Raw genomic sequence first — 919,919 nt, 5'->3', positions numbered from 1 at the left:
AGCGGTTCATGATGACTTTCACGCCCTTGGCTTCAGCCTTGGCGGCCGCAGCGTCATGCCGCACGCCGAGCTGCATCCAGATCACCTTCGGCAGCGGCGCGAGCAGCAAGGCTTCGTCGACGACGCTGGCGGCGGCCTCCGAATTGCGGAAAACATCCACCATGTCGATGGGCTCTCGAATATCGGCAAGTTTGCCGTAGACGGTAAGGCCGTGGATTTCCTGTCCCGTCAGGCCCGGATTGACGGGGAACATCCGGTAGCCCTTGTGCTTGAGATAGGCGAGAACCCCATTCGAATCGCGTGCCGGATTGTTGGATGCGCCGACAAGGGCGATGGTTTTCACCTGGGTCAGAATGGAGCGAATGAGGTCATTGGGATAGGCGTCATACGGCATCGCAGGTCCTTTGGCGCGGCGGCGCCTTCATGCCATTGTAGCGCGTGAACGAGGGATGAGAAGCAACATGGACGCAAGGAGCATCCCGCCGGGACGAATGACGGCGGACGAGATCACGGCACTGTTGGACCGTGAGTTTCCGCAATTGCTGGTCGACGGACGGAGCTATGTGATCGAAGCGGCCGATCACGGTTTTGCCCGGATGCGGTTGTGCTACCATGCCCGGCACCTGCGGCCCGGGGGCACGATCTCCGGCCCCTCCATGTTCGCGCTCGCCGACCTTTGTCTTTATGTCGCGATTCTTGCGAGCATCGGCCCTGTCGTTCTGACCGTGACCACCAATCTCAACATCAATTTCATGCGCAAACCGGCTCCGGCGGATTTGGTCGGCACCTGCCGCCTGCTCAAGCTCGGCAAACGTCAGGCGGTGGGCGAAGTTGCGATTTGTCCGGAGGGGTCGGAGGACCTCGTCGCCCACGCCACCGGCACCTATGCGCTGCCGGAGTGACCATGACCAATCGACTAGACGCCAATTGAGATGCGGTAAAATAATACCTCTAGTCATAACATATTGAATAATATTAGAAAAATAAAATATCGTGCGAATTTAATTGTTTGACGCAATCCGCCGCTTCCCCTATATACGCGCATCCTCATTCCTGCGGGTGTGCCTGTGTCGCGCGCCTTCACGGCAAAAACGGAATTAAGTCTATGTTCGGCAAAACACATTCGACCAAGGTCGCCGAGGTCGAGAAGAAATGGGTGCTGATCGACGCGAAGGGCCTGGTTGTCGGCCGTCTCGCGACGATCGTCGCCATGCGTCTGCGCGGCAAGCATAAGGCAAGCTTCACCCCCCACGTCGATGACGGCGACAACATCATCGTCATCAACGCGGACAAGGTAGTGCTGACCGGCAAGAAGCTCAGCGACAAGATGTATTACCACCACACTGGTTATATCGGTGGCATCAAAGAGCGTTCCGCCAAGTTCATCCTGGAAGGGCGTTTCCCCGAGCGCATCGTCGAGAAGGCAGTGGAGCGCATGCTCCCGCGCGGCCCGCTCGGCCGCAAGCAACTCGGCAATTTGCGTGTCTATAAGGGCGCGGAACACCCCCATGCGGCGCAGAACCCGACGGTTCTCGATGTCGCCAGCTTGAATCCTAAGAACGCTCGGAGCGCCTGATCATGGCAGAGACAATCAATTCGCTCGCGGATCTGAAGGGCGCGACGGCTGGCGTCCAGCCGGAAGCCCCGAAGCACGTGCAGAAGCTCGATAAGTTTGGCCGCGCCTATGCCACGGGCAAGCGCAAGAACGCGGTTGCTCGCGTTTGGATCAAGCCGGGCACCGGCAAGATCACGGTCAATGGCCGCACTCAGGAGGTGTATTTCGCCCGTCCGGTGCTGCGCATGATGCTGCAGCAGCCGCTCGGCGTCGCGAAGCGCGTCGACCAGTACGACATCACCATCACCTGCGCCGGTGGCGGCCTGTCGGGTCAGGCGGGCGCTGCTCGTCACGGCATTTCGAAGGCGCTGACCTATTTCGAGCCGGAGCTGCGCTCGGCCCTGAAGAAGGAAGGCTTCCTGACCCGCGACTCGCGCGTCGTCGAGCGTAAGAAGTACGGCAAGCGCAAGGCCCGCCGCAGCTTCCAGTTCTCGAAGCGCTAAGCGTTTCAGTCATATTTGCGAAGAGGGCGGCCTTGAAGCCGCCCTTTTCTTTGCCGATTGTGGCAAATATGGCCACCTCGGGTTCCGGTGCACCCAAACGCTTCACCCGGCGCGCCGTGCTGCTCGGGAGCTTGTTCCTCGGCGGCGCGGCCGGCGGATCGACACTGCATCAATCTTGGCTCAGTCAACAGGACGAGGACAGAGCGGAGCGGGCGCATATCATGGACAGGCATCGACCGTTGCCAATTATTCCCGTCTATGATGCGCGCGCGACAGGTCTTGTCGGCCACGCCAGGGCGCGGTTGCCGCAAATGTTGCAATTGCGCCAAGCTTGTATCGGTTCGCTGACGCCGATCTTCAGAGTTGGATTGCGCGCAGCCGACAGCCTGGCCTTGAGTTGGTTGCGCCGAACACGCTCGCCCTATGTGGCGGAACTCGAATCGATCGCGGCTTTGGCCGATGAGCCAGGCATTTTTCTCCTCAATACGTCGTATGAATGGGGATGTACCGCTCTGGCGGCGCCTTCGGCGGCGCGGAATAGCGCGCGGCTGTTGCGCACCTTGGACTGGCCTTATGACGGTTTAGGCCGCTTGGTGGAAGTCGTACGGCAGATGGGACCTGCCGGAGAGTTCCTGAACGTGACTTGGCCGGGTGCCGTCGGCGTTTTGACGGGCATGGCGCCGGGGCGCTTTGCCGCCTCAATTAATCAAGCGCCCGCACGCGGCAAAGAGGAAGATAAATGGACCGCCGCTCATAATACGTTGCAGACGTTCGAGCACAGCGATGCTTGGCCGGCAATGCATTTGTTGCGGCACGTCTTCGAGGCGGCAGCAACCTTCGAGCAGGCGAAGCAGATTCTGGAGCGGACGCCGCTGATGGCGCCGACCATTTTCACGCTGATCGGCGTCTCGCCACGCGAAACATGCGTGATCGAGCGCACGGAAACGGAGCACGCCAGCCATACGGGCGTCAGCAGCGCTGCAAATGGTTGGAAATATGGGCACTTTCCGGGAGATTGGGCCGGGCTGCACGATGCCGATGCGCGCGGCGACAATGAGGGCCGCCGAAGGGCGATCGAGCGCTACGCCGCGCGCGGCTCAGCCCCCTTCGCCTGGGTCGCCGAGCCGATCCTAAACAGTTTCACCAGGCTGGCGATTGAAGCCGATCCGCACAAAGGTTCACTTATCGTGCGGGGCTATGAAGCCACGCCCGCGGACGACGAGCCCAACGAGGCGGGGCCGGCGACGGCCGATCTGCACCTGCAGTGGCCTTTGGCCTAACCACTTCAGAAATTGACCAAATCAAAAAAAACGCCCGCCGGAGGGAGGAGGCCGGCGGGCGCTTGCAACGCGAGGTGGATGGGAGGGAGGGAGGAAACCCACCCCGCGGAATTGCAAAACTTAATTACGCTTCGAAGCGAGCGCGTGCTGCCTGACGGGCAACCGTCTGGATGTCGCTGCGGCCGAGGCCGAGGTCGGACAGTTCGCGGTCCGAAAGGCGGGACAGTTCGCGTACCGAGACGCGATAGCGGCGCCACTGGGAAATCTTCGAGGTGAGGTTCTTCAGAGTCATTGTTTTCATCCTTCAGGTTGGTTCGGGTTTCATCTTTGGCCGCGAACCGTTTCTGTTCGTTGGGTGAGCTCTATATAGATTGCTGCGGTGCGGCATACCAGTGTTTAGTTGTGAGTCGTGATATGCATAATTTTCATAGCATAAGCCTAGCGAGTTAAGGATTTGCTCATAAATTCGCGTATCTTGCTCGATTATGACGCAAATATGAAAAAATAGATCAGAACTTGAGCCGGTGGTATCATTTTTGGCGATTAATTTGCATGGCTTGACGGAAGGGCCTGTATTTTTTCGATTGCCGATTAAATTTTGAATAGGCCATTCTACGACATGAGTTTGGGTAATTTTGTGCGTCGCACCATTATCTGTTGCTGGGGTCTACTGAGATGGGGCCGCGGTTGTGGGGATCTGGCCTCTGTCGCCGGGCCGTGATTTAGGCGCCCAAAAATAGAATGGAGAACGGGCGCGAGAGTGCCTCGAGGCGCGCCGGGGCCAGGAAGTCGGCGAGCGCCTCTCCCGAGGCCGTTGCTATTGCTGAGTCGTCATCCAGGTACCCAGTTCATGACAGGCGTCGTAGCCGGTAAGTGCGACGCGGCTTTGCGTTTCACATGGGCCGGCGCGGCTGGCGTCGAATTTTGCGACGGAACTGGTGTTGGCGGTCATGGCATCGCGACTCGTTGGTGAGAGGGCGACCTTGGTTGCCGGAGGGAGTCGACCTGAAATCCGCTTCGAACGTGTCTGCCATAAAAAAGCGCCTGCTGGGGGAGGACCAGCAGGCGCTCATATCATGGGGTGGCAGGGAGGGAGGGGAGAAGCCAGCCCCATGTAAACTTGTTAGCCGGCGAAGCGGGTACGGACCGCTTTGCGGGACACGAACTCGATGTCGCTGCGGACGATGCCGAGGTCGGCAAGTTCGCGATCGGTCAGGTTCGACAGGGCGCGAACCGAAACACGATACCGGCGCCACTGGTTGATCTTGGAGGCGATGGTCTTGAAGGTCATGGGTCTAATCTTTCTGGCTTTTTCGGCTTCAGCGTCGCTGCGAAGCCGATGAATTCGTTTGATGTGCAGGATATAGTTTGTTGCAGTGCGGCATACCAGTGTTAAGACGTGATGCTAGATATGTGAAATTCGCATATCATATCCAGTCAAAGGTAAGGGTTTTGAAAGTTTTTTACCCGCTTCGGCCAATTATGGTGCAAGTTTGGCAAAGAAGTGATCATTTCCGCGCCGTGTCCTGTCAAAAAAATATTAAAAACGCATAGCTAAAGCGGCTGTGTGTGAGTCTTGCAACACCGGGTCAACCCCATCCGAAGCGATTTCAAGCGGCTAGGGCGTCACAATTATTTTGCGTCGCACAATAGTTTAGTGCCGTACAATTCCTGGCTTCCGCCGATCCGCAGCAGGACGTGACCGCTGCGGCGTGCGGATGGGCGGGAAATATGCGACCGTGCTTGCAGGAATGGTTTTATCTTACGAACGAAGCTTGTCTTTTGACGTGCATTCGGCTTGTTTGGTCCGTAATTGGCAGGTGGCGTCCCGATTGTCCGGACGCCATTGTCCGATCAGTTGCTCTTTATCATCGTCAAAGGTCCGGATTTCATGCGTCTTTCCAGGTACTTCCTGCCCATCTTGCGCGAAACGCCCAAGGAGGCGGAGATTGTTTCGCATCGCTTGATGCTGCGCGCCGGCATGATCAAACAAGAATCGGCCGGCATCTATGCCTGGTTGCCGATGGGTCTGCGCGTCCTGCAGAAGATTGCCCAAGTGGTGCGTGAGGAACAGAATCGCTCCGGCGCGATCGAAGTGTTGATGCCGACGATCCAGTCCGCCGACCTGTGGCGCGAGTCGGGCCGCTACGACGATTACGGCAAGGAAATGCTGCGCATCAAAGACCGGCATGAGCGCGAAATGCTCTATGGGCCGACCAATGAGGAGATGATCACCGATATTTTCCGCTCGGCGATCCGCTCCTATAAGGATCTGCCGCTCAATCTCTATCATATCCAGTGGAAATTCCGCGACGAAGTGCGGCCGCGCTTCGGCGTGATGCGCTCGCGCGAATTCCTGATGAAGGACGCCTATTCCTTCGATCTCGATTATGCCGGCGCCAAGCACTCTTATAATAAGATGTTCGTGGCTTATTTGCGCACTTTCGCACGGCTCGGCCTCATCGCCATCCCGATGGTGGCCGATACCGGCCCGATCGGCGGCGATCTGAGCCACGAATTCATCATTCTCGCCTCGACCGGCGAGAGCGAGGTGTTTTGCCACAAGGATTATCTGACCTTCGCCCCGCCGCCGGCCGACGTGAATTTCGATTCGAAAGAGGAATGCCAGGCCGTCGTCGACAAATGGACTTCACTCTATGCCGCGACCTCGGAAAAGCATGATGAAGCGGCCTTCAATGCCCTGCCTGAGGACGCCAAGGTTTCAGCGCGCGGCATCGAGGTCGGCCATATCTTCTATTTCGGCACCAAATATTCCGCGCCGATGGGCGCCGTAGTGAATGGGCCGGACGGCAAGGAAGTGCCCGTGCAGATGGGCTCTTACGGTATCGGCCCGTCGCGTCTGGTCGCGGCGATCATCGAGGCGAGCCATGACGAGAACGGCATCATCTGGCCCGACGCGATCGCACCTTTCAATGTTGGCATCGCCAATCTGAAGCCGGGAGACGCCGCGACCGACAAGGTCTGTGCCGATCTTTATGACCGCCTCACAAAAGCCGGGAAAGACGTGCTTCTCGACGACCGCGACGAGCGGCCGGGGGCGAAATTCGCGACCCTCGATTTGATCGGCGTGCCGGCGCAAATCGTGATCGGGCCGAAAGGCCTGGCCGAGGGCAAGGTCGAGCTGAAGAACCGCCGCACCGGGGCGCGCGAATTGCTGAGCCCCGATGAGGTGGTGGCACGCCTGACGGCGTGAGTTGACAAAAAGGAGGAATGGACCGCGGCCTTCCGGGCCGCATGATGTAGCGCTGCGTTCGGCGGCCCGGAAGGCCGCGGTCCATTCTTATCCCTTCGTTTCCGAGGCGCCCAAGATTCATGGCCAATGTCAAAATCAGTCCGACACCCTATGAAGGCGCCAAATGGTCCGTATTGGCGGGCGTCTCGATTGCCAGTGTTGCCGCTGGCGCGATGATTCTCAGTGCTGGGCCGGCGGCTGCCGTGGGCACCTTCCAGATTGGTAAGATTTATGACGACATGATCACGCGTGTTGATACTTCCGACGCGCGATTTACAGAAGATCCCGCCGGTATCAGCTCGCCCTCCGGCGCGCAGGCGGGCGCACTGGTGCGTGGCATCCGCGAAGAGGATATCAAGCGCCTGCCCGAGATCGAAGGCCATGTCGTTGCCGGCAGCCTGGACGGATTTGATCAGGATGATTCCATTTTGCTGGGCAAGAACATGGCCACAAAACTGGGCATCGGAATTGGCGGAACTGTATCCCTACTCATCGCCAATGGCGCGCAAACCCCCTTCGGCATAGTGCCGCACCTCAAATTCTTTAAAGTGAAGGCGATCTTTGCAGCTAGCGCGGACGATCGAGACAATTTCATCGTCTATATTCCGCTGCAACGGGCGCAAGCCTTCTTCAATAAGGGTAACCCACACTAAACTTGAACATCTGAGATTAACGCGCTTCCACCCCGCGTCACACCTACTCCAGAGCATCCAAGATTCATGGCCAAGGTCAAAATCAGTCCGACCCCTTTCGAAGGCGCCAAGCCGTTCTCGCTCATGGAATGGATGGTCGCCTTGCGCTACATGCGCTCGCGCCGTCACCCGTGGCTGCCTTCTGCACTGGCGGGTTTTTCGATTCTGGGCATCGCCATCGGCGTGATGGCGCTCATCGCCGTGATGGCGGCGATGAACGGTTTCCAGCAGGAGCTCTTGCATAAGCTCATTGGCGTGAACGGCCACTTCTTCGTGCAGGCCGCGGAGCCGCCGTTCAAGAATTATGACGAGGTGGTCAAGCGCATCGCGGCCGTTCCCGGCGTCCGCCAGGCGCTCCCGCTCATCGAGGAGCCGTCCGGCATTAGCTCTTCTTACGGCGCCCAATCGGGTGCCCTGGTGCGCGGCATCCGCGAAGAAGGTATCAAGCGCCTGCCGGGGATCGAAGGCAACGTCATCGCCGGCAGTTTGGACGATTTCGACAAGGACGATTCGATCGCGCTCGGCAAGGGCATGGCGGACAAGATGGGAGTGGGCATTGACGACACGGTCTCGCTCCTTGTTGCCAAGGGCGCCCAAACGCCGTTCGGCGTCACGCCGCGCCTGAAGCCGTTCAAGGTGAAAGCGATCTTCGAGATCGGCATGCAGGATCTCGACGGCTTGATCGTATATGTCCCGCTCGCTCAGGCGCAAGCCTTCTTCAACAAGGACAATGACATCACGCTCATCGAAGCCTTCGTGGACGATCCTAGTCAAGTCGATCAGATCCGGCCGCAGATCGAACAGGCGGTGGGCGTTCCGGCTTTCATCACCGATTGGCGCCAGCGCTTCAAAAGCTTGACCGACTCGCTCGGCATGATCCGCGCCGTCGCGTTTTTCGTCGTCTCCATGGTGAGCGTCGTCGCGGCGCTGCTGATCGTGATGGGCCTCATCATGCTGGTCAAGGACAAGACTCATGACATCGCGATCATGCGCACCATGGGCTCGACGCGCGGCGCGATGATGCGCATTTTCCTGCTGATCGGCATCGCCAACGGAGTTTTGGGATCGGTGCTCGGCGTGATTTTGGGCCTCGGCCTCACGCACAATTTTGAATCGATCCGCGCCTTCGTCGTTCATATCACCGGCATCGACATTTTCCCGAGCAACTTATTCCTCATCAATCAATTGCCGCTCGTCGTCGATCCCAGGGAAGTGATGCTCACCGTCGTGATGACCCTGTGCCTGTCGCTGCTCGCGACGCTCTATCCCTCCCGTCGCGCCGCCGGCCTCGATCCGGTCGAAGCGCTGAGGTACGAGTGATGAATGAGGCCAAGGCCGCGCCGGCATTATTTCTGCACCAGGTTGTTCGCACCTTTCACCAGGGTGAGACGAAGCTGGAAATCTTGCGCGGGACCGATTTCGCGCTCTGGCCGGGCGAGGCGGTTGCGCTCGTCGCGCCGTCGGGCGCCGGCAAATCGACCTTGCTGCAAATCTCCGGATTATTGGAGAAGGCCGACGGCGGCGAGATCTATGTCGGCGGCCAACCAACGGCGCATATGGATGATGCGGGGCGCACGGCGCTGCGCCGTCTCGAAATTGGCTTCGTCTATCAATTCCATCATCTCTTGCCGGAATTCACGGCGATCGAGAATATCATGCTGCCGCAACTGATCCGCGGTCTTGCGCGGCACGACGCGAAGCAGCGCTCGCAGCAATTGCTCAATTATCTCGGGCTCGGCGAACGGGCCAAACACCGCCCCTCCGAATTGTCTGGCGGCGAGCAGCAACGTGTTGCGATCGCCCGCGCCGTGGCGAACGCGCCGCGCCTGCTGCTGGCGGACGAGCCGACCGGCAATCTCGATCCGAATACCGCTGATCATGTGTTCTCGGCGTTGATGCAATTGGTGAAGGCCTCGGGCCTCGCCGCGCTGATCGTCACGCACAACATGGACTTGGCTGCGCGCATGGATCGGCGTGTGACGTTGCAGGATGGGCACGTGGTCGAGTTGAAGTGAGGGGTGAGAACGTGCTTCCCTTCTCCCGCTTGGGGGAGAAGGTGGCATGCGAAGCATGACGGATGAGGGACTTTACGACTAGGTGAGTGTTTGTTAATCCAGTTGCTGCACTGTCCTAAGGCCTTTTACCGCTCACGCGGTCGTTCCACCCTCATCCGACCCGCTTCGCGGGCCACCTTCTCCCACTGCTTCGCGGCGGGAGAAGGAGCGCGCTCACTCACCCCGCTCGCAGCAGCCGGACCGCTTCATCTCGTTCAAACAGATAGAGCAACACCCGCAGCGCCTCACCACGCGGTGATTGCAAATCCGGGTCCTGTGCCAGAATCAACTTCGCATCGTCGCGCGCGATGGCCAGCAGCGGCGCGTGCACATCCAAATTTGCGAGCTTGAATCCCGGGGTTCCGGATTGCCGTGTGCCGAGCACTTCGCCTTCGCCGCGTAGGCGCAAATCTTCCTCTGCGATGCGAAAGCCATCTTCCGTTTCGCGCATGATCTCAAGGCGCGCGCGGGCGACCTCGCCCAGCGGGCCTTTGTAAAGCAGGAGACAGGTGGATTTGCCGGAGCCGCGGCCGACGCGGCCGCGCAATTGGTGCAATTGCGCGAGGCCGAACCGCTCGGCATGTTCAATCACCATGATCGTGGCGTTGGGCACGTCGACGCCGACTTCGACGATCGTTGTGGCGATGAGCACGCGCGTTTCGCCGCGTTGGAATTTTTCCATCGCTTCGTCCTTGTCGCGACCTTTCATCTGGCCGTGCACTAGGCCGACGGACTCGCCGAAAATACTGCGCAAGCTGCCGTACCGTTCTTCCGCCGCTGCGAGATCGAGCTCTTCGCTTTCGGTGACGAGCGGACAGATCCAATAGGCCTGCGCGCCGCCTTGCAACGCGCGGCCGATCGCCGAGATCACATCGTCGAGGCGCTCGACCGGAACGGCGCGCGTGTCGATCGGCTGGCGCCCGGCTGGCTTGTCGCGCAAGGTCGAGACATCCATGTCGCCGAAATAGGTGAGCACCAAAGTGCGCGGGATCGGCGTCGCGGTCATCACGAGAATGTCGACTGCCGCGCCCTTGCTGCCGAGGGCGAGGCGCTGGTGCACGCCGAAGCGATGTTGCTCATCGACCACGGCAAGCGCGAGATCCTTGAAAATCACGGCTTCCTGAAACAAGGCATGGGTGCCGATGGCGATATGCACATGGCCGGATTCGAGCCCCGCCAATTTGTCGGCGCGCTCCGACGCGCGGTCGCGTCCGGTGAGCAGCACGACTTCGATGCCGGCCGCGGCGGCCAGCGGCGTGATGCGCTCAAAATGTTGCCGCGCCAGCACTTCGGTTGGCGCCATCATGGCCGCCTGCCGGCCGCTTTCGACGACGCCGGCCATCGCGAGCAGGCCGACGACGGTTTTGCCCGAACCGACATCGCCTTGCAGCAAGCGCAGCATGCGTTTGGGCGCGGAAAGATCGGCGCGAATCTCGTCAAGGGCTTGGCGTTGGGATGGCGTGAGCGAAAAGGGCAGGGCAGTTTCGATCTTGCGTGCGAGATGTCCGTCGCCGAGATGCGCGCGGCCTGCAGTCTCGCGCATTTTGGCGCGTACCATGACCAGCGCGAGCTGGCTCGCCAGCAATTCGTCATAGGCGAGACGCACACCATTGGAGCTGGTCGGTTCGATGTTCTGAGGCGTTTGCGGCATGTGCATGGCGCCGAGCGCTTCGGCAAAGCTTGGCAAGTGGCGCTGCTGCAGAAACGCGGCGTCGAGCCATTCCGGCATCGCCGGCAGACGCTGCGTTGCCGCAACGGCAGCCTTTGCCAGCACGCGCGGCGAGAGCCCTTCGGTCAGGCCATAGACCGGCTCGACGGCAGGCATTTTGGCCAATCCCGCTTCGTCGAGCACGCGGTCGGGATGCACCATCTGCAAATGGCCGTCCCAGAGCTCCAGCTTGCCGGAGACCCAGCGCCTTGCGCCGACGGGCAGGGATCGCTCGATCCATTGGTGGTTCGCCAGGAAGAAGACGAGTTGCACGTCGCCGGTCTCATCCTCGACCAGCACACGGTAGGGGCCTTTGGCGCTGCGCGAGGGCCGATGCTCGACAACCACGCCTTCCAACGTCACGACGCTGTCCAGGGGCGCGTCGCGGATTTTTGGCCGCGTGCGCCGGTCGATGGTGGCGTGAGGCAGATGGAACAAGACATCGATCACCCGCGCGGCGCGTCCAGGTTCGCTGAGCAATCGGTCGACCAGGCTCGCGATTTTCGGGCCGATGCCGGGGAGCGCCGTGGCGGCGGCAAAGAGTGGAGTAAGCAGAGTAGGGCGCATCCCGTTGCATTCTTACTGACAAACAAATCGAGAACCCCTATATAACGGGCCACGCATCGTCCGCCAAATTCTTGCCGGGCGTTATTTTTGTTTGGAGACGCCGATGGGCACGCAGATTTCCAGCGCCGATCTCGATCCGCGCCGCCGCAAGGCGCTTTATCGCGCGTGGCACCGGGGTATGCGCGAGATGGATTTGATCATGGGCGCTTTTGCCGATGCGGAGATTGGCGGCATGGCCGATGCGGATCTCGATGATTTCGAAGCGCTGATCGAGGCGCAGGACCAGGACATGCTGAACTGGATGACGGACAAAACGCCCGTGCCGGCCGCGTTCGACACGCCGGTGTTCTGGCGCATGAAAGCGTTCCACACCCGTTTGAAGCCTGTGCATCTTTGAGGTTTTCGTGACTGCGCTGCAACGTGCCAAAGATCTGATCGCCAAAGGCGGGAGCCTGACGCTCGGCTCGCTGCCCGATGGCTTCGACGCGTTCGTTCTCGCCGATCTGACTCGTGCGCTCAGCGCGCGGGCGGAGGATCGCGCCGTCGTGCTCACCCATGTGGCGCGCGATGGCGCGCGGGCGCAGAGCTTCATGGACGTGCTCGCCTTTGCCGGGCCCGAGATCGAGGTGCTGCATTTGCCGGCATGGGATTGCCAGCCCTATGACCGCGTGTCGCCGAACAGCGAGATTGCTGCCAAGCGCATGACTGTGCTGGCACGTCTGGCCGGTTCGCGCTCGTCGGCTGAGCGGCCGCGCATTCTCTCGACCACTGTCAACGCCCTGGTGCAGCGCGTGCCGCCGCGCGAATGGCTCGCGCATGTGAGCTTTTCCGCGGCGCCGGGCAATTCGGTCAATATGGAGGATTTGACGCGCTGGCTCGAAGTCAACGGCTTTCAGCGCGCCTCGACCGTGCGTGACACCGGCGATTATGCGGTGCGCGGTGGCATTCTCGATCTTTTCGCGCCGACCATGCCGCTGCCGGTGCGACTCGATTTCTTTGGCGAGACGCTGGAATCAATCCGCAGCTTCGACCCCGAATCGCAGCGCACGCAAATGCAATTGCGCTCGCTCGATCTGGTGCCGATGAGCGAATTGCAATTGACCTCAGAGACGATGCGCCGCTTCCGCCAAGCCTATGTGACGGAATTCGGCGCGCAGACGCGCAGCGATTCCCTCTACGAAGCGGTCTCGGAAGGCCGCCGTTATCCCGGCATGGAACATTGGCTGCCGCTGTTCCACCCGACGATGGACTGCGTTTTTCATTATGTGGCGGGGAGCCCGATCGTCTTCGACCATCATGGCGAAGATGCCGCGGCCGAGCGGCTTGCGCAGATCGCCGATTATTATGATGCGCGCAAGACCGCGCATGACGAGGATCCGGCAAAATCGGTCTACAAACCGCTGCCGCCCGACCGGCTCTATCTCGCACCGGAGGAATGGCGCGCGACGCTCGACGCAGCAAGCGTGGTGCGCGTGTCGCCGTTCGCCTTGCCGGGCGACGAGGCGGTCGATTGCGGCGGCCGCTTGGGCCGCAATTTTGCGGCCGAGCGCGCGCAGGAAGGCGCGAATGTGTTTGACGCTGCGGTGGCGCATATCCGCGCGCTGCGGACGCAAGGCCGCCGCGTCATTCTTGCCGGCTGGTCGGACGGGTCGCGCGAGCGCCTCGCCTCGGTGATCCATGAGCACGGCCTGGCGAAGACGGAGAATGTCTCGTCGCTGCCGCAGGCGCTCAGGCTGCCGCAGGAGACGTTGCCGGTCGCGGTGCTCGGCCTCGAACAGGGGTTCGAGGCGGGCGATATCGTGCTGCTCGGCGAGCAGGATATTTTGGGCGACCGTCTGGTGCGGTCGCGCAAGAAGGCGCGCCGTGCACAGGATTTCCTGAGCGACGTGGCAACCTTGTCGGCGGGTGACCTCGTCGTGCACGTGGATCACGGTATCGGGCGTTTCATCGGCCTCAAGAATATCGAAGCGGCCGGCGCGCCCCGCGATTGCCTGGAGCTGCATTACGCTGGCGGCGATAAATTGTTTCTGCCGGTCGAAAATCTCGAACTTCTGTCACGTTACGGTTCCGAAGATACGGAAGCCCAGCTCGACCGTCTCGGCGGCGCCGGATGGCAGACGCGCAAGGCGCGGATGAAGAATCGCATCCGCGAGATGGCGCATGCGCTCATCCAGATCGCGGCCCAGCGGATGTTGCGGCAGGCGCCGGTTCTGACTGCGCCCGAAGGGCTTTACGATGAGTTCTGCGCGCGCTTCCCCTATGACGAGACGGAGGATCAGCTTGGCGCGATCGATGCGACGCTGGACGATCTGAAAGCCGGTCGTCCGATGGATCGCCTCATTTGCGGCGACGTTGGTTTCGGCAAGACCGAGGTGGCCTTGCGCGCGGCCTTCGCTGCCGCCGCGAACGGCAAGCAGGTCGCCGTTGTTGTCCCGACGACGCTGCTGGCGCGCCAGCATTATCGCGGTTTCGTCGAACGCTTCGCAGGCTTACCGATCAAGATCGGCCAGCTTTCGCGCATGGTTGGTTCGGCAGATCTCAAAGCGGTGAAGCAGGGAGTCGCCGACGGCAGCATCGACATTGTCGTCGGCACTCACGCCGTGCTCGGCAAGACCGTTTCGTTCAAGGACCTCGGCCTCGTCATCATCGACGAGGAGCAGCATTTCGGCGTTGGGCACAAGGAGCGGTTGAAGGAACTGCGGGCGGAAGTGCATGTGCTGACGCTGTCCGCGACGCCCATCCCGCGCACGCTACAATTGGCGCTCACCGGCGTGCGCGAATTGTCGATCATCGCCTCGCCGCCGGTCGATCGCCTTGCCGTGCGCAGTTTCGTCACGCCCTTCGACGAACTCATTGTGCGCGAGGCGCTTTTGCGCGAGCGCTATCGCGGCGGCCAAAGCTTCTATGTGTGTCCGCGCATCGAAGATCTCGACGATGCGGCGGCATTCCTGCGCACCCATGTGCCTGAGGCGAAATTCGTCGTGGCGCATGGCCAGATGGCGGCGAGCGAATTGGAAGACAAGATGTCGGCCTTCTACGATGGCAAGTACGACATTCTGCTGTCGACCTCTATCGTCGAATCCGGCCTCGACATTCCGCGCGCCAATACGCTCATCGTCCATCGCGCCGACATGTTCGGGTTGGCGCAGCTCTATCAATTGCGCGGCCGCGTCGGGCGCTCGAAATTGCGTGCATTCGCCCTGTTCACCGTTCATGCCAAGAAGGCGATGACGGTGCAGGCCGAGCGGCGCCTCAAAGTGCTGCAGAGCCTCGATACGCTTGGTGCGGGCTTCCAGCTCGCCTCGCATGATCTCGACATTCGCGGCTCGGGCAATCTGCTCGGCGATGAGCAATCGGGCCACATCAAGGAAGTCGGCTACGAACTCTATCAGCAGATGTTGCAGGATGCGATCGAGCAACTGAAATCGGGCGTGGAGGCGCCGACCGAGGAAGTCTGGTCGCCGAGCATCAGCATCGGCACCCCGGTCACGATTCCCGAAACCTATATCGAAGATCTGCAATTGCGGCTCAATCTCTACCGCCGCTTGTCGCATCTCGAAACCGACGAGGAGATCGAGAGTTTCGGCGCCGAGATGATTGACCGTTTCGGGCCCTATCCTGACGAAGTGAAACAATTGCTGAAGCTCATGGCGATCAAGGCGCTCTGCCGCCGCGCCCATGTGGAAAAAGTCGAAGCGGGCCCGAAGGGCGTCGTCATCGCCTTCCGCGACAATTCCTTCGCCAATCCGCAAGGCCTGGTGCGCTATGTCGCGCAGCAAGGCTCGCTGGCCAAAGTGCGCCCGGACATGAGCATCTTCTTCATGGACGATTTCGCGACAGCTGATGCCCGGCTTGCCGGTGTGCAGGTGATTTTGCGCGCGCTGGTTGGGTTGGCCGAGGTGAAGAAGGCGGCGTGAGAGGTTTATCTCGGCGCATTTGTTTGCCCCCGTCATTGCGAACCGTGCAAGCGCGGGTCGCAATGACGGCGACCTGATCACTTATGCCACCACGTCCCAAACGACGCGCCGATATCATAGGTGATGCCGAACATCGGCGTTTTATCGGGATGGGCAATGGTCGTCCAATGGGCGATCCATTGCTGTGGCGAATAAAACCACGGCACGATGTAAAAGCCGGAAAGCAAGACGCGGTCGTAGGCGCGGACGGCGGTGATGAAGTCCTGCGAGCCGCGCGCGGCGAGAATTGCATCGATCATCGCATCGACCGCGCGGTTGCCGACGCCACAGATATTATACGAGCCCTGCTCATTGGTGCTTTGCGAGCCCCAGCGCGAGCGTTGTTCGAGACCGGGCGATGGTGAGGTGGGCCAGGAGCCGGGCATCATGTCGAAATCGAAGGTTTGCCGGCGGCGCTGATATTGCACTTCGTCGACGAGCCGCACCGTGGCGCGAATGCCGATGCGCTGCAATGCACGAGCAAAGGTGAGCGCGAGCCGTTCCTGATTCTTCGCCGTCACCATGATTTCGAAATCGAAAGGTGCACCCGTCTTATCGTTCACCATCCTGTCGCCGTGCAGCGACCAACCCGCCTGCTTCAAAAGATCAAGCGCTTCACGCGCATCCTGGCGGTCGCGGCCAGAGCCATCGGTCACCGACGGCGTCCAAGTGCCGTCCATGATGGCGGGGAGCACCGCGTCGGGGAAAGGGGCGAGCAGGGCGCGCTCTTGCGGCGAGGCGGGACGACCGTTGGATGAAAGATCGGAATCGTCGAAGAAGCTCTTCGAGCGGCGGTAGAGATTGCCGAAGAAATTGTCGTTGATCCATTCGAAATCGAACATTAGGCTGAGCGCTTGACGTGCGCGAATGTCTTGGAACATTGGCCGCCGCAGGTTGAAGGCGAAGCCATCGATGCCTTTCGGGACGCCGAGCGGGATCGTCTCCTTCACGATCCTGCCGTCGCGCGCAGCAGGAATGTCATAGGCCGTGCGCCAGTGGCCGGAATCGCTGTCGAGATAATAATCGAACAAGCCTGCTTTGAACGCCTCGAACATCGTGTTGGCATCGCGGTAATAGTCGATATGAATCTCATCGAAATTGAACATGCCGCGCACGATGGGCAGGTCTTTCGCCCAATAATCGGGGTTCTTCTTCAGGACCAATTCCTGGCCTGGCTTGACCGCTGCAATGATATAGGGCCCGGTCCCAACCGGCTTGGCAAGCGACGGATTGCTGAAGGTCGCGACATCGACCAGGTGTTTTGGCAGCACCGTCATCGAAGCGAGGGTGAGCGGCAATTCGCGATCGTCGGAACCGCTCAAATCATAGTGCACGGTCTCGGGATCCAGCGCCTCGATTTGCGCGACATGGCTGTACGCGTCGCGCTGCTGCGGCCGGCCTTTGGTCTTGAAGAGATTGAAGGTGAAGACGACGTCATCGGCGGTGACGGGGTGGCCGTCCGAGAATTTGGCGGCGGGATTGAGATGCAGCGTCATGCTGGTGCGCGCCTCATCGATGTCGATGCTTTGGGCGATCAGCCCGTAGAGCGTGTAAGGCTCGTCCATCGAGCGCATCATCAGCGGTTGAAAAATATTGGTGATCAGCCCCTGAGAGGTCGATCCGGCACTTAAATTGAACGGATTGAGACTGTCGAACGTGCCTTGCAGGCCGATATTCAAGCGGCCACCTTTTGGAGCATCCGGATTGGCATAGGGCAGGTGATCGAAATTTTCCGGCAGGGCGGGCACCCCGTGCCGCGAAATCCCATAATGAATCGGGCTCATCGCGTCTTGCGCCCATCCGGAGACGGAGACAGAGGCAAGCAGCGCAGCGAGCAGAGCGGAGCGAATCGGTTGCAAGATCATGTGGGCATCATAGCGCCAGGGTCTTAACGGAGCTGGCGGGCTGCCTCGGCGATTGGCCTATTTCGCCGATGGGTCGGAATGGCAGGATTTGGGCGAGCTCGACCATAACCAGTCGCCGCATTTGTCGCATCCGGTCAAAAACAGGCTCACCAACACGATCGATGCAACGCGAACCATGAGTTTTGGCATTTTTCTCTCCAAGTTGCCGAAAGCTTAGCATGCGAGCCGGACGAGCGACAATCTGTCGCCCAAAGCCGGAGTAATCCGCCTTTCTCGCCCGAAGGGCTGGAAAAGCGGTGCGAGAATCGCTATGAGCGTCCGCAGTCAACTTGTCGCCGTATTCTTCAGGGAAGAGCGGGTTCAAGTTCCCTGCGCGGCGCCTGTTCGCCCCGCTGCCTGGAAGAGTGGAGAGATTTCGATGTTTTTGTCCGCTAAGCGCCTTGTCGCTATGAGCGCCACGGCGAGTGTGATCCTCGCCGGTACCCTGATCCTATCGACCGGCGCATTCGCACAGCAGGCGGGCAAGCCGGCGGCCCAGGCCCCGGCCGCACCTGCTCAGGGCGGCGCGCAGCAGCAGCAACCCGATCAGAACACCGGACCGCAATCCGTGAGCCTCCAGCCGGTGGGCCAGGAATGGATCAAGCTGTGCGGCGCCGAACCCGCTCCGCCGCCTGCTCCGGCCGGCACGCAGAAAAAGATCTGCTACACGACCCGCGATTTCGGCCAGGACCCGGCTGACGGCCCGATTTTGGCCATGGCGGTCTATGACACCCAGGGCGATGACACGAAAATCGTCCGCTTCCTGACCCCCGTGGGGCTGATGCTGCAGCGTGGCATCCGTGTGACGGTCGACAAGATCGCGCAATTGCAGCAGCTGGAAGGCAAATATACGATCTGCATTCCGAACGGCTGCTTCGCTGAATTGCAGATGAAGTCCGCTCAGTTCGAAAGCCTCAAGAAGGGCAACGCGCTGACCGTTTCGGTCAAGAACGCCTACGACGCCCAGGTCGACTTCACCATCCCGCTGCAGGGCTTTGGCGCCGCTTTCGACGGCGCGCCGATGGATCCCAAGAAGCTCGAGGAACAGCAAAAGGCGATGCAGGATGCGATGGAGGCGCAGGCGCGCCAGAAGCAGCAGGAACTCGAACAGCAGCAGAAGCAGTTGCAGGGTAATGCCCCGGCATCGGGCGCACCCGCGCCTGGCGTGACCCTGCCGCAGCCGAAATAAACCGATTCCCGATCGGGAAACAAAAACGCGGCCTTGTGGCCGCGTTTTTGTTTGTCGGGGCAGAAGTTTAGTGCCGCGACTGCGATTTCATCTTGTAGGACCCGTTCCGTGTGCGGGTAAAAATCTCGCTCACTTGCGGATGGCGGACGGGAGCGCCCGAGGTGTCGGCAACCAGATTCTGCTCCGACACGTAAGCAAGATATTCGGTCTCGGCATTTTCGGCGAGCAGATGATAAAACGGCTGGTCCTTCGAGGGCCGCGTACCCTCAGGGATCGACAGCCACCATTCTTCCGTATTGGCGAAGACCGGATCGATGTCGTAAATCACGCCTCTGAATGGATATTTGCGATGTTTCACAACATCGCCAATGCCATATTTGGCCGATCGTTCTTTCATGGCGGGACTCACAGACCTGAACTGGTTTTATTGCTAACTATAGTGCATTCAGGCGACCAATTCCATGCTGTCCCGTCGGAATGGGTCCGCTTCCCTTGCTAAGGGAATGAAAATCACATTTATATAGTGTGTAATTCTTAAATCCCGGCCTCGACCGGCTGCCAGGCCTCTAGAGCCCGTACAATTCGGCGAAATCCTTATCCTTTGCCGCGACTTGCTTGGCGAGATCGACAATGACCTTCGCCTGTTTCCACGTGGCATCGTCCTGCATTTTGCCGTCAATCATCACCGCGCCGGTGCCGTCGGGCATGGCGTCCAGGATTTTCCTGGCGAATTTCACTTCTCCGGCATCGGGCGAAAACACCGCCTTGGCGATCGCGATTTGCGAGGGGTGCAGCGACCAGGCGCCGGCGCAACCCATCAGAAACGCGTTGCGGAATTGCGTTTCGCAGGCCTGCGCATCCGAAAAATCGCCGAACGGGCCATAGAAGGGCTTGATGCTGTTCGCCGCGCAGGCATCGACCATTTTGGCAACCGTATAGTGCCACAAATCCTGCTGGGCGATCGTGCGCAACCCGTCGCCGGAGGCATCGCCGAGCACTTTGTAATCGGGATGGCCGCCGCCGACACGGGTCGTCTTCATGGCGCGCGAGGCGGCAAGATCGGCCGGCCCCAGGCTCATGCCATGCATGCGCGGCGAGGCGCTGGCGATCTCCTCGACATTTTTCACGCCTTCGGCGGTTTCGAGAATCGCATGGATGAGAATCGGTTTCTTGACCGCGAACCGCGCCTCGAGCTGCGCCAGGAACTGATCGATGTAATGGATGTCCCACGCGCCTTCGACCTTCGGTACCATCACGACATCAAGCTTGTTGCCGATCGCGCCGACGATCTCCAGGAGATCGTCGAGGATCCAGGGCGAGTTTAATGCATTGATGCGGGTCCAGACGCCGGTGGTGCCGAAATCATTGGCTTGCACCATTTCGATGAAGCCTTTGCGCGCCGCCTCCTTGGCGTCGAGCGGGATGGCATCCTCCAGATTTCCGAGGATCACATCGACTTGACCGACCAGTTCCGGGACTTTGGCGCGCACCTTTTCGAGGTGCGGTGGCACGAAATGGATCATGCGTTCGAGCCGCACCGGCAGCGCGCGAAAGGGGGCGGGAGCGCCGATGGCAAGCGATTCGTAAAATTTACGCGGCAGTTTCATCGGCAAGCCCCTCTCCATGCATGCTGCATTGCGAGATAAGGCTTTCACGCGCCGAACGCAACGAGGGATTCACGATCCCTGGGTCGTGGTGAACCGCGCCATGGTCATGGCGCGGTTCAGGTCTTTAGGACAAAGCCGACACTTTTGTCGTAACACGTTCCTCAGCCGCATGTTCCAGCAGATGGGTGACATAAGCGCCGATGCCCGGGCGTAGTGCTTGCAGCGACACGAATTGGCCGCTCGGCAGCCGCAGGCCGTCCCGATACAGGCCGGATTCCGCTTGGGCGAACACCACTTGCGCTTCGGGCCCAAGGCTGTGCGCCTTCTGCAGATCTTCCGGAATTTCCGTCAGCATGAGCCGCGTGTCGCACTGCATGCAAACGGCGGTTTTGGGATCACCCGCGGAAGCAAATCCAATGGATCCGCTCGGGAACCGGGTGGTCACATAGGTCTCGCCCTCACGGGCAGGACGCGAACCATACATTTCGAGGGAATAGTCGCACATTGCTGGCTCCTAGACTCTACGTCCCTCAGCCCTTTGATTTGTTATAATCCGACATTGCGGCATTGTTGCGTCGGATTCGGGTCATTTGGTCGTGGCGCCAGTTGCGACGGGCAGATCCGGCCGTGCGCCCCATTCGGACCAGGAGCCGTCATAGAGCGCCGCGATCGGATGACCGGCGCTCGCGGCGGCGAGCGCCAGCACGGCCGCCGTCACGCCGGAACCGCACGACGTGATCACCGGTTTGGCGAGGTCGACGCCGGCTGCGCGGAACGCCGCGATAATCTCGTCCGGCGACTTCAACTGGCCGTCGCGCAGGACCTCACCAAAGGGCAGGTTGAAACTGCCGGGCATGTGACCGGAACGCACGCCGGGCCGTGGCTCAGGCGCTTCGCCGCGAAAGCGCTCCGCCGCGCGCGCATCCACCACTTGCGCGTTGCCGTCCGCAAGGGCACGCACAACGTCGGCTGCAGCCGCTACCGCGCCGCCGTCGAAATGCGGCGTGAAGGTCGTCGGGACGCGATGCGTCACGCCAGTTTCCAGGGCGCGTCCCTCGGCTTTCCATTGCGGCAAGCCGCCGCGCAGGATTTTGACGTCCTTGACGCCGAATGTTCGCAGCGTCCACCAGACGCGCGGCGCCGCGAACAAGCCCGCGCCATCGTAAATCACGTAGCGCATGGTATCGCTCAGGCCGAGCGCGCCCATGGTGGTGGCGAAAGCATCCGGCGTCGGCAACATATGGGGCAGGCCAATGGATTTATCGGCGATTTCGTCGATGTCGAAAAACACCGCGCCGGGAATATGTCCGGTCTGGAAACCCGCTTCGCCGGTATATTCGGCGCGGGCGTTGCGGTTTTGCGCCGGCAGATACCAGGACGCATCGATAATAGCGAGGTCGGGCTCGGCAAGATGCGCCGCCAGCCATTCGGTCGAAACAAAATACGCATCCCTCATGATTTTCAAACCTCTCCAAGCGTGCGCCGGCGCACCGCAACGTTTTGTTAACCCTGTCATATCTGGCCCATCGCAGCAACACTTCCAGGCAGGAGGGTCAGATGGAAGAGCGCCGCAATCAACTTCTCGCACCATGCGCCATGTTCATCGTCTGGCTCATCGGCTTCGGCTGGATGTATTTTCATTTGATGAACAGCACGTGGTCATAAGGATCCCCCCGCGGGTTCGCGTCCGCGCCGATGTCTTGGCCGGCGGCTCTAGCAGCGAAGAGCTGACGCGCTGGCCGTGATCCTAGTTAACGTCCTTGAGGAACTGCACGTACCAGCTCGGCGCGAGCCGGCGCTCGATATTGTCGGGGATCTTCATCCGTTCACTCTGCATCACCACATCATATTCTTGCTCACGATGATAGATCGCGCTCCCCAAGTGATCCGCATCGTCTGAATTCTTTTTGAACTGCTCCCTATCCTGTTCGGACACAGCATAATTGTCGTCCATGAGCGATCGCATGGTTTTGATCTGGTCGAACCAACGATTGAAGCACACGACCATGGCGAGGTGCCATCCGCGCGGCCCGTCGATATGACGGCGTCTTGTGAATTCCTTGAACGTCTCTCCAAAATTTTCAGCGGTGCAATCGACTCGGTCTCCTCCAAGATCATCCTCATCTCTTATCTCGTCCATCAGCGCGGTGATTGAAAAGGTGGCTTTCCCACTATCGAACATCAATGTGAGCAACGACTTGGAAAGCTTATCGCTCTTGTTCCACTCGGCTTCCTCATCGCGCGCTTCCCGCTCGTAGAGACGCAGATCTTCTATCTCGCTTTGCAGCAGCGGCGCATTTTTCTTGGCGGCCCGATCGAGATAGAACCAGTAGCGCCATTTGAGATAGCGCGTCGCATTGACCGCCTTCACCTCCTCATCAAAGATGGCTTTCGTTTCGGCGGTATATTCTTGGATCGCCTGAAGATTTCGCTCGCTTGCGGTCGTTGCCCAATTATGCGCGAAGGTGATCAGAAGGGCAGCGGTGCCGAATAGAAATGCCTTCGCAACGTCCGCCTTGATTGTCTCGAAAAACTGAAGGCTGAAGATGGGCATGGCTGCTTCCTCCGGAAGAGACGCCGACATTAGTCTAGCGCGAGGTAAGCAAGACATGTGATAATGACGTCACACGTGCTGATCGCCATGTTGAATTTGGCGTTGTTATTGGCGCAAGGCTTAGGACTTTTTGACTACACGGAGAGTTTCACGCTGCGCTTTTGCAAAGCTTTCCTTTCTTAGCGAAGCGCGATCCGCACCCGGCGGTTTTGCTTGCCCTTCTTTTCGATTGATGTCACTTCGATCGCGCCGATCTCGCCCAATGTGCCGACATGGGTACCGCCGCACGGCTGCAAATCGAGTCCCACGATCTCGATCAGCCGGACGCGCCCCGTGCCCATCGGCGGCTTCACCGACATGGTTTTGACAAGACCTGGATTGGCGAGCAATTCGTCGTCGGTAATCCAACTCTGTCGCACTTCGGCATTGCTCGCGACCATTGCTTTCAGCTTGGCTTCGATCTCCGCCTTGTCGAGCCCGGCTTCGGGAATGTCGAAATCGAGACGTCCGTCGCCGTCGCCGATCGCGCCGCCGGTGACGGGATAGGGCAGGGCGACCGAAAGCAAATGCAGCGCAGTATGCGCCCGCATGCGCGAATAGCGCACCGGCCAATCCAAGAGCAGGGCAACCGCTTCGCCGGGCGCCGGGAGATCCTGCCCCTCGGCGGGCACGTGCACGACGGTCGTCTTGTCGGCGTCATAGACGGTGGTCGCTATGGCGATCTCGCGGCCGTCGCTGCGCCGCAGCATACCCTTGTCACCGGGCTGGCCGCCGCCTTGCGCATAGAAAATCGTGCGGTTGAGGACGATGCCGCCGCGCTCGTTGACGGCTAAGACCTGCGCCTCAGCCTGTTTGAGATAAGCGTCGGCGCGAAACAGCAACTCGGTCATATGGTCATATCCGCGACGGGCGCAGGCCTGTCCATCCACGCGGGGACGGGCAGGTTCTTGCTGCGCAGGAAATCCGGGTTGAACAATTTGCTCTGATAGCGCACGCCCGAATCGGCAAGGATCGTCACGATCGTATGGCCGGGGCCGAGGCGTTTGGCGAGGCGGATGGCGCCGGCGATATTAATGCCCGAAGAGCCGCCGAGCAGCAGCCCCTCGTTCTCGGCAAGATCGAAGACGATCGGCAGCGCCTCTTCATCGGGAATTTGAAACGCAACATCGATCGGCGCATCGACGAGATTGGCGGTGACGCGGCCCTGCCCGATCCCTTCCGTGATCGACGAGCCTTCCGATTTCAAAACATGGTCCGTGTACCAGGAATAGAGCGCGGCCCCCATCGGGTCGGACAGCGCGATCTTGATATTGGGGTTGCGTGCCTTCAACGCCATGCCGACTCCCGCGATCGTGCCGCCCGAGCCGACCGCGCAGGTGAAACCGTCGATCTTGCCTGCAAGCTGCTCGTAGATTTCCGGTCCCGTCGTCTCATAATGGCCGTGGCGATTGGCGACATTGTCGAATTGATTGGCCCAGATCGCGCCGTTCGGTTCGCTCTGCTTGTATTTCTCGGCCAGCCGCCCGGAATATTTCACATAATTGTTAGGGTTGGCGTAGGGGACGGCCGGCACCTCGATCAACTCGGCGCCCTGCAGGCGCAGCATGTCCTTCTTTTCCTGGCTTTGCGTGTCGGGGATGACGATCACCGTGCGAAAGCCGAGCGCATTGGCCACCATGGCAAGGCCGATGCCGGTATTGCCGGCCGTTCCTTCCACGATCACGCCGCCCGGCCGCAACGCGCCGGACTTCACCGCGTCCTGGATGATCGCCAGCGCCGCGCGATCCTTGACCGAGCCGCCCGGATTCATGAATTCGGCCTTGCCCAGGATGGTGCAGCCGGTCTCCTCGGAGGCACGGCGGAGCTTGATCAGTGGGGTATGGCCGATGGCGGCGATGACGTCGGATTTGAAAGACATGAGGGCCCAAGACGGAAGTTGCGGTTTTGCAGGGAGACTAGCGAATAGTTTCGCTGGGTAGAACGTGATTTTTTGGCTGCGTCTGGCTGGATTGTGGATTTTGCTGCCTATATGGGTCTGAGAGTGTTCTTTTCCACAGATCTGTTACAGGATCTACGGTCACGCAAGGAATGGAGCCTGCTAGTTTGGTTTAACGGATGTGAGTGTGTGCGATGTACCATCAAAATGAGCCGGGAGGGGTTATCGGCCAGGAAAAATGGCTGCATGGTTTGCTGGCAGCCTATGCCGCTGGGACCTTGCCCCCCGCTTTACATGCGATGATGGGAGCGCATCTTTGCCTCAATCCGAGCAACCGGCAATATGTCGCGGCGCTGGAGACTTTGGCGACCAATGAGCTCGATTGCTGCCGCCCGCAGCCGGTGCCGGGGCGCGACGCCAAGCTTGCCGCGATCTATGGCTGCGGCCAGCTTTCCTCCCCCGAAAAGGCGATGACCGGGGAAACGGTGCCGCGGGCCTTGCGTGCCTATGCCGGCTCCTGTTTCGATTCCGTGGCCTGGTCGCCGTTCGAGAACGGCTTGCGTATGTGCAAGCTTGGCGCCTGCGGCGAGGGCAAAGGCCGCCTGGTCGAAATGCAGCCGGGGGTGGCCTTTCCGACGTGTGCGCTCGGCGAGGATGTCGAATTCATCCTGGTGCTGACGGGCGTGCTCAGCGATGGCGCCAACGACCATCGGACCGGCGATATCGTGGTACGGCAGGATCCGGCCTGGCAGGCGCATGTGATGGGCACGGCCACGTGCCTGTGCTTTGCGGTCCGCGCGCCTCGGCTGGCGCTGAAATGTCCGATGAGCAAGGCTTTGCAGGCCGCCTTTCCCACGGAAGCTCGCGCTTGATGTATCGCGCGCGGCCTCCGGACGGATGTGCGTGGGTGACGGGCGCGAGTTCGGGAATTGGTTATGTCGTAGCGTTGGAACTGGCGCGGCGCGGCTATCGGGTCGCTGCGAGCGCGCGCCGTGCCGATGCCCTGCAGGATCTTGTGGCCACGGCGGCCGGCATGGCTGGCACCGTCCGCGCCTATCCGCTTGACGTGCTGGACGCGGCGGCGACGGCGGCGGCGATCCCGCAGATCCGTGCCGATCTCGGGCCGATCGTGCTGGCGTTTTTGAATGCCGGGAGCAACGTGCCGGACAAGGGCCTCGGCTTTGGCGGCGAAGGGTCCCGGCGGACCTTTGATCTCAATCTGACCGGCACGCTAAATTGTCTGCAACCGCTCCTGCCGGCGATGACGGAACAGGGCAAGGGTCAGATTATCATCAACGCCTCGATTGCCGGCTACGGACCGTTGCCGACCGCCATCGCCTATGGCGCCAGCAAGGCGGCGTTGATCCATGTTGCCGCCGGCCTGCGCTTGAAACATGCGCGCGACAATCTGCTGTTTCAGGTGCTCAATCCGGGTTTTATCCGCACGCCTCTCACAGCCAAGAACAAATTCCCCATGCCGTTTTTGATGGAGGCGGATGTCGCGGCGCGGCGCATTTGCGACGGCTTCCAGCGTAGCGGCTTCGAAATCACCTTTCCGCGCCGTCTTGCCTGGCCTCTGAAGGCGCTGAATCTCTTGCCCTGGCCGGCCTATTTGTGGTTGCTCGGGAAAGCGAATCTGAAAGATTAGAAGAAGGGGTTCCGCAGGGCGCGATGCCGCGGCAAGCCCCCGCGACTCATGTCGGCCTCTCGGCTGATGATTTTCGCAACGCAGTTTTACCAGCCTTAAAATCTTTAATTCCTGTTTTGTGTCGGGCGCCTTAGAAAAGAAGAAAACCGACTTGGCGCGGCTAAAGATGTGTTGGAAGACAAGGGGTGGGAACCATGTTGGAAATCAGAAGCGTCGAGCGGATTCATTCGGCCACCAAGGCAGGAGCGATTGTCGATGATCTGATCGCGCAAGGCGTTTCGCCGTCAGAGGCTTTGAAGGGAACGCATATTCCTTTTTCCGAGCTTCATTCCCACGAAATCCGCATCTCGCAAGAACAATTGTTGACGGTCTGCGCCAATGCCATGCGGCTCTCGTCGGATCCGCATCTACCCTACCGGATCGGGACATCGATCCACCTCTCGGTCTACGGCATGTACGGATTTGCGATTCTGAGCTGTCCGAATTTCCGGTGGGCGATGGAGTTCGCGACCAGGTATCATCTGCTCGCGGCCCCGCTCGCGACGATTGCGTTTTCCGAGCACGATGCGGTGTCGACGTGGACGATCGAGACGCTTCCCAATCCGAAGATGGATGACCGCCTCTCGCGATTCATCGTCGAATTGCAGGTCGGCATCCACACGTCCCTTCACCGCGACATTATGGGGCCGTCTTTCGTGCCGCGCGAAATCTCGCTGCGCCACGAGCGGGGAAGCGATTTCAATTTGAGCGAGGAATTGGTCGGATGCCCCGTGCGCTGGGGACAAAAAGCCAATCAGATCAGCTTTGACTCCGCCGCGCTCGATGAGATGCCGAAGCTCGGCAACCGTGCGACCCATTCGGCCGTGGTCGAGGCATGCGACGCTTTGCTGGCGGGTATGGAATCCTATCGCGGCGTTGCGGCCCAAGTGCGACGGGCGATCGTGCAGATAGGCCCGCGGAAGGCGACACTCGAGAATGTGGCCGCGCAACTGGGCATGACGGGCCGCACCATCCGGAGGCGTCTGCTTGGCGAGCAAACCTCGTTTCGGGCGCTCCTGGACGAAGTTCGCAGCGAACTCGCCATCAAATATCTCAAGGAAACCACGATGGCCAATGAGGATGTGGCGGCCGCGCTGGGCTTTGCCGATCCGGCGAATTTTCGCCGGGCGTTCCGCCGTTGGACGGGACACACACCTAAGCATTTCCGCCGCTGAGCGATCGAGCGATTCGGGTGAGAGCAGCCCAGAGCAGGAAAGCGCCGTGAAGGTGATAGGAAACATGAAGGATGACGTTGAGAAGCTTAGGGGCGCGCTATTCTCAGACTCCGAACGGGGTCGAAAATCGTTCGACACCCTCATCAGGTTATACAGGGGTATATCCCTGTCCTCAGCAGCCCTTCCAGATGAGTGTTTTGAGATAATCATAGATATATTGTCTAGTGACAAACTATTTTCAAAGAATGGAATTGATTCATTCGTGATGGAACTTTCTACCGATATGGGGAGATTAACTGAGCAACAAAAATTCGCTCTTATGGAGGGTATGCGCGGAAATACGCGAGGTATAATAATTTGAATTTTTGCTGGGCGGTCGGCGATTTGATTGCAAGATCGTATGACCTCGAAGCGGCGATCCGCATATTTGCCGAACTGTTCCCCAGTTCCACTAAGAATGGAAAGGAGGGAATTGCGCTCGGGTTGGACGTACTTCGAAGAAAATCTCGCTCCGACGAGCGGCTCCTGCAAGCGATTAGGGCCATATTGAATCCGAACTGAATCTGACTCGTTGATGGGGGCCGCGTGACAGGGGCGTTTTTGGGAGCGCGATGCATATAGTCTGGGTTCGCGCCGCCCGGCTGACGAGCTTGCAAGACAGCGTCGGTGGCGTCATCACCCGCGCCTATAACGGCCTCGACCGGATCACCGGAGTTGACCGCAAAACCCAAACGCGTAGAAATCGGTGCACGCATCATGACCGACATCCTCGCCGATCCTTTCGTTCAAACAGGGCTGCTTGCCGTCATCGGGGCATTGGTGACGCGCATTCTATTGCGCAATCATCCGACCCGCCGCTTGATTGGGCAGTCGCTGTTTTTTGTTGCCCTGACGGCCTTGCTGCTCGCGCATGGGATCGTGCCCTACGAGCCTGCGCCCCCGGAGCCAAATCTTCAGCGTGTCTTCATCGGGCTTGCCAAAATCATTTGGTGGACGAATGCCGCGTGGTTTCTGATCAGTATCGTGCGGGTGTTCCTGATTTTCGAACGGACCCCGCGCGAAGGGCGGCTGCTGCAGGATCTGGTCGTCGGCATCATCTATGTTGGGGCTATCCTCTCGGTGATGTCCTATGTCTTTGACGCGCCGATCGGCACTTTGATGGCGACGTCGGGCGTCGTCGCCGTCATTCTCGGCCTTGCCATGCAGAGCTCGCTCAGCGACGTCTTTTCCGGCATCGCGCTGAACTTGAGCCGACCCTACGGTGTTGGCGATTGGCTTGTCCTGGCGAATGGGATCGAAGGCAAGGTCGTCGAAACCAATTGGCGCGCCACCCACCTGCTCAACGGCGTGAACGATCTGGTCATCGTGCCGAACAACGATCTGGCCAAGGCGCGGCTCACCAATATGAGCAGCCCGGATCGGACCCACGGAATGACCATCGCCGTCCGGTTCCGGCCGACGGTTCAGCCGGCGATCGCGGCCGACGTCATGCGTTCGGTTCTCTTGAGCAGCGATATCATTCTGACGCGGCCCGAACCAAGCGTCCAAATCACTGATCTCGACGCGGCGGCCGTTCGGCTCGAATTGTTCTTTCACGTGGCCGACATCTCGCTCATTGCATCGGCGCGAAGCGAGGTTCTCGACTTGGTTTATCGTCATTCCAAAGCCGCCGGTCTGATCCTCGCAGCGCCGCTTGAAGGCAGCCTTGCGCTGATGGATTCGAAGGCGGAGGAAGCGCCGGCGCAGCATCGGACAACGCAATTGCGCCTGCTCGATGCGATCCCGATTTTCGCGTCGTTGACTGAAGACGAGAAGGAAGCGCTCGCCGCGACGATGACCCGCCGGACGTTCCGCAAGGACGAGATTCTGGTCAAGCAGGGCGACGTGCTGACCTCATTGATGGTGTTGCGCACCGGTGTCGCCGCGGTCACGCAGAGCGATCACATGCGAGAAACAGAACTGGGCCGCCTGGCGCCCGGCAATTTCTTTGGCGAAGTCGGTCTGTTGACAGGCGCCGGCGAGCTGACAACCGTTCGTGCTCTGACCTTCGTGGTGGTGTATGAAATCAGCCAGGCGAGCTTGGCGGGGCTGATGCATGATCGTCCGGCGATTGCCGAGGAACTCGGGACGATTCTCGCCAAACGCACCGCGCATGCCAAGCATGTGCTGGAGCAGGGGAGCGGGCACAGGCATCTCGAAACGGTGCCGAGCGTAGTCGCGCGGATCCGCGATTTGTTCAATCTTCGAACCTGAATCTCGCGATACAGACAGTTTTGTGTCTCGCCGACCTGAATGTGCCGCTATCGGGTCTGATTGCGGCCTTTCCGCGCAATTGCGCCAGGCTTTCGGTGCGGGCATGTCTACCGTGCGCACGTCACTTGTGCAGGAAAACGGTCATTCCAGGGGAAAGCCCACCGCTGTCGCCAGTCGGATCCACGCGGATAAAGAAGCTATTGAGATCGTGGTCGCCCACCGCCCTTGCTGCGCGCCACGTCGCGAATTCGCCAAGGGGACGAAATTCGGTGACCGTTCCTTGCTCCTGTTTGCCGTCATCAAGATCGAGTGTGACCTTGCTGCCGATGGCCAAGCCATCCAGATTATCCTCGCGCACGGTGAAGGCAAACCATGTCCCGCCGTCGGGAATGAACGTCAGCACCGGCTTGCCGGGCGTGAGGACTTCGCCAAGCTCGGAGACCGTGGTGCCGATCGTGCCATTGCCTGGCGCGATGATCCGCGTCTTGTCCAGCTTCGCGCGCGATGAGGTCACTGCGGCAGAGGATTGCGTTACCTTCGCAGCGGCCAATGCCCTCTCTTCCGAAATGGGACCCGCCAACGCTTCCGCGTAGATGGCCTTTTTCTGGTCGAGATCGGCAGCGGCCTTGGCGAGGGTCGCCTGGGTGAGTTCCGCTTGGGAGCGGCTGTCGATGTTTTGCTGCGCCAGCGATGTCGTGCGGGTATTGACCTGCTGCGCGAGCGTCAAATTCGCCTCGGCCGTGTGCACGGCTTCCGCGTCGATTTGTACTTCCTCTTTGCGGACGCCGGCATCGACATTGGCGCGATCCGCGCGGGCATTCACCAGCGCGGCTTCGCCTTCACCCACTGCGGCCACCAGATCGGGGTTGTCGATGAGCGCGAGCAAATCGCCTTTCGCAACATGTTGGCCCGGTGAGACGGCGACGTTCTGCAGACGTCCGTTGACTTCCGGCGCAAGGCGAATTTCGGTTTGCCGCACCATGCCGATAATAGGCGCGGATGGCGGTTCGCTCTGCATCTGATAATAATAATAGCCGCCTCCGGCCACGAGGACGACCGTCAAAATCACAAGCAGTTTTTTGCGCCCGCTGCTCATGGAGGAGCCTCCGCGAAGGAAAACCGGCGCGTGGCGATGAACGCCAGCGTTCCGTAAACCAGCGCCATGACCCAAAGCCTGATGCAATCATGCGATACGTCACCGATCGATGCACCCATCTGATTGACGCGCACGATGCCGTCGATGCCGAAGGTGGAGGGAATCGCGCTGGCAATGACGCGCGCGATTTGCGGCATCGCGTCCACCGGCCACGACACGCCGACCATGAAGAACAGCGGCAGGCCGAGGCCCATCATCACGATCACGGCCGTTTCACGGCGTTTGACGATGGCGCCGACAAATTGGCCGAGCAAACTAACGGCGAAGATGAAGGGCACGACGATCGCCAGGAGGTCAACATAATGGTCAGTCGACGCATAGCCGTAGATGCGCGGCAACACGAAAAGGTAGAGGAGGTAAAACGGCAGAACGAGGGCAAAATGCGCCAGGCTCTGGCCGATGATTGCAGCCGGCTCTCCCCGCTGCAGCCGAGCTTCCTGGCCGCGCTGCGATGTGTTCACGCCGCCCAATGTTGCGACACCCATGAGCAGCGTTTGTTGCAAGATAAGGATGAGGGCGGCGGGAACCACATAGGAGAGATAACCGCCGGTCGGATTGAACAGCGGCGTACTGACGAATTCGACCGGCGCGGCCCTTGAGACGGCCGCATGATAAAGGCTGCCGTCCGAACGCGCCGGCCCCGCTTGATAATCGGTCCCGACCGCCGCGATGGCTTCGCTGATTCCCCCTGCGGTACGATTGTACAAGAGGAAATAGGCGGAATCGGCGTAGACCGGGATGCGCGCGCTGTTGCCTTTGAGATAATCGCGTTCCGTTCCCGCGGGAATGCTCACGACGCCGAAAACTTCGCGCCTTGCGATTTCCGCTTGTGCGTCAGACAGATTGAGGGGACGTCGCGCGACGCGAAGGGCTTCATCCGCATTCAGGTTTTGGATGATGGCGCGGCTCAACTCGGTATTGTCGTCGTCGACCACCGCGATTGGGACGTTGCGCACGAGTTGCCCGACATAGGGTTGCGGATAATAGGCGGCATACAGCGTCGGCGCGATGACGAAGAGGCCGAACGCGCCGACATCGCGTAGCACACGGCCGTATTCCTCCTTAAAGGCGCGAAAAATCGTCAGTCGCCCAATGATCGGCTCGGGCGCAGGCGTGGATGTGTGTTGCGGCGGATTGCGCAGAACCGCTGCTGCCCTGAGCCAGGACAGGACGAACAGCGCGCTGGCGAGCGTAAATAAGATGCTCAAGGGCACGAGCGAATCCCGCATCGGCACGTCACGCGCCGCCTGATCGAAGAGGATCTGGATATACCAGCGCAAGGGCAGGAGCGATCCCCACACATGGGCAAAGCCTTCCATGCCGATCGTGGGAAACCCGACGCCGGCAAAGCCGAAAGCGGGGGAACAAACCATGCCGGTGAGCGAGAGCCCTAGCGGCAATTGCTTGGTCAGAAGCGTGAAGAATGCGCCCATCAGCAAATAGGCGATCGTCATCAAAATGGCTCCTGCCGCGACAATATAAGGAACTCCGCGGAATTGAATGCGGAAGAAGCCATGAACGACGAACAGATCCACCACCAGCATGAGGATGAAGATGCCAAGATAGGGCAGAAGCTTGCCCACGAGGGCCTTCAACGGGCTGCCGCCCGCCGTTTGCAGCCATTCCCGAATGTTGCGCTTCGGGCCGAATTCCGAACCGACTGAAAAGGCGCCCGTAATGCCGATGAGAACGTGCAACACGGTTGGTATGACGGCGCGCAAGAGGAACTGCGCATAATTGAGTTCGGGATTGTTCAAAGCATATTGCTGCGGCACAAGCGTGCCGGGCGCATAGGAATGCGAGCCGCTCGACGCCTTGGGCAGCGCCGCGGCAAAGGCCGATACCGCACTTTGAATCGCGCTGTTGGCTACATTTCCGGGCGTGAAGAATTGTTTGTTGTAAAATCCGATGACCTGCGGGCGCCGGCCGGCGAGAAGGTCACGCTGAAAATTTTCCAGAATGAAGACGGAGGCAATCGCCTCGCCCGAGCGGATCGCGTGCATCGCGCTTGTCAGATCGGTCGCGCGCGAGGTGATCCGAATATTGGGGGACGCATCTACCGTCTGGACCAGACCGTCGGAAATCGCGGTCCGATCCGCGTCGACGACGTCTATATGCAGGTTCCGAATGACGCCATTGCTGAAGATGATCGTCAGAGCGCCGATGACGATCAAGGGAAGATAGAGAACAAGGAGCCGTGCGACGAAATCGCGCCGCAGCCATGCGACCTCGCGCGCAGCGACGGCTGCCACGCCCGCCATTTTATTTCGCCTCCTGAACGTCGAGATAGGCGCTCATGCCAGGCCGCAATTCCGGAATTTTCTCGGTCGGGTAAGCGCGCACCTCAAACGTGCGCAAGTCGAAATCGCCGGTCGCGCGGGTGGCGCGCCAGCTCGTATACTCGCCTCTTGCAGCGATCCAACGGATTTCGGCGGTGATCTCGCGGTTGCCGAGCGCGGGGATATGCACTTTGTGCTTGTCGCCGACCTTGATCCGTTTGACGAGGTCTTCACGCAAATCGAACCGGAGCCAAACGTCATTGAGATCGACAAGCGAGAGGAGCGGCACGCCGGGCGCGACATATTCGCCGATTTCGACGCCGACCTGATAGACTTGGCTGTCAGAGGGCGCCTTGATCGTCAACTCGTCGACCTGCGCCTGGAGGCTGGCGATCGCGGCATCAGCCTGCGTGACGCTCGCGGCTGCGACGCCTTTTTCCTCGGGCGTATAGCCTGCGATGGCTTCTGCCAACGATGCCTTTGCCTGATCGAGCGCCCGGTTCGCCACTTCCAGCGATGCTGTCGATTCTTCCAAGCTTTGGATCGACGCAATGCTGCTCTCGGACAGCTTGCGGGTGCGGTCATAGGTCTGCTGCTGCAGCTTCACATTCGCTTCGGCCGAGGCGATCGCCGCTTTCCGGGCATCGATGATTTCTTGCCGCGTTCCGACCAGGATGCGGGCCAGGTTCGCAGCGGCCACCCCGCGCGCGGCCTTGGCCTCGTTGAGCTTGTCGACAAGCTCTGGATTGTCGATGGCTACGAGCAGGTCGCCAGCCTTGACATTCTGCCCCCGATCAACCGGTCGTTCGCTGACCCGGCCATCGACGCGGGCGGCAATGTCGATCCGGCGCGCATCGGCTTCGCCTTGCACCAGAAGCGGTTGCGGTTGTGCAGCATACCAAAGCGCCAGCGCGACGATGCACGCGACGACAACGGAGAAGAGGATGACCCTCGGCAGTGCCGACGCTTCCGCCGGCCGCTCCTTGGCACCTGACGAGACAGGGCCCGGAGTTTCCACCTTTGCCGTATCGCTCATTGGCTTGTCCCCGCACGCAGCGCACCGGGTGGTGCCGTGAAAAAAGGGCGCTCGATAGGCCCGCATAATGGAGAGGAGATTTTCTTGCTGTCAAGCCGCATCGAGATAAAGCTCTTTGGTTGAGCGATCGCTCGCACATACCACAACACAGCCGATCAGGCCGAGGCATGAAGTGGCCAAATATGGCGCCGAGGCGGCCATCTGCTTCATGATGCAGCGGAACGAGCGCGATTGTGCGGAACCGCGCTCGGTCCTCTTTCGCTTCACTTCAGCGTTTCGACCAGCATCGCCTTGAAACGCGCAGCATCTAAAGTCCAGCAGATGTCGGCCTTTATGCCGGTGCCGAGCGCATGCTTCCATGCGACGGCGTTGTCGGCGTTCCGGGCGACATTGAGCCGGTCGACGATCGTCATGCCACGGGTCGATTCGCTGGCGCATTCGATCTCGACGAAATGACGGCTCCACGTCGTTCCGATCGTGCGGTCGAGCGCGACGGCCATCGCCGTTGGATCGGCAAGCGAAAGGCCGCGCTCGCCCGTCTGGACGAAATAAGCCTCCTTCGCACGGCCGTTGCAGTCGATGGCAAAACGGGCTTTTGCGGTGCCGAGTGCCAGGATCGCGGCGATCTCGTCTTCCGTCACGACACTGTCACCGCGCGACACGTGCCAGCCCACCATTTCGATCGGCAAGCCACCGCGAAAGACCATGCGCGCAGCTTCGGGATCAACCCAGATATTGTATTCGGCTGCGGGCGTGACATTGCCTTCGCAGCAGGGCGCGCCGCCCATCACGACGCAGCGCGCGATCTTACCGACAATCGACGGGTCTTTCGCCACGGCCAATGCGACATTCGTGAGCGGGCCAAGCGTCACGAGCGTCAAGCCCGGCTCGGCATGGCACAAGCGGATGATGGCGTCGACCGCATGTTCGGCTTCCGCGCTGCGCGCGGGCGCCGGATAGTTGCGGTCACCCAATCCATCGTGGCCATGGAACCAATGCGCATGTTCATGGGCGCGGGTGAGCGGCGCGGCGGCGCCTTTGAAGACGGGCACATCCGCGCCGCAGATCTCGGCCGTATAGAGGGCGTTGCGCGTCGCTTGTTCCAACCCGACATTGCCGGCGACGGTGGTCAGCCCCAGGACGCGGACGTCTGGCGTCGACAACGCCATGATGATCGCGACGGCGTCGTCGGAAGCCGTATCTGTATCGATGAGAAACGCGCGCATGCCTGCTCCAAAAGAATCTTGCCGCAAGGTGGCCGAGGGGAGATGAAAGATGAAAAAGGCGCGGCGCCGCTCTTAGGCACTGCGCTGATCGCTATGGGCCCTGATCGTCAGCTCCGCTCGGGAAACATCGCCTTGAGACCGGCGGCTGAGGCCTCCGCGATGCCGCGTTCCGTGATGAGGCCGGTGACGAGCCGCGCTGGTGTCACGTCGAAGGCGGGATTGGCGGAGGGGCTTGCTTCCGGCGAAATGCGGACCAGCGAAATATCGCCCTTCTCGTTGCGGCCCTGCACAAAACTGACTTCATCGCCATTGCGCTCTTCGATCGGAATTTCGCGGATCCCGTCGCGCACCGTCCAGTCGATGGTCGGCGAAGGCAGCGCGACATAGAAGGGGACGCGATTGTCGTGGGCGGCAAGCGCTTTCAAATATGTGCCGATCTTGTTGCAGACATCGCCGTCGGCCGTGGTGCGATCGGTGCCGACAATGACCATATCGACCGCGCCGTGCTGCATGAGATGGCCGCCCGCGTTGTCCACGATCAGCGTGTGCGGCACGCCATGCTCGTTGAGCTCCCATGCGGTGAGCTGTGCGCCCTGATTGCGCGGCCTGGTTTCGTCCACATAGACATGGACTTTGATGCCGGCCTCCATCGCCATATAGATCGGTGCCGTCGCAGTTCCGTAATCGACCGTTGCGAGCCACCCGGCGTTGCAATGGGTCAGGATATTCACCGGCTCGCCAGGCTTCTTGCGCGCGGCAATCTCGCGCACGACCGCGAGCCCGTTGCGGCCGATGCTGCTGTTCAACGCGACATCCTCGTCGGCAATTTGCGCCGCCTTTTCATAAGCAGCTTTCGCGCGGTTTTCTGGCGCGAGCGGGTGCAAATGGTCGCGCATGACATCCAGCGCCCAGCGCAGATTGACCGCGGTCGGGCGGGTCGCGTTCAAAAGGGTCCGGGCCTTGTCGAGCGACGCCTCGCTCGGATCGGCGTGCATCGCGATGGCGATGCCATAGGCCGCCGTGACCCCGATCAGCGGCGCGCCGCGCACCCACATGTCGCGAATGGCGGTCGCGACATCTTCCACGGTTTTGAGCGTGACGACGCGGAATTCGTGCGGCAGCCAGCGCTGGTCGATGATCTCGACCGAATGCCCATCCTCATGGGGCCAGATGGTGCGGTAATGACGGCCGGCAACTTTCATCGAGCTTCTCCTTAGCGCAGGCGTTCGATGACGACATGGATTCTCATCTTATTGTGGAGGGCCGAGCGATCGACCGCAATAGGGCCGACGTATCCGCGCAACGTCTCGATCTGGTTTCTACATATGCGATGTGTAAAAAATATTTCAAAGACACCTCGCCGCGGTTCGGGAGAGTCGACAAGCCTGTCGTAAGCGGCCAAATTGCCGGGCAACACTTGCTTCTTTCGACGTCCATGATTTCTTTGACCGCAAACCGGATCGCCAAGCTCAAGGCCGTGGGTATTCCGCTGCTCTACGGCCTGCGCCTTTGGCTGTCGATTGTGCTTGCGCTCTATGTTGCATTCCGGCTCGAGCTCGATGAGCCGGGATGGGCGGCCACGACCGCTGCGGTCGTGTGCCTGCCGCAGGTCGGTTCATCCTTGCGGAAAGCCTGGTTTCGCATTCTCGGCACGCTGGTTGGGGCTGTGGTCAGCCTGTTGCTGGCGGCGTGGTTTCCGCAAAGCAGGTTTTTGTTTCTCACGAGCATCGCCGTATGGGCCGGCGCTTCGGCTTTCGCGGCGACGCTCTTGCGGAATTTTGCCGCTTATGGCGCAGCCCTTTCCGGCTACACCGTGGCGATCGTTGCGGGCGGGGCGCTCGGGGCCGTTGGCGGCCTCAATGCCGACGCCGTCTTCGATTTGGCGATCGGGCGCGCGAGCGAAATTGGCATCGGTATCGCATGCGCCGGATCGATCCGCGCAGTGACCGATATCGGCGATGCGCCTCGGAAGCTTGCGGCCGCTTCGGCGCGGCTCTATGCCGACATCATGCGCGGATTTGCCGACACGTTGGCGCATGCGGGTGAAGATCCAATCGACACGCGGCCCGTGCGGCGCGAGCTCTTGAAACGTGTGATTGCCCTTGATCCGCTGATCGATCAGACGATCGGCGAGTCGTCGCAGATTCGGGCCCATTCGCCGGTAATGCAAAGGGCGGTCGACGGCCTCTTCGCCGCCTTGGTCGGTTGGACCGCGGTTGGAAATCATTTGGGGCGGCTGTTGCGGGGAGAGGACCGGCAACAAGTGGAGATCGTCCTGCAGTGTATTCCGTCGGAACTGCGCGCGGTCGTGGAGCGGTCGGACGGGACGTCGTGGGCTGCCAATCCGCGCGATCTGCGGCACCTGTGCGAGGCCGGCGTGCAGCGGTTGAACGGCCTTACGGCAGATACACCTTCGCTGCGGTTGCTTGCGGACAAGACGGCGGTCGCGCTGGCGGGGATGGTCCATGCGCTCGAAGGATTGGCGCTCGTGGCTCACGGGCAACGCCCGCGCTCTTTGCGCGGCACCATGTATCTGCGTGTCCCCGATCTTCTGCCGGCGCTTGTCAATGCCGCCCGCGCTTTTGTGACCATCGCCGCGCTCGCCTTGTTCTGGGTCATCACGGGATGGCCGGGCGGTGTCGGCGCGATTGTTCTGGCGATGGTTCTGGTCATTCTCCTCGCGCCGCGGGCCGATCAAGCCTATGCCACCGCGCGCGCTTTCGCGACCGGCGTCGTCATGGACGTGCCGCTGACCGCATTCATCCACTTCGTCGTGCTGCCGAGCGTGCCGGCTAATTTCATCGCCTTTAGTCTCGTTCTAGGCGCCTGCCTGGTTCCGCTTGGTGCGCTGACATTGTGGGCGGGGAAACCGTGGCAGACGGGCATGTTCAACGCCATGACCATGCTCTTCGTCTCGATGCTTGGGCCGACGAATTTGATGAGCTACAATGATCTGGGATTCTACAACAGCAGCTTGGCCACGGTGACGGGTTGCCTCGCCGCCTGTGCGTCCTTCCGCCTGATCCCGCCGCTTTTGCCCAGCTTTCGCGCGCGCCGTCTTCTCCGTCTCACCTTGAAAGACCTGCGCCGCTTGGCCAAGGGGCGCATACATCGGGATTGGAACGGTCATGTCTTCGGGCGGCTCGCTGTGCTGCCGGCGGAAGCATCGCCATTGCAGCGGGCGCAAATGCTGGCGGCTTTTTCCGTTGGCCGCGAAATCATTCAGCTCCGCTGCCTTGCCATTTGGCTCGGTCTCGACGCCGACCTTGAGCGCGCGCTTACACCTGTCTCGCAAGGCCATAGTGTGCGCGCCATTTCGGAGCTCGCGCGTTTCGACTCCGTCTTGACGGCGAAGGGGGAGGCCGGCATGGCGACACAAACCGTGTTACGGGCGCGCGGCAGCATTATCGTGCTGTCCGAGGCGCTCGCTTTGCATGGTGCCTATTTCGATACCGGAGCGCGCGCATGAAATTCGTCGAAGTCGATGTCCTGGGTGTCTATGTCGCGCCGATTGCGGTGATGCTGCTCGTCGCCTGGATCATCACGATTATCCTGTGCCGGATCGCCGATCGTTTCAGCCTGCTCCGTTACGTTTGGCATCCACCCCTCTTCGTGGGGGCGGTTTATCTGATCGTCCTCTCCTCCATCGTCCTCTTCGCCGCACGTTGAGCGTTCCGCCATGTCCCAAACCGAAACCAATCCGAAAGTTCAACCCACCGAACGCAAGCAAGAAGCGCCCTGGTCGCCCGATCTCGTGGTCGGTACGGCGCCGCGCAATCCGATGCGGCGGACTTTTTCGGTGCTGCTCACGCTTGCCGTCGTTGCGCTTGCCGCAGTCCTCGTGCGGGCCATGTGGTCCGCCTACATGGATGCGCCCTGGACGCGGGACGGAACGGTCCGCGCCTATATCGTGACCGTTGCGCCGGAGGTAGGGGGGAACGTCGTCACTTTGCCGGTGGCCGACAACCAATTTGTGCACAAGGGCGATTTGCTGCTGCAGATCGATCCGACCAATTACAAGATCACGTCCGAACAGGCGGAAGCCGCATTGCGCCAGGCGCAGGCGAATGCGCAGAATGTCGACGCGGAGATGGAAATCCAACGGGCGCAAATCGCGGCGAGCCAGGCGCAAGTCGACCAGGCGCAGGCGGCATTGACCTTCGCGAAGCAGCAGGCGACGCGTTCGCAGGATTTGATGCAAAGCAACGCCGGAACGATTCAGAGCGTGCAACAGACGGAGTCCCAATTGCGGCAACAGGAGGCTGCGCTTGCGAGCGCTGATGCGGCGCTGAAACAGGCGCAACGCCGCATCGACTCGCTCAATGCACAGCGCAGCGGCGCGGAAGCGAGCGTCGGCCAGGCGCAGGCACAGCTCGATCGTGCCAAGGTCAATCTGGAGCGCACGGAAATTCGCTCACCGGCGAATGGCTGGGTGACCAATCTCATCGTGCGGTCGGGCGCCTATGCCTCCGCGGAGAAGAGCATCATTTCGATCGTCGACGCCGATTCCTTCTGGGTCGATGCGTATTTCGAGGAAACCAATCTCACGGATATTCGCGTGGGCGACCCGGCCGAGGTGAAATTGATGGGGTACAGCGACATCGTCCATGGTCACGTCGACAGTATCGCGCGCGCGATCAGTGTCGCGAACGCGCAACCGAATGGGCAAGGCGTCGCGACGGTCAATCCGATTTTCACTTGGGTGCGGCTGGCACAGCGCATTCCGGTTCGCATCCATATCGATCAGGTGCCACAAGACGTGATTCTCGCCGCCGGCATGACGGCGACGGTGCAAATCGATGCGCCGACGCACACCAAAGGGCCGTAGGCGGCCGGGCAGAAAAGAGGATCCCTTCGTGACGAAGCGACGTCGCGCTGCTGGATTCATTCTGATTTTTCTGAAGCGGACTCTCGAGAGTGCTCGATGCCGGCGAGGAGCGCGCCGGAGCGAAGGGCGTTCTCGATGGCAGCTTCGCTCACGGCCCAATCCTTCAGCGCTTCGTGTGTATGTTCGCCGCGCCTTGGTGCGGACCGCTGAATCTTGCCGGGTGTGCGCGAGAAACGGGGTACTGGCCGCGAGTGGCTGAGGCTGTCAACGGTCTCGAACATGGATCTTGCGCGATTGTGCGGATGCTGTGTCGCTTCATCGAGCGACAGGACAGGAGAAAGGCAGGCGTCGCGCCCCTCGAACAGCGCCGTCCATTCTCCGCGCGTTCGCGTTTCGAATATTTCCGCAAAACGCCGCCGAAGGTCCGGCCAATTGCGGTGGTCGTTGCGGTCGGGAAGATCGACCTTATCGAGGCCGACGAGGCGGAGCAATTCGAGATAGAATCGATCCTCGATCGCGCCGATGGCGACATAGCGGTCGTCTTTGGTTCGATAACACGTATAGAACGGAGCGCCGCCATCGAGAAGATTTGCGCCACGCTGCGGCGCGAGAGCGCCCGCCTGGCGGAACGCATGAAAGACGGTGAGGAGGCTGGTGACGCCATCGATCATAGCCGCATCGATCACCTGGCCGCGGCCAGATTGCCGCGCTTCAAAGACCGCGCACATCAGGCCGAACGCCAGATACAATGCGCCACCGCCATAGTCACCAAGCAGATTAAGCGGCGGAATTGGCGGCCCGTCGCTCGATCCAATGAGATCAAGCGCTCCCGTCAACGCAATGTAGTTGATGTCGTGCCCAACCGATTGGGCAAGAGGGCCATCCTGGCCCCAGCCCGTCGCGCGGCCATAGATCAGGAGCGGGTTTCGTTCCAGGCATGTTTCGGGCCCAAATCCGAGCCGCTCCGCGACGCCCGGCCGAAAGCCCTCGATGAGGATGTCGGCTCGGTCGATCAGTTCCATGACGAGGGCAAGGCCGGCCGGCGTTTTGATATCGACGGCAACGGACCGCTTGCTGCGGTTGTGCAAGTCGAACTTGGTCGGAATTTCGACGTTGCGGTCGCCGGCTTCCGGCTTGTCGATACGAAGGACGTCGGCGCCGAGATCGCCAAGGAGCATGCCGCAGAACGGCACCGGGCCAAGGCCGGCAAACTCGACCACCTTCAGTCCCGCAAGCGGCCCCAAGTCCCAACTCCTTCAAGCAATCATTCTGATTGGGCGCGATGATTGTAAGTCTCATTTCACCTGACAATGAGACTGAAACAAAGCCAAACTACGCCTAGCCAAACAGGCTTGGCTCAAAGGCTTTTGGCGTCCGACACGCGGCGGTGCACGGTGTACGCCCGATTGAGGTCGGGATGCAACGACAACCCCAGACCCGGGCCGGGCGGGACCGTGATCATGCCGTCCTTGACCTCCGGCAATGCGGTCACAAGGTCGCGGTACCAGGTGCGGTAGAAGGCGCGCACGCTTTCCTGCACGACTGCGTTGGGCGCATTGAGCGAGAGATGGGTCGATGCGGCGAGAACCACCGGTCCCGTGCAATCGTGCGGCGCGACGGGCAATTTCCATGCTTCGGCCATGGCGGCGATCTTGCGGGCCTCCGAGAGACCGCCGCACCAGGATATGTCTAGCATGACGATTCCGGCCGCACCGGTCTCCAAAAGCTCGCGAAACGCCGCGCGGCTCGCCAGGGTCTCGGAGGCGGAAATGGGGGCGGGGCTCGCGGCTTGATAGCGCTTCAGATCGGCAAGGCTGTCCATGCGAATCGGATCTTCATGCCAATACGTCGCATAGGGCGTGAGCGCTTTGGCGATCTTGATTGCGGGCAGCAATTGCCACATCGAGTGAAACTCGACCATGATGTCCATCTTGTCGCCAACCGCCTTGCGGATCTTTTCGAAAGGTGACAGCGCCGCTTTGAGGTCCGCCGCCGAAATATCGAGGCCGCGCGTTTTTTCGGCCGCATGGTCGAAGGGCCAGATCTTCATCGCCGTAATGCCTTCGGCCAAAAGCTCCTGCGCCAATTCGTCGGCGCGGTGGAGGAAGCCGTTGAGGTCGTCGAAATTGCTTTTCGTTCCCAGCCCATAGTTCGACGTCGTTTGTCCCGTGTCATCCTTGATATATTCGGTGCCGGCGCAGGTGTTGTAGGTGCGGATCGATTTACGCGAAAAGCCGCCGAGCAATTGCGCGATCGGCAGTCCCGTCGCCTTGCCGAAAATGTCCCACAACGCGATATCGAACGCGGAATTGCCGCGCGTTTCGGCCCCGCTAGAGCGGAAGCCCAAATAGCCGATAAGATCGGCGGACAGCAGGTCGATCTCCAGGGGATCGCGCCCGATCACACGAGGTGCGACATATTCGTGCAGATATTCTTCGACCGTGCGCGATAGATAAAAAGTCTCACCCAGTCCGGTAATGCCTTCGTCGGTGTGAACTTCGACCCAAAGCAGGTTGGGCCGTTCTTCGACGCGGACGGTTTCAATGGCGCGAATCTTCATGATCGGGCGATTCCTCAAAGGAGAAGCATGTTCGATGTGTGCGGCGAAGCGGGTGCATCGCACCCGCTTCGTTTCGCGACGTTGCGTTTCTTGTTTGCTTAGGTCACGTCCTCGGTGTCGACATAGCCATAGACTTCCGGCAGGATGAATTTGGCCGCGAGGAAACCTGTCAGCGACAAGAGCGACACGGCTAATGTGGCTCCGACATTGCCGAGATTTTGGCTGAGGATCGGAAAGACGAACGCACCGAAGAAAGCCGCGCCCTTGACGAACAGATAGCCGAATCCGGAAGCCGTTCCGCGGAAGCGGGCAGGGGCCACCATCGAGGTGATGGTCATGCCGTTCGAGGCATCCCAGTAATGGCCCCACATGAGGACGCAGGCACCGATGACGATGACGAATTTCCAGTCATAATACATGCCGATGGCGCCCATGATAAGGCCGGCGAAGGCGAGGCCGTAGCCCCACATGGAAACGCCGCGATGTCCGATCTTCGAGAGCATCAGCGGTGCGACATAGCCGGAAACCGTCGCCAGGCAGAAGACGAGGGCGGTCACGAGATTGGTGCCGGTGATGTTGCCGTTGTTCGATACGCCGACGCCGCTCAACACCAGGACGACGGGAAGGTAGAAGCCCCAGGCCGCGAATTCAGCACCCTGACAGGCATTGGAGATCCAGGAAAATATCGTTGCCCGGCGTTTGATCGGGTCCGCCCAAATCACGCTGAGGAAGTCACTCAGCTTGGCTTTTGGCAACCGCACATTCTGGTTCGGCAGCATGTCGAGCGAGTCGTTGAACAATTGCTTGGACACTTGTTTTGCCTTCACGAACTGGCCGCGTTGCAGCAGGGACAGCGGCGTTTCAGGCAAATTGAGCCGGCCGACCAAAAGGATGACGGCAGGCAGGGCGCCGAGCGCCAGGGCGACGCGCCACAGCAGTGAATGGTCCATGCCGGCGACATACATGATGGTGATAACGATAATGGAGAGGACTTCGCCAACGCCGAACATGAATTGCCAGCGGCTGCCCATTTCCTCGCGCTTGCCCTTCGACATCGACTCCATGATGTAGGCGTAGCCGTTGGAGATGTCGCTGCCGAGCGGAATGCCGATCAAAAACCGCAAAATGATCAGGTCCCAGATGTCGCGGGCAAAGGCCTGTGCGAGTGCAAGGATGATGAACAGGATCATGGTGGTGACGAATATGGCTTTGCGACCGAACCGGTCCGCGAGTATGCCGCCGAGTTGCGCGCCGACGAGCGCGCCGCCTTGGACCGCGGCGGTTGCGAGGCCAAGCTCAAACGCCGTGGGATTGAAGTCCGTCTTGACGAAGATGAGGACGAACGCGATCGCGTAAAGATCCCAGGCTTCGATCAGGATCGTCGCGATCATCATCCAGCCACCTTGCGTGCTGGATGCCGTATTGGGCTTGTTCAACAGGACTTTAGTGGCCTGGTCCGACAATCGGCGGATTGCGTCCGGACTCATTGTGCTGATCTGATCCATAATTCCTCCCTGATATCTGCTTGTTTCGTATTGCGGATTTATTGGAACAGGATGCGCCCTTATACCAAAGGTTGCGGAAGCGACCTTTGGACTGCTCTTCATTTTTCGCACTCGCCTTGAAAAGGCGAAAAATGAAGAAAGGTACCAACGGCCACTGGTCGTGACCGTTGGTACTAAGGCGCGAAACTTAATTGCACCTTCATTTGTGACGATCGGTCGCGGACGAGATCGAAAGCCTCGCGGATGCGTTCCATCGGCAGCGTGGCCGTGATGATGGGACGCGCATCGAGACGCCTTTGCGCGATCATCCGGGCAGCGATCGGATATTCTTCGTGGAAACGATGGGTGCCGACGAGCTTGATTTCTTTGCCGACGAGCGCGTTGAAGGGGATATGGGCGCCGCTGCTGACCCCGACGGCGACGATGGTGCCGCGCGGACGGATCAACGGAAACATGTCGCCAAGCGCGACGCCGGAGCCGGAACATTCGAAGCCGACGTCAAAATATCCTTTGTCGGTGCTATAGCTGGTCTTGAGTCGGTCGGGCTCACGCTGGGCGTTCACGCTCGAGGTCGCCCCCATTTTGAGTGCTGCAGTGAGGGCTGCGTCGGCAAGATCGACCGCGACGATTTCCTGAGCGCCCGCGAGCTTTGCCGCGCCGATCAGCAGCGCGCCGATTGGGCCTGCGCCCGTGACGAGGACGCGTTTGCCAAGCAGATTGCCGGCGTTGTTGATCGCATGCAGGCCGACCGCGAGGGGTTCCGCGCAAGCCGCTTCATCCAGTCCGACATCGCCAACGGGTTCGCATTGCATCTCGCCAACGATGATAAGATCGCGAAAACCGCCATCGCAATGCGGCTTGCGCATCGCGCTGCCAAGGAACTGCATGTTGAGACAGTGCTGCTGCTGGCCGCTTTGACAAAACTGGCACTGGCCGCACGGATGGCTCGGGCACAGAGCAACTTTGTCGCCGCGCTTCACCTTGGTGACCTTCGCGCCGGTCGTCTCGACCGTCCCCGCGACCTCATGGCCAAGGATGATCGGCTCGCTGACACGAATGGCGCCGATGCCGCCGTCCCAAAAATAATGGATGTCCGACCCGCAAATTCCGCCTGCACCAACACGGACGAGCACTTGGTCGGGGCCGACCGCGCCCAATTCGCGCTCTTCGATCCGCACATCGCCCATTGCATGAAGGACACAGGCCCGGGTCTTCATCATCTCTCCCTTGTTTTGCGTTTGATTACGGTTGTCCCAGATCGTCGGCGGTTCAGCCCGGCGAAGTGAAGTAGCTCGGATATTGCGCCGCGATTGGCGGCAGGTCATCCAAAATCGCCCGCAGATGCCGACGCATGGCCGCTTCCGCCTCCTGAGGCGACGCGCGTTCGACCGCATCGACGATGGCCGTATGCTGCTGCACGAGCTTGTCCTGCGGAAAGGTTCGCAACGACAGGTGGCGGACACGGTCCATATGAATCTTGACGTCCTCGATGACCTTCCAGCCATAAAGCCGGCCTGCCGCATCCGCCAATGTCCGGTGAAACTCCTCGTCGAGCCGCATGAAATCGTCGGGACGATCGTTCGGCGTCGCGGCCTGTTCGGCAAGCTGCCGCCGCAATCGCACGATCAAATCCTTATTGCTCTTGCCTGCAAGCTCGCGCACGATTTCTGCCTCGATCGCCTCGCGCACGAAGCGGGCGTCGAGCACGGCAGCCTTGTTGATTTTGCGGACGAACGTGCCGCGCTGCGGCCTGACCTCGAGCAGGCCTTCTTCCGCCAATTTGATGAAGGCTTCGCGCACGGGCTGCCGACTGGTGCTGCAGCGCCGGGCGATTTCCGCTTCAGAGAGCGCCGTGCCGGGCAACAATTCGCTGCGGATGATCTGCTGGCGCAAGAGCGCATGAATTTGTGGGCCGACCGGCGCGATAGGATCCAGCGGCCAAAGGGGGGCGGGCTCAGCCTCTTGGCGTTCCATCGGTTCCAGGTTCAGGATGGCAGACATGGTCAAACCCTCTCGGCTTGGCCGATTATCACGCACAAGCATGCTAGTCAACTACCATACTTGTCAGGCCACAAAGCTGGTGCTAGTTCTGGCACGGAATGCGCCGTGTGGCGCCGCGGTGATGGGAGGATAGGCATCATGAAGCAAACTTGGCGTTGGTTTGGCCCGCGAGATCTCGTGAGTGTCGACGACATGCTGCAAGCAGGCGTTGAAGGGGTCGTGAGCGCCTTGCATCACGTGGCGACGGGGGCGGTTTGGTCGCCCGAAGAGATCGCCAAGCGCCAGGACGAAATCGGCCGCATGAGCGACGGCAAGCCATCCGGCTTGCGTTGGGACGTGGTCGAGAGCTTGCCCGTTTCGGAAGACATCAAGAAACAACGCGGCGACTGGAAGCAGCATATTGCGAATTACAAAGTCAGCCTCAAGCATCTCGCCGACGCCGGGATCGAGGTCATCTGCTACAATTTCATGCCGGTGCTCGACTGGACGCGGACGCATTTGAACTGGCGCTTGCGCAATGGGGCGACCTGCATGCGGTTCGATTTTCCGGATTTCGCGGCCTTCGACCTGTTCGTCCTGGAGCGTAAGGAAGCCGCGAGGGATTATCCCGACTGGGTCGTCGAAACCGCTCGGCAACGCCATGCGGCGATGAGCGAGGACCAGCGCCGGACGCTGGCGCGCAATGTCGTGTTCGGGTTGCCCGGCGCGGCCGAAAGCTTCACCTTGGCCGATGTGCGCGCGCATCTCGAAGACTATCGCGACCTGCCCGCCGAGCGGCTGCGGGCGCATCTCATCGATTTCCTGAGTGAGGTCGCGCCCGTTGCAGAGCGCCTTGGGCTGCGGCTGTGCTGCCATCCCGACGACCCGCCGTTCGCGCTGCTCGGATTGCCGCGGATCATGTCGACCGAAGTCGATTATCGCGCGGTGATGGAGGCGGTCGATTCTCCGGCGAACGGCATTACCTTGTGCACCGGATCGCTGGGCGCTCGGCCCGACAATGATTTGCCCGGCATGATGGAACGGCTCGGAGACCGTGTGCATTTCCTTCACTTGCGCAACGTGAAACGCGAGTCCGCCGACATGCGCGGTTCGTTCCATGAAGCCGAGCATCTTGGCGGCGATACGGATATGGTCGCTGTCATCGCGGCTGTTTTGCGGGAAGAGCGGCGGCGCAAGCATGCGGGCCGCAAGGATTGGTCGATCCCGATGCGTCCGGACCATGGTCAGGATATTCTGGACGATCTCAAGCGCAGCGGCCAGCCGGGTTATCCTGCGATCGGCCGGTTGAAGGGCCTCGCCGAATTGCGCGGCATCATGACGGCGCTTGCACATCCGAGCCTTGAAGCGTTCACATAAACGCGACAGCCGCTACGCGAAAAAGGGATGCGGTGGTCCGCGAGTTCCGCGGTGCTCGATGATTTCCAAGGCTGATGCGAGATCTTTCTCTGGCAGAGAGATCTTGAACGTTTCGGACAGGACATCGCGATACTCGTCTATGCCATCGAGGATGCGTCGTTCGACTTCTCCGGTCGTATGTCGAACGTTCAATCTCGCGTTGAACAGTGTTATTCGGGTACCATCGGGGCCTGGCCGCGCCGCGATCAGGTTGTTGCGATAGGGGCTATCCGGATGACTGGCGGTGAACCAATTGCAGATCTCATATTCGCCGTCGACGCGCGGGAGTGATACGACGCGGTAGATGTGTTCCCACTTCTCTCCAAGCTTGGACTGCAACGTCAGTTCTTCACCCATTTGAATGAAGCGCATGGGTTCATGCGGTGTCTCCTGTTCGACATCTGCGCAAAGCGCCAAGGGAGCTGTCGGCGCCAAATTGCCGAAACCGACATCCGCAAGGAAGGGGCCTTCAGGCAGGTCAACTCGAAGCACCATGTGCAATGCCGGGCGAGGCGCATCGATAGGCAGGCCGCGCACAACGCGGGCCTGGAGGCTCGTGACATTGAACCCAAGAGCTCTCAAGCCTCCGCGGAATAGGAAGTTCTGTTCGAAGCAATAGCCGCCGCGACCGCCTAGGATCAGCTTCTGCTGCAGCGGCCCCAATGCGAGCTTGGGCGGTCTATCCAGCAGCACATCGATGCTCTCGTATGAAATTGCCGTCGCGTGCTTCGCGACGAGTGCCCGCAATGTCTCCAGGGTTGGCGCGCGTGATCCCGCGTACCCGATGCGGTGCAGCCACGCATTCGTGTCAAAGGTGTCTTCGGGCATGAAGAACGCGCCTTCTCCGATGGCTCGAGGTCGGCCTGCCGGAACCAGATTCATTCTAGAATAGAAGCGCAGCGTGAGGAAACGGCTTTGCCGGCATTGAGGCTTCGTTCGCCGAGCCATGATGATCGCCGCGGAGGCAGCCCGACGGATTGGCGGCGCGAATTGCCAGCCAAAGAAATGCCTAATTGATCCTTAAACTCGCGCAGCAATAGGGACCTGACGGAAAAAAGCGGGCGATTGTAATCGTAGCACCGGGCGGCCCTGGGCCGCGCTTCGCGCGTTGGATGGCTTCGAATGGGGCTCCGACTGAGGCCTTATCGTATCTAAAAAATAATCATTACAACAGGTTAATGGAAACTCTCAAGATTTGGGGTTGAATTCATGTTGCGGCGCACAATATCGGACCGTGTGCTCAAATCGATTGGAAAACGCATGTTGAAATTCATTGGAAAAGATGCCGCACCCATGCCGTTTTGGCGAAGCTCCACACAGTCGGGGCAGGGTGCCTCGAAAAAGCCTTTTCGTGTGTCCCTCGCCCTGCAAGGTGGTGGGTCATTCGGCGCCTTCACCTGGGGCGTGCTCGACCGACTGCTGGAAGAGGACGACGTGGTGTTCGACGCCATTTCCTGTGCTAGCGCGGGGACGGTGAATGCCGTCGCACTGGCTTCCGGCTTGGCCCTTGGCGGCCGCGAAGGCGCGCGCGCCAAGCTCGCCGAGGTCTGGCGCAAGATCAGCGCCTCGGGTGCGCCCGGCATGGCCACGCTGCCGATCGCGTCCTACGGTTTGTTGTCCGCCAGCCAGTGGAACATGTTCGACATCAATCCGCTGCGGACGATTCTGAACGACGAGATCGATTTTGCGGCCATTCGCGAGAGCGACGGCCCGCAATTGCTCATTGCGGCGACCCGCCTGTCCGACAGCCGCGCGCGGATTTTTTCGCGCGACGAGGTAAGCGCCGAGGTGGTCTTGGCCTCAGCCTGTCTGCCGCGTCTCAATCATACGGTGGTGATCGACGACGAGGCCTATTGGGACGGCGGCTATGCGGCCAATCCGCCCCTGATTCCGCTCGTCACGCAGTCGAAGGCGCGCGATTTCCTGGTGGTGCAAATCGTGCCGACGCGCGGCGCCAAGGTTCCCGTGAGCGCCGAGGAGATTGGAGCGCGATTGCTGCGGCTGCAATTCGGCAGCGGCTTGCTCGAGGATCTTGACGCGCTGCAGAGCTTGCAGGCGAAGCGCCGTAAAACCCGTTGGTTGGCGCAAGGCAAGGATGGCGAGCTGAGCGACATCAAGCTGCATCTGCTTGCGGCTGAGGAGTGTCATGAGGGTCTTGCGGAAGCCAGTCCGCTGTCGACCGATTGGAACTTTATTACGGCGCTGAAGGAAAGCGGCCGTGCGGCCGCGGAACAATGGCTGCAAAGTCAGAAAGCGCCTCAGACCGTCAGCGCTTAATCGATTGCGAAAGATGTTTGGGTTCGGTGCGATGATGACGCCACCGAACCCCTTTTTCAAAGCTCAACCGACAAGCTTTCGTGGTCGATGCCTCACTGGCGTTGGATGAGGATGGCGCGGAAGTCGTTGACGTTGGTGAGGGTCGGGCCTGTGATGACGAGATCGCCGAGGGTAGCGAAGGCCGAATAGGCGTCGTTGTTGGCGAGCACCTGCTTGAGATCGAGGCCGGCTTGTGCCGCCCGCGCGATCGTGTCTGGGGCGATGATCGCGCCGGCGTTATCCTCGCTGCCGTCGATGCCGTCGGTGTCGCCCGCGATCGCCGCGATGCCCGCATGGCCGTTGAGCGCGACTGCGAGCGCTAGCAGGAATTCGGCATTGCGGCCGCCGCGGCCTTTGCCGCGCACGGTGACCGTGGTCTCGCCGCCCGAGATCAGCACGCAGGGCGCCGCTGCCGGCTGGTCATGCTCAAAACATTGGCGCGCGATGCCGGCATGTACGATCGCGACCTCGCGCGCCTCGCCCTCGATCGCATTGCCGAGAATGAGCGGCGTTACGCCGTGCTTGCGCGCGACATCGGCGGCGGCTTCCAAAGCCATTTGCGGCGTCGCAATGAGCTTGTTGACGACATGCGCGAGGCGCGGGTCGCCGGGTTTGGGCGTTTCCGAGCGTGGATCATTGAGATGCGCCAGAACCGCGTCGGACACAGGAATATTGTATTTTTCCAGAATGGCGCGCGCTTCGGCCGAGGTCGTCATATCGTCGACGGTCGGGCCGGAGGCGATGATTGAGAGATCGTCGCCCGGGACGTCGGAGATAATCAGCGCCACGACCTGAGCCGGCGCCGCCTCCACGGCTAGGCGGCCGCCTTTGATCCGTGAGAGATGTTTGCGCACGCAATTCATCTCGGCGATGCTGGCGCCGCTGCGCAGCAGGGCCTTGTTGATCGCCTGCTTGTCGGCGAGCGTGAGCCCAGGGGCTGGCAGAGAGAGCAGCGCGGAGCCGCCGCCGGAGATCAGGCACAGGACGAGATCGTCGGCGGTGAGGCCCTGAACTTTGTCCAGAATCTTCTGCGCGGCGGCTTCACCGGCCGCGTCGGGAACGGGATGGGAGGCTTCGATCACTTCGATGCGCGTCGTCGGCACGTGATGGCCGTAGCGCGTCACCACCACGCCTTCGAGCGGCCCCGGCCAATGGGCTTCCACCGCCGCAGCCATGGAGGCCGCCGCCTTGCCGGCGCCGACGACGATCAGCCGGCCTTTGGGCGCGGCGGGCAGGTTCTGCGGCACGCAGAGCTCTGGCCGCGCCGCATCGACCGCCGACTTAAACAAATCGAGAAGAAATTGCCGCTGGTCTTGAATCACATTTCCTCTCCCAGTCCCATTAATGCGCAGAATCCGGTCTCCCAAGCGATCGCGCGGGGAGACCGGATTCTGCAATTTTGCCTCAAGCCTTTGCTACTTCGTGTTGGGCCAGCAGTTCAAGGGCCTTCACCATGCCAGAATGGTCCCATTTCGCGCCGCCATTGGCCGCGCAGGCATTGAACAATTCCTGCGCCGTCGCGGTGTTCGGCAGTGATACGCCGATCGCGCGGGCGCTAGCGAGCGCCAGATTGAGGTCCTTCTGGTGCAGTTCGATGCGGAAACCCGGATCGAAAGTGCGTTTAATCATGCGCTCGCCATGCACTTCAAGGATGCGCGAGGAGGCGAAGCCGCCCATCAGCGCCTGGCGCACCTGCGCCGGATCTGCGCCGGCTTTGGAGGCGAACACCAGCGCTTCGGCCACCGCTTCGATGGTCAGGGCCACGATGATCTGGTTGGCGACCTTGGTCGTCTGGCCATCGCCATTGCCGCCGACCAGCGTCACGTTCTTGCCCATCAGATCGAACAAAGGCTTGACCTTGTCGAAGGCGGCTTGCGGTCCGCCGACCATGATGGTGAGCGAGCCGGCCTTGGCGCCGACCTCGCCGCCCGATACCGGCGCATCGAGATAATCGCAGCCAAGATCATTGATCTTCTTAGCGATCTCCTTGGTCGCGACCGGCGAAATCGAGCTCATATCAACGACGATCTTGCCTGGGATCAGGCCGGCGGCGACGCCATTCTCGCCGAACAGCACCGCCTCCACATCGGCCGTGTCCGGCACCATGAGGAAGATGATATCGGCGCTTTCGGCAACTTGCCTGTTCGAGTCGACCCATTGCGCGCCCTTGGCCAGAAGCTCCTCGGGCTTGGCGCCGCGCGAGAAGGTCACCAACTTGTTGCCGGCGGCGAGCAAATGCCCCGCCATGGGGCGGCCCATGATGCCAAGGCCAATGAAACCGATCGTGCTCATGTCTTAATCTCCGCTGATGGTGGTTAGCTGAGGCCCTTCATCCAGCCGAGGCCCGCGTTGGTCCCGCCCTTTGGCTTGTATTCGCAGCCGATCCAGCCTGCGTAGCCGATGCGCGCGAGATGCGCGAAGAGGAAGGGATAATTGATCTCGCCGGTGCCCGGCTCGTTCCGGCCCGGATTGTCGGCGAGCTGAATATGGGCGATGCGCGGCAGAAGCTTTTGCGCGGTGTTGGCCAGTTCGCCCTCCATGCGCTGCATGTGGTAGATGTCGTATTGCAGCTTCAGGTTCGCTGAGCCGACCTCGTCCATGATCGAGATGCCCTGCGCCGATTTGGTGACGCAGAAGCCGGGGATGTCGTAGTGATTGATCGGCTCAAGCAGCAGGAGAATGCCGGCTGCCTGCAGCCTTTCGGCGGCAAAGCGCAAGTTGCTGACCAGTGTTGCGCGGGCGTCCGCGGCGCTGACGTCGGTCGGCACGATGCCGGCGAGGCAATTGACCTGGGGGCATTGAAGCGCCTTGGCATAAGTGATCGCCTTGTCGACCCCGGCGCGGAATTCCTCCACCCGGTCAGGATGGCAGGCGATGCCGCGCTCGCCCTTGCCCCAATCGCCGGCGGGCAGGTTGAACAGAACCTGTTCGAGCTGATGCTCGCTCAGCAGCTTGGCAATCTCTTCCGCGCCGAACTCGTACGGCGAGACATATTCGACACCGTGGAAGCCGGCCTTTTTCGCCGCGCCGAACCGCTCGAGGAACGGGACTTCGAGAAACAGCATGCTCAGGTTGGCACTGAATTTGGTCATGGTCGGGTCCTTAAGCGTTAATCGAGCAGGGCGATGGCGGTCGGGGCATCCGCTGCCGATTGCGCCAGATCCTCGAACTCGGTGATGTTGTCGAGCTCGGTGCCCATGGCGATGTTGGTCTCGCGCTCCAGGATGATCTCGACCACCACCGGCACGCGGAATTCCTCCATCAGCTTCTTCGCTTTTAGGATGGCGCCATGGATCTCGTTCGGATCGGTGACGCGCAACGCTTTGCAGCCGAGGCCCTGGACCACCGCGACGTGATCGACGCCATAGCCCCGCAATTCGGGCGCGTTCACATTGTCGAAGGACAATTGCACGCAATAGTCCATCTGGAACCCGCGCTGCGACTGGCGGATCAGGCCGAGATAGGAATTGTTCACCAGGATGTGGATGTAGGGCAGGTTGAACTGCGCCCCGACCGCAAGCTCCTCCATCATGAACTGGAAGTCGTAATCGCCCGAGATCGCGACGATCTCGCGCTCCGGATCGGCGACGCGCACGCCGAGTGCGGCCGGCATGGTCCAGCCCAACGGGCCAGCCTGGCCGCAATTGATCCAATGGCGCGGCTTGTACACGTGCAGGAATTGCGCGGCGGCGATCTGCGACAGGCCGATGGTCGAGACGTAGCAGGTGTCCTTGCCGAACGCCTTGTTCATTTCCTCATAGGCGCGCTGCGGCTTGATCGGCATATTGTCGAAATGGGTGCGGCGGAGCAGCGTGCGCTTGCGTTCGCGGCATTCCTCGACCCAGGCGCCTCGATCCTTGAGTTTTCCGTCCGCCTTCCATTCCTTGGCCACTTCGACGAACAGCTTCAGGGCTGCGCCGGCGTCCGACGCAATGCCGAGGTCGGGATTGAACACGCGGCCGATCTGGGTCGGCTCGATATCGACATGCACAAAGGTGCGGCCCTTAGTGTAGGTCTCGACTGACCCGGTGTGGCGATTGGCCCAGCGGTTGCCGATGCCGAGCGCGAAGTCAGAGGCGAGGAAGGTCGCATTGCCGTAGCGGTGGCTGGTCTGCAGGCCGACCATGCCGACCATCAGCGGATGATCGTCCGGGATCGTGCCCCAGCCCATCAGGGTCGGGATGACTGGCACGCCGGTGACTTCGGCGAACTCCACGAGCAGCTTTGACGCATCGGCATTGATGATGCCACCGCCGGCGATGATCAGTGGCCGATCAGCACCGTTCAGCATTTCGAGGGCTTTTTCGATCTGGCCACGGGTGGCGGCGGGCTTGTGCACCGGCAGCGGCTCATACGTGTCGGGATCGAACTCGATCTCGCCCATCTGCACGTCGAACGGCAGGTCGACCAGCACTGGGCCGGGCCGGCCGGAGCGCATGATGTGGAAGGCCTGCTGGAACACGCGCGGCACAAGGCCGGGCTCGCGCACGGTGACCGACCATTTGGTCACGGGCTTCGAAATCGATTCGATATCGACGGCCTGGAAATCTTCCTTGTAGAGCCGGGCGCGCGGCGCTTGGCCGGTGATGCACAGGATGGGAATGGAATCGGCCAAGGCCGAGTAGAGGCCAGTGATCATATCGGTGCCGGCCGGGCCGGAGGTGCCGATGCACACGCCGATATTGCCCGCCTTGGCGCGGGTATAGCCCTCTGCCATATGGCTCGCGCCCTCGACATGCCGCGCGAGGACATGGCGGATGGAATTGCGCGGCCGCATCGCCGAATAAAGCGGATTGATCGCCGCTCCCGGCACGCCGAACGCACAGGTCACTCCCTCTTTTTCCATCACAATGACCGCGGCATCGATCGCCCGCATCCTTGCCATCTCTTCCTCCTGTGCTTGAACTTTCTGCAAGTTTAGGCTTTTGCGTTGCTGCCGCCCACGCTCCAATCGCGCAAAGCATCTTCAAAAAAATCCAAAGAGTGTGCGGCCGGCCGCGTGCGAGATTCACAGCCGGCCGCGTCATTCCCCGACAGGGAGAGGTCGAGGAACGTTCCGGGAAATGTACAAACTCTGCCGTGGCAAAGGCCGCACGATCAAAAAGAGATCGTGTCCTCTCATACTTGTGGCGCCTGACGCGGCCTCACGTGAGGCCAACGATTGTCATCTTGGGCTCGACCCATCGCCGTCCGAGAAAATGTCTGTATGATTGTGCGCGGCCCTTCTCCCATCGGGAGAAGGGCCGCGCACAATCATACAGACAAAGCATACTCACAGAGCGCGCTGCGTGTGTTGACGTTCGTCGGCCGCCTGCTGCTGTTTGCTCAGCACTTCGATGATCTCGGCCGCGGTCATGGCGGCGATGATTTCGGGCCGCTTATCGTGCACCTGCGCGCCGCCGATGGGGCAGGTCAGGCGCGCAAGCTGCGCGCGCGTGTAACCGGATTCGCGTAAGGCGTGTTCGAAGGTCTTGCGCTTGCTCTTCGAGCCAATGAGACCGAGATAGGCAAAATCGCCTCGGTCCAGCACCGCCGAGACGATCAGCGCGTCGAGACTATGGCTGTGGGTCAGGACGACGAAGGCGCTGCCGGGCGGCGCGCGGCGGACCTCCGCGAGGGCTTGCTCAGCGACGACCACTTCGACGTGATTGGCCGGCTTGCCGATCTTGAATTCGTCCTCGCGCTCGTCGACCCAGCGGACCTGGAACGGCAGAAGGCCGAGCGCCGCGACGAGCGCGCGGCCGACATGCCCTGCACCGAAGACGATCACATAGGGTTGCGCCTTGCGCGCTTCGGCCTCGGCGGCCTCGATCTGTGCCGTAACCGCCGCATCGACGGGCGTCAGCGACAGCGTGACATGGCCGCCGCAGCATTGGCCGATCGAGGGTCCGAGCGGAATGGCGATATTGTCCATCGCTGCATGTCGCGCGAGTGCTTCGCGGGCCATGCGGATCGCTTCCCATTCTAGCCGCCCGCCACCGATCGTTCCGGCGCAATCCTGCGCACTTACCAGCATGAAGACACCGGTTTCGCGCGGCGTCGAGCCCTTCGCGATTTCGACACGCACCCGCATGACGGGCGCGGCCGCGCTTCGTTTCGCCTGCAGAAAATCCAACAGGCCGCTCATGGTCATGTGCCTTTGCGTATCGGGTCGGCGGCGCGGACCCGTTCGACCGCAGCCAACACGCGCTCGGGCGTTGCTGGGCAATCGAGCCGCGGATTGACACGGTGTTCGGCGACGCTGGCCACCGCATCAGAGATCGCCTGCCACACCGACAGGCCGAGCATGAACGGCGGTTCGCCGACGGCCTTCGAGCGGAAGATCGCCTCTTCGCGGTTGCCCGAGGATTGGAACAGCTCGACGTTGAAGATGCGCGGACGATCACCGCAAGCCGGGATCTTGTAGGTGCTCGGCGCATGGGTGCGCAGGCGGCCCTTATCGTCCCACACCAATTCTTCGGTGGTCAGCCAACCCGCGCCCTGAACGAACCCGCCCTCGATCTGGCCGATGTCCACGGACGGATTCAGGGAATTGCCTGCATCGTGCAGAATGTCGACGCGCTCGATGCGATATTCGCCGGTCAACGTATCGATGGCCACGAGCGAACAGGCTGCGCCGTAGGCATAATAATAGAACGGCCGGCCGCGGCCGCTGGCGCGGTCCCAATGGATCTTGGGGGTCTTGTAGAAGCCCGTCGCCGACAGCGACACGCGTGCCATATAGGCGTGCTTGACGAAATCGGGGAAGGGGATTTCCTGATTGCCGACGCGCACGCGGTTCGGCAAGAACACGACCTGATCCTGATCGACCGCCCATTTCTCCGCGGCAAATTCAACGAGGCGTTTTTTGAGCGTATGCGTCGCAGCCTGCGCCGCCTTGCCGTTGAGATCCGCGCCGGACGAGGCGGCGGTGGCCGACGTATTCGGCACTTTCGCCGTCGTCGTCGCCGTGATCTTCACGTGATCGATATCGATCTGCAATTCCTGCGCGACCACCTGCGCGACCTTGGTGTAGAGGCCTTGCCCCATTTCCGTGCCGCCGTGGTTGAGATGCACGCTGCCATCGGAATAGATGTGGACCAGCGCGCCGGCCTGATTGTAATGCGTCGCGGTGAAGGAAATGCCGAATTTGACGGGCGTCAGCGCGATGCCGCGCTTGATGACCGGACTCTTGGCGTTGAGCTCGGCGAGTGCGCGTCGGCGGCCCGCATAGTCGCAACGTTTTTCGAGCTCCGCCACCACATCCGCGATGATGTTGTCGGTGACCGTCTGATGGTACGGCGTGACGTTGCGCTCGTCGGTGCCATAGAAATTGACCTTGCGGATGTCGAGCGGGTCCTTGCCGAGCGCAAAGGCGATCTCCTCGATCATTCGCTCGGCGCCCATCATGCCTTGCGGGCCGCCGAAGCCGCGAAACGCAGTGTTCGAAACGGTGTTCGTCTTCAGCGGCTGCGAGGTCAAATGCGCGGACGGATAATAATAGGCATTGTCGGCATGAAACAGCGCGCGGTCGGTCACCGGGCCGGAAAGGTCGGCTGCGAAACCGCAGCGCGCTGCAAAGACCACGTCGACGCCATGGATGCGGCCCGTGTCGTCGAAGCCGACATCGTAATTCACCACGAAATCGTGGCGCTTGCCGGTCATCACCATATCGTCGTCGCGGTCGGGGCGGATCTTGACCGCGCGGCCCGTGCGCTTGGCGATGATCGCCGCGATACAGGCGAATTGATTGCCTTGTGTTTCCTTGCCGCCGAAGCCGCCGCCCATGCGGCGCGTCTCGACCGTCACAGCGTTCGAGGAAATGCCAAGTATATGCGCCACCATATGTTGCACTTCGCTCGGATGCTGGGTCGAGGAGTAGACTTTCACATCCTCGTCTTCGCCCGGTTCCGCGACGGCGATATGGCCTTCGAGATAGAAGTGATCCTGCCCACCGAATTCGAGCCGTCCCGACAGGCGCCGCGGCGCCGCAGCGAGGGCGGCCTTGGTATCGCCGATGTTTAGGGTCAGCGGCTCGGTCACATAGGGCATGTTCATGGCGCGCGCCGCATCGACATCGAGCGCGGCGGGCAGATCTTCATAGGTTACGATCGCCTGCGCTGCGGCATAGCGCGCGGCTTGGCGCGTCGTTGCGGCAACGGCGAAAATCGGCTGGCCATGAAACTCGATTGTGTCGGCGGCAAGCAGCGGTTCGTCGTGCTTGTTGACCGGGCTCACATCGTTGACGCCCGGCAGATCGGCGGCGGTGAGCACCATGACGACGCCGAGCGACTTGCGCACGGGCTCGAGGTCCACCGACACGATGCGCGCATGGGCGCGGTCGCTCAGGCCGAAATAGGCGTGCAGCATCCCTGCGGGCTCAGGCATGTCGTCGATATAGACGGCTTCGCCGGCAACATGCTTGTGGGCGCTGTCGTGCCGCAGCGAAACATGGACCGCGCCGCGCACGGAAGCATTGTTGGAGCCGATCTGGGGCGAGGGCTTATGCATGGACCAGAATCTCCTGACCTGCGAGGCGGGTTTCCGCGCCGGACCCATTGGTTTCGACATAGAGGCGGCGCAGCAAATTCTGCGCGACCTTGAGCCGGTAAGCGGCGCTGGCGCGCATGTCGCTGATCGGCGTGAAGTCCTCGGCGATCGCCGCTATCGCCGCGGTGACCGCTTCTTCATCCCATACGCGGCCACGCAGGACGGCCTCGGTCCGGCTCGCGCGTTTCGGCGTCGCCGCCATGCCGCCAAAGGCGATCCGCGCCTCGTTGATCTTGCCGTCGTCGAGGGTCAGGGCAAAGGCGCCGAGCACGGCGGAAATATCCTGGTCGAAACGCTTGGAGATCTTGTACACGCGGTAGTGCAGATTGCTCTGCGGCTTCGGGATGCTGATGCGCTCCACGAATTCGCTCTGCTGCCGATCCTGCTTGCCATAGGCGATGAAATAATCTTCGATCGGCATCGCGCGGCGCTGATCGCCGCGGCGCAGGTGCAAGGTCGCGCCCATGGCGATGATCGCCGGCGTCGCATCGCCGATCGGCGAGCCGTTGGCAATGTTGCCGCCGATCGTGCCGGCGTTGCGGATCTGGGTCGACCCGAGCCGGCGCAGCATGTCGCCGAAATCCGGATAGAACGCGGCAATGCGTGCGGTGCCATCGCTATAGGTGACGCCGGCCCCGATCTCCAAAGTCGTCGCCGTCTCGTGAATCGTCTTCAAGCTCTGGACGCGGCCGATCGACACGACTGGGTCGAGCCGGCGCATTTGCTTCGTCACCCACAAGCCCACATCCGTATTGCCGGCGACGATCGTGGCTTGCGGCTGATCGAGCAGCACCCGCGCGAGATCGTCTTCGGTCGCGGGCGCATAGAAGGTGCGCTCGCCATCGCCGATTTTGAGCGTCGTCTCGTCCTGCCAGGCGGCGAGCTGTTCGCGCACCCTATCCGCCGCCGGGTCGGCCGGCAGTCCGGCTGCGTAGATCTGGTGGACGGCGCGGACGATCGGCGCGTAGCCGGTGCAGCGGCACAGATTGCCGGCGAGAATTTCGTCGATTTGGACTTCTGTCGGCTGCGTCGGATATTGCTTCGTCATCGCGTAGAGCGACATGACGAAACCCGGCGTGCAGAACCCGCATTGCGAGCCGTGGCAATCGACCATCGCCTGCTGCACGAGGTGCAGGCGGCCGTCCTGCTTCAAGTCTTCGACCGTGAGCAATTGGCAGCCGTCCAACGTGCCGACGAACTGAATGCACGAATTGGCGGCGCGATAGCTGAGCTGGCCGTCCTTCAGGCTGGCGATGACGATGGTGCAGGCACCGCAATCGCCTTCGTTGCAGCCTTCCTTGGTGCCGGTACGACGCTTATGCAGCCGCAGCCAGTCCAAGACCGTCTGGGTCGGATCGAGCTGGTCGATCTCGCAGATTTCGTGGTTGCCGAGTAAAAATCGGACTTTGGAGCGCATCAAGAAAGTCTCCGTCGAGGCGAGCGGGCGAGCCGCTCAGCTCCCGCGATATGTGGCATAGGAATAGGGCGAAATGAGCAACGGCACATGATAATGCCGATTCGCGTCCGCGATGCCAAAGCGTATCGGGATCTCGTCGAGGAAGGCCGGATCCGGCAGCTTGACGCCGGTGGCGCGCAAATAGTCGCCGGCATGGAAGAGGAGTTCGTAGCGTCCAGGTTCGAGTGCAGCGCCCGCCAACAAAGGCCCGTCGCTGCGTCCGTCGTCATTGGTGGCGATGGTGGTCAGAAGTTCGCGCCCGTCGCCGTTCAAGCGGAACAGGTCGATTCGCAGTTTGGCGGCCGGATTGCCCGTCGCCGTGTCAAGCACGTGGGTCGTCAGCCGTCCGCCCGTGCCGGAGTGACCTTTTGTCATTCTTTCCCTCCGAATGACATGCTCCAGCCACCTCTGGCCGGAGCATGTACCAGTTTTCAATCTGGCGCATTCCGCTTCGCAGATCTATGGGTTCGTCAGCCGAACCTGGCATAATCGGGCGGCACTTCTGGCTTCTTCCCCTGGCGCCTGTCCACTTCCTTCGAAAGGCCTCCAAAATGTGGCGGGTTGCAAATTTCTTGCGCTCCTGCGAAGAGCCGTTCGCTTGCCCTGGCCACGACGACAAGACATCACAATCAAGATGGGGTGATAAGTTGCGTCTTGGGAGAAGTAGTTTCAAAAAAAACGAGACAATATCTGCGGCAAAAACAGGCTAGGCTCGCTCTTGCATTGGACTGGATCTGAACTGTCATGACGGCTGACTCGCTCCCCTATCCCCGCGATCTGATCGGCTACGGCCCGACGCCGCCTGCGGCGCAATGGCCCGGCGGCGCCAAAATCTGCCTGCAATTCGTGATCAATTACGAGGAGGGCGGCGAAAACTGCATCCTGCACGGCGACGTGGCTTCCGAGGCTTTCCTGTCCGAGATCGTTGGCGCCCAGGCCTGGCCGGGGCAGCGGCACATGAACATGGAATCGATCTACGAATACGGCTCGCGGGCCGGATTCTGGCGGTTGTACCGGATGTTCACCGCCCGCAAATTGCCGGTCACGGTGTTCGGCGTCGCCACCGCGATGGAGCGCAATCCCGAAGCCGTCAAGGCGATGCTGGCGGCGGATTGGGAAATCGCCACGCACGGCTACAAATGGATCGAGTACAAGGATTTCACCGCCGACGAGGAGCGCCGGCACATTGACGAGGCGATCCGCATCCAGCGCGAACTCACCGGCGGGCGGCCGCTCGGTTTTTATCAGGGGCGGGCCTCGGTGCACACGTTGCCGCTGACCTTGGAGGATCAGGGTTTCCTCTATTCGGCCGACGCTTATGCCGACGAATTCCCCTATTGGATCGAGGGGCCGCATGGGCCGCATCTGATTGTACCCTACACACTCGACGCCAACGACATGCGCTTTGCGACCCCGCAAGGCTTCAACACCGGCGAACAGTTTTTCACCTATCTCAAGGATTCCTTCGACCTGCTTTATGCCGAGGGCGCGGTTGCGCCGAAGATGCTGTCGATCGGCCTACATTGCCGCCTGGTCGGCCGTCCCGGCCGGGCCTTGGCGCTCGCCCGGTTCCTCGATTATGTGACGTCGCACGACGGCGTCTGGGTCGCGCGCCGGATCGATATCGCCAGGCACTGGATCAAGCGGCATCCGCCGCGAGGCGGCTATCGGCCGAGCCATATGCCGCGCGCGCTGTTTACGGAAGTCTTCGGCGACGTCTACGAACATACGCCGCAGATCGCCGAGGCTGCACACCGGGCGGGATTAACGGCAAACGAGGACACGGCCACGGGCCTGCACGCCAAGATGAGCGCCGCCATGCGCGCGATGTCCGACGAGGCGAAGCTGGCGCTGATCAAAGCGCACCCGGATCTCGCCGGCAAATTGGCGCAGGCGAAAATGCTCACGCCTGATTCGGCGCGCGAACAGGCTTCCGCCGGACTCGACCAATTGACGCTCGAGCAAAAGGTGCGATTCACCGAATTGAACGACGCCTATGTTGCCCGGTTCGGCTTCCCCTTCATCATCGCGGTCAAGGGGCGCAGCACGCAGGAGATTCTCGACGCCTTCATGCAGCGGCTTGCGTCCGACAAAGCGACGGAATTCGAAACTTCGCTGCAGCAGATCGATCGGATCGCGCTTCTGCGCCTGCAGGACCGTCTTCCGTGACGGATCTGAATTTTGCATGGTCGCTTAGATAAAAAGGCTCGTTAGCGGGCTCTGGGAGAGGATTTGATGAAAGAGGCATCCTATTACGCGCCCACCGGCGGCCTGCCGCCGCAGACCCAATTGCTCACCGGCCGGGCCGTGTTCACCGAGGCCTATGCCGTCATCCCGAAGGGCGTCTACAGCGATATCGTCACCAGCTTCCTGCCGTTCTGGGACCAGACGCGGCTCTGGGTGATCGCCCGCCCGCTGTCCGGTTTCGCCGAGACCTTCTCGCAATATATCGTCGAGGTGGCGCCTGGCGGCGGCAGCGACAAGCCGGAACTCGATCCGGAGGCGCAAGGGGTTCTGTTCGTCGTCGAAGGCGAACTTGCGGTCACGCTCGACGGCCAGACCCATGTCCTCGTCCCCGGCGGTTATGCCTATCTGCCGCCGGGAAGCCAATGGCGCGTGCGCAACCCAACCGGCACGATGACCCGCTTCCACTGGGTCCGCAAGGCCTACGAGCGCGTCGAGGGTCTTCCGCTGCCCGACCCGATCTTCGCCAACGAGCGCGAGATTGCGCCGAGCCCGATGCCGGAGACCGACGGCAAATGGGCGACCACCCGCTTTGTCGATCCGGCCGATCTGCGGCACGACATGCATGTCACCATCGTCACGCTGCAACCCGGCGCGGTGATCCCCTTTGCCGAAACCCATGTCATGGAGCACGGGCTCTATGTGCTGGAGGGCAAGGCGGTCTACCGCCTCAACCAGGATTGGGTCGAGGTCGAGGCCGGCGATTTCATGTGGCTGCGCGCCTTCTGCCCGCAAGCGTGCTACGCCGGCGGCCCGAGCAACTTCCGCTATCTCCTGTACAAGGATGTCAACCGGCACATGAAGCTGCGCAGGGCGATCTGAGCATGCGCGAATTGATCGTTCGCCCTCTGACGCGCGCGGCCTTTGCCGCCTTCGGAGAAGTCATCGAAACCGATGGCGCGCGGCACTATCCGATCAACAACGGCCGCACCGAGCGCTATCACGCGCTCGCGCGGTCGGAGGCGGTGGGGCCTGGCGGCCATGTCATCATCAACATCTTCAAGGGCACGCCCTATGCGCTGCCGCTCAAGCTCGAAATGGTGGAGCGGCATCCGCTCGGCAGCCAGGCGTTTTTTCCGCTGTCGGCACAGCCGTTTCTGGTCGTCGTCGCGCCGGACGCGGGCGGGCGGCCGGGCGAGCCGCAGGTGTTCCTCACTCAACCGTGGCAAGGCGTGAACTATCCGCGCAATCTCTGGCACGGCGTGCTCACGCCGCTCAGCGCGCCGCAGGATTTCCTCGTCGTCGACCGCGCCGGCGAGGGCAACAATCTCGAAGAGTTCTTCTTCCCCGAGCCTTACCTCATCCGCCTGCCTTAGGCGGCCTGTTTGAGGACATGGTCCAGCCCTTCATGCGCCTTCTGAATAAGAGGCGAGATTTCCTGTACAAGGAAATCGGCGAAGAGTTTGACGCGCGCCGGCATCAGACGCTTGTGCGGGTAGACGACAGACAGTGTCGCGGGCAGGGGCGGGAATTGCGGCAGCACTGGCACCAGCCGCCCGTCGCGCAATGCATCGGCGATTTCGAACGCCGACTTCAGCGCGATGCCTTGCCCCGCGAGCGCCCATTGCGTGAGAACGTCGCCATCGTCCGCATCGGCACGGCCCTGGACCGACAAAGTGAGCGGGCCGTCGCCGGATTGTATCGTCCAGCGGAATTGTTGCGAGCCGGGAAAGCGCAGCAGCAGGCAATTGTGGCCGAACAGATCTTCCGGCGTTTCCGGCGTGCCACGGGCTGCAAGATATTCCGGCGATGCGCAGAGCACGCGCGGGCAATCGGCGATCTTGCGGGCGATCAGACTCGAATCGGGCATGATCGCGAGGCGGACGGCCATGTCGACGCCTTCGCTGAGCAGATCCAACAGATGGTCCGAGAGCCGCAAGCGAATGCTGACATGCGGATATTTTTCCAAGAAGCTTGGCACGAGCGGCGCGAGCATGCACCGGCCGAAGACCAACGGCGCCGTGACCTTGAGGTTGCCGCGCGGCGTGGCGCCGACATCGGACACGACCGATTCCGCGCGCTCCAACGTCTCCAGCACGACGCGCGCGTTTTCGAAGAACACCAATCCCTGCTCGGTCAATTGCAAGCGGCGCGTGGTGCGATTGACGAGACGGACGCCCAGATGCGCTTCGAGTTGCTGCAGACGATGGCTCATGACCGCAGGAGACTGGCGCAATTGCCGCCCGGCGGCGGAGAGCGAGCCCAGTTCGATCGTGCGGACAAAGGCCTGAATATTTTCTAACAGCGACATCGATCGGCTCCCGATTTTCTTATTTTTTTTGAAATTTCTTCTTTTTTTCCAGGGAGTGCAAGGGGATAGTTGCGGTGCTACACAATCAAGGTTTTGCCTGCAGCGGTTTCCAGGAGTTTTCACCATGGCGGTCGGACGAGTAAAGGCCCTGCGCGGCCGGGTGCTCACATTCACAGCGGACCCTGACGATGTCGGGCTTGCCGCCTGCTACCGCTATCTTGAGGACGGGCTGGTTGTTGTGAACGACGGCCGCATCAGCGATGTCGGCGATGCCGCTACGCTGCTGCCGTCGCTGCCGGCCGGTGCGCCGGTCGATCATTATCCGCACGAGCTGATCCTGCCCGGATTCATCGACACGCATATCCATTTCCCGCAGACTCGCGTGATTGGTTCCTACGGCACGCAATTGCTCGAATGGCTGCAGAAATACACATTCATCGAGGAGCAGAAATACCGCGACCCGGTGCATGCGGCGGCGGGCGCGAAGTTCTTTCTCGACGAATTGCTGCGCAACGGCACGACGACGGCGGTCGTCTATTGTTCCGCGCATCCCGAATCCGTCGAGGCCTTTTTCGCCGAGAGCGAGCGGCGCGGCACGCGCATGGTCGCGGGCAAGGTGATGATGGACCGCAACGCGCCGGAAGCTTTGCGCGACACGCCGCAAAGCGGCTACGATCAATCAAAGGCGCTGTTGCAGAAGTGGGATAAGCGCGGCCGGCAGCATTATGTGATTTCGCCGCGCTTTGCGATCACGTCGACCGAAGCGCAAATGGAAATGGCGCAGGCGCTCGTGCGCGAACACCCTGACGTCTATGTGCAGACCCATTTGTGCGAGAACGTGAACGAGATCGCCTATGTGAAAACCCTGTTTCCGAAGCTGACGAGCTATACGGGGATTTACGAGCACTACGGCCTTCTCGGGCCGAAATCGATCTTCGGCCATTGCGTGCATCTGGAGGATGAGGAAGTTGCGGCGCTGAGCGGCTCGAACTCGATCGCGGCCTTCTGCCCGACGTCGAATCTGTTCCTGGGGTCGGGCCTGTTCAACATGGCGCGGTTGAAGAATGGTCCGCGTCCGGTCAAGGTGAGCATCGCCACCGATGTCGGCGGCGGCACGTCCTATTCGATGCTGCGCACCGCGGCGGAAGCCTACAAGATTCTGCAATTGCAGCAGCAGAGCTGGCCGGCGCTGGCGGCCTTCCACATGATGACGCGCGGCAATGCACTGACGCTGGGGCTCGGCGACAAGATCGGGACGCTGGAGCCGGGCCGCGAGGCCGATATCGTCGTGCTCGATGCCCGCGCGACGCCGGCGATGCAGCACCGCATGGAAAGCGTTCACGGCGACATAGCCGAAGAACTGTTCATCCTGATGATGATGGGCGACGATCGGAATGTGAAGGCGACTTATGTCGCGGGGAACAAGGTCTGAGAGCGCGCCCTTCTCCCACGCAATAGCGCGGGAGAAGGGATCAGAGACTAATCCCTAAACTTCTCCGCTGCCTTCGTGTGCGCTTCGCGCAGCGCGACGAGATCGATCCCGACCGGCATGCCGTCCACCACGCGCCAGTCGCCGCCGACCATCACGCGGTCGGCCCGGTGCGCACCGCACAGGACGAGGGCGGCGAGCGGGTCGTGACTGCCCGAGAAGCGCAACTCATCCAGCGTGAAGAGCGCGAGATCCGCCTGTTTGCCGGGTGCAATTTGGCCGATGTCGCTGCGCCCCAGGCAGCGCGCGGAGCCTTCCGTCGCCCAGCGCAGCACGTCGAAATGGGTGATCGCCGACGCGGATTTGTAGTGCAGGCGGTTGAGCATCAGCGCATGGCGCAGCGCCTCCAGCATGTTGGAGGAATCGTTCGACGCGGATCCGTCAACGCCGAGGCCGAGCGGAGCGCCCGCCTGTTCCAATTCGCGCGTGCGGCAGAAGCCCGACGCAAGCACCGCATTCGAGGTCGGACAGTGGCACACGCCGACGCCGTGGCGGCCGAGTTTCGTGCAATCGTCGGCGGTGAAATGAATGCCATGGGCGAGCCAGGTGCGCGGGCGCAGCCAGCCGGTTTCCTCGAGCAGTTCGATCGGCCGGCAGCCATAGACGCTTTCGCAGAAGCGGTCTTCGTCTTCGGTCTCGGCGAGATGGGTGTGCAGCGGCGCATCGAAACGCGCTGCGAGGGCCGCACTGTCCTGCATCAGCTTCTTGTCGACCGAGAAGGGGGAGCACGGCGCGAGGGCGATTTGCGTGTAAGCGCCTTCCGAGCGGTCGTGGAAGAGGTTGAGGACGCGCTCGCTGTCGGAGAGAATCGTGTCGGCATCCTGCACGACGGAATCGGGCGGCAGGCCGCCATCCTTTTGCGACAGGTTCATCGAGCCGCGCGAGATCGTCATGCGCAGGCCGAGGCGCTTGGCCTCATCCGCCTCGATGTCGATCGCATCCTTGAGGCTGGCCGGGAAAAGATAATGATGGTCCGCCGCCGTCGTGCAGCCGGAGAGCAGCAATTCCACGAGCGCAAGGCGCACGGCGATGCGGAACGTATCCGGATCGAGCCGCGACCAGATCGGATAGAGCGCCTGCAGCCAGGGAAACAATTCCTTGTTGATCGCACTCGGGTGGGCGCGGGTGAGCGTTTGATAGAAGTGGTGATGGGTGTTGACGAGACCCGGCAGCACCACGTGGCGCGACGCATCGAAGGTCGCATCGACCGGCTGTGTCGGTCCTTGGTTGGTCCCCAGCACTTCGACAATTCGGCTGCCTTCGATCACCAGGCCATTGCCGGCATCTTGGGCAAGAATGGCGAGCGGTTGCTTGAGCCAGAGACGTTTCGGCATATCATTGCGCCCCTGCGCCGTTGCTCATCTCGTGCACATGCAGCCAGAGCGCCACTTTCTGGCGCTCCTCCTGAGTCATTTCGGTGAGGTTGTTCGGCGGCATCGCATGGGTGGCCACCGCCTCGACACGGATCGCGCGGGCCTGTTTCCAGATCTGCGCGTCATTATCGAGGCGAACGCCCTTCGGCGCGATGCCGATGCCTTGCTGCACCGGCTCGGCCGCATGGCACATGGCACAGCGGGCGTTGATGATCTGCGCGGCTTGAGTGAACAGCGGTTTTTCGTCCGCGCTCATCGTGGGGGCTTGGGCCGCCTGCTGGGGAGCAGGCGCCAGGCCGAGCATTTCGCGGCCTCCGGGGGAAGAGGTCATGCTGATCCAGATTGCGGTCCAGATGGCGAGGGCGGCCACCAGCCAGGTCCACCACGGATAGCCCTTGCCCGCATGGCTCACGTTGTAATAGTGGCGGATCAGAGCGCCGGCGATCAGCACCAGACCAACGACGATATAGGCGTAGGGCGTCGACCAGGTCAGCGGATAATGGTTCGACAGCATCAGGAACAGGACGGGCAGGGTGAGGTAATTGTTGTGCGTCGAGCGCTGCTTGGCCTGCTTGCCGAGAGCCGGATCCGGCGTGCGGCCGGCAACGAGATCGGCGACCACTTTGCGCTGGTTCGGGATGATGACGAAGAACACGTTGCCGGTCATCATCGTCGCCATCAACGCGCCGGTGTGGTTGAAGGCGCCGCGCCCGGAGAACACGTGCTGGAAACACCACGCCATGAAAATGATGTAGGCGAAGCCGACGGCGGCGAGCGCCACCTCATTCTTGCCGAGCGCTGATTTGCACAATTGGTCGTAGATGACCCAGCCGGCGGCCAGACCGCCGATGCCGATCGCCGCAGCTTCCAACGGCGATAGCGGCTGGATCGATGGGTCGATCAGATAAAGCTGCGATTGGCCGTAATAGACCCAGCAGAGCAGGAAGAAGCCCGAAATCCAGGTCGAATAGGATTGCCATTTGTGCCAGATCAGCTCCTTGGGCAATTGGTCCGGCGCGACCAGATATTTGCGCACCTCATAGAAACCGCCGCCGTGCACCTCCCAGGCGACGCCGCCCTTGCCGGCCGGAAATTCCGACGTCGGCCGAAGGCTCGCGTCCAGATGCATGAAATAAAAGGATGAGCCGATCCACGCGATGCCAGCGACCACATGCGTCCACCGCAACAGCAGACTACCCCATTCCAGAACTACGGTATCCATTCTCCCGTCTCCATTCGTCTCGCGGGAGTCAGACTAACGCAACCCGCGTGCAATCTCCTGCAGCATTTTGCGCTAGTACCTTCAAAGGAAACCGAAAAATGGAGTCCGGCGTTGCCGGCGGGGTGCGGTATCGATCGGGCCTACTCTATTATAAGTATTTGAAAAATAAAGAGAATACGCTCTATTAGTTTGATTTCAAAAATTTTTATTTTATGTTGCGCTTTCCTCATCGCGGGCCACACAACCCCCTGCCCGCCGCGCCGCTACGCACGCGGGCGTTTCTTCTAGACTGGTATATATTCATGTTTTGTTCTTATCGTAAACAGCCGCCTTTGTCCATGTCCTGTGTGCCTCTCGATTCGCGGGCGCCGACACGCCCGCGCCGTTATGGCGCGTCTAGGAATGGCTCGACGATCCGGCGGGTTTCGGCGCTTTCCACGACAGGCACGATCTCGAAATGGGCGCCCGTACCGCGCCAGTGCAAGACCCATTGCTGCAGCAGGCGCGCGTCGTTGCAGTCCATGAGCTGAAAACAGCGCCTGAAACTGGGTTCGATCCAGCTGTTGATATAGGTTACGCCCTCGGGGAGGCCGCGGCCATGGTCACGCGCGCGCCGGTAAACCGGGAGCATGTCGTCATTGTCGAATGTCTCGATGATCATGAAAAGCACGGGGCCAGCCTCGAAGTGGGGGATGCGAAACCGCGGAATGGGCGACGCCCATGTTGCCCAAGGGGCCGAGGGCTGTGAAGCGCAAGCGGCGAGGGGCCGATATGCGGTCCGGATGGCAATTCCCCGGCCGGAGGCGGCGACGCTGACTTTTTTCAACACGGGGCTTGCAACGTCGCGCGAGATACGGCATTACCGGCACGCTCTAGGGGTGTAGTTCAATGGTTAGAGCACCGGTCTCCAAAACCGGTAATGGGGGTTCGAGTCCCTCCACCCCTGCCAAACTTCGCAACCTATTGATTTATAGAGTTTTCTGGTCGCCGTGCGGGAACCTCTGGCGAGACCTAGCCAGGCGTGGCAAGATGCGGTAAGCGGCTTTTGAAATGGTTGCCAGCCCGCTGCCGCCTTTTCCGCATGCCGGATGGGCGTCGCGTGAATCGTGAAAGGAACGCATGTCCGGTCTGCTCGCCAAGTTGCCGCAATTCGGCGCCGAGGTCGTCCGCTCGCCGGGAACTGCCCTCAAGCGGGCAATTCGATCCCTGGTGGCACGGGCCCGCAACCAGGCCTTGATCCGGCAGGCCACCAATAAACTTTACGACGCTTTGCCGCAGTCGGTGCAGGACAAGATCCGGCGGCTGATCTTACGCCCCATCGAACAGCGCGCCACGCTCATCCTGACGGTCGACGATCTGACCGCCCGCGGCCGGTCGATCTATGCCGAGCTGCGGCAGAAACCGTCCGGATCCTGATTGGGATGCGTATTGTCGTCGATCTGCAAGGCGCGCAGAACGAGAGCCGGTTCCGCGGCATCGGCCGCTATACCAAGGACTTCACCAAGGCCCTGATCGCCGAGGCCAAAAGGCGCGGGATAGAGATCGTGCTTGCCTTGAACGGCGCCTTGCCGGAGAGCCTCCTGCCGCTGCGCGCCGAGTTCGGCGCCGATCTGCCGCAAAGCGCGATTCGTGTCTGGGACGGGCTCGTCAACACGTCGCAATTCGATCATGCGGGCGGGGGACGCCGGCACGCATCCGAACTGATCCGCGAAGCGTTTTTGGCCTCGCTCCGGCCCGATCTCGTTCTGGTCACTGATCTATTTTCGGGCCTGGCGGACGATTCGACCGGGAGCATCGGCGCCTTGCTGCCGAACATTCCGACCGCGGTCATTCTCTACGACCTCATTCCGCTGCGCTATCGCGAGGAATATCTCGAGAGCCGGATGCATCGGGATTGGTACCACGGCAAAATCGAGCACCTGAAGCGCGCCCAATTGCTGCTCGCAATTTCCGACTATACCCGTCGCGAAGCGCTCGATCTCCTGGCGGTCGCACCGCAGGCGGTCGTGAATATCTCCGGCGCGGTGAGCGAGATGACGGTTGCCGATCTCGAGGCGGCCAGCGACTGCTGCGCGGAGTTTGGCATCCGGCAGCCCTTCCTGCTCTATTGCGGCGGATCGGATACACGCAAAAACCTGCCGCGCCTCATCGACGCCTATGCGATGATGCCGGCGGAGGTCCGCAACGCCTGCCAACTGGTCCTCGCCGGCAAAATGCCGGATGTCCATATCGCCGAGCTGCACCAGCGGGCGGCCGGTCTCGGCCTTGCCGAGGGGCGCGTCGTTTTCACCGGCTATGTCGAGGATGCGGTTCTGTTCGGATTGTTCAGCGCGGCGCTCGGCTTCGTTTTTCCCTCCTATAGCGAGGGCTTCGGCCTTCCGGCGCTCGAGGCGATGACCTTCGATCTGCCGGTCATTGGCGCCAATCTCTCGAGTATTCCCGAAGTTATTGCCAATCCCGAAGCGATGTTCGATCCGTTCTCGACGGAGGCGATCAGCGCGACGATGGCGCGGCTCGTGATCGACGGCGATTACCGCTGGCGGTTGGTTGAATTCGGCAAGGTGCAGCGCCAGAAATTTTCCTGGGCGCAGAGCGCGACGCGCGCCCTCGACGCCATCACGTCCTATGTCAGCGCGCATGCCGCTCCGCCTCCGCCCGATGAGGCGGCTCTGAAGCCCCTCCTGCTTCAGCGGACGCGCGAGGTGATCGCAGCAGACGCCACGCTCAACGATCGCGATCTCTTGAGTATCGCTGCCGGGATTGATACGGCGCTGCCACGCGCGGATCGGCGGCGGCACATTTATGTCGACATTTCCGAACTGCATACACGCGATTCCAAATCCGGGGTTCAGCGCGTGGTGCGCAGCGTGATGAAGAATCTGCTTCTGCTCGCGTCGGACGATGTCGCAATCGTTCCGGTCTATGCGACAGGCGACCATGGCTACCGCCGCGCCAACCGGTGGCTGGCAAAGGGCAGGGGCGATCGTGAGGGCCGTGACGACGCCATCGATGTGCGTGCCGGCGATGTTTTTCTCGGTCTCGATCTGCAACATCATGTGGTCGAGGCCAACGAGAGCGCTTTGATCCGGATGCGCGAGCGCGGCGTGACGGTCTATTTCGTCGTTTACGACCTGCTGCCGCTTCTCCTACCGAAGATGTTCTCGCGCGTCGTGCGCGAGGCGCATGGGCCGTGGTTGAGCACCGTGGCGAAATTCGACGGCATCATCGCCATTTCCCGCGCGGTGGCCTATGAGGCGCATGATTGGATCGAGGCCAATGTGCCGGAGCGCAATCCGGCGCTGCGCATCACATGGTTCCATCTCGGCGCCGACATCGGCGATTCGCAGCCGACGATGGGGATGCCGCCGGACTCCGCGTCGATCCTTCCGGCCTTGGCCGAGCGCCCCACGTTCCTGATGGTCGGCACGCTCGAACCGCGCAAAGGCTATGCGCAGACGATCGCCGCCTTCGAGCGGCTCTGGGCCAGCGGCGTCGATGCCAATCTGGTGCTGGTCGGCAAGAAGGGATGGCAAGTCGATGAGCTCGCCAACCATTTGGAGAGCCATGGCGAACGCAACAAACGCTTGTTCTGGCTCAATGCCGCCAGCGACGAATATCTCGACAAGATCTACGCCGCGTCGACTTGCCTGATCGCCGCGTCCCTGGGCGAGGGTTTTGGCTTGCCGCTGATCGAGGCGGCACAGCACGGCTTGCCGATCATCGCCCGCGACATTCCCGTGTTCCGCGAGGTCGCATCGGATTTTGCCTTCTATTTTCAGGGAGAAGACCCTTCCGCCTTGGCGGGCGCGATCACAAATTGGCTTCGCCTACGCCCGATGGGCCGTGTGCCGCAGTCCAAAGACATGCCATGGTTCACCTGGAAGCAGAGCGCCCAGCAATTGCTCGCGGTCATCCTGCCGGCCGGGTCTTGATCGCAGCGCACAATGTATTGCCGCGGCGCAATCGTCGCCTATATGCGGACTAGGGTCGAAACTCAGTCATGAATGGTGTCTGGATGAGGTCAAAAATGGTCAAATGCAAGGAGCATTGCGCCGCCGTTACGTCCGTACCGGCAAGCATTGCGACGCTGCAGATGACCATTTTTCACCTCACCGCGAAGCGGCGCGGCGAAATTGACCGACTGCGGCGTCAATGGTCCTAGCGGGACGGACGTCCCGCGTCGGCCCATCTCCTGGCATTCGGTCAATTTCGCCGCGTCCAGACACCATTCATGACTGAGTTTCGACCCTAAGCTTTTGCCGGTCGCCCTTCCAGCCGGCGAAGGCTCCCATTCCTGGCCATCCGAAGGCTTGTCGACCCGGCCTGATCCGGTTTGCCTTGACGTTTTCGTTCGGCTTTTTTCTAGGAGCATTGAATGCCCAGTCTTTTCGATCCGGTCCAGTTTGGTGCGCTTAAGCTGCGCAATCGCGTCATCATGGCGCCGTTGACCCGTTGCCGCGCCAGCGAGGGGCGCGTTCCCAACGATCTGATGCGCGAATATTATGTGCAGCGCGCCTCGGCCGGCCTGATCATCACGGAAGCCACTGCCGTGACGCCGAAGGGCGTCGGCTATCGCGATACGCCCGGCCTGTGGTCGGATGCGCAGGTCGAAGGGTGGAAAAAGGTCACGCAAGGCGTCCATGAGGCGGGCGGCACGATCGTCACGCAGCTCTGGCATGTCGGCCGCGTCTCGCATCCTCTGTTCCTCGACGGCGACCTGCCGGTGGCGCCGTCCGCCATCGCGCCGGAAGGCCGCGTGAGCCTAGTGCGGCCGGAGACGTCCTATGTCACGCCGCGCGCACTCGAAACGAGCGAAATTCCCGGTATCATCGAGGCTTATCGTAAGGGCGCGGAAAATGCGCGCCGGGCCGGATTCGACGGCGTCGAAATCCATGGCGCCAACGGCTATCTGCTCGACCAATTCCTGCATGACGGCAGCAACAAGCGGACCGATCAATATGGCGGTTCGATCGAGAACCGGGCGCGGTTGATGCTGGAGGTGACCGATGCGGTCATCAGCGTTTGGGGCGCCGACCGGGTCGGCATGCATCTCAATTTGATGTCGAACAGCCATTCGATGTCGGATTCAAACCCCGAGGCGCTGTTCACCTATGTGGCGAGCGAACTCGGCAAGCGCAAAATCGCCTTCCTGTTCGCGCGCGACGATATTTCCCAGACCAAGATTGGACCGCAGGTGCGCAAGGCCTTCGGCGGTAATTATGTCGTCAACGAAGCCATGACCTTCGAGGCCGCGACGGGCGCCTTGGCGCGCGGCGACGCCGAGGCGGCATCGTTCGGCAAGCCGTTCATCGCCAATCCAGATCTCGTCGAGCGGCTGCAGCGCGGCGCGCCGTTGAACGCGCTCAATGGCGCGACGATCTATGCGGAAGGCGCGACGGGCTATACCGACTATCCGGCGCTCGAAGACGCGATGGCGTAAGCTTCCGCTGATCTAGTGGCTGCCACGCGCGGCGCCGAGACTGAGGAAGTTGCGGGCAAGCGCGTGGTAGATGCCCTGGGGGCAGATGAGCTTTGAGGTCCAATGGGCGATGAAGGCGGCGGCCATGATCGGCATGATCATGGCGTGATTGCCGGTCATTTCCGTCACGATCACGAAAGCGGTGATCGGCGCCTGCACGACGCCGGTAAAATACGACACCATGCCAAGCACGATGACGGCTTCCAGCGTCGCGCCGGGCAAAAAGGCCGCGACATTGGCGCCGAGCCCCGCGCCGACCGCCAGGGATGGGGAAAAAATGCCGCCGGGAATGCCCGAGATGGCGCTGAGGGCTGTGGCAATGAATTTGAAGACGCCGAAGCCTTGGCCCGGTCCCCCATGCTGGTGCAACAGGGCTGTGACTTCCTGGTAGCCGGTGCCGTAGGTGACGCCGTTTGAGGCCACGCCGCAGAGCCCGACGAGAAAGCCGCAGGCCGCCGCGAACGCGATCGGGTTGGCCTTGATCAACGCGCCCAACTGTCCCGGCAGACCGCGCGCCATGGCGATGAGAAGGCGGCTGAACAACCCGCCGGCAAGGCCGCCCAGAATGCCGCACATCGGCACGCAGGCCCAATCGCGCCAGCCATGCAGCACCGCACCGGTGGTGCCGAAATAGGTGTAATCGCCGAGCAGTGCTTGCGAGGTGACACCGGCGGCGATCACCGTGCCGAGAATGAGGCCGGAGGTGCGCAGTTCGAAGGATTGGCTCATCTCCTCGATGCCGAACACGATGCCGGCGAGCGGCGTGTTGAATGCCGCGGCGACGCCCGCCGACGCGCCCGCCAGAATCCATCCGCGCTGGCGGCGCGGCGAGAGCCGTCCAGCTTCGAACATCACGCTCGCGCCGACCTGCACGGTCGGCCCTTCGCGCCCGACCGAACCGCCACACAGGAGACCAAGCAAGGTGAGCAGAATCTTGCCGAAGGCGATTTTGAGCGACACGAGCTTTTGCCGGTCGGCCTGGTCGTCAAATTCCCGCGCGGCAATCACCTGCGGAATGCCGCTGCCTTGCGAATTGGGGAAAAAGCGGCGGGTGAGATAGACGGAGAGGGCAAAACCGAGCGGGGTGAGGACGAGCGGCAGATAGGGCGAAAGCTGCAGCGTCTTGCGAAATTCGCTCTGCGCCGCGTCGGCCAGGAGCGCCATCGCTGCCGCGCCTCCGCCCACCACGACGCCGCCGATCAGGAAGACGGCCCGCCGCTGAAAACGGGCGGAGTGGATCCGCAGCAAACGGGGCAGGGCCTTGAGCGGCATGGTCGAATTCCTGAGGTCGAAAAGAGGCCGCGACGAGACCTGACCGATTGATGCCTGATACGGCACTTTTATCAATATGTCGTCAATGCGACAGAACGACTTTGGCGACACCTGCGGCGTGATGATTGAGCCACGCTTTAGCCTTTGTGTTTCCCGATTGCCTCGTCACCATGATCTTGCCCAATTTTCCCCGCAACTAGGGCACGGGCGTGGCATCGCCCTTTGAACCTCTCGTTAAACTTTTGCCGCGAGAGTGCCGTGTTTCTTAAAAATAGGGTTAATAACAATGCTCATGAGTCGACGGGGGTTTTGCGCCGGTAGCGTGGTGGCGATGACGTCGGCGCTCGCCGGTTGCGCGAGCGATATGCAAAGCCCGCTTTTGGAAAACATTTTTCAATCGGGTCCGCATCCCAAATGGGCGGGCCGCACCGTAGATCGCCCCAATTACGACGCGATCTACGCCGGTTACACCGACGAGAAATACCCCATTGAGGCCTTCGACTATCATCAGGTCGATTCGCAATTCTTGCGTCAGGTCGTGGAGTTCAAGGGGATTGCGGCGCCCGGCACGATCATCGTCGATCCGCGTTCCTGCCATCTCTATTTCGTGGACTCGAAAGATCGCGCGACGCGCTACGGCGTCGGTGTCGGCCGCGAAGGCTTTGCCTGGAAGGGCGAGGCCAAGATCAACATGAAACACGATTGGCCGGATTGGGTGCCGCCGCCCGAAATGGTCGAGCGCGAGCCGGACATCGTTTCGCAATTGGAGAAGACGCACCGCGGCCTTGGCGTGAAGGGCGGTCCGCGCAGCCCGCTGGGTGCGCGCGCGATGTATCTCTATGGCGATGGGCGCGATCTTGGTTATCGCATTCACGGCACGACCGAGCCGGAGACGATCGGCACTTACGTGTCCTCCGGCTGTATCCGGATGTGCAATCAGGACATCGTCAATCTTTATCCGCGCGTCGCGCTCGGCACGCGCGTCGTCGTGCTAGGATAAACAAAAGCCCGCCGAACGGCGGGCTTTTGCATCTGGCTTATTGTTCATCCTGCCAGTGATGATGATGGTGATGCCGGTCGTGATCGTGCCAGTCATGATCGCGCCCGTGGGGCGGCGGCTCGCGCCAGCCGGGGCGGACGACAACCTCCGGGCCGCGGTGGAAGGGTACGCAGTGTCCCCAAGGATTGGGATGCCAGCCCGGGCCGCAGCCTCCGGCCGTCTTTTCGATCATCGCTTGGCCCGCGACCGTGTGATCGGTTGCAACCGGCATCGCCGAGGAGGCGCTGACAGCAGCGGCAAGACCGCTGCCTGCAAGGATTGCAACGGCGGCAAATTTATAAACTGCTTTCATGGGTCCATCCTTTCTTGAAATGCGATGGTGAGACGCTATCGGGTTCCGGCTGAACTCGATCTGAACGGCGCGTTCAGCGAATATTCATCGAGTTACGATGTGATCTGAATGTATAATATGAGCTTTGGCCGGCGCTGGCGGCGGCTATTGCGCGTTCGATTCTCCTAGTATTGATCGTCTGTGTCGGGCATGCGGCGATAACGGGGCAGATTGTCGGGCTCCTCGCGGTCATAGCCCTCATCGCCTGCATCCTCGCGCCGATAGCGCGGTGCGTCGTAACGCCCGCTCTCTCGCGCATCGCGCCAGCGTCCGTCCGGTGTGATCACGATGACATCGTGCAGGTGCCGGGACGGCACGCAGCGGCCCCAGGGATCAGGATGCCAGCCCCGCTCGCAGTTGTACTGAACGTTCCCGATGTCAGGGCGATCGGGCTGACCGGGAAATAACGATTGCGCCGATGCCGAGGCCGTGAAGATCGCGGAGGATGCGGCAAGCCCCAAGGTCAGGGCGGGGAATGTAGAAAAGCGACTCATGTTCCATCCATGCGCTGAACAGCGATGGACGAAATTTAATGATCGCCGGCTGAATTCTTGCTGAAGCGTAAATTTATCTCCCGTTCATCGACATGGTTAACAGACGGCTGTTGCCCCGGCGGCCGAATTGCGTAAAAATACCCCTCCATTGGTACTGCGTAATGTTTGTCTGGAGCGTCCCCGTTCATGGCATTGGAGATCGAGCGCAAATTTCTGGTCGTTGCAGAGGGATGGCGCGGGTATCGCGGAGTCGATTTTCGGCAGAATTATCTGAGCACGGATCCCTGGCGTACGGTTCGGGTGCGGATCGCCGGTCCGAAAGCGTTTCTGACGGTCAAAGGCAAGACCGAAGGCCTGACCAAGCTCGAGTTCGAATACGAGATTCCGGTCGACGATGCCGAGCAATTGATGCTCTTGTGCCAACCCGCGCCGATCGAAAAGATCCGCTATCGCGTGCCGTATGAAGGGTTTATCTGGGAAGTGGATGTCTTTCACGGCATCAACAAGGGGCTGATCATCGCAGAAATCGAGCTCGATTACGAGACGCAGCCTTTCGCCAAACCCGATTGGATCGGCAAGGAAGTCACCTTCGACAGGCGATATTCCAATTCCAATCTGATCCTCAATCCCTATTCGCGCTGGAGCGAGTTTGCGCCTTCGATTGGGTGATCAACAGTATTTTGAAAGCAAGGATCGGAGTTCGGGGCCGGTTGCGACTCTCTAAAACCCTGGGGAGATGCAATCGATAAGGAACGATCCTATGTCTTCCCTCATGGCCCGAAAAATCGAAACCTTAATTTCCATCGAACAGGACCCGCGCTGGCAGGCCGTTCTGCGCCGGGATGCCGCTGCCGACGGCCGGTTCGTCTTCGGCGTGCGTACCACGGGCGTCTATTGCCGCCCGTCCTGCCCCTCCCGGCGTGCCAAGCCGGAAAATGTGACCTTCCACGAGACATGCGCAGAGGCCGACGCGGCCGGGTATCGCGCCTGCCTGCGCTGCCGGCCGAATGCCTCTTCCTTGAACGAGCGCAATGCCGCCTTGATCGCCAAGGCCTGCCGGATGATCGAGACAGCGGAAGAATTGCCCCCTCTGTCGGATCTGGCCGCACGGGCCGGGATGAGCCCGTTCCATTTCCATCGCCAATTCAAGGCAGCGACCGGACTGACACCCAAAGCCTATGGCGCTGCCCATCGTGCACAGCGGGTGCGGGCCAGCCTGCGGGACGCTCAGGCCAGCGTGACCGCGGCGATTTACGACGCCGGCTTCAATTCGAGCAGCCGGTTTTACGAAAACGTGGGCCAAGTGCTGGGCATGACACCGACCGCCTTCAAGAAGGGCGGCGAGAATGTGGCAATCCACTTCGCCATCGGCCAATGTTCGCTCGGCGCTATTCTGGTAGCCTGCAGCGAGAAGGGCGTGTGTGCGATCCTGCTCGGCGACGACCCGGAAGAATTGGCGCGCGACCTGCAAAACCGCTTTCCCAAGGCCGACATCATCGGCGGCGACCCCGGTTTCGAAGCGCTGGTCGCCAAAGTGGTGGGCTTCGTCGAAGCGCCGCGCCTGGGGCTCGATTTGCCGCTCGACATGCGCGGTACGGCGTTCCAGCAGCGGGTCTGGCAGGCTCTGTGCGACATTCCGGCCGGCAAGACCGTGTCCTATGCCGACATCGCCCAGCGGATCGGCGCGCCGTCCGCCGTCCGTGCCGTGGCGCAGGCCTGCGGCGCCAATAAGCTCGCCGTGGCGATCCCGTGCCATCGCGTGGTGCGGCAGGACGGCGGCCTTTCCGGCTATCGCTGGGGCGTCGAGCGCAAACGCGCCTTGCTCGCCAAAGAGGCGCAACCATGAGCGCCGCCGCACAGATCCGCGAGGACGCCGGCGCGGCGGCCCGACTCGCGCGCTACGATTGGCCGGCGCTCTCGGCGGAGCTCGATGGCTTCGGCTGCGCGGTCCTGGAAAAGCTGCTGACCCCGCCGGAATGCGCGCAAATTGCCGCGCTCTATGCGGAGCCACAACATTTCCGCAGCCACATCCATATGGCACGGCACGGCTTCGGCAAGGGTGAATATAGATACTTCCAGTATCCGCTGCCCGAGATGATCGCGAGCCTGCGCGAGGGGCTGTACGCGCCGTTGGCACAGCTTGCAAATCGCTGGAATGAGCGGATGGGCCTTGCCGAACGCTACCCCGCGCAGCATGCCGATTTTCTTAGAGCTTGCCAAGAAGCCGGGCAGACACGCGCCACGCCCCTGCTGCTGCAATATGGACCGGGCGATTTCAACTGCCTGCACCAGGATCTTTACGGGGATCTCGCCTTCCCGATCCAGGTTGCCATTCTGCTCTCGGAACCCGGCCGCGATTTTTCCGGCGGCGAATTCGTGCTGACGGAACAGCGTCCGCGCATGCAAAGCCGGGTCGAAGTCGTGCCGCTGCGGCAGGGCGACGCGGTCGCCTTCGCCGTGCACAACCGGCCGGTTGCCGGCGCACGGGGCAGCTATCGGGTCAATCTGCGCCACGGCGTCAGCCGCTTGCGCAGCGGCCGCCGGCACACGCTGGGGCTGATCTTTCACGATGCGCGATAGGTCGCACGCAAAAATCGCGGGCCGTTCACGTCTTATTCACCGGTTGTTTCGGAAATTCATCGTTGGAAAGGATCCTTTCGATGCAAATTACCGAAATGAAACTGACGAGACTGATGCGCAGCACCGCTATCATCCCGCCCTGTATGGCCATGGCTCTCCTTCTCTCCGGCTGTGCGCCGCCGCCGGGCCGTGTGGTCTATGAGGAACCGCCGCCGCCAGCGCCGGTTTATGTGGAACCCGGTTATCGGCCGCCGCCGGTTTATGTCGAACCGGGTCCCGGGCCTGGCCCGGTCTACGGCCGGCCGGTCTATGAGGAGCCGGGCGGCGTGAACGTGGGGGTCTATGGCGTCGACCGCGAGAAGCCCGACTATCGGCGTCGTCCCATTTATCCGGGACAGCCGGGCTATAACGGCCCGCGGCCAGGCGTGCCGCAGGGTGGACAGCCACGCGTCGGCGAGCAGGGACAGCCGCGGCCAGGCCAGGGCGGCCAGCAAAGGCCCCGCGGCCTCCAGTGCGGCGGTCCGGGCCAAATAAGCTGCCCACACTAAGAATAAACGCCGGCCTTTATGGCCGGCGTTTTTCTGTCGATTATAAGTATAAGTATACTATAGGTCTATTTGCCACAGTTCCAGATCCGTGATAGGCCTGAGACGTAAGGCTATAGTGCCGCGACTCCAACATGGGCAGTCGATTTGATGAAGGGGATTCTTCTCGCGGGTGGTTCCGGTACCAGACTTTATCCGCTGACCCTTGCCGTCTCCAAACAGCTTCTGCCGGTCTATAACAAACCGATGATCTATTACCCGCTATCGGTGCTGATGATGGCGGGCCTACGTGAGATTTTGATCATCTCGACACCCGATCACGTGCCGCTGTTCCAGCAAGTGCTGGGAGATGGCGCGCAATGGGGGATTCGCCTTCACTATGCGCCGCAGCCGCGCCCCGAGGGGATCGCCCAGGCCTTTCACATCGCGGAGGACTTTCTTGCCGGCGCGCCAAGTTGTCTGGTGCTCGGCGACAATATTTTTTATGGCGCCGATTTGCCGCGGATCGTGCGGCGCGCCGCGCAACGGCACAAGGGTGCGACCGTGTTCGGCTATCAGGTGAATGATCCTGAGCGCTACGGTGTCGTCGATTTCGACGGTGACGGCCGCGCCTTGAGCATTGAGGAAAAGCCGGCAAAGCCTAAATCGAATTACGCGGTGACGGGGCTTTATTTCTACGATGGCGATGCGCCGGCGCTGGCGCGCAGCTTGAAGCCGTCCGCGCGCGGCGAACTCGAAATCACCGATCTCAACCGTCTCTATCTCGAACGCGGCGACCTGATTGTTGAACGGCTTGGACGGGGCTTTGCATGGCTCGATACCGGCACCCATGAATCGCTGCTGGACGCGGCGCAATTCGTGAAGACGATCGAATATCGGCAGGGCTTGAAAGTCGCCTGTCTCGAGGAGATCGCCTTCGAACTCGGCCTTATCGATGCGGCGCAGGTGCGTGCGGCGGCGGTGCCGCTGGCCAAAACCGAATATGGGCAATATTTGTTGCGTCTCGTCGAACGGACTGAATGACATGGAAATCATTCGTGATCCGCGCATTCCCGCCATCCGCTTGATCCGGCCGAAGCGGCACGGCGATGCGCGCGGCTATTTCGCCGAAGTGTACCGCGTCGACAAGGCCGCCGCCGCAGGTTTGCCCGCCTTCGTCCAGGACAATCATGCGCTGTCGCAGTCCGCGGGCACTTTGCGCGGCCTGCATTTTCAAATTGGCGCTGCGGCGCAAGCCAAATTGGTGCGCTGCCTGCGCGGCCGCATTCTCGACGTGGCGGTCGACCTGCGCCATGGCTCACCGACATTCGGCGCCCATGTCGCTTACGAATTGTCGGCGGAGAATGGCGACCAGCTCTATATTCCCGCCGGGTTTGCCCATGGCTATTGCACTTTGGAGCCCGACACGGAAATCACCTACAAAGTCAGCGCCTATTATGATGCGAGCGCCGACAAAGGACTGACCTTCGACGATCCGGCCTTGAAGATCGCATGGCCCGTCGCGGCCGACTTGGCCGTGCTGTCGGCCAAGGACCGCGCGCTGCCAAAGCTCGCCGAGCTGCCCGCCTATTTTTCCTACGCGCAACATCGGGATTGAGGCGATGTCTCGAGTGGTTTTCGTGACGGGCGGGGCGGGCTTCATCGGATCCGCGCTGGTGCGGCATCTCATCGCCGCGACCGACGTGCATATCGTGAATATCGACAAGCTCACCTATGCGGCCAATCTTGCCAATGTCGCCTCGGTTGCAGGTTCAGAGCGCTATCATTTCGAGCGCGCCGACATTTGCGACGCCGCGGTGATGCGGGCGCTCTTCGCGAAGTACCGGCCGAACGCCGTGATGCATTTGGCGGCGGAGAGTCATGTCGACCGGTCGATCGAAGGCCCGATGGATTTCGTTCAAACCAATCTCGTCGGCACGGCGGTGCTGCTCGATGCGGCGCTTCGGCATTGGCGGCAGTTGAACGCGGCGGAGCAGGGAGCGTTCCGCTTCCATCACGTCTCGACGGACGAAGTGTTCGGCGCGCTGGGACCAACGGGTTTGTTCGATGAAGACACGCCGTATCGGCCGAACTCGCCTTATTCCGCGAGCAAGGCGGGAGCGGATCATCTCGCCCGCGCATGGTTTCACACCTACCGCCTGCCGGTGATCATCAGCAATTGCTCGAACAATTACGGTCCCTATCACTTTCCGGAAAAGCTCATTCCGCTGATGATCCTGAACGGTTTGCACGGCCGGCCGTTGCCCATTTACGGCGCGGGCGATCAGGTCCGCGACTGGCTTTATGTCGAAGATCATGCACGCGCGCTCTGGACGATTTTGACCCGTGGCACGCCGGGCGAATGCTACAATGTCGGCGGCTGCAATGAGCGGCGCAACATCGATGTGGTACAGACGATCTGCGCGCTGCTGGACGAACATGCGCCGCCGCTGCCGAATGGCGCGACGCGGGCGTCGCTGATCCGCTTCGTCACCGATCGGCCCGGCCACGACGCGCGTTATGCGATCGATGCGAGCAAGATCATGCGCGATTTGGGCTGGCGGCCGCAGGAGACGTTCGAGACCGGCCTGCGCCGCACAATCGAATGGTATCTCGCGAATGAAAGCTGGTGGCGCCCGTTGCAACAAATTGCGTCAGAGCGGCGCGGGCTGGCGCACGATGGAGGGGCGTTGTGACAAGGCTGCCGCTCGTCGTTCTCGGTGCGCACGGCCAGGTCGGCCGCGAGGTGATGGACCTGTGCTTGCGGCAGGATCGTGCGGCCCGCTTTTATGATCGCGCCACCTGCGACGTGGCCAATGTTGCCGCTCTTCATGCCGCCATCGCCGAAAGCTCCTGCGTCATCAATTGCGCCGCTTATACGGCGGTCGACAAGGCGGAGAGCGAAACCGCCGAAGCGCATCGCATCAACGGCGAGGCGCCCGGCCTGATCGCGCAGGTCTGCTGCATCCATGCCGTGCCGCTGCTGCATCTTTCGACGGATTATGTTTTCGACGGCAGCGGATCACGGCCATGGCGCGAGGAGGATCCGATCGCGCCGCAGAACGTTTACGGCCGGTCCAAGGCCGAGGGCGAGGCGCGCATCCGCGCGGTGCTGCCGCAACATATTATTTTGCGCACGTCCTGGGTCTTTGGTGCGCATGGCCAGAATTTCGTCAAGACAATGCGGCGCCTCGCCGCGACCCGGCCGGAAATTTCGGTCGTCAGCGATCAGCGTGGCGGCCCGACGCCGGCTGCTGCGATCGCCGCCGCGCTGGCGACGATTGCCGATACAGTGGCGGCGCGCGACGACCTGTATGGCACCTATCATTTCGCCGGCGCGCCGGCCGTGTCGTGGTACGAATTCGCCAAAGTCATTCTTGCGAGCCTGCAAGGCGTCCGCATCGTGCCAATCGATAGTGCGCATTATCCGACACCGGCCAAACGGCCGCTGAATGCGGTGTTGGACTGCCACAAAGTCCATGCGGCATTCGGGATCGAGCAGCCCGACTGGCGCACGGCTCTCGCCGCTTTTCCTGATGCTTCGCCGGTCTAAGACAGACGAGGTCATGGTGACGACTTGAAGTAGTGGTTAAGTAACGGTTCAATCTCCTATCTCTGTGTGTGGATCATATGTGTGCGTGTAGGTTACGTATTTTTAATTCTTGATCGTCGCGCAAGTGGTTAAGACATGCTCCAACTATGTTAGTTTTGCCGGGGGCGACGCGGAGCGCAGGTGTGTGTTTGAACGGTTGAGGACAATAATTCTGGCAATGGCAGCCCTGTGGCTCGTGGCGCAACCCGCTGCTGCGGGCGACGCCAAGATCGATTGGCCGACGCATGGTTGGGCGACATCGATGCCGGAAGAGCAGGGGATGGATTCCCATCGGCTTGCCGCGCTCGTGAGTCTGGGCAAGCAGGAAGGCATGGACAGCCTGCTGGTCGTGCGCCACGGCAAGCTGGTGGTCGATGCCTATTTCGCTCCGTTCCGCGCCGGCGTGAGGCACCGGATGTTTACGGCGACCAAGACGGTCACCGGTTCGCTGATCGGTGTCGCCTTGCAGGACGGGATTTTGGATTCCATCGATCATCCTGTGCTGGATTTCTTTGCCGGCCGGCAGGTCGAGAATCTCGACGACGACAAGAAGGCCATGACGGTTCGGCATCTGCTCGACATGACGTCGGGCCTGCAATGGGTGCAGGAGAAAGGCAGGCCCGAATCCGACAGGGAAATGCTGGCCAGTCCCGACTGGCTGCAATTTTTGTTGAACCGGCCTATGGCCTTTCCACCCGGCCAGCATTTCTCGTTCAATGACGGCGGCCCGCATCTTTTATCCGCGATTTTGACCAAGTTGACCGATCAGAGCGCCGCCGATTATGCGCGCACGCATTTGTTCGCGCCGCTCGGCATTACCGACTTCTATTGGACCGCCGACCCGCAGGGCCTTTCAATCGGTGGCTTCGGGCTCTTCATGCAGCCGCACGATATGGCCAAGCTTGGCTATTTGTATCTGCATCAGGGCCGCTGGGAGGACCAACAAATCCTTCCCGTCGACTGGATCAAGCGCATTCAAGAAGCGACGATCGTGGCGGATCAGGGCCAGAAATCGGGCTGGCGCTTCGGCAACCTGTTCTTATGCATTCCGGAAAAGAACGTGTTTGTTGGGTGGGGACATCACGGCCAATACATTATCGTCATGCCGGCGCAGGATATGGTTGCGGTGATCACGGGCACCCAATCCTATTCGCCGCAGAAATGGATCGATTATCTGAGTGGCGCGGTGGTGTCGGACACTGCCCTAGCCCCAAATGCGGCGGCCTACGGCGAACTCACCAACCAGATCAAAATCGCCGCGAGCGAAACCCCGTCGCCAGTGAATCCTGCCCCGCCGATCGCGCAGGCGATTTCGGGTAAAGTCTATCATTTTGCCGATAATCCGATGCACTTGAGCGAATTGTCGCTCGACCTTGCCGGCGCGACGCCATCCTATTCTTATGTGATCAATGGCGGCACTGAGACCACGCGCCCTGAGCGCGTGACGGGGCCGATCGGCCTTGACGGCACCTATCGTCTGGGCACCGAAACCAAGGGTGGGATCCGCGCGGCGAAGGGCAATTGGCTCGACAACAAGACGTTCCTGTTCCAGTTCCAAACGCTGGGCCACGACGACGAACGCAAGGCCATGGTGACGTTCGAGGACAAATCGATCGAGATCCGCATAGAGGGCGGCCTCGGCGGTCCGATGCCGATCATCCGCGGCGAGGCCGACAACTAACGAACTGCTCGGGCGCGGGCCCAGTCAAGTCATCATTACGCCGTGTTCGGTCTGGAAGGTCATCGCATCCCTTGGGGCATTTTCCGTTCTTTCAGAATCGAAAAATTGCTCTAACTTTTTGTTTTGTCGCATTTTCTCATTCGAAAAGTCGAACAGCTTTTCTGAAAAATGCTCCACTGAAGAGATGTTCATGACCCGTTTTCCCCTGCTTCCCATGATGTTGGCGGCGACGCTTTTGACCGCGGGCGTCGTGCGCGCGGACGAAGCCAAACCTGAGATTTCCGTTTCCGGCGAAGGCGCCGTTTTCGTGCAGCCCGATATTGCCGAGCTCGACTTGGGTGTCCTGTCCATCGCCAAAACCGCGCAAGAGGCGCTGGCCGCGAATGCCAAGGCGACTCAGTCGGTCGTCGCCGCCCTGAAAGGGGCGGGGATCGCCGATAAGGACATGCAGACGTCGAGCCTGGCGCTGCAACCCGAATTCCCGCCGCTTTCACCCTCTTCTCAAAGCACAGGCATACCCGCGATTGTCGGCTATCGCGCGGAAAACTCCATCACGATCACGGTTCGGGACGTTGCCCAAACCGGTGATCTGCTTGACAAGGCCACGGCGAACGGGGCCAATAGCAATGTGGGTATCGGTTTCAGGGTCAGCAACCCGGCGTATCCATTGGACGAGGCGCGGCAGGCGGCCGTCGCCGACGCGAAACATAAAGCGGAAATCTATGCGGCGGCGGCCGGACTCAAGCTGGGGCCGCTCATCAGTCTCAGCGACAACCTAGGGGCACCGCAGCCAGGCGTGGTGAACTACGCCTTCAAGGGGGCGGCGCAGATGCGGCTGCCCGTCATGCAAGGGCAGGCGGAGATCAGCGCCCATGTCACCGCCCGTTTCGCGCTCGTAGCCCCCTGATCGGGCCGATTTTCCTCTTGGCAGAGGCGCGCTGCATGTTTATATGCAGCCAATCGAGTGGCGCGGACCCCATGGTTCCGCGCCGCGAATGTTTGCGGCTGCGCGTTGGACGGGCCGCGAGAGGAACATATGACCAATCCGTTCGAATTCATCCAGCAGGTCCGGGCCGAGGCCACCAAAGTCACGTGGCCGACACGCAAGGAAACCTTCACAACGACCCTGATGGTCTTGGCGATGATCGTGCTGGCAAGCCTATTCTTCACGGTGGTGGACTATCTTCTCAACCACGCCGTGATCTGGCTGCTGAACGGCCCGTTGACCTCTAACTAATTGACTTTTCAAGGAATATCATGAGCAAGCGCTGGTACATCGTGCATGCCTATTCGAACTTCGAGAAGAAGGTTGCCGAATCGATCCGCGAATATGCGCAGCAGCGCGGCCTGAGCGATAAATTCGACGAGATTCTGGTGCCCACCGAGAACGTGGTCGAGGTGCGCCGTGGCCGGCGGGTGAACGCCGAGCGCAAGTTCTTCCCCGGCTATGTGCTGGTGAAATGCGATTTGAGCGACGACGTCTACCATCTGATCAAGAACACGCCGAAAGTGACCGGCTTCTTGGGCGCCGACAACAAGCCGATGCCGATTTCGGACGCGGAAGCCGACCGCATCAAGGGCCAGGTGGCGGATGGCGTCGACCATCCCAAGCCCTCCGTCCATTTCGAAGTGGGCGAGCAGGTGCGCGTGTCGGACGGTCCGTTCGCGTCGTTCAACGGCATTATCGAGGAAGTGGACGAGAGCCGTTCCCGCCTCAAAGTGGCTGTTTCTATCTTCGGCCGCGCGACTCCGGTCGATTTGGAATATGGACAGGTCGAGAAAATTTAAGTATAGGCCCGTCCTTTCCTTCGCTCCTGATGGAGGGAAGGATCAACCCGTGGGAGGCCCGCCAGGCCAGACCACGAACCCTGAACCGTCCGGCAACGGACATATCTGGAGTGTAACATGGCAAAGAAAATTGCCGGCTACGTGAAGCTGCAAGTGCCTGCGGGCGCAGCCAATCCGTCGCCGCCCATCGGCCCGGCGCTCGGTCAGCGCGGCCTCAACATCATGGAATTCTGCAAGGCGTTCAACGCCAAGACCGCGCAGATCGAAAAGGGCACCCCGATTCCGGTGATCATCACCGCCTATCAGGACCGCTCCTTCACCTTCGAAATGAAGCAGCCGCCGGTCACCTTCTTCCTCAAGAAGGCAGCCGGCCTCAAGATCGGCAAGAAGCCCGCTTCGGGCCACAAGACCCCAGGCCGCGGTTTCGTCGGCAAGGTCACCAAGGCTCAGGTGAAGGAAATCGCCGAGAAGAAGATCGTTGATCTCAATTGCTCGACGATTGAATCGGCTATGGCAATGATCGAAGGCTCGGCCCGTGCCATGGGCCTGCAGGTGGTGGAGTAAGACCATGGCGCATGTCGGAAAGCGTATTTCAAAGGCCCGTGAGGGCATCGAGCGCACCAAGCTCTACGCCGTCAATGACGCCGTGAAGCTGGTGAAGGAGCGTGCGTCGGCCAAGTTCGACGAGACGGTCGAAATCGCCATGAACCTCGGCGTTGACCCCAAGCATGCCGACCAGATGGTCCGCGGCGTCGTCAACCTGCCGAACGGCACTGGCCGCACCCTGCGCGTTGCCGTGTTCGCCCGTGGCGCCAAGGCTGACGAAGCCAAGGCCGCCGGCGCCGACATCGTCGGTGCTGAGGACCTTGTCGCCACCGTCCAGGCCGGCACGATCGAGTTCGATCGCTGCATCGCCACCCCGGATATGATGGGTCTCGTCGGTCGTCTCGGTAAGGTGCTCGGCCCGCGCGGCCTGATGCCGAACCCGCGCGTCGGCACCGTGACCATGGATGTCGCCGCTGCCGTGAAGGCTTCGAAGGGCGGCGCCGTGGAGTTCCGCGTCGAGAAGGCCGGTATCATCCAGGGCACGGTTGGCAAGTCGTCGTTCGGCGAGGACAAGCTGGTCGAGAACATCAAGGCGTTTGTTGACGCGGTCGCCAAGGCCAAGCCCGCTGGCGCCAAGGGCACCTACATCCAGCGCGTCGCCATCTCCTCGACGATGGGCCCCGGCGTGAAGGTGGACGTGGCCAGCGTCGCGACGACCGCAGCGGTTGGCGCGTAAGAGCAAAGCGAAACAGGATTTCAAAATGAAGCCTCGCCCGTAAGTCGGGCGGGGCTTTTTTCGCTGCGGAGCGCAGAAGATTGCGAGCGCTTGAATTTGCCGTGCTTGTCTGTGCGGACCTTTGATTTTAGCCTGTTCCCAACGATTTTGACGCGGGGCACTAGATGACACTCTGGATGGTTCGGTCCGGTAAGTACGGGGAAACCGAAAAGCTGGCTATTGAAGAGAAGGTCGCGATCATCGGCTGGGACGACGTGCCTGATCTCCAAAACTTCAAGACGAGGCAAGAGTTGAGATTGGCGCTTGATAACATTTATCCTGATGCCAAAGGTGCGACTCGTAGCACATGGGAAAGTCAGCTCTGGCCCTTCGCACAGGTCATGACCAAAGGCGACACTATTGCGATGCCTTTGAAGGGGCGCTCTGCCATTTTACTGGGGCGTATAGCTGGACCCTATGCTTATCGCAAAATCAACGGCGTCGATTATCACACGCGCCCTGTGGATTGGGGCAGGGAGGCACCACGCAGCGTTTTTGCGCAGGACCTTTTGTTTTCGCTGGGATCGATTTTAACGGTTTGCCGCGTTCAGCGAAATGAGGCGGAGCGCCGTGTCGCCGAAATCGTTGCTGGCAAGGAGGATCCCTTACTCAGAGGCAAATCGCCGACCAACAATGGATTGGCGAAATCATACGGCTCGGCGCTAAAGGATGACGTTGCTCTGGCTGGGGATGAAACATCCGTCGTCGATCTTGCCCAAATTGCCGCCGATGCAATTCGGTTGAAAATCGGCAGCGTCTTCAAAGGGCACAGGCTTTCAAGTCTGATCGGCGCGATTCTAGAAACGCAGGGATATCAAGTGGATGTTTCGCCGCCGGGCGCGGATGGCGGTGTGGACATAGTCGCGGGTAAAGGACCTTTGGGGTTTGATCGGCCCCGCATTGCGGTGCAGGTGAAGTCGCAGGAAAGCGCCGTTGACGTGAGCGTGCTGCGTGAGCTTCAGGGCGTCATGTCGCAGTTCTCGGCGGATCAAGGGTTGTTGGTCGCGTGGGGTGGCGTGACGAAAGCGCTTGAGCGAGAAGCAAAACGCCTCTTTTTCGGGATTCGCATCTGGAATGACAACGATATTATTAAGGCCGTGCAGCAAGCTTATGATCTTTTGCCCGAGGAAATTCAGGCCGATTTGCCGATGAAGCGCATTTGGATTCTTGCTGACCAGGAATGAACGGCACGACGGCAAAGAAAAGCCGCTTGCAAATATTGCGAAAATCGTCGCCTCAAGCGAATTGGTCGAGCACAAGCGCTAAGGGAAAGCTCACGCTCCCTTTTTTACACGCAGCAGCGTGAACAGCCGCAACGGCGCAACGGCGCGGCTCTCCAGCAATGTCGCGTCCGGCTGCGCCTTGAGCCAGTCGCCGACGGCGGCGTAGGGGAAATTGGGGTGCCAGCCCAGCCAGGACCCGGCGCCATCCAGGGTCCGTTCCAGCCGTGCGCGCAAGCCTCGTTCGGCGGCGAAGTGATTGAGAATCACGAGATGGCCGCCTGGGCGGGTCACGCGCCACATGTCGGTGAGGACGCGTGCGGGATCCGCCACCACGCTCATCAGATAAGGCGCGAGCACCGTGTCGAGGCTGTCATCCTCGAATTCGAGGGCACCGGCGTCCATGACACGCAGCGCCACCACATGGCTGAGGCGCTTGTGCGCGACACGCCTGCGGGCAACGTCGAGCATGGGCCGGGCGAGGTCGATTCCCGTCACCTGCAGATTGCGGGGCAGAAGGTCGAGTTCGAGGCCGGTGCCGACGCCGGCAACCAGGAGCTTGCCGTTCGGCGGCGTGACTTGCGCCGCAGCGTTGGCGGCGGCAAGGCGCCCGGGGTGGAAGGGCCAGTCGAAGACGAGGTCATAGAAAGGGGCCCAACGGTGGTAGGTATCCGCGCCGGCCGGATCGGCGGTCACGCCCCGCCCGTGTTGCGCCCATTCCTTGTTCAACCGGCTCTCCTTCCGTCTTTGTCCCCGCCGCCTCTGTCGGGCGGCCGTGTTGTCTCCTCTACAGCGGTAGGTAGAGGGTTTAGAACGCGAGGCGACCGCCGACCAAAATCAGCGTGCCGGCCAGAATCGGTCGCAATATCGTATCCGGCACCCGGGCGGCCAGCAGGCTGCCGAGCGCGATGCCGGGCAGGGAGCCGATGAGCAGCGAGACGAGCAGGCCCCAATCGATCGTGCCGATCAGCCAATGGCCGGCGCCGGCGATCAGGGTGAGCGGCACCGCATGGGCGATGTCGGAACCGACGATTCGGACGGTCGGCAGTCTGGGATAGAGGATCAGCAGCGCCGTCACGCCGATCGCGCCTGCGCCGACCGATGAAATCGACACGAGCACGCCGAGGAATGCCCCAAGCAGAATTGTGAGCGTGCGGATCCGGCTGTCGGAGAGATACGCCATCCGCTCTGCCAGCGCCGCGAGCAGCCAGCGGCGGAAAACGAGGGTGATGGCGGTGATGATGAGCGCGAAGCCCAGCGTCGTGCTGATGAGATCGTTGGTGGCCTTGTTGTCATGGCCGAAATAGGCGAGCGCCGCCAGGGTGAGCGCCGCCGCAGGCGCGCTGCCCGTGGCCAGGCGCCGGGTGATGCGCCAGTCGACCGTGTCGTTCTTGCCGTGGACGAGGGTGCCGCTGATCTTGGTGAGACCGGCGTAGAGCAGGTCGGTGCCGACCGCGGTCGAGGGATGAATGCCAAAAAGCAGCACTAGCAGCGGCGTCATCAGCGACCCGCCGCCAACGCCGGTAAATCCGACCAATGCGCCGACGAAAAGACCCGAAAGCGAATAAAGCGGGTTAATTGCGTGGAGAAAGTTCATGGGATGATCCTTATACCGGACGCACCTTAACACCTATTGGAGCTAATGCTATAGTTTTTATATAATTATCTCACCCTTGCGAAAGGGCGACGCTGGCCTTTGGGGCAAAGCCCTCTTTGCGGACCAGCATAACGCTGGCGATCATAACAAGATTAGCTGCAATCACATAATAAGTCGATGCCAAAGGATCGCCGGTGGCCGCAGTCAGCCACGATGTGATGTAGGGCGCCGTGCCGCCGAAGATAGCGACGCTGAACGCATAGGTAAACGCAAGCGCCGTCGCCCGAATGATCGGCGGGAAAATCAAGGGGATATAGAGAATGCCTAACCCGCCGCCGATGGCGTGGAAGAGCATGATGGTCGTCACCGTGAAGACATAGCTTGCCGGGGTCGGCATGCCGACGACGAATTGCATGATCGGGACGGCGATGATCAACAGGAGCAGGCGCGAAATGATCGTCACGCTCCTGAGGCCATAGCGGTCGGCCAGCAGGCCGCCGATCAACGCGCCGCCGACGCCGGCAAGGCCGTGGATGAAGCTGCCGAGCATGATCGTCGACTGCGGCAGGTGCAGCACGGTTTTCGCAAAGCCAGGCATGCTGAGGATGAAATATTGCGTGATGGTCAGGCCGCTGATCAGGCCCATGCCGAGAAGAATGCGCGGCCAGTTTTCGACGAACAGCATATGCATGACCTGGTCGAACGGCGGCGGCGCCTTCTGCACCTCCTGATCCAGGGTTTCGCGCAAGTGTGAGCGGATATACATGCCGACCGGGGCGATCAAAATGCCGATCGCGAAGGGAATGCGCCACGCCCATGTGTTGATCGTGCCTTCCGCGAAAATGCCGGCGAGCGCTAGGCCGATCAGGCCGACCAGGACGCTCGAGAGATTCTGGCTCGCGAATTGCCACGAGCCATAATAATTGCGCTTAGCCGGCGGCGCGGATTCGAGCATGAACATGGTGGCTGGCCCCATTTCGCCGCCAGCGGCGATCCCTTGCAGGATGCGGGCAACGATCAGCAAAGCCGGGGCGAGGAGGCCGATGACACCATAGCCGGGGACGAAGGCGATCATGGCGCTCGCCACCGCCATGATGCCGATGGTGAGGGTCATCGCCTTCTTGCGGCCGACTCGGTCGCCATAGGCCCCGAGGAAAATGCCGCCGAGCGGCCGGCCGATGAAGCCGATGCCGAAGATCGCCGTGGAGGCGAGATAGCTGAGCATCGGCCGTTCGCTGGGATAGAAGGCCGCGCCGATGGCCGTGGCATAGGCGAGATAGACGGTGAAATCGAAGAATTCGAAGCCATTGCCGATCACCGCAGCAAGGATGCCCCCGATCCCAAAGCGCTCTTCTTGTCGGCCTGCTGGCACCATCCCCTGCCTCCGCTCTCATTGTTACGAATTTGTTGCATAGGGAGAGGGCGGGGGTAAAGCCGCATTGAGATGCTATCCCCGCCTGCTGGCGGCGCGATCGGGGGATTTTGATCGCATTTTTTTGACTTTCCGCGACGTCTCGGGCGGATTTCGGCGCCAGCGACGGATCTTGACTTCGCTCGCTCCGCGATTATTTGCGCAACAAAACCATATAGTTACGTTTCGTATCTTAAGGCGCCGGTTGCGAAGGTTTTTCGCATCTGCGAAATTCCTTGCATTTTCCTCTTGGCAAGAGACTTGCAAGGCTTTATGTAGAGGCCGCTGCCGAATCTTTGCTGGCAGCAAAAGTTTCATCAGCTTCCGCCACCAGATCCGGTTTATCGTCCGATAAATCAATCTGATAGGCGGTGGATAGGCCGGCAGACCGGGACCTTGTCTCGCGTCTTTGCTGGCTTTGTCCTGTCCGAGACTGCAGGCGCTTTTGGTAACGCGGGTTCGCCCGCAAGACCAGAAGCTTAATCGGAGTGCCGGGATCTCCCGGAGCGACATTCCAGCCCGCATAGACGGGGAAAACCGGGTTTTTTTAGGTGTGGCTTTCTCACATCTTTGTTCGGTTCGAACCATCTCGCCGTGCCGCCCTTTGGGCCGGTTACGGGGACAGGCACTCAGGTGCCGCTCCAATCGCGCCTTGGCGTACCGGAGCGGTCAGTGCAACCAGCGGGTTCATCCCCGCTAATCTGAAGAGAGTAACTCGTGGATAGAGCGGAAAAGAAAGAGGCCGTCTCGCATCTCAACGGCGTGTTTTCCAAAACAGGCGTTGTGGTCGTGGCGCAGTACTCTGGTCTGACCGTCGCCCAGATGCAGCGTCTGCGCAAGCAGATGCGCGAAGCTGGCGCATCGGTTGAGGTCGCCAAGAACCGTCTCGCCAAGATCGCTCTCGAAGGCACGGATGTTGTGAGCATCGGCTCCCTCCTGAAGGGACCGACCCTGATCGCCTATTCGGACGATCCGGTCGCAGCGCCGAAGGTCGCCGCAGCTTTCGCCAAGGATCACGACAAGTTCGTGCTCCTGGGCGGCGCTATGGGTAAGACCGCCCTTAATGTCGATGGTGTGAAGGCGCTCGCCACCATGCCGTCGCTCGACGAACTGCGCGGCAAGCTCGTGGGCCTCATTCAGGCTCCGGCGACGAAGCTCGCACAGCTCACCACCGCGCCGGCTGCAAAGCTCGCTCGTGTGTTTGGGGCCTATGCCAACCGAGATGCGGCCTGATCGAGGCCGTCCCTAAAACGAAGTTGCGCGTGATGCCTGCATCATTCGCAAAGGTCATAAAGTTCGAACCGAACAATCTTATAGGAAGTAACCATGTCCAACATTGAAAAGATCGTCGAAGAGCTGTCGGCCCTGACCGTTCTCGAAGCTGCCGAGCTCGCCAAGGCTCTGGAAGCAAAGTGGGGTGTTTCGGCTGCCGCTGCCGTGGCTGTTGCTGCCGCTCCTGCGGGCGCTGCCGCCGCTCCGGTTGAAGAGCAGACCGAATTCACGGTCGTTCTGGCTGCCGCCGGCGACAAGAAGATCGAAGTGATCAAGGAAGTCCGTGCGATCACGGGCCTGGGCCTCAAGGAAGCCAAGGACCTCGTCGAAGGCGCTCCGAAGCCGGTCAAGGAAGGCGTCGGCAAGGACGAAGCCAAGAAGATCAAGGAAGCCCTCGAGAAGGTCGGCGCCAAGGTCGAGCTCAAGTAATTTCCTTGGAAGCGCAGTTCGCGTTTCCAACTTAAATCTGGACGGTCCCGGGCCTTTGCCCTGGGGCCGTTTGGCCGTTCCGCGGTCTTAGGCAGTCGGCAGTCGGGCTTTGAGCCCCTGCATCAGAGCGTTGAGCCGACTGCCTAAGACCGATAACCGACTGCCTTTCGGGCAGCGGCAGATATTTTCCGGGACTTGAGGTCCCAAGTTGCAAGTTGCGAGGAGCTACATGGCGCAGACGTTCACCGGTCGTAAACGTGTCCGTAAGTTCTTCGGTCATATCCGCGAAATCGCTGAGATGCCGAATCTGATTGAAGTTCAGAAGGCTTCCTATGACCAGTTCCTGATGGTCAAGGAGCCGACGGGCGGACGCCCCGACGAAGGGCTGAATGCGGTTTTCAAGTCGGTATTTCCGATTTCCGATTTTTCGGGCGCATCGCTCATGGAATTCGTACGGTACGAATTCGAACAGCCGAAATATGACGTGGATGAATGCCGCCAGCGCGGCATGACCTTCGCTGCGCCCCTGAAAGTGACGCTGCGCCTCATCGTGTTCGATATCGATCCCGATACCGGCGCGAAGTCGGTCAAGGACATCAAGGAACAAGACGTTTACATGGGCGATATGCCGTTCATGACCTCGAACGGCACGTTCGTTGTCAACGGTACCGAGCGCGTTATCGTCTCCCAGATGCACCGCAGCCCGGGGGTGTTCTTCGACCACGACAAGGGCAAGACCCATTCGTCCGGCAAGCTGCTGTTCGCGGCCCGCATCATTCCCTATCGCGGCTCCTGGCTCGATATCGAATTCGATGCGAAGGACATCGTCTATGCCCGTATCGACCGTCGCCGCAAGATTCCGGTGACGTCGCTGCTCTTTGCGCTCGGCATGGATGGCGAAGAGATTCTTTCGACCTTCTACAAGACGGTCACCTACAGCCACTACATCGACACGAACACCAAGGAATCCGCTTGGCGCGTGCCGTTCGACGCGGAGCGCATGAAGGGCGTGAAGGCCTCGGTCGACCTGATCGACGCGGACACGGGCGAAATCGTCGTGGAAGCGGGCAAGAAGCTCACCGTGCGCTCGGCCCGCCTGCTCGCCGAGAAGGGTGTCAAGGCCCTGCGCGCGGTTGATGAAGATCTGTATGGCCAATATCTCGCCGAGGATCTTTACGATCCGTCCACCGGCGAAATCTTTGCCGAAGCGGGTGACGAAATCACCGACAAGACCCTGAAGTCCCTGCTCGAGCATGGCTTCGAGGAATTGCCGCTGCTCGATATCGATCACATCAATGTCGGTCCCTACATCCGCAACACCCTCAACGTCGACAAGAACTCGACGCGCGAAGAGGCTCTGTTCGACATCTACCGCGTCATGCGTCCTGGCGAGCCGCCGACCGTGGAAACGGCGGAAGCCATGTTCCAGTCGCTGTTCTTCGATGCAGAGCGCTACGACCTCTCAGCGGTCGGCCGCGTGAAGATGAACATGCGTCTCGACCTCGACGCGGAAGACACCGTGCGCGTGCTGCGCAAGGCCGACATTCTGGCCGTGGTGCAGGCGCTCGTGGGTCTCCGCGACGGCAAGGGCGAAATCGACGACATCGACCATCTCGGCAATCGCCGCGTGCGCTCGGTCGGCGAACTGATGGAGAATCAGTATCGCCTCGGTTTGCTGCGTATGGAGCGCGCGATCAAGGAGCGGATGTCGTCGGTCGATATCGACACGGTGATGCCGCAGGATCTGATCAACGCAAAGCCCGCGGCCGCCGCGGTGCGCGAGTTCTTCGGCTCCTCGCAGCTCTCGCAGTTCATGGACCAGACCAATCCGCTGTCGGAAATCACCCACAAGCGCCGTCTCTCGGCCCTTGGCCCGGGTGGTCTGACGCGCGAGCGCGCCGGCTTCGAGGTGCGCGACGTGCACCCGACGCACTATGGCCGTATCTGCCCGATCGAGACGCCGGAAGGTCCGAATATCGGTTTGATCAACTCGCTCGCGACCTTTGCCCGCGTCAACAAATACGGCTTCATCGAAGCGCCGTACCGCCGCGTGAAGGAAGGCCTCGTCACCGACGAGGTGATCTATCTCTCGGCGATGGAAGAATCGAAATATCATGTCGCGCAGGCCAATGTGGCTCTGACCGCCGGCAATAGGCTCGCCGACGATCTGGTGGTCTGCCGCCATGCCGGCGACGTCGTGATGGTGACCCCCGACCGCGTCGACTTCATGGACGTGTCGCCGAAGCAGCTCGTTTCGGTCGCGGCCGCGCTCATCCCGTTCCTTGAGAACGATGACGCGAACCGCGCGCTGATGGGCTCGAACATGCAGCGCCAGGCCGTGCCGCTGGTGAAAGCCGATGCGCCGCTCGTCGGCACCGGCATGGAATCGGTGGTGGCGCGCGATTCGGGCGCCGCGATTGCGGCGCGCCGCACCGGCATCATCGACCAGATCGACGCGACCCGTATCGTCATCCGCGCGACGGAAGAGCTCGATCCCGGCAAGCCGGGCGTCGATATCTACCGCCTGATGAAGTTCCAGCGTTCGAACCAGTCGACCTGCATCAACCAGAAGCCGCTGGTCCGCGTAGGCGATTCTGTGCAGAAGGGCGACATCATTGCTGACGGTCCCTCGACCGATCTTGGCGATCTGGCGCTCGGCCGTAACGTGCTCGTCGCGTTCATGCCGTGGAACGGTTACAACTTCGAAGACTCGATCCTCCTCAACGAAAAGATCGTGAAGGAAGACGTCTTCACCTCGATCCATATCGAGGAATTCGAAGTGATGGCCCGCGACACGAAGCTCGGTCCGGAAGAAATCACCCGCGACATTCCGAATGTTTCGGAAGAGGCGCTGAAGAACCTCGACGAAGCCGGCATCGTTTACATCGGCGCCGAAGTGCAGGCGGGCGACATTCTCGTTGGCAAGATCACGCCGAAGGGCGAAAGCCCGATGACGCCGGAAGAAAAGCTGCTGCGCGCCATCTTCGGCGAGAAGGCCTCGGATGTCCGCGACACGTCGATGCGCGTGCCGCCGGGCGTGCAAGGCACGATCGTGGAGGTGCGCGTGTTCAACCGCCACGGCGTCGACAAGGACGAGCGTGCGCAGGCGATCGAGCGTGAAGAGATCGAGCGTCTGGCAAAAGACCGCGACGACGAACTCGCGATCCTCGACCGCAACGTCTATGCGCGTCTCGCGACCTTGCTGGAAGGCAAGACGGCGATCGCCGGGCCGAAGGGCTTCAAGAAGGAAACGGTGCTGGAGCGTTCGGTGATCACCGAATATCCGCGCTCGCAATGGTGGGCTTTCGCGGTCGAAGACGACAAGTTGATGTCCGAGATCGAAGCCATGCGCAAGCAATACGACGAAGCGAAGAAGGGGCTGGAAAGCCGCTTCCTCGACAAGGTCGAAAAGCTCCAGCGCGGCGACGAATTGCCGCCCGGCGTGATGAAGATGGTCAAGGTCTTCATCGCGGTGAAGCGCAAGATCCAGCCCGGCGACAAGATGGCTGGCCGCCACGGCAACAAGGGTGTCGTCTCGCGCATCGTGCCGCAGGAAGACATGCCGTTCCTCGCCGACGGTACGCCGGTCGATATCGTGCTCAACCCGCTCGGCGTGCCGAGCCGCATGAATGTGGGCCAGATTCTGGAGACGCATTTGGGCTGGGCCTGCGCCGGTTTGGGCCGTCAGGTGTCGGAAGCCGTGAACGCCTATATGCGCTCGCAGGATACGGCCCCGCTGCGCGCCAAGCTGACCGAGATCTATGGCGATAACGAGTCGCTGAAGAACTTGAGCGACGAGGATGTCGTCGAGGTCGGCAAGGACCTGCGCCGCGGCGTTCCGATCGCGACGCCCGTCTTCGACGGCGCGCGCGAGAAGGATATCGTCGAGATGCTGAGCGCGGCGGGTCTGGATGCGTCGGGGCAGGTGACGCTGCACGATGGCCGCACCGGCGATCCCTTCGACCGTAAGGTGACTGTGGGCTACATCTACATGCTGAAGCTGCATCACCTGGTCGACGACAAGATCCATGCACGCTCGATCGGCCCGTACTCGCTCGTCACCCAGCAGCCGTTGGGCGGCAAGGCGCAGTTCGGTGGTCAGCGTTTCGGCGAAATGGAGGTCTGGGCGCTCGAAGCTTACGGCGCGGCCTACACGCTGCAGGAAATGCTCACGGTCAAGTCGGACGACGTCGCGGGCCGCACCAAGGTCTACGAATCGATCGTGCGCGGCGACGACACGTTCGAATCGGGCATTCCGGAGAGCTTCAACGTTCTCGTGAAGGAAATGCGGTCTCTGGGTCTCAATGTCGAGTTGACCTCGACGAAGAAGCAGCCCGGCGAGCAGCAACCTTTGCCACCGGCCGAAGCGGCTGAATAAGATTTGATGAAGGGGGAGCGGACATAGCCCGCTCCTCGCATTTACGAAGATTTTTCCGGCGGAAACGCGCGTGTTGGCGGTTTCTGCGATTCAGGAGATGGTGATGAATCAAGAGGTCATGAATCTCTTCAACCCGGTCGCTGCGCCCCAGGCTTTCGATCAGATCCAGATCGCGATTGCGAGCCCGGAAAAGATTCTGTCCTGGTCGTTCGGCGAAATCAAAAAGCCCGAGACGATCAATTACCGCACGTTCAAGCCCGAGCGTGACGGCCTGTTCTGCGCGCGCATCTTCGGCCCGATCAAGGATTACGAATGCTTGTGCGGCAAGTACAAGCGCATGAAGTACAAGGGTGTCATCTGCGAGAAGTGCGGCGTCGAAGTCACGCTGTCGCGCGTGCGCCGCGAGCGCATGGGCCACATTTCACTGGCCGCTCCCGTCGCGCATATCTGGTTCCTGAAGTCGCTGCCCTCGCGCATCGGCCTGCTGCTCGATATGACGCTGAAGGATCTCGAGCGCATTCTCTATTTCGAAAGCTACATCGTTCTCGATCCGGGCCTCACCCCGCTCAAGAACCGTCAGCTTCTGTCGGAAGAAGAATATCTGCGGGCGCAGGACGAATACGGCCAGGATTCGTTCACGGCCCAGATCGGTGCCGAAGCGATCCGCGAAATCTTGAAAGGCATGGACCTTGAAAAGATTGCCGCGCAACTGCGTCAGGAAATCGCCGAAGCGACCACCGAGCTGAAGCCGAAGAAACTGGCGAAGCGCCTCAAGATCATCGAGGCGTTCCAGCGTTCGGGCAACAAGCCGGAATGGATGATCCTGACCGAAGTGCCGGTGATTCCGCCGGATCTGCGTCCGCTGGTGCCGCTCGACGGCGGCCGCTTCGCGACCTCGGATCTCAATGATCTCTATCGCCGCGTCATCAACCGCAACAACCGGTTGAAGCGCCTCATCGAACTGCGCGCGCCGGACATCATCATCCGCAACGAAAAGCGCATGCTGCAGGAAGCGGTTGACGCGCTGTTCGACAACGGCCGCCGCGGCCGCGTCATCACGGGCGCCAACAAGCGTCCGCTGAAGTCGCTCGCCGACATGCTGAAGGGCAAGCAGGGCCGCTTCCGTCAGAACCTGCTCGGCAAGCGCGTCGACTATTCCGGCCGCTCCGTCATCGTGGTCGGTCCGGAACTGAAGCTGCATCAATGCGGCCTGCCGAAGAAGATGGCGCTCGAACTGTTCAAGCCGTTCATCTATTCGCGTCTTGACGCGAAGGGCTTCTCGGCCACCGTGAAGCAGGCGAAGAAGCTCGTCGAAAAGGAAAAGCCGGAAGTCTGGGACATCCTCGACGAGGTCATCCGCGAACACCCCGTTATGCTGAACCGCGCGCCGACCCTGCACCGCTTGGGCATTCAGGCGTTCGAGCCCGTGCTGATCGAAGGCAAGGCGATCCAATTGCATCCGCTCGTCTGCTCGGCCTTCAACGCCGACTTCGACGGCGACCAGATGGCCGTGCACGTGCCGCTCTCGCTCGAGGCGCAGCTCGAAGCGCGCGTGCTCATGATGTCGACCAACAACATCCTGCACCCCGCGAATGGTCAGCCGATCATCGTGCCGTCGCAGGACATCGTTCTCGGCCTCTATTACGCGACGCTGATGCGCGACAACGAGCCGGGCGAAGGCATGATGCTCGGCAATATGGGCGAGATCGAGCATGCACTCCATGCCAAGGCGATCACGCTGCACACCAAGATCAAGGGCCGCGCCTGGACCTACGATGCAGAAGGCAACCGCATCTCGAAGATCTACGAGACGACGCCAGGCCGCATGATCCTCGGGCAGCTTTTGCCGAACCACAACAAGGTGCCGTTCGACGTCGCCAACAAGCTGATGACGAAGAAAGAAATTTCTTCGATGATCGATACGGTCTACCGTCAGTGCGGGCAAAAGGAGACGGTGATCTTCTGCGATCGCATCATGGCGCTGGGCTTTCGCGAAGCGTTCAAGGCCGGCATTTCGTTCGGCAAGGACGACGTGGTGGTGCCGGAGACGAAGCCGAGCATCATCGCCGAGACCAGCGCGCTGGCGAAGGACTACGAGCAGCAATACAACGACGGCCTGATCACCCAGGGTGAGAAGTACAACAAGGTGGTCGACGCCTGGTCGAAGTGCAACGATCGTCTCGCCAAGGAGATGATGGCGCGCATTTCGGCGGTGGTGAAGGACGAGACCGGCCGCACGAAGCCGATCAATTCGATCTACATGATGTCGGATTCCGGCGCCCGCGGCTCCTACACGCAGATGCGCCAGCTCGGCGCGATGCGCGGCCTGATGACCAAGCCTTCGGGCGAAATCATCGAGAGCCCGATCATCTCGAACTTCAAGGAAGGCCTGACCGTTCTTGAATACTTCAACTCGACCCACGGCGCCCGTAAGGGCCTTGCCGACACCGCGTTGAAGACCGCGAACTCGGGTTACCTCACCCGCCGTCTCGTCGACGTCGCGCAGGATTCGATCATCACGATGGTGGATTGCGGTTCGCAAGGCGGCATCAAGATGCGCGCGATCTTGGACGCCGGCCAGGTGGTGGCATCGCTCGCCGTGCGTATCCTTGGCCGTACCACTTCCGAAGATCTCAAGGATCTTGAAGGCAACACCATCGTGGCGGCCGGCGAGATGATCCAGGAATGGCACATGGACCGCATCAATGCGGCCGGCATCCAGGAAGTCAAAATCCGTTCGGTGCTGACCTGCGAAGCCAAGAGCGGCGTGTGCGCGACCTGCTACGGCCGCGACCTTGCGCGCGGTACGCCGGTGAACATGGGCGAAGCGGTCGGCGTGATCGCGGCGCAGTCGATCGGCGAGCCTGGCACCCAGCTCACCATGCGTACCTTCCACATCGGTGGCGTGGCGCAGGTGGTCGACCAGTCGTTCATCGAGTCGAACTTCGACGGCACGATCAAGATCCGCAACCGCGCGGTCGCGCGCAATTCGGACGGCAACCTCAAGGTGCTGACCCGTAACGTCGCGATCGTCATCGTCGGCGCCAATGGCGTCGAACGTGCGGTGCACCGCGTGCAATATGGTGCGAACTTGAACGTCGACGACGGCGATCACGTGAAGCGCGGCCAGAAGATCGCGGAATGGAGCTCGCACAGCCGTCCGATCATGACCGAAGTCGATGGCATCATCGGCTTCGAGGATCTCGCCGAAGGCCTCTCCATGTCGGAAGCGATCGACGAGACGACGGGTATCGCAACCCGCGTCGTGACCGATTGGCGGATGAGCCAGCGCTCTTCTTCGCTGCGTCCGGCGATCGTGATCAAGGGCGAGGATGGCAAGGTCCTGAAGCTGCCGCGCGGCGGTGACGCCCGTTACATGCTCCCGGTCGAGGCCATTCTCTCGGTCGAGCCCGGCGCGCATGTGAAGGCGGGTGACGAGCTTGCCCGTGTCTCGATGGAAAGCGCGAAGACCCGCGACATCACCGGCGGTCTGCCGCGGGTGGCCGAGCTCTTCGAAGCGCGCCGTCCGAAGGATCACGCGATCATCGCGGAAATCTCCGGTACGGTGCAGTTCGGGCGCGATTACAAGAACAAGCAGCGCATCAGCATCGTCCCGCAAGAGGACGGTGCCGAGCCGGTCGAGTATCTGATCCCGAAGGGCAAGCACATCCATCTGCAGGACGGCGACGTCGTGGAGAAGGGCGATTACATCGTCGACGGCAACCCGGCGCCGCACGACATTCTGGCGGTCAAGGGTGTCGAAGAGCTCGCGGCCTTCCTGGTCAACGAAATCCAGGGCGTGTACCGCACGCAGGGCGTGAGCATCAACGACAAGCACATCGAAGTGATCGTGCGCCAGATGCTGCAGAAGGTCGATATCACCGATCCAGGCGATACCGAATTCCTGAACGGCGAACAGGTCGATCTGATGGAACTCGATGCGGCCAACGAAGCGGCTGTGGAGAACGGCGGCAAGCCGGCCAGCGGTACGCCGGTTCTGCTCGGTATCACCAAGGCGAGCTTGCAGACGCATTCGTTCATCTCCGCAGCGTCCTTCCAGGAGACCACCCGCGTCCTCACCGAGGCGGCGGTCAACGGCAAGGTCGACACGCTGCAGGGCCTGAAGGAAAACGTCATCGTCGGCCGCCTGATCCCGGCCGGTACGGGCGCGGCCATGACCAAGCTGCGTCAGATCGCGACCAACCGCGACGAAATGATCCTGGCGCAGAAAGCCGAAAGCTCGAAAGCGCCGCTGACCCCCCTGCCACCGGCTGCGGAATAATCCAGCGAAATAAGAGGCCGCCCGTTCGGGCGGCCTTTTTTATTGGACGATTCGCGGGTAGATTTGCGCAAAGCTTTCAAAGCGCTTTGAATCCGATAAGCTGCAATTGCCGGGGAGGGAACCGATGCCCATCAGAACCATCGTCTGGAACGAAAATATCCACGAGCAGACCAACGAAACGGTCTCGCAAAACTATCCCAAGGGTATTCACGGCACGATTGCCGCAGCACTGAGCGCCGAGGGCGACATCGAGGCTGGGACGGCCACTTTGCCGGAGTTGGATCACGGCCTGACGGCGGAGCGGCTCAAGGATTGCGATGTTCTGGTATGGTGGGGCCACAGGGACCACGACGCTGTCCATGATGTGATCGTCGAGCGCGTGGCCAAGCGGGTCTGGGAGGGGATGGGGCTCATCGTGCTCCATTCCGGCCATTTCTCGAAAATCTTCAAACGCCTCATGGGCTCGCCCTGCGCTCTGTCCTGGCGCGAGGCGGGCGAGCGCGAGCGGCTGTGGGTCGTCAATCCCGGCCATCCGATCGCCGCCGGTTTGGGGCCTTATTTCGAGCTCGAGCATGAGGAAATGTATGGCGAACCGTTTTCGGTGCCGGAACCGCAAGAGACGGTGTTCGTCTCCTGGTTTCAGGGCGGCGAAGTGTTTCGTTCGGGGCTGACGTACCGGCGCGGCGCGGGCAATATTTTTTACTTCCGTCCCGGCCATGAAACTTATCCGACCTATCACGATGCCAATGTCGCCAAGGTGCTGCGCAACGCGGTCCGCTGGGCGCATAACCCGACGGGTCACTGGACCACAGTGCATGACGCACCCAACGTTCCCGTCGATCGGGCGCCCGAGAAGATCGAGGAGCGCGGGCCGCGCCTGCACAAGGCCGGCGAAGCCGGATACCGCTGACGGAGTTTTTCAAGATGCGTCTGCTGATTTTGGGAACCGGCGGCATGGCCGACCAGCATGCCAAACATTTTGCCGCGATCGATGGCGTCTCGCTCGTGGGGGGCGTCGATACAAATGCGGCGCGCCTAAAAGAATTCTGCGCTACGCACAAGATCGCCAAGACCTTTGCGTCGCTTGACGCGGCGCTGCAGTGGGGCGCGTTCGATGCCGTCGCCAACGTGACGCCGGATAGCGTGCATTACGCGACGACACTGCAAGCGCTGCGGGCGAACAAGCACGTGTTTTGCGAGAAGCCGCTGTCGACCGAGTACGCACGTGCGCTGGAGATGACGGAGACGGCCGAAAAACTCGGCCTCGTCGGCATGGTCAATCTGACCTACCGCAATGTCGCGCAATTGCAGCGCGCGCGCGAATTGGTTCTGTCCGGCGCGATCGGCCAGGTGCGCCACGTGGAAGCTTCCTATTTGCAAAGCTGGCTCGTTTCGAAAGCGTGGGGCGATTGGCGCACCGAGAGCAAATGGCTGTGGCGCCTGTCGCAAAAGCACGGATCGAACGGCGTGCTGGGTGATGTCGGCATCCACATTCTCGATTTTGCCTCCTATGGCGCGGGCGTCGATATTGCGCGCATCTTCTGCCGCCTGCGCGCCTTCGACAAAGCGCCGGGCAACCGGATCGGCGAATATGAACTCGATGCGAACGACAGTTTTTCGATGACCGTCGATTTCGCCAATGGCGCGCTCGGCGTCGTGCATGCGAGCCGCTGGGCGACCGGGCACCTCAACGATCTGAGCCTGCGGATCTTCGGCGACAAAGGTAGCCTCGAAGTGCTGCATCAGACCAACGGATCGAAACTGCGCGTATGTTTGGACGCCGATGTCGAGGAGGGTATGTGGCGCGAGGAAGAGGTCGACCCGGTGCCGACCAATTACGAGCGCTTCGTCGAGGCGGTGCGCGCCGGTAAAACGCTGGAGCCGTCCTTCCGCCAGGCGACGCGGCTGCAGAAGGTTCTGGACGAAGCGCTGGTGACGGAGATCGACCGGCAGGAGCACGCGGTTTAGCGTGATTACACTGGACCGCGAGCTTGTAGCTCGCATTCAACTCGGGCTTGCCCCGAGTTGAACATTCAAGATGTTGCGAACCCGCGCTGGCGCGGTTCGCAACGGCGTGATAGCCCCGTACCGGCGCTTGCGAGCTAAAAGCTCGCGGTCCAACTTGCCGCAATTGTCGCGAAGGCTATTGCAGCATCGCGTTGTCGATCAATCGCGTTGGGCCGATGAAGGCGGCGATACACATCGCGGCCGGCCCATCGAGCGTTTCGCCCACCGCGACAAGCGTCACCGAATCGACGAGTTCGAGATATTGCAGGCTGTCGACGTCGAGATGCGCGCGCGCCGCGTCAAGCAATCGCGCGCTGCTGCGCTCGCCCTGGCGGTGGAGCGCCTGCGCCGCAAGCAATCCCTGGCTGATGCTGAGCGCCCGCGCGCGGTCAGGAACTGAGAGATAGGCGTTGCGGCTGCTCATCGCGAGGCCGTCGGATTCACGGACGGTTTGCAGCGCGTGAAATTCGATGGGCAAGTTCAGATCGACAATCATCTGCCGCACGACGGCGCATTGCTGAAAATCCTTCGCGCCGAAATAGGTGGCGTGCGGCTGCACCATGTTGAAGAGCTTCGCCACCACCGTCGCGACGCCGCGAAAATGGCCCGGACGGAAAGCGCCGCACAGTGGCGCTGCCAGTGAACCCGGTTCAACATAGGTTTGAAAGCCCGGAGGATAGATCTCCTCGACGCTCGGCAAAAAGATAATATCGGCCCCCGCATTGCGGCATGCGGCCTCGTCGCGCGCGACATCGCGCGGATATTTGCTCAAATCCTCCTTGGGGCCGAACTGCGTCGGATTGACGAAGATGCTCACCACTGTCACGTCGCACGCGCGCACCGACGCTTCGATCAGGCTGACGTGTCCCGCATGCAAAAAGCCCATGGTCGGCACGAAACCGATCCGGCGGCCTGCCAATCGATGCGGCGCGAGAGCCGAACGCAGTTCGGCGACGGTCGAGATGATCTGCATCGGCTCTTTCTTCAATTTTTGGTTGGCGGACGCCAGTCGTGCACGGCGGCGCGCGCGTCCTCGGGCAGGGCATAGGTTTCGGCTTCGCCGGGGAACTTTCCGGTCCGCACGTCGTCGGCCCATTGGCCGAGCGCCGCGCGCGCGAGGCCGAGGCCGTCCATATAAGCACGCACGAATTTCGGCCGGCGCTGATCGAGCAGGCCAAGCACATCGTGCAGCACCAGCACTTGTCCCGAGCAGTGTGCGCCCGCGCCGATGCCGATGGTCGGGATGTCGAGCGCATCGGTGATCCGTGCCGCAACCTCGCCCGGCACGCCTTCAAGCACGATGGCGAAGCACCCGGCTTCCTGCAGCCGGCAGGCGTCATCCATGATCGCGAGCGCCGAGCCTGCGCTTTTGCCCTGCACCTTGAAGCCGCCCATCATGTGCTGGCTTTGCGGCGTCAGGCCGAGATGGCCCATGACAGGAATTTCGGCATCGATGAGACGCGCGATGGTCCGCGCTCGCTTGGCGCCGCCCTCGAGCTTGATGGCCGCCGCGCCGCGCTGAATGAAATTGCCGGCATTGCGCACGGCCTCGTCATCGTTGATGTGGTAGCTGAGATAAGGCATGTCGGCGACGACTAGCGCATCGGTCTTGACGCGCACCACGGCGTCGAGATGATGGTTCATCATCGCCATGCTCACCGCATTGGTGCCATCCATGCCAAGACAAACATTGCCGACACTGTCGCCGACCAGCAGCACGTCGACGAGCGGCGCAGCGAGCTGCGCAGTGCAGGAATCATAGGCGGTGGTCGCGACGATGCGCTGGCCGCGGGCCTTATAAACCTGCAGATCGGGCACGGTGAATGGGCGTCGCGTTTCTCCCGTCACGGCATCTCCCTCGCGCCGGTCTCCGAATGGGACGGGCGGCGCTGTTTACAAGGAATTGGCGCGGGAGGCTAGGGCGACTGTGTTCGGAGCTGGTTTCCGCGTCATCAGCGTCGCCGCGAGCAGTATGACGGCGAGAACGATCCAATCGGCCGTGTAGCTGCCGAAGAGGTCATGGAGGAGGCCGAGCAGGGCAGGGGAAAGACAGATGGTGATCTGATTGGCGGCCAGCGCCAATCCGAGTGCGAAGCCGACCCGGTCGGGCGGTGCGGCCTCGGCAAGATAAGCCACCCACGGCCCGTACCAGCCGATGCCGAAAAAGCCGACCCAAGCGGCGACCGGCACGAGATACAAAAGCGAGCCTGCGACCGGCACCAGCAGGGCGAGAAGACCCGCGGTGGTCGCGGCGAGGCAGCAGAACACCGGAAAGAATCGTCCCGATTTGGCGCGATCGCTCCAGGCCGCCAATACAATCCGGCCAATGACGCCGGCGACTTGCGTGACGAGTAGGACCAGGGCACCGTCGGGCAGGGCCATATGGTAGCGCTCGGTCAGATAGAGCGGCAGGAACAAGGTGATCGCAAATTGCGCCGACACCATCGTGATGCCGGCCCAGGCGATATTGCGGGTGCTGGGATGGCGCAGAAGCTCCATGCGCGGTGGCCGCGGCCCCCCGGGCGCCGCGGCCACCGCGCGGAAGTTCTCCGCATGATCCGGCGCCCGATAGAAGACCAGGAACAGCACGCCGCCGAACAAGGCGACGCAGGTGCTGGCGAAAAAGGCGCTGTGCCAGCCCCAGCGGGCTGCAATCACCGGCAGGCTCGCGACCGAGAGGGCGCCTCCGAGCGGCAGCCCGGCTTGGCGGATCCCCATGGCAAAGCCGCGTTGGGCCCGCTCGAACCAGACCGCAATCGATTTCGCGCCGCCGGGCTGGGCGGTGCTGTAGCCGGCCCCCAGCAGGATGAGGCAGAAAAGCAGGCCGACATAGCCGCCGGCGAGCGAGGCCAATCCCGAGGCAAGTGCGATCACCAGCGATCCTACCCCGACGATCCAGCGCTCGTTGAATCGGTCGAGCAGCTCGCCGACCACCAACAGGCCAAAAATGGGCGCCACCGAGGCTGACGACATCAGAAGCCCGATCTCGAAGCCGCTGAGGCCGAGGTCGGCTTTAATATAGCCGGCCAGCGCGCCAAACCCCTGGACGAGGAAGCTGGCGCTCGCCTGGGTGAGGGTGGCGACGGCCAGGATGGTCCAGCGATAGGAAGAGGTCGGATTTCGCATCGGCATCTTTAAAAGGGCTGCTCTTTCTCCTGTAGCACCAAAATCCCGTCCGCCGAACGCCAACGCGGAATGACAGTCTTGCATTTCGCTCGCGGGCGCCTGCTTACGAAAATAGAATCGCATTGCGACTCGATCTTGCGTGACACCGGGGCTTTGACCCGCTATTCCATCGCATCGCTGCAAGCCAAAAGCCGGATCGCCACCTTTTTGGGCAGATTTTGAGTCATTTCAGGCCTTTTTGCGCTGCAAAAGGACTTGACGAATGGGCGGCGCCCGACTAGTTTCCGCCCACTTTCGATAGGCAGTAGGTTTCACTTTTCCCGAGTGACTCGCTTGGGACGCAAGAAACCTAAACGCTGTCGGCCTCAATCTGCGACGTAAAAAGTCACTAAAGAACCCTATCGGGTTCGCTATGAGGCAAGATCTTGAGATGAAAATCTTCAAGGTCCTCTGCGGTTTTCGCGCTGGAAGTCCAGAAATGGGCTGATGGCGCAATTCGCTTTGCGTGCGGGCCTTGCCGGCATGGAAGGCGGTGAGGGTCCGACCCTCGAATGTTTGTTTTGAATTTCGTGTGACGAAGGGCGAACGATGCCGACAATTAGCCAGTTGATCCGCAAGCCGCGGCAACAGAAGACCTACCGGGAAAAGTCCCGCCATCTGGGCGCCTGCCCGCAGAAGCGTGGCGTGTGCACGCGCGTTTATACCACGACCCCGAAGAAGCCGAACTCGGCACTTCGTAAGGTTGCGAAGGTGCGCCTCACCAACGGGTTCGAGGTGATCGGCTATATCCCGGGTGAGGGCCACAACCTTCAGGAGCACTCCGTGGTCATGATCCGCGGCGGCCGCGTGAAGGATCTTCCCGGCGTTCGTTATCACATCCTGCGTGGCGTGCTCGATACGCAGGGCGTCAAGGACCGTAAGCAGCGCCGTTCGAAGTACGGCGCGAAGCGTCCGAAGTAAGATTTGTAGGAGCGAAGAATGTCGCGTCGTCATAGCGCTGAAAAGCGCGAGATTATCCCGGATCCGAAATTTCATGACATCATCGTCACGAAGTTCATGAATTCGATCATGTACGATGGCAAGAAGTCGGTCGCCGAATCGATCGTCTATGGCGCCTTCGATGTGATCGAAGCCAAAGTGAAGCAAGATCCGATCGTGGTGTTCCGCACGGCCCTTGAGAATGTCGCGCCGGCGATCGAAGTGCGTTCGCGCCGCGTCGGCGGTGCGACCTATCAGGTCCCGGTGGAAGTTCGCCAGGAGCGCCGTCAGGCTCTCGCGATCCGCTGGATCATCACCGCTGCTCGCGGCCGGAATGACAAGACCATGGTGGACCGTCTCTCGGCTGAGCTGATGGACGCAGCCAACAATCGTGGCAATGCCGTGAAGAAGCGTGAAGACACGCATCGCATGGCCGAAGCCAACCGCGCCTTCGCCCATTACCGCTGGTAATCAGCAGCTTTTTCGCCAAGGAACTTTCATATGGCCCGCCAATATCCTCTGAAGGACTACCGAAATTTCGGTATCATGGCGCATATCGACGCTGGCAAGACCACGACGACCGAGCGCATCCTTTACTATACCGGCAAGAGCCACAAGATCGGCGAAGTGCACGACGGCGCTGCGACCATGGACTTCATGGAGCAGGAGCAGGAGCGTGGCATCACCATCACCTCGGCTGCGACGACCGCCTTCTGGGAAGGTCGCGACGGCAAGAAGCACCGCTTGAACATCATCGACACCCCCGGCCACGTCGACTTCACCATCGAAGTCGAGCGCTCCTTGCGCGTGCTCGACGGTGCGGTGTGCGTGCTCGATTCCAACCAGGGTGTCGAGCCCCAGACCGAAACCGTTTGGCGCCAGGGCGACAAGTACAAAGTTCCGCGTATTGTCTTCTGTAACAAGATGGACAAGATCGGCGCCGACTTCTACCGCTGCATCGACGACATCAAGGTGCGTCTCGGCGCGCGTCCCATCGCGATCCAGCTCCCGATCGGCGCGGAAAACAATTACAAGGGCATCGTCGACCTCGTTCGTATGAAGGGCGTCGTCTGGGCTGAAGAATCGCTCGGCGCGAAGTTCGAGGACATCGAAATTCCGGCTGACCTGAAAGAGAAGGCCGTGGAATATCGCACGGCTCTCATCGAGGCCGCCGTCGAACTCGACGACGATGCGATGACGGCCTACCTCGATGGCCAGGAGCCGGACGAGGACACGCTGCGCAGGCTGATCCGCAAGGCCGTTCTGGTCGGCGCGTTCTACCCCGTTCTGTGCGGTTCGGCCTTCAAGAACAAGGGCGTGCAGCCGCTGCTCGACGCCGTTGTCGATTACCTGCCGTCGCCGATCGATCGCGGCGCGATCAAGGGCCTCGACTACAAGACCGGCGAAGAAACCGAGCGCAAGCCGTCGGATGACGAGCCGCTGTCGCTGCTGGCGTTCAAGATCATGGACGACAAATACGGCGTCCTGACCTTCGCACGTATCTATTCGGGCCGGCTTGAGAAGGGCATGCAGCTCCTCAACTCGACCCGCGAGAAGACCGATCGCGTCGGCCGCATGGTTCTCATGCACGCCAACGACCGTGAGGAAATCGCGGAAGCCTATGCGGGCGACATCGTGGCGCTGGTCGGCATGAAGGAAGCGCGCACCGGCGATACGCTGTGCGATCCGAACAAGGCCGTCGTCCTCGAGAAGATGGAATTCCCCGAGCCCGTGATCGAAATGGCCGTCGAGCCGAAGACCAAGGGCGACCAGGAAAAGATGGCCGAAGCGCTTATCAAGCTGGCTGCCGAAGATCCGTCGTTCCGCGTCTCGACCGATCAAGAATCGGGCCAGACGATCATCAAGGGCATGGGCGAACTGCATCTCGACATCAAGGTCGACATTCTGAAGCGTACCCATCGCGTGGAAGTGAATGTCGGCGCGCCGCAGGTTGCCTATCGCGAGAAGATCACGAAGCGCGTTGAAAAAGACTACACCCACAAGAAGCAGACCGGTGGTACCGGCCAGTTCGCGCGGGTCAAGTTCATTGTCGAGCCGAACGAGACCGCTAAGGGCTTCGAGTTCGAGTCGAAGATCGTCGGTGGTGCTGTTCCGAAGGAATACATCCCTGGCGTGGTCAAGGGTCTCGAGTCGGTTCTCGGCGCGGGCGTTCTTGCTGGCTTCCCGGTCGTCGACGTGAAGGTCTCGCTGATCGACGGTGCATATCACGAAGTGGACTCGTCGGCGCTCGCCTTCGAAATCGCTTCGCGTGCTGCTCTGCGCGAAGCGCTGCGTGAAGGCAATTCGGTTCTGCTCGAGCCGATCATGAAGGTCGAGGTGGTGACACCGGAAGACTATACGGGTTCAGTCATCGGCGACTTGAACTCGCGGCGTGGCCAGATCCAGGGCCAGGACATGCGCGGCAATGCCGTCATCGTCAACGCGATGGTGCCGCTTGCCAACATGTTCGGTTACGTCAACACATTGCGGTCGTTCTCGCAGGGTCGCGCAAGCTACTCGATGGTGTTCGATCACTACGCTGAAGTGCCGCGCAACGAGGCTGAAAAGATTCAGGCGAAATACGCTTAAAACTTAAGCGTATTTCGTCAAAAACCAACAAACGTTCCTTTTAAAGGAAAGATTGTAAGAGGAGCCCTTCCATGGCTAAGGAAAAGTTCGAACGCAACAAACCGCATTGCAACATCGGCACCATCGGTCACGTCGACCATGGCAAGACCTCGCTGACGGCTGCAATCACCAAGGTTCTCGCTGAGACCGGCGGTGCGACGTTCAAGGCATACGATCAGATCGACGCTGCGCCGGAAGAAAAGGCCCGCGGCATCACGATCTCGACCGCGCACGTCGAGTACGAGACCAAGGCGCGCCACTATGCGCACGTCGATTGCCCCGGCCACGCCGACTATGTGAAGAACATGATCACCGGCGCTGCCCAGATGGACGGCGCGATCCTCGTCGTGTCGGCTGCTGACGGCCCGATGCCGCAGACTCGCGAGCACATCCTGCTCGCCCGCCAGGTCGGCGTGCCGGCGCTCGTCGTGTTCATGAACAAGGTCGACATGGTCGACGATCCGGAGCTGCTCGAGCTCGTTGAACTCGAAGTTCGCGAACTTCTCTCGAAGTACGACTTCCCCGGCGACGACATTCCGATCACCAAGGGTTCGGCTCTGTGCGCGCTGGAAGACAAGCAGCCGGAAATCGGCCATGACGCCATCCTGAAGCTGATGCAGACGGTTGACGACTACATCCCGCAGCCGGAGCGTCCGATCGACCAGCCCTTCCTGATGCCGGTCGAAGACGTGTTCTCGATCTCGGGCCGTGGTACCGTTGTGACCGGCCGTGTCGAACGTGGCGTGATCAAGGTCGGTGAAGAAATCGAGATCGTCGGCCTGCGTCCGACCCAGAAGACCACCTGCACCGGCGTTGAAATGTTCCGCAAGCTGCTCGACCAGGGCCAGGCTGGCGACAACATCGGCGCGCTGCTCCGCGGCACGAAGCGCGAGGACGTCGAGCGCGGCCAAGTGCTCTGCAAGCCCGGCTCCGTCAAGCCGCACACGAAGTTCAAGGCAGAAGCTTACATTCTGACCAAGGAAGAGGGCGGTCGCCACACCCCGTTCTTCACGAACTATCGTCCGCAATTCTACTTCCGCACCACCGACGTGACCGGCATCGTGACGCTGCCGGCTGGCGTTGAAATGGTGATGCCGGGCGACAACATCGCCATGGACGTTTCGCTGATCGTTCCGATCGCGATGGAAGAGAAGCTCCGCTTCGCAATCCGTGAAGGTGGCCGCACCGTCGGCGCCGGCGTCGTTGCAAGCATCATCGAGTAATTTAGGCGAGATAGGTTGGCGGGCGTATGACCGCCCGCCAGCAGATCAGAGGATGAACCCATGAACGGTCAAAACATCCGGATTCGCCTGAAGGCGTTCGATCACCGGATCCTGGACACTTCGACGAAGGAAATCGTTTCCACGGCGAAGCGCACCGGGGCACAGGTACGCGGTCCCATTCCGCTGCCGACGAAGATCGAAAAATTCACGGTGAACCGTTCGCCGCACGTCGATAAGAAGTCGCGCGAACAGTTCGAGATCCGTACGCACAAGCGGGTTCTCGATATCGTTGATCCCACTCCGCAAACCGTCGACGCTTTGATGAAGCTCGACCTTGCGGCCGGTGTCGACGTCGAGATCAAGCTTTAAAGAGAGCGGCGCGTACCTTCTTTCGAAGGTGCTGCCGGAGTTTAGTTTGGGCGCCTCTTCCATCGTCGAATGCGCCTTGAAGGAATTGAACCCATGCGGTCAGGTGTTATCGCACAAAAGGTCGGTATGACCCGCATCTTCACGGATGCCGGGGAACATGTGCCGGTCACGGTTCTGAAGCTCGACGGCTGTCAAGTCGTTGCGCATCGGACCAAGGAACAGAACGGCTATACAGCCCTGCAGCTCGGCATCGGCCGCGCGAAGGTGAAGAACGTCTCCAAAGCGGAGCGCACTCGTTTCGCCGTCGCCAAGGTCGAGCCGAAGATGAAGCTCGCCGAATTTCGCGTGCCGGAAGACAATCTCATTCCGGTCGGCGCCGAGATCACGGCTGACCATTTCGTTGTCGGTCAATATGTCGATGTGACCGGCACGACGATCGGTAAGGGCTTCGCCGGCGGTATGAAGCGCTGGAACTTCGGTGGTCTGCGTGCGACGCACGGCGTGTCGGTGTCGCACCGTTCGATCGGTTCGACCGGTGGCCGTCAGGACCCAGGCAAGACCTTCAAGAACAAGAAGATGCCTGGCCACTTGGGTGTCGAGCGCGTCACCACCATGAACCTGCGCGTCGTCCAGACGGACGTCGAGCGCGGCCTCGTGCTGGTCGAAGGCTCCGTTCCGGGCCACGCGGGCAATTACATCTTCATCCGCGACGCGGTGAAGAAGGCATTGCCGAAGGATGTGCCGGTTCCCGGCAAGTTCCGCCTTGCTGCGAGCGAAGCCGCTCCGGCCGAAGAACCCGCCAAGACGGAGGCCTAAGCGATGAAGATCGATATCACCTCCCTGAACGGCACCGCTGCCGGTTCGCTCGATCTCAGCGATGAGATTTTCGGCCTCGAACCGCGCCAGGATCTGATTGCCCGCATGGTGCGCTACCAGCTCGCCAAGCGCCGCGCTGGCACCCACGCAGTGCAGAACCGCGCCGACGTGGCCCGCACGGGCAAGAAAATGTACAAGCAGAAGGGCACCGGCGGTGCTCGTCACGGTTCGGCCCGCGTGCCGCAATTCCGTGGCGGTGGCCGCGCCTTCGGTCCCGTCGTGCGCGATCACGCCCACGATATGCCGAAGAAGGTGCGTGCTCTCGCCCTCCGCCATGCGCTTTCGGCCAAGGTGAAGGACGGCGGCTTGATCGTGATTGCCGACGGCAATGCGATGGAAGCAAAGACCAAGGCGCTCGCAGCGCAGTTCGACAAGCTCGGCCTGCACAGCGCGCTGATCATCGATGGTGTGGAACCGGCGCAGAACCTGCAGCTGGCCGCCCGCAACATCCCCCACATCGACGTTCTCCCGGTTCAGGGCATCAACGTCTATGACATTCTGCGCCGCGAGAAGCTCGTGCTGACCAAGGCTGCTGTTGATGCGTTGGAGGCGCGTTTCAAATGAGCCACGATACGCGCCATTATGACGTGATCGTTTCGCCGGTCATCACGGAAAAGGCAACGATCGCTGCCGAATCCAATAAGGTTGTGTTCAAGGTTGCCAAGAACGCAACGAAGGTCGAGATCAAGGCCGCTGTTGAGAAGCTGTTCAACGTCAAGGTTGAATCGGTCAACACGCTGGTCCGCAAGGGCAAGAACAAGGTGTTCCGCGGTGTGCGCGGGCAGCAGTCGGATGTGAAGAAGGCCGTTGTGACCCTCGCCGAGGGCCACTCGATCGACATCACGACCGGTCTGTGAGCAGGTTAGGAGCAGATTGAAATGGCACTGAAGACATTCAAGCCGATCACTCCGGGCCTGCGTCAGCTCGTGATCGTCGACCGCAGCGAACTCTACAAGGGCAAGCCGGTCAAGACGCTGACCGAGGGTAAGACCTCGAGCGGTGGACGCAACAATAACGGCCGTATCACCGTTCGTTTTCGCGGTGGTGGACACAAGCAAACGTACCGCATCATCGACTTCAAGCGCCGCAAGCTTGATGTGGTGGCTAAGGTTGAGCGTTTGGAATATGATCCAAACCGCACTTCCTTCATCGCGCTGATCAAATACGCGGATGGCGAGCAGGCTTACATCATCGCGCCGCAGCGTCTGTCCGTCGGCGACGAAGTGGTCGCAGGCAACCAGGTCGACGTGAAGCCGGGCAATGCGATGCCGCTTGCCAGCATGCCGGTCGGCACGATCGTGCATAACGTCGAGATGAAGATCGGTAAGGGCGGCGCCATGGCCCGCTCGGCCGGGACTTATGCGCAGGTTGTGGGTCGCGACCAGGGCTACGTCATCGTCCGCCTCAACTCGGGCGAGCAGCGTCTCATCCATGGCCAGTGCTTCGGCACGGTCGGTGCGGTTTCAAATCCGGACCACATGAACGCGTCGCTCGGCAAGGCTGGCCGTAAGCGCTGGCTCGGTCGTAAACCGCACAACCGCGGTGTCACGATGAACCCTGTCGACCATCCGCACGGCGGTGGTGAAGGCCGCACCTCGGGTGGCCGTCATCCGGTCTCGCCGTGGGGCAAGCCGACCAAGGGCAAGAAGACCCGCAGCAACAAGTCAACCACCAAATTCATTGTGACCTCGCGTCACAAGAGCAAGAAGAAGGGCTGATCTCTATGGCACGCTCGATCTGGAAAGGTCCGTTTGTTGACGGATACCTTCTCAAGAAGGCGGACGCCGCTCGCGGCTCCGGCCGCGCGGAAGTCATCAAGATCTGGAGCCGTCGCTCCACGATCCTGCCGCAGTTTGTCGGCCTGACTTTTGGCGTCTACAACGGTCAAAAACACGTTCCGGTCACCGTGACCGAGGACATGATTGGCCACAAGTTCGGTGAATTCTCTCCGACGCGGACCTATTATGGCCACGCGGCGGACAAGAAAGCGAAGAAGGGCTAAGACATGTCGAAGTCGAAGACTCCTCGCGCTTTGAAGGACAACGAAGCCAAGGCGGTGGCGCGCATGCTGCGCGTCAGCCCGCAGAAGCTCAACCTGCTCGCGCAGCTCATCCGCGGCAAGAAGGTGGCGACGGCCCTGGCCGACCTCGAATTCTCGCAGAAGCGCATTTCGGGCGACGTGCGTAAGACGCTGGAAAGCGCCATTGCGAACGCCGAAAACAATCACAGCCTCGATGTCGACGACCTGATCGTCGCCGAGGCGCATGTCGGCAAGGCGCTTGTCATGAAGCGCTTCCATGCACGGGCACGCGGCCGCGCTGGCCGGGTCGAGAAGCCATTCTCGAACCTGACCATCGTCGTTCGCGAAGTCCAGGCGAAGTCGGCATAAGGAGAGAGACATGGGTCAGAAGGTCAATCCGATCGGTCTTCGTCTTGGCATCAACCGCACGTGGGATTCGCGCTGGTTCGCCAACAAGGGCGAGTACGGCAAGCTCCTGCATGAGGACATGAAGATCCGCGAGGTTCTGATGAAGAACCTGAAGCAGGCGGCCGTGTCCAAGATCATCATCGAGCGTCCGCACAAGAAGTGCCGCGTGACAATTCACTCGGCGCGTCCGGGCGTGGTGATCGGCAAGAAGGGCGCCGACATCGACAAGATCCGCAAGACGGTCGCGAAGCTGACGCAGTCGGAAGTCGTGATCAACATCGTCGAAGTGCGCAAGCCGGAAATCGATGCGACGCTGGTTGCCGATTCGATCGCGCAGCAGCTCGAGCGCCGCGTGGCGTTCCGCCGTGCCATGAAGCGCGCCGTGCAATCGGCGATGCGTCTGGGCGCGGAAGGCATCCGCATCAACTGCTCGGGCCGTCTGGGCGGCGCGGAAATCGCGCGTCTCGAATGGTACCGCGAAGGCCGCGTGCCGCTGCACACCCTGCGCGCCGATGTCGATTACGGCGTTGGCACCGCGCATACGGCTTACGGCACCTGCGGCATCAAGGTTTGGATCTTCAAGGGCGAAATCCTCGAGCACGATCCGATGGCTCAGGACAAGCGCCAGGCTCAGGCCGATAACACCGGCGGTGGCGGCGAGCGCCGTCGCGAGCGCCGTGATCGCGACGCGGCTTAATCGCCGCGGATCGCTTAAGCTATTTTGAGAGTATGAACCATGTTGCAACCTAAGCGCACCAAGTTCAGAAAGGCCTTCAAAGGCCGCATTCGCGGCAATGCGAAGGGCGGTTTTGAGCTGAACTTCGGTCAATTCGGCCTGAAAGCGCTGGAGCCGGATCGTATCACGGCCCGCCAGATCGAGGCTGCCCGCCGCGCCCTCACGCGTCACATGAAGCGTGCCGGCCGCGTGTGGATCCGGGTGTTCCCGGATGTGCCCGTTTCGAAGAAGCCGACCGAAGTCCGTATGGGTAAGGGTAAGGGCGCTCCGGAATTGTGGGCGGCACGCGTCGCTCCGGGCCGTATCATGTTCGAGCTCGACGGCGTGCCGGTCGAACTCGCGCGTGAGGCTCTGACCCTTGCTGCGGCAAAATTGCCGATCAAGACGCGCTTTGTTCAGCGCATCGCCGAGTAAGGAGCGAATGATATGAAAGCGAAGCAACGCCTCGGCGAACTCAAGACGATGTCGGAGGACCAGCTCTCCGACGAAGTCTTGAAGCTGAAGAAAGAACAATTCAACCTGCGCTTCCGCAAGGCCACCGGTCAGCTCGAGAATCCCTCGCGCATGAAGGAAGCGCGCCGCGAGATCGCTCGCGCCAAGACCATTGCGACGGCCAAGGCCGCTGCGAAGAAAGCCTAAGGGTCGTTTATTATGCCGAAGCGTATTCTCCAGGGTGTCGTCGTCAGCGACAAGCAGGACAAGACGGTTGTCGTGAAGGTCGAGCGCCGTTTCACGCATCCGCTGCTCAAGAAGACGGTGCGCCGTTCGAAGAACTATCATGCTCACGACGAGCATAAGAAATTCAAGGTTGGCGACGTCGTCGAAATCGAAGAGACGCGTCCAATCTCGAAGCTCAAGAGCTGGGTTGTCGTCGATCCGACGGCCTAAGCTTAATTGGGATTTGGGAAAAGTTTGATGGGCCGCGCCTGTCGCGGTCCCCTATCGCTGATCCCGCCAAGAGATATGCATTTTCATTGGGAAGGTTTTTGCCTTTTCCGATGGAAATGTTCTTGTTTTCATTCAAGGGAACCTCTATAGAGGCGCCCTTCGGACGAAGTCCGGCATGGGAAGGGCCCTGTCGGAAACCGATCTGAGACGAAAGGCTAAAAGCCATGATTCAGATGCAGACGAACCTCGACGTCGCGGATAATTCCGGCGCGCGTCGCGTGATGTGCATCAAGGTTTTGGGCGGCTCCAAGCGTAAATACGCTGGCGTCGGCGACATTATCGTAGTGTCCATCAAGGAAGCCATTCCACGCGGTCGCGTGAAGAAGGGCGACGTCATGAAGGCGGTTGTCGTACGCACCGCCAAGGATATCAAGCGCGCCGATGGTTCGGTGATCCGCTTCGACAACAACGCAGCCGTGCTGATCAACAATCAGTCCGAGCCCGTCGGCACCCGTATCTTCGGACCGGTTCCGCGCGAATTGCGCGCCAAGAACCACATGAAGATCATCTCGCTTGCGCCGGAGGTGTTGTAATGGCCGCGAAGATTAAAAAGGGCGACAAGGTCGTCGTTCTCGCCGGTCGCGACAAGGGTCGCTCCGGTGAGGTTCTGCGCGTCATTCCGGCGGAAGACCGTGCGGTCGTGTCCGGGGTCAATGTGGTGAAGCGCCATACGCGCCCGAGCCAGACCCAGGAAGGTGGCATCATCTCCAAGGAAGCCGCGATTCATTTGTCCAACCTCGCGCTGGCCGATCCCAAGACCGGCAAGCCGACCCGCGTTGGTTTCAAGACGCTCGAAGACGGCCGCAAGGTTCGTTTCGCCAAGACTTCAGGAGATCTGATCGATGGCTGAGGAAAAGAAAGCAAAGCCGGCGGCTAAGCCGGAAGCCGCAGCCAAGCCCTCGAAGAAGACGCTCTCGGTTGCTGGCGAGCAGGGCGCTGTCCCCGCCGATTACGTGCCGCGCCTCAAGAAGCACTATCTCGAGGTCGTGCGTCCGGCGCTGATCAAGCAGTTCGGTTACAAGAACGAGCTCGAAGTGCCGGTGATCGAGAAGATCGTGCTCAACATGGGCGTTGGCGAAGCCGTGAACGACACCAAGAAGGTGACGACGGCCGCGGCCGACCTGGCGCTCATCGCTGGTCAGAAGCCGGTGATCACCCGGGCCCGCAAGGCAATCTCGACCTTCAAGGTGCGCGAGAACATGCCGATCGGCGCGAAGGTGACGCTGCGCAAGCAGCGCATGTTCGAATTTTTGGACCGTCTGGTCACGATCGCGCTGCCGCGCGTGCGCGACTTCCGCGGTCTGAACCCCAAGTCGTTTGACGGCCGTGGCAACTACGCCCTCGGCATCAAGGAGCACATCGTGTTCCCGGAAATCGACTACGACAAGGCTGAATCGATGCTGGGCATGGACATCGTGGTTTGCACGACGGCCAAGACCGACGACGAAGCCCGTGCGCTCCTGCGCGCGTTCAACTTCCCGTTCCGGCAGTGAGCGCCTGACGGCTCTCAAACGCGGACACCAGAGGTGACTCATGGCAAAAAAGAGTTCAATTGAAAAGAATCAACATCGCGCAAAGCTGGCGAAGAAGTTCGCCGCACGCCGCGCGAAGCTGAAGGCGATTGCCAACGACAAATCGCTCAGCATGGAAGAGCAGTTCAACGCGCGCCTCAAGCTCGCCGAACTGCCGCGCAACTCGGCGATCAATCGCGTGCGGAACCGCTGCGAAGTGACCGGCCGTCCGCGCGCCTACAACCGCAAGCTCAAGATGTCGCGTATCGCGCTGCGTGAATTGGGCAACAAGGGCCTGATTCCTGGCCTCGTCAAGTCGAGCTGGTAAGGAGCAGATGCGATGAACGATCCTTTGGGCGATATGCTCACCCGCATCCGCAATGCACAGATGCGCGGCAAGGGCAAGGTGGTAACCCCGGGCTCGCGCCTGCGTCAGAACGTTCTCGACGTTCTGCAGAGCGAGGGCTATATCCGTGGCTATTCCACGACTGAATACGGCAATGGCCGCACCGAGTTCGAAATCGAGCTAAAGTATCACGAGGGCGAACCCGTGATCCGCGAGATTTCGCGCGTCTCGAAGCCGGGCCGCCGCGTTTACGCGGCTGTCAGCGCAATGCCTCGCGTTGCCAACGGCCTCGGCATCACCATTGTCTCGACGCCGAAAGGCGTCATGGCCGATCACAACGCTCGCGAACAGAATGTTGGCGGCGAAGTGCTCTGCAAAGTGTTCTGAGCGAGAAAGGGGAAACAACCATGTCTCGTGTCGGTAAGAAGCCTGTTGCCATCCCGTCCGGCGTCACCGCAAAGGTCGACGGCCAGACGATTGCCCTCAAGGGCGGCAAGGGCGAACTCAAATTCGTCGTGCCGGACGACGTGTCGGTCTCGATGGAAGACGGTGCCGTTGCTGTGGCGCCGCGTTCCGAGACCAAGCGCGCCCGCGCCATGTGGGGCATGTCCCGCGCCCAGATCAACAATCTGGTGCGGGGTGTGACCACGGGTTTCGAAAAGAAGCTCGAAATCACCGGCGTCGGCTATAAGGCAGCGGTTGCAGGCAAGAACCTGCAGCTCTCGCTGGGCTATAGCCACGACATCAACTATCCGATCCCTGCTGGCGTCACGATCGTGACCCCGAAGCCGACTGAAATCACCATTTCCGGCATCGACAAGCAGCAGGTCGGGCAAGTTGCCGCCGAAATCCGCAGCTATCGCGGCCCCGAACCCTATAAGGGCAAGGGCGTCAAGTATGCAGGCGAATTCATCTTCCGCAAGGAAGGTAAGAAGAAGTAAGGAGCGGCCGCAATGGCTAAGGACAATCAAGCTACCGAGCGCCGCAAGGCGCGCGTGCGTCGCTCGATCCGGGCCCGTGCTTATGGCAAGCCACGGCTCTCGGTTTATCGGTCGGCAAATCAAATCTATGCGCAGATCATCGACGACGAGAAAGGCGCGACCATCGTTGCCGCTTCTTCGCTCGAGAAGGATCAGCGCACGAGCCTGAAGACGGGCGGCAATGTGGAAGCTGCCAAGGTCGTCGGCAAGCTCCTCGCGGAGCGCGCCGTCCAGGCCGGCATCAAGGACGTCGTGTTCGATCGCGGCGCCTATGTCTACCATGGGCGCGTCAAGGCGCTCGCCGAAGGCGCCCGCGAAGGCGGGTTGAACTTCTAAAAAAAACTAGGATTGCGGGCGGGACGTCCGCGGTCCTTTTATCGAAGCGAGCGGGCAGGGGTTTCCCACCCGCGTAAGTGACGGAAACAGTTAAATGGCACGTGAAGAACAAGGCGGCCGCGGCCGCTCTCGCGAGCGGGATCGCGAGGAAGTCGCGAGCGAGTTCGTGGACCGTCTGGTCCACATCAACCGCGTCGCAAAAGTTGTGAAGGGTGGTCGCCGTTTCGGCTTTGCCGCTCTGGTCGTGGTCGGTGATCAGAAAGGCCGCGTCGGCTTTGGTCACGGCAAGGCACGCGAAGTGCCGGAAGCCATCCGCAAGGCGACAGAAGCCGCCAAGCGCGCGCTCATCCGCGTGCCGCTGCGCGAAGGCCGCACCCTGCATCATGATGTCGCCGGCCGCCATGGCGCCGGCCGCGTGATCCTGCGCGCCGCTCCGGCCGGTACCGGCATCATCGCCGGCGGTCCGATGCGTGCCGTGTTCGAGACGCTCGGGATGCACGACGTCGTGGCGAAGAGCCAGGGCTCGTCCAACCCCTATAACATGGTGCGTGCGACCTTCGACGCTCTCAAGCAGGAAGATTCGCCCCGTACCGTTGCGGCTCGCCGCAATTTGAAGGTTTCCACGCTCCAGTCGCGCCGCCAGGGCGTCGATGCGGACGCGGTGGATGCGTGAGGGGAGGATTGATCCATGTCCAACACGCAAAAGACCATCACGCTGGAGCAATATGCGAGCCCGATCGGCCGTCCTGCTGACCAGCGCCAGACCCTGATCGGCCTCAAGCTCAACAAGCTGAACCGCCGTTCGACCCTGATCGACACCCCCGCCGTGCGCGGCATGGTCGCGAAAGTCGCGCACCTTGTCCGTGTCGTCGAAGGCCAGTGAGGAGATCATCGATGAAACTCAATGGCATTTCCGACAATCCCGGCTCGTCCAAGAAGCGCATGCGCATTGGCCGCGGTATCGGGTCCGGCAAGGGCAAGACCGGCGGCCGAGGTGTGAAGGGTCAGAAGGCCCGCACCGGCGTGCGCGTCAAGGGCTTCGAAGGCGGTCAGATGCCGCTGCATCGTCGTCTGCCGAAGCGTGGCTTCCACAACCTGTTCGCGCTCGACTACAATGAGGTCAATCTCGGCCGCATTCAGAGCGCGATCGAAGCTGGGAAGCTCGACGCTGCCTTGACCGTGACGCAGGAATCGCTGGTGGCTGCTGGCGTCTGCGCCAAGGCCCGCGACGGGGTGAAGATCCTCGGCCAGGGCGAGCTGAAGGCGAAGCTGGCGTTCGAAGTGGCTGCCGCTTCCAAGTCGGCTGTTGCAGCGATCGAGAAGGTTGGCGGCTCTGTCAAGCTTCTCGCGGAAGTTGCAGCACCCGCAGCGCAATAATGTCGTTGCGAGGGTGAAAATTTTCGCAGCATAACTTATATGAGCGGGGCGAGGGCTTGAGTGCCTCAGCCCCGTTTGCATGTAAAGACCTGGATTAGATGGCGGGAACCGCCAGGGAGCCTCATATGGCGTCGGCAGCCGAGCAGCTTGCAGCGAGCATCAACTGGAATTCTTTCTCGAAGGCTGAAGAGCTCAAAAAGCGAATTTGGTTCACGCTTGCCGCTCTGGTTATATACCGTCTCGGCTGTTACATTCCGCTTCCCGGCATCGATACCGCGAAATTCGCGTCGAGCTTTGCCAATCAGAGTGGCGGCATCCTTGGCATGTTCAACTTGCTGTCGGGCGGTGCGGTTCAGCGCATGGCGATTTTCGCGCTGAACATCATGCCTTACATTTCGTCGTCGATTATCATCCAATTGCTCACGACCGTGATCCCGACCCTCGAAAACCTCAAGAAGGAGGGGGAGCAGGGCCGCAAGGTGATGAACCAATACACCCGCTATCTGACCGTGGCCCTGGCGACCTTCCAGGCGGCGGGTATCGGCTATGGCCTGCAGCGCAACGGCATGGCGACGGATCCCGGCGTGTTCTTCATGATCTCGACGGTGCTCACCTTGGTCGGCGGCACGATGTTCATCGTCTGGCTCGGCGAGCAGATCACCTCGCGCGGCATCGGCAACGGCTCGTCCCTGATCATTTTTGCGGGCATCGCCGCGCAATTGCTGACGGCGGTGACGACGGCGCTGGACACCGGCGCCACCACCGGCAATTATTTCATCAGCTTCGTCGTCGTTGTGATGATGGTGGGCGTGATCTCCTTCATCGTGTACATGGAGCGGGCGCAGCGCCGCTTGCTGATTACCTATCCGAAGCGGCAGGAAGGCAACCGCGTCTATGAGGGACGCTCGTCGTTCCTGCCCTTGAAGCTGAACACCTCGGGCGTCATTCCGCCGATTTTCGCGTCCTCGCTCTTGCTGCTGCCAACGACAATTTCCGGTTTTGCCGGGAACAGCACCGGTTTTCTGGCGAATGTCCTCGTCTATATGGCGCCGGGGCGGCCGCTCTACGTGTTGCTGTACACGGCGATGATCGTCTTCTTCGCCTTCTTCTATACCGCGATCGTGTTCAACCCGGTCGAAACCGCCGACAATCTGAAAAAACAAGGTGGATTCGTGCCCGGGATTCGGCCGGGCGAGAGAACTGCTCAGTTTATCGACACGATTCTCACGCGTATTACCGTCTTGGGCGCGCTTTATCTGGCGCTCATCTGCATCATCCCTGACTTTGTGCTGAATTATTATAGCCTTCCGCGACTTTTCGGTGGAACATCGCTGCTGATTGTGGTCAGTGTCACGATGGATACGGTGGCCCAGGTACATGGCCACTTGCAGGCGCAGCAATATGCTGGTCTGTTGAAGCGGGCGAAGTTGCGGGGGAGGAAGAGATGAGATTGATCATACTGGGGCCGCCAGGCGCCGGTAAGGGCACACAATCGGTGCGCCTGGTTGAAAAATACCAGATTCCGCAACTCTCCACCGGCGATATGCTGCGCGCCGCCGTAAAGCACGAGACGCCGATCGGGCTGAAAGCCAAGGAAGTGATGGCTGCGGGCCACCTCGTATCGGACGAAATCGTGGTCGGCATTGTGGCCGACCGAATCGAAGAGCCGGATGCGCACAACGGATTCATCCTCGACGGCTTTCCGCGCACCGTCCCGCAGGCCGAGGCGCTGGACAAGATGCTCGCCTCGAAGAATGTGCAGTTGGATGCCGTGCTCGAATTGGTGATCGATCACGAGAAGCTGATGGCGCGTATTAAAAAGCGCGCCGCCGATATGGAAGCGGCGGGTCAGACGGTCCGCGCCGACGACAGGCCGGAGGCCTTGTTCAAGCGCCTCGAGGCCTATAACGCCTACACGGCCGCGGTCGGCCCTTATTACGAAAAGAAGGGACTTCTGCGCAAAGTGGACGGCATGCAGCCAATCGAGGCCGTCGCGGCCGCGATCGATAAGATTCTGGGTGAAGATAAGTCTTGACCTTGCCGCGGCGCCTCGCTAGAAGCGCCGCATTCCATTCGAGCATTGCTCCTTGCGGTTTCCCATTGAGGGCAACCCCAGGGAGTTTTCGTTCGTTTACGCCTGCAAGGGCCGGTCTCCACCGGACGCAGGTCAACTTGAGCGGTCCTCAGGACCCATATGGAGAGTAGAATGGCTCGTATAGCCGGTGTAAATATTCCGACCAACAAGCGCGTGGTCATCGCGCTGCAATACATCCACGGCATCGGCGCGAAGAAGGCCGAGGAAATCTGCGAAAAGGTGAAGATCCCGGCGGAGCGCCGTGTCAACCAGCTCTCGGACGCCGAAGTGCTGCAGATCCGCGAAACCATCGACCGCGATTACATCGTCGAAGGCGATCTGCGCCGCGAAGTGTCGATGAACATCAAGCGCCTGATGGACCTGGGCTGCTATCGTGGCCTCCGCCACCGCCGCGGCCTGCCGGTGCGTGGTCAGCGGACCCACACCAACGCGCGTACCCGTAAGGGCAAGCCGAAGGCGATCGCCGGTAAGAAGAAGTAAGAACCGGGCTGGGGGCGACCCCAGCCTCAAAAACCTCCCTAGCGCCTGGCAATACGGGCGCGTCTGAAGGACTGAAAGAGAACGATGGCAAAAGAAGCAACCCGCGTCCGCCGCCGCGAACGCAAGAATATCGCATCGGGCGTCGCCCATGTGAACTCGACCTTCAACAACACGATGATCACCATCACCGACGCCCAGGGCAACACGATTTCGTGGTCTTCGGCCGGTACGATGGGCTTCAAGGGTTCGCGTAAATCGACCCCTTATGCCGCCCAGATGGCTGCCGAAGACGCAGCGCGCAAGGCCTCCGAGCATGGCGTCCGCACGCTCGAAGTCGAGGTTTGCGGTCCGGGTTCCGGCCGTGAATCGGCGCTCCGCGCCCTGCAGGCTGCCGGCTTCAACGTGACCTCGATCCGTGATGTCACCGCGATCCCGCACAACGGCTGCCGCCCGCGCAAGCGCCGCCGCGTCTAAGATAGAAGATAAAAGCTCCAACCTGCGTCGCCGACGGGCGCCGCAGGTTTTAACTGTTTTCGACACCTTGAGGCCATGGTCGACGGACCGATATGCCTCTTGGCTTCGTCTGAAAGGAAGAAAACGTGATTCAGAAGAACTGGCAAGAACTGAAAAAGCCGAGCAAGCTGCAAGTCACCGCCGGTGACGACGCCAAGCGGTTTGCCACCCTGGTCGCCGAACCGCTGGAACGCGGCTTCGGCATGACGCTCGGCAACTCGCTCCGCCGTATCCTTTTGTCGTCGCTGCAGGGCGCTGCCGTGACCGCTGTCCATATCGACGGTGTGCTGCACGAGTTCTCGTCGATCCCGGGCGTGCGTGAAGATGTCACCGACATCATCATCAACGTGAAGGACATCGCGATCAAGATGCAGGGCGAAGGCCCGAAGCGCATGACCCTCAAGAAGAGCGGCCCTGGCGTCGTGACCGCCGGCGATATCGCGGTCAGCGGCGATACACAGGTGCTCAACCCCGACCTCGTGCTGTGCACGCTGGACGAGGGCGCCGAGATCCGCATCGAATTCACGGTCAATACCGGCAAGGGCTATGTCCCGGCTGACCGCAACCGTTCGGAAGATGCGCCGATCGGCCTGATTCCGGTCGACAGCCTCTACTCGCCTGTGAAGAAGGTCAGCTATCGTATTGAAAATACGCGCGAAGGTCAGGACTTGACCCTCGACAAGCTAATCATGCAGGTCGAAACCAATGGCGCGATCACGCCGGAAGACGCGGTCGCTTATTCGGCCCGCATCCTGCAGGATCAGCTCAATGTCTTCGTGAACTTCGAAGAGCCCAAGCGCGAAGAAGCCGCTCCGGCCATTCCGGAACTCGCCTTCAACCCGGCGCTGCTCAAGAAGGTCGACGAACTGGAACTGTCAGTCCGCTCGGCAAACTGCCTCAAGAACGACAACATCGTCTACATCGGCGATCTCATCCAGAAGACCGAAGGCGAAATGCTCCGCACGCCGAACTTCGGCCGCAAGTCGCTCAACGAAATCAAGGAAGTGCTCGCTCAGATGGGCCTGCACCTCGGCATGGAAGTGAGCGGTTGGCCGCCGGAGAATATCGAAGACCTCGCGAAGCGCTTCGAAGAGCACTACTAAGATCGAACCCGCGGGCAATTGCGCCCGCATAACAGCAGCGGGGCATTTTGCCCCGCACCCCGGACGTACCGTGGCACGGCGGCCGGCAAACAAGGAGAGCCAAAATGTATCATGGTCGCGCAAAGCGCCGTTTCAACCGCACCGCCGAGCACCGCAAGGCTATGTTCTCGAACATGTGCCAGGCGCTCATCAAGCATGAGCAGATCATCACGACGCTGCCGAAGGCCAAGGACCTGCGTCCAGTCGTCGAGAAGCTCGTCACCCTCGGCAAGCGCGGCGACCTGCACGCCCGTCGTCAGGCCATCGCCCAGATCCGCGACGTGGCCCTGGTGCGCAAATTGTTCGACGTGCTCGGCGCTCGTTACAAGGACCGTCACGGCGGCTATACCCGCATCATGAAGGCCGGCTTCCGCCAGGGCGACAATGCGGCGATGGCCGTGATCGAATTCGTCGACCGTGACGTCACCGCGCGCGGCCAGGATTCGGGCCCGGTCGAAGTGCAGGAAGAAGGCGCCGAGGCAGCAGCCTAAGCGCATTTTACATTGCGAAAGAACATATCGGGCGGCCCTTGGGCCGCCCTTTTTCGTACTCAATTACGCTCTTATGTTGGGGCGGAGCGGCATGGCACTGGCCGAGGATCTTTGGCCCCTTGATATCGTGCGAAGACCTTATGTGATGGACGAATGAGGAACTATATGTCTTTGATTTCGGGACGAATTGCGCGGGCATTAGCGATTTGCGCGGCATTGACGCTGGCCCTTCCAAGCCTCGCGCAGCAAACCCTCAAACAGCCGCCCGAGTCGAAGCCGCAAATCACGCTGTCCTTCGCGCCGGTGGTCAAGAAGGTGCAGCCCGCCGTGGTCAATGTCTTTGCTCAGCGGGTCGAGCAACATCCGCAGCAGCGCAATCCTCTGTTCGACGACCCGATCTTCCAGCGCTTCTTCGGTGGCGGGCGGCCTGACGAACCGGCGGCCCGGTCGCTGGGCTCCGGCGTCATCGTCGATTCTTCCGGGCTGGTCGTGACCAACCATCATGTCATCGAAGGCATGACGGATGTGAAAGTGGCCTTGAGCGACAAGCGCGAGTTCGACGCCGACATCGTGCTGCGCGATCCGCGCACCGATTTGGCAGTGTTGCGCATCAAAGGGCATGGCCCGTTTCCGGTGATGGAGCTTGGGGATTCCGACGCGATCGAGGTGGGCGATCTCGTGCTGGCGCTCGGCAACCCCTTCGGCGTCGGACAGACAGTGACGCAAGGGATCATCTCGGCGCTCGCGCGCACGCAGGTCGGCATTTCGGATTACGGCTTCTTCATCCAGACCGACGCGGCGATCAACCCCGGCAATTCCGGCGGCGCGCTGGTCGATATGAGCGGGCGGCTCGTCGGCATCAATTCGGCGATCTATTCGCAAAGCGGCGGGTCGATCGGCATCGGCTTCGCGATCCCGGTCAACATGGTCAAGAGCGTCATCGCGGCGGCGGAGAATGGCGGCACCAAAGTGCAGCGGCCTTGGCTCGGCGCGAGCCTGCAGAGCGTCTCGCGCGAAATTGCCGATGGTCTTGGCCTCGAGCGGCCGTCCGGCGCATTGGTGGCCAATGTGTCCGCCAGCAGCCCAGCCGGCAATGCCGGCATCAAGAGCGGCGACGTGATCACGGCGGTCGACGGTCAGCCGGTCGACGATCCGGAAGGGTTCAGCTACCGCCTCGGCACCAAGCCGATCGGCGGCGAAGCCAAGATCTCGCTCCTGCGCGGGGGCAAACAGCAGGTGGTGGCGCTGAAGCTGGCGCCGGCGCCGGAGATGCCGGCCCGCGACAGCATCAAGCTCAACAATCCGTCGCCCTTCTCGGGCGCGACGATCGTCAATCTCTCGCCCGCGGTCGTCGACGAATATAATGTCGAAGGCGTGCAGCAGGGCGTCATGGTGACGGATGTGGAGGATGGCTCAACCGCCGCCGAGGTCGGCGTGCAGAAGGGCGATGTCATCCTCTCGATCAACGATCAGAAGATCGGCACGACGCGCGAGATGGCCGCGGCCACCGCGAGCAAGCATTATTACTGGAAACTGTCCCTTGCCCGAGGTGGGCAGGTCATCACCACGATGATCAGCGGATAAACGTGGAAGGGCGGCGCCGCGCCGCCGCACTGGCCGTTCGTCTACGCCGCTTTGCGCGCCTTCGCCGCTGGCTTGCCCTTGGCCAGGCGGCGCTTCAGCGATTTCCACAAGTGCCGCATTTCATCGGCGGCCTTGCCGGCCGGCGCATATTCGGTGACGCCCCAACCGTGTTTGGCGGCTTCCTGATAATCGACGCGCGCGGCGACGAGCGGGGTCAGAAGGCCGCCCAAGCTTTCGAGCGCCTTGGCTCCTTCCCGCATCCTTTCGCTGTCCTGCGCGGCCGGGCACTGATTGAGCAGGAAGACGTAATCGCGGCGCAGGCTCCGCAATGTCTTGCGCGTCGCCTCGGAGGCCCAAATGTCGAAGACCGCCGGCCGCACCGGGATGACGCACAGATTGGCGGCGCGCATCGCCGCTGTGGTCGCCGCCGATTCCGTGCCTGCCGTATCGATGATCACGAGCGACACGCCATTCTTGGCGAGCAGCGCCAGCGCCCGCTCCAGTTTGCCGTGCGGAATAGCTTCCACCGGAATGTCGTTTTCGCCGCGCGTCTTCGACCATTGGGTCAGCGAGCCCTGCGGATCCATGTCGATGATGAAGACATTTTCGCCCGCTTCATGCGCCGCCACGGCGAGACAGGCAGCCATGGTGCTTTTGCCCGATCCGCCTTTCTGAGTTACCAGGGAAACCACCTGCATGAAGCGCTCCAGACTTCGCGTTAACTTGCGGAAAAGACACGATGAACGAATCGTTCCGCATTCGAGGCATCGACCGTGGCGCAAGAAGGTCGGGGGAACAAGTTTTTGTTGCTCCGGTTGCAGGAGCGTGAGCAGCATGAAGACGAAAGGCGGGGGCCGTTATGAACTCCTCGCGCGCATATTGCGGCACCGTCATGGTCGGCGATAATTTTGCGCTACAATATGAGCACGGTAGACGGTTACACAGTTGGCCGCGTGGAGTAACGGAGTCGCATGACGAATCTTTTTACCGTCGCTGGGTTGGACAAGGACGCTCCGCGTCCGCTTGCCGACCGGTTGCGTCCTCGGACGTTGAGCGATGTCGCGGGCCAGGATCATCTCCTGGGCGAGATGGGCGCGTTGACGCGGCTGATCCGCTCCGGCTCGCTAGGGTCGCTGATTTTCTGGGGGCCGCCCGGCACCGGCAAGACGACGGTTGCGCGGCTGCTGGCGCAGGAGACTAAGCTCGCCTTCGTCCAGACCTCGGCGATTTTCGGCGGCGTCGCCGAGCTGAAGAAGATCTTCGACGAGGCGCGGGCTCGGCGGATCAGCGGGCAGGGCACTTTGCTGTTCGTCGACGAAATTCACCGCTTCAACCGGGCGCAGCAGGATTCGTTCTTGCCGGTGATGGAGGACGGCACGATCACGCTGATCGGCGCGACGACCGAAAACCCGTCGTTCGAACTCAACGCGGCGCTGCTCTCGCGGGCAAGGGTCCTCACCTTTCGTGCCCTCGACGACGAGGCGATCGCGAAACTGCTACAGCGGGCCGAGGCGCATGAGGATAAGCCCCTGCCGCTCGACGAGAATGCCCGCGCCACGTTGATTCGCATGGCGGATGGCGATGGCCGTGCCGCGCTAACCCTGGCCGAAGAGGTGTGGCGCGCTGCCAAGCCCGACGAAATGTTCGATACGGCCGGATTGTCGGACATCGTCCAGCGCCGCGCCCCGATTTACGACAAGGCGCAAGAGGGGCATTACAATCTCATCAGCGCCTTGCACAAAACCGTGCGCGGGTCCGACCCAGATGCGGCGCTCTATTATCTCGCGCGGATGTTCGACGCGGGCGAGGATCCGCTCTTCATCGCGCGGCGGGTCGTGCGCATGGCGGTGGAGGACATCGGTCTTGCCGACCCGCAAGCCCTCGTGATCGCCAATGCGGCCAAGGAGGCTTACGATTTTCTGGGCTCGCCGGAAGGTGAACTCGCCATCGCGCAAGCCGTGATCTATTGCGCGACGGCGCCGAAATCCAACGCCGCCTATCGCGCGTTTGGCGCCGCCTCGCGGCTCGCGCGCGAACACGGCTCGCTCATGCCGCCGAAAACCATTCTCAATGCACCGACCAAACTGATGCGCGAAGAGGGGTATGGCGAGGGTTATGCCTATGACCATGACCAGCCTGACGCGTTCTCGGGACAAAATTTTTGGCCGGACGCCTTGGGGCGCCAGAAGCTTTACAACCCGCCGGAGCGCGGTTTCGAGCGCGAGATCAAGAAACGATTGGACTGGTGGGAAAAGCTGCGGCGCGAGCGGCGCGACTCTTAGAACGTGCTGACTTGATAGGGAAGCGCGTCGGCGATGCTGCCAGAAAACAACAAGCTCTAAAGTAAAAAAGAATAAGGCCACGGAACGTCAGTTCCGTGGCCCGTCGGTTTGGATGCGCGTTTAAGTCTTAGAAATCGCGGCGCACTTGGAACAAGCCTTCATAGCTGTTCGTGACCTTTTTGAAGGGCAGACCAGGAACGCCAGTGAAGCCGAAGGGTGCCTTCTGGTCGAGACGGGTCCAGATGCCTTCCAGGCCCAGGTCCAGGCCCTTGATCGGGATCCAGTCGGCGCCCAGAGCAACGCGCCATTCGTTCCAGTTGGTGGCAATCGTCGGGGTCGTCGCATTGCCGGTGACCGAGGACGGATATTTGACGTTCAAATAGTCAGCCCGGATGTTCGATGCCCATTGTGCCGACCAATAGTGTTGATACGCGACGAGAGCATTCCAAGCGGTCGGCTCTTTCACGCTGTTGTTGAAGATGATCACGTCGTAATCGGGGAAGATCCAGCCCTTTTGGCCGTCCCAGCCGCGCGGCGATCCCTGGGTGATGGTCTTCAGGAAGCCCTTCGTCCAGTTGCCTTCGAGCCACAGCTCGTCGCCAGGCGCGACTTGCGGCAGCTTCAGATCGAGGCCGGCCTTGCCGCCCCAGCCGCTTGCGTCCTTGTGAGCCGCGCCGATGGACGAGCTCACTTCCGCGTCGTTGTTGTGATAAAGACCAGAGACTTGTACCGCACCCCAGGATTGATCGTAGCGCAAGGTGCCGACGACGTCAGGCTGACGGGTGCCGACATAGCCGCCCGCGGTGACTGAAGCGGTCGAGCCTGTGTAGAAGGGGATCGTGCTGTTTGTCTGGCGAGCCGTGCCATCTTCAACGGCCAGGGTTGCCGAGAACCCGTTGCCGAACGTTGCCGTGTAGGCCAATTGGCTCACGGTCTTATCCGGAATGCGCATATCGTTGATGCCGATCGCATCGGCAAAGAAGTCGAAATTCGATTCCGCAACACCGGCGGTCAAGCCAGCCCACTGAACGAAGCCATATTTAAGCTGAACGCCAGGATTCGGCGCCGTCCAATACAAAATGTTGGCGCCATCGTTCTGGTGCAAGCGCAGGGCCATGTACGAACGCAACGTGCCATACGCGGTTGCGGTGCGGGCGTCAAAAGTGAGCTGGACGCGCGTATTGAAGCCGGTGGCATTCAGGCTGCGGCCGGACACGACCGTTGCTGCCGTTGCCGCGCTCTTGGAAGCAATGCCTGCCTTATAGGGTGTCAAAGTTCCCTGATTACCGACGCTTACGCCTTCGAAAACCGCACGGAGATAGCCGCCGATCTTCAAGCAGGTGTCAGTGCCAGGAATGTAGAAATAGCCGGCGCCATAAGCCGAGCAGATTTTGACATATTCGGCCGGCGCGGCCTTCTTGGAAGGCAGATCGGCCGCATAGGCACCCGAGGCCCCAATCGCGACCAGAGCGGCTACGCCGCATTTCAGAAAACACCGCATCAGAAGACCCTTTTTTGTTAAATTCGTAGGCCGGTTCGGCCGCGTTTCCCGCGGTGCCGATGCCCCCGCACGAACGCTCACAACCCGTCTAGGTCGACTAGATGACAGTTTGGTAACAGCTGGCAAGGCATGGGCACGATTGGGCCAATTGTGACGGCATGTTCCAGCCGCCCGTTGCGCCGATGCAACAGTCGCCGGTTCGGCCCGACAATTTTTGGAGCCAAAATGGGTCTTAAGACCTTAAATGTGTCTTTGTGGTGTAGTTCACTTTATCCGGATTGGCCGCGTCCCGCTCTTTTCAATTCGAATCACAAATGTCCGCCGATCTCGCTTCCTGGTAGAAGTGCGAAAAGGGGATTCGGAGCGCGGCGACCGGCGTCGCGCTCCGAGCATAGATCAGATCAGAAGTTGCGCTGCACGCGCAGCAGGCCTTCGTAGCCGTTGTTGATCTTCTTGAAGCCGAGACCTGTACCTGCGCCCGTGAACGCAACACCGTTGTAGATCGGCGCCTTCTGGTCGAGGCGAGTGTAATAGAGATCGGCGCCGATGGTCAGGCCGGTGACCGGCATCCAGTACAAGCCGCCACCAACGCGCCATTCGTTCCAGTTGGACGTGAGCGCCTTGGTCTTGGCGCCGCCAGTGACAGCGGACGGATATCTCACGTTCAAATAGCTGGCTTCCAAGCTGCTGGCCCATTGTGCAGACCAATTGTGCTTGAACGCGAGGACGGCGCTGTAGGACGTCGGCATCTTCACGCTGTTGTTGACGACCAATGTCTCGTAGTCCGACACGATCCAGCCCTTTTGGCTGCCGTATCCGTTCGATTGGCTGCTGCCCGAATATTGCCAGCCGCGCGGGTTGCCCTGAGTCTGACGGGAGAGAATGCCGTGCATGTAAGCGCTCTGGAGCCACAGCACATCGCCAGGTGCGATCATCGGCAGCTTGATCTGGACGCCGCCGAGCACGCCCCAACCGGAGGCGCTCTTGTGGAAGGCGCCGAGATCCGACGAAGCCAACACGTTCTGATCATTGTAGATGCCGGACAGTTGCGCAGCGCCCCACGATTGGTCGACGCGCACGTTGGCAATGACGTCAGGTTGGCGTGTTCCCTCATAGGAATAGGCGGAAACAGTGTTGGTCGCAGTGGTCAGCGCCGGCACCGTGCCGGTGGACTGCGAATCTTCGATCGCCAAGGTTGCCGAGAAACCGTTGCCGAAGGTGGCCGTGTAGGCCAGCATGTTCACGGTTTTATCCGGGCCGCGGACGTCGTCCTGGCCAAGGTCGTCGGCATAGAAGTCAAACATCGACTGCGCGCGACCGGCCGTGATGCCTGCCCATTGAACGAAGCCGAACTTGACCGAGAAAGGCGAGGAGAGGCTGTATCCCAGCGGGTTGGCGCCGCTCGTGTTTGCCATGTAAAACTTCATGTAGGAGCGCAGCGTGCCGTAGGCGGTCGTGGTGCGCGCATCGAAGGTCGTCACGGCGCGGAGCGAAAAGCCCGTCGCATTCTGGGCGTGCGACGATTGCGGCGTAACGCCCGAGGGGCCCTTATAGGTCAAGGTTGCCGTGTTGCCGACATTCATGCCGATATAGGTGACGCGGACATAACCACCGATCTGCAAGCAGGTGTCGGTGCCGGGAATATAAAAGTAGCCGGTGCCATGCACCGAGCAGACTTTGACGTACTCGGCCGGCGCGGCCTTTTTGGAAGGCAGGTCGGCGGCATAAGCGCCCGACGCTCCAACGACTGCAAGAGCCGCCGCACCATATTTAAGAAAACCCCGCATCTGAAAACCCCGTATTGTTTTGTTGTTCCGGCCAGGTGGCCTGAATCCCCGAAGGAACACCCGTATTGGGTCTACTGACCCATTATGTGTCCAAAATTACAGTTTCGTAACATTGTGCGAGCGGCACAGCCCTTTCGGGTGAATCTGACATCGGGTTCTGAGAGGCTGTGGCATTTCGGCAACGATCGAGTGCCTATTCTGCAGGCAGCCACAAGCTGATAGGCTTAAGTATGTGTTTTCTATGTGTATTTTCTCGCCAAATAAACTCTCGCCAAACCGAATCGGGTGTCTGATGAGGGGCGTTGCCTTCGCGGCAGCGGGCCGAAATACGGAACCTAAGCCGCGCGATTGCGTTGATGTGATCAATTCTGATATGCGCGAAGGCGGCGCGCGTGGCGTTCCTTCGCAGGCTTAAAGATGCAAGCAATTCTTATCGTGTTTTTCGGCGGCGGTGTCGGCTCGGTTTTCCGGCATCTCGTCAATGTTTATGCCGCCAAATGGCTCGGGACCGGCTGGCCCTGGGGCACCTACACAGTCAATATCGTCGGCTCGCTGGTGATGGGCTTGCTGGCCGGTTATTTCGCCTTTCGCGCCGGCGTTGCCTGGACGCAGCAGGGCCGGCTTCTGCTCATGACGGGCATTCTTGGCGGGTTCACCACGTTTTCGGCTTTTTCGCTCGATAGCATTTTGCTATGGGAACGCGGGCAGATCGGCTATGCGGTGCTCTACGTGACTAGCTCGGTCTTCATCTCCCTGCTTGCGCTGGTCGCAGGCTTGAGTTTCGTGCGGGCGCTATCATGAAATCGATCCGGCCAGCGCGCGGCGCCGCGAAAGCGAAATCCGGTGCAAAGACGCCCGCCGCCAAGCAGACTGCCGAGCCGCTTGGTTCGACGAGCGCCGTGCAGATTCTCGAGGTGACCGAGGACGAGGATGGCATGCGGATCGACCGCTGGTTCAAACGCCGGCTGCCGGATCTCGCTTTGTCCCATCTCGCCAAGATTTGCCGCAAGGGCGAGGTGCGCCTCGACGGCAAGCGCGTCGAGACCTCGACTCGGGTCCATGCAGGCGCAAAATTGCGCGTCCCGCCGTTGAAGCTGGACGCTCCGGCCGCACCGGCGGTCAAACGCGCGCCGTCCACCTCGGATCTCAACGCCATCAAGGATATGGTTCTGTTCGAGGACAAATATCTGATGGTGCTCAACAAGCCCTACGGCCTCGCGGTGCAGGGCGGCTCGGGCATGACGCGCCATATCGACGGCATGCTGGAGGCGCTCGCCAATGCCGACGGCGAGCGGCCGCGCCTGGTGCATCGGCTCGACCGCGACACATCCGGGGTGCTCCTGATCGCGAAATCGCGCCGCATGGCGGCGGATCTTGGCGAAATTTTTCGCTCGCGACAGGCGCGCAAAATCTACTGGGCGTTGGTCGAGGGCGTGCCGCGCCCGATGCAGGGGCGCATTTCGCTGTTTCTGGCGAAAGGCGAGGGGATGGGCGATGCCCGTGGTCCGCGCAAACCGGGCGAGCGGGCCGAATTCGAGCGCATGCGCGTCGCCAAACACGGCGAAGAGGATGCGCAACATTCGATCACTTATTATACCGTGGTCGACAAGGTCGCCTCGCGCCTCGCTTGGCTGTCGATGAAGCCGATCACCGGCCGCACCCATCAATTGCGCGCCCATACCGAGGCGATCGGCCATCCGATTGTCGGCGACCCCAAATATGGCGTGCGCCGCGCGGCAACCGATCCGAAGCGCACCGACCCGTTGCAGGCCCTGCCGCCCGGAATCGAGCAAAAGCTCCACCTCCTGGCGCGCCGCCTGATTTTGCCGCATCCCAAGGGCGGCATTCTTGACGTGACAGCGCCGCTTCCCTCGCATATGCAAAAGAGCTGGGATATGTTCGGATTCGACGTCAAGCAGGACGATCCGATCATGGGGGCGCCCGAGGAATGAGTGGCGCGCCGGTCATGCGATCGGCGCAACGGGTATCCGGAGGTTGAGCGTGCATAAGATGTTCATAACGGCCTTGATTGCGTGCTGCGCGCTCGCCGAACCCGTGGCCGCGCAAACGCCGCCCGGCACGCCTGCGACGGCCGCTCTCGCACCCAAAGTTTCGCTGTCGAAATATCGCGCGCGACGGATCCGGCACAATTGCGAGAAGCTCGAGCGCAATAAGAATTTGGGTGGCAGCGAGTACCGCGCCTATATGAAGCAATGTTTCGAGCACGAGGCGGCCGAACGGGCCGAGCGCGTGACTTGCCGCGAGCAAGGCCGCGCCAAGGGAATCGCCAATTTGAATGCGCTGAACGACTATGTGCGCGAATGTGCAGCGCAGCGGAAGAAGCCATAGGCCGTGGCGATAGGGTTGCACCGTTGCGTCTGGTAATTTTCGATCTCGACGGCACGCTGATCAACAGCGCCGAGATGATTGTGGCTGCCAAGCGCGAGGCGTTTGCTGCCGTGGGGTGGCCGGCACCGCCGCGCGCCGAGTTGCTTGGCGCCGTCGGCCTTTCGGTACCGGAGAACTTTCGTATGTTGGCGGGCGCCGAGGCGCCTTATGAAGAGATGGGTGCGGCCTACAAGGCGGCGTGGACGCGACTCCTGGCGGCGGGTGCGGGCCACGAGCTTTTCGCCGGAGCGGCGGAACTCATCGACCGATTGTCCGCCGCGCCGGATGCCACGCTCGGCATTGCCACGGGCAATTCTCGCCGCGGCGTCGCGCGGATTTTGGCGCAATATGGTTGGGAGCGATGCTTTGCCACGATTCAGACGGCGGAGGATGCGCCGTCAAAGCCCGCGCCGGCGATGATCTTGCACGCATTGCAAGCGACCGGCATAGCGCCGAGCGGGACAGCGATGATCGGCGATACGTCCTATGATATGGCGATGGCCCGTGCCGCCGGAGTCCAGGCGATCGGCGTGGCCTGGGGCTATCATGAGCCCGATGCGTTGCGCGCCGCCGGCGCCCACGACATTGTCGAAACATTCGACGAATTGGCGGCGCTGCTCGCCGCATGAAAAGGTGCATGTGATGCGAGAGGATTTGAGCCGCGATTTGCTGCCCCTGCGCGATGAAGCCGTCGATCCGATCGCGCTGGCGCGCCGCGACCTGCGCAAGAACCTGCCAAAGCGCTTCTACAGCACCGCATCGACACGGGCCGAGGACGGGCTATTCGCGCTGCTGCTTGACGGCAAGCCGGCGTTGACGCCGCAGCGCAAGCGTCTCGACGTCGCGCGGCCGGACATTGCCGATCTCATCGCCGCCGAATGGAATCGGCAGGAGGAGTATATCGATCCTGCCACCATGCCCTTGACCCGGCTCGTCAATTCCGCGCTCGACGGCGTTGCCGCGACGATGGCGGATGTGCGCGCCGAAATCGTCAAATATGCAGGGTCCGATCTGCTGTGCTATCGAGCTGGCGAGCCCGACGCCCTGGCGCAGGCCCAGAGCGCGGCGTGGGACCCGATCTTGGCGATCGTCCGTCAGAAACTCGGCGTGCGTTTCAATCTCGCCGAGGGGGTGATGTTCGTGATGCAGGATCCGGCGGCTCTGGCAGCGGTCGAGGCCGAGGTTGCATCGATCACCGATCCCTTGCGTCTCGCCGCCCTTTCGGTCGCAACCACGCTCACCGGCTCGGCGCTGATCGCGCTGACCCTGCGACATGGCACGCGGAGCGCCGAGCAGGCTTGGGCCGCAGCCCATGTGGACGAGGATTTTCAGATCCGCGCCTGGGGCGAGGATGCCGAAGCCAAGGCGCGGCGCGAGCGCCGCTGGCAGGATTTCCACGCGGCGACGCTGTGCCTTTGATATAGATTAAAGCCTCCTCCCAGCCATCCGGAGAGAAGGCTCTTGTTGGTCGTTGCGCACGACAGTCCGTAGCCTAGCGGCGAATCCAAACGCCCGGATGCCAGATCCATTGGCCGCCTTCCCAGTCCCAATGACCCTTCACCCAGAAATGCGCCGGCGAAGGGGCGACCGGGCGCGTTTCGACCACTTCGACGGGCATCGGCGGCACCACGCCTTCGACATAATGGCCGCGCGCCCAGAACCAAGCGCCGCCGCGCCAGACCCAATGGCCCGGAACCCACGACACGCCGACGCGCGGTGGAGGCGGCACGACTTCCACCCTGACGGCTGGCATCGGCCGTTCCATGATGACGACGGGTTGGGCCTCAGCAAGGCCGAGCCCAAGGCTGAAAAGAACGGACGCAACGAGAACTTTCGACAGAATGCGGTTGGACTGCAATTTGGCCAGCATAATGGTCTCCACAGGCGAAGCGCGCCGCAGGTGCCGTCGGGGTGAAGGGCGGTGCGCTTTGATGATGGGACTATGCGAGAATCGATGTGAATGCCTGCTGAACCGTCTCGAGGTTCGATCAACACGCCTTCACCGAGACGCTTTGCTGCTCTCTATTCGCTGGCCCACCGCCATGTTACAGCTGCGATCTTGAGGATGAGGAAAAGCGCGCCGGGTAGGGGGCCGAGTTGCATGAAACATATTTTGGAGGCTTTGGAAGAGCGCCGCAGCCAGGCTCGTTTGGGCGGCGGCCAAAAGCGGATCGAGGCGCAACACGCGCGCGGCAAGCTGACAGCGCGGGAGCGCATCGAATTGCTGATGGATCACGGCTCGTTCGAAGAATTCGATATGTTCGTGCAGCACCGCTGCGTCGATTTCGGCATGGACAAGCAGGACAAGATCCCCGGTGACGGCGTCGTGACCGGGTGGGGCACGGTCAACGGCCGCAAGGTTTTCGTCTTCGCCAAGGATTTCACGGTGTTCGGCGGCTCGCTCTCCGAAACCCATGCGCAGAAAATCACCAAGGTTCAGGACATGGCGCTAAAGAATCGGGCGCCGATCATCGGCCTGTTCGATGCGGGCGGCGCGCGCATTCAAGAAGGCGTCGCGGCGCTTGGCGGCTATGGCGAAGTGTTTCAGCGCAACGTGCTCGCCTCGGGCGTGATCCCGCAAATCTCGCTCATCATGGGGCCCTGCGCGGGGGGCGACGTCTATTCGCCGGCGATGACCGATTTCATCTTCATGGTGCGCGACACGTCGTACATGTTCGTGACCGGTCCCGACGTGGTGAAAACCGTGACGAACGAAACCGTGACGTCGGAAGAACTCGGCGGCGCATCGGTGCATACGACGAAGAGCTCGGTGGCCGATCGCGCCTATGACAATGACGTCGAAGCGCTGCTGCAGATGCGCCGCCTGATCGATTTCCTCCCCGCCAGCAACACTGACGACGTGCCGGAATGGCCGAGCTTCGACGATTCGACGCGCATCGACATGTCGCTCGATACGATCGTGCCGGAAAATCCGAACAAGCCCTATGACGTCAAGGAGCTCGTGACGAAGATTCTGGACGAGGGCGATTTCTTCGAGATTCAGGAAGCGCATGCCAGGAATATCGTGACCGGCTTTGGCCGTCTCGAGGGGCGCACAGTCGGCATCGTCGCCAATCAGCCCATGGTGCTGGCGGGTGTGCTCGATTCGGATGCGTCGCGCAAGGCCGCGCGGTTCGTGCGCTTCTGCGATTGCTTCAACATTCCGATCGTGACCTTCGTCGACGTGCCCGGCTTCCTCCCCGGCACCGCGCAGGAATATGGCGGCTTGATCAAGCATGGTGCGAAATTGCTGTTCGCCTATGCCGAGGCGACAGTGCCGAAAGTCACGGTCATCACGCGCAAGGCCTTTGGCGGCGCATATGACGTGATGGCCTCGAAACATTTGCGCGGCGATGTCAACTACGCCTGGCCCACGGCGCAAATCGCCGTGATGGGCGCGAAGGGCGCGGTGGAAATCATCTTCCGCGCCGACATGGGCGACCCGGACAAGATTGCCGCGCAAACCAAGAATTACGAAGACCGGTTCCTGTCGCCTTTCGTGGCGGCGGAAAAGGGGTTCATCGACGAAGTGATCATGCCGCATTCAACGCGCAAGCGGGTTGCTCGCGCGCTGGCGTTGCTGCGCGACAAGGAACTCGAGAACCCCTGGAAGAAGCACGACAACATTCCGCTGTGAGAGCGGCGTCGCCGCGCGCCTCACGTAACGGCGGTGATCACCTCGCCGCGCCGCTCCGGCGTGAAGCGGATGAAGACCGCGACGACGATCGCAACGATACCGATGACGACGGCAAGGGCGTAGGAGAACGAAGTCTGCTCCGCGAGCTTGGCCTGGTAGGGACCGTTGTAGGACGCAAGGAAATTGCCGAGCTGATAGATGAAACCGGGCAGCGTCGCGCGCACCGCGCTCGGAAAAAGCTCGTTGAGATGCGCGGGAATGACGCCCCACGCGCCTTGCACGCTGATCTGCATCACAAAAGCACCGATTGCGAGTAAGACCGGCGTTGAGCCATAGGCCCACAAGGGAATGGCGGGCAGAGCGATGAGCGCGGCGAGGGTGATCGCGTTGGCGCGCCCGATGCGTTCGGACAGTGCACCGAATACCAACCCGCCGGTAATCGCGCCCAAATTGGCGACGATCGTCAAGATGCTGACCGTATGCTGATCAAAGTCGTGCTGCTTCTGCAGGAAGGTCGCGTAAAGATCCTGGCTGCCGTGGCTGAACATATTGAACGCCATCATCAGGATGGTGGCGTAAAGCACAAGTTGCCAATGGCTGGCCAATGTCGCGAGGAACGGCGGCTTTTCGGTCTTCTGAGCCTCGATGAAGGCTGGCGATTCCGGAACGTGCTGGCGGATGAACAGAACCAGGAGAGCCGGAATGATACTGAAGAGGAAGAGGCCGCGCCAATCGATCACGTAGCCGAAGAGACTCGTATTGTAAAAAAGTCCATAAACGATCGACGCGAGAAGAAAGCCAGCCGGATAGCCGCATTGCAAAATGCCGGAGACGAGGCCGCGCGACTGCGGCGAGATCGATTCCATCGCGAGCGAAGAGCCAAGGCCCCACTCGCCGCCCATCGCGACGCCGAACAAGGCCCGCAAGACAAGAAAGACGGTCAGGCTTGGGGCGAAGGCAGCCGCCGCACCCAGGATCGAATAGCATAATATATCCAGCATCAGAATGGGCTTGCGCCCGAATCTGTCGCCCAGCCGTCCGAAGATGAAGGCGCCGACAAAGCGCGTCGCGAGGGTCAGGAAAAGCGCATAGGCGACGTCATGAATTTCGACGCCGAATGTTGCCGCAACATCCTTGAGAACGAAGGTCAGAAGAAAGAAATCGAACGCATCGAGCGCCCAGCCCAGGAAGGAGGCGAAAACGATTTTCTTCTGCTCCGTATTGAGATTCCCCATTATCATGCCTCCCCATAGCGCAATATTTTATGCCGGCGACCGTAAGCTGCGGCCTACGAAAAGGCCACTATGTCATCTCGGGATTTATAGTCGTTATGCCCTAATCAGTCCGAGGCATAGGCTGCGAGTGTCTTTGCCAACACTCTGCATGTGTCCAAACGCTTTGGCAAGCGGGGAGGGCCGGCTGTGCGGTCATATGGGATCTCTCGCAGGCCGTCCTCAGCCGGCGCTACGCGCCTCCTCCACCGCCCGGAAGACGCGGAGGAAATTGCCGCTTGCCAGCTTCTTCAAATTCGCGTCGGACCAGCCGCGCCGGATGAGTTCGGCAAAGATGTGAGGGAAGCAGCTCGCGTCCTTGAGGCCTTCGCCCTGCGGCCCGCCGAAGAAGTCGGAGCCGATGCCGATATGGTCGAAGCCGATGCGCTCGCTCAAATAATCGAGGTGGTCGCAATATTCGCTTAAGTTGCCGCGCGGCCAGGCTCCGAGTTTTTGCTCCCGCTTGGCGAATGCGTCGGCTTCGAGATCGTGCCGAGCGGCGCCATATTCGTCGCGCAGCGGCTTGCTCCAGTCGAACGATCTTTGCGAGATGAAATCGGGCACGAATGTCGCCATGACGATGCCGCCGTTCGGCGCCACGCGGTCGAGCACGTCCTCGGGCACGTTGCGGCGATGGTTGCACAAGTGCCGCGCATTGGAATGCGACCACACCACGGGCGCCTTCGACAGGTCGAGCACCTGATGCATCACCGCATCCGACACATGGGCGAGATCGATGATCATGCCGAGCCGGTTCATTTCGCCGATGACACGCTTGCCGAAATCGCTCAGGCCGTTGTGGCGCGGCGCGTCGGTGGCGCTGTCGCACCAATCGGTCGTGTGGTTGTGGCACAGGGTTATCAGCCGCACACCGAGATCGTAAAAGGCCTGCAGCGTGTCGAGCCGCCCTTCGAGCGCAGCGCCGTTCTCGATCGTGACGAAGCTCGCGATTCTATTCTGCCGTTTCGCCCTGGCAATGTCCGACGCCTTGGTGGCCGCCAGGAACACATCGTCATGCAGAGCGTTCATGGCGCGCACGAGCGCGATCTGCTGCAGCGCATAGCTCGCGGGCATCCCCTCGTCGTAAGGCACGTAGGCGGCCCAGAATTGCGCGCCGACCTGGCCGGCCGTGAGACGCGGAATGTCGGTGTCCCGGCCCGCGCGTTTGCGGTCGAGCCGATAGGTGCGCACATCGCCCTTGGCGTCGGGATCGAGCCGGATGGAATAAGGCAGATCGTTGTGGCCGTCGACCAACGGCACCGTATCGAGAAGTTCCTTCGCATGCGCCAGCGCCTGCCGCGCCCCGATCTTCGCCATGTTTCTTAAGCTCCCTCAATGAAAAAACCTCTGGCCGATGGCCAGAGGTCGAGTGAATGCTTTGTGCAGCGTTTCGCCGCGGTCTTAACCCCACCACCTGCGGCAGCGCAGACCACCAAAAGGACCGACCCAACAGCGGCGGTGCCAGTGGCGACGATAGTAGTAGCGGCGCACCACCACATAATAGGCTTTCTGGGGTGTGGCCTGTTCGGCCGAGATCGGAGCTTTCGCCAGCGGCATGGCGCTTGCTGCTGTGGGCGTCAAGGTGAGGGCCGCACCGCCAATGGCCAAGCCGACGGCCGCGGCGAGAATAGCGCGTTTCTTCATCCAACGTCTCCTAGAAATACACTAAGGTTTAAAAGGGTATACTCGAACGCCAAAGCAGACAAGAGGCCGAGGCGGCTGGTTCGCACGTCCGCGCATCGGCAAAAAGGACAATAGGCGATATATTGCGCCGCAATAAACTTCTTGCTTGGGGCCTTGCCGCGGCATTTACAAAAGCAGGTGGATGGGCCAAAACTCGGGAAATACTCAGGATAAGAGTGTTCCTTAATTTAAATTCATATCTTGCCGTCGGCCAGATATGCGTAGGGGCCGGGGTCGCGCATGTTTCAAAAAATCCTTATCGCCAATCGCGGCGAAATCGCCTGCCGCGTCATCAAGACGGCACGGAAAATGGGGATCAAGACTGTCGCCGTCTATTCCGACGCCGACCGCGACGCGCTGCATGTCGATATGGCGGATGAGGCGGTGCATCTCGGGCCCGCGCCGGCGGCAGAATCTTATCTCGTCATCGATAAGATCATCGCCGCCTGCAAGCAGACCGGCGCCGAAGCCGTGCATCCGGGCTACGGCTTTCTCTCCGAGCGCGAGGCCTTCGCCGAAGCCTTGGCGCAAAACAATATCGTCTTCATCGGCCCCAATCCGCGCGCTATCGCCGCGATGGGCGACAAGATCGAATCGAAGAAATTCGCCAATGCCGCGAAGGTCTCCACCGTTCCCGGCTTTCTCGGCGTGATCGAGGATGCCGACCATGCGGTGCGCATTGCCGACGAGATCGGTTATCCGGTGATGATCAAGGCGTCGGCGGGCGGGGGCGGCAAGGGCATGCGCATCGCCCATAGCCGCGAGGAGGTGGCGGAAGGCTTCACCCGCGCGCGCTCCGAGGCGAAATCCTCCTTCGGCGACGACCGGGTATTCATCGAAAAATTCATCGTCAATCCGCGCCATATCGAAATTCAGTTGCTCGGCGACAAGCACGGCAATGTCATCTATCTCAACGAGCGCGAATGCTCGATCCAGCGCCGCAACCAGAAGGTGATCGAAGAAGCGCCGTCGCCTCTGCTCGACGAAGCGACCCGCCGCAAGATGGGCGAGCAGGCGGTGGCGCTCGCCAAGGCGGTGAATTACGATTCGGCCGGCACGGTCGAATTCGTCGCCGGCCAGGACCGCAGCTTTTATTTCCTCGAAATGAATACGCGCCTGCAGGTGGAGCATCCGGTGACGGAGCTGATCACCGGAATCGACTTGGTGGAGCAGATGATCCGCGTCGCTTCGGGCGAGAAGCTCGCCATCCGGCAAGGTGACGTGACGATCGATGGCTGGGCAGTGGAAAGCCGTATCTACGCCGAGGACCCGACGCGCAATTTCCTCCCGTCGACCGGGCGCCTCGTGAAATACCGTCCGCCGCAGGAAGGCGTCGCCGACGGCGTGACCTTGCGCAACGACACGGGCGTTTATGAAGGCGGCGAGATCTCGATCTATTACGATCCGATGATCGCCAAATTGGTGACCCATGCGCCGACGCGCCTAGCCGCCATCGACGCGCAAGCTCGCGCGCTCGATGCTTTCGTCATCGACGGCATCCGCCACAACATTCCCTTTCTCGCGTCGCTGATGCAGCAGGAGCGTTGGCGCACGGGCGCGCTGTCGACGGGCTTCATCGCCGAGGAATATCCCAACGGCTTTTCGCCTCTGGTGGCAAGCGGCGAGACCGCGCATGCTATGGCGGCCGTTGCCGCTTCGCTCGATCATACGCTCAACGAGCGGCGCCGCCATATCAGCAGCCAATTGCCGACGCAGCATGACTTTGCGTTTGAGCGCGAACGGGTGGTGATGCTGGGCACGCAACGCTTCGATGTGACCGTGACCCGCGCGACGCGCGAATTCGTAGTCCGCGTCGGCGAGCACACGCACAAACTTGTCTCGGATTGGGTTCCCGGCGCGCCGGTCTGGCAAGGCACGTTCGATGGCGAACCGATCGCCGTCCAGGTACGCGACGTTCTCAACGGCCATCGCATCAGCCATCGCGGCGTCGAAATCGTGGCCTATGTCTTCACGCAGCGCGAGGCGGAGTTGGTCGCGTTGATGCCCGAGAAGAAGGCGGCCGACACGTCGAAAGCCTTGCTGTGCCCGATGCCAGGCCTCGTCAAATCCATCGCCGTCGCCGTCGGCCAGGAGGTTAAGGCGGGTGAGCCGCTGTGCATGGTCGAGGCGATGAAAATGGAAAACGTCCTGCGCGCCGAGCGCGACGTGACGGTGAAGAAGATCAATGCGCGGGAAGGGGATTCGCTGGCGGTCGATGCGGTGATCATGGAGTTTGCTTAACGTCAGGACCTGAATGAGATGCCGCTTTATTTCGCCTATGGCTCCAACATGGATGTCGCTGCCATGCAGGCGCGCTGTCCGTCCTCGAAGGTCTTGAGGCCGGCACGGCTGGTTCGGCATCGGTTTTTCATCATGCGGCAAGGCTACGCCTCAGTGATGCGCCATCCGCGGGGCGAGGTGCATGGGCTGCTGTGGGACCTGGCGCTTGCCGATGTGCGTCCGCTCGACCGTTATGAAGATATTGCGGGTGGCCTTTACACTAAATCGGTGCAGCCGGTTCTGACGGGCGCCGGCGCCAAGCGCGCTCTGATCTATTACGGTGCATCGCTCGAGCCTGGGCGGCCGCTGCCGGGCTATCTCGAGGGTATCATCCGCGCGGCGGAGGCGGCGCAATTACCGGCGGCTTACCTGCGCGACCTGAAACGGTTTCTGCCGCACGGCGCCCACGAGGAGGGACCGACTGCTGAGCCGGCACTCGATCCGTGTGCGCAGACCGCACGGGTGCGGCCGCGCTTTGCAACGCCCTTTGACGCGCGGGATTGACGCTTAAGCGACGCGCACCTGCGACGGGTTACTGCGCCGGCCCGAACACGCCGGCAAAGGCCGCCTTAAGGGCGGCGTCCGCGTCCGCCATGGTCGCGGGCAGGCCGAGGTCGACGAGGCTGGTGACGCCGTAATGGGCGTCCTTGATGCCGCAGGGCACGATGCCGCGAAAATGCGACAGGTCCGGCTCGACATTGAGCGAAATGCCGTGAAACGCGACCCAGTGGCGGACGCGGATGCCGATCGCGGCGATCTTGTCTTCTGCCACCGTGCCGTCGAAGCCGGGCGGCTTATCGGGCCGCCGCACCCACACGCCGACCCGGTCCTCGCGCCGTTCGCCGTGCACGTTGAACGCCGCGAGCGTGGCGATGATCCATTCCTCGAGTGCGGCCACATAGGCGCGCAGGTCCTGCCGGCGCCGCTTAAGATCGACCAGCGCATAGGCCACCCGCTGGCCGGGGCCGTGGTAGGTGAATTGCCCGCCGCGTCCGCTGTTGTAGACCGGAAAGCGACTGTCGATGAGGTCCTCGCTGCGCGCGCTCGTGCCCGCGGTGTAGAGGGGCGGGTGCTCGACGAGCCAGATTCGCTCCGGCGCCTCGCCGGCGGCAATGGCGGCCGCACGTGATTCCATTTCTGCGACCGCCGCGTCGTAGTCCGTCAGGCCCGGGGCAACGACCCATTCGACTGGCGGCGAGCCGGGGCTGGCGAGAAAGGGGCGGAAAATGCTGTCGCGGAGCGAAAGATCTGGGGAATTCATGCCGTTTTTTTTAGGGTGCGGACCGCTTCGGTGCAAAAACATTTTTTGTAGGCTTGTCATGCCCATCGCGATTTGTTAGACGACGCGCCTGCCGGTCAACCCGGCACCAAATTTGCGGCCATGGCGGAATTGGTAGACGCGCTAGCTTGAGGTGCTAGTCCTTTAACCGGGGTGGAGGTTCGAGTCCTCTTGGCCGCACCAACAACAAGATGTTGGTATTATCGCATTTTCCCTTTTGCATGCGGTATCGTTGCTCGTGGTGTCGCCCAAGAGCAGACGACGCAACCAAAGTCTTGCAGTCGCATTATTAGGCTCAGCAATTAACGCACGCTGATGACAGCCGAGTCCAGCTCTTCGCCGCCGGACGGAAACTGAACGCGGATCGTCAAGCGATCCGAACCGACAAACCCCTGAGCGGACTGATACGTTACCAGCATGCCTGGGCTGCGCCGCATGTTACACGCTGCCAGCGGACTGGAAGGCGGAAAATGGCTGTTACCGGACCCGGCGCGAATATCCAGCGTGCCGTGCGCGGGCTGTTCGACCACTGTCACGAGGGGTGTTCCGAGCGATGCGCAACGCTCGCCCAACGACGCGAAGAAACCGAGCTGGGTCGAGTGACCGGATGCGACCGACACGTTACGCGTGTTGGGTGCTGGCGACTGCTGCGGCGAGTTGCATCCCGTCAATAAAGTTAAAGAACATACCGTCGCACCGCGAAACATCATCTTCATCATATGATCCCCCAATCTTTGCGGCTCAAATATATTCCTGCGTTTCGCGGAGCTGAAATTCGGAAAGCCCTGAACCAAAATGAACCTGTCTGCATGGCTTTTGCAAGCGCCCGCGTGTGACGTCGGTTCCGCAAAGTTAGTGGAGGCGGATTGCGGAAGTCTGATGACACGATTTCATCGCGAGGGAGCACAATCTTCGTCGACCGCGCGCCAAATGTTTCCTTTTGTCGCAGGTCGCTGCCATGGCTTCGGCAAAAGCCATTTCAGTCCGGGCCGATTGGCCTAAACGTTTGTTGTGAGACCATCGTGCGAGGAGCAGGCTCAAGGAAAGCGGAACATAGGGCAGGCCGCATGCGCGGCCATCGGGCTCGGGCCCTGGATGCAGCTGCACATTGGATCGCGGTTCTCCTTATGACACACGTCGCTCCCACATCATAGGTGCGTATAATCACATGAATTAAGGCGTAAAATTGGAATCTTGCCAAACTTTTGCCGAAATTGATTGACGTCGTGTGCTATTCGTGTAATGAATGTGTTCATAATTAAAGAAGTGTTCTGAGTAATTGGCGCAACCATTCATTTTGAGGAAATGCGATGATTACAAACGACATTGACCCATAGCGACCGCTAGGGCCGCTACCCTTCCCAATCTCATGAGAATTCGACGCATCGTTGGTCTGAGCTGACCGCCGAGGGATCGAACTGGCGCGAATGCTGGTTCGAAACGGCGTCTGTTTGAAAATTATTGCTCGGTTCGTGCGTGCTGCGGATCGCGAACGGCGATTTGTGCTCCAATTCTGGCGCGTTCACGTGCGTCGCGCGGTCGAGAGCGGGTGTGTCGCTCCGGACTCGTGAAGACGAACACATCGGAAGACGTTGTCAGATGTTCGTGCGGTGGGCCTGACCTGATCGTCCATCAGCGCTTTGGCCGAAGTATCATGGTCAAGAAGATCTTCAGAAACAAAAATAACTATGAATAAACAGGGACGCAAAGGCGAGTTCATGATCGAGAAAACAGCAAGACCATGTGACTAACTTCCAGTTTTCGAGGCTTTTCAGGCCGATCATCTTACTTGGTCGTCTGGAGAGCCTCTCAGCGTTGTTACTTTGTTACTGCCACAACCGATATCAGTAGGAGAGTTTCCATGTCCAAGATAACCCGTTCTTATTTCTTTCTTTCGACGGCAACCATTGCATTGATGACGACGATTTCGGCTCAGGCAGGCAACGGCGGCTCAGGGCTGGGCGGCGCGGTCGGCGGCGCAGCGAAGGGGCTCAGCGGAGCTCTAGGCGGCACGGTCGGAGGCCTCGGCGCGGCCGTCGGCGGCACAATCGGCAGCGTTAGCTCGTCTGTTGGTGGAACTGTGGGAGGTGTTGGTGCTTCTGTGGGTGGGACTGTGGGCGGCGCATTGAGCGGCGTCGGTTCGTCCGTCGGTAGTGTCGGCTCCTCCGTCGGCGGTGCGGTGGGCAGTGTAGGCTCGTCTGCGAGCAGCGCGGCGGGCAGCGTTGGGTCGTCTGCCGGTGGCGTCGGGGGAAGCGTTGGCTCATCTGCGAGCAGCGCGGCGGGCGGCGCCGGCTCGTCCGCCGGCAGCGTTGGCGGTAGCGCCGGCTCGTCTGTCGGGAGTGCAGGGGGGAGAGTCGGCTCGCATGTGGGCAGCATCGGCTCGTCCGTTGGGAGCGTCAGTTCGTCTGTGGGCGGAGATGTTGGCTGGGGGACCGTCGACAGAACCGTTGACGGCGTTGGTAAAGTGGTACGCAGGTCGGTGCACAAGTCGGTGGCCAGCGTTGACAAGACGGTGATAGGCACCGGCAAGACGGTGCACCACGTTGCCAAGTCGCTGGTCGGCAGCACCGCCGGGCCGGTGGCACATGCCGTGAGCGGAGCGATCGGCACTGTGGGCGGCGTTGGCGGCTCGTCTGGCGGTGTGGTCGGCGGCACGGTTGGCATGCTGGGGAATACGGTGAAGGGAGCGGTCGGCAGCACTGGCAGTACGGTCGGCGGCATTGGCGGCGTTGGTGGCACACTCAGCGGTACGGTAGGTTCGTTGGCGAATGCCTTGAACGGAGCGGCCGGCGGCGCGGGCGGCATCGGTGGATTGCTCGGCGGGACCGGCGGGTCGCTTGGTGGTACGGCGGGTTCGTTGGCTAACGCGGTGAACGGAGTGATCGGCGGCGCTGGCGGAACCGGCGGGACGATCGGCGGTGCGGTAGGCAGCACGGTCGCCGCTCTGGACAATGCCGTGAATGGCGCGATCGGAGGCGCCGGTGGGACTGTTGGCACGGTCGGCAGCACGGTTGGTGTCTTGGGCAACGCGGTGAACGGAACGATTGGTAGCGTTGGTGGGACCGGCGGCATGGGCAATCCGGTTGGCGGTCTCGGCGGGACGGTTGGTTCGTTGACCAATCCTGTGAGCGGCTTGCTGGGTGGCACCGGCGGGACCGGTGGTACGGGTAACCCGATTGGCGGCCTTAGCGGGGCGATCGGCAACACGGTCGGTGCTCTGGACAATGCCGGCGACGGCTTGCTGGACGGGACCGGCGGCACGGGCAACCCGGTCGGTGGTCTTGGCGGAACGGTCGGTTCGCTAACCAATCCTGTGAGTGGCCTGCTCGGTGGCGCCGGCGGGACCGGTGGCACGGGCAATCCGATTGGCGGCCTTGGCGGGACGGTCGGTGCCTTGGACAATGCCGGCGATGGCTTGCTGGGCGGGACTGGCGGCACGGGCAACCCGGTCGGTGGTCTTGGCGGGACAGTCGGCAACACGGTCGGTGCCCTGGACAATATCGGCGACGGCCTGCTCGGCGGCACTGGTGGGACCGGCGGCACGGGCAACCTGATCGGTGGTCTCGGCGGGACGGTCGGTTCGCTGGCCAATCCTGTGAGCGGCTTGCTCGGTGGCACAGGCGGGACCGGCGGTACGGGTAATCCGATTGGCGGCCTTAGCAGGGCGATCGGCAACACGGTCGGTGCTCTGGACAACGCCGGCGATGGCTTGCTGGGCGGGACTGGCGGCACGAGTAACCCGGTTGGTGGTCTTGGCGGGACGGTCAGCAACACGGTCGGTGTTCTGGACAATATCGGCGACGGCCTGCTCGGCGGCACTAGTGGGACCGGCGGCATGGGCAATCCGGTTGGCGGTCTCGGCGGGACGGTTGGTTCGTTGACCAATCCTGTGAGCGGCTTGCTGGGTGGCACCGGCGGGACCGGCGGCACGGGTAACCCGGTTGGTGATCTTGGCGGAACGGTCGGTTCGGTAACCAATCCTGTGAGGGGCTTGCTTGGGGGCGCCCGTGGGACCGGTGGCACGGGCAATCCGATTGGCGGCCTTGGCGGGGCGATCGGCAACACGGTCGGTGCCTTGGACAATGCCGGCGACGGCTTGCTGGGCGGGACTGGCGGTACGGGCAACCCGGTCGGAGGTCTTGACGGTACGGTTGGTTCGCTGACCAATCCCGTGAGCGGTTTGCTCGGCGGCACCGGTGGGACCGGCGGCACGGGCAACCTGGTCACTGGTCTTGGCAGCACGGTTGGTTCGTTGACCAATCCTGTGAGTGGCCTGCTCGGCGGTGCCGGCGGGACCAGCGGCACCGGTAACCCGATTGGCGGCCTTGGCGGAACGGTTGGTTCGTTGACCAATCCTGTCAGCGGCTTGCTGGGTGGCGCCGGAGGCACGGGCAATCCGGTTGGTGGTCTCGGCGGGACGGTCGTTTCGCTTAGCGATGCCCTGAGCGGTTTGCTCGGCGGGACCGGCAGCGCGGGCAATCCGATTGCCGGCCTTGGTGGCACGGTTGGTTCGCTGACCAATCCTGTGAGTGGCCTGCTCGGCGGCACCGGTGGGACTGGCGGCACGGGCAACCCGGTCGGTAGTCTTGGCAGCACGGTTGGTTCGTTGACCAATCCTGTGAATGGCTTGCTGGGCGGGACTGGCGGCACGGGCAATCCAGTTGGCGGCCTCGGCGGTACGGTCGGTTCGCTGACCAACCCCGTGAGTGGCCTGCTTGGGGGCACCGGCGACTCGCTTGGTGGCCTTGGGGGCACGCTCGGTTCGTTGACCAACCCCGTGAGCGGTTTGCTCGGCGGGATCGGTAGCACGGGCAATGCGCTGGGTGGCTTGCTCGGTGGCCTCGGCACCACGGTCGGTTCGTTGACCAATCCTTTGGGCGGCTTGCTCGGCGGCGGTACCGGTGGATCGGGTGGTGGTGGGACCGGTGGCAGTGGCGGCACCGGCGGATCGGGCGGTATTGGTGGAATTATCGGCGGCTCCGGCGGCGGCACTGGTGGTTCGGGTGGTAGCAGCACCGGCGGTATCGGTGGCACACTCGACGCTACGGTTGACGCTCTTGGCAACATTGTGGACGACGCAGCCGATGGCACGCGCAGCGTCGGCGGTTCGCTCGCCCTCACAAATGGCGGATACGGTGGTTCGGGCTCCGACAACGACGGCGCGTTCGACACTTGGTTCATCCTCGTGAACAGCACGACCGGCAAGCCAATTTCCGCAACGGGCAACTGGCTGGATCGTGCGGTCAACGGCACGGTCGGCCCGCTTGCCCCAGCGGCTGGTGGTGCCTCGACGGGTGCTTCCGGCAGTGTCGGCACCGGTTCGGGCGGCCCGCTTCCCAGTGCGGTGGGCGGTGCTCTCAACGGTGCGGCCGGTGGTGTGACTGGCCCGGTGGGTGCGCTTCTTGCGTATGCAACCGGCGATGCCCCTGCGGGGACTTCCGGTAATGCCGGTGCAGGCGGCATGCTGACGGGCATGGCTGGCGGTGCTCCAACTGGTGCGTCCGGTGGCGTCGGAACTGGCGCGGGCGGGACGCCGATCGGCACGGCCGGCGGCACTCCGATTGGTGTGTCCGGCGGCGTGGGTACCGGTGCGGGTGGAACACTGACCGGTATGGCTGTTGGTACCCTAACCGGTGCGTCCGGTGGTGTCGGCACGGGGCCGAATGGTGCGCTCGCCAATGCCGTAGCCAGTGTCGGCACCGACCCGAATGGCCTGATGGCCTATGTGGCCGGGGCTCCGACTGCTCCGTCCGGCGGCGTCGGGACTAGCACGGGCAGCGCACCGACCAACACGGCGAGCAACGCCCTGAACCGTGCGGTCGGCGGTGCGACCGGTCCGAATGGTGCGCTTGCCAACACAGCTGGCGGGACTCCAATTGCTGCTCCTGGGAGCGTTGGTGTCGGCACGCCGGTCGCGCTTGCCAATACCCCCAGCAACGTGGCTGGCAGCGCGCTCAACAGTGGAGCCGGCCATGCCGGCACAGACCCTAACAGCCTGATGGACTACGCGGCCGGCGATATGGGGGGCGCAGACTCGACGGATGCGGCCGGTGGTGCTGGCCCCGGCAAGGGCGTCACGATTGCCAATGCGGCAGGCGTTAAGGCGGCCGATGCTCCCTACTCCCCGCCTGGCAGCGCCAGTGCGGTCCAGGGTGGGCTGAGCAACGGAATCCTTCCGGTGATCCCGACCAAGGATTTCGCCAACATCAAGGTGACGCGTTCGGTCTATAAAGTTCCGGACTCCGAAGTCGACGAGCAGGTCAAGCGTGTTGCGGAAGCGACCCGTGCGTACCAGCTCAAGGACGGCAAGGCGGCTGACGGCGACCGCATCACCATCGACTATGTCGGCAAGGTCGCCAGCAACAGCGTCACCAACCAGCCGCTGGTCATCGGCTCCAAGAATTCCGTTCCGGGGTTCGGGGATCAGTTGGTCGGCGCCAAGGCGGGTGAAGTGCGGCAGGTCACGGTGACCTTCCCTCAGAACTACAAGGACGCGTATCTCGCGGGCAAGAAAGCGACCTTCGACGTTACCGTCAAGGAAGTGGACAAGCCCGGCAAGTTGGAGATCAACGACGAGATGGCCAAGAAACTGGGCCTGGACTCGCTCACCAGCCTGCGCACGGTGGTCCGTGGCCAGATCGAGAACCAGTTCGATGCGATGTCGCGCCAGACAATGAAGCGGCAACTCCTCGAACAGCTCGATGCGTCGTATCAATTCGAGCTTCCCTCGAAGCTGGTGACGGCCGAGTTCAACAATATCTGGGCGCAGGCCAACGTTGATCTTAAGGCAGAAGGCCGCACCTTCGCCGATGAGGGTATGACCGAGACGCAAGCGCGTGCCGACTATATGCGCCTTGCCGAGCGCCGTACGCGCATCGGACTGATCCTTGTCGAGATCGGCAAGGAGGAGGGCATTTCGGTTTCGGATCAGGACCTGCAAAGCGTCCTGCTGGACCAGATGCGCCCCCTCTCGCCCGCTCAGCGGCAACAGGTACTGGTGTTCTACCGGTCACATCCCGAAGCGCTGAACACGCTGCGCGCACAGGTGTTCGAAGCGAAGGTGGTTGACCATCTGCTCAGCCAAGTTTCCGTCACCGACAAGAAGGTGAGCAAGGAAGAACTGACGGCTGAGTATCAGCAGCCTGAAATCATCAATCAGGTGAAGCCGACCAAGGACGTGGCCGCGCAGGGGCACTGAATGATATGGTTGATTCAGAAGTTCACTTAAGGTGAACCACACGAAACGATAGGACTTTCGAAGAGGATGGGGTTCAAATCCCATCCTCTTCGCGTTTGTGGGGCCAGAAGCGATCGGCATCGTCCTAAAGCGCCTTCGCTTGCGAATAGCTGCCATGCAATCGATCGTTCAGGCTTCGGTAAGCCCGAAAAAGGCGAGCATTTTTAAGGGTTTCCAGACTGCTGTCAGAAACGCGAGAATCTTAAATTTTGCTAATGTGGTTTACATTTGCCGCGTGCCGACCATTTCAGTTCCAAGGGCGGGATTTCTGGTTGGTAAAGCGATACATTATGGATTTTTGGCCCTCGCCACTGCGGCCTTTGCAGTTGGAGCCGATCTTCAAGAGTTTCAACGTCCCCAGGAAGCTGCCGGCATTCGTCTGGAACGTCAGCGCCACGGATCAGATTTATCTCGTGCTGCTCTCCGTTCTTGTCGCAGCGATCGGCACGGTGCCGATCGACATGCAGCGGCGGATCGTCAATGCGGCGCTCAAGGATCACGATTTCGGCGCGATCGAAACGCTCGCCGGCGCCTATGTGATGCTGGTCTTGACGCAAGGCCTCGTCAAGCTCCTGACGAATTCCTACCGCGCCTGGGTCAGCACCAATGCGGTGCGGCTTTTGCGTACCTCGATCAGCGCGATTGCCTATCGCGAAGATCCGGATATTGCCGAGCGGCAGGGCGTGAAGATTTCGATGATCATCACGGAGGCCGATGCTGTCGGCAATTTCGTCGGCGATTCCATCGCCGAGCCGGTGCTGGCCGGCTCGATCCTGATTTTCACCTTTGGCTATCTGTTCTATCTGCAGCCGTTGATGGCGCTGATTTCCGCCCTCATCTTCATTGTCCAGATGATTTTCGTGCCGATGATCCAGCGGGAGATCAACCGGCGGGTGGAGAAGCGCATCGCCATTCTGCGCCGGGCGGGGACCGACGTGATCGAGGAGGACGGCTCGCCGACGACGCAATATATGCATCGGTTCACGAAAGTGTTCCGGCTCGACGTCCGCATTTTCAACCTGAAATATACGCTGAACTTCCTGATGAACCTCATCCAGCATCTCGGCACGATCGGCGTGATCGCCTTCGGTGCCTGGTTCGTCATGCATGGCAGCATTCAAGTTGGCACGGTCGTCGCCTTCCTGTCGGGCTTAGCGAGCATGATCGATCCATGGGGTGATTTCGTCACCTGGTATCAAAACTACATGGTGTCCCAGACCAAATACGACCTCATTCAAAAGGCCGCTGTCGCCCTCGGCGACGAGCCGCCGGCAGAGCCGGTCGGAGCCGAAGCGATGCGGGAATTGGCGCTTCCATAGGACGCCGGCGGCCCCGGATTATTGCGCGTCCGGTACTGCCTCGCCTGGCGCAGGTGCTGCCGGCTCTTTTTGCAGCGGGGCTTTTGGCCACATTTTTTGCAAGGTCCGCTCGGTCGCCGACGTCCAGTCGGCCGGCGCAGGAAGCGTCGCGATAGGGCCGGGGCCTGGCACGATCTGCACGACCTTATAGCCGCGCTGTTTCAACGCCCGTAAAAACGCCGGCAACATCGCCGCGGTCTGCGCCTTGGTGTCGTGGAACAGGATGACGCCTTTGCGGGCCTTGTCGAGACGGGCAAGCACGAGCTGCAATTCGGCCTCCGGGGTCATCGGCACCCAGTCGGACGCCCAGAAATCGGCGCTGAACACGTCGATGTTGCGGGTCTCCAGCCAGTGATTCAGGGCCGGCGTGTCGCCAAAACCGGGATAGCGGAAAAACGGCACGCGCGGTTCGGTTCCCGCCGTGCCGTAAGCAGCCAAGTCGACGGCGGCAATGCCGCGGTTGATGTCCTCGCGCGCTCTGGCGTCGGGCAGGCCCCGCAGGGTGAGGGAGGGATGGGTCATCGTGTGATGGCCGACCGTGTGGCCCTCGGTAATTTCCCGCTTGACGAGGGCTGGCGCGGCGGCGGCGTTCCGACCGATCAGGAAGAACGTCGCCTTCACGCATTCGGCGGCCAGCGCATCGAGCACCTTGGGCGTCGTGCCGGGCCAGGGGCCGTCATCGAATGTCAGAACGATCTCGTGGTCGGCGAGGGGCAGGCTACGCGGATAGGTCTTCAGCCCGGTCTCGCCACCGCCCTGCGTACCGATCGGCATGACTCGGCTCGGCCCGAGAACATTGGGGCCGCAGCCTGCGGCATGGGCGGCCGGCGCCACATTCGACAGCAGCAGCGCCAACAAAATCGGGCGTAAATGTGGTTGGCGGGAGAAAAAAATCGTCATATAGGTGGTTCTGCCGGGGTCTAGCCATATCGGTAGGGGATAGGGCTCTTTCTTAAAGAAGTGGTTGCCACGCTTTCGGAAAACGGACCAGCGTATCCGGACGTTCCAGGCTTTAACGAAACGTTACATAGTTTCAGGCACATATACGCCATCATTGTGTCAGCTCTTGGCCTTCTGAATATGTTTAAAGCTACGCATTATTTGGGTCTTGCTCTTCTTCTGGGGGTCGCTGGCTGTTCCACGCTGCCCGAATCGCGTTCGCATGCCTACAGGATGTCGGAAGCCATCTCCTATGCGCGCGAATATCCCGTGCAGGGGATCGACGTATCCAAATATCAGGGTGAGATCGATTGGCACCGGGTCCGCTCCAGCGGCATCCGCTTCGCGTGGATCAAGGCGACCGAGGGTGGCGACCATCTCGACGAGCGTTTCCAAGAGAACTGGGAGAATTCCAAGGCGGCCGGCGTGAAGCGCGGCGCCTATCATTTCGTGTTCTGGTGCCGGCCCTGGTACGAGGAAATCAACTGGTTCAAGCAGAACGTGCCGGTCGAGCCGGACGCGCTGCCGCCGGTGCTCGATGTCGAGGCGACGCCGGATTCGAAGAGCTGCCATCGCCATCTGAGCAAGGAAGAGGTCGTGCCGGAAATGCGCGCCATGCTTACCGAGATGGAGCGCTATTATGGCAAGAAGCCGATCATCTATTCCACCGTCGATTTCTATCAGGCCATCCTAAGCGACGGCGACCTCAGCGATTTCCCGATCTGGGTGCGCTCAACGAAATATGAGCCGACCCATCATTACGGCGACCGGAAATGGCATTTCTGGCAATATCAGGCCGACGGCAATGTGCCGGGCATCGAGGCCAAGGTCGACCGCAACGTGTTTTTCGGCAACGAGCGGCAATGGCACACCTGGCTGAATGTCGACGATCAGCAGCAGGTGGCCGTGGACGAGAATGTGACTGACGATCAATAGCGTCGCCTATTCGAGCGTCGGGATTGAAAACGTATCGACGCCGCGCCCGAGGGGTGCGGCGTCATAATTTGTGGAGAAAGCCGAGCCGCGGTGCCAGCACATAATTCAGCTGCACCAGCAGAATGAAGCCGATGCTGGCCCAGACGCTCACGAAGCACAGCAGCATGCCGGCAAAATACAGCCCTTGCGCGATGAGGATGCGCCGCTGGATTGCGCAATTGAGCTCGTGCGGCGTGTCGTCCGAGACGAGCGCATGGCGCTGCGCATAATTCCAGCTGAAATAGAGGATGATCCCGAGCAGCAGGATGTTGAACCAATAGACGATCAGCGCCGTCTGGAATTCGGTGAATTCCGCCAGGAGGCGGGTGGAGAACGGCAGGATCGAGACGATCGCCAGAAAGGCGATGTGGACCCATGACAGGTTGCGGTCGCCGCGTTTGAGGTGATTGAGCTGCGTCTGCTGGCCGATCCAGAAGATGCCGAGCGTGATCACGCTCATGAAGAAGATCAGGAAGCTCGGCAAGAGGCCGCGCAGGGCGCGAATGAGGTCCGCCTCGCCATGAATGTCGGCATGGTCGGGCGTCTTGATGTCGAGAATGAGCAGGGTCATGGCCACGGCGAAAATGCCGTCGCTCAGGGCGGCCAGACGCTCAAGACCCTGGCCGGCGATGCGATTGTAGGTGAGTGCCATGCCGCCGATGTAAACCGCCCGGCCTCGGCTTCGTCAAGACGGCAGACGACGGCGTTGCGCCGGGCTAAGATGGGGGCAACCCAAACGAGGAAACCCCGATGATCCCGAACCACGCTTCGAGCTTCAATTTCGACCTGGGCGAGACGGCCGACATGATCCGCGAGACGGCACACGCCTTCGCGCAGGACAAAATTGCGCCGCGCGCCGCCGAGATCGACAAGACCAATCTATTCCCGCGCGACCTGTGGCCGGAAATGGGGGCGCTCGGCCTGCATGGCATCACTGTCGAGGAGGAATATGGCGGCTCGGGCCTCGGCTATCTCGAACATTGCATCGCGATCGAAGAAGTGAGCCGCGCCTCGGCCTCAGTGGGCTTGTCCTACGGCGCCCATTCGAACCTGTGCGTCAACCAGTTGCGGCGCAACGGCAGCCCCGCACAAAAGCAAAAATATCTGCCCAAGCTCATTTCCGGCGAGCATGTAGGCGCGCTCGCCATGTCCGAGCCGGGAGCCGGATCCGATGTCGTGTCGATGAAGACGCGGGCGGAGAAGAAGGGCGACCGCTATGTGCTGAACGGTTCGAAAATGTGGATCACCAACGGTCCCATCGCCGAGACGCTGATCGTCTACGCTAAGACCGATCCCAATGCCGGCGCGCGCGGCATCAGCGCCTTCATCATCGAGAAGGGCATGAAGGGCTTTTCGACGGCGCAGAAGCTCGACAAGCTGGGCATGCGCGGCTCCGACACGGGCGAATTGGTGTTCGAAGACTGCGAAGTGCCGGGGGAGAATGTGATCGGCACGGTGGGGCGGGGCGTGAACGTGCTGATGTCCGGCCTTGATTACGAGCGCGTCGTCCTCGCCGCCGGGCCGCTCGGCATCATGCAGGGCTGCATGGACGTGGTGCTGCCCTATATTCACGAGCGCAAGCAATTCGGCGAGCCGATCGGCACGTTCCAGCTCGTGCAAGGCAAGGTCGCTGACATGTATGTCACGATGAATGCCTGCAAAGCCTATGTCTACAGCGTCGCCAAGGCCTGCGACAGAGGCGAAACCACGCGCGAGGATGCGGCCGGCGCGATTCTCTTGGCCGCCGAAAAGGCGACGCAATGCGCGCTCGATGCGATTCAATTGTTAGGGGGCAACGGCTATATCAACGATTACCCGACCGGGCGCCTCTTGCGCGACGCCAAGCTCTACGAGATCGGCGCCGGCACGAGCGAAATCCGCCGCATGCTGATCGGCCGGCAATTGTTCGAGAAGACAAAGTGAAAGAGGCCGCACATTTCGATATTCATCCACTCACCCCCGGGCGCTGGCCGGACCTGAGTGAGCTGTTTGGCCCGCAGCGCGGCGCGTCATCGGGGTGCTGGTGCATGTGGCCGCGTATTTCGCGCGCCGAGTGGCATGCGCTCGGCAAAACCGGGCGGCGCGACGCCTTTCACGGCCTCGTCGAGGCCGGGCCGCCGCCGGGTCTGCTTGCCTATGAGGGCGATAAGGCCGTTGCCTGGGTATCGGTCGGCCCGCGCCGGCACGCGGCGCGTTTTCACACGGCGAAAAACTCCGCACTCGATGATGATGTCGATGCCGGGCGCATTTTCGCCATCACCTGCTTTTATGTACGCTCTGGCTATCGCAAGCGGGGCTTGACCACGCTGATGGCTCGGGCGGCCATCGCTTTCGCCAAGCAATGCGGCGCGAAAGCCGTGGATGTTTGCGCCATCGAAGCGGACCGACCTTTGATCTGGGGCGATGGATTTGTCGGTATCGCCTCGGTATTTCGTAAATTGGGCTTTGCGGAGATCGCCCGCCGCGCGCCGCGCCGCCCCTTGATGCGCCTAGATCTGGCGCGCGCCGAGTTGAAACGACCGCGCACAAAACGAAATAATATGCCATCATCGTCACCGTGAATGCCAAGGCGGAGGCAACATGCTCACGATTTGGGGACGGCTCAATTCCATCAATGTGCAAAAAGTCCTGTTTTGCGCGGAAGAGCTTGGCCTGGCTTACAAGCGCATCGACGCCGGACGCGGCTTCGGCGTCAACGACACGGATGAATATCTCGCGATGAACCCGAACGGCCTCATCCCGGTCATCAATGACGGCGGCTTCGTTTTATGGGAATCGAATGCGATCGTGCGCTACCTGTGCGCCAAGCACAGCGACGGTATGCTGTGGCCGCACGATCTCAGGACACGGGCGGAGGCCGACCGCTGGATGGATTGGCAGACGACGACACTCGGGCCGGCGATGGATGCGGCCTTCAAAGGCTCGGTGCGCACGCCGCCGGGACAGCGTGATGCAGCGGCGATCGAGGCCTCTTGCGCCAGCACCGAAGCGTTGATCAGCATTCTCGATGCGCATCTGCAAAGACAGAAATGGCTGGTCGGCAATGCCTTCAGCATGGCGGAAATCGCCGTCGGCGCGGCGGTTCACCGTTGGCTGAACATGCCGGTGGAGCGCAAGAGACGACCCTATGTCGTCGAGTGGTATCACACGGTGATGCAGCATCTCGGCGCGCGCAAAATTCTCGCCTTGCCGGTCACCTGACCCTGGCAAGCGCGGCCGGCTGTGCCGATGGGGTCGCTTGCCTTCGATTCTGAAACTCTATCCGTACATCTCAAGGGAGGAGACATGTCCGATCATGTAGTGGCGCATGGCGTTGCGATCCCGAAGATCGGCCTCGGCACGTGGCGACTGCGCGACGAGGCCTGTGCCGTCGCGGTGCAGGAGGCGCTGCGCGCCGGCTACCGGCATATCGATACGGCGGCGGTCTACGAGAACGAAGCTGCGGTCGGCGAAGGCTTGCGCGCCGCGGGCGTTGCGCGCGAGGAGATTTTCGTCACCACCAAAGTGCCGCACACGCAGATCGGCGCAGGCGACTTGCAGCGCTCCGCCGAGGCGAGCTTGCAGCGGCTGGGCTTGCGCAATGTCGATCTGTTGCTGATCCATTGGCCCAATCCTGCGATCGCGTTGCAGGAATCTATTGCGGCGCTGAACGATGCGAAGCGCTTGGGGCTCGCGAAACACATCGGCGTTTCGAATTTTCCCGCCGGCTTGCTTGCCGAAGCGTGGCGCTATACGCGCGAGCCTTTGCTGGTCAACCAGTGCGAATATCATCCGCAGCTCGATCAAAGCACCATGCTGCGCGCCTGCCGCACGCATGGAACGGTTTTCACCTCCTATTGTCCGATCGGCCGCGCCGCCGCCTTCGACGAGCCGCGGCTTGTCGCTCTCGCGGAGAAATACCGTAAGACGCCGGCACAAATCGTGCTGCGCTGGCACGTGCAGCAGCCGCAGGTGATCGCGATTCCGAAATCGGCGAACGCGGGGCGGATTGCGGAGAATATCGCCATTTTCGACTTCAACCTGACAGATGCCGAAATGGCGGATATTTCAGCGCTGAAACGCGCCGCCGGCCGCATGATCAGCCCGGCCCACGCGCCGCGCTGGGACGCGTAGGGAGCGCAGCAAGCGGGGCCGATTGACGGCGCCGCCTCCGACCGTTTTAACCTCTCCTCACAGCCGGCCGTCAGCCCCTTCCTAACCTTTCCGGATCTCGATGTTTTTTTACATTTCGAAACTGCTTTGGTTCTTCACCGCGCCGTCGAACTTGCTCGTCATGCTGGTGATCCTCGGTGGCGTCCTGTTGCGGACACGGTTTGCGCGGCTGGCCCGATGGTTGGCCTTGGGCGGCGGGATTGTGCTGTTCGCCATCGGCATTCTACCGGTCTCCTCCCTGCTGCTGCCGCTGGAGAACCGGTTCCCGCCCCCCGCGGCGGACATGCCGCCGCCGGACGGCATTATCGTGCTCGGCGGCGGGATCGATTCCGTGGTCAGCACGGCGCGCGACCATGCGGCGATGACGGATGCAGGCGAGCGGCAGTTGGAAGGGGCGGCGCTGGCGCTGCGCTATCCCAACGCCAAGCTCGTGTTCACCGGCGGTCCCAATCCGTTTTGGGCGGGAGGGAAATCCGAGGCGCACTACGCCGTCGCGCAATGGGCGTCGCTCGGTATCGCGCCGGAGCGCGTGATTGCCGAAAGCGCATCGCTCAACACCTATGAGAACGCCATCCTGACGCACGGGCTTGTCGAGCCGAAGCCGGGCGAACGCTGGCTGCTCGTGACGTCGGCCTTCCACATGCCGCGCGCGATCGGCATTTTCCGCAAGGCGGGATTTCCCGTCGAAGCCTATCCGGTCGATTACCGGACCGAGGGCAGCCTGTCGCACCTGCGCCCGATGCGCGAAGTGAGCGACGGCCTGCGCCGTTTCGATCTTGCGATGCGGGAATGGGTCGGGCTCGCCGGTTATTATTTCACCGGCAAGACGGACGCCCTGTTTCCGGGACCGTAGCTGTCACTCGCTGCGCGGCAGGCCGATGCGGTAGACGCCGCGAAAATCGTCCGGGTCCGCCGGCTTGCCCTTGCGGTAGATCACCAATTTGCCTTGGCGCGCGAGACCGACAGCGGTCTGCCGCACCTCGGTCAAGAGGCTGCGCCAAGCGAGTTCGTCGCCGCCGCGCGCCTCTCCGGCCGCTTTAGCAGCCGCGATCGGATCGATGGTCTTTTCCGCACCCACGTCCGCGCACATTGCGATGAGAATGTCGTCCATGCGGCGTGGCGGCTTTTGCGCTTTTGATTCTGTGCTCATGATCCCATAAGGCCGCCGGTGCGGGCTGGGTCAAGAATTATCGCCATCGAATGTATCGAGTTCGAGCGTGACGGCGCGCAAGGCTTCGGACGTATATTGCCGCGCCCACATCACATAGAGCACGCCGACCGTGGCGACGATGAGCAGGTAGGGCGTGACGAACCAACCCAGATAGGCGAGCGCGAAGAAGAACGCGCGCTGGCCGCGATTGAAATGGCGGCTGGCGACGACGTTCATTTCCGCGGCGCGCAGGGCGGCTACCCGGCGGAGCGCTTCTGTCTCCTTGCCCGGCATGGGCGTGGCGCCGATCAGAATGGCGGAATAGTTGAACAGCCTGTAGCTCCAGGAGAATTTGAAGAAGGCATAGATGAAAATGATCATCAGGCCAATGGATTTGATTTCCCACAAGGAACGGCTCGGCGTTGCCGCAAAGGGCAGGTCCTCGAAGATCTTGAGGGCATCGTCGGCATAGCGGAGCAGGGCGGTCGCCGCACCGATGGCGAAGAGCGACGTCGAGGCGAAAAAGGCCGTGCCGCTTTGCAAGGCCGCCATGATGCTGGCGTCGACAATGCGCGCATCGCGGTCCGCCATCCGCTGCATCCAGATGACGCGCTGCTGATTCATCAGAGAATTCAGACCATGCCGGCCCGTATAGGACCGTTCGACGAAAAAATGATAGCCGAGCCAAGCCGCCAGAAAGACTAGAAGGCCCAGCAGGTCGGGGATCGTGATGCCGAGCATATAGCTTATCCGGTTGAGGTGTCCTGTCGGAATCTATGGCGAAGATGGAAGATGCCGCAGCATATCGTCAAGGGAAAGGGCCCCGCTATTTAACTGTGGCATTTTTACGACGTCACCGGGGATTCACGGCCTTCCGCTAAGATTCAATTTGCAAAGTAAGGTTTATATTTGAACATAGCGGCAACGGATTTCTGGGGGGAGTCTATGAGCTTAAATCGCTCGCTCGTGCGTTGTGTGTTGTTTGCTGGCGTGGCATGGGCTGCGCTCGCCGACGCGGCATCGGCGCAGACTTACAACCGTCTCGTCGTCTTCGGCGACAGCCTGTCGGACAACGGCAATCTGGCGCTGGCGACCAATAATGCTTTGCCTGGCTATCCGTCGCAGCGGTTCTCCAATGGGCCGGTCTGGGTCGAATATCTCAATTCGACCATTTTGAACCTGGGGCCGCTGCAAAATTACACGGGCAGTGCGACGAATGGCCAAAGCATCGATCTTGCGTTCGGCGGCGCCCGTACGGACACGTTGAACGGTTTAGCGCCTCCCGGCATTCCGACCCAGATCAGCCTTTATTCGGCGTTTGGCGGCACGTTCGGCCCGAACAATCTCGTCACTTTGTGGGGAGGGGCCAACGATCTTTTCCAGGGGCTTGACGCCCTGAGCACTCCCGTCGGCGCCCAGGCCACCATGGCCGGAATCGCGACGGCGGGTGCGGGGAACGTGGCAGCGAGCGCGGCGCAATTGTCGACGCTGGGCGCTAAAACGGTGCTCATTCCAAACGTGCCGAATCTTGGGCTGACGCCCAGCTACAATATAGACGCGGCGACGAGTGCGCTCGCGACCTATTCGGCGGCGACGCTCAATGCCAATCTGCTGGCCGACATGAGAGCAACGGCGGCCGCCCATCCCGGCACCAATTACATTTTGATGGACACCTATTCGATCCTGAATGCCGTGGTCGCCGATCCGTCAGCGTTCGGCTTCACCAATGTCACCCAGGCCTGTGTGTCGGTCCCGTCCTGCGTCAATGCGTCGACTGCGGCGCAGAATCGTTATCTTTTCTGGGATGACGTGCATCCGACCACTTACGCCCATTATTTGCTGGCGCAAGCGGCGGCCCAATATGTCTATGCGCCGACTTTGGCGCTTTACTCCGGGTCGCTCGGCGAAATGGGCGTCACGGACCGCAAGGCGGCCGCCGAGCGCGGTCTCGACCGGCTGCGCGACCACGCGGGCAGCACCGACAAAAACGATTATTTCGTCGATGCCATCGGCAATTTCGGCAGCTCTAAGGCGACCGACGAACGCTACAAATATGATTATGAGACCGGCGGCGTGAACTTCGGCTTGACCCGCAATATCGGCAACGGCTTCACCCTCGGCGCCGCCGGCAATATCGATACCGGCAAAGTCCATGCGGGCAATGGAAATGTGCTGTCATACGACCCGACGCAATTCTCGGCCGATATTTTGGCTGGCTATCGCAGCGGGCAGTTCTTCGTGAACGGCACGCTCGGTGCCGGCGTTTCTCTCTACAACAGTTGGAAGCGCAAGACCGTTGGCCCGCTTGCCAATACGGCCGACTCATCGGGCTCGGCCTTCAGCACGGTTGCCGAAGCCGGTTACGATTTCAAAACGGGCATGTTCACGCTGACCCCGATCGCGCGTCTCGGCTTCATCGCAGCGAATGTCGACAGCTTCACCGAAAACGGTATCGTCGCGCCCATTCATTACAATTCGCGCACGATCGATGCGGTGACCGGCGCGGCGGAACTTCGCGCCTCCGCCGCCGTGCTGCAGGACAAGGACCGGCAGGTTAATATCTTCGGCCTCGTCGGCTACGGCGACTTCCTGAGCTATCATGGCGATACGGTGAAAGGCATTCTGTCGAACAACATTTCGCAGCCCTTCGTCTCGCAACTGACGAAGATGGGTGGCGATGGCCTGTTGCTCGGGGCAGGGGTGAACGGCGCGTATGGCGCGATGCGCTTCAACGTCAGCTACCGCGCAGGCTTGGGCGCGGGCCACGGCAGCGGCGCGCAGCACCAAGTGACGGCGGGGCTGCGCTACGAGTTTTAAAGCGCCTCGGGCTTTTTGACCTCGATCTCGACGAAGGCGATCGGGTGTTGGGAGCCGTTCATCACATCGTGCTCGATGCCGGATGGCCGTCGGTAGGATTGCCCAGCGCTCAACGGGACATCATTGACCTCCGTGCCATTGTGCACGCGTAAAATCCCGTCCGTCAGCATGATCACGAAATAGGGCCAGTCATGCCGGTGCCAGCCCGTGGCCGCGCCGGGACGAAAATCCCAGCGCGTGATGCGGGCGGTGGCATCGTCGTGTTGCACGGTTGGCACGGCAGGAATGGTGCATTGGAAGGTCATCACGTTCTCCATGGCGTGTTTTCAATCTTGCTTTCGGCGCAGGATTTCGCAAGCTGGAAGAGAATGTTTCAGGAGATCATGATGCCGGTGAAACTCGTAATCTTGGGAAAGTCTTATTCGTCGTGGTCGATGCGTCCATGGCTCCTGTTGGCGCAGATGAATATTCCGTTCGAGGAGGTGCTGATCCACTACGGTGCGTCGGACCAGGCTAAGAAATTGCGCAAATATTCGCCAACGCAAAAGTGCCCGGTCTTGTATGACGGTGACATTCAAATTTGGGAGTCGCTGGCGATCATCGAATATCTCGCGGAGAAATTCCCGAAGAAGAATATCTGGCCAAAGACGCGCGCTGCCCGCGCCCACGCGCGGTCCATTTGCGCCGAAATGCACGCCGGCTTTCAAGCGATGCGCCAGCACCTGCCAACGCAGTTCCTGCGCCCGGTCAGAAAGCGCGAATTGACGCCGGAGGCGGCGGCGGATGTGAAGCGGATCGAGCAGATCTGGAAGGAGACGCGCAAGACCTATGGCAAAGGCGGGCCGTTCCTGTTCGGCAAGTTCTGCGCCGCGGACGCGATGTTCGCGCCCGTCGTCAATCGCTTGCATACATACGATGCCGAGGTCAGCAAGGCGACGCGGACCTATATGGACGCCATCATGGCTCTGCCCGCCTGGAACGCCTGGATCAAGGACGCCGAGGCCGAACCGAAGGTCGCGACGGCCTATGACGATTATTAGGTCTGACCCTTGCAATTCGGTCGATCCGCGGTGCTTTTTGTGGCAGGCCGAATTTTTTTTATCGAGAAGCGAAATAAAAAACGGGAAACGGGCTGTTTGACGATTGACAAGACTTCGAAACCTATTTTTATTCGCTGCCTAGCTTGATTGCGCGGCTACCTGCGAGGGGGTCTAATGCCCAGGCCAGCGAGGCGCATCAAGACGTCAAACCGGGAGAGAAACGTGAAACTTTTCACCTCAACGCTTTTGGCCGCCGTCGCTGTCGGCGCTTTGACTTTTGGGTCTGCCGCTTGGGCTGACGGCAAGCCGACGGTCGGCATTGCCATGCCGACGAAGACGTCCGAACGTTGGATCGACGACGGCAACAACATCGTCAAGCAGCTCCAGGCCAAGGGCTATCAGACCGACCTGCAATATGCTGACGACGATATCCCGACCCAGCGCGCCCAGGTCGAAAACATGGTCACCAAGGGCGACAAGGTCCTGGTCATTGCCGCCATCGACGGCACGACCCTGACCGAAGCGCTGCACGAAGCGGCTGCGAAGGGCGTCAAGATCATCTCGTACGACCGCCTGATCCGCAATTCGCCGGACGTCGACTATTATGCGACCTTCGACAATTTCAAGGTCGGTGTTCTGCAGGCGCAGTCGATCGAATCGGCTTTGGGCCTCAAGGACGGCAAGGGTCCGTTCAATATCGAACTCTTCGGCGGTTCGCCGGACGACAACAACGCCTTCTTCTTCTACAACGGCGCGATGTCGGAGCTGCAGCCCTATATCGACAGCGGCAAATTGGTCGTGCAGTCGAAGCAGATGGGCATGGACAAGGTCGGCACCCTGCGTTGGGACGGCTCGGTCGCCCAGTCCCGCATGGACAACCTCCTGAGTGCCTTCTACACCGGCAAGCATGTCGATGCGGTGCTCTCGCCATATGACGGCCTCTCGCGCGGCATCCTGTCGTCGCTCAAGAGCGCGGGCTATGGTTCGGGCGGCGTCAAGCTGCCGATCGTCACCGGCCAGGATTGCGAAGTGGCGTCGGTGAAGTCGATCATCGCCAGCGAGCAATATTCGTCGATCTATAAGGACACGCGCGACCTCGCCAAGGTCACGGTCGGCATGGTCGACGCGGTGCTCTCGGGCTCGAAGCCAGAAATCAACGACACCAAGACCTATGACAACGGCAAGAAGGTTGTGCCCTCTTATCTGTTGACCCCGGTGCTCGTATCTGCTGACAATTGGCAGAAGATTCTGGTCGACGGCGGCTACTACAAGCTCGACCAGTTGAAATAAGCGCGCAGCGCGCAGGCGAATAGACGAGAGGGTGCCGCTTTACAAGGCGGTGCCCTTTTGTTTTCTTGGATGAGGGAAACGGCGGGGCTTAAGATGGCTGCTATCCTTGAGATGCAGGGGATCTCGAAAAGCTTTCCGGGCGTCAAGGCGCTCGACAATGTCAATCTGACAGTCAACGAAGGCGAAATTCACGGCGTTGTCGGCGAGAACGGCGCCGGCAAATCGACACTCATGAAAGTGCTGAGCGGCGTGATCGCCCACGGCTCCTATGAAGGCACGATCCGCTTCCAGGGTCAGGAGTGCCAGTTCCGCGACATTCGCGAAAGCGAGGAGCGCGGCATCATCATCATTCACCAGGAACTGGCGCTGGTGCCGCTGCTCTCGATCGCCGAGAACATGTTCCTCGGGAATGAGAACGCCAAGACCGGCGTGATCGATTGGCCGGCGACGTTCGTGCGCACGCGCGAATTGCTGCGCAAAGTCGGCCTCAAAGAATCGCCCGACACGCTGATTACCAATATTGGCGTCGGCAAGCAGCAACTGGTGGAAATCGCCAAGGCGCTGTCGAAGAATGTGAAGCTTTTGATCCTGGACGAGCCGACCGCCAGCTTGAACGAGAGCGACAGCGACGCGCTGCTCGACCTTCTGCTCGAGTTCAAGGCGCACGGCATTTCCGCGATCCTGATCTCGCACAAGCTGAACGAGATTTCCAAGGTCTGCGATTCAATCACCGTCATTCGCGACGGGACCTCGGTCGAGACCTTGGATTGCAAGCGCGAAGCCATTTCCGAGGACCGGATCATCAAGGGCATGGTCGGGCGTGAAATGGCCGACCGCTATCCTAAGCGCGTGCCGAAAGTCGGTGAACCGATCCTCGAAATCCGCGACTGGGTGGTGCATCATCCGGAACACGGCGACCGCCAGGTGGTAAAGGGCGTCAACCTGACCGTGCGGCGCGGCGAGGTCGTCGGCATTTCCGGGCTGATGGGGGCCGGGCGCACCGAACTCGCGATGAGCATTTTTGGCCGCTCCTACGGTCAGCGCATCAGCGGCAAGGCCTACATGCACGGCAAAGAGGTCGATCTCTCGACCATTCAGAAGGCGCTCGACAACGGCCTCGCCTATGTGACGGAAGACCGCAAGCAGCTCGGCCTCATCCTTGAGGAAGACATCAAGAAGAATGTCACGCTCGCCAATCTCGACGGCATCTCGCGCAATTTCGTCATCAACGACATCGAGGAATTGCGCGTCGCCAACGAATACCGCCGCAAGCTGAACATCCGCTCGCCGAACGTGCTGCAAAAGACGGTCAATCTGTCCGGCGGCAATCAGCAGAAAGTGGTCATCAGCAAGTGGCTGTTCTCGAATCCCGACGTGCTGATGCTCGACGAGCCGAGCCGCGGCATCGATGTCGGCGCGAAATATGAAATCTATACGATCATCAATCAGATGGTGGCGGACGGCAAGGCGGTTCTCATGATCTCGTCGGAAATGCCCGAGCTCTTGGGCATGTGCGACAGGATCTATGTGATGAACGAAGGCAAGTTTGTCGGCGAATTCGGCGGCAAGGACGCAACCCAGGAAAAGATCATGCGCGCCATCATGCGAGCGGAGGAATTGCAGCAATGACCGACAAAACCGCGGGCGCTATGGTCGCCGCCGACACCAAGTCGATCAAAGACTACATCATGGGCAACATCCGCGACTACGGCATGCTGCTCTCGTTGCTGGTCATCATTGTGTTCTTCCAATACATGACCGGCGGCATCATGCTGGCGCCGCAGAACGTCAACAACATCGTGATGCAGAACGGCTACGTCATCGTCATGGCGCTCGGCATGCTGCTCGTGATCGTCGCCGGCTACATCGATTTGTCGGTCGGTTCGGTCTGCGCCTTGGCGGGCGCGATCGCCGGCGTCCTGATGCAGCGCTGGCAGTGGGATTGGGTCAGCGCGTCGCTCGTCACTCTGGCGCTCGGCGCGATCATCGGCGGTTCGCAAGGCTACTTCATCGCTTATCTGCGCATCCCGAGCTTCATCGTGACGCTCGGCGGCATGCTCATCTTCCGCGGCCTGACCTGGAAGGTTCTGGGTAGCACCAATGCAGGGCCGTTTGCAGACGCTTTCGACAAGATCAGCTCGGGGTGGATTCCTGACCCATGGGGCGGTGCAAACTTTTGGCCGTTGACGCTGGCGATCGGCCTCGGGCTCGCGGCCATCGGCGTGGTGCTGCAGATCAAGGGCAGAATGGAGCGGCAAAAGCACGGGGTGGAGGAAGAGCCGGCAGTGGTTTTCCTCGGCCGCTTGGTGCTGATGTTCGCTGCGGCGTCCTATGTCAGCTATCTGCTGGCCCATTGGCGCGGCATTCCAAACATGCTCGTCATCATGGCGATTCTCATTCTTGTCTACAGTTTCGTCACGACGCGGACTGTGGTCGGGCGCCGGATCTACGCCCTTGGTGGCAACGAAAAGGCAGCGAAATTGTCGGGCGTCAAAACCGAGCGCTTAGCCTTTTTTACCTTTGTCAACATGGGCGTTCTGGCGGCGCTGGCCGGCCTCATCGTGACGGCCCGTTTCGGCTATGCGACGCCGAAGGCTGGCGACGGCTATGAACTCGACGTGATCGCCGCCTGCTTCATCGGGGGTGCCTCGGCCTCCGGCGGCGTCGGCAAAGTGACGGGCGCGGTGATCGGCGCGTTGCTGATGGGCGTCATGAACATCGGCATGTCGATCCTTGGCCTTGGCATCGACGATCAGAAAATGATCAAGGGCATCGTGCTCCTCTTCGCCGTGTGCCTCGACGTCTATTACAAGAAGAAGGGCTAAGGCCTGGCGGCGGCAATACTCACAGGATCATTGCCGCCGGCCCCGCATTGCTCATCCTTTCTCGCTGAGCCGGTCCAGCGCGATCTTCATTGCCTTGGCGCCAAGCTTCCGTTCGAGGGCCGATGACAGCGGCTGCTGCATCGGCGAGAGCGCCGTGTTCATTCCGGCTCGGATTGGTGCCGCGGAGCAAAAGTGCAGGCCCGGGCCGTCATATACTCTCCGGCCAAGGCCGAAATAGCTAGACCAATAGCGCTCCGATCCCACCCCACTCGCTCGGCATCGGTAAATATGCCGCCCACTTCATCTTCAAGCACCTTTCGGCACTCAAGCACATAATTCGGGTGTGTCGCTCGAATGCTTGGACCTTTGATCAAGCTCGTCTCAGCATCATTTGTTATGGCCATTATTTTTGCCATTGTTGCCGGTGCCGGTTCCCGAGCCATTGAGATTGCCGCCGCCATTGCCGGAATTTGGCTGGTTGCCATTTCCGTTGCCCGGCCCGCCCGTCTTATGGCCACTGTTATTGCCCGTGGTGGAACCGGTGCAGCCGGTATTGCCAGTTTTGGAGCCGGTGCTGCCGGTGGTGGAATCAGTGCTGCCGGTCGTGGAACCGGTCTTGCCGGTGGTGGAACCGGTGCTACCGGTCGTGGAACCGGTGCTGCCCGTGGTGGAACCAGTGCTGCCAATGGTGGAGCCGGTGCTGCCAATGGTGGAGCCGGTGCTGCCGGTGGTGGAACCAGTGCTGCCGGTGGTGGAACCAGTGCTCCCGGTCGTGGAACCGGTGCTGCCCGTGGTGGAACCAGTGCTGCCGGTGGTGGAGCCGGTATTGCCAGTCTTGGAGCCGGTGCTGCCGGTGGTGGAACCAGTGCTGCCGGTGGTGGAACCGGTGCTGCCAGTCTTGGAGCCGGTGCTGCCGGTGGTGGAACCAGTGCTACCGGTCGTGGAACCGGTGCTGCCATTGGTGGAGCCGGTATTGCCAGTCTTGGAGCCGGTGCTGCCGGTGGTGGAACCAGTGCTACCGGTCGTGGAACCGGTGCTGCCAGTGGTGGAACCGGTGCTGCCGGTCTTGGGGCTGGTACCGCCAACCGTGGAGCCACCGGACTTGCTGCCGCTGCCGGATGTGCTGCCCGTACCTGAGCCGTTGTTGCCCACTCTTGCATCGCGAGAACTGCCGCCCCCATTCGTCTGGGGGGCATCGAAGCTGTCTTCGTAATCGATGAATCTGCCATCGCATTCATGCAGTTTCGCCAGTTGCCCGTGACCGATGCTTGGCAGCCATCCGCACTTCATCACGGGATTAGGAACCTGCTTAAGCTTTGAAGTCGTCGCCGAGGAGGCTGTTGTTCCGACCGTGTATACAAATACTAAAGAGACCGACGTAAAGAAAAATGTTTTCCAGCGCATAGCAGTATCCTTTATCTACAATAAATTCGTAAGAATTCGAGTTGCTTTTTGTTGTTTTGGACAAATGATCTCGTTCAAAGAGCGCTAATTTCCTCAGCACGCATTTAGAGCCGCCCAAACATCCTGCGCGCTATAAAAGGATTCAGCGCTTGCAGTCGTTAGCTCGCCGTTCTGTTTCTTGGCGCGCTGTACAATTTCGAGTGTATGACTCAAAACTAAGCGCGAGCGATGCGCTGAATTGCTCCCGTCCGCCTTTGTTCGGCGCTTTCGTCGCGTGATGGGCATGTCTCTCGGCGTTTACCGCCGAAGTGCGCGGGGTGCTGACCGCTCTCACCTAAATATCCGCGAAGTGCCAGTCGGTCGTTTCGATCACGAGATCGATGAAGGCGCGGACTTTTGGTGAGACGAGACGGCTCGTCGGCGTGACGAGCTGGATGGGGACAGGCGGCAGCTCGAAGGTGCGCAGGACGACCTTCAGCCGTCCGGCGCGCAACAGCTCCGCAGCCTGATACGAAAAGACCCGCGCGAGACCGCCGTCCTGGGCCGCGTGCCAAAGCGCGGTGTCCGCACTATTGGTGACGTAGCGCGGCTCGACCGCAATCCTTTTGTCGCGAAAGCGCCAGTCGGCGGAGCCGCCGAAGCCGACGAATTGAATCGTCTGATGCGCGGCGATCTCGTCCGGAGTTTGCGGCTCGCCGGCGCGGGCGAGATAGGCGGGAGAGGCGACGACGATCGGCCGCGTCTCGCCGACCTTCCGCACCGTCAGCGTAGAATCGGCGAGATGGCCGATACGCACGGCAAGGTCGATGCCTTCATCGATCAAGTTGACGATCCGGTCGGAGAGGGACAATTCGCCGATCACGTCGGGAAAGGCGGCGAGATAGGCGCTCATCAGCGGGCCGACATGCAGGCGTCCGAAGGTCAACGGCGCCGAGACGGTGAATCTGCCGCTGGGATGGACGCGCTCCGATTGCACCAGCGCATCGGCCTCCGCCAGATCGGCCAGAATCCGGCGGCCGAGCTCGAGATAGCGTAGGCCCGCATCGGTCAGCGTCACCGAGCGCGTGGTGCGCTGGAAAAGGCGCAGGCCGAGATGATCTTCGAGTGCCACGATAAGGCGGGTCACGGCAGAAGGGGCGAGCTTGAGCTTGCGCGCCGCCGCGGCAAAACCCTTGCAATCGGCGACGGCGACAAAGGCCGATATCGCGTCGAAACGGTCCATATTGTTGCTAAAAATAGAATAATAAAATGCGCTCTTCAACGATTATCGCGGCGCGGGGCCAGGACTAGATTGAGGCGGTGATCAGACCGTGGAGTGCCGCTCATGTCCCGCCCGCCCTTGCCACCCTTCGATGCCGAGACCGCCGCCCAGAAGGCGCGCCTCGCCGAGGATGCCTGGAACAGCCGCGATCCGGCGCGTGTCGCCCTGGCCTATACCGAAGACAGCCAATGGCGCAATCGCGCCGAGTTCTTCTCCGGCCGCGCGGCCATCGTCGCCTTTCTGACCCGCAAATGGCAGCGCGAGTTCGATTATCGGCTGATCAAGGAGGTCTGGGCCTATACCGACAACCGCATCGCCGTGCGCTTTGCCTACGAGTGGCATGACGACAGCGGCCATTGGTTTCGCTCCCATGGCAACGAGCAATGGGAATTCGATGCGGCGGGGCTGATGCGCCGCCGGGAGGCCAGCATCAACGACGTGCTCATCGCCGAGGTGGACCGCAAATTCCATTGGCCGCTCGGCCGGCGGCCCGATGACGATCCCGGCCTGAGCGAACACGGATTGTGAGGACCCATGTCCCATGCGATTGCCAGCGATATCGCTTTCACCCCGGCGGTGAAAGCGATTCAGAGCACGAAAGGATCGCGCGCCGCTTACGCCCAGATGGAGCAGGGCGGCGGTTGGCGGCGCGAGGTCACACCCGATTTCGCTGCTTTCATCGCCGCACAAAACAGCTTCTTTTTCGCGACGGCAAGCGCGGATAACCAGCCCTATATCCAGCATCGCGGCGGGCCGAAAGGCTTTCTGCACGTGCTCGACGCGAAGACGCTCGCCTTTGCCGATTATCGTGGCAACCGGCAATACATCACGCTCGGCAACTTAAGCGAGAATCCGAAGGCCTATATGTTCCTGATGGATTGGATGCTGCGCCAGCGCATCAAGATCTGGGGCCGTGCCCGCGTGATCGAGGACGATCCGGCCTTGCTCGAACGCGTGCGGCCGGAGGGGTACAAGGCCTTGCCAGAGCGTGTCATCGTGTTTGCCATCGAAGCCTGGGATGCCAATTGCCCGCAGCACATTCCGCAGAAATTCGATGCCGAAGATGTTGCGCGCGTGCTCACCGAGAAGGATGCGAAAATCGCTGCACTGGAGTTACAACTTGCGGATCTGCGCGGCGGGGTGAGGTAGTCGGCCGCATATGATGATGCCGCAATGTCATCCTGGGGCAAGCCTGGGATGACATTGCGGCCTTCATATGGGTTGCGGCTAGACCGCTCGCATCAATTCTGCGCGTCCTTGATCTTCTGCTGCAGGGCGTCGTAGCCAACTGCCCCGACGATCACGCTGTGGCCGACGACGTAGGACGGCGTGCCGGTCAGGCTCAGCGCGTCGCCCAATTGCAGCGTTTCGTTGAGGCCGGCATTGACGCTCGGCGCCTGCGAATCCTTTTCGATCCGATCCATGTCGGCGCCCATGTCCTTGGCGACGGCCATCGCCTGCGCCTTGCCGACCGGGCCGCGCGAGCCCAACAGCTTTTGGTGGAATTCCCAGAATTTCTCGCCGGTGAACTGGTTGCGCACCGCATAGGCGACGCGCGCCGCTTCGACCGAGCCCGGGCCGAGCACGGGGAAGTCTTTCAGAACCACGCGCACGTCGGGGTCCTGCTTCATCACTTGTGCGAGGTCGGCGAGCGCATGTTTGCAATAGCCGCAATTGTAATCGAAGAACTCGACCAGCGTGACCTTGCCGTTGGGATTGCCGAGCACCGCCTGGTTGGGCGAGTTGAACAGCGTCGCGGCGCTGTTGGAAATCACCTTCTGCTGGTTGGCCGCTTCATCGGCCTTCTGCCGCTTATCCAATTCGATCATCGCGTCGCGCAGCACTTCCGGATGGGCGATGAGATAATCGTGCACCACCTTGCCGATTTCATCCTTCTGCGCGTCGGTGAAAGACTGCGCCTTGGCGGTGAGCGGAGCGAAGGCAATGCCGGCGCTCAGGGCCGCAACGCTCATAAGAACTTTCCAGGGACGGGACTGCATCGACATCTTTCATCCTTCGGCTCGCGGCTTTGACCGCCAAATCATGCTGCATCTTGTACCCGAAACTTGTTAACGGGTCGAACGGGCAAGAGGAAGGGCCGGTCACATTTCTGCGAGGCGGGCGATATCCGCCTCTTGCCGTTCCGGCGATTTTCGGATGTACAGGCCTTAATATGGCGTCGATAGGGTAGATGGAAATGAACGAGAAGAAATCAACTCAGACCGATCTGCCCGCCTCGCTGCGCAGCGCCGTTTCCGCCTTCGTCGCCATGGACGTGATGAGCGCCGCGGCGGCGCAGGAGCGGGCAGGCGGAACGGTCATCCACATGGAAGTCGGCGAGCCCGGCGCGCCGGCGCCGCGGGTGGTGCGCGAGGCAGCGATTCGGGCGCTGGAAGCCGGGCGCGTCAGCTATACCGAGGCGCTCGGGCGCCCAACCTTGCGCGCCCGCATCGCCGCCCATTGCCGTGACGCCTATGGCGTCGATGTGTCGGCGGAGCGGGTCGTGGTGACGACGGGTTCGTCGGCGGGCTTCATCCTGGCGTTTCTCGCCTGCTTCGATCCCGGCGCGCGCATTGCGATTTCGGAACCTGGATATCCGGCCTATCGCAATATTCTCGAAGCGCTCGGCCTCGTGCCCGTGCCGCTGACATTGACCGCGGCAAGCCATTACGTCGTGACCGCCGATATGATCGCCGCGGCCGATGCGGCGCAAAAACTCGACGGGGCGCTCCTGATGAGTCCGGCCAATCCGAGCGGCACGATGATGGACGCGACGACCTTACGCGATGTGGCGCAGACCTGCGAAAGCCTGCGCATCCGCTTCATTTCGGACGAGATCTATCACGGCCTAACCTATGGCAGGCCAGCCCATACAGCGCTCGAATTTTCGGACCAGGCGCTCGTCGTCAATTCCTTTTCCAAATATTTCTGCATGACCGGCTGGCGCGTCGGCTGGCTGATCGTGCCGGACAATCTCGTGCGGCCGATCGAGCGGCTGCAGCAAAACCTTTCGATCTCCGTGCCTTATTTGAGCCAGGTCGCGGCGGAAGCGGCCTTCGACGCGCGCGACGAATTGGAGGCGATCAAGGCGGGCTATGCCCGAAACCGCGAGATCCTGCTGAACGAATTGCCGGGCTTAGGTCTTGGCCACATGCACCCAGTCGACGGCGCGTTCTACATCTACGCCGACATCGGCCACCTCACCAACGATTCCACCGCCTTCTGCGCGAAGATGCTCAAAGAAGCTGGTGTTGCCGCAACTCCAGGCCTCGACTTCGACCGCTCGCACGGTAACCGCACCCTACGTATGTCTTTTGCCGGCAGCGAGGCGGATGTGCTCGAGGCGGTGCGGCGGCTCAAGGGCTGGCGCGCGCTTCCGGGCGGAGCCTAGGCGCGGCAGCCGCATTGCTCGCCGCCGGCAGGAGGTCCCGCCCAACACCGAGCCCTTCCCAGATACAGTTTCATCGACAATTTTCGCAACATATGCGTCACTACACTTGACAGAGCTTAAGAAGTTAGCTAATGATAACTAACATAGTTCATCTGGGGAGACTGACGATGACGAGTGCTACGCAAAAACCTTCGACCGCTTTCGTTTCCGCTGCATGGCTTGCGCTGGCCGTCGGCGTTGTCGCCTATCTGATCGGCTTGTGGCACGCGGAGATGCAGCTCAACGAGAAGGGCTATTATTTCGCCGTTCTGATGTACGGATTGTTCGCCGCCGTGTCGGTGCAAAAGACGGTGCGTGATAAGGCCGAAGGCATTCCGGTCACGCCTGCCTATTACGGGCTCAGCCTGGCCTCGCTGGCGATCGCCGTGGTGCTGCTGGCTGTCGGCCTCTACAACGCAACCCTCGCCCTCAGCGAAAAGGGCTTTTATGCGATGTCCTTCGTGCTGAGCCTGTTTGCGGCCATTGCGGTGCAGAAGAACACTCGCGACGCGCGGTGACACAAGCCGGCGCGGCATCTCACGCGAAACCCGCGCCCAGAGTATCGTCCATTGCCGGCCAAAACGAAGGCGGCGGGATTTCTCCCGCCGCCTGATCTCATTTGCCCACCAAGGTCTGCTTGGCGCGCGCCCACCAGCCGGAGCGCTTCGGACGATTGGGATCGACCTCGGCTTCCGCCTCCAACATGGTTTCCCAGGCGCGCGGCGGATCGGGTTCGCGCGCCGGCTCTCCGACTTCCGGTGCTGCGGGCGGTTGCGGGGCAGGGGCCGGAACGTCGTTCGCGACGGCGGGCTGTGCCGGCGCCTCAACCGGTTCGGGCGTGTCCCATTCGAAACCGACCGGATGGATCGGCGTGGAGGCCGGCACGGTTTCCGCGGCTTGCGCAGAGGAATCTGCCTCCTGCGCCGATTCCTCGCGGTCGCCCTCGTTTTGGAAGCGGCGTCCGCGTCCGCGCCGGCGATTCCGGCGGTCGAAGCGGTTTTCGCCGTCACCGGTCTCCGGCGCGTCGGTGGTCTCGTCGTCGGTGCTCGTTTCATCCGCCACTGGCGCGAGCGTGCCGTCGATTTCCGCGACCGCGGCTAGGCCGGCATCGGTCGGCTGCGGGGCGTTGGCCTGAATGCCGGAGCTTTCGCGTTCGCTGCCACGGCCGCGGCGACGACGCCGGCGGCGCCGGCGACGCTCACTGTCTTCGCCATTGGTCCGTTCGGACGCACCCGCTTCGGTGGACTCGTCCTGCGCCTCGACGTCATTGTCCTCGTCGCCCTCATCCGCCTCGTCCTCGTCGACGGGTGGAATGGAATCAACCCGCACGAGCGACGCGCGCTGCGCCTGTTCGGGCGCGGGCACGGGATTGGCGAGCTCGCCGCGCTCCAGCGCATGATAGGCGGTGCCGGTCAGCGTATCGTCCGCCGCGACCGTGATTGCAACGCCGAACCGCTTCTCCAGCTCGCGCAAGTGGCTGCGCTTCTGGTTCAGAATGTAGAGAGCGACTGTGGTGCGGGTCCGGACGATCAGGTCGTAATCGGAATTGCGGATCAGCGCGTCTTCCAGCACGCGCAGGACATGCAAAGCGATCGACGAGGTCGAGCGCACCATGCCGACGCCCACGCAATGTGGGCACACCACCGTCGAGCCTTCCATCACACCGGTGCGGATACGCTGGCGCGACATTTCGAGAAGGCCGAAGTGCGAAATGCGACCCACCTGAATGCGGGCGCGATCGTTCTTGAGCGCATCCTTCAGGCGGCGCTCGACAGAGCGATTGTTGCGGCCTTCCTCCATGTCGATGAAGTCGACCACCACAAGGCCGGCGAGGTCACGCAGGCGCAGCTGGCGCGCCACTTCGTCGGCGGCCTCCAGATTGGTGCGCAGTGCCGTATCCTCGATATTGTGCTCGCGCGTCGAGCGGCCCGAGTTCACATCGATCGCCACCAGCGCTTCGGTCTGATTGATGACGAGATAGCCGCCGGACTTCAGCGTCACCTGATTCGAGAACATCGCGTCGAGCTGGGCTTCGGCGCCATATTTGGCGAACAGCGGCTGCGGATCGCGGAAGGGCTTCACATTCTTGGCATGGCTCGGCATGAGCATGCGCATGAAGTCTTTGGCCTCGCGATAGCCATCATCGCCCGAGACGATGACCTCGTCGATGTCCTTATTGTACAGGTCGCGGATGGCGCGCTTGATCAGCGAACCTTCCTCATAGACGAGGGCAGGGGCGGTCGATTCCAGGGTCAGTTCCCGCACCGTCTCCCACATGCGCAGCAAATATTCGAAATCGCGCTTCACTTCCGGCTTGGAGCGTGAGGCTCCCGCCGTGCGCAGGATGACGCCCATGCCTTCCGGCACTTCCAGTTCGCGGGCGATTTCCTTGAGGCGCTTGCGGTCGTTTCCGTCGGTAATCTTGCGCGAAATGCCGCCGCCACGCGCGGTGTTCGGCATCAGCACGGAATAGCGACCGGCGAGCGACAGATAAGTGGTGAGGGCGGCGCCCTTGTTGCCGCGCTCTTCCTTGACCACTTGGATCAGCAGCACCTGGCGCCGCTTGATGACCTCCTGGATCTTGTACTGCCGGCGCAGGCGCGGCACGCGATGCGGCGTCTCGTCGATGGCGTCGCCGCCGACCTGTTCAACCTGGGCCTCTTCCTCACCGTCTTCATCGGTCTTCTGGCGTTCGTCGCGATCGCGATCACGGTTGCGGTAGCGGCCGCGGCCCCGCCGGCGGTCGCGGCGCGGCGTAAGTTCGGTCTCTTCCGTCTCGGATCCGCCGCCGAGCGTCGTGATCTCTTCGACCGCGTCACCGTCTTCGCCCTCCTCGTCGTCGTCCTCGCCGTCCTCGTCGTCGCCCTCGTCCTCTTCGTCGCCGTCGCGTTCGGCTTCGACCTCTTCCGCGGTCTCCGATTCAGCGGCCATCACGGCTTCAGCCTGAGGGTTCATCGTCGGCGCTTCCGCCTCGACGGGCAAGGGAGCGGCCGCCACGTCCACAGCCTCAATGACCACTGCATGGGGCACGTCTTCATCGGCCGCCAGGGTTTCGACAGTCCGCTCGTGAATGTTTTCCAATCCGTCATGCGGCACATGGACGGGAGCCGGAGCTTCCGGATCCGCTTCAGATGCAAAATCTTCGGCGACGGGCCCGTTGAGCGTGGCAAGGTCCTGCAGGTCGCCGTCGTCGGCGATCAGCTCTTCAGTCTGCGGCGCGGCCTCGGAGACCGTCTCGTCTTCTGCTGCGCGCTTCTGCGCATTGCCGTTGCGGTCGCGAAAACGCCGGCTGCGACGCTGGCCGCGATTCTCGTCGTCCTCGGCTTCCGCATGGGCGCGCGCTTCTTCTTCGAGCAGCGCCTGACGGTCGGCCGTCGGGATCTGGTAATAATCGGGATGAATTTCGGAGAAGGCGAGGAAGCCGTGACGATTGCCGCCATATTCCACGAACGCCGCCTGCAGCGACGGCTCCACGCGCGTTACCTTGGCGAGATAGATGTTGCCACGAAGTTGTTTGCGCGATGCGGCTTCGAAATCAAATTCTTCAACGCGATTTCCACGCAGCACCACCACCCGGGTTTCTTCCGGATGGGATGCGTCGATGAGCATTTTGTTGGCCATGGATGTCTCTTTTGAGCATGGCGGGGCGCGTGAGCCACCGAGCCCGCAGCGCGCGCGTCAGCGCGTCAATGCGGCGGGCGGCCGGGCGGGCCGGCCATGCAGGGTCTGAAGGGAAAGATGGATCGGGCTCGGCAAAACGCGCCAAGCGCCGGTGAGATGTGCGATGCGAAACAAAAAATGGGTGCAAGGCGTGTCCGGCAAGCTCTAGTGTGAGCGTCCGTTTGGTCTGATTATGTGCCGCGAACGGGCCCACCATTGCCTAAAACACCTGTTATTCGTCTGGTCAGCCTCCCGAAGGGAAGCCGAGTTCTATTTCGTGTGCCGATCTCTGGCTTAGATAATGCCTTGTTATGCCATTGCAAACCCCGACGAGGCGGGAGGCAATGGGCGTACCCAAAAGGGTATTTGCCAAGGCGTCAGCGGCATGATCCCCAAACGAGGACCGGAGACCGGATCGAAACAATTCCTTCATAAGATGATCGCACACTCTTTGGCAAGTTTTTAAAGGTGTGTCTTTGAGGCCACATCCGCGACATGTTGTGCCAGGTGCGCTTACCGGCCGTTAACCATTCCGGCCCTATGGCTTAAGACATCCTTTGAGTTTGGCCGAACAGCGAGCAAAGTTCGGATGAGATTAATGGCTTCTATCCGTTCCAAGCACCTTTATTTCGCTGCGGCTCTGCTGATTCTTGGAACCGCCGGATCGGCGCTTGCTGGCAATTTGCCGAGCGGCCGCGTCAAATTGGCGCAAAATCTCCCCGCATCCACCGCGCCGGTCCCGTCGATGCCGGTCGCTGCCGATGCCAAAGTCAGCGCGATCGGCAATACCACCCATTTGACCTTTGCCATGTCGGAGAAAGTGGACGTCCAGGCCTTCGTGCTCGCCAATCCGGACAGGGTGATCGTCGATCTTCCTGAAATCAATTTCCAGACCGATCCCGCCAATGGCAAGGCCACCGCGCTGCCCAAAGGCACCCTTGTCCATGCCTTCCGCTTCGGCCTGTTCGCCCCTGGAAAGTCTCGTATTGTCATAGATTTGGGCGGCCCAGCTAAGATTCTTAAAGCAGCGGTTGAAGAGGGCGCCGGCGATGCGCCGCCGCGTCTTGCCATCGATCTCGCGCCGACCGACAAGGCCTCGTTCCGCCAGGCCGCCGCGGCCGCGCTCAAGGCCAGCCTGCCGCCGACAGAAGCCAATGCGCCGCCCAAACCCGTCGAATCGGAAAAGCCCGTCGTCGTGCTCGACCCGGGTCATGGCGGACCTGACGGAGGCGCCAATGGCGTCGACGGCGCGGTCGAAAAGACCATCGTTTTCGATTTTGCCGAGATGCTGAAGCATAAGCTCGAAGCGTCTGGGCGTTACAAGGTCGTCATGACGCGCGACCGCGATGTCTTTGTTCCGCTCAACGAACGGGTCAAAATCGCCCGCGATTCCGGGGCGAAATTGTTCGTGTCGATTCATGCCGACACGGTCTCGGATGCCGGCAACGTGACTGGCGCGACCGTCTACACGGTCTCCGATCGAGCCTCCGACCGCGAGGCGGAGCGGGTGGCCGAGCAGGAAAACGCGGCCGACGCCGCGGCCGGCGTGCAGACCACCGAGGATCAGGTCGGCGTCAATGATATTCTGTTCGATCTGACCCGCCGCGAGACGCGCACCTTCAGCCATGTTTTTTCACGCACTTTGGTGAATTACCTGGAGGCGACGGCGCGGATGAACAAGAATCCCGAGCGCTCGGCGGGCTTCGTCGTCCTCAAGGCGCCGGACGTGCCTTCGGTACTGCTCGAACTCGGCTATCTCTCCAACGACCGGGACGTCAAATGCCTGACCTCACCGGACTGGCGCGACAAGACGACTGACAAGGTAGCCGCGGCGATTGACACGTTCTTTGCGCCGAAAGCTGCCGCGCAACCTGAACGCAACGCCGTCGCCGCCGGGGTCGGGAGGGACTGACCGCGCGTGCCAGGCTTTTTGCTGCCTGTGTCGTCCTGGCCACAAGCTACCACAATAGGCTTGGATCCTAACCGAGTGTTAATATTCCTTGCCTTCGCGCCGTAGATTGAACACAAAGGCCGCCGATAGATAGTTCGAGGCAACCTGCGTCCCGCGACGCGGGGCCTTGATGTTTGACTTGTGAAGGCTTGACGTTTTCATGCGGATAATTGGCCGTTTTCTGGGTTTTCTGTTCTCGACGCTCGCCATTCTGTTCCTGATCGGCGCAGCGGTGGGTATCGCCCTGTATTTCTATTTTGAGCAGGATCTGCCCGATACAACCCAGTTGCAAAGTTACGAGCCGCCGGTTCTGACCCGCGTGCATGCGGCAGACGGTTCGCTCTTGGCAGAATATTCGCACGAACGCCGGCTCTATCTGCCGAGCGCCGATATTCCGCCGCTGGTCAAGCAAGCCTTCATTTCCGCCGAGGACAAGAATTTTTACATGCATAACGGTGTCGATCCCGAAGGCATCCTACGCGCCGCGATGATCTTGGTGGCCGGGGGCCATCACATGCAGGGTGCCTCGACCATTACCCAGCAGGTGGCGAAGAACTTCCTCGTCGGCGATGAGCGCTCCTTCGTGCGTAAAGCCAAGGAAGCGATTCTGGCCCTGCGCATCGAACATGCTTATTCCAAGGACCACATCCTCGAGCTTTATCTCAACAAAATCTTCTTCGGTCTCGGCAATTACGGCGTCGCCGCGGCCGCTCTGAATTATTTCGACAAATCCGTCAACGAATTGACGATCGCCGAGGCGGCCTATCTCGCCGCGCTGCCGAAAGGCCCGAATAATTACAATCCGTTCCGCAATCGTGACGCCGCGATCCAGCGCCGCAATTACGTTATCGACCGCATGGTCGAGAACGGCTACATCAGCCGCGCCGACGGCGACAAGGCGATGCGAGAGCCGCTCAACGTAAAATTGCGCGTGCTGACGCCGGATACTTATGTTGCCGGCTATTTCGCCGAAGAGGTGCGCCGCGAGCTGTTGGCGCGTTATGGCGAACAGAAAGTCTACGAGGGTGGCCTTTCGGTGCATACGACCCTTGATCCGGCGATGCAGCAGCTTGCCCGCAAATCTCTGGTCGACGGTTTGATCCGCTTTGACGAGGCGCATGGCTGGCGCGGTCCGGTGACCCATATCGATATCGGCAACGATTGGGGCCCGCCGCTGGCGGCGGTGCCGGGGCTCGGCGACGTGCCCGGCTGGCGTCTGGCGGTCGTGCTGGATTCGAGCAACGATCAGGCGATGCGTATCGGCATGCAGCCGAAATACGAGAAATCGGGCGATGTCGGCCCCGAGCGCGAGATCGGCCTCGTGCCGCCGGATGGCGCCAAATGGACCAATCAGAAATTCCGCACGCTCGCGGGGCCGGGCGACGTGGTCTATGTCGAGGCGCTGCCCGGCAAGCCGGGCCAATGGCGGTTGCGCCAGGTGCCGGAGATTTCCGGCGCCATCGTCGCCATGGATCCGCATACGGGCCGTGTGCTGGCGATGGTCGGCGGCTTCTCCTATGACCAATCCGAATTCAACCGCGCGACTCAGGCCTTGCGCCAGCCGGGCTCGTCCTTCAAACCCTTCGTTTATGCTGCGGCGCTTGACGGCAACGGTACGATGCCGAGTGGCACGCCGTTCAATCCGACCTCGCTGATCGAGAACGGCCCGATCACGATCGACCAGGGCAACGGCGAACTCTGGACCCCGAAAAACTTCGAAGAAGGCGAGGCGGCCGGCTCGCATCCGCTGCGCTGGGGTGTTGAGCATTCGATGAACCTGATGACCGTTCGCCTCGCGCAGGCGGTCGGCATGCCGGTCATCGTGGAATATGCCAAACGGTTCGGCGTCTATGACGATCTGATGCCGGTTCTGTCCATGTCGCTCGGCGCGGGCGAGACCACCGTCATGCGCATGGTGACGGCATACTCGATGTTCGATAACGGCGGCCAACGGATTCAGGCGACGTTGATCGACCGTATCCAGGACCGCACCGGCAAGACGATCTTCCGGCATGACGAGCGGATCTGCAAAGGCTGTGATGCCGATGCCTGGCATGACCAGCCCGAACCGCGCCTCGTCGTTAAGCCCGATCAGGTGATCGATCCCGCCACGGCCTATCAGATCACCTCGATTCTTGAAGGTGTGATTCAACGCGGCACGGGTGTGTCGATCTCCGTGCTTCACCGCCATCTCGCCGGCAAGACCGGCACGACGAACGACGCGAAGGATTTGTGGTTCGTCGGCTTTTCTACCGATCTTTGCGTCGGTCTCTATCTTGGCTATGATCGGCCGCGCTCCATGGGCGGGTCGGCCCAGGCCGCAACCTATGCCGCGCCGATCTTCCGCGATTTCATGGCTCAGGCTCTAAAGGACAAGCCGGACGTACCATTTCGCGTACCCCGTGGCATTCACCTGATGCCGATCGGCAACGGCATTATCGAAGCGTTCAAGGACGACGAGTATCCGGACAATGGCGAAGTGCTCGGCGGCGAATCGGCGGCTGCAGCCGGCGCTGGCGGCGCGACGCCCGATGCGGACCGGGCCGTGGGCCCGGGAACCGGCGGTCTCTATTAGCCGCCTTTCCCGTCGGTGGACGCGCATTGCTTCTGCAAATTTCGGTTAAACACGGCCAAAAGCCGGTCGGGCCAGCCGCGATTTGCGCTCGGCACGCTTACTTTGTTTCTTCCTCAAATCCGTTCGCCACGAATGCCGCCTTCATTTCGGGACTCCGCAGATAGGTCAGTAGTCGTTGAGCGGCCTGCCTGTCGCCGGAGTTGCTGCCGAGGCCGGCACTATAGATCGTCCGCAGTTGCGCCGCGTCCGGCAGAACTCCAATCAGATCCACGCCCGCGACAGGGGTGATTTCGCTTTTTTGTCCGAGGCCCAAGGCAACTTCGCCGCGCGCCAGTCCCTGCATGGCGGCAAGACCGTCGGGATACAGTTTGATCTTGGAAGAAAGTTGATCGGCAATTCCCATTCGCTTGAACAATTCCGCCAAATAGGTGCCTGTGGTCGCTCCGGTTGCCGGATTGGCGAGGCCAATCGAAGGGGCATTCAGTAAAGATTGCTTGAATGTTTGCATGTCGGTCAGATCGGGCTGCGTCGCCCCGCTTTGCACCGCCGCCGCCAGGCGCACCGTGCCAAGGTCTTGACGCGAGCCATCGACGACAAGCCCGCCCTTGATGAGCTCGGTGAGTGGGGCGGGCGGCAGGACGACAATAGCGAACGAATTATCCGCCATCGCCTTCTTGCGAATTTGACCGGCCGTTCCAAAGACGAATGTGACGTGATCGCCTGTCATCTTTTGAAAGCGATCAGGCACGTTTTCGACTGATTTCTTGACGGCCGCGGCAGCGAGAACGACGAGGTCGGCCGCGTGAGCTTGACCACCGAGCAAAGCCAAAACCCCGATCACTTTGAGCAATTTGGGCAACATCTCTGACTCTCCTTGACGTATCCTTGCGATGCGGACCGTCTGGGCAACATTTTCTCGATGCCGGATGCCGCGCGATTAACCGCATACGTGGAGCATTTTGAGGCGAAGTGGACCTCGGGCCGCCTCGAGACACCCGGTCATTCAGGTCGTGACCTGAGCCTTCTCACCATACAGATGATCGCCCGCGCGTTGATAGGGGCGGAGTCATGTTATAACGGCATATATGCTTTGGGGAATTAACGATTGGCAGGCTCGGGACGGCAATCTACACTCCCCACAATTCCGAAAAAAATCTCCAAGAACAGTCGCTGCTCATTTCAATGCATCTGACGATCAGATGATTGAAACGCTTCCAGCACATGAGACTTTCTTCGTAAAAATTAAACGACGATCGAATTGTGCCGCTCAATCGGGGAGGAGAAAATGAGGAAATTTGGACGCTTAGGCGTTGCGCTTCTTGTGACCGCTGCTTTGACCAGTGCGGCTGGAGGCGCGGATCTCAAACAGATCGGTTCGATCAAAATTCCCGGCGAGATTCTCGCCAATTTCGATATTAGTTTTGTCGATCAAGAGGCTGGACGCTATTATTTGGCGGATCGCAGCAACAAAGCGATCGATATTTTTGATGCACAAAACGACACATATCTGGGCCGCGCGGGTGCGTTCATCGGCACCATTATGAAAAACGGCAAAGTCAACAATGACGTGTCTGGTCCCAACGGCGTTGTTATTGTTGGCAAAGAAATCTGGGGTGGCGATGGTGACAGCACCCTTAAGATCATCGATATCGGGACACAGGCCACCACGGCGACCATCAGCACCGGCGGCACGACCCGGCTTGATGAAATGGCATATGATGCTAAGGATCAGGTGTTTATTGGCGTCAACAATGCGGAAGACCCGCCCTTCGTGACGCTCATTTCCACGCAGCCCGATCATAAAATTCTTGGCAAGATTACATTCGCTGACGCGACCGATGGCGCCGAACAGCCAGCCTACAATCCCGACGATGGCTTATTTTACGAATCCATCCCGCAACTCGGCAAGGATCCCAAACACGGCGGGATCGCCGTCATCGATCCTGTTGCAGCGAAGCTGATCAGAATCATTCCTCTTGAAAACTGTCATCCTGCGGGTCTCGCGTTCGGGCCGTCAGGCAACTTCGTCCTTGGCTGCGATGCCAATGGCAAGGACATGCCCGCGGCAACCACGATCATGAATGCCAAGAGCGGCGCGGTCGTTGCCGTCGTCGCAGGCATTGGTGGCGCCGATATGGCGGACTATAATGCGAAGAACCATCAATATTATACGGCTTCGCGCAGCAATCCTGGCGGTCCTGTGTTGGGCGTCATCGACGCCGACAAGAATACATTGGTGCAGACGATTCCGATCGCCGGTGGCACTCCGCATTCTGTCGCCTCAAGCGAGGCAAGCGGCCACGTCTTCGTTCCCGTGGGAGCGACGGCCGGTGGCGATGGAACGATCCATGTTTATGCGCCGGTCAACTGAACTGATGCAAATGTCGTGACGAGCGTGGGCGTCAGCAAAATGTGATCCCTCGCGAGACAATCATCTTCACAGGGAGGTCAAGGCCATGGAGCGATCGCGACGCGGTTTCATGATATCATTGGCAGGCGCGGCTTCGGCATCGCTCCTCGCCAATACGGAGAGTGCCAGGGCACAGACGGCCAACACCGTACAAGTCGCCGAAGGCGATGATAGGTTGCACCTTATGAGCTTCGCGCTGACGGGAACAGTTGCGCCGCGCATCGGTGTTGCTTTGCCGGATGGTTCGTTGATCGATCTCGCTGCGGAAGCTGCCCATCGTGGATCGCCTGTTTCCTTCGACCCGGGCGACATGATTTCGCTTGTCGCCGCAGAGGAAAAAGGGCTGGCCGATGTGCGAGAACTCGTGCGGAACGCGTCTGCCAATCGCCCCCAGCTGAGCGAAATCCGGCATCTCGCACCCATTCCAAACCCGCGGCGTAATGTCTATGCGGTCGGCTGGAATTACCTCGAGCATTTTGCCGAGGGACAGGCCGCGCGCCAAACGGACGTCAAATATCCCGAGCACCCGGTTTTCTTCACCAAGGGAACGCATTGCGTCAACGGACCATACGACCCCATTCCTTTCGACCCGAATGTCTCGACCATGATTGATTGGGAGGGAGAACTCGCCGTCATCATCGGCAAACGCGGTCGCAATATCCCCGAAGAGAACGCGCTGGATCATGTTTTTGGCTTTAGCGTGATCAATGACACGACGGCCCGCGACGTCCAGAACACACGCCACGGCGGCCAATGGTTCAAAGGCAAGAGCCTTGATGGACATGGCCCGATGGGACCTTGGATCGTCACGAAAGGAAGTCTCGATTTTAACAATCTGCATCTCGTGACGCGGGTGAATGGGGTCGTGAAGCAAGACGCCAATACCAGCCAAATGTATTTTAAAGTCCCAAGGATCATCGCGGAATTGTCGCTTGGGCTCACCCTGGAGGCGGGCGACATCATCGCGACCGGCACACCGCCGGGCGTTGGATTTGCCCGAAAGCCGCCGGAATTCATGAAGCCGGGGGATGTGATGGAAACCGAAATCACGGGGATCGGCCTGATCCGCAATGAAATCAGATCAGTGTAAGTTGCACTTTGGGAGCCGCGAGGCGCCGCTGACCTTGACGGGATGGGGTCCCTTTACAACCTAAGGGCTTGCGGTTTAGGACTGCCGCTCGATTTTCCCCCAATATGGATTAGGTGCAATAAACCATGCGTGCAGAAGCCCAGTCGCTCGTCGACGACATCAAGCAGTCGGTGGGACTGCTGAGGAGGCATCTTTGACGTCGACTCAGCGACCAGGCGTCTCGCCGAACTAACCGCCAAGGCCGAGGACCCCGCATTCTGGAACGATCCGGACGCTGCGCAAAAGCTGATGCGCGAGCGTAATGAGCTGGAATCGCGGCTCATGGGCTTGCAACAGCTCGAGCACAATCTCGAAGAGGGCATCGGGCTCGTTGAACTCGGGGAGGCCGAGGGCGATGCCGATTTCGAGGAGGAAGGGCTGACGACCCTGCGCCGGCTGCGCAAGGACAGCGAGGCTCTGCAGATCCAGGCCATGCTGTCGGGCGAGGCCGATGGTAACGATGCCTATCTCGAAGTGCATTCGGGCGCCGGCGGCACCGAGAGCTGCGACTGGGCGCGCATGCTGTACCGCATGTATTCGCGCTGGGGCGAGCGCCGCAAATTCAAGGTCGAAGTGGTCGAGGAGACCGATGGCGACGAGGCCGGCATCAAATCGGCGACCATTCTGCTCAAGGGCGAAAACGCCTATGGCTGGCTGAAGACCGAGAGCGGCGTGCATCGGCTGGTGCGGATTTCGCCCTTCGATTCCAACGCCCGGCGCCATACGAGTTTTGCCTCGGTCTGGGTCTATCCGGTCGTCGACGACAAGATCGACGTGGACATCAACGAATCCGATTGCCGTATCGACGTCTACCGCGCGTCGGGCGCCGGCGGCCAGCACGTGAATAAGACCGAATCGGCGGTGCGCATCACCCATATTCCGACCGGCATCGTCGTCGCGTGCCAGCAGGAGCGGTCCCAGCACAAGAACCGCGCCCAGGCCTGGGCGATGCTGCGCGCGCGCATCTACGAAATGGAGCTCAAGAAGCGCGAAGAGAAGGCCAATGCCGACGCGGCCTCCAAGACCGACATCGGCTGGGGCCATCAGATCCGCTCCTACGTGCTGCAGCCCTACCAGATGGTGAAGGACCTTCGCACAGGCGTCACCTCCGGCACGCCAGGCGACGTGCTGGACGGCGATCTCGACGCCTTCATGGAGGCCTCGCTGGCCCAGCGCCTCACCGGCCGCAAGGTCGAGGTTGAGGATGTGGAGTAGGACGGCGCGAGCTTTCCGGCACCCTCACCCATCCCTGCGCCGCCGGCGCAGGGCCTACCCCAGCGCCTCGGCTGCCTGCAACACCGCCTCGGCGTGACCCTTGATCCGGACCTTGTTCCAGACCTGCGCGATCTTACCCTGCGCGTCGATCAAGAAGGTGGTGCGCTCGACGCCCATATATCGGTTGCCGAACATCACCTTCTCTTTCCAGACGCCGTAAGCCTCCAGAACCGCGCGCTGTTCGTCCGAGAGCAGGGTGAGGTCGAGCGCGTGTTTGGTCTTGAATTTGCTATGTGATTTGAGCGGATCCGGCGAGATCCCGACGATCTCCGTTTCGGCCTTTTGGAAGGCGCCCTTCAGCCGGTTGAAATCTATCGCCTCCTGGGTGCAGGTCGGCGTGTTGTCCTGCGGATAGAAATACAAAACGAGCTTCTTGCCGGCAAAATCGGCGAGCGAACGGCTGCCGCCGGCCTCGTCGGGCAAAGAAAAAGCGGGGGCCGGATCGCCGGCCGTTAATGAATGCGGCATGTGCCTTCCTTTCGTCTTATTGTCGCGGCAGAGGTATCATGTTTCGCATGATAGAGCGCCGGTTGGGCGATGCGAAATCGCCACTCTTTATGAACATGTGTTGAATGGCTTGTTTGCGCATAAATCCTTATAGTCGGCACGACTCATAGGAGGACGGCTCCGCAGGGCGTGCGACTGCAAAGTAATTACAGGACGTTTCGGCTTTTGAGCGATCGTATCGGACAAACTTGTGAGGCGCCGGAAAGGCCGCAGCAGCAGGGTGGCGGGCGGCCGGGGCCCTTTTTTGCCAGATGCGGTTTCTTTGCCCGCTGCTGCATATGGAGCGGCAGCGGCGCCATTACGATCTTGCTGATCGCCACGCTTTTCGTCGGCTCCTTCTTCTGGCGTTTGTCGCAAGGGCCGATCAGGATCGATCTCATCGGCGAAAAATTGCAGCAATCGATCGCCGAGCGGTTGGGCAGCAACTATCAGGTCGCCATCGGCAGCACGCAGATCGAAGACAGCGAACACGGCCCCGAATTGACGATTGCCGGCTTGTCGCTGCGAGATGCCGCCGGCCATCACATCGTCTCCGCGCCGAAAGCGGCGTTCGCCGTCGATCCTCTGCCTTTGCTGATCGGCAAGGTGGTGCTGAAGCGGATCGACCTTGAAGGCGTGGATCTGCATCTCGTTCTTCTGCCCGATCACACGATGGCGGTGGCGGCGGGCGCCGATCCGGCCGATGCGGCGCCGCTCAACCAATTGCTCGGCCAGCAGCCGGCCTCGCTGGCAGATGGCTCGGTCCCGGCGCCGGCCGGCGCGACCAATCTTCTCTCGACGAAGCAGATCGCCAACCAATTGGCCGCGATATTCGCCGCTGCATCCGACCCGAACGGCCCGCTTGGCACGTTGAAGCGTCTGGGTGTGAGCGATTCGCGTCTCGTCATCGACGATCGCATCGCGAACCGCACCGCGACCTTCAATGCCGTCGATATCGCCTTCGACCGCGCGTATTCCGGCTCGACGGCCTTGTCGGTTGCCGCGGATGGCGCCAATGGCCGCTGGTCGTTTGATATCGACATGCAGACCAAGTCTGGCGATGAAAAAGCGCTCGATATCGCGACGCAAAATCTGTCGCTCGACGACATTAGGCTAGCGGCCGGCCTCGGCCAGATCGGCATCGATTTCGACATGCCTATCGCCGCCAAAATGCACCTGCGCCTGGCCAAGGACGGTTCGCTCGCCAGTGCCGATGGGGACTATTCTCTCGGCTCGGGCTATTTTCTTGTGAACGACCCGGATTTCGAACCGGTCCTTGTAGACCGATTTTCCGGACGGCTTCATTGGAATAAGGAGCAGGAACGGATCGATCTCGACCAGGCGCGGTTCCTTGCCAACGGCACCGATTTTATCCTGACCGGCTTCGTCCAGCCGCCCCAGAACGGCACCGCGCCTTGGAGCTTTGCGGTCGAGAGCCGAGATGCGACGATCTCGGCCGAGCGGCCGGGTGAAAAGCCGATCGCAGTCTCGAAGCTCGAGTTCACCGGCTCGTTCTTGCCGCAGGATTTGCGCTTGACCATCAACCGTTTCATCGCCAGCGGGCCGGAGGTCTCGGTGGCGGTCGCAGGCGACGTGCAGGTGACGAATCTTGGCGTCAAGATGCGGTTCGGCATGAATCTCGGCACCATGCCGGCAAAGGTGGTTGTGCGCCTTTGGCCAGCGATGGTCGTGCCGAAAGTCCGCGATTGGTTCCTGATCAACGTGCTCGACGGCAGGCTCGAGCATGGTTCCATGCAGCTCGATTATGACGAGAAAGCGGTCGCGCTGGTCCGGTCGGACCATCCGCCGCCGGACGATGCGTTCCACATGGATTTCACCTTGAGCGATGCGACGATCATCGCTGCCCGCGGCTTGCCGCCGCTCACCGGGCTCAACGGCGTCGGCAAGCTCACCGGCCATACCGCGACTTTCGACGCGTCCAAGGGCCTCATGGATCTGGGGCAGGGGCGCAAATTGTCGGTGCTTGACGGCACGTTCTTCGTGCCGGACGGCGGCGTGAAGCCGCACCCGCCGGCCACCGTGACCGCCCATGTGACGGGCAGCGCCGATTCGCTCGCCGACCTTCTGATGCGCGATACGGTGAAGAATTTCGCCAACCTGAATTTCGACCCGGCGGCGGTCAAGGGGCAAGTCGACGGCCACCTCGTGCTCGATTTCAAATTGGGCACGCCGCCTGGCGAAGAGCAGCTGACGCCGCGGGCCACGGCGACGTTGACGAATCTGTCGGTCGACAAGTTGCTCGGCGACGAAAAGCTCGAAGCGGCAACGCTTGCCGTCAGTCTCGACCAGAGCGGCATTGCGGCGGAAGGCGACGGCAAGCTCTTCGGCGTGCCGGCCGGCATCGATCTGCACCGGCCGCTGAATGGCGCCGGCGATGCCGTGTTTGCTTTCGTCTTGGACGACGCCGCGCGGGCAAAGCGCGGCTTCACGCTCGGTTCAGGCGTGAGCGGGCCGATTGGCGTCAAGATGTCGGCGCAGGTGGGCGGCAAGACCGCCGACCAAAAGGCGCAAGTCGATCTCGATTTGTCGCGCACCAATATCGACAATCCGATTCCAGGTCTGGTGAAGCCGGCCAATCGTGCCGCCAAGGCCAGCGCGGTTGTCTCGCAAAAGGGCGATCATGTGTTGCTCGACCAGATCGTCTTCGACGTCGGTACGGCCTCGTTCCGCGGTTCGGCGGAACTGACGAACGACGGCGGCCTGATCGGTGCGAAATTCACGCAGGCGCGACTGTCGCCGGGCGATGACATGAAGCTCGATATTGCCGGCGGTGATACGCTGAAGATCACCGCGCGCGGCAATGCCCTCGATGTGCGGCCGTTTCTGCAAAGCCTGACCAATTACGGCAATAAGCCGCGGTCGGACCAGACGGGCCGGCCCATCGATATCGATCTGAAGACGACCTTGCTGACCGGATATAATTCGCAAGTTCTGTCGAATGCCGAAATGAAGGCGTCGCTGCAGTCTGCCGTCATTCGCGATCTGCAACTGAAAGGCAAGTTCGGCCGCGACACTCTTTACGCGCGGATTGCGAAGGGTGAGGCCGTCCCCGTCCTCTCGATCACAAGCGAGGACGCCGGCTCGCTGCTCTCCTTCCTCGACTATTATCGCCATATGGAGGGCGGCCATCTCGATGTGGAATTGCGCATGAGCGATGCGCGGTTCGATGGGTCGGTCCTGATCAAGGATTTCAATCTGCGCGACGAACCGGCGATGCGCCGCTTGGTGAGCGAAGGCGTCACCGGCGCGGGGGACGAGCAAAACCTCAATCAAGCGCCGAAGATCAATGCCTCATTGGTGCCGTTTACGAAATTGAACGTGAATATTTCGCGCGCCAATGGGCGGATCGATTTGCGCGACGGCGTGATGTGGGGGCCGCAGATCGGTGCGACCGTGGACGGCTATGTCGATTTTGCCCAGAACAAGGTGAATCTAGGCGGCACGTTCGTGCCCGCCTATGCGGTCAACAACATGTTCGCGAAAGTGCCCGTGGTCGGTATGATTCTGGGCGGCAGCTCGCATGAAGGTCTGTTCGGCGTGAACTACACGGTCAGCGGTTCGGCGAACGCGCCGGTGCTGTCGTTCAATCCGCTCTCCGCCATCGCGCCGGGCTTCCTGCGCAAGATTTTCGGCGTGGTCGACGGCTCGGGCACCACGAGTTCGATCGCGCCGCCGGGGGAAATTCCGGAGCAATAATCAGCTCTTGCCTATCTGCCGCCGGTGACGTCGAGCACGGCTCCGGTCACATAGCTCGCGTCGTCGCTCAGCAGCCAAATTGCGGCCGCCGCGACTTCCTCCGCCTGGCCAGGCCGCCCGAGCGGCACCGTTGGGCCCAGCGCGAAAGCGCGGTCGGGCTGGCCGCCGCTCGCATGAATCTCGGTGTCGATCAGCCCCGGCCGGATCGCGTTCACACGCACGCCTTCGGGACCGAGTTCCTTGGCGAGACCGATGGTCATCGTGTCCATCGCCCCTTTTGTGGCGGCGTAATCGACATATTCGCCTGGTGAGCCGAGCCGCGCGGCCGCGGAAGACATGACGACGATCGCGCCGCCTTTGCCGTTGCGTTTGGTGGAGAGGGCACGCGCGGCCTCGCGTGCCGTCAGGAGCGCGCCAAGCACATTGATATTGATCATGGTCTGCAGCCGCTCGAAGCTCATGTCGGCGACCTGCGCGCCCGGTGCGACGATGCCGGCATTGATGATGACGCCATCGATGGCGCCGAAGGCTGCACGCGCGACGGCAAAAAGCGCCTGCGTCTCGGCCTCGTTCGAGACATCGCCCTGAATGCCGATTGCTTTCCCGCCGAGCGCCTCGATCTCCGCGACGAGCGCATCCGCCGCCGGCTTGTTGCTGCGGTAGTTGAAAGCCACGGACCAGCCGCGTTTCGCCGCCAGCACTGCGCAGGCGCGGCCGATGCCGCGGCCGCCGCCCGTGATAATGATGGTTTTGCTCATCCTTGCCTCGCCTGTTGCGCGACAAGTCTAACGATCAGGGCCGCGGTGTCATCGCGCGCGGATGAGCGTCTGCCATGCGTTACACCGGCCGCAGCAACACATGCTTCTTCTTACCGAGCGACAGTTTGACGAACCCGTCCGCCGAGAGGTCGGACGCGTGCAACTCCGCGCGCTCGTCCGTGACCGGTTGATCGTTGACGCGCAGGCCGCCGCTTTTGACTTGTCGGCGCGCTTCGCCGTTGGAGGCGACGAGGCCGGCCAGCACGAAGGCGCCGAGCACGCCGAGTCCGGGCTCGAATTCAGCGCGCGGCACATCGACGGTGGGCAGGCTGGCAGTCGTCACCCCTTCTTCAAACGTCTTGCGGGCGGTTTCCGCCGCTTGTTCCGCCGCCGCACGACCATGTACCAAAGCCGTCGCTTCGGTCGCGAGGATTTTCTTGGCGTCGTTGATTTCGGAGCCGCCGAGCGCGGCGAGACGGGCGATCTCGTCGAGCGGCAAGGTGGTGAAGAGTTTCAGGAAGCGGCCGACGTCGGCATCCTCCGCGTTGCGCCAATATTGCCAGTAATCATAGACCGGCAGCATATCGGCATTCAGCCAGACTGCGCCCGCCGCGGTCTTGCCCATTTTGGCACCTGAGGCGGTGGTCAAGAGGGGCGTGGTCAGCGCATAGAGCTGCGGCGTGCCCATGCGGCGGCCAAGATCGATGCCGTTGACGATATTGCCCCATTGATCGGAGCCGCCCATCTGCAGGGTGCAGCCGTAGCGACGGTTCAGCTCGACGAAATCATAGGCCTGCAGGATCATGTAGTTGAATTCGATGAAGCTCATTTCCTGGTCGCGCTCGAGCCGCAGCTTGACCGAATCCATGGCGAGCATGCGGTTGACCGAGAAATGGCGGCCGATATCGCGCAGCATTTCGATCCAGTTGAGCGCCGTGAGCCATTCGGCGTTGTCCGGCATCACGGCACCATGTTTGCCGGCGCCGAAGGTCAGGAATTTCGAGAAGACCTGGCGGATGCCCTCCTTGTTGCTCTCGATGTCCTCGATCGAGAGCAATTTGCGGGTCTCGTCCTTGCCGGAGGGGTCGCCGACACGGGTCGTGCCGCCGCCCATCAGCGGGATCGGCTTGCCGCCGGTTTTTTGCAGCCAGTAGAGCAGCATGATCTGCACGAGCGAACCGATGTGCAATGACTTCGCTGTGCAATCGAAGCCGATATAAGCAACGAGATCCCCCGAACGCGCCTTCTCATCCAGTCCCGCGAGGTCGGAACATTGATGGATGAAGCCGCGCGCGGACAGCGTCTGGAGGAAATCGGATTTCGGCGTAAACTCGGACATTTTTTCAAACCTCTGCAAGGCGCTGAGGTTTAGGAGGAAGTCCGCGAGAAGGCAAGTTTTCGAACGGATTCTTCTCCTCATCACATGCAGATAAGAGGATCAGACGTGACAACAGGCAAGTACGCTGCCGGGCCTAAGCAGGACCCCTGCTTGAAGGCCGGTCTTCCCATTCTGTCTTTTGCGACCGCCGCCGCGTGGGAAGCATGGCTCGCCGCGCAGCCGCGTGACTGCAACGGGCTTTGGCTGAAATTCGCGAAAAAAGGTGCGCCAATTCCGACCATCGCCAAACAGGAAGCGATCGACGGCGCCCTCTGTCATGGTTGGATCGACGGGCAGCTCGATAAATTCGACGCGCATTATTGGCTGGTCCGTTTCACGCCGCGCATAGCTAAGAGCAAATGGTCGGCGATCAACCGCGCGCGGGCGCTGGAGCTGATCGCGGCCGGCCGTATGCAGCCGGCGGGCCTGCGCGAGATCCAGGCTGCGCAGCAGGATGGACGTTGGGAGAACGCCTATGACTCATGGAGCACCGCCAGCGTGCCAGACGATTTACAAACAGCGCTCGATGTGAATACCGCTGCGCTGCAATTGTTTCGCGAACTCGACAGCCGCAACCGCTACGCCATTCTGTACCGCATTCACAATGCCAAGAAGCCGGAAACGCGCGTACGGAAGATCGCCGATTATGTCGCCATGCTCGCGCGCGGCGAGACGATCTATCCGCGCACGCGCAAGTCCGGTAAGGCTTGACTTTTAAGCTGCGCGCGCCTGCGGGTTGCGCACAATCGTCTTGCGGTTGACGCTGCGGCGGCCGTCGACACTCACCGGTATGTCGCCGGCCAAGGTGGTGCGGCGCACGACGCGTTTGGCTTGGCCGTAATCGTTGACGGCGTAATGTTGCGTCGCGCGATTGTCCCAGATCGCCACATCGCCCTCTTGCCAGTGCCAGCGCACGACATTTTCCGGCCGCGTTATATGCGATTGCAGCAGTTGGAACAAAAGCTCCGCATCGTTGCGCGAATGGCCGACGAAGCCTTGCGCGAAGGAGCCAAGCACAAGTGAGCGCTCGCCCGTTTCGGGGTGGACGCGAACAACCGGATGTTCGGTTTCATAGACGGTCGACGTGAACACCTCGTCGTGATGGCGTTTGTCTTCCTCGCTCGCATTGGGACGCCGGGCAGCATAGTCATGGGCGTTACTGTGGACCGCCCAAAGCTGTTCGGCGGCCGCCTTCAGAGCGGGGGACAATCCCTCGTAGGCGGCGACCGTGTTCGCCCAGATCGTGTCGCCGCCGAATTGGGGAATGACGACGCCGCGCAGGATCGAAATTTTTGGGTAGGCCTCGACGAAGGTCACGTCCGTGTGCCAGGCATCCGCCCGACCGCCCCCCTTGGAGGAATCGAGCTCCAGAATGCCGGCCGTGCCCGTCCGCGCATTCTGGGTCGGATGGGGGACCAACTCGCCGAAGCGGGCGCCAAACCGTTCCTGCTCGGCGTCGGTCAAATGCTGCTGGCCGCGGAAGAAAATCACCTTATGCCGCAGCAACGCGGCTTGGATCGCAGAGATGTGCGCGTCGGGCAGGTCGCCGGCCAGGCGAATGCCGCGGATTTCCGCGCCGACGCGGGCGGTCAAGCGGTGGATTTGAAAGCTGTGGGAGGAAGAATCGGTCATCGCGCCTGTCTCCATGTGTTCGCCGAGCGGATCGGCAGCCTGAGGAGCGTAGCAGGGGATTTTATAAAGTCTATTATTTTTATATAATTTATATAAATATAAAGCGAGCTAAAAGAGCATGCAGCGCCGCACCCTGGCCAAGGGGTTGCAACGCGACGGTTATGTGTTCAGCCCTCAGAATATAGGTAGACGATGCGGCGTGCCTTGCGTCGCCACCGTTTAGTTCCGCGCGATGCTGCGCTTGGTCGCCACCGCGATCTTGGCCGGTTGGCCGAGGCGCTTGTCGAGATAGGCGCCGACCTCGCCGATCAGCTCGTCGACGCTGTTCTCGAAGAAATGGTTGGCGCCGGGGATGACCGCGTGTTCGATCACGATGCCCTTCTGGGTCTTCAGCTTCTCGATCAGGCCCATCACTTCCTTGATCGGCGCGACGCGATCCTGATCGCCATGGACGAACAAGCCCGAGGACGGGCAGGGGGCGAGGAACGAGAAATCGAACCGATTGGCCGGCGGCGCAATCGAGATGAAGCCTTCGATCTCGGGGCGGCGCATCAGCAATTGCATGCCGATCCACGAGCCGAAAGACACGCCGGCGATCCAGCAGGCGCGCGCCTCGGGGTTGATTGCCTGGGCCCAGTCGAGGGCAGCCGCGGCATCCGACAATTCGCCGGCGCCATGGTCGAACGCACCCTGGCTGCGGCCGACGCCGCGGAAATTGAAGCGCAGCACCGAGAAGCCGCGCTCGGCGAAGGCGTAATACATATTGTAGACGATCTGGTTGTTCATCGTCCCGCCGAATTGCGGATGCGGGTGCAGAATGATCGCCAACGGAGCGCCGCGCTGCTTGGCAGGGTGGAAACGGCCCTCAAGGCGTCCCGCAGGGCCAGTAAAGATCACTTCAGGCATCGTCACTCCAATTCGATCGCAAATCACGGCGCGACCCTTGACGCGAGGTCGGCACCGGCCCAAAATACACTTAGAATAATTCTAACAGGTTAGAAGAATTCTAAACTGGAAAAATCTCCTCCGCACCGCGAGCGTAACGCCCGCCCAGTCTGCGGGCTGGAGAGGCTTCTAACACATTTCACCGCGTAAAAGGCAAGCATCTTGTGGGCCTGGACGCGAATTCGGGACGATTGACGCATGGCTGCGAGCCGGCTCTATCTGGATAATAATGCGACCACGCCGCTGCGCCTATCGGTGCGCGCGGCGATGCTGGCCGCATTCGATCTGGTCGGCAACGCGTCGTCCATTCATTCGGAAGGCCGTGCCGCCCGCGCCTTGATCGAAGAGGCGCGCCGGAATGTGGCTGCGCTCACCGGCGCCAAGGCGAAGAATGTCATCTTCACCTCGGGTGGAACCGAAGCTGCCAATCTGGCCCTGACGCCGCATGTTCATGTCGCCGACGAGCGCCGTCCGTTTGCGCGGTTGCTGGTTTCGGCCACGGAACACCCATGCGTGCTGAGCGGCTATCGTTTCGCCTCCGATCAAGTTACGCTGCTGCCGGTAACGTCGTCCGGCGTGATCGATCTGCATGCTTTGGACCATGCGCTCGCGGCTGGGGAGCGCTGCACCGTCGCCGTGCAGGCCGCCAATAATGAGACCGGCGTCCTGCAACCGATCCGCGCCATTGCCGATAAGGTGCATGCGCGCGGCAGCGTGCTGATCTGCGATGCGGTGCAGGCGGCGGGTAAGGTCAGATTGGACATGGACGAGCTTGGCGCTGACATGCTGTTGCTGTCGGCCCATAAATTTGGCGGCCCGAAAGGGGCCGGCGCCTTGGTCCTCGGTTCGGATCGTCTCCACATCGCCGATCCGCTACTCAAGGGCGGGGGACAGGAGCGGGGCTTTCGCGCCGGGACCGAGAATGTCGCGGCGATCGCGGGCTTTGGCCAGGCGGCGCAAGATGCGACCGGTTGGGCCGTGGAAGCCGCGTGTCTGAAGGATTTGCGCGACGGGCTCGAAGTGGCCGTGCGGCATGGCGCACCGGATATGGTGGTTTTTGGTCGCGATGCGGATCGTTTGCCCAACACGCTCAATTTCGCCGTTCCGGGCGTCCCTGCGGAAACGCTCCTGATGGCGCTCGATCTTGACGGCATTGCCGCATCCTCCGGGTCGGCGTGTTCGTCCGGCAAGTTGAAATCCTCGCATGTGCTCGCCGCCATGCAGGTTCCCGCCGAGCTGGCGAGCGGCGCGATAAGGCTCAGCCTCGGCTGGGCCTCAACGTGGCAGGATGTGGAAGAGTTCGAAAATCGGTTTGCCGGGGTTGCCGGCAAGCTCAGGAAGGTTAAATCAGCAGCTTGAATTCCCTGTCGGATTGAGCTGTTTGGCAATCAAACACCAGCGGCCCGTAAGACCGTATGGTTGAAGGAGAAGAATATGGCAGCCGTTCAAGAGACGGTCGAACAGGTTAAGGCCATCGACGTTAGTGAGTACAAGTACGGTTTCATCACCGAGATCGCTTCGGACAAAGCCCCGAAAGGCTTGAACGAGGATATCGTCCGCTTCATCTCGGCCAAGAAGAACGAGCCGGCTTGGCTGACCGAATGGCGCCTCGATGCCTATCGCCGTTGGCTCACGATGACCGAGCCGACGTGGGCGCGTGTCGAATATCCCAAGATCGATTTTGACGATCTCTACTATTATTCTGCGCCAAAGAGTGCGCCGGGTCCAAAGTCGTTGGATGACGTCGATCCGGAATTGCTGCGCACGTATGAGAAGCTCGGGATTCCTTTGCGCGAGCAGGAAATTCTCGCCGGTGTCCAAGACCGCCGCGTGGCCGTCGACGCTGTGTTTGACTCGGTGTCCGTCGTCACGACCTTCAAAGAAGAGCTGGCGAAGGCTGGCGTGATCTTCTGCCCCATTTCGGAAGCGGTGCACACCCATCCTGAACTCGTGAAGAAATACCTCGGCTCGGTCGTGCCGGTGACCGACAATTTCTATGCGACGTTGAACTCAGCGGTGTTCTCAGACGGCTCGTTCGTTTACGTGCCGCCAGGCGTTCGCTGCCCGATGGAATTGTCGACCTACTTCCGCATTAATGAGCAGAATACCGGCCAGTTCGAGCGCACGCTGATCATCGCCGACAAGGGCGCCTACGTCAGCTATCTCGAAGGCTGCACCGCGCCCAAGCGCGATGAAAACCAGTTGCATGCGGCGGTGGTGGAGCTGATCGCGCATGAGGATGCCGAGATCAAATATTCGACCGTGCAGAACTGGTATCCGGGCGATGCCGAGGGCAAGGGCGGCATCTACAATTTCGTGACCAAGCGCGGCGATTGCCGCGGCGACCGGGCGAAGATTTCCTGGACCCAGGTTGAGACGGGTTCGGCGATCACGTGGAAATATCCGTCCTGCATCCTGCGCGGCAATGAATCGCGCGGCGAATTCTATTCGATCGCGATTTCCAACGGCCGCCAGCAGGTCGACAGCGGCACCAAGATGATCCACTTGGGTAAGAACACCACGAGCCGCATCATCTCGAAAGGCATTTCGGCCGGCCATTCGCAAAACACCTATCGCGGCCAGGTCTCGGCGCATCGCAAGGCGACGGGCGCGCGCAATTTCACCAATTGCGACTCGTTGCTGATCGGCGAGCATTGCGGCGCGCATACGGTGCCCTACATGGAGGCCAAGAATTCCTCGGCGCAGTTCGAGCACGAAGCGACGACGAGCAAGATCTCGGAAGATCAATTGTTCTATTGCCTGCAGCGCGGCCTCGATCCGGAAGAGGCGGTGGCGCTCATCGTCAACGGCTTCGTGCGCGACGTGCTGCAGCAATTGCCGATGGAATTTGCTGTGGAAGCACAAAAGCTGATCGCGATCTCGCTGGAAGGCAGCGTGGGATAATCCGGTATGAGCGAGACGGAAAAGCCTATCGTCAACCTTGCGAATGTCCCGCTGCACGCGCTGAGCCATGGCGAGAAATTTGCCGTGCAACTTGGTCGCATCGGTCCGCTGATCGGTGCCAAGAAGCTCGGCTGCTCGCTGCATATCGTGCCACCTGGCAAGATAGCGTTTCCATTTCATGCGCATCACGTGAACGAGGAAATGTTTCTGGTGTTGCAGGGTAATGGCACTTACCGCTGCGGCACAGAGACTTTCGCCATCTGCGAGGGCGATGTGATCGCCGCGCCGCCGGGCGATGGCTCGTGCGCGCATCAGATCATCAACAGCGGTAGCGAAAACATGCGCTATCTTGCCTTTTCGACGCGGCTGGATCCGGAAGTCGTCGAATATCCCGACTCCAACAAATTCGCGGTGAGCTCCATGGTTCCGGAAAACGAAGGACCATGGGCGGCGCGCGTCCGCCATATCGGACGGCCCGGCACCTCGCTCGATTATTGGGACGGCGAATAGGCCCTCCCCACCATTTCATAAGGATTGAAAAATGCTTGAAGTTAAGAATCTGCATGTGGAAATTGAGGGCAAGAAGATCCTCGACGGATTGAACTTGACCGTTAAGACTGGCGAGGTCGCCGCGATCATGGGCCCGAACGGCTCGGGTAAATCGACTCTGTCCTATGTCATCGCCGGCCGCGATGATTACGAGGTCACGGATGGCGAGATCTGGCTGAACGGCGAGAATATCCTGGAGCTCGAGCCGCATGAGCGTGCCGCCAAGGGGCTGTTCCTGGCGTTCCAATATCCGCTCGAAATTCCCGGCGTCGCGACCATGACGTTTTTGAAGGCGGCAATCAACGCCCAGCGCAAGCAGCGTGGCGAGGAAGAGATTTCCGGTCCAGATTTCCTGCGTCAGGTGCGCGCGGCCGCCGCCAAGCTCGGCATCGACCAGGAGATGCTGAAGCGTGCGCTCAATGTCGGCTTTTCGGGCGGCGAGAAGAAGCGCATGGAAATCCTGCAGATGGAATTGCTGCGCCCGAGCTGCGCCATTCTGGACGAGACGGATTCAGGCCTCGACATCGATGCGCTGCGCATCGTGGCCGAAGGCGTGAATTCGCTGCGGGCGAAGGACCGCAGCTTCCTCGTCATCACCCATTATCAGCGCCTGCTCGACCATATCGTGCCCGATACGGTGCATGTGATGGCGAAGGGCCGGATCGTGCGGAGCGGCGGCGCCGAACTCGCGCTCGAGCTTGAGAAAAACGGCTATCGCGACTATGTCGGCGAGGCCGCCTGATGAGCGCGCAAATCCATGTGATGAAAACGCCGGCCGAGACGGCGCTGAGCGCGGAATACGCGCGGGTGAAGACCAGCCTGCCGGGCGACGAATCTGTCGCCAAGCTGCGCGATGCGGCTTTCGGCCAATTCGAAAAGGCTGGGTTGCCGCACCGCCGCGTAGAAGCCTGGCATTACACCGACCTGCGCAGCATGCTGCGCGACGTGATGCCGGTCTCGGCCGCGCCGTTGAACGCCTATGTCGCGAGCCTCGCGAAGCATCCGGCGTTCACGAAGAAGGCGCATGACGACATCCGATTGTTTCTGGTCGATGGTGTGTTCGCGCCGGAGATTTCGGATCTCGCGTCGTTGCCGAAAGGCGTTCTGGTGCGGGCACAACAGGGCTGGAAGCTCGCGGCGGGCGACCTTGGCGCAAACGATTCCGTCGTCGCGCTCAACACCGCCTTCATGCAGGGCGGCGTCGAAGTGGTGGTGGAAGACGGGGCGCAGATAGCGGCGCCGCTGCACATCATCACGATCCTGTCGGACGGGGCCCGGCAATCGACCTTTTCGCGCTCCAGCGTGAGCGTCGGCAAGGGCGCGCGCGTCACGATCATCGAGAACCATCATGCATCGCGCGCCTCCGCGCATCAATTGAACGCCGCGATGTCGTTCCAGATCGGCGACAATGCAGAGGTCGAGCACGTCTGCCGTCTGGCGCATGACAATGTCGATGCGGTCGATTTGACGAGCCTGTTCGTCGAAGTTGGCGCGCATGCCTCGTTCGACACATTCGGGTTCGTCGATGCCGGCGGCCTGATCCGGCGCCAATTCTTTCTGCGCTTTGCCGGCGAACATTCGAAAGCCGCGATTCGCGGCGTCGGATTGCTGAACGGCAAGCAGCATGTGGACACGACCTTGGTGGTCGATCACGTGGCACCCCATTGCGAAAGCCGCGAATTGTTCCGCCATATCGTCGATGAGGAAGCGACCGGCGTCTTCCAGGGCAAGATCATCGTGCGGCCCGGTGCGCAGAAGACCGATGGCGTCATGAAGAGCCAGGCCTTGCTGCTGTCGGAAGCCTCGATCATGAACAACAAGCCCGAGCTTGAGATCTTTGCCGACGACGTGATCTGCGGCCATGGCGCAACCGTCGGGCAATTGGATGAAGACCAGCTCTTCTATCTGATGGCGCGCGGATTGCCGAAGCCCGAAGCCGAGGCGCTTTTGCTGGAAGCTTTTGCCGACGAGGTGATCGAAATGATCGCGCATGAACCGTCGCAGGAAGATCTGAAGCGTCAGGTGAAATTGTGGCTCGGCGCGCGGGCGCGCGCGGAGTGAGGCACTAAGGCGCGCCTTGAACGCGCTGATCGTGAGAGCACCATGAACCAAATTGTCAAACCCTATGATGTTGCCGCCATCCGCCGGGATTTTCCGATCCTGGCGAAGGAAGTGTACGGCAAGCCGCTCGTCTATCTCGACAATGCCGCGTCGGCGCAGAAGCCGCGCGCCGTGATCGAGCGTCTGACCCACGCTTACGAGCATGAATATGCCAATGTGCATCGCGGGTTGCATTATCTCGCCAATGCGGCGACGGAAGCGTTCGAAGTCGCGCGCGAGTCGGTGCGCCGCTTCTTGAACGCGGCCTCGGTCAACGACATCGTGTTCACGCGCAATGCGACTGAGGCGATCAATCTCGTTGCGTCGTCCTTCGGGCTCGATCACATCAAGGAGGGCGACGAAATCGTTCTCTCGGTGATGGAGCATCATTCCAACATCGTGCCCTGGCATTTTCACCGCGAGCGCAAAGGCGCGGTGCTGAAATGGGTCGATGTGGACGATGACGGCAATTTTTCGCTCGAAGCCTTCGAGGCGGCGCTGAGCGAGAGGACGAAGATCGTTGCCATTACGCACATGTCGAACGTGCTCGGCACCGTGACGCCGATCAAGGACATTGTCCGCATCGCCCATGCGCGCGGCATTCCGGTGCTGGTCGACGGGTCGCAGGGCGCGGTGCATCTCAATGTCGACGTGCGCGATCTCGACGTCGATTTCTACGTCTTCACCGGCCACAAGGTTTATGGCCCGACCGGCATCGGCGTGCTGTATGGCAAGCAGGAATGGCTCGAGCGATTGCCGCCCTTCAACGGCGGCGGCGAGATGATCGAGACGGTGACGCGAGAGACGATCATCTACAACCAGCCGCCGCACCGGTTCGAAGCCGGCACGCCGCCGATCGTCCAGGCGATCGGCCTTGGCGCCGCCGTCGATTATATGGAGGCGATCGGCCGCGAGCGGATCCGGGCGCATGAGGAGGCTTTGGCGGCCTATGCGATGGAGCGGCTCGGTCGCATCAATTCCCTGCGGATTTTCGGCCGGGCCAAGGGCAAGGGCGCCATCATCGCCTTCGAAATGCGCGGCGCCCATGCCCATGATGTCGCGACCGTCATCGATCGCTATGGCGTCGCGGTGCGGGCCGGCACCCATTGCGCCCAGCCGCTGCTGAGCCGCTTCGGCGTCACCAGCACGTGCCGTGCCTCATTTGCGCTCTATAATACGATGGAAGAAGTCGATAAACTTGCCGAGGCCTTGGCCAAGGCCGAGAGCATGTTCAGTTAGGAGCGGTAGGTGACCACTACGACCGAAACGGAAAGTTTCCAGCCCAACAAGCCGGATCTGGCGCTTGGGCGGGCGCTTGCGCCTGAGGAGCTTGACCGCCTGACCGACGATCTGATCGCCGCGCTGAAGACCGTCTATGATCCGGAAATTCCGGCCGACATCTATGAGCTTGGGCTGATCTACAAAATCGACGTGTCCGATGAGCGTTTCGTCACTGTCGAGATGACGCTGACGGCGCCTGGCTGCCCGGTCGCCGGCGAAATGCCGGGCTGGGTCGAGACCGCGGTGCTGGCCGTGCCGGGCGTCTCCGGAGCCCAAGTCAACATGGTTTTCGATCCGCCGTGGGATCAGAGTCGGATGTCGGATGAGGCGCGGGTTGCGCTGGATATGTGGTGAGGCTTGGACCGCGGGCGTCTCGCCCGCATGGGACCGGGACGGTCGCGGTCCCAGCCTCTTCCAAATCAATTTTTCGTCGCTACATTAGGGGTAGACTCATCGCCAGGCCTTGAACCTGGATGATGCGGAGGTTTTTATGGGTTTGAAATCACGATTCAAGGTTATGTCACTGACCGACGCGGCTGCGGAGCGGGTCAAGGAGATCATGGCCGCCAAACAAGAACCGGTCGCGGGCCTGCGCATCGGGGTCAAGAACGGCGGCTGCGCCGGCATGTCCTATACGATGGAATTCGCGCAGCAAGCCGCGCCGCTCGATGAGGTGATCGAGGACAAGGGTGTCAAGGTGCTGATCGACCCAAAGGCCGTGCTGTTCCTGCTCGGCACCGAAATGGATTTTAAGACCGATAAATTGTCGTCAGGCTTCGTCTTCAACAATCCGAACCAGACCTCGGCCTGCGGTTGCGGTGAGTCGGTTGCGATCACGCCGGCGAAGGCGGAAGAGGTGGCTGGCGCGCCGCATTGATTTGACCTTCGGTTGCGGGGCGACGAAAGCTAGAACGAGGTTCCTCAAAATGCCTTTGAGCCAACTTAGCGAGCTCCGTAACGATCCAGGAGGCGCCGGTTAAGCGCCCTCACGATCTACGGTTGTATCGGTGGAAATGAAGGGCGCTGGCCCGCCACGGCCTCAGTTAAAGAGCACGCCGGACTGCAAGTCGCTTATGACCAGGTACGCAACGGGTCCGCCAATGGCAATGAGTGCGAGCACCTTGCCTCCCGAAGGTTTGCTCACGAAATATTCCAGGAGAATTGAAGCCGACAACATCAATCCCCCGACACACACGAGGGATGCGAACAATATGCGCGCGAACCAAGGATTAAACGGTTGGTGCGTGAGGATCGAAAGAGCGCCCGTGATGCAAACGGAAATGACGGCCATCAACGCGACAAGGAACACGGTCGTCCTGAGCATCTTGCCCCCGCTTCGGCTAAGGTCGCGGATAATTTGCCACTGCTCCCGGAAGCGTAAGCCGCTGAGGCGCAGCCAACACGCCCCCTGCCGGACCCATCGCCCCAGTAGCCGTATGACGATAACCATCCACCCAAGCGGCCCCCAGTAGGGTCAGCCAAAGGGCCAAGCCGAAGGCGATGATTGCCGCTCTACCTTGCCAAGGACTGGGCGAAAGCATGTGTCTGCTCGTGGCCATCTTATTGTCCCCCACAAAAGATGATCCCAAGCGAACTTTGTACGCCCTGGTCATGCTCGGAATCCATTTATCCGAAATGATTAGGCTGGAAAGCTTGCCCCCACGCGTTCACGCACCTCCTTCAGCGCTCTAACGTGACTTACGCCTTTCTTCCGCAAGGCGTTGTAAGGAGATCTTGGCGGACGGCCAGTCAATCTGGCGCAATCGGCCATGCGCTATATCGAGCGGTTGGAAGGTGCGCTGGACTGATCACATCCTTCGCTTCTCCCGCCGCGAGCGGTGGGAGAAGGGGAGACTAAACACCCAAATTCTGGTTCTTGATCGGCAGGCTGCGGATGCGTTTGCCTGTGGCGGCGAAGATCGCATTTGCCACGGCGGGCGCGATGGGCGGGGTGCCGGGTTCGCCGATACCGCCCCATTTGCTGCCACCCGACAGGACGAGATGGGTTTCGATGGCAGGCGAATCCGCCATGCGGACCATTTGGTAATCGTCGAAATTGCCTTGCTTGACCGCGCCATCGCCGATGGTGATTTCGCCATAGAGCGCGGCCGTCAGGCCATAGATGACCGCGCTTTCGATCTGCCTCTCCACGGTGGCCGGATTGACGACGTGGCCGCAATCGACCGCGGCGACCACGCGCTCGACCTTGATGTCGCCGCTCTTCGACACATTCACTTGCGCGACTTCGCCCACGATCGTGCCGAAGGATTCGTGAACGGCGATGCCGCGCGCCGAGCCTTGCGGCAGCTTTGTGCCCCAATCGGATTTCTGCGCGAGCGTGTCCAGCACCGCAAGAAAATCGGGCCGATGGCTGAGGAGGGCGCGGCGGTAAAGATAGGGGTCCTTGCCGGCCGCATAGGCGAGTTCGTCGATGAAGCTTTCCATCGCAAAGGCGTTCTGCGACGAGCCGACCGAGCGCCAGAACATCACCGGGACATGGGTATTCTTCAGCGCGCAATCGACCCGCAGCGCATCGCATTGGTAGGGCGTGTTGGCGAGCCCTTCGATAGCGGAGTTTTCGATGCCGTTCTCGACCTTACCCCAACCGAGCGAGCGCGTGATCGAGCCAACCGCGGTGCGCAGGTCCATTGCAACCGGCATACCGTCGGCGTTCAGGCCGGCACGGAAGCGCAGGGCCGCTTGCGGGCGATACCGGTCATGGCGGATATCGACCTCGCGCGTCCAGATCAGCTTGACTGGCTTGCGCATAGCTTTGGACACTTGCACGGCCTGGCGCAATTCATCGTTGACCGCGCGCCGGCCGAAGCCGCCGCCGAGATAACAGGTATGGACGAAGACGTTTTCCGCCGCGACGCCGCCGACGTCGGCGGCAAGTTGCAACGAGGCGTCAGGGTTCTGCGTGCCCATCCAGACGTCGATCCGGTCCGGTGTCCAATGCACGGTGGCATTGAGCGGCTCCATCGTCGCATGCGCGAGGTGCGGCACTTCGTAAACGGCTTCCACTTTCTTGAGCGCCGCATTCAATCCGGCTGCGACGTCGCCCGTGTTTTTCGCGGTCGCGGCGGGGCCGTCGAGTGCGGCGAGATAATCCTTGCGGAACTCTTCACTCGAGGTCTTGGCCGCCGCGCCTTCGTCCCATTCGACGGAGAGTGCGAGCGCCGCCTCCTTGGCGCGCCAGAAATTGTCGGCGACCACAGCGAGCCCGCCATCAACCGGCACGACGGCGAGAACGCCGCGCCGCTTTTTGACCGCCGCTTCATCGAAACTCTTCACCGTGCCGCCAAAGACCGGGCATGCGGTGACAGCGGCATAGACCATGTCGGGCAGGCGTGTATCGATACCGAACATCGCTTCGCCGGTTACTTTTACCGGCACGTCGAGCCGGTTCTGCGCCGTTCCGATCAGTTTGAATTGATCCGGCGTTTTGATTTTCGGCTCCCGCGGGAGCCGAATTTTCGCGGCGTCGCCGGAGAGTTCGGCATAGGGCAGGCTGCGATTGGACGCCTGATGGATCACCATGCCGTCCCGTGCGACGCACTCGCTTGGAGCTGCGCCGAACTTTTGTGCTGCCGCTGCAATCAGCCGTTCGCGCGCCGAGGCGCCGGCCTGTTGCAGGAACTCGCGCGACCGACGGACTGCACCGCTGCCGCCGGTGCCCATGCGATTGTAGGGCGTGCCGGTGAGGTTGCGGTTGGCGGAGGCAAATTCCGGTTTCACCTTGGTCCAGTCGCAGTGCAATTCTTCCGCGACGATCATCGGCAGCGCCGTGAAAATGCCTTCGCCCATTTCCGATTGCGCGACGCGAATGAGGATCGTGCCATCGGGCTCAATCACGACCCAGGCGTTGACCTCTTGCGCTTCCGGGCTTTCGGGGCTCCAGGGCTTGCCAGCGATCGGCAAAGCTTTGAGAGGCGAGACGCCGACTGCGAGACCGCCTGCAAATGACAAGCATGCGACGACAAAGGAACGGCGATTGAAAACGGGTGCGTTCATGGCTCGGCTCCTGTTCAGACCCTGGCCCTAGATTTTCATCAATTCGGCGGCGCGATGGATCGCCGTCCGGATCCGCGGATAGGTACCGCAGCGGCAAATGTTCGTGATCTCGTTGTCGATATCGGCATCGGTCGGATTGGGATTCGAACTGAGGAGCGCCGCGACCGCCATGATCTGCCCGGATTGGCAGTAGCCGCATTGCGGCACGTCGTGTTCGATCCAGGCCTGCTGCACCGCGTGCAACTTGTCTGTCTTCAAGCCTTCGATCGTCGTGATTTTATGACCGGCCACATCGCTGACCGCGACCGAGCAGGAGCGGGTCGCGACCCCATCGATATGCACCGTACAGGCGCCGCACTGGGCAATCCCGCAGCCGAATTTCGTGCCGGTCAGACCGATTTCGTCACGCAAAGCCCAGAGCAAGGGCATCTCAGGTTCGATGTCGAGCGCGTGATCCTGGCCATTGACGGAAAGAACAATCATCATTGTCTCCATCGTCTGGGAGCGCCGGGACGCATATCGTCTATGGACGCATAGCTATACTAGCCCGGAGCGTCGCCGCCTGGCCACCTAAAAGACATTAAATTCCAGCAATTTACAAAGAGGCGATGGGATAAGGCCGCATCACCTCTCTTGCATCGCAGCCATTCGTTTTTCAACTAGCTCACGCGCGCTTGTTTCAGATTCGGCAGGAACATGGCGAGCAGGCCGATCGCGGGCAGGAACGAACAGACCTGATAGACATATTCGATGCTGGTGCGGTCCGCCAGATCGCCAAGGATGGCGGCGCCGATGCCGCCGAGGCCGAAGGTGAGACCGAAGAACAGGCCGGCGATCAGCCCGACCTTGGTCGGCACCAATTCCTGGGCATAAACCACGATCGCCGAGAAGGCCGACGACAGGATCAATCCGATCAGTACGCTGAGCACGCCGGTCCAAAACAGGTTGGCATAGGGCAGGGCGAGCGTGAACGGGAGAACACCGAGGATCGAGAACCAGATCACGAACTTCCGGCCGACCCGGTCACCGAAGGGGCCGCCAAACAACGTGCCGGTCGCAACCGCCGCGAGGAAGATGAACAGCATGACCTGGGCATGCTGGGTCGGCACGCCGAAGCGATGGATGAGGTAGAAGGTGTAGTAGCTCGACATGCTGGCCATATAGAGCGCCTTGGAGAACACCAACACACCGAGCAGCACGAGCAGCCACGGAATATGGTGCTTCGGCACGATATGGGTTGCGAGTCGCGCGACTTTCTTGGCGGCGTGCACCGCGCGGTGCCTCGCGTACCAGGTGCTGATCCAGCTCAAGAGGCCGATAGCGGTCAGCGCCACTGCCGAGAACCAGATGATCGAATGTTGGCCGTGCGGCAGCACGATATAGGCGGCCAGCAACGGACCCAGCGCCGTCCCGCCATAGCCGCCGACCTGAAACAGGGACTGCGCCAGACCGTGCCGCCCGCCGGACGCCATGCGGGCGACGCGCGAGGCCTCGGGGTGGAAGATCGCCGATCCGAGGCCGATGAGCGACACGGACAGCAAAATACTCGCGAAGCTGCTCGAATAGGACAGAGTGACGAGCCCGATCAGCGTCGAGCACATACCGATCGGTAGCGAATAGGGCTTCGGGTATTTATCCGTATAGAGCCCCACGACCGGCTGCAGCAGTGACGCCGTGCCTTGGAAGGCGAGCGTGATCAGGCCGATCTGGCCGTAATCCAGCGCGTAGGAATCCTTGAGGATCGGATAGATGGCCGGGATGAGCGATTGGATGATGTCGTTGAGGCAGTGCGATACGCTGATGGCCACAAGCACTGCGAGCACTGTCTGCGTCGCCGCCCGCTGGGCATGGGCAATATTCGTCTCATTCACCGCGCTCATGGGAAATCATCCGTGTTTTCAGCGGGCGAACAATGCGAGCACAAAAGTGCTGCGACAAGTGACAAGCTTGCATGTCAGGCGTGCGGTGGCCGGACAAAGAGGGCGCCGCTTTCCTTCTCCGGTAGCTTCGCTGCGGGAGAAGGAATCCGCGGGGAAAGGCTTCGCGCTTTTATTCCTCAGCCACAGTCTTGGCTGATGCGAGGCGCACCGGGCGCAGCAGGAATGACGGGATGTGATCGGTAAACCCGACGGGCGGACCATCATCGCGATCGTGATCGCGGCGCGGGCGCCGCTCGTGCCGCGGCGTCGGCGGGGAAAGATCGCGGCGCTCGAAACTCTGCTCCGGTTGCATGTTGCGCGGCTGCTGCGCCGGACGGCGCGCCGCCTCGTCCGCCTCGCGGGCGGCGAAATGGTCGCGCCGGGTGCGCGATTCTTCCGTACGGTCGCGGTCATGACTGCGATTGCGGCCGGTGGTGCCGCGGCTTTCCTTGCGGTCACGCGCCGGGCGGTCACCGACCCGGCTCTTATGCTCCCCGGTCAGCGGGCCGCCGACCCAATCGACCTTCTTCTGGATCAGTTTTTCGATTTCGTCGACATATTTGGCATCGTCCGGCGTAACCAGCGTATAGGCGGTGCCGCTACGGCCCGCGCGTCCGGTGCGCCCGATACGATGGACGTAATCTTCCGCATGGGTCGGCACGTCGAAATTGTAGATGTGGGTGACATCGGGGATATCGAGGCCACGGGCCGCGACATCCGAACAAACCAGCACATTCACGTCGCCATTCTTGAAAGCATCGAGAGATGCCATGCGCGCCGTTTGATCCATGTCGCCGTGCAACGCGCCGGCGGAAAAGCCGTGCTTGACCAGCGACTGATGCAGCACCGCGACATCACGCTTGCGATTGCAGAAGACGATGCCGTTCTTGAAATCGACCGCGTCGCGGATGAGGCCGCGCAATGTGTCGCGCTTCAGATAGCCGCCGGAGGTTGCGACCAGCCCTTGTGTGATCGTGCTGGCGGTGGACGCGGGGCGGGCGACCTCGATCCGGATCGGGTTCGACAGGAACTGCTCGGTCAGCCGGGTGATTTCCGGCGGCATGGTCGCCGAAAAGAACAGGGTCTGGCGCGTGAACGGCACCAGCTTGCAGATCTTCTCGATGTCAGGGATGAAGCCCATGTCGAGCATCCGGTCCGCCTCGTCGATGACGAGAATGTCGATCCCGTTCAACAGCAACTTGCCGCGCTCGAAGAAATCGAGCAGGCGGCCCGGCGTCGCGATGAGCACATCGGCGCCGCGCATGATCTTGGCTTCCTGGTCGCCAAAGGAGACGCCGCCGATGAGCAAGGCCACGTTCAGTTTGTGCTGGGCGCCGTATTTGACGAAGCTTTCCTCGACCTGGGCCGCGAGTTCGCGGGTCGGCTCAAGGATCAAGGTGCGCGGCATCCGGGCCCGGGCGCGGCCTTGTTCGAGTTTCGAGAGCATGGGCAGGGTGAAAGCGGCGGTCTTGCCGGTGCCTGTCTGCGCAATGCCGAGCACGTCCCGGCCGTTCAATGCATGGGGGATAGCCTGGGCCTGGATCGGCGTGGGGTTCGTGTAGCCAGATGCTTCGACGGCCTGCAGAACCTTTTCGCTCAGACCTAATTCCTGAAATGTCATTCGATAATCCTGGTGGCGGCTGGCGCATAAGACTTAGGCGGCCACCGCTTTGGCGTGTCGTTGAACCGATCTTCTCGGCAATAAGGCGAAGGGCGCACGCAAGCCTCTTTCGCACCGCAACAGCCATAGTGCTTTTTCGTGCTGAGTCAATGAAAATGCGCAGAAATTCGGCCTTCACGAGCAATTTGCATGCCAGAACCCTGGAAACATCGAGGCATCGCGATAGGTTCTCAGAAGGAGGGGAACAGCTTAATCGGAGGATCGTTCCATGAACACTGGCCCTTTCTTTCGCGATCAGACTGAAAATGCGCCCGAATCCCAGGGCGAGAGCCATAGCCTTGGCGCCACGTTGAAGCGGATCATTCTCTGGCCGGTTCACGCCATCAACGCGCAACACCAGGCTGCCGAACTCGAAAAACTGTCCGAGCATGAGTTGCAGGATATTGGTTTGACCCATCAGGACGTCGCCGGCACGCATGGGGCAGGGCTGGGCGCGGAGTCCGCCGACGGCGTCTTTGACGAGCGCCATGACCGGCTACCAGGGCGGCGCGACATCGACAAATTGCAGTAGCTTGGCCCGTCACACAGAGCGGCCGTTGAAGATGATGCCCCGCCAACATCTCAAACGGCCGCTTCGGCCTGCCGAAGGGGGAAAATGGTGTTAAGCCGCGACGCTTCGCATTTTGATGTCGAGGCGAACGGTTGAGCGGATGACTTCGGCCAGGGCCTGTGCTTCGGGAGTTGGGGCCGGACCATGCAACAGGCCCGTGCGCGACCCAGCAAGGGCCGGCAAACCCTCGGCCTCGCCAAGAATATGCATGTCGTTCGGTACGAGACCGCGCGGCAGAACCGACAGCGCGTGGCCCGCACGCACCAGCGGCGCCACACCGGAATAGCTGTTGGACACCAACACGAAACGATAGGCGAGCCCATTTTGTTGCAGGGCCCGTTCGACCTGCCTGCGCCATGCGCATGTCACGGTGCCGAGCGCCAAAGGCAGGGGCGCCGTCAGATTCAGCGCCTTCGAGCCGGCAATCCAGACCAACGGTTCTTCGCGCAGGATTTCTGCGTCCGGAACATCGTCGCACGCGGTCAGAATGGAAAGGTCCAGCTCATGCGCCCGGGTGCGCTCGGCAATGAGCGTCGAGCCGCCGTCGCATTTCGCCGAAACCTCGACGAGCGGATAATGCTGACGGAAACGTGTCAGGATGTCGGCTATAAACGCCTCGGCATATTCTTCGACGATACCGAGGCGGACGCGGCCGACGAGGCCGCGCCGCGAAATGGAGGCGAGGGCGGAGGCCTCAATCTGCAGCATGTGCCGCGCGTAGTCGATCAGTTTCTCCCCGTCGGTCGACAGCCGAACACCGCGGCCCTGCTTGACGAAGAGCTCGCACTGTAACTGTTCCTCAAGCCGCCGGATGTGCATCGAGACAGCAGATTGGGTCTTGTTCACCCGTGCCGCCGCCTTGGTGAAACTGCCGGTATCGACAATCGCGAGAAAGGATTTGAGCTGGTCGGTGTCGAGCATCGGAGATCCAATCGATCTGAATATGCGATTAATCATCGCACAAACATTCGTTGGACGCATCAATTATTTTGCCTAATTATCTTTTCATCAACTCAACAAACCCCATTCCCCAGCACTGCGGACACCCGCCAGTGAGAGGAATTTTGTCTGATGGAGCCTATTATGAGTGCAACCACTTGCGATCGTTCCGTCGCTCATTTCTCGGGACAGAAGAAGCATAAGCGTCCTGGCCTGGATCTGTTTTGGTACATTGTTCTTTGGCCGTCGCGGGTCGCGGCGGCGCGCCGGACGATGCGGCACCTTGCCGCCATGTCCGACTATGAACTGCGCGATATTGGCCTTGGCCGCTACGACGTGCTGAATGCGGCCTCCGGCCGGCTCGACGAGGACCCGACGATCCGCCTTGCCGGCGAAATGCAGGAGCGGCGGAAGGCGCCGCGCGGCAATCTCGGCCGAGTTTAACGTCTCCGCCTTGGTGCCGGATCGGTCAGATTGACCGGCCCGGCACCATGCGGCCGAATATGCCGTCCCGCTTCACCAGACGGTGCCAGAGCGCCATTGCAACGTGCAGGCAAACGGCGCCAATCAGAATATAGGCGCCGATTTGATGAAGGCCGTGCATGCTGCGGCCAAACGCGCGGTCCGGCGTCATCAGTGGCGGAATCTGAAACAAGCTGAAATCCACAGGCTGGCCGCGCGGAAAGAAGGTCAGGGCGCCAAGGGCCGGAACGGCGAAAATCAACACATAGAGCACCAGATGCCCGGGGCCGGACAATTTGCGAATGATCGCATCAATGGTTGCAGGCAAATCCGGTGGCCGGTGGGTCAAGCGCCAGACAATGCGGCCGACCGCCAGGACCAGGACCGCCAGACCCAGGCAATTGTGGATGTTGACCCAGACGAGCTTGGTCTCGCGATCCATCAAATCGAACAGCAGGCCGATGACGGCAACTGCGGTAATCAAAGCCGCCATGAGCCAGTGAAGGGTCATGGCGACGGCATCGTATTTTGAACTCGGCGTTTCAGCCACGAGTGATCTCCAAGCAGGGGAAGCTACTTTATAGTCACTCTAAACTACCCAATATGGGTTTTGTGAGGCAAGTTAAAGTCTGGTCATGCGCGGGCGGCGTGTCATCAGATATCGACCAGGTCGCTGGCGAAGGCCGCGCGTTCCTGGATGAAGGCGAAACGCATTTCGGGCTTGTTGCCCATGAGCCGTTCGACGGAATCGGCTGCCGCATCGCGGTCCTCCTGCGCAATCACGACTTTCAGGAGCTGCCGCTTGCGCGGATCCATGGTCGTTTCCTTCAATTGCGGGGCAGTCATCTCGCCAAGGCCTTTAAAACGGCTCACCTCCACCTTGCCCTTGCCGGTCAGGACGGTGCGCATCAACTCCTCGCGGTGCCGCTCGTCGCGCGCATAGACCGATTTTGTGCCCTGCGTCAGTTTGAACAGCGGGGGCACGGCGAGATAAAGATGGCCGTGATCGATGAGCTTCGGCATCTGGCGGTAGAAGAAGGTGATCAGCAACGAGGCGATATGGGCGCCGTCCACGTCCGCGTCGGTCATGATGATGACGCGGCCGTAGCGCAGATCAGTTTCGCGGTAATGCGTGCCGGTACCGCAGCCCAAAGCCTGAATAAGATCAGCGAGTTGCTGGTTTTGGTTCAACTTGTCCCTGGTCGCGTTGGCAACGTTGAGGATCTTGCCGCGCAAAGGCAGGATCGCCTGGCTCATCCGGTCGCGCGCCTGCTTCGCCGAGCCGCCTGCAGAATCGCCCTCAACGATAAATATTTCAGAGTCGTGGGTTGAATTGTTCGAGCAGTCCGCGAGCTTTCCTGGCAGGCGCAGCTTGCGTGTCGCGGTCTTGCGGGCGACGTCCTTTTCGGCTCGCCGGCGCAACCGTTCCTCGGCTCGCTCCACAGCCCAATCGAGCAGCTTCGTGGCTTGCGACGGGGATGCCGCCAGCCAATGGTCGAAGGCGTCGCGCACCGTATTGCCGACAAGGCGCGAAGCTTCGACCGTCATCAGCCGGCTCTTGTTCTGGCCCTGGAATTCCGGCTCGCGGATGAAAATGGCGATCATGCCCGCCGCCGTCACCATGACGTCGTCGGTCGTGACCGCGCTCGCGCGCTTGGCTTGGCCGATGCGCTCGGCGTGATCCTTGAGCCCGCTCAGCAAAGCGGTGCGGAAGCCCGCTTCATGGGTGCCGCCGTCCGGCGTCGGAATGGTGTTGCAATAGGAATTGACGAAACCGTCGTCGCCGGCGAGCCAGGCGACCGCCCATTCGAGCGAACCGTGGCCGCCTTGTCTGCTCACCTTGCCGGTGAACATTTGATCGGCAACCAGGTCCTTGCCTTCGATTTCCTGGGTCAGATAATCCTTCAGGCCGCCGGGAAAATGAAATACCGCCTCAGCGGGAACATTCGTCCCTTCGACCAAGGCAGGCGCGCATTTCCAGCGGATCTCGACGCCGCCGAAAAGATAGGCCTTCGAGCGCGACATTTTGAAAATGCGGGCGGGCTTGAAGCGGCAGCCTTTGCCGAAGATTTCCTCGTCCGGCTTCATTCGCACCCGCGTGCCGCGCTTGTTGGCGACCCGGCCTACGGTCTGCAGCTTGGTGACCGCATGGCCGCGTTCGAACGCCTGGCGGTAATGGGTCTGGTCCTTCCAGACATCGACTTCCAGCCGCTCGCTCAGCGCGTTGCACACCGACACGCCAACGCCGTGCAGACCGCCGGAGGTCTGGTAGGCACCGGAATCGAACTTGCCGCCCGCGTGGAGCACCGTCATCGCCACTTCGAGGCCGGTCTTGTCGGGATATTTCGGATGCGGATCGACCGGGAAGCCGCGGCCATTGTCCGTGACTGACAGCCAGCCATCCTCTTCCATGATCACTTCGATCCAATTGGCGTGGCCGGCCACGGCTTCGTCCATGGAATTGTCGATCACTTCGGCAAAGAGGTGGTGCATCGCTGCTTCGTCGGTGCCGCCGATATACATGCCGGGACGGCGCCGCACCGGCTCGAGCCCCTCCAAAACCTCGATCGAGGCGGAGGTATAGCCGGCCTTTTCCTGCGCTGCGGGTTTCTTCGCCTCGGCTGCGGCTTTCGCCGGCGCAACCTTGCGTGCCGCACCCCCGAAAAGATCACTATTACTCGCCATATCGCATCCTGGTTCGTTTGATCGCAACGATTCGTGTCTCTTGCTTATATGGCATAAATCTGTCCGGGAGGTGAACGGACCGAAAACATTCTTCACAAGATAAAGGGGCGAGCTGCCCCAATCCAGGCTGCGCGCACGGGTGCCGACGGAGCCACGGAGCTGAACCGGCTTAGACGGTCACTTCGCGCGAGGCTTTGCCCTCATAACCGAAGACGTGCTGATAGCGCTCGATCTCCGCCTGGCTCCCCGTCGCCTTGGCCAGATTGTCGGAGAGCTTGATGGCCGGCCGGCCGTTCACCTCGGTGATCTTGCACACCAGCGAAATCGAGTCGAGCAGCGGCGCGGCATGGGAGGCACAGCCGCGGAAATCATTGGTCAGATTGGTGCCCCAGCCGTAGCTCACCCGCATGCGATGCGCGAAGGCGGCATGCGCCTCCTCGATCGTATCGATATCGAGACCGTCGGAGAAAATGACCAATTTCTCCTTTGGATTGCGGCCGCGCTGTTCGTACCACCGGTAGATTTCTTCGCCAGCCTCCATAGGTGGTTTGGAATCGGGGCGGAAGCCCGTCCAATCCGCGACCCAATCCGGCGCGTTGGCGAGGAAGGGGGCGGTGCCGAACGTGTCAGGCAGGACGATGAGCAGATTGCCGTTGTAATAGTCCCGCCACATCTCGAGCACTTTGTAAGGACTCGCACGCAGCGCGTCGTCATCGTCGCAGAGCGCGGCCTGCACCATCGGCAGCTCATGCGCATTGGTGCCGACCGATTCCAGATCGTTGTTCATCGCCAGTAGCACGTTGGACGTGCCGACGAAGGCGTCGCCGAGCCCTTCCTTCATCGCCTCGACGCACCATTGCTGCCACAGAAAGCTGTGCCGGCGCCGGGTGCCGAAATCGGAAATCTTCAAGCCCGGCAGATGCCGCAGCCGTTCGATCTTGTCCCACAGTTTCGCCTTGGCGCGCGCATAGAGAATGTCGAGCTCGAACCGGCCCATCTGTTTGGTCGCGGCGCGCGATTTCAATTCGTTGATGATCGAGAGCGCCGGAATTTCCCACATGGTCGCCTCGGCCCAGGTGGCGTCGAAGCGCAAGACATAATCGCCGTTCTCGAGACGCAGATCGTAATCGGGCAGCCGGAAATCCTCGAGCCAGGCGAGGAAATCCGGTTTGAAGATCTGCTTCTGGCCGTAAAACGTGTTGCCGGCGAGCCAGATCAGCTCCTTCTTGGTGAAGCGCAGGGTCCGGGCGTGGTCGAGCTGCTCCCGCAATTCCCGTTCGTCGATTACCTTGGCGAGCTTGATGCGCTTGGATCGGTTGATGACGGTAAACGTTGTCTGGACCGACGCATGCCGGTCGTGAATCGGCTGCAGCATGAGGATCTTGTAAAAATCCGTGTCGAATAGGCTGCGGACGATCGGATCGAGCTTCCAAGTGCGGTCATAGACCCGTTTGGCGATGTCGATGTTCATTCGGGTCCAGTCGCTTCCTTGTTACTGCTTGACTTCGCAGTTGATCATCCAGCCGACGCCGAATTTGTCGGTGAACATGCCGAAATGTGCGCCCCAAAAGGTCTTGGCCATGGGCATCCGAACGGTGCCGCCGTTGGAGAGAGAGGCGAAGAGCTTTTCGGCTTGCGCAAGGTCGGTCATGCCAAGCGAAATGGAAAATCCCCTATGGCCTTCGTCTGCTTCCGGCGTGTCGGCTGCCATGAAGGCGATGCCGTCTCCTTCGAAACGCGCATGCATGATCTTGTCGCCCCAGTTCGGCGGCATCTGCATGTCGGCCGGCCCTTGCGACCAAGTCATCGTCATCCCGGCTTTGCCGAGGCCGGCTGCTTCGTAGAAGGCAAGGGCTTCGGCACAATTGCCATGATAAAAAACGTAAGGATTGAGTTCCATGCTCTCCTCCCGCGTAGCTATCAGGTGTAACCCCTCAGCTCCCAGACGTTTAGATACAAAGCATGGGCGATCAATAAAATCTAGGCGGTCTGTGTGCGGGGCAGACCCTCACGAAGCGGCGGTGGCCGCGACGTTCAGGGCCTGCAGACCGTTCATCAATTGGCGGCGCTGGAGGAGGCCGCTGGCGCCGACCGCGCTGACGCCGATGAGGCCAGCGATGAAGAGTTCATGCCATTCGCTGAGCGCAGCGGTCCGGACAACGAGTTCGAACAGGAGGATTGCGACGGCAGTGATCGCCAGCGGGGAGACGAGGCTTTGCGCGTATTGCCGCGGCGAGCATTCGATCTGCGGCAGCATGAGATGCATCGCCCGCGGTATATAGAGCATAACCACGACGTCATAGGCGATCGCGATCCACCAGATGCCGAACCAGACAGATGCCAGCAGCGCCGTCATCCACAACACACCGAATTCGAAGGTCGTCCGCATCGCAATGTCGGATCTCCCCACCACCCACATGGTGGTGCCGCCGAGCGCGGTGACCGCCTGCAATGCGCCGGCCGGCGCCACAAGCATGAAGAGTTCGGCCGAGGCTTCCCATTTAGCGGACAGCATCAGGTCGAACACCGGCTTGTAGGCTGCGGCGACCATGCCCATGATCGGGAAGATCAGCAGTGCCACCGAACGGGTGAGAAGGAGAAACGTCTCACGGATCGCGTCGGTCCGATCTTTGATCTTGCTCAAATGCGCGTACATCACATATTGCAGCGGCCCGGTGATGATCATCGATGGCAGGCGAACGAATTGGAAGGCCATGGAATAGAGGCCGACGGGGGTCGATCCCAAAGCCTTGCCGATCACCAAATTGTCCATCTGACGGCTGAAGAAGCCGAGGAAATTGACGCCGAGGACATCGCGCCCGAACAGCACATGTTCCTTGGCATGGGGCCAGGAAAACACCCAGCGCGGGTAAAAGGACGAAAAACTGAACACCAGGATGAGGCGCGCGGCAAAAAAGGCAAGCTGTTGGCCGACCAAGGCCCAGGCGCCCGCGCCATGCAGCGCCATGACCACCGCCGTGCCGATGCCGGTCAAAGTGGCGGCGACTTCGGTGCCGGCGATGAGTTGAAATCTCTGGCTTAGCTGCAGCGCCGCGCTCGGAATGCTCGTCATGCCCTGCGCGCAGACGACAAGGGCAAGGGCCATGACGATCGGGCCGAGGCGCGGTTCATTCAGGAATATGGCCGCAACGAAAGCGAGTCCCGCCATGGCGATGCCGGCGCAAAAACCCATGCCCGAGGAGATCCAGAAGCAAGTGGACCAGGCCTTGTGGTCATCCGCCGAATGCCGCACGAGCGACGTGCCGACCCCTGCGTCGGCCAGCATCATGGCGAAAAACATAAACGGCGAGGCCAATCCAATGAGGCCGTAATCCGCCGGCGACAAGAGCCGCGACAGAATCGGAACAGCGAAGAATTGCGCAAACAAGCGCAGTACGTTCACCGCTGATATAGCCCCTGTATTCAAGACAAAACGGCGCATTGACACACGGACACCTATCAGCCAAAGAGATTATAGATCAGGAACATAAATTACTATTCCATATAGACTTAACGGCGCTGTGGTCAGGATATTCGCCAACTCGCGACAGCGATGTGATCCAGCGCACTTAAATAGCCTCGAAGACACCGATAAATCGGTCACCGGAGTTCTAATTGTTTTGCAGCAAATCGAAATAATCCTTTCGGTTGATTGGAGTTCCGGTGAGCGCAACTTCTTTTGATTATGGATTTATGAGTCTCATGCGTGCACCAGGAAATCCAGGCCGACACCTCAGCTTAGTGCGCTCCGCGAGCCGAATTGAGGGGGCTCCGTCGCCAGCCGCGGAAGTGACGGTGATCATCGCCGCCTACAATTCGGCCGGAACGATTGCGCGGGCCATCGAATCAGCGCTGGCCGAGCCCGAAACGGCGGAACTCGTGGTCGTGGACGACGGCTCGAGCGACGACACGATCGGGCAGGCGCAAAGGGCCGACGATGGCAGCGGGCGGATGAAGATATTGGCCCAGCCGGTCAACCGCGGCCCTTCGGTCGCGCGCAACAGGGCTTTGCAGAATTCCACCGCGCCATGGATCGCGATTCTCGACGCAGACGACTTTTTTCTGCCGGGACGGCTGAAAAGCCTGCTGCACTATGCCGACAAAGCCGATTTCATCGCCGATAACCTCTTGCAGGTGGATGAGCAGGCGCGCGATGGCGAAGGCAGTCCGTTGCTCCATACGATCGAACCGCCCCGCTTCGTGGATTTCCAGCAATTCGTTCTCGCCAATATTTCCGGCGGCAAACGCGAGCGGGCCGAATACGGCATTCTGAAACCGCTGATCCGGCGCAGCTTTCTGATGGATCACGCGCTTGCCTATCGCGAAAACATGCGGCTCGGCGAGGATTACGAACTTTACGCCCGCGCGCTGGCGCTTGGCGGTGCGTTTCTTCTGGTTTCGGACCAACAAAAATATGTGTCGGTCATTCGCACGGCGTCGCTCTCCGGCCGCCATACCGAACACGATTTGGAGCAATTGCGGGACTGCGACGATGCCTTGGCTGAGATCCCCGGCTTGAGCGCGAGGGACAAGGCCATTTTGCGCAAGCATCAGTTGAGCATTCAGTGCCGCCTTCAGTGGCGGCTGTTTCTGCAGGCCGCCAAGGTCCGGGATTTGAAGGGCATGGTCCTGCCCTTCATCCATCCGTTTCCGGTGCCGATGTATCTTGCGGGCCTGGCGGGCAAACAGATTCTGCGAGAGCCCTGGCGCCTGTTCAAACATGTGGTCTTGGGGCGTCCGACACCCCAGCGCGCGGCCGCCAAAGCCCGCTGACGTCAGCCAACGGCGGCGATCGGCACGCCGTTCGATTGCATCCACTGTGCAAGATCGGCTTTCGCCCGGTCAGTTAGGGCTTTCTTTTTCGCGATTGCCTTTTCCAGCCCTTTAAGCCGCTTGCCGTCAGGGCCTTTCGGCGAAATTTCGAGCGGCGGAAACAGGCCGAAATTCACGTTCATGGGCTGGAAGGAGGGAGGACCTTGATCGATCGCCTCGATATGGCCGCCGGTGATATGGTTGATCAGTGCGCCCATAGCGGTCGTTGCCGGCGGCAGGGCGAAGACTTCGCCTCTGTGTTCTGCCGCCGCCATCCGGCCTGCGACGAGGCCGATCGCCGCGCTTTCCACATAGCCCTCGCAACCGGTGATCTGCCCGGCAAAGCGCAGTCGCGATTGCGCCTTGAGGCGCAGACGCTCATCCAATACTTTGGGTGAGTTGAGGAACGTGTTGCGGTGCAATCCGCCCAAACGGGCAAATTCGGCATGTTCGAGACCGGGGATCATGCGGAACAGGGCGACCTGCTCGCCATATTTCAACTTCGTTTGGAACCCGACCATATTGTAGAGCGTGCCGAGCGCATTGTCCTGGCGGAGCTGAACGATGCCATACGGCTTGACGGTCGGGTCGTGCTTGTTGGTGAGGCCGACCGGCTTCATCGGCCCGTGCCGCAGGGTCTCGCGGCCGCGTTCGGCCATGACCTCGATCGGCAGGCAGCCGTTGAAATAGGGCGTGCCTTCCCATTCCTTAAAACCGGATTTGTCGCTGGCAATCAGCGCTTCGACAAACGCGTGGTATTGCTCGCGTGACAAGGGGCAATTGATGTAGTCGGCGCCGTTGCCGCCGGGGCCGACCTTGTCGTACCGCGACTGGAACCAGGCCTTGTCCATGTCGATCGAGTCGCGATGGACGATGGGCGCGATGGCGTCGAAGAAAGCGAGTTCCTTCTCGCCGGTCAGGCCCTGGATGGCGGTGGCGAGGGCCGGGGAGGTCAGGGGACCTGTCGAGATAATGACATTATCCCAATCGTTTGGCGGAAGTCCCGCAAGTTCTTCGCGAACGATCTGGACCAGCGGATGGGCGGCGAGTTGAGCGCTGACGCGCTGGGAGAAGCCCTCGCGGTCGACCGCCAAAGCGCCGCCGGCGGGAACCTGATGGGCGTCCGCCGATGCCATGATCAGCGAGCCGAGCGCGCGCATTTCGTAGTGGATGAGGCCGACCGCATTCTGCTCGGAATCGTCGGACCGGAACGAATTGGAGCAGACGAGTTCGGCAAGACCGTCGGTTTTGTGCGCGGGTGTCGATTGCACGCCGCGCATTTCATGTAGCACGACGGGCACGCCAGCCGATGCGATCTGCCATGCCGCCTCTGATCCGGCGAGGCCGCCGCCGACCACGTGAACGGGGGCGGGGGACGGCGATGTCTGCTTGGCCACGGGAACGCTCCACTCTATCTTTGTTATTTTGACTATTTTGAAATTTAGGTCTCTCTAAAGCGTTTTGGGACGTAAAGGAACGTCAAACCAGCCCCTTCAAACAGCTTAACAAAAATGGTAAAGGGTTTTTTCACCATGTTGCGGAAAGATGAAATCATATCGCAGCCGCAATTCTGGTGATTCTCCAGAGGGGGCTTGGAGATGTTGATGCGTTGTTCCTTGAGCTGGGGTGTTCGTGCTGCCTCTATCGCCTTCACCGGTCTCGCCATTGCTGGATATCTGCATTTAGACGCCGCTCACCTGCAAAAGTCGCGGCAGGCCGTCGCGTTGCCCGAGCGGCCGCATATCGCCCCCGTGCAGCTCGCCGCAGACAATACACCATCCGTCATTGCAGTGCCCGCGCGGGAGCCCAATCTGCCGCCACTGCCGCTAAGCAAGTTCGAACTCGACACGCCGGAGCAAATTGCCGCTGCTCCTTCCGTTCCGCCGGCGCGTCCCGTCGATCTGACGCCGTCGAACTTGCTGGCCAATGCCCAGCCTACACATGAGGAAGCCGTACCGCTGCCGCCCGCGAGGCCGGTCCTCGCCAGTCTCGAATTGCCGCCGCTGCCCGTGCCCAACCCCTTTCGCACTTTGGAGCGGCGGGCGAGTGTGACACCGCCGGCGCCGGCTGCTCCCGTTGCCGCGCAACCGGCTCCCTCGGCGACCGTCATGGCTTATGCCCCGCAGCCGCCCGTTGCCGCGGCGCCATCGATTTTTCAGAGCCTGACCTCGTCGCTGCGCGTTGCCGAACCGCCGACGCTGGGGGCACCGGTGGCCATCCGCATCTTCAAGGAAGAGAAGCAGTTGGAGCTGTGGACCGAGCGGGACGGCCGCTATTCGCTCTATAAATCCTTCCCGATCTGCCAAATGTCGGGCGGCCTTGGACCGAAGCAGAAGGAAGCAGATTATCAATCGCCGGAAGGCTTCTATGCTGTCTCGGCGAGCCAGCTCCAGCCGAATTCCAATTATTTCAAGGCTTTCAATATCGGCTATCCTAATGCCGTCGACCGGCAGAACGGGCGCTCCGGCGGCTTGATCATGGTGCATGGCAATTGCGTGTCGATCGGCTGCTTTGCCATGACCGACAAGGGGATTGCGGAAATCTATTCCTTCGTCGAAGCCGCCATCCGGCACGGCCAGAAAGATGTGCCAGTCGAGATCTATCCGTTCCGCATGACGTCCTACAATATCTCAATGCATTCCTTCAGCAGCCCATGGGGCGGCTTCTGGCGCGAGTTGCAGGTGGGATACGACATGTTTAATCAAACTGGGCGCCCGGCGCGGGCCATGGCTTGCAACGGCCATTATCGCTTCGGCTCCGAGGCGAGCGCGGGCTGCACGCCGGTCGCGGGCTGGAACGTGCGCGTCGCCGCGCAATATTAGCCAAAGCCTTTTGACCATAAAAAATCCGGGGTAGACAGCTACCCCGGACTTCGCGCATCTCAATAGAGGCTGCGAGCTTACTGCTGCTCGCCGTGGCAACCCTTGTGATTTTCCAAGCGGGTCTTCGCGTCCAGGCACTTCTTGGCCGGCGGCGCGGGAGCGGGTTCCGGCGCCGGCTGTGCGCAGGCGGTGACGCTCAGCACCAAGGCGATGGCGGCGACAGAGAGAATAACACGTTTCATTGAATAAGCCCCAGATTAGGAGTTGCAAGGTTGCGCTGCATGTGAAACGACGCGCGCACCCGAATGTCAAGGCGGTCTTGGCGCTTTCGTGTTTTAATTATGGCGATTTTCGGATGACCCCTTCCGCCCGTGTTTCCGCTGCTATTGAAATTCTCGGTGTGACCTTCGGGCAACGCCGTCCCCTGGCGGAAGCCCTGAAAGATTGGGGCATCGCGCACCGGTTCGCCGGTTCGAAGGACCGGGCGGCGATTGCGAATCTCGCCTTTGATGCGCTGCGGGTCCGTGCCTCCTCCGCCTATGCGATGGGCAGCGACGAGCCGCGGGCTCTGCTGATCGGCGCCTTGCACGATCTACGCGGCCTGGACGTCGCCGGGATGGAGGCGCTGTTCTCCGGCGAGCGCTTCGCACCGGAGCCTTTGAACGACGCGGAACGGGCGCGGATCGGCGCATGGTTGCTCGAAGGCGCACCCGATCATATCGCCGGCAATTATCCCGACTGGCTCGCGCCGTCGCTGGGGGCTGCCTTTGGCGCGGATGCTGTGGAGGAGGGGCGGGCGCTCGCCACACGGGCGCCGGTCGATCTGCGGGTCAATGTGCTGAAGGGCGCCCGCGATAAGGCGCGCAAATTGCTGGAGCATTTGGAGCCTGAGCCGACGCCTTTGTCGCCCTATGGCTTGCGCATTGCCGTCGGCAGCGACGGGCGCGGGCCGTCGATGCTGGCGGAAACCGCCTATGTGAAAGGCCTCGTGGAAGTACAGGACGAAGGCTCACAGATCGCGGCGCTGCTGGCGGCGGCAAAATCTGGCGAACAGGTGCTCGACCTGTGCGCCGGCGGCGGCGGCAAGACCTTGGCGCTGGCTGCGCAAATGGACAATCGCGGCCAGATCTACGCCCATGATTCCGACGGCCGCCGGCTGACGCCGATTTTCGACCGGCTGGAGCGTTCCGGCGCGCGCAATGTGCAGACCCGCCCGCCGCGCGGCCAGGTCGACGTGCTGGCCGATCTCGCCGGGCGGTGCGACCTCGTCTTCGTCGATGCGCCGTGCACCGGCACCGGCGTCTGGCGCCGCCATCCGGACGCCAAATGGCGGATGCGGCCGGGCGCCCTGGAGACGCGGCGGCGCGAGCAGGAGGAGGTGCTCGCCAATGCGGTGCGCTTCGTAAAACCCGGCGGCCGCATCGTCTATGTGACCTGTTCGATCCTGATTGAGGAGAACGAGGCGCAGGCGAAAAGCTTTCTGGAGCAGCACCCGAACTTTACCGCCGTGCCGGCCGAGCAAATGGCGAAAGCCGCCGGACTGCCCGACCTCGCCCGCTTCGCTTCCGCGCATGGCCCCGGCCTCCGCCTCTCGCCGCGGACCGCCGGGACCGACGGGTTCTATGTCGCCGTGCTGATGGCCAAGGAATGAGGCAAATGCCGCATGGCTGTCGCGCGTCAAAATCGGCCTGACTGCCCATATTTTTCGTTCCAGTTCCGCGTGATTTCCTCTATGCGGTCGCTTTGGCACGGAAGGACGAGATATGGCCGCTACGACCGCTCACGATAAAATCCTCATCATCGATTTCGGCTCGCAGGTTACCCAGCTCATCGCGCGGCGGATCCGCGAAAGCGGCGTTTATTGCGAAATCCATCCGTTTCAGAGCGCGCAAGCGGCATTCGACAAATTGCAGCCCAAGGGCGTGATTTTCTCCGGCGGTCCGGGCTCGGTGCCGGCCGAAGGCAGCCCGCGCGCGCCGCAGGTGGTGATCGAGTCAGGCCTGCCGATTCTCGGCATCTGCTATGGCCAGCAGGTGCTGTGCCATCAGCTCGGCGGCACGGTGGAAGGCGGCCATGCGGCGGAATTCGGCCGCGCCGACGTGCAGGTTCTCGCCGATTCGCCCCTGTTCGAGGGCATCTGGCAGAAGGGCGGCGCCTACCCGGTCTGGATGAGCCATGGCGACCGCGTCACCCAATTGCCGGACGGCTTCGAGGTGAAGGCGACCTCCGAAAACGCGCCCTTCGCGGTCGCGGCGGACGAGAAGCGCCGCTTCTACACAACCATGTTCCACCCCGAAGTGGTGCATACGCGCGACGGCGCGAAACTGCTCTCCAACTTCGTGCACAATATCTGCGGTTGCAAATCCGATTGGACCATGGCCGCCTACCGCCAAGAGATGATCGCCAAGATCTGCGATCAGGTCGGTGCGGGCAAGGTCATCTGCGGCCTCTCGGGCGGCGTCGACTCGGCGGTGGCCGCCGTGCTGATCCACGAGGCGATCGGCGACCAGCTCACCTGCGTCTTCGTCGACCATGGCCTGATGCGCCTCGGCGAAGCAGAGGAGGTGGTGCGGCTTTTCCGCGACCATTACAACATCCCGCTTGTCCATGTGAACGCGGAGGACATGTTCCTCGCTGAACTGGAGCGCTGCGGCTCCGATCCGGAAGCCAAGCGCAAGGCCATCGGTCGGCTGTTCATCGAAGTGTTCGAGGCCGAAGCGAAGAAGATCGGCGGCGCCGAATTCCTCGCGCAAGGCACGCTCTATCCGGACGTGATCGAAAGCGTCAGCTTCACCGGCGGCCCGTCGGTGACGATCAAGAGCCACCACAATGTCGGCGGCCTGCCCGAGCGCATGAAGATGAAGCTCGTCGAGCCCTTGCGCGAACTTTTTAAGGACGAAGTGCGCGTGCTCGGCCGCGAACTCGGGCTACCGGAAGCTTTCGTGGGCCGCCACCCGTTCCCGGGTCCGGGCCTTGCCATCCGCTGTCCTGGCGAGATCTCGAAGGAAAAACTCGACATCCTGCGCAAGGCCGACGCGATCTATCTCGACGAGATCCGCAAGGCCGGGCTCTACGACAAGATCTGGCAGGCATTCGCCGTGCTCCTGCCGGTGCGCACGGTGGGCGTGATGGGCGACTATCGCACTTACGACCACGTCTGCGCGCTGCGCGCGGTGACCTCGATCGACGGCATGACAGCCGACTTCTACCCCTTCGACATGAACTTCCTGGGCCGCGCAGCGACGCGGATCATCAACGAGGTGAAGGGGATCAACCGGGTGGTGTATGACGTGACGTCGAAGCCGCCGGGGACGATCGAGTGGGAGTGACGGTGCGTACTGTGGAGTAAAGTAGAGTAGGGTAGCGGGTTATATGCGATCTTATCCCAGCGATAGTTGTCGATAGTTCTCGCATCGATCTGTCATATGCAAACAATTTGACTCGCGCTAAGGTCCAGTGCGTTAAGGACTCACCTATTACCAGATGAATGAGCTGTCGCCGATTTGGTGGCCACCATCCTAAGCTAACGACGCCAGCTTTTCGAACTCCATCGGGCTGAGATAGCCGATGGTCGAATGACGCCGTCGCGGATTGTAGAAGCGCTCGATGTAGTCGAACACGTCGGCCTTGGCCTGGTCTCGCGTCCGGTAGGTCTTGCGCGCTGTTCGTTCTGTCTTGAGCGAGGAGAAGAAGCTCTCCATCGCAGCGTTGTCCCAGACGTTGCCGGCGCGGCTCATCGAGCAGACGATGCTGTATCCGCCATCAATCACTGGAACTGGTCGCTCGCGTATTTGGCGGATTCAACCGGTCGTCGCAATACCGGAACCAAGGAGGTTGCGATGGACATTCGAAAGCGACGATCAATTCGCCAGCCGCTCGATCACTAGATCGACCAGCGCTCTGAGACGCCGCATGCGCCGCATGTCCCGATGATAGCCGATCCACGTATCGCGTGTCGGCGGCGGTTCTCCAAGATCGACACGTTCGATACCGGCCGTCGGATCCCCAAGCGGGCGTGGCAGCACGGCAATCCCAGCGCCTAAGGCGCAGAGCCGAGCCTGGACTTCGCGATTGTTGCTCCGCAGGACTACATGTGCCTTCGGCAACATTCGCTCTATCCAAGCCACGTCGGGCATGCCGCCGAACGCCGTATCCATCAGTACCATAGCACAGCCCGCACCGTTGCCCGGCACAGGGTGCGGCTGGCCGGCGCGGATATAGACGCCGTATTCCATGCGCAACAGCCGTCGAGAGATCACCTCGGCCTCGTCGAATGGCCGGATCCGGAAGACGAGGTCCGCTTCCCTTCGCGGCAGACTGTAAAAACGTTGGTCGGTGAGCAGTTCGACAACGACGCGCGGATGGCGACTAGCGAACTCGGCGAGGACCGGTGCCAGCACCGTCACGCCGAACCAATCCGAGCAGGATAGTCGGAGCATCCCTTCCAATTCCGAATCCGTACCGGCCAGCTGCCGCTGTACCGCCAGCGCTTCCTCCTCCATGCGTTCCGCGTGGCCCATTATGGCCTGACCCTCATTCGTGAGAACAAACCCGTCGGCGGTGCGCTGAAACAATGTGTGCCCCACGGCATGTTCGAGCGCACGCAGTCGCCTGCCCATAGTCGGCTGGGTCTGGCCGATTTTCCGCGCCGCTGCACCCAGCGTCCCCTCTCGGGCGATTGCGAGGAAGATGCGGAGATCGCTCCATTCCATGGCTTTGTCCATCCATAATTGAATGATAATCGTTCAATATCTTTGATTTCAATACAAGACGGCATGCACCAAATATCGTGTTGATGAAATGACGCGAGAAAGGACTTTTGCCATGTCGACCTCAACAACAATGATCGCAGCCGTTCTCAAGACCTACGACGCCCCGTTCGAAATCGGGCCCGTTGCCCGTCCCGAGCCGGATGCCGGCCAGGTGCTCGTGCGGATAAAGGCGAGCGGCGTCAATCCGCTCGATGCCAAGATCCACGCCGGTGAGGCTACTCATGCCCGCCACCCGCTGCCGGCAATCCTCGGCATTGATCTCGCCGGTCGTGTCGAGACGGTCGGCCCGGGCGTAACGACCTTTCGCCCTGGCGACGAGGTCTACGGCATGACCGGCGGCGTTGGGGGGTTACAGGGCTCGCTGGCCGAATATGCGGCCGTCGATGCTGACCTACTCGCGTTGAAGCCCGCCAATATCAGCATGCGGGAAGCCGCAGCCCTGCCGCTGATCTTCATCACCGCATGGGAGGGGCTGGTCGATCGGGCATCCGTGCATGCAGGCCAGAAGGTGCTGATTCAGGGCGCCGGAGGTGTCGGACATATTGCGATCCAGATCGCTGTTGCCCTGGGCGCCGAGGTCTTCGCGGTGGATTCGTCCGCGAAGGCGGAATTCATCTCGGGGCTGGGTGCTACACCGATCGACTACAAGACGCGGACTGTTGAGGACTATGTCGCGGAGCATACCGGGGGAGCCGGCTTCGACGTCGTCTACGACACGGTCGGTGGGGCCACGCTCGACACGTCCTTCAAGGCGGTTCGCCGCTTCGGGCATGTCGTGAGCTGCCTCGGCTGGGGCACGCATGCGCTGGCGCCGCTATCCTTCCGCGCCGCCACTTATTCCGGCGTCTTTACGCTTCTGCCGATACTGTCCGGCGAGGGACGCGCGCACCATGGCGAGATACTGCGCGAGGCGACGAGGCTGGTAGAAGCCGGACAAGTGATCCCTCAGCTGGATCCCCGCCGCTTCAGCCTTGACCAGGCCCTTCTTGCGCACCAGGCAATCAAGGACCGCAGCGCAAGAGGCAAGCTCGTGATCGAGATTGGCTGACCCCAATTGGACGGACTTGGTTGGAAGCGCCGACGTGGCAGGGCACTTCCATCAAAATGCTGAGGATCTCGACGGGTCAACCGCGACTGTTTTGCGCGCTGTCGATGCTTGGGGGCTCCTGAATGTCCGCTTCGCACATTCCAGGCCTCGAAGCCGCAAGTCCGCTTCCGGGCCCATGGCAGTCGTTCCCTGATCCGTGTCAGGAGCGCTCCCGGCTTGATGTCATAGGGAAGCTCACGAACGATTTCACATTCGACATCATGAGTCGTCAGCGCCTTTGTGAACTCCGCGAGCTTCCGATCGGTGCGACATGAGAATCCTCCTGTTAGTGGCAATACCCAACGCAGCGAGGAACGTCGGGTTGCCTCTCGATCCTTCCTTCAGGTGAAATGGGCGATCACTTGGCTTTGAAGGAACGGAGGCGGTTCGAGCTAAGTGGCTTGTCGTCGTGATGAGTGGGCCATCGCGCCCGTGCTGACGCGATGGTCCTCCGTTTTAGATCGATCCGCCGTCGGTCCGTTTAACCGGACGGCTCTTGCGCCGATGGACGTCGGGCCCCGGCGCGATCTTCGCGCGACCCTCAATATAAGCCTGGCGGCGCTGCTCCAGCCATGCTCCGACCTCTTCAAGGTCCCGCACGACACATCGCAGCGTGAGATTGAAGCGGTGAGGGAATTCGCCGCGCTTCTCCATCTCGTAAATGGTGCTTTCGGCGAGCGGCACGATGAGCTGCAACTCGTGCCGCCTTATCGTTCGCGGCAGGCCTGTTAGGACGGTTGCGGGACCCGAATATCCAACGGGATCTTTGTCTCCGTCATCATGATAGGGCATCATCAGGACGCGTACGCGGCTGGGCTTATTGGTCATGTCTATCCTCCTGTGGTTGGAGGATGTTTGATGAACCTCGAATTCGCCTGTTCGCGAGGGTTTGGAGATGCTCATGAAGGGGCGCTGACGGTACTTTTGGAAGCATTCGCGCTCCCTCTGTCAGATATGCACGTGCACCTCGACGGCCGATAGTAGTCGATAGATGGGCTGCAGGGGCTAATGGAAACTCTTCAACGAAATCAAGAGCGTAGCTATTTGACGGCCCGCAGGTCGGTAGTATTTGGGCTCAAAAATATTTTCCTTAGTAAATTCAATGTGTTAGCATGTCTATGAACAATCGAGTGGGAAAGAACCCCTTTTTTAGCAGGCTCGCGGCCGTTCGGTGCGCCTTCAGATGGGTGGAACCGATCATGATGCGCTCTGGCTTCGGCCCTTCCGCCGCAAGGCTGGCGAAAATCCGATCGAACACGCCACGTCGGCGCCAACGGATGAAACGGTTGTAGAGCGTCTTGTGCGGACCGTAGCCCTTCGGTGCGTCCTTCCACTGCAAGCCGTTGCGGATGACATAGACGATCCCGCTCACAACGCAAAGATCGCCAACCCGCGGCACGCCATGCGCCAACGGAAAACACGGCGATATGCGCGCCATCTGGCGCTCACTCAGCAGAAACAAATCACCATCACAGTCTCCCAATCCGGACGCTGTGAATCGCATCTCATCCTAATTTAATAGGTCCGCAGCCTAGTATAAGGCTTAAAGGTCTAGCGATATGCGCTGGCCATCGGCACCTCACGACAGCCGGAAGCGGGATGTCAGGCGATCAGCGGCGAGCTGTCTGCAGGCCCAGCTTCGAGCAAGGAGATCGTGCAGCGCAAGGACGTCTCGAGATGCGTCTCTAGCGCTTTCATAGCGCCTGCCTGATCGCGTTTTGCGAGCGCGTCGAGGATTGCGCGATGCTGGACGATCGTTTCCTCACCGGCGCCAGGAGAGGGCAGGGCCAACAGCCTGTACCGGTCCATCTGCGCTTTTGAGACGTCGACAGCCTTCCACAACATGGTGAAGCCGTTCACCTCGGCAATGTAGCGGTGAAAGTCATCGTCTCGCGTGATCGCTTCATCGAAACGCGAGCGTTTCACTGCGGTCTCGTGCGCATTGATGATGTCTTCCAGATCTTGGATATGATGCGCCTCGATGACGAGGGCCGCCCGCTTAATGCTCTCAAGCTCAAGGGCGATGCGGATAATGTAGGCTTCCTCGACTTGCTTGCGGCTGATATCGGCGACAAAGGTACCGTTCTGCGCGAAAACTTCGATCAGACCTTCATCGCTGACCTTCTTGACGGCTTCGCGAACCGGAGTGCGGGAAATGCCGAGCTTCAATGCAATCTCGATTTCGTTGACGGGTGAACCTGGCGCGAGTTTACCGGTAACGATCGCCTTGCGGACGAGCGCATAGACCTGGTCCCGCAATGGGATAGCCCTGTTGAGCGACACGCCTTGCAGGAATTCGGTCAACCTGTCGTTGGCCTCCTGCGCTGCGTGTGGCTTGCCTGGTGTGTCCGATGTTCTCGAAGCCATGGCCTTTGTCCCATCGCTTGCTGCCACGTGTTCCGCGTCGAAATCGCACAACACTGGGCTCTAGGCGCGTACAAATCAATCGGCTCAGTTTCAACACCAATTTAAGGCCGGCATTATACTAATGTAATATCCAAAAGCAATCCCTCTGCGACTACCCGATCGAAAGCGAGAGGCGTTGTCGCGCAAGAGGGAATGGTAGGAGACGGGCCCAAATCATTCTTCAAGGGAAGGCTCAGCAATGAAGCCAGGGCCAGTGGATCAAGGGCAAGAGCTGTGACACGTTTGGACCGACCGGTCCCTTGCTGGTCACCAGGGACGAGATCGCCGATCCGCAGAACCTTTCCATGTGGCTGACGGTCAACGGCGAGACCATGCAGAATGGCTCGACCAAGACCATGGTCTACGGCGTGGCCCACCTCGTCTCCTATCTCTCGCAGTTCATGTCGCTTCATCCCGGTGACATCATTTCTACCCGCATACCGCCCGGCGCGGGCATGGGTATGAAGCCGCAGCGCTGGCTCAAGCCCGACGATATCGTTGAACTCGGCATTGCTGGGCTCGGTTCGCGGAAACAGCACGTCTACGATGACCGCTGAGTCGGCGGGCGAAAACCATGGCCGCCCCTCTTGTCGACGCGCACCATCACTTCCGGCGGGTTGCCCGCGGCGACTATCATTGGATGTCGCCCGCCACGGGGGGAGCCGCTCTGCCGGGATTGCCTGCAGCAGGATCCGGCGCTGCTTGTGTTCGGCGCCGACCGCCTGATGTTTCGCAGCGACCGGCCGGTGTGCCTTCAGGCAGGCAGCTATGCTGAAGCGCTCAATGCCCTCCGCGGGGTTCTCGATCCGGCTCTTTCGGCCGATCAACGGGCTGCCGTTTACGGTCTAAACGCGATCCGATTCTACCGAGTAACGGTATGACGCAAAAACTGCTCGACATACACACAGCCCACACTTGCGCGTCATATTATATTAGTATAACGCGAAGGAATTGATGTCGGCGACGACGGACACTCTTCGCATACAACGGATCAATTAAGACGTTTCCGGCGATTAGACCGCATTTTTTGTAGTTCATTCGAACTTTGGGGGAAGAATAATGATTTCAAGTAAGCCATTTAGAATTGCAAATCTTTGCCATGTAAAATCCGACGCAAAGAAACTCCGTCTTTTGACAGGCCGATTACTCGGCTCCACTGCTTCATTCGCTCTGCTTGCTGCAGCGGGATTCGGCGCGGCTACTTTCCTCGCCGCGTCTCCGGCGCATGCCAATTGTGTCACCAGCAGTAACACAACGACGTGCGATACCACGTCCCCTAACCCCTACACGACGATCATCGGCACAGGACCGAGCAACGCGTCCGGCGCCACGGTGAATATTGGGCCGAACGCTCAGCTTGTAGTCGGCGATTCAAGTGCGATCAGCGTGAGCGACAATGCCACGATCACGATCGCGAGCGGCGGATTGGTCAAAAACACGGCGGTCAGCAATAATGGCCTTTACAGCACTGGCGCCAACACCATCGACTTTCGCAATAACAGCAGGTTGACGATACAAGCCGGCGGCCTGCTGTACGCGGCTGGTACGCAGGGTTCAGCCGAGGCTGTGAATCCAGAAGGCAGTGGCAACGTCATCGACAACTACGGAACGATTCGTGCCGATAGCGCAGCGGCGATCTGGTTTCAGAACACGAGCGGCACCAATACCGTCATCAACGAAGTCGGCGGCGTGATCCAAGGACCCAGCCTCACGGCGAACGTGATGGGCGCCTCCGGCAATGGTGCCGTGAACTTTACGAATATGGGCGCTGTAAAAGGCAGCCTGCTTTTTGCGGGCGGCAATGACACGCTCAACCTCGTTACCGGCTCCACAGTCAGCGGCAGTATCAATGGCGGCGGTGGAAGCAACGCCCTGATACTGAGTGGCACAGGAACCGATACGCTGCCCACGATCACCAATTTTCAGACTTTGACGAAGCAGGACTCCGGCATTTGGACGATAACGAACCCGCTCAATAGTATCAGCGGCAGCAGTCCCCTCACGGCCGAGGTGCAAGCTGGCACGCTCGTGCTTTCGGGTGCTGCTGGCAACAACACGAGCTTCACGGGCACGATGTTGGTGGACCAGGGAGGTATTCTGCAGGCCTCGTCGCAAAACCTTCCTCCCGTCATCACTGATAACGGGCAGGTCCAGTTCACGCAGACCACGAACGGCACCTATAGCGGCCTCATCAGTGGCGCGGGCTCCGTCATGAAACTCGATTCCGGCACGCTCGTGCTAGCGCCCAGTGCGGCCGGCGGAAACACCTATTCTGGTGGAACCTACATCAACCAGGGTGCCGTCGCCGTTGGCAGCGATGCGGCACTCGGCGCGGCGACCGGGCCAATTACGTTCAATGGCGGCACGCTGCAATTCTTGAGTAGCTTCAACCTTTCCTCTTCCCGTGCCATCACATTGAACGCCGCCAACAATGGCTTTGCCGGCGGCGGCACGATCGACACCAACGGCGTCCAGACGACGGTCGCGCAAGGCATGGCCGGCGCTGGTGGGCTGACGGTCGCCGACAGCAGCGGCACCGGCACGGGTAAGTTGACCCTCACCGGCGCGAACACCTATGCTGGCGGAACGACCATAGCGGCGGGCACGCTGCAGTTGGGCAATGGCGGCACGAGTGGCAGCATTGTCGGCAACGTGACGAACAATGGCATTCTTACTTTCAATCGTTCCGACACCGTGACCTTCCCTGGCACCATCTCCGGCGCCGGCGCAGTCAATCAAATTGGGGCCGGCACAACGGTCTTGACAGGAGCCAACACCTACACCGGCGGCACGACCATTGCAGCGGGCACGCTGCAGTTGGGCAATGGCGGCACGAGTGGCAGCATTGTCGGCGGCGTGACAAACAATAGTGCTCTTACCTTCGATCGTTCCGATACGCTGACCTTCCCTGGCACCATCTCGGGCACCGGTGCTGTCAATCAGATTGGGACCGGCACAATGGTCTTGGCTGGCGCGAACACCTATACGGGTGCGACAACGGTCTCTGCAGGCACATTGCAAGCCGGCACGTCTGGCGCTTTCAGTCCTGGCTCCAACTTTACTGTCGACAGTGGCGGCACGCTGGATGCCAACGGCATCAACCAAACCGCGGCGGGGCTCACCAACGCCGGCCTGGTGGCAACCAACCTACGGGGTAATTCCGTTGGCACGACATTGACCGTTGCCGGCAATTATGTCGGTCAGGGCGGCACACTACGGCTCAACACCTATCTTGGCACCGACGGATCGCCCTCGGACAAACTCGTTTTGAAAGGCGGCGCTGCAAGCGGCACGACCTATCTCGATGTGAGGAACGTCAATGGGCCCGGGGCCCTCACGTTCGCCAATGGCATTCAAGTCGTGCAGGCGCTAAACGGCGCAACCACGACAGCGACCGCTTTCGCCCTCGCCCGTCCCGCGCTTTCGGGCGCCTATCAATATAAACTGTTCTTTGGTGGCGTGGGCGCGGATGCGAATAACCAAAGCTGGTATTTGCGCGATCAGATGCCTGTGACGCCGCCAGGGACATCACCAACCGCTTCGTCCACACCGGAACCGACCGTTCCCATGTATCGATCTGAAGTGCCAGTTTATCTGGCGGACCCAGAAGTTGCGAACCAGCTCGGTTTTGCGATGGTCAACAATCTGGACGTTCGCACCCTTGTCGATTATCGGGCAGTGGCGGCCGTTCCTGCCGCGCCGGTACAGACGACTTGGTGCGAGGACCCGAAAAAAAGAGTCCGTTACCGCTGCGTTGTTCCCGGCGATAAGGTCGCGCATTACACGGACGCTCGTAATAAGGAGATCGCCGATTATCAGACCCATGGCATGTGGGGTCGCATTTTTGGCGAATACGGCACCCAGAAACCGAGCGGCAATTATGGTTTGAGTACCAACAATGCCTTCCTTAACGGCAAGGGACCGCAGTACGACTACGGCATGGGTGGCATTCAAGTCGGCTTCGATGTCCTGCACAAAGACAATAGCGACGGCTCGCGCGATCGTGCCGGTGTCTATCTAGGTTATGGCCTCGCCCATGCCGATGTGAAAAATATTTATGACAGCGGCGACGCCGGCAAAATCGATCTGTCGGGCGAGTCACTTGGAGCTTATTCGACTCATTACGGCCAAGCTGGCTGGTATGTCGATAATATACTGCAAGGAACCTATTTCGATCGCATTCATGCGAGTGGCTCCAATAGCGGCATGACGACGGACGGTTGGAGCGGCATCGCTTCGATCGAAACAGGCTATCCGATCAAGGTTGGCTCGAACGACTGGACGATCGAGCCGCAGGTCCAGGCAATCTATCAGCATGTGGATTTGGGTAGTGGCACCGACGCCTACGGCCACACGTCCTTTGGTCGTACCGATGACGTACGTGGCCGGATCGGTGCGCGCCTCACTCATCCGCTGGCCTTCGCCGACGGGCGACTGGCGACGATCTGGATGCGTGTGAACGTGTGGCACGATTTCATGATCAACAAGCCGCAGGCGACATTCAGTAGCCTTAATGGCTTAAATCCAGTCTTGCTCAATGGCACGCTTGGCGGCACTTGGGGCGAGGTGGAGGCGGGAGCGTCGACACAACTGACCAAGACCGTCGCGTTCTTCGGTTCGGCCTTCTACGATCATTCGATCGACAACGGCCGCAGCTATGCGATCGGTGGTCGCGCCGGCCTCAAGTGGACCTGGTAATAATCCTCGGTGGCATTGTCATGTCTGGATGTCCATATACGTTCCACATATGAAAAAGCCCCTATTGGGCCGTGAACCCATAAAGATCGAGATTGGGTGGATAACGGCCTGTCCATTTCTTGCGATAGGAAGGGACAGGCCGCCGTCAGAGGGTGCTATTTCAGCGGCAAAAACAGTTCCGCGACCGTCTCATGCTCCGGCACCTCCGGGAGGAAGCTCAGCCGCTGACAATAGGTCGGGAAGTCGTGTGCTTCCTCGCCGCTGGCCGGAAGCCAGTCGCGATAAAGCTAGAGCGCGGCGGGCTCCAGATTGTCGGTGTTGCCGACGACACGCAGCACCGCGCAGCGTCCGCCAGGGATCTTGCCGGCTTTGATCTGCTTGCCGTTCGCCTCGATCGGTTGGTCCGTCCCGACACAAAGCTCCACGCTATAATCGGTAGGCGACGCAGGACGCCGCCCGGAACGCCGTTGGGCTTGTCTTGGGGTGCAGGCCAGCGGCCTTGCCCCACGCGACGAACCGATGGATGGTGGCGCCGAGCGTCGCCGGGTCGCCCCGATGCTCCATGATCGCCACCGACGTGGAGGGCACTTCGCGAATCGTCACGTCGGCAGTAGTAAAAGTCTTCTGCATGAGCTTGCTCCTCGCGTTGTCGAGAGGTCCGAGGGACCCGCGCTCGACCAGCCTTTCGGTAGAGGCGGAAGCGGTCATCGTCGCGTTCCGGCGGCACACGTTGCTGCCGCTCGACGATTGCCTCTGTTGTTGTGGCGCACCCGTAAAGAACCTGGCCCATAGCGCATCCCTCCAATCGACAGACAGGATCGCACCATCAAACCCCGGGATCAAACATCTAGGGCGGGCGCATGCAGCCGAGTTCCTAGGCCCGGCACCAATTCTCACCCCAGATCATCCGGCACGCCGTGGGGCTCTATAGGCGACATTTCAACACAGTGTAAAAGACGAACAAAGGAGTGGTTCTAGGAGCCGTTAGCTCCCAAATGATACCGCATGAATTCGATAAGGCTTTGGATATGCGAATGCACGGATGCGCGTATGTCTTGTGGATCACCGCTTTCGAGCGCTTCGACGATCACCAGATGCTCCGTCGAGTCGGGCAATAGCCGCTCCTTTAGGCGGTCGATCTCGAAAAGCCGCGTCGTGGCCCTCAGTTCGCGGAGCACCTTGGCCATGACGCCATTACCGCAATAGTCGATAATCATGTTGTGCAGATTGTCGTCGGAAAACCAGTGCGCATCCGTGTGATACGTCGTGGCGCCCATCAGTTCCTGAATTTCCCGGCGAACCAGGATGAGTGTCCGGCGAGGGATGCTGCCTGATGCGAGCACGGCTGCTTCGGGCTCAATCAACTGGCGAAGCTTCAGGCTTTGCAGATACTCGCCGACATCCACGCGGCGAACGACGTAATTTCTCCCGTCGCCTTTGCGCACGAGGCCTTCGCCTTCCAGGCGCTGCAACGCTTCCCGCAGGGGCGTGCGGGAAATGCCCAGCGATTCGGCTAGTCTCGCCTCAACGACAATGTCACCGCCGCGGAGTTGACGGTGCCGGATCATATCGGACACGGCCTTGTAGGTCAGCGTTGCCAAGCTGTGCGGGCTGCCATCCTGAACCCCGTCCCGTACGCCGCGCTCTTGCATCATTGAAATTTCGCCGTCCTCCGACATGCAATCTTGGTATACCGTCTATATACTATATCGAATCCAATAAGGGTACATGCTCGTGAATGACGCCAGCGATGAGGTAACACCAAGCGGAACGAGCCTCGCGGAGGACGTCTACCGCCGTTTGCATCACGATATTCTGAACGGGTATTTGCCTGGCGGAACGATTGTTCAGGAACGCCGGCTTGCGGCCAAACTGGGCGTTTCGCGAACGCCCCTGCGCGATGCGATCGGTCGCATTGAAGGGCAGGGGCTCATTGTGCGCAATGCTCGCGGTGTTCTCGCTGTTCGGGTGATTTCACTGGAAGACTACCTCAATTGTATCGCATTGCGACTTTTGACGGAGCCAAGCGCAGCAGCGCTCACAAGCACGCGCATTTCATTGGAAGAAATCTCGCGGCTGGATGGCATTTTGGCGCGGATCGAAGCGGAGACCGATCCGCCCGCGGATGTCGTGTCCGATTTCGACGACGAACTGCACGGCGCCATCGGTCTCAACAGCGGCAATCCGTTTCTGGCCCAGACGATCGCGGATATGCGGCGATATACGATGATTTTCGAGCGGCAGCTCATTCCAAGGCGCGGAGCACCGGGGCAAACAGACCACCGGGCGATTGTCGCGGCGCTGCAGGCACGTGACCCGGATCGCGCGCAAGCGGCCATGGCGCAGCATCTGCAACGGGTGCGGGAACGCGTCTTGGCCCATTACTGAAAGCCGGATTTACGCAGAACATCCTTTTTTGCACGAGGTCTTGCCTGGGACGGAAAAATATGTATTAATCTGGTATACCAATATGATTTGATTGGTATGACGCGCGAAACCAACGATGTTCAGAGGGTTCCATGAAACGTTCCATGCTTCCGGTTGCCCTTGCGGCGATCGTCTTGACCAGCGGCTCGGCCGCTTTTGCTGCCTCATGCAGCCCGAAGGTGCCGGATACGGAGTTGATCAAGCCTGGCACGTTGACCATGTCGACCAATCCGACTTTGCCGCCGCTGCAATTCGTCGATTCGAGCGGTGACTTGAAGGGGATGCGTATCGAAATGGGGACGGAGATCGCCAAGCGCCTATGCCTCGATCCGGAATATATCCGCATCGAGTTTTCTGCGATGATCCCCGGCCTTCAGGGCAGGCGCTGGGATATGATCAATACCGGCATCTTCTTCACCGAGGAGCGTGCCAAGATCATGCAGATGGTCCCGTACGAGGAGCAAGCGATCAGCATTTCCGTCGCTCCGGATTCCAGCGTGAAAATCGCAAGCAAAGACGACCTTGCCGGGAAAACCTTGGGCGTGGAAATCGGCGGGTTCGAGGAAAACAAGGCGCGTCAGCTTGACAAGGAATTGCAGGGCGCCGGCAAGGCGGGGGTGACGGTCCGCACCTTCGACAATTTCACGCTTGCGTTTCAGGCCCTGCGGGCGGGGCAAGTCGATGGGGTTGTTACCATCGACGCTGTGGCCAAAGAATACGACACCCGCGGCGATTTTAAGCGGGTGCTGAGTGGCCTTTATCCGGCGTCCGTCGCGGTTGCATTTCAGAGCCCAAAATTGGCCGATGCGGTCGCGAGCGTGATGAATGATATGAAAGCCGACGGATCGATGAAAGCGCTGTTCGACAAATACGGCTTGAACGTTCCGGCGGCTGCCTATGCCGTTAAAGGGCCAGGCCGATAAGACTCTGTCGCAGGACTCACACTGAGTGCGCTGACCTTTGGACAGCGCCTCTTCGTACGCCAAGAGGCCGCGCGAATGCTGAAATGGAACTGGGCCGGTTTTTTCGATTACCTCGTCAACCCGTTCATTCTCGGCGGTGTCGCGACGACTCTATGGCTCACGGTGGTGTCGCTGATGGGCGGCCTCGTCATGGGATTTGGTCTTGCGCTGATGCGCCGGTCGGAGCGAAGAGCAATTTCCCTGATCGCCCAAGGTTACATATGGCTCTTCCGCGGCACGCCGCTTTTGGTGCAGTTAATCATCATCTATACCGCGCTTCCAGTGCTCGGCATTCGCTTTTCCGTTGTCGAAGCCGCATTGCTGGGCCTTGCGCTGAATGAGGCGGCTTATCTTGCCGAGATCGTGCGGGCCGGGATCGACGCCGTTCCCATCGGGCAGATCCGGGCGGGCCGGGCCCTTGGCATGACTGAGCCCAAAATCATGCGCCATATCGTGATGCCTCAAGCTTTCAAAGTCATTATCCCACCGCTTGGCAATTCGGTGAACGGCCTTCTGAAGACGACGTCGGTGACCTCCGTCATCTCGATGGAAGAATTGCTTCGCCGCACCCAGGTCCTGATCCAAGAGCGTTTCATGGTGCTGGAACTCTTCGCGGTCGCGGCGCTGTACTATCTGCTGATGACCACGGTCTGGGATGTGGCGCAACGCCATATCGAGAAACGCTTCGGTCACGCCGCGTCGAAAATGTCCATCAGCGATCAGCGCTGACGTGTTTCATAATACCGCAGGTACTTTACAATGACTCAGAAATTCCGAGGCGTCTTTACGGTGATGATCACGCCGCTGACCAATGATGGTCAGATCGACCTGAAGGCGCTCGCTGACTTCACGAACTGGCAGATTCAAGAAGGCATACATGGATTGATTCCTTTGGGGTCGACCGGCGAGTTTCTTTCGCTTTCGCAGGAGGAGAGGGATGCCGTCGCCAGAACGGTGATCGAGACGACGAACGGCCGCGTTCCGGTCCTGATCGGCACCGGCGCGGAGGATACGCGCGAGAGCGTGCGCCTCAGTCAGCAGGCCCAGCAAATGGGTGCCGACGGCGTCATGATCATTCCCCCGTTCTACTCGACGCCGACCGACGATGAACTCGTTCAGCATTACCGCACGATCGCCAGCGCGCTCGATATTCCGATCATGGTTTATAACAACCCGGCAACCGCCAACGTGGATATGAGACCAGAGCTGCTCGCACGCCTGGCCGAAATTCCGGGCTGTAGCTACGTGAAGGAATCGACATTGGAGATCACACGTGTTCGCGATATTATTCGGCTCGCCGGTCCCAACATGACCGTATTTGGCGGCATCCTTGGATTTGAGTCCTTTGTGATGGGCGCGCAAGGGTGGGTCGCCGTGGCGTCCAATGTCGCGCCTGCAGCCATGGCGCGAATTTTCGAGCTCGTCGCAGACGAGGGACGGATCGATGAGGCGCGCAACCTCTATCTCAAGTGGTTACCGATCATTCAGGCGGTTGGCGGCCAGGCCTATGTCGCCGGCTCCAAATCGCTGTTGAACCACATGGGATTCCAAGCGGGACCGCCACGCCCGCCGCGCCTGCCGTTGCCGGCTGCCGACGACGTTGCGATGAAGCAACTCGTCGCGCAATTTCAGTTGCGATTTGCCGCCTGAGGATAGGTTGTCATGGGTGTCGCCGACCAACAGCCCGGAGATGAGCGCCAAAGGCGATCGGTCGCTTTCACCTTTAACGGTGACACTTTTCGGGCCGAGCCGGGCCAGACGGTAGCGGCGGCGCTGGTCGCAGGCCAACAGCAGAGTTTCTCCAGCTCGACAACCGGCGAGTCGCGTGGGCTCTTGTGCGGCATGGGCGTTTGCAACGAGTGCATCGTCACGATCGACGGCGTTCCCGGTCAAAGAGCTTGCATGCAGAGCGTCCGCGACGGCTTGCGGGTCGAATCCCAAGCCGGGCGTCTCGACCTAGCCGCGAACACATGCGCGGATCTTTGTGCGCCGCCCGGAAGGCTCAACGTGGTGACCGTGGACGTTGCTGTGGTCGGCGCAGGTCCCGCCGGCCTGGCCGCGGCAAAGGCAGCAGCCGAGGCGGGGGCAAATGTTCGCGTGATCGATGAGCGCAACAAAGCCGGCGGACAATATTTTAAACAGCCTGGAACCCCGAGCGCCTCAGCCCTGCTGCGAAAAGATCGTCAGGCTTCCGATGGTTTGGGACTGATCCAACAATGCCAAAGTGCCGGCGTGACATTCGCACCCGGAACGCTCGTGTGGGGCGCGGAGCAGGATCAACACGGTTTACGCCTCGGCCTCTATGGTCCCGATGGTGCGTCATATGTCAGACCGAAGATCTTGATCATCGCAACCGGCGCGTATGAACGGCCGCACCCGGTTCCTGGCTGGACCTTGCCTGGCGTCATGACGACCGGGGCCGCTCAGACCCTGTTGAGAAGCAATGCCGTCACGCCACCCGGCCGCATCTTGATTGCCGGCAATGGTCCGCTCAACATTCAAGTTGCCGCGGAACTCTGTCGCGCTGGCGCGAATGTGGTCGGGCTGGTGGAGGCTGCGCAGTCGCCCTGGCATCAGCCTTTCCAGGGCCTCATGCTCGCGCGGCAAAATCCGATGCTCGCATGGCTCGGACTTCGCAATCTGCGCGCGCTCCGTCAACGCGACGTTCCGGTTCTATGGAATAGTTGCATCGAGGCGATCACAGGCGACGGACGGGTGGAGCATGTTCGCGCTCGCGTGCCGGGAGGCGTCCGCGCATTTGCCGCGGATACGGTGCTGCTCGGCGGGTACTTTGCGCCGTCGAATGAATTGGCACGCCTCGTGGGCTGTTTACACGAGGTCATCGATGGGGAGTTGCAGACCCGACGCGACGAAAATGGCCGAACGTCTCGCCCTGGCATCTATGTCGTTGGTGAGGCCGCGCGCTTTGCCGGCGCCCACGTGGCTCTGGCCGAGGGGCGGTTGGCAGGGCTTGCTGCCGCCCGCGAACTCGGTTTGGCGGGACCGGACGATGCGCGCACCAAGACATTGCTCGCGCGGCACAAGCAATTCCAAAAGACGCTATGGTCCATCTTTCGGCCTGCCGCGGATTGCAAAAATACTGCGGCGGAAGATACGATGGTATGCCGCTGCGAAAACGTGACATTGCAGGCGCTCGAGAACGGAGTGGCTGCAGCAGAAGGAGATGTCGCGACCCTCAAGCGCCTTTTCCGGGCCGGAATGGGCCGATGCCAGGGGCGTTATTGCGCGTCGCGATTGCGTGCGATTGCAAAGCGGCCGCATGTCGATGAAACTGACGGCCATCTTGCGCCGCAGATGCCGCTGCGGCCCATTCCATTGGCAGCCATTGCCGTGGAGAAGGGTGAATGGGGTGGGCACAAGCGGGCGCTTTTGCCCGACAAGCCAACTCTCGCCGCCGATGACCCGCTTCCGATCAATTCGGTGGAGACGTTGATTATTGGGGCGGGGATCGCCGGCCTTTCGACGGCGCTCTTTCTGAGCCGCGAGGGGCAGGAAGTCGCTGTCATCGACCGGGCCTATCCCAATTCGCTTGCTTCGGGCGGCAATGCGGGAAGTTTGCACGCCCAACTCCTGTCGTTCGATCATGGCTTGCGGGCCGAGGCGGGTGGGCAGCCGGCTCTTCAGACGCTGCCGCTCCAACGGGAGTCGATCGCACTCTGGGCGCAACTGCAACGGGAGATCGGCACAGACCTGGAGATGAAGATCACAGGCGGCATCATGGTCGCAGAAAACGATGCGCAGATGCGGTTTCTCGAAGGCAAATCGGCTGCCGAGCGCCAATGGGGCATCGATTGCCATGTGATCGGGAGCAAAGAACTGCGGGAGCTTGAACCGTCGATCGCTCCGCATTTCGTGGGCGCGGCCTATTGCCAGCAAGAGGGCAAGATCAATCCGCTGATTGCCACGCAACGCATTCGCGAGGCCGCACAGCGCGGAGGCGCCCTGGTTCTCACGCGCACCGAAGTTTTGAACATCGAGGCCCAAGCCGGTTCTTTCCGTGTCACGACATCGCGCGGCCAAATCATCGCTCGGAAGGTCGTCAATGCCGCCGGCGCCTTTGCCTCGCGCATCGGCCGCATGGTCGGCGTGGATGTGCCGGTTTTTGGCGCGCCGTTGCAGATGATCGTGACCGAACCGGTTCAGCCGCTAGTTTCGCGGCTCGTCGCACATGCCGACCGTCACTTGACGCTGAAGCAGGCCGCCAACGGCAATTTCATTGTTGGTGGCGGCTGGACCGCCGGGTTGGACCCGGTCCATCAACATCCGCGGCCGCTCTTCGAAAGTCTCGAAGGCAATCTGTGGGTTGCCCAGCATGTCGTGCCGGCGCTGCGCAAAGTCCATGTCATTCGGAGCTGGGCCGCGATGAATATCAACATTGATGGCGCGCCGATCCTTGGCGAGCATCCCGATTGCCCGGGTTTCTTCAACACAGTGACGTCGAATGGCTATACTTTGGGCCCTTTGATGGGGGCCTTGACCGCTTCGCTCGTCGCGAGCCGCAAGCCCGATCTCGATCTTGCGCCATTTTCGATTCTTCGCTTTTCGAGGAGCCGCTGATGATTGAAATAAACGGGGTCAGTAAGTGGTACGGCGACTATCAGGTCCTTAAAAAATGTACGACCCGTGTCGACAAGGGCGAGGTCGTTGTCGTGTGCGGCCCATCCGGCTCGGGAAAGTCGACTCTCATAAAATGTGTGAACGCGCTTGAGCCATTTGAGGAAGGTTCCATTCGTGTTCACGGCATAGAGGTCAGGGATCATCGCACGAATCTGCCGGAGCTGCGCGCGCGGATTGGTATGGTTTTTCAGAATTTCGAGCTGTTTCCCCATATGACGATTTTGCGCAATGTCATGTTGGCGCAACTCGTCGTGCTCGGCCGCAACGCCGGACTGGCGGAGCGGAAGGCGTTGGACCTGTTGGACCGTGTCGGCTTGGTCGATCACGCTGCCAAATTCCCCGCCCAATTGTCGGGCGGCCAGCAACAGCGCGTTGCCATCGCGCGTGCCCTGGCGATGGATCCACTCGCGATGCTTTTTGATGAGCCGACTTCGGCGCTCGATCCCGAGATGATTGCAGAAGTGCTCGATGTCATGACCGAGTTGGCCCGCGAGGGCGTCACGATGATGATCGTGACGCATGAAATGGGCTTTGCGCGGCGCGTCGCTTCGAGAATGGTCTTCGTGGACGCCGGCGAGATCGTCGAGGATAAGCCGACGGAAGCGTTCTTCTCGCAAGTCCACAATCCGCGCACCGAGGCTTTCCTCGGCAAGATCTTGAAGCACTGAATAGTTGCAGAACCGGGTAGGGGAAAATGGATCGGTTTGACCTCATCATTCGCAACGGCACGGTGGCGACCGCGGCTGACGTGTTTGTCGCGGATATTGCGATAAAGGACGGAAAAATCGTGCAGCTCGGCACGGCGTTGGAAGGCGCCGCCCGCGAGATAGATGCTGCCGGGAAATATGTTCTGCCGGGCGGCATTGACAGCCATGTTCACATCTCCCAACCTTCGGGGGAAGGAATCGTGATGGCGGACGATTTTGCAAGCGGAACGTTATCCGCCTTGTACGGCGGCAACACCACCGTCATGCCCTTTTGCCTCCAGCGTAAGGGGCATCCTCTGCGAGAGGCGCTTAAGGAATATCATGCGCTCGCCGAAGGGGAGTGCTACACGGACGTCAGTTTTCACCTCATCGTCAACGACGCGAACGAGACCCTGCTCGGCCAAGAATTACCTGCGCTGGTGAGGGATGGCTACACGTCGCTCAAAGTGTTCATGACCTATGACGATCTTCGCCTCGACGACGCCTCGATTCTTAAGGTGCTCGACGTGGCGCGCCAGACCAAGGCGACAGTGATGGTTCACTGCGAAAATGAGGATGCCATTCGCTATTTGGTCGAGAAACACGAGCGGTCAGGGAATGTGGAACCTTACGCCCATGCGACGACGCGGCCCGTTGCCGTCGAACGCGAGGCAACCCACCGTGCGCTCACGCTCGCGGAGATCGTCGACGTGCCGATTGTGATCGTTCATGTGTCGAATGGCGCGGCGATGGAGGAGATCGCACGGGCACGCATGCGCGGCGGCAAAGTTGTGGGCGAGACCTGTCCACAATATCTTTTGCTGACAGCGGACGATCTGAAGGGCATGGATTGGGAGGGAGCCAAGCTCGTTTGCTCCCCGCCTCCACGCGACAAGGCCGCTCAAGCGGATTGCTGGCGCGGCATCGAGGCGGGCGTGTTCGATTTGTTTTCCTCCGATCATTGCCCATTTCGTTATGAGGATGTTCGCGGCAAGCGCAATACGAAGGGGCTGAAGAGCTTTCGGCACATCCCCAACGGCATTCCCGGCGTTGAGACGCGCCAGCCGATCCTCTTTTCCGAAGGGGTCATGACCGGCCGGATCAGCCTGCCGCGTTTCGTCGCACTCACGTCGACGAACCATGCCAAAACCTATGGCCTATACCCGCAGAAAGGCACGATCGCCGTGGGGGCGGATGCCGATATTGCGATCTGGGATCCGACGATCAAACGGACAATACGTCATTCCGACCTTCACGATGGGGCCGACTATACGCCGTATGAAGGCGTGACCTTAACCGGGTGGCCGACGACGGTGCTTCTGAACGGCAAAATCATGATCGAGGACGGCACGTTGGTCGGTCGAAAAGGCGACGGTCAATACTGCGCCGCTTCCCTCGCCAATTCGATTCAATAAACGCAAGAACAGGACTATCTCATGAAAATCAAAATTACCGCTGGCAAATTTACATTTGACGCTGTGCTCGAGACGCAAAAAGCGCCGAATACAGTTCAGGCATTTCTCAAGCGCACGCCGTTTTCCAGTAAGATCGTGCATGTTCGCTGGTCCGGTGAAGGTGTTTGGGTGCCGCTCGGCTCGCTCGATTTTGGTGTGGGCTACGAAAATCACACAAGCTATCCCGCGCCCGGGCAGATCGTTCTCTATCCGGGCGGGATCAGCGAAACAGAAATTCTTCTTGCCTACGGCGGCGTCCATTTCGCATCAAAGATGGGGCAGCTCGCCGGAAACCATTTCATAACGATCACCAGCAATCTCGATGTGTTGCCGGAGCTTGGCAAAACCGTCCTTTGGGAAGGGGCACAGGATATTACATTCGAATGCGTGTAAGTGTGGGATTGAGCTGCGCGGGGATTGCGGGAAGCCGTTTCGCGCGATTCCGGTGCCGGAACGGCCGCGATCAACAGGCCCTGGCGCTCGATCGAATCGTCCTGATGATCTCGCGGCGCCGGGTCATGTCGGGCTGGATTCGGGCCGCCCTCAAAACCTTCGCCCACCAAACGATCAAAGCCCGATGCGTTCTACGACGACCCCTAGCTCGGGTGCAATTCGGCATGAGCGGCGGGGGCCTCCTTGCCCAGACACCCGATCCCGGCCAGCGTGGCCTTGACGGCGGTGTCCAGTGGCGTGTGCGGCTCGCGGCCGAGCGTGGCGATGAGACGCGTGTTGTCGAGCCGGATCGGTTCGCGCCAGAGGTAGCGCATCTCGAGCATTTCGCGCAGCGTCGTGACGAACGGCGCCGCGGCATAGACGAGCGCCCACGGAAAGCGGCGCTGGCGCGGCCGCGCGCCGTGGAGCGTGGCGACGCGACAAATGGCTTCGGCCATTCGCGTGCCGTCGGCGTCCCAATGGCCGCCGAAGTGGAAAGTTGCGAACTCCGGTAGCGTCGCTCGCCGAGCGATCAGCTCGATCATGGTGCGCGCCACGTCGGGAACGTAGGCCCACTGATGACCCACGCCCGGGCGGCCAGGCAGGCGAACGGTACTCACGGGGTGCCCCGCCTTCACGAAGCCTTGCGCGAACCAGCTGTTGCCGATGAGGTGCGGGCCGAAGAAGTCGCCGGCCCGCACGACGATCGTGCGCACACCTTGCGCGGCCGCCGCCTGCAACTGCCGCTCCAACTCGACGCGAATCGCGCCCTTGCGTGTGCGCGGCCGCTGCGGCTGGTCTTCGGTGAGCGTCGGGAATGCATCGGGCCCGTAATTGTAGACGGTGCCCGGCAGGACGACTGTCGCGCCCGCGACCTGCGCCGCCGCGATTGTGTTGCCGATCATCGGCAGCACGAGCTTCGGCCAGTTGCGATAGCCGGGCGGGTTGACCGCGTGAACGATCACGCTGCAGCCGCGCGCGGCCCGCACGACGGCTTCGCGTTCCATAGCGTCGCCCTGCCGCCAGTCGATGCCGTCACCGGAGCTGGCGACTTGAGCGCCCCGCCGGTGCAGCGCGCGCACCTGCCAGCCGGCTTCGCGCAACTGACGCGCGACTTCGCCGCCGATGCCGCCTGTCGCGCCCAGCACAAGCGCGCACTTGTCCTCTTGTCCCTGCCGTTCGGACATTGGGGTCGCCATAATGATCCTCCGCTTCGCGTCGATTGCTTCGATGGAGCCAACGTACGGTTGCGGCGGCACATAATAAATTGGCGAACATGGTTGATCTGCTATATATTTATGTATGGCTTCGAATCTGAACTGGGAACTCTACCGGACCTTTCTAGCCGTGCTGACCGAAGGCTCGCTTTCGGGGGCCGCACGCGCGCTCGGCATCACGCAGCCCACGGCGGGGCGGCACATCGAAACGTTGGAGGCGGCGTTTGGCCAGCCGCTCTTCACGCGCTCGCAAACGGGCTTGCTACCGACGCAAGCGGCCACCGCGCTGCGCGGCTACGCCGAGGCGATGCGCAACACCGCGGCGGCGCTGGAACGCGCGGCGTCCGGCCGAGGCGAGGAAATGCATGGCGTCGTGCGGATTTCTGCGAGCGAAGTGGTCGGCGTGGAGGTGTTGCCGCCGGTGATCGCGCAGTTGCGGCGGGTGCATCCTAGACTGGTGGTCGAGCTGGTGACGACCAATCGCATTCAGGATCTGCTGCAGCGCGAAGTGGATATCGCAGTCCGCATGACGCGACCGATGCAGGAGATACTGATTGCGCGGCGCATCGGCGCAATCGAAGTGGGGCTGCACGCGCGCGACGATTACCTCGCCGCGCACGGCACGCCGGATGGGCTCGACGATCTCGCGAGCCACACACTGATCGGCTTCGACGAAACGACACCGTTCCTGCGCGCAGCCACGAAGGCGTTTCCAGCGTGGCGGCGCGAGGCGTTCTCGATTCGCGCCGGCAGCGACCTTGCGCAGCTTGCGATGATCCGCGCGGGCTGCGGCATCGGCTTCTGCCAGACGGGCCTCGCGCAGCGCGACCCCCGGCTCGTACGCGTGCTGGGCCAGGCCTGCGCGTTTGCGCTCGACACTTGGATCACGATGCATGAGGATCTGCGTGGCAACCCGCGTTGTAAGGCGGCGTTCGATGCGCTGGCTACGGGCTTGAGCGCGTATGTGGCCGGAAACGCAAGTACCAGGAACCTGACCGGCGAGATTCTCTTTTCCGACGGTGGATTAAATCCCACGTAGCTGAACGGCCAAAGCGTGTGCCTGCCGTACCAAGCTTGCAGCGTCCGCGTGAAAGACGTCAACAACACGGCTCGAATTGCCTCAGAGTGATTATGTGCTTGTCAAACAGCAGTATTAGGAAGAGAAAAGAAAGCCAATCTGTATGGGAGAATGGTGCGCCACTCAGAATAAAACTGCGAAGTTTATATAATTGATACTTTTGTTTAAGTTTATGTGTCGTTCAAAATTGTAGTTTGGCCGAAATCTCTTGATCCGCCAGTGACTATCTTTCAACTTGAGTCGAAATGCCCCCTCTGGGACTTGATCGCGGACCTCAACGACTATCTTACAAATTTCAGATATCGGGGTGGCCATTATCTCGCAGGTTCAAATCCTGCCCCACAGCCAACCTACAGCCCGCTTCAGTCGCCTGGCCTACGATCCTTAACGCTAGGCTGCGCCGAGTTCGAATTAGGTTCAAATCCTGCTTGGCAAACCGCGCTCTATCATTCGAGGGTGGGGGCTGGCGACTGAAAATCGCCCATTTAGGTCCCTCGGGCGAGCGAAATGCATTTCGGGAAGCGAACATTGCGGCTCTCCACCCTGGCGACTTCAGATAGGAGGATTCCGGACAGCCCGATTTAAAATCAGGACACATCGCAATCAGACCGCTGACTCAAGAGTCACTTCTCCGAGAATCCGGGCCGAGGAGGGCCCGGAGGAGCGTGACACCGATGTCGGATTCCATAACCCTGCGTGGCGCCACCAAATAATAGCCACGTTCTGAACGCAGGGGCTCCGAATCTAGAGCTACGAGCAGCCCGTTGGCGAGAAGGTCGTCGATGACGCCATGCCAACCGAGCGCAATGCCCACGCCTATCAGTGTTTGATGGATGGCGATACCGTGATTGGTGACGTGAATGCCAGCATCGATCATCTCGGCGTCTGGCGCCCGCCGGTCGCGCCAGTCCTGCCAGGTAAACCAGCGATGAGTTTTATCCTCCAGGTGAATTAACGGGCCTTGCTCGAGCAGACTTGCGCGGGAGAGGTGCCCCACGCGCGCAGCCAGCGCCGGCGCGGCGACCGGTACTACTTCCTGTTTAACAAGTAGCCGGCTTTCGAAACCCGGCCAATTTCCTTCACCGAACAGGATGGCGAAATCGGCGTCCTCGATCCGCATGTCGATATCCCGCTCAGCCGTGGTGACGCGGAAGCTGAACTGCGGCTCGGACTGACGCAGCGCTGCTAGCTTAGGCATAAGCCAGTACATCGCGATACCGGGATAGGTCGCCAGAGCCAGTCCCGGACGCCTGGCATGCCGCCGCATTTCCACCGTGGCACGCGCCATGTCGGCCAGGGCGCTGGCGATGGTGCGGTGGAAGGCCAGAGCCTCGGCCGTCGGCGTGGTCTGCGCCCCGCGCCGCTCGAACAGGGCCATGCCGATATCCTGCTCAAGCGCCTGGATCTGGTGACTGATCGCCGGCTGCCCGACGTTCAACTCCTTGGCCGCGCGCGTGAAGCTGCCAAGGCGAATGCAGGCGTCGAACACGCGAAGGGCTTTAAGTGGCGGCAGATCGTGCATTGCAGTCGCCTAGGCGGAGCGTCCAAAGTATCAAAAAATGTAATACTGACATGAAACTTTTCCGCCTGTTCAGGCAAGCCTTATCCGTGCCAAACGAGGGGTGAAGCATTATTAAATTCGATGAAGGCGTTTGGCTCCACGCCGGCCCTTATTATACGGAGAGACGGCGTCAGTGGCCTATCGTGACACCTTCGATTACATCGTCATCGGCGCCGGCACGGCGGGATGCCTGTTGGCCAACCGACTGAGCAGCGATCCCTCGAAGCGGGTGCTACTGCTGGAGGCCGGACGGAAGGACAACTACCCGTGGATCCATATCCCGGTCGGCTATCTCTACTGCATCGGCAATCCCCGCACGGACTGGCTGTTCAGGACGGAGCCCGATCCCGGTCTCAATGGCCGCTCGCTGCGCTATCCACGCGGCAAGACGCTGGGGGGATGCTCCTCAATAAACGGCATGATCTACATGCGGGGCCAAGCCCGCGATTATGACGGATGGGCTCGGCTCGTCAGTGACGAAGAATGGTCCTGGGCCAAATGTCTCCCCGACTTCATGACGCATGAAGACCACTACCGTTTAGACAACGGCGTAGACCCGAAGATGGGGGACAATAGCCGCTTTTCCGACCTGCACGGCCATGGCGGCGAATGGCGCATTGAGAAGCAGCGTTTGCACTGGGATATCCTCCAAGCGTTCGCCGAAGCAGCGGTTCAGGCAGGCGTGCCACGGACCGAGGATTTCAACAGCGGCGACAATGAAGGCGTCGGCTATTTCGAGGTGAACCAGAAGGCGGGCTGGCGCTGGAACACCGCCAAGGCCTTTCTGCGTCCCGCAAAAGGGCGGCGCAATCTTGCCGTGTGGACGCAGGCGCAGGTCGCGAGATTGATGCTCGAGACCGGAGCCGGAGGTCGTTCATGCTGCGCAGGCGTGGTGCTGCAACGCGGTGGTGAAGAGTTCGCCGTCGCGGCGCGCGGCGAGGTCATTTTGTCGGCTGGCGCCATCGGTTCGCCGCAGATTCTGCAACTCTCTGGCATCGGCCCGGCCTCTCTCCTCAAGCTGCATGACATCAACGTCATTTCCGACCTGCCAGGTGTCGGCGAGAATCTCCAGGATCACCTGCAGATCCGCGCCGTCTACAAGGTCTCCGGTGTAAGGACGCTCAACACGCTTGCGAACAGCTTGATGGGAAAGGCGAGCATCGGCCTCGAATATGCACTTAGGCGCAGTGGGCCGATGAGCATGTCCCCCTCTCAGCTTGGTGCCTTCACCCGTTCCGACGAAGGGCAGGCCCATGCCAATCTCGAATATCACGTCCAGCCGCTCAGCCTCGAGGGCTTTGGCGACCCGCTCCATGCATTCCCGGCCTTCACAGCCAGCGTCTGCAATCTCAATCCCACAAGCCGCGGCCATGTGCGCATCCGATCTGCGCGCGCGACCGACGCTCCGGCCATCGCGCCGAATTATCTGAGTACCGCGGAGGATCGCCGCATCGCGGCCACCAGCCTGCGCCAGGTGCGCCGGATCGTGTCACAGCCCGCACTGGCGCCCTACAACCCTGTGGAATGGAAGCCGGGCACCGAATTCCAGACGGACGAGGAGCTGGCAAAGCTCGCGGGCGACATTGCCAACACCATCTTCCATCCGGTCGGCACCGCCAAGATGGGTCAAAACGACGATCCGATGGCGGTGCTCGACAGCCGCCTGCGTGTGCGTGGCGTCGATCGCTTGCGCGTGGTCGATGCCAGTGTGATGCCGACGATCACCAGCGGCAACACCAACTCGCCCACCCTGATGATCTCCGAGAAGGCTGCACGGCTGATCCAGCAGGATGCCCGTGCCTGAGGCCCTCATTCGAATCTGCGAAGAAATTACAATGCAACGCTCATCCCTTCCGCTCTCCGGCATTACGGTTGTCGACTTCGGGCAGTACATCGCCGGCCCGGCGGTTGCGATGATCCTGGGCGATCTCGGCGCCAGTGTCGTCCATATCGATCCGCCGGCTGGCCCGCTCTGGGATAGCCCGGCCAATGCAACATTGAACCGCAACAAGCTCTCCCTCTGCGTGGACCTGAAGACGCCGCAGGGCGTGGCGCAGGCGCGCGAGTTGGTCGAGCAGGCCGATATCGTGGTCGAGAACTTTCGTCCAGGCGTGATGGCCCGGCTCGGCCTCGATTTCGCGGCGCTGCACGAGGGCCACCCTGAGCTGATCACTGTTTCGATCCCGGGCTTTGCCTCCAATGACGAACTGCGCCGCGATTGGCGCGCCTTTGAGTCAGTGATCGCTGCAACTTCCGGCGTTTTCACCGATATGGGCTTGAACCGGGTGCTGATGGGTGTCAATCCCTGCTTCTCGCCACTGCCGCTCGCCTCGGCCTATGGAACCATGCTTGCCGCCTCCGCTGCTGTGCTGGCTTTGCAGGCGCGCGAGACCACCGGCATCGGGGATCAGATCGAGGTGCCGCTTGCCAGCGCCGTGATGGAGGGCCTGAGCTACAATTCGATCAAAATCGAGGACTATCCGCTGCGCTACCAAACCCAGCGCGAGCGCGAGATCGAAAGGCGACGGAAGGAAGGTCTGCCGATGAGTGTCTCCTACGAGGCGTTGCAGGATTTCCTCGACCCCTTCTATCGTAGCTATATGTGCAAGGACGGCCGCATGTTTTATGTGGTCTGCCCAAGCCACAGGCATCACGCCAAGCGCTGCCTGCAGACCCTCGGCCTTTATGACGAACTCATCGCCGAAGGCCTGGCCGAAGAACCGGACACCTATCTGCCTGCCGCAGAATGGTCCTCGGACGTTTCTCTCGGCGTCTATCCGCTGCCCAAGCATTGGGCCGACAAGATCGCCGACCGCATGAAGGACGTGTTCCTCACGCGAACCGCAAAGGAGTGGGAGCGCATCTTCGGCAAGGGGCAGTTCCCCGGCGCGCCGCAACGCTGGCTGCAGGAGTGGATCAGCGACGACCATGCCGAGACCGCCGGCCTGATGGTGGAAGTCGACGACCCCGTCTACGGTCGCATGATCCAGCCGGGGCCGATGGCCTGGCTGCAGGAGAGCGGCGAGGCGATGCTCACGCCGGCCCCGCGCAAAACCGTGAGTTTCGAAGAGGCGCTCGACAGCCTTTCCGCACAGCGCACTCGCCGGCTTCCCCGTGCCTCGGCGCAGACTGAGCAGAAAGGCTGGCTGGAAGGCGTTCGCGTTCTCGACCTTTGCAATGTCATCGCCGGCCCGCATTCGGTGGCTTACCTGGCGCGCTTCGGCGCCGAGGTCATCAAGCTCGACCCAGCCACACCCCTCTACGACTGCTGGAACACGGTGATTTTCGGCATGACCCACATGCGCGGCAAGCGCTCCGTGCTTGCGAACATCGCCTCGCCCGAGGGGCGTGCGCTGTTCGAAGAGCTCGTCCGTTCGGTCGACGTCATCGTCTGGAATGCCACCGACCGTCAGGTGAAGAGCATGGGCCTTGATTCTAAGGGTCTCGAGGCGCTCAACCCGAACGCGATCTTCTGTCAGCTTGATTGTTTCGGCGGTGTGCGCCGCGGCCCGCGAACCGAATATCTCGGTTATGACGACCTCGTGCAGGCCGCCACCGGCATCATGCTGCGTTTCGGCGGGGCGATGGAGACGCCCGAGGAGCACGCCCATGTCGGCACCATCGATGTGATGTGCGGCTTTGGCGCTGCCCTCGGCATCGGGGCGGCCCTCTTCCAGAAGCGGCGGACCGGCCGAATTGGCCGCCCACGGACCTCACTCTCGGCCCTCAGCGGGCTCGCGCAGATCCCATTCTGCTACGACTTCATCGGACGTGGTCCCTTCGACGAACCGACTGGCAGGGCTGCCATGGGTACGAACGCTCTCAACCATCTCTACAAGGCGGCGGACCGCTGGATGGTGCTGGGCGCTTCGGAGGCCGACCTGCCGCGCTTCCTCATCGTGGAGGGGCTGGAGGGGCTCGCCACGCTGGCGCCTGAAGAGAGAGACGCCTTCCTGACGAAAGCCTTCGGTAAGGAGGACGCCGCGACCTGGATTGGGCGCCTGCGGGCGGCGGATATCGGGGCAGCGATCTGCAGCAGCATCGAGGCCATCCGCGCCAGCAATTGCCGCCCGGCCGACGGCTCAGCGGGCACCGATCGCGGCAGCTTTGCCTTCTCACGCTACGCCGACCATCCCAGTGGCCATACCGTTACGCTGCTCGATCCGCTGGCCGTCCGCCCGAGAAGCGGCAAGGTTCGTCATCTGCCCTCAGCGGAAAAATACGGCTCCTCCACGCGACAGGTGCTGAAGTCGCTTGGCTACGGCGATGCGGCAATCGACCAGCTCAAAGCGACAAGTGTCGTCAGCGATAGCTGGAGCCGGGAGTATCTGCCGAGTTGAGGGATGCAAACGCGATCTTGTCAGCACGATCGCACGCCAAGCATTATCAAATCGACCAGCCCAGAAGTTGACGGCTTGGCGAGGGGCACCCTAAGCAGGGCGGCTCAGTCTCGGGGCATCCTGGGGAGGCAGAGGGGCTTGGCTTTAGTCTTTCAGCGGGCTTTGCAGGCAGGTTGTCACAGGCGATTTGAGTAATTTCTCGATCTCACTATGCGAACCGTACCAAGGCGGGCTGGTCTCCAAATTATTAAGCTGAACTTAAAAACGCATCCGGATATCGGCATCTAATCAAGGAATTTGATTGGCTCTATCTTTTTCTCACTGATCAGAAGGTTGAAGAGGATGGGTGCTTTGAGTTCACGTAATCGGTTCGTCGCATCGTTGCTCGCTGCTGTGGTGATGCTTGCCCCTGCCGCCGCAATGGCTGAGCAAAAGGGAAAATCGGAACCTCTGATGATCCGGGAACAGGGTAGCTTCGCGGTCGGCGGGACAGTGGTGAGCACCCCTGGCACCTACAATAACGACAAGCCTACCTCAGAAGGGCAGACATTCCACGGCGATCATCTCTACGCCTTCTATCAGATCCCCCAGAACCCCAAAGCGCTGCCCGTCATCATGCTGCATGGCGCCTACCAGTCGGGCCGTAGTTGGGAAACGACGCCAGATGGTCGCGAGGGTTTCGAGACCATCTTCCTGCGTCGGCATTTCTCGGTCTACATCGTAGATCAACCGCGTCGCGGCCGCGCCGGCAATAGCACTGTGGCAATAACGATCGAACCGACACCCTACGATCAACTCTTCTTCGATCAATTCCGGATCGGCAAGTGGCCGAACTATTTCGACAACGTACAGTTTGATCGCAAGCCCGAGACGCTGGATCAATTCTTCCGTTCGGTCACGCCCAACACTGGCCCTTACGACGCCGGCGTGATCTCGGACGCTATGTCGGCGCTGTTCGATAAGATCGGCCCAGGCATCCTCTTCACGCATTCGCAAGCTGGTGGACCGGGTTGGCTGACGGCCATCAAGAACCAGAATGTCAAGGGCATCGTCGCTCTCGAGCCGGGCAGCGGCTTCATCTTCCCAGAAGGGGAACTTCCCCCGGCGATGCCGAGCGCCGCCGGCACCTTGTCGCCCGAGGCGGTACCACTCTCGGCTTTCGAGAAGCTTACCCGCATCCCGATCGTCATCTACTACGGCGACAACTTTCCTGCCGAACCGACCACGGAGCGCGGCCAGGACAACTGGCGGGTGCGCCTCGCCATGGCCCGGCTCTGGGTCGACGCGATCAACAAACATGGTGGTGACGCCCGGCTGCTTCATCTTCCCGACATCGGCATTCGCGGCAACACGCACTTCCTGATGTCGGACCTGAACAACGTCCAGATCGCCGATCTGGTCTCGCAGTTCCTCGCCGAGAAGAAACTGGATTGACCCACCTGCGCAGACGCTCGGCGCTGCCCGAGCATCGCGCTCACCCGCCGACCACAGATTGGAGTTCAAAATGACCAACGAAGTCATCGACAAGAAAAGGCGCGAGTTCCTTGGAGCCTTGGCTCTTGTTCTCTCAGGTGCAATATCAGGAGTTACAGCCATGAAAGATACCACCGCTGCCGCGGCCGACTACAAGCAGAATCCCTTTACCCTGGTCTACGGCGGCGCAATCACGACGAATGAGCCGGGCAAGGTCAATATTCACCCGGTCCAGTACAAGCTCAATGGCCTGGATATCGTCGCCAACGTCTACACCCCGACAGACTACGATCCGAGCCAAAAATATCCTGCGATCGTCGTGGCGCACCCGAACGGCGGGGTGAAGGAACAGGTCGCGGGCTTGTATGCCCAGCATCTTGCGGAACAAGGCTACATCACGATTACGGCGGATGCGGCCTATCAAGGCGGCAGCGGCGGCACGCCGCGTAACGTGGACAAGCCGGCAAACCGCATCGAGGACATCCACGGTATGGCGGACTTCGTCACCCGCTATCCGGGCGTCGATGCCGCGCGTCTGGGCCTGCTCGGCATCTGCGGCGGCGGCGGATACTCGTTGTCGGCGGCGAAAACCGACAAGCGCTTCAAGTCGATCGCGACGCTCAGCATGTTCAACTCGGGACGGGTCCGTCGCAACGGATACGTGGATTCGCAACTCACGACCATTCAAGATCGCCTGCGACAGGCGTCGGACGCCCGCGCGCAGGAAGCGACCGGCGGTGCAGTTCTCTATGTCGGCGACGGAAAACTGACCGACGAACAGATTGCGGCATTGCCGTTCGATCTCTACCGTCAGGGGTTCGAATACTACGGAAAAACCCACGCCCATCCGAACTCAAGCGGCAGGTATACGATGAGCAGCTTGCTGGACCTGATGCGTTGGGATGCCACCGACCAGATCGAGCTGATCAACAAACCGCTGCTTATGATCGCCGGCAGCAAGGCCGACAGCCTGTACATGAGCGAGGACGCCTTCACCAAGGCCATTGGCACAACGGACAAGGAACTGTTCAAGATCGACGGCGCAAAACACATCGAAACCTACTGGGTTCCCAAATATGTGGAAGCCGCGATGGGCAAGCTGACGCCGTTTTTCGCCCGAACCATTTAGTTTCGGGCTGCGATCAAACACCGTCAGCCTTACATGATTTCCGACGGGACATGAAACAAAAGGCTTCAGCAACATCGCGCTCAGGTTCGATCCCGGTCGCTATGTTCTCCCCCGCCCTCGAGGAGTCTTACATTGAAGAAGCGCACTCGAAATCTGTTCGTCTTAGTCAGCCTTGTTCTATCCGAAGGAATTTCCACCATGGCTATCGCCCAAAGCCAGCCGCCGGCCACGCCCGACGCGGTGCCTGCTAAGCAGCAGTCGCGCGCGCAGCAATTGATGGGAGCAACCGCGCCAAAGCTCGCCGAGCTGACCGACAGCGTGCTTTACGACGATATCTGGAAGCGGCCAGAACTTTCAAAGCGAGATCGGAGCCTTGTCACGATTTCCGCTTTGATCGCCCTCAACCGTCCGGATCAGCTCCGATCGCATATCAAGCTTGGCCTCCAAAACGGCCTAACCAAGGATGAGATTGTCGAGACAATCACGCACATGGCTTTCTATTCCGGCTGGCCGAGCGCGGTGTCCGCCGTCGCGATCGCCAAGGACGTTTTCCAAGAGAACGGCGAGAAATGAAGCAACTCGCCGCAATGATACTCACCGTTGTCCTTTACGCCTCCGCGACCTGGGCTCAGCCGAAACAAATGATCACTGTCACTCATCTCGGATCACAACCGTCAACCATGGGATCTGCCGAAAATTTTACCGGCAGGGTGCGTGTCGACTCGCCCTTCAAGGGAAGCGATCCAGCTCGGATAAGCGGTGCGGTCGTCACTTTCGAACCGGGCGCGCGCACCGCCTGGCACACGCATCCACTCGGTCAGACACTGATCGTCACGGCAGGCGTCGGGCTTGTGCAGGAGTGGGGTGGTCTCGTTCAGGAAATCCGGCCCGGCGACATCGTCTGGATTCCGCCCGGCGTGAAACACTGGCACGGCGCGAGCGCCACGGTCGGCATGAGCCATATCGCGATCACCGAGGCGCTCGACGGAAAGACGGTCGAGTGGATGGAGAAGGTTTCAGACGAGCAGTATCGCCGCTGACCGCCCATCCAGCAGAGCCATCACAGATCGCCCGCATCGCAATCTGTCCAACTCCCAATCGCCTAATCGCGGTCGCCCTTGCGCTTTATGGCGTATGAAGTTCGCTCGAGCTGGCATTGGTACAATGCTCTCCATGCAGATGACCCGCGATTGGCGGAGCTTCGAGGAATCCGTCGCGGGCTTTTTCATCCACCGTATCGCGATACGGACCTCTATATGTGTTTGACCATGGGTGATGAAATGGCTCCAGAAGCGCAAGTCCAGGTCAGTCGCCGCGATACCGAAGAATATCCACCAGTAAGGCAAGCGCCGGCGATTGTTGTCGTCGACTCGGATAGTAGAGGTGATAGCCGGGAAAATAGGGGCACCAATCCTCCAGAACCCGCGTCAGCCGCCCCTCGGCAACGTATGGGAGCACTTGATCTTCGGGCATGTAGGCCACGCCGAGGCCGTCCAAAGCCGAAGAGAGCCGCATTGCGAGGCTGTTGAAGACGAGTTGTCCTTCTCCCCGCACCTTCACCTCGCGGCCTTTCTTTTCAAGATCCCACGGAAACAACCCGCCATAGGTTGGGAGGCGAATATTGATGCACTTGTGAGCGGTCAGATCCTGCGGGTTTTTTGGACGCGGATTCCGTTCGAAATAGCTTGGCGATGCGACGACAGCCATGCGCATATCCGGGCCGATGCGCACCGCGATCATGTCTTTCGCCACCTGTTCGCCCATGCGAACGCCTGCGTCATATCCCTCAGCGACGATGTCGGTCAGGCCATAGTCGATAATGATCTCGACTTGAATGTCCGGATAATCCGGCAGGAAGCGTTTAAGTGCGGGTTGCAGGATTGAGATCGCAGAATGCTCGCCGGCAGTGATCCGGACAGTTCCGGCCGGTTTGTCTCGCAATTCGCTCAAAGCCGCCAGTTCGGTCTCAATCTCGTCGAAGCGGGGGGCTATCATGCGCAGCAGGCGCTCGCCGGCTTCCGTAGAGCCGACGCTGCGTGTGGTCCGGGTCAGGAGCCGCAACCCCAGTCGCTCTTCGAGATTACGAATAGTCTGGCTGAGTGCCGATGGCGAGACGCCGAGTTTGGCGGCAGCACGAGTGAAGCTCCGTTCCTTGGCGACGACGGCGAATGCAGCAAGATCGTTGAAGTTTTCCATCTGGATTTGTTAGCTCAACTAAAAGGCTCATGCGCATTATGGCATCTTATCGCACGGTTGGGCACGCGCTAAATTTGCCCCCAAGATCATCGATAGCGCACTCGACACCCAGCGGCACGAACCCGGAGCCTGGAAAGACGTCAGCACCGGTACCGACCTTCTTGCCAACGAGTAGCATCGCAACACACCGAATTTCGCAGCACAAATTGCGAACCATGAATGGAGAAAAACAATGAAGACGCGCAAGCTTGGCAAAGACCTGGAGGTATCAGCCCTCGGTCTGGGGTGCATGGGCATGACGGGCGTCTATGGTCCGAGTGTCGCGAAGGCCGATATGGTCAAGCTCATCCACGAGGCGCATGAGCGCGGCGTCACGCTCTTCGACACTGCAGAGGCCTATGGGCCGTTCGCCAATGAGGTGCTGGTCGGAGAAGCATTACAACCGATCCGCGACAAGGTCGTCATCGCCACCAAGTTCGGCTTCGACATCGACCTTGAGATCGGTGAGCGCCGCGGCGGCACCAACAGCCGGCCCCAGCATGTCAAGGCGGTGGCGGAGGCCGCGCTCAAGCGTCTGAAGACGGATCGCATCGACCTATTCTACCAGCACCGCGTCGACCTCAACGTGCCGATCGAGGACGTCGCCGGCGCTGTCAAGGATCTTATCGCAGAGGGCAAGGTCAAACACTTCGGCCTGTCGGAAGCCGGCGTCCAGACCATTCGCCGGGCACATGCTGTCCAGCCCGTGGCCGCGGTCCAGAGCGAATATTCGCTGTTCTGGCGGGGACCGGAAGCGGAGCTTCTACCTGTGCTGGAGGAACTCGGCATAGGGTTCGTGCCGTTCAGCCCCCTCGGCGCGGGCTTCCTGACCGGGAAGATCGACGAGAACACAAAGTTCGAGCAGGGCGATTTCCGCAACCTAGTGCCGCGCTTCTCCCCCGAAGCCCGCAAGGCCAACATGGCGCTGGTCGGCGTGGTCAAGGGCGTTGCGGATCGCAAGGGCGCGACGCCAGCTCAAGTCGCACTCGCCTGGTTGCTGGCCCAGAAGCCATGGATCGTGCCGATCCCCGGCACCACCAAGCTGCACCGTCTGGAAGAAAATCTCGGCGGGGTCGATCTGGACCTGACGGCCAGCGATCTCGCCGAGATCGATGCCGAGGCCTCCAGGATCAAAGTCCAGGGTAAGCGCCTGCCTGAAGCCGTGTTGAAGATGACTGGCCATTGATGGCGATGCCGGGCGGCCTAAACCGATGAAAGCTCTATTGATGACCCTCCAGCGCTCTGCGCGGTTGGCTGACCCCAACACCATTCTTGGCGTCGTCCTTACCGCATATCTGATGATCCTGCTGGATCTCTCCATCGTTTACACGGGCATGCCGGAAATCGGCAAAACGATGGGCATGAGCCCGGTGATGCAGACCTGGGTCCAGAACGCCTACCTGCTCTGTTTCGGTGGCTTTCTCCTTCTTTCGGCCCGGCTGGGCGACACTTTCGGTCGTCGGCGAATCCTGCGAGGCGGCGTCATTCTGTTCACGCTTGCGTCTCTGGTAATCGGTATTGCCCAATCGCCTTACGAGCTGATCGCGGCGCGGGCCGTCCAGGGGCTCGGCGCGTCGATCCTCGCTCCGAGTGTGCTCGCCATCATCGCGATCACTTTTCCCGAAGGCAGCGAGCGCACCCGTGCGCTGGCTTGGTATTCGGTCGTCGCCGGTGCCGGCGCGAGCCTTGGCATGGTGCTGGGCGGAATTTTCGCGGGCCTGTTGTCATGGCGGATCGGCTTTCTGGCGAACATCCCGATTGGTATCGCGCTGCTGTTCTCCGTCGCGCGCTACATACCCGAAAACGCGCCCACGGTGGGCAGGTTCGATGCAATGGGCGCCATTACGTCAACCTTGGGAGTGGGGCTCTTGGTCTATGGTCTGGTCAATGCCGCCGAAGCTGGGTGGCTTGACCCGGCCACGCTGGGGACTTTGGCACCCTCGGTTTTGGTCCTCGGCTTTTTCCTCTGGCATGAGGGCCGTGTCGACGTTCCGTTGCTGCCTTTGCGCCTTCTGCGCAGTCGCGAACGTTCTGCCGCGTATTTGGTGCGTATGCTTTACGTCGGCTCGATCGTTTCCTTCTTCTTTTTTGGCTCGCAGTATATGCAGCGTGTGCTGAGCTACTCGGCGCTGCAGGCCGGTTTGGGCTTCCTGCCCATGACGTTGGTTCAATTCGCCGCCGCGATGGCCATCCCAAGAGTCACGCGCATGGTGGGCGGGGTTCCGATGCTCATGGGGGCTTTGCTGCTCATCAGCGTCGGGCTGTTTTGGTTGGCAGGCGCGGGCACCGACGCTTCCTATTGGCAGCTCGCACTGCCAATGGTCGTGATCGGGATTGGCAACGGTGGAGCGATGGCACCGCTGACCACCTCCGGCGTGCGCGGTGTGGAAAGCCGTGATCAGGGAGCAGCATCAGGGCTGGTCAATGTTGCTCGCCAACTGGGGGGCTCCATCGGCCTCAGCGTGCTTATCGTGGTTTTCACCGCCAACGCCGATCCTCAACTGATTGGCGTGGCGAAAATGAGTCATCAGGTGAGCGCGGTCCTTATTGGAGCGGCCATCATGAACATATTGGCCCTGATTTTAACTGCCATGTTCATTCTGCCAGCAAACCGGAGGAATGAAGATCCGCAGGGTGCAGTCGTGTTCGCTGCCTCGATAGAATGATGATGGGGCTTTCGCTACATGGGGTTCATTCGTGACCATATGGCTCCACACCTCGCCGGACACGTTCCTGCGCCGACAATCCCACGTTTCGAGGTGGAGCGAGAGGGCTTCGAACTCGTCTTACACAGAACGGCTATGCCGCTAGCTATGGTATGGCTCTTTCGACAAATCGCAATAATCGAGTGTTGCGCCCCCCCCCCCAGCAACCACTCCACAGCACGCTGTTTTACGCTAGCCTACGGGTGGTGCGGATGCTGGCCAAGAACAATAGAAAATGATGACTGCGATTATGCCATTGCGACCTAAAGCGCACGCGGTTTGTCTCCTTCGGCATCCGGTACACGATATTGACTAGGCCGGCTGCAAAGCCAAGTCGGTGAAACGGACCGAAGTTGAACTCCGCGACGGGCGTCGTGCGCACCTGCCCGCTCTGTGCCCACCCTCAGATCGCCCGTTAGAAGGGGGCCGGGGACATCAATCACGGGTGAGCTTTGTTTGCATCTGCGAATGGTCGGCATGCCCATCAGCGCATGATGAAGCCGCCATCTACAGAGATAGACTGGCCGGTTACGTAGCTCGCGGCATCGCTGCAGAGCCAAAGGACTGCATTCGCAATCTCCTCCGGACGACCAACCCGCCCCATCGGAATGCTCTTTTCCATCGCCTCGAGTGCATCGCCCTGACCGCCGGCCACCATCTCATCGGCCAGTGGCGTCCAGATCAAGCCAGGACAGATCGCGTTGATGCGGATTCCCCTTGCTCCGTATTCGAGCGCAGCGCTCTTGGTGAATCCGAGCACGCCATGCTTGGCGGCGTGATAGATGCCGCGCTCGGCTCCGCCGACAAGTCCGCCGAGTGAAGAGCAATTGACGATCGCACCGCTTCCCTGCTTGCGCATCTGCCGCAGCTCGAACTTCATGCAGCTCCATTCACCGCGCAGATTGATGCCCATAACGCGATCGTAATCCTCGCGCGTGGTGTCGGCCGTCTCGGCAAGCACATTCTGAACGCCCGCATTGTTATACGCGGCATCGAGCCGGCCGAACGCCTCGACGGTTCGCGCGACCATGGCGTCGACCTGCGCGTCATCGGCAACATCGCAACGTATGGCGATGGCTTTATGGCCCTTGGCGGCCAACTTTTCGGCCACAGCGTTTACCGCGTCCTCGTTCCAATCCGCCAGCGCCACGGACGCCCCGGATTCTGCGAAAGCCCGCGCCGTGGCGAGGCCAAGTCCGGATGCGGCCCCCGTTACCAAAGCGACTTTACTCTCAAACGAGATAATCAATGGTTCTCCCCGAACTTGGGATTAAGCGGATTGCTGACCGCGACTCTTGAACACTTCGCCAACGACGGGCGCGGCAGAGAAGGCATCGGGCCAGCCAGCATAGAACGCCACCTGCGCGATCACTTCGCCGGCCTGTTCCTTGGTCAGGCCGTTGTCCATTGCTTTGTTGAGATGGAAGGTGATCTGAGCGATGTGCCCTGCCGCCATCAGGCTGCTGACCGTTACGAGGCTCCTGTCGCGCGGCGCGAGATCAGGACGAAGCCAGAGTTTTAGAAAAAGGACATCGGCGGTGAACTGCACGAGACCGGGCGAGATCGTCCCGGCATTCTCTTCGACATTCGCCGCGCGTGTCGCCTCGGCGGCGGCATCGAGCGGCAGGAGTTTCGGATCGACCGGGGGAAGATCGTTCGGGGCGATGCCGCGCTCGCCAAAGACATCCTTCACGATTGCAATTGTGGAGGCCGCATTGCCGAGCCCGGCATAAAACGCAAGATGCGTGACAATCTCGGAAATTTCCACTGGCTTCAGCCCGCTGTCGAGCGCGAGCCGGAGATAAAACGGAATATCGAGCGTCTGGTTGCGGGTGATAAGCACGGCGAGCGTGACGATGCTGCGATCGCGCGGCGACAATTGCGGTCGCCTCCACAGACCGTCGATAACATTGTCTTGCATATAAGCCCGGAGCGCTGGGGCAACGGACAGGACATCGTCGGATATAAGCGTAGGTTCATCGCTGGGCATGATCTGCTCCTTCATGGTCTTCGGCCGCGCCACCTCATTCCAACCCTGGGAAATGGTGGGGCCGGCGTGAGATAGGTTGACGCGGAACCGACTTTCCGACTCCGCTATGTTTTTTCAGTAGACCTGCACGGTCGGCCGATAGAGGACCTCGTTGATGTCGACATCGTCCGGTTGGCTCATGGCGAAGGCGACAACGCTGGCGAAGGAGTCGGCGGAAATCGCGACCTGATCGTAGAGTTCACGCACACGCCCGGCGACGGCAGGATCGGTAATCGTGTTGGGAAGCTCGGTCGCGACCGCTCCAGGCGAGATGATGGTCGTACGGATATTGTACGGTTTCACCTCTTGGCGCAGCCCTTCCGAGATCGCCCGCACCGCATGCTTGGTGGCGGAATAGACCGCACCGCCGGGCCCGATCTTGTGACCGGCGACCGAGGAGACGTTGATGATGTGCCCGCTCTTCTGGGCTTTCATGTCTGGCAGCGCGGCGGCGATGCCATAGAGCACGCCTTTGATGTTGACGTCGATCATGCGATCCCACTCATCGACCTTGAGGCTTTCGAGCAAGGACTGCGGCATCAGGCCGGCATTGTTGATGAGGACGTCGATGCGACCATGCTTCTCGACGGCGCGCTCGACGAGTTGCTTGACCTGTTCGCGGTCGCTGACGTCAGTTTTCAGTACGGCCCCGTCGCCGAGAGCCAGTTCCTTGGCCAGGGCTTCGAGACGATCGATGCGGCGCGCACCCAACACCAGCTTCGCGCCGTCCTCTGCAAGGCGGCGGGCGGCGGCTTCGCCCAATCCGCTGCTGGCGCCGGTGATGACGACGACCTTGCCTTTGATGTTCTCGGTCATGATGAGACCCTTTCCGGTTCTGGTTGCTGGTGAAAACGCAGTCGCAGCGCGATCGGCACGGCGCAGAGCGCGAGCAGTGCGTTGATGAGAAAGATCGATCCGAGCCCGGCGGCATTGGCGACGAGACCAAGCAGGGGAGCGAGGATGCCGAGCGAGAGATCGATGAAGGCGGTATAGACGCCCATTGCAAGCCCGCGCGATTCCGCCGGCGCCCGGGCGATCGCCTCCATGCCGAACCCCGGATAGACGAGTGCGTAGCCGAAGCCGGCAAGCGCTGCGCCGACGAAGCCAAGCCAGGCGAACGGCGAGGACCAGATCAGCGCCATGCCGACGCTATGGATGACAACGAAGATCATCGCGGTGCGCGCACCGCCAAGACGATCGGGAAGCGGCCCGAAGAACACGCGCGCAACCATCAGTGCGACGGCGAAAGCCGTGAAGGACAGCCAGGCGGGTTGCCAGCCGCGCTGCACGAAAAGCAGCACCGCGAAAGCGGTCATCGTGCCATAGCCGATGCCGGCAAAGGCCATACCCAGTCCCGGAAGCCAGACTGCCTTCAGAACTCGCGCGATGGCTTTCTCGCCTTGGGGGGCAGGCTTCACCGCTGGAATGGGCGCGACCAGCGCTAGCGTTGCCACCGCGCCGATAGACGTCGCCAGTCCGATCGAGGCAAATCCCCAGGTCGCGTAGAGATAGCTGCCTAGCGGTGCGCCCGCTGCCAGCGCCAGGAACATCGCCGTGCCAATCCAGGCGATTATCTTCCCGGCATTGCCGGGACCGGCGAGCGCAAGGCACCAACTTTGCGCGCCGGTCATGATGAAGCTCTCGGCGCCACCGAGAAGCGCACGGCCAGCCAACAGGATCTCGACCGACAGGGCGGGATTGCCGACGGCGAGCAGGGAAAGTAGACAGAAGAGTCCGGCGAGCGCCGCCATGACCAAGCCCGCCGTGACCGCTCGTTTCGGACCGTGCCGATCAGCGACCGTGCCGGACCACAGGCGCGAAATCAGGGAGGCGGCGAATTGCGCGCCGGAAACGAGGCCGATCATGAAAGGGCCGAAGCCAAGATGATCGTGAATGTGCAGCGGCAGGGCCGGCAGCGCGGCGCCCGTGATCAGGAACACCGTGAAGACTGAGGCCATGAAAGACAGCAGGGACTTGTCGGTCGGGGCGACCGACCGTTGGGGCATCGTCATGAACATTTGTTCTTCCTCGAGCGCTTGGCCCGTCAGAGTCCGGCGCGGCCTTCGGTTTTGATCGCCACCGCTCCGGTTTCGATATCTCAATTCTTCGGCGTGATCCTGACGGTTGCCGCGCGGGCGCGCCCGGCGATCATGGGCGCAAGATATTGGCTCTTGGCGTATTTGCGGCGATAGGCTTCATCAATGGGATCGTTGAGGGGGCCATCGACCGGCTCAAAGGAAACATCCTTGGTCATGCCTGCGGCGGTGATGCGGCCCGCCTTCTGACGGATCGCCGCCTGATACCAGCGCGAGTTTTGGCCGTTGTAGCCGCGAACAAAAAGCTCGCCGCCCACGACCACCGACCAGATCCAGGTCGGCGTGCCGTAGGTCTGGCCGTCATCGCGGTAGGGCGAAATGTGCAGGTCGTCGCTATCGGCGATCTTCTCCAATTCCTGTTGCTGCCAGGACATGGGCAGCCTCCTTTCAGCCGTACCGTTCGTACGTGACCGCGGATCGCGTCAACCGCCGTATTGCTTGTCGGAGACCTGTTCGAGCCAGTCGACGACCTTGCCGTTCTGCACCTCGTTGACGGCAATATGGGTCATGGCCGTTTCAGGCGATGCGCCATGCCAGTGCTTCTCGCCCGGCGGGAACCACACCACGTCGCCGGGCAGGACTTCCTCGATCGGACCACCCCAACGCTGCACGCGGCCAAAGCCTGAGGTGATGATGAGGGTCTGGCCGAGCGGATGCGTGTGCCAGGCGGTGCGTGCGCCCGGCTCGAAGGTGACGTGCGCACCCTGAGCGCGCTCCGGCGCATAGGGATTGAGCAACGGGTCGACGCGGACCGTGCCGGTGAACCAGTCGGTCGGGCCTTTTGCCGACGGACGCGAGCCTGCGCGCATGATTTCCATAGGAGTTCTCCAATTCCTTTGCCGCGATGTGCTGTCGCGCGATTTCGAAACAGGAATCTAATCGAAGTGGGATCATCGAATTAGTAGGTGTAATATACATGTCATTTTGAGCAGGATTCACAAATGCCGAGAGATCGCATCAACGATATGATCGCCTTCCTGGCCGTCGCGCGGGAGCGGAGCTTCACCAGGGCGGGTTCCCAGCTCGGCGTATCGGCGTCAGCTCTCAGTCATACGATCAAAGCGCTTGAAGCGCAGTTGGGTGTCAGGCTCCTGGCGCGCACCACCCGTAATGTCGCGCCGACGGAGGCGGGAGAGCGCCTGATGAAGGCGATCGGTCCGCATTTCGACCAGATCGAAGCCGAGATCGAAGCGCTCGGCGAATTGCGCGATAAACCGGCTGGTACGGTGCGCATTACCTGCAACGACTATGTCATCGACACCATCTTCCGGCCAAAGCTTGCGACCTTCCTGCGCACCTATCCGGACATCCATGTCGAACTGAATATTGACTACGGCTTCACCGACATCATCGAGCAGCGATTCGACGCGGGCGTGCGAATTGGCGAAGCGATCAGCAAGGATATGATCGCCGTGCGCATAGGGCCGGATTGGCGCTTTGCGGTTGTCGGCTCACCATCCTATTTCGAGCGACGCTCACCGCCGCAAACGCCTCAGGACCTCACCAACCACAATTGCATCAATCAGCGCCTTCCCAGCGCCGGCGGCCTCTATGCGTGGGAATTCGAAAAAGACGGTCGAGAATTGCGCGTGCGGGTCGAGGGGCAACAGACCTTCAACAGCGCCATACCCATTCTCAATACGGCTTTGGACGGCTTGGGCCTTGGTTTCGTGCCGGAAGACCTCGCCAGGCCCTACATTGCTGACGGAGGCCTTATTGAAGTGCTCGCGGACTGGTGTCCCCTGTTTCAGGGCTACCATCTTTACTACCCAAACCGCCGCCAAGCCTCGCCAGCGTTCGCGTTGCTGGTCGAAATGCTGCGCTATCGTCAGTCGGCGTAAACTGCTGATGCCCGTGGCATGACATCCTCGGACAGGAGGAGATCGTCCCTGCCCGCAACAGGTTGAGCAAACGTCAGCTAGGTATGGCTGGCCCGGCCGGGTCAGGCTCGCTGTCGAAGAACATATAGAGAGCCGAGATCCTGCCATCGGTTGCGACGACAAAATCGGTGCCAGCACAGGCTGGCAGCTCACCCCGGGGGCACCCGCGACCCATTTCAGGCGGCCTGCCCGCCCGCGGAGTCCTTCCGGGAGCGCGATGGATACGTATCCTAACGTCGGACTCATGCCGGGGGTGGTCGAAGGCTCGTGCCGCCGAACTGCGCCCAGAGCCGTTCGCGAGCCGCGCCGCGGTGAAGGAAGCCTGCTACGGACGGGAAAAACCAAGCTACATCAATAATCTAGCTTGGTTCTTAACAATCGAGTGGGAGTGAGGGTATAAGCGGCGACCATAGCGTTGATTCGACGGCGATTTTCGCCATTTCACAATGTCGTTCCAGCCAATATCTCACTCCGCTGAGCTTGCGTTCTCCATCTCTACCTAGAAGGTCCGATCTGCGTCCAGTTTCAGGATGATGTAAAGTCGCTTTAAAGAGTTGGAGTGTTCAAGCGTAGAATATCGCGCACAAAGGCGGGCCTGCTTCGCGCCTCACTGTTGTCATTCGGCGCGCAATCGCAAATCCCGAAACCGGACATTCGTTCGCCCTCATCGATCGCTAGCGGCGACGATTTGATTAGAAATATGTTCGCAAGAGCCTCCCGCTCGGGGCGGTTAAGGACACCGACGAGGCGATAACCTGGGTGAAGCGCTGCCCCAATCCCTTGCTGCGACCGAGCCAGATCGAAATCCGGCCTCTGTTGGACGCAGCTGATTTGCGATGAGAGTCTGGCGCCGGAGGGCACGGCAATCCATGGCCGGATGCGCGAGGCAAAGTCATTGTCACTTGCTGAACTGCCGCGGCCAATATTCTCGGCGGCGCGATTCGGTTGGTCTACCTAACCTTCGGGCGCCTCCAGATCAGCTGTGGATCTCGTGCTGCAGGGCACTGAGTCCTCTGCCGCCGGCCATGTGGAACATGAGATTCTCTAGCGTAAGTTCCGAGCGCGGTTTGTCGAGATCGACTTCTCCGCGCGCCAGCACCATGAAATGGTCGCCGACCAGGAAAGCGTGGTGCGGGTTGTGCGTGATGAAGATGACGCCGATACCTTGGTCGCGGGCCGCCTGCACGATGTAGCGTAGGACCAAGCCGGATTGCGCCACGCCGAGCGCTGCGGTCGGCTCGTCGAGGATCAGGACCCTTGCGCCAAAATGCACGGCGCGCGCGATCGCCACAACTTGGCGTTGTCCGCCGGAAAGCGTGCCGACGGGCTGCTCGAGGTTTTCAAGATCGATGCCCATGCGGTGCAATTCGTCGTTGGTCACCGCAAACATGGCATCGGTATCGAGCCGGCGGAATATGCCGTGGCCTTTTTGCAATTCCGATCCGAGAAAGAAGTTCCGCCACACCGGCAGCATCGGGACCAAGGCAAGCGTCTGATAGACGGCGGCGATGCCGAGATCGAGTGCCTCTCTTGGCGAGGCGAAGCGTCGCGGTTGTCCGTCGACCAGATACTCGCCGACGTCATGGGCGAAGAGACCTGAGATGATCGAAATCAAGGTCGATTTACCCGCACCGTTATCGCCCAGAATACACGTGACCTCGCCTTGCCGAACCGTGAGATTGACCCCACGCAAGGCGCTGATGTTGCCGTAACTCTTGCCGATGTCTTTCAATTGAATGATCGCGCTTTCGGTCTGTGTCATCTTACTTTCCTCTCATCGCGCGCATACGAATCCAGTTGTTGACGACAGTCGCGAGAACAAGCATCGCGCCGACGAAAAATTGGAACCAATCCGGATCCCAATCCGCATAGATCACGCCTTCGGTGGTCATGCCGAAAATGAAAGCGCCGAGCGCCGAACCCACGGCCGATCCATAACCGCCGGTCAGAAGGCATCCGCCAACCACCGATGCGGCGATGTAGAGAAGTTCCTGTCCGATGCCGGCGCCGGATTGAACCGTGTCATAGGCAAACAGCAGATGCATCGCGAGGAACCAGCAGCCGAAACCCACCAGCATGAAGAGGCCGATCTTGACGGCGGTGACCGGAACACCGACGGCGCGAGCGCTGTCGCCCTGGCCGCCCACGGCAAAGATCCAGTTGCCAATTTTCGTTCGGAGCAAGACCCAGGTCGCAAGCGCCACGAACACCGCCCAATAAACGATTGCGATGCTGATTTGGGCTTGGCCAATGGTGAAGTTCGACGAAAAGATCGCTTGGAGCGTGCTGAACCCCGGCATGCCGCTGATGTCTTGGGTCGCGACGTTGCCGGTGATGAGTTTAGTGACTGCAATGTTCAAGCCCTGCAGCATGAGGAAGCTGCCGAGAGTCACAAGAAAGCTGTGAAGCTTTGTGCGTATCAGAAGCCAGCCGTTGAGTGCACCGATCCCCAGCGAAAAGAGCAGCGCAAAGACGACGCCGACCCAAAGGTTCCCCGCCACTTCAGTGGCGAATATCGACGCGGCCAAAGAGGAGGTCGTCACTGCGACGCCGGCGGACAAATCGAATTCGCCACCGATCATCAGGATCGCAATGGCAACCGCCGGAATGCCGATCGAAGCTGATTGGTAGAGTACGGTTGTCAAAGCCGCAAATTGTCGAAACGGCGGGGCCATCACCCAAAAGAAAATGAAGACGAGGATCGCGCCGCAAAGCGCGCCCGCTTCAGGCCGTTTCAGTATGCGCTTCCAGACAGCTTGCCTCTGATATTGTCGCCGCGGATGCGCCGGGTCGACTCGTTCGGTGGTGATCGTCATGCTCGCCTCTCGACCAGATCCGCCGCCGGAGGGGTCCCCGGTCGGCAGTTGGCAGTTGTTTTATGGTCGAACGAAACCTTAGCGCGTGCCCGCCTTGGCAAATTTCTCAACCTCGTCGACATTGCTCTTGTTGACGAACGCCGGGCCGGTCAGCACGGGACCGCCGCCGCCGACTGTGTCGCCATTGATCTTGTTCAGCCACAACAGGTCGACGGCCAAATAGCCCTCGACGAAGGGCTGCTGGTCGATCGCCCACTGCAACTTGCCGCTCTTGATCAGGCCGACGGCTTGCGGCGTAAGGTCAAACGTGCCGAGCTTGACACTGTTGCCGGACGCGGTGATCGCGTCGAGCACAGTCGGCGCAAAGGGTGCGCCGAGGGTCACGATATAATCGATCGCCGTGTCCTGTTGCAGCTTCGCTTGGACGCGCGACTTCACCGTCGGCATGTCGTAGCCGGTCACATACAGAATTTCGAATTTGCCTTTGAATGTGGCCTTGATGCCATCGCACCGTTCTTCGAGCTGCACGGCACCTTGCTGCTGGTCGACGCAAACGACGCTCTTGGCGCCTTCTTTGTTGAGCTGTTCGCCCACTGCCTGGCCAGCGATGTTCTCATCCTGGCCGACATACATGAGGAGGCCGGCCTTCTTCCAATCGTCGCCGCCGGCATTGAAGCCTACGATAGGAATTCCTGCGTCCTGCGCTTCTTTGACGTTCTTGGCCATCGCATCGGGAAACGCCAGCGTCAGCGCGATCCCGTCGACATGTTGCTGGACCACGTTGGAAATGAGTTGTGCTTCTTTCGCTGCGGTCGGGTCGGCAAGATAGATCAGCTTCACATGATCTTTTTCAGCCGCTGCATTGGCTCCCTTGCGAATGATGTCCCAGAACGTATCTCCCGGTTGCGCGTGGGTGATCATCGCAATCGTCATCTGCTTGTCCTCGGCATGCGCCGGGCCTGCAAGAGTTGCTGCCAAGCAGGCGACGGCGCTCGCCGCCGTCGCGAGAGCAGTCTTAGCTTTCATATGTATCATCCGTTCCCTCCCTTACGAAACGCGCCGGACCGGCGCAGCTCAGTTCCACGCAGGAAGCGTGGCTGAATTTCTGAATTCGGATTTTGTGAATGCGCTCACGCGGCGCAACGCCGCTTTGGCAAGGACACGGATGTCACTGCGATCTGCGGCTGCATCGGTATGCGTCGGCTTAGGCGAGAGGAATGATCTCGCGACAATATCGAAGCGATGGCGCGATGTCGTCGCGTGTTCGCGAGACAATATCCACTGGAGCAGTTCGGTGAACGCACGCTTGCTGCTCCGGTCAAGATCGACAGGCGCCGTCTTGCGACATGCGGTGGAGATGTCTGCCCTCCACCAAGCGCAAGGTCTTGGTCCTGCCAAATCGTTTCTCCCAAATATCTTAATCTATTCATTAATTGCAATTTATTGATATTGTCAATATTTGTTGCAAATAAATTTTGACGGGGCGCTTTGCGAAAATGATCACAGGTTTTTCAACGCCGTTAGGAACTGGTCCGAAGCGTTGGAGATCTGCGCAAGGCTGCAGATCTGTAGTGTTCGTGTGCGCACGATCGCGTTGAGCCAACTTCTGCCTGCGAGGCCTCTTAAGCGTGGTGCTTAGGCTGTTCGTAGACTCGCTTGTGACCGCGCCCAAATGGGCCCGTGCGGTCCTGAGAGGGTGCTGCAGCATCGCTTGTCACGGCAGAGATAATGCAATATTTGTTGCCATACTTGGAATGGAGTGTTGGGAAAGCGAGTGTGAGGGGCCGCCGGCGATTGTTGTGAGGCCAAAACTACCGGCGCAGCGCAGAAACGCGGGCTGGGAGCGAGCGAGGCTCGGATATTCACTACGAGTTGCCGCACTGCTGAAATATGGCAGGAATTAACGAGTAAGACGATGCCCAATTCTTCGACACCCTCCGACTACGAGGAACTCATTCGCGTCATTCACGATCGATATGACGATATGAGCAAGTCATATCAAAGGATAGCGGTCTATCTGACCCAGAATCCCAATGACGTCGCAGTGTTGTCGGTGAACGCAATCGCGCAGCGGTGCGGCGTGCATGCATCCAATTTTGTCCGCTTTGCCCAAGCTCTCGGCTACGATGGATTCAAGGCGCTCCAAAGCCTGTTCCAGAAGCGATTGTCTACCGCCGCACCGGGCTTCGAAGCTCGGCTCAGGGCACTTGAAAGCGAACTCGGCGCTCGACAGGACAGCAGCGAGCGTGGTTTCCTGCACGACTTGGTTGTCCGCGACATTGCCTCCTTGCAAAACCTGCTTGTCGAGATCTCCGAAGCCGATCTCCAGAAGGCCGTGGTGATGCTCGAAAAGGCGGAAATCATATATCTCGTTGGCCAGCTCCGCTCGTCGCCGGTTGCCGATCTTTTGCGCTACGTCTTAACGATGCTCGGCAAACGTTGCGTGCTTCTCGATCCAAGCGGTGGTCTTGCAACGCATATGGCGAAGACAATCCGCAGCAGCGACCTACTGTTTGCAATTTCATTCCGGTTCTATGCGACGGAAGTGGTCAACATCGTTGACGACGTTGCGCAACGGAAGATCCCGATCATTGCCATTTCCGACAGCACGCTTTCGCCGCTTGCCAAGGCCGCGAATATCCTTTTGGCGGTTCCCGAGCACGAATACACGTTCTCCCGATCCCTGGCGGCACCGATGTGTTTGGCGCAAGCGCTCACGGTCGCTTTGGCTGCCCGTCTGCAGAGGAATTCGATAAATCCCCGGATACCAACAGTTACCGAGCAATAGCCCGCTCTAATTTCTTAGCCAACATCCTTCCAGGCGCCGGCGCGGCTTGAGGCTTGAATCGTTTCGACCAGCGTCTGAATGCGCAAGCCCGCTCGAAAATTGAATGGCTCAAATCGGCGGTCGGCAATGGCATCGAGAAATCCCGCAATCTCGATCGCCTTCAAGTCGTTGAAGCCGAGTTGGTGTCCGGCTGCGACACAGAACAAACCGTAGGGCGGATGGTCCGGACCGGCCTCGATGCGGCGAAAGCCCTGACGGCCACGGGGATCGTCAGTCGAAAAGAAATGCAATTCGTTGAAACGTTCCTGACTGAATGCGAGAGCGCCTTTCGTCCCGTAGACTTCGAAGTCGTGCTGCATTTTGCGCCCAGTCGAAATCCAGTTGCCTTCTATCGATCCGCTGGCGCCGCTAGCGAAGCGCAAGAACGCGCGGCCGATATCGTCGACTTCGACGTGCCGCTTGCCACCCTTTCCATCGGGACGCTCAGAGATCATCGTGACGCAATCGCCCATGACCCGTGTGATGGGTCCGGCTGTCGCACTTAACAAGAACTCTGCGGTCGCCAGCGCGTGACTGCCGATGTCGGCGAGCGCGCCGCCTCCGGCGGGATCGTGACGGAACGTGAAGGGGGAGGTGGGGTCCGCCATGTAATCTTCGGCGTGCACGCCGCGGTATCCCAGGATCTCGCCGAGTTCGCCGGCCGCGATCATGTCGCGCGCAAGACCGAACATTGGATTGCAAAGATAGTTGAGACCGACCTGCGTCTTCACTTTGGCTGACTCCGCGGCATCAGCCATATCACGCCCGTCGCTGGCGATCGGCGCCAGAGGCTTTTCGCAATGGACATGTTTGCCTGCCGCGATTGCAGCAAGCGCCATCTCTTTGTGCAGCGCGTTGGGCGCTGTGATGTTAATGACGTCGATGTCCCGGTCGGCGACCATTTTTCGCCAGTCCGTGGTCCAGTGGGCGAAGCCGAGCGCGGTAGCGGCTTTTGCGGCTGCCTCGTCGTTAACGTCTGCGAGCGTGTGCAGTTCCACCTCGAATGGGAGGTCAAAGACCCGGGCCGCCGTCGTATAGCCGAATACATGCGCCTTGCCCATAAAGCCGCTGCCGATAAGGCCAATGCGAATCTTCGGTTTGCTCATGTCAGAAGTTCCCGTTCACGATGAGATCGCGGTCAAGGCGTCCCGCGAAAAAGTCGAATACGTTCTGTATGGAGGATACCGCCATGCGCTCCGCCGCTTGCTGCGTGAGGCCGGCGATGTGCGGCGTGTGCGCGACTTGGTCGAACGCGAGAAGCGGATGGTCTTGCTTCGGCGGCTCGTCGTCGAAGACGTCAAGTCCTGCGGCGGCGATCCGCCCGTCGGCCAGAGCTGCGGTCAAGGCCCCCTCGTCCACGATCCCGCCACGCGCCGTATTGACGACGATTGCACCTTGCTTCAGACGCGTGAATTCCTTTGCGCCCAAGAGGGGTGCGCCGGCCTTTGGCATGTGCACCGAAACGATGTCTGCCCACGCGAGCCCTTCCGCCAGCGTCGCCGCGGGACGGACCGGACCTTCCGGCCATCCGCGTTCGGCAAGGAAGGGATCGAAAGCACGGATGTCCATTTTGAACCCCTCCGCCATTTGCGCGAGATGGTGTCCAATGCGGCCGTAGCCGATGATGAGCAGGCGTTTGCCGGAAATGTCGCCGGCCTCTAGCCGATTGCGCCATCCCCAAGCACCATTTCGCACCGCGTTATCGGCTCGAATCAATTGTTTGGCACAAGCAAGGATCAACATCATCGCGTGTTCTGCAACCGACTGCGAATTCACATCGCCAACGACGCAGAGCGGAATCCGGCGCGCATTCAGCGCTGCGACATCCACGGAATCATAGCCGACACCATGCCGCGAGACGATCTGCAGTCGTGCGGCCTCGGCGATCGTCGGGGCGGATAGCGGTTGCGTACGGATGACAAGGGCGTCCGCCTTGCCGATCAGAGGCGCATAGCTCGGCTCGGAGCTCTCCTCCACGTAATCATAGGTGAAGCCGTTGGCGCTCTTGAGCAGCGCAATCCCAGCGGGATGCAGCTTTCCCGCAATCAACAGGTGCGGCATCAATAGGCTCCTTTCTCGCTCTTCGCGCCGATTTGACCGACGAGCTGGCGGAAATTTGCTACACTTGCGCTTGCTGCCGCCGCGAGAAGCCGAGAATCGCCCGATACGGTTGCCATGTCGAAACCCCAGGCGATGGCGCGTCCGGCGTACTCGGGCGTTCCGCAATGCAGGGCGGCACGGATTCCGTTTGCCTTGCATGCAGCAGCAATCTCGTTGAGGGCCGCGATCATCTCGGGCTCCTCGCGATCGAAGCCCGGTGCGAGGCGGCCTTGAGTGAGGCCAAGCGTGAGATCGGCAGGCCCGACGTAAATTCCGTCGAGGCCAGGTGTTGCGGCGATCGACGACAGATTGGCGATTCCCTCTGCAGTCTCGATCATGGCGAAGGCCAACATTTCTTCGTTGGCGTGCGCGCCGTAATCGGAGCCGGCAGCGAAGGAAACGCGCGTCGGCCCGAAGCTTCGTTGTCCGAGCGGCGGATAGCGCATGTAGCCGACAAATTCCGCGGCTTGCGCAGCGGTATTCACCATCGGGCAGATCACGCCGTAGGCGCCGGCGTCGAGTGCCTTCATAATGATGCCCGGCTCAAGCCATGGCACGCGCGCCATGGGCACGACGCCGGAGGCGCGCATCGCCTGCAACATCGGCAGCAGGCTGGAATAGTCGAGCGCGCCGTGCTGCATGTCCACGGTGACGGAATCATAACCTTGGGCGGCCATGATCTCCGCCGTAAACGCGTTGCCGATGGAGCACCAGCCGTTGATGGTCGGTTTGCCCTCAGCCCAGAGTTGCTTGAGCTTGTTGGCGATCATCTTAGAACACCACCTGCGCCAGTTTCACGTCGAGATAGTCGCGAATGCCTTCGACGCCGCCTTCGCGCCCCATGCCCGAAAAGTTTGTGCCGCCGAAGGGGGCTTCCGATGCGGCGAGCGCGAAAGAATTGATTCCCACCATTCCGGCCTTCAGCTCCTTGATGCTGCGCCGCGCGCGTGTGGGCGAGCGCGTGAACGCATAGGCCGAAAGGCCCATGTCGCAGGCATTGGCGCGCGCGATCGCTTCTTCGTCGCTTCGGAATCGTGCAATCGCGGCGATCGGCCCGAAATTCTCCTCGGCCATGACCTTCATGTCGTCCGTCACCTCGGTGAGCACGGTTGGCTCGAAGAAATGGCCGGCATTGAACGCCGTGGCCCGGCCACCGCCGGCGACGAGTTTCGCGCCGGCGCGCAACGACTCGGCAACGATCCCCTCGATTTCCGCCAGACGCGAGGCATTGATCAGCGGACCCATGCCGACGGTCGGATCGAGGCCGTCGCCAAGCTTGATGGCTTTGGCGCGCGTGACAAACCCTCGAACGAAGGCGTCATGCAGGCTCTCGTGTACGTAGAAACGGTCCGGCGTGACGCAGACTTGGCCTGCGTTTGCATATTTCGTCGGCACTGCGACATTGAGCGCGGCTTCGAGATCTGCGTCCTCATAGACGATCAACGGCGCATTGCCGCCAAGCTCCATCGAAACCTTCTTCAAAGTGTTTGCCGCGTCGCGGATCATCTGCTGGCCGACGCGCGTGGAGCCTGTCAACGAGACTTTCCTGACCGCCTTGGACGCCATGATTGGCGCATATGTCGCGTTCGTCGAGCCGACGACAAGGTTGACGACGCCGCGCGGCAATTTTCCGGCACGGCAGCAATCGAACATCGCCATCGCGGTGCCCGGCGTCTGCGTCGATGGGCGAACGATGACAGAGCAGCCTGCGGCCAGTGCCGGCGCGACTTTGCGCGCGATTAGCGCGGCGGGGAAATTCCACGCCGTAAACGCGGCGACGACGCCCACGGGCTCATGGCTCACTTCGAAGCGGCCGCCCGGGACCCGGCTCTCGATCAGCCTGCCATAGATTCGCCGCGCCTCCTCGGCGTACCAACGGAACTGGTCGATACTCAGGCTCCATTCTCGCTGCGCCTGCGCGAGAGGCTTGCCCGTCTCGCAGGAGATCATGCGCGATGCTTCATCCGCGCGCCGAACCATTTCGTCGGCGATCGAATGCAGCGAGTCTGCTCGGGTAAAGGCGGGCGTTTCTCGCCATGCACGCAGGCCAGCTTGCGCGGCTGCGAGCGCTTCTTCCGTATCCGCGATGCTGGCGACCGGCGCCTCTCCCAACGAGGCTTCCGAAACGGGGCTCAGGACCGGCGCCGTCGCTCCGTCGAGAGCTGGCCGCCATTCGCCGCCGATGAAGAGTCCGAAGCGTTCATACATCTCAAGAAATCTCCGATACTTTGATGGCGCGCCCTTCGCTCATGGATCGGATCGCAGCTTCCGCGAGCACGAGAGCTTGCCGTCCGTCCTCGAAGCCGACGACCGCCGGCCGGTTGGCTTCCACCGCTTCGACGAAGGCGTCGATCTCGGCGCTGAACGCTTCTTGGTAACGCTCGATGAAGAAATGGAGCAGTGGCGCCGCGCGATCGCTGAAGCCTTTGCCAGACAATGACATGTGATTGGGCCGGCGATTTTTGGATATCGCCATGCCCTTCGAGCCGAAGGCCTCGACCCGCTGGTCGTAGCCGTAAGCAGCTTCGCGCGAGTTGGTAATGATGGCTTGTTTTCCGGAGGCCGTCGTCATGACAACGGTGATCGTATCGTGATCGCCGAGCGATTCCATGAGCATGGGAGCGACCAGGCGCGAGCCGACCGCCAACACACTTGTCGGTTCTTCGCCCAAGATGAAACGCGCCATGTCGAAATCGTGGATCGTCATATCACGCAGGATGCCGCCGGACACTTTGAGATAGGCCTGGGGCGCGAGCCCCGGATCGCGCGATGTGATGATCACCTGGTGCAACTCGCCGATCTCGCCGGCCCGCACCGCGTCGTACACAGCTTTGTGGCCAGGATCGAAACGACGCACGAAGCCGATCTGAATCGGGATTGACGTGCCGCGGATGACCTCCGCACAGCGGTTCACCCGCGCGAGGCTGAGATCGATGGGTTTCTCGCAAAGAACCGGTTTGCCGGCGGCAACGGCTTGTTCCAAGAGGTCTGCGTGCGTATCGGTCGCCGTGGCGATAAGCACCGCGTCAACATCGGCCGACGAAAAGATATCGGCAGCGCTGTGCATGATCCGCGCGCCAGTAGCGGCGGCGACGGCTTCGGCCGCGGCAATATTTATGTCTTGAACAGCCGCGAGCTGAGTCCGCCGATGACTGGCGATATTGGCAGCGTGCATGGCGCCGATGCGGCCACACCCGAGCACAGCAATCCTGAGCATCCGAGGTCCTCCCAAATCATTTAGCAATAAATGTTGCAAAAAATAATAATTGTCAATATATGATGAAAATGATTATCGTTGCCAGAATGTCGAGGGAGGAAGCCGCGTGACACATTCAACGATCCGCCTGACCATGGCCCAGGCTCTGGTCCGATGGCTGACGCATCAGTTTATTGAGATCGATGGGGTTCGCGTGCCGCTGTTCGCCGGTGTTTTCGGCATCTTCGGGCACGGGAACGTCACCTGTCTTTCGGAAGCGTTGGAGGCGGTACAGGACAGTTTGCCGACGTGGCGCGGCCAAAACGAGCAGTCGATGGCTCTTGCTGCGGTTGGATTTGCAAAAGCCAAGCGCCGCCGGCAAATCATGATCGCGACGTCTTCGATCGGTCCGGGCGCGCTGAACATGGTGACCGCAGCGGGCACGGCGCATGCGAACCGTCTTCCCGTCCTGCTGATCTCGGGCGACACGTTCGCCAGCCGTCTTCCCGATCCCGTTCTGCAGCAGGTGGAGCATTTCGGCGATCCAACCGTCACGGTGAACGACGCCTTCAAGGCGGTCACGCGGTTCTGGGATCGGATCACCCATCCGGCGCAGATCATTTCCTCGTTACCCCAGGCCACGGCGGCAATGCTCGATCCGGCCGATTGCGGCCCGGCCTTCCTCGCGTTGCCGCAAGACATCCAGGAAATTGCTTTCGACTATCCGGAAGTGTTTTTCGAAGAACGGATTTGGACGATTCCGCGGCCGCGCCCGGATCGCCGGAAACTCGCGGAAGCCGCAGCGCTTCTGAAGACCGCCAAAAAGCCTCTTCTCATTGCGGGCGGCGGGGTCCGTTACTCGCTTGCCGAGCAGGTGGTGGCCGATTTTGCGGTCAAACACGGCATTCCGATTGTCGAAACCATCGCGGGCAAGGGCGGTGTCACACATTATCATCCTGCCCATGCCGGACCGATCGGCATCATAGGCTCCACGTCGGCCAATGCGCTCGCGGCCGAAGCGGACGTCGTTCTTGCAATCGGCACGCGTCTGCAGGATTTCACGACTGGTTCGTGGACTGCGTTCAGCCCCGACGCGAAATTTATCTCGATCAACGCTGCGCGCTTCGACGCCTTAAAACATCGCGCCTTGGCGGTGGTCGGCGACGCGCTGGAGACCGTGAGCGAACTGGACATGGCACTCGAGTCCTGGCGCGCCGACCCCACACATATGACTCGTGCTAAGGCCTTGTTCAAGGAATGGGACGTTCTGCTCGATACGCATCAAAAGCCGTCCAACGCAGCCGTTCCCACCTACGCGCAGGTCGTGCATGTTGTGAATGCAGTGGCGGGCGAGCGAGACACTTTAATTTCGGCAGCCGGCGGACTTCCCGGCGAAGTCGCCAAGGGCTGGCGGGTGAAAGCGCCTAATACGTTTGATCTTGAGTTCGGCTTCTCCTGCATGGGTTATGAGATCGCGGCCGGGTGGGGACATGCGCTGGCCAATCCCGGACCCGGCGGTTTGGGCGGCACGCCGATCGTGATGATCGGCGACGGCACTTATATGATGATGAACTCCGACATCTATTCGACCGTTCTGAGCGGGCATAAGATGATCGTGATTGTTTGCGACAATGGTGGCTTTGCGGTCATCAACCGACTCCAACAGGCCAAGGGCATGCCCGGATTCAATAATCTCCTGACGGATTGCCGCGTGCGCAATCCCAAGGAGCCGCTGCATGTCGATTTCGCGAAACACGCCGAGTCCATGGGGGCGGCAGCACGGCATTGCGAAAGTCTTGCCGAGCTCGAATCCGCTCTCGAATGGGCCAAGGGCAACGACCGGACAACCGTGCTCTCCATCGCGTCGGACGCCTATGCATGGGTTCCCGGCGACGCGGATTGGGACGTCGGTGTTCCTGAAATCTCATCGCGCCCACTCGTCCAAAGCGCGCGCAAGCAGCAAGAATTCATTCGTACCAAGCAACGTATCGGAGTGTGAGTAGCCATGAAAGCGAAACTCGGAATCGCGCCAATCGCGTGGTGGAACGACGATCTCGCGGAACTTTCCGATGATGTCAGCCTGGAGGAATGCTTGCGCCAAGCGAGCGTGGCCGGCTTCACCGGCATGGAGACCGGTCGCCGGTTCCCCATGAAGATGGGCGAGCTCGGGCCAATTCTCGCGCGTTACGGGATTTCCGTTTGCGGCGGCTGGTTTTCCGGTCTTCTGCTCGAGGGTGATATCGAGCAGGAGAAAGATCGTGTTCGTGCCCAGCTGGATTTCTTCATCGCGGCCAAGGCGCCATGTATAGTTTACGGCGAGACCGCCCGTTCGATCCAAGGCGTGCGCGCAGCTCCGCTGGCGACCAAACCAAGGCTCTCGGAAGACGAGATCAAGGTCTATGGGCGCAAGATGACAAGTTTTGCGGAGTGGTGTGCCGATCAGGGCATGCCGCTTTCCTACCATCACCATATGGCCGCAGCGATCGAGACCGAACCTGAACTCGATTTGCTGATGGCAAATTCGGGGGAAGCGCTCCCGTTGCTGTTCGATGCTGGCCACATGGCCTTCGCCGGCGGCGATGTGCTGCGCGTTATCGACAAGCATCATAAGCGTATTAGCCATGTTCACACCAAAGATGTTCGTCTGAGCGTCATCGAAAAGCTCGATCGGACACGGGAAAGCTTCCTCGACGCCGTCGTGAAGGGCGCATTTACGGTGCCGGGCGACGGATCCCTCGACTTTGCGACCATCGTCCAACGTTTCGCCTCTTATGGATATGAGGGATGGTTCGTCGTGGAAGCCGAACAGGATCCCAAACGCAGCCCACCTCTCGAGATGGCCAAGAAGGGCCATGCGGAACTGATGCGCGTGATGGCACTTGCTGGATACGAGGTCGTGAAATGAATCGGATGGACGGAAAAATCTGCGTCGTCGCGGGCGCGACACAGGGGCTGGGTGCGGCCATCGCGCGAAGATTGGCCGTCGCAGGCGCGGCTGGGATCGTCGTCACGGGCCGCAACGAGATGCGCGGCACTGCCGTCGCGGCGGATGTCGGCAAAACGTCCAACATTCCTGCGCTCTTCGTGCGCGGCGATTTTGCATCCGTTGAAGATTGCCGACGCATGATCGCCGAAGCCGATAAGCATTTCGGGCGCGTCAATGTTCTGGTGAATGCCGGCGCTTTGACGGAACGCGGCACGATTCTGGATACGTCTCCAGACCTGTTCGATCGCATGTTTGCGACCAATGTGCGCGCGCCATTCTTCCTGATGCAGGAAGCTATCAAACTTATGATACGCGACCATATCGAAGGCGCGATATGCAATATCGGTTCGATTTCCGCGCTCGCAGGCCAACCGTTCATTAGCCCGTATTGCGCGTCCAAGGGCGCCTTGACGACGTTGACAGCGAATACCGCCTTTTCGGTGATGGCCAATCGGATTCGCGTCAACCAGCTCAATGTTGGCTGGATGTCGTCCGACAATGAGCGAGCGCTGCAGGAGGCGGAGCGTGGTGATCCGAATTGGTTGGACAAAGTCGCGAAAGGCCTTCCTTTCGGGCGGCTTGTCGATCCCGAAGAGGCGGCGCGTGCGGTGAATTTTCTCGTCTCAGACGATGCAGGCTTGATGACTGGCGCGATCGTGAATTTTGACCAGTCCGTCTGGGGCGCGGTGCCGGGTGGCATGCCTGTGCCCGATGCGCCGATGCGATTGCCGGTATAGTTGCGGCCGCATGGCTGGCGCAGAGTCCCGCGTTGCTCCTGGGCACGTCTGTCAATGTGATCGCGCCAGTCGTCGATGAAGAAAATGTCGAAGCCGCGTCGCCGAACTGCAAATCGCAACTTCGGCGATTGTGGCCTGATCGAAACAAGTGGGAAACGAGCATGAGTCTTGGGGTCGCCGTCATTGGAACTGGAGTCATGGGAGCCGAGCATGCGCGGGTGCTTCGCGAAGAGACGCCTGGCGCGCATCTGGTTGGTGTCTACGATGCCGACGCGGCTAGAGCGCGGGCTGCAGCAGCAGGAACCGTCGTCTTTCCAGATCCTCATTCGTTGATAGCTTCGGATCGCGTCGACGCGATCGTCGTATCGTCGCCGGATGCAACCCACGCGACGCTCAGCCGCACATGTATCGAGCTTGGCAAGCCGGTTCTGTGCGAAAAGCCGCTCGCATCTTCCGCCGCCGAGGCACTGACCGTTGTGGAGGCCGAGATCGCACACGGTCGCCGCTTGATTCAAGTCGGTTACATGCGTCGGTTCGACCGCGGATATCAGGAGATGAAGCGTGTCAGAGAGGCAGGCGGCATCGGTCAACCCGTGCTCCTGCACAACATCCACCGCAACGCGCGCGCGCCGGAATGGTTTACCGGACAAATGTCGATTACCAATTCGTTTGTCCACGAGATCGACATCAGCCGATGGCTCCTCGGGTCTGAGATGACATCCGTGCAAATTGCCGCGGGGCCGAATGAAGATCCGTTGATGATCACGATGCAGACCGAGAAGGGAGAAATCGTTTCGACCGAGATCTTCATGAACGCGACGTATGGTTATCATGTTCATGCGGAGCTGATCGGTCGCGAGGGCACGGTGGCGCTGGGGCCACCGTCGTTCACCATAACGAACCGAAACGGAGCCGGCGGCGTTTCCTATCCGGAGAACTGGGTTCCCCGGTTTCAAGATGCTTATCGCCGTCAGATGTCGCAGTGGGTCAAGGCAGCAAGCGGCGGCACTGCGACGGGTGCCAGCGCCTGGGACGGATATGTCGCGTCGGCGATCGCCGAGCAAGTCACAGAGGCATTGGTGTCGCGGCGCGCGACGACGCTGAACTATGGCAGGCGCCCCGCATTTTACGCGTGATCACATTGCGGCGAGCGGATACCCGATTTCGCGCGCAAACAGAAAATTGTCAGATGTCATGGGAGAGCAGAATGATCCGTTACGCGGTCGTCGGTGCGGGCTGGATTTCGCAGCAAGCGTTTCTACCCGGCGTGGGACAATCCGGAAATGCAAAGGTGACGGTCATCGTCACGGGAGACAGGCGCAAATCTGCAAAATTAGCGGAGTTTTATGGTATCGGATCGGTCGTCGATTACAGCAGCTATGATGCGGTGGTATGCGGCCAGGATATCGATGCGGTTTACATCGCGACCCCGAATCACTTGCATGCGGATTACGCCATTCGCGCCGCGCGCGCCGGAAAACATATCTTGGTCGAGAAGCCGATCGCGACCAGTGAGGAAGAAGCGCTTGCTATGATCGCGGCGGCGCGCGAAGCCGGGGTCTTTCTCATGACAGCCTATCGGCTCCACAACGAGCCCGGCACGGTTGCCGTGCTCGAAGCTATACGGAGCGGCGCGATCGGCCGTCCGTTGTTCTTTCAATCGATCTTCAGTTTTCAAACCGTCGTGGGCAATCACCGCTTGAAGGCGGAGAGTTGGGGCGGGCCGCTTCAGGATGTCGGCGTCTATTGCATCAACGCGGCTCGACATATCTTCGCCGAGGAGCCGATCGAGGCCGTCGCGATGGCGCACAGGCCGGGGGACGACCCGCGGTTCCAAGAAATAGAGGCGTCGGTCGGGGCTATGTTGCGTTTCCCCTCGGGCGGCCTCGCACAGTTTGTTGCGTCTTTCGGCGCCGCTCCGGTCGACAATTATCGCGTCATCGGCTCGTCAGGCGATCTCGAACTCGACCCGGGATTTAAGTTCGAAACGGCGACCAAGCTTCGATTGCGCCGGGATGGCGAGATCCACGAGACGCCATTTCCTCATATTGACCATTTCGGCGCGCAGGTCGCGTATTTTTCGGATTGCATTACCTCCGGGACGCCGCCCGAAGCGGACGGCGAGGAAGGGCTGGCGGACCTGCGCGTTCTACGCGCCGTAGAGAAGGGCTCTCTGACTGGGCAACCGCAGCCGATCACGTCGCCGCCACGCCGGTGTCACCCGTCTCCCGATCTCGTACGTATGACGCCGCCGACCGATCGCCGCCTCATTCTTTGAATGACGGTGTCGGAGTAGGGAAAACGGCTGCTCCAGCGCAAAATTTCGCCGAAAAGGCAATGTTCCGGTGGATTGCGTTCACTGCGGCCTGACTATCAACGAGCCGCGGTTTGCGCTGGTGCACTGATTTAATCAGGCTTTATTCCGCGTCCTTATTCATCGCTCACGCCAGCAAAAAAATTTGACGGTAGTTTTCTGATGGGCGCTTCCTGAATCGGAAGCGATACGAATGACGAATTTTACCTGCTCATGGCGATAGATGCTGAAACCACCGAAAGATTTTCCGTCCGAATTTCCAAGCAAATTCAGGGGCGTAGAATTTTGACGGTATCACCGTCGGCAATCTTTGCCGCAGAGGAAATATTTTGCGGCAAAATCGCATGTTTAGATGTTGTCGAAACAATCGAGTGGGAGTGACTTTTGCCGACCCTGGCGTATCCGAAAATGCGCCAGGGTTCGACATATCCATCTGGTTCCGTCGTTCAGGTGTCCACCCAGATTCGATTGGCATCAACTTTGGTTGATAATCGAGCGGGAGCGGGGGCAGGGCGCTCTGGCGGCGCGAACGTGCGTACAAAACCTCAGCGAGGAATGGTAAGGACGCGCTCGCATGAGGCCGCAATATTGACATGATCAATTCATTAGTATACGAATGAATTGAGTTAAGCCTTCCCCGCGGCCTCGGAGCATAGGAATGAGCAATTTTAACGAGGAAACGGTCTTGGGTGTGCACCACTGGACCGATACGCTATTCAGCTTCAAAACCACGCGCAATCCGACGTTCCGCTTCCGGAATGGTGAATTCACAATGATTGGCCTGAAGGCGGGCGAGAGGCCGCTGTTGCGCGCGTATAGCGTCGCAAGTGCGAACTACGAGGAGGAGCTGGAATTCTTCTCAATTAAGGTTCAGGATGGACCACTGACATCGCGGCTTCAACACCTGAAAAAGGGCGACAGCATTATCGTCAGCCGCAAGGCGACGGGGACCCTGGTGATCGACAATTTGCTCGGTGGACGAAATCTTTATCTCGTCGGCACCGGCACAGGCCTCGCGCCGTTCCTGAGCGTGATTAAAGATCCCGAGACATACGAGCGTTTCGAAAAGGTCGTTCTGGTTCACGGCTGCCGCCATGTGACTGAACTCGCTTATGGCGAGATGATCACCAAGCACCTTCCGAACGACGAACTGCTCGGCGAGATGGTGCGCAGCCAGCTTATCTATTATCCGACGGTGACGAGAGACCCGTTTCGAAACCGAGGCCGTATTACCGAACTGATGAAAAGCGGAAGGCTCTTCACAGATATTGGCCTACCGCAGCTCGAAGCCGAAAAAGATCGCGTCATGATCTGTGGCAGTCCGGGATTGCTCGTCGACACGAAGGAACTTTTGCTCAACCGCGATTTCGTTGAAGGGAATCACGGTACGCCGGGACATTTTGTCATTGAGAAAGCGTTCGCCGAACGCTGACTTCTTTCGCTGCTTATCCCGGATCGTCAATTTGCCGAAGAATCTGAGTCGGTGTGGGAGGAACGGGCGTGGCTTGGAACGCTATGATGCAATTCCTGTGGGTGTATTCGTCGAAATCCTCGGTGACGCGGCTTCATTGCATGCGATTGGCGATAGATGGCGAAACGTCGGACCGCAGTGGCGGTCGAAAAAGCTCAATGATTTCAAGATCAGACCTTTTTGACGGGGCGCTTGACGGTAAGCGGCCCTATACAAAAATTTTCTTTCTTTCCGCTTTTCAAACGGTTGCTTGGCTTGTTGATAATCGAGTGGGAGTAGGGGCCTTTCTGTCTTGGTGATGCGGCATGCGGTTTCTTATTCATTGAGGGACTTTGGACCGCTGACGAAGGGACTGCCCCTCATATAGAATCGCAGGCGGCGGTCAGCATCGTGCGAAATGCCGATCCTGACACTCTGCCCGATTTCGTCGGGTTCGTGGTTATCGCGTCCGAGCCATAGCGGCCCTTCTTGGCAGAGATCGAGCCCATCGAGCGAGCGATCAATGCGCAACGCTGCGGCGAGCCTTCCTGGCCCGCGCGTTAAGTCACGCAAGCGCTCGATGCCGCGATTTTGCTGCATGATCGGGATGCCTTCAACCGGCTCGAGTGCTCGGATGAGGACACCGGCTCCGATCCCGGACGCCTCGCTTGAGACATTCAGCATGTAGGAGACACCATAGGCGAGATAGACATAGGCGTGCCCAGGCTCGAGAAACAGCGAGTGATTGCGCCGGGTCATCCCCCGATAGGCGTGCCCGGCGGCGTCGCCGACGACATAGGCCTCAGTCTCGACAATGCGGCCGCAGGCGACGCCTTCCGGCAAGTCCCGCACCACGATTTTGCCAATGAGATAACGGGCCAGAGCGGCCGTATCGATCGGCAGGTCCATGCGGGCGAGCGGCGGATGGCCATCCTTACGGCTGTGAGGTTTCACGGCATCCGCCCGACCCATTGCGCGCGCGAAGGCCCAGGCTCGAACGGGTCGCCGAAATATTGAGTCTCGCGGGCCACCTTTCCATCGAGGAACTCCATGATGCTCACCGTATAGGACGGCCGCCCGTCATAGGTGAGGATATATTCGGTGACCCAGAGGCTGCCTGCGCCGATGATCCGCCGCACCGTGAAGCGCTTCTGGTTCGGCTGCGCGGCACGAGACGACTGAATATGCTGCCGCCCGTGGATGTGCTCGCCCGATTGAGGATATTCAAGCACCGCGTCCTCCCGATAAATCTGGTGCTCCGCCTCGAAGTCATTCGCATCGGAGGCGGCCCAGTGGTGATCCAGAGCTGCTCGAATCTCTTGGTCTTCCATGCCAAATCTCCCTGTCCATCGTCACCGATGTTGAGCCGTCGTACAATGCGCTTGCCTGCAAGAAGTCAATCCGATCGATGCCGATAGTCCTTGAAAGCGAGGAATTTCCCAGATGGCGAAATGACTCTTCAAAATCTAGGCCGTGTACCTATAAACCCGGCGGCGTCATGTGGCTGGTGACTGCGTCCGCTTTGCTCCTATAGCGATCAAGTTTGTGCGGCAGCGCAGTATGTCGCGATGGGCCAAATCCGGAAATTGCCACCCCGCCTCTACGTATCAGCTCATCTGCGGGCACGAGCAGACTGGTCAATTGGGGCAATGTTTGGATATGATCCCTGCGGGCCTCCGCACGGTGCATGACAATTTCAATTGCTCGAAGGGTAGGGAGGAATATCCATGTTTCGTAAACTCGTGATTGGCGCGGTAGGCGCCATGGCTGTCTTGTTCTCGACTACGGCATTCGCGCAAGGTACTGCGGCGGACGCTAAGGCCATGCTTGAAAAGACGGTTGCGGCCATCAAAGCCGATAAGGCCAAGACGCTCGACCAGATAAACAAGGACGAAAACGGCTTCCTTGTTGGCGACATCTATCCGTTCTGCTTCAATCTCAGCGACGGACTCCTCGTCGCGAATGCCAATCTCAACGTAAAGCAGTTGCTCGGCAAGGATGTGAGGACATTTAAGGACCCTACGGGCGACCTGTATGGCCCAAGGCTCTATGACGAGGCAAAAGAGGGCCAGATCAATGAGGTCAGCTACATGTCCCCCAAGCCCGGCGCTGACAAGACGTGGGTGCCGAAGGCGAGCTTAGTTACCGCGGTTGCCGGCCTGGGATGCGGCGTCGGTTACTACAAGTAGTCCGTGCCCACACAAGCGTGACCGGTCAGTTCCGATGCCCTTCACTCCGCATGTGCGGTTTGCCATCGAGGCTGGTCAGTTTTGATGTCCGCCTCGGATCATTTTCGACGGTTTCAGCGGAGATTGTCGGCTGGCTGATATCCGCTTCTACCCCGTAAGCGTCCAACCGGGACCTGCCCGGAAGCGTTGCGTCTGGCCAGACCCCGTGATTCAAGCCTCCAAACTGGGGGCTCGAATCATGCGCTACGAACTCGCCGATTATGAATGGATTGCAATCAAGCCCATGCTGCCGAACAAGCCGCGTGGCGTTCCTCGGCTTAACGACCGTCGTGTCCTCAATGGCATCTTCTGGGTCTTGCGCTCCGGAGCACCTTGGCGTGATCTGCCCGAGTTATTTGGTCCGTATACCACTTGCTACAACCGCTTCGTCCGTTGGCGGCGGGCTGGTGTCTGGGGCCGCATCGTAGACGCACTTGCTGCTGCCCACGATGCCGCTGTCCAAATGATCGACACCTTGATTGTCCGCGTGCATCAGCATGGAGCCTGCATCACTAGGAATCAGCGCCAATCGATGGGAAGGTCACGCGGCGGCTTGACTAGTAAAATCCACGCGGTGGTCGATAGCAACGGTTTGCCGGTACGGTTGGCGTTGAGCCCCGGCGAGGCCCACGACGTTCGACTTGCCGGAAAACTGCTCTCTCGTCTGAAGCCCGGGTCAATGCTGCTTGCCGACCGTGGCTATGACGCCGACTGGATAAGAGAGCTGGCCATGAAAAAGGGGGCGTGGGCCAACATCCCCCCGAAAAGCAATCGCAGCGACCCGATCTGCTTCAGCCCGTACCTTTATCGCGCTCGCAACCAAGTCGAACGGTTCTTCAACAGGATCAAACAATGTCGTCGTGTGGCGACGCGCTACGACAGGCTTGCGGGAAACTACCTTGCCTTCGTCCAACTCGCATCTATCCGGCTATGGTTGGCCGCGCGTTATAAGTCCACGCCCTAAAGCCATACATATTTGACAGTATCCGCTCAGTCTGCCGCAGCAAAATGCGCCATCTGGTCTGCGTGTGCCTTCACGTACGACGGGCGGGCCGTGGCGCGCGACATAGTCGCGATAGGCGGGATGTCCCGCCCGCCTCTCCAGCCTATCGACAAGGCGCGGTACAACCACCGCGAGTATGTCAGCGACGGAGAAGGTGCCGGCTAACCATGACCAAGGGATAAAATCTACAAGGTCGTGGGTGGTGACGGTGTGTACATTTCCGTCATCGTCTCTGGTCCGATCAGCCTTCGACATGACTACCACTTGAGCCACGGCAGGCGATCAAAGTCATGACCCTCAGCCGATATCTCTGCCCCGCAAGATCCCCACCAGGGCTGCAGGCCAGGCCTTCACGAGGCCGCCTATGCCAGCCGGTGCTTGAGGTCTTCATCTAGCCAGCGGCCGAAGAAATAGGGCAGTTGTTTCTGCCACCACGGCCAGTCATGCGAAACGTCGCCGCCCCAATAGTCCACCCAAGCCGGAATGCCCTTCTCGCGCAGGATTTTTTCCAGCACCCGCGTGTCGGCCAGCATCCGTTCTTCCCAGGCGCCTTGTCCGCAGCAGAAAATGAGCCGGAGGTCGCGCAGCCGCGCCAGGGTGCCTTCGTCGCTCAGGCCCGGCAGGTAGTTGAGCATGGAATTGAAATAGATGTCGCCGTCCAGCGCGTCGCCGAAAAAATCCTGTGTCGAATAGACGCCTGAAAGTGCAATCACGCCCGAAGCCAGATCGGGATGCCGGAAAACGAAATTCGAGGAGTGGAACCCGCCCATCGAGCAACCGGAGAAGACCGGCTTCAGCCAGCGTTGGCCGTTCGATGCGGCGGCTGTCCCAACGAGCTCCGGCAGCGCCTCCTCGCGGATATAACGAAAGTAAGCCTCGTGCCGCGCGATGCGGCCGGCGACGTCCGCGTGCTTATTGAAGAAGCTCTCGCTGTCGATGCCGTCGACCGTGAAAAGCTGGATGCGCCCGGTGTCGATGAATTCGGCCAGCGCGCCGACCCCGCCGGAGTCCTCGAACTGATAGAAGCGGCCCTGCGACGTCGGAAAGATCACGACCGGGCGCCCGGCATGGCCATAGCGCTTGTATTCCATGTCGCGGCCGAGGCTGTGGCTGTAGCCTTTGTGGTAGGCGATCTCCATGGCGCCTTACGCCTCCGTCGCCTGGATATATTCCACCGCGTGGCGCAAGGCCTTGCTGTCGGTGGAACGCAATTGGTAGGCGTAGTTTCCCATGGCTCGGCTGAAAATCTTCTCTATCGAATTGTGGCGGACGATCTTGTCACCATGCGCGGCTAGCACATCCCCATGGCTGTGCAAATAGCGGATGTGATCCTTCCGGCTGGCATAGGCGGTATAATATTTGCCCTTGAACGGGCCGCCGACCTGGTTCTTCACCACCATGTTGGCCCATTCGGCATAGATGTCGATGTCGAAGCTGTAGTTGATGGCGTCGGTCATGTAGCCGCCGGGCGGCCGTATATTGACCTCGAGCGCGATGATCTTGCCGGCCTTCGTCTCGAACAGCTCGATATGGAAGAAGCGCTCCTTGAGGTCGAACGCCTCGACGATCTTGCGCCCGGCTTCCTCCACCGCCAGCTCGATCTCCGGCAGGCAGGTGTAGCTCATGTGCTTGTTATTATTGACCACATCCATGATCGAGTCATCGTAGCGCGTGCTCGCGGCGAAAACGATCTCGCCGTCCCGGTTGACCAGCCCGTCGAAGGTCCCCACCAGCCCGTCGATGAACTCCTCCATGACGAAGCTCACCCCCTCCGGTTTGATCCGGAAGAACTCGTCCAGTTCCTCTGGGGTCGAGATCTTGTAGGTATGCGCGGCGCCGGCGCCGGAATCGGGCTTGACGACGATCGGGTAGCCGACGCGGCTGATGAAATCGAGGGCGCCTGTGCGCTCCGATGTCTTCTTCTGGGCGATCACATTGACGCCGGCCTTGCGGAAGGCGGCCCGCATGCGGCTCTTCTTCTTGATGTTCTGGACGTAGTCGAGGCGGATGCCCCATATGTTGAAGTCGGTGCGGATACCGGCCTCGAGGTCGAGCCAGTGCTCGTTGAGCGACTCGAAGCGGTCGATGCGGCCCCATTTGTGAATGAAATGGCCCATCGCCCGGTAGGTCTGGTCGTAATTGTCCATGTCGGGAATGCGGTAATATTCCGACAGAGCGGCCTTCAGACAGGGGTCGAGACTGTCATAGGGCGCGTCGCCGATGCCGAGCACCGTCGCGCCGGCCTTCTTCAACCGATCGCAGAATTCCGTGCCCGTCGACGGGAAATGCGGCGAAAAGAACACGAAGTTCATGCAGAATAGACCCCATGCGTTGGTCGGCTCGTTGCGAAGCCGCTACGGCAAGTTTGGCGCATTTTCGGGCGGCAGAAAAGAGAGCGCGTCTCTGACGGCGATAAACTGTCGCCAACGCATTGCGGGGTTGAATGTCCAACCGGCACGCTGCCGCCTCTTGCCCCGATTGGCTTTGTTTTTCCGCCCGAGAACGGGTATATGTGGCGGCAAGGCGGCCGCCGGAGCACACTCTTTTCAAATTGCGCTGAGGGATTGCATGTCTGAAATTGCCGGGTCTCCCCGAGCTGTTACCTTGCAGACCGCCACCGCGGGCAGCGTACCGGAACTCGCAAATATCTATGATTCCAGTCATCAGATCGATGTGGCGCATTTGGGCTCCGATGCGCTCGCCAAGTTGGATCAGATCGTTGCAACCGTGCCGAAGCTCGATTCCGCGGCGGTGAATGCGTTCGGCGTCGAGCCGCAGACCAGGGCCAATCAGTTCCTCGATCAGCTGCTGGAAGGCATCCAGACGGGGGATGCGGGCCCGAGTGGCGCGTTGCTGGCGGAACTCGCGACGGGAGTCAAAGCCATCAACATCACCGGCCTGCAGCGTGAAGCGGCGAACGGCCAGTCGATCATGGCCAATTTCCTGCAAAGATTGCCGTGGCTCGGCAAATATGTCTCGGCCTTTCAGGCCTTCAAGGCGAATTACCGCAAGATTATCGACCATTTCAGCGATATCGAAAAGCGCGGCCAGAGCGAAATGGCGAAACTGACCGCTATGGATTCGAAAATGGACCGGCTGGTCGCGGAAAATCTCAGCAATTTGCGCGAGCTCGAGGTTCATCTCGCCGCCGGCCAGCGCATCCTGACGCGCGAGCGCGAGCGTTTTGCTGCCCGGCGTACCGCCGCGATCACCAATAATGACCCAGTCGAGCTTGCCGCGGTGCGCGATTTCGGCGAACAGATCAACGGGTTCGAAACGCGGCTCTTGCGCCTTCACATGGCCTTGACCGATGCGATGCAGTCGATCCCGCAAACGCGCACGGCGCAGACCGCCGGCCGGATCGAATATCGCAACATTATGGACACGCTGCTGTTTGACCTCCCGCGCCTGAAAGCAGCAATCGTCCGCATTGCCGCGCTCAAACAAATCTCCGACGCGTCCAAGTCGAGCGACGCGCGGCGCAAGCTCGCAAACAGCATGGCCCAAGCCGGCGTGCAGGCGCTCGACGACGCCTATACGAAGGCCAAGCAAAGCGAGGGTGGGGCGCTCGCGGAAATTGCCATGATGGGCGATATTGCCGACCGTATCATCGGCATTGTCGACAAGGGCGCGCAAATCGACGTGAAAAACCGCGAGGAGCGCATCAAGGCGCAACAAGCGCTGACCCAGATCAAACAGAAATTTGCCGAAGGATTCATCAAGAGCACGGCCAATGCCGTTGCCTCATCGCGCTAGCTCGGGTTTTTCGCGGCAGCAGGCTGATCCATTTCCATCCAAGAGCCCTCTATGCAATTCAAGTTGGAAAGTTTCTTCAATCCGCATCTGCCACCGGGAAGCCGCCGCATGGATGCGGTGCTCACGGTCACGGCCAGCGGCGCGGCGCAATCTTCGGCGCGACGCGCGGTCGCCATCGTGCTCGACAATTCGACGTCGATGGAAATCGACCAGAAAATGGAAGCCGCCAAACATGCCGCCCGCCGCTGCATCGACCTGCTGCCGGCCGGCACCTTATTTTGTGTCGTCACCTTCGGCACGCAGGCGCATGTGATCATGCCCCTATGCGAGGCCAATGACGCCAACCGAGGCCAGGCGCATCATCTGGTGCAGCGCATCACCGCGAATGGCGCGACCTTCATGTCGTATGGGCTCGAGACGGTGCGGCGCGAGTTTGCCAAGGCGCCCGGCGCGATCTGCTACGCCTATTTTCTCACCGACGGGCAGAACAACGGCGACGATACGAAGCCGCTGGAACGGGCGATCAATGCCTGCAAAGGCGTCTATCAATGCGATTGCCGTGGCGTTGGGGTTGATTGGGCGCCGGCGCAATTGCGACAGATTTCGACCGCGCTGCTGGGCACGGCCGATGCCGTGCCGAAGCCCGAGGCGCTGGAGGCGGATTTCAAAGCCTGCCTGGCGCGGGCGCTGGCGAAAGGCACCGGCAAGGTGAAATTGCAGATATGGCGGCCGGCTTCCTCGCGCCTCGTCTCGCTGCATCAGATGAATCCGGAAGATATTGACATTCTTGGGCTCGGTCAGCAGGTCGATCCGCGCACCTGGGAAGTGTCGCTCGGTGCTTGGGGCACGGAAGCGCGCGACTATCATGCCGTGTTCGAGATCGAGGCAGGCGAGATCGCCGATGAGATGCTGGTGTGCCGCCCGTCAATCCGCTGGGACGGGGACGGCAGCGAAGAGAAGGCGGCCGGCCAGCCGGTCGTCGCCACCTGGAGCAATGATGCCGATCTGACGGCGCGGATCAATCCGGAAGTCGCACACTACACCGGCCAAGCCGAACTCGCGAGTTCGATCAAGGAAGGGCTTGAAGCGCGCGATCGCGGCAATTTCGACGAGGCGACCAAACTGCTGGGTAAGGCCGCAAAGATCGCCGCCGAATCCGGCAATGAGGAGGTCACCCGCCGCCTCTCTAAGGTCGTCGATTTGGTCGATGCGTCGGAGGGCACCGTGCGCCTGAAGCGCGATGCCGGCAAGGCGGAGGCGCTGGAGCTGGAAATGGGCGGCACGCGCACCGTCCGCCGCGCCAAGCAAAGCCCGTGAGCGTGTCGATGGCGATCTATACTTGCCCAAAAGGCCATCCGTCGTCCGATCCAGACTATTGCTCCGAATGCGGCTTGCGCTTGCAGCCCGGGCCTTCGACAGTTGCCTCTGCGCCGGGTGCGCCCGTGCCGCAAGCGGATCTTGGGTCGTGTCCCGATTGCGGCACGCCGCGCTTGGCTGGCGCGCGGTTTTGCGAAGTTTGCCGGCACGATTTTTCAGCGTCATCGGCTGCTGCGGCCGCAGCGCCGCTACCCCCGCCAGCCAGCGAGAGCGCCCCGGCCGTCGCCGCGCCCACCCCGCCGCAAATTGCATCTGTCCCCCTTGCGCCGAATACGGGCAAGGCGTGGAGCGAAAATCTTTGGGCGATCATCCGCTGCGACCGCAGCATGGTCACCGCGCCCGACGCGGCGGTCCCTTTTCCCGAAGGTGAGCCGGACCGCGCATTTCCGCTCGATCTTGACGAAATGCTGCTCGGCCGGCGCAATGCGCGCCGCGACGTCCACCCCGAGATAGCGATCGCCGATCCCTCCGTCTCGGGCCGTCATTTGAAAATCTGCCGCCAAACCGACGGCAGCCGCACGATCGTCGATGTCGGCTCCAGCAACGGCACCAAGCTCAATGGTGCCGCATTACAGGCGGGCGTCGAGACGCCGCTGAAGGCGGGGGATCAGATCGAACTTGGCATGTGGACACGTATCCTGATTGAAGCGCGCTAAGGGAGCGGAAAATGTCGCAAGTGCTGACGCGCCTCATGGCAACCGGACCGGCGCCCATCGATCCAGCTAAACGGCAAGTGGCGGCCTATGTCTCGCCGGTACCGTGGCGCCTGAAGACTGCGGCGGGGCTGATCGCGGTTCTGACGGTGGTCTTTTTCTGCTTCGTCACCTTTGCCCTGCAATCGCTGCAACATGTCGCGCGCACCGTTGGGAAGGACGCGACCGATTCGATCGTTCTTGCCAATGAAATTCGCACCGATCTGTCCCGAGCTCATACCGATTATGTCAACGCCGTGCTGATGCGGACCTATGGCCGCGGCAATGCGCCCGGCTATTGGACGCGCTTTCAGGTCGACATCAACGCGGCCGAGGCGCGGCTGACGGAGGCGGCGCAAAACATCACCTATGACGGAGAGAAGGACGCCGTCGTGGCGATGGGGCAGGGCGTCAGCCAGTACGCGCGATTGGTTGGGCGCTCTTATGCGTCGGGCAGCAGCGATACCGGGCCGGCCGATGCGGTGATGCGAACAATCATTCTGCCCGCGGCCGAACGATTGAACGATGTCAATGCGACGCAACTCAACCTCATCTACAACGATTTCCTGCAGCGGCCGTGGACATTCAGCCTAATGGCCTTGTCCGGCCTCGCGCTCCTGCTCGTGCTGATCGCCACGCAGGTCATTCTGCTCCAACTCACCCATCGCATCGTGAACGTGTTTCTCGCCCTCGCGACATTGGTTCTGGTCGGGCTCGGCATCTATCAGATTTCGGTCGTTGTCGGAACGTTGCATGCGCTGCATGTGGCGAAGGAGGACGCGTTCGATTCTGTCGACGCGCTCTGGAAGGCGCGCGCCTATGCCTATCAGGTCCGGTTCGATGCGCCTTTGCATCAGCTCGCGAGCGGCGATAATGCACGGCAAGCCCGCATCGCGGCCGATATGGCGGCGGCCAAGGCAAAGCTGCTTGACAAACCCGCAGACGCGGCCGTGCAAATGGCCAATATGCACAATGCTTTCGGTGGTTTTTTCGGCGCGGAGCTTGCGAATATCACCTTCGAAGGCGAGGGCGCAGCGGCGCTCAAAATGCTGCAGCGCTGGGCTGTCTATGATCGGGTTTTGGGGCAAGCGCTTGCATCGAACAATGCCTCAAGTCTTTCGCTGCTCGTCGCGTTCAGTTTCAATGACGCCGAGCAGGCCTTCCACGACTTTGACGATGCGCTCGGCGCGGTTATCGACATTAATCAGCGGGCGTTTGTCGGCGCGATGCAGGATGTCGATGCCTATATTCAAGCCGATGCGGCTCATGGCGACGATCATCAGTTCCAGACGTTCTGGTATGTCGCGCTTGCCGCCTGCATTGTGATTGTCGTGCTGTCGGGCCTAGGGCTCAAGCAGCGCCTCGACGATTATCGGTTCTAGAGCAACTTTCCGTTCTTTCAGAATCGGAAAATTGCTCTAAGTTTTTGTTTTGTCGCATTTTCTTAACCGAAAAGTCGAACAACTTTTCTGGAAAATGCTCTAGGGGTCGCGATGGGCGCGTTCAATGCACAAGACGCAGTGAAGATGTGGCAGGATCGCCTCGCGACGGTCGCCAAGAATCTCACTGACTTCGCGGAATCGGCACAGATGCGCGTCCTGCGTGCTCGGGTGAGCGATGGCCAATATACGGGGCGCACGCTGGAAGTGGCGAGCCAAGTCACACGCTGTGTCGAGAACCTGTGGCAGGATTATCTGTTATTGACGCGGAACGTCGACGAAGCGGCCGCCAAGGCACAAAAAAGCGGTTTGCTGCGCAATTACGACGAGGACGTGCGCCAGCTTCTGGCCGGCGCGTCCATTCAATTGCCCGCGCTCGCAGTGCCGATCCAACAACGTAATCTGCTCGACAGTTCCGAAGTGAAAGGCTTTGCCAAGCCCGAGGATGTGCTGACTTCCATGATGGGCGTGTTCGCGCAGGCGCGCGATCAGGCAAGCTTGGTCGCGAAGGCGGAAAGCGCCGGGCCGGCGGAATTGCAAAGCGTCAAGGCGGATGCGTTGAACGCGGAACTCGATCTGAGTGAGGCTGAAAAGCTGCTCGCGAGCGATCCGATTGCCGCGCTCGACCGGCTCGCCAAAGCACGGCACGATCTGACCGTGCTAGCGCAAAACCGCGCCGCCGAGGCGCAGCAAGCGCAGCAGCGCGTCCACATGCTCACCGCCGCCGACAGCGAGCTTGCGGCGCTTACCACGCTTGTTGCCGACGCGCGGAAGGACCTGGAAGCGGCGCGCCCACGATTTGCTTTCGCCTCTCCCGATTTCGATGCGATCGTGCCCGAACTCGACGTGTGGCTCGCTAAACTCAAGGATCTTGCCAAGGCCGGCAATTGGTCCGGGGCGACGGCGGGGCTCGAGCGCTGGCACAAATTGTGCGCCGAGCGCACCGCCCAGCTGCGCGTTGCGCGCACGCAAATCGTGGCACAACGCGATGCGTTCGAGAACTTGCGCGGGCGCTTCCGCGCCTTGCAGGTCAAGGCGAGCCGTATCGCGCCGGGCCAGGCCGGTCCTGAATTGCCGCATCTGCAGACGCGTTGCACCGAGGAATTGGCGCGCGTGCCGTTCAATGCCGGCGAGGCGCGCCGTCTGATCGAGGCCTATGAAAAGGTTTTGAGCGGCCGGCCCCCGGTGCCGTTTCTTCCAACCTTGAAGTGAGTTCGCGATGAGCGCTTTGACCTGCACCCATGTGAATGCCAAAGGCGTCGTTTGCAGCGGGATCATCGAGGACGGCGTTTGCGGAACGTGCGGTAGACCGGCCACTGCGGGTTCGCTGCTGGCGGGCGTCAGCGCTACAACCAGCACCGCGGCCAAGGCGACAGCGGCCTTCACCAGTTCCACCGCAACGCACGGCACGGGCAAGACCAGCCGCCGACAAACCAAGGGCACCACCAGCCGGCGGCAATCCTTGGGCGGCGGCCTTGTTTCGATGCCGATCATGCCGAGCCAGGATCCGATGAAACTGGTGATGGCGACGCCGGAGGTCTCGCTCGGCAAGCGCCGTTGCCCGCATTGCAACACGCGGGTCAACCGCATGAAGGGCTTCTGCCCGCAATGTTCGGAAGCCTACGATTTCACGCCCAAGCTGACGTCCGGGGATGTCATCGCGGGCAAATATGAGATCAAGGGTCCCATCGCCTTCGGCGGCATGGGCTGGGTCTATTTGGGCTGGGACAATGTGCTCTCGCGCTGGGTCGTGCTCAAGGGCCTCTTGAACACGCAAGACGCGGAAGCGGCCGCAGCCGCCGTGGCGGAGCGGCAATTTCTAGCCGCCGTCAAGCATGGCCGCATCGTCGGCATCTATGATTTCGTCACCCACGGGGCGGAAGGCTTCATGGTGCTCGAATATGTCGGCGGCCGCACGCTTGAGAGCATCCGCGACGAACGCGGACCGTTGCCGGTGGAAGAGGCGATTTCCTATATCCTCGGCATTCTGCCGGCCTTTGGCTATTTGCATACGCAGGGCCTGGTCTATTGCGATTTCAAGCCCGGCAATCTGATGGTCGAAAATGACGACGTGAAGCTCGTCGATATGGGCGCGGTGCGCCGCATCGACGATCCAGACGGCGCTGTCTTCGGCACCGACGGTTATTCGGCCAAGGACGCGGCGGACAATCCGACCGTCTCCTCCGATCTTTACACGATCGGCCGCACGCTTGCCGTTCTGTGTATGGATTTCCTTTATAAGATTGTGCAGGAGACCGATGCGACGACCGGCAAGGTGACGACGAGCCGCCGCATGCTCTCGGCCTATATGAATGCGCTTCCGGAACAGAGTTCGCAGCCGGTGCTGGCACAGAACAATTCCTTCTACCGCTTCTTGTTGCGCGCCATCCACGATGATCCCGATATGCGCTTTCAAAGCGCCGACGAGATGGAGGGTCAGTTGTTCGGCGTGCTGCGCGAGATCGTCGCGGTCAAGAGCGAGCCGAAGCCGGCCGACAGCAAGGTGTTCTTCGGCGACGGGCTGATCGATGGGGCGGATCGGGAGGGCGCGGCCAAGCCGCTGGCGCGCATTCTGCCGCAGCTCAAAATGGATGCTGCCGATCCCGCAGCCAGCGAACTCCTGAATCTCGCGGCGGTGATTGATCCGCAGCGGCGGCTCGATGCCTTGCGCAACCTACGGCGCAAAATGCCGGCTTCGGCGGAGGTCATGTTGCGCACAGCCGACACCCATATCTCGACCGGCGCCAATGAGGCGGCGTTGACCGTTCTTGCCGATCTGCTCAAGCAAAACGAATTTGAGTGGCGCGCCTATTGGTATCGCGGCAAGGCGCTGTTGCAGGCTGGCAAGGCGCCAGAGGCGAAGGCGGCGTTCGATCGGGTCTATTTCGAAATGCCTGGCGAACTTGCCCCCAAACTGGCACTCGGCTTTGCGGCGGAAGCAGCTGGCGATGTGGCGGAGGCGCAGCATTTCTATCAGCGCGTCGTTCAGGTCGACCCCGGTCTGGCAGCCGCATGTTTCGGTTTGGCGCGCATTCTTAAGGCGTCGAAAGAATCCGCCAGCGCTGCGCGGGCGCTCGAAGCGGTGCCTTCCTCACACAGCATGTATGTGGCCTCGCGCTTGGCGCTCGCCAACGTGCTGATCCACGCCGAGCAGACGCCGGCCCAGGGTTTCTTGGAGCGCGCCGGCGCCACGCTCGAAGCGCTGCCGAAAGAGGGCGCAATCGTACATCAGCTTTCCGCGCGCCTGATCAGCAAGGCGATCGACCAGATCCGCAGTGGCCAGGTGCCGGAACGTCGCGACGCGAAATTGCTCGGCTATCCAATCACGCTCAACGCGTTGCGCCAGGGCGCCGAGAAGGAATATTGGCACTCCGCGCGCCTTGCGACCAGTGCCGGCGAAAAGGCCATGTGGGTGGATCTAGCTCATAAGGTGCGGCCGATCACATTGTTCTGACGGGGTTCGTTTCGACCATGCAATGCGCGCACTGTGGTGAGATTTCCGCCGATCCCGATGCTCGATTTTGTGAAGCATGCGGGTTTTCGCTGCGCAGCCCAGCGGCCACGCCGGTGGCTTGCGCGCATCTCGAGATCGACGCCGGCGGATATTGTGAAGCCTGCGGCCTGAAAGTCGGCGCAGGTGGTGCCAAGCTGGATTTCGCACTGAATGCCGGGGCCGATCTCGCCATTGTTTCCGATCGGGGGCGCAGGCATACGAGCAATCAGGACGCCGGTGTTGTCGCGCGGCGCGAGGACGGTGCTGTGTTGCTGGTCGTCGCCGATGGCGTGTCGTCGTCACAAAATGCAGCGGGCGCCTCTGAGGCAGCGGTTGCAGCGTGCGTGCACACGTTCGTGAGCGCCATCGACATGCGGAAGCTGCCGCTGGCCGATCAAGCCCGGATGATTGTGGAGGCTGCCGCGCAAGCCGTGCTCGATGTGGCGCGCGGCGCTGGTGTCGAGGGCCTCGATCCGCCGGAAACGACGATTGTCCTCGTCCTTGCCCACGAGGGCCACGCCGGATTCGCCTGGGTCGGCGACAGCCGCGCCTATGTTCTGCAAGCAGGTGCCACGAAGCCCGTCACGGTGGACGATTCATGGGCCGAACAGATGATCTCGGTCGGCAAAATGGACCGCGATACGGCGATGCGCGATCCGCGCAGTCACGCCATTCTGCAATGCCTCGGCATGGGCTTCGACGAAATCGACTTTCATATTTGCGAGGCTGAGCTGCCGGCGGACTCCGGGCTGCTGCTGTGCTCTGATGGCTTCTGGAATTATTTCGAGACGCCAGAACTCGTTGCCGCGGCCTATGCTGAAGCGCAAGCGGAAGGCGAAGCGCAAGATATTTGCCGCAAGCTGGTCGCCCGCGCCAATTCCGCCGGCGGCCGCGACAATATTACGGTCGCGCTTCTACGGCCAGTTCGCTGATCTGGATCGTCCAGTGGTCGGTTGGCGGCCAAATGCAAGAATTTGGCCTTTTTTATCGCGACTGATCGCTTGATTAGAAACCGACAAGCGGTTGAACGCGAGGCCGCCTATCGCGTCGGGCGCCGACGCCGACCTCGTTCTGTGGGATCCGTCGAAAAAGATCATGCTGACCAATGCGGTCATGCAGCACGACATCGACAATATGCCGTATGAGAGCATGGAGGTGACGGGCTGGCTGGCGATGACGCTTTTGCGCGGGCAGGCAGGGAGCCGTTCTTTAGATCGGCTGCAATGTCCCAGCCGGACAGATGGGCGATGCCGAGCCCGCCGCGGAAGGCTTCATGAATTGCATCGATGGGGTTGGCCGTCGCGCATCCGCACGATCCGCGGAGCTACGGGATCGAACGCGTCAGTGCATGTGACCGCGAAATGCCAAGCGGGCAGGATGGCTGACGACGTCCTGATGGTGCGCAACAGGCCGTTCCAGCATGCGTTGAAGCGGGAAGCGCGGGGGCACAGCCCGACCGCTCAGGTTGAAAACGAAGCTCCGAGTGAGTATGGATGGCGCTCCGCTATGCCTTTCTCCCCAACCCTCCGGTCCGTTCCATGTCCGTTTCAACCGATCTGCTTTCGCTCGCCAAGGACAAGATTCGCGTCCTGCTGCTCGAAGGCGTGAATGACAGTGCCGCCGATGCCCTCGTCCAGGCGGGTTATTCCAACATGACGCGGCTGCCGAAGGCGCTCAACAAGGCCGATCTAATCGCTGCGCTGAAGGGCGTGCATGTGCTCGGTATCCGCTCGCGCACGCAGCTCACGGAAGAGGTGTTCGCCGCGGCCGACCGGCTGTTTGCCGTCGGCTGCTTCTCGGTCGGCGTGAACCAGGTCGATCTGCAGGCGGCGCGCGACCGCGGCATTCCGGTCTTCAACGCGCCTTTCTCAAACACGCGCAGCGTCGCCGAGCTCGTGATCGGTGAGATCGTGATGCTGCTGCGCCGCGTGCCCGACCGCTCCGTCGCGGCCCATGCCGGTGGCTGGGAGAAATCGGCGGTCGGCAGTTTCGAGGTGCGCGGCAAGACGCTCGGCATTGTCGGCTACGGCAATATCGGCAGCCAGCTCTCCAATCTGGCGGAAGCGATGGGCATGCGGGTGATCTACCACGATCAGACCGACAAGCTCCGCCACGGCAATACCGAGCCCGTCGACACGCTGGGCGACTTGCTGCAGCAGAGTGACGTCGTCTCGCTGCATGTGCCCGACACGCCGGCGACGCAGGGCATGATGGGCGCGCGCGAAATCGGGGCGATGCGCAAGGGCGCCTATCTCATCAACAATTCGCGCGGCACGGTCGTCGACCTCGACGCGCTGGCGGCGGCGCTGCGTGCAGGCGATCTCGCCGGCGCCGCGGTCGACGTGTTTCCGGTCGAGCCGACGGCGAACAACGAGCGCTTCGTCTCGCCTCTGCAGGGCCTGCCGAACGTGATTCTCACCCCCCATATCGGCGGCTCGACGGAAGAGGCGCAGGAGCGCATCGGCGCCGAGGTCGCGCGCAAGCTGATCGATTATTCCGACGTCGGCTCGACGGTCGGCGCGGTGAATTTCCCGCAGGTGCAGCTGCCGGCGCGCACGGTGGCGACGCGCTTCATTCATGTCCAACGCAATGTGCCCGGCATGCTGCGCCGGCTCAACGATGTGTTCAGCCAGCGCAATGTGAACATCCTGGCGCAGAGCTACCAATCGGACGGCGAGATCGGCTATGTCGTCGTCGAGGCCGACCAGGTCGGCGACGCGGCGCAGGACATCCTCGAAGAGATCCGCGCGCTCGAGGGCACGATCCGGGCGCGGTTGTTGTTGTCGCTAGGCGATTAAGCTGCGGCAGGAAAGAAGCTGGGGGCGCTGCTCATCCAAGCACCCCCGCATCAACCCACGGCGATAAGAACTGCGTCGGATTCGACTTTCGCAGGATACGTCTTGAGATTGACGCACGGCGGCAGCCGCTTGGCTTCGCCGGTCCGATAGTCGAACGCGCCCGCGTGTTTTGGACATTCGATCTCGTAATCCATCACCAAACCATCCGCGAGATGAACCGATTCATGGGTGCATAGTCCGTCCGTGCAGAACACTTCGTCATCGGGAGAGCGATAGACGGCGTAGGTTCGGCCGTCATGGTCGAAGCGAATGACGCCTTCCGGTTCGATATCGTCGAGTTTGCACGCAGCGATCCAATTGCTCATGGGACGTCCCTCAGAATTTGCGGATTAGTTAGCGCGGGCCTTGCGGCGTTCATAGCGGGCCTGCATGTGCGCATCGCCTTCAGCAGTTCCATCGTGCCACGTCCCGAAGAGCTTATCGAAGGGAACGAGGCCGTCGCCGTAGTTCACTTCGAAATATTTGTGGTGCAGGTAGTGAGTATAGGCGTGGCTGTCCAAGGCCGCTTCTCCGCCAAATTCGATCTTGTCGAAGCCGATATGGCCGACGACGGCGCCGAAACCCGCATAATGGAGTTGATACAGCGCGAGAATAGGATTCGAAGGGAACACGAGGTGCCAGAGCGCAACGCCGAAATAGAGCAGGTGTTCGACCGGGTGCATTGACAGAGATGACCAGGGCGACGGATTCACCGAATTGTGATGGACGGAATGAACCCATTTGTAGAGCCGTGGCGTGTGAATCAGCCGATGAATCGCGAAGAAATGCGCTTCGTGAATGACGGGGACCACCAAGGCAAGTGCGGCGAGATACCAAGGGTGCTCGGCGAAGCGTAGCCAAGGCGCATAACCGTTGGCATAAGCCCACAGCGTTCCCGCTTCGACCGCGGTCCAGATCGGCAGGCCGGTGCCGAACGTCCGAATCAAGTTGTCGATATTCTGGTTCTGGAACCAGAACGCCGCGTTGCGCTGCTCGCCTGGCCACTTGCTATTGTATTTGAACCGACTTCCCTGTGCGCGCAAAATGTAGAGCCGGATTTCGAACGCGCCGAAGAACAGCAGTAAGGCAATCGCGTTGACGACGAAGAGCCGAAGCACCCACCAGCTCAGCGTGCGCAGCACGTCGACCTCTGGCACGACGACGTACCAGTAGACGAGCGTGAACGCGGCAAAGAACAGGTTCCAGGGCAGAAAATAATGCGGCAGCCATTTCAGAACTGCGCCGAGCTTCGGCGGCAGCGCCCAGATGGGCGCGATTTCGATCTTTAGGTTCGGAGCCCAGTCGCCCCGTTTGTTGCGCTTGCCGTATTTCAGATCGTCCATGGCGGCCTCACACGCGTTTCGCGAGGGTTAAGAATCGGTCGAAGGTCGCGTCATCGAAGTCCACTTGATGGCTCGCATCGGGGTAGATGCCGTGGTCGACCTCTTCCGCGAAAGCCCGAAACGCCTCGAGACGTTTGGACTGCAGTTGCGCTTCCAGAGTCACGAAATCCGCATAGCGCTTCGAGTGCCTCGGATAGTGCCCGACATGGGTGCCGAGCACGTCGGAGGAAAAAAGATATTGCGTGTCGCAGGCCGTGCCGCAGCCCATGCCCATGGTGATCATATGGGTCGCGCACGTGATATGGTCGGCGAGTCGGACTGGGACTACCTCGACCTCTATGCAGGCGGCGCCGGCATTCTCCAGATCCTTGACGGCACGCAGCACCCTGACCGCCTCCTCGGCCGTCTTGCCGATCGCCCGGAAATTTGTCCAGGTCGCCCGGTTCGGCACCAGCCCGACATGGCCAGTGACCGGAATGCCTTCGGCGGCCATCGCCTCGATGAAGCGCGGCGAATGCGAGCAATAGACCGCATCTGCGCCGCGGCGCAGCATCTGAAATCCGAGCCGCACCGCTTCATCCGGCGTGGCTACGGCGCCATGCGGCATGCCGACCGACAGAAAGGCGCGCGGTGCGGCCTCGCGGATCCCTTCCAGATGATGGTCGGGTTCGCAGGACAGGATATTGATGCCGGACGCCACCGCGGCAGCCGCTTCTGCCGGCGTATCGACATGCAATTGCAGCCATTTGCGACGGCCCTTCTGGCTTTGCAGGTCATAAACGGTCAGCCGGCTGGTCACGCGTTCCTCCCCCGATCACGTACATTGGGTAGCATGGCGACGGAGCGAGTGCCGTTGCGTCCTTGATCAAATCAGATCAAACGTTCTCGGCGGTGAAGGTAACAAAGCGAATGGGCGGGTTCTCGATCTTCGTCTGGACGAGACCGAGGCGCGAGAGCATCAGGTCCATGGCCCGCCTGGCCTGGGCCTCGGGAGCCTGGTCGAGAATAACATCCATGGCACCGTCGCGCAGGGCGACGGCGCTCCGGTCGGTCAATTCATGCCCGACGAAAAAGACCTCCCGGCCGCGAGGATGGTGCTGCAGAACGGAACAAAGCGACGAATTCGCGCCGCCGGCATTGTAGAGGCCGGCAAGATCGGGCCAAAGCTCGAGTGCTTCGCGAAGAAGATCGCCACTGCGATACCCTTCATCGTGACCGAATAGAACCTGCATGAAGGTGAGATCGCCGCGGGAATGTTCGGCGAGGTAGTCCGAAAAGCCGCGCACGCGATCGCGATGGACCTGATAGATGCCGCTGTGGCAGATGGCTGCGACTTTGCCGCTGCGGTGTTGCATCAGGGAGAGAAGGAGCCCGGCCATCCGGCCGGCCGCGTAATTGTCTATGCCGACATAATCCGCCTGCGTATTCTCGATCCGCGTCACGATCTGAATCACCGGGATCTTTTGCGCCTCGATGGTCTTAAGTGCGGCCTGGATGAGCGGATGATCCGGGACGGCGAGGATCAGTCCGGCGCGGCGCATGCCCGGCTCGGCAATCCGGCGGGCGATGGCTGCAGGATCATTCTCGTCGAGGAAAGTTCGATGGACCGCCACCGTGCGGTCGAGTGTCGCCGCAATGCACGCGAAAGAACTGGACAGGCGCGCGAAGAAAGTCGTTTCCGGCCGCACCAGGATCAGTTCGATCCGCAGAATGCCGTGATGCGCTTCGGGTAAGCGCCGCGGATAGTCAAGGCCCCTGGCCGCGGCCAGCACCTTCTCGACGGTTTCCGGCCGCACGCCACCCCGCCCGTTCAGCACGCGCTCGACCGTCGCCGTTCCGACGCCGGCACGAAGGGCTATCTCTAAAAAAGTGGGTTTAATGACGGCAACCTCGCATCATCGATCGTGTTCGATAAAGTCTAGTGAAGGGCCGCTTGGGCGCCAAGTCTCGACCAAGCACCGTCCAAATCCGAACGACCTACAACAACACCCTCTTAGGCAACTCCGCCGATAGGTAATCAATGAAAACGCGCACCGAGGGTAGGAGGCCTTGGCGGTACGGGATGAGCGCCGTGAGCGTGGAATCGCCGGCGAGCCAGGCTGGCAGCACTTGGCGCAAGGCGCCGGACCGCACGTCGTCGCGGCATACATAGCCGGGCAGGGCGACGATGCCGAGGCCGGCGATGGCTGCCTGTTTCAGGGTGATCATGTCGTCGCACATAAGCCTTGGCGAGAGCGGCACGACGCGCTCTTCTTCCGCCGCGCGCGCAGGGCGAAGCCGCCAAACGGGAGCAACCCCCGCGCGCATCATGAACATCGAGGAGTGGTTCTTGAGGTCTTCAGGGGTTTGCGGCGCTTTTGTCGCATCGAGATAGGCGGCGCCTGCGAACAGGAGCCACGGCGCCGGCGCCAGCACCCGCTGCACCAGGGTCGAGTCGGGAAGTGGGTCCGAATGGGCCCGGATCGTGACGTCGTAATTCTCGCCGACGATATCGACATTGCGGTCGACGGCATGGGCGACGACATTGACCTTCGGATAGCGCTTCAGAAAGTCCGCCAGGATATCGCTGAGCGCGAATTGCATTGTGGCCATCGCCGCGGTGCAGCGGATTGTACCGATCGGTTCAGAGAGCCGGTGGCGAATAGCGCTTTCTGCGAGTTCCGCGTCCTGCAGCATCGCCACGGCATGGCGATAGAATTCCTGCCCCGCATCGGTCATCGCGAAGCGCCGCGAGCTACGATTGAGCAACCTGACCCCGAGTTCGGCCTCCAGCTTCTGGATGCGATGGCTCAACGTCGACTTCGGCATGCGCAGCATGCGCCCCGCTGCGGTGAAGCCGGCGCGATCCACCACCTGCACGAAATAGAAAAAATCGTTCAAGTCCAGCATGGCGTTATCGTCCACTGTATTGGACGCTGAGTTCGAAACATGGCGACTTTTCGGCCTTCTGTCCAGCGGCTACCTTTCTCACCATGCTGCGGCCGATACGCGCGATGGGCCGCAATCGATCTTCACTTTTGGAGGAGAAAGTCATGCCCGACGCGATCCGCCCCTACACGCCGCTGACATCCGAAAATGCTGCGCTGGTCCTCGTCGATCACCAGGTTGGTCTCATGACCGGCGTGCGCGACTATTCGACCGGCGAGTTGAAACACAATGTGGTTGCGCTGGCCAAAGCGGCCAAGGCCCTGCATTTGCCGATCATCGTCACGACGACCGCGCGCGACAGCATGTGGGGGCCGACGTTTCCGGAACTCGTCGAGGCGTTGCCCGACATGCCGATCATCGATCGTTCTTCGGTGAACGCCTTCGACGATCCCACGGTCGCGCAGGCGATTCTCGCGACCGGCCGCACGAAACTGATCTTCGCCAGCATCTCGCTCGAAGTCTGCGCGGCCTTTCCGGCCATGACGGCGATAGGCAAGGGGCTGGACGCCTATGTGGCCGTCGATGCCTCCGGCACGTTCAGCGAGACCAAACGGCAAGTCGGTCTTCTGCGCATGCAGCAGGCAGGGGTGATCCTTTCAGACTACGCGACGCTGATGGTGGAGATCCTCAAGGACAATGGGCGTGCCGAGGCCGCAGCCGTCTACGCCGCCATGGATATGCCTTGGGCCAAGCTTGTCGGCCAGATCGCCCAAGCTTACGCCAGGTAGGGCTTTAGGAACATCGGCTAAGGGAACATCAGCAAAATCGCGTGTTCGGCGAGTCTGGCGCATGGCTGTGACCGCTCTTGTCAAGGCCGCAATTTACCGGTGTTGGGGCCGGACCGGCGCTGGCCGGTCCGGCGGTCCGCTTACGAGCGGACGAAAGCGAGCACGTCGGCGTTGAACGTGTCTGGATCGACTTGGGCGAGGCCGTGGCTGCCGCCCTGGTAGACCTTCAACTGCGCACCCTTGACGATCCTCGCGGTCTTCTCGGCGGAGGCGGCAATCGGCACGATCTGGTCGTCGCTGCCATGGATGACGAGCGTCGGCTTGTCGATCTTCTTGAGATCGTCCGTGTAATCGACCTCCGAGAACTCGTGGATGCAGTCGTATTCGCCCTTGATGCCGCCCTGCATGCCCATCAGCCAGAACGACTCGCGCAAACCGTCATTGACCTTCGCGTTCGGCCGATTGAACCCATAGAACGGGATCGTCAGGTCCTTGAAGAATTGCGAGCGATTGGTTGCCGTGCCCTTGCGAATGCCATCGAATACTTCAAGCGGCGTGCCTTCCGGGTTGGCCGCGGTTTTCAGCATCAGCGGCGGGACGGCGCCGACGAGCACGACTTTGGCGACGCGCCTGGAGCCGTGGCGGCCAATATAATGTGCCACTTCGCCACCGCCGGTCGAATGGCCGATCAGGACGACATTGTGCAAGTCGAGCTTTTCGATCAGTTCGGCAAGGTCATCAGCGTACTGGTCCATATTATTGCCATTCCATGGCTGATCCGACTTGCCGTGGCCGCGGCGGTCGTGAGCGATGACGCGGTAGCCGTTCTGGCCGAAGAACAGCATCTGTGCGTCCCAGGCGTCGCCGGCGAGCGGCCAGCCATGGGAGAAGAGGATCGGCTGCCCTTTGCCCCAATCCTTATATGCGATCTTGGTTCCGTCTTTGGTCGTGATGAAAGACATCGTCTTGGCTCCTTGGTTGTTGGCGACATGCGGCGAGATGGTTTGGGCGGCAGCGTTCCCTAGGGAAAACAACGGCACCGCGAGCGTGGCGGCACCGGCGGCGAGAGCCGCGCGCCGGGAGATCGAACTCCCGTTGTTGGTGTCACTGGTGGGTCTCATGTGCCCTCCGAATTGATATATCATGCACGATTAAATCGTATGCGATCTATATAGATCGCTTCGGGCCGACCTGTCAAGCGCTTGCGATTATATCGTGCAAGATTTATATTGTTGTCGGGAGATGAGGTGAAGAATGAGCAGCGACGCGCGGAACGGATCGGATGGACCCGCCTTGAAGTTGGAGGAGTTCCTATGTTTTGCCGTGTATTCGGCCAGTCACGCGTTCAACCGCGTCTACAAGCCGCTGCTGGACGAACTCGAGATCACCTATCCGCAATATTTGGTCATGGTCCTGCTTTGGGAGCGGGACGATCAGACGGTCGGCGATCTAGGCGAAAAGCTCTTCCTCGAATCGAACACGCTCACGCCGCTGCTCAAGCGGCTCGAAGCGCTGGGATACGTTAACCGCCGTCGCGATCCGGTGGACGAGCGCCAAGTCCGCGTGGGTTTAACCGATAAGGGACGGGCACTGCGCGCAAAAGCACAGCGCATTCCCAGTTGTATCCTCACGGCGTCAGGTTTGGACGCCGACAAAGCCGAGCAGCTTCTAAACGGGATCGCCGCACTTCGAGACTCGCTCAAAAGCTACAGCCCCGAATGAGGCGCGCGCTTCCGGCAACATAATCAATTAGAATTGACTAATTCATTAGCTTTTGCTAATTTTTTGGCATGATCGAAATCGCTCCCGTTACCCATGTCATGCGCGCACTTGCCGATCCGACGCGGCGGGCCGTTTTCGAGCGCATTGCCAAATCCCGTGAGCTGACCGTGCTTGAATTGACACGTGGGAGCGGCGTGACCCAGGGCGCGATCTCGCAACATCTCAAGCAGCTCAAACAGGCCGGCCTCGTCGCCGAGCGGCCGGAGGGTCGCAACGTCTATTACCGCGCCGAGCCGCAGGGCCTTGCGCCGCTTTTCGATTGGATGAGCCATTACAGCGCCTTCTGGCGAGATCGCTTCGCCGATCTACGCGACCTTTTGCAGGAGATTGATCCATGAATGATGCAGCTTTGAAGCTCGAAACACAGAGTATCGTGGTGGAGGAGGTCTTTCCGCACACGCCCGAAGCGATCTGGAAGGTGTTAACGGACGGCGCGCTCATTGCCCGCTGGCTGATGCCGCCCACCGGCTTCGCGCCCGTGGAGGGGACCCGGTTCACCTTCCAGACGACGGCAGCCGGCGCCTGGGATGGTGCCATTCACTGTGAAGTGCTGGCAGTGGTGCCGTACGAGCGGTTCACTTATGCCTGGAAAAGCGGACACGAGAGCAATGTGGGCTATGGCTCGAAACTCGATACGGTCGTCACGTTCACGCTGGAGAAAGTGTCTGGCGGGACACGAGTGCGCCTCGTTCACTCTGGCTTCGTGCTGCCGCAGAACGAAACGGCATTCAAGAATATGGGTAACGGCTGGAAGACGGTGGTGCACCGGATCGATACGATTGTCGCCGAGGGTCAATGACCTCGGCCGTCCGACATGACGGCAACCCTCTTCATTCTTGCGCATGTTCTCTATATGTTCTATTCTCCAGGTACTGGGAAATAGGACAATGCAGGTGGCAGCGCAGCAGAGCTTCGATTTTGGCGAAACTTTTTCAGAGCGGCCAAAAAACGCCGAGCGGTTGTTCTTTGCGATATTGCTCGACGCGGTGACGGCGCACCAGGTCAATCGGGCAGGGCATCGATTTGTGACGGCGAAAGGCCTCGCGGGACGGCTGCATGAGCCTGAACGCCTTCACATTTCGCTGCATCATGTTGCCGATCTTCCACGACTGCGAAGCAAACCGATTTATGCCGCCGGCCTGGCCGCCGCAGCCGTTTCGCAGCGACCGTTCGAGGTCACGCTCAACGTGATCAAGAGTTTCGGCGGGATCCCGCGCCGCGGCCTGAGACGGCTTCAATATCCGCTGATTTTGCCTGCCGAAAGCGCCTCGCTCGCATCGTTTCAAGCGCGTTTGGGCACCGCAATGGTTGGGACGGGGTTGCGTGCGTCGGGGCATGTCGTGCCGCATATCACGCTGCTCTATGGCGACGCTCCGGTCGCCGCCGAGGCGATCGAACCGATCTCCTTCACGGTGCGGGATTTTGTTCTCGTGCACAGTCTGCGCGGCCTGTCGCGATACGAGCTGATCGGCCGGTGGCCGCTGCGGGCGTAAGGATTGTTGCCATGCGCTTTGGCGCCGTTTTGGCTGTCGGCTGAATCGGTTTAGAAGAAGCAACGAGCAAGAGAAGGCGACCCGAGACCGATGCCCGTGAGGATCTATGGAATCAAGAATTGCGACACGATGAAGAAGGCGCGCACCTGGCTGGATCAGCGCAAGGTCGCCTATACGTTTCACGACTACAAGACGCGAGGGCTGGAGCGCGTGGAGCTTGAGACGTGGGTGGCGCATTTTGGCTGGGAGCGTGTGCTCAATCGGGCCGGAACGACATTTCGTGGTTTGCCCGACGGGCAGAAGCAGGGGCTCGACGCCGAGAAAGCAGTCAGCTTGATGCTGGACCATTTGTCGCTGATCAAGCGGCCGGTGCTGGCGTTGGAAGACGGCCGTCTGCTGATCGGGTTCAAGCCCGAGGATTATGCTGCCGCTATCGGGTAAAGAGCGCCAATTTTTTTAGGCAATAGCGGAGCGTTTATATTACCTGCCACGTAATTGAGGCGACGCCTGCCTCTCTGCATTTTGGCTTCACCGGGCACAAACGGAAGCCCGAGATATGGAGACCATTATGACAGACGTAACGCAGATCGCCGACCGCTATATCGCCGTTTGGAACGAAACCGATGCGGACCGCCGCAAGGTGCTGCTGCAGGCCGGCTGGGCCGAGGGCGCAAGCTATATCGATCCGATGGCGGCGGTGGAGGGCCACGAGCAGATCGGCGAGTTGATCGGCGCCGTGCATGCGCGCTTTCCGGGCTTTCGCTTCGCACTCGACGGGCGGGTCGACGGCTATGGCGATCATGTGCGCTTTTCCTGGACGCTTGGTCCGCAGCACGAGGCGGATATGATCAAAGGCACCGATTTCGCGGTGATCGAAAACGGCAGGCTCAAGTCGGTCACGGGCTTCCTCGACAAGGTCCCCGCCGGCGCATGAATGCCCTAAGGAGCATAGGATGAAGAACGTGGCACATGCGGCGGCAGGCACCCATCTGCGCAATTGGCGCCTCCGTCGGCGCATGAGCCAGTTGGAATTCGCGCTTGAGGCGGAGATCTCCCAGCGCCACTTGAGCTTTCTCGAAAGCGGGCGTGCTATTCCGAGCCGCGAGATGGTGCTGCATCTCGCGGAACGGCTCGATGTGCCGCTGCGCGATCGCAATGCCCTGCTGCTCGCGGCCGGATATGCGCCGGTCTATGCCGAGCGGGCGCTGCAGGATCCGGCCATGGCGGGCGCGCGAGCTGCGATCGACCTCGTCTTGAAAGGCCACGAGCCCTATCCGGCCTTGGCGGTCGACCGGCATTGGACATTGCTTGCCGCCAACGCGGCGGTGGCGCCTCTGCTGGCGCAGGTCGGCAATCGTGCGCTGCTCGACGAGCCGGTCAATGTGCTGCGCCTTAGCCTGCATCCCGAAGGCCTGTCACCGCGCATCGGCAATCTTGCCGAGTGGCGCGGCCATCTTCTGGAGCGGTTGCGCCGGCAGATTGCGGTGACCAACGATGCGGTTTTGACGCGGCTGCTGCAGGAGCTCAGCGCCTATCCCGCAACCAATCAGCTCAACGCGATTCATATGGCTCAGACGGCCGATCAAGGCGAAGTTTGCGTGCCGCTGGTCCTTGCGACGGAGGCGGGGCTTTTGTCCTTCATCTCGACGACGACAATCTTCGGCACGCCGCGCGACATCACCTTGTCGGAACTGGCCCTCGAAGCCTTCTTCCCGGCCGACGGTGCGACAGCCGAGATTTTACGGCGGATGGCGGGGTGAGAGGCCGACATTCGCGTGGAACGCTTCAACTCGTTTCGCTACGTGCACCGATCAGGTCGAAATCGCCGCCGAGCACCATGTCCAATCGGCCTGTGCGCCAACCTTTGATACTATCGCGCACGATGGGCGAACCGCCTTCGCGATAGCGGCGGACAATTGTTGTTGTGCTTGGCGCAATTGCCAAGAGCCGTACGCTGGCATCAAACAAATCGCTTTCCGCCACCGGATCCTTGGGGCCAGGTGCAACGGCAACATGGGCAACCGTCCGGCGACCGTTCTCTTGTGTCGGGTCATCCAGCACATGCAGACCCGCCTCGGTCTCCAGTGCGCGATAGGCGCCAAAGCCGGTAATGTGCAGAATTGGCATCGCCTTGCCGTTGCGCTGTGCAATTTCCTTAATCTGCATCCGGCGTTTGCGTGCCCACTGCCGGTACATATCGGTCACTTTTTGACACCAGGCCACGGTGTTCGCTGCGTCGCCGCCAGAATCGAGTGTTGGCTCAACGCGCAGCAGGACATCAATAGGCGCACTTTGTTCCACGTCATCGAGGCCCTGCCGCAAATTGTACAGTTGCAGGGCAAAGCGAGCCGCCAACTCCCGAGCTGCCCGCGCGGACTGTCGACTGGTTGCTTGATAGCGTTCGAACAGGCGAGCGGCGGTGCGCGCGGCCTCGCCAAGGCGGTCAATCGTCTCGTAACTCTCGAAAATGCGGTGGCGATCCGGGCGCTGCCAAATATCAGGATCGGTCAGCGCTTGCTGCAGTTGGTCGGCGGCCTCGCGCCACGCATCGCTTGCAAAACGATCCTGAATCTCACGCCAAGTATTCGTAAGCGTTGCGCGCTCGCTGCCCGAGCCGGATTGTCGCAGGACGATCGCGGGCAATGACAAGTCGTTCTCGACCGCAAGTTCGACTTCCGGCTCCTTTACGGCTCCGGCCGCGGGATCGACGAATTCGACTTCGATCTTGGTGCCGTCGGAGCGCACGAACAAGAACTGATCGCCCTGCGGAAAGCGATGCTCAACAAGTGTTGCCGCAAGGGGAGCAAGAAGGAGTTGATCGATCGCGCGCTTAAGTGGTCGCGCGCCCATTTCTGGGGAAAAACCGCGGTCGAGCAGAAATTCGATGGCTGAGGCTTCCCACTCGACGGCCCAGGCGCGGGTGCGCAACCCGCGTCGTTCCTGCACAAGCGCGAGTTCTTTGCGCAAGATGCTACGCATCAAATCGCGCGATAGGGGTTGAAACACGATAATCTTATCGAGGCGGTTGACGAACTCCGGTCGGAACGTCTGCGCGATCGTGCGATGCACCTGCTCGCCGGCGTAAGTACTGGCGGCCGGGCGAAAACCAAACCCGCCGCCATGATGTGCCGTGGCACCGAGATTGGATGTAAGAATAATCAGGCAATGGCGAAAATCAGCCTCGCGCCCATTCGCATCGGTTAAACGGCCGTCATCGAAAATCTGAAGAAACAGATCCCAGCAATTGGAGTGCGCCTTTTCGAATTCGTCGAGCAAGATCACCGAGAATGGTTGCCGACGAGTCCGATCGATCAACGAGTCTGACATGTAGTCGCCACGCTGACCGAGAATCTTGCTGGTCGCCTCTGCCGTTTGAAATTCGCTCATATCGAGGCGCGTCATGCGATCAGAAGAGCCGAAGAGAAACTCGGCTGTGGTCTTGGCGAGCTCGGTCTTGCCGGTGCCGGTGGGACCCGCAAAGAGAAACACGCCGATAGGTCTGGCAGGGTCGGTCAGTCCCGCCTTTAGCATCGCAATTCTGTCTACGACGGCGTTCACCGCCTCGTCTTGGCCGATCACGCGTTGCAGGAAAAAGTCGCGGATTCGGCTGAGTTCGACTTTCTGTGACGTGTCGAGGATAACTCGAGGCAGGCCCGAGATTTGCGAGAGTGTAGCAATCACGCTTGCGGCGGTGAGCTCGGTTTCGCCCGAACTGACAACGCTGGCTGCCGAACGCTTCAGCAATTCCATCACGGCACCTGGCAATTGGCGCGAGCCCAGAAAATGCTGGACGAGTTCCATCGTGGCTTGGATGGCCCCTTCGGAAACCGCGACGCCCGTGTATTTGGAGATCCGCTGCCCGACGTCACCGGCCAGGGACCGTGTTTCGTCCTCACTCATGGGCTGCAGCGAGAGCACTTCCATGATCGAGCGGAGCGAGGGGCGAGCATGGAACAGTCGCGTCGCCGCTTTCTGGCCTGCCTCCCCAACGACGATGAGGTGGCCAGCTATAATATCTGGCAGAATTTGATCGAGGATGCTCGCAGACTGACCCTGATGTGTCCCGCTATCGGCCAGTTGGCCAAGATCGTTCACATACCATACGAGTTTTCGGCGGCTGTGAAGCGCATCGACGAGCTTGCGGATGCGCCCCTCAAGTTGGCCGATATACATTTGATCAGCCATCAATTCATTGGCACTTGCCGAAAAGACTGTCCAGCCGGATGCGGACAATTGTGCCGCAAGCAGTTTGAGCAGCGCGGTTTTACCTGTGCCCGGATCGCCGGTCACGAGAATTGAGCGCGGACGCGATTGATGAATCGCGATCTCCGCCGTCTTGAGTAGCTCGTCCCACGCGGGCGGAACAACGATCAGCGAGTCTACGCCATCGGGTTCCCAGAGAGCGCCGACAGTGCTCAAATATTGACTATCGATACGCGTGTCTTTCCAAGCACGCAATTGATCGAGAAGTTGTGTTGCGAACGGATGCTGGACTTTCTGCAGCAATCCGGTGAGTGGTTCGGCGGTGAAATCGGGCCGGCGCCCGAGAGCGTCACCGAAACTCGCAGTATCGCCAAGCGCAGCGCTGCGTGCAAAATAGTCCTGAACGAAGCCTGGAATGACGACGTTGTTTTGCCACCATGGGGGTGCGCCGATAATCGATGCGCCAACGGCTGGGCGATGTTCAAGTGAAGTGAGATAGCGCAATGCATAGGGCAGCGTGAAAGGGCGCGTGACCTCGATGTGCTGCAACACCCGCGCCGCAATTGACTGGCGACCGCTATGATCGCTCAAAACGATGAAGGCCGCACAGGCAAACATCCAGTTAGGACCCAGCGCGTGTTGGCACAGCAGATCAAACGTTGCGTCAGGCCGCCGGAACGCCGCAACCACCGCTTGAAATTCCGGCATATCCAGCAATTGCGAGGGGTGATGAATTTGGTCTTCGAGTGGCGCAAGCTGCTTATTCAGTATGGGCAGCAGTGCCGCGATAGCATCGGGCACAGCTTGAACCGGTTCACTCTTCGGTTGGGGAGCAGGCTGAGGAGGAGTGGGGGGCGGCGCGGCCTTTTGGCGGGGATCCGGCTTGCTGCTTGGTAAAAGACGAAAGCGGGCCATAGCGGCCGCGGCGACAAACCCACCCAAAGCACCTGAGAGTGCACTCGCTATAAAGTGGGGCATCTGAGACCTATGACTGAATAGACGGCATAAGCGGCACGCAATGGAAAAGAATTCCGGTAAATTTTTCAAGCGCAGGAACCGGCGCCGCCGCCCTCAAGGAGACGGCGCCAGACCATCGGCTTGTCTTATTCCGCAGGTTGCCGCTCGGGCATGACAGTGCGCAAGGCCTCCGCCAGGCGCGGGATATCCGCATGCTGCAGACCGGCGATATTGATGCGGCCGCTGCCCGCCATGTAGACCGCGTGCTCGATGCGCAGCGACGTGATCGCGACCGTATCGAGCGACAAGTTCGAAAACAGCCCGCGCTGCGATGCGATGAAGGCGAGGTCCGGGTCGGCTGCGGCAAGGGCGGTGCGCACGCCATTGATCCGTTCGTTCATTTGCGTCAGCTCGGCGCGCCAATCCTTGGTCAGTTCCTCCGAACTCAGGATAGTGCGCACGACCGCGGCACCGTGATCCGGGGGCATGGACCAGTTGACGCGGGCGAGCGCCATCGCGTTGGACTGTGCGGTCGTCGCTTCGGCCGGATTGCGCGTCAGCACATAGAGCGCGCCGACGCGGTCGCGATAGACGCCGAAATTCTTGTCGCAGGAATAGGCGACAATCGCCTCTTCGACATGGTCGAGCACGTAGCGCAGACCTTGCGCATCCTCATCCAGCCCCAGTCCGAGGCCCTGATAGGCAAAGTCGATCAGCGGCAGCAGCTTGCGCGCCGTCAATTGCTCGGTCACCTGTTGCCATTGCTCGAAGCTCAAATCGGCGCCCGTCGGGTTGTGGCAGGCGCCGTTCAGCAATACCGCATCGCCGGGAGCAGCCTGCTGGAGCATCTGCATCATGTCGTCGAACCGCAGGGTTTGCGTCTTGATGTCGAAATAATTGTACCTGCCGACATCCGCGCCCGCCGCCGTGAAAATCGGTGCGTGGTTGGGCCAACTCGGCAAGCCGAGCCAAATCTTGGCATTGGGCCGGGCCGCAACGATCAAATCGATGCCGACTCGCAGGGCGCCGGTGCCGCCGGGTGTTTGAATGCCGGTGAGGCGGCTGTTGTAATGATCGCCCCGGCCGAAAATGATCGGTTCGAGCAGATGCACGAACTCCATGTCGCCTTCGGGGCCTAGATAGGATTTGCTGGTCTGCGTTTCGAGCAGGATCTTCTCGGCGGTCTTGACCGAACGCATGACCGGGGTCACGCCGGTTTCGTCGCGATAGACGCCGACGCCAAGGTCGATTTTATGCTCGCGCGGATCGTCGCGATGCATCTTGATCAGGGAGAGAAGGGCGTCGGCGGGTTGGTCTTTGAGGTGCTCGAACATGATCGTCTCGTCTGGTGATGGCTTTTGCGTTTATATCGTCTTTGCCGGTTTTTCCAAAAGGTGATGGCCGCATGGATGGGCTGGGCTTTACGAGACCGGGGATTTTCGGGGCCGGCCCTGCCGCGAATCTTCGCCAGAGCGATCAAAAGCTCGCATTCGCCGCCATGTCGTGCTACGGCGGGAGCAATTCTGCGCCTATGAGAGTTCCATGTCCGATATTTTCCGCGAAGTTGACGAAGAAGTCCGCCGCGACGAAGCCCTCAAAATCTGGGAAAAATACCAGAATCTCGTGATCGCCTTGGCGATCGCCATCGTGGTGGCGACGGCCGGTTACAAGTTCTGGCAGGGCAACAAAATCAAGTCCGAGCAGGCCGCCGGCGCCCAATATCAGGCGGCGCTGACCCTGGCGCAGCAGGGCAAGGCCGAAGATGCCGCCAAGGCTTTCGCCGCCATGACCGATTCCTCGCAGGAGGGCTATAAGCTGCTGGCGCGGCTGCAGGTCGCGAACGAGACCGCCCAGAGCGATCCGGCAGCCGCTGTGAAGGCCTATGACGCGATTGCCGCGGATACGAGCGTCAATCCGGTGCTGCAGGAGGCAGCTCGGCTGCGCGCTGCGCTGCTCGTCGTCGATGCGGGCGATATGGCCGAGATCGCGCGGCGCTTGCAGCCGCTCACGGGCGATCGCCAGCCGTTCCGCAACACCGCGCGGGAGGCCTATGGCTATGCAGCGCTGAAGGCCAATGACTTCGATCTGGCCAGCAAATTGTTCGACGCCGTGGCGCAGGATCCGGAGGCTTCGGCTGCTGAGCGCGAGCGCATGGACGCGATGTTGAGCTACGTCAAAGCCAATCAGCCGGCGAAGGCGCCCTGACCAGATGTCCTTCACGATTGCAATCATCGGCCGGCCGAATGTCGGCAAATCGACCCTGTTCAACCGATTGGTCGGCAAGAAGCTTGCCCTGGTCGATGACCAGCCCGGCGTCACGCGCGACCGCCGCGAAGGCGATGCGAAATTAGTGGATTTGCGCTTCACGATCATCGACACGGCCGGGCTGGAGGAGGGGGACCAAGGCACGCTGCCTGCCCGCATGCGCGCCCAGACCGAGGCGGCGATCGCCGATGCCGATGCGATTTTCTTCGTCGTCGACGCCCGCGTCGGCCTGACGCCGACGGACAAATATTTTGCCGGCCTGGCGCGGCGCGCCGATAAGCCACTGATTTTGATCGCCAACAAGGCGGAGGGCAAAGTCGGAGAGGCCGGCTATCACGAGGCCTTCGAGCTTGGCCTTGGCGAGCCGGTACCGCTCTCCGCCGAGCATGGCGAGGGCATGACCGCGCTTTATGAGGCGATTCTGGAAGCCTTGCCGGAAGCGACCGCCATTACTGACGACACCGATGATGATGAAGAGGTTGTCGCGCAGGTTGACGAGGATGGCGAGGGAACCGAACTCGACATCACGAAGCCGTTACGCATTGCGGTGGTGGGCCGGCCCAACGCCGGTAAATCGACCTTGCTGAACCGGATTTTGGGCGAAGACCGTCTCCTCACCGGGCCAGAGGCGGGCATCACCCGCGACTCGATTGGCGTCGAGCACGTCTGGAACGGCCGCGAGATGAAGCTGTTTGATACGGCGGGGATCCGGCGCAAGGCCAAAGTCGAGGAAAAGCTCGAAAAGCTCGCGGTGGCGGACGCGCTGCGCGCGGTCAAGTTCGCCGAGGTCGTGGTGCTGTTGCTCGATGCGACAATCCCCTTCGAAAAGCAGGATCTGACGATCGCGGATCTGTGCGAGCGCGAAGGCCGGGCGATGGTGATCGGCCTCAACAAGTGGGATCTGATCGAGGACAAGGGTGCGAAGCTCGCCGAATTGCGCGAGGAGGCCGACCGGCTGCTGCCGCAGCTCAAGGGCATGCCTCTGGTGCCGGTCTCCGGCCTTACCGGCAACGGTATCGAGCGGCTGATGCAGGCGGTGATCAAGGTGCACGAGACCTGGAACCGCCGGATCTCGACCGGCCGCATCAATCGCTGGCTCGGGCAGGTGCTCGAGCAAACGCCGCCGCCTGCGGTCTCGGGCCGCCGTATCAAGATCCGCTACATGACCCAGCCGAAAGCGCGGCCGCCGTATTTCGTCATCTTCGGCAATCAGCTCGATTCATTGCCCGAGAGCTACCGCCGGTTCTTGCTAAATGGCTTGCGCCAGACCTTCGATCTTTACGGCGTGCCGCTGCGGCTCTCGATGCGGATGAACAAGAACCCCTTCGATCGGGGGCGGTAAGATCAGCCGAAGGTTGACCAGCCGGTCTTCTCGGCGATCATTTCGAGGGCCAGCGACCCGAACAGCGAATTGCCGTTCTTGTTGAGTCGCGGCGACCAGACAGCGATGGCCGCTTGACCTGGCACGATCGCCAAGATCCCGCCGCCGACGCCGCTTTTTCCAGGCAATCCGACACGAAAGGCAAAATCGCCGGAGGCGTCATAATGGCCGCAGGTCATCATCAGCGCATTGATCCGTCGCGCGCGCTCCCGCGTCACAACCCGGAAGCCGGTGGTCGGGTTGACGCCATTATTGGCGAGATACAATCCGGCTCGCGCCAGTTGGACGCAGGACATGGCGATGGCGCAATGATGAAAATAAACACCCAGCGTATGTTCCACCGGATGGGTGATGTTCTTGAACGATTGCATGTAATTGGCCAAGGCCCGGTTGCGAAAGCCGGTTTCCTGTTCGGAGCGTGCGACTGCCGGGTCGATCGCGATGCTGAAATCGCCCGTCAATTCGCGCAGGAAATGCAGGATTTCAGCGATACAGGCTTTGGGTTGATGGCCGGACAGCAAAACATCGGCGATCACGATTGCGCCCGCATTGATGAAGGGGTTGCGCGGAATACCGTGCTCGGCCTCCAATTGCACGATCGAATTGAACGGCGAGCCCGAAGGTTCGCGGCCGACCCGTTTCCATAAGTGATCGCCCACGCGTCCCAGCGCGAGGGTCAATGTGAAAACCTTGGATACACTTTGAATGGAGAACGGAATCTCCGCGTCGCCGGTGGTAAAAAGCCGGCCATCGACATCGGCCACGGCAATGCCGAAATGATCGGGATCGACTCGTGCCAATTGCGGAATGTAGTCGGCGACTTTGCCGTCATTCGGATATCGCGACAGCGCCTGCGCCACATCGTCAATAAGCTTTTGGATATCCATGAACGTCAACCCTAGCGTTACTGGCGAGCGGCAATCTACTCGGGGCCTCTAAAGCTCAACACGCGGTCGGTCGGAAAGTCATAGAGCTGGCCGGTCTCTTTCCATGAGGGAGCGCAGAGCATCATGATTTTCGGGGCGATCTCTTCGGGCAATTTCAAAGTCAACTTGTCTTCGCCCGGCATCGCCTGCGCGCGCATGTCGGTGCGCAAGGGGCCGGGGTTGACGAGCATCACTTTCAAATTGGAAACGGTCGCCGTCTCGGCCGCATAGGTGCGGGCGAGCATTTCGAGCGCCGATTTCGAAATCGCGTAGGGACCCCAGAAAGGCTTGACGATGGCCCGGTGTGCCACGCCGGAGGATATGAAGATGGCGCGGCCCGCGTTGGAGGCGCGCAACAGCATGTCGAGCGAGCGGATCAGGCGCCAATTGGCGGTGACGTTGACGTCAAGAATGTCCGCGAAGCTTTTCGGCGTCGCATGGGTTATCGGCGTGATCGGCCCCAGAATGCCCGCATTGGCGATGAGGATGTCGAGCCTGTGCCAGCGCTCATGGATGGCCGCGCCGAGCCGGTCGAGCGCGTCGAAGTCGCGTAAATCGCAGGGCACGAGGGTAGCTTCGCCGCCGGTCCTTCGGATCTCGTCGTCGAGCTCCTCCAATGCGCCTTGTGTGCGCGCGAGCGCGATGACATGGGCGCCTTGCGCTGCGAGCGCCAGCGCCAGGGCGCGGCCAATACCGCGGGAAGCGCCGGTGACGAGAGCGACGCGATTTTGCTGTGGGAGCGACATGAAGAACTCAGGCAGGGGTGGCTAATGTCCTCTTCCCGAGGGAAGAGGAGAAAATCTGTTTCATCCGGCTTCCGCCAGCAAGCCCAATTCCTGTTTCGCGCTTTCTCCGATCAGATCGGTCAGCGGCGTCGGATAGTCGCCGGTAAAGCAATGGTCGGTGAATTGCGGCTGCGCATTGTTGCGGCCGTCGTAGCCCATCGCGCGGTAAATGCCGTCGACCGTGAGGAAGGCGAGGGAATCGGCGCCGACATAGCGGCGCATCTCTTCCAGATTCATCGTGGCGGCGAGCAGTTTTTCGCGATTGGGCGTGTCGATGCCATAATAATCGGGATGGGTGATGGGCGGCGATGAAATACGGAAATGCACCTCGCGCGCGCCGGCGTCGCGCATCATGCGCACGATTTTCACCGATGTCGTGCCGCGCACGATGGAATCGTCGATCAGCACGATCCGCTTGCCCTGCACGACCGCGCGATTGGCGCTGTGTTTCATACGCACGCCGAGCTCGCGGATCGACTGGGTCGGCTCGATGAAGGTGCGGCCGACATAATGGTTGCGGATGATGCCGAGTTCGAACGGAATGCCGGATTCTTGCGCATAGCCGATCGCTGCCGGCACGCCGGAATCGGGCACCGGCACGATCACATCCGCCTCGACTGGGGCTTCACGCGCCAATTGCGCACCCATGTTCTTGCGCACCGTATAGACGGGCCGCCCATGGACGACCGAATCGGGCCGCGCGAAATAGACATATTCGAAAATACAGGGACGCATCGGCTGCGGCGGGAAGGGCTTCAAGCTTTCCAGGCCGCTCTCCGAGATGATCACGATCTCGCCGTTCTCGACATCGCGCACGAACCGCGCGCCGATAATGTCGAGCGCACAGGTCTCGGAGGCGAGGATGTAATGGCCGTTCAGTTCGCCGATCACCAGCGGACGGATGCCGAGCGGGTCGCGAGCACCCACGAGCTTCTTGTTGGTGAGGCAGACGAGGGCATAGGCGCCTTCCAATTGCCGGACCGCCTCGATGAACCGTTCTACAAACCGGGTCTTGCGGCTGCGCGCGACGAGCTGCAGCACGACCTCGGTATCGGAGGTCGACTGATAGATCGCGCCTTCACGGATCAGGTTGCGGCGCTGGGTCAAGCCGTTGGTCAGATTGCCGTTATGGGCGACGGCAAAGCCGCCGGCGTCGAGCTCGGCAAACAGCGGCTGTACGTTGCGCAAGATCGTCTCGCCCGTCGTCGAATAGCGCACGTGGCCGATCGCGATGTGACCGGGCAGGCGTTGAATGGTCGAGGCTGTTGCGAAATGATCGCCGACGAGGCCGAGCCGGCGTTCGGAATGAAAGCGTTTGCCGTCGAAGGCCACGATGCCCGCAGCTTCCTGGCCGCGGTGCTGCAACGCGTGCAGGCCGAGCGCCGTGATCGTCGCCGCTTCGGGATGACCGAAAATGCCGAAGACGCCACACTCCTCGCGCAGCCGATCCTCGTCAGGGTCGAAAACGCAAGGGGAATCCATCGCGGTCATGGAACTGTCACGATCTGCAGCAGCGGTCATGTGGTCTGCTCCTATCATCCTCGCCCGTCGTGGAAATCACCCACTAGATGGTTCGCTTTGGCCGAAAAAGCAAACCACGCTTTGCCTTAATGTGCTTGCGTCGGTGCAGCCAAGAGATTGTTCAACTGTTCTGCGTCGGATGGGGTGGCCGCCGCCGCACGCGTCGTGTTGCCGCCGCGCTGAATCGGCGACAATTGGGTGTGATTGTCCGCAGGCGGGGGGGCGTTGTTGTTGTTCGGCACATTGTCCTGCGGTGGCGCTTGCGGCGCGCCGCGGAACTTGTTGGCCAAATTGTTGAACTGTTCGGGCAGGTCGGCGGGCAACTGGGATTTCAACCACTCGGCGCTCGCCTCCAGGAACGGCCGCGACTTGGCGTTCGTCACCCATTCCGGAATCTTGCCTTGGGCGAAACCTTCGAACAGGCCGAAGGCAATGACTGCGATCAAGAGGCCGCGGAAGGCGCCGAACACGAAGCCGAGCGAGCGGTCGAGCGCACCGATCTTGGAATCCATGATGAGGTCGGAGATCTTGATCGTGACAATCGAAATCACGATGAGCGTCACGATAAACACCGCAACGATCGCGATGACCATCGCGATGAGATCTTTTTGAATATATTGTTTCACATAAGGCAGAAGGACGGGGAAGAAATAATAAGCGGTGATACCGGCGACAACCCACGATGCGATGGCGAGCACCTCACGTGTGAAGCCGCGGACCATGGCCAGAAGCGCGGAAACCAAAACGATACCGATCACACCAAGATCGAGATAAGAAGGCATGGACGCTAAGCCTCTGCTACTCGGGCTGCTCGGCAGCCCTCAAAAAGCTAGAAAGACAAATCCGGTGCATCGCACCCGGAGGGCCTTATAACGAAGCCGATCTACCCCGTCACCTTATTTCCTCGGAAATTCAGTGATAATTTGGCAACGGTTTAAGCCGCTTAGGCTCCATTTTCGCCAAGACGGAATTGCACCAATGGTTTGTCGGCGTACATGAGACGCAGCTCTTCACGATATCCGCATTTGAGTGCCACTTTGATCGAGGCGATATTGTCCGGGTGGATCGTGCAGAACTTGCGGACATCGGCGTAATGCTTTTGTCCCCACGACAAAATTGCCTGCGAGGCTTCAGTCGCATAGCCCTTGCCTTCCATGGCGGGATGAATGCTCCAGCCTTGCTCCATCCAGTTATCCTGACAAGGTTCTATGTCCCGGTGCATATTGGTGAACCCGGCCGAGCCGACCATCGTATTCGTCGGCTTTTCGCAGATGAGCCAGAAGCCGTAGCCAAGTTTTGCCCACATGCCGGCATAGCGCATCATCCGCGACCAAATCTCTTCGCGGCTTGGAATTTTGCCGGTCGTGTAGCGAGTCATGGAGGGCTCGGCCCAATAGGCAGCCATGGCGGCGAAATCATCGACCTCGTAGCCCCGCAGGATGAGGCGATCCGTTTCAAGACGTGGGGCGATTGTGAATTTCATCAACATAATCAATGCCATTGCGCGATTCGTCGCAAGCTAGCATATTGTGGCGGAACGACAATGGCCTCTAGCCTTTTGGCTTAGCCGCGACACCCGCGGCGGCAATGTCGGCCACCACCCCGGCAATATGGGTTGCCGGACGCAGCGGAATCGGAGAGGTTTCGCCGCCATCGCCAGGCAGGGGTGGGGCGACGGCCGATTTGAACCCGAGCTTCGCCGCTTCTTTCAAGCGCAGACCCGCATGGATCACCGGGCGGATCGCACCCGAGAGGCCGATTTCGCCGAAGAACGCCGCGTCGGACGGCAGTTGCGCGCCTGTGAGCGACGAGACGAGCGCCGCTGCCGCCGCGAGATCCGCGGCCGGCTCGCCCACCCGCAAGCCGCCGGCCACATTCAGATAGATATCATGCTGGCCGAGGCGCAGTCCGGCGTGGGCTTCCAGAACGGCGATCACCATGGCGAGCCGGTTGGAGTCCCAGCCAACCACCGCACGGCGTGGTGTGCCAAGTGAAGTCGGCGCGACAAGCGCTTGAACTTCCACGAGAACGGGGCGCGTTCCCTCCATCCCGGCAAAAACCGCCGCGCCCGGCGCCGTGACATCGCGGCCGGACAGAAATAGGGCGGACGGATTGGCGACTTCGGACAGGCCTTGTCCGGTCATTTCGAAGACGCCGATTTCGTCCGTCGCGCCGAAACGGTTTTTGACCGCCCGCAAAATGCGAAAATGATGGCCGCCGTCGCCTTCGAAAGAAATGACCGCATCCACCATGTGTTCGACGACCCGAGGACCGGCGATCTGACCGTCCTTGGTGACATGGCCCACCAGGATGACGGCTGCGCCGCTCGTCTTGGCGTAGCGGATCAGCGCCTGGGCCGATCCGCGCACCTGCGTGACCGTGCCCGGCGCCGAATCGACCGAATCAGTCCACATGGTCTGAATGGAATCAATGATCACCAGCCCCGGCGTCCTGCTTTGCCGCAACGTCGCGATAATGTCCTCGACCGAGGTTTCCGCGGCAAGCTCGACGGGCGCGCTGGCAAGCCCGAGGCGCTCGGCGCGCAGCCGCACCTGTGCCACGGCCTCTTCGCCGGAGATGTAGACGACCCGGTGCTTGCGATGGGCGAGGGCGGCGCAGGCCTGGATCAGCAGGGTCGATTTGCCGATACCCGGCTCGCCGCCGATGAGAATAACGGAGCCCGGCACGAAGCCGCCACCCGTGACCCGATCAAGCTCGCCGATCCCGGCGACGATGCGTGGCTCCGGTTTGTGCTGACCCGTGAGGCCTTCGAGGGGAAAGATTCGTCCCTTGCCGGCGCCCCGCGCCGCCTGGGCGCCGATACCGGACGAAAGGCTCTCTTCGACGATCGAATTCCATTCGCCGCACGCCTCGCACTTGCCCTGCCAGCGTTGGGAGACGGCGCCGCAATTCTGGCAGATGAAGGTGGAGCGGAGTTTGGCCATGCGATACTAGAGGAGTGAGTCGGGATAAGAACGTATATAGAACGTTCTTTCGATTCGAGTCCAGGCCTATCGCAGCGGAGTGGAATTGCAGCGTCGATCTCGGAGATTTATGGGCTGGCTGACCTTCGTCATCGTGATGGCGGGGGTCCTCGGTGGCGGGCTGTCCGCGGCGTTCTATTATGGCTGGCCGCTCGCGCTCGTTGGCCAGGTGGTCGGCGTGGACGTGTCGCATTATCAGGGCGATATCGATTGGCCGTCCCTTGCCAGCAGCCGCGTGCGTTTCGCCTATATCAAGGCGACCGAGGGCTCAAATCTGCAGGACGATCATTTTCAGCGCAATTGGGCCAGCGCGGCGCAAGCCGGGGTCGTGCGCGGCGCCTATCATTTTTTCACGCTGTGCAGCAAAGCCGAAGATCAGGCCAAGAATTTCATCGCCACGGTTCCGAGCGCGTCCGATGCGCTGCCGCCGATGATCGATCTTGAGACCCTCGGTCCGTGCGGCAACAAATATGTGATGAAGGATCCGGTGGCCGAAATCGCCAAATTGCAAAAGCTGCTCGCCGACAAATACGGCCGCCAGCCGGTGCTCTATGTGACGGACGAGTTCGAGCGCACCTACCTGCAAGGCCAGTTCGACGACAAGGATATTTGGGTGCGGAGCATCCAATGGCCGCCGAACTACCGCGTCCAGCAATGGGTCATCTGGCAATATCACGATCACGCCCGGCGCCCGGGCGTCGCGACGGATCTTGATCTGAATTTCTTCCGTGGTGGCGATTGGGCCTTCGACGCTTGGCGCAAAGGCGAGCGGTAGACTGTCGATCAATTGTCCAGGCGAGTTTGGCGAACATCGTCCAGCGTGACCTTCGGTTCCTGGCCTCCCCACGACGCGCGCAGCCAATTGGCAAGATCTGCGACCTGCTGATCGGTGAGCAGGGTCTTAAAGCCCGGCATCGGCTGCATCCGCTCCAGACCTGGAAAATGCTGTGCCGGAATACCGTCGAGGACGGCGCGGATCAGATTGCGTCCACTGGAAAGACGTAAAGATGTATTGGTCGTGAGCGGCACGACAACGTGCGGAATGCCTTGCCCGTCGGCGCCGTGGCAGCCGGAACAGACTGCGACATAGGTTGTCTTCGCCGACGCCGCGACATCGGATGCGATGGCGACAGGCTTTGGTGGCTCCGGCGGAATCGTACTGTCCGGCATCTTGTCGAGATCGAAAAGATAGGCAGACAGCGCGTTCAGGTCGTCGCGGCTCATATATTGCGTCGAGAAATGCACGACCTCGAACATCTGATTGGCCATCGCGCCCTGGTTCGAGATTCCCGATTTCATGAACGACGCCAAGACCGAGGGCTCGAACCCCATTTGCGTCAAACCGGCCTTGGTGATGTCCGGCGCGACAACGCCTTCCAGCAACGCGCCTTGGAGATAGGCGTCCTGCCGCATCCCCATCAAGAGATTGCGCGGCGTGTGGCATTCACCACAATGCGCAAGTGCATCGGTCAAGTATCTGCCGCGATTCCAAGTTTCCGAACGGGCGGCATCGGCACTCGCCGCGCTCCCAGGAAGATTGAAGAGGTTCCAGAATGTGAGACCTTGGCGGATATTGAATGGAAACGTCAGTTCCGCCGGCTTGTTCGGCACATTCATCGGCGCGCGCGTCATCAGATAGGCATAGACCGCATCGACATCCTCCGGTGTCATGTTGCGGTAAGAGGCATAGGGCATGGCGGGAAAAAGATGGCCGCGCCTGCCGATACCGTCACGGACCGCGCGATGGAATTCCGCACGGGTCCAACTGCCGATACCATTCTCTTTGTCCGGTGAAATATTCGTCGCGTAGAGCGTTCCGAACGGCGTTGCGAATGGCAAGCCGCCGGCCCAGGGCGCACCGTCCTTGGCGGTGTGACAGGCATAGCAATCGGCGGCCACGGCGACATAGGCGCCGCGCTCGGCGAGTGCCTTCATTTGATCGACGGACAATGGTTGCTCGATGTCTTTCGCAACCACGCTTTTCTCGAACAGCCCGATAAAGACGCACCCTGCGAACAGCCCAACGAGAATGACGAGCGCTGCCGCGACCAAGAGAAGTTTCTTCAGCATGCGCGCTAGGCCTTCACCAATCCGGGGGTCTGCAGAATGAGATCGCGCACCGCTTCGAGGTAGCGGACATAGCCGGAGCAGCGGCATATATGCCGGTCGAGCGCCTCGACGATGGTCGGCTCCAGCTCCTCGCGACGGATCGGATTACGCTTCAGTTGATCCATGAGCACCGTCGCGCCCGTCACGAAGCCTGGCGTGCAATAGCCGCACTGAAAGGAAAAATGCTCGATGAATGCCTGCTGCACCGGGGACAATGCAACAATCGCGCCCGTCGCGTCGCGCTTTGCGTGGCCCTCCACCGTGCGCACTTTCTTACCGGCAAACCAATGGGCGCCCATGATGCAGGTGCGCGTTTCCTCGAGCGCGCCATCATCTTTCTCGACGATGATGGTGCAAGCGTGGCAAATGCCCTGGCCGCACCCCATGCGCGATGCGGTGAGGTTGAGATATTCGTAGAGGAAATCCTGCATCATCATGGCTTCGGGCACATCGATGGGACCGACCGCCTGATCGTTGATGGTCAGGGAGAGCTTCTTCGTCGCAATGGTCACGCCAAGGCCTCCCGGATTTTTTCCGCAGTGATGGGCAGAGAATAAAACCGCTTGCCGATGGCATGGGCGACGGCGTTGGCAATGGCGGGAACGATCGCGATCATCACCACTTCCGCCATGCCTTTGGGAGGATCCGTATCCGATAGGGGCGGCAGCGATTCCGATGTCTGCGACCACACGGCAACGTCTTTGGCCGTTGGGAGCTCGTAGCGGTTCCAATTCCATGTCCCGTCTCCGGGACCGTCCTCGTAGAGGGGCAGATATTCTTTCAGGACGTGGCCGATACCCATGGCGAGGGCGCCTTGTACCTGACCAGAGACGAGTTCTGGCACGATCTGCGTCCCGCAGTCATAGATCGAGTGATGCGAAAGCACGGAGACGCTGCCGGTTGCCGTGTCGACGACGATTTCAGCGAGACTCGCCATGGGGGCGTAATAGGTGACACCGGCATTGTTGCGCTGGGTCGGCGGATAGAAGACCGCCGCGCGCTCGACGAATTGCCAGCCCTCCAAGGTCATCAGCGCCTTGCGCTCCGGCGCTGCACCGTCGCCATATTTGACGGCGAGTGCATCGATGGCAAAGCGATGATGGCCGGCTCCTTCGACATCAAATTCGGCCTCCGCCCATTGCCAGCGATTGAAGGTGTGAACGGTCACGCCCGTCACGAGGCCAAGGCGGTGGGCCTCTGCCGCGACGGCAGCAAAAGGCAGCGGCTGCATGCCGGCGGCATTGATAGCTCCCTGCGCGAGCCGCAATTCGTCGCGCCGTACCGATTCAGGCGCGATCTGGCCACCGCCAACGCCCTGCGACCACAGCGAACGGGCCGCCGGCCAGATTGCCAGATCGACCAGGGCGCGCGCGGCCTCGCGCGTCGCATGACCGAGATAGTACACGCTGTTGGATGCACTCATGGGCGAGGTGAAAGTGGGAGTCCACCGCGGATTCTTCTTGCGTTCATCCTCGTCGGCTTGCGCCATCGTATAAGGTTCGTCAGTGGTCTCGAGCGGCATTTGCGGCCACAGGATCTTGCCGAATTCCGTTTCATCCGGCGCCCGTCCAAGAATGTCACCCACCATGATGGCCTGGGACGTGGTTGCGCCGGTGCCGATCTCGTGCGCGACGTGGGAAAGCTTGAGGCGTCCCTGCGTGTCAAACTCGATCGCGACGAGTGCTGACTCGGCTCCGGTGCCGTAATCCTTCTGCACGTGGCCGTAACCGATGCCGTATTTCTTGCCGGGGTTTGCCGCTTCGTATGCCACTTTTTTCTGCTGACGATTGGCCCAAAGAGGATGTTGTTTCGCCTTGCGCAGGATTTCCTCATGGCGCATTGCGCCGGACGGGATCGCGCCCTGCGTATTCTTCATCCCAGTCCTAAAAGCATTCTTCAGCCGCAGGTCGATCGCGTCGATCTTCAGCAACTCGGCGGCTTCGTCGACCATCATTTCGGTCGCCGACATGCTTTGCAACGTGCCGTAGCCGCGAGTCGATCCGGCATCGACGGCGCGCGAGGCCAAGATCGCAACCGAGAAGTCGCTCTTGGGCAAATAATAGATTGACTGCGCTGCGGTCGCGCCGACTGTGCCGACCTCGACTGAAAAATTCTGGCGGCCGCCGCCGTCGTTCTTGAACCGTCCGGTCATGGCTTGGAATTGGCCGGTTTTCCGATCGACGACCAGCACATTGTCCATCCAGAAGGCGTGACGCTTCAGCGCCATCTGGAATTGTTCATACCGGTCGTTGGCGAGACGCACCGGTCGCCCATCGCCGTAGAGCCCGGCCAGCACGCAGTAGAACGGGAAAATCGAGTGATCTTTGGTGCCGTACCCAACCGTATAGCCAAGCCGCAAATCGATCTGCTTGAGCGGAAATTTCGATTTCGACACCATGTGAGCGGTGACACCGGCGACTTCGTACGGCGATTGCGTCGCCATCATCGCATGGAGAATCTGGGTTGCGGGATCGTACCAGACGTTGCCGTTGTCCGCTTCCATGGCCGAAGCATCGGTCGATTGTGAGAAGTAGGACCGGCGCAGAACCAGCTTGTCGTCGCCGGCTGCGGCAATGTCCTTTTCGATCTGCGCCGCAGCAAGCATGCCGCGAGCCATGGCGGTGTCGTCACCGGCCACAGGCCATTGCGGATCGTCCCCCTTGAAACCGGTAAAAATCGTTGTCTCTTTGAAAGGAGAATATTGATCGTTCGCAGAGGGATCGCCGCCATCAATTCTGACATAACGGGCGGCGCCATAATGGGCGGGCGTGCTGAGCGGTGCCTTGTCGCCGAACCGCACGATGCTGTCGTCGAAACGCAGCATGCGCTTGGCCGCGTCATAACGGGCGAAATCGTGATAGATCAGCATCGCGACCGGTTGCCCCAATAGGCGCGCCGTCTGCCCCTTGGGGACGAAGAAGACGTCGCCGTAAAATCCAGGCACCGGAATTTCGATGCCATCGGCGACAAGATCTTCGTGCAGCACGACGCGGTCCGGCCTGAGGTCGTCCTTTAAAACGCGAAGATCGATGCCTTCGAATGTACGGTCCACCTTGGTCGCATGCAGCATAAGCGCATGCGACTGCTGAGTGGGCCAGCCGGCAAGGTCACGCGCACGATAATCGCGCGTAAAAGTCTTTTGGCCGGTGACCTTGGCGATCGCATCGAGGCGGTATTTGGGTTTGCCGGTGGGCTTCAGCCAATCGGCGCCGGGACGCGGCGGCGTTTCAATCAGGTCGGCTTTTGCAGCCGTCGCAAGATAGGAGATTTTGACCGCGACGCCCGCAGCGGCCGCGCTCATGAGCAGTTTCCTGCGGGAAATGGGGGCTTTCATGATTGTTTCCTGCTTCGCGTCTAGCAGAATCGATCTTTGTTATTTTGGGCAGTCTCTCGCGACCATAAGGTTTGCTTAGGCCGTGCGCAACAAGCCAAGCAGGTCGCTATGGGATGATGAAGACATGTGAAGTGCTGAACGCTGCAGGCGGATTTGGTGTCCGGTTACGCGATGTAGCGCCGGGTAAAGCGGCGGCCGAGGCTGGTGAGAATTTCGTAGCCGATTGTGCCCGAGCGCTCGGCCAGATCGTTCACACTGATCTCGTCGCCGAGAATGCGCGCCATGGCGGCATGTTGCAGCGCCTCTTCCGGTACATCGGTGACATCGACGACCGTCAGATCCATGGATGTGCGGCCGACGAACGGGCAGGGGTAGCCGGCGATGATTGCCTGTGCGCCCGGCGTCGTGCGCCCGTCGATGTGGCCGGCGCCCATGGGGAACCCGTCGGCATAGCCAAGACTCAAGATCGCCAGACGCGACGGTCGCGGCGCCGTCCAGCGGGCATTGTAGCCGACGGTCTGGCCGGCGGCGATCTGCCGGATCTGCAGGATGCGCACGTCGAGCGCGACGACTGGCCGCATCGGATTGGCGCGGCCCGGAGTCGGATTGCCGCCGTAAAGCGCAAAGCCGGGGCGCACCAGGTCATGGAAGGGGCGTTGCTCCAGAAATATGCCGCTCGAATTGCATAGGCTCGCCGGGACCGACGCGTCGAAATAATTGCGCACATGCGCGAAATGATCGATCTGCCGTTGATTGCCGGCATTGTCCGGTTCCTCCGCAGCGATGAAGTGGCTCATCAGCAGGGCGGGCGGCGCCGGCAGGTTGGCCGCGAGAATCTGTTCCGTTCCCGGCTCGAAGCCAAGCCGGTTCATGCCGGATTCCACATGCAGCGCGAACGGCTGCCGCATATGGTTTTGCCACAGCACGAGATCCTGCGGGCTACCGATCACGGCGCGCAAATTATATTGACCGTAGAGCGCGACGCTGTCGGCGGGCAGGCCGTTGAGCACGTAGATCGTTGCGTCGCTCGCAACCGCACGTGCGCGGATCGCTTCGCTGACATGGGCGGTAAAGAATGTTTTGCAGCCGGCACGCAGCAATGCCGGCACTGCTTGCTCGATCCCGATGCCATAGGCATTGGCCTTGACCACCGCCGTGCATTCCGCCGGCGCGACTCGGGCTTTCAGCAGGCGCCAATTGTCCGCGAGGGCGCGCAAGTCGATGGTGAGAATGCCGTTGGATTGGGTCTCGAGAATATCAGGAATCATGCTCAATCCATCTGTACCGGCAGATTGTCCTCGCTCGCAAGATCCGAGAAGCGCGTCACTTCGGCTTCGAATTGCAGCTCGACCGTTCCCGTCGGGCCATGGCGCTGCTTACCGATGATCACTTCGGCGCGGCCATGCGCGCGCTCCATTTCGTTCATCCAGGTGATATGTTCCTCGGTGCCCGCCCGCGGCTCGCGATTTTTCAGATAATATTCTTCGCGATACACGAAGATCACCACGTCGGCGTCCTGTTCGATAGAGCCTGATTCACGCAAGTCCGACAATTGCGGGCGCTTGTCGTCGCGCTGTTCGACCTGACGCGAGAGCTGCGACAGCGCAATGATAGGGACGCTGAGTTCTTTGGCCAGGGCTTTGAGACCGGTGGTGATTTCCGTCAGCTCCTGCACGCGATTGTCGCCTTTCGATTTGGAGCCGGAGAGGAGCTGAATATAGTCGATGATCAACACGTCAAGGCCGCGCTGGCGCTTGAGGCGGCGGGCCCGGGCTGTCAGTTGCGCGATCGAGATGCCGCCGGTCTGGTCGATGTAGAATGGGATCGTTTGAATTTCGCGCGCCGCATCGGTGAGATGCTGAAAATCATGCTCCGTCATATCGCCGCGGCGAATTTTGTAGGAGGCGACGCCGGATTGTTCAGCGATGATACGGGCGGCCAATTGCTCCGCCGACATTTCGAGCGAAAAGAAGCCGACGATGCCGCCATTGACGGCCTCGTGCGACCCGTCGGCTTTCGTTTCGAACCGGTAGGCCTTGGCGATGTTGAAGCCGATATTGGTTGCAAGCGACGTCTTGCCCATGCCCGGTCGCCCGGCAAGGACGAGGAGGTCGGAGCGCTGCAAGCCGCCCATCACGCGGTCGAGTTCTCTCAAGCCGGTTGACACGCCCGATAAAGCCCCATCGCGCTGGAAGGCCTTGGCCGCCATATCCATGGCGATGGTGAGCGCATTGCCGAAAGATTGGAACCCGCCATCGGCACGGCCGCTTTCTGCGACCTGATACAGATTGCGCTCGGCCTCTTCGATCTGGGTGCGCGGCGTGAGATCGACCGGCGCGTCGTAGGCAGTGTTGACAATGTCTTCGCCGATACGAATGAGCTGGCGGCGGACGGCAAGGTCATAAATGGCGTGCGCATAGTCGCCGACATTGATGATCGACGTGGCCTCCGAGGCCAAACGACCAAGATATTTTGCCGGATTGACGTCGCCCCATTCCGCTTCGTTCAGGAAGGTTTTGACGGTTACGGTCGATGCGATCTTGCCGGAACGAATGAGCGAGGCGCAAATTTCGTAAATCTTGCCGTGCCGTGTCTCCTGAAAATGCTCCGCGCGCAAAAAATCGGAGACGCGGTCAAACGCGTCATTGTTGACCAGAATGGCGCCTAGCAAGGCCTGTTCCGCCTCGAGATTGTGCGGGGCAACGCGAAAGCTGGGTTGCTGCGCAACCGGAAGGCGTCCGGTCAATGGTTCGACATTCGCCATTTCTAATCGTTTCTAATCATTTTAAATAATCTCGTCTTAAACGCCGTTGCGGAGCGTTGATCCGACTCAAGTGCTTCAGTTTAACACAGAGATGGGCCGAAGAGGGGAGGCGTCTTCTGGCACGGGCGCTGGCTAAAGTGTTGAAGAATCGTTTTGCCGGCCTGACGTGCGAGTAGATATCAACATTATCCACTGCACCGCACGGGGCAAAAAAAGAGCTTGACGGGTTGGCGCCTTATTCGCATGGAGCGGGGCGCAGTGCTGATCGGAGTTTGTCGCTATGTCTTGGCGCGAGTTTTGGAACGGCGAACATTCCATTTATGTCAATGCCCGGCACAAGGCATTGCACTATGATCGCATCGCCAAGGACATGGCCGCGCTCGTTCCCCCCGGCGGCGCGCGCGTGCTCGATTACGGTTGTGGCGAGGCTCTCGGGGCCGCGATCGTCGCGGCGAAAGCGGCGCGGCTCTACCTTTATGATTCCGCGCCAAACGTGCAGGGTAAATTGCGTGGGCAATTTGCCGCGACTGCGAACGTCACGATTCTATCGGATAGCGATCTTGCGGCGTTGCCTGCTCAAAGCCTCGACATCGTAATTGCCAACTCGCTCTTGCAGTATTTGCGGCGTGACGAGTTTGGGCAATTGCTCGATTATTGGCACAATGCGCTCGGGCAGGGCGGACAGTTGATTTTGGCGGATGTTATTCCGCCCGATGCCAGCGCAATTTTGGATGTGCAGGCCTTGCTGGGCTTTGCCTGGCAGGGCGGGTTCTTCGCGGCCGCTTGCAAGGGGCTGGTCGCGACTTTCTTTTCCGATTATCGCAAGAAGCGCGGAGAAATTGGCCTGACACGGTATGGGATATCCGACATGCAGCAATTGCTCCGCGCGCACGGGTTTGAACCGCGGCGGGCCGCGCGGAATATCGGGCATAACCAGGACCGTCTGTGTTTTATTGCCGTGAAGACCTAAATTACATCTTGTCCGGCCCGCTTCGACCTCTCTAATAACAGCATGGCTCTGCATATCCTGAAATTATGTGTCGGCTGCGACTCGATCGCCGACCTCGAAGAATGGATCGAGTGGCGCCTTGCGGATAAAATCCGCCATGGCGAGACACCTGAGCACGCACATACGACGCGCATGGTGCCGAAACGGGTGGACGAGATCCTTGACGGGGGATCGCTCTATTGGGTGATCAAGGGCCAGGTGTCCAGCCGCCAACGCATTCTCGACATCCGACCTTTCACCGACGAGGAGGGGATCGGGCGGTGCCACATCGTTCTCGATCCCAAGGTCGTTCCGGTGATGCCGCGCTCGTGGCGGCCGTTCCAGGGTTGGCGTTATCTGGCCGACAAGGACGCGCCGAAGGACATCCGCGCGGGAGCGGGCCAACTGGCTGAAATGCCCGAAGATCTGCGCCGCGAGTTGCGCGAACTCGGGCTTCTGTAAAACCCACAAAGGGAGAGGTCATGAAAAGTCTTGCACGGATTTTGTCCAGCGCCGCCTTGGCCGTCGGATTGGCGGCGGCGAGCCTCGCTTCGGCCCCCGCGCGCGCCGATATGTCTACCGTCTACACGGCCGGCAAAATGAAGGTGAGCATGCCGTGGACGCGGGCGACACCTAAAGGCGTCGACGTCGCCGTGGGCTATGTCACCATCACCAATACGGGGACCGAGCCGGACCGGCTGACGGGCGGATCGACCTCCGTTGCCGCGCATTTCGAATTGCACGAAATGTCGACCTCCGGCGGCGTCATGAAAATGCGTGAGCTCGAGGGCATCGACATCAAGCCGGGCCAGACCGTGGAGCTGAAGCCGAACGGCTTTCACATCATGATGACCGACCTGAAGCAGCAGATCAAAAAGGGCGACCATATCAAGGCGACGTTGACCTTCGAAAAAGCGGGATCTGTCGATGTCGATTTCGAAGCCGGCGGCGTCGGCGGCGGGATGCCGGGCATGTCCGGCATGTAACAAGAGCCTTCACTACACATAAAAATGCCCCCAGCCGATCTTTCATCGGCGGGGGGCGAAGGTCATTCGTTTTCGGATCAATCGGTCTTTACCGGCGACTTGGGTTTGGTGCCGCGCTTCGGCCCGGATTTATCTTCACCGTCCTTGCGTGCCGCCGCCTTGCGTACTTCCGGCTCCGGCCGCAACCTCTTGCGGTTGGCTTCCATGATCTCCTTGTCCGGGCGCGGCAGCACCGGCCCTTCGGGATAGATGAAGCCAAGCTTCTTCTCGCCCGTCTCGGATGTCACCACCATCACCCGCACGGCGCCGCCGTGCTTCAGGCGGCCGAACAGCAATTCGTCGGCGAGCGGCGTCTTGATGGTCTGCTGGATGACACGGGCCATCGGCCGCGCACCCATTGCCTCATCATAGCCATTCTCGACCAGCCAATCGCGTGCCTCATCCGAGAGCTCGATCGTGACATTGCGGTCGGCAAGCTGCGCTTCGAGTTGCATGATGAATTTGTCGACCACTTTCGAGATCGTTTCTTTTGGCAGGCTGCCGAACGGCACGACCGCGTCGAGGCGGTTGCGGAACTCCGGCGAGAACATGCGGTTGACCGCTTCGACATCCTCGCCTTCGCGCTTGCTGCGGGTGAAGCCATAAGCCGCGCGCGCCATGTCGGCCGCGCCCGCATTGGTCGTCATGATCAAAATGACATTGCGGAAGTTGATCTGCTTGCCATTGTGATCGGTGAGTTTGCCGTGGTCCATCACCTGCAACAGGATGTTGAACAGTTCGGGATGCGCTTTCTCGATTTCGTCGAGCAGCAGCACGCAATGCGGATGCTGGTCGATGGCATCGGTGAGCAGACCGCCCTGGTCGAAGCCGACATAGCCGGGAGGTGCGCCGAGCAGACGGCTGACCGTATGGCGCTCCATATATTCCGACATGTCGAAGCGGATGAGCTCGACGCCCAGCGCTGTTGCCAATTGCCGCGCCACTTCGGTCTTGCCGACACCGGTCGGGCCGGAGAAGAGATAGGAGCCGATGGGCTTTTCGCTGTCGCGCAAGCCCGCCCGGGCGAGCTTGATCGCCGCGGTGAGCGAGGTGATGGCCGTGTCTTGACCGTAAACCACGCGCTTCAGCGTGTCTTCGAGATGCTGCAGAACTTCCGCATCATCCTTCGAAACGGTCTTCGGCGGAATGCGCGCCATCTGTGCAATCGTGGCTTCGATCTCCTTGATGCCGATCGTCTTCTTGCGCTTGGCTTCCGGCACCAGCATCTGCGATGCGCCGGTCTCGTCGATCACGTCGATCGCCTTGTCAGGCAATTTGCGATCGTGAATGTAGCGCGAGGACAGTTCCACCGCCGCCTTCACCGCTTCGCTGGTGTATTTGACGCGATGGAACTCTTCGAAATAGGGCTTCAGACCCTTCATGATTTCGATCGCGTCCGACACCGACGGCTCGTTGATGTCAATCTTCTGGAAGCGCCGCACGAGCGCGCGATCCTTCTCGAAATATTGCCGGAATTCCTTGTAGGTGGTCGAGCCGATGCAGCGCAGCGTGCCTTGCGCCAATGCAGGCTTCAGCAGGTTCGACGCATCCATCGCGCCGCCCGACGTCGCGCCGGCACCGATCACCGTGTGAATCTCGTCAATGAACAGAATGGCGTCCTTGTGCTGTTCGATTTCCTTCATCACCTGTTTCAGGCGCTCTTCGAAATCGCCGCGGTAGCGCGTGCCAGCGAGCAATGTGCCCATATCGAGGGCAAAGACGGTTGCGCCAGCGAGCACTTCCGGAACGTCGCCCTTCACGATCTTGCGGGCCAGGCCCTCGGCGATTGCGGTTTTACCAACGCCGGGATCACCGACGAGCAGCGGGTTGTTCTTCTGCCGGCGGCACAGGACCTGGATGGTCCGCTGCACTTCCGAGTCGCGACCGATCAGCGGATCGACCTTGCCGTCGCGCGCCTTCTTGTTGAGGTTGATGCAATACGCCTCGAGCGCGCCTTCCTTCTTCTTGTCGCCGGCAGGCTCTTTCGCGCTGGCGCTTTCGCGCTCGCTATGATCGTCTTCATTGGCGCCGCGCGGCGTTTTGTTCGGGTCGGACAGGCCGGGACGCTTGGCAATGCCATGGCTGATGTAATTCACCGCATCGTAGCGGGTCATGTCCTGCTCCTGCAGGAAGTAGGCGGCGTGGCTTTCCCGCTCGGCGAAGATCGCAACCAGCACGTTGGCGCCGGTTACCTCTTCGCGGCCCGAGGATTGGACATGGATCACGGCGCGTTGGATCACCCGGTGGAAGCCCGCCGTCGGTTTTGCCTCGTCGTGGCTGTCGCCGACGAGATTGGCAAGTTCCGTGTCGACATATTCGGTGAGGCTTTTCTTCAATTCGTCGAGATCGACCGAGCAGGCGCGCATCACGGCGGCGGCGTCCTGATCTTCGATCATGGCGAGGAGCAGGTGTTCCAGCGTCGCGTATTCGTGATGGCGCGCATTCGCCGATTCAAGTGCCCGGCGCAGCGTCAGTTCGAGATTTCTGGAGAAGGTCGGCATAGGATCTGCCTTTCTTGAACAATTTAGCGGGACAATTAGCTCGGATGCCGAACCTCTATTTCTTTTCCATAATGCACTGCAGCGGATGCTGGTGCTTACGGGAGAAATCCATGACTTGCGTCACTTTGGTTTCGGCGACTTCGTAGGTGAAAACCCCGCACTCGCCGACACCCTGATTGTGTACGTGAAGCATAATTCGTGCCGCTTCTTCGGCCTGCTTGTTAAAGAATTTTTGCAAGATGTGGATGACGAATTCCATTGGTGTGTAGTCGTCATTCAGCAGCAAAACCCTGTACATGCTGGGCTTTTTGGTCTGAGTCTTGGTTCGCGTGATGACCGCCGTGCCATGGCCGACGTCGCCCGGCCCGTCCTTGCGCGGCTCCTTGGCTGCGTACAATGGCACGGGGCCAGACAGCTCGCTCGAGGGATATTGTGGCGCAGCAGGCCAGATGCTCACGGTGGGTCTCCTGGAAAGAAGGCCACGAGTCGGATCGTGTCTTCAACATACATGATAATTTAGGAGCGATTTAGGCATTTCGCCAGAGGAAGGTGAAGTTAGCCCGCGTAGAGCCCTTAGCCTTTTGGGCAAAGGCCGAGCCGCAGCGCCGAGTGTTTGAGATACTTGGGAGCTCGCGCAGCAAAATCAATGTGCGATCGCGAAAATCGACTCCGCGTCGCGCCGTTGCACGATCGTCTATCAACCGGGTAAAGCAAAACGGCCCGGCAGAAGCCGGGCCGTTTGAAACGCAATTTACTCGTTACGCAACATTCCGGCGAAGCCGGAAACCTTAAAATTACTTGCCGCTGGCCTTGGCAACAGCCGCTTCGACCGGCTTGAATGCGTCCTTGACGAGGCCCTGATAGAGTTCGCCGATCTTGGTCGCCTGGGCGACGAAACCTTCGTAAGCGGTCTTGGCATAGTCCTGCTGGATCTGGATCGCGGACTCGAGCGTCTTGGCGCCGAGGAGCTTTTCGAAAGCGGCCGAACCGGCTTCGATCGACTTCTTGGAATATTCGGTCGTTTCAGCAGCGATCTGCTGGAAACCCTTGGCGAAGGTGGTCACAGCCGCCTGGGTGTTGGCGACGTTGTCTTTGCTGAATTTCTGGAAGTCTTCGATGGAGGTGAACATGGGCTTGATCCTCTCGAGTGCCGTGGTGGCGTGGGGCGCGGTCTCGTCGTTTGCCAGCCGCTGATGGCGACAATATGTGCGCTGCACAAAAATAAGTCAAGGCGAATTTTGCATTGCAGCAATTTGTTTCAATAATGGCTGAAACATGTCTGCAGTTAACGGCCTCGTAACCTCATTCCCATAGATTCTCCACCTGTGACGTTTTGGTGATGATGGTCGCCAATTCCGGTGTCTGGGCAAGAAGTTACGGGGAATCGAGTATGTCCGAGCGCGTCTCATATGGGCGGCAGTGCACGGGAACAAAAGGCAGAAAGAGGCTTGCGCAGGTGCTGGGCGCCACGCTGCTGACCCTCGCTTTACCGAATTTGGTTATGTCCAGCGCCGAGGCGCGCCGGTTCCGTCACCATCATCACAGCAGCGGCGGGGGCGGTGGCTATGAGCCGCCTTACGCCGATATGGTCATCGACGGCAATACGGGCCGCGTGCTGCACGCGACCAATGCCGACGAGCTTCGCCATCCGGCGTCGATCACGAAAGTCATGACGCTCTATCTTCTGTTCGAGCAGATCGAGAAAGGCCGCTTCCGCCTCGACACGTCCCTGCATATTTCGGCGCATGCGGCCGCGCAGGCGCCGTCGAAATTGGGGCTCCAGCCCGGCGATACGATCACGGTCGAAGACGCGATCAAGGCGGTCGTGACGAAATCCTGCAATGATATTGCCGTAGCCATTGCCGAGAACATTGCCGGCGATGAAAGCAGCTTTGCCGAAATGATGACCAAGAAGGCCCATGCGCTCGGCATGAGCCGGACGCATTACGCCAATGCCTCTGGCCTTCCAAATAACGAACAGATCACCACCGCGCGCGATCTGACCATTCTGGCACGCGCGCTGCAGGATCATTTCCCGCAATATTACCATTATTTCTCGACCCATTCCTTTGCCTATGACGGTCAGGTTCTGCGCAACCACAACCATCTGCTCGACCGGGTCGAGGGCATGGACGGGATCAAGACTGGCTATACCAATGCCTCTGGCTTCAACCTTCTGACCTCGGTCCACAGGGACGGTCACTTCCTGGTCGCAGCCGTGCTCGGCGGCCACACCGCGCGTGGGCGTGACGAGATCATGGATAATCTGATCGAGGCGAATATCGACAACACGGCCACGTCCCGCACCGTGCCGGTGGTAGCCGACAACAATGGCGACGATGGCGACGTCGTTCGCCCGGCCGCTCACCTCGTGCCGCCGGCCAAGATTGCTGCGAACGACGACACGGAGGAGCCGGACGACGAAATGCCGGCGCCGCTGCCGATGGTGAAGGCTGTGCCCGCGGCGCCTGCTGCGCGCCCGCGTCCAGCCGTCATTTCCGGAACGCCCCGCGTCGCGCAAGTCGATGACAAGAGCGAAACCACCGGCTCCATCCAGCCGCGCAAACGTCTCGTCGCCGATGGTTCGACGACGACGCGTCCGGTCGCCGCAAGCGTGACGGGCGCGACCACGACCAATATGCGCTGGGTTCAGGGACCGGCCGGCAAGCCGGTGACGACGAAAGCGGTGGAAGAAAAGGCTCCGGTCAAGACGGCCGCCGCCGAGCCGCCGGTAAAACCCGAGGTTCATCCGGCTGGCCACGCCGGCTGGTTGATCCAAGTCGGTGCAACGGATGACGTGAGCAAGGCGCAAGAATTGCTGACGCGCGCGAAGTCCTCCAGCCGCGGGGCGCTCGCGTCAGCGCAGGCTTACACAGAGAAAGTGCAGAAGGGTGGCGAAACCCTCTATCGCGCGCGCTTCGCGGTCTTAGACTCCGACGCAGCCGAATCAGCGTGCAGAGTTTTGAAGCGGTCGGGCATGGCTTGCATGCCGACCAAAAACTGATTGCGATAAGTGACGAGGCGAGGTTTAGCGATGACGATCCATCAGGACTTGTCGAGCTTGATTGAGACGAGCCGCCCAGTAGGTGGTGCCCCCTCGATCTGGATGAGCCTTCTTCATCAACGTCCGGTGCGCTCGGGCGATTTCTTCCGCACTCGCCCCCTTCGCAAGGCCAAGAAGCTGGTAGGCCTCCTCTTCGGTCATCGCACCGGGATCGAGATTTCGCCGCGGCGCACCTTCGCGCCGCGCGTCCGCTCGCGGATCGTTTGCCGCACCCCCGCCGGACAGCCAGCTGTTCACATTATCCTTTAAATTGTGCCACAGATCGCGGTCAGAAAAGCTAGCGAGAGCCAATAACCCGAGCACAATTCCTAGATCCACATGGCCGCGCACGGTGAGAAACGCAGCCAGGACGAGAGTCGCGAGACCCCATAGATTGCTGCGAATTTGCTGCGCCACCTCCGGATGGAGGCGCAGATACCCCTTGGCGGTCGTCCACGCGACCCATGCCAAAAAGGCGGCGACAAGATAGATCATCCTGTCACTATAGGCATGCGTGGGCGATTGGAACAGCGCATCTTCAGGTCAGGGTGATGCACAAGTGTGGATGACCAAATTCGCAAGCTGCCGAGCCAGCGTTACGCACCGGGCCGGTCACGGTTCGGGTTTGGCTGGCCGGTCCGGTCGGCAACGAGCATGGCCAGCATCATCTCGACCAGACTGCCGCTCGCGCCGCCCGAGCCGCCGCCCACCATAATGTTCGGGACGACGGGGAGCTTGCCGTTCTCGATCGCTTCGGCGAAGCGCAGCAGCACCTGGCTGTTGAGTTGGTACTGCGGCCCGCCATAGGCCTGCACCTGCTTGTCGGTGGCTTCGGCCTGCGCAAGGCCGATGGCGCGGATCTTCTCTGCATCCGCCAGACCGACGGCGCGAATCCGGTCGCCCTCGCCTTGGCCTTCGAGCCGCGCCCGCGCCGCATTGGCCTGGGCGGTCACCTGGATGCTTTCGGATTGCTGGCGGGTCTGCGCGAGCTGGGCCTTGCCTTCGTTTTCGCGCACTTGAATGGCGAGCGCCGAAGCGGTGATCTGTGCCTGCTGCTCGGCCATCGCCTGCTTTTCGCGCAAGGTGCGTTCCTGCGTCGCGGCGATTTCCTGCAGCCGGTACGTTTCCACTTTTTCGACCGCGACCTGGCGGTCGCGCAATTGGGTCAGGATCTGCTCGATGCCAGCCTGGCCCGTGTCGGCACGCGGCGTGCCGATCAGAACTTCTTGCATTTCGAGGCTATAGGCGGCGAATTTGGCGCGCATATCCTCGCCGGCGACCTTTTGGATCTCGTTGCGCTCCTGCAAGAGCTGAATCAGCGTTTTGGTTTGGCCGATGTTTTTGAAATAGGCCGACACCATCGGATCGAGTGTCTGTTCTACCAGTTTCTTGATGTCGCCGAACCGCTGAACGACCAGTGGCGCCTTGAGATAATCGATATGCACGACGACCGAGAGCGGCAGCAGTGGCTCGAACGCATCGCGGGTAATCAAACTGACCTCCGCCAAATTCTCGTCGAGACGATGGGCGCCGGCCTCGGCGCTTTGCCACTTCAGGACGAAATTGGTCGTCGGGACCGAGATGATTTTACCGGCATACGTATTGAACGCGTATTTGCCGGGCAGCAGCGGGCGATCCCAGACGCCGCGTTGACCTGGTTCCACAAGTTCGCCGTGCCGGTAATTGTCGCCCGACACATCGATCCCCACCTTGCCCGTATAGGAGACGACGACGCCGACCGTCCCCACCTCGATGACGGTCTTCGGCACGAGTTCCACGGTCGCGAACAGGCGATTGATATAATAGCTGCCTTCGACCAGCACTTGATGTTGCCTTCCGCGGAAGCCGCCCGCTTTAAAAAACGCTTCCGGGTCCTGGAAATTATTGTGAAAATTGGCGCTCCGCGCCTCGTTGCCGACGGCGGGCGCGATGATTTCGCCTTCCGGCAGCGCCGGCCCGTCATGGACGGTGACGATGCCGATCGTGTCCTCCGCATCCTTGATCACCACGGCTCGGAAACCGTTGCGGGCAGCAATCGTTTCCGACATTTTCGAAAACATTTCGGATTCACTGCGTGACAGGCTGATTGCGTGCGTGGTTTCCGCCGTGATGACGATGAATTGCGCGAGGTTGAGCGCATAGGTTCCTTCACGCAGAATTTTGCGTTGCGGTCCTTTCTGGCCGCCGGTCGACAGAAAGGCGCGTACATCCTGAAAGTTTTGCGCGGTTTCGTTCGAGGCTAGGGTTTGCGTGGGAGGCAGCGCGCCGCCGTCGCGGGCGAACACATAGGCGATCTGGCCTTGCGGGATCGTCACCAAAGCGGCGCGATGTATGCGGTATTGGAACGGGAAGAAGACGTGCAGACCGCCACGCACGATGTCGGGTTGGAAGCCTGCTTCGCCACGCAGCGCGATGAAGCCGGAGCGCAGCGAGCCGCGAAAGCTCCAGAGCTTTTCCAAAATGCCGATCCGGTCGTTCGAGATGTAGCGGACCATGCCGCTGAAGCGAAAGAAAATCAGAATGGCGACGATGACGACGGCAAACTTGATCAGCCATGCGTTATTATCGGCAAAGTAAGAGGTAAAGAAGTCGGTCATGGATATAGGATCCTCAAATCCCGGAAGACCTGCCCGGAGAGACCGAGTAGGGCTGCCAGCCCGCTTTGGGCGGTGCCAGCAGGCAGCAAGTGTGATCTTGCCATAAGAATCGGCAAGGACGCGCTATGCCGCAGCAGCGGCGCACAGATTTTTCTGGACAGCGCGCAAGGCGAGACATCGGTGCAAGTCCGCGATCGCTCATATGCGGCCGCCGGCTCATACGAAAAGGGCTTGCCAAAACCGCGTTACCTGTCATATGAAGCGCCTCCACATCGCTGTACGTCACCGATGCGGACGCCACCGTTCAAGGCATGGCCTGCGGTCTGGTGGGAAATAGTTCAATGGTAGAACAGCGGACTCTGACTCCGTTAATCTTGGTTCGAATCCAGGTTTCCCAGCCATCGTTTTCGCGCCGAAAAATATTCAATAAAATCAATAGCCTGGGTTTTTCGGCTACACCTTGATACATCACGCCGTGCACCAAAGCAGCGGTGCGGCAATGTGTGGAAGGATAGGCGAGGGCGCCTCGGCGATTCGCTTTGGTGCGGATTGATGAAATGCCGAACCATCTCATGCCAAAGACGATGTTATCAAAATGACGGGGCCGGCTCTCCGGTCGCAGAACCGGCCTTTGCGCAAGCCTGCTGGCCCAATTCGCGGTCGAGAGTCTGCATGGCCTTAGCTTGATCGAGGAGGGACCGGGGGACCGCGCACTTTCTCCGATTTGCCGTAGTAAAACGGGCCAGCTCACCGTCAATCGCCGCCAACTGGCGGATAAGAACGCAGGCCGCCCCTGCTTCGATATCGTCTGTGCCCGGCTGCCGCAGCGCAGAAAGCGCGTTGACCATGTCTAGCCGGCGCTGCACGAGGGGCTGAAACTCTGCAGAACATTCCGGTGGCGCGGAACCGGCTGCGATCTGAACAGCGCTTTGGGCACGTGTGGGAGAACAACTTCCAAGCCCGATCTCGACGATGAGGTCCGCCGCCACGAGCATCAAAGACAGAATATGGGCTGGCCTTTTCCCCATCTGATCCCCCCGTCAAACCGCAAGCGCCATAATACGAGAGTCACCATAGGGATGAAGGCCTCATCCACGTCGAGATTGTTGCCATTGCCCGATTATTTTCAAGAGTAATGACGGGGAACGGAGCTCAATCCAAGGGGTTGGCAAAAGCTCGTACTGGCTAGGGTTAGGGCTGCGCCTTGTGCAGCTAACGCTTGCGGTGAGACAGCTCAGAAAAAAAGGGGTCATCGGTGCAAGCCCGATGACCCCTCCTGGCAGCCCCGAGCGAGGCTCAGCCATGAATGGAATGCTCCGCGGTTTTAGGGGGACCTTTAGGCATTCCGTGAGCATCTTCACACCGCTGAGTATAATACGTTTGTGAAGTATATCACACTTCAGGGATGCTGCATGCCTGGGTTGCATAACCTTCGGCGAGCGGATGCGGCAGGGAGATCGTCTCCGCCTGGGCGTTGTCGTTTGGCTGGTGCTGGGCTGTGTCGCTGTTATCGACTTGCTTTGGTGCCTGTCACGGATGCTGATTGAGGAATTGGTTGACAGCGCCTCGGTTTGGGCCGCCTTAGCTATTGCCGCCCGCTGCGGGATCATCTCGATTGCCTGACCGAGGGCCGGACATTCTGCCTTGAGTTGCTCAAGGGTGATCTCGCGGATGCAATCTTCGGGGTCTCGCCGCCGAGGTCCAGTTCTTGGCGCTCAAGAGTTTCTGATAGGGGTCATAGGCCGTCTGCATCCGTTTCCCAAGGCAGTCGCATTTGGACGTGTTGACGATTCCGGCACAACCGGAAGGCAGAATGGACGAAATCGGCAAATTGGGGGCACTTTCGATTCTGCTCGAGATCTCCCTCCAAATGAGAAATCGGTCTCTTTATGGCCTCGCCACCCGAGCTCGCACTGGATTTTCAAATCCGGTCGCCCAGAGTCGAAGAGGCGAAGAATTTGACAAATTTGGAAAAGGAACATATTGTGAACACACCTTTTGCCCGGAAATGACAAATGCCTGAGTCAGAGGACGGGTGCGGGCTCGATGAGTGTCAAGCGGTGGGCACACTGTCCGGTTGGAGACGTCAAGGACAGGTCATTGGCGCAAGGGAGCAAATCTGGGCGGCGCACGAGTCTTTTCCAAGGCTGGCGGTGGGACCCGTGCGAGACCGATTGGTAAGCACATGAACCATTTTTGGGAGCGAACTGATAGAGAGAATATATGTTACTATTCAAGATCTTACACGGAAGTCTGGGCTGACATTGGAGCGGTTCGACGTGGCCCGGGTGGTCGGCAATCGGGTTTCGCCAACCAGAATTCTCAAGGATCACCTCGTTTCAACCTAGCTTCGACGGGCTAGCGCGGGTTGCCAACTTTGGATCGCACCATTTTCAAATGCGACTGCCTTGATCCGGTTCCCATCGCGCGACTGTGCGGACCAGCGCGAGGCATCCTCAGGCGGGCGGTGGGGGCGCGGTAGGCGGCGGAAGGCGCGGGTCGCGCCAAAAGAAAATGGGTCATCAGCGAGCTTAAGCTGACGACTCTCCCAAAAGAAAAGGAAGTGAAGTGTTCTGTTGACTGGGGAACATAGTGCTTTGGGGAAGCCATACATTCCAAGCCGGCCTCACCACGCTATTGCTGATGTTGTGTGTCAATATAGTGTGTAAGTGGGTGCTTAAGTCTGCGTTAAAAAGAAAAAGGGGTCACCAGTCGGCTGAAACTGGCGACCCCCGGGGTTCGTCAGGAAAAGGGTTACAAGAAATGCCTCGCAGTTCGGAATGACGCACGGAGAATAGTCTTGTATTCCAAGACGCACACAATATGGCACGGTCGCCTAATTGTGTCAACAATGTGGTTTGAATGCGTCTTTGCGGTGTTGAAAGCGGGGCAAAAAAAGGCCATCGGCGAAGCTCAAATGCCGACAGCGTCTAAAGAAAATGAGGAGGAAAATTTGTCGTCCAAGGTAAGATGAAGCGGGACGTGGTAGGCGGAAGCGGGAGAAGCCCAGCCGACTCATGGTTGGCTAGCCGCATTTCGCAGCGCTGATCACAGCGCATCGACGAGCATTCTGCCGACTTCGAACATGTCCCCTTCATTACCCGAGGCCACAGAAGCCCGAATGGCATCGCCAAGGGTGTGAGGCGTTCCTCGATAGCGCCGCAGCGTGACGGCGTAGGCGCGCGTCGTGAGATGCCCGCCCAGGATCACTGCACCACCCTCATTGCGTGGTCCCTGGAGTTTTCCGGAAATCAAACCGTGCTGATAAAGACAGGTGAGTGTCGCCGAGGATTTTTTGAAGGCGTCATCGAAGTTCGGGTCAACGCGGCTCGGCTTGATCCTATGGGTTTGCTCGACGCCCAAGTCGACCGTTCGCGGCTGCGCGTGTAACAGCGCCGCGAAGACCCGTAAAACCTGAATATCCAAATTGCTCAGAATATCCAAATCGTTCATAGGTGCCCCCATTTTTCAGGGAGTTAACTCCAAACAGATTAAATTAGCGTTCTTCGCGGTTCAGACTGCTTCCGCATTTTTGAAGAAGGCGGCTTCGACAGTAGACACAAACTGACCACAATGTTAACACTATCACAGATGCGCGGGGTGTCAAACTTTTCTGCGTGCTCAGGCGCTCAATGCTGACATCAAACCCATTGGTGGCATCGTCGCCGAGCGAAAAAAGGGTTATGAGGGACGCTGATGCCTCCCTAAAGAAAAGGGCTTAAGTAATGGCCCCGGAACATAGGCGGACAGGGAGGGGGCTTGCGCATTCCGAAGCAATGGCATTGTCTTATTGATTGTATTTTGTGTCAACCTGGTGTGGATTTTGGTCGCATGAGGTCTCGACGCTCTTTATCATCAATGATGCCGCCTAGGGCGAATGTCCGCCACAACTCCGCGGGGGGGAGGCGCGATACTTCGAAACGCAACTTTTTGGTTGCGTATATCATATGTCCAGCCTATAGAGACGCGCAACCAGGAGGTTGCTTATGTCCAATTCGATCGAAACGCAAATCGACCTTGCCGCGCCTCAATCCCGGGTCTGGCGCGCCTTGACCGATTATAGAGAATTCGGTGCCTGGTTCCGGGTGCGGCTCGACGGTCCCTTCGTCGCCGGGCAGGCGACGTCCGGAAACATCACCTATCCCGGCTACGAGCACCTGCGCTTTGAGGTGAAGGTGCGCGCCATCGAGCCGGAGGCCCATTTCTCGTTTCATTGGCATCCTTACGCGGTCGACCCGGCCAAGGATTATTCCGCCGAAGTGCCGACGTTGGTCGAGTTCACCCTTGAAAAGTCGGCCAGGGGCACATTGCTGCGCGTGGTTGAATCGGGTTTCGACAAATTGCCCCCCGACCGGCGCGCCGAGGCGTTCCGCATGAACGAGGGCGGTTGGGCCATCCAGATGGAGAACATCGCCAAATACCTTGAGGCCTGACATGGGCGCGCTCAACCATGCCGATGTGTTTGCCGCGCTGGGCGATCCCGTCCGCCTGTCGGTGATCAATAGGCTGAGTCGGAGCGAGCCACTCTCGATCACCCGGCTGACCGAAGGCACCGACCGGACCCGGCAGGCGATGACCAAACACCTGCGCGTGCTGGAGAATGCCGGCCTCGTGCGCTCGATCCGCGAGGGGCGGGAGAGCCGGTTCGCGTTGCAAACTGAGACTATTGCCGACGCGCGCCAATATCTCGACGAGGTATCGCGGCAATGGGAGGAGGCGCTGATGCGGCTGCAAGCCTTCGTCGAAGACGGGCGGGAGATGTGAAGCCTAGTCCCGCCCCAGCGTTTGACCGTCAGTCAGGTCTTCGAAGGCGCGGATGACGGCGGCCATGTCCTCCTCGCCAAACCCGAGCGATTGCGTTCTCCCATAGAGCCTGTAGCACGCATCGATCAGCGGCGAGGCGATCCCGGCGCGGTGCGCCGCTTCGACAACAAAGCGATTATTCTTCAACACGTCGTCGATCGAGGCCTGCCGGGCGAAATCCCGCGTGACGAGCTTGGCGAGCTTGACGCGCGAGACATCGCTCGCCATCGGTCCAGCGTTCAGAACCGACATGAAGAGGTCGAGGTTAAGCCCCTGTTGCTGCGCAAAATGTGCCGCCTCGGCGAGCCCGGTGACCATGGTGATAAGAAACAGATTGACCGCCAGTTTCATCATCAGCGCGCCCGGCACCGCGCCGCAGACAAAGGTTTCCCGGCACATCGGCGCGAGCAGCGGCCGGATCGCTGCGATCTCATCGGCCTCGCCGGCGAGCATCGCCACGAGTTGGCCCGCCTCCGCCGGTTTGCGCGAGCCGGAGACCGGCGCCTCCACATAGGCGCCGCCGGCAGCGCGGATGTCGCCGCCGAGGGCCTTCGCATAGTCGGGTGGCACCGTCGCCATGTTGACCAAAGTGCGCCCCGCGACCAGTTGCGCGAATTTCGGCGTGCCACGGCAAAGGACCGTGTCGATCACCGCTTCGGTGGCCAGCATGAGGATGACGATCTCGCATTGCGCGAAGACATCATTGCTCGTTGCCGCGATCTGCGTGCCTGCCTCGGCCAAGATCCGGCTCTTCGCCGGCGTCCGATTCCAGACCAGCAGGTGCGTTCCCGCTTTTGCAAGGTTGAGGGCCATCGGTTCGCCCATCGAGCCGAGGCCGACAAAACCAATGGGAGCCGGAAGGGCCATTGCTGCGTTTCTTTCCATTTTCGAATTGCGTCACGAACCATTTTTTCTGGGGCCAGCCCCATGAAAAACAATGCCTTTGACGATCGCGCCATCGCCGAATTTTTCGCGCAATTTGTTGACGGCGCTTTCCGTCGCCTTTTCGCGCGCAACATTGGTATCGACCAGATCGCCTTGGTCGGCCAAGGCCGGATCGCCGAGATCCGACAGACCGATCCCGATCAGCCGAAAGCGCGTCGCGCCGGTCTCCAAAGCGAGCAGCGCGTCGCCGGCTTCGAAAATCCGCCCCGCAAGTTGGGTCGGGTGGGGCAGGGTGCGTGCGCGGGTGCGGAGCTTGAAATCGGCAGTCTTCAGTTTCAGCGTCACGGTGCGCCCGGAGAAGCCTTGCGCGCGCAGGCGCTTGGCGACGCGTTCGCTGAGCTGGAACAGGATGCGGCGCAGTTCCTGCCCATCCGAAATGTCTTCGAAGAAGGTCGTCTCGGCGGAGACGCTTTTCGTCTCGCGTTCGGGCGAAACGCGGCGCTTGTCGATGCCGCGCGCGAGCCGGTAGAGGCGGCCGCCTTCGCTGCCGTAGCGGCGGAACAAGTCGGTTTCATTGAAGGGAAGTAGGTCAGCGATCGTGCGAATGCCGTCCTTGCCCAGGCGCTCCTGCATGGCACGCCCCACACCCCAAATGAGGCCGACCGGCTGCGCCGCGAGAAAGCCGGGGGCCTCCGCGCGGCCGATCACGGCAAAGCCGCGTGGCTTATCGATGTCGCTGGCGATCTTGGCGAGGAACTTGCAGTCGCTCAAGCCGATCGAAATCGAAATCCCGATATTCGCCTCGACGTGCTTGGCAAACCGGGCCAGGGTCACGGCGGGACTGCCATGGTGCAGCTTTTCCGTCCCAGACAGGTCGAGGAAAGCCTCGTCGATGGAGAGCGGCTCCACGAGCGGCGTCAGGTCCAGCATCAGGCGCCGCACCTCGCGGCCGACGCGGGCGTATTTCGCCATGTCGGGCGGAATGACGATGGCCTGCGGGCAGGCCTGCAGCGCCTTGAACATCGGCATGGCCGAGCGCACGCCATAGGTACGGGCGATGTAGCAGCAGGTCGACACGACCCCGCGTTTGCCGCCGCCGACGATCACGGGCTTGTCGCGTAAGCCCGGGTTGTCCCGCTTCTCGATCGTCGCGTAAAAGGCGTCGCAATCGATATGGGCGATGGTGAGCTGGTCGCGTTCGGGGTGGGAGAGCAGGCGCGGCGAACCGCAATTGGGGCAGCGCGTCAGGCTCGCCGCGCGCGAATCCGTGAGGCAATCCCGGCATAGAAATAAATGTGAGGGATCAGCCGCGCCCATTCATGTCGAATCCCAGTGGGCCGGTCCGGCCAGAACCTGCCGCGCCCGGTCCAGCGCCGCGAGGCTGGTGTGCAATGCGGCGGCGCAGGCTTCGCCCAAGGCCTGGTCGGCGGTGACATGGTCGAGAACGGCGGCCAGGAAACCGGGCTGCCGCGCGACCTGCCGCAGGTTTGCCAGGTCGAGCCCGGCGAGCGTGGCAAAGCGCCCAAGCTGCTCGGGATCGCCCGCCAGAAAGCTCAGCGCCGCGATGGCTAGGTTCTCGGCTGCCTCGCGGCGGGCGCTCTCACTGCTGGCCTGTTTGCTTTTCATCATTGAGCCTCATCGCGCCCCCAAGCTATCCTGGCCGCTTGCCAAAATTGGCAGGATCTTAATACCTCTCGGGCAGGGTGCAATCTGCCGAGTGGCGGCGGTGCGCAAGCGCGGATGGATGAGATGGCGAAAAAGGTGCTGATCGTCGAGGACAATGAGCTGAACATGAAGCTGTTCAACGATCTTCTCGAAGCGCACAAATACGAGACGATCCAGACCCGCGACGGCCGCGAAGTGCTCGATATCGTGCGCAGCAACCGGCCGGACCTCATTCTCATGGACATTCAGCTTCCCGAAGTTTCCGGCCTCGAGGTCACGCGCTGGCTGAAGGCCGATGCCAATTTGCGCAGCATTCCAGTCGTCGCGATTACCGCTTTCGCGATGAAGGGGGACGAGGAGAAGATTCGCGAGGGCGGGTGCGAGGCCTATCTGTCGAAGCCGATCTCCGTGGTGAAGTTCCTAGAAACCGTCCGCAACTATATCGGCGAGGCGTAAAGAGCTGCGCTCCGGCAGGGGTGAACCGCTCCGGAAGCGCGCAGGCGCGCGGTAAAACATTGATATATAATACGAATACGCTCTATTAGTTTGATTTCAATTTTTTTTTGCCCAGAGGGCTTCTCGACCGTGCAGGCTCGCGCAAGACCGCTCCGGCTCGCGCCGCAAGAGACGCCTTTTTCATCTTTTCAAACATCGTTTATGTTTTGTTCTATCTCAAGGAGACGCGCTTGTCTACGAGATTTTCGGGAGGATTTTCCCGGCGGTGATTCTCCGCGCAAGCGGCGGCCCGATGCAGCCGCGGCTTAACCGCCAGGCGCATAGCGCAGCAACGTGACGCCTTGCGTCAGACTCTCTGTTCCAAGCGGCTTCAAAGTCAGTGCCAGTCCGGATTGGAAATAGGGCGTGCCGCCGCCGAGGAGGACCGGGTGCACGTAGAGCCGGTATTCGTCGATGAGGCCGGATCGCGCGAGATGCGCGGCCAGGTTGGCGCCGGCGACGGTGATCTCGCCGGAGATGTCCGCTTTGAGATCCGCCACCATTTTCACCACATCGCCGGTCACCAGCCGGGCATTTGGTCCTACCTCCCGCAGCGTCGTGGAGAATACGATCTTCGGCGTCTCGCGCCAGGCATGGGCGAAATCCCTTTCCACCGCTGTCACGCCTGTCTCGCGCTCGGGGCTATCCCAGAAGCGCATTGTCTCGTACATCCTGCGGCCGCAGAGCGCGATGGCTGTGCGTTTCATCATGTCGTTGAATTGCCAGTGCAACGCTTCCTCCGGCACGGGGAGGGCGATTGCACCGTCCGGCCCGGCGATATAGCCGTCCAGAGACGTCAGCATGGAATAGATGATCCTGGCCATTGCAGCCTCCGTTCGGTCTGACAAAAACAAACAACAGATCGCGTCATGCAATCAGATGATTGCGGGGCAAATGGGGTTCAACGGAGGGACAGACCGCATAGAGAAGGGTGAGTCTGGCCGCTTGAGGTGAGGCGAATCACACATGAGATCCGATTTCGCACGGCGCGTTAACAAAGTTCGCAATACGTTCTAGAAACCTGCAAAAAGCCGTTGCAATTCGCTGCGCACAATGCGAGCGTCCGGTTCCGTTTCGAACACCCTGCGGAGAAGCTCAGGTCCGCCGCATCTCCTGGGTCCGTAGGGTTGGCTGGCGGCAAATGGATGGAGTGGCCTCCTCGAAACACCATTTGCCGCCGGCCACCATTTTGCCTTTTGGCATTCTTAGATGTCCGGCGTCGCGCGAAACAAGGCGACTTGGGCCCTCGGGTCAAGACGGATCGGTTTCTCGAAAGCTCGTGCTCCGGCTGAGATCCTCCCACCTGTCGAAGTCGCGCTGCAGGTCGGCAATTTTCTGCCGAATAAGATCGACGGCATCGCCTCCCAGCGCCAAATGCAGCGGCGGTTGATCGGCTTCAAGCGCGGTGACGATCGCTTTGGCGGCAAGTTCGGGATTACCCTGTTGTTTGCCGTGCCCGGCGATCAGGTTGTCGCGGACTTTGCCGGTCGTGTCGGCGTAGGCTGGCAAGCGAATGCCTGACTGTTTCATCGAGCGGCCCCGGAACTCGGTCCGAAATGCACCAGGTTCCACCACCGTGACGCCGATGCCAAACGGCGCGACCTCCTTGGCCAGCGTCTCGGAGAGCGCTTCGACCGCAAATTTCGACATGTGGTAGAAGCCGACACCAGGGAAAGTCGTGAGCCCGCCGACCGAACTGAGATTGACGATATGACCGTGTCCGCGCTCGCGCATGCCGGGCAGTGCGGCCCTGATCATGTTCCAAGTGCCGAAAATATTGGTTTCGAACATGGCGCGGACGTCGGCGTCTTCGCCTTCCTCGATCGCGCCGATATATCCGTAGCCTGCATTGTTGACGAGCACATCGATGCCACCAAAACGCGCCTCCGCAGCAGCGACAGCTGTCTTGACTTGATCCGGCTTGGTGACGTCGAGTTCCACTGCGTGAGCGGTATCGCCAAATTCGCTCACGATGTCGTCGAGCGTGGCAGGGTCTCGCGCGCTCAGCACGACGCGATACCCCGATTTCAAGACTTGGCGTGCCAGCGCCCGGCCTAAGCCCGTCGAACATCCGGTGATGAGCCAGACGGCATTTTGCTTGATCATTGTTCCATCTTCCATTTTTCGAGTCCGATGCTGGTGGGCGCGATCCCAAGCCGGCGGCTGCACGGTCCTCTGACGACCGGCATTCGCGCCAAGCAGCACCTTGACCGGTAGATGGAGCGGAGTACTCTTTCTATCATGTTGAATAATTGAGATGTATCATGCAATCTTATCGAACAATGACTCATGGCGGCCTCGATGACCTTTCGGTCTTCGCCACGGTCGCCCGCACCCGGAGTTTCACACGGGCCGCGGCCGAGCTTCGCATCTCCAATTCGATGTTGAGCTACACGATCAAGCGTCTGGAGAAGCGTCTCGGCATGACGCTGCTGCAACGGACCAGCCGCAGCGTTGCGCCCACCGAGGCGGGCCAAACCTTGCTGCTGACATTGGAGCCGGCGCTGAGGGCCATTGACGAGACGCTCGACATGCTGGACCGGCAGCGCGACCGGGTTTCGGGCACGCTGCGCATTACCGCGACCCGGCAAGGCTACGAGGCTGTCATCCGTCCCATCCTCGGTGACTTTTGTGCTGCCCATCCCGAGGCGGCGCTCGAAGTCGTCATCGATTACGGGCTGCGGGACATCGTCGCCGACGGGTTCGACGCCGGCGTTCGATTGGGCGAGAAAATAGAAAAAGATATGGTCGCGTTCCGGGTCGGGCCGCAACTGCGCATGGCCGTCGTCGCCTCACCGGATTATTTTGCCGCGCACGCTATGCCGGCCGTGCCTCAGGACCTACAGACGCACCGCTGCCTCAACTACCGTATGATGACGGCAAATAGCATCTATGCGTGGGAATTTGAAAAAGATGGGCGGCAATTGGAGATCAGGCTTTCAGGGCTGCTGACGTTCAATGAGCCCGATCTCATGCTCCAGGCAGCAAGTGCCGGACTTGGGGTCGCCTATGTGCTCGAGCACGAGGCCGAATCGCACATTCGTGCCGGACGTCTGGTGCGGGCGCTTGAGGATTGGACGCCGCCATTCCCCGGCTTTTTCCTCTACTATCCCTCTCAGCGCCGCGTTTCGGCAGTCTTCGCAGCCTTTCTGGCGCTGCTTCGGGCGCGGCGCGATCACATGCGGGGGCGGCCGGTCGAGAGGGCCAATAGCCTGGCATAGCCCGTGCCAAAGAAAAAGGCGCCGAAGGGCGCCTTGTCTCGCTAAAACCAATGATCGATCAATTACTTGATCTTGGTTTCCTTGAATTCCACATGCTTGCGGGCAACCGGATCGTACTTCTTGAACGTGTACTTCTCGGTCTTGGTGCGTGCGTTCTTCTTCGCAACGTAAAAAAAGCCGGTGTCCGCGGTGGACAGGAGCTTGATCTTGATGGTGGCGGCCTTTGCCATGGTTCTAATTTCCGTCCATAGGAGTTCATGGCCGCAAGCGGCCCACAGAAAGCTGGAGGCGCATACATACGGATTGTTGCCGGGAAGTCAAGGAAAAGGGTGGACCACTCGCAAACTTCTCGGCCAGCCCTCACAATTCCTCCCGCACCCAAGTCCTGTTGCGTTCATAATAAAACGGCACCGGGAGAAAATGGCCAAATCCCGCCACAAGTCTCGCTTCCAGTTCCTGCAGCACCACAGACGTAATCGTCGGCAGTTCGAGCTTTTGCGCCTCGTCGATCGGCACCCAGACAAGCTCGGTCAGTTCCGCGTCCTCGTGCACGATCCCCTCAACGCGGCCGACAATCTCCCCCATGTCGACGGCGAAGAACGCGGCATCGAAGCGTTTCGGGCGGCGTGGTGGGGTGATGGCGCGGGCGATGAAATGCAGGCGGTCCAGGGCCGGATAGACGCCATGCGCAGCGAAGGCGGCCCAGGCGCCCTCAGGCGGATTTTCGGGCGTGCCCATGTCGTCGACGCCGATCAGAATGCCGGTTTCCTCGAACGTCTCGCGGATCGCGGCGAGGCCAAGCGCGCGGGCGCGGGCGGCGGTGCCGCGCGCATTGCGTGCCATCAATTTGGCTTCGACCACCTCGGCGAGCGGGCCGGCGACATTCATGCGCCGGTCGCCGGGCTCGATACCGCCGCCGGGAAAGACGAACTTGCGGGGCATGAATTTGTGGCCCATGTGCCGCTTGCCCATCAGGACTTTCGGGACTGTGCCGGTGCGGTCGAGAATGATCAGGGTCGCGGCATCGCGTGGCTTGACGTTCGGCCAGCGCCGCTCGCGTTCCGTTTCCGTCAGCTTCTGGGCGAAGTCAGTCATGGGATTTGGTCAGCCTTGTCGAAGCCATGCATGCGCAGCGCCCATTGATAGGCGATCAGCGCGCCTTTCACACGTGGGAGGATCGCTAAGGACAAGATCACGCTGAGCAGCGGCCAGACGAGGACGTTCAGCCAGATCGGCGAATCGTCGTAGACCTGTTCGGCCGCTAGCATCAACCCAACCACGATATGGCCGACGATGAAAATGGTGATGTAGGGCGGCGCGTCGTCGGCGCGATGATGGTGCAACTCCTCACCGCAATGGGGGCAGGTGGGGTTCACTTTCAGATAGGAAGAGAAGATCCGCCCTTCGCCGCAATGCGGGCAATGGCCGAGGAACCCGCGCTTCATGGCGAGCCACACGTCACGCTTTTCGGCCTCCAGAATCGTCATGGTCATGATCTGCCCTTCTTGCGCGGCCTGGCTTTCGTCGTCCTGGTTTTAGCGGTCCTCGCCGTCTTGGTCTCCTTGCCAAGCCGTCGCAGCTTGCGTTTCTTGCCGAGGCCGCTGCTAACGCCAAGTCCGGTCTGGCCGTGGGACAGCATTTCGAAGCGTAGCGCGCCGGCGAAGGGCGCCGCCTCGACGAGCTTCACGTCGACCATGTCGCCGAGTTGATAGGCTTCGCCGGTGGAGGTCGAGACGAGCGCATGCGCCGATTCTTCATAGCGGTAATAGTCGCGGCCCAGGGTCGCGGCAGGCACGAAACCATCGGCGCCGGTTTCGCTCAATTTCACGAACAGTCCGGCGCGCGTGACGCCGCTGATGCGGCCTTCGAATGTTGCGCCGATCTTTTCCGACAGGAAGGCGGCGATCAGCCGGTCGGTGGTCTCGCGTTCCGCAATCATGGCGCGCCGTTCGGCGGCGGAAATTTTCTCGGCGATTTCGTCGAGTTCCTGGGGCGTCATATCGCGCAGCCCGTCGTCGCCGAGATGCAGCGCACGGATCAGCGCACGATGCACGATCAGATCGGCGTAGCGGCGGATCGGCGAGGTGAAATGCGCATAGCGGCGCAGGTTCAAGCCGAAATGGCCGTAGTTTTGCGACGTATATTCGGCTTGCGCCTGCGAGCGCAGCACCACTTCGTTGACGAGATTCTCGTTCTCGGTGTCCTTCACCTGGGCGAGAATGCCGTTGAATTGCGCGGGCCGCAGCACCTGGCCTTTCGCCAGCCGGATGTCGAGCGACTTCAGGAACTCGCTGAGCGCGTTGAGCTTTTCGAGCGTTGGCTCGTCGTGGGCGCGGTAGATCAGCGGCTGGCGCTTCTCCTCCAAGGTCTCGGCCGCGGCGACATTGGCGAGGATCATGCATTCCTCGATCAGTCGATGCGCGTCGAGACGTTCCGGCGTAAGCACGCGCTCGACCGTGCCGTCGGCGCGCAATTGCAGCTTGCGCTCGGGCAGATCGAGCTCCAGCGGACCGCGATGGTCGCGCGCTTTCTTTACGCAGGCATAGGCGGCCCAGAGGGGTTTGAGCACGCTGTCGAACAAAAGACGCGCCTCGTCGGCGGCGTCATTTTTGACGCCGTCGATCGCGTCCTGCGCCTGCTGATAGGACAATTTCGCGGCCGAGCGCATCATGATGCGATGGAACGTGTGGCTTTTCTTGCGACCATCGGGCGCGATCACCATGCGCACGGCGAGGGCGGGGCGATCGACGTTCGGGCGCAGCGAGCACAAATCATTTGAAATGCGCTCGGGCAGCATCGGTACCACCCGGTCGGGGAAATAGACCGAATTGCCGCGCTCCAAGGCCTCGCGATCGAGCGCAGAGTGCGGCGTTACATAGGCTGCGACATCGGCGATCGCCACGGTGATGATGAAACCGCCCTGATTATTCGGATCGGTATCCGGCTCCGCGTGCACCGCATCGTCATGGTCTTTCGCGTCGGGCGGATCGATGGTGACGAGGGGCAGTTTGCGCCAATCCTCGCGTCCCTTCAGCGTCGCTTGCCTCGCTTTCTCGGCTTCCGCGAGCGCGCCGGGGCTGAAGACATTGGGAATGCGGTGAATGTGAATGGCGATGAGGCTGATCGCCTTTTCGGAGGAGATCGAACCGAGCCGTTCCTTCACCGCGGCGCCGGGCGGGCCGAACTTGCCGCGGCCGAGCAGGTCGACGGCGACGAGATCGCCGTCTTGCGCCTCTTGGACCGCGCCTTCCGGCACGATCAACTCGCGGCCGACCGCCTTTTTGTCGATCGGCAGAATGCGGCCGCCGCCGCCCGGCGCGCTGCGGAAGATGCCGATGATCTGCGTCTTGGCCTTCGGCAGGATCTTGATGACGCGGCCCGTATAGGCCGGTCCGCGTTTGCCCGGATCGCGGTTCGGCTCGGTGCGGATCAGCGCACGTTCGCCGATGCCGGGAATGGGGGTACCGGGCTTCGGTCTGCGCGGCACGTGGACCGCGATGCGCGGCGGCGGTCCATCGGACTTGTCCCATTCGAAGGGCTCGGCGATCAATTCGCCGTCCGCATCGCGCGTGACGATTTCCACCGCGACCACGGGCGGCAGATGGCCCGGCTTCACGAGTGAGCGGCGGCCGCGCGACTCGATGTCGCCCGCGCCCTCCAGGTCTTTCAGCATGGCTTTGAGCCAGATCCGGTCGGAGCCTTTGATATCGAAGGCGCGCGCGATTTCGCGTTTGCCGATCTTGGTCGGCGCATGCCCCGCCTTCGCCGCCTCGTCCGAGGTGCGCGCTATGAAGGCGAGAATTTGATCGCGGGTGGGGAGATTTGTCTTAGTTTTATCCATTGAGGGGAATGTGTCAGGTTTGCAATGGCTTGCCTATCCGAAAAATCGCATGGCGCTGTCGCGGCACGCGGGCACGGTGCAAGCTCTTGAGTGGATGATGTAAAGCGCAATTTGAGCGCGGCAGAAATGACAGAGACGCACATGCGTTAGAAATCTGCAAAACAAAAATTGTTCACGGGCATGCATATAGGAAGCCATTGTGGCAGGACAAGGGCGCCTGACGGCAGGGGCGAGCGAGGAGAGGTTGATGGAACGGCGTGAGGCTTTGGCAATTTTGGTTTGCTTGGGATTTTCCGCCACCGCCTACGCCGGCCCCGATACGGCGGCAGGACAGGATCGCCAGTTCACGGGGGAGTATTATGGCCAAGTCCACAATGGCCCCGGATTGGCGAGGCTCGTCACGCGCTTGCATTTGACTGGCGATGGGCGTTTGGAAGGCGATTACGCATTTCAGGATTTGGACGGTTCGACGGCGCGGGGCACATTGGCGCGTTGTCGGAGAGCGAGATTCCACCTGACTTGCGAATGGCATGACAAATATGGATTCGGCCCGGTGCAAATGGAATTCGATCCCTCGCTCACGTCGTTTCAAGGCCAGTGGACCGATGGACGAGCGCCGGTGCGATGGTGGGAATTCAACGGCAGCAGGGGAATGAGTTAGAGCAAGCTGGTTCCTGGCGGAATCGTACCGGACCGCGAGCTTTTTCCCCGCGATCCGGAACCAGCTGTGCCGCAGCCACTTCTGCGCCTATTTTTTTGCCGCCGCTTTTTTTGCGGGCGCCTTTTTCCCCGCCGCTTTTTTCGGCGCAGCTTTCTTGGTCGTGGCTTTTTTCGCCGGCGCTTTTTTCACGGCAGCTTTGGTCGAACTTGCTTTCGCGGGCGCACCGCCCTTTTCCTCGATGAGCTCCAGCGCTTCCATCAGGCTCACCGCATCCGCGGCGGTGCCTTTCGGCAAGGTCGCGTTGATCTTGCCCCAGTTCACGTAAGCGCCGTAACGCCCGTCGCGCACGGTGACGGGGCCGCCATTGGGGTGTTCGCCGAGCAGGCGGCCCGTGACCGCGCTGTCCGCGCTCTTGCCCGAGGCCTTGGCATCGAGCAGAGCGAGCGCAGCCGGCAAATCGATGGTCGCAGCATCCACGTCCTTGGGGAGGGTGGCGTTCACCTTGCCCCAATTGACATAGGCGCCATAGCGGCCGTCCTTCACGCTCACCGCGCCGCCCTTCGGATGGTCGCCGAGCGCGCGGCCCGGCTGGGCGCCGCGGCCGAAGCGTCCGCCGCCGGCGCCGCTTTCCTTCGCCACGATCAGGTCGATGGCGCGATTAGCGCCGATCTCCAGCACATTGTCGTCCTTGCCAAGCGAGGCGTAGGTCTTGCCGTGCTGTACGTAAGGGCCGAACCGGCCGATGCTCGCCTTGATCGGCTCGCCGGTTTCCGGATGGTTGGCAACCACCCGCGGCAAGGACAGAAGGCCGACGGCCTGTTCCAAGGTGAGGGTCGCCGGCGTCATGCCGCGCGGCAGCGAAGAGCGCTTTGGCTTTTCGCCGTCGCCAAGCTGCACGTAAGGACCAAAGCGTCCGTCCCGCAGCGAAACGTCTTCGCCGGTCTCGGGATCCTGTCCGAGCACTTTGACGCCGGGCTGATCGCCGCCTTCCACGGCCTGCGCGTCTTCGCCGTTCATCGCCAATTGCCGCGTGAATTTGCATTCGGGATAGTTCGAGCAGCCGATGAAGGCGCCGAATTTGCCAAGCTTCAACGAGAGCTGGCCATTGCCGCACGACGGGCAGCCGCGCGGGTCTGAACCATCTTCCTTCGCGGGGAAAATATGTGGCCCGAGAAGCTCGTTGAGATTGTCCAGGATCTGCGTCGTGCGCAGCTCCTTCGTGCCGTCGACCGCAGCCGAGAATTCCTTCCAGAAATCGCTGAGCAGCTTCTTGTAATCAAGCTCGTTGTTGGAGACGAGGTCGAGCTTTTCTTCCAGATCCGCCGTGAAATTATATTCGACATAGCGCGTGAAGAAGCTTTCCAGAAAGGCCGTCAGCAAGCGGCCCTTGTCCTCCGGAATGAGCTGCTTCTTTTCGAGCCGCACATAATCGCGCTCGCGCAGCACGGCAAGGATCGCGGCATAGGTCGAGGGCCGGCCGATGCCGAGTTCTTCCAGCCGCTTGACGAGGCTCGCTTCGGTGTAGCGCGGCGGCGGCTGGGTGAAATGCTGCGTCGTCTCGATGCGCTCCTTGCGCAACGCATCGCGCGGCTGCATCGGCGGCAGGCGGGCGGATTCTTCATCCTCCGCATCGTCCTTGCCCTCGTCGTAAAGGACGAGGAAGCCGTCGAAGCGCACGACCTGGCCGGTGGCGCGCAGCTCCAATTGCCGCTTGCCCGCATCGGCGATGATATCGACCGTGGTGCGCTCAAGCTCCGCCGATTCCATCTGGCTGGCGACGGTGCGCTTCCAAACGAGCTCGTAGAGCCGCAGCAAGTCGGTATCGAGATATTTCGAAACCATGCGCGGCAAACGGCCAAGATCCGTCGGCCGGATCGCCTCGTGCGCTTCCTGCGCGTTCTTCGCCTTCACCGAATATTTGCGCGGCACGCCAGGCACATATTCGTCGCCATATTCTTTGGCGATCACCTTGCGCGCGGCGGTGATCGCTTCGGGGGCGACGTCGACACCATCCGTACGCATATAGGTGATGAGGCCGACCGTTTCGCCGCCGATCTCGATGCCTTCATAAAGGCGCTGCGCCAATTGCATCGTGCGGGCAGGCGACAGGCCGAGCTTGCGCGCGGCCTCCTGCTGCAAGGTCGAAGTGCGGAACGGCGGGTAAGGGTGACGCTTGACCGGCTTCGCCTCTACGGACGCCACGGTGAATTTCGCCTGATCGAGCGCCGACTTGAAGGCCTCCGCCTCCGCACCGGTGCCGATGTCGAGGCGGGTGAGCTTCTTGCCGTCGGCGCCCGAGAGGCGAGCGGTGAAAATGCCGCCTTCCAGCGTTTTGAGATGCGCGGTGATCGACCAATATTCGCGTTTGACGAATTTCTCGATTTCGAGCTCGCGGTCGCTGACGAGCCGCAGCGCCACCGATTGCACGCGGCCCGCTGAGCGTGCGCCCGGCAATTTGCGCCATAGGACCGGGGACAGGTTGAAGCCGACGAGATAGTCGAGCGCCCGGCGGGCGAGATAGGCATCCACCAGCGGCACGTCGATGTCGCGCGGATGCTTCATGGCATCGAGAACCGCATCCTTGGTGATGGCGTTGAACACGACGCGCTGGATCTTCTTGTCCTTCAGCACGCGCTTGGCTTTCAACACTTCGAGCACGTGCCAGGAGATGGCTTCGCCTTCGCGGTCCGGGTCGGTCGCCAGAATGACGGTATCCGAGTCCTTCACCAGTTTGGCGATGTCGGCGAGGCGCTTGGAGGATTTGGCGTCGACTTCCCACAGCATCTTGAAGTCGTGATCGGGATCGACGGAACCGTCCTTCGCCGGCAAATCGCGGACATGGCCAAAGGAGGCGAGAACCTCATAGTTCTTGCCCAGATATTTATTAATGGTCTTTGCTTTGGCCGGCGATTCGACGATGACGACGTTCATGCAACAATCCTGTGCCGCGTCCGGCAGCCGCCAGACACGCCTATATATAATGTGTGGGAAAACCCGTTTGGGGCGGGAAAGTGGTGAGGACGCGGGCGTTTGTCAATCAGGGAGATGGTCTAGACCCTCGGGTAAGTTTCGAAGAAAGCTGGAATATTATTATATCTCAATAAATTAAGAGTGCCAGTTATTGTTCTGGGCGCACACCCGGCGGCTGCGACAATCTTTCCCGGTCCTCGATCGAGACGCTTCACCCCCGGTCGAGCGATTTAACAGGATCGTCACAAATCGCTTCGCCCTTGCCCACCTCGCCGACTCTCCCTATAGAGGCGCTTTAATGTCCAGCGCCTTTTCCCCCCATCCGTTCCCGCACCGGCATCTGCTCGGCATCGAAGGGTTGTCTCGTCTCGATATCGAGGCGCTGCTCGCCATGGCGGAGGAGGCGGTCGAAGTCTCCCGCCAGGTCGAGAAGAAAAAGACGACCCTGCGCGGACGCACCCAGATTAACCTGTTTTTCGAGGCCTCTACCCGGACGCAAAGCTCGTTCGAACTGGCCGGCAAACGTCTCGGCGCCGACGTGATGAACATGTCGGTCGCCAATTCTTCGGTGAAGAAGGGCGAGACCCTGATCGACACGGCGGCGACGCTCAATGCCATGCGGCCGGATCTCATCGTCGTGCGGCACAATCAGGCCGGCGCCGTGCATCTTCTTGCCCGCAAGGTCGATTGTTCGGTCATCAATGCGGGCGACGGCCAGCATGAGCATCCGACCCAGGCGCTGCTCGATGCCCTCACCATCCGCCGCAACAAGGGGCGAATCGAAGGTCTGAACGTGGCGATTTGCGGCGACATTCTCCATTCGCGGGTGGCGCGCTCCAATATCCTCTTGCTGTCCGCGCTCGGCGCGCGGGTGCGCGTCGTCGGGCCATCCACCTTGCTGCCGACGGGCATCGAGGACATGGGCGTCGAGGTATACCGTGATATGCGCAAGGGGTTGAAGGACGTTGATATTGTCATGATGCTGCGTCTGCAATTGGAGCGCATGAACGGCGCTTTCATTCCGTCGCGCGCCGAATATTTCCGCTATTGGGGATTGGATGAGGACAAGCTGCGCTTCGCCCGTCCGGACGCGCTCGTCATGCATCCCGGTCCGATGAATCGCGGCGTCGAAATCGACTCGCTGGTCGCCGACGGCGCGCAATCTCTGATCCGCGAACAGGTGGAAATGGGCGTCGCGGTGCGCATGGCCGTGCTCGAGGCATTGGCACAACATTTACCGAACGGCGCGCCCCATGCTTGATGCGACACATGCCCCCCTTGCATTGGTGAACGCACGCCTGATCGACCCTGCCGCCTTGCGCGAAACAACGGGCGGCGTCTTCGTGCGCGATGGCAAGATTGCCGATGTCGGTGCCCAGGTCACCGCAGCGTCGGTCGGTACCGAGGCGCGCGTCATAGATTGTCAAGGCGATGTCGTTGCGCCCGGCCTCATCGATATGCGCGCCTTTGTTGGCGAGCCTGGGGCCGAGCATCGCGAAACGATTGCGACGGCATCGACCGCCGCGGCGTTCGGCGGCGTCACCACGATTGTCGCCATGCCCGATACCGACCCGCCGGTCGACGATCCGGCCGTCGTCGATTTTCTCATCCGGCGCGCCCGCGATATGGGGCGTGTGCGCGTGTTGCCGGCCGCCGCCCTGACCAAGGGATTGGAGGGTAAGGAAATCGCCGAGATCGGCCTGCTGCAAGAGGCAGGCGCCATCGCCTTCACTGACGGGTCGCATTCGTTGCGCAACGCCCAAGTGATGCGCCGGGCGCTGACCTATGCACGGGATTTCGGCGCGCTGATCATCCACTATGCCGAAGACCGCGACCTGGCCGGCGGCGGTGTGATGAATGAGGGCGAGCGGGCGAGCCGCCTCGGCCTCGCCGGCATCCCGCGCGAAGCAGAAACCATTGTGCTGGAGCGCGATATGCGCCTCGTGGCGCTGACGCGCGGCCGCTATCACGCGGCGCTCGTCACCAACCATTTGTCGCTCGACGTGATCGCGCATGCCAAGGCGCAAGGGTTGAACGTGACCTGCGCGACGTCGATCAATCATCTCACTTTGAACGAAATCGATATCGGCGATTACCGCACCTTCCTGAAACTTGCGCCGCCCCTGCGCAGCGAGGAGGAGCGGCTTGCCTTGGTGGAGGCGGTCGCGAACGGACTGATCGACGTGATCGTCTCCGACCACAATCCGCAGGACGTGGAGACCAAGCGCTTGCCGTTCGGCGAGGCGGCGAACGGCGCGATCGGCTTAGAGACCATGCTGGCGGCCGCGCTGCGGCTCTATCATGCCGAGCACGTGTCCCTGCCGCGCTTGATCGCGGCGATGACATTGCGTCCGGCGGAAATCTTGGGACTGCCACAGGGACGTCTCGCGAAAGGCGCTCCCGCCGATCTGATCCGTTTTGATCCGGATGAGCCTTTCATCGTGGATCCAGCGAAGCTGCATTCGCGCTGCCGCAATACGCCGTTCGATGAAGCGCGGCTCCAGGGTGTCGTAAAACTGACGATGGTTGCGGGAAAAATCGTTCACGAATAGGCTCAAAGCGGCGGGAGATACCCGCGGTTTCATTTCGACGGAGCGCGCGTGCATCTTCTTTCACTCATTGCTTCGACGCCGGTCGCCAGCCTGCTCGCCGCTCTGGTCATCGGCTATTTGTGCGGCTCGATTCCGTTCGGCCTGATCATCACTCGCCTAGCCGGAACGCAGGACATCCGGACCATCGGTTCGGGCAATATCGGCGCCACCAACGTGCTGCGCACCGGCCGCAAGGAGCTTGCCGCCGCCACCCTATTGCTCGACATGCTGAAAGGCACCGTCGCCGTGCTCATCACCGGGGCGCTGTTTGGCACGCCCGTTGGGCTTTTCGCCGCCATCGGTGCCTTTCTCGGCCATCTCTTTCCAGTGTGGCTGTCCTTCAAGGGCGGGAAGGGCGTTGCGACCTATCTCGGCTGCCTGCTCGGCGTCTATTGGCCGGTGGCTCTATGCTTTGCCGCGATCTGGGTCGGCGTCGCCTATCTGTCGCGCTATTCGTCGCTGTCGGCGCTGACCGCAACTTTGTGCTCGCCCATCCTCCTGTGGCTTTTCGGCCCGCCCGCATCGGCGAGCCTGTTCGCCCTGCTTTCCATCCTGCTGTGGTGGAAGCACCATGAAAATATCGCGCGCCTGCGGGCCGGCACCGAAGGCAGGATCGGGCAGAAGGGATGAGCTCCGCGCTCTCCGAGGCGGAACGGTTTCATCGGCTGTGGTTGATCCGCAGCGAAAATATTGGACCTCGCACCTTTCGTCTCCTGCTCAGGCGCTTCGGGTCGGCGCAGGCTGCGCTCGAAGCGCTGCCCTCACTCACCGAAAACACCAAACCGATCCGCCTGGCGCCGCGCGATGACATCGCCCGCGAAATGGAGGCGCTGCAACGCCGCGGCATACGGCTTCTCGCGATGGACGAGCCAGGCTATCCGCCCTTGCTCGCGGTGTGCGACGACGCGCCGCCGCTCTTGAGCGTGCAGGGCCGTCTGGAGGCGCTACAGCGGCCCATGGTGTCGATTGTCGGGTCGCGCAATGCGTCGGCAGCGGGCCTTGCCTTTACCGATCAGTTGACGCGCGGGCTGGGGCGTGCGGGCTACGTGATCGTCTCGGGCCTTGCCCGCGGCATCGATGCGCGGGCGCATCGGGCGAGCCTGCAATCGGGCACTGTCGCGGTGCTCCCGGGCGGCCATGCGGCAATCTATCCGTCGGAGCACGAAGAACTGGCGGAGCAAATCGCCGAGAACGGTGCGATTATCTCCGAAATGCCGCTCGGCTGGGAGCCGCGCGGGCGCGACTTTCCCCGCCGCAACCGGATCGTCGCATCGCTCTCGCTCGGGACGATCGTCGTCGAGGCCGCCCGCCGGTCGGGTTCCCTGATCACCGCCAAATTCGCCGGCGAGCGGGGCAGGGAAGTGTTCGCCGTGCCGGGGTCGCCGCTCGACCCGCGCGCTGAGGGGCCGAACGATCTCCTACGGCATGGGGCGGCGCTTTGCGCCTCGGTGGAGGACGTGACCCAGGTGTTGGATACGCTGCGCGACAGGGCGCCAGGCGGCGATCTCTTCACCCGGCCGACGCTGACCTTCGACTTGGAAACCGAAGAGCCGAGGCGCGACGTCTCGGCTGGCGCGGCCATGCCAGCGGCACCGGATTTGCCGAGCGAGACCGTGTCGCCGGTGCGTGACGATGGGGCCGATCCCGTTCAGTCCATCCGGGCGCTGCTCGGTCCCGCGCCGATTTCGGTCGACGAATTGGTGCGTTCGGCGCGTTTGCCGGCGCGCGACGTCCAGACGCTTCTGTTCGAACTGGAACTCGCCGGCGAGGTCGAGCGGCACGGCGGCAATCTGGTCTCAATAATCACAAAGAAGCCATAGATATTTCAGCAAAAATTCAAATTGGATCATTACATAGTGATCCTAGAGGCAAGGTGTGGAACGAAATTCTTCGTTGTTCGTTTTGCCTCTACCCCCAGAAGACCCAACTAGCGCCGGTGCTTTGCATCGGCGTTTTTTTATCCGCGCGCCAAGGATGCGAGACGGTCGAGCAAGCCTTGCAGAATATAGGCGGCTGCCATGCGGTCGACCACGGCGGCGCGTTTGGCGCGGCTCGCGTCCTGCTCGATCAGGGTGCGCGTGACAGCGGCCGTCGACAGGCGCTCGTCCCAATAGGTGACGGGGATCGCGGTGAGCGGCAGAAGGTTGCGCACGAACGCCTTGGTCGCCTGCACGCGCCGGCCCTCCGAGCCATCCATGTTCAGCGGCAGGCCCATGACAAAGCCGGCGATTTCGTGCTTTTGCGCGAGCTGCAGCAGCCGCGCCACGTCTTTGGTGAATTTGCTGCGCTCGATCGTCTCCAGCGGACTGGCGATGCGCCGCTCCACATCGGATATGGCGAGGCCGATGGTCTTCGTGCCAAGATCGAGCCCCATCAAACGCGCGCGCGGCGGAAGTTGTGCGAACAGGTCTTGGTGCGTGAGAACGAGTGCGGCCATGGCGCTGGTTATCACGTTACGCTAGATTAGGGTCAAGACCTAGATCCTATGGGGTCTGGATGAGATCAAAAAGGTCAAATGCAAGGAGCGCTGCGCAGAGCAATATGTAGATATTGCCAAGCAGCGCGACACGGCAGTTGACCTTTTTCATCTCACCACACAAATCGCGCTTGCGCGATTTGTGCGTCAAAAAGTACCCAACTTCGGCAAGCCGAAGTTGGGTGGCGCGGCCAAAATGGCCGATTGCGTCGTTGATGCTCCTAGCGGGACGAATGTCCCGCGTCGTCGCATCGCCTAGCACTCGACCATTTTGGCCGCGTCCAGACCCCATAGGATCTAGGTCTTGACCCTAAACGCCAGCAATATCTGACGGAGAACGAATATGAAATTGACGTGGCTCGGCCATTCTGCCGTTCGGCTCGACATCGGCAAGTCAGTCATCCTGATAGATCCGTTTCTAACCGGCAATCCGAGCTTCAAGGGCGATGCGCAAGCGATGACGCAGGATGCGACTCATATCATCCTGACGCACGGCCATGACGATCATCTCGGCGATGCGTCGGAAATCGCACAGCGCACTGGAGCGCAGGTGATTTCGAACTTCGAAATCTGCATGTTCCTGAACAGCGAGGGCGTCCAGAACATCAATCCCGGCAACACGGGCGGCACCATTCCGTGCGGCGATTTCAGCGTGAGCTTCACGCAGGCGCTGCATTCCTCCGGCATTACGCGCGACGGCAAGAGCATTTACCTTGGCAATCCCAACGGCATGGTGATCAAACATCCCGACGCGCCGGTGATCTATCACATGGGCGACACGGATATTTTCGGCGACATGGCGCTGATCCAGGAAATCCATCAGCCGAAGCTTGCCTTCGTGCCGATCGGCGACCGCTTCACCATGAACGCGAAAACTGCCGCCCTGGCGTGCAAGCGGTTTTTCTCGTTCGACCACGTCGTGCCGGTCCATTATGCGACATTCCCCGGGTTCCTGGCGCCGAATGCGGACGAGTTCGTCGCGGCCATGTCCGGCAGCAATACGAAAGTTCTCGTTGCGCGGGTGGGAGAAGGTCTCTCGCTATAAAACAGACCGTCGAACTACAGGCGGCCGCCGCGTCACGAGCGCGGCAAGGGTCTTGACTGAGGGGTGTTCGATTTTCACGCGCCGCGAGGCACGCTCGCGGCACAACCACGGGAATGATCGATGCTCAACCGGATGTTCTTGACCGCCGCCGCAGTGCTCGTGAGCGCTGCAGCTCTCGCAGACGATTTCTGGCCCAAGACGGCCAAAGTCTATTTCATCGAACCGAAGGACGGGGCGACCGTCACGAGCCCCGTCAAAGTGGTGATGGGGCTTTCGGGCTTGGGCATTGCACCGGCTGGCGTGGACAAACCCAATACCGGCCATCACCACATTCTGATCGACACCGGCCTGCCGGATTTGAGCTACGCCATGCCGATGACGGACAACATCAAGCATTTCGGCGGCGGGCAGACCGAAGGCAGCCTGACGCTGTCCCCCGGCACCCACACGCTGCAACTGATCTTCGGCGACGGCAACCACATGCCGCACGATCCGCCGCTCGTCTCCGACAAGATCACGATTACGGTGAAATAAGCGTGGGCGGCCGGAATCCTGGGCGCCGACACAGGCGCATTGCGCCGCGGAAGCCGCCAATGCTATAGGGCTGGCTCAGCTTAGCTAACCAGGATTTCCCATGTCACTCGATCAGGCGGCGGTCCGCCGCATCGCCAAACTTGCACGCATTGCCGTGACCGACGAAGCGGAATTGACGCATCTTCAAGGCGAAATGAACGCCATTCTGTCCTTCGTCGAGCAATTGAACGAAGTGGACGTGACCGGCGTCGAACCGATGACGTCGGTCATGCCGATGCGGATGAAGAAGCGCCAGGACGTCGTGACCGACGGCGATATCGCCGATCAGATCGTCGCGAATGCTCCCGCGACCGAAAATCATTTCTTCCTCGTGCCGAAAGTGATCGAGTAATTCCGCTCGTCCTTTTGCCGCACATCGTGCCGTCCTTCGCCGATCATTCCATCGTTTCGAAAGTACCCAATGACTGACCTTACCAGCTTGACCCTCGCCGAAGCGCGCGACGCGCTGAAAGCCAAGGCGATCAGCTCTGCCGATCTCACGAAATCCTATTTGGAGGCGATGGAAAAGGCGCGCGCGCTCAACGCCTATGTGACCGAGACGCCGGACATCGCAATGCAGCAAGCGGCGCAATCGGATGCGCGCCTGGCCAAAGGCGAGGGCGGTGCGCTCGAGGGCATTCCGCTCGGCATCAAGGACCTTTATGCGACGAAGGACGTGCACACGCAGGCCTGCAGCCACATTCTCGATCACTTCAAGCCGCATTATGAATCGACCGTCACCGCGCAGCTTTGGCGCGACGGCGCGGTGATGCTCGGCAAGCTCAACATGGATGAGTTCGCCATGGGCGGCTCGAACGAGACGTCCTACTACGGACCGGTCGCGTCGCCATGGTTGCCGCCTAACTGGAGCGCGGAACAGGGCCGCGCGGCGCTCGGCAACGATCGCAAGGGCTTGCTGGTTCCCGGCGGCTCGTCCGGCGGCTCATCCGCTGCAGTCGCTGCGGGCCTCTGCGTGGCGGCGACGGCGACCGACACCGGCGGCTCGATCCGTCAGCCGGCGGCCTTCACTGGCACGGTCGGCATCAAGCCCACCTACGGGCGCTGCTCGCGCTGGGGCATCGTCGCTTTTGCGTCGTCGCTCGATCAGGCTGGTCCGATCGCCAAGACTGTGAAGGACGCGGCCATTATGCTGCGCTCGATGGCCGGTCACGATCCCAAGGACACGACATCGGTCGATGTGGCGGTGCCCGATTACGAAGCGGCGGTCGGTGCTTCGGTGCGCGGTAAGACCATCGGCATCCCGAAGGAATATCGTCTCGACGGCATGTCGCCCGAGATCGAGGCTCTGTGGCACACGGGCGTCGAATGGTTGCGGGCGGCGGGGGCGAAGATCGTCGACATCTCGCTGCCGCACACGAAATATGCTTTGCCGGCCTATTACATTGTTGCGCCGGCGGAAGCGTCCTCCAATCTCGCGCGCTACGACGGCGTGCGCTACGGCCTGCGCGAGCAGGGCAAGGACATCGTGCATATGTACGAGAATTCGCGGCGCTCGGGCTTTGGTGCAGAGGTGCGCCGCCGGATCATGATCGGCACGTACGTGCTCTCCGCCGGTTACTATGATGCTTATTATGTGAAGGCGCAAAAGCTGCGCACCCTGATCAAGAAGGATTTCGAGGACGCCTATCACGCGGGCGTCGACGCGATCCTGACGCCGGCGACGCCGTCGGCTGCCTTCGGCATCGGCGAGAAGAGCTCCGGCAATCCGGTGGAAATGTATCTCAACGATATTTTCACCGTCACCGTGAACATGGCCGGCCTGCCGGGCATTTCGGTTCCCGCCGGTCTCTCCGCGAACGGTCTGCCGCTGGGGCTGCAATTGATCGGCCGCCCCTTCGAGGAAGAAACTTTGTTCTCGGTGGCGCAAGCTATCGAAGATGCGGCGCCGAAGATTCAGCGCCCCGCAGCCTGGTGGTGAGGTTCAGCGATGCGCGCGCCGAACGAATGTGACACGATGCAAGACGTGCGGGCGGGCATCGATGCGCTCGACGACCAACTGGTCGATCTCCTGGTGCAGCGCGTGCGCTATATCGAGCGTGCAGCCGAGCTCAAGCCGCGCTTCGGCATTCCGGCCGATGTGCCGGCGCGGGTGACCGAAGTGCTGGACCGTGTGAGCGCGCGGGCACAAGGCACGGTGCTGCCGCCGGAACTCGCTGCGTCACTGTGGCGCGATCTCATCGCCTGGTCGATCGCTCATGAGATCAAGCTCATGGGCGAGGCGCCGGCCGGCCATCGACCGGGGACCGCGTGATACCCAAGTTTTCGTCCAACGCAATCAGCCGAGGCTTTCAAGCCGTTTCTATTCAGGTGCTTTCATGACAGCGCATGCCAACCCCAAGAAGCTCATCAAAGGCGCAACCGGCGATTGGGAGGTCATCATCGGCCTCGAAATTCACGCCCAAGTGACTTCGAATTCGAAATTGTTTTCCGGTTCCTCCGCGGCTTATGGCGGCGCGCCGAACACCCATGTCTCGCTGGTGGACGCAGCAATGCCCGGCATGCTGCCGGTGATCAACGAGGAATGCGTGCGCCAGGCGATCCGCACCGGGCTCGGCCTGAAGGCCAAGATCAATCAGCGCTCGGTGTTCGACCGGAAGAACTACTTCTATCCCGATCTCCCGCAAGGCTATCAGATCAGCCAGTACAAGAGCCCGATCGTCGGCGAAGGCGAGGTGATCGTCGATCTTTCGCCGACCGATCAGATCGTGGTCGGCATCGAGCGGCTGCATCTCGAACAGGATGCTGGCAAGTCGCTGCACGATCAGCACCCGACCATGAGCTTCGTCGACCTCAACCGTTCGGGCGTCGCGCTGATGGAGATCGTCTCGAAGCCCGACATGCGTTCCGCCGATGAAGCCAAAGCCTATGTGACGAAACTGCGCACCATCATGCGCTACCTTGGCACGTGCGACGGCAACATGGAGGAAGGCTCGTTGCGCGCTGACGTGAACGTGTCCGTGCGCCGGCCAGGCGAGCCGTTCGGCACGCGCTGCGAGATCAAGAACGTCAATTCCATCCGCTTCATCGGCCAGGCGATCGAAGCGGAAGCGCGCCGGCAGATCGGCGAACTGGAAGATGGCCGCGCCATCGTGCAGGAAACCCGCCTGTTCGATCCCGGCAAAGGTGAGACGCGCTCGATGCGCTCCAAGGAAGAAGCGCACGACTATCGCTACTTCCCTGATCCGGATCTGTTGCCGCTCGAGTTCGATCAAGCCTATGTCGACGACCTCGCCGCGCATCTTCCTGAATTGCCGGACGGCAAGAAGGCGCGCTTCGTGAACGACTATGGGCTGCCCGCCTATGATGCCGGAGTGCTTGTGGCAGAACGCGAAACAGCAGATTATTTCGAGGCGGCGGCGCAGCACGGCGGCACGAAGCGTGATGCCAAGGCGGTCGCCAATTGGATAAACGGCGACATCGCCGCCTACGCCAATTCCGTGTCGCTCTCCGTTCCGCAAACGCACATCACGCCGGCACAAGTTGCGGGCATCGTCGATCTGATCGGCGATGGCACGATCTCCGGCAAGATCGCGAAAGACGTGCTTGCGCTCATCATCGCAGAGGAAAAGGATGCCGATCCGCGCGCGCTCGTCGAAGCGCGCGGCTTGAAGCAAGTGACCGACACGGGTGCGATCGAGACGGCGGTCGATACGATCATTGCCGCCAATCCGGACAAGGTTGCGCAGGCGCAGGCCAAGCCCACATTGCTTGGCTGGTTCGTCGGTCAGGTGCTGAAGGCGACCGGCGGCAAGGCCAATCCGCAAGCGGTGAACGACATCTTGAAGGCCAAACTCGGTCTTTGAATTTGGGTGTGCGCGAGGGCGAAAAGCCCTTGCGCACACACCTGCTTTTGCGAATCAAAATTCGATTCGTGCGCGATTTTTTCAAATCGCCGGTTCAGCCGTCACATAAAATGTATTTTTTTGACACGTTACGTAAATTTTTTTTCGGCGTTTTTTCGCGCGATCTATGGCTCGCCTCCTAACTCTCTGTTGCCGCTTGGATAAGCCGCGCGGATGCGGTTTTCGCCTTAAGTGTCGCTGCCCGGACGATAGGCGCGCGGCTTTCGTCGAGGCACCGCACGTCGCGCTCTGCCAACGGGGTTCGTGCTTTCCCGCCGTCGAGGAGGAATGCAAGAAACACGTGTGAAATATGATTTTCTTGCAATGCGCATAAGGCGCTTGGCGTTGCCGTGCGCTCATCCGCCGCCGGCTTCCATGGTCTTCGAGAGCGCCCGCCCGAGTGGCAAAATGCATCCTCGAGGTGTGCGGCGACGGGCGCTCGGCGCGAAGATGTTCAAAGTTGCGGTTCCCCTAAAAACCCACTGCCGCAAGCATCGGCGCGCATGCTGGAAAGCTCTGACTTCGCGTCATCTTACCGGAGGCCCTCTTGAACGAGGCGTTAACCAAGCTACGCTAGTCAAGACTAAGTCGACATAAGATTTTTCGTCGGCATAGTCGTTATACAAGGGGACCCGAAAATGGCGAAGGCAACCGCAAAGAAAGCAGCCGCGAAGAAGTCGGCTAAGAAAGCTACGAAGAAGACCGTCAAGAAAGCCGTGAAGAAGGCTGCGAAGAAGACGGCCAAGAAGGCAGTGAAGAAGACCGTCAAGAAGGCGACCCGCAAGACCGCTGTCAAGAAGAGCACGAAGAAGGCCGTCAAGAAGGCCGTCAAGAAATCCACTGCCAAGAAGGCAACCCGCAAGCCGGCCGCAAAGCGCGCTCCGCGCAAGGCAGCAGCAGCTCCGGTCACGGCTTAAGACCACCTATAGGTTGCGGCAAGCTTTCCGGCTCCGCCATCGAAAGCGGACGTCAATTGTCCCCCGAGTCGAGACATCGCGCGGGGGACAATTTTTTTAGGCGATGTCATGTCGTCGCACGGTGGCGCGCGCCTGCATCGTTGCAGTTTTCGGCAATGTGATGGCTCATCGGGCCCGCACTATTTGCGTCGAAGCGCGCGTCGACTCTTGCAATATTTCCCTACTTGCGCGCGTAGCATTCGGCGGCAAATTCGCGCCACGTATTGCCGGCGGCGGCTCCGGTCTTTTTCTTCTCCTGCCATTCCACCGCACATTGGTGGACACGTGCGTGCGACGGCGGTGCAGGTTGTGGCGACGGCTGCGGCGTTTGGGACGGCGCGGCCGATTGCGCACGGACATGGGCGGCGCACAAGACGAGCGCAGCAACGATCGACAAGCGCGCTGACAGGGTGACGCGACGGCGGCCGAGGCGGGAGCGATACGAAGATGGGGGCAAAGACTCTCCTCCGGAAACAGGATCTTCGACTTAGCACAGAACAGGTTGACCGGCGCATGCCCGCGCACAGGGCACTGCGATTGTCACGAAATCATGTCACGGACATCGCCGCATTTCGGTGAATGCACAGGGAGTTCGCTGAAGGGGCAGGGGCGCTTGTTGAAAAAATTGGACCGCGCCCTTGCAAACAGCGCTCCAGGCTGGCATATGCAGCCGACGCGGCGTTGAAACATGCCGCCTGGAGACGTGGCCGAGAGGCTGAAGGCACTCGTTTGCTAAATGAGCATACCCCCAAAAGGGTATCCAGGGTTCGAATCCCTGCGTCTCCGCCATTTACTCCTCATAATGTGCTGATATTGCTGCGATAAATTAGAAGGCCGACATGTCGGCCCGAGTCATGGCCCTAGTTCTCCGCAAGCTTTCGCGCTGCGAAACGAGCGCCTTCAGGATGCCGCCGCGCCTCGCGTTGCCCCGCCGCTCCATCGATTGTCGGGCTTTCGGTCACGGCGCGCGGGTAATCCGGGTTTTCAGTCTCCACTTCCCGAAGTTATGATTATCGCTCGCTGCAGGAGTCTCAACTTGGTCACGCGCGAACATATTCTGAGCGAAATAAGGCGACTGGCATCCAAAAATGGCGGTCAAGCTCCTGGAAACGATTTGTTTTTCTCTGCGACCGGAATCAGGGTTCACGAATGGCGGGGCGTGTACTGGGTAAAATGGAGCGATGCTCTCCGGGAGGCTGGATTAACGCCTAACGAAAGACAACACCGATATACGGCAGATTTCCTTTTTGCGAAGCTCGCGGAGGCTGCCAGGCATTTCAATGCGGTTCCTGGCGACATGCAGATGAAAATGTATAAGCAGGTAGACCAAGCGTTCCCCGCTCGGCAGACGTTTGGGCTGCACTTCCGCTCGCGTCAGGATCTCTTGTCTCGGTTTCGCGAGTGGCTCGCGACGCGCGCAGAATATGAGGGTGTGCTAGCCATGTTGCCGGCGGAGGACGCGCCCACTAGTGATCGCGGTGGCGCGCGGTGCTGAGGGCTACGTCTACCTCATTCGTTCTGGTGCGCACTACAAGATTGGTCGTAGCGATGAGATTGAGCGGCGTGTAAAGGAAATCCGCGTGGCACTCCCTGAATCGGCTACTCTGGTCCATTCAATCCGGACCGACGATCCTGCCGGTATCGAGGCCTATTGGCACCGCCGTTTTGCGGAAAAGCGCGCGAACGGAGAGCGGTTCAAATTGACGCCAGCAGACTTGTCCGCTTTCAAGCGACGCAAATTTCAGTGGGGTAATTCGACCGCAGCGCGGTGACGGGGCCACGGGCTGCAGTGTTGCGGCGCGGCCGGCGGAAATTATTCGAAATGTCGTCGGGCTATGGTCGAGGAGGATCCGTGGTCTATGGCTCGCGCGCGAGACTCGGAACGCGGCCGGCGACAGGGTTGCGTGGCTGACGGTCGCGCGCCTACGCGCGCAACGTCACGCGAAGTAATGCAGAATGTTAGAGATGATTATTCCAGTGCACACACCCGCCAAAAAGGCCGCCCGAATCAGAGTGCGGCGCGAGAAAGCAGGGGTGATAGCGCTCGGCTGTTCCGTCAGTTCTTCTAGACGCTCGTCGATCTGGCGCAACTTGCGAACTATGTCGCCCGACCGCCTGTCGAAACGGGGCGAGGAAGGGGTCGGGCCGGTGGATCGTTCGGGCGTCACAGGCAGTACCATTGTCTTCGGAAAAAGGGGATTCGAATTTCCTGATTCAGGGTCGGACTGACGGTCTCACTTGTCAATATGGATGGCGGAAAACAATCCTCTTAAAACCATGGTCGCGGAACCATGACGCGCGGTGACCCTGTGCGCCGTCAATCGCCAGATCTGGCGACGGCGCGAGCCGACGACTTGGCGTCAGGCGACAATGCGACGGTGCGTCCTAGGCGGTCGATGGCGCGACGGGTCGACGGGTCGACGGGTCGACGGGTCGACGGGTCGACGGTGCCACCTATCTCTCAGGTTGATCACCCTTTATATTATTGATATATATAGGAAATTTTAAGCCAGATCCGGCCGATTCGTGCCTCTGCCGAGGTCTAAGGCGGATGGGATTGAAACTGCGGGAGGAGCATCAGGACCGCCGGGGGGACGACCGCGCTCCTGAATACCCGCACTTTGGATCGCACCCCAATATGAGGCTGTCGTTGATTTTGCCGAAGATAAGAGTCAATCTTACCGGCATTGCCGATACTTTTTTGATTATTGCCGACGAAAATCTCGATTTTTGCAGCATTGATTGCGATCGTTGCCGCGTTGATCTGGGGGCTGACCGTGTTCCCGCATCTGCCGATGCTTGCGTTTAAATCCCAGCTCGTGGCGCACCTTCGCTGCGTGTGGGAGGCGAAGGAGAGTGAGTTCGACCGGCGTGTCAGAGCCGCTTTCCCAATGGGTTCCTCAGCCCAGCGGATGGTTGCCGAATTGCGACAGCAAGGTTTCTCGGAACATTCGGAATCCCTGATGAACGACGATTATGTCATGATGCGCGGTGAAATCGGTTCCGGCTGCGAGATCGGAGCTCAGGTGTTCTGGCGGTCCGCCGAACGCGGGCAGTCGTCGGAAGTTGAAGGGTGGTACGGCCTTGGCAATTGCTCATAGGGCCGCGCCAAACCGTTCCGCTCTCGCAAGAAATGGCAGACGCGTCATCCGGCGGACGCGGAACGAGAGGCCGGTGTTTTCGCCCAACGGGGCTTGCACGCATGGGGAATGACGCGAACCAATGCCGGGAGGCGGTCGAACGGACGGGGCGCCGGCTTAGGCCACGGAAGAGGCCGCCAAGGGCTTGCGCGGCGAGCGCCGGTGTTTTGTTTCGTCTGGTATTGCCATGTCTGACATTTTCATGCGGGCACGTTGACGCGGCGGAGTTTTCGGAGCCGAACCACGGGATTACAGTTGCCTACGACGAGGCCCTTTGGTCTGCCAGTCTCGACGATCAGGACATTGAACTCACATGTAAAACAGCTACCTGCGGCGGCGACTCGGTCGAGTGCGGCACCGTCGTCTTCGAAACCAAGCCCGGTCTCGCAAACCAGGATTTCGTCGACACGTTCAGGCGGGACTATGCGACCATGCTCACATCGCAACTCAAGGACGCGGGGTGGGAGCCGGTGCTGGTCGATCCGCCGGCGCTGGCCACGGAAGGCGACAAAAATCTCGTCCTGTTCTCATTTCGTCTTGATAAGTTTGGCACATCGACTCGGATTTGGTCGGCGGAGATGGGGGCGCCTTTTGGGGTGCTCGTCCTGCAATGCTATACCGACGAAGCGGCGTTTGCAGCCGCGAGGCCGCAATTGCTTGCGCTGGTAAAGGGGATCGCCATCCGCAACAATCCGGCGCGATAATTGAGCGTGCGCTCGATGATACCGGTCAAGCCGCCGAATGGGCCGACTGAGCGTTCTGCGGCCGCTGCAATGCATTTTATCGACGCCAGCAATGCAATACTTCACTTTTCCCGCGCAAAATGAGGTCTATAACAGGCCCGTATAGCGGTGGCGTCAGCCAGCTCTTCCCACGCTATGAAAGCCGAACCTTATTTTACGAATTGCCGCTCCCATGTCGCAGACTCTTGTCGACGCGGCGCCGCGAAGCGTCGGGTCAAATTTCAGAATTACCGCCCTCATTATAGCCACGGCTATGTTCATGGAGCAGCTCGATTCCACCGTCCTAGCGACGGCGCTGCCGACCATGGCGAGTTCCTTCGGCGTTTCGGCGGCCCATATGAGTATTGCCTTGACCTCTTATCTGCTCAGCCTGGCGGTGCTGATTCCGGCCAGCGGCAGGGCGGCCGACCGGTACGGCTCCCGCACCGTGTTCTCGATCTCGATCGTGATCTTCATGCTCGGTTCGTTGTTCTGTGCGCAGGCGGGCAGCCTCTCGGCTCTCGTCGCAGCAAGGCTGCTGCAGGGCGCCGGCGGGGCGATGATGGTGCCCGTCGGGCGGCTCGTGCTGCTGCGCACGGTCGAGAAGAAGGACCTTGTGTCCGCCATGGGCTGGTTGCTGGTGCCCGCGCTCATCGGCCCGATCGTTGGCCCGCCGGTTGGCGGCTTCATTGTCAGCAATTTTAACTGGCGCTGGATTTTCTACATCAATCTGCCGATCAGCCTGCTCGGCCTCGCATTGACGCAAGTGTTCATCCCCAATCTTTCGGAAGACTCGAAAGAGCGCTTCGACATGGCCGGCTTCGTTCTGTCGGGCATATCGCTTGCAGCCCTCCTCTTCGGCTTCGAGATGACCAGCCGCGGCACGGCGGAAGAGGCGCCGATCGCGATTGTCTGCATCGTGGCCGGCCTCGTCAGCGGCGCGGCCTATATTGTTCATGCCCGGCGCAGCCGCGAGATCGAACCGATCCTCGATCTGTCGCTCATGCGGATCAAGAGCTTCCGCATTTCCGTGATCGCCGGGTCGCTCTCGCGGATCACCCAGGGCGCCCAACCGTTTCTGCTGCCGCTGATGATGCAGATCGGGTTCGGCATGTCGGCGGCGCAAAGCGGCCTGCTGACCTTTGCCACGGCCTGCGGCTCGATCCTGATGAAAGTGGCCGCCAAGCCGATTCTGCACCGCTACGGTTTCCGCAATACGTTGCTCTGGAACTCGGTTTTTTCGAGCCTGCTCTACGCGGCCTGCGCGACCTTCCGGCCGAATTGGCCGCACTGGGCGATTTTCGCGGTTCTGCTGGTGTGCGGCTTCTCCATGTCGTTGCAATTCACCGCCTATAATACGGTGGCCTACGACGACGTGCCTGCCGACCGCACCTCGTCGGCCAACAGTTTCTACACGACGTTCCAGCAGCTCATGCTGTCGTTCGGCATTTGCGCGGGCAGCCTCATGTTGATGCTGGCGCGCACCGTCAATCACGACGTGCATTCGACGCCGGCCGATTTTTCGGCGGCCTTCATCGGTGTGACGGGCATTTCCATTCTCGCCGCGCCGGTGTGCGCCCTCCTGTCACCGGCGACGGGGGTGGCGATGAGCGGCTATAAGGCGAACCGCGAGGCCGAAGCGGCGACCTGACGCCGCCGCCCGATGTTTAGGGTTTACGCGCGAGGATGATCTGGTGCTTTGGCAGAAACCGGTCGAGGATGCGCTTCGTCCGCAGGCCATTTTTTGAGTCGAGCAGCGCCTTCCAGGTTTGGGCCCAATTGTCGAGGACCGGATGATAAGGCGCATCGACCGGAACGTCGCACTGCCAAAACAGCAGCCACCAAATCGACCAGTAGAAGCCGTAATAATACCGGTTCTCGATCACGAGGCCGGCGTCTGTCACGAGTTTCGCGAATTCTTCTCGTTCGAAAATGCGCAGGTGATTGGGTTTTTGCCAGTAGTAGGGCGCTGCCAGGGGCTTTTGCAGATTCTCGGCGACCGGGTCGGGGACGGTGAGCAGGTAGAGGGCGCCTTTCTGACCGACACGCACCAACTCCGCCATGATCTGCGCCGGATCGTCGACATGTTCCAGGGTTTCCATGCACACGACGCGCGAGGCCGTGCCGTCGCGTAGGGGCAGCGGGTCGGAATCCGTGACATAGGCTTCGAGCTTGCGCGCGTTGCTCTTGCTCAGCCGTTCCTTTCCGATGGCGATTTCGTTGGCATCGATGTCGGCGAGGATGACATGGGCGCCGATGTCGGCGCAAAGATTCATGTTGCCGCCGTCGCCGCAGCCGACGTCGAGCACGACGTCTTCGGGACTGATCGGAAAGCCTAGGAAAAGCTCCTTTTGCTCGGCACGATACCAGCCGCTCAACGTACTGTCGTAAAGGCCGATGAGAAACGGGTCGATGGTCGGTTGAAAGGCGGCCGGCGGCGCTTTGCCGGCGTCTCCAACCAAAGTTTCGACATGCCCGAGAATATCCTGAGCGGCCTTTGACATGTCTAACTCCTGACCTTTTTGCCGTCGCGGAACCTTTGCGCGAGGCGCGCGCCATAGCGGCGCATCGGCGTCTCCACATAACGCCAATTCAACTCGACGAAAACCAAGAGGGCGATCATGCCAACCGGCACGACGAAGCTGTCGAAGACATCGCCCGTCAGGCGATAGCACAATTCCTTCGCGCCCAGAAACGCTGCCGCATGGATCAGATATAGCCCGTAAGAACGCGATCCGATCCAAAGCGCCACGGTCTTGGCGACGCCAGGCGGGATCAGATAGCCGCGGTTTTGCGCAGCTATGATGACCAGCAGCGCACTGACGATTGCTATGTACGGGATGCGGTGCGTGTAGGGTCCGAGCGTTCCGATGAATCCGAGCAAAAACAAGAGACAGAGAATCAAAGCTGTCCGGAGCTGCGGCGGCAGCTTTTGGCAAAGCCGATCCGCGATCGCCCAGCTTGGACTCATCTCCCATAACGCGATGAGCACGCCAAGGCAGATTGCCTCCGGCCGCAACACCATGGTCAGGGGGGTCGCGTGTTCAATGTAGATGGCCAAGGCTATGATCGTGAATAAGGCGATCCATAAACGCTTCCGTAGCCAAAACGCAACGACGGGCAAAAGCAAATAGAATTGCTCTTCGAGCGATAGGCTCCACCAAGCGAAAGACGCCGCAAATTTGTGATGCTCGAAGGCGGATGCCTCGAAGAAATTATAATAGAACCCGACCGCAGCTACGGTGGCGTGGAGGTTGTTCCACGGCCCGCCGAAGACCGGGTGGTCGAAAATCCACAGGCTATTGAAGGTGAAAGAAGCCAATAGAAGAACAGCGAGCCACAGCCAAGATGACGGCAGCAGGCGGAACGCGCGGCGAATCCAGAAAGCACCGGCTTCGCGCCAAAAGCCCGACCAATCTTTGTGCGCCGAAAGCGCCGGTACGAGGCTCCTCGCGATGACGTAGCCGGAGATCGCAAAGAACAGGTCCACACCGGTCCAATACTGGACCTGCCGATCGATCCACTGCAGTGACGCATGCTCCCGCGCCAGGAGAGATCCGAATCCCGTGAAATGGTGCAGAATCACGCCCACGATTGCAACGGCGCGTAACACCTCGATGTCGAGATTTCGCTCTCGGGGGACCGCTGTAGCCCTCGCCGAAGTCGCTACGGGCCACGGTTCTAGCCGCGCTTCAGACCACATCGGCCGCCTCGTGCGTCCGGGAGCGGACGGAGCGTTTGCCGCTTGCCGGTTTGGGCTGCTTCGCCATGCCGGCCGTGTGGTTCAGGACTTCGGCAAACCGCGCCATGACCACGTCGTCGCCGCAATAAAGTCTTTGCGCTTCGGTCGCCGCGGCCGACATGCGGGCGTAGGTGGCGCCGTTCGACGCGACTTCATAGCTTTTGCGATAGGCCTCGAGAAGGGTCGGAAAATCGAGCCGGTTGCGCCGGCAGCGCAGGGCGCGGCGCGGGTCGTGCGGCCACCAGGTGGGCTCTTCGGTCGTCCGCAGGACAAAGGCATTCTCGTCGGTGATGTAGTCGAGCATGGCCGTATGTCGTGGCGAAATGGCGGGCCTGCCGGCGGACATATATTCCATCAGCGGCAGACATTGCCCTTCGCCGTTCGACGTATTGACCCCATAGCTTGTTGCCGCCATCAGCGCATCGTACTCGTCCTGCGGCAACATGCCGTGGATCAGCAGGATCCGGCAGCGGAACGGCCCCACTTTGGCAACGTCGCTGAGCAAACGCATCAGGGCGTCGGCGCCGTCGACATGGGTGAGCTTCAGAATGAGCGTGGCGTCGGGCGTGTTGCGGAACGCGCGGATGAAACCCATCAGCATATCGTTCCAGTTCTTCCGGCCGTCGAGCGGATTGAAGACCGAACTGTAGACGACACCGTGGATCGAAATGCGTGTCGGCATCTTCAGTTTGGCGATCTCCGACTGCAGCGCTGCAGGGCCGTCGCGATCCTTTCGCTGATAAATATAAGGGCCAAGATCAATCGTATTCACGTCGATGACAGTCGCGCTGAATTTGAGTTCTGTCGGCGGCTGATAGCCGCGCGCTGAACTCAAATGCCGCACCGCGCCCGCATAGACCGGCGCTGGAATGCTCCAGATCGGAAAATCGTCGCCGAGGGCGCGTCGAACCACCCCAACCGTGAATGAACTGTGGGTGATGGCGCAGCCGGCCTTTGCCAGGACCATCGTCCAATCATGGCGCGGTTCGTCATCCCACACCTCGTGTGGAATCGTGTCGAACTCCCAGGCAAAAACCGGCACTGTCGGGCACGTCTTGGGAAACACCGTCTTGTAGACCGAGTCGAACGACAGGTAGATGCCGCGATCGCCCTGTGCCGCAGCGTTTTGCGCGACGGCCTCGACGTCACGCTCGGCATCGCCGATGGGAATGACGACGCCAAAGCGTTCCAATATCCGCGAGAAGGCTTTGCGCACGAACCAATAGCTATATTCCGGGCGGCCGTAATTGGTATCGATCGTTCCGGCATTGTAGGAAGAATAGGCGAGGATCAGCATTCGCCGACACCCTCCTTCCCCGGCGCAAAGCCGGCGGCACGGACCGCGTCGTCACCAAGGCCAAGGAAGCCGGCGAGTTGCGGTGCGATGACATCGTCCGAACAAAATGCGCGCATGGTTTTTCGGGCCTCGCGCGCCATCGATTCGTAACGGGCCTGATCCTCGGTCAGCAAACGGTACGCTTCCTCGAGCGCCGCGCAAACGGAGGGCCATTCGATCCGATGGCGGCTCGAGTCGAGCACGTTGCGCGGGTCGTGCGGCCAACTGCAATATTCTTCGGACGACTGCACGATGATCGCGTTTTCGGGGGCAATATAATCCGCCATTGCCGTGTGGCGCGGCGAGATCGCCGGCCGCCCTGCCGACATGAACTCGACCAGCGGCAGGCAGAGGCCTTCGGCAAGCGACGTATTGGCGATGAAATGGCTGGCTTCGATCAGCTTATGATAATCGGCCTTTTCGAGATAGCCGTGCAACACTACGACGCGGCATGAAAACGCCGGCAGCCGGCTGACGATATCATGCAATGCGCCCCACCAGTATCCCGTCTCGCGGCCGATCATTTTAAGGACGAGAGTCGCATCCGGCCGATCGCTGAATACGGTGCAAAAGGCGGTCAGCAAATCCTGCCAGTTCTTGCGGCCGTCCTTGGGCGAGAAGACGGACGTGAAAACCAGTCCGTCGAGTTGCACCAAGGCCCGTTGCTCCTCTTGCCGCAGTTCGGGCAGATCATTGGGATAGATTGAGGCCGGCGCCAGGTCCGGCACCGCGAATGCCTCGTGCGCCATCGGCTCGTCCTCGGTCCGATGCAGGGACGGTGGCACGATCGGCGCCATGGGCCTAGAGGCCTCTGCCGCGGCTGGCTGCTGCGTCGTGCGGTCCAGCCATTCGACAACACGCGAGAGCTTCCGAGCCGATTGCGGCGGCAACCCGTCTGCCACGGCTTCACGATACCAGCGCAGCGCATAATGTTTGGAGATCTGCAATCTGCGCCGCAGGCTCGGCCGGTCCGCCATACCGACGCCGCGCCACCAGTCGAGCGTATGGCGTGCCATGCCGCCCAGATGGCCGATCAGCCGCGTGATCGGGGGTGGCAGAAGATCGCGTACGGCTTCGCGGTACCATGACAAGGCAAAACGCAATGTCAGTCCGATCCGCCTGCGCAAGGTCTTGCGCGAGGTGTCTGCAGCGGGTGTGACCGCATGGGTGCCGGGCGTGTGGTGGCCCTGCGAGACAAGCCCTTCCTTCTCCCGTGGCCTCGGTGGTGACGGGATCGGGGCGCCCAACGCGAACGGGTCGATACGGCTGTCCCAGACGAAACCGTCAATGGCGACCGATGCCGTTTCATTCAGCTTGCGGGCAGGGCCAGCTTTGCCTATCCGGTCGAACACAGGCGGCGGCAGCGCAACGGCGGGGAAGGTCGCGCCCATGGCATCGCGAACCGCCTTGGCGGCAAAATGCGACAGCAAAATGATCTTGCCTGCGGCGCGCAACCCGTAACGCCAATCGTTCAGCGGTTCGTCATCCCAGATCTGATCGGGGATGGTGCCAAATTCCCATGCAACGACCGGTACAGTCGGACAGCGCAACCCGAGTGTCATCAGATGCGGAGGGCCAAAGGAAAGGAAGAGACAGGTCTCGCCGCGCGCCCGGCATTCGAGATAGATTTCATCCACTTCCCGGGACGGGTCGGTCACAATGCGCACCATGCCGAAGTGGCGCAAAACCGAGCGGAACGAGGTCATCACCATGTGATAGCTGTACTGGGCCAATCCGAGATTGGCCGCCGTGCCCGCGTCATTATCGCCCGCATAAAGCAGGAACGTGCAAGGGGAGAGGCTCGGCGCGGGTGCGCCCAGAGTCCGCACGATGTCGACGGACAGCAACTGCTGCAACGCGGAGGAACTCAGCGACGTCGCAGTTGCAAGATCAAATCCGTTGCCGGTCAATGTGTTCGGATCTTGTGACAATTGTCCCCCCATCATGGCATGCAGCGCGTTCCGCCTTATCTTGCTGCCATCTTGCCGATTTGGACTAAATAGTCCATGTGTAAACTAAATAGCTCGGAAGCTATCCGCAAGGGATTTGGCAAAACGGTGCTTCCTGACCGATTCGGACCCTTGATCGTTACCGCAGTTGCCTGGTGGACACATTAGTTACACCAGATTTTGCCGCAATGTTTCCTTTTTCATGACACGGGAATGACGGCAAGGGAAGCGGAATTCCGCTCAAAATTAACACATAAAAATGAGAGCCATCGACACTTTTCAGGTGACGGCCTTCTCGGGCAGGCGCCAAAAATAGACTATGGCGCATTATCAATGGTTTACATGTAACCCATTTCGATGCGGCATGTGGCGGCCAAGCCGTCGTAGCGCTCAGTCGGCTTCTGGCTCGGTCAGGCGATAGCCGACACCGGGCTCGGTCATGATGATTTTCGGGGCCGTTGGGTCATCTTCGATCTTGGCCCGCAATTGGCCGATGAAGACCCGCAAATATTGCGTGTCGTCCTTATGTGCGGGACCCCAAACCTGGCTCAAGATCTGCCCGTGCGTGATCACGCGGCCCGAGTGGCGCACAAGCACGACCAGCAAATCATATTCTTTTGGCGTGAGCTTGACCGGGATGCCGCGTTTGGTGACGGTGCGCTTCAACGTGTCGACGACAAGACCTTCAATCTCGACCCGGGTTTTCTCGGCCGCACTGTGTGAGACATGCCGCAAGGCCGTGCGCACGCGCGCCATCAATTCGCCGATGCTGAACGGCTTTTCGACATAATCGTCGGCGCCCAGATCGAGCGCCGCGATTTTTTCGGCTTCGCGATCCCGTGCCGAGAGAATGATTACAGGAATCTGCGAAAATTGCCGGATCCCGCGCAGCACCTCCTTGCCATCCATGTCCGGCAGTCCAAGGTCGAGCATGACAATGTCTGGCGCTTGTGTCGCAGCGAGCCGCAGCGCCTCATGGCCCGTTTCGGCGCTGAGTACCTCGTAGTTGGAGGCGGTGAGCGCCGGTTTGAGAAAGCGCTGGATTTGCGCTTCGTCGTCGACGACCAGAACGCGAATCTCTTTCATACGGCGACCTCGGGATCAGGCGGTGTTTCGGCGGCGGGAAAACGCATCAGGACGCGCGTACCGCGGCGGCGCACTGCAGGGCTCTGCGCCGCGATTGTCCCGCCCATGGCCTCGGTCAAGCCGCGGGCGATCGACAGGCCCAAGCCGGTGCCGGCCTTCCGCCCGTCGGCGCGTCCGCCGCGATAGAATTTCTCAAAGATCCGTTCCAAATCGCCGGGTTTCACGCCTACACCTTCGTCCGTCACGCTGACGACCACTTCCCTGTCCTCGGCGCGGGCATGCACGCTGGCACCCGTATCGCCGCCATATTTACGCGCGTTGTCCAGCAGGTTGAACAGAACTTGCGCGAGCAGACTGGCGTCGCCCCGAATGAAGGGAAGATTGGGGGCGATGCTGACCGATACGGACCAATTGGGGAAGATCTTCTGCGCGCGCTCGACGGCCGCGCGCACGACATCGGCGACATCGACCCAATCGCGTTTCACCTTGATCGCGCCGGACTCGATGCGCGACATGTCGAGCAAATTGCCGACGAACCGGGTGAGCCGTCCCGATTCTTCCTCGATCGACGCGAGCAGGTCTTGGCGATCGTTTGGCGGCATTTTATCGCCAAGCTGGCGCAGCGAGGTGACGGCACCGGTGATCGAGGCCAGCGGCGTGCGCAAATCGTGCGACAGCGACGAAAGAAGCGTGCTGCGCAGCGCCTCGTTCTGCTCGAGCGCCGCGGCCTTGACCGCTTCGCCAACCAGCAGCGAACGGTCGATGGCGATCGCCGTCTGTTCGAGCAATGAGGTCAGCGTGCGTTCGTCCTCCGCCGAAAGCGGATGGGTGTGGTCCTCCGGATCGACGCCGCATACGGCAAGGGCGCCACGTGACGTCGCGAGGGGGCGAAACTGAAAGCGGACATTCGGCAGCGTACCGGTGAGCCAGCCGGCGGCTTCGCCCTTGTCGAAAGCCCATCGCGCGGCCACCGCCTCGCCGGCGCTCAATTCATCGGTCGGCGGCCAGGCCGCGCTCACCTGCAACTCGCCATCCTTGGGGATTAGCAAGACGATGCGGCCGCCAAGTGTTTTGTGCATGTGCGCCGCGGCGGCCCAAAGCACGTCGTCGAGGTTTCCGGTGCCGGACAGTTTGCGCGAAAATTCGTACAGCGATTGGGTTGCCTGCGCGCGTTTGTAGACCGTTTCCGATTGATCGCGGACGCGGCCGGCAAGCGAACCGGTGAAAATAGCCACGACCAAAAAAATGATGAGCGCGAACAATTCATTCGGTTCGGCGATGGTGAACGTATAAATGGGCGGGATGAAGAAGAAGTTGTAGGCGAGGAACGACAGAAGCGACGAGGCGACGGCCGACCACAGACCAAAACGCACCGCACAGAACAGCACCGCGGTGAGAAAAATCATCTCCAGATTCGGCAATTTAAACCAGTGACTGATGATCTCGCCGACGCCGACCGCCAGCGCGACCGACACCACAGGGGCGACCACGCCGCTCAGCAAATCGCTCCGCATCGGCCAGCGCAATAGGCGATGGCGCAGCGGGATTTTGACGTTCTCGCCGCACACGATATGGATGCCGACATCGGTTGCGCTGCGCACGATTTCGTCTGTGAGCGAGCGGTGCATCAGACGTTTGAACGTGCCGGCGCCCGAGCGGCCGAGAACGATCTGCGTGATGTTTTCGCGCCGCGCGAAGCGCAGCACTTCATTCGCAAGGTCGCGCCCCGTCAGCCGTTGCGTTTCGCCGCCGAGGCGCTCCGCGAGGCGCAGCGTGTCGTCGATGCGTTTGATCCGATCGGAATCGCCTTCTTCCTCGCCCGGCCGCGTCGCATGAATGACGAGCCAGCTTGCATTCAGGCTGGTGGCGAGACGGCTGGTGGTGCGCACCACGAGTTCGGACAAAGGATCGGGGCCGATGCAGGCGAGCAAGCGCTCCGACGTGCGCCACGGTCCTTCGATCGCGCTTTGCCGCAAATAGTCGACCATTTGGTCGTCGACGCGATCGGCGGTGCGGCGCAGAGCGAGTTCGCGCAACGCGGTGAGATTGCGCGGCGTGAAGAAGTTTTGTGAGGCGCGGCGCGCTGTCTCCGGCAGATAGACTTTGCCTTCCTTGAGACGCTCGATGAGTTCCGCCGGCGTGATATCGACCAGCACCACATCTTCGGCTTCCTGCAGCACTTTGTCCGGCACCGTCTCGCGCACCGCGACCGACGTGACGGAAGAGACGACGTCGGCGAGGCTTTCGAGATGCTGGATGTTGAGCGCGGTCCAGACGTCGATGCCCGCGTCGAGTAATTCCTCGACATCCTGCCAGCGTTTGGGATGGCGGCTTTCGGGAGCGTTGGTATGGGCAAGTTCGTCGACGACGATGAGTTTCGGGCGACGGGCCAGAGCGCCGTCGATATCGAATTCCTCGATGATCCGGTCTTTATAGGAGACGCGCCGCCGGGGCAGGATCTCCAAGCCTTCGATCAACGCCGCCGTCTCAGTGCGGCCATGGGTTTCGACAAGGCCGATGACGACATCGATGCCGTCCTGTTTGAGCCGCTTGGCGTTTTGCAGCATCGCATAGGTTTTGCCGACGCCGGGCGCCGCGCCCAGAAACACTTTCAGCTTGCCGCGCTTCTCCTTGCCGGCGAGTGCCAGCAGCGCATCGGGATCGGGGCGGCGTTCGTTCTGGCGCTCGGGCTTCGACATGTCGTCTTTGTATCACCGATCAGGTCAATAAAACACAGGATCGCGGGCGAGCGGCCCGCGATCCTGTTCGCATGCATGTCTGTCTGCTTATTTTACGTCATCAAGGGCCATATTGAGTGCGAGGACATTGACCTTCGGTTCGCCGAAGATGCCGAGTGCACGTCCCTCGATATGGGCGTCGACGAGTTCCTTCACTTTATCCTCGGGCAGATTGCGTGCCTTGGCGACGACGGGAACCTGCGCAAGCGCATATTCCGGCGAAATGTCCGGATCGAGCCCAGATGCCGAGGTCGTCACGGAATCCGCCGGCATGGCGCCGGCGATGCCGGCCTGATGCTTGGCATCGATATCGGCCTTCACGCGGTCGACCAGCTTTTGCGAGGTCGGGCCTAGGTTCGAGCCGGTCGAATTGTCGGCATTGTAAGGCGCATCCACGGTCTTGGACGGATCGTCGGGATGCGCCGGATCCTGCGCCTGCGTCGCCGACGGACGGCTATGGAAATAGCTGTCCTTGGTGAAGTTCTGGCCGATCAGCGAAGAGCCGACGACAGTCCCGTTCACGATGATCTGACTGCCATTAGCCGCATTGCTCATCGCGGCTTGCGATATGCCGGTGATCACCAGCGGGTAGATAAGCCCCGTCAGCACCGTGAACAACACGGTGATGACGATCGCGGGGCGGAGTTGTTTTAACATGGTTCCGAAACTCCTTAGGCGAGGTGCAAGGTCGAGACGATCATGTCGATCGCCTTGATGCCGATGAACGGCACGATGATGCCGCCGACGCCGTAGATCAGCAGGTTGCGCCGCAAGAGCGCCGCCGCGCCGACCGGCCGATAGGCGACGCCCTTCAGAGCCAACGGGATCAGGGCAATGATGATCAGAGCATTGAAAATCACGGCCGAGAGGATCGCCGAATTTGCCGACGCGAGATGCATGACGTTGAGCGCGCCGAGCGCGGGGTAGGTCACGACGAACAGCGCCGGGATGATGGCAAAATACTTTGCCACGTCGTTGGCGATCGAGAACGTCGTGAGCGAGCCGCGCGTCATCAGCAATTGCTTGCCGATTTCGACGATCTCGATCAGCTTGGTCGGATCGGAATCAAGATCGACCATGTTGCCCGCTTCACGCGCTGCCTGCGTGCCGGTCTGCATCGCGACACCGACGTCGGCTTGCGCCAGGGCAGGGGCGTCGTTGGTGCCGTCGCCGCACATGGCGATCAGACGGCCACCTTGCTGTTCCTGGCGGATGTAGGCGAGCTTGTCTTCCGGCGTGGCCTGGGCGATGAAATCGTCGACGCCCGCTTCCGACGCGATTGCCGCCGCGGTGATCGGATTGTCGCCGGTCACCATCACCGTTTTGATGCCCATGGCGCGCAGAGCGGCGAAACGATCCTTGATGTCGGGCTTCACAATGTCTTTCAAGTGAATGACGCCCAGCAGCCGATTGTTTTCCGACACCGCGAGCGGCGTGCCGCCGGCACGGGAAATCCGGTCTACGGCCTGGCGGAACTGCGCCGGTGCATTCTCCTGGCTATAACCTGCAAGCTTGAGCACCGAGTCCACCGCGCCTTTGCGAACCTGACGGCCTTCGATGTCGATGCCCGAAACGCGGGTTTGCGCGGTGAAGGGGATATTGGTGACCGCACTCTTGCTGAGGTCAGGCTCGGCCAAGCCGTATTTGCTTTTGGCTAGCGCAACGATGGAGCGGCCTTCCGGCGTCTCGTCCGAAAGCGAGGCCAAGAGGCTGACCTTGGCGAGTTCGTCTTCGGCGACGCCAGTGACGGGCAGGAATTCGTCCGCCATGCGGTTGCCGAAGGTGATCGTGCCGGTCTTGTCGAGCAGCAGCGTGTCGACGTCGCCCGCGGCTTCGACCGCGCGGCCCGAGGTCGCGATGACGTTGAAGCGGATGAGACGATCCATGCCGGCAATACCGATGGCCGAGAGGAGGCCGCCGATGGTCGTCGGGATGAGACACACGAGGAGCGCAATCAGCACGGTCACATCCAGGATCGAACCCGAATAGGACGCGAGCGGCCACAGCGTGACGCAGACGATCAGGAAGATAATGGTCAGGCCCGACAGCAGGATCGACAGCGCCAATTCGTTCGGCGTCTTCTGGCGTTCCGCACCTTCGACCAGGGCGATCATCCGGTCGATGAAGGTCGAACCGGCCGCGGCCGTGATCCGCACCTTGATCTGGTCCGACAGAACCGTCGTGCCGCCGGTCACGGCCGAGCGGTCGCCACCGGATTCGCGGATGACCGGTGCGGATTCGCCCGTGATGGCCGATTCGTTCACCGAGGCAATGCCTTCGATGATTTCGCCGTCGCCGGGGATCAGATCGCCGGCTTCGACCAGGACGACGTCGCCGACTTTCAAGTCGAGCGCCGACACCTTTTGAATGACCGGCGCCATGCCGTTCTTGTTGTCGGGGTCGATCAGCCTCTTTGCCACCGTGTCGGTGCGCGTTTTGCGCAGCGCGTCGGCTTGCGCCTTGCCGCGGCCTTCGGCCACCGCTTCGGCGAAATTGGCGAAAAGCACCGTGAACCACAGCCAAGCGGCGATTTGTCCCGTGAACAGGGGCGAGCCCGTACCCGTGACAAGATCGCGGACGAAGAAGAAGGCCACGACCGCCGACACGACTTCGGTGACGAAAATCACCGGATTGCGGGCGAGGTGTTTCGGGTTGAGTTTGATGACGGCATCGATCGAGGCACGTTTGATAATGCCCATATCGAAGAGGCCGGGAGCTTTAGGGTGTGACATTTGAACGAATGCTCCGATCAGAAAGCCTTGCCACCGAGCATCAGGTAATGCTCGACGATCGGTCCAAGGGCGAGAGCGGGGAAATATTGCAGCATGTACAGGATCACGATGACGCCGAGCAGCAAGCCGACGAACAAGGGACCATGCGTGGGGAAGGTGCCTGCCGAAGCCGGAGCCCTCTTTTTCGCTGCCAGCGAACCGGCCAAAGCCATGACCGGGATAAGGTAGCAGAAGCGGCCGAAGAACATCACGATGCCGAGCGTCGTGTTGAACCACGGCGTGTTGCCGTTGAGCCCGGCGAAGGCCGAACCGTTGTTGGCATTGGTCGAGGCGAAGGCATAGAGCACTTCGCTCAGGCCATGCGGGCCACTGTTACCAAGGCTGTCGAGACCAGTCTGCAGCATCAAGGACGCAGCGGTGAAGCCAAGCACCAGAGCCGGATAGATCAGCACGGCGAACATCGCGAGCTTCATTTCGCGCGCTTCGATCTTCTTGCCCAGGTATTCCGGGGTGCGGCCCACCATCAGGCCGGCAACGAAGACGGCAATGACGACCACGACAAGGAAGCCGTAAAGACCGGCGCCGACGCCGCCAGGCGAAATACAGCCGAGCAGCATGTTGAACATCGGGACGAGGCCACCGATCGGCGTGAACGAATCGTGCATCGCGACGACCGCACCCGTGCTGGTGCCGGTCGTGCCCGCGGCGAATAGCGCGGTCATGGCCTGGCCGATACGGACTTCCTTGCCTTCCATATTGCCCTGCGCCGGGTCGACGCCGAGCGCGGTCAGCAACGGGTTGCCCGAGGTTTCCGCCCAGTAGATGGTGAAGACGCCGACCAGCAGGATGATGAACATCGTCGCCAGAATGGCACGGCCCTGCCGTTGATCCCTCAGCGCACGGCCAAAGGCGAAGACGGTAGCGACCGGAATGACCAGAAGCGACCAGATCTCCAGCATGGTCGTGAGGGCATTCGGATTTTCGAACGGATGAGCCGAATTGGCATTGAAGAATCCGCCACCGTTGGTGCCGAGTTCCTTGATTGCCTCCTGGCTCGCGACCGGACCGAGCGCGATGGTCTGCGTCGCGCCTTCCAGCGTCTTGGCATCGACGGAGCCGAGCAAGGTCTGCGGCGTACCGCCGAAAACCAGCAGCAGGGCGACGACAATCGAAAGCGGCAGCATCACATACAAGGTGACCCGGGTCAGATCGACCCAAAAGTTACCGACTGTCGTCGCTTCGGAACGTGCGAAGGCGCGCACCAGCGTGAAGGCAAGCGCCAGACCTGCCGAGGCGGACAGGAAGTTGTGCACGGTGAGGCCGAGCATCTGGACGACATGGGCCATCGTCTGTTCGCCGGCATAGTTTTGCCAGTTCGTATTGGTGATGAAGCTGATCGATGTGTTGAAGGCGAGGCCGGGTTCGACGCCGGTAAAGCCCTGCGGATTGAGCGGCAGATAATACTGCAGGCGCTGCAGGGCGTAGAACGTCAGATAGCTGACGACGCTGAAGGCCAGCATGGCCATCGTATAGGTCAACCAGCTCTGCTCGCGCGACGAATCGACGCCGGCGACTTTGTAAAAGCCGCGTTCGACAGGCGAGAAGACGGGAGAAAGCCATGTGCGCTCGCCGGCGAGCACTTTGACGATATAGGCGCCGAGCGGCACAGCCGCACCGAGCACCAGGAGGAGGGTGATGGCGATTTGCAGCCAACCATTGAGGGTCACGGCAGCACCTTAAAATTTTTCGGGACGGATCAGGGTGTAGACGAGGTAGAGGCCAAGGCCTGCCGCCACGACGAGTCCGAGAATGGGATCGAACATGGCTTTTTCCTCAGAGCCGGTCGCAAGCGACGGCGTAAAGGCCCATCAGCGCGAAAAGCGCGACGGGCAAGAGAATGTAAATGAGATCTGACATGGAAGTCTCCTGGGGATGATCCAGGCGCACTCATGCCCCGAAAGCCCGTAAGGCTTCGATAGGGGAGTGTAAGGATGGGTATAAGGAAAGTATAAAGATCGGCCGCGCCGGCGCGGCAAGGATGCCTCACGACGATACCCACGCGGCGCGGCGTTCCGGCGCAGCCACCCGACGGGAACGGGCGGCGCCATCCGTGCCGACGAGTCCTTATTAATAGTTGTATTGTGTATCGGCGGCGAGAAACGGCCTTCTCGGCTCAGGAATGATTGCTTCTTCCGCAAGGTCGTCGCCGCAAACCGACACGTCACCTATCTCGCCCCGATCCGCGACACAGGGCCCCTCCATATAAATACATTGTGTCTCTGTGCCTTTGGCGCGGAGCAGAGGCGCGCCCTGGATGTCTCGCCCCGAGTATGGAGAATCGCGCGGGCAAAGGCTCCGCTCGGCGACTGGGGCGATGAGACAAGGCAAGCGGCCCGCGGGGCGTCACAAAACAGCGTTTGTGACAGCTCTCCAAGTGGAGAAAGGTTAATAAAGGGTAAAATTTTTCCCTTTGAAAACAACATGTAAGCTGCCGCGATGCGGTGCGGTGGTGCGACTAGTTGCTTTTGTGCAACATGGCCCGGAAAAGGACATAAATTGGAATTTGAGGTCCAAAACTCATTTTGGTTTTTCTGCCCGAAAGGTTATGGTGAATGAAGCGAACGGGGCAACCCATCGCGCAACCACTTCAGATTTCGCCCGCTCTTCCAGGTGGGGGGGCGCGGAAGGGGAAGCGGATCAACCGGGACTTTAGGTCACGCTCGTTGCTTCAAACGTTGAAAGGCTCTGATGAGCCTAAGGCGAGTGAGGCCAAAGCAAACCGGGTTCCATAGGGTCATATAACTGGAGGTTATCACATGAAGCTCGTCAAGAGCCTTCTTCTCGCTTCCGCAGCCGGCCTGGCCGCCGCTGCAAGCGCGCAGGCAGCCGATCTTCCCTCGAAGAAAGCTGCTCCTGCTGAATATGTTAAAGTCTGCTCGGCTCACGGCGAGGGCTTCTTCTACATCCCCGGCACCGACACCTGCTTGAAGATCAGCGGTCACGTCCGTCTCGACTATCAGTTCGAGAGCACCGGCAACGTTGCCAACTATCAGCAGTTCCGTGCGTTCCAGGCCGCCAATGCTGTCACGCCCGGCTCCGGCAAGCAGTTCAACTATTCGGGTCGTGCGCAGAACCAGACCGGTTTCACGGTCCGTGCTCGTACGCAGTTCGACGCCCGCACGACGACTGCTTATGGCACGCTGCGTTCGTTCGCCAGCCTTGACTGGAAGAGCGTTACCGGCGCCAATCCGCTCGAGTACGGCAACGGCACGTCGATCGACAAGGCCTTCATCCAGTGGGCTGGCATCACCGCAGGTCGCGCGCAGTCGATGTTCGACTACTACGCTGACTCGCTCGGCTACGACGACGTTCGTGGCCCTGACCACACCGTGAACCTGTTGGCCTACACCGCGACCTTCGGTGGTGGCTTCGCAGCGACCCTCTCGCTGGAAGACACCAACCAGACCGGCACGATCGGCAGCTACACCCGCGCTACGACCGCTGGTGGTACTCCGACCGTCAACAGCTGGGGCCTCCAGGGCACCCGTCAGCCTGACGTGGTTGCAGCGATCGGTGTCGAGCAGGGTTGGGGCGGCGCGCAATTGTCGGGCCTCTACCACAGCATCAACGTCGAATCGGGCACCGCTATCTCGGCTCGTCATAAGGAAGAAGCTGGTTGGGGTGCAAACGCTGGCGTGCACATCAAGCTGCCGATGATCGCTCCGGGCGACGAACTGTGGCTGCAGGCTACCTACACCAAGGGTGACCTCGCTCTCCAGACCCAGGGCTATCCGCGTGGCTGGAACCTCTCGAACGTGTCGGGCGGCATCACCAAGGGTTGGGTCCTGCCTGACTACGACGCCGTTATCGTCAATGGCAGCGACAAACTGCCGACGGCTTGGTCCGCGATTGCAGCCTTCCAGCACAACTGGAATGCCCAGTGGGCGACCCACGTCGAGGCAAGCTATCTCAACGTGAAGTATCCGTCCGCTGTGACCCGTGCGGCTGTCAGCTCGCAGCTCGGCGCGACCAACTGGAACGAATGGCGCGTTGGCCTCGGCACCGATTGGAAGCCGGTTAAGAACCTGCTGATCGGTCTCGAACTGTACTACACCCGCCTCGACCAGAAGGCTCCGCTCAACGCAAATGGCCGGGCTTTCACGGGCGCAGGCACGGGCGTTCCGTTCAAGAAGAACATCAACACCTACGAAGGTGTGTTCCGTATCCAACGCGACTTCTAATCTGACCTGAACGGTCAAAAAGAGACCCCGGAACGAAAGTTCCGGGGTTTTTCTATTGCGTGACGCACGTTGCGGGGACGGCTTTTGAAGATCGGCTTTCTAACTAGAATTCATCAATCTTTTATGCGTCGACCCTGACAACAAATTCGAGAATGCTGCCAATGCTTGTGGTGTCGAGCAGAAGAGGCGCATGAGCCTCGCCGTCGACAAGATGAACCGCACAATTGGGGTGCCGTTTTTGCATCTCCTCGAGCGTGTTTTGCGCCAGCAAATCGGAATTGGCGCCGCGAAGCGCGAGGAGGGGGACGCCTTTCAGTGCTTCAAACTGCGGCCAGAGATCCGGCAGCGGTTTTTCGATGTCGAAATCCTTGAGTGTGTCAGCCAGCCGCGGGTCGTAACGCGCGCTCAGCCGGCCATCCTTTTCTTCGAACGTTTGACGCAAAAAGATCCGCCAGGCGTCGTCGCCGATCGCGGGAAACATCTGGGCGTTCATGCGCTTGACCAAATCAAGCGCATCGGCCCAGTCGCGCGGCGGTGGCAGCTTGCCGACATAGGTCTTGATGCGGGCCAGCCCTTGCGCTTCGATCACGGGGCCGACATCGTTCAACACCACGGCATGCAATACGGTAGGACGCGTCACGGCGAGCACCATCGCATGCAATCCGCCACGCGACGTGCCGACAAAGACTGCCCGGCCGACCTCGCAGGCGTCGAGCACCGACAGGATGTCGGCGTTCTCGGTCGTCATGTCGTAACGCGCCCCTGCATCCCAGTCGGAAAGGCCACGGCCGCGATAGTCGAGTGCGAGAACGCGGCGCGGGTTACCCATTTTGCCCTGCGACAGAGCGAGCGCCAGCGCGTCGAAATCCGCCGAATTGCGGGTCAGTCCCGCCAGGCAAACGACGGGAATCGCGTCGCTGTCACGCGGCCCATAATCTCGCACATGAAGACGCAGTCCGTCTGAGGCAAGAACGAAGCGGCTCGTGAAGGCGGGATCGGAATTTGGCATCGCACCTCGTCTTTCGTGGCTCGCCCGTTGCGGCGTCGGATCCCATGCGAAATCTGTCCGACGCCATCGCATGTTGTTGTCGCATCGTTTTCACCGAAAACCGGCGTCCACGTATCGCCATGCAGCGCTATGATGGGCGGAGGCTTTGCCGCGGGTCAAGATGGCAAAGCTTCAAGAACCACGAAGGCCTGGGCATAGGGATATTCGTCGCTGAGCCCCAAATGCGCATGTGCCCGATGTCCCGGCGGCGTGATCGCCTGTAAACGCGCCAGCGCGCCGCCGGTCAGATCGAGCGCCGGTTGGCCGGACGGCAGGGTCACCACGCCGATGTCGCGCAGAAAGATGCCGTGGTCGATCCCTAAGCCCAGCGCCTTGGCGCAGGCTTCCTTGGCTGCGAAACGCTTGGCATAGGTTGCGGCCGCATCGCCGTTCTGCGTGGCCCGGTCGCGTTCGACGGCTGTAAAACAACGCTTGGTGAAGCGTTCGCCGTGACGCTCGAGCGTCGCGGCGATGCGGCGGATGTCGCAAATGTCGTTACCAATGCCGATGATCATCTCACCCTTCCGGCAGACGATTTCACACCGCCTGCGCGCGGCCCTCGTTCATCGCTTGTCGCATCGTCCGGATGGCATTGTCCAAACCGACGAAAATCGCCTCGCCGACCAGGAAGTGGCCGATATTGAGTTCGACGATCTGCGGCAGGGCCGAGATCGTTCTGGCGGTCTCGAAATCGAGCCCGTGGCCCGCATGGCATTCGATGCCGCACGCCGCCGCATGGGCCGCTGCCGCGCGCAGACGCTCGAACTCCTGCTTAGCGCGGTCGGTTTCACCATGGGCGATGGCGTCACACCAGGCGCCGGTATGCAGTTCCACCACCGGCGCGCCGATCTCCTTGGCCGCGTCGATGGCTTCGAGCGCCGGTTCGATGAAGAGCGAAACGCGGACATTCGCGCGGCCGAACTCGTCGGCGAAGGGCCGCAGATACGCCAATTGCCCGACAACGTCCAAGCCGCCTTCGGTCGTGCGTTCGGTGCGCTTCTCCGGCACCAGACAGACCGCGTGTGGCTTGATCTTAAGGGCAATGTCGAGCATCTGCTCGGTCGCCGCCATCTCAAAATTCAGCGGCTTGGAAATCGCGGCCTTGATCCGCGCCATGTCGTCGTCGCGAACGTGCCGGCGGTCTTCGCGCAGATGCGCCGTGATGCCGTCGGCGCCCGCTTCGATGGCGAGAAGCGCCGCGCGGACGGGATCCGGAACCGCGCCGCCGCGGGCATTCCGAACCGTCGCGACGTGGTCGATATTGACACCAAGGCGTAAGGGCAGGGGCATGCGACACGTCTCCGGAAAATTTCAACGCGGCAATCTGCGCGCCGCCGCCGCGTTTGTCGAATGGAGAGATTTGATTTGCATTATTTGCCGCGTGAATAGGATCAGGCGCCCAAGCCGCGGCTGCCGGGCTTGACCGGCGGGATCGCGCTCAGCTCCGGCGGCAGTTGGTCGGGCGAGTAGGACGGAATGTCGAGCGTCGCGAGGCTCACGCGCGGCACGCCGATATCGGCCTTGCCGCCGGAGCGGTCGATCAGGCAGGCGGCACCGACGAGATGACCCGGGTGCGCCTTGATCGCCGCGATACATTCGCGTGAGGAGAGGCCCGTCGTGATGATGTCTTCCACCATCAGCACCCGGTCCTCGGCACGAATTTCGAAGCCGCGGCGAAGCTGAAACTCGCCGTTTTCCCGTTCGACAAAAATCGCCCGCGCCCCGAGGTGCCGGGCCGTTTCGTATCCGGGCACGATACCGCCGACCGCCGGCGAAACCACCACATCGATCCGGCCAAAGGCAGCGATCACCTTGTTGGCGAGGGCTTTGCACAGCTTCGCAGTGCGTTGCGGATCCTGAAATATGAACATTTTTTGCAGGAAAATCGGGCTGCGCAGGCCCGAAGACAGAATGAAATGTCCTTCGAGCAGCGCGCCGGCGGCGCGGAACTCGTTGATTACGTCGTCTTGTGTCATGGCTGCCTCCGCGCGCCATTAAAGGCATCTAACTTCGATTTTCAAGCGGCACGGGACAAGGTTTCGACTGGTCGGCTCTGCTATCCGTTAACCCGCTCGATCTTGCTGACCACGCTCTTGGCGCGCAATTGCGAGATGATCGCATTGAGATGCTTCACGTCGAGCACTTCGATGTCGATCACCATTTCGCGAAAGTCCGGCGAGCGGGCGGTGACATTGATATTGTCGATGTTGCCGCCATTCTCGCCGATCGTCGCGGCGATCTGCGCCAAAGTGCCCGGCTCGTTGATCACATTCACCTTGATTTGCGCCGGGAAGAGATCCTTGCGGTCTTCGTCGATGTCCCAACGTACGTCCAGCCAGCGCTCGGACTGGTCGTCGAAATGCATGAGCGCCGGCGATTGAATCGGATAGATAGTGATGCCCTCGCCGGGAGTCAGAATCCCGACGATCCGATCGCCGGGAACGGCGCCGCCGTTGGGGGCAAAGCGGACGGGCAAATCGCCGCTGAGGCCGCGGATCGGGATGGCGTTGGGGCTACCGCTCTCCGTTGCGCCGGGCACTTTGAAGACGAGACTCGATGCCTTATCAAGACCGAACCAGCCGGGCTCGGTCTTGTCCGGCGCGGGCGCCTTGACGCGCTCGTCCTTGGCATCGGGATGAACGGCCTTGACGACGTCGCCCGAAAACATTTCGCCGCGTCCGACCGCCGCCAGCACGTCGTCGATGCTGGTCCGGGCGAGACGGGGCAGAGCCGCCTTCAGCTTATCGGCGGCATATTTCTGTCCGGCACGCTCGAACGCCCGCACCACGATCTGCTTGCCAAGGCCGGCATATTGCGCCCGCACCGCATCGCGGGTGGCGCGGCGGATCGCGGCGCGTGCTTTGCCGGTGACGGCGACAGTCTCCCAAGCGGAGGGCGGCGTCTGCGGCCCCTCGGCGCGGATGATTTCGACTTCATCGCCGTTGTTCAGTTGCGAGATCAGCGGCATCACATTGCCGTTGATTTTCGCGCCCACCGCGCTGTTGCCGACGCTCGTATGCACGGCATAGGCGAAATCGATCGGCGTTGCGCCACGGGGCAGGGCGATGAGGCGACCCTTCGGCGTAAAACAAAACACCTGGTCCTGGAACAACTCGAGCTTGGTATGTTCGAGAAACTCTTCGGGACTGTCGCCTTCCGAGAGAAGATCGAGGGTGCGCCGCAGCCAGCGATAGGCGGCACTGTCCGTCGACAGCGCCGTTCCATCGGTGGCCCGCGCATCCTTGTAAAGTGCATGGGCGGCGATGCCATATTCGGCGATGGCGTGCATTTCGTGGGTGCGAATCTGCAATTCGGCGCGCTGGCGGCCAGGACCGACGACGGTCGTATGGATGGAGCGATAATCGTTCTGCTTCGGCGTCGAAATATAATCCTTGAACCGGCCCGGCACCGTCGGCCACGTGGTGTGAACGACACCCAGTGCGCGATAACAATCCTCGACCGTATCGACCAGAATGCGGAACCCATAAATGTCCGGCAATTGCTCGAAGGCGATGCTCTTGCGCTCCATCTTGCGCCAGATCGAATAGGGCGCCTTCTGGCGGCCGTTGATTTCCGCCATGATCCCGCGGGCTTTGAACTGCTCGTCGAGCTCGTGTTCGATGCGCAGGATGATCGCGCCGTTTTTCTCGCGCATTTCGGCGAGGCGGGTCATGATCATATTGCGGGCATCTGGCATGAGGTGGCGGAAGGCGAGCTCTTCCAATTCCTCGCGCATTTCGTGCATGCCCATCCGGCCCGCGAGCGGCGCATAGATGTCAAGGGTTTCCTCGGCGATGCGGGTCCGTTTGCTCGGCGGCACAAAGTGCAAAGTACGCATATTGTGGAGCCGGTCGGCGAGCTTGACCAGCAGCACGCGCACGTCGTCGGCAATCGCGAGCAGAAGCTTGCGCAAATTTTCGGCCTGCGCCGCCCGCTTCGATACGAGGTCCAGTTTCTTGATCTTGGTGAGGCCCTCGACCAGGGCGCCGATCTCTTTGCCGAACAGACGGTCGATTTCCTCCCGCGTCGCCTCAGTGTCTTCGATCGTATCGTGCAGAACCGCCGCGACGATGGTCGCGTCGTCGAGCTTCAGATCGGTGAGAATGGCGGCAACTTCGAGCGGATGGCTGAAATAGGGGTCGCCCGACGCGCGGGTCTGCGATCCATGGGCGCGCATCGCATAGACATAGGCGCGATTCAGCAGCTCCTCGTCCGCTTGAGGGTTGTAACGCAGAACGCGGCCAACCAGTTCGTGTTGGCGCATCATGGGGAGGGAACCAGCCTGAGCAAGCGGAGCGGGATTCGACGGTCGTTCATACCGTCAATATCAGAACTTGCGTGATGCCGCGCAAGAAGGAGTTGAAGCCGCAATAAAAAAAGCGCGACCTTGCGGGCCGCGCCGGAATTTTCAGCAAGCGGGAAAGTGCGGCTTACTCGCCTTCGTCGTCCGTCTCGGCTGGCGGAACGAGGCCCTCGAGGCCGCGCAGCAAATCCTCTTCGGTCATGCGGTCGAACTGAACGTCGCCGGCAAGGTCGGAGGCGCTTTCGGTCGCAGCCGCCGTCAAGGCGGGCACCGTCTCGGCCTCGGGCTCGTCCACCTCGACGTGCTTTTGCAGCGAGTGAATCAGGTCCTCTTTCAGGTCGTCGGGCGTCAGCGTCTCGTCGGCGATCTCGCGCAAGGCAACGACGGGATTCTTGTCGTTGTCGCGATCGACAGTGATTTGCGATCCGGACGAAATCATCCGCGCCCGGTGGCTGGCCATCAGCACGAGCTCAAAACGGTTTTCGACCTTATCAATGCAATCTTCTACTGTAACGCGCGCCATGGATGGCAGCTCCCGTGGGTTAAGCGATGATTCTGGGGCTCAGAACAAGAGGCTGGGCTCTATAGGAAAGCCAGACAAAACAATAAATTAGCTCTGTCGGCAGAAATTTCATCAGCGACCACATATATAAAGTGGTGGGATCTGTCAATGTTTCCTTGGTGCGGAAACGACAAGCGCGCTACCATAAAACCGCCATTATGCAAGTCACACTATCTAATAGATTTAAAATTTATTGGCGTAGCAATATCAGTAGTGCGGCGATGCAATCCATTCTCAGTGTCCGGGACTCGTAATTTTATGTCTGTATGTTATTTGAGTGTGGGGCTGCGTCGGCTGTCGATTGCGACGACGTATGCTCACGTACTCATAACGGACTTTGACGCAAGAATTGGGCTATGAGATAGTTTTCGATCCACCGATTCCCCGGGGTTCTCGCGCGCAGATTGTGTTTTGAGATGTGCCTTTAGAACGATAGAGAAATAACATGGCAGACCAAGATCGTATCGCCCTCTTCATTGACGGTGCAAATCTTTACGCGACGGCGAAGTCCTTAGGGTTCGACATCGATTATAAGCGGTTGCTGAAAGAATTTCAGGGTCGAGGCCGTCTTGTCCGGGCGTTTTACTATACTGCATTGGTCGAGGATCAGGAATATTCTTCGATTCGCCCGCTGATCGATTGGCTCGATTACAACGGTTATTCCGTGGTCACGAAGCCTGCCAAGGAGTTCGTCGACTCGCTCGGCCGCCGCAAGGTGAAGGGCAATATGGATATCGAACTCGCGGTGAACGCCATGGAAATGGCCGACCACCTCGATCATGTCGTGCTGTTCTCCGGCGACGGCGATTTTCGGTCGCTCGTCGAGGCGCTGCAGCGCAAGGGCGTTCGGGTCTCGGTCGTCTCGACCATTACGACCCAGCCGCCCATGGTGGCGGACGAGCTGCGCCGTCAGGCCGACGAATTCGTCGATCTCGTGCATCTGTCGCAGCGTGTCGGGCGCGATCCCGGCGAGCGTATGGAGCGGCCGCAACAGCAGCGCTACCAGGATCGCCGGCCGAGCCTGAGCATTCCTATGCCGCCCGCGCATGACGACATGCTCGAACCTTGATCGAGCGTAAATGAACCTCGTTGTAGGGCCTGGGCGTGATTGTCCCTTGTGCCCGCGCCTCCAAGCATTTCGTGAAGCCGCCCGTCAACGCGAGCCGTTGTGGCACAATGCGCCGGTACCCTCGTTCGGGGACGCGGACGCGCGACTCTTAATTGTCGGCTTGGCTCCGGGCTTGCAAGGCGCCAATCGCACCGGGCGGCCGTTCACCGGCGATTGGGCCGGCGATCTACTCTACGAGACGCTTCTTGATTTTGGTTTCGCCCGTGGCGTCTACGACGAGCGTCCCGACGACGACTTGTTGCTCGTCGATGCGCTTGTCACCAATGCCGTGCGCTGCGTGCCGCCTGAGAACAAGCCGACCAGTCAGGAAATCAATGGCTGCCGGCCCTTTCTTCAGGCGACGATAGAGGATTTGCCGCGATTGCGGGCCGTTGTCGCGTTGGGGCGCATTGCCCATGACAGCACCGTACGGGCACTCGGGTCGATTCCGGCTCGCGCGCCTTTTGGCCACGGAGCGCGGCACGGAATCGGATCGCGGACGCTTTTCGACTCTTACCATTGCTCACGCTACAATACGAATACGGGTGTTTTGACGCGCGAGATGTTCCGCAAGGTCTTTGCGGAGGTGTGCGCCTTCCTCGATTCGGATCGTCTTTAGGGAAATATATGTCCGAGACACGCTGTGGTTTTGTCGCGCTGATCGGCGCGCCCAACGCCGGAAAATCGACGCTTCTGAACGCCTTGGTCGGGACCAAGGTTTCGATCGTTTCGCGCAAGGTGCAGACGACCCGCAATCTGGTACGCGGCATTGCCGTTTCTGGATCGTCGCAGATCATCTTCGTCGATACGCCCGGCATCTTTGCGCCCAAACGCCGGCTTGACCGCGCCATGGTGACATCCGCCTGGGGCGGCGCTGGCGATGCGGACGTGATCGCGCTTCTGGTCGATGCACGGCGCGGGCTGGATGAGGAAGTCGAGACGATTTTGGCCAAGCTCACCGCGCTGAAGGCCCCGAAAGTTCTTATTCTTAACAAGATCGACACGATAGAGAGCGAGCGATTGCTGGTCCTTGCCGAGCAGATCAACGCCAAGCTCCCCTTCGCCGAGACATTCATGATTTCCGCGCTCAAGGGCTATGGCGTCGCCAAAGTGTTGGAGCGCTTAGGCCAACTAGTGAAGCCCGGTCCCTGGCTTTACCCCGAAGATCAGATTTCCGACGCGCCGCTCCGCGCTCTTGCCGCCGAGATCACTCGGGAAAAGATCTTCGAGCGGCTGCATGACGAATTGCCCTATCACGCCCATGTCGAAACGGAACTGTGGAAAGATCAGCCGGACGGGTCGGCGCGGGTCGAGCAGACGATCTACGTGACGCGCGACGCCCACAAGAAAATCGTCATCGGTGAGAAGGGGCAGATGATCAAGTCGATTGGCGCCAGCGCGCGCAAGGATATCGCCGAGGCCGCCGAACAGAACATCCATCTGTTTCTGTTCGTCAAAGTGCGCGAAAATTGGGTTGACGATCCCGAGCGCTACCGGGAAATGGGTCTGGAATTTCCCAAGGACTGATGGGGCTAGAAATGACTGATTCACCTTTGTCGCCGTCTAAGCCATTGACGATCTATCGCTTCCTGACCGGGCCCGACGATGCGAGCTTTTGTCATCGGGTGACGGAGGCTTTGTCGAAGGGCTGGTCTCTCTACGGTTCGCCGTCGCTCACGTTCGATGCGGCGCAGGGGCGGTCGATCTGCGGCCAGGCGATCACCAAGGATGTTTTTGGCGTAGCCTACGACAAGGATATGAAACTCGGCGAGCAATGAGACGATGGAATGGCGGGATGAGGGCATCATCATCGGCGTCAAGAAATTCGGCGAACGCAGCGTCATTCTCGAAATCATGACCCGTGCCCATGGGCGGCATCTGGGTGTCGTCCGGTCGGGCCGTTCAAAGACCATGCTGCCGATTTTGCAGACCGGCAACGGTGTCGAGGCGGTTTGGTGGGCCCGGCTCGAAGACCATCTCGGCACCTATTCGATCGAGGGGTCGAAATTGCGCGCTGGAACGTTTTTGGCCAGCCGGCAGGCGCTCAGCGGTATAACCCACCTTGCCTATTTGCTACGGCTCTTACCCGAGCGCGATCCGCACCCCGATCTGTACGACACATTGGTGCTGGTCGCCGATCATCTTGACGACAGGCAGATCGCCGCCCCCCTGATGGTGCTTTTCGAACTGGCCATGCTCAGCGAACTTGGCTTCGGGATCGATCTCAGCCGCTGCGCCGCCACGGGGGCGACGGAGGATCTGATTTACGTTTCACCGAAATCTGGCCGGGCGGTCAGCCGGGAGGCCGGTGAACCCTATAAGGCGCGGCTCTTGCCCTTGCCGAGCTTCCTGAAAGGTGCCGTGCTGGAGGCCCACCCGCCGGTCGAGGATATTGCGGCCGGCTTTGCCCTGACCGGCTATTTTCTGGAGCGCGATGTGTTCGGTCCGCGCGGTATCACCATGGCCGATGCCCGGCGCGCCTTCATGGCTGCCGCTATTGTGTCTTAGGGCGTGTCGTCGCAGACGTAGCGCATTTCCTCGCGGCCGGCGCCATAACCCGGGTCGAGATTGACGACTTTGATGCCGCAATACTGGCCTGCAGTCTGCTTGGGTGCGCTCAAGCCGATCGACGATTGCAGGCTGAAGGTGAGGCCGCCAAGCAACGCGAGACCGACGGCAAGACCAAGAAGGGGTTTGAGCTTAAGCATGGCAGATCTCGATTTCGGCTTAGGGCTCCGGCGGGAACCATTGGTCGAAACAGTCTCACGGATTCTGGGCAAGTTCGGTGCGTTGCAGCACACGACTCGTGGGCGATACTGGCGCCTGCTTTATCTTGCTGCAGGTGCGAAATCCAGCGCTTTTGCAGTGCCGCGAACGATTCTTATCTGGATGGCGCCGGGGGCCAAAAACTCGCATTGTGTCAGCGGCCCACACCGCGCCGGACTTTGTGATCAACTGGGGACACGAGACGCGGTGCGTCCTAATTTTTGCCTCAAATTCAGTTCCTTGTGCGGCTTTATTTATGAAGCAGGCTTGCCATGTCCGCACTTTCGAACGAATCCGCACCAGTTTCTACCGCATCGCATTACGACGCCGTGCAGCGCGCGCTGCACTGGCTGATGGCCGCAATCATTCTGGTCGCCATTGCCATTGGGTTCTACTGCTCTGCCTATCTGCAGCCTGGAACGCCTGTGCGGATGGCGCTGCTGGACATTCATAAATCGCTTGGCATGACGGCGTTGGTTCTCGTCGTCATCCGTATCCTGTATCGCTTGGCGGTCGGTGCCCCGCGTTACAGCCAGGCCCTCGGCAAGTTGAACCATTTAGCCGCCGGCGCGGCGCATTTCCTGCTCTATGGCCTGATGCTGGGGATGCCGCTTTCGGGCTATCTCTATTCCGCCGCCGGCGGCCATTCCGTCCCATGGTTCGGTCTTTTTGACTGGCCGGTCCTCGTGCCCCGCGATCAGCCGCTCTCCATGTGGGGCAGATTTTTCCACCATTGGGGCGCCGACATCATCTATGTCGTCCTGGGCGTCCATCTTCTCGCTGTTGCTTGGCATCAGTTCGTTAAGAAGGACGACGTTCTCGCCCGTATGCTGCCGCCCTCCAGGCGCTGATCCGGTTTTGGCACGGGCGCGGGGCTTTTCCCCAACGTGCACAAAACCGGAACTTGCAGCGACTCAGGCAATGCTTTAGGCGAGCGTCATGGCCAAGACCCCGACGAATCCACCATCGCCCCCGCGTGAGACCATCGATGACGTCAATCTGCGCGACGCCCTCGAAGAGCGCTATCTTGCCTATGCCTTGTCCACCATCATGGGGCGGGCCTTGCCTGACGCACGCGACGGCCTCAAGCCGGTTCACCGGCGCATCCTTTACGGGATGCAGATCCTGAAGCTCGATCCCGGCACGGCGTTCAAGAAATGCGCCAAGATCGTCGGTGACGTGATGGGTTCGTTCCATCCGCACGGCGACCAGGCGATCTATGACGCCCTGGTGCGGCTCGCGCAGGATTTCTCGTCGCGCTACCCGCTCGTCGACGGGCAGGGCAATTTCGGCAATATCGATGGCGATAATCCGGCCGCCTACCGCTACACTGAAGCGCGCATGACCGACGTGGCCCGGTTGCTGCTCGAGGGTATCGACGAAGACGCGATCGATTTTCGGCCCAATTACAGCGGCGAGACGCAGGAGCCGATCGTTCTGCCGGCGGCATTCCCGAACCTGCTCGCGAACGGCTCCCAAGGCATCGCGGTCGGCATGGCGACATCCATTCCGCCGCATAACGTCGCCGAATTGTGCGATGCGGCGCTCTATCTGATCCAGCATCCGCAAACCAATGCCGAAGGCCTGATGAATTTCGTGCCGGGACCGGATTTTCCCACCGGCGGCGTGATCGTCGACACGAAGACTGAGATTGCCGAGACCTACCGCACCGGGCGCGGCGCCTTCCGCCTGCGCGCCCGTTGGGACAAGGAAGACGGCGCCCGCGGCATGTGGAACATCGTCGTCACCGAAATTCCTTACATGGTGCAGAAGTCGCGGTTGATCGAGAAGATGGCCGAACTCGTCAACGAGCGGAAGCTGCCTCTGGTGGCGGACATCCGCGACGAGTCGGCCGAGGACGTGCGTGTCGTGATCGAGCCGCGCAACCGCTCCGTCGATCCGACCTTGTTGATGGAATCGGTGTTCAAGCTCACCGAGCTTGAGAGCCGCATCTCGATGAATATGAACGTGCTCGTCGACGGCGTCGTGCCGCGCGTCGTCGGGTTGCCGGAAGCATTGTGGCAGTGGCTCAACCATCGCCGCGAGGTGCTGCTGCGGCGCTCGCGCCATCGCCGCGCCGAGATCGAACACCGGCTCGAAGTGCTCGCCGGCATGCTCATCGTCTTCCTCAATCTCGACGAGGTGATCCGCATCATTCGCGAAGAAGACGATGCTAAGGACGCGCTGAAAGCGCGCTTCGCCTTGAGCGAGGTGCAGGCCGAATATATTCTGAACACCCGTCTGCGTTCGCTGCGCCGATTGGAAGAGATGGAGTTGCGCCGGGAGAACGACGCGCTCATCGCCGAACGCGACCAGATCGACAAGTTGCTGGCGAGCGACGCCATGCAATGGAAGGTTCTGTCGTCCGACATTCGTGAGGTGCGGAAAAAATACGGACCCGAAACCAAGATCGGCAAGCGCCGCACCAGTTTCGAAGATGCGCCGGCGGGCAGCGACATCGATCTGGCCGAGGCCATGATCGAGCGCGAGCCGATCACGGTCGTCGTGTCGGAGAAGGGCTGGATCCGCGCGCTCAAGGGGCATCAAGGCGATCTGTCGTCGCTGCAGTTCAAAGGCGACGATGCGCTCAAAGTCTCGTTCCTGTCTGAGACGACGGCGAAAATCCTGGTGTTTGCCACCAACGGCAAAGTCTACACGCTGGACGCCTCGAAACTGCCGGGCGGGCGTGGTTTCGGCGATCCGATCCGCCTGATGGCGGAGCTCGACGAGGGGGCTGATGTCGCCCTTGTCATGCCCTATCAGGCCGGCGTGAAAATGCTGATTTCCGGATCCGACGGGCGCGGCTTCATCGTCGGTCAGGACGACATGACCTCGGCGACGCGCAAGGGCCGCATGATGCTCAATGTCGATAAGGACGTGACGCTGCGCGTCTGTGTTCCCGCCGTGGGCGATCATGTCGCGATCATCGGCGAGAATCGAAAATTGCTGATCTTTCCGCTGGCGCAGATCCCCGAAATGGGGCGCGGCAAGGGCGTCCGGCTGCAAAAATACAAGGACGGTGGCGTGGCCGACGTCAAGGCTTTCGACCTTGGCGACGGCTTGTCATGGAAGGATTCCGCCGGCCGCACCTTCAACGTCGCCAAGGCGGATCTGGCCGACTGGCTGGGCAATCGCGGCGACGCTGGACGCCTGCCGCCCAAGGGCTTCCCGAAGAACAATAGTTTCGGATAGGTGAGGTGGGCATGGCGCGCAAATCTTCTCCGATCCGCCTGCCAGCCCCTTATTTGCGCCGCGTGACGCTCGATGTGGCACGCGTGGCCAATTGGAACTCCTACCCCTTCTGCTTGCCGCTGTTTCACGGCCGGACTTTCGATTTTGCCTTCGAAAAGCCCGTGACGATCATCGTCGGCGAAAACGGGTCGGGCAAATCGACCCTGCTGGAAGCCATTGCCGTCTTTGCCGGCTTCGACCCCGCGGGAGGTGGCAGCGGCTATCGGCTGGTGGATCATTCCAAGGCGCTAGAAGGTAGTGGCGGAGAACTTGCTTCAGCGCTGCGCGCACAATGGCTGCCAAAAATCACGTCTGGCTGGTTCTTCCGTGCCGAGAGTTTCTTTTCGATTGCGCGCTACCTCGACGAAGCGGCACTCGACGCGAGCAAGTGGCTTCCCACTGGACCGCCGCCGGATTTTCTCTCGCATTCGCATGGCGAGGGATTTTTGCGATTTTTCGCCGAGCGCGCGAACAAGCGAGGGCTCTATATTTTCGACGAACCCGAATCCGCCTTGTCGCCGACACGGCAGATCGAATTCTTGAAATTGTTGCGCGCGATGGAGCTTGAGCACGGCGGCCAGATCATCATCGCCACCCACGCGCCCATACTCATGGCCTATCCCGGCGCTCAGCTTGTTCATCTCACCAAATATGGTTTGGCGGAGATCGCCTTGCGGGAGACCGATCACTTTCGCCTGTTGCGAGAGTTCTTTGTGTCGCCCGAGGATTTTATCGCGACGATGCTTGAAATCTAAACGGTCGTGGTCTGCGGCTATCACGGTCCAATAAACTTAATTTCACATAAGTCACGGCGCGGCACATCACGCGCTGAAATTTAACGGGATGTCATCTTGGAAGGATAGCGATCGGTACCTGTCTAGGGTAGGTACGGGCGACCTGCCGCCGGACATTTCTTTTGAATCCGCGCTTTGTCTCAAGCGCATGAAAGGCCATCGATGATCTTCAAAGCACAAGACACGCGCCGCATCACCGAGATCATGCGGGAGGCCGCGGCCCGGGAAATCCTGCCGCGCTTCCGCAATCTCGCGTCGGGGGCGATTCGCGAGAAGACGTCGGCGCTCGATGTCGTGACCGATGCCGACGAGGCGGCCGAGCGGCATATCACCGATGCGCTGCACAAAGCCTTTCCCGGATGTTTCGTGCTGGGCGAGGAGGCCGCCGAAAAAGATCACAGCTTGTTCGACCGGCTCGGCGACGCGGATTTGGCTTTCGTCGTCGATCCGGTCGACGGCACCAAGAATTTTGCCTCGGGCCTGCCGCTCTTTGCCGTCATGATCGCCGCGATCGTCAAGGGCGAGGTGGCCGCCGGATTCATCCTCGATCCTATTGCCGACGATATTTCGATCGGCGTGCGCGGCGAGGGCGCCCGGAACGAAAACGCTGCCGGAAAGCACGAAGATTTGCGCGTCATGGCGCCTGAGCCGCTCGCATCGATGTCCGGCGGAGCGTCGTGGGCCTCGCTCAAGGAACCACTGCGTTCGACGCTTGCACGAAATCTCGTGAAGCCTGCGGCGGTCTTTAGCTATCGGTGCGGTGGCCACGAATATCGCCTCGCCGCGTCCGGTCAATGCCACTTCCTGGTATTTGTTAAATTGATGCCCTGGGATCATGCGCCCGGCTGGCTGATCCACCGCGAGGCTGGCGGCTATTCGGCGCGTTTCGACGGCCGTCCCTATCTGCCGACCGAGCGGTCGGGAGGCCTCATCTGCGCGCCCGATCAGGCGAGCTACGAGATGCTCCGGGCAGAGTTGCTCGATTCGCCGGCCGCCTTTTAACCGACAAGGACCCAGCCGTTGACTCCGAGACGCTCCTGCGGGAGGAAGCGGGCCTTATAGGCCATCTTGCGGGAGCCCTCGACCCAATAGCCGAGATAGACGTAGGGCAGGTCCATCGCGCGCGCTCGCTCGATCTGATCGAGAATCATGTAGGTGCCGAGCGAGCGGTGCTCCTCTTGCGGGCGGTAGAACGAATAGACCATCGACAGCCCGTCGGAGAGAACGTCTATGAGCGCGGTTGCGGCCAAGCCCTCATAGCCGGGGCGTGCCTCGCCCGTCACCGGGTCCTTGTCGCGATATTCGACGAGATGGGTCGAAACATGCGAGTCCTCGATCATCGTAGTGAAATCGGCGAGGCCCATGTCGGCCATGCCGCCGTCGCTGTGCCGGCTGTCGAGATAGCGGCGGAAGAGGGCGTAATGGTCGATGGAGGCCACATTCGGGACCAGGCAGCCGATGAGGTCCCTATTGGCGGCGATCACCTTCCGCATATTGCGCGAGAGCACAAACTCCTGAGCCCGGACCCGCACCGAAACGCAGGCGCTGCAATATTCGCAGGCGGGACGATAGGCGATAGTCTGTGAGCGGCGAAAGCCGTGATGGCTGAGTGTGTCGTTGAGCTCCGCTGCCCGCCGGCCGATCAGATGGGTGAAAACCTTGCGCTCCTTTCTGTCCGGCAGATAGGGGCAGGAAGAGGGTTCGGTCAAATAGAACTGCGGGGCGTTGCGCGGCTCCTGGGTCACGCTGATTTGCCTCTGTGACGTGTTGCGCCGCTACTATAGCAGCTTCGTTCACGCCGAAAACTCTCAAATATATTAAATCCTAATTATGACGGCGGACAACGATGACCCCTGTCAAAATGTCGTGCAAAAAGCGCTTGTCGCGCTCGATCAGCGTCACCAGGAAGACGGCCGGGAACATCCAGCTGTAGTAAAACAGAACACCATGCGCCGCCGCGTGCAGGAACGGCACGCGCGAGCCGTCCGTAATCATCCGAACCTCGAGCCCGGCCAGACGCTGGCCCCAGGTGCCGCAGCCCTGGCCCGACATGGTGAAGCCGTTGTAGAAAAAGCCGACGGTCGCAAAAATGGTCGGAATGACGAGAATCAGGAGAAAGCCCAATCCCGAGGTGCTAAGACCAGCGACCAATATGAGCGCTGTCACAATCGCGCTGACGAACAACATGTCGAAGCACACCGCCACCAGGCGGCGGGTGCGCACGCCGGTCAGATCGTAAGGCGGATTGGCCGCCGGAGAATAAAACTGGCTCATTTGGACCCCTTTTGTGGGCGTTCGGCGCTCATGTAAGCCCTGTTTCCAGGATTGCAAGGTCCGTCAAACGCCGCGCGGCGTCGAATCCGCGTAGCCCAAGAACCCGCCGGGACGCCAAATGAGAATGGCGATCAGCAGCACGTAGATGACCGTGTCGCGGTAGGCGATGGGGAAGGTCGCTTGCCAGAAGGTCTCGATTCCGCCGATCACGAGGCCGCCGAGGAAGGCGCCGGGGACCGAGCCGATGCCGCCGAGAATGGCGGCGATCAGGGCTTTGAGCCCCAAAGTCGTCGAAATGCTGAACCCGATACCACCATAAAACACGCTCATCAGCCCGCCCGCGAGGCCGGCCAGGGCGGAGGCCAGGGCGAAGGTCTTCATGAAGATTCCAGCCGGGCTGATCCCGAACATGGTGGCGGCCTTGGCGTCGTCGGCATAGGCGCGCCATTCCCGGCCGAAGCGGGTCGTTTTCATGGTGACGAGGACCAGGCAGGCGACGAGGCAGGCGGTTCCGGCGACCAGCATCGCCATGGGCGTGACGACCGTCACGAAACTCCCAGCGCGCACGACCGGGATCGGCATGTTGTAGACCGGACTGATCCAACGGTTTTGCGTATCCTGCGACAGCCGCAGATATTCCTGCAGGAAGAGTGCGAGACCGATCGTGGCGACGAGGGCGATCTGCCCGCGCGCGGCACTCAAGGGCACGAACACGAAGCGCCCGATGAAAAGCCCATGAAAGGTGGCTGCTGACGCGGCAATGGCCAAGGCCGCGACGATGAAAACCGCGGCGCCCTGCGGGGCAAAGAGCGTCGCGCCGTAAAAGGCGGCGCAGCCGCCGATGGTCGCGAACTCGCCGAACGCCAGATTGATGCGCCCCGCGAGGCCGTAGACCAGTGAATAGGCGGCTGCGAGCAGCGCATAGATGGCCATCAACGGCAGGCCGTTGATGGTCTGTTGCAGCCCGTAGGCGACGGCATTCGAGACCTCGTGCACGCTCGCAACATTGCCGACGGGCGCCGGATCCGACGCCGACCCTTCAGGCGTCTCGAGCCAATAGCGGCGAAGGAAGAAGACTTGCGCGTCGCTCATCGCGTCGCCGTCCTCAACGACTGACATCAAAGTCTTCCGGTCGGGCGATTCGCCCGCGCCGCCGAAGCCGCAGGCAAGGATGTGATTTTTTGCCGGCGCGTCGCCGGTCGCGACGCTGTAAACGAGATCGACCCCCGGCGGCTCGGATCGCGCCCTTTGGTGAAAGATGTGAAAGACCGGATGGTCCGGATGTATCGCTGGCAAAATGCTGCGGCAAATCCGTGCCTGGTCGCTGTCGACTGTCGCGGAACATCCCGTGAGCGCGAAGAGGATGATCAAAAGGGCCGCTTGGGCGAATTTTACCATAGGCTGACACTAAGCAGGATTCGCAAAACCGCGCATCGGTTTTGGAAGAAAATCCTGCGACAAGATCAAAAAACTATGGGAACTGCGTAGGCTCAGCCAAGTCGTCCAGGCAGGACCGCGAGCTGCGTCACCCATGCGCTCAAGACGATTGACATCTGGGGCCGTGCCACCGCGATATAGGGGCAACGTCCACCGCTCCTGAGTCCGCATGAGTGCCGCCCCTAACGTCCTGCGCGCCGAGATAAGCCACGCGCGCGTGATCCGCATCGCGTTACCGATGACCCTGGCCCATATGACGACGCCTCTCCTGGGGCTGGCGGATGCGGCCGTCATCGGCCGTTTGGGCGAGGCATCGCTGCTCGGCGCCATCGCCACCGGCGCGGTGATTTTCGACTTTTGCTTTTGGGCTTTCGGCTTCCTGCGCATGGGGACCGCCGGATTCGTCGCGCAGGCGCTTGGGGCGGGAGACGCTGCAGGACAGCGGCTCACCGTCTTGCGGGCGCTCGTTCTCGCCCTTGTCTTCGGCCTCGCGCTGATCCTGCTGCAGAAACCGATTGCCAATATCAGTTTCGCCTTGATCGATGCCAGCCCCGCCGTTAGCGCCGCGGCGCGCGCATATTTCGACATCCGCATCTGGTCCGCGCCGGTCGTGTTCGTGAATTACGTGGTGCTCGGGGCGCTGATCGGACGGGCGCGAACAGATATTGCGCTCGTCGTGCAAGTGGCGATCAACCTCGTCAACATCGTCTTGAATGTCTGGCTCGTCTACGGTCTGTCGCTCGGGATTCAAGGGTCGGCCTTCGGCACGCTGCTGGCCGAGAGCGCCGGCGCGCTGGCGGGCCTGACGATCCTCGCCAAGCTGGGCAACACCTTTGCCGCGATCCCTTGGGCGGATGTCCTGAATTGGCCGGCGATGCGCCGTATGCTCGCCGTGAACCGCGATATCATGCTCCGTACGGCGGCGTTGATTTTTTCTTTCGCATTTTTCACGCGCCAGGGCGCGCAGGGCGGCGACACGATCCTTGCCGCAAATGCGGTCCTGATGAATTTGTTCCTGATCACGGCGCATTTTCTCGACGGGTTCGCGACGGCGGCGGAACAAATGTGCGGCCAGTCGCTCGGCGCGCGTGATGAGAGCGGATTTCGCCGCGCCGTGCGCTTGACCAGCCTGTGGTGCCTCACGTTCTCCATGGGCGCATCGGTCTTGGCTTTTGTGCTCGGTGGTGCCTTCATCGATTTCGTCAGCACCAATCCGGAGGTCCGGCACGTCGCCCGGCAATATCTTTATCTCGCCGCGCTCACCCCGGTTGCCGGTGCGATGGCATTCGAGTTTGACGGCGTCTTCGTCGGCGCGACATGGACGCGGGACATGCGAAATCTGATGCTGCTGGCGCTCGGCCTTTATCTGTTCGTTTTCTGGGTCGCGCAGCCGTTCGGCAACACGGGGCTCTGGTTGGCGCTGCTGACCTTCCTGGCGGCGCGCGGCGTGTTGCAAGGCTGGCGATATCCTGCTTTGGTCGCGGCTCAGTTCCAACCGAGACCGGCGCTGGGGCCGGTGAACACCTACGGATAGGATATGGACAAAGCGGCAGCACTTGTGACCGGCGGCGCTTATCGGATCGGCCGCGCCATTGCGCAATCGCTCGCGCAAGCGGGGCATCCTGTTGCGATTCACTGCCATCGCTCGCACGCGGCCGCGCAGGATCTTGCCGATCAGATCATCGCGTCGGGTGGCAAAGCCTGCGTCGTTGTAGGTGATCTGCAACAGATCGACCGGCTCGAGCCGATTGTGGCGGATGCCCAGACGGCGTTGGGAGCCATCGGCATTCTCGTCAACAACGCCTCCTTATTCGAAGACGATTCGATTGCGGACCTGACTCCGAAGAGCCTCACCGCCCATCTGAACGTCAATCTTTCGGCGCCGTGTCTATTGGCGAGCGCCGTCGCGAAGCTTTTGCCGCAGGATCGGAGCGGACTCATCGTCAATCTGATCGATCAGCGCGTCTTGCGGCCAAACCCGCAATTCTTTTCCTATTCGATGGCAAAGGCCGGTTTGTGGTGGGCGACGAAGACCATGGCGCAGGCATTGGCGCCACGCATTCGCGTCGTCGCCATCGCGCCGGGACCGACTTTGCCGAGCGTGCGCCAGAGCAAGGATGATTTCATGCGCCAGCAACAAGCCGTGCTGCTGCACCGCGGGCCGGACCTGGGCGAGTTCGGCGCGACGATCGAGTGGATCTTAAGAACGCCGTCGCTCACCGGGCAATTGATCGCGCTCGACGGCGGCCAGCATCTGGCTTGGGAGACGCCCGATATTTCCGGCATTCACGAATAGCGCGTCACACGAAGGCAACCAACTAGGCCAATGGCCAAGGCGTTCGGCTCAAGCCGAAAACGTCGTCGACGCCGGCAGGCTCTTATAGTTCTCCGCCTCTTCCGCGAGCGCCGACTCTTCATGCCGTACGTGCTCGCGCAAATCGATCAACTCGACGATGCGCGCGTCATGCAAGTCGCCGATCTGTTCCATCGACGCCACTTCGGTCTCGAGTTCGCGCACGAGAAACCGGTCCATCAGATGGGCGAAATAGCGGGCAATGAAATCTTCCGGCGGCCGCGTGCGCAAGATCGGCATGCGTTGAAAGAGCCTGTGCCCGAGGATGGTACCCTCCGAGGCGCACCCATGCACATTGTCAAGCAGGGGCGAGAAACGCGGATCGATTTCCTCGTGCAGACGCGCAGCGTCGAGCGGTTCGATTTCGTGATGCAGACGGATCAGTTCGTGCAGGAATTCATCATGCGTCGAATCGTCGAGCGCGCCGTGCAGATGCAGGCGGCCGATCCGGTCCATGACCTGTGAGAAGAGATCGGGATATTCGACTGCGAGGCCGAGAAAGTCCCGTTCGTAGAGTGAAAGGCTGCCCGCTGCGGCGGGCGGAATCTGGATGCCCGCGCGGCCCATTGCCGGCGCGCCGGCGCCACGGCCGGGGCGGTCGAGACGCCAGAACAAATTGCGCAGCGACTGGTAGATCTGATCACGATAATATTTCTGCACCAGCGGATCGACGATCGTCTGCGCCGCGTCGCGCAGTGTCTTGTCGAGAACGGCGCGCTGTTCCGGTGTTTTGAGGGCAGCATTCTCGGTCTCGCGTGCCCAGAACACATCCCACAGGGGCTTTGCATCCGCGAGGACGGCGCGGAAAGCGTCGAGGCCGCTTTGCCGGATCAGATCGTCTGGATCCTGGCCGCCGGGCAGATAAGCGAAGTGGAACGAATAACCGGTCTTGAGGACCGGCAGGATGCGATCCACCGCCCGATTCGCTGCACTCAAGCCCGCCCGATCGCCATCGAAGCAGATGACTGGCTCCGGCGCGAATTGCCACAGAGCGGCGATTTGGTCCTCGGTAAACGCTGTGCCGAGCGAGGCGACGACCGGCTTGAAGCCGGCTTGCCATACGGCGATCGCGTCGAGATAGCCTTCCGTCACGACGATGGTGCCAAGGTCATGCGCTGGCCCGCGGGCGCGATGCGCGTTGAAAACCATGGAGCCCTTATGAAAGAGTTCCGTCTCCGGCGAATTGAGATATTTCGGCTTGGCGTCGGCACTCAGCACCCGGCCGCCGAAGGCGACCACGCGGCCCTTGCTGTCCTGAATCGGAATCATCACGCGGCCGCGAAAACGATCATAAGTATTGCGCCCATCGTCCGGCTGAATGATGAGGCCTGCGCGCAGGAGTTGATCTTCGCGAATCCCGTGCTGGAGCAGATAGGTCTTCAACGCGTCGCGGCTGTCGGGCGCATAGCCGATGCGAAACTCGGCCTGGGTCGCCTGCAACATGCCGCGCTTTTGCAGATAAGCGCGGGCGTCAGCGCCGAGCGTTGATTGCAGGCGCCCTTCGAAAAATTGGCATGCGAGCTCGCAGACATCATAAAGGTCCTTGCGCCGTTCTTCGCGCTGAACCATTTCCGGCGAGGCTTCCGGCAGCGCCACGCCGGCTTCCATGGCAAGGCGCTCTACCGTCTCGGGGAAGGAGAGGCCTTCGGTGTCCATAACGAAGCTGAAAATGTCGCCGTGCTTGCCGGATGAGAAATCGTGGTAGAATTGTTTCTGATCGTTCACGTAGAAGCTGGGCGTTTTTTCTGCCGTGAAAGGTGAGAGGCCAGCCCATTCGCGCCCTTTTTTGACGAGCTTCACCCGTCGCCCGATCACCTGCGATGCGGGCAACCGGGCCTTTATTTCTTCAAGGAGGGAAGGCGGGTAGCGCATGCCGCAATTTTAGGACATCTGCGCTGGAGCGCCAGCGCAGTCTTTTGCCGTGATCATGGACGCGGGCGTATGGACCGGACTTCGGCGTCGGCACTCGTGGCGGGCAGGCGGGCGAGGACGTCGATCAGAGCGCGGTCGTGTAAGACAACCATGCGCTCCTTGGGCTTCAGCCACGCCACGGCTTCGGTCAGGTCGCGCGCGTCGTTGAGCTTGGCCTCCGCGACCGCCCGCTCCGTCTCGATGTCGCCGCGCCGACGCGGCTTGGAAACCGGCAAGAAGGCGTCATGAATGTCGCGGAAGGTGGGATCGTCGTGAATCACCGCGAGCCCATCCGCGTCGTCGAGCCCCAATTGGGCAAGTTCTTCCGCAAGCGCATTGGCGCGCACCGCGATCGGTGGCGGCACAAGCTCTTCGGGCGTGGTCAAGAGCCCGAGCCGGCGCAGGAAGAGGCCGATCGATTTCTGCCCGCTCGCCCAGGAAATGAAGATGGCGAGGACGAGGCCGGCGATCGTCGGCGACATCCAGGCAACCAGAGACGGCGAGATCATGAGGCCGGCGATTAGCGTCACGATGCCCATGGCGACATGTGAGCGATGGCGCCGCACGATATCCGCGAAGGGAATCGATCCGTCGTCGCGGCGCTGCGGGTTCCATCCCGTGTCGCGGCCCGAGACGATCTGCATCACCGAGCCGGTCTGGATCAGCATCATGATCGGGGCGAGCAGCGCCGACATTACGACTTCCACGACGGCGGACAGGCACAGGGCTAGGACGCCGCCCGCGCCGCGCCGCGTTTCGCCGTCAAAAATGGCGACGATTAGGCCGAACAGTTTCGGCGCCAGCAGGATCCCCATAGTCGTGCCGAAGAGTTGCAACGCGCGTACTGCGTCGAACCGCGGCCAGGCCGGGAAGAGCGAGAAATCGCTGGTGAAATATTCGGGCCGGATATAACTCGCCTGAATCACGATGATGATACCGACTAGCAATTGCGCCATCCAGAAGGGCGAGGCGAGGTAGCCCATGATGCCGGTCGCGAAATGCTGGCGGGTTGCAAGATGCAGGCCCTTCGCTGGCAGGATGCGCAGATGCTGCATGTTGCCTTGCGCCCAGCGCCGGTCGCGCGCCGCGACATCGATCAAGGATGGCGGGCTTTCCTCATAGGAGCCGCCCAGCGCCGGCAGCATATAGACCGCATAGCCGGCGCGGCGGATGAGCGCCGCTTCGACGAAGTCGTGGCTTAGCACGTGGCCGCCGAACGGCGGCCGCCCGGAGAGATTCGGCAGGCCGCAATGGGCGGCAAAAGCCGCGGTGCGGATGATCGCATTGTGGCCCCAATAATTGCCGTCACGGCCCATCCAGCAGGAGAGGCCGGCCGCGATCACCGGCCCGTAGATTCGGGCGGCGAACTGCTGGACGCGGGCGAAAAGCGTATTACGGTTGATGACCAGCGGCAGCGTTTGGATGATGCCGCTGTCGGGATCGGCTTCCATCGCCGCCGCGAGGCAGACGATCGAATGCGCGGTCATCAGGCTGTCGGCGTCGAGGACCAGCATGTGATCGTAGGCGCCGCCCCAACGGCTAACGAAATCGCCGATATTGCCGGCCTTGCGCGCGGTATTCTTCGGGCGGTGACGGTAATAGATCCGCGCATCGGGGCCGAGCCGCTGCCGCATGGCGAGCAAGGCGCGCTCCTCGGCGATCCAAACATCGGGATTCGTCGTGTCGGATAGGAAAAAATAGTCGAAATGCTCGCCGAGGCCCGTAGCCTGGACATCCTCGTAAATCGCCTGCACGGCGCCGAAAACACGGCTCGGCGCTTCATTGTAGATCGGCATCACGATGGCGGTGCGGCCGTTCAAGGTTTTCGGCATGGGCGGCACTTTGCCGCGCCCTGACAGGAGCCAGAAGAAGCCGACGACGCCCGAGGTGAAGGCGAGGGCGATCCACGAGAAATTGATGACGAAGAGAATGAGCAGCACCCACTGCAGCAACGTCACGCCGCCGATGTCGACCACTTGGTACATTTGCCATGCGCCATAGGCAGTGAGGGCCAAACCACCGATAAAGACGACGAACCGTGAAAACCAAGGCGAGCGCGCAAGGTGCGGTGCCTGCCGCTTGCGACGGCTGGCGCGGGCGAATTGGGAGAAACTCTGGACCGGCATCTCAAGCGCGGACTCAGGCGGCATCGCCTGGGTCAAGGCGTGCGCGTCCTGCTGGTCCTGCGGTGTTTCGCGGAGCCGGTCCGATGCTGGGATGGGTGCGAGGCTCGTCAAGGCGTCCATCGATAAAGCCAAGTCTCACTCATTGGTTTGCCGCCGTTCTCCAGCACAAGGCGGAGTTCGGCAAGGGTTTCACTGCCCGGATCAAGATCGAAACTGACCCGGAAGGTCTTGGTCTCGCGTGAGGGAAAACTCCTGACGTTCGAGATCGTGCCGGCGCCCGCCCACAGATTGGCCTTGATATCACCACTCTGAGCCGGGTCACCTAAAATATCACCGGCGAAATCGACCATAAAGCGGCGACGTTTGCCGGCCTTGCCGCTGCGCGCGCCGGTCACATGCGCGAGCGGCGGTTGCGCGGGTGGATGCCAGCACCAGAACTGGCGATAGGCAAATTGCGTTTCGCTGTTGGCGGCGAGCACCTGTTTGGGCCGCCAATAGGCTATAATATTCTGGTTAACTTCGAAATCCGACGGAATTTCGATCAGAATGACCGAACCTTCGCCCCAATCGCCGATCGGCTCGATCCACAAGGAGGGGCGGCGCTCCCAATGCTGATCGTCGTCCTGGAACCGCTCGAAATTGCGGTCCCGCTGCAGAAGCCCGAATCCTTTGGGGTTTTGGTCGGCGAACACCGAAATCTGTAGGGTTTCGCGGTTCGAGACCGGCCGCCAAATCCACTCGCCATTGCCCTTTTCGATTTGCAGGCCGCTCACGTCATAGACATTCGGGCGGATATCTTCGGAATGGTGCCGGTCCAGGCTGCCGAAGAGATAGCTTGCCTGCATGAGGGCTAGGCCGAAATGGTCGATATCGACTCGAGGAATGAGCGTGCATTCCGTGTCGATGATTGTGGCGTCGCCGGGATGCAGGGTAAAGCGATAAGCCCCGGTAACACTTTCCGAATCCAACAGTGCATGGATGACGAGGGCGTTGGCGGCCAAGGTCGGTTTTTCGATCCATACGGCGCGGATGACTGGAAACTCCTCGCCTTTGACTCCATCCGCGGTGCGGATCGCGAGCGCCCGGGCCGAAACGCCATAGGCTTGGCCTTTAGCGAGGGCCCGGAAGAAGCTGGCCCCTTGAAAAATCGCCACGTCGATCGCCGGCGCATTGTCGCGCGGCTGCAGGACACGGAACCCGGAAAAACCGATGTCTGCAATATTCAGCGGGGGCTGCAAATGCCCGAAATCAAAGTCGCTGGCCTTGTAGGCGAGCCGCTGCACCGTTCCGTCCACGACGAGATTGATCTCCATCGGCGCCGAGAAAATATAGCCGCGGTGGAGGGGCTCGATCTCGAAGCCGACATTGTCCTTGACCCATTGTACCGCATCGGGCTTGGCGCGGAGGCCGACATATTGATCATAGGTGAGATCGGTAAACGGCTCGGGCAAATCGGTCGGGGGCGCGACAAATGGCTTTTTTGCAAGCTCGCGCGCCTGTTCCACCAAGTGGGTCGGATCAAATGCAATAGGTTGCGCCGGAGCAGGCGGGGTCTGCGCTGAGGCTGGGGAGAAGAGAGATTGCGTCATCCCGGCAGCAAATGTGGCAGCGGTCATTTTCAGGATAACACGACGTTCCATCATCAAATCAAGAAACCTGCTTTGGCTCGTTCCATCGGCTCTTCAGGTATCCTTTGGCTGGAACTTGCAAATTCGCAGTATATAAGGATAGCCACACACCGCCGTTTGTCTCTATAGCCTATCAACCAGATTGGCGAGCTTGTTTTTGACGCCTTCGGGGCAAAATGAGCGACGTAGTTCTATTTTCACCAATGACGTGAATGGAAGCTGAATGACCGATCACGACCAAGTGCCCCGCCGCTCCTGTTTGGCGATCATTCTGGCGGCGGGCGAGGGAACGCGTATGCGTTCGGCCAAGCCCAAGGTGCTCCATCAGGTCGCGGGCCTGTCCCTGCTTGGCCATGTGCTGAAGAGCGTCGCGGCCTTTGAGGCCGATGGGCTCGCCGTGGTCATCGGCCCGGATCATGACAATGTGGCCGCCGAAGCGCGGCGCTTTGCCCCGGATGCCGAGATTTTCGTGCAGGCGGAGCGCAAAGGCACGGCGCATGCGGTGCTCGCCGCCCGTGACACACTGGCGAAGGGCTATGACGACGTCATCATCGCCTTCGGCGACACGCCGCTCGTCTTGCCGGAAACCTATCGTCACATGCGCGCGCTGATCGCGGGCGGCGCCACGGTCGCGGTGCTGGGGTTCGAAGCCAAGGATCCGACGGGCTATGGACGGCTTCTGGTTCAGGACGGCGACCTGATTGCGATTCGCGAGCACAAGGACACGAGCGAGGCCGAGCGCCTCGTGAAGCTGTGCAATGGCGGCATCATGGCGCTTGACGGACACCGCGCACTGGAACTCCTGTCGCAGATCCGGCCGAATAATGCACAAAAAGAATATTACCTCACCGATTGTGTCGAAGTGGCTCGCGCCAAGGGCCTGCGATCCCGCGTGTTCGTCGTGCCAGAAAGCGAAGTCATGGGCATCAACGATCGTGTGCAGCTCGCCACATGCGAGGCTTTGTTTCAGGCGCGAAAACGCGAACGGGCGATGCGCGATGGCGTGACCTTGCAGGCGCCCGAGACGGTATTTTTTGCGCATGATACAGAGATCGGCCGCGACGTGACGATCGAGCCCAATGTGATGTTTGGCGCAGGCGTCAAAGTTGCCGATGGCGCGGTAATCCACGCCTTCTCGCATCTGGAGGGCGCGACCGTCGGCCAAGGTGCGACGGTCGGGCCCTTCGCCAGGTTGCGGCCCGGCACCGATCTCGGGCCGGAGGTCAAAATCGGCAATTTCGTCGAGACCAAAGCAGCCACGATCGGTGCGGGCGCCAAAGTCAGCCATCTTTCCTATATCGGCGACGCGCGGGTCGGGGCGGAGGCGAATATCGGTGCGGGAACCATCACCTGCAATTACGACGGCTATTTCAAATCGCTCACCGAGATCGGTGCGCAGGCCTTTATCGGCTCGAATTCTGCGCTGGTCGCGCCGGTCAAGATCGGTCGCGGCGCCTATGTCGGCTCAGGATCGGTCATCACCAAGGACGTGCCCGATGATGCGTTGGCGGTCGGGCGCGGCCGGCAGATCATGAAGGAGGGGTGGGCCGCGTCGTTTCATGCGCGGCAGGCCGCGGCCAAGGCGCAAAGCCACAAAAAGTGATGATCGCGCTTTTTTAAGGCTGTCACCGGATTTCACCATTCGTGATTTCACGCGCGGGCGGGATTTTCTTAAAGCTTGATCAAAGAGTTGAATTGAACGGAGCATCAGTCGCATGTGCGGAATTGTCGGAATTGTCGGAAAAGCGCCCGCGGCGCCTGAGATCATCGAGGCGCTGAAACGGCTTGAATATCGCGGCTATGATTCCGCCGGCATCGCTACGTTGGAAGATGGGCAACTGGCCCGTCGGCGAGCCGAGGGCAAGCTGAAGAATCTCGCGGCCAAACTCGTCGCCGAGCCGTTGAAGGGACATATCGGCATCGGCCACACCCGCTGGGCGACCCATGGCCGCCCGACCGAAAACAACGCCCATCCGCACGCCTCCGGCAAAGTCGCGATGGTTCACAACGGCATTATCGAAAATTTCCGCGAATTGCGCGAAGAACTGCAGGGCAAGGGGCATAAGTTTGCGACCGAAACGGATTCAGAGGTCGTCGCCCATCTCGTCACCGACGAAATGAATCAGGGCAAGGCGCCGGCCGACGCCGTTGCTGCTGCATTGCCGAGACTGCGCGGCGCCTTTGCCTTGGCCTTCCTGTTCAATGGGGAGGACAATCTTCTGATCGGCGCGCGGCAGGGCGCTCCCCTTGCCGTGGGCTACGGCGACGGTGAAATGTATCTTGGCTCGGATGCGCTGGCGTTGGCGCCGTTCACCGAAATGATCACCTATCTGGAGGATGGCGATTGGGTAGTTCTGACTCGCGACACGGCAGAGTTCCGTGACGCCAAGGGCCGTTTGGTCAACCGCAAGAAGATCAAGAGTCAGGCAAGCGCCTTTCTGATCGACAAAGGCAATTATCGTCACTTCATGGCGAAGGAGATCCACGAGCAGCCGGAAGTCGTCGGCCGCACGCTGGCGCATTATCTCGACATGGCGGCGGGCAGAGTGCGGCTGCCGTTCGACCTTCCGTTCGACGCGTCAAAGGTTTCACGCATCACGATTTCTGCCTGCGGCACAGCCTATATCGCCGGGCTCGTGGCAAAATATTGGTTCGAAAAATTCGCCCGGATCATCATCGACATCGATGTGGCGTCGGAGTTCCGGTATCGCGAAGCGCCGATGGAAGAAAGCGGCGTCATGATCGTCGTCTCGCAATCGGGCGAAACGGCCGATACGCTCGCGTCGCTGCGTTATGCGAAAGATCATGGCCAGCACATTATTGGCGTCATCAATGTGCCCACATCCACGATGGCGCGCGAAAGCGACATTGCCGCATTGACTCTTGCCGGGCCCGAAATCGGCGTTGCCTCGACCAAGGCTTTCACGTGCCAATTGGCGGTCCTCGCCTGTCTTGCGATCGCTTTCGGCCGCGCGCGCGGCGTGCTCAGCGAAGAAACGGAGCGGCGGCTCGTTGCGGAACTCATCAACACACCTGGTCTGATGGCCGAAGCCGCGAAGCGCGAAAGCATGATCGAAATGATCGCGCATCAGCTCACCCATACCAACGACGTGCTCTATCTCGGTCGGGGCACATCCTATCCGCTCGCGCTCGAAGGCGCGCTGAAGCTCAAAGAACTTTCCTATATTCACGCAGAAGGTTATGCGGCGGGCGAGCTCAAGCACGGGCCGATCGCACTGATCGATGAGACCATGCCCGTCATCGTCATGGCGCCCTACGATCCGTGGTTCGAAAAGACCGTGTCCAACATGCAGGAGGTGGCGGCGCGCGGCGGCAAGATTATTCTGATTTCCGACAGCCGCGCGGCGCTAGAGGCCTCGCTGGACGTCATGGCGACCATCACCATGCCTGAGATGCCACCGGATTTCGCCGCCATCCCTTATGCGGTGCCAATGCAGATGATCGCCTATCATACCGCCGTCCTGATGGGGAAGGATGCGGATCAGCCCCGCAACCTCGCCAAGAGCGTGACGGTCGAGTAGGGAAGAAAATCGCTTCTTTCTCCTGTGTGGAAATAATAAAGTTCTTTCCTGTCGCAATGATCCTGTCATGGCGCGATATTTCAATGGTATCCAGGTTGTTTGGATACCAATGAAACGTGCGAAGCCGGGTCAGCCATCGGATGGGAGCCACCGCAAGGTAGGGCTCGTTGCAGAGGGGTGCCGTGGCTTTGGACACGGCATCTCCCGGAAGGAAGGATGGCGGCATGACCTATCTGGGTAGGACGAGAATCCGCGAGGGCCATCCGCATCCGCGCGGGGCGATATGGGACGGATCGGGCACCAACTTCGCCCTGTTCTCGGCCAATGCCACCAAGGTCGAAGTCTGCCTCTTCGATGCGAGCGGCGAGCAGGAGGTCGAGCGCATCGAACTGCCGGAATTCACCGACGAGATCTGGCACGGCTATCTGCCCGATGTCAGTCCCGGCATGCTCTACGGCTATCGCGTCCATGGTCCTTATGAGCCGGAGGCGGGGCATCGCTTCAATCCCAATAAGCTCCTGCTCGATCCCTACGCCCGCTCGCATTTCGGTGCGCTGACCTGGAACCCGGCGGTGTTCGGCTACACGCTGGGCGAGGGCGACCTTTCCTTCGACGAGCGTGACAGCGCCCCCTTCATTCCCAAATGCATGGTGGTGGACACGCGCTTCGACTGGCCTGGCAATCGCTCGCTTGTCCCCTGGGACCAGACGATCATCTACGAGACCCATGCAAAGGGCTTCACCCAGCGCCATCCCAATATCGCTGAGCACCTGCGGGGCACGTATGCCGGCCTTGCCGCTACCCAATCGCTGCAGCACATCAGGGGGCTCGGCGTCACCACCGTGGAGCTTCTGCCCGTCCACACGTTCGTGGACGACGACCATCTGCTCAACCGTGGCCTCAGAAACTATTGGGGCTACAATTCTATCGGCTTCTTCGCGCCCGATCCGCGCTATGCCGCCGATCCGCAGAACGTGCTGGCCGAGTTCAAGCAGATGGTGGCGCGCTTCCACGATGCTGGGCTCGAGGTCATCCTCGACGTGGTTTACAATCATACCGCGGAGGGCAACGAGCTTGGACCGACCCTGTCCTTCAAAGGCATCGACAACGCTTCCTATTACCGGCTGATGCCCGATCAGAAACGTTATTACATCAATGACACCGGCACCGGGAACACGGTCAATGTCAGCCATCCGCGTGTCATTCAGATGGTGACGGACAGCCTGCGATACTGGGTGAACGAGATGCATGTCGACGGTTTTCGCTTCGACCTCGGCACTATCCTGGCGCGCGATGTGGACGGCTTTAATCCCGAGAGCGGCTTCCTCAAGGCGGTGGGGCAGGATCCGGTGCTGGAAAACGTCAAGCTGATCGCCGAACCCTGGGATGTCGGTCCGGGCGGCTACCAGGTGGGAGGCTTCACGCCGGGTTGGGCGGAGTGGAACGATATCTATCGCGACACCGCTCGCGATTTCTGGCGTGGCAAGGCGAGACCCGCCGCGCTAGCCCGGCGCCTGTGCGGCTCGCCTGACAAGTTCGACCATCGCGGCCGCAAGCCTTGGTCGTCGGTGAACTTCCTCACCGCCCATGACGGCTTCACCCTGCGCGATCTCGTCTCCTACAACGAGCGCCACAACGAGGCGAATGGGGAGGAAAACCGCGATGGCAGCGCCGACAACCGCTCGTGGAACTGCGGCGTCGAGGGGCAGACGGACGATCCTGGCGTCAATGCGCTGCGCGCGCGCCAGCAGCGCAATATGTTGGCGCTGCTGCTGCTGTCCCAGGGCACGCCGATGATCCTGGCCGGGGACGAATTCGGCCGCACCCAGCAGGGCAACAACAACGCTTATTGTCAGGACAGCGACATCAGTTGGGTGGATTGGGGGCTTGCCGAACGGAACCGCGACCTTGTCGATTTCGTGCGCCGCCTCATGCAATTGCGACGCAAATACCCGATCTTGCGCCGCTCGCGCTACCTGATCGGCGAGCGCACCAACGAAGCCATCGATGTCCGCGAAGTGACCTGGATTCACCACGGCGGCGAGGAGATGACCAGCGCCAACTGGGACGATCCGGCAGAGATTCCATGCTTCGGCATGATCCTGGATGGCCGTGCCCAAGCAAGCGGCATCCGCAAGCGCGGCTCGGACGCCACCTTGCTCGTCCTTATCAACGCCCATCATGAGCCCGTGCCGTTCCGGCTGCCACCTTGCTATGACGGCTCCGCCTGGAGGCGACTGCTCGCCACCGACGATCCGGACCTGCCGGAAGCCGATATTGGCGTCGGCCAGATCTGTGACGTGCAGGGCCGTTCGCTCGTCCTATTCGAGCGGGTGGATTAAAGGCGAAGCAGATTTTCTTTGCATGGCTTTGCACATCGCGCTATTTGGCCCGGGATATGCTTTCGAGGCGCGGATGCCTCTAGCTCGATGCGCGTCTTGCAGCGGTCACAATCTTAAGTTGCATTGCGGACGCCAAATCGCCATGGTGCCGCGAATTTGAGGTGGCCCCGTCGCGATATAGTGGAAGAGCGAATGTCTTTCAACGACCCCCTGCATGACGATGTCAAACCGGTCAGGACCGGTCTTGGCGCTCGGCTAAGAGCTTATTTTTTCACCGGAATCGTCATCGTCGGGCCTGTCGCCGCGACGGCCTATATCGCCTGGTGGTTCATCGATACGGTCGACCATTGGGTGACGCCGATTGTCCCGCGCGCCTTGCTGCCCGACACTTATTTGCCCTGGCATGTGCCCGGCATCGGCGTGATCATCGCGCTTGTCGGCCTCACACTGCTTGGATTCCTGACCGCCAATATCGCCGGGCGGACACTGGTGCGGCTGGGCGAGCGGATTTTGAGCCGCATGCCCGTGGTGCGCGGGCTCTACAAAAGCCTGAAGCAGGTGTTCGAGACGATTTTTTCGCAATCGGGAACAAGTTTCCGCAAAGTCGGGCTGGTGCAATATCCGATGCCGGGCTGGTGGACCCTGGTTTTCATCTCGTCGAAACCCGGCCCGTTGGTCTCGGGCTACTTGCCGGAAGGCGAAGATTTCACGTCGATCTTCTTGCCTTGTACGCCCAACCCGACCACCGGCTTTTACATCTATCTGCCGACCAAGGATGTGATCGAAGTGCCTATGTCGCCTGATACGGCGGCCAAGCTCATCATGTCCGCCGGCCTCATTCAGCCCGAAGGGCAGGCGATGCTGGCGGGGCTTGCCCAGAATGCACGCAAGCCCAGCAACGTTCCTGCTTAGGCCAGGGTGCGCCTCATCCGCGCCCGCGGTATGATGCCACACCCTGATCGGGCACCCAGGTGCCCTTCGGCACGGTCCCGGTCTGCCAGAACACGTCGATCGGAATGCCGCCGCGCGGATACCAATAGCCGCCGATGCGGAACCATTTCGGCCTCAGCAATTTGACGAGATCCTTGCCGATCCGCACCGTGCAATCCTCGTGAAAGGCGCCGTGGTTGCGGAAGCCGAGCAGATAGAGCTTGAGGCTTTTCGACTCGACCAGCCAAGCGCCCGGCACGTAATCAATGACAAGATGGGCAAAATCCGGCTGATTGGTCACCGGACAGACGGATGTGAATTCCGGCACCGTGAAACGCGCTACGTAATTGGTTCCGGCTTGCGGGTTCGGGACGCGCTCCAGGATCGCTTCATCGGGATGGTCGGGCATTGCGACGCTCTGGCCGAGCGCATGCAATTGCTTCGTGGATTTTGCCATATCGCACCTTAACAAGGTCAGGAAGAGTTCTGGGCAGAACCGATAAAGCGCCTGTGTCCAAACGGCAAGATTGTCATCAAAGAGTCACGCGATTCGAGGCTTTGACTCCGCGACGCCTTCGCGTACAAAAGCGCGTCGTAATCGCCGTTCAAGTGAGGATGTAATGACAGCAATCGTCGATATTGTGGCTCGCGAAATCATGGATTCCCGTGGCAATCCAACGGTTGAAGTGGATGTCATTCTCGAAGACGGTTCCATGGGCCGAGCCGCAGTGCCCTCGGGCGCTTCGACCGGTGCGCATGAGGCGGTGGAACTGCGCGACGGCGACAAGGCGCGTTTCATGGGCAAGGGCGTGCTCAAAGCGGTCGAAAGCGTCAATCGCGATATTTTTGAGGCGATCGGCGGCCTCGAGGCCGAGGATCAGGTCAAGATCGATGAAACCATGATCGCGCTCGACGGCACGCCGAATAAGGCGAAGCTCGGCGCCAACGCCATTCTCGGCGTATCGCTCGCCGTGGCCAAGGCCGCGGCCGAAGCGTCCGGTCTACCGCTCTATCGCTATATCGGCGGCACCCAGGCGCGCGTGCTCCCCGTGCCGATGATGAACATCGTCAATGGCGGCGTGCATGCGGACAATCCGATCGATTTCCAGGAATTCATGGTGCTGCCGACCGGTGCGCCGAGCCTGAAGGAGGCGGTGCGCTGGGGCTCGGAAATCTTCCACACGCTCAAGGGTGCGTTGAAGAAGGCTGGACATAATACCAATGTCGGCGACGAGGGCGGCTTTGCGCCCAACCTGCCTTCGGCGGAGGCCGCGCTCGATTTCTGCGTTAAAGCCATCGAGGCGGCGGGCTTCAAGCCCGGCCAAGACGTTCACCTCGGCCTCGACTGCGCTTCGACCGAATTCTTCAAAGATGGCGCTTATGTCTATGAAGGTGAAGGTAAAACGCGTTCGATCCAGGAGCAGGCCGAGTATCTCGCCAAACTGGCCGCGAGCTACCCGATCATCACGATCGAGGACGGCATGGCCGAGGACGATTGGAAGGGCTGGAAGATCCTGACTGACCTCATCGGCACAAAAACGCAGCTTGTCGGCGACGATCTGTTCGTCACCAATGTCACGCGTCTGGCCGACGGTATCAAGCAGGGCGTCGCCAATTCGATCCTGGTGAAGGTCAATCAAATCGGGTCGCTCACCGAGACGCTCGCCGCGGTCGATATGGCGCACCGCGCCGGCTACACCGCGGTCATGTCGCACCGCTCGGGCGAGACCGAGGATTCGACCATTGCCGACCTAGCGGTCGCGACCAATTGCGGCCAGATCAAAACCGGCTCGCTGGCCCGTTCTGACAGATTGGCCAAATACAATCAGCTCATCCGCATCGAAGAAGAGCTCGGGCCGCAGGCGGTTTATGCCGGGCGCGCCGCGCTCAAGGCGCTGCGGTAAGGATCGGCGCAGGGCGCGGGGATTGCTTCCCGCGCCCTCATCTTTTGTTTACCTTGTTCATTCACGCGATATTCAGCGGCGCGACGCGAAGATTTGGCTGATGCTGGAGGGTATTCGATGTCCAAGATCCGTATTGCTCTGATTTCGTCACTGCTTCTGAGCGCCATCGGTCTCTCCGCCTGCGCTCCCGCACCGTATTATTACTACGGCTATCATCGTCCCTACTATTATGGCCCGGTCGTCGTGGGGGGCTGGGGTCCTGGCTATCGCTATGGCTACGGCGATTATCGGCACTGGTAATGCGCGGGCCAAAAGTAACCAAGTCATGAATCCCCTGTAATTCAGCTTGGCAGATTCGTCATAGCATTGTTACACTCCCCGTGAAGTGCAGCCTGGGCGCGTCCGCGCGATGGGCTGGTTGCGCCAACCCGGTTGGCGCCGAGGGGAGTTTGGAGTGGTGGCGCAGCTTGCAGGCGGGGACGAGGTTCAAACCGCGCCTCAGCCTCATGGCGATTTCTATCCGCAACCGGGGCGCCGGAGCGACCCGCGGATAACTTACGCTGCGCTTGATCTGGGCACCAACAATTGCCGTCTGCTGATCGCGCGTCCATTTCACGAAGGCTTTCAAATTGTTGACGCTTTTTCGCGGATTGTGCGGCTTGGCGAGGGCCTGACGCAGACCAATAGGCTCGGCGAAGCCGCGATTTTACGCACCATCGCGGCATTGCATATTTGCCGGGACAAGATGGAAGCGCGCCATGTGATGCGCGCCAGACTCATCGCCACCGAGGCCTGCCGCGCGGCCGAAAACGGCGAGGATTTTATCGACCGCGTCTATGAAGAGACAGGCCTCGACCTTGAAATCGTCGATCGTGAGGCCGAGGCGCACTTGGCTGCGGCCGGTTGTGCGGCCCTCGCGGATGAGCGCGCCGAATCGATTCTCTTGTTCGACATCGGCGGCGGCTCGAGCGAGGTGGTTTGGCTGAACCGGGCCGAGGATGGCCACGACTGCGGCAATTTGCGTGGACGGGTCAAGGATTGGGTGTCGCTGCCTGTCGGCGTCGTGAGCTTGGCCGAGAAATTCGGCGGCGTGGAAGTTTCTCCCGGAGTGTTCGAGGCGATGATCGCGCATGTCGAGGAGGGGCTGGCCAATTTTGCCGCGCGCCTTTCACGCGAGCGCCGGTGCCAGAATTTCCACCTCCTGGGGACCTCCGGCACGGTCACGACCCTCGCCGGCGTGCATCTCGGGCTTGCCCGATATGACCGTCGCCGTGTCGACGGCCTGTGGATGTCCCGTCTGGAGGTCGATGCGGCGATGGCGTATTTGCGCGCCATGTCCTATTCCGACCGGGCGCAGCACGGCTGTATCGGACCCGACCGCGCCGACCTCGTGCTTGCCGGTTGCGCCATTTTCGAGGCGATCCGGCGGGCCTTTCCGGCGCGCCGCGTGAGGATCGCCGATCGCGGCTTGCGCGAGGGGCTCCTGACGCAGATGATGCACGCGGACCGGGCGCGGCAGAAGCGATAAAGCATTTTCCAGAAAAGTTGCTCGACTTTTCGGCGGCCTGTATGTCGTTGCCCAGACATATAATGTCGATGGCGGCAATTGGATGAGCTGACGAGATGACGGCAGGCAAGACAGGGGGCGGATCCGGCCGCGAAGGTGGCCGGTCGCTCAAGACGCGGGTGAAGACGGCGGGCAAGCGCTCTGTCAGCTCGACCCGCTGGCTACAACGGCAGTTGAACGACCCTTACGTCGCGCGCGCCAAGCGCGAAGGTTATCGCTCGCGCGCGGCGTTCAAGCTGATCGAAATCGACGAAAAATATAAGCTCCTGAAGGCGGGGCAAAATATCGTCGATCTCGGCGCCGCACCCGGCGGATGGTCGCAGATCGCGGCGCAAAAGGTCGGATCGGCGGAGGGCAGAGGCAAGGTCGTCGGCATTGATCTTCTGGACATCGAGCCGATCGCGGGGGTCGATTTCCAAGTCATGGACTTCCTCGATCCCACCGCGCCCGACCGGTTGAAGGAGATGCTCGGCGGATTGGCGGATGGCGTCATTTCCGACATGGCGGCGAATGCCACCGGCCATAAGAAAACCGACCATCTGAAAATCGTGGCGATTGCGGAACTGGCGGCGCATTTTGCCGTCGAGGTCCTGAAGCCGGGCGGGTATTTCCTCGCCAAAGTGCTGCAGGGCGGCACCGAGCACGAGCTACTGACGCTTCTGAAGCGCGATTTTGCGACCGTGCGGCACATGAAGCCGGCGGCGAGTCGGGCGGATTCGGCGGAACTTTATGTGCTAGCCACGGGATTTCGCGGTGCGCGGCCGCGTGCGGACGACGAGATGCAGCCATGAGCCGTTCGCAGGTTCGTTTCGCGTGAGTCTGCTTCCCTCTTCTGGCTCCCCGTGCTAAGAGCCCTCGCCAACTCATAAAGGCGCCCACGAATCGGGGCGTAAGGCATTCTTGCCATTGTTGTCACAAAGATCAGGCAGGCTTTCTAAAAGGCGTCTGCCAACGGAGTTGGTTATGGAATCGTTCGTCCGTCCGCGTTTTGTCGAAGCTCTTACTTTTGACGACGTGCTGCTCAAGCCCGGCCACTCCGAGGTGATGCCCAGCGGTGTCGATATCAGAGCGCGGCTCACCCGCGACATTATGCTCAATCTGCCGATTTTATCGTCCGCAATGGACACGGTCACCGAGGCGCGGCTCGCCATCGCCATGGCGCAGGCCGGCGGTATCGGCGTGATCCATCGCAATCTGGAGCCGGACGAGCAGGCCGAGGAAGTGCGTAAGGTCAAACGGTACGAGAGCGGCATGGTGGTCAATCCGATCACCATGTTCCCGGACGAAACCTTGGCGAATGCCTTGGCTCTTATGAGCCGCCACAATATTTCCGGCGTTCCCGTCGTTGAGCGCGACGGACAGGGCAAGCCGGGCAAATTGATCGGTATTGTCACCAATCGCGACGTGCGCTTTGCCGACAAGTCCGATCAGCCGATCTCCGAATTGATGACCAAGAAACTGGTGACAGTACGCGAAGGTGTCGGCCAGGACGAAGCGAAGCGGCTGTTGCACACCCATCGCATCGAGAAACTGTTGGTCGTCGACGACGACGGCCGCTGCGTCGGCCTCATGACAGTCAAAGACATCGAAAAGGCGACCTTGTATCCCAACGCCTGCAAGGACGAAGCAGGGCGTTTGCGGGTGGCCGCCGCGACGACGGTCGGCGACAAGGGTTTCGACCGTGCGCAGATGCTGCTCGATGCGGGCGTCGACTGCATCGTCATCGATACCGCGCACGGCCATTCGCAATCGGTGATCGACCAGGTCGGCCGGGTGAAGCGGATTTCCAACAAGGCCTCGGTGATCGCCGGCAATATCGCCACGGCGGAAGCCGCGAAGGCGCTGATCGACGCCGGCGCCGACGCACTGAAGATTGGCATCGGGCCTGGCTCGATCTGCACGACGCGCATTGTCGCTGGCGTCGGCGTGCCGCAATTGACCGCGATCATGGATGCAGCCGAAGCGGCGGCGAAAAGCGATACGCCGGTCATCGCCGACGGCGGCATCAAATTCTCGGGCGATCTCGCCAAGGCGATTGCCGCGGGCGCCGGCTGCGTGATGATCGGCAGCCTCCTGGCCGGCACGGACGAGAGCCCGGGCGACGTGTTCCTATACCAGGGCCGTTCGTTCAAGTCCTATCGCGGCATGGGCTCGGTCGGCGCGATGGCGCGCGGTTCGGCCGACCGCTATTTTCAGCAGGACATCAAGGATCAGATGAAGCTGGTGCCGGAAGGCATCGAAGGCCAGGTGCCTTATAAGGGGCCGGTGGGCGCTGTGCTGCATCAGCTTGCCGGCGGCCTGCGGGCGGCCATGGGTTATGTCGGCGCAAGTACCATCGCCGAATTTCAAGCGCGCGCACAATTCGTGCGTATCTCATCGGCGGGCTTGCGCGAGAGCCATGTCCACGACGTCGCCATCACGCGCGAAAGCCCGAATTATCCGACGCGCGTATAAGTTTACGCGCCTGTCTCCGGCGTAGTCTTGCCGTGGCTTCCTGGTTTCCGAACTGGGAAACCACGTAGGCGTTCAGGATCTCTCGCCATATCCGCTTCACGCGGTTTTTCGCTCGTCGAGCGCCAGTTCCTCGATCATTTTCTGCCGCATGACGAATTTCTGAATTTTGCCCGTGACAGTCATCGGGAACGCGTCGACGAAGCGGATGATTTTCGGAATTTTGTAATGCGCGATTTCGCCCGTGCAGAAGGCGACGACATCTTCCTGCGTCAGCGTCGCATCGGACGGTATGATCCAAGCGCATAATTGTTCGCCGAATTTGGCATCGGGAATGCCGAAGACCTGCACGTCGCGTATCTTGGAATGGCGATAGAGGAATTCCTCGACTTCGCGCGGATAGATATTCTCGCCGCCGCGGATGACCATGTCTTTGATCCGGCCGACGATGTTGCAATAGCCTTCCGCGTCCATCACGGCGAGATCGCCCGTATGCATCCAGCGGCCTGCGTCGATGGCCTCCGCCGTCATGGCTTCGTCGGCCCAATAGCCGCGCATCACGGAATAGCCGCGCGTCAGCAACTCGCCCTGGGCGCCGGTGGTGACGATATGGCCATCGGCATCGACGATCTTCACCTCGACATGCGGATGAATGCGTCCGACTGTCGAGACGCGGCGCTCGAGACTGTCGTCGACCGAACTCTGGAAGCTCACCGGACTCGTTTCCGTCATGCCGTAAGCGATCGTGACCTCGGGCATGTGGAGGCGGTCAATGACTTGCCGCATCACCTCGATGGGGCAGGGCGAGCCCGCCATAATGCCGGTGCGCAGCGAGCTGATGTCGTATCGGGCGAAATCGGGGTGGTTCAAAATGGCGATGAACATGGTCGGCACGCCGTAGAGGACGGTGCAACGTTCTGCCGCAATGGCCTTAAGCACCTGCTCGGGGTCGAAGCTCTCCGATGGGATCACGAGACACGCGCCATGACTGACCGCGCCGAGCGTGCCCATGACCATGCCGAAGCAATGATAAAACGGCACGGGGATGCACAAAACGTCGTCCGGCGTCAGCCTGATCGCCTCGCCGACGAAAAAGCCATTGTTGAGAATATTGTGATGGGTGAGCGTCGCACCTTTGGGTTGTCCGGTCGTTCCGCTGGTGAATTGGATGTTGATCGGATCGTCGAACTGCAGGCTTGCTTCGATCTCACGCAGTACCTGTCTCGCAGCCGCGTCGGCCATCGCGCCGACGGCATCGAAGTTGAACATGCCGGGGGTGTTTTCGTTGCCGAGCCGGATCACAAGCCGCAAATGCGGCAACCGATGCGCGCGCAATGCGCCGGGCGCGAAATGGGCAAGTTCCGAGGCGAGATCCTGCATCATGCCGATGTAATTGCTGGTCTTGAAGCTCGGTGCCAGGATCAGCGCGGTGCAACCGACCTTGTTCAGCGCATATTCGAGTTCGTGCAGGCGATAGGCGGGATTGATGGTCACCAGGATGAGCCCGGCCTTGGCCGCGGCAAATTGCGCGACGACCCATTCGGCGCAATTTGGGGACCAGATGCCGATCCGATCGCCTTTGCGTAAGCCCAGCGTCAACAAACCGGCGGCAAAGCGCTCGCTCTCCTGCTGCAGCTGTTCGTAGGTCCAGTGGATATTCTGCCGCGGTGAGATAAGCGCCGCGCGATTTGGCGTCGCCTGCGCGACCCGCTCCAAACACGCACCAATGCAGTCGCTCAGCAGCGGCACATTGCTGGCGCCATGAACGTAGCTGAGATTGCTCCTCCCCATGGCGATCTCCCTATCGAAGATCGATCCTAATCGAAGTCGCACGGGCAATCAAAGCGATCTAAGGCCATATTGCAAGGCGACAGGCCCTAGGCGGTTAGCTTTGGGCGAGAGCCGCCTTAATCTTCTCCGCGTGAGCGGCCAGAATCTCGGGCTTCGCCATAATGCCGGCGTGGGGCCGCAACTCGACGCCGCTCCAACGGGGCAAGATGTGAAAATGCAGATGGAAGATGGTCTGCCCGCTGACGCTTTCGTTGAATTGATCGACCAGCAGGCCTTCAGCCTGCATGCCCTCTTTGACAGCGCGTGCGACTTTCTGCACCGCAGGCATCATCGCCGATAAATCGGCAGGAGCAATATCGAGAAGATTGCGCGCCGGGGCTTTGGAGATGACCAGCGTATGGCCATCGGCCCGCGGCATGATGTCGAGGAACGCGAGGGCCGTATCGTCCTCGTAGATTTTGTGACAGGGCAGCTCGCCGCGCAGGATTTTGGCGAAAATATTATCGGGAGCATAGGCTATCGACATGGAAACCTCGGGAAAAATGCCTTCCCAAGGTGTCGCAAGCGCCCGGCAAAAGGTCAAGGCTGCGCCGGTTCGTCCTCGTCGTCGCCCTGTTGCTCATGATGGTGACCCCAGCGGCGCATCATGCCGGGCCCATGCATCTCGTTGAACGCGGCCTTCTGCTTGTCGTCCAGGGTATTGTAAAAGGCCTCGAGCTTCGGCTGCACGCTGTTGATCGCAGCCGCCATGACGGTCATGCGCTTAGCGGCAAAGGCTGCGCGGCCCGGCAGCGACGTCATGTCGGGTTTTTCCAGGCACAGGCTCTTCGTGTCTTCGATGGCCTTTGCGACCGAATCCTCGAGATCCTTGAGCGCCGGCTTCTGCGCGTCGGTCAGTTTCAGCATTTCGGTCAGCCGCGCCGCGACTTTGTCAGCGGGGAAGGGCGGGGTGGTGGGATTGCATAGACGGCCAAGCATCGCATTTCCGTGGCCAAAGCCCACGGGCGCCGGTCCCATCTGTGCGAAGGCAAATCCCGCGCAAATCGCGACGATGGGGACGGCTGCGAACAGCGCTCGAAACACTTTTGTCATTATTTCTCTCCTCAAGGCACGGCGCAGCGCCAGAATTTTGAAGAAAAATGACTGCGAACCCCATGAAATTCAAATTAAACTTTAGTCATTCCCGTCTTGCTGGGGTTCATTCTGCAAGATCTTGAACGGCGCATGTTCCGCGTAGATTTCAATGTTTTGCGCGACCTGCGTCCGCTCGTGCAGCAAATAATCCGCCACCGCGCGCTTGAGGCCCGGATGCGCGAAATCATGGACCGAATAGGTCGTGACGGGCATGTAGCCGCGCGCCAATTTATGTTCGCCCTGCGCACCCGCTTCGACCCGCTGCAATTTGCGTGAAATCGCAAAATCGATTGCCTGATAATAGCAGACCTCGAAATGCAAGAAGGGGTGATCCTCGATCGTGCCCCAGTTGCGGCCATAGAGAGCATCGTCGCCGATGAAATTGATGGCGCCGGCGATCCAGCGGCCATCGCGCTTGGCCATGACGAGCAGGATGCGGTCGGCCATGCGGGCACCGACATCGGTAAAAAAGGCGCGCGTCAGATATGGGCTGCCCCATTTGCGCGAGCCCGTATCCATGTAGAACGCGAAGAACGCATCCCAGTGCTCCTTGCGAATATCGGCCGCGGTCAGCCAATGGACCGTGATGCCGGCCTGCAGCGCCTCCTTGCGTTCCTTACGGATCATCTTGCGCTTACGCGAGGACAGGCGTGCAAGGAAATCGTCAAAACTCACGTAGCCGTCATTGTTGAAATGAAACTGTTGGCCCGTGCGCGGCAGGAAATCATGGGCTGTCAGCGCTTGCCATTCGCGCTGTTCGAGAAAGGTGACGTGGATGGACGAGGCCTTGGTTTTCGCCTGCAGTGCGTGTAGCCCGGAGATCAGCGCCGCTTCGATGCGAGCCGACTCAGGATGCGGGCGGACCAGCAGCCGCCGGCCGGTGACCGGTGTGAAGGGAACGGCGACCAGCAGCTTGGGATAATAGCTGCCACCCACCCGCTCATAGGCTTCGGCAAACCCGTGATCGAAAACATATTCACCATAGGAATGCGATTTGAGATAGGTCGGACAGGCGCCCACGAGCGCTCCGGTTCCGTCCTCTACGATGATATGCGCCGGCGTCCAGCCGGACCGGCCTCCAACCGATTTCGACGTTTCGAGCGAATAGAGGAAATCGTACGAAATAAAGGGATTGTAGCGCTCGCCCACCGAGGTCCCGGGGAGGGTGCATCTCTCCGTCTGGCACAGTGGATTGGCGCAAGCGTCCCAATCGGCGGCGGAAATTTCGCGTAAAGAGGTGACGATTTTCAGGGAAAGACCGGTAGGGCTCATGCGGCTAATTTAGGGTGCATTGTGCGGTGCGAATAGGTGGCCGCCCGCAAATATGCCGCAAAAATCCTTCACCTTCGCCGATCCTAACCCTAATCTGTTGCGCCAAGGAGATGATCATGGCCCTGCTCGAAGGCGCAAATCTGGAAACCCACGCCGCGGTCGGGCGCTTACGGTCGCTACTGTTCAATATTTGCTTTGCGTCGGTGACGGCTCTGTGGGCGGTGCCGATTCCATTTCTTGCCCTGTTCGGCAGCCCGTCGCGCGCAGTGCGTATGATGGCGCGGAACTGGGCGCGGATGGTGCTCGCGCTGCTGCATTGGATCGTTGATATTTCCTATGAGGTCGAGGGCCGTGAGAATATTCCGGCTGAGCCTTGCCTCATCGTTTGCAATCATCAATCGACTTGGGAAACGATCGCCTTCAACGTGCTGTTTCCGAATGTGACTTTGGTCGCCAAGGAAGAACTGGGCAAGATCCCGGTATTCGGCTGGTACCTCAAGCGCGCGCCGATGATTTTGATCGATCGCGATGCGGGCGCCGCGGCGATTCGCAAAATGGCCGAGGCGAGCCGGAAGGCTCTCGCGCAAGGCCGCTCAGTCGTAATTTTTCCTCAAGGCACTCGCGCAGATGCCGACGACAAAGTCGATTTCAAACGCGGCGTGCAATTGCTCTATCACGTGCTCGACGTGAAAGTCTTGCCGGTGGCGCTGAATTCGGGCCGCTTCTGGCCTTCGGGCAAGGGCGAGAAGCACGCCGGAAAGATTCGGGTTTCCTGCCTGCCCGTCATTTCACCAGGCTTGAATGCCGCTCATTTTCTCTCGCAGGTGCAAACCAGCGTCGAACTGGAGCGGCAACGATTGTCCTGATCCTAAGGAACAAATCCTTCGAAGACCATTTGATCGGCGTATCGGGCGACCTTTTCGCGTTGCTCGGGCGTTCGCACTGTCCAGCTCATCACCGGCAAACCGACCGCGTTGCGCAGAAGGTAGGGCACCGCCGTGTCGATATCCTGCACCCAAAATGAGAGAAAATCGGGTTTCGTCTCGTTCCAGTGAAGGAAATTTTCCATCACATGCTTCCGTTCCGCGCTCATCTCGTCCCATTCTTCGTCATCCCATCGCGCCTGCGAGACGATGCCGAGCGGGCGGGGCCTCGCTTGAAGAAGCTGCGGATTGCGCCGCAAATGCGCGATCACGTCGGAGTCGAAGCTCTTGATCGCGACGGGGCCGTCGTAGTCCGCGAGGATGGCGGCGACACGCTCGACGAGCCGCATGTCGTTGTCAAACCGGCTCTTGATCTCGCATGTGAGCGGAACACGCCCGGCCAACAGTTCAAGGAGTTGGGGCAGGGTAGGAATGCGGTCCTTCCCCATCTTGAGCGGAATGGCGGCCAGCTCCTGGACACTGTAGCGGTCGACACTGCCCCGACCTTCCGTCAGGCGATCGAGGGTGAAGTCGTGGAATACGACGGCCTCGCCGTCAGCGGTCAGCTGCACGTCGCATTCGATGCCAAAATCCAGGACGATTGCAGCTTCGGCGGCTGACTTGGTGTTTTCCAGGATGGCTCTGCTCTTGTCATGCAGACCGCGATGCGCGATCGGCCGCCGCATCAGCCAATCGGGACGAAGGAAACTCACGCTTCGATCTCGAACATCGCCTCGACCTCGACGGCGGCATCGAGCGGCAGTTCGGCGACGCCAATGGTGGAGCGAGCATGCCGGCCCTTGTCCCCAAGCGCCTCGACCATGAGGTCGGAGGCGCCGTTCATCACCCCGGCGAGCGCCGCGAAATCAGGGGTGGCGTTGATGAAGCCACCGAGGCGGACGCAGCGTGCGATACGGTCGAGGTTGCCGAGCGCAGCCTTTGCCTGGGCAAGCAGATTGATGGCGCAATTGCGCGCTGCGGCCTTGCCCTCTTCCGGTGAAACGGTTGCGCCGAGCTTGCCCTTGTGCTGATCGGCAAGCTTGCCGTCTGCGCCCAGACACAATTGACCGGAAATGATCAATAAGTTGCCGGTGATGGCGGCCGGCACATAATTGGCAAGTGGAGCCGCGGCAACGGGCAAGACAATACCAAGCTCTTTGAGGCGAGCGTCGATCTGGGACATCTTAAGAATCTCCGAAGGGCAAAACCGCGCGCGACATTGCCGATTGCATGGGCGGGGCGCAAGGGTGAAAGAATGTGGCAAGAATTTTATGATCTGCTTTATTACCCTATTTTCGCCTTATCGTCCTGCCATCACGGATTCGGGCGCGAATGCCGTAAAAGGAGCTGGTCTTGATCAAAACGCATCGTCTCGCAGCAGGGTTGTTGTTGCCGGGATTGTTGATCGCCGGACAGTCCGCACACGCCCAAAACATGCCGCTTCTGGCCCATCGCGCCACATATGATCTGACCTTGGTGAAAAGCGAGGGCAACCGCGCGCCCAGCGCCGCTACCGGGCGCATCGCCTATGATTTTACCGGATCGGCCTGCGAGGGCTACGCGACGAAATTTCGCCAAGTGGTCCAGCTGGAGCCGCAAGAGGGTCCGCAGCGCATCACCGACATGCGGTCGGCGACGTTCGAAGATGGCGACGCCAAGAGTTTCCAATACACGATCGATACGCAGGTCGATGAGCAGGAAGCCGACAACGTCGACGGGGCGCTCTCGCGCGGCAAGGATGGAACGATCTCGCTGAAGCTCAAGCGCCCGAAAGCCGACAAGGCGAGCCTTGCCGCGGCGGTGCTCTTTCCCACTGAACATATTTTGCACATTCTCGCGGCGGCCGGAGCCGGCGAGACGACGCTCTCGGCTCAGGTCTTCGACGGGTCCGACAACGGGGAAAGGGTTTACGACACTTTGACGGTGATCGGTCATAAGACGATGACTCCGGCGCCTGAAAAGGCTGGGCAGGTCGACGCCCTGAAAGACGTTCCACGCTGGCCGGTGACGATCAGTTATTTCGATCAGGAAAAGGGTGCCGATACGCCGGCCTATACGATGTCGTTCGATCTTTACGAGAACGGAGTGTCACGGGCGCTGCGCATCGATTATGGCAGTTTCACGCTTGCAGGCGAACTGACCCATTTGGAAGTGATCAATCAAAAGGCCTGCAAATAGCAGACTATGATCGGGTGCGGGCGGCACGCATGATTCTGGGGGCGCCGAACTGCGGTGTGACGCCCTCGCGCATGGTGAAATGCCGCAACGGCTTCAGGAGGCTCAAACCGACCAGTCCTGCGCCGCGCATGAAATCTACGGGCAGATAAGGGGCCAGTAAGGAGCGGTTGAGTAGATCGATCCCCCACGAACGCGTCGCAACATCGTTGCGGCGCCGCTCGTCATAGGCTTTGGTCGGAGTCGCGTCACCGATATCGGTGGAGATATTTTCTTCAATTATTTCGGAGAGATGTGCAATATCTCTCAATCCAAGGTTGAGCCCCTGGGCACCGATTGGGGGAAAGACATGCGCCGCCTCTCCCATCAATAGGATCCGGTGGTCGGCAAACCGATCGGGTGTCATGCCCTGCATAGGAAAGATGCCACGCCCCACGAGCAAGGTTATTTTGCCCAGCATGGATTGCGCCTGCCTTTCGATCTCATTGGCAAGATCGGCATCCGTCAGGGCCTTCCGGCGTTCGGCCTCTTCGGGCGTCATCATCCAGACGAGGCTCGAGCGGTTCTGTCCATCCTTCGGCGGCAGCGGCACGAGCGTAAAAGGCCCGTGCCGGGTGTGAAACTCGGTCGAGGTGTTTTGGTGGGGCCGCCGGTGTGCAAGCAGGGCGGTGAGGGCGATCTGCGGATAGGTCCATTCGCGAACATCGATCTGGGCGGCTTTCCGGCCAAGCGAGTGACGGCCGTCGGCGGCGACCAGCAATTGCGCCTCGAACGCATGTCCTTCCTCGCTGGTTGCCGCGACGTGATCGTCTGCGAAGGAAACGTCCGCCAAGAGTCCGTCGATCAAAGTCAGATTCGGATGGGCCTGAACCTCCCGCACCAATTCGCCGATCAGATCGGCATTTTCGAGATTCCAGCCGAACTGGTCGAGGCCGATTTCCGACGCCTCGAAAAAGGCCGGCCCGGTCCGAAACAACGATCCGGTGTCATCGATGATGCACATTCTTGCCAACGGCGCAGCGTGCGGAGCGAGCCTCGGCCATAGGTCCAGCGCCTGCAACAGGCGAATGGATCCGTCGAACAAGGCGACCGTGCGTGCGAGCCGCCGGGTTTCGATCCGCCCGACAATGATCGCACGACGCCCTAGCCGAGCCACGCTGAGGCCGGCCAGAAGGCCGACGGCACCCGCGCCCGCAATCAGTATTTCGGTCTTTGCCGCTGTGCCCATAGCCTGTTCTTTTCGTCTAAAATCCCGCCGTGACGATGTGTCGAGAGCCTAACCAAAACATCATATGGCGCATCAACCTCTTATAGCATGCAGCGTCAAGCGAAAGAGCCGGCTCGCCTATGCGTCCGAAATGGGAGTGGAGCAGCTAATTTTTGCGGGTCGTTTTTCCATCGTTTTTTGCCGCTTTGCCCTTGGCGATACTTGGCGCCAGTCGCTACAAGAGCGCATCCTTCCTGCCCAATTGCGCGGAGCGCTCATGACCGACACGACTGGCATTTTGAAACCCCTTTCCTCGGGCGCATTGATGATTGACGGCAAAGCGGCTTCCGCCGCCGTGCTCGAAGAGGTCAAACGTCACGCGGCCGAGCTCACCGCCAAGGGGATCCAGCCGGGGCTTGCGGTGGTCCTGGTCGGCGAGGATCCGGCAAGCCAGGTCTATGTGCGGGCGAAAGGGAAAGCGGCCAAGGAATGCGGGTTCCACTCGGTTCAGCACACGCTGCCGGCGTCGACCTCGGAAGCCGAGCTCCTTGCCCTCGTTGCGGATCTCAATGCCGATCCGGCAATCCACGGGATTTTGGTGCAACTGCCGCTCCCGAAAGCGATCAATGCCTCGCGCGTGCTCGAAGCGATCCTGCCGGCCAAGGATGTGGATGGCTTCCACCCTATCAATGTCGGCCTGATTGCCATCGGCGAGCCGGGCCGGGCGTTGGTGCCGTGTACGCCGGCCGGTTCGATGGTGTTGCTGCGCAAGGCCTGCGCCGCGCTGGGTGCCCGCCTTGCGGGATTGAATGCGGTCGTCGTCGGCAGGTCCAATATCGTCGGAAAGCCGATGGCGCAGTTGCTGCTGGCCGAGAATTGCACGGTCACGGTCGCCCATTCGCGGACGCAGGATCTGCCGCAGGTGGTCCGGCACGCGGATATCGTCGTGGCGGCGGTAGGCCGGGCCGAAATGATCAAGGGGGATTGGCTGAAACCCGGTGCGATCGTCATTGACGTCGGGATCAATCGGATCGCGGCGGAAGGCGGCAAGACCCGATTGGTTGGCGACGTCGCCTATGCCGAGGCCGTACCGCATGTGCGCGCGATCACGCCTGTCCCTGGCGGGGTCGGGCCTATGACGATCGCCATGCTGATGGCCAACACATGCGTTGCGGCGCATCGTATCGCGGGACTGCAAGCGCCGGAATTCTGATACGGGGCAAGATGGCGGTAAGACACAATCGGCGGGCCTTTGCCGCCGGGGTGGTCTTCGAGCGGGCTTGACCGACAAGGCAAAACCTTGTCCGATACAGGCTCAGACTCGCAAGAAGTTGGGTAGATCATGCAAAGTATCGCCCGTATTCCGTTTTTTCAGGATATCCAGGAACTGGATCTCGATAAATACGGGCATCGTTGTACCTGGCGGCGATACAATCAGAATGAAATCGTCGTTGATTTCGAGGATCAGTCGGATGACGTTTTCTTCATTCTGTCCGGCGAAGTGCGCGTGCAAATCCGCACCGCCGCCGGCAAGGAGATCATCCTGGCCGATCTGCGGGCGGGCCAGTTTTTCGGCGAATATGCGGCCATCGATCACATCAAGCGGTCGGCCAATGTGACGGCGCTGAGCCGGTCCGAGCTCTGTATCATGCCGGCTGCGGTTTTCATGGAGATTCTGTTCGCATCGCCGGCCGCCTGCGGCCGCATTTTGCGGCTGCTGACGGGCCGCGTACGCGAGTTGAATGCGCGCCTGACCGAGCATTCGGTTTTCGATCTCAAACACAGACTCTATGCGGAGCTCTTGCGGTTGTCCCAGCCTCGTCACGGCCACGCGGGCGAGCGCGTGATCACACCGCCGCCGTTTCATCATGTCTTGTCAGCGCGCATTGGCTGTCGGCGCGAACAGGTGACGCGGGAACTCACCCTTCTGTCGACGGAAAAGCTCATCGCAAAGACTCGCGGGGCCCTCGTCATCCTGCGGCCCGAGGTCCTTGAGGCGCGCCTGGCCCATGCGTTGAGCGAAGACGCTTAGGACTACTATTTGACCATATCCGGATGAATCTTAGGCCTGTTCCACGGACCCGTGATGTCGAGAGACAATTGCGGGTCGGCGGGTGCCGCGTGAAGCGGATGTGCTTGGGCGCTGATTCGACATTGCCCATCCACCAGATTGACGCTCCCAGCAAATGCTCCGGCGAAGGTCGGGCTGGTCAGTGTGCCGTTCTGAAAGCGAATATCTTCACCTGAAAGTTGAAATGCTGCAGCGAGACTTTCGAAGGATGTACGTCCGCCGTGACTCTCCAAGAGCTCTCCGAGCGATCTGTCCGCCAAATGTCGCAGCGCCAACTCCGTGTCAAAGCCGCCGATTTCGCCCTGGTTGATTGAGACTTGACCTGTTCCGGCAACGTTGTTCGCCCATTCGGCAAGGCTTGTTCCAGTCGTTTGCCAGGTCATTTGCCCCGACAGCAGTCCCGAGATCGACGGAGTATAGGCAAGATCTTGCGCTAGGTTTTGCGAATTCAAATCTGTCGCACTGGCGCTTCCCTCGACGCTCACGCGATCGCCATCGCTGCGAATGACCGACTTGAACTTGACGATACCGCCGTAGCCCTGCGTCTCGCCAAGCGAGATTTCCAGTTGATCGGAGTTTGAAAGGACGGAAATGGCAGCGTCTTGCAACTTGACCGGTCCGAAGAGGGCGGTCGTTGCAAAGAGCCGGACGTCGAGGTCGGCATGGCGCATGTCGCGGAACAAATTTGCGATGAAGGCTTTCGATTGCTCCGAAATGCTCTGGAGCGGGGCGGGAGATGCGGAGCTGCCGGTCGCAGGGCTGAACGCGAGCCAATCGGTACTCAACGTTGCGGAAAGATGCGGCTTGCCGCGCTCGCCGGTGAGGACCATGGACCCCGTATAGGCGACCTTGTCTAGTTGAAGCGACGCATTGACGAGCGAAACTTCGTGCCGAAGCCCGTGCAGATCTCCGGAAAAATCCAGGTTCTGCACCATGTCAGGCACGGGCAGCATTACGTGGAAATTTTCCAGCAAGCGCGGCAGGTCGGTGATTTTGCCGGATATTTTGCCCAAAATCTGCGCATTGACGGCGGTTGAAATCTCACCTTCGTAGGTCGTCCACGCGATGGGCGTGTGTACCCGCAGAATCGCATTGGACGCTGCGCCTTGCATCAGACCTTGCGGATTTTCGACCCACCCGGACAGATCGCCTGTAAGCTCATGCCAGCGGGCGTGGCCGCTAAAAGCAGCGGGCGCGCCGAGCTTGGGCCAATCCACGGCGGCGGTGATGTCGCGGACGACCGTATCGGGGATGGCCGAGTCCTTGAAGATTGAGACCGTGCCCGAGCGGATTAAGATCTTGCCGATGCGCTCCGCCGGATCAGTCAGTTGCCGGCTGGCGTTGGCAAGATCCGCCCGCGCAAGGATCAACCGCCTGGCATCGATATGTATATCTGGTTTGCGCAACATGAATGCATCGAATTCCAGCCTGCCGAAAAGCAGCGGGCCGAGGCGCAGCCGCGCCCGCATGGCTGGCGCGTCGACATGAATGGCATCGAACCTGTCATGCAGCGTCACGTCGGTCAGGCGCAGCCCCGGATGGGGCGCAAGTTCGAGCGCAACTTCCCCCTGCGCATCCATATTGAGCCCGCTGAGCTGGTATATTTGCGCGAAAAGATGCTTTTGCAGGTTCCGGGTAAAATTTTCCCACGGCGCGAAAAACCCGCCCGCAACGAGGATGAGTCCTGCAAGGATCAGCCATTTCAATTGCTTAAGAGCCATGTCCGACGCGTTCGTCCTCGATTGAACAGTCCTTACATAGACGACGGCTCGGTCAGATGCAAAATCGTCGCAGCACGATTGCGGGCCCTCGACGACACCTGTGCGAAATGGTACCTCCAGAAGGCGTTTCGGCGGGATGGGCAATGTCATGCAACGGCTGGCGCGCGCATTTTTCTCACGAGCCGTTCGGCTCCTCAACGAAAAAGACGCTATAAAACAATCAGTTGTAGCATTTTCTTGATTCTCTCGAATCGATAAAGTGCCCCGGGATGGAAGGACAGATCCGGATGGGAAAGGTTTACTCCGATGCGGTCGCGGCCCTGGCTGGGCTTTTGCGTGACGATATGACCATCATGGCGGGCGGCTTCGGCCTTTGCGGCATTCCCGACTCGCTGATCGAGGCCGTGCGGCTTTCCGGCGTCAAGGGGCTGACGGTGGTTTCAAACAATGCGGGCATCGACGGCGTCGGGCTCGGTGTTCTTCTCACCACGCGGCAAATTCGGAAAATGATTTCGTCCTATGTCGGGGAAAACAAGACGTTTGCCCAGCAATATTTGGCCGGCGAACTTGAGCTTGAGTTCAATCCGCAAGGTACGCTCGCGGAACGCATCCGCGCCGGCGGCGCCGGCATTCCGGCATTCTATACCAAGACCGGCGTTGGAACCTTGGTTGCGGAGGGCAAGGAACTCAAGGAGTTTGACGGCGAGACCTATGTGATGGAGCGCGGCATCGTCGCCGATCTCTCCATCGTCCATGCCTGGAAGGGGGATACCGAGGGCAACCTGATTTATCGGATGACCGCCCGCAACTTTAACCCGATGATGGCGACGGCGGGCAAAGTCACCGTGGCCGAGGTTGAGCATCTGGTCGAGCCGGGTGAGATCGACGCGAATACGATCGTGACGCCGGGCATCTTCGTCCAGCGCCTGGTCCATGTCCCGAATCCGGTCAAGCGGATCGAACAGCGTACCACCCGGAAAAGATCTTAAGAGAATCGGAGGCATTCGACATGGCTTGGAACCGCGATCAAATGGCGGAGCGCGCCGCACAAGAATTGCGTGACGGATTTTATGTCAATCTCGGCATCGGCATTCCGACTCTGGTCTCGAATTACATCCCGCAAGGCATGAGCGTGCAGTTGCAGAGCGAAAACGGCATGCTCGGCATGGGTCCCTTTCCCTTCGAAGGCGAGGAAGATGCCGACCTCATCAACGCCGGCAAGCAGACGATTACCGAACTGCCGACCACGAGCTATTTTTCGAGCGCCGATTCCTTTGCGATGATCCGCGGCGGCCATATCGATCTTTCGATTCTGGGCGCGATGCAGGTTGGGGAGAATGGCGATCTCGCGAACTGGATGATTCCGGGCAAAATGGTGAAGGGCATGGGCGGCGCCATGGACCTCGTCGCCGGCGTCAAGCGCGTCGTCGTCCTGATGGAACACGAGGCCAAGGGCGAGGCAAAAATCCTGCACCGCTGCTCTTTGCCGCTCACCGGCGCGAATGTTGTCGATTTGATCATCACCGATCTTGCGGTTTTTACCATCGACAAGAAAGGCGACGGCGGTCTCACCTTGGTCGAGACGGCGCCCGGCGTGTCGCTCGATGAGATCAAGCAGAAGACCGAGGCCGATTACAAAGTGTCGGCGGAACTGAAGACCCATTGAGGTTGAAAGCGAGAGCTGTGTCAGGAATCCTTTTCTCTGCGTGTCGGAGAACGGGCTTTGCAGTTTGAGCCCCGTGCCATGATCTCGCAGAGCATATCGCACGGCTCGGCCTTGGTCCGGCTCGTCATCGCGTGCCTGATCCTGTTTCTGGTCGGCTTTTTCACGTTGCCGCCCATGGATCGCGACGAGCCGCGTTTCGCCCAGGCCTCCAAGCAAATGATCGAGACGGGCGATCTCGTCACGATTCATTTCCAAGAGGAAGCGCGGCTCAAGAAGCCCGTCGGCATCTATTGGCTGCAGGCCGGCGTGGTGAAAAGTGCCGAAGCTTTGGGCGTGCCGGACGCGGCTCATAAGATCTGGCTCTACCGAATTCCGTCCTTGCTGGGCGCGCTCACGGCGGTCCTGCTGACCTACTGGGCGGCGTTGGCGATCATGACGCGCAATGGCGCCTATATCGCCGCGCTTTTGTTCGCATCGACGATTCTGATCGGGGTCGAAGCGAGGCTCGCCAAGACCGACGCGGTCATTACTGCGACCGTCGTTGCGGCGATGGGGGCGTTGCTGCGCGTCTATCTTGCGCGACGTGAGCCCCTGCTCAAAGTCACGGCGGGCGCCGGCAATGCATTCATCTTCTGGACGGCCTTGGCAATCGGCATCCTTGTGAAGGGGCCGGTCACGCCGATGATGCCGATCCTGGCCATGCTCGTTCTGTCGATCAAGGATGGGGATGTGAGCTGGCTGAAGGTGCTGCGTCCGGCACGCGGTCTTCTCTGGTGCCTGGCTCTCGTGCTGCCCTGGTTCATCTTGATCACGCTGAAAACCCACGGCGCGTTTTTCGCAGAATCCGTCGGCAAAGACCTCGGCAGCAAGGTGGCTGGCGGCCAGGAATCGCATGGTATGTGGCCGGGCTTCTATCTCGCTGCCTTTTGGGCGACGGCCTGGCCGATGGCGCCTTTCGCTGCGGTCGCGGCGCCGTTCGTGTGGGCCCAGCGGCGCGATCCCGCCGTTACCTTTCTTCTCGCATGGCTTGTTCCGGCCTGGCTGGTGTTCGAGGCCGTACCGACCAAATTGCCCCATTACGTGCTGCCGCTCTATCCGGCCATTGCGATCCTCATCGCGCTCGGCTTCGTGCGCGGCGCCTTCGCATCGTGGCGGATTTGGCAGAAAGCCGTTCTCGTGCTGCTGCCCATTGTTGCGCTGGTCGTGCCCGGCGCCGCTGTCTTTGGCATCGTCAAATACGATATGGCCATCAGCCCGCTCACGGTGGTTGCTGGCCTCGTCGCGGCCGCTGTCGCCGCCGGCGCCGCGGGATTGCTCTGGCGCGGGCAGGTGATGATGGGAATATTCGCTGCAGTCCTTGCTGCGATGGCCCTGAGCGCGACAGCCTATATCGGCATCCTTCGCCTTCCGGCCTTCGACTATTTTGCCTTGTCGCCGCGGCTGAGCGCGGCCGTTGCGGCTGCTTTCCCGGCTGGATCGTGCGATCCTGAGATTGCAGCGACAAGCTACCATGAGCCGAGCCTGATCTTCCTGACGCGCACGGATCTTGCGATCACCGACGGCGCCGGCGCGGCCACATTCTTGAAGCAGGGCGGGTGCCGGGCGGCCCTTGTCGAGGCCAAGGACGAGCCTGCATTTCAGGCCGCCCTCGGCCCTTCGGACGAGGTCGCGCTCGCGACCCGGATCGCGGGCATCAATCTCAACGGTGGGCACAAGCTCGACATTGGCGTCTATGTGCGGCATTAGAGCGAGCTTGAATTTCAGGACGGAAGGCCATCGATGAATCCCGAAATACCGGATCCGCTTGTGTCGGTCGTTGTGCCCGTGCGCAACGAAGCGGGCAATGTCGCGCCGTTGATAGGCGAAATCGAAACGGCTTTGCGGGACGCTGGTCCGTTTGAAATCATCTATGTCAACGATGGTTCGACCGATTCGACCGGCGACGAACTGCGCAAATTGATGCAAAGCCGTCCGCATCTGCGGCAAGTCAAGCACGCGCAATCGTGCGGCCAATCGGCGGCGGTGCGGACGGGGGTTCGGGCAGCGCGGGGACCGGTCATAGTGACGCTGGACGGCGACGGCCAGAACGATCCGGCTTTCATTCCGCAACTGCTCAAAAAGCTTTCGGCCTCGGGAGCGCTTTGCGGCCTCGTGCAGGGACAGCGGGTTGGCCGGAAGGATACGGGTTTCAAAAAACTCCAGTCCCGCATCGCCAATTCCGTGCGCGGATCCATTCTGCAGGACGGAACCCGCGATACCGGCTGCGGCCTTAAGTGCTTCCGGCGCGAGGTCTATTTGGCGCTGCCTTATTTCGATGCCCTGCACCGTTTCATGCCCGCGCTTGTGAAGCGCGAGGGGTATACGATCGCGCTGGTCGACGTGGTGGACCGGTCGCGCTTGACCGGCGTATCCAACTACGGGTTCTTTGACCGCCTATGGGTCGGGATCGTGGATTTGATGGGCGTACGCTGGCTTATCCGCCGCCGCAAGCGCGTGCCGCAGGCCGAAGAGGTACGTTGAATGACCGATCTATGGACCACATTATACGACTACCTCTACGTGGTCTTTGTCGACCACTTCGATGCGTGGGCCTATTTCGGCATTCTCGCGCAAGTGGTTTTCGGCCTGCGCTTCATCACGCAATGGATTGCCAGCGAACGGCAGGGGCGCAGCGTCATTCCCATGTCGTTCTGGATGCTGTCGATCGTCGGCAGCCTGATGCTGCTCGTCTACGCCCTGATACGCCGCGATCCCGTGTACATTCTGGGGCAGGGACCGAATGTGCTGATCTATGTCCGCAACGTGATGCTGGTCCGTCGCGAGCGGGCTCAGCAGGCGGCTAAGCCGTCGCCCTGAGCCGTGCGAAGCCGGCGTCTAGATCGGCCTGGAGATCGTCAAGATCCTCCAGCCCGACCTGAAACCGCAGTGCCGGACCGCCCGGGTTCCATGTCGTGGCCGTGCGATAGTCCGAACAGTCGAACGGCACCAGCAAGCTCTCATAGCCGCCCCAGGAATAACCCAGACCGAATAGCTCCAGGCCGTCCAGCATGGCGGCGACGGCTGCGTCGGAGGCCGGATGGAGGATGACGGAGAAGAGACCGGACGAGCCGGCGAAATCGCGCTTCCAAATATCGTGGCCGGGACAGGTCGGCAGGGCCGGGTGCAGAACCTCGCGCACTTCGGGACGTTGCTGCAGCCACAAGGCAAGGCGGAACGCCTGGCGTTCCGCTTCCTTCAAGCGCAGCTCCATCGTGCGCAACCCGCGTAGCGCCAAATACACATCCTCTGGCCCGGCGCACATCGCAAATGCGTCGAACGTGCTGCGCAGGCGGCGCGCCCATGTCGCACTGGCGGAAACGAGGCCAAGGAGCAGATCCGAATGTCCTGAGAGATATTTCGTCCCGGCTTCGATCGCCAAATCGACGCCGTGTGTGTGGGGCGAAAAGAACAGAGGGGTCGCCCAGGTGTTGTCCAAGATGACGCAGATGTCGCGGGCATGGGCGGCCGCGGAAATGGCCGGAATGTCCTGCATTTCGAAGCTTTGCGAGCCGGGGGCTTCGGTCAGGATCGCGCTCGTGTTGGGCTTGAACAGGGAGGCGATCTCGCCGCCGAGCAGCGGATCGTAATATTCCACTTCCACGCCCATGCGTTTCAGAATCGTATCGCAGAAGATGCGGGTCGGACGGTAGGCGCTATCGGTCACGAGCAGATGATCGCCGGCCTTGACGGCCGTCATCAGGGCGAGCGCCACAGCGGCAAGGCCGGAGGGGACAAGCGTCGTCGTCGCCGCGCCTGCAAGTTCGCTCCAGGCGATTTCCAATGCCTCGGTTGTCGGCGTCCCGCGCGTACCGTAGTTGAACCGCGCCTTGTAATCGCGCAGTTCCTCCACGGTATCGAACAGCACCGTAGAGCCGCGATAGATTGGGGTGTTAATAAAGCCGAACTGCTCGGCCGGATTACGGCCGGCATAGACGAGCTTGGTGCGGCTTTTGATCTTTTTCTTCGTTTCCGGGCTGAGCTTGCTCATATTGACTGACTATTTCCCTGCAGGACGATCGAATCTCGCCGAACTTTATGATCGAATTCGAGAATACTGTCTTGCCGGAAAAAGACATCACATGCGCACAAATGACATGCCTGCGGCGCTGCGATGAGCAACGCCGTCGGCTGCGTTGTGACCAATCGCCCGCGTGCGGGGCAAGGGCTAGCGGCGACCCGCGCGTCTCTGTTCAAGGATATTCTTGGCATCGCCGCCATAGCCACGCTGATAGGCGAGCAGCCGCAGATCGTGCGCTTGGCGCCACTGGTCCTCGGGTTGGCGGGCAGCCATCGCTTCGGGAATTTCGACTTCGTCGAAGCCGCACCCGAGCGTATGGAAATACTGATCGGCAATCAGCGGCCCAGTTGCGCGCAGGGTGCCCTTGAACCCGTGGTTGCGCAAGGTTTTCGCCAGCGAAAAGCCGCGCCCGTCCGAGAAGGCCGGGAAGTTGATGGCGATGAGCGTCAACCGGTCGAGATGCGGTTCAAGCTCTTCGAACGGCATGGTGTTTTTCACGTCGACGCCAATGTGCCCGCGGTTCGGCCAATTGGCCTCCAAATCCTCGAGCCAATCGAACGGCACGATCGCATCGCCCAAACCGTCCGAGTTGACTGGCAACTCCCAGTCGGCGTCGATGCGCTTATACGTATCCTTGCAGAAGCGGCCTTCGCGGACGATTGTCATATTCCGCCTCCCTGATCGAGCGGGCTCGCGGCAGGTGCGCGCGGCGTGCCGGTGACGAGGGCGCTCTTGAACGCATCGTGACCGATCCGCCGATATGTGTGGATGAAATCCTCGTCGAGATCGCGATGGGCGAGATAGACGCCAACGATGCGCTCGATCGCGTCCGGCACCTCTTCGGCGCGCAGACCTGGGCCGAGACGCTCGCCGATGGAGGCGGAGAGGGTCGGGTCGCCGCCCAGGGTGATCTGGTAGCTTTCCTCGCCGCTCTTTTCCAAGCCCAGAATGCCGATACCGGCAACATGGTGATGGCCGCAGGCGTTGATGCAGCCCGAAATCTTGATGCCGAGCTTGCCGATCAGGCGTTGCCGGTCCGGATCGGCAAAGCGCTCGGAGATGGCCTGCGCGATCGGAATCGAGCGCGCCGTTGCGAGCGAGCAATAGTCCAGGCCGGGGCAGGAGATGATGTCGGTGATCAGGCTGGCGTTGGCGGTCGCCAGATCTGCCGCTTTCAGTTCCTGCCACAGCGCGAAAAGGTCGTCCTTCTTCACGTAGGGCAAGACGATGTTCTGCTCGTGGCTGACACGCAGCTCGCTAAGCGAATATTTGTCCGACACCTCGGCAAGCACACGCATCTGCGCGGCTGTCGCATCGCCCGGCACGCCGCCGATCGGCTTCAGCGAGACTGTGACGATCGTATAGCCGGCCTGTTTGTGAGGCGCGGTGTTGATGTCCACAAAGCGGGCGAATTCGGAATTTGCCGCTTTCGCCTTTTTCATGACGTCTGAAACGTCCGGCAGTGCCTCGTAAGCCGGTGGCACGAACTGCGCCTCGATCCGCGCGATTTCCGCCGGATCGGCGGCAATCGCGGCCTTGTCGAGGCTCTCGAATTCCGCTTCGATCTGCTCGCGAATCTCGTCGAGACCGGTCTCGTGCACTAGGATCTTGATGCGCGCTTTGAATTTGTTGTCGCGGCGCCCGTGGCTGTTATAGACGCGCATCAGCGCTTCCATATACGGCAGCAGCTCCGCCTTCGGCAGGAATTCACGCACGATATGACCAACCATCGGCGTGCGGCCAAGACCGCCGCCGGCCAGCACTTCGTAACCGATCTCGCCGCCCTCGTTCTGCACGATCCGCAAGCCGACATCGTGAACACGCGTTGCTGCGCGATCGTGCACGGCGCCGCTGACCGCGACCTTGAATTTGCGCGGCAGGAACGAAAACTCCGGATGGTTGGAGGACCATTGCCGCAATAATTCCGCGGTCGGGCGGGGATCGGCGATCTCGTCGGCCGCAACGCCCGAGAAGTGATCAGCCGTCACATTGCGGATGCAATTGCCCGATGTCTGGATGGCATGCATGTTGACGTCGGCCAGCGCATCGAGAATGTCCGGCACATCGACAAGTTTGGGCCAATTGAACTGAATGTTCTGACGCGTCGTGAAATGGCCGTAGCCCTTGTCCCACTTCTCCGCGATGTGGGCGAACTGGCGCATTTGCGTCGACGACAGCGTGCCATAGGGCACGGCAATGCGCAGCATATAGGCGTGCAATTGCAGATAGAGGCCGTTCATCAGGCGAAGCGGGCGGAACTCTTCTTCCGTCAGCGCGCCGGACAGACGGCGCTGCACCTGCTCGCGAAATTCAGCGACGCGCGACCGCACGAATGCGGCATCGAATTCGTCGTAGCTGTAGAAATGTTGCGGCTTTACGGGAACATTCATGAGGCTGCCTGCTTGCCGAGGTCGCGACGCACGCTCGGCCCGAGCGTGCGCATTTTTTCGCGGTAGTGAATTGGTTCGGGTCTGCCGTCTTCGCGCAGAGCGACGTCGATGATCTGCACGTCGAGAATGCGATTGGCGGCCACGTCGGCTTTGGCCTGCGCTTCCAGGGCCGCGATTTCGCCATCAGTCTGCGCTGGTTTGGCGTCGAGATGATGCCGCGACCAGCCCGTACCGGTGAAAAAGATCACGTCGCCTTGCTTCAGGTCGCTCGCGGTCAAGATTTTCGGGTGTTTGATGCGAGCCATTTATTGCGAGCCTCCGTTCAGGCGGATGGCGTCCGCAAAGGGGATGACAACTTTATCGGTGCGTTCAGCCTTGGCGCTGCCGCGCACCAAACCGACCAAAATCACAGCCGGCCCTTCGATGCCGGAATCATGGATCAGGTCGGTGAGATCGGCCAGGATCCCGGATGCAACCAGTTCGTTCTGGCGGCTGGCGTTTTCGACGATCGTCACCGGCGTCGCCGGATCGGCGCCGTTCATCAGCAGCTTGGTGCGCAACGCCTTGGCCGCCTGCACGCCCATATAGACGGCAAAGGTCACCCCGGGCTCCGCCAAACGACGCCAATCGTGATTGGCGAAACCGTCGACATCGCGCGCGGTCAGAAAGGTGATGGACGAGTTGCGGCCGCGTCGGGTGAGCGACACGCCCATGCTCGCCGCGGCGGCAGCCGCGGCCGTGATGCCGGGCACGATCGTCACCGGCACGCCGGCGGCATCGCACGCGGCGATTTCCTCGTCCGCCCGGCCGAACACCAGCGGGTCGCCACTCTTGAGGCGCGCGACCAGGGCTCCGGATTTGGCGTGCTCGATCATCAGCGCGTCGATATCGCTCTGCTTCCAAGAGTTCTCGCCGCCGGAACGGCCGGACTTGCCGACCTCGATGAATGTCGCCTCGCGCCGGGCCAGCTCAAGAATGCGTGCGTCGACCAGACGGTCATACAGAACGACATCCGCCCGGTGCAGCACTTTGCGCGCCTTCAGGGTCAGAAGATCGGGATCGCCCGGTCCGGCGCCAATCAGCACGACGCGGCCACGGTTTTGCTTGTCGATTCCATCCGCGGCGATCAAGCGGTCGATGAGATCGCTGACGCCCTCCGCGCCATTCTCCGCGAAAGCCGCTTCGCCGGCGCCGTCGAAGAAATTCTCCCACAATAGGCGTTTGGCACGATGGTCGAGCGCCTCCGCCACGCGAGTGCGGTGCGGAGCCGCCGCGTTCACCAAATCGCCCAAGGTCACGCTCAAGCTCTCTTCGACGCCGGCTTTGATCTTCCGGGCTAAGACCGGGGCCGCGCCTTCGCTGCCAATTGCTACCACCACCGGATCGCGATCCACGATAGCCGGCGTGATGATGGTCGATTCGTCGGGCGTATCGACCACATTGACCAAAATTCCGGCTTCGCGCGCGCATGCGGCGATGCGCTGATCTTCCGCAGGATCTTCTGTCGCCACATAGGCGAGGAATATATTCGCGAGGTCGGAAGGACCGAAGGAGCGCTGATGCCAGACGATTTGGCCCGGGCCGGGCGTCCTTTCGGCATACTCGCTGATCTCAGTGACGACGGCTGGCGAAACGATCACGATCCGCGCTTCGGTCTTCAGCAGCAGGCGCAATTTCGCCAGTGCCAAAGCGCCGCCGCCGCACAGCAGAATCGTCTTGTCCCTCGTATCCGCGAGCAGCGGGAAATAGCGCATGCCTAAACCTCTTGCGGCAACGTCAGCGACAGGCCGTCGATCTCTTCCGACCAGATGATCTGGCAGGACAGGCGCGAGCCGGCTTCCAGCACCGGCAATTCATCGAGTTTATCGAGTTCCTCTGTGCGCGGTTCCGGCAAACGCGAGACCCAATCCTCGTCCACCACCACATGGCACGTCGCGCAATCGCAGGCGCCACCGCACAAACCATCCATGCCGACGCCATGGTCGCGCAAGATTTCCATCACACGCCACCCTTCAACAGCCTCAAGCGCATGCGCCGCGCCGCTGCGGTCTATGACATTGATGACGCCCATTCACACCAATCCTCTATTCTCTCAGTTTACTCATATGGCTGTCGCATCAAAAGTCAATTCACATTTTAAAAAATATAATTATTTATATAACAAAATTTTACAGTTAAATATGCTGTATCCTCGCAAAATTTGCCGTCGCCTATAGTATCTCGTGGCGTCAGGGATTAAACCGCAGGCAACTGAGTTTGCATTTTGGATACCCCATGACCGCCTCGGGCCTTCCCTTCGACGACATTCGCAATCTTGTTCGCCTGTTACCTGACGCCAACGAACACGCATGGGACGAAGTCAAAGCCACAATGGCGCGTCTCGATCCGGCCGGTGCACTGGGGCGGTTTCACGACCATGTCGCCTGGCTCGCCTCTTGGCAGGGCAAGACCAAGCCAGTGGTCTTGCGGCCTCTGCTGGCGATTTTTGCGTCCAGCCATGGCGTTTCCCCGGTTCCGCCGGCGCGGACCAAACAGGCTCTGACCCATCTGTCCGACGGCGGCGCGGCCGTCAACCAGATTTGCGCCAGTTTCGATGCGGGGCTGAAGGTCTTCGATCTCGCCATCGATCTGCCCACCAAGAACATCGCGCACGACGCCGCGATGGACGAAAAGACCTGTGCCGCCACGATGGCTTTCGGCATGGAAGCTATTGCCGGCGGTGCGGATCTGCTGTGTCTGAGCGCCCTCGGACGCGGAGCCGATCTGCCTGCCGCCGCCATCCTGTCGGCGCTGAGCGGCGGCGATTGGTTGCCGGCGGCCAGTGATTCGGAGCGGGAGACGGTCGCGGTGGCACTCGATATGCACCAGGCGCATCTCAGCGATCCGTTGGAGGTTCTGCGGCGGCTGGGCGGGCGCGACATCGCCGCACTTGCCGGCGCCATTCTCGCCGCGCGGATGGAACGTATCCCCGTCGTGCTCGACGGTTTGGCGGCCGTGGCGGCGGCTGTGATTCTGAACAGGCTCGAACCCGGAGCCGTCGCGCACTGTCTGCTTGGTCAAGCCCTTGCCGAATCGCTCCAGGGTCCTATTTGCGACGAACTCGGCTACAAGCCGGTCGCGGATTTCGGGGTGCACGAGTCGGACGGCGCCGGAGGAGTCTTGGCGATGGGGATCATTAAGACCGCGGTGGCTTGCTATATGGGCATGGTGCCGGCGGCCGAATTGGTTTTGAATTGAGGTCATGACCGTCTCAACGCCCTGCATCAAAATCTGCGTCATGGAGCCGAGCCTCGGGCTTTGCATCGGTTGCGGCCGTTCGATCGCAGAAATTTCTCAATGGGGGCTGATGAGCGAGGAAACGCGCCTCGCGATCATGGCCGAATTGCCGCCGCGGCTTGAGCGCCTCAAGACCCGTGGTGGCACGCCGGCGCGCGTACGGCCGAGCGAGCGCCGCCGGCAGCGCATGCAGACGGGCGATTGATCGCGTTGGTGCACTGGCCGTGCCACCCTGAATCGAATTGACGCTCTGTCCAAAGCTTGTATCAATCGCGCCAACAGTCATCGCTTCGCTCTGCATGCGTGAAGCGTATTCCGGCACGACGGTTCCGGTTCGGCTCTTTCATCTTTAGCCTAACCCAAGGATACGCCATGTCGCGCCTTAGCTCCGCTTTTGCCTTTTTTCTATTTATCTTGTGCGCGAGCACAAGCGCTTATGCGGCTGATACGATAAATGTTTTCGCGGCGGCGAGCCTCAAGGACGCGCTGGATGAAATCGCCCATGATTTTACCGTGGCGACGCAAATCGACGTCAAAACATCCTATGCCGGCTCATTGGCCTTGGCGCGTCAGATCGAGCAGGGGGCGCCGGCCGATCTATTCGCCTCGGCCGATCAGGATTCGATGGATTACGTGGCGACGCGCAATCTGATCAAACCCGAGATGCGCATCGATCTCCTGAGCAATCAACTGGTGGTCGTTGCCCCCACGTCAGCGCCCGATGCGCCGCTTGCGCTGACGGCGGACGGCTGGACCGCCGCGCTCGGCAATGGCCGAATTGCGGTCGGCGAAATCAAAACCGTGCCGGCGGGCAAATATACCAAGGAAGCGCTCGATAAGCTTGGTTTGTGGGTGACGCTCGAACCCCATCTTGCGATGGCGGACAATGTGCGCAACGCGCTCAATTTCGTCGCGCGCGGCGAAACGCCCTACGGCATCGTCTACGCGAGCGATGCGAAAGCCGAACCGCGCGTCAAAGTCGTGGCGACATTCCCGGAGACCTCGCACGCGCCGATCATTTATTCGTTCGCGTTGACGGCCGGCAACAAGGGCGAAGCCGCCGCCAAATTCTTGACCTATCTGCAGAGTGACGCAGCGAAAGCCGTCTTCGTCAAATGGGGCTTCACGCCGAAGTGACGTGCGGCGAAAGAGGCGAAGCGCCAGCCAGCGCTTCGTCCCCGTGAAGCTGCGCTGATTTATTTGTTGAGGCGCGCCAACAGGCTCGACGTGTCCCAACGGCCGCCACCCATCGTCTGGACTTCGGAATAGAATTGATCGACCAGAGCTGTCACCGGCAAGTGGGCGCCGTTGCGGCGCGACTCGGCAAGACAAATGCCGAGGTCCTTCCGCATCCAATCGACGGCGAAGCCGAAATCGAATTTGCCGGCGAGCATCGTCTTGTAGCGGTTCTCCATTTGCCAGCTCTGCGCCGCGCCTTTCGAGATCACCTCGATCACCGCTTCCGCGTCGAGCCCGGCTTGGGTGGCAAAGTGCAGGCCCTCGGACAGGCCCTGGACGAGACCGGCGATGCAGATCTGGTTGACCATCTTCGTCAGCTGACCGGCGCCCGCGTCGCCGAGCAGCCGGCATGAGCGGGCGTAGCTTTGAATGACAGGCTCGGCCTTGGCGTAATCGCTCGCATCGCCGCCGCACATGACGGTCAAAACCCCGTTTTGCGCGCCCGCCTGGCCGCCGGAAACGGGTGCATCGACAAAGCCGAGGCCGAGCTTTTTGGCGCTGGTATAGAGTTCTCTTGCCACATCAGCAGACGCAGTCGTGTGGTCGACAAAGATTGCGCCCGTCGCCATTGCGGCGAAGGCGCCGTCCGGACCGATGGTGACGGATCGCAAATCGTCGTCATTGCCGACGCAGGCGAAGATCAGGTCTTGCCCTTCGGCGGCGGCGCGCGGCGTCGGAGCGCTTTTCCCGCTATGTTCGGCGACCCAACTAGCCGCTTTGGCCGGCGTGCGATTGTAAACCGTCACGTCATGCCCATGCGCCTTGAGATGCCCAGCCATGGGATAGCCCATCACGCCCAAGCCGAGAAACGCAACCTTCGCCATATCCAATCCCTTATTGTGCAACGCGGTATGGTACGCTTCCCATATCTAATTGCGTGGAGCAAGCGCGTTCACAAAGGGCTCAAGCAAGGCTGCCCGCACCCTCATGCAGGACGCGGCGCTCGACGTCGGCCAATTCTTCCCGGGTGTTGAGATTGGCAAACGGTGCGAGGCCAGCTACTTTGGCGTCGAACAGCACGCTCGCATGCGGCAATTGCTCAAGCATGTGTTTGGGTCCACGAATGCCTTGCTCGAGTGCGATTTCCATTTGCGGCAAAGCGCTGACCCGCCAAAGCGCGAACGTCGGTTCCACTCCATCCGGGCTTCTTGCCACCACGGCCTGGCTTTCCGGGTTCAGCGCCGCGGTCAAGCGGTCGACGAGGTCGAGTGGCAGCAGCGGGCCATCGACCGGCACGGCGACAATGGCATCAGCATTGTGTTGCTGGGCATAGTTCAGTCCGCTCGCCACACCGCACAACGGGCCGTTGGCGCCGAGGCGGTCGGGGAGCACAGGATGTGGATAAGCGGCAAAGCGGGCGGCATCGCCGTTGGCGTTGATGACGACATCCGCGACTTGCGGTGCGAATCTTGCGAGCACATGCTCGACCAGCGGACGCCCATTGAACGTGACGAAGGCTTTGTCGGCCCCCATACGAGAGGATCGTCCGCCCGCGAGAATGACACCGATTATTTTCATGACGTTTCCACCATCCGGTTTTGGATCGCATGAACTCGCTGAGCGTGAATTCTTTGCCCGGCACGCACACGAGAACGATCGCAATTGTTTGCCGCCGCATGTTGCCGTGTTGTGGTCCTGCGATCAACAAGTCCGTTGACCCGCTTCAAGCGGGGCCTATAACGCGGACAAACAGCTTAAAATGCGGAGCCTTCTGTTGCCGACCGAAAAAGACGTTCTACGTGCCCTCACGCTTGTGCCCGGTCCTGACGGCAAGACGCCCTTGCCGGCCTCCGGCACGTTGAACGGCATTAGTATCCGCGACGGCAAGGTTTTTGCGGCAATCGCGATCGATCCGGCGAAATCCATGGAAATGGAGGAGATGCGGCTGAAGGCCGAGCGGGCGATCAAAGCGATCCCCGGTGTGACGGGCGCGCTCGTGACGCTGACGTCGGAGCGGCCGCAGGCGCCGGAACCTGCGCGTCATGGGCCGCGCGGTGGCAGTCCGGTTCCGGGGATCGCCAAGATCATTGCGGTGGCGTCCGGCAAGGGCGGTGTCGGCAAATCGACGACGGCTTGCAATTTGGCGCTTGCCTTAGCTGGGCAGGGGCTCCGTGTCGGCATTCTCGACGCCGACGTCTATGGCCCGTCGATGCCGCGTCTCTTTGGCCTCCACCAAAAACCACAAGTTGGCCCCGACAAAATGATGATTCCGCTCGAAGCGCATGGCGTGAAAATCATGTCGATCGGCTTCATGGTCGAGGAAGAGACCGCGATGATCTGGCGCGGCCCCATGATCAAATCGGCTCTCACCGAAATGCTTCGCCGGGTCAGTTGGGGCGAGATCGACGTCTTGGTCGTCGACATGCCGCCCGGTACGGGGGATGCGCAATTGTCGCTCGCGCAGGACGTTCCGTTGGCGGGTGCCGTCATTGTTTCGACGCCGCAGGACCTGGCGCTGATCGACGCGCGCCGCGCCGTCACGATGTTTCGCCGGGTCGAAGTGCCGATCCTTGGGGTCGTTGAAAATATGAGCTATTTTCTATGCCCGCATTGCGGCACGCGCTCTGACGTCTTCGCCCATGGCGGCGCACGGCATGAGGCGGAAAAATTGGACGTGCCCTTTTTGGGCGAGGTGCCGCTCGCGCTCGCGATTCGCGAACGATCCGATGCCGGCCAACCGGTCGTGGTGAGCGAGCCGAATGGCCCGCACGCCGCGGTGTATCGCGGCATCGCGCAGGCGGTCGCGGGCGCCCTGCAGGGATATCAGGGACGACCGGCACCGCGAATCGTCATAGAATGAGCGCAAGCGGGGCGGGGCCGGTCTTGCCCCCCGCTCGGCTGGAAAAATCCGCCAGTTAGGTCTCGCCCTAATTTTGTCGTTTAGCTGCATGAGTCTCCGCGCCATCGCTCCGGGAGATGTACATGGCTTTACTGCGTCGCCGCTTTCTGCAAACCGCCAGCATCGGGCTGGCGGCGTCCGCCCTTGCCGCGCCGGCGCTGGCGCAGAGTGCTCCGGAAATCAAATGGAAGCTCACATCGAGCTTCCCCAAAACGCTCGATTTGATGTTCGGCGGTGCGCAGGAATTCGCGCAGCGTGTGGCCGAGGCGACCGGCGATAAATTTCAGATCGAAGTCTCTGCGCCGGGCGAATTGGCCCCCGCCGTGCAGGCGCTTGACGTTGTAACGAACGGTACAGTCGATATGTGCCATACGTCCTTGGCCTATTTTTCCGGCAAGGACCCGACCTTCGCGCTCGCGACGGGCATTCCGTTCGGCATGAACGCCCGGCAGCAAGACGCTTGGGCGAGCTTTGGCGGCGGCAACGAATTGTTCAACGAATTTCTGGCCGACTACAACGCGATCGCGCTGCCGGGCGGCAACAGCGGCGCGCGCATGGGCGGCTGGTTCCGTAAAGAACTGAAAGCGCAAGAGGATCTGAATGGCCTGAAAATGCGTGTCGGCGGTTTTGCGGCCAAGATCCTGCAAGGTTTCGGTGTGCAGCCGCAACCAGTCGCGGGCGCGGACATTTACGATGCGTTGGAAAAAGGCACGATCGATGCCGCGTCCTGGGTCGGCCCTTACGATGACGAAAAGGCTGGGTTCAATAAGGTCGCGCCGTTCTATTATTATCCCGGCTGGGCCGAAGGCAGTGCGATGCTGCATTTTTGCATCGATGCCAAGAAATGGGCTGGCCTGCCAAAATCCTATCAGGCGATTTTGACCGCTGCCGCGGCCGAAACCAACTCGCGAATGCTCGCCCGCTACGATGCGGCCAATCCCGCAGCTTTGAAACGGATCATCGCCTCTGGCGCACAATTGCGTCCCCTCTCGCAGGATTTTTTGGAAGCATGCTGGAAGGCGGCACAGGATCTTTACGACCAAACCGCGCAAAGCAACGACAAGTTCAAGAAAGTGTATGAGTCCTACACGCAGTTCCGCGGCGATGAATATTTGTGGTGGCAAGTCGCCGAATATACGTTCGACAATTACATGATCCGGCAGCGCGCCAAGACCTGAAGGATTTGGGTCTCGACCCCAGGATCAGCCGCCGGTCACGCTCATATGACGACCGACCGCCGGCGCGCGGCCCGCGCGATCAATGATGAAATCATGCCCCTTCGGCTTGCGCGCGATGGCGCGGGTGATGGCCGCATCGAGCAGATCATCGCTCGTAGAGGCGCGGAGCGGCGCGCGAAGGTCGGCGGCATCTTCCTGGCCGAGGCACATATAGAGTGTCCCGGTGCAGGTGACGCGCACTCGGTTGCAACTTTCGCAAAAATTATGGGTGAGTGGCGTGATGAACCCGAGCCGCCCGCCGGTCTCCTTCACCGTGACGTAGCGTGCCGGGCCGCCGGTCCGATAGGTCGAGTCGATCAGCGTGTAGCGGTCCATGAAGCGCGCCCGCACCTGGGAAAGCGGCAAATATTGGTCCGCCCGCTCGCCCTCGATTTCACCGAGCGGCATGACCTCGATGAAGGTGATGTCCATGCCACGCCCGTGCGCCCAGACGAGAAGCCGCTCGAATTCGTTCTCGTTAAAATCTTTCAGGGCGACCGTATTGATCTTGATCGCCAGTCCTGCCCGCTGCGCGGCATCGATCCCGGCCATCACTTTGTCGAAATCGCCCCAGCGGGTGATTTGGCGGAATTTGGCCGGATCGAGCGTGTCGAGCGAGACGTTGATCCGCTTTACGCCATAATCGGCGAGTTCGGTGGCATAGCGCGAAAGCTGAGACCCGTTGGTCGTCACCGTGACTTCGTCGAGCGCCGCGGAGTGCAGATGCCTCGAAAGGCCGCGAAAGAGGCTCATGATATTGCGGCGAACCAGGGGTTCGCCGCCTGTGATCCGCAATTTGCGGGTGCCGCGGCGGATGAAAGCCGTGCACAGGCGATCAAGCTCTTCCAGCGTCAGCAGGTCGCGCTTGGGGAGGAAGTTCATGTCTTCCGACATGCAATAGGCGCAGCGGAAATCGCACCGGTCCGTCACCGAGACGCGGACATAGGTAATCGCCCGGCCGAACGGATCGATCAGTGGCGAGGTGGGAGCGGTGGGCACCTCAAGATGGGCGGCGGTGGCGCCATATTGGTCGATTTCTGTGATCCCATCCATGTTTCTGACCTGTGCCGGCCCCAACGGGCGGCATTTTCGCTACTTTTGACTGATAATCTATCTATATGTCTCACGCGACGAAACAAGACTAAAAAGGGATCTTCATGCAGCAGGGCGCCGATCATTGGCCGACGGAAATTCGGGTTCGCGAGCATGGGAGCGTTCTGAAGATCCAGTTCATCGGCGGCGAGGACTATGAGCTGAGTGCCGAATATTTACGGGTTTCGAGCCCCTCGGCGGAGGTGCGCGGCCACAGTCCGGCCGAAAAGAAAACGGTGGCGGGCAAGAGACAAGTCCGGATCACCCAAGTGACGCCGGTCGGGAACTATGCTGCGCGCCTCGTGTTCGACGACGGCCACGACAGCGGGCTCTACACCTGGGACTATCTGTTCGATCTTGGGCAGAATTTCGCCGCCCATTGGCAAATCTATCTCGACGAGCTCGAAGCCAAGCACCTCAATCGAGGCTAAGACAAAGCCGGGGCGAACCCCGGCTCAAATCGCGCGAACAGCCCGAAGATCGCTCAGTTACGCAGAACGATCACTTTCGTGCCGACATGAACACGTTCATAAAGATCCTCGACATCCTCGTTGGTCATGCGAATGCAGCCCGACGAGACCGCCTGACCGATCGTATCCGGCTCATTCGAGCCGTGGATGCGATAAAGCGAGGAGCCGAGATACATCGCCCGGGCGCCGAGCGGATTGTCGATGCCGCCGGCCATGTGCCGGGGCAGATCGGGCCGGCGCTTCAGCATTTGCGGAGGCGGGGTCCAATCGGGCCATTCGGCCTTGCGTGAAATGAGCTTCACGCCGCCCCACTCGAACCCCGGACGACCGACGCCGACGCCATATTTGATCGCCTGGTGTTCCTGCAGGACGAGGTACATCCGACGTTCTTTTGTCGAAATCAGAATGGTTCCCGGCGCGTAGGGGCCGTCATAGGTGACCGTTTCGCGCGGGATAGGATTCTCCTGCACATTCGCCTCGGGTTGGGGCGTCGTGGTGAAGACTTTGAGCATGTCGGAATCGATGGCCCAAGCAGGGGCCGCGGAATAAAGAATAATCCCGGCCACAGAGCTGGCCATGGAAATAAGGTAACGGCGCATTGGTGCCTCGTAATCTCGAAGGTGAAAACGAACGCAGAATCACGCGGCCTCAGCCAAGCCACATGTGAACAATGTTCTACCAATACGCCGTCGATGCAATTGGAGATCGCGGGAATCGTAAACGAACGGTTGCTTCTTGGCGGGAGTTGCATGGCTGCAACAATTCCGCCTTGCCGCGACACAATGCCGTTGCAGTGAGCCGCGGTTAAGCAGGCCGCAACGCCGCCATGCCGCGCTATCAAAATGTGGCGCGAAATTATTGAGATTTTGGATAAAAGCATGGTGGGCGCGACAGGGATTGAACCTGTGACCCCACCCGTGTGAAGGGTGTGCTCTCCCGCTGAGCTACGCGCCCTCAAGGCTGTTCGCCTCAAGCGCCCCCCGTTTACGGAGGGCGCAGGGCGAAGTCAAGCATACATTGGCGCTTTAACTCTAATATGTCCGCCGCCGGATTTTGAGCGGTGGAAAGCGTTGCCCGGCTTCGAAAGGTCAGACGTCTAATCCATACCGCCGTCGGCGAGGAATTTTTCCAGCCAGTGGATGTCGTATTGGCCGTTCTGAATATCGGCATTGCGCACAAGGGTGCGGAAGAGCGGGATCGTCGTATCGATGCCGTCGACGATGAACTCGTCGAGCGCCCGGCGCAGACGCATGAGCGCCTCGGTCCGCGTACGGCCATGGACGATCAGCTTGCCGACGAGCGAGTCATAGTGCGGCGGAATCGTATAGCCTTGGTAGACTGCCGAATCGACGCGCACGCCCAGGCCGCCGGGCGGATGATAATAGGAGATCTTGCCCGGTGAGGGGCGGAAGGTCGCCGGATGTTCGGCGTTGATCCGGCATTCAATCGCGTGCCCGGTGAACACCACGTCTTCTTGCGCGAAGGACAAGGGCGAGCCGGCTGCGATCTTGATCTGCTCGTTGACGAGGTCGATCCCGGTGATCATTTCGGTGACCGGATGTTCGACCTGAATGCGGGTGTTCATTTCGATGAAATAGAATCGGCCATCCTCATAAAGGAACTCGATCGTACCTGCGCCCACGTAGCCGAGTTCGCGCATCGCCTTGGCGACCGTTTCGCCGATCTCTGCCCGTTGCCGGTCGTTCAAAGCCGGTGAGGGGCTTTCTTCCCAGACCTTTTGGTGCCGGCGCTGCAAGGAGCAGTCGCGCTCGCCGAGGTGCACCGCGCCGCCCTGGCCATCGCCCAATACTTGAATCTCGATATGGCGCGGTTTTTCGAGGTATTTTTCCAGATAGACCGCATCGTCTCCGAACGCCGCTTTTGCTTCCGAGCGGGCCGTTGCCAAAGCGTCGGGGAGATCTTCGGCCGAACGCGCCACTTTCATCCCGCGCCCGCCGCCGCCGGCGGCGGCTTTGACGAGAACCGGATAGCCGATGTCCGCCGCGATTTTCAGCGCTTCGGCATCTTCCGTCACTCCGCCTTCGGAGCCCGGCACGCAAGGAATGCCGAGGCGCAAGGCCGTGCGTTTGGCCTCGATCTTGTCGCCCATGATCCGGATATGCTCGGCTTTCGGGCCGATGAAGGCGATATTGTGCTCGGCAAGAATGTCCGCAAAACGCGCATTTTCCGACAGGAAACCGTAACCGGGATGAATCGCGTCGGCGCCGGTGATTTCGCACGCAGCCAGCAACGCCGGGACATTGAGATAGGAATCCCTGGCGGCCGGTGGGCCGATGCAGACACTTTCATCGGCCAGCCGCACGTGCATCGCATCGGAATCCGCGGTCGAATGAACGGCGACTGTGGCAATACCGAGTTCCTTGGCTGCGCGCAGTACGCGCAACGCGATTTCGCCCCGGTTTGCGATGAGTATCTTATCGAACATGTGGAATCCAAATCCTCGTCAAACGACATCCCCTGGCCGAGCTTGCGCAGCGGCTACTCGATGACGAGCAGCGGCTGGCCATATTCCACAGGCTGTCCGTCTTCGACCATGATGGCGGTTATCGTGCCGGCACGCGGCGCGACAATTTCGTTGAACGTCTTCATGGCTTCGACGAGCAGGATTTTGTCGCCGGCTTTCACCACCGAACCGATTTCGACGAAGGGTTTCGCCTGCGGATTGGTGCGGCGATATGCGGTGCCGACCATAGGCGATTTGACCGTTCCCGGATTCTCGGCCGCGGGCACGGGCGGGGCGGCCGGCTGAGCCGGGGCAGGCGCGGCTTGCGGCGCCGGCGCAACGTGATGTTGAATGGCCATCGGTGCCGCAGTCGCAACGGCTGCCACCGCGCGGGAGACGCGAATGCGCAGATCGCCTTTTTCCACCTCGATCTCGGTAAGATCCGTGTCGGTGAGCAGATCCGCAATTTCCCGCACCAGGTTTGCGTCGATGCTCTTGTCGCTCACCGCCCTGGGTGCGGATGGTGTCTTGGCCGGTTTTTTCATATCGCCTCTTTAATAGGTCATGACGTCTTGCCGCGAAGTATTCGTTCTCGGGAAAGTGACAGCAGGTTTTTGTTAAAATACGACAAATTCCCCAGCCCGCGCGGCGTGATCTCTTAAGCTGCGCCTTCAAGCAGCGCCTCGAGCGCGAGCCTATAGCTCATCGGACCAAACCCGAGAATAACCCCTTTGGCAACAGCCGATATATAGGAATGGTGCCGGAAATGCTCGCGCGCGTGCACGTTGGATAGGTGTACTTCGATGACTTCGGCCTTGGCCCCCCGGATCGCGTCATGAATCGCGATCGACGTGTGGGTATAGGCGGCGGCGTTCAAAATGATCGGTTGGCCCGCGGAACCAGCCTCCTGAATCCAGGTGACAAGATCGCCTTCCTGGTTAGATTGCTTGAATACGAGATCGGCGCCGAGCGCCGCTGCCCGGGCCCGCAAATCGGCCTCAATCTGGGCGAGTGTCTGTGCGCCATAGGTCCCCGGTTCGCGGGTGCCGAGCAGATTGAGATTGGGTCCATTCAAGACGTGGACGGTTTTCATCGTTTTCCCTCAAATCGGAAAGGCTGCGGCCGAACCGGCCGCCCGCTGAACCGTCATAGCCCGCAATCGGACGAGAGGGAAGCTCCCTCGGAAAAAGGGGCCGCCTGCCACGCAGGTGGCCCTGCAACCTTAGTTCGACGTGATCGGCGTGCAGCCGTGCGCCACGAGTTGGCCGTTCACATCGGCCATTTGGCCCTGCAGATACGACAGGTCGTCGCGCGAGGCGCCGCCGGCGTCAGCAACCACAACACGATGGCCGTCCGAATTTGCCAGGCTCAATGCGGCGATACCGGCGGTGAACGCGGCGTTCGCGCCAACTTCGCCTTGTTTCTGGCGGATATGTTCCGACAGAACGATCCCGTCGCCGTGCAAGCGGCGGCAAACCGGCGTCTTGTCGCGCGGATTGGGACCCTGCGCCGTGATCGAGGCTTGCGCGGCGGCCGCGCCTTCGCCCGTCGAGCTGCAGCCAGCCGCGGAAATACCCAAAGCGATAACAGCCGCAACGGCTGCAAGTTTACCAATCAGACCCATAATTAGAGGACCTCTTTCAGAGTGATCGCAGCCCCAAGCTGTCGCGACGGCCTTATGTTTTCGGCTCGTTCGCGTGCGTATAAATGCAGCGATTTTTTAATGCAATAAGACAATTTATATATTGCGAAAAAGCATAATAGATGCCCATTTTTCGCGGCACAAATGAGCGTCTGGAAAAACCGGGAAATACGAAATTTTTGGTCGGATCAAGACAAAATTCCCTCGAAAAATCAAAGAGAATAACCTTGTCAATTGTTCCGTTCAATTGTCTAATTGCGCCCAAGACTGATGCCGGGATACTCGCGCGCTTCTCATCAAGCATCGGGTTTGTATCAGTTGAAGCGCAAAGTTTGGCCGAACGAAGAGCCGTGAATCTATGTTTCCCGTCCAGGGAGGGGCGGATCTGCGGCAGGACGTTTCGGCAGTCACAACGACGTGTGGTTCGTCATTTTCGGGGAGATTTAAATGACGCGTGGAGTGAAGATTTTTGTCGCCGCTGCTTTGGCGCTGGGTGCCACGTCGGGTACCGCGCTGGCCGGCGATCCCGAGGCCTGTAAGACTGTCAAGTTCTCGGATGTCGGCTGGACCGACATTACCGCGACGACGGCGATCGCCTCGCGGATTCTCGTGGGTCTCGGCTATACGCCGAAGACCACCGTTTTGAGCGTGCCGGTGACCTACGCCTCGATGAAATCCAAAGACATCGATGTGTTCCTTGGCAACTGGCAGCCGAGCATGGAAAACGACCGCAAGGCCTATATCGAAGACAAGTCGGTGATCGAGACCGGCGCCAATCTGCCGGAAGGGGCGAAATACACCCTCGCGGTGCCGCAGTACACTTACGACAAGGGCCTGCATGATTTCGGCGACATCACGAAGTTCAAGGATTCGCTGAAGGGCAAGATCTATGGCATCGAGCCGGGCAACGACGGTAACCGCCTGGTGCAGAGCCTGATCGACGGCAACAAGGACAATCTGAAGGACTTCAAACTGGTCGAGTCGAGCGAGCAGGGCATGCTCGCCGAAGTGCAGGGCGCTGTGGCGCGTAAAGAGGATATCGTCTTCCTCGGCTGGGCGCCGCACCCGATGAACGTCAATTTCAAGATCCAGTATCTGACCGGTGGCGACGATACGTTCGGCCCGAACTTCGGCAGCGCGATCGTGTATACCAACGAGCGCGCCGGCTGGGCGGGCGAATGCCCGAATGCCGGCAAGTTCGTCGGCAATCTCAAGTTCAACGTGGATCTCGAAAATACCGTGATGAACTATATTACGGGTGACGGGATGGAAGGTCCGGCCGCTGCCGAAAAATACTTGAAGGCGAATCCGGGCGTTCTAGATGCTTGGCTTGCCGGTGTGACCACCTTCGACGGTCAGCCCGGTCTTGCCGCGGTCAAGAAGAGCCTCGGCCTGTAAGAGCCGTGGCAAGGGGAGGGCGATGGCTCTCCCCTTTTATATTTGGGGAAGTTGGGGCGTTTCTGGTCGTGGCAGGTGTTCCTTGGGAGGGAGCCTCAGGGGCGGCAGGTGGCGCGTTGATCATTGCCAGAATGAGGGGGTGACATGTTCAACTGGGTAACGGATACGAAGCTGCCCTTTGGCCACATGATGCAAGTGGTCATCGAATTCTTTCAGAGCTATTGCACGACGTGGTTCTTCGATCCGTTGCGGCTCGTCATCGAGAGCGTGGTCAGCGCAACGTCCACGGTGCTGACCTTTCTACCGCCGCCCGTCATCATCCTGATCATCCTGGTCTTCGCCTATTGGCGCTTCCGCTCAATAGGCCTGATGATTTTCATCCTTTTGGGCTGCCTGTTCATATGGAACCAGGGTTATTGGGAAGACACGATGAAGACCGTGGCGCTCGTCGCCTGGTCGGCCGCAGTTGCCATGGTCATCGGCATTCCGGTCGGCGTGATGTCGGCGCATCGGCCCAAGTGGTACCGGGTGATCCACCCGATCCTCGACATGATGCAGACTTTGCCGACCCTGGTGTATCTGATCCCGATGGTCGCTTTGTTCCGCCTCGGCGCGGCACCCGGGCTGATCGCCACTTTGATTTTCGCGTTGCCGGCACCGATCCGGCTCACTTATCTGGGCATCAGTTCGACGCCTACCGCGCTGAAGGAAGCTGGTGAAGCTTTCGGTTCGACCAAGCGCCAATTGTTGTGGAAGGTGGAATTGCCGCATGCGATGCCGACGATCATGGCCGGCGTCACGCAATGTATCATGCTCAGCCTTTCCATGGTGGTGATCGCCGGACTTGTCGGCGCCGAAGGTCTCGGCGTCGATGTGGTACGCGCGATGGGCCAGTTCAACATTCCGCGCGGTTTCGAGGCGGGCGCCTGTATCGTGATTCTGGCGATCATTCTCGACCGCCTCTGCCGGGTGAAGGAGGCGCACTGATGAGCGACATTGCAGTTGACTTCAAGAATGTCGACATCGTGTTCGGCAGCAACATCAGCGAAGCGCTGAAAATGCTGGATGCCGGTGGCACGCGTGCCGATATTCTTTCCAAGACGGGCACCGTGCTCGGCTGCGCCAACGGCAACCTCACGGTGAAAGAGGGCGAGATCAGCGTGCTGATGGGATTGTCGGGCTCCGGCAAATCGACTTTGCTGCGCGCGGTCAACGGTCTGAACAAAGTGGCACGCGGGTCCGTGCTGGTGAAAGCCGGCAATGAGATGGTCGATGTCGTCACCTGCAGCGCAGACACGCTACGGCACGTGCGGCAAGGCAGCGTCGCGATGGTGTTCCAGCAATTCGGCCTGCTGCCGTGGCGCACGGTTGCCGAGAATGTGGGCTTCGGGCTCGAACTCGCCGGCATCCCGGAGGCCGAACGGAAAGAGCGCGTCGACAAGCAATTGAAATTGGTGGGCCTCAGCCAATGGGCCGGCAAATATGCGCATGAACTTTCCGGCGGCATGCAGCAACGCGTTGGCCTCGCCCGCGCCTTTGCCACCGAGGCACCGATCCTGCTGATGGACGAGCCATTCTCGGCGCTCGACCCGCTGATCCGCACCAAATTGCAGGACGAGTTGCTGCAACTGCAATCGGAACTGAAGAAGACCATCATCTTCGTTAGCCACGATTTGGAAGAGGCGCTCAAGATCGGCAATACGATCACCATTCTGGAGAGTGGCCGCATCGTCCAGTCCGGCCGACCGGAAGATATCGTTTTGCGGCCCGCGAACGATTATGTTCAGGAATTCATCGCCAATGTGAATCCCTTGAGCGTGCTGACGGCCTGGCATGTGATGCGAGACGTGCGGGACCTCGAGGGCGCCGGCGACGGTTGGGTTTGGCTCGATCGACGCAAGACCACCCGATTCAAACTGGATGCAAACCGCCAGGTCCTTGCGGCGGAGCGCGATGGCCTCCCCGGAACCTGGGTGCATTGTCTGAAGGCAGACGACCCGATCGCGTCGGGCGAGCGGCCCTGCTATTGGGCAAGCCCCGGCACATCGCTTAAGACGGTCATGTTGGCGATGCACAATGCGAATATCGCCCCCGTCGCCCTATTCGACGACGACAATCGTTTTGTCGGTTCGATCGGCGTGCGTGACGTGCTCAAGGCGGTGCTACGCAAGCAGGACGAGGAATAACGCATCGTACCGAAAAGTGGCTACCGGTTTTCGGCACAAGCGATGCGATCGCAATAAGCGACCGCATCGCTGTCACTCGGCAGGCTCCGGTTCCTGCGCCTCTTGGCGCGTGCGCCGCTTCGTCAGCTCCCGCCAAAAGCGCCGGAACGTCCGCCATTGTTGTCCGGCCCAGAAATAATCATTGTCGGCGTCAATCGTCGGGTCGTCGACTCCGCACTGGCGCGGTGTCAGATCGTAGCGTGCGGTCCGGAAAATGATATCCCAGATCGGTAGCACCAGCGCGAAGTTGCAATCGTGGATGTGCGGTTCCTCGGGCGTCGCCATCATGTGATGGACGCGGTGAAAGCGCGGATCGACGAAGACCTTGTCGAGAATCGGGCCGATGATTATGAGAACCGTATATTCCGATGCCGACACGCCCATGAACGAGCCGACGATACCGGTAATGTTCCCGTTCGATGCCACCGATCTACGCCGCGGCCAAATAGGAATAGCGACTGCCGACACCGAAGAAGAAATCGATCATCGTGACGGCCCTGCCCACTCTACTCGGCCGCTTCGCTTTGCTTGGCCTTCAGCGGCCGTCGGTCCAGCACCTCTTTCAAGAATCGTCCGGTATGCGACCGTGGGACCTTGATAATGTCTTCCGGCGTGCCTTCGGCCACGATTTCGCCGCCGCCGTCACCGCCCTCTGGCCCAAGGTCGATGATCCAATCGGCGGTCTTGATGACCTCGAGATTGTGCTCGATCACCACGACGGTATTGCCCTGATCCACCAGTTCATGCAGCACTTCGAGCAGCTTCTTCACATCGTGGAAATGCAGGCCCGTGGTCGGCTCGTCCAAAATATAGAGCGTGCGGCCGGTTGATCGGCGCGCCAATTCCTTGGAGAGCTTCACGCGCTGCGCCTCGCCGCCCGACAGGGTGGTCGCCTGTTGGCCGACATGCACATAGTCCAGACCGACGCGTTTCAGCGTCTCCATCTTATCACGGATGGTCGGCACGGCCTTGAACAGATCGGCGGCTTCTTCCACCGTCATATCAAGCACATCGGCGATGCTTTTCTCCTTGAACTTGACCTCCAATGTCTCGCGGTCGTAACGCTTGCCTTTGCACACGTCGCAAGTGACATAGACGTCCGGCAGGAAGTGCATTTCGATTTTGATAACGCCATCGCCCTGACAGGCCTCGCAACGGCCGCCCTTGACGTTGAACGAAAACCGTCCCGGCTGGTACCCGCGGGCTTTGGCTTCCGGCAGGCCGGCGAACCATTCGCGGATCGGCGTGAAGGCGCCGGTATAGGTTGCCGGATTGGAGCGCGGGGTACGGCCGATCGGCGACTGGTCGATGTCGATCACCTTGTCGAGATGTTCGAGACCTTCGACCGTATCGTGCGGAGCAGGGTGCTCAATCGCCCCGTTGAGCCGGCGCGCGACCGCCTTATAAAGCGTGTCGATGATCAGTGTGGATTTGCCGCCGCCCGAGACGCCGGTGATGCAGGTGAACAAACCGACCGGCACCGAGGTCGTAACATTTTTCAGATTGTTGCCACGCGCACCGACAATCTTGAGCGCGCGGCCGGGTGCCGGCTTGCGCCGTTTTTTCGGCGTCGCGACCATGCGACGGCCGGAAAGATAATCGCCGGTCAAGGATTTCGGATCGGCTATGATCTCGTCGGGCTTGCCTTCGCTGACGATGCTGCCGCCATGGATACCGGCGCCGGGGCCCACATCGACCACGTAATCGGCGGTCAGGATGGCGTCTTCGTCGTGCTCGACGACGATCACTGTATTGCCGAGATCGCGCAGCCGGCGCAACGTCTCCAACAACCTGGCATTATCGCGCTGGTGCAGGCCGATCGACGGCTCGTCCAAGACGTAAAGAACGCCGGTCAGTCCCGAGCCGATCTGCGAGGCGAGGCGAATGCGCTGGCTTTCGCCGCCCGACAGCGTGCCTGACGAACGTGACAGGGTGAGATATTCGAGGCCGACGTCGAGCAGGAAAGTCAACCGCTCGCGAATTTCCTTCAAGATCCGTCCGGCGATCTCATTGCGCTTGGCATCGAGCTTGCTCGGCAGCTCGTTGACCCACGTCACCGCCTGCTTGATGGACAGATCGGTGATCTCGCCAATATGGCGGTGATCGACTTTGACCGCCAAGGCCTCCGGCTTCAGCCGATATCCATTGCAGGCGCGGCAGGGCGTTGCGGCCATGTAACGGCTGATTTCCTCGCGCGCCCAATCGCTTTCGGTTTCGAGATAACGGCGTTCGAGATTGTTGATCACGCCCTCGAACGGTTTCTTGACGTCATAGGCGCGCAGGCCGTCGTCATAGGAGAATTTCACCTCGTCATCGCCCGAGCCATACAGAATGACGTCGCGCGCTTTCTTCGGCAGATCGTCCCACGGCGTGTCGAGCCGGAACTTGAAATGCTTGCCGAGGCCTTCGAGCGTCTGCGTATAATAAGGTGAGGTGCTCTTGGCCCACGGCGCGATGCCGCCCTTGCGCAAGGTCAATTTGCCGTCCGGTACCACGAGATCGGCGTCGACTTTCTGCTGCGCGCCAAGGCCGCTGCACACGGGGCAGGCGCCGAAGGGATTATTGAAGGAGAACAGGCGCGGCTCGATCTCCGGAATGGTGAAGCCGGAAACCGGGCAAGCGAATTTCGACGAGAACATGACCCGTTTGGCCTCGCCTTTCTCGTCCTTCTCATCGGCGAGTTCGAGCACGGCGATGCCGTCCGCAAGTTCGAGGGCCGTCTCCAAACTATCTGCCAAGCGCGAGGCGATGTCGGGCCGCACGACGATGCGATCGACGACGACATCGATATCGTGTTTCAGCTTCTTGTCGAGCGTCGGTGCCTCGGCGATTTCATAGAACGTGCCGTCGACCTTCAGCCGCTGAAAACCGCGCTTCATGAATTCGGCGATTTCCTTGCGATATTCGCCTTTGCGGCCACGAATGACCGGCGCGAGCAGATAGGCGCGGGTCTTCTCGGGCATTGCCAGAATGCGGTCGACCATCTGCTGGACGGTCTGGCTTTCGATCGGCAGGCCGGTCGCGGGCGAATAGGGAATGCCGGTCCGCGCCCAGAGCAGGCGCATATAATCGTAAATCTCGGTGACGGTGCCGACGGTGGAGCGCGGGTTTTTCGACGTGGTTTTCTGCTCGATCGAGATCGCCGGCGACAGGCCGTCGATCTGATCGACGTCCGGCTTCTGCATCATTTCGAGAAATTGCCGCGCATAGGCGGATAGGGATTCCACGTAGCGGCGCTGGCCCTCGGCATAGATCGTATCGAAGGCCAGCGAGGATTTCCCCGAGCCCGACAACCCGGTGAACACGACCAGCTTGTCCCGCGGGATGGTGAGATCGACATTCTTCAGATTGTGTTCCCGCGCGCCGCGGATGGAAATGACGCGCGGATCACTGGCCGGAAACGGCAATGCATCGGTCTCGGAACCGGCGGCGCGGCGGCCCGCGCCGGCTTTCGAAGGTTTGGCTTTCATGAATGTACGGATCTCGTAGCGGTCGGCCCTGGTCCGACGGATAGCACATGTAATCTAAGCGCAGCCGCGATCAAGGTCGAGACCGGGAGGGGAACAAAATGGCACCATTCCTGACAGTTTCTGTCAGGACGCGCAAACCCGCGATTTAGCGCCTCCCGCAACCATAAATAGGAGCCATCCCGGTTCGACCGGCCTTCAGCCGCTTGTTCTCTGGGTGCAAAGCCTTTATGGCTGATGACAAGAGGGCGGAACAGCCTGGATTCTCAGTGAAATTGAGAGAGGGTGCCGGGCCTGGGACGTTAAATATTGGGGAGGATACGCGTGGCATCGGTCGTGACGGCGGACGCACCAAAGGCTTCGAAGCCTTGGTACAAGGTGCTTTATATTCAGGTTTTGACTGCCATTGTCTTGGGTGGGCTCCTCGGTTGGCTGGACCCGGCGCTGGCGACGAACGATTGGTTGAAGGCCCTGGGCGACGGGTTCATCAGCCTCATCAAAATGGTGATTGCGCCGATCATTTTCTGCACCGTCGTGTCGGGAATTGCGCATGTGCAGGACGCCAAGAAAGTCGGGCGCATCGGCATTAAAGCGCTGGTCTATTTCGAGATCGTCTCGACCTTCGCGCTTGTTATCGGCCTGGTGATCGGCAATGTGCTCCGCCCGGGCGCTGGGTTCGGCGGAGCAGGCGCCAATGCGCAGGCGGTGGCCCAGTTCGTTGCTCCGGACAAGCAGATCAAATCCGTCGATTTCCTGCTCCATATCATCCCGGATTCGGTTGTCGGCGCCTTTGCCCGCGGGGACATTCTTCAGGTCCTGCTGTTCGCCATCATCTTCGGCTTTTCGCTGATGTTTATGGGCGAACGCAGCGCCTCGCTCCGCACCTTCATCGACGATATGTCCCATGCCGTTTTTGGCGTGATCGCCATCGTGATGAAGGCGGCGCCCATCGGCGCTTTTGGCGCCATGGCCTACACGATCGGCAAATATGGTACCGGCGCCATTTTGAACCTGCTGGGGTTGATCGGCACGTTCTATCTTACCTCGGGCCTATTCATCATTGTCGTTCTGGGCATTATCGCCCGGATCGCCGGGTTCTCGATCTTCAAGTTCCTCGCCTATATCAGGGACGAATTGCTGGTCGTCCTGGGAACCTCATCCTCGGAAAGCGCATTGCCGCAGCTCATGGCGAAACTGGAACGGCTTGGCTGCTCCAAATCCGTCGTGGGTCTGGTCGTGCCAACGGGATATTCCTTCAATCTCGACGGAACGAATATCTATATGACTTTGGCAACCCTGTTCATCGCGCAGGCGCTGAACGTCGACCTGACGCTCGGACAGCAACTCACTATTGTGCTCGTTGCCATGTTGACGTCGAAGGGTGCGTCCGGGGTCACCGGAGCGGGCTTCATTACGCTTGGCGCGACGCTTGCCGCGGTCGATCCGCGGCTGGTACCGGGGATGGCGATCGTGCTAGGCATCGACAAATTCATGAGCGAGTGCCGCGCCTTGACTAACATTGTTGGCAATGGCGTCGCATGCACGATCGTTGCGTGGTGGGAAGGCGAACTCGACCAGGACAAATTGCGCAGCGGCCTCAATCGCGAGGTTGATCCGGCCGACATCGAGACCGCGGTTTCGGCCGGCTGAAATCTTAGGACGGCGACGTTTCCCCGCTTGTTGCAGGGAAACACTTATGATAGGAACAAATAATGAACATACTCGCTGTGGAAAATTTAAATCTGACGGCGCAAAGGGCCGTGCGGCGGAGTAGGGTGCGCCACGTGCAAGAGAGGCAAAAAGGAGAGAGCCATGTCGGGCAGTGTCAATAAAGTTATCCTGGTCGGAAACGTCGGCCGCGACCCGGAAGTGCGGCGCATGTCCTCTGGCGATGCGGTGGTCAGCTTCAGCCTGGCAACGACGGAATCCTGGCGCGACAAGGCGACCGGCGAGCGCAAGGACAAGACCGAATGGCACAACATTGTGATTTTTAACGACAACCTCGGCAAGGTCGCGGAGCAATATGTCCGCAAGGGCTCGAAGATCTATCTCGAAGGGCAGCTCCAGACCCGCGAATATACCGATAAGGACGGCAATCAGCGCCGGGTAACCGAAGTGGTGCTACAACGGTTCCGTGGCGAGCTCACGCTGCTCGACAGCCGCAATTCCCGCGGTGAAGGCAGCGGAGGCGGCGAGGTGGAGCATGGTTCGTCCGGAGGCAGCTTCGGCCGGTCGTCGCCGATGGAAGGCCGCCGGGCCGCCGCCACGCCCGGGCGTAGCGCGCCGGCGCCTGTCCCGGCTGGCGGTCACGACCTGGATGACGACATTCCGTTCTAATCTTCGCTTCGCGCGACTGCCGGATGACCCGCTTTTTTGCCCTCGTGCTGGTCTTTATCGCGGGTCTCCTGCCCAATTTCGCGCGTGCCGATGACATGATTGTCGAAAAGCGAGTGTTCGAACTGCCGGAGATGACCACGGTCTCCGGCAAGGTGATCAAGAACGTCAAGATCGGCTGGGAGGCCTACGGCACGCTCAATGCCGACAAATCGAACGTGATCCTGGTCGCGCATTTCTTTTCGGGCACCAGTCATGCGGCCGGCAAATATGCCGCCAGCGATCGGTTGCCCGGCTATTGGGATGCGATTATCGGTCCCGGCAAGGCGATCGACACGAATAAATATTACGTCATTTCATCCGATACGCTTGTTAACCTGAATGTCGGCGATCCGCGGGTGACCACGACGGGTCCGGCAAGCATCGATCCCGATACGGGAAAGCCTTATGGCATGCGCTTTCCCCTCGTGACGATCGGGGATTTCGTCAAAGTGCAAAAGGCTTTGGTCGAAAGCCTCGGCGTCACCAAATTGCATGCGGTGATGGGGCCGTCCATGGGCGGCCTGCAGACCTACGAATGGGCGGCGTCCTATCCGGATATGGTCGAGCGGATCATGCCGGTGATTTCGGCGGCCGATCCAGGGCCGTGGCTGACGGCCTGGCTCAATGTCTGGGCGGCGCCGATTCTCGTCGATCCCAAATGGAACAACGGCGATTATTACGGCAAGGAGGCGCCGCTCGAAGGGTTGAAACAGGCGTTAAAAATCGTCTCGCTGCAGGCGAACGACGCGCCCTGGGCGGAGAAGAGCTTTGGCGATGCTTGGGCCGAAGAGGGCAAGGATCCGTTGCGGGCTTACGACAATCGCTTCAAGATCGAAGCGGCTCTCGACGCGGCGGCGGGCGCTCGGGCCGCCCTGGCGGATGCCAATCATTTTCTCTATCTCGTCAAAGCCAATCAAACTTTCGTGCCCGGCGCCGGAGCAGGCGCAAAGACGGCGGCAGAGGGGCTGCGGCGGATAAAGGCGAAGACCTTGATCATCTACTCCTCCGATGACCGGGTTTTTCTCGCGCCCTGGATCCAGGCGACGGCCGAAGCGATCCGCGCGAATGGCGCGCCTGTGGACGTCGCGGAAGTGAAGGGGCCGATGGGGCATCTCAACGGTGTTGCCCTGATGGCGCCGCTCACGCCCAAGATCTCCGAGTTCCTGGAGAAATAGATCGGGGTAAGGTTACTTGCCGATGTTCAAGACACCATCGATGACGAATTGCACGGCAAGGGCGGCTAGGATGACGCCAAGCAGGCGGGTCAAAACGATATTGCCGGTCGTGCCCAACAAACGCGAAATCTGCTCTGAAAGCCGGAAGCAAACGTAAGTAATCGCCATGATGCCGGCAATGACCAGCATCAGGCCGCTCAGCATCCACCAATCGCCGCTGGCGCGGCCTGCTAACAGAATCGTCGCCGTAATCGCGCCAGGCCCTGCCATGAGCGGGATGGCGAGCGGGAAAGCGGCGACATTGCGGATCTGGTCGATCGTGACGGCTTCCTCGGCGATGTTCGATTTGCGTCTGGCGCGCAGCTCGAACACCATTTCGAATGAAATCCAGAACAGCAACAAGCCGCCCGCGATGCGAAAGGCGGGCAAGGAAATGCCGAGCGCTTTCATCACGATATCGCCGGCAAAACCAAAAAGAGCCATGATGGCGAAGGCGATGATGACCGCCCGCATCGCCACTTCGCGCTTCTGCGACGGCGCCATGCCGAGCGTCAGGCCGATGAAAATGGGTGCCAGTCCCGGCGGGTCGATAGTCACGAGAAGTGTGACGAAGGCGCTTTTGAGGTAGTCGAGCAGCATGTCGTGGCACCAGAAACCCATATCTTTCAGCCATATCATGACTGGGCGCAACCGAAAGGCCAAGGCCTATTGCATGCCGTCGTGACGGCGCAGAATCTTGGCCGATTCTTGCGCTTTTCGCGATTTTGCCGAAGCCTTGATACCGGTAATATGGAGTTTGTGTAGAAAATTCACATAACTAATTGATATATATAATTAAATATCTTCTCTATTTCGCTCGTGGAAAGTAGCATTTCCGGCCAAAATCGGCTACATAGAAGCAATCGATTTTCTCAAGGATTCGTTGCACTTGGCTGACAAAGATCAAGACAGACCCGAGAGCTCGGACGGTTCCGAGATCCGGCCCGTTTCCATCACCGACGAGATGCGCCGCTCCTATCTCGATTATGCGATGAGCGTGATCGTCAGCCGCGCATTGCCGGATGTGCGCGACGGGTTGAAGCCGGTGCATCGCCGCATTCTTTACACGATGCACGAGAACGGCTTCACGCCGGACAAAGCCTATGTGAAATCCGCCCGCCCGGTCGGCGACGCGATGGGTAAATATCACCCGCATGGCGACCAATCGATCTACGACGCCCTGGTCCGCATGGCGCAACCGTTTTCCATGCGGCTGATGCTGGTTGACGGCCAAGGCAATTTCGGCTCCGTCGACGGCGATCCGCCGGCGGCCATGCGTTACACTGAATCCCGTCTCGCCAAACCGGCCATGGCCCTGCTCGAAGACATCGAGCTCGATACGGTCGATTTTCAGCCGAACTATGATGGCAAGGACCAGGAACCAACGGTTCTGCCGGCACGCTTTCCCAACCTTTTGGTCAACGGCGCCGGCGGCATTGCGGTCGGCATGGCGACCAATATCCCGCCGCACAATCTGGGCGAGGTGATCGACGCCGTCATTGCGATGATCGACAAGCCGGAGATTTCGGTCGACGAACTGATGGAGATCATTCCGGGGCCGGATTTTCCGACGGGCGGCATCATTCTCGGCCGTGCTGGCATCCGGGCCGCCTACCACACCGGGCGTGGCTCGATCGTGGTGCGGGCGAAAGTTCATGTCGAGGAGCTGCGCAAGGATCGCGAGGCCCTGATCGTCACGGAAATTCCCTATCAGGTGAACAAGAAGACCCTGGTGGAGAAGATCGCCGAACTCGTGCGGGAAAAGCGGATCGAGGGCATCGCGGAGCTGCGCGACGAATCCGACCGCGAAGGCATGCGCATCGTGATGGAAATCAAGCGCGATGCTCTGCCTGATGTGGTTCTGAACCAGCTCTACCGGTTCACGCAAATGCAATCGCCGTTCGGCGCGAATATGATCGCGCTCAATGGCGGGCGGCCGATGACGCTCAACTTGCGCGATTTCCTCACGGCTTTCGTCGAGTTCCGCGAAGAGGTCGTCACCCGCCGCACCAAGTTCTTGCTCGGCAAGGCGCGCGACCAGGCGCACATCCAGGTCGGCTTGGCGATCGCTGTCGCCAATATCGACGAGGTAATCCGGTTGATCCGCACGTCGCCGGACGCGGCGACCGCCCGTGCCGCTTTGATGGATCGGGATTGGCCTGCGCTCGACATGGAGCCTTTGATCACTCTGATTGCCGACCCGCGCCACACGTTGAACGCCGATGGCACCTATCGGCTGTCCGAGGCGCAGGCCCGCGCGATCCTGGATTTGCGCCTGCAACGCTTGACGGCCCTGGGCCGCGAGGAAATCGCCGAGGCGTTGAACAAGCTTGCGGCCGAAATTGCCGACTATCTCGATATCCTGCGCTCGCGCATCCGGATGATGACGATCATCAAGACCGAATTGCAGGAGGTGCGCGACGCCTATGCGACGCCGCGGCGCACCCAAATCGGCGATTCCGACGCCGATATGGAAGACGAGGATCTGATCCAGCGCGAGGATATGGTCGTAACCGTCAGCCACGCGGGTTACATCAAACGCGTGCCGCTCTCGACTTACCGCGCCCAGCGCCGCGGCGGCAAGGGCCGCGCCGGCATGCAGACGCGGGACGAGGATTTTGTCGCCCGCCTGTTCGTCGCCTCGACCCACCAGCCGGTTCTGTTCTTCTCGTCGCACGGGCAGGTCTACAAAGAGAAGGTCTGGCGTTTGCCGCTGGCGGCGCCGCAATCGCGCGGCAAGGCGCTCGTCAACATGCTGCCCTTGGAAGAGGGCGAGCGCATCACGACGATCATGCCGTTGCCCGAGGATGAGGCGGCCTGGGCCGCGCTCGACGTGATGTTCGCCACGACCCGCGGCTCGGTGCGTCGCAACAAGCTGTCCGATTTTGCCCAGGTGAACCGCGCCGGCAAGATCGCGATGAAGCTCGATGAGGGCGAGGGCATTGTCGACGTGCAGATCTGCACTGAATTGGACGATGTGCTGCTCACTACCGCCAAGGGCCAGTGCATCCGCTTTGCCGTGCCGGAAGTGCGCGTCTTTAAGGGGCGCGATTCCATGGGCGTGCGAGGTGTCACCCTCGCGGACGCCGATAAGGTCATTTCTCTTGCCATCCTGCGCCACGTGGATGTCAGCGGCGAGGAACGGACCGCCTATCTCAAGATGCGCCGCGCCATTGCCGGCGAGGTGAACGGCGAAGAGGTGGAGGCAAGCGAAGAGGGGGCCGAGACCGGTGCCGTTTCAATCTCGCAGGAACGCTACGGCGAATTGTCGGCCCGCGAGCAGATCATTCTGACCGTTTCGGTTAACGGCTACGGCAAACGCACCTCGTCTTACGAATACCGTGTCACCGGCCGCGGCGGTAAAGGCATCGTGGCCATGGCTGTGAACACGCGTAACGGCGACCTGATCGCCTCCTTCCCGGTCGAGCATGCGGACGAAATCATGCTCGTGACCAATGGCGGTCAGCTCATTCGCTGCCCGGTCGACGGGATCCGCGTCGCCGGACGCTCGACGCAAGGCGTGATCGTCTTCAACACGGCGGAGGACGAAGAGGTCGTGTCGGTCGAGCGGATCAGCGATACTGGCGACGATGAAGGTTTGGAAGGCGGCGAGGAGTGAGCGGGCTTGACCGTCTCGCCATCGTCACCGGTCCAAAAGAAGGCGCCGAGCCTGCGGCACAACTCCCAATCTGCAGAGCAGCGTGCAAACTCAGCGCGCGCCTTGATGCTGTGCCGCAAAGGCCGGATAATGCAATTCGGCTAAAATCATCGCCTAAGGGAGCTGACGGGGGCAATGACCAAACGAATCGCCTTCTACACGGGCTCATTTGACCCCGTCACCAACGGGCATCTGGATGTGCTGCAAAATGCGGCGTTCCTCTGCGACAAAGTGGTCGTGGGGATTGGCGTGCACCCCGGCAAATCGCCGATCTTTACTGTCGCCGAACGCCAAGCCTTGCTGCGGGCGGCGCTGGAACCGGTGGCCAAGGCTGCGGCCTGCGAACTCGACGTCGTGACCTTCGACGACCTCGCGATCGACGCCGCGAAACGTTTCGGCGCCGGCATTATCGTGCGGGGCCTGCGCGACAGCGCTGATTTCGATTATGAGATGAGCATGGCCGGCATGAATGCGGCGCTCGAGCCGCATGTGCATACGGTGTTTTTGCCAGCCTCCCCCGGTGTTCGTCACATTACGGCCACGCTGGTACGGCAAATCGCCCATCTTGGTGGCGACGTGTCGTCTTTCGTGCCGGCCAATGTTGCAGCCGCGCTCGCCGCCAAATTCCAAAAATGAGAGAGGATCCTTGATGACCATTTCCCGCCGCGAAGCCCTCAGCGGGGCGCTTGCCCTTGGTCTTGTCGCAACACGGGCATCCGCCGACGATTTGTCCAATACCGTCTATCTCGATACCAAGGATGGGCGCGTCATTATTCGTTTGCGTCCCGATCTCGCCCCCAAGCATGTGGCGCAAATCAAGACGCTCACCAGTCGCGGCTTCTATAATGGCCTGAAGTTCCACCGCGTCATTCCCGGTTTCATGGCCCAGACCGGCGACCCGAAAGGCGATGGCACGGGCGGTTCGGATCTGCCCGATATTCCGGCAGAGTTTTCCTCGACGCCGTTCAAACGCGGTACCGTTGGCATGGCTCGTGCCGAGAGTCCCGACTCGGCCAATTCGCAATTCTTCATCTGCTTTGCCGAGGCTCCCTTCCTCAACGGTAAATACACCGTGGTCGGTGAAGTCACGTCCGGTATGGATGTGGTCGACAAGATCAAGAAGGGCAGCGAGGACGACAATGGCGCCGTCACCAATCCGGATAAAATCGTGAAAATGCAGATGGCGGCCAAGTAATTCGGGAGGGCGCGCCCCGGCCGGGGCAAGGCAGGTAGCCTTGCCGGCCGAAAAATGCTCCGCCCGGTTTCATCCCGTACCCCTGGCCGCATTAACTGGCCGCCCATTTCCCATTTACCGCGCGCCCCGCATGGTCTATTGCGGGGCGCATCTTTTTTGGAAAAACGAGGACACTCGATGAGCGAAGCTGGCAATACTCTGACGCTGGAAACCACCAAGGGCCCAGTCGTCATCAAAATGCGCCCCGATTTGGCGCCGAACCACGTCGACCATATCAAGAAGCTCGTGTCGGAAGGCTTCTATGACGGGATTGTCTTTCACCGCGTGATCGAAGGCTTCATGGCCCAGACCGGCTGCCCGCACGGCACCGGCACTGGCGGCTCGAAATATCCGGACTTGAAGGCCGAGTTCAACGCCGAGCCGCACGTGCGTGGCACGGTCTCCATGGCCCGCGCCCAGAACCCCAATTCCGCGAACTCGCAGTTCTTCATCTGCTTCAAGGACGCGCGCTTCCTCGACCGGCAATATACGGTGTGGGGCGAAGTCGTCTCGGGCATGGAGAATGTCGACAAGATCAAGCGCGGCGAGCCGGTGCGAGATCCCGACAGCATCGTGAAAGCAACTCTGAGCTAATGGCAAATGGCCGCGGGCGTTGAGCCCGCGGCCTGCCACGTTCGATCCTGATGCGCGTCGATCTCTTTGATTTCGAACTGCCGGAAGATCGCATTGCGCTGCGCCCTATGGTGCCACGCGAAGCAGCGAAACTCCTTGTCGTCGCCCCCGATGGCGCTTTGAGCGATCACCATGTCGGCGATCTGCCCGATTTCCTGCGCCCAGGCGACGCACTGGTCGTCAACGACACGCGCGTCTTGCCGGCGCGTCTTTACGGTATCCGCCGGCGCGGCGACGCCGTCGCGAGAATCGAAGCTCTGCTGCACAAGCGCGAGGGCGCCCATCTCTGGCGGGCCTTCGTGCGGCCGGCAAAGAAGCTGAAGGTCGGCGAGCGCGTGCAGTTCGGCGAGGATAGCAATGCGTGCTTCCTCGGCCGGCTCGATGCGCAGGTGGTCGAGAAGACGGAAGGGGGCGAGGTCCTTTTCGCATTCGATCTTTCCGGCGGCGCATTGGACGATGCCATCGTGCAGGCGGGGCACATGCCCTTGCCGCCCTACATCGCCTCCAAGCGCCCGGACGATGCCGGGGATCTTGCCGATTATCAGACCATGTTCGCGCGCGAGACGGGCGCCGTCGCCGCGCCGACCGCGGGATTGCATTTCACGCCGGAATTGCTCGCCCGTGTCGAGGCCAAGGGCGTCGCCGTCCATCGCGTGACGCTGCATGTCGGGGCCGGGACGTTTCTGCCGGTGAAGGTGGACGATACCGACGCGCACCAAATGCATGCAGAATTCGGCGTCGTCACCCCCGAGGTCGCCACCGCGCTTAACGCAGCGCGCGCCAATGGCGCGCGAATTGTAACGATCGGTACAACGTCACTGCGCATTCTCGAAAGCGCCGCGAGCGCGGCGGGCGAAATCCGGCCCTTTGCTGGCGACACAAGCATTTTCATCACGCCCGGCTACCGCTTCCGGGCGGTGGATATCCTGATGACCAATTTCCATTTGCCGCGCTCGACCCTGTTCATGCTGGTGTCGGCATTTTCCGGGCTGGAGACGATGAAGGTGGCTTACGCGCACGCAGTGGCGAACGACTATCGATTTTACTCCTACGGAGACGCGTGTTTGCTGATGCGCGCCTAGACAAGATGAACTGCGCGCTGATATTGCGCGCATGGCTTTGGACTCCCATATCGCGCAACTCATCCGCACACATTTTCCCGTTGTGCCGGTGCCTTCGCTTCCCTCCATCCGTCTGCACCGGGCCGGGCCGAAAAGCGGGCTGTGGCGTCTTGCCGAGCAAGATGAGGAAGGGTTCGGCACGCCGTACTGGGCCTATGTATGGGGCGGGGGACTTGTGCTTGCGCATTATGTTCGCGACCATCCCGAGGTGGTCGCTGGCCGGAAAGTTCTCGATCTCGGCACCGGTTCCGGCCTCGTCGCCATTGCCGCGGCGAAGGCCGGTGCCGGCGAGGTGGTCGCTGCCGATATCGATAAATATGCGATGACGGCAGCTGCGCTCAATGCGGCGCTGAACGACGCGACCATGGCCATCATCCAGGGCGACATGCTGGATGGCCCCCCGCCGGCGGTCGATCTGATTCTGATCGGCGATCTCTTCTATGCGCCGGAGCTTGCCGAGCGCGTCCTGCCATTTCTCGACCGATGTCTCAACGCGCACGTCGACGTCTTGATCGGTGATCCGTGGCGCGCCGATTTGCCCCGCTCGAGGCTGCAACTCGTCGCCGAATATCCCATTGTCGATTTCGGCACCTCGGCGCGCGCCGAGCCGCAAATGGCCGGCGTGTTTGTCGTGGCATAGCCTACCTGACTTTTGCGATAACTTGGTCGTCGGCGGAAATCTCCAGTGCTTTCGTGTTGCGGAAATCTATTGCAAAAGTATTGTTTTGCGAGCGGCTTTTGCGACGGATCTGTTCAATGCCTATCACCCGTTCATATTGCGCCACGCATTTGGCGATCCTTGTCGGCATTGCCTTCGCCCAACCAGCGGCGGCGCAGACAGGCGCTGCGAACGACCTCGCCGCCTGCCGGGATATGGCCGGGCCTGACGTCGCGCTCCCAGCCTGCCGTCGCGTGAGCCAAAACTCCGCCGCGCCGGTCGCGGATCGTGTCGAGGCTTACACGACCGCCGGCACGATTCAGTTGGCGCAACCGGCCACAGCGACAGCAGATTTCACCGAGGCGCTGAAGCTCGATCCCAGCTTTTATCCCGCATATACTGGCCGTGCGATGGCGGAGCTTATGCAACACCAGCTGGACAAGGCGGACGCAGATCTCCAGAAAGCATCGGCGCTGAACCAGAAAGGCGATCCCGAAACATTCTACGTTATGGGCCTGGTCGCAGAAGCAAGGGGCGACCATGAAGCCAAGATCGCCTATATGAGCAAGATTCTCGCCGTCGTGCCGGATAGTTACGAGGCCTACAGCGGCCGCGGCAATGGCTATCTCGCGGAAGGGAAATATGATCAGGCGGTCGCGGACCTCAAAAAGGCGGTCGCGCTGAACCCAGATGCCGCCCCGGTGTTGAAACTCAACCTCTTCGCGGCTTATACCGGCCGTGGCACGGACCGAATGGCACATGGTCAGCCTCAGAGCGCTGTCGATGATTTCACCCAGGCCATCACGCTCGATCCCCAGTCCGCCACCGCGTTCAACAATCGCGGCGACGCCTACAACATGATGGAAGAGTATGGTCAGGCGATCCAGGATCTGACCAAGTCTATCGAATTGGATCGCAACTATGCTGTGGCCTATCTGAATCGTGGTGTGTCATATATAAAAATGCACCAGCCGGACCAAGCGATCAAGGACCTTACCCGGGCGATCGCGCTCGATGGCGAGCGACCGCTCGCCTACTTGATGCGCGGCGAGGCTTATATCGATATACCCAATAAAGCCGCCGCGCTGGACGACTTCCGGCGCGGCCTGGCGCTCACGCCAGAAACCGATCCGGACCGCGCTCTCATTCAGGCTGAGATCTATAATTTGTCGCGTTAGGCCGCACCTACTGAACTGATCTATTGGGCACATAATAAATAAAACACGCGCCGCGCGGCTCTGAGCGCGGGATAACATTGGGGCCTTCACGAGGTTGCCTTCCGCTGTCCAGTTGTCTTTCCCATCGGCTCCACGCTACAAGCGCGAAACAACATTCGAGCCCTATGACCGATCCTCTCTTTTCCTTTTCCGTCCACAAAACCGACGGTGCAGCCCGTACCGGCGCGATTTCGACGCCTCGCGGCACCATCCGCACGCCGGCGTTTATGCCTGTCGGCACCGCGGCCACCGTCAAGGCGATGCACCCCGAAGAGGTGCGGCAGCTTGGTGCAGATGTCGTTCTTGGCAATGTCTATCACCTCATGCTGCGCCCCGGCGCCGAGCGGGTGGCCGCGCTTGGCGGCCTGCACACATTCATGAACTGGCAACAGCCGATTCTGACCGATTCCGGCGGCTTTCAAGTGATGTCGCTCGCCAAATTGCGCAAGTTGGACGAGAACGGCGTTACCTTCCAGTCGCATATCGACGGCCGCAAATTCGAGCTGACGCCGGAGCGTTCCATCGAGATCCAGCGGCTGCTGGGGTCCGACATTCAGATGCAACTCGACGAATGCGTGAAATTGCCCTGTTCGGACGAGGAGGCGGCCCGTGCCATGCGTTTGTCGTTGCGCTGGGCGGAGCGCTCGCTCAAGGCCTTCGGCCACCAGCCGGGGCGGGCGATTCACGGGATCGTGCAAGGCGGCGCGGTCCGGACCTTACGTGTCGAAAGCGCGAAGGCCCTGAGCGACATGCCGTTCCACGGCTATTCAATCGGCGGCCTCGCCGTCGGGGAGCCGCAGGACGTGATGCTGGCGATGATCGAAGAGGTCATGCCCCACCTGCCGGAGGACAAGCAGCGTTATCTCATGGGGGTCGGGACGCCGGACGATCTCTTGGAAAGCGTCGCGCGGGGGGTCGACATGTTCGATTGCGTCATGCCGACGCGGGCCGGGCGGCACGGCCTCGCCTATAGCCGCTATGGCAAGATCAATCTTTTGAATGCCCGTCACGCCGACGATCCGCGGCCGATCGACGAAGAGTCCCGATGGGCGGCGACCCGCACCTATTCGCGCGCCTATCTGCATCACCTGATGAAGGCGGGCGAGATCTTGGGCATGATGCTCCTGACGTCGATCAACCTCGCCTATTACCAGGACCTGATGGCCGGCGCGCGCGCCGCCATCGCCGCCGGCACCTACAAGCAATATGTGGCGGACACCAAGGCTGGATGGGAGCGGGGCGATCTAACGCCGCTGCAACCGTGACGGCGTTCCGCGCGGGGGCGATCCGGTCTCGAGCAAGGGAAATTGTACCGCTCGGCCATAAGGTTCGGTCAATTCTTGCAATCGCAGCTTTAAGGGCGCGTCGCGCACCTGCCGAGCACGAAATCGGCAACAAAAAAGCAAGGCGGACGCTCGTCCGGCCTTGCCATAGGTCTCCATCAAACTCTTCCGCGGGTTTGCAGCGCGCATTCGACACGCGCCCAGCCTTGTTGGCCGCGCTGGAAGAGAGTCCCTCCCAAGACTTGGTTTGCAACAGCGCAGCTGCAATCTTTGTCGCTAGCAATGTGCTGTGTGCGGTTTTTAACCGAGATGCTGCATTCTGTCACCTGTTTAGTCAGTGATTGCTAAAAAAAAGAGCACTTTTGTCACATTTAGATCATGTTCCGGAGTCGCCGAAAAATGACGACTCTTTTTTGTCTATTCTTAAGCGATTTGATTTTCATTGTTTTGGGCCGATGCGTCCTATTGGCCGCGCCGTGCGCGCGTTGCAAAGCGCACCGCCTCTTCGGCCGCGCGAAACAAGGCTTGCGACTTGTTGATGCATTCGCGTTGTTCCGACATGGGAACGCTGTCGTAGACGATGCCGGCCCCGGCCTGCACGTGCATCTGCCCGTCCTTGACGACGGAGGTGCGCAGCACGATGCAGGTGTCCATATCGCCGTTCGCGCCGAAATAGCCGATGCAGCCGGCATAAATGCCGCGCTTGTCCTTCTCGAGTTCGTCGATGATCTCCATCGCCCGCACTTTCGGCGCGCCGGACACGGTTCCGGCGGGAAAGCCCGCGACAAGCGCGCTGAGCATGTCATGCTTGGGGTCCAGCACGCCCTGCACGTTCGAGACGATGTGCATGACGTGGCTGTACCGTTCGATAAAGAAGCGGTCCGTCACCTCGACCGAGCCGATTTTGGCCACCCGGCCGACATCGTTGCGGCCAAGATCCAGCAACATCAAATGCTCGGCCCGTTCCTTTGGGTCGGCGAGAAGATCCGTTGCGAGCGCCTCGTCCTCGGTATTCGTTTTGCCGCGCGGCCTTGTGCCGGCGATCGGCCGGATCGTGACCGCCCCGTCGCGTACCCGTACCAGAATCTCCGGGCTGGAGACGACGATCTGGAAGGTGTCGAAATCGAGATAGCAGAGGTAAGGGGAGGGATTGACGCGCCGCAACGCGCGATAAAGCGCGAAGGCCGACAATTCGAACGGAGAGGTGAAGCGCTGCGATAGGACCACCTGGAAAATATCTCCGGCGCGGATGTATTCCTTGGCGCGGTCGACCATAGCCATGAATTCGGCTTCGGTTGTGTTGGAGACCGGCGGCGCCGCCAGCAGATTGGGATCGGCCGGAGGCGTCGTATGGGCGAGGGGACCCTCCAGAACGTCGATCGCCGCTTCCAGCCGCTCCTGCGCCCGCTCGTAAGCCGCCCTCGCGGCAGTGCCGGCTTGCGGATAGACGGGCGAGACCAACAGAATTTCGTCGCGCACGGAATCGAAGATCACCATCAAGGTCGGGCGGATCATGATGGCATCCGGCACGCCGATCGGATCGGGCTTGGCCGGCGCTAGGCGCTCCATTTCGCGCACCATGTCATAACCGAGATAACCGAATACGCCGGCCGCCATCGGCGGCAGCCCGGGCTTGGTGTCGATATGTGATTCCTGCAGCAGGGCGCGCAGCGACACGAGCGGTGCCGCGTCGCAGGGCGTGAAAGCGTTTGGATCGACGAGGGCCTTGCGATTGATCTCGGCTCTGCCATTTCGGCTGCGCCAGATCAGGTCAGGGTCGAGACCAATCACCGAATACCGGCCGCGGATCGCGCCGCCTTCGACGGATTCGAGCAAGAACGCATGCCCGCGATGGGCCGCCTTCAATTTGAGGAACGCTGAGACCGGCGTTTCCAGATCGGCGATGAGCGTCGCCGTGATGAGGGTCGCGCGGCCCGCGTCATAGTCGCGGGTGAAGAGCTCAAAAGAAGGTTCCATGGTCATGGCAATTAATTCTGATCCAAACCGGTGACGGTGCGCAGCTCTTGCTGGTTGACGCTGACACCGAGGTCCTTTTGTAGGCGGGCGACATAGGCGATCGCGACGTCCTCAGGCAGCATGTCGGCAAACTTCGCCTTGATCTGCGCAACATCGTTCGATGCGGGGTCCAACGGCGGGGTGGAGGTGCCCGTCACTTTGAACAGCATGCGGCCATCCTGGACCGCAGCCGAGCCCGCGCCGCCGACCGGCAGATCGAAGACTTGAACCCTCGCCGCGGGGACAAGCTCCGGGGACCCGGACCGCTTGGCGTCGGCGACATGTTTGATCTCGACATTGCCGGCTTTGGCGGCGATATCGGCAAGCGACGTGCCGGCATTTAGCTGCTGCTCATCGTCCTTGGCCATCTTGGCGAGTTGCTGCATGATCTCGTCGGTGCGCCAGGCAGCCTCCACCTCGGTCTTCACCTCGGACAGCGGCCGGTCGTGGGCCGCGTCAATCTTGTCGACTTCAAACCAGACATAGCCCTGGTCCTTGGTGTTCAACGCCTCATTGTCCGCGCCGACGTCGCTGGCGAACACCGCTTTCAGCACCGACTGCTTGGCGACGAAATCGGGGATCGGCTTGCCGTCCCTGTCGAGGCCTGTCGCCGTGCTTGCGGCAATATCGGTCGTGGTCAGCCCGAGCTCCTTGGCGATATCGGCCAAGGGCTTGCCGGAAATGCGCATGTCTTCGATCTTGTCGTGCAGACCTTGTACCGAATCGATCGCCTTTTTCGTGGCGAGATCCCGTTTGATGTCTGGTGCGACATCGGCAAAGCTGCGTGTGACGGCGGGTTCGACCTTGCGCACTTGAAGAATCGCGGGACCAAGATTGGAGTTCACGACGTCGCTGATACCGCCTTCGTCCAGTGAGAAGGCGGCGTTGGCGATATTGGCGTCGATGATATCCGCCTTGGCGTGCGTGCCCAGATTGACGTCCTCGGGCTTCAATTGACGCTCAGTGACGATGTCATCGAAACTGCTGCCGGCTTTGATCTTCGCCGCGGCCGCTTGGGCGTCGGCGAGGGTCGGGAAAGTGATCTCCCGCAGGTCGCGCCTTTCGGCGACCTGATATTTGCCCGGATCTTTATCGAACTGTTTCTGGGCGTCCGCGTCGGAAATGGAATTCGGGTCGGCGATCGTGGCGGGCGTCACGGCGAGCGTCACGAATTGGCGGTATTCCGGAGCGGCGAAAGCGGATTTCCGCGAGTCGTAATATTTTTGCAGCGTCGCATCGTCAGGCGGAGCGATCGTGCCGACAAGGGACGGCGACAGGATGATGTAGTCGACGCTGCGGGTCTCCGCCGCATAGCGATAAAGAGCACTGACCGTGACATCGGGCAGCTTCATGCCGCCGACCAAGGCTTGCACCAACTGAGCGCGCAGATAGGCGGCCCGCTGGTCTTGCACGAACGCCTGTTCCGACATCCCGGCATTCTGCAGGATCTGCTGGAAGATGCCCTGGGTGAAGCGGCCATCGGGACCGGCATAGGCCGGATCGGCGGCTATCGCATGGGCCGTGTCTTCATCGGAAAGCGCCAGCTTCATAGTCTTAGCAGTCTGATCCAGTGCCGCATCCGTCAGGAGCTTGCTCAAGACTCGCGTGTCGACGCCCATTTCATGCGCCTTCGCCGAGGTGATCACCTGGCGCGCCTGGGTTTGCAACTGGTTCAAACTGCGTTGGTAAAGCCGCTGGTACTGTTCCGTGGAGATATCGGTGTCGCCCACTTTCGCAACATTGCTGCCGCCGATGTGCCGGACGAGTTCACCCACGCCGGAACCCCAGATACCGAAAGCGATAGAGATGAACCCCATGGCGACGGTCAAAAACAGTTTGCCGAGCCAATTGTTGCTAACCTTCCTAAGACCTTCGAGCATTGTGTTCCGATCCGGACCTGATCAAACGTGACGCGTCGCGGGCGCCCCTCATTCCACGCGGGTGAACGGCAGGCCATAAAGGCAAACGCACGTTTTGCATAGTGTGCATCAGTCTGCTAACCCGTCATCGGTCAAAATTGAAGGGAGCTTTCGATGAATCCGCGTCCGCTTGTCGCCGGCAATTGGAAAATGAACGGGCTGAAGGCCGCCTTCGCCGAATTGTCCGCCATACGTGACGCCGTCAGCCAGTTCCCAAAGGAAAATGTCGATTTTGCGATCTGCCCGCCGGCGACCCTCGTTTCTGCAGCCGCAGACATGACGCGCGGCACGCGACTCAAGATCGGAGGGCAGGACTGCCACACCAAGATTTCCGGTGCGCATACGGGCGATATTTCTGCAGCCATGCTGGCAGATGCCGGGGCGGCCTATGTGATCCTGGGCCATTCGGAGCGCCGGGCCGATCACCACGAAAGCGATGCTTTAGTGCGCGCCAAGGCGGAGGCGGCGATTCGCGCGGGTCTCGTGGCCGTTGTCTGTGTCGGCGAGACGAAGGATCAGCGGGTGGCCGGTGACACGCTCAAAGTCGTCGAAGCGCAGGTCGACGGTTCTCTTCCTCCCGGCGCCACCGCAGATAATCTGGTCATCGCCTATGAACCCGTCTGGGCCATCGGCACCGGACTGACGCCGACCGCGGCGGATGTCGCTGAAGTGCACGCCTTCATCCGCGCGCAGCTCAAGCGCTTGGTGCCGGATGCGGCGGATGGCGTGCGCATTCTCTACGGTGGATCGGTCAAGCCGGCCAATGCCGCAGAGCTGATGGCGGTTGCCAATGTCAATGGCGCTCTGATCGGCGGCGCGAGCCTGAAATGCGACGATTTCATTAGAATCGCAGCCGCTTACAAGTGAGGGCGCCTCATTTCGCGAGGAAAAGCGCGCTTTGCGGCGCGCCGGGGAAGAGCAACGTCTGAAGTTCCGCGGCGCGCTCGGCAAAGCCGTGGGCTTCTTTCGGATAGAGCTGCTCGGCCAAGGCAAGTGCGCCGACGAGGCGGTTGATGGACGGCGGCTTTTCGAGAATCGGGTAAGGTAACCCACGATCGATCAGGAACCTGGTGCCCTCTGGCAAGGCGCGGCGCAACGGACTATCGAATGTCGCCGCCGTCGAATCCGCCAGAATCACCACTTGCGGCGCAAACCGCACGACATCGTCGAGACTCACCGTCATAAAAGCGCCGTGACCGGCAGGGGTGACATTCTGCGCACCGGCGAGTTCGATCGCCTCGCTCAGGCTTGAACCGGCGCGGACGGCCTGTAGGCCGTCGACCCCGCGCGCATAATAGACTTTGATCCGCTCGGCCGGCGCCAGGGCCTGCAAACGGCCCAATGCCTGCTGGCTCGCGGCTGCAATGGTTTCCGCGCGCTCGGACTTGCCCAGGATAGCGCCAAGTTTGCGAACCATATCAGGCTGATGCGTCAAACTGCCGTCAAGCAGCAGATAGGGGACGTGCAATTTGTCCTGCACCATGTCCGCAAGATGCGCATAGTCGGCGTTCACGTCGCCGTAATCGACGATCAGGTCGGGATGGCGGTCGGAAAGCCGGACAAAATCGTCATCGGACAATTTGCCGGTAATCCGCGGCACTTGGCCGAGCCCCGGTAAGCTTCGGGAACGGCGCCGATCTGATCGGCGCGCCAGGGTTCGACCAATCCGGCGAGCAAATCGGGCGCGAGCGCATACAGCAGCACATCGGCCGGTGGTCCGGCCGGTACGATATGGGTCACATGATCCGGCACATGGACGGTTCGCCCGGCCGAATCCGTGACGTCGGCGCAAAAGGCCGGACCGGAAGCGAAAACCAGCAAGCCGGCGACAATCAGCGCACGCACGCGGAGGGCTGCAGCAAGTCTCATCACAGAGGATCTGCCTAATGCTGGTCCACGGCGACCATGACATCGGAAGCTTTCACGACCGCATAGGCCTGTTTGCCCTTCTCGAGTTTCAGCTCGTCGACGGACTGATTGGTGATCGAGGACGTCACGATCGTGCCGTTCACATCGATCCGGACGTGTGCCGTCGTCTGACCTTTGACGACATCGACAATCGTGCCTTTGAGCACATTACGAGCACTGATCTTCATGCGATTCTCCTAACATAAAACGTGAGTATATAATCATACATAACTGATTTATAAATAAATTCGGCTTGTCATCAAGGTCTTATACGCAAGGGCGCGCATCGGCAACTAGTCTTGCAGAATGCGGCTCAGAAAACCGATGGCGCGCAGGAAATTCCAAAGCGACCCCTCCGGTCGCGCGGAGATTAGCTCAGCCGCCGTTCACGGTCATCCAAAATGAAAGACGGCCATAGCCAAGCCCACTTGTATCGTGTAGAAGCCGCCCCAATATTTGGGGGCGCAGGCCGTTCCCGTGCCAAAACTCCATGGATTTTGAATGTTACAGTCCGTATTGATCGTTATCCACCTGATGGTGGTGGTCGCCTTGGTGGGCGTCGTGCTGTTGCAGCGCTCGGAAGGCGGTGCGCTCGGGCAGGGCGGAGGCGGCGGCTTCATGACGGGCCGCGGCCAGGCGAACGCCTTGACGCGCACAACCGGCATTTTGGCCGCGATTTTCTTCATTACCAGCCTGTCGCTCGGCATCTTGGCGAGCCGCAGCCGTGCGCCGTCGTCGCTGTTCAACAATCTACCGCAGACGTCGGCCCCGGCCTCGCCTGGCCAGCAAGACGACAAGTCGCTTTTCGACAAGCTCAACGAGCAGAACAAGACACCGGCGCCGCAAACACCTGCTGCTCCAGCGGCGCCGGAGGCGCCAAAATCCGAATAAGCTGAATGGCCGGTCACCCCGGCCATTTTCTTGAGACAATGAACGCGCGATCAGGGCTGGCCGCGCGTGTGGATTAATTGGGCCAAGTCGTTTTTTTGATCGACGAATCGGCGTGAAAGGAATAGGGGTTAAAGCCCATGGCGCGGTATATTTTCATCACTGGCGGCGTGGTATCTTCGCTCGGCAAAGGGCTTGCGTCGGCGGCCCTCGGAGCTCTTCTACAGGCACGCGGATATTCGGTCCGCTTGCGCAAACTCGACCCCTATCTGAACGTCGATCCGGGCACGATGAGCCCGTATCAGCACGGCGAATGTTTCGTCACGGACGACGGCGCCGAGACCGATCTCGATCTTGGCCATTATGAGCGCTTTACCGGGCGCCCGGCGACGCGGCAGGACAACATCACCACTGGACGCATTTATCAGGAGATCATCGCCAAGGAACGGCGCGGCGATTACCTCGGTGGCACCGTGCAGGTCATTCCCCATGTCACGAATCACATCAAGGATTTCGTGCTGGAAGGGAACGAGGACGTCGACTTTTGCCTCATCGAGATCGGCGGCACCGTGGGCGACATCGAGGCGCTCCCGTTCTTCGAGGCGATCCGGCAAATCGGCAACGAATTGCCGCGCCATCATGCGGTCTACATTCATTTGACGCTGCTGCCCTATATTCCGAGCGCCGGAGAATTGAAGACCAAGCCGACCCAACATTCGGTCAAGGAGCTTCGCTCGATCGGTATCGCGCCCGACATCCTTTTGTGCCGGTCGGACCGCGAGATCCCGAAGGAAGAGCGGCGCAAGCTCGCGCTCTTCTGCAACGTGCGGGAAAGCGCGGTGATCGAGGCGCGCGACGTCTCGACGATTTACGATGTGCCGCAAGCCTATCACGAAGCCGGCCTCGATCAGGAAGTCCTGGCTGCCTTCGGGATCGAGCCGGCGCCGAAGCCCGATATGACCCGCTGGAAAGCCGTGTCACGCAGCATTCATAACCCGGAAGGCGAAGTGACGATTGCGGTCGTCGGCAAATATACCGGCTTGAAGGACGCCTATAAGTCGCTGATCGAGGCGCTGGCGCATGGCGGTATGGCCAACGGGGTCAAGGTCAATCTGGATTGGATTGAGGCCGAGATTTTCGAAGGTGAGGACCCGACCAGCCATCTGCAGCACGTGCATGGTATTCTCGTGCCCGGCGGCTTCGGTCACCGCGGCGCCGAGGGCAAGATTCAGGCTGCCCGGTTCGCGCGCGAACATAAAGTGCCGTATTTCGGCATCTGCTTCGGCATGCAGATGGCGGTGATCGAGGCGGCCCGATCGCTCGCCGGTATCCCCGAGGCGAATTCCACCGAATTCGGGCCGTGTCCAGAGCCAGTCGTTGGACTGATGACCGAATGGATGCACGGCAACCAGTTGGAGATTCGCAAAGAAGGTGGAAATCTTGGCGGCACCATGCGGCTTGGCGCCTATAAATCGGATCTAGCGCCAGGCTCGCGTATTGCGCAGATTTATGGTGACACATTCATTTCCGAACGGCACCGCCACCGCTATGAGGTCAATATGAGCTATCGGGAACGGCTGGAGGGCAAGGGCATGATCTTCGCCGGCACCTCGCCCGATGGTCTGTTGCCCGAAACCGTGGAATTTCCGGATCATCCCTGGTTCATCGGCGTGCAATATCATCCCGAATTGAAGTCGCGGCCTTTCGAACCGCATCCGCTGTTCGCGAGCTTCATTCAAGCGGCGAAAGTGCAAAGCCGTCTCGTTTGATCTCGACGGGCTCCGGCGATTGGCATGGGGCTCGCGCTCGCACGCAGCATCTTGAATGTGCGTATTTTGGCGTTAGGGTTTGATGTCACCCGACGGACCCAGCCATGCCGCGCGCCCTCGACCATCTCGTGCTTGCCTCCCGCACTCTCACTGCGCAGGCGGATCTCTACCGCCGCATGGGTTTTACCGTGGGGGTGAAGAATCGGCATCCGTGGGGAACGGAGAACCAAATCGTGCAGCTGCACGGGGCGTTCCTAGAGCTGATTTCGACGGGTGACGGCTATCGTCCGCCACAGGACATCGACCTGCACACCTTTTCGTTTTCGGCCTTCATCGCTCATTTCATCGAGAATCGAGAAGGTTTCGCGATGTTGGTGTTGCAGTCGCAGGACGCCGAAACGGATCGGGCGAAGTTCAAACAGGCGGGAATTGGCGATTTCGAGACGTTTCATTTCGGTCGCAAGGCGAAGCGACCGGACGGTAGCGACACGGAAGTCGCCTTCACCTTGGCTTTCGCGCAGTCCAAGCACATCGACGAAGCAGGGTTCTTCGTCTGCCAACAGCATTTCCCGCAGAATTTCTGGAACCCGGCCTTCCAGACCCACGCCAATACAGCGCAGGCTATCGCGGGCGTGATTCTCGTCGCCGAACAGCCTGGCGCGCATCTTTCGTTCCTGAATGCGTTCGCCGGAACGTCGGCTGACGCAGCGCCCATCGACACGGGAGGCGGGCAGATTGCGGTGTTGTCTCCCGCCGAATTCGCTCAAAACTATGGCGCCAGCGAGAGTCAGCCGCGAACGTCGCCGTGGCTCGCAGCTTACCGGATCGCGGTGTCTGATCTCGCCCAATGCGCTTCATCATTGGCGGACGGCAAGGTCGTCTTCAGCGAGTCGAACGGCTGGCTGATCGTGCCCCCGCTGGTCGCATTTGGTGTCACGATTGTGTTTGAAACGGTTGTAGGTGCCGACAAAAAATGAAGCTGTGCGGGGCAAGAATTTAGTTTAAATCTATTTCGTAATAATAAGAAATTTATGATGAAAATAGCCTAATTTCTAGGCCAATCTAAATCGCCTTTTAGGGCGTAAGTCGGGAGCTGCCGCAAAAATGTCGCAATCGGAGTGCGTCTTGCGGCGACTGTCTTGTGCAAATTGGGCAGAACGGATGCGCGCAACACGGGTTGAGTGTGCATTTACGCAGCCTTGTTAAGGCTTTTGAAACATGAATGGCGCAAATGTTTTGACGTCGCAGGCTTTGCCTTACGTCTTCGCCAAATCGGGGTGGATTTATCGCCTTGAATTCGAGTTGAGGGGCTTTTGCCGATGCGGTCCAGTTGGATTTCGAGTATCGCGTACCGCTACATGACGATAAAGACTTTTGCTCGTCCAAGCGTGCATTTTGCCGTTTCTCCGCTTCCATCGGGAAAATCGGCCCTGCTGGTGACAGGTATCGTGATGGCATGCGCGCTTTCCGGCTGCGCCGACCAGCCCCGTTCGTCGCACTCCAGCCATAGCAAAGAATATTTTTCTTCCAGCGTTTATGGCCGGGCGTCCGAGCGCGTCATTGCTGACGGACAGCCGGTGCCGAAGGGCGGTGGTCAATATTTGGTTGGCCGGCCTTATTCTGTTGCCGGTCGCATGTATTACCCGAGTGAGAAGGACTCGTCCTACAGCGTCACGGGCCTTGCCTCCTGGTATGGCGACGCGTTCCATGGCCGCCGCACCGCCAACGGCGAGATCTATGATAAGGATGCGATCACGGCGGCCCATCCGACCATGCCGCTGCCGAGCTATGTCCGCGTCACCAATTTGCGCAACGGCCGCTCAATCATTGTACGCGTGAACGATCGCGGCCCGTATCATGGCGGCCGCGTGATGGACGTATCGTCGCGCGTGGCCGATTTGCTCGAATTCAAGAATATCGGCACGGCGACGATCAAAATGGATTATATCGGCCGCGCCGAGATGGACGGATCGGACGACAGGGTTCTGGCCGCCACCTTGCGGACCGACGGCACGCCGGCACATATGGACGGCATGCCCGAGGCACCGCGGACCATGGTCGCAGAGAATCAGGACGAGCAGCCGGCCGCACCGCCTCCGCCTCCCGTTTCCCATCTGCCCAAACCCATCCCAGCGCCGGCACCGATCGCTCCGCCACCGGTTCGCACCGTCTATGTCGCGCCGCCCGCGCAAACCGCATCGGCCGAGGACGAGCCCGTATCGGAAGCTAGGCCAGCACCGCCACCACTCCGCGCACCGCTTCCGCCGTCGCGCCCCTTCGATGTCGGGGCGATCAAGATGGTGGTGCAACCGCCGCCGCCCAAACCCACTCTGAAGGGCAAGCAAAACGGCATTTCCGAGCTACTGAACAAGCAGCAGGCGGGCAAGAAAAAGCTGCTGCCGGAAGCCAAGAAGCACAGCTCCGCCAGCCTGTAGCCGATCCCCAGCGGCGAGATGCGGCGACGCCATTGCGCAGATGCGAAGTCTGTGCATGATGGCGGCATGAAATTTGGATTTCGCTTCATTTTTCAGGCGCGAAGGGCGGGACTTTCCCGATTTCCGGCCGCCAGATTTCTTTTGCTTTCCTGGCTGATCGTTCTGTGCTGCATGACGTTTGCTGCGCGCGCGCAGCAAACCGTTCAGACCAGCGCGCCAAGCGCGATCCTGATGGATTACGATACGGGCTCGGTCCTTTTCGAGAAAAATGCCGATGACCTCTGGACACCCGCCTCGACCGTCAAGGTCATGACCGCGGAGATCGTCTTTCAGGCGCTGCAAGAAGGTCGGCTGCATCTCGATGACGAATTCTCGATTTCGGAAACCGCCTGGCGGGAAGGGGGCGCGCCGGCGCACGCGTCCGCCATGTTCGCCGCCCTCAACAGCCGCGTTCGGGTGGAGGATTTGATCCGTGGCCTTTTGATCGACTCCGGCAATGACGCGGCCATTGCCCTCGCCGAAGGTATCGCCGGATCCGAGGGCACATTCGCGACACTCATGAACCGGCGCGGGCGTGAGCTCGGTTTGACCCGGTCGGTCTTCACCAATCCTTGGGGTAAGGACGATCCGGACCAAAAAGTGACTGCACGGGAGATGGCGCAACTCGCCGCCCATGTCATCCGGACCTATCCCGACTATTATAAATATTTCGGCGAGAAGGAATTTACCTGGAACAAGATTCATCAGCTCAATCGCAATCCGCTGCTGACGATGGATCTTGGTGCCGATGGGCTCAAAACGGGCAATATCGATGAAAGTGGCTTCGGCCTCGTCGGTTCGGCGGTTCAGAGCGGGCAACGGCTCATTCTGGTGATGTATGGGTTGAAAAACGCGACGGATCGGCAGAACGAGGCCCGTAAGATTCTGCTCTGGGGTTTTCGCTCCTTTGAGGCGCGGACGCTTTTCGAGGCGGGGGACGAGGTGGGCAGCGCCCGGGTCTATGGTGGCGCGTCGAGCGATGTCAGGCTCGTGACCGATCAGCCGGTTAAAGTTCTGGTGCCGGTCGGCTCGACGGAAAAACTCACGGCCAATATCGTGTATGACGGCCCCTTGGTCCCGCCTGTCGAGGCCGGACAGGCGCTCGCGCACCTTCGCGTCTATCGTGGCAAAATCGAAATGGTGAATGTCCCGCTGAAGACGGCGGAACGAGTCGAAGTTGGTCCATTGCAGCGGCGGGCGCTCGACGCGGGCCTCGAACTGGGTCGGTCCCTCATTCAAAAATATCTGTATAAGCGGTAGTTTATGGCCGATCCGCATCATCAGGGCAAATTCATCACGCTGGAGGGCGGGGAGGGCGCGGGAAAATCGACCCAAGTCCGCGCCATCGCCGAGCGTCTGGCAGCCCGCGGGATCGAGACCCTGACGACGCGCGAGCCCGGCGGCTCGGCCAAGGCAGAAGAGCTGCGCGAAGTGATCCTCTCGGGCTTTGCCAAGCAATTTTCGCCGATCGGCGAAGCGATGCTGTTTTCGGCGGCGCGCATCGATCATCTCGACCAAACGATCCGGCCGGCATTGGCTCGCGGCGTCTGGGTGGTGTGCGACCGCTTTATGGATTCAACGCAGGCCTATCAGGGGGCGTTGGGCAATATCGATCCACGATTGATCAAGGCGTTGGAGCGCGTGGCGGTTGGACCGACCCGCCCCGACCTGACGCTCATTCTCGACCTGCCGGCGGAAATTGGTCTTGCCCGCGCCGCGGCGCGGCGCAAGAAAGGCGCGGCTGCCGATAGGTTCGAGGGTGAAGATCTCGAATTTCATCAAGCGCTCCGCAAAAGCTTCCTCGAGATTGCGGCAGCCGAACTCGAGCGCTGCGCCGTGATCGATGCCGCACAAGACGTCGATCAGGTCAGCGCGCAGATTTGGGACGAGATCAGACGCCGCTTGTTGAAGGAATCCGTTTGATGGCACCGCGTAAAGAAATCGAGGCGATGCCGGAAAGCGACCAGTTCGGCGAGGCGCCGCATCCGCGCGACACGCTCAGTCTTTCCGGCCACCAAGAGGCAGAAGTCCAGCTTTTGGACGCCTATCGGTCCGGCCGCTTGCCGCACGCCTGGATCCTTGGCGGCAAACAAGGCATCGGCAAGGCCACGCTGGCCTGGCGTTTCGCGCGCTTTCTGTTCGTCAACGCAGACCCGGCAGCGCCGCAGGTCGTATCGGCCATGGACCTTTCTGTGCCGCCCGACCATCCGATGGTCCGGCGGATGAACGCGCGCGCCTTGAGCGATATCAGCACGATCCGGCCGGAATGGGACGCGAAGGGCAAGAAGTTCTTCACCGGCATTCGTGTCGACGATGTGCGGCGGACGTTGCAAATGTTTCAGCAGGCGGCTTCCGCCGGCGGTTGGCGCGTCGCCATTCTCGATAGCGCCGAGGATCTGAACAGCGCCAGCGCCAATGCCCTGCTGAAGGTGATCGAGGAGCCGCCGCCGAAATCCCTGTTCCTGATCGTCGCGCACCGCCCGTCGCAGATCATCCCCACCATCCGTTCGCGCTGCCGCAAATTGCTGCTCAATCCTTTGAGCGTGGCGGAGGTGACCCGCGCGCTGCAAGGCGTCGACGAGGTCTGGTCCGCGCATGATGAGGGAGATCTGCGCGCCGCCGCCGAGCGGTCGGGCGGATCGGTGCAAGAGGCGCTGAAACTGCTGGACGGCGAGGCTCTCGCCTTGTTGCGCGAGGTTTCACGCCATCTCGAGCACTTGCCACGCGTCGAATGGCTCGCGATTCATCGCCTCGCGGAAAAACTCAGTTCGCGCGACGCGACCGCGGATTTCGAAACCGTCCTCGCCGCCGTCTTCGATTGGCTCGACCATCAGGTGCGGGCAGGGGGCCAGCAAAGGCCCGAAGCTTTGGCGCCCTATGCCGAAGCCTGGGAGAAAATCCGCGCCCAGGCGCGGGAAACGGAAGCGTTGAACCTCGACCGACGCCCGCTGATTCTGTCGATTTTCACTGATCTGGCCGCGGCAAAAGCGGCGTAGCTCCGTCGCCCCTGCCCGAATTTTTTCCTTTATACTGGTCGGCCGAAGCCCTATCTGTCTCCCCATCCCATTCGATGTTTGAAGGTTGCCAATGGCTTCGCGCCCGAAATTCTATCTGACCACTGCCATCCCCTATGCCAATGGCGCGCCGCATATCGGCCACGCCTATGAGCGGATTGCGGCCGATGCCATCCAGCGGTTCAAGCGGCTCGACGGGTTCGACGTGCTGTTCGTCACGGGCATGGACGAGCATGGCCAGAAGATGCAGCAGACGGCCGCGCGCGAAGGCGTTTCGCCGCAGGAGCTCGCCGACCGGACGGCTGCTTTGTTCGAGGCCATGGGCGAAACATTGAATGCCCGCGCCGACGATATCGTGCGCACCACGTCCGAGCGGCACAAGCTTGCGAGCCAGGACATCTGGCGGCGGATGGAAGCCAACGGCGATATTTATCTGTCGAAATATGCCGGCTGGTATTCGGTTCGCGACGAAGCCTATTACGATGAAGGCGAATTGACCGAAAACGCCGAGGGCAAGAAATTCGCCCCAACCGGCACGCCGGTGGAGTGGGTCGAAGAGGAATCGTATTTTTTCAAGCTCTCCGCCTATGCCGAGCCGCTGCTGAAATTCTACGAGAAAAATCCGAATTTCATCACGCCGGAAAAGTACCGCAACGAAATCGTTGCGTTCGTCAAGCGCGGCCTCCTGGATCTTTCGATCAGCCGGACAACCTTCGACTGGGGCATTCCCGTGCCGGGCAATCCGAAACACGTGATGTACGTTTGGGTCGATGCGCTGACGAATTACATCACCGCCACCGGCTATCCCGATCTCGCGACGCCGCGCGCCCATTATTGGCCGGCGGACGCCCATGTGATCGGCAAGGACATCACGCGCTTTCACGCCATCTATTGGCCGGCCTTTCTGATGTCGGCGAAATTGCCGGTGCCGAAGCAGATCGTCGTGCACGGCTTCCTCTTCAACAAGGGCGAGAAAATGTCGAAATCGGTCGGCAATGTCGTCTCGCCCGACACGTTGTCGGCCCATTACGGCGTCGATCAGCTGCGCTATTTCTTCCTGCGCGAAGTGCCTTTCGGCCAGGACGGCAATTATTCGCATGAGGCCATCGTGAACCGGATGAACGCGGACCTTGCCAATGACCTTGGCAATCTAGCGCAACGCTCGCTCTCGATGATCGCGAAAAATTGCGCCGCGCAAGTGCCGGCATTCGGCGCATTCACCGAGGCCGATCAGGCCATTCTCGCCGCCGTCGATGGACTGCTGCTGAAATGCCGCGCGGCAATGCAGGATTTCGCCCTGCACACGATGCTCGCCGATAGCTGGGCGGTGATTGCCGAGGCCAACCGGTATTTTGCCGGTGAAGAGCCTTGGAAACTGACGAAGACCGACCCGGCCCGGCGCGACACGGTGCTCTATGTCACGGCCGAAGTGTTGCGTCAGATCGCCATTCTCGTGCAACCGGTGATGCCGGCGGCGATGACCAAGCTTCTCGACCTCTTGGGCGTGGCGCCCGAAGCGCGCGATTTCACGCCGCTTGGGGCAGGGCACCGCCTGACGCCCGGAACAAGCCTGCCGGCGCCGAGCGGGATCTTCCCACGCTATGTCGAGCCGGTCGAGGCGTAAGATGACGTTCACGCTCGATATGCTGATTGACAGCCATTGCCATCTCGACTTTCCACAGTTCGAGCCCCAAATGCCGGACGTCATTGCGCGGGCCAAGGCCGCGAACGTCGGCCGCATGATCACCATCTCGACCCGCGTGGCCCATTTCGAACGCTATCGCGCCCTCGCCGAAGCGCATGAAGAAGTGTTTTTCACCACCGGAACACACCCGCATCAGGCGCACGAAGAGCCTGACACGGAGGTTGCGACCCTGGTCAACCTGAGCGCGCATCCGCGTTGCGTCGGGATCGGCGAAGCCGGGCTCGATTACCATTATGACCGCAGCCCGCGCGATGTTGCGGCAAAAGTATTTCGCACCCATATCGCCGCAGCGCGTGAGACGGGATTGCCGCTGGTGATCCATTCGCGCGACGCCGACGCCGATATGGCGGCGATCCTGACCGACGAAATGGGGAAGGGGCCTTTCAAGGCCCTGCTCCATTGCTTTACCTCGTCGCGCGAATTGGCGGAAACGGCGCTCGGCCTCGGCTTGACGATTTCCTTCTCCGGCGTTTTGACCTTCAAGGCCTCCGACGACTTGCGGGCGATCGCCCGCGATGTGCCGCTGGACCGGATGCTCGTCGAAACCGATGCACCCTATCTCGCCCCCGTTCCGTACCGCGGCAAAACCAACGAACCGAGCTATGTCGCGCATACGGCGAAGGTTTTGGCTGAGGTCAAAGGGGTAAGTATCGAGGAAATGACATCAATTACAACGCGTAATGTGCTGAATTTATTTAATAAGATGCCTATTTGAGATGAGCGTTACATTCACCATCCTCGGCTGTGGCTCATCAGGCGGCGTGCCGCGTGTCGGGCCGAGTGGCTGGGGCGCTTGCGATCCCGCCAATCCGAAAAACCGCCGCCGGCGCTGCTCGATGCTGGTCGAACGGGACGATCCAGTGACCGGCGGCAGAACCAGCGTGCTCATCGACCTGTCGCCGGATTTACGCGAGCAGCTGCTTGGCGTCGGCCTGATGCATCTCGATGCGGTTCTGCTCACCCATGCGCACGCCGACCATATCCATGGGATCGACGATGTGCGTCCATTGGTCCTCCAGCGCGGCAGCCAGATCGACGTGCATATGGATGAGCCCACGGCCAAGATCGTCCTGAACAATTTTTCCTATATTTTCCGGACGCCCGAAGGCAGCCTGTATTCGCCGCTGCTGGTTGATCGGCGCTTGACGCCCGGTCGCAAGTGCCGCGTGGAAGGAAGCGGCGGCGCGATCGAAGCCTTGCCGTTTCGCTTGTTCCACGGCGAAGTCGACGCACTGGGGTTTCGGTTTGGCAATATTGCCTATACGCCGGATCTGAACGGCATTCCGGACGAAAGCCTCGACGCGTTGACCGGGCTCGACTGCTGGATCATCGACGCGTTGCGTTACACGCCGCATCCCAGTCATTTGTCGCTCAGCGAATCCCTGGACTGGATCGATCGGCTCAAGCCCAAACAGGCGATCCTGACCAACATGCACATCGATCTCGATTATGCGACGTTGAAACGCGAGCTTCCAGCTTATGTCGATGTGGCTTATGACGGGATGAGAATTACGTCATAACATTTTGGAATTTAATCGGAATACGTCACGACACGAGGATTGTTTCATGCTAATTTTGGTTCCATAATATACATTATGCGAACATAGCCCATAGAACCGAGCTGCTTCAAGATCGGTTGAGTTATATACATAGTCCTGCCGCCCCCAGTGCCGCTTGGAGTTTCCGCGGTTGAGCCGCCGCACAAGGATCAAGTTTGCGGTAACGGCGGTGCTGGCGTGAGGCCGTGCCGGAGCATGATTTCCATCATCTTTGTGCGGTCCGGTGGATCGCCGGCGGCCGCGTTGAGCACGGCAAAGGCCTCGCGAAAATATTCCGGACCGATTGCCGCCGGCGTTACCACGCAGAGCACCTTGGCGGTGTTGGCGCCATTATTGTCGAAACGATGGACTGCCCCGCGCGGAATACACAGCGCCTGCCCTGGGCTGACATCGTGCTGGTGACCGTCGACGGTCCAGGTCAGCGTTCCCTCGACCCCGTAGATGGTTTCCTCAAAACGGTCGTGGCTGTGGGCCGGGGCAAGCAGACGCTTCGAACCGGGCACCGTCACCTCGAAGGCCGCGATGCTGCCATTGGACACTTTGCCGGTGAGCAGGAAGCGCACGACAACTCCCTCGTGGCTGAATGTTTCGTCCGCTGGATTGATGCGAACCAGGTCTGCGTTGTCTAGCATTGCATCCTCCCATGTGGTAAATTGAATTTACTATATTGAGTAAACTCAGTTTACCGAAATGTCAATGCTGCTATCCACGGAAAATCCGGTGCAAAAGCCCCCTCTGATCGGCGCGCTGCTGCGCGTACCCGCCATGGCGATCCACCGCAAACTGATCAGAGAACTCAGGGCATCTGGATTCGAGGATCTGAGCCCGCCGCATATGGCGGTGATCCAATATCCTGGCCCGGATGGCGTTCGGCCGAGCGCACTTGCCGAACGCGCCGCCATGAGCAAGCAGGCCATGAACCAGTTGCTGAAGACGCTGGAAGGGATGGGCTATATCACCCGCAGCGCCGCGCCCGATGATGGTGGCGGGACGGTTGTCCATTTCACCGACCGCGGCCGCGCGGTATACCAGAAGATGGTCGACGTCCTGATGGATATCGAGCGCGAATGGGCCGAGGAGCTTGGCGAGCAACGCTTTTCTGAGCTGAAGGTGCTGCTCGGCGACCTCTGGGATACACCACTCGTTCGCTGAGGCGCGTCAGATTGGTCAGGGGGGAAATTAGGAAAATTCTCGCGCGTAAGGATATAAAGTGGAGCAAGGTGAGTGGAGCGGACTCGTTCGAGCTAAGGCCCTCAGCCGGCGTGCAGGGAGCTTTGTGCGTGAAAAAAACGACAGCGAGCGCTACCACGGTGCCCTTCGCCGTGCCGGAGGAGCCAACGCAGGCGCAGCGTTTCCGGCAAGCCCGTACGGCGCGTTCCACCGCATTGATCGAAGATTATGTCGAACTGATCGCTGATCTGATCGCCGCAAGTGGAGAGGCGCGGGCAACTGAAATCGCCGGTCGCCTCGGCGTGACGCACCCAACCGCTCTTAAAAGCATCGCCCGTCTGAAGCGTGAGGGACTCATCACCTCCCGCCCCTACCGCGGTATTTTTCTCACCCAGGCCGGGCATGAACTCGCCGATCTGCAGGCGTTCCGCGCCTTTCTGGAGAACCGCAAAAGGTGTGAAATAAAAAACTGCGTTTCGAAATCGCCAATCGTAGATCCTGCCCGCCGCCAGGCCCAACCGCACGAGATTTCGGGCGAACATACGGCAAGCTGGAGACAAACGAGAAACAGCAGTCCATTTTCACCGAACATTTGCGACAATGCGCGTATTGCAGCCGTCTTGAGACCCGATAATTATATGTTTAAATTGCGTAATTCGAATTCTCTCAACTGAGCTTCCGCGGCTTCGGCGGATCGTCCGTCTTTGCGCCAATCTTAAGAATTGACCCACTTTGTGTTTTTTCTGTCCCAGCATCACCGAAAACCCATAGCCTTGTGGCGCGATATCCTGTAACAAGATGCGTTGCGGGATAAGTGTGATGGGCGCCGCTGGATGGCGTTTGCGCAAATGTCCGACGCATGGGAAGCAAACCGTTCCATTAGAACGGGCAGGAAAGCGTCTGGAAACAGGCGGAGACGAGCAGGCAGCAGATGAGCAAAGGTAAAGATTTCCGGGGTCCGAGAAAGCGTGGATTCGACGACGATATGCCGTCGCCGTTTGACATGCCTCGTCCAAGACCGCCCCGTCCGGCGTTTGGCGGCGGCGGATTTGGCGGTGGCCCGGATATGGGCGGTGCACCGGGTAAGACCGTTGATGCAACGGTCAAGTGGTTTAAGGGCGACAAGGGGTTTGGTTTCGTCGAACTGAGCGACGGAACCGGCGACGCGTTCTTGCATATCGGCGCGTTGCAGGCAGCGGGCTACGAGACGGTTCCTCCCGGATCGCAATTGCAGGTCATTGTCGGCCAAGGCCAAAAGGGCGCGCAGGTCACGCGCGTTCTCTCCGTCGACACGAGCACGGCGCAACCGGAGCGTCCGCCCCGTTCGGGCGGCGGTGGCGGTGGTGGCTTTGACGGGCCGCGTCCGCAGCGTCGCGCACCCGATCCGTCGACGGCAGTCGATGTGTCAGGCACGGTGAAGTGGTTCGATCAGACCAAAGGCTTCGGCTTCGTGGCGTCGAGCGACGGCGGCAAGGACGTGTTCGTGCATATTTCGGTGCTCGGCCAGTCCGGCATCCAGGGCCTGGCGGAAGGCCAGCCCGTGCATATGCGCGTCGTCGATACGCCGAAGGGCCGCGAAGCTCTGGCACTGCGCCTCGCCTGATCGAGCGCCAATTATTGCAGCAACGACGGCAAGGTTTGGACCTTGCCGTCGAGGCGGAGCTTATTTTTTGCCCGTTTCATCGCCATGCTGTGAGAGTTTCGCGGAGAGTCGGCCCGTGATCTCGCGCATGATATGCGGGGTGTTGCGATCAATTCCGTAGACAAATTGTGGAAAGTCGAGCGGTTTTTGCTTGGCCCAAATCTCGTCGTGCCGATCCGGCGAGAGAATTTCGGCCGGATCGCCAACTGCGACCCAGCCGATCGGAACCGTAGCACCTGCGGCAAGCCGGCTGCGCAAATGCACGATTCCATTGATCCTGATCTCGGCTCCCTCACCCACCGATGCGCCATGAAAGATCGAGGCGCCGGTCGCAACGAACACTTCATCGGCGATGTCGGCGCCGACCACATGGCTGTTCGGCCCGATCAGACAATGATCGCCAATCCGGCAAGGATGGCTTGATGTCGCCCTGATCACTGCGTTTTCAAGCACGATACAATTGCGGCCGATTGTGATCGAGCCGCCTGATTCCGCAATAATGCGGGCACCGTGCATGATCCGCGCGCCCGGCCCAATGGTGACGTCGCCGCTCACGCTCGCATCCGCGGCGACCCATGCATCGGGGCTGATCCGCGGTATTTGGTTGCCGTAGGTCAAAATCATTATCGCCTCGCGCGGTCGTTCGTCACAGGACAATGCAAGAATGGGTTGGGGTGGTCCAGCGCACGCTGCGCATAGGTCCGTCCCAACCGGCCGCGGGATCCACCGTAAAATGACGGCACGCAATTGCCCGGCACCGATCCACCCCCTACACTTTAAATCGGCCAGATTCTTAAGCTTTTCTCGTATCGATGCGCGGCATTATCGGAGCCTCACGTCATGTCTTCAGTTTGCAAATATTCGGAACCTGCGCGGACCGAGATGGAACCTTCTCGCGATATCCAGCGGCTGCTCGATATCATGCAGGCCTTGCGGACGCCCGGCACGGGCTGCCCCTGGGATTTGGAGCAGAATTTCGCGTCCATCGCGCCCTATACAATCGAGGAGGCTTACGAGGTCGCAGAAGCGATCGAACGCAACGATTTTGTCGATTTGCGCGACGAACTTGGCGATCTGCTGCTGCAAGTTGTGTTTCACGCGCAGATGGCGCGCGAACAGGATCTCTTCGACTTCGGCGGGGTCGTAGAGGCCATTACCACGAAATTGATCCGGCGCCACCCGCATGTTTTCGGCGACACCAAGGATCTCACGCCGGATGACGTCAAGGCACTCTGGGGCAAGATCAAGCAAGCGGAAAAAGCCGACAGGGCCACCGCCCGGAGCGCGTCCAATCTGCCGCCTGAGCCGGCCAAAGGGCACCTCGACGGCGTTCCGCACGCCCTGCCCGGCCTGACGCGTGCAGTCAAATTGCAGCAAAAGGCCTCCACGGTCGGATTCGATTGGAACGACGCGCGCCTGGTGCTCGACAAGATCCGCGAGGAGACTGGCGAGATCGAGCAGGCGCTGGATGGCGCCGATCAGGCGCATATCCAGGAAGAGATCGGCGACCTGCTCTTTGCCGTCGCCAATCTCGCCCGGCACGTCCAGGTCGATCCCGAGGCGGCTTTGCGCGGCACCAATGCCAAATTCGAACGCCGCTTCGCCTTTATCGAAATGGCCCTGCACGATCGAGGACGGACATTGGACGAGGCCAGCCTCGAAGAAATGGATGCGCTTTGGAACGCGGCTAAAGCGGCCGAGTGATCGCGCCAAAGACGGCGGCACATATCTTTCCTGTCAGTTGCAGCCATTATGCCTTGCGCTCGACACTTTGGCCCATCAGGTTGTGAGCACGACTCATAATCCGCCAAGGGATTCGTCATGGCACGGGTTTTTCATGAACGGCAGGATGTGATCCCTGCCCTGACGGAGCTTTTCCGCAACCTCGGCTACGAGGGTGTCAGCATTTCCGCCATTACGGAGGCGACAGGCCTCGGCAAAGGCAGCCTGTACCATTTCTTTCCGAACGGCAAAGCCGAGATGGCGGAGGTCGTGCTCGCCAATATCGATGTGTGGTTTGAGCAGAATATTTTTGCGCCCTTGCGCGACCCTGCCGATCCGGATACCGCCATCAACCGGGTTTTCGACGCCGTCATCGCCTATTTTCAATCCGGCCAGCGGGTCTGCCTTTTGGGCGCCTTCGCGCTCGATGCGACGCGCGACAAATTTGCCGCCGCCATCAAGGCCTATTTCAGCCGCTGGATCGAGGCGCTGAGCCAAACCTTGGCCCGCAAGGACATTCCCAACGGCGAGGCGCGGTTTGTCAGCGAGAATGTCATTGCCTCTATCCAAGGTAGCCTTGTGCTGGCGCGCAGCATGAATGACGCCGGCATTTTCGTCCGCAACGTCGAGCACCTACGGAACCTTTGCCTCATTTAAGGAAAGATTGCGGCATCAAGGCTGAATCGAAATCCCGTCAAGATGATACCCCTGATTGGGAGGTATCGGCCCGCCAAAGGACTCGACCGTAAAGCGGTATGCCTGCAATGCGCTCGACCAATGATCCGGCGCCTTTCCCATCTTCATTTTGAGATGGGCCAAAAAATCACGCGGTTCGGGAATCTGGCTCCAGACGCTTGGTAAAAACAAGGCGGCCGTATGCCCTTCCTGAATGAGCAGCCCGTCGCGGTCCGGTTGCAACTGGCGCAGCAAATCGCTCTCATGGGCAAATGTGAGAGGGGCGAGCGGCGAAAGGACCGAGATCTTGATAACAAGCCGTTCGAGTTCATCGGGGGGCAACCGTGCGAAACGGTGGTCGGCAAAGCCCGCCTTGACTGCGTTGGCGCCGATATCGTCGATCAAGGGCCGCTGCGGCCAGACCGATCCGACGCAGCCGCGTAATTGGCCCTCAAGCTCCAATGTCACAAAGGTCGCACGTTGCGCCGTCATCACCGGCGAAACGCATGGACCGGCCACAATATTCGGCACCTGGCCATTGCGTGCGACTGCGAAACGAAGGGCCGCGCCGGCCACCGACAGCATGGACTCCCGGGAGTCCTGGTCGAATTGTGCGACGCCCGGATATTCGAAGGCGAAGGCGCCATAGCCGACGACACGATCCGTTCCGCCGCCCGCCGCCGCCGAATTGGTAAAATGGGTGCCCGTCACGCGCATGCGCAGCGCCTGCGCACGCTTCAACGCGCCGCGCAAAGCCACATAGCCGCAGGCATTGTTGCCCTCGAGCGCCTGCCAGTGACCGGCCTCGATCAGGTTGCGGGTCTGCGCATCGAGGGCGCGGGCCGCATCGTCGCGCAGGAAATGCGAGAGATCGGATGAGAGGCAGATGGCCGTCTCTTCGTTGCCCCACACCCGGGCGAGGATCTCTTCGACCAATTCGGGAGCGGCCTGCCCGACCAGCACAGGAATGATTTCAAAATCTCCGAAAAGGCGTTGCGCCATGATCAGCACCATTTCCAGGGAATGCTCGCCCGCGAAAGGCGTGGCATCAACGCGCACGTCATCGAGCGCGCGCAACGATGCCATATCCCGCCAGGCGACCGGCACCTCCCCCAGAGGCGTCGCGAAGGCTTGCGCCGGATGCAGCGCGATGCCACGCAGCAGCACCCGGTGCGCGGGTCCCAAAATCACCAGACGTTTGATCCGCTCCGGCCGGTCGAATGCGCGCAATGCGCTTGCGGCAACGGCGCCCGAATAGACGATGCCGGCATGGGGCACGACGGCCATTTTTGCGTGCAATCCTACGCTGCGCGATGCCTGCCAAGCGCGGTCGATGTGCCGGGTCAGAGCGGCGGCGGTCGCCGGATAAAAACTGCCGGCGACCTGCGGCGGATGAACCGAAGAAATCGAGATCGTATCCATCGGCATCGATCATTACGTGGCGCGTTCGTCTCCCCTCCTCTATAATGCAAACAAGGTGAAAAGTCCGCCAAAAGTGACGAGCCGATGCGTTTGGTCGATCATTACACGCGGCCCCTGCCCGACGGCCGCATCGCCTGCGAGGTCTGTCCGCGCGACTGCAAGCTGGCGCCTGGACAGCGCGGCCTGTGCTATGTCCGGCAAAATATCGACGGCCATATGGTTTTGACGACCTATGGCCTGTCGTCCGGTTTCTGCGTCGATCCGATCGAAAAGAAGCCGCTGTTTCATTTTTTGCCGGGTTCGGCGGTTCTGTCGTTCGGCACGGCCGGGTGCAATCTGGCCTGCGCTTTCTGCCAGAACCATGAAATCTCAAAAAGCCGGGAGGTCGACACGTCGGCGCAGCGCGCCTCTCCGCAAGTGATTGCGCGCGCCGCGCGACACCTGGGCTGCCGCTCGGTGGCCTATACCTACAACGATCCGGTGATTTTCTTCGAATATGCCATGGATGTGGCGCAAGAGTGCCGCGCCCATGACATCAAATCGGTCTCAGTGACGGCCGGCTATATGCGGCCCAAGCCGCGGGCGGAATTCTATGCCCATATCGATGCGGCGAACGTCGACCTGAAGGGCTTTACCGAACAATTCTACTATCGGCGCACGGCCTCGCATCTTGCCGATGTGCAGGACACTTTGCTCTATCTGAGACACGAGACGCCGGTCTGGTTGGAGATCACGACCCTGCTGATCCCGGGCGAAAACGACAGCGCCGAGGAAGTGGATGCCATGACCAAGTGGCTCCGGCGCGAAATCGGCCCTGACGTGCCCTTGCATTTCACGGCCTTCCATCCCGATTATCGCATGATGGATCACCCGCCCACGCCCAAGGCGACCCTCGACCGGGCGCGGGCGCAGGCGCTGCACAATGGCCTGCGCCACGTCTATATCGGCAATTATACGGATGTGGCGCGCCAGAGCTCGATCTGCAGCGCATGCGGGACGGAACTGATCCGCCGGGCGTCCTATACGATCAAGGACTATCGCCTGACGCCGGAGGGCGCCTGCCCCGCCTGCGGTACGAAATTGCCCGGCGTCTACGCGCAGACGGCCGGCAATTGGGGCTCGCGGCGTCTGCCGGTGGACATCGAAACTTTTGCCTAGAGCTGAGCTGCGATGGCTGGCTGATCGATAATTGACCAGACATTTCTGATCGGTTCGTCCAGAAATTCGTAGAAGACGTTTCCGGTAAACTGAGCCCTCCTGCCGATGGCCGGGAGGCCAAACAACGCTCCTCTCGGCGAGCGGGGCGCGCTCTAACGCGGGGCGGCATGCCGCTTGAGAAGCGCTTCGAGATCGGAGGCCGGAATCGGCTTGCTGAACTGATAGCCCTGCATTTCGTCGCACTGATGCTCACGCAGGAAGGCGACCTGATCCGGCGTCTCGACGCCCTCGGCGATGACCCTAAGATTGAGCTTCTGACCGAGCGAGATTACGGCGGTCGTGACGGCCCGATCGTGTTCGTCGTTTGGCAGATCGCGGATGAACGACTTGTCGATCTTCAGCCTGACGACCGGAAACGACTTGAGCGCCGCGAGGCTCGAGTAGCCGGTGCCGAAATCATCGATGGCGAGCCCGACGCCCAAGGTCTGCAGCGCCTTCATCGTCGCGAGCGCCTCGTCGATGTCGCGCATCAACAGGCTTTCCGTCACCTCAAGCTCAAGATATCTCGCCTCGAGGCCGGATTCACGGAGAGCGTCCGCGACAACATTGACCAATTCCTTGTCCCGGAATTGCCGCGTGGAGACGTTCACGCATACGGTTATCGGCGCCGCGCCGCTGTCCTGCCATGCCTTGTTCTGACGACAGGCTTCGCGCAGAGCCAATTCGCCGATCGGCATGATCAGGCCGCTTTCCTCGGCAATCGGGATGAACGTCATCGGCGGAAGCAAACCGCGCGTCGGATGGTTCCAGCGAATGAGCGCCTCAACCGCAAAGACGCGGTCGGTGCGCAGATCTACCTGTGGCTGATAGAACAAAACGAACTCGCGCCGATCGAGGGCGTTGCGCAGGTCCTCCTGGAGCTGCAGCTTTTCCCGAACGCGCTTGTTAAGATCCGGGGTGTAAAAGGCGTAGGTGTTGCGGCCATCTGCTTTGGCGCGGTACATCGCGGCGTCGGCGTTGGCGAGCAGCGCGTCCGCGGCGTCGCCGTCCTCAGGATAGGATGCAACGCCGATGCTGCTGGTGACGCGCAGCTGGTGGCCGTCGAGTTCGATCGGCGCGGCAATCGCCAAATGAAGGCGTGTCAACGCCTCGGCGACTCCAGGCGAGTCTTTGGCTTGATCGAACAGCAGGACGACGAATTCGTCGCCGCCGAGCCGCGCCACGGTGTCCGAAACCCTGACGCAGTCGACCATCCGCTTGGCGACGATCTTCAGCAACTCGTCGCCTGCCCTGTGCCCGAGACTGTCGTTGATGGTCTTGAAATTGTCGACATCGACGAAAGCCACAGTTGCGCAGCGATCGTATCGCTTGGCGATTAGAATCGCTTGATCGAGCCGATCCTTGAGCAGCGCCCGATTGGGTAGCCCGGTGAGGGCGTCGTGATTGGCCATGAACTGGATGCGGTCATCGGCGAGCTTGCGCTCGATCGCGATGCCGGCGATCCGAGTCGTGACATCAGCCAACCGCAATTCGGACTCCGTGGGTTGGCGCACTGATGCCGAGTACAAGGCGAGTGCGCCGAGGCTCTGACCCTGATGCGACAAGATCGGCATCGACCAGGACGAGCGGATCTGATGTTCCTCGGCGTAATCGCGAACGGCATCCCATCCCCGATCCTGCCGGACGTCCGCCACGACGACGGTCTCGCGCCGATAGACGGCGATCCCCGACGAGGTGGTGCTCGGGCCAATCGCCTGCGCATCGGCCATGGCGCGATAGGTCGGCGGCATGCTCGGCGCGGCGCCGTGTCGCAAATGGAGGCCGTCCTCACCCAGCAGCAGGATCGATCCGCGGATACCCGTCAACTGCGATTCGACGAGCCGCACCAGACGATCGAGCACAGCCTCCAGCGGCGCGTTGGTCGCGATCATTTCGAGTATTTCCGCCTGGCCGTCGCGCAACGCGTCGGCGAGCTTGCGGGTTGTGATGTCATGCGCGATGCCGACCAAGCCGACGATTTCGTTGCGTTCGTTGCGCAGCGGTACCTTCGTTGACAGAATCCACTTCATCGTCCCCGACGCGTCGACGATCAATTCCTCTTCGTCGACCATCGGCTCGCCGGTGCGCAGGATCAGCTCCTCACGGGCGCGAAAAACTCTGGCATTCTCGGCGGTATGAATATCAAAGTCGGACAGGCCGATCATGTCGCTCGTCCGATCCCGCCCCCAATCCCTCGCGAGCGCCCGATTGGCGACGACGAAGCGGCTGTGCGTGTCCTTGACCCAGAGATAGTCCGGCACCAGGTTGATCAGCGCTTGCAGCGAAATCCGCTGATCGGCGACATCGCGATAGAGTTGCCGTTCGGTGATGTCCTCGTGCGTCGAGACCCAGCCGCCATCGGGCATGGGTTGGTGCTCGATCTCGATGGTCCGCCCGTCCTTCAGGGAACAGATCCAGGTCTTGGCATCCGAGCCGATGTTAACGGCCTCGCAATGGGCCAAATAGTCGTCGACCGCCATCGGGGACGTGCCGGCGGCGGCGCGACGTTCGGCGATCTCGCGCAGGCTAGCTCCGGGGCGAACCTGGTCGATGGTAAGCCGGTAGATTTCGGCGTAGCGCCGGTTGCACAGAATCAGCCGGGCCGAGGAGTCGAAAAAGCAGACGCCCTGCGGGATCCTGTCTACCGCCGTTTGATAGCGCAGCGCCTGCGCCCGCAATTGTATGTTCGTGGCGTCACGCTCACGGAGCGCCGTCTCATGTGCGTCCGTAACTGCGCGCAGCAGCTCGACCAGCCTAGCATTCTCTGAGCTTTCGGCGTGCCTCCCCTTCGGATGAACATTCATACAGCGCCCTCCGACCCAACGGCCCGGTGAACACATCGGACCGCCACTCCCACAGGCACGAGAACGCATTCTATCAAGGACAGAGAGATCCAACTGAGCGGGACAAAGGCCGCAATGAACCCGATGAGCGCCATCAGCAGGAGGAACCAGATCACCAGGAAACTCCAATCATGCTCAAAATATTGATGCCGATCAGACCCGAGTCTAGATCAGGCCAATTCCCCCCTCGCCTATCGGCCGTTTGCCGGCCGGGCGCCTACACATATAGCCCACAAATATACATACAACATCAGGCCAGATCAACCACCTACGATATAGCTTCGGTGGATATTCGAGAGATCTATTGTCGGCATGCGTTGAGTTTGGTCGATGAGCTGGAGCTGGTCATACTCGCCGTTTGATCAGGCTGGCAAAGTAGATGGTGCCGGACAGAGCGGTGATCCAGAAGCTTACCGGCCAGTCGGAGTAATAGGCCAGGGTCAAGCCACCCCAAGCCTCCAGCAGGGCAAGCGCCGCCGACAAGGCCACTGCGCCATAGAGCCGCGTCGTAAAGCCCATCGCCGCCGCGGCCGGCCCCACCATGAGCGTGAAGACGAGCAGGATGCCGACGATCTGCGCGCTTTCGGCGACCGCCACGGCGACGATCATCAGAAAGATCGTCGAGACGAGGCGCAGCGGCACGCCACGTGCCTCGGCCAGTTCGCTTTGCAGTGAGGCGAACATCAAGGGGCGGCTGATGCAGGCGAGCGCCAGCGCACAGACGATCGCGAGCAGCGTCAGTGAGATGAGAGCCTCCAAATCGACTCCGAGCACGTTGCCGAACAGCAGCGCCGTCGCCTGCGCGGCGAAGGACGTATAGAAATGCAGGAACAGCAGCCCGAAGCCCAAGGCGATGGACAAGATCATGCCGATCGCAACGTCTCGTTCCGCCAGCTTTTCTCCAAGTAATCCCATGCCGAAACCGGCCGCTATGGAGAAGGCCACGAGGCCGGCGAGCGGCGATACGCCGAAGAGAATCGCGCCGGTCGCGCCGGTGAAGCCCACATGCGACAGCGCGTGACCGGCGAAGGTCTGGCCGCGCAGGACGAGGAAGAAACCGACGGTGCCGGCGAGCAGCGCGACAATGCCGGAGGCGGCAAAGGCGGTCCGCATGAAATCATATTCAAGCATGGGCACCGTGATTATGGTGGTCGTGATGATGGCCGTGGCCCGCGTCTTCGTGCTCGTGCAGATGCGCGTCGCGCTCCACTTCGACATCGCCGGCCATGACGAAGACGCGGTTCTTGATCCGCACGACTTCGATTTCGGTCCCGTAAAGCTTCGAAAGCACGGGACCCGTGATGACTTCATCGACAGTGCCGAGTGCCGCGTTGCCGCCGCCCAGATAGAGCACCCGGTCGATCACATTGATCAGCGGATTGAGCTCGTGTGCGCTGAAGATAATTGCAAGGTGCAGCTCGTCGCGCAGCCGCTTCACGAGCTCGACGACACCATGCTGGTGCGATGGGTCGAGACTGATGAGCGGCTCATCGAGCAGCAGCAGCTTCGGCTTGCCCAGCAACGCTTGGGACAGAAGCAGCCTCTGGCGCTGGCCGCCGGACAGCTCATTCAGCGCGAGGCGGGCAAGATCGCGGGCATCGACGAGGTCGAGTGCCCAATCGATCTCCTTGCGAGTCGCCGCGTCAAGCCGCGGCAGCCCCCAACCGCCGCCGCCCGCGGCGCTCGCGATAATGTCGTAGCCCTTGAGATGCAGGTTGATGAAGTTGCCGCGATTTTGCGGCATGTAGCCAATCGCCGCATTGCCGTAGGACGTCCCTGCCTCGAGTATCGCAATTTTGCCGGCCGCGAGCGGAATGAGGCCCAAAGTCGCGCGCATGAGGGTCGTCTTGCCGGCGCCATTGGCGCCGAGCATGCCGATGAACTCCCCCTGCTCGATGGCAAAGGAAACGTCCTTGAGAATGTGCCGACCACCTAAAGCGATCGACACGTGATCGAATTGTAACGCGCTCATTGCGCCAATGCTTTATCCAACGCGTCGAGCTGACTCAACATCCATTCCTGGTAGGTCTTGCCGGCCGGCTCGGTTTCCGAGACGCCGACGATCGGAATTTGATTGTCCTTCGCCATTTCGACGAGACGCTGGACCGCAGGCTCGGAGGCTTGCGCGTTGAACAGCATGACCTTCACTTTGCGCTCTTTGAGATCGCGCTCGAAGCCGGCAACTTCGGACGCCGATGGCTCGGTGTTGTTCATCACCGCGAGGGCGAATTGCTCCTCGCCGATATGCAGTCCGATCCGCCCCGCCATATAGCCGAAAACGGGCTCCGAAGCGGCGACTTTCTGGCCGGCATATTTTTGGCGCAGCGCGGCGATCTTGTCTTCCAGCGGCTTCAGCGAAGCGTCGAACGCTTTGACGTTGCTCTCATATTCGGCCTTGTTCGCGGGATCGATTTCGGCCAGCTTCGCCGCGACCGAGGTAGCCGCCGCCTTCATATAGGCCGGATCGTACCATAAATGCGGATTGTCGCCGGTCTTGTGCCCGACGAGCGTCGCGACGAGGACCTCCTTGCGCTGCGGCGCCTTATTGGCCTTGAGCAGCTTTTCCATCCAGGGGTCGTAATCGACGCCATTGATGATGACCAATTGCGCATTCGCCAGATCCTTCGCCGTCGAGGCGCTCGCCTCGAATAGATGCGGGTCTTGATCCGGGTTGGAGAGGATGCTGGTCACAGCCACATGCGTGCCGCCGATCTGACTAGCCAAATCGCCATAAAAATTCTCAGCCGCCACCACTTTAACGGGGTCGGCCAAAGTCGGGCTCGCCAACAGGCAGAATCCAAGGGCAGCAGCGATATGGGTGTAGCGCATGAGTTAAACGTCTCCGAAACGGCCGTACAGTCGGCGCGGTGAAAGGGACGTTATGTTATATTATAACACGTGACAAGCGGCTATTTGTATCATCCGTTTTCATGCCCAAATAGATGTCGTCTTACCCCGTTGATGCCTGAGGAAGTTTAGGAATTGTATTCGACATTGCTATGGTGGCTTGAGTGAGTCGGGGTTCATATGAAGAAAATCGGTTTCCTTTCGTTCGGCCACTGGTCGCCGTCCGTTCAGTCGCAGACTCGTTCGGCCGCCGACGCACTGCTGCAATCCATTGATCTCGCCGTCGCCGCCGAGGAATTGGGGGCGGACGGTGCGTATTTTCGGGTCCATCATTTCGCGCGTCAGCTGGCGTCGCCCTTCCCCCTCCTCGCCGCGATCGGCGCGAAGACCAGCCGGATCGAGATCGGCACTGCGGTGATCGATATGCGGTACGAAAATCCGCTGTATATGGCGGAGGACGCGGGAGCGGCGGACCTGATCGCCGGTGGGCGCCTGCAACTGGGCCTCAGCCGCGGTTCGCCGGAGCAGGTGATCGATGGCTGGCGCTATTTCGGCTATGCCCCAGCCGAAGGCGAGACGGATGCCGACATGGCGCGACGCCATACCGAGGTATTGCTCGGCGTGCTCAAAGGGAATGGCTTCGCGCAGCCAAACCCGAGGCCGATGTTTCAGAACCCGCCGGGGCTGCTTCGCCCCGAGCCCTATTCGGAAGGTCTGCGTGATCGCATCTGGTGGGGTGCCGCCACCAACGCCACGGCTGAGTGGGCGGCGAAGCTCGGAATGAATCTGCAAAGCTCGACGCTGAAGTTCGATGAGAGCGGCAAGCCACTTCACATCCAGCAGGCAGACCAGATCAGAGCTTTCCGGAACGCTTGGAAGAAGGCCGGCCACCCGCGCGAGCCGCGCGTCTCGGTCAGCCGCTCGATCTTCGCCTTGATGGACGACCGCGATCGCGCCTATTTCGGCCACGGCGAGAGCGAGGACCAGTTCGGCGATATCGAGCCCGGTACCCGCGCCGTGTTTGGCCGCAGTTACGCCGCCGAGCCCGACCGATTGGTGGAGGAGCTAAAGCACGACGAGGCCATCGCCGAAGCCGACACGCTGCTGCTCACCGTCCCCAATCAGTTGGGCGTCGACTACAATGTTCATGTTATCGAAGCGATCCTGAAGTACGTGGCCCCGGCGCTTGGCTGGCGCTAGGCGGTTTTAACGTCATCACGTGAGATCGGCTGGTGCCGTGCCTAGGGCACTTGTCTGATGATTTATGCCAAGAAGAGACACATTGTCGGCACCGCTGCGGAGAGTCTGCTTTCCACCCGTTTCAGACAAGCATGCGGTGGAACGGCTTTGCGCCGTCAGCACCACAAGGCGACGGCGGAGGCGGATTGGCACTATGCTTGAAGGGCATGTCGGCGCTGAAATCGTTCTTGAGGTAGCGGATCGCCTAAACCAACATCACTGAAGGATCCATGCACCAACGCTCAGCGCGACGCTACGGTTTCCCTTGATGAAGCACGACACGATTTCGTCCCGATTCCTTGGCGCGATAAAGTGCCTTATCCGCTTGGCTCTGAATCTGCTCTGGCGTTGCCATTTGGATACTTTCTACGTGGCTCACCCCAATGCTAACCGTAACGCACGGCGATACTCCTGACGCGGGATTTGGAAGGGACGCAGTCTCCACGCTTTCCCGGATTTGCGTTGCGACTTCGATTGCTTCCTCTTCAGTGATGTCCGGAAGAACGACTAGGAACTCCTCTCCGCCGTATCGCGCCACATGATCATGGCTTCCTCGCAAGTTGCTCTGGATGATGCCGACGACTTTCACGAGGCAGCGATCGCCCTCACCGTGGCCGAGACTGTCATTCAGTGCCTTGAAATGATCGATGTCGCACATCAGCACGGCAACACCGGCCATCCCCGCCACATCTGCGTTCCAAAGGCGATTGAGCATTTCCATCATCCAGCGTCGATTGGCGATACCGGTGAGCGAGTCGGTCCTCGCCAGGAGCTCGAGGCGTGCATTTGCATCAGCTAATTCCGCTACTCGGCTTTTGTCCCGAAGCTCAAGCAGAAAGGCTTTTTGCGCGAGGATCGTTATGGTGCGCCGCGACACCATCGTTGCAACGATACCGGCGGTGAAAAACAGGGTGGCTGCCTCTGAGCTGCCCATAGCCATGGCTGGGTTGCGTATCTGGAAGAATAGATAGAGGCCCAATGCCATTGCTGCGATGATCCCCGTCGCTGCCATCGGGATGGCAAAGATGATGATGGCGGAGACCGCAACGAACAACATAATGTTCAAATGCCGTTCGTAAAATTCACCTCCCGCATTGACTCCGACCAGAGCGACGGAGAGAAGAATAAAGAACATGCCTGCAAGAAGAATGGTTATTTGAAGCTTGTCCGCGCCAGGCTTTCTCCAGAGAAAGGCTGTCGCTAAGGCCGCAGGCGGCAGGATGCAGGCTGGTGCAACCATTGAGAGTGCAGCCGCTTTTGGAAGTAAGATCGCGTTAAGCCCCAGTGTGATGACATCGATGAAAATCACCCAGATCATCCATGAGCGTATAATCTTGGCCGTCCTCGACCAGGATCGCTCTTGAAAGAGCCGAAGCAGTTCGCCTTCGAGACGTATGTCTCGGGTGCGGCCGTTAAGAAGCTGTTCCACCTCTGCCATTGGCAAAGGGTTTGATGCGCTCTGCCGAGTCTTAAAGCCAATATCCGGCCTGTTTTTTGGGACATCGTTCTTGTGCAATTCCATCTCCAGCCACCGAATGGCGCATCTTTCGTTCGCAACCCAGTTTACCGATTCTAGCCAGAAGTTTGTTAGCGCTTCATTGTCGTGGCTAGTGGAATTTTAACTTCCGATGCGCCTTTCGCGAAAGCCGGATAGTGTTTCCGCCAAATGGCGGACTGTTCGATAGGTCTGGTTTTCAGACGCTTTGTTTGGTCGCGTAAAGATTACTTTCACCGATTTGGCGGCGGTTATAGCCAAATTGTGCCGCCAAGAATACCAACGGCCTTTCTAGCTGCAAGTGGGCGCTTACGGACATCTCTGGACAAAGTTTTCTGAAATAACGCAGCAAAATCAATGTGTGAAGGCACGCTGGCGGACAGCTATGGACGTGAATGGAAAGGAGAAGTGGTGCCGAGGGCGGCAACTAATTGAAATCGTAAGGATTTATTTTATAAATAAATTTTGCAATGTGATTTTTGACGAGCCCCCCCAAAAAGACCCCCAACATATTTTCTTGGCGCCAAATCGGGAGCACATCTGTTACGTTATTACTCGTGAGTCCACGTCGACACGCGGGACCAGCGCGCTCAATCCAATCATAGTTTCTTTTCGTTTGGGACCGTTCAGCAGATGTGGAAATGCGCCCCAGTGTACCGCTTCAAAGACGAGCGCGTGCGCTATCTAACCGACCTGCAAAAGCCCTGACGACGCATTTGCAAAGCTGAGGGTCTGGAAGATGTCCGAATTCATGATCTTCGCCACACCCTTGCCTCTGGCGGTCTATTGGTGAATGCCTTCCGGTGATTGGCAAACTGCTTGGCCACACGAAGGTACAGACCAACCTACGTTATGTCTATCATGCATCCGATCCTGTGAAATCCGCCGCAATGCGCATTTCCGAACGGCTTGCCGACACTCTAACGTGATGCCGACATCCGAATTATGCCCGCTCGATTATTTCTTCTCGACCTAAACGTCTGTTTTAATTGCGTAAAATCTAATTTTGGCCCACATATACCGTGAGCGAAACCGTCAATAAGTTAGCCTTTTGAATTTGCTGGATTTTTAGGAACGGGGCGGCTTTAAAAATTCTGTGAACTATCGACATCTATCGGCCATTTCGCAGGCATCATGAACGACGAAGATCGAATCCAGCCCTCCGACAGAGGACCGTCATCACTGACTAAATCAATACGACCACCTCGATCCTAGATCTATGGACCAAGCGCCCCCAGCCTCTCCTCGAGACGCGCGATACCGCGGCTGACGCGCGATTTCTGAACGGCAAGCTTGCGGGCGGCCGCGGAGAAATTCTATTGCGAAGCGACGGTCGCAAAAAACTGGGGGTCGTTCAAATCCTGCATCGCCGCCCCATAATTCATGAGGAATTCGAGTTGTCGCGAAGTGGCCGAGGATCAAACTACCCTCGGTCGCCGGTCGGCTTAGCAAATCTTCAGGCTGTGGCTCTCGCACAGGCCTCCATCGCCGCCGCGCACGCAGGCTGGGCCGAGAAAAATTCGAGCACTTGTCCTCTCCGCGGTTTCTTGCGGAATAGAACATTGCCCGACGCATCCGCTCCGTGCGCTTGAACAACATTCTTCGCCAAATCCAATCCGATAGTGCTGGCCTATCACACGGGCGCCTCCTTCAAGTGGTGCTCAACACCTCCATTTTGGCACATCGATGACGTCGAAGGGCGTCCACTCCATCAGAGCCGTTCGATGAGCATCCTGGAGCCTGCACAGCAGATCTGGCCCTGACCGCCATCGAACATTTGCGTCGTCGACTCCCTGAGGGGGTACGCCCTATTTGTAGCGTCCATGGCGCTGCAGCACCTCGATCTGATAGCCGTCGGGGTCGGACACGAAAAAGAACCGCGCAAGCAGCGTGCCTTCGTGTTCGAACTCGACAATTTTTCGCGGATTGAAGCCTGCTGCCGCCAGACGCTTGTATTCTGCCTCGATATCGTCGACACAAAATGCCAAGTGGCCATAGCCGTCGCCAAGCGCGTAAGACTCTCCCCTGCCCTTGTTGATCGTCAGTTCCAGTTCGAAATCGGCTTCCGCATTACGCAGATAGACTAGTGTGAAGGTGTTGAAATCCAACCGGTCCGCGACATCGAGCCCAAATGCGCTTTTGTAAAAACTGACCGAAAGGTTTTCTTCCACCACTCGGATCATCGAATGAATTGCCTTGGCCAAAGGAGCCTCCAGTCTGCCGCGTAGCCTCGGATACCGCTGACCTTGGCCCATTGGTTGTAGAAAGGGGTGGCAGCCGGCTACCAACTCGAGAAATTAGCCCGCATTACTCAGCGCTTTAACCTACACGAGCGGAAGGTTCGGACTTTACGCAACCGTGTCAGCATTTGTCCCGATCGCGGCCACTTGTCGTCATAGAACTCCTTGAAGCGGTGCGCCTTCCCCACCTCAACGCCGCTTCGCAGCGTGTTTTCGCGCGGGCCTGGAGGTCGCTGACGTGGCAACGCGAAGTCGCGGCAGCCGTGCATCGCGCCGAACGATATCTTCAATATCGACCGTGATGCGTTTCGCGGCCAGCAATAAAATAACGCACTAAATCAGATGGTTAAGACACACCCGCCAGCATGCGCTGCATAATCCGGCTTAGCTTAAGGCGGGTTTACGCACCAAAATTCGATTGTAGGCACTACAAACGGTTCGGAAAATGCGCTTCGGATGGTATCATCGCGCCAATGGGCGCCAAAAGCCGTGCTTTCGCCCGAAAGCGATATCAAGCGGGAGGTCTGCGCATGTGTAAGGTCTTTGCTGGACAGGATCCGGGAGGATATCGGCTGGTCAATCGCTCGGTTCGTATTGGCAGCCATTCGACGAGCATCCAGCTCGAGGCCACCTTTTGGACCCTCCTGGATGAGATCGCCAGGGGACAGGAGATGACGACGCCGAAATTCCTCTCGACGCTGTACGACGAAGCGCTGGAGATCAATGGCCAGATCCCGAACTTTGCCTCGATGCTGCGTACGACATGCGCACTTTACCTGCGTGACAGCCGAAACTCGGAATTGAAGAGCAAGGCGGCCTAGGGCCTGTCGACCATTTATCAAACGTGTAGCAGCCGCCTACCACCGACGAATGGAATTTTAGCGCTATCTGATATCAGTGGCGAACTTCACCGAAGCGGTGTAGAAGTTCAGTCCAAACAGGAAATGCCGCGACAACGCAGGACGAATCTGGGAGGATTCATGGTCGAGATCATTTCCAAGCGGGATGGCCTGCGGCGCGAAGACGTTCAGGTCAAAAAATTGATCGAACAGAACCGCGCGACCATCGTTCGCCTTGCTGACCAGATCAGTGGCGGCGGCTATTCCGCTTCCAAGAAGCCGCGCCAGCAACCGAAGGCAGAAGGCCTGATCATCCATGTTGGCGGCAGCACGGCACCTGCGGTCGAAGCCAAGCCGTCCATCCAGGTCACTATGAACGGCCGCGTGATCTCTAAGGATCAGAACACAGGCCGCCAGCTTCATCACATCGGTGATATCCGCAGCAGGGGTGGTGAACAGATTTTCGTGCTGGCGACCAAGCAAAATGGCTTCTTTGCGCCGGTCGATGAAATCATCGCCACCGAGCTTGCCAAATTGGATGGGGCTCGCCTCACTTCCACCTACTCTGAAGACCAGCTTGCCGCCGACATCGGCGCGAAACTCGGCATCAACTGACCGGCAGGCAATTGGGCTGGCTTCAGCACATCCAATCCGCAACAGCATAAAGCAATCGCATGTCTCAAAGGTTCCGTGATGACTGAATGAAACGCGATCTGGGCCCCAATCAGATGAAGATCAATGCTCTTCCCGCGCGCGCGTCGTTGGCCAGCAAGCAAATGGTTCTGGGCAACATCGACTATGACGAGCGCGCCACCATGCGCGCATGGGAAGATTTTCTCGCGGACGAACCCAAATGTGCCCGCGATCCGGTCCGCCCAAGCCCCGTCCGGTCCCTCATTCACGATTCCTGGTATCGCAGCGCAACGGGGGGCATCAACGCGCAAGGACTTGAGGCGCCGCTGAACAGTGATCGCGATGAGATCGAATATCTGACGCGGGCCAATGCGGAACTGCTCTCGGCGGCTCGCCGGTCCTTCGCCTCCATCGGTCAGCTGCTGGAGGGAACAGGCGCAATGCTGGTTCTTGCCGACAGCGACGGCGTGCTGATCGACGCCATCGGCGACAAGAAGACCCTGCATAACGGCATGGATATCCACCTCGCCATTGGCGGCAAATGGAATGAGGGCGCCGTCGGAACCAATGGCATTGGCACCGCATTGTGGACCGGCGAGCCGACGTTCGTCCATGCGGCCGAGCATTTCTGCGCCGGCATCAAATCCTGGACGTGCGCCGGCGCGCCGATCCGAGATCCGCTGGACGGCAAGATCATCGGTGTCGTCGACCTATCGGGCTACTCGCCGATCTTTCGGCCGCATAACACAGCCCTTGTCGCCGCCACGGCTCGCCAGATCGAAAAGGCCCTGGCCGAACAGCAGCAGGAGCAGCGCACACGCCTGCTCGAAGCTTTCATTTCCTCAGCCCCCCGCTACCGTCGAACAGATGGTCTGGTGATCCTCGACCATCGCGGTCGCGCCATCTACCGGAACAATGTGCCCGGCGGCGAAGTCCCCGCCATGATAAATGACCCGACAGAGGCGAGCCATGGTCGCTGGCCGATAAACCTTCCATCGTCCGGTTCCGAGGCCGATATCGCCAGGGCACTGCCAGCTCATCTGCGTTCCTGCCATATCACGCCGCTCAAGCTCGACGGCGATCTGCGCGGTGCAGCACTTGTATTCCCGTCGGTACCGGCAGCCTCCAGCATAACGGTGGTCCACCGGGACGCGGGCAAGCATCTTCAAGATGCAGCCGCCATGATCGTCGGCAAAAGCGAGGCGCTGCTTGCCGCCGTCGACCTCGCTTGTCGCGTCGCCCGCTCGAACAGCGTCGCATCGCTATTGGTCGAAGGCGAAACGGGCGTCGGCAAAGAGCTGTTTGCGCGGCTTGTGCATGCCGGCGGCCGGAGAACGCCAAGCGATCCGTTCATCGCGATGAATTGCGGCGCAATCACCAAGGATCTGTTTGGCAGCGAGCTGTTCGGCCATGTTGGCGGCGCCTTCACCGGCGCCTCGCGCGACGGCAGGCCGGGCGTTTTTGAGCTTGCCAATGGCGGCGTGCTCAGCCTCGACGAGATCGGCGAAATGCCCCTTGATATCCAGCCATTTCTGCTGCGTGTTCTGGAGGAGCGCGTGGTCCATCGCATCGGTGACAGCCGGGGTCGGCCGGTGGATGTCCGGCTTGTCGCCTCGACCAATCGCGATCTTAAGCAGGAGGTTGCCGCGGGCCGCTTCCGCCGCGATCTCTATTATCGGATCGGCGCGGTCTCGATCATGGTGCCGCCGCTGCGCGAGCGCGGCGAGGACGTGCTGCTGCTGGCCGAACATTTCAACCGGAAGACCGCTGCTACATCAGGCGAGGAGCCGTTGGAATTCTCGCACGAGGCGCTGGACGCGCTGCTCGCCTATCGTTGGCCGGGCAATGTGCGCGAATTGAAGAACCTCATCGGGCGGCTGCATGTCCTGGCGCGTGACCGCGAGATCGAACTTCACGATCTTCCCGAGGACATCACGGCCGCCGGGTCTGCATCAGCCACGCAGTCGAGCAGCAGTCCGGCGACCTCGCCAGGGCCCGAGGGTACGCTCGCCGAGGCGGAACGCCAGGCGATGAAAAACGCGCTGGAAGTAGAGGGTGGCAATCTCAGCCGGGTCGCGCGGCGGCTCGGCATCTCGCGGCCAACGCTCTACCGCAAGCTCGATCAATACGGCATCCGACGCGGATTCGTCTGACGCGCGGCACAAAAAAACCATGGCATTCGCGCCATGGGTTTGGAGAATTTCAGCCGACAAAATGGGCAGCGGCCGAGGCCGATTACGCTGGTTGCGCCGCTGTCTCGGCCGCGCCGATCACTCCGGCGCGCAATGCCAGTCCGGCGGCGGCAGCACCCAGGCACGGCGCCACGATGTAGAGCCAGAGCTGCGATAGCGCGATTCCGCCTGCAAACAGCGCTGGGCCAAGCGAGCGTGCCGGATTGACCGAGGATCCCGACACAGCAATGCCGGCGAGGTGGATCATGACCAGCGTCAGTCCGATCGCCAGCCCGGCCAGGGCGCCGGCGCCGTCCTCAGCGGTCGCACGAAGGATGACAAGCAGAAACAGGAACGTGGCGACGGCTTCGAACAGAAACGCCGAAGTCATTGAATAGGTCGACCAACCGTTCTGAGCAAAACCATTGGCGGCAACATCATAGCCACCACCCTTGCCCTGCGCCATCACGTAGAGCACGGCCGACGCGACGATCGCCCCCAGACACTGCGCGACGACATAGCCGACGAGATCGTTCGATTTCATTCGTCCGGACACGAAGAAGCCAAAGCTCACCGCCGGATTGAGATGCGCGCCTGAAATCGGCCCAATCGAATAGGCCATTGCCACCACCGACAGGCCAAAGGCCATGGCAACGCCGAGCAGGCCGACCTCGGAGCGCATGAACAGAACCGTCGCGCAGCCGAAGAAGACCAGCGCGAAGGTGCCGACGAATTCACAGATGTACTTGTTCATTTATTCCTCTCCTTGCAGATGACGGGACCGGAGCAGATGCGATCGTTCAGTGCAGATTCGGTTTGGGCGTTTCAGGGAACGATGACGCCGCGGCCGGTGAATCGCCGATTCTTGAAGTCGTCGAGTGCGGTGTTGATGCTGGCGAGGTTGTACTCAGTGTAGTGCATCTTCACCTTGCCGTCGGCGTTGAGCTCCATCAGCTCGACAAGCTCGGTGAAATTGCCGACCAGGCTGCCGCCGATATTGATCTCCTCGATGACAAGATGCGCGGTCGGGACGTTGACCGCGCCGCCGTAGCCAACGACGAACAGCTGGCCGCCCTTGCGCACCATCTTCCAACAAATATTCTCGACGCCGAGTTCGCCGACGAAATCGATGACGACATGGGCGCCGCCGCCGGTGATCTGCTTGACTTCCTCGACAACATTCGACCCGCCGTCCAGGACGAAGTCGGCACCAAGATCCTTGGCCAGCGCGCGCGCAGCCGGCTCACGATCGACGGCGATGATCCGACAGCCTGAAATCGCGTGCAGCGACTGCAAGGCAATGTGACCAAGCCCGCCGATGCCGAGCAGCACGCAGTAGCTTCCGGGTCGCAAAAGCTTCGCGGCCCGTTTGGCGGCGCGGTAGGCGGTAATGCCGGCATCGGCCAGCGGCGCCACCTCAATCGGCGTGACATTGGCGTTGAGCTTGATCAGCGAGCGTTCGCTGGTGATAAAATATTCGGCGAAGCCTCCGTTCATACCAAGACCTGGGAACTGGCCATTGTCGCAGTACATATCCTCGCCGTGCCGGCAGTTGAGGCAGATGCCGCAGGACCGGAACGGATGGCAGATGACGGCGTCGCCGCGCTTGACCGATCTGACACCGCTGCCCACTTCCTCGACCCAGCCGGCATTCTCGTGGCCCATGATGTAAGGCAGAAGGGTGCCGTTGGGGTCCATAGTCGGTTTCCACACCCCTTCAATGATGTGGAGATCGGTGCGGCACAGTCCGGCGGCACCCACCCGCACGATCACCTCGTCCGGGGCAGTGATCGTCGGCGCGGCGACCTCCTCGATCTTCAGCTTAACGTTCATATGCGGGTCGTATTGGTGGAGTCTGGCGGCTTTCATCGTGGTGTCCTTTCAAAATCGTTCTGGTGGGTGCCGCGTCAGGCGCGGCCAAGCTTTTCCGAGCCGCCGCCGCGTGCCGGGCCGGCGGTCGGATCCTCGTCTTCAGCGAGATCGCCGATCAGCGTTTCAGTGGTCAGGATCAGCGTCGCCACGGAGGCGGCATTGGCAAGCGCGGTGTAGGTGACGCGGACCGGGTCGATGATCCCGGCCTCGAACATGTTCTGGTAGCTGCCGGCAGACGCGTTGTAGCCGTAGCCGCCATTGATGCGGGTGACCTCGGCCACGACCGTCTCCGGATCGGCGCCCGCATTGGTGGCGATGCGCCATAGTGGCCGCGACAACACCGAGCGCACCAGGCGCACGCCTTCGGCGATGTCGCCCTCTACGCCAGCCGCCACCTTGTCGAGCGAAGGCGCGATCTGGGCCAGTGCCGAGCCGCCTCCGGCAACCACGCCCTCCTCGGAAGCGGCGCGCACGGCATTCAGCGAATCCTCGATCAGCTGGATGGTCCGCTTCTGCTCGACCGGCGTGACGCCGCCGGCATAGAGGATCGCCGTGCCGCCGGAAAGCTTGGCCAGGCGCTCACGCAACTTGTCCTGCTCGATGTTCGGCGGAGCGGCCTCATACTGCCGCTGTACCTGGGCACGGCGCGACGCGATCGCGGCATGGTCGCCGCCACCACGAATGATCGATGTATACGACGAACTGGTCCTAACGCGGTCCGCCGTTCCAAGATCTTCGGCGGTGATATCCTCCAGCCGGCCGCCGAGATCGCGCGCGATCACCTTGCCGCCGGTGATGATCGCCAGATCCTCCATCATGGCCTTGCGCCAATGGCCGTATTCGGGCGGATGGACGACGAGGTATTTTCCTGGACCCTGCCTGCCGAGCAGCGTCACCACGACGTCCGGCGAAACCTCCTCTGACACGATCAGCAATGGTCGCCTGGCTTCGTCGGCGATGCGGCGCGCAGTATCGAGCGCGTTAGGCTCCTTGATCTTGAGATCAGTCATCAGGATGTAGGGCCGCTCGAGCACGGCCTCCATCTTCTCCTGATCGGTGACCATGTGATGCGAGAGGTAGCCGCGGTCGAAGGACATGCCCTCGACGACGTCCAGCGTGGTCTCGGTGGTCACGCTGAAATCGGTGGTGATGACGCCTTCAGCCCCGACGCGCTGATGGGCTTCCGCCACCAGCGCGCCAAGCTTGGTATCGGTCGCGGCAATGTTGGCGACCGCGGCAAGGATGCCGTTGCCCCCGGCGGGTTTCGCCGAAGCCTTGAGGGCGGCCACCACCGCCGCCACCGCAACGTCAATACCTTTGCAGAGATCGACTGATTTGGCGCCGCGCTCATTCGCTTCGATCCCGCCTTGGATCAACGCGTTGGCGAGCACGATCGCCGTGGTCGTGCCGTCTCCGGCGACCTCATTGGTCTGCATCGACACTTCGCGAACGACCAGCGCGCCCATGTTCTCGAAACGGTCATGCAGTTCGATTTCAGAGGCGATACTGACGCCGTCTCGGGTCACCATTGGCGTTCCGATCGGCCGGTCGATCATGGCATTCATGCCTTTGGGGCCGAGCGTCGGCTCCACGGCCGCCGCCAGCCTGAAGACGCCACGGGCAAGGGCTCGGCGGGCCTCGGAATTGTGAAGCATTATTTTGGGCATGATTCCTCCTTCCCGCCTTGCGGGCGGGTTGTTCCTTGGGAGCCTCGCGCGAGGGAGGCCGTTGCTTTCGGCTCTGCTCAGAGGGCCGGCGCGGGGGGCACCGGCACGCGGTCCATGATGAAATCGACCAGCGTCGGTTCGCCGTCGATCACACTGAGTTCCTTGTATCTTGTCTGTTTCAGCCCACGGCAAAGCGCGCCGTTGAACTCCATGTTGACGCGCACGCCGCGCAGCTCGGCGAGATAGGCACTGAGCGCGGCCGGTGGGATCTTCTGCCCTTCCCAGGTTACGAAGACGGGGGCATCCGCGCTGCGGTCAGGAAACCGCTCAAGCAGAGCCGCCCGGTATCGCGGCTTCTGCACGGCCGCTTCGCCCGGCTCGAACCTGACGATGTCGTATGCCGACAAATCCATCACGAGGATTTCCGCATCCGTGAGGCCGTGCTGCCGGAGTCCGCGCAATATGGCTTCCTGGCGTCGCTTGAATGCCTTCATGCTAAAGGTCTCGCGCAAAGCGCCAAGATCCGCGTCCCCAGCAAGCTCGGCAAATATGTCGCCGAATGTCTTGCCGGCTTCGATGCCGCGATTGACCTCTTCGGCAAACATATGGTCGTGCAGTTTCACACGATAGGCAGGCGACCAGGATAGCTGATCGAGCGCCTTGCGAACGCCGTCGAGCATAAGGAAGGCGAAGTTGGGCGAGCACCAATAGGTCGGCAGGCGGAAATCGACCTCCACGCTGCCATCGCCAGTCACCGCGGCCCTCTCGACGAAGCCCATCTCTGTGATCGGTTCGTCGAGTTCGGGGTCGTTGACCTCACCAAGGCGCCGCCAGAGTTCCTTCCCGCGGCTGTCAGAAACGTTGGCGGTTGCCATGGCTTCTACTCCGCCGCGATGCGGAAGGGCGAGCTTGCGATCGCCTTCTTCTTCGCTTCGATGTCGATGTTGTAGAGACGTGCAGCGTTCAGGCCGAGGATCTTCTCCTTGATCTCGGGCGTGAGATCGACGCCTCGCTCCTTCTTTATGTCTTCCGGCAGTTCGAAGGCCCACAAGCGTTCGACCAGCCAGCGCGGCGTCCAGATCGCATAGTCGGAGCCAAACAGGATCTTCTCTGGCCCGATCCAGAACAGCAGCTCGGCGATGACCTCGGCGAAATAGCGAGGGCGCGAATGGATGAAGGGAAGCGCCACCGCGAGGCCGCCATAGACGTTGGTTTCCTGCGTCGCGATCCAGCAGAAATCGTCGAGACGCGGCAGGCCGCAATGCTCGATGATCCAGTTGAGGCCCTGGAAATCCGTCGCTGCATAGTCGACGTCGTGCACGTCGAATGCGTCCTTGCTGAGCGGGATGATCGTAGGACCCTTGTGGACGTGAATGTTCCTGATGCCGAGCTTGTCGCAGAGTTCGAAGCACTTGTAGGCGTCGGGATCGGTGAGCTTCCAGCCCTTGGAGGCGCCGTTCCACTCGGCCGTGTACATCTTCACGCCTTTGATGTCGTAGGTCTCCTTCATGAAGTGGATGTACTCCAGCGCCTTCTCACCGTCGCGCGGATCGAAGGCACCGTTGACGATGAAGCGCTCCGGATAGCGCTTAGCTACGTCCGCATTGCGCTCGATCGTGTTGAAGCCGTTCTTGTAGAAATCCTTGAGGTAGGTGGACTGGACGATCGCGACATCGTCGGGCCCGTCGATGAACAGGTCGCGATAGAGATCATCGGCGCTGTATTTCTCGAATTTGCCCTTCTCCCACAGCTGCTCCTTCGGACTCAGTCCCGTGTGATAGGCGTAGAAGCAATCGATGAACTGCTTGCCGTGAATGTTTTTCTGATTCTCTGGGCTTCCGTCCCAGAAATGAGTGTGGCCGTCGACCACAAAAATTTCCTTGCCTTCTGGTGTGATGAACATTTTTTGCCTCCGCAATCGCAGTGTTGATGGGGGCGGCGCGCGGCGCCTCGACCGCACGCCGAATCCTTAAGCTTGCTCAGATGTATTCGAAGACCTCGTCCATGTTCCCGAACAGGATCACGGTGTTGTCGTCGATGCGCACCATGCGGCCGTAATGGGTGGAGGTGTTGACCTCGAATATTTCCGCGGTCATCTCGCGGCCGAGATATTCGCTGATCTCGTCCATCTTGAAGATCAGCTTGCCATTGCCATCGATGCGGATCATGGCCGGCTGGTAGGTAACGATGACCCCCGGCTTCTTGCCCATGAATTCGGCGATGGCGCGGGCCTCGACCGAGTCGTTCATGGTGACGCCGCATTGGTGCGAAATCGTCTGCTCGAAAGTGATGTCCTTCATCGACTTGAAGATATTGGACTGCGAGGCGTCGCGTGCTGCTACTGACATGATGTCTTCTCCTTAGTTCAGCGCTTGAGGCCGAGTTCGCCGAGGATCTGGCCGATCCGCTCCTCGGATTGCGCGCGAACATCGGTGAAGGAAATCGGCTTGGAATGCGGCATCGACCAAATTGGCTGAAGGCCGGCAGCTGCCTTGTCGGCCAGCGTCCCATGCTTGTTCACCCAGCCCTGGAAGAGCTTCCTGTTTGCAGCGCCGTGCTTCTCGTCGTTGGCGAGCAGGTACATCAGGTCGATGGTGTTGGCGAGATTGCGCTCGTAGTCGGCCTCAGCCGCCGAGATCACCGGCGGTGTGATGAAGTCATGGTTGGCCGCCGCTGCCTGCATGAGGAAGCCCGAGCGAAACAATTCGCCAACGAGCGGCTCGAACACGATGTTGATGGCAAAATACTGCTCGAGATAATCAGTCGTGCCCATGATGGTCTCGACCGCCTCGCGGGTGCCCTGCCACACGCCATCCTCGAGCCAGTGTTTCTTGCCAAGTTCGTCGTCCCATCCGGCGATGTCCATGCCGATTTCGGCGAGATACAGCGTGATGTCCTGGGCGAGCCGGAGCTTGTAGGAAGAGTTGGTCAGCGTCGCATTGTTGATCATCTGCGTGTAGCCGTAGCGCTGCGCCTGCATGAGCGAGGTGCCCAGGCCAAACTCGGCATGCTTCCACGCGCCCAGATGCGCCTGGAGAAGCTTGGACCAGACCTTGTCAAAAGTCTTCGGCGCGCCAGCACGGCGGGCATTGGTGATAACGCTCTGCACCATCGTCTCGATCTTCGACTGGCGCTGGTAATGCGTCCGCTCCCATTCCTGGTCAGGGGCCCGGAAGGCATGCCAGTTGGAGCTCTTGGCAGCCGTGTTGTCCTTGACGTAGGCGCCTTTACCGTTCGAGAAGGAAATGATCCAGTCCTGGATCAGGTAGCGTTCGGGGTCGGGCTGCACGTCGACCGTGACATCCTCGTAGTGGGTGGCGCGCTGGCCTTTCGGCTGGAAATAGCGGTATTTCCTGCTGTCGGAATCGGCAAAGATCGCGGCTCCCGCGGCTCCCGATCCGACTGAACTCGACGTTGCTACCATTGTCTTCACTCCCTTGTTGCAGTTGCTTTGATGTCGCTGGCTCCGGCCTGCCTCAATGAGCCGGGGTGGCGCTGGACGACGTGGTGAACCTGTCGAAGAAGATGCGCTCGGTCTCGAACCCGTTCATGAACAGAACCGGCTGCAGCGCATCGATCATTGGCGGCGGACCGCACGCGTAGACGTCGCCCTGCCCATCGACCGCGAGCTGCTTGAGCTTGGCATCGACACTCTGATGAACGAAGCCGCGCTCGCCGTCCCACGCCTCGCCATTGACGTGCGAGAGAACGGGGATGAAGTTCAACTCCGGATGGCGACCGGCGAGTTCGGCGATCCTGTCGAGATAGAACAGATCGCTGGGTGTCCGCGCGCCATAGAAGAAGTAGACGTCCCGCTTCTCGCCGCTCTTCAGGTGATCATTGAGGATCGACCATACCGGGGACATGCCGGAACCGGCGCCCACAAGGATCAGGGGGCCTTGCCGTTCTTCCCGCCGGAAGCAGGTTCCATAGGGCCCGGCGACGGTGACATCGGCTCCGACGCGGATTCCTCCGGAATCGAGCTCTCCGGAAAACTTTCCTTCGGGATATTTCTTGATGATGAAGGAGAGTTTTTGGGTTTGGTCCGGCGTATTTGCCATGGAGAACGAGCGCGTAATCGTCTCCCCTTTTTGCGTGGTGACCGTGATGTCGACATATTGCCCAGCCCAGAATTTTATCGGCGAGCCGAGGTCGATCTCGATGCCGCGGATGTCGTGGGTCAGATGCTCGAACTTCGAGATTCGGCCATTGAATGCCTTCACCGCGATGGCTTTCGCCAGAACCTCCTCGTCGTAATTGAGAAGCTCGACCTGCATGTCGGAATAGGCGATGGACCGGCACAACAGGATGTGGCCGCTCTCCTTTTCCATATCGTTAAGCGCGAAGGTCGAGTATTTCAGCATGTCGACCTCGCCTTCGAGCAGCACGCATTTGCAAGCCGAGCATTGCCCTTCCTTGCAGCCATGCGGCAGCGCAATGCCCTGGCGGAACGCCGCGTTCAGGACCGTTTCGCCGTTTTCGACCTCGAACTCGACGCCGACCGGCTCCAGGCGTACCGTGTGAGCACCAGTCATCGATAACCTCCCAATTCCTCTCCGACCCGTCCTCCGGACGGGAAATGGCGTTCTTCTGGAAGTCGCGGGGGTCGGAAGCCGGCCCCCGCGCGGTTGGTTAGTTAAAGGGCGTAATGGTGAAGCCAGCCCGGTACTCGGCGAGGTGCTTCTCCCGGTCGGCCGGCGACATGCTGCGCAGCGCCTTGAGCGGTGACCCGAGGATGTTTCCGCGCACGTCGTCGAGCGTCCACTGCTGATCGGCTTCGAAGCGCAGATGCGGCTGCGGAATCAGCGTCTTGCCGTCGGAGCGGACGAAGTTGAGGTCCTTGATCGCATCGGCAAGATCCCAGCCGTCATAGAGCGTCTCCCACTCGCGCTTGCCGCTGAAGCGGCCCATCGCAGGTGTCGGACGGCCCTGATATTCGTCGGCGAACGCTTCAACGGCGGTCCAGCGGTCGAGCTCGTGGGCGAAGGTGTGCAACTGCCCGTCGATCTCATCGACAACCATGTCCTCGCGGATAAGACAAGGGACCAGGCACGACCAGCAGCGGTGCGGATAGACATAGCCGACGTCGCTGTTGAACAGCAGCACCTTCTCGCCCTTGCGGCTGAGCTTGGCGTACCATTTCCAGAAGTCGCCGAACTCGGCGTACCAGCCCGGATATTTATGCTCGAACCACTCGAAGTCCTTGTCGGTCTGAGCTTCGATGCGCCAGAAGTTGACCGGCCAGCCAACCGCAAAGAACTGACCGACCTTGTGGACGTAGTTCTTCTTGGTGATGCGCTCCCAGGCTGCCTGCACATCGTCATGATGGATCTTGATGCCGTATTTCTCGAGCGGCAGCATGTAGGTGCGATAGTAGTCTTCGTAGATCCAGCGGTGCCACATCTCCGCATAGGATTCCTTGGACTTGTCGCGATTGGTGGTGCCGTATTCGATGAAGGTGCCGATCGCAGCGTCGACGATGGCGTGGTTCTGCCAGAAGGCATAGCGCATGTCGCGCTCGAGGAGCAGATGGTTCTCAGGCTCCTTCAACGCGGCCATCAACAGCGAGTGACCATTGCCGATGTGCCGGCTCTCGTCCGACTGAACCGACAGGAAAACGGTCGGCAGGGCGTAGTCGCCGTTGCGGGCGGCCTCGGACGGCATGGCGACGAAGAGCGTGTTGGTGAAGGCCGTCTCGGCCACGACGGTCAGGTACATGCAGGCGGCTGTCATCGTGTCTCCGGTGATGAAGCCTTCGCCGAATTGGCGGCCGATCGTGGTCGCATAGCATTTACCGAAGGCTTCTTCGGTGATGTCGAAGCCCGCCGGGTCTATGTAGTTCTCCATGTACCACTTCTTCAGATTCATCTGGATGGTGGAGTGGCGGAACTCGTCGACCATCTGCATGGTGAAGCCGGTTCTGAGGTCCTCACCGGGCGCCAGCCGCGCCACCATCGCCATCGAGCGGGCAGCGGAAATTTCCGGGAAGGGAATGATGGCGAGGAAGAGCTTCATCCATTCGACCCAGCGCGGCTCGACATTGCGGAACATGTCGCCACGAAGTGCGGCATCGAGGGCGCCGTAGACGCGATTGTCCTTCTCCTCTTGCATGGGGAAATAGGAGCGCAGCACTTGCTTCATCGGATCGCGCGGCGCTTTCGCGATCTTGTAGTCGGTCGGAAACGTCATCGCTTCCTGGACATAGGATGGGTTCCAACCGAGGTCGGAAATCTTCTTCGTCGCCTCGCCCACGGAAATGCCGCGTTGCGAGGTAATCTTGTTGAGCGTCAAAGACGACATCGTCATAAGCCTCCACCAGGTTTGAGCCGCGGATCCGTTGATCCGGGCGTGAGACGGCAAACAGCACCGCCATTGGGAGTGCGAACGGCACGACAAAGGGTTGCGCAGTCAGGCGCGACTCATGGTCGGACTGTCCAAGTGGAACGCGGCAAAGGTCTCCGAGGTGTCTGGCACGGCTCGCTGCATCAACCGCATTTGCGATGGTCGTCTCGACGCGAGCCTGACCTGCCTCCTCCGTTCCTTCGTTCTTTTGGCACCGTGTCAAAGCGCGGTGGGCTTCTTATGAAAATGAATAAAGCAAGCGCCGTGCCAGCCTGGAAATAGCGAGCGCCACCGGCCGTTCAAAACAAATTTGGCCGCCTTTCGGCGCATGCAGAGGTCGTCAATTGTAACGTTCTTTTACACTTGTAATTTACGCCTGTAATATTTGCATTCTATTCGCATCTGCAACATTATTATTTAGAAATTGCGGCATTGTCGAAAAATACATATCGTCTATTCAATCCTCCGCCTCCCTCTATTATTTGAAAGAGACAGCCCATACGGACCTAACGCTGGAGAGAGGTCATGCCGAACGACAAGGATAGCTGCGGTTCACCGCCGGCGATGTCTAGCTTGCCCGATGGCATCGCTGGCGATCTTGTCAGGCTGATGCCCCGCGACCTGGTCTTTATCATGCGCTTCATGGGCGAAAGCCAGTTCCGCCTGCAGAGCCACTTCCAAGACTTCATCCGAGCCGAGCTTGCCGCCGGTGGCGTCACCACGGAAACGCATCCGATGATCCATCTGTTCATTGAGAACCACGCAATCCTGCTGCGCGACTTCGTGTTTTCCGGCGTTTCGCTGTCGCGCCAGTTCCGCGTCGTCGAGATCGAACGCCTCATCGGCGACACGACGGCGATGATGCGGGTCGACATCTGGGATCAGCTCAAGAGCCACATCGAAACGGTCGAAAAACAGTTCCGATCACAGACCGGAACATTGCCCGAATTGCTGTCGGCTTTCGAAAAACCGCCCGGACCGATACCCCGGGAGAAAAAAATGACAGGAGGATCCGATGGGCCAAACCGCTGAGCGTGATGCGTTGCTTGCGCGCCGGCTCGATCTTGTCGCCACCATCTCCGCGCTCACCGCCGAGGCGCTGCGGCTCAACCAGAAACTCGCAGGCATCGAGATGGAAGTGCTGCGCCTGGAACTCGAAATCGGCAGGAACGGCGCCAGCGCGCAATTGGTGCGGGATTTGCATGAAGCTGAAGAGAGCGCCACGGCAATCAGAGAGGCAAGCGTCGCGTGCGAGGAACGCATCGCCGCCGCCGAAGGTGACATCGAGGATGTCGACCGCAGCCTTGCGGGTGGAAACGGACCAAGGGAATAGCCATGAACCAGCACGCGATCCAGAACCTGACCTTGTTCGACCTGTTGGCACGAAGCTGGCGTCGCCCATCGGCGACTGCCGATCTGCACTTCAGCGCCGATGGCTCGACCGTCGCATTCACGAGCATGGATGGCACGGTCGCCATAGCCGCAGTCGCAGACCAAGAGCCGCCGGAGTCGCGGATCAGGATAAGCGGAGATCTCGGCCGGACGACGATCCGCCCGAGGGAAAAGCCATCGGCACCATTGATCGCCACCGCGGCGTTGGGCAAGGGCAGCGTCCCGCTCACCACCTACCTTCGCTCCGGCTTCCTTGTCGGGACGGCGGCAGGCGAAGCCATGCATCTGACAGCGAGCGGCGACATTACGGAGACGCTGGTCAAGATCGATGGAGCGATCGTCGCCATCGACCACCACCCGCGAACGGCCACGACAGCCTTCAGCGACGGACACGAAGTCTTCCTGACGCGCGGCCAAGGTGATGCAATTCGACTGCGCCGCGGCGCTGCTTCGTCCACGGCCGCGATTGCCTTCTCACCTGACGGGACGCGTATCGCCTGCAGCGGGGAAAATGGACTGTCGATTTGGGCCACCGACGGCGATGCCGGCCGCACGCGCGAGGTCTCCTTTGCGGCGCGCCCGATATCGATCCGCTGGAGTGGCGACGGGACCTGGCTGGCCTGCGGGCTCGAAACAGGAGGCTTTGCCTTGGTCAGCATGGCCGATGGCCGCACCGGCATCGTCGCTGGATTTCCATCGCCGGTGCGATCGGTATGCTGGAGCTTGCCGGAGAATGCGCTGTTTGCATCGGGCGCCTTCCGGATCGCCGGCTGGTCGATGACCGCCCCGCCAGTTGAAGACGAAACCTCGGGGGCTCTGTTGACAGGCCGCACTGGACTGGTTCCGGTCGAGACGGTGGCAGCACATCCCGAGAAGAAACTCGTCGCGGCCGGTTATGCCGATGGCCGTATCACCATCGCCCAGATCGGTGCGCGGGACGAACTGGTCGTCAGAACCTTGGGCAATGCGATCACCGCGCTTGCCTGGTCGGGCGATGGAAGACATCTGGCAATGGGTTCCATCGACGGCACCGCGGCAATCGTCACCTTTCCCGCCCAGATCTTTAAACAATAGCACTAGGCAGCATGAACAAGGAGGAGAACATGCAGACCAAACCGACCCCCGAGGACACGAGCAAGGACGAATTTTTCGAACGGCTTGCCAAGCTGTCGGAAGAAATGGTGGCCAAGCATGGCAAGGATTTCAGCATGGGCGCGCTGCTGCTCGCCGCCCGGTGGATCGCCGAGAACCGTGCCGGTCACTTGAAGACCAACTAACCAAAGAGACCGCCGCTTCCTCGAGCGACCAGGCGATCCTGTGGCGCAGGGCCAATTTATGCCACCGGCGCTATGCCATGGTCGCCGTCGCAGCCACCACCACTCTGACCGCCGAGATCAGCGGAACCGGCATCGGCGGCCAAAGTTGACTGAGTAGGTGAAGCAGCCCCGCCTATATGTACTCTATTCTACGTTAGGGCCCTCTCACCCTCTGAACCCGCTTTACATCGTTAGAGGATTGGACACGGATCGGATGCGCAAGCTTGGAAAGTGAGACCAAGCGGCTCCAAGGGAAAGGGAAATTGACGAAATAGCAGCGGAACGGGAGTGAAAATCGCTACCGAAACGACGCTGTTGCTGGCGATTTGACGCTACGAATGCATTCCGCCGCGAACCACGTCTTGAACGCCGCCACTACGGAACGCTGCGTGCTCCGGCGCGGTATCGTGATGCAATACGGATTACCTAGTTCAAGTACATGATTGACGGCCACGACAAGCTCGCCGTCCTCGACCTGACGCGCGCAGAAAATTCCCTGCGCGAGCACTACGCCCAGCCCGGCTCGAGCGAGATCAAGTGCAGCCATCGAGGAATTTGCTGTCATACCGTGCTGGATATGACGACCTGGCGTTAAATTCGCGGCCTCGAACCAGTTGCGCCAAGATGGAAAGGAAGCGCTCGAAGGTCCCCAGTCGGTATGGATTAGGGGGACGGAATGCAAGTGTGCTGGAGACGCGATGGGACCATACCTGGTCAGGAAGTCTGGCGAACACACCGGATAGACGGCATCTGTGACGAGTTCCTCCGTCACGTGCTCCAAATAGTGGGAGCCCCCGTAGGACAGGCGTATGTCAATGAGGTCACGATCGAACGGAACCGGATCATCTTCTCCCCGAAGAGAGATATCGACCGGACCATGGCTATCGATGAACCCCGACAAGCGCGAGGAGAGCCACCCCATCGCCACGGATGGCGCCACGGACACGACCAGCGTGGACCGCTGCTCGCCGCCACTCAGTTCGCGGGAGACATTCCTCAGTTCATTGAATGCACCGGCAAGCCGCGGGAAAATTTCCACTCCGGCCTCAGTCAGCACGGCGCGTCGATTGATCCGGTGAAACAGCTTACGTCCCACCTGATCCTCGAGCGCGCGAATGAGTTGGCTAATCGCAGCAGCCGAAACCGCAAGCTCTTCAGACGCGGCGACAAAACTTCCCGACCGTGCGGCGGCTTCGAACGCCTGCAGGCCGCGTAGGGATGGGGCACTTGCCATCTGACCACCATAGATAAGCTGAGCTTATCTTTCTCGCAAAAATAATCTTTTTTGGGAAGGGCTGATCTTGCCTAAGGTGGTGTTCAGTAGGCGGTGGATGGTCCTTCAAGGCTGGCGCTGCCGACCAAATAGCCGATCACACAAGGACGTATTTTGCATGTCGCGTCGAAGCATGATTTTGGCCGCCTTCTTCTACAACCCACAAGGCGACCACCGTCTTTCCTGGCGACACCCGCGCGCGCCGCGCCATGAGATTTTCGGGCTCGATTACTATCGTCGTCTGGCGGAAGCGGCGGAACGCGCCAAGCTCGACACGATTTTCATCGCCGACCATCTGGGCGTTTGGAACACGTTCGGTAGCGGATTGGCGCATTACGCCAACCCCCGGCTCGAACCGCTGTCTCTGGTCTCCGCGCTTTCGGCCATCACCAAGAACATCGGCTTCATGGTGACGGCCTCGAGTTCCTACACCGAGCCATTCAACACGGCCCGCATGTTCGCCTCGATTGACCATATCAGCAATGGCCGTGTCGGTTGGAACGTGGTGACGACGGCCCTCGAGGAGGAGGCCGTCAATTTCGGGCGCGATTCCAACATCGACCATGCGCTGCGCTACGAGCGGGCGGCGGAATTCCTCCGTGTCACGAAGGCTCTGTGGGACAGTTGGGAAGACGATGCCCTGATCATCGACAAGACATCAGGGCTGTTCGCCAATGACGAATATATCCACTACCTCAACCACCATGAAAAGCACTTCAAGGTCAGGGGACCGCTCAATATTCCGCGACCGCCACAAGGATATCCGGTGATCGTTCAGGCGGGCTCGTCGGATGCGGGCAAGAACCTGGCTGCGGCGCATGCCGAGGTGCATTTCGCCATCCTTCGCAACGAGGCGCAGGGCCTTGCCTACCGTGCCGACATGAACGACCGGATGGCCAAGTTCGGCCGCACGTCGGACAGCTTGAAGCTGATCCCGGGGATCTTGCCGATCGTCGCAGGCTCGGCCTCCGAGGCGCAGGAGAAGCAGGAATATCTGGAGACGCTGATGCTCGATGCCGTCGCCATCGATCTGCTCTCGAGTTGGGCGGGTGTGGATCTTTCTGTCTATCCGCCCGACGGACCGATCCCGGAGCTGCCCGATGTCGGCACGTTCAACGGGTGGCGGACCTGGCTTGCGCTCGTGAAGGATGACGCAAACAAAGGTCTCTCCATACGACAGCTCGCACGCAAGATTGCCAATACGGGCTCGGTTCCGCTTGTGGCCGGGACACCTTCGCAAGTCGCCGATCAGCTCGAAGCCTGGTTCATCTCCGGTGCCGCCGATGGATACAATCTGATGTTCCCGCTTCTGCCCGACGACTGGATGAATTTCATGCAGACGGTCGTGCCGGAACTGCAAAGGCGCGGACTGTTCAGGACCGAGTATGAACCCGGAACTTTGCGCGACCGGCTGGGATTGGCGCGTCCGCGAAATTCATTCGCGACGGCACGCGAAACCGCCGAGGCGAGTGCCTGAGCGCTCGTCTCCCGTTTGAATTCGAAGAGGAATGCTACCCGGCAGCGTTTGGCTCTGTGGGCACAAGGTGGCAAAGGGTTCATGTCATGAGCGAGCGAAAAGTTCTGGCTATATCCGCAAGTCCGTCCGAGATATCCAAGACTGTGCGGCTTGTTGAAGCGGTTCTTGGAGATCTGCGGGCACGGGATATCGACACCGAACACGTGGCTTTGCGCGATCTCGACCCCGGCGCCCTGCTAGCCGCCGACGTCCGGGCGCCGTCGCTGGCGGCATTCCGTGATAAGGTCGTCGCGGCCCACGGCCTGATCATCGCGACGCCGATCTACAAAGCATCGTTTTCTGGACTTTTGAAAGCTGGCCTGGATGCATTGCCGCAATTTGCTCTTGCGGGAAAGGTGGTATTACCACTGGCAACCGGCGGAAGCCTGGCGCATGTTCTGGCGCTGGACTATGCGCTGCGGCCAGTCTTCCAGTCGATGGGCGCGAGGCATGTCGTACAGTCGCATTTTGCCGGCGAAAGCGATTTCCCTGGAGGCGGCGAGCATATCGCCCTGGGCGACCCTTCCTGGGCGGGGCTGCGCTTCGCATGTGACAACTTCGTTTATTCCCTTACCGATGATCACCGGGCGTCAATGCTCGGTCATCCCCGACCGCCAAACGAGGTCAAATAGGGCGGGTTGCGTGTTAGGCTGGCGCGAACGGTACCAGCATAGGAACGCGGCTGGCGCAGTCGTCATAGGCCGTTACGAGTCCGCCGCGCAGGAAGCGCCTTTCCAGCCTGGGTTTCATGACGATGCCGATGGTGAGAAAGATGGCGCCGGCAATACCCCGGACGGTGCCTTTTGCTACCATTGTGGCAAGGATGCCGACAAGCAATCCCGTACCGATCGGGTGTCGAACGAGGCCATGTGGTCCGGTGTCGACGACATGGTTTTCGGCCGTGGCCGTGGCCGTTCCCGACCAGAGCCAGCCGAGATGCAGGTGCGCCCGCCAGCTGAAGGCGAGGCGGACCGCTAAACCGACGCCAAAACATGCGGGCTTGTGGCCACAGATAAGTTTATCGCAAGTGGCCCAGCACGGCCTCAAGGGTGAGCTCCCCATTGGCCCGCAGGTCGATGCCTCGCAGGTCCCTGTGCAGCCTTGAGCCGTTGCAGCTTTGGCACACATTGCGGAAATAGTTTCCGCCGATTTTGCGCTGGAGCTTTCGTCCTGGCACTTCCAGGATGCTTCCACGGGAGGTTTTCGAATGGGATGTTCTGAGAATCAAAAAGCCCTTGAAATTTTTTAAGTTTCAAGGGCTTGAGATTTGGTTGCGGGGGCGGGATTTGAACCTGCTGCCTTCAGGTTATGAGCCACGGATCCACTGGTCCCGGTCCTGATGAAGTCCGAGAAACGGCTGGGCCCCCTTCAAGCCATTTCTCATTTTAGGGGAATGGCGAAAAGGCGTCTTACATCGGTGCGCCGAATAGAAGCGCCGCCAACGCCTCTGTAGATCGCGTCTTGCCCATCATGGCCGCCTCACCTGTACGCCCCTTTTTGAGTTACGCGACCAAGGGCGACGAGAGGGATTTGTGGAAGATCTTACACATTGGGTAAGCTGTGACAACGCTCAGCATTTTACGATTTGCCCGGCGTTGTGCTCCCCGCTTTAAGCGAATCCAAATGATCGGCCCACCACTGCGCCATTTCGACCCGCTCGGTCCAAAATTCAGCGCGATTATAGGCCCGCCGCACCTGATTGTCGTCGACGTGAGCCAGAGCGCGCTCGATCGCGTCGACAGAGAATCTACGGCTTTCATTGGCCATGGTGGAAAAGGTGGCGCGGAAGCCGTGCGCGGTCACTTCATCCTTTGAATACCCCATGCGGCGCATCGAAGCGTTCATCGTGTTGTCGCTGATCGGCCGCTCTTTCGACCGAAGACTGGGAAAGACCAGTCGTCCATGACCGGTTAGGGGCTTAAGTCCGTTCAATATCGCGGTGGCTTGCCGCGAAAGCGGCACCTGATGCTCGTGCCGCATTTTGGTCCGGGCGGCAGGAACCGTCCAGATCGCCCGTTCAAAATCAAACTCGGACCATTCCGCCATGCGGGGCTCGCCCGGCCGCGAGAAGACCAGCGGTAATAATTTCAGCGCTGAGATTACTTCGGGTTGCCCGTTATAAGTTTCGACCGAGCGAAGGAATCTTCCGAGTTCGACAGGATAGGTGATGGCAGCGCGATTCTTGACCTTGGGTGCGATCAAGGCGCCCTTGAGCGCCGCAGTGGGATCGTTTTCCGCGCGTGCCGTGGCGACTCCATAGCGGAAAACCGCGCCTATCGTAGATCTTAAACGGCGGGCGGTTTCGAGATTGCCGCGGGCCTCGACCTTTTTAAGGACCGCAAGAATATCGGCGGCTGTCAGCTCGCGGATGGGCTGATTGCCAACATCGGCCGGAACGAAGGATAGCAGCCAAGCGAGCTTGTCGAGGGTTGTCGGCGCCCTACCCTCGCGGGCGAGCTTGTACTGATAATCGTCGGCGACGGCTTTGAACGTGGCGCCGTTTGGTGTTGCCCCTGTCAGTTTTTCCAGTCGGCGCAACCGACCCGGATCTTTGCCGGCCCCTAACAAGGCCCTGGCTTCGTCGCGTCTCACGCGTGCCTCTTTTAACCCGACCTTGGGGGTATTTGCCGAGGGCTAGCGCTTTCTCCTGCCCATGGAAGCGGTACTTCAAGCGCCATAGCTTGGCGCCGGTCGGCTTGATCAACAGCAACAGTCCCTCGCCGTCATACATTTTGATCAGCCGTTCGCCCGGCTTCGCATTTCTGACATTAATGTCGCCGAGGGCCATCGACGGGGGTCTCGCAGCAAGGGGTCTTTTCTGAGCCCCCCTTGCACTACCCCCAAATCGACTGGATGCCGGTGGACGTGAGCGGACGTCAAGCTGGCTCATTTCAAGCAAAATGCCTGAAATTCATGAACTTTTCTAGGGGGTATGGACGCCATGGGACGGGCAAATGGTGCCCGAGGGCGGAATCGAACCACCGACACAGCGATTTTCAGTCGCTTGCTCTACCAACTGAGCTACTCGGGCTTGTCTCACCGGCAACGCCAAATCGCGTTTCGATGAAAGTGACGCGCTTATAGAAAGCGGCGCCCGGCTTGTCCAGTGTCGAATTGGAAAAAATGTATCTTCTTCAACGGCAAAATGACGGATCGGTGAAGGAAAAACGGCCCTGCCCTTTTGGGGCAGAGCCGTTGCGTTTTGGGACCTCGCGCCGAGATTAGCGGTCGCCGAGGCTGCCACCGGCGTCTGCCAGGGCCTGGCCGATTTCGAGGCCGAGATCGTCGAGCGAATTCTCTTCCTTGACGGTCAGCTCTTCGCCCTTGGCCTGGCGCTCGGCCTCTTCCGGCGAGCGGGCGACGTTGATGGACACATGCGATTCGACTTCCGCATGCAGATGCACTGGCACGTCGTGCAGGCCGATCGCCTTGATCGGCGTCGTCAGCGCGATCTGGTTGCGCGAAACGCTCACGCCGCCGGCCGAAATCGCCTCGGCGATGTCACGGGTCGACACCGAACCGTAGAGCTGGCCGGTTTCGCCGGCCTGGCGGATGATGGTGAAGCTCTTGCCGTCGAGCTGCTCGGCTACCTTGGCCGCTTCGCTCTTTGCCTCGAGGTTGCGGGCCTCTAGCTGCGCGCGCTGGCCTTCGAAGCGCTTCTTGTTCGCTTCCGTCGCGCGCAGAGCCTTGCCGCGCGGCAGCAGGAAATTGCGGGCAAAGCCTTCCTTCACACGCACCGTCTCGCCCATCTGGCCGAGCTTGGCGACGCGCTCCAACAAAATAACTTCCATGACACTTACTCCTGTTTTGACCTTAAAGATTTTTAGGTTTGCGCAAGTTTCGTCTTGCGCAGCGGATAAATCGCATCGGCAAAGCCGATCAGTGCGAAGAGGTAAATCGGCAGGCCGAATAGCCAGACGATGAGAAGGTAGACGACCGCGATGAGGAAAAACCGGAACGGCCCGCCTCCGCGCAGCCAATCGTGCATGACGGCAAGGCCGCACAGGCTCAGGCTTATGATGAGTGCGAAAAACAGTACGCCGGCATAAAGCACGGCGACGCTGCGGAACAGGCAGAGCGCGGCGAAGGCGAGAAGCGTCAATCCGAGCTGAATGCGGCTCGCCCGAAACTGGCTCGGCAAATCGGGCCAGGGCCGTGCAAGCAAGCCCGAAATCTGCGCGGCCCGGGCAGCCAGCCAGAAATTGACGGCCACGAGCACGGTCGCCGCAATCGCGAGTGCGCCCGGAAACGACAAGGCCATCAGCCGAGCCAATGTGTCGCCCGACAATTCCGGCGGCAGATCCACATGGGCGCGAGCCGCCATATCCTGAAATTCGGTGACGGCCGGCGCGAGGAGTGCCGACATGTCGGCGAACATGGCGTGATAGCTGCCGGCAAGATACGCCCATACCAAGACGAAGACGCTGACCGCGATACTCGACGCGAGGGGGATCGTCAGCGCGATCATACTCAAGGGCAGAAAATTAAACCCCGCCCCGTCCTTTTGGACACGGGCAAGCGCGACAAACCCAAGGCCCAGCGTCGCCGGCCCGAAGACGAGGAAAAACGGCAGCGAGATCTCTGCGCCGAACAGGGCCGTGAGCGCGACCGTTGCGATGGCGATGGCGATAAGCGCAGCTTCGAAACCCCAACCGAGCACGGCAATGAACAAGGGCAGCGGGGTGAGCAGCGAAAGCGGGATGGCAGCCGTCAGCCCCTTCGCCGCGAGGGCGAAAAGAACGGCGGCGGCAAGGCCGGCCGCAACAGCAGGGGCAAGTCGGTTAAACATCAGTCGCTGTCCCGCTCCTTGGGCGGTTAGAGCCGGATCATCCGCAAGGCAAACCGCCTTGTTTTAAGATCTCCGGCCCAACTCAGGACGGACCAAGCGCGAACGCCGTCCGTCCTTCGGTGACTTAAGTTCGCTTCTTAGCGAATCATATAGGGCAGCAGTCCGAGGAAGCGGGCGCGCTTGATGGCCTGGGCCAATTCGCGCTGCTTCTTGGCGCTGACCGCTGTGATGCGGGACGGCACGATCTTGCCGCGCTCGGAAATGTAGCGCGAGAGCAGACGCGTGTCCTTGTAATCGATCTTTGGAGCATTGGTGCCGGTGAAGGGGCAGCTCTTACGACGGCGGAAGAAGGGGCGGCGTGCGCCGCCGGCAGCGGTACCGGTCATTAGTTCTGCTCCTCAGCAAAGTCTTCACGGGGACGGCGCGGCGCGCGGTCGGAGCGATCAGGGCGGCCGAAACCGCCGGGACGGCGGTCAGAGCGCTCGGGACGGTCGCCGCGGTCGTCGCGGTCGGCATCGTCACGCTTGCGCATCATGGCCGACGGGCCCTCTTCCAGCGCCTCGACACGGATGGTCATGAAGCGCAGGACGTCTTCGTTGAGGCCCATCTGACGCTCCATTTCGGCGACGGCGGCTGCCGATGCGTCGATGTTGAAGAGCGAAAAATGCGCCTTGCGGTTCTTCTTGATGCGGAAAGCGAGCGACTTCACGCCCCAATACTCGACCTTGTCGATCTTGCCGCCTTTGGAGGTAATCACATTCTTGAACTGCTCGGTCAGCGCTTCCACCTGCTGGGAAGTCACATCCTGACGAGCAAGAAACACGTGCTCATAGAGCGCCATTGACTTGCCTTTCTCAATTGACGTTGCCTGACGCGGAGCCCTTCGAGCCTTCGGAAAAGGCGACAAAGAACAAAGGCGGAGACACGGGAGGTCGGGGACAATCCCCTACTCGCGGCATGCGCGAACCCTCCGTTCAGCCCCCGGCCAGGGCAACGAAGCGGTGCTTATAGCGCGATCGGCGCGCGATGCAAGGCTTTTTTGTTTTAAAAAGGAGTGCGGGCGGCTCGCCCGCACAAGGAAGGAGGCTTTGCTCTTCCACGCGCGGAACATGGCTCCGCGCCGTTTGCGACCGGGACGGTCGCGCCCCTGTTTTACTTTGCGAACCGTGCCGTGATCTCGGCGACGCGCGCGCCAAACAGCTTGGCGGTTTCGATATGGCCGGCGCCGGGGGCCTCTTCCGCCGAAGCGTCGGCCGGCGAGCGGGTCATGAGGCCGGAGAAGCTGCCGAGGTGGTTCACGTCCGCCTCGGTCGCTGCTTTCGTGCTCGCCGGCATCATGCCAGTGCCTACCCAGATGCCAGCATGCTGCTGGGCGAGATGGAAGAGATAATCGATCGTGCCGAGCTTATCGCCGCTCATGGAGGCGGAATTGGTGAAGCCTGCGAAGATCTTGTTTTTCCAGCCCTGCCCGAACCAAACCTTGGACGAGGCGTCGGCAAACTTCTTGAACTGCCACGACGGCCCGGCCATGTAGGTCGGGGACCCCAAAACGATCGCATTCGAGGTCGCGAGCGTTTCCCAGCCGCCCTCGGGCAGATTGCCTTCAGCATCGATGACGATCAACTGGACCTTGACCCCATCGACAGAGGCCGCTCCGGCCTCGACGGCGGCAGCAGCTTTTGCGGTGTGGCCATAACCGCTGTGGTAAACGATGCTCACGGATGTCATGCGATCCTCTTCAGTGTTTGCGCTAGTTTCCAAATGAAACCTGCTATACAATACATACTAGTGCCGCAGGACGACCAAGCTGTAAAGAGGGCACCACACGGTCTCTAAGTCACCAGGATGAAACCCGTATGAACGACGATTGGCCGCGGGACCCCAACCCCTTTTCCGCCGCATGTCCAAGCCGCATCATCTTCGACCACATCGCTGACAAATGGACGATGCTGACGCTTTGCACGCTCGCCATGAAGCCAATTCGATTCAATGAATTGAAGCGAGAGGTTGAAGGTATTTCTCAAAAGATGCTCAGCCAGACCCTCAAAAAATTGGAGCGGGACGGTCTGATCACCCGGCAAGCTTTCCCCACCGTTCCGGTCACGGTCGAATACGCGATTACTCCGCTCGGGCAAACGCTATCTTGCGTTGCTGCGAATATAGCAGCCTGGACGACCAACCACATTGCGGAGGTGCTTGCTGCGCAGGAGCGCTATGATCGGCAGAACCTTGACGGTCCTGCCTTTCAAGGCATAAAATAAATTTTATATCAGAATATTGCATCATATTTTTAACGTACTTTGTGAGCCTCACCGTACCCTATAGGTGCTCGACCGCGACAATTCCCGGCACGGCCTTGAGCGCTCCGGCGACCTGCGGCGAGACGACATATTTGCCCGGCAGCTTCACTTCGACCTCGTTCTTTTCCTTCTCCAGCATCAGAACCAGCGACACCTCCCCTTCGGCGCGGCCTTCGCGGGCTTTCAAACGCTCATGGATCGAAGCGATCGGGCCGCTGTCGCGGACGAAGATGCGCAAGCCTTTTTGGACGCGGCTTGCCGCCTGGTCGAGCGGTTCGGCGGCCGTGATGCGCGCCCGCACGTCCTCGCCTTCGACCCGCGCCTCGACCGTGATCAAAAGCGCCCGGCCTTTTTCAAGAAGGTCGCGATATTGGTTGAGCCCTTCCTGAAACAGGATCGCCTCATATTGTCCGGTCTGATCGGACAGATTGACGATTCCCATTTTCGAGCCTGATTTGGTGCGCCGCTCCTGCCGGTCGAGCACGGTGGCGGCGAGTTGCGCTACCCCTGCCCCGCGCGCCTTGACGTCCCGGGCAAAATTCGCCCAACGCGTCACGCGCAGGCGCGTCAGGACCGAGGCATAATCGTCCAGTGGATGGCCCGAGAGGAAGAAACCGATCGCGTCCAATTCGCGCGCCAATTTGTCCGCCGCTGGCCATGGGCTGACATGCGGCACAAGCAACGGCGCCTCCGCCTCCACCTCCCCGAACAGCGCCGACTGGCCGGCTTGCGCTTCCTCCTGGGTGAGATTGGCCAAGGACAGAATCGGTTCGACCGCCGCGAAGGCCCGAGCACGGTCCGATTCCAGGTCGTCGAAGGCGCCCGCCGCCGCAAGGCTCTCCAGAACCTTCTTGTTCACCTCGCGCGGGTTGATGCGGCGGGCGAAATCGCCCAGCGAGTCGAACGGCTGCGCGCCACGCGCACTCACCAGCGACCCCACCTGCCCTTCGCCGGCCCCTTTGACAGCTGACAGCGCATAGCGAATGTTCAAGGCGCCGTCGGCGCCTTGATGCACCTCGAAATCCACGCCCGATTTGTTGACGGACGGCGGCTCGACCTTGATGCCGAGCCGGCGCGCCTCGTTGCGGAATTCCGACAATTTGTCGGTGTTGGATTTATCGAGCGTCATCGACGCGGCCAGGAACTCGACCGGGTAATTGGCCTTGAACCATGCGGTTTGATAGGCAATCAGCGCATAGGCGGCCGCGTGGCTTTTGTTGAAGCCATAGTCGGCGAATTTCGCCAGGAGGTCGAAAATCTCGTCCGCCTTGGCCTTTTCCAAGCCACCCTTCATCGCGCCGTCGACGAAACGGGCGCGCTGGGCGTCCATTTCCGCCTTGATCTTCTTACCCATCGCGCGGCGCAGCATGTCCGCTTCGCCGAGCGAATAGCCGGACAGGATCTGCGCGATCTGCATCACCTGTTCCTGATAGATGATGACGCCGAACGTCTCCTTCAGCACCGGTTCGATTTTCGGGTGAATGTAATCCGGCGCCTGATCGCCGTGCTTAACCGCGCAATAGACCGGAATATTAGCCATCGGGCCTGGCCGGTAGAGCGCGACGAGCGCGATGAGGTCTTCCAGCCGGTCGGCCCGCATTTCGACAAGGGCCTTGCGCATGCCCGCCGATTCCACCTGGAACACACCGATCGTTTCGCCGCGCCCCAACATGTCGAAGGTTTTCTGGTCGTCGAGCGGCAGCGCCGTCAGATCGATATCGATGCCCCGCTTCTTCAAGAGTTGCACGGTGGTTGCGAGAGTCGTGAGCGTCTTGAGGCCGAGGAAGTCGAACTTCACCAGGCCTGCCGGCTCCACCCATTTCATATTGAACTGGGTCGCCGGCATGTCCGATTTCGGATCCTGATACAGCGGCACGATCTCATCGAGCGGCCGGTCGCCAATCACAATGCCCGCGGCATGGGTCGAGGCGTTGGAGTAAAGCCCTTCGAGCGTGCCGGCAATCGCCAGCATCTTGGCGACACGCGGCTCCTCGTCCGCCGCCTCGCGCAATTTGACTTCCGACTTGATCGCATCGGCCAGACTGATCGGATTCGCCGGATTCTGCGGCACGAGCTTGGCGAGTCGGTCGACTTGGCCCAGCGGCATCTCGAGCACGCGGCCGACGTTGCGCATGACGCCGCGCGCCAGGAACGAGCCGAAGGTGATGATCTGGGCGACGCGATCGCGACCATAGCGCTCGCGGACATAGGCGATCACCTCGTCGCGCCGATATTGGCAAAAATCGATGTCGAAGTCCGGCATCGAGATACGTTCGGGATTCAAGAAACGCTCGAACAGCAAGCCGAAGCGCATCGGATCGAGATCGGTGATCGTCAGCGCATAGGCGACGAGCGAGCCGGCGCCCGAACCGCGGCCCGGACCGACCGGGATGTCATGCGCCTTCGCCCATTTGATGAAGTCCGAGACGATAAGGAAATAACCCGGAAACTTCATGCGTATGATGACGTCGAGTTCGAAGGCCAGACGCTTTTCGTAATCCTCGACCGAAAAACCGGGCGCGGGCGGCGACGCGGCAAGGCGCTTCTTGAGACCCTTTTCCGCTTGGGCGCACAACTCGCCGACTTCATCGACCGGCGTTCCGTCCTCGCTGGTGAAGCGCGGCAGAATGGGCTTGCCGGTGCGCGGCCGGTAGGCGCAGCGCATGGCGATTTCAATCGTATTGGCGGTCGCTTCCGGGAGGTCGGCGAAAAGCTGGACCATCTCGGCGCGGCTCTTGAGCCGATGCTCCGGCGACAATTGCCGCCGGTTTGGATCGCCCACTACCGTGCCCTCGGCAATGCAGATCAGCGCGTCATGCGCTTCGTAGTCGGACGCCGCGGCGAAGAAGCTCTCGTTGGTCGCCACCAGCGGCAGGCCGTTGCCATAGGCAAAATCGAGGAGCTGGCCTTCGTTCAGCTTCTCGTTCTCAAGCCCGTGCCGCTGCAATTCGACGTAAAGTCGGTCGCCGAAAATCTCCTGCAGCTTTTGCAGCCGGGCGAGCGCCACTTCCGGCCGCTCGGCGGAAAGCGCCCGATCCAGCGGCCCGCCCGGCCCGCCGCTCAAGGCGATCAAGCCCGAAATGTCGTCGAGCCGGTCGAGCCGCACATGCGGCGTGTCGCCGGCGGACGGGTCGAGCCAGGCGCGCGACCCGATGCGCATGAGATTGGCATAGCCGGCAGCGGTCGCCGCCAGCAGCACCACCGATCCGCGCCCTGCATCGCCGCGCAGGAGGCGTGAGCCGAGCGCCTCCGCATCGCCGAATTCCAGCGTGAGCTGAATCCCCACGATCGGCTGAATGCCTTCCTTCGAGATCTTCTCGGAAAATTCCAGGCCGCCGAACAGATTGTTGGTGTCGGTAATCGCCAAGGCCGGCATCGCATCGGCTTTGGCGAATTTCGCCAGCTTGGCGATGGTCAACGCTCCCTCGCGCAGCGAGAAGGAGGAATGAACGTGCAAATGCACGAAACCGACGTCTTGCAAAATCCGACTCAAAGCGTGCGTTCCTTTATAGGGCTCCTTTGTGGCCCCCGGCGCGGCGCGCGTCGAGAGCGAGTTCACGCTAGACCAGGATAAGCCCCAGGATTCACATCGCCCCGAGGACCTTGGCCGCGCAGCCCACCATCGTGACGAAAGCGCCCAAAGCGCAGACTTCCGTGAGATCTTCCAGCAGTGAAAACAGCATCACGTCCTCCTGTATTTGGTACGATCTCAATATGTTCTATTTGTGTTCTTTTCTCAAGGAAGAACAAATCGGGGACGGTTTTCGTCGGTGATTTTGGTTGATGAATCCTAAACGGGAAGTCTGCCGTGCTCTTCCGCGCTTGCGGAAAATGTTCGCCGCCGTCACCGGTCACCAGTCTGCAAAGCAGCTTTGGCAGCGCTGAAAACTTTTGATCTGCATGCCGCATTTGCAGGCCAGTTCTATACCAATCGCAGAGCGTTCGCCGAATAAGTCCTTTTCACCGAGCCGCTCTGTGCTAGGCTCTTTGCACGGACGCAAGAAGGGGCGGGACAACCGCTTGCACATACGCTGACGGCGGCGGCCGCAAACCTGACTTCATAACGAGCAGGCGAAACCCTGACTGATCGAGGGGAGGAAATCCATGAAGAAGTTGATCAACGATCCCAATCAAGTTGTCGACGAAGCGTTGGATGGCATGGCTGCGGCCCATGCCGATTTGATCACCGTGCATCGCAACCCCAATTTCATCACGCGCAAGGCTGCGGTGAAATCCGGCAAGGTCGCGCTCATTTCCGGCGGCGGCTCGGGGCATGAGCCCATGCACGGCGGTTTCGTTGGGCTTGGCATGCTGGATGCGGCCTGCCCCGGCGCGGTATTCACGTCGCCGACTCCCGATCAAATGTATGAGGCCACCAAAGCGATCAATCACGGCGGCGGCGCGGTGCATATCGTGAAAAATTACACCGGCGACGTCCTGAATTTCGAAATGGCGGCCGATCTTGCGAAAGCCGATGGGATCGAGGTCGAAAGCGTCATCATCGACGACGACGTGGCGGTGAAGGATTCGACCTGGACGGCGGGGCGGCGCGGCGTCGGCACCACGGTTCTTGCCGAGAAGATTTGTGGCGGCGCGGCGGAGGCCGGCGCCTCGCTCGCGCAAGTCGCCGACCTGTGCCGCAAGGTCAATGCCAATGGCCGCTCCATGGGCATGGCGCTGAGCGCCTGCACGGTGCCGCATGCCGGCAAACCCTCGTTCACTTTGGCCGAAGACGAAATGGAAATCGGCATCGGCATTCACGGCGAGCCGGGCCGCCACCGGGTGAAGCTCGAGTCCGCCGATAAAATCGCTGAAATGCTGATGGAGCCGATTCTGAGCGATCTTCCCTTCAGCAGCGGCGACAATGTGTTGCTGTTCGTCAACGGCATGGGCGGCACGCCGGCAATCGAGCTCTATATCGTCTATCGCAAAGCGCAGGAGATCGCGGCCAAACACGGGTTGAAAGTGGTGCGCAATCTCGTTGGCTCCTACATCACCAGTTTGGAAATGGCCGGCACGTCGATCACGCTGCTGAAGCTGGACGACGATATGGTCCGCCATTGGGACGCGCCGGTGCATGCACCGTCGCTGCGCTGGGGCGTATGAGGATCGACGCATGAATGTTTTGTCTGCTGCAGCGCTCAAGGACTGGATCAACAAAGCCGCCGACGTGTTGGATGCGCAAAAAGCCTATCTGACGGAGCTCGATGCTCCGATCGGTGACAGCGATCACGGCGCCAATATGGCGCGTGGCTTTGCCGCGGCGAAAGCCAAGCTCGACCAGAACGCGACCGATGCGGGCGCCGTCCTGAAAAGCGTCGCGATGACGCTGATCTCGACGGTCGGCGGCGCGTCCGGACCGCTCTACGGCACGCTGTTTTTGCAAGCCGCCGGCAAAGCTGCAGGCAAGACGGAGCTGACGTTGAGCGACTGGACGAGCTGCCTTGAAGCTGGCCTCGCCGGCGTCGTGATGCGGGGCAAGGCGGAGCTTGGCGACAAGACCATGGTCGACGCGCTGACCCCTGCGATCGCGGCCCTGAAAGAGCATGCGAGCGCCCCGCTGCCCGAGGCGCTCGCCATCTCGGCGCAATCGGCGGAACTCGGCATGCAGGCGACCACTCCCCTGCTCGCACGTAAAGGCCGTGCGAGCTATTTGGGCGAGCGCAGCATCGGCCATCAGGACCCCGGCGCGACCTCGTCCTATTTCCTGCTGCAAGCGCTCGCTGAAGTCGCCGCGTCATGAGCGTGGCGGTTGTGCTGGTGTCGCACAGCAAGAAGCTCGCCGAGGCCGCGCGCGACCTGGCGCAGCAAATGACCGGCGACAAGGCGACTATCGCCCTTGCCGCCGGCACAGGCGATGATGGCGAGGAGCTTGGCACCGACGCGACCCGGATTCTCGACGCGTTGATGGCGGTCGACCGGCCCGACGGCACGCTTGTGCTGATGGATTTGGGCAGCGCCATCCTCTCCGCCGAAATGGCGCTCGATCTGGCCGAGCCGGATCTACGCGAGCGGGTGCGGCTGGTGCCGGCGCCGTTCGTCGAAGGCGCGGTGACCGCAGCTGTTGCAGCCGCCAGCGGCCTCGCACTTGAGGCCGTGGTGCAGGAGGCGCTGGGTGCATTGGCGCCAAAACTCGGCCACTTCGACATGCAGGCGCCCCCTGCCGCCACAGGGCCGCAAGCACAAGGGGACGAAGTCACGGCCACCGCGACGATTCCCGACCCGCACGGCCTGCACGCGCGTCCCGCCGCGGCGCTGGCTCGCACCGCCAACGACTATGTGTCGACCATCACGATTGCGGTCGAGAATGGCCGCGGCCCGGCCAACGCCAAGAGTCTCGTTGCCCTTTCCAGCCTCGGCGCCCGGCAAAACGATCGCCTGCTAGTCAGCGCGAAGGGCCCCGATGCGCGGGCGGGTGTCGATGCGCTTGCTCGCCTCATCGAAACCTTTACCGGGGCGGAAGGACCCGCCGCTACTCCCGTCGTCACAGACGCAACGCGCGCCGTTCCGGTTTCGCCCGGACTTGCCCTTGGGCCGGTCGTGGAGGCCGAGAGCGGGTTGCCCGACGTGTCGCACGCTCTAGTCGGTGGCGCTGGTGAAGAGCGCGCGAAATTGGAGGCGGCCTTCGCAACGGTTCGGGCCAAGCTCGCGGCTCATGGCGCTGGCCTTTCGAATGATATTGCGGGCGTCCAGGCCGGACTGCTGGATGATCCATCCTTCGGCAGACGGATTGTTGAATCCTTGGCCGGCGTCCATGCGGGAGCCGCACAGGCGGCGCTGGCCGTGACCCAGGAGACGATCGCCCTCTATCAAGCGCTGCCCGATCCGGTTCAGGCCGCGCGCGCCACCGATATTGCTGATCTTGGCCGCGCGCTTCTCGAGGCCATCGTCGGCGCGCGGCCCTGGCAGCCACCGACCGATCACGCTTATGTCCTGCTTGCCGACGACCTGCCCCCATCGGTCGCGATTCAGCTCGATCCGGCCTTCTGTCTCGGCGTCGTCGACCGGCGCGGCGGACCCACCTCTCACGCCGCCATTCTCCTGCGCAGCGCGGGCATCCCCGCGATTGCCGGGGCAGGAAAGTTTCTCGATGCGCAAGCGCCGGACACGATCGCTTTCGACGGTGGGACGGGCGACATTTGGCCGGACCCAGATGCGAGTAAGCAAGCGGACGTCCATACGCGCTTGGAAGCGGCCCTGCGCCAGCGCGCCGTTCAGCCGTCCGTCAAGCCGATTGCCTTGCCGGACGGCACGAAGGTGCAGCTTTACGCCAATGTCGCCGGCATCGCCGATGCCAAGGCGGCACGGGCGGCGGGCGCCGGTGGTGTTGGCCTGCTGCGCACGGAAATCATGTTTCTCGATCGGGCTGATGCGCCCTCCGTCGACGAGCAGATCGGCCGCCTGCAGCCGATCTTCGATGTCTTCGAAGGCTGCCCGGTCGTGGTGCGCACGCTCGATGCCGGCGCCGACAAGCCGGTCCCCTTCATTCCGGCCCAGCCTGAGACCAATCCTTATCTCGGGCTGCGCGGCTTACGCTTGTCCTTGGCATTTCCGGAGATCTTCGAGCAACAAATCGAGGCGATCCTGCGTGCCGGCATTGGCCATGACGTGTGCATCATGCTGCCGATGGTGACGAATGCAGACGAAGTCGTGGCGGCCCGCGCCCATGTCGCCGCCGTGCACGACCGGCTGGCACAGACGAACGTCCCGCATCTTTGGCCTGTATCAATTGGTACAATGATCGAAGTTCCGGGCGCGGCGCTGACTGCAGCGGAATTGGCGCAGGTTTGCGATTTTTTTTCGATCGGCACCAATGACCTGACGCAATACACGCTTGCGGCCGAGCGTGGTCATGCGAAACTCGAACGCTTCAGCCACGCCGATCACCCGGCCGTGTTGGCCTTGATCCGCGCCACCGTGCAGGGCGCCGCGCAAAGGGGCATTTCCGTCTCGGTCTGCGGCGAAGCAGCGGGGGAAATCGCCGTTGCGCCGAAGCTTGTCGAATGCGGCATTCGCGTTCTCTCCATGGGCGCGGCCCGGCTTGCCCCCCTCGCGCAGGCGCTGGAGCGGTGGAGCTTGGAAGCAACGAATTGATATATAATATGTTTTCTCTCTATTAGTTTGTTTTCAAAAAATTTCTAAACCTCGATCGCTGCCTCGCTTGCCGAACCAATGCAGACTTAATCGCGGCAAGTGCTTCCCGACGAATCCGTGACACCTCTCAAATGTTTCCGATTTGTTCTATCACAGCAATCGTGCATCGTCCATTTGTTTTACGATGAAAGGCTGATTATAAAATCCAGTAGGCTTCATCTAGGCTCGTTTCCATGTCCGCAATCGGCTCCTCGCCCCAACTTGACAAAATGGCGGTCGAAGAGCGCCGCGACGAAATTATCAACCTGGTGCGCCAAAACGGCTTCGTCAGTGTCGAAGCCCTGGCTCAGCATTTCGACGTCACGGTCCAGACCATTCGCCGCGACCTGAACGATTTGAGTCACGAGGGGCGGCTCGCCCGCTACCGTGGCGGCGGCGCCCTCCCCTCGAGCGTCGCCAACATCGATTATACGGCGCGGCAAATCATGAATCCGGAGGAGAAGGAGCAGATTGCTGCGATGGTCGCGCGGCATGTTCCCGATCACGCCTCGATTTTCATCAATATCGGCACCACGACCGAGGCGGTGGCCGCCGCGCTCATCCGGCATGAGGACTTGCGGGTCATCACCAACAACCTCAATGTGGCCATGCTGCTGTCACGCCACACGGATTTCGAGATCATCATCACCGGCGGCTCGGTCCGCAATCGCGACGGCGGCGTGCTCGGACAGCTTTCGCTCGACATGATCGAGCAATTTCGCGTCGATATCGGCATCATCGGCATCAGCGGTATCGACGCGGATGGCACTTTGCTCGATTTCGACTATGCCGAAATCCGCGCCGCGCAGTCCATCATGCGCTATGCGCGCAAGACGTTTCTGGTGACTGACCACACCAAGTTCCTGCGCCGGCCCTTGGTGCGGCTTGCGTCGATCAAGGACGTGAGCGCCGTTTTCACCGACCGGCAACCGCCGCCCGCCATCGCACAACTGCTCGCCGACAACGGGACCGAACTGCACATTGTCCGGAGGTGACGCGACCAGGGGGGATAAGCCGCCTGCACGCTGACTCTCGGTCTTCCGAGCGTATGCAAATAATGCATGGCAGCTATGCTTCCTATCTGAAAACTCAAAAATATTGATTTTCGTTATTTCGAATTTCGAAAATACATGGCGATCTCGGGTTTCTTGGCGCAATTGATGCGAATGCGTGTCACTTTTGTGAATTTGCTTATGAAACGCTTCAAAAGGCACGAATACGCGATATTTTGCGATGCAACAGAGCAAAAACGCGAAAATATGCTGCATGGCGCCAATTTCGGCGCAACCTCCAATCGGCTTATGTCTATGTGATATATTATGCGTTTTTTCGTTTTCGTTTATACGAAAGCATTTTCTTTCTCTTGCGAAAATCAAAAATTTTATAAAAGTTGTCACAACTGGCCGCCGGGACATGAAACGGTTGGTCGCTTGCGGGAGGGTAGAGAGCCGGTGCGGATGCCATAGCGGCAATCCGTCGGGCATGCCATCCCATCAACCAGTGATGTGAGATGACGCAAGACTCTTCCCCTACTGCAGCAGCGGATCAGCTTTTCGATCTCTTCGTGATTGGCGGCGGCGTGAACGGTTGCGGCATCGCCCGCGATGCGGTCGGCCGCGGTTATTCGGTGCATCTCGCAGAAATGAACGACCTGGCCAGCGGCACGTCATCCAAGGCCACCAAACTCATTCACGGCGGTCTCCGCTATCTCGAATATTATGAATTCCGCCTCGTGCGCGAAGCTTTGACCGAGCGCGAGATCGTGTGGGGAATCGCCCCGCATCTCGTGCGCCCGCTGCGCTTCGTTCTGCCCTATTTCAAGGGCCTGCGGCCGGCCTGGATGCTGCGGCTCGGATTGTTTCTCTACGATTATATCGGCGGGCGCAAAAAGCTGCCGCCGACCCGCACATTGAACTTGCGGACCGATGTCACCGGCAAGCCGTTGAAGCCGATCTTCGACAAAGGATTTGAATATTCCGATTGCTGGGTGAACGACGCGCGCTTCGTCGCTATGAATGCGCGCGACGCGGCCGATCGCGGTGCGACCATCCGCACCCGCTGCAAGGTTGTCTCCGCCCGTTCCGAGGACGGCATCTGGCACATCACCTTGCGCGATCAGCGCACCGGCCAGGAGAATGTCGTGCGCGCCCGCATGATGGTCAACGCGGCGGGACCATGGGTCGATCATGTGCTCGCCGATGTCGTCGCGCACAAGGAACCGAACCACGTTCGTCTGGTGCAGGGCAGCCATATCATCGTCCGCAAGATGTACGATCACGACCGGTGCTACATTTTCCAGAATCCGGACGGGCGCATCATCTTCGCCATTCCTTATGAAGATGATTTTACGCTGATCGGCACGACTGATCAGGATTACAAGGACGATCCGGCAAAGATCGCCATTACGCCGGAAGAGACCGCCTATCTGTGCAAAGCGGCGAGCGAGTATTTCGCGAAAGAAATCACGCCGAATGATGTGGTGTGGACCTATTCGGGCGTGCGCCCGCTCTATGACGATCACGCCAGCGCAGCGCAGGCGGCGACACGCGACTATGTGATCAAGGAAGAGCGGATCAACGGTGCGCCGCTCGCGAATATTTTCGGCGGCAAGATCACCACCTACCGGCGGTTGTCGGAATCCATTCTCGAACATGTCGAGAAAACCCTGGGCGCGAAGGGCAAGTCGTGGACTGGCACGGTGCCGCTCCCCGGCGGCGATCTTCCCGGCGGCGACATCGAGCAATTCATCAAGGACCTGCGCGCGCGGAAGCCCTTTGTTTCGGCAGAGCTCGCGCGACGTTTCGCAAGAGCCTACGGCACAAGGGTTTGGCGCTTTCTCGACAAGGCGCAGAACTATCAGGATCTCGGCCAGGATTTTGGCGGCGGACTGACGTCCGCGGAGATCGATTATCTTGTTCGCGAAGAATGGGCGGTCACCGCCGAGGACATTCTCTGGCGCCGCTCCAAACTTGGCCTTCACCTGCCCTCAACGGTAGCAGCGGACATCGGCAATTATCTTGCAGCACAGGAGGCGTTGCAGACGCGTTGAAAAACTGAACGGAAAAAAAGCTTCATCTGGAGGAAACTATGACTAGATATGTAGGTTCGATTGACCAAGGCACGACCAGCACACGTTTCATCGTGTTTGATCGCAAAGGCGATATCATTTCGGTCGATCAGAAAGAGCACGAACAGATTTATCCGAAGCCCGGCTGGGTCGAGCACGATCCCGCCGAAATCTGGCGCAACACCCAAAGTGTCATCGCCGGCGCGCTCAAGAAAAAGGGCCTGACCCGCGAGAATCTGACGGCGATCGGCATCACCAATCAGCGCGAAACCACTGTCGTGTGGAACCGCAAGACCGGTGCGGCGCTGCATAATGCCGTCGTCTGGATGGACACGCGCACCGATCAATTGGTGGCGCATTTCGCCAAGGACGGCGGCCAGGACCGCCTGCGCGCCAAGACTGGTCTGCCGCTCGCGACCTATTTCTCCGGCCTCAAATTGCGCTGGCTCCTCGATAATGTGCCTGGCGCACAGCAGCTTGCTGAATCCGGCGACCTGTTGTTCGGCAATATGGACACCTGGGTCGTCTGGAACCTGACCGGCAGCACCAAGGGCGGCATTCATGTCACCGACGTGACCAATGCGTCGCGCACCCAATTGATGAATCTGGAAACCCTGGATTGGGATCCGGAAATCCTCGGCCTCTTCAACATTCCGCGCGCCTGCCTGCCGCAGATCAAGTCGTCGAGCGAAGTCTACGGCCATGGCGTCGATGATCTCGCCGGCGTGCCGATCGCTGGCATCCTTGGCGACCAGCAAGCAGCTCTCTTCGGCCAGGCCTGCCTGGAGCCAGGCGAGGCGAAAAACACCTACGGCACCGGCTGCTTCATGCTGATGAACACCGGCGAAAAGCCATTCCAATCGAAGGCGGGCCTGCTGACGACGCTTGGATACAAACTCGGCAACAACAAGGCCATCTACGCTCTGGAAGGGTCGATCGCCATCACGGGCGCGCTGGTGCAATGGCTGCGCGACAATCTCAATCTCATCAAGGCGGCGCCAGAAATCGAAGCACTGGCGCAGACCGTGCCGGACAATGGCGACGTCTATTTCGTGCCGGCTTTCTCGGGCCTTTACGCTCCGCATTGGAAGGACAGCGCCCGCGGCGTCATCGCCGGCCTGACGCGTTTCGCCAATAAGGGACACATCGCCCGCGCGGCACTGGAGGCGACCGCCTATCAGACCCGTGAAGTGCTCGACGCCATGACGAAAGATTCCGGCGTGACAATCAAGGAGCTGCGTACCGACGGCGGCATGGTGCTGAACGAATTGCTGATGCAATTCCAATCGGACATCCTGAACGTGCCTGTGGTGCGGCCGAAGGTGATCGAAACCACTGCGTTGGGCGCTGCTTATGCGGCGGGCCTTGCGACGAACTATTGGAATTCGACGCAGGACATCACCGACAATTGGGGCGTCGATAAAAGGTGGCATCCGCAAATGGATGAGGCGCATCGCGCGAAGCTCTTTGCGTCTTGGAACAAAGCCGTCACCCGCTCGCTCGACTGGGCGGTGTGAGACACATCATCAACAAGGCGGGCGCACTCTTCGGGGCGCTCGCCGCACAAGGGGAATACGACCATGGGTGTTGGATTTTTATCGGAACTTCTGGGAACGATGACGCTGATCCTGTTCGGCGACGGCGTGGTGGCGCAGGTTCTGCTGAACAAATCGAAGGGGCAAAATTCGGGCTGGATCGTGATCACGGCGGGCTGGGCCTTCGCCGTGCTCTGCGGTGTTCTGGTGTCGGTCGCCGCTGGCGGCGCGGGCCATCTCAATCCGGCCGTGACGATCGCTTTCGCCGTCATCGGTGGCGACTGGAGCGAGGTTGTGCCACGCATCGCAGGTGAATTCGTCGGCGCCTTCCTCGGCGGCGTTCTCGTGTGGTTGGCGTATCTGCCGCATTGGGAGGAAACCCCAGATCAAGGCCTGAAACTCGCCGTTTTCTGCACGGGTCCGGCCATCCGCAACACGGGCGCCAATATCATCTGCGAGATCATCGGCACCTTTGCCCTGCTCTTCGTAGTGGCGGCGATCGGTTCGAAAGCCGTTGCGATGCCGGGCTATCTCGGCCCCTTCATCGTCGCCCTGCTGGTTTGGGGCATCGGCCTGTCGCTCGGCGGCCCGACCGGTTACGCCATCAATCCGGCCCGCGACCTCGGTCCGCGCATCGCCCATGCCGTGCTGCCGATTGCCGGCAAAGGCGGGTCCGACTGGGGTTATTCCTGGATTCCGGTGGTGGCTCCGGTCATCGGCGGCGTGATCGGCCTCTTCGTCGCCAAAGCGACCGGCATGATGTAGGCCTATTTGTAACGACGTGGATCATGAAATGGCCGGTTTTACCGGCCATTTTGTTGTTACGGATTCGTCATCAAAGCTTCGTATTGAACGCGCGCGATTTTCACGCGCGACTCACAAGGGGATTAGGCATTGGCCGCCCAGAAAATTTTGCTGCTCAGCGTGTCGGCCGGCGCCGGCCACATGCGCGCAGCCGAGGCCCTCAAAGCGACAGCCGCGCTGCACTATCCGCATGCCGACGTCCTGCATCTCGATGTCATGGCCTATGTCAACACGGCCTTTCGCAAGGTCTATGCGGACCTTTATCTGCAGATCGTGACGAAACATCCGACCCTGTGGGGCATGCTCTACCAGGTCAGCGACGAAGCGGCGCCCGACGGCCCATCGCAAAGGATGCGCCGGGCGATCGAGCGCTTGAGCACCCGCAAATTGCGCATCGCCATCGACGACTACGCGCCGGATTCGGTGATCTGCACCCATTTCCTGCCGGCCGAATTGCTGATGAGGGAGATTGCCAGGTCGCGCTTTTCCGTGCCGGTCTTCGTGCAAGTGACGGATTTCGACCTTCACCGCATGTGGGTCGTGTCGGAAATGGCCGGCTTCTTTGCGGGCAATGACGAGGTGGCGTTCCGTATGCGGGCGCAGCATATCCCGCCCGAGCGGATTCATGTCACCGGCATTCCGGTCATGCCGGCGTTCACGCAGCCGCACGTGCGGGCAGAATGCGCGCGCCAATTCGGCCTCGCGCCGGAGCGCAGAACCTATCTTCTGATGGGCGGCGGCGCCGGCCTCGGCGTCGCGCCGCTCGCCAAGCGCCTGCTGGAAACCGACCCCGATCTTCAGCTGGTGGTGCTGACGGGCAAGAACGCCCAAGCGCTCGCGGAACTCAAACAGCTCGCCGCCCGGCGTGCCGAACCCAACCTTTTCCCGCTCGGCTTCACTGACGAGGTCGCAAAGCTGATGGCCTGCGCCGATCTCGTGGTCAGCAAGCCGGGCGGTCTCACCACGTCGGAATGTCTTGCGATGGGGGTGCCGATGCTGGTGACCGCGCCGATTCCCGGCCAGGAGGAGCGCAACGCCGATTATTTGCTGGAACATGGCGCGGCTTTGAAAGCCGTCGACGATCTGGCGCTGGAATATCGCGTGCAATACTTGCGGCGGCGGCCGCAAATGCTCATGAATATGCGCGAGCGCGCAAAGGAGTTGGGGCGGCCGCAGGCGGCGCATGACGCGCTCAAATTGGTTTTTCAGCATCTGGCAGGCAAATAATATGACGGATTTGACGCGGGACAGATTGGCCGCTTTCGGCCTCATCGCTTACGTTCTCCTGCTCTCTTTCTTCTTTGCCAATGTGGAAATTCAGATCGAAGGGCCCAATGGCTGGGCGGCCGATCTGCCGACTTGGCGCATCGAACATCACTGGCTGCTCGATGTTTTCTGGGGCGGCCGCCCCATGACCGGCTATCACGCCTGGATTTTTCCATGCGTTGCCTTGTTCCTGCACTACCCCCTTGTCTTTGCATGGCAATGGAGCTGGCGGCTGGAAGCGCGCGTGATCGCCTGCATCATGTTTTTCTGGATCGGCGAAGACTATCTTTGGTTCATCCTGAACCCCGCCTACGGCGTTGCGAAATTCGCGCCGCATCTGGTGCCCTGGCACATCCATTGGTGGGGGCCGGCGCCGACCGATTACTGGACGATGAGTTTTGCCGGGATCGTCCTCTTCACCTATTCGCTCTGGCCGACGCGACAGGCCGTGCGCGCCGTTGCGAAATCGCGGTGATTTTTCTGGACAAGCGTCTCGTGCTAAGCACGCCGCAACTGAATGGAGTCGCTGATGTCCCCGTCCCTGCCCTTGCTGCAACGTCCCCGCCGCAATCGTAAGTCCGAATGGGCCCGCGCCATGGTGCGCGAGCATGTGCTCACCCCCGCCGATTTGATCTGGCCCGTGTTCGTCGTCGAGGGCGAAAAACATCGCGAACCGGTCAAGTCCATGCCGGGGGTCGACCGTATGTCGATCGACGAAATGGTGCGCGCGGTCGGAGAGGCTGCAGGCCTTGGCATTCCTGCCGTGGCACTGTTCCCCTATACCGATCCCGCCTTGAAGGACGCGGAAGGGAGCGAAGCGCTCAACCCCGGCAATCTCGTTTGCCGTGCTTGCCGCGCGCTCAAAAGCCACGTGCCGCAGATCGGCATCATGACCGATGTGGCGCTCGACCCTTACACCAGCCATGGCCATGACGGCCTGATGGAGGGCGAGCGCATCCTGAACGACGAGACCGTGGCGGTGCTGGTGAAGCAGGCGGTCAATCAGGCACGCGCGGGCGCGGACATCATCGGCCCAAGCGACATGATGGACGGGCGGGTCGCGGAGATCCGCAAGGGCCTCGACGCCGAGGGCTTCCAGGACGTCCAGATCATGGCCTATGCGGCGAAATATGCGTCCGCCTTCTATGGCCCCTTCCGCGATGCGGTCGGCTCTGGCGGCGTGCTGAAGGGCGACAAGCGCACCTATCAGATGGATCCGGCCAATAGCGACGAAGCCATCCGCGAAGTGGCGCTCGATCTCGATGAAGGCGCGGATATGGTTATGGTTAAACCCGGCATGCCCTATCTCGACATCGTACGCCGCGTGAAGGACACGTTCGCGGTGCCGACCTTCGCCTATCAGGTCAGCGGCGAATATGCGATGATCAAGGCAGCGGCGCTGAATGGCTGGCTAGACCACGACAAGGCGATGATGGAAAGCCTGCTCGCCTTCAAACGGGCCGGCGCTGACGGCGTGCTGAGTTACTTTGCCGTCGAGATCGCGCGCAAGTTGCGCGGCTAGGGGCTATTTTTGACCGTTCTGGCAACGTTGAACGGACTCAAATGGGGTCCACCAATTCTCCTCGACGGCATCTTGGAAAGGATTCCGTCGGAAAGGCTTATCAGGCATGTCCGGCGGTCGCCGCAGGACCTAAATCGGCCTCACTCCGATTGTCGCTTTCTTCTGCGGAACTCTGCTACCTTCGCTTTGTTGCCGCAGCCGGACATGGAACACCAGCGGCGGTCTCCCGACCGCGAGGTGTCGACAAAGAAAATCGAACAACTCGCTGACTGACATTGCCGGATGCGCGAAGAGTCGCGGCCGCCAAAGAGGCGCACCGCGTCCCTCGCCAACGAGGCCAATAGACCGGCAACCAATCCTCGCAGTTCCACCCGTCCGTCTGCGGTCAACGCCGGCGCCGCAGCCGGCTCAGCGGCGATCTGATTGAGAATTTGACAGGCGGCTGCGTCAAGAAGCGGATTCTGGAGGCTGCAGGCCAGCGCGAAGATCGCCTCGCGCAATATGCGAGCGGCGGCCAAATCATTTTCCGTCGCGCCGGGCAAGGATGCGGCGAGACCTGCCGAAACCAGCCAACGATCCAAATCCTCCGGATGAGCCAGGAGATCGCGCGGCGCAGCCGTTTGGCGCGCCTGTAGCGTCGCGGCGAGATCGAGAACCGTGCTGCCCCCCCGGAAACGGAAACCGTTCCGATCCTCTGGAAGATCGCGCATTGGGTCGTAAGCCTTCATGTAACTCTATTGACAGGTTTCACTTCGTCGGGCAAGGATCATGTAACCTACCAAATAGGTTACAATTTGCGCCGTGCCAGATCGGCAACGAGCCTCGTCGCTCGGCCCAGAATTCAACACTTAAGGAGAACATCCGATGGGTAATGCCCTTTCAAACCAGACCGTCGTCGTGATCGGCGGTAGCAATGGTATCGGCGCGGCGGTGGCGACACTGGCGCAAACCGAAGGCGCCCGCGCTATTGCGATCAGCCGATCTGGAGCGGCACCGGGCGGTGTCGTCCCGATCGTCGCGGATGTGTCCGATCTGCTGGCACTGGGCAAAGCGCTTGCCAGCATCGGTGTGATCGACCATCTCGTGCATACGGCGGCGGCGCGCGTAAGCACACCCGCTCTCCCCTCGCTCGATGAAAGTGCTTTGCAAAGCACCTTCGACATCAAGCTGTTCGGCGCAATTCACGCCGCTCGCCTAGCTTTGCCGCATCTCTCCGAGCGGGCATCGATCACGTTTACATCCGGCCAGGTGTCCCGCAAATATGGAACGGGCAGCGTCACAAAAGGCGCGGTCAATGCCGCCGTAGATGCCGCCGGTCGCCATCTGGCGAAGGAACTTGCCCCGCGCCGCGTCAACGTGGTCAGTCCTGGCGTCGTCGACACCTCGCTTTGGGGCGAGGCGGGATCGGAAACACGCTCGTCGACCATCGAACGCGTTTCCGCTGCATTGCCCGTCAAACGCGTCGCGCGACCCGAGGAACTGGCAGCAGCCTATCTCTTTGCGATGACCAATGGTTTTGTGACCGGCTCGGTGATCGATGTCGATGGAGGCGGCTTGCTGTAGATCACGGTTGGGCGCCGACGGCGTGCGGAAGTATTTTGCCGTCGAGATGGCGCGGAAATTGCGCGGATAGGGGCGCTTCCGGTTTCAACCTCCAAAGACCCGCGCGCAATCCCGTTCAGGCAGCCGACCGGCGTTCTAGGATATCGCTCAACCCTGCGCCTGGAACAACATCCCGCCTTGCTGTTTGTCGAGAGCCTCGGATTTGCGCAGGCGCGGGTTGACGAAATAGAAGTTGGACCGCCTGCGCGCCCTGTCCAGAATGGCCGCCTCGAAGGCCTTGAGACCACTAAGTGACACAAGTCTTCCGAGAGCGTCTTTCATTCGATAGTTTATCTACTGGAATTTGGGAGCAGAACTGCTTCGTCCTCGCGCGGCTCCGATGATATCGAACGGGAAAAAGCTGATCAATCGACATCCTGAACTCGCGAGAGGACAAAGCTTGCCAGCAGAAAACGGCGAGTCCCGGACACCTGATCTCGCGGACATCGATGCCTCGGCATGGACGGAGCTTGAAACGGCCGCAGCCAGCCCGCAGTCAGGTTTCCGATACTTGAACCTGTGCTCGGTAGATTCCGAGGCCAGACCTCAAGCGCGCATGGTGGTATTGCGGCATGCTGACAGATCAATGCGGGTTCTTGAATTTCACACCGACACGCGCAGCCCGAAATGGCTGGAACTCGCCGCAAACCCCCATGTCACGGTCCTGGGCTACTGCGCGCAGAGGCGCGTGCAGTTACGGCTTCAGGGAGTGATCGAACTCCACGGGCCAGGAAGTGATATCGCCACCTTGGCCTGGCAGAAATTGCCCACGTGGACGCGCGGCACCTATGCCGGCGGACCGCCTGGGGACGAGCGTGCCTTTGAAGCCATCGAGGCAACAGCGCCATCAGAATCCGCAGGTGAAACGGGTGGAAAGGAACATTTCGGCGTGGTGACCTTCCGGGCCGCCGCGCTGGACTGGTTTCAGCTCAGGCGTCAAGATAATTGCAGGGCAAAATTTACTTACGATGCGACAGGCACCCGTACAGCCTGTCTGTGGCTCAACCCCTGACACCTTTCCAGCGCTCGGTCCGCCCGGTCTGAACGGCCCTGTAACCCCGTGTCGCACGAGCCTTTAAAGCCGTTCTCGCAACGGCTCACGCGCTTCGCCTGCTCGCGTTCATAATTTGATGTCGCAGCGTTGGTCCGCAGAAAATCAACGCTACGCCCCCGTTTGGGCGGCGGCGTTCCTCGCGCGTCGATCTGCCTCGAACATTTTTGATCGGAAGCGCGAAAATCCGTTGATTTGGAATAATTGTTCTGATAGATCTCATATTGGAACATATATTACACAGACCAATCCGGTCTATGTGGGGGTGAAGCAGGCAAAGCCGCCGCCCCGAAAGAATAACCCCTAGTGGGGGATCCGGAGGAAACAGCGGCGCACCCGGGCGCCTGAGGAGGAGACGAATATGAAGCGCATCTTGATTGCTCTGGCTGCTGCCACGATTCTTTCGACAGCCGCCCATGCCGAGAAAATCGGCGTCTCGATGGCAAAATTCGACGATAATTTCCTGACCGTCCTGCGCAACGCGATGACCGACTACGCCAAGGGCAAGGCCGATCTGCAGATCGAGGACGCGCAGAACGACGTCGGCAAACAGCTCAGCCAGATTCAGAACTTCGCGGCGGCCAAGGTCGATGCGATCATCGTCAATCCGGTCGACACTGACGCAACGCCGAAAATGACCGAAATCGCTAAGCAAGCCGGCATTCCGCTCGTCTATGTCAACCGCATGCCGGCCGACAAAACCCTTCCCCCGAAAGTCTCCTTCGTGGGGTCGGATGAGCGCGATTCCGGCACACTGGAAGCCACGCAAGTCTGCAAACTGCTCGGTGGCAAAGGCAAGATCGTCATCATGATGGGCGAATTGTCGAATCAAGCTGCGCGCCAACGCACCCAGGACGTTCTCGACGTGATCGCCAAGCCCGAATGCAAGGGCATCGAGGTCCTGCAAAAGCAGACCGCGAACTGGGACCGTATTCAGGGCAACGACCTGATGAGCAACTGGATCAGCGCCGGCCTCAAGCCCGATGCGGTCGTCTCGAACAATGACGAAATGGCGATCGGCGCCATTCAGGCCTTGAAAGCGGCCGGTATCAAGAATGTGGTGGTCGGCGGTGTCGATGCGACGCAAGACGCGCTCGCCGCGATGAAGGCTGGTGATCTGAAAGTGACTGTGTTCCAGAACGCCGCCGGTCAGGGCAAGGGCGCCGTCGATACGGCGCTGAAACTCTCGAAAGGCGACAAAGTCGACAGCATGGTCTGGATCCCCTTCGAGCTGGTCACGCCCGACAATCTCGACAAATACATGACCAAGAACTGATCGCATCTGAGGCGGGCGTTCGCGCGCCCGCCCTTTCTTTTGTGACTTTGCTTTCCGTTGGAGGTTTGGCGCCATGCTGAGTCCATCGACCATGCAACTCGTCCGTGAAAGCGGCGCTGTTCCTGGATCCGAATATCTTCTGGAAGTGGAAGGCGTGCGTAAAGCTTTCCCCGGCGTCATCGCGCTTGACAATGTCGAGTTTAGATTGCGGCGCGGCACTGTGCATGCCCTGATGGGCGAGAACGGTGCGGGCAAGTCGACGCTGATGAAAATCATCGCCGGCGTCTATACGCCTGACCAGGGCGAGTTCCGCCTGCGCGGCCTGCCGATAAGATTGAACTCGCCGCTCGATGCGCTCGAGAACGGCATTGCTATGATCCATCAGGAGCTCAACCTGATGCCGTTCATGACGGTGGCAGAAAATATCTGGATTCGCCGCGAGCCGAAAAACGGCCTCGGCTTCGTCGATCACGCCGAGATGAACCGCCGCACCGCGACGCTGCTCAAGGATCTGGATATCGACATCCATCCTGAAACGGAAATTCAGAACTTGAGCACAGCCAACCGGCAGATGATCGAAATCGCCAAAGCGGTTTCTTACGAGTCGGACGTGCTCATCATGGACGAGCCGACCTCCTCGCTGACCGACAAGGAAGTGGCGCATCTCTTCACCATCATTCGCGATCTGCGCGCCAAGGGCAAAGGCATCGTCTACATCACCCATAAGATGAACGAGCTTGCCGAAATCGCCGACGAAGTCTCGATCTTCCGCGACGGCAAGTATATCGGCACGCAACTCGCCGCGAACATCACCCGCGATCAGATCATCAAAATGATGGTGGGCCGCGAAATCACCCAGATGTTTCCCAAGGAAACCGTGCCGATCGGAGATGTCGTTCTCTCAGTGAACAATCTGACCTTGAACGGCGTTTTTCACGACGTGTCGTTCGATCTGCGCAAGGGCGAGATCCTGGGCTTTGCCGGCCTTGTCGGCTCGGGCCGCAGCAACGTTGCCGAGACTTTGTTCGGCGTGACGCCGGCAAGCTCCGGTTCGATCAAGATCAATGGCGCGGAAATCCGCATCGATTCCGCCGGCAAGGCGATGAAGAACGGCATGGCGTTCTTGACCGAGGACCGCAAGGAAACGGGCTGTTTCCTCATTCTCGACATTCTCGAAAATATGGAAATGGCCCTTCTCAGCCAACGCCATGTGAAGCCCGGTGGTTTTGTCGAGCAACGCGCGGTGACGAGCCAATGCAGTGACATGAGCGCCAAGCTACGCGTGAAAACACCGCATTTGCAGGAGCGGATCGAGAATCTTTCCGGCGGCAACCAGCAGAAGGTCCTGATCGGCCGCTGGCTGCTGACGCATCCGAAAATTCTCATTCTCGACGAGCCGACGCGCGGCATCGATGTCGGCGCCAAGGCTGAAATTCACAAGCTGATTTCGCAGCTTGCCGGGCAAGGGGTCGCCGTCATCATGATCTCCTCGGAAATGCCGGAGGTCTTAGGGATGAGTGACCGTATCCTTGTCATGCACGAGGGCCGCGTCACCGGCATTCTCGACCGCGCCGAAGCCAATCAAGTGAAGATCATGGAACTCGCGTCGCACTAACAAGAGCGAAGAAACGCCTTTTCGGAAACGTCTGGAGATCTATCGATGTCAGTAGCAAATATAACCGCCTCTGCCCGGACCAGGCGCATACCGCCGGAACTGAATATCATCCTGGTCCTCGTTTGTATGGCAGCCGTTTTCGAAGCGCTCGGCTGGATCAGAAACGGCGACAGCTTCCTCTTCAATATCGACCGCCTCAAGATCATGATCCTGCAGGAATCGGTGATCGGTATCATTGCGGTCGGCATGACGCAGATCATCATCACCGGCGGCATCGATCTCTCGTCGGGCTCGGTGGTCGGCGCGACGGCGATGATCGCGGCGAGCTTTGCGCAATCGTCCGAATACATCTCGCGCGCCGTCTACCCGTCGCTGACCGATTTGCCCTTTATCGTGCCGGTTCTGGTCGGGCTCGCGGTCGGGCTGATTGCGGGTATCGTCAATGGCGGCCTCATAGCTTATACGGGCATCCCACCCTTCATCGCCACGCTGGGCATGTATATCAGTGCCCGCGGCCTCGCACGCTGGTACACCAATGGCCAGCCCGTGAGCTTCTTCACCCCAAGCTTCAATTTCATCGGCAGCGGGTTAATGCCGGTCTTCATCTTCCTCGTCACCGCCGCGATCTTCCATGTGGCGCTGCGCTACACGCGCTACGGCAAGTTCACCTATGCCATCGGCGCAAACCGCCAGGCCGCCAAAGTCTCCGGCATCAATGTCGGGCGCCATCTGGTGACGGTCTATGCGATCGCGGGCTTGTTGTCGGGCCTTGCCGGCATCGTGACCATTGCCCGCGCGGAAACCGGACAGGCCGGCGCCGGCGTGACGTATGAACTCCAAGCCATTGCCGCGACCGTGATCGGCGGCACCGCGCTCACCGGTGGCTCGGGCCGCATGACCGGCACGGTCTTCGGCACGATCATCCTCGGCATGATGCTTTCCGGCTTCACCTTCCTCGGGATCAGCGCCTTCTTCCAAGATATCATCATGGGCATCGTCGTCGTGGCGGCCGTCATCGTCCGTCAAGGCGTGAAGCCGGTGTGAGACAAGCAAACGCTTGCGGCGCGTCTCGCGCCGCAAGTTTCCTTATTGCTTCGCTAGACGTTGCCTGAACTCAGCGAATTCTTGATCGCGCCGTTCGTTCTGTTCATCGCAACGAATATCTGAGCAAGGCGCTTAACGGGCGTGGTCCAACATTTCCGCGGCATTCGCCAGACGAACGCCTGCATCGGCCGAAACGAACAAGGCTTCAGTGAGCGGGTGCGGCCGCCTCCGCACATCGTCGGCGATTTTTGCCGCGAAGCCACGCCGGGCGGAAAAATCAGGCGTCCAGGCGACGAGGAAATCGCGATTGGGAATCCCCGCAAAGACGGAAGGGACGTCGAGCGCCGCACGCAGCCGCGCCATGAAGCGTGGCAGGAGCAAGCGCACTGCGTCATAGCCATCGGACGTGTCGACGATGATGAACGCGCCGGCCTCGGCGCCCGGTGTCGGCTTTAGCGTCACTGAGGCCGAGAGCGTCTCGAGATTGGCGGTTGCCCGGGCTTCGATGTCCTGTTGTCCCACCGCCCAGGCACTCACGTCGGATTGGCGGAGCAATTGATAGCGCTCATTGTCGTCCAGCGCATAGGCGATGCTCAGCCCGGCAAAGAACGGGCGGCAAATCAAATCCGAAGCGGTTTTCCTATAGTCGTCCGGCATGATCTGCAGCCGCAGATATTCCTCCGCCGCAGTAAATAATGACGCGTCTTTCGCCGCGTCAGTGCGCATCCCGTGTTCGAAAAAGGCAATGATTTCGCGCTCGCGATCAGCGGCGGACATCGCCTGGACATGAAGGTAAAGGTTGGTCAGGGAAATGTCTTTGCTGGCGATGCGGAGCGTCGTCAGATCGTCACCCGGAAGAACCGTCCATTCGGGATGTCGGCGCGCCAACAGGGCGATCACGTCCTGCTTGAAGCTGCCGTTCTGCAGCGCATCCGCGGCCTGCATGGGCCGAACGGCCAGGAGCGACGCGGCCGCGCCGCAACAGACGGGCAACACATTGCGACGAGAGAACATGGCAATCCCTTGGTGATGCAAATGCGGCGATCTATCCGATTTCCAGCAGATCCCGCGCGAGCGGCGACATCAGTTCGAGACCGTTTTCGCGCACCAGGAACTGATCCTCGATGATGAACCCACCGATGCCGCGCACGTAATACGGCGCCTCGACCGCGATCACCATATTGGGTTCGAGCGGCACGTCGCAATCGGCGGCGATGAACGGCCATTCCTCGCTGAAAACGCTCGCGCCGAGACTGTGCCCGAAATGGCCGCGGCTGAAACTCGGGAAACCCGCATCGTGCATGGCCTTGGTCGCGGCGGCGTGGGCGTCTTTGAGCGGCCGCCCCGGCGCGAGCGAGGCAAGGGCCGCGTCGAGCGCCCCCAGAAGCGCGCCATGGATCTGCCGCTGCGCCGGCGAGGCTTTGCCGATCACCGCTGTGCGCGCGACATCGGCGCTGTAGCCGCCGACCACCGCGCCCACATCGATTTTCACCACGTCGCCGCGCTGGGCGGGGCCGCCGGGCGCGAATCCGTCGGCGCCGACGGCGATATAGGCCCAGTGCGAGACGGATTGCGTGAGCGCGAGGCGCCTGGCTTCCGCCTCGACCTCGCCGCGCCACAGCCCGCCGATGGTCTGCGCATCGATCCCTTCGCGCAAAGCCCCGAGCGCGTGCTGCAGGCCCGCCGTCGTGAGCTTCGCAGCCGCCCGCAGCGCCTCGATTTCGGCCGGCTGCTTGACCATGCGCAGGCGCGCGACCAGCGGCGAGGCGTCGCGCCAGCGCACGTGCGGCAGCGCGTCCTGAAACGCCTGCATGTCGGCGACCGCGACGAAGCCGAGTTCCAGCCCCAGCGGCGCCTTGTCGAGGCCGCGCTCGATCAGGATGTCGCGCAGCTCCGCCAGCATGCGCGCGGAATCGAACGTGGCCGGTCGTTGAAACCCCTGCGGCCGTTGCCGATCATGTGCCGCAATCCGTTCCGACACCGACTCTTCGCCCGCCGCTGCGTGGGTGGTCTCAACCCAGATCGGGTGGCTGCGGGTGTCGGCGATGCCCGACGCAACGCGAAAGCTCGCCGCCTGCAGATCCCCCACCACGGCGGCGAGCGGCGCCTCGGGATCGGCGGGGACGAGGACGGCGGCGGCTCCTGCCCGGCGCCACAAGGTCGCAACGCCGGCAAAAGCGCCCGTGGCATAGAGAATGCTCTCGGGTTGCACCAGAACGAGCCCGGCAACATCCAGTTCCCGCATCAGTTTCGCTGCGCGCTGCCTGTCGAGGTGACGATTGCCCATATTCCTTGGCTCCGTTCGGCCATGCGCAGCTGGGTCAGGCCGAGGCCGCGCCCGCTCCACGTAGCACGATCAAGCGAACTTTGCCGAGGGCGGAAGCAGTGGCCATCGATAGCGCGAGCGCTGGGTGATCGACGCGAAATAGGCGCTTGCCTCGATTGCGTTCAACGGACGTGGTGAACGCGCCTTTCCAGTTCAAGCGTGCGGGCAGAAAGGTCATTCAATTCGAAGGATTGAGCCGTCAGAAAGGCCGCGTTCGTTCCTGTGCCGGGGTCGGCCGCGCCGGCCGGTTTCGCACGTCGCTACCACGATTGCGATGCACTCAGGCGTCCATCTGCCGGATGAAATCCTGGAAGTCTTTCCGCTCCGCCAATTTCAAGAGTTGGCCTGCATCAAGCGTCGCCGGCTTCAATCCCGCGCCACGAAACGCGGTCGCACCCGGCAGCCGCTCGGCCGAAGCGTGCGACACTTCATAAACGACGGCCCGGAGCTGCCGGTCTTGACCGCCGAACGTTACGATCTCGTCGGGCTTGCAACTGGTCAAATCGGTCATGGCCGGTCCTTTCCATTCGCTCCGCATCATAACTGGTTTCGCGGCCCGCCGTATCGAAATCGTATCGGCCGCATCGTATGCGCCCTGCTTCCGAAGAGGTGCATACGATGCTGGCAACGGATGCGGCCAATCGTCTATGCGCCAAACCGCCCGTCGTTAGAAAACACGGCCGTCAACGCCAGATCAGTCGCCGGTCCGCACACAAATGTGCAGGTAGGATATCGCTCCTGTGCTTATTGCGTCAGCGGCGCGCTGACAGCTTTCTAGCGTAGAATACTGCCCCACAATGAGAAACCCGCTGCTCGTACTACCAAAAATCATCGCGTAATTTGGCGGTCGGACAATCACTCGATGTTTTATGCGCTTCGCTTCAGTGGAAGTAACGCTGGCGACCAGACAGAGCCCGGCGACGAAAATATTCACAAATTGCTTTACCATTGTCGTCCCCTTTCATCGCAACGATGCGGAAAAGCTCAAAAAGACGAATCAATGTGGATAAGTGCTGTGGCAAGCCAGCGGGCAACGAAATTCACCAATTGTTGCCCGATTCGTTGCCCCGACGGGCTCTTCGTTTAATGTGATTTCAAGGAAGCACCAACAATTTGTTGATTTTGTTGGTGAGCGCGATGGGACTCGAACCCATGACCCTCTGATTAAAAGTCAGATGCTCTACCGGCTGAGCTACGCGCTCCCTTGACGGCCCGAGCAACTAACGCCCTACGGCGCTTCGGTCAATAGAAACTAGGGCTTATTCCGGAAAATAGGTGATCCAGACATAAAAACAGCCCCAGATGAGGGCCGAGATGCCGGTGGTCACCAGCGCCTTGATCCACAGATGCGGCGCGACCGGCGCTCCCGGGTCGGTTCCTTGCACCATTTCGTCGGTTTCGTGTTGCGAACGCACGCCCCAGGGCAGAATCGCGAACAGAACGGTCCACCAGATGGTGAGATAAACGGCGATGCCGAACGGCAGCGACATGCAAACTCCTTCACGCGCCGGGCCGAGCCAGGCAATCGCAAATCCTAGACTTGCTCGAGTTCCACCAAGGTTCCGTTGAAATCCTTCGGATGGAGGAACAAGACTGGCTTGCCGTGGGCGCCGGTTTTCGGATTTCCATCCCCCAGCACCCGCGCGCCAGCGGCCTTCAACTGGTCGCGGGCGGCCAGAATGTCTTGGACCTCATAGCAGACGTGGTGCATGCCGCCATCCGGGTTCTTTTCCAGGAACTTGGCGATCGGCGAATTCTCGCCCAGGGGCTCCAGCAATTCGATCTTGGTGTTCGGCAGCTCGATGAACACTACAGTCACGCCATGCGCCGGTTCGGCCTGCGGCGCCGAGACCTTGGCGCCCAGCGTCTCGCGATAGCTGCGGGCCGCGGCGTCCAGATCCTTGACCGCGATCGCCACATGATTGAGCCGGCCGATCATGAACCCCTCCCCTTAGACTTCGACCACAAGCACGTGCACTTGCGGCTTCTTGCCCCAAGCATTGTTGATCGCGCTGCGCACGGCCTTTTCCACGGCGGTCGAAGCGGCGTCCGCATCGCGCCGTTTGGGCCGCGGCAAGCGGTCGAATGTCTCGAAGATCGCTGCGTCGACGATTTCGTCGAAGCCGCGGCCATCGCGCGCCTTTTCCGGAATGCCGGACAGCACCACGTCCGGGTCGCCGGCCAGATCACCCTTGGCGGTAATCGCGAAGGCGACCGTGACGATGCCGGCAAAAGCGAGGCGGCGGCGCTCCGCCAGCGCGGTGCCGCCGTCGCCCACCAGCACATTGCCATCCTTATAGGAGCGGCCGTGTGCGGCCTCGGCAACGACGCCCGGCTCGCCGGGGCCGATCAGAACGATGTCGCCGTCGCGCGCGGTCACCACATGCGGCACGCCCTGCGCCCGTGCGAAAGCCGCATGTTCGTAGAGATGCAGCGGCTCGCCATGCGCCGGAATCGCGACTTGCGGCTTTAGCCAGTCGTAGATGCGCGCGACTTCGGCCCGGCGCGGATGGCCGGAGACATGGACGAGCGCGTTTCGGTCGGTGATGATTTCCATGCCATGCACGGTCAGATCGTTGATGATCGAGCCGACGGCCTTTTCGTTGCCGGGGATAGTACGCGACGAAAAGATCACCCGGTCGCCGGGGGCGAGCTTCACGTCCGGATGCGAATTATCCGCGATGCGCGCGAGGGCGGCGCGCGGCTCGCCCTGACTGCCGGTCACCAGTGCCACGACCTTGTTGCGCGGCAGGTCGTCATAGGTTTCTGCCGACAAGAACGGCGGCAGGCCCTTAAGATAACCGCATTCCGCCGCCACCTCGATCGCCCGCGCCATGGCACGGCCCACGATGACCACTTTGCGCCCCGCCGCTTCCGCCGCCTCCGCCGCCGAGCGGATGCGTGCCACGTTGGAGGCGAAGGTTGTGACCGCCACCCGGTTTGGCGCATTGGCGATCAGTTCCTTCAGCGTCTTCGCCACATCTGCTTCCGACGGGCTCTCGCCGTCGCGCAGGATGTTGGTCGAATCGCAGACGAGCGCCAGAACGCCCTCCTCGCCAATCTGGCGCAGGCGCGCCTCGTCGGTCGGTGGGCAAACGACGGGCGTCGGATCGATCTTCCAGTCGCCGGTGTGCACGACCGTACCCGCCGGCGTGCGGATGGCGAGCGCGGTCGATTCGGGAATCGAATGGGCCATATTGATGAATTCGATGTTGAACGGCCCAAGGTCGATGCGGGCGCCGACGCCGACTTCGTTCACCTGGATCTGCGGCGCGCCCGGCTCCATCAAGCGCTTCAATTCAAGCAGGCCGCTCGCGAATTTCGTCGCATAGACCGGACACCCGAGGCGCGGCCAGAGATCGGCCACCGCGCCGATATGGTCCTCATGCGCATGGGTAATGACAAGGCCAACGAGGTCCTTGCGGATCCGCTCGATGAACGACAGGTCGGGCATGATCAGGTCGATGCCGGGCAGTTCGGGCCCGGCGAAAGCGACCCCCAAATCGACCATCACATATTTGCGCGAGGATTTCGGTCCGTAGCCGTAGAGCGCGCAATTCATACCAATCTCTCCGAGGCCGCCAAGGGCCACGAAGACGAGTTCCTGCTGAGAAGCGTTCATTCACCTGTCCTGAAAAGAGATCATTCTGTCGTTAGAAAATTTTAAACCAATAAAGCGCCGCTGGCGCCACCCGCGCAAAATGCGACCTGGCCTAAATCAGGAAGACATCGCCTGCTTCGACAATCGCCGGTCCGGCACTCGTGTCAAGCAAAAGACATCCCGTTTCGTCGATGGTGCGAAACGTTCCTGTGATCTCGCGCTCGCCGAGCTTCACGCGCAAGGGGCCACCCAGGCCCGATGCGCATTTGAGCCATTCGTTGCGAACCGCGGCAAAATTCGCGCCGCGCTGCCACAAATCGAGCGCCGCCGGGATTTCCTCCGACAACGCGGCAAAAACATCCTCGGCATTCACCCAAGTTTGCATGATCTGAGACAGATTGGCCGCCGCGTAAGGCAGGCCGTCGGGATGCGAGGCGCAATTGATGCCCATGCCGATCACGCAAGCCAGTCGCCCGCCCGGCAGGCTCGATGCCTCGAGCAGCATCCCGGAGAGTTTCGCGCCCTGCCACAGCGCGTCATTAGGCCATTTGAGCGCGATCGGCGGCTCGACGGGCGCCACCCGCCGCAAGGCGCGCACCAAAGCGATGCCGGTTACGAAGCCGAGTTGGGGCGCCTGTGCCGTCGGGGCCGGATCGATCAGCAACAGGCTGGCGTAAAGATTGCCCGGCGGCGACGACCAAGGGCGGCCATGCCGCCCCCTGCCGCCGCTTTGCTGGCGCGCGATGATCCAGAGTTTCCCCGGATCACCCTCTTTCGCCCGGCGCATCGCCTCGTCGTTGGTTGAGGCAAGGGTCTCAAACAGGTCCAGCCGATAACCGGCCTGCGCCGCACGTACCGAAAGTTGCAAGATCAGAACAGCGATTTGGCGGCGGCGGAGGCAGCGGCGTAGAACGGCCCGGGAAGGATGCCGAGCAGCAAATTGAGCAGCGCGGCAACCCACATCACGATCGTCACCGCTGGGGCCTTACGGTCAAAGGCGGGCGCCGCATCGTCGAACCACATGATCTTGATGACGCGCAGGTAGTAATAGGCCGCCACGACGCTCGCCAACATGCCGATCACGGCCATGGGATAAAGGCCAGCCTTCACCACCGCCGAGAAGACGTAGAACTTACCGATAAAGCCGGCAAACAGCGGCATGCCCATCAGCGAGAACATCAGCATGGTGAGACAAAGCGCCATCCCGCTGTCGTTCTTGGCGAGACCCGCGAGATCGGCAATCTTCTCGACTGCCTTGCCGTCGACGCGCATGCCGATGATGGCGGCAAAGGTCCCGAGGGTCATCAGAAGATACATCATCATATAGACGGTAATGCCCGTCGCGCCTTCGCTGGTGCCCGCGGCGAGGCCGACCAGGGCGAAGCCCATGTGACCGATCGACGAATAGGCCATCAGCCGTTTGAAATTGCTCTGGCCGATTGCCGCGAACGAGCCGAGAAGCATCGACGCGATCGAGATAAAGATGATGATCTGCTGCCATTGCACCACGGCATGCGGGAAGGCGCTGAACACCGTACGCACCGTGATCGCGACCGCAGCCATTTTGGGCGCCGAGGCGAAAAAGGCTGTTACGGGGGTCGGCGCGCCCTGATAGACGTCCGGCGTCCACATATGGAACGGCACGGCGGACATTTTGAACGCGAGGCCGGCGAGCAGGAAGGCAATGCCGAAAATCAGCGTGAGAGATACGTCATGCGCCGCCGTCTCGGCGATCTTGATGAAGAAGATGCTGCCGGCAAAACCATAGATCAACGAGGCGCCATACAGCAGCATGCCGGACGAGAGCGCACCGAGCACGAAATATTTGAGGCCGGCTTCGGTCGCCGCCAGATCGTCGCGATGGAACGCCGCGACGACATAGAGCGACAGGCTCATCAGTTCCAGGCCGAGGTAGAGCGAGATCAGATTGGTTGCCGAAATCATGATCATCATGCCGAGCGTCGAGAGCGTGATGAGAACGCTATATTCGAAGCCCTCGATCTTCTCACGCCGCATGTAGTCGTGCGACAGCAGCAGCGTGCCGATGGCGCCGATCAGCGACAGCGCCTTCATGAAGCGGGCAAATTCGTCATCGACGAACAAGCCGTTAAAGGCCGTGAACGTGTCACTGGTCTGGAACAGCTCCAGCACCAGCGCCGCGCCCAGGAACACGACCGCACCCTCAAAGATGAGTCCGCTCCATTGCTTTTCGCGGAATGCGCCGAGCAATGTCAGCAGCAGAGCGCCAACCGCTAAAATGACTTCCGGCAAGACGTGAGCGAAAGTAGACGACATTGGACCCTAGACCTTTAATGCGCCAAGAGCGCGGTTTTGGTCGCCTCAAAGGCGGCATTGTAATGATCGATGAGCGCGTGGACCGACGCCGCGGAGGCATCGATGACCGGGGCCGGATAGACACCATAGAGGACGGTCAGCGCGACCAACGGCACGAGGATAACGGCTTCGCGCAGATTGAGATCGAGAATGTCCTTCAGCGACGGCTTGTCGAGCACCCCGAAGATGATGCGGCGGTAGAGATAGAGCGCATAGGCGGCCGACAGGATCACGCCGGTCGTCGCGAACAGCGCGACCCACGTGTTGACCTGATAGGAGCCGACCAGAGTCAGGAATTCGCCGATGAAGCCGGAGGTGCCGGGCAGGCCGACATTGGCCATGGTGAAGACCATCATCGCCACCGCATATTTCGGCATGCGATTCACGAGGCCGCCGTAAGCGGCGATCTCGCGCGTATGCATGCGGTCGTACACGACGCCGACGCAAAGGAAGAGCGCGCCGGAGACGATACCGTGGCTGATCATCTGGAACATCGCGCCCTGCACGCCCTGCGGATTCATGGCGAACAGGCCCATGGTGACGAAGCCCATATGCGCGACAGACGAATAGGCGATCAGCTTCTTCATGTCCTCCTGCACCAGCGCAACCAGCGAGGTATAGACGATCGCGATGATCGAGAGCGCGAACACGAAGGGCGCGAAATAATGGCTCGCATACGGGAACATCGGCAGCGAGAAGCGGATGAACCCGTACCCGCCCATCTTCAAGAGAATGCCGGCCAGAATGACCGAGCCTGCGGTGGGCGCCTCGACGTGGGCGTCGGGCAACCAGGTATGCACCGGCCACATCGGCATCTTGACCGCGAACGAGGCAAAGAACGCCAGCCACAGCCAGATCTGCATCTGCGGCGAGAATTCGGTGCGCAACAGCACGGTGATGTCCGTCGTGCCCGCCGTCCAGTACATAGCCATGATGCCGAGCAGCATCAGCAGCGAGCCGAGCAGCGTGTAAAGGAAGAACTTGAACGCCGCATAGACGCGGCGCTTGCCGCCCCAGATGCCGATGATCAGGAACATCGGAATGAGGCCGCCTTCGAAGAACAGGTAGAACAGCACCAGATCGAGCGCGCAGAACACGCCGGTCATCAGCGTCTCGAGCACCAGGAAGGCGATCATATATTCGCTGACCCGGTTCTGGATCGAGTCCCACGACGCCAGAATGCAGAACGGCATCAGGAAGGTCGTGAGCAGCACGAACGGCATCGACAGGCCGTCCACACCCATTTTGTAAGTGATCTTATCGGTGATCCATTCGTGCTGTTCGAGCAGCTGGAAATCGGCCGTACCCGGATTGAACTCGCTCCAAGCGACGAGCGACAGCACAAAGGTCAGCAACGTCGTGACGAGCGCCACCATGCGCACGTTGTTCTTGATCGCCTCGTCCTCGCCGCCGAAGCCGCGCAGGACGAGAATGATCAGCGCACCCACCAAAGGCAGGAAGGTGACGCCGGAAAGAATGCCCAGCCCGAACATTAGTGGCCGCTCCTGAAGAGATACCAAGTGACGAAGGACGCGATGCCGATCAGCATGGCGAAGGCGTAGTGATAGATGTAGCCGGTCTGGAGACGAACGATCCAATTGGTGCCGTCGACCACGCGGGCGGAAATGCCGTCCGGCCCCAGGCCGTCGATGATCTTGCCGTCGCCGCCCTTCCAGAACAGCCGGCCAAGCCAGAAAGCGGGCCGCACGAACAGAAGATCATACAACTCGTCGAAGTACCATTTGTTGAGCAGGAACTGGTACAGGCCCGGATTCTGCTCGGCAAGTCGCTTCGGCACGGTGCGGTCCATCACGTACATGTAGTAGGCGACGAGGAAGCCGCCGACCATCATGATGAAGGGCGAGAGGTGGACCCAGGCGGGAACCTCCTCGACATCGTGCATGACGCCTTCCTTCACGTTGGCGACGAGCGAGCCCTTCCAGAACTCCTCGGCGGCCTCGCCGATGAAAACGCCCTTGTAGGCCATACCGGCGGCGATCGCGCCCAGCGCCAAGACGGCAAGCGGGATCAGCATCACGAGCGGCGATTCATGCGGCTGCAGCGGGCCGTGGCCGTGACCATGGTCGTCATGTGCGTCATCATCATGGGCATGATCGTCCGCATGGGCGTGCGCGTCATGCGCATCATGTCCGTGTGCGGCCCAGGTCTCCGGACCAAAGAAGGTCATGAACACGAGGCGCCAGGAATAGAAGGACGTGAAGCCCGCTGCGATCACGACCAGCAGAAAGGCATAGACCGCGCCCGCATTGTGCGACGCATAGGCGCCTTCGATGATCGCGTCCTTCGAGATGAACCCGGCAAAGCCGATCGAGGTGAATGGAATGCCGAAGCCGGTGAGCGCCAGCGTGCCGGCGGTCATCATCCAGAAGGTGAAGGGAATGTGCTTATAAAGCCCACCCATCTTCCGCATGTCCTGCTCATGGTGCATCGCATCGATGACCGCGCCCGCGCCCAAGAACAGCAGCGCCTTGAAGAAGGCGTGGGTAAAGAGATGGAAAATGCCGAAGGCAAAGGCGCCGGTGCCGAGACCAACGAACATGTAGCCAAGCTGCGAACAGGTCGAATAGGCGATGACGCGCTTGATGTCGTTCTGGACGAGGCCGACCGTCGCGGCAAAGAACGCCGTCGTCGCGCCGACCACCGTCACCACCGTCAACGCCGTCGGCGACAGCACGAAGATCGGCGACAGGCGGGCCACCATGAACACGCCGGCCGTCACCATGGTCGCGGCATGGATCAGCGCGGAAACCGGCGTCGGGCCCTCCATCGCGTCCGGCAACCAGGTGTGCAGCAGGAACTGCGCCGACTTGCCGCAGGCGCCCATGAACAGCAGCAGGCAGGCGATCGTCAGCGCATCGACATCCATGCCGAACACGTGAATGGGCTTGCCCACCAAAGCCGGCGCCTGCTGGAAGATCTCATTGAGGCTGACCGAATGGGTCAGTGCGAAAACCGTGAAGATGCCGAGGGAAAAGCCGAAGTCGCCGACGCGGTTGACAACGAACGCCTTGATCGCTGCGGCATTGGCGGAGGGCTTCTCGTACCAGAAGCCGATAAGCAGGTACGAGGCAAGGCCCACCCCTTCCCAGCCAAAGAACATCTGCACGAGATTGTCGGCAGTCACCAGCGTCAGCATGGCGAAGGTGAACAGCGACAGATAGGCGAAGAACCGCTGGCGGCAGGGGTCTTCGCGCATATAGCCGATGGAGTAGAGATGCACGAGGCTCGACACCGTATTGACCACCACCAGCATGACGGCAGTGAGCGTGTCGATGCGCAAGGCCCATTGCACCTGCATGTCGCCGGATGCGATCCAGGTGTACAACGGCACCGTCGTCGCGCCGTCGCCGTAAGCGACCTGGTAGAACGCGATCCAGGAGAGGAAGGCGGCCACGAGCAAAAGGCCGGTCGTGATCACTTCGGCCGCGCGCGGCGGCAGCACGCGCACGCCGAAGCCGGCGATCAGGAAGCCAATCAGTGGGAAAAAGACTATGGCGTGAAAGATGGTCATGGGGTCTCTCAGCCCTTCATCATGTTGATGTCTTCGACCGCGATCGAGCCACGGTTACGATAATAGACGACGAGAATGGCAAGGCCGATGGCCGCTTCCGCCGCCGCGACAGTCAGAATGAGCAGCGCGAACACTTGTCCGGTGATGTCGTTCGAATGGGTCGAGAAGGCGACGAGATTGATATTCACCGACAGCAGAATGAGTTCCACCGACATCAGGATGACGATGATGTTCTTGCGGTTGAGAATGATGCCCGCGACGCCGAGCGTGAACACGACGGCTGCGACCGTCAGATAATTGGTGAGGCCGATTTCCATCCTCAGATCCCCGCTTTGGAGGGCACTTTGCGCACCTCGATGGCTGTCTCGATGGTCCGCGCGTTCTGCGCCGCGATATTTTGCCGCTTCACGCCGGGTTTGTGCCGCAAGGTCAGCACGATCGCGCCGATCATGGCGGTCAGGAGCACCAGACCGGCGGCCTGAAAGAAGAACATATATTTGGTGTAGAGAACCTCTCCGAGCGCCTTGGTGTTTGTAAGCGCATCAGGCGACGCCGCAACGGCCACCGTTTCCGCATGTGACCAGCCGCCCACGACCACATAGATCAGTTCCGACACCAGAACGATACCGATCACCGCGCCGAGCGGCAGATATTGCAGGAAGCCCTGCCGCAATTCGGCAAAGTCGACGTCGAGCATCATCACGACGAACAGGAACAGCACCGCCACCGCGCCGACATAGACGACGATCAGGATCATCGCCAGGAACTCCGCCCCCATCAGGATGAAGAGCCCCGAGGCGTTCACGAAGGCGAGAATGAGAAACAGCACCGAATGCACGGGATTGCGCGAGGCGATCACCATGAAGGCCGAGACGATGAGGATCGTCGAGAAAAGATAGAAGAAGACCGTAGGCATATTCATCTTTTAAGGTCTCCTCAGCGATACGGCGCGTCGAGCGCGATGTTGCGAGCGAGTTCGCGCTCCCATCGCGCGCCATTGTCGAGCAGGCGCTGTTTGTCGTAATAAAGCTCCTCGCGCGTCTCGACGGCGAATTCGCCATTCGGCCCCTCGACGATCGCGTCGACCGGACAGGCTTCCTGGCAGAAGCCGCAATAGATGCACTTCACCATGTCGATATCGTAACGGGTGGTGCGGCGCGTGCCGTCGTTGCGGCGCGGGCCCGCCTCGATGGTGATGGCCTGGGCCGGGCAGATCGCCTCGCAGAGCTTGCACGCAATGCAGCGCTCCTCGCCGTTGGGATAGCGGCGCAGGGCATGTTCGCCGCGGAAGCGCGGGCTCTGCGGGTTTTTCTCGTGCGGATAGTTCAGCGTGGCCTTGGGTTTGAAGAAATAGCGCATGGACAGCGCGAAGGCGGCGACGAATTCACTCAGGAACAGCGCTTTGCCAGATTGTATCAGTTTCATGATCTTAACCTCCGGCCCAGCCGGTCAATTGCAGGAAGCCTGCAACCACCACCACGGACGCAAGCGAAATAGGTAAGAAGACTTTCCAGCCCAGGCGCATCAGCTGGTCATAGCGGTAGCGCGGCACGAAAGCCTTCACCATGGCGAACATGAAGAACACAAGGAGCACCTTGGCGAGGAACCAGAAAATTCCCGGGATCCAAGTGAAAGGCGCAAAACCGAGCGGCGAGGACCACCCGCCCATGAACAGAATGGTGGTCAGAGCGCACATGCTCATGATCGCCACATATTCGCCGAGCATGAAGAGCATGTAGGGCGAAGCCGAATATTCGACCATGAAACCGGCGACAAGCTCGGATTCCGCTTCGGCCAGATCGAACGGCGGACGGTTGGTTTCCGCCAGGGCCGAAATGAAGAAGACGACGAACATCGGGAACAGCGGCAGCCAGTACCAATTGAGGAAGGTCAGCCACGGCACGCCGAGCAAGGTGGCGAGCCCATGTTCCTGCTGCGCGCGTACGATATCGTTGAGATTGAGCGAGCCGGCACAGAGCAGCACGGTAATGATCACGAAGCCGATGGACACTTCGTAGGACACCATTTGCGCGGCCGAACGCAGCGCCGACAGGAACGGATATTTCGAGTTCGACGCCCAGCCGCCCATGATGATGCCATAGACGCCCAAAGACGAAATCGCGAAAACGTAGAGAATGCCGACATTCAGATTGGCGATGGCCCAACCGTCGGCGACGGGAATGACCGCCCAGGCCGCGAGCGACAAGGTGCAGGTGACCAGCGGCGCGAGCAGAAACACGCCCTTGTTCGAGCTCGCCGGAATGATCGGCTCCTTGAACACGAATTTGAGCATGTCGGCGAAGCTTTGCAGCAAGCCCCACGGGCCGACCACGTTCGGGCCGCGCCGCAATTGCACCGCCGCCCAGATCTTGCGGTCGGCGTAAATGATATACGCCACGATGATCAGCAGCGGCACCAGCAGCAGAAGGCTTTTGCCGAGGATGAGCAGAAGAGGAAGTAGCCAGCCGTTCATGTCCTGAAATCCTATTCCGCTGCCTGCTGGTGGTGTTCACGCTCTTGCGCCAATTTCGAACATTCAGCCAACACGCTCGAGGCCCGAGCGATCGGGTTGGTGAGGTAGAAATCGCGCACCGTCGACGCAAACGGCTGATTGAGCAGCGCCCCACCGAGGTCGGCGAGTTTGCCGATGTCGTGGCTGTCCGCCTGCGTCAACCCGCCGATATGGCCGTGAACCGGATGCTCCTGCACGACGAGCTTGCGCAAGGCTCCGAGCGTGTCGAACGGCAGACGCTTGCCGAGCGCGTCGGACAGCGCCCGCAAGATCGCCCAATCTTCGCGCGCCTCGCCGGGCGGGAAGCCCGCGCGGTCGGCAATCTGGGCGCGCCCTTCCGTGTTCACGTAGATGCCCGACTTCTCCGTATAGGCGGCGCCGGGCAGGATGACGTCGGCGCGATGCGCCCCACGGTCGCCATGGGTGCCCTGGTAGATCACGAACGCGCCCGGCGCGATGTCGATTTCGTCCGCCCCGAGATTGAACAGGACGTCGAGCGCACCGGCTTGCGCCATCGCCTGGGCGTTCAAGCCTTCCATCTGCGGCACGAAGCCAATGTCGAGCCCCCCGACCCGCGCAGCCGCTGTATGCAGCACGCTGAGGCCGTTCCAGCCCTCGCGCACCGGATTCAGCTTGGCGAGCGCGGAGAGGACCGCAAGGCCATCGTCACGGGTCAAGGCGCCCTGCCCGACCACGATCAGCGGCTTTTGCGCCTTCGCGAGAATCTCGCCAAAGCCCTGGCCCGCGACCACTTGATTGAGCGTCTCCGTGCCAGCGCCGAGATATTGGTAATGATAGGTCAGGTCGGCGTTCTCGCCGATCACCCCGATCGGGAAATTGCCCTTGAGCCAGCGCTTGCGGATGCGGGCGTTCAGCACCGGCGATTCCTTGCGCGGGTTCGAGCCGACGATGAGCAGAGCATCGGCGGATTCGATGCCGACCACGCTGGCATTGAAAAGATAGGACGCACGGCCATGCGCCGGATCGAGCTTGGTGCCGTCCTGGCGGCAATCGATATTGCCCGACCCGAGCGAGGTGATCAGCGCCTTGAGCGCATACATTTCCTCGACGCTCGCCAGATCGCCGGCGATCGCGCCGATCCTGGCCGGGGCGGCCGCCTTCACCTTGGCGGCAATGACGGCAAAAGCCTCCTGCCAGCTTGCGGGCTGCAGGCGGCCGTCTTTGCGCACATAGGGGCGGTCGAGACGCTGCGTCTTCAAGCCCGGCACCGCATGGCGGGTCTTGTCGGAAATCCATTCCTCGTTCACGTCGTCATTGGTCCGCGGAACGATGCGCATCACCTCGCGGCCGCGCGAATTGATGACGATGCTCGACCCGAGCGCGTCCATCACGTCGACGGATTCGGTGTTGACATATTCCCACGGACGGGCGCGGAAATTCTGCGGCTTCGGCAACAGCGCGCCGACGGGGCACAGATCGGCGACATTGCCCTGCAGTTCCGAGGTCATCGCCTGTTCGAGATAGGTGGTGATCTCCATATCCTCGCCGCGGCCGATGGCGCCCATGTCGCCCGTGCCGGCGACCTCCGCCGTGAAGCGGACACAGCGCGTGCAATGGATGCAGCGGGTCATCTCGGTCTTCACCAGCGGACCGATATATTTGTTTTCGACCGCGCGCTTGTTCTCGTGATAGCGCGAGGTGTCGACGCCAAAACCCATGGCCTGGTCTTGCAGATCGCATTCGCCGCCCTGATCGCAGATCGGGCAATCGAGCGGATGGTTGATGAGCAAGAACTCCATCACGCCTTCGCGCGCCTTCTTCACCATCGGCGAATTGGTCACGACGACCGGCGGTTCGCCGTTCGGGCCGGGGCGCAGATCGCGCACGGCCATGGCGCAAGACGCGGTCGGCTTCGGCGGGCCACCCTTCACTTCGACCAGGCACATGCGGCAATTGCCGGCGATCGACAACCGGTCATGGAAGCAGAAACGCGGAATTTCCGCGCCGGCCACTTCGCAGGCCTGGAGCAGCGTATATTCGGGTGGAACGTCGAGCTCCTGACCGTCAATGATGATTTTGCTCATTACTTATCACCTGTCAAAGAAGGAGCAGCTGCTAACTCCGCCCTACTTGATTGTGCCTCTACATTATTCAAGGAATACGTATTCTTCACGCGCTTCGATTTTGAAAAATACATCATCCATATGATACATTCAGCCCCTACGCCGATAAGCTGAAACATGATGGGAATAGTTCTTGTCTCGTAGACGAAAGAATCAAATCCTGCTTCAGCCGCAAGACTTCTGATTGTCGAATAAGATACGAGCGCAAAGAACGAGGTTACCCCAAGCAATATACCATAGTACGCAATTGTTACTTTTGGCGCATTCGGCTTTTCAGAAGCAAGTCTAATGGCACAATACCATCCAAAAACTGCAAAACCCATTGCAGCTATGGCCTTCGCGGCCATATACGGAAAAGGCAATGCAAGTGGGCTAGGATCGGAACTGTTAAGAGATACAAATGCTAGGTAAACATTGCCTAGCCCGGTCAAAAATAAATAAAGAACCGCGAACATCAGCCAGCCGCTGACGCCCCTCAGTTCATTCTTTATTTCGATCCGTCCTGTGCCCGACATTTGGATACCTATTACTCCGCTGCAACCGGAACCGGCACCGAGTCGCTATGCGGATTGCTCGCATATTGATCGATGCGCTTTTCGATCTCGCCACGGAAGTGGTTGATCAGACCTTGAATCGGCCAGGCCGCCGCGTCCCCGAGGGCGCAGATCGTATGGCCTTCGACGCGCGTCGTGACGTCGAGCAGCATGTCGATTTCCTTCTTCTGCGCCCGGCCTTCCGCCATACGGTTCATCACGCGCCACATCCAGCCGGTGCCCTCGCGGCACGGCGTGCACTGGCCACAGCTTTCGTGCTTGTAGAAATACGAGAGCCGCGCGATGGCACGGATGAGATCGGTCGACTTGTCCATCACGATCACCGCCGCCGTGCCGAGGCCTGAGCGGAGCTTGGAGAGCGAGTCGAATTCCATCGGGCAATCGATGATCTGCTCGGCCGGTACCATGCGCACCGACGATCCGCCCGGAATGACGGCGAGCAGATTGTCCCAGCCGCCGCGAATGCCGCCGCAATGGCGGTCGATCAGCTCGCGGAAGGGAATACTCATCGCCTCTTCGACATTGCACGGATTGTTGACGTGGCCGGACACGCAGAACACTTTGGTGCCGACATTGTTCTTGTTGCCGAAGCTCGAGAACCAAGCGGCGCCGCGGCGCAGGATGGTCGGCGCAACGGCGATCGATTCCACATTGTTCACCGTCGTCGGGCAGCCGTAGAGACCCATATTGGCCGGGAACGGCGGCTTCATGCGCGGCATTCCCTTCTTGCCCTCGAGGCTTTCGAGCAGCGCCGTCTCTTCGCCGCAGATATACGCGCCTGCGCCGTGATGCACATAAAGATCGAACGGCCAGCCGTGCACATTGTTGGGGCCGATCAGATTGGCGGCATAGGCCTCGTCCACCGCCTTCTGCAGAGCGACACGCTCGGCAATATATTCGCCGCGCACGTAGATATAGGCCGCATGCGCCCCCATCGCGAAGGAGGCGATTAGACAGCCCTCCACGAGCGTGTGCGGATCATTGCGCATGATCTCGCGGTCTTTGCAGGTGCCCGGCTCGGATTCGTCGGCATTGACCACGAGATAAGACGGGCGAGCTGGATCGGGCTTCGGCATGAACGACCATTTCAGGCCGGTCGGGAACCCCGCACCGCCGCGACCGCGCAGCCCCGACGCCTTCATCTCGTTGATGACCCAGTCGCGGCCCTTGTCGATCAGGAATTTCGTGCCGTCCCAATGGCCGCGCATCTGCGCGTCCTTGAGGCCCGGCGAATGAAAGCCGAGAAGATTGGTAAAGATGCGGTCCTTGTCAGCGAGCATCGGCCAAATCCTTAACTCTGCGGCGCGGCGGCCGGTGCCGCCGGAACTTCTTCAAAACGCTTGCGCCAGGTGCCGATCACCGAACCGTCATAGAGCGACGGATCCTTCAGCGTCGTGCTCTTGCCGGGTGCAAACTCCGAGCTGACGCGGCCCTGTTGCGAGCCGATGTGCACCGGATTGCCGGCGGCAAGATCGTCGAGCAGCTTGGTGAAGTTTTCCGGCGTCAGGTCTTCGTAATAGTCGTCATTGATCTGCACCATCGGCGCATTGCAGCACGCGCCCAAGCACTCGACCTCCAGCCACGAGAACTTGCCGTCGCTCGAGACCTTGCTTTGCGGGCCGATCTTCTGCTCGCACACCTTCTTGATGTCGTTGGCACCGCGCAACATGCAGGGCGTCGTGCCGCAGAGCTGGACATAATATTTGCCCACCGGCGACAGGTTGAACATCGTGTAGAACGTCGCGACTTCGAACACGCGGATATAGGGCATATCCAGAAGGCGAGCGACATATTCGATGGCCGCTTTGGGCAGCCAATATTCGTTCTGCGCCTGCGCCCGCCACAACAGCGAAATCACCGCGGAGGCCTGCCGGCCCTGCGGATATTTGGCGATCTGCGTCTTCGCCCACGCCTCGTTCTCGGGCGTGAAAGCAAAGCTTTCGGGTTGTTTGTCAGCTAGTCTGCGAACGCTCACGAGATTAGGTCCTTAACAATACAAACGGGCGCGGGCGGAGGGCATCACCGATCCACCTCGCCGAACACGATATCGATGGAGCCGAGGATCGCCGAAACGTCGGCCAGCATGTGCTTGCGGCACAGGAAGTCCATGGCCTGGAGATGGGCGAAGCCTGGGGCGCGGATGTGGGCGCGGTAGGGCTTGTTGCTGCCGTCCGAGACGAGATAGACGCCGAATTCGCCCTTGGGCGCTTCGACCGCCGCATAGACTTCGCCTTCCGGCACTTTGAAGCCTTCGGTGTAGAGCTTGAAATGATGGATCAGCGATTCCATCGATTTCTTCATGTCGGCGCGGCGCGGCGGCGTCATCTTGTGCTTCGGCGCCAGAATCTCGCCTTGTCCCTTGGACGAAGACAGCTTTTCAACGCACTGCTTCATAATGCGGACAGACTGGCGCATCTCTTCCATACGGATGCACTGGCGGTCGTAATTATCGCAGTTCTTGCCGACGGGGATGTCGAATTCCATCTCCTCGTAGCAGTCGTAGGGCTGGCTCTTGCGCAGGTCCCAGGCCGCGCCGGAGCCGCGCACCATGACTCCGGTGAAGCCCCATTTGAAGCAATCTTCCAAGGTGACGACGCCGATATCTACGTTGCGCTGCTTGAAGATGCGGTTCTCGATGAACAGATCGCTCAGATCGTCCAAGACCTTCAGGAACGGATCGCACCAGGCGCCGATATCGTCGATCAGCTTTTGCGGCAGGTCCTGATGCACGCCGCCCGGCCGGATATAATTCGCGTGCATACGCGCGCCGCAAGCCCGCTCATAGAACACCATCAGCTTTTCACGCTCCTCGAAGCCCCACAACGGCGGGGTAAGCGCGCCAACGTCCATGGCCTGCGTGGTGACGTTGAGAAGGTGGGAAAGAATGCGGCCAATTTCGTTGAACAGCACACGAATGAGTTGGCCACGGTAAGGCACTTCCAGACCCGCGAGCTTTTCGATCGCCAGGCAATAGGCATGCTCTTGGTTCATCGGCGCGACATAGTCGAGACGATCGAAATACGGCACGTTCTGCAAATAGGTGCGCGCTTCCATCAGCTTTTCGGTGCCGCGATGCAGGAGACCGATATGCGGATCGACGCGCTCGACCACTTCGCCGTCAAGTTCCAGCACCAGGCGCAACACGCCGTGCGCCGCCGGATGTTGCGGCCCGAAATTGATGGAAAAATTGCGAAGGTTCTGTTCGGTCATTTTATTGCCCCTTCGCCTTCTCGTCGCCCGGGATCACATATTCCGGATTGCCCTCCCACGGGGAGAGGAAATCGAATTGGCGGAACTCTTGCGGCAATTTCACGGGCTCGTAGACGACGCGCTTCTGCTCGTCGTCGTAACGCACTTCGACAAAGCCGGTCATCGGGAAGTCCTTGCGCAGCGGATGCCCCTCGAAGCCGTAATCTGTCAGAATGCGGCGCAGATCCGGATGCCCCGAGAAGAGAACACCGACGAGGTCATAAGCTTCGCGCTCGAACCAGTTCGCCGCCGGGAAAGCCGAAATCGCCGACGGCACGGGCGTGGTTTCATCCGTCTGCACTTTCACGCGGATGCGCAGATTCTTCCGCGGGCTCAACAGATGGTAAACCACGTCGAAGCGTTTCGCGCGAGCCGGATAATCCACGCCGCAGATGTCGATGAAGTTGACGAACTGGCAGTTCGGGTCGTCACGCAGATAGGTGAGCACCTCGACAATCTTCGCGGCCTCCGCCTCCAGCGTCAGCTCCCCAAAGGCGAGCTTCACGCCGGTCACGCTGCCCGGCAGCGCTGTGGCGATTTGATCACCAAGGGTTTTGAGTGTGTCGTCCATCAGGAAGCCTCAATTTCAACGTCGCTGCGCAAGGTTGATCATCGCGCGCAGAGCAAATTCGATCCGCTAGGAAGCGGATTATCGTTCGATCGTCCCGGTGCGGCGAATTTTGCGCTGCAGGAGCAGCACGCCATACAGCAGCGCTTCCGCCGTCGGCGGGCAGCCGGGCACATAGATGTCTACCGGCACGATCCGGTCGCAACCACGGACCACCGAATAGGAATAATGGTAATACCCGCCGCCGTTCGCGCAGGAGCCCATGGAGATGACATAGCGCGGCTCGGGCATCTGGTCATAAACTTTGCGCAGCGCCGGAGCCATTTTGTTGGTGAGCGTGCCGGCCACGATCATCACGTCCGACTGGCGCGGGGAGGCGCGCGGCGCAAAACCATAGCGCTCGACGTCATAACGGGGCATGGAGAGCTGCATCATTTCGACGGCGCAGCATGCGAGACCGAAGGTCATCCACATGAGCGAGCCCTGGCGCGCCCAGTTGATCAGATCGTCGGTCGTCGTGACGAGAAAGCCCTTATCGGCGAGTTCGTTGTTGATCTCGCCGAAATACTTGTCGGTGCTTCCCACCGGCTTGCCGGTCGATGGGTCGATCAGACCGGTCGCGCCTTGAGCCGTTGCAGCATTGCGGGTGTCGAGGATCAATCCCATTCGAGCGCTCCCTTGCGCCACTCATAAACGAAGCCGATGGTCAGCACCGTGAGGAAGACCATCATCGACCAAAAGCCGGCCACGCCAACTTCCTTGAACGCGACCGCCCAGGGGAAGAGGAATGCAACCTCGAGATCGAAAATGATGAACAGCAGCGACACCAGATAGAATCGGATGTCGAATTTCATGCGGGCATCGTCGAAAGCATTGAAACCGCACTCATATGCCGACAGCTTCTCGGTATCGGGCGCTTTGAAAGCAAGCAGGAAGGGGGCAACGAGCAGAGCGATGCCGATCACCGCGGAAATGCCGATGAACACGACAAGCGGAAGATACTGACTCAAAAGACCTGGCATGATGGCCAAAAGCTCCAGGATCGAGACGGTCGTCAGGTGCTCCGCGAGGAGAACCTTAGACATGCTCTAAGGCACTATCCCACTGGGCGAGCAGGCGCAAGATGCTACGTCGCCGCAACGCAATATATGGCAACAGAAAGGCTCCGTCAGTCTTGGCCCTGGCCGCCAAAGCCCCTTTTTGAGCCCGCTACATCCGCTCGACGAAGCGCGCGGCGCGGGGTTAGTATTCAGGCCGGCTATGCAGCCAGGGAGGCCAATATGACCAATAAGATCGACCTTGCGGGACGGATTGCCGCAGTGACGGGCGCGGCGCAGGGCATCGGCTATGCGATTGCGGCACGCCTGCTCGAATCAGGCGCCAAGGTTGCGCTGTGGGACCGCGATTCCGAGCTTTTGGGCCATACCGCCTCGCGCCTCATGGAATTGGGCGAGGTTTTGGCGGTTACGATGGACCAAACCGACTTCAAATCGGTGAAAACGGCCCTGAGCGTCACCCAGGACGATTTCGGTGGGATCGATATTCTGGTCAACAATGCCGGCATTTCCGGCCCCACGATGCCCGTCGTCGATTATCCGGTCGAGGATTGGCGGCGCATCCTCGACGTCGACCTCACCGGGCCGTTTCACTGCTGCAAGGCCGTCGTGCCGGGCATGATCGAGCGCGGCTATGGCCGCATCGTCAGTGTCTCGTCGATCGCCGGCAAGGAGGGCAATCCGAACGCCGCCGCCTATTCGGCCGCCAAAGCCGGCGTCATCGCGCTCACTAAGTCACTCGGGAAGGAATTGGCGACGCACAACATCGCGGTCAACTGCGTCACGCCCGCCGCGGCCAAGACCAGGATCTTCGACCAGATCAGCCAGGAACACATCGACTATATGCTCGCGCGCATCCCGCGCGGCAGATTTTTGAAAGTCGAGGAAGTGGCGGCCATGGTGGCATGGCTGGCGAGCGAGGAAAATTCCTTCACCACCGGCGCGGTGTTCGATCTGTCGGGGGGACGCGCGACGTATTGAATGAGATGTATTGAATGAATTGCAGATTTCGCGCTCATCTTCGCAGCCACGATCGGCTCGGCCCATTCACCCGATGGGTGAATGGCGAGAGAGACGGGGCTCGAACCCGCGACCTTCGGCGTGACAGGCCGACGCTCTAACCAACTGAGCTACTCCCCCGCAGAACGATGCGCCGCATCAGCGCCTCGCCTTCGGTGGTGTGGGAATATGGCAGCTCGCCTATGAAGTCAAGCGCCAATATCCGCATCTTTTTCATTTAGAATTGGGCGTAACCAGATGCCATTTCATCATTTCCGCATGGCTCAACACATGAATGGAATCAGGGGCATATTGCTCGGCGGTCGTGATCAGATCCGGGCTTACGCCCATCGACGCGGAATAGGCGCGCAATCCGTTCACCATGTCGTCAGAGGCAAAGTTACGCAGCGGTACCGCCCCCCTGCCCTCAGGATTCCTGCCGTATTGCGGGCGTGACATACGATGGATGCCGACGGCGCTCGGATCGGGCACCAGCCGTTTGACGCCACCCATGAAGGCGTAGACGCAGGCCGACATGCAGCGGCCGGGCAACATGTAGGTTTCCCCGCTGTCCGCCGAATCAACGCTTTCCGCCTTGGCGACGATCACCCCGATCTTGAGCTTGCGCAGCACCAGGCCGAATTCCATGGCGCCATAAACATTGCCGCCGGGCGAATGCAGGAGAATCACATTGCGCAGATTGCCGAATTTTTGCTCATGCAGGAACGCGACGAATGATTCGGCTGTGCCAACGGTGATGTCACCGGTTGCGGCGACGGCCTGCGGGCATTTGGCGCCGCACTTGGCCGGATCCCCCAAGGTCACGACCTTGAAGGTCATCTCCGCACGTGCCGAAAGGCTCGCGCAAAGCAACATGGCGCAGGCTGCCACCGATGAGAGCACGAGCTTTGATGCCGTCACACTACCTCAGCACGGACTGGTGGGCGGTGACGGGCTCGAACCGCCGACCCTCTCGGTGTAAACGAGATGCTCTACCAACTGAGCTAACCGCCCACGCGAATCTAGCCTCGCAGTCAGGCCAAATCCGGTTAAGCGCCAAAGCGCTAACGCCGTTCTAGAAGACTCTGCCCATCCATGGCAAGCCTTTGTTCCGCTAAAAAAGAAGGGGCGGCCCGAGAGCCGCCCCCGTCTCACAGATTGCCGTGGAAACTCAGCCGTTCAGCGCGTCCTTCAGCGCCGTGCCAGCCTTGAACTTGGCGTTGTTCGATGCAGCGATCGGGATTTCCTTGCCGGTGGCCGGGTTGCGGCCGGTGGAAGCCTCACGCTTCTTCACCGAGAACGTGCCGAAGCCGACGAGACGGACTTCGTCGCCATTCTTCAGCGCTTCCGTAATGCCGCCGAGCACGGCTTCGAGAGCGGCGGTGGCCTGAATCTTGGTCGTTTCAGTTTGGCTCGCGATGTGTTCGACGAGTTCCAACTTGTTCATGATCAAATCCTTGTGTTTGACTGTGCGCGGCCCAGGGGCTGCGTTCACTGGTGTGCCAAGCAGGGAATGCCCGTGCGGGTGATGCAAGTCCCCTGCTCTTTTCCAACCGGATGGATCCGGCTGGCCATGTGAGAGCCCGAGATTGCGTTCTCGAGCGAAGCGTCCTTCCTAAGCCAAAGCCCCGGTTTTGCAAGACTCTCCGGAGCGAAGAGGGCAAAAGCCTGTGATTTTCGGCGATATTAAGGACAACCAAACAAAAAGCCGTGTCTTGCGCGAAGCAAAACACGGCTTTTTGCGTTCTATACTTGCCTTAGTGAGCGATCAGGCCCGGATTTTCAGACGATTCCGCCGGTGCAGCCGGCAGAGGCAACGTCTCTTCCCACTTGATCGCGACCGGCTGGCGAATGAGCGCGTGTTTCAGCACGTCCTCCATGCGGGCGACAGGAACGATTTCAAGCCCCTTCTTCACCGAATCGGGCAGCTCGACCAGATCCTTGGCGTTTTCTTCCGGGATCAGCACCTTCTTCAGGCCGCCGCGCAGAGCCGCCAGCAGCTTCTCCTTGAGGCCGCCGATGGGCAGCACGCGTCCACGCAAGGTCACTTCGCCGGTCATGGCGATGTCGCGGTGCACCGGGATGCCGGTCATGACCGAGACGATGGCCGTTGCCATGGCGATACCAGCCGACGGTCCGTCCTTCGGGGTCGCCCCTTCCGGCACGTGGACGTGGATGTCGCGACGGTCGAAGAGCGGCGGTTCGATGCCAAAATCGATCGCCCGCGAGCGCACATAGGATGCGGCGGCGGAAATCGATTCCTTCATCACTTCCTTCAGGTTGCCGGTCACAGTCATGCGGCCCTTGCCGGGCATCATGACGCCTTCGATCGTGAGCAATTCGCCGCCGACCTCGGTCCATGCAAGACCCGTCACCACGCCGACCTGATCCTCGCTCTCTGCCTCGCCATACCGGAATTTCGGCACGCCGAGATAGTCGGAGAGATTCTTGGTCGTGACCTGCACCTTCTTCTTCTTGGCAAGCAGGATCTCCTTCACCGCCTTACGGGCGAGATTGGAGATTTCGCGTTCCAGGTTTCTGACGCCCGCCTCGCGCGTATAGCGGCGGATGAGCGTCAGCATGGCGTCGTCGTCGATCGACCATTCCTTGACGTTGAGGCCATGCTTCTGGATCGCTGCCGGAATCAGATGCTTCTTGGCGATCTCGAGCTTTTCCTCTTCCGTGTAACCGGCGAGGCGGATGATCTCCATGCGGTCCATCAAAGGCGCCGGAATGTTGAGCGTGTTCGCCGTCGTCACGAACATCACGTTCGACAAGTCGTAATCGACCTCGAGGTAATGGTCGTTGAAGGTCGAATTCTGCTCGGGGTCCAGCACCTCCAGCAGAGCCGAAGACGGATCGCCGCGGAAATCCATGCCCATCTTGTCGATTTCATCGAGCAGGAAGAGCGGATTGGCGGTTTTCGCCTTGCGCATCGACTGGATGACCTTGCCCGGCATCGAACCGATATAAGTGCGGCGGTGACCGCGGATCTCGGCCTCGTCGCGCACGCCGCCGAGCGACATGCGCACGAATTCGCGGCCCGTGGCCTTCGCGATCGACTTGCCGAGCGAGGTCTTACCGACGCCGGGCGGACCGACGAGGCACAGGATCGGGCCCGTCAACTTATTCGCGCGCTGCTGCACGGCCAGATATTCGACGATGCGCTCCTTGACCTTGTCGAGGCCATAATGATCCGCATCCAGAATGTCCTGCGCCGATTGCAGGTCTTTCTTGACCTTTGACTTCTTGCCCCACGGGATCGACAGGATCCAGTCGAGGTAGTTCCGCACCACCGTCGCCTCGGCCGACATCGGCGACATCTGCCGCAGCTTTTTCAGCTCAGCCATCGCCTTGTCATGGGCTTCCTTCGACAATTTGGTGCTGTTGATCCGCGCCTCGAGCTCGGACAGATCGTCCTTGCCGTCCTCGTCACCGAGCTCCTTCTGGATCGCCTTGATCTGCTCGTTCAGATAATATTCGCGCTGGGTCTTCTCCATCTGGCGCTTGACCCGCGTCCGAATCCGCTTTTCGACCTGCAGGACCGAGATCTCGCTCTCCATCAATGCCAAGCACTTTTCCAGGCGCTTGGTGACGGAGGCCATTTCCAGGATGTCCTGCTTGTCGGAAATCTTCACGGCAAGATTGGCGGCAACCGAGTCAGCGAGCTTCGCGTAATCATCGATTTGACCAATGCTTGAAACGACTTCCGGCGAAACCTTCTTGTTCAGCTTCACATAGCCTTCGAACTCGGACACGACTGAGCGGGCCAAGGCCTCGACCTCGATCTTGGAGACCGGCTCATCGGCGATCACGAGCGCTTCGGCTTCGTAATAATCATCGGTGCGCACATAGGAACGCACGCCCGCACGCGCCACGCCCTCGACCAGCACCTTGACCGTGCCATCGGGCAATTTCAGCAACTGCAGAACGGTCGCGAGCGTTCCGGTGGTGTAAATCGCATCGGCGGGCGGATCGTCGTCGCTGGCGTTCTGCTGGGTCGCGAGCAAAATATGGCGATCAGCCTTCATCACCTCTTCGAGCGCGCGGATCGACTTCTCGCGGCCGACAAACAGCGGCACGATCATATGGGGGAAGACCACAATGTCGCGCAGCGGCAAAACGGGATATGTTTCAACGCCTTCGGGCAGATTGGGCGCTTTCTTTTCCGTTGTCATTCGAATGTCCTGTTCTCAAACGCCTCGCGAACGCTCGATTGAGCCACCCGCTCAGCAAGGCGCAAATCCCGAGGACCCTCCATCGTCACGCCGCAATGGATCGCTCGAGGTTGCGCCTCCGCCGTAGGATCTCGGGAGAGCATCCCCGGCGAAGTCAAAAATAGCGAACGGTGATGACGTGCTTGCCCCGTTCGCCACGGTGAGAGAACCCTCTCACCTTTACACATCACATGGTCGCAGTGCCATGCGGTTTCAAGTCACGCCGACGCGCCGGACTTTTCGATCTGCCTGTCGGCATAAATATACAAAGGCCGTGCCTTGCCCTCGACCACCTCGGGGCCGATCACGACCTGCTCGACGCCTTCCAGCCCCGGCAGATCGTACATCGTATCGAGCAGCATGCTCTCCATTATCGAGCGCAGACCGCGGGCGCCGGTGCGCCGTTCGATCGCCTTCTTGGAAACGATGTTGAGCGCCTCGTCCTGGAAGGTCAAATCGACATTCTCCATCTCGAACAGGCGCTGGTATTGCTTGACGAGCGCGTTCTTGGGCTCGGTCAGGATCCGCTTCAATGCGTCGATGTCGAGGTCTTCCAGCGTCGCGATGACCGGCAAACGGCCAACGAATTCCGGAATGAGTCCGAATTTCAACAGGTCGTCCGGTTCGATCTCGCGGAAGATCTCACCCGTCCGCCGGTCGTCCGGTGCCGAGACTGACGCACCAAAGCCGATGGAGGTGCCCCGGCCGCGTGCCGAAATGATCTTGTCTAGCCCGGCAAACGCGCCACCGCAGATGAAGAGGATGTTGGTCGTATCCACCTGCAGGAATTCCTGCTGGGGGTGCTTGCGCCCGCCCTGGGGCGGAACCGATGCGACCGTACCTTCCATGATCTTCAGGAGCGCTTGCTGCACGCCTTCGCCCGACACGTCGCGGGTGATCGACGGATTGTCCGACTTGCGGCTGATCTTGTCTATTTCGTCGATATAGACGATACCGCGCTGGGCGCGCTCGACATTGTAGTCGGACGCCTGCAGCAGCTTCAGGATGATGTTTTCGACGTCCTCGCCGACATAACCGGCTTCGGTCAGCGTCGTCGCATCTGCCATAGTGAAGGGCACGTCGAGGATGCGCGCCAACGTCTGGGCCAGCAGCGTCTTACCCGTACCGGTCGGACCGATCAGCAGGATATTGGACTTCGCCAGTTCCACGTCATTGTGCTTGGTCGCATGCTGCAAGCGCTTGTAATGATTGTGTACGGCCACCGAGAGGACGCGTTTCGCCTGCGGCTGGCCGATCACGTAATCGTCCAGCACTTTGCAGATCTCCTTCGGCGTCGGAATGCCGTCACGGCTCTTCACGAGGGAAGATTTGCTTTCCTCGCGGATAATATCCATGCAGAGCTCAACGCATTCATCGCAAATGAACACCGTCGGGCCTGCGATCAGCTTGCGCACTTCATGCTGGCTCTTGCCGCAGAAGGAGCAGTAGAGCGTATTCTTCGAGTCGCTGCTGCCGGCCTTGTTGCTCATAATTTTCTCCATCCGGTCGGATATTGGCTCAAATCAACGAGCCACCCCCGGTCTTTTACGATTATATCTCGCACTTGCTTAAAAAACAGCACATGCGCGACCCGGCACCTGCCGGGGCTTTCCCCTCTTCTTGAAACCTTGTCACACGGCCCAAGCCACGAAACAGCCGCGGTTCTGTGCCGATGCAATCACGCATATCGGCGCGGATCAAGCGTTTGGCCTCGGCAGCGATCAGGCGCCACCAGATTGACTTCTTTCTGGCAGGCGCCGTCACATTACTGCAACACTTAGCGCCCATTCCAAACCAGTTGGCTTGAAAAAACGCCGCCGTTCCGTGTTCTAGCGCACGCCGCAGCCGAAAAACCAAGCGATTCTTCGGCAAAAAGTGTCGGGCCGCCAGTTAGCTCTTGGTCGCAGGTTCCGGGCGCTCGACCACGACCTGGTCGACGATCCCGAAGTCCTTCGCCTCTTCGGCGGACATGAAGTGATCACGGTCCAATGTGCGCTCAATCGTGTCATAATCACGACCGGTGTGCTTCACATAGATCTCATTCAAGCGTTTTTTTACCTTCATAATGTCTTCGGCGTGCCGAACGATGTCCGATGCCTGGCCCTGGAAGCCGCCGGACGGCTGATGCACCATCACTCGGGCATTCGGCAGCGCATAGCGCATGCCAGCGTCACCGGCGCACAACAGCAGCGAGCCCATGGACGCCGCCTGGCCGAGGCAGAGGGTCGAGATCTTCGGTCGGATGAACTGCATCGTGTCGTAGATCGACAGGCCGGCCGTCACCACCCCGCCCGGCGAGTTGATGTACATGGAAATCTCTTTCTTGGGGTTTTCCGCTTCCAGAAAGAGCAATTGTGCCACGATGACCGACGCCATGTTATCTTCCACGGGGCCGGTCAGGAAGATGATGCGCTCACGCAAAAGACGCGAGTAAATGTCGAACCCGCGCTCGCCGCGGCTGGTATTTTCGATCACCTGTGGGATCAGGTAATTGTTGTAAATCTCGATGGGATCGCGGTCGCGGATCATGGTCTGTCCTAGGCTCTCAAGAATCGACTAGCCCCATTAAGGCATTAGAGGTCGTATGTAGTCATCCCCCGCAGAATGTTAAGGGGCGATAAAGCGGCAAAAGACGGGGGAGCGCCGGGATGGGACAGGTAGACAGAACGCACCGCCGCCATCGGCCTTGCCGCCTCCGGTCATGTCATCAAAAAGGCCGGTCCCGCTGCCGGGATCGGCCTTCGAAAGCGCACCGGTGAGGCGGCGTTAAGCCGCCTCCTCCTCGTCGGAGAACTTGAACAACTCGTCCTTACTGACTGTTTTATCGGTCACTTTGGCGAGCGAGATGATGTGGTCGACCACCTTCTCCTCGAACAGCGGCGCACGCAGCTCGGCAAGGCGCTCCGGGTTCTTGCTGTAGAAGTCCCAGACCTGCTTTTCCTGGCCCGGATATTGGCGCGCGCGCTCGATCAGGGCGCGAGTCACGTCCTCGTCCGGCACTTTCACAGCGGCCTTTTCGCCGACTTCGGCGAGGACCAGGCCAAGGCGCACGCGGCGTTCGGCGATGCGGCGGTAGTCTTCGCGCGCCTTTTCCTCGGTGGTGTTCTCATCGGCGAAGGTCTTGCCCGAAGCCTTCTGCTCGGCCTCGACCTGCTGCCAGATGCCGGCGAATTCCTGATCGACCAGGCTCTGCGGCAATTCGAACGTGTAGCGCTTGTCCAGCGCGTCGAGGAGCGAGCGCTTCAGCTTGCTGCGCGACAGCTTGGCATATTCGTCGCCGATGTTCTTCTTCACGGCGTCCTTGAGCGCGTCGATCGTGTCGAAGCCGAAGCCCTTGGCGAATTCCTCGTCGAGCGTCACCGCGCCCGGGGTCTCGATGCCCTTGGCCGTCACGTCGAACTTGGCTTCCTTGCCGGCAAGATGCAGCGCCATGTAGTTTTCGGGGAAGGTCACGGTCACGAGGCGCTCGTCGCCGGCGCTGATGCCAAGCAACTGGTCTTCGAAGCCCGGAATGAAGGTCTCGGACCCGATCACAACATCGATGTCCTTGCCGTCACCCCCTTCGAAGGCTTCGTCGTTGATCTTGCCGACGAAATCGATCTTGACCTTGTCGCCCTTCTCGGCCGCGCCGTCCTTGGCGCTATAGGTGCGGTTGCGTTCGGCCATCCGGTCGACGGCCTTATTGACTTCCTCCTCGGTCACCTCGGCGACCGGGCGCTCCAATTCGACGTCGTCAAACTTGCCGGCATCGAATTGCGGCAGCACTTCGAGCGCGACCTGATAGGCAAGATCGCCCTTGGCTTCGAGCGCCCGCTCGACCTCGGCCTGATCCGTGGGGAATTCGATTTTCGGCTCCATGGCGAGGCGCAGACCATTGTCCTCGACGATCTTGCGGTTCGCCTCGTTCACCGCGTTCTGCACCACGTCGCCCATGACGCTGCGGCCATACACGCGCTTCAAATGTTCGGTCGGCACTTTGCCGGGACGGAAGCCCTTGAGCTGAACCTTGCCCTTGAGATCGGACAATTCGCGCTCGAAGCGCGCAGCGAGGTCGCTCGCCGGCAGCACGACTTTGAATTCGCGCTTCAAGCCTTGCGAGAGGGTTTCGGTCACTTGCATTGGTTTGCCTTTTCCATTGGTTGACGGCGCCCGATGAAGGCGGCCGAGGCCGGGCGATCCCGTGCCTTTTTGCAATCTGGTCCAGAGGATGGGCTGGTCGCGGTCAGTCTGGTGCGGGCGGAGGGACTCGAACCCCCACAGCTTTCGCCGCTGGAACCTAAACCCAGTGCGTCTACCAATTCCGCCACGCCCGCGTCCGCCTGACGCAAGAAGACGCGCCTCACCGTTCCGGGTGGCGCTCTATAGCAATGTGGCGAAGGAGATGCAGCAAAAAAATGGAGCTTGCGGCGGTAAATTTCGCGGCAAATTCAGGCTCGGGTCGCCCACGCCGTTGCTGACGCGAACGGCCGTTCCATCCATGCGGCTGACGCTTCCCACTCCTGCCTCGATTTCGCGATTTTGAATTTCAACTATTTGAATTTAATGATGAAATATCTCTGTCAGTTCGTTCCAAAAATTGGTTCACATGGTATCGTCTGATGCTGCCGGAGGTTTTTGCTATAGAACATCGTCTCGCGCCGCATCAGCTAAACCAAATGCCGCTACTAGCGATGGCATCATATTGTCTTCGCAAAGATCAAACTTGCCAGTAGAACATATTTATCTATTTGATGTAGCTTGGCTATTTACCCTATCAGTTCGTTCCCAAAAATGGTTGAGCAGTTATCTTTTTAAAGTTGGGGTCCGAGTTCGTCAGGCCTAATATTCACTTTTTGTTCTACTACGAAAGCCTTACCGAGTCCATTTGTTTTCGAGCCGTTCCGGCATCAGATTTACAAATCACGTGCGAGCCCCTAAGTCGCAAAACCATGAGCAAGCTCCCGTCTCTTGATCGCCGCGGCTTCATCCTCGGCGCCTCCATGAGCCTTTTCGCCGTGACCGGCCGGGCGCAGCAATCGGACGACGGTTTCACGCGCTTGACCGCAAGACCGCGGGATCTTTCCACGCCGGATCCGCAGATCCTGGCGAGACCGTTTGGTTATGCGGGGCATTTGCCCTACCCGATTTTACGGGTGCGGCAGGGCGACGATGTGAGGGTCCGCCTCACCAACGCACTCGACCGATCGACGAGCCTGCACTGGCGCGGCGTGCGGCTGCCCAATGCCATGGATGGTGCCGCTGGCCTGACGCAAAAGCCGGTCGCGCTGGGCGAGACCTTCGAGTATCGCTTCAGGGCCGCCGATAGCGGGACCTTCTGCTTTCATCCCCTGATCTCAGGTATGACATCAGACCAGATCGATAAGGGATTGAAAGGACTGCTGATCGTGGATGAGGCGATACCGCCGGACAGGGACGCGGAAGCCATTTTGATCTGCGATCAACGGCCGGGCGCAACGGCTGTGACAGTGAATGGCCGGACATCGCCGCACTTGGACACCGTCCGTCCGGGAACCAGGTTGCGGCTGCGGATCGCCAATGTGTCGAGCCAAAACATCATGCTCGCGAGTTTTTCGGGGGCCCAGCCGCTGCTCATCGCCATCGACGGTCGGCCTTCCGCCCTGTTCGAGCCATCGCGGCAAACCTTGCCGATGGGGCCGATGGCGCGTTTCGACATCATGCTCGACATGCCGCAAGAGGATGGCGCGAAAGTTCGCTTGACCCTCTATCATGACGAGGGGCCGAAGGGTCCGTCAGGCGACGGCGATCCCAATCAGGTGCTCGCGGAATGGACGGCGCAGGGCGCGCCTGTCGCCGCAAGGCCGCCCATCGCCAAACTGCCCGACAATCCGGCCTTGCCTGCGGCCATCCCGCTCGAGAACGCGCTGAAATTCGAATTTGCCGTCGCAAAGGATCGGATGTGGTCGCTGAATGGGGCGAGTTGGACCGGCACACCGGGCAAGCCGCTGTTCAGCGCGGCGCGCGGCCGCCCCATCAGCATCGGCTTCGCCAACCATTCCGATGAGGCGATCGACCTGGCGCTGCACGGCCACCATTGCCGCCTGCTGCATCCGATGGACGACGGCTGGGAGCCCTATTGGCGCGATTCCATCCTGATTCCGCCGCGGCAGACCCAGCATGTCGCGTTCGTGGCGGGCGAGCCGGGCAAATGGATGATCCACGACGCGATCCTCCCGCATTTCGACCAGGGACTGGCCGGCTGGTTCGAGGTCACATAAGGGCGCGCAAAACCTGCGGCAGCGCCTCGGGCAAATCCTCGGCGATGAGGCCTGGACCGAAGACATTGGCCGCTTCGCCATGCAGCCACACCGCACAGGACACCGCCTCGAAAGCCGGCATGCCCTGCGCCAAGAGGCCGCCGATCAACCCGGCGAGTGCGTCGCCGGCTCCGGCGGTGGCGAGCCAGGGCGGCGCATTGGCGGCAATGGAGGCCCGGCCATCAGGCAAGGCGACGACCGTGTCGGGGCCTTTGAGCAGGATCGCGGCGCCGGAGATGTGCGCTGCTTGGCGCGCGGCCTCAAGTTTTGCGTGAAGTTTAAGATCGATATTTTTCGAATTGAAAAGTCTTGAAAATTCCCCATCATGCGGCGTCAGAACGACTGGCTTCTGCGAGGCTCGAATAGCCCCCCAAAGCCGGTCCGCCTCGCCGGCGAAGCTGGTCAAGGCATCGGCATCGAGCACCACCGCCCTGGTGTCGGGTTCGGTTTTGAGGGCCGTCAGAACGAGGTTGCGGGCCGCCTTGTTCACCCCAAGGGCCGGCCCGAGCACGATCGCATTCTTGCGCGGATCGGCCAAGATGTCGGCGAGTTCGCGCACGTTGCTGCAGGATTTGAGCATGATCGCCGTCAGGTGCGCCGCATGGATGGGCAGCGCGTCCTTCGGCGCCAGCACGGTCACCAGCCCCGCCCCCACCCGCAAAGCCGCGCGCGCTGCAAGCCGCGGCGCGCCAGTTGACAACGGCCCGCCGGAGAGAACCGCCGCATGGCCGCGGCTGTATTTGTGGCCGATCACCTGCGGCCGTGGCCGCACAGCCTGCCAAAGATCCGGCTCATTGGCGCAGATCTGCGGCCGAATCGTTTCAAGCACCGCGTCAGAAATGCCGATATCCGCGACACGGACGATCCCGCACAGCACGCGCCCGGGCACTAGCAGATGGCCGGGCTTGCGGCGGAAGAACGTCACGGTCAGGTCGGCCTGGATGACTGGACCTGCCGCGCGGCCCGTATTGCCGTCGAGCCCGGACGGCACATCGACGGCGACGATCTTCGCGTCGCTTTGCCGCACCTTTTCGACCGCAGCGGCCGCCGCACCGTCGAGCGCGCGCGTCAAGCCGGCGCCGAACAGCGCATCGACGACCAGCGTGCAGCCGGCAAGATCGAGATCCGCCAAATCCGCGACCGGGCCGTCCCAGGTCTCGGCCGCTAAGGCAGCGTCGCCTTTCAGAGCCTCCTTCCGGCCAAGCAGAAACAACCGAACGTCGGAGCCGCGCCCCTGCAGCAGGCGCGCCACCACGAAGCCGTCGCCGCCATTGTTGCCGGGGCCGCACAGCACCGCGACCCAGCCCTGTTGCAAGCCATGCGTCTGTTCAAATTCGAAAATCTCCCCCGCAACCGCAGCCCCTGCCCGCTCCATCAGCGTAATGCCCGGCGTGCCGGCGGCGATCGTCAGCCGGTCGGCTTCGGCCATTTCGGCGGTGGTGAGGAGCGCGGCGGAAGATGGGGCGAGAAAAGTCATGCGCGAAACGTGGCGCAAGGCGCGTGCCGGAGCAAGGGCTCTGTCTGCGCGAGGAGCCGTTAGAGATCCAGCGACCAAGTCTGCCCGACGAGGTCGTGGCCGAATGAGTGGTGCGGTTCCTCATGCACCAGCCGGAACCCGGCACGCTGATAGAGACGCAGCGCAGAGGTCAGGATGCTGTTGGTCCACAGATCGATCCGTCTGTACCCGACCGCGCAGGCGCGCTCAACGCAGGCGTCGACAAGCATCTTACCGACGCCCATGCCGCGTGCCTCTGGCTCGACATAGAGCAGCCGGAGCTTGCCGACTTCCGGCTTGTCGCTGCGCACGAGGAAGATCGAGCCAACCATGCGGCCGTCGAGGTCCGCGATCCACGCCGCTTCGCGCGCCGGATCAAACGATTGGCGGAAGTCAGCAAGAATGCGGGCAACCAGCGCTTCATAATCATCGTTCCAGCCATATTCCTCGGTGTAAAGAACTGCCTGCCGGTGAACAACCAGGCCGAAATCGCCTGCTCTCGGGTCGCGCAAGGTGACACTCGGCGCCGACTCGGCCTCGAATATTTTTGTCATGGTATGGGCGGCCGCAAGCATACGGGTGCGCCGCACAGGCGGCAGCGCTTCGAGCATCGCGCCGACGGTCGCGCGCGTGTTTGCCTCCAGCGCGGCGAAAGCATCCAGGCCCGCTGGCGTCAACGACAACAGCCGGTGCCGGCCGTGCTGCGGATCTTCGCGGGTTCCGACCAATCCGCGATCGCCGAACCGCTTCAAGGTGCGGCTGATCTGCGCGCGATCCAGATTCAGTGCCCGCGAGAGTTCCGCCGCGGTCGGGTCGGTCCGGTGGGCCAGTTCATACAGCACGCGCGCCTCGCCCAGCGCGAAGGGGCTTTTGTCGAGATGGGAATTGAGCAGGCCGAGCCGGTTTGTGTAGACGCGGTTGAAGGTCCGCAGGGCTGCAACGTCTTGCTCATGGCTTGAGGTCGGCATGCGACACGCTCCACAATGTTGACTGAATCAACACTATGCAATGTTGACTGAGTCATCAATTAGGTTCTTTTGCCCGACCATTTTTCTTGACAATCCGGCCAAGGCCCCTTGATGAAGGGCCATGTCCGAGATCCACGTCGCCGCCTTCTACCAATTCGCCCGCCTGCCGCAGTACAGGGAGCTGCAACCGCGGCTGCAGGCCGCGTGCGACGAAAACGGCATCAAGGGCATCGTGCTGCTCGCACCCGAAGGCATCAACGGGACTATTGCCGGCGCGCCGGATGCACTGCACCGCGCCATTGACCAAATCCGCGAGATCACGGGTTTAAAGGACCTCGATACGAAATTGTCCCATGCCGAGACCATGCCGTTCTTGCGCATGAAAGTGCGGCTCAAGACCGAGATCGTGACCATCGGCGACACCGGCGTCGATCCGACCGCGCGGGTCGGCACCTATGTGGAGCCCGAAGACTGGAATGCGCTGATTTCGGATCCGGACGTCGTGGTGATCGATACGCGCAACGCTTATGAATATGCAATCGGCACGTTCCGCAACGCCATCGACCCGCAGACCAAGAGTTTCGGCGAATTTCCATCTTACGTGCGGCAGAACCTCGACCCCGCCAAACACAAGAAGATCGCGATGTTCTGCACCGGCGGCATCCGCTGCGAGAAGGCGTCGAGCTTCATGCTGAACGAGGGGTTCGAGGAGGTCTATCACCTCAATGGCGGGATTTTGAAATATCTGGAGCGCGTGCCGCAAGCGATGAGCCTGTGGGACGGCGCCTGTTTCGTGTTCGATCAGCGCGTCGCCGTCGGCCACGGCCTCGAACTCGCCGATGTCGCCACCTGTTTCGGCTGCCGCGCGCCGCTGACTGTCGAGGACCGGCAATCGGCCGACTACGAGCGCGGTGTCTCCTGCCCGCATTGCGCCGCAACGATGAGCGAAGAGCAAAAAGCCTCGGCGCGCGAGCGCCAGCGCCAGGTGGATTTGGCCGAGGCGCGCGGGAAGGTGCATTTGGGGCCGCCCGTCGCAGCGAACGGCCCGCAAGGATAGCGTTTGATCAGCTTGCCCGCCCCCCGTCATGAACACGCTTGCTGTCCGCCGGCGCCTCGCCGCGTTCCGACAGGCCGTAATCGCGTATGACCTGCGCGATCCGCAGACGATAGCCGGCGAAGATGCCGGCCCGTCCCATTGCCTGCGCGCGCCGATGCTCATCTCGATTGCGCCACTCGATAACAGCCGCTTCGCTTTCGAAGAACGACAGCGAGAGAATTTTCCTGGGATTAGACAGACTCTTGAACCGCTCGACCGAGATGAACCCTTCGATCTCGTCCAGAAGCGGACGAAGTTCGGCGGCGGTGTCGAGATAGGCGCTCTCTTGGCCCTCCGCCGGCTCGACCTCGAAAATGACGGCGATCATGATGCATCTCCATGCTGGGTGGACACAAGTTTGAGGAACGTGCGGTCTTCGCGCAGCAAAAACCGCTCGCGCATCGCAAAATCGTAGTTCTCCCGGCCGAGCGGGTCCGCCGCGAGACGGGCGCGATAGGCCTCGTATTCCGCGAGGCTGGCGATGTTGTAGATGCCATAGGCCAAAGTGCTCGATCCTTCATGGGGTGCGAAATAGCCGATCAAATCGGCGCCGCAGCGCGGGATCGCCTGTCCCCAATTGCGCGCATATTGCACAAATTGCTCCTTTTTCGTCGGATCGATGTGATATCGGATGACACAGGTCAGCATGGAAGCTCTCCGTTGCGAGATGGCTCGACCATAGCGACGGAGACGCGACGCATGTTTCGATGAGCGTCGAAGTTTTGAGGAATGATATTGAGAGAAGCGGGCAACACATGAAGGTCATCGGATTGATCGGCGGGATGAGCTGGGAAAGTTCCGCGCAATATTATCGGATCATCAACGAGGAGGTTCGCGCCCGCTTAGAGGGTGCGCATTCGGCGAAGAGCCTCATGTGGTCGATGGATTTCGGCGAGATCGAAGCGCTGCAGCACCAGGGCGACTGGGCATCCTTGACCGAGCGGATGATCGAGGCCGCGCGCAACTTGGAGCGCGGCGGCGCCGATTTCCTCGTCATCTGTACGAATACGATGCACCGGATGGCGGCCGACATCGAGAACAAGGTGAAGATCCCACTCCTGCATATCGCCGATCCGACGGCGGCGAAAATCAAACAGGCCGGCGTGTCGAAGGTCGGGCTGCTCGGCACCGCGTTCACCATGGAGCAGGATTTTTATAAGGGACGCCTGTCGGAAAAATTCGGCCTCGACGTGCTTGTGCCTCCCGCCGAAGATCGCGAGATCGTCCACGAGATCATTTACCACGAGCTGGTTTCCGGCGTCGTCCTTGAGGCGTCACGCGCGCGCTATCGCGAGGTCATTGCGCGCCTGGTGGAGCGCGGGGCGCAGGCCGTCATTCTTGGCTGCACGGAGATCATGCTGCTGATCTCCCAAAAGGACAGCCCCGTTCCGATCTTCGATACGACCGAATTGCATGCGCTCGCCGCCGTTGACTGGGCGCTTGGCCAGCAACCTCAGAGGTGAAGTCTGAAGAACGCCAGCGCATTCGCGATAAGCTCCTGATGAAAGGCAACGCGGTCGAAGCCCGCGGCATCGGCGCAGAGATCGGGCGCGCTCAGAGTGAGATCGGGCGGACAAGGTGCGAGAAAGGCAAAATGCGCAGCACCGTGGACGAGGTGAAAGTCCGGCTTGATCGGCAAGGCTTTGGCAAGGGCGAAAGGGGTTTCCGGCAACACGCCGTCGCCGCCGAATTGCGAGGCCCAGAGCTGAATGGGCGCCTTCACGTCCTTGACGCTCGCAGCGGTCGGAAACTCGTCGAGCGGGTCAGCAAGGACAAAAACTTTGATGCGCGGATCATGGGTCAACGGCGCGGTAGGAACCTCTTTGCGCTCAATTTCCCCGCAAATCGGAATCGTCGGATCGGGGCAAGGAACATTGGCGTGGAGAAAGTCGGGATTGCCGCCGGCAAGGACAAGGCCGGTATAGCCGCCCCGCGAAAAGCCGAAAAAGCCGATCCTGTTCGCATCGATCGCGGCGGCGTCGGGCGACGCGCTCAGCATGTAGTCGATCAGGCGTTTGATGTCGGTCGGACGCTCCACGAACTCGGAGATGTCGCCGGCATGGCTCATATCGGAAAACGTGTCGCCCGGATGGTTGATGGCCGCCACCACGAAGCCCGCGTCGGCCAAGGCTGCGGCAAGGTCATGGTGGCCAAGATACGAGCCGCCATGGCCGTGCGAGATCACGATCAGCGGCAAATCGTGGCCATCGGTCGGGCAGTTCCGGCGTCCGTTTAGAATATAAGGTCCGATCGTGACATCCTGCGCGTCCTCCGCGCAAGGCGTCCAGATCATCGCTCTGAGTGCCGGCCCGTTGTCGTCGGCGCGAATTTGAATCACCTTGAAGCCGGCCGCCTGCGCAAGCGACGCGCATAGGCAGAGCAGCGCGGTCAATATGATGGTTCTCATGGGAATCCGTTCGTCAGGTGAGACAGCCCGTGCATATTTGCCAAAACGCGAAACTTGCACAAACTCAGAATTGCGCAGCCACGTCTGTTAAAATGGAATTTGCCTCGCCAGACTATGTGACTTTAGGTTACCGCCTCTTCGGCGACAGGGCGCGGCATCGAGCGCGGACACAGGAGACCGACAGAATGAAGGCTCTCATTATAATCGACATGCAAATGGAGATGCAGCATCGGATCGAAGCCGGACGGGACCATATCAACACCGATGCTCCGACCAGGGTCGCGGAGCTTTCTAAGGCGTTCCGCCAGAAGGGCTGGCCAATCATCCATGTCCGGCATCGCGACGAGGATCCTGCTTCGCAGTTTCACCCCGACGCGCCGGGATATCAACCCATGCCTTGCGCGGAAGCACTTGAGAACGAGCCCGTTTTCGTCAAGCGCACCTCGTCTGGATTTGCTTCGACCGATCTGGACGCCTATCTACGAAGGGAGAGAATAACCGATCTTGTAGTGACGGGCGCGGTAGCGGGGTTCTGTGTCAACTCAACGGTGCGCGCAGGTGCCGACCTTGGCTTCAACATGACGGTTGTGCCCGACGCGGTGATAGGCTTCGACTTGCCTGCGGCAGGCCTCTCGGCCCGCACGATCTTTGATGTGACGATGGCCAATCTTGCAGCAGGTTTTGCGAAAGTTGTTGAGGCTTCGTCGGTATTGACCCAATAGGCTAACGTCCGGTTCGTCCCGAAGAGCTAGCGGCCGGTCGCGATTGTCACGGCCTTCGCCGCGCCTTATCGAACAGCCTCTACCGGTGACATATCGCCCCGCGCCGCCAGTTCGGCCAGAAGGAGCGAACTGACGCCGGCAAGAAAGAAGCCCGACGCTAGATTCAGGGGCGTGCTGTCGTAGAGGCGGCCCCTACCGATCGCGAACACGGTGGCGACGAGGCTCGATCCGGAGGCGTTCAAGGATGCACCCAGACCCGCGACTCGGCCGAGCGCGCGCATCTGATATCAACGATTGTCATCTCGCGCTTGACACACGGCTGTCCGGGGAACATTTGCGCGATCGTCGCGGACATTTTCCCCGAGAGTTGTGAATCAAGCCTGGGACGACAATGTTGCCGAACTCGCCTCTCAGCGAGCCCGGCAGTCATTCACTTTCACCAGCCAACCAACCCATCAATCATCGGCATCGTGATGCTGCTGGCTCTTGCCCGCGTCGCCGGCGCGCTTCGGATAGGGCTTGCCGCTCATCAGACCGGCCCACAGGATCTTGTTGTACCCCACCGCATCGATCTTATCCTCGACCGAGAAGTCCATGCCCTTGGTCGCGCGCGCCCAATAGCGCACATCGTGCGTGGGCTTCAGCGCCGCGGTTTGGAAGTCGCGCATCGGGATCGGCAATTGCGCGCTCTTCAACAGGCCCGATGCCTGCGCCTTGTAGGTCCATTTGGGCTGGTTGAGGTCGAACACGTCGGTCATCGGTCCCTGGGTCGCGTCGAAGAGGCCGAGATGATCGAGACCGAGCACTTCGGTCATCGTGCGGATCATATTGACCGTCGTGTAATGGGTGCTGACGACGGCGCCCTGTTTGACGTAAGGCCCGAAGATGAAGCCGGTGCTGCGATGCGCATCGACATGGTCGGGGCCGTCCTGCGCATCGTCTTCGACGACGAAGATCAGGGTGTCCGCCGCATAGGGGCTGTTCGCCACCGCCTCGGCAACGCGGCCCACCGCATAATCATTGTCGGCCAATTGCAGTTCCGGCGTGTTCACGCCGTCGATCGCGGCGGCATAGGCGCCGGTGTGGTCGTGCGGCAGACGCAGCAGCGTAAGCGACGGCAATTGGCCGTTGGTGGTGAACTCCTTGAACTCGCGCTCCCATTCCTGCTCGCGATAGAGGTCGGGATAGGCATTGTCATAGCCGCGGAAGTAGGGATCGGTGCGATCGATCAGCGCCGGACTGGTGGCATAGGACTGCACGACCTTGTTGGCAAAGGGCGTGCGATCGCGCGGGATCGCATGGTCGCCGCTATAGCGCGAGAGGTCGATGAAGAAGCCGTAATTGCGCACGGTCAGCCCGGCCCGGAGCGCCGCGTTCCAGATATAGCCCTGCTGCACCGCATCGGACGGGCCGTCGGGCGCGGAAATGTCGCCATTGCCCGGCAGCAGATCCGGATCGTTCGGCAGCGCGGGATTGGCGGCGAGGCGCGCGGGCCCGGTGAGGCCCATATTGACGTCGCGGTTCGTGCCTTCCCAATCGTAGGAGCCGCCGCGCGTTTTGGGATTGTTGGGGCTCGCGGCGTAATTGACGGGGAGCATTTTGGCGCCGGCATCCGATTCGCGCGCGCCGGTGCTCCAGGGCCAGCCGTCGCCGCTGACGTCGCCTGAATCGTAGAAATTATCGAGCGTGACGAAATCCTTCGCCAATTTATGGAAATTCGGCGTCGTCGCGTTGGGGAATTCGGCGAGCGACGGCGCGCTATTGCCCCGCCCCACATCGCCCAGGATCTCATCATAGGTGCGGTTTTCCTTGATGATGTAGATCACGTGCTTGATGTTCTGCCGCAACGCACGCATCGTCGCGATGTCGTTGTCGCTCAGGGCCGCGTTGAAGCTGTTGTTGCTGGCGACCTGTTGGGTCAAGGCATCCAGCGTCACCTTGTCGGGGGCCGGCATCCACATGAACCCGCCCTTGCTGAGCTGCTCGATATACTGGTTCTGCACCTGGGTGATGGGCGAGTTGGCGACCGGACAGGGCGTCTTGCCATAACCCAGGCAATTGCCGGCATTGGGGCCCGGCATGTTCTTCGTATAGACGACATAAAGAGCGCCGTTCGCGCCGGCGGCGACATCGGAGGGATACCAGCCGGTTGGAATGAGGCCGGTCACGGCCGGAGCCGCACCGTCGAGCGCGATCACTGCTACGTCATTGGTGCCGCGGTTGGTGACATAAAGGGTTTTCTCGTCCGGCGAGAGTGCGAGCCCGTTCGGCGATGCGCCGCGATATTGCATCTCGGTGATCAATCCGGCCGGCGCGACCGTCGAGATGCTCGACACGACCTTGTTGGTCGCCGTATCGATGACCGAAACGACATCGGCATTATCGGACGCGACATAAAGCAGCGTCTGAGCCTTGTTCAGGATCATCTTGTTTGGATTGCCCTTCACGGGGATTCGTGTGGTGACCTGCACGGTATTGCCGGAGAGATCGAGCACGACGATTTCGCGGTCCCGCTCGCTCGACACATAGGCGGTCTTGTTGCCGACGATGCGCACCGAATTGGGATATTCGCCGCCCGGCGTGCCCGCGGCACCCCCGTTCTTGCCGGGGCGCAGGTCCTGCTCGACCGCGACTTTGCCGGCCGCGAGATCAATGAGAGAAACCGAGTCATTATAGCGGTTGGCGACGAGCGCGAACTTGCCGTCTGCCGTCACATCCACGCCCATGGCGAGCGGCCCACCGCTCATGCCGTTGCCGGCTTTGTGATTGAGGGCGACGGGGCCCCCCGCCTCCACCCAGCCGTTCTGGGTCAAGCCAAAGACATGCAGGTTATCGTCGCCGCCGCCGCTGACGTAAAAATGCTGGCCGTCGGAGGCGAAGGCGATGCCGACATAAGTATCGGGCACTTGCAGCACCTGCTTCTTGACCGGCGTTCCCTCGGAGACATCGAAAACGAAGACGTATTCGTTGGCATCCTGCTTGATGACGCCGCCCTTCGCGTCGGTGATGTTGTTGTAGCCGCTGGTGAGGACCAGCAGCGTCTTGCGGTCCGGGCTAAGCGCGGTCGACACCGGCTGGCCCGCCAAATAATGCGGCGCATCGGCGAGGCCCGGATTGAGCGGAACAAAGGCGGTGCCCGGCGTCGCGGCCGGCGAAATCCGTTGCCCGGTCGACAGCAAGGTCGTGCTGCCCTCGCCGAGCATTGGCACCGTGTCGGCCAGCGCACCGGACCAGGTACCAAAGGTTGTTACGACAACGGTCGCAAGCAGGAGCTCTTTGAGCATGGTGCGCCTTTCTCTTCAGGACAGGGGAAAGATGGGTTTCGAAACGACAGAAACCGAGTGGCTGCGCCACGGATAGCCGATATTAGGTGGCTTAAATGAAGTGCCGGTGACAGTGCTCTAAAGCGCTTCGGCCTTTGGACGACGCGCCTATGCGAGGCCGGTACGGCCTGTTCATGCCCGCGCGGCGGGATGCCCACCCGGCAAGCAAGGCCGGCAGTACCAGGCCCAGTTCTGCACAAATAATCATCAGACAATGCCTATATCGGCACGATTGTCCACGCCCACGCCTTGCCCAGATCAATGCCGATTCGCGTGTTTTCACGCATTTTGCCGGTTATTGACGCGAGTTTTGCGAATTTGCCGCCCCACTTGGCCGCTGACGAGCGCTTTTCCGATCTGGCGAAGCACAAGCAGCGCAAAATGACCGAAATCGCCTGATGCCGACAATGCAGGCAATTCGCCGGTCATGAATTAGCCTTCGTGCTCAATTTTGCGCCATTGCGACAATTTTTCCCGTCCATTCCGCGATATCGGTTCAAAAGAACTGGACGGCTTTCCCCCGGCAATGGCAGTCTGGCATAGCGGGTGCTTAGGGAATTGCGCCGGTGAGTTTGGCTCGCGCCGCAACGGGGCGAAGCCGCCGGTTGAGTGGGAGGCGATTGCGCGCATGAAAAAGATCGAGGCCATCATCAAGCCGTTCAAGCTCGACGAGGTGAAGGAAGCGCTGCAAGACATTGGTTTGCAAGGCATTACCGTCACCGAGGCAAAGGGCTTCGGCCGGCAGAAGGGCCATACCGAACTCTATCGCGGCGCGGAATATGTCGTCGACTTCCTGCCAAAGGTGAAAATCGAAATTGTGCTCGCCGATGATGCGGTCGAGCGCGCCGTTGACGCGATCCGAACTGCCGCGCAAACCGGCCGGATCGGCGATGGCAAGATTTTTGTATCGAATATCGAAGGTGCCGTTCGCATCCGTACCGGCGAAACCGGGTTGGACGCGATCTAAAGCCTTCGTTTTTCCCAGCCCGTTCGGGCCAACATGTCGATCAATCAACGAAAGAGGCTACTCATGAAAACCGCCAAGGACGTCCTGAAGGCGATCAAGGATAATGACGTAAAATATGTCGATCTGCGTTTCACCGATCCGCGCGGCAAGTGGCAGCATGTGACCTTCGATCAGAGCCTCATCGACGAGGACGCGTTTGCCGACGGCCTGATGTTCGACGGCTCCTCGATCGCCGGCTGGAAGGCGATCAACGAATCCGACATGACGCTGATGCCCGATCCGACCTCCGCCTGCATGGATCCGTTCTTCGCGGCGTCCACGATGGTCATCACCTGCGACATTCTCGAGCCCTCGACCGGCGAGCCCTATGGCCGCGATCCGCGCGGCATCGCCAAGAAGGCCGAAGCTTATCTGAAGTCCACCGGCATCGGCGACTCGGTCTTCGTTGGCCCGGAAGCTGAGTTCTTCGTGTTCGACGACGTGCGTTTCGCCTCCGAGCCCTACAACACGGGCTTCATCCTCGACCATGCCGAACTGCCGACCAACAGCGACACCGCCTATGAAGGCGGCAACCTCGGCCACCGCGTGCGCACCAAGGGCGGCTATTTCCCGGTTCCGCCGGTCGATTCGGCGCAGGACATGCGCGGCGAAATGCTGGCCGCGATGGCGCAGATGGGCGCGGTCGTCGAAAAGCACCACCACGAAGTGGCATCCGCCCAGCACGAACTCGGCCTGAAGTTCGGCCCGCTCACCACCATGGCCGACCACCTGCAGGTCTATAAATACTGCATCCACCAGGTGGCGCAGAGCTATGGCAAGTCGGCAACCTTCATGCCGAAACCCGTTTTCGGCGACAACGGCTCGGGCATGCACGTGCACCAGTCGATCTGGAAAGGTGGCAAGCCCCTGTTCGCCGGCAACAAATATGCCGACCTCAGCCAGGAATGCCTGTGGTACATCGGCGGCATCATCAAGCACGCCAAGGCGCTGAACGCCTTCACCAACCCGTCGACCAATTCCTACAAGCGTCTGGTCCCTGGCTATGAAGCGCCGGTGCTGCTCGCCTATTCGGCGCGCAACCGTTCGGCCTCCTGCCGCATTCCGTTCACCTCGAACCCGAAGGCCAAGCGCGTCGAGGTTCGCTTCCCCGATCCGGCGGCGAACCCCTATCTCGCTTTCGCGGCGATGCTGATGGCCGGCCTCGACGGCATCCAGAACAAGCTCGATCCGGGCTCGGCGATGGACAAGGACCTCTACGACCTGCCGCCGAAGGAACTGAAGAAGATCCCGACGGTCTGCGGCAGCTTGCGCGAAGCGCTCGCCAGCCTCGACAAGGACCGCGCCTTCCTGAAGGCCGGCGGCGTGTTCAACGACGACTTCATCGACAGCTATATCGAGCTGAAAATGACCGAAGTGATGCGTTTCGAAATGACCCCTCACCCGGTCGAGTTCGACATGTATTATTCGGTCTGATTTCGAGCCATCGAACGATCGAGAGGGCGGCCACACGGCCGCCCTTTGCGTGTGTGCGGCGACCTCTCGCGCGCCGCGTCAGACTCTGCTTACAAGAGCTGACAATGGGATCGGAGAGAATGTTTCGGCCGTGATCGACGGCGTACCAAGGGGGAAGTTCATGGGATCGGTTCGACGCGCCACCGTGTGGCTCGTAGCGGCGCTATTGCCTCTTGACCTGATGATGCCTTTACGGGCCGGTCTCGCCGCGGATCTTCCGCCCTACATGGCGCCGATCGCGGGCACCACCACGACAACGCCCGCCGAAGTGGCCAATCAGAACGTGCTGGCGTTGAATAATGCAATGTTCGATCTTTATTCGAATTCGAGCACCATCTTCCAGCGCAATTTGCTCGCCCAACACCCGGTCATACTGGCTCTGTTTTCCGGCGCTGGCGGCCGATTCATCTTGTACCGTCCGGGCCAGCCGCCGCTTGAGGCGCCGCCGGTGCCATTGGTTTATCAGCTCCTGAAATCATCGGGCCACAGTACCATGGCACTCACCGAAGTGGTTTTGCCCTATCTGGAGAATCCTTCGAACAAATCGTGGCGCGCGCCGTTGCTGGCTTATAGAAGCCGCATGCAATCGGCTCTGGATACGCTCGATGCAGCGGACATGCCTGCCGAGTGGCGGCCGACGCTGCACACCATTCTGCAAAATAACGTCGCGTTCATGGACGAATGCCTGAAGAACGACGTGATCACCTTGGCCGCCATGCAGGCTTTTGCAGCAAAGCAGTCGCCAGAGTTGAAGAAAGTGATTAGCTGGGCGGCGCAGACCCAAGTGGCCCATTGGATGGATGTTGTCGGTGAGTGGAAGAAGATGCTCGGCGACGATTGGGACAAGACCTACGCCGCCAGCAATACGATTTATGTCACGAGACAGAACAATATTCTCTTTAGCGTCTTGGCCCAATATTTCGGACCCGAGGCGATCAACGACCGCTTGTTGCTTATCGAGACGACGTCGTTCACCACGACCCCAAATGATATGCTCGAATCCGTGATGCGCATCGTCTCGGACCGATCGGTCGGCGCGATCTTCTTCGGCAACGATCGCCTGATGGATTATGAGCTGATGGGCGGCGATGCGCGCAACGCGATTATCGCCGAGACAAACAGGCGCGGCATGAAGGCGTTTCTGCCGCCTGCGGTTCCGTTCGGCTCGCACCAGTGGCCGATGTTGATTACGCCGGGGTCCGGCGCGACCTCGCTCAATGATATGGAATGAGAGCAGCCGTTGAATGCCTCGTCCGCGTTGACGTCCGGACAGCGGATCGCCATGGGATCGTTTGGAGAAGAAGGGCGCAGAATTTTCACCCTGCTCCCTTCAACGCGCGCCGGCCCAGGTTTCTTTGCGTTTCCTATTTGGCTTCGGAGGCTGCCGTTTCGATGAGTTTCGCGACCGCTGCGGGTTGCGAAACATAGACGGCATGGCTGCCGGCCTGATCGACGGTCTTGGCGCCGGCGCGCTTGGCCATCATGCGCTGCGCATCGACGCGGGCCATGCGGCTCGATCCGCTTTTTACCCAGGGCTACCTGCACCACCTCGGCGTCGCACATATTGTTGCCGGCGAATATGAAACGGCGGTCGCGATCCTGCGGGAGCGCATTCTTCTTGTGCCCGCGACCGACATGAGCCGGGCCTATCTCGCTTCGGCCCTCGGGAATCTCGGTTATCTCGACGAAGCGCGCGGCGTTTGGGCGGAACTTCTCGCCATCAACCCGGCCTATACATTCGACGACCGCATCGCCCGCATGCCCTTCAGGAAACCGGAGGATCTTGCCCGGATCGCGAAGGGACTCCGCCGAGCCGGATTGCTCACATCTTCCTGTACACCAAGCTGAGCCCGCCTCCTCCGCGCACGCACGTCGCGACTTGCTATTCGCCACTCCTTAAGCCCTACTGCACCAGCCCTTTTTTCTCTTCGCCCTGCAGATCGATGACCGCCATCCGCTCCGAAATGCGCTGGATCGCCGCCCTCCTCATCGTCACCGTCGCGATGGGGATGCTCGACGCCGTCAGCCTCCTGCATTTTCACACATTCACCGGCTATATGACCGGCACGGTCATTCTCCTTGGCGTCGGTGTCGTGCGCGGCCAATTCGTGACACTGACGTCGCTGTCCGCGCTCGGCGCTTTTCTGATCGGCGGCCTTCTCGGCGGGCGCTGGGTCCGGCGCAAGCATCCGTCGCAGCGGCTGGTCGGCCAATTGCTCGGCGCGGCAGCGCTCCTCGTCTGCTTCGCGGCAGCTCTCAGCGGAACCGAGGCCAATCTGCTCGCCGTGGTCGCGCCCCTCGGTCTCGCCATGGGGTTGCAGACCTCCGGCACGCGATTCGCCGGCGTCGCCGACATGACCATGCCGGCCGCGACGATGATTCTACACGGACTGGCGCATGATAGTCCGCTCGCCGGAGGCGCCGGCCAGCGCATGCCCCGGCGCATCGGCGTGCTCCTAGGACTCATCGTCGGCGCGGCGGCAGGCGCCGGCTTCGCACAATGGCATGTCTGGTTCGCACTCGCCGTGGTCGGCCTGCTGCTTGCGGGCGCGGGTGTCGTCTTGCGGCCTTGGGAGAGCGGGTGAACATTGTTCAGCGCGGCCGGCCGGCCCGGTTCGCCATAGCCTTCGGAGATATGGGCTATCATTGGCCGCCGCGATTGCTGTACGAAGGACGAACGAAAGCTATCGACTTTGATCTTCGCGCGCGGCCGCCGAGTTTTGGCCGGCCGCATCGCCTGGAAAGGATAATTGCCCCGTGCGCATCGCCACCTGGAACGTCAATTCGATCCGCCAGCGCCTCGAACATGTGCTGCGCTATCTCAAGGACGAAGCGCCAGATGTGCTCTGCCTGCAGGAGATAAAATGCCTCGACGAGGCCTTTCCGCGCGGCGATATCGAATCGCTTGGCTACAACATCACGACGCATGGGCAGAAAACTTTCAACGGCGTGGCGATTCTCTCCAAAATGCCGATGGAGGTGATGCGCGGCCTGCCGGGCGACGACAGCGATACCCAATCGCGCTATCTGGAGGCCGAAATTTCGGTGCCGAAAGGCGTGGTGCGCGTCGCATCCATCTACCTGCCCAACGGCAATCCGGTGGAGAGCGAAAAATACCCCTATAAGCTCGCCTGGATGGACCGGCTGATCGCCCATACCAAACGGCTGCTGATGCTCGAGGAGCCCCTCGTTCTGGCCGGCGATTACAATATCATCCCCGAGCCGCGCGACGTGCATGATCCGGCCGCCTGGGCCAATGATGCTTTGTTCCTGCCGCAGAGCCGGGCCAAGTTCCGCACCCTCGTCAATCTCGGTCTGACCGACGCGTTCCGCGCCGTCAGCGACGCGCCAAAACAATATACGTTCTGGGATTTCCAGGCCGGCGCCTGGCCGAAGAACAACGGTATCCGGATCGACCATCTGCTGCTGTCGCCACAAGCCGCCGACCTCCTGCAGACCGCTGTGATCGACCGCAGCGAGCGCGGGCGCGACAAACCCTCCGATCACGTGCCGGTTCGGATAGATCTTGCGATCTGACCCGGTTTCGGGCTGAACTGACATCCATTCGCAACGGCAGAATCAGGTCGGACAGATGGGTGCAGGGGCCCGGTGGCGGCAAGCTCTTTCCGGCATTGCGCTGTGGGCCGTGCCCGGGCTGCTCGGCGCCCTGCTGGCCCGCACGCCCCTTCCGCAGGTCGCCAATCTGCAGAATTTCCTCTTCGACCATTATCAGGCTTTGTCACCACGGCCATGGAGCCCGGATCTGCCGGTGCGCATCGTCGATATCGACGACGCATCGCTCGCGAAATATGGCCAATGGCCCTGGCCGCGCACGCTGCTGGCGAAACTGAATGACAGGCTGACTAACCAAAAGCCGCTCGCGCTCGTCTATGACTTCGCCTTCGCCGAACCCGATCGGCTTTCGCTGCAAACCATCATCGCATCGCTGCCCAATGTGCCGGAACGGCAAAAACTCGCCGATGCCCTCGGAACTGAGTCGGGCGACAACGATGAGGCGTTTGCGCAAAGCCTCGGTCGGGGCCGCGATGTCCTTGGCTATGCCTTGACGAACAACCCATCCGATGCCGACCTGCCCGCAAAAGCCGGCATTTCGATCGCCGGCGACGACCCCACATCGTTGCTGGATCCGTACGGCGGCGCAGAAATGCCAATTCTGAAACTGGCCGACCAAGCCAAGGGACTTGGCGCGATCAATTACACGCCGGAACGCGATCTGATCGTGCGACGTATTCCGTTGGTTTTCCGTTTCGAGCACGCCGGGGCGGGCCGGTTGGTTCCGTCGCTCGATGCCGAGGCGTTGCGGGTCGCCCAATTGGAAGCCGATCCGCAGGATCCCTCCGCCCCCCTGGCCGGCCCCAGCCTGATAGTCAAAAGTGCGAACGCCTCGGGAGAGACCGGCTTTGGCGCCCACACCGGCATCGTCGCGATCCGTATCGGCCAAGAAACCATCCAGACCGAGAAGGACGGTGCCGTGCGGGTCCGCTTCGCCGGCAAGAAGCCCGGCCGCTTCATTCCGGCCTGGAAAGTGCTCGAAGGCAATTTCGACCAGCAGGACATCGAGGGCAGGATCATCCTCGTCGGCACCAGCGCCGCTGCCCTCGGGGATGTACGCTCCACGCCTTTGCAACCCGCCGTGCCCGGGGTCGAGATTCACGCCGAGCTGCTCGAACATATCCTGACCGGCGCCCAGCTCTTCCGGCCCGATTACGCCCCCGGTGGCGAGGCGACCCTCTCGTTTCTCGGCGCGGCCCTGATGGGCTTGCTAGCACAGCACCTCAGGGCTTTGACCTCAGCATTGGCCGGGGCTGCCTTCACCAGCGCTTTGTTCGGCCTGAGCTATTGGGCGTTTGCGAGCGGCAATATGCTGTTCGACCCCTTGATTCCCGCGGCAACCGCCTTCACCGCCTGGGGGTTCACCTCGGTCTCCCGCTATCGGCAGACGGAGCGGGCACGGCGCGCGGTTTACGAGCTGATGGGGCGGTACGTCTCGCCGGCGGTTGCGGCGCGCCTCGCCAGCGACCCATCGATGCTTAAGCTCGGCGGCGAAACCCGGTATGTCACGGTACTTTTTTGCGACATCCGCGATTTCACGGCGCGCTCGGAAATCCTGAGCGCGACCGAAATCATCGAATTTCTCAACGCATTGTACGGCCCTTTGAGCGACATCGTCACCGAAAGCGGCGGCACGATCGACAAGTTCATCGGCGACGCCGTGATGGCCTATTGGAACGCGCCCTTGCCTATGCCGGAACATGCGGACGTCGCCTGCCGCGCGGCCCTTGCCATGCTCGCCGCCATTCCGCGCATCGATGCCGCGGAAGCCGAAAAGGCGCAGCAGCGCGGCTACCGGCACATTCCGGTGCGCATCGGCATCGGCATCAATATGGGCGATGTGGTGATGGGCAATGTCGGCTCGGAAAGCCGCCGGAACTTTTCGATCATCGGCGACCCGGTCAATGTCGCAGCGCGGCTGGAGAGCGCGACCAAGCAGTTCGGAGTCAATATCCTGGTTTCGGAAGGCGTCGCGGCGGCGGCCAAGCACTACCGCTTCACGCCCTTGGGCGAAGCCGACCTAAAAGGCAAAAGCAGGGCCGTGCAGATTTTCACGCTCAGTGGGCCTGTCGAGGACCTACAGAATACTTAATCGCCACCCTTGGCGTGCGCGATGGCAAAGGTCTTGGCCATCTGACGATCGACGTCCTGGGCCGAATTGTTGATCTGGTTGTAGTCGTCACAGATCCACTTGTCGCGCGCGCAATCGGCTTTGTCGTTGGCGAGGCTCAGCCACATCAGGCCCCGGCCCCGCTGCCTCGGCACGCCGCCACCGCCATTGAACAGAAGGTTGCCGAGAACCGCCTGCGCCTGAATATGATTCTTCTCGGCGGCCAGATTGAGCCATTTTACAGCTTGCGGCACGTTCTTCTCGACGCCCGCACCATCGAGATACATGCGGGCAAGATTATATTGGGCGTCCGGATCACCGAAATTCGTGGCCGCATACTGGAACATATCGAAAGCGAGATCCACATTCGGCTTCAATTTGCCCGGGATACCGTTCAGGCTGTAATAACCGACCCCCACGAATGCCTTGGAAACGATCGAGCGGTCCAGCTGCGAAGCGTCGTCGCTGTCGTCGCTGTCGGCCTCCTTGATATAATTGTCCACGATCGTCTGGAAGTAATGATAGGCCTGTGCGTCATCGCGCGCGACGCCTTCGTCGCCGCGCTGGTACATGCTGCCGAGTTTCCACTGCGAATAAGGCCGGCCCTGCGACGCCGCATATTTGAGCGCCGGCACGGACGATTCCATATCGCCTTTCTGAAGACTGTCGATCCCCGCCTTTTCCGCCGTTTTCGCGTCCTTATAGGAGACGCTCGGCAACGCCGGCGGTTCGGAAGCCGGAGTCTCTGTCCCATCCAAAGCATGCGCAGGCAGGCTTGCCCAGCAGCTCAACGCGGCCAATACCGCAAGGGACATCACATGACTTGATCTACGCCTTAACATATCACTCGCCAGCTCTCTGCAATTGCAGGCATGGCCCCAAGACGGCAAGACGCGCGCAGAAAGGCAGGGCCGCAAATGCGCGGACTGGCTCCCCCTTCTCTGTCTTCGTGTTCACGTCCATATTTTGTCGCCTCGAACCACAACTTACCAATTTTTCATATACGAACTTTAGCTGCCGGTTTATGGCTGAATCTGGGCGTTTTATGGTTACCAGAGCCTTAGTCGGCAGATGTTCCGAACCTGTTGCGCGAATGTCACGTGTTTCACACATGGAGCCGCAGTAACGATTGGTGCGATGGGAGGGAGCACCGAACTCCCAGGAGACCTCCAAATTTTGACGGACATTTGCGTTGGGATTTTGATTATTTGAGGCTTTTTATAAGGTATCTTCCGCTGCACCGTTGGGCGAGCTTGGGCGTTACCGATAACCCGGCTCAGGCTTTGTCAGATTCGTGCCTTGCGATTGTGCTCTTTTGCGTGATCCCATTGCCACCCGCGAGGTTCTCATGCCGCTCTTGCCAACGCTTTTCCGACTTTCCGGCGCGATTTTGGCCGTTCTGATCGTCGTCGATTCGGCGCGAGCGCAAGACGCTCCCACGCCACCGGCCAAGCCGACGCGCGCCGAGGAGCGGATGCCGGCCACGCCGCCTCGCCGGTTGCCGGCAGACTCGACCACCAAGCAAAGCCTCGCCCTGCCCAACGGTCGGACATTGAACTTCACCGCCACGGCCGGCAGCATCAAACTGAGCGATGACAAGGGCCAGGAACTCGCCGAGATCGGTTATGTCGCCTATCAATTGGACGGCGCCGAAACCAAATCCCGTCCCGTTACCTTCGCCATCAACGGCGGTCCCGGCGCGGGGTCCGTCTGGCTCCAATTGGGCGCGCTTGGGCCGTGGCGACTGCCGACCAAGGACGGCGTGCTCTCACCCTCGTCGCCGACCGCCCTCGTCGACAATGACGACACCTGGCTCGATTTCACCGATCTCGTCTTCATCGACCCGCCGGGAACCGGCTACAGCCTGATTACCGCTCCGAATGCGGACGAAGTGCAGAAGAAGTTCTGGTCCGTGGACGGAGATATCGAGGCGCTGTCGGTCGTCATCCGCCGCTGGCTCGCCGAGCATCAGCGGCTGCAATCGCCGAAATTCATCGTCGGCGAAAGCTATGGCGGCTTTCGCGGTCCAAGGCTTGCCGAGGCGCTGGCGCTCAAACAAGGAGTCGGCATCAGCGGACTGGTGCTGATTTCCCCAGTGCTCAATTTTGCCGCGGACGAAGGGCCATGGTCTTTGCTGAACCGCTTACCCTCCTACGCCGCGGCGAAGCGGGAAAAGTCCGGCCCGGTGAACGAAACGCAACTGAGCGATGTCGAGCAATATGCCACGGGCGACTATCTGCACGACCTTCTACAGGGCCCGCGCGACCGGGATGCGGTCGCCCGCATGGTGCAGCGCGTAGCGGAGCTTACCGGCCTTGATCCAGACCTGGTCAAGCGGCTTGGCGGCCGGATCGACAAGAAAACCTTCCAGCGCGAGATCGACCGCGGTGAAGGCAAGGTCGTCGGCTTCTATGACGCGACGGTGAGCGGCTACGACCCGGAGCCCACGTCCAATTACAACCGCTGGCTCGACCCCACCCTCGATGCCTTGACAGCGCCGATGACGAGCGCCATCGCGGATCTCTACGGCGCGCGGTTGGGGTGGAAAATTGACGACCTGTACGAGACCTTAAGCGGCCGCGTGAACAATGCCTGGGAGTGGGATCACGGGATCACGCCGCCATCCTCCCTTGATGCATTGACGGCGATGCTGGCGCTCGATCCGAACTTCCGCGTTCTGGTGACCGGTGGCCTGACCGACATCCAGGTGCCCTATCTCGAGAACAAGCTGCTGCTCGCGCAAGTTCCGGATTATGGGGCACCGGGACGCCTGACGTTCAAAACCTACCCGGGCGGCCATATGCATTATCTGCGCGACGGGACCCGCAAGGCATTGCGCGACGATGCGCGCCGGTTGATCGAGGGCAAGTGACGCCGCTAACGAGCCCTGCCGCAGCTGGAAGAATGGCCAAGTTGACGAACGGACATAGAAAGCGATTTCTTTGAGTGGCGTCAGGTGCGGCATTGCTGGTCGCAAAAGTTAGGCGCAGAATTCTGACTTTAATCGGGCGTTTCGCGACTCCGTGGCGCACGAAGCTGGCGAGCACCGGGACAACTCCGACACTGGAGGGACCAAAGATGTTTGATGTCGAGCAATTCACCGCCGACTGCCGGGCTGCGCTTAACGCGGATTCGTCCCACAAGTCGGTGCGTGAGGTGGTCGCCCGTGCCGTCGCTGATCCTGCCAGCGTCCTCAAAGGACTGGGCGAGCCAAGGCGCTCCGAAATTCAAACGCTCTACCGTGGGCCAGATCTCACGATCCTCAATGTGATCTGGGCGCCAATGATGACGGTCATGCCGCACGATCATCACATGTGGGCGGTTATCGGAATCTACAGCGGGCGCGAGGATAATGTGTTCTGGCGGCGTATCCCCGGCCGCCGAGTCGAAGCGGCAGGCGCGAGAGCGTTGAGCGTGGGTGATGCAGAACCGCTCGGCCACAACATTATCCATTCGGTGACAAATCCGATCCCGCGACTGACGGGCGCAATTCATGTTTATGGCGGCGACTTCTTTGCGGCTCATCGCAGCGAATGGGATGCAGAAACTCTGATGGAGGGGCCGCTTGACGTCGACCGAGTGCTTCGCCGCTTTGAAGAGGCGAACAAAATGTACGAATATCTCAAGACGAAACAGCCGAGCTGAGCGCGCCGACAATACGAGTTAGATCAATCGGAGCCCTGAAGTAGAAATCAGCTTGAAGGCCTATATCGGTAGTGGATCTGGTCCGAGGTTCCATTTGAATGCGGCGCTTCTGTCGAGAAATTCCTGATCTTTTGTTCGAATCGGGCTGAATTGAAATCGTTCAGAAATTCGTGTCGCAAATATCAAGCGCAAAAGTCCACTTTCGAAAGCGGACTTTGCGACAGCGTTGCGCCGGGTTTCGCCCATTAGGGCACGCCAAAGTAACGATCAGATGTAGGCTGGTATTTAAATTTATCATGACAGCACTTTTTCAAGACGAGCCATGTTAAGGTTATAGTGCCCGTCGCACTGCCAAATTTAGTCGCCGCAGCGCTGAAAAGCTCACCTTGAAATGCCGATGCCCACGACCATAGCTGCACCGGAAATCGCTGCAGCAATGCCCATGCCATAGCCAAAGCGCACGCCGAGTGGGAGGATCTTTTCGACCACGACAAATAGCGCGAGCGCAGCAACCCAGCTCAAATTCATGACGCCGAAAGCGAAAAGGAGTGACATCAAAAGCGCGCAGCAGCCCAGACAATACATCCCGTGTGCCAGTCCGAGGCGGATGGCGCCCCGCCAGCCGGGCGCCCATAGGCGCATCAAAAAGGACAGTGGAGAGCGGCAGCTTTCCAAACAATAGCGCTTCAGCGGCGTCAATTGATAGAGACCCGCGGCCATCAGCAAGGTGCCGGCGATACGCTGGTCGCCAAGCGAGAGTGTCATTTGCGAAACCACGCCGGATCGCACCAGCAGCCACTGGGTGATGGCGGCGAGCCCGGAAAAGCCAGCCCATACTGCGAGGTAAAGACCCGCAAAAACAAAGGTTGGCGCGAACGTGGCTCCCTTGGCGCGCGCATTTCGCGCTAGACCACCGTAAAGCAGAATCATTGGTGCTGCTGCAGGCAGCATCATGGCGATCATCATCAGGAACCACATGATGAAAGCGCTTATGAGATAGGGGCCGGCGTCGGAGGTCGAGACCATCATCGCGCCACCCATGTCCATGTCGGGCATGCTCGACGCCGCCATTGAATTGCCAGTCATTTCGAGGCTTTGTCGCCACAGCCATGCCCAGGCGACGGCAGCCGCGAGGGCAACGCAACCGCCGACAATCCAGCGGTCGCGGGCGAGCGCGCGTTCGAGCATTGCATCAGACATTGGTTGCCGGCCTCTAGGCGACGCCGTTCGTCGTCAAATGCAACATGGCCAAATGCGAATGGGATTTGTCGAGCATAAGCGCGATGGGGCCTTTAGCGCGGGTATTGCCGCTGGCGAACTCCGCCATGCGATATTCGAAGCCGTGGGGCAGCACGACCTGCACCCGGTGTTCGTCGGCCGTCACAGGATTGCGAATGGGCTCTATCGCAGTGTCGATCACGTCCGCAACGCGCACGCTGCCGATGCGCTTGTCGAGATCAAGGTCGAACTCGATCTTGGCGAAGACGGGCTCGTGCATCTTGGCGAAAGTTGGCGCAAAAACGTTGAAGATCGTCGCGCCGGGGACGGTTTCCTGCCCGGTGAGAATCGTCAACAGGGCATTCCGCTGCGCCTCGTTGGCGTGATCGCTGATGACGACGAATGCCTCGCCGTTGCCCTCGTGAATCGCTTTCGGCCAGGCGAACATGCCGCAGAAGGCCAAGCCGCCGAGATCGACGTCTCCAAAATGACCTTCGTCGATTCTCACGGCCGTCATCGCTCGGCAATCGCCGTTGGTCGGCAAAGCGTTGAACTGACAGGGGCAGCCAAAACTGCAATTGCAGTTCGCAATTTCCGGTCCGCGGATGGACCAATCGACATACGTCATCGTCCCCCCCTTGATATGGATGGCCGACAGAGGCTTTGGGCCTGATGTCCGTTGAATTGTGAATGCGAATTTGACCCGACCAGCCATCATACGCCTTGGCAGCTATGCTGTCCATCGGATGCTGTCTGTGCTTGGGCCAGGGCAACGAGTTCAGATCAACAAACATGGAGATTGGGCTATAAAGAGTGCTGCCGGCATCCATAATCTTTGGCCCGCCGCTCTCACGGTGTAGCGGGAGACGAACGCTACCTGCTTGGCTGAAAGCAGTGTCAGTCCGTCCTGCGGCAATTCGTAAAACGGCCCACAAACCCGCGGTGCGAAGATGCGCGCCGGCTGATCGAGGGCAAGTGACGCCTCTACAAAGCCCTGCCGGCCCCAAGCTGCGAGAATGGTCAAGCTGGCGAACGAACATAGAATACTATTTTTCCGCGGCGGCGGGCGCGACATACCCTAGCCGCAAGAGTCAGGCACAGAATTCTGACATTAGTCGGGAATTTCGCGACAGGCGAAGTCGGCACAGTCGGAATCGATCCCCGACCGCCGAGGCCCAGAGTGCGGCGCTTGTAATGAGGTCCGCGCTGCAATGGTGATCAGCGAGTCCATCGGAATCCCGTCAGATTTGTCACTCCCGCCCGCGGTGGAGACGCGCCTAATGTAACGCACCACCAAAAGCAGCGAGGACATCGCCATGACTATGCACACCACCGGAACCCGGCAACAATGGCTCAAGGCTCGGATCGATCTGCTCGCCGCGGAAAAAGAACTGACCCGGCGCAGCGACGAACTCGCGCAGCAGCGGCAGCGGCTGCCCTGGGTTCGCCTCGACAAGGATTACCGTTTCGACACCGATACAGGCACGGCTACGCTCGCGCACCTGTTCCGCGGACGCTCGCAATTGCTGGTCTATCACTTCATGTTCGGGCCGGACTACAGCGCAGGCTGCCCGTCCTGCGCGGCCATCGCGGATGGCTTCAACGGGTTTGCGGTGCATCTGGAGAATCACGACGTGTCGCTTGCGGCCGTGTCGCGTGCACCGCTGGCGAAGTTGCAGGCCTTCAAACGTCGCATGGGCTGGACGTTCTCCTGGGCGTCGTCGTTCGGCAGTGATTTCAATACCGATTTCAGCGTCATGTTCACGCCGGAACAGCAAAGCGCGGGCATCGAATACAACTACCGCAAGGCGCCGGCTTCCGCGCAAGTGGTGGAGAGCAAGCAGGTGCAGGAGCGCACACGCAGCGACGGCGAAAATCCCGTCGCCCAGGTCTCCAAGCAGGCGGGCACCGATCCAGCGACGTTTTTGCGCGATCTCCCGGGCATGAGCGCCTTCGCGCTGGACGACGGCGTGGTCTATCACACCTACTCGACCTATGCGCGTGGCCTCGACGGCCTGTGGGGCGCCTACCAATGGCTCGACCGCGCACCGCTCGGGCGCAACGAACACGGCTTCTGGTGGCGTCATCACGACAAGTATGGGGCGGAAGCCGCGAAGGTGGCGTAGGACGACACATGCCCGCCTCGCAGCGAAGCTTCGTCGCCATATCCAGCCTGTTCGCCACTAGCGCAGTCCTGATCGAGGCCTGGTGCCTGAAGGGGTTTGATCTCACTTGAGCGCAATTGAAATCGAGAGGCGAAGCGATCATGGCAAAGGCAATTTTGAGGAATCGCGTGTCAGCTTTTGTGCTGCCCCGAGTTTGCGTCGCGCTGGCGTCGATCGCGATCGCGGCCAGCCCAGCTTTAAAAGCGATGGCTGCCGAGATTGACGCTGTGAAAAACATCGTTCTGGTACATGGCGCGAACACTGATGGTTCGGGATGGCGCGGCGTCTATGACATCCTGAAAAAAGACGGATACCGTGTGAGCGTCGTGCAGGAACCTCTTACGGGGCTATCCGACGACGTTGCGGCCACGAAGCGTGTCATCGACCAGCAAGACGGACCGATCATACTTGTCGGCCATAGTTACGGCGGCACCATCATCACGGTCGCCGGCGCTGATCCGAAAGTTCGGGCGCTGGTCTATGTCGCGGCATTGCAGCCTGACGTGGGCGAGACGACAAACCAACTCGCCGCGTCGATACCGGGGGACATACCGGCCAGCGACATAAAGCCGACCAAGGATGGCTTCCTCTTCGTCGACCCCTCCAAATTCGCGGCCGACGTCGCGACCGACCTGCCGCCGGCCCAAGCAGCCTACATGGCCAACGCGCAGATGCCGGTGGCAGCGGCCGCATTCGACGCGCCGGTTTCGGTTGCCGCTTGGCACGACAAGCCCAGCTACGGGATCGTTGCCACGGCAGACCGTGCGCTCAACCCCATGCTTGCACGCTGGATGTACAAACGCTCAGGCGCCAAGATAACCGAGATCAAAGGCAGCCACTTGGTCTACATCTCTCAGCCCGATCTCGTCGCCGGCGTCATCGAAACGGCGGCCCACGCTGTCGCAGAAAATACAACAAAGACTCAGTGACACGGCCGACGGGGCCTATAACAAGGCCCGCACCTCGCTGCGCAGCACCGGCAGAAGATCGCGCTCGAACCACGGATTTTTCTTGATCCAGGCATTGTTGCGCCAGGAAGGGTGCGGCAATGGAATAACCGGCACAGGTGCGTCCTGAAACGCGGCGAAAGCTGCGACCGTCTCGGTCAGCGATTTGGTCTTCCAATCGGCCCAGCCGAGGCGCGGCAAATGATAATCCTGCGCATAGAGGCCGATGGCCACGACAAGCCGCACCTGCGGCATCAGCGCAAAAGTCCGGTCATGCCAAGTCCGGCGGCATTCGCGCCGGGGTGGCAGATCCCCACCCTTCGCATCGAGGCCAGGAAAGCAGAATCCCATCGGTACAATGGCGATACGGGAAACATCGTAAAATTCTTCCGCGGACACGCCCATCCAGGCGCGCAGGCGGTCTCCCGACGGATCGGTATAGGGCATGCCGCTGGCATGAACCCGCGTTCCCGGCGCCTGCCCGGCCAAAACGATCCGCGCCGTCGCCGACAGGCGCACGACCGGACGAGGTTCGTGGGGCAAGGGGCGCCCGGCAGGATGCTCGACGCAGACTCGGCACCGGCCGATCTCAGCCTCGAGGGCGGTGAGTTCGGACGACTTGCGCATGGTTACACCGTGAGGACGAGGCCATCTTGGGCGACGGTGAAACCGGTCGCTTTCATCTCGGGCAACAACACTTCGGAGCCGCGCGTCAGATGGGTGACGATCTTATGCTTGGCGCGCAAATGCGGCGCCTTCTGGCGCAGCGTCGGCCAATCGATATGCGTGTCGACCGGCCGGCCGGGGGCCGAACCACATTCCACCAGGAAGAGATCGGCGCCGTCGGCGACTTGCAACAATTTATCGGTCCAGCCGGTGTCGCCGGAAAAGGCAAAAACGCGCTCGCCATCGGCGATCCGGATGGCCATCGCCGGTGCGCCGGAGCCGTGCCGGACTTCGGTGGTCACGATGTCGAGACCGCACAATTTAGTTTGAACACCAACCTCAAACTCATGGATTTTCAAAGGAAAATTCCAGTTCATGTTCATATGGCCGGCATACAGCGCATCCATCAGAAGCTTTAGCCGATCGCCAAATCCCGGCGGGCCGGCGAGAACCAGCGGCTTGGTGCGCTGCGAAGCAAAATGGCATTCAAGCAGAAGAAACGGCAGGCCGCCGAAATGGTCGCCGTGCAGGTGGCTGATGACCACTATGTCGATGTCATTCGTGGAAAGATTCAGTTTCTGCCAGCTCAGCATTGCCGAGCCGCCAAAATCGATAATGGCATTGGCACGGGGCGTTTCCAATTTGAAGCACGTGTGCCCACGCGCATTGGTGTTGAAAGCGTCGCCGCAGCCGACGATAGTCAGTTTCATACTCTATATCTCGTTATCAATTGGGGTCGAAGCGGTTTGGATCGAAAATGGGGCGATTCTTGGAATCCAACATTGTGAAATCATGTCAGTCCCTACCCCCAATGGCGTTCCCTGCGCTCGGCCAATGCGTGCGATGACGTCATCCGCCAGCACGCACCGTCGGCGCGTTCATCGATTTTCTTCATTTAAGCAATCCAACCACACAATCGGCTATACATAATCAATTCATGAACGCCGCACTGTGCGAAATCACACATTCCGGTGTAATTTGTGCGGCGCTTTGCCGCCGTATCGTCCCCGTTAACCCTTTCCTGCCATGGTCGCCCTGTCGCGTGCACAGAATGATCGGGTAGCGCATCATGAGTTCGGCTTTTGGCGAAATGACCGTCCCCTTCCCACGCGGTCAAAAGGGACGGCGTTTTGGCTCCTCCCTCTTGATCTTTTTCCTTATTGCCGTCCTGATCCTTGGCGTGGCGTTCGGCCTTTCCAACTGGATCGCCCTACCGGCCGTCTGGGGTTGGCTGGCGGTCGCGGGCGGCATCAGCATTTTGTGCGGCCTGTTCATCCTGCTTCACCGCAACCGCGCAGCCGAAGAGACACGTCTGGCCGATCAGGCGCGCCTGATCGCCGAGCTTGAACGGGCGAAAGCGCAATCCGACGAGGCGCGCTGGCGCGCCGAAGAAGCAAGCCTCGCCAAATCCCGCTTTCTCGCGGCGATGAGCCATGAATTGCGCACGCCGCTCAACGTGATCCTGGGCTTTTCCGAAGTCTTGCGGAGCGAGATTTTCGGCCCGCATCATGTTCCCGCCTATAAGGACTATGCCAACGACATCCATTCCAGCGGCACGCATCTCTTGGAACTGATCAACGAGATCGTCGACCTGTCGCGGATCGAAGCCGGGCGGCACGAATTGCGCGAGGAAGCCGTTTCTCTCGTGACGATCGCCGAGGATTGTCTCCGCCTTCTGACCTTGCGGGCCAAAAGCCGCAATCTGACGATCGAGGCGAAATTCGAACCGAGCCTGCCCAACCTCTGGGCGGACGAGCGCGCCATGCGGCAGGTCGTGCTCAATCTCTTGAACAACGCGGTCAAATTCACGCCGCCCGGCGGCTCGGTGCAGATCAAGATCGGTTGGACCGCGACGGGCGGTCAATATATCTCGGTCAAGGATACGGGGCCCGGCATTCCAGCCGAGGAAATCCCGCTCGTACTCTCCTCCTTCGGCCGCGGCTCGCTGGCCGAGAAAAGCGCCGTCGAAGGCTCGGGCCTCGGCCTGCCGATCGTGAAAGGCCTGACCGAGTTGCACGGCGGCAGCTTCAGCCTGAAATCGCAAGTGCAAGTGGGAACGGAAGCGATTGTGGTGCTGCCGGCGGCGCGGATTGTGACGGGCGAATAAGGGCTAGATGCGAGACGCACCAAGTGGCAGCGATAATTTATTCCTCGGCGGCTGCGGCGGCTGTCAACTAGCGATGAGCCATTCCGTCTTGCGCGCTAAAGGGCGCATTTGCGGCACACGGAGATCCCATACGCTAAGCCCATTGCAAAAGTCGGACGAAGAAGTGTCGCTTTAATCAGGAGATTTGCGAAATGTTTCATTAAAGCTTTTTTTCTCTTAGGTCGCGAACGGTTTTGCCTCATCGGTCCCTCTTTATCTTGTCACGATAGAGGGACATCACATGATATACCGTAAAAATCTTCCTGGTTGGGAGCGTGCCGTTCGGCTCATCGCTAGTCTTTTCATGGCATTTTGTGCTTGGCGGCTTGGTATGACGCCTGTCGGAATCTTTTTTGGCATCATGGCGGCCAGCGCCGTTCTTACAGCCTTCTTCGGATTTTGCCCGGCATGTGCCATGGCCGGTCGGCGCCTAGTGAAATCAGCCGGAAGACCAAGCTGATGGCCATTCACAGGGTTGATGACTGGCTGCTAGGGAAAGCTATCGAGGGGGATGTTTTAGCCCTTGAACGCCTTCTCGCTGTGGTTCGACCCGATCTTAGCCGCTATGCACGGCGACATTGCCAATCCCAGGATGTCGAGGATGCGGTGCAGGACGCGCTTTGGATCATCAATCAGCGGCTCGGGTCGCTGCGCAGCCTTTCGTCGTTCGCCGGGTGGGCGTTCCAGATCGTCAAGAGGCTTTGCCTTAATCTGAATAAAGTCTCGATGCGGCTGGCTCACGCCGAATTCGACGGACACCACGTCGACGCGACGCAAAACCCGGAGACGCGGATGATTGTGATCTCCGCCATTGCTTCGCTTCCGCCGCATTATCGAGAAGCTCTTCTGCTCTTCGACTTCCTTGGGCACAGCGCCGGAGAGGTATCTCACACGTTGGGGATCGGTGAGGCGGCCGCCAGGGCTCGCCTGCACCGAGCTCGAATGATGGTGCGTGAGGACTTTGCCGACGTGGGCCCTTTAGCGCAAGGGATTGCCAATGGCATTCGGTAGTAAAACGCTTATGGAGCACATCGGTAGAGGAATCATTGGCTTTGCTGCGCTGGGCCTCGCACTCAGCATTATGGCATCCCATCCGTGGGCATCTGTTGCGCTGCTGCCGCTGGCAATATGGATGCTAAGAGGTTGTCCAATCTGCTGGACGACAGGTCTGATCGAGACAATAGCCATGAAGATATTGGCGCGTCATGATGCTCTGCCTAAGGCGAATGAGGATCGATGAATTGAAGCGACGACAAGGAGCCGACCTTGGTTCCTCGAGCAATCAGTTTTCGCGAAAGTCCTATGTTTTCCGCGCCCGGCTGCGGGCTGAAATCTCAAGCCTTTTGCAATGGGCTCTGCACAGGTTTTCGCGCCATGCCGTAAATGCCGCTCAGGGGTTTCATATTCCGGCCTAAAACGCTATTTAGCTCGTGAATTTTCATGCACGAGCGCCAAATCCTGATGCTATCGCCCGAAGACCTGCGCCTTTCCGTAGCGCCCATGATGGATTGGACGGATGCACAGAAATAGCGAAGCGGTTTCAATTAATTAATGATCTGGTCGTCCGGCGTGTTGTAAAATGTTGTAAATCTTTACGTGTCCAAGCCGCGAAATTCCTCGAAGCGGAAACGATCTTTAAAGTGCATTTCCGTGGTATGTTGGGCGCGTCCGAAAGGGGGCGCGGATGTCTAACCCTATTCGTCTGCGCATCGTAGCGGTTGTCGAGACCCTTCCAGGCCTGACCGAAAGAGAAATAGCTGAACAGGTTTTTGCAAGGTTGAGAGCCAACAACGAGTCAATCAGCATTGCCGTTTGCTAGCTGGGCTAGGCAAGATTGCCAGGCGCGGATACGGCGGCCTGGGGATCCATTTCGCAACTATATGCGTTGAGTCCGTTCCAAGCTTAGATTCCTTAGCTTCAGCCAGCACCCACCTGCCTGTCGCCAGAGATTGGGGAGCTTTTTGTCGTAGACGTCCGCGGAGTGTCATCCGCCGCCGGCTGGCGCGACATCACGTTGAGACAGTTCCCACGTGTCTCCAAAAATCGTTTGGCCGCCCGCAGTCCAACCGCCAAATAGAACCACTACTTTGCGACCCGCGTCATAGGCCATTGCCATGGCCGCACGGCCTCCTGGGCCCATGTCCTGACGCTGCGTCCAGAACTTGCCGTTCCACGACCATGTCGCACCGTCGGTGTCACCGGACGTTATTCCGCCAAACAGCACGGCCTCTGCGCCATCGTATGCGAATCCAGACAAAAAGCGAGCCGCCGGTCCGGTGTCCGCCACATGAGTCCAGCGTGTCCCATCAAACTCCCATGTGTCGGCCAATGGAGTCGTGACCATCACTGTTGTGTAGTAGCCGCTGAAGGGGTGCAGCCAATCCGATGTGTCGACCCACTGTTTTGCGCTGGAGAACGAGCTGCCGCCGAACAGGACAATGCGATTGCGTATTGTGTCGTACACGATTCTATGGGCAGCGCGTGGTGGCAAACCCGCGTCCTCCTCCTGGGTCCATTCGCTGCCGTCCCATGACCAAGTATCGCCCAAGGCAGTGGAACCTCCATGCCCGCCCACCAAAATCACGCGCTTCCGAGCACTGTCGAAGGTCATAGCGTGCCCACTCCGAGCGCTGGGACCCGTATCTGCGACTTGGGTCCAGCTTTCGCCGTCCCATTCCCACGTGTCCGCGAAAGGGCCAGATGACGTAGCTCCGCCAAAAAGAACCGTTCGCCTTCGTGTGCTGTCGTATGCCATCCCATGACCGCTTCGGCGTGGCGGACCTATATCTTCTACCTGGGTCCAGTCCTCCCCGTCCCACTCCCAAGTATCGTTGAGTCCTTCTGAGGCGAGCCCCCGACCGCCAAACAGCACCATTCGCGCCGCTGCCGAGTCGTACGCCATGCCGGAGTCGCCCCGCGCCGAAGGGCCAATGTCTTGCTTCTGCGTCCAAAACAGCCGGGCCATCCTGGCCTCCCTCAGGTAGTCGGCGCTTTACCTTGCGCCAGATTTCATACCGTATCAGACTTGGGCGGCAGGTTCGATGTATTGTGGTGACTCACTTCGGCTCGGCGGCACGCTCGCGGCATGACGCTGTTGTGAAATCAGCGAGAGTGATCAAGCGCACCTGATCGTTCGTAGCGAGGCTACGGCTCAAGCGCTTTTAGACTATGTTGGTCTCGACTCTGGCCATATTCATCAATGGTTGTAATGGCGCTTTTATTGCCAGACACCTTTAGGCCATCTCACAGTGTCGTAAGGATGTTGTAAATTTTTCCTGAGCACGGGTGCGAGTCTTTCGAATTGATCAATTGAAGGTATTGAGGCAACAATGGTGTGGCCAATGAAGTGAGCCGTGTGGGCAACGGCAACCTCAGATTAGGTTGCGAGGGTGCGGTTCGCGGCGGCAAGGCTCATGGAGTTCCGGTGCGCAGCGCCATACTGTTTGCGGCCCTTATGGTATCGCTACCAGCGCTAGCGCAGGTACACATGAATCGCGCGCCGCCGAGCTGGATGGTAAGCGGCTTTGAAGCGGCAATCGCCGATCCGGCGTCGGTGGAGGCCACGCTACAAAGCCCCGAATTGACCGGTCTTGCGAGGTTTGTTCCATCCGAACATGTAGCGCCTCTGATCGACAAGATGTTAGCGCTCCTTAGCGACGAGAGACCGCTAATCCCAGAGCGCGCATCCGTGGTATTGACTGAGATTGCCACTGGGGAGCGGGCCGGCCCTGTAGTCGACAAGCTACTGCCGTTGCTCGCCGGACCGCACATCAATCAGAAAATTGCCGCAGCTGACGCGCTTGGTGGGCTCGCGATCGGGGACCGTGCCAACTCTGTAACCGACAAACTCATTCCCCTGCTCGCGAGCCCCCTTACTTTTACTAAGCTTCGGACTGCCGCCGTGCGTAACCTTAGTAGGCTTGCGAACGGACCGCGCGCTGGCGAGGTTGTTGAGCAGTTTCTGCGGATACTCGATACAAGTCACGATATCGAAGAAAAGGAGGCAGTGGTCCAGGGACTTGGCACTCTTGCGACCGGGGAACAGGCGGGACGAGTGATTGAGCGACTGCTTCCGTTACTTCTCGATTCAGACCCAGGAGTGCAGAATGCAGCTGGGCAAGCACTTGGAAGGCTTGCGACCGGAAAACAAGCAGAGCCGGTGCTAAACAACGTCCTCCCACTGCTCGACTTTTCTTCTACTAACGTGCAGGCGGCGGCAGCTGTGGCGGTCGGTCAGATTGCAACGCAACAGAATGCAGACCGAGTTATTGACAGGCTGTTGCCGCTCGCTGGTGCTTCAGAGCCGTGGGTGAGCCGGCAGGCAGAGAAAGCCATTATCGACATCGCGACGCGGAATCCAGATATTTCGGCGATCGACAAACTGCTAGAGGCCCTTCAGAGACCAGGTACGGCCGAGAGAGTCGGGGCGGAACGAATCCTCGGCCAGTTGGCAACAGGCGAGCGCGCGGATTCCGTTGTTGACAAGGTGCTGCCACTCCTAGATGCGTCAGACCCCTTGGTAAGAGCCACATCGATCCAAGTCCTCGGCCAGTTAGCAACAGGCGAGCGCGCGGACAAAGTGGTCGATAGGCTGATCCCCCTCCTTGACGGGCCAGAACTCTTTTTAAGAACCCCGGTAGTGCAGGCGCTCGGCCGATTGGCGACCGGGGAGCGTGCTCGCCGCGTGTTTGATAAGCTCGATAAGCTGATGCTGCGCAACGATTTATCGGACGCAAGACCCGAGATGGTGCGAGCAATGGGCGAGTTGGCGCCTACGGAGCGTGTTGGCCTCCTTGTCGATGGATTTCTGCCTTTGCTTGACGACATCGATACGTTCACTCGAGACGCAGCGGTCCAGGCGCTGGGCAAGCTTGCTACCGGCGAGCAGGAAGGCCCCGTGCTTGATAAGTTGATGCCGCTTCTTGGGTACTCCTTCGACGAAGCCTCGAATGTTAGGCTGGCAATCGCAAATCTTGGACCTGGAGGCATAGGTACGGCGGTCACCGCAGTCCGACTCATCGATGGTCGCGATGACGAAGCGGTCGGTCGGCTACGGGCCGCGGCGCACGTTGTCACAGGATCGGACGCCAAAAACGAGGGCAGCGAGTTGTTACTTGCTTGGGTGGGGCGTCCGGCCGCCCTGCCGGTGGGTTCAGTCGAAGACAATCCTTTACAGGCCCATAAGGTTCTTAAGTTGCTGACCGAGAATTGGGTAGCTTTGTCCAAGGAAACCGGCGCTCGCGTGGAGGTCGAAAACTCGGCGATGACCGTGATCCAGGCGGCGTGTCAGTCTCGACGCCAAATGCGCAACCCTGCAGATTTTTCCCGGGCTATGGTGGGCTGGTTCCGCGACCTGCCGACCAAGGGACCGTTTCGTCAGTGCTGGACGCCAGAGCAGCGAGCAACGGTCGAACAACTTCTAACCCATCTCAAGGAGGTCCATTCGCCTCACGCGACGGCCCTTGAAGAGGAGCTCAAAGGCGAAGACCAAGCTCCAATTGGACTCTGGGCAACGCGGTCGTTTGGACTTTGGACGCTGTTTTGGCTCGCATTCCTCATCGCCTATCCGTGGTCGCGAACCATACAGGCAATCTTCTTTTGGAACCCGCGGGTCCGGGCGATGATGAGTCTCTGGTTCATCCCGCTTCTTTTGTTGATCTTTCCGCCACTGAAGCGGCGCCTGCTCGCACCGTTTCGCGACGACCTTGTCGCTCAGGCTCGCCTCGGTGATCTATCCAAACTCGGCTATTTCGCTGACGGTCGCGGCCGCTTTGGCGGTGGAGAGCCTCTGGCCATTGCGCCTATGCTGACAAAGTTGCGAGGCGTTGTCGTACTTCAAGCGGATTCTGGGCTGGGTAAAACCAGTCTGTTAAGAACAATGGCTGCGCAAACGAGCCGGCCGGTCGCGTTTCTTCATGCGCGTGACTGCGCCGACGGCGTTGATGCGGCTATCTGCCATATTATTCAAAATGTGCAAGAAACAGGCTTCATCCGTGGTCTCGTTCACACGCGTTCGCTTTTTGTAATCGTGGACGGCCTGAACGAGGTCTCGGCAGACACACGCGAAAAAATCGGCGCCTTTGCGCGGGAGATGTCAAAGGGCGATGTCATCGTCGCCACGCAGCCGATCGAGTGGCGACCGCCGCCAAATGCGCGCACGCTTGAACTATTGCCCCTTAATCGGGCGGAGGCCACGGACTTCATAGAGTCTCGCCCGGTCGGATCTGATTCAAACCAGCCTTGTCACGGGCAAGACTTCAAAGTGGCAGCGCAAGCGTTTGTTTCGCGCGCGCTCGACAACGCGCCTTCCCAAATCGAGCGCGAAGCATCGATGTTGATATTGTCCAACCCGTTCGACCTTACCTTTGCCGCCGAACTGGTCGCGCGGGGTATTAAGCCTTCAGCTACTATGCTAATCGACGAGGCGTTCCGGCTCGCTACACAGAACTACCAAGAGGTTGCAAAAATCCCGTTTCCCCTTCGGGCCTTCGGTCGGCACGCTGTTAAAATGCGCAGCGAAGATCGCAACTGGTTGAATCCTGATGAATTCGTTGCAGAGGCGCCGTTTCTCCTAGCCCAGCGATTGCTGGTTTCCCGGGCATTGCAAAGCGCTCAGGGTATCGAAAACAGGCTGCTGTTCCGGCATGATCGAGTATGGGATTTCTTTATCGCAGCGGCTTTCGCCGATGATCCGGATTTCTGGACACAATATGCTGGTGATGCTCGCTTCCATGGCGCCTTTCTTCGGATCGCCGAGAGCTGGGATCCTGAGCACGCCAAGAAGGTCCGAGATCAATTGAACCTAGCTGCGGCGAATTCGGGGGACCATTCTACAAGCGATGAATTCATTAAGCGGCTCGAAAAGCGGCTCCGCGCGAAGAAACGTAACACTGCAAGGGATGACCTGTAGCGGACTTGATGATTCCTATAGGGTGCTCACAGGTGGGCGAGAATAACCAGCGCGAAGTCCCGAACAAAAGCAGTCCCAAAGGCACCCCTCAGGCGCGTAGCTGGTCGCACTCCTTCAGCGCCGCTGCGTGGCGGACGTCGAGCCACGCCGCGAGGTCCTGCAGGTGGATGCCCCGGGCACTTTTCTGGCTGGTCTCGATGCGCACGATCGGCAGGCTGATCTCGCCGGACATGACCTTGCGCAGGAACTTCTCGACCGTCAGGTGCCGGAAATAGTCGCGGCAAACGATCTCGACCGGGATGATCACCTGGCCGTTGTATTGGGCCATGAGCAGAAAGGCGGTGTTCATGCGACGGCTCTGCGTGGTAAATCGTTGTGCTCGTGGTCGTCGAGCAGGCGCCTGACATTACCGATGAGGATGACCTCGCTGACGCTGCCGCTCATTGTGTTGCCCTCGTCCAGATTCCCCCGATGCGGAATTCGCAAGCGGTGGTGGGGCCCCAGCGGGCCTCGTGGCCGAGGCGCTGGGCCGCTTCGAAACAAGCGCGCTCGCTGCGCAGGGCGGCCATCGCGACCAGGACGGTGAACGTGCAGATCATCGCGGCGAGCACCGTGACGAATTGCAACCGGGTCTGGCACCGGTGGATCTCCATGTGCAGGCCGGTGCAGAGGTCCGGCTGCTTGCGCACGGCGATGTCAGCGAAATCGTCGGGGAGCCTCATAGGTCGCGTCTTTCGAGATATTCGGCCTGGGCCCAGGCGGCGATGTCCTGCGCGGCCTTCGCCATGGCGCCGGTCAAGGCTACGGAGAGATCAGACATGGGCGTCTTTGCTGGTGCGGCGTGGTCTGGATGCCGGGTCAAGCCCGGCATGACATTGGCGGATGTGCAGGCCGGAACCCGGGGAGGATGCGAGCCCCGGCCTGCGAAAGCAGCGGCGGGCCTTACGCCGCTGCGATGGGCTGTTGCCGGTTGAGCGCCGGCAGATAGGTGTTGAAGAGCTGTTTCAGCTTGATCGCCGCGTCGGCGGGGCCGAGGTATTTGAGTTTGCGCTTGAGCGGCTGAATCGCTTCCAGCTCTGCGCCCCAGGGCTTTTTGCTCTTTCCCAGGTAGTCGCGGCGCTCGGTCATCAGGGCGATTGCATCGGCACGTTTCACGGCGCGGGCGAGCGCGCCAATCGGCAGCGGCACTCCGGCGGCCTGGTAGATGACGATGTCGTGCCGGCGTTTGAACTCGCCGATCAGGCGGCTCGCCATGTCGGGCAAGTCGTGCAGCTCGCCGGCGATGGCGTCGAGCGCCCAGAGCGCGGGTGACGGGATTTCGCCGAGGCGGGTTTCGTGCGCGTCATGCAGCAGGATCTGGGCGATGAGCAACGGCAGGTCGGAGTCCGGCACGCCGCATTCCTGCGCGGCGCGCGGTGCGCATTCGACCGCGATGATCGTGTGGAAGGCCACCGAGATATGCGGCATGGCCGAGCCGGCCCAGCGGTAGACGCCGGCCATTTCCTCGACGAGTTCCGAGAAATGCACCTGCTCGACGCGGGGCTGGTGGAGTTCGATGGCGTTGCCGCTGAAGGATTGTTTCCAGGTCATGCGGAGTCCTTGAGGTGAGCGCGCAGCCTTTCCGCGCGGCGGTGCAGAATCCCGGCGACATCCCGGCCGCGTGGGGTGAGACTGGCGGTGCGGCCCTGTCGTTTCATCAGGCCGCGAATGCACAACGTGTGGATCGTGTTGACGGCGATCTGGTCGCGCACATTGGCGGCGGTGGCGTAGTGGCCGCCCGCGAGAGCCAGCATGCCGCCGACCCGCGCCGCTTCCAGCGCCTTGCGCATGGGCGGCGTGAGGTCGGCGGCGGGGTCGGCGCGGCGGCTCAAGAGGCCGCCTCCGCGTCAAGTCGTTGGAATGGGGTAACGACGAAGTTGTCCGGCTGCGGCGCATCCGCCGCCACAACGGCTTTAGGCGCACGCACGTGTGTCGGTTCGATCGAGACGATCTGGCTCAAGGCCAGGGCCATCGGGCGGCGGACCATGTGGCCCTCGTTCCAATCGATGCGGGCGCCGAGGATGAAGGCGGGCCGCGTGCCCCCTCCCGCGAAGTCTACAATCGTGTCCGCTTCGTCCGTGTCGAACTTGAAACAGACCGGCATGCCGCGGTTGCGCTGGGTCGTGGTGATCCAGAAGCGGGCCATGTTAGGCCGCCTCCCCGAGCGCCTCGGCCACGGCCTGCATACCGGCCTCAGCTGCTCGCTGCTCGCGATAACGGCGGGTGGCGGCGCGGCCGAAGTGGAGGACTTGGGGCATGGTCCAGCCGAGGCCGGTCATGTCGTAGACGTGGACGCTCGCGTCCTCGCCCAGGGCCGCCACCGTGGCCGCGATATCCTCGGCCATGCGGGTCTCGATGGAATAGGCGTGTTCCATCGCCGCGCGGCCGACCGGCCAGCGCGTGAGGTCGCCCTCGACGATCTTGAATTCAGGATGTTCGGTGGTGGCCGGGCCGGCCAGAGGCTGCAACATGATCCGCTCCCATCTGGTGGATGAGAGGGAAAGTAGTTTGTAAAAATACAACCGTCAAGGCCAATAGTTGTATTTATACAACCCAGGGGCCGCCGGGTAATTTTCAGATGTGTGATCTGCGCCACACATCGAAGCTTTTTAGATGGCTAACCTCATGGAATGAATCGAGGGTTTGTAATGACCAGGTTCCAGCGACCTCTGTCGGAAAAATGGAGATATCTTTTCAAGTCGATTGTCCGACGGTAACAATAGAACAATACATGAAGAAGAGCTTCGCATGACTCCCAAGATAGTAACTGTCTTCAATAACAAAGGCGGAGTCGGAAAAACGACGCTCACATATCACTTAGCCCACGCGCTAGGTGAACTCGGAAAGAGGGTGTTGCTGATCGACTTGGACCCGCAATGTAACCTTACGATCGTTGCGCTGGAGATGGAAGCGATCCACGAGATTTGGACGGCCGAGGACAACTTCATCGAGGACTTCGCAAACGCTCGAGATGAAACAGGTGCAGTCGGCTTCTCTCAAATGTTGGAGAAACCGCGAAGCATACATTTCACGCTCAAGCCCGCCGAAGATGGCACGGCGGAGATTGAGACGCTCCCTCCCCCCGCCATTCTAAAGGACAACGTCCACATCATACCGGGACGCCTTACGCTCCACCTATTCGAGGCGAAGATCGGCGAGCGCTGGAGCGGAATCTATCAAGGTGATCCATTATCGATCCGCACCGCGACCCGCATTCGAACATTAGCGCACGAGTACGCCAAGACCCATGGCTACGAAATCGTGATCCTCGACACTTCACCCAGCCTCGGGGCGCTAAACCGCCACCTGCTTTCCCTTGCGGACGGCTTCATGATTCCTTGCTCGCCAGACCTTTTTTCGGTCTACGGTATCAAAAACATCGGAGATGCTCTTCGGACCTGGCGGAAGCAATTCGAGAGCATATTTCACTTTTTATCAGATCAGAAACGGTCGAACTTTCCCGAAAAGTTCGTTCGCTTCATGGGATACACAATATATAACGCCAAGCGCTACAGCAATTACGAGAACAATCTCAATCTAGCTAAAGCCCACCACAATTACGCCAAGCAAATTCCAGAAACTATCGCGAACTCCATAGACAAGCAGAACAGATTACCTTTGCAAGGGCTCCTTGAACACTCGATCGGCGACAACGCGATAATTCACAGCCACAATACCTTTCCTAGCATGTCTCAGAAATACCACATGCCCATGTGGGAATTGCCCGACTGCGGGATCCTCGACCCCGAAGACAGGAGCACGATCGCTGGCAACCAGCGCAGGTATCGCGACACAAAGGGGGACTACGAAAAATTCGCGACAGATTTCGTTGGAAGGCTTGCCCTGCTATGAATAAGGAGCACCGGGAGCACGAAGGACTGCTGCGTAAGTTCGATGGCATCCGCCATGAGCTTAAAACTTTTATGCACGGGGTCGCCCAATTCATAGGGGAGCACCCAGATCTCGTGAGACCTGGCGCGGAAATCGTTCACTCCTGCAAGAGCCGAATCAAAGATCGCGAGCACCTGCGGGAAAAGATCGCGCGGAAGATAAGCGGCGGAAGAGAGATTAATGCCGAAAATCTCTTTACTGAAGTGACTGACCTCGCTGGCGTTCGGATCATACATTTATTTCAGGAACATTTTGCCGATATCGATCGGGTCGTCCGAAACCGTATAGATGGAGGCGACTGGGTTCTCGCTGAGCAGGCCAAAGTCTACACGTGGGACCCGGAGGCAGCGGAATTCTTCCGTAAGTTTGACCTCGAAGTAAGCCAGAAACCCACGAGCTACACCAGCGTTCACTATTTAATCCGCCCCAGACCAGACTCCCTAATCTGCTGTGAGTTGCAGGTGAGAACCCTGTTCGAGGAGATCTGGGGTGAAGTAGACCACAAAATAAATTATCCGGTGCCGTCGGAAAATTTGGCGTGCAAGGAGCAAATCAAAGTGCTGTCTAAGATTGTCGGTGCTGGCAGCCGTCTTCTCGACTCATTAAACCGCGTTCATCAAGCTGGGGAAACGCAGCGGCCCGACAACGATTCAAACTTCGCCTAAAGAGCATTACCAACAAGATCAGCCCCGGATTACATGCTCGTAGCGGACGTTGTATTTGGGGAATGTGCAACCACTTGATCTCTATGGCCCTATTTCATTGCAGCATCCATTCCTTAATTCCTGTTGCCCGAGGACCGAACATCGATTTGGCAACGTCAAAAGCATGTTGCTGATCCATCGGATCAACGAACTTTCGCACAGCCGAGACTTTCGCCGTGAATAAATCATGGCTTTCTTGCCCCGGCAGGAAAGCGACTTCTCTAAAACCGGCCTTGTCCAAAAGCATGAGCGCCACGGTGCAATTGAGGTGCCATTGCTGGCATTTGTTCTCCAGAGCCATCGCTGAAACGTAATATCCCACAAGACTTTCGCGCGCCTGTTCAGACGCCGCAAGCGCGGGTGTCGGGCTTGCAAATGTCATCAGCCAGGAGAGCAGTTTCCGCTTAAGCGTCCCGCGGTCAGGAGTGTTTCACACGGCTGTGATACGTCGCTTCACGCGCCCGATGATCTTCGTATTGTCGCCCAATTCGAGGTCGAAAGGCTCATAGGTCTTATTGGACGAAATGCATCGAATCGTGGGCCGTTCTGCCCCGCGCACCAGTTGCACGTTCTTTACGATGACCGATTCGGAATGGCCGTCCCATATGGCGAAAATGCCGTCGCGACCTGGATTCGTGTCATCGAGGTCGATCAGGATTCTATCGTCTGGAGCAAGATCCGGCAACATGCTGGGCCCGTCGACCGCCAATATGTGCGTCCGCCGCGCGCGCATGCCGGTCGCTGCTAAATAATAGTCCGGAATCGACCATTCGGCGCGGATCGGCGGTTGCTCTATATGAGAGCCGTTGTCGTCGTAGCCGTTCTCGACTTCAGCAACAGCACCACCGCCGAACGATGCGCCGGCGCGGATGTCGTATTCCGGTATCAGCGTTGTCTCCCGCCGCGGGCGCTCGGACGCTTTCGGTCCAGCGTCCGATGACGCCATTCGCGCAACCGTGCTCACATCCGATTCGAGGGCCGTCGCTACTTTGCCGTAATATTTCGCGCCGAAGGATTCCTTGCGGTCGATGAGGATGTCGTTGAGAAACCCCTTCTTGAGGCCGCCGCGCCGCTCCGCTTCGAAGACGTTGGTATCGAGGGCCCTCAGCCGGGCGTTTATGAAGGTTTTCAGCACGTTGTTCATAGGTGTTTTTTTCCTACAGAATCGGCCGTAACGCGATTTGTATTTTTCCACTTGATGAGTTGTATTTTTCCGCCTATGTTGGCCACCCATGATGTCCAACCGGCTCACCTCCCACTTGCAAATCCTCGCAACGGCCTACGGCGAAAAAACCGGGCTAAAGATGACCACGCTCGGCAAGACCATCCGCAAGGATGCCCGGTTCTTTCAGCGGCTCGATGATGGAAAGGGCTTCACGGTCCAAACCTACGACCGCGTCGTCGTTTGGTTCTCGACCCATTGGCCCGGGGATCTGGACTGGCCGGACGGGATCGAGCGCCCTGCCCCCGATGGTTCCCTTGACGTGAATAGCGCAAGCGCCACGCGCGCGGCCGAGGCGGCGTGACGATGTTAGAGATACCCTTCCTTCGGACTCCAATCGCGATTCACGTCCTTGCCGCAATTGTCGCAGTGAAACATGTGAACCTTCCTACCCATGGCACCGAAGACCGGATGGTTGCGTTCGGCTGTCAACACCATAGTGGCGTCGCAATAGGGGCACGCATCGGGCGCCGGTCCGCTCGCTTCGGTTTGCCCCTTTTCCAGGGCGGCGAGCCTCGCTTCGAGTGCCGCAACGCGCTTTGGAAGGGTGACGAGGCTTTTCCAAATGTTCAATTGTTCAAGCGCTTTGACGATGTCGGATCCAGTAAACGAGGACAAGGATTACCCTCCTATGGACGTGATGATCCCGTCCGGCAATTCTGTGATGCGCTGGACCACTTTTATCGAGGGATTTCAGGTCGTCGAATTGCCGGATGGAGCACGATACGTCGTTGTATCGGGTGGGAGCAAGCGCGTGCTCGAGGCGACGCTCTCGGCCGAGACTGCCGCCGGTCTCGCCGCATTGCTCCGCGCGGCGTGAAGCTGCGCGAGCTTGTCGCGCAGCACCGCCCTCGCCCGTTCCAGTCTCTCTTCCTTCGTCCCCTTCATTCCAGCCTTTCCGCCGCTTCCATGCGCCAACACAGTCGCGGCTTCGTTGAGGAGTGCTTTCGGTGAGCGCTTTGGTTCCCGCCGCCGCGACCGCCCCGATGGATCAACCATCGGGGATCGCGATGCGCAAAGATACGTACAATCACCACCAAGTTTGGTGGTTTGACCCACCAAAGTTGGTGGACTGGCTGCGCCAGACCTTTCCGGCCAACACCGCGAAGCACGCGGCGCAGGCGCTCGACGTGCCGGTGCGCACCGTCGAGAACTGGCTGACCGGCGCGGCCAAGCCTTCGGCCGGCGCGATCTTCGCCATGATCGGCCTGTGGGGGCCGGATTTTCTCAAAGCCGTGATGCCGGAGCCGCCGGGCTGGATCGATGCGGCGTCGCTCGCGGTGGAACACCTTGCCTTGCAGCGGCGTCTGGTTGCGCTGAACCGGCAACAGGAAGCGTTGCGGGAGGGCGCATGGGCCTGATCGATGCTGCGGGCTGGCCCGGCTTCGCCGTGATCTGGCATCGCGCCTGCGCCAAGGGACTCGCCCTTTGGGCGCGGTTGCTGGTGGGGCCCAGCGAGCATCTCACCGCCCGCGCCGAGGCGGCACAGCGCGCGGGGCAGCGACACGCGTGGCTGGCAGCGCAAATCGAAGAGCGCATGCGGGCGGGACGCCCGCGGTCCCAGGGTGGGCCGTGGCCGAAACGCTGATCATCCGGCGCGCAAACCACACGCACATGCGGGTGATGGTGGTGCGGGTGCGGCGGCGCGGCTGGGTGCGTACCGCGCGGCGCATGCGGGCGAAGGGCCTGCCGCTGTGGCGGATCTGTCGGTTGCTCGCCTTGAGCGAGAGACGATTGCAGGCGGCGCTCGGCCGGACGGGCGCGGACGAATTTTGGGGCGCGGCTCTGGCGGCGCGGATCAAGGAGGAAATGCGGCAATGACCGTCGCGATCAATTGGCCCGGTTTTTGGGTGCTGACCTTGCTCGCCGCGTTCCACGTGCTGGTGATCTGCGCGTTCGGCTTCGTCCATTGGTGCCAGATTCTAACCGGCTGCAGCGCAGCCTTCGGGCTGCTGTGGCTTCGGCATGCGGAATGACCCGGTTCACGAGGCCTGGATCGAAACGGCCCGCGCGGTGACAACGATCGCGGCGGCGGAGCGGCTTGGGTTCAAGCCGCTCGGGCGGCCGGGCGTGGAGGTTTGCGGGCCCTGCCCTTGCCCAGGGTGTGGAGGCCGCGACCGGTTCTCGATCGTGCTCAAGGGCGGTAAGGCCGGCGTGTTTCATTGCCGTGGCTGCGGCATCAAAGGTGCCGATGCAATCGGGCTTGTGAGCGCCGTGCAGGGCGTCGACTTTCTCAAGGCCGTCGAATTTCTCGCCGGACAGAGCCCGCGCGGATCGACCTGGACCGAGAATGAGCGCAAAGCCCATGCGGCGGAGCAGGAAAGGCTGAAACTGGCGCGTGTGGCGCATGCAGCGCGGCGGGAAGAGCAACAGCAGCGGGCGGACGCGGCGCGTGTTCGGCTCGCGCGTCGTGTCTGGGCAGAAGGGTCCGACGAGAAGCCGCTCGTGCACGCCTATCTCGCCCATCGCAAGATCGTACTGCCGACGCCGGCCCCTTGGGGTATCGAAAACCTGCGGCAGATCGGCACGCTCGATTATCGCTTCAACGATCGGGTCGTTTGGCGGGGTCCCGTCATGCTGGCGCAGATCCAGGACGCGCGGGGGCGCTTCATCGGCGTGCATCGGACGTGGATTCATCCGGAGTTGGAGACGAAGAACGGCCGCCCTTACATCCGGCCCAGCGAATGTTGCGACGCGCTGCCGACAAAGAAAGTGCTTGGCGTGCAGCATGGCGGAGCTATTCGGCTTGTGCGCGGCGCGCGGTGCGGCGACTTTCCCGGCGATCGTGCCGGGCCGGAATTCCTGTTTCTCGGTGAAGGGATCGAAACCGTGCTTTCGGTCTATGCAGCCCTGATCGCTTCCGGGTCGGCCATCGTGGCCAATGCCGCGTTCTGGTCGGGCATCTCGCTCGGCAATCTTGCTCATGTCACCGCGCCGCCCTCGGTGCGCGATGTAGTCCTGCTCGGCGACGGCGATTCCGATCCGGTTAAGACCCGGGCGCATCTCGACAAGGCGCGCGAGAGTTTCGAGAGCCAGGGCAAGCGCGGGTACATCGCCATGGCGCCCGACGGCAAGGATTTCAGCGATCTTTTGATGGAGGCGATGGGATGACCACTGACGTACAAGTCAGCACGGCCGAGAGCGCGCGGGCGCAATTCATGGCTTATCTCGACGGCAATGTGAGCCAGGTGTGCTTTCACGTTGCGCTGCGGGCGAATGCGCTGAACATCCCGATCCTCGAAGCGATGGCGATCGCCGCCGATTATTTCGTGAGCGTCGCCGGAAATCTGCGCAGCAGTTTCGCGACGCCGCGCCAGGTGCGCGACGCCATTCTCGCGCGGGCCGATGACGAGATGCACACGCGGATGCTGATGACAGAGACCGGAGGGCGAGCGTGAGTGATGGGCCTTCTCCGTTCAAGCACCTGACGTCCGGGCCATACCGAATTATGTACGCCGATCCGCCGTGGCAGTTCCACTCGTGGTCGCATCGCGGCGAGGACCGAGGCGCTGTGCAGCACTACGGCTGCATGAGTCTCAACGACATTTGCAATCTGCCTGTGCGGGACATCGCGGCACCTGACGCGGCCCTGTTCATTTGGGTTGTTCAGCCCATGCTGCCGCAGGCGCTGCGCGTCATCGAAGCGTGGGGCTTCGAATTCAAGACCGTCGCCTATTGCTGGCTCAAAATTAAAGGCGGCCAAGACCGGTTGTTCTATGACGGCGCGGACGTGCGGAAGGGGCTCGGCTACCACACAAGATCGGGCATGGAGCAGTGCTGGCTAGCGACGCGCGGGAAGGGCTACGCGCGTGTCAGCCAAGGCGAGGCGCAGGTGGTGTTCTCGCCGCTGCGCGAGCATTCGCGCAAACCGGACGTGATCGCCGAAAGCATCGTCAATCTTACCGGCGACGTCCCACGGCTCGAACTGTTCGCGCGGACCCGTCGGCCCGGGTGGGACGTTTGGGGCAATCAGGTCGACAAATTCGGCGATGCCCATGAGGTGGTCGCCTGATGCCTTTCGTCGCCTCAACCCGACAGGCGCGCGCGCGCGGCGGCGGCAAGAAAGCCGCTGCGGGACTCGCCGATTTCCTTGGCGCGGAGGTCGATGCGCGCGAGCAGGCCCTCGTCGATCGTGACACTGATGCGTGCGGCCTTGGCGGGTGGCTCGACATCGACCAAAGCAAGGGCGATGGAATCGTGGAAATCTTCCTTAAAGGCTGGATCGGCCTGCAAGGCCTCGTAATCGCGCGGGATCGGCACTTTATCGCCGTCTTCGATCATTGCCGCCATATGCACCGCGAGGCCCTCCTGGCTGCGCGCCATAGCCTCTTCGATGGTGGCGCCGCCCGAGGCGAAGCCGGGAAAGTCGGGATAGGACACGCCATAGGCGCCCTTTTTGCCGTGAACCAATGCGTAAAACTTTGCCATGTCACTCTCCTCCTTGAGAAATTGACATCACCATTGCCAGCCGGCGCACCTGTAGATGTTGCGCAAGGTGCCGATCGGGATCTCCTTCACGCCGGTGTCGATGGTGACCAGCGGCATGCCCGGCTTCTTGAAATTGCGGTGGTCACCCTTGCCGAGGCGTTCCGTCCAGCAATCCGCCAAAAGCCGCTTGATGATGTCTTTCGGGCTTTCGACATTGCGCTTCGGGCTCATGAACGCGTCCTTTCAATGCGTATAAAGTATATACTCTTGATGATCGCGTCAAGCATAGAATGCACATTAAGTATGTATTCTTTTGCGGCATTGGGGGCGGCGTGACGGAGGATCCGAACCAGATCATTGCCGGGATTGTCGAGGCCGCCGTGGCTGCGAGCGCGGAGGATGACGCGTGCGCGATCGACGGCGCCGACGATCCGCCCCCACCGCCCGACGATCCGCCGGAGCCGCCGCAGCCCACCGGGGACGAGCCGGATTGGGAGCGCGTGCGGCTGTGCGCGGCGGAGCCCGAGACCGACATTGGCAATGCGCGACGCTTTCTGCACCGGCATGGCGACGCGGCCCTCTCGATCGAGGGGCTCGGCTGGGCAGTCTTCGAGGGCAAGCGTTGGGTGCAGGATTATTTCGGCGCCGTGGTGCGGCCGTTGGCGCATAGCACGGTCGAATTGATCAAGCTGGAAACGGCAATGATCGAACCGACCGTCGAGGAGCAAGCCCTGATCGATGCCGGCGCCGAAGCGCTGATGCCCTGGCTGGAGGCGAAGAAGAAATCGAAGCGCACGCCGGACGAGGAGCGCGAATTGATGCGCCTGGCGGCTGTGGTTGAGGCCGGCGAAAAGGCCAAGGGCCGTATCGCCGACCGGCGCGCCAAACGGGCGCGCTATGCCAAGACCTCGGCGTCGAGCGGCAAGATGGACAATATGCTGGGCGAGGCGAAAGTGTACCGCTCGCGCCCGGTCGCCGTGCTCGATGCCGACCCGTTCGCGGTCAATTGCGAGAATGGCACGCTGCGGCTGTTCGAGCATCGCTTTGCTGCGAATGGCGCAGGCGCCACACGCACTCATGGAGTTGGTGCGAATGGCGCAGGCGACACACGCACTGACGGCATATGGAACGTGCGGTTCGACCTGCATCGCAAGGCCGATTTTATTTCGAAGCTCGCGCCCGTCGCTTACGATCCGGACGCGGAATGCCCTCTGTTCGAAGGGTTTCTGGAAACGATCCTGCCCGATGACGCCGTGCGGCAATTCGTGCAACGGTATCTCGGCTATGCGCTGACCGCGCTCACGCGCGAGCAGGTGTTCGTGTTCTTCTACGGCTCCGGCCGCAACGGCAAATCGACGCTGGTCGATCTCATTTGCCGGCTGCTGGGCGATTACACCACGACCGTGCCATTCGAGACGCTCGCCGGTGACGATCGGCGCAAAGGCTCGGAAGCGACGCCGGACCTGGTGCGCGTGCCCGGCGCGCGAATCGTGCGGGCGAGCGAGCCGGAAACCGGCATGAAGTTCCGCGAGAGCATGGTGAAATCGCTCACGTCGGGCGAGCCGATTCTGATCCGCCGCATGCGCGAGGAGTTCATCGAGGTCTATCCGACCTTCAAACTGATCATCTCGGGCAACCATCGGCCCGACATTCGCGGAGGCGACGACGGGATTTGGCGTCGCGTGCTGCTCGTGCCCTTCGAGGTGCAGATCCCGAAAGACGAGGTCGACCGGGCGTTGCCGGACAAGCTGTGGGCCGAGCGCGCCGGGGTGTTGAACTGGCTGATCGCCGGCGCGCTTTCCTACCTGCAGGAAGGCTTGCGCGTGCCGGATGCGGTGCGTGGCGCCACCGACGAGTACCGGGAACAATCGGACAGCTACGGCGGCTTTTTGCGCGCCGCTTGCGAGGTCACGGGCTTCGACCATGACACCGAGACGCCGGGCGACCTGTACGCCGCCTATCGCGTCTATTGCGAGCGTCAGGGCTTTTTTGCCGTCGGCGTCTCGACCTTCAACAAGGCCATCCCCGAACGGACGGTGCAATTCGGCTTCCGCAAGGCGAAGACGATGGGGCTTTCGGTCTATCGCGGCCTGCGCATCCTCGACGAGTTCAAGCCGCACAGCCCCTCTCGCACCCCGGGTGCGGGCAGCAGCGAGGGGTAAAGGGCGCGTTTTAGGGAGGCTAGGGAGGCAGATTTTTGCTCCGGCTTTTTCCCTCCCTAAGGAAGTACGAAGGAAATCAATCGGTTATGAGCCATTAGGGAGCGTAGGGAGGATAGGGAGGCGTTTCCCGCGTACACGTAAGAACGTTTGGAAAATGCGATGGCATTGTTTTTGAAAGTTTCTCATGTGTACGCAAGAAAATGCCTCCCTATCCTCCCTACGCTCCCTAATGGACTTTAGCGCTTTGATATATTTGACGATTTTTTAGGGAGGCAAAACGAGAGGCGAAATCTCTGCCTCCCTACCCTCCCTAAAGGTGGCAAGGAGCGACGAATGAGCGGATCGGAGCAGAAATTGCGGCGGCAGGCGGTGATCGAGATGGCGCGGCGCTGGAACGGATGCACGCGCTACGTGCAGAAGGTGGCGTCCAAGCCGGTGAAGGATATCGAGACGTTGCTGACCTGGGCCTATCGGCAGGAATTGCCGAAAGTGCCGCGCAGCGACGGGCCGAGCGATATGCCGTGCGCGTGGGACAGGGTGGACGAATGGCTCGAAGAACTTTCGCTCGCCGGGCCCGACAACAACACGTATGGCGTCGTGCCGGATTTCACCGCCGCGAGCCTGCCGCACGACGATGCGCTGCTTGTGCATGAAGCCGTGCTGCGGCTCGACGAACTGGAATTGGCGCTGCCGGGGGAATGGGATCCGCTCGGCGACCTGCCCGATTTGGGCGACCATGCCCATGCACTGCGCAAGGATGCGCTCAACAAGATCAGCACGATCGACCGCGCCGGCGTGCGCAAGCTGCGGCAGACGCCGCGCCTTCTGGTGTTTCGCCAGGCAATCCTCGGCGGCGCGCCGGATTGGGAGATCGAGCCGCCGCAAGTGTGCTTTGTGCAGGAATATGGGCGGGACAAATGGTTCGTGCGGCAGACGATGACCATGGACGGGGCATTCGGGCCGGTGGAGCACGAGATCGAGGTCGATGGCTACGACAAGAAGCGCAAGCGGCCTCGGCTAGGTGCGTATCGCAAGACCTATCTGGAGCCGGACCCGTTCTTTCACGTCGTGGCACGCGCTGAATACGAGGTTTGGCGCGCGGCGCTCGACGTGCTGACAGAGGATTTGGCCGGGACGCTGGCGCATTGCGAGGTCCAAGCGTCGGGGCGTTCGATGCAGCCGTGGCTTGCGCGAGATCAGCCTTTGGCGGCTAGGCGAGTGTTGGAGGACGTGTCGATTGCACGTCCGCAGGCCGGCATATACGCTCGGGCGGGTAAAGCGAGGGGGCGGAAATGAAAGCGACGTGTGTAGGATTGGCGCTCGGAGCGGTGCTTGGGTCGCTTTGGTCCGGCGCTGCGCAGGCGGTGAATTTTAAAGTGACCGACGCGGCAGAAGTCCTGCAGATTGTCAATTCGAAGCTGCACGCCGACATGCGCTTCGCTATGGGCAATTGCGCATCTGACCCCGGCATCGTCATGTGCGACATTTGGGCGAACAAGCCGTCCAAGCCACCGCTCAGAATGGGAGCAGGCGCCGAATCGAACGCGAGCGCCGTTTCGATCCTCTCGGTCGATTTTGCCCCCGACAGCGATCATTATTTTGTCTTTCTGACCCTTCTTGCCGCTACGCGCGCCTTGAGCGAGGAGGAGTCCATCGATACCGATGCGTTCTTGAAGTTTACCTTGCAACAGATCGCTGATGTCACGGCGCTCGGCACGTCGGATGCGTCACGCTTTGGGCTCACGTATTCTGGGCGCGCGACCGGAAATCATTTCCGAATGATGGTGATGCGCACGAAATAGCGCTTGACCTGCGGCAGATATTTGGTGCATCACTTGTCACGGATAAAAAGTTTAGAAAACCCGCTTCGAGTCGAGGCGGGTTTTTTGTTGCCGTGACTTCGGAGGCGGTCATGTGACCGATGACGCATGCGCCTGATCATCAACCTCAACGATCAGGCGTTCAACGCGTTCCGCACCAAGCTCGCGGCGCTGGCCGAACAAGGCCCGCAGATCATGGCGTCGGCGTTGAATGCCGGCGGCGACGCACTCCGAAACGCCACGGTCGTGGCGGAAACCGCGCAGACTGGACTGACACGCGACACGATCGACCGCGCACAGCACGCGACACCGGCGAGCCCAGGCCGGCTGACCTATGTCATTCAGGCGCACGGCGGCAATGTGCGGCTCAAGTTCTTCGGCGCGCGTGAAGGCGGCGGAGGTGTGACGGCCCACCCCTGGAACAGGAGTACCTTCTACCAGGGCGCCTTCATCACGTCCGGTAGGCCCGGCGCGCGTGCCGTGTCGCCGAAGCTGAACGGACAGGTCTACGTGAACATCCAGGGCCGCAAGTGGGGCGGCAAGATCAAGCAGGAGCGCTCCGGCCTGTTCATTCCGACCGAGATGACGAAGGGCGCGACGGCGCAGGCCTTCGAGAGCCAGTCGCAGGTCGTGCTCAACGGCGTGATGACACGTCTCGCCGCGATGATGCCCTGACCGTGTGACCGGCACGTCACACCCGGTCGTGGTCGGCAGCCAGGCATGGGACGGTGTAGCCAAAAAGTCACGGGTCCTTCCCAGCCCTCAAAACCCAACGCGGCGCGGAGGCGCGTTTGGTCTTTCGTTCGATCGATTTTTTTTAGCGTTGACCCGGTTGACCTCGTTGACCGGCCTTGACCGTCAACGGGCTTGAGGGGTTGACCATGTCGGAAATGGTAGCCCCCGCGGCCTTTGCGCGGTCGATCGGGGTCAGCAAGCAGGCCATCAATCAGGCCATCAAGAAGGGGCGCATCCCGGTCTATGACATGACCGGCTCGATCGTCGACCATGCCTTCGTCGGCAAGAAATTCGTCCGGGTGGATGAGGCAAAAGCCGCTTTCGTTCTGTCCCGGGCCCGCATCGACGATCATTCCGTCACCGAAATCGCCTCGGAACTCGAGCGCGAGCTTTCGGGCGACGATCGCGCGGTCGTAACCACCGGCCGCAGCCTCGCCTCGGCGAAAACGGAAAGCGAGGAACTCAAAACCGAGCTTCTGCGCCTCCGCCTCGCGAAGGAACGCGGCGAACTCATCAGTCGCGACGTCCATCTCGACGCGATGGAAACCGCCGGCCGCACGATCGCGCGCGGCATTCAGGAAATCTGGACCTATGCCGAGGAAATCACCGGCCTGGCGCTGTCCGGCGGCGAGTCCGCGGTCAGAGCGTGGCTGAAATACAAGAGCCACCAGCTATGCGACGACATCGCCAAGGCCCTGGAGCAGGCCGCTGACGGCCAAACCGATGCTTCAGACGACGAGTCCGAGCCCGAGTGACGAGAAACGCGCTCTTCTCGCTGCCCTGGCGCGCGGGATAAAGCCAAGGCCGGTCGTTTCGCCGGTTTCATGGTGCGAAGAGAGCTTCGTCGTCCCAATCGGTCCCGGCAAGGGCAAGACGATCGACTTCTCGCTCACGCCGCAGTTGCGCGAGCCGCTCGAGATGCTCCGAGTGGACCAACCGCATCGGCGCATCGCAGTGAAGAAGTCCGGGCAGACCGGGTTCTCGACTATCGGCATTGGCTGGCTGCTGTATCTGATCGCTACATGCCCCGATCCGATGATGCTGGTGCAGCCGTCGCTCGCCGCGGCCAAGGATTTCAATTCCGAGCGCCTCAGCGACGCGCTCAAACTGTGCAAGGCCCTGCGGGGCAAGATCCGGAAGCAACGCTCCGGCGATTCTGAAGGGTCCAAAACCCTCGAGAAAAAGTTTCCAGGCGGCCGTCTCGTGCTCACCGGCGCGAATTCGTCGACGGATCTGTCCGGCAAGACCACGCGCTTCGCTCTCGCCGACGAAATCGACCGTTGGCCGTTCGACCTCGACAAGCAGGGCGACCCGATGGGGATGCTCGATGCGCGCATGACGGCCTATACCAGGCTCGGCACGGACAAGCGCCTCGAAATCTCGACGCCGACCAACAAGGGCTCGAGCAGAATCGACATAGCCTATGCCACGGGCGACCAACGCAAGTGGTTCATGCCGTGTCCTCATTGCGGCACAAAGATAACCTTCGATTGGGGGCAGGTGAAGGGCGCCGAGGAAGCGCCCTACAACACCCACTATGTCACCCAGTGCTGCGGCAAGGTCATTCACTCCTGGCAACAGCGCAACATGGTGCTCGCCGGCGAATGGATGGCGACACAACCGGGACCTGGGCGGCATCCGAGTTATTTTCTGAACGCCCTTTCGTCGCTGCTCACCGCATGGGACGTAATCTGGAAGAAATATCTCGATAGTCGCGGCAAGCCGACCGAGGAGAAATCGTTCACCAACCTGGTGCTCGGCGAATCCTACGATGCCCACGGCATCGAGATCGACACCGGCGAAATCGCCAAGCGCGCGGAAGACTACCCGCGCGGAATCGTCCCGCCCCAAGTCGGCCGCATCGTCTTCGTGGTCGACACCCAGGACGACCGCTTCGAATGGGCGGTCTGGGGCTTCGGACCCGATCAAACCGGCGGCGCAGTACAGCAATGGCTGATCGACGCCGGCGTGATCGAGGGCGACCTGCACACGGACGAGCCGTGGATCGCCCTCGACGACAAGAGCAAATCGGTTTGGCCGCATGGTAGAGGCGAGTATCCCGCCGATCTGTGCGGCATCGACTCGGGCGGCCACCATACGCAGCGGGTCTATCATTTCGTGCGGCGCAAACCGCGCTGGCGCGCCCTGAAAGGCTCGTCGAGCCGCGATGCGGTCGCCCTGTCGACGCCGCGCCGCATCGAGGTGCGCAACAGGATCAATCAGGTGCTGTTCCGCATCCCGCTGTATTTCGTGGGCACGTTCGACCTTAAGGTCTGGCTGGCCCACGCGCTGAAAGCGATCGAGACGGACAAGCCGCTACCCGGCGGCCTGCGCCTCACGCGCGAAGTCGCCGACGAGCCATACATCGAGCAGCTCACCGGCGAAGTGCTCGAGCTGCGCGAAAAGCGCGACGGCACGGCGGTGCAGGAATGGCACAAATTCCGCGCCAACGAGGCGCTCGACCTTGCGGTCTATGCCCGCGCCCTCGCCTTCGGCGCGTCGCCCAACGGCCTCGGCGTCGACCGCTTCGATGCGGCGCGCTGGGCCGAGATTCTGGCACAGCGGCACGGTTCGGCCGACGCGACGCCCGACTTATTCACGCCGCGTCCAATCGCGGCACCACCTGAGACGCCCCAGGAAGCCCCGCCCCCGCCGCAAGCGCAGCGACCGGCGCAAAACTTCCTCGGCGGCAGAAGGAAACGCTGGCTTTGACTGATTTCACGCAAGCGCAATTGGCCGCGCTCACAAAAGCGATCGCCACCGGCGTGCGCTTCGTCGAGCAGGGCGGCAAGCGCACGCAATTCGCGTCGATCACCGACATGCTCGCCTTGCGCGACCGCATGATCCGCGAACTGGAAGGCGCGACCGACGCACCGAAGCGCCCGCTCGCCAACGGCTCCGTGTTCCTGAAGCGATAGCGACGACATGGGCATTTTCGACTCCGTTGCCGCCGTTTTCTCGACCAACGCCGCCGCCAAGCGCGAACTCGCCAAGGTCGCGGGCCTCGTCGCGCGCGGCGTGAAGCGCGAATTGTCCCTGCGCGGATACGATGCAGCCCGCCCTGGCCGCGCGAACTGGGGCTGGTTCGCCGCCTCCACCTCGGCCAATGCCGAGATCTACGGCGGCCTCGTCGCCCTGCGCAATCATTCGCGCGAACTGGTGCGCAACAACGGCCATGCGGCGAAAGCGATCCGCGTGCTCACCAACAATGTGGTGGGCACCGGCATCATGGTGCAGGCGCGCACACCCAACAAGAAGCTCAACGCCCGGATCAATGGGCTCTTCGCGGATTGGATCAAGATCTGCGACTTCAACGGTCAGCTCGATTTCTACGGCCTGCAGCGCCTCGCGGTGCGCGGCATGCTGGAGGGCGGCGAAAGCGTGACGCGCCTGCGCACCGTGACCGGCGCGAAAATTCCGCTGAAGCTGCAATTGCTCGAAGGCGATTTCATCGATCATTTCAAGAATGATCAGCTCGCCGACGGCAGCATTAAGCAGGGCATCGAATTCGACCGCGACGGCCGCCGCCGCAAATTCTGGCTCTTTGGCGAGCATCCCGGCGAAATGCCGATCCGCCAACCGAAAAGCTATGTCAGCAATCCGGTTCCGGCCGACCAGATCCTGCATCTTTACGAGATTCTGCGCATCGGTCAGATCCGCGGCGTGCCGTGGCTGACGCCGGGCATGACCACGGCGCGCGATCTCGGCACCTATGGCGAGGCCGAGCGGGTCCGCAAAAGGATCGAGGCTTGCGTCGCCGCGATCGTGATGGGCGCCGACGATCCCGACCAGGAGGGTATCGCCCCCAAGGTCACGGATTCCGCAGGCAACATTGTCGAGCAGTTCGAACCGGGTCTCATCGCCATCGCGCGCGGCTCGAAGGACATCAAGTTCACCCAGCCGGCGAGCAATGGCTCGTTTCACGAGTACAAGCGCACCGAGCTGCAGGAACTCGCGGCAGCATGGGCCGTGACTTACGAGGCGCTCACTGGCGATCTGTCCCGTGTCAACTTCTCGTCGCTCAAGGGCGGCCAGAACCAGTTTCAGCGCGAGGTGGAGATCATCCAGTGGCTTTGCCTCGTGCCGATGTGGCTCGACGGCGTGTGGCGCGCCTTCATCGATGCCTGCAAGGTCGCCGGCGAGATCCCGCAGAACGCCTCCTACGATTACGAGGCGACGACGCCGAAGTTCGAATCCCTCGATCCCGAGCAGGATGCGAACGGCGATGTCGCCCTGGTCCGCGCGACCTTCATGCCGCCGCAAGAGGCCATCCGCCGCCGCGGCTACGACCCGGAGAAAGTGCTCGCCGACACCAAGGCGTGGCACGAGGCCCTCGTCGGCGCGGGCCTGAAATCCGATTCCGACCCGGCCCTTTCGCCGAAAACCGCCGCCGCCGCGCAAGCCCCGGTCGCCGGCAACAAGGACTGATCCAAAATGCCAAAAACCGTTGAAACGCAAGCGCCGGCCGCGTCGGCGGAAGGCGCGAACCCGGCCGCCGGCTCGCCCGCGTCGCACGAGCGTGCCATTTCGATCTTCGTGCGCCGATCCAACGATGCCGGCCTCATCCCCTCGAGCGTCAACGAGGCCGAGCGCACCACCGATCTCGTGATCTCCACCGGCGCGCCCGTGGCGCGTTCCGATTGGGACGACGATTACATCGAAACCCTGTCCATGGATCCGCAGAACATCCGCGTGGATCGGCTCAACCGCGGCGCGCCTCTGCTCGATGCGCACGACCGTTACAGCGGCACCCGCGCGGTGCTCGGCGCCATCGTGCCGGGCTCTGCCCGCGTCGAAGGCGGCCAATTGGTCGGCACCGCGAAATTCTCGCGCTCGGTCGATGGCGACCGCGCCTTCCAGGACGTGAAGGACGGCGTGCTGCGCCACGTTTCGGTGGGCTATCTCACCCACAAATTCGAGGTCGACAATTCGACCACGCCGCCGACGCACCGTGCGACCGATTGGGAACCGCATGAAGTGTCGATCGTTCCGATCCCAGCCGATCCTCAAGCCGGATTCCGCGCTGCCGATCACAACCGGGCCGCCCCGCCCTCATCCAAGGAAAGTACCATGCCTAACGTGACTCCGGGCGCGCAGCCCGGCCAAGAAAACCGCGGAACCGATGTCGTTGTCGACCAGCGCGATGTTGATGCCGCCGTCGCTGCCGCAACCCGCCGGGCTGATCAGGCCCTCGACGAGCGCGTGAATGCCGCTCTCGAAGCCGAGCAGACCCGCCGCGACGCGATCGAAAACACGGTGCGCTCCCTCGGCCTGCCGGCCGAATTCGCAACGACCCACATTCGAAACAAGACGTCGCTCAACGACTTCCGTGCCCTCGCCATCGAGGAAGCCGCCAAGTTCCAGCGCGCCGCCCCGACCGACGGCCACAATCCCCACGCCTCGCCCTTCGTTGCCCGCGGCGGTATCGCGCGCGATCCGGAACCGGGCGAGCGCGCGGCCCGCTTCGTTCGCACCATCGCGGCAGCCCCCCGCCTGAAAATGTCGCCGATGGACGTCGCGCGCCATTGGAAGGACGAAATGACCGCTCGCGCTTTGTCGGCCAGCATCGGCGCGTCCGGCGGCTTCATGATCCCGCAGGACATGGCCAATGAAGTGATCGACCTGTTGCGCCCGCGCAGCGTGGTCCGCTCCGCGGGCCCGCGCATCGTCGACATGCCCACCGGCAACATCACCTTCCCTCGCCTCAACAGCGGCGCTGTCGCGGGTTATGTCGGCGAGAATGCCCCGGCCCCGAACGGCGACGAGGCCTTCGGCCAGGTCCGCATGACGGCGCGCAAACTGATGGCGCGCGTGCCGATCTCCAACGACCTGTTGCGCTTCGCCTCGCCCAACGCCGATGCTTTGGTGCGCGACGACATGGTGAAGTCCCTCGCCATCGCCGAAGACCGGGCCTTCCTGCGCGGCGCCGGCACCGCCTTCACGCCCAAAGGCCTGCGCAACCTGGCGCTTCCGGGCAATATCTTCGCTTCCGTGGCCGTCTATAGCGACGCAACGTCATTGGCCGACATGACCAAACTCGTCACGGCGCTCGAATCCAACAACGTGCTGATGACCAAGCCGGTCTGGTTCTTCTCGGGCCGCACCAAGAATTATTTCTACGACCTGCGCGACCAGGTCGGCGGCTTCCTCTACCGCGCCGAGATGGATCGGGGCATGTTCCGCGGCTTCCCCTACAAGTGGACCCAAAGCATCCCGCAGAACCTCGTCGACGGGACCCAGAGCGAGGTGATGCTGGTCGACATGGACGAATTCATGATCGGCGAAGTGCCCGGCCTGATGATCGACGCCAGCACCGAGGCCACCTACACGCCCGATGGTACCACCCTGGTCAGCGCCTTCGACAACGACCAGACGGTGATCCGTATCATCGAAGAACACGATTGCGCCCTGCGCCACGACGCGGCGGCCGCCGTGCTCACCGGCGTGAAGTGGGGCACCTGACCTTTCAATAAACCGCGGGCCGGCCACCGCTGGCCCTTCGGCCCTTTCCCTGCGGGCGCGAATGGCTAACACGCCACGCGCGCTTTCCTTGCTGGCGTGAATGGCGAACACGCCACGCGCGCCCAAACCGGAGCCTCCCCATGCATCCCGCTTTCAACAACATCGGCGCCTATCTCAAGGTCGCTAACGTCATTTTCACGGCGGCGGCCGCCGCAGAGGTCGATTCCCAGTCCGTGACCCTGCATCAGCCGGGCGAGGATTATTTCAGCGGCGTCCTCAATGTGGCGGTCAATGCGGTCGCCGGCGCGCCCACTGCCTTCTCGGTCGCGTCCAAACTGCAGGGCAGCAACGACGGGGCGACTTGGACCGACCTGCCCGGCGCGGCGCTCGCGCCCATCACCGCCGTGGGTCAGGCCAGTCTCAACGTCGATCTGAGCGGCGCGCCGACCTATGTGCGCGCAGTTGTGGTGCCGACCTTCACGGCGGGCAACAATCCGAGCGCTGCCATCGCCGCGACGCTCGTGCTCGGCGGCGCGACCGAACTCCCCGCCGTCTAACCGGCTTCTCGCCGTCATTGCGAGGGAAGCGAAGCAATGCATCTACAGATCTGCGTCGTCTTGGTGCGGAGATGGCTTGCTTCGCTCTGCTCGCAATGACGGGTGTGATCACACTTCAAGCATCCGGAGCTCCCATGTCCGACCGCCTCGTGCGCTTCCTGCGCAACGAACTCCCGTATATGCACGGTGAAACCGCCGGGTTCCCCGCGAAGGCCGCCGGCAAGCTCGTGAAGCGTGGCTCCGCGGAATATGCGGACGGAAAGGATGCACCGGCCCAGGAGCATCCGGCCCATGAACCGGACACGCTGCCCTTGTCCGGCATCACGAAAGACAAGCTGAAGCGGGTCGATCCCATCACCGTCGCGAAGGATTAGCGCGCCTGGTGTGTTCGCCATTCGCGCCAGAAAGGAAATCCCATGATCTTCGCCTGGCCTGACGTCCAAAAGGCGCCGACCGACATCAAGATCGTGCATCTCGACTGGAGCACCCTGCTCGACCCGTCGCAGGCCACCGCCACGATCGTCGGGCACGACGCCTCCAGCGTCATCGCGGACGATGTCGGCGACCTCGCGCAGGGGCCGCCCGGCCTCGCCGGCGTCGTCGCGGCCGATGCCGGCGTCAGCGGCTTCATTCAGAGCGTCAACCTCTCCGGTGGCATGCCCGACGGGTTCACGGTCGTCTCGGCCCATATCGTGCTCGACGACGGCACGGACCTGACCCGCTCGCTCCGGGTTCTCGTCAGATGAGCCTGTTCGCCGCCATCGCCGAGGCGGCCTTCGCGCCGCTCGACGCGATCTATGGCGAGACGATCCTCGTGCAGCACGTGCTTGCCAGCGAATTCACCGCCGGCGCGCCGGACCCGGCCATTCCGGCCTTCTCTGTCGTCGCCCCGCTCGACCTGCCGCGCGAATTGATGCTCGCGGCCGGATCCTCCGACGGCGCCAAATCGGAACTGGTCAAGATTTCCGCCCGCGTCGAATTCGACGCCGCCCTGTTCAGCCCGCTGAAGCCTGCGCCGGTCGCGGGCACGATTCTCACTGCGACGGATCGTGCCGGCCACCCGCGCTTCCGCGTCCGCGATGTCGAGCCGGACGGGGTCACTCGCATCGTCTGCGAAATCGCACCACTCGATCTGGAGACTGCGTAGATGGCGGGTCTTACGGCCTATGCGGTCGCGCTCTGCGCCAGCCGCGCGATCAAACAGGCCACGACCTGGGCCGAGACCCGTGTATACACCGACCCGATCGATCCGGTCGACACGCCGGCGCCGGTGGTGAGCGTGCTCGTCGGCCACGGCCACAGCACGATTCAGGCGCACGATCTCAACGACGCGACCCGCGGCCTCAAATTGCGGATCGAGATGTTCGTTCCGGCCCTGACCACGATCAATGTGCCGTCGACCCTCACCCTCGACACGTCGAAATCGGTCAGCCTCGTCTTCGCCGGCCTGTGGCGGCAGGTCGTCTCCGCCCTGCAATCGCCGACCAATGTCTGGGCCGACCTGTTCCGCCGCTTCGTCCTGTCGTTCCATGCGCAGGACTTGGAATCGGTGCTGTTCGAGAACAAGGTCGGCGACAAGATCTCGCGCATCGCCGCGCGCGCCATCGAACTGACGATCTCGACCCTCGACGAGCCGCCGTTCGGCGCCCCGCCCTCCGACGCCTGGGCCGACCTGGTCGCCGCCATGCAGGCCGACGGCCCGGAACTGGCAAGTCTCGGCGCCGTCGTGGCCTATCTAATCGAGGGCCAGGGCCCGCTTGCCGACTGGGAGGCCGCCGCCGCGCAGATCGGCCTTGGGCCCAGCGAGGCCACCATGCTCGGCTTCGGCACGGTCGATGGTGTCGCCACCGAGCCGACCTTGCAGCAAGCGACCATCATCGGTCCCGACATGACTACGGTTGTGACGGAAACCACCCCGTGACCGGTCTCGAAACCCTGCTGCGGGAACTGTCCGACTCCCTCGTTGCGGCGCATGAGCGCATCGCCGATCTCGAAGGCCGCCTCGAGCGCATGTGGCGCCCGGGTACGGTCACCGATGTCGATGCGGCACAGCAGCTTTACCGCCACCAGATCGGCGTCGACGACCAGGGCCAGCCGGTGAAATCCGATTGGATTCCCTACGGCCAGCACGCCGGCGACCATAAGGAGCACATTGCCCCAAGCGTCGGCCAGCAGATGATGATGATCTCGCCCGACGGCGATCATTCCCAGGCCTTCGGCGTGCCCTTCACCTGGTCGAACGCCAATGCCTCGCCTTCGACGCGCAGCGACGAAAGCGTGCGCCTACGCGGTGACGTGAAGGTCACGCAGCGCGGCGACAAGCACATGACCGACACCAAGCCCACCGGCGGCGGCCATTTCATCCTCGCCACCGGGGCCGTCGTCACGAAGATTCCCGATCCGAGCAAGATCAAGTTCGTGGTCGGCGACCCCAACAACAACCCGCAATGGTTCGCCCTGGACCCCTCGGTCCTCCTGCCTTGCGACAAGGAAGATATCTCGTGATCACCGGCATCAACCGCGAAACCGGCAAGCCGCTCGATGGCTGGGCCCATGTGGTGCAGAGCCTGCAGGTCATCTTCTCGACCCGCATCGGCGCCCGCATCATGCGCCGCCTGTTCGGCTCCGCCGTTCCGGGCCTGCTCGGCAAGAATCTCGAACCGTCGACCCTGTCGGCCTTCTATTCGGCCATCATCATCGCTGTGGAATTGTGGGAGCCGCGCTTTTCCGTGCGCCGCATCACCTATCCTGCGACGCAGAACAGCACCGCCAATCTCGCACAAGGTATCTTCGGCTTCAAACTCGAAGGCGATTACCGCCCGCGCGCGCTGCAAGGCGATTTCACCGTCGACCAAGTCAAGACCGCGTATTTCTGATGACCCGCTTTCCCTTCGCCGCCCTCGACCTCTCGCTCCTGCCGGCGCCGCAAGTGCTGCCGGTCGATTACGAGCAGATCCGCGCCGACCGGCTCGCCGATTTCCAGGCGCGCTGGGCCACGGCGCGGCAAGGCACCGACCTGCCGACCTATGACGTCGCCTTGAGCGAAGCGGACCCCGCCGTCCTCCTGCAGGAGGAAGATTCCTACCGCGAGATGCTCGACACCCAGTCGATCAACGACGCGACCCTGGCGGTGATGTGGGCCTTCGCGCAAAAGTCCGATCTCGACCAGCTTGCCGTGCTGGTCGGCTTGCGCCGCCTCACGCTCGTTGCCGCCGATCCGACCACGACTCCGCCTACGGCCGCCGTGACGGAAAGCGACGCAGATTTCCGCGCCCGCGGCCGCTTGGCGCTCGATGCGACCGCGATCGGTCTTACCGGCGGCGGCTACATCACCATCGTCAAGCAGGTGGCACCGGAAGTCCGCGCCGTCGGCCTGATCAAGCGCGGCGGCGGCCAAATCGATGTCATTCTGCTTGGGCGGGGTCCCGACGGCTCGGTGACCGACGATGTCGTCGCCCGCGTCAGCGCCGCGCTGCTCGCCGACGAGGGCAGCCAGCTCACCGATATCGTCTCGGTGCGCTCCGCGACGCCCGTGCCCTACGACGTCGTGATCAATGCCACCATTCCGCCCGGCCCGTCCGCGGGGACGGTGCAGACGCAATCGACGACGAACCTGGCGGTTGTCGCGGCCGCGCTACAGGTGATCGGCGGCGTGGTGCCGACCGACGCACTCATTGCCGCCGGGCGCGTGCCGCCCATGACGAAATTGACGCTCGTGTCTCCACCGGTCGATATCGCGGTCGCCGCCGATGCCGCGCCCTATGCCCGCACGATCACCGTGAACGTGCAGCCGGTCGTCTCCTGATGCTCAATGCGAATCCGGTGTCCCTGCTGCCGCCGAACGGCAGCACATTCGAATCCGTCCTGTCGCTGGTCAGCGCCGCGCGACGGCCGCTCAACAGCGACATCATCCGGTCGGTGTGGAACCCGGCGACCTGCCCCCTCGATCTGCTGCCCTATCTCGCTTGGGGCCTCGGCCTTGAACTCTGGGACGATAGCTGGAGCGAGCAGAAAAAGCGCGACACGATCGCCAATATCTGGAAGCTGAAACGCGAGAAAACCACGCTCGCCGGCATCAGCGCCTATGTCGACCTGGTCGGCTCGGAAGTGGTCGCCGCGCGGCGGCCGCGCGACAAAGTATTCGCGATCCAGACTCTTTCGGATGCAGAGCGCGCCGCGCAGATGGCGCTCATGCCGCAAATCCATATCTATCCCGCCGCGCAGCCGGTTACGGGCGATATGGCCAAGGCCTTCTTTGCCGGCGACACATGGCATTGCTTCTACAATGCCGGCGAAGTGTCCGAGCCGAGCGACGCGGCCGCGCGTTACGAACAGCGCGCCGTCTATGTCGACGCTGGCGTCACCTCACCGGTCTATGTGCGCGGCCTCGATCAGGCGCTCGACAGCGGGGTCACGGTCGCGCTTGCCTCGCCCGCGAGCACTGCGAAAGCGTTTTTGAACACATGCTGGTCGGCGACGGTATTGATCGACACCGATGCGGACAACCGCACCGTGGCGATCACGCCGCAGGATCTGGGCGAGTCCTTCGCCGTTCCGGCCGGCCTGACGCCAACCGAAGTGCGCCCGATCCGGGTCGCGGAAAGCGTTGCGTTGCAGCCTGGAAAGGCCTTCTGCTCGTTCTCGTATTGGGGCGGGGATTCTCTTGTCGCGTCCGATGCCGAAACCCATGTTTACGATCAGGTCACTCTGTTCGACTCGTCGCGGCTCGTCAGCACCCATCGCGCCATCTCGTTCTGGGGCTGGTCGCATTTCGCGCTCGCGCCCTACAGCGCCGAACTCACCATCGACATCCCGTTGCAGCGTCCGACTTACGCCTTCGGTTCCTGGTGGGGCGTCGGCGTCTGGTATGAAACCGATATGACGCCGCTGTGGAACACGCTTGAGGCGGTTTCCGTCGCCCAGGCCCTGCGCGACGACATCGACGTCAACACGGTCCTATACACACCCATCAATTTTGAAACGGGCCTCATGTTCGGCTCGTTCAATTTCGGCGACTACCGAAAAGCAAACTGATTCAGAAACCACATCCGTCATTGCGAGGAGCGTAAGCGACGAAGCAATCCATCTCCCAGACCTGGAGATGGATTGCTTCGCTGTGCTCGCAATGACGCCTTGGAACCCGCGAGGCCATTCATGGAAAATACCGTTCTCTTCCAGCAATATATGGAAGTCGTCCCCGACGACATGAACAACCTGCAGCAATATGCGAGCGACTCGCTCGACCATGTCGTCGGCGACACGATCACCAGCGTCCCGGCCTATTCCGGCTTCGCCGCGGTCAAGAGCGGCCCGGCACAGCTCACCGTTGCCGCCGGCCGCATCTACAATGCCGGCAAGGTCTATGCGCTCGGCCAATCGACCTCTTACGATTTCACCAGCATTCTGCCGGTGGCGGCGAAGAAAATCGTGATCATTTCCGGCTGGGGCTCGGAATCCGACACCAATGTCACCCAGCGCAATTTCCTGATCCCGGCGACCTCGACGCCGCAGGCGCCGCAATACAAGCCGCAGCCCGTCGCGCTCACCCATGCGCGCATCGCCAATCTCGGCCAGTCCACCGGCACCGAAAGCCCCGATCCGCAGGCGCCGGTGATCGACCCGACCTTGCTGCCGATCGTGCAGGTGCTCCTCACCCCGACCGGCATTTCCTCGGTGACTATGCTCGCGGCCAATCAGGTGCCGAGCCTGCAGGATGTGGACAACCGCCTCGAAACCATCGAGGCCTGGGAGGCCGGCGCCGCGCCTCAGCTGGTGTCGCTCTCGTCCGACGTGCAGCGCCTGTCCAATGATGCACGGCAGAAAACCGGCTCCAATCTCACCGGTCGCATGCTCGCGCGCATCGCCGTGCTGGAATCCAAGAACGGCATTCCATCCAACGCGGCCGATTCGAGTGCCGACTTCTTTCTCGACACGACGTCATCCGACCTGACGAACCCGCTCATGAACGCGCTGACGCGCGAAGGTATCCGCTTCGCCGACAATGGCGCGGCGGATGCGGCGCTCGGCCTGTTCAATCCGTTGAACCCGCTTGCGACAGTTGCCGGCGGCGTGCTGCTGCCGGCTTATGATCCGTCCTTGCGTCTCTCGGTCGGCCCGCAGACCGGGCAGATCCAGCTCTCGAGCTATTCCTACGCGACCAGCACCCTGGTGCAGAAAACCATGTCGCGGGTGCGCGTCCGCTACGGCACCGAATTCACCGTCTGCACCAATAGCGCCTATTGGCAGTCGGGAAAATACGACCCGATCACCGGCATTTTCACCCTGCCGAACGGCGACGTGTTCAAGGCGGCCTTCGATCTCACCAATGGCGTCTATTCGGCCAATTCCGGCGGTCTCAGCCATGTCGCCGTGCGCCTGCAGCAGTTCTGGACCGACACGGTGTCCGACCCCTATTGGGACCGCATCACCGTCACCAATCAGATTTCCGGCACGCAGGTCGCCGAAACCTTCCCGGTCGGGCAGGACATGTGGCTGCAATCGATCGGGCTGTTCTTCACCAAGATCGATGCGCAGGGTTCGGTCAATGTGGTCATCTGCCAGGCCACCTCGACCGGCTTGCCGGATCTGACCCAGGTGATCGCGCAAGCCTCGCTCGACCAGCCCCATCTGCAGCTCGCTCCGGCCGAGACGAATTTCGCCTTTGCCACGCCGGTGTACCTGCAGGCCGGCAAGCGCTATGCGGTTGTCGTCATGACCGGCGCCAACCATTTCGTGGCGAGCGCCGACGGCACGGCCTTCCCCGGCGGCACATTCTTCACCGTGGTCGGCGGCGCCTATGCGCAGGGCGATCTCACGAAACACCTCGCCTTCAACCTGTACACCTGCAAATTCCGCCAGGCGATCTCGACCATCGATCTGAACCCGCTGCAGCTCGCCGGAGGGATCACCTCGCTCGACATCCTGGCCGGCGCCATCACGCCCGGCGCGACCAGCCTCACCTTCGAAGTGCAGGTCAACGGCCAATGGATCTCGCTCGCCGCAGCCAATGCCGGCGCGCTCAACGCCGGCGGCTCGCTCCCGCCGCTGTTGCCGCTGCATGCCGTCTTCGCCGGCACGCCGGACGTGCAGCCGGTGCTCAACCTGCTGCAAAGCAACGTGCATGTGTCGCGGCCGAACACGAGTTTCACCCATATGGCGCTGCCGCGCACGCCGCCGGCCGCGACCTCTTCGATCCGCATCATCGAGCGTTACGAGTCGTTCGATCCCAACTTCCACACCGGCAAGGTCACGATCATGACCGGCGCTGGCTACGCCACAGAGACGCAACCCTCGTCCTACAGCGACGTGATCGCCTCCGACGGCGCCACCGAGCGCACCTTCGTGTTCAACCTCGGCGCCGCCGTCACGTCCTGGGTGACCAAGAGCGCCGGCACGACGACCAGCGCCCTGAAAACCTTCCACGTCGCCTGGCGCAAGGATTGGGTGCTGTAAGACCCAGGCTGCGCCGCACCACGTCCGTCATTGCGAGGAGCATAGCGACGAAGCAATCCATCCCCCAGTCTCGGAGATGGATTGCTGCGCTTCGCTCGCAATGACGCTCCCCTTCTTCCCTGGAGCAACCCCATGGCCAACGAACCGCAAGACGCCACGCCGGCGCCGCTCACCTCCTACGAAGGCTATCACGAGGTCAAACTATCTCGCGCGGTGCCGATCGATGACATCGTCTATCGCGCCGGCGTCAAACACGTCGTCGACGACGCCGTCCTGAAGGCCCTCGGCGATGCGGTGATCGATGTCCAACCTGCCCGCTGAACTCGACTTCGTCACAAACAAGAGCGCGTCGCCCGAGCGCATGAATCTGGCGATGGCCGCGCTCGATCTACGGTTGCGCACGCTCGAAAGCTACAAGCCGAACTTCGACGCGCTCCTCGCCCAGATCCAGCAGGTCGGCCTCGACCGGCTCAACACCGCCTTGCTGCCGGTCTATAACGAGCTTGTCAGCATCGCCAATCTCGGCGCGATCTTCGTCGCCACCTCGGCGCCGTCGGTCACCGTCGCGACGGGCAATGTTCCCTTCGTCATCGACGCGAGCCTGGCGCAGCAATTCGCGCCGGCGCAATGGCTGGTGGCCATGTCGGCGGATGCCGGCGTGGTCATGGCCGGCCATGTCGTCTCCTATGTGCGAGCCACGGGCACACTGACCATCAATGTCAGCAACGCCTTCGGCGCCGGCGCGCATGGCAACTGGACGATTTTTCCGACGGTCCCGCCACTGCTGACAGCGCAGGCGATCGACGGCGGCACGCTCGACGGCCAGCCCGGCACGGTCATCCAACACAAGCGGACCTTGCTTGGCACCGCGCCCACGGCTCTGGCCGATGGCGAATTCGCGATCGACGAGCACGGCGCGCTGCTCTGGTGGAAGGATTACCAGGGCAATCTGCACAGCTTGCCACTGCTCGCCGGCCTCGCCAACACGCTGGCGACCCTCGATGCCACCGGCCTCGTGCCATTGAGCCAATTGCCGCATGGCGTCGCCAACACGCTCGCGACGCTCGACAGCGGCGGCCATCTGCCGCTCAACCAATTGCCCGCCGCGCTGCAGGGCGCGATGACCTATATCGGGACATGGGACGCGAGCGCGAACAATCCGGCCCTTGTCTCCGGCGCCGGCACCAAGGGCTATCTCTATCGCGTCAACAATGCCGGCACCACGCCGCTCGACGGCATCACCCAGTGGAACGTCGGCGACATGGCCGTGTTCAACGGCACGGTTTGGAACAAGTGGGACGGCATATCGAACGAAGTCCTGTCCGTTGCCGGCCGCACCGGCAACGTGACGCTGGCCTTGGCCGATCTGCTCGACTCCACCGCCGTCGGCCGCGCGCTGGGCTCCGCCGCGAGCGTCGCCGTACAGCGCGTCTTGCTGAACATCGACCAAGCGACGATGGTCAACGATGCCAACCAAGCGATCACCAATGCCATGGAAGCCGTCGTCTGGACTGCGATTACAGCGCCTCGCACCGGCACACTGCCGAGCGCCGCGAGCATGAATCAGGGCCAGACGGTTTATATTTTCGACGAAAGTGGCGCCTGTTCGCAGAATAACACGATCACACTCACGGCCAACGGCGCGGACACAATCAACGGCGCGTCGAGCTATGTGCTGAACTACGCCAATGCCAGCGTCGCGCTCATGCGTGTGTCGTCGACGAAATGGACCGTGAGTTCGGTTGGATCAGCGCCTACCGCTCCGATAGGGCGCAACCTCCTCATCAACGGCGGGTTTGATTCAGATCAGCGCTACGGAGGCACTCTTGTCTCCACGCCTGGCTACCTTTGTGACATGTGGAACAACTCCACATCTGGCGCTGGCGTCTACTCGGCCCAGGTTGTGGCCGACGCTCCTCCGGGGTTACGCAATTCGCTGAAGACAACGGTAACAACGGCCGTGGCCTCGCCTGGGGCGACTGAGGTATACCAACTCTTCACCGCGGTTGAGGGCGTCAATATCGCCAAGCTCAAGTGGGGATTGGCGTCAGGACGTACTGTCACCCTGTCCTTCTGGGTGAAGGCGTCGGTTGCCGGAACCTATGGCCTCTGCATCGGGAACGGCGGCGGCACGCAATGCTACACCGCCACTTATGTGGTGACGACCGCCAATGTTTGGCAATACGCCACCATCGTGATCCCAGGGGCGACGGCTGGGACATGGGCTAGCGACACGACTGCTGGGCTCCGTCTAATTTTCGACCTCGGTTCTGGATCAAATAGCAACGGGACAGCCGGGGCGTGGGCAACCACCACGACCTATGCGCGGAGAACAGCAGCATCTGTCCGCTTGATCTCCACGGCCGGAGCGACGCACCAGGTCACAGGCTGCCAGATTGAGCTTGGAAGCTATGCAACCGAGTTCGAGTACATCCCGGTTGATCGCCTGACCCTCGCGTGCATGCGCTACTACTGGAAAGGGCAGTGTAACATTCAGGGGTATGCCACGACGTCAGGTCGTGTGAAATCTTCGATTTCTCACCCCCCGATGCGCGCCACACCTGCGGGCAATTGGTCGATGAACTCCCAGGGAAACGTTAGCTCTGTCGGGCTAGAGCTAGCCGCCAATGGCTCAGCGCTCTGGCTGATCCCGTCAGCGACTGGGGACGCTTACTACAACGCTACAATCACACTCGACGCGAGCTTGTAATCGCCCATGTACACATTGATTAATGATTCCGATTGCGTCCTACGGGATGACGGCTGGACGATTCCGAACGACCCGGCGAACGCCATGCGGCAGGACTATGAGGCATGGCTCGCGGCCGGCAATACGCCGGCTCCCGCGCCGCAATCGCCGCTCGCCGCCCAGGCGCAGGCTGCCATCGCCGACTGCATCGCCTATCTCGACGCGATCACCGCCCGCGTCACCGCGAAATATCCGCGCAGCGAGGTTGATAGCTGGTCGGTACAATTGATCGAGGCGCGGATCGTGCAGGGAGGCGGCACGCCGCCGGCGCCGTCGCTGCTGCAGGCGATCGTCACAGCCGCTAACGATCCGTCTACGACACCGCAAAGTGTCGCTACCGCGGTGATAGCGAAAGCAACAGCCTACCAGCAAATCGTCGCCGGCTTGCAGCCGATCCGCTACGCGGCGGAAGATATCGCCAATGTGACCGCCGCCATCCAGATCCCGGGGAAGGTGTCGGCGGTCAAGGCCGCAGCCGACGCACTCGCGGCGCAGCTCGGGTTCTAGCCACAACCCTTCCCGTCATCACCCATTCCCATCCCGCAAGGGCCGCCTCATCAGCGGCCCTTTTTCTTTAGGAGACCCCGATGACCACACCCCGCTATGGCATGGTGTTCAACAACGTCAACAACGAGCCGCGTCCCGCCCAGCCGTCTGATCTGTCGATCATCGGCCTGGTGCTGCCGTCCGACGATGCGATCGCCGCCACCTATCCGCTCGACACGCCGATCGCCTTCGATTCCGGCGATGCGACCGCCCTCGCCGCCCTCGGCACCGGCCCGCTCTACAAGACGGTGGTGACGATCGACAACCAGCTTGCCGACCTGCAGACCTCGGCCCGCATCGTCGCCGTGCGCGTCGCCACCGGCGCAGACATCGACGCCACGATCGCCAACATTGCCGGCAATCCTGCCAACGGCAGCGGGCTTTATGCCCTGCTCAAGGCCAAAACGCTTCTCGGAGAAGTGCCGCGCCTCATCGGCGCGCCAGGCTATACCGGCACCAGCGACCTTGGCGTGCAATCCGTCACCATCACCGGCGGCGGCACCGGATTCACCAATGCGCCGGTCACGTTCAATCCGCCCGGCGCCACCGGCACGGCCATTATCGCCAATGGCGTGGTGACCGGCGTCAATCTGACCGCGCCCGGCCAATACGATGCCGGCACCGTGGTGACCTGCAGCATCGGCGGCGACGGCAAGGGCGCGACCGTGTCCGGCCCGACCTTGACCGGCGGCGCGGTGGGGGTCGCGGCGACCGGTGCGATCAATTTCGTCACCAACCCCGTGGTCGGCAACACGATCACCCTGGACGGCACCGTGGTGACCTTCGGCACCGCTGCCAACGATGTGGTGCCGGGCGCGACCCTGGCCGCCACGCTGGCCAATCTGGCGGCCTTCTGCAACGCCTCGGCGGACGCGAACATTTCGCTCTGCACCTACGCGGCGACCGCGACGGCGCTCACCATCACCGACAAGACGCTCGGCGTCGGCGGCAACGCCTTCACCCTGGCGGCCAACATCATCGGCGCGACAGCGACGGTCGCCATGCAGGCCCTCGCCAATCCGATCTGCGCCAACCTGCCGGCAATTTGCGCCGCGCTCTTCGGTTGCGCCGTGGTCGGCTCCGACGGCAGCGGCCAGCAAGGCGCCCTCAATTTCCGCCAGGTGCTCTCCGATCCGCGCCTCATCCCGACCGATGCATGGGAGATCATCCAATCGCCGATCCCGGCCGGTCAGACGGTCTCGCCGGGCACGGAATATCAGGACGGCGCGGCCGTTGCCCTCGGCCTCTTCGCTCGCGTCGACTTCCAGCACGAAGGCCTGCCGTTCTGGTCGATCTCCGGCCAGCCGGTGCAGGGCATTCTCGGCCTCAAGAACAGTTACCCGTTCAGCCTCGTCGATGGCGCCACCGCCGGCCAGGAATTGCTGGCGCAGAACATCTCAGTGATCGAACGCGGCGAGATCGGCGACGAAACGGCGATCAGCGCCTCCGGCTATGTCTGGGCCGGCGTGTGGAACGCCAGTTCCGATCCGCTGCAATGGTTCTACAACAAGCGGCGCGGCCGCGACTGGACCCACCTCGCCCTGATGAAAAGCATCCGCCTGCGCCTCGGCACCGAGAACGTGACGCCGCAGGGCGTGCAGGACGTGCTCAACGACATGAACGCGGTCGGCTCCTATCTGATCATGAAAAAGGCGGTGCTCGGCTTCAAGGTCAGTTTCAACGCCGCCGACAATTCGGTCGACGCGTTGCGGCAGGGCCAGTTCGCGATCGCCTACAACCAGGAAGAACCGGCGCCGATCACCCAGGTGACGGTCAATTCCGGCCCGTATCGTGAGGCGCTCACCTTCGAGCTTTCGACGCTGATCGCCCAGGCCGCGCAACTGCCGGCGCAGTTCCTCAACTAACCAACGCCGTCATCGCGAGCGCAGCAAAGCAATCCATCCTCGAGTCTGGGAGATGGATTGCTTCGTCGCTTTTGCTCCTCGCAACGACAGTGAGCCCCTTCCCCACCTTTAGGAGATCGCCATGACGATTTACGTCAAAGAGGCCATGAACATCTTCGCCGGCGACACCGGCACAGACCGCTCGAAGCATCTCACCCTCGATAGCCTGAAACTAGCATCGCTCGAGGAAAAAACCGCCGAGCACCACGCCGGCGGTTCGATCGGCGCGATCGAGATCGGCGGTCTCGGCATGAACGCCCTCAGCATCCAGTTCAAGCTCAAGGGCACCGACCCGCAGACCATGTCGCTGTTCGGCATCAACGGCCGCACGTCGATGCCCTACACGATCTACGGCGTCATCCGCGACAAATCGACCGGACGCGCGATCGAATTGAAGGCCGTGGCCTGGGGCCGCCTCACCAAACTCGACCCCAACGAATGGAAGCGCGGCGATCTCGACGAGCAGGACCACGAGATCAAGGAAATCACCCATTACGAACTCTATTTCGACAAGACCGAGAAGTATTTCTACGATTTCCTCGCCTCCACCTGGCGCGTCGACGGCACCGACATGAACAGCGCCGAGAAGACGATTCTTCGTATCGCCTGACTGCGCGCTCGGCGCCTGCGCCGTTCGCCGCAAATAAGACCCCGCGATGTCATCCCGGGCTTGACCCGGGATCCACCGACAACGCAAGCCGGACCGAGAAGCCGCTGCGGCACAGATCTTGCCACCATCCCGCAACTCCAAGGAACCAAGCATGACCGAAACGTATGCCGCCGCCGCTACACTCGGCGCACCGCCCAAGCGCACCATCCGCTTTGTCGGCGAGAAATCCCGACTCAAGACCGTCCCCCTGGAGTGGCCGGTGGAGGTCGACGGCGTCCCGCTCAACGTAGTGGTGATCAAGCGCATGACCGCCGGCGAGATCGACCAGTTCGTCGAATCTGCTCGCGGCGAAACGCTCGGCGCGCGCTACTTTCCGCTGTTCGCCGATGAGTCCGGTGCGCTCCTTCCGGGCGACGTGCTGGACAGCCTCGACGACGACGACATGCTGACCTTGCTAAAGGAGGCCGAGGATTTTTTGCCCCGGCGATTCCGTACCGACGAGGGCGCCAAGACCGCTTCGGACGCGAACGACCCGAACGCTTCAGCCCCTACGCCTGGCGACACTATCGCGCCTTCATAGGCCACGTGCTCGGCTGGTCCATGACCGAGATCATGGCTTTGTACTGGGACCAATTCTGCGCCGAGCTGATCGAAGCGATGCGGCTCGAGGATCAATTGTGAGCGTCGAGACACCATGGCCAATCTGACATCCACCCTCGCGGTCATGCTCAAGGAGGATGTGACCAAGCGTGCGCCGAGCATCGAGCGCGCGATGGATCAGATTCGCGCCCACGCCAAGAATGTCGACAAGCAATTCGGCAACGTCGCCGGCCCCGAAAAGCTGGTCAAATCGCTGCAGAAGCTGAAGCTCGAAGCGAAGGACATCGAGGCCGTCGGCAAGGCCTGGCAGAAATATGCCGCGAGCGAGAAGCTCGCCGCCAATGCCAGCGAATGGACCAAGACCCAGGCGTCGGCAGTGACGCAATGGGAAGACCAGACCATTCGCGCCCTGCGCCAAGTCGCGCGCGAGCGTGCCGCCTTCGACCGCCAGATGAACAAGCCGGTCAAGCTGCCGAAGCCGGACGAGCCCGCACAACATGGCGGTCACAACAAATGGCTGGCCGGCCACAAGGAACTCGCGGCGACGCTGGGCGCCGGCGCCGCCGGCCATGAGCTGCTCAAACTGACGAAGGAGTCGATCGACAACGCCGCCGAGCGTCAACACGAAGTCGTGCAGATGATGCAGGCCGGCATCAAGGCCGACGAAATCGCGCGGGTGAAAGCCGAGGCGCTCGACCTCAAGAAGACGGTGCCGAACCTCAGCGTCGCGCAATTGATGGAGTTGCACAAGGAAGCGCGCTCGGCGGTCATGCATCCGGAAGAGACGTTCGAGCTGATGCCGGAACTCGCGAAAGCGACGTCCGTGCTCAAGGCCATGGGCGCCGAGAACGCCAATGTTGCCGATCTTGTCAAGGGCGCCGAGTCGCTCGGCATGATGGCCAATCCCGAGCGCTTCCATAAGTTCCTGCAAAGCCAGATCGCCGCCATGTCGGTGATGGGCAAGACGATCTCGACCGAGCAGATCTACGAGGCGGCGAAATATTCGAAAAGCGCCGGCGCGACCCTATCCGACGAGTTCATCAACCTGACCCTGCCGAGCCTGATCCAGGAAATGCACGGCTCCTCGGCCGGCGACGCCCTGTCGATGATGACCAAGACCTTGCGCGGCGGTCTCGCAAACAAGATGACGGCCGTGAAGCAGCTCGACAAACTCGGTCTGCTCGAGGATCCGAAACAGATTGTGCGCACCAAGACCGGCGCCATTCATGGCTATCTCGGCAAGGTCAAGGGCGACGATCTCCTCGCCAGCGATCCGGGCAAATGGCTCACCGCGTATTTCAAGCCGGCCGCCGAGAAGATGGGCGCGAAGACCCTGTCCGATCAGATCCGGCTGCTCAACCAGGTCATGCCGAGCACGGCGGCCAACATGGCGCGAATCCTGTTGCAGCAGGAGGAGACGCTCAAGACGCACCGCGCCAATTACGAGGCGGCGGCCGGGCAGGACTGGATGAAGAACCAGGCCGAAGATCCGCTCGCAGGTATGGACTCGCTCAACACGTCACTGCAGGACTTTCTTGGCACGCTGTCGGGACCTGCAATGAAAGACGCGGCGACATACATGACGTCTTTCTCCAAAACTATCTCAGGCTGGTCGGAATCGCTTGCGCAATGGCAGAAGGACAATCCGGAACTTGCCAAATGGGCTGCCGGCGGCGCGATCGGCGCCGGCGCGGCGGGCGGTGGGGCGCTGCTCTATGGCGCGCTCAACGGTTTCATGACAGGCTTTGGGCTGAAGGGATCTGCCGTGGCTCTCGACGAGTCGGCGGCAGCGCTCACCAATGCGGCCGAGGTCCTCGCCGCTGGCGGCGGTGGCGTGACCAACGACATCGCCAAGGACGTGGGCGGCGGCGCCGGTGTATGGGGCACGCTGCGCGCCTGGGGTGGCAAGCTTAAAGGAATGGCCGGGCTCGGCGTGCTCGCAAATCTTCCAACCGTTTTCAGTGACGAAGACGACAAGACGCTGCAGCAGGATGCGGATCGCGAGAAACGGTTGCGGGGCATGTACGGCAACAAGACCGTCGACAAGGCCTTCGCCAAATACAAGCATTGGTACGACATCACCAATCCGTTCAACGACACGTTCGAGAACGATCCCATGTATCGCGCGGTGCAACGCTACAAGGCGGAGCAGCGCTCGAAGCATCAGGGCTACGGCGACACCGCCAACCAGGTCGGACGGCGCATCGATCTCAATCCGCTCGGCATGTCCACGCTCGAAATGGACGACATGCGCGCCGGTACCGACCGCGAGGCCAATCGCGGTCTGGGGTTCGGTGGCGACCACACCATTCCGACGCGGGCCCAGGCCGCCGGCGGCGCGCCGGCCACAGGAACGGCCGCGCCGCAGGTCGACACGGGCCAGATCGCAGGCGTCGCGCCTGCGGCGCAGCAGGCCGGCGACGCCCTTCTCGCTGCGCTCGGCATTACCGTCACGCCGCAGGTCAGCACCGCCGCGATCGACGCATTTCTCGCCAAGGTGGCGCAGGCCAAGGCCGAACTCGCCTCGCTGGGCGCCGGCGCCGGCGGTCTCAACGTGCCGTCGCATGCCGCCGCGATGCGGGGCAATTTCACCGCCGGTTATGGCGGTCGACGTAATGAATAGCGCGCGTGCGAGCTTTTTTGATTGGCTCAAACACGCGAACACGCGGTTTGAGCGCCACATTCGCGCCAACGAAAAGTAGGTGTTGAGATGCTCTTTTGCCTCGGCCCCCTCGCCTTCGAGGTCGCGCCGCTCAATGCCGACGAATTCACCCGCGACGCCGGCTACGATTACGCGGCCAAGGACATCATGGACCAGCAGCGGCCGCGCGAGGGCGTTGGCGAGGCGGATGAGAAGATCACGCTGAAAGGCAAGCTCTTCCCGCATCGCTTCGGCGGCCTCGACGAATTGACCCTGCTCGACAATCTGCGCACGTCCGGCGCGCCGCAGATCCTGGTGCGCGGGGACGGGCTCAACTTCGGTTGGTATTTCATCGAGAAGACGAACATCCGCCACACCTATCTCGACCCGCAAGGAATCGGCCGCCAGATCGAAGTCGCGATCGACCTCGTCAAATCGCCGAACGCGCCCGATGCCGGCAGCCTATTGGGGCAGCTCATGAGTTTGTTTGGATGACCACGGAAACATTGACATTCCTGAACGACGAAACGCCGCTCGACCTGCTGTTGTGGCGGCGCTACCTGCGCGAGGTGCCGGGTCTTGTGGAGCAGGTGCTCGCTGGCAACCCCGGCCTCGCCGCGCTGGGTCTCATGCCGCCGCGCGGCACCAAGATCGTAGTCACCGTACCGGCGCCGGTCACGCGCTCCGGCAAGCCCACCATCAGCCTGTACGACTAGCGCCACCGGAAATACTCATGCCCCGCTCCTACTGGCTGCTCAAGATCGACGGGAACGACGTCACCAATAATTTCGATCCCGTGATGATTTCACTCAAGATCAAGGATACGGAAGGCGGCAAGTCGGACTCGCTCGAAGCGGAACTCGATGACACCAGCGGCCAGATCGAACTGCCGCGCACCGGCGCCACGATCTATGCCGAGATCGGCTGGGTCGGCGGCGGCTGCATCACCTTTGATGGCAAGACCGACGAGCCGCATTCGCGCGGCTCGCGCGGGGGCGGTCAAACCTTGTCGCTCTCGGCGAAGAGCGCCGACCAGAATTCGACGGCGAAGCAGAAAGCCCAGCGGCACAAGGACAATGCGTCCTTCGGCGATGTCGCTCAGGAATGGGGGCAACAGGCCGGGCTCGACGTGAAAGTGGATGCGAGCCTCACCCAAATCCAGCGTCCCTACTGGGACATGTCGCACGAAAGTTTCTACGGTTGGGGCGCGCGCATCGCCTGCGAACTTGGCGCCACGTTCAAGGTCTCCGGCGGCACGGCGATCTTCGTCGCGCGCGGATCCGGCGAGTCCGCTGGCGGCGCGGCGCTCACGACCGTCAACGCCAGCCGCCCCGGCAATATCATCAATTGGGACATGACGCCGGTCTTCGACGCGAACAAATATGCGAGCCACAAAGCGCGCTGGTATGACCGCAAACAGGCCAAGTGGCAGGAAGAAGAGGTCACCACCGACGACAGCGACGGCGCCAACGCCAGTTTACGCGAGCACTACAAGCACGGCTCGCAGGACCGCGCCAAGACCAAGGCGCAATCGAACAAGAGCGAGACCGACCGCAAGAAAGGCGGCGGCACGATCCTGATCGACGGCGAGCCGGCGGCCCGTTCGCAGGCGCCCTGCGAAGTCTCCGGCCTGCGGCCGGGCATCGACGGCACCTACAAAATCACCGATGCCGAGCACACCCGCCACCGCAAGGACGGCTACACCACGCAAATGACGCTCGAGCAGCCGAGCGGCGATGCGGGCACCGACAAGCGCAAGAAAGCCAAGAGCGCCAGCGGTTTCACGAGTTCGTCGAATACCCAAGTGCCGGGCAATTCCGGCCCGAGCAACGGCGGCTAAGTCCGCCCAATCCATCTTCATCACCAGTCATTGCGAGGAGCAAGGCGACGAAGCAATCCATCTCCAAAGCTGGGGGATGGATCACTTCGCTTCGCTCGCAATGGCGGTTTGCCATTCCCAACCCGAAGGACTCATTGATGAGCGAAATCCTGCATATCGTCACCTGCATCGCCAATCCAATCGGCTGGAAGAGCCGGCTTGATCTGGCGCGCGCCGCCATCGCCGATTGGCTTCATGAGCCGAATGTCCATGTCACGCTGGTCGAGTGCGCCTATGGTTCGCGTGGCCACGATCTGACCGATCTCGCGGGACCACGTGTCACGCATGTGCCGGTACGCGCCACCACGCTGGTATGGAACAAGGAAAACCTGCTCAACATCGGCATTTCCCGGCTACCGGAAAGCGCGAAGAAAATCGCGACGCTCGATGCTGACATCCAGTTTCGCCGCGCCGGCTGGGCGACCGCAACGCTGCGGGCGCTCGATCTCTATCCGGTCGTGCAGCCGTGGGACAAGGCCTACGATCTCGGGCCGAACGACGAGCATATCCAGACGCATGTGTCCTTCGCATCGCTGTTCCACGCCGGCAAGCCGGTCGTGCCGGATGGGTCGAAATGGTGGAAGTTCGACGGCGGCCCTTACGACTACGCCCATAGCGGCTATGCCTGGGCCTATGTGCGCTCGGCGCTCGACAAGATCGGTGGCCTGTTCGAGGTCGGCGGCATGGGGTCGGGCGACCATCATATGGCGCTCGCCATCGCCGGATACGCCGACAAATCCATGCCAGCCGATACGAACGGCAATTACCGCTCCGCAGTCACGCGATGGGAGGCGCGGGCGCTCGCCCACATCAACCAGAAACTCGGTTTTGTGCATGGCACGATCGAGCATCTGTTCCACGGCAGCAAGGCGAAGCGCGGCTACCTCAGCCGATGGGGGATGTTCATCGATCACGCCTTCGACCCGCACGAGGACCTGAAACGCAACACCTATGGCGTGCTGGAATTTTCCGGCGCCAAACCCGCGCTCGAGCGGCAGTTCGACCAGTATCTGCGCAGCCGCTCGGAAGATTCCAATTCGCTCGATTAACAACTTTGCGCGAGGGTCCCATGGGCAATCTCGAATACAGCTTCCGCGCCTTCTGCGGGCTCTATCTGTTCGGCGTGCTGGCGATTGTCTTCACCCTCGCCGTCTTGCCGCATCCGCCGGCGCAGTGAACCGATTTCCGCGCGTATTCGCGCTGACGATGTGTCTCGGCTTGTGCGCGTGCGCCCATGCCAGCAATGCGCCGCCACGCACGGTTCGGGCATCCTGGTACGGCGGCGGTGAAAGGCTTAGCCGCCATACCGCCAACGGCGAGCGGTTCAACCCGCGCGCCATGACCGCCGCGCATCGATCTCTCCCCTTCGGCACGCGCCTGGCGCTCACCAACCCAGCCAACGGCCGCACCGTCGTCGTCCGCGTCACCGATCGCGGCCCCGCCGCTTCGACCGGCCGCGCGCTCGATCTGTCCCGCGGCGCGGCCGCCGCACTCGGCATGCTCGAGCGCGGAACCGGCTCTCTCACAATGCGAGTTCTCCCATGAAAATTGACCGCGTTATATTTTTCACTGGAACTCACGCCGCCTTCGGCGCGCTCAAGCAAAGCCAAGTCGACGGGTTCAATGCGTTGCTCGATGCCTGGGAGGTGATGGGGTCGAATGATCCGCGCGATCTCTCGTATCTGCTCGCGACCTCCTGGCATGAGACGGCGGCGACCATGCAGCCCATCGCGGAATACGGCCATGGTCAGGGGCATGCCTACGGGCGCGCGGATCCCGTAACGCATCAAACCTATTTCGGGCGCGGCGATGTGGAACTAACGTGGCTTCCGAATTACCGCAAGGCCGGCGAGAAGCTCGGGCTCGATCTCGTCAATCATCCCGAGCTCGCCTTGCGGCAGGATGTTGCCGCCAAGATCGCGATCGACGGCATGACCGAAGGATGGTTCACCGGCAAGAAGTTCAGCGATTATTTCAACGCCGACAAAACCGATTGGGCCGGCGCGCGGCGTATCATCAACGGCACTGACCGCGCCGCAATGATCGGCGGCTATGGCGAGAAGTTCTATAAAATCGTGACGAGTGCGATCGTGAAAGATGCGGCGCCGGTCTCTATTGGCGCGAACGGCGCGAGCGCCACACACGCGGCACCATCGAAACCTGCGCCTGCACCACAACCCGCACCCCTTCCTCAGCCAGCACCGTCGCCGATGCCTTCCGTGTCCGCGACGCCAGTTCAACCTGCGCCGCAGAGCTTTTGGGCGCGCCTCCTCTCGGCCCTTTTTCATGGAGTAACCCAATGAGCGCCCTCACCGATCTCGCCGCCACCATCGTCAAGCTCGGCGCACCTGTGCTCGGTGCCGCGCTCGGCGGCCCCGCCGGCGCGCTGGTGCCGATCGCGCTCAATGCGCTTGCGACGGCTCTGGGCACCTCGCCGACGGCCGACGCGATAAACGCCGCGATCAACGCCAATCCGACCGCTGCGGCTGATGCTGTGAAGCAGGCCGAGGCGGCGAGCGCCACGGCCGTGCAAGCCGAGCAGCAGCGCCTAGCCGATATCGAGAACGCCCGCGCCACCATGGCGCAACTGGCCGCCACCGGCTCGCGCATCTCCTGGGGCGCGCCGGTCATCTCAGTGCTTGTCGTCGCAGGATTCGTCGGCTTGTCGGTGGCGATGTTGTTCCGGGCCGTGCCGGATAGCGGCGTCGCCAACGTACTGTTTGGGGCGCTCGCCGGCGGCTTTGGGACGGTGCTGAATTTTTGGCTCGGCTCATCGAGCGGTTCGGCTCAAAAGTCGAGCGACATCTCGTCGGTCCTGGCGCAGGTCATCCGGGCAACGCATAAATGATCTGGCGCACGATCTGGAGGGAGTTCGAGCGGCTGCTGTTCGCGCGTGGGAAGCTGTTCGAATGGTTCGCTTCAAGCGCGATGTCGGGCATCGGCTGCGACCTGCTCGTCCATCCGCACATCCTCACCTTGCCGCATTACATGGGGCTCTATGACCTCGGCCTGCGAGGTTCGGACCTCGGCACGCTCATGGCGGCCTTCGGCCTCGTCTGGCTCGCCGCCTTGATCGTGAACGGGCGTCGCGAGCGCGGATCCAGCCTGCTACGCATGATATGTGCCGCTTTCGGCTGCATCATATTCGGGGCCTTTGCCGGGTCGTCCTGGGCGGCCGAGGTAGCGCCGCCGCAGATTCTCTACTCTTTGTTGACGGCCTTCACCGGCGTCGCTTGCTGGCGGAGCTCCCTGGATGTTTTCGATCGATAGCGCCCAACTGACTGCGATCTGCGGTGCGGGGGGCGGTTTGATCGCGGGGATCGCCGCCCTGTTCGGCGTCTTCGGCAAACGCAAATCCGACCTCGCCTCCTCGCTCAACGATCAGATTCGAACCTTGCAGGAGGGATACCTGGGCCGAATCCGAGAACTCACCGAATACATCGCCCGGCAAGACGAAAAGATCGAGCGTCTCGAGGCGCGAAACGCCGACCTGGAGGCCCGGCTCGCCAAGTTCCAGAGCAATCAGGGCTTCGGGCAATAGAGCTTCGCCGTAAATGCGGCAAAGGCGCGCCGGCGCTTCCGGCGATGAGCTGCAACGCTCTCAACCTCACGCAAACGCCAGACTTGCCCCGTGTCGTCGATGGGCGCGCGGGGCTTTTTCTTATCTTGCAAATAGGTGTGCGACGATTGCGCCCCCCTGCAGAAGGGCGGACGCACCAGCCCATATGGCGGCCCTGCCGCTGAGACGGCTCTGTTCGATCATCGCGTTGCCGAGACTCTCCAGTTCCCGGCTCGTGCCGTGCCCACCGACAAAGATATGCGAGCCATCGACGTTGTCCGAATTGTGAATCAGCTCCACTAGAACTTCCACCTTGAATTCCTGTGGCGTGTTTACTTGGGCAGATTTGAACCAAATTATTGCCGCCGCGATGGCGGCCACTGCGCTGAGACCGCCTAAAATTTGACTTATAATCTCCATGACGCAGGCATCCTTCCATGTCGGTCGCGTGTCGCTAATTGAGCCGTTCCGGCGGTCGACCGCTCTGCATCGTCTGAATGGCCGCGATCTTCGTCCGCACCACTTGCTTAAGTTCCGGCATGAAGTGGTCATCAATAAATTGGTCGACCTGCTCCGGCGTGTCCGCGGAGATGGCCAACGCCGTCGCAAGCGAATCCATCAAGAGGCTGATGCACGTGTGAATATCGTTTCCGGCAAGCACCGCTTGGAGTTTCGCACTCAGTTTCTGCAGCTTTTTAACGTCGTCTTCTTCGGTCATGACACGGCCCCTATGAGCGTCGGATCGTCGTCGGGAGCCCTCGAACTGTTCACCCGCTGCGAAACCACATGCTCGGTGAGATAGTGATCGGGCGCTGGCAGCATCAACTCTTTGCCTGCCTTTGCCGAAAGCCAGGCATCGAACTCCTCCGGCTGGAGGAACACCGGCATGCGGTCGTGAATGTGCGCCATCCACGCGCTTGCCGCGGTCGTCAGGATGGTCGCCGTAAGCAGACTCTCCTTGCTGTCCGGATCCGTCCATTCCGACCAGAGCCCCGCCATGGCCAAGAGGCCGCCGTCGCGCGCGGTGATGTAATGTGGGATCCGCGCCGTTTTCGGTCCGGTCCATTCGTAGAATCCGGAGGCCGGCACGATGCAGCGGGCAACTTTCCACGCGCTCCGAAACATCGGCTTCCCAGGCGCCTCTTCCGACCGGGCGTTGAAGGTGCTCAGTTTCGTCTCCTTGAGCGGCGTCTTCCACCACGCCGGTAGCAGGCCCCAGCGCGCGCGGGCGAGTTCGCGGCTGACGCTCGTTCTGCGCACGATATCGATCCTAGTCGTCGGCGAGATGTTGTAGCGCGCCCGCAAATTGGGCGCCGGGCCGGTGAGGTCCATCGCGTCGCGAACCTGCCGCCAGGAATATTCTTGGGTGAACCTGCCACACATGGATGACCTCCATTGCTATTGGCACTCTACCACGTCCCCCAGCGGCGCGGCTTGGGTTTGGTGGTGACGTCGATCTCGCGCTGGTTGTCGCCGGGCGGGAAATACATCACCCGCATGTCGCAAGCCTGGCACTCCGGGCACATGAGCCGGTCGCGCAGCCCGTCGATCGGGAAGTTGTACCCCTTCGCGATCATCAGAGTTTTCATGTCGAGATCGGTTGCGAAGGTGCACATGGGGTGCTTCTTCATGGCGTGGCCTTTGCCGGCGGCGCAGGCGATCCGCACCTGCCATCCTGCTTTCCAGGCCTCGCCGAGCCTCGTGATCATCGCCGGCACTCACGTCAATGCAACTGCCCGCGCTCGTACAGGCCGATCGGCTGCAGAAACGGAACGGTGGACTTACCCCCCTTGGCCCAGGCCTCCGCGGCCTCGCGCGTCGGGAACGGCACGAAATTACCGGCCTCGTCTTGGTTCGGGCCGACGACCAGGAATTCGCCCGCATCGATATACCAGCCCGCACCCGCGCGGCCTTCCTCGGCCGTCATATAGAGAATTCCACGTGCCATTGACCTCTCCTCGAAAAGAGGCGGGGCCTTGGGGCGCGCCAACGCCCCTCCGCCACAGATCCTGTCGAGCCAAACCTGTGCAGCCGCTTGAGACGACCACCCGCCGCCACGCTTGCGCGGCGAATGTTCGTAACATGTACTAAGAATGTTCTCAATATGGACCTGCAAAAATTCCGCAAAGTCACGCCTCTCAAACCCGCCGCCGCCTGGATCGGCGGCAAAAGCCAACTTGCCGAGCGGATCATTGCCCGGATCGAGCGCATTCCTCACCGCGCTTATGTCGAGCCCTTCGTCGGCATGGGCGGCATTTTCCTGCGGCGTCGGCTCGCCCCGGCCGCGGAGGTGATCAACGACCTGTCGGGCGATGTGGCGAATTTCTTCCGCATCCTGCAGCACCATTACGTGCCCTTCATGGACCTGCTGCGCTACCGCTTCACCAGCCGCGAGGAATTCGGCCGGCTGCTGGCGCAGGACCCGGAGACACTCACCGACCTGCACCGCGCCGTGCGATTTCTCTACCTGCAGCGCGCATCCTTCGGCGGCAAGGTTGCTGGCCGCACCTTCGGTGTCTCGCCGCAACTGCCCGGACGCTTCGACGTCACGAAGCTCGAGCCGCGCCTGGCGGAGATCGCCGAACGCCTGGCGGCCGTCGTCATCGAAAACCTGCCCTATGCCGACCTGATCCTCGCCTATGACCGGCCCGGCACGCTGTTCTACCTCGACCCGCCCTATTGGGGCGCCGAGGGCTACTACGGCAAAGGAATGTTCGGGCGAGGCGATTTCGCGGCGCTGGCGGAGCAACTTGCGGGGCTAAAGGGTGTGTTCGTGCTGTCGATCAACGACACAGCCGAAATTCGCAAGATTTTTGGATCTTTCGATTTGGAAGAGGTCGATCTGACCTATACGATCGATGGCAACGACAATGCCAAGGTAGCTCGCGAGTTGATCGTTACGCAAAAAGACCTCCCCATGCGGCCAGAACCCCAGCCACTCCTTTTCGATTGAGGCCAATTTGGCCGGATCGGACGCCGCTGACCGCAACAAGATTCCTGAGCGCTGGAATCGTCGCCAGCCCAAATTCTCACGGCAAAGTATGGCCAACTTCAGCCTAACGGCTTTCAGGAACGCGGAGAAACAGGGACACCTAGACCATCCTTTCGAAGGGACGTAGTGTGCCCCCTTCTAAGACGTAAACGTTCCCGGAGTGCTCGTGACCTCTACCGCAATCCTGATTGGCAATGCAGTCTACGACAAAGAGACTCCATTGCCATGCTGCCGCGAGGACGTTTCCGCCATGCGAGAGCTTCTCCAGGCGACCGACCGGTTTGACCACGTCCTAGAGCATGTCGATTTAACCGCCGATGCGATGCGGGATGTTGTGCGTGCCGCCTTGCCGCCAGGCGTCGATTACAGTGAAGTGCTCTTCTATTTCTCGGGGCACGGTATCCAGAGAGGTCAGGAGCTCTACCTCTGTGGAACCACGTTCGACGCAAACCGCCCCAATGAGACGGGTTTTCGGCACAGCGAGTTAATGGACCTGTTCCGAGCCGCCAGACCGGAACTTCTCGTTACGATCTTTGACGCTTGCTTCTCCGGTGCGCCCCTGGTGAAGGGCGAGCCCCCTCTGTTGCCAGTGGTGCAGGATGGGCTACGCAATGTGCTTCAATTCTCATCATCATTGGACGATCAGACGTCACTCGGCGGGGACCAACTTAGCGCTTTCACACGCGCCTTTCTCGATGCGAGTGTGCGCAAGACCGAAGGTGTAGTTTATTACTCCGACATCACGAACGCACTGCGCGACGAATTCATCGGAAACGACGAACAAACTCCCTATTTTGTAAACCAGGGAACGGGACGCGAGATATTTGTCGACGACGCAAGCAAGCTCGCCAGCTTCCGACAAGGATTCGCAAACCGCTGGCGCGCAAAGCCAAGTGAAGGCGAAGGCAATGAGGATCACAACGAGAGCAGAGATGCAATCATCGTCACGGAACCACGGACGCCCAAACAACTGCTGATCGCAGCGGAGCAACGGATGGGTGACGCAGATAGGGCAAAAAGACTTGTTGACGATCTTTTCGACGGCCTGATCGCGAAGTTCGATGAAAGCGAGTTCGCTGAGCTTTTCGAGACCACAACTTCCGAGCATTCGACGTTCCGCGAGCCTATTATAAGAGACTTTATCATCCGGACACTCTCCCGTGAGACACGCCCGGACCGGTTTGTGATTGCCGAAATCAAGAGCGACAAAAGATTGGGAAGATGGGCACTGGGCGCGGTGAATCTGTTATCCGCACTAAATCCGGACTCGACAGAGCACTTCGTCCTGGAACTGAATTGCTCTATGTCGCGGGCTGAGCTTAAAGTGACTTTAACTCCTAAATACTCGGCGTTACAGCAGCTTCAGCTCGTTCTAAGCTGCGCACCCAGCCTCAAGCATTGCTATATTTTCGAGATGGTAACCCAGCACCCCAGAACCGACTGGGGCGCCTTCGATCAGGAAGGACGCGAGCTTGTGCGCCGCTGGCACAAGTTGGAATGGAATGCTGAGGTAAGCGACCTGATCGGGAAAATCCGCGACGCATTGACTAACGCGGTTCGCAACTACATCGAAGAAACGGTCAAAAACCTGTAAGACTTTAGACTATAAGCAATGCGCCTTCGCCTACGCCGTTCAATTTGATGTCGCTCTATGCCGTACGCGGTCTAGGCAGGGGGAAATTATGACTAAGCTGTTGTTGACGCCGTCAGTTCGTCTCTGGAAATCACAATGACCAAATCGTCCCCCGGGCGAGCCGCGCGAAGGAATGCCCGCAAATCGGCCGGGGCGAAAGGCACAGATTCCGTTCGAGGTCGCCGAAGTCTCGGCAACACGCCTGGTCCCAGCATGGAGATACCAGTCGAGAAGCTAGGTTTCCCCGGCTCCCTAATCGAGCTTCACCTTGTCCCACAATTCCCAAATGTCACCCGCCGCGACCAGGACATACTGACCGACGATTCGGAACGAGAGTTCGAGGCGGCCGCCCTTCTGTCGAAGGCCCCGAGCCCGGTTAACGCGTTGGATTTTCAGTTTACCGAGGCTGACGGCGACTCCTATTTCGTCTTTGCGCTACCAGGCATGGCTGTGGATACCCAATGGGGTAGGGTCATAGTTGGCAGGAATGCGAATAGCGAAGCGTCTATCGTCAAAATGAGGTGTTGGGCCCGGTCGGCTAATGAAGCGCTGGACCGTCTGCAACTGGCGTGTGCTGCCTTCCTCGATCACTGGGCCTACGAGGCGACGGCCCCAGTTTACCTGACGCGGCTTCGCGCACGCGACCTTACGAGCAAGAGTGAAATGGTTCGATTTTCCCGGCCGTTTCAGCTTACCGCGATCAACCCGTCGGCAACTGAAATCCCCACGCCATTGAGACCGATCCTCGCCCTGTACAGAGAGGGCTTGGGGTCGGCTAGCCCGATCTACAAATTCCTTTGTTTCTACAAGATCTTGGAGGGATACTTGACGAGGCTGAAACCGGACTTGGCTAAGTTGTTCCGTGCGGCCGAGCTACCGTATCCAGTGCCACCAGACCGCGTTCCGGATCACCCGGACCTCGATGAGTCGTTTCGCGCCCACATCGGCCAGTCGATCACCAAGTTTCGCGACGAACTACTGACGCCGGGCTTTCGAAACGCCGTTGCCCATTTTGAGAAGGATGGGCTGAGCCCGCTGGTCATGAGCAATCCGAACGAGATTGTCCGGTTCAGCACCACAGCGGTGGCTGTCGAACTCTGCGCCCGCGCCGTGATAGAGGCCTATCGCCTGGCATTCCGTACAGCGATGGATGCCGGGCTGGATCTTTCGACGCTTGCAGAAACAGGCGGACAGCAATGATGACGGATGCCCACCTGCCCTTTTGGGCGACTTTGCCGGCGGCCCCGTAACACGCAATCGAGACACACAACGCTTGGACGAATGCGACCAACATGGACTGGTGAGTGCGTCGGCACCTGCCCTGTCGTCCCTCCGCGATATTCCCCCTGCCCGGACCGCAGAACCAAATTTCGCTACTTATATTTCCATTGACAGCCAAAAATTTTGGCCCTACATTCTCACAAATGATAAATTATTTGAGAATGAGAATGGTCGGTAGCGAATTCAAGGCATGGCGCGAAAGCCATAGCCTAACACAGAATCAACTCGCGGAGCGCATGAAGGTGACCCGAACGACAATTCAGAACTGGGAGGCCATGCCGGGCGCGGTGCCGACTGCTGTCAATATGGCCGCGAGCTTTTTGGACTCGCGCCTTAAACAGGAGAATTCCATGCAAGGCCCGGTCACGCTCATCTATAGTGATGGCCCGATGTTCGTTGAGCCCTATGGGCCGCGGCCTCGGCCAGCGACTATGCAGCAAGAGGCGTATCCGTCGAACGTCATGGCGCTTGCCCGGGTGCAGGCGTTGTGGGGCCGCGACAGCTTTTGCAACCCATTTATCATCGAGAAGGATGGGGCGCCGATATGGAACACAGTCGAGCTGGGCCGCGTGGCAAACGGGACGGATACCGATGCGCCAAGCCTCATCAATCTCCTGCGCAAGACCGCCCAATCGGTCCGCGAGAGCGCTCACCTCTTTGTTCGAAGCGGTGCTCGTTCGATGACGCCAGACGCAACGCAGCAGCGGCAAGCGGAGATCCAGGCGCAGGCTGACAGGCTCGATAAAATCGCCGATGCCGGTCTGAAAGCCGCGGTCGAAAGAGATGATGAAATCGAAGCGACCTTCAAATGTCTACGAGATCTCGGAACGCAGGCGCCCAACGAACTGGTTTTTTCGATTCATCATGCGCTTGAGATATTCAGCCAAAGCTGGGCCCCCCGGATCGAAGGCCCCAACTTCAGGCCATAGACAGAATCAGAACATCCGTGGGACTCTGGTGGGACTTTTCGCTCCCAAAGTCGCACTTTGGCGCCATTCCGTTCCACAAATCGACAATCATCACCGGTCGCGGAAATCCAAACAACGCAGCAATTTCAATGGAATAAATGGTCGGAGTGGCGGGATTCGAACCCACGACCCCTAGTCCCCCAGACGTCGGCGCGCCTTTCGGATTCTATATATTTGCCAACGACTTAGGTCATGTTGATTAATTCTCGTGGGATTTCTTGCGGGACTTTTTACAACCAATTTGATGCGCGGTTTGGGTGGTCGTCCCCGCGCTGAGAAGCAGCGTTGAAGCCGCAGACAAGGGACCACAATGTTTGATCATAAGCTGCGACCTCGTCCATTTTGCCGAATTGTTCGTTGCTGCGTTCGGCGCTATGCGAGATAAGGCTGTCACCTGACCTGGCGGCAATATCCGTGACTGGGGGGCTCTATGAAAATTCGCTCCATAGCGCAGTTGTTTGTAGCGGCGCTCCTTCTAAATGGTTGCGCCACTGCCCCGACATTCGCTCCGTTTACGGGAGCTCCCGAGGTGGTGTCGCTAAAAACTAGGTTCGGCATCGACAAGAATGGCAATTTTTCGGGAATCGTTTTGGATAAGCTAACCGATCCAAACATATGGGCAGGCCTAGTAGCCGCTGGATGCTCAGTGTTCTCGGATGACCCCGCAGATTGTACCACGGTTGGCCTTGCTGTTGGCAACGAAATACGTACGTTTACTGATCGTCGATCAAATAACGAATTTTATGGCAAGTATTTTGCACCTCCAGGGTATCAGATTTGTAAAGCGAAAATCGATTGGGATCATACAGGTATAGATAGTCAGTCCACGTTTTCGACAATTATACAGCAAGATGGGTTGGGATATTATGCTTCCATTCCGAGTTTGGCTGGCCGAGGCACCGGAATAAATTCCGATATTTACCTGCAGTTCGTCAAGACGGGGCTGAGCAGCAAATACATGTGCTGGCCGGTGGGTACGCACCCTTGGAATTGCAGGGGTCCCGGATGCACTGCCGGTCCTGGATACGGATTCTACCCTGGCGCTAGATACCCTTAGCTCCGCGAAACATCTAGAACGGCGGATGAAGGTGGTGAATCCAATCTCTCAATGTGTCCGCCGCCACCCCGAGCTTCGTCGCCAAGGCGTGAGGATCTTGAACGAGTTCCTTGCCGGCCTCACCGAGTGCTCCAGTGGCTAAAATCCCCACCCCCGCCGCCGCTGCCTTCGCGAGCCACCCCAGCACCTTGCGTGCCAAGGAGCGAAAACGGCCCTCAGCCTTCTCAAGTGTTGCAGCATCGGCATTGTTGACGGGATCCTGCTTTGCCAGTTCGCCCCTAATATCGCGAATACTCTCCTTGACCTCATCGAGTTCCTGGCGGTCGATCGCAATTACCATGGCTTCCGGCGGTCGATTGTGCCCCATCCGCGGATTCTGTGGGCGGAGGGTATCGACAAGCCGCTCAATTTCGTCAAGTTGGCCACCAAGCGCCGCAACTTGCTGTTCAATCGACGGCGCCCTTGGCCTGTCGTCATCGATATCGTCCGGCCGAATACGACTTTGATGGGGAGCCCAGTTAAAGATTCCACTCCCCTGAACGAAGTGCACGACGTAATCGATTTCCTCAATCGTGGCTTCAGGGAAGTTAGCTTCTAGCTGTTCGCGCGCATCAAAGGGCCCCCAAACATAATGGTAGTCGCCTTCTTCGCTGTCATAAGGATAATGATGGGCTGGGTCCTCGAAGTTCTCGTAAAACCAGTCGGTCATAAGTTCATGGCGGTCGTCAGAGTCTACACCTCGGAGCGGGATTGCCTCAGATGGGGGTTTCAATTCAAGACCGGACGACATGAGCCATTCCCTATCGCTACAGGTAAGCCGAACTATCGTGATAAGACGCGTAAAGGCAAGCTGGTGACCGTCAGTTCGCCCGACTTCGTAAGATGGCCCCGGTTGTGCGTTGTATTCATTGACGAACACGAAGGACGAACACCAGCTGGCCAGATTGGGGGCTTTGGATGTAGTGCTCCTCCGCTACTGGGGCCTTCTACGCCCCGCTAAATCGCTCCAACCACTTCCACCCCAGATATTTGTCCCCACTCTGCCGCAGGTGCGTATAGCGCTTGAGAGATTTCCAGTCGCGGTGACCCGATACCGCCGCCACGTGGGGAATGTTCCAGCCCATCTCGAACAGGCGGGAAATTCCCTCATGTCGCAGGTCGTGGAAGTGCAGATCCTCGATTCCGAGGATCGCGCAGGCATCCGTAAAACTCGCACTGATCGACTCGGCATTGTGGGGAAAGACCTCGTCGGCTGTGCGCGGTCTGCTCTCAATGATGCGCTGCGCCGGATCTGGAAGATCGCACCACACATCGTTGCCGACTTTCTCGCCGGGGTGTTTCATGTCCCGCACAAGCGTCCGGGCGCCCTCTCGGTCGTAGTCCTTCCACTTGATTCGGGTGATTTCCGCTTGGCGCCGCGTTGAAAAGAGCGCAAACAGAACGACTTCCACCATCGGGATCGCGTCGACCCGGGACGCCCTGCTGCTGGCGAAGTGGGTAAGGAGGATGTCCAGCTCATCGAGCGTCGGACGCCGGTCGCGACCTTTCGACTTGCTGATCAAGCCTAGCCGCTTCGCCACGCGCTTTGCGTCACTCATCGATTGCGGATCGAGCGCGACCTGCCAGGCAGGCCGAGCGATAGCAAAGACTGCGCCGAGATGGGCGAGATAATTTCCGACGGTCTGTGGCTGCATCCGCTCCATGAGCCAGCCGGCGTATTCGACCAGGTCGGCGCTCCCGATGTCAGCACACCGCGTCTCGGCAATATCGTGTGTCTTGATGGCCCGCAGGACTTGTCCCTTGGTCTTGCCGATATGAGCGGAGTCGTCGATATACCGCTGGATGACCTCCCCGAGGGTCGGATCTCGCTTGCGGGCGGCTAGAACGGCACCCGGCTTGGCGAGTTCCTTCTCCCGCTTCTTGAGCCACGCCGCCGCCGCGGGGCGACGATCGAAGGTTTGCGCCTCTCGAAAGACGATTTTCCCCTCGCGCGTGAGGGAAATTTGCGCCAAATATGCGGTTGAGCCGTCCTTGCGGCGGCGCTCGGTGATCGTGCCCATGCGATTATCGACGTGATTTACAACATGATGGTTTGAATTTACAACATCGGTTGTAAACGGATTCGGAAATGGGCGCAAACAGCCTAAAATGAGACGGGAATCATCGGCGAAAAATGGCGAGAAACTTAGAAAATCCAAGCAAAAAGCTGAATTCTGAGAATTTCCGCCTTTCCGTAGCGCCCATGATGGACTGGACCGACCGGCACTGCCGGTTTTTCCATCGCATCCTGTCGCGCCGCACGCGGCTCTACACGGAAATGGTGACAACGGGGGCCGTCATTCATGGGAACCGCGAACGGCTGCTTGGGTTCTCCGAGGCCGAACATGCGGTCGCGCTGCAGCTGGGTGGCTCCGAGCCGAAAGACCTCGCGCTCTCCGCGCGGATCGGGGCCGACTATGGTTATGACGAGATCAACATCAATTGCGGCTGCCCGTCCGACCGCGTCCAGAATGGCGCGTTCGGCGCCTGCCTGATGCGCGAACCGGCCAGGGTCGGCGATTGTGTAGCGGAGATGAAAGCGGCGGTCGCCGTGCCGGTGACGGTTAAGTGCCGGATCGGCGTCGACGACCAGGATCCGGAAGAGGCGCTTTTTGCCATGGCGCGCGACGTCATCGCGGCGGGCGCCGATGCACTCGTGGTGCATGCACGCAAAGCCTGGTTGCAGGGCCTGTCGCCCAAGGAAAACCGCGATATTCCGCCGCTCGATTACGACATCGTCTACCGGCTGAAACAGGCCTATCCCGGCGTGACGATCGCGATCAACGGCGGCATTGCCAATCTCGACGAGGCGGCGGCCCACCTGCGGCATGTCGACGGGGCTATGCTCGGGCGTGCGGCCTATCACGATCCGGGGCTGCTGTTGACTGCTGACTCTGTACTATTCGGTACAATCGATCCGATGCCCGACGCCTTTGCGGCCGTCGAGGCTTTCCTGCCCTATGTCGAAGCCCGCCTGGGGGAAGGTGTCCGGCTCGCGGACATGACTCGTCACATCCTCGGCCTCTTCGCCGGCATGCCCGGCGCGCGGCTCTGGCGGCGGCATCTGTCGACGGAAGCCCCGAAACGCGGCGCTGGCATCAATGTCATCAAGGATGCGCTCGGCTTGGTGGTGCGGCAAGTCGAACACGCGGCAAGCGCCGCCTGAACCCACGTTCCGCGGGCTGCAAACCCATGCCGGCAGCGAAACGCTGGGCTGAATGCTCGACTGATTGACTTCCTTCCCCTATTTGTACGACAGACATCCCTCACGTGACCTTCTGAACGAGACGACCCATGCCCGCTTACCGTTCCCGCACCACCACCCACGGCCGCAATATGGCAGGCGCACGCGGCCTTTGGCGCGCGACGGGCATGAAAGATGCGGATTTCGGTAAGCCGATCATCGCCATTGCCAATTCCTTCACCCAGTTCGTGCCAGGCCACGTGCATCTGAAGGATCTCGGCCAGCTCGTTGCCCGCGAGATCGAAAAGGCCGGCGGCGTCGCCAAGGAGTTCAACACGATCGCGGTCGATGACGGTATCGCCATGGGCCATGACGGCATGCTCTACTCCCTGCCCTCGCGCGAACTGATCGCCGATGCGGTGGAATACATGGTCAATGCCCATTGCGCCGACGCCCTCGTGTGCATTTCCAATTGCGACAAGATCACCCCCGGCATGCTGATGGCCGCCTTGCGGCTCAATATCCCGACCGTCTTCGTCTCCGGTGGCCCGATGGAGGCCGGCAAGGTTAAGCTGCAGGACAAAGTAGTGGCACTCGATCTCGTCGATGCCATGGTTGCGGCGGCGGACGACAACGTCTCGGACGAAGATGTCAAAATCATCGAGCGCTCCGCCTGCCCGACGTGCGGCTCCTGCTCCGGCATGTTCACCGCCAATTCGATGAACTGCCTGACCGAAGCGCTCGGCCTCGCGTTGCCAGGCAATGGCTCGGTGCTGGCAACGCACGCCGATCGCCAGAGCCTGTTCGAACAAGCCGGCCACCGCGTCGTCGACCTCGCCCGCCGCTATTACGAGCGCAACGACGACAGCGCATTGCCCCGCTCGATCGCAACCTTCGAGGCCTTCGAAAACGCCATGACGCTCGATATCGCCATGGGCGGCTCGACCAATACGGTCCTGCATCTTCTGGCTGCCGCGCACGAGGGCGAAGTGCATTTCACCATGGCCGATATCGATCGCCTGTCGCGCCGCGTGCCGGTTCTGTGCAAGGTCGCTCCAGCAAAGTCCGATGTGCACATGGAAGACGTTCACCGCGCCGGCGGCATCATGGCGATCCTGGGCGAACTCGATCGGGCTGGCCTGCTGCACACTCACGTCCCGACCGTGCATAGCGCGACGCTTGCGGACGCGCTCGATCAGTGGGATATCGTGCGCAACAAGAGCGCCGAGGTGGAACATTTCTACCGCGCCGCGCCGGGCGGCGTGCCGACCCAGGTTGCGTTCAGTCAGAACCGCCGCTGGGACGACGTAGACGCCGACCGTGCCACCGGCGTGATCCGCAACGCGGAGCACGCCTTTTCCAAGGACGGCGGCCTTGCAGTGCTCTACGGCAATCTCGCGATCGATGGCTGCATCGTGAAGACTGCAGGCGTCGATGCCAGCATCCTGACCTTCTCGGGACCGGCCCGCGTGTTCGAGAGCCAGGATTCGGCGGTCGATGGTATTCTGACGGGCAAGATCAAGCCCGGCGACATCGTGTTGATCCGTTACGAGGGTCCGCGAGGCGGTCCGGGCATGCAGGAAATGCTGTATCCGACCAGCTATCTGAAATCGAAAGGCCTCGGCAAAGCCTGTGCACTCGTCACCGACGGCCGCTTCTCGGGCGGCTCGTCCGGCCTGTCGATCGGCCATGTCTCGCCGGAAGCGGCGGAAGGCGGCCTGATCGGCCTTGTCGAGAACGGCGATACGATCGAAATCGACATCCCGATCCGCAAGATTCATCTCGCGGTGGAGGACGACGTCCTCGCCGCGCGCAAGGCCGCAATGGAAGAGAAAGGCAAAGATGCCTGGAAGCCTGCCGCGCGCAAGCGCAAGGTTTCCACCGCGCTCAAGGCCTATGCCGCCCTCACCACCAGCGCCGCCAAGGGCGCGGTGCGCGATGTGAGCCAGATTTCGTCGTAAAGGACCGACAAGACCGATGGCATTGGCCCCGGACTCGCGCGACGCCAGGACCTGTCGTCCCGGGCTTGTCCCGGGATGCCGATACGAGCCGAGGGCGATGTAGATCGATGGCCGCGGCGGAGCATCCCTTTGCGATCACCCCGGAGGTCTTGCTCAAGGCCTATTCGATCGGCCTGTTTCCGATGGCCGAAAGCGCCGATGATCCGACGCTGTTCTGGATGGATCCGGAACAGCGCGGCATCTTCCCGCTCGACGGCATCGTCATTTCGAAAAGCTTGCTAAAGTCAGTCCGCTCTCACAAATTTCTAATCACATGCGATAAGAGCTTCGACCGGGTGATCGCCGCTTGCGCGGCGCCGACGCCGGATCGCCCGAACACCTGGATCAACGCCCGCATCCGCGAACTGTATCAAACCTTGTTCGACCTTGGCCATGCGCATAGCGTCGAGGTCTGGCAGGACGGCGAATTGGCCGGTGGTCTCTATGGTGTGGTGCTCGGCGGCGCCTTCTTCGGCGAGAGCATGTTCCACCGCGTGCGCGACGCCTCGAAAATCGCGCTGGTCCATTTGGCGGCGCGGCTCGTGGCGGGCGGCTTTACCCTGCTCGACACACAATTCGTCACGCCGCATCTGGCGTCGCTTGGGGCCGTAGAGATTCCGCGCGCCACCTATCACCGCCGGCTTGCGGCGGCTTTGACGGTGCGCGCGGATTTCAATTTGTGGCCCAAAGACGGGACGGTCACCGGCCGGCATGCGGTCCAGGCTTTGACCGAGCGATCCCAGACGGCCGACGATCTGCCCGACTAGACTATTGTCCGCCGAAAAGCGCGTCGAACAGGCTTTTCGGTTTGGCGGGTTGCGGCGGCGGCGCGTATTCCGGCTGAGGCTGCGCCGTGCGGACCGGCGCCTGGCGCGGCGGTGCCTTGGCGACGGGCGCGGGCTTCATCAAGGGCGCCGGAGGCGGCTCGTCGTTGGGGTCCGGCGGCGTGACGATCACTTGCGTGCCGCCTTTGCAGCCAATCAGCCACACATCGTAAATGGGATGTTCAAGACCGTGCAGGCCCGGACTGTCAGCATACATCCAGCCGGTGAAAATCCGCTTCTGCTGACCGTCCGTCTGGATGTCGTTCACCTCGACGAAACTTGTCGTCAGCGGCGATTCGGTCTGCGGCCGCGTGTAGCAAACCCGCGGCGTCACCACGAGGGTGGTGCCGTCGATTCGCGCCGGCTTGTCGATCTCGAGCTCGATCGGCTTATCGCTGATGCGGCCGGTGATCTTGTCGAGCTTTTGGAAGATGGCGACCGGATTCTTGATTTTGTCCGCATAGGCGACATCGGCTGAGGCCGTAAATCCGGCCGCGACCGTTAGAATACCTATGGCCGCAGCCTTCGGCGTCATATGTTTCGTCATTTTAAAATCCAGGGCCCGCGTTCATCTCTAGCCGCTTGATCTCCTAAAAATCGGGCGGGATCACGGCAAAGGCCGCGTGGCTATCTTTCGGCTTTGTCGAATGTGTGGCTCAGCCGTTGGGCGACCAGGCCTCATAATCGCCGGTTGCAGCCGGACGCTGACCGGATTTCATGGTCGAGCCCTCGGGGCGCCACGCATGCGGCGTACCCGTCTGGTTGGGCAGATGGGGCATTTGCCATTCGCGCGGCGTGTAGGTTTCTTCGGGTGGCGGCACGTCCACCGTATGATGCAGCCAGCCGAACCAGCCGGGAGGCGTCGCGGAGGCTTCCGTCTCGCCGGCGTAGATCACCCAGCGGCGCTCGAATCCCAAAGCCGGATCCTTCTTGCCGCCCCGCGTACGGTAGTAGCAATTGCCGAACTCGTCCTTGCCGACCAATTCGCCGTGACGCGACGTGTAAAAACGCGTGTTCAGCGTCGCGCCATGCCACCAGGTGAAAAACCGCAAGAGGAATTGCTTCATCTTGAAAAATCCGCGCAAGACAAGGAGAGCAGAATCCACCCTTGGACCCGCTTTGGCCGGACTATGGCTTTAGTGCTTGTTCATGTCCAGCACGGATTTGGCTTTCGCGTGCGGACCACAAGGGAATCGAGGACGCGAAAAAAATCCCCAAGAAAAATATGGACAGTACGGCTGCCGCTTTTGCCGCGCAGAATGGCGCGGCAGCGATTCTGCCGGCAAAAACCAACGAAATCCGGCCGTTGGCCGCGAAGCCGCAACCAACGAGGCAGGCTGGGGATAACGGGAACAAATACGCGCTACCGTCATAATTCTTGTACGGCGATATGCGCTCGTCTCATGAGTCACTTATAGTGAATCGGCAATTAACTATTTGCCGGTGCGGTGCCGCTCGATAAAAGTTTGAGCCGCATCCGACACTTAACCAGCTACCCTCGCCCGAATCTGGAAAATTCCCGACCGGACACTACATTTTGTATGTGGTCGTCAAGCATCTCTCTAGTGCTTGACGGCGGAAGGAATCTCACACTAAGGTTCAATCAGTTGCGAGTGACGCGGCGGCAAGGCCAGACAGACGGATTGGACGTAACTCCAAACCCTGAAGACATGCCTGGCTCAGTTTCAAGACGGGTTATGAAGATCGAAGCGGCGAAAGGCCTTTGGCTTTTCGGCGTGAGGATATTTGTTCCCTTTTTGAGCGCGTGCGTCACCCTTCGAAGTTCTGATTAACGGGTACATGGCGCGCAGAATTACACTGCATAAAAGCCAGGGCGTTTTCTCACGGGGTTGAGAGCCGGAAAGCGGCTCGCAGGCTTCTAGCCTGCTTATACGGGGTATTGAAAAATGCGGATCGAACGGCGCTATACGACCAAGGGCAAATCTCCCTATGCGGAGATCGATTTTCGGAAGACGAAGAGTGAAATCCGGAACCCGGATGGATCGGTGGTCTTTTCCCTGGACGGGATCGAGGTTCCGGCCGCCTGGAGCCAGGTTGCGGCCGACGTGCTCGCCCAGAAATATTTCCGCAAGGCGGGCGTGCCCAAGCATCTGAAAAAGGTCGAGGAGACGTCCGTTCCCTCGTTCCTGTGGCGCTCGGTGCCCGACGAAGAGGCGCTCGAAGTGTTGCCCAAGGCCGAACGCTTCGGCTCGGAAACCTCGTCGCGCCAAGTTTTCGATCGCCTCGCCGGCACCTGGACCTATTGGGGCTGGAAGGGCAAATATTTCACCTCGGAAGAGGACGCCGCGGCCTTCTTCGACGAATTGCGCTACATGCTCGCGCGCCAGATGGTGGCGCCCAATTCGCCGCAATGGTTCAACACCGGCTTGCACTGGGCCTATGGCATCGATGGCCCCGGCCAAGGCCACTATTACGTCGATTTCGAGACCGACCGCCTGGTCAAGTCCAAATCGGCCTATGAGCATCCGCAGCCGCATGCCTGCTTCATCCAGTCGGTCGCGGATGATCTCGTCAATGACGGTGGCATCATGGACCTGTGGGTCCGCGAGGCCCGCCTGTTCAAATATGGCTCCGGCACCGGCTCCAATTTCTCGATGCTGCGCGGCGAGAACGAGAGGCTTTCGGGCGGCGGCAAATCGTCGGGCCTGATGAGCTTCCTCAAGATCGGCGACCGCGCCGCGGGCGCGATCAAATCCGGCGGCACCACCCGCCGCGCCGCCAAAATGGTGGTGGTCGATGCCGATCACCCGGATATCGAGGCCTATATCGACTGGAAAGTGAACGAGGAGCAGAAGGTTGCCGCTCTCGTCACCGGCTCGAAAATCGTCAAGAAGCATCTCAAGGCCATTCTGAAAGCCTGCATCAATTGCGAAGGCTCGAATGACGATTGCTTCAACCCGGAAAAAAACCCTGCCCTGAAGCGCGACATCAAGGCCGCGCGCCGCGACAACGTGCCGGACAATTATGTCCAGCGCATCATCCAGTTCGCCAAACAGGGCTATAAGGACATCGCCTTCCAGACCTACGATACGGACTGGGATTCGGAAGCCTATCTCACCGTCTCCGGCCAGAATTCCAACAATTCGGTATCGCTGAAGGACGATTTCCTGCGCGCTGTCGAAGCGGATGGCGAATGGAACCTGATCCGCCGCATCGACGGCAAGGTCCACAAGACCCTGAAGGCACGCGACCTGTGGGAGAAGATCGGCTATGCCGCCTGGGCCTCAGCCGATCCGGGCCTGCATTTCAACACCACAATGAACGACTGGCACACGAGCCCGGCCGGCGGCCCGATCCGTGCGTCGAACCCGTGCTCGGAATATATGTTCCTGGACGACACCGCCTGCAATCTCGCGTCGCTCAACCTCCTGCAGTTCAAGGACGATGCGACGAAGCAGATCGATGTTGCGTCTTACGAACACGCCGTGCGCCTGTGGACGGTCGTGCTCGAAATCTCGGTGCTGATGGCGCAATTCCCGTCGAAGGAAATCGCCCGTCTTTCCTACGACTACCGCACCCTCGGCCTCGGCTATGCCAATATCGGCGGCCTCTTGATGTCGTCCGGCATTCCCTATGATTCCGACGAAGGCCGCGCGCTTGGCGGCGCGTTGACCGCGCTGATGACCGGCGTGTGCTACGCGACCTCGGCCGAAATGGCAGGCGAGCTCGGGCCCTTCCCGGAATATCAGCCGAATGCCGCGGCCATGCTGCGCGTCATCCGCAACCACCGCCGCGCCGCTTACGGTGAGGCGGCCGGCTACGAGAAGCTCTCGGTCAATCCGGTGCCGCTCGACCATGCGTCGCTGACCCACACCGAACTCGGCGCCCATGCCAAGGCTGCCTGGGACCGCGCACTTCAGCTCGGCGAGAAGAACGGCTACCGCAACGCGCAGGTGAGCGTGATCGCGCCGACCGGTACGATCGGTCTGGTGATGGATTGCGACACCACCGGCATCGAGCCCGATTTCGCCCTGGTGAAGTTCAAGAAGCTCGCCGGCGGCGGCTATTTCAAGATCATCAACCGCGCCGTGCCGGAGGCGTTGCGTGCGCTCGGCTATCGCGAGGCAGAGATCGCCGAGATCGAGGCTTACGCCGTCGGCCATGCCTCGCTGCGCCAGGCGCCTGGGATCAACCACACGAGCCTGCGCGCCAAGGGCTTCGATGACGCGAAACTCGAGGCGCTGGAGAAATCCCTTGCCTCGGCCTTCGACATCAAGTTCGTGTTCAACAAATGGACGCTGGGCGCCGACTTCCTGACCCAGGTCCTGAAAGTGCCCGCCGACAAGCTCGATGATTCAAGCTTCGAGCTCCTGCCCTTCCTCGGCTTCTCCAAGTCCGAAATCGAGGCGGCCAATATCCATGTCTGCGGCGCGATGACCCTGGAAGGCGCGCCGCACTTGAAGCCGGAGCATTATCCGGTGTTCGACTGCGCCAATCCGTGCGGCCGCACGGGCAAGCGCTATCTCTCTGTCGAAAGCCACATCCGCATGATGGCGGCGGCGCAGCCCTTCATCTCGGGCGCGATCTCCAAGACCATCAACATGCCGAACGATGCGACGGTCGAGGATTGCAAGAGCGCCTATATGCTCTCGTGGAAACTCGCCCTGAAGGCCAATGCGCTTTATCGCGACGGCTCGAAACTCTCGCAGCCGCTGAATGCCCAGCTCATTCAGGACGAGGACGACGAGGAGGATGCGGTCGAGACCCTGGTCGCCGCCACCGCCCCTGCCCGCGCGACGCAAGTCGCCGAGAAGATCGTCGAGAAGATCGTCGAGCGCGTGGTGGAACGCGCCCATGATCGCGACAAACTGCCGGATCGCCGCAAGGGCTATACGCAGAAGGCCGTAGTCGGCGGCCACAAGGTTTACTTGCGTACCGGTGAGTACAATGACGGCCGTTTGGGCGAGATCTTCATCGACATGCATAAGGAAGGCGCGGCCTTCCGCTCGCTGATGAACAATTTCGCCATCGCGATCTCGCTCGGCCTGCAATATGGCGTGCCGCTGGAAGAATATGTCGACGCCTTCACCTTCACCCGCTTCGAGCCGGCAGGCTTCGTGCAGGGCAATGACGCGATCAAGAACGCGACATCGGTGCTCGACTACGTCTTCCGCGAATTGGCGATCTCCTACCTGCAGCGCTATGACCTCGCCCATGTCAGCCCCGAGGACATCGGCCATGATGTGATCGGCAAGGGCGAGGACCAAAGCAAGGCGCCGAGCACCCAGCCAGCGACCCGGATCGTCTCCAAGGGCTTGCTGCGCGGCCGCACGACCAACCTCCTGACCGTGCCCGCCGAAAGCGCCGCGCCTGGAACGGTCGTCGCTTTCGCGACCCATGGCGCGACGGCACTGAAGGCGGAGCCCGAGACCTATGCCGACGACGAAGCGGACCTGACCGCCCTCGACTGGTCGGCGCCGGCGGAGCGCTCAACCGCCAAGACCGGCTCCATCGACGAGCGCCGCAAGGAAGCGAAAATGAAAGGCTATGTCGGCGAAGCCTGCCCCGAATGCGGCAATTTCACGCTAGTGCGAAATGGGACCTGCTTGAAATGCGACACCTGCGGCGGCACGACGGGCTGTTCGTGAGGCATGCGAAAGGTTGTTGACATGAGAACCACAGTTCTTCCTCACTGAAGCAAAGTTCTTCCTCAAATACCTCCATAGTCGGTCCACAAAGCCGATTTCCGGGGCAAAATCAATCAAACGGCGCCTTCTGTGGCGCCGTTTCCCTTTGCTGCACTCGGAAGAGAAATACGGCCAGCCCCTCGTGCGATTGCAGCAGCTCAACGAAAGCTCAGGGGATCAACTCCCTATTGTGGCACACAGAAGCCTCTCAGGGGGAGCATACGGCGGCATCGAGTCTTGTCGCAAAAGCGGAATTTTGCGACGTTGCAAAAATCAGACGCAAAACTCGAATAAAAGTCGGGAGATTTGCGGCGTGCATTGCACGTGGGAAGAATCTTAAATCCGACGCAATCGCCATAGAAATCGCACGTTGCAGAAAATCACAGATCGTGGATCCATGAAGATTATCTCCGGTATAGTGCTGAGTGTTCTCCTCGCGATAATCCCGTATCAATTTGTTCTTGCAGATTGCAGCCCGCCGCCAATTACCGGATTTGTGCTTAAAGGTTCACTCGCAATCGATCCAAAAAATAAATTGGTCTGGAATCGCTGCCCTCTTGGTATGAGATGGAGCAAGGAAGATCGGTGTAGCGGCGAACCAAGTTACCTCAGCCATGATGAGGCTATCAAGCAGGCAAAGGTATATGGGCAAGGATGGCGACTTCCATCTGGCCCAGAGATGGAAAAACTTTGGTTTCATTCCTGTAAGGGGCCGAAAATCGACACGAGAGTATTTCCGGCCACCACAACGTCTGATCATGGTGAGGGGGCAAATTTCTGGACGGCCAGCCAAGCCATGCCCAATATGTTTTACTACTTCGACTTCAGTAATCGGGTGATCGACATGCACAGCCCAGGCTTTGGTTTATCGGTTCTCATCGTCAGGGATTTGTCCCACGGCGAAGGGGTCAAAAAATAGCGCGGTGTCGCAAATCTTCTGATTTTCCGACCCAACAAGCGCCAAGCTGAATTTGCTCGGCAATTCTAGTCGCAAAACTTGCTCGCAAAAATTCGAGTTTTGCGACAGACATTTGCGACACTCAGATTGCGGAAGCACTATGGGTGTGATTGAGGAAAATTTGTCGCACCGTGTCGAAAGATTATCCAGCAAAATCAATGTGGCGAACTTCGATTTGGGAACAACTTTGGCACTCGTGACAGTTGTGTCGCGGGAACCATAGTTTGTCCGCAGGGGCCCATAAAGTGTCCGCAAATACACCCATAATAGTTCCGCAGTCAGGATTTTGAGGCAAAATCAATCGAACGACGCCCCAAAGGCGCCGTTTACGTTCGTAGGGTGAATCCGGTTATTTTCTCGATTTCGGCAGAAATCAGCCAATCGGAGCTCTCGAGCACCACCCGGCGCGCTTGAGCAGTCATCCTGTCTTCAATTGGATGAACCATGGACCTCCATCCTCGGAGGTCGCACTGGCCTTTACGGCACGCGCCATCCGACTGCTCCACAATTCCTTATGCCCCAAGCGCTCGACGGGGTGCGATCGGCTTGTTAAGCCCTCCCCGCAAGTAACTTTTTGAGTCGAGACATGACCGTTGCGATCGAGATGGGACAGACGACGGCAGGCGCCCCAGCGGCTCTCGACCTCGAAGAACTGTTGGCGACCCGCCTGCTCGTGCAGGGCAATTCGGGCTCGGGCAAATCCCATCTGCTGCGCCGACTGTTGGAACAGAGCGCTCCTTGGGTGCAGCAGGCCATTCTCGACCCCGAAGGTGATTTCGTGACTCTGGCCGACCGCTTCGGCCACCTTGTGATCGACGCCGAGGACCATACGGAGCGGAGCCTCCAGGTCGCGGGCGAGCGCACCCGCATCCATCGCGTCTCTACGGTGCTTAACCTTGAAGGGCTCGACGCCGAGAATCAAATGCGCCGCGCCGCGGCCTTCCTCGGCGGGCTTTTCGACGCCCCTCGCGACCATTGGTACCCGATGCTGGTGGTGGTCGATGAGGCGCAGCTCTTTGCCCCAGCCGTCGCCGGCGAGGTTTCGGACGAGGCGCGCAAACTTTCTCTCGGGGCGATGACAAACCTGATGTGCCGTGGCCGCAAACGCGGACTTGCCGGGGTCATCGCAACCCAGCGCCTGGCGAAACTCGCCAAGAATGTCGCGGCGGAGGCGTCCAATTTCCTGATGGGACGAACCTTCCTTGATATCGACATGGCGCGCGCGGCCGATCTTCTCGGTATGGAGCGGCGCCAGGCCGACGCCTTCCGCGACCTGGAGCGGGGGCAATTCATGGCGCTCGGCCCTGCCCTTTCCCGCCGCCCGCTTGGGCTGCGCATCGGCCCGACCGATACAGGGCCGCGCAATGCGACGCCACGGCTTACGCCGCTGCCCGAATCGACCCTGGAGGACGCGCGCGCCGTTATTCTGGCGGCCCCACTACCGGAGACGCCCCGCACCCCGCGCCGGCCCTCGCCCGACCTTCTCAGCCAGCTCATGGCGGCCAAATCGGCAACGCAGGAAATCCGCCCGGAGCCGGCGGAGCAGCCGCCCAGCGAGCAGGAACTGGCGGCACGGCATGAGCGGCTGGACCGAATCCTGCGCAGCATCCTGGCAGAACCGGATGCAGGATTCCGGACCATCGGCGTGCTGTATCAGGAGTTCGTCGTCCGCTGTCGTATCGAAGGGCTCGGGTCGACCGTGCCGGACCTCAGCGAATTTCGCCGCATGCTGGCTCACGCCCGCGCCGGGCTCGACTCCGCCATGGCCTCGGATGACGCGTGGCAGGACGTCTCGCTCCGCGCCAGCATCCTGCCCGAGGATATGCAGGGTGTGTTCATGATGGTCGCACGCGCGGCCAAGGAGGGGTGGCCTTGCCCGAGCGACGCGGCAATTGCCCGCGCCTACGGCACGCATTCGCTACGCCGTGCGCGGCGCCTGCTCAGCTATATGGAAGAACAAGGCCTTCTCGTTTGCCAACTCGACGGCGCCGGCCGACGCATCGTGACGCTTGTCCAACTCGCCTGGGCAACGGCACCAGGCGACCCCAACGCGGACGATCAAATGGTCGAGGAAGCCTGTGGCGGCCCCTCTCTGTGACTTTGCGTCGACGCGCCCCTCCTCCGCCAACCACCGATCTTATTGAAATATAATATAAATTTTACAACCTCAGATCAAGCACATTTGCACTCCGCAGCACCCCAGACCTATCATGAGACCTGCATGCGGGCATGTAGATGTCGGGCAGATCGAAACCCGGTTCTGTGCGCCATCCTGCCGTGCCGGGTTGAGGAGCGCGGCATCGTTGAGCCGAAAAAGTTCTCCACGAAGCCGCACCGGTTAGACTGGCGTTTTCGATGAAGGTCGGCTGGTTAGGTCGCGGCTATGAACTCCATGCTCTGTCTGAGCGGCATGGCGGGGGCGGTAAGAGCATGCACGTCGGCGGAAAATGCTTCGTAGGAGAATGCCCCCTCGTAGCCCGCATCCAGCAAGGCGCGTATCTGTCCCAGATTGTCGAGCCGGTCGCGATCATCGACCAGAATACGGTGCCGGTCCTGCATGTCTTCGGGCGCCAGATCCGGGTCGATGACCCCGGAAACGTGGACGATGCCCGTGAACTCGGGAAAGAAGTCTCGGTCGCCGGCGATGTGATGATGGAAGGTGTCGTGCACAAGTTTGAAGTGCGCTTCGCCGCCCACAGCCTTGATGCTGGCGACAGCGTCAGCCTTGTGGCGCAGCGACGAGGTGACGAATCCCAGCGGCTCGATCAGGGCTATCAGTTTTGCCTTGTCGAGCATGGGGATGATATTCCTCAAAGCCCGACGCAACGCTTCTTCGCGCTCGTCCCCGGCATAGACCGGCGCGTCGTTGCGCGGAATGAGGCTAATCGACTCCGCACCCGCTTCCGCTGCCTGGTTGATGAGCAGTTGGACCTTGTCGCGCATGCTCTCCGACCACGCATTGAATCCATAGGCTTCTGACAGGCCCAGCAGGCGCAGCCCTTTCTCGCGCGCATACGCGCCGATCATCGCCGGCGCCTCGCCGTCGAAGAACGGCGCAGTGGTCAGATTCTTGTCCGCCAAATCATTGCGAAGCTCGACGCCGACACAATTCAGAGACGCCGCTAGGTCGAGGAACGCGCGGCAGTCAAGCCGCGGCGCAGTCATATGGTTCAGCGCGAATTTCAGTTGGGCGGTCATAGAGGCCTCGTTCATTGTAGAGTGATCAGGGAGTAGTCTTCGGTTCCAGTCGTACAGCCAACGCTTGGAACCGATCACAGGTTCGGCGCGCTGCGACCGCTTTTGCGATAGGCCGCGATCACCGTGTTGGCCATCAGCATGGCGATCGTCATGGGCCCTACACCGCCCGGCACAGGGGTGATGACACCGGCCACGCGCGCGCATTCGCCAAAGGCGACGTCACCGACGAGGCGCGATTTCCCCTCACCGCGTTCCGGCGCCGGAATGCGGTTGACGCCGACGTCGATGATTGTGGCGCCCGGTTTCACCCAGTCGGCTTTCACCATCTCCGGCCGGCCAACCGCGGCGACCAGAATATCCGCATTGCGGCAAATGGCGGGCAGGTCTTTCGTCCGCGAATGCGCGGTCGTGACGGTCGCATTGGCCGCGAGCAGCAGCGCCGACATCGGCTTGCCGAAAAGATTCGAGCGGCCCATCACGACAGCGTTCAACCCGGAGAGATCGTCGCCATGGGCGCGGCGCACGAAGACCATGGCGCCGGCGGGCGTACAGGAAATCAGGCCGCCGTCGAGATCGCCGGTCGCCACCTTACCGGCGTTGACGACGTGCAATCCGTCGACGTCCTTTTCGGGCCGGATCGATTGAATGATCGGATCCGCACGCAGATGTTTCGGCAGGGGCAGTTGCACGAGAATGCCGTGAATCTTCTCATCTTGATTCAGATCCTCGACGAGCCGCATCAACTCGTCCTGCGAGGTCGCCTCGGGCAGCGTGTGCTGCACAGACTCGAAACCGCACTCCTTCGCCATTCGACTTTTCGCGCCGACATAGGCGTGGCTCGCAGGATCGTTGCCGACGATAATGACGGCAAGACCGGGCTTGAAGCCGGCGTCCAGCTCCAGGGTACCGGCAGCAGACTTCACGGTATCGATCACCGTGCCGGCGACGAGGCGCCCGTCGATCGAGATAGCGGCCATTTACAGGATTCCTTCTGCTGCGGGCGCCGCAAGCGCATATTCATGTCTTGCGGCGTTCTTACCGTTCCGGTCGAGGTCTGATCAGCCCAGCCGCTCGGACTTGTAGGAGCCGGGACTGGCCGGAAAGACGATCGTTCGATTTCCGTTCATGAATGTGCGGTGGTGGATGTGGGCGTGGACGGCCCGCGCCAGGACCTGGCTTTCGACATCGCGCCCCACGGTCACGTAATCGTCCGCGCTCTGCGCATGGGTAATCCGCGCGACATCCTGCTCGATGATCGGCCCTTCGTCGAGATCCGCCGTCACGTAATGCGCGGTTGCGCCAATCAGCTTCACCCCGCGCTCGAACGCTTGCTTGTAGGGATTGGCGCCCTTGAACGAGGGGAGGAACGAATGGTGGATATTGATGATGCGGCCTGACATTTTTTTGCAGACGGCATCGGACAGGACCTGCATATAGCGGGCAAGGACGATCAAATCGGCGCCGCTGCCCTCAACCACCTCCAGTAGACGGGCCTCGGCCTGCGGCTTGTTGGCTTTGGTGACCGGAATATGATGGAAGGGAATGTCGTGGTTGACGACCACCTTCTGATAATCGAAGTGGTTGGAGACAACGCCGACGATGTTGATCGGCAATGCACCGATCTTCCAGCGATAGAGCAGATCGTTGAGGCAATGGCCGAAGCGCGACACCATGAGCAGCACCTTCATCCGATGCTCGCTGTCATGGAATCGGACGTTCATGTCGAAGCGCTTGGCGATCGGAGCAAAGCCCGATTCGAGTTCTTCAAGCCCGACGCCTTCCTCGCTGTTGAAACTGAGCCGCATGAAAAACAGCCCCGTCTCGAGATCGTCGAACTGGGAGCTGTCGGTGATGTTGCACCCTTTTTCAGCAAGATATCCGGTGATCGCCGCGACGATGCCGCGGGTCGATTTGCAGGTCACGGTCAATACAAAGCTTTTCATCGGAATTTCATCTTTCGCCCATCGAATAATCGGTCGCCTGACCGGTCATTGTTTCGCGACATGTTGCAGGAACTCTTTGAGCTGCGACGGCTCGATACCGACCATATGCGCCTGTTCTGGATAGGCGCCGGACCGCACGTCCTCGGCATATTCGCGGAAAGCGGCGATCCGTTCCTGCTGCAGCCGGTCGTATTCGGCGGCGAAGTTGCGATAAACCTTGGCATGGCGCGGATAATGGTTGCGGTTTTGGCCAAGCACATCCTCGGCGAAGAGATACTGCGCATCACAGCCCGTTCCAGCGCCCATCGACAGCATGACGAGCGAGGTCTTTGCACTGATTGCGGCAGCAACCTCGCCGGGCACTACCTCGATTTCTGCGGCAAAGGCGCCGGCCTCTTCCAGTGCCTTGACCTGACGCCAGATCTCCAAGGCGCTTTCCGCCGTCTTGCCGACGGCCTTGAAGCCACCCGTCCATGTTGCCTTGGAGGGGATGAGGCCGACATGGCCGCAGACTGGAATGCCCTCTTCGCGCAAGCGCCGCACGGTCGACAGGCCCGCGGCGCAATAGACCGCGTCGCCGCCCGCCCGCATCGCTTGAAAGGCGCCGCGCAGATAATCGTCCGCCGTGATGAAATCGCCGTATTCGAGGCCAGGAAAGGCGAAGACTGTCGGCGCCGCCTCTCGGAACGCGGCCCCAAGCAACGCTGGCGGCACAGAGACGAGGTCGATGCCGGCCTGTTCGGCGGCGGCCGCCTCCTCCAACGTGACAACACGCAACATCGTGAGCTGGCGCTTGCCCTTCATTGCCTGAAGGTCGGCGACCGTTGGTCTCTTGTTCGTCTTCACTGTCATCTCCCAGAATACGCCGTTCAGGCGGCGAGCAGTTTCTTGAGTTTTGTCTCGGGCGAGGCGAGGTCGGCGGGATTGGGATGGGCACGTGCGGCAATCAGCATTTCGGCCAGGCGAATGTCGCGGGCAATCGCATTACCCGGTCCGATACCGCTCGCCGCGATCAAGCGGCCTTCGGCATCGAGATGGAAGAGGATGAAGGCCCCCTCACCCGTATCGCGGCGCACGATCGTCGCGGCGCCGTCGGCAAGTCCCGCGATCTGCAGGGTGAGGTCGTACTGGTCCGACCAGAACCAGGGCACGGCGGCAGCCGGTTCCGATCCGCCAAGCATGTTCGTCGCCGCGAGAACGCCCTGCTCCTGCGCGTTGCGCCAGGATTCGAGACGAACCCTGCGCCCGCCATAAAGCGCGAGCGGAAAGGACGTGCAGTCGCCTGCCGCGAAAATATCCGGGTCCGACGTCCGCAACAGCGCATCGACAGCGATGCCGTTGTCTGTCGCCAGGCCGGCGGCCTGCGCCAATTCGGTGTTCGGCGTCGCGCCGATACCGACGACAAGCAGAGCGGTTGACACCACGCGGCCGTCGTCCAGCGTGATGCGGACCTCGTCGGGACGCTCCTCTATGCCGGCCACCTTCGCGCCGCACCGAATCTCGACGCCTTCCGCGGCGTGGCGCTCGGCGACGATGGCGGCGATTTCGGCCGGAACGCCGCGCGAGAGAATGCGCGGCAGGCCTTCGAGCAGGATCACCTTCGCACCGAGCTTTCTAGCGCTTGCCGCAAGCTCGAGACCGATGAAGCCCCCGCCGAGGATGGCGACATGCTCGCCTTCGATGAGCCGCGCGCGGATGGCGCAAGCATCGTCATGGCTGCGTAAGGTCACGATACGTTCGCCGTCCGTTGATGTGCCTGGCAACGGGCGCGCCCGCGCGCCGGTCGACAGCAACAGCTTGTCATAGGGAAGTGAAGTGCCGTCGGACAGGATGACGCGCCTTGCGGACCGGTCGATGGCCGTCACCGTCCGGCCAGAAAGAACGTCGATGCGCGCGTCTACATAGCGTTGCGGATCGGCCACGAATTTCGGTGCGGTGCCACCAACCAGCGCCTCCTTGGAAAGCGGCGGGCGCTCATAGGGGAGAACTGCCTCGCTTCCAATCAGCGTGATCGAACCGTCGAAGCCCTTGTCGCGCAACGCGAAGGCCGCACGCGCGCCGCACTCGCCCGCACCGACAATGACGAAATTCGCCATGATACGATCCTCACGTCAGAGCGATGAAAACCGTGCCGCCTTCAACCTTGACGGCATAGGTTTTGAGGTTCACGCAGACGGGCGCGCCCTTGGCCTCGCCGGTCTTGTAGTTAAAGCGGCCATTGTGCTTCGGGCATTCGATGATGTTGTCCATCACAAGCCCGTCGGCAAGATGGATCTGTTCGTGCGTGCAGAGCCCGTCCGTGGCATGAAACGTGTCTTCGGGACTGCGGTAAACCGCGAAGGTGCGCCCCGCATGGTCGAAGCGGATGACATCTTCCTCGTCGATTTCGTCCGCCGCACAGACCTCAATCCAATTTGCGCTCATGGGTGATTTCCTCCTGTGATTGTGCGAAAGACCGACCGTGTTTCTCGTGGCCCGCTTGCCCTTATTCGGCAGCCCGCACGGACGGCTCAGCGTGAAATTCTTCCTTGTAGGGCTTTGCCGTCGGGGGCAGTTCACGTCTCAGAAAATAATCCTCGTGCCGCAACTGCCGCAGAAAGGCCGGGATCATTTCGCGATAGCCGGCCAGGATGGACGTGGTCGGTGCCGGCAGGTCGTGCTTGATCATTTCGTGCAGCTTGGGCAGCGCGTGATAGGGCACCATCGGAAACATGTGGTGCTCAACATGATAGTTCATGTTCCAATAGATGAAGCGGCTCACCGGGTTCATCAGCACCGTGCGGCTGTTGAGCCGATGGTCGGTCACGTTATCTGCCAAGCCGCCGTGCTGCAGCAAGCCGGTCATGACATGGTGCCATGCGCCGTATAGCCGGGGAAGGCCGATCAGCATCAGCGGCAACAGGGAATGGAAATAGATCGCCAGCGCAATCGTCGCGGCATAGATGGCCGTCCAGATGCGCGCGATGCGCACCGCCCTCGCCTGCTCCATCTCCGGCACGAAGCTCTTCTCTTCGGCGCTCAGGCCGCCAAAGGCGTTGCGAATCATGTCCGTCATCGCATGCCACGCATCGACAATGCCAAAGAAATTGAGGATCACCCGAGCCAGGTTCGGCGGGCGCATCACCGCAATCTCAGGGTCGCGCCCGACGATGATCGTATCGGTGTGGTGGCGGGTATGGCTCCAGCGCCACGTCACAGGATTTCGCATGATCATGAAGCAAGCGACCTGATAGACAGCGTTGTTCATCCACTGCGTCTTGAACGCCGTGCCGTGTCCGCATTCGTGCCAACGCGAGTCCGTGGAAGAGCCATAGAGCACGCCGTACGCGAGGAAGAAAGGGACGCACCACCAGGTGCCCCAAAACCAGATGCCGCCGGCGGCACTGACGGCAAAGGCCGTCAGCCAAATCAGGGTGTCGCGGATCGCAGGCGCGTCCTCACGCTTCATCAGCTCCTTCATCTGCTTGCGCGGGATATCGGTGTGATACCATTCGGCCGCGGACAAACCGGTCTCGACGGCGAGTTTTGCGTCGTGGCCGAGCAGGCTGTAATCGCGGCGCGTGGGCCGGTAATCGCCCGCAGGAAGCGTAGCGCTCATCTTCAACTCCGTTGGCGGGCCATCAGCCCCGGTTCATCTTGTCGGATCTGATGGTCAAATATTGCTCAAACCGCCGTCACCCTCAATGGCAATGAAGTATAATCTATCAATTTCAATCATTTTGTGCTTTGCTAGTTTGATAGATTTTTATCAAAGGAGATCTTATGGCCAAGCGGCCAACCGTCACCGATCTGGCACAAGCCGCCGGCGTCAGTGTCGCAACTGTCGATCGTGTGCTCAACGGCCGATTGCCGGTCCGCGAAGCAACGGCGCATCGCGTGTTGGAGGCGGCCAAGCATATTGGCTTCCACGCCGCAGGGCTGATTGGCCAACGCATCTCGCATGACCGGCCAGAACATCGGCTGGGGTTCCTGCTTCTGCCGCATCAGACCTTCTATCGGGAGTTTGCCCGGGAGATCGAAACGGCAGCAGCCGAAACGACACAATTCCGGGCGCTGCCGCTCATCGACTACGTCCCGAATCTCTCCCCCGACGAGATCGTCGCCCGCCTCAACGCCCTCGCCAAGCGCGTGCGTGCCGTGGCGCTGGTCGCACCCGACCACCCTACCCTCACAGCTGCGGTGCAGGCGCTTCAGGACCGGCAGATTCCGGTGTTTTCATTGCTGTCCGACTTCGCGGCGGGTGTGCGCCAAGCCTACATCGGTCTCGACAATCGAAAAGTCGGGCGCACCGCTGCGTGGATGATCGCAAAAGGCGCGAAACGCCCTGGCAAGGTTGCACTTTTTGTCGGTAGCCATCGGTTTCATGGCCACGAGTTACGAGAAATCGGCTTTCGCGCCTTCTTCCGCGAGCAGGCGCCGGACTTCACGGTGCTCGACACGATGATCAACCTCGAGACGGGGCAAATCACCCACGAGGCGATTTTGGCTTTATTGGAGCGGCATCCGGATCTCATTGGATGTTACGTGGCTGGAGGCGGTATGGAGGGCGCCATCCGTGCGTTACGTGAGGCCAGTCCGGCCCGCGATCTCGTGACGATCTGCAACGAACTCCTGCCCGAATCGCGCGCGGCGCTCGCCGAAAACCTGATCACCATGGTTCTCTCCGTGCCGTTGCCGCGTCTTTGTCGTGAACTGATTGATCTTATGGCGCGCGCGGTTGAGGGCGACGTCACCGCCGTTCCGGGCCAGACTTTCCTGCCGTTCGATATATTCTTGCCGGAGAATATCTGAGACGCAAACCATAGGTGACCCAAAAGCAAAAAAGCCAGCCTTCTCTGAAAATCGAGTCAGTTTTCTCCGCCGTAGGGTCAAACTTCGGTATTGGACGACATATTTCCATGGCAGGCTATAACCGCCTAACATCGGCGGCCTTGGCTATGGGTTCTCGTTTGGCGCCTCCGAGACGCGCTTCCACGGCGTCGTGAGCCGCATCCGCCGTGCGTCGGACGTTTGCTGCAGGCCACGCGGGAGCGGCGATCGTGCGCAGCGCGCAGGCGATCGTGCCGACCAACCAGAATGGCGCGGTGCTGCCCCCTGCGGGCGATTCCGCTGGCGCGATCGTAGGCGCAGACCTCAACGGCTTTGCGCTTACGGTGAAGTAGCGCCAAGACTGAGAGGGGAATGTTGCCGTAAGAGGTTACGTCCCTCCTGCCCCTTAGGGATTTATAGAGTGCCCATCCGACCTGGCATCCTGTATGGGCGGGAGACATGGGTAACACCTGTTCGGAGACATAGGTAACACATTTTGCCCGATCTAAAGGGAGCGGGCGATGGGGTGGGGACCGATGTCGACGGGTGATTTGCGGGCGGAATTTGTATCCCTTGCGGGCCGGGAGGGAAGCAATGTCCGAGCCTTATGCCGGCGCTTCGGGATCAGTACGAAGACCGGCTACAAATGGCTGGCGCGGTTTCGCGAAGAGGGCGCGAGCGGCTTGAGTGCGCGCTCGCGCCGTTCGCATAAGATGCCGAGAAATTTCCCAAGAATATCAATGCCAACTTCTCGGTTAGAGACAAACTATGGGTCTCGGGACAAGATTTCGAGCAAGAGTCCGTCGAGCGGCCCCCGCAGTGGCGCCGCTTCTTTTTGCGGGTGCCGAAATGGGCAAGCGGCTCATGTCTTTATGCCGGCGACAACAGTCGGGCACGTCAAACAACGCGTCCGTGACCGCCCTCACCCCCCAGGCTGCTCTCGGCTCAATCCGGTCCTGTGGAGCCACGAAATGGTTAAGGATTTCAGTGGCTTGCCAGACGGCCGACGGCTTCCCTCGCGGCCCGCAGAATCAGCGTCAAGCCTCGCGTCCAGCAGGCCGGCCCGAACATTGACTCTTGGTAACATATCGGGTCTAGCTGGCACACACACACTCCACTTACTCCGCTGAGCAAGAGCCTGACTCCTGTCGTGGTCGTTTAAATCGAGCTGGATCGTAGACGTCCTATGATGTTCATCTCCTATGCCCAAAATTACGAAGATGTCCTGCTGGCGCGCGTTTTCGGTGGACAGGGCACGGGCTTTTACGTCGACGTCGGCGCTTATCATCCGGTCCACGGCTCGGTAACCAAGGCGCTCTATGACCGCGACTGGAGCGGGATCAATATTGAGCCCGGCCCCGTTTTTGAAGAACTCGCCGCACAGCGCCCGCGCGACATCAATCTGCGCATGGCGGTGATGGACTATAAGGGCGAGGTATCGTTTGTCGACGATACCGAGGATGGCGGCCTGTCGCATGTCGATCCGGAAGCCAGCGGCGGACGCCGCATTCCATGCGACACGCTCGAAAACATCGTCCGCGATCACGCCAAAGGCCGGCCCATCGATTTCATCAAAATCGATGTCGAGGGCGCGGAAGAGGTCATCGTGCGTTCGACCAATTGGCGCAACCTGCGGCCACGCGTGCTGATCTTCGAGGCGACCAAGACCTGGAGCAACATTCTCGCAAATGAGGCTTGGGAGCCGATACTCCTCGAGCAAGGCTATATGCGGGTCCACTTCGACGGGGTCAATTGCTATTATGTCCCGGAAGAGGAGCACGATCGTCTCAAGCAGCATTTTAGCGCGCCGGTCAACGTGCTTGACAACGCCATGCGCTATGACATGGCGCCAAGGGGCATGCTGGACGACATGCGCGCGCAGCGCGACGAGCTTGCAGCCCGCGTTGCAGACGAACAGCGGACAGCCCAATCCGCCAAAGAGGCGCTTGAGGGTGAATTGCACACGGCTCGGGCCGTCAAAGAGGCGCTAAGCCTCGAACGCGAGCAGTTTATTGCAGCGATCAAACATATGGAGCATCGGATTGCGCGAATGATGACTTCTCCAAACTCGGAACCGGCAGCCCAAACCGCACCTGCGCCGCCGCCGCGCCGGGGCTTGCTCCGCAGCCTCGCGCGGCTGGTTTACGCGCCCGTTCGCCCCGTGGTACGAGCGATCGCACGGCGCCTGCGCGGATTTTTGACGGCGGAGATCAACGCGCAATTGCACGATCTGCGCCTTCGTCAAGATGCTTTGCGCCGTGAAGCGGCAGCGCTCTATGGCGGAATATCGCCGGAAGCCGACGTCCGGCTCTTGCGCCTGCGCGACGAGATCGTGGCCGATGTGCAACAACGTCTCCTACACGAACGCCACGAGATTCTGACCGGCGTGCGCGGCAAAGTGAACGGGGATGACGAACTTCGACGCCTGGCGAAAGAGATGGAGGTCGCCCTCATGACCCTGGCGCTCGACGCCGGCCATTCGGGGAGCGTCAAAGCCGAAAATCACAATGCGAATAATAATGTAATATCTTCAGGATAGATACGATTGCACCGCGGAATTTGAAAGGACGAATTTAGATTTGAAAACCATTGTCGTGGACACGCGCAGTTTGCAGGATCCGAATTACGCGCGCCGCGGGGTCGGTCGGTTCGGATTGGAACTGCTGCGCCAGATGCCGCGCGAACGTGGCTTGCGTCTCGTTGGACTTGCTGCGCCCTCTCTGCCGCCCGTCATTCCCGAAGCGCGCGATCTCCTCGATGCAGTGATCTGGAATGGCTATGCTTTCGGACCGCGCGAAAACGGCAGCCCGGACGGATTTATCTCGCTTTCGCCGATGACTCACGATCCGCTCTTTGCCGCACGTTTCGTCGATGATGAGCAGGTGACGCGCTTAAGCGTCGTGCACGATTTCATTCCCTACCGCCGACCTGAACAATATTTGCGCGAAAGCAGCGAGCGGCTAAAATATGCTTCGGCCATGCGCTGGTTGCGACGCTACGATCTCTTTGCCAGCAATTCGAAGGCGACAGCAGTGGATCTGATGCAACTGCTTCGCGTCGATGCTGCGCAGATTCACGTGACGGGCTGCCCGTTACCTTCGCCGTTTGAGAATTTCGCAAGTGAAGCCGCGCCACCGCAGGTACAGAAGCATATCCTGGTGATGGGAGGCGGCGATCCGCGCAAGAATCCTGAGGTCGTGATCCGCGCCCATGCCACAAGCCGTGCCTTGCAAAGCGGCGACGGTGTACCCCTCGTCATCGGCGGCGGCTATGATCAACATTGGGCAGAGAAATTTCGCGCCCTTGCAGAGCACATGGGCGGACGCGCCGATCTCGTAGTTGTGCCAGGTCCGGTCGACGATACTGCACTCATATCGTTCTATCGCAATGCAAGCGTCATCATCTGCCCGTCGCATGATGAGGGTTTCTCGATCCCTGTCATCGAAGCGATGGCCGCGGGCGTTCCATGCCTTGTGTCCAACATTCCGGCGCATCTTGAACTTGTGGAAGATTCCGCGCTGCGCTTTCCCCCAGACGACGACCAGACGTTGCGAGCCAAGCTTGAACACCTGCGCGCCGATCAAGCGGCAAGCGAAGCGACAATCGCCGCACAAAATACCGTCTGGCCCAAATTCAGCGCTGCCGCCGTCGGCGAGCGCTTCTGGGCCCCGTTCATGGAACGGATCGAAGCACGCCAAGTGCCTGTTACGCCCGCCGTCGTGGGGCGGCGGAAGCCGCGCGTCGCCCTGCTATCGCCTGTGCAACCAGACCGTTCGGGGGTTGCCGATTATACCGCCAGCACCTGCGCCGAGTTCGGCAAATTCGTCGAACTTGACGTTTTTAGCGAGACCGCCAACCCTGTGCCGGTGCCCAACGCCACCCGCCTCCTTCCGCTCGGCCGCCTGCCGCATCTTCTGCCGAGCTATGATCGGGTGATCGGCGTCATCGGCAATTCTGATTTTCATGTACGAATCTTCGACTTCTTGCGCGACTATGGCGGCGCAGCGATTGCTCATGACGCACGCATGCTTGGTTTTTATGCGACGTTGAAGGGACGGAAGGCCGCGCTGCGATTGGCCAGCCACGAACTTGGACGTCCGGTGAGCGAAGAGGAACTGAACCTTTGGCTGACCGATGAAAGCCAACTGAAAGCTCTGTTTCTGAGTGAAATGGCTGAGAGCGCCTCGCCTCTGATTGTGCATTCGCCGGTCACTGTCCGTGAAATGCAACAGCGGTATAGCTTAGCGCCGGTCTGCCTGCCCTTCTGCGCTATGCGGCCGTTGGACGGCACACAATTGTGCGCCACGGAACGCCAAGCGGCGCGGAGACGGCTTGGTATCGCGGACGGTGACGTTCTGATCGCAACCTTTGGCTTCGTGCATGAGAACAAGGGGGCCGATGAATTGGTCCAGGCGCTCGCCTTGCTGCGAGCCTCGAACATCCCAGCTCGTCTGCATTTTGTCGGCGACACTGTTCATCTCGGTGATGACGGTAAAGGATTGCGCGCGCGCGTTGCCGAACTCGGACTAACGCCCGATGTGCAGTTCGAGACAGGTTATGTCCCAGAAAACGTCTATCGCGATTATCTTATCGGGGCCGACCTCGGTGTGCAGTTGCGCAAGCACGGATTCGGGAGCGTCTCGGCAGCGCTGCTAGATGCCGCGATAGCGGGCTTGCCTTCCGTTGCCAACGTCACGTTGGCGGAAGCCATCGACGTCAGATTGAGTTATGTGCGCACCATATCCGATACGCTAAGCCCCCAAATGATTGCCGACGCACTGGCAAGCCTTCATGCATGCGGCACTACGCGCGAAACGATCGAGCCCGAACGGGAGAACTTCATGCAAAGCCGCAGTTTCGCAACTTATGCACGCGAGCTGTGCGACGCCCTGCAACTCGATCGTACGCCAGAGACCGCCGCCAATTAAGGATTTCGAGACGTGCTGAGCCACCTTAAATTGAAACTCGCGAACTTCCTCCAATGGCAAACCGCCCTCGGCTCAAGAAGCACCGAAGTGCTTGACCGGATTGCCGAACTATCTCAGCAAAACGACACGTACCATCAAAGACTCCTTCAAAAGAACATGGAAGCGCTCGATCACGCAGCCAACATCTCCCAGCGCTTTGACTCCTATTCCAGACTACACGCGCAGAACCTGGACGTTTTGACGGAAACCGCATCCGCGTTACGCAAAGAGATTGCGCAACAGGCCGAGCGACACCAAATCCTCCTGGCACGTATCGAACAATGCGAAAAGTCGCTTCTTGAACGGATCGAGCAATCGGAGAGAACGATTTTCGGGCATTTGGAGCGGATGGGAAAAGTGGGCGAATAAAGCTGAAGAAGGCATTTCGTTTGGAAGTGAGCGAGAGCAGATATGGCTGCATATAAGTCTGACCCTAAAGCGTTTACGGGCAGTCGCGTCGCGATCGCAGGTTTGTTTCGAACGCGTTGCGGATTGCAGCGCGGCGCCGAACTGATGGTTCGCGACATGCGCGAGAAGGGGATCTTTGTCTATGTAGTCGATCTTTCCAACGCATTACAAATACCCATCAATCTTCCGCCCGGAAACCTACTCGAACCAACCGACCTTGATGCTGCAGGCGTTTCGGATCTGATTATCCATCTCAACCCGCCTTTGTTCACGCGGGCGCTGACGCTATTTGATGAATCGGTGCTTAGCAAAGTCACGGTCATCGGCAATTGGGTGTGGGAACTACAAAAGATCTCTGACGATTGGCGCGAGGGTGCCGGACACTGCGACGAGATTTGGGCTCCAAGTCCATTTGTTTTCGACACACTCGTCGCGGAACTGCCCGGATTTCGCGGTGCAATTAAGTGCTTTCCATATCCTGTCGATCGCGACCCCATGGCGCGATACGAAACGTCGAAGAAAAACGCTATCCGTGCGACTTACGGCATTGCGCCGGATGATTATGTCGCGGGATTTGGGTTTTCCTTTGCCTCGAATTATGCGCGCAAGAACCCAACCGCCGCGATCGACGCCTTTCGCGCCGCATTTCCGGCAGACGATACTCACGTGCGGTTGCTACTGCGATGCTTCGACGGCGAAGAACACCCGCGCCTGCTCGCCCATCTCAAAAGCTTCATTGGCGATGACAAGCGCGTCACGCTGATCGACGGCTCCACGCAGAGCTGGCCCTTGCGCGATTTCTACGCGTCCATCGATACCTATCTCTCGCTCCACCGCAGCGAAGGCTACGGTTTGCAACTCGCCGAAGCGGCACAGGCCGGCGCCTCGGTGATCGCGACGGGCTGGGGCTTAGCGCCCGACATTGCGTGCCGGCCGGAAGTTCGAACAGTTGACTACCGCCTGGTCGTTCCGCTCGATCCTCAGGACAATTATACACGGTATGAGGGCGCACTATGGGCCGAGCCTGACATTCCGCAAGCAGCAACGCTTCTCACCCAGATCCGGGCTCGCCGAGGCGCGGGCTGATCAGCCCGCGCATTTCCACTCGTAATACCAACGGTCACCAAGAGTGACCGTTGGTACCTTTCTTCATTTTTCACCTTTTTAAGGCGAGTGCGAAAAATGAAAAGTGGTCCAAAGGTCGCTTCTCGCGACCTTTGGTCTAACGCCTTTTTCTACACGATCTGATCGCCGCTTCCCTGGCTTTTGATCACGTAAGGACCGAAGGTCACAAGCGTGACATTGTTCCCAACAGCGACCGCAACAGCGCTGCCCGCATAGCTCCCCATGCCGATGCTCGAATTGTCGACGGCATTGAGTGCGCTATTCGCGCCGAAGAAGTAGGCATAGTCATAATTCGACGCCGACGTCGCATTCGCGCCATTTCCGCCGATCCAGATCGTATCGCTATTTCCGTTCACATAGGCTTTATCGGCGGTGCCGCGCATGCCGAGCGTGTCATTGCTGCCGACATTGACGATCAGACCATTGCCGGAAACGTCGATGTGCGAATTGTCGAATTCATTCGCCACGCCGCCCGAGCCACCAAAATTGATCGAGTCGTCGTCGGCAAAGCTGAACGTCGCGCCATTGCCGCCGGCCCACACCGTATCGTTGTTGCCATTGGCATTGGCTGTGATGGCGCTGCCATGCACGCCGAGCGTGTCGCTGCTCCCCGCATTCACCCACAATCCGTTGCCATAGGCATCGACATGCGAATTATCGGATTCATTCAGCGTGCCGCCGGTTCCGTGGAAATAAATCGAATCGTCGGTCACGAAGCCGAACGCCTGGCCGTTGCCGCTGGCCCAAACCGTATCGTTGTTGCCGTTGGCATTGACCGTGATGCCACTCCCCTGCACGCCGAGCGTGTCGTTCGTGCCCGCTGTCACCGACAGGCCGTTGCCATAGGCATCAACGTGCGAATTGTCGAATTCGTTCACGGTGCCGCCTAGAATGTTATAGAAATGCACGGAATCGTCAGTCGCAAAGCTGAACGCTTGGCCGTTGCCGCCAATCCAGACGGTATCTGTACCGCCCACGTTCGCGTTTACCGTCTCGCTGCTGCCGTGCACGCCGACCGTAACATTCCTGAAAGCGTTGACCCATAGGTTGTTGCCATAGGCGTCGATGTGCGAGTTATCGTAGATGTTCAAGCTTTCGCCGGTGCCGCTGAAATTGATCGTGTCGTCTGTCGAAAAGGCAAACGCCTGGCCATTACCGCCCGCCCAAACAGAATCATTGTTCCCCGTGACATTGGCGATATCGTTGCTGCCGACCACACCAAGCGTGATGTTGTTGCCGGCATTGACCGTGAAATTGTTACCGAAAACCGTCGCATGGGAATTGTCGGTCACATTCACGGTGCCGCCATTGGTATTCGTGAACTCGACTTGATCGTCGGTCGTGGAGTTATACGCTTGCCCGTTGCCACCGATCGAGATGACGTCGCCATCGCCTTCCGCAAAGACAACGTCGCCGTAACCCTGGACGCCGACCGTGTCGTTCGCATGCGCGTACACATAGACATTGGTGCCGGATATGTCGACATGCGAGCCATTGTACACGCCAACCCCGCCATTGGTGGTGCCGGCACTATAGGTAACGACGTCATCAGTCGCTGCGTTGGACGCTTGGCCATTGCCGCCGATCGCGACTCCCTGGTTATTCCCGATCACGGTTACCGAGTCCGACGAACCAACCACGCGGACGACACCGCCGGTAGTCCCAAGCGATCCCTCCGCCGTAATGACGTCGTTCGAACCCAAGATCGTCGCAGTCGCGCCGGCGTAGAGATAGAAGGTGCTGTTGCTCCCATAAAGTTGCGGCGCATCGGAAACTGTCGTGTCTGACTGCGGACTGCCTCCCAAAACGTAGAATGTGTTGGTGCCGTTCCCTGCCCGCATCACACCGTTACCAAAGGCAAGGAAGCTATTTTGACCGGAGCCGCCCGTGACATCGCCCCCATTGCCGCCGAGGATGATCTCGTCGGCAGAGGTGCCTTGATAGACCGTCGTCGTGCCGCTCGAATCGCTGTACAATATCGACGCGTTGCTCGTCGGCGAATAAGAATAGCCGGGGCCCGGATCGTCTGCGCGCACGACCGTAACGCTCGGCGAGCCACCGGTGAGATCGATCCGGGCCGTGTCGATGCTCTTATTCGAGTCGATGATCGTCATCAACTCGGAGGTTAGCCTGCCGGTTGAATCGTAGTTTTTCTGCAGGGTTTCTGGTGCGAGACTATAGCCGAGCGCATTCATCTCACGCAGGTCGGTAGACGATACCTGCATATCCACGCCCGCCTTGAGGTAGCCGAATGCGTCGTTCGCTGTGTTGTTCGGATCGGCCCAATCGGCGATGTCACCGCCGCCCGTTTCGCCAATCGCGGCGAGATTCGTCTTGCCCCCGTCGAGCGATAAATAAGCGCCGTTGCCTGATGTGCCCGTGTTAATCGTGCCTGTGCCGGTATAAATGTGCCATGCTTCGGGCGTGTCGAGGATCAATCCGGTGGCGGGTTGCGAGCTACTCGTATCGGTGAAGCCGGCGATGCGCCCCATGACTTCGGAAATCTCGTGCTCGATCGCCCCGACGGCATCGAATTGATTGGCGCCGACGCTGTTTTGGCTCCATGCCCAAGAATCGCCCGACGGCAGCCCCGCATCGTTGAGATCGACCGTTCCATCCGATCCGGTATAGCCATTCAGCGACAGGCCGAGCGCCTTCGCTTCGGCGGACGTCACCGCGGCTGTCGCACCGGAGCCGAACGGATCGCTCGTCGGCAAAGCGGCCGCAGCGGAGGTCTGGTCGGTCGTCTGATTGAGCCCCTTTAGCGCAGCCGTGATCGCGCTATAGCCATCGTTAATAAGCGTTGACGAACTCGACGAGAGGCCGCCGCCCGCTTGCGAGACTTCGTTGAAATTGATGTTCAAGGTGATGTTGTTGGTGAAGGCCTGGTCGAAAAAGGAAATGGCGGAATTTACGGCACTCTCGAAATTCGTCGTCGAGCCCGTGCCGAACGTAGCATTAATTTGCATTATAACCCCTTTTAAATTTAATGGATTTCACATAATCATGCAGCTATATGGATTTCACATAATCATGCAGCTATGCGGGGTCAATGGACCCCGGTCCTGCCCCTTCTACCTGACACGCACGCCATTCAGCCACACCACATCGCCGCTTCCCGACGCACTGAACCCATCACCTGAGCCAAAGAGATTGAGCGTGTCATTGTTGCCCAGGTTCGCCCACACATTGTTGCCGGTCGCATCGACGGTCGAATTGTCGGCAAGGTTGAGCACGCCGGCCGAGCCCGCGAAATAGACGGCATCATGCGCCGATGCGTTCTGGCCGTTGCCACCGAGCCAGACCGTGTCGCTATTGCCGTTCGCATGCACCACGTCGCTGCTGCCGTGCGCGCCAAACGTATCGTTGTTACCGACATTGGCGGTCAGACCGTTACCGGAAATGTCGACATGTGAATTGTCGAATTCGTTCACCACGCCGCCCGAGCCGCCCAAATTGATCGAATCGTCGGTGGTAAAACTAAACGCCTGGCCATTGCCGCCAGCCCAGACCGTGTCGTTGCTGCCGCTGGCATTAGCCGTGATGGCGCTGCCGTGCAAGCCGAGCGTGTCATTGCTCCCCGCATTCACCCACACACCATTGCCGGAAGCATCGACATGCGAACTGTCGGATTCATTCAGCGTGCCGCCGGTGCCGTGGAAATAAATCGAGTCGTCGGTGGCAAAACTGAACGCCTGGCCGTTGCCGCTGGCCCACACCGTGTCAGTATTGCCATTGGCATTGGCCGTAATGCCGCTCCCTTGCACCCCGAGCGTATCGTTCGTCCCAGCGTTCACCCAAAGATTGCTGCCGAAGCCGTCGATATGCGAGTTGTCGAACTCGTTCAGCGTAGAGCCGGTACCGTAGAAATGGATAGAATCATCAGTCGCGAAGCTGAAGGCCTGGCCGTTGCCGCCGGCCCAGACCGTGTCGTTGTTGCCACTGGCATTGACCGTGATACCGCCGCCATGCACGCCGACCGTGTCGCCGGTGCCCGCATTCACCCAAAAATTACTGCCGGTTGCGTCGACATGCGAATTGTCGGACTCGTTCAATGTGCCGCCCGTACCGGCAAACGTGACCGTGTCGTCATCCGCGAAGCTGAAGGTACTGCTATTGCCACCAGCCCACACCGTATCGTTGTTGCCAGAGGCATTGACCGTGATGCCGCCGCCATGCACGCCGAGCGTATCGCCCGTACCCGCGTTCGCCGCAAAATTATTGCCGTACGCATCGACATGAGAATTGTCGAGTTCGTTCACAGTGGTGCCTGTGCCGGCGACAGTCACCCCGTCGTTATTCGAGAAGTTGAACGTACCGCCGTTGCCACCGATCGACACGATATCGTTATTGCCATTGGCATGGACCGCATCGTTACTGCCCTGCACGCCGACGGTGTCGTTAGTGCCCGCCGTGACCAGGACGGAGCTTCCATACGCGTCAACATGGGAGTTGTCGCTGACGTTCAACGTGCCGCTTGCGTCGAATGTCACTGTGTCATCGGTGGCAACGCCGGCAGCACCGCCGTTGCCGCCTACAGAAATCGAGACATTGCTCGTATCCACGGTCACGTTATCGCCGCTGCCCTGCAAGGCTAGCGAATCGCTGCTGTTGTCAACATAGACGGTAAGGTGGTCTCCGTAGACGTTTGCCTGTGCGTTGTCGAGAAGCGCCAGCGTGCCGCCGCCCGCGTTGAAATGGACGACATTATTGGCGGAGGTGGTGCCGGCAGCGTCGCCGACCTCAATAAAGTCGTTCACATTTGTCGAGGTCACATTATTCGAGGAGCCGATCACGTCGGGACGCCCCCCGCCAAGACCGCCAAGTGTCGTGATCGTGTCTCCCGAGCCCTCGACAAAACCGTTCCATCCCCCGCCAAGCGAAATGGAACTGTTGCTCGCTAGAACCTCTCCGTTTCCGCTCAAAAGAGCGAACTGGGTTGTACCGGAGCCGGCTCTATAGATGCCGGAACCCAGGCTCAAAATAAGGCTCGCTCCCGAGCCACCGGTAACACTATCGCTTCCAGCGCTGATAATAACTTCGTTCGTAGTGGAGCCGGACGATATGTTTACCTCCGTGCCCCCGCTGCTCAGGAGCACCAGCGCGCCGGCACCTGCCGCATAGGTTTGCGGGCTATTCGGATAGGCAGGATCGGAAAACGTCACCGTCGTGGCCGTCGCACCGAACCCGATCTGCACGGTATCAACGTTTTGTTGACTATCCACCACCGTGACCGTCGCGCCGAGCAGTTTCCCGCTCGCATCATAATTCTGCTGCGAAATCTCGGACGCGAGATTGTAGCCGAGCGTGCTCATCTCGCGCAGGTCGGTCGTCGTCACCTGCATGACCGCACCGGCCTTGATCAGGCCGAACGCGTCATTCGTTGCATTGATCGGATCGGTCCAGTCGGCGAGGTCGCCGCCACCCGTTTCGCCAATCGCACCGAGGTTCGTCGTACCACCATTGAGCGACAGATAGGTGCCGCTGGCGGATGTGCCGGTGTTGATGCTGCCGGATGCGCCGTAAATATGCCACGCCTCGGGCGTGTCAAGCAGCGTACCGGCTTGCGCGCCATTATCGGTGGTACCGGCGATGCGCCCCATGACCTCGGAAATCTCGTGTTCGATCACGCCGACGGCATCGAATTGCGTGGCGCCGATGCTGTTTTGGCTCCACGCCCATGAATCCCCCGAAGGGAGCGCCGCATCGTTGAGATTGACCGTTCCATCCGCCCCGGTATAGCCGTTGAGCGATAGACCGAGCGCTTTTGCTTCGGCGGACGACACCGAGGCCGTGGAAGTCGAACCGAACGGGTCGCTCGCCGGCAGCGCAGCCGCGGCGGAGATCTGGTCGGCTGTCTGATTGAGCGTCTTCAACGCAGTCGAGATCGCGCTATAGCCGTCATTAATAAGCTCAGTCGAACTCGACGAGAGGCCGCCGCCCGCCTGCGAGATTTCGTTGAAATTGATGTTCAACGTGATGTTGTTGGTGAAGGCCTTGTCGAAGAAGGAAATGGCGGAATTGACGGCACTCTCGAAATTGGTCGTCGAGCCCGCACCGAAAGTCGCATTAATTTGCATCAAAACCCCCATAAATCTAATAGATTCAGACGATCACGGAGCTATACGGAAGTCAACGCTCGAGCCCTGGGCCCGAAAAATGCCGAACCTGCGTTCGCTGCCCGCGCGCCCATGCCGCAACGGCGCTTCTAGCCCCTTCTACCTGACACGCACGCCATTCAGCCACACCACATCGCCGCTTCCCGACGCACTGAACCCATCACCTGAGCCAAAAAGATTAAGCGTGTCGTTGTTGCCCAGGTTCGCCCACACATTGTTGCCGGTCGCATCGACGGTCGAATTGTCGGCAAGGTTGAGCACGCCGCCCGAGCCTGCAAAATAGACGGCATCATGCGCCGACGCGTTCTGGCCGTTGCCGCCGAGCCAGACCGTGTCGCCATTGCCGTTCGCATGCACCACGTCGCTGCTGCCGTGCGCGCCAAACGTATCGTTGTTACCGACATTGGCAGTCAGACCATTACCCGAGATGTCGACATGCGAATTGTCGAATTCATTCACGACGCCCCCCGAGCCGCCCAAATTGATCGCGTCATCGGTGGAAAAACTAAACGCCTGGCCGTTACCGCCAGCCCACACCGTGTCGTTGTTGCCGCTGGCATTGGCTGTGATCGCGCTACCGTGCAGGCCGAGCGTATCGTTACTCCCGGCATTCACCCGCACCCCATTGCCGGAAGCATCGACATGCGAATTGTCAGCCTCATTCAGCGTGCCGCCAGTACCGTGGAAATAAATGGAATCGTCGGTGGCAAAGCTGAACGCGCTGCCATTGCCGCTGGCCCACACCGTGTCATTGTTGCCGTTGGCATTGACCGTGATGCCACTCCCTTGCACTCCGAGCGTATCGTTTGTCCCCGCGTTCACCCAAAGATTGTTGCCGAAGCCGTCGATATGCGAATTGTCCAATTCGTTCAGCGTGGTGCCGGTGCCGTAGAAATGGATTGAATCGTCGTTCGCGAAGCTGAACGCCTGGCCGTTGCCGCCGGCCCAAATTGTGTCGTTGTTGCCGTTGGCATTGACCGTGATACCGCCGCCATGCACGCCGACCGTATCGCCGGTGCCCGCATTCACCCAAAAACTGTTGCCGGCTGCGTCGACATGGGAATTGTCGGCTTCGTTCAATGTGTCGCCCGTTCCGGCGAACGTGACGGTGTCGTCATCCGCGAAGCTGAACGTGCTACCATTGCCACCGGCCCACACCGTATCGTTGTTGCCGGCGGCATTGACTGTGACGCCACCGCCATGCACGCCCAGCGTATCGCCCGTGCCTACATTCGCGGCAAAATTGTTGCCGTCCGCATCGACATGGGAGTTGTCGAGTTCGTTCACAGTGGTGCCTGTACCGGCGACAGTCACCCTGTCGTCATTCGAAAAGCTGAACGTACTGCCATTGCCACCGATCGATACGACGTCGTTATTGCCATTCGCGTAGACCGCATCGTTACTGCCCTGCACGCCGACGGTGTCGTTGCCGCTCACTGTAACCGTATCGCCGCTGCCGCTCGCGCTCACTGTGTCGGAGCTTCCCGTGACGCCGATCGTGTCATTATTGCCGATCGAAACAGTCAGAGAACTGCCCTTAGCATCGGCATGGGCATTGTCCAGCATCTTGAGCGTCCCGCTCGATCCGGCAAATGTCACGGTGTCATCGGTCGCTGCATTGGCCGCAGTCCCATTGCCGCCGACCGTCACAATGTCGCTGGCATCGCTAACACTCACCACGTCACCGCCGCCGTTCACGGCCACCGTATCATTCGTGCCTGTCACACCGAGTGTATCGTTATTGCCTCCGGAAACAGAAAGCTGATTACCATTCACATCGACATGGGAATTGTCGAACACACTCAGTGTTCCACTCGCCGCGGCAAAATTGACCACATCATCGGTCGCCGCGCTGGCCGCCGCTCCGTTGCCGCCCACGCTCACTGTATCGCCGGTGCCACTCACGTTCACCGTGTCGGAACTCCCGGTCACGCCGACCGTGTCGCTACTGCCCACCGAAACACTCAATGAGTTGCCTTGGGCATCGGTGTGGGTATTATCCAATATATTGAGCGTCCCAGCAGATCCGGTGAATGTGACGATGTTGTCGGTCGCTGCGTTGGCTGCCGCCCCGTTGCCGCCCACGCTCACGGTATCACCAGTGCCACTCACGTTCACCGTGTCGGAACTCCCGGTCACACCGATCGTGTCGTTATTGCCTCCGATAACTTTGATATTGTTTCCGCTCACCTGGACGGCGAACTTGTCAGCAACGTTCAGCGTCCCGCCGGAATTGCTGAAAGCAACAGTATCGCTCGGATTGGACGGCGCCGGCTGGGCGTCGTCCCCCACGGTTACGGAGTTGCCAATTCCACTGATGTTGATCGTCTCGCCGGTACCATCCACGTTGATCGCATTGTTGTTGCCGCCTGTAACGAAAAGATTGTTACCGAGGACATGAGCACGGGCGTTGTTGCCGAAATTCAGCGTGCCACCGGAGCTGCCAAAGCTGATGATATCCATAGCGATGGAACTCGTTAGCAGTACGTTACTATTCACCGTTACGACGTCGCCGGCCCCGTTCGCGCTAATTGTCTCGCCATTACTCCCGGTCACGCCAATTGTATCGTTATTGCCCGTCATCACGGACAGGAAATCTCCGGTAACGTCAACGTGGGAATTGTCGGTTACATTCAATGTGCCGCCCGCGACAGAGAAATTGATGGTGTCATCGGTTGCAGCATTGGTCGCCTGGCCATTTCCGCCTATTGTAACGACGTCGCCGGTCCCGGTTACATTCACCACATCATTGCTGCCGCCCACATTAAGCGTATTGTTATTCACTGCAGAGATGGTGAGACCATTGCCCGTCACACGAAGAAAAGAGAAGCCATTCAATACATTTCCGTTAAGTACGTTTAACTTGCCCCCGGTCCCGCTAAAATTGACCGTCCCGGTTAAATTGCTGGACGACGGTGCGCCGGTTCCATCCACGGAAACTGCGTCGCTATTGCCATTGGCATTGATTGTGTTTCCGGAACCATGCACATCGATAGTGTCGTTGCTGCCAGTGGCCACGGACAGCGCACTGCCAGAGATATCGACGTACAAATTATCCCCGACATTCACCGTACCGCTGTTGAAATTTTGGAATTGGATGTGATCCTCGTTTGCAACGCTAGGCGTGTACCCGCTGGTATTGCTGACCCCTATGACGTCGCCACTCCCTTGCACGACGACAGTACCTGACGCTCCCTGGACACCGACCGTATCGTTCGTCTGAGCGAACACCTCGGTATTGAGGCCGGATATATCTACGTGCGAATTATTGGACACGTTAACCGTGCCATTCGTGACGACGCCATTGTTGCCTGATCCAAAGGTAACGACGTCATCCGTGCTTGCAGCGTACGCCTGGCCGTTGCCGCCAATCGTGACCTGCTCGCCATTCTCAAGAACGTTCACCGAGTCAAACGCGCCAGCCACCCGAACGACGCCGCCGGTATTCCCGATAGGTCCTTCCGCGTAGATCGCGTCGTTCGAGCCTGAGATCGTAGTGGTCGCACCTGCAAGGAGATAGAAGGTGCTATTGTTCCCGGTAAGCTGCGAAGCGTCGGCAACGGTCGTGTCGGACCGCGGATTGCCTCCCAAAACATAGAATGTGTTGGTGCCCGAACCGCCGGTCCCAGCCGTCAGCACGCTGTTGCCAAAGGCAAGGAAGTCATTCTGGCCAGAGCCGCCCGTGACATTGCCCCCGTTGCCGCCGAGGATGATTTCGTCGGCCGAGGTGCCTTGATAGAGCGTCGTCGTGCCGCTCTGATCGCTGTACAACACCGACGCATTGCTCGTGAGCTGAATAAAAGAGCTGGCGTTCGGATCGTCTGCGCGCCCGACCGTAACGGACGGCCAGCTACCGCTGAGATCAATCAAGACCGAGTCGATGCTGCCACTCGAGTCAATGATCGCCATCGTCTCGGAGGTTAGTTTACCGGTCGAGTCATAATTTTTCTGCAGGGTCTCCGGTGCGAGACTATAGCCGAGCGTATTCATCTCGCGCAGATCGGTGGGCGACACCTGCATGGTTACGCCTGGCTTGAAGTAGCCGAAAGCGTCGTTCGCGATAAAGACCTGACCGTTTGGGGCCTTCCAATCGGCCAAATCGCCGCCGTTCTGCTCGCCGATCGGGCCCAAAAACGACGTGCCGCCGTCGAGCGACAAATAGGTGCCGTTGCCCGACGTGCTCGTATTAATCGCACCTACGCCGGCAGAGTCGGTATAAATGTGCCATGCTTCGGGCGTGTCGAGAATTGATCCGGTCCCGGGTTGTGCGCTACTCGTATCGGTAACACCCGCGATGCGCCCCATGACCTCGGAAATCTCGTGTTCGATGGCACCGACGGCATCGTACTGACTGGCGCCGACACTGTTCTGGCTCCAAGCCCAGGAATCGCCAGACGGCAGCGCCGCGTCGTTGAGATCGACCGTTCCATCCGACCCGGTATAGCCGTTCAGCGACAGGCCGAGCGCCTTCGCTTCGGCGGACGACACTGCGGCCGCAGCACTCGTGCCAAACGGGTCGCTCGCAGGCAGCGCAGCCGCGGCAGAGGTCTGGTCGGTTGTCTGATTGAGAGCCTTCAGCGCAGTCGTAATCGCGCTATAGCCGTCGCTAATAAGCGTTGTCGAACTCGATGAGAGGCTGCCGCCCACCTGCGAGATTTCGTTGAAATTGATGTTCAACGTGATGTTGTTGGTGAAGGCCTTGTCGAAGAAGGAAATGGCGGAATTGACGGCACTTTCGAAATTGGTAGTCGAGCCCGACGCAAACGTGGCGTTAATCTGCATACACAAATCCCCCAAAGAATAGTGTTCACCCGACCACGCATCTCGGGGATGTGTCAATCACCCGTTTGGCCTAACTCGGGTGAAGCCAATGTGTCCGCAATCACAAATTGCCCGTATTTTTGATCGAAAGACCCAAATTGAGTTTTATGACCAAATTTGAGCATATCGAGATCGAAACAAGGAAGAGCCGCTCCGCGACCGCCACAACGCGCAATGGCACAGCAAAACGCTAAAGATATGACAAGAAACGATGTCTAGCGCGTCAACGCATCCCGGATCGCCTTGACCGCCGCAATCGCGGTGCGGCTGCGAACGGTGCTGACGAATTCCGGCCAGCTTGACAGAATCACCGCGGCAAAGTCGGCCTCAGGGTCGATATAGATCATCTGTCCGAAGACGCCGCGGGCGAGATAGGCGCGGCGCTCCGTGTCCTCGATCCAAAACTGATTGTGATAGGCGCCTTCGGGCAGCACCTCGTGATAGACGCCGCCGAACAAATCCGGACGGGCGCCGAACCGGACTTCGTCGAACCAGGCTGCGGGAGCAATGCGCCGCCCGTTGATCTCGCCCTTGCGCAGGTGCAGCAGCGCGAAGCGGGCGTAATCCCGCAATGTGGCGTTGAAGCCGCCGTCGCCCAAGCCATAGCCAGCCGGATCGACGGTGAAATAGGCGTCCTCCTCGGCCCCCATCGGCGCCCAGAGCTCGCGGCTCACCAATTCGGCCAGCGAGAGCCCGCTGGCCCGCTGCAGCACGAACGCCAGCACGTCCGTCTCGATCGAGCGGTAGCGGAACGACGCGCCATGCGCGCATTCCGCCTCGGTCAGGGTGAGGATCAGCTCCCAAACGGTGGCGGGCCAAGTCGGATTGAGCCGGTCTTTCCAGCCCGACGCGGCGTCCACCTTCGCCATATGGGAGTCGGGCGCCGTATAGGTCTCGTCGAAGATGACACCGCTCGTCATGTCGAGAATGTGTTGGACGGTGGCGCCGCGATAGGCCGTCGCCTGCAATTCCGGCAGATAGTCGGTCACTAGAGCCGCCGGATCGACCATCCCGCGCCCGCAAAGGATGCCGGCCACCGTCCCGACCACGGATTTCGCGACCGACTGCGAAAGATGCGCCGTCCGGGGCGTCATGCCGTTGAGGTAGCGCTCGGCCGCGATCTGGCCGCGGTGCAGGACGAGCATGCCGTCCATGAAACTCGTATCGATAAAGCCGGCGATCGTGCTGCCCACCCCATCGGTCTCGAAGCCGATCGCGTCGATATCGTGCAACGCCTCGGGCAACGGACTCGCCGGCCCCGGCCCGCGCCACACCTGCGCGGTTGGCACCATCTCGCGCACATGTTGAAAGGTCCAGCGGTTCCAAGGCGCCCGGTCCCACGCATCACGCGGAATGACCGAGGCGCCGGGGTGGACAGGATCGCGGAACATCGGTTGATCGGTCATGATTGCCTTCTTTTGGTCGGATCCGGGCGTTTTGGTCCTGCCGACGCAACAGGCGCCGGCGGCAATTCCCTGATTGTTTTGCATGTGTACGCGATTCGAGGCCAAAATGCGGAATCGCGGATCGATTAGCGTCAGGACCTAAGGAGCCATCATGAGCACGACCTTCGATGCCCTCATCATCGGCGCCGGACAAGCGGGGCCCTCGCTTGCCGCAAGGTTCAGCGCCGCCGGTCAGCGCGTTGCCGTCGTCGAGCGCAAGCATGTCGGCGGCACCTGCGTCAATACAGGCTGCATGCCGACCAAGACTCTGGTGGCCAGCGCGTACGCGGCCCATGTGGCGCGCCGCGCCGACGATTATGGCGTCACGCTGGGCGGAACGATCGGCGTCGACATGAAGAAGATCTGGTCGCGCAAACAGGCGGTGACGATGAATGCCCGCACCGGCCTCGAAAGCTGGCTCGGCGGCATGGCCGGCTGCACGCTCGTCCGCGGCCATGCCCGTTTCACTGCGCAGCACGAGATCGAGGTGGATGGCCGGCGCTTAAGCGCACCGAAGATCTTCCTGAATGTCGGCGGCCGCGCTTTCGTTCCCGACGTGCCCGGCCTCGCAGAGGTCGACTATCTCACCAACACCTCGATCGTCGAACTCGATCGGCTGCCGCGGCATTTGCTGATCGTCGGCGGTAGCTATATCGCGCTCGAATTCGCGCAGATGTATCGGCGTTTTGGTAGCGAGGTCACCGTGATCGAACGCGGTCCCCGCCTCGCGCCGCGCGAGGATGCGGACATCTCCGCCGCCATCGCGGACATTCTCATGCGCGAAGGCATTACGATCGAGTTCGCGGCGACAAATCTCTCGGTTGCCCGCGATGGAAACGGCGTTGCCGTCACCATCACGCGCGGCGGCGCGCCTGCCGCTCGTATATCGGGCTCGCATCTGCTCATGGCCGTTGGCCGCATCCCGAACACCGACGATCTTGGCCTCGATGCAGCCGGCGTGCAGACCGATCCGCGCGGCTACGTTATGGTTGACGATCAGTTGCGCACCAATGTCGAAGGTATCTGGGCGCTCGGGGATTGCAACGGCAAAGGCGCTTTCACCCACACGTCTTACAACGACTATGAAATCGTTGCCGCGAATATCTTTGATGGCGACAAGCGGCGAGTCAGCGACCGGATCTCGGCTTACGCGCTCTACATTGATCCGCCGCTCGGCCGGATCGGCATGACCGAAGATGAGGTCCGCCGCTCGGGACGCAAAGCACTGATCGGTAGGCGGCCGATGACGCGGGTCGGACGGGCGGTCGAGAAAGGCGAGACCCTGGGCTTCATGAAAGTGATCGTCGATGCCGACACCCGCGCCATTCTTGGAGCCGTCATCCTCGGCGTCGGCGGCGATGAGGTCATTCATGGCATGCTCGACAATATGTATGCCAAAGCGCCCTCCTCGATCGTGCAACGCGCGGTCCATATCCATCCGACCGTCTCGGAACTCGTGCCGACGATGCTCGGTGAGATGCAACCACTGGTGTAAGCTGTTCGCGCGATTCTTACGACGATGACGGACGATGTCTTGCCATTTGCCCGTCGTCGCGTTCGCGGCATCGACGAGCGCGACCGTCGTACCAGGTCACGAAGATTCTTGTCTGAACTTACGAATATGTTCTCGCTTGGGTTGCAGGCACGACGAGGCTAAGAAATATTCGCTTCAGTGCTGCGAAGACATTTCCGTCTTTAGAGAAGCAGCAGATTTCCAATCATAAAACAGCGCAAGGATGATTTTCGTGCAGCAGATTTCCACGCCTCCCGTACTGGAGACTCAACGCCTTGTGTTGCGCGGCCATGTGCCGCAAGACTTTGAGCCGCTCGCTTTGATGTGGAGCGATCCTATCGTGGTCAAGCACATAAGCGGCACGCCTTCGCCGCCCCGAGACTGCTGGATGCGCATGCTCTCATACCAAGGTTTGTGGCCTTTTCTCGGCTACGGCTATTGGGCTATCCGCGAGAAGGCTTCGAACAAGTATATCGGCGATCTCGGCTTTGCCGATTTTCATCGGCTGATCGAGCCATCGATCAAAGGCATCCCGGAAGCGGGATGGGTGCTCGCCCCGGAGGCACATGGCAAAGGCTTTGCCACCGAAGCTTTGGCCGCGGCCCTCACCTGGCTCGATGCGCAGGACAGGTTCGACCGCAGCGTCTGCCTGATTTCGCCCGATAACCTCGCATCGATCCGCGTCGCCGAGAAGGCAGGCTATTCCCATTCCAAAACGGTTCGTTCCAACGACAAGGACGCATTCCTATTTTCTCGCGCGCGCCCCTAGTTGGTTGACGATCGGCCGATCGCGGAAGCCCTTTGGCGCCATTGAGTTGGTCACAACGATAGTTGCCAGACGAGCTCTCCTTTATGCAATCCTTATACAGACGGTCCCAATTCCATCTCGAAATCGTACGCGGAATTCGCCTAAAGAGCATGCGCCAGATCGCGGTCGGCGTCAGTGCTGACCGCGTCATACTGATCGACCTCGTCGCAAAACCATGCCCAGACGCTCGTCACCTCTTCACATCCGTCCGCGCGAGGACACGATACCGACGGAATATTTCATCCTGGCCGATCTGCATGTGGCCGGCCCGATCGTGGGCCGCTTCAACGATAAGCCTATTCACGAAGAGGTTGTCGGCGACGACGGCCGGCACTATCGATTTGCAGGCGTCATGCCACGCCGGCGCAACGGCAAATATGCTGTCGAAACATTGCGACGGGATGAATGGATCGTGGATCCAGGATTGATCTACATGTTCGAAAAATAGAGACCACGATTGTTAAGGTGATCGCCGTATCAAGTCGCCTTGGCGCGGCTCGCCTCGTATCGGGCTTTGGTTTCCGCATTCGGCGGATAGAGACCCGGAAGCGCGGCGCCGCCAGCCACCTGATCCATGATCCATTGCTCGAGCGCCTCCTGCTCCTGCCCCTCTTGCGCCACGGCTTCGACAAACGCTTGCGGAACCACAACCGCACCATCCCGATCGGCGACGACGAGGTCATCGGGGAACACGGCCACTCCGCCGCAGCCGATCGGCTCCTGCCAGCCGACAAAGGTAAGCCCTGCAACCGAGGGCGGCGCAGCCACGCCTTGGCAGAAGACAGGAAGGCCCGTGTCAAGCACACCGGCAACGTCGCGCACGGCGCCATCCGTTACCAGCGCGGCGACACCGCGCTTCGCCATGCGCGCGCACAAGATGTCGCCGAAAATCCCGCAATCGGCGACACCCATCGCATCGACAACGGCAATGCACCCGTCCGGCATGTCTTCGATCGCCGCGCGCGTGGACCGGGGCGACGCCCAGGCGGCGGGCGTGGCGAGATCCTCGCGCACCGGAACGAAGCGCAGCGTGAACGCGCGGCCGACATAGCGCTGCTCTGTATCATGCAAGGCTTTCGGTCCACGCATCCAAACATTGCGCAGTCCCTTTTTCAGCAACACCGTCGTGATCGTGGCCGTGGAAAGGCCTTGAAAGACTTTAAACATGTCCTTGTTGGTCATCGTTATTGTTCCTTCGATAATCGCGGGTGCGATGCCAGCAACGCGTCGAGCTTCGCCAGCTCGCTCTCCCAGCCGGCAGCAGCCCGCCTCGTCCATTCGTCATCGTGCATTTTTTCGATGGTGACAACCATTCGGACCAGCCCATCGGGAGACGGATGCAACTCGACGACATGCGCGACGTCGTAAGGTTCAACCCCCGGAATGAAATCGGCAACGTGATAATAGGCGAGGCGCTTGCGCGGCACGATCTCGGTGAAGACCATACGCGCTTCGGTCGTGAGCGGCATGCCCGCCTTGCGCATGAACTCGATTTGCTGCGGATGAATGGCGGTCATCACGTAAAGCAATTCCCCACCAGGACGTAAATCGAGCTTGTGCACGGTCACGGCAAAGCCGCCTGGGCCCCACCACGATTCGATGCCGGATTTAGTCGTCCAGAGCTCCCAGATATCTTTCACGCTTGCGCGATAGGTTCGCTCGAAGGTGAGATGGCTGTCCGACGAATACGGCATCCCACCCATATACATCTCGGTCATCATCGCCTCCTGCGCTTTTGCGCGCGCTGTTGCTGTTTTCGTGCCAAAGCCTCACCAAACGCGTCGAGCCTGGCCGTCCACAAATCGCGATAGCCCGCGATCCATTCGTCCATTTCCTGGAAACGTTCGGGCCGCAGCGAATAGAGCCGACGCACGCCTTCGGCGCGCATTCGCACGAAGCCGGCCTCCTCCAGAATCCGCAGATGCCGCGAGACGCCCGATTGATGAATGGCCATCCGCTCGACCAAATCGTTGACCGCATGTTCGCCGCCATGCAGCAGTTCGACGATTTGCAGCCGGCTTGGATCGGACAAAGTCTGGAGCGTACTTATATGCATGCCAACATATATATGCAACTATGTATATATCGGTCAAGCACAACAGCGAATTTCATACGGCCCCTTGCGTCGTTGATGAACGGCGCGCTCACAAATACCTGAGCGGCCGTCCTTGCGTGAGTTCAGCGACGGCGGCGGCGATGCCGCGCGCATCGACGCCATAATGCCGATAGAGATCGCCCAGACTGCCCGTTTGGCCGAAATGCTCCACCCCCAACGACCGGGTGCGATGGCCGTGAACCGAGCCCAGCCACGCGAGCGTCGCGGGATGGCCGTCGATCACGGTGACGATCCCGCAATGGGAGGGAATATCGGCAAGCAGCCGCTCGACGTGGCTGCGCGCGTGGGGCAACCCATCCCGCCGCGCGCGTTGCGCCGCCGTCCATCCGGCATTGAGCCGGTCGGCCGAGGTGATCGCCAGCAGGCCAATATCGCGCCGGTCTTCGGCCATCAAACCGACGGCTTCGATGGCCTCCGGGGCGAGTGCGCCGGTGTAGACGACAATCGCTTCGGCGTTCGGGCCGGGCTTGCGCATCCAATAGCCGCCGTTGATCATGTCCTGCGCGAGATCCTGCGAAATCTCGCGCTGCGGTTGCTCGATGCTGCGGGTCGAAAGCCGGAAATACACCGAACCGCCGGTCGCATCACGCAGCCATGTCGCGCCGTCTGGCTCGGCATCGCCGGCGCGCTGGATATATTCGAAGGACCAGCGCAGCAGCACGGCCAATTCGTCGACGAAAGCCGGCTCAAAGCTCGCCAATCCATCCTGCGCCATACCGATCAGCGGTGTCGCGATCGACTGATGGGCGCCGCCTTCCGGTGCAAGCGTGATCCCGGACGGCGTCGCGACGAGAATGAAACGCGCGTCCTGATAACAAGCGTAATTGAGCGCATCGAGCCCGCGTTCGATGAAGGGATCGTAGAGCGTGCCGACGGGGAGCAGCCGCTCGCCGAAGATCGAATGCGACAGGCCGAGCGCCGACAGCATGATGAACAAATTCATCTCGGCGATGCCAAGCTCGAGATGTTGCCCCTGCGGCGAGAAGGTCCAGTTGTAGGTGGACGGAATGCGTTCCGCCTTGAACAGATCGGCGGTACTGTCCTTCGCAAAGAGCCCGCGCCGATTGACCCATGCGCCAAGATTGGTGGAAACCGTCACGTCGGGCGATGTCGTCACCACGCGTTGGGCAAAAGCCGTGTCCGCCTTGGCGATTTCATGCATCAGCAGACCGAAGCCCTGTTGCGTCGACATCTGCGGCTGGGAGCCGAAGGCAAGACTCTCGGGAACGGAAATGCTGGGCGACGTGTAGCGCCGACGCCCCGACTGCGCGAAGGGCACTTTGGCCAGGAAGTCGCGCAGCGTTGCCTCTTGCTCCGAAAGGCCGGAAAAGGCCTCCCACTCCTGCCCCGCGCTGATATTCATCGCGCGGCGCAGCGACTCGACCTGGGTCGGTGTCATCAGGCCGGCATGATTGTCCTTATGGCCTGCCAGAGGCAAGCCGAAGCCCTTGATCGTGTAGGCGATGAAGCAGGTCGGCCGCGTATGTCCGCGCGCTTCCTCGAAGGCCTCCAGAATGGACGGCAGATCATGGCCGCCCAAATTCGCCATCAGCTCCGCAAGCTCGCGGTCGCTGCGCCGCTCCAGCAACTGGGACACCGGCCCCTGATCGCCCAGATCGTCCGTCAACCTTTTGCGCCATGCCGCTCCGCCCTGAAACGTTAAGGCCGAGTAGAGCTGATTTGGGCAGGCATCGATCCAGGCGCGCAGCTTGTCGCCGCCGGGTTCGGCGAAGGCGGCCTTTTGCAGCGAGCCGTATTTGAGGATGACCACGTCCCAACCGAAATTCCGGAAGATCGCCTCGAACCGCGACCACAGGCCTTCGCGCACGACAGCATCGAGACTTTGACGATTGTAATCGACGACCCACCAGGTGTGTTGCACCCCGTGCTTCCATCCCTCGAGAAGCGCCTCGAAAATATTGCCTTCATCCATTTCGGCATCGCCGATGAGCGCCACCATGCGGCCCTGGGGCCGCGCCTCGCCCCAGCCCTTGGCGTGCACGTAATCCTGGACAAGCGAGGAAAAGAGCGTCTGCGCCACGCCCAGGCCCACCGAGCCTGTGGAAAAGTCCACGTCGTCCGTGTCTTTCGTGCGCGAGGGATAGGATTGCGCGCCCTTGTAGCCGCGGAAATTCTTCAATTTGTCCAGCGTCTGATTGCCGAGCAAATATTGGATCGCATGGAAGTTCGGGCTCGCATGCGGCTTGACCGCAACGCGGTCCTCGGGGCGGAGAACGGCAAAATAAAGCGCCGTCATCAAGGTCGACAGCGAAGCCGAGGACGCCTGGTGACCACCGACCTTTAACCCGTCAGCGTGCTCCCGCAGGTGATTGGCATTGTGGATCATCCAGGTCGCCAGCCACAGAACCTTGCGCTCCAATGCGGACAGATTCTTCAAACGCTCATCGGCCATTTCCAACTCCCTTATGGGAAATAGTCTTAGACGAAGGCCGGTCCCATTTTTGACTATTTTTAGATTTTCCTTATGCAATTATTGGTGATTTTCTTCAATTTTGTCCGACCAAAGGGTGCTTTATGCCAAAAGTCGAACTGGATGCCATCGACATCAGGATCCTTCGGGCTCTGCAGGCCAACGGCAAGATCACCGTCAACGAACTTGCCGATCAGGTCGGGTTGTCGGCATCGCCCTGCGCCCGCCGGATACGCCTGCTCGAAGAGGGGGGCATCATCAAGGGCTACAGCGCGATCGTGGACCAGAAGAAAGTGGGGCTACCGATCAGCGCCTTCGCCTCGATCAAGCTCGAACGCCAGCGCGAGGAAGATCTCGACCGCTTCGCGCAGGCGGTGGCGAAATGGCCGGAGGTTGTCGACTGCTATCTCATGACCGGCGAGCGCGACTATCTGATGCGCATTGTCGCCGCCGACCTTGAATCCTACGAGCAGTTTCTCAAACAAAAGCTCACACGCCTCAATGGCGTCGCCTCCATCGAAACGAGCTTCGCCCTCGGCCAGGTCAAACGCTCGGAAGTCCTGCCGATCGGCTAAACGTTCGCCGCCTTTTGGGCGCACAGGATAAAGCGGCGATAAACAAGAGTCCGCAGCCTGTCGCGCAAATTGGCATTCCGCCGCTGCGCGGCGGCGATCGGCGCGTGCGAAAGAATTGTGAAATTCGTGAAACCCGCCTGACGCAACAACGGCATCAACCGTTCTTGCGTCAGCCCGCTGCCAAAGGGCAGGTTCGCCATGATTTGCGCGTGCCGGCTGCCGAGCGCGCTATCGTAATGGGTGTCTGGCCCGTACCACCGATCGAGCAGCGCAATAAGCCGCGCCGCAAGCCCGCCGCGACGCGTCGGCGTCGCCCAATCGCCATCGAACACCAGAAGCTTGCCGCCCGGTTTGAGCAAAGCGTGCCATTCGGCAAACGCCTTTTCGGGCTCCGTCAACGTCCAAACGAGGTGGCGGCAGACAATGGCGTCATAGCTTCCGAGCGGCTCCATCGGCCTTTCCGCATCGGCCAGCAAAAATCGCAAGCGCGCCTTGCCGGTATGCTTGCGCCGTGCGACCGCGAGCATGTGCTCCGAAAAATCGAGCGCCGTCACGTGGTGACCAAGATCATGAATGAGGCGGGTCACTTCGCCCGTCCCGCAAGCAAGCTCGAGAAAACGTCGTGGCGTGCGGCCGAGGACATTGCGGATGGGCTTTTGCCAGGCGTCGAATTCCGGTCCGGGCGGAATACGATGCCCGAAGGCGAGATCGAAGGTCTCCGAACGTTTCGACCAATAATCGCGGATCTCTTCTTTGAGATGATGGTTTGCGGTCACGATCAGTCCAACAGATATTGAACGTGGCTGCGCCCGTGCAGGTTCGAGCGCTCCACATGCACCTTCACGCCGAACACGTCGGCGATGAGCTCCGGCGTGAGCACCGCTTCGGGTGTGCCCGCTGCCACGACTTTGCCGTGCTGCAAAACCGCGAGATTGTCGCAAAACATGGCAGCGAGGTTGAGATCGTGCAGGGCAACGATGCTCGTCACCGGCAGGCCGGCGATCAATTGGAGAAGGTCAAGCTGGTGACGGATGTCGAGATGATTGGTCGGCTCGTCGAGGAGCAATTCGGTCGGCGTTTGCGCGAGGGCTCGGGCAATTTGGACCCGCTGCCGCTCGCCGCCCGACAAAGTGTGCCAAAGCTGATGCGCCTTGTCGGCAAGACCGGTATATTTCAACGCCTCCTGAACCGACGTGTCATCGCGCATCGTCCAGGGCGCCAGCCGGCCGCGGTGGGGCGTGCGCCCCAAACGGATGACCTCCAGGACCGTCACATCGGCATCCGTCGCCGACTGTTGTTCGACGAACGCCAAGCGCCGCGCGAGGTCGTGACGCGTGATGGCGCGAATATCCGTGTCGCCCAGGGTAATAATTCCGCTCTTCACCTGCCGCAAACGGCAGATCAGACGCAACAGGCTCGATTTGCCCGATCCGTTCGGCCCGAGCAGCCCTAGCATTTTGCCGGGCGGAGCGTGCAACGTCACGCCATCGACGATCAAGGTCTTGCCGCTCGCCCAGGAGACGTCCTCGACGCCGATGCTCATGGCGCCCTCCGCACCCGGTAGAGAATGATGGCAAAAGCGGGCGCGCCGAACAGCGCCGTGACGACACCGATCGGCAGGATTTGTTGCGGAATGAGAATGCGTGAAAGAATGTCGGCAATGACCATGAAGATCGCCCCAACCAAAGCGGACACAGGCAGCAGCCGCATATGGCCTGGGCCGACCAAAAAGCGCGCGGCGTGCGGGATGACGAGGCCGATGAACCCGATACAGCCGACGATACTGACCATCGCCGCGGTCATGAGTGCCGTAAGGCCGAGCAGTACGATCCGCACGCGCTGCACGTGCACGCCGAGCGTCGCGGCGGCATCCGCGCCGAAGGTAAACGCGTCCAACGTGCGGGCATAAAGCATCACCACGATGAAGCTTGCGCAAGCGACCGGCGCGGCAAGAAAAACGTCGGGCCATCGCACGCCGCTCAGGCTGCCAAGCAGCCAGAACATCACGCCGCGCGCCTGTTCGGCATTGGCCGACGTCGTGACGATGTAAGAGGTCAAGGCGTTGAACAATTGCGAGCCGGCAACGCCCGAGAGAATAATGCGCTCGGCTCCGCCGCCCGCACCGGCCGCCAGCAACGACACCAGGAAAAACGCCAGCACGGCACCCAGAAAAGCGCCGGCGGGCAAAGTCAGGAGACCGGACCCAAATCCGAGGATCATGATGGCGACGGCGCCCGTCGAGGCACCAGCCGACACGCCGAGCACGTAGGGCTCGGCGAGCGGATTGCGCAGAAGCGCCTGCAATACAACGCCGGATAAAGCCAGCGCCGCCCCGGCGCTTGCCGCCACCAGTGCTCTGCTCAGCCGATAATCCCAAATCACGCCCTCGTGGATGCGGTTCAACGTGAAATGCGTGCCAAAGGCATGATTGGCGATCGATTGCGCGATCGTCGCCAAGGGAATGGTGATGTCGCCGATGGAAATGGCCAAGCCGATCACGAGGGCGAGCAGGAGAAGAGCGACAAGGACAAGCCCTGTGAGGCCAATTCTGCTGTTCGCCGTCACGCGCGGCATGGGCATGACGCTCATTTTGGCGGCTCAGCGGCTTTGAGCGCCTTGGCGAGAATCTCAATACCGTCGATGGTCCGAATGGTCGGATTCATGTCCTGCGCATCCATGAGAACGATATGGCTGTTCTTGACCGCGCTCAACTGGCTCACCACCGGATCTGTCTTCAGAAAGTCAAGCTTCACCGCCGGATTGTCAGCGGCGTAGCGGTGGCGGCTCATGGTCGCGATGACGATCACGGCCGGATCCGCCTGCGCGATCGTTTCCCAGCCGACAAGCGGCCATTCGTCTTCGGTCGTTACCACATTCTTGGCACCAACCGTTTTCAGAATGTAGGCGGGAGCGCTGTTCTTGCCGGCGATATAGGCGTCGCCCTGTACTTCCTTGCTGGAGAACCAAAATACAACCGGCAGGTTCTTCGGGACGTCGCCAACCGACGCGACCGCAGCGGCTTCGCGCTGCTTTAAGCTGGCAATGAGTTTGTCGCCGCGATCCTGCACGTCGAAGATTTGCGCGAGCTCGCCGATCTCCTGATAGACGAGATCCATCGTGAAAAGCTCTTTGCGAACGCCGTCGCCATTGCTGCCGTTCACCTTCGCGACGCAATCGGCGGGCGACACATAGGCATTGATGCCGAGCGCATTGAATTGTTCGCGCTTGCCGACCGCCCCTTGCGGCCCAACGTGCCATTCAAACTCGGCGGCGACCAGATCGGGAGTCTGTCCGACCACCGCCTCGAAACTCGGGTCGTTGTCGGCAAGGCGCGTGATCTTGGCGTTTGCGTCGGCATATTGCGGCAGAACCGGTCCCACCCATACGGCAGTGCCGACGATTTTATCGGCAAGGCCGAGCGAGAACAGCACTTCAGTCATGCCCTGGCCGATGGAGACGACCTTGTTGGGCGCCTTGTCGAAGGTGACGGATTGCCCGCAATTGGTGATTGTCAGCGGATATTTGGTCGACTGCGCAAAAGCCGTTTGTGTGAAAGAGGCGGCGAGGCACATGCCGACGACCCAGCCGGCAAAAGATTTGCTATGAGTTGTTGCTGTGGACATTTCGTTCCCCGAACAAGAGTAGACAGGCAGATGGGCGCATGGGATGCGCCCGCGATCAGTCGATCCGCTTGACGGGAAGAACGGCCTTGGGAGAACGATTTGCGCCCTCGGCGCAGAAAACCTGTTTCATATTATCTCCTGCCCCGGCATCCCCGCCGGCAAAAATGTGCGCTGTTTGCGGCGCAAAAGGATCGCGACGGCAGGTCTCCTGGCTCACGGACAAAAGCTTTTCATCTGCCTTCCCACGTGACGGTTTAAAGCCGGCTAGCAGTGGCATGGCGCCGCTTGAAGGCGCCCAGGCCGCAAGATGCGACCATGGATGTCGGGCAATCCGCTGACAGTTGCGGGGGCAGCCACGGAGTCTGCGCGAGGCATCACCGTGTTCCCTTTTGATCCCCGAAGGGAACCGTCAAATCCCGTGTAACAGTGGCCATATCGGCGGTCAATAGAGGCTTACACGCCGATCTCAAGCCGGATATGAGGCCGACGTCCGTTACGGTCATCCCGATCCGCCTCGGTAAAATGGTCAGGAGTCAGCGCAAAACGAAACGCGGCGCCGTCGAAATGACGGCGCCGCGGGGCGCGACTTCAAGTCATGCAGCCAGTTGGTCCGCCGTTCGGCGGCCTCAAAGGGCGTCGATCAGGTCGTCGATCTTGATCGGAAAATGGCGGACGCGTTTGCCCGTTGCATGCCAAACGGCATTCGCAATGGCGCCGGCCGAACCGGTGATGCCGATTTCGCCCACGCCCTTGATGCCGAGCGCGTTCACATAAGGATCATATTCCTCGATCATGAGCGCTTCCATGGCCGGCACGTCGGCATTGACCGGCACGTGGTATTCCGCGAGATCGGCATTCAGGATGCGGCCGGAGCGGCGGTCGATGATCGCGTGCTCGTGCAGCGCGAAGGACATGCCCCAGATCATCCCGCCCAAATACTGGCTCTGTACCATGCGCGGATTGATCACCCGGCCCGCCGCAAACGCGCCGACAAGCCGCGTCACCCGGATCTGACCCAAATCGGGGTCGACCTTCACTTCGGCGAACACCGCGCCGTGGGCGTGCATGGCATAATTCGCCTGGGCCGCAGGATCGCTCGCGCTTTTGCCGCGCGCCTCGATTTCCTTGAGGCCGGCGCGGGTCAGAATATCGACATAGCTCTCGCTGCGGCTCTCGTCGTCCCGGCGGAACAGGCGCCCGCTGCGCGCCACGACACCCGCATTGCCTGCACCGAACAGCGGCGAGCGCTTATCATCCGTTGCGAGCGCAGCCAGCTTGGCGATCACCGCCGCGCCGGCATTGTGAATCGCCATGCCTGCGGTCGCGGTATGGGCCGAGCCGCCGGCAATGCCGGCATCCGGCAGATCCGAGGTCCCCGCCCTGAGCTCGACACGATCGAGATCGAGGCCAAGCCCGTCGGCGCTGATTTGCGTGAACGCCGTCCAGGCCCCCTGCCCCATGTCTTCAGCACCGGTCTCCATCAGGCCGGTGCCGTCGTCCCGCAGAACGGCGCGTGCCTCGCCTTGGAACATCAGCGCAGGAAACACGGCGGTGCCCATGCCCCAGCCGACGCGGAATCCCGCCTCGTCGCGCATCTGGCCGGGCGCCAGCGGCCGCTTGGCCCAGCCGAAACGCTCGGAGGCTTGCGCATAGCATTCGCGCAGGGCTTTCGACGAAAACGGCTTGCCGGAAATCGGCTCGACCTCGGCGTAATTCTTCAGACGGAAGGCGAGCGGATCCATGCCGCAGGCATAAGCTGCTTCGTCGATGGCGCTTTCGAGCGCGATCGAGCCCGTCGCCTCGCCGGGCGCACGCATGAAGAGCGGCGTGCCGGTGTCCAAGCGTACCGCCTCGTGCGACGTCGCGATCGCCGGACTCGCGTAAAGCGTATGCGCCACATCGGCCGCCGGTTCGAAGAAATCGTCGAAAGTGCTGGATGCGACCTTCGCGTGATGGCTGAGCGCGGTTAGCACGCCCGTGCCATCGACGCCGATGCGGACGGTCTGGCGGCTGGGCGAGCGATGCCCGACCGGCCCATACATCTGCTCGCGCCGCAGTACGAGTTTGACCGGCTTGCCAACCAGCTTCGCCGCCATCATGCCAAGGATCTGCGGGCCCGAGATCATGCCCTTCGAGCCAAAGCCGCCGCCGAGATAGGGACTGCGGATATGGATATTTTCCGGCGAAATCCCGAACAGGCCGGCGATCCGCATCTGCGCAAAAACAAACCCCTGGCTCGGCGTGTCGATCGACAATTTGTCGCCGTCCCAGTTCGCGACGATGGCATGCGGCTCGATGGGATTGTGATATTGCGCCGGCGTTTCATACGTGGCCTCAATACGCTGCACGGCTTGCGCCAATCCGGCCTCGACGTCGCCATGATTGTGCACGGCAGGAGCGCCGACGCCGACCGCGGCGGGAACAAAACTTTCATTCGCGTCGAGATCGGCCCGGGCCGGCTCCGTCTCATAGCGCGGCGCGAGCAGCGCCGCCCCTTCTGTCGCGGCTTCGAGGGTTTGCGCGATCACGACCGCAATCGCCTGATTGGCATAGCGCACCTGATCGTCCTGGAGCAGATCGACCCGAAACATGAACGGATTGTTTTTCTCGTGCGGGTGCATGGCGAGCGCCGGCTTATGCGTCGGCGTCATGACGTCGACGACACCGGCATGGGCTTTCGCCGCCGCAACATCGAGAGAGGCCACGCGGCCGCGCGCGACGGTGCTGACCGCGATGACGGCATAAAGCATTCCGGCGGGATGATTGTCGGCCGCATAACGGGCCTTGCCGGTGACTTTCATGGCGCCTTCGTGACGGGTGTTCGGTTGACCGATGTTCGAGCCGTGCCGGGCATAGGCCGGATTGCGGGTAAGGCTGATCTCAGGCATCGTGGAGCGCTCCTGGAACGGAGGAGAAGGGCGAACCGGGCAGCGCGGGAACACGCGACGGCGTTCCGCTTGCGGCCTCGGCAAGGGCGCGCACAAGGATTTTCCGCGCGAGGTCGATCTTGAAGCGGTTGTCGCCTGAGGGCTTCGCCTCCGCGAGCGCAGCATGCGCCGCCTTTTGGAAGATCTCCGCACGCGGTTTGGCGCCGATGAGGATCGCTTCGGCGGCACGGGTACGCCACGGTTTTGCGGCGACGCCGCCGAGCGCCAAGCGCGCCTGACGGATCGCGCCATCTTCGAGACGTAGCGCCGCCGCAGCGGAGACGATCGCAAACGCATAAGACGTGCGCTCGCGCAGCTTCAGATAGCGCGCATGGGCGGCGAAAGACCGCGCTTCGGCCGGAAGCCGGACCGCCGTGATGAGATCGCCCGGCTCGAGTTCGTTCTCGCGATCGGGCGCTTCGCCCGGCAGGCGGTAAAACGCCTCAAGGGCGATCTCGCGCTTGCCGCTCCGGCCAGTGACTTCCACGACCGCATCGAGCGCGACCAATGGTACACAGAAATCGGAAGGATGGGTGGCAATGCATGCCTCGCTCCACCCCAAGACCGCATGCAGCCGGTTTTCGCCGGCGCGCGCATCACAGCCTGAACCCGGCATGCGCTTGTTGCAGGCGCTGGCCGGATCGTAAAAATAGGCGCAACGGGTGCGCTGCATCAGATTGCCGCCAACTGTCGCGGCATTGCGCAACTGCGCTGACGCGCCCGAAAGCAACGCCTCCGCAACAGCCGGATAGGCGCCGGCGAAATCCCGATCGTAAGCGAGCGTGGAATTGCGCACCAGGGCGCCGATTCGCACGCTGCCATCGGACAGATGCTCGATGCGATCGAGTTCGGGCAAATGGGTGATATCCACGAGCCGGTCCGGGCGCGCGGCCCCTGCCTTCATGAGATCGAGAAGATTGGTTCCAGCGGCCAGGTAGACCGAACCCGGTTCGGCCGCAGCGGCCACGGCCTGGTCGAGGCTGGCGGCACGCACGTAATCGAAGCTTTTCATGCTGCGTCCCTCGTCTTGGCGCCGGTTGAATGGGCTTGCGCCTCGAGCACGGCTTCGACAATGCCGTTGTAGGCGCCGCAGCGGCAAAGATTGCCGCTCAATCCTTCACGGATGCGCTCTGGATCGTCGCCCGCCTGCCCCTCCGCAATCAGGCCGATCGCACTCATGATTTGGCCGGGCGTGCAGAAACCGCACTGGAAGCCATCGTGGGCGATAAAGGCGGCTTGCACCGGGTGCAATGTGTCACCGTTCGCGACACCTTCGATCGTGACGAGATCGGCGCCGTCATAACTCAACGCCAGCGCAAGGCAGGAATTGATCCGCTTTCCGTCCGCAAGGATTGTACAAGCGCCGCATTGGCCGCGATCGCAGCCCTTTTTTGTGCCCGTGAGATCGAGACGCTCGCGCAGCAGGTCGAGCAGCGTCGTCCGCGGATCGTCGAGTTCAATCACGCGCTGCTGGCCGTTCACGGTGAGACTGATGGAAAGATTCATATAACGCTCCAATCAGTGATATGGTGGACCGGGCTCGCATGCGCCGACCCGGCCCATCGGCGAAGGTCGACAATCTTATGAATTATGAGCCCGTTTTGGATTTCGCGAGACCGGACAGGCGGTTCGCGCCGGCCGGGTCGATCGGCGGGCGATTTGCAGTTTGGCCCGCCGGGGTATTTATACGGAGGATGCCTCCGTTTTTCAAGAGCTAAAAGAACGGACCGAAAGGAAATGGACAAACAGGTGGTCAAAGCGGTGCGCAAGCCCCGGGCAGATTCGGTCCGCAATCGCGAACGCGTGCTGGAAGCGGCAAAGGCGGTCTTCAGCGCCGGCGGCGGCGATGCAAGCCTGGAAGCCGTGGCACGCCACGCCGGCGTCGGCATCGGCACGCTCTACCGTCATTTCCCGACCCGAGAAGCCCTGTACGAGGCCGTCTACCGGCGCGAGGTCGACCACCTCGCCGAGCTCGCGGACGAATTGGGCGAGATCGCCCCGGTTGAGGCGGTGCGGCAATGGCTCAAATCGAATGTCGAACTCGTCGCGACCAAAAAGGGCATGCTGGCGGCGCTGGCTCTGACCATCAGCAGCTCCTCGGAACTCTACACCTATTCCTATGACCGGCTGACGAAAGCCCTTGGTGCCCTCCTGGACCGCGCCGTTACGGCGGGCGATATCCGCCCGGACATCACGGCGCCGGACTTGCTGCGCGCGCTCATTGGCCTGTGCTACCTGCACGGCCAGCCAGACTGGCGGACGAGCGTCCATCGCCTGGTCGATATTCTGGTCGACGGCCTCCGCTTTCAGCCGCCCGCAAGTCCAACTGCCGCAGCACCGCAGAAGGGTCGTGGCGCCACGCCGAAAAAAAGACCTTCAACGACGAACCCCAGGAGCTCAAAGCCTCGGCCGGCTGCGCGAAAGCGTCCATAGGGCGACTTTTCGGATCTTGCCTCGCCGTCAGCGCGCCGACTGGCGTGCCCGCTGCCGCAAAGGTACTTCAAGCGCCAGCACGCCAGCTACAGCCCATGCTGCATAGGCCGCTACGAAAATCACACTGCGGAAACTCGTGGCGCTGGCGATGAACCCCATCGCCATGCTGCCGACCATATTGCCGGCCGCGTAGCTGTTCGCGTAAACCGCCGTCGCACGCCCCGGCCTGTCCGGCTCGAAGCTTTGACAGTAGGTGACGGCGACGCCGGCGAACAGGCCGTAATAGATCCCGTCCAGAGCCGAAACAGCGATCAGTTCGGCAAGGGACGAGATTTCGGCATAAAGCACCATGGTCGTCACCGCGATGAGAGCAGCGCCTATGAGCACGCGGCGGATACCGATACGGTCGACGAGCGCCGACGATGAGAAAATCGTAAACAATTCGAGAAAGCACTTGATCGACAAGTGCAGGCCAGGTGCGTAGGCGGGCAGATGCACGTCCTGAATGAAGTACATCGGCATGGCCGATTCGAACAAAGCCGTGACCAGCACGAACATTAGACAGATGAGTGCGGCAAGCATGAGGCCCCAGTTTATGTCGTTCGCCTGCGTGTTCGACTTGCGGTGCTGGTCGGCACGGAAGTCGGCGGGAACAAACCAAACCAGCAGCGCGAGCCACACAACGCCCAACACCGCCGACGCGGCGAAAGCCGGCCCGAATCCATAAGCACCGATCAGCGTGAACGACAAAGCCGGACCGATCATCCACGCCAAAGAGATCGCCGCCCTGAGCCAGGAATTCGCTCGAGCGACAGGGACGCGGGCGCGCTCCGCCGCGACCCGGCCAAAAGCAAAGGTCGTGCTCATGCCGGTGCTGGCAATACCCATCAAAGGTGCGACGACGACAAGCAGGATCGTGAGGCCATGGGCCACGATGAGCATGAGCGCTGCGGCGCAATAGGCTCCGCCAGCGGCAAGCAGCAGCCGGAGCACGATGGCCCCTTTGTCAAATTGGCCGCCGGTCCAACGGTTCAATGCGAATGTGATCGCCGTCACCAATCCGTTGTAGATGCCGACCGTCCAGGCCGATTCGCCAAGCTCGTCGATCATGAAATAGCCCATGACCGGGACGAGCGCCGACATGCACGTGCCGCTGATCAGCAAGAGCAGCGAGATTTGCAGAGTCTGCTTGGGAGGAAAGAGTTGGGAAATCATCGGCGAGCCTGAGAGAACGCGGACCGCCCCAGCGAATCGTGGGCCTCCATTTTAGAATGTCGCGGCGCCCCTGCGTAGACGACGACGCATCGTAACTGAATTGCAAAGAGTGCGGGCCAACTGATTTTTGGAACTTGTTGCCACCCTCGGCAGGCGTTTTACCGCGCTGCTTCAAGCGTTGCAGGGGCGAGTACCGCAGCGACTTCCTCCGCCGCACGCAGGCCGCTTGCGTAGGCGCCATGCGCGGTCGAAAAATCGTAAGTGTGGGTCGCCTCGCCGGCAAAGAAAATGCGCTGCTCGCAAGGCCGCGCGAGATCGCGCCGTGCAGCGGCTTGACCGGGAAGCGCATGGCTGTAGGCGCCGCCGATATAGGTCATCCGGCTCCAGCCCGACGCAATGAGCGGCCGCAAGCGGCGCCGAACATCCGCGCCGAGCAGCGCGGTCAACTGGTCGAGAGCGAAAGCGAAGGCGGCGGCGGGCCCCTCGTCCGCGACGATCCCGGCCCCGGCGGCCCCGAGAAAACATTCGACCACCGGCCGGTCCAGCGGGCGGATATAATAGGCGCCGGTGCGGCGATCATGCGGATTGCCGAAGAGATGCGTTTCCGCCGCCAGGAAATTGTCGCCGAGGATCTCGAAGAACAGCTTCTCGTCACGCCCGAGCGGCAGGCGCGTCGCGGCATGCCGCCACGGATCGAGCACTGAGGGCAGCCGCATCGCCGATCCGGCCAGGACGGCGGTGGAAGCGGTCAGAATCGCCGCCCGGGCGCGAAGCGTGCCGCCCGCCGTCGTCAAGGCCACGCCTCCTGCTTCCAGCGCCACCGCATCGACCGGCGTCGAGAGATAGAGGTTGATCGGGCTTGGCAAGCTCGCGGCGATCAACGTGCCGTAACCGGCCAGTACCCGCCAATTCTGATCGGTCGCATGGTCGTCGTAGGTCAAATAGTCGGTGATCGAAATCCGTTCCAGTTCGGCCCCGTTGATGAAGCCGCTGATCGCTTGAATGTAACCGTTCCACTTGCCGCCTGGTTCCAGGGCGTCTGCAGCGCAATCGCTCGGCGGCGGCGCCGTTTCGAGACGCTCATGCCAAGCGGCCATGGCTGCGCGGGCCGCCGCTTGTTCGCTTGGCGAGAATCCCAGATCCCGATATTGCGTGCCCCAGGCCGGCGTCCGGCGGTCGATCGCGAAGCCCGCCGCTTCCGCGATTGTCGTCCACGGATTGCGCTCGGCCGAATGCAGCCAGCCGCAGCCAAGATCGAGGGCCAAACCGGCAACGGAATGTGTCCAGCCTCGGCCACCGATCCGCGCGCTCGCCTCCAGCACCGCGACCGAGAATCCCAGGCCGGCGAGCCGGCGGGCCGCGGCAACGCCGGCAGCCCCCGCCCCAATAATCGCAACATCAAAATCCACAGGCATGGTTCTTCCGCCGATTCCTAAAAATCCAGCCTCGTTATAGGGGTGGCGGCCGCTCGGGGCGAGGCCGATCGCGTTGGAATGGCCGCCATGCACCGAATTTCACGCGGCGCGGCTTGGCGGATCGGTCGCAAAACGCAAAGATTGTCCGCGCCCAAGATGGAGACCAAGGAATGGACAGCGAAGAACTGGAGCTGCGTCGCGAGATCATCGCGCAATGCCGGTGGATGAATGCGAACGCGCTCAATCAGGGAACGTCAGGCAATATTTCCGCCCGCTGCCGCGACCGCATGCTGATCACACCCTCGGCCGTCCCTTACGACGATATGACGCCGGAGATGATTGCCGCCATGCCGCTCGACCGCGCGACGGATGAATGGCAAGGCCCGCTCAAACCATCGACAGAATGGCGGTTCCATCGCGATATTCTACGGGCGCGGCCCGATGGCGCCGCCGTGGTGCACACCCACGCCAATTACTGCACGATCCTGGCGATCGCGCGCAAATCGATCCCCGCGATCCATTATATGATCGCGGCTTTCGGCGGTCCCGAGATCCGCTGCGCGCCCTATGCCCGCTACGGCACGCAGGCCCTGTCAGACAATGTGCTGGTGGCACTGGAAAACCGCAACGGCTGCCTTCTTGCCAATCACGGCATGATCACCGTCGGCTCCAGCCTGCCGAAGGCCATGTGGCTCGCCAACGAGCTCGAATGCCTGGCGCGGCAATATTACCATAGCCTGCTGATCGGCACGCCCTTCATCCTGCCAGATCAGGAAATCGCCGAAGTCATGGAAAGCTTCAAAAGCTACGGCTTGCAGGACAAAAAGGATTAGCGCCGGACGCTCCGGCGGCTATGGCCGCAAGGGTCTCCGTCACGCTTCGTCCACACGGCGCAACCGGACGATCACATCGATTCCGGCAATGGCAAAACCTGCCGGCGCCGTCGGCATTTCCGTAAGGGCCAGAGCCATTTCCGGCACATCGATGATGCGCCCTTCTCCCTCCACCACGAAATGGTGGTGCTCCTGCACATTGGTGTCGAAATAGGCGCGGTCGGCCGCCATATGCACCTGGCGCAAAAGCCCCGCGTCGGTAAATTGCCGCAGGGTGTTGTAAACGGTCGCCTGCGACAGGCCAGCGCGCGCCTTGGTCGCCTCTTCGAACAGATCCTCGGCGCAGACATGACGATGCGCCCGGCCGAACAGCATCCAGCCCAACAGCACCCGCTGCCGCGTTGGCCGCAATCCGGCGCTGCGCAACTTGTCCCTCACTTCGCTTAAAGGACAGCCGCTGAGACTGGTTTGTGTGGGCAATGAACTAGATCGGATGTCACGCATGGAACGGACACGTTTTCATGTGGGAAATCGGCACGGGATCCTCAATCGTTTCGGGGTCAAGGCCCGGACAAAGAGTGCGTTTCCTCTTTCCTATCGATCGGGACAACGGCCTGTCAATTCATATGTTCCGTATTTAGTCTGATTCTAAACTATCGGGTTTTCATCACTGATCTGATCGATCGCTCTATTGACTTGCGTAAAGCAAAACGGCGCTCCGAAGAGCGCCGTCCGTGCCGTAGCGGATGCCTTTCGCCGTCCGATCAAAACTCAAGAACGCGCGCCGGAAGATGAAGTAGAGCGTGCCCGACAACACTATCGCACAAGAAAATATCAGAACCCAGGCGAGCAAGAGATTACGGATCGTCGCGAGGCCGGAGCCGCTGGCGACGATGGCACCCGCCACGTTTTACTATAAACACCGCAAGTGACCCGCAGATGACTCTTATGTGTCGTTCTCCGTCATCTGCCGGCGTATTCGTCCCAATCGGCTCTATGCCTTACGCCCGCCGCGTCCCCATCGGAAACGGCATATAGCCAATGAAGCCGGTGAGTTTCCAAACACCCGCGACTTTGCGCGCGAAATACAAGGTCTGCCAGTTCAAAACGTCTTTCGTGCCGTCAGCCTTGGCGATCGTCCCGTCGAATTTCTTATGCGCGACGGCGATCTCATCGGTTACTTCGATATGCAGAAGGTTCGTCGCGCGGAAAATGCCGGTGCGCAGGTCTTCCGCAAACGCAATCTTGGCCGTCTCGGCGGACTGGCGCAGCCACTCGTCGCGATAGACGTCGAGCGTCGGAAAGCTGACGCGCCAGGTGTCGGGATTGTCGGAGCCCTTGGCGTCGAGCCCCAGAAAGCCGTCGCGGATGAAATCCCCTTCGACCATCGCCCAATCGCTGGCGATAAACGCGTCAATATCGCGATGGACCAGCATATCCCAGATATACCGACGGTCGGGATCGTGCGGGAACGGATTGTCGAGAAAGGACATGCGAACTCCTTGAAAAGGGATGATGGGCAAGCGCCGGAAACGAAGACGGCGCTAATCGACGCGACCGCGCGCCGAGACGGGAACGGCTTCGACGAAATCGTCACCCGAGACGAGATTGACCTTGTCGAAGAGATTGGACACGACGCAGGCGTGATTGGGGATGATGCGCAGCCGATCGCCGATACTCGGGCTTGCGGCACAGGCGGAAAAGTCGATCACGCCATGCTCTTCGCTGAGCGATTTCACGACCGCCTCCGGATAGCCGACGACGTAACCATAGCCGTCCATGCCCAAAAGATCGCTCGTGAGTGCCTTCGACCCCGCATCCACGACGCAGCGCGTCGCGGTGGGACGGCTCACGACCGTGGTCAGCACCGAAAGCGCGCAATCCTCCAAGGTTCCGACACCTTTCGCTGCCTGGTAGCGATCGGAATAAATATAGGTGCCGGGGCGGTAGTCCGTGATCAGCCCCACCCCTTCGTGCGCATGATAAAGATCGGGCGTGCCGCCGGAGGAGACGATGCGCGGCGGCAGGCCGGCATCATTGAGTGCCATCACCGCGTCGCGCAGCCATTGCAGCGCCTCGTGATATTTGCCCGCCGCCGGATAGGTGAAGATTCCGGCGAATTGCAAACCCGGCTGCACCGCAATGAGCCTCGCCAATTCGACCGCTTGTTCGGACGTCGTGACGCCGCAGCGTCCCATGCCTGTGTCGCACTCGACCAGCACGGGCAAATGTTTGGCGGATTCGGCGAAATGCGCCGCATAGCCCTTGATGGTCGCGGCACTGTCCGCACCGACGATGAGGTCAGCTTTGTCCGCCAACGCGCGCAAACGGGCGAGTTTGGGTGCGCCGAGGATATTGTAGGGGATGAGAATGTCGTTGAGCCCTGCCGCCACCATCACCTCGGCCTCGCCGAGCTTTTGGCAGGTGATGCCGATGGAGCCGAGCGCCATCTGCTGCTTGGCGAAGCGCGGCAGCTTGTGGGTCTTGATATGCGGCCGCAACGGCAGATGGTGCGCGCGGGCATAATCGTGCGCGCGCCGCAGATTGGCGTCGACTTTGGCAAGGTCGATCAGCACACATGGGGTTTCCAGCTCTTGCAACGTCATTGCTCAATCCCCGATCGGCAAGCTTGGATCATTGATCTTGAATGTGTTCAGGCTCTGCTTGATCCGCCGCAGGCCCTCGAGCACCGGCGGGCCCATCACGCGGGCGGTTTCGGCCGCGAGAAAATCGACAAGGGTGAGCAACGCGTAACGCGAGGACGACGGCTTGAACAGATTGCCGTCTTCCGGAATCTTGAAGGTGATGGCGATATCGCCAAGCGCGGCGAGCGCCGAGCCGGGCGCGGTCAGAACGATCGTGAACGCGCCGTAGCTCTTGCCGATCTCGACCGCCTCCAACACCGCATGGGCATGGCCGGAAATCGAGAAAGCGATGATCACGGTCTGCTTCGTCGCGACCGAAGCGGTCATGCATTGCAACTCGCCATCGGTATAGGCCGTGACCGGCAAGCCGAGGCGGAACAAACGGTGCTGGGTTTCGAGCGCGGCGATCGAGGACGATCCGCCGGACCCGTAAGTCAGAACCGATGTGGCTTTCGACAGGCGGCGCGCCGCAAGCTCGAATTGTTTGCGGTCGATGCCGCTGCGAATCCGTTCGATCGCTCCGAGCGCGCCGTCGCAAATGAGGTCGAGAGTGGGACGCTCGTCATCGTTGTTCGCGCCGCCGGCAAGATAAGCGCCGCCGATCGCCAAAGCTTGCGCCAGATGGAATTTGAAATCGCGGATCCCGTCGCAGCGCAAGGTACGGCAGAAACGCGTCACGGTCGGTTCGCTGACCTCCGCCTGTTGGGCGAGCTCCATGATCGATGCGCGCGAGGCGAAACCCATGTCGGCCAACACGACTTGCGCGAGGCGCTGATCGGACTTGCTGCCGTTCTCAGCCAATTGCCGAAGCGCTTCGACGATGTCGATCACTCATGCCTCCCCGTTGATGATATTGCGCACAAAACGCAGATTGCCTGCCGTCAGGCCCGCGTCAACTGGTAGAGCGACGCCGGTGACGCCGGTGGCCAAGGGAGAAGCCAAAAAAGCGATCGCCTGCGCAACCTCGTTGGGGGCAACGAGGCGGCCGAGCGGATAATGATCGAGCACTTTGCGGCGCAGATCGGGGTCGCGTTCGAACCGGTGGTCCCAAGCGGGCGTCATGACCGAACCGGGGCAGACCGCATTGGCGCGAATATTCTTGCCGCCATATTCGACCGCGATGGCGCGGATATAGGCGAGGAGTCCGGCTTTTGCCGCCGAATAGGCCGGATTGCCATAATGCGCCAGCGCATTCACCGATGCGACGGCCACGATCGCGCCGCCGCCGCGATCGATCATCGCCGGCAGAAGCGCGTCGATGACCCGATAGGATCCGGTCAGATTGATCGCGAGCTCTTGTTCGAACGCCGCCTCGTCGAGTTGGTCGAAGCGATCGGCCCGCGACCAGCCGGCATTGGAAATGACAATCTCGGGGGCGCCGCGGCGAACCGTCAGGTCACGCAAGGCGCTGCGCACCCCCGCCGCATCGGTGACGTCGAGCACCAATTGGTCGCGCACGGCAGGCACGTCGAGCGGATCGGCGACGCGATCGATCGCCGTCAGGATCGCCCCGGCTTGCGCAAAGAGCGCGAGGAGCGCACGGCCGATACCGCCGCTCGCACCGGTCACGACCACATGCCTGCCCGAGAAATCAAACATCGCGCTCCCCATTTTGCAAAAGATTGGACCGTTTTATGAAAACTAGCAACATTAATTTTGCCACTTGACACTTTTTTTGAAAATTAATTACATCTCGACATCGACCTTTTCACCGCAGGGTTCGTCAATGGCCAAGATCGCATATGGTTCCGCGCATGTTCCGCTCTCCCCGGCCGTTCGCGCCGGCGACTTCATCTACATTTCGGGTCAAGTGCCCACCCTGGCCGACGGCTCGGTCGTCGTAGGTGGCATCGAGGCGCAGACCCGTCGCGTGATGGAGAACATCAGCGCGGCTCTGGCGCTGGCCGGCGCGACGCTGGCCGATGTGGTCAAGACCACGGTTATCCTCGCCGACGCGCGTGAATTCGGCGCGTTCAACAAAGTCTACGGCAGCTATTTCCCGGAGCAGCCTCCGGCCCGGACGACCCTCGAAGCGCGTTTGATGATCGACATCAAAGTCGAGATCGAAGCCATCGCCTATCTGCCGCAAAAATAAGGGACGACCTGGGCCGGTAGCGAGCCTTCGCGCCGGCGACACTTGAACTTGATCCCAGATGTTCTGAACGGAAGGTCCAGGGTCAAGTTACACCCAAAAATGTAAATTTCCGTCATACAATCGGTCTTTTCATGAAAATAGAAACGTACCGCAGGCTCGGCCGCTCTTTGCTGCAAACCACCACCAGCAACACAAAAACGCCTGCAAACAGGGAAATTCTCGCCATGCAGTGATAAAATTTTCACCGCCGCGCATGGTTAACAACCCTTGACAGGTTGGAAATGTAGCGGCATCATCATGAAAATAATTTACATACGCGCAACGGCACGCACCGTCCTTGCAAGGATGGTCTCGGGAACAGGTGAAGTGGAGGGGAAATGAAAGTCGGCGTTGTCGGCCTCGGGTACCGGCTGGAATATCTCGTTCGGGTTTTCAGCGTCCTCATTCCTGATTTTCAGCTTGTGGGGTATGTCGATCCCTCCCCCGCCGGCCTGCCGGGTCTGCGGCAGCACGGCATCGATCCCGGCCAATCCTACGAATCGATCGACGCCTTGGCGAAGGCCGCTCCCCTCGATCTTCTGATGATCGGCTCGCCCAATCACCTCCATCTCGGCCATATCAAGACGGCGCTGCAGCTCAATCTGAAGGTCTTCTGCGAAAAGCCCGTGGTCATTTCGGAGGCCGAGACCTACGAGCTGCTCCGCCTCCTGCACGCATGCGGCGACCCCGATCGGGTCATGGTCGGTCTCGTGCTGCGCTATGCGCCGCTTTATGTCGACCTTAAGAAAGTGATTGCCGAAGGCGCGCTCGGCGAGATCGTCAGCATCGAGGCGTCCGAACATATCGCGCCCTATCACGGCGCGTTTTTCATGCGCGACTGGCGGCGCTACCAGGGCTATTCCGGCAGCTTCATCTTGGAGAAATGCTGCCACGACCTCGACCTTTACCAAGGCGCGGTCGGCGCACGGCCGCAACGCGTCGCAAGCTTCGGCGGCCGCAAATCCTTCGTGCCGGAAAATGCCGTGCGGCACAATCTCGACGTCTATCATCGCAAGCCGAGCGGCTGGATGGGCACGGACAAAGTCTTCGACAGCGACGCGGACATCATCGACTATCAGACCGCGCTGATCGAATATGCGAATGGCGCCACTATGGCGTTTCACACCAATATGAATGTGCCGGACCAGTTCCGCCGCTTCTGCATCGTCGGCTCAAAAGGCATGGCGGAAGGCGACTTCATCCGCAACTTCTTCAAAGTGCACGATGCCCGCACGTCCGACGTGCTGCTCGATACGACCTATGAGACGACGGAACTTTCGCAGCATTACGGCGCCGACGAGCAAATGGTCAAGGACATCGCCGCTCACCTGACCACCGGTGCAGCCCTGCCCGTCTCGGTGATCGATGCGCTGGAGGCGGGCCTCACCGCGATCAAGATCGACGAAGCCCGCCAAAGCCGTTCCGTCATCGATCTGACCGAAACATGGAAGCGTTTCGATGCGGCGCGCAATGGCGAAACGCCGCCGGCCATGGCAAGGAGCGCGTGATGCTGCAGCAGAGGGGCGCCATTATCTTCGCCTGGTGCCTGCTGGCGCCGGCACTGCTTTATGTGCTCGTGATCGTCGCCTATCCGCTGGTCGAGACGATTTTTCTGTCTTTCACCGACGCCTCTTTGAGACGGACCTATGACTGGATCGGCTGGGACAATTACACCAAGATTTTCCGCAGCGGCTTCAGCACCATTATCATCCGCACCTTCATCTGGACCTTCTTCTCCGTCCTCCTCAAGATGATCATCGGCACCTGCGGCGCGTTGCTGCTGAACGTCGCGTTGCCGGGCCGCGCAATCGTCCGCACCCTGACGCTCCTGCCCTGGATCGTGCCGATGGCGATCGGCATTTTCATGTGGGGCTGGATGTATAACGGCGAGTTCGGCATGATTTCCGGGCTATTGCAACGCTCCGGCCTGACCAGCAGCCCGATCGCCTTTCTGGCGCATGGCGAAACGGCGTTCTGGGCCACCGTTTTCACCGATGTGTGGATCGGCGTGCCGATGGTGACGTTCTATTTCCTCGCGACCATCCAGTCGATTCCCAAAGACCTCTATGAAGCCGCGTGGACCGATGGTGCGAGCCGTTTCTACCGCTTTCGCCGCATCACCCTTCCGCTGATGGTACCGGCGATGCTCACCATGTCGATGATCTCGCTGATCTCGACCTTCAACTCCTTCGACATCATCTGGATCCTGACGCGCGGCGGGCCGAGCGGCGAAACCACGACGATGATCATCGACACTTACCGGACCGCGATCGGCTCGTACAAATATGGCGAAGGCGCCGCCCGCGCCGTGCTTGTAGCGCTGTGCCTCTCCGTCTTCTGCTTCTTCTACTTCCGCGTCGTTAACCGGCTTTCCGCCCAAGAGACGAAATAGGAACCGGCGCCATGATCGACAAATTCCGTTGGTACGAGAAGATCCTGGTCTACATTGGCATGTTGGTCTTTCTGACCTTCATTATCGCGCCGTTTGTGGAAGGCTTTCTTGTCTCCCTCAAGCCCTTGTCGCTATTGTTCTCGTCGCCCTACCGTTTCTGGCCGGAAAACGGATCCTTCGACGCCTATTTCAGGATGTGGACGACCGTGCCGCTGCTGGGGCGTTACATCATCAACAGCATCTTCATCGCGCTTGTCGGCTCCTCGATCGCTCTGGTCCTGATCATTCCGGCCTCGTATGCGCTGGCACGTATGGCGTTTAAGGGCCGCGGCGCGGTGCTCGGCGGCATGCTCACCATCAACATGTTTTCCGGCGCGGTGCTGATCATTCCGCTCTTCCAGCTTCTACGCAACCTCGGCTTGCTCAATACCTACTTCGCAATGATCGTGCCGGGCGTCGCCTTCACCATCGGCACGGGCGTCTGGCTGCTGCGCGCCTATCTCTTGCGGATTCCACGAGAGCTTGAGGAAGCCGCTTGGGTCGATGGCGCGAGCCGCTTCTACATTCTGCGCCGCGTCATTCTACCGATTGCCGCGCCGGGCATTCTCGTCGTCGCGATCTATTGCTTCCTGACGATCTACGCGCAGCAATTCATTTACGCCATCACGTTCAATTCGAAGTCCGAATACATGCCGCTGGCGGTGGGCCTCTTCGGCTTCTTCGGCCGGCAGGACGTGGTGTGGAACGAATTGATGGCGGCGAGCTTTGCCGGCATCGCGCCGGTGGTGATCGTTTTCATTTTCCTGCAACGCTATCTCGTCGCCGGCCTCACCGCCGGAGCCGTGAAGACTTGAGGCAGGAACAGCAATCGCAAAACCGGTCATGGGCCCCTGCGGCCGTCGTCCGGCTTTGCTTTCATCGGGCTCAAGGGAGAGCTCTACATCGGAGGGGAAGGACCATCCTATGAAGTTACGTGCCAAACTTATGATCGGCGTCTGCGCGGCCCTTGCCGCAATGACTTCTTTCGCCAAGGCGGAGGACAAAGCCATCGATTTCATTCAATGCGGCGATTCCGAAGATCCAGTATACCCGCCGATCATCAGCGCGTGGGAGAGTGCACATCCTGGCTTCAAGATTCATATTGAAGTGGTCCCATGGGACACCTGCCAGGATAAAGTGACGACGCTCTCCGCCGCCGGCAATCCGCCTGCCCTCGCCTATGTCGGCTCTCGCACCTTAAAGCAATTGGCAAACAACGACCTCATCATTCCCGTGCCGATGACGGATGCCGAAAAGGCCGCCTACTATCCCAACATTCCCGATACCGTCACGTTCAAGGGCAACCAATGGGGTATCCCGACCGCCTTCTCGACGAAGTCGCTGTACTGGAACAAAGACCTCTTCAAGAAAGCCGGCCTCGATCCTGAGAAGCCGCCGACAACTTGGGCGGAAGAGCTCGCCGACGCGAAAGCCATCAAGGAAAAGGCTGGCGTCGCAGGCTTCGGCGTCGTCGCCAAAACCTATGACAACACGATGCACCAGTTCATGCACTGGGTTTATACCAACAACGGCAAGGTGATCGACAAGGACGGCAAGATCGTCCTCGACAGCCCTGAAAATCTTGAGGCGCTCACCGCATTGAATGCGATGGTGCCCTATGCCGAAGACGGCCCGACCGCCTACGAACAGCTCGAAGTGCGCGCGATCTTCCTCGACGGTAAGCTCGGCATGACGCAGCAATCGGTCGGCGCTGTGAACCTTCTGAAAGACGCCAAGTTCGCGTGGGGCGTGGCTCCGCTTCCGCTTGGCCCCCATGCCAAAGGTCCCGGCACGCTGCTGATCACCGATAGCCTTGCGATCTTCAAAGGCACGGGCGTCGAAGCGCAAGCCACCGACTTCGCGAAGTTCCTGACCAATCCGGACAACCAATTCAAATATGAGGTCTCGAACGGCCTCACGCCCTTGCGCCCCGTGCCGGGCGTGAAAGATCTGGTTGAGAAAGACCCGCACTGGAAGCCGTTCATCGACGGCATTGCCTATGGCGGACCGGAGCCTTTGTTCCAGGACTACAAAGGCTTCCAGAATACGATGATCGACATGGTTCAGTCGGTCGTCACCGGAAAAGCCAAGCCCGCCGACGCCCTGAAGAAGGCCGCGGCCGACCTCGAACAATATAAATAAGAAAAGACGGGGCGGCCACGCGCCGCCCCGCATCTCAAGCGTTCAGGGGAACGAGATACGATGGGGCGATTGCAACTCAATCATCTGACCAAGCGCTTCGGCGACGTCGATGTTTTACAGGACATTAACCTTGCCATCGAGAATGGCGAGTTCGTGGTGTTCGTAGGGCCCTCGGGCTGCGGAAAATCGACGCTGCTCCGCTCGATCGCCGGACTCGAGGAAGTGACCTCCGGCGAGATCGTCATCGATGGCAAGGCGGTCAATCACCTGCCGCCGGTGCAACGCGGCATCGCGATGGTGTTTCAATCCTATGCGCTCTACCCGCATATGAATGTCTTCGAGAATATCGCCTTTCCTCTGCGTGTCGAAGGCCGGCCCGATGCCGAAATCCGCAAGAAGGTCGAGTATGCCGCCGGTATTCTCCATCTGAACCAGCGCCTGCAACATAAGCCCGGCCAATTGTCGGGCGGCCAGCGCCAGCGCGTCGCCATCGGCCGCGCGATCGTCCGCGAGCCGCAGATTTTCCTGTTCGACGAACCGCTCTCGAACCTCGATGCGGCGCTGCGCACCGACATGCGGTTCGAATTGATGAAGCTGCACGGCCAACTCGGCTCCACCATGATCTATGTCACGCACGATCAGATCGAGGCGATGACCATGGCCGATAAGATCGTGGTGCTGAACGCCGGCAAAGTGGAGCAGATCGGCGGACCGATCGATCTCTATCAACGCCCAGTGAACCGTTTCGTCGCCGGCTTCATCGGCTCGCCCAAGATGAATTTCCTCGAAGGAACCTGCACGCGCGCGAACCCCGGCGCGACATCGGTCAATGTCGAGCTTGCCGGCGACATCGATTTGCCGATCACCGTGCCCGCGCAGCTCCAAGGCCAAAAAGTCACAGTCGGCATCCGGCCCGAACAATTGGCGATCGGACCGGGGCACAAGACGATCACGATCAAGCCCGCCGTCGTCGAGCGGCTCGGGCTGCATACGGTGGTCCATCATGCTGGCTCGAATGACGATGAGGACTGGTTCACGGGCCTCTTCGCCGGCGACGCGGACTTCGCCATCGACCAGGAGATCATCGCGAGTTTCGATCCGGCCGATTGCCTTCTGTTTGACGCGCAAGGATTGCGGCATGGTTGAAACGATTGGAATGACGGCTCAGGCACCCTTCGCGCTTGAGCTCGAATGGACTGTGGCCGCGGGCGACCAACCGTGCATTTACCGGTTCACTCTGCACAATCGTGGCACGGAACCGCTCGCCAATTTTTCGCTCGCCTGGAGCGGACCGGGACGGATCGATCCAAAATCGGCCATCGAAAATGCCGTGCTTCTGCGCCGTGTATCGAATTTCACCGAAGTGATGCCACCGCAGGGCTTCGTGCTTGAGCCAAATACGAGCTGGACATTCACCATACGCGGCACGAGCTATCCGCTCCGGCATTGGACCGATGCGGCGCGAAGCGCCTATGTGACCAATGCTGCAGGCAAGCACGTCTCGGTCGATGTCGGCATCTGCCGCTCGACCGGCGCAACCGACGACACACCGAAACTCGACATCGAGGCGATCGGCGACCTGAGCGATCTGAGCGACGGGATCGCGGTCGTCCCGCGGCCGGGCACGGTGCACGTGAACGGCGCCCGCAATGCCGCGTCGAGCCTCTCCCTGCGCGCAAAATCGCCGGTCGCGCTCAAGGCGGCAACGCATTTCGAAACGCTCGTGACACAATTGTTTCCCGATGAAAGCCTGATCGGCGACGGGATCGACATCAACTTCGCGCATCGCGACGGAGCGCAGGAATCCTATACGATCGCCTTTGGCGATCAGGTGACGTTGTCCGCGTCATCGGAATCCGGCTATCTCTACGGCCTCGTCACGCTCGGGCAGATCCTGCGCGCCGCGCGGCAGGCGCCGGAGCACTGCCGGTTTCCTACCGAAGGCTACATTCACGACACCCCGCATCACACGTGGCGCGGTGCCCATCTCGATGTGGCGCGTCAATATTACACGATGGACGAATTGCGCAGGTTCACGGCCATTCTCGCCTGGAACAAACTCAACCGCTTCCATCTGCATCTGACCGAAGACGAAGCGTGGCGCTACGAGGTCGAGGCCTATCCCGACCTTGCCCGCGTCGGCGCGTTTCGTGGCGCCGGCCTTGCATTGCCGCCGCTGCTCGGCTCGGGAGCGGCGAGCTATGGCGGCTTCTATGCCAAGGCGGATCTGCGTGCCCTCGTGGCCCTGGCGGAAAACTACAACATCGTTGTCGTGCCGGAAGTGGATGTGCCAGGACATTCCTACGCCGCGATCATGGCCCTGCCCTTCCTGCGCGATCCGGGCGAGAATGCGGAATATCAATCGATCCAAGGTTTCCCGAACAATTGCCTCAATGCGGGCGTGCCGAAGACGCTGCAATTCGTCGAGACGATTTTCGCCGAATTGATGGAGATTTTTCCGGGCCCCTGGATCCATGTCGGCGCCGACGAAGTGCCGGAAGACGCCTGGCACGCGTCGCCGCTCGCGCGCCAGCATTTGCCCAACGCCGGGGAGACGATCGCGCAGCCGCTGCAAGCCGATTTCCTGCGCCACCTGCACCGGCAGATCCAAGCCGCCGGCCGCACGACCGGCGCGTGGGAGGAAGGCGCGCATGGCGGCGGCGTGACGCCGGAGAAATCCTATCTCGTCGCCTGGCGTTCGACCGCCGTTGGCGCAGAACTTGCCGCACAAGGCTATGACGTCGTGATGTCGCCGGGCCAGGCCTATTATCTCGACATGGCGCTCTCGCCGGATTGGTGGGAGCCGGGCGCGTCCTGGGCGGGCACGTCGAGCCTCGAGAACACCTACCGTTTCGATCCATACCACGGTTTTGCGCCGGAACACCGCGCGCGCATGATCGGCGTGCAGGCCTGTATCTGGTCCGAACCGATGAGCGACCGACGCGTGTTTCAGCGCCTGGTCTTCCCGCGTCTCTCCGCAATCGCGGAAACGGGCTGGACGCCGCCATCGGCGAAATCCTGGAAACATTTCGCCGCAAGCAGCCGGTTCATGCCGAGCCTCTATGGTGACTTATGCGCATAGCGGTCGGCGGCATTCACACGGAAAGCAGCACCTACAATCCGGTGCTGACGCGCATCCATGATTTTCACGTGCTGCGCGGCGACGCGCTTCTGACCGGCGAGCAATTCGCGATGCTTGGCGCGTTCGACGTGAATTTCGCGCCGCTGTTGCACGCCCGCGCGCTGCCGGGCGGACCGGTGGCGCACGATACCTATCTCGCACTGAAGGCCGAATTGCTCGAGCGCTTAGGCGCAGCGGGGCCGGTGGACGGCGTCTATCTCGCCATGCACGGCGCGATGCATGTGCAGGGCCTCGAAGATGCGGAAGGCGATTGGATCGAGGCGGTGCGCGCGCAGGTCGGCCGCGAGATCCCGATCGCCGTCAGCTACGACCTGCACGGCAACGTCAGCCCGCGCGTGATCGACGCAATCGACATATTCGCGGCCTATCGCACCGCGCCGCATATCGATGTCGCGGAGACGCAAACCCGCGCGCTCGCCATGCTGGTGGGGGCTCTCAAAAGTGGCGAGCGGCCTTTTATCGGCTATTGCCCGGTGCCGGTGCTGCTGCCGGGCGAACGCACATCGACCGAGGACGAACCGGCAAGATCGCTCTACGCCAAATTGCCATTTTATGATGCGCGGGACGGCATCTGGGATGCGAACATCATGGTCGGCTATGTCTGGGCCGACGAGCCGCGGGCGACCGCCAGCACCATCGTCACGGGCACGCATCGCGGCGCGGTGACACAGGCGACGCATGACCTCGCGGACGCCTATTTCGCGGCGCGCGACGCCTTCGTCTTCGGCGCGCAGACCGGAACGATCGCCGAATGCGTGGCCGCCGCGGCGACCGCAACGCGCTATCCGGTGGTGCTGGCCGACAGCGGCGACAACCCCACGGGCGGCGGCGTCGGGGATCGCGCCGACGTGCTGCGTGAGCTTTTGCGCACGCGCACTCCAAGCGCCGTCGTTGCAGGCATCGCCGATCCGATTGCCACGCAAGCGTGCTTTGCGGCCGGGGTCGGCGCGGCCCTCACATTGCCCGTGGGCGCGACGCTGAGCGCCGAAAATTCGACGCCGGTCACGCTGACCTGCACGGTAGAATATTTGAGCGACACGGCGGCCCCCGCCGATCGCCAAGCCGTCGTCCGCAGCGGCGGTTTGCGCATCGTTCTAACGGCAAGACGGCGGCCGTTCCACTATCTCGCCGACTTCGCGGCGCTCGGCATCGCGCCGGAAAAGGAACAGCTTATCGTCGTCAAATCGGGATATTTGTCGCCGGACCTCGCGCGCCTCGCGGCGCTCAATCTGATGGCGCTCTCACCCGGCGTCGTCGATCAAGATATCGAGCGGCTGCCGGCCAAGCGGCTGCGCCGTCCACTTTATCCCTTCGACCGTGACATAATTTTTACGCCGCAGGTCTCCCTGTCGGCACGACTTAAAGAGAACGCATGATAGCCCCATTGATCGAGATTTGTGTCGAAGGCATCGACGGCCTCCTGACGGCGCAGGCCGCAGGCGCCGACCGGGTCGAATTGTGCGCGAGCCTGCTCGAAGGCGGCCTGACGCCGAGCATGGGCACGATCAAGACCGCCCTCGCCCGCGCGACGATCCCGTTCTATCCGATCATCCGCCCGCGCGGCGGCGATTTTCTCTATTCCGATGCCGAATTCGCCACCATGCAATCCGACATCGAAACCTTGCGCGAACTTGGCGTTCGCGGCGTGGTCTTCGGGATTTTGACCCCGGATGCGCGGATCGACGAGCCGCGCATGCGCGCGCTCGTCGAGGCCGCCGGCCCCATGGACGTCACCTGCCACCGCGCCTTCGACATGACGCGCGATCTTGGCGAGGCGCTGGAGGCGCTCATCCGGTGCGGCGTGAAACGGGTGCTGACCAGCGGCCAGCGCGACACGGCGCTGGAGGGTCTCGACAATCTCGCCCGCACGGTGGCACTCGCAAAAGGGCGCATCAAGGTCATGGTATGCGGCGCGCTCGACGCTTCGAACATTGGCCGCGTTCGCGATGCGACACAGGCGCCGGAAATGCATTTTGCCGCTCTGACGGATATTGCCAGCGGCATGAACTGGCACAATCCGCATGTGGGCATGGGCGGGGTCGACAAGGCGCGCGAATATATGCGCACCGTTTCGGACCGCAACCTCATCCACGCGGCCATCGTCGCCGCCAGATCTTGATCGGACCCATGATGGCGGACGACTTTCTTCTCTCCAACGCCAGGATCATCGATGGCACCGGTGCGCCGTGGTTCCGCGGTGACGTGCGCGTCCGCGACGGTCGCATCGTCGAGATGGGGCCGCGCCTGCCGCGTTCGGGCGAAGTCATAGATGTCGCGGAACAATGGCTGGCGCCCGGCTTCATCGATGCGCATTGTCATGACGATCTCATCTTCCTGCGCGAGCCGGACCGGCCGGAAAAGATCGCGCAGGGTGTTACCACCATCGTGGTCGGCAATTGCAGCTTCTCGCTCTATCCGACCGTCGACGCGAGCCACGAATTGCTGCGCGATCATTTTGCCGGCCTCTTGGGCGAGACCGACGCGAGCGAAATCTTTCGCGATCTGGCGAGCTACCGCACAGCTCTCCACACGGCAGGCATCGCGCCGAATCTTGTGTCGTTAACGGGCCACGCGGCGCTGCGCCTCGCGGTGATGGGTTACGAGAAGCGCGACGCGACCGATGCGGAAATCGCGCGCATGCAGGCGCTGCTTGCCACGCAGCTGCAGCAAGGATCGGTCGGCATATCCTTCGGCCTGGTCTATCCGCCCAGCGCCTTTGCCGATGCGCGGGAACTCATCGCGCTCGGCAAGACCGCGGCCGAACACGGCAAATTGGTCGCCGCGCACATCCGTTCCTATGAAGGCGGCTTGTTGCTGGCGATCCACGAATTTCTCGACGTCCTGCAGCAATCGGGCGCGGCTGGCCTGCTGTCGCATCTGCAAGCGGCCGGCAGGCCGAGCTGGGGCACGATGCCGCGCGCCATCGGACGGCTGGAATCCGCGCGCCTCGACGGTGTCGACGTCAGTTTCGACATGTATCCCTATATGGCCGGCAGCAGCTACATGCTGCAGCTTCTGCCTCCCGATGCGCTCGAGGGCGGCATCCCGGCCCTGCTCCAGCGCCTGCGCGATCCCTCCCAACGCGAGACGCTGCAACTGCGGACCGAAAACGGCGACCCGGGCAATCCTTCCAAAGTCGCGCTGATCGGCTGGGGCAATGTGCAGATTTCTGCGATCGGCATCCCGGAACTCAAGGCCCTCGAAGGGCTGCGCATGGATGCGGCGGCGGCGCAACTCGGAACCTCGCCGTTCGACCTCCTGGTGCGTTGCGTGGAGGAGGACGAAGGCCGGACCGGAATCATTATGTTCCAATTGTCGGAAGATGACGTCCGCTGCGCCTGCTCCCATGGCTTGCATATGACCGGATCGGACGGCCTGCCGCGCCCCGGCAGCAAAGTGCATCCGCGCGCCTTCGGCACCTTCCCGCGCATGGCCGGACGGTTGCGGCGGCAGGAGAAATGGTTCGGCATCGAGGACAGCGTGCGGCGGATGACGTCGATCGCGGCGCAAAGATTCGGACTCTATGATCGCGGCGTCATCCGCCCGGGCGCCGTGGCCGATCTCGTGGTCTTCTCGGATGCGATCGATGATAGAGCCACATTCGACACACCCAGCCAGCTCGCGACCGGCGTCCGCGACGTCTTCGTCAATGGCGAGGCTGTTCTGCGGGAGGGGAAACTCAGCGGCCGGCGGCCCGGCAGAGTCCTCTGAAGCACGGGGTCAGGGAACACAAAAATACCCAACAAGATCAAATTTTAAGAATTAAAATCAAAAAGATAAACAGATCTTCTCAGATGCTCTGGCACCGCGCGCCATCCCACGGGGGAGAGGGCATCTCCCGTTCCGCCGTGCCGCTTAACGCCTCTTTAAACCCCGGCCGTTACGCGTTGAATGGTTGCCAAATGCCCTGGCTCTTTATAAGACAGCGCGACGATAAGAGACCCTTCGTCCCGCATAATGTGAGATATTGATGCTGATCCCAGTGATTTTATCGGGTGGCGCCGGTACGCGTTTGTGGCCGACATCGCGGCACCACCTGCCCAAGCCCTTCATGACCCTGGGCGACAACGCCCTGCTTTCCCAAGCCATCGAGCGGGGCTTGGCCTGCGGCACGGATGACGTGCTGATCGTGACCAATCAAGACTATTTGTGGCTCACCAAGCACCTGATGCGGCATCTGCCCGATGAGCCGCGGGCGACTTACTTGCTCGAGCCGAAGGGGCGCAATACGGCGCCGGCTGTCGCCTTGGCGGCGCTTGCCTGCCTGAAGAGCCATGGCCCCGACGCCATCATGCTCATCCTGCCGGCGGACCATCTCATTCCGGACACCGAATCCTTCGTCGCCAACGTGCTCGAAGCGACCCGCCATGCGCAGCAGGGCCAATTGGTGACCTTCGGGATTTCCCCGACGGTACCGGAAATCGGTTTCGGCTACATCGAGGTCGAGAAGCCGGCCCGGACCACGCAAAAAGCCTTGCGTTTCGTGGAAAAGCCCGATCTCGCCACGGCGCAGGAATATCTCGCCACCGGCCGCTATTATTGGAACAGCGGCATGTTCTGCTTCAGCGCCGGCGCGATCCTGAAAGCTTTCGAGATCCATTCGCCGGAGGTGCTGGAAGCAGCAAAGAAGGCGATGGCGAGTTCGACGACCGCCGACGGCATCACCAAATTCGACCATCACGATTTTGGCATGCAGCCGGATATCTCGATCGATTACGCCGTGATGGAGCGCGCCGACAACGTGACGCTCGTCCCGGCCAAATTCGCCTGGAGCGATGTCGGCGCCTGGCCCGCTGTGGCCAAAGCCCATACCGCCGATGCCAACGGTAATACGTTCATCGACGACGTCGTCTCGGTCGACACCCACCACACGCATGTCCAGGTCGAATCTCATACGCCCAAGATCGTCGCGACCGTGGGTGTGCAGGATCTTGTGATCGTCGACACGCCCGATGCCCTGCTGGTCGCGCATAAGCACGCGGCGCAAAAGGTGAAAAGCGTCGTTGATGCGCTGAAGCATCGCAAACACGAATCGACCCAGCTTCCCGCCATCGTCGACAGACCTTGGGGCACCTATGCGGCGCTGAAAGAAGAGCCCGGCTATAAGGTGAAGCGCATCACGGTCGAGCCGGGACAGTCGCTCAGCTTGCAATATCACCATCACCGCGCGGAACATTGGGTCGTCGTGCAGGGCACCGCCATCGTCCAGGTCGGCGATGTGGAGCACAAGACGCTGCCCGGCCAGTACCGCTACATCCCGCTCGGCGAAAAGCACCGGCTCACCAATGTCGGCCGCGACGAATTGGTGCTGATCGAGGTGCAGATCGGCGATTATCTCGGCGAGGACGACATCGTCCGCCTGAACGATATTTACGGACGGGTCTGATCTTCGGCCGAAACCGGATCAGGCAAGCAAGAGGTCGATCAAACACATCATGACGGCAGACGGGGCGACGGATATTCATCTGAACGATCTGAAAACCATTTCCGGCGTTGCCTTCGGCACGAGCGGTGCGCGCGGCTTGGTCAAGGATATGACCGATGCCGTTTGCTACGCCTACACCAAGGCGTTCTTGCAATATCTGGCCGACACGCAGCAATGGCGCCCCGGCGAAGCTTTGGTGATCGGCGGCGATTTGCGGCCGAGCACGCCGCGGATCATGGCCGCTTGCGGCCGTGCCTGCGCAGACATGGGTGCGCCGATCATCAACGCGGGCCTCACGCCGTCGCCGGCGGTCGCGCTCTATGGCTTCGTCCATGCCATGCCGTCGGTGATGATCACCGGCAGCCATATTCCGGATGACCGCAACGGCATCAAATTCAACACGCCGGCCGGCGAGATCCTCAAGCCGGACGAGGAAGGCATTCTGCGGCAGAAAGTATCCATGCCGAGCGCGTTCGATACTGCCGGCAATCTGACCGAGCCCTTTCACCTGCCCGCCGTTTCCGACGATGCGCAGAATGACTATGTGGCGCGCTATGTCGATGTGTTCGCCGGCGCTTTGAGGGGCTTGCGTGTCGGTCTCTACCAGCACTCCTCGGTCGGCCGCGATCTCTTCGCGCGGATCCTCACGGCGCTTGGCGCCGAGGTCGTTCCGCTTGGCCGCTCCGACACTTTCATTCCGGTCGACACCGAAGCCGTGCGGCCCGAGGACACTGCCTTGGCCAAAAAATGGGCGAGTGACTCCAAGTTCGACGCCATCGTCTCGGCCGACGGCGATGCCGACCGGCCGCTGGTCGCCGACGAAACCGGTCAATGGCTGCGCGGCGACATTCTCGGTATTCTGTGCGCGCGGTTTTTGGGCTGCACCGATGTTGTCACGCCCGTCAGCAGCAACACGGCGCTCGAAAAATCGCTCTGGTTTGCCCACGTTTTGCGCACCCGAATCGGGTCGCCTTACGTCATCCAGGGCATGAAGGACCTCCTCGCCGAGGATCAAGCCGTCGTCGCCGGCTATGAGGCCAACGGCGGTTTTCTCCTGGCGAGCAATGTCAACCACAAAGGCAAGACGCTCCTCGCGCTGCCGACGCGCGACGCGACGATCGTGATGATCGCCGCTCTCGCCATGGCGCGCGCATCCGGCATTTCGGTCTCGGCGTTGAGCGCGCAATTGCCGCACCGCTTCACGGCGAGCGACCGGTTGAAGGAATTCCCGACCGCGCTCAGTGTCAAGAAATTGCACGAACTGAGCCCGAGCGACCCTGCGCAGCAGAAGTTGCTACAGACCAAAGCGTTCGGCGCGATTTGCGGCGATGTCAGCCACGTCGATCAAACCGACGGCCTGCGCATGACCTTCGCCAATGAGGAAATTCTGCATTTGCGCCCCTCCGGCAACGCGCCCGAATTGCGCTGCTATTCGGAAGCTGCGAGCGCCGCGCGGGCGCAGTCCATCAATGAGGCTTGCATGGCCGTCTTAAGCACGTGGCGGGCATCTTAAGGCTAGATCGAGGATAAAATGAAAAAAGCGATCATTACCGGCGTGACGGGGCAAGACGGCGCCTACCTCACCGAGCTCCTTCTGTCGAAGGGCTATGCGGTCTATGGCACCTATCGCCGGACCAGTTCGGTCAATTTCTGGCGCATGGAAGAACTCGGCGTTCAGAACCATCCGAACTTGCATCTCGTCGAATATGATCTGACCGACCAGGCCGCCAGCATCCACCTTGTGAACCGCATCCAGCCCGACGAAATCTACAATCTCGCCGCGCAAAGCTTCGTGGGCGTGTCGTTCGAACAGCCGCTCGCCACGGCGCATATCACCGGGCTTGGCGCGGCGCATTTGCTCGAAGCCATCCGCATCATCAATCCGAAAATCCGCTTCTATCAAGCCTCGACTTCGGAAATGTTCGGCAAGGTTCAGGCCGTGCCGCAGCGGGAAAGCACCCCCTTCTACCCGCGTAGCCCCTACGGCGTCGCCAAGCTCTATGCCCACTGGCTCACCATCAACTACCGCGAATCCTACGGCATCTTCGGGACCAGCGGCATTCTGTTCAATCACGAGTCGCCCTTGCGCGGGCGTGAATTCGTCACCCGCAAAATCACCGACAGCGTCGCCAAGATCAAACTCGGCAAACTCGATTGCCTGGAACTTGGTAATCTCGACGCGAAGCGCGATTGGGGCTTTGCGCGCGAATATGTCGACGGCATGTACCGCATGCTGCAGGTGGATGAAGCCGACACATTCGTTCTTGCCACCAACCGCACCGAAACGGTGCGCGACTTCGTGACGATGGCGTTCCAGGGCGCCGGCATTCAGGTCGAATTCAAAGGCAAGGATGTCAACGAGGTTGCGGTCGACACGGCGACCGGCAAGACCGTCATGCGCATCAATGAAAAGTTCTACCGCCCGGCCGAGGTCGATCTGCTGATCGGCGATCCGCAGCATGCGAAGGACAAGCTCGGCTGGGAGCCGAAGACGTCCCTGGAACAATTGTGCAAAATGATGGTGGAAGCCGATCTGCGCCGCAACGCGACGGGCTTTTCGTTCTGATTCTGCTTCCCTTAAGCTGCCTGTGAGGACCAACGCACGATGCAAAAAACCGTCTTGCTCACCGGCAGCCAAGGTTTCACCGGACGCTACGTCCGGGCGGCGCTGGAAGCGGACGGGCTGAAGGTCGTCGGGCTCGTCAAGGGGAACGCGGCGCCCGGCGATTTTGCGGGCGACCTTCTCGATCCCGCATCGCTGCGCGCGATCATGGCGGCCGTTCGGCCCCATTATGTCATTCATCTCGCCGCCATCGCCTTCGTCGGCCATGCCGATATGGAGGCATTCTACCGCGTCAATCTGTTCGGCACGCTGAACTTGCTGGAGGCCCTGCAAGCAGAAGGCGCGCCGGTCGAGAAGGTCCTGCTCTCGTCCAGCGCCAATATCTATGGCAACCCCGACGTCGCCCGCATTTCCGAAGATACGCCGCCGGCGCCGATCAACCATTATGCCGTCAGCAAATTGGCGATGGAACATATGGCGCGGACCTGGGCCAACCGGCTGCCGCTCGTGATCACGCGGCCGTTCAACTACACCGGCGTCGGCCAGGAGCCGAATTTCCTCATCCCGAAAATCGTCGCGCATTTCAAAGAAAAACGGCCGCTGATCAAGCTCGGCAATATCGATGTCGTGCGCGAGTTCAACGATGTGCGCTTCGTCGCTGCGGCCTATAAGGGCCTGTTGCAGAACGCGCCCGCCAACTCCCTCTTCAATCTCTGCTCGGGCCAAGGCCACGCGCTCCAGGACGTTCTCGCCCTGTGCGAAAAGCTGTCCGGGCATAAAATCAAGATCGAGATCGATCCCGCATTCGTGCGCGCCAATGAGTTGCGCGTCCTGATCGGCGATGCGGCGCGGCTCAACGCCCAGCTTCCGGACCTGCCGAAGATTGGGTTGGAGCAAACCTTGCAGTGGATGTTGAACGCGCCATAGCGAAATGGCGTGGATTGGACCGCGAGCTTCCAGCTCGCAGACGGCGCGATAGCGCCGTACCGGCGCTTGCGAGCTACAAGCCGCGGTCCATTCCATCCTCAATGCAAAATCTGGCTCAAGAACAGCTTCGTCCGTTCATGCTGCGGATTGGAGAAGAACGCGTTCGGCTCGTTCATCTCGACGATCTGGCCGGCGTCCATGAAGATCACGCGGTCGGCCACCTGGCGCGCGAAGCCCATTTCATGGGTCACGACGAGCATGGTCATGCCCTCCTGGGCGAGATTGACCATTGTGTCGAGCACTTCCTTCACCATTTCCGGATCGAGCGCCGAGGTCGGCTCGTCGAACAGCATGATCTTGGGGCTCATGCAGAGCGCGCGCGCGATGGCGACACGCTGCTGTTGGCCGCCCGACAATTGGCCGGGGTATTTAAGGGCCTGCTGCGGGATTTTCACGCGATTGAGATAATGCATCGCGATCTCCTCCGCATCCTTCTGCGGCATCTTCTTCACCCAGATCGGCGCCAGCGTGCAGTTCTGCAGGATGGTGAGATGCGGGAAGAGATTGAAGTGCTGGAACACCATGCCGACGTCGCGGCGGATTTCGTCGATCTTCTTCAAGTCTTCCGTCATCTCGATTCCATCGACGACGATCCGGCCTTTCTGAAATTCTTCCAGCCGGTTGATGCAGCGGATGGCTGTTGACTTGCCGGATCCCGACGGTCCGCAGATCACAATGCGCTCGCCGCGCCGCACTTCGAGATTGACGTCCTTGAGCACGTGGAAATCGCCGTACCATTTGTTCACGGCCTGCATTTGAATCGCGACTTCGTTTTTCAACTGACCGGGTTTGAGATCGACCATAATTGTCCCCTTTTTATTATACCAACGGTCATTAAGAGTGACTGTTGGCTCCTTTCTTCATTTTTCGCCTTTTCACGGCGAGAGCGAAAAATGAAGAGCGGTCCGAAGGTCGCTCTTCGCGACCTTCGGCATTATTCAATGCTTCCGGCTCAGGCTCAATTTGCGTTCCGTATAACGCGCATAGCGTGACATGCCGAAGCAGAAGATGAAATAGAAGATCGCCGCAAAGACATAGCCGGTCGTCGTAATATTCGGGCTCGACCAAGTGGGATCTTTTTGACGGGTTTGCAGCGCAAAGAAAAAGTCGCTGATGCCGACGGTTTGAATAAGCGTCGTATCCTTGAACATGCCGATGAACGTGCCGACGATGCCTGGGATGACGATGGTGAGGGCCTGCGGCAGAACGATGAGATACATCATCCGCCAATAGCCGATGCCAAGCGCCATCGCGCCTTCGAACTGTCCCTTGGGAATGGCCTGAAGCCCGCCGCGCACGATCTCGGCCATGTAAGCGGACGAGAAGATACAGAACGCGATCATCGGCCGCACCAACGTATCCGGCGTCAAGCTGTCGGGCACGAAAATGGGCAGCATCCGGTTGGCCATGAACAAGACGGTGATGAACGGCACGCCGCGGAAGAATTCGATGAAGATCACCGAAAACAGTTTCACGATCGGCATTTGCGACCGCCGTCCCAACGCCAAGAGGATGCCAAACGGCAAGGAGAACACGATGCCGGCGACCGCCATCAGGAAGGTGACGAAAATACCGCCCCAGAAGCTCGTGTCGATTTCATTCAGGCCGAAAGTAAAGCCTAGCAGCGAACCCGAGAGCAGCAGCTTTGTCGCGAGCGGAAACAGAATGAAAAACAGGATCGCGGCCATGCCCTTGCGCGGCGCCTTGGGCCACAGCAGCCACACAATCAGCACGGCCCCCAGCACCAGCCACAGATCGACGCGCCATTGCTCCTCGAACGGATATCTCGCATAGGTGAAATAGCGCAGGCTCGCGGTGATGAACGGCCAGCACGCGCCCTCGATCGCGGCGCGGCAGGTTTTATCGTCGCCGGTAAAGCTCGCGTCGAGCAAGAGAAAGCCGATCAGCGCCTTGAGCGCCCAGAAGACGAAGACGCAGCCGACGATCGTCAGAAGCGTCGAGCCGATACTCGAAAACAAGTTTTCGCGCATCCAGCCGATCGGACCGCTCGTGCGAAACGGCGGCGGCGCCGGCTCGGCCGGTTGCGCCATGACAAAACCAATCGTGTGCTGAGCGTCCGTCATCGCGCGCCCCTCATCGCTCGACCAGCCGCTTGCGGCTGTTGTACCAGTTCATCACCATCGAGGTCAGCAGCGACACGGCGAGATAGGTCAGCATGGTCATCAGAATCGTCTCCAGCGCTTGGCCCGTCTGATTGAGCGCCGTGCCGGCCCAAACGCTGGTCAAATCCGGATAGCCGATCGCGACGGCGAGCGTCGAATTCTTGGTGAGATTCAAGAACTGGCTGATCAGCGGCGGAATGATGACGCGCAGCGCTTGCGGGATGATCACCAGTTTCATCGCCGTCTGCGGGCGCAGGCCAAGCGCAAAGGACGCCTCGGTTTGGCCTTTGGGAATGGCGAGAATGCCGGCGCGCACGATCTCGGCGATATAGGAGCCCGTATAAATCACGAGGCCGGCCAGAAGCGCGAGAAGCTCCGGTAAAATCGTCATGCCGCCGGCAAGATTGAAGCCCTTGAGTTGCGGATAATCGAGCGAGATCGGCTGACCGGCGGCAAAATAGGCCAAGCCGGGCAGAACGACGAGAAGCGCGAGCGTCACCACATTCTTGGGATATTGCGCACCCGTCTCGCGCTGCCGCTTGCCGGCCCAGAGGCGAAAGGCGACGGTCGCGCCGATCGCGATGAGCAGCGCCGCGCCGACGAAATTCGCGCCATCGCCATAAACGGGTGCGGGCAGGAACAGGCCGCGCTGGGTGAAGAACGCCCCCAGGATCGCATGCGACTGGCGCGGATTGGGCAGGAAGTTGATGATCGCGAAATACCAGAAAAACAATTGCAGCAGCAGGGGCGTGTTGCGGATCGCTTCGACATAGATCGTCGCCAGTTGCGACACGACGTAATTCTTCGACAGCCGGGCGATGCCCACCATGAAGCCAAGCATAGTCGCTAACGGAATCCCCAGTCCCGCCACCAGCAAGGTGTTGAGCAAGCCCGTCACATAGGCGCGGCCGTAGGAGGAATCTTCCGAATAGGCAATCAGCGCCTGACTGATCTTGAACCCGGCACGGCGGCTCAGGAAATCGAACCCGCCGACCATGTTGTGCTCCGCCATGTGCTGGCGGGTATTTTCGACGATCTCATAACCAACAAATCCGAGAGCGAGAATGACCGCCGCCTGAAAGGCGTAAGAACGCACCCTCGGATTGTTGAGCGGCGAGACGCGCGGGCGCTCGTCGGAAATGTGTTGTGACATCAGCTCCCCTCGACTGATCTCTACGCCCTTGCGTCAAGGATGCAGCGCGGCCTCCCCTTGCCGCGCTGCATCCTGCGCATCAGCGCAGCGGCGGCGCGTATTGCAATCCGCCCTTGGTCCACAATTGGTTGAGGCCGCGCTTGAGCTTGAGCGGCGTGCCGTCGCCCAGATTCTTCTCAAAGACTTCGCCGTAATTGCCCACCTTCTTCACGATCTGATAGGCCCAGTCGTTGTTGAGGCCGAGCGACTTGCCAAGATCGCCGTCAAGCCCGAGGAAGCGCTTGATGTCCGGGTTGTCCGATTTCATCATGTCGTCGACGTTCTGCGACGTGATGCCGAATTCCTCCGCCTGGATCATGGCATAGCCGACCCAGCGAATGATGTTGAACCATTTGTCGTCGCCTTGGCGAACCGCCGGCGCCAGGGGCTCTTTCGAGATAATCTCGGGCAGCAGCACATGTTCGTCGGGGTTGGTCATTTTCAGGCGATAGGCGGCAAGGCCGGACGAATCGTCGGTCAACGCGTCGCAGCGCCCGGAATCATAGGCCTTGATCACCTCGGTCATTTCGGTGAACACGACCGGCTCGAACTTCATGTTATGCGCGCGGAAATAGTCGGCAAGGTTGAGTTCGGTCGTCGTGCCCTGCTGCACGCAGATCGAAGCGCCGTTCAATTCCAGCGCCGACGACACGTTCAGCTTCTTGCGCACCAAGAAGCCCTGGCCGTCATAATAATTCGGGCCGGCAAACAGCAAAGCAAGGGTCGACTCGCGAGTGAGCGTCCAGGTTCCGTTGCGCGCCAGCACGTCGACTTCTCCGGCCTGAAGCGCCGTAAAGCGGTCCTTCGCGTTGAGCGGCACGAATTTGACCTTGGTCGGATCGTTGAAGATCGCGACCGCGACGGCGCGGCAGAAATCGACGTCGAGCCCGGTCCAGTTTCCCTTGTCATCGGGAATGCCGAACCCCGGCAAGCCGGTGTTCGAGCCGCAGATCAGTTGACCGCGCTGTTTCACCGTGTCGAGCGTGTCGGCATGCGCCGACGCCGCCAATCCGCCCAGCGCCGCTGCGACCACAGCCAAGGTGGTTAGAATCCGTTTCATCTGATGCCTCGCTCCCAAGAAGGATGTTTTCGTGTGATGCGCAAAATGCCCGTCAACGCGCGGTTAAACCTCATAACGGCAACCGAAAGAGCGCGTGCAGCATCACATGCGGTTTTCCAGACGAGGTCAAGGCCCAATGCATAGCAGCTCTGTGCATGGACTGACCTTTCTGCTCAAACACAAAGCAATCCCAACGCAGCCAAGGGGTTACCGTGCGTTTGAACGCCCGAACCCGCGCCGTAAGCCGGTTCCCGCGTGGCCCTTTGAAGCGTTCCGATATGTTCGAAGCAGAACCCCATTTTCCAGAAAATCTATATCTTAAATTGCATGCTCTGGCCGAACTGGACGAGGCAATGCCCATCGGCCGGGCGGGCGCGAGCGGCAGTCGGTCGGCCTCTATCTTTCCGCCCTCATTTTTGCTTTACCGAACGGGTTAAATTTCGAATCCGCGCGTTTTTTCTCGTTTTGATTGGGGGCAAATGATGGACGAGCTGCCGAGCGAACATATGGAACATGCCGAGCATGCCGAACATGCGGTGCATGAGGGCAACCAGTTTTTCATTACCGTTTCGGCCACGATCGCCGTTCTGGCCGTGGTCGCGGCCGTGATTGCGAGCTTCGAGACGACGGAAACCGGGGCGGCGATTTCCGACAAGAACTCGGCCGTCCTGCGCCAGGCGCAGGCAAGCGACGAATGGGCCTATTACCAGGCGCGCAGCATCAAGCAGAAAATGTTCGAACTCGCCGCCGACGAGCATCCGGACAAAGCGGATGACTATCGCAAGCAAGCCAAACATTACGAAGAGGACAATATCGAGGAGAAGCGGAAGGCCGACGAGCTCCAAAAGCAGCGCGACGAATTTCTCGAAGCCGGCGAGCGGCATGAAGGCCGCCACCACGGCCTAACCTTGGCCGAAACCATGGTGCATGTGGGCATTGCCGTCGCGACCGTGTCCATCATCACCAAGGGTCAGCGCTGGCCCTGGTACGGCTCGATCCTGCTTGGCATCGCCGGTATCATCTGGGCGGCCTGGACCTATCTGGCCCACCCATAAAAAAGCCCGCCAGGCGGCGGGCTTCTTCCGAACGGTCTCGTTCTTATACCAAAGGTCGCGAGAAGCGACCTTTGGACCGCTCTTCATCTTTCGCAATCGCCTTGAAAAGGCGAAAAATGAAGAAAGGAACCAACGGTCACTCTTCGTGACCGTTGGTATTATTCGTCCTGGGCCTGATCGTCCTGCGGCAGAACGGCCGGCTGCTTATAGCCCGGGGTGAAGGCCTGGTCGGTGGCGATCGAATCGCCGAAGCCGTCGCGCTTGTAAATGTCCTTGCGGAACTGCACGATGCCTTCCGGCGTTGCCCAAGCGGTGACGTAGACCCAGTAGACGGGAACCGGCTGCGCCAGTTTCACGTCGACGCGCTGGCCCGAGCGGATCACTTCGTCGATCTGGTCGCGGCCCCAACCCGGATTGTCCTTCAGGAGCCAGGCCACGTAGTCGCGCACGTCCTGCACGCGCATGCAGCCGGAGGAAACGAAGCGGTCGTCATCGCCGAAAATGCCCTTGGTCGGCGTGTCGTGCATGTAGACGCCGTAAGGATTGTTGATGTTGATACGCACGACACCGAGCGAGTTCTCGACACCGGTATCCTCGCGGAAGCGATAATTGGTGGCGTCCATCGAATGCCAGTTGATCTGGCTCGCCTGCACTTCCTGACCGGCGGAATTGAAGATCCGGATGTGGTTGTCGGACAGATAATTGGGATCCTGCTGCATCTTCGGGATCAGATCCTTGCGGATGATCGAAGCCGGCACGGTCCAATAGGGATTGAAGTTGATGTCGATCGCCTTGGTGTTCATCACCGGGGACTGGCGGTCGATGCGGCCGACACCGGCGATATGATGGGTCTGCACCACATCGTTTTCGACGGTCTCGACGGCGGCGGCCGGAATATTGGCGGCAACATAACGGGCGCCGAGATTGCCGGTGAAGGCCTTCAGCCGCACCAAGTTGGTCTCAAGCTGGCGGATGCGCAGATCGATCGGAACGTTCAATTCGGTCAGCGTCTCGTCAGTGACGACGCCGCTCGCGGTAATGCCGTGGCGGGTCTGGAAGCGCTTCAGGCCGGCGTCGACGAAGGAGTCGAAGATGGGCGAGGTGCCGGCCTCGCTGGTCAGGTCGCCCGAGGCGATCAAACGGTTACGCAAGGCGACGACTGGCTGCCCCTTGGTGCCAAGCTTCAGCCCCGGCCCGCCGGGCACGGTGCCCCAGCCGCCCTGTGCCTGAATCTGCTTGTAACGTTCGATCGCGGCTTCGGTGGCAGTATAGGTCTGCTGCGACAGAAGCGGCGTCGTCGACCGCTGCACCGCAAGATTTTGCGCGGTGTCGTAGTTCTGGGCCCACTCGGCCTGGCCGTCCGCCGATGGGTCGAGCGGAGCGGCAAAAGCCGATCCAGCGAACAGCAAGCTCAGAGCCGTGGTAAGGCCAAGCTGCGCAAATTGCCGGCGCGTCGCCGAGCGGGAAGAAATCGAGGGCTGATCAATCACAGCAACTGCTCCGAATGTATTGACGGCCAAAAGGCCCAAGCTTGTCCCATCAAAACCAAATACTGGAAACGAGAGGCGAGCGCGATCCAACTGTCAGGCGGATACCATAGAGTTCGTAAAGAAAAAGCGACCAACCGGGGCTATTTTGTGGCATAATCAAAGTCCTTGTATCACATATGCGGCATCGCAATGATGCGTGTCCGATCGGCAACAGTTTCGCGCGCGTAGGCAGGTGCGCAATGACACAGACGGGTAGCGCCCGGCATGAACAAGTGCGGGAAAGAGACAAATCTTCCCGGAGTTCGATGCGCATGCGCCGCCCATCCCGCCTCTCCCTTCTCCTGTTCATGTGCCTCCTGGCAGGAGCCGCCCGGGCGGACGAGTCGATCGGAACGGCGACGAAGGTGCAGCCGAGCGCCTCGGGTACGGGCGCCGGCCACGCGGGCACGCTGAATACCGGCGACGCTTTGGGTGCCGATGAGGTCATTGAAACCAAACCGAGCGGCCTCGCCCATCTGCGTTTCGTCGACAATACCGATCTGTCGGTCGGGCCCGGTTCCTCGATCAAACTTGATAAGTTCGTCTTCAACACGCAACAGACAGCAAGCGATTTCGCCCTCTCGACCACCAAGGGCGTGTTCCGCTTCACCACCGGCGTGTCCGATCACAAGGCCTACAGCATCAAGATCCCCGACGTGGCCGTGATCGGCGTGCGCGGAACCCGATTCACTTTCGAGGTCCATTCGGGGCACCTTGGCCTCGATGTCGAGCAAGGCATCGTCGTCGTCTGCCGCCCCGACGGCACTCAGTGCGTCGAAGTGCGACCGCGCCAGCATGTCTCTGCCAGCGTAAATGTTCCGCCCCACATCGACCGCGGCTCCACCCCGCCTCGGCGGCGCGAGGGCCGCTTGCCCCCGCCACCTCCTGGCCCCGACGGCGGCGATGATGGCGGCCCAGTCTATGGCAACGGCTATGGACCGCCCGTCCGCGGCGGCTACGGACCTCCTCTTGGCGGCATCCCCGGCGGACGCTGGTTCGGCCCTGGCGGGCGATGGTTCGGCGGCCGTGGGCACGGGTATGATGGCGGCGGCCGGCGCGGCGGCGAAGGCGGCCGTGGCATGGGCGGATGGGGTCGCGGCGATCGCGGTGGCCCGGGACGCCGCATGCCCTATCCCGATTACCCGAATGGCCGGTAAAGGCGCGATTTACTGCGCCGACCAGACGGCGAGTTCGTAGCCGTCCGGATCGGTAAAGTGGAATCGCCGCCCGCCGGGGAAGGCGAAGATCGGTTTGACGATGTCCGCCCCCGCAACCTTGGTCCGCCGCTCGGCATCTTCCAGATCATCGGCATAAAGCACGATGAGTGGCCCGCCGGGCTTGGGCGCACCGAACGTTGTGAAGCCGCCCCTCAGCCGGCCGTCGTTGAATTCGCAATAGTCCGGACCGTAATCGGTGAACGTCCAGCCGAACGCCGCACCGTAGAATTGGCGCGAGCGGCCAATATCCGCGACGGCGAGTTCGATATAGTCGATCTTATGGTTGCTGCCGCTATGCGCCATGACGCTGTCCTTTCACGCTTTTTCGAGGAGACCATGAACGCGCGCCGCCCTCGCGATCATCCTGAGGCGAGAATAGACAAAGTTGCAAAATAATGCTAGAACAAAACATGAATATTCGCCACGTGCGGATCGGCTTTGCCCCTGCAAAAAGCGGATCCGGGGGGCGGGAGAGGTACACATGAAAATTTTTTGAAATCAAACTAGTAGAGCAAATATATCAACAATATCAATATGATATACAGCGCCTTAACGATCCCCTTCCCGCGCAGCCAGGAAATTCAGCACGAAATAGGCGGTGAGCAGCACGAACGTCGCGATCGGCATGGTGAGGCCGCCGCGGATCAACAGCGGCATCGTGATCGCCAGCACGGATTTGGCGAGCGCATCGAACAGCCAGAGCACCCCGCCCCAGGCAGCCGTGAGCCATAGCCCGACCGCGGCGATTAGGTCGATGACGCAGAAGAAGATGATGCTGCCGGCGCGGGCATCCGGCACGAGCTGGAAGTCCGGTTGACCGGCATATTGCGGGGCAAGAATAAGCATCCAGGCATAAAGCCCTTGCGCGATCCACAGAACCGACAGGACGCGCATGAACACGATCAGCCAGAACCCCCAGCGTGACGCGGCGGCCTTAGGCCGTTTCAGGGCGATGGCAGCGAGCGGCTGGCTTTCGATATGGACGCGGCTCGGCGCTTTCTGAGTCTTCATGCGCCCACGCCTATATCACCGGACGGGAAATACAAGCTCGTCGTCACCCAACGAGGCAAAATGCGCGTCGACCGCCGCCGGATCGACGGCGTCGAAACTTGCCGGCTGCCAGTGGGGCGCATTGTCCTTATCGACCAGGACGGCGCGGATCCCCTCGTAGAAATCGTGGCCGTGGCAGATGCGCGAGACGATGCGGAACTCCATTTTCATCACATCGGCGAAGGACGCCAGCCCCTTGCCGCGGTGCATTTGCGCCAAGGTGATGGCGAGACTCATCGGCGATTTTGTCCGGATGGTCGCCGCTGTCTTTCGTGCGAATTCCAAGGAAGATGCTTCATCACCTTCCAGTTGCTCGACAATTTTCGACCCGTCATGCAACGACAGAACGGCCTCGATCTGCCGGCAATCATCGCGCAAAGTCGAACCGGGCGGCTTTTCCGCAAAGGCGGCAATCGTGCTGCCCACATCCTTTGCCGCCGCCAGGGCGTCGAACAGGGCGGGAAACTTTGCCGTCGGGACGTAATGGCCGGCGAGGCCAAGGGCCATGGCGTCGGCCAATCTGATCCGACCACCGGTGAGCGCCAGCCAGAAGCCGGAGTGATCGGGTAGCCGCGGCAGGAAATAGCTGGCGCCGACATCCGGAAAGAAGCCGATACCGACCTCGGGCATGGCGAAGAGATAATTGTCCCCAGCCACTTGGTACGAGCCCGGCAGCGACACGCCGGCCCCGCCGCCCATGCAGATGCCGTCGATGAGCGAGACATAGGGTTTGGAATAGGTCTTGATGCGGTGATTGAGGATATATTCCTCGCGCCAGAAGCGCACCGCCTCCTGCTGCCGGCCGACCTTGCCCAGATCGTAGAGCTTGCGGATGTCGCCGCCGGCGCAGAACGCCTTCCCGCCCGCCCCCGTCAGCACGATGTGGCGGACGGATGGGTCAAGCTCCCATTCGTCGAGCGCCTGCGCCATGTCGCGCACCATCGTCAGGGTCAGTGCATTCAGCGCCTTGGGCCGGTTCATGGTGATGACGCCCGCGTGCCCGCGCTTCTCGCAAATGACTTCCGGCTCGCTGGCGCTGTCGTGCATGGGCTGCTCCCGTGGGCTATGAACGGACCGCAGCCGTCGCGGCGCGGTCCGCTCCTTCAATCGGGCTATTTTGCGTGGTGGCCCGGCCTTGTCAAAGCATCCGGGCTCAGCACCGAGTCGAGTTTGGCCTTGTCCATCAGGCCGTGTTCCAGCACGAGATCCGGCACGGGACGCCCGGTGCGCATCGCCTCTCGGGCGATCATGGTCGCGTTCTCATAGCCGAGATAGGGATTGAGCGCCGTCGCAAGACCAGCCGAACTGCGCACTTTCGCCGCCAAGGCCTCCTTGTTGGCCGTAATCCCCTCGACGCAATTGATACGCAGGGTCACGAACGCCGCCTTGAGGTGCTTCAGGCTCTTGAACAGGCTCCAGCCCATGATCGGCTCGAAGGCGTTGAGCTGCAGTTGGCCGGCCTCGGAGGCCATGGTGACAGCAATGTCGTTGCCGATCACTTCGAACGCCACCTGGTTGACCACTTCTGGAATGACCGGATTGACCTTGCCCGGCATGATCGACGAGCCCGCCTGCTTCTCCGGCAGCTTGATTTCGTTCAGGCCGGCCTGCGGCCCGGAAGACAGCAGCCGCAAATCGTTGCAAATCTTGGAAATCTTCGCCGCGATGCGCTTCAGCACGCCGGACAATTGGACGAAGGAGCCGGTGTCCTGCGTCGCCTCGATCAGATTGCCCGCCGTCATGACGTGAATGCCGGATACTTCGATCAGCTTGGCGCACACGATGCGCGCATATTCCGGGTCTGTGTTGATGCCGGTGCCGATCGCCGTCGCGCCGAGATTGATTTCGTTGATCAGCGCGGTCGCCTCGGCAAGCCGGCTTTCGTCCTCGCCGAGCATGACCGCGTAGGTCGAGAATTCTTGCCCCAGCGTCATCGGCACCGCGTCCTGCAATTGGGTGCGGCCCATTTTCAGCACATCGGCGAATTCCTCCGCCTTGGCGGCGAAAGCGCCACGCAGCTCGCCCATGACTTTCAGAAGATCGTGGATCGCGAAGGTCAGGCCGAGCTTGATCGCCGTCGGATAGACGTCATTGGTGCTTTGCGCCATGTTGACGTGATTGTTCGGGTGCAGCTCCTTGTAGTCGCCTTTCGGATGGCCGAGGATTTCGAGTGCCCGATTGGCGATGACCTCATTGGCATTCATGTTGCTCGACGTGCCGGCACCGCCCTGAATGACATCGACCACGAATTGATCATGCAGCGCGCCGCCATTGATTTCGTCGCAGGCCTGGACGATCGCCTGCGCCCGGCGCGCGTCGAGATCGCCGAGTTCGGCATTGGCGAGCGCCGCAGCCTTCTTCACCAGCACCAGCGCCCGTACGAATTCCGGCACGCGGCCGATCGACACGCCGGTGATGGGAAAATTCTCGGTCGCGCGCAGCGTATGCACGCCCCAATAGACATTGGCGGGAACGTCGCGGTCGCCCAAGAGATCGTGCTCGCGGCGGGTGGCGCTGTCGGTGCTCATCTTTTCACTCCCTGGTCATTTATCGTTCGGACCATCACGCCATTTTGCACGGGCGCCACAGTCCGTGAATAATCGGGAAAGGGTATTAGCGAGCGCTCAAACGTCGATGCACGACACACATGGCGAACAGCACCATGGCGAAGGCCTGATGCAGCAGGCCGGCCCCGAGCGGCACCGCCAATACCAGCGTCACAATACCGATCGCGGCCTGCACCAACGCTAGACCGGCCACCGCGACGGCGCGGCGCTGCACCTTCGCCCCGTTGCCAAGGCCGTATGCGGCAAACGCCTGACAGATCGCGAGGATGACGACCAGATAGGCGATCATACGGTGCTGGAATTGCACGGTCACGACATTCTCGAACAGGTTCCGCCACGCCGGTGCGAGCGAAGTGAGGTATTCCGTCGGTGGCACGAAATGCCCGTCCATCATCGGCCAGGTGTTATAGGTCAGCCCGGCCCGCAAACCGGCAACCAGCGCACCAAGGCCGATCTGCACAAAGACCAGCACCAGCACGACACTGGCGAAGTGCCGCACGAAGGCCGACTGACGCTCGGGCTGGCGCGCCTTGGCGATCAGGCCGGTCGCAAGCCAAGTCACATAGCCGAACGTGAAGGAGGCGAGCAGCAAATGCGCGGCCAGCCGGTATTGCGAGACCTCTGTCCGGTCCGCGAGGCCCGACATCACCATGAACCAGCCGAGCAGGCCTTCGCAGCCGATCAACACCGGGATCAGGACCGCCTTGGGCAGCAATTGCCGCGAGAGCTGGCCGCGGAACCAAAACCACAGCAGCGGCAGCAGGGCGACGAGGCCGATGGTGCGGGCCAGCAGGCGATGACTCCATTCCCAATAGAAAATGAACTTGAACCCATCCACGTCCATATCGGGGAAGATCTTGGAATATTGCGGAATCTGCTTGTAGCGTTCGAATTCCGCCGCCCAGGCGTCGGCACTCAAGGGCGGGATGACGCCGGAAATCGGCTTCCATTCGGTGATCGATAGGCCCGATTCCGTGAGCCGGGTCGCGCCGCCGACAACCACGATGGCAAAGATCATGGCCGCGATGCACCACAGCCAGATTTGCACGGCCTTGCCGTCCACGCTTCGGGTGGCTTTGGCTTGAACGCTGCCGGCTATCGCACTCATCTCAAATTCCCGCTTGATCTTCCTCGCCCAGCGGCACACATAGGACGCAAATTCGCCGCCGTCCATCGTCGGCACGTCGCACCCAGCGCCTTTAGCACAGTTGGAGACAATGATGCACAACCGCTTCCGCAAACTGTTCGGCGCGGTCGCGATCGTGCTGTTCGTCATCGTCTATTCGCTGATTGCGCTCGTCCTGGCGCAATCACCATTGGTGCAAAGCTGGCCGAAATGGCTGCAGATTCCCGTCTACGCCCTGCTCGGCCTCGGCTGGATCCTGCCGGTCATGCCGGTCATCCGGTGGATGGAAACGGCCAAGACACCACGCAACACCTAGACCATCAGTTCTTTGACAAGCGGTCACTTCACCCGGCCTGAGGCGCGACTTTTCACGTGATCGATGAAGGCCCGCAGCTTCGGCATCAACTGGCGGTGCGCCGGATAATAGAGGAATACGCCGGACACCTTTGGCGCGAACCGCTCGAGCACGCACGCGAGCTGTCCAGCCTTCACGGACTCGCTTGCGATCGGAGCCGGCAATTGCGCGAGCCCAAGACCTTGAATCGCCGCTCCAAGCAATGTGGGATAATCATGCGCGATGAGCGGTCCCGAAACGATCGCCTCAAGCGCCTTGTTGCGGTCGACAAAAGACCAGGGCGCGATCGACCCGTCCGTGCGGCGAAACCGCAAACAGGCATGGTTGCGCAGATCGTCGACGCGTTCGGGTATTTGGCGCTGACGCAGGTAGTCCGGGCTGCCAACGACCGCGAGCGAGAAGGACGGCGTCAGACGCACCGCGACCATATCGGCAGCGACGAATTGGCCCAGCCGGATACCGGCGTCAAATCCCTCGGCTGCGAGGTCGATAAGCCGCTCGTTCGCGTCGATCTCCACCTCGATCTCGGGATAGGCCTGGCAAAAGGAGGCGATCAGCGGCCCCAAGAGAATGGGCATGACCGCGCGCGGCACCGAAAGGCGCAACACTCCGGCAGGCCGCTGCCCGAGATCGCGCGCGACTTCGCTGGCGACAACGAGTTCCTCGAAAGCCGGCTTTGCGCGCGCCAGGAAGCGCTCGCCCGCCTCTGTCAGGCCGACACTGCGCGTCGTGCGAATGAACAGCGCCGTGCCGATCCGCGCCTCAAGCGCGCGCACCGTCTGACTGATTGCCGACGGCGTGACCCCGAGTTTCGCAGCCGCTTTGCGAAAGCTGCGGTGCTGCGCGACGCTCAGAAACGCTTCAACCCCGTCGAGCGCACCCTGCCGGACTGTTAAGTTCTGCTTCATAGCCCATCGAAATTATCGCGAATAGTCACTCCCAACAAGCAGGCATACATCTCTCCCGAAAATCGAGGCTGCGCCGGAGGCTCGCGAGTCTCGACAGCCGAAGGAGTTTACGAATGTCGCCGACTATCATCTTCAACCTACATCTCGTCCTTGGCTACGTTCCGTGGCTGCTCTGCTTCAGCGCGTATTTCTGGCCGAGGCTCAAGGGGATGGATCCGGTCGAGGCGCAACGCGTCATCGCCATTCTGCACAGCTTCCGCTTCTTCGGTCTGGTCTTTATCATTCCCGGCGTCGTGGGCCCCGATCTCCCCTCCGACTTTGCCCAGTTCGCCGCCTATGGTGACTTCGCAACGGGACTGCTGGCCATCTTGGCGCTTCTCACGATCAGGGTGCGCGCCTTCTTCTGGCCCCTCGTTGCCGCTTACAACGTGGTGGGAGCGGCCGATATCCTGATCGATTACTATCATGGCGCTTTGTACAATCTTCCCGCCTTATCGGGGCAATTAGCCAGCACCTACCTGATCCCGATCATCTATGTGCCATTGCTGATGATCACCCATGTCGCCGCGCTGTATTTGCTCGTGCGGCATCAGTCCAAGAAGGCCGAGACGCTCGCCGGCGATGCGGCCGTGCCTGGGGCCAAAATAGGCTAAGGCACGGCGAAGCAGGAACGCGCCGCGATAGTCAACTTCCTGCGGCAAGTACCAGGCTAGAGCCCGTTATCCTTGAACCAGGCGAGCATTTTGGCCCAGCCATCCTTGGCCGGTCCCTCACGATAGGAGGGCCGATAATCGGCGTTGAAGGCGTGCGGGGTATCCGGGTAGACCACGAACTCGGTCTTCTTGCCCGCCGCGTCCGCCGCCTTTTTCATCGCGTCCAATGTCTCGACCGGAATGCTCTGATCGGCGCCGCCGTACAGACCGAGCACCGGTGCATGCAGGTCGGCGGCTATATCGATCGGATTTTTCGGCTGCAGTGACGTCGTATTGCCGGCGACCCGGCCATACCAGGCAACGGCGGCCTTGAGCGCGGCATTATGCGCGGCGTAAAGCCAGACGATCCGGCCACCCCAGCAAAAGCCGGTGACGCCGAGACGGTCCGTGTCCGCCCCTTCCTCCTTGGCGAAGCGCACGGAGGAATCGAGGTCGCCGAGAACCTGTGCGTCGGCCACTTTCGGCACGATGGTCTGAACGATGGTCTGCATGTCGGCCTTCGTCGCGTCGCCCTCGCGCACATAAAGGTCCGGCGCGATGGCGTAATAACCGGCTTTGGCCAACCGGCGGCAAATGTCCTTGATATGCTCGTGCAGGCCGAAAATCTCCTGCACGACCAGAATGACCGGCGCATGCACATTGCCGGCCGGATAGGCGCGATAGGCCGGCAATTGCATATCCGCGGACGTTATCGTCACCATCCCGTCGGTCAAGCCGGACGAATCGGTTACGATCGTCGCCGCCGCCACTGGCTGTACTGCCAGCGCGAAACCCGCGGCCAACGATCCTGTGACCAAGGTGCGCCGCGCATTGTCGACTGGCTCCAATTGATCGATTTGAGTCATTTGAAATCTTCCTGCGCTGTTCGAAACGCCCCGCGTGATTTGTTCCCGGCCATATGGCAAAGGTGTGACCAACGCAGCATTCGTGGCCACCTGTCAAAATCAAGCCGTGCCACAGATGAACATCCCTCGATCGACAGAGCCGCGGGCTAAGGAGCGTCTAGGGAATGCCTCGGGAGGCATGCCTGTAGCCGCAAGTATCGATCCGTCATACGGAAGCTGCGTGAATCCAAACCTGTGCAGGATGTGACTGATACACCAAAAAGCTGATTTGATCATGCGATCGACGCGCGCCTAGCTTGCGTCATGATGATAATTACGAGCCCGAATCGGCCTGAGAAATACCTTGATCGCATTTCTGATTGTGATCGAGCACTTGACGCCGTGATCCGCGAAATATTTGATGCAGCAGTCGCTGCAGGGTGGAATCCGAGCGAAGTCGCGCATTCGATCAGGATTCTTGCCTATCGTCGACTTCAGTCGGCCACAGGCGACGGAAAGATGGATGCTGAGGCAGATGGCCACGTCATCCCATCAAATTAGGCAGGGTCAGGAAGGGCTCTTGGGGGGGCAATCTTCCGGACTCATTCGTTTCCAAAGCGGCTCAGGACATGCCCGAGGCCTCAGTGGCGTACCGCCGTCGGCACCTGGATAGATTTGTTGAGTTAGGTTGCGCTTATCGGCAGACGGGTATCATTGGCCGAAAATTACTATTGGATGGGGACGCTAGCCATTTGTCCACAAGGACATAAGGCATTGGCGCTCCATTTTGGGGGCAGATGGATATGGGGATCTGGGGGAAAAGATCGGCGACCGACAGGTCGCGCAAGCAGCGTAGCGGCTTTCGTGTCCGCGATCTGTGGAAACATCTTGTCGCGAGTGTGCGGGCTTTCGGCGAGGACACGCGCGGCGTCATCCTGCCGTATGTGACGATCATGCTCGTCGTGATCGTCGGCGTGTCGGTGCTGGCATTGGACGGCGCGCGCTACGTTTCGCTGCAGACGCAATTGCAAAAAGGCACGGACGCGCTCGCCATTGCGGGAGCGGCCGAACTGAACGGTTTTCCCGACGCGATCACGCGCGCGACGGCGGCGATCAACAATACGAACGCAAACTGGGTCTCGAATTCCAGTGTTTTCGGCAGCGGCGCGAATGCCAATGTCACCATTACGAGCATCACATTCTATAGCGGTCTCCCGGCCGGCTCCGTCACCCCGATCCCCTCGAGCTATGTGACGACAGACCCGACTCAGGCGCAGTATGTGCAGGTCACGGCGACGCCGACGGCGATGACAACGATCTTGCCGGCATCGTTTTTCGGTGGCAGCAAATCGCTGACCACCACCGCGGCGGCGGTCGCGGGCCTGACCGAGACGGTCTGCGGTGCGCAACCCCTCTTTGTCTGCAACCCGTTCGAGACAAGCGGGATGACCTATTCGCAGGCGACACAAGCCTTGCTGGACGCCGAAACGACGCTCGTGGGGCATCAGGTGCCGATCACCACCCCTCCCGGAAGCTCCTATACGCCAGGCAATTACGGCTGGCTTCAGCCCGATACCGAAGGGACCAGCAACGAGACGTGCGGCCCGGGCGGACAGACGACCGGCCAGGAACTCGCTGTCGCCCAGCCGGATACATGCACCAATGCACGGACAGTCAACCTGAACCCCGGCGTCAAGACCCCAACGCTGCTCGCGCTCAACATCCGTTTCGATATTTACACCAACTCCTGGAAGAAGTGCAGCAGCGACCCGAATTACGCCCCCGATCAGAACGTGCGCAAGGGCTATACTGGCAGCGGCTGCAACGAAAGCACGAACGGATCTTGGCCACCGGGCTATACGGGTAAATCTCCCTACAGCACCCAGGCCGCCGCCGCACTGCCGGAGGACAATTGCATCCTGGCGGGCACTTGCACATCCTCAGCATATGGCGACGGCAATTGGGTTTGCGGCGATATTTCCTACAAGACGACTGCGACCAGCATCACCGTGTCATTGGGAAAATCGGGGGGGTCGAACATCACGCTCACCTTTGGCTCGACCACCGGGATTTTCCAGGGCATGGGTGTCAATAGTGCCCTCTTTCCGGCGAACACCTATGTATCGCAGCAGCCGACCTCGACAACGGTGACGCTCTCGAATCCGAATCCAAGCCTACTCTCTGTGGTCATTATCCCCTCCGGCACGACGATTACCTTTGCCGGCTATTGGAGCACGGCACATCCGAACGTCGGAGCGCCGACCGGGTGCCAGGGGTCACCCTATTCCTCCATCACGCGTAGCGCCGTCTACAATTACGAAAACACCAATAGCCTCATCAGCAACACGTCGTCAGGCGGGGAGAGCGGCGCGCCCACATGCAGCTCGTCAACTCCCGATACGACAGGCCTGCGCCGCATGCTCATCGTACCCATCATAAACTGCCAAAGCAGCCCCGTGTCGATGAACGGAGCCGCCACCGGCGTCCCGGTCGCGACTTACGGCAAGTTCTTCATGACCCAACCCTACGACGGCACCACGACCTATGCTGAATATCTCGGACGCCTTACGCCGGGTTCGGCTGGTCAGGGCAGCTTGGTGCAGTCGGTGCAACTTTACAGGTGAACTTCACGCCATAGCGCGCGATTTGTAGGACCCGCCACAGCAGGAAATCTCGCGCCATCGCGACTCAAGCGAAATCTAGACAGGCACCGACGTTGGAGCGCCGGTTAATACATTGATTTTCAGCGAGATAAATGGTCGGAGTGGCGGGATTCGAACCCACGACCCCTAGTCCCCCAGACTAGTGCGCTAACCGGGCTGCGCTACACTCCGACTGCGGCCCTTATAGTGAACGCCTCCGGATGATGCAACGCCGCGGCGGCGAAATTTTTGACCGTTCAACAATCTTAGTGGGTGCGCGCCAAGTTCAGCAGGCGCTGACATTCGTCAAGATCGGCGAGAACGGATTCGAGTTTCAGCCTAAGATCGCGAATTTCACCCCGCGCGCGCCGCATCCGCCCCCCATGCGGCTCGAAGCCGCCTTCCTGCTCGTCATCGTCCGGCAGCGCATGGACGATTTGATCCTCGCCCCCCGCCTCGTCCGGCGCGTCGAACAAATCCGTTTCGGCACGCGACGGTGCGCCGGCAGCATCATACCTCATGTCTACTCCGGGCTCGCGGTAGGGCGGCAAGGGTGACGAGGACGCTGCACCGCCCTGGCGCAAGGCGATCACGGCCCGCGCGCCCTGCTCTTTCAAAATGCGCTGAACGCCCTTGATCGTATAGCCTTCGCCGTAGAGCAGATGCCGGATCGCGCGCAGCAGTTCCACATCGTCCGGGCGGTAATAACGGCGGCCGCCGCCGCGTTTCAGCGGCTTGATCTGCGTGAAGCGCGTCTCCCAGAAGCGCAAAACATGCTGCGGCAGGACGAGCTCGTCCGCCACTTCGCTGATGGTGCGGAATGCGTCAGCGCTTTTTTCCATGCGAGACCCCGCTTCTCTTCAAGAATCACTTAAGGTTCAACAAGAGCATAGCGAAGATCGGCGAATCTGTTGATGGAAAATCGCCAGCCAAACGGCGGGCCAACAGCGCCGACAGGTCCAAGGGTCGAAACTCAATTATGGATGGTGTCTGGATGAGGTCAAAAATGGTCATATGCAAGGAGCATTGCGCGGCCGGTACGTCCGTACCGGCAAGCATTGCGACGCGGCAGATGACCATTTTTCACCTCACCGCGAAGCGGCGCGGCGAAATTGACCGACTGCGGCGTCGATGGTCCTAGCAGGACGAATGTCCTGCGTCGGCCCATCTCCTGGCATTCGGGCAATTTGGCCGCGTCCAGATACCATCCATAATTGAGTTTCGACCCTAGTCCTTCAAGCCCTCGACGGACTCGCCGTTGATGCTGGCCTTCAGAATATTGGACGGCTTGAAGACCATCACGCGGCGGGGCGTGATCGGCACTTCGACGCCGGTCTTCGGATTACGGCCGATACGCTCGGACTTGGAGCGCACGACAAAAGAGCCGAACGACGAGAGCTTCACGGTTTCGCCGCGGGCGACGACTTGCGAAATTTCCGACAGAACCGTTTCGACCAGTTCGGCTGATTCGATCCGGCTCAATCCGACGCGCTGATAGACTGCTTCAGCCAAATCCGCGCGGGTGACAGTTTTTCCGGTCGGTGCGCCGTTCTGTTCCTTGCTCATGACCGCCCCTGCTCTTCGAGTTGATAAGCCAATCAATACGCTAGGGTTATAGCCCAGCGCAGCCGGCACGCACAATGTCAAGATACACTATATGACCCTGATTTCACCACCGAATCAAGGCACTCCCCCACGTGAATCCGCCACCCATCGCCTCGATCATCACAAGGTCGCCGGTTTTGATCCGTCCGTCCTCGCGCGCGACGGTGAGCGCCAGGGGGATCGAGGCGGCGGACGTATTGCCGTGCAGGTGCACCGTGGTCACGACTTTCGATGGCGAAATGCCCAACTTTTCGGCGGAGGCATCGATGATCCGTTTATTCGCCTGATGCGGCACGAACCAATCGAGCATGTCGGAAGTCGCGCCGCTCGCGGCATAGGCATCCTTGATCACATCCGTCACCATGCCGACGGCGTGGCGGAAAACCTCTTTGCCTTCCATGCGCAAATGGCCGACCGTCTGGGTCGAGGATGGGCCGCCGTCGACATAGAGCTTGGCACGATGCCGGCCATCCGAGCGCAAATGGCTGGTGATGACACCGCGGTCGGCCAAGGTCCCGGCATTGGTTTGCGCCTCCAGAACCATCGCGCCGGCGCCGTCACCAAACAGCACGCAGGTGGTGCGGTCCTGCCAGTCGAGGATGCGTGAAAAGGTTTCGGCGCCGATCACCAGGGCGCGCTTGTGCGACCCCGAGCGCAGGAACTTGTCCGCCGTCGCCACGGCGAAAACGAAGCCGGAGCAAACCGCCTGCAAATCAAAGGCCACGCCGTGGGTGATGCCGAGCGCCGCCTGGATCTGCGTGGCGGTGGCGGGAAACGTGTAGTCGGGCGTCGAGGTGGCGACGATGATGAGGTCGATATCCGCCGCGGTCAGTTGCGCGTCGGCAAGCGCGGCCTGCGCCGCCTTGGTGCCGAGCATCGAGGTCGTCTCGCCCTCCGCAGCCACATGTCTTTGCCGGATGCCCGTCCGCTGGACGATCCAATCGTCGGTCGTCTCCACCATCGCTTCAAGGTCGTGGTTGGTGACACAGCGCTCCGGCAGATACGACCCCATTCCGCGCACGACGGACCGAAGAACTCCGGATTTTTTTGATGGTGGCATTGTTTCGTCAGCTCTGAAGAAATGGAGGCCGCGTTATTCACTGCGCGGCGTCAACGGTAAAGGCTGGGCGGCCCTCATGCGGAATAGCAAGCGATTCGCGAATCTTGCCAAGCAGTTCGTGCTTGACCATGTCATAGCCCATTTCGATCGCGCTGGCATAGCCGGATGCGTCGGCGCCGCCATGGCTTTTGATGACGACGCCGTCAAGCCCGAGGAAGACGCCGCCATTCGACGCCCGCGGGTCCATCTTGTCCTTGAGGGCCTTGAACGCGCCCTGCGCGAGGAAAAAGCCGATCTTGGCGAGGAGGCTGCGGCTCATGGCGTCACGCAAATATTGCGAGATCTGCTTGGCCGTGCCTTCGGCGGTCTTCAACGCGATATTGCCGGTAAACCCTTCGGTAACCACCACATTGACGGTGCCCTTGCCGATGTCGTCACCCTCGACGAAGCCGCGATAATCGAGATTGCTCCAGGCGGTCTCCTTCAGGATCCGGCCGGCGGCCTTGACCTCTTCGAGCCCCTTGATTTCCTCGACACCGACATTGAGCAGACCGACCGTGGGCTTTTCCAGATCGAACACGATCCGCGCCATCGCCGACCCCATGATGGCAAGATCGACGAGATGCTGGGCATCGGCGCCAATCGTTGCACCCACGTCCAATACGACGGATTCGCCGTGGATGTTGGGCCAAAGCGCCGCAATGGCCGGCCGGTCGATCGGCGCCATCGTGTTGAGGCAGAACTTGGACATGGCCATCAACGCACCGGTGTTGCCGGCCGAAACCGTCGCGTCGGCAACATCGTTTTTGATTGCCTCGATGGCCATCCACATGGACGAGACCCGGCGGCCAGAACGCAGCGCCTGGCTCGGCTTGTCGTCCATCTTGACCGCTACATCCGTATGATAAACCTTCGCTTTCGCGGCCAAGGCCGAGTGCTGGGCAAGCAGCGGCGCGATGATCTTTTCGTCGCCGTAAATATGAAATTCGAGATCGGGACGCCGCTCCAGCGCCAGCGCCGCGCCCGGAATAACGACGGATGGTCCATGGTCGCCGCCCATGGCATCGAGCGCGATGCGAACTACCTTGGCCATTTACTCCGAGACTCCCAGACAAAAGGGTGTTTTTGGCAACCCGTGATAATCACCCCGCGCGACGCGGACAATAGCGGCTTCGGGAGGGAAGGCAAATTCCTTTGAAGAGGTAGCATCACGATTTGTTGCGCTTGTCATTCTTTGCCGGATTGCGGTTTTAACAAGGCGGCGAAGGGCGAGATTTCAGATTCGTCCTCCGGACTCGCGTCCGCCCCACCGGTGAACACCTCCCCCGGCTTGCGCGGATAAGGGTCGAGCGCAAGTGCCAAAAATTCGACAAGCAAGGGTCCAAGGTCGATGCGGCCATTGACGATCGGCTCCGGCGGATCGTCCTCCAGCGCGCCTTCGTGATAATCGATTGCAGATTTCAACTTGGCTTCCGCGGCTTTGCGCGCCGTCTCGACGTCGTCCTGCGGGGCAAAGCGCGCATCGAGCGGCTCGGAGATCTGAGTGTCGAACGGCTCCAGCGATACGACCGAAATATAGGTGACGTCGGCGTGCAAATCCCCTTGCAGGCGCAGCCCGTTCTTGCCCAGCCGAGACAGACGCAGATCCGCGGAAAATGCGGCCAGCCCCTCGAGCCCGAGCGATACCGCGACGGCTGCGCGCTCCGCCTCATCCGCGTCGATCTTGAGATTGAGGCCGCTATCCCTGATCTCATCGACATGGACAGGACGGGTAAAGGCGGGCTCCTGCACGGATTCGCTCGATTGTTTCATGGTCTCCCTCCAGTCTTATACCGCAACGCTGGGCAAGGGCCCGGTCGAAAAAACCTCGATCGGACTTGCTTCGATCATGGCGTTGTAGCGACGGATATAGGCCGTCAACGGTGCGGCAGGGCCCTGCCCCGCCAAAGCGTTGCGGCCAATCGTCTCTTCCAGAACCTTCATATCGGCCGCACCAAGCGCTTCATCATAGGCCCGCGCACGGCCCAGAAAGGCGCCGGTCAGCTTCTTCATGCGCTTGGCGACGCTCACATCGGCATAGCCGAATTCGCGCAGCATGATGTCGAAATGGCGCGCCACCGCGTCGGACAGGTCCTGCGCCATTTCCGGCCCGGGGCTTGGCAGCCGCGACAAGCGGCGCAAAACCAAGGCGGCGTGAAGGGTGAAAATTTCGAACCGGCCCTCGAATGTATCGAACGCGCCACAGTCCAGATAAAGCGCGGGATTGCGGGCCGCCGCCATGATCTCGCCGTGAAGTCGGTCAATGACGTGCTTGTTGGCAGACGTCCGGAACAAACTGAGGATCATGCGTCGCTTCGTACCTTATCGGGCGGCGGTGCCGCCTTGCTTTTCCTTGATCCGGGCGTTACGCACAGCGATCAAGGCTGAGGTCCCATTTAAGAGCCCGGACTATCTTACGCAACATGCACGGACGTGCCACGGAGACAAGAAATGCGGCAAGCGGATGGAATGAAGGTCAAGGGCAAGGCCACCAGGCGGAGGATGTTGGTCGCGTTGGGTCTGACCGGCGTCCTGGCCGCATCGCTCACCGGCTGCCTGCACTACGATGGCGACTATCCGCGCGGCTACATTCAGGACGAGCGCCAGATCTCGCAGGTGAAGCCCGGCCAGACCAAGCAGCAGGTGCTCGCGCTTCTTGGCGATCCCTCTACGACGTCCACGGTCGGCGGCGACGCGTGGTATTATGTCAGCCAGGACATCCACCAGCCATTCGCGTTCTCGGCCCCGACGATCACCGATCAGCGCGTCCTTGCGGTCTATTTCACGCCCAAGACCGGGAAGCTGGAGCGGATCGCTAATTACGGTCTGCAGGACGGCGTGGTCTTCGATTTCATCAGCCGCACCACCCCGACGTCGGGCGGCGACCAGAGCTTCATCAAAAATATGCTCGGCAGCTTCCTGAAGTGGAGCTAAGGTTTAACGAAATAGTGTAATGAATTGAAAGGGCGGGAATCTTCCCGCCCTTTTTGTTCGTTCGTTTTATACCAAAGGTCGCGGAAGCGACCTTTGGACAGCTCTTCATTTTTCGCACTCGCCCTGAAAAGGCGAAAAATGAAGAAAGGAACCAACGGTCACTCTTCGTGACCGTTGGCACTACGAATGGGCGAGGATCGCCAACAGCAGCAACGCGACGATGTTGGTGATTTTGATCGCCGGATTCACCGCAGGGCCCGCTGTATCCTTATAGGGGTCGCCGACAGTATCGCCGGTCACGGAGGCCTTGTGCGCTTCCGATCCCTTGAAATGTTTGACCCCGTCCTTATCGACGAACCCGTCCTCGAAGCTCTTCTTGGCATTGTCCCATGCACCGCCGCCGGAGGTCATGGAGATCGCGACAAAGAGGCCGTTGACGATCACGCCGAGCAGCGAGGCGCCGAGCGCGGCAAAGGCATTGGCTTTCGAACCTGAGATCAGCAGCACGCCAAAATAGGCGACGAACGGCGCCAGCACCGGCAGCAGCGACGGGACGATCATTTCCTTGATCGCCGCCTTGGTCAGCATGTCGACCGCACGGCCGTAATCCGGACGGTCGGTGCCGGCCATGATGCCGGGCTTTTCGCGGAACTGGCGGCGCACTTCCTCCACCACCGATCCGGCCGCGCGCCCGACTGCCGTCATGGCAATGCCGCCGAAGAGATAGGGAATGAGTCCGCCGAAGATCAGACCAGCCACGACGTAGGGATTGGACAGATCAAAGGATACGGTGCCAATGTCCTTGAAATAGGGGGCGCCGGCCTTGCTGAAGGCGGTCAAATCATTGGTATAGGCGGCAAACAGCACCAAGGCGCCGAGGCCAGCCGAGCCGATGGCATAACCCTTGGTCACGGCCTTGGTCGTGTTGCCGACAGCGTCGAGCGCATCGGTCGATTGGCGCACTTCCTTAGGCAGACCGGCCATTTCGGCAATGCCGCCAGCATTGTCCGTGACCGGGCCGAAGGCATCGAGTGCGACGATCATGCCGGCAAGGCCAAGCATGGTCGTTACCGCGACCGCCGTGCCGAACAGGCCGGCAAGCTGATAGGTCGCAATGATGCCGCCCACAATGACCAGCGCCGGCAGAGCGGTCGCTTCCAGCGACATCGCGAGGCCCTGGATGACGTTGGTGCCGTGTCCGGTCACCGACGCCTGGGCGATCGACACGACCGGGCGTTTGCCGGTGCCGGTATAATATTCGGTGATCCAGACGATCAGACCGGTCACCAGGAGACCGACCAAGCCACAGACGAACAGGCTCGTACCGTGGATCGCCACACCATTGGCGGTACCGACCTCGCCCCAGCCGATCAGGGTGGTCGCCAGCGCTAAACCTGCGACCGACAGGACGCCCGTCGCGATCAGGCCCTTATAGAGCGCGCCCATGATCGAGCCGTTGCTGCCCAGTTTCACGAAATAGGTGCCGATAATCGAGGTCACGATGCAGGTCGCGCAAATCGCCAACGGATAGAGCATGGCATTCGTCAGCCCCGGCTGGCCGGCAAAAAAGATAGAGGCCAGGACCATGGTGGCGACCACCGTCACCGCATAGGTCTCGAACAGGTCCGCCGCCATGCCCGCGCAATCGCCGACGTTGTCGCCGACATTGTCCGCGATCGTCGCCGGATTGCGTGGGTCGTCCTCGGGGATGCCAGCTTCCACCTTGCCGACGAGGTCGGCGCCGACGTCGGCGCCCTTGGTGAAGATGCCGCCACCGAGACGCGCGAAGATCGAGATCAGAGATGCCCCGAATCCGAGCGCGACCAACGAATCGATAACTTCGCGATCACCGGTCGCAAGGCCGAGGACTTCGGTGAGATAGGCGTAATAGACCGAGACACCTAGCAGCGCGAGGCCGGCCACCAGCATGCCGGTCACCGCGCCGGATTTGAAGGCGATATCGAGACCGCTTGCCAGCGACTGTGCCGCCGCTTGCGCGGTACGCACATTGGCGCGCACCGACACGTTCATGCCAATGAAGCCCGCCATGCCCGAAAGAATGGCGCCGACCAGGAATCCGATCCCGACTTTCCACCCCAGCAAAAGGCCAAGACCGACGAAAATCACTACGCCGACCATGCCGATGGTCGTATATTGCCGCTTGAGATAGGCCTGCGCCCCTTCCGCCACCGCGCCGGAAATTTCCTGCATGCGTTTGGACCCGGCGTCGGCTGCCATCACCTGCATGATGGTGACGACACCGTACACGATGGACAAAAGCCCACCCAAAATAATCAGCCAAAGTGGATTCATGTGTCTGCAGCCCCTGGTTAACTTTCCTCAAGGCATCTTCCGGCCACTGGCTTCGCTGGGTGCGAATGCCTTTGTTCGCGTACAGGGCCGGCGAACCGGGCGGCATCTTGCAAGAAAGCCCCCTTTAAGGCAACGCGGTTTGCGGAAAAGAAATGGGCGGCCTCGACGGCTTAAATCCTGCGCCGTGGTGGCTTGATAAGTCTCTTGGCGTAGTCTTCAATAAAGAAACGCCTGCCGCGCTCGACAATGATGTGCCCCTCGGCCTCTAATCTTGTCCGCAAATTCGCGAGGCCGCCAGGATATTTCAGATTCAGTTCCCCGTCCTGTTTCAGCATTCGCCAATAGGGCGTAATTCGCTTTGCGCCCATCCGCTCCTCTTCATCCGCGGCTTGGGCAATGATTGCGGCAACAATGCCAGTCGTCACGACGCAGCCGACGGTCGTTTCATATTGCCCGGCAAGCGTTTGCGCGATTTCGCGCGCTGTTGCCAGACGGCCTCTGCGAATCGTCCGGAGAGCCGCCTCGACGGCGCGCGCGGACGGCACCACCATCATCCCCTCGCCCAGCCTGCCGCGCATCTTTGGTGGAATCGGGATGATTCTGGTGTCTTGCGGCAAGGACAGAAGCTTCTCGCGCCACGTTTTCATCACCTGGCCCCCGTGCCCACCCATCAGGCAAGGCAACATATTGGCAGCAAGTGACATTCGACGTCACCAGGATACGGCGGCTTCGCTGGGTTCACTGCACACCAAAGCAGCAACCACGTCCGCCGGCCTACCTTGGCACCACTACGATTCCCTATATTTACCAGCGTGCTAACTGGTCAGAAATGGCTGAATGATTTCTGCGCAAACACCCTCACGCGGCCGTTCGACTCGACGCAGGTGACAGCCCCCGCCTCCAGCACCTCGCCGATTTGCGTCACGGCGATCCCCGCCGCGCGGGCACTGCTTTCGAATGCGGCTGCGCGGGTCGGCGCGACGGCGGCCAACACCTCATAGTCATCGCCGCCCGTGATCACCGCCTCGAACAAATCACCGTCTGAAGCAATGGCGGCACGAACCGCTGGCGAGAGTGGGATTCGCGCGAGCTCGATCCGTCCGCCGGTACCTGAGGCTTTCATCATTTTGGTGACATCGCCGATCAGGCCATCCGAGACATCCATGCCGCCATGTGCCTCGGCGCGCAAAACCTTGCGCAGCCCGACCCGCGGTTGCGGCAGCAAATAGCGGTCGAGAAGATGCGCACAGAATTCCAGCGGCAAAGCATCGATCCAGGCCCGGTCCGCTTCGGCCTTTTGCCGCACGCGCACGCCCAGCGCCGCATCGCCGATCGTGCCGGTGACATAGATCTTGTCGCCAGGCTTGGCGCCGGTGCGCGGCACGATCCAGCCCCGCAGCGCATAGCCCAGGGCCGTGACCGAAATGGTGAGGGGGCCGGGCGTGCGCACCGTGTCGCCGCCGAGCAGCGGAAATTTGAAATCCGCGCTATCTTCGGCAAGGCCCCTGGCGAAACCCGCGAGCCACTCCTCGGTCCAATCGGGCGGCAAGGCAAGGGTGAGCAAAAAGCCTGTCGGCTCTCCCGCCTTTGCGGCCAAGTCGGACAGATTCACCCGCAGCGCCTTGCGCGCAATCTTCTCTGGCGGGTCGTCGGCAAAAAAATGCACCCCGGCCACGAGCGCATCGGTGGTCAGGATCACGTCGTGCCCCGCCGGCGGTTTCAGCAGCGCCGCATCGTCGCGCAGATCGAGCGAACCCGGTCCGGCGATCGGGGCAAAATATTTGGCAATCAGATCATCTTCACTCAGCGACACCGACTCACCCCACAGGTACGAAGCGTTCAACCGTATCACGGAGACAGAACACCCATTGGGGGAGAAAGTTAGGCAATAGTGGATAATTGCGCCGAGGCCCCTAACAGGGGCCGGCAGATCGAAGCAAGACCGCTCCGAATCCTCCTGAATTTCTAAGGTCTTACCGGAAAGATCGCGGCGCCGGCGCATGGATGCGATGGCACGCGCCGGCCTGGTCAATCACCCGCGCCGCGCGATATCCTGGTCGAACTCGCCGCTGCGCAATTGCCGCGCGATCAGATCGAGCACCGCATTGGCCATGCCCGCCTCTTCGCGTTCGAAGAAGGCCGCGGCAACGTCGACATATTCCTTGATCACCACGCGCGCCGGAATGTCGCTCCGCTTCATCAATTCATAGGTCGCCGCGCGGAAGGCGGCACGCAACACGGCTTCGATCCGTCTCAGTGGCCAGCCGTTCTCCAGCGTGTCGTCGATCATCCGGTCGATCGGCCGCTGCAAATCGAGAACACCGCGCACCACGTCGCGAAACAGCGCGAGTTCCGCCTGGTGATATTGTTCGCCCTCGATTTCGGCGGCAATCCAATGGGTTTCGAATTCGGCAAGGCTTTCGTTGATGTCCTTGCCGGTGACGTCCATCTGGTACAGCGCCTGGACAGCGGCGAGGCGCGCGGCAGACCGGTTCAACGCGCTCATGCGTGTGCGCCCAATTTGCGCTTGATGCGCAGGACTGCAAGCGCCGCCCGTGCCGCATCGCCGCCCTTATCGCCTCTCTTGACGTCGGCGCGGGCCCAGGCCTGTTCATCGTTCTCGACGGTGAGAATGCCGTTTCCGATCGGGATGCGGCGCGCGATGCTCAAGCCCATCACCCCGCGCGAGCTCTCATTCGCAACGATTTCAAAATGATAGGTCTCGCCGCGAACGATGCAGCCCAGAACGACGACGCCATCGTAAGGTTTGCCGCGTTGCTCCGCCGCATCGAGCGCGATGGCGACGGTGGAGGGAATTTCGAGGGCGCCCGGTACGGTCAGCACGTCCGCGGTTCCTTGCGCCGCCTCGATCGCCTGGCGGGCGCCGGTCAGGAGCGCCTCGCCGAGCGCATCATAGAAACGAGCTTCGACAATGAGGATGCGGACGCCCGGAAGGGGTTCGACCGGCGTTTGGACACGTTGCGGTTCAGCCATAACACATATTGCTCTGATCAAGGGGTTGTTGGGCGATTGACTAGCCCGGCAGCGCCGCAAGAGCAAGCGTTATAGGAGTTGCACAAGTTCCGGCAGGACGGGAGATCGGCGGTCGCCGCGCGGAACGATCAGCTCTCTTTCGCCTCGATCAGCCGCGCGGCATAGCGTGCCATCTGATCGACTTCGATGTTGAGCTTGTCGCCGGTCTTATAGCCACCCCATGTCGTGACCGCCAAAGTATGCGGGATGATGAGCACCGTAAAAACGTCGTTCTCGACGCCGTTGACGGTCAGCGAGGTGCCATCGAGTGCCACCGAGCCCTTCTCGGCGATGAATTTTGCCAGCTCCTTCGGAGCGCGGATCTCGAAATGCGCCATGCCGTCGAAGTCGCGGCGGCTGACGATTTCAGCGACCCCGTCCACGTGGCCGGAGACAAGATGACCGCCGAGTTCGTCGCCGATCTTCAACGAGCGTTCCAGATTGATCCGCCGGCCCGGCCTCCATGCGCCAACCGTGGTGCGCGCCAAGGTTTCCGCCGCGGCATCGACATCAAAGAAGGTGCGGTTGCCTGACGTGCCGATCTCGACCGCGGTCAGACAGGGGCCGGAACAGGCGATCGAGGCGCCAAGAGCGATCGTATGCGCCTCATACTGGCAGGCGATACGAATCCGTTTCAAGTCCCCCAAAGTCTCGACCGAGACAACTTCACCCAGGTCCGAAACAAGTCCAGTAAACATGTCAAACTATCCGATGGTAGAGATCGAGCCGGTCGGCGCCGATCATGTGATGTTCCGCGGCTCGGTAGCGCGCCGGATCGGCAAGGATCGCGCGCGCGGTGGCGCTTAATGCCGGATACCCCTGGCGCTCAAGCCTTTTGGGCGAGGTGAACAGGCCAACCTCGTCGGCGAATCCCTGTTCGATCAGCGCCGCGCCCACCCGCGGCCCGCCCTCGCTGAAAACGCGTGTCAGGCGCCGTTGCGCCAAAGCCTTCAGAACCGCGGACAAGTCGAGGCCGCACGAGCCGGACGACACGCGCATCACGTCAGCTCCCGCGTCCTTGAGTCTTGCTTCGGCTTCGACAGAGGCATCAGCTCCCGCGACAATCAAAACCGGCGCCTCATGGACTGAGGCAATCAACCGCGCAGCCAGCGGCATGCGCAAATGCGTGTCGAGGACGACGCGCAGGAGCTTCTTGCCGTCCATGCCCGCGAGCCGCACGTTCATCTGCGGGTCGTCGGCTAAAACGGTGCCGATGCCGACCAGAATGGCGTCGTGCATCGCGCGGACGACATGGACATAGGCATTCGCCGCTTCGCCGGTGATCATCAATCTTGGATCGTCATCGGCCCCTGCGGCATAAAGGTCGGCGGTCTGCGCGAGTTTCAGCGTCAACATCGGCCGCCCTTCGGTCACCCGCAAAATGTGGCCCAGATTGGCCCGGCGCGCCTCTTCGGCCAAGACCCCCGCGACGACTTCGAGTCCCGCGTCCCGCAGGCACTGGTGCCCTGACCCTGCAACCCTTTTGTCAGGATCCTCGATCGCCGAGACGACCCGCACGAGACCGGCCTCGATGATAAGTTGCGTGCACGCGCGCGCGTGGCCATGATCGTGATTGCAAGGCTCCAGCGTGACATAAAGGGTCGCGCCGCGCGCCGCATTGCCCGCGTCACGGATAGCCTCCGCCTCGGCATGGGGGCCGCGCGCCGGTTGGGTGAAACCGCGGCCGACGATCACGCCGTCCTTCACGACAAGCGCACCGACCGCCGGATTGGGCGACGTCTGTCCAAGGCCGCGCCGGCCCAGGTTGAGCGCCGCAGCCATGAACCGTACATCCGGATCAGACGAACTCACACCGCCCCCTCGGACGGCTCGCGGGACAATTCGCCGATGAATGCCCCGAAATCCTGCATGTCGCCGAAATCCCGATAGACCGAGGCAAAGCGCACATAGGCGACGTGGTCGACCCCCTTGAGCGCCTCCATCACCAGTTCGCCGATTTGGTCCGAGGTGACGTCGGCCTCGCCCATGCTCTCCAATTGCCGCACGATGCCGCTGACCAACCGTTCGATCCGCTCGGGCTCGACGGGGCGCTTGCGCAAGGCGATCTGCACGGAGCGTTGCAGTTTATCGCGGTCGAACGGCACGCGGCGGCCCGACTTTTTCATCACATGGAGCTCGCGCAATTGCACGCGCTCAAAGGTGGTGAACCGGCCGCCGCAGTCCGGGCAGACGCGGCGGCGGCGGATCGAGGCCGAATCTTCCGCCGGCCGCGAATCCTTCACCTGGGTATCAAGGCTGCCGCAATAAGGGCATCGCATCCGTGTTTTCCATTAGGCATAGATCGGGAAGCGCTTGGTCAGTGCATGCACCCGTGCCTTCACGCTTTCCTCAACCTTTGTATTGTCCTCGCCGTTCTTGGCAAGGCCGTCCAGCGTTTCGACGATCAAATCGGCCACTTCCTTGAACTCCGCCGTGCCGAACCCACGCGACGTCGCCGCCGGCGAGCCGACGCGGATGCCGGAGGTGATGGTCGGCTTTTCCGGATCGAACGGCACGCCGTTCTTGTTGCAGGTGATATGGGCGCGGCCGAGGGTCGCTTCCGCCGCCTTGCCGGTCAGCTTCTTCGGACGCATATCGACCAGCATCAGATGATTGTCGGTGCCGCCCGAGACGATATCGAGCCCGCCGGCCTTGAGCGTCTCGGCCAGGATCTTGGCATTCGCCACCACCTGATGGGCGTAAGCCTTGAAATCCTCGGTCAAGGCTTCGCCGAACGCGACCGCCTTGGCAGCAATCACATGCATCAGCGGGCCGCCCTGCAGGCCGGGGAAAACGGCCGAATTGATCTTCTTGGCGAGCGCTTCGTCATTGGTGAGGATGATGCCACCGCGCGGGCCGCGCAGGGTCTTGTGGGTGGTCGAACTCGCGACGTGGGCATGCGGGAACGGCGAGGGATGCGAACCGCCCGCGACCAGGCCGGCAAAATGCGCCATGTCGACGAAGAAATAGGCGCCGACCGCATCGGCGATCTGGCGGAACTTCGCAAAATCCCAGTGGCGCGAATAGGCGGAGCCCCCGGCGACGATCACCTTCGGCTTGTGCTCATGGGCAAGACGCTCGACCATGTCCATGTCGACGGTCTGATCCGATTGCTTGACCGTGTAGCTGACCGCCTTGAACCATTTACCTGACATATTGACCGGCGAGCCGTGGGTGAGATGGCCGCCAGCCGCAAGGTCGAGGCCCAGGAACGTGTCGCCGGGCTGCATGAGCGCCATGAACACGGCCTGGTTGGCCTGGCTGCCGGAATTCGGCTGCACATTGGCGAACTTGCAGTCGAACAAACGCGTGACGCGCTCGATTGCCAGATTCTCAGCAATATCAACAAATTGGCAACCGCCATAATAGCGGCGGCCAGGATAGCCCTCCGCATATTTGTTGGTCATGACCGAGCCTTGAGCCTCGAGCACCGCCCTGGAAACGATATTCTCCGACGCGATCAATTCGATTTCGTCGCGTTGACGGCCCAATTCGAGATTGATCGCCCGGGCGATCTCCGGATCGGCCTCTGCCAGAGTGGCGCCAAAGAACGAATTGGAAAGAGAGCGTTGCGACGTCATGCTGATCCTCACGAAATGGGCCCGATCCGCCCGTTGCAGGCCATACCAAAACTGCGGGCTGTTCGCTAGCATGAGTCTGCGCGGCGCACCAAGCTGCACTGGATGCGACGCGTTTTGAAAATTTTGCTGCCAAAACCGAAAAACCCGGCACCTTGCGGCGCCGGGCTTTTTCGTTCATCGATCGAAGGTCTGACTTACAGTTGTTCGCCTTTCAGCACCTTATTGCACTGGCTCCAATATTGCGGCCACTTCAAACCGCCGGTTTGACCATTGGACTTGTTGACTTTCCACTGTGCTCCACAGGTCTTGATGCGTTGCTGCTCGGGCGGAAAGCTCGCGAATTGCGGGTCAACGGCACGGGGGAACCCAGCATTGCCGGTCTGAACCGGCGCAGCCGGAGCGGCAGTCGGTGCCTGCGCGGGCTTAGTCTTGTTCCAGAACGACGGCTTGGCGGGGGCCGGCGCTGCAGGTGCCGGTGCCGCGGGGGCCGGAGCGGCCTGCTGTTGCGGTGCGGGCGCCGCCGGGGCCGGAGCCTGTGCGGGTGCAGGCGCCGCCGCACCACCGGCCGAACAGGTCGCCACATAATCCTTTTGCTTCAAGTTCGGCGGATTCAATGTGCCATTGGCTTTCATCGCCCGCCATTGATCGCGGCACGCGGTCTTGCTTTCGGCGTTGGCGCCGCCTGTCGCGGCAAAACCAATAATTGCGGCCAAGGCGGCTGAGCTCAATGCAATTTTGAACGTATTCATTGCAAACACCCCTCTAAGAATATCGCAGGCGAGGCAGCCCTCCCGAGAGCCCTTACTTGCCTGGGCAAAAAGTCGTCGAAACAAATTGCTTCGTCAATCCGCTTTCGACCACTTTCCTGATCTTTGTAAGCACCACCGGCTGAATGCCTTCTGAACGAAGACGCCTGCATCAATCCTCAAGCAGTGCGAATTTGTCCACGTCAACCATTCCCATATCGCTGATTTTCAAATGCGGGATGACAGGCAATGGCAAAAAGGCGACTTGCAGGAACGGTTCCGGCAGGACGACGCCGAGCGCCTTGGCGGCGGCGCGCAAATGCACCAGCTTGTCGTGCACAGCCTCGAACGGCTCCAGGCTCATCAGCCCCGCGACCGGCAGCGCGAGTTCGGCCGTTACTTTGCCGCCGTCCGCAACGGCAAAGCCGCCCTCGATCTCGACGAGGCGATTGACCGCCACCGCCATATCGGCCTCGTCCGCGCCGACCACGCAAATGTTGTGGCTGTCGTGCCCGACCGAAGAGGCGATCGCGCCGCGTTTCATGCCAAAGCCGTGTACGAAGCCGATGCCGATATTGTCGTTCTTGCCATGCCGCGCGACGACGGCCACCTTGACCGCATCCTGGTCGAGATCGACCTGCCGCATGCCGTCAACAATGGGTAAATTCATAGTGAGATGTTCGGTGATGATCTTGCCGGGGACGACGCCGATGACGGGCGTTTCCGCCCCCCTCCCCCTGGCGGCAAAATCCGCCGCCGTCACCCGGCGCGCCTTGACGCTGTCGCGCCCGACCGGCGGAATGATCTCGCGCGCGGCAAATAGAGCGTCATCGACAAGTCTCCCGCGCGAGAGAACGTTGCGGACCTTGCAGGTTTCGAGGTGATCGAGAATGACGAGATCGGCGCGATAACCCGGCGCGACCAGCCCACGGTCCTTCAGGCCGAAGGCCCGCGCCGCCGAGACGGAAGCGGCGCGATAGGCCGCGAGCGGCGGCGCGCCACGCGCGATCGCCTCGCGGATCATGTGATCGATATGGCCCTCCTCGGCGATGTCGAGCGGATTGCGGTCGTCCGTGCAGAGGCACAGATATGGCGAGTTGCGCTCGGTGAGAATGGGCAGAAGCGCATGCAAATCCTTCGACACCGAGCCTTCGCGGATGAGGATATGCATGCCCTTGCGCAGCTTTTCCAACGCCTCATCTGCGGTCGTCGTTTCGTGATCGGTGCGGATGCCAGCCGCGAGATAACCGTTCAAATCCTTGCCGCGCACCAGCGGCGCGTGCCCGTCGATGTGGCCGCCCTGAAACGCCGCGAGTTTGGCGAGCACCTTCGGATCGGCGAAAAGCACGCCGGGAAAATTCATGAATTCGGCGAGGCCGATGACTTTCGGATGCTGGGCGAAGGGCAACAGATCGGCGATTTCGAGCACAGCGCCCGATGTCTCCAGATGCGTCGCCGGCACGCAGCTCGAAAGCTGCACGTAAAGATCGATCACGGTGCGCAACGAGGCGTCGAGAAAATATTTGATACCGTCGGCGCCCAGCACGTTGGCGATTTCATGCGGATCGCAAATCGCCGTCGTGATGCCGCGCGGCAGGATGCAGCGGTCGAATTCGAACGGCGTGACGAGCGACGATTCCACATGCAGATGCGTATCGATGAATCCCGGTACGATCGTACAGCCGGACACGTCGATCTCGTTTTTTCCGGTGTAGGTCGCACAGGTGCCGACGATGCGGTCGCCGCAGATGGCGATATCGCCTTCGAGCATATCACCGGTGACGAGATCGAAAATCCTGCCGCCCTTCAACACAAGATCGGCTGCTTCAGTGCCGCGCCCCTGGGCGATGGCGGATTTGAGGAATTGCTGCATGTCGCGCTGGTCCAAGAGTCTTACCTCGCGTAAATTGATCCGTGGTCAGCTTAGCAAGGAACGACGTCGGTTGATAATGGCAAAATGCAGCGGCGTTCAGCTTCGCTTGGTGCGCGTGACCATTTGGGTCGGGTTGACGAAGCGCAGGGCAATGACCAGCCAGACCAATGTCGTCAGCATATAGATGACGGCCATGGCATCAACCGATTGCTGCGCGCGTACCCCCGCCGCGGTCACAGCATCGTAGAGCGAGACGACCAGCGTCTGGCTGTCGGCGCCCGCCACCAGGAAGGTAAGTTCGAACATGGCGATCGTGCGCACCAGCACGAGGAGCAAAGCGGCCAGGACGCCAGGCATCAGCAGCGGAATCAGAACATGGCGGAAAAGGCTTCCCGTGCCCGCGCCGAAAACCCGGGCTGCCGCTTCGATCCGCGGATCGATCTGCTCGATGAATGGAATCATCACGAGAATCACGAAGGGCAACGCCGGAACGAGATTGGCGAGGATCACCCCGGCCAGGGTCGAGCCGAGCCCCACTTGATAGAGAACGCCCGTCAGCGGAATGCCGTAGGTCACGGGCGGGATCAGCAGCGGCAACAGGAACAACAGCATCAGCAATCGCTTGCCGGGAAATTCGCGCCGCGCCAGGGCGTAGGCAGCAGGCACGCCGAGGAGCGCCGCCAGAACGACGACGCCAAGGACGACTTCGAATGTCGTGACGAGAACCTGGTCGAGCTGAAACTCGTCCCAAGCCGAGGAATACCATTTAGTGGTCCAGCCGGCCGGCAGCCAAGTGCCGAGCCAACGGGTCGAAAACGAACTCACGAGAACCGCGGCGATTAGCGCCAGCAGGTTGACGACGAAGAAGCCGGTGAGCACCCAGACTGCGGTTGCCCACAGGCGCTCCGATACGGGACGGGAAATACCGCTCACGGCCTCACCCCTTTCCGCCGCCCGCCGGCCCGCGATAGACCAGCGACCGCATCGCAAGAACACCCGCGACGATGACGAGCAATATCGCCCCCATGATCATCGCGATGGCCGAAGCCATGGAATAATCGAAGGACTCGGTTGCCGCCTCATAGGCCGGAATCGTGATCACCCGGGTCGGGCCCGCGGGCGCACCGAGCATGACAGCCGACGGATAGACCGAAAAGGCCTGAACGAAACTCAAACAGAAGGTGACGGCAAGGCCCGGCAGCAGCAGCGGTAGGAAGATATGACGGAAACGCGCCGCCGGGCGGGCGCCGAGCGTCTTGGCAGCATTTTCCAAGGCCGGATCGATGCCGGTCACGTAGGACAAGGTTAAAAGGAACGTGAAGGGAAAGCCGGTGATGACGAGCGAGAGAAACACGCCCCAATAATTGTGCACAAGCTTGACCGGTCCGAGGCCCAAAAGCACGAAGAGGCGGTTGAACCAGCCCTGCGGCCCCAGATAATTGAGCAATCCTTCCGCCACCAGGACGGTTCCGAGCGTGATCGGCAACACGAGTATCGTGGTGAGCAGCCGCTGATGGTGCATCAGGCGCACGCGAAAGGCGACGGGAATGGCCGCGAGAAGATTGACCAACGTGACGGGAAGCGCCAGCAGTAGCGTCTTGCCGATCGTATCGAAATAGAAAGGGTCGGAAAAGAATTTGACGTAATTGCTGAACGTCGAACCGTCTTTGGGATGAAACGACAACCACAGACCATAGAGAAACGGATAGACGAAGAGCGCGAGCAGGAACAGGGCCGCTGGCGCGACAAGCAACGTAATGCCATCGACGCCGCGAGCGGCGAGCCGCGCACGCAGAGACAATGCGCTTAGCGCGCTCATGGCGCCGCACCGTTGAAAATCAGCACGTTCTCCGGCGCGGCTGCAAGGTGGATTTCCTCGCGCGGCATCACCCGTGCGACGGAACTGAAATAGAGTTCGCTGCCATTCGGCCCCTTGGCCGAACCAAAAAAGCCGTGACCGCGATACTCGCAAATGTCCACGGTCGCCGCGAGGCCGAGACCGCTCGCAACGAGGTTTTCAGGCCGGATTGCCGCAACGCCCATAGCACCGACAATCTCCTCGCCGGCAACGCCGGACAGAAATGCGCCGCCGATGTCGAGCGTCACCTGATTGCCGCTATGCGCGATCACTTTGCCGACGATGCGATTGCGAAAGCCCATGAATTCGGCGACATCCAATTTCACCGGTCTTTTGTAAAGTTCCTCGGGCGCGCCGATCTGCCGGATTTCACCATCGCGCAATACAATGATGCGATCGGCCAGCGACAGCGCCTCATCCTGATCGTGTGTGACATAGATCGTGATCGATCCGAGGCCGGCATGAATACGCCGAATTTCCTGCCGCATTTCGAGACGCAATTTGGCGTCGAGATTGGACAGCGGCTCGTCCATCAGCACCAGCGGCGGTTCGATGACAATCGCACGCGCAATGGCAACCCGCTGCTGCTGACCGCCGGACAATTGACCCGGCAGCTTGTGCGCCTGATTGGCGAGACGCACGGTCGCAAGCGCGGCATCGATGCGTTTCGCGGCGGCTTCACCCGTGATGCCGCGCATCTTGAGACCGAAGCCCACATTGTCGCGCACGTTCACATGCGGAAACAGCGCGTAATTCTGAAAGACCATGCCAAAACCGCGCTCTTCCGGCCCTAGCGTGTCGATCCTTTTGTCATCGAGCCAAATCGAACCGCGCGTGGTCGGTAGCAAGCCTGCGATACAATTGAGCGCCGTCGATTTGCCGCAGCCGGACGGGCCTAGCAACGCGACAAATTCACCGCGCTCGACGCTCACCGTCAGATCCTTCAAAGCGTTCATCGCGCCGAAATCCCGCGCAACACGATCGAGCTTCAGCGTCTTGAACGATTGATGAGGCGGCATGAAACGACCTGCGAAGAAGAATTGTCCTTACGAAGCCGGGACCAATATGCCCCGACACCATGTCATTTCGTTTTTTGTGCGCCGATCTGCTGATCCCAGATCTGGAAGGCCTGCACCATCTTGTCGGGATCAAGCGGAAGCTCGGTCGGGTTGTCGGCGATCAGTTTTTCATATTCGGGGCGGCCAAATTGCTTGATCGCATCCTGGCTTTCCTGCGGCGCCATCGCAAGCGTCACGCCCTTCACGGCCGGGCCGGGATAGAAATAGCCTTGATCATATGTATAGGCCTGCTGCGCCGGCTGCAGCAGGAAATTCATCAAATCCAAAAGCACCGCCAGCTTCTCCGGCGCGAGCCCTTTTGGCACGCACATATAATGCGCATCGGTCACCCAGTGGAAACCTTTGAGCGTCGCAACCGCGGCGCTTTCCGGCACGACGCCAAGCACGCGCGGATTGATGTCCCAGCCGGTGGTCGAAACGATCATGTCGCGCGAGCCTTCGCCAAGTTCCTTCATGGTTGCGCCTGTGCCCGTGGGATAATATTCGATATTCTCGCCCAGCGCTTTGAGATAGGCCCAGGTCTTTTCCCAGCCGCTCGCCGGATCCTTGGGATCTTTGTCGCCCAGGATATAAGGCAGCCCCATCAAGAAGGTGCGACCCGGTCCGGAATTGGCGGGACGCGCATAAAAGAACCGGTTCGGATTGGCCTTGGTGTAGCTCAGCAATTCCTCGGCCGTCGTCGGCGGCGTTTTGATCCGCTCTGGTGCATATTCGAGCAGCGGCCCAGACGGGTAATAAGATACGATCACCCCGGCGCCTTGTGCGAGCCCCTGCATTTTGGCGGCGGGCGGCAGAAGAATGTCGTCAAGCTTGGGCAACGCGCTCGCAAAAGCCGGAAGAAGCTCGACCCAGAGTTTTTGCTCGAGCCCGGCGGAGAGCGCGTCCGTTCCTGTCAGCACGAGATCGATGTCGACGCGATTGGCATCCTGCTGCGCCTTGATCTTACCCGGCAATTCCGGCGCCGGCGCCTTAAGGAAATTGAATTTCGAAACGAGATTCGGCTTGGCTTTGGCGTAATTCTGGATCGCCTTCTGCGTCAGCGCCAAATTGCCCGCGACATCGACCACATTCAACGCGACGGGCGAGGAAGGCAGGCTTGGCACTTGCGCGAGTGCGCGCGACACTCCGAGCGCCGCAAGGCCAGCTCCGGTGCCGAGCATCGCGCGGCGCGTCATCGACGAATTCATTCATTCCTCCCTTAGCTCTGACTCTGTTTCCAGGCTCATTCCGTTTTGCGCCGCGTTTTGCCCTGCTTACCCAAACCGTCAAAAAAATAGACCTCCACATTGGCGATATGCGCCTGCATCGTGCGCCGTGCGCCGTCCACATCATGCTGCGCCACCGCGTTCCGAATGTTCTCGTGATCGGACATATTCGTGCGAAGCTTGGCGTTATTCTTAGTGAGTTCGCCGAGCCGATTGAAAATCGGCCCCCGCATGTCGCCCCAGAATTGCTCGACAATGTGCACGAACACCGCATTTCCGGTCGCTTCCGCGAGGCCAATGTGAAAGGCGCGGTCAGCCTCGTAACAATCCTCGCCCTTCAAATATTCGCGCCGGTACCAGGCGAGCGCCTCGTCAAGCCGCTCGATATCCTTATCCTTGGCGGCAATCGCGGCACAGGCGGCAATTTCGCCCTCAATCACGCGCCGTGCCGCCAGCAACTCAAGCGCGCTCGGGCCCACGTCGCGCAGCTCTGTCGAACGGGCGGATTTCGCGCAGACATAGGCGCCCGTGCCGGTCCGGACCTCAACAAGGCCGGAAAGCTCCAGGGCAATCATCGCTTCGCGCACGATAGGCCGGCTCACGCCGAGTTTTTTCGACAGATCACGCTCAGCCGGCAGGCGCGTGCCGGGCGCCAATTCGCCCGAGCGGATCAGACCGGCGATCTGGTCGGCGACCTGCTGGAACAATCTTTGCGAAGCAACGGCCTGAAACGGCATTCTTCCATCCCATCGGCATTCTTATTCTTTATGCGCCTGTAAAGGACCATAGCATTGCCTTTCAAACAATCAAGTGGCAAGGTGGCCTGACCAAACGATAAGAATAGGGAGAAACGCCGTGAGTTCAGGCGCGAAGACCGACACCAATCCGCTCATTCACCGTGACCGCCTGTTCCCCGCCGATCCGACCAGCCGCGCCATTGCGCGAGCGCTCTACGCGAGCGTGAAGGACCTGCCGATCATTTCGCCGCACGGCCACACCGATCCGTCCTGGTATGCCGAAAATAAGCCGTTTCCCGATCCTGCCAAGCTGTTCGTCGTGCCGGACCATTACATCTTCCGCATGCTCTACAGTCAGGGCATTCCGCTTGAATCGCTTGGCATCAAGCGCACCGACAAAGCGCCGGTAGAGAGCGATCCACGCAAGATCTGGCGCATTTTCGCGAACCATTATCATCTCTTCCGCGGCACGCCGACACGGCTTTGGCTCGATCATGCTTTCGCAACTTTGTTCGACCTCGATACGCGCCTCAGCGCCGCGACGGCCGACGTCTATTACGACCGCATTGCCGAGCGGCTGGCGCTACCCGAGTTCCGTCCGCGTGCGCTGTTCGAACGCTTCAATATCGAGGCGATCGCGACAACCGAAAGCCCGCTCGATCCGCTCAAATCGCATGAAGCCATCCGAGCGAGTAGCTGGAAGGGCAAAGTGGTCACCGCTTACCGGCCCGACCCGGTCGTCGATCCCGAATTCGAAGGGTTTCGGGCGAATGTCCTGCGGTTCGGCGAGATCACTGCTTGCGACACCTCGAACTGGCAAGGTTATCTCGCAGCGCATCGCCAGCGCCGCGCCTTTTTCAAGAGCTACGGCGCGACATCGAGCGACCATGGCCACGCAACCGCCCGCACCGCCGATTTGACGAATGCGGAAGCCGAGTCGCTTTTCGCCAAAGCCTTGCGCGGCGAGTGTACGCCGGAGGAAGCGGATCTGTTCCGCGGCCAGATGCTCACCGAAATGGCGGCGATGAGCATGGACGACGGGCTGGTGCTTCAGATTCACCCCGGCTCGTCACGCAATCACAACGCAGCACTCTTCACGAAGTTCGGCCGCGACATGGGGGCCGATATTCCGACGCGCACCGATTACGTCCATGCGCTCAAGCCGCTGCTCGACCGGTTCGGCAACGAGACGAAACTCACGATCATTCTCTTCACCCTCGACGAGACGAGCTATTCGCGCGAACTCGCGCCGCTCGCCGGCCATTATCCGGCGCTGCGCCTCGGCCCTGCCTGGTGGTTCTACGACTCGCCCGAAGGCATGCGCCGCCTGCGCGAACTGACGACGGAAACGGCGGGGTTCTACAATACTGTCGGCTTCAACGACGACACGCGCGCCTATCTCTCCATACCGGCGCGGCACGATGTGGCGCGGCGGGTCGATTGCGCCTATCTTGCCGATCTCGTGAGCAGCCACCGCATGGACGAGGACGAAGCATTCGAGGTCGCGCATGATCTCGCCTATCGCCTCGCCAAGGACGCCTACAAACTCTAAGAACGAATGCCTATGACCCACAGTCTCCGTCAAACCGCCCTGCCCGACTTGCCGCCGCACGTGATCGTGCCGACCTATGACCGCGCTGCGCTCAGCACCGGCATCGTGCATCTCGGCATCGGCGCATTCCACCGCGCCCATCAGGCCGCCTATACCGAGGCGGCTCTTCAGGCTGGCGATTTGCGCTGGGGCATTCTCGGCGTCAGCCTGCGCTCGCCCGATACGCGCGACGCGTTGCACCCACAGGATGGTCTCTACACCTTGAGCATCCGCGACGCCAAGGGCGATCGCCCGCAGGTCATCGGCGCGGTCCGCGACGTTGTGGTGGCGCCGGAAGATCCCTGCGGCGTCGTCGCCGCAATGGCCAATCCGTCGGTTAAAATCGTGTCATTGACCGTGACGGAAAAAGGCTATTGCCACGACCCGGCAACCGGCACGTTGCGCGAGGATCACCCCGATATCGTCCACGATCTCAACCAGCATCTGGAGCCGAAAAGCGCGCCGGGTTTCATCGTCTCGGCGTTGGCGAAACGCCGCTCGGCCGGCATTCCACCCTTCACCGTTCTGTGCTGCGACAATCTTCCGGCGAACGGCAAGACGGTGCGCCGAGTGGTGACGCGTTTCGCCGAATTGCTCGACGCCGATCTTGCAGCTTTCATCGCCGAACACGTGGCCTTCCCCTGTACGATGGTCGACCGAATCGTTCCGGCGACCACCGATGACGACCGGACGCGCATCACCGATCAGCTCGGCCTGCGCGACGCATGGCCCGTGATGACGGAGCCCTTTACCCAATGGGTGATCGAAGACCATTTCCCACAAGGCCGGCCCGATTGGGGCCTTTTGGGCGCGGAGTTCACCCGGGACGTCGCGCCGTACGAGCTGATGAAATTGCGTCTGCTGAACGGCTCGCATTCCTGTATCGCTTATCTTGGCTATCTTGCGGGCTACGAAACCGTCGCTGACACCATGAGCGATCGGCATTTTGCACGCTTCATACGCGGATTGATGGACGCGGAAGTTTCGCCTGTTCTGGCTGCGCCGCCAGGCGCGGATGTCGAGGCCTATAAGAGCGCGCTGATCCAACGCTTTCATAATCCGGCGCTCAAACATCGCACGTGGCAAATCGCCATGGATGGTTCGCAGAAAATTCCGCAGCGCTGGCTCGGCACTATCCGCGAATGTCTGGCGAAAGACATTGCGTTCCCTCGCCTCGCGCTCGGCATCGCGGCCTGGATGCGTTACGTGAGCGGCACCGATGAAATCGACCAGCCGATCGATGTCCGCGACCCGCTCGCCGACAAACTGCGGGAGCGGGCGGCAACGGCAGAGAATGACCCGGAAAAACTGGCTTACGCTCTTTTGCAGATGGACATGATTTTCGGGCACGATTTCATCAAGGATCCGCGGTTCGTCGACGCCGTTACCTGGGCCCTGGCCGGCCTGATGCAAATGGGGGCAAAGAACGCCGTCAAAAAGCTTGCGGCCGACCTTTGACGGGCCGCTCGTTCGGCGTCGGGCGAGCCCTTGCCGTCGCCCGAGACGATACCCCATCAAGGGGACCGTTACACAGAATGGCTTCAGAAAATCGGCGCGGCCAGGCTTGCGCCCGATGCCGCGAAGCCGTTAGCATGGGAGCAATGCAAAATCAGCACAAAGATATGTCAGGGTGGAACTTCGCGTGGACGGAGACGCAATTCTTGTAACTGAGGGGATGACCAAGCAGTTCGGTGCGTTCACCGCCGTCAAGGACGTGAACCTCACCGTGCGGCGCGGCACGATCCATGCTCTGATCGGCCCGAACGGCGCCGGCAAGACCACCTGTTTCAACCTGCTCACCAAGTTTCTGAACCCGACGCGCGGCCGTATCATGTATAAGGGCCGCGACATTACCTTGACCAAGCCCGCCGATGTCGCACGTCTCGGGCTGGTCCGATCGTTTCAGATCTCGGCGGTTTTCCCCCATCTGACGGGGCTCGAGAACGTGCGGATCGCTTTGCAGAAGGCACGCGGCGATTCCTTCGATTTCTGGCGTTCGAAAGCGCTGCTGCGGCAATATGACGGCCGCGCGCGCGAACTCTTGGACGATGTCGGATTGACCAATTTCGTCGACACGCATGCGGTCGAAATGCCTTACGGCCGCAAGCGGGCGCTCGAAATCGCAACGACCTTGGCGCTCGACCCCGAAATGCTGTTGCTCGACGAACCAATGGCCGGCATGGGTCACGAGGACATCGACCGAATCGCCGCGCTGATCAAGCGGATTGCCGCCAACCGCACCGTGCTGATGGTGGAACACAATCTCAATGTCGTGTCCAATCTCTCGCACACGATCACGGTGCTGACGCGCGGCCAGATCCTGGCCGAGGGCGACTACGCTAAAGTCTCGCAGAATCCCCAAGTCCAGCAGGCTTACCTGGGAGCCGGCCATGCTTGACCGCACCAGTCATCGCCTGAATGTCAACGGATTGCAGGCGTGGTATGGCGAATCCCATATCCTGCACGGCGTGACGTTCAATGTCGGCGCGGGCGAAGTCGTCACCTTGCTTGGCCGCAACGGCGCTGGCAAGACGACGACGCTGAAATCGATCATGGGCATCGTTACGAAACGCAGCGGCTCGGTGATTTTCGACGGCCGAGAGACGATTGGTCTTTCGTCCGACCGGATCGCCCGCGCCGGGATCGCGCTCTGCCCGGAAGAGCGCGGTATTTTCGCGAGCCTCAATGTGCGCGAGAATTTGCTGCTACCCCCAAAGATTGCCGATGGCGGCCTGACGGTCGAGCAGATTTTCGACCTTTTCCCCAATCTCAAGGAGCGGCTGAGCGCGCCGGGCACCAAGCTTTCGGGCGGCGAGCAGCAGATGCTGGCGATCGCGCGCATTCTGCGCACGGGCGCGAAATTCTTGATGCTGGATGAGCCGACCGAAGGGCTCGCGCCCGTGATCATCGAGCAGATCGGCCGCACCATCCAGCGCTTGAAGCAGGAAGGCTTCACGATCCTTCTGGTCGAGCAGAATTTCCGCTGGGCCTCGAAACTCGCCGACCGCTTCTACGTCATGGAACACGGCCACATCATCGACGAATTCGCCGCCGCGGACCTCGGCGCGAATATGGATAAGTTGCATGTCTATCTCGGCGTTTGAATATTGAAACAGGGAGATTGGGAATGAAATTGCGCGTAGCTATGTCCGTTACCGCGGCCCTCTTGTTGTTCTGTACCGGCGCGATGGCGCAGGACAAGAACGTCAAGATCGGCAATCTCACCGATATGTCTGGCCTCTACAAAGATCTCGGCGGCCCGGGCTCAACCGTTGCCGTGCAACTCGCCATTCAGGATTCCGGGCTCGAAGCCAAGGGCTGGAAAATCGATGTCGTCAGCGCCGACCATCAGAACAAGCCGGACATCGGCACCAACATTGCGCGCAAATGGTTCGATGACGAGAAAGTCGATGCCATCGTCGACGTGCCGAATTCCGGCGTCGCGCTCGCGGTGAGCGCCGTCACGAAGGAAAAGAACGGTGTGTTCCTCGCCTCCGGTCCGGCTAGCTCCGATCTGACCGGCAAGGCCTGCAACGCCAATACGATTCACTGGACCTACGACACTTATGCCCTCGCCAACACGACCGGCAAAGCGGTCGTGAAAGCCGGCGGCGACACATGGTTCTTCATCACCGCCGACTATGCCTTCGGTCACGCACTGGAGCGCGACACCGGCGCCGTGGTCACGGCCAGTGGCGGCAAAATACTAGGTGATGTGCAGCATCCGTTGAACACTTCCGACTTCTCGTCCTATCTGCTGCAGGCGCAATCGTCTGGCGCAAAAGTCATCGGCCTTGCCAATGCCGGCGGCGATACGACCAATTCGATCAAGCAGGCGGCGGAATTCGGCATTCAATCGGGCGGCCAACGACTTGCGGCTCTGCTGCTCTTCATTTCCGACGTGAATGCGCTTGGTCTGAATACGGCCCAAGGCCTGACGTTCACTAGCGCATTCTACTGGGACATGAACGACCAGACCCGCGCCTTCTCCGACCGGTTCTCCAAACTGATGCCACACAGCGAGAAGCCGACCATGGTGCAGGCCGGCGTCTATTCGGCGACGCTGCACTATTTGAAGGCATTGGATGCACTCGGCGGCAATCCGCATGACGGCGCCAAAGTCGTCGCCAAGATGAAAGAAATGCCGACGGACGATCCTTTGTTCGGCAAGGGTACGGTCCGCGCCGACGGCCGCAAGATTCATCCCGTCTATCTCTTCGAGGTGAAGAAGCCGGCCGAATCGAAATATCCGTGGGATTATTACAAGCTGCTCGCCACCGTCCCGGCGGACGAAGCCTTCCGTCCGCTTTCCGAGAGCGAATGCCCGCTCGTCAAGAAGTAAACCGAGTTTGCGCTCTATGCGCAAGCATATCCGTCATCCGTCACCCCGGACCTGCGCCGGGGTGACGGGCCGCACAGTCGATCGATGATTTGAGCCATGACATCCGTTTTCTTTAGCCATCTTCCAGCCTTAATGAACCAGTTGACGCTGGGGCTGATCAATGGCGCGTTTTACGCCTTGCTCAGCCTCGGCCTCGCGGTGATTTTCGGCATGCTGAACATCATCAATTTTGCCCATGGCGCGCTGTACATGGTCGGCGCCTTCGTAGCCTATTTTCTGCTCAATCTGCTTGGCCTCGGCTATTGGTATGCGTTGGTCCTCGCGCCGCTCGTCGTCGGCACCTGCGGCATGATCATCGAACGGACGATGTTGCGGCGGCTTGCCGGGCTCGACCCGCTCTACGGACTCCTGCTGACCTTCGGTCTCGCGCTGATCATTCAGGGAGTGTTTCAAAATTACTTCGGCACATCCGGCATCCCCTATGATCGCCCGCCACAATTCAACGGCCTTCTCGATATCGGCTTCATGCGTCTGCCGTCCTACCGCGGCTGGGTGATCGTCTTCTCGCTTGCGGTCTGCCTCATCGCCTGGTTCGTCATCGAGCGCACCAAGCTTGGGTCCTATTTGCGCGCGGCCACCGAGAATCCTGCCCTGGTGCGCGCCATGGGCATCAACGTGCCGGTCATGATCACCCTCACCTATGGCGCGGGCGTTGCGCTCGCCGCGCTGGCCGGCGTGCTCGCGGCGCCCATCAATCAGGTGCGGCCGGACATGGGCGAGAACATGATCATCGTGGTTTTCGCCGTGGTGGTGATCGGCGGCATGGGCTCCATCATGGGCTCGATCCTCTCCGGCTTCCTCCTCGGCCTAATCGAAGGGCTCATCAAATATTACTTTCCCCCGGCTGCCGATGTTGCAGTGTTTGCCATCATGGTGATCGTCCTTCTCGTCCGTCCGACCGGACTCTTTGGCCGGAGCGCTTAGGGTCGAACCTCAATAATGGATTGTATCTGGATGAGGTCAAAAATGGTCATATGCAAGGAGCATTGCGACGCCGGTACGTCCGTACCGGCAAGCATTGCGACGCGGCAGATGACCATTTTTCACCTCACCCCGAAGGGGCGCGGCGAAATTGACCGACTGCGGCGTCGATGCTCCTCGCAGGGCCGACGCCCTGCTTCGTCCCATCTCCTGGCATTCGGTCAATTTGGCCGCGTCCAGATACAATCCATTATTGAGGTTCGACCCTAACATGACGACCGCCTCGACGAGCGAACGCTGGGCCTTTGCGATCATGGTGGTCCTGCTGCTGATCGCGCCTCTTCTGCCGCAACTGATCTATCTGCCGACATTGATGCAGGCGCTCTGCTTTGCGCTATTCGCCTGCGCGTTCAATTTGCTCATCGGCTATGTCGGCCTTCTGTCCTTTGGCCATGCGATGTTCTTTGGCCTTGCAAGCTACGTCAGCGCCTATACGGCCAAGGAACTGGGTGTCACGCCGGAGCTTGCGATGCTTGCCGCCGTTGTTGTTGCCGCGGCGCTCGGCCTTGTCACGGGCGCCTTGTCGATCCGGCGGCAGGGGATCTATTTTGCCATGATCACCCTGGCGCTCGCGCAGATGGTCCGGTTCTTTTGCCTTCAGGCACCCTTCACCCATGGCGAGGACGGCATCAACGAAGTGCCACGCGGCAAGCTCCTCGGCCTCATCGATTTGTCCAATCAGCTCACATGCTATTTCGTCGTGCTGGTGATTTTTCTCGCCGCCTTCCTGCTCATTCATCGCATCATCAATTCGCCCTTCGGCGAAATCCTGAAAGCCATCCGCGAGAACGAGCCGCGCGCCATCTCGCTCGGCTATAAAGCCGAGCAATACAAGCTTGCGGCGTTCGTGCTGTCGGCGGCGCTTGCCGGTCTTGCCGGCGGCCTCAAGGCGATTGTCGTGCAAGGCGCCTCACTGACCGACGTGCATTGGACGGCCTCTGGCGAAGTCGTGCTCATGACATTGGTCGGCGGACTCGGCACGGTGTTCGGCCCGGTCGCGGGCGCTTTCATCATCGTTTTGATGAAAAACAATCTGACCGGCCTCGGCTCCTGGGTCATCGTCATTCAGGGCGCGATTTTCGTCGCCTGCGTCCTCGCGTTCCGCCGCGGCATCGTCGGCGAAATCGCCCGTCGCATCGGCAAGCCGCTGTAGAGCATTTTCCAGAAAAGTTGAACGACTTTTCGGTTAAGAAAACGCGACAAAACAGAGAAGTAGAGCATTTTGCGTCTCTGAAAGAACGCAAATTTCTCTCACGCGATCCGGGAAGTCCCTGTCAAACGTTTTAGGCCGTTTCGCGTTGCGAAAGGAATTTATGCTGTCCCTAATTTTCGTGCTTCCAAACATTTTCAGTGGATCAAGATCGTTATTCCTATAACGAATTTCCGATTCTTCCGCCAATCTGGCGTTCACCTTACATATGCCAAAATCATCTTACACATTAACTGTCCGCGTTATGCGCAACGCGCTTTTGTTCTTATCGCAATCGTCCACAGATCGGAAAAACGCGCCTCAAGATTGAGATTATTTTGCAGGAGGGAGTCCCATGCCGGTCGCCGCCTCAAATCCCACATCCGCGCCCGTTGATGTTCCCATACTTGATACGACGGCCTATGGCATGGGCCCCAACGATAACGTCACGGATACGTCGGAAAACGTTGCCATTACCCACCACAATACGACGATCAGAGGCCGCACGATTGCTTACACCGCTCGGGCCGGCCACCTCGTCGCGGTCGACCCGTCTTCGTCGCAACCCTACGCGAAATTTTTCTACGTCGCCTTCACGGCCGACGGGGCGGATCCAAACACACGGCCCGTCACGTTCTTTTATAATGGCGGCCCCGGCTCCTCGGCCGTGTTCCTGCTGCTCGGCTCTTTCGCGCCTCGGCGGATCCGTACCGATATGCCGAGCTTCACGCCGCCGCCGCCCTATCGCATGGAGGATAATCCGGACAGCCTCATCGATCGCACCGATCTCGTTTATATCAACCCGGTCGGCACCGGTTATTCGGCCGCGATCGCTCCCGCCAAGAACCGGGACTTTTGGGGCGTTGATCAAGACGCGCGCTCGATCCGGCAATTCATCAAGCGATATTTGACCGCCTACGGTCGCTGGAACTCGCCGCGGTTCCTTTTCGGCGAATCCTACGGCACGACGCGTTCCTGCGTTCTGGCCTGGATGCTGCACGAGGACGGGATCGATTTGAACGGCATCGTCCTGCAATCGAGCGTGCTCGACTACACACCGACCTTCTCGAATCCGATCGGATTGTTGCCGACCTTCGCCGCCGATGCGTGGTGGCACAAAAAGACGACGGTAAGCCCGCCGCCGGTGGACCTGGAACATTTCATGGCGCAGGTCACCGCCTTCGCCCAAGGACCCTATGCGCAGGCGGTGGCGGCCTTTCCCAAAAGCGACCCGGCGACCACGCAGCAACTGAGCGCAATCCTCGGCATATCCCCGGTCGTGCTCGAATCCTGGTCGCTGAATGTCGAAGCGAACAATGGCATCACCTCGTCGTTTCTGGTGACGTTGCTCCAGGACCAAGGTGTCGCTCTCGGCATCTACGATGGGCGCGTGACGGCGATCGATACGGGCATCGCCGCGATTGTCGACCCGGCGTCGGGCGCCAACGATCCGACGATGACCGCGGTCTCGGGCGTCTATACGTCGATGTGGAACGTGTATCTGAACAACGATCTGCAATTCACCTCGACATCGAACTTTGTCGACCTCAACGATCAGGCTTATGCCAATTGGGATTTCAGCCACATCGACCCGACGGGGGCGCAGAAAGGCGGGAAAGACGCGAGCGGCAATCCGATCGTGTACACCGCCGGCGACCTTGCGGCAGCGATGGCCGCGAACCCGGATCTGAAGGTCTTTTCGGCCAACGGCTATTTCGATGCCGTGACCCCATTCTTCCAGACGAAACTCACCCTTGACGCGATGCCCCTCGTCGATCCGAAAGCCCGCGCCAATCTGACGATCCGCAACTATCCATCGGGCCATATGATTTATCTCGACGGCGGCTCGCGCACCCAGATGGCCGCGGATCTGGCCGCGCTCTACGACACTGTCGTGGCGCCGATTGCGCTTCGGGCCAAACTCGCACCTTTGCTTGCCGCCGAACGCGCCAGGACACGGATGCTCGTTCATCCGTATTTCAAACGGCCAGGGACCGGCAAGACCATCGCCATGCGGGCGCCGCCGAACGCCCGTCCCTGGGCCGTTCCCGATCTCTGCAAGGCCTATTCTTGGCCAACCGGGACATCGGGCCAAGGCGTCATCGCGATCATCGAACTGAACGGCGGGTATCAAAAGAGCGACATCGACACGTTCTGCAAGTCGATCAATCAACCTTCACCGACAATGGTCGATGTCGTGGTCAGTGGACAAGGGAACCAGCCCGGCCAACATGCGGGCGATCCCTTGGATCCCGATTACGAAGTCACGATGGATATTGAAATTGCCGCGGCCGCCTATGCAACGGCGACGGGCCGGGCCGCATCGATCCGGGTCTACTGGGCGGACGCGACGGACATGAACGCCATTGCTGCTGCAATTCTCGCAGCGTCCGCGGACGGCTGCGACGTGTGCTCGATCTCCTGGGGCGCGGACGAGGCCGCGTGGCAGGCCGCAGGCCAACAGGCAGGGGTCGATTATGTCGCGAAGTTGAATGCCGCGGCCCAGGCCGCCACATCCGCAGGCATGGTGATTTTTGCGGCATCCGGCGACAATGATGCTTCAGATGGCGGACCGACGCCTGCCAATGTCGATTTGCCATCCTCGTCCCCCTACATCATCGGCTGCGGCGGCACGACAAAAACCGCGCAGGCTGAAGTCGTGTGGAACGACGACCCCGGAAACCCCAACGGCAACGGGACAGGCGGCGGTTTCTCCACGATTTTCCCGCCGCAGTCGTGGCAGGCTGGCGCGCCGCAAGGCCCGGGCCGCATGGTTCCCGACGTCGCGGCGAACGCCGATCCCAATACAGGATATCTCCTCACGGTGCATGGCACTTCCGCGCCGCTCGGCGGCACCAGCGCTGTCGCGCCGCTGTATGCCGGTTTGTTCGCCGCCTTCGGCCAAAAACTTGGCTTCATCACGCCGAAACTTTGGCTGAACCAAACGTGCTTCACCGATATCGTTCAGGGCGACAACGGCTTTTACCGCGCGCAGGTCGGTCCCGACCCGTGCACCGGAATCGGCGTGCCGATCGGCGACCGGCTGGCGCGATTGTTCGGAGCCGCAGTCCTCGCGCCCAGGATCGCTGCCGCGTCCAATACGACCACCCGCAGAGCCAAGGCTGCGCTATGATCGCCGCTTCATCGCGGCGATGACACGTCCACATGAAGCGGTGAACGAAGAGCCTAATCGACGCTCAGCGGTCCCGGCAGCGCCCGCTCCGCCGCTTCCTGCCATTGCGCTTCGAACCGCCGCATTAAAAGAAGGACGACGAGAAAGCCCAAAATCGCAGCCGCTGCAGCAGCGATGCCGATGGGCCGTGACAACGTTTCGATAGCATGGCCAAAAAGATAGCCGCCGAGTCCGAAAAGCAGCGCCCACACGATTCCGCCGGCCGCATTGTAAGCCAGAAAGCGCCGCCACGAATAGCGGTTGGCGCCTGCGAGCATCGCCGCGAAGGTGCGTAGGAGCGCAGCAAAACGACCAAAAAACACGATCGCTCCGCCAAAGCGCAAAAACAAATATTGGCCGAGTTTCAGGCGCCCTTCGTCGAGGTGCACATAATGACCGTAGCGCACGAGAAGTGGCAGCCCCCAACGGTGACCGATCATATAGCCGAGATTGTCACCCAAGATCGCGCCAGCGCCAGCACACAGAATAATCAGCTCGATATTCAATTGCTTTGTCGAACCGGCCAGAATGGCCGCCGAAACAAGCGCCGTCTCGCCAGGCATCGGAACCCCGGTGCTTTCCAGCATCACGACGACAAAAATCACCCAATAGCCGTGCGTCTGAATGAGCGGCAGCAATGAATCCGTTATGAAGGCGGGCATATCGGCAAGACTCAGGACAGATGGGTCAGAACGACACCATCGAGAATCGCCGTATAATGGCATACCGCCGCAGCCAAGACGAAAAGATGCCAGATCGCGTTGTGGAACGGCAGGCGCTCGGAAAGATGGAAGACGACGCCCACCGTGTAGAGCAGCCCGCCGGCGATCAAGGTCAGCGTGACATCCAGGCGCATGTGGCTTGCCAGCGGATGGAGCGCGACGACGGCGAGCCAGCCTTGCGCCAAATAAATATAGACCGACACTTTATCGAAGAGGTCAGACCGTGTGAATTTGAGCCATATGCCGACAAAGGCTACGGCCCAGACGATGGCGCACAGCGACGCTCCGAACACCGGATTGAGCGCGATGGCGAAGGGCGTATAGGTGCCGGCGATCAGGCAGAAGATAGCCGAATGGTCGCAACGCCGGAAAATGTCGCGGAACCGCGTATCATAGAACAAATTATAGGCAGCCGAGGCTGAGAACATGGCGAGCAAAGCCATGGCATAGATGCTGACGAGCACCACTTGCACCGGCCCCTGGCGGAGAGCCGCCTCGGTCACCAGCAGCACGCTACCGCTTAAACCCGCCAGAATGCCGATCACATGCACGCAGCCATCGGCGATCTGCTCTGACAGAGAATGTTGGCGGCGATATTCCCTGCGCACAGCGGAGCTTGTGACGGCGGTGACGGCCATCGATGCTTCCGGGCGAAGACGCCCTATGGTGCGAGGCTTGAGCATGCTCTTGCCTATCATAAGTTTGTGACGCCAAATGTTCTTTGGCGCACATCCATGACGGGCATGTTACGCAGCCCGATCTTGCATTTTTATGAACGAAGAGCCTTTTCGTGGCGGGGCAAAATGGCATTTTTGCGGTTGAGGTAAACAAAGGATGGACCGGCCATGCTGCCGGACGGCCCCCGTTAACCTAAAGGATAGGCATCAGTCTAACCGCCGTCAGCGGTAAAGCCCGCAGCTTTAATGGCTTCCACCGCCATCAACTCGTCGTTGTCGGACGTATCGCCGGACACCCCAACGGCACCGATGATTTTACCCTGCGCGTCCTTAATCAAGACGCCGCCGGCGACCGGCACAATGCCCTCCGCGACAAGATGATTCAACGCGCCGATGAAATGTGGCCGCTCCACCGCCATGGTGCCGATCTTCCGCGAGCCAATCCCTAAAGCGATCGTCCCTTGCGCCTTGCCGAGCGCCACTTTCCATCTTGCGGCGCTCGACCCATCCTCTGCGGCAAAACTCACAAGTGCCCCGCGGGCGTCAAGCACAGCTACCGCCATTGGCTTAAACCCTTTGGTTCGTGCATCCGCCAAAGTGTCAGTCAGAATTTTTTGCGCCTTATCGAGTGTCAGTTCGCTCATATCGGCTCCTTATTTTTATTTTGCGGAGGAGAGTTGACCGCTCCACCCTCTCCCGTCAATGTCCGAACCAAAAATGGGAGCAAAAATGTCATTGGATATTGTCGGCATGGGTGAACCCATGCTTGAGCTCAATCAAGTCAAAGGCGAGGACGGCTACAAACCAGGCTTCGGCGGCGATACCTCCAATGCCATCGTTGCTGCCGCGCGGTCAGGCGCGAAGACCGGTTATTTCACCAGTCTTGGCAACGACACATTCGGCCGTGGCTTTCTCGATCTGTGGCGCACAGAGGGTGTTGACGCATCGGCGGTCAAGATCGATGAGGACGCCCACACAGGCGTTTATTTTGTCACTCACGGCCCGGAGGGTCACGAGTTTTCTTATCTGCGCGCTGGCTCGGCCGCGAGCCGCATCAGACCCCAGGACGTGCCGACGGATTATATTCGCGCAGCGAAGATCGTGCATGTTTCGGGCATCAGCCAGGCGATTTCGGCAAGTGCGGCGGATGCGGTTTTTGTCGCGATCGAAGCGGCGCGGGCAGCGGGTGTGCTCGTCTCATATGACACGAATCTTCGTCTGAAATTATGGTCCCTCACCCGCGCACGTGCGATCATTCACGAAGCCATGCGCGCCTGCGACATCGCCCTCCCCGGTCTGGACGACGCCGAACACTTGACCGGTCTGACGGACCCTGACGCGATCGCCGATTTTTATCTGCATCTCGGCGCCAAGGTCGTCGCGCTCACTCTCGGCAAACAAGGCTCGTTGATCGCCACACCCGACACGCGCCTTCGCGTGCCCTCGATCAGCGTTCAGGCGGTGGATGCAACAGGTGCCGGCGACACGTTCGACGGCGCCTTTCTTGCCGAATATCTGAACACACGCGATCCGATGCGCGCAGGTCGCTACGCCAATGCAGCAGCAGCGCTTTCGACAACTGGCTATGGCGCGGTCGCGCCCATGCCCATGCGCGAGACGGTGCTCAAGGCACTGGCAGAAGCAGAAAGTGCGGCTCCTTAGAGCCGCACTTGTTTTGGTGTCGCACGTGCGAAAGTCCTACTTTGCCGGCGACAGGAATTTGTCGACATTGTCCTTGGTCACGACGTCGAGACCGACAATCGTCACCGGCTGTACTTTTTCGCCCTTCTTCAGTGCGAGCAATACGTCCATGGCTTTCTGGCCCATTTCATAGGGGCGTTGACCCACCAGCACTTGGGCGTAGCCGTCCTTCAGCGTCTGCAATTCGACCGGCAGCGTGTCAGGCATGACGAGCGGGAACTTGCCGGCCTTCACCTTATCCATGTTGGCATCGACGAAAGATTTATACGCCTTCGGTGCGAACAAGGCCCACCCTCCGACCGGAACGATCGCGCCAATATCTGGATTGGCGGTGGCGAAATCACTGAGCTGCTGGGCCGCCAAAGCCGCATCGTCATTGCAGAATGCCGGCGAGCCTTTCACTTCCGTCCAGCCGGCGCCTTTGAGCACTTCATAGAGGCCGGCCAAACGATCGTTCAAGTTCGCAGCCGCAGGGCCGCCCGATTGCGTCGCGAAGGTGCTGGGTTGCGGATGCACCTTGATGAGCTGGCGGCCAAGCTCGCGGCCCATTTCCTTGTTGTCGGTGCCGATATAGGCTTGGCGCGCGGATTGGTCAGAGTCAGCGTCGAAGGTGATGACGGGAATCTTTGCGTCGACAGCCGCCTTGATCACGCCCTTGACCGAATCCGCATCGGCAACGGAAATCGCGATGCCGTCGATACCCTGGGTGATGAAGTCCTGCATGATCTGCACTTCGGTCGCCGGTTCATGGGTAGCCGGCCCCTTGTAGATGCAGGTCACATTGCCGAGCTTCTTGGCTTCGGCCAGGCACCCGTCGCGCGACAGATCGAAATAAGGATTGTCCATTCCCTTGGGGATCAGTGCGAACTTATACGCATCGGCGGCATGCGCCACACTCATCAATGATGCTGTTGCCACAGCAGCAAGCAGAATCTTCTTCACGTCGAATTCCTCCCAATTGCGGTCCTGATCGATGCGGCGCTGGAGGACCTTGCCAGCGCCGAAACCCTCATGTCACTCAGGTTGACGCGTGCGCAATTTGTCGACCAGCACGGCCATGATGATGATGGCACCGACAAAAACCTGTTCCCAATAAGTGTCGGCGCCGAACAGCGCGAGGCCATTGCGGATGACTTCGATCAGCGCCGAACCGATGATCGCGCCAACCGGACCACCAACGCCGCCGGCAAGATCGGCCCCGCCGATAACCGAAGCGGCGATGATTTTCAGTTCGTAGCCTTGCGCTAGATTGGAAGGCGCGGATCCAAGCCAGCCGGCGATCAGAATGCCGGCAAAGCCCGCACTCATGGCGCACAACACGTAAACCGAGATCTTGACTCGATCGACCGCAACACCCGTCAGTTGCGCCGCACGCTCGTTGCCGCCAAGCACGAAAACATAACGGCCCCAGCGCGTGTGGCGCAGCGCGACGCCCATGATGATCGCAAAAATAAGCATATAGGCGAGCGGGACCGGCAGGCCGAGAATCATGCCGTCGGTGGCGGAATAAAACGCATCGACATTGGGTCCGTTCGGCGCCTGGCCGCGCCCTTGCGTGATCACATAGGTCGCGCCGCGGCAGATCGAGAGCATGCCAAGCGTCGTCACGAAGGGTGAGAGTTTGATCTTGGCGATCAGCAGGCCGTTGATCAGCCCGATCAACGCGGCCAGCAATATGCCGCCGAGCACGGCAAAGATCATAACCGCATAGGGAATGCCCGCGAGAAGCGACTCGGAGCCAAGCCGCATGAAAATGACGGTACTCACAGCGACAAGCGCCATCACCGACCCGACCGACAAATCGATGCCGCCGGTGATGATCACCAGCGTCGAACCGAGGCCGACGATCGCGATGTAGCTGAAGTTTTTCGACGTGTTGAGCAGATTGCCATGCGAAAGAAAGTTGTGAGCGAACGCCGCAACGAGCAGCGTGATAACGACGAAGGCGAGCGTGACATAAGCGGTCTGCGACGCAAACGGCGGCTTTTTATACCAGGGCGCTTGGCCGACGTTGCCAAAGGAAATGGCCGGTCCCGTATTTTCGCTCATCAGGCAAACTCCTTGGCACCGGTGATCAGCGCGGTCACTTCCTCGGGGCTTGAATCGGCGATTTTCTTGTCGGCCCGCTTCTCGCCGCGCCGCAACACGACGACCCGGTCGCACACCGCGAACACGTCCGGCATGCGGTGAGAGATCAGGATCACGGCGACGCCCTGATCGCGCAGGCGCCCAATGAGATCGAGCACCTCGGCCACCTGCCGGACGGAAATTGCCGCTGTCGGTTCGTCCATCAGAACAAGTTTTGCCGCCGACAGTCTGGTGCGGGCGATGGCGACCGCCTGCCGCTGGCCGCCGGACATTTGCTTGACGAGATCGCGTGGCCGCGTTTCGGATTTCAATTCGCCGAACAATTCCAGCGCCCGTGCATTCATCGCCTTATGGTCGAGAAATGTGAACGGTCCGAATTTCCGCGTAATCTCGCGCCCCAGGAACAGATTGCCGGCCGCAGTGATATTATTGGACAGCGCCAGATCTTGATAAACGACCTCGATGCCGACATTGCGCGCATCCAATGGGCGATCGAAGCGATGCTCCGCGCCTTCGATGCGGATCGTACCATGAGTGGGGTGAAAATTGCCGGCGATGACTTTGACTAAGGTCGATTTGCCGGCGCCATTGTCGCCCATCAGGCCAACGACCTCGCCCCGATCGATCGAAAGATCGACGTCGGCGAGCGCCCGGATGGCGCCAAAATCCTTGCCGATGCCGGACAATTGCAGCACTGGCGCGCTGGCAGGCGCCGCATTCAAACTTGCCCTCACTTCGCCACCCCTCCCTCACGCCTCTCCCAAATGCGAAAGCCGCTTTATTTTATCCGCCGCCCTCTCCCGGCAGCGGGGTAACTCAGGCCGCGGAAGGCGCCCTAGCATGTTACCCGATGCCAATGTTAGCCGGACATTCCGGAAACGCAATATTAAATTTTGGCACCGAAATTAATCTTGCGCGCCGGATGAAGGGCGTGCGACCGCCCGCCCTTCAGAGCCTCATGGCGCGACGGCCGGATGCCCTTCGCCCGCGCTCGACAGAAAGGCTGCCGCAATCAGTTTGCGCGTATAATCCTGCCTCGGCGCCTCGAAGATCTGCGCCGCGGGACCATATTCCACCGCCTTGCCCTCCTTCATCACCAGAATCTCGTCCGCCATCGCACGAACGACGGCGAGGTCGTGGCTGATGAAGAGATAGGTGAGTTCGTGCTCGGCCTGGAGCCGCCGCAACAGCGCGACGATTTCGCTTTGCACGGAGCGATCGAGTGCCGATGTCGGCTCGTCGAGCACTACCAACTTCGGCTTCAGGATCATGGTACGGGCAATCGCGATACGCTGGCGTTGCCCGCCGGAAAATTCATGTGGGAAGCGATTGCGCATCGCCGGATCGAGCCCGACCTCGCGCAAGGCGCTGGCCGCGCGCTTATCGCGCTCGGCGGACGACAGGCCGGGCTCATGCAGCTTCAACCCTTCGGTGATGATCGCGCCGACCGTCATGCGCGGCGAAAGCGAACCGTAAGGATCCTGAAACACCAGCTGCAAAGCGCGGCGCAACGGCCGCATTTGGGTCTTACCCGCGGTGGAGATATCCTTGCCGTCGAACAGCACCTGCCCCCGGCTTGCGACGAGCCGCAGCAAGGCGCGTCCCAACGTGGATTTGCCGGAGCCGGACTCACCGACAATGCCGATGGTCTGCCCTTGGCGCACACGCAGGGAGATGTCGTCCACTGCGTGCAAATCCATCGCCTTGTGACCACTGAACAGGCTGCCGCTGATATGGTAAGTCACGCGCACGTTGCGTCCTTCCAGCAGCATCGGCGCGTCGGGTCGCGGCGGCGCCTTGCGGCCGGACGGCTCGGCCGACAACAGCATCTGCGTATAGGGGTGACGCGGATTGGTAAAAACCTCGTGCGTCGTGCCCGTCTCCACCACCTCGCCACGGCGCATGACGTAGACGCGATCGGCAAAACGACGCACCACGTTGAGGTCGTGGCTGATGAAAACCGTCGCCATGCCGATCCGCTCGCGCAAATCGTTGAGAAGCGCGAGGATCTGCGCCTGCACCGTCACGTCGAGCGCCGTCGTCGGCTCGTCCGCGATCAGCACGTCGGGGTCGTTCGCCAGCGCCATGGCGATCATGACGCGCTGGCGCTGGCCGCCCGACATTTCGTGCGGATAAGCGTCGATCCGCCGCTCCGGGTGCGGAATCCCCACCCACTTGAGCAATTCCACCACTTTCTTGCGCGCGGCGGAATAGGAGATGCCTTGATGATGAACGATCGGCTCCGCGATCTGACGCCCGATACGATAGAGCGGATCGAGCGATGTCATCGGCTCCTGGAAGATCATCGTCATTTTGGCGCCGCGTATCTGGTTCAGCTCGCGGGCCGGCAGACCGATGAGTTCGCGGCCGCGATAGCGAGCCGATCCCTTCACGCGGCCGTTGCTTGCAAGCAGCCCCATCAACGCCATCATGGTCTGGCTCTTGCCCGAACCCGACTCGCCGACAATGGCAACGCACTCGCCTCGCTTGACATTGATGTCGACGCCTTTGACGGCCTTCACCTCGCCATCGGGCGTTGCGAAGCTGACCTCCAAGCCAGAAATATCCAGAACAGCGTTTTCCGTCGGATGCTGCGTCATGTTAGCGGTCCTTCGGATCGAGGGCGTCACGCAGACCGTCGCCGATGAAATTGAGGCAGAACAGCGTGACGACAAAGAGAATGGCCGGATAGATCAGCAGCCAGGGCGACGCCTGCATCGAGCCGGCGCCAACCGCAATCAACGCTCCCCAACTTGTCAAAGGTTCCTGCACGCCAAGGCCAAGGAACGAAAGAAAGCTCTCGAGCAGAATAACGCGCGGCACACGCACGGTCAGGAAAATCACCACCGGCCCGATCGTATTGGGGATGATATGCTGGCGGATCACACCCCAATCCCCGAGGCCCATGGCCTGGGCCGCGGCCACGAATTCACGGCGCTTGAGCGACAGAGTCTGGCCACGCACGATACGCGCCATGTCGAGCCACTCGATCGCGCCGATCGCCACAAAGATCAGCACGAAATTCCGCCCGAAGAACACGACGAGCAAAATAACGAGGAAGGTGAAAGGCAAGGAATAGAGGATTTCGACGATACGCATCATGACATTGTCGGTGCGCCCGCCGGCGAAGCCCGAGATGGCGCCATAGGTCACGCCGATCACAAGGCTCACGAGACTGGCGAGCAGGCCGACGAGAAGAGAGACCTGGCCGCCGACCATGATGCGGGTGAGCATGTCGCGGCCGTTCGCGTCCGTGCCGAGCAGAAAATATTGCCGGTTGACGTGGCCCCTCACCACCACGACCTGGCCGTCATTCCGCGTCTCCGCCACTTTGGCGTCCTCGAACTCGTTGATGCGATCAATATAGCGGGTGACGCGTGGATCGATTTTTTTGTCGGCGGAAAGGGTCGCCGTGAAATCCTGGCTCGATATTTCAAAGGAATCGAGTCTGACTCTTGCCTGTTCGGCAACAGTCGCCATGGCACCCTTGAGCGTATCGTCCTCCGGATAAGGCGACAGGCTCGGCGGTACGTTGACATAGGATTGGAAGACTTGATCGTAGCCGTGTGGCGCGATCAGCGGCCCGAAAATACAAAACAACGCGATCGCGGCAAAAACCACGATACTTACCATCGCCGCGACATTGCGCCGTAGGCGCAGCATCGCGAGTTGCAGCAGGCTGCGGCTCTTGCCGATTTCCCCTTGGGGCGTGAAGGTTGCATCAGTCATAGCGCACCCTCGGATCGAGCAGCGCGTAGACAAGATCGACGATCAAGTTGAAGACGACGATGAAGACCGACACCAGGACCACCGTGGCCATCACCAACGTGTAATCGCGGTCAAGCGCGCTCTGGACGAAATAACGTCCGACACCCGGAATGCCGAAGATGGTTTCGACAACGACCGAGCCGGTCAGCAATTGCGCCGCGGCCGGCGCGAGATAGGTAACACAGGGCAACAAACCCGCCCGCATCGCATGGGTGAAGACAAGCACTCTTCCCGGTAGACCATAGGCCCGCGCCGTCCGCATATGATCGGCGCGCAGCGCCTCGAGCATGGAGCCGCGCATGAGCCTGGCGAACACGGCCATTTCAGGCAAGGCGAGCGCAATCATCGGCATGACGAGGAAACGCGGCGACCCATCCCCCCAGCCGCCGGCCGGCAGCCACCCAAGGATGACCGCGAAAATCAGCGCCAGCACCGGACCCACAACGAAATTCGGAATGGTGATGCCGATATTGGCAAGGCTCATCACCGCAACATCGATCAGCGAATTCTGGCGCAACGCCGCGATCGTGCCGAGCGCGAGTCCGCCGAAGACCGCGATCGACAAAGCAAGCGAGCCCAATGTCAGCGAATAGGGCAAACTCTGTTTCATCAACTGGATGATCGTGAAGTCGCGGTAGATGTAGCTCGGGCCAAAATCGCCCTGCACCACATTACTGATATAATGCAGATATTGCAGCCAGAGCGGATCATCGAGATGATAGGCGCGCTGCATGTTTTCCATAATTTGCGGCGGCAGCGGCCGCTCCATGTTGAAGGGCCCGCCAGGCGCGAAGCGCATCAGGAAGAACGAGACGGTGATGACGACGAAGAGCGTCGGTACCGCGCTCAAGAACCGGCGCAGGACAAAGCGAAACATGGAACGATCCCCCAAGGAGTGAGCGGGTTCGCGGAAGCTCTTGCGAGCTGCGCGCCCCCGCTCCGATTCTCGTTATTCCTTGCTGAGGAAGCGTGTGAGATGGCTGTTGACCGCATTGTCATGCCAGCCCTTGATCTTGTTCGAGACCAGCCAGAAATCGGCGAAGGTCATCAGCGGCGCCATGGCCCCGTCCTTCAGTCCGAGAGCTTCCGCGTCGTGCAGAATCTGCATGCGCTTTTCCGGATCGCGCTCGGCATAGGATTTCGCCATCAAGTCATCATACGCGGGGTTGGAATAATGCGACCAGTTGAGACTCTTGGTGTTGCTGGCGAGCAGGAAGAGGAAATTCTCAGGATCGGCATAGTCGGCCACCCAGCCGACGCGCGCAGCATCATATGATCCGCCATCCTGGATATAAGCATAATGGGTCTTGACGTCGGAATTGAGGATGGAGACGTCGGCGCCCACGGCTTTCCACATGTCGGCAATGGCTGTCGCCACCTTCTTGTGGTTTTCATTCGTGTTGTAGCGAATCTCGATCTTCAGCGGTTTGCCGCCCTTGCCATAGCCCGCCTCCTTCAAGAGCTCGACAGCCTTATCCTCGCGGTCGAGTTGCGACATGTCCGCGTAGTCGAACTTGGCCGGCGTGTAACCGTGAATGCCTTCGGGCACGATGCTGTAAGTCGGCAATTGCGCGCCGTTGTAGATCTTCTCCGACAGGAAGTCGCGATCGACTGCCATCGACAGTGCCTCACGCACGCGCACGTCGTCGAAGGGCGGCTTGCGGACGTCAAAGACGTAGTAATAAGTCGAGAGCGACTGCGAGACATGTACCTGATCACCAAGCTTTTCGCGCAGGAATTTGAGCTGATCGGCCTGGAAATTGTAGTTCACATCGAATTCGCCCGCCATGAAGCGGCGCACCTGCGCGGCATTGTCTTCTGTCGGATAGGAGACGACCTTATCGATCTTCACATTGGCGGCATCCCAATAATTGGGGTTCTTGACCATGGTGATGTGATCGTTGGCGACGTTCTCGGTCAACATATAGGCGCCGTTCGACACCAATGTTCCGGGTTTGACGAAATCGGTCTTGTACTGTTCGACCAACTTCTTGTTGACGGGCAGCACGGCATTGTGGGTGAGCAATTCGAGAAGATAAGGTGTCGGCCGCTCAAGCGTGATCTGAAGCGTCTTTGCGTCGATCGCCTTCACGCCAAGCTGGTCGAGGGGAAGCTTGCCGGTGTTGATCGCTTCGGCATTCTTGATCGGATAAAGGATATTGGCGTAGCCCGACGCCTCTTTGGGATCGACGACGCGGCCCAGCGTGAACGCGAAATCCTCAGCCGTCACCGGCTCGCCGTTCGACCATTTGGCATTGTCGCGGATCTTGAACGTATAGACCGTGGCGTCCGGCGAGATGGTCCAGCTTTCGGCAGCTCCCGGGATGACCTTGCCGTAAGCATCGTAGACGGTCAGGCCTTCGTCGAGATCGGCAAGAACGAAGCGCTCGACATTGATCGACGTATGCGCAGGATCGAGCGTTTGGGGCTCTCCGCCATTCCCTTTATAAAGCACGGTCTCTGCCGCGGCAGGCAGCGCCAAGGCGCCCCATACGGTCGACGCCAGCAAAACGGCGCGGAGTTGGCTCCTGAAAGCACGCATGTCGATCTCCCTTCCCGATTGGATCACAAGCATTTCAAAAAAGTACACAAGCAAACTATCGCTATCATATCGTGTTTATGATGCAAATCTCCGACACTTCCGCAGTAACGCCCATGCCCTCGGCAACACGCCCGAAAGCAAAAAACGGGCGGGCACACGTTACGATCGGCGGCTTGGGCTTTTCATTTCGAAAAGGATGTATTCGCTCTCCTTTCCAAATATAATCACTTTCGCTTCAGTACGGATTCTAAAATTTTTGCAGTGGATAACGATACGATGACCGTCTCCGGCAACGGAGCGTGCCGTTACGATCGTGGTGGTACGCCGCTTGAGGCAATTCACGTGCCGGAAACAGTCGCCAGTCTGTGCGTCGGCGGCCGCAAGCGCAACCGCTTCCCAGCAAATTTCGTCACACGCCCTGATATTCCGCCCAGCTATGCGGCGTCTCATAGACCGTGATTTTCTGCAGCAACGGCAGCAACGGCTTGGTCCTCTCCCAAATCCACACGGCAATATTCTCGGCGGTGGGATTTTCCAAGCCCGCGATGTCATTCAGGCAATAATGATCAAGCCGCCGCAGGAGCGGATCGAAGGCCGCCTCGACCTCAAAGAAATCGACGACGAAACCGGTTTCCGGATCGACCGGCCCCTCGAGGCACACCTCGACGCGGTAGGAATGGCCGTGCATGCGGTAACAGCGGTGGGTCTGGGGCACTTTCGGCAACTGATGCGCCGCCTCGAAAGTGAAGCCTTGCGTGATCTTCATCGGATTCCGATCCTCTTATGGGTCTGGACGCTGAGCCGCCATTGCGGATGGGCAAGGCAATAGGCGATGGCTTTGGCCGTGTTCTCTTCGACATCGGGGCCATCCATCGGCTGCAGCGAGAAACGTTGGAACGCCAGATCCTCGAACCGTTCGGGCATGGCCTCCGGTTGCGGATAGACGAGTTTCAATTCGTGGCCGCTGCGGATCTTCAGCGGATCGGCGGCTTTCGGGCTGACACAGAGCCAGTCGAGGCCGCGCGGCGGCTCGACTGTACCGTTCGTTTCAACAGCGATTTCAAAGCCCTTGCGGTGCAGTGCGTCGATCAAAGCGGCATCCACCTGCAACAAAGGTTCGCCACCGGTCAGCACGCAAAACCTCTCGGCGCGCCCTGCCGTCCATTCCTCGGCGATAGCGGCGGCCAAGGCCTCGGCATCAGCGTAGCGCGCACCTTTGGTGCCATCCATGCCGACGAAATCCGTGTCGCAGAACGTGCATTGGGCGCTGGCGCGGTCCTCCTCGCGGCCGGACCACAGGTTGCAGCCGGCAAAGCGGCAGAACACCGCCGGGCGCCCGACATGGGCGCCCTCGCCCTGCAAGGTCAGGAATATTTCTTTTACCGCATAGCTCATGGCGTGTCTTGCACCTGCATCTATCTGCCGGAGTAATTGGAGGACGGGCGAGGCGCGTCAAGCGTGCACTTCGGCCCCGGGAAAGCGACCTTTTACGTGGTCGAGCCGCTCCGGCGCAATGCGAATCGTTAAATTGATGGCGCCATCCTCGCCGGTCCGGCGTGCCATGATCTCGCCGTTCTCATACAGCCAGTGCAGACCTGCGCCGTCCGTCGGCGCAAGGATCAGGTCGAGCACGACGCGGCCGATCGCAAGGCGATCCTCGATCGCGGCCAACAGCGCATCCGTGCCCTCGCCGGTCAGGGCCGAAACCGCCACCGGACGGCTGCCCGCCGGGCGGCGCTGCGCGGTGTTGAGCAGAGCCTGGCGCGGTTCGGGCTCCAACAGATCGAGCTTGTTCCACACTTCGATCAACCGGCGATTGTCGTGCGGATCGACCCCAAGGCTGGTGAGGATCGCCTCGACATCGGCCCCCTGCGCCTCGGCATCCTCATGCGCAATGTCGCGCACATGCAGAATGACATCGGCCGCAATCACCTCCTCCAGCGTCGCGCGGAAGGCGGACACGAGCATTGTCGGCAGATCGGAAATGAAACCCACCGTGTCGGACAGGATCACCTTGCCGCCGTGCGGCAATTGCAGCGCCCGCAAGGTCGGATCAAGGGTCGCAAACAGCATGTCCTGCGCCAGGACCTCGGCCTTGGTCAGGCGGTTGAACAGGGTTGATTTCCCGGCATTGGTGTAGCCGACCAACGCCACGATCGGATAAGGCACATCCTTGCGCGACTTACGGTGCAGGCCGCGGGTTTTCTTCACCTGCTCCAATTCGCGCTCGATGCGGACCATGCGCTCTTGAATGAGCCGCCGGTCGGTCTCGATCTGGGTTTCACCCGGACCGCCGAGGAAGCCGAAACCGCCGCGCTGACGTTCCAAGTGGGTCCAAGACCGCACCAGTCGCGATTTTTGATAGGTAAGATGCGCAAGCTCGACCTGGAGCGCGCCCTCACGCGTGCGCGCCCGGCGGCCGAAGATCTCGAGAATGAGACCCGTCCGGTCGATCACCTTGGCGCCGAAGGCCTTTTCCAGATTGCGCTGCTGCACCGGGGACAGACCGCAGTCCATCATCACCAGACCGACATCCTCGTCCTTAACGCGAGACGCGACCTCATCGACCTTGCCTTTGCCGAGGTAGGTGGCGGGACGCAGTTCAGCGAGCATGGCGAGATTCGCGCCAACGACATTGAGGTCGATCGCGGCCGCCAGGCCCACTGCCTCGTCGAGCCGCGCTTCCGGCGACCGGCCGGCGGCCGGTGGTTGTCCGTTTCCCACTCTGCGCTTGCGCTCGTCGAGATAAGGTCCGACGACAAGCGCCCGGGTGTGCTGCGCGACAAGCCCCTCAGCATCGGCCAGAGGAGTCCAGCCAGCGCCGCTTTGAGGTATCATATCGCTCAATCTATTTCCTCAAATGGCCACCGCTCAGCCGGCGTCGCCGTCATCCGACTCGAACAGCCGGATCGGCTGACCGGGCATGATGGTGGAAATGGCATGTTTATAAACAAGCTGCGAATGCCCGTCGCGCCGGAGCAGGACGCAGAAATTATCAAACCATGTTACAACCCCCTGCAATTTCACGCCGTTGACGAGAAAAATCGTGAGTATGATTTTCTCTTTCCGCACGTAATTGAGGAAAGCATCTTGAAGATTTTGCGCTTTTTCAGCAGCCATCACCAGTTTCCGTATATTTCAGGTATATTAGAGTCAGCCTATCGAAAGCAGGACTATATAAAACATTTGCGGCCCCGCCAACGAATTTACCGCTTATTTCAGGAGATTTCGGCGATCTCGTGAAAGGTTGCGCGCAGTTTCGTTGCCAGCGACCCGGGATGACCGTTGCCGATCGGCACGCCATCGACCGAAACCACGGGCAACACGATCGACGTCGCCGAGGTGATGAAGGCCTCGCGCGCGGTCTTCGCCTCGTCGGGCGTGAACGGCCGCTCGATCAGTTTCAGGCCCTCCCGCTTCAAAAGATCGATCAGAGTCGTGCGGGTAATGCCCTTCAAAATGGCATTGTCGGCATGGCGGGTGACGAAATGGCCATCGCCGGTGACAATCCAGGCATTTGTGGAAGCGCCCTCGGTCACGTAACCCTCAGCATCGACGAACCAGGCTTCATAGGCGCCCTGATCGCGCGCCGCCTGCCGGGCCAGGACATTGGCGAGCAGGCCGACCGTCTTGATATCCGGCCGCGCCCAGCGGGTTTCCGGAACAGTGACCACGGCGACGCCTTTTTCCGCATTGGATTCAGCCTTTTGCACGTGCGAACTCTTGGCGGTGACGACCAAGGCCGGACGGATCGGCTTTGCCGGAAAAGCATGGTCGCGTGGCGCGACGCCACGCGTCACTTGCATGTAAACAAGCCCGTGTTCCACCCGATTGCGCGCGACCACTTCGCGCAACACCACTTTCAACGCCGCGTCGCTCAACGGCTTGGCGATGCGCAATTCGTTCAAGGAGCGCTCAAGCCGCGCCAGGTGGCGGGTCGCATCGACGAGCTTGCCGTCGCGCACCTCACACACTTCATACACCCCATCAGCGAACTGGTAGCCACGGTCCTCGATATGCACGCCGGCGCTGGCATGCGGCAAATAACGTCCATTCACATAGGCAATACGGCTCATTAGTCCACACCCAAAGATTTCAGTTTCCGATGCAGGGCCGAGCGCTCCATGCCGATGAATTCGGCCGTGCGCGAAATATTGCCGCTGAAACGGTTGATTTGCGCGATGAGATATTCACGCTCGAAGACTTCCCGCGCTTCGCGCAAGGGCAGGCTCATCAGCTTCTCGCCGCCCGCCCCCGTCGGCGTGTTCGGCACCAGGGCACCAATTTCGGCCGGGAGCATTTCGGCAGTGATCTCAACCGTTGGATCGCCCGTCGCCAGGATCAGCAGCCGCTCCACATTGTTACGCAATTGCCGGATATTGCCCGGCCAGTCATGGGATTGCAGCACCGCCATCGCGTCCTCGGCGATCACCCGCCGCGCCATGCCGGAGGTCAGGGCAAATTGCTCCATGAAAAAGTCGATCAGCACCGGCACGTCCTCGCGCCGCTCCGCCAGCGAGGGCACGCGGATCGGCACCACCGACAGCCGATGGAACAGGTCCTCGCGGAACGTGCCTTCGGTGATCATTTCGGCAAGATCGCGGCTTGAGGACGAGATGATCCGCACATCGACATGCACGCGGGTCGCACCGCCCACGCGCTGGAAATTCTGATCGACCAGAACGCGCAGGATCTTGCCCTGCGTTTCCTTCGGCATGTCGGCGACTTCGTCGAGATAGAGCGTGCCGCCATGCGCCTCTTCCAAAGCGCCGACCTTGCGCATCCGGCCGTCGCCCCCCTCGATGCCGAACAACTCCTGCTCCATCGTGTCGGGCGCAATCGTCGACGCGTTAATGGCGATGAACGGTGCATTGGCGCGCGCGGACGCATCATGGATAGTGCGGGCGGCAAGTTCCTTGCCGACGCCCGAGGCGCCGGCGATCAGGATGCGGGAATTCGCCGGCGCCACGCGCTCGATGATCTGCCGCAGCTGATTGACCGCAGTTGACTTGCCAACGATCTTGTTCACGGCGCCGGTGCGGGTGCGCAATTCGGTGACTTCGCGTTTCAGGCGCGAAGTCTCGAGAGCGCGCTCCGCCACCAGCACCAACCGATCGGCTTTGAACGGCTTTTCGATGAAGTCGTAGGCGCCGAGCTTGATGGCCGAAACTGCCGTTTCGATGTTGCCGTGCCCCGAAATCATCACGACCGGCAAATTCGGATGCTGCGCTGCAATGATCTCGAGCAATTGCAAGCCATCCAGCTTCGAGCCCTGCATCCAAATATCGAGGAACAGCAGATGCGGCCGTCGCGCCTCAATTGCCGCGAGCGCTTCGTCGGAATTGCGGGCCACCCGCGTTGCGTGCCCCTCGTCCGACAAAATACCGGACACGATGTCGCGAATGTCGTCCTCGTCATCAACAATTAAAATATCATTTGCCATGGTCGATCATCGCATTCTTGAGCGGGTTGGAGGAAGGCGGCGGGTTGTCAGCGCCGCCGGCAAGCTGCGCCGGAAAAAACAGACGGACGCAGGCCCCGCCTCCCGGTGCAAGATCGGGCGGCGCATCGAGCAATTCGATCCCGCCCCCGTGATCTTCGAGAATCTTGGCGACGATCGGCAGCCCAAGCCCCGTCCCCTCCGTTCGCGTCGTCATGTACGGCTCGAGCAAACGCTGGCGGTTTTCCTTCGGGAATCCGACGCCATTGTCGATCACATCGATCTGCACCATGCCCTCGTCACTAACATGCAGCTTGACCCAAACATGGCCCGGCGGGCGCGACGGATTGACCGCCTCGGCCGACACGATGCCCTCGGCCGCATTCTTGACGATATTGGTCAGCGCCTGGGTCAACAGCCGCCGGTCGAAACGCGCGGTCAACGGCTGATCCGGCAGCGTGTCGGTGAAGGTCACGGCGCCATGGGCGAGCCGGCGCTCGAACAAGACCTGCCGCACACATTGCACGAGATCGTCCTGTTCGGGCCGGGCGCGCGGCATACGCGCGAAGGACGAAAATTCGTCGACCATGCGCTTGATGTCGTCCACCTGGCGTACAATCGTCTCGACACATTGGTCGAAAATCGCTTTGTCCTCGACAATCACGCGGCCGTACTTGCGGCGCAGCCGCTCGGCCGAAAGAGCGATAGGGGTCAGCGGATTCTTGATTTCATGGGCGATGCGACGGGCAACGTCGGCCCAGGCAGAGGTCCGCTGGGCCGTGACGAGTTCGGTCATATCGTCCATCGTCACGACGAGCGAGCGATCGTTATTGGCGTTCTGGGTAGCCGCCACGCGCACGTTGTAGATGCGCTCGCGCCCCTGGCGCTGCAGCGTGAGCTGCCCCTGATACAGGCGCTGACGCGCGGCCAGCGCTTCCTGGATCTTGGGCGCGAGTTCCGGCAGACAATCCGCGATCTGTGTTCCAAGAATGCTGGCAACGCCCAGGTCCTGCCCCTGACTGATCAGTTTTTCGGCGGAGGGATTGTAGGCCGTGATGACCCCGTCTTGATTCAGGCCGACCACGGCCGCCGGCACACCCGCCAGCACCGCTTCGGTAAACAGGCGCCGCTCGTCGATGAGCCGGTTGGCCGAAACGAGGCCATTGTGCTGGCGCCGCAACTCGGAGGTCATTTTGTTGAAGGTCTGCCCGAGATGGGCCAGATCGCCCTCGGACTTGCGGATCGGCACCTGCACATAAAGATTGCCTTCCGAGACCTGATCGGCCGCATGAATGAGCCGCCGGATGGGCGTGACCAATCGGGTGGCGAAGGACAGGCCGAGCCACATGGCGGACAACAACAGGATCAGCGCGAACAGCGCGAAGATGAAGGCGAAGAACTTGATGATGGTCTTCCGCGTTTCGTCGAATTGGGCCGAATACGCGGCCTGGATCGCCGAGACTTGCGAGAATTGCACCAAAGACGGGTCGACGGGAACGGCGGCATAAAGGAACGTGTCATCATCCGCACTGATCTGGCGCAGCGTCGCCAGGGCCTCGCCATCGTTCAAGACAATGCATATCGGTTCGTGATTGCGTGCATCGGCGAGATCGTTCGGATTCGGCTTGATAGGGCCAAGCTTCGGATCGCTACCGACCTGCTCTTCGATCTTACCATCCGCACTCATAATCGCTGCCGTGGCAAAACCGATATATTGGATACGCTGCGTGAAATAATCTTTGAACCAAACCAAATTGTCGTTTCTGGCGAGGATCCGGCCGCGGCTCAAGTCGCCGGCGGTCAAATCGGCCTCGTGAATGAGCGAGCGGCACTGCATCTCCTCGAATGTTTTTGCCGCGTCCACCGAGCTTTGCACGAAGCCGCTCATGCTTTGCATGAACGGCGCGTTCAACCCGCGATCAAGAATGATCGCGCCGAACACCGTCATGACCAAGGCCGGGATCGCTGCAATAAGGGCAAAAATCGCGACGATCCGGATGTGCAGCCGCGCTGCGGCGGCCTGCGCGCGCCGCGCCCGGATCAGCCGCGTCACTTCGACCGCCAACAGACCGAGCATCACAAGGATCGTGAGGCCGTTGGCGGCAAGCAGAAGATAAGAGATCGGAAGGATCGTAACGCCGAAATTGACTTCCGTCGCCGGCGTGATGCGCGTGAAGCCGGCCACGATCACCAAAGTGGCCGCAGCGCAGACAACCGCAAAAATCAGCGCGAGGAGCCCGAAACGAAACGTGCGCGGTCCGCTTTCTTGTCCATAATCCGCGTGTTTCATCAACCCCTTTTCCCCAGCCGCCCCAAACGGGGCTCGCCACCTTGCCATATCTGCGAGCCGAGGAATCAACCCCTCGTTGCAATAATACAACGGTGTTGCAGGATTGCGACATTTTCACGGCGCGCCTGCCGCAGCGCTTCGACGATCGCCGCCGAAGACCGTCGGGAACGAACGCATCCGCCGGTTCGGATTTGGAATAAAATTATTTGTTATCAAATAGATACAAATAAATCCCAAACTAAAGCATTGCCTCGATTACGTCACCGCGGCGAGCGCATCAAACGTATGTCCAAATCGCGGACCTTCTTGCGCAGCGTGTTGCGGTTGAGCCCGAGCAGTTCCGCCGCCTTGATCTGATTGCCACGTGTCACGGCCAAGGCCGCGGTGATGAGCGGCCCTTCCACTTCGCGAAACACCCGGTGATACAGGCCTGGAGGCGGCAAGTTATCGCCGTGACTTCGGAAGATCTGTGCCAGGTGACGCTCGACCGAAAGCGTAAAGCTCTTGGCATCATCGAGACTATTCGGCTCAACCGGCGTTGAACTGATGGTGGCCCCTGGCGTGACCGCACTCGGGCCTTCCGTCACCAATTCGGATTCGACCAATTGCTGGCTGACCAATTCCTGTGGATAGAGGGCAGCGAGACGTCGGATCAGGTTTTCCAGTTCGCGAATGTTGCCCGGCCAATTGTAGCGCTTCAGTCCGTCAAGGGCGGCGCCGTCCATCTGTTTGTGCGGCAAGCCTTCCGCGGCCGCGCGAGCAAAGAAATGGCGTACGAGATCGGGAATATCTTCGAGCCGCTCGCGCAAGGGCGGGAGCCGCAGCGGCACGACGTTCAGTCGGAAGAACAGATCTTCGCGGAACAGTCCTTGCGCGATGGAAATGCGCAGATCCTTGTTGGTCGCGGCGACGATCCGGACATTGGTCTTGATCGGCGTGCGCCCGCCGACGGTCGTATATTCGCCCTGTTGCAGCACGCGCAGCAGGCGCGTCTGTGCTTCCATCGGCATGTCGCCGATTTCATCGAGAAACAAGGTGCCGCCCTCGGCCTGCTCGAAGCGTCCCGACGAACGGGCATTGGCGCCGGTGAAGGCCCCTTTTTCGTGACCGAACAATTCGCTTTCGATCAGATCGCGTGGGATCGCCGCCATATTGATCGCGACGAACGGGCCGTTGCGGCGCTTGCCGTAATCGTGCAGGGCGCGGGCGACCAGTTCCTTGCCGGTTCCCGACTCGCCGGTGATCATGACGGTCAAATCGGTCTGCATCAGGCGGGCAAGCGCCCGGTAAATCTCCTGCATCGCCGGCGAGCGGCCGACCAGCGGCATCCCCTCGGTTTCCTCCGGGCGCGGCTCGTCGCGGCGGCTCTTCGGCTGGCTCAGCGCCCGCCCGACGATCGCGACCAATTCCTTGAGATCGAAGGGCTTGGGCAAATAATCATAGGCGCCGCGCTCGGACGCCCTGATCGCGGTCATGAACGTATTTTGCGCGCTCATGACGATGATCGGGAGATCCGGCCGCAGCTTCTTGATCCGCGGCAAGAGCTCGAAGGCATTCTCATCCGGCATCACCACGTCCGTGATGATCAGATCGCCCTCGCCTGCCTGCACCCAGCGCCACAGATTGGCCGCCGTACCAGTGGTGCGCACATCATATCCCGCCCGCGCCAAAGCCTGGCTCACCACGGTACGAATGGCTGAATCATCGTCCGCTACGAGGATATTGCCGCCTGTCATCCTAAAACCCTGCTTTCAATCCGTTTCGTTGGGGCCGGTCTGGCCCGAACGCCCGTCGCGCGGCGCATACATCGGCATGAGCACGCGAAACGAGGTGCGCCGCGCCGTCGACTCGCATTCGACGATCCCACCGTGATCGCCGACAATCTTCGCTACCAGTGCAAGACCGAGGCCAGTTCCAGAGGACTTGGTCGAGATGAAGGGATCGAACAGCAGCGGCAGCAAATCGGCCGGTACGCCCGGGCCGTTATCGCGGACGCAAAATTCCAGGGGCAGGCTGACCGGATTGGCCGCACCGGGGACCCGCAGGCGAACGCCCGGCTTGAAGGCCGTCGAGAGCTCGATCTCGCCATCCATCCTGTCTGGACCGATGGATTCTGCCGCATTTTTAATCAGATTGAGGAAAATTTGAACAAGCTGGTCCCGATTGGCGAAGACCGGCGGCAGCGAGGGATCGTAAACCTCGTGAAAGCGGATATGCCGGCCGAAGCCCGCCTGGGCAACGCGTTTGACGTGGTCGAGCACCGTATGAATGTTCACGCTCGCCCGCTTGATCGGCCGATCGTCGGAAAAGGCGTTCATGGAATCGACCAGCTTCACGATCCGGTCGGTCTCCTCGCAGATCAATTGCGTGAAGGCGCGATCTTCGTCGCCGACCGAGCTTTCCAGCAATTGCGCTGCGCCGCGAATACCGGACAGTGGATTCTTGATTTCATGCGCCAGCATCGATGCGAGCGCGGACACCGAGCGGGCGGCACCGCGATGGTTCATCTGGCGATCCATCTTGTCGGCGATCGTACGCTCCATCAGCATCAAGGCGACGACGCCGTCCCCGCTTTCAAACATCGGCGCGGCGTGGATGTCGACGATCCGGGCAAGGCCGATCCGCGGCGTACCCAGATTGACCCGATATTCATTGACCGGCGCCCCGCGCTCGCGCACCTGGTCGAGCAGCGCAAGCAGCGGCGAGCCGAACGGCAGGAGATCGCCCAAATGATGCCGGGCGAGCACCGCCTGGCTCGCTTCGAAGAAATTCTCCGCCGCCGCATTGGCTTCCAAAATGGCGCCGTCCTTGGCGATCGAAAGCATCGGATGGGGCAACGCATTGAGAATGCGCTGGGCATGCACGGCCTTTTGCCGTTCGGGCCGGTCGAACTCGACGAGGGGCCGGGCATTTTTCAGATTTGTCTCGCGATAGGTCATGCCGCCTCCCGCAGTGGCGCGGCATCGTCCATGTCGCCGAGCTGCCGCAGCAGCCGCCGCACGTGCGCCGGAGATTGGGAGGTCACAAGTTCGCCGCGCAAAGCCGTAAATTCGGCGTGATCCGCGGCCCGCGATTTTTCGGCATAGCCGACAAGATGTTTGCGGGCGTGACGCAAGCCTTGCGCTTCGCCGAAAAGGTCGAGCAACGTGTCATAATGCTCGACGGCTGCGCCGAAGCGCGCGGCAGCGGACAATTGCGCTCTTTGCCGGCCGGTGCGCAAGGCATGCGCGATGTCGCCGACCAGCCACGGCTGGCCCACGGCCGCACGGCCAACCATCACCGCATCGGCGCCGGACAGGCGCAACATGTTCGCCGCATCATCCGCCGTCTCGCAATCGCCGTTGGCGACGAGCGGCACGCGCATCGCGTCACGCACGGCGCGGATCGCCGCCCAATCCGCTCCGCCTTTGTAGAACTGACAGCGGGTGCGGCCATGAACGGTGATGAGCTGCACGCCGGCCACTTCGGCGCGGCGCGCGAGTTCCGGCGCGTTGCGCCAGCGGTCGTCCCAACCGAGGCGCATTTTCAACGTCACCGGAATCTTGACCGCCGCGACGGTCGCCTCGATCAGCGCGAGCGCGTGATCGAGATCGCGCATCAACGCCGAACCGGCATAACCACCCGTCACCTTTTTCGCGGGGCAGCCCATGTTGATATCGACGATCGCCGCGCCGGAATGTTCGGCCAGCTTGGCCGCCTCGGCCATCCAATGCGGATCGCGGCCGGCGATCTGCACGACATGGGGTGCAACCCCTGCCCCTTCGGCGCGAATCCGGCTTTCCTCTTCGCCGCGCACGTAATCGTCGCTGGCGACCATTTCGGAGACGACGAGGGAAGCGCCGAACCGCATGGCGAGGCGGCGCATCCCGACGTCGGTCACACCCGACATCGGTGCCAGAATCGCCCGCCCGCTCAGCGTCACTGGCCCGATCGTCAGCGGCGGCAAATCATTGCCTAATTCATGTTCATTTTTATGCATGCCTACAATATAGACAATTTGTGCGCTGCGGCAAGCAATCTGCTTTGCCCGATCGACGCCGCCTGTTAGATGCGCTTCATCCGTATTTCAGACAGGATTTTCGATGACCGCGCCGCACCGTTTCATTCTCGTCGTCGCCGCCGGACGGGGCATGCGCGCAGGCGCAGGCGTGCCGAAACAATATCGCGCACTCGGCGGCGACATGGTTCTGGCCCGCACGTTGCGGACCTGCATAGAGGCGGGCCGCGTTTTGGCGGTGATCCACCCGGACGATGCGGCTCTCTTTGCCGAAGCGCAACGGAGCGCGGCTGCGGATTCGTGCTTACCGCCCGCCTTCGGCGCCGAGACCCGGCAGGCGAGCGTTCATGCCGGGCTCGAGGCTTTGGCCAGCCATGGTGCGAATGAGCACGCACTGGTCGCCATCCACGATGCCGCCCGCCCCTTTGCCGATGCCGCACTATTCGACCGCGCGTTCGAGGAAGCCGCGCGCCATGGCGCCGCCGTGCCCGGCGTGCCGGTGACCGATACGATCAAGCAGATCGACCGCGACGGTTTTGCCGCCGCGACCCACGATCGCGCGATGCTGCGCGCGATTCAAACCCCGCAAGCCTTCCGCTTCGATCTGATCCTCGCGGCGCATCGCCAGGCGGCGCAGGCCGATTTGCGTGCCTTCACCGACGACGCGGCCCTGATGGAATGGGCCGGCCATCGCGTCCATGTTTTTCCCGGAGATCCGAGCAACATGAAACTGACGACGGAAGAGGATTTCGCCGCCGCCGAAACCAGACTGCTGCTGACCTGTCCCGATATTCGCATCGGCCAGGGCTATGACGTTCACGCCTTCGTTCCGGGCGATCACGTCTGGCTCGGCGGCGTGAAAATTCCGCATGACCAAGCCCTGTCCGGCCATTCCGACGCGGACGTGCTGCTGCACGCCCTGACCGACGCCATTCTCGGTGCGCTCGGCGACGGCGACATCGGCCAGCACTTCCCGCCCTCCGATCCGCAGTGGAAAGGCGCCGCCTCGCATTTGTTTTTGCGCGATGCGGTCCGGCGCGTGAAGGCGCGCGGCGGCATCATCGCGCATCTCGACGGGACATTGGTGTGCGAGGCGCCGAAAGTCGGCCCACACCGCGAAGCCATGCGCACCGCGATCGCGGAGATCGCCGGCATCTCCCGCGACCGCGTCGGCGTAAAAGCGACCACATCGGAAAAGCTGGGCTTCACCGGCCGCCGCGAAGGGATCGCCGCCCTCGCCACGGCCACGATCCGCCTGCCTATCGCCCCATGAGAAGGCCCGCGCGGCCGCAAGCCAGCGCGGGGCAAAATATGCGAATTGCCATGTGGCCTTTTCTCGCAAAGTCGATTAGGACAAGCGCCGATCCGGCGTCTAGGGCAATTTTGGGCCCCGTCTGGAAGGGTGGCCGAGTGGTTTAAGGCAACGGTCTTGAAAACCGTCGTGGGGGCAACTCCACCGTGGGTTCGAATCCCACCCCTTCCGCCATAAAATTATCTCAAAGCACTGTAATTAAATGCGAATTTAAGTTAAAATTTAATCCAGTCTACAAATCGAGCATCGATTTCGCGTTGCATCGTGGACCACTCGACGAACCAGGTCCGCGGGTTCAAGTGCGCACCCGGTTTCCTGCCCAGTAGGCGGCACACGATTTTGGGGCCCAGAATGGCCGCGAGGGAGACCTGCCGAGCTGCGGCCGCTCTTTATCGAGACCATGATTTGGCGGACTTGCCCCGGGGCTTTCTCGTCAGTGAATTGCTTGACGTTTGCCCTTCAACCCAACGACACAGCAGCCCCGTCTCGGCCCAGTAGCCCCCTTACCGGCCATGAAAAGGCCGCCACAGCCAGAGCGACGAGTTCCATCATGCTGCGCTCGGGCTTGTGGCCGTGATCTCATTCGCCGCAATGATCCCGTGATCCGGCTCCAGACTCTGGAAGACGAAATCACGATCAGTTGCAAAACATGATGAAGCATCTCGCATAACGCGGCGTCCGCACAGCGCATTCCCGCAATGCGATGACACGCGCGTTGCCAAGCCAGGGAGATTGCCCCCAGCCCGTTGCTCCAGTGGTTGAGCGCGCCCGGCAGAACCACGCCGAAGCATCATTTGGCGCGAATGCAAGAGTTGCAGCTATGACAAGAAGGAAGAAAGGGAACCGTTTCATGACGTTCACCTTGCCGAAATGTGCTGGGCCCGAAGCCGCCGCGACCGCACCACGGTAGCGAAGCTGAAATCAATCGGCAAATCCCCAGAAAGGTTTAATCCGCCCCTCACCCGAGGGCATACAGCCCTCAGATTTTCGGTGGAGACAAGCGGCAGCGTAAGAGACTGCCACCTATCCAGATCCTCAAAAAGCTTTGCTAAGTGGTCGCGACGGCAATCAACCGTGCCAGTGCGATCCTCGGATCACGCTGCAGAAATTACCATGATGAAAGTGCGGTTCTTTATCCGCGATGACATCGGCTTTCACGTTGCCAAACGTCGTATCCGGCTTGTGTTTGATACCGTCGTAGAAGGCCTGAATGATGTCCTCTTTGAATTTCGGCGTGCGCGGGAAGGCTCGCACGACGGCCTCGCGCTCCGCATTCGAATATTCTGGATAGGTCAGGCCGAGAACATCCATCTCGACGCCGGCGGTCACAAGGGCGACGACCGGATGCATATGAACCGGGACGCCGGGTGTCGTGTGGAGCGCGATCGCAGTCCAGACCGTATAAGCGTCTTCTTCCGGGATGCCGTGACTCTTGAGAAAATCACGGGCGGCATGAGCGCCATCAACCTCAAACCGCTCGCTTTGACTGCTGTGGCTCGGCATCAGGCCAATGTCATGAAACATGCAGCCGGCATAGAGCAATTCGCGGTCGAACTTCAGGCCACGATATAGACCCGCCAACGCGCCGAAGTGATAAACCCGGCTCGAGTGGTTGAAGAGCAGCTCGGTTTCGGTGTCTCGGATGAACTCAGTCACAGCGCGGGCCAGCTTGCTGTCGGGAATCCGCGCGCCTTCGATATCTACTGCCATGTCTTATGCCTCCGATCGTTTTGCTGGAAAAGAGCATAAAGTCGGGATATGAATGTCTGCAATCGACGTAATACGCTGAATTAGGACAAATGGCGCGCCAAACTGACTCACGCGCGGCTCGGACCGCCGCCAAGACCATCGCCATTCTCGCTTTGCCGGGCGTCCAGCTTCTCGATGTGGCGGGACCCCTTGACGTGTTTGCCGAAGCCAATGTTCAGGCCAGCCGGCTTGTTTATGAATTGCGGGTCATATCCACTGTCCCGGGCAGCATCCGCTGCTCGTCGGGCGCGCAGCTTTGCCCTGATTTTGTTATCGGTTCCGGCACGACCGACCCGATCGATACATTGCTCGTCGCGGGATGTCCTGACGCTGACGTGGTTGAACCTCCCCAAGCGGCCGTTGACTGGCTGGCTCATACCGCGCCGACGGCGCGTCGGTTTGGCTCCGTATGTGCTGGCGCCTTTGTGCTCGCGGCGACGGGCCTTCTTGATGGCAAGCGCATCACAACCCATTGGGCCGTCGCGCAGAATCTGTCGGACGCATATCCCGCCATCAAGATCGAGGAAGATGCAATCCATGTCCGAGATGGTCAGGTCCGCACAGCGGCGGGCGTCACCGCGGGGCTCGATCTCGCTCTTGCATTGGTGGAAGAAGACCTTGGCCGGGACATTGCGATGCGCGTTGCCGCACAGCTCGTGATGTTTTTCAAACGCCCAGGCGGTCAGATGCAATTCGTCCGCAAGGACGAAGCAGCGGTCGCCGGCCGCTCGGCTCTGCAAGAATTGCAGCGGTGGGTTGTCGCCAATCCATCGTTGGATCACCGCGTGACCAATCTCGCCGAGCGAATGGGAATCAGTTCAAGGCATTTTGCCCGTCTCTTCCGCAAGGAGATTGGTATCACGCCCGCAGGTTGGGTCGAGGCTGCACGGGTCACGGCCGCGCGTCGGCTTCTTGAAACAGGGTGTTATACGCCCAAGCAGGTCGCGGCAGAGTGCGGTTTCACCGATGTCGATATTATGCGGCGGGCATTTGGCCGCCATGTCGGCGTGAGTCCAGCGGAATACAAGAAGCGGTTCGCGGCAGCAATCATTTGATCCATCCAAACCAATCATATCATAAATTCTATAAAAATAATTGACTTATAGAAACGCCCATGCTCGACTTCCTCTCCTGGCGCAATCTGAGAGGAGCCGAGCCATGACCGATGCCCCCGAAACGCTTCCCATTCTGGATTTTCGCCGCTTCGACGGCACCGCTGAGGAGCGCAGGCTTTTTCTCGCGGATCTTCGCGACGCGGCGCGCGGGCCGGGCTTTTTCTACCTGACCGGCCACGGCATTCCGCAAGAGCTGATCGACGACATCCTACGCCTGTCGCGCCGCTTCTTCGATCTGCCGGAGGCCGACAAGCTCGCCATCGAAATGGTGCATTCGCCGCATTTTCGCGGCTACAATCGCGCCGGCTTCGAACATACGCGCGGCAAGCCGGACTGGCGCGAACAGATCGATATCGGTTCGGAGAAGATAGCCCGCCCCACCGACCCGGCGGCGCCGCCGTGGCGCCGCTTGCAAGGTCCGAACCAATGGCCGGCCGCCCTGCCCGAATTGCAGCCCTCCGCGCTGCGCTATTTGAACGAGATCACCCGGCTCGGCATCCGCGTCCTGCAGGCTTTTGCGCTGGCGCTCGGCCAGGATGCCGATGTGTTCGAGCCGATCTATACGCCCAAGCCGAACCAGCTCTTGAAGATCGTGCGTTATCCCGGACGCGAAAAGGCCGCAGGCGACCAGGGCGTCGGCGCCCATAAGGATTCAGGCTTCCTCACGCTGTTGCTGCAGGATGTGCAGGGCGGCCTGCAGGTCGAGGGCGCGCGCGGCTGGATCGATGCGCCGCCGATTCCCGGAACCTTCGTCGTCAATATCGGCGAGATTCTCGAACTTGCTTCCAATGGCTATCTGCGTGCCAATGTCCACCGGGTCGTCTCTCCCCCGGCCGGCACGGACCGGCTCTCCGTTCCTTTCTTCCTCGGCGCGCAGCTCGACGCCGAAGTGCCGCAGCTTGCGCTCTCACCCGAACTTGCGGCCGGCGCGCGCGGCCTGACCCAGGATCCGCTCAATCCGCTCTTTCGCGAAGTGGGCCGCAACTACCTCAAGAGCCGGCTGCGCTCCCATCCCGATGTCGCCCGCCGCCATCACCCAGACCTTGTCGATGCCACCAAAGCGGCCGAACCAGCTTCCGCCTACTGATCCCACACGAGGAGCAAATCCATGACCACGACGTCCCAGCATTTCGAGACTCTCGCCCTCCATGGCGGCACCTATCGCGCCGACCCCGTCACCGGCGCCGTGGCGGTGCCGATCTACCAGACCACCTCGTATCAATTCCAGGACACCGCCCATGCGGCGCGCCTGTTTGCGCTCGAGGAGATCGGCAACATCTACACACGCGTGCAAAATCCGACGACCGACGCGCTTGAACAGCGCATCGCGGCACTCGAAGGCGGAGCTGCGGCGCTCGCCGTCGCCTCCGGCCAAACAGCATCCGCCTACGCCGTCCTCAACCTCACCCAGCCGGGCGACAATATCGTCTCGTCCACCGATCTCTACGGCGGCACGTGGACGCTGTTCGCCCATACGTTGAAGCAATTTGGCGTCGAGGTGCGCTTCGTCGATCCGGCCGACCCGGAGAATTTCCGCCGCGCCAGCGACGACAAGACCCGCGCCTATTATGCGGAGACGCTGCCCAATCCCAAGCTGCAGGTATTGCCGATCCGCGAGGTCGCCGACATTGGTCGTTCGCTCGGCATCCCGCTGATCGTCGACAATACGGCGGCGCCGCTGATTGCCCGCCCGCTGGACCACGGCGCTGCCGTCGTCGTCTATTCCGCCACCAAATATATCGGCGGCCACGGCACCTCGATCGGTGGACTCATCGTCGATGGCGGGAACTTCCCGTGGGAGGAGCATGCGCAGCGCTTCCCGCTCCTCACTGAGCCGGACGAAGCCTATCACGGCGCGATCTGGACAGAAGCCGCCAAGCCGCTCGGCCCGATCGCCTATATCCTGCGGGCACGGGTCAAGCTCTTGCGCGACGTCGGCGCCGCGCTTTCGCCCTTCAATGCGTTTCAATTGCTGCAGGGCCTTGAAACCCTGCCGCTGCGCCTGCGCCAGCACAATGAGAATGCCATTAAGGTTGCGGCGGCGCTTTCGACTCATCCATCAGTGAGCCACGTGATCTTCCCCGGCTTGCAATCCGGCGAAAGCCGCCGCCGCGCCGACACCTATCTCAAGGGCGGGTACGGCGCGTTGGTCGGCTTCGAATTGAAAGGCGGCATCGAGGCCGGCAAGCGCTTCATCGACGCGCTGAAACTCTTGTACCACGTCGCCAATATTGGCGATGCGCGCTCGCTTGCCATCCATCCGGCTTCCACCACCCATCAGCAATTGAGCGCCGAAGAGCAGCTCGCGACTGGCGTGACCCCCGGCTACGTACGCCTCTCCATCGGCCTCGAACATCCGGATGATATCATCGCCGATCTCAGTCAGGCCCTGGCCGCAGCAACGGATGAGCGCGAAAGCGCGAGAAGGGCTGCGTAAACCCGCTCTTGCCGCTCCGGCATCGGACCCGATTTCAGCACCGGATCCGATGCCCTAAATACCTAATGCAGTTTGATTGCCGGGCGGTATTGGCGGGCGAGCAGGCGAGCGATGGTCCCGAGAACGGACCGGCGTCCGCCGTTCACGGCCATTTCATGATTGAGATAGAGCCATCGATACATCAGGCGCGCGATCAAGCCTTCGACGCGAAAATCGCGGCCAACGAATCCCATGAGATTGCCGATCACCTGGTATTTGCTCAATGTGACCAGAGAGCCGAAATCCCGGTATTCGAACGGCTGCAAGGCTCCGCCTTCGAGTTTGATGGGGAGCTGCCGGGCAAGATGGGCGGCCTGCTGATGCGCGGCCTGGGCGCGCGGCGGAACGGGCGCCGCGCTGTCCTTGCGCGGGCATTGCGCGCAATCGCCGATCGCGAAAATATCCGGGTCGCGCGTGGTCTGCAGCGTCTCGGTCACCACGAGCTGATGGTTGCGGTTGGTCTCCAAACCGTCGAAGCGATCGAGACATTCGGCCGCGCGCACGCCCGCCGACCAGACCACGAGATCGGACGCGATGAAGGCGCCGCTTGCCAGGCGCACGCCTTCGGCACTCACTTCGGCCACCCGCTCGCCGGTCCGCACTTCGATCCCCAGTGCTTCCAGCGTTTTCGTCGTCGAGGTCGAAATGACCTCTGGCAAGGCCGGCAGAATCCGCGGGCCAGCTTCGATCAGAACGATCCTTATGTCTTTTTCCGGATTGATCCGATCGAGTCCGAAGCCGACGAGTTCACGCGTGGTCCGGTGCAGCTCCGCGACCAATTCGGTGCCGGTCGCCCCAGCGCCGACCACGACAACGGTCAATTGCCCGGGCCGCAACGGTTCGCTCTGGGTTTGCGCCCGCAAGTAACCGTTGACGAGACGTCTGTGAAAGCGCTTAGCCTGCTCGGGCGTGTCCAAAGGAACCGCATATTCCGCCACGCCAGGCGTGCCGAAATCATTGCTGACGCTGCCGATCGACATCACGAGAACCTCATAAGGCAAAGGCCGCTCCGGTGTGATTTGGCGGCCCTCGTCGTCATAGGTCGCCGCCAATGTTATCTGCTTGACTGTCCGGTCGAGGCCAATGATCTCGCCATACTGAAAACGAAAGCCATACCAGTGGGCGAGCGCGAGATAATCATGTTCGTGCTCGCTCGCGGTGATGCTTCCCGCCGCAACCGAATGCAAAAGCGGTTTCCACAAATGGGTGCGCGTATTGTCGACGAGAGTGATCTTGACCGATGACGAGCGCCGGTAGCGGGCGCTCAATCCCGTCGCAAGTTCGAGCCCGGCAGCACCACCGCCAACGATGACGATGTCTCGCACGGCGGCCTCGGCCGAGAGTGTCGGAACATGAGCGCTTCCGGGGGTAGCATCCATCGGACCACCTCGTAAAATTTTGCGCGTGAGGGACACTTCAGACAAGCGATGCACGGGCACGCCGCACCCGCGTCAATTTCGAATACAAGCTTCGTGCTGTTTATTCAACGTGACCGCCCACCCATAGCATTCGCATTTGGACGTTTCGACGGCTCCCGCACACAACAGGAAGGCCAAGTGGACGGGATCGGGAAATTTGGGGGTCACCTTCGATTCCGCTCTGTTCCAGCGCCCGCTCCACATGAGAAATCACTTTTTTCACGGCTTCCCTACCCGAGCCCTTGCCGGATTTTCACATGCGGTGGCCTGCGAGTGCAGCGGCGAAAAATTTGACAAGTTCGGAAAAAGAACATATAATGAACATTTATTTTGCCAAGGAATTACAAATGCATGAGTCAATGGACGGACGCGCGAGAAGGCTGCCAGACGGAGACAACACATACCGGGGCGGAGACGTTCGAGGGCAGGATCGATCGTGCGAGGGAGCAACAACCATCCGCCTAGTTCAATTTCAAAACCATTGAATATCGGCCGACGGCGCGGCCTGCGTGAGACGATAGCAGGCACATGAAGATTTTCTGGGATCAAACTAATAGGGCGAATATATATTATTATTCAATATGTTACATACGGGTCTGGGCAGAAATGGGGTGTTTCAACGTGGTTTAGGGTAGTCGGCGGTCTGTCTTTGCCCATAAGAATTCTCAAGAATCGCCTCGTTTCAACCTCCCTTCGACGACTGCCAACCTTGGACCGCACGAGTTGAGCGGCAACAGCCATGATGGGAAACTCGGTTCAACGGGGGATGCCGGCAATGCCGCCATGACATTACGGCCGCTTCTCGGCGGGAGCGTCGGCGGAGGAGGCCGAGCTTTCGACCAATTGCCTCCAGACCGCGATATCCTTGACCAGAAACCCGTAATTGGTCTTGGAAATGAGGGATTTTTGCTCGAGCAGGCCGAGCTTGCGCCGCACTGTTTCCTTGGGGATGCCAATAAATTCAGAGACCGACGAAATCGTCATGGGCTGCACGTTCAACAGAGAACTGCTGGACTTTTCGAAGTTCAACACGCCCAAAACCAAGAATACGACGACGTCGACAATGTCTATGTCATATTTCGACTTGATACTGACCATCGTTTTGACAGCCCTCTGCCGCCCAATCGCGAGACGCCGCAGCTCATCAATATCCATTGAGATTGTCCGATCTGTCCGATGGCACTGTTATGAAACGCAAGTTTAGCAAGCCCCCCCAGATCCAGGCATCTTACAATAACGTAATCTATACGCCCGTTTTGGGCATCTCCACCCGATTTATGTATCCGCGCGTCTTCGCCGACCTGTGGCAAATGTAGGGCATCATAAACTCCGCGCCATACTTGTAGACGGCATCGGCCGCAGAAAAGTTAATAATTTCTTTCTGAAATGAGCCGCCATGCTGCTCATATCGCTTGAGAATCGTCCTCGTCTTTGCGCATGACGGCAAAACTGTGACATCGCCGCAACACCGCCTCCAAATAGAATGCCGCCACCCCACTTTGGGCCACCGTCCCCACAATACCGCGACGTTCAGCCATACATAGAATGGGCACATTCGGAATTCGCGGAAGACGTGAAGAGTCGGAAGTGAGTGTCAGGCACCCGCCCTGACGAATGAGAACGAGAACCGGATTCGGCTTTGAGTTGCTGACGTAAGTAAGTCGAGCCCACCAACTATACTCTATCTGGAGGTTACCACATGAAGCTCGTCAAGAGCCTTCTTCTCGCTTCTGCAGCCGGCCTGGCCGCCGCTGCAAGCGCGCAGGCAGCCGATCTTCCCTCGAAGAAAGCTGCTCCTGCTGAATATGTTAAAGTCTGCTCGGCTCACGGCGAGGGCTTCTTCTACATCCCCGGCACCGACACCTGCTTGAAGATCAGCGGTCACGTCCGTCTCGACTATCAGTTCCAGAGCACGGGCAACGTTGCCAACTATCAGCAGTACAGGGCGTTCCAGGCCGCCAATCGCGTCACGCCCGGCTCCGGTAAGCAGTTCAACTATTCCTCGCGCTCGCAGAACCAGACCGGTTTCACGGTCCGTGCTCGTACGCAGTTCGACGCCCGCACGACGACTGCTTATGGCACGCTGCGTTCGTTCGCCAGCCTTGACTGGAAGAGCGTTTCCGGCGCCAACCCGGAAGAGTACGGCAACGGCACGTCGATCGACAAGGCCTTCGTCCAGTGGGCTGGTTTGACGGCAGGTCGCGCGCAGTCGATGTTCGACTACTACGCTGACGCGCTCGGCTACGACGACGTTCGTGGTCCCGACCACACCGTGAACCTGTTGGCCTACACCGCGACCTTCGGTGGTGGCTTCGCAGCGACCCTCTCGCTGGAAGACACCAACCAGACCGGCACGATCGGCAGCTACACCCGCGCTACGACCGCTGGTGGCACCCCAACCATCAACAGCTGGGGCCTCCAGGGCACCCGTCAGCCTGACGTGGTTGCAGCGATCGGCGTCGAGCAGGGTTGGGGCGGCGCGCAATTGTCCGGCCTCTACCACAGCATCAACGTCGAATCCGGCACCGCGATCGCCTCTCGTCATAAGGAAGAAGCTGGCTGGGGTGCAAACGCTGGCGTGCACATCAAGCTGCCGATGATCGCACCGGGCGACGAACTGTGGCTGCAGGCTACCTACACCAAGGGTGACCTCGCTCTCCAGACCCAGGGCTATCCGCGTGGCTGGAACCTGTCGAATCAGTCGGGCGGCATCACCAAGGGTTGGGTCCTGCCTGACTACGACGCCGTTGTCGTCAACGGCAGCGACAAGCTGCCGACGGCTTGGTCCGCGGTTGCAGCCTTCCAGCACAACTGGAATGCGCAGTGGGCGACCCACATCGAGGCAAGCTATCTCAACGTGAAGTATCCCTCCGCTGTGACCCGTGCGGCTGTCAGCTCGCAGCTCGGCGCGAGCAACTGGAACGAATGGCGCGTTGGCCTCGGCACCGATTGGAAGCCGGTTAAGAACCTGCTGATCGGTCTCGAACTGTACTACACCCGCCTCGACCAGAAGGCTCCGCTCAACGCAAACGGCACCGTCTTCACGGGCGCAGGCACGGGCGTTCCGTTCAAGAAGAACATCAACACCTACGAAGGTGTGTTCCGCGTCGAACGCGACTTCTAATCTGACCTGAACGGTCAAAACGAGACCCCGGAACGAAAGTTCCGGGGTTTTTCTTATGCGGCACGGGCGCTCGATGTCTCGTAACGCGCGCTATTCGGCCATCTCCTCCCCGACCGCCGAAGGCCGCTGGAAGATCCTTGTGCTTCGGTAAGCGATAGCACACATGCGTCCAGGGCTGCCCCGCCGCGCGCTGAGCGCACGTTGACATCATCCGGCCCCCTACGGAACATAGTTCAAAGAAAATATCGGGAGGAATCATGGGCGCCGGAACCGGAACGGCGCGGCTGCGCCGCATTCAAATAACGACCCTCGCCCTGCTGGTTGCGACCGGCATGTTGAATTACATCGACCGGGCGACACTTTCGGTCGCCAATCCCTTGATTCGCTCCGATCTTGGTCTCGATGTCGCGGACATGGGCCTCCTACTCTCGGCCTTTCTGTGGCCCTATGCTTTCGCCCAGTTACCTGCCGGCGCACTGATCGACATTCTGCGGCCGCGCCTGACGCTCACCGCCGGCGTGTTCTGCTGGTCCATTGCGCAGGTCCTCGGCGGATTGGTGACGGGCTTTTACCAATTCATCGGCGCCCGGGCTCTGCTCGGCCTCGGTGAAGCACCCAACTATCCCGTTTGCGCCCGCATCACCCGCGACTGGTTCAACGTGCGCCAACGCGGAACGGCGACGGGCATCTGGAACTCTTCCTCCACCCTCGGCACCGCCGTTTCGATCCCCCTGCTGACCGGCATCATGCTTATCACCGGCTGGCGCTGGATGTTCATTATCATGGGCGCCGTCGGCATCGTGCTGTCGCTCTTGTTCTACATCACTTACCGCAACGTTCAGGAAGCGGATCTCACGGCAGACGAACTTGCGTTTCTTGGCGTCGGCAACAGCCAGAAAACCGCCGCCAAAGTGACCTTCAACAACTGGCGCCAACTCTTTGCCTATCGCACCACCTGGGGCGTGGTCGGCGGCTTTTTCGGCTGCGTCTACGGCACTTGGCTGTATACGGCCTGGTTGCCGGGCTATTTGGAAATCGATCGACATTTCACCATCGCCAAAACCGGCTGGGTCGGCGCGATTCCTTATGCGTTCGGTGTGGTTGGCAGTGGCTTTGGCGGCTGGCTGGTCGATTTTCTCGCCAGGCATGGCGTCGCTCCCGTCAAGGCGCGCAAATATTCTATGACCGCGGCGCTCATTCTGACGGCCCTTTTCACCACGATCGCCGCCGAAACGCCGAACGACACACTGGCCATCGCCTGCATCTCCGTGTCGCTCTTCATGCTTTATGTGTGCAGCACGGCGACCTGGGCCATGGCACCAGTCGTGGCACCTGCGGCCCTCACGGCCTCTCTCGGCGCCATTCAAAACTGCGGCGGTTATATCGGCGGTGCTTTAGCCCCCACGATCACGGGATTCATCCAGAGAGCCTATGGGTCCTTCACCCCCGCTTTGCTGGTCGCGGCCGGCATCATGGTTACGGCTGCGGTCATATGCTTCGTGCTGGTCACCGGCCCGATTCCCGACGTGCAAGAGGCGGCCGATGAGAGCCGCAACGACACCCCGGCGCCGACGCTTATATGAAATATTTTCAATAATTTATGGGTTTTCTCGAATGACGCCCCGTAGGAGCGAGTGGCGACCCCGACAGGATTCGAACCTGTGACCTGCCGCTTAGAAGGCGGCTGCTCTATCCAACTGAGCTACGGGGCCGTGCGAAAGCAGAGGGCCATGCTAACAACCATCCTAATGCGCAGTCCGACCTGGCCACGCTAGCATAGACACTTTCACACTAGCGTGGGGATTTTAAGAAAGTGCGACGAATGGAGTTCGTCTTCAATGCGTCCAGGGCGCCGCGCGGCTCATTTTGAAATTGTCCGAATAGGACACGACCGGGCGCAGCACCGGCTTCGGCTCCTCGACGCGATAGGTGAGCCCGTTCCTTTGGGCATAGGCGATGGCGTCGTCCTTTGTGGCGAAGGCCAGTCTGATCTGCTGGCGCATGTCGCTCGAGCTGGTCCAGCCCGTGAGCGGATCGGCCGTGGGGGCACTTTCCGGCTCGAAGTCGAGACGCCATTCCAAATCGGCTTGGCCGGATTGCGTGGCGGATTTGGCAGGGCGATAAATGCGTGCGGTCATGGTCGAGAGCCGGTGGTTTAGGGTCGCATTTGGCGGGCTGACAATGGTCGGAGTAGCAGGATTCGAACCTGCGGCCTGAAGTACCCAAAACTTCCGCGCTACCAGACTGCGCTATACTCCGTCACCGGCGGTCGCCATTGCGATCATTCTGCTAGCATCGCGAGGACGTTAAAACAAGTCTGCACGGATATGAAAAACTGATCACTTTCCGAAAATCGGATGCTGCACCATATCGCCGATTTTGATGCCCAGCCGCGACGCCGTCCCGCCGTTCACTTCCAGAACCCCCAGTACCTTGCCTTCCGAGGGAATCACATCTTCCGACATTGGCTCGGTATTCTGGGCGATGTTGATAATGTGCCCGTCCTTGGCGATGAACAGCATATCGAGCGGCAGATAGGTATTCTTCATCCAGAATCCGACCTCCTGCTCGGCGTTGAAATCGAACAGCATGCCGCGGTCGGCCGCGAGATAGCGGCGAAACATCAATCCCTTTTGATGCTCGGCATCGGTGCGCATCACCTCGACCGAGAAATCCTTGGGGCCAGCCGCAGTCACGATCGTGAGCTTCTCGAACTGCCCCTCGCCCGCTGCCACGGGTACGACCCAAACCAGCGCGGCGGCCAGAAAGAGCATTTTCAGAAGCGCGCTCACGCGCCAGGATCGGAAAAACTGCATCGTCATCACCCAAAACAAAACGGCGGCTAAAGCTGCCGCCGAATCAGACCGGAATTGTGTCAGCTTAGTGCGCCAGCGGCACGCCGCCCTCCAGCGGTCGCACCTCTGCGGCCATCAGCCCCTTCGGCCCATCGCCGTAGCGCACGAGAACGGAATCGCCGGGACGCAAGTCAGCAATGCCGTAGCGCCGCAGCGTCTCCATATGGACGAAAATATCGGCGGTCCCTTCGCCACGGGTGAGAAACCCAAAGCCCTTCACCCGATTGAACCATTTGGCGACCGCAATCTCGAAACCGCCGATCGGCGTCACTTGCACATGGGTACGCGCCAGCGGTTGTTGCGACGGGTGCACCGCCGTCGTTTCGTCCATAGACAGGATGCGCAGCACCTGCATGCCTTTAGCGCGCGGCAACGCCTCGCATACCACGCGCGTTCCCTCGTGCGCCGTTACAAATCCATCGCGCCGGAGCACGGTCACATGCAAGAGAACATCGGGCGCACCATTGTCTGGAACGATGAAACCGTAGCCTTTGGAAACATCAAACCACTTGATGCGGCCAACCACTTCAACCAAATCGACGGCGGGTTGCTCGGCGCCTTTCACCGGTCCCTTGTCGGTATGAATAAGACCAAGATCTTTACTACCCACTGGATTGGCCCCCAAATCCGAAAGACCTGCCGCACGCGTCAAAAAATTCAGTGTCCCTGAGCGTCTCAAGTCCGCAAATGTTCCAACAAGAATCAGCGCCTATAGAATCGATATGCGTCGAGGATAGCATTGGCACGCCGAGATCAAAGTGTTTTGTTAACCATGATTGCCGCGGCGTTTTGCGACCGCTCCTTTCCCGAGCGTCACATTTCCGAATACTTGCGACCTTCCCTTTCGCAAAAATTCCTTTATGTGACGGTCCATCCGTCACGCAACTCACGTCCATGCCATCTTTTCGCACCACGCGCCGCGTGCGCCACAGCCCACAAAAAATGTTCGACCTCGTCGCCGATGTCGAGCAGTATCCGCAGTTCTTACCGCTGTGCACAGGCTTGAAGATCAAACGTCGGCAAACCGATGCCAATGGGCGTGAGGTGCTGATTGCGGAAATGCAAATCGGCTACAAGGCGATCAAGGAGCGTTTCACGAGTCGCGTCACCTTGGATCGCGTCAATCTGAAAATCCTCGTCGAATATGTGGATGGGCCGTTTCGCAAGATGGAGAACGTGTGGAGCTTTGCGCCCACTGATGCGGAGGGCCAAGGCTGCATCGTGGGCTTCGACATCACCTACGAATTTGCGAGCCGCACGCTCGGGATCTTGATGGGCAGCATGTTCGACATCGCCTTCCGCAAATTCTCGGCAGCTTTCGAAGAACGCGCCAATCTCGTCTACGGCTCGTGATGCAGCGCCTGCTCGAGTAGGTCGAGCGCCTGCTTGAGTGCCGCAAGCCTGATCGGCGTGCGGCCGATCTCACCGAAGCGCCGCTCGATATGCTGCGTCGGGCCGTCCTTCCGCGCGCAGGCAAAATGCACGAGCCCGACGGGTTTCACGGCACTGCCGCCGCCCGGCCCCGCGATGCCGGTCACGGCGACGGCCACGTCGGCCAGAGAATTGTTCAGCGCCCCCTCCGCCATCTTGCGGGCAACCGGTTCGCTCACTGCACCGAATTCTGCGATCAAGGGAGCGGGAACTCTTAAGAGCGCGCTTTTTGCCTCATTGGAATAGGTCACGAAACCGCGCTCGACCACGGCCGACGATCCGGCAATCTCCGTCAGCGCGCCTGCAACCAAGCCGCCGGTACAGGATTCGGCCGTCGCGAGACGCCAGCCCCGCGCCTGATACGACCCGAGAAGCGCGGCAGCTTGCCGCAGAATAGCCTCGTCAAACATTCCTTTACCTTCCCGGCCTAGATTGCAGGTGTCGAAGACATAGCATGTCTCGCGCAGCCATCGGCATCCATATACACCGCGAAACGAAGCCCGCGTTTCCCCGCAAGGGTAAGGTATAATTTTGTATTTTAAAACTGAATGCTCGGGCGAATTTAGATTTTCTGGTTCAAATTTGTGTATAAAATTGCCAAAATTCAGCCATAAAGGCGTAAACAAAAATTAACACTATCAGATCACCATCGTTATAGTTGGTTCTGAAAGTATTATCGCAAAAATTTTGCTGCAAAATCGAAAAAACTATTTTCAAAAATTAAGCTGAGCGGTTATATCGTGGCAGTGGCGCATGAGTTTGTATCGCGCAACGTGTTGGAGTTTGTTATGACGTTTAATCGTATCCTTCTTGCCTCGGCCGCGGGCATTGTGATCGTGTCCGCCACGGCCTCTTATGCAGCCGATTTGCCGAGCCGTAAGGCCCCCATCGTCTATGTCGCACCAGCCCCGGTCTTCACCTGGACGGGCGCGTTCATCGGTGTCGGCCTCGGCGGCGACTTCACCAGCAACAAGTGGACGACGACGGGACGTACCGCACGTGACGTGCGCGCGACCGCCTACCACAATCCGGCAAAGCTGGATCAGGACTCGTTCCGCACCTCGCTGTATGGCGGCTACAATTATCAGATCAACAACAGCTTCGTGGTCGGTGTCGACGCCGATCTCGGTTACGCTTTCGACAACAAGAAGACTGTGAACGGCGTTCCTGGCTTGTCGGCTGGCAACAGAGGCACGCTTTCGAGCAAGGCCGATTGGGATGGCAGCTTGCGTGGCCGCTTCGGCTACCTCATCACCCCAAGCATCATGGCCTATACGGCGGGCGGTCTTGCGATTAAGAATGTGAAATACAGCGAAAACATCGGCGGCGTCTCGGGCAGCAGCAGCGACACACGCACCGGTTGGACCCTGGGTGGCGGCTTGGAAGCTCAATTGTGGAGCAATTGGGTGGCGCGCGCCGAATACCGCTACAACGATTATGGCAACAAGAACCTCACGCTCAATTCTGGTACGGCACAGCAGATCTCGGCCAAGACCAAGCTGAGCGAGGATGTCGTGACGCTGGGTCTTGCGTATAAATTCGGCATGTAAGCCGGATCGCACCTAAAATCCGAAAGCCCGGCCCTGTGGCCGGGCTTTTTTGTTGCGCGTCCTGCCGGAGCGTGGCAATCGACTGCCCATGACGCAAACCGCCACGACCCCTAAGATTTCCTTCGTTTCGCTCGGCTGCCCCAAGGCTTTGGTCGATTCCGAGCGGATCATCACCCGATTGCGCGCCGAGGGCTATGAGCTGACCAAGAGCCATGCCGGCGCCGATGCGGTGATCGTCAACACATGCGGCTTCCTCGACAGCGCGAAGGCCGAGTCGCTGGCTGCCATCGGTGACGCGCTCAAGGAAAACGGCAAGGTCATCGTCACCGGCTGCATGGGGGCCGAGCCCGAGCAAATCCGCGGCGCGTTCCCGAATGTCCTCGCGATCACCGGACCCCAGGCCTATGAGAGCGTCGTCGGTGCCGTGCATCAAGCCGTGCCGCCCGCGCACGATCCGTTCGTCGACCTCGTGCCGCCCCAGGGCGTCAAGCTCACCCCGCGCCATTACGCCTATTTGAAAATCTCGGAAGGCTGCAACAACCGCTGCTCCTTCTGTATCATTCCGAAATTGCGGGGCGATCTCGTCTCTCGTCCGGCCGCCGACGTGCTGCGCGAAGCCGAAAAGCTGGTGAAAGCCGGCGTGAAAGAGCTGCTGGTCATCTCGCAGGACACGTCTGCCTACGGCCTCGACACCAAATATGCCGAGAGCCAGTGGAAGGACAGGAGCGTGCGCGCGAAATTCCTCGATCTTTCACGCGAACTCGGCGAGCTTGGCGCCTGGGTGCGGCTGCACTATGTCTACCCCTACCCGCATGTCGACGAGGTCATCGCGTTAATGGCCGAGGGCAAGGTTCTGCCCTATCTCGACATTCCGTTTCAGCACGCCTCCCCGAAAGTGCTGAAGGCCATGAGGCGACCCGGTAATCAGGAAAAGACACTGGACCGCATCAAGGCCTGGCGCGAGATCAGCCCCGATCTGGCGATCCGGTCCACGTTCATCGTCGGCTTCCCCGGCGAAACGGAGGAGGATTTCGAATTCCTGCTCGACTGGCTGAAAGAGGCCAAGCTCGACCGGGTCGGCGCGTTCAAATACGAGCCTGTCAAAGGCGCGGTCGCCAACGACCTGGGCCTTGCGCACGTACCGGATGATGTGAAGGAAAGCCGCTACAAGCGCTTTATGGAAACCCAGCAGGCCATCAGCGCGCGCATTTTGAAAAACAAGGTCGGCAAGCGGCTCCAGGTGATCATCGACCAGCCCGGCCCCACCGTCTCGAAAGGGCGCACCAAGGCCGACGCGCCGGAGATCGATGGTGCCGTCTATGTCGCATCGCGCCGGCCGCTGCGTGCCGGCGATATCGTCAGCGTGAAGATCGAGCGCGCCGACGCTTATGATCTGCACGGGATTGCCGTATAAGATGGGTGGTTTTGGCCAGCGTTCCTCGAAGATCCGGCCGCCCTCGCGTGAGAGCCGGCAGCATAAGATCGACGCTGAACGCGCCGTAGATCTATCGTTCCAGACAACGACGCGCAAAAAAGGCGGCCCGCGGGCCGCCTTCTTGCGTTGCTCGCAACTTATTGCGGAATCTTGTCGTCGATGCCCTTCACGTACCAGTTGAGGCCGAGAATATCCTTGTCGGACAGCGCCTCGCCTTCCTTGACCACAAGTGTCCCGTCCTGCTTGTAGATCGGGCCCTGGAACGGATTAAGCTTGTGCGCCCGGATGGCGTCTTCCGTATCCTGCGCCAGTTTCTTTACATCGTCGGGCATGTTCATGAAGGGGCCCATCTTGACCATGCCCATGTCGAAGCCACCCCACGTATCGGTCGACTTCCAGGTGCCGTCGAGCACGGCCTTGGCGCGGGCGGTGTAATAGTCACCCCAATTGTCCGTATTCGACGTCAAAATGGCTTTCGGCGCGAATTGGGTCATGTCCGACGATTGACCGAAGCCCAGCTTGCCGGCTTTCTCCGCTTCCTGCAGGGGAGCCGCCGAATCGGTGTGCTGCACCATGATGTCAGCGCCTTGCGCCAGCAGTGCCTTGGCGGCATCGGCTTCCTTGCCGGGATCGAACCAGGAATTCACCCAGACGATCTTGACCTTGACATTCGGATTGACGCTCTGCGCGCCGAGCATGAACGCATCGATGCCCGAGATCACTTCCGGGATCGGCACCGACACGACGTAGCCGATGACGTTCGACTTGGTCATCTTGCCCGCGATCTTGCCCATCACGTAGCGGCCCTCATAGAACCGCGCCGAATAGGTCGAGACATTGGCGGCGCGCTTGTAGCCGGTGGCATGCTCGAATTTCACGTCGGGAAATTTCTTGGCCACTTTCAGCGTCGGCTCCATGAAGCCGAAGGAGGTGGTGAAAATCAGCTTGTTGCCGGCGCGGGCCAGTTGCTCGATGGCGCGCTCGGAATCATTCTCCGGCACATTCTCGACAAAGGTCGTCTCGACCTTGTCGCCGAGCGCCTGCTGCAACGCCTTGCGGCCAAGATCGTGCTGATAGGAATAGCCGAAATCACCCACCGGGCCGACATAAACGAACCCGACCTTGAGCTTGTCGGCGGCAAAGGCCGCTGTGCTCACGGCTAAGGCGACAGCCAAAGCCGACGCCACTTTCAGAAATTTACGCATGAACCCCTCTCCTAACGTTCGTCGCGTTTCGACGTCTCCTCAAAGCGCTTCCTCGTGTAATCATCCCTGCCCGTCCTGGTCTTGGCAAGCGTTCTCGTCTTATCGGCCGGGGATAAAGGTCTTGCCCAAATCGGCGGGAGCATTGGCGCCGCGCCGGTCCCAGGCGGCAATCATAACCAGGGCGATGATCGTCACCAGATAGGGAGAGGCAGTCAGGAATTGGGCCGGGATCGAAATGCCGAAGCCTTGCGCCTGATATTGCAGCGCATCCATGCCGCCGAACAAAAGCGCGCCGACGACAACGCGCCAAGGCCGCCAGGACGCGAACACCACGAGTGCCAGCGCAATCCAGCCGCGCCCCGCCGACATGCCGCTCGTCCAGAACGGCGTATAGGCCAGCGACAAATAGGCTCCCGCAAGCCCGGCACAGCCGCCGCCAAAAAGAATGGCAAGAAGGCGAATCTTGCGAACCTCCAGCCCCAATGCATGGGCGGATAGATGACTGTCGCCGACCGCCCGCAAAGTGAGGCCCGCCCGGCTATAGCGCAGGAACCACCAGACCGCGGCGACAATGGCAAAGCCGACATAGACGAAGAAATCCTCGCCGAACAGCAATCTGCCGATGCCGGGAATATCGTTCAGGACGGGCACATAGAGATGGGGCGCGTAGCCAAGTTTCAACCCGACGAACCCGGCACCGAGCAGGCCGGAAAAGCCGAGACCGAAAATCGTCAACGCCAAACCGGTCGCCACTTGGTTGGTCGCAAGCCCCAAGACCAGCAGCGCGAAAACGGCCGAAAGCGCCATGCCTGCGGCAATCCCCGCCAGCGCGCCGAGGGTGGTGGATTGGGTGAGGTAAGCGCAAGCAAAACCAGCCGCCGCGCCCATGATCATCATGCCCTCGACGCCCAAGTTGAGAACGCCGGCCCGCTCGACGATCAACTCGCCGATCGCCGCGATGATGAGCGGCATCGAAGCGGTCACGACGATCATCAAAATGCTCTGAATGGCGTCCATCGTCATGCCACACCTCCCGGCACGATCCGCAGGCGATAGAGCGTAAACACATCGGCGGAAAGAATGCACATCAGCAGCACACCTTGGAACACTCGCGTCATATCGAACGGCAATTGCATCTCGGCCTGAGCACCTTCACCGCCGATATAGGTCAGAGCCAGCACGAGACCGGCGACGACGATGCCCGGCGGCGACAGGCGACCGAGAAACGCCACGATGATCGCCGCAAAACCGTAGGGCGCGGTCGAAGGCGAAATGTCGGTTTTCAATTGCCCCAACGGCCCCGCAATTTCGATAATCCCGGCAAGGCCTGCCGCAGCGCCGGAGATGGCGAACACCATCAGCGTCACCCCGGTATCGCTGAATCCCGCAAAACGGGCGGCACGCGGCGATTGGCCGGCAAGGCGAATCTGAAAGCCGAACAGCGAGCGCGACATCACGAGCCACGCGATGACGAACAGAATCAAAGTGATGATGACACCGACATGCAAGGTCGCGCCGTCGTAGAGCGGCGGCAGCGTTGCCTCCGGATCGAAATTCACGCTGTTGGGAAAGCCGTGTCCTTCCGGATCACGCAGCGGCCCGCGGGCGAGATAATCGAGAAATTTCTGCGCCACATAGACCAGCATCAAACTGGTCAAGATTTCCGACACGCCGAGGCTGACGCGCAGCAACGCCGGGATCATAGCGTAAAGCAGGCCGCCCAGCGCGCCGAGCACCAGCATGCTCGGCACGATCCACCATGAGCCGAATTCCTGGCCCGCGCCGCCATTGGTCCAAATGCCGACGAGCGAGCCGAAAATGCCCCCCATGATGAGCTGGCCCTCGGCGCCGATGTTCCACAAATTCGCGCGGTAGCAAAAAGCGAGGCCCAGGGCGATCAGCACCAGCGGTGAGGCTTTCACCGCCAATTGCTGCAAGGACCAGCCCTGCGTCAAGGGCTCGACGAAATACACATAGAACGCATCGACCGGCGACTTGCCGAGCATGGCGACGATGGCGCCGCCGATCAGCATTGCGATGATCAACGCGACAATAGGTGCCAGCGCGTTGACGAGCGGCGAGCGCGCGCCACGCGGCTCAAGATCAATGCGCATGTTGCCCCGCCCCACCCATCAGAAGACCGATTTCTTCCCGCGTCGTTTCCCGCGCGGGCTTGGGTTCCGAGACGCGGCCGTGATTGATCACGGCGATGCGATCGGAAATCTCGAACAACTCGTCCAAATCCTGGCTGATCACCGCCACCGCCGACCCCTTCGCGGCAAGGTCGAGAATCGCCTGCCGGATCGCCGCGGCGGCAGCCGCATCGACGCCCCAGGTCGGCTGGTTGATGACGAGCACCGCGGGATCGCGCATGATCTCGCGGCCCATCACGAACTTCTGCAAATTGCCGCCCGACAGTGTGCGCGCCAAAGGATCGGTGCCGGAGCGGCGCACATCGTAGGCGGCAATGATCTTCGACGACAGGCCCAAGGCGGCGGAGCGAGCAATGAAACCGCTTTTGACCAGCCCGCCGGTCGCATGACGCGAGAGCACGACATTGTCCGACAAGGTCGCATCGGGCGCGGCCGAATGGCCGTTGCGTTCCTCCGGCACGAAAGCGGCGCCGACCTTGCGGCGCGCCGTGATGCCGCTCGCGCCGACCGGTTTGCCGTCGATTAGAATGGCATCGCTGCGTGCCGCCGGCATTTCACCGGACAGCGCGGCGAAAAATTCCGATTGGCCATTGCCGGCAATGCCGGCGATGCCGAGCACCTCGCCCCCGCGCACCGCCAAACTGATATCCTTGAGCGCCGTGCCATGCAGTTCGGGCGATTCCATCGAAAGATTCACAACTTTGAGCCGGTCTGGCCCCAACGCATGCGCGCCCGCCGGCTTGACCTCGGCAATCTGCGTTCCAACCATGAGCGCCGCCATGGAGCGCGCGGTCTCGACCTTGGGGTCGCAGGTACCGACTTTCTTGCCGAGCCGCAGGATCGTGGCGCGATGGCATAGCTGCTTCACCTCCTCCAATTTATGCGAAATGTAGAGGAGCGCGCGGCCTTCCGTCTTCATGCGCTCGAGCGTGACGAACAGCGCTTCCACCTCTTGCGGGGTCAGCACCGAGGTCGGTTCGTCAAGGATCAGCAATTTAGGCTCTTGCAGCAGGCTTCTGGCGATCTCGATGCGCTGCCGCTCGCCCGCCGACAAGGTCCACACCGGACGCTCCGGCTCGAGCGCGATGCCGTATCGCCGCGAAATATCCCGGATGCGTTCGTTCAAGCCGGTCAGCTTTTCCGCTTTGGGCAGGACCAGCGCGATATTTTCGGCAACGGTGAGATTTTCGAACAGCGAGAAGTGCTGGAATACCATCCCGATGCCAAGGTCGCGCGCCATTTGCGGGCTGCTCAGCTTGACCGGCGCGCCCTCCCAAATGATTTCGCCCTCCGTCGGCTCCAACAGGCCGAACAGCATTTTGACGAGCGTCGACTTGCCGGCGCCGTTCTCACCGAGCAGCGCGTGAATCTCGCCGGGGACGAGTTCGAGGTCGATATGATCGTTCGCAGTAAACGAGCCGAAGCGCTTGGTGATGCCGCGCAACGTCACGAGCGGCGTTGCTTGCGCGGGCTCGGCAGCGCCGGTCATGGCAGCAGGACCGTCGTGCCGGTGGTCTCGCGACCCTGCAAGGCCTCATGCGCTTTCGCCGCATCGGCCAGAGCGAAGCGCGAATGGATCGGGATCTTCACGTCGCCGGAGGAAACCACGCGCATCAGATCCTTCGCCATCTTGCGCAAGGTGTCCGGCGTGTCGGCGTAGGAGCCCAATGTCGGGCGCGTGACGAAGAGCGAGCCCTTCTGCGCCAGAATACCTAGGTTCACGCCTTCGACTGGGCCCGAAGCATTGCCGAAGCTCACCATCAGCCCGCGCGGCTTCAAGCAGTCGAGCGATCCGACAAAGGTCGTCTTGCCGACGCCATCGTAGACGACATCGCACAGCTTGCCCTTGGTGATCTCCTTGACCCGTGCGGCAAAATCTTCGCGCGTATAGAAGATGATATGCTTCGCACCGGCCTTCTTGGCGAGCTTCGCTTTTTCTTCCGAACTCACGGTGCCGATCACGATTGCGCCGAGCGCCTTCGCCCATTGGCACAAGATAAGGCCGATGCCGCCCGCAGCCGCATGCACCAGGAGTGTGTCGCCCGGCCTCACCTTGAAGGTTTGACGCAGCAAATATTGCACGGTGAGGCCCTTCAGCATCATCGCCGCGCCCTGCTCATAGGAAATGCTCTTGGGCAATTTCACCAGCTTCTGCGCGTCGATGATACGCTCCGAGGCGTAGGCGCCGATCGCCGTTCCATAGGCGACGCGATCACCGATCTTCCAGTCCTTGACACCCTTGCCGATCGCAACGATGTCGCCCGCTCCTTCCGATCCCGGAATGAAGGGCAGCGGGAGCGGATAAAGGCCGCTGCGGTGATAAGTGTCGATGAAATTCAGTCCCACGGCCTTTTGAACGAGGTGCACCTCGCCTGGTCCCGGCGCGCCGATCTCCACATCCTCATAGGTCAAAACTTCGGGGCCGCCATTCTGATGAATTCTTATTGCCTTTGCCATCGCGCGACCAAGCCTCTGCATAAGCTCAAATTATTTGGCTGCATGCATCATAGGATCGCTTTTCGAAGATGCGCAATGGGGCGGTTAAAATTTGAACAGCGCGCTTGCTCGCTCAGCGCTCACGCCGCCTTTTCGCCGACCAGACGTTGAGCATTTCGACGCAGGTCGCAAACGCCATGGCCGAGTAGATATAGCCGCGCGGAATATGAAAGCCCCATCCGTCCGCCATCAGCGACATGCCGATCAGCACCAGGAAGGACAACGCCAGGACTTTGGTGGTCGGATATTGCGCGATGAAGCGGGCGACGCCGCCCGCGGCCCAAGACATCACCGCCATGGAGAGCAGCACGGCCAGGATCATCACGGCGAGGTCCTGCGCCATACCGATGGCCGTGACGATCGAATCGATCGAGAAGACCAGATCGATCAGCGCGATCTGCAGGATCGCGGCTCCGAAAGCGCGTGGCGCTTTTGCGGCCTGCGCCTCCGCCTCGCGTCCCGCGTTCTCGACCTCGTCATGCAGTTCGGTCGTCGCTTTCCACACCAGGAAAAGACCACCCGCCATGAGAATGAGATCGTGCCAGGACACATCGTGTTCCAAGACGACGATGATCGGCTTGGTGAGGCCGATGAGCCAGGTCAGTGAAGTGAGCAGGACGACGCGCAGGACGAAGGCCAGCAGGAGACCGATCACTCGCGCCCGGCGCGCCAATTCGTCCGGCAATTTGGTGATGAGCAGTGAGATGAAGACGACATTGTCGATGCCGAGCACGATCTCCATGGCCGTGAGGGTCAGCAACGCAACCCACCCAGCCGGCTCACTCATCCAGGAAAGAAAGGACAAACCTCAGCTCCCGTCATCCGCGTCCTCGGCCCAGGGCGAGTGGCGAAGAAAGGGAAGCGCCACGAAATAGGCGCCGGTGATGACGAGACCCGCCATGACGAGGCCGCCGACATCGAGCTTCTCAGCCACGGCAATGCCGCAGAAAACCAGCCAGGCGCAGGTGATGGCGACCGTAAGCATACGATACTTCTCGACCCGCAGCGGATGGACAAAAACGATGGGGGCGAACATCAAGGCGGTCGCCAGCAATAAAAGCGCCGCGTTGATCCAGGGGTTCAGGTGGAAAATGAACAAATAGAGCGCGAGGACGTTGAAGATCGCCGGAAATCCACGGAACCATAGATCCTCGGTCTTCATCCGTGTGTCGGCGAAATAGAGTGCCGAAGCGACGGTGACGATGAGGCCGATCCAGAAGGAGAGCACATCCGGGAGCAGATCCGACTTCCAAAGGGCGATGACCGGCACGATGACATAGGTCAGGAAATCGACGATCAGATCGAGAATCGTGCCGTCGATATAGGCGGCCGTCTCCGTGACTTTTGCGGCGCGGGCCAAGGTGCCGTCGATGCCGTCGATGAACAGCGCGAGACCCAGCCAAGCGAAAGTCGTGGTGAAATGCCCTTCGAGCGCCGCCCGCAAGGCCAAAACCGCCACCGCCGCGCCGGACGCCGTGAGGACATGGACCGAAAGACCGAAAGCTTTCCTGGCGCGGGGATGCGGTTTCGACGCGGGCTCGATCATAGAGGGGTCCGATTTAGAAATGTGATCGGTAAGTGTTAACAGACCAGGAGCCTGTCGATGCTCATCAATACGTGCTGGATAGGCTGAAGCGGACGACAAGGCCAGAGCGAATCGGTGCGAGACCGGCCCGGCCAAGGCCAGCCCCACACGAAAAGCTGCTCAAGCGCCTAAGATCGCCGACGATTGAATGCGCTTCACGCCGGCAGCGTCCATGTTGCGGATCGCCGCTGCCATAGAGCCCAACGCGTCGATGCCACGGCTGGCATCCTCGATGACATAGGTTTCAAACCCAGCTTTACGCGCATCGAGCGCGGTCCAGGCGACGCAAAAATCCGTGGCAAGCCCCGCAACGAAGCATCGCTTGATGCCGCGCTCGGTCAGATACCCGGCAAGGCCCGTCTTGGTCACCTTGTCCGCCTCGACAAAAGCCGAATAGCTATCGACGCTCTGATGATAGCCCTTGCGGATCACGAGCTGGACCATGGGCAAATCGAGCTGATCGGAAAAGGCCGCGCCTTTCGAGCCTTGGATGCAATGATCGGGCCAGAGAACCTGATCACCGTAAGACAATTTCGTCACCTCGAACGGCTTCGCTCCATCATGCGACGAGGCGAAGGAGACATGCGCTTTGGTGTGCCAATCCTGGGTCTGGATGACATTCGGGAATTTCTTGGCCAGCGCATTGATCGGCGCAATGACCTGATCGCCGTTTTTAACGGCCAAGGATCCGCCGGGCAGAAAATCGTTCTGCACATCAATGACGAGAAACACGTCTTGGGCATCGGGCGTGATCGTGGTGGTGTCGGCCATGGCTTTTCCCAATGTGAAAGGTGATGCGGCGACCAGCGCCGCGCCGCCGGCGATCATGAGGGCCTCGCGCCGCGAGACCGCGTCAGCGTCTTGAGACATTCTGCCACCTCCCCAAAAGAACGGCAAAGTTCAAGCGATCACGGACGGGCCCATTTGGCAAGGCCACATAGCGCTTTTTCGATCCGAACAGCGGATCTTCTGCAGGCCCCCGTAACGGACTTTTGCGTTGTCCTCGAAGGTCTTGCCGCCGGCTTTTACAATTCACCGACCGCCGGCACCCGGCCAATGCCGCCTAAAATGCGGGTAATGAAAACGCGCGCCGGAAGCCGCAAGACAAATCCTCCATCGGGAAGACTTGCCCACGCAATCCGGCGCGTCAACGCGTTTTGACGATAAGGGAACGAGCTTAAGCTCTAGAACCGATAGCCGATCTGGACGCCGTAATTGGTCAATCCACGGTTCTTTTTCGCGAGGCCAGCGTTCGAATCGTGCTCGACGGTCGCAAGAACGCGCCAATGATCGGTCAAATCATAGCCGAGCGCAGCGGATTCGCGAAACAGCACGTGCGAGCCGACCGCATTATGGTGGTCCCCGCCATCGACTTTGCCGTTGTTGACACTGCCGCCGAACGTGCCCTCGACGAAGATCTTCTGCGTCACGTAATATTGCCAAGCCGCCGCTGCAAACGCTGTGCTGGTGCGGCCTTCAAAATTGATCGTGGTGCCGATCATGGGACGCGGCAGCCACCACTGATCATTGGTTCCCCACGGCTTGACGAAAAGCACTTCCGCATTCAAATCGGGCGCGCCACCGCTCTCCCGGCTCGCCGCGTCATGGACAAGCGCACCCATCCGCAACTCATCTATGAAGGAGTATGAGCTCAACGTCGAAGGCGCGGGGGCAGGAGCCGGAGCCGGAGTGCTAACCGGCAGGTCGGCACTCCAAGCTGACGAATAGGAACCGACACACAATGCCACCACCAGAAGATATTTTTTCATGGACTCACCATTCTTTTGGGAAAGCTAGCAAGCCAGCGTAGATTTCCAAAGTTTTATTGATCAGATCGCAACTTCGCGACAGTTGTATTCAGTCGATGAGACAAAAATGCCACAGGTCGATGTCGGCAAACACTCGCATCGCCCTACTCCTTAAGGGTTGCAGCGCGAAGTAACGACATATTTTGCGCATGGACAACTTCGTAAGGCGCAAAATATATGATCGCGCCCGAAGCCAATTCCGGCGCCACGAATTCGCGCAAAGATAGCAACTCCTCCCCGGTCCCCCGCACATCAAGAAGCCGGCGAAGATAGGCCTTGGTCGCCCCAATCAAGCTCTGATCATAGCCGCCTGCAGCAATCCGGTCCAGATCACCGTGGTTGGGTAAAATTCGATCGATCGGCCAGTGCCCGAGGCGATCGAGTTCCCTTAAATGCCGCCCGGCTTCTTCCGGCTCGCAAATATAGGTGACCGTATCTTCCACCGTATCGCCGGCGAGCAGAATGTGCTGATCGGGAAGCCACATGACGTTACCGTCGGCCGAGTGAATCTGGAAATGATGCAACTCGACCTGCCGCTGACCAACCGTGAGATGCAATTCATGCTCAAACAGTCGATTCGGCATAACGAGCGGTGAGATCGCCGGCGGCTGCGTCGCGAGTTCGTCCCGATGGGACTGCAGCAAATCGGCGGTCAGCCGCAAAGCGATGATCTCGCAATCGGCGAAGACGGCATTTCCAGCCACGTGATCATTGTGCCAATGGGAAAGAACGACGCGGATCTGCGTGACACCCCGCCCGGTGAGATGCGCACGAATCGCACGCGCATGGTCAAGCGACATATGCGTGTCGTAGACGAGCGCTTCGGCGCCGTCCACGATCGCATAGGATGCGGTGCCGAGCGAGAAAGCGCCGTCATCCAGCCAGTTAGGACCCTCCGAATGAAGGCGTTTACCGTCAATACGGCCATCGTAATACGTAAAGATCCCCGGATAGGGTTCCAAGACTCGCAGCGTAGCTGCAAGATCGCTCATGCGCCGGATTTGGCGCGCCGAGCCGCCTGCAGCCGAGCGAAATCCTCGCCCGCATGGTGCGATGAGCGGGTCAGGGGCGTCGCCGAGACGAGCAGGAAGCCCTTCACATAAGCAACCGTCTCATAGGCCTTGAATTGCTCGGGCGTGACGAATTCCAGAACCGCGTGATGTTTCTTCGTCGGCTGCAGATATTGGCCGATCGTGAGGAAATCAACGTCGGCGGAGCGCAGATCGTCCATCAGTTGCAACACCTCGTTCCGCTTCTCGCCAAGGCCGACCATGATGCCGGATTTGGTGAAAATGGTCGGATCGAGTTCCTTCACCCGCTGCAACAGGCGAATGGAATGGAAGTAGCGCGCGCCGGGTCGGACCGTGAGATAGTTCGACGGCACGGTTTCGAGATTGTGATTGAACACGTCGGGCTTGGCCGCAACCACGATCTCGAGCGCCCCATCCTTGCGCAGGAAGTCGGGGGTGAGGATCTCGATCGTCGTCTTCGGCGATGCCGCGCGGATCGCATGAATGGTCTGCGCAAAATGCTCCGCGCCGCCGTCAGCAAGATCGTCGCGGTCGACCGAGGTGATCACCACGTGCGAAAGGCCGAGCTTGGCGACAGCTTCCGCCACATATTGCGGCTCGTGCGCGTCGAGCGCACCGGGCAAGCCCGTCTTCACATTGCAGAACGAGCAGGCGCGCGTGCAGGTGTCGCCCATGATCATGAAGGTCGCGTGCTTCTTTTCCCAGCACTCGCCGATATTCGGGCAACCCGCCTCTTCGCACACGGTAACGAGGCCATGCTCTTTCACGATCTTATGGGTTTCGGCCCATTTGGGCGAACCCGGCGCCTTCACCCTGATCCACTCGGGCTTGCGCAGCACCGGCTGGTCCGGCCGATGGGCCTTTTCCGGATGGCGCGCTTCGCCGAGCGCTTTCTTGCGCGGATCGGATTTAAGAAGATCGAGAACGACAGCCATGGAACCTCTGCAATGTGCGCCTTGCCGCAGCTTGAACACTATCCGCCTTCGGCAAGCAACATCTGTCAAAGGTAGAGCACAATTGCCAATCCTGCCAGCGCCAACGGAAACATTGCGCCAAGCCGAAATATCCGCCATAAGTCAAGGAGTTGCCCGCCTACACGCAGTTGCAACGATCGTCGACAAGAGGACGCTTTCGCGCATCATTTGCGACTGAGTCCGATACGGGAGGATCGTGCGCATCAACTTGACCCGTCGGCAGGCTCGCGGCGCCATGTGAGACAGGCCTTACAGCCGCTGATAAAGCATCTGCCAGATGTAGAGCACGACGATCGCCCCGGCCAGCGCGGCGAACAGATGGTTGAACGAGCCATAGATCACAAAGCCGAGAAAAACTGCAAGCTCCGATCCTGCCCACGACCCGATCACGCCGATCAGCATGTTGGTGACGGCCCAATGCCGCACGCTCAGAAAGATGCCGGAAATCCAACCCACCAGCCCGCCAATGACGACCAGGGTCAGAAAATTGATATGTGGTGTGCCAAGCAGACCAAGGGGCTCATTCATAGCGGCCTCCCCCAACCGGTGGATCGCGGGATCGGCCACGGCACCTTCTGTTGCCCCCAACCCCGCGCCGCTATTTTACCATCATAGATCCGCGTCGGCGTCTGACGCCGCGCGGTGGAACCCTCATCTTTAAGTATGAATAACCTTGCCGTAGGCGTCGAGGACGCTTTCGTGCATCATTTCCGACAGCGTCGGATGTGGGAAGACTGTGTGCATCAGCTCTTCCTCGGTCGTCTCCAGGTTCATCGCGACCACATAGCCCTGGATCAGCTCGGTGACTTCCGCCCCGACCATGTGGGCGCCCAGCAATTTGCCGGTCTTGGCGTCGAACACGGTCTTGACCAGTCCGTCGGGCTCGCCGAGCGCAATCGCCTTGCCGTTGCCGATGAAGGGGAATCGGCCGACCTTGACCTCGTACCCAACGGCCTTGGCCTTCGCTTCGGTGAGACCGACCGAAGCCACTTGCGGGTGGCAATAGGTACAGCCCGGGATCATGTTCTTGTCCATCGCGTGGACATGCAGGCCCTTGATGCCCTCGACGCAGATCACCCCTTCATGCTCGGCCTTGTGCGCCAGCATCGGCGGACCGGCGACGTCGCCAATCGCATAGATGCCCGGCACATTGGTCTTGCCGAGGCCGTCGGTGACGATGCAGCCGCGATCCGTCTTCACGCCAAGCTTCTCAAGGCCGAGATTTTCGACATTGCCGACGACGCCGACGGCCGAAATCAACCGGTCGGCTGTCAGAGTCTGCTTGTTGCCCTTGTCGTCCTCGAGCGTGCAGGTGACATTGTCAGCGCCCTTCTCGACCTTCGTGACTTTCGTCGAGGTCAGGATCTTCAAGCCCAATTTCTCGAACTTTTTCCGTGCGATAGCAGCGATCTCCGCATCTTCCACCGGAAGAACCTGCGGCAGCACCTCGACCACCGTCACCTCCGCCCCCATCGTCCGATAGAAGCTCGCAAATTCGATGCCGATCGCGCCCGACCCCATCACGATCAAGGACTTAGGGAAGGCCGGCGGAACCATTGCTTCAAAATAGGTCCAGATCAGCTTGCCGTCCGGCTCAAGCCCCGGCAGCACGCGCGGCCGCGCGCCCGTGGCGATGATGATGTTCTTTGCCTCGTAGGTACCCGCACCCAGCGTGCCCTTCGGCACCGGGTTCTGCGGCTGCATCGCCGGTTTTTTGGAGGCGGCGACGGTGACCTTGCCGGGCGCGTCGATCGTGGCCTCGCCCCAGATCACGTCCACCTTGTTCTTCTTCAGCAGGAAGCCAACGCCGGCGTTGAGCTGGCCGGAGACGCCACGCGAGCGCTTGACCACATCGGCCGGATCAAAAGTGATCTTGCCTTCCAGCTTCAGGCCATAATCCTTAGCATGCTGGGCATAATGAAAAATCTCGGCCGAGCGCAGCAGCGCTTTCGTCGGGATACATCCCCAGTTGAGGCAAATGCCGCCCAAATGCTCGCGTTCGACCAAGGCGGTCTTCAAGCCAAGCTGCGCCGAACGGATCGCGGTCACATAACCGCCCGGACCACCGCCGATCACCAGAACATCATAGGCCATTCTCATTCTCCTAAAAGTCGCAGCGGGCTCGGGCCAAAGCGGCTGTCAAATCAGTCCTCGCGATGCGCCTTGAACGACAAGATTTGAAGATTGGCTGGCGCCCTTTCAAGGTCATCGGAGCGCCAGCATCGTTTTCGTGCGAAGCAAAGCCGCGCGTTACACCAGCATGCTCATCGGATGTTCGATGAATTCCTTGAACGCCTGCATCAGCTCGGCCCCGAGCGCGCCGTCGACCGCGCGGTGATCGGTCGAGAGCGTGACGCTCATGAGCGTTGCAACCGCCGGCTCGCCGTTCTTGACGATGACGCGCTTCTCGCCAGCGCCGACCGCGAGGATGGTCGCATGCGGCGGATTGACGATAGCCTGGAAGTTCTTAACGCCGAACATGCCGAGGTTCGAGACGGCCGTTGTGCCGCCCTGATATTCGTCCGGCTTCAACTTGCGGGTCTTGGCGCGCGCCGCGAAGTCCTTCATCTCGTTGGAGATGGTGGACAAGGTCTTCGTCTCCGCCGCCCGGACGATCGGCGTGATCAGGCCGCCGGGGATCGAGACAGCGACGCCGACGTCGGAATGCTTGTGCTTGAGCATTGCGCTGTCCGTCCACGACACATTGGCCTCAGGTACCTTATGAAGAGCCAGAGCCAAGGCTTTGATAACAAAATCATTTACCGATACCTTGAAGGTCGGTTTGCCGTCCTTTTGCGGGGCGGACGAATTGACCTGCTCACGCAGCTTCAAGAGCGCATCCAACTCGCAATCGATCGTCAGATAGAAATGCGGGATGGTCTGCTTTGCCTCGGTCAGACGGCGCGCAATCGTCTTGCGCATGCCATCGTGTGGCACTTCCTCGAACGAACCCGGAGCGAACAGCTTCTTGGTCATTTCGTCAGAGGGGCCGGCCGGTGCCGGCGCAGCAGCCGCTGGCGCGGGAGCAGCGGCAGCCGGGGCCGCAGCGGGCGCAGGCGCGGCAGCAACCGCACCACCACCGGCAATCGCCGCTTTCACGTCCTTTTCGATGATCCGGCCGTGCGGCCCCGAGCCGTTGATCTTGGCGAGATCGAGCCCAGCCTCCTTCGCAACTCGCTTGGCGAGAGGCGAAGCGAAAATGCGCTGGCCCGATACGGCGGGCGCCGCCGCGGCCGGAGCCGGCGCTGCGGCGGGCGCAGCACTTGCAGCGGCTGGCGCAGCAGCGGGGGCCGCTGCCGGAGCGGGCGTGGCGGCACCGTTGCCCGCAGCGACGACCTTCGCGTCCTCGCCATCGGCCGCAATCAGGCCGATGAGCTGGTTGACCGGCACATCCGCCGTGCCGGCCGGCACGACGATTTTGGCGAGCACGCCCTCGTCGACCGCCTCGACTTCCATCGTCGCCTTGTCGGTCTCAATCTCGGCGATCACGTCGCCGGATTTGATCGTGTCGCCTTCGTTCTTCAGCCACTTGGCAAGATTGCCCTTCTCCATCGTGGGAGAGAGTGCTGGCATCAGGATTTGAATGGGCATAAGTCCGGCTCCCCCTTAGCGATAGCAAACGGCCTTGGCCGCAGCGACGACTTCGCCGACATTCGGCAGAGCCAGTTTTTCGAGATTGGCCGCATAGGGCATCGGCACGTCCTTGCCCGAGACGCGGATGACCGGCGCGTCGAGATAATCGAAGGCGTGCTCCATGATCCGAGCCACCACTTCGGCACCAACGCCCGACTGCGCCCAGCCCTCTTCCACCGTCACGCAGCGGCCGGTCTTCACGACCGAGGCGACGATCGCATCTGTGTCCATTGGACGGATGGTGCGCAGGTCGATCACTTCCGCCGAAATGCCTTCCTTCTCCAGTTCAGCGGCGGCTTTCAGCGCGTAGCTCATGCCGATCGCCCAGGACACGATGGTCACGTCGGTGCCGGCGCGGGCGATTTTCGCCTTGCCGATCGGAATGGTGAAATCCTCGAGCTGCGGCACTTCGAAGCTTTGGCCGTAGATCATTTCGTTTTCGAGGAAGACGACCGGATTAGGATCGCGGATCGCGCTCTTGAGCAGGCCCTTGAAATCGGCGGCCGTATAGGGCGCGACCACTTTCAAGCCCGGCACGTTGGAATACCAGGCGGCGTAATCTTGGCTGTGCTGCGCCGCAACGCGCGAGGCCGCGCCGTTCGGGCCGCGGAACACGATCGGACAGCCCATCTGGCCACCCGACATGTACAGCGTCTTGGCCGCCGAATTGATGATATGGTCGATCGCCTGCATGGCGAAGTTGAACGTCATGAATTCGACCACCGGCTTCAACCCGGTCATGGCCGCGCCGACCGCGACGCCGGCAAAACCATGTTCGGTGATCGGCGTATCGATAACGCGCCTGGCCCCGAATTCCTGCAGCAGCCCTTGGGTGACCTTATAAGCGCCCTGATATTCGGCGACCTCTTCGCCCATGACGAAAACGTCGGGGTCGCGGCGCATTTCCTCGGCCATGGCGTCGCGCAAGGCTTCGCGCACCGTCATGGTGACGAGTTTCGTGCCTTCGGGATAATCAGGCTCGACCGCCGCTTGCGGCTTGGCCGGCGCGGTCTGCACCGCAGGAGCCGCCGGCGCCGGAGCTTCGGCGACCGCAGGTGCGGGGGCAGCCGCCGGCGCGGGGGCCGCAGCGGCACTGGCATCCTCACCGTCCGCCGCGATCACGGCAATGGGCGTGTTGACGGCGACATTTTCGGTGCCGTCGGGAATGAGAATGGCCGCGAGCGTCCCCTCGTCCACCGCCTCGACTTCCATCGTCGCCTTGTCGGTCTCGATCTCGGCGAGCACGTCGCCGGATTTGATCTGGTCGCCGACCTTTTTGAGCCATTTTGCCAGTTTGCCCTGCTCCATGGTGGGAGACAGCGCGGGCATCAGAATATTGGTAGCCATGATTGAAATCCCCCTCGCCCGATTATTTCAGCACATCCGTCCAAAGCTCGGACGGATCAGGCTCAAGATCATGGCTCGCAAATTCGGCGGCTTCCGCGACAATGGCGCGGGCCTTGGCGTCGATCGCCTTCAATTCGTCCTCCGACGTGCCCTCGCGCAGCAGGCGCGCGCGGACTTGCTCGATCGGATCATGCTCCTCGCGCATCTTCTGCACTTCCTCCTTGGAGCGGTATTTCGCCGGGTCGGACATGGAGTGACCACGGTAGCGATAGGTCTGCATTTCGAGGATGTATGGGCCCTTGCCGTCGCGGCACCATTGAATGGCACGCTCGGCTGCGGCTTTCACCGCGCGAACATCCATGCCGTCGACCTGCTCGCCCGGAATGTTGAACGCAACACCGCGCTTTGAAAAATCGGTTTGCGCCGAAGAGCGTGTGACCGACGTGCCCATGGCGTAGCGGTTGTTTTCGATGATGAAGACGACCGGGAGCTTCCACAGCTCCGCCATGTTGTAGCTCTCATAGACCTGGCCCTGGTTCGCGGCGCCGTCCCCGTAATAGGTGAGCGAGACATTGCCATTGCCGCGATAATGATGGGCGAAGCCGAGGCCCGTGCCGAGCGAGACTTGCGCGCCGACGATGCCGTGGCCGCCGTAAAAATTCTTCTCTTTCGAGAACATGTGCATCGAGCCGCCCTTGCCTTTCGACAAGCCGCCGCGGCGCCCGGTCAGCTCGGCCATGACCCCCTTCGGATCCATGCCGCAGGCGATCATATGGCCGTGATCGCGGTAAGAGGTGATGACCGCGTCACCGGGTTTGGTCGCCATCTGCATGCCGACCACAACGGCTTCCTGGCCGATATAGAGATGGCAGAAGCCGCCGATGAGACCCATGCCGTACATTTGGCCGGCCTTCTCCTCGAAGCGGCGGATCAGCAGCATTTCGCTATAAGCGTGCAGCTCCTGCTCCTTGGTAAAATCGGCGATGTTGGAAATTGCGGGGCTGGATTTGCCCCCTGATTTGGACCGGGCGGAAGTAGTGGCGGCAGCCATGGGAACTCCTATCAACCCACGGCTCTGACGGCCGTGCTCCCTTTGCGATGGGGGACCATAGCTTAACAGAAAGCCCAGTGTCGAGGGGGGATGCGAGGCCAAATGCCGCAGATAATCTATTGTTATGTATATATTATTTTCGATTAACTGAATTTCGGTTATGCACAAAAATTCGTGCTGCAGCGCGGCATAGCGACACTTACCCCCAGGAGGGTAGCATGGTTGAGATGAGAACTTACGACCGCCCCCCGCCGCGCGCACCTATTCGTCACGAAATGCAAATTGATGGCATGCCAACAGACTTCATGATGCGCCTGAGCGCGCCCCACCCACCGCCACGTCTCTTTGCCGCACGCGGGCGCTTTCAATTCTTGGCTGGCGACTTCAAAAACACGACCAGATCGCGGCGGTCGACGCGATCGAGGAGGATGGAGGCTTCTTCCTCCAGCAAATCCTTATCGACGGAATCCGATTGCATCAGGTCGATCCGCTGCTGCCAGTTCTTATGCTCATTCTGCAACGCATTCAGTTCGGCCGTCTTTTCGGCGATCCGCGCCTTATAGGCCGTCTTCGCTTCCTCGCCACGCTGGCCGTAGCGCGCGTGCCAGACGAAATAGCCAACGAGCGCCCCAGCAATGCAATACAGAGCCAGAGGAATTAAAATCGCGCGGATACGACGACGAATGACCATGCGCGAACCATGCGGCAAGAAGGTGAACGAAGACTTAATCAGAACGGAGAAGGCAGACGAATGGCACGCATCAATGCGTTCATTCCGTTCGCGAATCGTATGGGATTTGTGGGTGCGCGAGGGCAAGCGCCGCGTTGCCGCAGTCACGGGGTATGGACCCCGCCTATCGATGTTTCAATGACGATTTGCCCGTTTACAGGCGCGGGTTCGCGCCGACGTTTCAGGCCGGCGACCAGCGAACGCCGAAATCGGGCGCGAGATCGTAGAAATAAACGGCGAGCGCGTAAGTTCGCTGACGCAGCTCGCACATGAGCGCCTGCCGGTCCTTGATCGTCGCGATGTCGGCGAAGGGGATGACGTCGCCCACGGCCACCGGCAAGCAGGTGCCGATGCGCTTTTTCACCTCGTGGAAAATCAGCGACAGGCGGAGGGTCATACTGATATGGCTGGCGATCTGGAACAACCGGCTGTTCTGCCCGGCAAAGCACAGTGGCAGAACGTCAGCCTTCGAGCGCTGGATCAGCTGCGCCGTGAACGTCCCCCACGGCGCGTCGGTCGCAGGCTGGCGGCCCCATTTGTCCGGCGCGGTCGAGACGCCGCCGGCCGGAAAGACGATGACGCAACCGCCCTTCTCCAGATGCTCGCGCGCCTGGTTGCGCGAGTTCAAATTGGTTTCCATCGCGCCAGGCGCGCCGGAAAAATCGACGGGCAGCACATAGCTGCGGACCTCCGGCGCCTGCATCAGCACCGCATTGGTCAGGATGAGAAAGTCTTTGCGCACCTTTTCCACGAGCCACGCGATGACGAGGCCGTCGAGCACACCATAAGGATGGTTCGCGACAACGACGAGCGGGCCGGTCTTGGGCGCCTTTTCAAGCGCACTCGAGTCGAAACGCACGTCGAGCTTCAACTGCCGCACGGCCGCGGCCCAAAAGCTTTCGTCCGGCTTCGGAGAGCGTTGATTTTCCAGGTAAAGCCGCTTCAACTCCGGCTGGCCAGTGGCAATTTCAATGGCCCGGATCATGTGCCGTTTGACGGGCGAGTCGACTTGCCCAGCGTAAGAAAATGCTGCGTTTTTCATGCGCTCTTCGATACGAAACCTTCGTGACATCCTCATGAACTACGTGTCATAATTCACGTGTGTGTCAAGCGCATGAATCCGATCGGATATTCGCTCCGGCTCGACGGTCATGACAATTCTAAGCGCGCGCTGCTACGCCATCTTCTTGGCCAAGCGATCGAAGGCCATGAGATCGGCGATGAGCGCCGGCATTTCGTTCAGCGGCACCATGTTGGGCCCGTCGGAAAAGGCCTGATCGGGATTGTCGTGAGTCTCGATGAAGACACCGGCAACACCGACCGCGACGGCGGCTCGCGCTAGGACCGGCACGAATTCGCGCTGCCCCCCCGATGACGTGCCCTGCCCGCCCGGCTGCTGCACTGAATGGGTCGCATCGAACACGAGCGGCGCACCAATCTCCCGCGCCATGATCGGAAGGCCACGAAAATCCGTCACCAACGTATTGTAGCCGAAGCTCGCCCCACGTTCGGTGACAAGCACGTTGCCATTGCCGGCGCCGGTGATCTTGGAGACCACATTTTTCATATCCCAAGGCGCGAGGAACTGGCCCTTCTTCACATTGATCGGCTTGCCGGTCGCGGCGGCAGCCAGCAGAAGATCGGTCTGGCGGCACAGAAAGGCAGGGATCTGCAACAGGTCGGCCACTTCGGCGACCGGCGCGCATTGCTCGCGCTCGTGAATGTCGGTGATCACCGGCAAACCGAACCGCTCTTTAACCTCGGCAAAGACTTTCAACGATTCCGCCAGCCCCAGGCCACGCCTGCCCGCAGCCGAAGTCCGGTTCGCCTTGTCGAAAGAGGATTTATAGACAAGCCCAATGCCGGCCTTCGCCGTCATCTCCTTGAGTGCGGCGGCCATCTCGAGCGCGTGCGCGCGGCTCTCCAGCGCGCAAGGCCCGGCAATCAGCGACAGCGGCAGATCGTTGCCGAATGTGACCGCTCCCGGTCCTTGACCAATCGTCACACGGCTATTCGCGGCCATTCCACATCCTCAAAGGTTAATCGAGATCGCCCTGCACATAGTGGTTTGCGCGGAATATCTCAATAGCGGTCGGGATGAAGGTGCGCGCTCTTGGGCCGGTATCTCGCGGCAAGGCAGACCTCTTTCCGGCACTGGCATGATTGAGCAGGAGTGCTTGCGATCTCCTGGCAGTGGCATTGTGCTTCGACCAGCCTGGCGGCTAATTATACCTGACAATCGCGACCCACATGCGCCGTCCGGCTTACTGTCATTTTGAACCAGGAATAGAAATGCCCTCCCAAGACGAAAGCCATCCAACCGTGCCGGCGCGAATCCAAAAGCGATTTCCCTCGATTCCGCATATGAAGCGCCCGGCTCGCTGGCACATTCCGCGCTTCGCATGGGACTATCTCGTCGGCGGCATCGGATTGGACGAAAACGTCCGCCGCAACACCGAGGATCTGCAGAAAATTCAGTTCATGCCGCGCTATCTGAGCGCCGCCCCCGAACCCGACATCCGCACGACCCTTTTTGGCGAGACGCTCAGCGCCCCGTTCGGTGTCGCACCGGTCGGCCTCGGCGGGCTCATGGTCCCCGGATGCGAAATCGAGATCGCGAAAGCTGCCCGTGCGGGCAATATCGTGCATGTGCTCTCGACCCACGCCACGACGAGTCTCGAGACGATCAAGCCCCATGCCGGGCCCAACGGCTGGTTCCAGCTCTACCCGCCGAACGATCCGGAGATGGAAGCCGACATGATCGGGCGGGCGAAACGAGCGGGCTATCAGGTTTTGGTCGTGACTGTCGACATTCCCGGTCCCACGCGGCGCGATCATGACATTCGCAACGGGCTGAGCGTGCCGCCGGATTTCGGCGTGCGCACCGTGACAGACGCGGCCCTTCGCCCGACGTGGCTCCTGCGGCTCGCGCGACACGGTGTGCCGCATTTCGAAAATATCGAACCCTACGCACCCAAAGATCTTTCGCTCGCAGAATTCGGTGAATTCTTGGGCCGCATCTTCTCAGGTCACATCACGGCGGAGCGCTTCAAGCGCATCCGCGACCAATGGCATGGCAAGATCGTCGTGAAAGGCGTTCTCGATCCCGACGAGGCAGCAGCCTATCTGGCCCTCGGCGCCGACGGCATCGTCGTCTCAAACCACGGCGGCCGTCAGCTCGACGCCGCTCCGTCAGCGATCGCCATGCTGCCCAAGGTGCGCGAGCGCGTCGGCAGAGAAGCGCTCGTCATGGTCGATGGCGGCGTGCGATCGGGCCTCGACATTGCCCGCATGATCGCACTCGGCGCCGATTACATCCTGCTCGGTCGGCCGTTCATCTTCGCGAGCGCCGCCATCGGCACCGCCGGCCCGTCCCATCTCATCGACGTTCTCAAGGCGGAACTGCGCGGGACAATGATGCAGATGGGTTGCGGGACGCTGGCCGATTTACCTGGTTTCCTCCATGCGCAGAACCGGTGAAAAATATGAGGGGTTTGAGCCCGCGGCGGGGGGGGCACCATTACCGCACGAGACAGAAACTTTAGAAAATCAATATATAAACTTGATATATATAGCTAAAATGCGTTTTCACACAGCGTCGACCGCTTCCTTAGATAGGGGCGAATAAGATCGTAATTCTTCCTATAAATCAGTACAATGGAGACGTTTTCTCAAAATATCTACCGCGCTTTATCCATCACCTGCAAAACCACCCGCGCTGCAGCGGCACTCGGGCTCTCGCCGCCGGGCAGTTGCATGAGGTGCGCGAGCTTTTTGAGCCCCGACACTTGCGCCTCGCGTGCGGGCGACTGGGTGAGCAATGGAAATAACGCCTCGGCCAGCGGCCCCGGCGCGCAATCGGCCTGGATGAACTCGGGATAGACATTGTTGCCCAGAATCAGGTTGGGCAGCAGAATCGTCGGCACTTCGATCATGCGCCGGGCGATCGCTTCCTCGAGCTTCGACACTTGATAGCCGACCACGCTCGGTACACCGGCCAAAGCGAGTTCGAGCGTGACCGTGCCGGATTTCGCGAGCGCCGCACGGGCCTGGCGGAAGGCGGCATATTTGGCGGCCTCCTCCGGCACGACCCGCGGCTTCACCGGCCAGTCCTGCAACGCGGCCTCGATCTCCGCCTGCCGGTCGGCAACGGTCGGCAGAATCACGTCCAAATCGCCGTGGCGCCGGCGCACCAGCGCCAGCGTATCGCGGAACACCGGCATGAGCCGATGGATCTCCGAGCGCCGCGACCCCGGCAGCACGATGAGTAGGGGCGGCTCCGCCAAGCGGCGCGCGGCATCGTCCGGATCGGGCTGCAGCACGTCAAGGCGCTCGATCAGCGGATGGCCGACATAGGTCCCAGGCGGTCCGTTGAGGCGCTGGAGTGCCGCCGGTTCGAAGGGCAGGATTGCCAGGACATGGTCGATATAGGCACGCATCTTGCTGGCACGGCCCGAACGCCAAGCCCAGACGCTGGGGCAGACGTAATCAATGACGGGCAGATTGGGCAGGCGCCGGCGCACTTTGCGTGCAACGCGATGGGTGAAGTCCGGGCTGTCAATGATCACCAGCGCGTCGGGCTGCGCCGCCACCACGGCATCCGCCGCCATGCGGATGCGCTTGAGCAGCGTCGGCAAGCGCTTGATGACCGGCAGAAAGCCCATGACGGCAATGTCGGCCAAGGGAAACAGGCTCGTTAGCCCCTCACCCGCCATCGCCTCGCCGCCGATGCCGGACAAACGTATGCCAGGTTCGGCGGCACGCAAGGAGCGCATCAAACGATAGCCGAGTTGGTCACCGGAATGCTCGCCGGCGATCAGGAAAATATGCCGGCCCACCCCGCTCACGCCGTCGCCTCGAAGCCGTGGACAAAGAGGCCGGCGGCATCGGCCTGTGCGGCGAGCCCGGCGCGATCGAGCATCAACACCTGACCCGCGGCGAGGAAGAGGCCGCTCAACTGTGCCTCGATGCAGGCGGCAATCGTCTCAGGCCCCACCGCCGGCAGATCGACACGCAAATCCTGTCCCGCCTTCGGCATTTTGATCAGAACGCCCGAAGTGCCTTTGGCGCGCAGCCGGCCGATGCGTTTGAGCTCGGCAATGCGGCGCAGCATGAGATCGGTGCCCTCTGCCGCCTCGATGGCGACGATGCGCTGCTTGGCAACGATGAGGCCTTGCCCCACGTCGAAGGGCGACAGCGCCCGCAGACACTGCGCGCCAAAATCAAGATCGGCCAAAGCCTCGGCGGATGCGGCCGTCCTTGTAATCCGCCCGGACGCGACCAAAAGCTCGGGCGCAAGCTCGTGCACGCCGACGACCCGGTGCCCCTCGCTCTCGAACAATTTGATGAGGCCGCTCAGGGCGTGATCGTCACCGCCGAGCAGCAGGCGGGCAATGTCCGGCAATCGCGCGAGCGCGCCGAAATCGGGACGCAGATCGCTCAGGTCCGGCCGCACCAGGCCCCCGATGAAGGCAAGTTCCACAATGCCCCGGTCCTTCAGGCTGCGGAAGACTTTGCCGAGTTCGCCGACGCGAACCCACATATGCGGAAAGGCGGAAATCGCCTCTTCGGCCGCCCCTTTCAGGCCAATCAGGAAGACCTCGCGCCCAGCTCGTTGCGCGGCCTCAGCCACGGCTTGCGGAAAGCGGCCGTTGCCGCAAATGATCGCAACAGGCTGGCCGGCCCCGCTCAAACCTGCTCGTCCGCGTTGAGCGGCGCGCAAATCGCCTTGTTGCCGCCGGCGCGAATGAAATCGAGAATCTCATGCACCTGTGGCTGGTCGGGAAATTCGACAGCCGTTGCCGCAACGCGTTCGGCCAGCGTGCCTTCCGATCCAAAGATCATGGTGTAGGCGCGGCGCATATCCTGGATCGTCTCGCGGGAAAAGTTCCGCCGCTTCAGGCCAACCAGATTGAGCCCCGCGAGATATGCGCGATTGCCCTTGGCGAGACCATAGGGAATGAGGTCGTTCTCGACCCCGGTCAGGCCGCCGACCATGGCATGCTGCCCTACCCGCGCGAATTGGATGACCGCGCTGCCGCCGCCGAGCACGGCGAAATCGCCGATGGTCACGTGTCCCGCCAGCATCACGTTGTTGACGATGACGACATTGTTGCCGATCTGGCAGTCATGTCCGACATGGGAATTGGCGAGAAAAGCGCAGGAATGTCCGATGACCGTGCGGCCGCCGCCGCCCTCGGTCCCGGGATTCATGGTGACGCCTTCGCGAATGATGCAATTGTCGCCGATCGTCAGGCTAGAGGCTTCGCCCCGGTATTTGAGATCCTGCGGCTGATGGCCGATCGAAGCGAAGGGAAAGATGCTGGCGCGGGCGCCGATCGTCGTGTTACCGGCGATCACCACATGCGACTTCACCTCGGAACCAGCGCCGAGTTCGACCTGCGGGCCGATGTGACAAAAAGGGCCGATTGTCACGCCATCGCCGAGGCGCGCGCCGTCTTCAACGACCGCTGTCGGATGAATCTGCGGCATTCCTATGCGATCTCCGGATTAGTTGATCACCAACATCGCGCTGATTTCGGCCTCGCAGACGAGCTGGCCGTTCACCTTGCCCTCGCCCCGATACCACCACATATTGCGGCGCTGGTTGATCTTGGTCATGTGATATTCGACCACATCGCCCGGTACAACCGGCTTGCGGAATTTCGCTTTGTCGATCGTCATGAAATAGACCATCTTGGGCGCAGCGCCGGCGGTCTGCGCATGGACGCAAAGAGCGCCCGCGGTCTGCGCCATGCCTTCGATCAAAAGCACGCCCGGCATGACCGGATGCCCCGGAAAATGGCCCTGAAATTGCGGCTCATTGAAGGTGATGTTCTTGATGCCGATGCAAAATTCATCGCCTCTCGGCTCGATGATCCGGTCAACCAGCAGAAAAGGGTAGCGATGCGGCAAATAGCTTAGCAGCTTAATAATATCGATCGCTTCGATGGTCTTTGTCGTATCGCCCACGTTCATACCCTCAGATTGCGTCTCTTTCCCGGCCAGCCTCCAAGCCTGACCGGCCTCAGTCGCCTGTTTGTGATTTCGTATTAGCGTTCGCTGCGAGTTTTCGCAAAGTCGTCACCTCGCGCAGCCATTCGCGCGAGGTCGTCGCTGGGCTCCCACCCATTTTGGCACCGGCGGGCACGTCCTTCATGACGCCGGCCTGAGCGCCGATCTGCGCTCCCATGCCAATGGTGAGATGACCCGTAAGCCCGGCCTGCCCCGCGATTACCACGAAATCCTGCAGCGTCGTCGAGCCGGAGATGCCGACCTGCGAGACAATCACGCAGTGACGGCCAACCGTCACGTTATGGGCGATCTGCACGAGGTTATCGATTTTCGTGCCCTCGCCGATCACCGTGTCGCGATTGGTCCCGCGGTCGATCGTCGTATTCGCACCGATCTCGACATCGTCCTGAATGACGACCCTACCGAGCTGCGGCAATTTCTGATGGCCGCGCGGTCCCATGGCGAAGCCGAAACCATCCTGGCCGATGCGCGCGCCGCTATGCACGATCACGCGGTTGCCGATGAGCGCATGCACGACGCTGGCATTCGGGCCGATCGAACAATCGCGACCGATGCGGACATCCGCGCCAATCACCGCATTGGCGCCGATGAACGATCCGGCGCCAATTTCGACGCGTGGCCCGATGACCGCGCCGGGATCGACGGTCACGCCCGGTTCCAGCCGTGCCTCCGGGTGCACCGAGGCGCCGGGCGACAAGCCATGGCCGCCGAAGATCGAGCCGGGTTTCAGCGCTTCGGGAAACAGCTTGCCCGCCGCGGTCGCAAAGGCGCGGTGCGGGTCCGGCGTCACCAGCGCTGCCGTTTGCGGCGGCAAGAGATGGGCGAATTTTTCCTCCAGCAGGCAGGCGCTCGCCTGCGTTTGCGCGAGGTCACCGACATATTTCGGATTGTGCAGGAAGGTCAAAGACCCCTGCCGCGCACGCTCGAGCGGCGCAACACTCTCGATGGCCGCCGACGGATCACCGGCCGCCAAAGCGGCACCGGTCCAGCCGGCAATATCTGCCACAGTCGGATGACCTGCGAGACGGAAAAAGACCGGATCGTTCATAGCAGACGCGGCCCGATCGTAGAGGGAAGGAGAAATCGCATGCGCTTCTCATGACGGCAAACATAAGGGGCGTCAAATAAAAATCGGCGGCAACACCACCGGCATCACACCTGCGAGCCAAATGAAAGGCCCGGAAGAACTTTGGGTTCTCCCGGGCCTGTCATATCGCGTCTCGATTAGAAGCTGGTGCCGCCCGAGAAGCGGAAGAACTGGGTCTGATCGTACTTGCCTTTGGTGACCGGCACCGCGAAGTCGAAGCGGATCGGCCCCAGCGGCGAAGCCCAGATCAAGCTCGTACCCACCGACGAGCGGATCTTATGATCGTCCCACACCTTGATACAGCTACCCTGGCTTTCTTGTCCCGGGATCGTATCGATCGACTGACAGGGCGCCGAGGCGCGCAGACCCAAGAACTGGTTGAAGTTGGTCTTGCCCTCGTAATCGATCAGCGTACCAGCGTCGGCGAAGAGCGCGAACTTCATGCCGAGTTCCTTGGGCAAGCCCAGCGGGAACTGCACTTCGAGCGTACCGCCATAATAGGTCGTACCGCCGAGGCTGTTCGTATCGATGTTATTCGGATCCGAAATGTCGCGCGGACCGATACCGTTCGGCGCGAAGCCGCGCACCAGCGACGGACCAAGGTTGAAGTTGTCGACGACGCGCAGCTGATTGCCGCCGAAGGCCTTGATGTTACCACCCTGCAGGCGGGCGAAGCCGACGACATCGTCGAACGTGCCCGGGAGCAGCGGATGATAATAATGGATATCACCGGTCTCACGCACCCATTTCGCATCGCCGCCAAGGCCAGCGACGTCCTGCGTGAAGTCGACACGCAAGCCCTTCGTCGGGTTCTTGTTGTTGTCGAGCGTGCTGTAGGTCAGCGTATAACCGGCCATCGAGGTCAGCCAACCGCCCTGCGCTTCCTTGATCGCAAGCGATGCTTCGCCGTTGTCCAAGCAGCTGCCGTTGGTGTAGCCGGCGATTGGGAAGGTACAGTCGTTATACGGCTGGCTGGTCGAATTCGGGATCTTGATGCGGGTCTCATAAAGCGAATAGTGCGGCGTAACGCTGAACTCGTCCGTCAGCGGAATGCCGAGGCGAACCGTGCCGCCCTCCACCCAGGTTTCGTAAAGCGAATACTGGGTGTTGTCCGTCAACTTGTAGAACAGGTCGAAGCCCGCCGCGAGGCGGCGATCCATGAAATACGGCTCGGTGAACGAGAAGTCGACACCGCGCGAATATTGGCCGAGCGATGCGGCGATGCGCACGAACTGGCCGCGGCCAAGGAAGTTGCTTTCGGTCAGCGACACTTCGCCGATCGCACCGTCGGTGGTCGAATAACCGCCGGACACGGCGAACGATCCCGTGGGCTGATCTTCCACCTCGACGTCAATGATCACCTTGTCGGGCGACGAACCCGGCAACGTCGTGATCTTCACCTTCTTGAAGAAGCCGAGGTTGTTAAGGCGGCGCTCGGCGCGATCAACCATGACGCGGTTGTAGGCATCGCCTTCGCCAATATCGAATTCGCGGCGAATCACGTAGTCGCGCGTACGGGTGTTGCCGTGAATGTTGATCCGCTCGACATAGACACGCGGGCCGTCATCGACCACGAAGTTCACCGCAATCGAATTGTCCGCAGCGTTCCGCTCGCCGCGCGGACGCACTTGCGAGAACGCATAGCCACGACGCCCCACCTCGCGGGTGATCGATTCGACCGACTGCTCGACGGCGGGACCGTCATAGGTTTCGCCCGCCTTGATCTCCGACTGCCGCAGCAACGATCCGCCGTCGACGCCCGCAATATGCGAGTCGACATTCACGGAGCTGATCGTGTAGCGCGGCCCTTCATCCACCGTGATGGTGATGATGTAGCCAGCCTTGGCTTCGTCGTAATGCGCGTCCGTGCTGACGACGCGGAAGTCGGCAAAGCCGTTGCGCAGATAATAGCGGCGGATGATTTCCTCGTCCGAGGCGATGCGGTCCGGATCATAAACGTCGCTGGTTTTGAACCAGGACAGCCAGTTCATCTCGGTCGATTGCATGAGACCGATCAGCTTGCCTTCCGAATAGACGTGATTGCCCGCGAAGTGAATTTCGCGGATGCCGGTCTTCTCGCCTTCGTTGATGGTGAAGACGACATCGAGCTTGCCATTGGGCAGATCGACCGTGCGGGCCGTCACTTTGGCCTCGCCGCGACCGTTGCGCTTATAGATCTCCTGGATCTTCGCGATGTCGGCGTCGACCGTCGCCTGATTATAGGCGGTATGCGCCTTAGTCTGAATCTGATCGATCAGCTGGTCGCCCTTGAGCTTGCTGTTCCCCTCGAAAGCCACGCGGTTGATGATCGTATTTTCCACAACCGATACGTAAATTCGGCCGCCAGCGCTGCGCACATTCACCGATTTGAACAGGCCGGTTGAACGCAGATCGTTCGCGCCCTGCTGCGGCGATCCGGTGAAATAAGAGCGAATCGTGTCCGCATCGACGCGGTGATTCCCCTCAACAACAATCTGGTCGCTTGTCTGGGCTTGCGCCGCCGGAACGGTGAAGGACAGGCTTACGAGCAAAAACGCTGCCAGCAAAACCCGATGCAGAAGACCACGCGTGAACATCATAAAAAACGGTCCCCGTTTCGATTCTCAAGCGGTCTGCCCGCCCGGAAACGTCAATACAACTGAATGGAAAGCACCCAGCCCTCACCCAGCACACTTCTTTTTCAGCCTAAGCTTCTACAGGGTTTGCTACTGCATGCAAACCCGAAATCCAGGCGCTCGGTTCCTTTTCCGCGACCTGTTGCGATCACGTTACGCTTTATAGTTAACCTCATGTTACTTCATGACATATCGATGAAGGCTGTTGAAAATCACGAAGAAAATGAGGCATGCGATGATAAGAGCTCCGACCATCGTTCCCCGTTCTTGAAAGCGCTGGCTGAGAGGCGCCCGCTTGATGGCCTCAAGCCCAAAGAACATAAGGTGGCCACCATCAAGAATCGGGATCGGCAGCAAATTGGCGAAGCCCACGGACGACGACAGGATGGCGATCAGCGCCAGCAGGCCGCCAAAGCCGAAGTTGCGCGCAATATTGCCGGTGGCTGTCGCGATCTCGACCGGACCGGAGATCTGGTCGGTCCCCACACGGCCGGAAATCATGGCGCGAATGCCGGCCACGCTTCCGGTGACGACTCCGACCGTGTCGCTCGCCCCACCCCCCATCGCCTGCACGATATTGTACTCGACATGATGCATGTCGGCCTCGTCTTGCGACGCCTTGACACCGATCCGACCGGCGTGCTGCTTGCCCACCGGGCTGTCCACCTCCTCGGTGCGCGGGGTCACGGTGAGAGTGACCGGCGCCCCTGCCCGCTCGACCACGAATTTAAGTGGAACGCCGCTCGACAAGGAAACGATCTGCACCATGTCCGAGAAGGTCTCGACTTTCTCGCCGTCGATCGACTTGACAATATCGCCCGACTGCAGGCCGGCCTGAGCGGCTGCACTGTTGGCGATGACTTCGCCGACACGCGGCGTCATCACGTACCGGCCGTTCACGTAAAGCAGGCCAGCGAAGATCACGAAAGCCAGGAGAAAATTAAAAATAGGGCCGGCCGCGACGATGGCGGCGCGTTTGGCAAGGCTCTGCCCACCCAGCGAGACAGCCCGCTCGGCCGGCGTCAGCCCGGCGAGCGCGTTGGGATCCTGGGTGCTCGCGGCATTGGGATCGCCGAAAAACTTCACATATCCGCCGAAGGGGATGAGCGCCGCGCGCCAGCGTGTGCCCTTGCGGTCATAAAAGCCGAACAGCTCGGGCCCGAAGCCGATCGAAAAGGCGTCGACCTTCACGCCACACCAGCGCCCGACAATGAAATGGCCGAATTCGTGCACGAAGATGATCGTGATCAAGACGGCGAGATATTCGACGATCTCGATCAGAACCTGGACCAATCCGCTCAATATCGGCATCAAATTCTCCCGGACGGTCTGCCGGCTGTCATGCCGAGAGTCCGGTCCTTAGCTTCACCTATGGCGCCAAAATGGCCAATCAATGGCGCGTCGCCAGCAGCGCCTGGGCCCGTTCGCGCGCGATGCGATCCAGCGCCAAAGCGTCAGCAATTGTCTCCGGATCGTGCAGAACACCCTGTCGCGCGCAGGCATTCAACGCGTTCTCGACGAGAACCGGAATGTCGCTAAAACCGATCTCGCGCCGCAGGAACGCCGCGACAGCAACTTCATTGGCCGCGTTGAGCGCGGTCGGATGCCCCTCGCCGGCCCGCATGGCGGCAATCGCCAGGCCGAGCGCCGGGAACCGCGTGAGATCGGGCGCTTCAAAGGTCATCTGACCGACCGTGGCGAGATTGAGATGCTTGACCGGCGCCGGCATGCGCTCGGGCCAGGCAAGGCAATGGGCGATCGGGACGCGCATATCCGGATGCGCCAAACCGGCCACCACCGATCCGTCCGTGAACGACACGAGCCCGTGGAAGATCTGCTGCGGGTGCACGAGCACGTCGAGTTGGTCGGCCGGAATACCGAACAGAACATGCGCTTCGATCAGTTCCAGGCCCTTGTTCATGAGCGAGGCCGAGTCGACGGTGATCTTCGGTCCCATCGCATAATTGGGGTGGGCAAGCGCTTCCTCGGGCGTCGCCGCTCCGATTCGGTTCGCGCCCCAGGTGCGAAACGGGCCGCCCGAAGCGGTGATCGTCACCTTCGCGATGTCGCGCGCGAGGCCGTGCTGGGCAAGCCGCGTTGCCCCGAGCCCAGGCCGGCCGGCGGATACGCCACTGCCTAAAGCCTGAAAGATCGCATTATGTTCGCTGTCCATCGGCAACACGTGGGCGCCCGATGCAGCAGCCGCGCGCAACACTGCGGTGCCCGCGCAAACCAGACTTTCCTTATTGGCGAGCGCGACATTGCGGCCCGCAGCAAGCGCGGCATGGGTGGGCACCACACCCGCGGTGCCGGAGATCGCGGCCACCACCAGATCGCACGCGCGTGTCGCCGCCTCGTTCACCGCGGCGGCCCCGGCCGACGCCGCAATGCCGGTTCCGGCCAAAGCAGCTTTCAAATCCGAGTAAGCGGAGGGGTCGGCAATGACGGCGGCTTTCGCACCAATCTTGCGGGCAAGCTTCGCGAGCGCCTGTGCATCCCGCCCTCCGACCAAGGCGTCGATGGCGAAACGTTCCGGTGCGGCGGCGATCACATCGGCCGTCGAGCGTCCGACCGAGCCGGTGGCGCCCAAAATCACCAGCGATTTCGGCTTCGTCTCCGGGATCGGCGAGACGACATTCAGTTGTGATATCGGGCGCATCATTTCATCCTGCCTATCTGAACAGGCCGATGCCCGGCGCCGCGACGCCGGCGCGCAGACTGCCGACGATAACCGCCAACAAGGCCGCCGCAATGAAGCCGTCCAGCCGATCCATCACGCCACCATGGCCCGGAATGAGCCGGCTGGCGTCCTTAACGCCGAAATAGCGCTTGATGGATGATTCCACCAGATCGCCGCCTTGCGCCACGACACCAGTCAATAGGCCGAGGCCGATCGTCTGCAGAAAATGGATCGGCGAGGGCGCGTCAGTCAATGCGGCCAGCAAAGCCAATCCGAACAAGGTGCCGCAAGATATTCCGGTGAGAAAGCCTGCCCAGGTCTTGGAGGGCGAGACCTGCGGCCACAATTTGGCACCGCCGATCAGACGGCCGCCGAAATAGGCCATGATGTCGGTGCCCCAGACCACGGCGAACAGCCAATAAATCGTCGCTGGTCCAAACAAGACCGAATTGCGCAGCACCCATGCCGGCAGGAAGGCGAGCGTCGCATAAACAAGCCCGAGCGGGGCCCACAAGCGGCGTCTCGGTTCAGCCAGGCTCGCCATGGTGCCCGCCGCAAACAGGACCGACAGAAAGAGGAAATCCGGCATGCGACGCAAAGCGAAATGCGCGGCAAGCAACAGACCGATGAGACCCACGACGAATTGCAAGACTCGCTGGCGCGCGCCAATCACCGTGAGCCATTCCCAAAGAATAAGGACGGCGGCGACCAGCCAGAAATAGAGAAAGATCCTGCCCCCGCGCCAAGCCGTGCCGAGCGCCAAAGCAATAAGGACAAGGCCCGAGACAACCCGTGGACCGAGATCGGTGAAAGAATATCGCTTTGTTGCCGCCGGCAGCGGCTGCGAGTCGCTCATAATGCGGACTTTGCTTGTGGGGTGCCTTCATCCGGCGACACCCTCGACTCCGTCACCCCGCCAAAACGCCTGTCGCGCGCAGCATATTCACGCAACGCGTCTTCCAGCGCACCACGATCAAAATCCGGCCAATGCAAATCGAGAAAAACGAATTCCGAATAGGCGGCTTGCCACATCAGGAAATTGGACAGGCGCTTTTCGCCCGAAGTGCGAATGATCAGATCGGGATCGGGAATGCCTGCGGTATCCAGATATTGCGCGACCAATTCGGGCGTGATCGCAGCGGGTTCAAGTTTGCCGGCGGCAACGAGCTCCGCGATGCGACGCGCGGCAGCGGCAATCTCCTGCCGGCTGCCATAATTGAATGCGACGATCAGGGTGAGACCCGTATTCTGCCGGGTCAATTCTTCCGCCTCCTTCAGCAACAGGCGAATGTCGCTCGACAAACTCTCCGCTTCGCCGATGATGCGTACCCGCACGTTATTGGCATGCAGATCGGCAAGATCATTGCGGATGAAGCGCTTGAGAAGTCCCAGCAGCTCAGCGACTTCCTGCGCCGGACGCGACCAGTTCTCCGATGAAAAGCTGTAGATCGTCAGATAGGAAATATCAAGCTCGATCGCAGCCTTCACCGTGCGGCGCACCGCTTCGACGCCGCGCCGATGACCCTCGAAACGTGGCCAGCCCTTCGCCTTTGCCCAGCGTCCGTTGCCATCCATGATGATGCCCACGTGCTTTGGCGTGGACGCGATCTGGCCCGGCGCATTCTGCGGCGTCTTCTTGCCCATCATGACGATTTCAAGCTCCCATCGAGCGCGCTGCAACGATCTTAAACTTGCAAAATTTCCTTTTCTTTTGCCGCCAAGACCTGCTCGACTTCGGCGATCGACGAATCGGTGGCCTTCTGAATCTCGGCCGTCTGCCGCTTTTCTTCGTCCTCCGTGATCGCCTTGTCCTTCAGCAGCTTCTTGAGCTGATCGATGCCGTCACGGCGCACATGCCGCACTGCAACACGCGAGTCTTCGGCATATTTATGGGCAACCTTCACAAGCTCCTTGCGGCGCTGCTCGTTCAGCATCGGAATCGGAATGCGCAAGGTCTGCCCTTCCGTCACCGGGTTGAGACCAAGATTGGAATCGCGGATCGCCTTTTCCACGGCCTGAACCATCGAGCGGTCCCACACCTGCACCGACAGCATGCGCGACTCGGGCACGCTGATCGTGCCGACCTGATTGAGCGGCATGCGCTGGCCGTAAGACTCCACTTGCACCGGCTCAAGCAGGCTCGCCGAGGCGCGGCCGGTGCGCAACCCGCCAAGTTCGTGCTTGAGCGCTTGCACCGACGCCGCCATGCGCCGCTTGATGTCGTTGAGGTCGAAAGATCCACTCATTGTCATAACCCGTTCAGATTTGTACCGTTCTCTTAAATCATTTTTCGCCGAAATGGGAATCGCCATTTTGGCCGCTGGCGTTTATCGCCCGCCGTTCAGCGCGGCACGACCAGGGTAAATCGGCCTTGTCCCTTCAAGGCGGTGGTAATCGATTCCGGCTTCTTGAGTTCGAAGACCGCGATCGGGATGGCGTTCTCCCGTGCCAAGGCAAAAGCCGCCGTGTCCATCACCGCGAGATTCTGAGCGATCGCGTCGTCGTGGGTGATGCGCTCATAGCGCTTGGCATGGGGGTCCTTTTTCGGGTCGGCCGAATAGACGCCGTCCACCTGGGTCGCCTTCATGATCAGGTCGCAGGAAAGTTCGGCTGCGCGCAGGGCTGCGCCCGTATCGGTGGTGAAAAAGGGATGGCCGACCCCGCCGGCCAGAACCACGACGCGGCCTTTGGCGAGGTGGTTGAGCGCCGCCTGACGCGAGTAGGGCTGGCAGATCGACGGCATGGCCACAGCCGAAAGCGCCCGCGCGGGCTGGCCTTGGCTTTCGATGGCCTGTTCGAGGGCCAAAGCGTTCATGACGGTCGCGAGCATGCCGATCGAATCGGCGCGGGCCCGCTCGATGCCCTTGTCCGCGCCTTGAATGCCGCGGAAGAAATTGCCGCCGCCGACCACGACCGCCACTTCCGTGCCGTCCGAGGCGGCGAGCGCCAGATCCTTGGCAATTCGCTCGACCGTCTCGGCATGGAGGCCGTGGGTCGTCTCCCCCATCAAAGCCTCGCCCGAAAGTTTCACCATCACGCGTTTCCAGACACCGGTCATCTGCGTTTCCCTTCGAGCGATTCCATTCAAAACGACATTATATCAACGGTAACGAAGAGTGACCGTTGGTTCCTTTCTTCATTTTTCGCCTTTTCAAGGCGAGAGCGAAAAATGAAGAGCGGTCCAAAGGTCGCCTCTCGCGACCCTTGGTATTAATCATAGGCAGAGAATGCCGCCAGCCTGCACCATCAGGGCCAAAAAAAGAGCGACCCGAGGCCGCTCTTTATTATCTTAGCTCGTCAAGGCGGTTAGGCCTTGCTCATGCTGGCGACTTCCGCCGCAAAATCTGTTTCCTGCTTCTCGATGCCTTCGCCGAGCGCGTAACGGACGAAACCGGTGATCTTGACCGGCGCACCGACCTTGCCCTCCGAATCCTTCACCGCTTGACCGATGGTCTTGCCGGCGTGATCGGCATGGATCGACACCTGGTCGACCAGGCAGACCTCCTTGTAATAGGTCTTGAGGCCGGATTCGACAATCTTTTCAATGACGTTAGCGGGCTTGCCCTGGTGCTTGTCGGCGAGCACAGACTTCTCGCGCTCGACCACAGCCGGATCGATGCTGGAACTGTCGAGAGCGATCGGGCTGGTCGCGGCCACATGCATCGCGATCTGGCGGGCGAGAATGGAAAGCTCGTCCGTGTCGCCGGTCGATTCGAGCGCGACAATGACGCCGATCTTGCCAAGGCCCTCGACAACCGCGCCGTGGATGTACTGGCCGACAACGCCGTGCGGCACATGCAGGCCCCGCACACGGCGCAGGGTCATGTTTTCGCCGATGGTAGCGATGGCGTTGGCGATCGCGTCAGCAACGGTGCCGCCGCCCGGATAATGCGCGCCCTTCACGGCTTCGACATCGGCCGCGACGCCCTTATCAAGCGTCACCGCGGTGATGCCATGGACGAGCGCCTGGAAGTCGTCGTTGCGCGCCACGAAATCGGTTTCGGAATTGACTTCCACGACCACGCCGGTGTTGCCCTTGACGGCGACGGAGACGAGGCCTTCGGCTGCCACACGGCCGGACTTCTTAGCCGCCTTGGAAAGGCCCTTTTTGCGCAAATAGTCGATGGCGGCTTCGATATCGCCCTGGGTTTCATTGAGCGCGGTCTTGCAGTCCATCATGCCCGCGCCGGTCTTCTCGCGCAGATCCTTGACCATGGCAGCAGTAACTTCAGCCATTCCTCTGGCTCCTATGTTTGAAAAAGGGCGGCATTCAGCCGCCCCTCAGCTATGGAAGAAATGTGACAAGCATTTGCCAATGGGCAAATGCAGGGGATCGATTAGCCGGCGATCAGCGCGCGCGCCTGCTCGACCCAGCCGTCGCGGGCGATGCGGCCGCTGAGCTTCAGGTCCTTGTCGAGCTTGGCGACGTCCTCGTCGGTCATAGCGGCGATCTGCCAGTAATGGAACACGCCGGCATCGTTGAGCTTCTTGATGAGTTGCGGGCCGACGCCCTGCAGCTTGGCGAGATCGTCGGGAGCGCCGCGCGGTGCCGTGAGCAGCTCGAACGCTTCGGCCGGAGCCTCATGCGAAGCTTGGTGCACGACGGGCAGCTCTTCCTCAACTGGCGCATCCGCCGCGCCGACGTCGATGCCGAGCGAATCATGGCTGCGCGAAATGCCGTCGATGGCGGCGCGGGCAACGAGATCGCAATACATGGCAATCGCACGGCCGGCGTCGTCGTTGGCCGGAACCGGGAAGGTGATGCCGGCCGGATCGCTGTTGGTGTCGAGGATCGCGGCAACCGGAATGTTCAGACGGTTGGCTTCCTTGATCGCCAGCTGTTCCTTGTTAGTGTCGATCACGAAGATCAGGTCGGGCGTGCCGCCCATGTCCTTGATGCCGCCCAGAGCCTTTTCGAGCTTCTCGCGCTCGCGGGTCATCATCAGACGCTCTTTTTTGGTAAGGCCGACGGCGCCCGCATTGAGGGTCTCGTCGATCTTCTTCAGACGGGCGATGGACGCCGAAATCGTCTTCCAGTTGGTCAGCATGCCGCCGAGCCACCGGGAGTTGATATAATATTGTGCCGAACGCTTCGCGGCATCGGCGATCTGGTCAGCCGCCTGGCGCTTGGTGCCGACGAACAGCACACGGCCGCCACGTGACACCGTATCCGATACGGCCTGCAACGCACGGTGCAGCAGCGGCACGGTCTGGGCGAGGTCGATGATGTGGATATTGTTACGGGTGCCGAAAATGTACGGAGCCATTTTCGGGTTCCAGCGGTGCGACTGGTGGCCGAAATGCGCACCTGCCTCGAGCAGCGAACGCATGGAAAAATCAGGAAGTGCCATAAACTCATTCTCCGGTTAAACCTCGGCGGGTACTGGGTTTTTCGCTGGATTGCTAAAAACCACCGGGCGCGACGCCTTGAATCAGGAACCGCAAAAACCCGCCTGTGGGATGGCGCGCTCTTATAGGGATTGGCGGAAAAGTGCAAGCGTGCCGTGGAAATTGCCTGAAATATTCTGCCGTCCGCCTAAATCGAGTATCATGGATTTTCACCGGTTGTTCCTACCGAATGCCTGCGCATCGACAAGATCAGGAGACCGCCCATGTCCGATACGATCGACCCGTTGCTGCGGGATCTCCTCGCATGGCTCGTCCAGGGCGAACGGCCCTATGCCGAAGTGATGGAGGCCTGGCGCACCTCCTGCCCGCGCCTGCCGGTCTGGGAAGAGGCCAACGATCGCGGCTTTGTTGCCCGCAATTGGACTCAAGGTAAGGCCACGGTGAGCGTTACACCCCTCGGGCGGGCGTTCATCGAAGGCCGCTGACCTCCGGCTCCTCGGCCTCCACCGCGCTGATAGGCCTCAGCCGGCCGTCCCGGGGGGCACGCGCGAGAACGAAAGCTCCGTGTTAGGGTGGCGGGAGGTCGAATCACTGAGGTCCTCCATGTCAAATCGCGAGATCATCACGCAGCCGCGCGGCAATTTGACTGTCCGTATCAGCGCCATGCCTGGCGACACAAACGCCAACGGCGATATTTTCGGCGGGTGGGTGCTTTCGCGCATGGACCAGGCGGGCGGCATCGCGGGGGTCGAACGGGCAAGAGGCCGCGTCGTCACCATCGCCGTCGACAGCATGACCTTCATCCGCCCGGTCAAGGTCGGCGACGTCTTATGCGTCTATACGGAAGTGGAATCGGTCGGCCGGACATCGATGAAAATCCACATCGAGGCCTGGGCACAGCGGTTCCAGACCCATACGATGGAGAAGGTGACCGACGCCGTCTTCACCTTCGTCGCGATCGACGAAAACGCACGGCCAAGACCGGTGCCGCCAGAAGACGCCTAAAATCTTCAGACCGGAATCCCCAATAACCCTATTACGCGGTTGCGCAAATGGTCGCGGCGGCAAGGGGCGCGGCACAATCGATCGCCTTGACGGGAACGTCCCGGCAGTGGAAAAGAACTCTCCCTTTTAACCGGAGCCAGGAGGAAGGACATCATGACCCGCGTCACGCTGATCGACAATTATGATTCCTTTACCTGGAATCTCGTCCATTATCTTGGCCAACTTGGTGCCGACGTAACGGTCTATCGCAACGATCAGGTGTCGGTCGACGACGTCCTCGCCGAAGAGCCCGACGCGATCGTCCTCTCCCCCGGCCCCTGCACGCCCAAAGAGGCCGGCATTTGCTGCGACCTGATCCGCGCCGCCGGCGATCACGTGCCGATGTTCGGCGTCTGCCTCGGCCATCAGGCCATCGGCGACGTGTATGGCGGCGATATCGTACGGATCGACATCCCGATGCATGGCAAAGTGTCGGAGATCCATCATCGCGGCGAAGCTTTGTTCCGCGGCATCAATTCGTCGTTTCAGGGCACGCGCTACCATTCGCTGATCGTCAAGCGGGACACCATGCCGCAGGATCTGAAAGTCACGGCAGAGACCGATGACGGCGTGGTCATGGGACTGTCGCACAAGAACTATCCCGTCCATGGCGTGCAATTCCACCCCGAGAGCATCCAGTCGGAATATGGCCACTTGATCCTCAAGAATTTTCTCGACATGGCGGCAGATTGGAACAGCAGCGGCAAGCGCCCTGCCCACCCATCAACGCCGCACTGATCCGCCCATGGACGCGTTCAAAACCCTCATCGCCAAGATCCTGAATGGCGCCGCCCTGTCGCGCGTCGAATCGGAGATGGCTTTCGATGCGCTGCTGTCGGGCGAGGTGACGCCGGCGCAGATGGGCGCCTTCCTCGCCGGCCTGCGCGTGCGCGGCGAAACGGCGGACGAGATTACCGGCGCGGTCACCGCTATGCGCTCTAAAATGCTGCGCGTGTCGGTGCCGAGCAATGCGATCGATGTGGTGGGCACCGGCGGCGACGCATCGGGTTCCTACAACGTCTCGACGCTGGCCTCGATCATCGTCGCCGCTTGCGGCGTGCCGGTCGCCAAGCACGGCAACCGGGCAGCCTCCTCGCGGTCCGGCGCGTCGGACGTGCTGGTGGCGCTCGGCGTCAAGATCGGCATCAGCCCGGACGATGTCGCTGCTTGCGTGCGCGAAGCCGGCGTCGGTTTCATGTGGGCGCAAACCCACCATGCGGCGATGCGGCATGTCGCACCGGTACGTACCGAGCTCGGCGCGCGCACCATTCTCAACATCCTCGGACCGCTCGCCAACCCAGGCGGCGTCAAACGGCAATTGACCGGCGTGTTTTCGGCCGCATGGCTCGAGCCGATGGTGCATGTGCTCAAGAATCTCGGCTCGGAAAAGGTTTGGCTGGTGCACGGCTCGGACGGGCTCGACGAGATCACCACGACCGGACCAACGCGCGTGGTCGCGCTTGACCGCGGCAAGATCACGTCGTTTGAAATTACCCCCGAGGACATTGGAGTCGCACGGGCGGATCCGGCGGCGCTGAAGGGCGGCGATGCCGAGTATAATGCTGCAGCCTTGCGCGCAGTTTTGGATGGCGCGCCGGGTGCCTATCGCGACATTGCCATCTTCAATGCGGCCGGCGCGTTGGTCGTCGCCGACAAGGCCGCCGACCTGCGCGCGGGGGCCGAACTCGCGGCTGAGGCGCTTGACTCGGGCCGCGCAAAGGCGGTCTTATCCACTCTGGTGGCAGTCTCGAACCGCTCCAGCACGGGAGCGTAACATGGCGGACATACTAGAGAAGATCGAAGCCTATAAACGCCGCGAAATCATCGACGCGAAAGTGCGCATGCCGTTTCACGCGCTCGAACGCCAGGCCCGTGCCCAAACGCCGCCGCGGGGCTTTGCCCGTGCTCTCAAAGACAAGGCCGACGCCGGTTTTGCGCTGATCGCCGAAATCAAGAAAGCGAGCCCGTCGAAAGGCGTCATTCGCCCCGATTTCGATCCGCCGGCCTTGGCAGAGGCTTACGAAAAAGGCGGTGCGGCATGCCTTTCCGTACTGACCGACGGCCCTTCGTTTCAAGGCGCGCCGGACTTTCTGACAAAGGCGCGCGCGGCGACCAAATTGCCGGCTCTGCGTAAGGACTTTCTCTTCGATCCCTATCAAGTGTTCGAAGCGCGCGCCTGGGGCGCCGATTGCATTTTGATCATCATGGCCTGCGTCAGCGACGACTGCGCCAAAACACTGAATTCCACGGCGCATGATTTGGGCATGGACGTGCTGGTCGAAGTGCATGATCAGCGCGAGCTCGAGCGCGCGCTGCGGTTGGAAACCAAATTGATCGGCGTGAACAATCGCAATCTCAAAACGTTCGACGTGTCGTTGGAAGTGAGCGAACAGCTAGCGCCGATGATCCCGCCGAGCAAGATCGCCGTGGGAGAGAGCGGAATCTTCACACATCAAGATTGCCAGCGTCTCGCACGCGTAGGCATGCGCGCCTTCCTTGTCGGCGAAAGCTTGATGCGGCAGAAGGACGTGGAGAAGGCGACGCACGATCTTCTCGTCGGCGTCCCCGTGAAGGCATGAGCAAACTCACCCATATTTCCGCCACCGGCGAAGCGCATATGGTTGACGTATCGGACAAGGCGGCGACCGAACGGGTTGCTGTGGCGCGCGGCACTGTGACAATGCAACCGCAGACGCTTGCCCTTGTCCTATCGGGCAATGCGGAAAAGGGCGACGTGCTTGGCACGGCGCGGATCGCCGGCATCATGGCGGCGAAACGCACGCACGACCTCATCCCGCTCTGCCATCCTTTGATGCTGTCGAAGGTGACGGTGGAGCTGACGCCCAATGTCGAGGCGGCGCAGGTGCTTGTGGAAGCAACGGTGAAGGTCAAAGGCCAGACCGGTGTTGAGATGGAAGCGCTGACCGCCGTGAGCGTGGCATGTTTGACGCTTTACGACATGGTGAAGGCCGCCGATCGCGGCATGCGGATCGAAAACATCCATCTCGTCGAAAAATCCGGCGGCAGGTCGGGCCATTGGCGGGCCGAAGGCTGACGGGATTTAAACCCTGGATCCCCTTGGCGGAGAAACGATCGAACCTGATGACGAAAGCCCCTCTCCTCCCCGTTTCCGACGCTCTCGCCCGCATCCTTGCGCCAGCGCGGCCGCTTGGCATGGAACTCGTTCCCTTGAGTCAGGCCGCCGACCGTACGCTTGCCGAAGACGTCATCGCACGGCGGACCCAACCGCCCTTTGACGCCTCGGCCATGGACGGCTATGCGGTACGGGCTGAAGATATCGCAACGGTGCCGGCACGGCTCGATGTGGTCGGTGAAAGCGCGGCCGGCACGGCTTTCGCAGGTACGGTCCAACCGGGTCAAGCCGCGCGCATTTTCACCGGCGCGCCAGTGCCGCAAGGGGCGGATACGGTGGTGCTGCAGGAGACGACCCGGCGCGACGGCATCAACATAAGCGTCGAGCAAAGCGAACCGCTCGGCCGCCATATCCGCAAGGCCGGACTCGATTTCGCGCAAGGTCAGGCGCTGTTGCAAAAAGGCTTGCGGCTCAATGCCAACCGCGTTGCGCTGGCGGCGGCGATGAACCATCCGGCCTTGCCCTGCACACGCCGTCCGCGCGTTGCGATCCTGGCCACGGGGAGCGAATTGGTGGCGCCGGGCGCCGAGCCGGGCCCCGATCAGATCGTCGCCTCCAATTCTTTTGCCGTCGCGATCATGGCGGAGAAAGCCGGCGCCGAGGTGTTCGATTTGGGCATCGTCGCCGACGATTTGGCGCTTCTGCGCGCGGCAATTGCAAAGGCACGCGATGCCAAAGCCGACATTCTCGTCACGCTCGGCGGCGCTTCGGTCGGCGATCACGATCTCGTGCAACAGGCGCTGCACGCCGAAGGCATGACGCTCGATTTTTGGAAGCTGGCACTGCGGCCCGGCAAACCGCTGATGCACGGCATGCTCGGCGGTCTGCATGTGTTGGGCTTGCCGGGAAATCCGGTATCCGCCATTGTCTGCTCGAAACTGTTCGTGGTGCCGCTCATCCGCGCGCTCAGCGGCGACCCCGACGCGGCGGACGATCACAGCGAGCCGGCGCGCCTCGCCGTGCCGGTCAAGGCCAATGATTTCCGGCAGGATTATTTGCGCGCGACGCTCACCGAGCGCGCGGACGACCTGCCACGCGTGACACCGCATGGCCTGCAGGATTCCTCGATGCTGCGCGTCCTGGCCGAGGCGCAGTGCCTCCTGATCCGCGTCCCGCATGCCGCGGCGGCGGACGCCGGCGATCTGTGCCGGATCATTCGGCTGTAGTCAGGCACGCTCTCAAGCGTTTCATCGATTGGAGGACGTATGGCCCGCACGTGGCTCGACACTGCCATCTCCCGCATCGAGGCGGATTTTACACGCTCTGCCGATACGCATCTCGTGCCAATCCCGCTTCCCGGCGCGGTCGATTTTTTCTTCAAGGACGAATCGACCCATCCGTCCGGCAGCTTGAAACACCGGCTCGCGCGCTCATTGTTCCTCTATGCTTTGTGTAACGGCTGGGTGCATGAAGGCACGACGATCATCGAAGCCTCCTCCGGTTCGACAGCGATCAGCGAAGCCTATTTCGCGCGGCTTTTGGGCCTGCCCTTCATTGCCGTCGTGCCGCGCAGCACCAGCCAGGAAAAGTGCGCACAGATCGAATTCTACGGCGGGCGCCTGCATCTCGTGGATTCCGCCGATGCCGTCTATGCCGCTTCGCACCAATTGGCGCGCGAAACCAGCGGCCATTTCATGGATCAGTTCACCTATGCCGAACGCGCCACCGACTGGCGCGGCAACAACAACATTGCCGAATCCGTTTTCGCGCAAATGGCGCACGAGCGCCATCCGACTCCAGCCTGGATCGTCGTCGGCGCGGGGACCGGCGGGACATCGGCCACCTTCGGCCGTTTCGTGCGCTACCGCCAGCATGCGTCGCGTATCGCCGTCGTCGATCCGGAAAACTCCATCTTCACGGCCTATCACGCCAGCGGCGACCCCACGCTGACCAGCGCCACCGGCAGCCGGATTGAGGGGATCGGCCGGCCGCGCGTCGAGCCGTCCTTCATCCGCGACGTGGTGGACGAAATGTTTCCGGTCGAGGACCTCGATTCGATTGCCGCGATGCGCGTGCTGTCAAAGATCCTCAGCCGCCGCGTCGGCCCCTCCACGGGAACGAATTTCATCGGCGCGTTGCGGCTGCGGCGGCGCATGCTCGATGCCGGCGAGCCGGGTTCGATCGTTTCGCTGATTTGCGACTCGGGCGAGCGCTATGCCGATTTGTTCGACGATGACTGCGTGAGCGGACGATTCGGCGAAGGTCTCGCCGCTCGGCTTGATGCGGTCGCAGAAGAAATTAACCGGGCCGGCTGAACGCCCTCGTACCGTCAAACCCAGGAGTCTTGCGCCAAATTCAACGATTTACCCCTTGCGGAACATAAAAAGAACGCTTAACATGCGTTCATGATTTGTTTAAGGTCCTGCCGCAGGTTATGAGGAACAGCGATTGATTCGCGAAGGCTTCCTTAAGGTTGCGAGCACATGAAGGGGAATGATCGATGCTGACCAAGAAACAGAATGAATTGCTCCGCTTCATTCACGAGCGCCTGAAGGAAACCGGCGTGCCTCCATCTTTCGACGAAATGAAGGACGCGCTTGATCTGCGGTCAAAGTCCGGCATTCACCGGCTGATCATGGCGCTCGAGGAGCGCGGCTTCATCCGCCGGCTGCCCAATCGCGCCCGCGCGCTAGAAGTGTTGAAACTGCCGGAGTCGGCAGTGCCGAGCAGCTCGCGCAATGGCCGTTTCGCGCCGAGCGTCATTGAGGGCAATCTCGGCAAGGTGCGCGCGGTGGGCACGGCCTCGCCCGACGACGAGACGATGCAAAGCGTCGCTGTGCCGGTGATGGGGCGCATTGCCGCCGGAACGCCGATCTCCGCAATTCAGACCCGCAGCCACACGATTTCGGTACCACCGGAGTTCCTGGGTTCGGGCGAACATTTCGCACTGGAAGTGCGCGGCGATTCGATGATCGAAGCGGGAATTTTCGAAAACGATACGGTGCTGATCCGCCGGCAGGACACGGCCGACACCGGCGACATCATCGTCGCGCTGGTGGATGATGAGGAAGCGACCTTGAAGCGCTTGCGCCGGCGCGGTGCCTCGATCGCACTCGAAGCCGCAAACCCGGCTTATGAGACGCGAATCTTTGGGCCGGACCGGGTGAAGATCCAGGGCAAGCTCGTCAGCTTGATCCGTAAATACTGACGTTTCATTGATCGGCATCATAGGCGAACGGATCGCCGTAATCGTTTTTCGGCGCGGACGCGTTGCTG

General features: G+C 60.8%; 847 protein-coding genes, 14 tRNA genes, 12 pseudogenes and 1 riboswitch (2 of these 874 only partly in view). Of the genes and pseudogenes, 440 read left to right on the top strand and 433 right to left on the bottom strand.

Annotated features, from left to right (window positions below):
* A protein-coding gene (locus tag V9T28_RS12280) for a CoA-binding protein (protein WP_116399231.1) crosses the window boundary here: on the bottom strand, positions 1–394 show its 5' portion. 35 nt of this gene lie to the left of the window's left edge; the window shows 394 of its 429 coding nt (coding positions 1–394); its start codon is at positions 392–394; the stop codon falls past the left edge of the window.
* A gap of 67 nt (positions 395–461) precedes the next feature.
* On the opposite strand from V9T28_RS12280, the gene V9T28_RS12275 reads away from it, so the two are divergent.
* The 4 genes from V9T28_RS12275 to V9T28_RS12260 all read left to right on the top strand — a co-directional run bounded on the left by V9T28_RS12275 (position 462) and on the right by V9T28_RS12260 (position 3,338).
* A complete protein-coding gene (locus V9T28_RS12275; RefSeq protein ID WP_245423889.1) occupies positions 462–902 on the top strand; it encodes a PaaI family thioesterase in 441 nt (146 codons plus the stop codon).
* 203 nt (positions 903–1,105) lie between these two features.
* A complete protein-coding gene (gene rplM, locus V9T28_RS12270; protein ID WP_116399229.1) occupies positions 1,106–1,576 on the top strand; it encodes a 50S ribosomal protein L13 in 471 nt (156 codons plus the stop codon).
* 2 nt (positions 1,577–1,578) lie between these two features.
* On the top strand, positions 1,579–2,058 hold the full coding sequence (rpsI, locus tag V9T28_RS12265; RefSeq protein WP_116399228.1) for a 30S ribosomal protein S9: 480 nt from the start codon (positions 1,579–1,581) through the stop codon (positions 2,056–2,058).
* Positions 2,059–2,126: 68 nt separating this feature from the next.
* Entirely contained in the window at positions 2,127–3,338 is a 1,212-nt protein-coding gene (locus tag V9T28_RS12260) for a hypothetical protein (RefSeq protein ID WP_147306386.1), read from the top strand.
* Between the two features lie 124 nt (positions 3,339–3,462).
* On the opposite strand, the gene V9T28_RS12255 is transcribed toward V9T28_RS12260, so the two are convergent.
* The 3 genes from V9T28_RS12255 to V9T28_RS12245 form a co-directional block, all read right to left on the bottom strand.
* Positions 3,463–3,630, bottom strand: coding sequence for a DUF1127 domain-containing protein (locus V9T28_RS12255; RefSeq protein WP_199499966.1), 168 nt, complete (start codon positions 3,628–3,630; stop codon positions 3,463–3,465).
* Between the two features lie 525 nt (positions 3,631–4,155).
* Positions 4,156–4,290 carry a hypothetical protein gene (locus V9T28_RS12250; RefSeq protein ID WP_281024229.1) on the bottom strand — a complete coding sequence of 45 codons (135 nt, stop codon included), beginning with the start codon at positions 4,288–4,290 and terminating at the stop codon, positions 4,156–4,158.
* 171 nt (positions 4,291–4,461) lie between these two features.
* Positions 4,462–4,629, bottom strand: coding sequence for a DUF1127 domain-containing protein (locus tag V9T28_RS12245; RefSeq protein WP_116399225.1), 168 nt, complete (start codon positions 4,627–4,629; stop codon positions 4,462–4,464).
* A gap of 600 nt (positions 4,630–5,229) precedes the next feature.
* On the opposite strand from V9T28_RS12245, the gene proS reads away from it, so the two are divergent.
* The 4 genes from proS to V9T28_RS12225 all read left to right on the top strand — a co-directional run bounded on the left by proS (position 5,230) and on the right by V9T28_RS12225 (position 9,298).
* The gene (proS, locus tag V9T28_RS12240; protein WP_116399833.1) at positions 5,230–6,552 is read left to right on the top strand and encodes a proline--tRNA ligase; all 1,323 of its coding nucleotides are present in this window, start codon (positions 5,230–5,232) and stop codon (positions 6,550–6,552) included.
* Between the two features lie 119 nt (positions 6,553–6,671).
* A complete protein-coding gene (locus tag V9T28_RS12235; RefSeq protein ID WP_116399224.1) occupies positions 6,672–7,244 on the top strand; it encodes a hypothetical protein in 573 nt (190 codons plus the stop codon).
* Between the two features lie 66 nt (positions 7,245–7,310).
* Complete coding sequence (locus tag V9T28_RS12230) at positions 7,311–8,603, top strand: lipoprotein-releasing ABC transporter permease subunit (protein WP_116399223.1); 1,293 nt, start codon at positions 7,311–7,313, stop codon at positions 8,601–8,603.
* Complete coding sequence (locus V9T28_RS12225; protein ID WP_116399222.1) at positions 8,603–9,298, top strand: ABC transporter ATP-binding protein; 696 nt, start codon at positions 8,603–8,605, stop codon at positions 9,296–9,298. Before V9T28_RS12230 ends, V9T28_RS12225 begins: the two co-directional genes overlap by 1 nt.
* Positions 9,299–9,515: 217 nt before the next feature.
* Here V9T28_RS12225 and recG read toward each other — a convergent pair whose 3' ends face one another.
* Positions 9,516–11,612, bottom strand: coding sequence for an ATP-dependent DNA helicase RecG (recG, locus tag V9T28_RS12220; RefSeq protein ID WP_116399221.1), 2,097 nt, complete (start codon positions 11,610–11,612; stop codon positions 9,516–9,518).
* Between the two features lie 103 nt (positions 11,613–11,715).
* Here recG and V9T28_RS12215 point away from each other — a divergent pair, with 103 nt between their 5' ends.
* Both V9T28_RS12215 and mfd read left to right on the top strand, forming a co-directional pair.
* The gene (locus V9T28_RS12215; protein WP_116399220.1) at positions 11,716–12,009 is read left to right on the top strand and encodes an FAD assembly factor SdhE; all 294 of its coding nucleotides are present in this window, start codon (positions 11,716–11,718) and stop codon (positions 12,007–12,009) included.
* A 7-nt stretch (positions 12,010–12,016) separates the two neighbouring features.
* Complete coding sequence (mfd, locus tag V9T28_RS12210; RefSeq protein WP_116399219.1) at positions 12,017–15,529, top strand: transcription-repair coupling factor; 3,513 nt, start codon at positions 12,017–12,019, stop codon at positions 15,527–15,529.
* A 77-nt stretch (positions 15,530–15,606) separates the two neighbouring features.
* On the opposite strand, the gene V9T28_RS12205 is transcribed toward mfd, so the two are convergent.
* Complete coding sequence (locus tag V9T28_RS12205; protein WP_116399218.1) at positions 15,607–17,433, bottom strand: extracellular solute-binding protein; 1,827 nt, start codon at positions 17,431–17,433, stop codon at positions 15,607–15,609.
* Between the two features lie 418 nt (positions 17,434–17,851).
* Here V9T28_RS12205 and V9T28_RS12200 point away from each other — a divergent pair, with 418 nt between their 5' ends.
* Positions 17,852–18,661 carry an invasion associated locus B family protein gene (locus V9T28_RS12200; protein WP_116399217.1) on the top strand — a complete coding sequence of 270 codons (810 nt, stop codon included), beginning with the start codon at positions 17,852–17,854 and terminating at the stop codon, positions 18,659–18,661.
* Between the two features lie 67 nt (positions 18,662–18,728).
* On the opposite strand, the gene hspQ is transcribed toward V9T28_RS12200, so the two are convergent.
* The 7 genes from hspQ to V9T28_RS12165 all read right to left on the bottom strand — a co-directional run bounded on the left by hspQ (position 18,729) and on the right by V9T28_RS12165 (position 24,740).
* Entirely contained in the window at positions 18,729–19,058 is a 330-nt protein-coding gene (gene hspQ / locus V9T28_RS12195; RefSeq protein WP_116399216.1) for a heat shock protein HspQ, read from the bottom strand.
* 169 nt (positions 19,059–19,227) lie between these two features.
* The gene (locus tag V9T28_RS12190; protein WP_116399215.1) at positions 19,228–20,268 is read right to left on the bottom strand and encodes an HpcH/HpaI aldolase/citrate lyase family protein; all 1,041 of its coding nucleotides are present in this window, start codon (positions 20,266–20,268) and stop codon (positions 19,228–19,230) included.
* Positions 20,269–20,392: 124 nt separating this feature from the next.
* Complete coding sequence (locus V9T28_RS12185; protein WP_116399214.1) at positions 20,393–20,773, bottom strand: hypothetical protein; 381 nt, start codon at positions 20,771–20,773, stop codon at positions 20,393–20,395.
* Positions 20,774–20,854: 81 nt separating this feature from the next.
* The gene (sseA, locus tag V9T28_RS12180; protein WP_116399213.1) at positions 20,855–21,724 is read right to left on the bottom strand and encodes a 3-mercaptopyruvate sulfurtransferase; all 870 of its coding nucleotides are present in this window, start codon (positions 21,722–21,724) and stop codon (positions 20,855–20,857) included.
* A 291-nt stretch (positions 21,725–22,015) separates the two neighbouring features.
* Positions 22,016–22,822, bottom strand: coding sequence for a hypothetical protein (locus tag V9T28_RS12175; protein WP_116399212.1), 807 nt, complete (start codon positions 22,820–22,822; stop codon positions 22,016–22,018).
* 179 nt (positions 22,823–23,001) lie between these two features.
* Positions 23,002–23,712 carry an alanyl-tRNA editing protein gene (locus tag V9T28_RS12170; protein ID WP_116399211.1) on the bottom strand — a complete coding sequence of 237 codons (711 nt, stop codon included), beginning with the start codon at positions 23,710–23,712 and terminating at the stop codon, positions 23,002–23,004.
* Positions 23,709–24,740: a cysteine synthase A gene (locus V9T28_RS12165; RefSeq protein WP_116399210.1), complete on the bottom strand. Its 1,032-nt coding sequence runs from the start codon at positions 24,738–24,740 to the stop codon at positions 23,709–23,711. Before V9T28_RS12165 ends, V9T28_RS12170 begins: the two co-directional genes overlap by 4 nt.
* 212 nt (positions 24,741–24,952) lie before the next feature.
* Here V9T28_RS12165 and V9T28_RS12160 point away from each other — a divergent pair, with 212 nt between their 5' ends.
* The 5 genes from V9T28_RS12160 (at position 24,953) to V9T28_RS12140 (ending at position 29,873) form a co-directional block, all read left to right on the top strand.
* Positions 24,953–25,630: a hypothetical protein gene (locus tag V9T28_RS12160; RefSeq protein WP_116399209.1), complete on the top strand. Its 678-nt coding sequence runs from the start codon at positions 24,953–24,955 to the stop codon at positions 25,628–25,630.
* A 35-nt stretch (positions 25,631–25,665) separates the two neighbouring features.
* The gene (locus V9T28_RS12155) at positions 25,666–26,406 is read left to right on the top strand and encodes an SDR family NAD(P)-dependent oxidoreductase (RefSeq protein ID WP_245423887.1); all 741 of its coding nucleotides are present in this window, start codon (positions 25,666–25,668) and stop codon (positions 26,404–26,406) included.
* A 194-nt stretch (positions 26,407–26,600) separates the two neighbouring features.
* Positions 26,601–27,620, top strand: coding sequence for an AraC family transcriptional regulator (locus V9T28_RS12150; protein ID WP_116399207.1), 1,020 nt, complete (start codon positions 26,601–26,603; stop codon positions 27,618–27,620).
* A 46-nt stretch (positions 27,621–27,666) separates the two neighbouring features.
* On the top strand, positions 27,667–27,981 hold the full coding sequence (locus V9T28_RS12145; protein WP_210210405.1) for a hypothetical protein: 315 nt from the start codon (positions 27,667–27,669) through the stop codon (positions 27,979–27,981).
* Positions 27,982–28,376: 395 nt separating this feature from the next.
* The gene (locus V9T28_RS12140) at positions 28,377–29,873 is read left to right on the top strand and encodes a cyclic nucleotide-binding domain-containing protein (protein WP_116399204.1); all 1,497 of its coding nucleotides are present in this window, start codon (positions 28,377–28,379) and stop codon (positions 29,871–29,873) included.
* 121 nt (positions 29,874–29,994) lie between these two features.
* Here V9T28_RS12140 and V9T28_RS12135 read toward each other — a convergent pair whose 3' ends face one another.
* From V9T28_RS12135 to mtnA, 5 genes are all read right to left on the bottom strand, one after another.
* Positions 29,995–30,969: an HlyD family secretion protein gene (locus V9T28_RS12135; protein ID WP_116399203.1), complete on the bottom strand. Its 975-nt coding sequence runs from the start codon at positions 30,967–30,969 to the stop codon at positions 29,995–29,997.
* Complete coding sequence (locus tag V9T28_RS12130; RefSeq protein WP_116399202.1) at positions 30,966–33,290, bottom strand: ABC transporter permease; 2,325 nt, start codon at positions 33,288–33,290, stop codon at positions 30,966–30,968. The genes V9T28_RS12135 and V9T28_RS12130 overlap by 4 nt, the downstream gene beginning before the upstream one ends.
* Position 33,291: 1 nt before the next feature.
* Positions 33,292–34,344 carry an HlyD family secretion protein gene (locus tag V9T28_RS12125; RefSeq protein ID WP_116399201.1) on the bottom strand — a complete coding sequence of 351 codons (1,053 nt, stop codon included), beginning with the start codon at positions 34,342–34,344 and terminating at the stop codon, positions 33,292–33,294.
* Between the two features lie 263 nt (positions 34,345–34,607).
* A complete protein-coding gene (locus V9T28_RS12120) occupies positions 34,608–35,570 on the bottom strand; it encodes a nucleoside hydrolase (protein ID WP_116399200.1) in 963 nt (320 codons plus the stop codon).
* A 107-nt stretch (positions 35,571–35,677) separates the two neighbouring features.
* Positions 35,678–36,772, bottom strand: a complete 1,095-nt coding sequence (gene mtnA / locus V9T28_RS12115) for an S-methyl-5-thioribose-1-phosphate isomerase (protein WP_116399199.1) — start codon at positions 36,770–36,772, stop codon at positions 35,678–35,680.
* A 233-nt stretch (positions 36,773–37,005) separates the two neighbouring features.
* On the opposite strand from mtnA, the gene V9T28_RS12110 reads away from it, so the two are divergent.
* Genes V9T28_RS12110 through V9T28_RS12100 form a run of 3 tightly spaced genes read left to right on the top strand, consistent with a single transcriptional unit; the run spans position 37,006 to position 40,398 of the window.
* A complete protein-coding gene (locus V9T28_RS12110) occupies positions 37,006–39,039 on the top strand; it encodes an FUSC family protein (protein WP_158554706.1) in 2,034 nt (677 codons plus the stop codon).
* The gene (locus tag V9T28_RS12105; protein WP_116399197.1) at positions 39,036–39,239 is read left to right on the top strand and encodes a DUF1656 domain-containing protein; all 204 of its coding nucleotides are present in this window, start codon (positions 39,036–39,038) and stop codon (positions 39,237–39,239) included. The genes V9T28_RS12110 and V9T28_RS12105 overlap by 4 nt, the downstream gene beginning before the upstream one ends.
* 10 nt (positions 39,240–39,249) lie before the next feature.
* Entirely contained in the window at positions 39,250–40,398 is a 1,149-nt protein-coding gene (locus V9T28_RS12100) for an HlyD family secretion protein (protein WP_116399196.1), read from the top strand.
* A gap of 56 nt (positions 40,399–40,454) precedes the next feature.
* Here the strand turns inward: V9T28_RS12100 and V9T28_RS12095 are convergent, their stop codons facing one another.
* From V9T28_RS12095 to V9T28_RS12075, 5 genes are all read right to left on the bottom strand, one after another.
* Positions 40,455–41,642, bottom strand: coding sequence for a CaiB/BaiF CoA transferase family protein (locus tag V9T28_RS12095; RefSeq protein ID WP_116399195.1), 1,188 nt, complete (start codon positions 41,640–41,642; stop codon positions 40,455–40,457).
* 113 nt (positions 41,643–41,755) lie between these two features.
* Complete coding sequence (locus tag V9T28_RS12090; protein WP_116399194.1) at positions 41,756–42,958, bottom strand: mandelate racemase/muconate lactonizing enzyme family protein; 1,203 nt, start codon at positions 42,956–42,958, stop codon at positions 41,756–41,758.
* 98 nt (positions 42,959–43,056) lie between these two features.
* Entirely contained in the window at positions 43,057–44,463 is a 1,407-nt protein-coding gene (locus V9T28_RS12085; protein WP_116399193.1) for an MFS transporter, read from the bottom strand.
* A 173-nt stretch (positions 44,464–44,636) separates the two neighbouring features.
* On the bottom strand, positions 44,637–45,680 hold the full coding sequence (locus V9T28_RS12080; RefSeq protein WP_116399192.1) for an L-idonate 5-dehydrogenase: 1,044 nt from the start codon (positions 45,678–45,680) through the stop codon (positions 44,637–44,639).
* A 52-nt stretch (positions 45,681–45,732) separates the two neighbouring features.
* The gene (locus tag V9T28_RS12075) at positions 45,733–46,437 is read right to left on the bottom strand and encodes a GntR family transcriptional regulator (RefSeq protein WP_116399832.1); all 705 of its coding nucleotides are present in this window, start codon (positions 46,435–46,437) and stop codon (positions 45,733–45,735) included.
* Positions 46,438–46,602: 165 nt separating this feature from the next.
* On the opposite strand from V9T28_RS12075, the gene uxuA reads away from it, so the two are divergent.
* Complete coding sequence (uxuA, locus tag V9T28_RS12070) at positions 46,603–47,820, top strand: mannonate dehydratase (protein ID WP_116399191.1); 1,218 nt, start codon at positions 46,603–46,605, stop codon at positions 47,818–47,820.
* 12 nt (positions 47,821–47,832) lie between these two features.
* On the opposite strand, the gene V9T28_RS12065 is transcribed toward uxuA, so the two are convergent.
* Entirely contained in the window at positions 47,833–48,687 is an 855-nt protein-coding gene (locus V9T28_RS12065) for an arylamine N-acetyltransferase family protein (protein WP_158554705.1), read from the bottom strand.
* A 525-nt stretch (positions 48,688–49,212) separates the two neighbouring features.
* Here V9T28_RS12065 and V9T28_RS12060 point away from each other — a divergent pair.
* Complete coding sequence (locus V9T28_RS12060) at positions 49,213–50,136, top strand: patatin-like phospholipase family protein (RefSeq protein WP_158554704.1); 924 nt, start codon at positions 49,213–49,215, stop codon at positions 50,134–50,136.
* A 92-nt stretch (positions 50,137–50,228) separates the two neighbouring features.
* On the opposite strand, the gene V9T28_RS12055 is transcribed toward V9T28_RS12060, so the two are convergent.
* The 8 genes from V9T28_RS12055 to uraH all read right to left on the bottom strand — a co-directional run bounded on the left by V9T28_RS12055 (position 50,229) and on the right by uraH (position 60,535).
* Entirely contained in the window at positions 50,229–51,497 is a 1,269-nt protein-coding gene (locus tag V9T28_RS12055; protein ID WP_116399188.1) for a glycerate kinase type-2 family protein, read from the bottom strand.
* 82 nt (positions 51,498–51,579) lie between these two features.
* Positions 51,580–52,467 (bottom strand): 2-hydroxy-3-oxopropionate reductase, encoded by an 888-nt coding sequence (gene glxR, locus V9T28_RS12050; RefSeq protein WP_116399187.1) that lies wholly within the window; start codon positions 52,465–52,467, stop codon positions 51,580–51,582.
* Between the two features lie 23 nt (positions 52,468–52,490).
* Positions 52,491–53,267 (bottom strand): hydroxypyruvate isomerase, encoded by a 777-nt coding sequence (gene hyi, locus V9T28_RS12045; RefSeq protein WP_116399186.1) that lies wholly within the window; start codon positions 53,265–53,267, stop codon positions 52,491–52,493.
* 17 nt (positions 53,268–53,284) lie between these two features.
* Positions 53,285–55,060 (bottom strand): glyoxylate carboligase, encoded by a 1,776-nt coding sequence (gcl, locus tag V9T28_RS12040; RefSeq protein WP_116399185.1) that lies wholly within the window; start codon positions 55,058–55,060, stop codon positions 53,285–53,287.
* Positions 55,061–55,447: 387 nt separating this feature from the next.
* Positions 55,448–56,302: a xanthine dehydrogenase accessory protein XdhC gene (xdhC, locus tag V9T28_RS12035; RefSeq protein ID WP_245423885.1), complete on the bottom strand. Its 855-nt coding sequence runs from the start codon at positions 56,300–56,302 to the stop codon at positions 55,448–55,450.
* A gap of 2 nt (positions 56,303–56,304) precedes the next feature.
* Positions 56,305–58,665, bottom strand: coding sequence for a xanthine dehydrogenase molybdopterin binding subunit (xdhB, locus tag V9T28_RS12030; protein ID WP_116399184.1), 2,361 nt, complete (start codon positions 58,663–58,665; stop codon positions 56,305–56,307).
* Entirely contained in the window at positions 58,658–60,121 is a 1,464-nt protein-coding gene (gene xdhA / locus V9T28_RS12025; protein WP_116399183.1) for a xanthine dehydrogenase small subunit, read from the bottom strand. The genes xdhB and xdhA overlap by 8 nt, the downstream gene beginning before the upstream one ends.
* Before the next feature lie 36 nt (positions 60,122–60,157).
* Positions 60,158–60,535 (bottom strand): hydroxyisourate hydrolase, encoded by a 378-nt coding sequence (uraH, locus tag V9T28_RS12020; protein ID WP_116399182.1) that lies wholly within the window; start codon positions 60,533–60,535, stop codon positions 60,158–60,160.
* Between the two features lie 369 nt (positions 60,536–60,904).
* Here uraH and puuE point away from each other — a divergent pair, with 369 nt between their 5' ends.
* From puuE to V9T28_RS12005, 3 genes are all read left to right on the top strand, one after another.
* The gene (gene puuE / locus V9T28_RS12015; RefSeq protein ID WP_116399181.1) at positions 60,905–62,329 is read left to right on the top strand and encodes an allantoinase PuuE; all 1,425 of its coding nucleotides are present in this window, start codon (positions 60,905–60,907) and stop codon (positions 62,327–62,329) included.
* Positions 62,330–62,395: 66 nt separating this feature from the next.
* Positions 62,396–63,226, top strand: coding sequence for a bifunctional allantoicase/(S)-ureidoglycine aminohydrolase (locus V9T28_RS12010; RefSeq protein ID WP_116399180.1), 831 nt, complete (start codon positions 62,396–62,398; stop codon positions 63,224–63,226).
* A 2-nt stretch (positions 63,227–63,228) separates the two neighbouring features.
* Positions 63,229–63,720: an ureidoglycolate lyase gene (locus tag V9T28_RS12005; RefSeq protein WP_116399179.1), complete on the top strand. Its 492-nt coding sequence runs from the start codon at positions 63,229–63,231 to the stop codon at positions 63,718–63,720.
* On the opposite strand, the gene V9T28_RS12000 is transcribed toward V9T28_RS12005, so the two are convergent.
* Complete coding sequence (locus V9T28_RS12000) at positions 63,717–64,655, bottom strand: LysR family transcriptional regulator (protein WP_116399178.1); 939 nt, start codon at positions 64,653–64,655, stop codon at positions 63,717–63,719. The genes V9T28_RS12005 and V9T28_RS12000 overlap by 4 nt on opposite strands.
* A 124-nt stretch (positions 64,656–64,779) precedes the next feature.
* On the opposite strand from V9T28_RS12000, the gene guaD reads away from it, so the two are divergent.
* A complete protein-coding gene (guaD, locus tag V9T28_RS11995) occupies positions 64,780–66,087 on the top strand; it encodes a guanine deaminase (RefSeq protein WP_116399177.1) in 1,308 nt (435 codons plus the stop codon).
* A 47-nt stretch (positions 66,088–66,134) separates the two neighbouring features.
* Here the strand turns inward: guaD and V9T28_RS11990 are convergent, their stop codons facing one another.
* From V9T28_RS11990 to V9T28_RS11980, 3 genes are all read right to left on the bottom strand, one after another.
* On the bottom strand, positions 66,135–67,478 hold the full coding sequence (locus V9T28_RS11990; RefSeq protein ID WP_116399176.1) for an 8-oxoguanine deaminase: 1,344 nt from the start codon (positions 67,476–67,478) through the stop codon (positions 66,135–66,137).
* 1 nt (position 67,479) lies between these two features.
* Positions 67,480–68,739 carry a urate hydroxylase PuuD gene (locus tag V9T28_RS11985; RefSeq protein ID WP_116399175.1) on the bottom strand — a complete coding sequence of 420 codons (1,260 nt, stop codon included), beginning with the start codon at positions 68,737–68,739 and terminating at the stop codon, positions 67,480–67,482.
* Between the two features lie 385 nt (positions 68,740–69,124).
* Positions 69,125–69,400 carry a DUF3303 domain-containing protein gene (locus V9T28_RS11980; protein WP_339071857.1) on the bottom strand — a complete coding sequence of 92 codons (276 nt, stop codon included), beginning with the start codon at positions 69,398–69,400 and terminating at the stop codon, positions 69,125–69,127.
* Positions 69,401–69,613: 213 nt separating this feature from the next.
* On the opposite strand from V9T28_RS11980, the gene V9T28_RS11975 reads away from it, so the two are divergent.
* The 4 genes from V9T28_RS11975 (at position 69,614) to V9T28_RS11960 (ending at position 74,179) form a co-directional block, all read left to right on the top strand.
* A tRNA-Trp gene (locus tag V9T28_RS11975) sits at positions 69,614–69,688 on the top strand.
* A gap of 170 nt (positions 69,689–69,858) precedes the next feature.
* The gene (locus V9T28_RS11970; protein WP_116399173.1) at positions 69,859–70,155 is read left to right on the top strand and encodes a hypothetical protein; all 297 of its coding nucleotides are present in this window, start codon (positions 69,859–69,861) and stop codon (positions 70,153–70,155) included.
* Positions 70,156–70,160: 5 nt separating this feature from the next.
* Positions 70,161–72,671 carry a glycosyltransferase family 4 protein gene (locus V9T28_RS11965; RefSeq protein ID WP_116399172.1) on the top strand — a complete coding sequence of 837 codons (2,511 nt, stop codon included), beginning with the start codon at positions 70,161–70,163 and terminating at the stop codon, positions 72,669–72,671.
* A 443-nt stretch (positions 72,672–73,114) separates the two neighbouring features.
* The gene (locus tag V9T28_RS11960; RefSeq protein WP_116399171.1) at positions 73,115–74,179 is read left to right on the top strand and encodes an alkene reductase; all 1,065 of its coding nucleotides are present in this window, start codon (positions 73,115–73,117) and stop codon (positions 74,177–74,179) included.
* A gap of 12 nt (positions 74,180–74,191) precedes the next feature.
* Here V9T28_RS11960 and V9T28_RS11955 read toward each other — a convergent pair whose 3' ends face one another.
* Positions 74,192–75,490 carry a chloride channel protein gene (locus V9T28_RS11955; protein WP_116399170.1) on the bottom strand — a complete coding sequence of 433 codons (1,299 nt, stop codon included), beginning with the start codon at positions 75,488–75,490 and terminating at the stop codon, positions 74,192–74,194.
* A gap of 292 nt (positions 75,491–75,782) precedes the next feature.
* On the opposite strand from V9T28_RS11955, the gene V9T28_RS11950 reads away from it, so the two are divergent.
* Positions 75,783–76,490, top strand: a complete 708-nt coding sequence (locus tag V9T28_RS11950) for a L,D-transpeptidase (protein WP_339071751.1) — start codon at positions 75,783–75,785, stop codon at positions 76,488–76,490.
* A 37-nt stretch (positions 76,491–76,527) separates the two neighbouring features.
* Here the strand turns inward: V9T28_RS11950 and V9T28_RS11945 are convergent, their stop codons facing one another.
* Both V9T28_RS11945 and V9T28_RS11940 read right to left on the bottom strand, forming a co-directional pair.
* Positions 76,528–76,842 (bottom strand): GCG_CRPN prefix-to-repeats domain-containing protein, encoded by a 315-nt coding sequence (locus V9T28_RS11945; protein ID WP_116399168.1) that lies wholly within the window; start codon positions 76,840–76,842, stop codon positions 76,528–76,530.
* 164 nt (positions 76,843–77,006) lie between these two features.
* The gene (locus tag V9T28_RS11940) at positions 77,007–77,375 is read right to left on the bottom strand and encodes a hypothetical protein (protein WP_147306385.1); all 369 of its coding nucleotides are present in this window, start codon (positions 77,373–77,375) and stop codon (positions 77,007–77,009) included.
* Positions 77,376–77,561: 186 nt separating this feature from the next.
* On the opposite strand from V9T28_RS11940, the gene V9T28_RS11935 reads away from it, so the two are divergent.
* From V9T28_RS11935 to V9T28_RS11895, 9 genes are all read left to right on the top strand, one after another.
* Positions 77,562–78,044: a CYTH domain-containing protein gene (locus tag V9T28_RS11935; protein WP_116399166.1), complete on the top strand. Its 483-nt coding sequence runs from the start codon at positions 77,562–77,564 to the stop codon at positions 78,042–78,044.
* 91 nt (positions 78,045–78,135) lie between these two features.
* Entirely contained in the window at positions 78,136–79,221 is a 1,086-nt protein-coding gene (gene ada / locus V9T28_RS11930; RefSeq protein ID WP_199499965.1) for a bifunctional DNA-binding transcriptional regulator/O6-methylguanine-DNA methyltransferase Ada, read from the top strand.
* Entirely contained in the window at positions 79,218–79,955 is a 738-nt protein-coding gene (locus V9T28_RS11925) for a 2OG-Fe(II) oxygenase (protein ID WP_116399164.1), read from the top strand. The genes ada and V9T28_RS11925 overlap by 4 nt, the downstream gene beginning before the upstream one ends.
* Positions 79,956–80,035: 80 nt before the next feature.
* Positions 80,036–80,503 (top strand): hypothetical protein, encoded by a 468-nt coding sequence (locus tag V9T28_RS11920; RefSeq protein WP_147306384.1) that lies wholly within the window; start codon positions 80,036–80,038, stop codon positions 80,501–80,503.
* 147 nt (positions 80,504–80,650) lie between these two features.
* A complete protein-coding gene (gene rfbA / locus V9T28_RS11915) occupies positions 80,651–81,523 on the top strand; it encodes a glucose-1-phosphate thymidylyltransferase RfbA (RefSeq protein ID WP_116399162.1) in 873 nt (290 codons plus the stop codon).
* Position 81,524: 1 nt separating this feature from the next.
* Positions 81,525–82,097 (top strand): dTDP-4-dehydrorhamnose 3,5-epimerase, encoded by a 573-nt coding sequence (gene rfbC, locus V9T28_RS11910; RefSeq protein ID WP_116399161.1) that lies wholly within the window; start codon positions 81,525–81,527, stop codon positions 82,095–82,097.
* A gap of 4 nt (positions 82,098–82,101) precedes the next feature.
* Positions 82,102–83,175, top strand: coding sequence for a dTDP-glucose 4,6-dehydratase (gene rfbB, locus V9T28_RS11905; protein ID WP_116399160.1), 1,074 nt, complete (start codon positions 82,102–82,104; stop codon positions 83,173–83,175).
* Positions 83,172–84,032, top strand: coding sequence for a dTDP-4-dehydrorhamnose reductase (gene rfbD / locus V9T28_RS11900; RefSeq protein WP_199499963.1), 861 nt, complete (start codon positions 83,172–83,174; stop codon positions 84,030–84,032). Before rfbB ends, rfbD begins: the two co-directional genes overlap by 4 nt.
* 217 nt (positions 84,033–84,249) lie before the next feature.
* Positions 84,250–85,752, top strand: a complete 1,503-nt coding sequence (locus tag V9T28_RS11895) for a serine hydrolase domain-containing protein (RefSeq protein ID WP_116399159.1) — start codon at positions 84,250–84,252, stop codon at positions 85,750–85,752.
* A gap of 24 nt (positions 85,753–85,776) precedes the next feature.
* Here the strand turns inward: V9T28_RS11895 and V9T28_RS11890 are convergent, their stop codons facing one another.
* A complete protein-coding gene (locus tag V9T28_RS11890) occupies positions 85,777–85,944 on the bottom strand; it encodes a hypothetical protein (protein WP_158554703.1) in 168 nt (55 codons plus the stop codon).
* Here V9T28_RS11890 and V9T28_RS11885 point away from each other — a divergent pair.
* The 6 genes from V9T28_RS11885 (at position 85,943) to V9T28_RS11860 (ending at position 90,045) form a co-directional block, all read left to right on the top strand.
* Entirely contained in the window at positions 85,943–86,659 is a 717-nt protein-coding gene (locus V9T28_RS11885) for an SIMPL domain-containing protein (RefSeq protein ID WP_158554702.1), read from the top strand. The two genes, V9T28_RS11890 and V9T28_RS11885, sit on opposite strands and share 2 nt — an antisense overlap.
* A gap of 129 nt (positions 86,660–86,788) precedes the next feature.
* The gene (secE, locus tag V9T28_RS11880; protein WP_116399157.1) at positions 86,789–86,989 is read left to right on the top strand and encodes a preprotein translocase subunit SecE; all 201 of its coding nucleotides are present in this window, start codon (positions 86,789–86,791) and stop codon (positions 86,987–86,989) included.
* Positions 86,990–87,009: 20 nt separating this feature from the next.
* The gene (nusG, locus tag V9T28_RS11875) at positions 87,010–87,540 is read left to right on the top strand and encodes a transcription termination/antitermination protein NusG (protein ID WP_116399156.1); all 531 of its coding nucleotides are present in this window, start codon (positions 87,010–87,012) and stop codon (positions 87,538–87,540) included.
* A 117-nt stretch (positions 87,541–87,657) separates the two neighbouring features.
* Entirely contained in the window at positions 87,658–88,104 is a 447-nt protein-coding gene (gene rplK, locus V9T28_RS11870) for a 50S ribosomal protein L11 (protein ID WP_116399155.1), read from the top strand.
* Positions 88,105–88,108: 4 nt separating this feature from the next.
* Entirely contained in the window at positions 88,109–88,822 is a 714-nt protein-coding gene (rplA, locus tag V9T28_RS11865) for a 50S ribosomal protein L1 (RefSeq protein ID WP_116399154.1), read from the top strand.
* Between the two features lie 164 nt (positions 88,823–88,986).
* Positions 88,987–90,045 carry a restriction endonuclease gene (locus V9T28_RS11860; RefSeq protein ID WP_116399153.1) on the top strand — a complete coding sequence of 353 codons (1,059 nt, stop codon included), beginning with the start codon at positions 88,987–88,989 and terminating at the stop codon, positions 90,043–90,045.
* A gap of 90 nt (positions 90,046–90,135) precedes the next feature.
* Here V9T28_RS11860 and V9T28_RS11855 read toward each other — a convergent pair whose 3' ends face one another.
* From V9T28_RS11855 to V9T28_RS11845, 3 genes are all read right to left on the bottom strand, one after another.
* Positions 90,136–90,810 carry a class I SAM-dependent methyltransferase gene (locus V9T28_RS11855; protein WP_116399152.1) on the bottom strand — a complete coding sequence of 225 codons (675 nt, stop codon included), beginning with the start codon at positions 90,808–90,810 and terminating at the stop codon, positions 90,136–90,138.
* A 79-nt stretch (positions 90,811–90,889) separates the two neighbouring features.
* Positions 90,890–91,678, bottom strand: coding sequence for a sulfite exporter TauE/SafE family protein (locus tag V9T28_RS11850; protein WP_116399151.1), 789 nt, complete (start codon positions 91,676–91,678; stop codon positions 90,890–90,892).
* A gap of 70 nt (positions 91,679–91,748) precedes the next feature.
* Positions 91,749–93,053, bottom strand: a complete 1,305-nt coding sequence (locus tag V9T28_RS11845; RefSeq protein WP_116399150.1) for an MFS transporter — start codon at positions 93,051–93,053, stop codon at positions 91,749–91,751.
* A gap of 753 nt (positions 93,054–93,806) precedes the next feature.
* On the opposite strand from V9T28_RS11845, the gene rplJ reads away from it, so the two are divergent.
* The 6 genes from rplJ to V9T28_RS11815 all read left to right on the top strand — a co-directional run bounded on the left by rplJ (position 93,807) and on the right by V9T28_RS11815 (position 105,418).
* Positions 93,807–94,322, top strand: a complete 516-nt coding sequence (gene rplJ / locus V9T28_RS11840) for a 50S ribosomal protein L10 (RefSeq protein WP_116399149.1) — start codon at positions 93,807–93,809, stop codon at positions 94,320–94,322.
* A 93-nt stretch (positions 94,323–94,415) separates the two neighbouring features.
* Positions 94,416–94,790, top strand: coding sequence for a 50S ribosomal protein L7/L12 (gene rplL / locus V9T28_RS11835; protein ID WP_116399148.1), 375 nt, complete (start codon positions 94,416–94,418; stop codon positions 94,788–94,790).
* A 229-nt stretch (positions 94,791–95,019) separates the two neighbouring features.
* Positions 95,020–99,168, top strand: coding sequence for a DNA-directed RNA polymerase subunit beta (rpoB, locus tag V9T28_RS11830; RefSeq protein ID WP_116399147.1), 4,149 nt, complete (start codon positions 95,020–95,022; stop codon positions 99,166–99,168).
* Between the two features lie 103 nt (positions 99,169–99,271).
* Entirely contained in the window at positions 99,272–103,450 is a 4,179-nt protein-coding gene (rpoC, locus tag V9T28_RS11825; RefSeq protein WP_116399829.1) for a DNA-directed RNA polymerase subunit beta', read from the top strand.
* 124 nt (positions 103,451–103,574) lie between these two features.
* On the top strand, positions 103,575–104,360 hold the full coding sequence (locus V9T28_RS11820; protein ID WP_116399146.1) for a ThuA domain-containing protein: 786 nt from the start codon (positions 103,575–103,577) through the stop codon (positions 104,358–104,360).
* A gap of 14 nt (positions 104,361–104,374) precedes the next feature.
* A complete protein-coding gene (locus tag V9T28_RS11815; RefSeq protein WP_116399145.1) occupies positions 104,375–105,418 on the top strand; it encodes a Gfo/Idh/MocA family protein in 1,044 nt (347 codons plus the stop codon).
* A 175-nt stretch (positions 105,419–105,593) separates the two neighbouring features.
* Here the strand turns inward: V9T28_RS11815 and panC are convergent, their stop codons facing one another.
* The 3 genes from panC to V9T28_RS11800 are packed head-to-tail and all read right to left on the bottom strand — an operon-like array spanning position 105,594 to position 108,583.
* Positions 105,594–106,430, bottom strand: a complete 837-nt coding sequence (panC, locus tag V9T28_RS11810) for a pantoate--beta-alanine ligase (protein WP_116399144.1) — start codon at positions 106,428–106,430, stop codon at positions 105,594–105,596.
* A gap of 11 nt (positions 106,431–106,441) precedes the next feature.
* Positions 106,442–107,305, bottom strand: coding sequence for a 3-methyl-2-oxobutanoate hydroxymethyltransferase (gene panB, locus V9T28_RS11805; protein WP_116399143.1), 864 nt, complete (start codon positions 107,303–107,305; stop codon positions 106,442–106,444).
* A gap of 45 nt (positions 107,306–107,350) precedes the next feature.
* Positions 107,351–108,583, bottom strand: coding sequence for an MFS transporter (locus V9T28_RS11800; RefSeq protein WP_199499962.1), 1,233 nt, complete (start codon positions 108,581–108,583; stop codon positions 107,351–107,353).
* Positions 108,584–109,171: 588 nt separating this feature from the next.
* Between V9T28_RS11800 and rpsL the strand changes: the two genes are divergently transcribed.
* The 32 genes from rpsL (at position 109,172) to V9T28_RS11640 (ending at position 129,624) form a co-directional block, all read left to right on the top strand.
* Entirely contained in the window at positions 109,172–109,543 is a 372-nt protein-coding gene (gene rpsL, locus V9T28_RS11795) for a 30S ribosomal protein S12 (RefSeq protein ID WP_116399141.1), read from the top strand.
* Between the two features lie 18 nt (positions 109,544–109,561).
* On the top strand, positions 109,562–110,032 hold the full coding sequence (gene rpsG / locus V9T28_RS11790) for a 30S ribosomal protein S7 (protein ID WP_116399140.1): 471 nt from the start codon (positions 109,562–109,564) through the stop codon (positions 110,030–110,032).
* Between the two features lie 30 nt (positions 110,033–110,062).
* Entirely contained in the window at positions 110,063–112,150 is a 2,088-nt protein-coding gene (fusA, locus tag V9T28_RS11785) for an elongation factor G (RefSeq protein WP_116399139.1), read from the top strand.
* Positions 112,151–112,221: 71 nt separating this feature from the next.
* Positions 112,222–113,412, top strand: coding sequence for an elongation factor Tu (gene tuf / locus V9T28_RS11780; RefSeq protein WP_116399138.1), 1,191 nt, complete (start codon positions 112,222–112,224; stop codon positions 113,410–113,412).
* Between the two features lie 60 nt (positions 113,413–113,472).
* Positions 113,473–113,781 (top strand): 30S ribosomal protein S10, encoded by a 309-nt coding sequence (gene rpsJ, locus V9T28_RS11775; protein ID WP_012384350.1) that lies wholly within the window; start codon positions 113,473–113,475, stop codon positions 113,779–113,781.
* 93 nt (positions 113,782–113,874) lie between these two features.
* On the top strand, positions 113,875–114,597 hold the full coding sequence (gene rplC, locus V9T28_RS11770) for a 50S ribosomal protein L3 (protein WP_116399137.1): 723 nt from the start codon (positions 113,875–113,877) through the stop codon (positions 114,595–114,597).
* Positions 114,598–114,600: 3 nt separating this feature from the next.
* Positions 114,601–115,221 carry a 50S ribosomal protein L4 gene (gene rplD / locus V9T28_RS11765; RefSeq protein ID WP_116399136.1) on the top strand — a complete coding sequence of 207 codons (621 nt, stop codon included), beginning with the start codon at positions 114,601–114,603 and terminating at the stop codon, positions 115,219–115,221.
* Positions 115,218–115,514 (top strand): 50S ribosomal protein L23, encoded by a 297-nt coding sequence (locus tag V9T28_RS11760; protein ID WP_116399135.1) that lies wholly within the window; start codon positions 115,218–115,220, stop codon positions 115,512–115,514. The genes rplD and V9T28_RS11760 overlap by 4 nt, the downstream gene beginning before the upstream one ends.
* 21 nt (positions 115,515–115,535) lie before the next feature.
* A complete protein-coding gene (gene rplB, locus V9T28_RS11755; protein WP_116399134.1) occupies positions 115,536–116,375 on the top strand; it encodes a 50S ribosomal protein L2 in 840 nt (279 codons plus the stop codon).
* A 5-nt stretch (positions 116,376–116,380) separates the two neighbouring features.
* Positions 116,381–116,659 (top strand): 30S ribosomal protein S19, encoded by a 279-nt coding sequence (gene rpsS, locus V9T28_RS11750; RefSeq protein WP_116399133.1) that lies wholly within the window; start codon positions 116,381–116,383, stop codon positions 116,657–116,659.
* Between the two features lie 3 nt (positions 116,660–116,662).
* Entirely contained in the window at positions 116,663–117,046 is a 384-nt protein-coding gene (gene rplV / locus V9T28_RS11745) for a 50S ribosomal protein L22 (protein ID WP_116399132.1), read from the top strand.
* Positions 117,047–117,056: 10 nt separating this feature from the next.
* The gene (rpsC, locus tag V9T28_RS11740) at positions 117,057–117,782 is read left to right on the top strand and encodes a 30S ribosomal protein S3 (RefSeq protein WP_116399131.1); all 726 of its coding nucleotides are present in this window, start codon (positions 117,057–117,059) and stop codon (positions 117,780–117,782) included.
* A 39-nt stretch (positions 117,783–117,821) separates the two neighbouring features.
* Positions 117,822–118,235: a 50S ribosomal protein L16 gene (gene rplP / locus V9T28_RS11735; protein WP_116399130.1), complete on the top strand. Its 414-nt coding sequence runs from the start codon at positions 117,822–117,824 to the stop codon at positions 118,233–118,235.
* Positions 118,236–118,247: 12 nt separating this feature from the next.
* Complete coding sequence (rpmC, locus tag V9T28_RS11730; RefSeq protein ID WP_116399129.1) at positions 118,248–118,460, top strand: 50S ribosomal protein L29; 213 nt, start codon at positions 118,248–118,250, stop codon at positions 118,458–118,460.
* Between the two features lie 12 nt (positions 118,461–118,472).
* The gene (rpsQ, locus tag V9T28_RS11725; RefSeq protein WP_116399128.1) at positions 118,473–118,709 is read left to right on the top strand and encodes a 30S ribosomal protein S17; all 237 of its coding nucleotides are present in this window, start codon (positions 118,473–118,475) and stop codon (positions 118,707–118,709) included.
* 224 nt (positions 118,710–118,933) lie between these two features.
* Positions 118,934–119,302 (top strand): 50S ribosomal protein L14, encoded by a 369-nt coding sequence (gene rplN / locus V9T28_RS11720; protein WP_116399127.1) that lies wholly within the window; start codon positions 118,934–118,936, stop codon positions 119,300–119,302.
* Positions 119,302–119,619 carry a 50S ribosomal protein L24 gene (rplX, locus tag V9T28_RS11715; RefSeq protein ID WP_116399126.1) on the top strand — a complete coding sequence of 106 codons (318 nt, stop codon included), beginning with the start codon at positions 119,302–119,304 and terminating at the stop codon, positions 119,617–119,619. Before rplN ends, rplX begins: the two co-directional genes overlap by 1 nt.
* Positions 119,612–120,262, top strand: coding sequence for a 50S ribosomal protein L5 (gene rplE, locus V9T28_RS11710; RefSeq protein ID WP_116399125.1), 651 nt, complete (start codon positions 119,612–119,614; stop codon positions 120,260–120,262). Before rplX ends, rplE begins: the two co-directional genes overlap by 8 nt.
* Before the next feature lie 40 nt (positions 120,263–120,302).
* Positions 120,303–120,608: a 30S ribosomal protein S14 gene (gene rpsN, locus V9T28_RS11705; RefSeq protein WP_116399124.1), complete on the top strand. Its 306-nt coding sequence runs from the start codon at positions 120,303–120,305 to the stop codon at positions 120,606–120,608.
* A 12-nt stretch (positions 120,609–120,620) separates the two neighbouring features.
* On the top strand, positions 120,621–121,013 hold the full coding sequence (gene rpsH / locus V9T28_RS11700; RefSeq protein WP_116399123.1) for a 30S ribosomal protein S8: 393 nt from the start codon (positions 120,621–120,623) through the stop codon (positions 121,011–121,013).
* A gap of 20 nt (positions 121,014–121,033) precedes the next feature.
* Entirely contained in the window at positions 121,034–121,567 is a 534-nt protein-coding gene (gene rplF / locus V9T28_RS11695; RefSeq protein WP_116399122.1) for a 50S ribosomal protein L6, read from the top strand.
* 12 nt (positions 121,568–121,579) lie between these two features.
* Positions 121,580–121,942 carry a 50S ribosomal protein L18 gene (gene rplR, locus V9T28_RS11690; RefSeq protein WP_116399121.1) on the top strand — a complete coding sequence of 121 codons (363 nt, stop codon included), beginning with the start codon at positions 121,580–121,582 and terminating at the stop codon, positions 121,940–121,942.
* A 94-nt stretch (positions 121,943–122,036) separates the two neighbouring features.
* Positions 122,037–122,615 carry a 30S ribosomal protein S5 gene (rpsE, locus tag V9T28_RS11685; RefSeq protein ID WP_116399120.1) on the top strand — a complete coding sequence of 193 codons (579 nt, stop codon included), beginning with the start codon at positions 122,037–122,039 and terminating at the stop codon, positions 122,613–122,615.
* Between the two features lie 15 nt (positions 122,616–122,630).
* A complete protein-coding gene (gene rpmD, locus V9T28_RS11680) occupies positions 122,631–122,825 on the top strand; it encodes a 50S ribosomal protein L30 (protein ID WP_116399119.1) in 195 nt (64 codons plus the stop codon).
* 11 nt (positions 122,826–122,836) lie between these two features.
* Complete coding sequence (gene rplO / locus V9T28_RS11675) at positions 122,837–123,319, top strand: 50S ribosomal protein L15 (RefSeq protein WP_116399118.1); 483 nt, start codon at positions 122,837–122,839, stop codon at positions 123,317–123,319.
* Between the two features lie 125 nt (positions 123,320–123,444).
* Positions 123,445–124,767 (top strand): preprotein translocase subunit SecY, encoded by a 1,323-nt coding sequence (secY, locus tag V9T28_RS11670; protein ID WP_116399117.1) that lies wholly within the window; start codon positions 123,445–123,447, stop codon positions 124,765–124,767.
* Complete coding sequence (locus tag V9T28_RS11665; RefSeq protein ID WP_116399116.1) at positions 124,764–125,354, top strand: adenylate kinase; 591 nt, start codon at positions 124,764–124,766, stop codon at positions 125,352–125,354. The genes secY and V9T28_RS11665 overlap by 4 nt, the downstream gene beginning before the upstream one ends.
* 171 nt (positions 125,355–125,525) lie before the next feature.
* Complete coding sequence (rpsM, locus tag V9T28_RS11660; protein ID WP_116399115.1) at positions 125,526–125,894, top strand: 30S ribosomal protein S13; 369 nt, start codon at positions 125,526–125,528, stop codon at positions 125,892–125,894.
* 84 nt (positions 125,895–125,978) lie between these two features.
* Entirely contained in the window at positions 125,979–126,368 is a 390-nt protein-coding gene (gene rpsK / locus V9T28_RS11655) for a 30S ribosomal protein S11 (protein ID WP_116399114.1), read from the top strand.
* A gap of 125 nt (positions 126,369–126,493) precedes the next feature.
* Complete coding sequence (locus V9T28_RS11650; RefSeq protein WP_116399113.1) at positions 126,494–127,510, top strand: DNA-directed RNA polymerase subunit alpha; 1,017 nt, start codon at positions 126,494–126,496, stop codon at positions 127,508–127,510.
* 104 nt (positions 127,511–127,614) lie between these two features.
* On the top strand, positions 127,615–128,040 hold the full coding sequence (rplQ, locus tag V9T28_RS11645) for a 50S ribosomal protein L17 (protein ID WP_116399112.1): 426 nt from the start codon (positions 127,615–127,617) through the stop codon (positions 128,038–128,040).
* Positions 128,041–128,205: 165 nt separating this feature from the next.
* Complete coding sequence (locus tag V9T28_RS11640) at positions 128,206–129,624, top strand: DegQ family serine endoprotease (protein ID WP_116399111.1); 1,419 nt, start codon at positions 128,206–128,208, stop codon at positions 129,622–129,624.
* 41 nt (positions 129,625–129,665) lie between these two features.
* On the opposite strand, the gene V9T28_RS11635 is transcribed toward V9T28_RS11640, so the two are convergent.
* Positions 129,666–130,322: an AAA family ATPase gene (locus tag V9T28_RS11635; protein ID WP_116399110.1), complete on the bottom strand. Its 657-nt coding sequence runs from the start codon at positions 130,320–130,322 to the stop codon at positions 129,666–129,668.
* Between the two features lie 273 nt (positions 130,323–130,595).
* Between V9T28_RS11635 and V9T28_RS11630 the strand changes: the two genes are divergently transcribed.
* Entirely contained in the window at positions 130,596–131,906 is a 1,311-nt protein-coding gene (locus V9T28_RS11630) for a replication-associated recombination protein A (protein WP_116399109.1), read from the top strand.
* A 127-nt stretch (positions 131,907–132,033) separates the two neighbouring features.
* Here the strand turns inward: V9T28_RS11630 and V9T28_RS11625 are convergent, their stop codons facing one another.
* Together V9T28_RS11625 and V9T28_RS11620 are read right to left on the bottom strand one after the other, a co-directional pair.
* Positions 132,034–133,407 carry a porin gene (locus tag V9T28_RS11625; protein ID WP_116399108.1) on the bottom strand — a complete coding sequence of 458 codons (1,374 nt, stop codon included), beginning with the start codon at positions 133,405–133,407 and terminating at the stop codon, positions 132,034–132,036.
* A 401-nt stretch (positions 133,408–133,808) separates the two neighbouring features.
* Positions 133,809–135,194, bottom strand: a complete 1,386-nt coding sequence (locus tag V9T28_RS11620) for a porin (RefSeq protein WP_116399107.1) — start codon at positions 135,192–135,194, stop codon at positions 133,809–133,811.
* 417 nt (positions 135,195–135,611) lie between these two features.
* Here V9T28_RS11620 and crcB point away from each other — a divergent pair, with 417 nt between their 5' ends.
* The 5 genes from crcB to V9T28_RS11595 all read left to right on the top strand — a co-directional run bounded on the left by crcB (position 135,612) and on the right by V9T28_RS11595 (position 139,001).
* Positions 135,612–135,995, top strand: coding sequence for a fluoride efflux transporter CrcB (gene crcB / locus V9T28_RS11615; RefSeq protein ID WP_116399106.1), 384 nt, complete (start codon positions 135,612–135,614; stop codon positions 135,993–135,995).
* Between the two features lie 134 nt (positions 135,996–136,129).
* The gene (locus tag V9T28_RS11610) at positions 136,130–137,146 is read left to right on the top strand and encodes an RluA family pseudouridine synthase (protein WP_245423992.1); all 1,017 of its coding nucleotides are present in this window, start codon (positions 136,130–136,132) and stop codon (positions 137,144–137,146) included.
* 49 nt (positions 137,147–137,195) lie between these two features.
* Entirely contained in the window at positions 137,196–137,543 is a 348-nt protein-coding gene (locus V9T28_RS11605) for a hypothetical protein (protein WP_147306383.1), read from the top strand.
* 23 nt (positions 137,544–137,566) lie between these two features.
* Positions 137,567–138,211: an HAD family hydrolase gene (locus V9T28_RS11600; protein ID WP_116399103.1), complete on the top strand. Its 645-nt coding sequence runs from the start codon at positions 137,567–137,569 to the stop codon at positions 138,209–138,211.
* A complete protein-coding gene (locus tag V9T28_RS11595; RefSeq protein ID WP_245423883.1) occupies positions 138,129–139,001 on the top strand; it encodes an ATP12 family chaperone protein in 873 nt (290 codons plus the stop codon). Before V9T28_RS11600 ends, V9T28_RS11595 begins: the two co-directional genes overlap by 83 nt.
* 73 nt (positions 139,002–139,074) lie before the next feature.
* On the opposite strand, the gene V9T28_RS11590 is transcribed toward V9T28_RS11595, so the two are convergent.
* Positions 139,075–139,452, bottom strand: a complete 378-nt coding sequence (locus tag V9T28_RS11590; protein ID WP_116399101.1) for a YXWGXW repeat-containing protein — start codon at positions 139,450–139,452, stop codon at positions 139,075–139,077.
* Between the two features lie 231 nt (positions 139,453–139,683).
* On the opposite strand from V9T28_RS11590, the gene V9T28_RS11585 reads away from it, so the two are divergent.
* Entirely contained in the window at positions 139,684–141,219 is a 1,536-nt protein-coding gene (locus tag V9T28_RS11585; protein WP_116399100.1) for an acyl-CoA carboxylase subunit beta, read from the top strand.
* A gap of 20 nt (positions 141,220–141,239) precedes the next feature.
* On the opposite strand, the gene V9T28_RS11580 is transcribed toward V9T28_RS11585, so the two are convergent.
* The 3 genes from V9T28_RS11580 to V9T28_RS11570 form a co-directional block, all read right to left on the bottom strand.
* Positions 141,240–142,454, bottom strand: a complete 1,215-nt coding sequence (locus V9T28_RS11580; protein ID WP_116399099.1) for an MFS transporter — start codon at positions 142,452–142,454, stop codon at positions 141,240–141,242.
* A 219-nt stretch (positions 142,455–142,673) separates the two neighbouring features.
* A complete protein-coding gene (locus V9T28_RS11575; protein WP_116399098.1) occupies positions 142,674–143,807 on the bottom strand; it encodes a dipeptidase in 1,134 nt (377 codons plus the stop codon).
* A gap of 84 nt (positions 143,808–143,891) precedes the next feature.
* Positions 143,892–144,134: a hypothetical protein gene (locus tag V9T28_RS11570; protein ID WP_116399097.1), complete on the bottom strand. Its 243-nt coding sequence runs from the start codon at positions 144,132–144,134 to the stop codon at positions 143,892–143,894.
* 279 nt (positions 144,135–144,413) lie between these two features.
* Here V9T28_RS11570 and V9T28_RS11565 point away from each other — a divergent pair, with 279 nt between their 5' ends.
* The gene (locus tag V9T28_RS11565; protein WP_116399096.1) at positions 144,414–146,414 is read left to right on the top strand and encodes an acetyl-CoA carboxylase biotin carboxylase subunit; all 2,001 of its coding nucleotides are present in this window, start codon (positions 144,414–144,416) and stop codon (positions 146,412–146,414) included.
* Between the two features lie 18 nt (positions 146,415–146,432).
* Positions 146,433–146,957, top strand: a complete 525-nt coding sequence (locus V9T28_RS11560) for a gamma-glutamylcyclotransferase family protein (protein WP_116399095.1) — start codon at positions 146,433–146,435, stop codon at positions 146,955–146,957.
* Between the two features lie 28 nt (positions 146,958–146,985).
* Here the strand turns inward: V9T28_RS11560 and lipB are convergent, their stop codons facing one another.
* Positions 146,986–147,714: a lipoyl(octanoyl) transferase LipB gene (gene lipB / locus V9T28_RS11555; protein WP_116399094.1), complete on the bottom strand. Its 729-nt coding sequence runs from the start codon at positions 147,712–147,714 to the stop codon at positions 146,986–146,988.
* 114 nt (positions 147,715–147,828) lie between these two features.
* Between lipB and V9T28_RS11550 the strand changes: the two genes are divergently transcribed.
* A tRNA-Leu gene (locus tag V9T28_RS11550) sits at positions 147,829–147,915 on the top strand.
* 119 nt (positions 147,916–148,034) lie between these two features.
* On the opposite strand, the gene V9T28_RS11545 is transcribed toward V9T28_RS11550, so the two are convergent.
* The gene (locus V9T28_RS11545; protein WP_147306382.1) at positions 148,035–148,448 is read right to left on the bottom strand and encodes a hypothetical protein; all 414 of its coding nucleotides are present in this window, start codon (positions 148,446–148,448) and stop codon (positions 148,035–148,037) included.
* Positions 148,449–149,593: 1,145 nt separating this feature from the next.
* On the opposite strand from V9T28_RS11545, the gene tig (V9T28_RS11540) reads away from it, so the two are divergent.
* Both tig (V9T28_RS11540) and V9T28_RS11535 read left to right on the top strand, forming a co-directional pair.
* A complete protein-coding gene (gene tig / locus V9T28_RS11540; protein ID WP_116399093.1) occupies positions 149,594–154,930 on the top strand; it encodes a trigger factor in 5,337 nt (1,778 codons plus the stop codon).
* A gap of 329 nt (positions 154,931–155,259) precedes the next feature.
* The gene (locus V9T28_RS11535) at positions 155,260–156,288 is read left to right on the top strand and encodes an ABC transporter transmembrane domain-containing protein (RefSeq protein WP_158554700.1); all 1,029 of its coding nucleotides are present in this window, start codon (positions 155,260–155,262) and stop codon (positions 156,286–156,288) included.
* 18 nt (positions 156,289–156,306) lie between these two features.
* On the opposite strand, the gene V9T28_RS11530 is transcribed toward V9T28_RS11535, so the two are convergent.
* On the bottom strand, positions 156,307–157,227 hold the full coding sequence (locus tag V9T28_RS11530) for a polysaccharide deacetylase family protein (RefSeq protein WP_116399091.1): 921 nt from the start codon (positions 157,225–157,227) through the stop codon (positions 156,307–156,309).
* A gap of 273 nt (positions 157,228–157,500) precedes the next feature.
* On the opposite strand from V9T28_RS11530, the gene V9T28_RS11525 reads away from it, so the two are divergent.
* The gene (locus V9T28_RS11525) at positions 157,501–158,202 is read left to right on the top strand and encodes a glycoside hydrolase family 25 protein (RefSeq protein ID WP_245423881.1); all 702 of its coding nucleotides are present in this window, start codon (positions 157,501–157,503) and stop codon (positions 158,200–158,202) included.
* A gap of 61 nt (positions 158,203–158,263) precedes the next feature.
* Here V9T28_RS11525 and V9T28_RS11520 read toward each other — a convergent pair whose 3' ends face one another.
* On the bottom strand, positions 158,264–158,893 hold the full coding sequence (locus tag V9T28_RS11520) for a TMEM175 family protein (protein WP_116399090.1): 630 nt from the start codon (positions 158,891–158,893) through the stop codon (positions 158,264–158,266).
* Positions 158,894–158,991: 98 nt separating this feature from the next.
* Here V9T28_RS11520 and V9T28_RS11515 point away from each other — a divergent pair, with 98 nt between their 5' ends.
* The 5 genes from V9T28_RS11515 to V9T28_RS11495 all read left to right on the top strand — a co-directional run bounded on the left by V9T28_RS11515 (position 158,992) and on the right by V9T28_RS11495 (position 163,246).
* The gene (locus V9T28_RS11515; protein WP_116399089.1) at positions 158,992–160,164 is read left to right on the top strand and encodes an isovaleryl-CoA dehydrogenase; all 1,173 of its coding nucleotides are present in this window, start codon (positions 158,992–158,994) and stop codon (positions 160,162–160,164) included.
* Positions 160,161–160,802: a GNAT family N-acetyltransferase gene (locus V9T28_RS11510; protein ID WP_199499961.1), complete on the top strand. Its 642-nt coding sequence runs from the start codon at positions 160,161–160,163 to the stop codon at positions 160,800–160,802. Before V9T28_RS11515 ends, V9T28_RS11510 begins: the two co-directional genes overlap by 4 nt.
* Positions 160,803–160,821: 19 nt before the next feature.
* Complete coding sequence (locus V9T28_RS11505; protein WP_116399088.1) at positions 160,822–161,442, top strand: glutathione S-transferase family protein; 621 nt, start codon at positions 160,822–160,824, stop codon at positions 161,440–161,442.
* Positions 161,443–161,526: 84 nt separating this feature from the next.
* Entirely contained in the window at positions 161,527–162,354 is an 828-nt protein-coding gene (locus tag V9T28_RS11500) for an aldo/keto reductase (RefSeq protein WP_116399087.1), read from the top strand.
* 100 nt (positions 162,355–162,454) lie between these two features.
* Positions 162,455–163,246: a YdcF family protein gene (locus V9T28_RS11495; protein WP_116399086.1), complete on the top strand. Its 792-nt coding sequence runs from the start codon at positions 162,455–162,457 to the stop codon at positions 163,244–163,246.
* A 3-nt stretch (positions 163,247–163,249) separates the two neighbouring features.
* Here V9T28_RS11495 and V9T28_RS11490 read toward each other — a convergent pair whose 3' ends face one another.
* Together V9T28_RS11490 and V9T28_RS11485 are read right to left on the bottom strand one after the other, a co-directional pair.
* The gene (locus tag V9T28_RS11490) at positions 163,250–163,543 is read right to left on the bottom strand and encodes a DUF3253 domain-containing protein (RefSeq protein WP_199499960.1); all 294 of its coding nucleotides are present in this window, start codon (positions 163,541–163,543) and stop codon (positions 163,250–163,252) included.
* A gap of 30 nt (positions 163,544–163,573) precedes the next feature.
* Entirely contained in the window at positions 163,574–164,284 is a 711-nt protein-coding gene (locus V9T28_RS11485; protein ID WP_116399084.1) for a DUF599 domain-containing protein, read from the bottom strand.
* A gap of 204 nt (positions 164,285–164,488) precedes the next feature.
* Here V9T28_RS11485 and V9T28_RS11480 point away from each other — a divergent pair, with 204 nt between their 5' ends.
* The gene (locus V9T28_RS11480) at positions 164,489–166,360 is read left to right on the top strand and encodes an autotransporter domain-containing protein (RefSeq protein ID WP_116399083.1); all 1,872 of its coding nucleotides are present in this window, start codon (positions 164,489–164,491) and stop codon (positions 166,358–166,360) included.
* On the opposite strand, the gene V9T28_RS11475 is transcribed toward V9T28_RS11480, so the two are convergent.
* On the bottom strand, positions 166,357–166,665 hold the full coding sequence (locus V9T28_RS11475) for a cupin domain-containing protein (protein ID WP_116399826.1): 309 nt from the start codon (positions 166,663–166,665) through the stop codon (positions 166,357–166,359). The genes V9T28_RS11480 and V9T28_RS11475 overlap by 4 nt on opposite strands.
* A gap of 81 nt (positions 166,666–166,746) precedes the next feature.
* Between V9T28_RS11475 and V9T28_RS11470 the strand changes: the two genes are divergently transcribed.
* From V9T28_RS11470 to mmsB, 4 genes are all read left to right on the top strand, one after another.
* Positions 166,747–167,400, top strand: a complete 654-nt coding sequence (locus V9T28_RS11470; protein WP_116399825.1) for a glutathione S-transferase family protein — start codon at positions 166,747–166,749, stop codon at positions 167,398–167,400.
* Between the two features lie 222 nt (positions 167,401–167,622).
* The gene (gene chvE, locus V9T28_RS11465) at positions 167,623–168,690 is read left to right on the top strand and encodes a multiple monosaccharide ABC transporter substrate-binding protein (RefSeq protein ID WP_339071750.1); all 1,068 of its coding nucleotides are present in this window, start codon (positions 167,623–167,625) and stop codon (positions 168,688–168,690) included.
* Between the two features lie 93 nt (positions 168,691–168,783).
* Positions 168,784–170,319, top strand: a complete 1,536-nt coding sequence (mmsA, locus tag V9T28_RS11460; RefSeq protein WP_116399081.1) for a multiple monosaccharide ABC transporter ATP-binding protein — start codon at positions 168,784–168,786, stop codon at positions 170,317–170,319.
* Positions 170,316–171,515, top strand: a complete 1,200-nt coding sequence (gene mmsB, locus V9T28_RS11455; RefSeq protein WP_116399080.1) for a multiple monosaccharide ABC transporter permease — start codon at positions 170,316–170,318, stop codon at positions 171,513–171,515. The genes mmsA and mmsB overlap by 4 nt, the downstream gene beginning before the upstream one ends.
* A 387-nt stretch (positions 171,516–171,902) precedes the next feature.
* Here the strand turns inward: mmsB and V9T28_RS11450 are convergent, their stop codons facing one another.
* Both V9T28_RS11450 and V9T28_RS11445 read right to left on the bottom strand, forming a co-directional pair.
* Positions 171,903–172,919: a hypothetical protein gene (locus tag V9T28_RS11450; RefSeq protein WP_199499959.1), complete on the bottom strand. Its 1,017-nt coding sequence runs from the start codon at positions 172,917–172,919 to the stop codon at positions 171,903–171,905.
* Positions 172,920–173,253: 334 nt separating this feature from the next.
* Positions 173,254–174,141 (bottom strand): LysR family transcriptional regulator, encoded by an 888-nt coding sequence (locus tag V9T28_RS11445; protein ID WP_116399079.1) that lies wholly within the window; start codon positions 174,139–174,141, stop codon positions 173,254–173,256.
* Positions 174,142–174,243: 102 nt separating this feature from the next.
* Here V9T28_RS11445 and V9T28_RS11440 point away from each other — a divergent pair, with 102 nt between their 5' ends.
* Together V9T28_RS11440 and V9T28_RS11435 are read left to right on the top strand one after the other, a co-directional pair.
* Positions 174,244–174,708, top strand: a complete 465-nt coding sequence (locus V9T28_RS11440) for a nuclear transport factor 2 family protein (RefSeq protein ID WP_116399078.1) — start codon at positions 174,244–174,246, stop codon at positions 174,706–174,708.
* 6 nt (positions 174,709–174,714) lie between these two features.
* The gene (locus V9T28_RS11435) at positions 174,715–175,329 is read left to right on the top strand and encodes a pyridoxamine 5'-phosphate oxidase family protein (RefSeq protein WP_116399077.1); all 615 of its coding nucleotides are present in this window, start codon (positions 174,715–174,717) and stop codon (positions 175,327–175,329) included.
* Positions 175,330–175,421: 92 nt separating this feature from the next.
* On the opposite strand, the gene V9T28_RS11430 is transcribed toward V9T28_RS11435, so the two are convergent.
* Complete coding sequence (locus tag V9T28_RS11430) at positions 175,422–176,153, bottom strand: DsbA family protein (protein ID WP_245423879.1); 732 nt, start codon at positions 176,151–176,153, stop codon at positions 175,422–175,424.
* A 224-nt stretch (positions 176,154–176,377) separates the two neighbouring features.
* Between V9T28_RS11430 and V9T28_RS11425 the strand changes: the two genes are divergently transcribed.
* Together V9T28_RS11425 and yiaA are read left to right on the top strand one after the other, a co-directional pair.
* Positions 176,378–177,571: a pyridoxal phosphate-dependent aminotransferase gene (locus V9T28_RS11425; protein WP_116399824.1), complete on the top strand. Its 1,194-nt coding sequence runs from the start codon at positions 176,378–176,380 to the stop codon at positions 177,569–177,571.
* Positions 177,572–177,738: 167 nt separating this feature from the next.
* Complete coding sequence (gene yiaA, locus V9T28_RS11420; RefSeq protein WP_116399075.1) at positions 177,739–178,128, top strand: inner membrane protein YiaA; 390 nt, start codon at positions 177,739–177,741, stop codon at positions 178,126–178,128.
* A gap of 97 nt (positions 178,129–178,225) precedes the next feature.
* Here yiaA and V9T28_RS11415 read toward each other — a convergent pair whose 3' ends face one another.
* The gene (locus V9T28_RS11415) at positions 178,226–181,231 is read right to left on the bottom strand and encodes an Rne/Rng family ribonuclease (protein ID WP_116399074.1); all 3,006 of its coding nucleotides are present in this window, start codon (positions 181,229–181,231) and stop codon (positions 178,226–178,228) included.
* A gap of 637 nt (positions 181,232–181,868) precedes the next feature.
* Between V9T28_RS11415 and V9T28_RS11410 the strand changes: the two genes are divergently transcribed.
* Both V9T28_RS11410 and V9T28_RS11405 read left to right on the top strand, forming a co-directional pair.
* Entirely contained in the window at positions 181,869–183,182 is a 1,314-nt protein-coding gene (locus tag V9T28_RS11410; RefSeq protein WP_158554699.1) for an N-acetylmuramoyl-L-alanine amidase, read from the top strand.
* Positions 183,183–183,381: 199 nt separating this feature from the next.
* Positions 183,382–185,796, top strand: coding sequence for a penicillin-binding protein 1A (locus V9T28_RS11405; protein WP_116399072.1), 2,415 nt, complete (start codon positions 183,382–183,384; stop codon positions 185,794–185,796).
* Between the two features lie 97 nt (positions 185,797–185,893).
* Here V9T28_RS11405 and V9T28_RS11400 read toward each other — a convergent pair whose 3' ends face one another.
* On the bottom strand, positions 185,894–186,658 hold the full coding sequence (locus V9T28_RS11400) for a substrate-binding domain-containing protein (protein WP_116399071.1): 765 nt from the start codon (positions 186,656–186,658) through the stop codon (positions 185,894–185,896).
* Between the two features lie 396 nt (positions 186,659–187,054).
* On the opposite strand from V9T28_RS11400, the gene V9T28_RS11395 reads away from it, so the two are divergent.
* The 3 genes from V9T28_RS11395 to prfB all read left to right on the top strand — a co-directional run bounded on the left by V9T28_RS11395 (position 187,055) and on the right by prfB (position 190,550).
* A complete protein-coding gene (locus tag V9T28_RS11395) occupies positions 187,055–188,167 on the top strand; it encodes a YncE family protein (protein ID WP_147306381.1) in 1,113 nt (370 codons plus the stop codon).
* A 109-nt stretch (positions 188,168–188,276) separates the two neighbouring features.
* Complete coding sequence (locus V9T28_RS11390; protein WP_245423878.1) at positions 188,277–189,296, top strand: fumarylacetoacetate hydrolase family protein; 1,020 nt, start codon at positions 188,277–188,279, stop codon at positions 189,294–189,296.
* 125 nt (positions 189,297–189,421) lie between these two features.
* A protein-coding gene (gene prfB / locus V9T28_RS11385; RefSeq protein ID WP_116399067.1) for a peptide chain release factor 2 occupies positions 189,422–190,550 on the top strand; the annotation gives its coding sequence in 2 pieces (ribosomal slippage) (positions 189,422–189,490 and positions 189,492–190,550; 1,128 coding nt in all).
* Positions 190,551–190,604: 54 nt separating this feature from the next.
* On the opposite strand, the gene bcp is transcribed toward prfB, so the two are convergent.
* Positions 190,605–191,078 carry a thioredoxin-dependent thiol peroxidase gene (gene bcp, locus V9T28_RS11380; protein ID WP_116399066.1) on the bottom strand — a complete coding sequence of 158 codons (474 nt, stop codon included), beginning with the start codon at positions 191,076–191,078 and terminating at the stop codon, positions 190,605–190,607.
* Between the two features lie 204 nt (positions 191,079–191,282).
* Here bcp and V9T28_RS11375 point away from each other — a divergent pair, with 204 nt between their 5' ends.
* Positions 191,283–194,813 (top strand): YhdP family protein, encoded by a 3,531-nt coding sequence (locus V9T28_RS11375; protein ID WP_147306380.1) that lies wholly within the window; start codon positions 191,283–191,285, stop codon positions 194,811–194,813.
* Between the two features lie 11 nt (positions 194,814–194,824).
* On the opposite strand, the gene V9T28_RS11370 is transcribed toward V9T28_RS11375, so the two are convergent.
* Both V9T28_RS11370 and tyrS read right to left on the bottom strand, forming a co-directional pair.
* Positions 194,825–195,571: an SDR family oxidoreductase gene (locus tag V9T28_RS11370; protein ID WP_116399064.1), complete on the bottom strand. Its 747-nt coding sequence runs from the start codon at positions 195,569–195,571 to the stop codon at positions 194,825–194,827.
* A gap of 79 nt (positions 195,572–195,650) precedes the next feature.
* A complete protein-coding gene (gene tyrS, locus V9T28_RS11365; protein WP_116399063.1) occupies positions 195,651–196,910 on the bottom strand; it encodes a tyrosine--tRNA ligase in 1,260 nt (419 codons plus the stop codon).
* 105 nt (positions 196,911–197,015) lie between these two features.
* Between tyrS and V9T28_RS11360 the strand changes: the two genes are divergently transcribed.
* Complete coding sequence (locus V9T28_RS11360) at positions 197,016–197,660, top strand: YdeI/OmpD-associated family protein (protein WP_245423877.1); 645 nt, start codon at positions 197,016–197,018, stop codon at positions 197,658–197,660.
* Between the two features lie 3 nt (positions 197,661–197,663).
* Here V9T28_RS11360 and V9T28_RS11355 read toward each other — a convergent pair whose 3' ends face one another.
* On the bottom strand, positions 197,664–198,581 hold the full coding sequence (locus tag V9T28_RS11355; RefSeq protein WP_245423874.1) for a TauD/TfdA dioxygenase family protein: 918 nt from the start codon (positions 198,579–198,581) through the stop codon (positions 197,664–197,666).
* Positions 198,582–198,800: 219 nt separating this feature from the next.
* Positions 198,801–199,487: an alpha/beta hydrolase gene (locus tag V9T28_RS11350; protein ID WP_116399060.1), complete on the bottom strand. Its 687-nt coding sequence runs from the start codon at positions 199,485–199,487 to the stop codon at positions 198,801–198,803.
* A 237-nt stretch (positions 199,488–199,724) separates the two neighbouring features.
* Here V9T28_RS11350 and V9T28_RS11345 point away from each other — a divergent pair, with 237 nt between their 5' ends.
* From V9T28_RS11345 to sufA, 8 genes are all read left to right on the top strand, one after another.
* Complete coding sequence (locus V9T28_RS11345; protein WP_116399059.1) at positions 199,725–200,885, top strand: cysteine desulfurase family protein; 1,161 nt, start codon at positions 199,725–199,727, stop codon at positions 200,883–200,885.
* Between the two features lie 75 nt (positions 200,886–200,960).
* A complete protein-coding gene (gene sufB / locus V9T28_RS11340; protein ID WP_116399058.1) occupies positions 200,961–202,430 on the top strand; it encodes a Fe-S cluster assembly protein SufB in 1,470 nt (489 codons plus the stop codon).
* A gap of 6 nt (positions 202,431–202,436) precedes the next feature.
* On the top strand, positions 202,437–202,940 hold the full coding sequence (locus tag V9T28_RS11335; protein WP_116399057.1) for a cupin domain-containing protein: 504 nt from the start codon (positions 202,437–202,439) through the stop codon (positions 202,938–202,940).
* A 31-nt stretch (positions 202,941–202,971) separates the two neighbouring features.
* On the top strand, positions 202,972–203,721 hold the full coding sequence (gene sufC, locus V9T28_RS11330) for a Fe-S cluster assembly ATPase SufC (RefSeq protein WP_116399056.1): 750 nt from the start codon (positions 202,972–202,974) through the stop codon (positions 203,719–203,721).
* Positions 203,721–205,040, top strand: coding sequence for a Fe-S cluster assembly protein SufD (gene sufD, locus V9T28_RS11325; protein ID WP_116399055.1), 1,320 nt, complete (start codon positions 203,721–203,723; stop codon positions 205,038–205,040). Before sufC ends, sufD begins: the two co-directional genes overlap by 1 nt.
* Positions 205,041–205,082: 42 nt before the next feature.
* Entirely contained in the window at positions 205,083–206,318 is a 1,236-nt protein-coding gene (locus V9T28_RS11320) for a cysteine desulfurase (RefSeq protein ID WP_116399054.1), read from the top strand.
* A 57-nt stretch (positions 206,319–206,375) separates the two neighbouring features.
* On the top strand, positions 206,376–206,714 hold the full coding sequence (locus tag V9T28_RS11315; protein WP_116399823.1) for an SUF system Fe-S cluster assembly protein: 339 nt from the start codon (positions 206,376–206,378) through the stop codon (positions 206,712–206,714).
* A gap of 163 nt (positions 206,715–206,877) precedes the next feature.
* Positions 206,878–207,237: a Fe-S cluster assembly scaffold SufA gene (sufA, locus tag V9T28_RS11310; RefSeq protein WP_116399822.1), complete on the top strand. Its 360-nt coding sequence runs from the start codon at positions 206,878–206,880 to the stop codon at positions 207,235–207,237.
* Positions 207,238–207,399: 162 nt separating this feature from the next.
* On the opposite strand, the gene V9T28_RS11305 is transcribed toward sufA, so the two are convergent.
* The 5 genes from V9T28_RS11305 to V9T28_RS11285 form a co-directional block, all read right to left on the bottom strand.
* Positions 207,400–207,684: a hypothetical protein gene (locus V9T28_RS11305; protein WP_147306379.1), complete on the bottom strand. Its 285-nt coding sequence runs from the start codon at positions 207,682–207,684 to the stop codon at positions 207,400–207,402.
* A gap of 530 nt (positions 207,685–208,214) precedes the next feature.
* Positions 208,215–210,374, bottom strand: a complete 2,160-nt coding sequence (locus V9T28_RS11300; protein ID WP_116399052.1) for a xanthine dehydrogenase family protein molybdopterin-binding subunit — start codon at positions 210,372–210,374, stop codon at positions 208,215–208,217.
* A 27-nt stretch (positions 210,375–210,401) separates the two neighbouring features.
* Complete coding sequence (locus tag V9T28_RS11295) at positions 210,402–210,857, bottom strand: (2Fe-2S)-binding protein (RefSeq protein WP_116399051.1); 456 nt, start codon at positions 210,855–210,857, stop codon at positions 210,402–210,404.
* 176 nt (positions 210,858–211,033) lie between these two features.
* Positions 211,034–212,254: an MFS transporter gene (locus V9T28_RS11290; RefSeq protein ID WP_116399050.1), complete on the bottom strand. Its 1,221-nt coding sequence runs from the start codon at positions 212,252–212,254 to the stop codon at positions 211,034–211,036.
* A gap of 169 nt (positions 212,255–212,423) precedes the next feature.
* A complete protein-coding gene (locus tag V9T28_RS11285; protein ID WP_116399049.1) occupies positions 212,424–213,914 on the bottom strand; it encodes a DEAD/DEAH box helicase in 1,491 nt (496 codons plus the stop codon).
* Positions 213,915–214,182: 268 nt separating this feature from the next.
* On the opposite strand from V9T28_RS11285, the gene V9T28_RS11280 reads away from it, so the two are divergent.
* Complete coding sequence (locus tag V9T28_RS11280) at positions 214,183–214,485, top strand: DUF1127 domain-containing protein (protein ID WP_116399048.1); 303 nt, start codon at positions 214,183–214,185, stop codon at positions 214,483–214,485.
* A 90-nt stretch (positions 214,486–214,575) separates the two neighbouring features.
* On the opposite strand, the gene V9T28_RS11275 is transcribed toward V9T28_RS11280, so the two are convergent.
* Positions 214,576–215,445 carry a LysR family transcriptional regulator gene (locus V9T28_RS11275; protein ID WP_158554698.1) on the bottom strand — a complete coding sequence of 290 codons (870 nt, stop codon included), beginning with the start codon at positions 215,443–215,445 and terminating at the stop codon, positions 214,576–214,578.
* A gap of 162 nt (positions 215,446–215,607) precedes the next feature.
* Between V9T28_RS11275 and V9T28_RS11270 the strand changes: the two genes are divergently transcribed.
* Positions 215,608–215,907, top strand: a complete 300-nt coding sequence (locus V9T28_RS11270) for a DUF1127 domain-containing protein (RefSeq protein WP_158554697.1) — start codon at positions 215,608–215,610, stop codon at positions 215,905–215,907.
* Between the two features lie 25 nt (positions 215,908–215,932).
* On the opposite strand, the gene V9T28_RS11265 is transcribed toward V9T28_RS11270, so the two are convergent.
* The 5 genes from V9T28_RS11265 to V9T28_RS11245 all read right to left on the bottom strand — a co-directional run bounded on the left by V9T28_RS11265 (position 215,933) and on the right by V9T28_RS11245 (position 222,013).
* Positions 215,933–216,475, bottom strand: a complete 543-nt coding sequence (locus V9T28_RS11265; protein ID WP_116399045.1) for a cytochrome b — start codon at positions 216,473–216,475, stop codon at positions 215,933–215,935.
* Between the two features lie 104 nt (positions 216,476–216,579).
* Complete coding sequence (parE, locus tag V9T28_RS11260) at positions 216,580–218,610, bottom strand: DNA topoisomerase IV subunit B (RefSeq protein WP_116399044.1); 2,031 nt, start codon at positions 218,608–218,610, stop codon at positions 216,580–216,582.
* A 169-nt stretch (positions 218,611–218,779) separates the two neighbouring features.
* A complete protein-coding gene (gene pncB / locus V9T28_RS11255; protein WP_116399043.1) occupies positions 218,780–220,081 on the bottom strand; it encodes a nicotinate phosphoribosyltransferase in 1,302 nt (433 codons plus the stop codon).
* A gap of 21 nt (positions 220,082–220,102) precedes the next feature.
* A complete protein-coding gene (locus tag V9T28_RS11250; protein WP_116399042.1) occupies positions 220,103–220,510 on the bottom strand; it encodes a VOC family protein in 408 nt (135 codons plus the stop codon).
* Positions 220,511–220,618: 108 nt separating this feature from the next.
* Positions 220,619–222,013: a lipopolysaccharide biosynthesis protein gene (locus V9T28_RS11245; protein WP_158554696.1), complete on the bottom strand. Its 1,395-nt coding sequence runs from the start codon at positions 222,011–222,013 to the stop codon at positions 220,619–220,621.
* 392 nt (positions 222,014–222,405) lie between these two features.
* Here V9T28_RS11245 and V9T28_RS11240 point away from each other — a divergent pair, with 392 nt between their 5' ends.
* Positions 222,406–223,383, top strand: a complete 978-nt coding sequence (locus V9T28_RS11240) for a glycosyltransferase family 2 protein (RefSeq protein WP_158554695.1) — start codon at positions 222,406–222,408, stop codon at positions 223,381–223,383.
* A 2-nt stretch (positions 223,384–223,385) separates the two neighbouring features.
* On the opposite strand, the gene trmFO is transcribed toward V9T28_RS11240, so the two are convergent.
* Positions 223,386–224,819, bottom strand: a complete 1,434-nt coding sequence (gene trmFO / locus V9T28_RS11235) for a methylenetetrahydrofolate--tRNA-(uracil(54)-C(5))-methyltransferase (FADH(2)-oxidizing) TrmFO (RefSeq protein ID WP_116399039.1) — start codon at positions 224,817–224,819, stop codon at positions 223,386–223,388.
* A 207-nt stretch (positions 224,820–225,026) separates the two neighbouring features.
* Between trmFO and V9T28_RS11230 the strand changes: the two genes are divergently transcribed.
* Complete coding sequence (locus V9T28_RS11230) at positions 225,027–226,244, top strand: L,D-transpeptidase family protein (protein WP_245423872.1); 1,218 nt, start codon at positions 225,027–225,029, stop codon at positions 226,242–226,244.
* Positions 226,245–226,321: 77 nt separating this feature from the next.
* Here the strand turns inward: V9T28_RS11230 and V9T28_RS11225 are convergent, their stop codons facing one another.
* Positions 226,322–226,486: a hypothetical protein gene (locus tag V9T28_RS11225; RefSeq protein WP_199499958.1), complete on the bottom strand. Its 165-nt coding sequence runs from the start codon at positions 226,484–226,486 to the stop codon at positions 226,322–226,324.
* Positions 226,487–226,599: 113 nt separating this feature from the next.
* On the opposite strand from V9T28_RS11225, the gene V9T28_RS11220 reads away from it, so the two are divergent.
* A complete protein-coding gene (locus tag V9T28_RS11220) occupies positions 226,600–227,895 on the top strand; it encodes an RsmB/NOP family class I SAM-dependent RNA methyltransferase (RefSeq protein WP_116399820.1) in 1,296 nt (431 codons plus the stop codon).
* Between the two features lie 112 nt (positions 227,896–228,007).
* A complete protein-coding gene (gene guaA, locus V9T28_RS11215; RefSeq protein ID WP_116399038.1) occupies positions 228,008–229,573 on the top strand; it encodes a glutamine-hydrolyzing GMP synthase in 1,566 nt (521 codons plus the stop codon).
* Between the two features lie 189 nt (positions 229,574–229,762).
* On the opposite strand, the pseudogene V9T28_RS11210 reads toward guaA, so the two are convergent.
* Positions 229,763–229,996, bottom strand: a pseudogene (locus V9T28_RS11210) (IS3 family transposase); the annotation flags it as partial.
* A gap of 108 nt (positions 229,997–230,104) precedes the next feature.
* A complete protein-coding gene (locus V9T28_RS11205; protein WP_116399819.1) occupies positions 230,105–230,956 on the bottom strand; it encodes a LysR family transcriptional regulator in 852 nt (283 codons plus the stop codon).
* 112 nt (positions 230,957–231,068) lie between these two features.
* Here V9T28_RS11205 and V9T28_RS11200 point away from each other — a divergent pair, with 112 nt between their 5' ends.
* Entirely contained in the window at positions 231,069–232,064 is a 996-nt protein-coding gene (locus V9T28_RS11200) for a zinc-dependent alcohol dehydrogenase family protein (RefSeq protein ID WP_116399037.1), read from the top strand.
* 495 nt (positions 232,065–232,559) lie between these two features.
* Here the strand turns inward: V9T28_RS11200 and V9T28_RS11195 are convergent, their stop codons facing one another.
* The 3 genes and pseudogenes from V9T28_RS11195 to V9T28_RS11185 all read right to left on the bottom strand — a co-directional run bounded on the left by V9T28_RS11195 (position 232,560) and on the right by V9T28_RS11185 (position 234,470).
* Positions 232,560–232,931: a helix-turn-helix transcriptional regulator gene (locus V9T28_RS11195; protein ID WP_116399036.1), complete on the bottom strand. Its 372-nt coding sequence runs from the start codon at positions 232,929–232,931 to the stop codon at positions 232,560–232,562.
* Positions 232,932–233,235: 304 nt separating this feature from the next.
* A pseudogene (locus V9T28_RS11190) lies at positions 233,236–233,607 on the bottom strand (transposase); the annotation flags it as partial.
* A 98-nt stretch (positions 233,608–233,705) separates the two neighbouring features.
* Positions 233,706–234,470 (bottom strand): GntR family transcriptional regulator, encoded by a 765-nt coding sequence (locus tag V9T28_RS11185; RefSeq protein ID WP_199499955.1) that lies wholly within the window; start codon positions 234,468–234,470, stop codon positions 233,706–233,708.
* 248 nt (positions 234,471–234,718) lie between these two features.
* Here V9T28_RS11185 and V9T28_RS11180 point away from each other — a divergent pair.
* The 3 genes and pseudogenes from V9T28_RS11180 to V9T28_RS11175 all read left to right on the top strand — a co-directional run.
* Positions 234,719–235,066, top strand: a pseudogene (locus V9T28_RS11180) (fumarylacetoacetate hydrolase family protein); the annotation flags it as partial.
* A 168-nt stretch (positions 235,067–235,234) separates the two neighbouring features.
* Positions 235,235–235,390, top strand: a complete 156-nt coding sequence (locus V9T28_RS23375; RefSeq protein ID WP_445242168.1) for an amidohydrolase family protein — start codon at positions 235,235–235,237, stop codon at positions 235,388–235,390.
* Between the two features lie 505 nt (positions 235,391–235,895).
* Complete coding sequence (locus V9T28_RS11175) at positions 235,896–239,207, top strand: autotransporter family protein (RefSeq protein WP_158554694.1); 3,312 nt, start codon at positions 235,896–235,898, stop codon at positions 239,205–239,207.
* Between the two features lie 155 nt (positions 239,208–239,362).
* Here V9T28_RS11175 and V9T28_RS11170 read toward each other — a convergent pair.
* Positions 239,363–239,873: pseudogene (locus V9T28_RS11170) on the bottom strand (AraC family transcriptional regulator); the annotation flags it as partial.
* Here V9T28_RS11170 and V9T28_RS11165 point away from each other — a divergent pair.
* A pseudogene (locus V9T28_RS11165) lies at positions 239,863–239,965 on the top strand (IS481 family transposase); the annotation flags it as partial. The pseudogenes V9T28_RS11170 and V9T28_RS11165 overlap by 11 nt on opposite strands.
* Positions 239,966–240,181: 216 nt before the next feature.
* Here V9T28_RS11165 and V9T28_RS11160 read toward each other — a convergent pair.
* Positions 240,182–240,862: a GntR family transcriptional regulator gene (locus tag V9T28_RS11160; protein WP_116399033.1), complete on the bottom strand. Its 681-nt coding sequence runs from the start codon at positions 240,860–240,862 to the stop codon at positions 240,182–240,184.
* Positions 240,863–240,935: 73 nt separating this feature from the next.
* Here V9T28_RS11160 and V9T28_RS11155 point away from each other — a divergent pair, with 73 nt between their 5' ends.
* The 8 genes from V9T28_RS11155 (at position 240,936) to V9T28_RS11120 (ending at position 249,767) form a co-directional block, all read left to right on the top strand.
* On the top strand, positions 240,936–241,595 hold the full coding sequence (locus tag V9T28_RS11155; protein ID WP_116399032.1) for a GntR family transcriptional regulator: 660 nt from the start codon (positions 240,936–240,938) through the stop codon (positions 241,593–241,595).
* A gap of 131 nt (positions 241,596–241,726) precedes the next feature.
* Positions 241,727–242,557 (top strand): ABC transporter substrate-binding protein, encoded by an 831-nt coding sequence (locus tag V9T28_RS11150; RefSeq protein ID WP_116399031.1) that lies wholly within the window; start codon positions 241,727–241,729, stop codon positions 242,555–242,557.
* Between the two features lie 75 nt (positions 242,558–242,632).
* The gene (locus tag V9T28_RS11145) at positions 242,633–243,325 is read left to right on the top strand and encodes an amino acid ABC transporter permease (protein ID WP_116399030.1); all 693 of its coding nucleotides are present in this window, start codon (positions 242,633–242,635) and stop codon (positions 243,323–243,325) included.
* Between the two features lie 30 nt (positions 243,326–243,355).
* A complete protein-coding gene (gene dapA / locus V9T28_RS11140) occupies positions 243,356–244,246 on the top strand; it encodes a 4-hydroxy-tetrahydrodipicolinate synthase (protein ID WP_116399029.1) in 891 nt (296 codons plus the stop codon).
* Positions 244,247–244,258: 12 nt separating this feature from the next.
* Positions 244,259–247,174, top strand: a complete 2,916-nt coding sequence (locus tag V9T28_RS11135; protein ID WP_116399028.1) for an FAD-dependent oxidoreductase — start codon at positions 244,259–244,261, stop codon at positions 247,172–247,174.
* Positions 247,174–247,902 (top strand): amino acid ABC transporter ATP-binding protein, encoded by a 729-nt coding sequence (locus V9T28_RS11130; protein WP_116399027.1) that lies wholly within the window; start codon positions 247,174–247,176, stop codon positions 247,900–247,902. The genes V9T28_RS11135 and V9T28_RS11130 overlap by 1 nt, the downstream gene beginning before the upstream one ends.
* Before the next feature lie 26 nt (positions 247,903–247,928).
* The gene (gene hydA / locus V9T28_RS11125; protein ID WP_116399026.1) at positions 247,929–249,335 is read left to right on the top strand and encodes a dihydropyrimidinase; all 1,407 of its coding nucleotides are present in this window, start codon (positions 247,929–247,931) and stop codon (positions 249,333–249,335) included.
* A gap of 21 nt (positions 249,336–249,356) precedes the next feature.
* The gene (locus tag V9T28_RS11120) at positions 249,357–249,767 is read left to right on the top strand and encodes a DUF3830 family protein (RefSeq protein ID WP_116399025.1); all 411 of its coding nucleotides are present in this window, start codon (positions 249,357–249,359) and stop codon (positions 249,765–249,767) included.
* Positions 249,768–249,970: 203 nt separating this feature from the next.
* Here the strand turns inward: V9T28_RS11120 and V9T28_RS11115 are convergent, their stop codons facing one another.
* Positions 249,971–250,993: an NAD-dependent epimerase/dehydratase family protein gene (locus tag V9T28_RS11115; protein ID WP_116399024.1), complete on the bottom strand. Its 1,023-nt coding sequence runs from the start codon at positions 250,991–250,993 to the stop codon at positions 249,971–249,973.
* Between the two features lie 115 nt (positions 250,994–251,108).
* On the opposite strand from V9T28_RS11115, the gene V9T28_RS11110 reads away from it, so the two are divergent.
* Complete coding sequence (locus V9T28_RS11110; RefSeq protein WP_116399023.1) at positions 251,109–252,062, top strand: LysR family transcriptional regulator; 954 nt, start codon at positions 251,109–251,111, stop codon at positions 252,060–252,062.
* Positions 252,063–252,717: 655 nt separating this feature from the next.
* Here the strand turns inward: V9T28_RS11110 and V9T28_RS11105 are convergent.
* Positions 252,718–253,623: a LysR substrate-binding domain-containing protein gene (locus V9T28_RS11105; protein ID WP_116399022.1), complete on the bottom strand. Its 906-nt coding sequence runs from the start codon at positions 253,621–253,623 to the stop codon at positions 252,718–252,720.
* 172 nt (positions 253,624–253,795) lie between these two features.
* Between V9T28_RS11105 and V9T28_RS11100 the strand changes: the two genes are divergently transcribed.
* From V9T28_RS11100 to V9T28_RS11075, 6 genes are all read left to right on the top strand, one after another.
* Positions 253,796–255,466 (top strand): GMC family oxidoreductase, encoded by a 1,671-nt coding sequence (locus tag V9T28_RS11100; RefSeq protein WP_116399021.1) that lies wholly within the window; start codon positions 253,796–253,798, stop codon positions 255,464–255,466.
* 31 nt (positions 255,467–255,497) lie between these two features.
* Entirely contained in the window at positions 255,498–258,002 is a 2,505-nt protein-coding gene (locus tag V9T28_RS11095) for a CoA transferase (protein WP_245423870.1), read from the top strand.
* 399 nt (positions 258,003–258,401) lie between these two features.
* Positions 258,402–259,436, top strand: coding sequence for an alpha/beta hydrolase (locus tag V9T28_RS11090; protein WP_245423990.1), 1,035 nt, complete (start codon positions 258,402–258,404; stop codon positions 259,434–259,436).
* A 160-nt stretch (positions 259,437–259,596) separates the two neighbouring features.
* Complete coding sequence (locus tag V9T28_RS11085; RefSeq protein WP_245423988.1) at positions 259,597–260,604, top strand: alpha/beta hydrolase; 1,008 nt, start codon at positions 259,597–259,599, stop codon at positions 260,602–260,604.
* Between the two features lie 198 nt (positions 260,605–260,802).
* Positions 260,803–261,177 (top strand): carboxymuconolactone decarboxylase family protein, encoded by a 375-nt coding sequence (locus tag V9T28_RS11080; RefSeq protein WP_116399017.1) that lies wholly within the window; start codon positions 260,803–260,805, stop codon positions 261,175–261,177.
* Complete coding sequence (locus V9T28_RS11075) at positions 261,174–261,644, top strand: (R)-mandelonitrile lyase (RefSeq protein ID WP_116399016.1); 471 nt, start codon at positions 261,174–261,176, stop codon at positions 261,642–261,644. Before V9T28_RS11080 ends, V9T28_RS11075 begins: the two co-directional genes overlap by 4 nt.
* A gap of 265 nt (positions 261,645–261,909) precedes the next feature.
* On the opposite strand, the gene V9T28_RS11070 is transcribed toward V9T28_RS11075, so the two are convergent.
* Positions 261,910–262,800, bottom strand: coding sequence for a LysR family transcriptional regulator (locus V9T28_RS11070; RefSeq protein WP_199499951.1), 891 nt, complete (start codon positions 262,798–262,800; stop codon positions 261,910–261,912).
* 232 nt (positions 262,801–263,032) lie between these two features.
* Here V9T28_RS11070 and V9T28_RS11065 point away from each other — a divergent pair, with 232 nt between their 5' ends.
* Complete coding sequence (locus V9T28_RS11065) at positions 263,033–264,025, top strand: aldo/keto reductase (RefSeq protein WP_116399014.1); 993 nt, start codon at positions 263,033–263,035, stop codon at positions 264,023–264,025.
* 40 nt (positions 264,026–264,065) lie between these two features.
* Positions 264,066–265,505 carry an MFS transporter gene (locus V9T28_RS11060; protein WP_116399013.1) on the top strand — a complete coding sequence of 480 codons (1,440 nt, stop codon included), beginning with the start codon at positions 264,066–264,068 and terminating at the stop codon, positions 265,503–265,505.
* A 523-nt stretch (positions 265,506–266,028) separates the two neighbouring features.
* On the opposite strand, the gene V9T28_RS11055 is transcribed toward V9T28_RS11060, so the two are convergent.
* The 6 genes from V9T28_RS11055 to V9T28_RS11030 form a co-directional block, all read right to left on the bottom strand.
* A complete protein-coding gene (locus tag V9T28_RS11055; protein ID WP_116399012.1) occupies positions 266,029–266,793 on the bottom strand; it encodes an SDR family NAD(P)-dependent oxidoreductase in 765 nt (254 codons plus the stop codon).
* A gap of 21 nt (positions 266,794–266,814) precedes the next feature.
* Complete coding sequence (locus V9T28_RS11050) at positions 266,815–267,534, bottom strand: carboxymuconolactone decarboxylase family protein (RefSeq protein ID WP_245423868.1); 720 nt, start codon at positions 267,532–267,534, stop codon at positions 266,815–266,817.
* Between the two features lie 114 nt (positions 267,535–267,648).
* The gene (locus V9T28_RS11045; protein WP_116399010.1) at positions 267,649–268,389 is read right to left on the bottom strand and encodes an SDR family oxidoreductase; all 741 of its coding nucleotides are present in this window, start codon (positions 268,387–268,389) and stop codon (positions 267,649–267,651) included.
* A complete protein-coding gene (locus tag V9T28_RS11040) occupies positions 268,386–269,585 on the bottom strand; it encodes an arabinose transporter (protein ID WP_199499949.1) in 1,200 nt (399 codons plus the stop codon). The genes V9T28_RS11045 and V9T28_RS11040 overlap by 4 nt, the downstream gene beginning before the upstream one ends.
* Before the next feature lie 86 nt (positions 269,586–269,671).
* Positions 269,672–270,043, bottom strand: coding sequence for a DUF2255 family protein (locus V9T28_RS11035; protein WP_116399009.1), 372 nt, complete (start codon positions 270,041–270,043; stop codon positions 269,672–269,674).
* A 48-nt stretch (positions 270,044–270,091) separates the two neighbouring features.
* Positions 270,092–270,487: a (R)-mandelonitrile lyase gene (locus V9T28_RS11030; RefSeq protein WP_116399008.1), complete on the bottom strand. Its 396-nt coding sequence runs from the start codon at positions 270,485–270,487 to the stop codon at positions 270,092–270,094.
* Between the two features lie 123 nt (positions 270,488–270,610).
* On the opposite strand from V9T28_RS11030, the gene V9T28_RS11025 reads away from it, so the two are divergent.
* Both V9T28_RS11025 and V9T28_RS11020 read left to right on the top strand, forming a co-directional pair.
* Positions 270,611–271,510, top strand: coding sequence for a LysR family transcriptional regulator (locus V9T28_RS11025; RefSeq protein ID WP_116399007.1), 900 nt, complete (start codon positions 270,611–270,613; stop codon positions 271,508–271,510).
* A 768-nt stretch (positions 271,511–272,278) separates the two neighbouring features.
* A pseudogene (locus V9T28_RS11020) lies at positions 272,279–272,389 on the top strand (YciI family protein); the annotation flags it as partial.
* A gap of 136 nt (positions 272,390–272,525) precedes the next feature.
* Here the strand turns inward: V9T28_RS11020 and V9T28_RS11015 are convergent.
* The 3 genes from V9T28_RS11015 to V9T28_RS11005 form a co-directional block, all read right to left on the bottom strand.
* The gene (locus V9T28_RS11015; protein ID WP_116399006.1) at positions 272,526–273,311 is read right to left on the bottom strand and encodes an ATP-binding cassette domain-containing protein; all 786 of its coding nucleotides are present in this window, start codon (positions 273,309–273,311) and stop codon (positions 272,526–272,528) included.
* 1 nt (position 273,312) lies between these two features.
* Positions 273,313–274,131: an ABC transporter permease gene (locus V9T28_RS11010; protein ID WP_245423986.1), complete on the bottom strand. Its 819-nt coding sequence runs from the start codon at positions 274,129–274,131 to the stop codon at positions 273,313–273,315.
* Between the two features lie 312 nt (positions 274,132–274,443).
* On the bottom strand, positions 274,444–275,391 hold the full coding sequence (locus V9T28_RS11005) for a substrate-binding domain-containing protein (protein ID WP_199499947.1): 948 nt from the start codon (positions 275,389–275,391) through the stop codon (positions 274,444–274,446).
* A gap of 889 nt (positions 275,392–276,280) precedes the next feature.
* Here V9T28_RS11005 and V9T28_RS11000 point away from each other — a divergent pair.
* The gene (locus tag V9T28_RS11000; RefSeq protein ID WP_116399003.1) at positions 276,281–277,153 is read left to right on the top strand and encodes a MurR/RpiR family transcriptional regulator; all 873 of its coding nucleotides are present in this window, start codon (positions 276,281–276,283) and stop codon (positions 277,151–277,153) included.
* Positions 277,154–277,167: 14 nt separating this feature from the next.
* On the opposite strand, the gene V9T28_RS10995 is transcribed toward V9T28_RS11000, so the two are convergent.
* Genes V9T28_RS10995 through iolG form a run of 5 tightly spaced genes read right to left on the bottom strand, consistent with a single transcriptional unit; the run spans position 277,168 to position 282,509 of the window.
* The gene (locus tag V9T28_RS10995; protein ID WP_116399002.1) at positions 277,168–278,298 is read right to left on the bottom strand and encodes a Gfo/Idh/MocA family protein; all 1,131 of its coding nucleotides are present in this window, start codon (positions 278,296–278,298) and stop codon (positions 277,168–277,170) included.
* A 1-nt stretch (position 278,299) separates the two neighbouring features.
* A complete protein-coding gene (locus V9T28_RS10990) occupies positions 278,300–279,253 on the bottom strand; it encodes a hydroxyacid dehydrogenase (RefSeq protein ID WP_116399001.1) in 954 nt (317 codons plus the stop codon).
* The gene (locus V9T28_RS10985) at positions 279,253–280,062 is read right to left on the bottom strand and encodes an HpcH/HpaI aldolase family protein (protein WP_116399000.1); all 810 of its coding nucleotides are present in this window, start codon (positions 280,060–280,062) and stop codon (positions 279,253–279,255) included. The genes V9T28_RS10990 and V9T28_RS10985 overlap by 1 nt, the downstream gene beginning before the upstream one ends.
* A gap of 1 nt (position 280,063) precedes the next feature.
* Complete coding sequence (locus V9T28_RS10980) at positions 280,064–281,500, bottom strand: NAD-dependent succinate-semialdehyde dehydrogenase (protein WP_116398999.1); 1,437 nt, start codon at positions 281,498–281,500, stop codon at positions 280,064–280,066.
* A 1-nt stretch (position 281,501) separates the two neighbouring features.
* The gene (iolG, locus tag V9T28_RS10975; protein ID WP_116398998.1) at positions 281,502–282,509 is read right to left on the bottom strand and encodes an inositol 2-dehydrogenase; all 1,008 of its coding nucleotides are present in this window, start codon (positions 282,507–282,509) and stop codon (positions 281,502–281,504) included.
* A gap of 106 nt (positions 282,510–282,615) precedes the next feature.
* On the opposite strand from iolG, the gene iolD reads away from it, so the two are divergent.
* From iolD to V9T28_RS10945, 6 genes are all read left to right on the top strand, one after another.
* On the top strand, positions 282,616–284,487 hold the full coding sequence (gene iolD / locus V9T28_RS10970) for a 3D-(3,5/4)-trihydroxycyclohexane-1,2-dione acylhydrolase (decyclizing) (protein WP_116398997.1): 1,872 nt from the start codon (positions 282,616–282,618) through the stop codon (positions 284,485–284,487).
* A 6-nt stretch (positions 284,488–284,493) separates the two neighbouring features.
* Entirely contained in the window at positions 284,494–285,393 is a 900-nt protein-coding gene (gene iolE, locus V9T28_RS10965) for a myo-inosose-2 dehydratase (protein ID WP_116398996.1), read from the top strand.
* Complete coding sequence (locus V9T28_RS10960; RefSeq protein ID WP_116398995.1) at positions 285,390–286,211, top strand: SDR family oxidoreductase; 822 nt, start codon at positions 285,390–285,392, stop codon at positions 286,209–286,211. Before iolE ends, V9T28_RS10960 begins: the two co-directional genes overlap by 4 nt.
* Positions 286,212–286,372: 161 nt before the next feature.
* The gene (locus tag V9T28_RS10955; RefSeq protein WP_116399816.1) at positions 286,373–287,347 is read left to right on the top strand and encodes a Gfo/Idh/MocA family oxidoreductase; all 975 of its coding nucleotides are present in this window, start codon (positions 286,373–286,375) and stop codon (positions 287,345–287,347) included.
* Between the two features lie 71 nt (positions 287,348–287,418).
* Positions 287,419–288,489, top strand: a complete 1,071-nt coding sequence (locus V9T28_RS10950; protein ID WP_116398994.1) for a Gfo/Idh/MocA family protein — start codon at positions 287,419–287,421, stop codon at positions 288,487–288,489.
* Positions 288,490–289,183: 694 nt separating this feature from the next.
* Complete coding sequence (locus V9T28_RS10945; RefSeq protein ID WP_116398993.1) at positions 289,184–289,957, top strand: ferredoxin--NADP reductase; 774 nt, start codon at positions 289,184–289,186, stop codon at positions 289,955–289,957.
* A 354-nt stretch (positions 289,958–290,311) separates the two neighbouring features.
* On the opposite strand, the gene V9T28_RS10940 is transcribed toward V9T28_RS10945, so the two are convergent.
* Positions 290,312–290,947, bottom strand: coding sequence for a DNA-3-methyladenine glycosylase (locus V9T28_RS10940; protein ID WP_116398992.1), 636 nt, complete (start codon positions 290,945–290,947; stop codon positions 290,312–290,314).
* A complete protein-coding gene (locus V9T28_RS10935; RefSeq protein ID WP_116398991.1) occupies positions 290,926–291,306 on the bottom strand; it encodes a nuclear transport factor 2 family protein in 381 nt (126 codons plus the stop codon). The genes V9T28_RS10940 and V9T28_RS10935 overlap by 22 nt, the downstream gene beginning before the upstream one ends.
* Positions 291,307–291,702: 396 nt before the next feature.
* On the opposite strand from V9T28_RS10935, the gene V9T28_RS10930 reads away from it, so the two are divergent.
* Both V9T28_RS10930 and V9T28_RS10925 read left to right on the top strand, forming a co-directional pair.
* Positions 291,703–292,164 (top strand): cache domain-containing protein, encoded by a 462-nt coding sequence (locus tag V9T28_RS10930; RefSeq protein ID WP_116398990.1) that lies wholly within the window; start codon positions 291,703–291,705, stop codon positions 292,162–292,164.
* A 238-nt stretch (positions 292,165–292,402) separates the two neighbouring features.
* Positions 292,403–293,167, top strand: a complete 765-nt coding sequence (locus V9T28_RS10925) for an IS5 family transposase (RefSeq protein ID WP_116399815.1) — start codon at positions 292,403–292,405, stop codon at positions 293,165–293,167.
* A 26-nt stretch (positions 293,168–293,193) separates the two neighbouring features.
* Here the strand turns inward: V9T28_RS10925 and V9T28_RS10920 are convergent.
* The 3 genes and pseudogenes from V9T28_RS10920 to V9T28_RS10910 form a co-directional block, all read right to left on the bottom strand.
* Positions 293,194–293,374 (bottom strand): annotated as a pseudogene (locus tag V9T28_RS10920) (glutathione S-transferase family protein); the annotation flags it as partial.
* A gap of 194 nt (positions 293,375–293,568) precedes the next feature.
* Positions 293,569–294,345 carry an esterase family protein gene (locus tag V9T28_RS10915; RefSeq protein ID WP_116398989.1) on the bottom strand — a complete coding sequence of 259 codons (777 nt, stop codon included), beginning with the start codon at positions 294,343–294,345 and terminating at the stop codon, positions 293,569–293,571.
* Between the two features lie 6 nt (positions 294,346–294,351).
* On the bottom strand, positions 294,352–295,518 hold the full coding sequence (locus V9T28_RS10910; RefSeq protein WP_116398988.1) for an ATP-grasp domain-containing protein: 1,167 nt from the start codon (positions 295,516–295,518) through the stop codon (positions 294,352–294,354).
* A gap of 256 nt (positions 295,519–295,774) precedes the next feature.
* On the opposite strand from V9T28_RS10910, the gene V9T28_RS10905 reads away from it, so the two are divergent.
* The 8 genes from V9T28_RS10905 to serA all read left to right on the top strand — a co-directional run bounded on the left by V9T28_RS10905 (position 295,775) and on the right by serA (position 306,761).
* Positions 295,775–296,962 (top strand): toxic anion resistance protein, encoded by a 1,188-nt coding sequence (locus V9T28_RS10905; RefSeq protein WP_158554693.1) that lies wholly within the window; start codon positions 295,775–295,777, stop codon positions 296,960–296,962.
* A 51-nt stretch (positions 296,963–297,013) separates the two neighbouring features.
* Positions 297,014–298,279 carry a VWA domain-containing protein gene (locus V9T28_RS10900; protein ID WP_116398987.1) on the top strand — a complete coding sequence of 422 codons (1,266 nt, stop codon included), beginning with the start codon at positions 297,014–297,016 and terminating at the stop codon, positions 298,277–298,279.
* A gap of 8 nt (positions 298,280–298,287) precedes the next feature.
* The gene (locus V9T28_RS10895; RefSeq protein WP_116398986.1) at positions 298,288–298,995 is read left to right on the top strand and encodes an FHA domain-containing protein; all 708 of its coding nucleotides are present in this window, start codon (positions 298,288–298,290) and stop codon (positions 298,993–298,995) included.
* A gap of 11 nt (positions 298,996–299,006) precedes the next feature.
* A complete protein-coding gene (locus tag V9T28_RS10890; RefSeq protein ID WP_116398985.1) occupies positions 299,007–300,413 on the top strand; it encodes a hypothetical protein in 1,407 nt (468 codons plus the stop codon).
* Positions 300,414–300,524: 111 nt separating this feature from the next.
* Positions 300,525–301,682, top strand: a complete 1,158-nt coding sequence (locus V9T28_RS10885; protein ID WP_116398984.1) for a hypothetical protein — start codon at positions 300,525–300,527, stop codon at positions 301,680–301,682.
* Positions 301,683–301,689: 7 nt separating this feature from the next.
* On the top strand, positions 301,690–303,924 hold the full coding sequence (locus V9T28_RS10880; RefSeq protein WP_116398983.1) for a serine/threonine-protein kinase: 2,235 nt from the start codon (positions 301,690–301,692) through the stop codon (positions 303,922–303,924).
* A 113-nt stretch (positions 303,925–304,037) separates the two neighbouring features.
* The gene (locus tag V9T28_RS10875; protein ID WP_158554692.1) at positions 304,038–304,895 is read left to right on the top strand and encodes a PP2C family protein-serine/threonine phosphatase; all 858 of its coding nucleotides are present in this window, start codon (positions 304,038–304,040) and stop codon (positions 304,893–304,895) included.
* 606 nt (positions 304,896–305,501) lie between these two features.
* On the top strand, positions 305,502–306,761 hold the full coding sequence (gene serA, locus V9T28_RS10870) for a phosphoglycerate dehydrogenase (protein ID WP_116399813.1): 1,260 nt from the start codon (positions 305,502–305,504) through the stop codon (positions 306,759–306,761).
* A 50-nt stretch (positions 306,762–306,811) separates the two neighbouring features.
* Here the strand turns inward: serA and V9T28_RS10865 are convergent, their stop codons facing one another.
* The 5 genes from V9T28_RS10865 to V9T28_RS10845 all read right to left on the bottom strand — a co-directional run bounded on the left by V9T28_RS10865 (position 306,812) and on the right by V9T28_RS10845 (position 311,032).
* On the bottom strand, positions 306,812–307,126 hold the full coding sequence (locus V9T28_RS10865) for a MocE family 2Fe-2S type ferredoxin (protein WP_116398981.1): 315 nt from the start codon (positions 307,124–307,126) through the stop codon (positions 306,812–306,814).
* A gap of 24 nt (positions 307,127–307,150) precedes the next feature.
* Positions 307,151–308,143, bottom strand: coding sequence for a sterol desaturase family protein (locus tag V9T28_RS10860; RefSeq protein WP_116398980.1), 993 nt, complete (start codon positions 308,141–308,143; stop codon positions 307,151–307,153).
* Positions 308,144–308,150: 7 nt separating this feature from the next.
* Positions 308,151–308,942, bottom strand: coding sequence for a 3-methyl-2-oxobutanoate hydroxymethyltransferase (locus V9T28_RS10855; protein WP_116398979.1), 792 nt, complete (start codon positions 308,940–308,942; stop codon positions 308,151–308,153).
* Positions 308,943–309,018: 76 nt separating this feature from the next.
* Positions 309,019–310,023 (bottom strand): LacI family DNA-binding transcriptional regulator, encoded by a 1,005-nt coding sequence (locus tag V9T28_RS10850; protein WP_116398978.1) that lies wholly within the window; start codon positions 310,021–310,023, stop codon positions 309,019–309,021.
* A gap of 97 nt (positions 310,024–310,120) precedes the next feature.
* The gene (locus tag V9T28_RS10845; RefSeq protein WP_116399812.1) at positions 310,121–311,032 is read right to left on the bottom strand and encodes a LysR substrate-binding domain-containing protein; all 912 of its coding nucleotides are present in this window, start codon (positions 311,030–311,032) and stop codon (positions 310,121–310,123) included.
* 143 nt (positions 311,033–311,175) lie between these two features.
* Here V9T28_RS10845 and V9T28_RS10840 point away from each other — a divergent pair, with 143 nt between their 5' ends.
* Entirely contained in the window at positions 311,176–311,799 is a 624-nt protein-coding gene (locus V9T28_RS10840; RefSeq protein WP_116398977.1) for an isochorismatase family protein, read from the top strand.
* Between the two features lie 140 nt (positions 311,800–311,939).
* Here the strand turns inward: V9T28_RS10840 and V9T28_RS10835 are convergent, their stop codons facing one another.
* Positions 311,940–312,761 carry an alpha/beta fold hydrolase gene (locus V9T28_RS10835; RefSeq protein ID WP_116399811.1) on the bottom strand — a complete coding sequence of 274 codons (822 nt, stop codon included), beginning with the start codon at positions 312,759–312,761 and terminating at the stop codon, positions 311,940–311,942.
* A 292-nt stretch (positions 312,762–313,053) separates the two neighbouring features.
* On the opposite strand from V9T28_RS10835, the gene V9T28_RS10830 reads away from it, so the two are divergent.
* The 7 genes from V9T28_RS10830 to V9T28_RS10800 all read left to right on the top strand — a co-directional run bounded on the left by V9T28_RS10830 (position 313,054) and on the right by V9T28_RS10800 (position 316,834).
* Positions 313,054–313,521 carry a MarR family winged helix-turn-helix transcriptional regulator gene (locus V9T28_RS10830; RefSeq protein WP_116398976.1) on the top strand — a complete coding sequence of 156 codons (468 nt, stop codon included), beginning with the start codon at positions 313,054–313,056 and terminating at the stop codon, positions 313,519–313,521.
* A 68-nt stretch (positions 313,522–313,589) separates the two neighbouring features.
* Complete coding sequence (locus V9T28_RS10825; protein ID WP_116398975.1) at positions 313,590–313,919, top strand: ArsR/SmtB family transcription factor; 330 nt, start codon at positions 313,590–313,592, stop codon at positions 313,917–313,919.
* Positions 313,916–314,380, top strand: a complete 465-nt coding sequence (locus tag V9T28_RS10820; RefSeq protein ID WP_116398974.1) for an SRPBCC family protein — start codon at positions 313,916–313,918, stop codon at positions 314,378–314,380. Before V9T28_RS10825 ends, V9T28_RS10820 begins: the two co-directional genes overlap by 4 nt.
* 88 nt (positions 314,381–314,468) lie before the next feature.
* The gene (locus V9T28_RS10815) at positions 314,469–315,074 is read left to right on the top strand and encodes a 2'-5' RNA ligase family protein (protein WP_158554691.1); all 606 of its coding nucleotides are present in this window, start codon (positions 314,469–314,471) and stop codon (positions 315,072–315,074) included.
* A 90-nt stretch (positions 315,075–315,164) separates the two neighbouring features.
* Positions 315,165–315,515, top strand: a complete 351-nt coding sequence (locus tag V9T28_RS10810) for an ArsC family reductase (RefSeq protein ID WP_116398972.1) — start codon at positions 315,165–315,167, stop codon at positions 315,513–315,515.
* Positions 315,516–315,642: 127 nt separating this feature from the next.
* A complete protein-coding gene (locus V9T28_RS10805) occupies positions 315,643–316,008 on the top strand; it encodes a nuclear transport factor 2 family protein (protein WP_199499945.1) in 366 nt (121 codons plus the stop codon).
* 19 nt (positions 316,009–316,027) lie between these two features.
* On the top strand, positions 316,028–316,834 hold the full coding sequence (locus V9T28_RS10800; protein ID WP_116398970.1) for a helix-turn-helix domain-containing protein: 807 nt from the start codon (positions 316,028–316,030) through the stop codon (positions 316,832–316,834).
* 25 nt (positions 316,835–316,859) lie between these two features.
* Here the strand turns inward: V9T28_RS10800 and V9T28_RS10795 are convergent, their stop codons facing one another.
* The gene (locus V9T28_RS10795; protein WP_158554690.1) at positions 316,860–320,078 is read right to left on the bottom strand and encodes an AAA family ATPase; all 3,219 of its coding nucleotides are present in this window, start codon (positions 320,076–320,078) and stop codon (positions 316,860–316,862) included.
* Positions 320,079–320,380: 302 nt separating this feature from the next.
* Positions 320,381–321,568: an amino acid aminotransferase gene (locus tag V9T28_RS10790; RefSeq protein WP_116398968.1), complete on the bottom strand. Its 1,188-nt coding sequence runs from the start codon at positions 321,566–321,568 to the stop codon at positions 320,381–320,383.
* Between the two features lie 208 nt (positions 321,569–321,776).
* Between V9T28_RS10790 and V9T28_RS10785 the strand changes: the two genes are divergently transcribed.
* Complete coding sequence (locus V9T28_RS10785; RefSeq protein WP_116398967.1) at positions 321,777–322,439, top strand: tetratricopeptide repeat protein; 663 nt, start codon at positions 321,777–321,779, stop codon at positions 322,437–322,439.
* 4 nt (positions 322,440–322,443) lie between these two features.
* Complete coding sequence (der, locus tag V9T28_RS10780; protein ID WP_116398966.1) at positions 322,444–323,841, top strand: ribosome biogenesis GTPase Der; 1,398 nt, start codon at positions 322,444–322,446, stop codon at positions 323,839–323,841.
* A 2-nt stretch (positions 323,842–323,843) separates the two neighbouring features.
* Here der and V9T28_RS10775 read toward each other — a convergent pair whose 3' ends face one another.
* The 6 genes from V9T28_RS10775 to radA form a co-directional block, all read right to left on the bottom strand.
* Complete coding sequence (locus V9T28_RS10775; RefSeq protein ID WP_116398965.1) at positions 323,844–324,767, bottom strand: glutaminase; 924 nt, start codon at positions 324,765–324,767, stop codon at positions 323,844–323,846.
* A 35-nt stretch (positions 324,768–324,802) separates the two neighbouring features.
* A complete protein-coding gene (locus tag V9T28_RS10770; RefSeq protein ID WP_116398964.1) occupies positions 324,803–325,552 on the bottom strand; it encodes an SDR family NAD(P)-dependent oxidoreductase in 750 nt (249 codons plus the stop codon).
* A 60-nt stretch (positions 325,553–325,612) separates the two neighbouring features.
* A complete protein-coding gene (gene purF, locus V9T28_RS10765; protein WP_245423984.1) occupies positions 325,613–327,082 on the bottom strand; it encodes an amidophosphoribosyltransferase in 1,470 nt (489 codons plus the stop codon).
* 116 nt (positions 327,083–327,198) lie between these two features.
* Positions 327,199–327,894: a CvpA family protein gene (locus tag V9T28_RS10760; RefSeq protein WP_116398962.1), complete on the bottom strand. Its 696-nt coding sequence runs from the start codon at positions 327,892–327,894 to the stop codon at positions 327,199–327,201.
* Between the two features lie 161 nt (positions 327,895–328,055).
* Positions 328,056–328,613 (bottom strand): GNAT family N-acetyltransferase, encoded by a 558-nt coding sequence (locus tag V9T28_RS10755; RefSeq protein WP_245423867.1) that lies wholly within the window; start codon positions 328,611–328,613, stop codon positions 328,056–328,058.
* A 49-nt stretch (positions 328,614–328,662) separates the two neighbouring features.
* A complete protein-coding gene (gene radA / locus V9T28_RS10750) occupies positions 328,663–330,057 on the bottom strand; it encodes a DNA repair protein RadA (protein ID WP_116398961.1) in 1,395 nt (464 codons plus the stop codon).
* Positions 330,058–330,166: 109 nt separating this feature from the next.
* Between radA and V9T28_RS10745 the strand changes: the two genes are divergently transcribed.
* Positions 330,167–330,871, top strand: coding sequence for a GH25 family lysozyme (locus tag V9T28_RS10745; protein ID WP_116398960.1), 705 nt, complete (start codon positions 330,167–330,169; stop codon positions 330,869–330,871).
* A gap of 8 nt (positions 330,872–330,879) precedes the next feature.
* Here V9T28_RS10745 and V9T28_RS10740 read toward each other — a convergent pair whose 3' ends face one another.
* The 5 genes from V9T28_RS10740 to V9T28_RS10720 all read right to left on the bottom strand — a co-directional run bounded on the left by V9T28_RS10740 (position 330,880) and on the right by V9T28_RS10720 (position 338,303).
* Positions 330,880–332,166, bottom strand: coding sequence for a cytochrome c (locus V9T28_RS10740; protein WP_116398959.1), 1,287 nt, complete (start codon positions 332,164–332,166; stop codon positions 330,880–330,882).
* 5 nt (positions 332,167–332,171) lie between these two features.
* On the bottom strand, positions 332,172–332,717 hold the full coding sequence (locus tag V9T28_RS10735) for a (2Fe-2S)-binding protein (protein ID WP_116398958.1): 546 nt from the start codon (positions 332,715–332,717) through the stop codon (positions 332,172–332,174).
* Positions 332,714–335,539 (bottom strand): xanthine dehydrogenase family protein molybdopterin-binding subunit, encoded by a 2,826-nt coding sequence (locus V9T28_RS10730; RefSeq protein ID WP_116398957.1) that lies wholly within the window; start codon positions 335,537–335,539, stop codon positions 332,714–332,716. The genes V9T28_RS10735 and V9T28_RS10730 overlap by 4 nt, the downstream gene beginning before the upstream one ends.
* Positions 335,540–335,703: 164 nt before the next feature.
* Positions 335,704–336,807 (bottom strand): alanine racemase, encoded by a 1,104-nt coding sequence (gene alr / locus V9T28_RS10725; protein WP_116398956.1) that lies wholly within the window; start codon positions 336,805–336,807, stop codon positions 335,704–335,706.
* Between the two features lie 2 nt (positions 336,808–336,809).
* Positions 336,810–338,303, bottom strand: a complete 1,494-nt coding sequence (locus V9T28_RS10720; protein WP_116398955.1) for a replicative DNA helicase — start codon at positions 338,301–338,303, stop codon at positions 336,810–336,812.
* Between the two features lie 280 nt (positions 338,304–338,583).
* Here V9T28_RS10720 and V9T28_RS10715 point away from each other — a divergent pair, with 280 nt between their 5' ends.
* Genes V9T28_RS10715 through V9T28_RS10705 form a run of 3 tightly spaced genes read left to right on the top strand, consistent with a single transcriptional unit; the run spans position 338,584 to position 340,277 of the window.
* A complete protein-coding gene (locus V9T28_RS10715) occupies positions 338,584–339,273 on the top strand; it encodes a class I SAM-dependent methyltransferase (RefSeq protein ID WP_116398954.1) in 690 nt (229 codons plus the stop codon).
* Positions 339,274–339,315: 42 nt separating this feature from the next.
* Entirely contained in the window at positions 339,316–339,753 is a 438-nt protein-coding gene (locus V9T28_RS10710) for a DUF1489 family protein (RefSeq protein WP_116398953.1), read from the top strand.
* 20 nt (positions 339,754–339,773) lie between these two features.
* Positions 339,774–340,277: a copper chaperone PCu(A)C gene (locus V9T28_RS10705; protein WP_116398952.1), complete on the top strand. Its 504-nt coding sequence runs from the start codon at positions 339,774–339,776 to the stop codon at positions 340,275–340,277.
* 77 nt (positions 340,278–340,354) lie between these two features.
* Here the strand turns inward: V9T28_RS10705 and clpA are convergent, their stop codons facing one another.
* From clpA to V9T28_RS10690, 3 genes are all read right to left on the bottom strand, one after another.
* On the bottom strand, positions 340,355–342,817 hold the full coding sequence (clpA, locus tag V9T28_RS10700; RefSeq protein ID WP_116398951.1) for an ATP-dependent Clp protease ATP-binding subunit ClpA: 2,463 nt from the start codon (positions 342,815–342,817) through the stop codon (positions 340,355–340,357).
* 55 nt (positions 342,818–342,872) lie between these two features.
* On the bottom strand, positions 342,873–343,268 hold the full coding sequence (gene clpS, locus V9T28_RS10695) for an ATP-dependent Clp protease adapter ClpS (protein ID WP_445242167.1): 396 nt from the start codon (positions 343,266–343,268) through the stop codon (positions 342,873–342,875).
* Between the two features lie 343 nt (positions 343,269–343,611).
* Positions 343,612–343,947, bottom strand: coding sequence for a phasin family protein (locus V9T28_RS10690; RefSeq protein ID WP_116398949.1), 336 nt, complete (start codon positions 343,945–343,947; stop codon positions 343,612–343,614).
* A gap of 371 nt (positions 343,948–344,318) precedes the next feature.
* On the opposite strand from V9T28_RS10690, the gene V9T28_RS10685 reads away from it, so the two are divergent.
* Positions 344,319–345,821 (top strand): serine hydrolase, encoded by a 1,503-nt coding sequence (locus V9T28_RS10685; RefSeq protein ID WP_245423865.1) that lies wholly within the window; start codon positions 344,319–344,321, stop codon positions 345,819–345,821.
* Between the two features lie 24 nt (positions 345,822–345,845).
* Here V9T28_RS10685 and V9T28_RS23370 read toward each other — a convergent pair whose 3' ends face one another.
* Positions 345,846–346,355 carry a J domain-containing protein gene (locus V9T28_RS23370; RefSeq protein ID WP_116398947.1) on the bottom strand — a complete coding sequence of 170 codons (510 nt, stop codon included), beginning with the start codon at positions 346,353–346,355 and terminating at the stop codon, positions 345,846–345,848.
* Between the two features lie 101 nt (positions 346,356–346,456).
* Positions 346,457–348,457 carry an SPFH domain-containing protein gene (locus tag V9T28_RS10675; protein WP_116398946.1) on the bottom strand — a complete coding sequence of 667 codons (2,001 nt, stop codon included), beginning with the start codon at positions 348,455–348,457 and terminating at the stop codon, positions 346,457–346,459.
* 327 nt (positions 348,458–348,784) lie between these two features.
* Here V9T28_RS10675 and V9T28_RS10670 point away from each other — a divergent pair.
* A tRNA-Gln gene (locus V9T28_RS10670) sits at positions 348,785–348,858 on the top strand.
* A 2,647-nt stretch (positions 348,859–351,505) separates the two neighbouring features.
* On the opposite strand, the gene V9T28_RS10665 is transcribed toward V9T28_RS10670, so the two are convergent.
* Positions 351,506–351,910 carry a hypothetical protein gene (locus V9T28_RS10665; protein WP_116398943.1) on the bottom strand — a complete coding sequence of 135 codons (405 nt, stop codon included), beginning with the start codon at positions 351,908–351,910 and terminating at the stop codon, positions 351,506–351,508.
* 533 nt (positions 351,911–352,443) lie between these two features.
* Between V9T28_RS10665 and V9T28_RS10660 the strand changes: the two genes are divergently transcribed.
* Positions 352,444–352,890: an SRPBCC family protein gene (locus V9T28_RS10660; protein ID WP_116398942.1), complete on the top strand. Its 447-nt coding sequence runs from the start codon at positions 352,444–352,446 to the stop codon at positions 352,888–352,890.
* A gap of 1 nt (position 352,891) precedes the next feature.
* Complete coding sequence (locus V9T28_RS10655) at positions 352,892–353,221, top strand: ArsR/SmtB family transcription factor (RefSeq protein ID WP_116398941.1); 330 nt, start codon at positions 352,892–352,894, stop codon at positions 353,219–353,221.
* Between the two features lie 3 nt (positions 353,222–353,224).
* Here V9T28_RS10655 and V9T28_RS10650 read toward each other — a convergent pair whose 3' ends face one another.
* From V9T28_RS10650 to V9T28_RS10640, 3 genes are read right to left on the bottom strand one after another with little or no spacing between them, the layout of a single operon-like run.
* Positions 353,225–354,127, bottom strand: a complete 903-nt coding sequence (locus tag V9T28_RS10650) for an NAD(P)-dependent oxidoreductase (RefSeq protein WP_116398940.1) — start codon at positions 354,125–354,127, stop codon at positions 353,225–353,227.
* Positions 354,128–354,157: 30 nt separating this feature from the next.
* Positions 354,158–355,462, bottom strand: a complete 1,305-nt coding sequence (locus V9T28_RS10645; RefSeq protein ID WP_116398939.1) for a DNA polymerase IV — start codon at positions 355,460–355,462, stop codon at positions 354,158–354,160.
* Entirely contained in the window at positions 355,463–355,771 is a 309-nt protein-coding gene (locus V9T28_RS10640; protein ID WP_116399809.1) for a DUF3572 domain-containing protein, read from the bottom strand. It lies immediately after the preceding gene.
* Between the two features lie 123 nt (positions 355,772–355,894).
* Here V9T28_RS10640 and V9T28_RS10635 point away from each other — a divergent pair, with 123 nt between their 5' ends.
* Positions 355,895–356,266 (top strand): response regulator, encoded by a 372-nt coding sequence (locus tag V9T28_RS10635; RefSeq protein ID WP_116399808.1) that lies wholly within the window; start codon positions 355,895–355,897, stop codon positions 356,264–356,266.
* A gap of 305 nt (positions 356,267–356,571) precedes the next feature.
* Here V9T28_RS10635 and V9T28_RS10630 read toward each other — a convergent pair whose 3' ends face one another.
* A complete protein-coding gene (locus tag V9T28_RS10630) occupies positions 356,572–357,129 on the bottom strand; it encodes a dihydrofolate reductase family protein (protein ID WP_116398938.1) in 558 nt (185 codons plus the stop codon).
* 427 nt (positions 357,130–357,556) lie between these two features.
* On the bottom strand, positions 357,557–358,411 hold the full coding sequence (locus V9T28_RS10625) for an oxidoreductase (protein WP_116398937.1): 855 nt from the start codon (positions 358,409–358,411) through the stop codon (positions 357,557–357,559).
* Positions 358,412–358,569: 158 nt separating this feature from the next.
* Between V9T28_RS10625 and V9T28_RS10620 the strand changes: the two genes are divergently transcribed.
* On the top strand, positions 358,570–359,526 hold the full coding sequence (locus tag V9T28_RS10620; protein WP_245423863.1) for a LysR family transcriptional regulator: 957 nt from the start codon (positions 358,570–358,572) through the stop codon (positions 359,524–359,526).
* Between the two features lie 62 nt (positions 359,527–359,588).
* Here V9T28_RS10620 and rpmG read toward each other — a convergent pair whose 3' ends face one another.
* From rpmG to topA, 5 genes are all read right to left on the bottom strand, one after another.
* A complete protein-coding gene (rpmG, locus tag V9T28_RS10615; protein WP_116398935.1) occupies positions 359,589–359,756 on the bottom strand; it encodes a 50S ribosomal protein L33 in 168 nt (55 codons plus the stop codon).
* A gap of 130 nt (positions 359,757–359,886) precedes the next feature.
* Positions 359,887–360,621: an NUDIX hydrolase gene (locus tag V9T28_RS10610; RefSeq protein WP_116398934.1), complete on the bottom strand. Its 735-nt coding sequence runs from the start codon at positions 360,619–360,621 to the stop codon at positions 359,887–359,889.
* Positions 360,618–361,019, bottom strand: coding sequence for a DUF983 domain-containing protein (locus tag V9T28_RS10605; RefSeq protein WP_245423861.1), 402 nt, complete (start codon positions 361,017–361,019; stop codon positions 360,618–360,620). Before V9T28_RS10605 ends, V9T28_RS10610 begins: the two co-directional genes overlap by 4 nt.
* Positions 361,016–363,367, bottom strand: a complete 2,352-nt coding sequence (rnr, locus tag V9T28_RS10600; RefSeq protein ID WP_116398933.1) for a ribonuclease R — start codon at positions 363,365–363,367, stop codon at positions 361,016–361,018. Before rnr ends, V9T28_RS10605 begins: the two co-directional genes overlap by 4 nt.
* 748 nt (positions 363,368–364,115) lie before the next feature.
* Entirely contained in the window at positions 364,116–366,959 is a 2,844-nt protein-coding gene (gene topA, locus V9T28_RS10595; RefSeq protein ID WP_116398931.1) for a type I DNA topoisomerase, read from the bottom strand.
* Between the two features lie 337 nt (positions 366,960–367,296).
* Here topA and V9T28_RS10590 point away from each other — a divergent pair, with 337 nt between their 5' ends.
* From V9T28_RS10590 to dprA, 4 genes are read left to right on the top strand one after another with little or no spacing between them, the layout of a single operon-like run.
* Positions 367,297–368,259, top strand: a complete 963-nt coding sequence (locus V9T28_RS10590; protein WP_116398930.1) for an aspartate carbamoyltransferase catalytic subunit — start codon at positions 367,297–367,299, stop codon at positions 368,257–368,259.
* A complete protein-coding gene (locus tag V9T28_RS10585; protein WP_116398929.1) occupies positions 368,252–369,550 on the top strand; it encodes a dihydroorotase in 1,299 nt (432 codons plus the stop codon). The genes V9T28_RS10590 and V9T28_RS10585 overlap by 8 nt, the downstream gene beginning before the upstream one ends.
* A gap of 48 nt (positions 369,551–369,598) precedes the next feature.
* The gene (plsY, locus tag V9T28_RS10580) at positions 369,599–370,219 is read left to right on the top strand and encodes a glycerol-3-phosphate 1-O-acyltransferase PlsY (protein WP_245423860.1); all 621 of its coding nucleotides are present in this window, start codon (positions 369,599–369,601) and stop codon (positions 370,217–370,219) included.
* Positions 370,216–371,409, top strand: a complete 1,194-nt coding sequence (gene dprA / locus V9T28_RS10575) for a DNA-processing protein DprA (RefSeq protein WP_116398928.1) — start codon at positions 370,216–370,218, stop codon at positions 371,407–371,409. Before plsY ends, dprA begins: the two co-directional genes overlap by 4 nt.
* A 137-nt stretch (positions 371,410–371,546) precedes the next feature.
* Here the strand turns inward: dprA and ruvX are convergent, their stop codons facing one another.
* Positions 371,547–372,026, bottom strand: coding sequence for a Holliday junction resolvase RuvX (gene ruvX, locus V9T28_RS10570; RefSeq protein WP_116398927.1), 480 nt, complete (start codon positions 372,024–372,026; stop codon positions 371,547–371,549).
* 382 nt (positions 372,027–372,408) lie between these two features.
* On the opposite strand from ruvX, the gene V9T28_RS10565 reads away from it, so the two are divergent.
* From V9T28_RS10565 to V9T28_RS10535, 7 genes are all read left to right on the top strand, one after another.
* Positions 372,409–373,110 carry a metal-dependent hydrolase gene (locus V9T28_RS10565; protein WP_116398925.1) on the top strand — a complete coding sequence of 234 codons (702 nt, stop codon included), beginning with the start codon at positions 372,409–372,411 and terminating at the stop codon, positions 373,108–373,110.
* Positions 373,111–373,230: 120 nt separating this feature from the next.
* The gene (locus tag V9T28_RS10560) at positions 373,231–373,644 is read left to right on the top strand and encodes a DUF4399 domain-containing protein (protein WP_116398924.1); all 414 of its coding nucleotides are present in this window, start codon (positions 373,231–373,233) and stop codon (positions 373,642–373,644) included.
* 100 nt (positions 373,645–373,744) lie between these two features.
* Positions 373,745–374,035 (top strand): Asp-tRNA(Asn)/Glu-tRNA(Gln) amidotransferase subunit GatC, encoded by a 291-nt coding sequence (gene gatC, locus V9T28_RS10555; protein ID WP_116398923.1) that lies wholly within the window; start codon positions 373,745–373,747, stop codon positions 374,033–374,035.
* Positions 374,036–374,104: 69 nt separating this feature from the next.
* Positions 374,105–375,622, top strand: coding sequence for an Asp-tRNA(Asn)/Glu-tRNA(Gln) amidotransferase subunit GatA (gatA, locus tag V9T28_RS10550; protein WP_116398922.1), 1,518 nt, complete (start codon positions 374,105–374,107; stop codon positions 375,620–375,622).
* 9 nt (positions 375,623–375,631) lie between these two features.
* Positions 375,632–375,955, top strand: coding sequence for a chorismate mutase (locus V9T28_RS10545; RefSeq protein ID WP_245423858.1), 324 nt, complete (start codon positions 375,632–375,634; stop codon positions 375,953–375,955).
* Positions 375,956–376,019: 64 nt separating this feature from the next.
* On the top strand, positions 376,020–377,507 hold the full coding sequence (gatB, locus tag V9T28_RS10540) for an Asp-tRNA(Asn)/Glu-tRNA(Gln) amidotransferase subunit GatB (protein WP_116398921.1): 1,488 nt from the start codon (positions 376,020–376,022) through the stop codon (positions 377,505–377,507).
* Between the two features lie 677 nt (positions 377,508–378,184).
* Positions 378,185–378,463 carry a hypothetical protein gene (locus V9T28_RS10535; RefSeq protein ID WP_199499943.1) on the top strand — a complete coding sequence of 93 codons (279 nt, stop codon included), beginning with the start codon at positions 378,185–378,187 and terminating at the stop codon, positions 378,461–378,463.
* Between the two features lie 220 nt (positions 378,464–378,683).
* Here V9T28_RS10535 and V9T28_RS10530 read toward each other — a convergent pair whose 3' ends face one another.
* Positions 378,684–378,959 carry a hypothetical protein gene (locus V9T28_RS10530; protein WP_147306377.1) on the bottom strand — a complete coding sequence of 92 codons (276 nt, stop codon included), beginning with the start codon at positions 378,957–378,959 and terminating at the stop codon, positions 378,684–378,686.
* Between the two features lie 240 nt (positions 378,960–379,199).
* On the opposite strand from V9T28_RS10530, the gene V9T28_RS10525 reads away from it, so the two are divergent.
* The 5 genes from V9T28_RS10525 to V9T28_RS10505 all read left to right on the top strand — a co-directional run bounded on the left by V9T28_RS10525 (position 379,200) and on the right by V9T28_RS10505 (position 384,015).
* Positions 379,200–379,291, top strand: a tRNA-Ser gene (locus tag V9T28_RS10525).
* Positions 379,292–379,971: 680 nt separating this feature from the next.
* Positions 379,972–380,274 carry a GIY-YIG nuclease family protein gene (locus V9T28_RS10520; RefSeq protein ID WP_116398917.1) on the top strand — a complete coding sequence of 101 codons (303 nt, stop codon included), beginning with the start codon at positions 379,972–379,974 and terminating at the stop codon, positions 380,272–380,274.
* A gap of 936 nt (positions 380,275–381,210) precedes the next feature.
* A complete protein-coding gene (locus V9T28_RS10515) occupies positions 381,211–381,603 on the top strand; it encodes a hypothetical protein (protein ID WP_116398915.1) in 393 nt (130 codons plus the stop codon).
* Positions 381,604–381,704: 101 nt separating this feature from the next.
* Entirely contained in the window at positions 381,705–382,346 is a 642-nt protein-coding gene (locus V9T28_RS10510) for a hypothetical protein (RefSeq protein WP_116398914.1), read from the top strand.
* Between the two features lie 211 nt (positions 382,347–382,557).
* Positions 382,558–384,015 (top strand): DHA2 family efflux MFS transporter permease subunit, encoded by a 1,458-nt coding sequence (locus V9T28_RS10505; protein ID WP_116398913.1) that lies wholly within the window; start codon positions 382,558–382,560, stop codon positions 384,013–384,015.
* A 16-nt stretch (positions 384,016–384,031) separates the two neighbouring features.
* Here the strand turns inward: V9T28_RS10505 and V9T28_RS10500 are convergent, their stop codons facing one another.
* The 10 genes from V9T28_RS10500 to kdpF form a co-directional block, all read right to left on the bottom strand.
* Positions 384,032–384,868, bottom strand: a complete 837-nt coding sequence (locus V9T28_RS10500; RefSeq protein ID WP_116398912.1) for a class I SAM-dependent methyltransferase — start codon at positions 384,866–384,868, stop codon at positions 384,032–384,034.
* A 2-nt stretch (positions 384,869–384,870) separates the two neighbouring features.
* Positions 384,871–385,977 (bottom strand): acyltransferase family protein, encoded by a 1,107-nt coding sequence (locus V9T28_RS10495; RefSeq protein WP_158554689.1) that lies wholly within the window; start codon positions 385,975–385,977, stop codon positions 384,871–384,873.
* A gap of 79 nt (positions 385,978–386,056) precedes the next feature.
* The gene (locus V9T28_RS10490) at positions 386,057–387,403 is read right to left on the bottom strand and encodes a glycosyltransferase (RefSeq protein ID WP_116398910.1); all 1,347 of its coding nucleotides are present in this window, start codon (positions 387,401–387,403) and stop codon (positions 386,057–386,059) included.
* Complete coding sequence (locus tag V9T28_RS10485; protein WP_158554688.1) at positions 387,397–389,373, bottom strand: glycosyltransferase; 1,977 nt, start codon at positions 389,371–389,373, stop codon at positions 387,397–387,399. Before V9T28_RS10485 ends, V9T28_RS10490 begins: the two co-directional genes overlap by 7 nt.
* Positions 389,374–389,781: 408 nt before the next feature.
* Entirely contained in the window at positions 389,782–390,477 is a 696-nt protein-coding gene (locus V9T28_RS10480) for a response regulator (protein WP_116398908.1), read from the bottom strand.
* Positions 390,474–393,176, bottom strand: coding sequence for a sensor histidine kinase (locus V9T28_RS10475; RefSeq protein ID WP_116398907.1), 2,703 nt, complete (start codon positions 393,174–393,176; stop codon positions 390,474–390,476). The genes V9T28_RS10480 and V9T28_RS10475 overlap by 4 nt, the downstream gene beginning before the upstream one ends.
* A gap of 87 nt (positions 393,177–393,263) precedes the next feature.
* Positions 393,264–393,872 carry a potassium-transporting ATPase subunit KdpC gene (kdpC, locus tag V9T28_RS10470; protein ID WP_116398906.1) on the bottom strand — a complete coding sequence of 203 codons (609 nt, stop codon included), beginning with the start codon at positions 393,870–393,872 and terminating at the stop codon, positions 393,264–393,266.
* A gap of 14 nt (positions 393,873–393,886) precedes the next feature.
* Positions 393,887–395,947 (bottom strand): potassium-transporting ATPase subunit KdpB, encoded by a 2,061-nt coding sequence (gene kdpB, locus V9T28_RS10465; protein WP_116398905.1) that lies wholly within the window; start codon positions 395,945–395,947, stop codon positions 393,887–393,889.
* A gap of 17 nt (positions 395,948–395,964) precedes the next feature.
* Positions 395,965–397,674: a potassium-transporting ATPase subunit KdpA gene (kdpA, locus tag V9T28_RS10460; RefSeq protein WP_116398904.1), complete on the bottom strand. Its 1,710-nt coding sequence runs from the start codon at positions 397,672–397,674 to the stop codon at positions 395,965–395,967.
* Between the two features lie 9 nt (positions 397,675–397,683).
* Positions 397,684–397,770: a K(+)-transporting ATPase subunit F gene (gene kdpF, locus V9T28_RS23365; protein ID WP_116398903.1), complete on the bottom strand. Its 87-nt coding sequence runs from the start codon at positions 397,768–397,770 to the stop codon at positions 397,684–397,686.
* 993 nt (positions 397,771–398,763) lie between these two features.
* On the opposite strand from kdpF, the gene V9T28_RS10455 reads away from it, so the two are divergent.
* Positions 398,764–400,188: a porin gene (locus V9T28_RS10455; protein ID WP_339071856.1), complete on the top strand. Its 1,425-nt coding sequence runs from the start codon at positions 398,764–398,766 to the stop codon at positions 400,186–400,188.
* 121 nt (positions 400,189–400,309) lie between these two features.
* Here V9T28_RS10455 and V9T28_RS10450 read toward each other — a convergent pair whose 3' ends face one another.
* The 6 genes from V9T28_RS10450 to rpoZ form a co-directional block, all read right to left on the bottom strand.
* Positions 400,310–401,197 (bottom strand): alpha/beta fold hydrolase, encoded by an 888-nt coding sequence (locus V9T28_RS10450; RefSeq protein WP_116398901.1) that lies wholly within the window; start codon positions 401,195–401,197, stop codon positions 400,310–400,312.
* 155 nt (positions 401,198–401,352) lie between these two features.
* Positions 401,353–401,751: a holo-ACP synthase gene (acpS, locus tag V9T28_RS10445; protein WP_116398900.1), complete on the bottom strand. Its 399-nt coding sequence runs from the start codon at positions 401,749–401,751 to the stop codon at positions 401,353–401,355.
* 22 nt (positions 401,752–401,773) lie between these two features.
* Positions 401,774–402,526 carry a pyridoxine 5'-phosphate synthase gene (locus V9T28_RS10440; RefSeq protein ID WP_116398899.1) on the bottom strand — a complete coding sequence of 251 codons (753 nt, stop codon included), beginning with the start codon at positions 402,524–402,526 and terminating at the stop codon, positions 401,774–401,776.
* A 101-nt stretch (positions 402,527–402,627) separates the two neighbouring features.
* The gene (pyrE, locus tag V9T28_RS10435) at positions 402,628–403,212 is read right to left on the bottom strand and encodes an orotate phosphoribosyltransferase (RefSeq protein ID WP_116398898.1); all 585 of its coding nucleotides are present in this window, start codon (positions 403,210–403,212) and stop codon (positions 402,628–402,630) included.
* A gap of 80 nt (positions 403,213–403,292) precedes the next feature.
* A complete protein-coding gene (locus tag V9T28_RS10430; RefSeq protein WP_116398897.1) occupies positions 403,293–405,503 on the bottom strand; it encodes a RelA/SpoT family protein in 2,211 nt (736 codons plus the stop codon).
* Positions 405,504–405,666: 163 nt separating this feature from the next.
* On the bottom strand, positions 405,667–406,062 hold the full coding sequence (gene rpoZ / locus V9T28_RS10425; RefSeq protein ID WP_116398896.1) for a DNA-directed RNA polymerase subunit omega: 396 nt from the start codon (positions 406,060–406,062) through the stop codon (positions 405,667–405,669).
* 484 nt (positions 406,063–406,546) lie between these two features.
* On the opposite strand from rpoZ, the gene V9T28_RS10420 reads away from it, so the two are divergent.
* The 5 genes from V9T28_RS10420 to recO are packed head-to-tail and all read left to right on the top strand — an operon-like array spanning position 406,547 to position 409,717.
* Positions 406,547–407,170, top strand: coding sequence for a LabA-like NYN domain-containing protein (locus V9T28_RS10420; protein WP_116398895.1), 624 nt, complete (start codon positions 406,547–406,549; stop codon positions 407,168–407,170).
* Between the two features lie 10 nt (positions 407,171–407,180).
* Positions 407,181–407,828, top strand: coding sequence for a uracil-DNA glycosylase (locus V9T28_RS10415; RefSeq protein WP_116398894.1), 648 nt, complete (start codon positions 407,181–407,183; stop codon positions 407,826–407,828).
* A gap of 8 nt (positions 407,829–407,836) precedes the next feature.
* On the top strand, positions 407,837–408,736 hold the full coding sequence (era, locus tag V9T28_RS10410) for a GTPase Era (protein ID WP_116398893.1): 900 nt from the start codon (positions 407,837–407,839) through the stop codon (positions 408,734–408,736).
* 44 nt (positions 408,737–408,780) lie between these two features.
* Entirely contained in the window at positions 408,781–408,987 is a 207-nt protein-coding gene (locus V9T28_RS10405; protein ID WP_199500024.1) for a DUF1737 domain-containing protein, read from the top strand.
* A 4-nt stretch (positions 408,988–408,991) separates the two neighbouring features.
* Complete coding sequence (gene recO, locus V9T28_RS10400) at positions 408,992–409,717, top strand: DNA repair protein RecO (RefSeq protein ID WP_116398892.1); 726 nt, start codon at positions 408,992–408,994, stop codon at positions 409,715–409,717.
* On the opposite strand, the gene V9T28_RS10395 is transcribed toward recO, so the two are convergent.
* Complete coding sequence (locus tag V9T28_RS10395; RefSeq protein WP_116398891.1) at positions 409,714–409,917, bottom strand: hypothetical protein; 204 nt, start codon at positions 409,915–409,917, stop codon at positions 409,714–409,716. The genes recO and V9T28_RS10395 overlap by 4 nt on opposite strands.
* A gap of 330 nt (positions 409,918–410,247) precedes the next feature.
* Between V9T28_RS10395 and V9T28_RS10390 the strand changes: the two genes are divergently transcribed.
* The 4 genes from V9T28_RS10390 to V9T28_RS10375 all read left to right on the top strand — a co-directional run bounded on the left by V9T28_RS10390 (position 410,248) and on the right by V9T28_RS10375 (position 415,002).
* The gene (locus V9T28_RS10390; protein WP_116398890.1) at positions 410,248–410,826 is read left to right on the top strand and encodes a cytochrome b; all 579 of its coding nucleotides are present in this window, start codon (positions 410,248–410,250) and stop codon (positions 410,824–410,826) included.
* Between the two features lie 88 nt (positions 410,827–410,914).
* Positions 410,915–413,167, top strand: a complete 2,253-nt coding sequence (gene parC / locus V9T28_RS10385; RefSeq protein WP_116398889.1) for a DNA topoisomerase IV subunit A — start codon at positions 410,915–410,917, stop codon at positions 413,165–413,167.
* An 11-nt stretch (positions 413,168–413,178) separates the two neighbouring features.
* Complete coding sequence (locus V9T28_RS10380) at positions 413,179–413,961, top strand: AAA family ATPase (RefSeq protein ID WP_116398888.1); 783 nt, start codon at positions 413,179–413,181, stop codon at positions 413,959–413,961.
* A 201-nt stretch (positions 413,962–414,162) separates the two neighbouring features.
* Positions 414,163–415,002 (top strand): inositol monophosphatase family protein, encoded by an 840-nt coding sequence (locus V9T28_RS10375; protein WP_116398887.1) that lies wholly within the window; start codon positions 414,163–414,165, stop codon positions 415,000–415,002.
* On the opposite strand, the gene V9T28_RS10370 is transcribed toward V9T28_RS10375, so the two are convergent.
* The 3 genes from V9T28_RS10370 to V9T28_RS10360 form a co-directional block, all read right to left on the bottom strand.
* The gene (locus tag V9T28_RS10370; protein ID WP_116398886.1) at positions 414,999–415,745 is read right to left on the bottom strand and encodes an arginyltransferase; all 747 of its coding nucleotides are present in this window, start codon (positions 415,743–415,745) and stop codon (positions 414,999–415,001) included. The two genes, V9T28_RS10375 and V9T28_RS10370, sit on opposite strands and share 4 nt — an antisense overlap.
* Before the next feature lie 79 nt (positions 415,746–415,824).
* A complete protein-coding gene (locus V9T28_RS10365; protein WP_116398885.1) occupies positions 415,825–416,274 on the bottom strand; it encodes an RDD family protein in 450 nt (149 codons plus the stop codon).
* Positions 416,275–416,337: 63 nt separating this feature from the next.
* Positions 416,338–417,672, bottom strand: coding sequence for a branched-chain amino acid ABC transporter permease (locus V9T28_RS10360; protein WP_116398884.1), 1,335 nt, complete (start codon positions 417,670–417,672; stop codon positions 416,338–416,340).
* A 208-nt stretch (positions 417,673–417,880) separates the two neighbouring features.
* On the opposite strand from V9T28_RS10360, the gene V9T28_RS10355 reads away from it, so the two are divergent.
* On the top strand, positions 417,881–419,245 hold the full coding sequence (locus V9T28_RS10355; RefSeq protein WP_116398883.1) for an MATE family efflux transporter: 1,365 nt from the start codon (positions 417,881–417,883) through the stop codon (positions 419,243–419,245).
* A gap of 3 nt (positions 419,246–419,248) precedes the next feature.
* A complete protein-coding gene (locus V9T28_RS10350; protein WP_116398882.1) occupies positions 419,249–420,007 on the top strand; it encodes an SDR family oxidoreductase in 759 nt (252 codons plus the stop codon).
* A 48-nt stretch (positions 420,008–420,055) separates the two neighbouring features.
* Here the strand turns inward: V9T28_RS10350 and dnaG are convergent, their stop codons facing one another.
* The 3 genes from dnaG to V9T28_RS10335 form a co-directional block, all read right to left on the bottom strand.
* Positions 420,056–421,894 carry a DNA primase gene (gene dnaG / locus V9T28_RS10345; protein ID WP_339071855.1) on the bottom strand — a complete coding sequence of 613 codons (1,839 nt, stop codon included), beginning with the start codon at positions 421,892–421,894 and terminating at the stop codon, positions 420,056–420,058.
* Positions 421,895–421,989: 95 nt separating this feature from the next.
* Complete coding sequence (mdoH, locus tag V9T28_RS10340) at positions 421,990–424,221, bottom strand: glucans biosynthesis glucosyltransferase MdoH (protein WP_116398880.1); 2,232 nt, start codon at positions 424,219–424,221, stop codon at positions 421,990–421,992.
* On the bottom strand, positions 424,209–425,741 hold the full coding sequence (locus V9T28_RS10335; RefSeq protein ID WP_245423857.1) for a glucan biosynthesis protein: 1,533 nt from the start codon (positions 425,739–425,741) through the stop codon (positions 424,209–424,211). The genes mdoH and V9T28_RS10335 overlap by 13 nt, the downstream gene beginning before the upstream one ends.
* A 211-nt stretch (positions 425,742–425,952) precedes the next feature.
* Here V9T28_RS10335 and glmU point away from each other — a divergent pair, with 211 nt between their 5' ends.
* From glmU to V9T28_RS10315, 4 genes are all read left to right on the top strand, one after another.
* The gene (glmU, locus tag V9T28_RS10330; RefSeq protein WP_116398878.1) at positions 425,953–427,332 is read left to right on the top strand and encodes a bifunctional UDP-N-acetylglucosamine diphosphorylase/glucosamine-1-phosphate N-acetyltransferase GlmU; all 1,380 of its coding nucleotides are present in this window, start codon (positions 425,953–425,955) and stop codon (positions 427,330–427,332) included.
* Positions 427,333–427,444: 112 nt separating this feature from the next.
* Positions 427,445–429,271 carry a glutamine--fructose-6-phosphate transaminase (isomerizing) gene (glmS, locus tag V9T28_RS10325; RefSeq protein WP_116398877.1) on the top strand — a complete coding sequence of 609 codons (1,827 nt, stop codon included), beginning with the start codon at positions 427,445–427,447 and terminating at the stop codon, positions 429,269–429,271.
* A 224-nt stretch (positions 429,272–429,495) separates the two neighbouring features.
* Positions 429,496–431,613 carry a glycogen debranching protein GlgX gene (gene glgX, locus V9T28_RS10320; RefSeq protein ID WP_116398876.1) on the top strand — a complete coding sequence of 706 codons (2,118 nt, stop codon included), beginning with the start codon at positions 429,496–429,498 and terminating at the stop codon, positions 431,611–431,613.
* 192 nt (positions 431,614–431,805) lie between these two features.
* Positions 431,806–432,525, top strand: a complete 720-nt coding sequence (locus tag V9T28_RS10315; RefSeq protein WP_116398875.1) for a DUF502 domain-containing protein — start codon at positions 431,806–431,808, stop codon at positions 432,523–432,525.
* A gap of 13 nt (positions 432,526–432,538) precedes the next feature.
* Here V9T28_RS10315 and queF read toward each other — a convergent pair whose 3' ends face one another.
* Positions 432,539–433,000, bottom strand: coding sequence for a preQ(1) synthase (gene queF / locus V9T28_RS10310; protein WP_116398874.1), 462 nt, complete (start codon positions 432,998–433,000; stop codon positions 432,539–432,541).
* 163 nt (positions 433,001–433,163) lie between these two features.
* On the opposite strand from queF, the gene eno reads away from it, so the two are divergent.
* From eno to guaB, 5 genes are all read left to right on the top strand, one after another.
* Complete coding sequence (eno, locus tag V9T28_RS10305) at positions 433,164–434,447, top strand: phosphopyruvate hydratase (protein ID WP_116398873.1); 1,284 nt, start codon at positions 433,164–433,166, stop codon at positions 434,445–434,447.
* 117 nt (positions 434,448–434,564) lie between these two features.
* Positions 434,565–434,747 carry a hypothetical protein gene (locus V9T28_RS10300; RefSeq protein ID WP_116398872.1) on the top strand — a complete coding sequence of 61 codons (183 nt, stop codon included), beginning with the start codon at positions 434,565–434,567 and terminating at the stop codon, positions 434,745–434,747.
* 157 nt (positions 434,748–434,904) lie between these two features.
* On the top strand, positions 434,905–435,975 hold the full coding sequence (locus V9T28_RS10295; protein ID WP_245423855.1) for a Ppx/GppA phosphatase family protein: 1,071 nt from the start codon (positions 434,905–434,907) through the stop codon (positions 435,973–435,975).
* A 95-nt stretch (positions 435,976–436,070) separates the two neighbouring features.
* The gene (locus tag V9T28_RS10290; protein ID WP_116398870.1) at positions 436,071–436,805 is read left to right on the top strand and encodes an RlmE family RNA methyltransferase; all 735 of its coding nucleotides are present in this window, start codon (positions 436,071–436,073) and stop codon (positions 436,803–436,805) included.
* Positions 436,806–436,977: 172 nt separating this feature from the next.
* On the top strand, positions 436,978–438,468 hold the full coding sequence (gene guaB / locus V9T28_RS10285) for an IMP dehydrogenase (protein WP_116398869.1): 1,491 nt from the start codon (positions 436,978–436,980) through the stop codon (positions 438,466–438,468).
* A gap of 96 nt (positions 438,469–438,564) precedes the next feature.
* On the opposite strand, the gene V9T28_RS10280 is transcribed toward guaB, so the two are convergent.
* From V9T28_RS10280 to V9T28_RS10265, 4 genes are all read right to left on the bottom strand, one after another.
* On the bottom strand, positions 438,565–440,256 hold the full coding sequence (locus V9T28_RS10280) for an AMP-binding protein (RefSeq protein ID WP_116398868.1): 1,692 nt from the start codon (positions 440,254–440,256) through the stop codon (positions 438,565–438,567).
* Between the two features lie 94 nt (positions 440,257–440,350).
* Complete coding sequence (locus tag V9T28_RS10275) at positions 440,351–440,782, bottom strand: HIT family protein (RefSeq protein ID WP_116399803.1); 432 nt, start codon at positions 440,780–440,782, stop codon at positions 440,351–440,353.
* A gap of 53 nt (positions 440,783–440,835) precedes the next feature.
* The gene (locus V9T28_RS10270; protein ID WP_116398867.1) at positions 440,836–441,348 is read right to left on the bottom strand and encodes a Spy/CpxP family protein refolding chaperone; all 513 of its coding nucleotides are present in this window, start codon (positions 441,346–441,348) and stop codon (positions 440,836–440,838) included.
* A gap of 81 nt (positions 441,349–441,429) precedes the next feature.
* Entirely contained in the window at positions 441,430–442,662 is a 1,233-nt protein-coding gene (locus V9T28_RS10265) for a GNAT family N-acetyltransferase (protein ID WP_116398866.1), read from the bottom strand.
* A gap of 116 nt (positions 442,663–442,778) precedes the next feature.
* Between V9T28_RS10265 and V9T28_RS10260 the strand changes: the two genes are divergently transcribed.
* Positions 442,779–443,528 (top strand): lysophospholipid acyltransferase family protein, encoded by a 750-nt coding sequence (locus V9T28_RS10260; RefSeq protein ID WP_116398865.1) that lies wholly within the window; start codon positions 442,779–442,781, stop codon positions 443,526–443,528.
* A 2-nt stretch (positions 443,529–443,530) separates the two neighbouring features.
* Here the strand turns inward: V9T28_RS10260 and V9T28_RS10255 are convergent, their stop codons facing one another.
* Together V9T28_RS10255 and V9T28_RS10250 are read right to left on the bottom strand one after the other, a co-directional pair.
* Positions 443,531–444,271, bottom strand: a complete 741-nt coding sequence (locus V9T28_RS10255) for a glycerophosphodiester phosphodiesterase family protein (protein WP_116399802.1) — start codon at positions 444,269–444,271, stop codon at positions 443,531–443,533.
* A gap of 23 nt (positions 444,272–444,294) precedes the next feature.
* Entirely contained in the window at positions 444,295–444,768 is a 474-nt protein-coding gene (locus tag V9T28_RS10250; RefSeq protein ID WP_116398864.1) for a RidA family protein, read from the bottom strand.
* A 170-nt stretch (positions 444,769–444,938) separates the two neighbouring features.
* Here V9T28_RS10250 and V9T28_RS10245 point away from each other — a divergent pair, with 170 nt between their 5' ends.
* Positions 444,939–445,763: a cell envelope integrity EipB family protein gene (locus V9T28_RS10245; RefSeq protein ID WP_245423854.1), complete on the top strand. Its 825-nt coding sequence runs from the start codon at positions 444,939–444,941 to the stop codon at positions 445,761–445,763.
* A 4-nt stretch (positions 445,764–445,767) separates the two neighbouring features.
* Here V9T28_RS10245 and V9T28_RS10240 read toward each other — a convergent pair whose 3' ends face one another.
* Entirely contained in the window at positions 445,768–446,988 is a 1,221-nt protein-coding gene (locus tag V9T28_RS10240) for a UbiH/UbiF family hydroxylase (RefSeq protein ID WP_116398863.1), read from the bottom strand.
* A gap of 256 nt (positions 446,989–447,244) precedes the next feature.
* On the opposite strand from V9T28_RS10240, the gene V9T28_RS10235 reads away from it, so the two are divergent.
* Entirely contained in the window at positions 447,245–448,180 is a 936-nt protein-coding gene (locus V9T28_RS10235) for a bifunctional 5,10-methylenetetrahydrofolate dehydrogenase/5,10-methenyltetrahydrofolate cyclohydrolase (protein WP_116399800.1), read from the top strand.
* A gap of 129 nt (positions 448,181–448,309) precedes the next feature.
* Positions 448,310–448,999, top strand: a complete 690-nt coding sequence (locus V9T28_RS10230) for a Crp/Fnr family transcriptional regulator (RefSeq protein ID WP_116398862.1) — start codon at positions 448,310–448,312, stop codon at positions 448,997–448,999.
* A gap of 5 nt (positions 449,000–449,004) precedes the next feature.
* On the opposite strand, the gene V9T28_RS10225 is transcribed toward V9T28_RS10230, so the two are convergent.
* Positions 449,005–450,759: an AsmA family protein gene (locus V9T28_RS10225; protein WP_158554687.1), complete on the bottom strand. Its 1,755-nt coding sequence runs from the start codon at positions 450,757–450,759 to the stop codon at positions 449,005–449,007.
* Positions 450,760–451,046: 287 nt separating this feature from the next.
* On the opposite strand from V9T28_RS10225, the gene V9T28_RS10220 reads away from it, so the two are divergent.
* The 5 genes from V9T28_RS10220 to V9T28_RS10200 all read left to right on the top strand — a co-directional run bounded on the left by V9T28_RS10220 (position 451,047) and on the right by V9T28_RS10200 (position 455,281).
* Positions 451,047–451,748 carry a CoA transferase subunit A gene (locus V9T28_RS10220; RefSeq protein WP_116398860.1) on the top strand — a complete coding sequence of 234 codons (702 nt, stop codon included), beginning with the start codon at positions 451,047–451,049 and terminating at the stop codon, positions 451,746–451,748.
* Between the two features lie 20 nt (positions 451,749–451,768).
* Positions 451,769–452,425, top strand: a complete 657-nt coding sequence (locus tag V9T28_RS10215; protein ID WP_116398859.1) for a CoA transferase subunit B — start codon at positions 451,769–451,771, stop codon at positions 452,423–452,425.
* Between the two features lie 78 nt (positions 452,426–452,503).
* On the top strand, positions 452,504–454,171 hold the full coding sequence (locus V9T28_RS10210; protein ID WP_116398858.1) for an ArnT family glycosyltransferase: 1,668 nt from the start codon (positions 452,504–452,506) through the stop codon (positions 454,169–454,171).
* 33 nt (positions 454,172–454,204) lie between these two features.
* Positions 454,205–454,945, top strand: coding sequence for a glycosyltransferase family 2 protein (locus V9T28_RS10205; RefSeq protein WP_116398857.1), 741 nt, complete (start codon positions 454,205–454,207; stop codon positions 454,943–454,945).
* Positions 454,946–455,281 (top strand): lipid-A-disaccharide synthase N-terminal domain-containing protein, encoded by a 336-nt coding sequence (locus V9T28_RS10200; protein ID WP_116398856.1) that lies wholly within the window; start codon positions 454,946–454,948, stop codon positions 455,279–455,281.
* Here V9T28_RS10200 and metC read toward each other — a convergent pair.
* The 6 genes from metC to V9T28_RS10170 form a co-directional block, all read right to left on the bottom strand.
* Complete coding sequence (gene metC / locus V9T28_RS10195) at positions 455,265–456,452, bottom strand: cystathionine beta-lyase (RefSeq protein ID WP_116398855.1); 1,188 nt, start codon at positions 456,450–456,452, stop codon at positions 455,265–455,267. The genes V9T28_RS10200 and metC overlap by 17 nt on opposite strands.
* Before the next feature lie 177 nt (positions 456,453–456,629).
* Positions 456,630–457,148 (bottom strand): DUF934 domain-containing protein, encoded by a 519-nt coding sequence (locus V9T28_RS10190; protein WP_116398854.1) that lies wholly within the window; start codon positions 457,146–457,148, stop codon positions 456,630–456,632.
* Positions 457,145–458,872 carry a nitrite/sulfite reductase gene (locus V9T28_RS10185; RefSeq protein ID WP_116398853.1) on the bottom strand — a complete coding sequence of 576 codons (1,728 nt, stop codon included), beginning with the start codon at positions 458,870–458,872 and terminating at the stop codon, positions 457,145–457,147. The genes V9T28_RS10190 and V9T28_RS10185 overlap by 4 nt, the downstream gene beginning before the upstream one ends.
* The gene (locus V9T28_RS10180) at positions 458,869–459,177 is read right to left on the bottom strand and encodes a DUF2849 domain-containing protein (protein ID WP_116398852.1); all 309 of its coding nucleotides are present in this window, start codon (positions 459,175–459,177) and stop codon (positions 458,869–458,871) included. The genes V9T28_RS10185 and V9T28_RS10180 overlap by 4 nt, the downstream gene beginning before the upstream one ends.
* Positions 459,178–460,626 carry a siroheme synthase CysG gene (cysG, locus tag V9T28_RS10175; RefSeq protein WP_116398851.1) on the bottom strand — a complete coding sequence of 483 codons (1,449 nt, stop codon included), beginning with the start codon at positions 460,624–460,626 and terminating at the stop codon, positions 459,178–459,180. It lies immediately after the preceding gene.
* A gap of 2 nt (positions 460,627–460,628) precedes the next feature.
* On the bottom strand, positions 460,629–460,943 hold the full coding sequence (locus V9T28_RS10170) for a 2Fe-2S iron-sulfur cluster-binding protein (protein ID WP_116398850.1): 315 nt from the start codon (positions 460,941–460,943) through the stop codon (positions 460,629–460,631).
* 203 nt (positions 460,944–461,146) lie between these two features.
* Here V9T28_RS10170 and V9T28_RS10165 point away from each other — a divergent pair, with 203 nt between their 5' ends.
* From V9T28_RS10165 to modA, 3 genes are all read left to right on the top strand, one after another.
* The gene (locus V9T28_RS10165; RefSeq protein WP_116398849.1) at positions 461,147–462,109 is read left to right on the top strand and encodes a nicotinate-nucleotide--dimethylbenzimidazole phosphoribosyltransferase; all 963 of its coding nucleotides are present in this window, start codon (positions 461,147–461,149) and stop codon (positions 462,107–462,109) included.
* Positions 462,110–462,113: 4 nt separating this feature from the next.
* On the top strand, positions 462,114–462,353 hold the full coding sequence (locus V9T28_RS10160; RefSeq protein WP_116398848.1) for a DUF1289 domain-containing protein: 240 nt from the start codon (positions 462,114–462,116) through the stop codon (positions 462,351–462,353).
* A gap of 167 nt (positions 462,354–462,520) precedes the next feature.
* Positions 462,521–463,285 carry a molybdate ABC transporter substrate-binding protein gene (gene modA / locus V9T28_RS10155; RefSeq protein WP_116398847.1) on the top strand — a complete coding sequence of 255 codons (765 nt, stop codon included), beginning with the start codon at positions 462,521–462,523 and terminating at the stop codon, positions 463,283–463,285.
* Between the two features lie 59 nt (positions 463,286–463,344).
* Here modA and V9T28_RS10150 read toward each other — a convergent pair whose 3' ends face one another.
* Positions 463,345–464,211, bottom strand: coding sequence for an NAD(P)-dependent oxidoreductase (locus tag V9T28_RS10150; RefSeq protein WP_116398846.1), 867 nt, complete (start codon positions 464,209–464,211; stop codon positions 463,345–463,347).
* A gap of 79 nt (positions 464,212–464,290) precedes the next feature.
* Positions 464,291–464,905 (bottom strand): molybdenum cofactor guanylyltransferase MobA, encoded by a 615-nt coding sequence (gene mobA, locus V9T28_RS10145; protein WP_116398845.1) that lies wholly within the window; start codon positions 464,903–464,905, stop codon positions 464,291–464,293.
* Between the two features lie 193 nt (positions 464,906–465,098).
* Here mobA and V9T28_RS10140 point away from each other — a divergent pair, with 193 nt between their 5' ends.
* Together V9T28_RS10140 and V9T28_RS10135 are read left to right on the top strand one after the other, a co-directional pair.
* The gene (locus V9T28_RS10140; RefSeq protein WP_245423978.1) at positions 465,099–466,187 is read left to right on the top strand and encodes an Mrp/NBP35 family ATP-binding protein; all 1,089 of its coding nucleotides are present in this window, start codon (positions 465,099–465,101) and stop codon (positions 466,185–466,187) included.
* Between the two features lie 122 nt (positions 466,188–466,309).
* Entirely contained in the window at positions 466,310–467,404 is a 1,095-nt protein-coding gene (locus V9T28_RS10135) for a TRAP transporter substrate-binding protein (protein ID WP_245423853.1), read from the top strand.
* Positions 467,405–467,428: 24 nt separating this feature from the next.
* Here the strand turns inward: V9T28_RS10135 and moaA are convergent, their stop codons facing one another.
* The gene (moaA, locus tag V9T28_RS10130) at positions 467,429–468,496 is read right to left on the bottom strand and encodes a GTP 3',8-cyclase MoaA (RefSeq protein ID WP_116398842.1); all 1,068 of its coding nucleotides are present in this window, start codon (positions 468,494–468,496) and stop codon (positions 467,429–467,431) included.
* 104 nt (positions 468,497–468,600) lie between these two features.
* Between moaA and V9T28_RS10125 the strand changes: the two genes are divergently transcribed.
* Positions 468,601–468,966 (top strand): gamma-butyrobetaine hydroxylase-like domain-containing protein, encoded by a 366-nt coding sequence (locus V9T28_RS10125; protein ID WP_116398841.1) that lies wholly within the window; start codon positions 468,601–468,603, stop codon positions 468,964–468,966.
* A 53-nt stretch (positions 468,967–469,019) separates the two neighbouring features.
* On the opposite strand, the gene V9T28_RS10120 is transcribed toward V9T28_RS10125, so the two are convergent.
* The 6 genes from V9T28_RS10120 to V9T28_RS10095 form a co-directional block, all read right to left on the bottom strand.
* On the bottom strand, positions 469,020–469,517 hold the full coding sequence (locus V9T28_RS10120; protein WP_445242166.1) for a L,D-transpeptidase: 498 nt from the start codon (positions 469,515–469,517) through the stop codon (positions 469,020–469,022).
* A 367-nt stretch (positions 469,518–469,884) separates the two neighbouring features.
* Positions 469,885–469,959 (bottom strand) — tRNA-Val (locus V9T28_RS10115).
* Positions 469,960–470,101: 142 nt separating this feature from the next.
* Entirely contained in the window at positions 470,102–471,451 is a 1,350-nt protein-coding gene (gene accC / locus V9T28_RS10110) for an acetyl-CoA carboxylase biotin carboxylase subunit (RefSeq protein WP_116398839.1), read from the bottom strand.
* Positions 471,452–471,504: 53 nt separating this feature from the next.
* Positions 471,505–472,014, bottom strand: a complete 510-nt coding sequence (gene accB, locus V9T28_RS10105) for an acetyl-CoA carboxylase biotin carboxyl carrier protein (RefSeq protein ID WP_116398838.1) — start codon at positions 472,012–472,014, stop codon at positions 471,505–471,507.
* Positions 472,015–472,127: 113 nt separating this feature from the next.
* Positions 472,128–472,562 (bottom strand): type II 3-dehydroquinate dehydratase, encoded by a 435-nt coding sequence (gene aroQ / locus V9T28_RS10100; RefSeq protein WP_116398837.1) that lies wholly within the window; start codon positions 472,560–472,562, stop codon positions 472,128–472,130.
* A gap of 129 nt (positions 472,563–472,691) precedes the next feature.
* A complete protein-coding gene (locus V9T28_RS10095) occupies positions 472,692–473,093 on the bottom strand; it encodes a hypothetical protein (RefSeq protein WP_116398836.1) in 402 nt (133 codons plus the stop codon).
* A 465-nt stretch (positions 473,094–473,558) separates the two neighbouring features.
* Between V9T28_RS10095 and V9T28_RS10090 the strand changes: the two genes are divergently transcribed.
* From V9T28_RS10090 to choV, 3 genes are all read left to right on the top strand, one after another.
* Positions 473,559–474,509 carry a choline ABC transporter substrate-binding protein gene (locus V9T28_RS10090; protein ID WP_116398835.1) on the top strand — a complete coding sequence of 317 codons (951 nt, stop codon included), beginning with the start codon at positions 473,559–473,561 and terminating at the stop codon, positions 474,507–474,509.
* Between the two features lie 144 nt (positions 474,510–474,653).
* The gene (locus tag V9T28_RS10085) at positions 474,654–475,496 is read left to right on the top strand and encodes an ABC transporter permease (protein WP_116398834.1); all 843 of its coding nucleotides are present in this window, start codon (positions 474,654–474,656) and stop codon (positions 475,494–475,496) included.
* Positions 475,496–476,695 carry a choline ABC transporter ATP-binding protein gene (gene choV / locus V9T28_RS10080; RefSeq protein WP_116398833.1) on the top strand — a complete coding sequence of 400 codons (1,200 nt, stop codon included), beginning with the start codon at positions 475,496–475,498 and terminating at the stop codon, positions 476,693–476,695. Before V9T28_RS10085 ends, choV begins: the two co-directional genes overlap by 1 nt.
* A gap of 72 nt (positions 476,696–476,767) precedes the next feature.
* On the opposite strand, the gene V9T28_RS10075 is transcribed toward choV, so the two are convergent.
* Together V9T28_RS10075 and uvrA are read right to left on the bottom strand one after the other, a co-directional pair.
* On the bottom strand, positions 476,768–477,160 hold the full coding sequence (locus V9T28_RS10075) for a sterol desaturase family protein (protein ID WP_147306374.1): 393 nt from the start codon (positions 477,158–477,160) through the stop codon (positions 476,768–476,770).
* Between the two features lie 80 nt (positions 477,161–477,240).
* Positions 477,241–480,204 (bottom strand): excinuclease ABC subunit UvrA, encoded by a 2,964-nt coding sequence (gene uvrA / locus V9T28_RS10070; protein ID WP_116398831.1) that lies wholly within the window; start codon positions 480,202–480,204, stop codon positions 477,241–477,243.
* Between the two features lie 315 nt (positions 480,205–480,519).
* Here uvrA and dctA point away from each other — a divergent pair, with 315 nt between their 5' ends.
* The 3 genes from dctA to V9T28_RS10055 all read left to right on the top strand — a co-directional run bounded on the left by dctA (position 480,520) and on the right by V9T28_RS10055 (position 483,752).
* Positions 480,520–481,851 carry a C4-dicarboxylate transporter DctA gene (dctA, locus tag V9T28_RS10065; RefSeq protein ID WP_116399799.1) on the top strand — a complete coding sequence of 444 codons (1,332 nt, stop codon included), beginning with the start codon at positions 480,520–480,522 and terminating at the stop codon, positions 481,849–481,851.
* Between the two features lie 162 nt (positions 481,852–482,013).
* A complete protein-coding gene (gene ssb, locus V9T28_RS10060; protein WP_116398830.1) occupies positions 482,014–482,538 on the top strand; it encodes a single-stranded DNA-binding protein in 525 nt (174 codons plus the stop codon).
* A 23-nt stretch (positions 482,539–482,561) separates the two neighbouring features.
* Complete coding sequence (locus tag V9T28_RS10055) at positions 482,562–483,752, top strand: E22 family MetX-like putative esterase (protein ID WP_116398829.1); 1,191 nt, start codon at positions 482,562–482,564, stop codon at positions 483,750–483,752.
* A 12-nt stretch (positions 483,753–483,764) separates the two neighbouring features.
* Here the strand turns inward: V9T28_RS10055 and V9T28_RS10050 are convergent, their stop codons facing one another.
* Complete coding sequence (locus V9T28_RS10050; RefSeq protein ID WP_245423851.1) at positions 483,765–484,430, bottom strand: MarC family protein; 666 nt, start codon at positions 484,428–484,430, stop codon at positions 483,765–483,767.
* Between the two features lie 250 nt (positions 484,431–484,680).
* Here V9T28_RS10050 and gyrA point away from each other — a divergent pair, with 250 nt between their 5' ends.
* The 8 genes from gyrA (at position 484,681) to tgt (ending at position 493,577) form a co-directional block, all read left to right on the top strand.
* Entirely contained in the window at positions 484,681–487,410 is a 2,730-nt protein-coding gene (gene gyrA / locus V9T28_RS10045) for a DNA gyrase subunit A (protein WP_116398828.1), read from the top strand.
* Between the two features lie 174 nt (positions 487,411–487,584).
* Positions 487,585–488,085, top strand: a complete 501-nt coding sequence (gene coaD, locus V9T28_RS10040; protein ID WP_116398827.1) for a pantetheine-phosphate adenylyltransferase — start codon at positions 487,585–487,587, stop codon at positions 488,083–488,085.
* A 19-nt stretch (positions 488,086–488,104) separates the two neighbouring features.
* Positions 488,105–488,644 carry a peptidylprolyl isomerase gene (locus V9T28_RS10035; protein WP_116399797.1) on the top strand — a complete coding sequence of 180 codons (540 nt, stop codon included), beginning with the start codon at positions 488,105–488,107 and terminating at the stop codon, positions 488,642–488,644.
* A gap of 177 nt (positions 488,645–488,821) precedes the next feature.
* Positions 488,822–489,277 (top strand): peptidylprolyl isomerase, encoded by a 456-nt coding sequence (locus V9T28_RS10030; RefSeq protein WP_116398826.1) that lies wholly within the window; start codon positions 488,822–488,824, stop codon positions 489,275–489,277.
* Between the two features lie 50 nt (positions 489,278–489,327).
* Positions 489,328–490,398: a tRNA preQ1(34) S-adenosylmethionine ribosyltransferase-isomerase QueA gene (gene queA / locus V9T28_RS10025; RefSeq protein ID WP_116398825.1), complete on the top strand. Its 1,071-nt coding sequence runs from the start codon at positions 489,328–489,330 to the stop codon at positions 490,396–490,398.
* 31 nt (positions 490,399–490,429) lie between these two features.
* The gene (locus V9T28_RS10020; RefSeq protein WP_116398824.1) at positions 490,430–491,077 is read left to right on the top strand and encodes a class I SAM-dependent methyltransferase; all 648 of its coding nucleotides are present in this window, start codon (positions 490,430–490,432) and stop codon (positions 491,075–491,077) included.
* A gap of 149 nt (positions 491,078–491,226) precedes the next feature.
* Positions 491,227–492,273, top strand: coding sequence for a tetratricopeptide repeat protein (locus V9T28_RS10015; protein ID WP_158554686.1), 1,047 nt, complete (start codon positions 491,227–491,229; stop codon positions 492,271–492,273).
* 164 nt (positions 492,274–492,437) lie between these two features.
* Positions 492,438–493,577 (top strand): tRNA guanosine(34) transglycosylase Tgt, encoded by a 1,140-nt coding sequence (gene tgt / locus V9T28_RS10010; RefSeq protein WP_116398822.1) that lies wholly within the window; start codon positions 492,438–492,440, stop codon positions 493,575–493,577.
* A 480-nt stretch (positions 493,578–494,057) separates the two neighbouring features.
* Here the strand turns inward: tgt and trpE are convergent, their stop codons facing one another.
* Positions 494,058–495,578 (bottom strand): anthranilate synthase component I, encoded by a 1,521-nt coding sequence (gene trpE, locus V9T28_RS10005; protein WP_116398821.1) that lies wholly within the window; start codon positions 495,576–495,578, stop codon positions 494,058–494,060.
* Between the two features lie 5 nt (positions 495,579–495,583).
* Positions 495,584–497,491, bottom strand: coding sequence for a peptidylprolyl isomerase (locus V9T28_RS10000; protein WP_116398820.1), 1,908 nt, complete (start codon positions 497,489–497,491; stop codon positions 495,584–495,586).
* A 153-nt stretch (positions 497,492–497,644) separates the two neighbouring features.
* Between V9T28_RS10000 and tpiA the strand changes: the two genes are divergently transcribed.
* The gene (gene tpiA, locus V9T28_RS09995; protein ID WP_116398819.1) at positions 497,645–498,397 is read left to right on the top strand and encodes a triose-phosphate isomerase; all 753 of its coding nucleotides are present in this window, start codon (positions 497,645–497,647) and stop codon (positions 498,395–498,397) included.
* Positions 498,398–498,404: 7 nt separating this feature from the next.
* Here the strand turns inward: tpiA and V9T28_RS09990 are convergent, their stop codons facing one another.
* Genes V9T28_RS09990 through V9T28_RS09980 form a run of 3 tightly spaced genes read right to left on the bottom strand, consistent with a single transcriptional unit; the run spans position 498,405 to position 499,626 of the window.
* Entirely contained in the window at positions 498,405–499,109 is a 705-nt protein-coding gene (locus tag V9T28_RS09990) for an ABC transporter substrate-binding protein (protein WP_158554685.1), read from the bottom strand.
* On the bottom strand, positions 499,061–499,399 hold the full coding sequence (locus V9T28_RS09985) for a hypothetical protein (RefSeq protein ID WP_158554684.1): 339 nt from the start codon (positions 499,397–499,399) through the stop codon (positions 499,061–499,063). Before V9T28_RS09985 ends, V9T28_RS09990 begins: the two co-directional genes overlap by 49 nt.
* 14 nt (positions 499,400–499,413) lie before the next feature.
* Positions 499,414–499,626 (bottom strand): TOBE domain-containing protein, encoded by a 213-nt coding sequence (locus V9T28_RS09980; protein ID WP_116398817.1) that lies wholly within the window; start codon positions 499,624–499,626, stop codon positions 499,414–499,416.
* 313 nt (positions 499,627–499,939) lie between these two features.
* Between V9T28_RS09980 and secG the strand changes: the two genes are divergently transcribed.
* The 10 genes from secG to V9T28_RS09930 all read left to right on the top strand — a co-directional run bounded on the left by secG (position 499,940) and on the right by V9T28_RS09930 (position 510,808).
* Entirely contained in the window at positions 499,940–500,329 is a 390-nt protein-coding gene (gene secG / locus V9T28_RS09975; protein ID WP_116398816.1) for a preprotein translocase subunit SecG, read from the top strand.
* Positions 500,330–500,466: 137 nt separating this feature from the next.
* The gene (locus V9T28_RS09970; protein WP_116398815.1) at positions 500,467–502,095 is read left to right on the top strand and encodes a CTP synthase; all 1,629 of its coding nucleotides are present in this window, start codon (positions 500,467–500,469) and stop codon (positions 502,093–502,095) included.
* A gap of 104 nt (positions 502,096–502,199) precedes the next feature.
* Complete coding sequence (locus tag V9T28_RS09965) at positions 502,200–503,072, top strand: VOC family protein (RefSeq protein WP_116398814.1); 873 nt, start codon at positions 502,200–502,202, stop codon at positions 503,070–503,072.
* Positions 503,073–503,453: 381 nt separating this feature from the next.
* Entirely contained in the window at positions 503,454–504,530 is a 1,077-nt protein-coding gene (locus tag V9T28_RS09960) for a septal ring lytic transglycosylase RlpA family protein (RefSeq protein WP_116398813.1), read from the top strand.
* A 66-nt stretch (positions 504,531–504,596) separates the two neighbouring features.
* Positions 504,597–505,829, top strand: a complete 1,233-nt coding sequence (locus V9T28_RS09955; RefSeq protein WP_445242160.1) for a D-alanyl-D-alanine carboxypeptidase family protein — start codon at positions 504,597–504,599, stop codon at positions 505,827–505,829.
* Between the two features lie 3 nt (positions 505,830–505,832).
* Entirely contained in the window at positions 505,833–506,492 is a 660-nt protein-coding gene (gene tmk, locus V9T28_RS09950) for a dTMP kinase (RefSeq protein ID WP_116398812.1), read from the top strand.
* Entirely contained in the window at positions 506,492–507,565 is a 1,074-nt protein-coding gene (locus V9T28_RS09945) for a DNA polymerase III subunit delta' (protein WP_116398811.1), read from the top strand. The genes tmk and V9T28_RS09945 overlap by 1 nt, the downstream gene beginning before the upstream one ends.
* Positions 507,566–507,656: 91 nt before the next feature.
* On the top strand, positions 507,657–509,207 hold the full coding sequence (metG, locus tag V9T28_RS09940) for a methionine--tRNA ligase (protein WP_116398810.1): 1,551 nt from the start codon (positions 507,657–507,659) through the stop codon (positions 509,205–509,207).
* Positions 509,208–509,226: 19 nt separating this feature from the next.
* Entirely contained in the window at positions 509,227–510,003 is a 777-nt protein-coding gene (locus V9T28_RS09935; RefSeq protein WP_116399795.1) for a TatD family hydrolase, read from the top strand.
* Position 510,004: 1 nt separating this feature from the next.
* Positions 510,005–510,808, top strand: coding sequence for an MBL fold metallo-hydrolase (locus V9T28_RS09930; RefSeq protein ID WP_116398809.1), 804 nt, complete (start codon positions 510,005–510,007; stop codon positions 510,806–510,808).
* 188 nt (positions 510,809–510,996) lie between these two features.
* Here the strand turns inward: V9T28_RS09930 and V9T28_RS09925 are convergent, their stop codons facing one another.
* A complete protein-coding gene (locus V9T28_RS09925; RefSeq protein WP_116398808.1) occupies positions 510,997–511,479 on the bottom strand; it encodes a cupin domain-containing protein in 483 nt (160 codons plus the stop codon).
* Positions 511,480–511,567: 88 nt separating this feature from the next.
* Between V9T28_RS09925 and V9T28_RS09920 the strand changes: the two genes are divergently transcribed.
* From V9T28_RS09920 to V9T28_RS09910, 3 genes are all read left to right on the top strand, one after another.
* Positions 511,568–511,999, top strand: a complete 432-nt coding sequence (locus V9T28_RS09920; RefSeq protein ID WP_245423849.1) for a MarR family winged helix-turn-helix transcriptional regulator — start codon at positions 511,568–511,570, stop codon at positions 511,997–511,999.
* A 128-nt stretch (positions 512,000–512,127) separates the two neighbouring features.
* Positions 512,128–512,691 (top strand): hypothetical protein, encoded by a 564-nt coding sequence (locus V9T28_RS09915; RefSeq protein ID WP_339071853.1) that lies wholly within the window; start codon positions 512,128–512,130, stop codon positions 512,689–512,691.
* Between the two features lie 257 nt (positions 512,692–512,948).
* Positions 512,949–513,620, top strand: a complete 672-nt coding sequence (locus V9T28_RS09910; RefSeq protein ID WP_116398806.1) for a cold-shock protein — start codon at positions 512,949–512,951, stop codon at positions 513,618–513,620.
* 60 nt (positions 513,621–513,680) lie between these two features.
* On the opposite strand, the gene V9T28_RS09905 is transcribed toward V9T28_RS09910, so the two are convergent.
* Positions 513,681–514,283 (bottom strand): gamma carbonic anhydrase family protein, encoded by a 603-nt coding sequence (locus V9T28_RS09905; RefSeq protein ID WP_116398805.1) that lies wholly within the window; start codon positions 514,281–514,283, stop codon positions 513,681–513,683.
* Between the two features lie 258 nt (positions 514,284–514,541).
* On the opposite strand from V9T28_RS09905, the gene mazG reads away from it, so the two are divergent.
* On the top strand, positions 514,542–515,363 hold the full coding sequence (gene mazG / locus V9T28_RS09900) for a nucleoside triphosphate pyrophosphohydrolase (RefSeq protein ID WP_116398804.1): 822 nt from the start codon (positions 514,542–514,544) through the stop codon (positions 515,361–515,363).
* Between the two features lie 117 nt (positions 515,364–515,480).
* Positions 515,481–516,038 carry a TetR/AcrR family transcriptional regulator gene (locus V9T28_RS09895; protein WP_116398803.1) on the top strand — a complete coding sequence of 186 codons (558 nt, stop codon included), beginning with the start codon at positions 515,481–515,483 and terminating at the stop codon, positions 516,036–516,038.
* A 15-nt stretch (positions 516,039–516,053) separates the two neighbouring features.
* On the opposite strand, the gene amrB is transcribed toward V9T28_RS09895, so the two are convergent.
* Entirely contained in the window at positions 516,054–517,478 is a 1,425-nt protein-coding gene (gene amrB, locus V9T28_RS09890) for an AmmeMemoRadiSam system protein B (RefSeq protein WP_158554683.1), read from the bottom strand.
* Between the two features lie 84 nt (positions 517,479–517,562).
* On the opposite strand from amrB, the gene amrS reads away from it, so the two are divergent.
* The gene (gene amrS, locus V9T28_RS09885) at positions 517,563–518,636 is read left to right on the top strand and encodes an AmmeMemoRadiSam system radical SAM enzyme (RefSeq protein WP_116398801.1); all 1,074 of its coding nucleotides are present in this window, start codon (positions 517,563–517,565) and stop codon (positions 518,634–518,636) included.
* On the opposite strand, the gene V9T28_RS09880 is transcribed toward amrS, so the two are convergent.
* From V9T28_RS09880 to V9T28_RS09860, 5 genes are all read right to left on the bottom strand, one after another.
* A complete protein-coding gene (locus V9T28_RS09880) occupies positions 518,633–518,761 on the bottom strand; it encodes an ester cyclase (RefSeq protein ID WP_116398800.1) in 129 nt (42 codons plus the stop codon). The genes amrS and V9T28_RS09880 overlap by 4 nt on opposite strands.
* Before the next feature lie 27 nt (positions 518,762–518,788).
* A complete protein-coding gene (locus V9T28_RS09875) occupies positions 518,789–521,479 on the bottom strand; it encodes an EAL domain-containing protein (RefSeq protein WP_116398799.1) in 2,691 nt (896 codons plus the stop codon).
* A gap of 384 nt (positions 521,480–521,863) precedes the next feature.
* Positions 521,864–522,631 (bottom strand): metal ABC transporter permease, encoded by a 768-nt coding sequence (locus V9T28_RS09870; RefSeq protein WP_199499937.1) that lies wholly within the window; start codon positions 522,629–522,631, stop codon positions 521,864–521,866.
* Positions 522,632–522,641: 10 nt separating this feature from the next.
* On the bottom strand, positions 522,642–523,490 hold the full coding sequence (locus V9T28_RS09865; RefSeq protein WP_116398797.1) for a metal ABC transporter ATP-binding protein: 849 nt from the start codon (positions 523,488–523,490) through the stop codon (positions 522,642–522,644).
* Positions 523,487–524,347 (bottom strand): metal ABC transporter solute-binding protein, Zn/Mn family, encoded by an 861-nt coding sequence (locus tag V9T28_RS09860; RefSeq protein ID WP_116398796.1) that lies wholly within the window; start codon positions 524,345–524,347, stop codon positions 523,487–523,489. The genes V9T28_RS09865 and V9T28_RS09860 overlap by 4 nt, the downstream gene beginning before the upstream one ends.
* Before the next feature lie 198 nt (positions 524,348–524,545).
* Here V9T28_RS09860 and V9T28_RS09855 point away from each other — a divergent pair, with 198 nt between their 5' ends.
* The gene (locus V9T28_RS09855; protein ID WP_116398795.1) at positions 524,546–525,565 is read left to right on the top strand and encodes an LLM class flavin-dependent oxidoreductase; all 1,020 of its coding nucleotides are present in this window, start codon (positions 524,546–524,548) and stop codon (positions 525,563–525,565) included.
* Between the two features lie 292 nt (positions 525,566–525,857).
* Here V9T28_RS09855 and V9T28_RS09850 read toward each other — a convergent pair whose 3' ends face one another.
* From V9T28_RS09850 to V9T28_RS09835, 4 genes and pseudogenes are all read right to left on the bottom strand, one after another.
* On the bottom strand, positions 525,858–527,126 hold the full coding sequence (locus V9T28_RS09850) for a GGDEF domain-containing protein (RefSeq protein WP_116398794.1): 1,269 nt from the start codon (positions 527,124–527,126) through the stop codon (positions 525,858–525,860).
* A gap of 1,190 nt (positions 527,127–528,316) precedes the next feature.
* Positions 528,317–528,376 (bottom strand): annotated as a pseudogene (locus V9T28_RS09845) (hypothetical protein); the annotation flags it as partial.
* Between the two features lie 188 nt (positions 528,377–528,564).
* A pseudogene (locus tag V9T28_RS09840) lies at positions 528,565–528,720 on the bottom strand (IS110 family transposase); the annotation flags it as partial.
* A 187-nt stretch (positions 528,721–528,907) separates the two neighbouring features.
* Positions 528,908–529,303, bottom strand: a complete 396-nt coding sequence (locus V9T28_RS09835; protein WP_116398793.1) for a VOC family protein — start codon at positions 529,301–529,303, stop codon at positions 528,908–528,910.
* Between the two features lie 566 nt (positions 529,304–529,869).
* On the opposite strand from V9T28_RS09835, the gene V9T28_RS09830 reads away from it, so the two are divergent.
* From V9T28_RS09830 to V9T28_RS09820, 3 genes are all read left to right on the top strand, one after another.
* A complete protein-coding gene (locus V9T28_RS09830) occupies positions 529,870–530,160 on the top strand; it encodes a ribbon-helix-helix domain-containing protein (RefSeq protein WP_116399793.1) in 291 nt (96 codons plus the stop codon).
* A gap of 159 nt (positions 530,161–530,319) precedes the next feature.
* On the top strand, positions 530,320–530,793 hold the full coding sequence (locus tag V9T28_RS09825; RefSeq protein ID WP_116398792.1) for a hypothetical protein: 474 nt from the start codon (positions 530,320–530,322) through the stop codon (positions 530,791–530,793).
* A gap of 86 nt (positions 530,794–530,879) precedes the next feature.
* Entirely contained in the window at positions 530,880–532,964 is a 2,085-nt protein-coding gene (locus V9T28_RS09820) for a sigma-54-dependent Fis family transcriptional regulator (protein ID WP_116398791.1), read from the top strand.
* Between the two features lie 82 nt (positions 532,965–533,046).
* Here V9T28_RS09820 and V9T28_RS09815 read toward each other — a convergent pair whose 3' ends face one another.
* The 9 genes from V9T28_RS09815 to V9T28_RS09775 all read right to left on the bottom strand — a co-directional run bounded on the left by V9T28_RS09815 (position 533,047) and on the right by V9T28_RS09775 (position 542,827).
* Positions 533,047–533,736 carry an MIP family channel protein gene (locus tag V9T28_RS09815; RefSeq protein ID WP_116398790.1) on the bottom strand — a complete coding sequence of 230 codons (690 nt, stop codon included), beginning with the start codon at positions 533,734–533,736 and terminating at the stop codon, positions 533,047–533,049.
* 71 nt (positions 533,737–533,807) lie between these two features.
* Entirely contained in the window at positions 533,808–534,851 is a 1,044-nt protein-coding gene (locus V9T28_RS09810) for an NAD(P)-dependent alcohol dehydrogenase (RefSeq protein WP_116398789.1), read from the bottom strand.
* A 38-nt stretch (positions 534,852–534,889) separates the two neighbouring features.
* Entirely contained in the window at positions 534,890–536,521 is a 1,632-nt protein-coding gene (locus tag V9T28_RS09805) for a molecular chaperone GroEL (protein ID WP_116398788.1), read from the bottom strand.
* A gap of 77 nt (positions 536,522–536,598) precedes the next feature.
* Positions 536,599–537,396: an iron-sulfur cluster assembly protein gene (locus V9T28_RS09800; protein ID WP_116398787.1), complete on the bottom strand. Its 798-nt coding sequence runs from the start codon at positions 537,394–537,396 to the stop codon at positions 536,599–536,601.
* A gap of 5 nt (positions 537,397–537,401) precedes the next feature.
* Entirely contained in the window at positions 537,402–538,424 is a 1,023-nt protein-coding gene (locus V9T28_RS09795) for an amidohydrolase family protein (RefSeq protein WP_116398786.1), read from the bottom strand.
* 76 nt (positions 538,425–538,500) lie between these two features.
* A complete protein-coding gene (locus V9T28_RS09790) occupies positions 538,501–538,869 on the bottom strand; it encodes an MmoB/DmpM family protein (RefSeq protein ID WP_040968968.1) in 369 nt (122 codons plus the stop codon).
* 17 nt (positions 538,870–538,886) lie between these two features.
* Entirely contained in the window at positions 538,887–539,945 is a 1,059-nt protein-coding gene (locus tag V9T28_RS09785; RefSeq protein WP_116398785.1) for an aromatic/alkene monooxygenase hydroxylase subunit beta, read from the bottom strand.
* A gap of 52 nt (positions 539,946–539,997) precedes the next feature.
* Positions 539,998–541,056: an NADH:ubiquinone reductase (Na(+)-transporting) subunit F gene (locus V9T28_RS09780; RefSeq protein ID WP_116398784.1), complete on the bottom strand. Its 1,059-nt coding sequence runs from the start codon at positions 541,054–541,056 to the stop codon at positions 539,998–540,000.
* A gap of 97 nt (positions 541,057–541,153) precedes the next feature.
* A complete protein-coding gene (locus V9T28_RS09775) occupies positions 541,154–542,827 on the bottom strand; it encodes an aromatic/alkene/methane monooxygenase hydroxylase/oxygenase subunit alpha (protein WP_199499936.1) in 1,674 nt (557 codons plus the stop codon).
* A 561-nt stretch (positions 542,828–543,388) separates the two neighbouring features.
* Here V9T28_RS09775 and V9T28_RS09770 point away from each other — a divergent pair.
* Genes V9T28_RS09770 through V9T28_RS09755 form a run of 4 tightly spaced genes read left to right on the top strand, consistent with a single transcriptional unit; the run spans position 543,389 to position 545,532 of the window.
* On the top strand, positions 543,389–543,895 hold the full coding sequence (locus tag V9T28_RS09770; protein WP_116398783.1) for a hypothetical protein: 507 nt from the start codon (positions 543,389–543,391) through the stop codon (positions 543,893–543,895).
* Entirely contained in the window at positions 543,879–544,196 is a 318-nt protein-coding gene (locus V9T28_RS09765; RefSeq protein WP_116398782.1) for a hypothetical protein, read from the top strand. Before V9T28_RS09770 ends, V9T28_RS09765 begins: the two co-directional genes overlap by 17 nt.
* A 2-nt stretch (positions 544,197–544,198) precedes the next feature.
* Complete coding sequence (locus V9T28_RS09760) at positions 544,199–545,329, top strand: WD40 repeat domain-containing protein (RefSeq protein ID WP_116398781.1); 1,131 nt, start codon at positions 544,199–544,201, stop codon at positions 545,327–545,329.
* Positions 545,330–545,358: 29 nt separating this feature from the next.
* Positions 545,359–545,532, top strand: a complete 174-nt coding sequence (locus V9T28_RS09755; protein ID WP_199499934.1) for a hypothetical protein — start codon at positions 545,359–545,361, stop codon at positions 545,530–545,532.
* 337 nt (positions 545,533–545,869) lie between these two features.
* On the opposite strand, the gene V9T28_RS09750 is transcribed toward V9T28_RS09755, so the two are convergent.
* Positions 545,870–546,805: a LysR substrate-binding domain-containing protein gene (locus tag V9T28_RS09750; RefSeq protein WP_116398779.1), complete on the bottom strand. Its 936-nt coding sequence runs from the start codon at positions 546,803–546,805 to the stop codon at positions 545,870–545,872.
* 157 nt (positions 546,806–546,962) lie between these two features.
* Here V9T28_RS09750 and V9T28_RS09745 point away from each other — a divergent pair, with 157 nt between their 5' ends.
* Positions 546,963–548,321: an LLM class flavin-dependent oxidoreductase gene (locus V9T28_RS09745; protein WP_116398778.1), complete on the top strand. Its 1,359-nt coding sequence runs from the start codon at positions 546,963–546,965 to the stop codon at positions 548,319–548,321.
* A gap of 86 nt (positions 548,322–548,407) precedes the next feature.
* Positions 548,408–548,992: an NADPH-dependent FMN reductase gene (gene ssuE, locus V9T28_RS09740; protein ID WP_116398777.1), complete on the top strand. Its 585-nt coding sequence runs from the start codon at positions 548,408–548,410 to the stop codon at positions 548,990–548,992.
* 13 nt (positions 548,993–549,005) lie between these two features.
* Here ssuE and V9T28_RS09735 read toward each other — a convergent pair whose 3' ends face one another.
* The 9 genes and pseudogenes from V9T28_RS09735 to V9T28_RS09695 form a co-directional block, all read right to left on the bottom strand.
* Complete coding sequence (locus V9T28_RS09735; RefSeq protein ID WP_199499932.1) at positions 549,006–549,407, bottom strand: methyltransferase family protein; 402 nt, start codon at positions 549,405–549,407, stop codon at positions 549,006–549,008.
* A 531-nt stretch (positions 549,408–549,938) separates the two neighbouring features.
* The gene (locus tag V9T28_RS09730; RefSeq protein WP_339071852.1) at positions 549,939–550,952 is read right to left on the bottom strand and encodes a tyrosine-type recombinase/integrase; all 1,014 of its coding nucleotides are present in this window, start codon (positions 550,950–550,952) and stop codon (positions 549,939–549,941) included.
* A gap of 46 nt (positions 550,953–550,998) precedes the next feature.
* Positions 550,999–551,091 (bottom strand): annotated as a pseudogene (locus V9T28_RS09725) (Arm DNA-binding domain-containing protein); the annotation flags it as partial.
* Between the two features lie 224 nt (positions 551,092–551,315).
* A tRNA-Phe gene (locus V9T28_RS09720) sits at positions 551,316–551,391 on the bottom strand.
* Positions 551,392–551,581: 190 nt separating this feature from the next.
* Positions 551,582–552,151 (bottom strand): 50S ribosomal protein L9, encoded by a 570-nt coding sequence (gene rplI / locus V9T28_RS09715; protein WP_116398776.1) that lies wholly within the window; start codon positions 552,149–552,151, stop codon positions 551,582–551,584.
* Positions 552,152–552,183: 32 nt separating this feature from the next.
* The gene (locus tag V9T28_RS09710) at positions 552,184–553,149 is read right to left on the bottom strand and encodes a DUF2232 domain-containing protein (protein ID WP_116398775.1); all 966 of its coding nucleotides are present in this window, start codon (positions 553,147–553,149) and stop codon (positions 552,184–552,186) included.
* Positions 553,150–553,286: 137 nt separating this feature from the next.
* A complete protein-coding gene (gene rpsR / locus V9T28_RS09705) occupies positions 553,287–553,535 on the bottom strand; it encodes a 30S ribosomal protein S18 (protein WP_116398774.1) in 249 nt (82 codons plus the stop codon).
* The gene (gene rpsF, locus V9T28_RS09700; protein ID WP_116398773.1) at positions 553,535–553,990 is read right to left on the bottom strand and encodes a 30S ribosomal protein S6; all 456 of its coding nucleotides are present in this window, start codon (positions 553,988–553,990) and stop codon (positions 553,535–553,537) included. Before rpsF ends, rpsR begins: the two co-directional genes overlap by 1 nt.
* A gap of 311 nt (positions 553,991–554,301) precedes the next feature.
* Positions 554,302–554,877 (bottom strand): flavodoxin family protein, encoded by a 576-nt coding sequence (locus tag V9T28_RS09695; RefSeq protein ID WP_116398772.1) that lies wholly within the window; start codon positions 554,875–554,877, stop codon positions 554,302–554,304.
* Between the two features lie 128 nt (positions 554,878–555,005).
* Between V9T28_RS09695 and V9T28_RS09690 the strand changes: the two genes are divergently transcribed.
* On the top strand, positions 555,006–555,410 hold the full coding sequence (locus V9T28_RS09690; RefSeq protein WP_116398771.1) for a winged helix-turn-helix transcriptional regulator: 405 nt from the start codon (positions 555,006–555,008) through the stop codon (positions 555,408–555,410).
* Between the two features lie 58 nt (positions 555,411–555,468).
* Here the strand turns inward: V9T28_RS09690 and dnaE are convergent, their stop codons facing one another.
* A complete protein-coding gene (gene dnaE, locus V9T28_RS09685) occupies positions 555,469–558,942 on the bottom strand; it encodes a DNA polymerase III subunit alpha (protein WP_445242159.1) in 3,474 nt (1,157 codons plus the stop codon).
* A gap of 611 nt (positions 558,943–559,553) precedes the next feature.
* Between dnaE and dhaK the strand changes: the two genes are divergently transcribed.
* The 10 genes from dhaK to hemB all read left to right on the top strand — a co-directional run bounded on the left by dhaK (position 559,554) and on the right by hemB (position 571,776).
* Positions 559,554–560,555, top strand: coding sequence for a dihydroxyacetone kinase subunit DhaK (dhaK, locus tag V9T28_RS09680; RefSeq protein ID WP_116398770.1), 1,002 nt, complete (start codon positions 559,554–559,556; stop codon positions 560,553–560,555).
* A 10-nt stretch (positions 560,556–560,565) separates the two neighbouring features.
* Positions 560,566–561,192: a dihydroxyacetone kinase subunit DhaL gene (gene dhaL, locus V9T28_RS09675; protein ID WP_116398769.1), complete on the top strand. Its 627-nt coding sequence runs from the start codon at positions 560,566–560,568 to the stop codon at positions 561,190–561,192.
* A complete protein-coding gene (dhaM, locus tag V9T28_RS09670) occupies positions 561,189–563,543 on the top strand; it encodes a dihydroxyacetone kinase phosphoryl donor subunit DhaM (protein WP_116398768.1) in 2,355 nt (784 codons plus the stop codon). Before dhaL ends, dhaM begins: the two co-directional genes overlap by 4 nt.
* A gap of 233 nt (positions 563,544–563,776) precedes the next feature.
* Entirely contained in the window at positions 563,777–564,577 is an 801-nt protein-coding gene (locus V9T28_RS09665) for a DeoR/GlpR family DNA-binding transcription regulator (RefSeq protein WP_281024224.1), read from the top strand.
* Between the two features lie 515 nt (positions 564,578–565,092).
* Positions 565,093–566,631 carry a glycerol-3-phosphate dehydrogenase gene (gene glpD, locus V9T28_RS09660; protein ID WP_116398765.1) on the top strand — a complete coding sequence of 513 codons (1,539 nt, stop codon included), beginning with the start codon at positions 565,093–565,095 and terminating at the stop codon, positions 566,629–566,631.
* 38 nt (positions 566,632–566,669) lie between these two features.
* Complete coding sequence (glpK, locus tag V9T28_RS09655; protein ID WP_116398764.1) at positions 566,670–568,166, top strand: glycerol kinase GlpK; 1,497 nt, start codon at positions 566,670–566,672, stop codon at positions 568,164–568,166.
* A gap of 63 nt (positions 568,167–568,229) precedes the next feature.
* Positions 568,230–568,949 carry an MIP/aquaporin family protein gene (locus V9T28_RS09650; protein ID WP_116398763.1) on the top strand — a complete coding sequence of 240 codons (720 nt, stop codon included), beginning with the start codon at positions 568,230–568,232 and terminating at the stop codon, positions 568,947–568,949.
* Positions 568,950–569,078: 129 nt separating this feature from the next.
* Positions 569,079–570,215 (top strand): MGDG synthase family glycosyltransferase, encoded by a 1,137-nt coding sequence (locus V9T28_RS09645; protein ID WP_199499930.1) that lies wholly within the window; start codon positions 569,079–569,081, stop codon positions 570,213–570,215.
* 1 nt (position 570,216) lies between these two features.
* Complete coding sequence (locus V9T28_RS09640; protein ID WP_116398762.1) at positions 570,217–570,729, top strand: hypothetical protein; 513 nt, start codon at positions 570,217–570,219, stop codon at positions 570,727–570,729.
* 54 nt (positions 570,730–570,783) lie between these two features.
* Positions 570,784–571,776: a porphobilinogen synthase gene (gene hemB, locus V9T28_RS09635; RefSeq protein ID WP_339071851.1), complete on the top strand. Its 993-nt coding sequence runs from the start codon at positions 570,784–570,786 to the stop codon at positions 571,774–571,776.
* A 140-nt stretch (positions 571,777–571,916) separates the two neighbouring features.
* On the opposite strand, the gene V9T28_RS09630 is transcribed toward hemB, so the two are convergent.
* Positions 571,917–572,486 (bottom strand): CGNR zinc finger domain-containing protein, encoded by a 570-nt coding sequence (locus V9T28_RS09630; RefSeq protein ID WP_116398760.1) that lies wholly within the window; start codon positions 572,484–572,486, stop codon positions 571,917–571,919.
* Positions 572,487–572,640: 154 nt separating this feature from the next.
* Here V9T28_RS09630 and V9T28_RS09625 point away from each other — a divergent pair, with 154 nt between their 5' ends.
* Positions 572,641–573,339 (top strand): SDR family oxidoreductase, encoded by a 699-nt coding sequence (locus tag V9T28_RS09625; RefSeq protein WP_116398759.1) that lies wholly within the window; start codon positions 572,641–572,643, stop codon positions 573,337–573,339.
* Between the two features lie 147 nt (positions 573,340–573,486).
* On the opposite strand, the gene V9T28_RS09620 is transcribed toward V9T28_RS09625, so the two are convergent.
* Entirely contained in the window at positions 573,487–573,636 is a 150-nt protein-coding gene (locus V9T28_RS09620; RefSeq protein WP_158554682.1) for a hypothetical protein, read from the bottom strand.
* 82 nt (positions 573,637–573,718) lie between these two features.
* Between V9T28_RS09620 and V9T28_RS09615 the strand changes: the two genes are divergently transcribed.
* The 4 genes from V9T28_RS09615 to V9T28_RS09600 all read left to right on the top strand — a co-directional run bounded on the left by V9T28_RS09615 (position 573,719) and on the right by V9T28_RS09600 (position 578,364).
* Complete coding sequence (locus V9T28_RS09615) at positions 573,719–574,390, top strand: pyridoxamine 5'-phosphate oxidase family protein (RefSeq protein ID WP_116398758.1); 672 nt, start codon at positions 573,719–573,721, stop codon at positions 574,388–574,390.
* A 400-nt stretch (positions 574,391–574,790) separates the two neighbouring features.
* A complete protein-coding gene (locus V9T28_RS09610) occupies positions 574,791–575,705 on the top strand; it encodes a sugar ABC transporter substrate-binding protein (protein WP_116398757.1) in 915 nt (304 codons plus the stop codon).
* Positions 575,706–575,778: 73 nt separating this feature from the next.
* A complete protein-coding gene (locus tag V9T28_RS09605; protein ID WP_245423847.1) occupies positions 575,779–577,320 on the top strand; it encodes a sugar ABC transporter ATP-binding protein in 1,542 nt (513 codons plus the stop codon).
* A 45-nt stretch (positions 577,321–577,365) separates the two neighbouring features.
* On the top strand, positions 577,366–578,364 hold the full coding sequence (locus V9T28_RS09600; protein ID WP_116398756.1) for an ABC transporter permease: 999 nt from the start codon (positions 577,366–577,368) through the stop codon (positions 578,362–578,364).
* A 132-nt stretch (positions 578,365–578,496) separates the two neighbouring features.
* Here V9T28_RS09600 and V9T28_RS09595 read toward each other — a convergent pair whose 3' ends face one another.
* From V9T28_RS09595 to V9T28_RS09485, 23 genes and pseudogenes are all read right to left on the bottom strand, one after another.
* Positions 578,497–579,378 (bottom strand): DUF1444 family protein, encoded by an 882-nt coding sequence (locus tag V9T28_RS09595; RefSeq protein ID WP_147306372.1) that lies wholly within the window; start codon positions 579,376–579,378, stop codon positions 578,497–578,499.
* A 31-nt stretch (positions 579,379–579,409) separates the two neighbouring features.
* Complete coding sequence (locus tag V9T28_RS09590; protein WP_116398754.1) at positions 579,410–580,651, bottom strand: M24 family metallopeptidase; 1,242 nt, start codon at positions 580,649–580,651, stop codon at positions 579,410–579,412.
* Between the two features lie 319 nt (positions 580,652–580,970).
* Positions 580,971–581,201: a hypothetical protein gene (locus V9T28_RS09585; protein ID WP_147306371.1), complete on the bottom strand. Its 231-nt coding sequence runs from the start codon at positions 581,199–581,201 to the stop codon at positions 580,971–580,973.
* A 615-nt stretch (positions 581,202–581,816) separates the two neighbouring features.
* Positions 581,817–581,892, bottom strand: a tRNA-Lys gene (locus tag V9T28_RS09580).
* A 57-nt stretch (positions 581,893–581,949) separates the two neighbouring features.
* The gene (locus V9T28_RS09575; protein ID WP_116398751.1) at positions 581,950–582,180 is read right to left on the bottom strand and encodes a DUF1467 family protein; all 231 of its coding nucleotides are present in this window, start codon (positions 582,178–582,180) and stop codon (positions 581,950–581,952) included.
* A gap of 44 nt (positions 582,181–582,224) precedes the next feature.
* Entirely contained in the window at positions 582,225–582,629 is a 405-nt protein-coding gene (mce, locus tag V9T28_RS09570; protein WP_116398750.1) for a methylmalonyl-CoA epimerase, read from the bottom strand.
* Between the two features lie 12 nt (positions 582,630–582,641).
* Positions 582,642–584,312, bottom strand: coding sequence for a ribonuclease J (locus V9T28_RS09565; RefSeq protein WP_116398749.1), 1,671 nt, complete (start codon positions 584,310–584,312; stop codon positions 582,642–582,644).
* A 91-nt stretch (positions 584,313–584,403) separates the two neighbouring features.
* Positions 584,404–585,159, bottom strand: coding sequence for a biotin--[acetyl-CoA-carboxylase] ligase (locus V9T28_RS09560; RefSeq protein WP_245423845.1), 756 nt, complete (start codon positions 585,157–585,159; stop codon positions 584,404–584,406).
* A gap of 2 nt (positions 585,160–585,161) precedes the next feature.
* Complete coding sequence (nuoN, locus tag V9T28_RS09555; protein WP_116398748.1) at positions 585,162–586,586, bottom strand: NADH-quinone oxidoreductase subunit NuoN; 1,425 nt, start codon at positions 586,584–586,586, stop codon at positions 585,162–585,164.
* 14 nt (positions 586,587–586,600) lie between these two features.
* Positions 586,601–588,118: an NADH-quinone oxidoreductase subunit M gene (locus V9T28_RS09550; RefSeq protein ID WP_116398747.1), complete on the bottom strand. Its 1,518-nt coding sequence runs from the start codon at positions 588,116–588,118 to the stop codon at positions 586,601–586,603.
* Positions 588,118–590,151: an NADH-quinone oxidoreductase subunit L gene (gene nuoL / locus V9T28_RS09545; RefSeq protein WP_116399787.1), complete on the bottom strand. Its 2,034-nt coding sequence runs from the start codon at positions 590,149–590,151 to the stop codon at positions 588,118–588,120. The genes V9T28_RS09550 and nuoL overlap by 1 nt, the downstream gene beginning before the upstream one ends.
* Positions 590,152–590,165: 14 nt before the next feature.
* Positions 590,166–590,474 (bottom strand): NADH-quinone oxidoreductase subunit NuoK, encoded by a 309-nt coding sequence (nuoK, locus tag V9T28_RS09540; protein ID WP_116398746.1) that lies wholly within the window; start codon positions 590,472–590,474, stop codon positions 590,166–590,168.
* A 2-nt stretch (positions 590,475–590,476) separates the two neighbouring features.
* The gene (locus V9T28_RS09535; RefSeq protein WP_116398745.1) at positions 590,477–591,079 is read right to left on the bottom strand and encodes an NADH-quinone oxidoreductase subunit J; all 603 of its coding nucleotides are present in this window, start codon (positions 591,077–591,079) and stop codon (positions 590,477–590,479) included.
* 14 nt (positions 591,080–591,093) lie between these two features.
* Positions 591,094–591,582, bottom strand: coding sequence for an NADH-quinone oxidoreductase subunit NuoI (gene nuoI, locus V9T28_RS09530; RefSeq protein WP_116398744.1), 489 nt, complete (start codon positions 591,580–591,582; stop codon positions 591,094–591,096).
* Between the two features lie 4 nt (positions 591,583–591,586).
* A complete protein-coding gene (nuoH, locus tag V9T28_RS09525) occupies positions 591,587–592,630 on the bottom strand; it encodes an NADH-quinone oxidoreductase subunit NuoH (protein WP_116398743.1) in 1,044 nt (347 codons plus the stop codon).
* 11 nt (positions 592,631–592,641) lie between these two features.
* Positions 592,642–594,714 carry an NADH-quinone oxidoreductase subunit NuoG gene (gene nuoG / locus V9T28_RS09520; RefSeq protein ID WP_116398742.1) on the bottom strand — a complete coding sequence of 691 codons (2,073 nt, stop codon included), beginning with the start codon at positions 594,712–594,714 and terminating at the stop codon, positions 592,642–592,644.
* Positions 594,714–595,268, bottom strand: coding sequence for a DUF2569 family protein (locus V9T28_RS09515; protein WP_116398741.1), 555 nt, complete (start codon positions 595,266–595,268; stop codon positions 594,714–594,716). Before V9T28_RS09515 ends, nuoG begins: the two co-directional genes overlap by 1 nt.
* An 11-nt stretch (positions 595,269–595,279) precedes the next feature.
* Positions 595,280–596,587 carry an NADH-quinone oxidoreductase subunit NuoF gene (gene nuoF, locus V9T28_RS09510; RefSeq protein ID WP_116398740.1) on the bottom strand — a complete coding sequence of 436 codons (1,308 nt, stop codon included), beginning with the start codon at positions 596,585–596,587 and terminating at the stop codon, positions 595,280–595,282.
* A 23-nt stretch (positions 596,588–596,610) separates the two neighbouring features.
* A pseudogene (nuoE, locus tag V9T28_RS09505) lies at positions 596,611–597,282 on the bottom strand (NADH-quinone oxidoreductase subunit NuoE); the annotation flags it as partial.
* A gap of 44 nt (positions 597,283–597,326) precedes the next feature.
* On the bottom strand, positions 597,327–598,517 hold the full coding sequence (locus V9T28_RS09500) for an NADH-quinone oxidoreductase subunit D (protein WP_116398738.1): 1,191 nt from the start codon (positions 598,515–598,517) through the stop codon (positions 597,327–597,329).
* A 1-nt stretch (position 598,518) separates the two neighbouring features.
* Positions 598,519–599,127, bottom strand: a complete 609-nt coding sequence (locus V9T28_RS09495) for an NADH-quinone oxidoreductase subunit C (protein ID WP_116398737.1) — start codon at positions 599,125–599,127, stop codon at positions 598,519–598,521.
* Between the two features lie 78 nt (positions 599,128–599,205).
* Complete coding sequence (locus V9T28_RS09490; protein ID WP_116398736.1) at positions 599,206–599,790, bottom strand: NuoB/complex I 20 kDa subunit family protein; 585 nt, start codon at positions 599,788–599,790, stop codon at positions 599,206–599,208.
* The gene (locus tag V9T28_RS09485; RefSeq protein ID WP_116399786.1) at positions 599,781–600,146 is read right to left on the bottom strand and encodes an NADH-quinone oxidoreductase subunit A; all 366 of its coding nucleotides are present in this window, start codon (positions 600,144–600,146) and stop codon (positions 599,781–599,783) included. The genes V9T28_RS09490 and V9T28_RS09485 overlap by 10 nt, the downstream gene beginning before the upstream one ends.
* Positions 600,147–600,404: 258 nt before the next feature.
* Here V9T28_RS09485 and V9T28_RS09480 point away from each other — a divergent pair, with 258 nt between their 5' ends.
* Positions 600,405–601,160, top strand: a complete 756-nt coding sequence (locus V9T28_RS09480; protein ID WP_116398735.1) for an SDR family NAD(P)-dependent oxidoreductase — start codon at positions 600,405–600,407, stop codon at positions 601,158–601,160.
* An 82-nt stretch (positions 601,161–601,242) separates the two neighbouring features.
* On the opposite strand, the gene V9T28_RS09475 is transcribed toward V9T28_RS09480, so the two are convergent.
* The 9 genes from V9T28_RS09475 to V9T28_RS09435 form a co-directional block, all read right to left on the bottom strand.
* Positions 601,243–601,319 (bottom strand) — tRNA-Asp (locus V9T28_RS09475).
* Between the two features lie 93 nt (positions 601,320–601,412).
* Positions 601,413–602,099, bottom strand: a complete 687-nt coding sequence (locus V9T28_RS09470; RefSeq protein ID WP_147306370.1) for a COG3904 family protein — start codon at positions 602,097–602,099, stop codon at positions 601,413–601,415.
* Positions 602,100–602,116: 17 nt separating this feature from the next.
* Positions 602,117–602,192, bottom strand: a tRNA-Val gene (locus tag V9T28_RS09465).
* Positions 602,193–602,349: 157 nt separating this feature from the next.
* Positions 602,350–602,625, bottom strand: coding sequence for an HU family DNA-binding protein (locus V9T28_RS09460; protein ID WP_116399785.1), 276 nt, complete (start codon positions 602,623–602,625; stop codon positions 602,350–602,352).
* A gap of 310 nt (positions 602,626–602,935) precedes the next feature.
* Positions 602,936–605,356, bottom strand: coding sequence for an endopeptidase La (lon, locus tag V9T28_RS09455; RefSeq protein ID WP_116398733.1), 2,421 nt, complete (start codon positions 605,354–605,356; stop codon positions 602,936–602,938).
* Positions 605,357–605,613: 257 nt separating this feature from the next.
* Positions 605,614–606,885 (bottom strand): ATP-dependent Clp protease ATP-binding subunit ClpX, encoded by a 1,272-nt coding sequence (clpX, locus tag V9T28_RS09450; RefSeq protein ID WP_116398732.1) that lies wholly within the window; start codon positions 606,883–606,885, stop codon positions 605,614–605,616.
* Between the two features lie 400 nt (positions 606,886–607,285).
* Complete coding sequence (locus V9T28_RS09445; protein ID WP_116398731.1) at positions 607,286–607,924, bottom strand: ATP-dependent Clp protease proteolytic subunit; 639 nt, start codon at positions 607,922–607,924, stop codon at positions 607,286–607,288.
* Positions 607,925–608,161: 237 nt separating this feature from the next.
* The gene (tig, locus tag V9T28_RS09440; protein ID WP_116398730.1) at positions 608,162–609,514 is read right to left on the bottom strand and encodes a trigger factor; all 1,353 of its coding nucleotides are present in this window, start codon (positions 609,512–609,514) and stop codon (positions 608,162–608,164) included.
* A gap of 109 nt (positions 609,515–609,623) precedes the next feature.
* A tRNA-Leu gene (locus tag V9T28_RS09435) sits at positions 609,624–609,708 on the bottom strand.
* Positions 609,709–610,323: 615 nt separating this feature from the next.
* On the opposite strand from V9T28_RS09435, the gene V9T28_RS09430 reads away from it, so the two are divergent.
* Positions 610,324–611,631 carry a multicopper oxidase family protein gene (locus tag V9T28_RS09430; RefSeq protein WP_116398729.1) on the top strand — a complete coding sequence of 436 codons (1,308 nt, stop codon included), beginning with the start codon at positions 610,324–610,326 and terminating at the stop codon, positions 611,629–611,631.
* Here V9T28_RS09430 and V9T28_RS09425 read toward each other — a convergent pair.
* Together V9T28_RS09425 and V9T28_RS09420 are read right to left on the bottom strand one after the other, a co-directional pair.
* A complete protein-coding gene (locus tag V9T28_RS09425; RefSeq protein WP_116398728.1) occupies positions 611,624–613,147 on the bottom strand; it encodes an NAD(P)H-hydrate dehydratase in 1,524 nt (507 codons plus the stop codon). The two genes, V9T28_RS09430 and V9T28_RS09425, sit on opposite strands and share 8 nt — an antisense overlap.
* A 59-nt stretch (positions 613,148–613,206) precedes the next feature.
* Positions 613,207–614,133, bottom strand: a complete 927-nt coding sequence (locus tag V9T28_RS09420; protein ID WP_116398727.1) for a bifunctional helix-turn-helix transcriptional regulator/GNAT family N-acetyltransferase — start codon at positions 614,131–614,133, stop codon at positions 613,207–613,209.
* Positions 614,134–614,254: 121 nt separating this feature from the next.
* Here V9T28_RS09420 and trhO point away from each other — a divergent pair, with 121 nt between their 5' ends.
* Positions 614,255–615,190, top strand: a complete 936-nt coding sequence (trhO, locus tag V9T28_RS09415; RefSeq protein ID WP_116398726.1) for an oxygen-dependent tRNA uridine(34) hydroxylase TrhO — start codon at positions 614,255–614,257, stop codon at positions 615,188–615,190.
* Positions 615,191–615,197: 7 nt separating this feature from the next.
* Here trhO and V9T28_RS09410 read toward each other — a convergent pair whose 3' ends face one another.
* Together V9T28_RS09410 and V9T28_RS09405 are read right to left on the bottom strand one after the other, a co-directional pair.
* Positions 615,198–615,557, bottom strand: a complete 360-nt coding sequence (locus V9T28_RS09410; protein WP_116398725.1) for an antibiotic biosynthesis monooxygenase family protein — start codon at positions 615,555–615,557, stop codon at positions 615,198–615,200.
* Positions 615,554–615,877 carry an NIPSNAP family protein gene (locus tag V9T28_RS09405; RefSeq protein WP_116398724.1) on the bottom strand — a complete coding sequence of 108 codons (324 nt, stop codon included), beginning with the start codon at positions 615,875–615,877 and terminating at the stop codon, positions 615,554–615,556. Before V9T28_RS09405 ends, V9T28_RS09410 begins: the two co-directional genes overlap by 4 nt.
* 107 nt (positions 615,878–615,984) lie before the next feature.
* Between V9T28_RS09405 and V9T28_RS09400 the strand changes: the two genes are divergently transcribed.
* Positions 615,985–616,692: an aspartate/glutamate racemase family protein gene (locus tag V9T28_RS09400; RefSeq protein ID WP_116398723.1), complete on the top strand. Its 708-nt coding sequence runs from the start codon at positions 615,985–615,987 to the stop codon at positions 616,690–616,692.
* On the opposite strand, the gene V9T28_RS09395 is transcribed toward V9T28_RS09400, so the two are convergent.
* Entirely contained in the window at positions 616,683–617,636 is a 954-nt protein-coding gene (locus V9T28_RS09395; protein WP_116398722.1) for an alpha/beta hydrolase family protein, read from the bottom strand. The genes V9T28_RS09400 and V9T28_RS09395 overlap by 10 nt on opposite strands.
* A gap of 185 nt (positions 617,637–617,821) precedes the next feature.
* On the opposite strand from V9T28_RS09395, the gene V9T28_RS09390 reads away from it, so the two are divergent.
* Entirely contained in the window at positions 617,822–618,358 is a 537-nt protein-coding gene (locus V9T28_RS09390) for a cysteine hydrolase family protein (protein ID WP_116399784.1), read from the top strand.
* Between the two features lie 65 nt (positions 618,359–618,423).
* On the opposite strand, the gene V9T28_RS09385 is transcribed toward V9T28_RS09390, so the two are convergent.
* The 3 genes from V9T28_RS09385 to V9T28_RS09375 form a co-directional block, all read right to left on the bottom strand.
* A complete protein-coding gene (locus tag V9T28_RS09385; RefSeq protein ID WP_199499928.1) occupies positions 618,424–618,600 on the bottom strand; it encodes a hypothetical protein in 177 nt (58 codons plus the stop codon).
* Positions 618,601–618,813: 213 nt separating this feature from the next.
* Positions 618,814–621,642: a hypothetical protein gene (locus V9T28_RS09380; RefSeq protein ID WP_199499927.1), complete on the bottom strand. Its 2,829-nt coding sequence runs from the start codon at positions 621,640–621,642 to the stop codon at positions 618,814–618,816.
* A gap of 318 nt (positions 621,643–621,960) precedes the next feature.
* Positions 621,961–622,110: a hypothetical protein gene (locus V9T28_RS09375; protein ID WP_158554680.1), complete on the bottom strand. Its 150-nt coding sequence runs from the start codon at positions 622,108–622,110 to the stop codon at positions 621,961–621,963.
* 199 nt (positions 622,111–622,309) lie between these two features.
* Here V9T28_RS09375 and V9T28_RS09370 point away from each other — a divergent pair, with 199 nt between their 5' ends.
* The 3 genes from V9T28_RS09370 to V9T28_RS09360 all read left to right on the top strand — a co-directional run bounded on the left by V9T28_RS09370 (position 622,310) and on the right by V9T28_RS09360 (position 625,391).
* Positions 622,310–622,648 carry a P-II family nitrogen regulator gene (locus tag V9T28_RS09370; protein ID WP_116398720.1) on the top strand — a complete coding sequence of 113 codons (339 nt, stop codon included), beginning with the start codon at positions 622,310–622,312 and terminating at the stop codon, positions 622,646–622,648.
* A 63-nt stretch (positions 622,649–622,711) separates the two neighbouring features.
* Positions 622,712–624,121, top strand: coding sequence for a type I glutamate--ammonia ligase (gene glnA / locus V9T28_RS09365; protein ID WP_116398719.1), 1,410 nt, complete (start codon positions 622,712–622,714; stop codon positions 624,119–624,121).
* Between the two features lie 160 nt (positions 624,122–624,281).
* On the top strand, positions 624,282–625,391 hold the full coding sequence (locus V9T28_RS09360; RefSeq protein WP_199499926.1) for a hypothetical protein: 1,110 nt from the start codon (positions 624,282–624,284) through the stop codon (positions 625,389–625,391).
* Positions 625,392–625,524: 133 nt separating this feature from the next.
* On the opposite strand, the gene V9T28_RS09355 is transcribed toward V9T28_RS09360, so the two are convergent.
* Entirely contained in the window at positions 625,525–625,668 is a 144-nt protein-coding gene (locus V9T28_RS09355; RefSeq protein ID WP_245423844.1) for a hypothetical protein, read from the bottom strand.
* Between V9T28_RS09355 and V9T28_RS09350 the strand changes: the two genes are divergently transcribed.
* The 4 genes from V9T28_RS09350 to V9T28_RS09335 all read left to right on the top strand — a co-directional run bounded on the left by V9T28_RS09350 (position 625,667) and on the right by V9T28_RS09335 (position 629,825).
* On the top strand, positions 625,667–626,008 hold the full coding sequence (locus tag V9T28_RS09350; RefSeq protein ID WP_116398718.1) for a hypothetical protein: 342 nt from the start codon (positions 625,667–625,669) through the stop codon (positions 626,006–626,008). The genes V9T28_RS09355 and V9T28_RS09350 overlap by 2 nt on opposite strands.
* Before the next feature lie 95 nt (positions 626,009–626,103).
* Positions 626,104–626,745 carry a YoaK family protein gene (locus V9T28_RS09345; RefSeq protein WP_116398717.1) on the top strand — a complete coding sequence of 214 codons (642 nt, stop codon included), beginning with the start codon at positions 626,104–626,106 and terminating at the stop codon, positions 626,743–626,745.
* Between the two features lie 172 nt (positions 626,746–626,917).
* Positions 626,918–627,697, top strand: coding sequence for an exodeoxyribonuclease III (xth, locus tag V9T28_RS09340; RefSeq protein ID WP_116398716.1), 780 nt, complete (start codon positions 626,918–626,920; stop codon positions 627,695–627,697).
* Positions 627,698–627,752: 55 nt separating this feature from the next.
* Positions 627,753–629,825 (top strand): CHASE2 domain-containing protein, encoded by a 2,073-nt coding sequence (locus V9T28_RS09335; RefSeq protein WP_116398715.1) that lies wholly within the window; start codon positions 627,753–627,755, stop codon positions 629,823–629,825.
* Here V9T28_RS09335 and V9T28_RS09330 read toward each other — a convergent pair.
* Positions 629,822–630,658, bottom strand: coding sequence for a tetratricopeptide repeat protein (locus V9T28_RS09330; protein ID WP_245423843.1), 837 nt, complete (start codon positions 630,656–630,658; stop codon positions 629,822–629,824). The genes V9T28_RS09335 and V9T28_RS09330 overlap by 4 nt on opposite strands.
* Before the next feature lie 533 nt (positions 630,659–631,191).
* On the opposite strand from V9T28_RS09330, the gene V9T28_RS09325 reads away from it, so the two are divergent.
* Together V9T28_RS09325 and V9T28_RS09320 are read left to right on the top strand one after the other, a co-directional pair.
* Positions 631,192–632,715, top strand: coding sequence for a S10 family peptidase (locus tag V9T28_RS09325; protein ID WP_116399781.1), 1,524 nt, complete (start codon positions 631,192–631,194; stop codon positions 632,713–632,715).
* Positions 632,716–632,921: 206 nt separating this feature from the next.
* Positions 632,922–633,488 carry a hypothetical protein gene (locus V9T28_RS09320; RefSeq protein WP_116398714.1) on the top strand — a complete coding sequence of 189 codons (567 nt, stop codon included), beginning with the start codon at positions 632,922–632,924 and terminating at the stop codon, positions 633,486–633,488.
* 381 nt (positions 633,489–633,869) lie between these two features.
* Here V9T28_RS09320 and V9T28_RS09315 read toward each other — a convergent pair whose 3' ends face one another.
* Together V9T28_RS09315 and V9T28_RS09310 are read right to left on the bottom strand one after the other, a co-directional pair.
* Positions 633,870–634,688, bottom strand: a complete 819-nt coding sequence (locus V9T28_RS09315) for a DUF2182 domain-containing protein (RefSeq protein WP_116398713.1) — start codon at positions 634,686–634,688, stop codon at positions 633,870–633,872.
* 13 nt (positions 634,689–634,701) lie between these two features.
* Positions 634,702–635,334 (bottom strand): DUF1326 domain-containing protein, encoded by a 633-nt coding sequence (locus tag V9T28_RS09310; protein WP_116398712.1) that lies wholly within the window; start codon positions 635,332–635,334, stop codon positions 634,702–634,704.
* A 688-nt stretch (positions 635,335–636,022) separates the two neighbouring features.
* Between V9T28_RS09310 and V9T28_RS09305 the strand changes: the two genes are divergently transcribed.
* On the top strand, positions 636,023–636,832 hold the full coding sequence (locus tag V9T28_RS09305) for a DUF899 domain-containing protein (protein ID WP_116398710.1): 810 nt from the start codon (positions 636,023–636,025) through the stop codon (positions 636,830–636,832).
* A 245-nt stretch (positions 636,833–637,077) separates the two neighbouring features.
* A complete protein-coding gene (locus V9T28_RS09300; RefSeq protein WP_445242165.1) occupies positions 637,078–637,800 on the top strand; it encodes an alpha/beta fold hydrolase in 723 nt (240 codons plus the stop codon).
* 15 nt (positions 637,801–637,815) lie between these two features.
* On the opposite strand, the gene V9T28_RS09295 is transcribed toward V9T28_RS09300, so the two are convergent.
* Together V9T28_RS09295 and V9T28_RS09290 are read right to left on the bottom strand one after the other, a co-directional pair.
* A complete protein-coding gene (locus V9T28_RS09295) occupies positions 637,816–638,445 on the bottom strand; it encodes a uracil-DNA glycosylase family protein (protein WP_116398708.1) in 630 nt (209 codons plus the stop codon).
* 2 nt (positions 638,446–638,447) lie between these two features.
* Complete coding sequence (locus tag V9T28_RS09290) at positions 638,448–639,194, bottom strand: MBL fold metallo-hydrolase (protein ID WP_116398707.1); 747 nt, start codon at positions 639,192–639,194, stop codon at positions 638,448–638,450.
* Between the two features lie 620 nt (positions 639,195–639,814).
* Here V9T28_RS09290 and V9T28_RS09285 point away from each other — a divergent pair.
* The 4 genes and pseudogenes from V9T28_RS09285 to V9T28_RS09270 all read left to right on the top strand — a co-directional run.
* Positions 639,815–640,591 (top strand): annotated as a pseudogene (locus V9T28_RS09285) (sensor histidine kinase); the annotation flags it as partial.
* A gap of 280 nt (positions 640,592–640,871) precedes the next feature.
* Positions 640,872–641,090 (top strand): YgaP family membrane protein, encoded by a 219-nt coding sequence (locus V9T28_RS09280; protein WP_116398705.1) that lies wholly within the window; start codon positions 640,872–640,874, stop codon positions 641,088–641,090.
* Entirely contained in the window at positions 641,090–641,641 is a 552-nt protein-coding gene (locus tag V9T28_RS09275; RefSeq protein WP_158554679.1) for an RNA polymerase sigma factor, read from the top strand. The genes V9T28_RS09280 and V9T28_RS09275 overlap by 1 nt, the downstream gene beginning before the upstream one ends.
* The gene (locus V9T28_RS09270; RefSeq protein WP_116398703.1) at positions 641,628–641,870 is read left to right on the top strand and encodes a hypothetical protein; all 243 of its coding nucleotides are present in this window, start codon (positions 641,628–641,630) and stop codon (positions 641,868–641,870) included. The genes V9T28_RS09275 and V9T28_RS09270 overlap by 14 nt, the downstream gene beginning before the upstream one ends.
* A gap of 744 nt (positions 641,871–642,614) precedes the next feature.
* Here V9T28_RS09270 and V9T28_RS09265 read toward each other — a convergent pair.
* Positions 642,615–643,595, bottom strand: coding sequence for a Kelch repeat-containing protein (locus tag V9T28_RS09265; RefSeq protein WP_199499925.1), 981 nt, complete (start codon positions 643,593–643,595; stop codon positions 642,615–642,617).
* A gap of 522 nt (positions 643,596–644,117) precedes the next feature.
* On the opposite strand from V9T28_RS09265, the gene V9T28_RS09260 reads away from it, so the two are divergent.
* The gene (locus V9T28_RS09260; RefSeq protein WP_158554678.1) at positions 644,118–647,540 is read left to right on the top strand and encodes a HEAT repeat domain-containing protein; all 3,423 of its coding nucleotides are present in this window, start codon (positions 644,118–644,120) and stop codon (positions 647,538–647,540) included.
* Positions 647,541–647,628: 88 nt separating this feature from the next.
* On the opposite strand, the gene V9T28_RS09255 is transcribed toward V9T28_RS09260, so the two are convergent.
* The 6 genes from V9T28_RS09255 to V9T28_RS09230 form a co-directional block, all read right to left on the bottom strand.
* Positions 647,629–647,889 (bottom strand): pyocin activator PrtN family protein, encoded by a 261-nt coding sequence (locus tag V9T28_RS09255; RefSeq protein ID WP_116398701.1) that lies wholly within the window; start codon positions 647,887–647,889, stop codon positions 647,629–647,631.
* A gap of 91 nt (positions 647,890–647,980) precedes the next feature.
* Positions 647,981–648,262 carry a hypothetical protein gene (locus tag V9T28_RS09250; RefSeq protein ID WP_116398700.1) on the bottom strand — a complete coding sequence of 94 codons (282 nt, stop codon included), beginning with the start codon at positions 648,260–648,262 and terminating at the stop codon, positions 647,981–647,983.
* 220 nt (positions 648,263–648,482) lie between these two features.
* Entirely contained in the window at positions 648,483–649,130 is a 648-nt protein-coding gene (locus V9T28_RS09245; protein WP_116398699.1) for a hypothetical protein, read from the bottom strand.
* Entirely contained in the window at positions 649,127–649,411 is a 285-nt protein-coding gene (locus V9T28_RS09240; RefSeq protein WP_158554677.1) for a hypothetical protein, read from the bottom strand. Before V9T28_RS09240 ends, V9T28_RS09245 begins: the two co-directional genes overlap by 4 nt.
* Positions 649,408–649,725, bottom strand: coding sequence for a hypothetical protein (locus V9T28_RS09235; protein WP_116398697.1), 318 nt, complete (start codon positions 649,723–649,725; stop codon positions 649,408–649,410). Before V9T28_RS09235 ends, V9T28_RS09240 begins: the two co-directional genes overlap by 4 nt.
* Before the next feature lies 1 nt (position 649,726).
* Entirely contained in the window at positions 649,727–650,050 is a 324-nt protein-coding gene (locus tag V9T28_RS09230) for a hypothetical protein (RefSeq protein WP_116398696.1), read from the bottom strand.
* 277 nt (positions 650,051–650,327) lie between these two features.
* On the opposite strand from V9T28_RS09230, the gene V9T28_RS09225 reads away from it, so the two are divergent.
* Both V9T28_RS09225 and V9T28_RS09220 read left to right on the top strand, forming a co-directional pair.
* On the top strand, positions 650,328–651,431 hold the full coding sequence (locus V9T28_RS09225) for a ParA family protein (RefSeq protein WP_116398695.1): 1,104 nt from the start codon (positions 650,328–650,330) through the stop codon (positions 651,429–651,431).
* Complete coding sequence (locus V9T28_RS09220; protein WP_116398694.1) at positions 651,428–652,135, top strand: (p)ppGpp synthetase; 708 nt, start codon at positions 651,428–651,430, stop codon at positions 652,133–652,135. The genes V9T28_RS09225 and V9T28_RS09220 overlap by 4 nt, the downstream gene beginning before the upstream one ends.
* Before the next feature lie 94 nt (positions 652,136–652,229).
* On the opposite strand, the gene V9T28_RS09215 is transcribed toward V9T28_RS09220, so the two are convergent.
* Both V9T28_RS09215 and V9T28_RS09210 read right to left on the bottom strand, forming a co-directional pair.
* Positions 652,230–652,556 (bottom strand): hypothetical protein, encoded by a 327-nt coding sequence (locus V9T28_RS09215; RefSeq protein ID WP_116398693.1) that lies wholly within the window; start codon positions 652,554–652,556, stop codon positions 652,230–652,232.
* A gap of 48 nt (positions 652,557–652,604) precedes the next feature.
* Positions 652,605–653,408, bottom strand: coding sequence for a S24 family peptidase (locus V9T28_RS09210; RefSeq protein WP_116398692.1), 804 nt, complete (start codon positions 653,406–653,408; stop codon positions 652,605–652,607).
* Between the two features lies 1 nt (position 653,409).
* Here V9T28_RS09210 and V9T28_RS09205 point away from each other — a divergent pair, with 1 nt between their 5' ends.
* Positions 653,410–653,700, top strand: coding sequence for a hypothetical protein (locus V9T28_RS09205; protein ID WP_116398691.1), 291 nt, complete (start codon positions 653,410–653,412; stop codon positions 653,698–653,700).
* A gap of 5 nt (positions 653,701–653,705) precedes the next feature.
* Here V9T28_RS09205 and V9T28_RS09200 read toward each other — a convergent pair whose 3' ends face one another.
* Positions 653,706–654,014 carry a hypothetical protein gene (locus V9T28_RS09200; protein ID WP_116398690.1) on the bottom strand — a complete coding sequence of 103 codons (309 nt, stop codon included), beginning with the start codon at positions 654,012–654,014 and terminating at the stop codon, positions 653,706–653,708.
* A gap of 13 nt (positions 654,015–654,027) precedes the next feature.
* Here V9T28_RS09200 and V9T28_RS09195 point away from each other — a divergent pair, with 13 nt between their 5' ends.
* From V9T28_RS09195 to V9T28_RS09160, 8 genes are all read left to right on the top strand, one after another.
* Positions 654,028–654,216 carry a hypothetical protein gene (locus V9T28_RS09195; RefSeq protein ID WP_116398689.1) on the top strand — a complete coding sequence of 63 codons (189 nt, stop codon included), beginning with the start codon at positions 654,028–654,030 and terminating at the stop codon, positions 654,214–654,216.
* Positions 654,217–654,346: 130 nt separating this feature from the next.
* Positions 654,347–654,757 (top strand): hypothetical protein, encoded by a 411-nt coding sequence (locus V9T28_RS09190; protein WP_147306367.1) that lies wholly within the window; start codon positions 654,347–654,349, stop codon positions 654,755–654,757.
* A complete protein-coding gene (locus V9T28_RS09185; protein ID WP_116398687.1) occupies positions 654,748–654,984 on the top strand; it encodes a hypothetical protein in 237 nt (78 codons plus the stop codon). Before V9T28_RS09190 ends, V9T28_RS09185 begins: the two co-directional genes overlap by 10 nt.
* Positions 654,969–655,217 carry a hypothetical protein gene (locus V9T28_RS09180; RefSeq protein WP_116398686.1) on the top strand — a complete coding sequence of 83 codons (249 nt, stop codon included), beginning with the start codon at positions 654,969–654,971 and terminating at the stop codon, positions 655,215–655,217. The genes V9T28_RS09185 and V9T28_RS09180 overlap by 16 nt, the downstream gene beginning before the upstream one ends.
* Positions 655,214–655,372, top strand: coding sequence for a hypothetical protein (locus V9T28_RS09175; protein WP_158554676.1), 159 nt, complete (start codon positions 655,214–655,216; stop codon positions 655,370–655,372). The genes V9T28_RS09180 and V9T28_RS09175 overlap by 4 nt, the downstream gene beginning before the upstream one ends.
* Positions 655,362–656,507 (top strand): DUF7146 domain-containing protein, encoded by a 1,146-nt coding sequence (locus V9T28_RS09170; RefSeq protein WP_116398685.1) that lies wholly within the window; start codon positions 655,362–655,364, stop codon positions 656,505–656,507. Before V9T28_RS09175 ends, V9T28_RS09170 begins: the two co-directional genes overlap by 11 nt.
* Positions 656,504–656,794, top strand: coding sequence for a hypothetical protein (locus V9T28_RS09165; RefSeq protein ID WP_116398684.1), 291 nt, complete (start codon positions 656,504–656,506; stop codon positions 656,792–656,794). The genes V9T28_RS09170 and V9T28_RS09165 overlap by 4 nt, the downstream gene beginning before the upstream one ends.
* The gene (locus V9T28_RS09160; RefSeq protein ID WP_199499923.1) at positions 656,791–657,408 is read left to right on the top strand and encodes an MT-A70 family methyltransferase; all 618 of its coding nucleotides are present in this window, start codon (positions 656,791–656,793) and stop codon (positions 657,406–657,408) included. The genes V9T28_RS09165 and V9T28_RS09160 overlap by 4 nt, the downstream gene beginning before the upstream one ends.
* Before the next feature lie 14 nt (positions 657,409–657,422).
* On the opposite strand, the gene V9T28_RS09155 is transcribed toward V9T28_RS09160, so the two are convergent.
* Positions 657,423–657,824, bottom strand: coding sequence for a type II toxin-antitoxin system HicB family antitoxin (locus V9T28_RS09155; RefSeq protein ID WP_116398682.1), 402 nt, complete (start codon positions 657,822–657,824; stop codon positions 657,423–657,425).
* Between the two features lie 27 nt (positions 657,825–657,851).
* Positions 657,852–658,055: a type II toxin-antitoxin system HicA family toxin gene (locus V9T28_RS09150; protein ID WP_116398681.1), complete on the bottom strand. Its 204-nt coding sequence runs from the start codon at positions 658,053–658,055 to the stop codon at positions 657,852–657,854.
* Between the two features lie 101 nt (positions 658,056–658,156).
* On the opposite strand from V9T28_RS09150, the gene V9T28_RS09145 reads away from it, so the two are divergent.
* The 35 genes from V9T28_RS09145 to V9T28_RS08975 all read left to right on the top strand — a co-directional run bounded on the left by V9T28_RS09145 (position 658,157) and on the right by V9T28_RS08975 (position 691,482).
* On the top strand, positions 658,157–659,986 hold the full coding sequence (locus V9T28_RS09145; protein WP_158554675.1) for a DNA primase family protein: 1,830 nt from the start codon (positions 658,157–658,159) through the stop codon (positions 659,984–659,986).
* 333 nt (positions 659,987–660,319) lie between these two features.
* Complete coding sequence (locus V9T28_RS09140) at positions 660,320–661,282, top strand: hypothetical protein (RefSeq protein WP_116398679.1); 963 nt, start codon at positions 660,320–660,322, stop codon at positions 661,280–661,282.
* Complete coding sequence (locus tag V9T28_RS09135; RefSeq protein ID WP_147306366.1) at positions 661,279–661,788, top strand: hypothetical protein; 510 nt, start codon at positions 661,279–661,281, stop codon at positions 661,786–661,788. Before V9T28_RS09140 ends, V9T28_RS09135 begins: the two co-directional genes overlap by 4 nt.
* A 126-nt stretch (positions 661,789–661,914) precedes the next feature.
* Entirely contained in the window at positions 661,915–662,481 is a 567-nt protein-coding gene (locus V9T28_RS09130) for a hypothetical protein (RefSeq protein WP_116398677.1), read from the top strand.
* 206 nt (positions 662,482–662,687) lie between these two features.
* Positions 662,688–663,296, top strand: a complete 609-nt coding sequence (locus tag V9T28_RS09125; protein ID WP_116398676.1) for a hypothetical protein — start codon at positions 662,688–662,690, stop codon at positions 663,294–663,296.
* Positions 663,265–665,253 (top strand): phage terminase large subunit family protein, encoded by a 1,989-nt coding sequence (locus tag V9T28_RS09120; protein ID WP_116398675.1) that lies wholly within the window; start codon positions 663,265–663,267, stop codon positions 665,251–665,253. Before V9T28_RS09125 ends, V9T28_RS09120 begins: the two co-directional genes overlap by 32 nt.
* Positions 665,250–665,459, top strand: coding sequence for a phage head-tail joining protein (locus tag V9T28_RS09115; RefSeq protein WP_116398674.1), 210 nt, complete (start codon positions 665,250–665,252; stop codon positions 665,457–665,459). The genes V9T28_RS09120 and V9T28_RS09115 overlap by 4 nt, the downstream gene beginning before the upstream one ends.
* A gap of 7 nt (positions 665,460–665,466) precedes the next feature.
* The gene (locus tag V9T28_RS09110) at positions 665,467–666,969 is read left to right on the top strand and encodes a phage portal protein (protein ID WP_116398673.1); all 1,503 of its coding nucleotides are present in this window, start codon (positions 665,467–665,469) and stop codon (positions 666,967–666,969) included.
* Positions 666,970–666,975: 6 nt separating this feature from the next.
* Positions 666,976–669,003, top strand: coding sequence for a phage major capsid protein (locus V9T28_RS09105; protein WP_116398672.1), 2,028 nt, complete (start codon positions 666,976–666,978; stop codon positions 669,001–669,003).
* A 140-nt stretch (positions 669,004–669,143) separates the two neighbouring features.
* On the top strand, positions 669,144–669,560 hold the full coding sequence (locus tag V9T28_RS09100; RefSeq protein WP_116398671.1) for a hypothetical protein: 417 nt from the start codon (positions 669,144–669,146) through the stop codon (positions 669,558–669,560).
* A gap of 134 nt (positions 669,561–669,694) precedes the next feature.
* Complete coding sequence (locus V9T28_RS09095; protein WP_116398670.1) at positions 669,695–669,934, top strand: hypothetical protein; 240 nt, start codon at positions 669,695–669,697, stop codon at positions 669,932–669,934.
* Between the two features lie 42 nt (positions 669,935–669,976).
* Positions 669,977–670,306, top strand: coding sequence for a hypothetical protein (locus V9T28_RS09090; protein ID WP_116398669.1), 330 nt, complete (start codon positions 669,977–669,979; stop codon positions 670,304–670,306).
* Positions 670,303–670,707: a hypothetical protein gene (locus tag V9T28_RS09085; RefSeq protein ID WP_116398668.1), complete on the top strand. Its 405-nt coding sequence runs from the start codon at positions 670,303–670,305 to the stop codon at positions 670,705–670,707. The genes V9T28_RS09090 and V9T28_RS09085 overlap by 4 nt, the downstream gene beginning before the upstream one ends.
* Entirely contained in the window at positions 670,708–671,481 is a 774-nt protein-coding gene (locus V9T28_RS09080) for a hypothetical protein (protein WP_116398667.1), read from the top strand.
* Complete coding sequence (locus V9T28_RS09075; protein WP_116398666.1) at positions 671,478–672,065, top strand: phage baseplate assembly protein V; 588 nt, start codon at positions 671,478–671,480, stop codon at positions 672,063–672,065. Before V9T28_RS09080 ends, V9T28_RS09075 begins: the two co-directional genes overlap by 4 nt.
* Positions 672,062–672,436 carry a GPW/gp25 family protein gene (locus tag V9T28_RS09070; protein WP_245423838.1) on the top strand — a complete coding sequence of 125 codons (375 nt, stop codon included), beginning with the start codon at positions 672,062–672,064 and terminating at the stop codon, positions 672,434–672,436. Before V9T28_RS09075 ends, V9T28_RS09070 begins: the two co-directional genes overlap by 4 nt.
* Entirely contained in the window at positions 672,436–673,365 is a 930-nt protein-coding gene (locus V9T28_RS09065; RefSeq protein ID WP_116398664.1) for a baseplate J/gp47 family protein, read from the top strand. Before V9T28_RS09070 ends, V9T28_RS09065 begins: the two co-directional genes overlap by 1 nt.
* A gap of 17 nt (positions 673,366–673,382) precedes the next feature.
* Positions 673,383–674,594, top strand: a complete 1,212-nt coding sequence (locus tag V9T28_RS09060) for a phage tail protein I (protein ID WP_199499921.1) — start codon at positions 673,383–673,385, stop codon at positions 674,592–674,594.
* A gap of 120 nt (positions 674,595–674,714) precedes the next feature.
* Positions 674,715–677,012 (top strand): hypothetical protein, encoded by a 2,298-nt coding sequence (locus V9T28_RS09055; protein ID WP_147306365.1) that lies wholly within the window; start codon positions 674,715–674,717, stop codon positions 677,010–677,012.
* A gap of 132 nt (positions 677,013–677,144) precedes the next feature.
* Complete coding sequence (locus V9T28_RS09050) at positions 677,145–677,333, top strand: hypothetical protein (RefSeq protein ID WP_116398660.1); 189 nt, start codon at positions 677,145–677,147, stop codon at positions 677,331–677,333.
* Positions 677,314–679,722, top strand: coding sequence for a hypothetical protein (locus tag V9T28_RS09045; RefSeq protein ID WP_116398659.1), 2,409 nt, complete (start codon positions 677,314–677,316; stop codon positions 679,720–679,722). Before V9T28_RS09050 ends, V9T28_RS09045 begins: the two co-directional genes overlap by 20 nt.
* A gap of 6 nt (positions 679,723–679,728) precedes the next feature.
* Complete coding sequence (locus V9T28_RS09040; protein ID WP_116398658.1) at positions 679,729–680,268, top strand: hypothetical protein; 540 nt, start codon at positions 679,729–679,731, stop codon at positions 680,266–680,268.
* Positions 680,269–680,348: 80 nt separating this feature from the next.
* Complete coding sequence (locus V9T28_RS09035) at positions 680,349–682,172, top strand: hypothetical protein (protein WP_116398657.1); 1,824 nt, start codon at positions 680,349–680,351, stop codon at positions 682,170–682,172.
* A gap of 121 nt (positions 682,173–682,293) precedes the next feature.
* Entirely contained in the window at positions 682,294–682,821 is a 528-nt protein-coding gene (locus V9T28_RS09030; protein WP_116398656.1) for a phage major tail tube protein, read from the top strand.
* A gap of 151 nt (positions 682,822–682,972) precedes the next feature.
* Positions 682,973–683,401 (top strand): hypothetical protein, encoded by a 429-nt coding sequence (locus tag V9T28_RS09025; RefSeq protein ID WP_116398655.1) that lies wholly within the window; start codon positions 682,973–682,975, stop codon positions 683,399–683,401.
* Positions 683,402–683,515: 114 nt separating this feature from the next.
* A complete protein-coding gene (locus V9T28_RS09020) occupies positions 683,516–686,044 on the top strand; it encodes a hypothetical protein (protein ID WP_116398654.1) in 2,529 nt (842 codons plus the stop codon).
* A gap of 87 nt (positions 686,045–686,131) precedes the next feature.
* Positions 686,132–686,557: a phage tail protein gene (locus V9T28_RS09015; protein ID WP_116398653.1), complete on the top strand. Its 426-nt coding sequence runs from the start codon at positions 686,132–686,134 to the stop codon at positions 686,555–686,557.
* Complete coding sequence (locus tag V9T28_RS09010) at positions 686,554–686,778, top strand: tail protein X (RefSeq protein ID WP_116398652.1); 225 nt, start codon at positions 686,554–686,556, stop codon at positions 686,776–686,778. Before V9T28_RS09015 ends, V9T28_RS09010 begins: the two co-directional genes overlap by 4 nt.
* A 17-nt stretch (positions 686,779–686,795) precedes the next feature.
* Positions 686,796–687,902, top strand: a complete 1,107-nt coding sequence (locus V9T28_RS09005) for a phage late control D family protein (RefSeq protein WP_116398651.1) — start codon at positions 686,796–686,798, stop codon at positions 687,900–687,902.
* A gap of 137 nt (positions 687,903–688,039) precedes the next feature.
* Positions 688,040–688,990 (top strand): hypothetical protein, encoded by a 951-nt coding sequence (locus V9T28_RS09000; protein WP_116398650.1) that lies wholly within the window; start codon positions 688,040–688,042, stop codon positions 688,988–688,990.
* A 157-nt stretch (positions 688,991–689,147) separates the two neighbouring features.
* Positions 689,148–689,486 carry a septal ring lytic transglycosylase RlpA family protein gene (locus V9T28_RS08995; RefSeq protein WP_116399779.1) on the top strand — a complete coding sequence of 113 codons (339 nt, stop codon included), beginning with the start codon at positions 689,148–689,150 and terminating at the stop codon, positions 689,484–689,486.
* Positions 689,483–690,244: a glycoside hydrolase family 19 protein gene (locus V9T28_RS08990; protein WP_116398649.1), complete on the top strand. Its 762-nt coding sequence runs from the start codon at positions 689,483–689,485 to the stop codon at positions 690,242–690,244. The genes V9T28_RS08995 and V9T28_RS08990 overlap by 4 nt, the downstream gene beginning before the upstream one ends.
* Entirely contained in the window at positions 690,241–690,789 is a 549-nt protein-coding gene (locus V9T28_RS08985; protein WP_116398648.1) for a hypothetical protein, read from the top strand. Before V9T28_RS08990 ends, V9T28_RS08985 begins: the two co-directional genes overlap by 4 nt.
* Positions 690,786–691,211 (top strand): hypothetical protein, encoded by a 426-nt coding sequence (locus V9T28_RS08980; protein ID WP_116398647.1) that lies wholly within the window; start codon positions 690,786–690,788, stop codon positions 691,209–691,211. The genes V9T28_RS08985 and V9T28_RS08980 overlap by 4 nt, the downstream gene beginning before the upstream one ends.
* Positions 691,195–691,482 carry a hypothetical protein gene (locus V9T28_RS08975; RefSeq protein WP_116398646.1) on the top strand — a complete coding sequence of 96 codons (288 nt, stop codon included), beginning with the start codon at positions 691,195–691,197 and terminating at the stop codon, positions 691,480–691,482. The genes V9T28_RS08980 and V9T28_RS08975 overlap by 17 nt, the downstream gene beginning before the upstream one ends.
* Positions 691,483–691,602: 120 nt before the next feature.
* Here V9T28_RS08975 and V9T28_RS08970 read toward each other — a convergent pair whose 3' ends face one another.
* The 5 genes from V9T28_RS08970 to V9T28_RS08950 are packed head-to-tail and all read right to left on the bottom strand — an operon-like array spanning position 691,603 to position 693,448.
* Positions 691,603–691,920 (bottom strand): hypothetical protein, encoded by a 318-nt coding sequence (locus V9T28_RS08970; RefSeq protein WP_116398645.1) that lies wholly within the window; start codon positions 691,918–691,920, stop codon positions 691,603–691,605.
* Between the two features lie 34 nt (positions 691,921–691,954).
* On the bottom strand, positions 691,955–692,218 hold the full coding sequence (locus V9T28_RS08965) for a hypothetical protein (RefSeq protein ID WP_116398644.1): 264 nt from the start codon (positions 692,216–692,218) through the stop codon (positions 691,955–691,957).
* A complete protein-coding gene (locus V9T28_RS08960; protein WP_116398643.1) occupies positions 692,215–692,883 on the bottom strand; it encodes an SOS response-associated peptidase in 669 nt (222 codons plus the stop codon). The genes V9T28_RS08965 and V9T28_RS08960 overlap by 4 nt, the downstream gene beginning before the upstream one ends.
* A 26-nt stretch (positions 692,884–692,909) precedes the next feature.
* Complete coding sequence (locus V9T28_RS08955; RefSeq protein WP_116398642.1) at positions 692,910–693,209, bottom strand: hypothetical protein; 300 nt, start codon at positions 693,207–693,209, stop codon at positions 692,910–692,912.
* A gap of 14 nt (positions 693,210–693,223) precedes the next feature.
* Positions 693,224–693,448, bottom strand: a complete 225-nt coding sequence (locus tag V9T28_RS08950) for a hypothetical protein (protein WP_116398641.1) — start codon at positions 693,446–693,448, stop codon at positions 693,224–693,226.
* A gap of 156 nt (positions 693,449–693,604) precedes the next feature.
* On the opposite strand from V9T28_RS08950, the gene V9T28_RS08945 reads away from it, so the two are divergent.
* From V9T28_RS08945 to V9T28_RS08930, 4 genes are all read left to right on the top strand, one after another.
* Positions 693,605–694,453: a DNA adenine methylase gene (locus V9T28_RS08945; protein ID WP_116398640.1), complete on the top strand. Its 849-nt coding sequence runs from the start codon at positions 693,605–693,607 to the stop codon at positions 694,451–694,453.
* Between the two features lie 205 nt (positions 694,454–694,658).
* On the top strand, positions 694,659–696,086 hold the full coding sequence (locus V9T28_RS08940) for a caspase family protein (protein WP_158554674.1): 1,428 nt from the start codon (positions 694,659–694,661) through the stop codon (positions 696,084–696,086).
* 135 nt (positions 696,087–696,221) lie between these two features.
* Positions 696,222–697,325 (top strand): methylamine utilization protein MauJ, encoded by a 1,104-nt coding sequence (gene mauJ / locus V9T28_RS08935; RefSeq protein ID WP_147306364.1) that lies wholly within the window; start codon positions 696,222–696,224, stop codon positions 697,323–697,325.
* A 248-nt stretch (positions 697,326–697,573) separates the two neighbouring features.
* Entirely contained in the window at positions 697,574–698,335 is a 762-nt protein-coding gene (locus tag V9T28_RS08930) for a helix-turn-helix domain-containing protein (RefSeq protein WP_158554673.1), read from the top strand.
* Positions 698,336–699,444: 1,109 nt separating this feature from the next.
* On the opposite strand, the gene V9T28_RS08925 is transcribed toward V9T28_RS08930, so the two are convergent.
* A complete protein-coding gene (locus V9T28_RS08925) occupies positions 699,445–700,221 on the bottom strand; it encodes a hypothetical protein (RefSeq protein WP_147306363.1) in 777 nt (258 codons plus the stop codon).
* Positions 700,222–700,417: 196 nt separating this feature from the next.
* The gene (locus V9T28_RS08920; RefSeq protein WP_116398635.1) at positions 700,418–701,491 is read right to left on the bottom strand and encodes a site-specific integrase; all 1,074 of its coding nucleotides are present in this window, start codon (positions 701,489–701,491) and stop codon (positions 700,418–700,420) included.
* 182 nt (positions 701,492–701,673) lie between these two features.
* Here V9T28_RS08920 and dusA point away from each other — a divergent pair, with 182 nt between their 5' ends.
* The 3 genes from dusA to aat all read left to right on the top strand — a co-directional run bounded on the left by dusA (position 701,674) and on the right by aat (position 705,421).
* A complete protein-coding gene (gene dusA / locus V9T28_RS08915) occupies positions 701,674–702,636 on the top strand; it encodes a tRNA dihydrouridine(20/20a) synthase DusA (RefSeq protein WP_245423836.1) in 963 nt (320 codons plus the stop codon).
* A gap of 128 nt (positions 702,637–702,764) precedes the next feature.
* Positions 702,765–704,615, top strand: a complete 1,851-nt coding sequence (ilvD, locus tag V9T28_RS08910) for a dihydroxy-acid dehydratase (RefSeq protein ID WP_116398633.1) — start codon at positions 702,765–702,767, stop codon at positions 704,613–704,615.
* A 107-nt stretch (positions 704,616–704,722) separates the two neighbouring features.
* Entirely contained in the window at positions 704,723–705,421 is a 699-nt protein-coding gene (gene aat / locus V9T28_RS08905) for a leucyl/phenylalanyl-tRNA--protein transferase (protein ID WP_116398632.1), read from the top strand.
* Between the two features lies 1 nt (position 705,422).
* Here the strand turns inward: aat and V9T28_RS08900 are convergent, their stop codons facing one another.
* On the bottom strand, positions 705,423–706,025 hold the full coding sequence (locus V9T28_RS08900; protein WP_116398631.1) for a DUF2155 domain-containing protein: 603 nt from the start codon (positions 706,023–706,025) through the stop codon (positions 705,423–705,425).
* A gap of 109 nt (positions 706,026–706,134) precedes the next feature.
* Entirely contained in the window at positions 706,135–706,545 is a 411-nt protein-coding gene (locus tag V9T28_RS08895) for an NADH:ubiquinone oxidoreductase subunit NDUFA12 (RefSeq protein ID WP_116399778.1), read from the bottom strand.
* Positions 706,546–707,385: 840 nt separating this feature from the next.
* On the opposite strand from V9T28_RS08895, the gene V9T28_RS08890 reads away from it, so the two are divergent.
* From V9T28_RS08890 to V9T28_RS08880, 3 genes are all read left to right on the top strand, one after another.
* Positions 707,386–711,087, top strand: a complete 3,702-nt coding sequence (locus tag V9T28_RS08890) for a vitamin B12-dependent ribonucleotide reductase (RefSeq protein ID WP_116398629.1) — start codon at positions 707,386–707,388, stop codon at positions 711,085–711,087.
* Positions 711,088–711,523: 436 nt separating this feature from the next.
* Positions 711,524–712,045 (top strand): Lcl C-terminal domain-containing protein, encoded by a 522-nt coding sequence (locus V9T28_RS08885; RefSeq protein WP_116398628.1) that lies wholly within the window; start codon positions 711,524–711,526, stop codon positions 712,043–712,045.
* Between the two features lie 625 nt (positions 712,046–712,670).
* Positions 712,671–714,182: an ATP-binding protein gene (locus tag V9T28_RS08880; protein ID WP_116398627.1), complete on the top strand. Its 1,512-nt coding sequence runs from the start codon at positions 712,671–712,673 to the stop codon at positions 714,180–714,182.
* 272 nt (positions 714,183–714,454) lie between these two features.
* Here the strand turns inward: V9T28_RS08880 and V9T28_RS08875 are convergent, their stop codons facing one another.
* The 7 genes from V9T28_RS08875 to V9T28_RS08845 form a co-directional block, all read right to left on the bottom strand.
* Complete coding sequence (locus V9T28_RS08875; RefSeq protein ID WP_116398626.1) at positions 714,455–715,282, bottom strand: TIM barrel protein; 828 nt, start codon at positions 715,280–715,282, stop codon at positions 714,455–714,457.
* A gap of 74 nt (positions 715,283–715,356) precedes the next feature.
* Positions 715,357–716,259, bottom strand: coding sequence for a bifunctional methylenetetrahydrofolate dehydrogenase/methenyltetrahydrofolate cyclohydrolase FolD (folD, locus tag V9T28_RS08870; protein WP_116398625.1), 903 nt, complete (start codon positions 716,257–716,259; stop codon positions 715,357–715,359).
* Positions 716,260–716,340: 81 nt separating this feature from the next.
* Positions 716,341–717,225, bottom strand: a complete 885-nt coding sequence (gene purU / locus V9T28_RS08865; RefSeq protein ID WP_116398624.1) for a formyltetrahydrofolate deformylase — start codon at positions 717,223–717,225, stop codon at positions 716,341–716,343.
* 45 nt (positions 717,226–717,270) lie between these two features.
* Positions 717,271–718,029 (bottom strand): 3-methyl-2-oxobutanoate hydroxymethyltransferase, encoded by a 759-nt coding sequence (locus V9T28_RS08860; RefSeq protein WP_245423972.1) that lies wholly within the window; start codon positions 718,027–718,029, stop codon positions 717,271–717,273.
* A gap of 65 nt (positions 718,030–718,094) precedes the next feature.
* Positions 718,095–719,321, bottom strand: a complete 1,227-nt coding sequence (locus V9T28_RS08855) for an NAD(P)/FAD-dependent oxidoreductase (RefSeq protein ID WP_116398622.1) — start codon at positions 719,319–719,321, stop codon at positions 718,095–718,097.
* Positions 719,322–719,331: 10 nt separating this feature from the next.
* Positions 719,332–719,649, bottom strand: coding sequence for a MocE family 2Fe-2S type ferredoxin (locus tag V9T28_RS08850; protein WP_116398621.1), 318 nt, complete (start codon positions 719,647–719,649; stop codon positions 719,332–719,334).
* A 61-nt stretch (positions 719,650–719,710) separates the two neighbouring features.
* The gene (locus tag V9T28_RS08845) at positions 719,711–720,823 is read right to left on the bottom strand and encodes a fatty acid desaturase family protein (RefSeq protein WP_116398620.1); all 1,113 of its coding nucleotides are present in this window, start codon (positions 720,821–720,823) and stop codon (positions 719,711–719,713) included.
* A 164-nt stretch (positions 720,824–720,987) separates the two neighbouring features.
* On the opposite strand from V9T28_RS08845, the gene V9T28_RS08840 reads away from it, so the two are divergent.
* From V9T28_RS08840 to V9T28_RS08810, 7 genes are all read left to right on the top strand, one after another.
* Complete coding sequence (locus V9T28_RS08840; protein ID WP_116398619.1) at positions 720,988–722,016, top strand: LacI family DNA-binding transcriptional regulator; 1,029 nt, start codon at positions 720,988–720,990, stop codon at positions 722,014–722,016.
* Positions 722,017–722,222: 206 nt separating this feature from the next.
* Positions 722,223–722,387, top strand: coding sequence for a hypothetical protein (locus V9T28_RS08835; protein ID WP_158554672.1), 165 nt, complete (start codon positions 722,223–722,225; stop codon positions 722,385–722,387).
* A gap of 168 nt (positions 722,388–722,555) precedes the next feature.
* Complete coding sequence (locus V9T28_RS23360; protein WP_116398618.1) at positions 722,556–723,164, top strand: helix-turn-helix domain-containing protein; 609 nt, start codon at positions 722,556–722,558, stop codon at positions 723,162–723,164.
* 59 nt (positions 723,165–723,223) lie between these two features.
* Positions 723,224–724,573, top strand: coding sequence for an FkbM family methyltransferase (locus tag V9T28_RS08825; RefSeq protein ID WP_158554670.1), 1,350 nt, complete (start codon positions 723,224–723,226; stop codon positions 724,571–724,573).
* A gap of 400 nt (positions 724,574–724,973) precedes the next feature.
* Positions 724,974–726,962, top strand: a complete 1,989-nt coding sequence (locus V9T28_RS08820) for a glycosyltransferase (protein WP_339071848.1) — start codon at positions 724,974–724,976, stop codon at positions 726,960–726,962.
* Between the two features lie 12 nt (positions 726,963–726,974).
* Positions 726,975–727,370: a hypothetical protein gene (locus tag V9T28_RS08815; protein WP_116398615.1), complete on the top strand. Its 396-nt coding sequence runs from the start codon at positions 726,975–726,977 to the stop codon at positions 727,368–727,370.
* 102 nt (positions 727,371–727,472) lie between these two features.
* Complete coding sequence (locus V9T28_RS08810) at positions 727,473–728,495, top strand: glycosyltransferase family 4 protein (protein WP_147306362.1); 1,023 nt, start codon at positions 727,473–727,475, stop codon at positions 728,493–728,495.
* A gap of 149 nt (positions 728,496–728,644) precedes the next feature.
* On the opposite strand, the gene V9T28_RS08805 is transcribed toward V9T28_RS08810, so the two are convergent.
* The 4 genes from V9T28_RS08805 to V9T28_RS08790 all read right to left on the bottom strand — a co-directional run bounded on the left by V9T28_RS08805 (position 728,645) and on the right by V9T28_RS08790 (position 740,880).
* Positions 728,645–731,503 (bottom strand): NF038122 family metalloprotease, encoded by a 2,859-nt coding sequence (locus tag V9T28_RS08805; RefSeq protein WP_116398613.1) that lies wholly within the window; start codon positions 731,501–731,503, stop codon positions 728,645–728,647.
* A 105-nt stretch (positions 731,504–731,608) separates the two neighbouring features.
* Complete coding sequence (locus tag V9T28_RS08800; protein ID WP_147306361.1) at positions 731,609–734,614, bottom strand: NF038122 family metalloprotease; 3,006 nt, start codon at positions 734,612–734,614, stop codon at positions 731,609–731,611.
* A gap of 138 nt (positions 734,615–734,752) precedes the next feature.
* Positions 734,753–739,492: a beta strand repeat-containing protein gene (locus tag V9T28_RS08795; RefSeq protein WP_158554669.1), complete on the bottom strand. Its 4,740-nt coding sequence runs from the start codon at positions 739,490–739,492 to the stop codon at positions 734,753–734,755.
* 197 nt (positions 739,493–739,689) lie between these two features.
* Entirely contained in the window at positions 739,690–740,880 is a 1,191-nt protein-coding gene (locus tag V9T28_RS08790; protein ID WP_116399777.1) for a serine hydrolase domain-containing protein, read from the bottom strand.
* A 148-nt stretch (positions 740,881–741,028) separates the two neighbouring features.
* Here V9T28_RS08790 and V9T28_RS08785 point away from each other — a divergent pair, with 148 nt between their 5' ends.
* The 3 genes from V9T28_RS08785 to V9T28_RS08775 all read left to right on the top strand — a co-directional run bounded on the left by V9T28_RS08785 (position 741,029) and on the right by V9T28_RS08775 (position 743,688).
* Positions 741,029–742,414 (top strand): FAD-containing oxidoreductase, encoded by a 1,386-nt coding sequence (locus V9T28_RS08785; RefSeq protein WP_116398610.1) that lies wholly within the window; start codon positions 741,029–741,031, stop codon positions 742,412–742,414.
* Positions 742,415–742,664: 250 nt separating this feature from the next.
* The gene (locus V9T28_RS08780; RefSeq protein ID WP_199499919.1) at positions 742,665–743,201 is read left to right on the top strand and encodes a GNAT family N-acetyltransferase; all 537 of its coding nucleotides are present in this window, start codon (positions 742,665–742,667) and stop codon (positions 743,199–743,201) included.
* A 214-nt stretch (positions 743,202–743,415) separates the two neighbouring features.
* Positions 743,416–743,688, top strand: coding sequence for a hypothetical protein (locus V9T28_RS08775; RefSeq protein WP_116398608.1), 273 nt, complete (start codon positions 743,416–743,418; stop codon positions 743,686–743,688).
* A gap of 29 nt (positions 743,689–743,717) precedes the next feature.
* Here the strand turns inward: V9T28_RS08775 and V9T28_RS08770 are convergent, their stop codons facing one another.
* The 4 genes from V9T28_RS08770 to V9T28_RS08755 all read right to left on the bottom strand — a co-directional run bounded on the left by V9T28_RS08770 (position 743,718) and on the right by V9T28_RS08755 (position 747,769).
* A complete protein-coding gene (locus tag V9T28_RS08770; RefSeq protein WP_116398607.1) occupies positions 743,718–744,422 on the bottom strand; it encodes a ribonuclease activity regulator RraA in 705 nt (234 codons plus the stop codon).
* A gap of 2 nt (positions 744,423–744,424) precedes the next feature.
* On the bottom strand, positions 744,425–744,958 hold the full coding sequence (locus tag V9T28_RS08765; RefSeq protein WP_199499917.1) for an SRPBCC family protein: 534 nt from the start codon (positions 744,956–744,958) through the stop codon (positions 744,425–744,427).
* Positions 744,958–745,296, bottom strand: a complete 339-nt coding sequence (locus V9T28_RS08760; protein ID WP_116399774.1) for an ArsR/SmtB family transcription factor — start codon at positions 745,294–745,296, stop codon at positions 744,958–744,960. Before V9T28_RS08760 ends, V9T28_RS08765 begins: the two co-directional genes overlap by 1 nt.
* An 88-nt stretch (positions 745,297–745,384) precedes the next feature.
* The gene (locus tag V9T28_RS08755; protein ID WP_116398606.1) at positions 745,385–747,769 is read right to left on the bottom strand and encodes a transketolase; all 2,385 of its coding nucleotides are present in this window, start codon (positions 747,767–747,769) and stop codon (positions 745,385–745,387) included.
* Positions 747,770–747,891: 122 nt separating this feature from the next.
* Between V9T28_RS08755 and V9T28_RS08750 the strand changes: the two genes are divergently transcribed.
* A complete protein-coding gene (locus V9T28_RS08750; protein WP_116398605.1) occupies positions 747,892–748,362 on the top strand; it encodes an Lrp/AsnC family transcriptional regulator in 471 nt (156 codons plus the stop codon).
* Here V9T28_RS08750 and V9T28_RS08745 read toward each other — a convergent pair.
* The 7 genes from V9T28_RS08745 to V9T28_RS08715 all read right to left on the bottom strand — a co-directional run bounded on the left by V9T28_RS08745 (position 748,359) and on the right by V9T28_RS08715 (position 756,418).
* The gene (locus V9T28_RS08745; protein ID WP_445242158.1) at positions 748,359–749,138 is read right to left on the bottom strand and encodes a class I SAM-dependent methyltransferase; all 780 of its coding nucleotides are present in this window, start codon (positions 749,136–749,138) and stop codon (positions 748,359–748,361) included. The two genes, V9T28_RS08750 and V9T28_RS08745, sit on opposite strands and share 4 nt — an antisense overlap.
* A gap of 2 nt (positions 749,139–749,140) precedes the next feature.
* On the bottom strand, positions 749,141–749,905 hold the full coding sequence (locus V9T28_RS08740; RefSeq protein WP_116398604.1) for an ABC transporter ATP-binding protein: 765 nt from the start codon (positions 749,903–749,905) through the stop codon (positions 749,141–749,143).
* Complete coding sequence (locus tag V9T28_RS08735; RefSeq protein ID WP_245423970.1) at positions 749,902–750,942, bottom strand: FecCD family ABC transporter permease; 1,041 nt, start codon at positions 750,940–750,942, stop codon at positions 749,902–749,904. The genes V9T28_RS08740 and V9T28_RS08735 overlap by 4 nt, the downstream gene beginning before the upstream one ends.
* A gap of 5 nt (positions 750,943–750,947) precedes the next feature.
* A complete protein-coding gene (locus tag V9T28_RS08730; protein ID WP_245423968.1) occupies positions 750,948–751,934 on the bottom strand; it encodes an ABC transporter substrate-binding protein in 987 nt (328 codons plus the stop codon).
* A 232-nt stretch (positions 751,935–752,166) separates the two neighbouring features.
* Positions 752,167–752,411: riboswitch (cobalamin riboswitch) on the bottom strand.
* 200 nt (positions 752,412–752,611) lie between these two features.
* Positions 752,612–754,873: a xanthine dehydrogenase family protein molybdopterin-binding subunit gene (locus V9T28_RS08725; RefSeq protein WP_116398602.1), complete on the bottom strand. Its 2,262-nt coding sequence runs from the start codon at positions 754,871–754,873 to the stop codon at positions 752,612–752,614.
* Positions 754,866–755,924: an FAD binding domain-containing protein gene (locus V9T28_RS08720; RefSeq protein WP_116398601.1), complete on the bottom strand. Its 1,059-nt coding sequence runs from the start codon at positions 755,922–755,924 to the stop codon at positions 754,866–754,868. The genes V9T28_RS08725 and V9T28_RS08720 overlap by 8 nt, the downstream gene beginning before the upstream one ends.
* On the bottom strand, positions 755,921–756,418 hold the full coding sequence (locus tag V9T28_RS08715; RefSeq protein WP_116398600.1) for a (2Fe-2S)-binding protein: 498 nt from the start codon (positions 756,416–756,418) through the stop codon (positions 755,921–755,923). The genes V9T28_RS08720 and V9T28_RS08715 overlap by 4 nt, the downstream gene beginning before the upstream one ends.
* Positions 756,419–756,649: 231 nt before the next feature.
* On the opposite strand from V9T28_RS08715, the gene V9T28_RS08710 reads away from it, so the two are divergent.
* Positions 756,650–757,345, top strand: a complete 696-nt coding sequence (locus V9T28_RS08710; RefSeq protein ID WP_116398598.1) for a TetR/AcrR family transcriptional regulator — start codon at positions 756,650–756,652, stop codon at positions 757,343–757,345.
* A gap of 27 nt (positions 757,346–757,372) precedes the next feature.
* Here V9T28_RS08710 and V9T28_RS08705 read toward each other — a convergent pair whose 3' ends face one another.
* Entirely contained in the window at positions 757,373–758,560 is a 1,188-nt protein-coding gene (locus V9T28_RS08705) for an MFS transporter (protein ID WP_116398597.1), read from the bottom strand.
* Between the two features lie 158 nt (positions 758,561–758,718).
* Positions 758,719–759,969, bottom strand: coding sequence for a flavin monoamine oxidase family protein (locus V9T28_RS08700; RefSeq protein ID WP_116399771.1), 1,251 nt, complete (start codon positions 759,967–759,969; stop codon positions 758,719–758,721).
* A gap of 176 nt (positions 759,970–760,145) precedes the next feature.
* Here V9T28_RS08700 and V9T28_RS08695 point away from each other — a divergent pair, with 176 nt between their 5' ends.
* Entirely contained in the window at positions 760,146–760,808 is a 663-nt protein-coding gene (locus tag V9T28_RS08695; protein ID WP_116398596.1) for a class II aldolase/adducin family protein, read from the top strand.
* A 39-nt stretch (positions 760,809–760,847) separates the two neighbouring features.
* Here V9T28_RS08695 and irr read toward each other — a convergent pair whose 3' ends face one another.
* From irr to V9T28_RS08665, 6 genes are all read right to left on the bottom strand, one after another.
* Positions 760,848–761,234: a Fur family transcriptional regulator Irr gene (gene irr / locus V9T28_RS08690; RefSeq protein ID WP_245423835.1), complete on the bottom strand. Its 387-nt coding sequence runs from the start codon at positions 761,232–761,234 to the stop codon at positions 760,848–760,850.
* A gap of 262 nt (positions 761,235–761,496) precedes the next feature.
* Entirely contained in the window at positions 761,497–761,715 is a 219-nt protein-coding gene (locus tag V9T28_RS08685) for a hypothetical protein (RefSeq protein WP_116398594.1), read from the bottom strand.
* Positions 761,716–761,809: 94 nt separating this feature from the next.
* A complete protein-coding gene (locus V9T28_RS08680; protein ID WP_116398593.1) occupies positions 761,810–762,301 on the bottom strand; it encodes a hypothetical protein in 492 nt (163 codons plus the stop codon).
* A 51-nt stretch (positions 762,302–762,352) separates the two neighbouring features.
* Positions 762,353–763,414: a D-TA family PLP-dependent enzyme gene (locus V9T28_RS08675; RefSeq protein WP_116398592.1), complete on the bottom strand. Its 1,062-nt coding sequence runs from the start codon at positions 763,412–763,414 to the stop codon at positions 762,353–762,355.
* A 3-nt stretch (positions 763,415–763,417) separates the two neighbouring features.
* The gene (locus tag V9T28_RS08670; RefSeq protein WP_245423833.1) at positions 763,418–764,284 is read right to left on the bottom strand and encodes a MurR/RpiR family transcriptional regulator; all 867 of its coding nucleotides are present in this window, start codon (positions 764,282–764,284) and stop codon (positions 763,418–763,420) included.
* Positions 764,285–765,052 carry an SDR family NAD(P)-dependent oxidoreductase gene (locus V9T28_RS08665; protein ID WP_245423831.1) on the bottom strand — a complete coding sequence of 256 codons (768 nt, stop codon included), beginning with the start codon at positions 765,050–765,052 and terminating at the stop codon, positions 764,285–764,287.
* 127 nt (positions 765,053–765,179) lie between these two features.
* Between V9T28_RS08665 and V9T28_RS08660 the strand changes: the two genes are divergently transcribed.
* From V9T28_RS08660 to V9T28_RS08595, 14 genes are all read left to right on the top strand, one after another.
* On the top strand, positions 765,180–765,548 hold the full coding sequence (locus V9T28_RS08660) for a RidA family protein (protein WP_116399770.1): 369 nt from the start codon (positions 765,180–765,182) through the stop codon (positions 765,546–765,548).
* A 377-nt stretch (positions 765,549–765,925) separates the two neighbouring features.
* Entirely contained in the window at positions 765,926–767,095 is a 1,170-nt protein-coding gene (locus tag V9T28_RS08655) for a Gfo/Idh/MocA family protein (RefSeq protein WP_116398591.1), read from the top strand.
* Positions 767,095–767,979, top strand: a complete 885-nt coding sequence (locus V9T28_RS08650) for a carbohydrate ABC transporter permease (protein WP_116399769.1) — start codon at positions 767,095–767,097, stop codon at positions 767,977–767,979. Before V9T28_RS08655 ends, V9T28_RS08650 begins: the two co-directional genes overlap by 1 nt.
* Complete coding sequence (locus V9T28_RS08645; protein WP_116398590.1) at positions 767,976–768,833, top strand: carbohydrate ABC transporter permease; 858 nt, start codon at positions 767,976–767,978, stop codon at positions 768,831–768,833. Before V9T28_RS08650 ends, V9T28_RS08645 begins: the two co-directional genes overlap by 4 nt.
* Before the next feature lie 109 nt (positions 768,834–768,942).
* On the top strand, positions 768,943–770,160 hold the full coding sequence (locus V9T28_RS08640) for an ABC transporter substrate-binding protein (RefSeq protein ID WP_116398589.1): 1,218 nt from the start codon (positions 768,943–768,945) through the stop codon (positions 770,158–770,160).
* Between the two features lie 60 nt (positions 770,161–770,220).
* Positions 770,221–771,306, top strand: a complete 1,086-nt coding sequence (locus V9T28_RS08635; protein WP_116398588.1) for an ABC transporter ATP-binding protein — start codon at positions 770,221–770,223, stop codon at positions 771,304–771,306.
* The gene (locus V9T28_RS08630) at positions 771,299–773,242 is read left to right on the top strand and encodes a beta-N-acetylhexosaminidase (protein WP_245423830.1); all 1,944 of its coding nucleotides are present in this window, start codon (positions 771,299–771,301) and stop codon (positions 773,240–773,242) included. Before V9T28_RS08635 ends, V9T28_RS08630 begins: the two co-directional genes overlap by 8 nt.
* Entirely contained in the window at positions 773,233–774,678 is a 1,446-nt protein-coding gene (locus V9T28_RS08625; protein ID WP_116398586.1) for a M81 family metallopeptidase, read from the top strand. The genes V9T28_RS08630 and V9T28_RS08625 overlap by 10 nt, the downstream gene beginning before the upstream one ends.
* Positions 774,675–775,421 carry a copper homeostasis protein CutC gene (locus tag V9T28_RS08620; RefSeq protein ID WP_116398585.1) on the top strand — a complete coding sequence of 249 codons (747 nt, stop codon included), beginning with the start codon at positions 774,675–774,677 and terminating at the stop codon, positions 775,419–775,421. The genes V9T28_RS08625 and V9T28_RS08620 overlap by 4 nt, the downstream gene beginning before the upstream one ends.
* Positions 775,422–775,432: 11 nt before the next feature.
* Positions 775,433–777,013: an N-acyl-D-amino-acid deacylase family protein gene (locus V9T28_RS08615; RefSeq protein WP_116399768.1), complete on the top strand. Its 1,581-nt coding sequence runs from the start codon at positions 775,433–775,435 to the stop codon at positions 777,011–777,013.
* 259 nt (positions 777,014–777,272) lie between these two features.
* Positions 777,273–778,688: a mannose-1-phosphate guanylyltransferase/mannose-6-phosphate isomerase gene (locus V9T28_RS08610; RefSeq protein ID WP_245423828.1), complete on the top strand. Its 1,416-nt coding sequence runs from the start codon at positions 777,273–777,275 to the stop codon at positions 778,686–778,688.
* Positions 778,689–778,737: 49 nt separating this feature from the next.
* Entirely contained in the window at positions 778,738–780,240 is a 1,503-nt protein-coding gene (locus V9T28_RS08605) for a phosphomannomutase (RefSeq protein ID WP_116398583.1), read from the top strand.
* 18 nt (positions 780,241–780,258) lie between these two features.
* Complete coding sequence (gmd, locus tag V9T28_RS08600) at positions 780,259–781,293, top strand: GDP-mannose 4,6-dehydratase (protein ID WP_116398582.1); 1,035 nt, start codon at positions 780,259–780,261, stop codon at positions 781,291–781,293.
* Between the two features lie 39 nt (positions 781,294–781,332).
* Positions 781,333–782,217 (top strand): GDP-mannose 4,6-dehydratase, encoded by an 885-nt coding sequence (locus V9T28_RS08595; RefSeq protein ID WP_116398581.1) that lies wholly within the window; start codon positions 781,333–781,335, stop codon positions 782,215–782,217.
* A 98-nt stretch (positions 782,218–782,315) separates the two neighbouring features.
* Here V9T28_RS08595 and V9T28_RS08590 read toward each other — a convergent pair whose 3' ends face one another.
* From V9T28_RS08590 to V9T28_RS08575, 4 genes are all read right to left on the bottom strand, one after another.
* Positions 782,316–783,080, bottom strand: coding sequence for an amino acid ABC transporter ATP-binding protein (locus tag V9T28_RS08590; RefSeq protein WP_116398580.1), 765 nt, complete (start codon positions 783,078–783,080; stop codon positions 782,316–782,318).
* Positions 783,081–783,215: 135 nt separating this feature from the next.
* Positions 783,216–784,361, bottom strand: a complete 1,146-nt coding sequence (locus V9T28_RS08585; RefSeq protein ID WP_116398579.1) for an amino acid ABC transporter permease — start codon at positions 784,359–784,361, stop codon at positions 783,216–783,218.
* A 10-nt stretch (positions 784,362–784,371) separates the two neighbouring features.
* Positions 784,372–785,553 carry an amino acid ABC transporter permease gene (locus V9T28_RS08580; protein ID WP_116398578.1) on the bottom strand — a complete coding sequence of 394 codons (1,182 nt, stop codon included), beginning with the start codon at positions 785,551–785,553 and terminating at the stop codon, positions 784,372–784,374.
* Between the two features lie 79 nt (positions 785,554–785,632).
* Positions 785,633–786,652, bottom strand: a complete 1,020-nt coding sequence (locus V9T28_RS08575) for an amino acid ABC transporter substrate-binding protein (protein WP_116398577.1) — start codon at positions 786,650–786,652, stop codon at positions 785,633–785,635.
* A 482-nt stretch (positions 786,653–787,134) separates the two neighbouring features.
* On the opposite strand from V9T28_RS08575, the gene V9T28_RS08570 reads away from it, so the two are divergent.
* Positions 787,135–787,707 carry a DUF4337 domain-containing protein gene (locus tag V9T28_RS08570; protein ID WP_116398576.1) on the top strand — a complete coding sequence of 191 codons (573 nt, stop codon included), beginning with the start codon at positions 787,135–787,137 and terminating at the stop codon, positions 787,705–787,707.
* A 158-nt stretch (positions 787,708–787,865) separates the two neighbouring features.
* Here the strand turns inward: V9T28_RS08570 and V9T28_RS08565 are convergent, their stop codons facing one another.
* Positions 787,866–789,122: a L,D-transpeptidase family protein gene (locus tag V9T28_RS08565; RefSeq protein WP_116399767.1), complete on the bottom strand. Its 1,257-nt coding sequence runs from the start codon at positions 789,120–789,122 to the stop codon at positions 787,866–787,868.
* A gap of 386 nt (positions 789,123–789,508) precedes the next feature.
* Here V9T28_RS08565 and V9T28_RS08560 point away from each other — a divergent pair, with 386 nt between their 5' ends.
* Positions 789,509–790,393 carry a FecR family protein gene (locus tag V9T28_RS08560; protein WP_158554667.1) on the top strand — a complete coding sequence of 295 codons (885 nt, stop codon included), beginning with the start codon at positions 789,509–789,511 and terminating at the stop codon, positions 790,391–790,393.
* Positions 790,394–790,402: 9 nt separating this feature from the next.
* Here the strand turns inward: V9T28_RS08560 and V9T28_RS08555 are convergent, their stop codons facing one another.
* From V9T28_RS08555 to V9T28_RS08535, 5 genes are all read right to left on the bottom strand, one after another.
* Positions 790,403–790,756, bottom strand: coding sequence for a VOC family protein (locus tag V9T28_RS08555; RefSeq protein WP_116398574.1), 354 nt, complete (start codon positions 790,754–790,756; stop codon positions 790,403–790,405).
* A 246-nt stretch (positions 790,757–791,002) separates the two neighbouring features.
* The gene (locus V9T28_RS08550) at positions 791,003–791,464 is read right to left on the bottom strand and encodes a DUF6163 family protein (RefSeq protein WP_116398573.1); all 462 of its coding nucleotides are present in this window, start codon (positions 791,462–791,464) and stop codon (positions 791,003–791,005) included.
* 15 nt (positions 791,465–791,479) lie between these two features.
* Positions 791,480–792,550, bottom strand: a complete 1,071-nt coding sequence (locus V9T28_RS08545; RefSeq protein ID WP_116398572.1) for an enoyl-CoA hydratase/isomerase family protein — start codon at positions 792,548–792,550, stop codon at positions 791,480–791,482.
* Between the two features lie 65 nt (positions 792,551–792,615).
* Entirely contained in the window at positions 792,616–794,031 is a 1,416-nt protein-coding gene (aspA, locus tag V9T28_RS08540; protein ID WP_116398571.1) for an aspartate ammonia-lyase, read from the bottom strand.
* Between the two features lie 85 nt (positions 794,032–794,116).
* Positions 794,117–795,178 (bottom strand): COX15/CtaA family protein, encoded by a 1,062-nt coding sequence (locus V9T28_RS08535; protein ID WP_116399766.1) that lies wholly within the window; start codon positions 795,176–795,178, stop codon positions 794,117–794,119.
* Between the two features lie 112 nt (positions 795,179–795,290).
* On the opposite strand from V9T28_RS08535, the gene V9T28_RS08530 reads away from it, so the two are divergent.
* Complete coding sequence (locus V9T28_RS08530; protein ID WP_116398570.1) at positions 795,291–795,512, top strand: DUF2842 domain-containing protein; 222 nt, start codon at positions 795,291–795,293, stop codon at positions 795,510–795,512.
* A gap of 23 nt (positions 795,513–795,535) precedes the next feature.
* On the opposite strand, the gene V9T28_RS08525 is transcribed toward V9T28_RS08530, so the two are convergent.
* Positions 795,536–796,459, bottom strand: a complete 924-nt coding sequence (locus V9T28_RS08525; RefSeq protein ID WP_116398569.1) for a LysR family transcriptional regulator — start codon at positions 796,457–796,459, stop codon at positions 795,536–795,538.
* A 113-nt stretch (positions 796,460–796,572) separates the two neighbouring features.
* Between V9T28_RS08525 and V9T28_RS08520 the strand changes: the two genes are divergently transcribed.
* Complete coding sequence (locus tag V9T28_RS08520) at positions 796,573–797,112, top strand: hypothetical protein (RefSeq protein WP_116398568.1); 540 nt, start codon at positions 796,573–796,575, stop codon at positions 797,110–797,112.
* A gap of 56 nt (positions 797,113–797,168) precedes the next feature.
* On the opposite strand, the gene V9T28_RS08515 is transcribed toward V9T28_RS08520, so the two are convergent.
* Positions 797,169–798,017, bottom strand: coding sequence for a dienelactone hydrolase family protein (locus V9T28_RS08515; RefSeq protein ID WP_116398567.1), 849 nt, complete (start codon positions 798,015–798,017; stop codon positions 797,169–797,171).
* Between the two features lie 782 nt (positions 798,018–798,799).
* On the opposite strand from V9T28_RS08515, the gene V9T28_RS08510 reads away from it, so the two are divergent.
* Positions 798,800–800,620: a Tad domain-containing protein gene (locus V9T28_RS08510; protein ID WP_158554666.1), complete on the top strand. Its 1,821-nt coding sequence runs from the start codon at positions 798,800–798,802 to the stop codon at positions 800,618–800,620.
* A 132-nt stretch (positions 800,621–800,752) separates the two neighbouring features.
* Here V9T28_RS08510 and V9T28_RS08505 read toward each other — a convergent pair.
* The 7 genes from V9T28_RS08505 to V9T28_RS08475 form a co-directional block, all read right to left on the bottom strand.
* Positions 800,753–800,830, bottom strand: a tRNA-Pro gene (locus tag V9T28_RS08505).
* A gap of 74 nt (positions 800,831–800,904) precedes the next feature.
* Entirely contained in the window at positions 800,905–801,480 is a 576-nt protein-coding gene (locus V9T28_RS08500; protein ID WP_116398565.1) for a MerR family transcriptional regulator, read from the bottom strand.
* 385 nt (positions 801,481–801,865) lie between these two features.
* Positions 801,866–802,204, bottom strand: coding sequence for an integration host factor subunit alpha (locus V9T28_RS08495; RefSeq protein WP_116398563.1), 339 nt, complete (start codon positions 802,202–802,204; stop codon positions 801,866–801,868).
* 103 nt (positions 802,205–802,307) lie between these two features.
* Positions 802,308–803,303: a beta-ketoacyl-ACP synthase III gene (locus V9T28_RS08490; protein WP_116398562.1), complete on the bottom strand. Its 996-nt coding sequence runs from the start codon at positions 803,301–803,303 to the stop codon at positions 802,308–802,310.
* 37 nt (positions 803,304–803,340) lie between these two features.
* Positions 803,341–804,396: a phosphate acyltransferase PlsX gene (plsX, locus tag V9T28_RS08485; RefSeq protein WP_116398561.1), complete on the bottom strand. Its 1,056-nt coding sequence runs from the start codon at positions 804,394–804,396 to the stop codon at positions 803,341–803,343.
* 134 nt (positions 804,397–804,530) lie between these two features.
* Positions 804,531–805,115, bottom strand: a complete 585-nt coding sequence (locus V9T28_RS08480; RefSeq protein ID WP_116398560.1) for a YceD family protein — start codon at positions 805,113–805,115, stop codon at positions 804,531–804,533.
* A gap of 15 nt (positions 805,116–805,130) precedes the next feature.
* Complete coding sequence (locus V9T28_RS08475; protein ID WP_245423824.1) at positions 805,131–805,649, bottom strand: ubiquinol-cytochrome C chaperone family protein; 519 nt, start codon at positions 805,647–805,649, stop codon at positions 805,131–805,133.
* A 144-nt stretch (positions 805,650–805,793) separates the two neighbouring features.
* Here V9T28_RS08475 and V9T28_RS08470 point away from each other — a divergent pair, with 144 nt between their 5' ends.
* Positions 805,794–806,276, top strand: a complete 483-nt coding sequence (locus tag V9T28_RS08470) for an outer membrane protein assembly factor BamE (RefSeq protein ID WP_245423823.1) — start codon at positions 805,794–805,796, stop codon at positions 806,274–806,276.
* Between the two features lie 180 nt (positions 806,277–806,456).
* Here V9T28_RS08470 and V9T28_RS08465 read toward each other — a convergent pair whose 3' ends face one another.
* The 16 genes from V9T28_RS08465 to V9T28_RS08390 all read right to left on the bottom strand — a co-directional run bounded on the left by V9T28_RS08465 (position 806,457) and on the right by V9T28_RS08390 (position 822,701).
* Positions 806,457–808,589, bottom strand: a complete 2,133-nt coding sequence (locus V9T28_RS08465; protein WP_116398559.1) for a sodium-translocating pyrophosphatase — start codon at positions 808,587–808,589, stop codon at positions 806,457–806,459.
* Between the two features lie 170 nt (positions 808,590–808,759).
* On the bottom strand, positions 808,760–809,236 hold the full coding sequence (locus tag V9T28_RS08460) for an MGMT family protein (RefSeq protein ID WP_199499915.1): 477 nt from the start codon (positions 809,234–809,236) through the stop codon (positions 808,760–808,762).
* Between the two features lie 176 nt (positions 809,237–809,412).
* Positions 809,413–810,402, bottom strand: a complete 990-nt coding sequence (gene thiL / locus V9T28_RS08455) for a thiamine-phosphate kinase (RefSeq protein WP_245423821.1) — start codon at positions 810,400–810,402, stop codon at positions 809,413–809,415.
* A gap of 219 nt (positions 810,403–810,621) precedes the next feature.
* Positions 810,622–811,095: a transcription antitermination factor NusB gene (nusB, locus tag V9T28_RS08450; protein ID WP_116398558.1), complete on the bottom strand. Its 474-nt coding sequence runs from the start codon at positions 811,093–811,095 to the stop codon at positions 810,622–810,624.
* Positions 811,092–811,583, bottom strand: coding sequence for a 6,7-dimethyl-8-ribityllumazine synthase (ribH, locus tag V9T28_RS08445; protein WP_116398557.1), 492 nt, complete (start codon positions 811,581–811,583; stop codon positions 811,092–811,094). Before ribH ends, nusB begins: the two co-directional genes overlap by 4 nt.
* Before the next feature lie 128 nt (positions 811,584–811,711).
* Positions 811,712–812,320: a riboflavin synthase gene (locus V9T28_RS08440; RefSeq protein WP_116398556.1), complete on the bottom strand. Its 609-nt coding sequence runs from the start codon at positions 812,318–812,320 to the stop codon at positions 811,712–811,714.
* Position 812,321: 1 nt separating this feature from the next.
* Positions 812,322–813,434, bottom strand: coding sequence for a bifunctional diaminohydroxyphosphoribosylaminopyrimidine deaminase/5-amino-6-(5-phosphoribosylamino)uracil reductase RibD (gene ribD, locus V9T28_RS08435; protein ID WP_245423819.1), 1,113 nt, complete (start codon positions 813,432–813,434; stop codon positions 812,322–812,324).
* Positions 813,431–813,901 (bottom strand): transcriptional regulator NrdR, encoded by a 471-nt coding sequence (gene nrdR / locus V9T28_RS08430; RefSeq protein ID WP_116398554.1) that lies wholly within the window; start codon positions 813,899–813,901, stop codon positions 813,431–813,433. The genes ribD and nrdR overlap by 4 nt, the downstream gene beginning before the upstream one ends.
* 12 nt (positions 813,902–813,913) lie before the next feature.
* Positions 813,914–815,203, bottom strand: coding sequence for a serine hydroxymethyltransferase (gene glyA / locus V9T28_RS08425; protein ID WP_116398553.1), 1,290 nt, complete (start codon positions 815,201–815,203; stop codon positions 813,914–813,916).
* A gap of 194 nt (positions 815,204–815,397) precedes the next feature.
* Positions 815,398–815,952 (bottom strand): hypothetical protein, encoded by a 555-nt coding sequence (locus V9T28_RS08420; RefSeq protein ID WP_158554665.1) that lies wholly within the window; start codon positions 815,950–815,952, stop codon positions 815,398–815,400.
* 169 nt (positions 815,953–816,121) lie between these two features.
* The gene (gene ade, locus V9T28_RS08415; protein WP_116399761.1) at positions 816,122–817,822 is read right to left on the bottom strand and encodes an adenine deaminase; all 1,701 of its coding nucleotides are present in this window, start codon (positions 817,820–817,822) and stop codon (positions 816,122–816,124) included.
* A gap of 96 nt (positions 817,823–817,918) precedes the next feature.
* Positions 817,919–818,746 carry an ABC transporter permease gene (locus V9T28_RS08410; RefSeq protein ID WP_116399760.1) on the bottom strand — a complete coding sequence of 276 codons (828 nt, stop codon included), beginning with the start codon at positions 818,744–818,746 and terminating at the stop codon, positions 817,919–817,921.
* A gap of 13 nt (positions 818,747–818,759) precedes the next feature.
* Positions 818,760–819,641 (bottom strand): ABC transporter permease, encoded by an 882-nt coding sequence (locus V9T28_RS08405; RefSeq protein ID WP_116398552.1) that lies wholly within the window; start codon positions 819,639–819,641, stop codon positions 818,760–818,762.
* Positions 819,638–820,699, bottom strand: a complete 1,062-nt coding sequence (locus V9T28_RS08400) for an ABC transporter ATP-binding protein (RefSeq protein WP_116398551.1) — start codon at positions 820,697–820,699, stop codon at positions 819,638–819,640. Before V9T28_RS08400 ends, V9T28_RS08405 begins: the two co-directional genes overlap by 4 nt.
* 62 nt (positions 820,700–820,761) lie before the next feature.
* Complete coding sequence (locus tag V9T28_RS08395; RefSeq protein WP_116398550.1) at positions 820,762–821,946, bottom strand: extracellular solute-binding protein; 1,185 nt, start codon at positions 821,944–821,946, stop codon at positions 820,762–820,764.
* A gap of 35 nt (positions 821,947–821,981) precedes the next feature.
* Complete coding sequence (locus V9T28_RS08390; protein WP_116398549.1) at positions 821,982–822,701, bottom strand: FadR/GntR family transcriptional regulator; 720 nt, start codon at positions 822,699–822,701, stop codon at positions 821,982–821,984.
* 118 nt (positions 822,702–822,819) lie between these two features.
* On the opposite strand from V9T28_RS08390, the gene uxaC reads away from it, so the two are divergent.
* The 8 genes from uxaC (at position 822,820) to V9T28_RS08350 (ending at position 833,997) form a co-directional block, all read left to right on the top strand.
* Complete coding sequence (uxaC, locus tag V9T28_RS08385) at positions 822,820–824,253, top strand: glucuronate isomerase (protein ID WP_116398548.1); 1,434 nt, start codon at positions 822,820–822,822, stop codon at positions 824,251–824,253.
* 12 nt (positions 824,254–824,265) lie between these two features.
* The gene (locus tag V9T28_RS08380) at positions 824,266–825,750 is read left to right on the top strand and encodes a mannitol dehydrogenase family protein (protein WP_116398547.1); all 1,485 of its coding nucleotides are present in this window, start codon (positions 824,266–824,268) and stop codon (positions 825,748–825,750) included.
* Between the two features lie 217 nt (positions 825,751–825,967).
* Positions 825,968–826,690 (top strand): ABC transporter ATP-binding protein, encoded by a 723-nt coding sequence (locus V9T28_RS08375; RefSeq protein WP_445242164.1) that lies wholly within the window; start codon positions 825,968–825,970, stop codon positions 826,688–826,690.
* Positions 826,683–827,396 (top strand): ABC transporter ATP-binding protein, encoded by a 714-nt coding sequence (locus V9T28_RS08370; RefSeq protein ID WP_116398546.1) that lies wholly within the window; start codon positions 826,683–826,685, stop codon positions 827,394–827,396. Before V9T28_RS08375 ends, V9T28_RS08370 begins: the two co-directional genes overlap by 8 nt.
* Positions 827,397–827,419: 23 nt before the next feature.
* Positions 827,420–828,634, top strand: a complete 1,215-nt coding sequence (locus tag V9T28_RS08365) for an ABC transporter substrate-binding protein (RefSeq protein ID WP_116398545.1) — start codon at positions 827,420–827,422, stop codon at positions 828,632–828,634.
* 96 nt (positions 828,635–828,730) lie between these two features.
* Positions 828,731–829,618 (top strand): branched-chain amino acid ABC transporter permease, encoded by an 888-nt coding sequence (locus tag V9T28_RS08360; protein WP_116398544.1) that lies wholly within the window; start codon positions 828,731–828,733, stop codon positions 829,616–829,618.
* A 268-nt stretch (positions 829,619–829,886) separates the two neighbouring features.
* Complete coding sequence (locus V9T28_RS08355) at positions 829,887–830,828, top strand: branched-chain amino acid ABC transporter permease (protein WP_116398543.1); 942 nt, start codon at positions 829,887–829,889, stop codon at positions 830,826–830,828.
* Between the two features lie 391 nt (positions 830,829–831,219).
* Positions 831,220–833,997: a S10 family serine carboxypeptidase-like protein gene (locus tag V9T28_RS08350; protein WP_116398542.1), complete on the top strand. Its 2,778-nt coding sequence runs from the start codon at positions 831,220–831,222 to the stop codon at positions 833,995–833,997.
* 53 nt (positions 833,998–834,050) lie between these two features.
* Here V9T28_RS08350 and V9T28_RS08345 read toward each other — a convergent pair whose 3' ends face one another.
* The 3 genes from V9T28_RS08345 to V9T28_RS08335 all read right to left on the bottom strand — a co-directional run bounded on the left by V9T28_RS08345 (position 834,051) and on the right by V9T28_RS08335 (position 836,079).
* Complete coding sequence (locus tag V9T28_RS08345) at positions 834,051–834,698, bottom strand: DedA family protein (RefSeq protein ID WP_116398541.1); 648 nt, start codon at positions 834,696–834,698, stop codon at positions 834,051–834,053.
* Between the two features lie 11 nt (positions 834,699–834,709).
* A complete protein-coding gene (gene trhA / locus V9T28_RS08340) occupies positions 834,710–835,396 on the bottom strand; it encodes a PAQR family membrane homeostasis protein TrhA (protein WP_158554664.1) in 687 nt (228 codons plus the stop codon).
* Positions 835,397–835,647: 251 nt separating this feature from the next.
* Complete coding sequence (locus tag V9T28_RS08335) at positions 835,648–836,079, bottom strand: GlcG/HbpS family heme-binding protein (RefSeq protein ID WP_116398539.1); 432 nt, start codon at positions 836,077–836,079, stop codon at positions 835,648–835,650.
* Positions 836,080–836,164: 85 nt separating this feature from the next.
* Between V9T28_RS08335 and V9T28_RS08330 the strand changes: the two genes are divergently transcribed.
* The gene (locus V9T28_RS08330) at positions 836,165–837,097 is read left to right on the top strand and encodes a sugar kinase (protein WP_245423818.1); all 933 of its coding nucleotides are present in this window, start codon (positions 836,165–836,167) and stop codon (positions 837,095–837,097) included.
* A gap of 36 nt (positions 837,098–837,133) precedes the next feature.
* On the opposite strand, the gene V9T28_RS08325 is transcribed toward V9T28_RS08330, so the two are convergent.
* The 17 genes from V9T28_RS08325 to dusB form a co-directional block, all read right to left on the bottom strand.
* Positions 837,134–838,078 (bottom strand): sugar-binding protein, encoded by a 945-nt coding sequence (locus V9T28_RS08325; protein WP_116398538.1) that lies wholly within the window; start codon positions 838,076–838,078, stop codon positions 837,134–837,136.
* A 72-nt stretch (positions 838,079–838,150) separates the two neighbouring features.
* Complete coding sequence (locus tag V9T28_RS08320) at positions 838,151–839,185, bottom strand: ABC transporter permease (RefSeq protein WP_116398537.1); 1,035 nt, start codon at positions 839,183–839,185, stop codon at positions 838,151–838,153.
* Entirely contained in the window at positions 839,185–839,946 is a 762-nt protein-coding gene (locus V9T28_RS08315) for an ATP-binding cassette domain-containing protein (protein WP_116398536.1), read from the bottom strand. Before V9T28_RS08315 ends, V9T28_RS08320 begins: the two co-directional genes overlap by 1 nt.
* A 234-nt stretch (positions 839,947–840,180) precedes the next feature.
* Entirely contained in the window at positions 840,181–841,824 is a 1,644-nt protein-coding gene (locus tag V9T28_RS08310) for an ABC transporter ATP-binding protein (RefSeq protein ID WP_116398535.1), read from the bottom strand.
* A gap of 1 nt (position 841,825) precedes the next feature.
* Positions 841,826–842,953, bottom strand: a complete 1,128-nt coding sequence (locus V9T28_RS08305) for an ABC transporter permease subunit (protein ID WP_116398534.1) — start codon at positions 842,951–842,953, stop codon at positions 841,826–841,828.
* Positions 842,946–843,869, bottom strand: coding sequence for an oligopeptide ABC transporter permease OppB (gene oppB / locus V9T28_RS08300; protein WP_116398533.1), 924 nt, complete (start codon positions 843,867–843,869; stop codon positions 842,946–842,948). Before oppB ends, V9T28_RS08305 begins: the two co-directional genes overlap by 8 nt.
* 72 nt (positions 843,870–843,941) lie before the next feature.
* The gene (locus V9T28_RS08295; protein WP_116398532.1) at positions 843,942–845,534 is read right to left on the bottom strand and encodes a peptide ABC transporter substrate-binding protein; all 1,593 of its coding nucleotides are present in this window, start codon (positions 845,532–845,534) and stop codon (positions 843,942–843,944) included.
* A 409-nt stretch (positions 845,535–845,943) separates the two neighbouring features.
* Entirely contained in the window at positions 845,944–846,300 is a 357-nt protein-coding gene (gene queD, locus V9T28_RS08290; protein ID WP_116398531.1) for a 6-carboxytetrahydropterin synthase QueD, read from the bottom strand.
* Entirely contained in the window at positions 846,297–846,929 is a 633-nt protein-coding gene (gene queE / locus V9T28_RS08285; RefSeq protein WP_116398530.1) for a 7-carboxy-7-deazaguanine synthase, read from the bottom strand. Before queE ends, queD begins: the two co-directional genes overlap by 4 nt.
* A gap of 57 nt (positions 846,930–846,986) precedes the next feature.
* A complete protein-coding gene (gene hflX / locus V9T28_RS08280) occupies positions 846,987–848,381 on the bottom strand; it encodes a GTPase HflX (RefSeq protein WP_445242157.1) in 1,395 nt (464 codons plus the stop codon).
* A gap of 24 nt (positions 848,382–848,405) precedes the next feature.
* Entirely contained in the window at positions 848,406–848,654 is a 249-nt protein-coding gene (gene hfq / locus V9T28_RS08275) for an RNA chaperone Hfq (protein WP_116398528.1), read from the bottom strand.
* A 98-nt stretch (positions 848,655–848,752) separates the two neighbouring features.
* Positions 848,753–849,610, bottom strand: coding sequence for a D-amino-acid transaminase (locus tag V9T28_RS08270; RefSeq protein ID WP_116398527.1), 858 nt, complete (start codon positions 849,608–849,610; stop codon positions 848,753–848,755).
* On the bottom strand, positions 849,610–850,977 hold the full coding sequence (gene ntrX, locus V9T28_RS08265) for a nitrogen assimilation response regulator NtrX (protein ID WP_116398526.1): 1,368 nt from the start codon (positions 850,975–850,977) through the stop codon (positions 849,610–849,612). The genes V9T28_RS08270 and ntrX overlap by 1 nt, the downstream gene beginning before the upstream one ends.
* Complete coding sequence (locus V9T28_RS08260) at positions 850,967–853,264, bottom strand: sensor histidine kinase NtrY-like (protein WP_116398525.1); 2,298 nt, start codon at positions 853,262–853,264, stop codon at positions 850,967–850,969. The genes ntrX and V9T28_RS08260 overlap by 11 nt, the downstream gene beginning before the upstream one ends.
* A gap of 260 nt (positions 853,265–853,524) precedes the next feature.
* Entirely contained in the window at positions 853,525–855,000 is a 1,476-nt protein-coding gene (ntrC, locus tag V9T28_RS08255; RefSeq protein ID WP_116398524.1) for a nitrogen regulation protein NR(I), read from the bottom strand.
* Positions 855,001–855,015: 15 nt separating this feature from the next.
* Positions 855,016–856,203 (bottom strand): two-component system sensor histidine kinase NtrB, encoded by a 1,188-nt coding sequence (locus tag V9T28_RS08250; RefSeq protein ID WP_116398523.1) that lies wholly within the window; start codon positions 856,201–856,203, stop codon positions 855,016–855,018.
* Positions 856,200–857,243: a tRNA dihydrouridine synthase DusB gene (gene dusB / locus V9T28_RS08245; protein WP_116398522.1), complete on the bottom strand. Its 1,044-nt coding sequence runs from the start codon at positions 857,241–857,243 to the stop codon at positions 856,200–856,202. The genes V9T28_RS08250 and dusB overlap by 4 nt, the downstream gene beginning before the upstream one ends.
* A 103-nt stretch (positions 857,244–857,346) precedes the next feature.
* On the opposite strand from dusB, the gene V9T28_RS08240 reads away from it, so the two are divergent.
* Both V9T28_RS08240 and V9T28_RS08235 read left to right on the top strand, forming a co-directional pair.
* Positions 857,347–858,534, top strand: coding sequence for a bifunctional 2-C-methyl-D-erythritol 4-phosphate cytidylyltransferase/2-C-methyl-D-erythritol 2,4-cyclodiphosphate synthase (locus tag V9T28_RS08240; protein WP_116398521.1), 1,188 nt, complete (start codon positions 857,347–857,349; stop codon positions 858,532–858,534).
* A 123-nt stretch (positions 858,535–858,657) separates the two neighbouring features.
* Positions 858,658–858,747, top strand: a tRNA-Ser gene (locus V9T28_RS08235).
* An 894-nt stretch (positions 858,748–859,641) separates the two neighbouring features.
* On the opposite strand, the gene V9T28_RS08230 is transcribed toward V9T28_RS08235, so the two are convergent.
* The gene (locus tag V9T28_RS08230) at positions 859,642–860,283 is read right to left on the bottom strand and encodes an HD domain-containing protein (protein WP_116398520.1); all 642 of its coding nucleotides are present in this window, start codon (positions 860,281–860,283) and stop codon (positions 859,642–859,644) included.
* Positions 860,284–860,372: 89 nt separating this feature from the next.
* Here V9T28_RS08230 and V9T28_RS08225 point away from each other — a divergent pair, with 89 nt between their 5' ends.
* The 3 genes from V9T28_RS08225 (at position 860,373) to V9T28_RS08215 (ending at position 863,874) form a co-directional block, all read left to right on the top strand.
* Complete coding sequence (locus V9T28_RS08225) at positions 860,373–861,377, top strand: GlxA family transcriptional regulator (protein ID WP_116398519.1); 1,005 nt, start codon at positions 860,373–860,375, stop codon at positions 861,375–861,377.
* Between the two features lie 103 nt (positions 861,378–861,480).
* The gene (locus V9T28_RS08220; protein WP_116398518.1) at positions 861,481–862,524 is read left to right on the top strand and encodes an isopenicillin N synthase family dioxygenase; all 1,044 of its coding nucleotides are present in this window, start codon (positions 861,481–861,483) and stop codon (positions 862,522–862,524) included.
* 21 nt (positions 862,525–862,545) lie between these two features.
* Entirely contained in the window at positions 862,546–863,874 is a 1,329-nt protein-coding gene (locus V9T28_RS08215) for an O-acetylhomoserine aminocarboxypropyltransferase/cysteine synthase family protein (protein WP_116398517.1), read from the top strand.
* Positions 863,875–863,936: 62 nt separating this feature from the next.
* Here the strand turns inward: V9T28_RS08215 and V9T28_RS08210 are convergent, their stop codons facing one another.
* Together V9T28_RS08210 and V9T28_RS08205 are read right to left on the bottom strand one after the other, a co-directional pair.
* Positions 863,937–865,292 (bottom strand): NAD(P)/FAD-dependent oxidoreductase, encoded by a 1,356-nt coding sequence (locus tag V9T28_RS08210; protein WP_116398516.1) that lies wholly within the window; start codon positions 865,290–865,292, stop codon positions 863,937–863,939.
* 828 nt (positions 865,293–866,120) lie between these two features.
* The gene (locus V9T28_RS08205; protein WP_147306359.1) at positions 866,121–866,429 is read right to left on the bottom strand and encodes a hypothetical protein; all 309 of its coding nucleotides are present in this window, start codon (positions 866,427–866,429) and stop codon (positions 866,121–866,123) included.
* Between the two features lie 601 nt (positions 866,430–867,030).
* Here V9T28_RS08205 and V9T28_RS08200 point away from each other — a divergent pair.
* Both V9T28_RS08200 and V9T28_RS08195 read left to right on the top strand, forming a co-directional pair.
* The gene (locus V9T28_RS08200) at positions 867,031–868,455 is read left to right on the top strand and encodes a porin (RefSeq protein WP_339071844.1); all 1,425 of its coding nucleotides are present in this window, start codon (positions 867,031–867,033) and stop codon (positions 868,453–868,455) included.
* A gap of 257 nt (positions 868,456–868,712) precedes the next feature.
* Positions 868,713–870,038, top strand: coding sequence for an MFS transporter (locus V9T28_RS08195; RefSeq protein ID WP_116398514.1), 1,326 nt, complete (start codon positions 868,713–868,715; stop codon positions 870,036–870,038).
* A 52-nt stretch (positions 870,039–870,090) separates the two neighbouring features.
* On the opposite strand, the gene V9T28_RS08190 is transcribed toward V9T28_RS08195, so the two are convergent.
* The 5 genes from V9T28_RS08190 to V9T28_RS08170 all read right to left on the bottom strand — a co-directional run bounded on the left by V9T28_RS08190 (position 870,091) and on the right by V9T28_RS08170 (position 871,896).
* Positions 870,091–870,167, bottom strand: a tRNA-Arg gene (locus tag V9T28_RS08190).
* A 123-nt stretch (positions 870,168–870,290) separates the two neighbouring features.
* A complete protein-coding gene (locus tag V9T28_RS08185; RefSeq protein ID WP_116398513.1) occupies positions 870,291–870,593 on the bottom strand; it encodes an ETC complex I subunit in 303 nt (100 codons plus the stop codon).
* 44 nt (positions 870,594–870,637) lie between these two features.
* Positions 870,638–870,714, bottom strand: a tRNA-Pro gene (locus V9T28_RS08180).
* An 80-nt stretch (positions 870,715–870,794) separates the two neighbouring features.
* Positions 870,795–871,271 (bottom strand): DUF192 domain-containing protein, encoded by a 477-nt coding sequence (locus V9T28_RS08175; protein WP_445242156.1) that lies wholly within the window; start codon positions 871,269–871,271, stop codon positions 870,795–870,797.
* Positions 871,272–871,335: 64 nt separating this feature from the next.
* Complete coding sequence (locus V9T28_RS08170; protein ID WP_199500017.1) at positions 871,336–871,896, bottom strand: cold-shock protein; 561 nt, start codon at positions 871,894–871,896, stop codon at positions 871,336–871,338.
* 308 nt (positions 871,897–872,204) lie between these two features.
* Here V9T28_RS08170 and V9T28_RS08165 point away from each other — a divergent pair, with 308 nt between their 5' ends.
* A complete protein-coding gene (locus tag V9T28_RS08165) occupies positions 872,205–872,663 on the top strand; it encodes a type II toxin-antitoxin system RatA family toxin (protein WP_116398511.1) in 459 nt (152 codons plus the stop codon).
* On the opposite strand, the gene V9T28_RS08160 is transcribed toward V9T28_RS08165, so the two are convergent.
* Positions 872,651–873,151, bottom strand: coding sequence for a CinA family protein (locus V9T28_RS08160; RefSeq protein WP_116398510.1), 501 nt, complete (start codon positions 873,149–873,151; stop codon positions 872,651–872,653). The genes V9T28_RS08165 and V9T28_RS08160 overlap by 13 nt on opposite strands.
* A gap of 378 nt (positions 873,152–873,529) precedes the next feature.
* Between V9T28_RS08160 and V9T28_RS08155 the strand changes: the two genes are divergently transcribed.
* The gene (locus V9T28_RS08155) at positions 873,530–874,291 is read left to right on the top strand and encodes an outer membrane protein (protein WP_116398509.1); all 762 of its coding nucleotides are present in this window, start codon (positions 873,530–873,532) and stop codon (positions 874,289–874,291) included.
* An 88-nt stretch (positions 874,292–874,379) separates the two neighbouring features.
* On the top strand, positions 874,380–875,705 hold the full coding sequence (gene rimO, locus V9T28_RS08150; protein ID WP_116398508.1) for a 30S ribosomal protein S12 methylthiotransferase RimO: 1,326 nt from the start codon (positions 874,380–874,382) through the stop codon (positions 875,703–875,705).
* A gap of 158 nt (positions 875,706–875,863) precedes the next feature.
* Here the strand turns inward: rimO and V9T28_RS08145 are convergent, their stop codons facing one another.
* The 19 genes from V9T28_RS08145 to kdsA form a co-directional block, all read right to left on the bottom strand.
* Positions 875,864–876,931 carry a BMP family ABC transporter substrate-binding protein gene (locus V9T28_RS08145; RefSeq protein WP_116398507.1) on the bottom strand — a complete coding sequence of 356 codons (1,068 nt, stop codon included), beginning with the start codon at positions 876,929–876,931 and terminating at the stop codon, positions 875,864–875,866.
* Between the two features lie 99 nt (positions 876,932–877,030).
* The gene (locus tag V9T28_RS08140; RefSeq protein WP_199500016.1) at positions 877,031–877,948 is read right to left on the bottom strand and encodes an ABC transporter permease; all 918 of its coding nucleotides are present in this window, start codon (positions 877,946–877,948) and stop codon (positions 877,031–877,033) included.
* 2 nt (positions 877,949–877,950) lie between these two features.
* Positions 877,951–879,045: an ABC transporter permease gene (locus V9T28_RS08135; protein WP_116398505.1), complete on the bottom strand. Its 1,095-nt coding sequence runs from the start codon at positions 879,043–879,045 to the stop codon at positions 877,951–877,953.
* Positions 879,035–880,573 (bottom strand): ABC transporter ATP-binding protein, encoded by a 1,539-nt coding sequence (locus V9T28_RS08130; RefSeq protein ID WP_116398504.1) that lies wholly within the window; start codon positions 880,571–880,573, stop codon positions 879,035–879,037. The genes V9T28_RS08135 and V9T28_RS08130 overlap by 11 nt, the downstream gene beginning before the upstream one ends.
* Positions 880,570–881,541 carry a quinone oxidoreductase family protein gene (locus V9T28_RS08125; RefSeq protein WP_116398503.1) on the bottom strand — a complete coding sequence of 324 codons (972 nt, stop codon included), beginning with the start codon at positions 881,539–881,541 and terminating at the stop codon, positions 880,570–880,572. The genes V9T28_RS08130 and V9T28_RS08125 overlap by 4 nt, the downstream gene beginning before the upstream one ends.
* Positions 881,542–881,653: 112 nt before the next feature.
* Entirely contained in the window at positions 881,654–882,367 is a 714-nt protein-coding gene (locus V9T28_RS08120) for a TerC family protein (RefSeq protein WP_116398502.1), read from the bottom strand.
* A gap of 21 nt (positions 882,368–882,388) precedes the next feature.
* Positions 882,389–883,126 carry a CDP-alcohol phosphatidyltransferase family protein gene (locus V9T28_RS08115; RefSeq protein WP_116398501.1) on the bottom strand — a complete coding sequence of 246 codons (738 nt, stop codon included), beginning with the start codon at positions 883,124–883,126 and terminating at the stop codon, positions 882,389–882,391.
* Positions 883,127–883,285: 159 nt separating this feature from the next.
* Positions 883,286–884,035 (bottom strand): bifunctional nicotinamidase/pyrazinamidase, encoded by a 750-nt coding sequence (pncA, locus tag V9T28_RS08110; protein WP_245423816.1) that lies wholly within the window; start codon positions 884,033–884,035, stop codon positions 883,286–883,288.
* Positions 884,036–884,349: 314 nt separating this feature from the next.
* Positions 884,350–884,787, bottom strand: coding sequence for an acyloxyacyl hydrolase (locus tag V9T28_RS08105; RefSeq protein ID WP_158554663.1), 438 nt, complete (start codon positions 884,785–884,787; stop codon positions 884,350–884,352).
* Positions 884,788–885,077: 290 nt separating this feature from the next.
* Complete coding sequence (locus V9T28_RS08100) at positions 885,078–885,965, bottom strand: MBL fold metallo-hydrolase (protein ID WP_116398499.1); 888 nt, start codon at positions 885,963–885,965, stop codon at positions 885,078–885,080.
* Complete coding sequence (gene lipA / locus V9T28_RS08095) at positions 885,962–886,939, bottom strand: lipoyl synthase (RefSeq protein ID WP_116398498.1); 978 nt, start codon at positions 886,937–886,939, stop codon at positions 885,962–885,964. The genes V9T28_RS08100 and lipA overlap by 4 nt, the downstream gene beginning before the upstream one ends.
* A gap of 288 nt (positions 886,940–887,227) precedes the next feature.
* Positions 887,228–887,506, bottom strand: coding sequence for a GlsB/YeaQ/YmgE family stress response membrane protein (locus V9T28_RS08090; protein ID WP_116398497.1), 279 nt, complete (start codon positions 887,504–887,506; stop codon positions 887,228–887,230).
* Positions 887,507–887,635: 129 nt separating this feature from the next.
* Positions 887,636–889,078, bottom strand: a complete 1,443-nt coding sequence (gene lpdA / locus V9T28_RS08085) for a dihydrolipoyl dehydrogenase (RefSeq protein WP_116398496.1) — start codon at positions 889,076–889,078, stop codon at positions 887,636–887,638.
* 150 nt (positions 889,079–889,228) lie between these two features.
* Entirely contained in the window at positions 889,229–890,569 is a 1,341-nt protein-coding gene (locus tag V9T28_RS08080) for a pyruvate dehydrogenase complex dihydrolipoamide acetyltransferase (protein ID WP_116398495.1), read from the bottom strand.
* 15 nt (positions 890,570–890,584) lie between these two features.
* On the bottom strand, positions 890,585–891,958 hold the full coding sequence (locus V9T28_RS08075; RefSeq protein ID WP_116398494.1) for a pyruvate dehydrogenase complex E1 component subunit beta: 1,374 nt from the start codon (positions 891,956–891,958) through the stop codon (positions 890,585–890,587).
* A gap of 22 nt (positions 891,959–891,980) precedes the next feature.
* Entirely contained in the window at positions 891,981–893,009 is a 1,029-nt protein-coding gene (gene pdhA / locus V9T28_RS08070; protein WP_116398493.1) for a pyruvate dehydrogenase (acetyl-transferring) E1 component subunit alpha, read from the bottom strand.
* A 364-nt stretch (positions 893,010–893,373) separates the two neighbouring features.
* Positions 893,374–893,700 carry an FtsB family cell division protein gene (locus tag V9T28_RS08065; protein WP_116399755.1) on the bottom strand — a complete coding sequence of 109 codons (327 nt, stop codon included), beginning with the start codon at positions 893,698–893,700 and terminating at the stop codon, positions 893,374–893,376.
* Positions 893,701–893,920: 220 nt separating this feature from the next.
* The gene (locus V9T28_RS08060) at positions 893,921–894,781 is read right to left on the bottom strand and encodes a lysophospholipid acyltransferase family protein (RefSeq protein ID WP_158554662.1); all 861 of its coding nucleotides are present in this window, start codon (positions 894,779–894,781) and stop codon (positions 893,921–893,923) included.
* A gap of 132 nt (positions 894,782–894,913) precedes the next feature.
* Positions 894,914–895,762 (bottom strand): 3-deoxy-8-phosphooctulonate synthase, encoded by an 849-nt coding sequence (gene kdsA / locus V9T28_RS08055; protein WP_116398491.1) that lies wholly within the window; start codon positions 895,760–895,762, stop codon positions 894,914–894,916.
* Between the two features lie 341 nt (positions 895,763–896,103).
* On the opposite strand from kdsA, the gene V9T28_RS08050 reads away from it, so the two are divergent.
* Entirely contained in the window at positions 896,104–897,219 is a 1,116-nt protein-coding gene (locus V9T28_RS08050) for an alpha-hydroxy acid oxidase (RefSeq protein WP_158554661.1), read from the top strand.
* A 200-nt stretch (positions 897,220–897,419) separates the two neighbouring features.
* Here V9T28_RS08050 and lpxB read toward each other — a convergent pair whose 3' ends face one another.
* The 14 genes from lpxB to V9T28_RS07980 all read right to left on the bottom strand — a co-directional run bounded on the left by lpxB (position 897,420) and on the right by V9T28_RS07980 (position 912,507).
* Positions 897,420–898,586 carry a lipid-A-disaccharide synthase gene (gene lpxB / locus V9T28_RS08045; protein WP_116398489.1) on the bottom strand — a complete coding sequence of 389 codons (1,167 nt, stop codon included), beginning with the start codon at positions 898,584–898,586 and terminating at the stop codon, positions 897,420–897,422.
* On the bottom strand, positions 898,583–899,431 hold the full coding sequence (locus tag V9T28_RS08040; RefSeq protein WP_116398488.1) for an LpxI family protein: 849 nt from the start codon (positions 899,429–899,431) through the stop codon (positions 898,583–898,585). Before V9T28_RS08040 ends, lpxB begins: the two co-directional genes overlap by 4 nt.
* The gene (gene lpxA / locus V9T28_RS08035) at positions 899,428–900,231 is read right to left on the bottom strand and encodes an acyl-ACP--UDP-N-acetylglucosamine O-acyltransferase (RefSeq protein WP_116398487.1); all 804 of its coding nucleotides are present in this window, start codon (positions 900,229–900,231) and stop codon (positions 899,428–899,430) included. Before lpxA ends, V9T28_RS08040 begins: the two co-directional genes overlap by 4 nt.
* Positions 900,232–900,249: 18 nt before the next feature.
* Positions 900,250–900,711 carry a 3-hydroxyacyl-ACP dehydratase FabZ gene (gene fabZ / locus V9T28_RS08030; RefSeq protein ID WP_245423814.1) on the bottom strand — a complete coding sequence of 154 codons (462 nt, stop codon included), beginning with the start codon at positions 900,709–900,711 and terminating at the stop codon, positions 900,250–900,252.
* A 55-nt stretch (positions 900,712–900,766) separates the two neighbouring features.
* Positions 900,767–901,822, bottom strand: coding sequence for a UDP-3-O-(3-hydroxymyristoyl)glucosamine N-acyltransferase (gene lpxD, locus V9T28_RS08025; RefSeq protein ID WP_116398485.1), 1,056 nt, complete (start codon positions 901,820–901,822; stop codon positions 900,767–900,769).
* A gap of 176 nt (positions 901,823–901,998) precedes the next feature.
* A complete protein-coding gene (gene bamA / locus V9T28_RS08020) occupies positions 901,999–904,440 on the bottom strand; it encodes an outer membrane protein assembly factor BamA (protein WP_116398484.1) in 2,442 nt (813 codons plus the stop codon).
* A 213-nt stretch (positions 904,441–904,653) separates the two neighbouring features.
* Complete coding sequence (locus V9T28_RS08015; RefSeq protein WP_116398483.1) at positions 904,654–905,787, bottom strand: M50 family metallopeptidase; 1,134 nt, start codon at positions 905,785–905,787, stop codon at positions 904,654–904,656.
* Positions 905,788–905,866: 79 nt separating this feature from the next.
* Positions 905,867–907,135, bottom strand: a complete 1,269-nt coding sequence (gene dxr, locus V9T28_RS08010; protein ID WP_116399754.1) for a 1-deoxy-D-xylulose-5-phosphate reductoisomerase — start codon at positions 907,133–907,135, stop codon at positions 905,867–905,869.
* A gap of 13 nt (positions 907,136–907,148) precedes the next feature.
* Positions 907,149–908,012 (bottom strand): phosphatidate cytidylyltransferase, encoded by an 864-nt coding sequence (locus V9T28_RS08005; RefSeq protein WP_116398482.1) that lies wholly within the window; start codon positions 908,010–908,012, stop codon positions 907,149–907,151.
* Entirely contained in the window at positions 908,009–908,803 is a 795-nt protein-coding gene (locus tag V9T28_RS08000) for an isoprenyl transferase (protein ID WP_116398481.1), read from the bottom strand. The genes V9T28_RS08005 and V9T28_RS08000 overlap by 4 nt, the downstream gene beginning before the upstream one ends.
* A gap of 38 nt (positions 908,804–908,841) precedes the next feature.
* Complete coding sequence (frr, locus tag V9T28_RS07995; RefSeq protein WP_116399753.1) at positions 908,842–909,402, bottom strand: ribosome recycling factor; 561 nt, start codon at positions 909,400–909,402, stop codon at positions 908,842–908,844.
* A 95-nt stretch (positions 909,403–909,497) separates the two neighbouring features.
* Positions 909,498–910,214, bottom strand: coding sequence for a UMP kinase (gene pyrH, locus V9T28_RS07990; RefSeq protein WP_116398480.1), 717 nt, complete (start codon positions 910,212–910,214; stop codon positions 909,498–909,500).
* A 248-nt stretch (positions 910,215–910,462) separates the two neighbouring features.
* Positions 910,463–911,392 carry a translation elongation factor Ts gene (gene tsf / locus V9T28_RS07985; RefSeq protein ID WP_116398479.1) on the bottom strand — a complete coding sequence of 310 codons (930 nt, stop codon included), beginning with the start codon at positions 911,390–911,392 and terminating at the stop codon, positions 910,463–910,465.
* Positions 911,393–911,493: 101 nt separating this feature from the next.
* Positions 911,494–912,507: a 30S ribosomal protein S2 gene (locus V9T28_RS07980; protein ID WP_116398478.1), complete on the bottom strand. Its 1,014-nt coding sequence runs from the start codon at positions 912,505–912,507 to the stop codon at positions 911,494–911,496.
* 261 nt (positions 912,508–912,768) lie between these two features.
* On the opposite strand from V9T28_RS07980, the gene V9T28_RS07975 reads away from it, so the two are divergent.
* The 9 genes from V9T28_RS07975 to lexA all read left to right on the top strand — a co-directional run bounded on the left by V9T28_RS07975 (position 912,769) and on the right by lexA (position 919,851).
* On the top strand, positions 912,769–912,990 hold the full coding sequence (locus V9T28_RS07975) for a hypothetical protein (protein ID WP_116398477.1): 222 nt from the start codon (positions 912,769–912,771) through the stop codon (positions 912,988–912,990).
* A 118-nt stretch (positions 912,991–913,108) separates the two neighbouring features.
* Positions 913,109–913,510, top strand: a complete 402-nt coding sequence (locus V9T28_RS07970) for an acyl-CoA thioesterase (protein ID WP_116398476.1) — start codon at positions 913,109–913,111, stop codon at positions 913,508–913,510.
* A gap of 153 nt (positions 913,511–913,663) precedes the next feature.
* Entirely contained in the window at positions 913,664–914,287 is a 624-nt protein-coding gene (locus V9T28_RS07965; RefSeq protein ID WP_116398475.1) for an anthranilate synthase component II, read from the top strand.
* 7 nt (positions 914,288–914,294) lie between these two features.
* Positions 914,295–915,323: an anthranilate phosphoribosyltransferase gene (gene trpD, locus V9T28_RS07960; protein ID WP_116398474.1), complete on the top strand. Its 1,029-nt coding sequence runs from the start codon at positions 914,295–914,297 to the stop codon at positions 915,321–915,323.
* A 1-nt stretch (position 915,324) separates the two neighbouring features.
* A complete protein-coding gene (trpC, locus tag V9T28_RS07955) occupies positions 915,325–916,128 on the top strand; it encodes an indole-3-glycerol phosphate synthase TrpC (RefSeq protein ID WP_116398473.1) in 804 nt (267 codons plus the stop codon).
* The gene (gene moaC / locus V9T28_RS07950; RefSeq protein WP_116398472.1) at positions 916,125–916,604 is read left to right on the top strand and encodes a cyclic pyranopterin monophosphate synthase MoaC; all 480 of its coding nucleotides are present in this window, start codon (positions 916,125–916,127) and stop codon (positions 916,602–916,604) included. Before trpC ends, moaC begins: the two co-directional genes overlap by 4 nt.
* A 47-nt stretch (positions 916,605–916,651) precedes the next feature.
* Positions 916,652–917,869 (top strand): molybdopterin molybdotransferase MoeA, encoded by a 1,218-nt coding sequence (locus V9T28_RS07945; RefSeq protein ID WP_116398471.1) that lies wholly within the window; start codon positions 916,652–916,654, stop codon positions 917,867–917,869.
* Between the two features lie 39 nt (positions 917,870–917,908).
* Positions 917,909–918,958 carry a PLP-dependent cysteine synthase family protein gene (locus V9T28_RS07940; protein ID WP_116398470.1) on the top strand — a complete coding sequence of 350 codons (1,050 nt, stop codon included), beginning with the start codon at positions 917,909–917,911 and terminating at the stop codon, positions 918,956–918,958.
* Positions 918,959–919,143: 185 nt separating this feature from the next.
* Positions 919,144–919,851: a transcriptional repressor LexA gene (gene lexA, locus V9T28_RS07935; protein WP_116398469.1), complete on the top strand. Its 708-nt coding sequence runs from the start codon at positions 919,144–919,146 to the stop codon at positions 919,849–919,851.
* Positions 919,852–919,855: 4 nt separating this feature from the next.
* Here lexA and V9T28_RS07930 read toward each other — a convergent pair whose 3' ends face one another.
* Positions 919,856–919,919, bottom strand: partial view of a ComEC/Rec2 family competence protein gene (locus V9T28_RS07930; RefSeq protein WP_116398468.1) — the 3' portion only. Its footprint extends 2,243 nt past the window's final position; 64 of the gene's 2,307 nt are visible here — the last part of the coding sequence; its start codon lies off the right edge, out of view — the gene reads right to left on this strand; the stop codon is at positions 919,856–919,858.

The sequence above is a fragment of the Methylovirgula sp. 4M-Z18 genome, from assembly GCF_037890675.1.
In the GTDB taxonomy this organism is placed as follows: Bacteria; Pseudomonadota; Alphaproteobacteria; order Rhizobiales; family Beijerinckiaceae; genus 4M-Z18.
Note: the sequence above shows the minus strand (reverse complement) of the source record. Positions and strands in the feature narration are given on the sequence as shown.

Excerpts from the sequence above, each read along its gene's own strand:
- V9T28_RS12275 (WP_245423889.1), top strand. The coding sequence starts at position 462 with ATGGACGCAAGGAGCATCCCGCCGGGACGAATGACGGCGGACGAGATC.
- rplM (WP_116399229.1), top strand. The coding sequence starts at position 1,106 with ATGTTCGGCAAAACACATTCGACCAAGGTCGCCGAGGTCGAGAAGAAA.
- rpsI (WP_116399228.1), top strand. The coding sequence starts at position 1,579 with ATGGCAGAGACAATCAATTCGCTCGCGGATCTGAAGGGCGCGACGGCT.
- V9T28_RS12260 (WP_147306386.1), top strand. The coding sequence starts at position 2,127 with ATGGCCACCTCGGGTTCCGGTGCACCCAAACGCTTCACCCGGCGCGCC.
- V9T28_RS12255 (WP_199499966.1), bottom strand. The coding sequence starts at position 3,630 with ATGACTCTGAAGAACCTCACCTCGAAGATTTCCCAGTGGCGCCGCTAT.
- V9T28_RS12250 (WP_281024229.1), bottom strand. The coding sequence starts at position 4,290 with ATGACCGCCAACACCAGTTCCGTCGCAAAATTCGACGCCAGCCGCGCC.
- V9T28_RS12245 (WP_116399225.1), bottom strand. The coding sequence starts at position 4,629 with ATGACCTTCAAGACCATCGCCTCCAAGATCAACCAGTGGCGCCGGTAT.
- proS (WP_116399833.1), top strand. The coding sequence starts at position 5,230 with ATGCGTCTTTCCAGGTACTTCCTGCCCATCTTGCGCGAAACGCCCAAG.
- V9T28_RS12235 (WP_116399224.1), top strand. The coding sequence starts at position 6,672 with ATGGCCAATGTCAAAATCAGTCCGACACCCTATGAAGGCGCCAAATGG.
- V9T28_RS12230 (WP_116399223.1), top strand. The coding sequence starts at position 7,311 with ATGGCCAAGGTCAAAATCAGTCCGACCCCTTTCGAAGGCGCCAAGCCG.
- V9T28_RS12225 (WP_116399222.1), top strand. The coding sequence starts at position 8,603 with ATGAATGAGGCCAAGGCCGCGCCGGCATTATTTCTGCACCAGGTTGTT.
- recG (WP_116399221.1), bottom strand. The coding sequence starts at position 11,612 with ATGCGCCCTACTCTGCTTACTCCACTCTTTGCCGCCGCCACGGCGCTC.
- V9T28_RS12215 (WP_116399220.1), top strand. The coding sequence starts at position 11,716 with ATGGGCACGCAGATTTCCAGCGCCGATCTCGATCCGCGCCGCCGCAAG.
- V9T28_RS12205 (WP_116399218.1), bottom strand. The coding sequence starts at position 17,433 with ATGATCTTGCAACCGATTCGCTCCGCTCTGCTCGCTGCGCTGCTTGCC.
- V9T28_RS12200 (WP_116399217.1), top strand. The coding sequence starts at position 17,852 with ATGTTTTTGTCCGCTAAGCGCCTTGTCGCTATGAGCGCCACGGCGAGT.
- hspQ (WP_116399216.1), bottom strand. The coding sequence starts at position 19,058 with ATGAAAGAACGATCGGCCAAATATGGCATTGGCGATGTTGTGAAACAT.
- V9T28_RS12190 (WP_116399215.1), bottom strand. The coding sequence starts at position 20,268 with ATGAAACTGCCGCGTAAATTTTACGAATCGCTTGCCATCGGCGCTCCC.
- V9T28_RS12185 (WP_116399214.1), bottom strand. The coding sequence starts at position 20,773 with ATGTGCGACTATTCCCTCGAAATGTATGGTTCGCGTCCTGCCCGTGAG.
- sseA (WP_116399213.1), bottom strand. The coding sequence starts at position 21,724 with ATGAGGGATGCGTATTTTGTTTCGACCGAATGGCTGGCGGCGCATCTT.
- V9T28_RS12175 (WP_116399212.1), bottom strand. The coding sequence starts at position 22,822 with ATGCCCATCTTCAGCCTTCAGTTTTTCGAGACAATCAAGGCGGACGTT.
- V9T28_RS12170 (WP_116399211.1), bottom strand. The coding sequence starts at position 23,712 with ATGACCGAGTTGCTGTTTCGCGCCGACGCTTATCTCAAACAGGCTGAG.
- V9T28_RS12165 (WP_116399210.1), bottom strand. The coding sequence starts at position 24,740 with ATGTCTTTCAAATCCGACGTCATCGCCGCCATCGGCCATACCCCACTG.
- V9T28_RS12160 (WP_116399209.1), top strand. The coding sequence starts at position 24,953 with ATGTACCATCAAAATGAGCCGGGAGGGGTTATCGGCCAGGAAAAATGG.
- V9T28_RS12150 (WP_116399207.1), top strand. The coding sequence starts at position 26,601 with ATGTTGGAAATCAGAAGCGTCGAGCGGATTCATTCGGCCACCAAGGCA.
- V9T28_RS12140 (WP_116399204.1), top strand. The coding sequence starts at position 28,377 with ATGACCGACATCCTCGCCGATCCTTTCGTTCAAACAGGGCTGCTTGCC.
- V9T28_RS12135 (WP_116399203.1), bottom strand. The coding sequence starts at position 30,969 with ATGAGCAGCGGGCGCAAAAAACTGCTTGTGATTTTGACGGTCGTCCTC.
- V9T28_RS12130 (WP_116399202.1), bottom strand. The coding sequence starts at position 33,290 with ATGGCGGGCGTGGCAGCCGTCGCTGCGCGCGAGGTCGCATGGCTGCGG.
- V9T28_RS12125 (WP_116399201.1), bottom strand. The coding sequence starts at position 34,344 with ATGAGCGATACGGCAAAGGTGGAAACTCCGGGCCCTGTCTCGTCAGGT.
- V9T28_RS12120 (WP_116399200.1), bottom strand. The coding sequence starts at position 35,570 with ATGCGCGCGTTTCTCATCGATACAGATACGGCTTCCGACGACGCCGTC.
- mtnA (WP_116399199.1), bottom strand. The coding sequence starts at position 36,772 with ATGAAAGTTGCCGGCCGTCATTACCGCACCATCTGGCCCCATGAGGAT.
- V9T28_RS12110 (WP_158554706.1), top strand. The coding sequence starts at position 37,006 with ATGATTTCTTTGACCGCAAACCGGATCGCCAAGCTCAAGGCCGTGGGT.
- V9T28_RS12105 (WP_116399197.1), top strand. The coding sequence starts at position 39,036 with ATGAAATTCGTCGAAGTCGATGTCCTGGGTGTCTATGTCGCGCCGATT.
- V9T28_RS12100 (WP_116399196.1), top strand. The coding sequence starts at position 39,250 with ATGTCCCAAACCGAAACCAATCCGAAAGTTCAACCCACCGAACGCAAG.
- V9T28_RS12090 (WP_116399194.1), bottom strand. The coding sequence starts at position 42,958 with ATGAAGATTCGCGCCATTGAAACCGTCCGCGTCGAAGAACGGCCCAAC.
- V9T28_RS12085 (WP_116399193.1), bottom strand. The coding sequence starts at position 44,463 with ATGGATCAGATCAGCACAATGAGTCCGGACGCAATCCGCCGATTGTCG.
- V9T28_RS12080 (WP_116399192.1), bottom strand. The coding sequence starts at position 45,680 with ATGAAGACCCGGGCCTGTGTCCTTCATGCAATGGGCGATGTGCGGATC.
- V9T28_RS12075 (WP_116399832.1), bottom strand. The coding sequence starts at position 46,437 with ATGGAACGCCAAGAGGCTGAGCCCGCCCCCCTTTGGCCGCTGGATCCT.
- uxuA (WP_116399191.1), top strand. The coding sequence starts at position 46,603 with ATGAAGCAAACTTGGCGTTGGTTTGGCCCGCGAGATCTCGTGAGTGTC.
- V9T28_RS12065 (WP_158554705.1), bottom strand. The coding sequence starts at position 48,687 with ATGCCCGAAGACACCTTTGACACGAATGCGTGGCTGCACCGCATCGGG.
- glxR (WP_116399187.1), bottom strand. The coding sequence starts at position 52,467 with ATGAGCACGATCGGTTTCATTGGCCTTGGCATCATGGGCCGCCCCATG.
- hyi (WP_116399186.1), bottom strand. The coding sequence starts at position 53,267 with ATGACCAAATTCAGTGCCAACCTGAGCATGCTGTTTCTCGAAGTCCCG.
- gcl (WP_116399185.1), bottom strand. The coding sequence starts at position 55,060 with ATGGCAAGGATGCGGGCGATCGATGCCGCGGTCATTGTGATGGAAAAA.
- xdhC (WP_245423885.1), bottom strand. The coding sequence starts at position 56,302 with ATGAGCGGCCTGTTGGATTTTCTGCAGGCGAAACGAAGCGCGGCCGCG.
- xdhB (WP_116399184.1), bottom strand. The coding sequence starts at position 58,665 with ATGCATAAGCCCTCGCCCCAGATCGGCTCCAACAATGCTTCCGTGCGC.
- xdhA (WP_116399183.1), bottom strand. The coding sequence starts at position 60,121 with ATGCGCTCCAAAGTCCGATTTTTACTCGGCAACCACGAAATCTGCGAG.
- uraH (WP_116399182.1), bottom strand. The coding sequence starts at position 60,535 with ATGACAAAAGGTCACTCCGGCACGGGCGGACGGCTGACGACCCACGTG.
- puuE (WP_116399181.1), top strand. The coding sequence starts at position 60,905 with ATGACGGCTGACTCGCTCCCCTATCCCCGCGATCTGATCGGCTACGGC.
- V9T28_RS12010 (WP_116399180.1), top strand. The coding sequence starts at position 62,396 with ATGAAAGAGGCATCCTATTACGCGCCCACCGGCGGCCTGCCGCCGCAG.
- V9T28_RS12005 (WP_116399179.1), top strand. The coding sequence starts at position 63,229 with ATGCGCGAATTGATCGTTCGCCCTCTGACGCGCGCGGCCTTTGCCGCC.
- V9T28_RS12000 (WP_116399178.1), bottom strand. The coding sequence starts at position 64,655 with ATGTCGCTGTTAGAAAATATTCAGGCCTTTGTCCGCACGATCGAACTG.
- guaD (WP_116399177.1), top strand. The coding sequence starts at position 64,780 with ATGGCGGTCGGACGAGTAAAGGCCCTGCGCGGCCGGGTGCTCACATTC.
- V9T28_RS11990 (WP_116399176.1), bottom strand. The coding sequence starts at position 67,478 with ATGCCGAAACGTCTCTGGCTCAAGCAACCGCTCGCCATTCTTGCCCAA.
- V9T28_RS11985 (WP_116399175.1), bottom strand. The coding sequence starts at position 68,739 with ATGGATACCGTAGTTCTGGAATGGGGTAGTCTGCTGTTGCGGTGGACG.
- V9T28_RS11980 (WP_339071857.1), bottom strand. The coding sequence starts at position 69,400 with ATGATCATCGAGACATTCGACAATGACGACATGCTCCCGGTTTACCGG.
- V9T28_RS11970 (WP_116399173.1), top strand. The coding sequence starts at position 69,859 with ATGTCCGGTCTGCTCGCCAAGTTGCCGCAATTCGGCGCCGAGGTCGTC.
- V9T28_RS11965 (WP_116399172.1), top strand. The coding sequence starts at position 70,161 with ATGCGTATTGTCGTCGATCTGCAAGGCGCGCAGAACGAGAGCCGGTTC.
- V9T28_RS11960 (WP_116399171.1), top strand. The coding sequence starts at position 73,115 with ATGCCCAGTCTTTTCGATCCGGTCCAGTTTGGTGCGCTTAAGCTGCGC.
- V9T28_RS11955 (WP_116399170.1), bottom strand. The coding sequence starts at position 75,490 with ATGCCGCTCAAGGCCCTGCCCCGTTTGCTGCGGATCCACTCCGCCCGT.
- V9T28_RS11950 (WP_339071751.1), top strand. The coding sequence starts at position 75,783 with ATGAGTCGACGGGGGTTTTGCGCCGGTAGCGTGGTGGCGATGACGTCG.
- V9T28_RS11945 (WP_116399168.1), bottom strand. The coding sequence starts at position 76,842 with ATGAAAGCAGTTTATAAATTTGCCGCCGTTGCAATCCTTGCAGGCAGC.
- V9T28_RS11940 (WP_147306385.1), bottom strand. The coding sequence starts at position 77,375 with ATGAGTCGCTTTTCTACATTCCCCGCCCTGACCTTGGGGCTTGCCGCA.
- V9T28_RS11935 (WP_116399166.1), top strand. The coding sequence starts at position 77,562 with ATGGCATTGGAGATCGAGCGCAAATTTCTGGTCGTTGCAGAGGGATGG.
- ada (WP_199499965.1), top strand. The coding sequence starts at position 78,136 with ATGTCTTCCCTCATGGCCCGAAAAATCGAAACCTTAATTTCCATCGAA.
- V9T28_RS11925 (WP_116399164.1), top strand. The coding sequence starts at position 79,218 with ATGAGCGCCGCCGCACAGATCCGCGAGGACGCCGGCGCGGCGGCCCGA.
- V9T28_RS11920 (WP_147306384.1), top strand. The coding sequence starts at position 80,036 with ATGCAAATTACCGAAATGAAACTGACGAGACTGATGCGCAGCACCGCT.
- rfbA (WP_116399162.1), top strand. The coding sequence starts at position 80,651 with ATGAAGGGGATTCTTCTCGCGGGTGGTTCCGGTACCAGACTTTATCCG.
- rfbC (WP_116399161.1), top strand. The coding sequence starts at position 81,525 with ATGGAAATCATTCGTGATCCGCGCATTCCCGCCATCCGCTTGATCCGG.
- rfbB (WP_116399160.1), top strand. The coding sequence starts at position 82,102 with ATGTCTCGAGTGGTTTTCGTGACGGGCGGGGCGGGCTTCATCGGATCC.
- V9T28_RS11895 (WP_116399159.1), top strand. The coding sequence starts at position 84,250 with ATGGCAGCCCTGTGGCTCGTGGCGCAACCCGCTGCTGCGGGCGACGCC.
- V9T28_RS11885 (WP_158554702.1), top strand. The coding sequence starts at position 85,943 with ATGACCCGTTTTCCCCTGCTTCCCATGATGTTGGCGGCGACGCTTTTG.
- V9T28_RS11890 (WP_158554703.1), bottom strand. The coding sequence starts at position 85,944 with ATGAACATCTCTTCAGTGGAGCATTTTTCAGAAAAGCTGTTCGACTTT.
- secE (WP_116399157.1), top strand. The coding sequence starts at position 86,789 with ATGACCAATCCGTTCGAATTCATCCAGCAGGTCCGGGCCGAGGCCACC.
- nusG (WP_116399156.1), top strand. The coding sequence starts at position 87,010 with ATGAGCAAGCGCTGGTACATCGTGCATGCCTATTCGAACTTCGAGAAG.
- rplK (WP_116399155.1), top strand. The coding sequence starts at position 87,658 with ATGGCAAAGAAAATTGCCGGCTACGTGAAGCTGCAAGTGCCTGCGGGC.
- rplA (WP_116399154.1), top strand. The coding sequence starts at position 88,109 with ATGGCGCATGTCGGAAAGCGTATTTCAAAGGCCCGTGAGGGCATCGAG.
- V9T28_RS11860 (WP_116399153.1), top strand. The coding sequence starts at position 88,987 with ATGACACTCTGGATGGTTCGGTCCGGTAAGTACGGGGAAACCGAAAAG.
- V9T28_RS11850 (WP_116399151.1), bottom strand. The coding sequence starts at position 91,678 with ATGAACTTTCTCCACGCAATTAACCCGCTTTATTCGCTTTCGGGTCTT.
- V9T28_RS11845 (WP_116399150.1), bottom strand. The coding sequence starts at position 93,053 with ATGGTGCCAGCAGGCCGACAAGAAGAGCGCTTTGGGATCGGGGGCATC.
- rplL (WP_116399148.1), top strand. The coding sequence starts at position 94,416 with ATGTCCAACATTGAAAAGATCGTCGAAGAGCTGTCGGCCCTGACCGTT.
- rpoB (WP_116399147.1), top strand. The coding sequence starts at position 95,020 with ATGGCGCAGACGTTCACCGGTCGTAAACGTGTCCGTAAGTTCTTCGGT.
- rpoC (WP_116399829.1), top strand. The coding sequence starts at position 99,272 with ATGAATCAAGAGGTCATGAATCTCTTCAACCCGGTCGCTGCGCCCCAG.
- V9T28_RS11820 (WP_116399146.1), top strand. The coding sequence starts at position 103,575 with ATGCCCATCAGAACCATCGTCTGGAACGAAAATATCCACGAGCAGACC.
- V9T28_RS11815 (WP_116399145.1), top strand. The coding sequence starts at position 104,375 with ATGCGTCTGCTGATTTTGGGAACCGGCGGCATGGCCGACCAGCATGCC.
- panC (WP_116399144.1), bottom strand. The coding sequence starts at position 106,430 with ATGCAGATCATCTCGACCGTCGCCGAACTGCGTTCGGCTCTCGCGCCG.
- V9T28_RS11800 (WP_199499962.1), bottom strand. The coding sequence starts at position 108,583 with ATGCGAAATCCGACCTCTTCCTATCGCTGGACCATCCTGGCCGTCGCC.
- rpsL (WP_116399141.1), top strand. The coding sequence starts at position 109,172 with ATGCCGACAATTAGCCAGTTGATCCGCAAGCCGCGGCAACAGAAGACC.
- rpsG (WP_116399140.1), top strand. The coding sequence starts at position 109,562 with ATGTCGCGTCGTCATAGCGCTGAAAAGCGCGAGATTATCCCGGATCCG.
- fusA (WP_116399139.1), top strand. The coding sequence starts at position 110,063 with ATGGCCCGCCAATATCCTCTGAAGGACTACCGAAATTTCGGTATCATG.
- tuf (WP_116399138.1), top strand. The coding sequence starts at position 112,222 with ATGGCTAAGGAAAAGTTCGAACGCAACAAACCGCATTGCAACATCGGC.
- rpsJ (WP_012384350.1), top strand. The coding sequence starts at position 113,473 with ATGAACGGTCAAAACATCCGGATTCGCCTGAAGGCGTTCGATCACCGG.
- rplC (WP_116399137.1), top strand. The coding sequence starts at position 113,875 with ATGCGGTCAGGTGTTATCGCACAAAAGGTCGGTATGACCCGCATCTTC.
- rplD (WP_116399136.1), top strand. The coding sequence starts at position 114,601 with ATGAAGATCGATATCACCTCCCTGAACGGCACCGCTGCCGGTTCGCTC.
- V9T28_RS11760 (WP_116399135.1), top strand. The coding sequence starts at position 115,218 with ATGAGCCACGATACGCGCCATTATGACGTGATCGTTTCGCCGGTCATC.
- rplB (WP_116399134.1), top strand. The coding sequence starts at position 115,536 with ATGGCACTGAAGACATTCAAGCCGATCACTCCGGGCCTGCGTCAGCTC.
- rpsS (WP_116399133.1), top strand. The coding sequence starts at position 116,381 with ATGGCACGCTCGATCTGGAAAGGTCCGTTTGTTGACGGATACCTTCTC.
- rplV (WP_116399132.1), top strand. The coding sequence starts at position 116,663 with ATGTCGAAGTCGAAGACTCCTCGCGCTTTGAAGGACAACGAAGCCAAG.
- rpsC (WP_116399131.1), top strand. The coding sequence starts at position 117,057 with ATGGGTCAGAAGGTCAATCCGATCGGTCTTCGTCTTGGCATCAACCGC.
- rplP (WP_116399130.1), top strand. The coding sequence starts at position 117,822 with ATGTTGCAACCTAAGCGCACCAAGTTCAGAAAGGCCTTCAAAGGCCGC.
- rpmC (WP_116399129.1), top strand. The coding sequence starts at position 118,248 with ATGAAAGCGAAGCAACGCCTCGGCGAACTCAAGACGATGTCGGAGGAC.
- rpsQ (WP_116399128.1), top strand. The coding sequence starts at position 118,473 with ATGCCGAAGCGTATTCTCCAGGGTGTCGTCGTCAGCGACAAGCAGGAC.
- rplN (WP_116399127.1), top strand. The coding sequence starts at position 118,934 with ATGATTCAGATGCAGACGAACCTCGACGTCGCGGATAATTCCGGCGCG.
- rplX (WP_116399126.1), top strand. The coding sequence starts at position 119,302 with ATGGCCGCGAAGATTAAAAAGGGCGACAAGGTCGTCGTTCTCGCCGGT.
- rplE (WP_116399125.1), top strand. The coding sequence starts at position 119,612 with ATGGCTGAGGAAAAGAAAGCAAAGCCGGCGGCTAAGCCGGAAGCCGCA.
- rpsN (WP_116399124.1), top strand. The coding sequence starts at position 120,303 with ATGGCAAAAAAGAGTTCAATTGAAAAGAATCAACATCGCGCAAAGCTG.
- rpsH (WP_116399123.1), top strand. The coding sequence starts at position 120,621 with ATGAACGATCCTTTGGGCGATATGCTCACCCGCATCCGCAATGCACAG.
- rplF (WP_116399122.1), top strand. The coding sequence starts at position 121,034 with ATGTCTCGTGTCGGTAAGAAGCCTGTTGCCATCCCGTCCGGCGTCACC.
- rplR (WP_116399121.1), top strand. The coding sequence starts at position 121,580 with ATGGCTAAGGACAATCAAGCTACCGAGCGCCGCAAGGCGCGCGTGCGT.
- rpsE (WP_116399120.1), top strand. The coding sequence starts at position 122,037 with ATGGCACGTGAAGAACAAGGCGGCCGCGGCCGCTCTCGCGAGCGGGAT.
- rpmD (WP_116399119.1), top strand. The coding sequence starts at position 122,631 with ATGTCCAACACGCAAAAGACCATCACGCTGGAGCAATATGCGAGCCCG.
- rplO (WP_116399118.1), top strand. The coding sequence starts at position 122,837 with ATGAAACTCAATGGCATTTCCGACAATCCCGGCTCGTCCAAGAAGCGC.
- secY (WP_116399117.1), top strand. The coding sequence starts at position 123,445 with ATGGCGTCGGCAGCCGAGCAGCTTGCAGCGAGCATCAACTGGAATTCT.
- V9T28_RS11665 (WP_116399116.1), top strand. The coding sequence starts at position 124,764 with ATGAGATTGATCATACTGGGGCCGCCAGGCGCCGGTAAGGGCACACAA.
- rpsM (WP_116399115.1), top strand. The coding sequence starts at position 125,526 with ATGGCTCGTATAGCCGGTGTAAATATTCCGACCAACAAGCGCGTGGTC.
- rpsK (WP_116399114.1), top strand. The coding sequence starts at position 125,979 with ATGGCAAAAGAAGCAACCCGCGTCCGCCGCCGCGAACGCAAGAATATC.
- rplQ (WP_116399112.1), top strand. The coding sequence starts at position 127,615 with ATGTATCATGGTCGCGCAAAGCGCCGTTTCAACCGCACCGCCGAGCAC.
- V9T28_RS11640 (WP_116399111.1), top strand. The coding sequence starts at position 128,206 with ATGTCTTTGATTTCGGGACGAATTGCGCGGGCATTAGCGATTTGCGCG.
- V9T28_RS11635 (WP_116399110.1), bottom strand. The coding sequence starts at position 130,322 with ATGCAGGTGGTTTCCCTGGTAACTCAGAAAGGCGGATCGGGCAAAAGC.
- V9T28_RS11630 (WP_116399109.1), top strand. The coding sequence starts at position 130,596 with ATGACGAATCTTTTTACCGTCGCTGGGTTGGACAAGGACGCTCCGCGT.
- V9T28_RS11625 (WP_116399108.1), bottom strand. The coding sequence starts at position 133,407 with ATGCGGTGTTTTCTGAAATGCGGCGTAGCCGCTCTGGTCGCGATTGGG.
- V9T28_RS11620 (WP_116399107.1), bottom strand. The coding sequence starts at position 135,194 with ATGCGGGGTTTTCTTAAATATGGTGCGGCGGCTCTTGCAGTCGTTGGA.
- crcB (WP_116399106.1), top strand. The coding sequence starts at position 135,612 with ATGCAAGCAATTCTTATCGTGTTTTTCGGCGGCGGTGTCGGCTCGGTT.
- V9T28_RS11610 (WP_245423992.1), top strand. The coding sequence starts at position 136,130 with ATGCGGATCGACCGCTGGTTCAAACGCCGGCTGCCGGATCTCGCTTTG.
- V9T28_RS11595 (WP_245423883.1), top strand. The coding sequence starts at position 138,129 with ATGAGCCCGATGCGTTGCGCGCCGCCGGCGCCCACGACATTGTCGAAA.
- V9T28_RS11590 (WP_116399101.1), bottom strand. The coding sequence starts at position 139,452 with ATGCTGGCCAAATTGCAGTCCAACCGCATTCTGTCGAAAGTTCTCGTT.
- V9T28_RS11585 (WP_116399100.1), top strand. The coding sequence starts at position 139,684 with ATGAAACATATTTTGGAGGCTTTGGAAGAGCGCCGCAGCCAGGCTCGT.
- V9T28_RS11580 (WP_116399099.1), bottom strand. The coding sequence starts at position 142,454 with ATGGGGAATCTCAATACGGAGCAGAAGAAAATCGTTTTCGCCTCCTTC.
- V9T28_RS11575 (WP_116399098.1), bottom strand. The coding sequence starts at position 143,807 with ATGGCGAAGATCGGGGCGCGGCAGGCGCTGGCGCATGCGAAGGAACTT.
- V9T28_RS11570 (WP_116399097.1), bottom strand. The coding sequence starts at position 144,134 with ATGAAGAAACGCGCTATTCTCGCCGCGGCCGTCGGCTTGGCCATTGGC.
- V9T28_RS11565 (WP_116399096.1), top strand. The coding sequence starts at position 144,414 with ATGTTTCAAAAAATCCTTATCGCCAATCGCGGCGAAATCGCCTGCCGC.
- V9T28_RS11560 (WP_116399095.1), top strand. The coding sequence starts at position 146,433 with ATGCCGCTTTATTTCGCCTATGGCTCCAACATGGATGTCGCTGCCATG.
- lipB (WP_116399094.1), bottom strand. The coding sequence starts at position 147,714 with ATGAATTCCCCAGATCTTTCGCTCCGCGACAGCATTTTCCGCCCCTTT.
- V9T28_RS11545 (WP_147306382.1), bottom strand. The coding sequence starts at position 148,448 with ATGAAGATGATGTTTCGCGGTGCGACGGTATGTTCTTTAACTTTATTG.
- tig (WP_116399093.1), top strand. The coding sequence starts at position 149,594 with ATGTCCAAGATAACCCGTTCTTATTTCTTTCTTTCGACGGCAACCATT.
- V9T28_RS11535 (WP_158554700.1), top strand. The coding sequence starts at position 155,260 with ATGGATTTTTGGCCCTCGCCACTGCGGCCTTTGCAGTTGGAGCCGATC.
- V9T28_RS11530 (WP_116399091.1), bottom strand. The coding sequence starts at position 157,227 with ATGACGATTTTTTTCTCCCGCCAACCACATTTACGCCCGATTTTGTTG.
- V9T28_RS11525 (WP_245423881.1), top strand. The coding sequence starts at position 157,501 with ATGTCGGAAGCCATCTCCTATGCGCGCGAATATCCCGTGCAGGGGATC.
- V9T28_RS11520 (WP_116399090.1), bottom strand. The coding sequence starts at position 158,893 with ATGGCACTCACCTACAATCGCATCGCCGGCCAGGGTCTTGAGCGTCTG.
- V9T28_RS11515 (WP_116399089.1), top strand. The coding sequence starts at position 158,992 with ATGATCCCGAACCACGCTTCGAGCTTCAATTTCGACCTGGGCGAGACG.
- V9T28_RS11505 (WP_116399088.1), top strand. The coding sequence starts at position 160,822 with ATGCTCACGATTTGGGGACGGCTCAATTCCATCAATGTGCAAAAAGTC.
- V9T28_RS11500 (WP_116399087.1), top strand. The coding sequence starts at position 161,527 with ATGTCCGATCATGTAGTGGCGCATGGCGTTGCGATCCCGAAGATCGGC.
- V9T28_RS11495 (WP_116399086.1), top strand. The coding sequence starts at position 162,455 with ATGTTTTTTTACATTTCGAAACTGCTTTGGTTCTTCACCGCGCCGTCG.
- V9T28_RS11490 (WP_199499960.1), bottom strand. The coding sequence starts at position 163,543 with ATGAGCACAGAATCAAAAGCGCAAAAGCCGCCACGCCGCATGGACGAC.
- V9T28_RS11485 (WP_116399084.1), bottom strand. The coding sequence starts at position 164,284 with ATGCTCGGCATCACGATCCCCGACCTGCTGGGCCTTCTAGTCTTTCTG.
- V9T28_RS11480 (WP_116399083.1), top strand. The coding sequence starts at position 164,489 with ATGAGCTTAAATCGCTCGCTCGTGCGTTGTGTGTTGTTTGCTGGCGTG.
- V9T28_RS11475 (WP_116399826.1), bottom strand. The coding sequence starts at position 166,665 with ATGACCTTCCAATGCACCATTCCTGCCGTGCCAACCGTGCAACACGAC.
- V9T28_RS11470 (WP_116399825.1), top strand. The coding sequence starts at position 166,747 with ATGCCGGTGAAACTCGTAATCTTGGGAAAGTCTTATTCGTCGTGGTCG.
- mmsA (WP_116399081.1), top strand. The coding sequence starts at position 168,784 with ATGGCTGCTATCCTTGAGATGCAGGGGATCTCGAAAAGCTTTCCGGGC.
- mmsB (WP_116399080.1), top strand. The coding sequence starts at position 170,316 with ATGACCGACAAAACCGCGGGCGCTATGGTCGCCGCCGACACCAAGTCG.
- V9T28_RS11450 (WP_199499959.1), bottom strand. The coding sequence starts at position 172,919 with ATGCGCTGGAAAACATTTTTCTTTACGTCGGTCTCTTTAGTATTTGTA.
- V9T28_RS11445 (WP_116399079.1), bottom strand. The coding sequence starts at position 174,141 with ATGGACCGTTTCGACGCGATATCGGCCTTTGTCGCCGTCGCCGATTGC.
- V9T28_RS11440 (WP_116399078.1), top strand. The coding sequence starts at position 174,244 with ATGTCCCGCCCGCCCTTGCCACCCTTCGATGCCGAGACCGCCGCCCAG.
- V9T28_RS11435 (WP_116399077.1), top strand. The coding sequence starts at position 174,715 with ATGTCCCATGCGATTGCCAGCGATATCGCTTTCACCCCGGCGGTGAAA.
- V9T28_RS11430 (WP_245423879.1), bottom strand. The coding sequence starts at position 176,153 with ATGAGCGTTGCGGCCCTGAGCGCCGGCATTGCCTTCGCTCCGCTCACC.
- V9T28_RS11425 (WP_116399824.1), top strand. The coding sequence starts at position 176,378 with ATGAACGAGAAGAAATCAACTCAGACCGATCTGCCCGCCTCGCTGCGC.
- yiaA (WP_116399075.1), top strand. The coding sequence starts at position 177,739 with ATGACGAGTGCTACGCAAAAACCTTCGACCGCTTTCGTTTCCGCTGCA.
- V9T28_RS11415 (WP_116399074.1), bottom strand. The coding sequence starts at position 181,231 with ATGGCCAACAAAATGCTCATCGACGCATCCCATCCGGAAGAAACCCGG.
- V9T28_RS11410 (WP_158554699.1), top strand. The coding sequence starts at position 181,869 with ATGGCTTCTATCCGTTCCAAGCACCTTTATTTCGCTGCGGCTCTGCTG.
- V9T28_RS11405 (WP_116399072.1), top strand. The coding sequence starts at position 183,382 with ATGCGGATAATTGGCCGTTTTCTGGGTTTTCTGTTCTCGACGCTCGCC.
- V9T28_RS11400 (WP_116399071.1), bottom strand. The coding sequence starts at position 186,658 with ATGTTGCCCAAATTGCTCAAAGTGATCGGGGTTTTGGCTTTGCTCGGT.
- V9T28_RS11390 (WP_245423878.1), top strand. The coding sequence starts at position 188,277 with ATGATATCATTGGCAGGCGCGGCTTCGGCATCGCTCCTCGCCAATACG.
- bcp (WP_116399066.1), bottom strand. The coding sequence starts at position 191,078 with ATGCCGCATTCATTAACGGCCGGCGATCCGGCCCCCGCTTTTTCTTTG.
- V9T28_RS11370 (WP_116399064.1), bottom strand. The coding sequence starts at position 195,571 with ATGAGCAAAACCATCATTATCACGGGCGGCGGCCGCGGCATCGGCCGC.
- tyrS (WP_116399063.1), bottom strand. The coding sequence starts at position 196,910 with ATGTCCGAGTTTACGCCGAAATCCGATTTCCTCCAGACGCTGTCCGCG.
- V9T28_RS11355 (WP_245423874.1), bottom strand. The coding sequence starts at position 198,581 with ATGACCGATTCTTCCTCCCACAGCTTTCAAATCCACCGCTTGACCGCC.
- V9T28_RS11350 (WP_116399060.1), bottom strand. The coding sequence starts at position 199,487 with ATGCCTGAAGTGATCTTTACTGGCCCTGCGGGACGCCTTGAGGGCCGT.
- V9T28_RS11345 (WP_116399059.1), top strand. The coding sequence starts at position 199,725 with ATGGCTGCGAGCCGGCTCTATCTGGATAATAATGCGACCACGCCGCTG.
- sufB (WP_116399058.1), top strand. The coding sequence starts at position 200,961 with ATGGCAGCCGTTCAAGAGACGGTCGAACAGGTTAAGGCCATCGACGTT.
- V9T28_RS11335 (WP_116399057.1), top strand. The coding sequence starts at position 202,437 with ATGAGCGAGACGGAAAAGCCTATCGTCAACCTTGCGAATGTCCCGCTG.
- sufC (WP_116399056.1), top strand. The coding sequence starts at position 202,972 with ATGCTTGAAGTTAAGAATCTGCATGTGGAAATTGAGGGCAAGAAGATC.
- sufD (WP_116399055.1), top strand. The coding sequence starts at position 203,721 with ATGAGCGCGCAAATCCATGTGATGAAAACGCCGGCCGAGACGGCGCTG.
- V9T28_RS11320 (WP_116399054.1), top strand. The coding sequence starts at position 205,083 with ATGAACCAAATTGTCAAACCCTATGATGTTGCCGCCATCCGCCGGGAT.
- sufA (WP_116399822.1), top strand. The coding sequence starts at position 206,878 with ATGTCACTGACCGACGCGGCTGCGGAGCGGGTCAAGGAGATCATGGCC.
- V9T28_RS11305 (WP_147306379.1), bottom strand. The coding sequence starts at position 207,684 with ATGCTCAGGACGACCGTGTTCCTTGTCGCGTTGATGGCCGTCATTTCC.
- V9T28_RS11300 (WP_116399052.1), bottom strand. The coding sequence starts at position 210,374 with ATGAACGCACCCGTTTTCAATCGCCGTTCCTTTGTCGTCGCATGCTTG.
- V9T28_RS11295 (WP_116399051.1), bottom strand. The coding sequence starts at position 210,857 with ATGATTGTTCTTTCCGTCAATGGCCAGGATCACGCGCTCGACATCGAA.
- V9T28_RS11290 (WP_116399050.1), bottom strand. The coding sequence starts at position 212,254 with ATGAGCGCGGTGAATGAGACGAATATTGCCCATGCCCAGCGGGCGGCG.
- V9T28_RS11285 (WP_116399049.1), bottom strand. The coding sequence starts at position 213,914 with ATGACATTTCAGGAATTAGGTCTGAGCGAAAAGGTTCTGCAGGCCGTC.
- V9T28_RS11280 (WP_116399048.1), top strand. The coding sequence starts at position 214,183 with ATGAACACTGGCCCTTTCTTTCGCGATCAGACTGAAAATGCGCCCGAA.
- V9T28_RS11275 (WP_158554698.1), bottom strand. The coding sequence starts at position 215,445 with ATGCTCGACACCGACCAGCTCAAATCCTTTCTCGCGATTGTCGATACC.
- V9T28_RS11270 (WP_158554697.1), top strand. The coding sequence starts at position 215,608 with ATGAGTGCAACCACTTGCGATCGTTCCGTCGCTCATTTCTCGGGACAG.
- parE (WP_116399044.1), bottom strand. The coding sequence starts at position 218,610 with ATGGCGAGTAATAGTGATCTTTTCGGGGGTGCGGCACGCAAGGTTGCG.
- pncB (WP_116399043.1), bottom strand. The coding sequence starts at position 220,081 with ATGAACATCGACATCGCCAAACGGGTCTATGACCGCACTTGGAAGCTC.
- V9T28_RS11250 (WP_116399042.1), bottom strand. The coding sequence starts at position 220,510 with ATGGAACTCAATCCTTACGTTTTTTATCATGGCAATTGTGCCGAAGCC.
- V9T28_RS11230 (WP_245423872.1), top strand. The coding sequence starts at position 225,027 with ATGCGTTGTTCCTTGAGCTGGGGTGTTCGTGCTGCCTCTATCGCCTTC.
- V9T28_RS11225 (WP_199499958.1), bottom strand. The coding sequence starts at position 226,486 with ATGAAACGTGTTATTCTCTCTGTCGCCGCCATCGCCTTGGTGCTGAGC.
- V9T28_RS11220 (WP_116399820.1), top strand. The coding sequence starts at position 226,600 with ATGACCCCTTCCGCCCGTGTTTCCGCTGCTATTGAAATTCTCGGTGTG.
- guaA (WP_116399038.1), top strand. The coding sequence starts at position 228,008 with ATGGCCGCTACGACCGCTCACGATAAAATCCTCATCATCGATTTCGGC.
- V9T28_RS11205 (WP_116399819.1), bottom strand. The coding sequence starts at position 230,956 with ATGGAATGGAGCGATCTCCGCATCTTCCTCGCAATCGCCCGAGAGGGG.
- V9T28_RS11200 (WP_116399037.1), top strand. The coding sequence starts at position 231,069 with ATGTCGACCTCAACAACAATGATCGCAGCCGTTCTCAAGACCTACGAC.
- V9T28_RS11195 (WP_116399036.1), bottom strand. The coding sequence starts at position 232,931 with ATGACCAATAAGCCCAGCCGCGTACGCGTCCTGATGATGCCCTATCAT.
- V9T28_RS11185 (WP_199499955.1), bottom strand. The coding sequence starts at position 234,470 with ATGGCTTCGAGAACATCGGACACACCAGGCAAGCCACACGCAGCGCAG.
- V9T28_RS23375 (WP_445242168.1), top strand. The coding sequence starts at position 235,235 with ATGTTTCGCAGCGACCGGCCGGTGTGCCTTCAGGCAGGCAGCTATGCT.
- V9T28_RS11160 (WP_116399033.1), bottom strand. The coding sequence starts at position 240,862 with ATGATGCAAGAGCGCGGCGTACGGGACGGGGTTCAGGATGGCAGCCCG.
- V9T28_RS11155 (WP_116399032.1), top strand. The coding sequence starts at position 240,936 with ATGCTCGTGAATGACGCCAGCGATGAGGTAACACCAAGCGGAACGAGC.
- V9T28_RS11150 (WP_116399031.1), top strand. The coding sequence starts at position 241,727 with ATGAAACGTTCCATGCTTCCGGTTGCCCTTGCGGCGATCGTCTTGACC.
- V9T28_RS11145 (WP_116399030.1), top strand. The coding sequence starts at position 242,633 with ATGCTGAAATGGAACTGGGCCGGTTTTTTCGATTACCTCGTCAACCCG.
- dapA (WP_116399029.1), top strand. The coding sequence starts at position 243,356 with ATGACTCAGAAATTCCGAGGCGTCTTTACGGTGATGATCACGCCGCTG.
- V9T28_RS11135 (WP_116399028.1), top strand. The coding sequence starts at position 244,259 with ATGGGTGTCGCCGACCAACAGCCCGGAGATGAGCGCCAAAGGCGATCG.
- V9T28_RS11130 (WP_116399027.1), top strand. The coding sequence starts at position 247,174 with ATGATTGAAATAAACGGGGTCAGTAAGTGGTACGGCGACTATCAGGTC.
- hydA (WP_116399026.1), top strand. The coding sequence starts at position 247,929 with ATGGATCGGTTTGACCTCATCATTCGCAACGGCACGGTGGCGACCGCG.
- V9T28_RS11120 (WP_116399025.1), top strand. The coding sequence starts at position 249,357 with ATGAAAATCAAAATTACCGCTGGCAAATTTACATTTGACGCTGTGCTC.
- V9T28_RS11115 (WP_116399024.1), bottom strand. The coding sequence starts at position 250,993 with ATGTCCGAACGGCAGGGACAAGAGGACAAGTGCGCGCTTGTGCTGGGC.
- V9T28_RS11110 (WP_116399023.1), top strand. The coding sequence starts at position 251,109 with ATGGCTTCGAATCTGAACTGGGAACTCTACCGGACCTTTCTAGCCGTG.
- V9T28_RS11105 (WP_116399022.1), bottom strand. The coding sequence starts at position 253,623 with ATGCACGATCTGCCGCCACTTAAAGCCCTTCGCGTGTTCGACGCCTGC.
- V9T28_RS11095 (WP_245423870.1), top strand. The coding sequence starts at position 255,498 with ATGCAACGCTCATCCCTTCCGCTCTCCGGCATTACGGTTGTCGACTTC.
- V9T28_RS11090 (WP_245423990.1), top strand. The coding sequence starts at position 258,402 with ATGCTTGCCCCTGCCGCCGCAATGGCTGAGCAAAAGGGAAAATCGGAA.
- V9T28_RS11085 (WP_245423988.1), top strand. The coding sequence starts at position 259,597 with ATGAAAGATACCACCGCTGCCGCGGCCGACTACAAGCAGAATCCCTTT.
- V9T28_RS11080 (WP_116399017.1), top strand. The coding sequence starts at position 260,803 with ATGGCTATCGCCCAAAGCCAGCCGCCGGCCACGCCCGACGCGGTGCCT.
- V9T28_RS11075 (WP_116399016.1), top strand. The coding sequence starts at position 261,174 with ATGAAGCAACTCGCCGCAATGATACTCACCGTTGTCCTTTACGCCTCC.
- V9T28_RS11070 (WP_199499951.1), bottom strand. The coding sequence starts at position 262,800 with ATGGAAAACTTCAACGATCTTGCTGCATTCGCCGTCGTCGCCAAGGAA.
- V9T28_RS11065 (WP_116399014.1), top strand. The coding sequence starts at position 263,033 with ATGAAGACGCGCAAGCTTGGCAAAGACCTGGAGGTATCAGCCCTCGGT.
- V9T28_RS11060 (WP_116399013.1), top strand. The coding sequence starts at position 264,066 with ATGACCCTCCAGCGCTCTGCGCGGTTGGCTGACCCCAACACCATTCTT.
- V9T28_RS11050 (WP_245423868.1), bottom strand. The coding sequence starts at position 267,534 with ATGCCCAGCGATGAACCTACGCTTATATCCGACGATGTCCTGTCCGTT.
- V9T28_RS11045 (WP_116399010.1), bottom strand. The coding sequence starts at position 268,389 with ATGACCGAGAACATCAAAGGCAAGGTCGTCGTCATCACCGGCGCCAGC.
- V9T28_RS11040 (WP_199499949.1), bottom strand. The coding sequence starts at position 269,585 with ATGACGATGCCCCAACGGTCGGTCGCCCCGACCGACAAGTCCCTGCTG.
- V9T28_RS11035 (WP_116399009.1), bottom strand. The coding sequence starts at position 270,043 with ATGTCCTGGCAGCAACAGGAATTGGAGAAGATCGCCGATAGCGACGAC.
- V9T28_RS11030 (WP_116399008.1), bottom strand. The coding sequence starts at position 270,487 with ATGGAAATCATGCGCGCAGGCTCGCGTCCGTCGGCAAAAGGCCCGACC.
- V9T28_RS11025 (WP_116399007.1), top strand. The coding sequence starts at position 270,611 with ATGCCGAGAGATCGCATCAACGATATGATCGCCTTCCTGGCCGTCGCG.
- V9T28_RS11015 (WP_116399006.1), bottom strand. The coding sequence starts at position 273,311 with ATGACACAGACCGAAAGCGCGATCATTCAATTGAAAGACATCGGCAAG.
- V9T28_RS11010 (WP_245423986.1), bottom strand. The coding sequence starts at position 274,131 with ATGATCGGTGGCGAATTCGATTTGTCCGCCGGCGTCGCAGTGACGACC.
- V9T28_RS11005 (WP_199499947.1), bottom strand. The coding sequence starts at position 275,391 with ATGAAAGCTAAGACTGCTCTCGCGACGGCGGCGAGCGCCGTCGCCTGC.
- V9T28_RS11000 (WP_116399003.1), top strand. The coding sequence starts at position 276,281 with ATGCCCAATTCTTCGACACCCTCCGACTACGAGGAACTCATTCGCGTC.
- V9T28_RS10995 (WP_116399002.1), bottom strand. The coding sequence starts at position 278,298 with ATGAGCAAACCGAAGATTCGCATTGGCCTTATCGGCAGCGGCTTTATG.
- V9T28_RS10990 (WP_116399001.1), bottom strand. The coding sequence starts at position 279,253 with ATGCCGCACCTGTTGATTGCGGGAAAGCTGCATCCCGCTGGGATTGCG.
- V9T28_RS10985 (WP_116399000.1), bottom strand. The coding sequence starts at position 280,062 with ATGATCGCCAACAAGCTCAAGCAACTCTGGGCTGAGGGCAAACCGACC.
- V9T28_RS10980 (WP_116398999.1), bottom strand. The coding sequence starts at position 281,500 with ATGTATGAACGCTTCGGACTCTTCATCGGCGGCGAATGGCGGCCAGCT.
- iolG (WP_116398998.1), bottom strand. The coding sequence starts at position 282,509 with ATGCTCAGGATTGCTGTGCTCGGGTGTGGCCGCATCGGCGCCATGCAC.
- iolE (WP_116398996.1), top strand. The coding sequence starts at position 284,494 with ATGAAAGCGAAACTCGGAATCGCGCCAATCGCGTGGTGGAACGACGAT.
- V9T28_RS10960 (WP_116398995.1), top strand. The coding sequence starts at position 285,390 with ATGAATCGGATGGACGGAAAAATCTGCGTCGTCGCGGGCGCGACACAG.
- V9T28_RS10955 (WP_116399816.1), top strand. The coding sequence starts at position 286,373 with ATGAGTCTTGGGGTCGCCGTCATTGGAACTGGAGTCATGGGAGCCGAG.
- V9T28_RS10950 (WP_116398994.1), top strand. The coding sequence starts at position 287,419 with ATGATCCGTTACGCGGTCGTCGGTGCGGGCTGGATTTCGCAGCAAGCG.
- V9T28_RS10945 (WP_116398993.1), top strand. The coding sequence starts at position 289,184 with ATGAGCAATTTTAACGAGGAAACGGTCTTGGGTGTGCACCACTGGACC.
- V9T28_RS10940 (WP_116398992.1), bottom strand. The coding sequence starts at position 290,947 with ATGGGTCGGGCGGATGCCGTGAAACCTCACAGCCGTAAGGATGGCCAT.
- V9T28_RS10935 (WP_116398991.1), bottom strand. The coding sequence starts at position 291,306 with ATGGAAGACCAAGAGATTCGAGCAGCTCTGGATCACCACTGGGCCGCC.
- V9T28_RS10930 (WP_116398990.1), top strand. The coding sequence starts at position 291,703 with ATGTTTCGTAAACTCGTGATTGGCGCGGTAGGCGCCATGGCTGTCTTG.
- V9T28_RS10925 (WP_116399815.1), top strand. The coding sequence starts at position 292,403 with ATGCGCTACGAACTCGCCGATTATGAATGGATTGCAATCAAGCCCATG.
- V9T28_RS10915 (WP_116398989.1), bottom strand. The coding sequence starts at position 294,345 with ATGGAGATCGCCTACCACAAAGGCTACAGCCACAGCCTCGGCCGCGAC.
- V9T28_RS10910 (WP_116398988.1), bottom strand. The coding sequence starts at position 295,518 with ATGAACTTCGTGTTCTTTTCGCCGCATTTCCCGTCGACGGGCACGGAA.
- V9T28_RS10905 (WP_158554693.1), top strand. The coding sequence starts at position 295,775 with ATGTCTGAAATTGCCGGGTCTCCCCGAGCTGTTACCTTGCAGACCGCC.
- V9T28_RS10900 (WP_116398987.1), top strand. The coding sequence starts at position 297,014 with ATGCAATTCAAGTTGGAAAGTTTCTTCAATCCGCATCTGCCACCGGGA.
- V9T28_RS10895 (WP_116398986.1), top strand. The coding sequence starts at position 298,288 with ATGGCGATCTATACTTGCCCAAAAGGCCATCCGTCGTCCGATCCAGAC.
- V9T28_RS10890 (WP_116398985.1), top strand. The coding sequence starts at position 299,007 with ATGTCGCAAGTGCTGACGCGCCTCATGGCAACCGGACCGGCGCCCATC.
- V9T28_RS10885 (WP_116398984.1), top strand. The coding sequence starts at position 300,525 with ATGGGCGCGTTCAATGCACAAGACGCAGTGAAGATGTGGCAGGATCGC.
- V9T28_RS10880 (WP_116398983.1), top strand. The coding sequence starts at position 301,690 with ATGAGCGCTTTGACCTGCACCCATGTGAATGCCAAAGGCGTCGTTTGC.
- serA (WP_116399813.1), top strand. The coding sequence starts at position 305,502 with ATGTCCGTTTCAACCGATCTGCTTTCGCTCGCCAAGGACAAGATTCGC.
- V9T28_RS10865 (WP_116398981.1), bottom strand. The coding sequence starts at position 307,126 with ATGAGCAATTGGATCGCTGCGTGCAAACTCGACGATATCGAACCGGAA.
- V9T28_RS10860 (WP_116398980.1), bottom strand. The coding sequence starts at position 308,143 with ATGGACGATCTGAAATACGGCAAGCGCAACAAACGGGGCGACTGGGCT.
- V9T28_RS10845 (WP_116399812.1), bottom strand. The coding sequence starts at position 311,032 with ATGCTGGACTTGAACGATTTTTTCTATTTCGTGCAGGTGGTGGATCGC.
- V9T28_RS10840 (WP_116398977.1), top strand. The coding sequence starts at position 311,176 with ATGCCCGACGCGATCCGCCCCTACACGCCGCTGACATCCGAAAATGCT.
- V9T28_RS10835 (WP_116399811.1), bottom strand. The coding sequence starts at position 312,761 with ATGTCTTTCATCACGACCAAAGACGGAACCAAGATCGCATATAAGGAT.
- V9T28_RS10830 (WP_116398976.1), top strand. The coding sequence starts at position 313,054 with ATGAGCAGCGACGCGCGGAACGGATCGGATGGACCCGCCTTGAAGTTG.
- V9T28_RS10825 (WP_116398975.1), top strand. The coding sequence starts at position 313,590 with ATGATCGAAATCGCTCCCGTTACCCATGTCATGCGCGCACTTGCCGAT.
- V9T28_RS10820 (WP_116398974.1), top strand. The coding sequence starts at position 313,916 with ATGAATGATGCAGCTTTGAAGCTCGAAACACAGAGTATCGTGGTGGAG.
- V9T28_RS10815 (WP_158554691.1), top strand. The coding sequence starts at position 314,469 with ATGCAGGTGGCAGCGCAGCAGAGCTTCGATTTTGGCGAAACTTTTTCA.
- V9T28_RS10810 (WP_116398972.1), top strand. The coding sequence starts at position 315,165 with ATGCCCGTGAGGATCTATGGAATCAAGAATTGCGACACGATGAAGAAG.
- V9T28_RS10805 (WP_199499945.1), top strand. The coding sequence starts at position 315,643 with ATGACAGACGTAACGCAGATCGCCGACCGCTATATCGCCGTTTGGAAC.
- V9T28_RS10800 (WP_116398970.1), top strand. The coding sequence starts at position 316,028 with ATGAAGAACGTGGCACATGCGGCGGCAGGCACCCATCTGCGCAATTGG.
- V9T28_RS10790 (WP_116398968.1), bottom strand. The coding sequence starts at position 321,568 with ATGTTCGAGCACCTCAAAGACCAACCCGCCGACGCCCTTCTCTCCCTG.
- V9T28_RS10785 (WP_116398967.1), top strand. The coding sequence starts at position 321,777 with ATGTCCGATATTTTCCGCGAAGTTGACGAAGAAGTCCGCCGCGACGAA.
- der (WP_116398966.1), top strand. The coding sequence starts at position 322,444 with ATGTCCTTCACGATTGCAATCATCGGCCGGCCGAATGTCGGCAAATCG.
- V9T28_RS10775 (WP_116398965.1), bottom strand. The coding sequence starts at position 324,767 with ATGGATATCCAAAAGCTTATTGACGATGTGGCGCAGGCGCTGTCGCGA.
- V9T28_RS10770 (WP_116398964.1), bottom strand. The coding sequence starts at position 325,552 with ATGTCGCTCCCACAGCAAAATCGCGTCGCTCTCGTCACCGGCGCTTCC.
- purF (WP_245423984.1), bottom strand. The coding sequence starts at position 327,082 with ATGACCGCGATGGATTCCCCTTGCGTTTTCGACCCTGACGAGGATCGG.
- V9T28_RS10760 (WP_116398962.1), bottom strand. The coding sequence starts at position 327,894 with ATGCCTTCTTATCTCGATCTTGGTGTGATCGGTATCGTTTTGGTTTCC.
- V9T28_RS10755 (WP_245423867.1), bottom strand. The coding sequence starts at position 328,613 with ATGGCATTGATTATGTTGATGAAATTCACAATCGCCCCACGTCTTGAA.
- radA (WP_116398961.1), bottom strand. The coding sequence starts at position 330,057 with ATGGCCAAACTCCGCTCCACCTTCATCTGCCAGAATTGCGGCGCCGTC.
- V9T28_RS10745 (WP_116398960.1), top strand. The coding sequence starts at position 330,167 with ATGGGCTGGCTGACCTTCGTCATCGTGATGGCGGGGGTCCTCGGTGGC.
- V9T28_RS10740 (WP_116398959.1), bottom strand. The coding sequence starts at position 332,166 with ATGCTGAAGAAACTTCTCTTGGTCGCGGCAGCGCTCGTCATTCTCGTT.
- V9T28_RS10730 (WP_116398957.1), bottom strand. The coding sequence starts at position 335,539 with ATGAAAGCCCCCATTTCCCGCAGGAAACTGCTCATGAGCGCGGCCGCT.
- alr (WP_116398956.1), bottom strand. The coding sequence starts at position 336,807 with ATGATTCCTGATATTCTCGAGACCCAATCCAACGGCATTCTCACCATC.
- V9T28_RS10720 (WP_116398955.1), bottom strand. The coding sequence starts at position 338,303 with ATGGCGAATGTCGAACCATTGACCGGACGCCTTCCGGTTGCGCAGCAA.
- V9T28_RS10715 (WP_116398954.1), top strand. The coding sequence starts at position 338,584 with ATGTCTTGGCGCGAGTTTTGGAACGGCGAACATTCCATTTATGTCAAT.
- V9T28_RS10710 (WP_116398953.1), top strand. The coding sequence starts at position 339,316 with ATGGCTCTGCATATCCTGAAATTATGTGTCGGCTGCGACTCGATCGCC.
- V9T28_RS10705 (WP_116398952.1), top strand. The coding sequence starts at position 339,774 with ATGAAAAGTCTTGCACGGATTTTGTCCAGCGCCGCCTTGGCCGTCGGA.
- clpA (WP_116398951.1), bottom strand. The coding sequence starts at position 342,817 with ATGCCGACCTTCTCCAGAAATCTCGAACTGACGCTGCGCCGGGCACTT.
- V9T28_RS10690 (WP_116398949.1), bottom strand. The coding sequence starts at position 343,947 with ATGTTCACCTCCATCGAAGACTTCCAGAAATTCAGCAAAGACAACGTC.
- V9T28_RS10685 (WP_245423865.1), top strand. The coding sequence starts at position 344,319 with ATGTCCAGCGCCGAGGCGCGCCGGTTCCGTCACCATCATCACAGCAGC.
- V9T28_RS23370 (WP_116398947.1), bottom strand. The coding sequence starts at position 346,355 with ATGATCTATCTTGTCGCCGCCTTTTTGGCATGGGTCGCGTGGACGACC.
- V9T28_RS10675 (WP_116398946.1), bottom strand. The coding sequence starts at position 348,457 with ATGACCGACTTCTTTACCTCTTACTTTGCCGATAATAACGCATGGCTG.
- V9T28_RS10665 (WP_116398943.1), bottom strand. The coding sequence starts at position 351,910 with ATGAACGATTTGGATATTCTGAGCAATTTGGATATTCAGGTTTTACGG.
- V9T28_RS10660 (WP_116398942.1), top strand. The coding sequence starts at position 352,444 with ATGTCCAATTCGATCGAAACGCAAATCGACCTTGCCGCGCCTCAATCC.
- V9T28_RS10655 (WP_116398941.1), top strand. The coding sequence starts at position 352,892 with ATGGGCGCGCTCAACCATGCCGATGTGTTTGCCGCGCTGGGCGATCCC.
- V9T28_RS10650 (WP_116398940.1), bottom strand. The coding sequence starts at position 354,127 with ATGGCCCTTCCGGCTCCCATTGGTTTTGTCGGCCTCGGCTCGATGGGC.
- V9T28_RS10645 (WP_116398939.1), bottom strand. The coding sequence starts at position 355,462 with ATGGGCGCGGCTGATCCCTCACATTTATTTCTATGCCGGGATTGCCTC.
- V9T28_RS10640 (WP_116399809.1), bottom strand. The coding sequence starts at position 355,771 with ATGAAAAGCAAACAGGCCAGCAGTGAGAGCGCCCGCCGCGAGGCAGCC.
- V9T28_RS10635 (WP_116399808.1), top strand. The coding sequence starts at position 355,895 with ATGGCGAAAAAGGTGCTGATCGTCGAGGACAATGAGCTGAACATGAAG.
- V9T28_RS10630 (WP_116398938.1), bottom strand. The coding sequence starts at position 357,129 with ATGGCCAGGATCATCTATTCCATGCTGACGTCTCTGGACGGCTATATC.
- V9T28_RS10625 (WP_116398937.1), bottom strand. The coding sequence starts at position 358,411 with ATGATCAAGCAAAATGCCGTCTGGCTCATCACCGGATGTTCGACGGGC.
- V9T28_RS10620 (WP_245423863.1), top strand. The coding sequence starts at position 358,570 with ATGCAATCTTATCGAACAATGACTCATGGCGGCCTCGATGACCTTTCG.
- rpmG (WP_116398935.1), bottom strand. The coding sequence starts at position 359,756 with ATGGCAAAGGCCGCCACCATCAAGATCAAGCTCCTGTCCACCGCGGAC.
- V9T28_RS10610 (WP_116398934.1), bottom strand. The coding sequence starts at position 360,621 with ATGACTGACTTCGCCCAGAAGCTGACGGAAACGGAACGCGAGCGGCGC.
- V9T28_RS10605 (WP_245423861.1), bottom strand. The coding sequence starts at position 361,019 with ATGACCATGACGATTCTGGAGGCCGAAAAGCGTGACGTGTGGCTCGCC.
- rnr (WP_116398933.1), bottom strand. The coding sequence starts at position 363,367 with ATGGATAAAACTAAGACAAATCTCCCCACCCGCGATCAAATTCTCGCC.
- topA (WP_116398931.1), bottom strand. The coding sequence starts at position 366,959 with ATGAACGTCGTCATCGTCGAATCGCCGGCCAAAGCAAAGACCATTAAT.
- V9T28_RS10590 (WP_116398930.1), top strand. The coding sequence starts at position 367,297 with ATGTCCAGCGCCTTTTCCCCCCATCCGTTCCCGCACCGGCATCTGCTC.
- V9T28_RS10585 (WP_116398929.1), top strand. The coding sequence starts at position 368,252 with ATGCTTGATGCGACACATGCCCCCCTTGCATTGGTGAACGCACGCCTG.
- dprA (WP_116398928.1), top strand. The coding sequence starts at position 370,216 with ATGAGCTCCGCGCTCTCCGAGGCGGAACGGTTTCATCGGCTGTGGTTG.
- ruvX (WP_116398927.1), bottom strand. The coding sequence starts at position 372,026 with ATGGCCGCACTCGTTCTCACGCACCAAGACCTGTTCGCACAACTTCCG.
- V9T28_RS10565 (WP_116398925.1), top strand. The coding sequence starts at position 372,409 with ATGAAATTGACGTGGCTCGGCCATTCTGCCGTTCGGCTCGACATCGGC.
- V9T28_RS10560 (WP_116398924.1), top strand. The coding sequence starts at position 373,231 with ATGCTCAACCGGATGTTCTTGACCGCCGCCGCAGTGCTCGTGAGCGCT.
- gatC (WP_116398923.1), top strand. The coding sequence starts at position 373,745 with ATGTCACTCGATCAGGCGGCGGTCCGCCGCATCGCCAAACTTGCACGC.
- gatA (WP_116398922.1), top strand. The coding sequence starts at position 374,105 with ATGACTGACCTTACCAGCTTGACCCTCGCCGAAGCGCGCGACGCGCTG.
- V9T28_RS10545 (WP_245423858.1), top strand. The coding sequence starts at position 375,632 with ATGCGCGCGCCGAACGAATGTGACACGATGCAAGACGTGCGGGCGGGC.
- gatB (WP_116398921.1), top strand. The coding sequence starts at position 376,020 with ATGACAGCGCATGCCAACCCCAAGAAGCTCATCAAAGGCGCAACCGGC.
- V9T28_RS10535 (WP_199499943.1), top strand. The coding sequence starts at position 378,185 with ATGGCGAAGGCAACCGCAAAGAAAGCAGCCGCGAAGAAGTCGGCTAAG.
- V9T28_RS10510 (WP_116398914.1), top strand. The coding sequence starts at position 381,705 with ATGGGGAATGACGCGAACCAATGCCGGGAGGCGGTCGAACGGACGGGG.
- V9T28_RS10505 (WP_116398913.1), top strand. The coding sequence starts at position 382,558 with ATGTCGCAGACTCTTGTCGACGCGGCGCCGCGAAGCGTCGGGTCAAAT.
- V9T28_RS10500 (WP_116398912.1), bottom strand. The coding sequence starts at position 384,868 with ATGTCAAAGGCCGCTCAGGATATTCTCGGGCATGTCGAAACTTTGGTT.
- V9T28_RS10490 (WP_116398910.1), bottom strand. The coding sequence starts at position 387,403 with ATGCTGATCCTCGCCTATTCTTCCTACAATGCCGGAACGATCGATACC.
- V9T28_RS10480 (WP_116398908.1), bottom strand. The coding sequence starts at position 390,477 with ATGAAAGAGATTCGCGTTCTGGTCGTCGACGACGAAGCGCAAATCCAG.
- V9T28_RS10475 (WP_116398907.1), bottom strand. The coding sequence starts at position 393,176 with ATGTCGAAGCCCGAGCGCCAGAACGAACGCCGCCCCGATCCCGATGCG.
- kdpC (WP_116398906.1), bottom strand. The coding sequence starts at position 393,872 with ATGTTAAAACAACTCCGCCCCGCGATCGTCATCACCGTGTTGTTCACG.
- kdpB (WP_116398905.1), bottom strand. The coding sequence starts at position 395,947 with ATGTCACACCCTAAAGCTCCCGGCCTCTTCGATATGGGCATTATCAAA.
- kdpF (WP_116398903.1), bottom strand. The coding sequence starts at position 397,770 with ATGTTCGATCCCATTCTCGGACTCGTCGTGGCGGCAGGCCTTGGCCTC.
- V9T28_RS10455 (WP_339071856.1), top strand. The coding sequence starts at position 398,764 with ATGAAGCTCGTCAAGAGCCTTCTTCTCGCTTCCGCAGCCGGCCTGGCC.
- V9T28_RS10450 (WP_116398901.1), bottom strand. The coding sequence starts at position 401,197 with ATGCCAAATTCCGATCCCGCCTTCACGAGCCGCTTCGTTCTTGCCTCA.
- acpS (WP_116398900.1), bottom strand. The coding sequence starts at position 401,751 with ATGATCATCGGCATTGGTAACGACATTTGCGACATCCGCCGCATCGCC.
- V9T28_RS10440 (WP_116398899.1), bottom strand. The coding sequence starts at position 402,526 with ATGCCCCTGCCCTTACGCCTTGGTGTCAATATCGACCACGTCGCGACG.
- pyrE (WP_116398898.1), bottom strand. The coding sequence starts at position 403,212 with ATGACACAAGACGACGTAATCAACGAGTTCCGCGCCGCCGGCGCGCTG.
- V9T28_RS10430 (WP_116398897.1), bottom strand. The coding sequence starts at position 405,503 with ATGATGCGCCAACACGAACTGGTTGGCCGCGTTCTGCGTTACAACCCT.
- rpoZ (WP_116398896.1), bottom strand. The coding sequence starts at position 406,062 with ATGGCGCGCGTTACAGTAGAAGATTGCATTGATAAGGTCGAAAACCGT.
- V9T28_RS10420 (WP_116398895.1), top strand. The coding sequence starts at position 406,547 with ATGGCAGACCAAGATCGTATCGCCCTCTTCATTGACGGTGCAAATCTT.
- V9T28_RS10415 (WP_116398894.1), top strand. The coding sequence starts at position 407,181 with ATGAACCTCGTTGTAGGGCCTGGGCGTGATTGTCCCTTGTGCCCGCGC.
- era (WP_116398893.1), top strand. The coding sequence starts at position 407,837 with ATGTCCGAGACACGCTGTGGTTTTGTCGCGCTGATCGGCGCGCCCAAC.
- recO (WP_116398892.1), top strand. The coding sequence starts at position 408,992 with ATGGAATGGCGGGATGAGGGCATCATCATCGGCGTCAAGAAATTCGGC.
- V9T28_RS10395 (WP_116398891.1), bottom strand. The coding sequence starts at position 409,917 with ATGCTTAAGCTCAAACCCCTTCTTGGTCTTGCCGTCGGTCTCGCGTTG.
- V9T28_RS10390 (WP_116398890.1), top strand. The coding sequence starts at position 410,248 with ATGTCCGCACTTTCGAACGAATCCGCACCAGTTTCTACCGCATCGCAT.
- parC (WP_116398889.1), top strand. The coding sequence starts at position 410,915 with ATGGCCAAGACCCCGACGAATCCACCATCGCCCCCGCGTGAGACCATC.
- V9T28_RS10380 (WP_116398888.1), top strand. The coding sequence starts at position 413,179 with ATGGCGCGCAAATCTTCTCCGATCCGCCTGCCAGCCCCTTATTTGCGC.
- V9T28_RS10375 (WP_116398887.1), top strand. The coding sequence starts at position 414,163 with ATGATCTTCAAAGCACAAGACACGCGCCGCATCACCGAGATCATGCGG.
- V9T28_RS10365 (WP_116398885.1), bottom strand. The coding sequence starts at position 416,274 with ATGAGCCAGTTTTATTCTCCGGCGGCCAATCCGCCTTACGATCTGACC.
- V9T28_RS10360 (WP_116398884.1), bottom strand. The coding sequence starts at position 417,672 with ATGGTAAAATTCGCCCAAGCGGCCCTTTTGATCATCCTCTTCGCGCTC.
- V9T28_RS10355 (WP_116398883.1), top strand. The coding sequence starts at position 417,881 with ATGAGTGCCGCCCCTAACGTCCTGCGCGCCGAGATAAGCCACGCGCGC.
- V9T28_RS10350 (WP_116398882.1), top strand. The coding sequence starts at position 419,249 with ATGGACAAAGCGGCAGCACTTGTGACCGGCGGCGCTTATCGGATCGGC.
- mdoH (WP_116398880.1), bottom strand. The coding sequence starts at position 424,221 with ATGGACGCCTTGACGAGCCTCGCACCCATCCCAGCATCGGACCGGCTC.
- V9T28_RS10335 (WP_245423857.1), bottom strand. The coding sequence starts at position 425,741 with ATGGAACGTCGTGTTATCCTGAAAATGACCGCTGCCACATTTGCTGCC.
- glmU (WP_116398878.1), top strand. The coding sequence starts at position 425,953 with ATGACCGATCACGACCAAGTGCCCCGCCGCTCCTGTTTGGCGATCATT.
- glmS (WP_116398877.1), top strand. The coding sequence starts at position 427,445 with ATGTGCGGAATTGTCGGAATTGTCGGAAAAGCGCCCGCGGCGCCTGAG.
- glgX (WP_116398876.1), top strand. The coding sequence starts at position 429,496 with ATGACCTATCTGGGTAGGACGAGAATCCGCGAGGGCCATCCGCATCCG.
- V9T28_RS10315 (WP_116398875.1), top strand. The coding sequence starts at position 431,806 with ATGTCTTTCAACGACCCCCTGCATGACGATGTCAAACCGGTCAGGACC.
- queF (WP_116398874.1), bottom strand. The coding sequence starts at position 433,000 with ATGGCAAAATCCACGAAGCAATTGCATGCGCTCGGCCAGAGCGTCGCA.
- eno (WP_116398873.1), top strand. The coding sequence starts at position 433,164 with ATGACAGCAATCGTCGATATTGTGGCTCGCGAAATCATGGATTCCCGT.
- V9T28_RS10300 (WP_116398872.1), top strand. The coding sequence starts at position 434,565 with ATGTCCAAGATCCGTATTGCTCTGATTTCGTCACTGCTTCTGAGCGCC.
- V9T28_RS10290 (WP_116398870.1), top strand. The coding sequence starts at position 436,071 with ATGACGGCAGGCAAGACAGGGGGCGGATCCGGCCGCGAAGGTGGCCGG.
- guaB (WP_116398869.1), top strand. The coding sequence starts at position 436,978 with ATGGAATCGTTCGTCCGTCCGCGTTTTGTCGAAGCTCTTACTTTTGAC.
- V9T28_RS10280 (WP_116398868.1), bottom strand. The coding sequence starts at position 440,256 with ATGGGGAGGAGCAATCTCAGCTACGTTCATGGCGCCAGCAATGTGCCG.
- V9T28_RS10275 (WP_116399803.1), bottom strand. The coding sequence starts at position 440,782 with ATGTCGATAGCCTATGCTCCCGATAATATTTTCGCCAAAATCCTGCGC.
- V9T28_RS10270 (WP_116398867.1), bottom strand. The coding sequence starts at position 441,348 with ATGACAAAAGTGTTTCGAGCGCTGTTCGCAGCCGTCCCCATCGTCGCG.
- V9T28_RS10265 (WP_116398866.1), bottom strand. The coding sequence starts at position 442,662 with ATGAGCCCTACCGGTCTTTCCCTGAAAATCGTCACCTCTTTACGCGAA.
- V9T28_RS10260 (WP_116398865.1), top strand. The coding sequence starts at position 442,779 with ATGGCCCTGCTCGAAGGCGCAAATCTGGAAACCCACGCCGCGGTCGGG.
- V9T28_RS10255 (WP_116399802.1), bottom strand. The coding sequence starts at position 444,271 with ATGCGGCGGCCGATCGCGCATCGCGGTCTGCATGACAAGAGCAGAGCC.
- V9T28_RS10250 (WP_116398864.1), bottom strand. The coding sequence starts at position 444,768 with ATGTCCCAGATCGACGCTCGCCTCAAAGAGCTTGGTATTGTCTTGCCC.
- V9T28_RS10240 (WP_116398863.1), bottom strand. The coding sequence starts at position 446,988 with ATGGGCACAGCGGCAAAGACCGAAATACTGATTGCGGGCGCGGGTGCC.
- V9T28_RS10235 (WP_116399800.1), top strand. The coding sequence starts at position 447,245 with ATGACCGACACGACTGGCATTTTGAAACCCCTTTCCTCGGGCGCATTG.
- V9T28_RS10230 (WP_116398862.1), top strand. The coding sequence starts at position 448,310 with ATGCAAAGTATCGCCCGTATTCCGTTTTTTCAGGATATCCAGGAACTG.
- V9T28_RS10225 (WP_158554687.1), bottom strand. The coding sequence starts at position 450,759 with ATGGCTCTTAAGCAATTGAAATGGCTGATCCTTGCAGGACTCATCCTC.
- V9T28_RS10220 (WP_116398860.1), top strand. The coding sequence starts at position 451,047 with ATGGGAAAGGTTTACTCCGATGCGGTCGCGGCCCTGGCTGGGCTTTTG.
- V9T28_RS10215 (WP_116398859.1), top strand. The coding sequence starts at position 451,769 with ATGGCTTGGAACCGCGATCAAATGGCGGAGCGCGCCGCACAAGAATTG.
- V9T28_RS10210 (WP_116398858.1), top strand. The coding sequence starts at position 452,504 with ATGATCTCGCAGAGCATATCGCACGGCTCGGCCTTGGTCCGGCTCGTC.
- V9T28_RS10205 (WP_116398857.1), top strand. The coding sequence starts at position 454,205 with ATGAATCCCGAAATACCGGATCCGCTTGTGTCGGTCGTTGTGCCCGTG.
- V9T28_RS10200 (WP_116398856.1), top strand. The coding sequence starts at position 454,946 with ATGACCGATCTATGGACCACATTATACGACTACCTCTACGTGGTCTTT.
- metC (WP_116398855.1), bottom strand. The coding sequence starts at position 456,452 with ATGAGCAAGCTCAGCCCGGAAACGAAGAAAAAGATCAAAAGCCGCACC.
- V9T28_RS10190 (WP_116398854.1), bottom strand. The coding sequence starts at position 457,148 with ATGACAATCGTCCGCGAAGGCCGCTTCTGCAAGGATACGTATAAGCGC.
- V9T28_RS10185 (WP_116398853.1), bottom strand. The coding sequence starts at position 458,872 with ATGAATGTTCCCGTAAAGCCGCAACATTTCTACAGCTACGACGAATTC.
- V9T28_RS10180 (WP_116398852.1), bottom strand. The coding sequence starts at position 459,177 with ATGGCTCGCATCAAACACCCGAAAATCTTGACCGCGAGCGACCTGAAG.
- cysG (WP_116398851.1), bottom strand. The coding sequence starts at position 460,626 with ATGCGCTATTTCCCGCTGCTCGCGGATACGAGGGACAAGACGATTCTG.
- V9T28_RS10170 (WP_116398850.1), bottom strand. The coding sequence starts at position 460,943 with ATGGGCGTCATCAATGTCATAGACCGCAGCGGCGCGGCGCATGCGCTT.
- V9T28_RS10165 (WP_116398849.1), top strand. The coding sequence starts at position 461,147 with ATGACCGCCTCGGGCCTTCCCTTCGACGACATTCGCAATCTTGTTCGC.
- V9T28_RS10160 (WP_116398848.1), top strand. The coding sequence starts at position 462,114 with ATGACCGTCTCAACGCCCTGCATCAAAATCTGCGTCATGGAGCCGAGC.
- modA (WP_116398847.1), top strand. The coding sequence starts at position 462,521 with ATGTCGCGCCTTAGCTCCGCTTTTGCCTTTTTTCTATTTATCTTGTGC.
- V9T28_RS10150 (WP_116398846.1), bottom strand. The coding sequence starts at position 464,211 with ATGGCGAAGGTTGCGTTTCTCGGCTTGGGCGTGATGGGCTATCCCATG.
- mobA (WP_116398845.1), bottom strand. The coding sequence starts at position 464,905 with ATGAAAATAATCGGTGTCATTCTCGCGGGCGGACGATCCTCTCGTATG.
- V9T28_RS10135 (WP_245423853.1), top strand. The coding sequence starts at position 466,310 with ATGGCTTTACTGCGTCGCCGCTTTCTGCAAACCGCCAGCATCGGGCTG.
- moaA (WP_116398842.1), bottom strand. The coding sequence starts at position 468,496 with ATGGATGGGATCACAGAAATCGACCAATATGGCGCCACCGCCGCCCAT.
- V9T28_RS10125 (WP_116398841.1), top strand. The coding sequence starts at position 468,601 with ATGCAGCAGGGCGCCGATCATTGGCCGACGGAAATTCGGGTTCGCGAG.
- V9T28_RS10120 (WP_445242166.1), bottom strand. The coding sequence starts at position 469,517 with ATGCTCAAAGTCTTCACCACGACGCCCCAACCCGAGGCGAATGTGCAG.
- accC (WP_116398839.1), bottom strand. The coding sequence starts at position 471,451 with ATGTTCGATAAGATACTCATCGCAAACCGGGGCGAAATCGCGTTGCGC.
- accB (WP_116398838.1), bottom strand. The coding sequence starts at position 472,014 with ATGAAAAAACCGGCCAAGACACCATCCGCACCCAGGGCGGTGAGCGAC.
- aroQ (WP_116398837.1), bottom strand. The coding sequence starts at position 472,562 with ATGAAAACCGTCCACGTCTTGAATGGACCCAATCTCAATCTGCTCGGC.
- V9T28_RS10095 (WP_116398836.1), bottom strand. The coding sequence starts at position 473,093 with ATGGGTCTGATTGGTAAACTTGCAGCCGTTGCGGCTGTTATCGCTTTG.
- V9T28_RS10090 (WP_116398835.1), top strand. The coding sequence starts at position 473,559 with ATGACGCGTGGAGTGAAGATTTTTGTCGCCGCTGCTTTGGCGCTGGGT.
- V9T28_RS10085 (WP_116398834.1), top strand. The coding sequence starts at position 474,654 with ATGTTCAACTGGGTAACGGATACGAAGCTGCCCTTTGGCCACATGATG.
- choV (WP_116398833.1), top strand. The coding sequence starts at position 475,496 with ATGAGCGACATTGCAGTTGACTTCAAGAATGTCGACATCGTGTTCGGC.
- uvrA (WP_116398831.1), bottom strand. The coding sequence starts at position 480,204 with ATGAAAGCCAAACCTTCGAAAGCCGGCGCGGGCCGCCGCGCCGCCGGT.
- ssb (WP_116398830.1), top strand. The coding sequence starts at position 482,014 with ATGTCGGGCAGTGTCAATAAAGTTATCCTGGTCGGAAACGTCGGCCGC.
- V9T28_RS10055 (WP_116398829.1), top strand. The coding sequence starts at position 482,562 with ATGACCCGCTTTTTTGCCCTCGTGCTGGTCTTTATCGCGGGTCTCCTG.
- V9T28_RS10050 (WP_245423851.1), bottom strand. The coding sequence starts at position 484,430 with ATGATATGGCTGAAAGATATGGGTTTCTGGTGCCACGACATGCTGCTC.
- coaD (WP_116398827.1), top strand. The coding sequence starts at position 487,585 with ATGACCAAACGAATCGCCTTCTACACGGGCTCATTTGACCCCGTCACC.
- V9T28_RS10030 (WP_116398826.1), top strand. The coding sequence starts at position 488,822 with ATGAGCGAAGCTGGCAATACTCTGACGCTGGAAACCACCAAGGGCCCA.
- queA (WP_116398825.1), top strand. The coding sequence starts at position 489,328 with ATGCGCGTCGATCTCTTTGATTTCGAACTGCCGGAAGATCGCATTGCG.
- V9T28_RS10020 (WP_116398824.1), top strand. The coding sequence starts at position 490,430 with ATGGCTTTGGACTCCCATATCGCGCAACTCATCCGCACACATTTTCCC.
- tgt (WP_116398822.1), top strand. The coding sequence starts at position 492,438 with ATGACCGATCCTCTCTTTTCCTTTTCCGTCCACAAAACCGACGGTGCA.
- trpE (WP_116398821.1), bottom strand. The coding sequence starts at position 495,578 with ATGACCATGGAACCTTCTTTTGAGCTCTTCACCCGCGACTATGACGCG.
- V9T28_RS10000 (WP_116398820.1), bottom strand. The coding sequence starts at position 497,491 with ATGCTCGAAGGTCTTAGGAAGGTTAGCAACAATTGGCTCGGCAAACTG.
- tpiA (WP_116398819.1), top strand. The coding sequence starts at position 497,645 with ATGAATCCGCGTCCGCTTGTCGCCGGCAATTGGAAAATGAACGGGCTG.
- V9T28_RS09985 (WP_158554684.1), bottom strand. The coding sequence starts at position 499,399 with ATGAGACTTGCTGCAGCCCTCCGCGTGCGTGCGCTGATTGTCGCCGGC.
- V9T28_RS09980 (WP_116398817.1), bottom strand. The coding sequence starts at position 499,626 with ATGAAGATCAGTGCTCGTAATGTGCTCAAAGGCACGATTGTCGATGTC.
- secG (WP_116398816.1), top strand. The coding sequence starts at position 499,940 with ATGTTACAGTCCGTATTGATCGTTATCCACCTGATGGTGGTGGTCGCC.
- V9T28_RS09970 (WP_116398815.1), top strand. The coding sequence starts at position 500,467 with ATGGCGCGGTATATTTTCATCACTGGCGGCGTGGTATCTTCGCTCGGC.
- V9T28_RS09965 (WP_116398814.1), top strand. The coding sequence starts at position 502,200 with ATGCCGCGCGCCCTCGACCATCTCGTGCTTGCCTCCCGCACTCTCACT.
- V9T28_RS09960 (WP_116398813.1), top strand. The coding sequence starts at position 503,454 with ATGACGATAAAGACTTTTGCTCGTCCAAGCGTGCATTTTGCCGTTTCT.
- V9T28_RS09955 (WP_445242160.1), top strand. The coding sequence starts at position 504,597 with ATGAAATTTGGATTTCGCTTCATTTTTCAGGCGCGAAGGGCGGGACTT.
- tmk (WP_116398812.1), top strand. The coding sequence starts at position 505,833 with ATGGCCGATCCGCATCATCAGGGCAAATTCATCACGCTGGAGGGCGGG.
- V9T28_RS09945 (WP_116398811.1), top strand. The coding sequence starts at position 506,492 with ATGGCACCGCGTAAAGAAATCGAGGCGATGCCGGAAAGCGACCAGTTC.
- metG (WP_116398810.1), top strand. The coding sequence starts at position 507,657 with ATGGCTTCGCGCCCGAAATTCTATCTGACCACTGCCATCCCCTATGCC.
- V9T28_RS09935 (WP_116399795.1), top strand. The coding sequence starts at position 509,227 with ATGCTGATTGACAGCCATTGCCATCTCGACTTTCCACAGTTCGAGCCC.
- V9T28_RS09930 (WP_116398809.1), top strand. The coding sequence starts at position 510,005 with ATGAGCGTTACATTCACCATCCTCGGCTGTGGCTCATCAGGCGGCGTG.
- V9T28_RS09925 (WP_116398808.1), bottom strand. The coding sequence starts at position 511,479 with ATGCTAGACAACGCAGACCTGGTTCGCATCAATCCAGCGGACGAAACA.
- V9T28_RS09910 (WP_116398806.1), top strand. The coding sequence starts at position 512,949 with ATGAGCAAAGGTAAAGATTTCCGGGGTCCGAGAAAGCGTGGATTCGAC.
- V9T28_RS09905 (WP_116398805.1), bottom strand. The coding sequence starts at position 514,283 with ATGATTTTGACCTACGGCAACCAAATACCGCGGATCAGCCCCGATGCA.
- mazG (WP_116398804.1), top strand. The coding sequence starts at position 514,542 with ATGGAACCTTCTCGCGATATCCAGCGGCTGCTCGATATCATGCAGGCC.
- V9T28_RS09895 (WP_116398803.1), top strand. The coding sequence starts at position 515,481 with ATGGCACGGGTTTTTCATGAACGGCAGGATGTGATCCCTGCCCTGACG.
- amrB (WP_158554683.1), bottom strand. The coding sequence starts at position 517,478 with ATGGATACGATCTCGATTTCTTCGGTTCATCCGCCGCAGGTCGCCGGC.
- amrS (WP_116398801.1), top strand. The coding sequence starts at position 517,563 with ATGCGTTTGGTCGATCATTACACGCGGCCCCTGCCCGACGGCCGCATC.
- V9T28_RS09875 (WP_116398799.1), bottom strand. The coding sequence starts at position 521,479 with ATGAATGTTCATCCGAAGGGGAGGCACGCCGAAAGCTCAGAGAATGCT.
- V9T28_RS09870 (WP_199499937.1), bottom strand. The coding sequence starts at position 522,631 with ATGCGGACCGCCTTTGCCGCCTCCGGCATTGTCGCGCTGCTCGCCGGC.
- V9T28_RS09865 (WP_116398797.1), bottom strand. The coding sequence starts at position 523,490 with ATGAGCGCGTTACAATTCGATCACGTGTCGATCGCTTTAGGTGGTCGG.
- V9T28_RS09860 (WP_116398796.1), bottom strand. The coding sequence starts at position 524,347 with ATGCGCTACACCCATATCGCTGCTGCCCTTGGATTCTGCCTGTTGGCG.
- V9T28_RS09855 (WP_116398795.1), top strand. The coding sequence starts at position 524,546 with ATGAAGAAAATCGGTTTCCTTTCGTTCGGCCACTGGTCGCCGTCCGTT.
- V9T28_RS09850 (WP_116398794.1), bottom strand. The coding sequence starts at position 527,126 with ATGGAATTGCACAAGAACGATGTCCCAAAAAACAGGCCGGATATTGGC.
- V9T28_RS09830 (WP_116399793.1), top strand. The coding sequence starts at position 529,870 with ATGTGTAAGGTCTTTGCTGGACAGGATCCGGGAGGATATCGGCTGGTC.
- V9T28_RS09825 (WP_116398792.1), top strand. The coding sequence starts at position 530,320 with ATGGTCGAGATCATTTCCAAGCGGGATGGCCTGCGGCGCGAAGACGTT.
- V9T28_RS09820 (WP_116398791.1), top strand. The coding sequence starts at position 530,880 with ATGAAACGCGATCTGGGCCCCAATCAGATGAAGATCAATGCTCTTCCC.
- V9T28_RS09815 (WP_116398790.1), bottom strand. The coding sequence starts at position 533,736 with ATGAACAAGTACATCTGTGAATTCGTCGGCACCTTCGCGCTGGTCTTC.
- V9T28_RS09810 (WP_116398789.1), bottom strand. The coding sequence starts at position 534,851 with ATGAAAGCCGCCAGACTCCACCAATACGACCCGCATATGAACGTTAAG.
- V9T28_RS09805 (WP_116398788.1), bottom strand. The coding sequence starts at position 536,521 with ATGCCCAAAATAATGCTTCACAATTCCGAGGCCCGCCGAGCCCTTGCC.
- V9T28_RS09800 (WP_116398787.1), bottom strand. The coding sequence starts at position 537,396 with ATGGCAACCGCCAACGTTTCTGACAGCCGCGGGAAGGAACTCTGGCGG.
- V9T28_RS09795 (WP_116398786.1), bottom strand. The coding sequence starts at position 538,424 with ATGTTCATCACACCAGAAGGCAAGGAAATTTTTGTGGTCGACGGCCAC.
- V9T28_RS09790 (WP_040968968.1), bottom strand. The coding sequence starts at position 538,869 with ATGTCAGTAGCAGCACGCGACGCCTCGCAGTCCAATATCTTCAAGTCG.
- V9T28_RS09785 (WP_116398785.1), bottom strand. The coding sequence starts at position 539,945 with ATGGTAGCAACGTCGAGTTCAGTCGGATCGGGAGCCGCGGGAGCCGCG.
- V9T28_RS09780 (WP_116398784.1), bottom strand. The coding sequence starts at position 541,056 with ATGACTGGTGCTCACACGGTACGCCTGGAGCCGGTCGGCGTCGAGTTC.
- V9T28_RS09775 (WP_199499936.1), bottom strand. The coding sequence starts at position 542,827 with ATGACGATGTCGTCTTTGACGCTCAACAAGATTACCTCGCAACGCGGC.
- V9T28_RS09770 (WP_116398783.1), top strand. The coding sequence starts at position 543,389 with ATGCCGAACGACAAGGATAGCTGCGGTTCACCGCCGGCGATGTCTAGC.
- V9T28_RS09765 (WP_116398782.1), top strand. The coding sequence starts at position 543,879 with ATGGGCCAAACCGCTGAGCGTGATGCGTTGCTTGCGCGCCGGCTCGAT.
- V9T28_RS09760 (WP_116398781.1), top strand. The coding sequence starts at position 544,199 with ATGAACCAGCACGCGATCCAGAACCTGACCTTGTTCGACCTGTTGGCA.
- V9T28_RS09755 (WP_199499934.1), top strand. The coding sequence starts at position 545,359 with ATGCAGACCAAACCGACCCCCGAGGACACGAGCAAGGACGAATTTTTC.
- V9T28_RS09750 (WP_116398779.1), bottom strand. The coding sequence starts at position 546,805 with ATGGCAAGTGCCCCATCCCTACGCGGCCTGCAGGCGTTCGAAGCCGCC.
- V9T28_RS09745 (WP_116398778.1), top strand. The coding sequence starts at position 546,963 with ATGTCGCGTCGAAGCATGATTTTGGCCGCCTTCTTCTACAACCCACAA.
- ssuE (WP_116398777.1), top strand. The coding sequence starts at position 548,408 with ATGAGCGAGCGAAAAGTTCTGGCTATATCCGCAAGTCCGTCCGAGATA.
- rplI (WP_116398776.1), bottom strand. The coding sequence starts at position 552,151 with ATGGAAGTTATTTTGTTGGAGCGCGTCGCCAAGCTCGGCCAGATGGGC.
- V9T28_RS09710 (WP_116398775.1), bottom strand. The coding sequence starts at position 553,149 with ATGTTTAACCGACTTGCCCCTGCTGTTGCGGCCGGCCTTGCCGCCGCC.
- rpsR (WP_116398774.1), bottom strand. The coding sequence starts at position 553,535 with ATGACCGGTACCGCTGCCGGCGGCGCACGCCGCCCCTTCTTCCGCCGT.
- rpsF (WP_116398773.1), bottom strand. The coding sequence starts at position 553,990 with ATGGCGCTCTATGAGCACGTGTTTCTTGCTCGTCAGGATGTGACTTCC.
- V9T28_RS09695 (WP_116398772.1), bottom strand. The coding sequence starts at position 554,877 with ATGACATCCGTGAGCATCGTTTACCACAGCGGTTATGGCCACACCGCA.
- V9T28_RS09690 (WP_116398771.1), top strand. The coding sequence starts at position 555,006 with ATGAACGACGATTGGCCGCGGGACCCCAACCCCTTTTCCGCCGCATGT.
- dhaK (WP_116398770.1), top strand. The coding sequence starts at position 559,554 with ATGAAGAAGTTGATCAACGATCCCAATCAAGTTGTCGACGAAGCGTTG.
- dhaL (WP_116398769.1), top strand. The coding sequence starts at position 560,566 with ATGAATGTTTTGTCTGCTGCAGCGCTCAAGGACTGGATCAACAAAGCC.
- dhaM (WP_116398768.1), top strand. The coding sequence starts at position 561,189 with ATGAGCGTGGCGGTTGTGCTGGTGTCGCACAGCAAGAAGCTCGCCGAG.
- V9T28_RS09665 (WP_281024224.1), top strand. The coding sequence starts at position 563,777 with ATGTCCGCAATCGGCTCCTCGCCCCAACTTGACAAAATGGCGGTCGAA.
- glpD (WP_116398765.1), top strand. The coding sequence starts at position 565,093 with ATGACGCAAGACTCTTCCCCTACTGCAGCAGCGGATCAGCTTTTCGAT.
- glpK (WP_116398764.1), top strand. The coding sequence starts at position 566,670 with ATGACTAGATATGTAGGTTCGATTGACCAAGGCACGACCAGCACACGT.
- V9T28_RS09650 (WP_116398763.1), top strand. The coding sequence starts at position 568,230 with ATGGGTGTTGGATTTTTATCGGAACTTCTGGGAACGATGACGCTGATC.
- V9T28_RS09640 (WP_116398762.1), top strand. The coding sequence starts at position 570,217 with ATGACGGATTTGACGCGGGACAGATTGGCCGCTTTCGGCCTCATCGCT.
- hemB (WP_339071851.1), top strand. The coding sequence starts at position 570,784 with ATGTCCCCGTCCCTGCCCTTGCTGCAACGTCCCCGCCGCAATCGTAAG.
- V9T28_RS09630 (WP_116398760.1), bottom strand. The coding sequence starts at position 572,486 with ATGCGCGATCTTCCAGAGGATCGGAACGGTTTCCGTTTCCGGGGGGGC.
- V9T28_RS09625 (WP_116398759.1), top strand. The coding sequence starts at position 572,641 with ATGGGTAATGCCCTTTCAAACCAGACCGTCGTCGTGATCGGCGGTAGC.
- V9T28_RS09615 (WP_116398758.1), top strand. The coding sequence starts at position 573,719 with ATGATATCGAACGGGAAAAAGCTGATCAATCGACATCCTGAACTCGCG.
- V9T28_RS09610 (WP_116398757.1), top strand. The coding sequence starts at position 574,791 with ATGAAGCGCATCTTGATTGCTCTGGCTGCTGCCACGATTCTTTCGACA.
- V9T28_RS09605 (WP_245423847.1), top strand. The coding sequence starts at position 575,779 with ATGCTGAGTCCATCGACCATGCAACTCGTCCGTGAAAGCGGCGCTGTT.
- V9T28_RS09600 (WP_116398756.1), top strand. The coding sequence starts at position 577,366 with ATGTCAGTAGCAAATATAACCGCCTCTGCCCGGACCAGGCGCATACCG.
- V9T28_RS09595 (WP_147306372.1), bottom strand. The coding sequence starts at position 579,378 with ATGTTCTCTCGTCGCAATGTGTTGCCCGTCTGTTGCGGCGCGGCCGCG.
- V9T28_RS09590 (WP_116398754.1), bottom strand. The coding sequence starts at position 580,651 with ATGGGCAATCGTCACCTCGACAGGCAGCGCGCAGCGAAACTGATGCGG.
- V9T28_RS09585 (WP_147306371.1), bottom strand. The coding sequence starts at position 581,201 with ATGACCGATTTGACCAGTTGCAAGCCCGACGAGATCGTAACGTTCGGC.
- V9T28_RS09575 (WP_116398751.1), bottom strand. The coding sequence starts at position 582,180 with ATGTCGCTGCCGTTCGGCATCGCCGTTTATCTCACCATCTGGTGGACC.
- mce (WP_116398750.1), bottom strand. The coding sequence starts at position 582,629 with ATGATCGGCCGGCTCAATCATGTGGCGATCGCGGTCAAGGATCTGGAC.
- V9T28_RS09565 (WP_116398749.1), bottom strand. The coding sequence starts at position 584,312 with ATGAACGCTTCTCAGCAGGAACTCGTCTTCGTGGCCCTTGGCGGCCTC.
- nuoN (WP_116398748.1), bottom strand. The coding sequence starts at position 586,586 with ATGTCGTCTACTTTCGCTCACGTCTTGCCGGAAGTCATTTTAGCGGTT.
- V9T28_RS09550 (WP_116398747.1), bottom strand. The coding sequence starts at position 588,118 with ATGTTCGGGCTGGGCATTCTTTCCGGCGTCACCTTCCTGCCTTTGGTG.
- nuoK (WP_116398746.1), bottom strand. The coding sequence starts at position 590,474 with ATGGAAATCGGCCTCACCAATTATCTGACGGTCGCAGCCGTCGTGTTC.
- V9T28_RS09535 (WP_116398745.1), bottom strand. The coding sequence starts at position 591,079 with ATGAATATGCCTACGGTCTTCTTCTATCTTTTCTCGACGATCCTCATC.
- nuoI (WP_116398744.1), bottom strand. The coding sequence starts at position 591,582 with ATGAAACTGATACAATCTGGCAAAGCGCTGTTCCTGAGTGAATTCGTC.
- nuoH (WP_116398743.1), bottom strand. The coding sequence starts at position 592,630 with ATGAACGGCTGGCTACTTCCTCTTCTGCTCATCCTCGGCAAAAGCCTT.
- nuoG (WP_116398742.1), bottom strand. The coding sequence starts at position 594,714 with ATGAGCAAAATCATCATTGACGGTCAGGAGCTCGACGTTCCACCCGAA.
- V9T28_RS09515 (WP_116398741.1), bottom strand. The coding sequence starts at position 595,268 with ATGTCGGGCACAGGACGGATCGAAATAAAGAATGAACTGAGGGGCGTC.
- nuoF (WP_116398740.1), bottom strand. The coding sequence starts at position 596,587 with ATGCTCGCTGACAAGGACCGCATCTTTACCAATCTTCTCGGCTTTCAT.
- V9T28_RS09500 (WP_116398738.1), bottom strand. The coding sequence starts at position 598,517 with ATGACCGAACAGAACCTTCGCAATTTTTCCATCAATTTCGGGCCGCAA.
- V9T28_RS09495 (WP_116398737.1), bottom strand. The coding sequence starts at position 599,127 with ATGGACGACACACTCAAAACCCTTGGTGATCAAATCGCCACAGCGCTG.
- V9T28_RS09490 (WP_116398736.1), bottom strand. The coding sequence starts at position 599,790 with ATGGGATTGATCCTCGACACCCGCAATGCTGCAACGGCTCAAGGCGCG.
- V9T28_RS09485 (WP_116399786.1), bottom strand. The coding sequence starts at position 600,146 with ATGCCAGGTCTTTTGAGTCAGTATCTTCCGCTTGTCGTGTTCATCGGC.
- V9T28_RS09480 (WP_116398735.1), top strand. The coding sequence starts at position 600,405 with ATGACCAATAAGATCGACCTTGCGGGACGGATTGCCGCAGTGACGGGC.
- V9T28_RS09460 (WP_116399785.1), bottom strand. The coding sequence starts at position 602,625 with ATGAACAAGTTGGAACTCGTCGAACACATCGCGAGCCAAACTGAAACG.
- lon (WP_116398733.1), bottom strand. The coding sequence starts at position 605,356 with ATGACAACGGAAAAGAAAGCGCCCAATCTGCCCGAAGGCGTTGAAACA.
- clpX (WP_116398732.1), bottom strand. The coding sequence starts at position 606,885 with ATGAGCAACAAGGCCGGCAGCAGCGACTCGAAGAATACGCTCTACTGC.
- V9T28_RS09445 (WP_116398731.1), bottom strand. The coding sequence starts at position 607,924 with ATGATCCGCGACCGCGATCCCATCGAGATTTACAACAATTACCTGATC.
- tig (WP_116398730.1), bottom strand. The coding sequence starts at position 609,514 with ATGCAAGTGACCGAAACCCTCTCGCAAGGCTTGAAGCGCGAATTCAAA.
- V9T28_RS09430 (WP_116398729.1), top strand. The coding sequence starts at position 610,324 with ATGAGCAAGCTCCCGTCTCTTGATCGCCGCGGCTTCATCCTCGGCGCC.
- V9T28_RS09425 (WP_116398728.1), bottom strand. The coding sequence starts at position 613,147 with ATGACTTTTCTCGCCCCATCTTCCGCCGCGCTCCTCACCACCGCCGAA.
- V9T28_RS09420 (WP_116398727.1), bottom strand. The coding sequence starts at position 614,133 with ATGCCGACCTCAAGCCATGAGCAAGACGTTGCAGCCCTGCGGACCTTC.
- trhO (WP_116398726.1), top strand. The coding sequence starts at position 614,255 with ATGTCCGAGATCCACGTCGCCGCCTTCTACCAATTCGCCCGCCTGCCG.
- V9T28_RS09410 (WP_116398725.1), bottom strand. The coding sequence starts at position 615,557 with ATGATCGCCGTCATTTTCGAGGTCGAGCCGGCGGAGGGCCAAGAGAGC.
- V9T28_RS09405 (WP_116398724.1), bottom strand. The coding sequence starts at position 615,877 with ATGCTGACCTGTGTCATCCGATATCACATCGATCCGACGAAAAAGGAG.
- V9T28_RS09400 (WP_116398723.1), top strand. The coding sequence starts at position 615,985 with ATGAAGGTCATCGGATTGATCGGCGGGATGAGCTGGGAAAGTTCCGCG.
- V9T28_RS09395 (WP_116398722.1), bottom strand. The coding sequence starts at position 617,636 with ATGAGAACCATCATATTGACCGCGCTGCTCTGCCTATGCGCGTCGCTT.
- V9T28_RS09390 (WP_116399784.1), top strand. The coding sequence starts at position 617,822 with ATGAAGGCTCTCATTATAATCGACATGCAAATGGAGATGCAGCATCGG.
- V9T28_RS09380 (WP_199499927.1), bottom strand. The coding sequence starts at position 621,642 with ATGCTCAAAGAGCTCCTGCTTGCGACCGTTGTCGTAACAACCTTTGGT.
- V9T28_RS09375 (WP_158554680.1), bottom strand. The coding sequence starts at position 622,110 with ATGACCGGCGAATTGCCTGCATTGTCGGCATCAGGCGATTTCGGTCAT.
- V9T28_RS09370 (WP_116398720.1), top strand. The coding sequence starts at position 622,310 with ATGAAAAAGATCGAGGCCATCATCAAGCCGTTCAAGCTCGACGAGGTG.
- glnA (WP_116398719.1), top strand. The coding sequence starts at position 622,712 with ATGAAAACCGCCAAGGACGTCCTGAAGGCGATCAAGGATAATGACGTA.
- V9T28_RS09360 (WP_199499926.1), top strand. The coding sequence starts at position 624,282 with ATGGGATCGGTTCGACGCGCCACCGTGTGGCTCGTAGCGGCGCTATTG.
- V9T28_RS09350 (WP_116398718.1), top strand. The coding sequence starts at position 625,667 with ATGCGGCTCGATCCGCTTTTTACCCAGGGCTACCTGCACCACCTCGGC.
- V9T28_RS09355 (WP_245423844.1), bottom strand. The coding sequence starts at position 625,668 with ATGGCCCGCGTCGATGCGCAGCGCATGATGGCCAAGCGCGCCGGCGCC.
- V9T28_RS09345 (WP_116398717.1), top strand. The coding sequence starts at position 626,104 with ATGACCGCCATCCGCTCCGAAATGCGCTGGATCGCCGCCCTCCTCATC.
- V9T28_RS09335 (WP_116398715.1), top strand. The coding sequence starts at position 627,753 with ATGGGTGCAGGGGCCCGGTGGCGGCAAGCTCTTTCCGGCATTGCGCTG.
- V9T28_RS09330 (WP_245423843.1), bottom strand. The coding sequence starts at position 630,658 with ATGTCCCTTGCGGTATTGGCCGCGTTGAGCTGCTGGGCAAGCCTGCCT.
- V9T28_RS09325 (WP_116399781.1), top strand. The coding sequence starts at position 631,192 with ATGCCGCTCTTGCCAACGCTTTTCCGACTTTCCGGCGCGATTTTGGCC.
- V9T28_RS09320 (WP_116398714.1), top strand. The coding sequence starts at position 632,922 with ATGTTTGATGTCGAGCAATTCACCGCCGACTGCCGGGCTGCGCTTAAC.
- V9T28_RS09315 (WP_116398713.1), bottom strand. The coding sequence starts at position 634,688 with ATGTCTGATGCAATGCTCGAACGCGCGCTCGCCCGCGACCGCTGGATT.
- V9T28_RS09310 (WP_116398712.1), bottom strand. The coding sequence starts at position 635,334 with ATGACGTATGTCGATTGGTCCATCCGCGGACCGGAAATTGCGAACTGC.
- V9T28_RS09305 (WP_116398710.1), top strand. The coding sequence starts at position 636,023 with ATGACTATGCACACCACCGGAACCCGGCAACAATGGCTCAAGGCTCGG.
- V9T28_RS09300 (WP_445242165.1), top strand. The coding sequence starts at position 637,078 with ATGGCTGCCGAGATTGACGCTGTGAAAAACATCGTTCTGGTACATGGC.
- V9T28_RS09295 (WP_116398708.1), bottom strand. The coding sequence starts at position 638,445 with ATGCGCAAGTCGTCCGAACTCACCGCCCTCGAGGCTGAGATCGGCCGG.
- V9T28_RS09290 (WP_116398707.1), bottom strand. The coding sequence starts at position 639,194 with ATGAAACTGACTATCGTCGGCTGCGGCGACGCTTTCAACACCAATGCG.
- V9T28_RS09280 (WP_116398705.1), top strand. The coding sequence starts at position 640,872 with ATGATATACCGTAAAAATCTTCCTGGTTGGGAGCGTGCCGTTCGGCTC.
- V9T28_RS09275 (WP_158554679.1), top strand. The coding sequence starts at position 641,090 with ATGGCCATTCACAGGGTTGATGACTGGCTGCTAGGGAAAGCTATCGAG.
- V9T28_RS09270 (WP_116398703.1), top strand. The coding sequence starts at position 641,628 with ATGGCATTCGGTAGTAAAACGCTTATGGAGCACATCGGTAGAGGAATC.
- V9T28_RS09265 (WP_199499925.1), bottom strand. The coding sequence starts at position 643,595 with ATGGCCCGGCTGTTTTGGACGCAGAAGCAAGACATTGGCCCTTCGGCG.
- V9T28_RS09260 (WP_158554678.1), top strand. The coding sequence starts at position 644,118 with ATGAATCGCGCGCCGCCGAGCTGGATGGTAAGCGGCTTTGAAGCGGCA.
- V9T28_RS09255 (WP_116398701.1), bottom strand. The coding sequence starts at position 647,889 with ATGAACACCGCCTTTCTGCTCATGGCCCAATACAACGGCCAGGTGATC.
- V9T28_RS09250 (WP_116398700.1), bottom strand. The coding sequence starts at position 648,262 with ATGAGGCTCCCCGACGATTTCGCTGACATCGCCGTGCGCAAGCAGCCG.
- V9T28_RS09245 (WP_116398699.1), bottom strand. The coding sequence starts at position 649,130 with ATGACCTGGAAACAATCCTTCAGCGGCAACGCCATCGAACTCCACCAG.
- V9T28_RS09235 (WP_116398697.1), bottom strand. The coding sequence starts at position 649,725 with ATGGCCCGCTTCTGGATCACCACGACCCAGCGCAACCGCGGCATGCCG.
- V9T28_RS09230 (WP_116398696.1), bottom strand. The coding sequence starts at position 650,050 with ATGTTGCAGCCTCTGGCCGGCCCGGCCACCACCGAACATCCTGAATTC.
- V9T28_RS09225 (WP_116398695.1), top strand. The coding sequence starts at position 650,328 with ATGACTCCCAAGATAGTAACTGTCTTCAATAACAAAGGCGGAGTCGGA.
- V9T28_RS09220 (WP_116398694.1), top strand. The coding sequence starts at position 651,428 with ATGAATAAGGAGCACCGGGAGCACGAAGGACTGCTGCGTAAGTTCGAT.
- V9T28_RS09215 (WP_116398693.1), bottom strand. The coding sequence starts at position 652,556 with ATGACATTTGCAAGCCCGACACCCGCGCTTGCGGCGTCTGAACAGGCG.
- V9T28_RS09210 (WP_116398692.1), bottom strand. The coding sequence starts at position 653,408 with ATGGGTGGCCAACATAGGCGGAAAAATACAACTCATCAAGTGGAAAAA.
- V9T28_RS09205 (WP_116398691.1), top strand. The coding sequence starts at position 653,410 with ATGTCCAACCGGCTCACCTCCCACTTGCAAATCCTCGCAACGGCCTAC.
- V9T28_RS09195 (WP_116398689.1), top strand. The coding sequence starts at position 654,028 with ATGGACGTGATGATCCCGTCCGGCAATTCTGTGATGCGCTGGACCACT.
- V9T28_RS09185 (WP_116398687.1), top strand. The coding sequence starts at position 654,748 with ATGGGCCTGATCGATGCTGCGGGCTGGCCCGGCTTCGCCGTGATCTGG.
- V9T28_RS09175 (WP_158554676.1), top strand. The coding sequence starts at position 655,214 with ATGACCGTCGCGATCAATTGGCCCGGTTTTTGGGTGCTGACCTTGCTC.
- V9T28_RS09170 (WP_116398685.1), top strand. The coding sequence starts at position 655,362 with ATGCGGAATGACCCGGTTCACGAGGCCTGGATCGAAACGGCCCGCGCG.
- V9T28_RS09165 (WP_116398684.1), top strand. The coding sequence starts at position 656,504 with ATGACCACTGACGTACAAGTCAGCACGGCCGAGAGCGCGCGGGCGCAA.
- V9T28_RS09155 (WP_116398682.1), bottom strand. The coding sequence starts at position 657,824 with ATGGCAAAGTTTTACGCATTGGTTCACGGCAAAAAGGGCGCCTATGGC.
- V9T28_RS09150 (WP_116398681.1), bottom strand. The coding sequence starts at position 658,055 with ATGAGCCCGAAGCGCAATGTCGAAAGCCCGAAAGACATCATCAAGCGG.
- V9T28_RS09140 (WP_116398679.1), top strand. The coding sequence starts at position 660,320 with ATGAGCGGATCGGAGCAGAAATTGCGGCGGCAGGCGGTGATCGAGATG.
- V9T28_RS09135 (WP_147306366.1), top strand. The coding sequence starts at position 661,279 with ATGAAAGCGACGTGTGTAGGATTGGCGCTCGGAGCGGTGCTTGGGTCG.
- V9T28_RS09130 (WP_116398677.1), top strand. The coding sequence starts at position 661,915 with ATGCGCCTGATCATCAACCTCAACGATCAGGCGTTCAACGCGTTCCGC.
- V9T28_RS09125 (WP_116398676.1), top strand. The coding sequence starts at position 662,688 with ATGTCGGAAATGGTAGCCCCCGCGGCCTTTGCGCGGTCGATCGGGGTC.
- V9T28_RS09120 (WP_116398675.1), top strand. The coding sequence starts at position 663,265 with ATGCTTCAGACGACGAGTCCGAGCCCGAGTGACGAGAAACGCGCTCTT.
- V9T28_RS09110 (WP_116398673.1), top strand. The coding sequence starts at position 665,467 with ATGGGCATTTTCGACTCCGTTGCCGCCGTTTTCTCGACCAACGCCGCC.
- V9T28_RS09105 (WP_116398672.1), top strand. The coding sequence starts at position 666,976 with ATGCCAAAAACCGTTGAAACGCAAGCGCCGGCCGCGTCGGCGGAAGGC.
- V9T28_RS09100 (WP_116398671.1), top strand. The coding sequence starts at position 669,144 with ATGCATCCCGCTTTCAACAACATCGGCGCCTATCTCAAGGTCGCTAAC.
- V9T28_RS09095 (WP_116398670.1), top strand. The coding sequence starts at position 669,695 with ATGTCCGACCGCCTCGTGCGCTTCCTGCGCAACGAACTCCCGTATATG.
- V9T28_RS09090 (WP_116398669.1), top strand. The coding sequence starts at position 669,977 with ATGATCTTCGCCTGGCCTGACGTCCAAAAGGCGCCGACCGACATCAAG.
- V9T28_RS09085 (WP_116398668.1), top strand. The coding sequence starts at position 670,303 with ATGAGCCTGTTCGCCGCCATCGCCGAGGCGGCCTTCGCGCCGCTCGAC.
- V9T28_RS09080 (WP_116398667.1), top strand. The coding sequence starts at position 670,708 with ATGGCGGGTCTTACGGCCTATGCGGTCGCGCTCTGCGCCAGCCGCGCG.
- V9T28_RS09065 (WP_116398664.1), top strand. The coding sequence starts at position 672,436 with ATGACCCGCTTTCCCTTCGCCGCCCTCGACCTCTCGCTCCTGCCGGCG.
- V9T28_RS09055 (WP_147306365.1), top strand. The coding sequence starts at position 674,715 with ATGGAAAATACCGTTCTCTTCCAGCAATATATGGAAGTCGTCCCCGAC.
- V9T28_RS09050 (WP_116398660.1), top strand. The coding sequence starts at position 677,145 with ATGGCCAACGAACCGCAAGACGCCACGCCGGCGCCGCTCACCTCCTAC.
- V9T28_RS09045 (WP_116398659.1), top strand. The coding sequence starts at position 677,314 with ATGTCCAACCTGCCCGCTGAACTCGACTTCGTCACAAACAAGAGCGCG.
- V9T28_RS09040 (WP_116398658.1), top strand. The coding sequence starts at position 679,729 with ATGTACACATTGATTAATGATTCCGATTGCGTCCTACGGGATGACGGC.
- V9T28_RS09035 (WP_116398657.1), top strand. The coding sequence starts at position 680,349 with ATGACCACACCCCGCTATGGCATGGTGTTCAACAACGTCAACAACGAG.
- V9T28_RS09030 (WP_116398656.1), top strand. The coding sequence starts at position 682,294 with ATGACGATTTACGTCAAAGAGGCCATGAACATCTTCGCCGGCGACACC.
- V9T28_RS09025 (WP_116398655.1), top strand. The coding sequence starts at position 682,973 with ATGACCGAAACGTATGCCGCCGCCGCTACACTCGGCGCACCGCCCAAG.
- V9T28_RS09020 (WP_116398654.1), top strand. The coding sequence starts at position 683,516 with ATGGCCAATCTGACATCCACCCTCGCGGTCATGCTCAAGGAGGATGTG.
- V9T28_RS09015 (WP_116398653.1), top strand. The coding sequence starts at position 686,132 with ATGCTCTTTTGCCTCGGCCCCCTCGCCTTCGAGGTCGCGCCGCTCAAT.
- V9T28_RS09010 (WP_116398652.1), top strand. The coding sequence starts at position 686,554 with ATGACCACGGAAACATTGACATTCCTGAACGACGAAACGCCGCTCGAC.
- V9T28_RS09005 (WP_116398651.1), top strand. The coding sequence starts at position 686,796 with ATGCCCCGCTCCTACTGGCTGCTCAAGATCGACGGGAACGACGTCACC.
- V9T28_RS09000 (WP_116398650.1), top strand. The coding sequence starts at position 688,040 with ATGAGCGAAATCCTGCATATCGTCACCTGCATCGCCAATCCAATCGGC.
- V9T28_RS08995 (WP_116399779.1), top strand. The coding sequence starts at position 689,148 with ATGTGTCTCGGCTTGTGCGCGTGCGCCCATGCCAGCAATGCGCCGCCA.
- V9T28_RS08990 (WP_116398649.1), top strand. The coding sequence starts at position 689,483 with ATGAAAATTGACCGCGTTATATTTTTCACTGGAACTCACGCCGCCTTC.
- V9T28_RS08985 (WP_116398648.1), top strand. The coding sequence starts at position 690,241 with ATGAGCGCCCTCACCGATCTCGCCGCCACCATCGTCAAGCTCGGCGCA.
- V9T28_RS08980 (WP_116398647.1), top strand. The coding sequence starts at position 690,786 with ATGATCTGGCGCACGATCTGGAGGGAGTTCGAGCGGCTGCTGTTCGCG.
- V9T28_RS08975 (WP_116398646.1), top strand. The coding sequence starts at position 691,195 with ATGTTTTCGATCGATAGCGCCCAACTGACTGCGATCTGCGGTGCGGGG.
- V9T28_RS08970 (WP_116398645.1), bottom strand. The coding sequence starts at position 691,920 with ATGGAGATTATAAGTCAAATTTTAGGCGGTCTCAGCGCAGTGGCCGCC.
- V9T28_RS08965 (WP_116398644.1), bottom strand. The coding sequence starts at position 692,218 with ATGACCGAAGAAGACGACGTTAAAAAGCTGCAGAAACTGAGTGCGAAA.
- V9T28_RS08960 (WP_116398643.1), bottom strand. The coding sequence starts at position 692,883 with ATGTGTGGCAGGTTCACCCAAGAATATTCCTGGCGGCAGGTTCGCGAC.
- V9T28_RS08955 (WP_116398642.1), bottom strand. The coding sequence starts at position 693,209 with ATGATCACGAGGCTCGGCGAGGCCTGGAAAGCAGGATGGCAGGTGCGG.
- V9T28_RS08950 (WP_116398641.1), bottom strand. The coding sequence starts at position 693,448 with ATGGCACGTGGAATTCTCTATATGACGGCCGAGGAAGGCCGCGCGGGT.
- V9T28_RS08945 (WP_116398640.1), top strand. The coding sequence starts at position 693,605 with ATGGACCTGCAAAAATTCCGCAAAGTCACGCCTCTCAAACCCGCCGCC.
- mauJ (WP_147306364.1), top strand. The coding sequence starts at position 696,222 with ATGACCAAATCGTCCCCCGGGCGAGCCGCGCGAAGGAATGCCCGCAAA.
- V9T28_RS08930 (WP_158554673.1), top strand. The coding sequence starts at position 697,574 with ATGGTCGGTAGCGAATTCAAGGCATGGCGCGAAAGCCATAGCCTAACA.
- V9T28_RS08925 (WP_147306363.1), bottom strand. The coding sequence starts at position 700,221 with ATGTCGTCCGGTCTTGAATTGAAACCCCCATCTGAGGCAATCCCGCTC.
- V9T28_RS08920 (WP_116398635.1), bottom strand. The coding sequence starts at position 701,491 with ATGGGCACGATCACCGAGCGCCGCCGCAAGGACGGCTCAACCGCATAT.
- dusA (WP_245423836.1), top strand. The coding sequence starts at position 701,674 with ATGATGGACTGGACCGACCGGCACTGCCGGTTTTTCCATCGCATCCTG.
- ilvD (WP_116398633.1), top strand. The coding sequence starts at position 702,765 with ATGCCCGCTTACCGTTCCCGCACCACCACCCACGGCCGCAATATGGCA.
- aat (WP_116398632.1), top strand. The coding sequence starts at position 704,723 with ATGGCCGCGGCGGAGCATCCCTTTGCGATCACCCCGGAGGTCTTGCTC.
- V9T28_RS08900 (WP_116398631.1), bottom strand. The coding sequence starts at position 706,025 with ATGACGAAACATATGACGCCGAAGGCTGCGGCCATAGGTATTCTAACG.
- V9T28_RS08895 (WP_116399778.1), bottom strand. The coding sequence starts at position 706,545 with ATGAAGCAATTCCTCTTGCGGTTTTTCACCTGGTGGCATGGCGCGACG.
- V9T28_RS08890 (WP_116398629.1), top strand. The coding sequence starts at position 707,386 with ATGCGGATCGAACGGCGCTATACGACCAAGGGCAAATCTCCCTATGCG.
- V9T28_RS08885 (WP_116398628.1), top strand. The coding sequence starts at position 711,524 with ATGAAGATTATCTCCGGTATAGTGCTGAGTGTTCTCCTCGCGATAATC.
- V9T28_RS08880 (WP_116398627.1), top strand. The coding sequence starts at position 712,671 with ATGACCGTTGCGATCGAGATGGGACAGACGACGGCAGGCGCCCCAGCG.
- V9T28_RS08875 (WP_116398626.1), bottom strand. The coding sequence starts at position 715,282 with ATGACCGCCCAACTGAAATTCGCGCTGAACCATATGACTGCGCCGCGG.
- folD (WP_116398625.1), bottom strand. The coding sequence starts at position 716,259 with ATGGCCGCTATCTCGATCGACGGGCGCCTCGTCGCCGGCACGGTGATC.
- purU (WP_116398624.1), bottom strand. The coding sequence starts at position 717,225 with ATGAAAAGCTTTGTATTGACCGTGACCTGCAAATCGACCCGCGGCATC.
- V9T28_RS08860 (WP_245423972.1), bottom strand. The coding sequence starts at position 718,029 with ATGAAGGGCAAGCGCCAGCTCACGATGTTGCGTGTTGTCACGTTGGAG.
- V9T28_RS08855 (WP_116398622.1), bottom strand. The coding sequence starts at position 719,321 with ATGGCGAATTTCGTCATTGTCGGTGCGGGCGAGTGCGGCGCGCGTGCG.
- V9T28_RS08850 (WP_116398621.1), bottom strand. The coding sequence starts at position 719,649 with ATGAGCGCAAATTGGATTGAGGTCTGTGCGGCGGACGAAATCGACGAG.
- V9T28_RS08845 (WP_116398620.1), bottom strand. The coding sequence starts at position 720,823 with ATGAGCGCTACGCTTCCTGCGGGCGATTACCGGCCCACGCGCCGCGAT.
- V9T28_RS08840 (WP_116398619.1), top strand. The coding sequence starts at position 720,988 with ATGGCCAAGCGGCCAACCGTCACCGATCTGGCACAAGCCGCCGGCGTC.
- V9T28_RS23360 (WP_116398618.1), top strand. The coding sequence starts at position 722,556 with ATGGGGTGGGGACCGATGTCGACGGGTGATTTGCGGGCGGAATTTGTA.
- V9T28_RS08825 (WP_158554670.1), top strand. The coding sequence starts at position 723,224 with ATGTTCATCTCCTATGCCCAAAATTACGAAGATGTCCTGCTGGCGCGC.
- V9T28_RS08805 (WP_116398613.1), bottom strand. The coding sequence starts at position 731,503 with ATGCAAATTAATGCTACGTTCGGCACGGGCTCGACGACGAATTTCGAG.
- V9T28_RS08800 (WP_147306361.1), bottom strand. The coding sequence starts at position 734,614 with ATGCAAATTAATGCGACTTTCGGTGCGGGCTCGACGACCAATTTCGAG.
- V9T28_RS08790 (WP_116399777.1), bottom strand. The coding sequence starts at position 740,880 with ATGACCGATCAACCGATGTTCCGCGATCCTGTCCACCCCGGCGCCTCG.
- V9T28_RS08775 (WP_116398608.1), top strand. The coding sequence starts at position 743,416 with ATGCCCAGACGCTCGTCACCTCTTCACATCCGTCCGCGCGAGGACACG.
- V9T28_RS08770 (WP_116398607.1), bottom strand. The coding sequence starts at position 744,422 with ATGACCAACAAGGACATGTTTAAAGTCTTTCAAGGCCTTTCCACGGCC.
- V9T28_RS08765 (WP_199499917.1), bottom strand. The coding sequence starts at position 744,958 with ATGACCGAGATGTATATGGGTGGGATGCCGTATTCGTCGGACAGCCAT.
- V9T28_RS08760 (WP_116399774.1), bottom strand. The coding sequence starts at position 745,296 with ATGCATATAAGTACGCTCCAGACTTTGTCCGATCCAAGCCGGCTGCAA.
- V9T28_RS08755 (WP_116398606.1), bottom strand. The coding sequence starts at position 747,769 with ATGGCCGATGAGCGTTTGAAGAATCTGTCCGCATTGGAGCGCAAGGTT.
- V9T28_RS08750 (WP_116398605.1), top strand. The coding sequence starts at position 747,892 with ATGCCAAAAGTCGAACTGGATGCCATCGACATCAGGATCCTTCGGGCT.
- V9T28_RS08740 (WP_116398604.1), bottom strand. The coding sequence starts at position 749,905 with ATGAGCATCGGCGTCGAGGACGTCTCCTGGGCGAGCGGCAAGACCTTG.
- V9T28_RS08735 (WP_245423970.1), bottom strand. The coding sequence starts at position 750,942 with ATGCCCATGCCGCGCGTGACGGCGAACAGCAGAATTGGCCTCACAGGG.
- V9T28_RS08730 (WP_245423968.1), bottom strand. The coding sequence starts at position 751,934 with ATGTGCCTCGCCGCCTCTTTCACACAAACGGCTTTTGCGCAGTCGACC.
- V9T28_RS08725 (WP_116398602.1), bottom strand. The coding sequence starts at position 754,873 with ATGCCTGAGATCAGCCTTACCCGCAATCCGGCCTATGCCCGGCACGGC.
- V9T28_RS08720 (WP_116398601.1), bottom strand. The coding sequence starts at position 755,924 with ATGAAAAGCTTCGATTACGTGCGTGCCGCCAGCCTCGACCAGGCCGTG.
- V9T28_RS08715 (WP_116398600.1), bottom strand. The coding sequence starts at position 756,418 with ATGAATCTTTCCATCAGTCTCACCGTGAACGGCCAGCAGCGCGTGATT.
- V9T28_RS08710 (WP_116398598.1), top strand. The coding sequence starts at position 756,650 with ATGGACAAACAGGTGGTCAAAGCGGTGCGCAAGCCCCGGGCAGATTCG.
- V9T28_RS08705 (WP_116398597.1), bottom strand. The coding sequence starts at position 758,560 with ATGATTTCCCAACTCTTTCCTCCCAAGCAGACTCTGCAAATCTCGCTG.
- V9T28_RS08695 (WP_116398596.1), top strand. The coding sequence starts at position 760,146 with ATGGACAGCGAAGAACTGGAGCTGCGTCGCGAGATCATCGCGCAATGC.
- V9T28_RS08680 (WP_116398593.1), bottom strand. The coding sequence starts at position 762,301 with ATGTCCTTTCTCGACAATCCGTTCCCGCACGATCCCGACCGTCGGTAT.
- V9T28_RS08675 (WP_116398592.1), bottom strand. The coding sequence starts at position 763,414 with ATGACGTTGCAAGAGCTGGAAACCCCATGTGTGCTGATCGACCTTGCC.
- V9T28_RS08665 (WP_245423831.1), bottom strand. The coding sequence starts at position 765,052 with ATGTTTGATTTCTCGGGCAGGCATGTGGTCGTGACCGGTGCGAGCGGC.
- V9T28_RS08660 (WP_116399770.1), top strand. The coding sequence starts at position 765,180 with ATGGCCAAGATCGCATATGGTTCCGCGCATGTTCCGCTCTCCCCGGCC.
- V9T28_RS08655 (WP_116398591.1), top strand. The coding sequence starts at position 765,926 with ATGAAAGTCGGCGTTGTCGGCCTCGGGTACCGGCTGGAATATCTCGTT.
- V9T28_RS08650 (WP_116399769.1), top strand. The coding sequence starts at position 767,095 with ATGCTGCAGCAGAGGGGCGCCATTATCTTCGCCTGGTGCCTGCTGGCG.
- V9T28_RS08640 (WP_116398589.1), top strand. The coding sequence starts at position 768,943 with ATGAAGTTACGTGCCAAACTTATGATCGGCGTCTGCGCGGCCCTTGCC.
- V9T28_RS08635 (WP_116398588.1), top strand. The coding sequence starts at position 770,221 with ATGGGGCGATTGCAACTCAATCATCTGACCAAGCGCTTCGGCGACGTC.
- V9T28_RS08630 (WP_245423830.1), top strand. The coding sequence starts at position 771,299 with ATGGTTGAAACGATTGGAATGACGGCTCAGGCACCCTTCGCGCTTGAG.
- V9T28_RS08625 (WP_116398586.1), top strand. The coding sequence starts at position 773,233 with ATGCGCATAGCGGTCGGCGGCATTCACACGGAAAGCAGCACCTACAAT.
- V9T28_RS08620 (WP_116398585.1), top strand. The coding sequence starts at position 774,675 with ATGATAGCCCCATTGATCGAGATTTGTGTCGAAGGCATCGACGGCCTC.
- V9T28_RS08615 (WP_116399768.1), top strand. The coding sequence starts at position 775,433 with ATGGCGGACGACTTTCTTCTCTCCAACGCCAGGATCATCGATGGCACC.
- V9T28_RS08610 (WP_245423828.1), top strand. The coding sequence starts at position 777,273 with ATGCTGATCCCAGTGATTTTATCGGGTGGCGCCGGTACGCGTTTGTGG.
- V9T28_RS08605 (WP_116398583.1), top strand. The coding sequence starts at position 778,738 with ATGACGGCAGACGGGGCGACGGATATTCATCTGAACGATCTGAAAACC.
- gmd (WP_116398582.1), top strand. The coding sequence starts at position 780,259 with ATGAAAAAAGCGATCATTACCGGCGTGACGGGGCAAGACGGCGCCTAC.
- V9T28_RS08595 (WP_116398581.1), top strand. The coding sequence starts at position 781,333 with ATGCAAAAAACCGTCTTGCTCACCGGCAGCCAAGGTTTCACCGGACGC.
- V9T28_RS08590 (WP_116398580.1), bottom strand. The coding sequence starts at position 783,080 with ATGGTCGATCTCAAACCCGGTCAGTTGAAAAACGAAGTCGCGATTCAA.
- V9T28_RS08585 (WP_116398579.1), bottom strand. The coding sequence starts at position 784,361 with ATGACGGACGCTCAGCACACGATTGGTTTTGTCATGGCGCAACCGGCC.
- V9T28_RS08580 (WP_116398578.1), bottom strand. The coding sequence starts at position 785,553 with ATGTCACAACACATTTCCGACGAGCGCCCGCGCGTCTCGCCGCTCAAC.
- V9T28_RS08575 (WP_116398577.1), bottom strand. The coding sequence starts at position 786,652 with ATGAAACGGATTCTAACCACCTTGGCTGTGGTCGCAGCGGCGCTGGGC.
- V9T28_RS08570 (WP_116398576.1), top strand. The coding sequence starts at position 787,135 with ATGGACGAGCTGCCGAGCGAACATATGGAACATGCCGAGCATGCCGAA.
- V9T28_RS08560 (WP_158554667.1), top strand. The coding sequence starts at position 789,509 with ATGCGCCGCCCATCCCGCCTCTCCCTTCTCCTGTTCATGTGCCTCCTG.
- V9T28_RS08555 (WP_116398574.1), bottom strand. The coding sequence starts at position 790,756 with ATGGCGCATAGCGGCAGCAACCATAAGATCGACTATATCGAACTCGCC.
- V9T28_RS08550 (WP_116398573.1), bottom strand. The coding sequence starts at position 791,464 with ATGAAGACTCAGAAAGCGCCGAGCCGCGTCCATATCGAAAGCCAGCCG.
- V9T28_RS08545 (WP_116398572.1), bottom strand. The coding sequence starts at position 792,550 with ATGCACGACAGCGCCAGCGAGCCGGAAGTCATTTGCGAGAAGCGCGGG.
- aspA (WP_116398571.1), bottom strand. The coding sequence starts at position 794,031 with ATGAGCACCGACAGCGCCACCCGCCGCGAGCACGATCTCTTGGGCGAC.
- V9T28_RS08535 (WP_116399766.1), bottom strand. The coding sequence starts at position 795,178 with ATGAGTGCGATAGCCGGCAGCGTTCAAGCCAAAGCCACCCGAAGCGTG.
- V9T28_RS08530 (WP_116398570.1), top strand. The coding sequence starts at position 795,291 with ATGCACAACCGCTTCCGCAAACTGTTCGGCGCGGTCGCGATCGTGCTG.
- V9T28_RS08525 (WP_116398569.1), bottom strand. The coding sequence starts at position 796,459 with ATGAAGCAGAACTTAACAGTCCGGCAGGGTGCGCTCGACGGGGTTGAA.
- V9T28_RS08520 (WP_116398568.1), top strand. The coding sequence starts at position 796,573 with ATGTCGCCGACTATCATCTTCAACCTACATCTCGTCCTTGGCTACGTT.
- V9T28_RS08515 (WP_116398567.1), bottom strand. The coding sequence starts at position 798,017 with ATGACTCAAATCGATCAATTGGAGCCAGTCGACAATGCGCGGCGCACC.
- V9T28_RS08510 (WP_158554666.1), top strand. The coding sequence starts at position 798,800 with ATGGGGATCTGGGGGAAAAGATCGGCGACCGACAGGTCGCGCAAGCAG.
- V9T28_RS08500 (WP_116398565.1), bottom strand. The coding sequence starts at position 801,480 with ATGGAAAAAAGCGCTGACGCATTCCGCACCATCAGCGAAGTGGCGGAC.
- V9T28_RS08495 (WP_116398563.1), bottom strand. The coding sequence starts at position 802,204 with ATGAGCAAGGAACAGAACGGCGCACCGACCGGAAAAACTGTCACCCGC.
- V9T28_RS08490 (WP_116398562.1), bottom strand. The coding sequence starts at position 803,303 with ATGCCACCATCAAAAAAATCCGGAGTTCTTCGGTCCGTCGTGCGCGGA.
- plsX (WP_116398561.1), bottom strand. The coding sequence starts at position 804,396 with ATGGCCAAGGTAGTTCGCATCGCGCTCGATGCCATGGGCGGCGACCAT.
- V9T28_RS08480 (WP_116398560.1), bottom strand. The coding sequence starts at position 805,115 with ATGAAACAATCGAGCGAATCCGTGCAGGAGCCCGCCTTTACCCGTCCT.
- V9T28_RS08475 (WP_245423824.1), bottom strand. The coding sequence starts at position 805,649 with ATGATCCTCAGTTTGTTCCGGACGTCTGCCAACAAGCACGTCATTGAC.
- V9T28_RS08470 (WP_245423823.1), top strand. The coding sequence starts at position 805,794 with ATGCGGCAAGCGGATGGAATGAAGGTCAAGGGCAAGGCCACCAGGCGG.
- V9T28_RS08465 (WP_116398559.1), bottom strand. The coding sequence starts at position 808,589 with ATGAATCCACTTTGGCTGATTATTTTGGGTGGGCTTTTGTCCATCGTG.
- V9T28_RS08460 (WP_199499915.1), bottom strand. The coding sequence starts at position 809,236 with ATGAAAACGTGGCGCGAGAAGCTTCTGTCCTTGCCGCAAGACACCAGA.
- nusB (WP_116398558.1), bottom strand. The coding sequence starts at position 811,095 with ATGAGCGCGTTGAACCGGTCTGCCGCGCGCCTCGCCGCTGTCCAGGCG.
- ribH (WP_116398557.1), bottom strand. The coding sequence starts at position 811,583 with ATGGCTGAACCGCAACGTGTCCAAACGCCGGTCGAACCCCTTCCGGGC.
- V9T28_RS08440 (WP_116398556.1), bottom strand. The coding sequence starts at position 812,320 with ATGTTTACTGGACTTGTTTCGGACCTGGGTGAAGTTGTCTCGGTCGAG.
- nrdR (WP_116398554.1), bottom strand. The coding sequence starts at position 813,901 with ATGCGATGCCCTTATTGCGGCAGCCTTGATACCCAGGTGAAGGATTCG.
- glyA (WP_116398553.1), bottom strand. The coding sequence starts at position 815,203 with ATGACGTCGCAACGCTCTCTTTCCAATTCGTTCTTTGGCGCCACTCTG.
- V9T28_RS08420 (WP_158554665.1), bottom strand. The coding sequence starts at position 815,952 with ATGAATACGTTCAAAATTGCATTGAGCTCAGCCGCCTTGGCCGCAATT.
- ade (WP_116399761.1), bottom strand. The coding sequence starts at position 817,822 with ATGCAGCAATTCCTCAAATCCGCCATCGCCCAGGGGCGCGGCACTGAA.
- V9T28_RS08405 (WP_116398552.1), bottom strand. The coding sequence starts at position 819,641 with ATGAGCGCGCTAAGCGCATTGTCTCTGCGTGCGCGGCTCGCCGCTCGC.
- V9T28_RS08400 (WP_116398551.1), bottom strand. The coding sequence starts at position 820,699 with ATGCCGCCTCATCAATCGTTCAAGACGCTGAAGCTCGATCGTGTTGCG.
- V9T28_RS08395 (WP_116398550.1), bottom strand. The coding sequence starts at position 821,946 with ATGAATTCGTCGATGACGCGCCGCGCGATGCTCGGCACCGGAGCTGGC.
- V9T28_RS08390 (WP_116398549.1), bottom strand. The coding sequence starts at position 822,701 with ATGCCGTTTCAGGCCGTTGCTTCGCAAAGATTGTTCCAGCAGGTCGCC.
- V9T28_RS08380 (WP_116398547.1), top strand. The coding sequence starts at position 824,266 with ATGACCCACAGTCTCCGTCAAACCGCCCTGCCCGACTTGCCGCCGCAC.
- V9T28_RS08375 (WP_445242164.1), top strand. The coding sequence starts at position 825,968 with ATGACCAAGCAGTTCGGTGCGTTCACCGCCGTCAAGGACGTGAACCTC.
- V9T28_RS08370 (WP_116398546.1), top strand. The coding sequence starts at position 826,683 with ATGCTTGACCGCACCAGTCATCGCCTGAATGTCAACGGATTGCAGGCG.
- V9T28_RS08365 (WP_116398545.1), top strand. The coding sequence starts at position 827,420 with ATGAAATTGCGCGTAGCTATGTCCGTTACCGCGGCCCTCTTGTTGTTC.
- V9T28_RS08360 (WP_116398544.1), top strand. The coding sequence starts at position 828,731 with ATGACATCCGTTTTCTTTAGCCATCTTCCAGCCTTAATGAACCAGTTG.
- V9T28_RS08355 (WP_116398543.1), top strand. The coding sequence starts at position 829,887 with ATGACGACCGCCTCGACGAGCGAACGCTGGGCCTTTGCGATCATGGTG.
- V9T28_RS08350 (WP_116398542.1), top strand. The coding sequence starts at position 831,220 with ATGCCGGTCGCCGCCTCAAATCCCACATCCGCGCCCGTTGATGTTCCC.
- V9T28_RS08345 (WP_116398541.1), bottom strand. The coding sequence starts at position 834,698 with ATGCCCGCCTTCATAACGGATTCATTGCTGCCGCTCATTCAGACGCAC.
- trhA (WP_158554664.1), bottom strand. The coding sequence starts at position 835,396 with ATGGCCGTCACCGCCGTCACAAGCTCCGCTGTGCGCAGGGAATATCGC.
- V9T28_RS08335 (WP_116398539.1), bottom strand. The coding sequence starts at position 836,079 with ATGAGCGAACTGACACTCGATAAGGCGCAAAAAATTCTGACTGACACT.
- V9T28_RS08330 (WP_245423818.1), top strand. The coding sequence starts at position 836,165 with ATGTCATTGGATATTGTCGGCATGGGTGAACCCATGCTTGAGCTCAAT.
- V9T28_RS08320 (WP_116398537.1), bottom strand. The coding sequence starts at position 839,185 with ATGAGCGAAAATACGGGACCGGCCATTTCCTTTGGCAACGTCGGCCAA.
- V9T28_RS08310 (WP_116398535.1), bottom strand. The coding sequence starts at position 841,824 with ATGACGCAGCATCCGACGGAAAACGCTGTTCTGGATATTTCTGGCTTG.
- V9T28_RS08305 (WP_116398534.1), bottom strand. The coding sequence starts at position 842,953 with ATGACTGATGCAACCTTCACGCCCCAAGGGGAAATCGGCAAGAGCCGC.
- oppB (WP_116398533.1), bottom strand. The coding sequence starts at position 843,869 with ATGTTTCGCTTTGTCCTGCGCCGGTTCTTGAGCGCGGTACCGACGCTC.
- V9T28_RS08295 (WP_116398532.1), bottom strand. The coding sequence starts at position 845,534 with ATGCGTGCTTTCAGGAGCCAACTCCGCGCCGTTTTGCTGGCGTCGACC.
- queD (WP_116398531.1), bottom strand. The coding sequence starts at position 846,300 with ATGAAGATCACGCAAGGCTTCACTTTCGAGGCGGCGCATCAGTTGCCG.
- queE (WP_116398530.1), bottom strand. The coding sequence starts at position 846,929 with ATGAGCTATGCGGTAAAAGAAATATTCCTGACCTTGCAGGGCGAGGGC.
- hfq (WP_116398528.1), bottom strand. The coding sequence starts at position 848,654 with ATGGCTGCTGAAAAAGCGCAAAATCTTCAAGATGCTTTCCTCAATTAC.
- V9T28_RS08270 (WP_116398527.1), bottom strand. The coding sequence starts at position 849,610 with ATGAGCCGTATTGCCTATGTGAATGGACGTTATTTGCCGCATGCCAGC.
- ntrX (WP_116398526.1), bottom strand. The coding sequence starts at position 850,977 with ATGGCAAATGATATTTTAATTGTTGATGACGAGGACGACATTCGCGAC.
- V9T28_RS08260 (WP_116398525.1), bottom strand. The coding sequence starts at position 853,264 with ATGAAACACGCGGATTATGGACAAGAAAGCGGACCGCGCACGTTTCGT.
- ntrC (WP_116398524.1), bottom strand. The coding sequence starts at position 855,000 with ATGACAGGCGGCAATATCCTCGTAGCGGACGATGATTCAGCCATTCGT.
- V9T28_RS08250 (WP_116398523.1), bottom strand. The coding sequence starts at position 856,203 with ATGACCTATCGCGAGACAAATCTGAAAAATGCCCGGCCCCTCGTCGAG.
- dusB (WP_116398522.1), bottom strand. The coding sequence starts at position 857,243 with ATGCATAAAAATGAACATGAATTAGGCAATGATTTGCCGCCGCTGACG.
- V9T28_RS08240 (WP_116398521.1), top strand. The coding sequence starts at position 857,347 with ATGACCGCGCCGCACCGTTTCATTCTCGTCGTCGCCGCCGGACGGGGC.
- V9T28_RS08230 (WP_116398520.1), bottom strand. The coding sequence starts at position 860,283 with ATGGCAGTAGATATCGAAGGCGCGCGGATTCCCGACAGCAAGCTGGCC.
- V9T28_RS08225 (WP_116398519.1), top strand. The coding sequence starts at position 860,373 with ATGGCGCGCCAAACTGACTCACGCGCGGCTCGGACCGCCGCCAAGACC.
- V9T28_RS08220 (WP_116398518.1), top strand. The coding sequence starts at position 861,481 with ATGACCGATGCCCCCGAAACGCTTCCCATTCTGGATTTTCGCCGCTTC.
- V9T28_RS08215 (WP_116398517.1), top strand. The coding sequence starts at position 862,546 with ATGACCACGACGTCCCAGCATTTCGAGACTCTCGCCCTCCATGGCGGC.
- V9T28_RS08210 (WP_116398516.1), bottom strand. The coding sequence starts at position 865,292 with ATGGATGCTACCCCCGGAAGCGCTCATGTTCCGACACTCTCGGCCGAG.
- V9T28_RS08205 (WP_147306359.1), bottom strand. The coding sequence starts at position 866,429 with ATGGTCAGTATCAAGTCGAAATATGACATAGACATTGTCGACGTCGTC.
- V9T28_RS08200 (WP_339071844.1), top strand. The coding sequence starts at position 867,031 with ATGAAGCTCGTCAAGAGCCTTCTTCTCGCTTCTGCAGCCGGCCTGGCC.
- V9T28_RS08195 (WP_116398514.1), top strand. The coding sequence starts at position 868,713 with ATGGGCGCCGGAACCGGAACGGCGCGGCTGCGCCGCATTCAAATAACG.
- V9T28_RS08185 (WP_116398513.1), bottom strand. The coding sequence starts at position 870,593 with ATGACCGCACGCATTTATCGCCCTGCCAAATCCGCCACGCAATCCGGC.
- V9T28_RS08175 (WP_445242156.1), bottom strand. The coding sequence starts at position 871,271 with ATGCAGTTTTTCCGATCCTGGCGCGTGAGCGCGCTTCTGAAAATGCTC.
- V9T28_RS08165 (WP_116398511.1), top strand. The coding sequence starts at position 872,205 with ATGCCATCTTTTCGCACCACGCGCCGCGTGCGCCACAGCCCACAAAAA.
- V9T28_RS08160 (WP_116398510.1), bottom strand. The coding sequence starts at position 873,151 with ATGTTTGACGAGGCTATTCTGCGGCAAGCTGCCGCGCTTCTCGGGTCG.
- V9T28_RS08155 (WP_116398509.1), top strand. The coding sequence starts at position 873,530 with ATGACGTTTAATCGTATCCTTCTTGCCTCGGCCGCGGGCATTGTGATC.
- rimO (WP_116398508.1), top strand. The coding sequence starts at position 874,380 with ATGACGCAAACCGCCACGACCCCTAAGATTTCCTTCGTTTCGCTCGGC.
- V9T28_RS08145 (WP_116398507.1), bottom strand. The coding sequence starts at position 876,931 with ATGCGTAAATTTCTGAAAGTGGCGTCGGCTTTGGCTGTCGCCTTAGCC.
- V9T28_RS08140 (WP_199500016.1), bottom strand. The coding sequence starts at position 877,948 with ATGGACGCCATTCAGAGCATTTTGATGATCGTCGTGACCGCTTCGATG.
- V9T28_RS08135 (WP_116398505.1), bottom strand. The coding sequence starts at position 879,045 with ATGCGCATTGATCTTGAGCCGCGTGGCGCGCGCTCGCCGCTCGTCAAC.
- V9T28_RS08130 (WP_116398504.1), bottom strand. The coding sequence starts at position 880,573 with ATGACCGGCGCTGCCGAGCCCGCGCAAGCAACGCCGCTCGTGACGTTG.
- V9T28_RS08125 (WP_116398503.1), bottom strand. The coding sequence starts at position 881,541 with ATGGCAAAGGCAATAAGAATTCATCAGAATGGCGGCCCCGAAGTTTTG.
- V9T28_RS08120 (WP_116398502.1), bottom strand. The coding sequence starts at position 882,367 with ATGAGTGAGCCGGCTGGGTGGGTTGCGTTGCTGACCCTCACGGCCATG.
- V9T28_RS08115 (WP_116398501.1), bottom strand. The coding sequence starts at position 883,126 with ATGATCGAGCCCGCGTCGAAACCGCATCCCCGCGCCAGGAAAGCTTTC.
- pncA (WP_245423816.1), bottom strand. The coding sequence starts at position 884,035 with ATGTCTCAAGACGCTGACGCGGTCTCGCGGCGCGAGGCCCTCATGATC.
- V9T28_RS08105 (WP_158554663.1), bottom strand. The coding sequence starts at position 884,787 with ATGGGTGCGCTTGTCCATGACGCGGCGAGCCGGGAGAGCGGTGGCGCG.
- V9T28_RS08100 (WP_116398499.1), bottom strand. The coding sequence starts at position 885,965 with ATGAGCGATCTTGCAGCTACGCTGCGAGTCTTGGAACCCTATCCGGGG.
- lipA (WP_116398498.1), bottom strand. The coding sequence starts at position 886,939 with ATGGCTGTCGTTCTCGATCTTCTTAAATCCGATCCGCGCAAGAAAGCG.
- V9T28_RS08090 (WP_116398497.1), bottom strand. The coding sequence starts at position 887,506 with ATGAATGAGCCCCTTGGTCTGCTTGGCACACCACATATCAATTTTCTG.
- lpdA (WP_116398496.1), bottom strand. The coding sequence starts at position 889,078 with ATGAGAATGGCCTATGATGTTCTGGTGATCGGCGGTGGTCCGGGCGGT.
- V9T28_RS08080 (WP_116398495.1), bottom strand. The coding sequence starts at position 890,569 with ATGCCCATTCAAATCCTGATGCCAGCACTCTCTCCCACGATGGAGAAG.
- V9T28_RS08075 (WP_116398494.1), bottom strand. The coding sequence starts at position 891,958 with ATGGCTACCAATATTCTGATGCCCGCGCTGTCTCCCACCATGGAGCAG.
- pdhA (WP_116398493.1), bottom strand. The coding sequence starts at position 893,009 with ATGGCTGCCGCCACTACTTCCGCCCGGTCCAAATCAGGGGGCAAATCC.
- V9T28_RS08065 (WP_116399755.1), bottom strand. The coding sequence starts at position 893,700 with ATGGTCATTCGTCGTCGTATCCGCGCGATTTTAATTCCTCTGGCTCTG.
- V9T28_RS08060 (WP_158554662.1), bottom strand. The coding sequence starts at position 894,781 with ATGAAAAACGCAGCATTTTCTTACGCTGGGCAAGTCGACTCGCCCGTC.
- kdsA (WP_116398491.1), bottom strand. The coding sequence starts at position 895,762 with ATGGCCGCGAATAGCCGTGTGACGATTGGTCAAGGACCGGGAGCGGTC.
- V9T28_RS08050 (WP_158554661.1), top strand. The coding sequence starts at position 896,104 with ATGAAGCGCCCGGCTCGCTGGCACATTCCGCGCTTCGCATGGGACTAT.
- lpxA (WP_116398487.1), bottom strand. The coding sequence starts at position 900,231 with ATGCCGCAGATTCATCCGACAGCGGTCGTTGAAGACGGCGCGCGCCTC.
- lpxD (WP_116398485.1), bottom strand. The coding sequence starts at position 901,822 with ATGAACGATCCGGTCTTTTTCCGTCTCGCAGGTCATCCGACTGTGGCA.
- bamA (WP_116398484.1), bottom strand. The coding sequence starts at position 904,440 with ATGATGTTCACGCGTGGTCTTCTGCATCGGGTTTTGCTGGCAGCGTTT.
- V9T28_RS08015 (WP_116398483.1), bottom strand. The coding sequence starts at position 905,787 with ATGCCGATATTGAGCGGATTGGTCCAGGTTCTGATCGAGATCGTCGAA.
- dxr (WP_116399754.1), bottom strand. The coding sequence starts at position 907,135 with ATGCGCCCGATATCACAACTGAATGTCGTCTCGCCGATCCCGGAGACG.
- V9T28_RS08005 (WP_116398482.1), bottom strand. The coding sequence starts at position 908,012 with ATGAGCGACTCGCAGCCGCTGCCGGCGGCAACAAAGCGATATTCTTTC.
- V9T28_RS08000 (WP_116398481.1), bottom strand. The coding sequence starts at position 908,803 with ATGATGGGCAAGAAGACGCCGCAGAATGCGCCGGGCCAGATCGCGTCC.
- frr (WP_116399753.1), bottom strand. The coding sequence starts at position 909,402 with ATGAGTGGATCTTTCGACCTCAACGACATCAAGCGGCGCATGGCGGCG.
- pyrH (WP_116398480.1), bottom strand. The coding sequence starts at position 910,214 with ATGACCGGTGTCTGGAAACGCGTGATGGTGAAACTTTCGGGCGAGGCT.
- tsf (WP_116398479.1), bottom strand. The coding sequence starts at position 911,392 with ATGGCTGAAGTTACTGCTGCCATGGTCAAGGATCTGCGCGAGAAGACC.
- V9T28_RS07980 (WP_116398478.1), bottom strand. The coding sequence starts at position 912,507 with ATGGCACTTCCTGATTTTTCCATGCGTTCGCTGCTCGAGGCAGGTGCG.
- V9T28_RS07975 (WP_116398477.1), top strand. The coding sequence starts at position 912,769 with ATGTCCGATACGATCGACCCGTTGCTGCGGGATCTCCTCGCATGGCTC.
- V9T28_RS07970 (WP_116398476.1), top strand. The coding sequence starts at position 913,109 with ATGTCAAATCGCGAGATCATCACGCAGCCGCGCGGCAATTTGACTGTC.
- V9T28_RS07965 (WP_116398475.1), top strand. The coding sequence starts at position 913,664 with ATGACCCGCGTCACGCTGATCGACAATTATGATTCCTTTACCTGGAAT.
- trpD (WP_116398474.1), top strand. The coding sequence starts at position 914,295 with ATGGACGCGTTCAAAACCCTCATCGCCAAGATCCTGAATGGCGCCGCC.
- trpC (WP_116398473.1), top strand. The coding sequence starts at position 915,325 with ATGGCGGACATACTAGAGAAGATCGAAGCCTATAAACGCCGCGAAATC.
- moaC (WP_116398472.1), top strand. The coding sequence starts at position 916,125 with ATGAGCAAACTCACCCATATTTCCGCCACCGGCGAAGCGCATATGGTT.
- V9T28_RS07945 (WP_116398471.1), top strand. The coding sequence starts at position 916,652 with ATGACGAAAGCCCCTCTCCTCCCCGTTTCCGACGCTCTCGCCCGCATC.
- V9T28_RS07940 (WP_116398470.1), top strand. The coding sequence starts at position 917,909 with ATGGCCCGCACGTGGCTCGACACTGCCATCTCCCGCATCGAGGCGGAT.
- lexA (WP_116398469.1), top strand. The coding sequence starts at position 919,144 with ATGCTGACCAAGAAACAGAATGAATTGCTCCGCTTCATTCACGAGCGC.